Annotated in this window: 813 protein-coding genes, 5 tRNA genes, 1 other RNA gene, 8 pseudogenes and 1 riboswitch (1 of these 828 cut by a window edge); of the genes and pseudogenes, 517 read left to right on the top strand and 310 right to left on the bottom strand. The window is 72.4% G+C overall.

Annotated features, from left to right (window positions below):
* On the bottom strand, positions 1–708 hold the 5' portion of the coding sequence (locus tag ACOOHC_RS14640) for an ABC transporter ATP-binding protein (RefSeq protein WP_420451145.1). The gene continues 87 nt to the left of window position 1, outside the view; only the first 708 of its 795 coding nucleotides appear in the window; the start codon lies at positions 706–708; its stop codon lies off the left edge, out of view.
* A 182-nt stretch (positions 709–890) separates the two neighbouring features.
* Here ACOOHC_RS14640 and ACOOHC_RS14635 point away from each other — a divergent pair, with 182 nt between their 5' ends.
* Positions 891–4,385, top strand: coding sequence for an ATP-binding protein (locus ACOOHC_RS14635; protein ID WP_420451144.1), 3,495 nt, complete (start codon positions 891–893; stop codon positions 4,383–4,385).
* Between the two features lie 26 nt (positions 4,386–4,411).
* Complete coding sequence (locus ACOOHC_RS14630; protein ID WP_420451143.1) at positions 4,412–4,873, top strand: adenylyltransferase/cytidyltransferase family protein; 462 nt, start codon at positions 4,412–4,414, stop codon at positions 4,871–4,873.
* A gap of 36 nt (positions 4,874–4,909) precedes the next feature.
* On the opposite strand, the gene ACOOHC_RS14625 is transcribed toward ACOOHC_RS14630, so the two are convergent.
* Complete coding sequence (locus ACOOHC_RS14625) at positions 4,910–5,545, bottom strand: peroxiredoxin (protein ID WP_420451142.1); 636 nt, start codon at positions 5,543–5,545, stop codon at positions 4,910–4,912.
* Positions 5,546–5,731: 186 nt separating this feature from the next.
* On the opposite strand from ACOOHC_RS14625, the gene ACOOHC_RS14620 reads away from it, so the two are divergent.
* Positions 5,732–6,118 (top strand): pyridoxamine 5'-phosphate oxidase family protein, encoded by a 387-nt coding sequence (locus ACOOHC_RS14620; RefSeq protein WP_420451141.1) that lies wholly within the window; start codon positions 5,732–5,734, stop codon positions 6,116–6,118.
* A gap of 38 nt (positions 6,119–6,156) precedes the next feature.
* Positions 6,157–6,230: transfer RNA gene (locus tag ACOOHC_RS14615), tRNA-Arg, on the top strand.
* A 96-nt stretch (positions 6,231–6,326) separates the two neighbouring features.
* On the opposite strand, the gene ACOOHC_RS14610 is transcribed toward ACOOHC_RS14615, so the two are convergent.
* Positions 6,327–7,019, bottom strand: coding sequence for a M23 family metallopeptidase (locus ACOOHC_RS14610; protein WP_420451140.1), 693 nt, complete (start codon positions 7,017–7,019; stop codon positions 6,327–6,329).
* 227 nt (positions 7,020–7,246) lie between these two features.
* Between ACOOHC_RS14610 and ACOOHC_RS14605 the strand changes: the two genes are divergently transcribed.
* From ACOOHC_RS14605 to ACOOHC_RS14590, 4 genes are all read left to right on the top strand, one after another.
* A complete protein-coding gene (locus ACOOHC_RS14605; RefSeq protein ID WP_420451139.1) occupies positions 7,247–8,458 on the top strand; it encodes a cytochrome P450 in 1,212 nt (403 codons plus the stop codon).
* Between the two features lie 85 nt (positions 8,459–8,543).
* The gene (locus ACOOHC_RS14600; RefSeq protein WP_420451138.1) at positions 8,544–10,196 is read left to right on the top strand and encodes a PEP-utilizing enzyme; all 1,653 of its coding nucleotides are present in this window, start codon (positions 8,544–8,546) and stop codon (positions 10,194–10,196) included.
* Between the two features lie 197 nt (positions 10,197–10,393).
* Positions 10,394–12,193 (top strand): wax ester/triacylglycerol synthase family O-acyltransferase, encoded by a 1,800-nt coding sequence (locus tag ACOOHC_RS14595; RefSeq protein ID WP_420451137.1) that lies wholly within the window; start codon positions 10,394–10,396, stop codon positions 12,191–12,193.
* Between the two features lie 115 nt (positions 12,194–12,308).
* On the top strand, positions 12,309–13,565 hold the full coding sequence (locus ACOOHC_RS14590; protein ID WP_420451136.1) for an acyl-CoA dehydrogenase family protein: 1,257 nt from the start codon (positions 12,309–12,311) through the stop codon (positions 13,563–13,565).
* Positions 13,566–13,624: 59 nt separating this feature from the next.
* Here the strand turns inward: ACOOHC_RS14590 and ACOOHC_RS14585 are convergent, their stop codons facing one another.
* Both ACOOHC_RS14585 and ACOOHC_RS14580 read right to left on the bottom strand, forming a co-directional pair.
* Positions 13,625–14,248 carry a hypothetical protein gene (locus ACOOHC_RS14585; RefSeq protein WP_420451135.1) on the bottom strand — a complete coding sequence of 208 codons (624 nt, stop codon included), beginning with the start codon at positions 14,246–14,248 and terminating at the stop codon, positions 13,625–13,627.
* A gap of 89 nt (positions 14,249–14,337) precedes the next feature.
* The gene (locus ACOOHC_RS14580; RefSeq protein WP_420451134.1) at positions 14,338–15,222 is read right to left on the bottom strand and encodes an LLM class F420-dependent oxidoreductase; all 885 of its coding nucleotides are present in this window, start codon (positions 15,220–15,222) and stop codon (positions 14,338–14,340) included.
* Between the two features lie 54 nt (positions 15,223–15,276).
* Between ACOOHC_RS14580 and ilvA the strand changes: the two genes are divergently transcribed.
* Positions 15,277–16,839 (top strand): threonine ammonia-lyase, biosynthetic, encoded by a 1,563-nt coding sequence (gene ilvA, locus ACOOHC_RS14575; protein ID WP_420451133.1) that lies wholly within the window; start codon positions 15,277–15,279, stop codon positions 16,837–16,839.
* Positions 16,840–16,853: 14 nt separating this feature from the next.
* Here the strand turns inward: ilvA and ACOOHC_RS14570 are convergent, their stop codons facing one another.
* Both ACOOHC_RS14570 and ACOOHC_RS14565 read right to left on the bottom strand, forming a co-directional pair.
* Complete coding sequence (locus ACOOHC_RS14570; protein ID WP_420451132.1) at positions 16,854–18,020, bottom strand: acyl-CoA dehydrogenase family protein; 1,167 nt, start codon at positions 18,018–18,020, stop codon at positions 16,854–16,856.
* Between the two features lie 84 nt (positions 18,021–18,104).
* Positions 18,105–18,737, bottom strand: a complete 633-nt coding sequence (locus ACOOHC_RS14565; RefSeq protein WP_420451131.1) for a VOC family protein — start codon at positions 18,735–18,737, stop codon at positions 18,105–18,107.
* Between the two features lie 139 nt (positions 18,738–18,876).
* Here ACOOHC_RS14565 and ACOOHC_RS14560 point away from each other — a divergent pair, with 139 nt between their 5' ends.
* The gene (locus ACOOHC_RS14560) at positions 18,877–19,620 is read left to right on the top strand and encodes an SDR family NAD(P)-dependent oxidoreductase (RefSeq protein WP_420451130.1); all 744 of its coding nucleotides are present in this window, start codon (positions 18,877–18,879) and stop codon (positions 19,618–19,620) included.
* Between the two features lie 18 nt (positions 19,621–19,638).
* Here ACOOHC_RS14560 and ACOOHC_RS14555 read toward each other — a convergent pair whose 3' ends face one another.
* The 3 genes from ACOOHC_RS14555 to ACOOHC_RS14545 form a co-directional block, all read right to left on the bottom strand.
* Positions 19,639–20,859, bottom strand: a complete 1,221-nt coding sequence (locus tag ACOOHC_RS14555) for a thiolase family protein (RefSeq protein ID WP_420451129.1) — start codon at positions 20,857–20,859, stop codon at positions 19,639–19,641.
* A gap of 82 nt (positions 20,860–20,941) precedes the next feature.
* Entirely contained in the window at positions 20,942–21,352 is a 411-nt protein-coding gene (locus ACOOHC_RS14550) for a Zn-ribbon domain-containing OB-fold protein (RefSeq protein ID WP_420451128.1), read from the bottom strand.
* A 160-nt stretch (positions 21,353–21,512) separates the two neighbouring features.
* Positions 21,513–21,959, bottom strand: a complete 447-nt coding sequence (locus ACOOHC_RS14545) for an acyl-CoA thioesterase (RefSeq protein WP_420451127.1) — start codon at positions 21,957–21,959, stop codon at positions 21,513–21,515.
* A 71-nt stretch (positions 21,960–22,030) separates the two neighbouring features.
* Here ACOOHC_RS14545 and ybaK point away from each other — a divergent pair, with 71 nt between their 5' ends.
* A complete protein-coding gene (gene ybaK / locus ACOOHC_RS14540; RefSeq protein ID WP_420451126.1) occupies positions 22,031–22,522 on the top strand; it encodes a Cys-tRNA(Pro) deacylase in 492 nt (163 codons plus the stop codon).
* On the opposite strand, the gene ACOOHC_RS14535 is transcribed toward ybaK, so the two are convergent.
* Positions 22,512–23,489, bottom strand: a complete 978-nt coding sequence (locus ACOOHC_RS14535; RefSeq protein ID WP_420451125.1) for a M48 family metalloprotease — start codon at positions 23,487–23,489, stop codon at positions 22,512–22,514. The two genes, ybaK and ACOOHC_RS14535, sit on opposite strands and share 11 nt — an antisense overlap.
* A 122-nt stretch (positions 23,490–23,611) precedes the next feature.
* Here ACOOHC_RS14535 and ACOOHC_RS14530 point away from each other — a divergent pair, with 122 nt between their 5' ends.
* From ACOOHC_RS14530 to ACOOHC_RS14485, 10 genes are all read left to right on the top strand, one after another.
* Positions 23,612–25,432 (top strand): HD domain-containing phosphohydrolase, encoded by a 1,821-nt coding sequence (locus tag ACOOHC_RS14530; RefSeq protein ID WP_420451124.1) that lies wholly within the window; start codon positions 23,612–23,614, stop codon positions 25,430–25,432.
* Positions 25,433–25,484: 52 nt separating this feature from the next.
* A complete protein-coding gene (locus tag ACOOHC_RS14525; protein WP_420451123.1) occupies positions 25,485–25,805 on the top strand; it encodes a 4Fe-4S dicluster-binding protein in 321 nt (106 codons plus the stop codon).
* Positions 25,806–25,872: 67 nt separating this feature from the next.
* Entirely contained in the window at positions 25,873–26,385 is a 513-nt protein-coding gene (locus ACOOHC_RS14520; protein WP_420451122.1) for a glycine/sarcosine/betaine reductase selenoprotein B family protein, read from the top strand.
* Positions 26,386–26,403: 18 nt separating this feature from the next.
* Positions 26,404–26,745: a hypothetical protein gene (locus tag ACOOHC_RS14515; RefSeq protein ID WP_420451121.1), complete on the top strand. Its 342-nt coding sequence runs from the start codon at positions 26,404–26,406 to the stop codon at positions 26,743–26,745.
* Positions 26,746–26,819: 74 nt separating this feature from the next.
* Positions 26,820–27,590, top strand: coding sequence for an alpha/beta hydrolase (locus ACOOHC_RS14510; protein WP_420451120.1), 771 nt, complete (start codon positions 26,820–26,822; stop codon positions 27,588–27,590).
* 5 nt (positions 27,591–27,595) lie between these two features.
* The gene (gene lgt / locus ACOOHC_RS14505) at positions 27,596–28,555 is read left to right on the top strand and encodes a prolipoprotein diacylglyceryl transferase (protein WP_420453809.1); all 960 of its coding nucleotides are present in this window, start codon (positions 27,596–27,598) and stop codon (positions 28,553–28,555) included.
* Positions 28,556–28,642: 87 nt separating this feature from the next.
* Positions 28,643–29,407: an electron transfer flavoprotein subunit beta/FixA family protein gene (locus ACOOHC_RS14500; protein WP_420451119.1), complete on the top strand. Its 765-nt coding sequence runs from the start codon at positions 28,643–28,645 to the stop codon at positions 29,405–29,407.
* 16 nt (positions 29,408–29,423) lie between these two features.
* Positions 29,424–30,392, top strand: a complete 969-nt coding sequence (locus tag ACOOHC_RS14495) for an electron transfer flavoprotein subunit alpha/FixB family protein (protein WP_420451118.1) — start codon at positions 29,424–29,426, stop codon at positions 30,390–30,392.
* A 28-nt stretch (positions 30,393–30,420) separates the two neighbouring features.
* Complete coding sequence (locus ACOOHC_RS14490) at positions 30,421–31,845, top strand: hypothetical protein (RefSeq protein ID WP_420451117.1); 1,425 nt, start codon at positions 30,421–30,423, stop codon at positions 31,843–31,845.
* A gap of 10 nt (positions 31,846–31,855) precedes the next feature.
* Positions 31,856–32,590: a glycosyltransferase family 2 protein gene (locus ACOOHC_RS14485; RefSeq protein WP_420451116.1), complete on the top strand. Its 735-nt coding sequence runs from the start codon at positions 31,856–31,858 to the stop codon at positions 32,588–32,590.
* 9 nt (positions 32,591–32,599) lie between these two features.
* Here the strand turns inward: ACOOHC_RS14485 and ACOOHC_RS14480 are convergent, their stop codons facing one another.
* From ACOOHC_RS14480 to ACOOHC_RS14460, 5 genes are read right to left on the bottom strand one after another with little or no spacing between them, the layout of a single operon-like run.
* Positions 32,600–33,673, bottom strand: coding sequence for a hypothetical protein (locus ACOOHC_RS14480; RefSeq protein ID WP_420451115.1), 1,074 nt, complete (start codon positions 33,671–33,673; stop codon positions 32,600–32,602).
* On the bottom strand, positions 33,670–34,581 hold the full coding sequence (locus ACOOHC_RS14475; protein ID WP_420451114.1) for a 50S ribosomal protein L11 methyltransferase: 912 nt from the start codon (positions 34,579–34,581) through the stop codon (positions 33,670–33,672). The genes ACOOHC_RS14480 and ACOOHC_RS14475 overlap by 4 nt, the downstream gene beginning before the upstream one ends.
* Positions 34,582–34,600: 19 nt before the next feature.
* Positions 34,601–35,467 (bottom strand): SCO1664 family protein, encoded by an 867-nt coding sequence (locus tag ACOOHC_RS14470; protein WP_420451113.1) that lies wholly within the window; start codon positions 35,465–35,467, stop codon positions 34,601–34,603.
* 4 nt (positions 35,468–35,471) lie between these two features.
* Positions 35,472–35,978, bottom strand: a complete 507-nt coding sequence (locus ACOOHC_RS14465) for a DUF3090 family protein (protein WP_420451112.1) — start codon at positions 35,976–35,978, stop codon at positions 35,472–35,474.
* Positions 35,979–35,988: 10 nt separating this feature from the next.
* Positions 35,989–36,852, bottom strand: coding sequence for an MSMEG_4193 family putative phosphomutase (locus tag ACOOHC_RS14460; protein WP_420451111.1), 864 nt, complete (start codon positions 36,850–36,852; stop codon positions 35,989–35,991).
* Here ACOOHC_RS14460 and ACOOHC_RS14455 point away from each other — a divergent pair.
* On the top strand, positions 36,851–37,579 hold the full coding sequence (locus ACOOHC_RS14455; RefSeq protein WP_420453808.1) for a uracil-DNA glycosylase: 729 nt from the start codon (positions 36,851–36,853) through the stop codon (positions 37,577–37,579). The genes ACOOHC_RS14460 and ACOOHC_RS14455 overlap by 2 nt on opposite strands.
* A 31-nt stretch (positions 37,580–37,610) precedes the next feature.
* On the opposite strand, the gene ACOOHC_RS14450 is transcribed toward ACOOHC_RS14455, so the two are convergent.
* Positions 37,611–38,537 carry an alpha/beta hydrolase gene (locus ACOOHC_RS14450; protein ID WP_420451110.1) on the bottom strand — a complete coding sequence of 309 codons (927 nt, stop codon included), beginning with the start codon at positions 38,535–38,537 and terminating at the stop codon, positions 37,611–37,613.
* 31 nt (positions 38,538–38,568) lie between these two features.
* Here ACOOHC_RS14450 and ACOOHC_RS14445 point away from each other — a divergent pair, with 31 nt between their 5' ends.
* Positions 38,569–38,901: a hypothetical protein gene (locus ACOOHC_RS14445; RefSeq protein ID WP_420451109.1), complete on the top strand. Its 333-nt coding sequence runs from the start codon at positions 38,569–38,571 to the stop codon at positions 38,899–38,901.
* 35 nt (positions 38,902–38,936) lie between these two features.
* Here the strand turns inward: ACOOHC_RS14445 and ACOOHC_RS14440 are convergent, their stop codons facing one another.
* On the bottom strand, positions 38,937–40,265 hold the full coding sequence (locus ACOOHC_RS14440; RefSeq protein ID WP_420451108.1) for a Coenzyme F420 hydrogenase/dehydrogenase, beta subunit C-terminal domain: 1,329 nt from the start codon (positions 40,263–40,265) through the stop codon (positions 38,937–38,939).
* A 108-nt stretch (positions 40,266–40,373) separates the two neighbouring features.
* Between ACOOHC_RS14440 and ACOOHC_RS14435 the strand changes: the two genes are divergently transcribed.
* From ACOOHC_RS14435 to ACOOHC_RS14420, 4 genes are read left to right on the top strand one after another with little or no spacing between them, the layout of a single operon-like run.
* The gene (locus tag ACOOHC_RS14435) at positions 40,374–41,633 is read left to right on the top strand and encodes a TauD/TfdA family dioxygenase (RefSeq protein ID WP_420451107.1); all 1,260 of its coding nucleotides are present in this window, start codon (positions 40,374–40,376) and stop codon (positions 41,631–41,633) included.
* Complete coding sequence (locus ACOOHC_RS14430; RefSeq protein WP_420451106.1) at positions 41,630–42,520, top strand: 3-keto-5-aminohexanoate cleavage protein; 891 nt, start codon at positions 41,630–41,632, stop codon at positions 42,518–42,520. The genes ACOOHC_RS14435 and ACOOHC_RS14430 overlap by 4 nt, the downstream gene beginning before the upstream one ends.
* Positions 42,513–43,586, top strand: a complete 1,074-nt coding sequence (locus ACOOHC_RS14425) for a 3-hydroxyacyl-CoA dehydrogenase NAD-binding domain-containing protein (protein WP_420451105.1) — start codon at positions 42,513–42,515, stop codon at positions 43,584–43,586. Before ACOOHC_RS14430 ends, ACOOHC_RS14425 begins: the two co-directional genes overlap by 8 nt.
* Complete coding sequence (locus ACOOHC_RS14420; RefSeq protein ID WP_420451104.1) at positions 43,583–44,053, top strand: hypothetical protein; 471 nt, start codon at positions 43,583–43,585, stop codon at positions 44,051–44,053. Before ACOOHC_RS14425 ends, ACOOHC_RS14420 begins: the two co-directional genes overlap by 4 nt.
* Before the next feature lie 302 nt (positions 44,054–44,355).
* Here ACOOHC_RS14420 and ACOOHC_RS14415 read toward each other — a convergent pair whose 3' ends face one another.
* Positions 44,356–44,694 (bottom strand): P-II family nitrogen regulator, encoded by a 339-nt coding sequence (locus tag ACOOHC_RS14415; RefSeq protein WP_420451103.1) that lies wholly within the window; start codon positions 44,692–44,694, stop codon positions 44,356–44,358.
* 26 nt (positions 44,695–44,720) lie between these two features.
* The gene (locus ACOOHC_RS14410; RefSeq protein WP_420451102.1) at positions 44,721–46,109 is read right to left on the bottom strand and encodes an ammonium transporter; all 1,389 of its coding nucleotides are present in this window, start codon (positions 46,107–46,109) and stop codon (positions 44,721–44,723) included.
* Between the two features lie 526 nt (positions 46,110–46,635).
* Here ACOOHC_RS14410 and ACOOHC_RS14405 point away from each other — a divergent pair.
* Positions 46,636–47,883 carry an acyl-CoA dehydrogenase family protein gene (locus tag ACOOHC_RS14405; RefSeq protein WP_420451101.1) on the top strand — a complete coding sequence of 416 codons (1,248 nt, stop codon included), beginning with the start codon at positions 46,636–46,638 and terminating at the stop codon, positions 47,881–47,883.
* A 15-nt stretch (positions 47,884–47,898) separates the two neighbouring features.
* Here the strand turns inward: ACOOHC_RS14405 and ACOOHC_RS14400 are convergent, their stop codons facing one another.
* A complete protein-coding gene (locus ACOOHC_RS14400; protein WP_420451100.1) occupies positions 47,899–48,522 on the bottom strand; it encodes a hypothetical protein in 624 nt (207 codons plus the stop codon).
* Between the two features lie 250 nt (positions 48,523–48,772).
* Here ACOOHC_RS14400 and ACOOHC_RS14395 point away from each other — a divergent pair, with 250 nt between their 5' ends.
* The 3 genes from ACOOHC_RS14395 (at position 48,773) to ACOOHC_RS14385 (ending at position 52,538) form a co-directional block, all read left to right on the top strand.
* The gene (locus tag ACOOHC_RS14395; RefSeq protein ID WP_420451099.1) at positions 48,773–50,092 is read left to right on the top strand and encodes an MFS transporter; all 1,320 of its coding nucleotides are present in this window, start codon (positions 48,773–48,775) and stop codon (positions 50,090–50,092) included.
* 107 nt (positions 50,093–50,199) lie between these two features.
* The gene (locus ACOOHC_RS14390; RefSeq protein ID WP_420451098.1) at positions 50,200–51,879 is read left to right on the top strand and encodes a DNA-3-methyladenine glycosylase 2 family protein; all 1,680 of its coding nucleotides are present in this window, start codon (positions 50,200–50,202) and stop codon (positions 51,877–51,879) included.
* Positions 51,876–52,538 (top strand): methylated-DNA--[protein]-cysteine S-methyltransferase, encoded by a 663-nt coding sequence (locus ACOOHC_RS14385; protein ID WP_420451097.1) that lies wholly within the window; start codon positions 51,876–51,878, stop codon positions 52,536–52,538. The genes ACOOHC_RS14390 and ACOOHC_RS14385 overlap by 4 nt, the downstream gene beginning before the upstream one ends.
* A 22-nt stretch (positions 52,539–52,560) precedes the next feature.
* Here ACOOHC_RS14385 and ACOOHC_RS14380 read toward each other — a convergent pair whose 3' ends face one another.
* The gene (locus ACOOHC_RS14380) at positions 52,561–53,157 is read right to left on the bottom strand and encodes a hypothetical protein (RefSeq protein WP_420451096.1); all 597 of its coding nucleotides are present in this window, start codon (positions 53,155–53,157) and stop codon (positions 52,561–52,563) included.
* 114 nt (positions 53,158–53,271) lie between these two features.
* Here ACOOHC_RS14380 and ACOOHC_RS14375 point away from each other — a divergent pair, with 114 nt between their 5' ends.
* Complete coding sequence (locus tag ACOOHC_RS14375) at positions 53,272–54,438, top strand: ABC transporter ATP-binding protein (protein ID WP_420451095.1); 1,167 nt, start codon at positions 53,272–53,274, stop codon at positions 54,436–54,438.
* A gap of 60 nt (positions 54,439–54,498) precedes the next feature.
* Here ACOOHC_RS14375 and ACOOHC_RS14370 read toward each other — a convergent pair whose 3' ends face one another.
* The 5 genes from ACOOHC_RS14370 to ACOOHC_RS14350 all read right to left on the bottom strand — a co-directional run bounded on the left by ACOOHC_RS14370 (position 54,499) and on the right by ACOOHC_RS14350 (position 61,496).
* On the bottom strand, positions 54,499–55,401 hold the full coding sequence (locus tag ACOOHC_RS14370; RefSeq protein WP_420451094.1) for an aldo/keto reductase: 903 nt from the start codon (positions 55,399–55,401) through the stop codon (positions 54,499–54,501).
* Positions 55,402–55,482: 81 nt separating this feature from the next.
* Complete coding sequence (locus ACOOHC_RS14365; protein ID WP_420451093.1) at positions 55,483–56,481, bottom strand: carbohydrate ABC transporter permease; 999 nt, start codon at positions 56,479–56,481, stop codon at positions 55,483–55,485.
* Between the two features lies 1 nt (position 56,482).
* Complete coding sequence (locus ACOOHC_RS14360) at positions 56,483–58,747, bottom strand: carbohydrate ABC transporter permease (RefSeq protein ID WP_420451092.1); 2,265 nt, start codon at positions 58,745–58,747, stop codon at positions 56,483–56,485.
* Positions 58,748–58,904: 157 nt separating this feature from the next.
* Complete coding sequence (locus ACOOHC_RS14355) at positions 58,905–60,296, bottom strand: ABC transporter substrate-binding protein (RefSeq protein WP_420451091.1); 1,392 nt, start codon at positions 60,294–60,296, stop codon at positions 58,905–58,907.
* A gap of 135 nt (positions 60,297–60,431) precedes the next feature.
* Entirely contained in the window at positions 60,432–61,496 is a 1,065-nt protein-coding gene (locus tag ACOOHC_RS14350; RefSeq protein WP_420451090.1) for a LacI family DNA-binding transcriptional regulator, read from the bottom strand.
* A gap of 142 nt (positions 61,497–61,638) precedes the next feature.
* Here ACOOHC_RS14350 and deoC point away from each other — a divergent pair, with 142 nt between their 5' ends.
* Positions 61,639–62,373: a deoxyribose-phosphate aldolase gene (gene deoC, locus ACOOHC_RS14345; protein WP_420451089.1), complete on the top strand. Its 735-nt coding sequence runs from the start codon at positions 61,639–61,641 to the stop codon at positions 62,371–62,373.
* Between the two features lie 76 nt (positions 62,374–62,449).
* Here deoC and ACOOHC_RS14340 read toward each other — a convergent pair.
* Positions 62,450–62,525: transfer RNA gene (locus ACOOHC_RS14340), tRNA-Arg, on the bottom strand.
* A 139-nt stretch (positions 62,526–62,664) separates the two neighbouring features.
* On the opposite strand from ACOOHC_RS14340, the gene argS reads away from it, so the two are divergent.
* The 4 genes from argS (at position 62,665) to thrC (ending at position 68,536) form a co-directional block, all read left to right on the top strand.
* Positions 62,665–64,413, top strand: a complete 1,749-nt coding sequence (gene argS / locus ACOOHC_RS14335) for an arginine--tRNA ligase (RefSeq protein ID WP_420451088.1) — start codon at positions 62,665–62,667, stop codon at positions 64,411–64,413.
* Positions 64,410–65,741, top strand: a complete 1,332-nt coding sequence (lysA, locus tag ACOOHC_RS14330; RefSeq protein WP_420451087.1) for a diaminopimelate decarboxylase — start codon at positions 64,410–64,412, stop codon at positions 65,739–65,741. The genes argS and lysA overlap by 4 nt, the downstream gene beginning before the upstream one ends.
* 67 nt (positions 65,742–65,808) lie before the next feature.
* Positions 65,809–67,146, top strand: coding sequence for a homoserine dehydrogenase (locus ACOOHC_RS14325; protein ID WP_420451086.1), 1,338 nt, complete (start codon positions 65,809–65,811; stop codon positions 67,144–67,146).
* Positions 67,147–67,150: 4 nt separating this feature from the next.
* Positions 67,151–68,536, top strand: coding sequence for a threonine synthase (gene thrC / locus ACOOHC_RS14320; protein WP_420451085.1), 1,386 nt, complete (start codon positions 67,151–67,153; stop codon positions 68,534–68,536).
* A gap of 31 nt (positions 68,537–68,567) precedes the next feature.
* On the opposite strand, the gene ACOOHC_RS14315 is transcribed toward thrC, so the two are convergent.
* Positions 68,568–70,151, bottom strand: a complete 1,584-nt coding sequence (locus ACOOHC_RS14315; RefSeq protein ID WP_420451084.1) for a hypothetical protein — start codon at positions 70,149–70,151, stop codon at positions 68,568–68,570.
* Between the two features lie 433 nt (positions 70,152–70,584).
* Here ACOOHC_RS14315 and rho point away from each other — a divergent pair, with 433 nt between their 5' ends.
* The 9 genes from rho (at position 70,585) to prmC (ending at position 82,145) form a co-directional block, all read left to right on the top strand.
* Entirely contained in the window at positions 70,585–72,669 is a 2,085-nt protein-coding gene (gene rho, locus ACOOHC_RS14310; protein ID WP_420451083.1) for a transcription termination factor Rho, read from the top strand.
* A gap of 195 nt (positions 72,670–72,864) precedes the next feature.
* Complete coding sequence (gene rpmE, locus ACOOHC_RS14305) at positions 72,865–73,095, top strand: 50S ribosomal protein L31 (RefSeq protein ID WP_420451082.1); 231 nt, start codon at positions 72,865–72,867, stop codon at positions 73,093–73,095.
* Positions 73,096–73,228: 133 nt separating this feature from the next.
* Positions 73,229–73,993, top strand: a complete 765-nt coding sequence (locus ACOOHC_RS14300; protein WP_420451081.1) for a phosphate/phosphite/phosphonate ABC transporter substrate-binding protein — start codon at positions 73,229–73,231, stop codon at positions 73,991–73,993.
* A 313-nt stretch (positions 73,994–74,306) separates the two neighbouring features.
* Complete coding sequence (locus ACOOHC_RS14295) at positions 74,307–74,885, top strand: hypothetical protein (protein WP_420451080.1); 579 nt, start codon at positions 74,307–74,309, stop codon at positions 74,883–74,885.
* A gap of 193 nt (positions 74,886–75,078) precedes the next feature.
* Entirely contained in the window at positions 75,079–76,524 is a 1,446-nt protein-coding gene (locus tag ACOOHC_RS14290) for a DUF1800 family protein (protein WP_420451079.1), read from the top strand.
* 7 nt (positions 76,525–76,531) lie between these two features.
* Complete coding sequence (locus ACOOHC_RS14285) at positions 76,532–78,991, top strand: DUF1501 domain-containing protein (RefSeq protein WP_420451078.1); 2,460 nt, start codon at positions 76,532–76,534, stop codon at positions 78,989–78,991.
* Between the two features lie 32 nt (positions 78,992–79,023).
* Positions 79,024–80,115 carry a hypothetical protein gene (locus tag ACOOHC_RS14280; protein WP_420451077.1) on the top strand — a complete coding sequence of 364 codons (1,092 nt, stop codon included), beginning with the start codon at positions 79,024–79,026 and terminating at the stop codon, positions 80,113–80,115.
* 13 nt (positions 80,116–80,128) lie between these two features.
* Entirely contained in the window at positions 80,129–81,250 is a 1,122-nt protein-coding gene (gene prfA / locus ACOOHC_RS14275) for a peptide chain release factor 1 (protein ID WP_420451076.1), read from the top strand.
* A gap of 28 nt (positions 81,251–81,278) precedes the next feature.
* Entirely contained in the window at positions 81,279–82,145 is an 867-nt protein-coding gene (gene prmC, locus ACOOHC_RS14270; protein ID WP_420451075.1) for a peptide chain release factor N(5)-glutamine methyltransferase, read from the top strand.
* 15 nt (positions 82,146–82,160) lie between these two features.
* On the opposite strand, the gene gtfA is transcribed toward prmC, so the two are convergent.
* From gtfA to ACOOHC_RS14250, 4 genes are all read right to left on the bottom strand, one after another.
* Positions 82,161–83,588, bottom strand: a complete 1,428-nt coding sequence (gene gtfA / locus ACOOHC_RS14265; RefSeq protein ID WP_420451074.1) for a sucrose phosphorylase — start codon at positions 83,586–83,588, stop codon at positions 82,161–82,163.
* Positions 83,589–83,610: 22 nt separating this feature from the next.
* Positions 83,611–84,006, bottom strand: coding sequence for a TerB family tellurite resistance protein (locus ACOOHC_RS14260; protein WP_420451073.1), 396 nt, complete (start codon positions 84,004–84,006; stop codon positions 83,611–83,613).
* Positions 84,003–86,240 (bottom strand): prolyl oligopeptidase family serine peptidase, encoded by a 2,238-nt coding sequence (locus ACOOHC_RS14255; protein WP_420451072.1) that lies wholly within the window; start codon positions 86,238–86,240, stop codon positions 84,003–84,005. The genes ACOOHC_RS14260 and ACOOHC_RS14255 overlap by 4 nt, the downstream gene beginning before the upstream one ends.
* A gap of 101 nt (positions 86,241–86,341) precedes the next feature.
* On the bottom strand, positions 86,342–87,346 hold the full coding sequence (locus ACOOHC_RS14250) for a nucleoside hydrolase (RefSeq protein WP_420451071.1): 1,005 nt from the start codon (positions 87,344–87,346) through the stop codon (positions 86,342–86,344).
* 38 nt (positions 87,347–87,384) lie between these two features.
* Between ACOOHC_RS14250 and ACOOHC_RS14245 the strand changes: the two genes are divergently transcribed.
* Entirely contained in the window at positions 87,385–88,272 is an 888-nt protein-coding gene (locus ACOOHC_RS14245) for a hypothetical protein (RefSeq protein WP_420451070.1), read from the top strand.
* 76 nt (positions 88,273–88,348) lie between these two features.
* On the opposite strand, the gene ACOOHC_RS14240 is transcribed toward ACOOHC_RS14245, so the two are convergent.
* Positions 88,349–89,833 carry an acetyl-CoA acetyltransferase gene (locus ACOOHC_RS14240; protein WP_420451069.1) on the bottom strand — a complete coding sequence of 495 codons (1,485 nt, stop codon included), beginning with the start codon at positions 89,831–89,833 and terminating at the stop codon, positions 88,349–88,351.
* A gap of 126 nt (positions 89,834–89,959) precedes the next feature.
* On the opposite strand from ACOOHC_RS14240, the gene rpiB reads away from it, so the two are divergent.
* Positions 89,960–90,430: a ribose 5-phosphate isomerase B gene (rpiB, locus tag ACOOHC_RS14235; protein WP_420451068.1), complete on the top strand. Its 471-nt coding sequence runs from the start codon at positions 89,960–89,962 to the stop codon at positions 90,428–90,430.
* Positions 90,431–90,501: 71 nt separating this feature from the next.
* Complete coding sequence (gene glyA, locus ACOOHC_RS14230; RefSeq protein ID WP_420451067.1) at positions 90,502–91,743, top strand: serine hydroxymethyltransferase; 1,242 nt, start codon at positions 90,502–90,504, stop codon at positions 91,741–91,743.
* 48 nt (positions 91,744–91,791) lie between these two features.
* Here glyA and ACOOHC_RS14225 read toward each other — a convergent pair whose 3' ends face one another.
* The gene (locus ACOOHC_RS14225) at positions 91,792–92,727 is read right to left on the bottom strand and encodes an AIM24 family protein (protein WP_420451066.1); all 936 of its coding nucleotides are present in this window, start codon (positions 92,725–92,727) and stop codon (positions 91,792–91,794) included.
* A 101-nt stretch (positions 92,728–92,828) separates the two neighbouring features.
* Between ACOOHC_RS14225 and ACOOHC_RS14220 the strand changes: the two genes are divergently transcribed.
* The 12 genes and pseudogenes from ACOOHC_RS14220 to atpC all read left to right on the top strand — a co-directional run bounded on the left by ACOOHC_RS14220 (position 92,829) and on the right by atpC (position 103,191).
* Complete coding sequence (locus ACOOHC_RS14220; RefSeq protein WP_420451065.1) at positions 92,829–94,340, top strand: glycosyltransferase family 4 protein; 1,512 nt, start codon at positions 92,829–92,831, stop codon at positions 94,338–94,340.
* 130 nt (positions 94,341–94,470) lie between these two features.
* Positions 94,471–94,830, top strand: coding sequence for a hypothetical protein (locus ACOOHC_RS14215; protein ID WP_420451064.1), 360 nt, complete (start codon positions 94,471–94,473; stop codon positions 94,828–94,830).
* A gap of 2 nt (positions 94,831–94,832) precedes the next feature.
* Positions 94,833–95,282 carry an ATP synthase subunit I gene (locus tag ACOOHC_RS14210; protein WP_420451063.1) on the top strand — a complete coding sequence of 150 codons (450 nt, stop codon included), beginning with the start codon at positions 94,833–94,835 and terminating at the stop codon, positions 95,280–95,282.
* A gap of 36 nt (positions 95,283–95,318) precedes the next feature.
* On the top strand, positions 95,319–96,089 hold the full coding sequence (atpB, locus tag ACOOHC_RS14205; protein ID WP_420451062.1) for a F0F1 ATP synthase subunit A: 771 nt from the start codon (positions 95,319–95,321) through the stop codon (positions 96,087–96,089).
* Positions 96,090–96,145: 56 nt separating this feature from the next.
* The gene (gene atpE / locus ACOOHC_RS14200) at positions 96,146–96,430 is read left to right on the top strand and encodes an ATP synthase F0 subunit C (protein ID WP_420451061.1); all 285 of its coding nucleotides are present in this window, start codon (positions 96,146–96,148) and stop codon (positions 96,428–96,430) included.
* A gap of 89 nt (positions 96,431–96,519) precedes the next feature.
* Positions 96,520–97,161, top strand: coding sequence for a hypothetical protein (locus tag ACOOHC_RS14195; protein ID WP_420451060.1), 642 nt, complete (start codon positions 96,520–96,522; stop codon positions 97,159–97,161).
* A gap of 8 nt (positions 97,162–97,169) precedes the next feature.
* Positions 97,170–97,796, top strand: a complete 627-nt coding sequence (locus tag ACOOHC_RS14190; RefSeq protein WP_420451059.1) for a hypothetical protein — start codon at positions 97,170–97,172, stop codon at positions 97,794–97,796.
* Positions 97,793–98,320 carry an ATP synthase F1 subunit delta gene (atpH, locus tag ACOOHC_RS14185; RefSeq protein ID WP_420451058.1) on the top strand — a complete coding sequence of 176 codons (528 nt, stop codon included), beginning with the start codon at positions 97,793–97,795 and terminating at the stop codon, positions 98,318–98,320. Before ACOOHC_RS14190 ends, atpH begins: the two co-directional genes overlap by 4 nt.
* A gap of 18 nt (positions 98,321–98,338) precedes the next feature.
* Positions 98,339–99,931: a F0F1 ATP synthase subunit alpha gene (atpA, locus tag ACOOHC_RS14180; protein ID WP_420451057.1), complete on the top strand. Its 1,593-nt coding sequence runs from the start codon at positions 98,339–98,341 to the stop codon at positions 99,929–99,931.
* Between the two features lie 49 nt (positions 99,932–99,980).
* Positions 99,981–100,865 (top strand): annotated as a pseudogene (locus ACOOHC_RS14175) (F0F1 ATP synthase subunit gamma); the annotation flags it as partial.
* Between the two features lie 447 nt (positions 100,866–101,312).
* Entirely contained in the window at positions 101,313–102,755 is a 1,443-nt protein-coding gene (gene atpD / locus ACOOHC_RS14170) for a F0F1 ATP synthase subunit beta (protein ID WP_420451056.1), read from the top strand.
* Between the two features lie 4 nt (positions 102,756–102,759).
* Positions 102,760–103,191 (top strand): ATP synthase F1 subunit epsilon, encoded by a 432-nt coding sequence (gene atpC, locus ACOOHC_RS14165; RefSeq protein ID WP_420451055.1) that lies wholly within the window; start codon positions 102,760–102,762, stop codon positions 103,189–103,191.
* Between the two features lie 73 nt (positions 103,192–103,264).
* Here the strand turns inward: atpC and glpX are convergent, their stop codons facing one another.
* Positions 103,265–104,260 carry a class II fructose-bisphosphatase gene (glpX, locus tag ACOOHC_RS14160; RefSeq protein WP_420451054.1) on the bottom strand — a complete coding sequence of 332 codons (996 nt, stop codon included), beginning with the start codon at positions 104,258–104,260 and terminating at the stop codon, positions 103,265–103,267.
* A 115-nt stretch (positions 104,261–104,375) separates the two neighbouring features.
* Between glpX and ACOOHC_RS14155 the strand changes: the two genes are divergently transcribed.
* From ACOOHC_RS14155 to ACOOHC_RS14140, 4 genes are all read left to right on the top strand, one after another.
* Positions 104,376–106,277, top strand: a complete 1,902-nt coding sequence (locus ACOOHC_RS14155) for a prolyl oligopeptidase family serine peptidase (RefSeq protein ID WP_420451053.1) — start codon at positions 104,376–104,378, stop codon at positions 106,275–106,277.
* 103 nt (positions 106,278–106,380) lie between these two features.
* Positions 106,381–107,217, top strand: a complete 837-nt coding sequence (locus ACOOHC_RS14150; RefSeq protein WP_420451052.1) for a hypothetical protein — start codon at positions 106,381–106,383, stop codon at positions 107,215–107,217.
* 42 nt (positions 107,218–107,259) lie between these two features.
* The gene (locus tag ACOOHC_RS14145; protein WP_420451051.1) at positions 107,260–107,952 is read left to right on the top strand and encodes a J domain-containing protein; all 693 of its coding nucleotides are present in this window, start codon (positions 107,260–107,262) and stop codon (positions 107,950–107,952) included.
* Positions 107,952–108,524, top strand: coding sequence for an alpha/beta family hydrolase (locus tag ACOOHC_RS14140; protein ID WP_420451050.1), 573 nt, complete (start codon positions 107,952–107,954; stop codon positions 108,522–108,524). The genes ACOOHC_RS14145 and ACOOHC_RS14140 overlap by 1 nt, the downstream gene beginning before the upstream one ends.
* Before the next feature lie 33 nt (positions 108,525–108,557).
* Here ACOOHC_RS14140 and ACOOHC_RS14135 read toward each other — a convergent pair whose 3' ends face one another.
* Positions 108,558–110,240 carry an MFS transporter gene (locus tag ACOOHC_RS14135; protein ID WP_420451049.1) on the bottom strand — a complete coding sequence of 561 codons (1,683 nt, stop codon included), beginning with the start codon at positions 110,238–110,240 and terminating at the stop codon, positions 108,558–108,560.
* 22 nt (positions 110,241–110,262) lie between these two features.
* Between ACOOHC_RS14135 and murA the strand changes: the two genes are divergently transcribed.
* Positions 110,263–111,564, top strand: coding sequence for a UDP-N-acetylglucosamine 1-carboxyvinyltransferase (murA, locus tag ACOOHC_RS14130; RefSeq protein ID WP_420451048.1), 1,302 nt, complete (start codon positions 110,263–110,265; stop codon positions 111,562–111,564).
* A gap of 39 nt (positions 111,565–111,603) precedes the next feature.
* Here murA and ACOOHC_RS14125 read toward each other — a convergent pair whose 3' ends face one another.
* Complete coding sequence (locus ACOOHC_RS14125; protein ID WP_420451047.1) at positions 111,604–111,762, bottom strand: hypothetical protein; 159 nt, start codon at positions 111,760–111,762, stop codon at positions 111,604–111,606.
* Between the two features lie 43 nt (positions 111,763–111,805).
* Between ACOOHC_RS14125 and ACOOHC_RS14120 the strand changes: the two genes are divergently transcribed.
* From ACOOHC_RS14120 to ACOOHC_RS14110, 3 genes are all read left to right on the top strand, one after another.
* Entirely contained in the window at positions 111,806–112,063 is a 258-nt protein-coding gene (locus ACOOHC_RS14120) for a NifU family protein (RefSeq protein ID WP_420451046.1), read from the top strand.
* Between the two features lie 58 nt (positions 112,064–112,121).
* Positions 112,122–113,084: a methylmalonyl Co-A mutase-associated GTPase MeaB gene (gene meaB, locus ACOOHC_RS14115; RefSeq protein WP_420451045.1), complete on the top strand. Its 963-nt coding sequence runs from the start codon at positions 112,122–112,124 to the stop codon at positions 113,082–113,084.
* Positions 113,085–113,158: 74 nt separating this feature from the next.
* The gene (locus ACOOHC_RS14110) at positions 113,159–113,938 is read left to right on the top strand and encodes an enoyl-CoA hydratase/isomerase family protein (protein WP_420451044.1); all 780 of its coding nucleotides are present in this window, start codon (positions 113,159–113,161) and stop codon (positions 113,936–113,938) included.
* Between the two features lie 63 nt (positions 113,939–114,001).
* On the opposite strand, the gene ACOOHC_RS14105 is transcribed toward ACOOHC_RS14110, so the two are convergent.
* Together ACOOHC_RS14105 and ACOOHC_RS14100 are read right to left on the bottom strand one after the other, a co-directional pair.
* Positions 114,002–115,267, bottom strand: a complete 1,266-nt coding sequence (locus ACOOHC_RS14105) for an MFS transporter (protein ID WP_420451043.1) — start codon at positions 115,265–115,267, stop codon at positions 114,002–114,004.
* A 67-nt stretch (positions 115,268–115,334) separates the two neighbouring features.
* Positions 115,335–116,495 (bottom strand): glycosyltransferase family 4 protein, encoded by a 1,161-nt coding sequence (locus tag ACOOHC_RS14100; protein ID WP_420453807.1) that lies wholly within the window; start codon positions 116,493–116,495, stop codon positions 115,335–115,337.
* 83 nt (positions 116,496–116,578) lie between these two features.
* On the opposite strand from ACOOHC_RS14100, the gene glgB reads away from it, so the two are divergent.
* Complete coding sequence (gene glgB, locus ACOOHC_RS14095; protein ID WP_420451042.1) at positions 116,579–118,474, top strand: 1,4-alpha-glucan branching enzyme; 1,896 nt, start codon at positions 116,579–116,581, stop codon at positions 118,472–118,474.
* Positions 118,475–118,510: 36 nt separating this feature from the next.
* Here glgB and ACOOHC_RS14090 read toward each other — a convergent pair whose 3' ends face one another.
* The 4 genes from ACOOHC_RS14090 to ACOOHC_RS14075 all read right to left on the bottom strand — a co-directional run bounded on the left by ACOOHC_RS14090 (position 118,511) and on the right by ACOOHC_RS14075 (position 121,626).
* Positions 118,511–119,002: an SRPBCC family protein gene (locus ACOOHC_RS14090; protein ID WP_420451041.1), complete on the bottom strand. Its 492-nt coding sequence runs from the start codon at positions 119,000–119,002 to the stop codon at positions 118,511–118,513.
* Positions 119,003–119,042: 40 nt separating this feature from the next.
* Positions 119,043–120,026: a galactose-1-phosphate uridylyltransferase gene (gene galT, locus ACOOHC_RS14085; RefSeq protein WP_420451040.1), complete on the bottom strand. Its 984-nt coding sequence runs from the start codon at positions 120,024–120,026 to the stop codon at positions 119,043–119,045.
* Positions 120,027–120,093: 67 nt separating this feature from the next.
* Entirely contained in the window at positions 120,094–121,101 is a 1,008-nt protein-coding gene (locus tag ACOOHC_RS14080) for a phosphatase PAP2 family protein (protein WP_420451039.1), read from the bottom strand.
* A gap of 141 nt (positions 121,102–121,242) precedes the next feature.
* Positions 121,243–121,626, bottom strand: coding sequence for a thioesterase family protein (locus ACOOHC_RS14075; RefSeq protein ID WP_420451038.1), 384 nt, complete (start codon positions 121,624–121,626; stop codon positions 121,243–121,245).
* Positions 121,627–121,766: 140 nt separating this feature from the next.
* Between ACOOHC_RS14075 and ACOOHC_RS14070 the strand changes: the two genes are divergently transcribed.
* Both ACOOHC_RS14070 and ACOOHC_RS14065 read left to right on the top strand, forming a co-directional pair.
* Complete coding sequence (locus ACOOHC_RS14070; protein ID WP_420451037.1) at positions 121,767–123,158, top strand: TldD/PmbA family protein; 1,392 nt, start codon at positions 121,767–121,769, stop codon at positions 123,156–123,158.
* A gap of 37 nt (positions 123,159–123,195) precedes the next feature.
* On the top strand, positions 123,196–124,560 hold the full coding sequence (locus ACOOHC_RS14065) for a TldD/PmbA family protein (RefSeq protein WP_420451036.1): 1,365 nt from the start codon (positions 123,196–123,198) through the stop codon (positions 124,558–124,560).
* Between the two features lie 94 nt (positions 124,561–124,654).
* On the opposite strand, the gene ACOOHC_RS14060 is transcribed toward ACOOHC_RS14065, so the two are convergent.
* Both ACOOHC_RS14060 and serC read right to left on the bottom strand, forming a co-directional pair.
* On the bottom strand, positions 124,655–125,554 hold the full coding sequence (locus ACOOHC_RS14060) for a PAC2 family protein (RefSeq protein ID WP_420451035.1): 900 nt from the start codon (positions 125,552–125,554) through the stop codon (positions 124,655–124,657).
* Positions 125,555–125,662: 108 nt separating this feature from the next.
* The gene (gene serC / locus ACOOHC_RS14055) at positions 125,663–126,796 is read right to left on the bottom strand and encodes a phosphoserine transaminase (RefSeq protein WP_420451034.1); all 1,134 of its coding nucleotides are present in this window, start codon (positions 126,794–126,796) and stop codon (positions 125,663–125,665) included.
* 123 nt (positions 126,797–126,919) lie between these two features.
* Between serC and ACOOHC_RS14050 the strand changes: the two genes are divergently transcribed.
* A complete protein-coding gene (locus tag ACOOHC_RS14050) occupies positions 126,920–128,128 on the top strand; it encodes a pyridoxal phosphate-dependent aminotransferase (protein ID WP_420451033.1) in 1,209 nt (402 codons plus the stop codon).
* Here the strand turns inward: ACOOHC_RS14050 and ACOOHC_RS14045 are convergent.
* The 5 genes from ACOOHC_RS14045 to cobO form a co-directional block, all read right to left on the bottom strand.
* Positions 128,125–129,081, bottom strand: a complete 957-nt coding sequence (locus ACOOHC_RS14045; RefSeq protein WP_420451032.1) for a DUF368 domain-containing protein — start codon at positions 129,079–129,081, stop codon at positions 128,125–128,127. The two genes, ACOOHC_RS14050 and ACOOHC_RS14045, sit on opposite strands and share 4 nt — an antisense overlap.
* Before the next feature lie 108 nt (positions 129,082–129,189).
* Positions 129,190–129,963, bottom strand: coding sequence for an adenosylcobinamide-GDP ribazoletransferase (cobS, locus tag ACOOHC_RS14040; protein WP_420451031.1), 774 nt, complete (start codon positions 129,961–129,963; stop codon positions 129,190–129,192).
* 45 nt (positions 129,964–130,008) lie between these two features.
* Positions 130,009–131,010 (bottom strand): nicotinate-nucleotide--dimethylbenzimidazole phosphoribosyltransferase, encoded by a 1,002-nt coding sequence (gene cobT / locus ACOOHC_RS14035; RefSeq protein WP_420451030.1) that lies wholly within the window; start codon positions 131,008–131,010, stop codon positions 130,009–130,011.
* Positions 131,007–131,654, bottom strand: coding sequence for a bifunctional adenosylcobinamide kinase/adenosylcobinamide-phosphate guanylyltransferase (locus ACOOHC_RS14030; RefSeq protein WP_420451029.1), 648 nt, complete (start codon positions 131,652–131,654; stop codon positions 131,007–131,009). Before ACOOHC_RS14030 ends, cobT begins: the two co-directional genes overlap by 4 nt.
* A gap of 7 nt (positions 131,655–131,661) precedes the next feature.
* Complete coding sequence (gene cobO / locus ACOOHC_RS14025; protein ID WP_420451028.1) at positions 131,662–132,270, bottom strand: cob(I)yrinic acid a,c-diamide adenosyltransferase; 609 nt, start codon at positions 132,268–132,270, stop codon at positions 131,662–131,664.
* A gap of 252 nt (positions 132,271–132,522) precedes the next feature.
* On the opposite strand from cobO, the gene ACOOHC_RS14020 reads away from it, so the two are divergent.
* The 5 genes from ACOOHC_RS14020 to ACOOHC_RS14000 all read left to right on the top strand — a co-directional run bounded on the left by ACOOHC_RS14020 (position 132,523) and on the right by ACOOHC_RS14000 (position 137,730).
* Positions 132,523–133,623 carry an ABC transporter substrate-binding protein gene (locus ACOOHC_RS14020; protein ID WP_420451027.1) on the top strand — a complete coding sequence of 367 codons (1,101 nt, stop codon included), beginning with the start codon at positions 132,523–132,525 and terminating at the stop codon, positions 133,621–133,623.
* On the top strand, positions 133,623–134,663 hold the full coding sequence (locus ACOOHC_RS14015) for a FecCD family ABC transporter permease (protein ID WP_420451026.1): 1,041 nt from the start codon (positions 133,623–133,625) through the stop codon (positions 134,661–134,663). Before ACOOHC_RS14020 ends, ACOOHC_RS14015 begins: the two co-directional genes overlap by 1 nt.
* The gene (locus ACOOHC_RS14010) at positions 134,660–135,454 is read left to right on the top strand and encodes an ABC transporter ATP-binding protein (protein WP_420451025.1); all 795 of its coding nucleotides are present in this window, start codon (positions 134,660–134,662) and stop codon (positions 135,452–135,454) included. Before ACOOHC_RS14015 ends, ACOOHC_RS14010 begins: the two co-directional genes overlap by 4 nt.
* Positions 135,455–135,521: 67 nt before the next feature.
* Complete coding sequence (locus ACOOHC_RS14005; protein WP_420453806.1) at positions 135,522–136,958, top strand: cobyric acid synthase; 1,437 nt, start codon at positions 135,522–135,524, stop codon at positions 136,956–136,958.
* Between the two features lie 154 nt (positions 136,959–137,112).
* A complete protein-coding gene (locus ACOOHC_RS14000; protein WP_420451024.1) occupies positions 137,113–137,730 on the top strand; it encodes a hypothetical protein in 618 nt (205 codons plus the stop codon).
* Between the two features lie 34 nt (positions 137,731–137,764).
* On the opposite strand, the gene zwf is transcribed toward ACOOHC_RS14000, so the two are convergent.
* Positions 137,765–139,243, bottom strand: a complete 1,479-nt coding sequence (zwf, locus tag ACOOHC_RS13995) for a glucose-6-phosphate dehydrogenase (protein WP_420451023.1) — start codon at positions 139,241–139,243, stop codon at positions 137,765–137,767.
* On the bottom strand, positions 139,240–140,262 hold the full coding sequence (gnd, locus tag ACOOHC_RS13990; RefSeq protein WP_420451022.1) for a phosphogluconate dehydrogenase (NAD(+)-dependent, decarboxylating): 1,023 nt from the start codon (positions 140,260–140,262) through the stop codon (positions 139,240–139,242). The genes zwf and gnd overlap by 4 nt, the downstream gene beginning before the upstream one ends.
* Before the next feature lie 36 nt (positions 140,263–140,298).
* Here gnd and ACOOHC_RS13985 point away from each other — a divergent pair, with 36 nt between their 5' ends.
* Positions 140,299–140,994 carry a hypothetical protein gene (locus ACOOHC_RS13985; RefSeq protein WP_420451021.1) on the top strand — a complete coding sequence of 232 codons (696 nt, stop codon included), beginning with the start codon at positions 140,299–140,301 and terminating at the stop codon, positions 140,992–140,994.
* Between the two features lie 61 nt (positions 140,995–141,055).
* Here ACOOHC_RS13985 and ACOOHC_RS13980 read toward each other — a convergent pair whose 3' ends face one another.
* From ACOOHC_RS13980 to ACOOHC_RS13950, 7 genes are all read right to left on the bottom strand, one after another.
* Positions 141,056–142,720 carry a hypothetical protein gene (locus tag ACOOHC_RS13980; RefSeq protein ID WP_420451020.1) on the bottom strand — a complete coding sequence of 555 codons (1,665 nt, stop codon included), beginning with the start codon at positions 142,718–142,720 and terminating at the stop codon, positions 141,056–141,058.
* Entirely contained in the window at positions 142,711–143,013 is a 303-nt protein-coding gene (locus ACOOHC_RS13975) for a hypothetical protein (protein ID WP_420451019.1), read from the bottom strand. Before ACOOHC_RS13975 ends, ACOOHC_RS13980 begins: the two co-directional genes overlap by 10 nt.
* Positions 143,014–143,133: 120 nt before the next feature.
* A complete protein-coding gene (locus tag ACOOHC_RS13970) occupies positions 143,134–143,598 on the bottom strand; it encodes a GNAT family N-acetyltransferase (RefSeq protein WP_420451018.1) in 465 nt (154 codons plus the stop codon).
* On the bottom strand, positions 143,595–144,374 hold the full coding sequence (locus ACOOHC_RS13965; RefSeq protein WP_420451017.1) for an ABC transporter ATP-binding protein: 780 nt from the start codon (positions 144,372–144,374) through the stop codon (positions 143,595–143,597). Before ACOOHC_RS13965 ends, ACOOHC_RS13970 begins: the two co-directional genes overlap by 4 nt.
* A complete protein-coding gene (locus tag ACOOHC_RS13960) occupies positions 144,371–146,011 on the bottom strand; it encodes an ABC transporter permease (RefSeq protein WP_420451016.1) in 1,641 nt (546 codons plus the stop codon). Before ACOOHC_RS13960 ends, ACOOHC_RS13965 begins: the two co-directional genes overlap by 4 nt.
* 25 nt (positions 146,012–146,036) lie before the next feature.
* Positions 146,037–147,509, bottom strand: a complete 1,473-nt coding sequence (locus ACOOHC_RS13955) for a thiamine ABC transporter substrate-binding protein (RefSeq protein WP_420451015.1) — start codon at positions 147,507–147,509, stop codon at positions 146,037–146,039.
* The gene (locus tag ACOOHC_RS13950) at positions 147,506–148,201 is read right to left on the bottom strand and encodes a thiamine diphosphokinase (protein ID WP_420451014.1); all 696 of its coding nucleotides are present in this window, start codon (positions 148,199–148,201) and stop codon (positions 147,506–147,508) included. The genes ACOOHC_RS13955 and ACOOHC_RS13950 overlap by 4 nt, the downstream gene beginning before the upstream one ends.
* Positions 148,193–148,304: riboswitch (TPP riboswitch) on the bottom strand. Its footprint overlaps the gene before it by 9 nt.
* 80 nt (positions 148,305–148,384) lie before the next feature.
* On the opposite strand from ACOOHC_RS13950, the gene ACOOHC_RS13945 reads away from it, so the two are divergent.
* Positions 148,385–149,233: a phosphodiesterase gene (locus ACOOHC_RS13945; protein ID WP_420451013.1), complete on the top strand. Its 849-nt coding sequence runs from the start codon at positions 148,385–148,387 to the stop codon at positions 149,231–149,233.
* Positions 149,234–149,333: 100 nt separating this feature from the next.
* Here ACOOHC_RS13945 and ACOOHC_RS13940 read toward each other — a convergent pair whose 3' ends face one another.
* The gene (locus ACOOHC_RS13940) at positions 149,334–149,663 is read right to left on the bottom strand and encodes an amidase family protein (RefSeq protein ID WP_420453805.1); all 330 of its coding nucleotides are present in this window, start codon (positions 149,661–149,663) and stop codon (positions 149,334–149,336) included.
* A 265-nt stretch (positions 149,664–149,928) separates the two neighbouring features.
* Positions 149,929–150,801, bottom strand: a pseudogene (locus tag ACOOHC_RS13935) (amidase); the annotation flags it as partial.
* A 166-nt stretch (positions 150,802–150,967) separates the two neighbouring features.
* On the opposite strand from ACOOHC_RS13935, the gene ACOOHC_RS13930 reads away from it, so the two are divergent.
* Positions 150,968–151,762, top strand: coding sequence for a hypothetical protein (locus ACOOHC_RS13930; protein WP_420451012.1), 795 nt, complete (start codon positions 150,968–150,970; stop codon positions 151,760–151,762).
* 53 nt (positions 151,763–151,815) lie between these two features.
* Here the strand turns inward: ACOOHC_RS13930 and ACOOHC_RS13925 are convergent, their stop codons facing one another.
* A complete protein-coding gene (locus ACOOHC_RS13925) occupies positions 151,816–152,277 on the bottom strand; it encodes a DUF7715 family protein (protein ID WP_420451011.1) in 462 nt (153 codons plus the stop codon).
* Between the two features lie 162 nt (positions 152,278–152,439).
* On the opposite strand from ACOOHC_RS13925, the gene ACOOHC_RS13920 reads away from it, so the two are divergent.
* Entirely contained in the window at positions 152,440–153,762 is a 1,323-nt protein-coding gene (locus tag ACOOHC_RS13920; protein WP_420451010.1) for a PQQ-dependent sugar dehydrogenase, read from the top strand.
* Between the two features lie 82 nt (positions 153,763–153,844).
* Here the strand turns inward: ACOOHC_RS13920 and ACOOHC_RS13915 are convergent, their stop codons facing one another.
* Positions 153,845–154,681 (bottom strand): class I SAM-dependent methyltransferase, encoded by an 837-nt coding sequence (locus ACOOHC_RS13915; RefSeq protein WP_420451009.1) that lies wholly within the window; start codon positions 154,679–154,681, stop codon positions 153,845–153,847.
* 129 nt (positions 154,682–154,810) lie between these two features.
* Here ACOOHC_RS13915 and ACOOHC_RS13910 point away from each other — a divergent pair, with 129 nt between their 5' ends.
* The gene (locus ACOOHC_RS13910) at positions 154,811–155,332 is read left to right on the top strand and encodes a hypothetical protein (RefSeq protein WP_420451008.1); all 522 of its coding nucleotides are present in this window, start codon (positions 154,811–154,813) and stop codon (positions 155,330–155,332) included.
* A 9-nt stretch (positions 155,333–155,341) separates the two neighbouring features.
* Here ACOOHC_RS13910 and ACOOHC_RS13905 read toward each other — a convergent pair whose 3' ends face one another.
* The gene (locus ACOOHC_RS13905) at positions 155,342–156,373 is read right to left on the bottom strand and encodes a pirin family protein (RefSeq protein ID WP_420451007.1); all 1,032 of its coding nucleotides are present in this window, start codon (positions 156,371–156,373) and stop codon (positions 155,342–155,344) included.
* Positions 156,374–156,405: 32 nt separating this feature from the next.
* Positions 156,406–157,842 (bottom strand): DHA2 family efflux MFS transporter permease subunit, encoded by a 1,437-nt coding sequence (locus ACOOHC_RS13900; protein WP_420451006.1) that lies wholly within the window; start codon positions 157,840–157,842, stop codon positions 156,406–156,408.
* A 95-nt stretch (positions 157,843–157,937) separates the two neighbouring features.
* Here ACOOHC_RS13900 and hrpA point away from each other — a divergent pair, with 95 nt between their 5' ends.
* Entirely contained in the window at positions 157,938–161,903 is a 3,966-nt protein-coding gene (hrpA, locus tag ACOOHC_RS13895; RefSeq protein WP_420451005.1) for an ATP-dependent RNA helicase HrpA, read from the top strand.
* Between the two features lie 186 nt (positions 161,904–162,089).
* On the opposite strand, the gene ACOOHC_RS13890 is transcribed toward hrpA, so the two are convergent.
* On the bottom strand, positions 162,090–162,344 hold the full coding sequence (locus ACOOHC_RS13890) for a hypothetical protein (protein ID WP_420451004.1): 255 nt from the start codon (positions 162,342–162,344) through the stop codon (positions 162,090–162,092).
* Between ACOOHC_RS13890 and ACOOHC_RS13885 the strand changes: the two genes are divergently transcribed.
* The 3 genes from ACOOHC_RS13885 (at position 162,343) to ACOOHC_RS13875 (ending at position 165,467) form a co-directional block, all read left to right on the top strand.
* Complete coding sequence (locus ACOOHC_RS13885) at positions 162,343–163,383, top strand: LysR family transcriptional regulator (protein ID WP_420451003.1); 1,041 nt, start codon at positions 162,343–162,345, stop codon at positions 163,381–163,383. The genes ACOOHC_RS13890 and ACOOHC_RS13885 overlap by 2 nt on opposite strands.
* A gap of 10 nt (positions 163,384–163,393) precedes the next feature.
* Positions 163,394–164,749, top strand: coding sequence for a M20/M25/M40 family metallo-hydrolase (locus tag ACOOHC_RS13880; RefSeq protein ID WP_420451002.1), 1,356 nt, complete (start codon positions 163,394–163,396; stop codon positions 164,747–164,749).
* An 82-nt stretch (positions 164,750–164,831) separates the two neighbouring features.
* A complete protein-coding gene (locus ACOOHC_RS13875) occupies positions 164,832–165,467 on the top strand; it encodes a TIGR03085 family metal-binding protein (protein ID WP_420451001.1) in 636 nt (211 codons plus the stop codon).
* Here the strand turns inward: ACOOHC_RS13875 and ACOOHC_RS13870 are convergent, their stop codons facing one another.
* The 5 genes from ACOOHC_RS13870 to ACOOHC_RS13850 form a co-directional block, all read right to left on the bottom strand.
* Entirely contained in the window at positions 165,468–166,379 is a 912-nt protein-coding gene (locus ACOOHC_RS13870) for an MBL fold metallo-hydrolase (protein WP_420451000.1), read from the bottom strand. It lies immediately after the preceding gene.
* A gap of 63 nt (positions 166,380–166,442) precedes the next feature.
* Positions 166,443–166,856 (bottom strand): peptide-methionine (R)-S-oxide reductase MsrB, encoded by a 414-nt coding sequence (msrB, locus tag ACOOHC_RS13865; protein WP_420450999.1) that lies wholly within the window; start codon positions 166,854–166,856, stop codon positions 166,443–166,445.
* 146 nt (positions 166,857–167,002) lie between these two features.
* A complete protein-coding gene (locus ACOOHC_RS13860) occupies positions 167,003–167,422 on the bottom strand; it encodes a nuclear transport factor 2 family protein (protein ID WP_420450998.1) in 420 nt (139 codons plus the stop codon).
* Positions 167,423–167,531: 109 nt separating this feature from the next.
* Entirely contained in the window at positions 167,532–168,371 is an 840-nt protein-coding gene (surE, locus tag ACOOHC_RS13855; RefSeq protein WP_420450997.1) for a 5'/3'-nucleotidase SurE, read from the bottom strand.
* Between the two features lie 85 nt (positions 168,372–168,456).
* On the bottom strand, positions 168,457–169,221 hold the full coding sequence (locus tag ACOOHC_RS13850; protein ID WP_420450996.1) for a maleylpyruvate isomerase N-terminal domain-containing protein: 765 nt from the start codon (positions 169,219–169,221) through the stop codon (positions 168,457–168,459).
* Between the two features lie 23 nt (positions 169,222–169,244).
* Here ACOOHC_RS13850 and ACOOHC_RS13845 point away from each other — a divergent pair, with 23 nt between their 5' ends.
* Positions 169,245–169,889 carry a NifU family protein gene (locus tag ACOOHC_RS13845; RefSeq protein ID WP_420450995.1) on the top strand — a complete coding sequence of 215 codons (645 nt, stop codon included), beginning with the start codon at positions 169,245–169,247 and terminating at the stop codon, positions 169,887–169,889.
* On the opposite strand, the gene ACOOHC_RS13840 is transcribed toward ACOOHC_RS13845, so the two are convergent.
* Entirely contained in the window at positions 169,880–170,149 is a 270-nt protein-coding gene (locus tag ACOOHC_RS13840; protein ID WP_420450994.1) for a DUF2277 domain-containing protein, read from the bottom strand. The genes ACOOHC_RS13845 and ACOOHC_RS13840 overlap by 10 nt on opposite strands.
* Entirely contained in the window at positions 170,149–170,490 is a 342-nt protein-coding gene (locus ACOOHC_RS13835) for a GNAT family N-acetyltransferase (protein WP_420450993.1), read from the bottom strand. The genes ACOOHC_RS13840 and ACOOHC_RS13835 overlap by 1 nt, the downstream gene beginning before the upstream one ends.
* Positions 170,491–170,527: 37 nt before the next feature.
* On the opposite strand from ACOOHC_RS13835, the gene ACOOHC_RS13830 reads away from it, so the two are divergent.
* Entirely contained in the window at positions 170,528–171,481 is a 954-nt protein-coding gene (locus ACOOHC_RS13830) for a cation diffusion facilitator family transporter (protein WP_420450992.1), read from the top strand.
* Positions 171,482–171,538: 57 nt separating this feature from the next.
* On the opposite strand, the gene ACOOHC_RS13825 is transcribed toward ACOOHC_RS13830, so the two are convergent.
* Complete coding sequence (locus tag ACOOHC_RS13825) at positions 171,539–172,708, bottom strand: trans-sulfuration enzyme family protein (RefSeq protein WP_420450991.1); 1,170 nt, start codon at positions 172,706–172,708, stop codon at positions 171,539–171,541.
* A 69-nt stretch (positions 172,709–172,777) separates the two neighbouring features.
* Between ACOOHC_RS13825 and ACOOHC_RS13820 the strand changes: the two genes are divergently transcribed.
* Entirely contained in the window at positions 172,778–174,259 is a 1,482-nt protein-coding gene (locus tag ACOOHC_RS13820; RefSeq protein WP_420450990.1) for a protein adenylyltransferase SelO, read from the top strand.
* A gap of 86 nt (positions 174,260–174,345) precedes the next feature.
* Positions 174,346–175,527 (top strand): zinc-dependent alcohol dehydrogenase, encoded by a 1,182-nt coding sequence (locus ACOOHC_RS13815; RefSeq protein ID WP_420450989.1) that lies wholly within the window; start codon positions 174,346–174,348, stop codon positions 175,525–175,527.
* 54 nt (positions 175,528–175,581) lie between these two features.
* On the opposite strand, the gene ACOOHC_RS13810 is transcribed toward ACOOHC_RS13815, so the two are convergent.
* Complete coding sequence (locus ACOOHC_RS13810) at positions 175,582–176,430, bottom strand: inositol monophosphatase family protein (protein ID WP_420450988.1); 849 nt, start codon at positions 176,428–176,430, stop codon at positions 175,582–175,584.
* Position 176,431: 1 nt separating this feature from the next.
* Positions 176,432–177,268 carry an enoyl-CoA hydratase/isomerase family protein gene (locus ACOOHC_RS13805; protein ID WP_420450987.1) on the bottom strand — a complete coding sequence of 279 codons (837 nt, stop codon included), beginning with the start codon at positions 177,266–177,268 and terminating at the stop codon, positions 176,432–176,434.
* Positions 177,269–177,340: 72 nt separating this feature from the next.
* On the opposite strand from ACOOHC_RS13805, the gene ACOOHC_RS13800 reads away from it, so the two are divergent.
* Both ACOOHC_RS13800 and ACOOHC_RS13795 read left to right on the top strand, forming a co-directional pair.
* Positions 177,341–177,496: a hypothetical protein gene (locus tag ACOOHC_RS13800; RefSeq protein WP_420450986.1), complete on the top strand. Its 156-nt coding sequence runs from the start codon at positions 177,341–177,343 to the stop codon at positions 177,494–177,496.
* A 243-nt stretch (positions 177,497–177,739) separates the two neighbouring features.
* On the top strand, positions 177,740–178,471 hold the full coding sequence (locus ACOOHC_RS13795) for an SDR family oxidoreductase (RefSeq protein WP_420450985.1): 732 nt from the start codon (positions 177,740–177,742) through the stop codon (positions 178,469–178,471).
* A gap of 1,222 nt (positions 178,472–179,693) precedes the next feature.
* Here the strand turns inward: ACOOHC_RS13795 and ACOOHC_RS13790 are convergent.
* From ACOOHC_RS13790 to ACOOHC_RS13720, 15 genes and pseudogenes are all read right to left on the bottom strand, one after another.
* Positions 179,694–181,913, bottom strand: a complete 2,220-nt coding sequence (locus tag ACOOHC_RS13790) for a hypothetical protein (RefSeq protein ID WP_420450984.1) — start codon at positions 181,911–181,913, stop codon at positions 179,694–179,696.
* Positions 181,910–183,079, bottom strand: coding sequence for a phosphatase PAP2 family protein (locus ACOOHC_RS13785; protein ID WP_420450983.1), 1,170 nt, complete (start codon positions 183,077–183,079; stop codon positions 181,910–181,912). The genes ACOOHC_RS13790 and ACOOHC_RS13785 overlap by 4 nt, the downstream gene beginning before the upstream one ends.
* A 135-nt stretch (positions 183,080–183,214) precedes the next feature.
* Complete coding sequence (locus ACOOHC_RS13780) at positions 183,215–184,042, bottom strand: FAD binding domain-containing protein (protein WP_420450982.1); 828 nt, start codon at positions 184,040–184,042, stop codon at positions 183,215–183,217.
* A gap of 16 nt (positions 184,043–184,058) precedes the next feature.
* Positions 184,059–184,517: a (2Fe-2S)-binding protein gene (locus tag ACOOHC_RS13775; protein ID WP_420450981.1), complete on the bottom strand. Its 459-nt coding sequence runs from the start codon at positions 184,515–184,517 to the stop codon at positions 184,059–184,061.
* A gap of 214 nt (positions 184,518–184,731) precedes the next feature.
* On the bottom strand, positions 184,732–185,616 hold the full coding sequence (locus ACOOHC_RS13770; protein ID WP_420450980.1) for an ABC transporter substrate-binding protein: 885 nt from the start codon (positions 185,614–185,616) through the stop codon (positions 184,732–184,734).
* Positions 185,617–185,662: 46 nt separating this feature from the next.
* The gene (locus ACOOHC_RS13765; RefSeq protein WP_420450979.1) at positions 185,663–186,199 is read right to left on the bottom strand and encodes a hypothetical protein; all 537 of its coding nucleotides are present in this window, start codon (positions 186,197–186,199) and stop codon (positions 185,663–185,665) included.
* Positions 186,196–186,900 carry an HAD hydrolase-like protein gene (locus tag ACOOHC_RS13760; RefSeq protein WP_420450978.1) on the bottom strand — a complete coding sequence of 235 codons (705 nt, stop codon included), beginning with the start codon at positions 186,898–186,900 and terminating at the stop codon, positions 186,196–186,198. The genes ACOOHC_RS13765 and ACOOHC_RS13760 overlap by 4 nt, the downstream gene beginning before the upstream one ends.
* A gap of 27 nt (positions 186,901–186,927) precedes the next feature.
* Positions 186,928–187,929 carry a potassium channel family protein gene (locus ACOOHC_RS13755; RefSeq protein WP_420450977.1) on the bottom strand — a complete coding sequence of 334 codons (1,002 nt, stop codon included), beginning with the start codon at positions 187,927–187,929 and terminating at the stop codon, positions 186,928–186,930.
* Complete coding sequence (locus tag ACOOHC_RS13750) at positions 187,926–188,750, bottom strand: ABC transporter permease (protein WP_420450976.1); 825 nt, start codon at positions 188,748–188,750, stop codon at positions 187,926–187,928. The genes ACOOHC_RS13755 and ACOOHC_RS13750 overlap by 4 nt, the downstream gene beginning before the upstream one ends.
* A complete protein-coding gene (locus tag ACOOHC_RS13745) occupies positions 188,747–189,580 on the bottom strand; it encodes an ABC transporter permease (protein ID WP_420450975.1) in 834 nt (277 codons plus the stop codon). The genes ACOOHC_RS13750 and ACOOHC_RS13745 overlap by 4 nt, the downstream gene beginning before the upstream one ends.
* Positions 189,577–190,464 (bottom strand): annotated as a pseudogene (locus tag ACOOHC_RS13740) (ATP-binding cassette domain-containing protein); the annotation flags it as partial. The pseudogene ACOOHC_RS13740 and the gene ACOOHC_RS13745, both read right to left, overlap by 4 nt.
* Before the next feature lie 151 nt (positions 190,465–190,615).
* Positions 190,616–192,238: an AMP-binding protein gene (locus ACOOHC_RS13735; protein WP_420450974.1), complete on the bottom strand. Its 1,623-nt coding sequence runs from the start codon at positions 192,236–192,238 to the stop codon at positions 190,616–190,618.
* Positions 192,239–192,308: 70 nt separating this feature from the next.
* Complete coding sequence (locus tag ACOOHC_RS13730; protein WP_420450973.1) at positions 192,309–193,121, bottom strand: ABC transporter permease; 813 nt, start codon at positions 193,119–193,121, stop codon at positions 192,309–192,311.
* On the bottom strand, positions 193,118–193,936 hold the full coding sequence (locus ACOOHC_RS13725; protein WP_420450972.1) for an ABC transporter permease: 819 nt from the start codon (positions 193,934–193,936) through the stop codon (positions 193,118–193,120). The genes ACOOHC_RS13730 and ACOOHC_RS13725 overlap by 4 nt, the downstream gene beginning before the upstream one ends.
* Positions 193,933–194,865, bottom strand: a complete 933-nt coding sequence (locus tag ACOOHC_RS13720) for an ABC transporter ATP-binding protein (protein ID WP_420450971.1) — start codon at positions 194,863–194,865, stop codon at positions 193,933–193,935. The genes ACOOHC_RS13725 and ACOOHC_RS13720 overlap by 4 nt, the downstream gene beginning before the upstream one ends.
* A gap of 172 nt (positions 194,866–195,037) precedes the next feature.
* On the opposite strand from ACOOHC_RS13720, the gene ACOOHC_RS13715 reads away from it, so the two are divergent.
* Positions 195,038–195,706, top strand: a complete 669-nt coding sequence (locus ACOOHC_RS13715; protein ID WP_420450970.1) for a pyridoxamine 5'-phosphate oxidase family protein — start codon at positions 195,038–195,040, stop codon at positions 195,704–195,706.
* 10 nt (positions 195,707–195,716) lie between these two features.
* On the opposite strand, the gene ACOOHC_RS13710 is transcribed toward ACOOHC_RS13715, so the two are convergent.
* The 3 genes from ACOOHC_RS13710 to ACOOHC_RS13700 all read right to left on the bottom strand — a co-directional run bounded on the left by ACOOHC_RS13710 (position 195,717) and on the right by ACOOHC_RS13700 (position 200,315).
* Entirely contained in the window at positions 195,717–196,307 is a 591-nt protein-coding gene (locus tag ACOOHC_RS13710; protein WP_420450969.1) for an HD domain-containing protein, read from the bottom strand.
* A 61-nt stretch (positions 196,308–196,368) separates the two neighbouring features.
* Complete coding sequence (locus ACOOHC_RS13705) at positions 196,369–198,663, bottom strand: xanthine dehydrogenase family protein molybdopterin-binding subunit (protein ID WP_420450968.1); 2,295 nt, start codon at positions 198,661–198,663, stop codon at positions 196,369–196,371.
* 116 nt (positions 198,664–198,779) lie between these two features.
* On the bottom strand, positions 198,780–200,315 hold the full coding sequence (locus ACOOHC_RS13700; RefSeq protein ID WP_420450967.1) for a SulP family inorganic anion transporter: 1,536 nt from the start codon (positions 200,313–200,315) through the stop codon (positions 198,780–198,782).
* Between the two features lie 272 nt (positions 200,316–200,587).
* Between ACOOHC_RS13700 and ACOOHC_RS13695 the strand changes: the two genes are divergently transcribed.
* The 3 genes from ACOOHC_RS13695 to ACOOHC_RS13685 all read left to right on the top strand — a co-directional run bounded on the left by ACOOHC_RS13695 (position 200,588) and on the right by ACOOHC_RS13685 (position 202,296).
* Positions 200,588–200,998, top strand: coding sequence for a hypothetical protein (locus ACOOHC_RS13695; RefSeq protein WP_420450966.1), 411 nt, complete (start codon positions 200,588–200,590; stop codon positions 200,996–200,998).
* Between the two features lie 69 nt (positions 200,999–201,067).
* On the top strand, positions 201,068–201,637 hold the full coding sequence (locus ACOOHC_RS13690; RefSeq protein ID WP_420450965.1) for a hypothetical protein: 570 nt from the start codon (positions 201,068–201,070) through the stop codon (positions 201,635–201,637).
* Positions 201,634–202,296: a S24 family peptidase gene (locus ACOOHC_RS13685; protein WP_420450964.1), complete on the top strand. Its 663-nt coding sequence runs from the start codon at positions 201,634–201,636 to the stop codon at positions 202,294–202,296. The genes ACOOHC_RS13690 and ACOOHC_RS13685 overlap by 4 nt, the downstream gene beginning before the upstream one ends.
* Here ACOOHC_RS13685 and ACOOHC_RS13680 read toward each other — a convergent pair.
* From ACOOHC_RS13680 to ACOOHC_RS13670, 3 genes are all read right to left on the bottom strand, one after another.
* The gene (locus ACOOHC_RS13680) at positions 202,248–204,194 is read right to left on the bottom strand and encodes a 1-deoxy-D-xylulose-5-phosphate synthase (RefSeq protein ID WP_420450963.1); all 1,947 of its coding nucleotides are present in this window, start codon (positions 204,192–204,194) and stop codon (positions 202,248–202,250) included. The two genes, ACOOHC_RS13685 and ACOOHC_RS13680, sit on opposite strands and share 49 nt — an antisense overlap.
* Positions 204,195–204,282: 88 nt before the next feature.
* Positions 204,283–205,020 (bottom strand): class I SAM-dependent methyltransferase, encoded by a 738-nt coding sequence (locus ACOOHC_RS13675; RefSeq protein ID WP_420450962.1) that lies wholly within the window; start codon positions 205,018–205,020, stop codon positions 204,283–204,285.
* Positions 205,021–205,044: 24 nt separating this feature from the next.
* Positions 205,045–206,139, bottom strand: coding sequence for a histone deacetylase family protein (locus ACOOHC_RS13670; RefSeq protein ID WP_420450961.1), 1,095 nt, complete (start codon positions 206,137–206,139; stop codon positions 205,045–205,047).
* Between the two features lie 133 nt (positions 206,140–206,272).
* On the opposite strand from ACOOHC_RS13670, the gene ACOOHC_RS13665 reads away from it, so the two are divergent.
* Both ACOOHC_RS13665 and mnmA read left to right on the top strand, forming a co-directional pair.
* Complete coding sequence (locus tag ACOOHC_RS13665) at positions 206,273–207,460, top strand: cysteine desulfurase family protein (protein ID WP_420450960.1); 1,188 nt, start codon at positions 206,273–206,275, stop codon at positions 207,458–207,460.
* Positions 207,461–207,524: 64 nt separating this feature from the next.
* A complete protein-coding gene (gene mnmA, locus ACOOHC_RS13660; RefSeq protein ID WP_420453804.1) occupies positions 207,525–208,556 on the top strand; it encodes a tRNA 2-thiouridine(34) synthase MnmA in 1,032 nt (343 codons plus the stop codon).
* Between the two features lie 30 nt (positions 208,557–208,586).
* Here mnmA and ACOOHC_RS13655 read toward each other — a convergent pair whose 3' ends face one another.
* Complete coding sequence (locus ACOOHC_RS13655; protein ID WP_420450959.1) at positions 208,587–209,534, bottom strand: hypothetical protein; 948 nt, start codon at positions 209,532–209,534, stop codon at positions 208,587–208,589.
* Positions 209,535–209,771: 237 nt separating this feature from the next.
* Here ACOOHC_RS13655 and ACOOHC_RS13650 point away from each other — a divergent pair, with 237 nt between their 5' ends.
* Both ACOOHC_RS13650 and ligA read left to right on the top strand, forming a co-directional pair.
* Complete coding sequence (locus tag ACOOHC_RS13650) at positions 209,772–210,824, top strand: hypothetical protein (protein WP_420450958.1); 1,053 nt, start codon at positions 209,772–209,774, stop codon at positions 210,822–210,824.
* A gap of 108 nt (positions 210,825–210,932) precedes the next feature.
* Positions 210,933–213,047 (top strand): NAD-dependent DNA ligase LigA, encoded by a 2,115-nt coding sequence (gene ligA, locus ACOOHC_RS13645; RefSeq protein WP_420450957.1) that lies wholly within the window; start codon positions 210,933–210,935, stop codon positions 213,045–213,047.
* A gap of 22 nt (positions 213,048–213,069) precedes the next feature.
* On the opposite strand, the gene ACOOHC_RS13640 is transcribed toward ligA, so the two are convergent.
* The gene (locus ACOOHC_RS13640) at positions 213,070–213,699 is read right to left on the bottom strand and encodes a hypothetical protein (RefSeq protein ID WP_420450956.1); all 630 of its coding nucleotides are present in this window, start codon (positions 213,697–213,699) and stop codon (positions 213,070–213,072) included.
* A gap of 54 nt (positions 213,700–213,753) precedes the next feature.
* Here ACOOHC_RS13640 and ACOOHC_RS13635 point away from each other — a divergent pair, with 54 nt between their 5' ends.
* A complete protein-coding gene (locus tag ACOOHC_RS13635) occupies positions 213,754–216,555 on the top strand; it encodes a PASTA domain-containing protein (protein ID WP_420450955.1) in 2,802 nt (933 codons plus the stop codon).
* 55 nt (positions 216,556–216,610) lie between these two features.
* On the top strand, positions 216,611–217,489 hold the full coding sequence (locus ACOOHC_RS13630) for an SDR family oxidoreductase (RefSeq protein WP_420450954.1): 879 nt from the start codon (positions 216,611–216,613) through the stop codon (positions 217,487–217,489).
* A gap of 57 nt (positions 217,490–217,546) precedes the next feature.
* On the opposite strand, the gene ACOOHC_RS13625 is transcribed toward ACOOHC_RS13630, so the two are convergent.
* On the bottom strand, positions 217,547–217,978 hold the full coding sequence (locus tag ACOOHC_RS13625) for an SCP2 sterol-binding domain-containing protein (RefSeq protein WP_420450953.1): 432 nt from the start codon (positions 217,976–217,978) through the stop codon (positions 217,547–217,549).
* 84 nt (positions 217,979–218,062) lie between these two features.
* On the opposite strand from ACOOHC_RS13625, the gene ACOOHC_RS13620 reads away from it, so the two are divergent.
* A complete protein-coding gene (locus tag ACOOHC_RS13620; RefSeq protein ID WP_420450952.1) occupies positions 218,063–219,292 on the top strand; it encodes a hypothetical protein in 1,230 nt (409 codons plus the stop codon).
* Between the two features lie 131 nt (positions 219,293–219,423).
* Here ACOOHC_RS13620 and menC read toward each other — a convergent pair whose 3' ends face one another.
* On the bottom strand, positions 219,424–220,539 hold the full coding sequence (gene menC / locus ACOOHC_RS13615; RefSeq protein WP_420453803.1) for an o-succinylbenzoate synthase: 1,116 nt from the start codon (positions 220,537–220,539) through the stop codon (positions 219,424–219,426).
* Between the two features lie 65 nt (positions 220,540–220,604).
* Entirely contained in the window at positions 220,605–221,399 is a 795-nt protein-coding gene (locus ACOOHC_RS13610) for a GNAT family N-acetyltransferase (protein ID WP_420450951.1), read from the bottom strand.
* A gap of 212 nt (positions 221,400–221,611) precedes the next feature.
* Between ACOOHC_RS13610 and serA the strand changes: the two genes are divergently transcribed.
* Positions 221,612–223,177 carry a phosphoglycerate dehydrogenase gene (gene serA, locus ACOOHC_RS13605; RefSeq protein ID WP_420450950.1) on the top strand — a complete coding sequence of 522 codons (1,566 nt, stop codon included), beginning with the start codon at positions 221,612–221,614 and terminating at the stop codon, positions 223,175–223,177.
* A 204-nt stretch (positions 223,178–223,381) separates the two neighbouring features.
* The gene (locus ACOOHC_RS13600; protein ID WP_420450949.1) at positions 223,382–225,037 is read left to right on the top strand and encodes a M20/M25/M40 family metallo-hydrolase; all 1,656 of its coding nucleotides are present in this window, start codon (positions 223,382–223,384) and stop codon (positions 225,035–225,037) included.
* Between the two features lie 129 nt (positions 225,038–225,166).
* Here ACOOHC_RS13600 and pyrF read toward each other — a convergent pair whose 3' ends face one another.
* From pyrF to leuA, 3 genes are all read right to left on the bottom strand, one after another.
* Positions 225,167–226,042: an orotidine-5'-phosphate decarboxylase gene (gene pyrF, locus ACOOHC_RS13595; RefSeq protein ID WP_420450948.1), complete on the bottom strand. Its 876-nt coding sequence runs from the start codon at positions 226,040–226,042 to the stop codon at positions 225,167–225,169.
* A gap of 7 nt (positions 226,043–226,049) precedes the next feature.
* On the bottom strand, positions 226,050–226,238 hold the full coding sequence (locus ACOOHC_RS13590; protein ID WP_420450947.1) for a ferredoxin: 189 nt from the start codon (positions 226,236–226,238) through the stop codon (positions 226,050–226,052).
* Positions 226,239–226,327: 89 nt separating this feature from the next.
* Positions 226,328–228,070, bottom strand: a complete 1,743-nt coding sequence (gene leuA, locus ACOOHC_RS13585; protein WP_420450946.1) for a 2-isopropylmalate synthase — start codon at positions 228,068–228,070, stop codon at positions 226,328–226,330.
* A 357-nt stretch (positions 228,071–228,427) separates the two neighbouring features.
* On the opposite strand from leuA, the gene ACOOHC_RS13580 reads away from it, so the two are divergent.
* The 4 genes from ACOOHC_RS13580 to ACOOHC_RS13565 all read left to right on the top strand — a co-directional run bounded on the left by ACOOHC_RS13580 (position 228,428) and on the right by ACOOHC_RS13565 (position 233,242).
* Positions 228,428–229,672, top strand: a complete 1,245-nt coding sequence (locus ACOOHC_RS13580) for a DEAD/DEAH box helicase (RefSeq protein ID WP_420450945.1) — start codon at positions 228,428–228,430, stop codon at positions 229,670–229,672.
* A 90-nt stretch (positions 229,673–229,762) separates the two neighbouring features.
* Positions 229,763–230,737, top strand: a complete 975-nt coding sequence (locus tag ACOOHC_RS13575; RefSeq protein WP_420450944.1) for a diguanylate cyclase domain-containing protein — start codon at positions 229,763–229,765, stop codon at positions 230,735–230,737.
* Positions 230,734–232,155, top strand: a complete 1,422-nt coding sequence (locus ACOOHC_RS13570; protein ID WP_420450943.1) for a M20/M25/M40 family metallo-hydrolase — start codon at positions 230,734–230,736, stop codon at positions 232,153–232,155. Before ACOOHC_RS13575 ends, ACOOHC_RS13570 begins: the two co-directional genes overlap by 4 nt.
* A gap of 73 nt (positions 232,156–232,228) precedes the next feature.
* Positions 232,229–233,242, top strand: coding sequence for an NADP-dependent oxidoreductase (locus ACOOHC_RS13565; RefSeq protein ID WP_420450942.1), 1,014 nt, complete (start codon positions 232,229–232,231; stop codon positions 233,240–233,242).
* A 28-nt stretch (positions 233,243–233,270) separates the two neighbouring features.
* Here the strand turns inward: ACOOHC_RS13565 and ACOOHC_RS13560 are convergent, their stop codons facing one another.
* Positions 233,271–233,717 carry a nitroreductase family deazaflavin-dependent oxidoreductase gene (locus ACOOHC_RS13560; protein ID WP_420450941.1) on the bottom strand — a complete coding sequence of 149 codons (447 nt, stop codon included), beginning with the start codon at positions 233,715–233,717 and terminating at the stop codon, positions 233,271–233,273.
* Positions 233,718–233,828: 111 nt separating this feature from the next.
* Here ACOOHC_RS13560 and ACOOHC_RS13555 point away from each other — a divergent pair, with 111 nt between their 5' ends.
* Entirely contained in the window at positions 233,829–234,401 is a 573-nt protein-coding gene (locus tag ACOOHC_RS13555; protein WP_420450940.1) for an MOSC domain-containing protein, read from the top strand.
* 146 nt (positions 234,402–234,547) lie between these two features.
* Positions 234,548–235,573, top strand: coding sequence for an MDR family oxidoreductase (locus ACOOHC_RS13550; protein WP_420450939.1), 1,026 nt, complete (start codon positions 234,548–234,550; stop codon positions 235,571–235,573).
* A gap of 52 nt (positions 235,574–235,625) precedes the next feature.
* On the opposite strand, the gene ACOOHC_RS13545 is transcribed toward ACOOHC_RS13550, so the two are convergent.
* The 3 genes from ACOOHC_RS13545 to leuC are packed head-to-tail and all read right to left on the bottom strand — an operon-like array spanning position 235,626 to position 239,106.
* A complete protein-coding gene (locus ACOOHC_RS13545; RefSeq protein ID WP_420450938.1) occupies positions 235,626–237,026 on the bottom strand; it encodes a protein kinase domain-containing protein in 1,401 nt (466 codons plus the stop codon).
* Between the two features lie 59 nt (positions 237,027–237,085).
* Positions 237,086–237,673: a 3-isopropylmalate dehydratase small subunit gene (gene leuD, locus ACOOHC_RS13540; protein ID WP_420450937.1), complete on the bottom strand. Its 588-nt coding sequence runs from the start codon at positions 237,671–237,673 to the stop codon at positions 237,086–237,088.
* Positions 237,670–239,106, bottom strand: coding sequence for a 3-isopropylmalate dehydratase large subunit (leuC, locus tag ACOOHC_RS13535; RefSeq protein ID WP_420450936.1), 1,437 nt, complete (start codon positions 239,104–239,106; stop codon positions 237,670–237,672). The genes leuD and leuC overlap by 4 nt, the downstream gene beginning before the upstream one ends.
* Positions 239,107–239,312: 206 nt before the next feature.
* Here leuC and ACOOHC_RS13530 point away from each other — a divergent pair, with 206 nt between their 5' ends.
* Together ACOOHC_RS13530 and ACOOHC_RS13525 are read left to right on the top strand one after the other, a co-directional pair.
* Positions 239,313–239,990, top strand: a complete 678-nt coding sequence (locus ACOOHC_RS13530) for an IclR family transcriptional regulator (RefSeq protein WP_420450935.1) — start codon at positions 239,313–239,315, stop codon at positions 239,988–239,990.
* A gap of 55 nt (positions 239,991–240,045) precedes the next feature.
* Positions 240,046–241,089 (top strand): OmpA family protein, encoded by a 1,044-nt coding sequence (locus tag ACOOHC_RS13525; protein WP_420450934.1) that lies wholly within the window; start codon positions 240,046–240,048, stop codon positions 241,087–241,089.
* A 61-nt stretch (positions 241,090–241,150) separates the two neighbouring features.
* Here ACOOHC_RS13525 and ACOOHC_RS13520 read toward each other — a convergent pair whose 3' ends face one another.
* On the bottom strand, positions 241,151–241,408 hold the full coding sequence (locus tag ACOOHC_RS13520; protein WP_420450933.1) for a hypothetical protein: 258 nt from the start codon (positions 241,406–241,408) through the stop codon (positions 241,151–241,153).
* A 197-nt stretch (positions 241,409–241,605) separates the two neighbouring features.
* Here ACOOHC_RS13520 and ACOOHC_RS13515 point away from each other — a divergent pair, with 197 nt between their 5' ends.
* From ACOOHC_RS13515 to nadC, 4 genes are all read left to right on the top strand, one after another.
* Positions 241,606–242,388: a hypothetical protein gene (locus ACOOHC_RS13515; protein WP_420450932.1), complete on the top strand. Its 783-nt coding sequence runs from the start codon at positions 241,606–241,608 to the stop codon at positions 242,386–242,388.
* Between the two features lie 20 nt (positions 242,389–242,408).
* Positions 242,409–243,410 carry a quinolinate synthase NadA gene (nadA, locus tag ACOOHC_RS13510; protein ID WP_420450931.1) on the top strand — a complete coding sequence of 334 codons (1,002 nt, stop codon included), beginning with the start codon at positions 242,409–242,411 and terminating at the stop codon, positions 243,408–243,410.
* A gap of 112 nt (positions 243,411–243,522) precedes the next feature.
* Positions 243,523–245,196 carry an L-aspartate oxidase gene (locus ACOOHC_RS13505; protein WP_420450930.1) on the top strand — a complete coding sequence of 558 codons (1,674 nt, stop codon included), beginning with the start codon at positions 243,523–243,525 and terminating at the stop codon, positions 245,194–245,196.
* A gap of 100 nt (positions 245,197–245,296) precedes the next feature.
* Positions 245,297–246,211 carry a carboxylating nicotinate-nucleotide diphosphorylase gene (nadC, locus tag ACOOHC_RS13500; RefSeq protein WP_420450929.1) on the top strand — a complete coding sequence of 305 codons (915 nt, stop codon included), beginning with the start codon at positions 245,297–245,299 and terminating at the stop codon, positions 246,209–246,211.
* Between the two features lie 78 nt (positions 246,212–246,289).
* Here the strand turns inward: nadC and ACOOHC_RS13495 are convergent, their stop codons facing one another.
* The 4 genes from ACOOHC_RS13495 to greA form a co-directional block, all read right to left on the bottom strand.
* A complete protein-coding gene (locus ACOOHC_RS13495) occupies positions 246,290–247,384 on the bottom strand; it encodes an FKBP-type peptidyl-prolyl cis-trans isomerase (RefSeq protein ID WP_420450928.1) in 1,095 nt (364 codons plus the stop codon).
* A gap of 170 nt (positions 247,385–247,554) precedes the next feature.
* Positions 247,555–249,117, bottom strand: coding sequence for an ABC1 kinase family protein (locus tag ACOOHC_RS13490; RefSeq protein ID WP_420450927.1), 1,563 nt, complete (start codon positions 249,115–249,117; stop codon positions 247,555–247,557).
* Positions 249,114–249,953 (bottom strand): alpha/beta fold hydrolase, encoded by an 840-nt coding sequence (locus ACOOHC_RS13485; protein ID WP_420450926.1) that lies wholly within the window; start codon positions 249,951–249,953, stop codon positions 249,114–249,116. The genes ACOOHC_RS13490 and ACOOHC_RS13485 overlap by 4 nt, the downstream gene beginning before the upstream one ends.
* 242 nt (positions 249,954–250,195) lie before the next feature.
* Positions 250,196–250,645, bottom strand: coding sequence for a transcription elongation factor GreA (gene greA, locus ACOOHC_RS13480; protein ID WP_420450925.1), 450 nt, complete (start codon positions 250,643–250,645; stop codon positions 250,196–250,198).
* A gap of 73 nt (positions 250,646–250,718) precedes the next feature.
* Between greA and ACOOHC_RS13475 the strand changes: the two genes are divergently transcribed.
* The 7 genes from ACOOHC_RS13475 (at position 250,719) to ACOOHC_RS13445 (ending at position 260,747) form a co-directional block, all read left to right on the top strand.
* Positions 250,719–253,088, top strand: coding sequence for a hypothetical protein (locus ACOOHC_RS13475; RefSeq protein ID WP_420450924.1), 2,370 nt, complete (start codon positions 250,719–250,721; stop codon positions 253,086–253,088).
* Between the two features lie 87 nt (positions 253,089–253,175).
* Positions 253,176–254,168, top strand: a complete 993-nt coding sequence (locus ACOOHC_RS13470; RefSeq protein WP_420450923.1) for a 3-isopropylmalate dehydrogenase — start codon at positions 253,176–253,178, stop codon at positions 254,166–254,168.
* 82 nt (positions 254,169–254,250) lie between these two features.
* Positions 254,251–255,168 carry a branched-chain amino acid transaminase gene (locus ACOOHC_RS13465; protein ID WP_420450922.1) on the top strand — a complete coding sequence of 306 codons (918 nt, stop codon included), beginning with the start codon at positions 254,251–254,253 and terminating at the stop codon, positions 255,166–255,168.
* Between the two features lie 178 nt (positions 255,169–255,346).
* Positions 255,347–257,443, top strand: a complete 2,097-nt coding sequence (locus ACOOHC_RS13460) for a WD40 repeat domain-containing protein (RefSeq protein WP_420450921.1) — start codon at positions 255,347–255,349, stop codon at positions 257,441–257,443.
* A 143-nt stretch (positions 257,444–257,586) separates the two neighbouring features.
* A complete protein-coding gene (gene cimA / locus ACOOHC_RS13455; RefSeq protein ID WP_420450920.1) occupies positions 257,587–259,182 on the top strand; it encodes a citramalate synthase in 1,596 nt (531 codons plus the stop codon).
* 73 nt (positions 259,183–259,255) lie between these two features.
* Positions 259,256–259,780: a hypothetical protein gene (locus ACOOHC_RS13450; RefSeq protein ID WP_420450919.1), complete on the top strand. Its 525-nt coding sequence runs from the start codon at positions 259,256–259,258 to the stop codon at positions 259,778–259,780.
* Positions 259,781–259,793: 13 nt separating this feature from the next.
* Entirely contained in the window at positions 259,794–260,747 is a 954-nt protein-coding gene (locus ACOOHC_RS13445; protein ID WP_420450918.1) for a DNA-3-methyladenine glycosylase family protein, read from the top strand.
* A gap of 18 nt (positions 260,748–260,765) precedes the next feature.
* On the opposite strand, the gene hisC is transcribed toward ACOOHC_RS13445, so the two are convergent.
* Complete coding sequence (gene hisC, locus ACOOHC_RS13440; RefSeq protein WP_420450917.1) at positions 260,766–261,872, bottom strand: histidinol-phosphate transaminase; 1,107 nt, start codon at positions 261,870–261,872, stop codon at positions 260,766–260,768.
* A gap of 172 nt (positions 261,873–262,044) precedes the next feature.
* Here hisC and dinB (ACOOHC_RS13435) point away from each other — a divergent pair, with 172 nt between their 5' ends.
* Positions 262,045–263,280: a DNA polymerase IV gene (dinB, locus tag ACOOHC_RS13435; RefSeq protein WP_420450916.1), complete on the top strand. Its 1,236-nt coding sequence runs from the start codon at positions 262,045–262,047 to the stop codon at positions 263,278–263,280.
* A gap of 36 nt (positions 263,281–263,316) precedes the next feature.
* Here the strand turns inward: dinB (ACOOHC_RS13435) and ACOOHC_RS13430 are convergent, their stop codons facing one another.
* The gene (locus tag ACOOHC_RS13430) at positions 263,317–264,072 is read right to left on the bottom strand and encodes a VIT1/CCC1 transporter family protein (RefSeq protein WP_420450915.1); all 756 of its coding nucleotides are present in this window, start codon (positions 264,070–264,072) and stop codon (positions 263,317–263,319) included.
* Positions 264,073–264,292: 220 nt separating this feature from the next.
* On the opposite strand from ACOOHC_RS13430, the gene ACOOHC_RS13425 reads away from it, so the two are divergent.
* The 3 genes and pseudogenes from ACOOHC_RS13425 to ribA all read left to right on the top strand — a co-directional run.
* Entirely contained in the window at positions 264,293–264,763 is a 471-nt protein-coding gene (locus ACOOHC_RS13425) for a winged helix-turn-helix transcriptional regulator (RefSeq protein ID WP_420453802.1), read from the top strand.
* A gap of 232 nt (positions 264,764–264,995) precedes the next feature.
* A complete protein-coding gene (gene cofH / locus ACOOHC_RS13420; protein WP_420453801.1) occupies positions 264,996–267,311 on the top strand; it encodes a 5-amino-6-(D-ribitylamino)uracil--L-tyrosine 4-hydroxyphenyl transferase CofH in 2,316 nt (771 codons plus the stop codon).
* A 71-nt stretch (positions 267,312–267,382) separates the two neighbouring features.
* A pseudogene (ribA, locus tag ACOOHC_RS13415) lies at positions 267,383–267,976 on the top strand (GTP cyclohydrolase II); the annotation flags it as partial.
* A gap of 154 nt (positions 267,977–268,130) precedes the next feature.
* On the opposite strand, the gene ribD reads toward ribA, so the two are convergent.
* On the bottom strand, positions 268,131–269,135 hold the full coding sequence (gene ribD / locus ACOOHC_RS13410) for a bifunctional diaminohydroxyphosphoribosylaminopyrimidine deaminase/5-amino-6-(5-phosphoribosylamino)uracil reductase RibD (RefSeq protein ID WP_420450914.1): 1,005 nt from the start codon (positions 269,133–269,135) through the stop codon (positions 268,131–268,133).
* 102 nt (positions 269,136–269,237) lie between these two features.
* On the opposite strand from ribD, the gene ACOOHC_RS13405 reads away from it, so the two are divergent.
* Together ACOOHC_RS13405 and ACOOHC_RS13400 are read left to right on the top strand one after the other, a co-directional pair.
* Positions 269,238–270,374, top strand: a complete 1,137-nt coding sequence (locus ACOOHC_RS13405) for a zinc-binding dehydrogenase (RefSeq protein ID WP_420450913.1) — start codon at positions 269,238–269,240, stop codon at positions 270,372–270,374.
* Positions 270,375–270,493: 119 nt separating this feature from the next.
* Positions 270,494–271,144, top strand: a complete 651-nt coding sequence (locus ACOOHC_RS13400) for a nitroreductase (RefSeq protein WP_420450912.1) — start codon at positions 270,494–270,496, stop codon at positions 271,142–271,144.
* Between the two features lie 85 nt (positions 271,145–271,229).
* On the opposite strand, the gene ACOOHC_RS13395 is transcribed toward ACOOHC_RS13400, so the two are convergent.
* The 3 genes from ACOOHC_RS13395 to ACOOHC_RS13385 form a co-directional block, all read right to left on the bottom strand.
* Positions 271,230–272,543 (bottom strand): DUF1254 domain-containing protein, encoded by a 1,314-nt coding sequence (locus ACOOHC_RS13395; RefSeq protein WP_420450911.1) that lies wholly within the window; start codon positions 272,541–272,543, stop codon positions 271,230–271,232.
* Between the two features lie 138 nt (positions 272,544–272,681).
* Positions 272,682–274,034 carry a glycosyltransferase gene (locus ACOOHC_RS13390; protein WP_420450910.1) on the bottom strand — a complete coding sequence of 451 codons (1,353 nt, stop codon included), beginning with the start codon at positions 274,032–274,034 and terminating at the stop codon, positions 272,682–272,684.
* Complete coding sequence (locus ACOOHC_RS13385; RefSeq protein ID WP_420450909.1) at positions 274,031–276,448, bottom strand: glycoside hydrolase domain-containing protein; 2,418 nt, start codon at positions 276,446–276,448, stop codon at positions 274,031–274,033. Before ACOOHC_RS13385 ends, ACOOHC_RS13390 begins: the two co-directional genes overlap by 4 nt.
* A gap of 274 nt (positions 276,449–276,722) precedes the next feature.
* Here ACOOHC_RS13385 and ACOOHC_RS13380 point away from each other — a divergent pair, with 274 nt between their 5' ends.
* On the top strand, positions 276,723–278,090 hold the full coding sequence (locus tag ACOOHC_RS13380) for an amidohydrolase family protein (RefSeq protein ID WP_420450908.1): 1,368 nt from the start codon (positions 276,723–276,725) through the stop codon (positions 278,088–278,090).
* An 11-nt stretch (positions 278,091–278,101) separates the two neighbouring features.
* Here the strand turns inward: ACOOHC_RS13380 and ACOOHC_RS13375 are convergent, their stop codons facing one another.
* A complete protein-coding gene (locus ACOOHC_RS13375; RefSeq protein WP_420450907.1) occupies positions 278,102–279,190 on the bottom strand; it encodes a M14 family zinc carboxypeptidase in 1,089 nt (362 codons plus the stop codon).
* On the opposite strand from ACOOHC_RS13375, the gene ACOOHC_RS13370 reads away from it, so the two are divergent.
* Positions 279,189–280,445: an acyl-CoA dehydrogenase family protein gene (locus ACOOHC_RS13370; protein WP_420450906.1), complete on the top strand. Its 1,257-nt coding sequence runs from the start codon at positions 279,189–279,191 to the stop codon at positions 280,443–280,445. The two genes, ACOOHC_RS13375 and ACOOHC_RS13370, sit on opposite strands and share 2 nt — an antisense overlap.
* Positions 280,446–280,629: 184 nt before the next feature.
* Here ACOOHC_RS13370 and ACOOHC_RS13365 read toward each other — a convergent pair whose 3' ends face one another.
* The 3 genes from ACOOHC_RS13365 to ACOOHC_RS13355 all read right to left on the bottom strand — a co-directional run bounded on the left by ACOOHC_RS13365 (position 280,630) and on the right by ACOOHC_RS13355 (position 282,246).
* Positions 280,630–281,241 (bottom strand): MBL fold metallo-hydrolase, encoded by a 612-nt coding sequence (locus tag ACOOHC_RS13365; protein WP_420450905.1) that lies wholly within the window; start codon positions 281,239–281,241, stop codon positions 280,630–280,632.
* 110 nt (positions 281,242–281,351) lie between these two features.
* Positions 281,352–281,756 carry a PIN domain-containing protein gene (locus ACOOHC_RS13360; protein WP_420450904.1) on the bottom strand — a complete coding sequence of 135 codons (405 nt, stop codon included), beginning with the start codon at positions 281,754–281,756 and terminating at the stop codon, positions 281,352–281,354.
* A 199-nt stretch (positions 281,757–281,955) separates the two neighbouring features.
* Positions 281,956–282,246, bottom strand: coding sequence for a type II toxin-antitoxin system Phd/YefM family antitoxin (locus ACOOHC_RS13355; protein ID WP_420450903.1), 291 nt, complete (start codon positions 282,244–282,246; stop codon positions 281,956–281,958).
* An 83-nt stretch (positions 282,247–282,329) separates the two neighbouring features.
* Between ACOOHC_RS13355 and ACOOHC_RS13350 the strand changes: the two genes are divergently transcribed.
* Both ACOOHC_RS13350 and ACOOHC_RS13345 read left to right on the top strand, forming a co-directional pair.
* Entirely contained in the window at positions 282,330–283,445 is a 1,116-nt protein-coding gene (locus tag ACOOHC_RS13350) for an acyl-CoA dehydrogenase family protein (RefSeq protein ID WP_420450902.1), read from the top strand.
* Between the two features lie 123 nt (positions 283,446–283,568).
* Complete coding sequence (locus ACOOHC_RS13345) at positions 283,569–284,033, top strand: hypothetical protein (protein WP_420450901.1); 465 nt, start codon at positions 283,569–283,571, stop codon at positions 284,031–284,033.
* On the opposite strand, the gene ACOOHC_RS13340 is transcribed toward ACOOHC_RS13345, so the two are convergent.
* Complete coding sequence (locus tag ACOOHC_RS13340) at positions 284,023–284,868, bottom strand: class I SAM-dependent methyltransferase (RefSeq protein WP_420450900.1); 846 nt, start codon at positions 284,866–284,868, stop codon at positions 284,023–284,025. The genes ACOOHC_RS13345 and ACOOHC_RS13340 overlap by 11 nt on opposite strands.
* A 171-nt stretch (positions 284,869–285,039) precedes the next feature.
* On the opposite strand from ACOOHC_RS13340, the gene ACOOHC_RS13335 reads away from it, so the two are divergent.
* The 8 genes from ACOOHC_RS13335 to ACOOHC_RS13300 all read left to right on the top strand — a co-directional run bounded on the left by ACOOHC_RS13335 (position 285,040) and on the right by ACOOHC_RS13300 (position 294,433).
* A complete protein-coding gene (locus ACOOHC_RS13335; protein WP_420450899.1) occupies positions 285,040–285,966 on the top strand; it encodes a diacylglycerol/lipid kinase family protein in 927 nt (308 codons plus the stop codon).
* Between the two features lie 405 nt (positions 285,967–286,371).
* Entirely contained in the window at positions 286,372–287,859 is a 1,488-nt protein-coding gene (locus tag ACOOHC_RS13330; RefSeq protein ID WP_420450898.1) for a hypothetical protein, read from the top strand.
* Between the two features lie 3 nt (positions 287,860–287,862).
* Complete coding sequence (locus ACOOHC_RS13325; RefSeq protein ID WP_420450897.1) at positions 287,863–289,392, top strand: MBOAT family O-acyltransferase; 1,530 nt, start codon at positions 287,863–287,865, stop codon at positions 289,390–289,392.
* Positions 289,392–290,558, top strand: coding sequence for a hypothetical protein (locus ACOOHC_RS13320; protein WP_420450896.1), 1,167 nt, complete (start codon positions 289,392–289,394; stop codon positions 290,556–290,558). Before ACOOHC_RS13325 ends, ACOOHC_RS13320 begins: the two co-directional genes overlap by 1 nt.
* 64 nt (positions 290,559–290,622) lie before the next feature.
* Positions 290,623–290,847: a hypothetical protein gene (locus ACOOHC_RS13315; protein WP_420450895.1), complete on the top strand. Its 225-nt coding sequence runs from the start codon at positions 290,623–290,625 to the stop codon at positions 290,845–290,847.
* Between the two features lie 21 nt (positions 290,848–290,868).
* Complete coding sequence (locus ACOOHC_RS13310; RefSeq protein ID WP_420450894.1) at positions 290,869–291,645, top strand: alpha/beta hydrolase; 777 nt, start codon at positions 290,869–290,871, stop codon at positions 291,643–291,645.
* 532 nt (positions 291,646–292,177) lie between these two features.
* Positions 292,178–293,482 (top strand): stealth family protein, encoded by a 1,305-nt coding sequence (locus ACOOHC_RS13305; protein WP_420450893.1) that lies wholly within the window; start codon positions 292,178–292,180, stop codon positions 293,480–293,482.
* A 12-nt stretch (positions 293,483–293,494) separates the two neighbouring features.
* Positions 293,495–294,433, top strand: coding sequence for an FkbM family methyltransferase (locus ACOOHC_RS13300; protein WP_420450892.1), 939 nt, complete (start codon positions 293,495–293,497; stop codon positions 294,431–294,433).
* Positions 294,434–294,466: 33 nt separating this feature from the next.
* Here the strand turns inward: ACOOHC_RS13300 and galE are convergent, their stop codons facing one another.
* On the bottom strand, positions 294,467–295,471 hold the full coding sequence (gene galE, locus ACOOHC_RS13295; RefSeq protein WP_420450891.1) for a UDP-glucose 4-epimerase GalE: 1,005 nt from the start codon (positions 295,469–295,471) through the stop codon (positions 294,467–294,469).
* A gap of 118 nt (positions 295,472–295,589) precedes the next feature.
* Between galE and ACOOHC_RS13290 the strand changes: the two genes are divergently transcribed.
* Positions 295,590–296,708, top strand: a complete 1,119-nt coding sequence (locus ACOOHC_RS13290) for a hypothetical protein (RefSeq protein WP_420450890.1) — start codon at positions 295,590–295,592, stop codon at positions 296,706–296,708.
* Between the two features lie 62 nt (positions 296,709–296,770).
* The gene (locus tag ACOOHC_RS13285) at positions 296,771–297,769 is read left to right on the top strand and encodes a hypothetical protein (RefSeq protein WP_420450889.1); all 999 of its coding nucleotides are present in this window, start codon (positions 296,771–296,773) and stop codon (positions 297,767–297,769) included.
* A gap of 78 nt (positions 297,770–297,847) precedes the next feature.
* On the opposite strand, the gene ACOOHC_RS13280 is transcribed toward ACOOHC_RS13285, so the two are convergent.
* Positions 297,848–298,582 carry a methyltransferase domain-containing protein gene (locus ACOOHC_RS13280; RefSeq protein WP_420450888.1) on the bottom strand — a complete coding sequence of 245 codons (735 nt, stop codon included), beginning with the start codon at positions 298,580–298,582 and terminating at the stop codon, positions 297,848–297,850.
* A 146-nt stretch (positions 298,583–298,728) separates the two neighbouring features.
* Between ACOOHC_RS13280 and ACOOHC_RS13275 the strand changes: the two genes are divergently transcribed.
* Positions 298,729–301,353, top strand: a complete 2,625-nt coding sequence (locus tag ACOOHC_RS13275; RefSeq protein ID WP_420450887.1) for a glycosyltransferase family 4 protein — start codon at positions 298,729–298,731, stop codon at positions 301,351–301,353.
* Positions 301,354–301,375: 22 nt separating this feature from the next.
* On the opposite strand, the gene ACOOHC_RS13270 is transcribed toward ACOOHC_RS13275, so the two are convergent.
* A complete protein-coding gene (locus ACOOHC_RS13270; protein ID WP_420450886.1) occupies positions 301,376–302,218 on the bottom strand; it encodes a hypothetical protein in 843 nt (280 codons plus the stop codon).
* A gap of 156 nt (positions 302,219–302,374) precedes the next feature.
* On the opposite strand from ACOOHC_RS13270, the gene ACOOHC_RS13265 reads away from it, so the two are divergent.
* The 3 genes from ACOOHC_RS13265 to ACOOHC_RS13255 are packed head-to-tail and all read left to right on the top strand — an operon-like array spanning position 302,375 to position 305,684.
* Positions 302,375–303,625, top strand: a complete 1,251-nt coding sequence (locus tag ACOOHC_RS13265) for a DUF6716 putative glycosyltransferase (RefSeq protein WP_420450885.1) — start codon at positions 302,375–302,377, stop codon at positions 303,623–303,625.
* A complete protein-coding gene (locus ACOOHC_RS13260) occupies positions 303,622–304,821 on the top strand; it encodes a cytidylyltransferase domain-containing protein (protein ID WP_420450884.1) in 1,200 nt (399 codons plus the stop codon). The genes ACOOHC_RS13265 and ACOOHC_RS13260 overlap by 4 nt, the downstream gene beginning before the upstream one ends.
* Positions 304,818–305,684: an N-acetylneuraminate synthase family protein gene (locus ACOOHC_RS13255; protein ID WP_420450883.1), complete on the top strand. Its 867-nt coding sequence runs from the start codon at positions 304,818–304,820 to the stop codon at positions 305,682–305,684. The genes ACOOHC_RS13260 and ACOOHC_RS13255 overlap by 4 nt, the downstream gene beginning before the upstream one ends.
* Here the strand turns inward: ACOOHC_RS13255 and ACOOHC_RS13250 are convergent.
* Genes ACOOHC_RS13250 through ACOOHC_RS13240 form a run of 3 tightly spaced genes read right to left on the bottom strand, consistent with a single transcriptional unit; the run spans position 305,677 to position 309,162 of the window.
* Positions 305,677–307,566 carry a hypothetical protein gene (locus tag ACOOHC_RS13250; RefSeq protein WP_420450882.1) on the bottom strand — a complete coding sequence of 630 codons (1,890 nt, stop codon included), beginning with the start codon at positions 307,564–307,566 and terminating at the stop codon, positions 305,677–305,679. The genes ACOOHC_RS13255 and ACOOHC_RS13250 overlap by 8 nt on opposite strands.
* Positions 307,566–308,327 carry an ABC transporter ATP-binding protein gene (locus ACOOHC_RS13245; protein WP_420450881.1) on the bottom strand — a complete coding sequence of 254 codons (762 nt, stop codon included), beginning with the start codon at positions 308,325–308,327 and terminating at the stop codon, positions 307,566–307,568. Before ACOOHC_RS13245 ends, ACOOHC_RS13250 begins: the two co-directional genes overlap by 1 nt.
* Entirely contained in the window at positions 308,320–309,162 is an 843-nt protein-coding gene (locus ACOOHC_RS13240; protein WP_420450880.1) for an ABC transporter permease, read from the bottom strand. Before ACOOHC_RS13240 ends, ACOOHC_RS13245 begins: the two co-directional genes overlap by 8 nt.
* Positions 309,163–309,262: 100 nt before the next feature.
* Between ACOOHC_RS13240 and ACOOHC_RS13235 the strand changes: the two genes are divergently transcribed.
* The 4 genes from ACOOHC_RS13235 to ACOOHC_RS13220 all read left to right on the top strand — a co-directional run bounded on the left by ACOOHC_RS13235 (position 309,263) and on the right by ACOOHC_RS13220 (position 313,790).
* On the top strand, positions 309,263–310,123 hold the full coding sequence (locus ACOOHC_RS13235) for a glycosyltransferase family 2 protein (RefSeq protein ID WP_420450879.1): 861 nt from the start codon (positions 309,263–309,265) through the stop codon (positions 310,121–310,123).
* Positions 310,124–310,231: 108 nt separating this feature from the next.
* Positions 310,232–311,899 carry a stealth conserved region 3 domain-containing protein gene (locus tag ACOOHC_RS13230; protein ID WP_420450878.1) on the top strand — a complete coding sequence of 556 codons (1,668 nt, stop codon included), beginning with the start codon at positions 310,232–310,234 and terminating at the stop codon, positions 311,897–311,899.
* Positions 311,896–312,789 carry a glycosyltransferase gene (locus tag ACOOHC_RS13225; RefSeq protein ID WP_420450877.1) on the top strand — a complete coding sequence of 298 codons (894 nt, stop codon included), beginning with the start codon at positions 311,896–311,898 and terminating at the stop codon, positions 312,787–312,789. The genes ACOOHC_RS13230 and ACOOHC_RS13225 overlap by 4 nt, the downstream gene beginning before the upstream one ends.
* 11 nt (positions 312,790–312,800) lie before the next feature.
* The gene (locus ACOOHC_RS13220; protein WP_420450876.1) at positions 312,801–313,790 is read left to right on the top strand and encodes an FkbM family methyltransferase; all 990 of its coding nucleotides are present in this window, start codon (positions 312,801–312,803) and stop codon (positions 313,788–313,790) included.
* A 3-nt stretch (positions 313,791–313,793) separates the two neighbouring features.
* On the opposite strand, the gene ACOOHC_RS13215 is transcribed toward ACOOHC_RS13220, so the two are convergent.
* Both ACOOHC_RS13215 and ACOOHC_RS13210 read right to left on the bottom strand, forming a co-directional pair.
* Positions 313,794–314,864, bottom strand: a complete 1,071-nt coding sequence (locus tag ACOOHC_RS13215; RefSeq protein WP_420450875.1) for a glycosyltransferase family 2 protein — start codon at positions 314,862–314,864, stop codon at positions 313,794–313,796.
* Positions 314,857–316,191 (bottom strand): exopolysaccharide biosynthesis polyprenyl glycosylphosphotransferase, encoded by a 1,335-nt coding sequence (locus tag ACOOHC_RS13210; RefSeq protein ID WP_420450874.1) that lies wholly within the window; start codon positions 316,189–316,191, stop codon positions 314,857–314,859. Before ACOOHC_RS13210 ends, ACOOHC_RS13215 begins: the two co-directional genes overlap by 8 nt.
* 404 nt (positions 316,192–316,595) lie before the next feature.
* On the opposite strand from ACOOHC_RS13210, the gene ACOOHC_RS13205 reads away from it, so the two are divergent.
* Positions 316,596–319,466, top strand: coding sequence for a 5'-nucleotidase C-terminal domain-containing protein (locus ACOOHC_RS13205; RefSeq protein WP_420450873.1), 2,871 nt, complete (start codon positions 316,596–316,598; stop codon positions 319,464–319,466).
* 190 nt (positions 319,467–319,656) lie between these two features.
* Here the strand turns inward: ACOOHC_RS13205 and ACOOHC_RS13200 are convergent, their stop codons facing one another.
* Both ACOOHC_RS13200 and ACOOHC_RS13195 read right to left on the bottom strand, forming a co-directional pair.
* Positions 319,657–320,916, bottom strand: coding sequence for an ABC transporter ATP-binding protein (locus ACOOHC_RS13200; RefSeq protein WP_420450872.1), 1,260 nt, complete (start codon positions 320,914–320,916; stop codon positions 319,657–319,659).
* Complete coding sequence (locus ACOOHC_RS13195; protein WP_420450871.1) at positions 320,916–321,713, bottom strand: ABC transporter permease; 798 nt, start codon at positions 321,711–321,713, stop codon at positions 320,916–320,918. Before ACOOHC_RS13195 ends, ACOOHC_RS13200 begins: the two co-directional genes overlap by 1 nt.
* Positions 321,714–321,800: 87 nt before the next feature.
* Between ACOOHC_RS13195 and ACOOHC_RS13190 the strand changes: the two genes are divergently transcribed.
* The 7 genes from ACOOHC_RS13190 (at position 321,801) to ACOOHC_RS13160 (ending at position 329,688) form a co-directional block, all read left to right on the top strand.
* Entirely contained in the window at positions 321,801–323,228 is a 1,428-nt protein-coding gene (locus ACOOHC_RS13190) for a hypothetical protein (RefSeq protein ID WP_420450870.1), read from the top strand.
* 89 nt (positions 323,229–323,317) lie between these two features.
* Positions 323,318–323,581, top strand: a complete 264-nt coding sequence (locus tag ACOOHC_RS13185; protein WP_420450869.1) for a hypothetical protein — start codon at positions 323,318–323,320, stop codon at positions 323,579–323,581.
* Positions 323,578–325,533 (top strand): glycosyltransferase, encoded by a 1,956-nt coding sequence (locus tag ACOOHC_RS13180; protein ID WP_420450868.1) that lies wholly within the window; start codon positions 323,578–323,580, stop codon positions 325,531–325,533. The genes ACOOHC_RS13185 and ACOOHC_RS13180 overlap by 4 nt, the downstream gene beginning before the upstream one ends.
* Before the next feature lie 10 nt (positions 325,534–325,543).
* A complete protein-coding gene (locus tag ACOOHC_RS13175; protein ID WP_420450867.1) occupies positions 325,544–325,855 on the top strand; it encodes a hypothetical protein in 312 nt (103 codons plus the stop codon).
* The gene (locus ACOOHC_RS13170; RefSeq protein ID WP_420450866.1) at positions 325,852–327,663 is read left to right on the top strand and encodes a glycosyltransferase family 2 protein; all 1,812 of its coding nucleotides are present in this window, start codon (positions 325,852–325,854) and stop codon (positions 327,661–327,663) included. Before ACOOHC_RS13175 ends, ACOOHC_RS13170 begins: the two co-directional genes overlap by 4 nt.
* A gap of 19 nt (positions 327,664–327,682) precedes the next feature.
* Positions 327,683–328,009 (top strand): hypothetical protein, encoded by a 327-nt coding sequence (locus tag ACOOHC_RS13165; protein WP_420450865.1) that lies wholly within the window; start codon positions 327,683–327,685, stop codon positions 328,007–328,009.
* Positions 328,006–329,688 (top strand): glycosyltransferase family 2 protein, encoded by a 1,683-nt coding sequence (locus ACOOHC_RS13160; RefSeq protein WP_420450864.1) that lies wholly within the window; start codon positions 328,006–328,008, stop codon positions 329,686–329,688. The genes ACOOHC_RS13165 and ACOOHC_RS13160 overlap by 4 nt, the downstream gene beginning before the upstream one ends.
* Positions 329,689–329,701: 13 nt before the next feature.
* On the opposite strand, the gene ACOOHC_RS13155 is transcribed toward ACOOHC_RS13160, so the two are convergent.
* Positions 329,702–333,820 (bottom strand): glycosyltransferase, encoded by a 4,119-nt coding sequence (locus tag ACOOHC_RS13155; RefSeq protein WP_420450863.1) that lies wholly within the window; start codon positions 333,818–333,820, stop codon positions 329,702–329,704.
* 92 nt (positions 333,821–333,912) lie between these two features.
* Between ACOOHC_RS13155 and ACOOHC_RS13150 the strand changes: the two genes are divergently transcribed.
* The 4 genes from ACOOHC_RS13150 to ACOOHC_RS13135 are packed head-to-tail and all read left to right on the top strand — an operon-like array spanning position 333,913 to position 342,031.
* Positions 333,913–335,889: an AAA family ATPase gene (locus ACOOHC_RS13150; protein ID WP_420450862.1), complete on the top strand. Its 1,977-nt coding sequence runs from the start codon at positions 333,913–333,915 to the stop codon at positions 335,887–335,889.
* A gap of 4 nt (positions 335,890–335,893) precedes the next feature.
* Positions 335,894–338,212 carry a glycosyltransferase gene (locus ACOOHC_RS13145; RefSeq protein WP_420450861.1) on the top strand — a complete coding sequence of 773 codons (2,319 nt, stop codon included), beginning with the start codon at positions 335,894–335,896 and terminating at the stop codon, positions 338,210–338,212.
* 37 nt (positions 338,213–338,249) lie between these two features.
* A complete protein-coding gene (locus ACOOHC_RS13140) occupies positions 338,250–340,415 on the top strand; it encodes a hypothetical protein (protein WP_420450860.1) in 2,166 nt (721 codons plus the stop codon).
* The gene (locus ACOOHC_RS13135) at positions 340,412–342,031 is read left to right on the top strand and encodes a methyltransferase domain-containing protein (protein ID WP_420450859.1); all 1,620 of its coding nucleotides are present in this window, start codon (positions 340,412–340,414) and stop codon (positions 342,029–342,031) included. The genes ACOOHC_RS13140 and ACOOHC_RS13135 overlap by 4 nt, the downstream gene beginning before the upstream one ends.
* 49 nt (positions 342,032–342,080) lie before the next feature.
* Here ACOOHC_RS13135 and ACOOHC_RS13130 read toward each other — a convergent pair whose 3' ends face one another.
* From ACOOHC_RS13130 to ACOOHC_RS13105, 6 genes are all read right to left on the bottom strand, one after another.
* On the bottom strand, positions 342,081–343,409 hold the full coding sequence (locus ACOOHC_RS13130; protein WP_420450858.1) for a glycosyltransferase: 1,329 nt from the start codon (positions 343,407–343,409) through the stop codon (positions 342,081–342,083).
* Positions 343,406–344,707, bottom strand: a complete 1,302-nt coding sequence (locus tag ACOOHC_RS13125; protein WP_420450857.1) for a glycosyltransferase — start codon at positions 344,705–344,707, stop codon at positions 343,406–343,408. Before ACOOHC_RS13125 ends, ACOOHC_RS13130 begins: the two co-directional genes overlap by 4 nt.
* 7 nt (positions 344,708–344,714) lie before the next feature.
* Complete coding sequence (locus ACOOHC_RS13120; RefSeq protein ID WP_420450856.1) at positions 344,715–345,311, bottom strand: HhH-GPD-type base excision DNA repair protein; 597 nt, start codon at positions 345,309–345,311, stop codon at positions 344,715–344,717.
* A gap of 84 nt (positions 345,312–345,395) precedes the next feature.
* The gene (locus tag ACOOHC_RS13115) at positions 345,396–346,220 is read right to left on the bottom strand and encodes an HD-GYP domain-containing protein (protein ID WP_420450855.1); all 825 of its coding nucleotides are present in this window, start codon (positions 346,218–346,220) and stop codon (positions 345,396–345,398) included.
* A gap of 182 nt (positions 346,221–346,402) precedes the next feature.
* Entirely contained in the window at positions 346,403–349,189 is a 2,787-nt protein-coding gene (gene aceE / locus ACOOHC_RS13110; RefSeq protein ID WP_420450854.1) for a pyruvate dehydrogenase (acetyl-transferring), homodimeric type, read from the bottom strand.
* Between the two features lie 119 nt (positions 349,190–349,308).
* The gene (locus ACOOHC_RS13105) at positions 349,309–349,740 is read right to left on the bottom strand and encodes a ribonuclease H family protein (RefSeq protein ID WP_420450853.1); all 432 of its coding nucleotides are present in this window, start codon (positions 349,738–349,740) and stop codon (positions 349,309–349,311) included.
* 142 nt (positions 349,741–349,882) lie between these two features.
* Here ACOOHC_RS13105 and ACOOHC_RS13100 point away from each other — a divergent pair, with 142 nt between their 5' ends.
* The 3 genes from ACOOHC_RS13100 (at position 349,883) to ACOOHC_RS13090 (ending at position 355,061) form a co-directional block, all read left to right on the top strand.
* Complete coding sequence (locus ACOOHC_RS13100; RefSeq protein WP_420450852.1) at positions 349,883–353,254, top strand: SpoIID/LytB domain-containing protein; 3,372 nt, start codon at positions 349,883–349,885, stop codon at positions 353,252–353,254.
* A 41-nt stretch (positions 353,255–353,295) separates the two neighbouring features.
* A complete protein-coding gene (locus ACOOHC_RS13095) occupies positions 353,296–354,072 on the top strand; it encodes an SDR family NAD(P)-dependent oxidoreductase (protein ID WP_420450851.1) in 777 nt (258 codons plus the stop codon).
* Positions 354,073–354,149: 77 nt separating this feature from the next.
* Positions 354,150–355,061 (top strand): ketopantoate reductase family protein, encoded by a 912-nt coding sequence (locus ACOOHC_RS13090; protein WP_420450850.1) that lies wholly within the window; start codon positions 354,150–354,152, stop codon positions 355,059–355,061.
* Between the two features lie 67 nt (positions 355,062–355,128).
* On the opposite strand, the gene argJ is transcribed toward ACOOHC_RS13090, so the two are convergent.
* From argJ to ACOOHC_RS13075, 3 genes are read right to left on the bottom strand one after another with little or no spacing between them, the layout of a single operon-like run.
* Positions 355,129–356,286, bottom strand: coding sequence for a bifunctional glutamate N-acetyltransferase/amino-acid acetyltransferase ArgJ (gene argJ / locus ACOOHC_RS13085; protein ID WP_420450849.1), 1,158 nt, complete (start codon positions 356,284–356,286; stop codon positions 355,129–355,131).
* 35 nt (positions 356,287–356,321) lie between these two features.
* On the bottom strand, positions 356,322–357,593 hold the full coding sequence (locus ACOOHC_RS13080; RefSeq protein ID WP_420450848.1) for an NAD(P)/FAD-dependent oxidoreductase: 1,272 nt from the start codon (positions 357,591–357,593) through the stop codon (positions 356,322–356,324).
* Positions 357,590–358,480, bottom strand: a complete 891-nt coding sequence (locus tag ACOOHC_RS13075; RefSeq protein WP_420450847.1) for a TIGR01777 family oxidoreductase — start codon at positions 358,478–358,480, stop codon at positions 357,590–357,592. Before ACOOHC_RS13075 ends, ACOOHC_RS13080 begins: the two co-directional genes overlap by 4 nt.
* Positions 358,481–358,601: 121 nt before the next feature.
* On the opposite strand from ACOOHC_RS13075, the gene ACOOHC_RS13070 reads away from it, so the two are divergent.
* From ACOOHC_RS13070 to lipA, 4 genes are all read left to right on the top strand, one after another.
* The gene (locus ACOOHC_RS13070) at positions 358,602–359,024 is read left to right on the top strand and encodes a hypothetical protein (RefSeq protein WP_420450846.1); all 423 of its coding nucleotides are present in this window, start codon (positions 358,602–358,604) and stop codon (positions 359,022–359,024) included.
* A 123-nt stretch (positions 359,025–359,147) separates the two neighbouring features.
* Entirely contained in the window at positions 359,148–360,560 is a 1,413-nt protein-coding gene (gene lpdA / locus ACOOHC_RS13065) for a dihydrolipoyl dehydrogenase (RefSeq protein ID WP_420450845.1), read from the top strand.
* Positions 360,561–360,626: 66 nt separating this feature from the next.
* Positions 360,627–362,114: a dihydrolipoamide acetyltransferase family protein gene (locus tag ACOOHC_RS13060; RefSeq protein WP_420450844.1), complete on the top strand. Its 1,488-nt coding sequence runs from the start codon at positions 360,627–360,629 to the stop codon at positions 362,112–362,114.
* Entirely contained in the window at positions 362,114–363,838 is a 1,725-nt protein-coding gene (gene lipA, locus ACOOHC_RS13055; protein ID WP_420450843.1) for a lipoyl synthase, read from the top strand. Before ACOOHC_RS13060 ends, lipA begins: the two co-directional genes overlap by 1 nt.
* Positions 363,839–363,902: 64 nt before the next feature.
* On the opposite strand, the gene ACOOHC_RS13050 is transcribed toward lipA, so the two are convergent.
* Positions 363,903–364,724, bottom strand: a complete 822-nt coding sequence (locus tag ACOOHC_RS13050) for an endonuclease/exonuclease/phosphatase family protein (RefSeq protein ID WP_420450842.1) — start codon at positions 364,722–364,724, stop codon at positions 363,903–363,905.
* 75 nt (positions 364,725–364,799) lie between these two features.
* Between ACOOHC_RS13050 and ACOOHC_RS13045 the strand changes: the two genes are divergently transcribed.
* From ACOOHC_RS13045 to ACOOHC_RS13005, 9 genes are all read left to right on the top strand, one after another.
* Entirely contained in the window at positions 364,800–366,410 is a 1,611-nt protein-coding gene (locus ACOOHC_RS13045) for an SWIM zinc finger family protein (RefSeq protein ID WP_420450841.1), read from the top strand.
* On the top strand, positions 366,407–367,201 hold the full coding sequence (locus ACOOHC_RS13040; RefSeq protein ID WP_420450840.1) for a hypothetical protein: 795 nt from the start codon (positions 366,407–366,409) through the stop codon (positions 367,199–367,201). Before ACOOHC_RS13045 ends, ACOOHC_RS13040 begins: the two co-directional genes overlap by 4 nt.
* Positions 367,202–367,313: 112 nt before the next feature.
* On the top strand, positions 367,314–368,444 hold the full coding sequence (locus tag ACOOHC_RS13035) for an ATP-binding protein (protein ID WP_420450839.1): 1,131 nt from the start codon (positions 367,314–367,316) through the stop codon (positions 368,442–368,444).
* 100 nt (positions 368,445–368,544) lie between these two features.
* Positions 368,545–370,761 (top strand): DUF5682 family protein, encoded by a 2,217-nt coding sequence (locus ACOOHC_RS13030; RefSeq protein ID WP_420450838.1) that lies wholly within the window; start codon positions 368,545–368,547, stop codon positions 370,759–370,761.
* Complete coding sequence (locus tag ACOOHC_RS13025) at positions 370,758–372,185, top strand: VWA domain-containing protein (RefSeq protein ID WP_420450837.1); 1,428 nt, start codon at positions 370,758–370,760, stop codon at positions 372,183–372,185. Before ACOOHC_RS13030 ends, ACOOHC_RS13025 begins: the two co-directional genes overlap by 4 nt.
* Positions 372,186–372,267: 82 nt before the next feature.
* Entirely contained in the window at positions 372,268–372,723 is a 456-nt protein-coding gene (locus ACOOHC_RS13020) for a hypothetical protein (RefSeq protein WP_420450836.1), read from the top strand.
* An 87-nt stretch (positions 372,724–372,810) separates the two neighbouring features.
* Positions 372,811–373,635: a cobalamin-dependent protein gene (locus ACOOHC_RS13015; RefSeq protein WP_420450835.1), complete on the top strand. Its 825-nt coding sequence runs from the start codon at positions 372,811–372,813 to the stop codon at positions 373,633–373,635.
* An 87-nt stretch (positions 373,636–373,722) separates the two neighbouring features.
* Positions 373,723–374,760 (top strand): hypothetical protein, encoded by a 1,038-nt coding sequence (locus ACOOHC_RS13010; protein WP_420450834.1) that lies wholly within the window; start codon positions 373,723–373,725, stop codon positions 374,758–374,760.
* Positions 374,757–376,574 carry a DNA polymerase Y family protein gene (locus ACOOHC_RS13005; RefSeq protein ID WP_420450833.1) on the top strand — a complete coding sequence of 606 codons (1,818 nt, stop codon included), beginning with the start codon at positions 374,757–374,759 and terminating at the stop codon, positions 376,572–376,574. The genes ACOOHC_RS13010 and ACOOHC_RS13005 overlap by 4 nt, the downstream gene beginning before the upstream one ends.
* Positions 376,575–376,687: 113 nt before the next feature.
* Here the strand turns inward: ACOOHC_RS13005 and ACOOHC_RS13000 are convergent, their stop codons facing one another.
* On the bottom strand, positions 376,688–377,449 hold the full coding sequence (locus ACOOHC_RS13000) for a response regulator transcription factor (protein WP_420450832.1): 762 nt from the start codon (positions 377,447–377,449) through the stop codon (positions 376,688–376,690).
* Positions 377,450–377,623: 174 nt separating this feature from the next.
* On the opposite strand from ACOOHC_RS13000, the gene ACOOHC_RS12995 reads away from it, so the two are divergent.
* The 5 genes from ACOOHC_RS12995 to ACOOHC_RS12975 all read left to right on the top strand — a co-directional run bounded on the left by ACOOHC_RS12995 (position 377,624) and on the right by ACOOHC_RS12975 (position 382,363).
* Entirely contained in the window at positions 377,624–378,181 is a 558-nt protein-coding gene (locus tag ACOOHC_RS12995; RefSeq protein ID WP_420450831.1) for an NUDIX hydrolase, read from the top strand.
* Positions 378,182–378,274: 93 nt separating this feature from the next.
* Positions 378,275–378,646, top strand: a complete 372-nt coding sequence (mscL, locus tag ACOOHC_RS12990) for a large conductance mechanosensitive channel protein MscL (protein ID WP_420450830.1) — start codon at positions 378,275–378,277, stop codon at positions 378,644–378,646.
* 118 nt (positions 378,647–378,764) lie between these two features.
* Positions 378,765–379,811, top strand: coding sequence for an SGNH/GDSL hydrolase family protein (locus ACOOHC_RS12985; protein WP_420450829.1), 1,047 nt, complete (start codon positions 378,765–378,767; stop codon positions 379,809–379,811).
* Positions 379,812–379,857: 46 nt separating this feature from the next.
* A complete protein-coding gene (locus ACOOHC_RS12980) occupies positions 379,858–381,474 on the top strand; it encodes an ABC-F family ATP-binding cassette domain-containing protein (protein ID WP_420450828.1) in 1,617 nt (538 codons plus the stop codon).
* Between the two features lie 67 nt (positions 381,475–381,541).
* Positions 381,542–382,363 carry an enoyl-CoA hydratase/isomerase family protein gene (locus tag ACOOHC_RS12975; protein ID WP_420450827.1) on the top strand — a complete coding sequence of 274 codons (822 nt, stop codon included), beginning with the start codon at positions 381,542–381,544 and terminating at the stop codon, positions 382,361–382,363.
* Between the two features lie 54 nt (positions 382,364–382,417).
* Here the strand turns inward: ACOOHC_RS12975 and ACOOHC_RS12970 are convergent, their stop codons facing one another.
* Positions 382,418–384,106, bottom strand: coding sequence for a fumarate hydratase (locus ACOOHC_RS12970; protein ID WP_420453800.1), 1,689 nt, complete (start codon positions 384,104–384,106; stop codon positions 382,418–382,420).
* A 191-nt stretch (positions 384,107–384,297) separates the two neighbouring features.
* On the opposite strand from ACOOHC_RS12970, the gene trhA reads away from it, so the two are divergent.
* Genes trhA through ACOOHC_RS12955 form a run of 3 tightly spaced genes read left to right on the top strand, consistent with a single transcriptional unit; the run spans position 384,298 to position 387,143 of the window.
* A complete protein-coding gene (trhA, locus tag ACOOHC_RS12965) occupies positions 384,298–384,939 on the top strand; it encodes a PAQR family membrane homeostasis protein TrhA (RefSeq protein ID WP_420450826.1) in 642 nt (213 codons plus the stop codon).
* 49 nt (positions 384,940–384,988) lie between these two features.
* Positions 384,989–386,446 carry a TrkH family potassium uptake protein gene (locus ACOOHC_RS12960; RefSeq protein ID WP_420450825.1) on the top strand — a complete coding sequence of 486 codons (1,458 nt, stop codon included), beginning with the start codon at positions 384,989–384,991 and terminating at the stop codon, positions 386,444–386,446.
* Positions 386,439–387,143 (top strand): potassium channel family protein, encoded by a 705-nt coding sequence (locus ACOOHC_RS12955; protein WP_420450824.1) that lies wholly within the window; start codon positions 386,439–386,441, stop codon positions 387,141–387,143. The genes ACOOHC_RS12960 and ACOOHC_RS12955 overlap by 8 nt, the downstream gene beginning before the upstream one ends.
* Positions 387,144–387,278: 135 nt before the next feature.
* Here the strand turns inward: ACOOHC_RS12955 and ACOOHC_RS12950 are convergent, their stop codons facing one another.
* The 3 genes from ACOOHC_RS12950 to ACOOHC_RS12940 are packed head-to-tail and all read right to left on the bottom strand — an operon-like array spanning position 387,279 to position 391,113.
* Complete coding sequence (locus ACOOHC_RS12950) at positions 387,279–388,010, bottom strand: TSUP family transporter (RefSeq protein WP_420450823.1); 732 nt, start codon at positions 388,008–388,010, stop codon at positions 387,279–387,281.
* 9 nt (positions 388,011–388,019) lie between these two features.
* On the bottom strand, positions 388,020–390,578 hold the full coding sequence (gene hrpB, locus ACOOHC_RS12945) for an ATP-dependent helicase HrpB (RefSeq protein WP_420450822.1): 2,559 nt from the start codon (positions 390,576–390,578) through the stop codon (positions 388,020–388,022).
* A gap of 25 nt (positions 390,579–390,603) precedes the next feature.
* Positions 390,604–391,113 (bottom strand): hypothetical protein, encoded by a 510-nt coding sequence (locus ACOOHC_RS12940; protein WP_420450821.1) that lies wholly within the window; start codon positions 391,111–391,113, stop codon positions 390,604–390,606.
* Positions 391,114–391,249: 136 nt separating this feature from the next.
* Here ACOOHC_RS12940 and ACOOHC_RS12935 point away from each other — a divergent pair, with 136 nt between their 5' ends.
* Positions 391,250–392,062, top strand: a complete 813-nt coding sequence (locus ACOOHC_RS12935) for a hypothetical protein (protein ID WP_420450820.1) — start codon at positions 391,250–391,252, stop codon at positions 392,060–392,062.
* A gap of 84 nt (positions 392,063–392,146) precedes the next feature.
* Here the strand turns inward: ACOOHC_RS12935 and ACOOHC_RS12930 are convergent, their stop codons facing one another.
* Positions 392,147–392,452: a hypothetical protein gene (locus tag ACOOHC_RS12930; RefSeq protein WP_420450819.1), complete on the bottom strand. Its 306-nt coding sequence runs from the start codon at positions 392,450–392,452 to the stop codon at positions 392,147–392,149.
* Positions 392,453–392,740: 288 nt separating this feature from the next.
* On the opposite strand from ACOOHC_RS12930, the gene ACOOHC_RS12925 reads away from it, so the two are divergent.
* From ACOOHC_RS12925 to ACOOHC_RS12880, 10 genes are all read left to right on the top strand, one after another.
* A complete protein-coding gene (locus tag ACOOHC_RS12925) occupies positions 392,741–393,583 on the top strand; it encodes a nitrilase-related carbon-nitrogen hydrolase (RefSeq protein ID WP_420450818.1) in 843 nt (280 codons plus the stop codon).
* Between the two features lie 95 nt (positions 393,584–393,678).
* Entirely contained in the window at positions 393,679–395,094 is a 1,416-nt protein-coding gene (gene hydA / locus ACOOHC_RS12920; protein WP_420450817.1) for a dihydropyrimidinase, read from the top strand.
* Between the two features lie 198 nt (positions 395,095–395,292).
* The gene (locus ACOOHC_RS12915) at positions 395,293–396,777 is read left to right on the top strand and encodes a CoA-acylating methylmalonate-semialdehyde dehydrogenase (protein WP_420450816.1); all 1,485 of its coding nucleotides are present in this window, start codon (positions 395,293–395,295) and stop codon (positions 396,775–396,777) included.
* 2 nt (positions 396,778–396,779) lie between these two features.
* The gene (locus ACOOHC_RS12910; protein WP_420450815.1) at positions 396,780–397,796 is read left to right on the top strand and encodes a TIGR03842 family LLM class F420-dependent oxidoreductase; all 1,017 of its coding nucleotides are present in this window, start codon (positions 396,780–396,782) and stop codon (positions 397,794–397,796) included.
* Between the two features lie 76 nt (positions 397,797–397,872).
* Positions 397,873–398,835, top strand: a complete 963-nt coding sequence (locus ACOOHC_RS12905) for an ABC transporter permease (RefSeq protein WP_420450814.1) — start codon at positions 397,873–397,875, stop codon at positions 398,833–398,835.
* A gap of 95 nt (positions 398,836–398,930) precedes the next feature.
* On the top strand, positions 398,931–399,713 hold the full coding sequence (locus tag ACOOHC_RS12900) for an ABC transporter ATP-binding protein (protein ID WP_420453799.1): 783 nt from the start codon (positions 398,931–398,933) through the stop codon (positions 399,711–399,713).
* Positions 399,710–400,483 carry an ABC transporter permease gene (locus tag ACOOHC_RS12895; RefSeq protein WP_420450813.1) on the top strand — a complete coding sequence of 258 codons (774 nt, stop codon included), beginning with the start codon at positions 399,710–399,712 and terminating at the stop codon, positions 400,481–400,483. Before ACOOHC_RS12900 ends, ACOOHC_RS12895 begins: the two co-directional genes overlap by 4 nt.
* 73 nt (positions 400,484–400,556) lie before the next feature.
* Entirely contained in the window at positions 400,557–401,855 is a 1,299-nt protein-coding gene (locus ACOOHC_RS12890; protein ID WP_420450812.1) for an ABC transporter substrate-binding protein, read from the top strand.
* Positions 401,856–401,998: 143 nt separating this feature from the next.
* Positions 401,999–402,691, top strand: coding sequence for a dienelactone hydrolase family protein (locus tag ACOOHC_RS12885; protein WP_420450811.1), 693 nt, complete (start codon positions 401,999–402,001; stop codon positions 402,689–402,691).
* A 221-nt stretch (positions 402,692–402,912) separates the two neighbouring features.
* The gene (locus ACOOHC_RS12880; protein ID WP_420450810.1) at positions 402,913–403,155 is read left to right on the top strand and encodes a hypothetical protein; all 243 of its coding nucleotides are present in this window, start codon (positions 402,913–402,915) and stop codon (positions 403,153–403,155) included.
* A gap of 81 nt (positions 403,156–403,236) precedes the next feature.
* On the opposite strand, the gene ACOOHC_RS12875 is transcribed toward ACOOHC_RS12880, so the two are convergent.
* The gene (locus ACOOHC_RS12875; RefSeq protein ID WP_420450809.1) at positions 403,237–404,868 is read right to left on the bottom strand and encodes an acyl-CoA dehydrogenase family protein; all 1,632 of its coding nucleotides are present in this window, start codon (positions 404,866–404,868) and stop codon (positions 403,237–403,239) included.
* Between the two features lie 132 nt (positions 404,869–405,000).
* Between ACOOHC_RS12875 and ACOOHC_RS12870 the strand changes: the two genes are divergently transcribed.
* The 13 genes from ACOOHC_RS12870 (at position 405,001) to ACOOHC_RS12810 (ending at position 420,527) form a co-directional block, all read left to right on the top strand.
* The gene (locus ACOOHC_RS12870) at positions 405,001–405,591 is read left to right on the top strand and encodes a TIGR00730 family Rossman fold protein (RefSeq protein WP_420450808.1); all 591 of its coding nucleotides are present in this window, start codon (positions 405,001–405,003) and stop codon (positions 405,589–405,591) included.
* 83 nt (positions 405,592–405,674) lie between these two features.
* Positions 405,675–407,516, top strand: coding sequence for an alpha/beta hydrolase (locus tag ACOOHC_RS12865; protein ID WP_420450807.1), 1,842 nt, complete (start codon positions 405,675–405,677; stop codon positions 407,514–407,516).
* 218 nt (positions 407,517–407,734) lie between these two features.
* Complete coding sequence (locus tag ACOOHC_RS12860) at positions 407,735–408,211, top strand: hypothetical protein (RefSeq protein WP_420450806.1); 477 nt, start codon at positions 407,735–407,737, stop codon at positions 408,209–408,211.
* Between the two features lie 259 nt (positions 408,212–408,470).
* Entirely contained in the window at positions 408,471–411,032 is a 2,562-nt protein-coding gene (locus ACOOHC_RS12855) for a ribonucleoside-diphosphate reductase subunit alpha (RefSeq protein WP_420450805.1), read from the top strand.
* Between the two features lie 143 nt (positions 411,033–411,175).
* Entirely contained in the window at positions 411,176–412,135 is a 960-nt protein-coding gene (locus ACOOHC_RS12850; RefSeq protein WP_420453798.1) for a ribonucleotide-diphosphate reductase subunit beta, read from the top strand.
* 203 nt (positions 412,136–412,338) lie between these two features.
* A complete protein-coding gene (locus ACOOHC_RS12845; protein WP_420450804.1) occupies positions 412,339–413,340 on the top strand; it encodes an ArsA family ATPase in 1,002 nt (333 codons plus the stop codon).
* Positions 413,337–414,488 (top strand): ArsA family ATPase, encoded by a 1,152-nt coding sequence (locus tag ACOOHC_RS12840; RefSeq protein WP_420450803.1) that lies wholly within the window; start codon positions 413,337–413,339, stop codon positions 414,486–414,488. Before ACOOHC_RS12845 ends, ACOOHC_RS12840 begins: the two co-directional genes overlap by 4 nt.
* A gap of 77 nt (positions 414,489–414,565) precedes the next feature.
* Positions 414,566–415,561, top strand: coding sequence for a serine hydrolase domain-containing protein (locus ACOOHC_RS12835; RefSeq protein ID WP_420450802.1), 996 nt, complete (start codon positions 414,566–414,568; stop codon positions 415,559–415,561).
* Positions 415,562–415,583: 22 nt separating this feature from the next.
* Entirely contained in the window at positions 415,584–416,885 is a 1,302-nt protein-coding gene (locus ACOOHC_RS12830) for a lysylphosphatidylglycerol synthase transmembrane domain-containing protein (protein WP_420450801.1), read from the top strand.
* Positions 416,886–416,978: 93 nt separating this feature from the next.
* Positions 416,979–417,494: a MaoC family dehydratase gene (locus tag ACOOHC_RS12825; RefSeq protein WP_420450800.1), complete on the top strand. Its 516-nt coding sequence runs from the start codon at positions 416,979–416,981 to the stop codon at positions 417,492–417,494.
* 70 nt (positions 417,495–417,564) lie between these two features.
* On the top strand, positions 417,565–418,383 hold the full coding sequence (locus ACOOHC_RS12820) for an A/G-specific adenine glycosylase (RefSeq protein ID WP_420450799.1): 819 nt from the start codon (positions 417,565–417,567) through the stop codon (positions 418,381–418,383).
* A gap of 76 nt (positions 418,384–418,459) precedes the next feature.
* Positions 418,460–419,524 (top strand): HpcH/HpaI aldolase/citrate lyase family protein, encoded by a 1,065-nt coding sequence (locus ACOOHC_RS12815; RefSeq protein ID WP_420450798.1) that lies wholly within the window; start codon positions 418,460–418,462, stop codon positions 419,522–419,524.
* 91 nt (positions 419,525–419,615) lie between these two features.
* Positions 419,616–420,527, top strand: coding sequence for an HpcH/HpaI aldolase/citrate lyase family protein (locus tag ACOOHC_RS12810; protein ID WP_420450797.1), 912 nt, complete (start codon positions 419,616–419,618; stop codon positions 420,525–420,527).
* 17 nt (positions 420,528–420,544) lie between these two features.
* Here ACOOHC_RS12810 and ACOOHC_RS12805 read toward each other — a convergent pair whose 3' ends face one another.
* From ACOOHC_RS12805 to ACOOHC_RS12795, 3 genes are all read right to left on the bottom strand, one after another.
* Positions 420,545–422,152 carry a sugar transferase gene (locus ACOOHC_RS12805; RefSeq protein ID WP_420450796.1) on the bottom strand — a complete coding sequence of 536 codons (1,608 nt, stop codon included), beginning with the start codon at positions 422,150–422,152 and terminating at the stop codon, positions 420,545–420,547.
* Between the two features lie 310 nt (positions 422,153–422,462).
* Positions 422,463–422,978, bottom strand: coding sequence for a UGSC family (seleno)protein (locus tag ACOOHC_RS12800; RefSeq protein WP_420450795.1), 516 nt, complete (start codon positions 422,976–422,978; stop codon positions 422,463–422,465).
* Positions 422,979–422,987: 9 nt separating this feature from the next.
* Positions 422,988–424,487: a thioredoxin family protein gene (locus tag ACOOHC_RS12795; protein ID WP_420450794.1), complete on the bottom strand. Its 1,500-nt coding sequence runs from the start codon at positions 424,485–424,487 to the stop codon at positions 422,988–422,990.
* A gap of 214 nt (positions 424,488–424,701) precedes the next feature.
* On the opposite strand from ACOOHC_RS12795, the gene ACOOHC_RS12790 reads away from it, so the two are divergent.
* Together ACOOHC_RS12790 and ACOOHC_RS12785 are read left to right on the top strand one after the other, a co-directional pair.
* On the top strand, positions 424,702–425,592 hold the full coding sequence (locus ACOOHC_RS12790) for an MBL fold metallo-hydrolase (protein ID WP_420450793.1): 891 nt from the start codon (positions 424,702–424,704) through the stop codon (positions 425,590–425,592).
* 9 nt (positions 425,593–425,601) lie between these two features.
* Complete coding sequence (locus ACOOHC_RS12785) at positions 425,602–425,979, top strand: MauE/DoxX family redox-associated membrane protein (protein WP_420450792.1); 378 nt, start codon at positions 425,602–425,604, stop codon at positions 425,977–425,979.
* A gap of 40 nt (positions 425,980–426,019) precedes the next feature.
* On the opposite strand, the gene ACOOHC_RS12780 is transcribed toward ACOOHC_RS12785, so the two are convergent.
* Entirely contained in the window at positions 426,020–428,134 is a 2,115-nt protein-coding gene (locus tag ACOOHC_RS12780; protein ID WP_420450791.1) for a S9 family peptidase, read from the bottom strand.
* 44 nt (positions 428,135–428,178) lie between these two features.
* On the opposite strand from ACOOHC_RS12780, the gene ACOOHC_RS12775 reads away from it, so the two are divergent.
* Positions 428,179–428,469 carry a ferredoxin gene (locus ACOOHC_RS12775; RefSeq protein ID WP_420450790.1) on the top strand — a complete coding sequence of 97 codons (291 nt, stop codon included), beginning with the start codon at positions 428,179–428,181 and terminating at the stop codon, positions 428,467–428,469.
* 67 nt (positions 428,470–428,536) lie between these two features.
* The gene (locus tag ACOOHC_RS12770) at positions 428,537–429,451 is read left to right on the top strand and encodes an SGNH/GDSL hydrolase family protein (RefSeq protein WP_420450789.1); all 915 of its coding nucleotides are present in this window, start codon (positions 428,537–428,539) and stop codon (positions 429,449–429,451) included.
* Positions 429,452–429,470: 19 nt separating this feature from the next.
* Here the strand turns inward: ACOOHC_RS12770 and ACOOHC_RS12765 are convergent, their stop codons facing one another.
* Entirely contained in the window at positions 429,471–430,550 is a 1,080-nt protein-coding gene (locus ACOOHC_RS12765) for an acyltransferase family protein (protein WP_420450788.1), read from the bottom strand.
* 232 nt (positions 430,551–430,782) lie between these two features.
* Between ACOOHC_RS12765 and sufB the strand changes: the two genes are divergently transcribed.
* Entirely contained in the window at positions 430,783–432,186 is a 1,404-nt protein-coding gene (gene sufB / locus ACOOHC_RS12760; protein ID WP_420450787.1) for a Fe-S cluster assembly protein SufB, read from the top strand.
* A gap of 27 nt (positions 432,187–432,213) precedes the next feature.
* On the opposite strand, the gene ACOOHC_RS12755 is transcribed toward sufB, so the two are convergent.
* From ACOOHC_RS12755 to ACOOHC_RS12740, 4 genes are all read right to left on the bottom strand, one after another.
* Positions 432,214–433,326 (bottom strand): glycosyltransferase family 2 protein, encoded by a 1,113-nt coding sequence (locus ACOOHC_RS12755; protein WP_420450786.1) that lies wholly within the window; start codon positions 433,324–433,326, stop codon positions 432,214–432,216.
* A 7-nt stretch (positions 433,327–433,333) separates the two neighbouring features.
* Positions 433,334–434,302, bottom strand: a complete 969-nt coding sequence (locus tag ACOOHC_RS12750; RefSeq protein WP_420450785.1) for a glycosyltransferase family 2 protein — start codon at positions 434,300–434,302, stop codon at positions 433,334–433,336.
* A gap of 86 nt (positions 434,303–434,388) precedes the next feature.
* On the bottom strand, positions 434,389–435,756 hold the full coding sequence (locus ACOOHC_RS12745; protein WP_420450784.1) for a DUF1996 domain-containing protein: 1,368 nt from the start codon (positions 435,754–435,756) through the stop codon (positions 434,389–434,391).
* The gene (locus ACOOHC_RS12740; protein ID WP_420450783.1) at positions 435,707–436,822 is read right to left on the bottom strand and encodes a glycosyltransferase family 2 protein; all 1,116 of its coding nucleotides are present in this window, start codon (positions 436,820–436,822) and stop codon (positions 435,707–435,709) included. The genes ACOOHC_RS12745 and ACOOHC_RS12740 overlap by 50 nt, the downstream gene beginning before the upstream one ends.
* Before the next feature lie 172 nt (positions 436,823–436,994).
* Here ACOOHC_RS12740 and ACOOHC_RS12735 point away from each other — a divergent pair, with 172 nt between their 5' ends.
* A complete protein-coding gene (locus tag ACOOHC_RS12735; RefSeq protein ID WP_420450782.1) occupies positions 436,995–438,158 on the top strand; it encodes a glycosyltransferase family 4 protein in 1,164 nt (387 codons plus the stop codon).
* 28 nt (positions 438,159–438,186) lie between these two features.
* On the opposite strand, the gene ACOOHC_RS12730 is transcribed toward ACOOHC_RS12735, so the two are convergent.
* Positions 438,187–439,638 carry a lipopolysaccharide biosynthesis protein gene (locus tag ACOOHC_RS12730; protein ID WP_420450781.1) on the bottom strand — a complete coding sequence of 484 codons (1,452 nt, stop codon included), beginning with the start codon at positions 439,636–439,638 and terminating at the stop codon, positions 438,187–438,189.
* Between the two features lie 195 nt (positions 439,639–439,833).
* Between ACOOHC_RS12730 and ACOOHC_RS12725 the strand changes: the two genes are divergently transcribed.
* The 5 genes from ACOOHC_RS12725 to ACOOHC_RS12705 are packed head-to-tail and all read left to right on the top strand — an operon-like array spanning position 439,834 to position 445,211.
* Positions 439,834–440,940, top strand: coding sequence for a Gfo/Idh/MocA family protein (locus ACOOHC_RS12725; RefSeq protein WP_420450780.1), 1,107 nt, complete (start codon positions 439,834–439,836; stop codon positions 440,938–440,940).
* The gene (locus ACOOHC_RS12720; protein WP_420450779.1) at positions 440,937–441,932 is read left to right on the top strand and encodes an NAD-dependent epimerase/dehydratase family protein; all 996 of its coding nucleotides are present in this window, start codon (positions 440,937–440,939) and stop codon (positions 441,930–441,932) included. The genes ACOOHC_RS12725 and ACOOHC_RS12720 overlap by 4 nt, the downstream gene beginning before the upstream one ends.
* Positions 441,866–442,849: a glycosyltransferase family 2 protein gene (locus tag ACOOHC_RS12715; protein WP_420450778.1), complete on the top strand. Its 984-nt coding sequence runs from the start codon at positions 441,866–441,868 to the stop codon at positions 442,847–442,849. Before ACOOHC_RS12720 ends, ACOOHC_RS12715 begins: the two co-directional genes overlap by 67 nt.
* The gene (locus ACOOHC_RS12710) at positions 442,846–444,096 is read left to right on the top strand and encodes an O-antigen ligase family protein (protein ID WP_420450777.1); all 1,251 of its coding nucleotides are present in this window, start codon (positions 442,846–442,848) and stop codon (positions 444,094–444,096) included. Before ACOOHC_RS12715 ends, ACOOHC_RS12710 begins: the two co-directional genes overlap by 4 nt.
* Positions 444,093–445,211: a glycosyltransferase family 4 protein gene (locus ACOOHC_RS12705; protein ID WP_420450776.1), complete on the top strand. Its 1,119-nt coding sequence runs from the start codon at positions 444,093–444,095 to the stop codon at positions 445,209–445,211. The genes ACOOHC_RS12710 and ACOOHC_RS12705 overlap by 4 nt, the downstream gene beginning before the upstream one ends.
* A gap of 52 nt (positions 445,212–445,263) precedes the next feature.
* Here ACOOHC_RS12705 and ACOOHC_RS12700 read toward each other — a convergent pair whose 3' ends face one another.
* The 4 genes from ACOOHC_RS12700 to ACOOHC_RS12685 all read right to left on the bottom strand — a co-directional run bounded on the left by ACOOHC_RS12700 (position 445,264) and on the right by ACOOHC_RS12685 (position 454,440).
* The gene (locus tag ACOOHC_RS12700; RefSeq protein WP_420450775.1) at positions 445,264–446,832 is read right to left on the bottom strand and encodes a hypothetical protein; all 1,569 of its coding nucleotides are present in this window, start codon (positions 446,830–446,832) and stop codon (positions 445,264–445,266) included.
* A gap of 187 nt (positions 446,833–447,019) precedes the next feature.
* A complete protein-coding gene (locus ACOOHC_RS12695; RefSeq protein ID WP_420450774.1) occupies positions 447,020–448,126 on the bottom strand; it encodes an exostosin domain-containing protein in 1,107 nt (368 codons plus the stop codon).
* Positions 448,127–448,181: 55 nt separating this feature from the next.
* Positions 448,182–452,294, bottom strand: a complete 4,113-nt coding sequence (locus tag ACOOHC_RS12690) for a DUF1996 domain-containing protein (RefSeq protein ID WP_420450773.1) — start codon at positions 452,292–452,294, stop codon at positions 448,182–448,184.
* 679 nt (positions 452,295–452,973) lie between these two features.
* Positions 452,974–454,440: a glycosyltransferase family 4 protein gene (locus ACOOHC_RS12685; protein ID WP_420450772.1), complete on the bottom strand. Its 1,467-nt coding sequence runs from the start codon at positions 454,438–454,440 to the stop codon at positions 452,974–452,976.
* Here ACOOHC_RS12685 and ACOOHC_RS12680 point away from each other — a divergent pair.
* A complete protein-coding gene (locus ACOOHC_RS12680) occupies positions 454,415–459,163 on the top strand; it encodes a MupA/Atu3671 family FMN-dependent luciferase-like monooxygenase (protein ID WP_420450771.1) in 4,749 nt (1,582 codons plus the stop codon). The two genes, ACOOHC_RS12685 and ACOOHC_RS12680, sit on opposite strands and share 26 nt — an antisense overlap.
* 2 nt (positions 459,164–459,165) lie before the next feature.
* Positions 459,166–465,441 carry a type I polyketide synthase gene (locus tag ACOOHC_RS12675; RefSeq protein WP_420450770.1) on the top strand — a complete coding sequence of 2,092 codons (6,276 nt, stop codon included), beginning with the start codon at positions 459,166–459,168 and terminating at the stop codon, positions 465,439–465,441.
* Here ACOOHC_RS12675 and ACOOHC_RS12670 read toward each other — a convergent pair.
* Complete coding sequence (locus ACOOHC_RS12670) at positions 465,422–466,042, bottom strand: hypothetical protein (protein WP_420450769.1); 621 nt, start codon at positions 466,040–466,042, stop codon at positions 465,422–465,424. The genes ACOOHC_RS12675 and ACOOHC_RS12670 overlap by 20 nt on opposite strands.
* A 19-nt stretch (positions 466,043–466,061) precedes the next feature.
* Here ACOOHC_RS12670 and ACOOHC_RS12665 point away from each other — a divergent pair, with 19 nt between their 5' ends.
* The 9 genes from ACOOHC_RS12665 to ACOOHC_RS12625 all read left to right on the top strand — a co-directional run bounded on the left by ACOOHC_RS12665 (position 466,062) and on the right by ACOOHC_RS12625 (position 473,458).
* Positions 466,062–467,291 (top strand): DegT/DnrJ/EryC1/StrS family aminotransferase, encoded by a 1,230-nt coding sequence (locus tag ACOOHC_RS12665; RefSeq protein WP_420450768.1) that lies wholly within the window; start codon positions 466,062–466,064, stop codon positions 467,289–467,291.
* 41 nt (positions 467,292–467,332) lie between these two features.
* Complete coding sequence (locus ACOOHC_RS12660) at positions 467,333–468,790, top strand: GMC oxidoreductase (RefSeq protein WP_420450767.1); 1,458 nt, start codon at positions 467,333–467,335, stop codon at positions 468,788–468,790.
* 92 nt (positions 468,791–468,882) lie between these two features.
* Positions 468,883–469,014 carry a hypothetical protein gene (locus tag ACOOHC_RS12655; protein WP_420450766.1) on the top strand — a complete coding sequence of 44 codons (132 nt, stop codon included), beginning with the start codon at positions 468,883–468,885 and terminating at the stop codon, positions 469,012–469,014.
* 37 nt (positions 469,015–469,051) lie between these two features.
* Complete coding sequence (locus ACOOHC_RS12650) at positions 469,052–469,405, top strand: hypothetical protein (RefSeq protein WP_420450765.1); 354 nt, start codon at positions 469,052–469,054, stop codon at positions 469,403–469,405.
* 105 nt (positions 469,406–469,510) lie between these two features.
* Entirely contained in the window at positions 469,511–470,683 is a 1,173-nt protein-coding gene (gene sufD / locus ACOOHC_RS12645; protein WP_420450764.1) for a Fe-S cluster assembly protein SufD, read from the top strand.
* Positions 470,680–471,033, top strand: a complete 354-nt coding sequence (locus ACOOHC_RS12640; protein WP_420450763.1) for a non-heme iron oxygenase ferredoxin subunit — start codon at positions 470,680–470,682, stop codon at positions 471,031–471,033. The genes sufD and ACOOHC_RS12640 overlap by 4 nt, the downstream gene beginning before the upstream one ends.
* Positions 471,030–471,827 carry a Fe-S cluster assembly ATPase SufC gene (sufC, locus tag ACOOHC_RS12635; protein ID WP_420450762.1) on the top strand — a complete coding sequence of 266 codons (798 nt, stop codon included), beginning with the start codon at positions 471,030–471,032 and terminating at the stop codon, positions 471,825–471,827. The genes ACOOHC_RS12640 and sufC (ACOOHC_RS12635) overlap by 4 nt, the downstream gene beginning before the upstream one ends.
* A 51-nt stretch (positions 471,828–471,878) precedes the next feature.
* Positions 471,879–472,115, top strand: a complete 237-nt coding sequence (locus ACOOHC_RS12630; RefSeq protein ID WP_420450761.1) for a 4a-hydroxytetrahydrobiopterin dehydratase — start codon at positions 471,879–471,881, stop codon at positions 472,113–472,115.
* Positions 472,112–473,458 (top strand): MFS transporter, encoded by a 1,347-nt coding sequence (locus ACOOHC_RS12625; protein WP_420450760.1) that lies wholly within the window; start codon positions 472,112–472,114, stop codon positions 473,456–473,458. The genes ACOOHC_RS12630 and ACOOHC_RS12625 overlap by 4 nt, the downstream gene beginning before the upstream one ends.
* A gap of 36 nt (positions 473,459–473,494) precedes the next feature.
* On the opposite strand, the gene ACOOHC_RS12620 is transcribed toward ACOOHC_RS12625, so the two are convergent.
* The 4 genes from ACOOHC_RS12620 to sufC (ACOOHC_RS12605) all read right to left on the bottom strand — a co-directional run bounded on the left by ACOOHC_RS12620 (position 473,495) and on the right by sufC (ACOOHC_RS12605) (position 476,727).
* Entirely contained in the window at positions 473,495–474,154 is a 660-nt protein-coding gene (locus ACOOHC_RS12620) for a PaaI family thioesterase (protein WP_420450759.1), read from the bottom strand.
* Positions 474,155–474,243: 89 nt separating this feature from the next.
* On the bottom strand, positions 474,244–474,717 hold the full coding sequence (gene sufU, locus ACOOHC_RS12615) for a Fe-S cluster assembly sulfur transfer protein SufU (RefSeq protein ID WP_420450758.1): 474 nt from the start codon (positions 474,715–474,717) through the stop codon (positions 474,244–474,246).
* A complete protein-coding gene (locus tag ACOOHC_RS12610; RefSeq protein ID WP_420450757.1) occupies positions 474,717–475,949 on the bottom strand; it encodes a SufS family cysteine desulfurase in 1,233 nt (410 codons plus the stop codon). The genes sufU and ACOOHC_RS12610 overlap by 1 nt, the downstream gene beginning before the upstream one ends.
* Before the next feature lies 1 nt (position 475,950).
* Entirely contained in the window at positions 475,951–476,727 is a 777-nt protein-coding gene (sufC, locus tag ACOOHC_RS12605; RefSeq protein WP_420450756.1) for a Fe-S cluster assembly ATPase SufC, read from the bottom strand.
* 84 nt (positions 476,728–476,811) lie between these two features.
* Between sufC (ACOOHC_RS12605) and ACOOHC_RS12600 the strand changes: the two genes are divergently transcribed.
* Positions 476,812–477,768: a helix-turn-helix transcriptional regulator gene (locus ACOOHC_RS12600; protein ID WP_420450755.1), complete on the top strand. Its 957-nt coding sequence runs from the start codon at positions 476,812–476,814 to the stop codon at positions 477,766–477,768.
* A complete protein-coding gene (locus ACOOHC_RS12595; protein WP_420450754.1) occupies positions 477,765–478,757 on the top strand; it encodes a helix-turn-helix transcriptional regulator in 993 nt (330 codons plus the stop codon). Before ACOOHC_RS12600 ends, ACOOHC_RS12595 begins: the two co-directional genes overlap by 4 nt.
* 55 nt (positions 478,758–478,812) lie before the next feature.
* Here ACOOHC_RS12595 and ACOOHC_RS12590 read toward each other — a convergent pair whose 3' ends face one another.
* From ACOOHC_RS12590 to ACOOHC_RS12580, 3 genes are all read right to left on the bottom strand, one after another.
* Complete coding sequence (locus ACOOHC_RS12590; RefSeq protein WP_420450753.1) at positions 478,813–479,430, bottom strand: PolC-type DNA polymerase III; 618 nt, start codon at positions 479,428–479,430, stop codon at positions 478,813–478,815.
* Positions 479,431–479,533: 103 nt separating this feature from the next.
* Positions 479,534–479,869 (bottom strand): WhiB family transcriptional regulator, encoded by a 336-nt coding sequence (locus ACOOHC_RS12585; protein WP_420450752.1) that lies wholly within the window; start codon positions 479,867–479,869, stop codon positions 479,534–479,536.
* 186 nt (positions 479,870–480,055) lie between these two features.
* The gene (locus tag ACOOHC_RS12580; RefSeq protein ID WP_420450751.1) at positions 480,056–481,468 is read right to left on the bottom strand and encodes a PhoH family protein; all 1,413 of its coding nucleotides are present in this window, start codon (positions 481,466–481,468) and stop codon (positions 480,056–480,058) included.
* Between the two features lie 221 nt (positions 481,469–481,689).
* Between ACOOHC_RS12580 and ACOOHC_RS12575 the strand changes: the two genes are divergently transcribed.
* The 3 genes from ACOOHC_RS12575 (at position 481,690) to ACOOHC_RS12565 (ending at position 483,287) form a co-directional block, all read left to right on the top strand.
* On the top strand, positions 481,690–482,169 hold the full coding sequence (locus tag ACOOHC_RS12575) for an HIT family protein (RefSeq protein ID WP_420450750.1): 480 nt from the start codon (positions 481,690–481,692) through the stop codon (positions 482,167–482,169).
* Between the two features lie 238 nt (positions 482,170–482,407).
* A complete protein-coding gene (locus tag ACOOHC_RS12570; RefSeq protein ID WP_420450749.1) occupies positions 482,408–482,692 on the top strand; it encodes an HU family DNA-binding protein in 285 nt (94 codons plus the stop codon).
* A gap of 4 nt (positions 482,693–482,696) precedes the next feature.
* A complete protein-coding gene (locus ACOOHC_RS12565) occupies positions 482,697–483,287 on the top strand; it encodes a histone H1-like repetitive region-containing protein (RefSeq protein WP_420450748.1) in 591 nt (196 codons plus the stop codon).
* A gap of 154 nt (positions 483,288–483,441) precedes the next feature.
* Here ACOOHC_RS12565 and ACOOHC_RS12560 read toward each other — a convergent pair whose 3' ends face one another.
* Together ACOOHC_RS12560 and cofC are read right to left on the bottom strand one after the other, a co-directional pair.
* Positions 483,442–484,182 (bottom strand): PIG-L deacetylase family protein, encoded by a 741-nt coding sequence (locus ACOOHC_RS12560; RefSeq protein WP_420450747.1) that lies wholly within the window; start codon positions 484,180–484,182, stop codon positions 483,442–483,444.
* Positions 484,179–484,781 (bottom strand): 2-phospho-L-lactate guanylyltransferase, encoded by a 603-nt coding sequence (gene cofC / locus ACOOHC_RS12555; RefSeq protein WP_420450746.1) that lies wholly within the window; start codon positions 484,779–484,781, stop codon positions 484,179–484,181. Before cofC ends, ACOOHC_RS12560 begins: the two co-directional genes overlap by 4 nt.
* A gap of 88 nt (positions 484,782–484,869) precedes the next feature.
* Here cofC and ACOOHC_RS12550 point away from each other — a divergent pair, with 88 nt between their 5' ends.
* From ACOOHC_RS12550 to ACOOHC_RS12540, 3 genes are all read left to right on the top strand, one after another.
* The gene (locus tag ACOOHC_RS12550) at positions 484,870–485,886 is read left to right on the top strand and encodes an NAD(P)H-dependent glycerol-3-phosphate dehydrogenase (RefSeq protein ID WP_420450745.1); all 1,017 of its coding nucleotides are present in this window, start codon (positions 484,870–484,872) and stop codon (positions 485,884–485,886) included.
* Positions 485,887–486,048: 162 nt separating this feature from the next.
* The gene (locus ACOOHC_RS12545) at positions 486,049–487,455 is read left to right on the top strand and encodes a hypothetical protein (protein ID WP_420450744.1); all 1,407 of its coding nucleotides are present in this window, start codon (positions 486,049–486,051) and stop codon (positions 487,453–487,455) included.
* Between the two features lie 55 nt (positions 487,456–487,510).
* Entirely contained in the window at positions 487,511–488,179 is a 669-nt protein-coding gene (locus tag ACOOHC_RS12540; RefSeq protein WP_420450743.1) for a ribonuclease HII, read from the top strand.
* Positions 488,180–488,228: 49 nt separating this feature from the next.
* Here ACOOHC_RS12540 and ACOOHC_RS12535 read toward each other — a convergent pair whose 3' ends face one another.
* The 6 genes from ACOOHC_RS12535 to ACOOHC_RS12510 form a co-directional block, all read right to left on the bottom strand.
* A complete protein-coding gene (locus tag ACOOHC_RS12535; protein ID WP_420450742.1) occupies positions 488,229–488,810 on the bottom strand; it encodes a DUF4112 domain-containing protein in 582 nt (193 codons plus the stop codon).
* Positions 488,807–489,205 (bottom strand): hypothetical protein, encoded by a 399-nt coding sequence (locus ACOOHC_RS12530; protein WP_420450741.1) that lies wholly within the window; start codon positions 489,203–489,205, stop codon positions 488,807–488,809. The genes ACOOHC_RS12535 and ACOOHC_RS12530 overlap by 4 nt, the downstream gene beginning before the upstream one ends.
* 31 nt (positions 489,206–489,236) lie before the next feature.
* Positions 489,237–490,574 carry an alpha,alpha-trehalose-phosphate synthase (UDP-forming) gene (locus ACOOHC_RS12525; protein WP_420453797.1) on the bottom strand — a complete coding sequence of 446 codons (1,338 nt, stop codon included), beginning with the start codon at positions 490,572–490,574 and terminating at the stop codon, positions 489,237–489,239.
* Positions 490,575–490,811: 237 nt separating this feature from the next.
* Positions 490,812–491,981 (bottom strand): cystathionine gamma-synthase, encoded by a 1,170-nt coding sequence (locus ACOOHC_RS12520; RefSeq protein ID WP_420450740.1) that lies wholly within the window; start codon positions 491,979–491,981, stop codon positions 490,812–490,814.
* On the bottom strand, positions 491,981–493,426 hold the full coding sequence (locus tag ACOOHC_RS12515; RefSeq protein ID WP_420450739.1) for a cystathionine beta-synthase: 1,446 nt from the start codon (positions 493,424–493,426) through the stop codon (positions 491,981–491,983). Before ACOOHC_RS12515 ends, ACOOHC_RS12520 begins: the two co-directional genes overlap by 1 nt.
* A 55-nt stretch (positions 493,427–493,481) precedes the next feature.
* The gene (locus tag ACOOHC_RS12510; RefSeq protein ID WP_420450738.1) at positions 493,482–493,775 is read right to left on the bottom strand and encodes a glutaredoxin family protein; all 294 of its coding nucleotides are present in this window, start codon (positions 493,773–493,775) and stop codon (positions 493,482–493,484) included.
* Between the two features lie 116 nt (positions 493,776–493,891).
* Here ACOOHC_RS12510 and ACOOHC_RS12505 point away from each other — a divergent pair, with 116 nt between their 5' ends.
* The 4 genes from ACOOHC_RS12505 to ACOOHC_RS12490 all read left to right on the top strand — a co-directional run bounded on the left by ACOOHC_RS12505 (position 493,892) and on the right by ACOOHC_RS12490 (position 497,832).
* Positions 493,892–494,302, top strand: a complete 411-nt coding sequence (locus tag ACOOHC_RS12505) for a VOC family protein (RefSeq protein WP_420450737.1) — start codon at positions 493,892–493,894, stop codon at positions 494,300–494,302.
* A gap of 101 nt (positions 494,303–494,403) precedes the next feature.
* Entirely contained in the window at positions 494,404–495,276 is an 873-nt protein-coding gene (locus tag ACOOHC_RS12500) for a fructosamine kinase family protein (RefSeq protein WP_420450736.1), read from the top strand.
* A 59-nt stretch (positions 495,277–495,335) separates the two neighbouring features.
* Positions 495,336–496,448, top strand: coding sequence for a M24 family metallopeptidase (locus tag ACOOHC_RS12495; RefSeq protein ID WP_420450735.1), 1,113 nt, complete (start codon positions 495,336–495,338; stop codon positions 496,446–496,448).
* A gap of 16 nt (positions 496,449–496,464) precedes the next feature.
* Positions 496,465–497,832 carry a carotenoid oxygenase family protein gene (locus tag ACOOHC_RS12490; RefSeq protein ID WP_420450734.1) on the top strand — a complete coding sequence of 456 codons (1,368 nt, stop codon included), beginning with the start codon at positions 496,465–496,467 and terminating at the stop codon, positions 497,830–497,832.
* 24 nt (positions 497,833–497,856) lie between these two features.
* Here the strand turns inward: ACOOHC_RS12490 and ACOOHC_RS12485 are convergent, their stop codons facing one another.
* On the bottom strand, positions 497,857–498,513 hold the full coding sequence (locus ACOOHC_RS12485) for a hypothetical protein (RefSeq protein ID WP_420450733.1): 657 nt from the start codon (positions 498,511–498,513) through the stop codon (positions 497,857–497,859).
* Between the two features lie 67 nt (positions 498,514–498,580).
* On the opposite strand from ACOOHC_RS12485, the gene ACOOHC_RS12480 reads away from it, so the two are divergent.
* The 4 genes from ACOOHC_RS12480 (at position 498,581) to ACOOHC_RS12465 (ending at position 503,115) form a co-directional block, all read left to right on the top strand.
* Positions 498,581–499,468, top strand: a complete 888-nt coding sequence (locus ACOOHC_RS12480) for a hypothetical protein (RefSeq protein ID WP_420450732.1) — start codon at positions 498,581–498,583, stop codon at positions 499,466–499,468.
* A gap of 55 nt (positions 499,469–499,523) precedes the next feature.
* Entirely contained in the window at positions 499,524–500,549 is a 1,026-nt protein-coding gene (locus ACOOHC_RS12475) for a Ku protein (protein WP_420450731.1), read from the top strand.
* Positions 500,546–501,460: a non-homologous end-joining DNA ligase gene (gene ligD / locus ACOOHC_RS12470; RefSeq protein ID WP_420450730.1), complete on the top strand. Its 915-nt coding sequence runs from the start codon at positions 500,546–500,548 to the stop codon at positions 501,458–501,460. Before ACOOHC_RS12475 ends, ligD begins: the two co-directional genes overlap by 4 nt.
* 116 nt (positions 501,461–501,576) lie before the next feature.
* Positions 501,577–503,115 carry a serine hydrolase gene (locus tag ACOOHC_RS12465; protein ID WP_420450729.1) on the top strand — a complete coding sequence of 513 codons (1,539 nt, stop codon included), beginning with the start codon at positions 501,577–501,579 and terminating at the stop codon, positions 503,113–503,115.
* A 23-nt stretch (positions 503,116–503,138) separates the two neighbouring features.
* Here ACOOHC_RS12465 and ACOOHC_RS12460 read toward each other — a convergent pair whose 3' ends face one another.
* On the bottom strand, positions 503,139–504,335 hold the full coding sequence (locus tag ACOOHC_RS12460; protein WP_420450728.1) for a CaiB/BaiF CoA transferase family protein: 1,197 nt from the start codon (positions 504,333–504,335) through the stop codon (positions 503,139–503,141).
* A gap of 93 nt (positions 504,336–504,428) precedes the next feature.
* On the opposite strand from ACOOHC_RS12460, the gene ACOOHC_RS12455 reads away from it, so the two are divergent.
* A complete protein-coding gene (locus tag ACOOHC_RS12455) occupies positions 504,429–505,133 on the top strand; it encodes a sterol desaturase family protein (protein ID WP_420450727.1) in 705 nt (234 codons plus the stop codon).
* A 32-nt stretch (positions 505,134–505,165) separates the two neighbouring features.
* Here the strand turns inward: ACOOHC_RS12455 and ACOOHC_RS12450 are convergent, their stop codons facing one another.
* On the bottom strand, positions 505,166–506,314 hold the full coding sequence (locus ACOOHC_RS12450) for an ABC transporter ATP-binding protein (RefSeq protein WP_420450726.1): 1,149 nt from the start codon (positions 506,312–506,314) through the stop codon (positions 505,166–505,168).
* 24 nt (positions 506,315–506,338) lie between these two features.
* On the opposite strand from ACOOHC_RS12450, the gene ACOOHC_RS12445 reads away from it, so the two are divergent.
* Positions 506,339–509,104, top strand: coding sequence for an AMP-binding protein (locus ACOOHC_RS12445; RefSeq protein WP_420450725.1), 2,766 nt, complete (start codon positions 506,339–506,341; stop codon positions 509,102–509,104).
* Here the strand turns inward: ACOOHC_RS12445 and ACOOHC_RS12440 are convergent.
* Positions 508,993–510,618 carry an ABC transporter permease gene (locus ACOOHC_RS12440; RefSeq protein WP_420450724.1) on the bottom strand — a complete coding sequence of 542 codons (1,626 nt, stop codon included), beginning with the start codon at positions 510,616–510,618 and terminating at the stop codon, positions 508,993–508,995. The two genes, ACOOHC_RS12445 and ACOOHC_RS12440, sit on opposite strands and share 112 nt — an antisense overlap.
* 28 nt (positions 510,619–510,646) lie before the next feature.
* Entirely contained in the window at positions 510,647–511,663 is a 1,017-nt protein-coding gene (locus ACOOHC_RS12435; protein ID WP_420450723.1) for an extracellular solute-binding protein, read from the bottom strand.
* Positions 511,664–511,780: 117 nt separating this feature from the next.
* On the opposite strand from ACOOHC_RS12435, the gene ACOOHC_RS12430 reads away from it, so the two are divergent.
* Positions 511,781–513,037, top strand: a complete 1,257-nt coding sequence (locus tag ACOOHC_RS12430; protein WP_420450722.1) for a pyridoxal phosphate-dependent decarboxylase family protein — start codon at positions 511,781–511,783, stop codon at positions 513,035–513,037.
* Between the two features lie 46 nt (positions 513,038–513,083).
* On the opposite strand, the gene ACOOHC_RS12425 is transcribed toward ACOOHC_RS12430, so the two are convergent.
* The 3 genes from ACOOHC_RS12425 to ACOOHC_RS12415 all read right to left on the bottom strand — a co-directional run bounded on the left by ACOOHC_RS12425 (position 513,084) and on the right by ACOOHC_RS12415 (position 517,433).
* Complete coding sequence (locus ACOOHC_RS12425; RefSeq protein WP_420450721.1) at positions 513,084–514,334, bottom strand: Glu/Leu/Phe/Val family dehydrogenase; 1,251 nt, start codon at positions 514,332–514,334, stop codon at positions 513,084–513,086.
* The gene (locus ACOOHC_RS12420) at positions 514,334–515,878 is read right to left on the bottom strand and encodes an AMP-binding protein (RefSeq protein WP_420450720.1); all 1,545 of its coding nucleotides are present in this window, start codon (positions 515,876–515,878) and stop codon (positions 514,334–514,336) included. Before ACOOHC_RS12420 ends, ACOOHC_RS12425 begins: the two co-directional genes overlap by 1 nt.
* A gap of 139 nt (positions 515,879–516,017) precedes the next feature.
* Positions 516,018–517,433, bottom strand: coding sequence for an amidase (locus tag ACOOHC_RS12415; RefSeq protein ID WP_420450719.1), 1,416 nt, complete (start codon positions 517,431–517,433; stop codon positions 516,018–516,020).
* A gap of 49 nt (positions 517,434–517,482) precedes the next feature.
* Here ACOOHC_RS12415 and ACOOHC_RS12410 point away from each other — a divergent pair, with 49 nt between their 5' ends.
* Positions 517,483–518,316 (top strand): acyl-CoA thioesterase, encoded by an 834-nt coding sequence (locus ACOOHC_RS12410; RefSeq protein WP_420450718.1) that lies wholly within the window; start codon positions 517,483–517,485, stop codon positions 518,314–518,316.
* Positions 518,317–518,421: 105 nt separating this feature from the next.
* Positions 518,422–519,417: an LLM class F420-dependent oxidoreductase gene (locus ACOOHC_RS12405; protein ID WP_420450717.1), complete on the top strand. Its 996-nt coding sequence runs from the start codon at positions 518,422–518,424 to the stop codon at positions 519,415–519,417.
* A gap of 63 nt (positions 519,418–519,480) precedes the next feature.
* Here the strand turns inward: ACOOHC_RS12405 and ACOOHC_RS12400 are convergent, their stop codons facing one another.
* The 5 genes from ACOOHC_RS12400 to ACOOHC_RS12380 all read right to left on the bottom strand — a co-directional run bounded on the left by ACOOHC_RS12400 (position 519,481) and on the right by ACOOHC_RS12380 (position 524,343).
* On the bottom strand, positions 519,481–519,783 hold the full coding sequence (locus ACOOHC_RS12400; RefSeq protein ID WP_420450716.1) for a hypothetical protein: 303 nt from the start codon (positions 519,781–519,783) through the stop codon (positions 519,481–519,483).
* Positions 519,784–520,040: 257 nt separating this feature from the next.
* The gene (locus ACOOHC_RS12395; protein ID WP_420450715.1) at positions 520,041–520,799 is read right to left on the bottom strand and encodes a zinc-dependent peptidase; all 759 of its coding nucleotides are present in this window, start codon (positions 520,797–520,799) and stop codon (positions 520,041–520,043) included.
* 6 nt (positions 520,800–520,805) lie between these two features.
* Complete coding sequence (locus ACOOHC_RS12390) at positions 520,806–522,500, bottom strand: FAD-dependent oxidoreductase (RefSeq protein ID WP_420450714.1); 1,695 nt, start codon at positions 522,498–522,500, stop codon at positions 520,806–520,808.
* A 63-nt stretch (positions 522,501–522,563) separates the two neighbouring features.
* Positions 522,564–523,523, bottom strand: coding sequence for a rhomboid family intramembrane serine protease (locus tag ACOOHC_RS12385; protein ID WP_420450713.1), 960 nt, complete (start codon positions 523,521–523,523; stop codon positions 522,564–522,566).
* A gap of 91 nt (positions 523,524–523,614) precedes the next feature.
* Positions 523,615–524,343 carry a YbhB/YbcL family Raf kinase inhibitor-like protein gene (locus ACOOHC_RS12380; protein WP_420450712.1) on the bottom strand — a complete coding sequence of 243 codons (729 nt, stop codon included), beginning with the start codon at positions 524,341–524,343 and terminating at the stop codon, positions 523,615–523,617.
* 51 nt (positions 524,344–524,394) lie between these two features.
* Here ACOOHC_RS12380 and ACOOHC_RS12375 point away from each other — a divergent pair, with 51 nt between their 5' ends.
* Both ACOOHC_RS12375 and ACOOHC_RS12370 read left to right on the top strand, forming a co-directional pair.
* Positions 524,395–525,360 carry a PIG-L family deacetylase gene (locus tag ACOOHC_RS12375; RefSeq protein ID WP_420450711.1) on the top strand — a complete coding sequence of 322 codons (966 nt, stop codon included), beginning with the start codon at positions 524,395–524,397 and terminating at the stop codon, positions 525,358–525,360.
* Positions 525,357–525,599 carry a hypothetical protein gene (locus ACOOHC_RS12370; RefSeq protein WP_420450710.1) on the top strand — a complete coding sequence of 81 codons (243 nt, stop codon included), beginning with the start codon at positions 525,357–525,359 and terminating at the stop codon, positions 525,597–525,599. The genes ACOOHC_RS12375 and ACOOHC_RS12370 overlap by 4 nt, the downstream gene beginning before the upstream one ends.
* An 11-nt stretch (positions 525,600–525,610) precedes the next feature.
* On the opposite strand, the gene ACOOHC_RS12365 is transcribed toward ACOOHC_RS12370, so the two are convergent.
* The 4 genes from ACOOHC_RS12365 to ACOOHC_RS12350 all read right to left on the bottom strand — a co-directional run bounded on the left by ACOOHC_RS12365 (position 525,611) and on the right by ACOOHC_RS12350 (position 528,942).
* Complete coding sequence (locus tag ACOOHC_RS12365; protein ID WP_420450709.1) at positions 525,611–526,450, bottom strand: ChbG/HpnK family deacetylase; 840 nt, start codon at positions 526,448–526,450, stop codon at positions 525,611–525,613.
* Between the two features lie 117 nt (positions 526,451–526,567).
* On the bottom strand, positions 526,568–527,050 hold the full coding sequence (locus tag ACOOHC_RS12360) for a thermonuclease family protein (RefSeq protein WP_420450708.1): 483 nt from the start codon (positions 527,048–527,050) through the stop codon (positions 526,568–526,570).
* Between the two features lie 101 nt (positions 527,051–527,151).
* Positions 527,152–528,330 (bottom strand): steroid 3-ketoacyl-CoA thiolase, encoded by a 1,179-nt coding sequence (locus ACOOHC_RS12355; protein ID WP_420450707.1) that lies wholly within the window; start codon positions 528,328–528,330, stop codon positions 527,152–527,154.
* Positions 528,331–528,447: 117 nt separating this feature from the next.
* A complete protein-coding gene (locus ACOOHC_RS12350; RefSeq protein ID WP_420450706.1) occupies positions 528,448–528,942 on the bottom strand; it encodes an FABP family protein in 495 nt (164 codons plus the stop codon).
* 73 nt (positions 528,943–529,015) lie between these two features.
* Between ACOOHC_RS12350 and nudC the strand changes: the two genes are divergently transcribed.
* Positions 529,016–529,840, top strand: coding sequence for an NAD(+) diphosphatase (gene nudC, locus ACOOHC_RS12345; protein ID WP_420450705.1), 825 nt, complete (start codon positions 529,016–529,018; stop codon positions 529,838–529,840).
* A gap of 46 nt (positions 529,841–529,886) precedes the next feature.
* On the opposite strand, the gene ACOOHC_RS12340 is transcribed toward nudC, so the two are convergent.
* Positions 529,887–530,327 (bottom strand): hypothetical protein, encoded by a 441-nt coding sequence (locus tag ACOOHC_RS12340; RefSeq protein WP_420450704.1) that lies wholly within the window; start codon positions 530,325–530,327, stop codon positions 529,887–529,889.
* Positions 530,328–530,362: 35 nt separating this feature from the next.
* Positions 530,363–531,151 carry an SDR family oxidoreductase gene (locus ACOOHC_RS12335; protein ID WP_420450703.1) on the bottom strand — a complete coding sequence of 263 codons (789 nt, stop codon included), beginning with the start codon at positions 531,149–531,151 and terminating at the stop codon, positions 530,363–530,365.
* 174 nt (positions 531,152–531,325) lie between these two features.
* Here ACOOHC_RS12335 and ACOOHC_RS12330 point away from each other — a divergent pair, with 174 nt between their 5' ends.
* Entirely contained in the window at positions 531,326–531,556 is a 231-nt protein-coding gene (locus tag ACOOHC_RS12330) for a hypothetical protein (RefSeq protein WP_420450702.1), read from the top strand.
* Between the two features lie 18 nt (positions 531,557–531,574).
* Here the strand turns inward: ACOOHC_RS12330 and ACOOHC_RS12325 are convergent, their stop codons facing one another.
* From ACOOHC_RS12325 to ACOOHC_RS12265, 13 genes are all read right to left on the bottom strand, one after another.
* The gene (locus tag ACOOHC_RS12325; protein ID WP_420450701.1) at positions 531,575–532,324 is read right to left on the bottom strand and encodes a phosphatase PAP2 family protein; all 750 of its coding nucleotides are present in this window, start codon (positions 532,322–532,324) and stop codon (positions 531,575–531,577) included.
* Positions 532,321–533,262, bottom strand: a complete 942-nt coding sequence (locus ACOOHC_RS12320) for a RecB family exonuclease (protein ID WP_420450700.1) — start codon at positions 533,260–533,262, stop codon at positions 532,321–532,323. Before ACOOHC_RS12320 ends, ACOOHC_RS12325 begins: the two co-directional genes overlap by 4 nt.
* 94 nt (positions 533,263–533,356) lie before the next feature.
* Positions 533,357–534,190: an alpha/beta fold hydrolase gene (locus tag ACOOHC_RS12315; RefSeq protein ID WP_420450699.1), complete on the bottom strand. Its 834-nt coding sequence runs from the start codon at positions 534,188–534,190 to the stop codon at positions 533,357–533,359.
* Positions 534,191–534,293: 103 nt separating this feature from the next.
* Positions 534,294–535,460 (bottom strand): acyl-CoA dehydrogenase family protein, encoded by a 1,167-nt coding sequence (locus ACOOHC_RS12310; protein WP_420450698.1) that lies wholly within the window; start codon positions 535,458–535,460, stop codon positions 534,294–534,296.
* A gap of 29 nt (positions 535,461–535,489) precedes the next feature.
* Complete coding sequence (locus tag ACOOHC_RS12305) at positions 535,490–536,386, bottom strand: SDR family oxidoreductase (RefSeq protein WP_420450697.1); 897 nt, start codon at positions 536,384–536,386, stop codon at positions 535,490–535,492.
* A gap of 197 nt (positions 536,387–536,583) precedes the next feature.
* Entirely contained in the window at positions 536,584–538,986 is a 2,403-nt protein-coding gene (locus tag ACOOHC_RS12300; RefSeq protein WP_420450696.1) for a glycoside hydrolase family 65 protein, read from the bottom strand.
* A complete protein-coding gene (locus tag ACOOHC_RS12295) occupies positions 538,983–539,732 on the bottom strand; it encodes an HAD family hydrolase (protein WP_420450695.1) in 750 nt (249 codons plus the stop codon). The genes ACOOHC_RS12300 and ACOOHC_RS12295 overlap by 4 nt, the downstream gene beginning before the upstream one ends.
* Positions 539,716–541,725, bottom strand: a complete 2,010-nt coding sequence (locus ACOOHC_RS12290) for an ATP-binding protein (protein WP_420450694.1) — start codon at positions 541,723–541,725, stop codon at positions 539,716–539,718. Before ACOOHC_RS12290 ends, ACOOHC_RS12295 begins: the two co-directional genes overlap by 17 nt.
* A complete protein-coding gene (locus ACOOHC_RS12285; protein ID WP_420450693.1) occupies positions 541,722–543,134 on the bottom strand; it encodes a glycosyltransferase family 2 protein in 1,413 nt (470 codons plus the stop codon). Before ACOOHC_RS12285 ends, ACOOHC_RS12290 begins: the two co-directional genes overlap by 4 nt.
* 17 nt (positions 543,135–543,151) lie before the next feature.
* Positions 543,152–544,231, bottom strand: coding sequence for a HEAT repeat domain-containing protein (locus ACOOHC_RS12280; RefSeq protein ID WP_420450692.1), 1,080 nt, complete (start codon positions 544,229–544,231; stop codon positions 543,152–543,154).
* A complete protein-coding gene (locus ACOOHC_RS12275) occupies positions 544,228–544,602 on the bottom strand; it encodes a response regulator transcription factor (protein WP_420450691.1) in 375 nt (124 codons plus the stop codon). Before ACOOHC_RS12275 ends, ACOOHC_RS12280 begins: the two co-directional genes overlap by 4 nt.
* On the bottom strand, positions 544,599–547,250 hold the full coding sequence (locus ACOOHC_RS12270; protein WP_420450690.1) for a CHASE domain-containing protein: 2,652 nt from the start codon (positions 547,248–547,250) through the stop codon (positions 544,599–544,601). Before ACOOHC_RS12270 ends, ACOOHC_RS12275 begins: the two co-directional genes overlap by 4 nt.
* 139 nt (positions 547,251–547,389) lie before the next feature.
* Complete coding sequence (locus ACOOHC_RS12265) at positions 547,390–549,018, bottom strand: AMP-binding protein (protein ID WP_420450689.1); 1,629 nt, start codon at positions 549,016–549,018, stop codon at positions 547,390–547,392.
* Between the two features lie 195 nt (positions 549,019–549,213).
* Between ACOOHC_RS12265 and ACOOHC_RS12260 the strand changes: the two genes are divergently transcribed.
* From ACOOHC_RS12260 to ACOOHC_RS12245, 4 genes are all read left to right on the top strand, one after another.
* Positions 549,214–551,841: a DUF4331 domain-containing protein gene (locus ACOOHC_RS12260; protein WP_420450688.1), complete on the top strand. Its 2,628-nt coding sequence runs from the start codon at positions 549,214–549,216 to the stop codon at positions 551,839–551,841.
* Positions 551,842–552,009: 168 nt separating this feature from the next.
* A complete protein-coding gene (locus ACOOHC_RS12255; protein ID WP_420450687.1) occupies positions 552,010–553,353 on the top strand; it encodes a tetratricopeptide repeat protein in 1,344 nt (447 codons plus the stop codon).
* Positions 553,350–554,981, top strand: coding sequence for a nickel transporter (locus tag ACOOHC_RS12250; protein ID WP_420450686.1), 1,632 nt, complete (start codon positions 553,350–553,352; stop codon positions 554,979–554,981). The genes ACOOHC_RS12255 and ACOOHC_RS12250 overlap by 4 nt, the downstream gene beginning before the upstream one ends.
* A gap of 44 nt (positions 554,982–555,025) precedes the next feature.
* On the top strand, positions 555,026–555,250 hold the full coding sequence (locus tag ACOOHC_RS12245; RefSeq protein WP_420450685.1) for a hypothetical protein: 225 nt from the start codon (positions 555,026–555,028) through the stop codon (positions 555,248–555,250).
* Positions 555,251–555,310: 60 nt separating this feature from the next.
* On the opposite strand, the gene ACOOHC_RS12240 is transcribed toward ACOOHC_RS12245, so the two are convergent.
* On the bottom strand, positions 555,311–556,108 hold the full coding sequence (locus ACOOHC_RS12240) for an LLM class flavin-dependent oxidoreductase (RefSeq protein ID WP_420450684.1): 798 nt from the start codon (positions 556,106–556,108) through the stop codon (positions 555,311–555,313).
* A 188-nt stretch (positions 556,109–556,296) separates the two neighbouring features.
* Between ACOOHC_RS12240 and ACOOHC_RS12235 the strand changes: the two genes are divergently transcribed.
* The 5 genes from ACOOHC_RS12235 to typA all read left to right on the top strand — a co-directional run bounded on the left by ACOOHC_RS12235 (position 556,297) and on the right by typA (position 563,314).
* On the top strand, positions 556,297–557,430 hold the full coding sequence (locus ACOOHC_RS12235) for an acyl-CoA dehydrogenase family protein (protein WP_420450683.1): 1,134 nt from the start codon (positions 556,297–556,299) through the stop codon (positions 557,428–557,430).
* Positions 557,431–557,548: 118 nt separating this feature from the next.
* Positions 557,549–558,355, top strand: coding sequence for an enoyl-CoA hydratase/isomerase family protein (locus ACOOHC_RS12230; RefSeq protein WP_420450682.1), 807 nt, complete (start codon positions 557,549–557,551; stop codon positions 558,353–558,355).
* A 53-nt stretch (positions 558,356–558,408) separates the two neighbouring features.
* A complete protein-coding gene (locus ACOOHC_RS12225; RefSeq protein WP_420450681.1) occupies positions 558,409–559,638 on the top strand; it encodes a cytochrome P450 in 1,230 nt (409 codons plus the stop codon).
* Between the two features lie 78 nt (positions 559,639–559,716).
* Positions 559,717–561,318, top strand: coding sequence for a long-chain-fatty-acid--CoA ligase (locus ACOOHC_RS12220; protein WP_420450680.1), 1,602 nt, complete (start codon positions 559,717–559,719; stop codon positions 561,316–561,318).
* 109 nt (positions 561,319–561,427) lie between these two features.
* Positions 561,428–563,314 (top strand): translational GTPase TypA, encoded by a 1,887-nt coding sequence (gene typA / locus ACOOHC_RS12215; RefSeq protein WP_420450679.1) that lies wholly within the window; start codon positions 561,428–561,430, stop codon positions 563,312–563,314.
* A gap of 57 nt (positions 563,315–563,371) precedes the next feature.
* Here typA and ACOOHC_RS12210 read toward each other — a convergent pair whose 3' ends face one another.
* The gene (locus ACOOHC_RS12210) at positions 563,372–565,678 is read right to left on the bottom strand and encodes an alpha-L-fucosidase (protein WP_420450678.1); all 2,307 of its coding nucleotides are present in this window, start codon (positions 565,676–565,678) and stop codon (positions 563,372–563,374) included.
* 132 nt (positions 565,679–565,810) lie between these two features.
* On the opposite strand from ACOOHC_RS12210, the gene ACOOHC_RS12205 reads away from it, so the two are divergent.
* Positions 565,811–566,857 (top strand): LLM class F420-dependent oxidoreductase, encoded by a 1,047-nt coding sequence (locus ACOOHC_RS12205; RefSeq protein WP_420450677.1) that lies wholly within the window; start codon positions 565,811–565,813, stop codon positions 566,855–566,857.
* Between the two features lie 21 nt (positions 566,858–566,878).
* On the opposite strand, the gene ACOOHC_RS12200 is transcribed toward ACOOHC_RS12205, so the two are convergent.
* The 3 genes from ACOOHC_RS12200 to ACOOHC_RS12190 are packed head-to-tail and all read right to left on the bottom strand — an operon-like array spanning position 566,879 to position 569,968.
* Positions 566,879–567,886, bottom strand: a complete 1,008-nt coding sequence (locus ACOOHC_RS12200; protein ID WP_420450676.1) for a VWA domain-containing protein — start codon at positions 567,884–567,886, stop codon at positions 566,879–566,881.
* Positions 567,883–568,881 (bottom strand): DUF58 domain-containing protein, encoded by a 999-nt coding sequence (locus tag ACOOHC_RS12195; RefSeq protein ID WP_420450675.1) that lies wholly within the window; start codon positions 568,879–568,881, stop codon positions 567,883–567,885. The genes ACOOHC_RS12200 and ACOOHC_RS12195 overlap by 4 nt, the downstream gene beginning before the upstream one ends.
* Before the next feature lies 1 nt (position 568,882).
* Positions 568,883–569,968 carry an AAA family ATPase gene (locus ACOOHC_RS12190; protein WP_420450674.1) on the bottom strand — a complete coding sequence of 362 codons (1,086 nt, stop codon included), beginning with the start codon at positions 569,966–569,968 and terminating at the stop codon, positions 568,883–568,885.
* 61 nt (positions 569,969–570,029) lie between these two features.
* Here ACOOHC_RS12190 and ACOOHC_RS12185 point away from each other — a divergent pair, with 61 nt between their 5' ends.
* A complete protein-coding gene (locus tag ACOOHC_RS12185) occupies positions 570,030–570,368 on the top strand; it encodes a hypothetical protein (protein WP_420450673.1) in 339 nt (112 codons plus the stop codon).
* Between the two features lie 93 nt (positions 570,369–570,461).
* Here ACOOHC_RS12185 and ACOOHC_RS12180 read toward each other — a convergent pair whose 3' ends face one another.
* Entirely contained in the window at positions 570,462–571,691 is a 1,230-nt protein-coding gene (locus tag ACOOHC_RS12180; protein WP_420450672.1) for an NAD(P)/FAD-dependent oxidoreductase, read from the bottom strand.
* A 169-nt stretch (positions 571,692–571,860) separates the two neighbouring features.
* Between ACOOHC_RS12180 and ACOOHC_RS12175 the strand changes: the two genes are divergently transcribed.
* From ACOOHC_RS12175 to ACOOHC_RS12165, 3 genes are all read left to right on the top strand, one after another.
* Positions 571,861–572,388 carry a MarR family winged helix-turn-helix transcriptional regulator gene (locus ACOOHC_RS12175; protein ID WP_420450671.1) on the top strand — a complete coding sequence of 176 codons (528 nt, stop codon included), beginning with the start codon at positions 571,861–571,863 and terminating at the stop codon, positions 572,386–572,388.
* Positions 572,385–573,674: an MFS transporter gene (locus ACOOHC_RS12170; RefSeq protein ID WP_420450670.1), complete on the top strand. Its 1,290-nt coding sequence runs from the start codon at positions 572,385–572,387 to the stop codon at positions 573,672–573,674. Before ACOOHC_RS12175 ends, ACOOHC_RS12170 begins: the two co-directional genes overlap by 4 nt.
* Before the next feature lie 154 nt (positions 573,675–573,828).
* Complete coding sequence (locus tag ACOOHC_RS12165; protein ID WP_420450669.1) at positions 573,829–574,674, top strand: MaoC/PaaZ C-terminal domain-containing protein; 846 nt, start codon at positions 573,829–573,831, stop codon at positions 574,672–574,674.
* Positions 574,675–574,744: 70 nt separating this feature from the next.
* On the opposite strand, the gene ACOOHC_RS12160 is transcribed toward ACOOHC_RS12165, so the two are convergent.
* Together ACOOHC_RS12160 and ACOOHC_RS12155 are read right to left on the bottom strand one after the other, a co-directional pair.
* Entirely contained in the window at positions 574,745–576,325 is a 1,581-nt protein-coding gene (locus ACOOHC_RS12160) for an AMP-binding protein (RefSeq protein WP_420450668.1), read from the bottom strand.
* Between the two features lie 76 nt (positions 576,326–576,401).
* Positions 576,402–578,174, bottom strand: coding sequence for a proline--tRNA ligase (locus ACOOHC_RS12155; RefSeq protein ID WP_420453796.1), 1,773 nt, complete (start codon positions 578,172–578,174; stop codon positions 576,402–576,404).
* Between the two features lie 168 nt (positions 578,175–578,342).
* Here ACOOHC_RS12155 and ACOOHC_RS12150 point away from each other — a divergent pair, with 168 nt between their 5' ends.
* The 19 genes from ACOOHC_RS12150 to ACOOHC_RS12060 all read left to right on the top strand — a co-directional run bounded on the left by ACOOHC_RS12150 (position 578,343) and on the right by ACOOHC_RS12060 (position 600,108).
* Positions 578,343–579,179, top strand: coding sequence for a DUF1206 domain-containing protein (locus ACOOHC_RS12150; RefSeq protein WP_420450667.1), 837 nt, complete (start codon positions 578,343–578,345; stop codon positions 579,177–579,179).
* A 203-nt stretch (positions 579,180–579,382) separates the two neighbouring features.
* The gene (rimP, locus tag ACOOHC_RS12145; RefSeq protein WP_420450666.1) at positions 579,383–579,940 is read left to right on the top strand and encodes a ribosome maturation factor RimP; all 558 of its coding nucleotides are present in this window, start codon (positions 579,383–579,385) and stop codon (positions 579,938–579,940) included.
* A gap of 11 nt (positions 579,941–579,951) precedes the next feature.
* A complete protein-coding gene (gene nusA / locus ACOOHC_RS12140; RefSeq protein WP_420450665.1) occupies positions 579,952–581,229 on the top strand; it encodes a transcription termination factor NusA in 1,278 nt (425 codons plus the stop codon).
* Positions 581,162–581,548: a YlxR family protein gene (locus ACOOHC_RS12135; RefSeq protein ID WP_420450664.1), complete on the top strand. Its 387-nt coding sequence runs from the start codon at positions 581,162–581,164 to the stop codon at positions 581,546–581,548. The genes nusA and ACOOHC_RS12135 overlap by 68 nt, the downstream gene beginning before the upstream one ends.
* Before the next feature lie 33 nt (positions 581,549–581,581).
* The gene (gene infB, locus ACOOHC_RS12130) at positions 581,582–584,563 is read left to right on the top strand and encodes a translation initiation factor IF-2 (RefSeq protein WP_420450663.1); all 2,982 of its coding nucleotides are present in this window, start codon (positions 581,582–581,584) and stop codon (positions 584,561–584,563) included.
* Positions 584,564–584,733: 170 nt separating this feature from the next.
* Complete coding sequence (locus ACOOHC_RS12125; RefSeq protein WP_420450662.1) at positions 584,734–586,617, top strand: ABC transporter substrate-binding protein; 1,884 nt, start codon at positions 584,734–584,736, stop codon at positions 586,615–586,617.
* A 39-nt stretch (positions 586,618–586,656) separates the two neighbouring features.
* Positions 586,657–587,616 (top strand): ABC transporter permease, encoded by a 960-nt coding sequence (locus ACOOHC_RS12120; protein WP_420450661.1) that lies wholly within the window; start codon positions 586,657–586,659, stop codon positions 587,614–587,616.
* Positions 587,613–588,536 (top strand): ABC transporter permease, encoded by a 924-nt coding sequence (locus ACOOHC_RS12115; protein WP_420450660.1) that lies wholly within the window; start codon positions 587,613–587,615, stop codon positions 588,534–588,536. The genes ACOOHC_RS12120 and ACOOHC_RS12115 overlap by 4 nt, the downstream gene beginning before the upstream one ends.
* Complete coding sequence (locus ACOOHC_RS12110; protein WP_420450659.1) at positions 588,533–589,630, top strand: ABC transporter ATP-binding protein; 1,098 nt, start codon at positions 588,533–588,535, stop codon at positions 589,628–589,630. The genes ACOOHC_RS12115 and ACOOHC_RS12110 overlap by 4 nt, the downstream gene beginning before the upstream one ends.
* A complete protein-coding gene (locus ACOOHC_RS12105) occupies positions 589,630–590,691 on the top strand; it encodes an ABC transporter ATP-binding protein (RefSeq protein WP_420450658.1) in 1,062 nt (353 codons plus the stop codon). The genes ACOOHC_RS12110 and ACOOHC_RS12105 overlap by 1 nt, the downstream gene beginning before the upstream one ends.
* Positions 590,692–590,700: 9 nt before the next feature.
* On the top strand, positions 590,701–591,327 hold the full coding sequence (locus tag ACOOHC_RS12100) for a class I SAM-dependent methyltransferase (RefSeq protein WP_420450657.1): 627 nt from the start codon (positions 590,701–590,703) through the stop codon (positions 591,325–591,327).
* A gap of 12 nt (positions 591,328–591,339) precedes the next feature.
* Positions 591,340–591,942 (top strand): hypothetical protein, encoded by a 603-nt coding sequence (locus tag ACOOHC_RS12095; protein WP_420453795.1) that lies wholly within the window; start codon positions 591,340–591,342, stop codon positions 591,940–591,942.
* A 94-nt stretch (positions 591,943–592,036) separates the two neighbouring features.
* Positions 592,037–592,420 (top strand): 30S ribosome-binding factor RbfA, encoded by a 384-nt coding sequence (gene rbfA, locus ACOOHC_RS12090; RefSeq protein WP_420450656.1) that lies wholly within the window; start codon positions 592,037–592,039, stop codon positions 592,418–592,420.
* Positions 592,421–592,430: 10 nt separating this feature from the next.
* The gene (gene truB / locus ACOOHC_RS12085) at positions 592,431–593,327 is read left to right on the top strand and encodes a tRNA pseudouridine(55) synthase TruB (RefSeq protein ID WP_420450655.1); all 897 of its coding nucleotides are present in this window, start codon (positions 592,431–592,433) and stop codon (positions 593,325–593,327) included.
* Between the two features lie 21 nt (positions 593,328–593,348).
* Positions 593,349–594,305 (top strand): bifunctional riboflavin kinase/FAD synthetase, encoded by a 957-nt coding sequence (locus ACOOHC_RS12080; RefSeq protein WP_420450654.1) that lies wholly within the window; start codon positions 593,349–593,351, stop codon positions 594,303–594,305.
* A gap of 121 nt (positions 594,306–594,426) precedes the next feature.
* A complete protein-coding gene (rpsO, locus tag ACOOHC_RS12075; RefSeq protein WP_420450653.1) occupies positions 594,427–594,744 on the top strand; it encodes a 30S ribosomal protein S15 in 318 nt (105 codons plus the stop codon).
* Between the two features lie 341 nt (positions 594,745–595,085).
* Positions 595,086–597,626 (top strand): polyribonucleotide nucleotidyltransferase, encoded by a 2,541-nt coding sequence (locus tag ACOOHC_RS12070; protein ID WP_420450652.1) that lies wholly within the window; start codon positions 595,086–595,088, stop codon positions 597,624–597,626.
* Positions 597,627–597,784: 158 nt separating this feature from the next.
* Positions 597,785–598,597 (top strand): 4-hydroxy-tetrahydrodipicolinate reductase, encoded by an 813-nt coding sequence (gene dapB, locus ACOOHC_RS12065; RefSeq protein WP_420450651.1) that lies wholly within the window; start codon positions 597,785–597,787, stop codon positions 598,595–598,597.
* 137 nt (positions 598,598–598,734) lie between these two features.
* Positions 598,735–600,108, top strand: coding sequence for a glycosyl hydrolase family 18 protein (locus tag ACOOHC_RS12060; RefSeq protein ID WP_420450650.1), 1,374 nt, complete (start codon positions 598,735–598,737; stop codon positions 600,106–600,108).
* Positions 600,109–600,204: 96 nt separating this feature from the next.
* Here the strand turns inward: ACOOHC_RS12060 and tpx are convergent, their stop codons facing one another.
* Positions 600,205–600,699 carry a thiol peroxidase gene (gene tpx, locus ACOOHC_RS12055; protein ID WP_420450649.1) on the bottom strand — a complete coding sequence of 165 codons (495 nt, stop codon included), beginning with the start codon at positions 600,697–600,699 and terminating at the stop codon, positions 600,205–600,207.
* A gap of 41 nt (positions 600,700–600,740) precedes the next feature.
* A complete protein-coding gene (locus ACOOHC_RS12050) occupies positions 600,741–601,454 on the bottom strand; it encodes a hypothetical protein (RefSeq protein ID WP_420450648.1) in 714 nt (237 codons plus the stop codon).
* 41 nt (positions 601,455–601,495) lie between these two features.
* On the opposite strand from ACOOHC_RS12050, the gene ACOOHC_RS12045 reads away from it, so the two are divergent.
* From ACOOHC_RS12045 to ACOOHC_RS12010, 8 genes are all read left to right on the top strand, one after another.
* A complete protein-coding gene (locus tag ACOOHC_RS12045; protein ID WP_420450647.1) occupies positions 601,496–603,139 on the top strand; it encodes a long-chain fatty acid--CoA ligase in 1,644 nt (547 codons plus the stop codon).
* A 130-nt stretch (positions 603,140–603,269) separates the two neighbouring features.
* Positions 603,270–604,199: a cytochrome b/b6 domain-containing protein gene (locus ACOOHC_RS12040; protein WP_420450646.1), complete on the top strand. Its 930-nt coding sequence runs from the start codon at positions 603,270–603,272 to the stop codon at positions 604,197–604,199.
* Positions 604,196–605,050 (top strand): molybdopterin-dependent oxidoreductase, encoded by an 855-nt coding sequence (locus tag ACOOHC_RS12035; RefSeq protein WP_420450645.1) that lies wholly within the window; start codon positions 604,196–604,198, stop codon positions 605,048–605,050. Before ACOOHC_RS12040 ends, ACOOHC_RS12035 begins: the two co-directional genes overlap by 4 nt.
* A gap of 73 nt (positions 605,051–605,123) precedes the next feature.
* A complete protein-coding gene (locus ACOOHC_RS12030) occupies positions 605,124–606,554 on the top strand; it encodes an NAD-dependent malic enzyme (RefSeq protein ID WP_420450644.1) in 1,431 nt (476 codons plus the stop codon).
* Positions 606,555–606,776: 222 nt separating this feature from the next.
* On the top strand, positions 606,777–607,985 hold the full coding sequence (locus ACOOHC_RS12025; RefSeq protein ID WP_420453794.1) for a lysylphosphatidylglycerol synthase transmembrane domain-containing protein: 1,209 nt from the start codon (positions 606,777–606,779) through the stop codon (positions 607,983–607,985).
* Positions 607,966–608,502 carry a MarR family transcriptional regulator gene (locus tag ACOOHC_RS12020; RefSeq protein WP_420450643.1) on the top strand — a complete coding sequence of 179 codons (537 nt, stop codon included), beginning with the start codon at positions 607,966–607,968 and terminating at the stop codon, positions 608,500–608,502. Before ACOOHC_RS12025 ends, ACOOHC_RS12020 begins: the two co-directional genes overlap by 20 nt.
* Before the next feature lie 87 nt (positions 608,503–608,589).
* A complete protein-coding gene (dapA, locus tag ACOOHC_RS12015; RefSeq protein WP_420450642.1) occupies positions 608,590–609,480 on the top strand; it encodes a 4-hydroxy-tetrahydrodipicolinate synthase in 891 nt (296 codons plus the stop codon).
* Positions 609,473–611,290, top strand: coding sequence for a ribonuclease J (locus tag ACOOHC_RS12010; RefSeq protein ID WP_420450641.1), 1,818 nt, complete (start codon positions 609,473–609,475; stop codon positions 611,288–611,290). The genes dapA and ACOOHC_RS12010 overlap by 8 nt, the downstream gene beginning before the upstream one ends.
* Positions 611,291–611,453: 163 nt before the next feature.
* Here the strand turns inward: ACOOHC_RS12010 and ACOOHC_RS12005 are convergent, their stop codons facing one another.
* On the bottom strand, positions 611,454–611,933 hold the full coding sequence (locus ACOOHC_RS12005) for a hypothetical protein (RefSeq protein WP_420450640.1): 480 nt from the start codon (positions 611,931–611,933) through the stop codon (positions 611,454–611,456).
* 55 nt (positions 611,934–611,988) lie between these two features.
* Here ACOOHC_RS12005 and ACOOHC_RS12000 point away from each other — a divergent pair, with 55 nt between their 5' ends.
* From ACOOHC_RS12000 to ACOOHC_RS11950, 11 genes are all read left to right on the top strand, one after another.
* Positions 611,989–612,597 (top strand): hypothetical protein, encoded by a 609-nt coding sequence (locus tag ACOOHC_RS12000; protein WP_420450639.1) that lies wholly within the window; start codon positions 611,989–611,991, stop codon positions 612,595–612,597.
* 75 nt (positions 612,598–612,672) lie between these two features.
* Positions 612,673–615,261 (top strand): DNA translocase FtsK, encoded by a 2,589-nt coding sequence (locus tag ACOOHC_RS11995; protein WP_420450638.1) that lies wholly within the window; start codon positions 612,673–612,675, stop codon positions 615,259–615,261.
* Between the two features lie 13 nt (positions 615,262–615,274).
* A complete protein-coding gene (locus tag ACOOHC_RS11990) occupies positions 615,275–615,643 on the top strand; it encodes a DUF3253 domain-containing protein (RefSeq protein WP_420453793.1) in 369 nt (122 codons plus the stop codon).
* Between the two features lie 121 nt (positions 615,644–615,764).
* Positions 615,765–617,054 (top strand): FAD-binding domain-containing protein, encoded by a 1,290-nt coding sequence (locus ACOOHC_RS11985; protein WP_420450637.1) that lies wholly within the window; start codon positions 615,765–615,767, stop codon positions 617,052–617,054.
* A gap of 154 nt (positions 617,055–617,208) precedes the next feature.
* Positions 617,209–618,162, top strand: coding sequence for an SMP-30/gluconolactonase/LRE family protein (locus ACOOHC_RS11980; protein ID WP_420450636.1), 954 nt, complete (start codon positions 617,209–617,211; stop codon positions 618,160–618,162).
* A 97-nt stretch (positions 618,163–618,259) separates the two neighbouring features.
* Positions 618,260–619,618, top strand: a complete 1,359-nt coding sequence (gene rimO / locus ACOOHC_RS11975; protein WP_420450635.1) for a 30S ribosomal protein S12 methylthiotransferase RimO — start codon at positions 618,260–618,262, stop codon at positions 619,616–619,618.
* Positions 619,619–619,643: 25 nt separating this feature from the next.
* A complete protein-coding gene (gene pgsA / locus ACOOHC_RS11970) occupies positions 619,644–620,216 on the top strand; it encodes a CDP-diacylglycerol--glycerol-3-phosphate 3-phosphatidyltransferase (protein ID WP_420450634.1) in 573 nt (190 codons plus the stop codon).
* On the top strand, positions 620,213–621,469 hold the full coding sequence (locus ACOOHC_RS11965; protein WP_420450633.1) for a competence/damage-inducible protein A: 1,257 nt from the start codon (positions 620,213–620,215) through the stop codon (positions 621,467–621,469). Before pgsA ends, ACOOHC_RS11965 begins: the two co-directional genes overlap by 4 nt.
* 36 nt (positions 621,470–621,505) lie before the next feature.
* Complete coding sequence (locus ACOOHC_RS11960) at positions 621,506–623,827, top strand: hypothetical protein (protein ID WP_420450632.1); 2,322 nt, start codon at positions 621,506–621,508, stop codon at positions 623,825–623,827.
* An 18-nt stretch (positions 623,828–623,845) separates the two neighbouring features.
* Positions 623,846–623,922, top strand: a tRNA-Arg gene (locus ACOOHC_RS11955).
* A gap of 355 nt (positions 623,923–624,277) precedes the next feature.
* A complete protein-coding gene (locus ACOOHC_RS11950) occupies positions 624,278–624,832 on the top strand; it encodes a CarD family transcriptional regulator (protein ID WP_420450631.1) in 555 nt (184 codons plus the stop codon).
* 46 nt (positions 624,833–624,878) lie between these two features.
* Here ACOOHC_RS11950 and ACOOHC_RS11945 read toward each other — a convergent pair whose 3' ends face one another.
* Positions 624,879–625,616 (bottom strand): endonuclease/exonuclease/phosphatase family protein, encoded by a 738-nt coding sequence (locus ACOOHC_RS11945; RefSeq protein WP_420450630.1) that lies wholly within the window; start codon positions 625,614–625,616, stop codon positions 624,879–624,881.
* A 40-nt stretch (positions 625,617–625,656) separates the two neighbouring features.
* On the opposite strand from ACOOHC_RS11945, the gene ACOOHC_RS11940 reads away from it, so the two are divergent.
* Both ACOOHC_RS11940 and ACOOHC_RS11935 read left to right on the top strand, forming a co-directional pair.
* Positions 625,657–626,559 carry an NAD(P)-dependent oxidoreductase gene (locus tag ACOOHC_RS11940; RefSeq protein ID WP_420450629.1) on the top strand — a complete coding sequence of 301 codons (903 nt, stop codon included), beginning with the start codon at positions 625,657–625,659 and terminating at the stop codon, positions 626,557–626,559.
* 37 nt (positions 626,560–626,596) lie between these two features.
* Positions 626,597–626,965 (top strand): FKBP-type peptidyl-prolyl cis-trans isomerase, encoded by a 369-nt coding sequence (locus tag ACOOHC_RS11935; RefSeq protein ID WP_420450628.1) that lies wholly within the window; start codon positions 626,597–626,599, stop codon positions 626,963–626,965.
* 30 nt (positions 626,966–626,995) lie between these two features.
* Here ACOOHC_RS11935 and ACOOHC_RS11930 read toward each other — a convergent pair whose 3' ends face one another.
* The gene (locus ACOOHC_RS11930) at positions 626,996–627,814 is read right to left on the bottom strand and encodes an SDR family NAD(P)-dependent oxidoreductase (RefSeq protein WP_420450627.1); all 819 of its coding nucleotides are present in this window, start codon (positions 627,812–627,814) and stop codon (positions 626,996–626,998) included.
* A 128-nt stretch (positions 627,815–627,942) separates the two neighbouring features.
* Here ACOOHC_RS11930 and folK point away from each other — a divergent pair, with 128 nt between their 5' ends.
* From folK to ACOOHC_RS11915, 3 genes are read left to right on the top strand one after another with little or no spacing between them, the layout of a single operon-like run.
* Positions 627,943–628,791: a 2-amino-4-hydroxy-6-hydroxymethyldihydropteridine diphosphokinase gene (gene folK, locus ACOOHC_RS11925; protein WP_420450626.1), complete on the top strand. Its 849-nt coding sequence runs from the start codon at positions 627,943–627,945 to the stop codon at positions 628,789–628,791.
* A complete protein-coding gene (locus ACOOHC_RS11920; RefSeq protein WP_420450625.1) occupies positions 628,788–629,672 on the top strand; it encodes a glucosyl-3-phosphoglycerate synthase in 885 nt (294 codons plus the stop codon). Before folK ends, ACOOHC_RS11920 begins: the two co-directional genes overlap by 4 nt.
* Complete coding sequence (locus ACOOHC_RS11915) at positions 629,669–630,283, top strand: histidine phosphatase family protein (RefSeq protein WP_420450624.1); 615 nt, start codon at positions 629,669–629,671, stop codon at positions 630,281–630,283. Before ACOOHC_RS11920 ends, ACOOHC_RS11915 begins: the two co-directional genes overlap by 4 nt.
* Here ACOOHC_RS11915 and ACOOHC_RS11910 read toward each other — a convergent pair.
* On the bottom strand, positions 630,274–631,044 hold the full coding sequence (locus tag ACOOHC_RS11910; RefSeq protein WP_420450623.1) for a dihydropteroate synthase: 771 nt from the start codon (positions 631,042–631,044) through the stop codon (positions 630,274–630,276). The genes ACOOHC_RS11915 and ACOOHC_RS11910 overlap by 10 nt on opposite strands.
* Before the next feature lie 88 nt (positions 631,045–631,132).
* Here ACOOHC_RS11910 and ACOOHC_RS11905 point away from each other — a divergent pair, with 88 nt between their 5' ends.
* Positions 631,133–632,278 carry an acyl-CoA dehydrogenase family protein gene (locus ACOOHC_RS11905; RefSeq protein WP_420450622.1) on the top strand — a complete coding sequence of 382 codons (1,146 nt, stop codon included), beginning with the start codon at positions 631,133–631,135 and terminating at the stop codon, positions 632,276–632,278.
* A 75-nt stretch (positions 632,279–632,353) separates the two neighbouring features.
* On the opposite strand, the gene ACOOHC_RS11900 is transcribed toward ACOOHC_RS11905, so the two are convergent.
* Entirely contained in the window at positions 632,354–632,827 is a 474-nt protein-coding gene (locus ACOOHC_RS11900) for an SRPBCC family protein (RefSeq protein WP_420450621.1), read from the bottom strand.
* A gap of 59 nt (positions 632,828–632,886) precedes the next feature.
* Between ACOOHC_RS11900 and ACOOHC_RS11895 the strand changes: the two genes are divergently transcribed.
* Together ACOOHC_RS11895 and ACOOHC_RS11890 are read left to right on the top strand one after the other, a co-directional pair.
* Complete coding sequence (locus tag ACOOHC_RS11895; RefSeq protein ID WP_420450620.1) at positions 632,887–633,666, top strand: SDR family NAD(P)-dependent oxidoreductase; 780 nt, start codon at positions 632,887–632,889, stop codon at positions 633,664–633,666.
* A gap of 34 nt (positions 633,667–633,700) precedes the next feature.
* Positions 633,701–634,153 (top strand): nuclear transport factor 2 family protein, encoded by a 453-nt coding sequence (locus ACOOHC_RS11890; RefSeq protein WP_420450619.1) that lies wholly within the window; start codon positions 633,701–633,703, stop codon positions 634,151–634,153.
* A 62-nt stretch (positions 634,154–634,215) separates the two neighbouring features.
* Here the strand turns inward: ACOOHC_RS11890 and ACOOHC_RS11885 are convergent, their stop codons facing one another.
* Entirely contained in the window at positions 634,216–635,502 is a 1,287-nt protein-coding gene (locus ACOOHC_RS11885) for a L,D-transpeptidase family protein (protein WP_420450618.1), read from the bottom strand.
* A 203-nt stretch (positions 635,503–635,705) separates the two neighbouring features.
* Here ACOOHC_RS11885 and panB point away from each other — a divergent pair, with 203 nt between their 5' ends.
* Both panB and ACOOHC_RS11875 read left to right on the top strand, forming a co-directional pair.
* Complete coding sequence (panB, locus tag ACOOHC_RS11880) at positions 635,706–636,554, top strand: 3-methyl-2-oxobutanoate hydroxymethyltransferase (RefSeq protein ID WP_420450617.1); 849 nt, start codon at positions 635,706–635,708, stop codon at positions 636,552–636,554.
* A 74-nt stretch (positions 636,555–636,628) separates the two neighbouring features.
* Positions 636,629–637,891 (top strand): PP2C family protein-serine/threonine phosphatase, encoded by a 1,263-nt coding sequence (locus ACOOHC_RS11875; RefSeq protein ID WP_420450616.1) that lies wholly within the window; start codon positions 636,629–636,631, stop codon positions 637,889–637,891.
* On the opposite strand, the gene ppa is transcribed toward ACOOHC_RS11875, so the two are convergent.
* The 3 genes from ppa to ACOOHC_RS11860 all read right to left on the bottom strand — a co-directional run bounded on the left by ppa (position 637,880) and on the right by ACOOHC_RS11860 (position 640,807).
* On the bottom strand, positions 637,880–638,407 hold the full coding sequence (gene ppa, locus ACOOHC_RS11870) for an inorganic diphosphatase (RefSeq protein ID WP_420450615.1): 528 nt from the start codon (positions 638,405–638,407) through the stop codon (positions 637,880–637,882). The two genes, ACOOHC_RS11875 and ppa, sit on opposite strands and share 12 nt — an antisense overlap.
* A gap of 53 nt (positions 638,408–638,460) precedes the next feature.
* Positions 638,461–639,795 (bottom strand): acyl-CoA dehydrogenase family protein, encoded by a 1,335-nt coding sequence (locus ACOOHC_RS11865; RefSeq protein ID WP_420450614.1) that lies wholly within the window; start codon positions 639,793–639,795, stop codon positions 638,461–638,463.
* A gap of 64 nt (positions 639,796–639,859) precedes the next feature.
* Positions 639,860–640,807: an alpha/beta hydrolase gene (locus ACOOHC_RS11860; RefSeq protein WP_420450613.1), complete on the bottom strand. Its 948-nt coding sequence runs from the start codon at positions 640,805–640,807 to the stop codon at positions 639,860–639,862.
* 64 nt (positions 640,808–640,871) lie between these two features.
* Between ACOOHC_RS11860 and ACOOHC_RS11855 the strand changes: the two genes are divergently transcribed.
* The 3 genes from ACOOHC_RS11855 to ACOOHC_RS11845 all read left to right on the top strand — a co-directional run bounded on the left by ACOOHC_RS11855 (position 640,872) and on the right by ACOOHC_RS11845 (position 643,543).
* A complete protein-coding gene (locus ACOOHC_RS11855; protein WP_420450612.1) occupies positions 640,872–641,219 on the top strand; it encodes a hypothetical protein in 348 nt (115 codons plus the stop codon).
* A gap of 213 nt (positions 641,220–641,432) precedes the next feature.
* Positions 641,433–642,587 carry an alpha/beta hydrolase gene (locus tag ACOOHC_RS11850; RefSeq protein WP_420450611.1) on the top strand — a complete coding sequence of 385 codons (1,155 nt, stop codon included), beginning with the start codon at positions 641,433–641,435 and terminating at the stop codon, positions 642,585–642,587.
* Positions 642,588–642,865: 278 nt separating this feature from the next.
* Positions 642,866–643,543 (top strand): hypothetical protein, encoded by a 678-nt coding sequence (locus ACOOHC_RS11845; protein ID WP_420450610.1) that lies wholly within the window; start codon positions 642,866–642,868, stop codon positions 643,541–643,543.
* Between the two features lie 146 nt (positions 643,544–643,689).
* On the opposite strand, the pseudogene ACOOHC_RS11840 reads toward ACOOHC_RS11845, so the two are convergent.
* The 10 genes and pseudogenes from ACOOHC_RS11840 to ACOOHC_RS11795 form a co-directional block, all read right to left on the bottom strand.
* Positions 643,690–644,826, bottom strand: a pseudogene (locus ACOOHC_RS11840) (CynX/NimT family MFS transporter).
* Between the two features lie 109 nt (positions 644,827–644,935).
* Positions 644,936–645,721: a peroxide stress protein YaaA gene (gene yaaA / locus ACOOHC_RS11835; RefSeq protein WP_420450609.1), complete on the bottom strand. Its 786-nt coding sequence runs from the start codon at positions 645,719–645,721 to the stop codon at positions 644,936–644,938.
* A gap of 61 nt (positions 645,722–645,782) precedes the next feature.
* Positions 645,783–645,905: a hypothetical protein gene (locus ACOOHC_RS11830; RefSeq protein WP_420450608.1), complete on the bottom strand. Its 123-nt coding sequence runs from the start codon at positions 645,903–645,905 to the stop codon at positions 645,783–645,785.
* A 174-nt stretch (positions 645,906–646,079) separates the two neighbouring features.
* Entirely contained in the window at positions 646,080–646,262 is a 183-nt protein-coding gene (locus tag ACOOHC_RS11825; protein ID WP_420450607.1) for a hypothetical protein, read from the bottom strand.
* The gene (locus ACOOHC_RS11820) at positions 646,262–646,687 is read right to left on the bottom strand and encodes a MaoC family dehydratase (protein ID WP_420450606.1); all 426 of its coding nucleotides are present in this window, start codon (positions 646,685–646,687) and stop codon (positions 646,262–646,264) included. Before ACOOHC_RS11820 ends, ACOOHC_RS11825 begins: the two co-directional genes overlap by 1 nt.
* The gene (locus ACOOHC_RS11815; RefSeq protein WP_420450605.1) at positions 646,684–647,112 is read right to left on the bottom strand and encodes a hypothetical protein; all 429 of its coding nucleotides are present in this window, start codon (positions 647,110–647,112) and stop codon (positions 646,684–646,686) included. Before ACOOHC_RS11815 ends, ACOOHC_RS11820 begins: the two co-directional genes overlap by 4 nt.
* Positions 647,113–647,216: 104 nt before the next feature.
* Positions 647,217–648,194, bottom strand: coding sequence for a nucleoside hydrolase (locus ACOOHC_RS11810; protein WP_420450604.1), 978 nt, complete (start codon positions 648,192–648,194; stop codon positions 647,217–647,219).
* A gap of 138 nt (positions 648,195–648,332) precedes the next feature.
* Complete coding sequence (locus tag ACOOHC_RS11805) at positions 648,333–649,925, bottom strand: chemotaxis protein CheW (RefSeq protein ID WP_420450603.1); 1,593 nt, start codon at positions 649,923–649,925, stop codon at positions 648,333–648,335.
* Positions 649,909–652,011, bottom strand: coding sequence for a PAS domain S-box protein (locus ACOOHC_RS11800; protein ID WP_420450602.1), 2,103 nt, complete (start codon positions 652,009–652,011; stop codon positions 649,909–649,911). The genes ACOOHC_RS11805 and ACOOHC_RS11800 overlap by 17 nt, the downstream gene beginning before the upstream one ends.
* 172 nt (positions 652,012–652,183) lie before the next feature.
* A complete protein-coding gene (locus ACOOHC_RS11795; RefSeq protein ID WP_420450601.1) occupies positions 652,184–653,035 on the bottom strand; it encodes an alpha/beta hydrolase in 852 nt (283 codons plus the stop codon).
* A gap of 68 nt (positions 653,036–653,103) precedes the next feature.
* On the opposite strand from ACOOHC_RS11795, the gene ACOOHC_RS11790 reads away from it, so the two are divergent.
* The 9 genes from ACOOHC_RS11790 (at position 653,104) to ACOOHC_RS11750 (ending at position 660,495) form a co-directional block, all read left to right on the top strand.
* Positions 653,104–654,096: a Gfo/Idh/MocA family protein gene (locus ACOOHC_RS11790; RefSeq protein ID WP_420450600.1), complete on the top strand. Its 993-nt coding sequence runs from the start codon at positions 653,104–653,106 to the stop codon at positions 654,094–654,096.
* Positions 654,097–654,214: 118 nt separating this feature from the next.
* Positions 654,215–654,838, top strand: a complete 624-nt coding sequence (locus tag ACOOHC_RS11785) for a rhodanese-like domain-containing protein (protein ID WP_420450599.1) — start codon at positions 654,215–654,217, stop codon at positions 654,836–654,838.
* 189 nt (positions 654,839–655,027) lie between these two features.
* Positions 655,028–655,885 (top strand): FkbM family methyltransferase, encoded by an 858-nt coding sequence (locus ACOOHC_RS11780; RefSeq protein ID WP_420450598.1) that lies wholly within the window; start codon positions 655,028–655,030, stop codon positions 655,883–655,885.
* A gap of 9 nt (positions 655,886–655,894) precedes the next feature.
* Positions 655,895–657,619, top strand: coding sequence for a hypothetical protein (locus tag ACOOHC_RS11775; protein ID WP_420450597.1), 1,725 nt, complete (start codon positions 655,895–655,897; stop codon positions 657,617–657,619).
* A 122-nt stretch (positions 657,620–657,741) separates the two neighbouring features.
* Positions 657,742–658,170: a VOC family protein gene (locus ACOOHC_RS11770; protein ID WP_420450596.1), complete on the top strand. Its 429-nt coding sequence runs from the start codon at positions 657,742–657,744 to the stop codon at positions 658,168–658,170.
* A complete protein-coding gene (locus ACOOHC_RS11765) occupies positions 658,167–658,301 on the top strand; it encodes a hypothetical protein (RefSeq protein ID WP_420450595.1) in 135 nt (44 codons plus the stop codon). The genes ACOOHC_RS11770 and ACOOHC_RS11765 overlap by 4 nt, the downstream gene beginning before the upstream one ends.
* Positions 658,302–658,311: 10 nt before the next feature.
* Complete coding sequence (locus ACOOHC_RS11760) at positions 658,312–658,545, top strand: hypothetical protein (RefSeq protein ID WP_420450594.1); 234 nt, start codon at positions 658,312–658,314, stop codon at positions 658,543–658,545.
* Positions 658,542–659,510: a sigma-70 family RNA polymerase sigma factor gene (locus ACOOHC_RS11755; protein ID WP_420450593.1), complete on the top strand. Its 969-nt coding sequence runs from the start codon at positions 658,542–658,544 to the stop codon at positions 659,508–659,510. Before ACOOHC_RS11760 ends, ACOOHC_RS11755 begins: the two co-directional genes overlap by 4 nt.
* Positions 659,511–659,703: 193 nt before the next feature.
* Positions 659,704–660,495 carry a maleylpyruvate isomerase N-terminal domain-containing protein gene (locus tag ACOOHC_RS11750; protein ID WP_420450592.1) on the top strand — a complete coding sequence of 264 codons (792 nt, stop codon included), beginning with the start codon at positions 659,704–659,706 and terminating at the stop codon, positions 660,493–660,495.
* A gap of 116 nt (positions 660,496–660,611) precedes the next feature.
* On the opposite strand, the gene ACOOHC_RS11745 is transcribed toward ACOOHC_RS11750, so the two are convergent.
* From ACOOHC_RS11745 to ACOOHC_RS11735, 3 genes are all read right to left on the bottom strand, one after another.
* On the bottom strand, positions 660,612–661,538 hold the full coding sequence (locus ACOOHC_RS11745; RefSeq protein ID WP_420450591.1) for a peptidoglycan-binding protein: 927 nt from the start codon (positions 661,536–661,538) through the stop codon (positions 660,612–660,614).
* A gap of 534 nt (positions 661,539–662,072) precedes the next feature.
* Positions 662,073–662,147 (bottom strand) — tRNA-Gly (locus ACOOHC_RS11740).
* 45 nt (positions 662,148–662,192) lie between these two features.
* Positions 662,193–662,864, bottom strand: coding sequence for a TetR/AcrR family transcriptional regulator (locus tag ACOOHC_RS11735; RefSeq protein ID WP_420450590.1), 672 nt, complete (start codon positions 662,862–662,864; stop codon positions 662,193–662,195).
* 111 nt (positions 662,865–662,975) lie between these two features.
* Between ACOOHC_RS11735 and ACOOHC_RS11730 the strand changes: the two genes are divergently transcribed.
* The 6 genes from ACOOHC_RS11730 (at position 662,976) to ACOOHC_RS11705 (ending at position 668,332) form a co-directional block, all read left to right on the top strand.
* Complete coding sequence (locus ACOOHC_RS11730; protein WP_420450589.1) at positions 662,976–663,686, top strand: DUF2786 domain-containing protein; 711 nt, start codon at positions 662,976–662,978, stop codon at positions 663,684–663,686.
* A complete protein-coding gene (locus ACOOHC_RS11725) occupies positions 663,683–664,177 on the top strand; it encodes a hypothetical protein (protein WP_420450588.1) in 495 nt (164 codons plus the stop codon). The genes ACOOHC_RS11730 and ACOOHC_RS11725 overlap by 4 nt, the downstream gene beginning before the upstream one ends.
* 116 nt (positions 664,178–664,293) lie before the next feature.
* The gene (locus ACOOHC_RS11720; RefSeq protein ID WP_420450587.1) at positions 664,294–665,670 is read left to right on the top strand and encodes a hypothetical protein; all 1,377 of its coding nucleotides are present in this window, start codon (positions 664,294–664,296) and stop codon (positions 665,668–665,670) included.
* Positions 665,671–665,773: 103 nt separating this feature from the next.
* A tRNA-Pro gene (locus ACOOHC_RS11715) sits at positions 665,774–665,851 on the top strand.
* Between the two features lie 290 nt (positions 665,852–666,141).
* Positions 666,142–667,074: a tyrosine-type recombinase/integrase gene (locus tag ACOOHC_RS11710; RefSeq protein WP_420450586.1), complete on the top strand. Its 933-nt coding sequence runs from the start codon at positions 666,142–666,144 to the stop codon at positions 667,072–667,074.
* A 7-nt stretch (positions 667,075–667,081) separates the two neighbouring features.
* Positions 667,082–668,332 (top strand): YecA family protein, encoded by a 1,251-nt coding sequence (locus ACOOHC_RS11705; protein ID WP_420450585.1) that lies wholly within the window; start codon positions 667,082–667,084, stop codon positions 668,330–668,332.
* Between the two features lie 219 nt (positions 668,333–668,551).
* On the opposite strand, the pseudogene ACOOHC_RS11700 reads toward ACOOHC_RS11705, so the two are convergent.
* Both ACOOHC_RS11700 and ACOOHC_RS11695 read right to left on the bottom strand, forming a co-directional pair.
* Positions 668,552–669,400 (bottom strand): annotated as a pseudogene (locus tag ACOOHC_RS11700) (IS3 family transposase); the annotation flags it as partial.
* A 57-nt stretch (positions 669,401–669,457) separates the two neighbouring features.
* On the bottom strand, positions 669,458–669,661 hold the full coding sequence (locus tag ACOOHC_RS11695; RefSeq protein WP_420450584.1) for a transposase: 204 nt from the start codon (positions 669,659–669,661) through the stop codon (positions 669,458–669,460).
* 178 nt (positions 669,662–669,839) lie between these two features.
* Here ACOOHC_RS11695 and ACOOHC_RS11690 point away from each other — a divergent pair, with 178 nt between their 5' ends.
* From ACOOHC_RS11690 to ACOOHC_RS11670, 5 genes are all read left to right on the top strand, one after another.
* Complete coding sequence (locus ACOOHC_RS11690) at positions 669,840–670,571, top strand: DUF4062 domain-containing protein (protein WP_420450583.1); 732 nt, start codon at positions 669,840–669,842, stop codon at positions 670,569–670,571.
* A gap of 60 nt (positions 670,572–670,631) precedes the next feature.
* Entirely contained in the window at positions 670,632–671,930 is a 1,299-nt protein-coding gene (locus ACOOHC_RS11685; RefSeq protein ID WP_420450218.1) for an ISL3 family transposase, read from the top strand.
* Between the two features lie 8 nt (positions 671,931–671,938).
* Positions 671,939–672,433: a hypothetical protein gene (locus ACOOHC_RS11680; protein ID WP_420450582.1), complete on the top strand. Its 495-nt coding sequence runs from the start codon at positions 671,939–671,941 to the stop codon at positions 672,431–672,433.
* A 283-nt stretch (positions 672,434–672,716) separates the two neighbouring features.
* Positions 672,717–672,911 (top strand): hypothetical protein, encoded by a 195-nt coding sequence (locus ACOOHC_RS11675; RefSeq protein WP_420450581.1) that lies wholly within the window; start codon positions 672,717–672,719, stop codon positions 672,909–672,911.
* 184 nt (positions 672,912–673,095) lie between these two features.
* Positions 673,096–673,452: a DUF427 domain-containing protein gene (locus ACOOHC_RS11670; protein ID WP_420450580.1), complete on the top strand. Its 357-nt coding sequence runs from the start codon at positions 673,096–673,098 to the stop codon at positions 673,450–673,452.
* Positions 673,453–673,531: 79 nt separating this feature from the next.
* Here ACOOHC_RS11670 and ACOOHC_RS11665 read toward each other — a convergent pair whose 3' ends face one another.
* The gene (locus ACOOHC_RS11665; RefSeq protein WP_420450579.1) at positions 673,532–675,340 is read right to left on the bottom strand and encodes a flavin-containing monooxygenase; all 1,809 of its coding nucleotides are present in this window, start codon (positions 675,338–675,340) and stop codon (positions 673,532–673,534) included.
* Positions 675,341–675,490: 150 nt separating this feature from the next.
* Here ACOOHC_RS11665 and ACOOHC_RS11660 point away from each other — a divergent pair, with 150 nt between their 5' ends.
* Positions 675,491–676,339: an enoyl-CoA hydratase-related protein gene (locus ACOOHC_RS11660; RefSeq protein WP_420450578.1), complete on the top strand. Its 849-nt coding sequence runs from the start codon at positions 675,491–675,493 to the stop codon at positions 676,337–676,339.
* Between the two features lie 97 nt (positions 676,340–676,436).
* A complete protein-coding gene (locus ACOOHC_RS11655; protein ID WP_420450577.1) occupies positions 676,437–678,815 on the top strand; it encodes an HAD-IC family P-type ATPase in 2,379 nt (792 codons plus the stop codon).
* A 79-nt stretch (positions 678,816–678,894) separates the two neighbouring features.
* Here the strand turns inward: ACOOHC_RS11655 and ACOOHC_RS11650 are convergent, their stop codons facing one another.
* Positions 678,895–680,484: an FAD-dependent oxidoreductase gene (locus ACOOHC_RS11650; protein WP_420450576.1), complete on the bottom strand. Its 1,590-nt coding sequence runs from the start codon at positions 680,482–680,484 to the stop codon at positions 678,895–678,897.
* A gap of 72 nt (positions 680,485–680,556) precedes the next feature.
* Here ACOOHC_RS11650 and ACOOHC_RS11645 point away from each other — a divergent pair.
* Both ACOOHC_RS11645 and ACOOHC_RS11640 read left to right on the top strand, forming a co-directional pair.
* Positions 680,557–681,108 (top strand): annotated as a pseudogene (locus tag ACOOHC_RS11645) (helix-turn-helix domain-containing protein); the annotation flags it as partial.
* 125 nt (positions 681,109–681,233) lie between these two features.
* Complete coding sequence (locus ACOOHC_RS11640; RefSeq protein ID WP_420450575.1) at positions 681,234–682,460, top strand: CaiB/BaiF CoA transferase family protein; 1,227 nt, start codon at positions 681,234–681,236, stop codon at positions 682,458–682,460.
* A gap of 115 nt (positions 682,461–682,575) precedes the next feature.
* Here ACOOHC_RS11640 and ACOOHC_RS11635 read toward each other — a convergent pair whose 3' ends face one another.
* Positions 682,576–683,598: a diguanylate cyclase domain-containing protein gene (locus ACOOHC_RS11635; RefSeq protein WP_420450574.1), complete on the bottom strand. Its 1,023-nt coding sequence runs from the start codon at positions 683,596–683,598 to the stop codon at positions 682,576–682,578.
* Between the two features lie 203 nt (positions 683,599–683,801).
* On the opposite strand from ACOOHC_RS11635, the gene ACOOHC_RS11630 reads away from it, so the two are divergent.
* Complete coding sequence (locus tag ACOOHC_RS11630; RefSeq protein ID WP_420450573.1) at positions 683,802–684,335, top strand: DinB family protein; 534 nt, start codon at positions 683,802–683,804, stop codon at positions 684,333–684,335.
* 46 nt (positions 684,336–684,381) lie between these two features.
* Here the strand turns inward: ACOOHC_RS11630 and ACOOHC_RS11625 are convergent, their stop codons facing one another.
* The 7 genes from ACOOHC_RS11625 to ACOOHC_RS11595 all read right to left on the bottom strand — a co-directional run bounded on the left by ACOOHC_RS11625 (position 684,382) and on the right by ACOOHC_RS11595 (position 692,386).
* On the bottom strand, positions 684,382–685,764 hold the full coding sequence (locus ACOOHC_RS11625; protein ID WP_420450572.1) for a sulfatase: 1,383 nt from the start codon (positions 685,762–685,764) through the stop codon (positions 684,382–684,384).
* Positions 685,765–685,822: 58 nt separating this feature from the next.
* Positions 685,823–686,902 carry an alpha/beta fold hydrolase gene (locus ACOOHC_RS11620; protein WP_420450571.1) on the bottom strand — a complete coding sequence of 360 codons (1,080 nt, stop codon included), beginning with the start codon at positions 686,900–686,902 and terminating at the stop codon, positions 685,823–685,825.
* 151 nt (positions 686,903–687,053) lie between these two features.
* Positions 687,054–687,356, bottom strand: a complete 303-nt coding sequence (locus ACOOHC_RS11615) for a hypothetical protein (protein ID WP_420450570.1) — start codon at positions 687,354–687,356, stop codon at positions 687,054–687,056.
* 83 nt (positions 687,357–687,439) lie between these two features.
* Positions 687,440–687,829 carry a rhodanese-like domain-containing protein gene (locus ACOOHC_RS11610; protein WP_420450569.1) on the bottom strand — a complete coding sequence of 130 codons (390 nt, stop codon included), beginning with the start codon at positions 687,827–687,829 and terminating at the stop codon, positions 687,440–687,442.
* 144 nt (positions 687,830–687,973) lie between these two features.
* The gene (locus ACOOHC_RS11605) at positions 687,974–688,654 is read right to left on the bottom strand and encodes an SDR family oxidoreductase (protein WP_420450568.1); all 681 of its coding nucleotides are present in this window, start codon (positions 688,652–688,654) and stop codon (positions 687,974–687,976) included.
* A gap of 476 nt (positions 688,655–689,130) precedes the next feature.
* Positions 689,131–691,818 (bottom strand): putative bifunctional diguanylate cyclase/phosphodiesterase, encoded by a 2,688-nt coding sequence (locus ACOOHC_RS11600; RefSeq protein WP_420450567.1) that lies wholly within the window; start codon positions 691,816–691,818, stop codon positions 689,131–689,133.
* 295 nt (positions 691,819–692,113) lie between these two features.
* Complete coding sequence (locus ACOOHC_RS11595) at positions 692,114–692,386, bottom strand: hypothetical protein (RefSeq protein WP_420450566.1); 273 nt, start codon at positions 692,384–692,386, stop codon at positions 692,114–692,116.
* Positions 692,387–692,492: 106 nt separating this feature from the next.
* On the opposite strand from ACOOHC_RS11595, the gene tig reads away from it, so the two are divergent.
* From tig to rpmA, 14 genes are all read left to right on the top strand, one after another.
* A complete protein-coding gene (gene tig / locus ACOOHC_RS11590; RefSeq protein WP_420450565.1) occupies positions 692,493–693,998 on the top strand; it encodes a trigger factor in 1,506 nt (501 codons plus the stop codon).
* Positions 693,998–694,630, top strand: a complete 633-nt coding sequence (locus ACOOHC_RS11585) for an ATP-dependent Clp protease proteolytic subunit (RefSeq protein ID WP_420450564.1) — start codon at positions 693,998–694,000, stop codon at positions 694,628–694,630. Before tig ends, ACOOHC_RS11585 begins: the two co-directional genes overlap by 1 nt.
* A 105-nt stretch (positions 694,631–694,735) precedes the next feature.
* Complete coding sequence (gene clpX / locus ACOOHC_RS11580; RefSeq protein WP_420450563.1) at positions 694,736–696,016, top strand: ATP-dependent Clp protease ATP-binding subunit ClpX; 1,281 nt, start codon at positions 694,736–694,738, stop codon at positions 696,014–696,016.
* A gap of 56 nt (positions 696,017–696,072) precedes the next feature.
* Entirely contained in the window at positions 696,073–697,362 is a 1,290-nt protein-coding gene (locus ACOOHC_RS11575) for a bifunctional folylpolyglutamate synthase/dihydrofolate synthase (RefSeq protein ID WP_420450562.1), read from the top strand.
* Between the two features lie 154 nt (positions 697,363–697,516).
* The gene (gene ndk / locus ACOOHC_RS11570; protein WP_420450561.1) at positions 697,517–697,927 is read left to right on the top strand and encodes a nucleoside-diphosphate kinase; all 411 of its coding nucleotides are present in this window, start codon (positions 697,517–697,519) and stop codon (positions 697,925–697,927) included.
* Positions 697,928–698,050: 123 nt separating this feature from the next.
* Entirely contained in the window at positions 698,051–699,085 is a 1,035-nt protein-coding gene (locus tag ACOOHC_RS11565; RefSeq protein ID WP_420450560.1) for a rod shape-determining protein, read from the top strand.
* A gap of 31 nt (positions 699,086–699,116) precedes the next feature.
* The gene (locus tag ACOOHC_RS11560) at positions 699,117–700,325 is read left to right on the top strand and encodes a rod shape-determining protein MreC (protein WP_420450559.1); all 1,209 of its coding nucleotides are present in this window, start codon (positions 699,117–699,119) and stop codon (positions 700,323–700,325) included.
* A 19-nt stretch (positions 700,326–700,344) separates the two neighbouring features.
* Positions 700,345–700,884: a hypothetical protein gene (locus ACOOHC_RS11555; protein ID WP_420450558.1), complete on the top strand. Its 540-nt coding sequence runs from the start codon at positions 700,345–700,347 to the stop codon at positions 700,882–700,884.
* A gap of 60 nt (positions 700,885–700,944) precedes the next feature.
* Entirely contained in the window at positions 700,945–703,146 is a 2,202-nt protein-coding gene (locus tag ACOOHC_RS11550) for a peptidoglycan D,D-transpeptidase FtsI family protein (RefSeq protein ID WP_420450557.1), read from the top strand.
* Between the two features lie 6 nt (positions 703,147–703,152).
* Positions 703,153–704,313 (top strand): FtsW/RodA/SpoVE family cell cycle protein, encoded by a 1,161-nt coding sequence (locus tag ACOOHC_RS11545; RefSeq protein ID WP_420450556.1) that lies wholly within the window; start codon positions 703,153–703,155, stop codon positions 704,311–704,313.
* A gap of 253 nt (positions 704,314–704,566) precedes the next feature.
* Positions 704,567–706,480 carry an Rne/Rng family ribonuclease gene (locus tag ACOOHC_RS11540; protein WP_420450555.1) on the top strand — a complete coding sequence of 638 codons (1,914 nt, stop codon included), beginning with the start codon at positions 704,567–704,569 and terminating at the stop codon, positions 706,478–706,480.
* Positions 706,481–706,848: 368 nt separating this feature from the next.
* Positions 706,849–707,046 (top strand): hypothetical protein, encoded by a 198-nt coding sequence (locus tag ACOOHC_RS11535; protein WP_420450554.1) that lies wholly within the window; start codon positions 706,849–706,851, stop codon positions 707,044–707,046.
* 14 nt (positions 707,047–707,060) lie between these two features.
* The gene (gene rplU, locus ACOOHC_RS11530) at positions 707,061–707,372 is read left to right on the top strand and encodes a 50S ribosomal protein L21 (RefSeq protein WP_420450553.1); all 312 of its coding nucleotides are present in this window, start codon (positions 707,061–707,063) and stop codon (positions 707,370–707,372) included.
* Between the two features lie 15 nt (positions 707,373–707,387).
* Complete coding sequence (gene rpmA / locus ACOOHC_RS11525; protein ID WP_420450552.1) at positions 707,388–707,651, top strand: 50S ribosomal protein L27; 264 nt, start codon at positions 707,388–707,390, stop codon at positions 707,649–707,651.
* 177 nt (positions 707,652–707,828) lie between these two features.
* Here the strand turns inward: rpmA and ACOOHC_RS11520 are convergent, their stop codons facing one another.
* The 3 genes from ACOOHC_RS11520 to rpmB form a co-directional block, all read right to left on the bottom strand.
* The gene (locus ACOOHC_RS11520) at positions 707,829–709,619 is read right to left on the bottom strand and encodes a phosphoenolpyruvate carboxykinase (GTP) (RefSeq protein WP_420450551.1); all 1,791 of its coding nucleotides are present in this window, start codon (positions 709,617–709,619) and stop codon (positions 707,829–707,831) included.
* A 194-nt stretch (positions 709,620–709,813) separates the two neighbouring features.
* Entirely contained in the window at positions 709,814–710,038 is a 225-nt protein-coding gene (locus ACOOHC_RS11515; RefSeq protein WP_420450550.1) for a hypothetical protein, read from the bottom strand.
* An 11-nt stretch (positions 710,039–710,049) separates the two neighbouring features.
* On the bottom strand, positions 710,050–710,241 hold the full coding sequence (gene rpmB / locus ACOOHC_RS11510; RefSeq protein ID WP_420450549.1) for a 50S ribosomal protein L28: 192 nt from the start codon (positions 710,239–710,241) through the stop codon (positions 710,050–710,052).
* A 99-nt stretch (positions 710,242–710,340) separates the two neighbouring features.
* Between rpmB and ACOOHC_RS11505 the strand changes: the two genes are divergently transcribed.
* The 4 genes from ACOOHC_RS11505 (at position 710,341) to ACOOHC_RS11490 (ending at position 717,086) form a co-directional block, all read left to right on the top strand.
* The gene (locus ACOOHC_RS11505) at positions 710,341–712,053 is read left to right on the top strand and encodes a DAK2 domain-containing protein (RefSeq protein WP_420450548.1); all 1,713 of its coding nucleotides are present in this window, start codon (positions 710,341–710,343) and stop codon (positions 712,051–712,053) included.
* Positions 712,054–712,125: 72 nt separating this feature from the next.
* Positions 712,126–714,252: an ATP-dependent DNA helicase RecG gene (recG, locus tag ACOOHC_RS11500; RefSeq protein ID WP_420450547.1), complete on the top strand. Its 2,127-nt coding sequence runs from the start codon at positions 712,126–712,128 to the stop codon at positions 714,250–714,252.
* Positions 714,253–714,268: 16 nt separating this feature from the next.
* Positions 714,269–716,353, top strand: coding sequence for a prolyl oligopeptidase family serine peptidase (locus ACOOHC_RS11495; protein ID WP_420450546.1), 2,085 nt, complete (start codon positions 714,269–714,271; stop codon positions 716,351–716,353).
* 85 nt (positions 716,354–716,438) lie between these two features.
* On the top strand, positions 716,439–717,086 hold the full coding sequence (locus ACOOHC_RS11490; RefSeq protein ID WP_420450545.1) for an endonuclease III domain-containing protein: 648 nt from the start codon (positions 716,439–716,441) through the stop codon (positions 717,084–717,086).
* A 13-nt stretch (positions 717,087–717,099) separates the two neighbouring features.
* On the opposite strand, the gene ACOOHC_RS11485 is transcribed toward ACOOHC_RS11490, so the two are convergent.
* Positions 717,100–717,291 (bottom strand): hypothetical protein, encoded by a 192-nt coding sequence (locus ACOOHC_RS11485; protein ID WP_420450544.1) that lies wholly within the window; start codon positions 717,289–717,291, stop codon positions 717,100–717,102.
* 36 nt (positions 717,292–717,327) lie between these two features.
* Between ACOOHC_RS11485 and rsmD the strand changes: the two genes are divergently transcribed.
* From rsmD to ftsY, 11 genes are all read left to right on the top strand, one after another.
* The gene (rsmD, locus tag ACOOHC_RS11480) at positions 717,328–717,852 is read left to right on the top strand and encodes a 16S rRNA (guanine(966)-N(2))-methyltransferase RsmD (RefSeq protein ID WP_420450543.1); all 525 of its coding nucleotides are present in this window, start codon (positions 717,328–717,330) and stop codon (positions 717,850–717,852) included.
* The gene (coaD, locus tag ACOOHC_RS11475) at positions 717,849–718,352 is read left to right on the top strand and encodes a pantetheine-phosphate adenylyltransferase (RefSeq protein ID WP_420450542.1); all 504 of its coding nucleotides are present in this window, start codon (positions 717,849–717,851) and stop codon (positions 718,350–718,352) included. The genes rsmD and coaD overlap by 4 nt, the downstream gene beginning before the upstream one ends.
* Positions 718,349–718,948: a hypothetical protein gene (locus tag ACOOHC_RS11470; protein WP_420450541.1), complete on the top strand. Its 600-nt coding sequence runs from the start codon at positions 718,349–718,351 to the stop codon at positions 718,946–718,948. Before coaD ends, ACOOHC_RS11470 begins: the two co-directional genes overlap by 4 nt.
* Before the next feature lie 21 nt (positions 718,949–718,969).
* Positions 718,970–719,485 (top strand): YceD family protein, encoded by a 516-nt coding sequence (locus ACOOHC_RS11465; RefSeq protein ID WP_420450540.1) that lies wholly within the window; start codon positions 718,970–718,972, stop codon positions 719,483–719,485.
* A 137-nt stretch (positions 719,486–719,622) separates the two neighbouring features.
* The gene (rpmF, locus tag ACOOHC_RS11460) at positions 719,623–719,802 is read left to right on the top strand and encodes a 50S ribosomal protein L32 (protein ID WP_420450539.1); all 180 of its coding nucleotides are present in this window, start codon (positions 719,623–719,625) and stop codon (positions 719,800–719,802) included.
* 20 nt (positions 719,803–719,822) lie between these two features.
* Positions 719,823–720,812, top strand: a complete 990-nt coding sequence (gene plsX / locus ACOOHC_RS11455; protein ID WP_420450538.1) for a phosphate acyltransferase PlsX — start codon at positions 719,823–719,825, stop codon at positions 720,810–720,812.
* 9 nt (positions 720,813–720,821) lie between these two features.
* A complete protein-coding gene (locus tag ACOOHC_RS11450; protein WP_420450537.1) occupies positions 720,822–721,118 on the top strand; it encodes an acyl carrier protein in 297 nt (98 codons plus the stop codon).
* Between the two features lie 5 nt (positions 721,119–721,123).
* On the top strand, positions 721,124–721,798 hold the full coding sequence (gene rnc, locus ACOOHC_RS11445; protein WP_420450536.1) for a ribonuclease III: 675 nt from the start codon (positions 721,124–721,126) through the stop codon (positions 721,796–721,798).
* Complete coding sequence (mutM, locus tag ACOOHC_RS11440) at positions 721,798–722,634, top strand: bifunctional DNA-formamidopyrimidine glycosylase/DNA-(apurinic or apyrimidinic site) lyase (RefSeq protein WP_420450535.1); 837 nt, start codon at positions 721,798–721,800, stop codon at positions 722,632–722,634. Before rnc ends, mutM begins: the two co-directional genes overlap by 1 nt.
* An 81-nt stretch (positions 722,635–722,715) precedes the next feature.
* The gene (smc, locus tag ACOOHC_RS11435) at positions 722,716–726,192 is read left to right on the top strand and encodes a chromosome segregation protein SMC (protein WP_420450534.1); all 3,477 of its coding nucleotides are present in this window, start codon (positions 722,716–722,718) and stop codon (positions 726,190–726,192) included.
* A 265-nt stretch (positions 726,193–726,457) separates the two neighbouring features.
* Positions 726,458–727,660, top strand: a complete 1,203-nt coding sequence (gene ftsY, locus ACOOHC_RS11430; RefSeq protein ID WP_420450533.1) for a signal recognition particle-docking protein FtsY — start codon at positions 726,458–726,460, stop codon at positions 727,658–727,660.
* 84 nt (positions 727,661–727,744) lie between these two features.
* On the opposite strand, the gene ACOOHC_RS11425 is transcribed toward ftsY, so the two are convergent.
* Positions 727,745–728,224, bottom strand: coding sequence for a pyridoxamine 5'-phosphate oxidase family protein (locus tag ACOOHC_RS11425; RefSeq protein ID WP_420450532.1), 480 nt, complete (start codon positions 728,222–728,224; stop codon positions 727,745–727,747).
* Between the two features lie 93 nt (positions 728,225–728,317).
* On the opposite strand from ACOOHC_RS11425, the gene ffh reads away from it, so the two are divergent.
* The gene (gene ffh, locus ACOOHC_RS11420; protein ID WP_420450531.1) at positions 728,318–729,778 is read left to right on the top strand and encodes a signal recognition particle protein; all 1,461 of its coding nucleotides are present in this window, start codon (positions 728,318–728,320) and stop codon (positions 729,776–729,778) included.
* A 27-nt stretch (positions 729,779–729,805) separates the two neighbouring features.
* Here ffh and ACOOHC_RS11415 read toward each other — a convergent pair whose 3' ends face one another.
* Positions 729,806–731,575: an SLC13 family permease gene (locus ACOOHC_RS11415; protein WP_420450530.1), complete on the bottom strand. Its 1,770-nt coding sequence runs from the start codon at positions 731,573–731,575 to the stop codon at positions 729,806–729,808.
* A gap of 168 nt (positions 731,576–731,743) precedes the next feature.
* Between ACOOHC_RS11415 and rpsP the strand changes: the two genes are divergently transcribed.
* The 8 genes from rpsP to ACOOHC_RS11375 all read left to right on the top strand — a co-directional run bounded on the left by rpsP (position 731,744) and on the right by ACOOHC_RS11375 (position 736,448).
* A complete protein-coding gene (rpsP, locus tag ACOOHC_RS11410) occupies positions 731,744–732,016 on the top strand; it encodes a 30S ribosomal protein S16 (RefSeq protein ID WP_420450529.1) in 273 nt (90 codons plus the stop codon).
* On the top strand, positions 732,013–732,267 hold the full coding sequence (locus ACOOHC_RS11405) for a KH domain-containing protein (protein ID WP_420450528.1): 255 nt from the start codon (positions 732,013–732,015) through the stop codon (positions 732,265–732,267). The genes rpsP and ACOOHC_RS11405 overlap by 4 nt, the downstream gene beginning before the upstream one ends.
* Complete coding sequence (locus ACOOHC_RS11400) at positions 732,264–732,884, top strand: ribosome maturation factor RimM (RefSeq protein WP_420453792.1); 621 nt, start codon at positions 732,264–732,266, stop codon at positions 732,882–732,884. The genes ACOOHC_RS11405 and ACOOHC_RS11400 overlap by 4 nt, the downstream gene beginning before the upstream one ends.
* A complete protein-coding gene (gene trmD / locus ACOOHC_RS11395; protein WP_420450527.1) occupies positions 732,881–733,690 on the top strand; it encodes a tRNA (guanosine(37)-N1)-methyltransferase TrmD in 810 nt (269 codons plus the stop codon). The genes ACOOHC_RS11400 and trmD overlap by 4 nt, the downstream gene beginning before the upstream one ends.
* A 54-nt stretch (positions 733,691–733,744) precedes the next feature.
* The gene (gene rplS / locus ACOOHC_RS11390) at positions 733,745–734,092 is read left to right on the top strand and encodes a 50S ribosomal protein L19 (RefSeq protein WP_420450526.1); all 348 of its coding nucleotides are present in this window, start codon (positions 733,745–733,747) and stop codon (positions 734,090–734,092) included.
* Positions 734,093–734,180: 88 nt separating this feature from the next.
* Positions 734,181–734,549 carry a YraN family protein gene (locus tag ACOOHC_RS11385; RefSeq protein ID WP_420450525.1) on the top strand — a complete coding sequence of 123 codons (369 nt, stop codon included), beginning with the start codon at positions 734,181–734,183 and terminating at the stop codon, positions 734,547–734,549.
* A gap of 165 nt (positions 734,550–734,714) precedes the next feature.
* A complete protein-coding gene (locus tag ACOOHC_RS11380; protein ID WP_420450524.1) occupies positions 734,715–735,536 on the top strand; it encodes an enoyl-CoA hydratase/isomerase family protein in 822 nt (273 codons plus the stop codon).
* 51 nt (positions 735,537–735,587) lie between these two features.
* Positions 735,588–736,448, top strand: coding sequence for a hypothetical protein (locus ACOOHC_RS11375; RefSeq protein WP_420450523.1), 861 nt, complete (start codon positions 735,588–735,590; stop codon positions 736,446–736,448).
* A 68-nt stretch (positions 736,449–736,516) separates the two neighbouring features.
* Here ACOOHC_RS11375 and ACOOHC_RS11370 read toward each other — a convergent pair whose 3' ends face one another.
* The 3 genes from ACOOHC_RS11370 to ACOOHC_RS11360 all read right to left on the bottom strand — a co-directional run bounded on the left by ACOOHC_RS11370 (position 736,517) and on the right by ACOOHC_RS11360 (position 744,424).
* Positions 736,517–740,005 (bottom strand): UvrD-helicase domain-containing protein, encoded by a 3,489-nt coding sequence (locus ACOOHC_RS11370; protein ID WP_420450522.1) that lies wholly within the window; start codon positions 740,003–740,005, stop codon positions 736,517–736,519.
* Positions 739,998–743,123 carry a PD-(D/E)XK nuclease family protein gene (locus tag ACOOHC_RS11365; protein ID WP_420450521.1) on the bottom strand — a complete coding sequence of 1,042 codons (3,126 nt, stop codon included), beginning with the start codon at positions 743,121–743,123 and terminating at the stop codon, positions 739,998–740,000. The genes ACOOHC_RS11370 and ACOOHC_RS11365 overlap by 8 nt, the downstream gene beginning before the upstream one ends.
* Before the next feature lie 290 nt (positions 743,124–743,413).
* The gene (locus tag ACOOHC_RS11360) at positions 743,414–744,424 is read right to left on the bottom strand and encodes a mevalonate kinase (RefSeq protein ID WP_420450520.1); all 1,011 of its coding nucleotides are present in this window, start codon (positions 744,422–744,424) and stop codon (positions 743,414–743,416) included.
* Between the two features lie 95 nt (positions 744,425–744,519).
* On the opposite strand from ACOOHC_RS11360, the gene ACOOHC_RS11355 reads away from it, so the two are divergent.
* Positions 744,520–745,155 (top strand): GNAT family N-acetyltransferase, encoded by a 636-nt coding sequence (locus ACOOHC_RS11355; RefSeq protein ID WP_420450519.1) that lies wholly within the window; start codon positions 744,520–744,522, stop codon positions 745,153–745,155.
* A 16-nt stretch (positions 745,156–745,171) separates the two neighbouring features.
* Here the strand turns inward: ACOOHC_RS11355 and rpe are convergent, their stop codons facing one another.
* Complete coding sequence (gene rpe / locus ACOOHC_RS11350; protein WP_420450518.1) at positions 745,172–745,873, bottom strand: ribulose-phosphate 3-epimerase; 702 nt, start codon at positions 745,871–745,873, stop codon at positions 745,172–745,174.
* Positions 745,874–745,968: 95 nt separating this feature from the next.
* On the bottom strand, positions 745,969–746,169 hold the full coding sequence (locus tag ACOOHC_RS11345) for an SPOR domain-containing protein (protein ID WP_420450517.1): 201 nt from the start codon (positions 746,167–746,169) through the stop codon (positions 745,969–745,971).
* 34 nt (positions 746,170–746,203) lie between these two features.
* On the opposite strand from ACOOHC_RS11345, the gene ACOOHC_RS11340 reads away from it, so the two are divergent.
* From ACOOHC_RS11340 to ACOOHC_RS11330, 3 genes are all read left to right on the top strand, one after another.
* Positions 746,204–747,490, top strand: a complete 1,287-nt coding sequence (locus ACOOHC_RS11340; RefSeq protein ID WP_420450516.1) for a class I SAM-dependent RNA methyltransferase — start codon at positions 746,204–746,206, stop codon at positions 747,488–747,490.
* 224 nt (positions 747,491–747,714) lie between these two features.
* Positions 747,715–749,199 (top strand): hypothetical protein, encoded by a 1,485-nt coding sequence (locus tag ACOOHC_RS11335; protein WP_420450515.1) that lies wholly within the window; start codon positions 747,715–747,717, stop codon positions 749,197–749,199.
* 64 nt (positions 749,200–749,263) lie between these two features.
* A complete protein-coding gene (locus ACOOHC_RS11330) occupies positions 749,264–750,181 on the top strand; it encodes a pseudouridine-5'-phosphate glycosidase (RefSeq protein ID WP_420450514.1) in 918 nt (305 codons plus the stop codon).
* Positions 750,182–750,229: 48 nt separating this feature from the next.
* Here ACOOHC_RS11330 and ACOOHC_RS11325 read toward each other — a convergent pair whose 3' ends face one another.
* From ACOOHC_RS11325 to ACOOHC_RS11305, 5 genes are all read right to left on the bottom strand, one after another.
* Positions 750,230–750,841: an NAD(P)H-dependent oxidoreductase gene (locus ACOOHC_RS11325; RefSeq protein ID WP_420450513.1), complete on the bottom strand. Its 612-nt coding sequence runs from the start codon at positions 750,839–750,841 to the stop codon at positions 750,230–750,232.
* Positions 750,838–751,446 (bottom strand): NAD(P)H-dependent oxidoreductase, encoded by a 609-nt coding sequence (locus ACOOHC_RS11320; protein ID WP_420450512.1) that lies wholly within the window; start codon positions 751,444–751,446, stop codon positions 750,838–750,840. The genes ACOOHC_RS11325 and ACOOHC_RS11320 overlap by 4 nt, the downstream gene beginning before the upstream one ends.
* On the bottom strand, positions 751,446–751,850 hold the full coding sequence (locus ACOOHC_RS11315; protein WP_420453791.1) for a TSUP family transporter: 405 nt from the start codon (positions 751,848–751,850) through the stop codon (positions 751,446–751,448). The genes ACOOHC_RS11320 and ACOOHC_RS11315 overlap by 1 nt, the downstream gene beginning before the upstream one ends.
* A gap of 58 nt (positions 751,851–751,908) precedes the next feature.
* Positions 751,909–753,762 carry an AAA family ATPase gene (locus ACOOHC_RS11310; protein WP_420450511.1) on the bottom strand — a complete coding sequence of 618 codons (1,854 nt, stop codon included), beginning with the start codon at positions 753,760–753,762 and terminating at the stop codon, positions 751,909–751,911.
* Positions 753,763–753,936: 174 nt separating this feature from the next.
* On the bottom strand, positions 753,937–754,443 hold the full coding sequence (locus tag ACOOHC_RS11305) for a hypothetical protein (RefSeq protein WP_420453868.1): 507 nt from the start codon (positions 754,441–754,443) through the stop codon (positions 753,937–753,939).
* Between ACOOHC_RS11305 and ACOOHC_RS11300 the strand changes: the two are divergent.
* The 3 genes and pseudogenes from ACOOHC_RS11300 to ACOOHC_RS11290 form a co-directional block, all read left to right on the top strand.
* A pseudogene (locus ACOOHC_RS11300) lies at positions 754,327–754,761 on the top strand (mechanosensitive ion channel family protein); the annotation flags it as partial. The gene ACOOHC_RS11305 and the pseudogene ACOOHC_RS11300 sit on opposite strands and share 117 nt — an antisense overlap.
* Before the next feature lie 587 nt (positions 754,762–755,348).
* On the top strand, positions 755,349–759,122 hold the full coding sequence (locus ACOOHC_RS11295) for a multifunctional oxoglutarate decarboxylase/oxoglutarate dehydrogenase thiamine pyrophosphate-binding subunit/dihydrolipoyllysine-residue succinyltransferase subunit (RefSeq protein ID WP_420450510.1): 3,774 nt from the start codon (positions 755,349–755,351) through the stop codon (positions 759,120–759,122).
* A 62-nt stretch (positions 759,123–759,184) separates the two neighbouring features.
* Positions 759,185–760,864 (top strand): diguanylate cyclase domain-containing protein, encoded by a 1,680-nt coding sequence (locus ACOOHC_RS11290; protein WP_420450509.1) that lies wholly within the window; start codon positions 759,185–759,187, stop codon positions 760,862–760,864.
* Here ACOOHC_RS11290 and ACOOHC_RS11285 read toward each other — a convergent pair.
* Positions 760,857–761,495, bottom strand: a complete 639-nt coding sequence (locus ACOOHC_RS11285) for an HAD-IA family hydrolase (RefSeq protein ID WP_420450508.1) — start codon at positions 761,493–761,495, stop codon at positions 760,857–760,859. The two genes, ACOOHC_RS11290 and ACOOHC_RS11285, sit on opposite strands and share 8 nt — an antisense overlap.
* A gap of 203 nt (positions 761,496–761,698) precedes the next feature.
* Between ACOOHC_RS11285 and ACOOHC_RS11280 the strand changes: the two genes are divergently transcribed.
* Together ACOOHC_RS11280 and ACOOHC_RS11275 are read left to right on the top strand one after the other, a co-directional pair.
* Positions 761,699–763,447 carry a histone H1-like repetitive region-containing protein gene (locus ACOOHC_RS11280; protein ID WP_420450507.1) on the top strand — a complete coding sequence of 583 codons (1,749 nt, stop codon included), beginning with the start codon at positions 761,699–761,701 and terminating at the stop codon, positions 763,445–763,447.
* The gene (locus ACOOHC_RS11275) at positions 763,447–764,220 is read left to right on the top strand and encodes an exodeoxyribonuclease III (RefSeq protein WP_420450506.1); all 774 of its coding nucleotides are present in this window, start codon (positions 763,447–763,449) and stop codon (positions 764,218–764,220) included. The genes ACOOHC_RS11280 and ACOOHC_RS11275 overlap by 1 nt, the downstream gene beginning before the upstream one ends.
* Before the next feature lie 47 nt (positions 764,221–764,267).
* Here ACOOHC_RS11275 and ACOOHC_RS11270 read toward each other — a convergent pair whose 3' ends face one another.
* From ACOOHC_RS11270 to ACOOHC_RS11260, 3 genes are read right to left on the bottom strand one after another with little or no spacing between them, the layout of a single operon-like run.
* Complete coding sequence (locus ACOOHC_RS11270; RefSeq protein WP_420450505.1) at positions 764,268–765,359, bottom strand: TauD/TfdA family dioxygenase; 1,092 nt, start codon at positions 765,357–765,359, stop codon at positions 764,268–764,270.
* 45 nt (positions 765,360–765,404) lie between these two features.
* Entirely contained in the window at positions 765,405–768,335 is a 2,931-nt protein-coding gene (gene ppc, locus ACOOHC_RS11265) for a phosphoenolpyruvate carboxylase (protein WP_420450504.1), read from the bottom strand.
* Positions 768,326–768,592, bottom strand: coding sequence for a hypothetical protein (locus ACOOHC_RS11260; protein WP_420450503.1), 267 nt, complete (start codon positions 768,590–768,592; stop codon positions 768,326–768,328). Before ACOOHC_RS11260 ends, ppc begins: the two co-directional genes overlap by 10 nt.
* A gap of 54 nt (positions 768,593–768,646) precedes the next feature.
* Here ACOOHC_RS11260 and glgC point away from each other — a divergent pair, with 54 nt between their 5' ends.
* Positions 768,647–769,891, top strand: coding sequence for a glucose-1-phosphate adenylyltransferase (gene glgC / locus ACOOHC_RS11255; protein ID WP_420450502.1), 1,245 nt, complete (start codon positions 768,647–768,649; stop codon positions 769,889–769,891).
* On the opposite strand, the gene ACOOHC_RS11250 is transcribed toward glgC, so the two are convergent.
* Positions 769,878–770,720: a hypothetical protein gene (locus ACOOHC_RS11250; RefSeq protein ID WP_420450501.1), complete on the bottom strand. Its 843-nt coding sequence runs from the start codon at positions 770,718–770,720 to the stop codon at positions 769,878–769,880. The two genes, glgC and ACOOHC_RS11250, sit on opposite strands and share 14 nt — an antisense overlap.
* A gap of 10 nt (positions 770,721–770,730) precedes the next feature.
* Positions 770,731–771,693, bottom strand: a complete 963-nt coding sequence (locus tag ACOOHC_RS11245) for a TIGR03621 family F420-dependent LLM class oxidoreductase (RefSeq protein ID WP_420450500.1) — start codon at positions 771,691–771,693, stop codon at positions 770,731–770,733.
* A gap of 129 nt (positions 771,694–771,822) precedes the next feature.
* On the opposite strand from ACOOHC_RS11245, the gene ACOOHC_RS11240 reads away from it, so the two are divergent.
* Positions 771,823–774,135 carry a transglycosylase domain-containing protein gene (locus ACOOHC_RS11240; protein ID WP_420450499.1) on the top strand — a complete coding sequence of 771 codons (2,313 nt, stop codon included), beginning with the start codon at positions 771,823–771,825 and terminating at the stop codon, positions 774,133–774,135.
* A gap of 31 nt (positions 774,136–774,166) precedes the next feature.
* On the opposite strand, the gene ACOOHC_RS11235 is transcribed toward ACOOHC_RS11240, so the two are convergent.
* Positions 774,167–775,015: an arginase family protein gene (locus ACOOHC_RS11235; RefSeq protein WP_420450498.1), complete on the bottom strand. Its 849-nt coding sequence runs from the start codon at positions 775,013–775,015 to the stop codon at positions 774,167–774,169.
* Between the two features lie 71 nt (positions 775,016–775,086).
* Here ACOOHC_RS11235 and ACOOHC_RS11230 point away from each other — a divergent pair, with 71 nt between their 5' ends.
* From ACOOHC_RS11230 to ACOOHC_RS11220, 3 genes are read left to right on the top strand one after another with little or no spacing between them, the layout of a single operon-like run.
* Positions 775,087–775,845, top strand: a complete 759-nt coding sequence (locus ACOOHC_RS11230) for a zinc ribbon domain-containing protein (protein WP_420450497.1) — start codon at positions 775,087–775,089, stop codon at positions 775,843–775,845.
* Between the two features lie 12 nt (positions 775,846–775,857).
* Positions 775,858–776,346, top strand: a complete 489-nt coding sequence (locus tag ACOOHC_RS11225; protein ID WP_420450496.1) for a metal-dependent hydrolase — start codon at positions 775,858–775,860, stop codon at positions 776,344–776,346.
* A 54-nt stretch (positions 776,347–776,400) separates the two neighbouring features.
* Positions 776,401–776,970: a histidine phosphatase family protein gene (locus ACOOHC_RS11220; RefSeq protein WP_420450495.1), complete on the top strand. Its 570-nt coding sequence runs from the start codon at positions 776,401–776,403 to the stop codon at positions 776,968–776,970.
* Between the two features lie 52 nt (positions 776,971–777,022).
* On the opposite strand, the gene rnpB is transcribed toward ACOOHC_RS11220, so the two are convergent.
* The 5 genes from rnpB to ACOOHC_RS11195 all read right to left on the bottom strand — a co-directional run bounded on the left by rnpB (position 777,023) and on the right by ACOOHC_RS11195 (position 781,142).
* An RNA gene (gene rnpB / locus ACOOHC_RS11215) (RNase P RNA component class A) lies at positions 777,023–777,392 on the bottom strand.
* 45 nt (positions 777,393–777,437) lie between these two features.
* Entirely contained in the window at positions 777,438–778,439 is a 1,002-nt protein-coding gene (locus ACOOHC_RS11210) for a hypothetical protein (protein ID WP_420450494.1), read from the bottom strand.
* Positions 778,439–779,014 (bottom strand): ferritin-like domain-containing protein, encoded by a 576-nt coding sequence (locus ACOOHC_RS11205; RefSeq protein ID WP_420450493.1) that lies wholly within the window; start codon positions 779,012–779,014, stop codon positions 778,439–778,441. Before ACOOHC_RS11205 ends, ACOOHC_RS11210 begins: the two co-directional genes overlap by 1 nt.
* A 224-nt stretch (positions 779,015–779,238) precedes the next feature.
* A complete protein-coding gene (locus ACOOHC_RS11200; RefSeq protein WP_420450492.1) occupies positions 779,239–780,711 on the bottom strand; it encodes an FGGY family carbohydrate kinase in 1,473 nt (490 codons plus the stop codon).
* Positions 780,708–781,142 carry a hypothetical protein gene (locus ACOOHC_RS11195; protein ID WP_420450491.1) on the bottom strand — a complete coding sequence of 145 codons (435 nt, stop codon included), beginning with the start codon at positions 781,140–781,142 and terminating at the stop codon, positions 780,708–780,710. The genes ACOOHC_RS11200 and ACOOHC_RS11195 overlap by 4 nt, the downstream gene beginning before the upstream one ends.
* A 124-nt stretch (positions 781,143–781,266) precedes the next feature.
* Here ACOOHC_RS11195 and ACOOHC_RS11190 point away from each other — a divergent pair, with 124 nt between their 5' ends.
* The 4 genes from ACOOHC_RS11190 (at position 781,267) to ACOOHC_RS11175 (ending at position 785,139) form a co-directional block, all read left to right on the top strand.
* A complete protein-coding gene (locus tag ACOOHC_RS11190; protein ID WP_420450490.1) occupies positions 781,267–782,802 on the top strand; it encodes a heterodisulfide reductase-related iron-sulfur binding cluster in 1,536 nt (511 codons plus the stop codon).
* Positions 782,803–782,928: 126 nt separating this feature from the next.
* Positions 782,929–783,168, top strand: coding sequence for a WhiB family transcriptional regulator (locus tag ACOOHC_RS11185; protein ID WP_420450489.1), 240 nt, complete (start codon positions 782,929–782,931; stop codon positions 783,166–783,168).
* A 49-nt stretch (positions 783,169–783,217) separates the two neighbouring features.
* The gene (trpD, locus tag ACOOHC_RS11180) at positions 783,218–784,270 is read left to right on the top strand and encodes an anthranilate phosphoribosyltransferase (protein WP_420450488.1); all 1,053 of its coding nucleotides are present in this window, start codon (positions 783,218–783,220) and stop codon (positions 784,268–784,270) included.
* Positions 784,267–785,139 carry a homoserine kinase gene (locus ACOOHC_RS11175; RefSeq protein ID WP_420450487.1) on the top strand — a complete coding sequence of 291 codons (873 nt, stop codon included), beginning with the start codon at positions 784,267–784,269 and terminating at the stop codon, positions 785,137–785,139. Before trpD ends, ACOOHC_RS11175 begins: the two co-directional genes overlap by 4 nt.
* Before the next feature lie 42 nt (positions 785,140–785,181).
* Here the strand turns inward: ACOOHC_RS11175 and ACOOHC_RS11170 are convergent, their stop codons facing one another.
* Positions 785,182–786,855: a DEDD exonuclease domain-containing protein gene (locus tag ACOOHC_RS11170; protein WP_420450486.1), complete on the bottom strand. Its 1,674-nt coding sequence runs from the start codon at positions 786,853–786,855 to the stop codon at positions 785,182–785,184.
* A 163-nt stretch (positions 786,856–787,018) separates the two neighbouring features.
* Here ACOOHC_RS11170 and ACOOHC_RS11165 point away from each other — a divergent pair, with 163 nt between their 5' ends.
* The 11 genes from ACOOHC_RS11165 (at position 787,019) to ACOOHC_RS11115 (ending at position 796,373) form a co-directional block, all read left to right on the top strand.
* Positions 787,019–788,362, top strand: a complete 1,344-nt coding sequence (locus ACOOHC_RS11165) for an NYN domain-containing protein (protein ID WP_420450485.1) — start codon at positions 787,019–787,021, stop codon at positions 788,360–788,362.
* 80 nt (positions 788,363–788,442) lie between these two features.
* Positions 788,443–788,715 (top strand): hypothetical protein, encoded by a 273-nt coding sequence (locus tag ACOOHC_RS11160; protein ID WP_420450484.1) that lies wholly within the window; start codon positions 788,443–788,445, stop codon positions 788,713–788,715.
* A gap of 19 nt (positions 788,716–788,734) precedes the next feature.
* A complete protein-coding gene (locus ACOOHC_RS11155) occupies positions 788,735–789,850 on the top strand; it encodes a hypothetical protein (protein WP_420450483.1) in 1,116 nt (371 codons plus the stop codon).
* A gap of 3 nt (positions 789,851–789,853) precedes the next feature.
* A complete protein-coding gene (gene queG, locus ACOOHC_RS11150) occupies positions 789,854–790,969 on the top strand; it encodes a tRNA epoxyqueuosine(34) reductase QueG (RefSeq protein ID WP_420450482.1) in 1,116 nt (371 codons plus the stop codon).
* Positions 790,966–792,093, top strand: coding sequence for a glycosyltransferase family 4 protein (locus ACOOHC_RS11145; RefSeq protein WP_420450481.1), 1,128 nt, complete (start codon positions 790,966–790,968; stop codon positions 792,091–792,093). The genes queG and ACOOHC_RS11145 overlap by 4 nt, the downstream gene beginning before the upstream one ends.
* Positions 792,090–792,662, top strand: coding sequence for a hypothetical protein (locus ACOOHC_RS11140; RefSeq protein ID WP_420450480.1), 573 nt, complete (start codon positions 792,090–792,092; stop codon positions 792,660–792,662). The genes ACOOHC_RS11145 and ACOOHC_RS11140 overlap by 4 nt, the downstream gene beginning before the upstream one ends.
* Positions 792,655–793,089 carry an SRPBCC family protein gene (locus tag ACOOHC_RS11135; RefSeq protein WP_420450479.1) on the top strand — a complete coding sequence of 145 codons (435 nt, stop codon included), beginning with the start codon at positions 792,655–792,657 and terminating at the stop codon, positions 793,087–793,089. The genes ACOOHC_RS11140 and ACOOHC_RS11135 overlap by 8 nt, the downstream gene beginning before the upstream one ends.
* Before the next feature lie 55 nt (positions 793,090–793,144).
* A complete protein-coding gene (locus ACOOHC_RS11130) occupies positions 793,145–794,152 on the top strand; it encodes an ROK family protein (RefSeq protein WP_420450478.1) in 1,008 nt (335 codons plus the stop codon).
* 10 nt (positions 794,153–794,162) lie between these two features.
* Entirely contained in the window at positions 794,163–795,368 is a 1,206-nt protein-coding gene (locus ACOOHC_RS11125) for an aminotransferase class I/II-fold pyridoxal phosphate-dependent enzyme (RefSeq protein ID WP_420450477.1), read from the top strand.
* Positions 795,369–795,394: 26 nt separating this feature from the next.
* Positions 795,395–796,009 carry a hypothetical protein gene (locus ACOOHC_RS11120; RefSeq protein ID WP_420450476.1) on the top strand — a complete coding sequence of 205 codons (615 nt, stop codon included), beginning with the start codon at positions 795,395–795,397 and terminating at the stop codon, positions 796,007–796,009.
* A gap of 109 nt (positions 796,010–796,118) precedes the next feature.
* On the top strand, positions 796,119–796,373 hold the full coding sequence (locus ACOOHC_RS11115) for a hypothetical protein (protein ID WP_420450475.1): 255 nt from the start codon (positions 796,119–796,121) through the stop codon (positions 796,371–796,373).
* 19 nt (positions 796,374–796,392) lie between these two features.
* On the opposite strand, the gene glpK is transcribed toward ACOOHC_RS11115, so the two are convergent.
* Together glpK and ACOOHC_RS11105 are read right to left on the bottom strand one after the other, a co-directional pair.
* Positions 796,393–797,877: a glycerol kinase GlpK gene (glpK, locus tag ACOOHC_RS11110; RefSeq protein ID WP_420450474.1), complete on the bottom strand. Its 1,485-nt coding sequence runs from the start codon at positions 797,875–797,877 to the stop codon at positions 796,393–796,395.
* 50 nt (positions 797,878–797,927) lie between these two features.
* Positions 797,928–798,299: a hypothetical protein gene (locus tag ACOOHC_RS11105; protein ID WP_420450473.1), complete on the bottom strand. Its 372-nt coding sequence runs from the start codon at positions 798,297–798,299 to the stop codon at positions 797,928–797,930.
* Positions 798,300–798,331: 32 nt separating this feature from the next.
* On the opposite strand from ACOOHC_RS11105, the gene ACOOHC_RS11100 reads away from it, so the two are divergent.
* On the top strand, positions 798,332–799,366 hold the full coding sequence (locus ACOOHC_RS11100) for a 6-phosphofructokinase (protein WP_420450472.1): 1,035 nt from the start codon (positions 798,332–798,334) through the stop codon (positions 799,364–799,366).
* 15 nt (positions 799,367–799,381) lie between these two features.
* Here the strand turns inward: ACOOHC_RS11100 and ACOOHC_RS11095 are convergent, their stop codons facing one another.
* The 5 genes from ACOOHC_RS11095 to ACOOHC_RS11075 all read right to left on the bottom strand — a co-directional run bounded on the left by ACOOHC_RS11095 (position 799,382) and on the right by ACOOHC_RS11075 (position 803,502).
* Positions 799,382–799,996: a GerMN domain-containing protein gene (locus ACOOHC_RS11095; RefSeq protein WP_420450471.1), complete on the bottom strand. Its 615-nt coding sequence runs from the start codon at positions 799,994–799,996 to the stop codon at positions 799,382–799,384.
* Positions 799,993–801,438 carry a HAMP domain-containing sensor histidine kinase gene (locus ACOOHC_RS11090; RefSeq protein WP_420450470.1) on the bottom strand — a complete coding sequence of 482 codons (1,446 nt, stop codon included), beginning with the start codon at positions 801,436–801,438 and terminating at the stop codon, positions 799,993–799,995. The genes ACOOHC_RS11095 and ACOOHC_RS11090 overlap by 4 nt, the downstream gene beginning before the upstream one ends.
* 28 nt (positions 801,439–801,466) lie before the next feature.
* The gene (locus ACOOHC_RS11085; protein ID WP_420450469.1) at positions 801,467–802,147 is read right to left on the bottom strand and encodes a response regulator; all 681 of its coding nucleotides are present in this window, start codon (positions 802,145–802,147) and stop codon (positions 801,467–801,469) included.
* A 157-nt stretch (positions 802,148–802,304) separates the two neighbouring features.
* Positions 802,305–803,168 (bottom strand): inositol monophosphatase family protein, encoded by an 864-nt coding sequence (locus ACOOHC_RS11080; protein ID WP_420450468.1) that lies wholly within the window; start codon positions 803,166–803,168, stop codon positions 802,305–802,307.
* Between the two features lie 34 nt (positions 803,169–803,202).
* Positions 803,203–803,502, bottom strand: a complete 300-nt coding sequence (locus ACOOHC_RS11075) for a hypothetical protein (protein ID WP_420450467.1) — start codon at positions 803,500–803,502, stop codon at positions 803,203–803,205.
* Between the two features lie 40 nt (positions 803,503–803,542).
* On the opposite strand from ACOOHC_RS11075, the gene dinB (ACOOHC_RS11070) reads away from it, so the two are divergent.
* Together dinB (ACOOHC_RS11070) and ACOOHC_RS11065 are read left to right on the top strand one after the other, a co-directional pair.
* Positions 803,543–804,835, top strand: a complete 1,293-nt coding sequence (gene dinB, locus ACOOHC_RS11070; RefSeq protein WP_420450466.1) for a DNA polymerase IV — start codon at positions 803,543–803,545, stop codon at positions 804,833–804,835.
* 78 nt (positions 804,836–804,913) lie between these two features.
* Positions 804,914–805,243 (top strand): DUF3040 domain-containing protein, encoded by a 330-nt coding sequence (locus ACOOHC_RS11065; protein WP_420450465.1) that lies wholly within the window; start codon positions 804,914–804,916, stop codon positions 805,241–805,243.
* A gap of 48 nt (positions 805,244–805,291) precedes the next feature.
* Here ACOOHC_RS11065 and ACOOHC_RS11060 read toward each other — a convergent pair whose 3' ends face one another.
* The 3 genes from ACOOHC_RS11060 to ACOOHC_RS11050 form a co-directional block, all read right to left on the bottom strand.
* On the bottom strand, positions 805,292–807,568 hold the full coding sequence (locus tag ACOOHC_RS11060) for a transglutaminaseTgpA domain-containing protein (protein WP_420450464.1): 2,277 nt from the start codon (positions 807,566–807,568) through the stop codon (positions 805,292–805,294).
* A complete protein-coding gene (locus ACOOHC_RS11055) occupies positions 807,565–808,740 on the bottom strand; it encodes a DUF58 domain-containing protein (RefSeq protein WP_420450463.1) in 1,176 nt (391 codons plus the stop codon). Before ACOOHC_RS11055 ends, ACOOHC_RS11060 begins: the two co-directional genes overlap by 4 nt.
* A 63-nt stretch (positions 808,741–808,803) precedes the next feature.
* Positions 808,804–809,790: an AAA family ATPase gene (locus tag ACOOHC_RS11050; protein ID WP_420450462.1), complete on the bottom strand. Its 987-nt coding sequence runs from the start codon at positions 809,788–809,790 to the stop codon at positions 808,804–808,806.
* A 166-nt stretch (positions 809,791–809,956) separates the two neighbouring features.
* Here ACOOHC_RS11050 and ACOOHC_RS11045 point away from each other — a divergent pair, with 166 nt between their 5' ends.
* The 25 genes from ACOOHC_RS11045 (at position 809,957) to ACOOHC_RS10925 (ending at position 837,659) form a co-directional block, all read left to right on the top strand.
* Positions 809,957–810,859: an ROK family protein gene (locus tag ACOOHC_RS11045; protein WP_420450461.1), complete on the top strand. Its 903-nt coding sequence runs from the start codon at positions 809,957–809,959 to the stop codon at positions 810,857–810,859.
* On the top strand, positions 810,859–812,079 hold the full coding sequence (locus ACOOHC_RS11040) for an acyl-CoA dehydrogenase family protein (RefSeq protein ID WP_420450460.1): 1,221 nt from the start codon (positions 810,859–810,861) through the stop codon (positions 812,077–812,079). Before ACOOHC_RS11045 ends, ACOOHC_RS11040 begins: the two co-directional genes overlap by 1 nt.
* A 7-nt stretch (positions 812,080–812,086) precedes the next feature.
* On the top strand, positions 812,087–812,338 hold the full coding sequence (locus tag ACOOHC_RS11035; RefSeq protein ID WP_420450459.1) for a hypothetical protein: 252 nt from the start codon (positions 812,087–812,089) through the stop codon (positions 812,336–812,338).
* A 27-nt stretch (positions 812,339–812,365) separates the two neighbouring features.
* The gene (locus ACOOHC_RS11030) at positions 812,366–812,863 is read left to right on the top strand and encodes an HNH endonuclease (RefSeq protein WP_420450458.1); all 498 of its coding nucleotides are present in this window, start codon (positions 812,366–812,368) and stop codon (positions 812,861–812,863) included.
* 16 nt (positions 812,864–812,879) lie between these two features.
* Entirely contained in the window at positions 812,880–813,548 is a 669-nt protein-coding gene (locus ACOOHC_RS11025) for a lipoyl protein ligase domain-containing protein (protein WP_420450457.1), read from the top strand.
* A 268-nt stretch (positions 813,549–813,816) separates the two neighbouring features.
* Complete coding sequence (locus ACOOHC_RS11020; RefSeq protein ID WP_420450456.1) at positions 813,817–814,242, top strand: division/cell wall cluster transcriptional repressor MraZ; 426 nt, start codon at positions 813,817–813,819, stop codon at positions 814,240–814,242.
* The gene (gene rsmH, locus ACOOHC_RS11015; RefSeq protein WP_420450455.1) at positions 814,239–815,186 is read left to right on the top strand and encodes a 16S rRNA (cytosine(1402)-N(4))-methyltransferase RsmH; all 948 of its coding nucleotides are present in this window, start codon (positions 814,239–814,241) and stop codon (positions 815,184–815,186) included. The genes ACOOHC_RS11020 and rsmH overlap by 4 nt, the downstream gene beginning before the upstream one ends.
* Positions 815,186–815,731 carry a hypothetical protein gene (locus tag ACOOHC_RS11010; protein WP_420450454.1) on the top strand — a complete coding sequence of 182 codons (546 nt, stop codon included), beginning with the start codon at positions 815,186–815,188 and terminating at the stop codon, positions 815,729–815,731. The genes rsmH and ACOOHC_RS11010 overlap by 1 nt, the downstream gene beginning before the upstream one ends.
* A 230-nt stretch (positions 815,732–815,961) precedes the next feature.
* The gene (locus ACOOHC_RS11005) at positions 815,962–817,683 is read left to right on the top strand and encodes a peptidoglycan D,D-transpeptidase FtsI family protein (protein ID WP_420450453.1); all 1,722 of its coding nucleotides are present in this window, start codon (positions 815,962–815,964) and stop codon (positions 817,681–817,683) included.
* Between the two features lie 3 nt (positions 817,684–817,686).
* A complete protein-coding gene (locus ACOOHC_RS11000; RefSeq protein WP_420450452.1) occupies positions 817,687–819,219 on the top strand; it encodes a UDP-N-acetylmuramoyl-L-alanyl-D-glutamate--2,6-diaminopimelate ligase in 1,533 nt (510 codons plus the stop codon).
* Positions 819,216–820,274: a phospho-N-acetylmuramoyl-pentapeptide-transferase gene (mraY, locus tag ACOOHC_RS10995; RefSeq protein WP_420450451.1), complete on the top strand. Its 1,059-nt coding sequence runs from the start codon at positions 819,216–819,218 to the stop codon at positions 820,272–820,274. The genes ACOOHC_RS11000 and mraY overlap by 4 nt, the downstream gene beginning before the upstream one ends.
* Positions 820,271–821,617 carry a UDP-N-acetylmuramoyl-L-alanine--D-glutamate ligase gene (gene murD / locus ACOOHC_RS10990; RefSeq protein ID WP_420450450.1) on the top strand — a complete coding sequence of 449 codons (1,347 nt, stop codon included), beginning with the start codon at positions 820,271–820,273 and terminating at the stop codon, positions 821,615–821,617. Before mraY ends, murD begins: the two co-directional genes overlap by 4 nt.
* On the top strand, positions 821,618–823,066 hold the full coding sequence (gene ftsW, locus ACOOHC_RS10985; protein WP_420450449.1) for a putative lipid II flippase FtsW: 1,449 nt from the start codon (positions 821,618–821,620) through the stop codon (positions 823,064–823,066). It begins immediately after the preceding gene.
* Positions 823,063–824,208 (top strand): UDP-N-acetylglucosamine--N-acetylmuramyl-(pentapeptide) pyrophosphoryl-undecaprenol N-acetylglucosamine transferase, encoded by a 1,146-nt coding sequence (locus ACOOHC_RS10980; RefSeq protein WP_420450448.1) that lies wholly within the window; start codon positions 823,063–823,065, stop codon positions 824,206–824,208. Before ftsW ends, ACOOHC_RS10980 begins: the two co-directional genes overlap by 4 nt.
* Before the next feature lie 5 nt (positions 824,209–824,213).
* Positions 824,214–825,614: a UDP-N-acetylmuramate--L-alanine ligase gene (murC, locus tag ACOOHC_RS10975; protein ID WP_420450447.1), complete on the top strand. Its 1,401-nt coding sequence runs from the start codon at positions 824,214–824,216 to the stop codon at positions 825,612–825,614.
* On the top strand, positions 825,598–826,584 hold the full coding sequence (murB, locus tag ACOOHC_RS10970) for a UDP-N-acetylmuramate dehydrogenase (protein WP_420450446.1): 987 nt from the start codon (positions 825,598–825,600) through the stop codon (positions 826,582–826,584). The genes murC and murB overlap by 17 nt, the downstream gene beginning before the upstream one ends.
* A 38-nt stretch (positions 826,585–826,622) precedes the next feature.
* Positions 826,623–828,092 (top strand): cell division protein FtsQ/DivIB, encoded by a 1,470-nt coding sequence (locus tag ACOOHC_RS10965; protein ID WP_420450445.1) that lies wholly within the window; start codon positions 826,623–826,625, stop codon positions 828,090–828,092.
* Positions 828,093–828,293: 201 nt separating this feature from the next.
* On the top strand, positions 828,294–829,391 hold the full coding sequence (ftsZ, locus tag ACOOHC_RS10960; protein WP_420450444.1) for a cell division protein FtsZ: 1,098 nt from the start codon (positions 828,294–828,296) through the stop codon (positions 829,389–829,391).
* A 16-nt stretch (positions 829,392–829,407) separates the two neighbouring features.
* The gene (locus tag ACOOHC_RS10955) at positions 829,408–830,154 is read left to right on the top strand and encodes a YggS family pyridoxal phosphate enzyme (protein WP_420450443.1); all 747 of its coding nucleotides are present in this window, start codon (positions 829,408–829,410) and stop codon (positions 830,152–830,154) included.
* A gap of 23 nt (positions 830,155–830,177) precedes the next feature.
* The gene (locus tag ACOOHC_RS10950) at positions 830,178–830,789 is read left to right on the top strand and encodes a cell division protein SepF (protein WP_420450442.1); all 612 of its coding nucleotides are present in this window, start codon (positions 830,178–830,180) and stop codon (positions 830,787–830,789) included.
* 49 nt (positions 830,790–830,838) lie between these two features.
* A complete protein-coding gene (locus ACOOHC_RS10945) occupies positions 830,839–831,816 on the top strand; it encodes a DivIVA domain-containing protein (RefSeq protein WP_420450441.1) in 978 nt (325 codons plus the stop codon).
* Positions 831,817–831,870: 54 nt separating this feature from the next.
* Entirely contained in the window at positions 831,871–835,002 is a 3,132-nt protein-coding gene (gene ileS, locus ACOOHC_RS10940; protein WP_420450440.1) for an isoleucine--tRNA ligase, read from the top strand.
* Positions 835,003–835,043: 41 nt separating this feature from the next.
* A complete protein-coding gene (locus ACOOHC_RS10935; protein WP_420450439.1) occupies positions 835,044–836,174 on the top strand; it encodes a TraR/DksA family transcriptional regulator in 1,131 nt (376 codons plus the stop codon).
* On the top strand, positions 836,155–836,703 hold the full coding sequence (gene lspA, locus ACOOHC_RS10930) for a signal peptidase II (RefSeq protein ID WP_420450438.1): 549 nt from the start codon (positions 836,155–836,157) through the stop codon (positions 836,701–836,703). The genes ACOOHC_RS10935 and lspA overlap by 20 nt, the downstream gene beginning before the upstream one ends.
* Positions 836,700–837,659 carry an RluA family pseudouridine synthase gene (locus ACOOHC_RS10925; protein WP_420450437.1) on the top strand — a complete coding sequence of 320 codons (960 nt, stop codon included), beginning with the start codon at positions 836,700–836,702 and terminating at the stop codon, positions 837,657–837,659. The genes lspA and ACOOHC_RS10925 overlap by 4 nt, the downstream gene beginning before the upstream one ends.
* Before the next feature lie 36 nt (positions 837,660–837,695).
* Here the strand turns inward: ACOOHC_RS10925 and ACOOHC_RS10920 are convergent, their stop codons facing one another.
* Entirely contained in the window at positions 837,696–838,148 is a 453-nt protein-coding gene (locus tag ACOOHC_RS10920; protein WP_420450436.1) for an RrF2 family transcriptional regulator, read from the bottom strand.
* A gap of 31 nt (positions 838,149–838,179) precedes the next feature.
* Here ACOOHC_RS10920 and ACOOHC_RS10915 point away from each other — a divergent pair, with 31 nt between their 5' ends.
* The 5 genes from ACOOHC_RS10915 to ACOOHC_RS10895 all read left to right on the top strand — a co-directional run bounded on the left by ACOOHC_RS10915 (position 838,180) and on the right by ACOOHC_RS10895 (position 844,935).
* Positions 838,180–839,298: an alkaline phosphatase family protein gene (locus ACOOHC_RS10915; RefSeq protein ID WP_420450435.1), complete on the top strand. Its 1,119-nt coding sequence runs from the start codon at positions 838,180–838,182 to the stop codon at positions 839,296–839,298.
* A gap of 17 nt (positions 839,299–839,315) precedes the next feature.
* Positions 839,316–839,960 carry a proteasome activator gene (locus ACOOHC_RS10910; RefSeq protein ID WP_420450434.1) on the top strand — a complete coding sequence of 215 codons (645 nt, stop codon included), beginning with the start codon at positions 839,316–839,318 and terminating at the stop codon, positions 839,958–839,960.
* Positions 839,961–840,031: 71 nt separating this feature from the next.
* The gene (gene dnaE / locus ACOOHC_RS10905) at positions 840,032–843,616 is read left to right on the top strand and encodes a DNA polymerase III subunit alpha (RefSeq protein ID WP_420450433.1); all 3,585 of its coding nucleotides are present in this window, start codon (positions 840,032–840,034) and stop codon (positions 843,614–843,616) included.
* A gap of 10 nt (positions 843,617–843,626) precedes the next feature.
* Positions 843,627–844,283, top strand: coding sequence for a hypothetical protein (locus ACOOHC_RS10900; RefSeq protein WP_420450432.1), 657 nt, complete (start codon positions 843,627–843,629; stop codon positions 844,281–844,283).
* 46 nt (positions 844,284–844,329) lie between these two features.
* A complete protein-coding gene (locus ACOOHC_RS10895; RefSeq protein ID WP_420450431.1) occupies positions 844,330–844,935 on the top strand; it encodes a nitroreductase family protein in 606 nt (201 codons plus the stop codon).
* A 126-nt stretch (positions 844,936–845,061) separates the two neighbouring features.
* Here the strand turns inward: ACOOHC_RS10895 and ACOOHC_RS10890 are convergent, their stop codons facing one another.
* Complete coding sequence (locus ACOOHC_RS10890; protein ID WP_420450430.1) at positions 845,062–847,101, bottom strand: thioredoxin domain-containing protein; 2,040 nt, start codon at positions 847,099–847,101, stop codon at positions 845,062–845,064.
* An 83-nt stretch (positions 847,102–847,184) separates the two neighbouring features.
* Between ACOOHC_RS10890 and ACOOHC_RS10885 the strand changes: the two genes are divergently transcribed.
* Positions 847,185–848,018 carry a hypothetical protein gene (locus ACOOHC_RS10885; protein ID WP_420450429.1) on the top strand — a complete coding sequence of 278 codons (834 nt, stop codon included), beginning with the start codon at positions 847,185–847,187 and terminating at the stop codon, positions 848,016–848,018.
* Between the two features lie 20 nt (positions 848,019–848,038).
* Here the strand turns inward: ACOOHC_RS10885 and fabI are convergent, their stop codons facing one another.
* Complete coding sequence (gene fabI, locus ACOOHC_RS10880) at positions 848,039–848,830, bottom strand: enoyl-ACP reductase FabI (RefSeq protein WP_420450428.1); 792 nt, start codon at positions 848,828–848,830, stop codon at positions 848,039–848,041.
* A 99-nt stretch (positions 848,831–848,929) separates the two neighbouring features.
* Here fabI and npdG point away from each other — a divergent pair, with 99 nt between their 5' ends.
* The 16 genes from npdG (at position 848,930) to ACOOHC_RS10800 (ending at position 865,733) form a co-directional block, all read left to right on the top strand.
* On the top strand, positions 848,930–849,682 hold the full coding sequence (gene npdG / locus ACOOHC_RS10875; RefSeq protein WP_420450427.1) for an NADPH-dependent F420 reductase: 753 nt from the start codon (positions 848,930–848,932) through the stop codon (positions 849,680–849,682).
* Positions 849,683–849,696: 14 nt separating this feature from the next.
* A complete protein-coding gene (locus tag ACOOHC_RS10870; RefSeq protein WP_420450426.1) occupies positions 849,697–850,815 on the top strand; it encodes a cysteine--tRNA ligase in 1,119 nt (372 codons plus the stop codon).
* 265 nt (positions 850,816–851,080) lie between these two features.
* A complete protein-coding gene (locus tag ACOOHC_RS10865) occupies positions 851,081–851,932 on the top strand; it encodes a lysophospholipid acyltransferase family protein (protein ID WP_420450425.1) in 852 nt (283 codons plus the stop codon).
* Positions 851,933–852,023: 91 nt separating this feature from the next.
* Positions 852,024–854,027 (top strand): threonine--tRNA ligase, encoded by a 2,004-nt coding sequence (gene thrS / locus ACOOHC_RS10860; RefSeq protein WP_420450424.1) that lies wholly within the window; start codon positions 852,024–852,026, stop codon positions 854,025–854,027.
* Positions 854,028–854,029: 2 nt separating this feature from the next.
* The gene (locus ACOOHC_RS10855; protein ID WP_420450423.1) at positions 854,030–854,536 is read left to right on the top strand and encodes an HIT family protein; all 507 of its coding nucleotides are present in this window, start codon (positions 854,030–854,032) and stop codon (positions 854,534–854,536) included.
* A gap of 78 nt (positions 854,537–854,614) precedes the next feature.
* A complete protein-coding gene (locus tag ACOOHC_RS10850) occupies positions 854,615–855,121 on the top strand; it encodes a hypothetical protein (protein ID WP_420450422.1) in 507 nt (168 codons plus the stop codon).
* Positions 855,122–855,131: 10 nt separating this feature from the next.
* Positions 855,132–855,824: a CDP-alcohol phosphatidyltransferase family protein gene (locus ACOOHC_RS10845; protein WP_420450421.1), complete on the top strand. Its 693-nt coding sequence runs from the start codon at positions 855,132–855,134 to the stop codon at positions 855,822–855,824.
* Positions 855,824–856,750, top strand: coding sequence for a phosphatidylinositol mannoside acyltransferase (locus ACOOHC_RS10840; RefSeq protein ID WP_420450420.1), 927 nt, complete (start codon positions 855,824–855,826; stop codon positions 856,748–856,750). The genes ACOOHC_RS10845 and ACOOHC_RS10840 overlap by 1 nt, the downstream gene beginning before the upstream one ends.
* Positions 856,751–856,904: 154 nt before the next feature.
* Positions 856,905–859,490 (top strand): putative bifunctional diguanylate cyclase/phosphodiesterase, encoded by a 2,586-nt coding sequence (locus ACOOHC_RS10835; protein WP_420450419.1) that lies wholly within the window; start codon positions 856,905–856,907, stop codon positions 859,488–859,490.
* Positions 859,491–859,492: 2 nt separating this feature from the next.
* Positions 859,493–860,575 (top strand): glycosyltransferase family 4 protein, encoded by a 1,083-nt coding sequence (locus ACOOHC_RS10830; protein ID WP_420450418.1) that lies wholly within the window; start codon positions 859,493–859,495, stop codon positions 860,573–860,575.
* A gap of 18 nt (positions 860,576–860,593) precedes the next feature.
* A complete protein-coding gene (locus ACOOHC_RS10825; RefSeq protein ID WP_420450417.1) occupies positions 860,594–861,148 on the top strand; it encodes a LemA family protein in 555 nt (184 codons plus the stop codon).
* A gap of 7 nt (positions 861,149–861,155) precedes the next feature.
* Entirely contained in the window at positions 861,156–862,061 is a 906-nt protein-coding gene (locus ACOOHC_RS10820) for a M48 family metallopeptidase (protein ID WP_420450416.1), read from the top strand.
* On the top strand, positions 862,061–863,365 hold the full coding sequence (locus tag ACOOHC_RS10815) for a DUF3048 domain-containing protein (protein WP_420450415.1): 1,305 nt from the start codon (positions 862,061–862,063) through the stop codon (positions 863,363–863,365). The genes ACOOHC_RS10820 and ACOOHC_RS10815 overlap by 1 nt, the downstream gene beginning before the upstream one ends.
* Positions 863,366–863,385: 20 nt before the next feature.
* Positions 863,386–864,273: a pyridoxal 5'-phosphate synthase lyase subunit PdxS gene (gene pdxS / locus ACOOHC_RS10810; protein WP_420450414.1), complete on the top strand. Its 888-nt coding sequence runs from the start codon at positions 863,386–863,388 to the stop codon at positions 864,271–864,273.
* 126 nt (positions 864,274–864,399) lie between these two features.
* The gene (gene pdxT, locus ACOOHC_RS10805) at positions 864,400–864,975 is read left to right on the top strand and encodes a pyridoxal 5'-phosphate synthase glutaminase subunit PdxT (protein WP_420450413.1); all 576 of its coding nucleotides are present in this window, start codon (positions 864,400–864,402) and stop codon (positions 864,973–864,975) included.
* A 2-nt stretch (positions 864,976–864,977) separates the two neighbouring features.
* Entirely contained in the window at positions 864,978–865,733 is a 756-nt protein-coding gene (locus tag ACOOHC_RS10800; RefSeq protein ID WP_420450412.1) for a YebC/PmpR family DNA-binding transcriptional regulator, read from the top strand.
* 118 nt (positions 865,734–865,851) lie between these two features.
* Here ACOOHC_RS10800 and ACOOHC_RS10795 read toward each other — a convergent pair whose 3' ends face one another.
* Positions 865,852–866,238 carry a TraR/DksA family transcriptional regulator gene (locus ACOOHC_RS10795; protein ID WP_420450411.1) on the bottom strand — a complete coding sequence of 129 codons (387 nt, stop codon included), beginning with the start codon at positions 866,236–866,238 and terminating at the stop codon, positions 865,852–865,854.
* A 205-nt stretch (positions 866,239–866,443) separates the two neighbouring features.
* Here ACOOHC_RS10795 and ruvC point away from each other — a divergent pair, with 205 nt between their 5' ends.
* The 12 genes from ruvC (at position 866,444) to aspS (ending at position 880,286) form a co-directional block, all read left to right on the top strand.
* The gene (gene ruvC / locus ACOOHC_RS10790; protein WP_420450410.1) at positions 866,444–866,962 is read left to right on the top strand and encodes a crossover junction endodeoxyribonuclease RuvC; all 519 of its coding nucleotides are present in this window, start codon (positions 866,444–866,446) and stop codon (positions 866,960–866,962) included.
* Positions 866,959–867,546 carry a Holliday junction branch migration protein RuvA gene (ruvA, locus tag ACOOHC_RS10785; protein ID WP_420450409.1) on the top strand — a complete coding sequence of 196 codons (588 nt, stop codon included), beginning with the start codon at positions 866,959–866,961 and terminating at the stop codon, positions 867,544–867,546. Before ruvC ends, ruvA begins: the two co-directional genes overlap by 4 nt.
* On the top strand, positions 867,539–868,591 hold the full coding sequence (gene ruvB, locus ACOOHC_RS10780; protein ID WP_420450408.1) for a Holliday junction branch migration DNA helicase RuvB: 1,053 nt from the start codon (positions 867,539–867,541) through the stop codon (positions 868,589–868,591). The genes ruvA and ruvB overlap by 8 nt, the downstream gene beginning before the upstream one ends.
* Positions 868,591–869,622, top strand: a complete 1,032-nt coding sequence (gene queA / locus ACOOHC_RS10775; RefSeq protein ID WP_420450407.1) for a tRNA preQ1(34) S-adenosylmethionine ribosyltransferase-isomerase QueA — start codon at positions 868,591–868,593, stop codon at positions 869,620–869,622. The genes ruvB and queA overlap by 1 nt, the downstream gene beginning before the upstream one ends.
* Before the next feature lie 103 nt (positions 869,623–869,725).
* On the top strand, positions 869,726–870,823 hold the full coding sequence (gene tgt / locus ACOOHC_RS10770; RefSeq protein ID WP_420450406.1) for a tRNA guanosine(34) transglycosylase Tgt: 1,098 nt from the start codon (positions 869,726–869,728) through the stop codon (positions 870,821–870,823).
* A gap of 22 nt (positions 870,824–870,845) precedes the next feature.
* On the top strand, positions 870,846–871,265 hold the full coding sequence (yajC, locus tag ACOOHC_RS10765) for a preprotein translocase subunit YajC (RefSeq protein ID WP_420450405.1): 420 nt from the start codon (positions 870,846–870,848) through the stop codon (positions 871,263–871,265).
* Between the two features lie 4 nt (positions 871,266–871,269).
* Positions 871,270–872,988 (top strand): protein translocase subunit SecD, encoded by a 1,719-nt coding sequence (secD, locus tag ACOOHC_RS10760; protein WP_420450404.1) that lies wholly within the window; start codon positions 871,270–871,272, stop codon positions 872,986–872,988.
* Positions 872,985–874,172, top strand: a complete 1,188-nt coding sequence (gene secF, locus ACOOHC_RS10755; protein WP_420450403.1) for a protein translocase subunit SecF — start codon at positions 872,985–872,987, stop codon at positions 874,170–874,172. Before secD ends, secF begins: the two co-directional genes overlap by 4 nt.
* A gap of 25 nt (positions 874,173–874,197) precedes the next feature.
* The gene (locus ACOOHC_RS10750; protein WP_420450402.1) at positions 874,198–874,740 is read left to right on the top strand and encodes an adenine phosphoribosyltransferase; all 543 of its coding nucleotides are present in this window, start codon (positions 874,198–874,200) and stop codon (positions 874,738–874,740) included.
* Between the two features lie 6 nt (positions 874,741–874,746).
* Complete coding sequence (locus ACOOHC_RS10745; protein WP_420450401.1) at positions 874,747–877,014, top strand: RelA/SpoT family protein; 2,268 nt, start codon at positions 874,747–874,749, stop codon at positions 877,012–877,014.
* Positions 877,015–877,092: 78 nt separating this feature from the next.
* Positions 877,093–878,535, top strand: a complete 1,443-nt coding sequence (gene hisS / locus ACOOHC_RS10740) for a histidine--tRNA ligase (protein ID WP_420450400.1) — start codon at positions 877,093–877,095, stop codon at positions 878,533–878,535.
* Complete coding sequence (gene aspS, locus ACOOHC_RS10735) at positions 878,532–880,286, top strand: aspartate--tRNA ligase (protein WP_420450399.1); 1,755 nt, start codon at positions 878,532–878,534, stop codon at positions 880,284–880,286. The genes hisS and aspS overlap by 4 nt, the downstream gene beginning before the upstream one ends.
* 97 nt (positions 880,287–880,383) lie before the next feature.
* On the opposite strand, the gene ACOOHC_RS10730 is transcribed toward aspS, so the two are convergent.
* Positions 880,384–880,608: a hypothetical protein gene (locus tag ACOOHC_RS10730; protein ID WP_420450398.1), complete on the bottom strand. Its 225-nt coding sequence runs from the start codon at positions 880,606–880,608 to the stop codon at positions 880,384–880,386.
* Positions 880,609–880,839: 231 nt separating this feature from the next.
* Here ACOOHC_RS10730 and pyrR point away from each other — a divergent pair, with 231 nt between their 5' ends.
* From pyrR to ACOOHC_RS10665, 13 genes are read left to right on the top strand one after another with little or no spacing between them, the layout of a single operon-like run.
* On the top strand, positions 880,840–881,355 hold the full coding sequence (gene pyrR, locus ACOOHC_RS10725) for a bifunctional pyr operon transcriptional regulator/uracil phosphoribosyltransferase PyrR (protein WP_420450397.1): 516 nt from the start codon (positions 880,840–880,842) through the stop codon (positions 881,353–881,355).
* Complete coding sequence (locus tag ACOOHC_RS10720; RefSeq protein WP_420450396.1) at positions 881,352–882,299, top strand: aspartate carbamoyltransferase catalytic subunit; 948 nt, start codon at positions 881,352–881,354, stop codon at positions 882,297–882,299. Before pyrR ends, ACOOHC_RS10720 begins: the two co-directional genes overlap by 4 nt.
* On the top strand, positions 882,296–883,627 hold the full coding sequence (locus ACOOHC_RS10715; RefSeq protein WP_420450395.1) for a dihydroorotase: 1,332 nt from the start codon (positions 882,296–882,298) through the stop codon (positions 883,625–883,627). Before ACOOHC_RS10720 ends, ACOOHC_RS10715 begins: the two co-directional genes overlap by 4 nt.
* Entirely contained in the window at positions 883,624–883,803 is a 180-nt protein-coding gene (locus ACOOHC_RS10710; protein ID WP_420450394.1) for a hypothetical protein, read from the top strand. The genes ACOOHC_RS10715 and ACOOHC_RS10710 overlap by 4 nt, the downstream gene beginning before the upstream one ends.
* A complete protein-coding gene (gene carA, locus ACOOHC_RS10705) occupies positions 883,800–885,056 on the top strand; it encodes a glutamine-hydrolyzing carbamoyl-phosphate synthase small subunit (RefSeq protein WP_420450393.1) in 1,257 nt (418 codons plus the stop codon). Before ACOOHC_RS10710 ends, carA begins: the two co-directional genes overlap by 4 nt.
* A complete protein-coding gene (gene carB, locus ACOOHC_RS10700) occupies positions 885,056–888,394 on the top strand; it encodes a carbamoyl-phosphate synthase large subunit (RefSeq protein WP_420450392.1) in 3,339 nt (1,112 codons plus the stop codon). Before carA ends, carB begins: the two co-directional genes overlap by 1 nt.
* A 7-nt stretch (positions 888,395–888,401) precedes the next feature.
* Positions 888,402–889,286, top strand: coding sequence for a dihydroorotate dehydrogenase (locus ACOOHC_RS10695; protein ID WP_420450391.1), 885 nt, complete (start codon positions 888,402–888,404; stop codon positions 889,284–889,286).
* Between the two features lie 54 nt (positions 889,287–889,340).
* Complete coding sequence (gene mihF / locus ACOOHC_RS10690) at positions 889,341–889,649, top strand: integration host factor, actinobacterial type (RefSeq protein ID WP_420450390.1); 309 nt, start codon at positions 889,341–889,343, stop codon at positions 889,647–889,649.
* Between the two features lie 56 nt (positions 889,650–889,705).
* Positions 889,706–890,290: a guanylate kinase gene (locus tag ACOOHC_RS10685; protein ID WP_420450389.1), complete on the top strand. Its 585-nt coding sequence runs from the start codon at positions 889,706–889,708 to the stop codon at positions 890,288–890,290.
* A gap of 10 nt (positions 890,291–890,300) precedes the next feature.
* Positions 890,301–890,621 carry a DNA-directed RNA polymerase subunit omega gene (gene rpoZ, locus ACOOHC_RS10680; protein WP_420450388.1) on the top strand — a complete coding sequence of 107 codons (321 nt, stop codon included), beginning with the start codon at positions 890,301–890,303 and terminating at the stop codon, positions 890,619–890,621.
* 7 nt (positions 890,622–890,628) lie between these two features.
* Complete coding sequence (gene coaBC, locus ACOOHC_RS10675) at positions 890,629–891,846, top strand: bifunctional phosphopantothenoylcysteine decarboxylase/phosphopantothenate--cysteine ligase CoaBC (protein WP_420450387.1); 1,218 nt, start codon at positions 890,629–890,631, stop codon at positions 891,844–891,846.
* Between the two features lie 2 nt (positions 891,847–891,848).
* Positions 891,849–893,039: a methionine adenosyltransferase gene (metK, locus tag ACOOHC_RS10670; RefSeq protein ID WP_420450386.1), complete on the top strand. Its 1,191-nt coding sequence runs from the start codon at positions 891,849–891,851 to the stop codon at positions 893,037–893,039.
* Between the two features lie 28 nt (positions 893,040–893,067).
* Complete coding sequence (locus ACOOHC_RS10665; RefSeq protein WP_420450385.1) at positions 893,068–894,912, top strand: hypothetical protein; 1,845 nt, start codon at positions 893,068–893,070, stop codon at positions 894,910–894,912.
* Positions 894,913–894,986: 74 nt separating this feature from the next.
* Here the strand turns inward: ACOOHC_RS10665 and ACOOHC_RS10660 are convergent, their stop codons facing one another.
* A complete protein-coding gene (locus tag ACOOHC_RS10660; RefSeq protein ID WP_420450384.1) occupies positions 894,987–895,781 on the bottom strand; it encodes an alpha/beta fold hydrolase in 795 nt (264 codons plus the stop codon).
* Between the two features lie 21 nt (positions 895,782–895,802).
* Between ACOOHC_RS10660 and ACOOHC_RS10655 the strand changes: the two genes are divergently transcribed.
* On the top strand, positions 895,803–897,713 hold the full coding sequence (locus tag ACOOHC_RS10655) for a HelD family protein (RefSeq protein WP_420450383.1): 1,911 nt from the start codon (positions 895,803–895,805) through the stop codon (positions 897,711–897,713).
* Between the two features lie 48 nt (positions 897,714–897,761).
* Here the strand turns inward: ACOOHC_RS10655 and ACOOHC_RS10650 are convergent, their stop codons facing one another.
* Positions 897,762–898,388: a class I SAM-dependent methyltransferase gene (locus ACOOHC_RS10650; RefSeq protein WP_420450382.1), complete on the bottom strand. Its 627-nt coding sequence runs from the start codon at positions 898,386–898,388 to the stop codon at positions 897,762–897,764.
* Here ACOOHC_RS10650 and def point away from each other — a divergent pair.
* The 7 genes from def (at position 898,372) to ACOOHC_RS10615 (ending at position 903,214) form a co-directional block, all read left to right on the top strand.
* Positions 898,372–898,956, top strand: a complete 585-nt coding sequence (def, locus tag ACOOHC_RS10645; RefSeq protein ID WP_420450381.1) for a peptide deformylase — start codon at positions 898,372–898,374, stop codon at positions 898,954–898,956. The genes ACOOHC_RS10650 and def overlap by 17 nt on opposite strands.
* Positions 898,957–899,778, top strand: coding sequence for a methionyl-tRNA formyltransferase (locus tag ACOOHC_RS10640; RefSeq protein ID WP_420450380.1), 822 nt, complete (start codon positions 898,957–898,959; stop codon positions 899,776–899,778).
* A gap of 338 nt (positions 899,779–900,116) precedes the next feature.
* The gene (locus tag ACOOHC_RS10635; RefSeq protein ID WP_420450379.1) at positions 900,117–901,220 is read left to right on the top strand and encodes a transcription antitermination factor NusB; all 1,104 of its coding nucleotides are present in this window, start codon (positions 900,117–900,119) and stop codon (positions 901,218–901,220) included.
* Positions 901,217–901,723, top strand: a complete 507-nt coding sequence (locus tag ACOOHC_RS10630; RefSeq protein ID WP_420450378.1) for a MogA/MoaB family molybdenum cofactor biosynthesis protein — start codon at positions 901,217–901,219, stop codon at positions 901,721–901,723. Before ACOOHC_RS10635 ends, ACOOHC_RS10630 begins: the two co-directional genes overlap by 4 nt.
* An 89-nt stretch (positions 901,724–901,812) precedes the next feature.
* A complete protein-coding gene (gene hisG / locus ACOOHC_RS10625) occupies positions 901,813–902,685 on the top strand; it encodes an ATP phosphoribosyltransferase (RefSeq protein WP_420450377.1) in 873 nt (290 codons plus the stop codon).
* Positions 902,682–902,900, top strand: a complete 219-nt coding sequence (locus tag ACOOHC_RS10620; protein WP_420450376.1) for a cold shock domain-containing protein — start codon at positions 902,682–902,684, stop codon at positions 902,898–902,900. The genes hisG and ACOOHC_RS10620 overlap by 4 nt, the downstream gene beginning before the upstream one ends.
* Complete coding sequence (locus tag ACOOHC_RS10615) at positions 902,897–903,214, top strand: MGMT family protein (RefSeq protein ID WP_420450375.1); 318 nt, start codon at positions 902,897–902,899, stop codon at positions 903,212–903,214. Before ACOOHC_RS10620 ends, ACOOHC_RS10615 begins: the two co-directional genes overlap by 4 nt.
* A gap of 79 nt (positions 903,215–903,293) precedes the next feature.
* On the opposite strand, the gene ACOOHC_RS10610 is transcribed toward ACOOHC_RS10615, so the two are convergent.
* Positions 903,294–903,749 carry a hypothetical protein gene (locus ACOOHC_RS10610; protein ID WP_420450374.1) on the bottom strand — a complete coding sequence of 152 codons (456 nt, stop codon included), beginning with the start codon at positions 903,747–903,749 and terminating at the stop codon, positions 903,294–903,296.
* A gap of 231 nt (positions 903,750–903,980) precedes the next feature.
* On the opposite strand from ACOOHC_RS10610, the gene infC reads away from it, so the two are divergent.
* The 7 genes from infC (at position 903,981) to ACOOHC_RS10575 (ending at position 910,193) form a co-directional block, all read left to right on the top strand.
* Positions 903,981–904,604 carry a translation initiation factor IF-3 gene (infC, locus tag ACOOHC_RS10605; protein ID WP_420453790.1) on the top strand — a complete coding sequence of 208 codons (624 nt, stop codon included), beginning with the start codon at positions 903,981–903,983 and terminating at the stop codon, positions 904,602–904,604.
* A gap of 1 nt (position 904,605) precedes the next feature.
* On the top strand, positions 904,606–904,803 hold the full coding sequence (gene rpmI / locus ACOOHC_RS10600) for a 50S ribosomal protein L35 (RefSeq protein WP_420450373.1): 198 nt from the start codon (positions 904,606–904,608) through the stop codon (positions 904,801–904,803).
* Positions 904,804–904,821: 18 nt separating this feature from the next.
* Positions 904,822–905,175 carry a 50S ribosomal protein L20 gene (gene rplT / locus ACOOHC_RS10595; protein ID WP_420450372.1) on the top strand — a complete coding sequence of 118 codons (354 nt, stop codon included), beginning with the start codon at positions 904,822–904,824 and terminating at the stop codon, positions 905,173–905,175.
* Positions 905,176–905,325: 150 nt separating this feature from the next.
* On the top strand, positions 905,326–906,186 hold the full coding sequence (locus tag ACOOHC_RS10590) for a TrmH family RNA methyltransferase (RefSeq protein WP_420450371.1): 861 nt from the start codon (positions 905,326–905,328) through the stop codon (positions 906,184–906,186).
* Positions 906,187–906,414: 228 nt separating this feature from the next.
* Complete coding sequence (gene pheS / locus ACOOHC_RS10585) at positions 906,415–907,431, top strand: phenylalanine--tRNA ligase subunit alpha (RefSeq protein WP_420450370.1); 1,017 nt, start codon at positions 906,415–906,417, stop codon at positions 907,429–907,431.
* A complete protein-coding gene (pheT, locus tag ACOOHC_RS10580) occupies positions 907,428–909,791 on the top strand; it encodes a phenylalanine--tRNA ligase subunit beta (protein ID WP_420450369.1) in 2,364 nt (787 codons plus the stop codon). The genes pheS and pheT overlap by 4 nt, the downstream gene beginning before the upstream one ends.
* 9 nt (positions 909,792–909,800) lie before the next feature.
* Positions 909,801–910,193, top strand: a complete 393-nt coding sequence (locus tag ACOOHC_RS10575; protein ID WP_420450368.1) for an ACT domain-containing protein — start codon at positions 909,801–909,803, stop codon at positions 910,191–910,193.
* A gap of 443 nt (positions 910,194–910,636) precedes the next feature.
* Here ACOOHC_RS10575 and ACOOHC_RS10570 read toward each other — a convergent pair whose 3' ends face one another.
* Complete coding sequence (locus tag ACOOHC_RS10570) at positions 910,637–911,416, bottom strand: alpha/beta fold hydrolase (RefSeq protein WP_420450367.1); 780 nt, start codon at positions 911,414–911,416, stop codon at positions 910,637–910,639.
* A gap of 91 nt (positions 911,417–911,507) precedes the next feature.
* Between ACOOHC_RS10570 and ACOOHC_RS10565 the strand changes: the two genes are divergently transcribed.
* Entirely contained in the window at positions 911,508–912,053 is a 546-nt protein-coding gene (locus tag ACOOHC_RS10565) for a histidine phosphatase family protein (RefSeq protein ID WP_420450366.1), read from the top strand.
* Positions 912,054–912,080: 27 nt separating this feature from the next.
* Here ACOOHC_RS10565 and ACOOHC_RS10560 read toward each other — a convergent pair whose 3' ends face one another.
* The gene (locus ACOOHC_RS10560) at positions 912,081–912,650 is read right to left on the bottom strand and encodes a YqgE/AlgH family protein (RefSeq protein WP_420450365.1); all 570 of its coding nucleotides are present in this window, start codon (positions 912,648–912,650) and stop codon (positions 912,081–912,083) included.
* Positions 912,651–912,812: 162 nt separating this feature from the next.
* Here ACOOHC_RS10560 and ACOOHC_RS10555 point away from each other — a divergent pair, with 162 nt between their 5' ends.
* The 8 genes from ACOOHC_RS10555 to ACOOHC_RS10520 all read left to right on the top strand — a co-directional run bounded on the left by ACOOHC_RS10555 (position 912,813) and on the right by ACOOHC_RS10520 (position 920,385).
* Complete coding sequence (locus ACOOHC_RS10555; RefSeq protein WP_420450364.1) at positions 912,813–913,475, top strand: DUF4230 domain-containing protein; 663 nt, start codon at positions 912,813–912,815, stop codon at positions 913,473–913,475.
* An 84-nt stretch (positions 913,476–913,559) separates the two neighbouring features.
* A complete protein-coding gene (gene argC, locus ACOOHC_RS10550; protein WP_420450363.1) occupies positions 913,560–914,588 on the top strand; it encodes an N-acetyl-gamma-glutamyl-phosphate reductase in 1,029 nt (342 codons plus the stop codon).
* On the top strand, positions 914,585–915,550 hold the full coding sequence (gene argB / locus ACOOHC_RS10545) for an acetylglutamate kinase (RefSeq protein ID WP_420450362.1): 966 nt from the start codon (positions 914,585–914,587) through the stop codon (positions 915,548–915,550). The genes argC and argB overlap by 4 nt, the downstream gene beginning before the upstream one ends.
* Positions 915,551–915,664: 114 nt before the next feature.
* Positions 915,665–916,885 carry an aspartate aminotransferase family protein gene (locus ACOOHC_RS10540; protein ID WP_420450361.1) on the top strand — a complete coding sequence of 407 codons (1,221 nt, stop codon included), beginning with the start codon at positions 915,665–915,667 and terminating at the stop codon, positions 916,883–916,885.
* The gene (locus ACOOHC_RS10535) at positions 916,882–917,826 is read left to right on the top strand and encodes an ornithine carbamoyltransferase (RefSeq protein ID WP_420450360.1); all 945 of its coding nucleotides are present in this window, start codon (positions 916,882–916,884) and stop codon (positions 917,824–917,826) included. Before ACOOHC_RS10540 ends, ACOOHC_RS10535 begins: the two co-directional genes overlap by 4 nt.
* A complete protein-coding gene (gene argR / locus ACOOHC_RS10530; protein WP_420450359.1) occupies positions 917,823–918,287 on the top strand; it encodes an arginine repressor in 465 nt (154 codons plus the stop codon). Before ACOOHC_RS10535 ends, argR begins: the two co-directional genes overlap by 4 nt.
* Positions 918,288–918,320: 33 nt before the next feature.
* Positions 918,321–919,772 (top strand): argininosuccinate lyase, encoded by a 1,452-nt coding sequence (argH, locus tag ACOOHC_RS10525; protein ID WP_420450358.1) that lies wholly within the window; start codon positions 918,321–918,323, stop codon positions 919,770–919,772.
* A 16-nt stretch (positions 919,773–919,788) separates the two neighbouring features.
* Positions 919,789–920,385, top strand: coding sequence for a DNA-3-methyladenine glycosylase (locus ACOOHC_RS10520; RefSeq protein ID WP_420450357.1), 597 nt, complete (start codon positions 919,789–919,791; stop codon positions 920,383–920,385).
* On the opposite strand, the gene ACOOHC_RS10515 is transcribed toward ACOOHC_RS10520, so the two are convergent.
* Complete coding sequence (locus tag ACOOHC_RS10515) at positions 920,336–921,613, bottom strand: MFS transporter (RefSeq protein ID WP_420450356.1); 1,278 nt, start codon at positions 921,611–921,613, stop codon at positions 920,336–920,338. The genes ACOOHC_RS10520 and ACOOHC_RS10515 overlap by 50 nt on opposite strands.
* A 75-nt stretch (positions 921,614–921,688) precedes the next feature.
* Between ACOOHC_RS10515 and ACOOHC_RS10510 the strand changes: the two genes are divergently transcribed.
* Entirely contained in the window at positions 921,689–922,645 is a 957-nt protein-coding gene (locus tag ACOOHC_RS10510; protein ID WP_420450355.1) for an SDR family NAD(P)-dependent oxidoreductase, read from the top strand.
* The last annotated feature ends 101 nt before the right edge of the window (positions 922,646–922,746 follow it).

Genomic DNA, 922,746 nt, shown 5'->3' with positions numbered 1-922,746 from the left:
GACGACCCGGTCCGCGAACGACGCGGCGACCGGGTCGTGGGTGACCATCACGATCGTCTGGTCGAGGTCGCTCACCGCCGAGCTCATGAACTCGAGGATCTCGCCACCGGTCGTCGAGTCGAGGTTGCCGGTCGGCTCGTCGGCGAACACGATCTGGGGGCGCGACGCGAGCGCCCGGGCCACCGCCACGCGCTGCTGCTGGCCACCCGACAGCTCGCTCGGCCGGTGGTCGCGGCGATCGGCGAGCCCCACGGTCGAGATCACGGTGTCGATCCACTCACGATCGCCCTCGTCGCCGCCGAGGGTGAGCGGGAGCCGGATGTTCTCCTCGGCCGTGAGCGTGGGGATCAGGTTGAACGCTTGGAAGACGAAGCCGATCCGGGTCCGGCGCAGCTCGGTGAGCGCCGCGTCGTCGAGCGACGCGAGGTAGGTGTCGCCGACGTAGGCGGCACCGCTGGTCAGGGTGTCGAGCCCGGCGAGGCAGTGGAGCAGGGTCGACTTGCCCGAACCGGACGGCCCCATGATCGCGGTGAACCGCCCGCGATCGAACGCCACGGTCACCTCGTCGAGGGCCCGCACCTCGGCCCCGCCGCTGCCGTAGACCTTGCTCGCGTCGACGACGCCGGCGGCGGCGGCGGCGTGGACCGGGGCGTCGCCGTGGCCCGTCGGACCGGACGGCGTGACGGGGGCACCCGGATCGGAGGTCATGGTCCGCAGCATGGCTCACCCGTGGGTGGTCGGTCGAGGGTTTTCTCCCCGTCCGGCGGCGACGGGGCCCGAGGCGGCCGCGAGCGGTCGTCCGACACGCGATTCCCGCCCGGTCGGGAGCGAGCCGTACCCTGTCGTGGACGCAGGAACGCCCTCGCGTCGATCCGACCCTCCACGACCCGATGACCTGCGTCTCCTGCTCGCGACCGCTGCCCGCCGGTGCGCGCTTCTGCTCGTTCTGCGGTCACGAGGTCGGCGCGAACTCGCTGGAGGAGCGCCGGGTCGTCACCGTGCTGTTCGCGGACCTCGTCGGGTACACGACGCTGTCGGAGCACCTCGACCCGGAGCGCCTGAAGAGGCTCGTCGACGGTGCGTTCGAGCGGCTCATCGCCCAGATCGAGCGCTTCGGCGGGAGCGTCGACAAGGTGCTCGGCGACGGCATCCTCGCGCTGTTCGGGGCCCCCATCGCCCACGAGGACGATCCCGACCGGGCGGTGCGCGCCGCGATGGCGATGCACCGGGCGCTCGAGCGCTACGTGTCGTCGCACGACGACCTCGGCCGGCCGTTCCTCCTGCGCATCGGCGTGAACACCGGTGAGGTCGTCGTCGGGCGCACCTCGGGTCTCGACGACTACACCGCGATGGGTGACGTGGTCAACGTCGCCTCGCGGTTGCAGTCGATGGCTCCGCCGGGCGAGGTGTACGTCGGGTCGTCGACGGCCGCCGAGCTCTCCCCGTCGATCGAGCGCGTCCCGGTGGCGTCGACGACGGTGCGCGGCCGCGACCAGGCCGAGCAGATCTGGCACGTGACCGGCCTGGCCGACCACCCGACCCGCACGGTGACGCGCCACGACCTGCCCTTCGTGGGCCGGGTGCGCCAGAGCGAGCTGTTCGACTCGGTCACGAACCTCGTCGTGAACGGGGAGGGAGCGGTGGTCGCCGTGTCCGGCGAGGCGGGCAGCGGCAAGACCCGCCTGGTGGAGGAGGCGCTCTCGCGCTTCCCGAGTCCGCGGGTGGTGGTCTTCTCGGGGACCTGCGCCCCGTACGGCGAGACGAACGTGTGGGCGCCGATGGCGACCGCGCTCCAGAAGCTCATCCCCGCCGGCGCCGACGAGTCCCCCGAACGGTTGCGCGCGATCGTCGAGGAGAAGGGTCTCGAGCTGTACGGCTTCGACTCCTCCGATCCCCGCCTGCAGCGCTTCGTGGAGGGTGCCGCGCACCTGTTCGGCCTCCCGTCCGAGCTCGACGAGGTCGCACCGGGCCAGGCGCGCGAGATCTTGATGCAGGTGGTCGTCGAGGGCGTGCACCGGCGTTCGCAGGGCGCGCCGGTGGTGGTCTGGATGGACGACCTGCAGTGGGCGGACTCGATGCTGCTCGAGCTGCTGGCCCGCCTCGCCCGCTCGCTGGCCGATCGACCCGTGCTGCTCGTCACCGCCCAGCGCGACAACGCGGAGATCGACTGGCCGCCGGCGCAGGAGCGCCCGATCTCGTTGCGCATGCCGCTCGACCCGTTGACCCGCGAGCAGTCCGAGCGCCTCGTGCGGTCGGTGCTCGGCGAGGAGGTCTCGCCGGACCTCGTCGACCGGTTGTTCGAGCGCAGCGGCGGGAACCCGCTGTTCCTCACCCAGCTCGCCGAGGTGACCCGGGATCGGCCGGGGGAGACGAAGCTCCCCGGTTCGCTCCGAGCGCTGATCGCCGCGCGGCTCGACGCGCTGTCGACGTCGCAGCGCCAGGTGATCGACAACGCCGCCGTGCTCGGATCGACGGGTCCCCTCGCCGCGCTCGAGCAGTTCGCGCAGGAGATGAGCCAGCCCTTCGTCCCCGACGACCTCGACGACCTCGACCGCCTCGGCCTGCTGCACATCGACGACGGCTGGTGGGGCTTCCGCTCCGACGTGGTCCGCGAGGTCGCGTACCAGACGCTGACCAAGTCGGCGCGTGCCCAGCGCCACGCGGGCGTCGCGTCGGTGATGCGTGCGGGCCAGGTGGGGCCGATCGACCAGTGGGCGCACCACGCCGCCGCGGCCGCCGAGCTCGTCGCCGAGATCGGGCCCGTCGTCGGGGTCGACGACGGGATCGCCGAGATCGCGGTCGACCTCCTCACGCGGTCCGCGGAGCGCTCCCTCGACGTCGGCGCGTTCGCGCAGGCGATGCACCAGGCGAGCAGGGCGCTGGCGCTGCTGCCGACGGAGCGGGACTCGCCGACCGAGACCGATCCCGGGACCGATCTCGTGGTCGGCACCGGGACCGGCGAGATCGCCGAGGCGGTGCTCCACCTCCGGTTGCTGCGCGCCACCGCCGCTCTCGAGCGACGCCGGTCGGGTGCCGCCGAGGAGGACGCGCGCGCGGTCCTCGAGGCCGCCGTCGCGGCCGGCGACGTGTGCCGTGAGGCGATCGCGCGTCGCCTGGTCGGCGTGATCGCCCAGCAGCAGGGCGACATCGAGACCGCGCGCCACGAGCTGTCGAGGAGCGTGGAGCTGCTGCGGTCGGTGGACGACCGGCGCGAGCTGATCACCTCGCTCAGCGACCGTGGCTTCGTCGAGGTGTTCGGCGGATCGCTCCCCGAGGCCGAGCGCATCCTCGCCGAGGCCCAGCAGATGGCCGCCGAGGACGACGACCGACGTCAGCTGGCCTGGATCCGCCAGCACCAGGCGTGGGTCGCGTTCCTGTCCGGCGACACCGAGCTCGCCGAGGAGCGGCTCGTGCTGTCGTCGGGCCTGTTCGACGACCTCGGGGACCGCAGCGGCACCGGGTGGGCGATGGGGCTGCTCGCCTACGTCCACTTCTTCGAGCGGCGCTTCGCCGATGCCGAGGAGCTGGCGACGACCGTGCGGCGCGACGCGGTCGAGCTGGGTGAGCTGTGGGGACCGGCGATGATGGACGCGCTGCTCGCGTCGATCCGTCTGTGGACGGGGCGCTTCAGCGAGGCCGAGGAGCTCTCGCGGCGGGCGCTCGGTGGCTTCCGCGACCTGAACGACCGCTTCGGCATCGTCCAGGCGCTCGCTCCGCGCATGCGCGCCCTGGCGGCGCTCGGACGGGGTCAGGAGGCCGAGCGAACCCTCGAGGAGTCGATGTCGATGGCCGACACCTTCGGCGACCTCGCGATCCCCACGGTGGCGGCCGCGGGGACGGCTGGGCACCTCGGCCTCGGGGCTCGGGCGGTGTCGTTGGCCGAGGTCGCCGTGCACCGGGCACGCTCGATGCACTCCGACGGTTCCGAGGCGCGCATCCACCTCGCGCTCGGGCGCTGCCAGGTCGGCGACGCCGACGGCGCGCTCGCCGAGCTGATCGAGGTGCGCTCCGACACCCCGTACCTGCGCTGCGTGCGTGCCCTCGCGTCCGCGATGTCGGGCATGGTCGACGAGGCGGTGGTCGATGCCGACTCCGTGGTCGCGGACGAGACGTCGACGTACCTCGACGTCGTGATCGCGCAGGTCGCCGCCGGGGGCGCGCTGCTGGCGGTCGACGTCGAGCGCGGTGACGAACGCCTGGAGCGCGCTCGCGCCACGGCGCGCGGCGCCGGTGACGCCGTGGCGATCGCGCTGGCGACCACGGCGCACGTGCGGCTCGGATCGGGTGCCGACGTCGAGCCCGTCGATCACCTCGGGGAGGGATGGCACACCGTCATCTCGTGCCTCGCGGACGTCGTCGCCGCGCAGCGGGGAGCGGTGTCGTGAACGGCGGGTACCCGACGGGGCTGATCGTGGGTCGCTTCGACCCGCCCCACCTCGGCCACTCGCACATGATCGACGCGGCGCTCGAGCGCTGCGAGCGCCTGGTCGTGTTCGTCAACTCCTCGTTCGCCCACGACAGCGTGCCGGGTGAGCTGCGCGGGATGTGGCTCTCCCAGCTGCACCCGACGGCGACGGTCCGCGTGGTGCGGCACCACCTCGACACCGACTTCGACGACGAGGAGCTGTGGGCGCGGTGGATGGCGCTGTTCCGCGAGCACTGGCCCTACGTAGACGGACCCCACGCGGTGTTCTCGTCGGACACCTACGTGTCGGGGATCGCGCAGCGCTTCGACGCCGAGGCCGTGCGCGTCGACCCCGAGCGCGAGGCCGTCCCGATCAGCGCGACGCAGATCCGCGACCGACCGGCCGACCACCTGCACATGGTGGCGCCGCCGGTGCGGTCGTGGATCGAGTCGAACTGGCTGGTCTGACGGGCCGGCCCGGGTTCGGCCGGCCGTCGACGCCCGTCAGCGGTTCGGCTGCTTGGTGACGCGCAGGTAGGGCTTGACCGCGTCCCAGCCGGCGGGGAACAGCTTCTCGGCCTCCTCGTCGGACACGGCCGGCACGATGATCACGTCGTCGCCGTCGGTCCAGTCGGCCGGGGTGGCGACCTTGTGGTCGGCGGTGAGCTGCAGCGAGTCGATCACGCGCAGGATCTCGTCGAAGTTGCGCCCGGTCGAGGCGGGGTAGGTCAGCGTGAGCTTGACCTTCTTGTCGGGCCCGATCACGAACACCGACCGCACCGTCAAGGTGTCGTTCGCGTTCTCGTGGACCATGTCGTACTTGTCCGCGACCGAGCGGTCGGGGTCACCGATCATCGGGAAGTTGACCGCTTCGCCCTGGGTCTCCTCGATGTCCTTCTCCCATTCGACGTGGCGGTCGACCGGATCGACCGAGAGGCCGATGACCTTGACGTTGCGCTTCTCGAACTCGGACTTGAGCTTGGCCACCGCGCCGAGCTCGGTGGTGCACACCGGCGTGAAGTCGGAGGGGTGGCTGAACAGCACCCCCCACGATTCGCCCAACCACTCGTGGAAGCTGATGTCGCCCTGGGTGGTGGGTGCGGTGAAGTCGGGGGCGGTGTCTCCGAGGCGGACGGCCATGGTGATCTCCTCAGTGCTCGGGGGTGGTGCTGGCGGACGGTGGTCGACGGCGAGGGTAACGAGCCGCCGCCGAAACCCGACAGGTCAGGTCGGGTTTCTGCGGGGCGCCTCCGATCGGTGCGACCGTCCGACGCCGGGCGCGGTCGAGCGCGTGCGCGCCGTGCCCGACGGTGGTTGCATGGGGCCATGAGCATCCCCGTGGAACTCGACGTGCTGCGCTCGACGACGGAGGAGGAGTACGGCTGGGCCTACCTGCTCACCGTCGGTGACGACGCACGCCCCAAGATCGTCGCGTGCGGCGCCGAGTGGCACGACGACGTGCTGTGCTTCGCCGCGGGTGGCGGCAGCGCGCGCAACGCACGGGCGCGTTCGTCGGTGACCGTCACCTACCCCCCGCTCGACCCCGAGGGGTACACCCTGATCGTCGACGGCGATGCGTCGGTCGAGGACGAGGGGGATGCGCCGAGGGTCCACGTCCGGCCCACCGGGGCGGTCCTGCACCGCCCCGCCCCCGCCGGGTTCACGAACACCTCCACCGGGTGCAGCCACGACTGCGCGCCGGTCGACGCCTGAGCGGACGCGGCGCTCTGCGTTCCTAGACTGGGCGCCCTGCCTCCGTAGCTCAGTCGGATAGAGCGTTCGCCTCCTAAGCGAAGGGCCGCAGGTTCGATTCCTGCCGGAGGCGCGACCACCACCGATCGCACCACGTGATCGCCCCCCCGGCTCGCCGTCCGGCGGACCGCCCCGGTCATCGTCCGGCCGCGACGGGCCGTCGAGCGGGTCAGGCGTCGCCGCACGCGCCGGCGACGTGCGGGTACGGGTTCCGCGCCGACCCGTCGAGGTGGGTCTCGAAGTGCAGGTGCGGCCCGTGGGCGTTGCCCGTGCTGCCGACCCGACCGATCACCTCGCCCGCGCGCACCTCCCGGCTGTCGCCGACCCAGTCGTCGAGGTGGGCGTAGTAGAACCGGTCGCCGTCCGGCGCGGTGAGCCAGATCGCACGTCCCCCCAGGCGGCTGTCCTTGAACTGGGCGACCCCGTCACGCACCGCGACGACCGGCACCCCGCGATCGGCGATCATGTCGACGCCGATGTGGCCCCTCCCGCCCGATCGAGCCGCCCCCCAGCTGTCGACGAACGTCGAGGCGCCGTCGAGCGGGCACGCGGCGAGGGGGCCGTGGCCGATCGGTGCGACGGGGTCGAGGCCCTCCCCGGCGCCGATCGCGCCGGCGGCGGCGTGGAGACCGAACCCGCCGCCGATGGCCTCGGCCTCGGCCTCGGTCGCAGGCGCGGCCTCGGTCCCGGCCTCGGTCCCGGTCTCGGCCTCGGTCCCGGTCTCGGCCTCGGGCGCGGCCAGGGCCGGTTCGGTGGGGGCGGCGGCGCCGACCGTGGCGACCAGGGCGGCGAGCGCCGCCGTGAGCCGACGCGAGGGTGTCCGCGTCGTGACGGGCCGAGCGGTGCGGTTCCGGAGGATCACGGGCGATGAGGCTACGGAACGGTGTCGGAAGCGTTGCGGAGGTGTGTCGGACATCACGGACCGTGGTGCGCTCAGCCGATCGGGTGGTGCCCTCCCCCGCTCGGCCGGCACCTCGAACGACCGGCGGCGCCGTCCCGGCCGGGTGGTCTCCCGGCGGACGGCGGTCGCGTCGTGACCCCCGCACCGGGTGGGGTACCGTTCGATCAGATCCGAACGGGGGTTCACGGATGGGGTACGAGGAGTCGAGCACGAGCGCCGACCCGGTCGAGGACTGGGTCGTCGACTGGGATTGGTTGGATCCGTCGTGGGGGACCGACGCGATCGACATCTGGAACGCCGTGCGCGAGGTCACGCCGATGGCGATGACCGAGCGCTACGGACGTGCGTTCATGCCGGTCACGATGGAGGCGGTGTCCGCGATCGCGAAGGACACCGAGAACTTCTCCTCGCAGTGGGTGTCGGTCGCGCAACCCGACGCCGTCCGTCGGCCCGCCCCACCGATCACGTCCGACCCGCCTCACCACCAGGGCCACCGCCGGCTCCTGCTCCCCTCGTTCAGCCCGAGGCAGATCGAGCCGATGGAGGACGAGCTGCGCGAGTACTGCCGCGAGCTGATCGAGGCCATCGGCGGCGACGAGACCGCCGACGCCGCGGCTCAGTACTCCCAGCACATCCCGGTGCACGGGATCGCCCAGATGATCGGCGTCCCCGACTCCGACGCCGAGGTGTTCCGCGACTGGATCCACCGCAACTTCCAGCTCGCGCCGCGAGACAACCGGGTGCGCGAGGAGGTCACCGCCGACATGCGGGCGTACTTCGGCGATCTGCTCGACGCTCGGCGCGACGATCCGCGCGACGACCTCGCATCGCTGATCGAGCACGCCGAGATCGACGGGGAACCCGTCGACCGGGAGCTGAAGCTGGGCTACCTGCTGCTGCTGATCCTCGCGGGGATCGACACGACGTGGAGCGCGATCGGGTCCGGCCTGTGGCACCTCGGAACCCACCCCGACGACCTCGCCCGGTTGCGCGACGTCCCGTTCGACGACCCCCTCTGGCTCACGATGAGCGAGGAGGTGCTCCGCTACTACGCACCGGTCACGATGGGCCGCCGGGTGGTCGGCGACACCGTCGTGGCGGGGTGCCCGGTCCACGCCGGCGACCAGGTGCTGGTCACCTTCCCCGCCGCGAACCACGACCCCGACGCCTTCGAGCGGTCCGACGAGTTCGTCATCGATCGCGAGGTCAACCGGCACGTCGCGTTCGGCCTCGGGATCCATCGGTGCCTCGGCTCGAACCTCGCCCGCCTCGAGATGGAGGTCGCCTTCCAGGAGTGGTGCGCCGCCTTCCCCGAGTACCGCGTCGACGGATCGCGCGAGACGACGTGGACGAGCGGGCAGATCCGGGGGCCGCGGACCATCCCGGTCGTCCTGCGGTGACGGAGCACCACCTCCACCCGCGACCGGCCGTGCGGCCGACCGACGACCACCAGCGGAGCACGAGCACGAGAGGCGGACCGACGCCATGACCTTCGACGGGATCTGGGAGACGGACAACCCACCGAGCCGGAAGTGGCCGCTGTACACGCGGGGCAACGTCGGCGAGGTGTTCCCGGAGGTCGTGCTCCCGTTCACCTGGGACCTGATCGGCAAGGCCGCCGAGGACGGGTGGCGCCAGGCGTTCGAGAAGATGGGTCTCGTGGCCGACGGGGACTTCCCCGACGACGAGCCGATGATCATCCTCGGCGTGTTCGGCGGCTACTGCTACATCAACGCGAGCTACGTCCGGATCCTCGGCGTCCGCGCCCCGGGCGGGAAGGTGGAGAACATCGACTCGATGTTCTTCGGCGAGTCCGACGCCCCCGACCACGTCGCGCGCGACGGGGACAGGAGCGTCCGTGCATCGCTCCGGCTGGGCAGGACCCTGCTGCGCCTCCTGCGCACCTCGGAGCTCCCTGCTCTCGAGCACGACGAGGCCGAGGTCGACCGCTTCGTCGCGCGGTACCCCGGAGGCGATGCGTCGAACGCCGAGCTGATGGCGTACTGCCGCTCGTTCGCCCCGTTGTTCGAGCACCTCTTCTCCCGCCACATCGACAACACCTTCTCGAACGCGCTGGTGTCCGGAGCGATGATCGATCTGGTCGCCGGGTCCGGGCACCCCGACCTGGTCGTGTCGATCCTCGGCGGGATCGGTGACGTCGAGTCGGCGGCGCCGTCGGCCGCGATGTGGGAGCTGTCGCGCCTCGACGCCGACTCCGATGCGTACCGGACGGGGTTCGCCCGCTTCCTCCACGAGTTCGGGAGCCGGGGGCCCAACGAGTGGGACATCGGGTCCGACCCGTGGATGTTCCGCCCCGAGGTGGCCACCGCCGCGATCGAGGCGATGCGTCGTGCGGACACCGGGCGCGATCCGGTGCGTCTGCAGGCCGCCCTCGCGTCCGGCCGGGCGGAAGCGGTGGAGCGCGTCCGCTCGTCGCTCAACGTCGTCGACCGCTACCGGTTCGACAAGGCGCTGGCCGCGACGATCGTGTTCTCGCAGGGACGGGAGCGGTCGAAGACGACCGTCATCCGGGCGATCCAGGCCGTGCGCGAGGCGCAGCGGGTGATGCACGAGCGTGCGGCGGGCGACGGTGGGGCCGAGGAGCGCTGGAAGAGCTGCCTGCTCGACGTCGACGACTTCGAGGCCCACCTCGACGACCCCGCCGCCTACCGCGACCTGATCGACGAGCGCGCCGAGCTCCACGCCCGGCTCACGGATTCGGTGCCGCCGTTCGTCGTCGACGGGATCGTCCCCCCGCTCGAGCGCTGGGACTCGCGGGCGACGACCGCCGAGCGCCTCGCCGTCGGCACGACCGTCCAGGGGATCGCCGGGTGCCCCGGGGTGGCACGAGGCCGGGCGCGCGTCGTGATGGACGCGGGCGATCCGGGTGATCTCGGCGCCGGCGACGTGCTCGTCGCACCGATCACCGACCCGTCGTGGACGCCGCTGTTCCTCGCGGTCGAGGCGGTGGTCGTCGACGTCGGCGCGACGATGAGCCACGCGGTGATCGTGAGCCGCGAGCTCGGCATCCCGTGCGTGGTCAGCGCCGTCGGCGCGACGCGCTCCATCCCCGACGGCGCCGAGATCGAGGTCGACGGCGACACCGGTCGGGTGACGATCCTGTCGCACCCGTCCTGACCGCCGTCGGCCGGGACCGCTGGGCGACCGCGCCGTTCGGCCCTCGACCGCCCCGCACCGGGGGCGCCCCGCGGTCGTCCGCGCCGCCTGCGTGGCCGTCGCCGGACCCACCGGTTCGGTGCGGTGGGGCGGATGAGGCATGATGACGGTGGTCACATCGGCCAAAGCAGCGGGACGAACGGACCGGGGGAATCGGAATGAAGCAGTTGTCAGGGCTCGATGCGAGCTTCCTGTACATGGAGACGCCGAACACGTACGGGCACGTCAACGGCCTCGCGATCTACGAGCGACCGTCGGAGGACTTCGATCCCTTCGAGCACGTCCACGAGCGGTTCGGGGTCCTCGTCGGCCACCTCGAGCCGATGCGTCGACGCCTGGTCGAGGTGCCGTTCGGGCTCGACCACCCGTATTGGATCGACGACCCGGACTTCGACATCGACTACCACGTCCGCCACATCGGTCTCGCCCCTCCCGGTGCCGCGGACCAGCTCTGCGAGCAGGTGGCGCGCATCGTCGGGCGACACATGGACCGGCGCCGACCGCTGTGGGAGGTCTACGTCATCGAGGGCCTCGCGGACGGTCGCTGGGCGATGCTCACCAAGTACCACCACGCCACCATCGACGGGGCGTCGGGGGTGATGATGCTGCGCATCCTCACCGACCCCGAGCGCGACGCCGAGTGGACGCGCGAGCCGGTGCCGTGGAAGGGGGAGGCCATCCCGAGCGACATCGACCTCCTCTCCGCGACGGTGCGCCACCTCGTCGCCAACCCGGTCAAGGCCGCCCGCCTGCAGCTGAAGCTGATCCGCTCGCTCGCCGAGTCGGCCGGGATCGACAGCGTCAGCGGCGCCGCCACGCAGGCGCGCGACGCGATCAAGGCCCTCGTCACCCCCGCGAAGGATCGCGAGTCGAGCGAAGCGAGCGTCTCCATCCCGGTCACGCCGGCGCCGCCGACCCCGTGGAACGCATCGGTCACCCCGAACCGCCGGTTCGCCATGCGCTCGGTGTCGCTGGACAACATCAAGGCGTTGAAGGACGCGACCGAGGGGACGATCAACGACGTCGTCATGGCCATCTGCACCGGTGCGCTGCGCGAGTACCTGCTCCGCCACGGATGCCTGCCCGATGAGCCGTTGCGGGCGATGGTGCCGGTCTCGATCCGAACGGGCGACGAGGACGACGTGTGGACCAACCGGGTGTCGGGCATCGTCGCCGACCTCCCCGTCAACTGCGCGGATCCCGTCGAGCGCGTCGCTCTGTGCCGCGAGGCGATGAACCTGGCGAAGCGCCAGATGGACCTCGTCCCCGCGGAGACGATGATGGAGGCGTCGCAGATCACCTCGCCGGTGATCGCCGCCTCCGCGATCCGACTGGTCGGTCGGCTCAAGCTCGCCGACCGCGTGAACTCACCGATCAACGTCGTGGTGTCGAACGTCCCCGGCCCCCGCGAGGCGCTCTACTTCGCGGGAGCGAGGCTGGATGCCTACATCCCGGTCTCGACGATCTCCGACGGGGTCGGCCTGAACATCACGGTGCACAGCTACGAGGACCGCCTGGACTTCGGGCTGATCGCCGATCGCGAGCTCGTCCCCGACCTGTGGGAGCTCACCGACCTGCACGTCGACGAGGTCGCCCGCCTGTTCGAGGCGACCGGAGCGGAATGGGCCGTCGCGCCCAAGCCCCCGCCGATGCGCGTCGGCGTCGCCGGTGCCGATCCGCTGCCGCCGAGCAGCGACGTCGTCGCCGAACGGATCGCGACCAAGCGGGCGGTGGCCGGCCCCTCGGTCGGGGCGAAGGCGCCCGCCGGGAAGGCGGCGTCGAAGACGACCGCTTCGAGGAAGGCCGCGTCGAGGAAGGCCGCGTCGACGAAGGCCGCGTCGAAGAAGGCCGCATCGAGGAAGGCCGCGTCGAAGAAGGCCGCGTCGAGGAAGAAGGCCACGTCGAAGAAGGAGGCGTCCTCCAAGAAGGCCGCGACGTCGAGGGCGGCGACGACGTAGAGGGCCGACGGTCGCGGGTCGAGGCCCGCCGCCGTCGGCGTTCGTCGGCGGACCCGTTCGTCGGCGTTCCCGTTCGGTCGCAGCGCATCGGGCGGGGTTCTGTACGGTCGCCGCCATGGATTTCGAGATCTCCGCGTCCACCCAGAAGTTCCTCGACGAGCTCGACGAGTTCATCGAGTCGACGATCGTCCCGATGCAATCGGAGGACGACAACGACCGGTTCTTCGACCACCGGCGCGAGGACTCGCGCACCGACTGGGACCGAGACGGCCTCCCCAACGCGGAGTGGGAGGCGCTGCTCGGCAAGATGCGGCGCGCCGCGGACGACGCCGGGTTCTACCGCCACCAGCTCCCGGAGCGCTTCGGCGGCAAGGGCGGCACCAACCTCGAGATGGCGATCGTGCGCGAGCACCTCGCACGCAAGGGGCTCGGGCTGCACAACGACCTGCAGAACGAGAGCTCGATCGTCGGCAACCTCGTCACCGTGCTGATGATGGAGAAGTACGGCTCTGACGCGCAGCAGGAGGAGTGGATCCCGAAGATGCTCGCCGGCGAGGCCCGGATCGGGTTCGGGCTGACCGAGCCGCTCCACGGGTCCGACGCCACCTGGATGGAGACCACCGCGGTGCGTGACGGCGACGAGTGGATCATCAGCGGCGAGAAGTACTGGAACACCGGGCTGCACCACGCGACCCACGACTACATCTTCGCCCGCACCTCGGGTGAGCCCGGTGACGGGCGCGGGATCACCTGCTTCATCACGCCCACCGACTCGCCGGGGTTCTCGGTCGAGGAGTTCATGTGGACGTTCAACATGCCGACCGACCACGCGCACGTGAAGCTGGACGAGGTGCGCGTCGGCCACGACACGATCCTCGGCGAGGAGGGCATGGGGCTGCAGACCGCCCAGCTGTTCGTCCACGAGAACCGGATCCGCCAGGCGGCGTCGTCGCTCGGTGCGGGCCTGCACTGCATCGACCGCGCCGTCGAGTGGGCGAACGACCGGGTCACCTTCGGCAAGCGGCTCTCCACCAACCAGGCGATCCAGTTCCCGCTCGCCGAGCTGTACACCGAGGCCGAGATGCTGCGCGCCCTGATCCACAAGACGGCGTGGCAGCTCGACGAGGGCTACGACCACATGGAGATCACCGACAAGGTCGCGATGTGCAACTACCGCGGGAACCGGTTCTGCTGCGACGCCGCCGACCGGGCGATGCAGACCTGCGGTGGCGAGGGCTACAACCGTGCGATGCCCTTCGAGCACATCTACCGCCACCACCGCCGCTACCGGATCACCGAGGGGTCCGAGGAGATCCAGATCCGCAAGGTCGCGGGCAAGCTGTTCGGGTTCGCGGGCCGGGCGAAGGGCTGACGCCGGTCGTCGGTCGATGCCCGGAGGCGCCGCACCTCGCGCGACCTCCGGGCGTCGGATCAGGACCGGGCGTAGACGGTGACCTGGCGGGAGTGGAAGCGGAACAGCAGCAGCCCGATCAGCGCCACCGCCAGGCCGGCCACGAGGCGAGCGACGGATGCGATGCGGATCTGGCGGTGGACCTCGTCGCGGATGATCGTGATCGAATCGATCACCTCGGCCGGCACCGCGGACTCGGAGCCGATCTGCTCCTCGAGGTTCTCGCAGTACGCGTCCTCGGGCGAATCGGCGCAGAACAGCTCGTACTCCTCCTCGAGGTTCGTCCGGTTGAAGTCCTCGAACAGCCCGACGCCCTCCTCGGCGATCGCCGTCGCACCGACGAAGCCGCGGTCCCACCCGTCGCGCAAGCCCGCGTCGGGGGAGATCACCGAGACCAGCGACGAGATCGCGAGCAGGATGCCGCCGATCATCATCACCCCTCCGGTCGCGCAGGCGCCGAAGAGGTAGACCGAGCGCACCCACGTGGCCTCGTCGGCGGGCGGCCCGGTCCGGTCGGGCCCGTCGTCGTCGGCGGTGGTGCTCGCCGCGGAGGTGGACGGGGGCCTCGGTGCGTCGAAGCCGACCGGGGGACCGGCCGGTGTCGTCGACGCCGCGTCGTCGTCGTTCCAGGAGCTGTCGGTCATCGGCGCGACCGTAATCAAGCCGTCGGGTGCGCGCGTGCGAACCGCCGAGCTCGATCGTCACCCGGGCGTCGTCGCCCGGGCGACGGCGATCAGACGTCGGCGATCGGGGCGACGATCGTCTCGGCGAGCTGGTCGGCCTTCGCGTCGACGCCGTCGCCGCCCAGCAGCATGAACGCCGGAGCGATCGTGCGCGACACCCCGACCGAGGCGAGCTCCTCGGCCGCGCCCACCGGGTCGTCGCCGAACAGGCCCGGGTGCGCGGCGGTGATCTCGATGGCCGACGGATCGCGGTCGTGGTCGGCGGCCGTCTGGTGGACGACGTCGATCATCCGCCGGAGCTCGTCGATCGTGCCCTTGCCGGGGAAGAAGCCGTCGCCGAGGCGCCCGGCGCGGCGGGCCGCGGCGTCGGAGTGGCCGCCGACGACGATCGGGACGCGACCGCCGGGGGGCTTGGGGTTCGACGAGACGTCGTGGAACGAGGTGAACTCGCCGTCGTGGGAGGCGCCGTCGCCGGCCCACAGGGCGCGCATCGCGTGGACGTTGTCGTCGGTGCGCGCGCCGCGTCGCTCCCAGGGCACTCCGATCGCGGCGAACTCCTCCTCCAGCCAGCCGACCCCGATCCCGAGCTGGAGCCGACCTCCCGACAGGCTGGCGAGCGTCGCCACCTCCTTCGCGAACACCACCGGGTTGCGCTCGGGCAGGATCACGATGCCCGTGCCGAGCACCAGCCGGGTCGTGCGCGCCGCGACGAACGACAGCCAGATCAGCGGGTCGGGGATGGCGCTGGATTCGTCACCGGGCATCTTCCCCGACGGGGAGTACGGGTACCGGGAGTCGTACTCGCGCGGCCAGATGACGTGCTCGACGGTCCACAGCGACTCGATCCCGGCGCGCTCGGCGGCGGTCGCGAGCGCGACCACCCCCTCGGCCTCGGCGAAGGGTCCGGTGTTGGCGAAGGCGACTCCGAGCTTCATGCGGCGACCGTACCGAAGCGGCCCGCTCGGGCCGGTAGCGGCCAGACTGTGGCGATGACCGACGCGACCTCCGATGCGACTCGCGACCCGGCGTCGTCGGCGCGCACCGACGACGTCGACTACCTGCGTCGGATCCTCAACGCACGGGTGTACGACGTCGCGCTCGAGACCCCGCTCGAGCGCGCCGCCGACCTGTCACGGCGCCTCGGCAACACCGTGCTGCTCAAGCGCGAGGACCTGCAACCGGTGTTCTCGTTCAAGATCCGAGGCGCGTACAACAAGATGGCGAACCTCGACCCCGACGTGCTGGCGCGCGGGGTGATCGCCTCCTCGGCCGGCAACCACGCCCAGGGGGTCGCGGTCGCCGCGAACGAGCTCGGCTGCCGGGCCGTGATCGTGATGCCGACGACGGCGCCGGCGCTCAAGATCGACGCGGTCGCGGCGCGCGGTGCCGAGATCGTCCTCCACGGCGAGTCGTACACGGAGGCCTACGAGCACGCCCGCCGACTGATGGGTGAGCTGGGGCTCACCTTCGTCCACCCCTTCGACGACCCCGACGTCATCGCCGGCCAGGGAACGATCGCGATGGAGGTCCTGCGCCGACACGGGCGACCGATCCACGCGATCTTCGCGGCGATCGGCGGAGGCGGGCTGATCTCGGGGATCGCCGCCTACGTCAAGCAGGTCCGACCGGAGATCAAGGTGATCGGGGTGCAGCACGTCGACTCCGACGCGATGCGGCGGTCGATCGCGGCGGGGCGGCGCGTCGAGCTCGACCACGTCGGTCTGTTCTCCGACGGGACGGCGGTCAAGGCGGTCGGACTGGAGACCTTCCGCCTCGTCGAGCGCTACGTCGACGACATCCTCGTGGTCGACACCGACGAGACGTGCGCCGCGATCAAGGACGTGTTCACCGACACCCGCACCCTGCTGGAGCCGGCGGGCGCGCTCTCGGTGGCCGGAGCGAAGCGCTACGTCGACGCGACGGGCATCTCCGGCGAGACGCTCGTGGCCGTGGCGTGCGGGGCGAACATGAACTTCGACCGCCTGCGGTTCGTGTCCGAGCGCGCCGAGATCGGCGAGCGGCGCGAGGCGGTCTTCGCCGTGACGATCCCCGAGACCCCGGGCAGCTTCCGGCGGTTCTGCGAGCTGGTGGGGGAGCGCAACGTCACCGAGTTCAACTACCGGATCAGCGACGAGGCCGAGGCGCACGTGTTCGTCGGGGTCAGCGTGCGGACGCGTGCGGACGCCGACTCGCTGGCGGAGACCTTCCGAGCCGCCGGGTTCGCGACGCTCGACCTCACCGACGACGAGTTGGCCAAGGTCCACCTGCGGCACCTCGTCGGGGGGAAGTCGACGTACGCGTCCGACGAGGTCCTCCAGCGCTTCGAGTTCCCCGAGCGGCCCGGGGCGCTGATGACCTTCCTGCAGGCGATGCAGCCGAACTGGAACATCTCGCTGTTCCACTACCGCAACCACGGTTCCGACAGCGGTCGGGTCCTCGTCGGGATGCAGGTTCCGCCGTCGGACCAGGGCGACTTCGCCGACTTCCTCACCGAGCTCGGGTACCGCCACTGGGACGAGTCGGACAACCCCGCCTACAAGCTGTTCCTCTGACCTGCGCCGCTCCGTCAGGCGAGGAGGTGGCCGGCGATGATCATCTTGCGGACCTCGGTGGTGCCGGCGCCGATCTCGAGCAGCTTCGTGCCGCGGAACAGCCGGTTGATCTCGGTCTCCCAGATGTAACCGTTGCCGCCGTGGATCTGCACCGCGTTGTCGAGCACCTCGTTGCACGTGTTCGCGGCGTACATGACCGCGGCGGCCGACCGGGCGTGGATCTCGCCGCGACCCGCCTCGCCCGGCCCGATGCGGTCGCACTCCGCGAGCACCTGCCAGCAGTAGGTCCGCATCGTCTCGACCCAGACGTACATGTCGGCGAGGCGTGACTGGATCATCTGGAAGCTCGAGATCGGCTGGCCGAACTGCTCGCGCGCCCGGGAGAACTCGACCGAGAGCTCGAGGGCGCGCTCGGCCATCCCGACGTTGATCGTCGCGATGATCGCCCGCTCGAGATCGAGGCCGCTCATCACGATCTTGTGCCCCTCGTCGATCTCGCCCAGCACGTTCTCGGCGGGGACGACCATGTCGTCGAAGTGCAGCTCGGCGGTCTGGCTCCCGCGGAACCCCATCTTCACCAGCTTCTGGGCCACCTCGAAGCCCGGCGTGTCGCACTCGACGACGAACGCGGTGATGCCCTTCGAGCCGGCGTCGGGTGTCGTCTTCGCGTACAGCAGGCAGACGTCGGCGACGGGCCCGTTGGTGATGTAGAGCTTGGATCCGTTGATCACGAAGGTGTCGCCGTCGCGCACCGCCGTCGTGCGCATCGAGCCGAGGGCATCGGACCCGGCACCGGGCTCGGTGAGTCCGAGGCAGCCGGTCCACTCACCCGAGCAGAGCTTGGGCAGGAACCGCTCGCGGATGTCGGCGTCGCCGTTCGCGTGGATGTTGTTGGCGCACAGGTTGTCGTGGGCGACCCACGACAGGCCGAACGCGTGGTTGTAGCGCGAGAAGGCCTGGAGGACGAGCCCCGCCTCGAGCAGACCCATCCCGGCACCGCCGTACTCCTCCGGGATCGTCGCCCCGAGCAGCCCCGCGGACCCGAGGGTCGCCATCAGGTCGTCGGGCCACCACTCGTCGTCGTCCATCTTCTGGGCGAGGGGCAGCAACTCGTTGCGCCCGAAGCGATCGGCGACCTCGAGCAGCGCCTGCTGATCGTCGGTGAGAGCGAACTGGGTCATGGGCGGATCGTACGCGTCGACCCCGTCGGCGTCACCGTCGTCGCGTCGATGCGCCGGTCGCGACGGGCCACCGGTCGCGGCCGGTCACAGCTCGACCCGGCGACCGCCCGGACCCGCCACGCTCGCACGCAGCCCGACGCCGTCGGCGGGTGCGACGTCGACCAGACCCAGCGCACGCCGCACCTCCTCCGCGCCCGGTGCGTCGATCGGATCGGCGGCGCGCAAGGAGACGAGGTGGAGCCCCGACGGCGTCGTCCTCGACGGGTGAGGCGTGGGTCCCCAGTCGATCAGGAACGGGATGGTGGCGCTCGACGGCGCGGGGGACGTGAGGCGCCAGCGCAGCTCCTCGCCGTCGGGGGTGACCCGGCTCATCGGGACGGGATCGCCGGGGTCGTGGCCGGCGGAGCGGCACCGCTCGACGAGCGACTCGAGGGTCTCGCCCCCGTCGACGTCCGGTCGCACGGCGAAGCCGACGAGGCGGTCGCCGTCGACGTCGTCGATGCCGAACGGGCGGGGAGCGTCCGGTGGCGGCTGGGAACCATCCGGCGCGATCACCTCGAGGTAGGCGCCGCCGCCGAGCGCGGCCAGGGCGTTGCGAGTGCCGCGACCGGGGTGCGACCCTCCCGGCGCCGGGCGCACGCCGAGCGTCGAGGAGAACCACGCCGTCGCCCGCTCCAGGTCGGCGACGGCGTACACGAGGTGGTCGACGACGGCCATCGCCCCATCGTGGCACCCGGGCGGGGGCCGTCCCCGTCGGCGGGGTGCGTGCCCCCGGTGCCCCGGGCGCTCGCTCCGGGCCGCCGCCCACCCGCCCCGGCCACCTCCGTCGACGACCCCGTCGGCTACGTTCCGCCCGATGGACGACACGGAGTTCGAAGGACGGGTGGCGATCGTGACGGGGTCGTCCAGCGGGATCGGCGAGGCGACCGCCAGGAGGCTCTCGGCGCTCGGCGCGACGGTGGTGGTCAACTCGTCGTCGTCGGTCGATGCGGGGACCGCCGTGTCGGACTCGCTGCCGGGCGAGTCGATCTACGTGCGCGCCGACATCGCCGACCAGGAGCAGGCCCACGACCTCGTGGATCGCACGGTCGAGGAGTACGGCCGGCTCGACGTCGTCGTCAACAACGCCGGCTGGACCACCCAGGTCGACCACGCCGACCTCGACGCCCTCACCGACGAGATCTTCCGCAAGACGTTCGAGGTGAACGTGTTCGGCACGTGGTGGCTGACGCGGCGGGCGATCCCGCACCTGCGCGGCTCCGACGACCCGAGCATCGTCAACATCACCTCGATCGCGGGGGTGCGCCCGGTCGGGTCGTCGATGGCGTACTCGATGACCAAGGCGGCCCTGAACCAGATGACCCTGCTCCTCGCGAAGAGCTACGGCCCCATCCGGGTCAACGCCGTCGCGCCCGGTCTGGTCGCCACCCCGTGGACCGAGGACTGGCACGACCAGCACGCCGCGATCGCCGCACGCGCCCCGCTCGGCCGCTCGGCGACGCCGGAGGACTGCGCGGAGGCGGTGCTGGCCCTCCTGCGCAACCGCTACGCGACCGGCGAGATCTTCGTCGTCGACGGGGGCGTCACCCAGGTGCTCTGAGCCACCCGACGGGCCGCCTCAGGCGGCGGTGCCCAGCGCCGACTTCTCGAGCACGTGCACCCCGCACGCGGACCCGAGGCCGATGACGTGGGCGAGGCCCACCTTCGCGCCCTCGATCTGGCGATCACCCGCCTCCCCGCGCAGGTGGTGGCAGACCTCCCAGATGTTCGCGATCCCGGTGGCCGAGATCGGGTGCCCCTTGGACTGCAGCCCGCCCGAGACGTTGACCGGGGTCGCCCCGTCGCGCCACGGTGCCCCCGACTCGAAGAAGTCGACGGCGCCGCCCTCCTCGCAGAGCATCAGGTTGTCGTAGTGGACGAGCTCGGCGGTGGCGAAGCAGTCGTGCAGCTCGACGAGATCGAGGTCGGCGGGACCGACCCCCGAGGCCTCGTAGGCCTGCTGCGCGGCGTTGCGCGTGAGGGTGTTCACGTCGGGCAGGACCTGGCACGCCTCCTGGTACGGATCGCTGGTCAGCACCGACGCCGACACCTTCACCGCTCGTCGCTGCTGCTCGAGCGACAGGGTCCGCAGCTTCTCGCCGCTGACGACGACCGCGGCCGCCGCGCCGTCGCAGTTGGCCGAGCACATCGGCCGCGTGTTCGGGTAGGCGATCATCATGTCGCCCATGATCTGCTCGAGGCTCATCGCCTTCGAGTACGCCGCGAGAGGGTTGAGCGTCGAGTGCGAGTGGTTCTTCTCGCTGATCTTCGCGAACAGCTCGAAGTCGGCGCCGCCGTACTTGTGGCCGTACTCGGTGCCGATCTGGGCGAACAGCGCCGGCATCGTGGCGCTGCCGATCCGCCCGTCGACGGGGGCGACGGCGCCGAAGCGACCCGACCGCTCCCACTCGTGCTTGTCCGACGTCGACGCGTCGGAGCTCCCGAGCAGGCCGGCGCCGGCGAGCTTCTCCACCCCGACCGCGAGGCCCATGTCGCACTCGCCGGCCTTGACGGCCATGATCGCCGTGCGCAGGGCCGTCGCCCCGGTCGCGCAGGCGTTGGACACGTTGAACACCGGGATCCCGGTCTGGCCGATCTGCTTCTGGAGCTGCTGGCCGATCCCGCCCGATCCCATCAGGTTGCCGGCCGCGAGGATCCCCATGTCGTCCATCGTCACGCCGCCGTCGGCGAGCGCGGCCATCGCGGCCTCCGCTCCGAGGTCGACGACGTCCTTGTCGAAGTGCTTGCCGAACTTCGTCATGTTGATGCCGAGGATGAAGATGTCGTCGGATGCGCTCATGGTTCGTTGTCCTGTCGGGGTGGGTGGATCGGTGCGGGCGGGTCGTGGTGGGCGGTTCGCAGCGGGCGGGTCGGTCGACGGATCAGGCGGGGACGAAGCCGTACGCGACGGCCTCGACGCCGTTGTCGTCGGTGCCCAGCGAGTAGGTCCCGAGCCGCACGTGCATCCCGGTGCGGACGTTGGCCGGGTCGGGTTCGACCTCGATGATGTTGCCCTTCACGCTCGTGCCGTCGCAGTCGACGACCGCGGCGATGAACGGGACGGGCACGCCGGGAGCGGCGTAGGTCACGATGGTGAACGCCTGGACCTCGCCCTCGGTGGCGATCGCGACCTCCCGGAACTCGGTCGCGAAGCACTTCGCGCACGCGTTGCGACGATCGAAGAAGCGTGCGCCGCACGATGTGCACTCGTTGGCGACGAGGTGGGGGTCGCCGTCGTCGAGCACGAGGTAGTCGACGTGGGGGACGCGGGTGGCGGTGGAGCTGTCGCTCATCGTCGCGACGATATCCGCCCCGCCGCGCCGCACGCCGATCGGGAGCGCGCCGCCGAGGTCGACCACCGTCGCCGCGAGCGCGAACGTGGTCGCCACGACGGGCGGCCCGCCGCCGTCGCGCCGACCGTGCGCTCGACGTCCGTGCTGACGGGACCCCTGCTCACGACGACCGGCCGACGCGCTCGGTCGCCATCTCGCCGAGCCACGCGGGCAGGCGGGTCGCCCGGCCGTCCAGGGTGGTGCAGCCGTGGACGGTGACCCCGCTCGAGCGCACCTCCCCGTCGACCGTCACCAGGTACGACATCTGGAAGGTCGCGCGCGTGGCGGCCGACAGCGACAGGTGCACGTCGAGCACCTCGTCGAAGCGGCACGGGAGGCGGTACGACACGAACGACTCGAGCACGGGCGACTCGAGGCCGGCCTCGCGCCACGAGGTGAACGGGTGGCCGATGGCGGCGAGGTAGGCCACCCGGGCCTCCTCGAAGTAGGCGAGGTAGTTCGAGTGGTGGACGATGCCCATCGCGTCGGTCTCGACGAAGCGGACCCGGATGCGGTGGGTGAAGCCGTACTCGGCGACGTCGAGGGAGGGTTCCGCGGAGAGGCGCACCGCCCGAGTCTGGCCGACGCACGCCGTCGGCCGGGTCCCGCCGGACGGGCGCGGTCGGCGAGACTGCGCGGGTGACGCCCGCGACGCGCGTGCTCGACGAGCACGGGATCGAGTACGAGGTCCGGACCTACGCGGTGGGCGATTCCGGCGGCGAGGCGGCGCGCGACATCGGGCGCGGGGCCGCCGACGCGCTCGGGCTCGACCACGACCGCGTGCTCAAGACGCTGCTCGTCGACGTCGACGGCGGTGCCGCCGGGCGCGACCCGGTGGTCGCCGTGATCCCGGTGGGCGCGACCCTCTCGATGAAGGCGCTCGCCGAGGCCGTGGGGGCGAAGCGGGCGACGATGTGCGACCCGCGCCGAGCGGAGCGCACGACGGGCTACGTGGTCGGCGGGATCAGCCCGCTCGGCCAGAGGCGCCGGCTGAGCACCGTCGTCGACGCGTCCGCGTCCGCGCTCGACGTCGTCCACGTCAGCGGGGGCCGACGCGGCCTGGAGATCTCGCTCGCGCCGGGCGACCTGATCGGCCTCCTCGGCGCGATCGTGGCGACCGTCACCGCGTGAGCCGCTCGCCGCGGGCTCCGCGCGCCGCGCCGCGGTGGGTGCGCCCGACGTCGGGGCGCACGTCCGGGCGCGCCGGGTGTCGGAGCAGGGCCTCGATGCGCGCGACGCGGGTGCGGGCGGCGGGGTGGGAGGTCGCGATCCGCTCGCGCCAGCCCACCGGGCGGTGGTTCGACGTCGTCGACAGGACGCGCCGGAGGGCGCTCGCGAGCTGCCGCCCGAAGCCGAGCCGCACGGCGCGCTGGTCGGCGTCGAACTCCGACCGGTGCCCGACCACGTTGCCCAGCGCGACGCCGGCGTCGAGACCCGAGGTGAAGACCCACGACACCGCCCGCACCGCGACGGCCGCGACGTCGGTCGCCCGGCCGATGACCGGTGAGTCGCGCCCGTAGCTCTGCCGGGCGGCGACGGCGACCTGCTCGAGGAAGACGCCGATCCGGGCCAGCACCACGACCGGGAGCGAGAGCCAGTGGACGATCGTGATCGCGACGGTGTGCAACCCCAGGTGGTGGCTGAGCTCGTGGGCGAGGACCCCCTGCAGCTCCGGGGTGCTGAGCTCCTCGACCGCGAAGCTGGTGACGACGACCAGGTGCCCTCCGCAGGCGAACGCGTTGAGCTCGTCGGAGGGCAGGATCCGCACCACGTAGCGGTCGTCGTCGAGCCCGCCGGCGCGCACGATCTCGCTCCACAGCGGAGCGATCGTCGCCTCCTCGGCGGGGGTCGGGGCGCGGGCGCCGAGCACGGGGGTGAGCACCAGGCTCTGGAACGGGCGCAGGAACAGCAGCGGCCCGGTCGCGACGAAGGCGGCCAGCAGCACCCCCAGCTCGAGGCCGGTGACCAACCCGATCGGGAGCCAGATCACGACGAGGGCGAGCAGCGAGAACGGCAGCATCGCCACGACCGGGACGAGCGCGACGACGGCCGACATCTCCACCCGGCGCCGGTCACGGGGCGCGGTGCGCACGGCCATGGACGCAGGATACGAACCGCCGCCACGCTCCGCGGCGCCCGAACCGAGCCGGTCCCCGCCCGCGGGGGGAGCGCGGCGCTCGTCCGCCGACGCCTCGTTCAAGGTCGGATCGGGAGGGGCCGATGACCTGGGAGGACCAGCGAGGGTCCGCGATCGACGGTGCCCGTCCGCGGGGCGAGGCGGCGTCGGTCGACGGGTGGCGCACGGCGTCGGAGCGAGGGAACCGGGTGCACGAACCGAACGGGGACGACAGGGCGAAGGTGCGTCGACTGCTCGATCGGGTGGCCGCGAACCGGGTCGACGACCCGGCCGAGGCCCGGACCGTCGCGCACGAGGCGCGCGTCGAGGCGCGGGCGTGCGGATCCCGGCTCGACGAGGCCGAGGCGCTCTACCAGCTCGCGTCGATCGCGCACCAGTTCCACGACACCGAGACCGCGTTCGCTCTGGCCTCCGAGGCCGTGGAGCTCGCCGACGACGGCGAGGCGAACCTGACCCTCGCGTGGTCGCTGCACCTGATCGGCGTCGTCCACTACCAGGCGACCAACTTGGCGGCGTCGCTCGAGGCGTGCCTGCGCTCGCTCGACGTCTACCGCGCGACGCGCGACGAGGTCAACGAGGGCAAGATCCTGCACACGATCGCGGCCGTCCACCAGTCGATGGGCGACTACGCCCGTGCGATCGAGACCTACGAGGCGGCGCTCGCGATCAACGAGCCGCTCGGTCGCCGGGACCTCGACGCGATGGTGATGGGCAACCTCGCCCGGATCCGCGGCCGGCGCGGCGAGCCCGCACCCGCGATCGAGATCGGCCGCGCGGCGGTCGAGCTGGCGCGCCGCCACGCGCCGCAGCTCGTCGGCGGGCTGCTCGCCGACCTCGCCGAGGCGTACGTCGGACTGGGTGACCACGCGAGCGCCGCGCTGTGCTTCGCCGAGGCCCGAGCCGACTGGGAGCACCGCACGGCTGACGGCGATGCCCTCGCCCCCGTCGAGCAGCTCGGCGTGATGGTGTCGGAGGGCCGCGTCGCGCTGCGCAGCGGCCACCTCGACGAGGCGATCGCGTCGCTGTCCGCCGCGCTCGACCTCGCCGACCGCACCGACATGCGCGAGATCGAGCTCGAGGTCCACGACCACCTCGCCGGCGCCTACAAGCAGGCCGGCCGCCACGGGGAGGCGCTCGAGCACCGCGAGCGGCAGTTCGCGCTGCACCGCGAGATCTTCAACGACGCGACGGACCTGCGACTGCGGACGCTGCAGGTGACCCACGACAACCAGGTCGCCCGGCAGCGCAGCGAGCTGACCCGACTCAAGTCCGAGGCGCTCGCCAACGAGTTCGCCCTCGACCACGCCGACGTCGACGCGTACCACCTGGAGGCGTTCGAGCGGCTGGCGTCGCTCGCGGAGTTCCGCGGTGGCAACACGACGCGCCACACCTCGGCGGTCGGCGACCTGTCGGCCGAGATCGGCCACGCGCTCGGGGAGCGCCCGGAGTGGTGCGAGCGCCTGCGCCTCGCCGCCCGCCTCCACGACATCGGCAAGATCGCGATCGCGGACTCGGTGCTGCTCAAGCCCGGCCCCCTCGACATCGACGAGTTCGACGAGGTCAAGCAGCACACCGTGCTCGGCCGGCGCCTGCTGTCGGGGGTGTCGACCGACCTGTTCGAGCTGGCCGCGGAGTGCGCGTGGTCGCACCACGAGTGGTGGGACGGCTCCGGGTACCCGAGCTCGCTGAGCGGCACCGCGATCCCGCTGTCGGGACGGATCGTGGCGATCGCCGACGTCTACGACTCCCTCGCGACGCGCCGGATCTACAAGCGCGAGTGGAGCGTCAACGAGGCGGTGCGCTTCGTCGCGTCGGGCAGCGGCGAGCAGTTCCAGCCCGCGCTGATCGACGCGTTCGTGCGGGTCATGTGCGCGCGGCACCCCGAGCTCTCGCTGTCGCCCTGACGACCGAGCCCCGACCGCCCCGCCCTGCGGCGGCGCGATCTACGATCGGGTCATGGCAGCGGAGGCGGCGACGAGCCGCGACGCACGGATCGACCGGCGCGAGCGCAACGAGAAGTGGCCGAACCCGCCGCTGCTCATCGACGTGCTGGACTGCATCAACTGCGACGCGTGCCTGCGTGCGTGCCCACCGGCGTTCGGCGCGATCTTCAACCACGGCCCCGACGTGGTGATCATCCCCCAGCTCTGCAGCGGGTGCGACAAGTGCCTCCCGGCGTGCCCGGTCGACTGCATCCACCCGCACCCCGACTGGTCGCCGTCGGACGTCCCCGACGACTGGTGGGCGCTCCCGCGATCGACCGACGACCCCTCCTGACGGTCGACCCGACCCGACGGTCGCCCCGGCTCGGTCGGGTTGCGCCCGGCTGGGTACCTTGCGGGCGATGAGCACGCAGCCGGACCGGCAGGTGGAGCAGCGCAGCTTCGTCAGCTACATCGACAAGTCCCGCGAGTACTACCGGGCCCAGGGGTACGACCGTGCCTACCGCTGGGCCGCCTTCGACGACGTGGCGTTCAGCGCGCCGACGACCCCGCTGGAGCGCAGCCGCGTCGCGGTGGTGACGACCTCGTTCCTCCACCACCACGACTCGTCGCACGGCGCGCCGGCGACGGACAAGGTCGTCTACCACCACCCGGTCGACGACCTCCCCGATCAGATGTTCACCGACGACCTGTCGTGGGACAAGCAGGCGACGCACACCGACGACACCGAGTCGTTCCTCCCCCTGCGGGCGTTGCGCGCCCTCGCCGACGACGGCGCCATCGGGTCGCTGAACCACCGCTTCTTCGGGGTCCCGACCGAGTACAGCCAGCGCCGCACCGGCGTCGACGCGGAGGCGATCGCGCGGTGGTGCGCCGAGGACGAGGTCGACGTCGTCCTGCTCGTCCCGCTTTGACCCGTCTGCCACCAGACCGTGAGTCTGGTCGCACGCCACCTCGAGGCATCCGGCGTCGTCACCGTCGTGATCGGCAGCGCCCGTGACATCGTCGAGGAGGTCGGGGTGGCCCGCTTCGTCTTCGTCGACTTCCCCCTCGGCAACCCGACCGGCGCGCCGGGCGACACGGCGATGCAGCGCGAGATCGTCGAGCTCGCGCTGGGGGTGGCGACGTCGGCGATCGCGCCGCGCACCACCGTGCAGGCGCCGCACCGCTGGGGCGACGACGGGTGGCGCGACGCGTTCATGTCGATCGGCGACCGCGACGCGCTGCGCGCCGCCGGGGAGCGGCGCCGCGCGCACCAGGCCGCCGCTCGGTGACGTCGGCGCCGCCCCGGTGCCCGGCACCGGGTGCGCGCGTCGAGTCGGGTGCGGTGGAGGGGTAGACAGTGGGGGTGACCGACGTCGAGATCATCGAGGGGTGCGAGCCGTTCTCCCACCGGGGGGACCGGCCGATCGGGGTGCTCGTCGTGCACGGCTTCACCGGGAACCCGTCGTCGATGACCCACCAGGCGCGCGCGTTCGCGGCGGCCGGGTTCCACGTCGAGCAGCCCCGCCTCCCCGGTCACGGCACCAGCCTCGCCGACATGATGACGACGGACTGGTCCGACTGGTCCGGTGAGGCGGCGGCCGCGTACGACCGCCTCGCGTCGCGCGTCGAGCGCGTCGTCGCGTGCGGGCTGAGCATGGGCGGCACGCTCACCCTGTGGACCGGGCTCGAGCGCCGTGGCGACCCGACGTTGGCCGGGCTGATCTGCGTCAACCCCGCGACCCTGCCCCAGGCCGACGACGTCGTCGCGATGCTCGAGGAGATGCGCGACGAGGGGACCGACGTCATGCCGGGGATCGGCTCGGACATCGCCGATCCCGACCAGACCGAGATCGCCTACGACGGCACCCCGATCCGGCAGCTGCTGTCGCTGGTCGACGACGGGATCCGGCCGATCACCGACCGGTTCGACGAGATCGAGGTCCCGCTCCTGCTGTTCACGTCGCGCGACGACCACGTGGTCCCCCCGGAGAGCAGCGCCCACCTCGCCGCGACCCACGGGGGCGACGTCGAGGTGGTCGACCTCGAGCGCAGCTACCACGTGGCGACCCAGGACCTCGACCGCGACCTGATCGTCGAGCGTTCGATCGCGTTCGTCGAGCGCGCCACCGCGTGAGCGCGATGCCCGCCGTCGTCGCGAGCATCCCCAGCCCGTCGTTCGACTCGATCGACCTCGGTCCGTTGAGCCTCAACGTCTACGGGCTCGCGATCGCGCTCGGCGTCGTGGTCGCGGTGTGGGTCTTCGGTCGGCGTCTCGAGCAGCGTGGGGTCGGCACGGCCGACGACGCGAGCTCGATCGGGGTCTGGGCGGTGCTCGCCGGGGTGATCGGTGCCCGGCTGTACCACGTGGCCACGGACTGGGAGCGCTACGCGGACGACCTCGGCGGGATCGTGAGGATCTGGGAGGGGGGTCTCGGAATCCCCGGCGGGCTCGGGCTCGGCATCCCCGTCGGGCTGTACCTCGCGAGACGGCGCGGCATCCCCCTGTCGACGGCGGCGACCTGCGCGGCCCCGGCGATCCCGTTCGCCCAGGCGATCGGGCGGTGGGGCAACTGGTTCAACCAGGAGCTGTACGGCCGTGCGACGGACCTGCCGTGGGCGCTGCGCATCGACGCGGACCACCTGGTGCGGGACCCGGCGACCGGCGAGCTGTTCGAGGTCGGGACCACGTTCCACCCGACCTTCCTCTACGAGTCGCTGTGGAACCTCGGGCTCGCCCTGCTGCTGCTCGCGATCGATCGCAGGTGGCGTCCGGGCGGGGGATCGCTGATGGGGCTGTTCGTGGCCGGCTACGGCCTCGGTCGGTTCTGGGTGGAGGGCCTGCGCGTCGACCCGGCCGACGACGTCGGTCCGTTCCGGTGGAACCAGTGGGTGGCGCTCGGCGCGATCGTCGTCGGCATCGCCGTCTTCCTCGCGCTGCGCGGGCGCCCCGAGCCGTCGACGCGATCGATCGGCGACCGCGACGACCAGCCCGACGACGTCGACGGGGACGTGCCGATCGTCGATGGCGCACGGCCCGGAGAGGAGCGGTCCGACGAACCGTCCGCCGAGGACGTCTCCGCGCGGTCACGCCGCCACTGATCGCGAGATGCCGCCGGTCGCACCGTCGGCGTGGAGCCGAGCCGGATTGGGGTGCGCCGACGACGGGGCGGTACCGTGGACCTCCTTATGAACGTGATCGTGTGTGTGAAGCAGATCCCCGATCCGGCCCTGCCGGGCGAGCTGGATTCCGACAACACGCTGAAGCGCGACGGCAAGCTCATCCTCGATGAGTCCGACAGCTACGGCGTCGAGATGGCGCTCCAGCTGGTCAACGCCGCCGGTGGAGGCGAGGTGAGCCTGGTGTCGATGGCTCCGGACGAGGAGGTGTCGGGGCTGCGCACCGCACTCGCGATGGGAGCCGAGAAGGCCGTGCTCGTGTCGGATCCGTCCCTCGCCGGAGCGGACGCGCTCACGACCGCCAAGGTCCTCGCCGGCGCCGTCGGCAAGGCCGGCGAGTACGACCTGGTCATCGCGGGGACCGAGTCCTCCGACGGCTACACCGGCACGGTCCCCGAGCAGATCGCCGAGGTCCTCGGCCTCCCGTCGGTGACGTTCGCGAAGTCGATCTCGGTCGACGGCGAGACCGTCAAGGTGGAGCGCCAGACCGAGCTCGGGTTCGACGAGGTCACCTGCCCCCTGCCGGCCGTCGTGTCGGTCACCGCCGGCGTCGTCGAGCCCCGCTACCCGAGCTTCAAGGGGATCATGGCGGCCAAGTCGAAGCCGGTCGAGAACGTGACCGCCGCCGATCTCGGCGTGGAGTCCGTCAGCTGGGCCCAGTCGATCACCGACGTCGCCGACGCCCCCGAGCGCGAAGCGGGCGAGATCGTCGAGGACGACGGCGAGTCGTACAAGAAGATCGTCGAGTTCCTCGACAACCTGAAGGTCACCTGAGGCAAGGAGTCTGATCATGGCAATCAACGACATCTGGGTGTTCGCCGAGACGGTGGACGGGGCGCCCTCGAGCGCGACGCTCGAGCTGCTCACCAAGGCCAACTCCCTCGGGGGGACCGTGTCGGCGTTCGTCGTCGGCTCCGCCGGGGACGCGAAGGACGCGCTCGCCGACCACGGCGCGGCGAAGATCTACGAGACGGGTGACCTCGACGGCGCCCTCCCGGGCGTCGCCGTGTCCGCGGCGATGAAGGACGTCATCGACGGGGGATCCGCCCCCGACGTGGTCATGTTCCCGCAGAACTACGAGGGCCGCGACGTGATGGCGCGCCTGTCGGTGAAGCTCGACAAGACCGTGCTCACCAACTCGACCGACATCGCCGTCGACGGCGACTCGGTGAGCGTCACCACCCCGATCTTCGGCGGGACCAAGCTGGTCACCTCCACCTTCACCGGCGACGCCCCGTACCTGTGCGCGTTCCGCCCGAAGAGCTTCGAGCCGGCCGGTGGCGCCGGCGGCGCCGGCGAGGTCGTCTCGGCCCCCGTCCCCGATCTCGGAACGACCGGTGGCGCGAGCGTCACCGAGGTGCACGTCGAGGAGACCTCCGGCCCCAAGCTCGACGAGGCCGCCGTCGTGGTGTCCGGTGGGCGCGGGATGGGCGAGGCCGACAACTTCGAGATGATCGAGAAGCTCGCCAAGCGCCTCAAGGGAGCCCCCGGAGCATCGCGCGCGATCGTCGACGCCGGTTGGGTGCCGTACAGCTACCAGGTCGGCCAGACCGGCAAGGTGGTCAAGCCGACCGTCTACATCGCGGCGGGCATCTCGGGCGCGACCCAGCACATGGTCGGCATGAAGGGATCGAAGAACATCGTCGCGATCAACAAGGACAAAGAGGCGCCGATCTTCGGCGTCGCCGACCTCGGGATCGTCGGCGACGTCCACAAGGTCCTGCCGCAGGTGCTCGAGGCGCTGCAGAACCGCTCCTGACCACCGCCCACGACGTGCGGCCCGGCCGATGACCGGCCGCCACGACGGCTCGACCGAGACGGCCGGATCCGATCGACGGGTCCGGCCGTCGTCGCGCCCGGACCCGGACCGCCGACGCTTCCGCCGGTGGTTCGCGGCGGCCGTCGTGGCGTCGTGGCTGTTCCGGGTGGCCTACGTCCTGGTGCTGAAGTGGGGGGAGACCCCCGTCGGCGACCAGATCTACTACTCGGCGCAGGCGATCACGATCATGCGCGGTGGCGGGTACTCCTCTCCGTTCCCGCCCGGCGGGTTCGCCGCCGACCACGCCCCGCTGACGGCGGCCGTCCTCGCGCCGTTCTCGTGGTGGTCCGGGCCGCGCGGCGTCCTCGTCCAGCGCCTGGTGATGGCGACCGCCGGCGCGGCCGTGGTGGCCGGCACCGGTCTGCTCGCACGCCGGCTGCTCGATCGGCGCACCGCGCTCGTCGCCACCGTCCTCGCCGGATCGCACGGTGCCTTCTGGCTCAACGACGTGGTGATCATGTCGGAGACGTTCGCAGCCGGGGCCGTCGTCGCCCTGCTGCTCGCGGTCCACGCGCTGATCGAGCGTCCGAGCCTCGCGACCGCGGCGGCGATGGGGATCGCGACCGGGGTGGCCGGACTCGTGCGCGCCGAGCTCGTCGCGTACGGGGCGGTGCTCGCGATCGTCGCGACCGTCCTCGCGGCGCGCACCTCGCGGGAGCGGGTCGAACGTGAGCCGGCGCCTCGACGCGGCGGTTCGCCGAGCGGGGTCGGCGACCGCCTCGGCGGCAGCCGTGGAGCTCGCCCGTGGATCCGCCTCGTCGTGGCCGGAGCGTGCGCGGTGGCGGTGCTCGCCCCGTGGGTGGTGCGCAACCAGGTCCGCTTCGCCGAGACCACGCTCATCTCGACCCAGGACGGCCAGACCCTGGTGGGGGCCAACTGCGCGCGCACGTACTCGGGGCTCGGGAAGGGGTCCTGGGATCTGCGGTGCGCCGAGGAGGTCGAGGTGCCCGAGGGCCTCGACCAGTCGCGACGCTCGCGCATTCTGCGCGCAGAGGCCTTCGCCTTCGTCGGCGACCACCTCGACGAGGTGCCGGGGGTGGTGGCGGCACGCCTGGGGCTCGGGCTCGGGGTGTGGAGGGTGGAGCAGATGGTCGACCTGAACACCGGGGAGGGCCGCGGGAGGTGGGGCAGCAGGATCGCCGCTGCGCAGTGGTGGGCCGTCGCGGCCCTCGCCGCGGTCGGGTTGCGGCGGTGGTCGTCGAGCGCGCCGCGCTGGCCGATCCTCGTGGTCGCGGCGATGACGGTCCTCACGATCGCCGCCGTCTACGGCCTGCCGCGCTTCCGCATCCCGATGGAGATCGGAGCGGTCGTGGCGGCCTCGGTCGCGGTCACCACCGGGATCGACCGCCTGCGCGCCCGCCGGGAGCGCGGGCGCGCCGCGGGTCGTGGCTAACGTCGCCACGATGCCCGACGAGCCCCGTCCGTGCCTGTCGATCGTCGTCGCCTGCTACGACGAGCGCGACACCGTGCTGACCCTGCTGCGCCGGGTGCTCGCCTCGCCCTGGGTGGCCGAGGTGATCGTCGTCGACGACGGGTCGACCGACGGAACGGACCACGAGCTCGCCACCGTCGACGACCCTCGGGTGCGCATCGTGCGCCACGAGCGCAACCGGGGCAAGGGAGCGGCGCTGCGGACCGGGTTCGCGCTGGCGATGGCCGAGCACGTCGTCGTGCAGGACGCCGACCTCGAGTACGACCCCGGCGAGTACGGGGACCTGGTCGCTCCGCTCGTCGCTGGCGTCGCCGACGTCGTGTACGGGTCGCGCTTCGTGTCGCAGCGACCCCACCGGGTGCTCTACTTCTGGCACAGCCTCGGGAACAAGGCGCTCACCCTGTTCTCCAACATGTGCACCGACCTCAACCTGACCGACATGGAGACGGGCGCCAAGGCGTTCCGGCGCGAGGTGATCCAGTCGCTGGAGCTGGAGGAGGACCGCTTCGGGTTCGAACCGGAGGTCACCGCCAAGCTCGCCGCGCTCGGGTCGCGGATCTACGAGGTCGGGATCAGCTACGACGGCCGGACCTACGCCGACGGCAAGAAGATCGGGTGGCGCGACGGGGTGCGGGCCGGGTGGTGCATCCTCAAGTACTCGCCGCTCGGGCGGCGCCTGCGCCGGGCGGCGCCGCCACGTCGTTGAGCGCGGTGCTCACGAGCTCGCGTCCTGGGCGTGGAGCGCCCAGGCGACGTGCTCGTCGGGGTCCTCGACGGCGATCCGCAACGACCAGCCGACATCGGGTTCGAACGCGTCCCAGCGCGACCACCGGAGCTGGGCGACGAGCTCGCCGAGCTCGACCCCCCCGACCGGCCAGTCATCCAGGAGGTCGCCGAGCGCGGCGAGCAGCCACCACGTCCCGTACCGTCCCGCTGCGGCACCTCGCCGTCGCCCGTGCGCCCCACCGCTCGCCCCGGCCCACGCGATCCACGCGAGCGCCGTCGGGGCCGTGAGCGAGCAGATGCGGGCGCGGCGCACGCCGAGGGCGCCGATCGCCTCGGCCGCACCGCCGACGACGCACGACGACTCGACGCGGCCGTTCGACGAGGTCGTCCACGGCTCGACCAGGTGGCGCAGGGCGGCGTCGACGTCGTCGTCGAGCAGCTCGGCGTCGGGCGTGGCGGCGAGCTCCACCCAGTCGTCGGGGAGCTCGGGGGAGGGGAACTCCGCGCCCTCGTCGCGGTAGGTGGCGAGGGGGTACGCCGGTTCCCACGGCGCCGGGGTGGTCGTGATGTCCAGCACCGGTGCGAGAGCGCGGTCGTCGACGACCTCGCCGCGCAGGGCGCGCTCGTGGGCGACGAAGGAGGAGCGCGGCCCCGGGTCGAGGTGGTCCACCAGCTCGGCCCACGTGTGCTCCTGGGCGACGACCTCGGTCAGCGGACCGATCGTGAACCGTCCGGACGAGCCGTCGGTCTCGTCGAGCACGGCGGCGACGTGAGCGGGCGGGGCGTGGAGCGCGAGGCGGTACTCGGCGAGGGTCGCCGCCGGCCACAGCTGGCGTCCGGTGTCGACGGCCCGACGGGATCGGTCCCGGACCCGCATCAACCCGTCCCAGTCACGAACCGAGCTGCGGTCGTCGATCATCCGCACCAGGCCGTCGAGGTCGGCGCCGTGCACCAGCGCGTCGAGGTCGTCGTCGACCACCTGCGCCCACGGTTCGGGCCGGCCGCCCCCGTCGTCGCCACCTGCGTCGTCGTCGCGGTCGGGCCCCGGATCGCGCCCGGTCATCGGTGCCGCGCCCGTCGGCCGTCGTCACGTCCGCCACGCCGGAGCTCGATCGTGATCCAGTCGCCGTCGACGATCGAGTCGGCCGTGGCCAGGGGCGCCAGCGCGTCGAGGACGTGATCGTGGCGGGCGGCGAGGATGCCGCTGACGACGACCGATCCGCCGGGCCGCACGAGGCGGACCAGGTCGGGACCCATCGAGATCAGCGCCGGGGCCAGGATGTTCGCCAGCACCACGTCGAACTCGCCGTCGATGCGCTCGACGGGGGTCGTGTCGACCTCGATCGCACCCGCCACGTCGTTGCGCACGGCGTTGCGGCGCGTCGCGTCGACGGCGGCGTCGGCGATGTCGATCGCACGGACCGTCGCCACGCCGAGCTGCGCGGCCAGCACCGACAGCGCCCCCGTCCCGCAGCCGACGTCGAGCGCTCGTTCGCAGCGCGGCGCTCGGCGGGTCACGATCCGTGCGAGCATCGCCATCGAGCTGCGCGTCGTCGGGTGGTCGCCGAGACCGAACGCTCCGCCCGGATCGATCACCGTGACGAGCGCGTCGCCGGTCTCGGCCGGGTGGATCGACGCGGGGACCGTCACCATGCCGGGCGCGTACCAGGTCGGCGCGAGGTGGGCGGGGTCGACGCGCCCGACCGCCGCGTCGACGTCGCGCGTCGTCCACCGCCAGCGCTCGTCGAGCGTGGCCACGGCGCGCTCGATCGCTCCCCGGTCGTTCCCGACGCTCGTCGAGAGCTCGACGGCGCCGTCGGCGAGCTCGGTATCGGCGACCGCGCGCACCCCCCATCTCCACATCCGATCCGAGACCAGGTCGGCGTCGTCGGGGTGGGCGGTGACCACGATCATCGTCTCGACCGCGTCGCCGCCGGGCTGCACCGGGATCGGGGCGGACTCCGGCGTCACGGCGACGCCGACGTCGTCGTCAGACCAGGGGCCACGGGTACCGGCGCCCGGAGTCGTCGACGGGGAAGCGCCGCTCCTTCACCATCCAGGCGGCGCGCCCCTGGACGGCCTCGACCTCGACGTCGCTGAGCAGGGCCGCGACATCGAGCGGGACCGCCTCGACGAAGCGGTTCGCCCCGGCGAGCACGTGCTCGGGGATCGGCTCGTCGCCGAACTCCCAGATGACGGTCCGCAGCTTGAACTGCGGTGCGAAGCACAACCCGTGATCGATCCCCCACACCTGCGCGGGCTGGGCGCCCGACCCCGGGACGAGCAGGCAGTGCCCGCTCTTGCGGTCGGTGTTGTTCGCCAGGATGTCGAGCGCGGCGATGTCGCGCAGGCGGTCGTGGAGCTCGGGCATGGCCTCGTAGATGGTGAAGTAGTGCTGGGCGTGGTCGGCGACCGCGTACCACTGGACCGAGCCCTCCCCGAGCGGACCGTCGCGCAGCACGGTGGGCGGGACGACCCCGATGCCGAGCGCCTCGCTCAGCCGGTACGTGGCGACCTCGCGCCGGTGCAGGCCCGGCTCGAAGTCCCACAGCGGGCGCTCACCTCGGACCGGCTTGTAGATCGCGGGATGGGAGGCGCCGTCGTGGTGCACGTGGACCAGGAAGGTGGCGTTCGAGCTGTGCGGCATCCTCCCCTCGACCTCGATCTCGCCGCGCAGGAGGTGGGTGATCGGGTCGTCGACGTCATCGACGCGCAGCCGCACGCCATCCGATTCGTCGTCGTCGTCGTCGTCGTCGAACCCTCCCTCGTCGTCGAGGTCGTCGTCCCGGGAGTCGTCGTCCCACGAGCTCCCGTCGCCGGACCCACCCATCCCGGTCGCGGCGTCGTGATCGCTCACCGGGTCAGTTCATCCTCGGGCAGGCGTGGCCGTCGGGGTCGACCGGTGCGCCGCACCAGGTGCAGTCGGGCCGCCCCGACTCGATGACCTGGTCGGCGCGCGCGGCGAACGCTGCGGCCTGCCCGCGGGTGACGTAGATGCGGACGTGACCGCGCACCGCGTCGTCGTCGAGCTCCCCGTCCTCGTCGAGCTCCCCGACCTCTTCGAGCTGGAGCAGCACCTTGTCGGTCGAGCGGTCGTAGCCCAGCCCGATCGGGCCGAGGACGAACACCGGCTCGACGGGTTCGGTCAGCTCCATCGCTCCGTCGATCGGGCGGTCCTCGGCGGGGGGAAGGTCGGCGAGCACCTTGTTCAGGTACTGCGCGATGGCGGCGGCCTGCTGCTTCTCGCACTTGAGCGCGACCCGCGTGCCCTCGGCGCGGATCTGGAGGAAGAAGGTGCGTGCTCCGGGACGGCCGACCGTCCCGACCGTGAACTTGTCGACGTCGTCGAACTCGTGGAAGATCGTCATCGCGTCGGGGTCAGGCCGGCCGCAGTTCGGTGAGCGGGCGTCCGGTCGAGTTGACGGCGAGGACGATGGGGCCGCCGGCGTGCCAGGTGAGCGCGCTCACCGAGGCGGGGCTGATGACGATCCTCTGGAACAGGTCGATGTGGGTCCCGAGGGCGTGGGCCACGGCGGCCTTGATCGTGTCGGCGTGGGACACGCACACGATGGTTCGCCCGGGGTGGAGCTGGCGGAGCCGGTCGAGGGTGGTCACCATCCGCGTCTGCATCTCGGTGAAGCTCTCGCCGTTCGGGAACCGGAACGTGGACGGCGCGCTCTGGACCGTCTTCCACTCGGGCAGCCGGTTCAGCTTCTTCAGCTCCTCACCGGTCCAGTCCCCGAAGTCGCACTCGAGCAGTCCGCGGTCGATCTTCGTCTTCAGGCCGAGCGCGGCGGAGATCGGAGCGGCGGTCTCGCGGGCGCGCTCGAGGGGGGAGGAGTAGACGGCGTCGACGCCCGGCAGCTCGGCGATCCGCTGCGCCGCGATCTCGGCTTGCGCACGACCCTCGTCCGCGAGGTGCAACCCCTTGGCGCGCCCGGGGAGCACCTTGCCGGTCGTCGGCGTCTGGCCGTGGCGCACCAGCAGGATCGTGGTCGCCTGAGAGGCAGCTGCCTTCTTCGCGGTCGCCTTCTTCGCGGTCGCCTTCCTCGTCCCGGCGACCTTCTTCGCGGTCGCCTTCTTCGCGGTCGCCTTCCTCGTCCCGGCGACCTTCTTCGCGGCCGCCTTCCTCGTGGCGGGCTCCGGCGCGATCGTGGCCGTCGGCGACACCGTCGAGTCGGTCGTCGCCGTCGTGGTGGTGCTCAGGGCGGGGTCGTCGGGGGGTGTCGTGGCCGTGGTCATGTCCGAGATCGAATCTACTGTCGTCGTGGTGAGACCGCTCCGCGAGCTCGAACGTGACGTCGTGACGTGCCGGGCGTGCCCGCGCCTGGTCGAGTGGCGCGAGCGCGTCGCGGTCGAGAAGCGGGCGGCGTTCCGTGACGAGGTCTACTGGGGGCGGCCGATCCCGGGGTTCGGGGACCCCGCCGCACGCATCGTCGTGCTGGGGCTCGCTCCCGCGGCCCACGGCGCCAACCGCACGGGCCGGATGTTCACCGGCGACCGCAGCGGTGACTGGCTGTTCCGGGCGATGCACCGCGCCGGACTCGCCAACCAGGCGCGCTCGACGTCGTCCGACGACGGGCTCGAGCTGTCCGACGCCTGGGTCACCTCCGCGGTCAAGTGCGCCCCGCCTGCCAACAGGCCGACCCCCGACGAGCGGGACCGGTGCTCGTCGCTGCTGCGGCGCGAGCTCGATGCGCTCGAGGCGGCTCGTGTCGTGGTGTGCCTGGGGGCCTTCGGGTTCGACGCCGCGCTGCGCCACTTCGACGTGCGACCGCGCCCCCGGTTCGGCCACGGGGTCGAGGTCGCCCTCGACGACGGCCGCACCCTGCTCGGCTGCTACCACGTCAGCCAGCAGAACACCTTCACCGGCCGCCTCACCGAGGAGATGCTCGACGCCGTGTTCTCGCGCGCTCGCGAGATCGCCGACGACGGTCCCGACCGGCGCGATCAGCGGTCGGGGGGCTGACCGCCGGGGGCCGGACGCCGACGGCGCCGGGTCAGGTCGCGATCGGCGCGGCGAGGGCGTCGGCGAGCGCCTGGGCGGCGAGGGCGTGGGCGGCACGTGCGTCGGCGAGCATGTGGCCGAGGGAGAAGAACCCGTGGAAGTGGCCCGGGAAGTGGACGTGGCTCGTGGCCACGCCGAGCTCCGCGAGGCGCTGCGCGTACGCGGTCCCCTCGTCGCGCAACGGGTCGAAGCCGGCGGTGATCACCAGCGCGGGCGGTCCGGCGGCGAGGGCGTCGTCGTCCGCGAGCAGCACCGACACGCGCGGGTCGTCGGGCTCGGCTGCGCCGCCGGTGAGGTAGTGGTCGACGAACCACGCCATCGACGAGCGGGTGAGGAAGTACCCCTCGGCGTTCTCCTCGTACGACGCCGAGCCCATCCGGGCGTCGGTGACCGGGTAGATCAGCATCTGGTGCACGATCGGGATCGGCGCCGCGTGGCACACGGCCGCGGCGAGGTTGCCGCCGGCGGAGTCGCCGCCCACCGCGATCCGGTCGGGGTCGAACCCCAGCTCGGCTGCGGCGTCGCGCGCCCACGTCGTGGCGGTGATGCAGTCGTCGAGCCCGGCGGGGAACGGGTGCTCGGGGGCGAGCCGGTAGTCGACGCTGAGCACACCGTGACCGGAGCGACGGCACAGGGTGTGGCAGATGTTGTCGTGGCTCTCGAGATCGCCGATCACGAAGCCGCCGCCGTGGTACCACACGAGCAGTCCCGGGACGTCGACGCCGGGCTCGGGGCGGTAGAGGCGCGCCGGGACGCCGCCGGCGTCGAGGTCCACCGTCTCGTGGCACGGGTCGAGCACGGGAGGGGCGAGCTCGCGACGCGCCGCGCGCGCCTGGGCCGGCGGCAGGGAGTCGAGGGGCGGCGCGCCGATCTGCTCCATGAGGGCGAGCAGGGAGCGGGCTTCGGCGTGCAGCGGCATCGAGCCATCCTGTCAGTAGCCTCGTGGCCCTGTGGAAGCGAACATCGCCCGCCGTCCGGCACCCTCCGAGCCCGTCGTGAGCGGGCGTGGCCGGCGCGTCGTCGCAGCGGTCGCGGTGGCCGCCACGCTGGTGTCGTGCACCTCGGACCCGGGGCCCGGACGGGTGGCGCGCGACATCGTGGAGACGGAGGCGGAGGCGAACCCCGCCCTCGACGAGGATTGCCTGAAGCGGCAGCTCGAGCGGTTCAGCGACGACGAGCTGAGCGCGATCTCCGAGCGCGTCCGGTCGGGTTCGGCCGACGTCGAGGAGCAGGGTCGCGCCGAGCTCGACGAGTTCCGCACCGCCCTCGAGTCCTGCGTCTGAGATCCGCAGCCGGGGTCTGACCCCGGCTGCGATGCTCACGTCGAGGTGTCGGAAGGAGTGTCCTCGCTCGTGCCGGGGGTGTCCGGCTTCGGGTCGTCAGGCTTCGCGGCGTCGGGCTTCGCGGCCTCGGGCTTCTCGGCGGCGTCGGGCTTCTGGGCGGCGGCCTTCTTCTTGGGCGGGGGCACGCCGACCGCGGGGGCGGGGTCGGCGCCCTCGGGCCAGCGGCGGCGACTCACGATCGACAGCATCCGCAGCAGGCGCATCGCCGTCTCGTCCTCCTGGGCGGGCTTCGCCTCGATCACGCCGTCGGCGATCATCCGCTCGATGACCTCCTCGCCGAGCTCGGTGCGAGCGATCGTCAGCGTCCACGCGTTGTCCTCGCCGATGCCGCCGGTCGCGATGTCGGAGTGCTCGGCCGCGAAGTCGGGGCACGTCGTGCACCCCTGGCGGGTCCACTGGTGGCACTCCTTGAGGTTCACCTCGTGGTAGGAGCCGTCCTTCATCCAGATCTGGAAGACGCCCTTGATGTTCATCTTCACCATGTCCTGCTTCTTCAAGCCGTACTTGGCCTCGAAGAGCTCCTCGAAGATGGAGTCGTCGAACGTCTTCGAGCAGAGCAGGCCGATGTTGAACAGGAACGGCTTGGACACCTTGCCGGCCTTGCGGTCCCACATGATCGGCGGCGACGACGTCTGGCACCCCATCCCCACGAGGGCGAGCCGCTCGAAGCCGCGCTCGAGCGCCTCGGGGAGGGCGAGCGGGTTGGCGCAGTAGGTGTAGCGCGACCCGGCGGTCGCGAGGATCTCCTCCTTCGTCTCCACGACGACCGGCTTGGCCTTCCACGCGTCGTCGTCCTCGACGCCGGACACGAGCGCCGCGTCGATGTAGTCGTTCTCGCGCAGCCAGATCAGCAGCGCCGAGACGAGTCCGCCGTCCTGGCCCACCTCGTGGACGCCCTTCTCGGTCGCGCGCGTCAGGTACAGCTGGCGCCAGATGCCCGACATCTCGTCGGGCTCGCGGACCCGGCCGAACAGGTGCATGTCGGCCTTGGGCTCCCATGCCCGGAACCGCGGGCAGGCGCGGGTGCAGGTGGTGCAGCCGCCCTCCTCGCCGAAGCCGTGGATGCAGTTGTCGAGGCCGAGCGACTCCTCGAGGTGGAACGGGAGGTACTTGCCCTCCTCGTGCTCGTAGCCGATGACGTCGTGGGGGCAGGTGACGACGCAGCCCGCGCACCCGGTGCACAGGTCGTTGGTGATGACCTCGGCGTAGAGCTCCTTCCACTGGGCCGTCCACCGCCCGGAGTCCTCGGGCGGGGTGGGGTCGGAGTCACCGGACTCCGGGGCTTCGGCCTCGACGGTCGTCATGGGGCCGACTGTACGCGCCGGGTGCGGAGCCCGGTGAACCGGTGGGGTGGCCACGCCGGGCGACTCGCCAGGCGGACCGTCGAGCGTCGCGCGCTACGGTGCGCGACGGTGACTCCGATCCCGAGCTTCGCGCGGCACGAGCGACGTCCGATCGCCACGGTCGAGCGGGACGGCGACGTCGTCACCCTCGGGTGGGCGGACGGAGCGTCGTTCACGTGCCTGTCGGAGTGGCTGCACGAGCAGTCGATCGGCATCGACCCGTCGACCCGCGAGGGCACCGTCGAGCCGTCCGACCTCGCGCCCCCCGGTTCGCTCGTCGGCGCGTTCGTCGACGACGGAGCGCTGCGCGTCGAGTGGGCGACCGGCGAGCGGGCGACCGTCGACCCGGGGTGGCTCCGCTCCATCGCGGACGGCGACCACCTCCCGGGTTCCGGCGTCGGCCGTCCCCGGCCGTGGACCGCGTCCGACCTCCCCGAGCCGCCGTCCTTCGACGGGTCGCGGGTGCTCGACGACGAGTCGGTGCTCGAGGCGTGGCTCGGCGAGCTCTGCACGACCGGGCTCGCACGTCTGCGCTCGACGCCTACCACGGACGATCTCATGGCCGAGCTCGCCGCGCGCATCGGGCCGATCCGCGGATCCAACTTCGGCGGGGTGTTCACCGTCGAGTCGGTCGTCGAGCCCGACTCGACCGCGAACACCGGTCGCGCCCTCGGTCAGCACACCGACCTGCCGACCCGCGAGACGCCGCCGGGCTTCCAGTTCCTGCACTGCGTCGAGAACACGGTCGCCGGGGGCGCCTCGCGGATGGCCGACGGCCTCGCGGTGGTCGAGGAGCTGCGCTCGAACCACCCCGAGGCTCACGAGGCGCTGACCACCCTCGAGTGGGTGTTCGCGAACCGCGCCCCGGACGGGGACCACCGCTGGGTCGCGCCGCTGATCGACCACGGCGCGACGGGTTCGCCGCTCACGTTGCGCGCCTTCTACCCGGTGCGCCTGGCCCCCCACATGCCGATCGAGGACCAACCGCGCGCCTACGCGGCGATGCGCACCTTCTCCGCCGTGGCGCACGACGCGCGCTTCATGATCACGTCGGTGTTCGAGCCCGGCGATCTGGTCGGGTTCGACAACCGGCGGATCCTGCACGGGCGCGACGCGTTCGACCCCGGGGTGGGGCGCCGGCGGCTCCGCGGGTGCTACATCGACCGTGACGACGTGCTGTCGCGCCTGCGCGTGCTGCGCCGACCGGGCCGCGCCGCCACCCCGACCGCCGCTGCGGCCGCACCCGCCACCGCCACCCCCGACCCGGCGACCCCGGTCGCCGGGGCGCCGCCACCGCCCACCCGTTCGATCGGAGGAGTCGCCCCGTGAGCTCCGTCTTCATCACCTGCGCCGTGAGCGGCTCGGGCGACACCGTCGCCAAGTCCGATCGCGTCCCGTTCACCCCCGAGGCGATCGCGCACGACGCCCTCGACGCCGCGCGAGCCGGTGCGGCGATCGTCCACCTCCACGTGCGCGACCCCCGCACCGGCGCTCCGTCGCGCTCGCTCGAGCACTACACCGAGGTGGTCGAGCGGATCCGCTCCTCCGATGTCGACGTGGTGATCAACCTCACGTCCGGGATGGGCGGCGACCTCACCCTCGGCTCGGTCGAGTCACCGCTGCCCCCCGCCCGGGAGGGGACCGACATGGCGGGTGCCACCGAGCGACTCGAGCACGTCCGCGAGCTGCGCCCCGAGATCACCACCCTCGACTGCGGATCGATGAACTTCGGCGAGGGCGACTACGTGATGACCAACACCCCCGCCACGCTGCAGGAGATGGCGCGCCAGATCACCGCGCTCGGCGTCCGTCCCGAGATCGAGGCGTTCGACACCGGTCACCTGTGGCAGGCCAAGGCGCTGGTCGAAAGCGGGTTCATCGAGGACCCGGTGATGGTCCAGCTGTGCATGGGGATCCCGTGGGGGGCACCCGCCGACCTGAACACGTTCATGGCGATGGTGAACAACATCCCCGACTCGTGGACGTTCAGCGCGTTCTCGATCGGTCGCCTGCAGCTCCAGTACGTGGCGCTCGCGGCGATCGCCGGGGGGAACGTGCGCGTCGGCCTCGAGGACAACCTCTACCTCGGCCGAGGCGAGCTCGCGACGAACGCGGCCCTCGTCGAGCGCGCCGCGTCGATCCTCGCCGGGATGAACGTCGCGCTGAAGTCTCCGTCCGAGGTGCGCGACGAGCTCGGCCTCACCAGGCATGGCTGACGCCGCCCCGGACGGCGCTCGCTCCTCCGGCGCCGCGACCGGGGCCGTGCGGGCGTCCGCGGCGGTGTCCACGGCTGCGGTGATCGGCGGCGGGGTGATCGGTGCGGCGTGGGTCGCACGGATGCGCCTGCGTGGCGTCGACGTGCGCGTCTTCGACCCTTCGCCGACCGTGGCCCGCTCGCTCGAGGAGGTGATGGCGAGCGCGACCCGGGCGTGGGAGGCGCTGGGACTGCCGACCGACGCGGTCGGCGAGCTGCAGCTGCGCCGGTCGGTCGCGGACGCCGTCGACGGTGTCGATCTCGTGCAGGAGTCCGTCCCGGAGCGCCTCGACGTGAAGCACGCGACGCTGCGCGAGATCGAGTCCGCCGCTCCGCCGGGAGCGCTGATCGCGTCGTCGACCTCGGGCTTCCGGCCCACCGAGCTGGCGATCGCTCTCGAGCGGCCGGAGCGCTTCGTCGTCGGCCACCCGTTCAACCCGGTGTACCTCCTCCCGTCGGTCGAGGTCGTCGGAGGGGAGGCCACGGCGGCCGCGACGATCGAGCACGCCGAGCGCGCCTACCGCGAGCTCGGGATGAAGCCGGTGCACGTGCGCGTCGAGATCGATGCGTTCATCGCCGACCGGCTGCTCGAGGCCGTGTGGCGCGAGGCGCTGTGGCTGGTGCGCGACGGGGTGGCGACGACCGGGGAGATCGACGACGTGATCCGCCACGGCTTCGGTCTGCGGTGGGCGCAGATGGGGTTGTTCGAGACCTATCGCACGGCGGGGGGCGACGGTGGCATGGCCCACTTCCTCGCCCAGTTCGGCCCGGCGCTCGCGTGGCCGTGGTCGCGGCTGACGGACGTGCCCGAGTGGACCGACGAGCTCGTCGAGCTGATCGCCGCGCAGTCCGACGACCAGTCCGGCGACCGGTCGATCGCGGAGCTCGTCGCCGAGCGCGACCGCAACCTGGTCGCCATCCTGCTCGCGCTCGAGCAGGTCGACGCCGGCGCCGGTCGCGTGGTCGCCGAGATGCGCCGCACCGCGTCGTCCGGCCGGGCCGCGGACCCACGGCGAGCGCGGTCGTGAGCGGTCATCCCACCCGCGACCGGTGGTGGCCGGCGTCGCCCGTCGCCACCGCTCTCGTCGTCGCGACCCTCGTCGTCGCGACCCTCGTCGTCGCGACCCTCGTCGTCGCCGCCCCCGCTGGCTCGACGGCCGGGGCGGGAGCGGGCGCAGCGGGGCCGGCGGCCCCCGACACCCCCGTCGACGTCGCCGACACGGCGTCCCCGGCCGATGGCGGCACGACGTCGACGGGGTCGGAGGCGGCGGGCACCGGGGCGCGACGGGTCGGCGACGCGAGCGCCGTCGAGTCGACTCCCCCCGCGGACGGCGACGGGTCGATCGATCAGCGCGCCTCGTTCCCGGCCGGAGGTCGCCCCGGCGACAGCGGGGGATCGCTGCGTCGGTGGTCGGTGGCGTTCGCGCTCGGTGGCGCGGTCCTGGTCGTCGGCGGACTGCGTCGACGACCGCCGGGCGCACGGCGAGCGGACTGATCACGGCCGCCGGCGACGCCGTCGCCCGGGGGAGTCCTCGCAGAGCGTCGGCGCTCACCTCGCCGGTGCGGATGCGCACGGCGTGCTGGACCTCGGTGACCCGGATCTCGTCGTCGACACCGTGCCGGGGCGCGGTGCAGCCCCCGGCTCCGCCTGAGGACAGTCGGCGGGACCGGGGGCTGCGGAGAGGTGCGCGACGTGCGCACCTCGATCGTTCGTCGCCTCCCGACGGGGAGTCCTCGTGCCCCGGGCGACGACGAGCGAGGGGGGTGGCACCGCTGCGGTGCCTGGTCGGGCGGTCGCTAGATCGCGTCGGCCCCTTCCTCACCGGTGCGGATGCGCACGATGCGGTCGACGTCGGTGACCCAGATCTTGCCGTCGCCGATCTTGCCGGTGGAGGCGCCCTCCTTGATCGCGTCGACGGCGGCGTCGACCCCGCTCTCGTCGACGACGACCTCGATCCCGACCTTGGGGACGAAGTCGATCTTGTACTCGGCGCCACGGTAGGTCTCGGTGTGGCCTCCCTGGCGTCCGAAGCCACGGACCTCCGAGACGGTGATGCCGGTGATCCCGGCGGCCTTGAGGCGGTCCTTGACGTCGTCGAGCTTGAACGGCTTGATGACGGCGGTGATGAGTTTCATGTGGTTCTCCTCGTCTCTTCGTTCGTTCAGCTCTGCACCGACGCCGGGACCGACGTGACGGTGTCGGGGGCGTAGCCCTGGAGTCCGTGCTCGAGGACGTCGAGGCCCTCGATCTCCTCCTCGGCGCTGACCCGCAGCCCGATCGTCGCCTTGAGGGCGCCGAACAGGCTGGCCGTGGTGGCGGTCACCCAGACGCCGATGATGAGCAGCATCAGGAGCTGCATGATCAGCTGGTCGAAGCCGCCGCCGTAGAGTAGCCCGGCGTCCTCGCGACCGAGGAAGGCGTCGTCGTACTTCGCGAACAGCCCGATGGCGAACACGCCCCAGAAGCCGCAGACGCCGTGCACGCTGACGGCGCCGACCGGATCGTCGATCTTGATCTTGTCGAGGCCGATGACCGAGAACACCACGAGGGCGCCGGCGACGCCACCGGTGACGGCCGAGAAGACCGGCGTGAAGGCGCCGCAGCCCGCCGTGATCGCGACCAGCCCGGCGAGCACGCCGTTGCCGATCATCGCGAGGTCGGGCTTGCCCGAGACCAGCCAGACGGTGATGGTGCAGACCAGCCCGCCGGCGACGGCGGCGAGCATCGTGTTGACCGCGACCGTCGAGACGAACTCGTCGGCGAGCAGCTCCGAGCCCGGGTTGAAGCCGAACCAGCCCACCCAGAGGATGAACACGCCGAGGATCGCGAACGGGACGTTGTGGCCCGGGATCGCCCGGGCACGGCCGTTCGCGTCGTACTTGCCGATGCGCGGACCGAGGAAGCTGGCGCCGACGATCGCGGCGATGCCGCCGGTCATGTGGACGATGCCCGAACCGGCGAAGTCGCTGAAGACGGCGTCACCGACGTTGAGCTCGGCGATCAGGCCGCCGCCCCAGGTCCAGTGGACGACCACCGGGTAGATGAAGGCGCACATCACGGTCGAGAAGATGAGGTACGACGAGAACTTGGTCCGCTCGGCCATCGCCCCCGACGCGATCGTGACCGCCGTCGCGGCGAACACCGCCTGGAAGAAGAACGTCGTCGCGACGCTGAGGCCGCCCTCGGGGATCGCCGCGAGATCGGCGTTCGTCAGGAAGAACTGGTCGAGCCCGATGAACGAGCCGCCGCCGTCGCCGAACGCGAACGCGTAGCCGCAGGCGAAGAAGGCGAAGACGCCGACGATCGCATCGGCCATGTTCTTCGCGAAGATGTTCACGACGTTCTTCGCACGTGTCAGACCCGCCTCGACGAGCGCGAAGCCCGCCTGCATGAAGAACACCAGGACCCCGGCGAGGAACACCCAGATGTTGTTGAGGTAGTCCTGCGTGGTCGGGGTGTACTCCTGGGCGAGCCCGACGGAGGGTGTGATCGCGAGGATCGCGGCCACACCTCCCAGGCCCGAGATGATTCGTAGTGCTCGTGTTCGCACTGGCTGTCCTCCAATGGGTCGTGTACGGGAACGAACCGGGACCGCCACGAGTTCGCTCGTCGCCGCCCGGATCGCTGCGCAAGCTAGGTGCGCGCCGTTTCCCGGTGGTCGCCATCGTGTTTCGTGCCGATGAACGATCGTGGCGCTGACGTGACAGGTGCGGATCGCCCCCGGGACGGCTCCGGCGCCCCCGACACGGCGCGTGGTACCACCGGCACGGCTCGTGGGGACCGGCGCGTGAGACGCCATCCGAGCGGGGTGGTGCACGACGGCGGGGGAGACGCGGACGGTCGACCCGTCCTCGTGCATCGGGGGGATGCCACGGTCCGAGGGGGGAGGACCGGAGATCGTGAGCACGAGGACGGATCGACCGAACGAGCACGAAGGTACGCCGGTCGCCTTTCGCCTGCGTGTGCCCCGTGTGAACGAGCGATGAACTCGCTCGGGAACCGATCCACGTCGAGCCCCGGCGATCCGTCCCGGGGACGGCTGGTGCGCCTCGGGGAGCACCTGTCACACTGGGGGGATGGACCTGACGTACCCCGACGCCGCCGAAGACTTCCGCGCCGAGATCCGCACGTGGCTCGAGGAGAACCTCCCCGACGGGTGGTTCGACGACGACGTCCAGATGAGCGCCGAGGAGCGGTCGCGGTTCAACCGCGAGTGGCCCCAGAAGCTGTTCGAGGGCGGCTGGATCTGCGCGACGTGGCCCGAGGAGTACGGCGGCAAGGGGCTCACGACCATGCAGGGGGTGGTGCTGTCGGAGGAGTTCGCGCGAGCGGGTGCCCCGATGCGCGGCGACTTCTTCGGCGACACGCTCGTCGGGCCGACGCTGCTGCAGTGGGGGAGCGAGGAGCAGAAGAAGGAGTTCCTCCCCGGGATCCTCAAGGGCGAGACCAGCTGGTGCCAGGGGTTCTCGGAGCCCGACTCGGGCTCGGACCTCGCGTCGATCACGACCTCGGCCGAGCTCGACGGCGACGAGTGGGTGATCAACGGCCAGAAGGTTTGGACGACCCAGGGTCACCACGCCGACTACTGCTTCCTGCTCACCCGCACCGATCCCGACGTGAAGAAGCACGCCGGCATCTCCTACATGCTCGTCCCGATGAAGCAGGACGGCATCGAGGTGCGCGGGATCACCCAGCCCGACGGCACCGCCGAGTTCACCGAGGTGTTCTTCGACGACGCCCGCTGCCCGAAGGACGCCGTCGTCGGCGGGGTGAACAACGGCTGGAAGGTCGCCAACTCGACGCTGGGGTTCGAGCGGGGCCAGTCGGCCACCACCGGCTTCCGCCGCTTCCAGACGGAGTACGAGCTGATGGTCGAGGCCGCGCGGGCGAACGGCGCGATCGACGAACCCGCGATCCGCCAGCGGCTGATGGAGTTCCACACCAGGATCCAGATCCTGCGGATCAACGGGCTGCGCAACCTGACGGCGACGCTGAACGAGTCGAAGGACCGGGGGACCGCCGCCCTCGGCGCGACCAACAAGATGTTCTGGTCCGAGATGCACAAGGCGGCCATGGAGCTCGCGCTCGACATCCACGGCCCAGCGGGGATGCTCGTCGACACGGGGCCCGGGAGCTGGCCGGGATCGACCCGCGACGAGCGTCGCGACGGCTACCCCGTGAGCCAGATGATGTCGGCGTTCTTCTTCTCGCGGTCGGAGACGATCTGGGGCGGGACGAGCCAGATCCAGCGCAACATCGTCGGCGAGCGCGTCCTCGGGCTCCCGAAGGAGCCGAAGCCCGACGACCCCTCCACCAACGGCTGAGCGGGATCGACCCCGCTACGCCGCCCGGTGCGCCTCACGCAGGCGCCGCCAGTCCTCGCGCTCGGACATCACCCGTCGGACGCGCGCGAGCCCGGTCCGTCCCCGGGTGTCGAGCCGACGGACGGTGCGGTGCAGCTCGGCGATCGACGCGTGGTGGGCGAGCACCCAGTCGGTGAGCAGGGCGAAGCGCTCGTCGGGGAGGTGGCAGGCCGAGTCGAACCACGCCCGCGGCGGGCTGGCGACCCGGATCGAATCGGGCCGCTCGACGACGTCGACGTCGTCGAGCACGTTGGTGCGGCGCAGGGTCACGCCACGGCTGATCGGGGTCCGGTCGTGGCCGACGAGCACCTCGGGCACGTTCGGGCGGAAGACGTGCTCGAACCCCCACAGCCGGCCCGCCGCAGGTCCGGTGACGACCGCCTCGCGGTCGGCGAGGCAGGCCGCCACGCAGCGGGCCTCGAACGTGAGCGGGGAGCCGGCGAGCAGGTGGACCCCGTTGTGGCGTCGTCGCAGCGCTCGGCGGCGGGCGAGGTCGGCGACGTCGTGGTGGGTGAGACCGTCGGCGACGAGCTCGGCCGTGGTGACCACGCCGTGACGGCGGGCGGCGACCTCGAGCAGTTCGGCGGAGATGATCGGCATGTCCGTTCCTTCGTTCGCGGGGCACGAGGACCCGGGGAGGGCCGAGGGGGCGGGAGCCGAGGGGCCCACGGTAGCCGCTGCGCCGCGCGATGAGCGGGGCGGTTCGATCCGGGGGCGGAGGCGGGGCCGGGGGCCGTCCCGGCCGGGGGCCGGGGGGCCGGGGGACGTCCCGGCCGGGGGGCCGTGAGGGGGCACGTGACCGTGATCGACGGAGCGGGTGGTGTCGACCTCGATCCGGCAGGATGGCGGGGTGCCCACCACTCCCTCCGCGGCCCCGGACCTGACGTCGCAGCGGAGCCGGACGTACGTCGCTCCGACCGACCGGCTGATCACGGCGCCGTTCCTCGTCGTGACCGTCGCCGGGCTCGGGTTCTTCATGTACATCGGGATCCTGCTCCCGCTGATCCCGCTGTTCGTCGAGGGGCCGCTCGGAGGCGGCGAGTTCGGGGTCGGGCTCAACGTCGCGGTCTTCGCCGTGGCCGCCGTCGCGTCCCGCCCGATGATCGGTCGGCTCGCGAACCGCTTCGGACGGCGGTCGGTGATGGTCGCCGGGGCGCTCGTCGCGGCGTGCGGGGGGCTCGGGATGAGCCAGGCCGGCGATCTCGCGGTGCTCCTCGGCTTCCGCACGCTCACCGGCTTCGGCGAGGCGGCGATGTTCGTGGGCGCGGCGACCCTGGTCGCCGATCTCTCGCCGCGTCACCGCCGGGCGGAGGGGGCGAGCTACTTCTCGGTCGCGGTGTTCACCGGGCTCGGGCTCGGCCCCGTTCTCGGCGAGTGGCTGCTCGACGACGTGCGCTTCGAGCGGACGTTCGTCGCCGGCAGCCTGTTCGCCGTCGCCGCGGCGGCGGTCGCGTTCTTCGCCCCGTCCTTCGTGGTCTCCCCCGACTCCCAGACCGGCCACTCGATCGACGGCGACGGCGAGGAGCGCAGGGGGATCTCGCGGTACGTGCACCCCGCGGCCGTGCTCCCCGGAAGCGTGCTCGCGCTCGGCGTCGGCGGTCTCACCACCTTCTTCCTGTTCGTGCCGGAGTACTCGCGCGACCTCGGGCTCGGATCGTCGGGCGGGTTGTTCCTCGTCTACTCGTTCACGTCGCTGCTGATCCGCATCTTCGGAGCCACGCTCCCCGAGCGCCTCGGTCCGCGCCGGATGGTCACCATCGCGCTGCTCTGCTTCGCCGTCGGGCTCGGCGCGCTGGGAGCGATCGAGGCCACCTGGGTGCTGTGGGCGTCGGCGGCGCTGATCGGGCTCGGCGCCGCGTTCAACTACCCGTCGCTGAACGCGCTGACCGTCAACCGGGTCAGCGACGACGACCGCGCCGCGGCGATCAGCTCGTTCACGATGTTCTTCGAGATCGGGTCCGCGGTGAGCGGTCTCACGATCGGCGGGCTCGGCGAGATCGTCGGCAAGCAGCACGCCTTCTACGGGGGTGTGGTCATGGTGCTGGTCGGGTTGTACGTCCTGCGCGTCCACGTGGTGCCGAGCGACGCATCCGATGCGGGCCCGACCACCTCGTCGCGAGGCGGCGATCGCGGCGCGGCCCCGGCGGCGACGCCGCCCGTGGGTGACTGAACCCCGTCGCGCGGTCCGCGATCGCCCGCTCGTCGGCGACGCCGCCGTCGCGCCGTCGTGTCCGATTCCCGCTCGTCGAGCGGGCGGGGCGCGGTCAGGATGGAGAGGTGCCACCGCTCGACGACGACCGCTGCTACGCCGCCGCGTCGAGCCGCGACGCCCGCTTCGACGGCACCTTCGTCGTCGCCGTCCGCTCGACCGGCATCTACTGCCGTCCGAGCTGCCCGGCGATCACCCCGAAGCGCGAGAACGTCGAGTTCCACCTCACCACCGCGGCGGCGCAGGGACGCGGGTTCCGGGCGTGCAAGCGGTGCGCTCCCGATGCCGCACCGGGGTCGGCCGAGTGGAACGTGCGCACGGACGTCGCCGGACGGGCGATGCGCCTGATCGCCGACGGGGTCGTCGAGCGTGACGGCGTCGCCGGTCTCGCCGCCCGCCTCGGGTACAGCGAACGCCACCTCCACCGCGTGCTCACCGCCGAGGTCGGCGCCGGGACCCTCGCGCTGGCGCGCGCCCGACGTGCGCACGGCGCCCGGACGCTCGTCGAGACGACCGCGATGACCTTCACCGACGTGGCGTTCGCGGCGGGGTTCGGGAGCGTGCGCCAGTTCAACGACACGGTCCGCGAGGTGTACGCCGCCACCCCCTCCGAGCTGCGGCGGGCGGCGCGCTCACGACCGGCACGGGGGCCCTCCGGCGTCTCGCGGGGTGCGACGGCGACCGCCGGCGCCGAGCTGGGCGGGGCGACCTCGGTGACGCTGCGGTTGCCGACCCGCGCCCCGTTCGCGGCGCGCCACGTCCTCGACTTCGTCGCCCGGCGCGCCGTGCCCGGCGTGGAGAGCGCACCCGATCGATCCGCACGGGTCCGGGCCGCACCGCACGTCGGCGCAGCCGCCGGGGAAGGGCCCGGGGCCGGGCTCGAGCCCGACCACCGCCGGATCCTGTCCCTGCCCGGAGGTCCTGGATCGCTCGCGGTGGTGGCGGCGGCCGACGACCACCTGGCGGTGACGCTGCGGCTCACGGCGTGGTCGGATCTCGCGGCGGCCGTCCAGCGCGTGCGACGGATGTTCGACCTCGACGCGGACCCGGTCGCCATCGACGACCACCTCGGCGCGGATCCGGTGCTCGCGGCGCTCGTCGAGGGGACCCCGGGGCTGAGGTCGCCGGGCAGCGTCGATGCGTTCGAGACGATCGTGCGGGCGGTGATCGGCCAGCAGGTGTCGGTGGCCGGGGCGCGGACCGTCGCCGGCCGGCTGGTGGCCCACGCCGGCGTCGAGGTGCCGCCCGACCTCGCGATCGCCGGCGGTCCGACGAGGAGCTTCCCGACGGCGTCCGCGGTCGCCGACGCTCCCGACGACGCGTTCGCGATGCCGCACCGCCGCAGCGACACGATCCGGCGGGTCGCGGCGGCGTTCGCCGGGGGCGACCTCGTGGTCGACCCCGGCTCCGACCCCGGCGAGGTCCGAGCACGGCTGCTCGAGATCGCCGGGATCGGTCCGTGGACGGCGGACTACGTCGTCATGCGGGCCCTCGGGCACCCGGACGTGATGCTCGACACCGACCTGGTCGTCCGCCGTGCGCTGGTGGCGCACGGGCGACCGTCCACGCAGCGGTGGTCACCGTGGCGCTCGTACGCCGTCCACCACCTGTGGGCGGCGGCGGGCCCCCGACCGGAGCCGCCCGCCGCCCCCGTGCGGGGAGGTCGACCGGGCCGACGTCCGCCTGCCACCGCCGCCCCGATGCCCGACCGCCCGACGGATCCCGACGCACCAGGAGGACCGACGTGACCGAAACCCGGCACGACAACCGGCACGACACCCGGCCAGACAACCGGCACGACACCGACGACCCCTCCGGGGCCGCCCCGCCGGACCGGGGGTCGGCGACGGAGCAGCGGAGCAGCGGCGACGACGAGCGGTGCGCGACGACCACGGTGAGCACCCCGATCGGTGCGCTCACGGTGGTCGCCAGCTCGGCGGGGGTGCGGCGTGTGCGGTGGCCCGACGAGGCTCCGACCGATGCCGAGCGAGCGGTCGAGGTCGACGTGAGCGCCGGCGGGACGTCGGACGGGCCACCGGCGAGGGCCCGCGAGATCGCCACCGTGGCGGCGGCTCAGCTCGAGGAGTACTTCGCCGGGACCCGGCGCTCGTTCCACGTGGCGCTCGACGCGGCCGGCACCCCGTTCCAGCGCCGTGCCTGGGAGGCGCTGGCTCGGATCCCCTACGGCCGGACCGTGACGTACGGCGAGCAGGCGGCGGCGATGGGCGATCCCCGGACGGCTCGCGCGGTCGGCGCGGCGAACGGTCGCAACCCGATCCCGATCATCGTCGGGTGCCACCGCGTGATCGGTCGCGACGGATCGCTGACGGGCTTCGCGGGCGGGTTGGAGGCGAAGCGCCACCTGCTCGACCTGGAGCGTCGCGTCGACGGCCTCACCCTGGTGTGACGGCCCCGACGGACCACGCCCGTCAGCGGCCGCGGGCGGCGGCCGACTGGGCTCGTCGAGCGCGCTCGGCGTCCTTCTTGGCGGCCTTCGCGGCCTTGCGCTTCGCGCGCAGCTCGGCCTGCTCGTCCGAGGAGCGCTTGGAGGTGTCGAGCAGGGGAGCGATCTCCACCTCCGGCGCCGGGGGGAGCGCCAGCGTCTCGTCGTTCTTCAACAGGTCGCGGATGATCGCGGACGCCGGTGCCTCGCCGACGACCGTCCCCGCGAGCATGATCCGGGTGACGCCGAGGCGGTGCCGCTCGACGACCCCGGGCAGCACCTCGCGCAGCTGCTCGCTCGAGGGGCTCTCGGCGTGGTCGCCGAGCTGCTCGATCGTGTCCGCCAGGGCGGCGTCGGTGACGATCGCGGCGATCGCCTCCATCCCCCCGTCGATGCGGCCCGTGCGCACCCCGGCGCGCACCCCGTCGACGGACACCTCGTCGACGAAGCTCTCGAGAGCTTCGCGGTGCTCGTCGTCAAGGCGCTCGAGGGCGTCACCCAGGTCGTCGTCCGAGGCGGCCTTGAACGAGCGGTCGAGGAGGCCCAGCGCCTGCATCCGGTTCTTCATCTGGTTGACGGCCATGGCGAGCGACGCTACCGGCGCGCTCTGGGCACCGGGCGGCCGGCCGGTCGCGGTTCCGACGGACGTCACACCTCGGCTACAGTTCGTCGAGGAACCGCAACCGGAGGGGGATCCATGGCAACCGTCACGCTCGATCAGGTGAACAAGGTCTACGAGAACGGGTTCCACGCGATCCACGACCTCGATCTCGACATCCAGGACAAGGAGTTCCTGGTGCTCGTCGGGCCGTCCGGGTGCGGCAAGTCCACGGCGCTGCGGATGATCGCCGGCCTGGAGACCATCTCGTCGGGCGAGATGAGGATCGGCGACAAGGTCGTGAACGACGTGGAGCCGAAGGATCGCGACATCGCGATGGTGTTCCAGAACTACGCGCTGTACCCCCACATGAGCGTGTACGACAACATCGGCTTCGCGCTCAAGCTGGCGAAGGTCCCGAAGGAGGAGATCGACAAGCGGGTGCGCCAGGCCTCGAAGATCCTCGAGCTCGACGCGAACCTCGATCGCAAGCCCGGGCAGCTGTCGGGTGGTCAGCGCCAGCGCGTGGCGATGGGGCGTGCGATCGTCCGCCAGCCGGCGGCGTTCCTGATGGACGAGCCGCTGTCGAACCTCGACGCCAAGCTGCGCGTGCAGATGCGCGCCGAGATCGCCCAACTCCAGCGCGACCTGGCGGTCACGACGGTGTACGTCACGCACGACCAGATCGAGGCGATGACGATGGGCGACCGCGTCGCGGTGCTCAAGGCCGGGTACCTGCAGCAGGTCGACTCACCGCAGCGGCTCTACGACCACCCGGACAACGTGTTCGTCGCCGCCTTCATCGGGTCGCCGTCGATGAACCTCTACGAGGCCACCTTCGAGACGACCGACTCGGGAGGGGTCGTCCAGCTGGGCTCCCAGACCCTCGAGCTGGGCCCCGAGGCGTTCGAGGACCGATCCGCGCTGCGCGGCTACGCGGGCAGGAAGGTGATCGTCGGGATCCGCCCCGAGGACTTCGAGGACGCCTCGCTCGTGGATCGTGACACGACGGGCAAGATCCTGTCCTCCGACGTCACCCTGATCGAGGCGCTCGGGTCCGAGCTGATGGTGCACTTCAACGTGGACGCTCGCACGGTCGACTCCGGTGACCCCGATGCGGTGGAGGAGCAGGAGAACGCGGCGAACGCGGTCGGGCGCTTCAACCCGCGCTCGAGGGTGAAGATGCGCGACAACGCCGAGATCGCCGTCGCGACCGAGAACATGCACTTCTTCGACAGCGAGTCCCACCTGGCGATCTGGGACTGATCCCGGCTCGAGCGGTCCCGGGGTCGTGGCCCCGGTGACCCTCCATCCGGTGACCCTCCGTCAGGGCAGCGCGACGCCCTCGGACGCCTGCACGATCGCGTAGACGTCCGCTCGCCCCAGGTCGACGCCGAGCGCGGCCGTGGTCGAACGGATGCGGTCGGGGTTCTGGGACCCGATGATCGCGATCGGCGCGGTCGGGTGGGCGAGGACGAAGGCGACGGCGATCTGCGAACGGTCGACGCCTTCGCGCTCCGCGAGGCGGTCGAGCTCGGCGATCAGCTCGGGACGCACGCCGTCGCCGGTCGCGAGGCGGCCGCCCGCGAGCGGGCTCCACGCCATCGGCACCACCCGGTGCTCGGCGCACTGGTCGAAGGTCCCGTCGCGCATCGGCGTCAGCTCGATCGCCGAGAACTCGGGCTGGGTCGACACGATCGGGAACTCGAGGTGGGCCTGGAGCGCGGCGAACTGCGCGGGGGTGTGGTTCGACACTCCGACCTCGCGGATCTTGCCCTCCTCGCGCAGGGCGTGGAGCGTGATCGCGACGTCCGCGGGGTGCGCGAACAGATCGGGTCGGTGGATCTGGTACAGGTCGATCACGTCGGTGCGCAGCCGGCGCAGCGACGCCTCGCACGCCGCCCGCAGGTACTTCGGCGACGAGTCGTACGGGGTGGGGGGAGCGATCCCGCCCTTGGTCGCGAGCACGATGCGGTCGCGCAGGCCGGGCGCGGAGTCGAGCACCCGCCCGAGGATCTCCTCGACCTGGCCGAACCCGGTGCCGCCCCAGTCGAACCCGTACACGTCGGAGGTGTCGATCAGGTTCATGCCCGAGTCGAGGGCCGTCTCGAGCAGACGGCGCGCGACGTCGAGGTCGTCGTCGGTGAAGCGCCACTGCCCGTAGGCGATCGGGCCGACCGGCGGGAGGGACCCGAGGCTGCGCTGATGTGACTGGACGAGCGTGCTCACCGGCCCGAACCTACCGGCCCGGCTGCTCGCCGTGATCGTCGCACGGCCGGCGCCCGGCGCCCACGGGCGCCGGGTGGTGGATCAGCCCTTCACCGACCCGGCGAGCAGGCCGCGCACGAAGAAGCGCTGGAGGGCGAAGAACACCAGGATCGGGATGAACGACTGGACGAAGGCGGCCGCCGGGAGGATGTTCTCGTTGCGCCCGAAGTCGCCCGCCAGGTTGGCGATGAGGATCGTCGTCGGCTGGGCGTCGGCGTTCGCCCCGATCATCGTGTTGGCGATGAGGTAGTCGTTCCAGGTCCACAGGAACTGGAAGATCGCGAAGGCCGCGAGCACCGGGATCGACAGCGGCAGGACGAGGCGCCAGAAGATCGTGAAGTGGGCGGCGCCGTCGATCCGGGCGGCCTCGAACACGTCCTTCGGGAGGGCCGAGATGTAGTTGTGCAGGAGGAAGATGGCGAACGGCATGGCGAACCCTGTGTGGGTGAGCCAGACCGCCGTCGTCGTCCCGGCGAGGTCGAAGTCGGGGATCAGGGTGATCGTCTTGTCGAGGCCCGGGAGGGTGAGGCTGGCCCCGTTGTTGAACATCTGCAGCAGGGGGATGAGCGCCACCTGCAGGGGCACGGCGAGCAGGGCGACCGTGGCGATGAACAGGGGCTTGCGGCCGCGGAAGTCGATCCACGCGAAGCCGTAGGCGGCGAAGGCCGCGATGGCGATCGGGATCACGACGGCGGGGATCGAGATGGCCATCGAGTTGAGCAGGGACTTGCCGATGCTCTGGCGCGCCGTGAAGATGTCGGCGTAGTTGCTCCAGGTCCACTCGAACGGGTTGAGCCCGTTCCACCAGCCGGTCGACCGCTGGGCGTCGCGGGTGCGGAAGGAGCTGACGAGCAGGCCGAAGGTCGGGATCGTCCAGATCACGACGATCAGCCAGAGCGCGCTGGCGGGGATGGCGCGGAGCAGGCCGTAGGCCTTGTCGAGGCCGCCGGAGCCGTTCGAGCCGTCGTCGATCGCCCGCTGCGGCCGGGGGAGGTCGCCGGGCGCGCCCTCGTCGGTGGTGACTGTCGAGATGTTGCTCATGTCAGTCTTCCTTCTGCATCTGGCTGATGTTGTAGACCATCACCGGCAGGACCGAGATGAGGATCAGGATCGCGAGGGCGGCGCCCTTGCCCGTGTCACGGAACTGGAACGCCGTGTTGAACATGTCGTTCGCGAGCACCTGGGTGCCGAACTGCCCGTTCGTGATCACCTTGACGATGTCGTAGACCTTCATCACGAGCACGATGATCGTGGTGACGACGACGCCGATCGTGGTGGAGATCTGGGGGAGCGTGACCCGCCAGAAGACCTGGCTGCTGGTCGCGCCGTCCATCTTGGCCGCCTCGATGAGCTCGGTCGGCACGGCCTTGATGGCGGCCGACAGGATGACCATCGCGAACCCGGTCTGGATCCAGATGAGGATGACCATCAGCCAGAAGTTGTTGTACGGCGGCTCCTGGACGAAGAGGATCGTGTCGCCGACGACGGTGCCGTCCTCCTGGACGATGAACCCGCCGATGCCCTGGCCGATGATCCCGGCGTAGCGGACGAAGAGCCAGCCGACGAGGAAGGCGACGATCCCGAAGGTGATCGCGCGGCCCCAGTTGCGCTTGGTGAGCGCGACGCCCACGGTGGCGAGGAGGGCGAGCAGGACGAGGCCGAGCAGGATCGTGCCGATCAGGGTCGGCAGGCCCGAGCCCGTCGACAGCTTGCCGAGGGCGACCCAGATCGCGTTGAGCACGCCCGTCTGGTCCTGGGAGACGTCACGCGGGGCGTAGACGAAGCGCCAGATGATCGACGCGCCGACGAGCGAGATCGCCATCGGCATGAAGATCAGCGACTTCGCGTACTTCTCGCCGATCCGGCCGTCCGCGAGGACCGCCACGGCGAGGCCCATGGCGGTGGAGGAGAAGGTGACGACGACGACCCACCACAGGTTGTTGATGATCGTGCCGCGCAGCGCCGTGAACACCCCGAACGACAGCAGCAGGGCGCCGACGATCAGCGGCCCGCTGGTCGGGTTGCCGAGCTCGACCGCCCGACCCGTGCGCTGCTTCATGATCACGCCGACCACCACGGCGAGGCCGAGCAGGATCGCGCCGAAGACGAACGGGATCGAGGTGAACATGTTCGTCCAGTTCGAGATGTCGAAGCTGGCGGTGTCGTTGAAGATCGCGCCGTAGTTCTCCCCGTCGACGAAGGACTCGGAGTCGGCGTCGAGGAAGGACAGGTACAGGGTGCGCAGGGCGGGGACGACCAGCATCACGAAGGTGAAGAGGAGGGCCGGTCCGAGGAAGATCACCCCGCGCGACTTCAGATCGATCTGGGCCCGCTGCTTGTAGTCGGGGTTCGGGGTGAGGCCGAGTCGGGCACCGATGGCCACCGCCGGGACCGTCGTGGCGATCACCGAGGTGAGGATCGACCCGGCGCCGAGATCGGCTCCGCCCCACGCGCCGAGGATCCAGCCGAGGGCGCCGCCGAGGAGGGCGCCGCCGAGCGGCGAGTTCTTCATCAGCACCGACAGCCCGGCGCCGACGGCGATGCCGGCGGCGGTCCAGATCACGGTCGGCAGGAGGTCGAGGCCCGGGTGGTACCGCTCGCGGACGAGGAGCCCGATCGCGATGCCGATCGCGGCGCCCGCACCGACGCCGACGGCGAGGCGGGTGGAGGGGGCATCGGTGCGGGCCAGCAGCAGGCCCAGCGCCGTGAACGCCGCCGCTCCGACGATCGGGCCGATCACCCAGGTGAGGAAGCCCTCGCCCGATCCGAGCGTGACGCGGTTGCCGTGGAGCACGACGCCGAGGAGGAAGCCGACGGTGCCGAAGGCGATGCCGCTGAAGAGGGCCCAGCGGTGCCGGACCTGGTTGAACAGGATGTTCGCGCCGATCCACAGCGACGCGCTGCCGGCGACGGCGATGAGCACCGTCACCAGCGTCGAGCGGACCTTGGGCTGGGTGGCCGACCACCCGATCACCAGGATCTCGAGCAGGACGAACCCGACCACGGTCATGACGAAGCGGGATTCGCGGATCCCGTTCTGCCGCCGGTCGACGGCGACGACGGTGGCGGCGGCGAGCGCCACGACCACGAGGGCGGCGGTGATCGCCCGCCCGGCCGAGCCCCCGTCGTGGAACCGCGCGACGGCCACCGCGAGGAGGCCGGCGACCCCGGTGACGATCAGGAAGGGTCGCGCATCGAGGGGCGTCCCCACCCGGCCCGTGCCGCCCGTCGCCTCGTCGAGCGACTCGGTCAGGACGTGCTTCGACGCATCGGCCGATTCGGACTCGGTGTCTTCGGTCGTGGTCACGACGCTCCCCTCGATCGGGTCCCCCAGGACCCACGTTGTCTAGCTGTTGGCCATTTCGGGCGTCAACCCGGAACGAGCGAGGGCACCGCCACCTGGGTGACGGTGCCCTCGATTCGTCATCCGTCGACCCGCCGCAGCGGTCCGTCGGAGGTGAGGGTCAGCTGGGCCAGCTGGCCGCGATGTTGGCGGCGGCCTCCTCGGCGGTCTGCTGACCGTTCACGAGCGAGGTGCCCTCCGACCAGAAGGTGCCGGCGCCGACGTCGGCGGGCATCAGGTCCGAGGCGTCGAAGCGGGCGAGCTCCGAGTTGGCCAGGATGTCCAGGAAGCCCTGCTCGAGCGGCTGGTACACCTCCGGGTCCTGCCCCTTGGCGGCGGACAGGAAGCCCGACAGGGCCCCACCCAGGGCCTCGGTCTGCAGCCGCTGGCGGGTCTCGGCGTAGTCGGCGGTGGCCATGTAGTTCAGCACCGCCATCGTGGCCGGGTCGTCGTTGAACGCCGCGGCCAGCGTGCCGGCCGTGAGGACCGGCCTGTCGCCGTTGATGTCGGGGAAGTAGAAGGTGTCGATCGTGTCGGGATCCGACTCGTCCGCGAAGGTGGTGCCCTCGGGGAAGAAGCCGGCGAAGAACGACGCCTGGCGGTGCATCATGCACTGCCCGTCGACGAGGGGCTGGGCGTTGTCGCCGAAGTTGGTCGCCGCGATCGAGCCGCCGGCGGCGAACACGTTCTCGGGCGCCCAGAAGTCGACGACGGCCTGCATCGCCTCGACGATCGCGGGATCGTCGAAGGGGATCTCGTTGGACACCCACTGGTCGTAGACGTCGCCGCCGGACTGGCGCAGCACCATCTCCTCGGTCCAGTCGGTGAACGGCCACCCGGTGGCCTGACCCGACTCGATGCCCACGCACAGCGGGGTGTTGTCGTCGGCGACCATCGTCTCCATCAGCGAGTTGAACTCGTCGATGGTCTCGGGGATCTCGTAGCCGTTCTCCTCGAAGGCGGCGGGCTTGTACCAGACGAGCGACTTGAGGTCGGTCTTGACCGGCACGCCGTACTGCTCGCCGTCGACCTCGCCGTCGGCCTGGTAGCCCTCGTCCCAGAACTCGTCGACGGTCGCGTCGACCTCGTCGCTCAGGGGGACGATGGATCCGGCGCGCGCGAAGTCGGCGAGCTTGCCGGGCTGGGGGAAGATCGAGATCGACGGCGGGTTGCCGCCTTCGACCTGGGTGTTGATGTTGGCCTCCCAGTCGGCGTCGCCGGAGTAGGAGATGTCGATGTTGTTCTCCTCGCCGAACGCGGCGAGGGTGTCCTGGATCGCGATGACCGACGGGTCGTCGCGCTCGGGACCGGTGATGGTCACCTCGGCGCCGTCGAAGTCACCGGTCACGGCGGCCGAGCCGCCCTCGGCGGTGGTGCCCTCGGCGCCGGTCGCGGCCGTGCCCTCGGTCTCGGTCTCGGTCTCGCTGCCGGCCTCGTCGTCGCTCCCGCACGCTCCGGCGACGAGCGCCAGCGCGATCGGGACCGCAGCGAACCTGATGCTGCTCTTCCTCATGGGTCCTCCCCCTTGATGTCGTTGATGCCGAAGTGTTACCGGCATGTAAACGCTTACATACGCGAAGCGCTCCGTCAAGTCACGCGCACGACGCACGCCCGACCGTCGCGCACCCGGGGTGGGGGGAGCGCACGCTCAGCGGTCGGCGCTGCCGGGTCGGGGAGGACCGGTGGTGGACCGCAGGACGAGACCGACGTCGCCGACGAACCGTTCCTCGGGTGCTTCGTCGGGTGCCGGCGAGGCGGATCTCGCGCGATCCCCCCCGGACGTCGTCCGCGACATCGCGTCGATCAGCGCGCGAGCCGCCCGCGCTCCGTGCTCGGCGACGTCCTGGCCGACGGTGGTCAGGTCCACGACCTGGGAGAACTCGTGGTCGTCGACCCCGATCAGCGACACGTCCGAGCCGGGTTCGAGGCCGTGGTCTCGGCACGCCATCAGCGCTCCGAAGGCCATCTCGTCGGACATCGAGAAGATCGCGGTCGGTCGATCGCTCGAGGTGAGCAGCCGCTCCATCGCCTCGCGCCCGCCCTCCATCGTGAACACCCCGTCGGCGACGTCGGCGGCGTCGAGAGCGAGGCCGTGCTCGGCGAGCGCTGACTCGAAGCCCGCACGACGTGCACGGGGGACCTCGCCGCTCATCGGGTCGGGCGAGCTCCCGCCGATCATGCCGACGTGGCGGTGACCGAGGCCGACCAGGTGATCCGCGGCGAGGCGACCCACCAGTCGGTCGTCGATGCCGACCCAGGGGTGGCCGTCGATCCGCGTTCCCACCGTCGCGATCGCGATCCCGCGGGCGACCAGCGAGGCGACCTGCTCGGCGCCGATCGCGAGGTCGACCAGCACCACGCCGTCGGTCCGTCGCTCCAGTCGGCGGGCTCCGGCGAGGAGCCGGTCGCGATCCGCCGGGCTGGCCACCCCGATCACCTGGAACTCGAGCCCTTCGTCGGCCGCGACCGCCTCGGCCCCGGCCACGACGTTGGAGAAGTACCACCCGTCGAGGGCGGGGACGACCACCGACACCGTGCCGGTCGTCCCCGCCGCCAGGCGCGCCGCCGCCGGGTCGGGTCGGTACGTGAGTCGCTCCGCCGCGTCGTGGACGCGGCGGCGGGTGGAGTCGGCCACGTTCGGGAGGCCGCGCAACGCACGGCTGACCGTCGCCACGGACACGCCGGCGTGCACGGCCACGTCCTCGATCGTCACCGATCGCCCGTCGCGCCCGGGAGGGGCGGTGGGCTCCACGGTCGCCCGCGACGTCGGTGTGTCCGAGACGTTCCCCATGTCGCAGCACGAGTGTAAGCGCTTTCATCACCGTGGGCCCGGGTCGGGGCTACCGTCGGGTGACATGACCTCGCGCTCGGGCCTCGCCCATCGGGTCGTCGCGCTCATCGACCTCACCGATCTCGCCGACGATCGTCGGGTGGACGGGATCGACGGCCTCGTCGAGCGCGCCGCGCGCCACGGGTGCCCCGCCGTGTGCGTGTGGCCCGACCACGTGGCGCGCTGCGCCGAGCTCGTCGCACGGCACGGATCCGCCGCTCCGCTCGTCGCGACGGTGGTGAACTTCCCCTCGGGCGAGGCGCCGCTCGAGGCGGTGGTCGCCGAGACCGAGCGAGCGACGGCCGACGGCGCCGACGAGATCGACCTGGTGCTGCCCCGAGGCGCGCTCGGCGCCGGCGACGAGGGTCCGGCGCGCGCCGTCGTGTCGTCGGTGGCCGCGATCGTCCACCGCGCCGGGCGTCACCTGAAGGTGATCCTGGAGACGGGTGAGCTCGCCGACGCGGAGGCCGTGCGCAGGGCGGCGCGCGTCGCCGTCGAGGAAGGAGCCGACTTCGTCAAGACCTCGACGGGCAAGACCGCCACGGGCGCGACCGTGGGCGCCGTCGAGGCGATGATCGACGTGATCGAGGGCGCCGGGCGCACCGTCGGGCTCAAGCCGTCGGGAGGGATCCGCACCCTCGACGACGCCGCGGCGCTGCTCGACGTGGTCGACCGCCGACTCGGGCCGTCGTGGGCGAGCGCGGAGACGTTCCGGTTCGGGGCCAGCGGCCTGCTGGACGCCGCCCTCGCCGAGCTCTGACCCGACGAGCGTCGTGGCGCCGGGCGCCGTCTCGACGAGCGCCGTGTTCGCCGACGACGGGACGGAACCGGTCCCGTGGCGCCCTCGGCAGGATTCGAACCTGCGACACCTGGTTCCGGAAACCAGTGCTCTATCCCCTGAGCTACGAAGGCGTGACGGCGGCAATCTAGCGCCGACGAGCGGGGAAGAGGGCAGGCGGCGAGCGCCACCGGGGTCGGTGCGGCGCGTGATCCCCTCGCCGCGACGGCGGGCCGCGCGGTCGCAGCCGCGATCCGGCAGACTTGCCGGCGCATGTCGGACCCCGTCACCACCATCACGGCGCGGCTCGGGCCGGTCGTGTCCGGGATCGCCGCGGAGATCGCCGGGGAGGACCAGGGCGACGTCGACCCGGTCGTGCGCCCCTCCGACCGAGCCGATGCCCAGATCAACGGAGCGCTGGCCCTCGCGAAGCGCCTCGGCGCGGACCCGCGCGACCTGGCCCGCCGGATCGTCGAGTCGGGAGCGCTCGACGAGATCGCCACCGAGCTCGAGGTGGCCGGCCCGGGCTTCGTCAACGTCACCTTCGACCCGCGGTTCCTCGAGCGCGAGCTGGCGAGCGTCGCGGCGGATCCCGGCCTCGGCCTCGATCGCGTCGACGAGCCGCTGACCGTCGTCGTCGACTACTCGGCGCCGAACGTCGCCAAGGAGATGCACGTCGGCCACCTCCGCTCGACCGCGATCGGCGATTCGCTGGTGCGGATGCTCGAGGCCCGTGGCCACCGGGTGAAGCGGGAGAACCACATCGGCGACTGGGGCACCCCGTTCGGGATGCTCATCGAGCACCTCGTCGACCTCGGCGAGACCGAGGCGGCCGACTCGCTGTCGCTCGGTGACCTGAACGGCTTCTACAAGCAGGCGCGCGGCAAGTTCGACGCCTCCGAGGAGTTCCGCGAGCGGTCGCGCCAGCGCGTGGTCGCCCTGCAGGGCGGCGACGGCGAGACCCTGCGCCTCTGGCGCCTGCTCGTCGCGCTCTCCGCCGCCTACTTCCGCACCGTGTACGACCGGATGGGGGTGCTGCTCACCGACGACGACCTGGTCGGCGAGAGCCACTACCAGCCCCTGATGCCCGGCGTGGTCGAGCGCCTCGACGCGGCGGGGCTCCTCGTCGAGTCCGACGGCGCCGACGTCGTGTTCCCGCCGGGCTTCGAGAACCGCGACGGCGATCCGCTGCCGCTGATCGTGCAGAAGGGCACGGGCGGGTTCAACTACGCGACCAGCGACCTCGCCTGCCTGATCGAGCGCACCGAGGACATCGGAGCCGACCTCGTGCTCTACGTCGTCGACGCCGGTCAGTCCCAGCACTTCCAGATGGTGTTCGCCGTGGCCGAGATGGCCGGGTGGCTCGACGACTCGACCGAGGCCGTCCACGTGCCGTTCGGCATCGTGCTCGGGCCCGACCGCAAGCGGCTCAAGACGCGCTCGGGCGAGCCCGTGCGGCTGGTCGCGCTGCTCGACGAGGCCGTCGAGCGGGCCGAGTCGGCGGTGCTCGAGCGGAACCCCGACCTCGAGCCGGCGGCCCGCTCCGCCGTGGCGACCGCGATCGGCATCGGGGCCGTCAAGTACGCCGACCTGTCGACCGACCGCGTCAAGGACTACGTCTTCGACTTCGACCGGATGCTCGCCTTCGAGGGCGACACCGGGCCCTACCTCCAGTACGCGCACGCCCGGATCTGCTCGATCTTCCGGCGTGCCGGGGTGGACCGCGCGACGGTGCGCACCGCACCGATCACGCTCACCGAGCGGTCGGAGCTGGCCCTCGCGCGCCTCGTCCTCGCCCACCCCACGGCGGTCGAGGCGGCGCTGGACACGTTCTCCCCCCACAAGCTGTGCACCTGGCTGCACGAGCTCGCGACCGCGTTCAGCGCGTTCTACGAGCACTGCCCGATCCTCGGTTCCGACGAGGCGGTCCGGACGTCGCGCCTCGCCCTCGCCGACCTCACCGCCCGCGTCCTCGAGCGGTCGCTCGCGATGCTCGGGATCGCCGCGCCGGAGCGGATGTGAGCGACCCGGGCCCCGGGCCCGGGTCCGCGGGCGCCGGGGGCTCGTCCGCGATCGACCCCCGGCTGCTGCCCGACACCGCCGCCGTCGGCGACGACGGGGGCCTGGTGGTGGGCGGGTGCTCGGTCGCCGAGGTCGCCGCCGAGCACGGCACCCCGGTCTTCGTCTACGACGAGGCGCACCTGCGCGCACGCTGCCGCGAGGCGGTCGCGGCGTTCGGGCGCGACCGGGTGATCTACGCGACGAAGGCGTTCCTGTGCCGGGCGATGGCCGAGCTCGCGCACGACGAGGGCCTGCTGCTCGACGTGGCGTCGGGCGGCGAGCTCCACGTGGCGATGGCGGCCGGCGTCCCGGCCTCGGCCTGCACCCTGCACGGGAACAACAAGTCCGTCGCCGAGCTGCGCCAGGCGATCGGTGCCGGGGTGCGCCACGTCGTCGTCGACTCCTTCGACGAGATCGAGCGCATCGAGGCCGTCGTCGCCGAGGGGGCGGGGCCGGCGCCCGACGTCCTGGCGCGCATCACCCCCGGGGTCAGCGCCCACACCCACGAGTACATCTCGACGGGGCAGGACGACTCCAAGTTCGGGTTCAACCTCGGCAACGGCGACGCCGAGCGCGCCGTGGAGGCCGTGCGCCGCTCGTCGGCGATGCGCCTCGTGGGCGTCCACTGCCACATCGGGTCGAACGTGTTCGACGCGTCCTCGTTCGCGCGCGCAGCCGAGGTGATGGCGCGCTTCGCCGTGCCCCTCGACCTCCCCGAGCTCGTCCTCGGCGGCGGGCTCGGCGTCGCCTACGTGGAGGGGGAGGAGGCGCCGACCATCGCCACGTGGGGATCGGTGCTGCTCGACGCCTGCGACTCGCTCGGGGTGCGTTCGCGGGTGAGCGTCGAGCCGGGCCGCGCGATCGTGGCCGCCGCCGCGCTGACCGTCTACACCGTCGGCACCATCAAGGAGATCCCGGGCGTGCGGACCTACGTGTCCGTCGACGGCGGGATGAGCGACAACCCGCGCCCGGTCCTCTACGGGTCCGGCTACGAGGCGTTCCTCCCGCGCTCGGTGCGGGCCGAGCGGGGGCTGACCGCACGCCTCGTCGGCAAGCACTGCGAATCGGGCGACGTGCTCGCCTTCGGCGCCCGCCTGCCGAGCGAGGTGGCGGTCGGCGACCTGCTCGCGATGCCCGTCACCGGCGCCTACGGCCACTCGATGGGCTCGAACTACAACAAGATCGCCCGCCCTCCGGTGGTGTTCTGCGCGGACGGCGACGCACGCGTCGTGGTGCGGCGCGAGACCTTCGACGACCTGCTCGCGACCGACGTGTTCGATCCCCGCTGAGGGGACCTCCGTCGGCCCGTGCCCGTTCACGAGATGGGCGGCCCCCTCGTCCCCTAGCCTCTGGTCGGTGAGCGACGAGCGACCCGACCGCGACGACAGCGCGCGCCCCGACACCGTGCGCATCGGCGTGCTGGGCTGCGGGAACGTGGGCGGTGCCCTCGTCGACCTGGTCGCGACGCAGGCCGACGCGGTCGAGCGGCGATGCGGGATCCGCCTCGAGGTCGCCCGCGTCTCGGTGCGCAACCTGTCCGCCCAGCGCGACGTCGATCTGCCCGACGGCGTCCTCACGCGCGACTCGCACGGGGTGGTGTCCGATCCCGACGTCGACCTGGTCGTCGAGGCGATCGGCGGGATCGAGCCCGCCCGCGGCCTCATCCTCGAGGCCCTGGCCCACGGCAAGCCGGTGGTCACGGCGAACAAGGAGCTGCTAGCGAACTGCGGTGCCGAGCTCTACGCCGCGGCCGACGCCGCCGGGCGCGACCTGCTGTTCGAGGCGGCGGTCGCCGGCGGCATCCCGATCATGCGCGCCCTGCGCGAATCGCTCTACGGCGAGCCGATCACCCGCGTCATGGGGATCATCAACGGCACGACCAACTTCATCCTCACCAAGATGACCGACGCCGTGCTGGCGGGCGGGGAGGGCGACTACGCGGCGACGCTCGCCGAGGCCCAGGCGCTCGGGTACGCCGAGCGCGACCCGACCGCCGACGTCGAGGGGTACGACGCCGGAGCGAAGGCGGCGATCATCGCGACCGCCGCCTTCGGCGCGAAGGTGGTCCAGGGCGACGTGTACCACGAGGGCATCAGCCGGGTGACCGGGGCGGAGATCGCGATCGCCGACCGCCTCGGCTACTGCGTCAAGCTGCTCGGGATCATCGAGCGCGACCCGACCTCGGAGGAGGTGAGCGTGCGCGTGCACCCGGCGATGGTGCCCCTCCAGCACCCGCTCGCGAACGTGCGCGACAGCTTCAACGCGGTCTTCGTCGAGGGCGACTTCGCGGACTCGCTGATGTTCTTCGGTCGCGGCGCCGGCGGAGCGCCGACCGCGAGCGCCGTCTTCGGCGACGTCGTCGACGCCGCACGCAACCTGCGCAACGACACCCACGGATCGATCGGGGCGCTGCACGACGCGGTGATCCGCCCGATCGACGAGACCGAGGCCGAGTACCTGCTCGGGCTCGACGTCGCCGACCAGCCCGGGGTGCTGCACGCGGTGACGGGCGTGTTCGCCGGCCACGGGGTCAGCATCCGCGTCGCCGAGCAGGAGGGCAACGGCCCCGACGCCCGCCTGGTGTTCATCACCCACTCCGCGCTCGAGTCCGCCGTGCAGGCGACGGTGCGCGAGCTGCGCGGTCTCGAGGTCGTGCGCAACGTCGGCGGCCTGCTGCGCGTCGTGGGCGGCTGAGCCGGTGCGCTACGTCTCGACCCGTGGGCGAGCTCCCGAGCTCGGCTTCGCGGACGTCCTCCTCGGCGGGCTGGCTCCCGACGGCGGCCTCTACGTCCCGCAGACGTGGCCCCGCCTCGCCGGGCGTCGGAGCCGGGGCGGGGGGTACGTGGAGCGGGCGGTCGAGGTGATGCTGCCCTTCGTCGAGCCCGATCTCGACGAGGCCACGCTCACCGAGCTGTGCACGCGGGCGTGCGCGACCTTCCGCCACCCCGCCGTCACGCCCCTCGTCCAGACCGGCGCGAACCAGTGGGTGCAGGAGCTGTTCCACGGCCCGACGCTGGCGTTCAAGGACGTCGCCCTGCAGCTCGTCGGGCGGATGTTCGACCACGTGCTCGCACAGCGCCGACGCCACGTGACGATCGTCGGGGCGACGAGCGGCGACACCGGCTCGGCCGCGATCGACGGGGTCGCGGGGTGCGCGCACGTCGACATCGTGATCCTCTACCCGCTCGGGCGCACGAGCGAGGTGCAGCGTCGCCAGATGACCACCGTCGAGGCGCCCAACGCCCACGCGGTGGCGGTCGAAGGGACCTTCGACGACTGCCAGGACCTGGTGAAGGCGATGTTCAACGACGCCGAGTTCCGGGCGCGCCACGACCTGTCCGCGGTGAACTCGATCAACTGGGCGCGGGTGATGGCCCAGACCGTGTACTACGTCGTGGCCGCCGAGACGTTCGCCGATCCGGCCACGTTCGTCGTCCCGACCGGCAACTTCGGCAACGTCCTCGCGGGGTGGATCGCCCGGGAGATGGGGGCGCCGATCCGCGACTTCGTGCTCGCGTCGAACTCCAACGACATCCTCACGCGCTTCGTCAACGACGGCGACATGTCGGCGCGCCCGGTGGTGCCCTCGCTGAGCCCGTCGATGGACATCCAGGTGTCGTCGAACTTCGAGCGCCTGCTGTTCGAGATGAACGGGCGAGACGGCGCGATGACCGCCGAGCAGCTCGATCGGTTCCGGCGGATGGGCCGCCTCGACGTCGAGCCCGACCAGCGCGCCGAGTTCGTCACCGGCAGCTTCCGAGCCGCGGCGATCGACGACGACTCCACCCTCCACGAGATCGAGCGGATGCGGTCGGCGACGCAGATGCTGATCGATCCGCACACCGCCACGGGCACGGCGGCGGCCGCCCTGTTCGGCGGACCCGACGGCCCGGACACCCCGATGGTCACCCTCGCGACGGCGCACCCTGCGAAGTTCCCCGACGCGGTCGAGCGGGCGACGGGCGTCCGCCCGCCGCTGCCCGACCACCTCGCCGACCTCTTCGCCCGCCCGGAGCGGACCCAGACCGTCGCGAACGACCTCGCCGCGGTCGAGGCGCTCGTCGACCGCCTCGTCGCCCGCTGACGCGGTCCTCCGCGGACCGCGACGGCCGCCCTCAGCAGTCGACGAGGTCGCGGATGCGATCGCCGGATCCGAGCCCCACCACGACGACGTCGCGGGGGTCGGGGACCGGGCGCGGGCGCTGATCGAGCCCGATGAAGCGAGATCCGCGGGACTCGGCGAAGACGTCGATCCCCCGCGTCGTCAGCAGCGCTGTCGTGTAGCAGGTCGGTGCGACGAGGGCCGTGACGTCGAGGTGCTCGGCCCACCGCGACCCCGGCCGGACCCCGTCCTCGGTCGCGAGGGGGCTCGGCCCGTCCCACTGCGTGTAGCCGACGAGCTCGAGCCGGTCGGGGGAGTCACCCCCGAGCTGCGCGCAGAAGTCGTTCGACCAGCACACGCTCTGTCCCCAGGGGTGCTCGAAGACCCGCCCGTCGGCGTCCTCGCGGACCGGGAACCCTCGATCGTCGGTCGGCGTGAACTCGGTGAGCGGGCCCGTCGAGGTGGCGGTGCTGAGTCCCGACGTCAGGTACGCCAGTGCCGTGTCGCGATCGGCGCCGAACCGTGCGTACCCGACGGCGTCGGCGCGCAGCACCAGGTCTCGCCGGGCCGCCGTCGTGCGGGTGTCGAGGACGCGGACGGGGGAGTCGCCCACCACCGAGCGGTCCGCCGCGATCGCGCCGATCTGGTCGGCGACGAGGTCGACGCCGGCGGTGGGGCCGTTGACGAAGCACACCTCCCCGTCGGCGCCGATCGGGGCGAGCGCCACGTTGGGGTCGATGGATCCGACGGTGTAGTTGACGTTCGCGGCGACCTCGAGATCGACCGCGTCCGAGGAGACGAGCTGCCCGTAGCCCGTCCCCGAGGCGCGCACGGGGGTCAGGTTGACCACGGCGGCGTCACCGACGGCTCCGTCGACCGGGAAGCACCGCCGCTGCGACGGTGCGAGCCGCGCCCCGTCGACACGGGTGTCGGCCCGTCGCTCGGGCGCGCCGGTCGTGGTCGCGGCGCTGTGCGCGCCGGCGTCGATGGCGCCGATCTGGTCGGCGACGAGGTCGACGCCGGCGGTGGGGCCGTTGACGAAGCACACCTCCCCGTCGGCGCCGATCGGGGCGAGCGCGACGTTGGGGTCGATGGATCCGACGGTGTAGTTGACGTTCGCGGCGACCGGCGCCACGACCACGTCGGAGGACACGAGCTGGCCGTACCCGGTGCCCGAGGCGCGCACCGGCGTCAGGTTCACGACGGTCGCGTCGCCGGGATCGCCGGCGGCGGCCACGCACAGGCGGGAGGTCGGGCCGAGACGGCGCGGAGCGCCGTCACGGGTGTCGACGAGGCGACGTGGAGCCCCGGAGTCGCCGGCCCCGGTGAGCACCGAGGCGGCGAGGCGCCCGATCTGGTCGGCGACGAGGAACACGTCCGCGGTGGGCCCGTTGACGGAGCACACCTCGCCGTCGGCGCCGATCGGGGCGAGGGCGACGTTCGGGTCGATGGAGCCCCGGGTGTGGTTGACGTTCGCGGCGACGGGTGGGTCGGCGACGTCGGAGGAGACCAGCTGGCCGTACCCCGTCCCCGACGCGCCGACCGGGGTCAGGTTGACGATCGCCGTCTCGCCGGATCGCCCTCGACCTCGAAGCACACCCGTTCGTCGCCGACGAGGGAGTCGGCTCGCGCCGTGGAGGCTCCCGTCCACATCGTCGCTGCGAGCAGGGCCGCCAGAGCGACCCTCTGACCTGTCCGCGGTGTCCTCTTTACGAGGCGACCGTAGCGAACCGCTCCGGGGCGCGCCTCGACCCGGTCGTGCGTCGTCGCGCGGCGACGACGGAGACCGGTGATGATCGGCCGTCGGGCGCGCCGCCGCGCCCGCCTCCGTGACGTTGCAATGCGAGAGCGGTCCGGCGTATCCTCGCTGCGTCCGGTTCTCACCGGATCGCACCTCGGAACTGTCCGGAGCGTGCGAATTGTCTCAGGGGAACCCCAGGCGGTGTGCCACGAGCGTGGCACGAGAACGTCCCCGTCCTCTGGACCAGACTCGCCATCCCGTCTCCACCGGTGGCGAAAGAGAGGCAACGATGGCCGCAGAGGCACTCGAACAGTCCGTGCTGGAAGGCAAGGACAAGGATCAGCTCCTGCAGATCGCCAAGGCGCTCGGCGTCAAGGGCGTCTCGAAGTTGAAGAAGGCGGACCTCGTCGATCGGATCATCGACGTCGCCGGCGGCTCGTCCGCCTCGGCGCCGTCGACCAACGGGTCGAACGGGTCCGGTTCCGCGAGGCGCGACGACGACACGGCGCCCGCGCCGTCGTCGACGGGCGATCGCGCGGGCACGAACGGGTCGAGCGCGCCGGAGGGCGGCGCCACCGGCCCGGTCGGACCCGACGGCGAGCCCCTCGCCGACTGGGAGATCGAGCTGGCCGCGACGGGTGAGGCCTCCGATCCGGTCGAGCCGGAGAGCGCCGGTGGTTCCCGCGAGCGCGCCGACGGTTCCGGTGGGTCCCGATCCGACCAGGCCACGCCCGGGCGTGGCGGCTCCGACGACGCACGACGGAGCGGAGGTCCCCGCGGCACGGGCCGCGATCTGAGCGACGCCGGGCGCTCCTCGGCCGCGGGCCCCGAGCGCGATCGCGACTCGGGCCGCGACGACTCGAGCCGCGACGACTCGAGCCGTGGCGACACGGGTGGCCGGAACCGCGGTGACGGCAAGCAGAGCGGCAGAGGCAACGGCAACCAGCGCGACGGCAACCAGACCGCCAGCGGCAACCAGCGCGACGGCAACCAGGGCGGCAACGGCAACCAGAGCGGCGGCAACCAGCGCGACGGCAACCAGGGCGGCAGCCGCAACCAGAGCGGCGGCAACCAGGGCGGCGGCAACCAGGGCGGCGGCAACCAGGGCGGCGGCAACTCCGACGGCGGCGGGAGCAACAAGCGTCGTCGTCGTCGCCGCAAGGGCGGCAACCGGGGCCAGGAGGGTCCCCAGGGCGACGACGTCGAGCTGCTCGACGACGACGGCCAGCCCCAGTCCAACGAGCCGATCGAGGTCTCGGGTCACCTCGACATGCGCGACGAGGGCTACGGCTTCCTGCGCATCGAGGGGTACCTGCCGAGCAAGGACGACGCCTACATCCCGGTCAAGCTCGCCCGTCAGTACGGGCTGCGCAAGGGCGACCACCTGACGGGCAAGATGCGCCCGCCCCAGCGCAACGAGAAGAACCCGGCGCTGCTCGAGGTCCACACCGTCAACGGCGGCGATCCCGAGCAGGCCAAGAAGCGGCCCCGCTTCGAGAACCTGACCGCGCTGTTCCCCGACGAGCGCCTCACCCTCGAGGACCCGTCGGACCCGACGAACATGACGGCGCGGATCATCGATCTCATCAGCCCGATCGGCAAGGGCCAGAGAGGCATCCTGGTCTCGCCGCCCAAGGCCGGCAAGACGACGATCATGAAGACGATCGCCAAGATGATCGAGAAGAACAACCCCGAGGTCAGCCTCATCATGCTGCTCATCGACGAGCGGCCCGAGGAGGTCACCGACATCGAGCGCACGGTCGAGGGCGAGGTCATCTCCTCGACCTTCGATCGGCCGAGCGACGAGCACACCGCGGTCGCCGAGATGACGATCGCGAAGGCGAAGCGGCTCGTCGAGGACGGCAAGGACGTCGTGATCATGCTCGACGGCATCACCCGCCTGAGCCGCGCCTACAACCTCGCTGCCCCCGCCAGCGGGCGCATCCTGTCCGGCGGCATCGACGCCGGTGCGCTCTACCCGCCGAAGAAGTTCTTCGGCGCCGCACGCAACGTGGAGGAGGGCGGCTCGCTCACCATCCTGGCCACCGCGCTGGTGGACACGAACAGCCGGATGGACGAAGCGATCTTCGAGGAGTTCAAGGGCACGGGCAACATGGAGCTGCGCCTCGACCGCAAGGTCGCGGAGCGCCGCATCTACCCGGCGATCGACGTCGACGCGTCGAGCACCCGCCACGAGGAGCTGCTCTTCGATCGCAAGGAGCTGCAGATGGTGTGGAAGCTGCGTCGAGTGCTCAGCGGCCTCGCCGCCGACGGCAACGCCGCCCCGGGCCTCGAGCTGCTGATGGACCGCCTGAAGACGTTCAAGTCGAACTCGGAGTTCCTCAGCGAGATCGCCCGTCAACCGGGGATGTGAGCGATCCGTCGCACCACCCGGTCGACGTCGATCGACCGGCCCCGCACGACGCGGACACCCGATGGGCGCGGCGGACGGGAATGCGCGTCCGTCGTTCGGCGTTGCACACCGATAGCGTCACCGGGCGCTGATCGACCGACGACGAACGTCCCGCGCGGATGTTCAGCCGTCACCGCAGGATCGAAAGAGGAGACCATGAAGACCGACGCCCACCCCACGTACACCGACACGACCGTGAAGTGCTCGTGCGGCAACACCTTCACCACCAAGTCGACCGTCGAGGGCGACCTGACGGTCGAGCTCTGCAACGAGTGCCACCCGTTCTTCACGGGCAAGCAGAAGCTCGTCGACTCCGGTGGACGGGTGGAGCGGTTCAACAAGCGCTACGGCCGTCGCGAGGGCAAGCCGACCAACACCGAGGCCTGAGCCCCGTCGGCCGGTCGTCCCCGGCCGATCCGATCGAACGCAGCGGTGCCGCCCCGACCGGGCGGCACCGTCGCGTCACGGCCGTGATCGTCGAGCACGACGCCGTCCGCGATCTCGAGGAGAGGAGCCCATCGTGAGCACCCCGCACGTCGAGCTGGGGATGTACCCGTTCTCGTCGGTCGCGTGGGCGTGGGACGAGCTGTGGACGGCCGTCCACCGGCGCGCGCCGTGGACCCCCGACGCCCTCACGCGCTCCGGCGACGTCCACGCCCGGTGGTACGACGACGACTGCATCGTCACCCACGTGTGCGGATGGCCGTTCGCCGCGCTGCACCGCGACGACATGCACCTCGTCGGCGCGTTCTCGCTCGACCTGCCCGACGCCGATCGCGACGCCCACTACCGCAGCGTGCTGCTCAGCGCCCAGGACCGGCCGCTCGCGGACCTCGTCGGCCCGCACGTGCACGCCGTCGCCAACAGCGCGGATTCGCTGTCCGGCTGGCACAGCCTGCGGGCGGCGACGGTCGGGCCGGGCGACCGCTGGCCGGGCACCGTGACGTTCACGAGCGCCCACGTCGACAGCCTGCGGGCGCTGGCCGACGGCGAGGCCGACCTCGCCTGCATCGACGCGTGGAGCCTGGCGCTGATCGAGGCCGAGGAGCCCGGCCTCGTCGCGGACCTCCACCGGGTCGGCCGCGGGCCGCGGATCCCCACACCGGCGGTCACCGCCCGCCGCTCGGTCGACGACCGTCACGTCGACGAGCTCCGGACGGCGTTCGTCGACGCGCTGGCGTCCCCCGAGACGGCCGACGCCCGACGGGCGCTGCGCATCTCGCACTTCGCCGGCGCGGAGCTCGACGCCTACCTCGCGACGATCCCCCTCGGCCCGTCCACCTGACGGCGGTCGCTGCGTCGCGACCGGTCGACGCAGTCGCTCGTGGGGGCGCGCACGTCGGCGCGGCGGGACCACCCTCGGGCCGCGGCGCCGATGCCGCCGGCGGCTCCACGAAGCTCGTGACGACCGGGGGAGACGGTGATGGACGGTGATCGGCTTGCGCGTCGATCGGCGCCGGGCGTACGATCGTGCTTCGCCGATGGGGACCGGTCGGCGACGGAGCACCGTGCTCGCCCACCGGGGTTCGATCGCTCCGCGTAGCCGAACAGCGCGATCACCCGCCCCGGCCCCCGGCGGTGCGCCCACGACCTGTGTCGTGATCCACGCCATCGAAGGGCGGCCATGGCCCACCACCCACCACGCGATCCCCGACGGCGTCGGCGAGCCGCTCGGCGTCGTCGACGACGAGGTGACGGTGCCGAGTAACCCGTCACGGTCGGGTCCGGTCGAGCCGATCCCCGGTCCCGCCGCCCGAGCGCACGAGCGGTGGCACGTGGGCCTCGTGAGCGACGCCGACCTCGTGATCGCCGGGGTCACGGCCATGCTTGCTCGCGCTGCGCCGCGCATCGCCGTGGCCCGTCCCCCGTCGCCACTGGTGGAGCGAGCGGGGGTCCTCCTCGTCGATCGATCGGTGAGCTCGCCGTCGCTGGTGCGGACCGTCGACCGCATCGTCGCGTCGGGTCGCGCCGTGCCGACCGTCCTGCTCGCGACCGACGACGACCTCACGTGGGACCTCGACCGGCGGAGGGACGTCGCCGCCATCGTGTCCGGGTACGCGGACGCGGCCCAGCTCGCGTCGCTGCTCGAGCAGGTGCGCGTCGGCGAGCGGGTCGTGGAGACCGACTGGGCACGACCGGTCGACGGCGGCGGCTCGATCGGGGACCGGCGCGGTTGACCGCGTCGTCGGGCGCTCGTCTCGGCGACGGTGCCCGGCGGCCCGACAGCACCAGGGGCGCCGAGATCGCGACCGCGGCGACGAGATCGCGTCGAGGACGGTGCTCAACCCGGGCGGGGGCGGTGCCGATGAACGGGGGGCGCCCGTCGCGTCGGTGTCGCCACGTCCCGCCCACGTCGACCGGAGGACCAGAGTGCCGGAACTGAACGAAGCGAACGTCCGCCACCTGCTGCGGCGGACCGAGTTCGTCGACCGACCCGCACGGGTCGCGCACCTCCTGACCCTGGGTTCGATCGGGGCGGCGGTCGACGACGTGATGGACGTGTCGGCCGATCCGCCGAGCGCGTCGCTCACCGGTGACAGCACCTGGCGCCGGGGTCAGGCGATCGTCGCGCACTGGATGGACCAGATGGCCGGGGCGCGGCGTCCGTTCGCCGAGCGGATGGCGTTCTTCTGGCACGGCCACCTGTGCTCGGAGCTCGGGAAGGTCAACTCGGCCCCGGCGATGCAGGAGCAGATCGACCTCTTCCGACGACGCGGGCTCGGCCCGGCGGCGAACGGCGGCAACGTCGACGAGCTCGTGCGGACGATGTCGATCCAGATCGCGATGCTGCGCTACCTGGACAACGTCGACAACCGTGCGTCGTCGCCGAACCAGAACTTCGCTCGCGAGCTGATGGAGCTGTTCCTCCTCGGCGTGGGCAACTACACCGAGGCCGACGTCGAGGCCGCGACCTCGGCGTGGACCGGTCACGGCCAGCGCAGGTGGGACATCGACGAGTACGTCTACCGCGACGACCAGCACCACGGCGGGGCCCTCGCCTTCCTCGGCCGCACGATCAACGTCGGTGCGCGCTCGAACGCGGGCAACGAGGTGATCGAGGTGATCCTCGGAACCGGCCCGCTGGGCGCCGGCACGATCCCGGCCGGGAGCCCAGCCGGTGACCGCTCCGACGTCGTGGCGGCTGACTTCCTCTCGCGCAAGCTGTGGCAGGAGCTCGGCGAGGCCGCCAGCGGCCGGGTCCCCTCGGGCGTCGCGGCCGCGATGCGCTCGGCGCTGATCTCGAACGGGTTCGACATCCGCCCGTGGGTCCGGGCGATGCTGACCCACGACGACTTCTACGCGCCGGCGACCCGCACGGGACTCGTGCGCCAGCCGGTCGAGTACGCGGTCGCGTTGATGGTCGCGACCGGGTTGGGCTCATCGCAGACCGGACCCCTGTGGGTGCTGGAGCGCACCGGCCAGCAGCTCCTCTACCCACCGAACGTCAGCGGATGGAAGCCGAACGGCTACTGGGTGAACGCGAGCGCGATGGGTGCCCGCCAACGCCTCGCCCAGGGGTTCATATGGGACCTGCAGCGCCGGACGTGGAGCGGCGATGACCGCTACCTCGATCTTCCCGGAGGTCGCCTGAGCGACGAGTGGATGAAGGCCAGCGGGTCTGCCGAGGTGGTCGAGCGCGTCCTGCGCCTCACCCACCTCACCGACTCCTCGGGTTCGACCGGGCCGGCGTCGCCGATCTCGGATTCGACCCGGAGGGGGATCGTCGGGCACCTGTCGCACGCCCAGGTGCACGGAGAGCACCGCCTCGACGCCCTGCTGCTCGCTCTGACCGCCCCCGACATGCACATCGCCTGAGGACGCCATGCTTGATCCCGACATCTCCACCGCCGGTGCCCTGCGCCACCTCCACCGACCCGAGGCGGGCGACCCGACGACCCTCGACCGCCGACGGTTCCTCCAGATGGTCGGGATGGGGCTCGGCGCGGGCCTCGTCGCCGGGCCGGGCTCCTCACTGCTCGACGCGGCCCTCGGCCACGACCCCTCGACCTGGGCGCTCGGGCCGATCGGCGCCGACGAGGGGGTGCTGGTGGTCATCGGCATGTACGGGGGCAACGACGGGCTGAACACCGTCGTCCCCCACGGCGACGGCACCTACCACGACCAGCACGGTGCGCTCGCGCTCGGAGCCGGCGAGACCCTCCCCCTCGACGGGACGACCGGGCTGCACCCGGAGCTCACCGAGCTGAAGCGGTTCTGGGACGCCGGGAACCTGGCGATCGTGGAGGGCGTGGGCCACGGCCTCGACGACTTCAGCCACTTCAACTCGATGGCGAAGTGGATGACCGGCGTGACCGCGGGCTTCGGTGGATCGGGGTGGATCGGGCGCTGGCTCGACGGATACCTGGCCGGGTCGAAGGACCTGTTCGCCGCAGCCGAGGTCGGCCAGGCTCTGCCCCTGCACATGATCGGGCGGGCGGCGGTGGCGACGACGGTGCCGACCACCACGCCCGAGTTCGGCGTGCCCCGGGAGTGGCGTCGCGAGGCTGACCGGGCGCTGTTCGACACCGTGCGCACGATCGCGAGCGCCGGTGGATCGTCGTGGCTCGGCCGGGTCGGGCAGGCCCAGATCGACCAGCTCGACGTCGCCGCCGCGCTCGCGCCGGAGCTCCCCGGCGACGGTGACGCCCGGCCGGCGAGCGAGATCGCGCGCAAGCTCGACGTGGCTGCCCGCCTGATCAACGCGAACCTCGGGTTCCGGGTGGTGACCGCCGGGTTCGGAGACTTCGACAGCCACGCCGGCCAACCCGATCAGCACCCGGCCCGGATGCGGGAGCTGAACGACGCGATCCGCAGCTTCTTCTCGGCTCTGAGCCCGGGGTGGGAGGACCGCGTGACGGTCATGACCTTCTCCGAGTTCGGCCGGACATCGCACGCGAACGACGGGCGCGGGACCGACCACGGATCGTCGGCGCCGCAGTTCGTGCTCGGATCGGCGGTGCGCGGCGGCTTCCACGGCCAGCGGCCGTCGCTGGCCGGCCTGCGCCGATGGGAGCGGATGCCGACCCACGTCGGTCTCGCCGACTACTACGGCTCCGTCCTCGACGGGTGGATGGGAGGAGGGGCGTCCGACGTCGTCGGGTCGTTCACCGATCTGGGGCTGTTCGCGGCGGCTCCGAGCTCGGATCCGACGTTCCCCACCTCCGTGGTGGGCGACTTCGTCGGGATCGCGCCCGAGCGGATCTACGACAGCCGCACCGGCCTCGGCGGGCGCGCCACCCGGATCGGCCCCGGCGAGACGGTGCGCGTGCGCGTCGCCGGAGCCGGGTCGATCCCGGCCACCGGGGTCACCGCCGTGTCCGTCAACATCACCTCGATCCGGCCCGGTGGCGAGACGTGGATCGCCGCCTTCCCGTCGGGCACGGCTCGGCCGAACTCCTCGGCGCTCAACCCGCGGGCGGGGGCCGTCGTGCCGAACATGTCGGTGGTCGGCGTCGGCGCCGACGGCACGATCAGCCTCTACAACGACCGCTCCGACGTCCACGTCACGGTCGATGCGATGGGCTACTTCGCCACGACGACCGCGTCGCGGATGGTCCCCCTCTCGCCGGCGCGCATCCTCGACACGCGCATCGGCGTCGGCGCCCCGGCCCGGCGCGCCCGGGGCGGCGAGCCGCTCTCGCTCGAGGTGCTCGGGCGCGGCGGGGTGCCCGTCTCCGGCGTCGACACGGTGGTGCTCAACGTCACCTCGGTGCGCCCGACGACCGACGGCTGGTTGACGGTGTGGCCGACCGGGTCGGGGGCGCGCCCCCTGGTCGCGAACCTGTCGCTGCGAGCCGGGGAGAACGTGCCGAACCTGGTGATGTGCAAGGTCGGGTCCGGCGGTCGGATCGATCTCGAGGTCAGCTCCGGCCGGGTCGACCTCGTCGCGGACGTCGTCGGGTGCTTCGCCTCCGGCGGGTCGCGCCTGTCCCCGGTCGCCCCCGCCCGCCTCCTCGACACGCGGTCCGGGAACGGTGCCCCGGCGGCTCGCGTCGGCGCCGGCCGCGAGGTGGTGCTGCAGGTCGCCGGTCGCGGCGGGGTGCCGTCGTCCGCGTCGGCCGTGGCGCTGAACGTGTCGGCGGTGCGTCCCTCGCGAGGTACGTTCCTGACGATCTACCCCGACGGGGAGCCCCGGCCGACGGCGTCGAGCCTGAACCCCGACCCCGGCCAGGTGTCGGCGAACCTGGTGATCGCCAAGCTCGGCGACGGGGGGCGGGTCCGGGTCTACAACCACCTCGGCGACGTCCACCTCCTGGCCGACGTCACCGCCGCCTTCCTCTGACGGAGCGCCCGGTCGTCGCTAGCGTCGCCGGTGTGGACGAGCACGGCCCCGACCCCGACCGGCGAGCGGGCCTGCTCGCGATCAAGCTGCGCGCGCTGGTGGCCGGCCACCTCGGCGTCGCGGTCGAGCGCCCGGCCGAGCCGTTCGGCGCCGGAGCGGCGCTCGTCGTCGACGACGCCGCCTGGGTGCTGATCGACGGCCCCGCCGAGCGCCGTCTCGGAGCGGCCCTGGCGTGGGCGGTGCGACACGGGGCGTCGTCGCTGGACGTGATCGCGGATCGCGGCGGGGGGACGATCGCACGGCGTGCCCAGGCGTTCGACTTCCCGGTCTCGGTCTGGTTCGCCCAGGACCGCCTGCTGCTGCCGGTGGTGCCCGAGGTCGTCGAGCGCGTCGAACCGCAGCTCCGGCACCTGGAGTACGTCGAGGCGATCCAGGCGGCCGGCGCCACGGCCAACGTCGAGCACGGGGTGGTGACCGGCGAGGTGCGCGGCCTCGAGGTGTGCCGCGTCGTCGACGAGCCGACGACCGGCAACCTCGTCGACGCACCGGAGGGCTCGCCCGGGCCGGACCACGATCGCCCGGCGCCGTCGGACGGGGCGCACCTCGAGGTGGGGGTCGGCGCGAACGACCGGGAGGCGTTCCGACTGGTGCACGGCGACGAGCCGGCGCCGGCGGCGCTGGCCCGGGTCGTCGCCGCCGTGACCGAGCACCGCAGCAGCGCGACGGCGCGCCACCCGCTCAACCGGATGGCGCCGGAGCGGTTCCTGCGGTGGCGGGCCCAGCTCGATCCCTCGTCGCTCGGTCTGCGCTCCCTCGCGCCGGCCGAGCCTCCGGTCGTCCGACGCAGCATGAAGCAGGCCGAGCCGTGCGTCGCCCACGGGGTGGACCACGAGGGCGGCCGGGTGCTCGCGGTCTTCTCCGCCGGCGTCGACCTCGACCTCGCGCCCTTCGTCGCGGACGTGCTCGTGGCCGAGGGGATCGCGCACGGCGCGCCGCCCGACGCCGACGTGGTCGTCGTGCTCCCGGAGCGGGACCTGGTCCCGATCACCCGCGACCTCCTCGACCTGATCTCGCGGCCCGTGCGCACCGGGACCCTCGACGGGGCCGCACCGGCCGCGCAGTAGCCTCGACGGTCCGATGTTGGACCGGTTGGCGCAGATCGTCGAGGAGCACGAGACGCTCGAGCACCAGCTCGCCGACCCCACGGTGCTCGCCGACCCCGACCGGTTGCGCGTCGCCTCGAAGCGGTACAACGACCTCGGGCCGGTGGTCGCGACGTACCGGCGCCACGCCGCCCGGCGCGCCGACGCCGAGGCGGCGCGCCAGATGCTCGACGGCGCCACGGGAGACGACCGACGGATGCTCGTCGAAGAGATCGACGCGGCGACGGCCGAGCTCGAGGTGCTCGAGGACGAGCTGCGCGAGGCGATGCTGCCCGACGACCCCCACGACGGTCGTCCGGTGATCGTCGAGATCCGCGGTGCCGAGGGCGGGGAGGAGGCGAACCTCTTCGCGCGCGACCTGTACGAGATGTACCGGGCGTTCGCCACCTCGCGCGGCTGGGACGTGTCCACGCTGTCGTCGAGCGTGAGCGAGCGGGGTGGGTACGGCGACGTAACCTTCGAGGTCAGCGGGGACGGCGCGTGGCGGGGGATGAAGTACGAGGGCGGTCCGCACCGGGTGCAGCGAGTCCCCGCCACCGAGAGCCAGGGCCGTGTGCACACCTCGTCGGCGACGGTGACGGTGCTGCCCGAGGTCGACGACGTCGAGGTCCACCTCGACGAGCGCGACCTCCAGGTCGACGTCTACCGCTCGAGCGGCGCCGGAGGGCAGCACGTGAACACGACGGACTCGGCGGTCCGCATCACCCACCTGCCCACCGGCGTGGTGGTGACGATGCAGGACGAGCGGTCCCAGCTGCAGAACCGCACCCGGGCGCTGAAGGTGCTGCGCGCCCGGTTGTTCGAGCGAGCGACCTCGGAGCGCTCCGAGTCGCTCTCGCGCGAGCGGCGCTCCCAGGTCGGCGGCGGTGGGCGCAGCGAGAAGATCCGCACCTACAACTTCAAGGAGAACCGGTTGACGGACCACCGCATCGGCTTCACCGTCCACCGCCTCTCCGACGTGCTCGCCGGCGACCTCGGCGCCGTCGTCGACGCGCTGGCCGCCGACGAGCGGGCCCGCCTGCTCGCCGAGGGCGCGGGAGGCGACGTCGGGGGCGCCGGCCCGCACGGCGGCGTCACGGGTGGCGGGGCGCGGTGAGCTCGCGTCGATCGCAGGGGGCGGGTCGGTGAGCGACCCGTCGCCGGTCGTGACGTGGAGGAGCCTGCTGGCCGAGACGGCGTCGTCCGTCGGCGGCCGGGCCCACGCGCGCTGGATGTGCGAGACGGCTGCGTCGGTCTCGTCCGCCGAGCTCGACTCGATGCTCGACGACCACCCGACGCACCGGATGGTGCGGCACCTGGACTCGATGGTCGAGCGCGCCCGGCTCGGCGAACCGATCCAGTACGTGCTCGGGCGGTGGGGGTTCCGCCACCTCGACCTCGCCGTCGACCGTCGCGTCCTGATCCCGCGCCCGGAGACCGAGGCCGTGGTCGAGGTCGCCGTCGACCTCGCGTCCGCCACCGGTCCGACCCGGGTGGTGGCCGACCTCGGGACCGGGTCGGGGGCGATCGCGCTCGCCCTCGCCGACGAGCTCCCCGTGGTCGGCACCACGGTGTGGATGACCGACGTGTCGTCCGACGCGCTGGCGGTGGCGCAGGCGAACCTCGCCGGCCTCGGTCGGGCGGCGGTGAACGTGCGCATCGCGCAGGGCTCGTGGTGCGACGCGCTGCCCGCCGGGGTGGACTTCGACGTGATCGTCGCGAACCCGCCCTACGTCGCCGACGCCTCCGACGAGCTCGAGGCGATCGTGCGCGACTGGGAACCTCCGGGGGCGCTGTTCGCCGGCGCCGACGGCCTCGACGCGATCCGCGAGATCGTGCCCGCCGCGATCGCTCGGCTGCGACCGGGGGGATCCTGCGTGATCGAGCACGGCCACGACCAGGGCCCGCGCGTGCGTGCGCTGATGGCGTCGGCCGGCTACGTCGAGGTGCGCACCCGCAGCGACCTGTCGGGATCGGACCGGGTCACCTCCGCTCGGCGCCCCGGCGCCTGAGCGGTCCGGCGCCGGTCAGTGGACGACGACCTCGCCGGTGGCGAGGTGCACCGTGCGGTCGGCCGTCGCCGAGCCGTTCCTCCACCGCATCCGCAGCGCGCCCGCGGGGGCGTCGACGAGCTCGAACTCCCCGCCGAACGCCTCGTCGGAGGCACGCCACCGGAGCATGTCGAGCAGGTCGCGCACGACGGGGCGCCGCAGCGCGTCGTCGACCTCGCCCGGGGTGTAGCGGTGGCGGTTGATGTCGCGGCCGACACCGGTCCGCTCGAGCAGGTCGACGTCGTTCGACCCGGCGAGCAGCCCGACGTAGTACACCTGCGCGATGCCGGGCAGCATGAGCTGCACGAGGCGGGCCGCGAGGTAGGTCGCGTCGTCGCGACCCAGGGCGTCGTAGAAGGTCGAGTTGACCTGGTACAGGTCGAGGTTGGACGCCGACGACCCCGTGGCCCGCCGACTCGCGCCCCCGGTGCGTTCGTGGATTCCCTCGACGAGCGCGTCGATCCGCTCGGGGGCCAGCAGCGGGGGCCGCGCCGGGTCGTGCGGGTCGAGGCCCACGTCGACGATGCCGATGCCGTCGTGGGTGTCGAGGACGTTGATCGCGTTCGTCGGTCGCACCCGGATCCAGTCGACGAGGGGGGCGGTGTCACCGGTCGAGATCGCGTCGATCAGCAGCGGGGGGAGCGCGAAGTCGTAGACGCGGTCGACGCGCTCGGCGACGGCGATCTGGTCGAGGTGGTGACCGTGGATCTCGACGAGCACCGACATCGAGCGGTCGCGGGCGGCGGCGGCGAGGCGGTCGACGAAGTCGAAGGTCTCGGGGATCATGAAGCACGACGTGCCGGCGCGCTTGATCGCGTACCCGATCGCGTCGAGCCGCACCTGGGCGATCCCGGCGTCCGCGAAGCGGTCGAGGATCCGGGTCAGGTACCCCCACCCCTGCTCGGTCTCGACGTCGATGTCGATCTGCTCGTGGGTGAAGGTCGACCACACCAGCCGCGACGACCCGTCGTCGAAGGTGACCGGGTGGAACAGCGGCGTGGGGCGGGGACGGTGGATCGCTGCGGTCTCGGCGTCGGTCGGGAGGTGACCGAACACCCGCTCGGGGGTGAGGAACATCGCGCCGTGGTCGGAGTCGTCGCCGTGGGCGAGCCAGTCGAGAAAGGGCGCCGACCCGCTGGACACGTGGTTCACGATCAGGTCCGACATCACGTCGAGGTCGTCGGCGAGGTGCGCGACGTCGTCCCAGGCGCCGATGCGCGGGTCGACCGCGGTGTGGTCGACGGGGTCGAACCCGGCGTCGCTGCCGTCGATCGGGACGAAGAACGGGAGCAGGTGCACCCCGCCGAACGCCCCGGCGAGGGGACCGCTGAGCAGTCGGTGCACGCCGGCGACGTCGGCGGCCAACCGGTCGGCGTAGGTGATCAGCTGGGGAGCGTCTCGCACGGCGGTGGCGTCGGTCGGGGTGTCAGTCGAAGCGGACGGCGACCTCGGCGAGGATCGACCCCTCCGCCGGGCTCACGTCGTCGTCCGCGCCGGCGATGTCGCGCGCCGCCGAGAAGAGCGCCGAGCGCAGGACGCGGCTGTTGATCGACGCGTCGATCCCGTCGAGGAAGGCGTCGATCGTGTCGTCCTGGAGGGCGGTGCGGGCCGCGGCGATCGCCGGTCGGAGGTGCTCCTCGAAGGCCCGGTCGTCGTCGCGCCACTCGGCGGCGATCTCGCGCATCACCTCGACCTCGGCGTCGTCGATGCGATCGTCGGCGAGCATCACGAGCGACAGCAGCTCGAGGGCCGCCCGGTGCTCGGACCCCGCCGTCGCGTGGACCGCGACCCCTCGGTACAGCTCGTCGAGTCGTCGGTTCACGGTCGCCTCCTCCCCGCCACCGGGTGGCTCCCGGAGGTCGTCGCGGACGATGTTCCCAGATCGAGCCCGAGCGCACGCGCCAGGAAGTCGAGTTGGTGCCGCAGCAGGTTCTCCGCCACGACCTCCTGGGGGGTCATGTGGCTCACCCCGACGAGGGGCAGGACCTCGTGGGGACGGCCGGCGGCGAGCAGGGCCGACGAGAGCTGCAGGGTGTGCGCGGCGACGACGTTGTCGTCGGCCAGGCCGTGGATCAGCAGCAGGGGTCGGACGAGGTCCGCGGCGAGGGGGAGCAGCGAGCTCGCGTCGTAGGCGGCGGCTCCGCCCTCGGCGAAGGGATCGCCGAGGTAGCGCTCCGTGTAGTGGGTGTCGTACAGCCGCCACTCGGTCACCGGCGCCCCGGCGATCGCGGCGTGGAACACGTCGGGGCGTCGCAGGACGGCGAGCGCGGCGAGGTAGCCGCCGAAGCTCCACCCGCGGATCGCCACCCGGTCGAGGTCGAGCACCCCCGTGCGCTCGGCGACCGCCTCGAGCACGTCGATCTGGTCGTCGAGCGGCGGACCCGCGAGGTCGCCGCGGACGGCGCGCTCGAACTCCGCTCCGCGGCCGGGGGTGCCGCGGCCGTCGGCGACGACGACGGCGAAGCCCTGGTCGGCGAACCACTGCGACGAGAGGTGCGCGTCGTGGGAGGCGACGACGCGCTGGGCGTGCGGCCCGCCGTAGGGGTCGACGAGGACCGGGAGCAGCCCGTCGTCGCCGGGGTCGCGACCGGTCGGCAGGAGCACGGCGGTCGCCAGGTCGCGCGGCCCGGAGCGGGAGAACGAGATGTTCGGCGAGAACGACGGCGCCTCGGCGTGGGTGGCGATCCGCGCCACCTCGTCGGAGTCGACGAGCACCCGGAACGTGGCGCCCGGCTCGTCGAGCACGACGGAGCGGATCACCGTCGTCGATCCCCCGACCTCGGCGGTGTGGACGCCGGGCTCCTCGGTCCACCGCCGCGGCGCGTCGACGTCGGGGCCGGCTGCACCGCCGCGGACCGCGCCGTCCGCGCCGTCGCCGACGTCGACGGTCCAGACGTGCACCTCGGTGGGCCGGTCGAGGTCGTTCGCGCGGAAGGTGATCCGCGTCGATGCGCCCCGGTCGTCGGGCGCGGCCGCGATCACCGACCGCACCTGCAGATCCATCGACGTCACCGCGTCGTCGTCGACGTGGAGGCGGCGGACCCCGTCACGGTCCGAGGCGGTGAGGAGCCGCCCGCCCGCGAGCAGCCGCGGGACCCCCGGGACGTTCTCGATCCACGCGTCGTCGTAGTCGCTCGCGAGGGGGACCGCCTCGCACGCGCCCAGGTCGACCCGCATCGCCATCGACCCGCGCTGGTCGCGCGACTGCACGGAGATCAGCAGGCCCTCGTCGGACCAGTCCACCGAGGCGAGGTAGGGGAAGAACCCACGGTCCCAGTCGATCTCGCGGCGCGTCCCGTCGAGGTCGAACAGGTGCAGGGTGACGATCGCGTTGTCCGTGCCCGCCGCGGGGTAGCGCACGGTGCGCGCCGCCTCGGCGGGTCGCGCCGGATCGGAGATCGTCCACGACTCGACGGGCCCCTCGTCGACCCGGCAGGCGACGATCGAGCGACCGTCGGGGCTCCACCAGAACCCACGATCGCGACCCATCTCCTCGGCGGCGACGAAGTCCGCGCCACCCCACGAGACGGTGTCGCGCTCCTTCGGATCGTCGCCGGCGAGCACCCGGGTCGTGCCGTCGAGCTCGCCGAGCACGAGTCGGCGACCGCTGACGTACGCGAGGCGCGACGCGGTGGGGTCCGGGCGGGGGTCGAACACCGGGCCGTCGACGGGCAGGGCGCGCGCCCGGCCGCTGAGCAGCCCCGCGGTGAACAGCCGTCCGTCGAGGGCGAACGCCACCACCTCGCAGGAGCGGTCGGTCGCGTACGAGCCGATGCCCGAGGTGCCGTCGCGCGCTCGCTCGCGTCGGGCGCGCTCGGCGTCGTCGATGTCGCCGTCGGTGGGGTCCGCGCCCCCCAGCAGGGTCCGGGGGTCGGCGACGAGGCGCTCCCGGCCCGTGGCGACGTCGAGGACCCACAGCGAGTTGACGGGGTCGTCGCCGGCCGTCGACCGGAGGAACACGACCCGTCGGCCGTTGGGCGAGACCGTGACGTCTCGCGGCGCGCCGAGGGTGAAGCGCTGGGTTCGCGCGGACTGCCGGGGGAACGTGTCGCTCACCCGGATCACACTACGACTCGGCGTGCGACGGCACCGGGGGTCGGCGCGGGCACCGCTGCGCACGGCCGGGGCGCGATCGCGGAGGCGCCGCCGAAGCGAGCTCAGGGACAGGCGCTCGCCGCGGCGAGCACCAGCGCGAACGCCGCGTCGGCGTCGACGTCGGTGAGGATCGAGCAGTTCGGCTCGGCGCGCTCGCGCAGGTCGCGCTCGTCGATCACGGTCATCCCGGCGGTGTGCTCGCCGCGCGTCTCGATCACCACGTGGCGCCGGTGCGACGTGAACAGGTGCGGGTGGGTGATCGCGAGCACGGCGAGCGGGTCGTGCAGCGCCGCGCCGCGCAGCGCCCCGTCGTCGTGGCGGGCGAGGTACGTCTCGGTGAAGAACTCGAACAGGCCGACGAGCAGCCCGGTCAGCTGCCCCGGGACCTCCCGCATCGCGGCGATCCGCTCCGGGGTGACCTGGAACCGGTGGGTGACGTCGAGCCCGGCCATGATCAGCTCGCCCGCCGCCGCCCCGGGGGTCGACGGATCGAACGCGTCGAACACCACGGCGGCCGCCTCGGGATCCGCCCAGATGTTGAACTCCGCGGCCGGCGATCGGTTCCCGAAGCTCCCACCTCCCATCAGCGACACCCCGGCGATGCACCCGGGCAGGTCGGGCGCGAGGCGGAAGGCGAGGCCGATGTCGGTCAGCGGCCCGACGGGGACGAGCCACGTGCCCTCCTCGGCGCGGCACGTCTCGATGATGAACTCGACGCCGTCGGTCCCGTCGAGCGGCGTCGTCGGCTCGGGGAGGTCGGCTCCGTCGAGGCCGGACTCCCCGTGGACGAACGCCGCCGGGCTGGGTTCGACGAGCAGGGGCCGGACGCACCCGCGGTGGACGGGGGCGTCGAGGCCGATCAGGTCGCGCATCACGAGGGCGTTGCGCGTCGTGCGGTCGATGTCGGCGTTGCCGGCGACGGTGACGACGCCGCGGACGTCGGCGAGGTGCGCGGCCACGACGAGCGCGACCGCGTCGTCGTGCCCGGGGTCGCAGTCGATGATCATCCTCGGCCGTGGCTCGGCGGAGCCGGCCGGGTCGCCGACCGGCTCGGGGGTGGTCGTCATCCGCCGAGCTTGGCAGGCGGTGGTGCACACTGGCCGACATGGAGTCGCACCGCTCCCGACGACGACCGTGGCGCTCGGTGGGCGTCGCCGCCGCGCTCTCGTGCGCGGCGGCGGGCTGCTCGAGCGCCGAGGAGGCGGCGACGGTGCCGACGGCGACGGGCGAGGCGTCGACGAGCCGAGCCGACGGCGACGTGTTCACCCGGGCCGAGACCGACGTCGGCCCAGGGGCGGGCCCGACCTCGGCCGCGCCGCCCGGTCCGCCGACCACGTCGCCCGTCGACGGGTCCTCGGCTGCGACGGCGCGGAGCGACGCGGCGCCGATCACCCCGCCGGTCGTCGAGTCGCTCCCGGCGGTGGCCGAGACGGGGGTCCCGGGGATCGACAGCGACGATGCCTTCTGCCGGGCGTGGAGCGAGTACGCGGGGTCCTTCGCCGCTCTCGCCTTCGCGTGGGAGGTCCGTCCCCCGGCCGAGGCCGCGCGCCTCGAGGTCGCGGCGGCACCGGCGCTGCGCGCCGCGGTCGCGGACCTGGCCGAGGCCCTCCCCGACGAGCTCGAGGCGCAGCGTGAGGCGTTCACCGTCGACTTCCCCGCGCCGATGCTGCGACGGTCCTCGCGCGCGATCACCCTGCTCGGCGAGGCCGGCGCCGACGACGCCGCGATCGCGGCTCTGGGCGAGGCGTGGATCGACGAGCTGGCGGACGAGGGGTTCGACTCGCCGACCCTCGACGTCGACGCGCCGCCCGCACCCGAGGCGCTCGCCGCCGCCGCCGCCGACTTCGCCGCGGCCGTGCCCTCCATCCGCGAGGACCCGTCGCTCGACACGACCGCGATCGACATCTCCGAGGCGCTCGACCACCTGTCGGCGAACTGCCCGGACCAGGGCACGCTGGCCGGCGACGACGACGTCGGCGGCGACACCGGGTGAGCGAGCGGCGCCCCGCACGATCGGCCTCGCCGAGGACCCCCCGCCCGTCGAGCCGCTCCGGACGTGGAGGGCGGCGTCAGACGTGGAGGGTGGCGTCGTCGTCGAGGCGGACCCCGATGCCCACCCACTCGCCGTCGCACATCGCGGCGGCGGTGCCCGGGTCGGACGACCGCCCCCAGGCGCGGCGGCCGTCGTCGGTCCGGCAGGCCGTGAGGGCGGTCTCGGGATCACCGTCTCGGCTGAACATCACGGTGTACGCCTCCACGTGCACGTCGCCGGCCGCCTCGGCGCCGATCGCCAGCTCCCGCTTCGGGAGGGCGTCGATCTCGTCCTGCGGGGACTCGTGGCGGAAGCCCCCCGACGGCGGGTTCGTCGAGTAGAGCCCGAAGGAGTGCTTGGTCGCGTAGCCTCCGTTCGCCCACACCAGGCCGACCTCGCCGCGACGTTCGCGCAGCTCGGTGACGATCGTCGCGATCGCGTGCATCGGGTAGTCGTTCCACGGCCCGCCGCAGAACGGCAGACCGCCCGTGCGCGACCACTGCCGCTCGAACGGGTCGATGCCGAGCGACCGGGCACCGAGCTGGACGGCCGACGGGAAGCACGAGTACAGGTCGATCAGGGCGACGTCGTCGATGTCGAGCCCGGCGAGGGAGAGCGCTCGCGATCCTCCGAGCTCGATCGCCGGGGTGCGCGAGAACGTGTCGCGGTTCGACACGAAGTCGTGCTCGTGGCAGTCCGTCCCGGCGAGCGGGAACACCCACCGGTCCTCGTCGATCCCGAGCCGTCGCGCCGCCTCGACCGAGCACATGATCACCGAGGCCGCCATGTCGACGTCGCTGTTGGAGTTCATCAGCTTCGGGTAGGGCAGGCCGATCATCCGGTTGCCGGCGGTGACGGTGGTGATCTCCTGGGGGGACCTGGCGTCGCGGATCCACGCGTTCGGGTTCCCGGCCGCGACGTGGCTCAGGTCGGACCAGAGGCGTCCGAGGCGCTCCTCGTGCTCGACCACGTCGCGCCCGTCGGCGGCGCGCAGGGCGGTCTCGAACATCGGGTAGATCTGCACCGGCTGCCAGATCCCCAGCTCGCGCTCGTGCGGGTGGTTCATCACCAGCTCCTCGCCGATGATCACCGGGTCGTCGTCGTCGTCCGCCTTCGGCCAGTCGAGGGTCACGTCCTCCTTGCGGGCGCGCATGTAGGTCCGGAACGCCTCGCCGCCGGCGAGCACCGCGACATCGGTCGACCCGGCCGCGATGTCGAGCGCCGTGCGGTTGACGAGCATCTGGGGGCTGTTGCCCCCGGGGGCGGACTCGGCGAGCTCGGCCCCCTCGATGCCGAGTCGGCCGGCGAGGAAGCGCGCGGCGTTGCGGTAGCGCCACCCGATGATGTTGACCACCCGCACGGAGTCGGCGGCGGGAGGGCCGTCGAGACCGGCGTCGGACGCGGCCTCGCGCACGGCGCGCTCCATGAGCGCGGCGGGTTCGAGCGCGTCGTCGAGGGAGTCGGCACGGTGCAGGTACTGCCCCACACCGACGACGACGGGGGTACGGGGGTCGAGATCCACGCCACGCACAGTACGAAGCGCGGGCACGAGCCCCGTGATCGGCGGGGAGGGGTCGGCTGCGGCCCGGCGCCGTGAACGGCCGACGGTGCGTGCCCGTTCCGGCGTCGGTCGTACACTTCGTCGGCGATGGCACGAATCGCGATCGGATCCGACCACGCCGGCTTCGACCTGAAGACCCACCTCGTCGGGTTCCTCGCGGCGGAGGGCCACGACGTCGACGACCACGGGACGGACACCCCCGATCCGGTCGACTACCCCGAGATCTGCGCGGCCGTCGGCCGGACGGTGGTCGCCGGGCGTGCCGAGCTGGGGATCGTCCTCGGCGGGAGCGGCCAGGGCGAGCAACTCGCGGCGAACACGGTGCGCGGGGTCCGTGCGGCGCTGTGCAACGACCTGTACACCGCGCGCCTCGCACGCGAGCACAACGACGCGAACGTGCTGTCGATGGGCGGGCGCGTCGTCGGCGCCGGCCTCGCCGAGGAGATCGTCGCCCTGTTCACCACGACGACGTTCGAGGGCGGCCGGCACCAGCGACGCGTCGACCAGATCACCGCACTGGAGGGTCGCTGCGGCGACGCCGACGACAGCGGCCGCTGAACCAGCCGAACCCACCGACACCCCGCCCCGCCCGCAGCTGCCACCCGACACCCACACCTCCGAGGACCACGATGCCCTTCCCCACGACCACCGACCCCGACACCGAGATCAGCGAGCTCCTCGACGCCGAGGTCGAGCGCCAGACGACCGGCCTGCAGCTGATCGCCAGCGAGAACTTCACCTCGCCCGCGGTCATGGCCGCGACCGGGTCGGTGCTCACCAACAAGTACTCCGAGGGCTACCCCGGCAAGCGCTACTACGGGGGCAACGGCGTCGTCGACTCGATCGAGCAGCTCGCGATCGACCGGGTGAAGGCGCTGTTCGGCGCCGAGCACGCCAACGTGCAGCCCCACTCGGGGGCGAACGCGAACATGTGCGTGTACCAGGCGCTGCTCGAGCCCGGTGACACCGTGCTGGGGCTCAGCCTCGACCACGGCGGCCACCTCACCCACGGGGCCTCGGTCAACGCCAGCGGGATCCACTACGACTTCGTCCCGTACGGCACCGGCGACGAGGACCGCATCGACGTGGACCGCCTGCGCGAGCTGGCGATCGAGCACCGCCCGAAGATGATCGTCGCGGGAACCACCTCCTACCCGCGCCGCCTCGAGCCCGAGCCGTTCCGCGCGATCGCGGACGAGGTCGGTGCCCTGCTGCTGTTCGACATCGCGCACCTCGCGGGCCTCGTCGCCGGCGGGGCCCACCCCAACCCGGTCCCGCTCGCCGACGTCGTCACCTTCACCACCCACAAGACGCTGCGCGGTCCGCGCGGCGGGTGCATCCTGTCGAAGGAGGTCCACGCGAAGGCCATCGACCGGGCCGTGTTCCCGGGCTGGCAGGGCGGACCGCTCGAGCACGTCATCGCCGGCAAGGCGATCGCGTTCCGCGAGGCGGCCGACCCCTCGTTCCGGGACTACGCGCACCAGGTCGTGGCCAACGCCTCCGCGCTGGCCGAGGCGCTCGCCGACGAGGGCTTCCGGCTGGTGTCGGGCGGCACCGACAACCACCTGATGGTGGTCGACCTCACCCCCTTCGACGCGGAGCTCACCGGCAAGGTGGCGCAGAACGTGCTCGACGACGCGGGGATCACGCTGAACAAGAACACCATCCCCGACGACCCGCGCAGCCCGTTCGTGACGAGCGGGGTGCGCATCGGCACCCCGTCCGTGACGACCCAGGGGATGGGCGTCGCCGAGATGTCCGTCATCGCACGGCTGATCTCGACGGCGCTGCGCGAGCGCGAGAGCGGCGACGCGCTGGCGAAGGTGCGCACCGAGGTCGCCGACCTCTGCGCGCGCTTCCCCGCCTACTGAGACCACCGACGAGCACGCACCGGTGCGGTCGCCACCGAGGCGGGCCGCTCAGTGCGAGTGGGGCTCGACCCCGCCCTCGGAGGGCTGCACGATGACGATGCCGTGACCCTCGAACCCGAGCTGGAAGGCCTCGCCCGAACCGAGCCCGACCAGCGCCTTGGCCTTCACGGTGCGGTTGAGCGACGTGGTGAGACCGGCGCTCCACGCCACCACGGCCTGCGGGTCGCCGAAGGTCGGCTGGTCGGTTCGCAGCACGACCGGGTCGCCATCGGTCGTGATCGCGACCCACCCGCGTCCGCTGAGGCGGGTGTTGAACAGCCCTCCGGTGAGCATGCCCGCTCCCTGGACGCGCTCGATGCTCCAGTCGAGGCTGCCCTCGAAGGCCAGGACGTTGCGGCCGTTGACGCTGAGCGCGCTCCCCTCGAGGTGCAGGAGGTGCACCTGGTCGGCGCGGTGCGCGAAGAAGACCTCGCCCTCGCCCGAGCAGCGCATCAACGGGACGCCTTCCCCGGTGGCGGCCTTCTTGAGGAACCGGCCGACGCCGCCGGCCCCCTCGTGGTCGAAGTCGACCCGTCCCTGGAAGGCGACCATCGCACCCTGGCGTGCGAGCACCGGCTCGCCGAGGCGCACCTTGAGCATCCTCGAGTTCTGCCGCACGACGCGCACGGAGGACGAGTCCTCCGAGAACCGACCCGACAGCAGCTCGGAGCGGATCCCGGCGACGGCGTCGCCGTCGGCGGGCGCGGCCGCAGCGGTGCCGACGGGTCCGTCGGGCCCGGTGGACGGAGCCGACGGGACCGGGTCGCCGACCAGCTGCTGCGCGACGGGGGGCTCGGGCTGGTGCCGCGACCGGGCGCTCGGGGACGGGGGAGGCGGGGGCCCGGGTCGGGGTCGCGTGCGCTCGGACCACGCCGTCCCGTCCCACCACCGCTCGACGCCGGGATCGCCGGCCGGGTCGGGGTACCACTGCTCGGGAGGTGACATGGTCCCGGACCGTATTCGACGGCGGGGGCCCCGTCACGGCCGTCGGGGTGGGTCCGGGGACGTCACGGGGAGCCCGCACCCGTGGCATAGGGTGGTGCTCCGTGCCGGAGATCGGGTCGTACCTCTTGATCGGCGTCGTGGCCGCCGGGGTCACGTTCGCGACGACACCGCTCGTGGCGCGCCTCGCTCGACGCCGGGGGTGGGTCTACCTCCCGAACGCACGCACGGTCCACACCGAGCCCCTCCCCGACGTCGGCGGGCTCGCGATGTTCCTCGGCTTCGCCGCGGCCCTCGCCGTCGCGTGGGCATCGGGCGACTTCGCCTCGCTGTTCCGCTCCAACTCCGAGCCGATCGGGGTCGTGCTCGCAGCGGTGCTGATCTTCGGCACCGGGTTCCTCGACGACGTGCGCGAGATCAGCGCGCCGGCCAAGGTGTTCGGGACGATGCTCGCCGGGATCGCGCTGGTCTGGTTCGGCGTCGTCATGGACTCGTTCCGCCTGCCCTACCTCGGCGAGACGATCCTCGCCCCCGACCTCAAGCCGCTGGTGATGGTGCTGTGGCTGCTCGGGATGAGCCAGGCGGTCAACCTGATCGACGGGCTCGACGGGCTCGCCGCGGGTGTCGTCGGCATCGGCGCGTACGCGTTCTTCCTGTACAGCCAGGAGGTGACCGCCCGCGGGTTGATCGACCCCGGCAACATCGGCCCGCTGTTCGCGATCATCGCCGTCGGGGTGTGCCTCGGCTTCCTCCCGCACAACTTCAACCCGGCTCGGATCATGATGGGCGACGGGGGAGCGCTGCTGCTCGGGCTGCTGCTGGCGGTCGCGACCAGCGTCGTGGGCGGTCGCGCCAGCTCCGGGCAGGAGTTCGTCGGCACGACGTACTTCTTCCTCGCCCCGATCGCGATCCCGCTGCTGATCCTCGGGGTCCCGATGCTCGACACCGCGTTCGCGATCGTGCGTCGGGCCACGACGCGCTCCTCGCTCGCCACGGCCGACAAGGGCCACCTCCACCACCGGCTGATCAACCTGGGCCACGGCCACCGGCGCAGCGTGCTGATCCTGTGGACCTGGACGGCGCTGCTGTCGGCGTTCGTCCTCTACCCGATCCTCACCGACCAGAACCCGCGGTACCTCCCGTTCGGCATGGCCGCCCTCGCGATCACCCTCTACACAGTCCTCCACCCGAACGTCATCGAGCAGCGCCGCCGCAACAGCACCCCGTCGCGCGGCCTCGAGCGCCCGGTCCCGGCCTCGATGCCCGGTGCGGCGGCGCCCCGGCCGGCCGGTGCGCCGGCCCCGCGGCACGCGGGCGCGCCGGCGATCGATCACGACGGGGAGCTCTCGACCCCGCGGCCGGTCGACCCCGCGCAGGCGCGCCTGTTCGAGCTCGAGGAGATCGCTCCCGTCGACGCCCGCGGCGGTCGCGGGGGCGCGGAGGTCGACGTCGACGTGATCGACTTCGATGCCGCCCGTCGCCTCCGGCGCGACCGTCGCGCCGGGCGCCCGGAGCCCACCACGGCCGGCGAGGGCGACGACCCCTCGAGCTCCTCGCCGGCGGACCCCGACGACGCCGGGCGGGCCGACCGGCGCTCGGGTGCGGGGGAGTCGTGAGGTTCGAGTCGCTGGGTTGCCGCCGACGGGCCCCCGCACTAGGTTGTGCATCCGTTCACAAGCGTGTCGGCCCGACCCGTGCTCCAGCCGGGGCACCCTCCGACGGCCCCGTGGAGACGGACCCGGATCGATGAAGCTCCTCCCGAAATCGCCCCAGGACGTGCGCGTCAACACCGACGACTCCCTCGGCCACGGGATGGACGCGGTGATCGTGCTGTGCCTCTTCGTCGGCGGCGGCTGGTTGCTCGACCGGGCCTTCGGCACCCTCCCGCTGCTCATGATCGTGATGACCGTGCTCGGCTCGGTCGGGCTCTTCGCACGCTTCTACTACAGCTACGCCGGGCGCATGGACCGCCACGACGCCGACCGCCGTGCGCGTGCCGCGGACGTGGCGGCACGGCGCGCCGGCCCGCTCGCCGCCCCGTCGCCGACCCCCGCGCCGAGCGACACCGGTGACCATCGCGGTCGTCCGGGCGGAGGGGTGGCGTGACCGTGGCCCGCCCGACCGGCACCGACACCTTCTCGACGCGCTTCGAGGGTCCCGCGCCCGAGGTCGGGGTGTCCAACGACATGATCCGTCGCGGCCTGATCGTGGCCCCGGTCCTCATCGGAGCGTGCGCCGTGGTGTGGGGTGGCGACGGCGCCTGGTCGAGCGCGTACGGGATCGCGATCGTGCTCGCCAACTTCGCTCTCGCGGCCGGGCTGATCGCCGTCGCCGCACGGATCTCGATCGCGCTGATGATGGGGGCGACGCTGTTCGGCTACCTCGTGCGGCTCGGGCTCATCTTCCTCGCCGTGCTGCTCGTCCGCGATGCGTCGTGGATTTCACTTCCGGCGCTCGGATCGACCATCATCGTGACGCACCTCGGGCTCCTGTTCTGGGAGATGAAGTACGTCGCCGCGTCGCTCGCCCATCCCGGCCTCAAGCCCACCCGCTCGTAATCCGCCCACCGCCTCCCCCACGAAACGGAACTCCACGTGTTCGGACTCGAATTCCCACCGATCAACGAACTGCTGCGCTGGCAGGACATCTTCCCGACGTTCAACAAGATCGCGCTGATCGCCGTCCTGGCGGCCGCGATCGGCATCGGGCTCTTCCTCCTCGCGAGCCGCAAGGACCCGATGGTCGCGCCCACCGGTGCGCGCAACCTCGCGGAGCAGTCGATCGAGTTCATCGAGGAGGGGATCGTGATGCAGACCCTCGGCAAGGAGGGGCTCAAGTGGACCCCGTTCCTGCTGAGCCTCTTCATCTTCATCTTCCTCTGCAACATCCCCGAGGTCATCCCGGTGTTCCAGATGCCGGCCACGGCGCGGATCGCGATCCCGCTGACGCTGTCGCTGCTGGTGTGGGTCGTCTACATCGGCACGGGCCTGAAGCACCAGGGCGCGGGCTACTTCAAGCACCTGCTCTGGCCGCCCGGGGTCCCCGTGGCGCTCAAGCCGCTCGTCGGCGCCATCGAGTTCTTCTCGACGATCATCGTCACCCCGTTCAGCCTCACCGTGCGACTCATGGCCAACATGCTCGCCGGGCACATCCTGCTCGTCACCTTCGCCCTGCTCACCGAGTCGCTCGTGCTCGCCGAGACGTACCAGTTCGCGCTGGTGCCGATGGGCATCCTGCCCTTCCTCATGCTGATGTTCCTGACCGGCTTCGAGATCCTCGTCGCGTTCCTCCAGGCCTACATCTTCGCCATCCTCGCCGCCGTGTACATCAGCAACTCGACCGCCGGCCACGGCGACGAGCACTGACCACGTCGACCCCGATCTCCCCTCACACAGAAACCACCACAGGAGAAGCACCCCACATGGAAGCTTTCAGCTCACTGGTCGCCGCGGCCGAAGACACCGGAGCGTTCAACCCGGACGAGAAGAACATCCAGGCCGCCGCCTCCGCCGGGTACGCCTACGGGCTCGCCGCGATCGGCCCGGGCATCGGCATCGGCTACCTCGTCGGCAAGTCGGTCGAGGCGATGGCTCGCCAGCCCGAGGCCGCCGGCATGGTGCGCACCACGATGTTCCTCGGCATCGCCTTCACCGAGGCGCTGGCGCTCATCGGCTTCGTGGTCTTCATCCTCCTCAAGTTCGCCTGATCCGGCGTGCCGACCCGCTCGGGTCCGCTCGATGCGGTCGAGGCGATCCATGAGTCCCATCCGAACACCCATCCAAGAACGGAGTTGACGTGCTGACTGCCGTCGTCACAACTTCACACTCCTCCGGACTCGTCCAGGTCTCGCTGCTCGAGGCCGAGGGCGGCCAGTGCGAGCGCACCGACCTCGACGGGAACCCCGAGTTCGCGTTCACCAGCGAGGACTGCCCGGAGCTCAACCCGATCGCCCCCGAACCCAAGGAGATGATCTGGGGATTCGGAGCGTTCGTGGTGCTGGCCGTGTGCCTGCGCTACTGGCTGTTCCCGAAGGTGCGCGAGGGGATGACCGCCCGCTACGAGCACATCCGCAGCGACCGCGAGAGCGCCGACACGCTGACCGCGGCGGCTCGCGCCGACGTGGCCGAGTACGAGGCGCGGCTCACCTCCGTGCGCGCCGAGGCGCAGCAGAAGGTCGACGCCGCCCGCGAGACCCTCGAGTCCGAGCGCGGCGAGCGCCTCGCCGAGGTGAACGAGCGCACCGCCGCCAAGCGTGCCGCCGCCCAGGATGAGGTCGAGCAGGCCCGCCAGGCGGCGATGGGCGACGTCGAGTCCGCCGTGACCGAGGTGGTGCGTCGGGCGACCGAGCTCGCCACCGGCCGCCGACCCGACGACTCCGCCGTCCGCTCGGCCGTGCAGCGGTCCATGGGTGCGAGCACGACGGGAGCCGGGTCGTGATCGCCGCCGTGAGCACCGCCGTCGCCTCCGTCGCCACCTCGTTCGCCGACGGGGTGCTGCGCGCCGACGTGGTGCCCAACGACGGCAGGGGCACCACCTCGCTGAACCCGATCCTGCCGCCGATCGGCGAGCTGATCATCGGCACCCTCGCCTCGGCGATCGTGTTCGGGCTGATCTGGAAGTTCGCCGGCGACCCGATCAAGAAGGGGCTCACCGACCGCACGGCACGGATCCAGGGCGAGCTCGACTCCTCCGCCGAGGCGCGGACGAAGGCCGAGGCCGAGGCCGCCGAGATCCGCCAGCAGCTCGGCGACGTGGACGGGGAGCGCAGCCGCCTCTTCGCCGAGGCCGACGGGCGGGCCGAGCAGATGCTCGCCGACGGGCGTGCGCGCCTGGAGGCCGAGGTGGCCGACCTCGAGGCCAAGGCCGACGCCGACATCGAGGCCGCCGCCGGTCGCGGTACCGACGAGATGCGCTCGGACATCTCGCGCCACGCCTCCCGGGCGATCGAGCCGAGCGTGCAGGCGACCCTCGACGACGAGACCCAGCAGCGCCTGATCGAGAACTTCATCCAGCGCGTCGGCAGCGGCGGACCCGCCGTCGACCCGGCCGCCAGCGCAGGAGCGACCTCATGAGCGACGCCCAGATCCAGGGATACGCACGGGCGCTGTTCGAGATCGCCCGCGCCGACGGCACCCTCGACGAGGTGGAGGACGAGCTGTTCCGCTTCGCTCGCTCGTACGAGTCGAGCGAGGAGCTGCGCAGCACGCTCTCCGACGATCGCATCCCCGCCGAGAAGCGGCAGTCGATCGTCGAGGACCTGCTCGGCCAGCAGGCGACGTCGACCACCACCCAGCTCGTGTCGATGGTGGTCGGCTCGGGTCACGCCCGCGACCTCCCGGCGATCGTCGACCGCCTCGTCGACCGGGCGAGCGAGTCCAAGCAGCTCGCCGTCGCCCAGGTGCGCACCGCCGTCGAGCTGACGCCCGACCAGCGCGACCGCCTCAAGGCCGCGCTCGAGAACGCCACCGGGAAGTCGCTCAACCTGAAGACGACCGTCGACCCGTCCGTGGTCGGAGGAGTCGTCGCGATCATCGGCGACGATGTCATCGACGACTCGGTCCGCACACGCATCGACCAACTCAAGAGCCGGCTCTGAGGCCGGGAGGGAACGAACATGGCTGAACTGACCATCTCCGCCGCCGACATCGCATCGGCGCTCACGAAGAACCTCGACGGCTACGAGCCCTCGGTCGAAGCCCGCACCGTCGGCCGCATCGTCGAGGTCGGCGACGGCATCGCGCGCGTCTCGGGCCTCCCCGGCGCCGCGGTCAACGAGCTGCTGGCGTTCGAGGACGGCTCGGTCGGCCTCGCGCTGAACCTCGACGAGGACTCGATCGGCGCCGTGGTGCTCGGTGACGTCGACCGGATCGAGGAGGGCCAGGCCGTCCGCTCCACCGGCGACATCCTCTCGATGCCCGTCGGCGACGCCGTCCTCGGGCGGGTCGTCAACGCCCTCGGCCAGCCGGTCGACGGCCAGGGTGAGATCACCGGCGCCATCGACCGTCGCATGGAGATCCAGGCCCCCGGCATCCTCGGGCGCAAGCCGGTGCACGAGCCGCTGCAGACCGGGATCAAGTCGATCGACGCGATGACCCCGATCGGGCGCGGCCAGCGCGAGCTGATCATCGGCGACCGCAAGACCGGCAAGACCGCCATCGCCGTCGACACGATCCTCAACCAGAAGGGTCTCGGCGTGAAGTGCATCTACGTCGCGATCGGCCAGAAGGGGTCGACGGTCGCCCAGACCGTCGACACCCTGCGCCAGGCCGGGGCGATGGAGTACACCGTCGTGGTGACGGCACCCGCCGCCGACCCGGCGCCGTTCAAGTACCTCGCCCCCTACGCCGGGTGCGCGATCGGCCAGCACTGGATGGACAACGGCGAGCACGCCCTCGTCGTGTACGACGACCTCTCCAAGCAGGCCGAGGCCTACCGCCAGCTCTCCCTCCTCCTGCGCCGCCCGCCGGGCCGCGAGGCGTACCCCGGTGACGTCTTCTACCTGCACAGCCGCCTGCTCGAGCGCGCCGCGAAGCTCTCCGACGAGAACGGCGCCGGTTCGCTGACCGCGCTGCCGATCATCGAGACCAAGGCCGGTGACGTCTCGGCGTTCATCCCGACCAACGTGATCTCGATCACCGACGGTCAGGTGTTCCTGCAGGACTCGCTGTTCAAGTCCGGTGTCCGCCCCGCCGTCGACGTCGGCATCTCGGTCTCGCGCGTGGGTGGCGACGCCCAGATCAAGTCGATGAAGTCGGTGGCCGGCACGCTCAAGCTCGATCTCGCCCAGTTCCGCGAGCTGGAGTCGTTCGCGACCTTCGGCTCCGAGCTCGACGCGGTGTCCAAGCGCCAGCTCGATCGCGGCTACCGCCTGGTCGAGCTGCTGAAGCAGCCGCTCAACTCGCCGATGCCCGTCGAGGAGCAGGTCGTGTCGATCTTCGCCGGTACCAAGGGCTACCTCGACGACCTGCCCACCGGCGACGTCCAGCGCTTCGAGGCGGAGCTCCTCGAGCACATGCGCTCGAGCCAGTCCGGCCTGCTCGAGGAGATCAAGACCTCCAAGGTCCCCGACTCGCTGGCCGACGTGATCGAGTCGTTCAAGTCGAGCTTCCAGGTCACCGACGCCGACGGCAACCGCGTCGACCCCTCGACCGTCGAGGCCGAGGAGATGGGCGACGCCGAGTCGCAGAAGACGCTGGCGACCGAATGACCCGCCGTCGATCGCACCGCCGCGGTGCCCGGAACCGAGGAGCGTCGTAATGGCCGGAGGTCAGGAACGGATCCTGCGCGGACGCATCAAGGCGATGCAGTCGACGAAGAAGATCACCCGTGCGATGGAGCTCATCGCCGGGTCGCGCATCGTCAAGGCCCAGCAGCGCGTCCAGGCGGCCGTGCCGTACTCCGAGCAGATCACCGAGGTCGTCCGCGACCTCGGCGCGGCGAGCGGCGGCGACGTCGCGAACGTCCCCCTGCTCGCCGGGCGCGACGAGATCCGCACCACGTGCTACGTGGTGATGACCGCCGATCGCGGCCTGTGCGGCGGGTACAACGCAGGCGTGCAGCGGGCGGCCGAGGGCGAGATCAAGGCCGACGTCAAGGCCGGCAAGGACTACACCATCATCCCGGTCGGCAAGAAGGCCCTCGGCTACTTCCGCTTCCGCGACTACCAGCTCGGCGAGGCGTTCAACGGCTTCACCGAGCAGCCGAGCTACGACGACGCGCGCCGCATCGGCCGCCACGTCGTCGAGCTCTTCACCTCGGGTGCCGTCGACAAGGTCGAGCTGGTGTACACCCGGTTCATCAGCGCGGGGAGCCAGGAGGTCGTGCTGCGTCCGCTGGTGCCGCTCGACGCCGACTCCACCGGCGGCGGCGACGGCAAGGACGACGCCGGAGCGGACTTCGACTTCGAACCCGACCCGCTCACCATCCTCGACTCGCTGCTGCCGCGCTACGTCGAGGCGCGCATCTACGCCGCGCTGCTCAACGCCGCCGCCTCCGAGCACGCGTTCCGCCAGCGGGCGATGAAGTCGGCCACCGACAACGCGCAGGAGCTGATCCGCGAGCTGAGCATCGTGATGAACCGCGCCCGCCAGGCGTCGATCACCGCCGAGATCATGGAGATCGTCGGCGGTGCGGCGGCGCTCGAGGGCGACGACCACGACGCGGGCTACATCGAGTACGGCGACGACGGCGACGTGCTCGGGATGACCACGATCGAGCCGGTCACCGTCGGCCACACCGCGACGATCAGCGACGACGAGCCGAACGAGGGCGAGGCGGCCGCGACCCCACGGCGCAGCTCGGTCTCCACGCTCGAGCGCGAGGGCGACGACCTCACCCGGATCGCCGGCCTGGAGGCGGCCTACGAGGACCGCCTCCACGAGGTGGGCGTGACGTCCTTCCGCGAGATCGCGGCGTGGAGCGCCGACCAGGCGTCGCAGATCGACGCCCGGCTCGGGCTCGGCGGCCGCATCGCCCGTGACGACTGGCAGGGCCAGGCCCGGCGCCTGCACGACGAGACGCATCCCGACGACCAGATCTGACGCCACCGAGCGCCCTTCGAGCGAACGACCCACAGGAGACACCCAGTCATGACCGTGACCGAGAACGAGAACCAGACCACCCTCGAGGAGGGCCGGGTCGTCGGCATCGCCGGCCCGGTCATCGACGCCGAGTTCCCGCGCGGCTCGCTGCCCGAGATCAACCAGGCGCTCGAGTTCGACGTCGATCTCGACGGCGAGACGATCACCGTGCTCGCCGAGGTCGCCCAGCAGCTCGGCGGCGGGCGCGTCCGCGCGATCTGCATGAAGCCGACCGACGGCCTCGTGCGCGGCGCCCCGGTGCGAAACACGGGTCACGGCATCCAGGTGCCGGTCGGCGAGAAGGTGCTCGGCAACGTGTGGAACGTGTGGGGCGACGCCCTCGACCACCAGCCCGAGGGGTTGTCGGACATGGAGCGCTGGGACATCCACCGCGACGCCCCGACCTTCGACGCGCTCGAGCCCTCGGCGCGCATGTTCGAGACGGGGATCAAGGTCGTCGACCTGCTCACCCCCTACGTGGCGGGCGGCAAGATCGGCCTGTTCGGCGGTGCCGGCGTCGGCAAGACGGTGCTGATCACCGAGATGATCAACCGCGTCGCGTCCCAGCACGGCGGTGTGTCGGTGTTCGCCGGCGTGGGCGAGCGCACCCGTGAGGGCACCGACCTGCGCCTCGAGATGCAGGAGTCGGGCGTCTACGAGAAGGCCGCCCTCGTCTTCGGCCAGATGGACGAGCCGCCGGGGGTCCGCCTGCGCGTCGCGCTCTCGGCGCTGACGATGGCGGAGTACTTCCGCGACGTCGCGAACCAGGACGTGCTGCTGTTCGTCGACAACATCTTCCGCTTCGTGCAGGCCGGCTCCGAGGTGTCCACCCTCCTCGGCCGCATGCCCTCCGCGGTCGGCTACCAGCCGACGCTGGCCGACGAGATGGGGCAGCTCCAGGAGCGGATCACCTCGACGAAGGGGCGCTCGATCACCTCCCTGCAGGCGGTGTACGTGCCCGCCGACGACTACACGGACCCGGCGCCGTTCACGACCTTCACCCACCTCGACGCCACGACCGAGCTGTCGCGCCAGGTCGCGGCGCTGGGCATCTACCCGGCGGTCGACCCGCTGGCGTCGACGTCGACCATCCTGTCGCCCGACGTGGTCGGCGAGCACCACTACGGCGTGGCCCGACGCGTCCAGGAGACCCTGCAGCGGTACAAGGAGCTGCAGGACATCATCGCGATCCTCGGTCTCGACGAGCTGTCCGAGGAGGACCGCCTCACGGTGTCGCGAGCGCGCAAGGTCGAGCGCTTCCTGTCCCAGCCGTTCTTCGTCGCGAAGACCTTTACCGGCCTCGAGGGCGAGTACGTCCCCGTCGACGAGACCGTCGAGTCGTTCGAGGCGCTGATCGACGGCGAGCTCGACGACCTCCCCGAGCAGGCGTTCCTGAACGTCGGCAACATCGAGCAGGTGCGGGCCAAGGCCAAGAACCTGCAGGAGGAGTGAGGTCGTGGCCGAACCGATGAAGGTCGACGTGGTGTCGCCCGAGGAGGTGCTCTTCTCGGGCGAGGCCGACATGGTCATCACGCGCACCGCCGGCGGAGGGGAGATCGCGTTCCAGGCCGGGCACCAGCCCTTCGTCGGCGGCCTCGTCGAGAACCACACCCGGATCTTCCTCACCGACGGCAGCGTCCAGGACGTGGCCGTGCACAGCGGGTTCGTCGAGGTCGGTGGCGAGCCCACCCGCATCTCGCTGCTCTGCGACATGGCCGAGATGGCCGAGGACATCGACGTCGACCGCGCCCGCCAGGCGCTCGAGCGCCACGGGCGCACCGCGAACTCTGGCGGCGACGACTCCGACGTCGCGCAGGCCGTCGCCGGGACCCGGCGTGCGAAGGTCCGCCTGCGCGCCACCGGCAACGAGGGCAGCTTCACCGCCTGAGCCCGCCGCGGGCGGCTCCGCCGTCGGGACCGCCCCGCCTCGCGCGCACCCCCGGGCGCCGCCCGGGGTGGGGTCAGTAGTCGATCGCGGAGAACTCGCGCAGCTTGCGCACCCGGTGGCGGGCGTCCACGAACCGCACCGTGCCGCTGCGGGACCGCATGACCAGGCTCTGGGTGCGCGCCCCGCGCTGGTCGAAGCGCACCCCGCGCAGCAGCGCGCCGTCGGTCAGGCCGGTGGCGGCGAAGAAGCAGTTGTCGGTCGTGATCAGGTCGTCCTGGGTCATCACGGCGCCGAGGTCGTAGCCCGCGTCGATCATCTTGTCGCGCTCGTCGTCGTCCTGCGGGGCGAAGCGTGCCTGCATCTCGCCGCCCATTGCCTTCAGCGCCGCGGCCGAGATCACGCCCTCGGGGGTGCCCCCGATGCCGAACAGCACGTCGACGCCCGCATCGGGCCACGCCGTCGCGACGGATCCGTAGACGTCGCCGTCGGTGATGAGGCGGATGCGGCAGCCGGCCTGGCGGACCTCGCCGATCAGGTCGGCGTGGCGCGGTCGGTCGAGGATCACCGCGGTGAGGTCCTGCACCTCGGCCTGCTTCGACTTCGCGATCCAGCGCAGGTTCTGCGACGGGCTGGCGGTGATGTCGATCGAACCGACCGACTCGGGGCCGACCGCGATCTTCTCCATGTAGTACGACGGGCCCGGGTCGAGCATGGCGCCGCGGTCCGCGACCGCGATGACCGAGAGCGCGTTCGTCTTGCCGTGCGCCGTCAGCGTGGTGCCGTCGATCGGGTCGACGGCGACGTCGACCAGCGGCTCGGTCCCGTCGCCGACCTCCTCGCCGTTGAACAGCATCGGCGCGTCGTCCTTCTCGCCCTCGCCGATGATCACCGTGCCGGTCATCTGCACGGTCGACAGCGACATCCGCATCGCCTCGACGGCGGCTCCGTCGGCCTTCTCCTTCTCGCCGCGCCCGACCCACCGGGCTGCCGCCAGGCAGGCCGACTCGGTGGCGCGGACCAGCTCCATGGCCAGGTTGCGATCGGGGACCTCACGTGACGACTCGGACATCTCGACGACGGTACCCGCCGTGGGGGTCACGTCCCAGTCGATGGCCGCCGGTCGCCCGCTCGATCCCTCGTCGACGGTCGACGACCACGGTGGGTGGCCCCGTAGCCTCGCGCCGATGGAGCCGATCCCGCTGTCGTTGATGCAGGCCGGGCGCGAGGTGAGCGAACCCCGCCTCGCCCCCGACGGGGGGAGCGTCGCCTTCGTCCAGCGGTGGCGGGGATCGACGTCCATCGCGGTGGTCGACCTCGACGAGCGCGTCGAGCGGCAGCTGTCGTTCGGAGCCGAACCGGCCGCCGGTCGTGGGCTGAGCGGTGGGTGCTTCGCCTGGGTCCCGAGGGCGGGGTCGCCGGACGCCCTGGTGTTCTGCGCTCGAGACGGCGAGCTGTGGCTGCAGGAGGCGACGAGCGCACGACCGATCACCTCCCACGGCCGCACCGTGCGCGCACCGTGCGTCGCCGAGCGCGCCCGGACACCCCCGATCCCGACCGCGCGGGCCGCCACGGGGACGGCGACGGGGACGGCGACGGAGTCGGCGACGCCGACGGGGACGTCGTCGCGCCCGGGCGCGCCGGCAGCGACGTGGACGGGGACCGTGGTCGCCTACGCGCTCGACGAGTCCGAGATCCACCTCCTCGACCTGGGCACGGGCCGCGGCGTGCGCCTCGACGACGGGCGGCACGGGTTCTGCTTCGATCCCGCCCTCTCCGCGGACGGCCGACGGGTCTCGTGGCAGGGCTGGAGCGCGCCGTCGATGCCGTGGGACGACTCCGAGCGCGTGGACGTCGACCTCGACACGGGGGCGATCTCCACCTGGCGACCCGCCGACGGGGCGGTGCAGCAACCCCGGTTCACGTCGGCGGGGGACGCCGTGCACGTCCACGACGGCTCCGGGTGGCTGAACGTCCACGTCGGCCACCGGCGGGTCGTCGCCGAGGCCGTCGAGCACGCCGGGCCGACCTGGGGGATGGGGAACCGCAGCTTCGCCTCCGACGACTCCGGTCGGTGGATCGCCGTGGCCCGCAACGAGTCCGGGTTCGGGTCGCTCGACGTGGCCGATCTGGCGACCGGGGCGGTCCGCCACGTGGCACGAGGCGTCCACGGTCAGCTCTCCTGGGTCGGCGACCGCCTCGCCGCGCTGCGCACCGGGGCGCGCACGCCCACGCAGGTCGTCGTCTACGACACGGCGGGGTGGGCGCGCACGACCGTCGCGGCCTCCGCCGCCGCCCCGTGGGCGACATCGGAGCTCCCCGAGCCCGAGCTCGTCGACGCGCTCGCGCGCGACGGCCTCGCCCTGCACGCCCGGCGCTTCACGGCGGGGCGGGGGCGGATGCTGGTGATGGTCCACGGTGGTCCGACCGACCAGTGGCAGGTCGACTGGCGCCCGCGCATCGCGTACTGGTGGAGCCGGGGGTGGGACGTGCTGGTGGTCGATCCCCGCGGCACGACGGGGCACGGACGCACCCACCAGCAGGCCCTGCACGGCCGGTGGGGTCGAGCCGACGTGGACGACACCGCCGACCTCGTCGCGCTGGCGCACCGGGAGGGGTGGGCCACCCCGGCGTCCACAGTCGTGGTCGGGGGGTCGTCGGGCGGGCTCACCGCGGTCGGCCTGATGTGCGACCGGTCCGATCTCGTCGCGGGGGGCGTCGTCAGCTACCCGGTCAGCGACCTGCGGGCGCTCACGGAGAGCACCCACCGCTTCGAGGCCCACTACACCGACACCCTGGTCGGCCCCGACGACGGGTCCGAGGCGACCGCCGCCCGGTTCCGTGAGCTGTCGCCGCTGCACCGCGCCGAGTCGATCTCGGCCCCGCTGCTCGTGTTCCACGGCACCGACGACCCCGTCGTCCCCGTCGAGCAGAGCCGTGCGCTGGTCGAGCGGATCACCTCGGCCGGAGGGGAGGTCGAGCTCGTCGAGTACGAGGGGGAGGGCCACGGCTTCCGGCAGCCGGACGCCGTGGCCGACGAGCACCGCCGCACCGAGGCCTTCCTCGACCGCGTCGCACCCGCCGGCTGACTCCGCCCGACTCGACCCGCCCGACTCCACCCGCCGACTCCACCCGCCGACTCCACCCGCCGACTCCACCCGCCCGACGGTGCGCCCGAGCTAGCGTCCCCCCGTGGCTTTCGTGAACAAGCAGGGAGGTGACGAGGCGCGCGACGAGCGTGCGGCGTCGGGCCAACCCATCGACTTCGATCCCGGCGACGACTCGATCGTCAAGGTCCACTACGACCTGTCGTCGTGGCGCATCGACGATCGCGCCGAGCTGTCCGAGGCCCTCGCGGAGGCCGAGCTCCCGCACCACTGGGACGGCGACGAGCTCGTCGTCCCCGAGGCGGTCGAGGCCGAGGCCGACGCCATGTTCGACCACCTCGAGGCCGAGCTGGGGCCGTTCCCCGTCGTGCTCGACATCGACGCGGCCTCGGTCGAGTACGGCCTCGACGAGTGGTCGGCGGGCGACCGCCGGGTGCTCGACGCGGCGATGGTCGAGTCGGAGATCCCCCACCGGTGGGAGCAGACGACGCTGCTGGTCGCGACCGACGCCGAGGAGGCCGTGGACGGCCTGCTCGACGCGATCGAGTCCGGCGAGCTCTCGGGACCGACCGACGAGGCCCACGAGCCCCCCGACGGTGCTCTGAGCGACATCTTCCTCGCCGCCGACCGCCTCGCCAAGGACCCGTTCGACGCCCGCTCGCGCACCACCTTGATCGACCTCCACGAGGTGATCGATCCCCGCCACCCTCCCTACGCCCTGTCGCCGGCGGTGTGGACGAGGACCGTGGCCGGGGTGGCGGCGATCGTCGACCGGATCCACGCCGACGCCGACGGAGAGCGGGCGGATGCCGCGGCCGCCGCGATCACCCCGCCGGCCGATGCCGACGAGCGGCGCGAGGAGTCCTCCGACGTGATCGGCCTCGCCCAGGGCCTGCGCGCCACCGTGCGCGACTCCGTCTAGGTCGCGCCCGGCCCGGGCGGTCACCTCGCTAGCGTCGCCCCCGTGCTGCTGGCTCAACTGGAGATCTTCCACAGCCGCCCGGTGCAGCCGACCCGGCGGATCGCCCTCGGCCACGTGGTGCTCCCGGTCGACCCGTCTCCGGGGTTCGGCGGGTTGCTCCTCGGTGCCGTGGTCGCCCAGCACCTCGACGGCGTCGACGACGACCACGTCGGCGACGTCCACCGCCTGATCGGGGAGATCGAGTCGGGAGCGCGCATCGTGCAGCCCCGGTTGCGGCACCGCTTCCAGATCGACCGCCACGGGCTGTCGCACAGCACCCACCGCCTGGTCGGCGAGGGGGACGACATCTCCTTCGAGTTCGACACCGTCGGGACCCCGCTCGCCCAGGTCCTCGGCGCGGTCTACGCCGTGGAGCGACTGGCGCTCGACCACCGCAGGACGATCACCCCGGTGCTCCGGCGCGCGGCGCGCTGGCGGGGACCGATCGGGGCGTCGCTGATCGCGCACCTCGCCGGGTCGCAGTCGACGACCCTCGAGGCGCTCGCCGATCCGCGCGGGTGGGCGATGCAGCTGCTCGGCTTCGAGCTCGGCGGATCGAGCCCGTCGCGGCGCGAGGTCACCAAGGCGTTCCGGACGCGGATGCGCGACGTCCACCCCGACCACGGCGGCGCCGAGATCGACGCGGCGAAGGCGATGACCGACCTCGCCGAGGCGCGCCGGATCCTGACGCCCTGATGGCGCCCCCGTCGGTGCTGCTGTACCCGGGAGCCGGGACGGGGTGCGACCACCCCGGCCTCGTGGCGATCGAGGGCGCTCTCGGGTCGCGCGCCCGGGTGGAGCGGATCGACTTCCCGTACCGCCGGGAGGGACGACGGGCGCCGGACCGGGCGCCGAAGCTCATGGCGGCGATCCGCGACGACCTCGCGGGCATCCGCCGCCGCCGGGGCCCGGTGGTGATGGGCGGACGCTCGATGGGCGGCCGGATGGCCTCGATGGTCGCCGCGGACGCGGACGGCGGCGGGCCCGTCGCCCGGCTCGCCGGCCTGGTGCTGATCTGCTACCCGCTCCACCCGCCGAAGCGCCCCGACCGCCTGCGCGTCGAGCACCTCGTCGACGTCGGCGTCCCGTGCCTGTTCGTGTCGGGCACCCGTGATGCCTTCGCCACCCCCGAGGAGCTCACGACGTGGACGGCGACGATCCCCGCCCCGGTCCGCCACCACTGGATCGAGGGGCGTGGCCACGACCTGCGCGGGTCCGATGCCGAGGTCGCGGGCGTCGTCGCCGGCTTCGTCGACGAGCTGGTCTGAGCCCGCCGCGCGGGTTCGATCGGCGCCGCGGGGTCAGCCGTGCCGAGGCAGGGTGGGGTCGTCGAGGGGCGGAGCGGCGCCCGGGTCCGGGGCCACGTGCTCGAGGTCGACCGGCGCGTCCTGGGGGTTGAGCTGCTCGAGCTCGCGGTGCGCGGTCTCGGGGTAGAACGCGACCACCAGCACGGTGACGACGAGCTGGCCGATCGCGAGCACCGCCAACGTCGAGGAGTAGCTCCACCCGCCGTCGATCATCCGGCCGGTCAGGCTCAGCCCGCCGATCCCCCCGACGAGCGCGGAGGCGGTCACGAAGCCCGAGGCCCGCGTGCGGTTCCCGGTGGGGAACAGCTCGGTGCGGTACACGGTCATCGCGGGGTAGACGGCGGCACCGAGGATCCCGCCGGCGAGCGAGAACACCCACAGCCACGGCTCGCCGTAGGTGAACGCCGCGACCACGGCGATCACCGACAGGGGGAGGGCGACGCTGATCAGGGTGCGACGACCCCGCCGGTCGGCGAAGCGCCCCCCGAGGATCAGGCCGATCCCCGACGGGGTGCCGATGAGGATCGAGAAGATCCCGATCTTCGTCCCGTCGAAGCCGCGCACGTCCTGGAGGTAGGTGTTCTGGAAGAAGCTCGCCGGGGCGATGAACACGTTGCCGGCGAAGGCGACCGCCGCCAGCAGCGCGAAGCGGCGCCGGTCGAGCCGGGCACGCGACGGCGCGGCGAGCTGGCGTGCGGCCTCGGCGGCGAAGCGGCGCGTCTCGGGGAGGCGTCGCGTCAGGTCGAGCGCGACCACGCACCACACGACCGACACGAGGTAGACGAGTCGCCAGCCCCCCGGTCCGACGTCGGCGAGGGCGAGCGACATGACCGCGATCCCCGCCCCCAGCCCGGCGGCCATCGCGAGCACGCTGACCGCGTACGCCCGGCTGTTGCGCGGGACCTCCTCGGCTGCGACGACGCCGACCACGAAGGCGAGCGCGATGCCCATCGGGCGGGCGACCGTCTGGGTCGCCACGAGCGAGGCGAAGTTCGGGGCGGCCGCTCCGACGACCGACAGCAGGGGCGCGAGCCACGCGACCACGATCAGCACCCGACGGCGACCGATGCGGTCGGCGACGACCGCGGCGGGGAGCGCGAACACGATCCCGGCGCGCACGATGGATCCCGCGTCGCCCTTCACCGTCTCGCCGACCCCGAAGTCGTCGGCCGCGAAGCCGACGGTCTGGGTGAACAGCGTGTTGACGAACGCGGCCGACATCGATGCCGCCGCGAGCAGCCCGATCACCAGCAGCTGGATCGCGTCGAGGTGGTCGGGAGGGGCCCACCACCCGCTCGCCGACAGCCGGCGAGCGAGCACCTGGCGCACCGGGATCGCGAACAGCCAGCCGAACCAGGGGATGCGCAGCCGGAAGCGGGTCAGCTCCTCGATCCCGTCCCCGTCGTCGCGGACGTCCGCGACCGGGCGACCTCCCGTGCGCCCGTCGGGGGCCTCGCCCGGGATCGGACCGAGCCGCTCGGTCGGGTACGACAGCTCGCGGCGGTACTCGAGGAAGGGCCCGTGGCGCTGCTCGAACACCACGGTGGTGCGCTCCCCGTGCCGGCTGCGGTGGACCTCCACCTCGTCGAGCAGGTCGTCGCGCGGTGCGTCGAGCGCCGCGATGCGCTCGGGGTCGGCGGGCCAACGTCGCGCGAGGATGCGACCGCCCGGTTCCACGGCGGGAGCATACTGGGGGGTCGTGAGCACGTCCGTCGAACACAGCCCCGTCGTCCAGCGCGACGACGACGCCTCGATCGTGGTGCGCGGCGGGGGACCGCTGTCGGGGACGGTCGAGGTGCCGGGGGCGAAGAACTCGGTGCTCAAGCTGATGGCGGCCACGATCCTGTGCGACGGGGCATTCGAGCTGACCAACGTCCCCGACATCGCGGACGTCGCGATCATGGGCGACCTGCTCGCGGCCATCGGCGTCGACATGGTCCGTCCCGCTGCGGGCGAGGTCGTGCTCGACAACACCGGTCGGATCACCCCGGTCGCCCCCTTCGAGCTCGTCGAGCGGATCCGGGCGTCGATCAACGTCCTCGGACCGCTGCTCGCGCGCTGCGGCGAGGTGCGACTGTCGATGCCCGGCGGCGACGACTTCGGCGCGCGCCCGATCGACATGCACGTCGCGGGCCTCGAGGCGATGGGAGCGGAGTTCACCTTCGCCGACGGCGACCTCGAGGCGCGCGCCGACCGCCTCCACGGCGCCGACATCACCTTCGACTTCCCCAGCGTCGGGGCGACGGAGAACCTGATGACCGCCGCGGTGCTCGCCGACGGCGTGACGACCATCGACAACGCGGCGCGCGAGCCCGAGATCATCGATCTGTGCGAGTTCCTCGTCGCGATGGGAGCGCGCATCGACGGGATCGGCACCTCGACGCTGCGCATCGAGGGCGTCACCTCCGCCGAGCTGGCGCCGGTGCGGCACCGCACCGTCCCCGACCGGATCCAGGCCGCCACCTACCTGGCGGCGTGCTGCGTGGCCGGGGGCGAGATCGACGTCGTGGGGGCCCGCGGCGACCACATGGCGATGCTGCTGGACCGCTTCGGCGACATGGGCCTCGAGCTGACCACGTCCGATTCGGGGATCCACGTCGCGGCGCGGGGCCGGTCGCGCTCGATCGACGTCGCCACCCTCCCGTACCCGGGGATCGCCACGGACTACAAGCCGCTGATCATCACGATGCTCGCCGTCGCCGACGGCGTGGGGATCGTCACCGAGAACCTCTACCCGGGTCGGTTCCGCTACGTCGAGGAGCTCCAGCGGCTCGGCGCCGACGTGCGCACCAGCGGCCACCACGCCGTCGTGCGCGGGGTGGCGCGCCTGTCGGGAGCGCCGGTACGCGCCCACGACATCCGCGCCGGCGCCGCGATGGTCGTCGCCGGCCTGGCGGCCGAGGGCGAGACGCGCATCTCGGGGGTCCACCACATCGACCGGGGCTACGACGACCTCGTCGGGCGCCTGCGCTCGGTGGGCGCCGCGATCGACCGCACCTGAGCGCGACCGGTGCGGCGGCCCCCGCGGTGCGCCGTGGTGTCAGCGTCGGGCGGGATCGTCGTCGGGCGCGGCCTCGACGGCGGCGTCGACGCGGCGCTTGGCGAGGACGAGGAGGCCCGCGATGACGACCATCGGACCGCCGACGAGCAGGATCTCGTCCCAGCCTCCCTGGTGGGCGAGCAACTCGACCGCGGTCACGAGCATGGATCGTAGGCCCGCGCTTGATTGAATGGTCCCCGAGATGCGCGAACAGGTCGAGGCCACCATCGAGGTCATCCGCCCGGCGCTCCAGGCCGACGGCGGGGACATCGTCCTGCACGGCGTCGACCCCGAGACCGGCATCGTCGAGGTCGAGCTGACCGGGGCCTGCGTTGGTTGCCCGGCGTCGACCCAGACGCTCAAGGCGGGGATCGAGCGCATCATGCGCGACCGCGTCGACGGCGTCACCGAGGTGATCAACATCGCCGAGGCCGAGGCGGCCGCCGCGATCGGCATGTGACCCCGGCGGGCCGCCCGTGATTGGGTGCGGTCCGCCACGATGCGATTGACTCTGTGCGATGGCCCGCACCCGTCTCCCCCCGGCCGAGCTGTTCCAGTCGGCGCTCGACGGCGACCGCAGCTCCCTCGCCCGGCTCCTGTCGCTGATCGAGCGCGGCGGGGACGAGGCGCGCGAGGTCGGCCGTCTCGCCCACCCCCTGTCGGGGGAGGGCTACACGGTCGGGATGACCGGGGCACCCGGTGCCGGCAAGTCGACGCTGACCGCCTCCCTGATCGGCCACCTGCGCTCGCTCGAGCTCGAGATCGCGGTCCTCGCGATCGACCCGTCGTCGCCGTTCACCGGGGGAGCGATCCTCGGTGACCGGGTCCGGATGCAGGACCACGCCACCGACCCGGGGGTGTTCATCCGCTCGATGGCGACCCGCGGCCACCTGGGCGGCCTGGCCCTCGCCACCCCCGAGGCCGTGCGTGCGCTCGATGCGATCGGGCGGCGCTGGATCCTCGTCGAGACCGTCGGGGTCGGCCAGGTGGAGGTCGAGGTGGCCGGCAAGGCCGACACGACCATCGTCGTGGTCAACCCCGGGTGGGGTGACAGCGTGCAGGCGAACAAGGCCGGGCTGATGGAGATCGCCGACGTGTTCGTGATCAACAAGGCCGACCGGAAGGGCGCGGACGAGACCCGTCGCGACCTCCAGCAGATGCTCGACCTGTCCGACCTCGGCGAGGACGCGTGGCGGGCCCCGATCCTCGAGACGACGGCGACGTCGGGGACCGGCGTCACCGAGCTGTGGGACACGGTGCTCGAGCACCGCGAGTTCGCCGAGTCGAGCGGGCTGCTGCACGAGCGTCGGTCGTTCCGCCTCGGCGAGGAGCTGCGCGAGATCATCGCGCAGCGGCTCGGGCGCAAGGCGCGCGAGATCTGCACCGGCGAGCGCTGGGACCAGCTCGCCGACGAGGTCGCCGAGCGCGCGACCGATCCGTGGACGGCGGCCGACGAGATGCTCTCGGGCGTCGACGCCTGACGGTCGATCGTCCCCGCGGGTGGGCCGGCGCGCGCGATCGGAGCCGTCGCGGACGTGGGTGGCAGGCTGGGGCGATGGCCGACTACGACACCGTGACCCTCGAACGACGTGACGACGACGTGGCGGTGATCACCCTCGCGAACGGCAAGGTCAACCCGCTGTCGATGGAGCTGCTCGCCGAGCTGCGCGCCGTGGCCGACGAGCTCGCCGCCGACCTGCCCGGCGCGGTCGTGGTGACCGGCGGCGAGAAGATCTTCGCGGCGGGTGCCGACATCAGCCAGTTCGGCGGCCAGGACGAGGCCCGCGACATCGGGCCGCGCTTCCACGATACGATCGGCGCGATCGCCGAGCTGCCGCGCTTCGTCATCGCGGCGGTCGGCGGCTACGCGCTCGGCGGGGGCTGCGAGCTCGCCCTCGGCTGCGACTACCGGATCGCCTCGGAGCGGGCGGTCTTCGGCCAGCCCGAGATCCTGCTCGGCATCATCCCCGGCGGGGGCGGGACCCAGCGCCTCGCCCGGGTCGTGGGCCCGTCGCGGGCCAAGGAGATGTGCATCACCGGCCGCCAGGTCGACGCGACCGAGGCGCTGCGCATCGGACTCGCCGACGAGGTCGTGCCCGCCGACGAGCTGCACCCGCGGGCGTTCGAGCTCGCCGCCCAGGTCGCCCGCGGTGCGCTCACCGCCCAGGCGATCACCAAGCGCGCGATCGACGCCGGGTTGTCCACCACGCTGGCCGACGGGCTGGCGATCGAGCGTGACGCGTTCGTCGAGGTCTTCGGCACCGAGGACTCGCGCATCGGGGTGCGCAGCTTCCTCGAGCACGGCCCCGGCAAGGCCGAGTTCACCGGGAGCTGAGCGGGTCGACGAGCGCGACCGACGAGGGTGCGCCGCGCCCGGACCTCGCCGGTGGCGTCCGCCTCAGTCGCGCGCGATGGGCCGGCTGATCGACCAGGCCGAGCGGGCGAGCCACAGCCCGACGGCCGTCAGCACGAGCATCGAACCCGCGACCACGGCGTACGCGGTCGTGCGCCCGAACGCCTCGTAGACCGACCCCGTCACGACGGCCATCACCCCCGCCATCAGCGCCTGCGAGGCGCCGAGCATCCCCTGCGCCCCGGCCTGGCGGTCCGCGGGGATGACCATCCCGGCCGCCACCCCGGTCGCGGAGACGGTCGCGCCGTCGCTCAGCGCGTGGAGCATCGCGAGGGCGAAGATCAGCCCTCCCGTCGGCAGCAGTCCGTAGCCGAGCAGGAAGCCGGCCCCCGCGACGAGGCCGATCGCCGCGAGCTTGAACGGCCCGAACGTCTGCGCCGTTCGCCCGCCCCACGGGCCGAGGAACACGAGCGGCAGCGCGAACAGGGTGATGCCGAGGTTCGCGATCCACTCCGAGGTCCCCAGCTCGGCGTGGACGAGCGACCACAGCGCGTCGAACCCGCCGATCATCATGAACACGACCCCGGCCAGGATCGTGGCGCCGGCGAAGGGACGGATCCGGAGCAGGTCGATCGCGAGCCGCTTGCGCGGTCGGTGCTCGAGAGCGGTCTCGTCGACCGGGATCCGGGCGACGAAGGGGAGCAGGACCAGCGACGCGGCGGCGACCACCACGAACGGCGCCGGGATCCCGAGGGGCCCGACGAGGACGGCCGAGATCGCCGGGCCCATCGCGAACCCGAACACGTCGGCGGACAGCAGCCGCCCGAGGTTGCTCCCGAGGTTGTCGGGGTCGGCGAGGATCACGATCCTGCGGATCGCCGGCGCCGCGGCTCCGACGCCCAGGCCGTTGACGACCCGTCCGACGAGGATCGGCGTCAGCGCCGTCCCCAGCGCCATCATCAGCAGCCCGGCGACGCTCACGAGCACTCCGACCACCACGACGTGGCGGGCGTGGCCGCGGTCGGCGTAGGGCGCGACGAGGACCTGCGACAGGAAACCCGAGAGGAACCCGATGCCGATGACCAGCCCGATGGCCGATGTCGAGATGCCGTAGTCCTGCTGGTAGTCGTCGACGATCGTGAACAGGACGCCGTACCCGGCGGCGAGGGTGGCGGCGAGGCCGCCGAAGGCGAACAGGATCCGCAGCGCGGAGGGGGGCGGCGGGCTCGACCTGGTGGGGTCCGCGTCGAGGGGGTCCGCCACCTCCTCGGCGGCACGTCGCTGCGCCTCGTCCTCGGGGCGCAGCGTCACGACGCGGATCGTAACGCGATCCCGCGTCCGCGCCGCAGGGCGATCGGGCGCGGCGCCGGTGCGCGCGTCACCCGTGGCGCAGGGCGATCGCGCTGTCGTACACGTGGACGATCGAGGCGGCGATCGCGTTCCACGCGTACCGCTGCTCGATCAGCACCTTGGCGCTCTCGGTGAGCTGGCGGGCGAGCTCGGGTTCGCGCAGCACCCGCTCGATGCAGTGGGCGAGCGCCTCGGGGTTGCCCGGCTCGAAGGTGAGCCCGGCGTCGGTGTCGGCGAGCAGCTCGGCCAGTCCGCCGGTGCGGGCCACGATCAGCGGCGCCCCCGCCGCGAGGGCCTCGAGCGCGACGATGCCGAACGGCTCGTACAGCGACGGGATGACGACGCAGCCCGCTCGGTGGACCAGGTCGCGCAGCTCGTCGTCGCGCAGGAACCCGGGGAGCGCGATCAGATCGCTGATCCCCTCGACGTCGATGCGGGTCTGCAGCTCGGGCAGGTAGCTGCCGCGCCCCGCGATCGTGCAGGTGACCTCGGGCATCCGGCCCCGCAGGATGGACATCGCGCGGGTCAGCACCTGGAACCCCTTCTCGTACTGGACGCGCCCCCACGACACCACCAGCGGTCCGCGCTCGGCGTGGCGATCGTGGCCGTCCCACAGGTCGGGTTCGATCCCGTTCGGGATCCTCACCACCTGCTCGGGACCGAGCTCGAACCCCGACACGAGCTGCTCGACCATGAACCGGGTCGACGCGATCACCCGGTCCGCCCGGAACGCCAGCCACCACTCGATCGCGTTGACGTCGGTCGGTTCCCCGAGCGGGAGGTTGCCGCCGTGGCGCACCCGCTCGGTCCCGTGCATGGTGAGCACGAAGGGCACGTCGTGGTGGCGCGACAGGGTGTCGGCGGCCCACCCGATCTTCCAGTCGTGGCCGTGGACGATGTCGGGGATCCAGCCGCGCAGCGGGGAGTCGGCGTCGGTGACCAGCTGCACGATCGCGTGGTTGGCCGACGCGGTCAGCCCGAGGTAGCGCTCCTCGGGGACGTGGGGCAGGTCGACGTCGGCACGGAAGACGCGCACCGGGCCCGACCTCTCGACGGCGGCGTCGACGCCGCGCGCGGCGATCGTCAGCACGACGACGTCGTGGCCGGCGGCGGCCAGCGCCCGGCTCGACCCCACGACGTGGGCGGCCGTCCCGCCGGTCTCGGACGGCGGGAAGTCCCACGTGAGCATCAGCACCCGCACGGCGTCGCACCCTAGTCAGCCGCGTGTCGACGGTCTCGCGGTCGGCGGGGGCTCGGGTACGGTGTCCGGCGATGTCCCCGCCCGCTGCGCGCATCGGCGCGCTCGATCTGCACCTGTTCGGGGAGGGGACGCACCGACGCCTGTGGGAGCTGCTCGGTCCGCGACCGATCGAGCACGGCCCCGACGGGGGGTGGGCGACCCGGTTCGGCGTGTGGGCACCGAACGCCCGGTCGATCGCGGTGGTGGGCGACTGGGGCGACTGGGTGCCCGAGGCCCTCGAGCCGGTCCTCTCGGACGGGCCCACCGGCATCTGGGCGACCGTCTCGGACGCCCCGCGGCCGGGCGACCGCTACCTCTACGAGATCACGACCGCGCAGGGCCGCACGATCCGCCGGTCGGACCCGATGGCGCGGCGCACGCAGAGCCCGGCGAGCGACGTCAGTGTGATCCCCGACGTCGGGGACTTCGAGTGGAGCGACGACGACTGGCTGCAGGGGCGCGGCCGCGTCGTGAGCGGTGAGGCGCCGCTGCGGATCTACGAGGTCCACCTCGGATCCTGGCGCCGGTCGGTCGACGACTGGTCGAGCCTCGCGATCGAGCTCGGCGGCCACGTCGCGCGCCTCGGGTTCACCCACGTCGAGCTGCTCGGTGCCGACGAGCACCCGACCGCGGGGTCGTGGGTCGCCGAGGTCGCGGGCCACTACGCACCGACCGCGCGCTTCGGGCCACCCGAGGAGATGCGCCGCTTCGTCGACACCCTCCACGGCCTCGGTGTCGGGGTGATCCTCGACTGGCTGCCGTCCCGCTTCCCCGTCGCGGAGCGGAGCCTCGGGCGCTTCGACGGCTCGCCGCTCTACGAGCGGGGCGACTCCGACGCCGCGCTCGGCGAGCACCGCTTCGACCTCGGGTGCGCGCAGGTGCGCAACTTCCTGCTCGCGAACGCCCTCTACTGGCTCGACGAGTTCCACGTGGACGGACTGCGGTTCGACTCGGTGTCGGCCGTGCTGCGCGGCCCGGGAGCGCCCGCCGACCGGGGCGACGAGGGGGGCGAGTCCGCCGAGGATCCCCACGGTGCCGCCTTCGTGCGCGAGGTGTGCTCGGTGGTCGGCGAGGAGTTCGGCGACGTGCTGATGATCGCCGAGGAGTCGACGGCGTGGCCGGGGGTGACGCGCCCGACGTCCGCGGGCGGGCTCGGCTTCAGCCACACGTGGAACCTCGGCTGGGCCCACGACACCCTCGAGTACCTGGCACTCGCCCCCGAGGAGCGCCCCGCCCACCACGACCGGATCACCTTCCCCCTGCTCGACGCCCCCGACGAGCGCTTCGTCCTCCCGATCACCCACCACGACGTCGGCGGCGCGCGCGGCGCGATCCTCGAGCGCCTCGGCGGCGACGACGCACAGCGCTTCGCCGCGCTGCGGGCGCTGTTCGCCCTGCAGTGGTCGATGCCGGGAGCGCCGATGGTGTTCATGGGATCGGAGCTCGCGCCGTGGCAGGGGTGGAACCCGACGGCGGAGCTGCCGTGGCACCTGCTCGACCACCCGTCGCACCGGGGTGTCCACGACCTGGTCGTCGAGCTCAACCGCCGGTGCGCGACCTGGTCCGCGCTGTGGCGCTCGGACACCGAGCCGGCCGGTCTCGACTGGCTCGACGCCCACGACGCGCCGCACTCGACGTTCGCCTTCCTGCGCCGCGACCTCGTCGATGGCGACGCTCCCGTGGTCGTGGCGATCGCGAACCTGTCGGGGGAGCCGCGCTCGGGCTACCGGGTCGGGGTGTCGGCCGTCGGCAGCTGGGAGGTGGTGGTCGACTCCGACGACTCCCGTTGGTGGGGGAGCGGCCACCGTGGAGCCGCGACATCGGTCACCGCGACGGACGATCCGTGGCAGGGGCAGCCGGCGTCCGTCCTGCTCGACGTCGGGCCGATGTCGGTGGTGTGGCTCGCCGGCCCGGCTGCGGCGAGCTGACCGGCCCCGCGCACCGCTGCGCGGACCGGGCGACGCTCAGCTCGTCGGTCGGTCGTCCTCGACGAGGCGGCGGAGGCGCCGCAGGTTGCGCGACCAGACCCGGTCGAGGACGAGCTTGCCGCCCACGACCTCGCCCAGACGACCGCCGAGGAACCACGGGAAGTCGAGGTCCTCGGTCCACGTGAACCGGGTCCGCTCGCCCCCGGCGAGCGCCTCCACGTGCAGGGTGCCCCGCCCGGTCACCACGCCGGTGTGCATGACCCCCATCGCGCCGTCGCGCGCCAGGCGGCCGTCGGCGGCGTCGACGGCGGGCTCCCACTCGGTGATCTCCATCTCGTCGGTGAGCCGGATCGGTCCGATGCGCGTGTCGCACTCGAAGCGGGTGCCCACGCCCCGCCGCTGGTCGGTGTCGAAGCGGATCGCGACGGCGTCGGACATCCACTCGACGTGGTCCTCGATCGGTTCGATCGTCGCCCACACCTGCGCGGGTGTCGCGTCGATGTCGATCGAGACCGTGACGTCGCTCATGGCGCCGAGGGTGCCCCGCCGGCGCTCTCGACGAACCCGCTCAGGCGGCGGCGGTGACCGAGCGCAGCACGTCGGCCGCGTCCTCGGGGGCCACGATGTTGATCAGCACGCCGGTGCCCCGCTCGAAGCCGGCCTGGGTGGTGAGCTGGGGCCAGATGTGCACGTGCCAGTGGTAGTCGCCGGTGTGCTGGTGCGGAGCGGTGTGCACCCCCAGGTTGAACGCGACCCCGCCGAGCGCGGCACGCAGGTGGCGGATCGCGTCGCGCAGCGCGATCCCGACCGCCGCCAGCGAGGCGTCGCTCGCGTCGGGCATGTGCGACCGCTTCTCCTGCGGGACGATCATCATCTCGTAGGGGACCCCGCTCGCGAACGGGCAGAAGACGACGACGTCGTCGTTGCTGATCACGATGCGCCGGTTGCTCGCGAGCTCGGCCTCGAGGGTCGTCGTGAGCAGCGAACCGCCGGCGAAGCGGGCGAAGGCGCGCTCCTCGTCGAGGATCTCGCTCGGCACGAACGGCAGCCCGAGGATCTGCCCGTGGGGGTGCGCGATGGAGGCGCCGGCGTCGCGACCGTGGTTGACGACGACCTGGGTGTAGCGCACGAAGGGCACCTGGGAGTGCTCGGTCAGGCGTCGCCGCAGCACGTTCATCAGCTCGACGGCGTGGTCGTCGTCGAGGTCCTGCAGGCCGCCGTCGTGGTTCGGGTCGAACACGAACACCTCGTGGATCCCGCTCGCCTCGGCCTTGACGTGGACCGGTCCGAGGTGCTGAACCGCGAACGCGTCGTCGCCGTCGAAGGCGGGGAAGCGGTTGGGGATGACCCGCATCGACCAGTTGCCGTCCTCGGCGTTGGTCTCGATCGAGGGGGGCGTCTCCTCCTCGTTGCCCGGGCAGAACGGGCACGGCCGGTCGAGGGCGAGCTCGTCGGTGCGGTCGCGCACGGCGAAGTCGCTGGGCCGAGCCGCTCGGTCGGGAACGATCGTCACCCATCGCCCGTTGAGGGGGTTCAGCCGCATCTGACTCATCGTGGGTCCATGATACGGCGCGCCGAGCGCGCCACGCGCGCACCGACTCGGTGACCGCGCCGAGCCGTCACGGGTCGTGCGGTCCCCGCCCGGGTCGTCGGGGCCGGCGCCCGGGTTGCCGGACGGGGTCCTGATCGCGCTTCACGTCGTCGTAGATCGCGGTGGCGATCGAGCCCACGTGGAGCGCCGCGTCGGGGTCGACCCCGAGGCGGCGATCGAGGCGCCGTTGGTTCCACCGGTGGGACCCCCACCCCGAGAGCGCTCCGATCGCGAACACGACCAGCCCGCCGACACCGTCGAGCCAGTAGTGGTTCGCGGTCACCAGGATGCAGAACAGGGTGGCGAGGGGGTAGAGCAGGACCGCGACCTTGACCCAGGTGCGACGCAGGAGCGGCCACACGGCGAAGGCGCACCACGTCGACCACCCGATGTGCAGGCTGGGCATCGCGGCGTACTGGTTGGAGATCGACGCGACCTCCTCGCTGTCGAAGCGCCACGGGCCGCCGTAGACGCTGAGGGTGTCGACGAAACCGAACCCGTTGCTGCCGTCGAAGGTCTTCACGCGCCCGTCGCGCAGCCCGCTCGGGATGCACGCGCCCCCGAACTCGAGGGTCTGCGCGCTCGGGCACGGCTGGTCGAGCAGGCGTGGCGGCATGAGGGGGAAGAACGCGAACCCGATGATCGCCAGCGCGGTCATCGCCGCGAGGGTGTTGCGCCACTGGGGGAACACGTCCGCCCGCCGGAAGAACAGCAGCACGAAGACCGCGAGCGTGACGAAGAAGTGCGCCGTGCCGTAGTAGACGTTCCAGAACTGGATGAACCAGCGCTGGGCGAGGAACAGCTCCTGGATCGACTCCTCGTGGAACGAGCCGATCAACCGCTCGAGTCGGATCACCCGCTCGGCGTTGTGGAACGCCGCCTCCGGGACCCCGTCGCTCGCCACCGTGTTCGATCCGAACCGGTTGCGGATCCACGAGTAGACGACGTAGAACGCGGCGACGATCAACGCCTCCTTCCACCAGTGCAGACGGTGGACGCGGGCCGGGGCATCCACCGGCGGACTCCCTGGAGCCATCGCGGACCACCCTACGCGAGCGCCTCGCGACCTCGACGCGGCGCCCGTCACGTCACGTTCGCACCGCCGACACGTCGCGGTCCCCGGGCGGGCCGCCGTGAGCACGGCGCTCCGGCGGGGGACGTCGACCGAGCCGAGGGCTCAGGCGCTGCAGCACTTGTCGAGGAAGACCTCGCGCTCGACGATCTTGCGCGTGATCTTGCCGGCCGCCACGAGGCCACCGCTGTCGGAGACCGACACGGTGAACACGAGCCGGCGCCCGTCGATCTGGTCGAGCACGGCCTCCGCGGTGACGGCGGCCCCGACCGGTGTCGGCTGGAGGTGGTCGACGCGGATCCGCATCCCGATCGCGGTGGAGCCGTCGGCCAGGCCGTCGGCCAGGGCGACCATCGTCGCCTGCTCGCACAGGGCGATCAGTCGAGGGGTGCCGAGCACGGCGACGTCGCCCGACCCCAGCGCCACCGCCGTGTCGCCCTCGCCGACCGTGAGCGTCGCGATCCCGCGCATCCCTGTCTCCACCGTCACGTCGCACGACGCTAACGCGACGTGGCGCCGGATCGGCACACCGGCGTCACCCACGCCCGCGCCTCCTCGGCGCCGAGGCGGCGACGCCGGTCCGTCGGTCTCGCGGGCGGGCGTGCGGGGGATGCTCGTAGGATGGCGGCGTGATCGATCAGGACGTCCTGGAACGGGTGCTCGCCGGCGCCACGAAGACCGGTGCCGACTTCGCCGAGGTGTACGCGGAGGACAAGCGCTCGACCTCGGCCGGGCTCGACGACGGTCGTGTCGAGCAGGTGACGAGCGGGCGCGACCGGGGGGCGGGGATTCGCGTCGTCGCGGGCGAGACGACCGGCTTCGCGTACACCTCCGACCTCACCGAGGCCGGTCTCGCCGTCGCGGCGGCGAAGGCGGCGGCCGCCGCCAGCCGTGGAGGCGGCGGGGTGCGCACCGTCGAGCTCGAGCGCTCCGAGCGGCACCGGCCGAACGCGATCGTCCACGACCCCGACTCGATCGACAAGATCCGCAAGGTCGAGCTGCTCGACCGGATGGACGACGCCGCGCGCACCTACGGGCCCGAGATCGTCCAGGTCTCCGCCGGCTACGGCGACAGCCGCAAGCGGGTCCTGGTGGCGAACACCGAGGGCGTGCTCGCCGACGACGAGATCGTGCGCACCCTCCTGCGCGTCAGCGCGGTGGCGAACGGCGACACCGGGATGCAGACCGGCTACCAGTCGATGGGCCACACGGTGGGCTTCGAGATCTTCGACACGGTCGACGCCGAGGAGATGGCGCGCGAGGCGGCTCGCCAGGCGATCACCAAGCTCGCGGCGCGCCCCGCCCCGTCGGGCGAGATGCCGGTCGTGATCAAGCACGGGACCGGTGGCGTGCTGTTCCACGAGGCCTGCGGGCACGGCCTCGAGGCGGACCACATCCACAAGGGCGCCTCGGTCTACGCGGGCAAGGTCGGCCAGCAGGTCGCGAACCCGATGGTGACCCTCGTGGACGACGGCACCATGCCCGGCGAGTGGGGGACCCTCGGGATCGACGACGAGGGCCGGCGCACCCAGCGCAACGTGCTGATCGAGGACGGGATCCTCACCGACTACATGTGGGACTACCTGCGGGCCCGCAAGGACGGCCGTCCGCAGTCCGGCAACGGACGGCGCCAGAGCTACCAGCACCTGCCGATGGTGCGGATGACGAACACCTTCGTGATGGACGGCCCCGACGACGCCGACGACATCGTGTCGAGCACGAAGAAGGGCGTCTACGTCGCCAAGCTCGGAGGCGGCTCGGTCAACACCGCGTCGGGCGACTTCGTGTTCGGCATGACCGAGGCCTACCTGATCGAGGACGGGCGGATCACCGAGCCGCTGCGCGACGGGAACCTCATCGGCAACGGCCCGAAGGTCCTCCAGGACATCGACATGCTCGCCGACGACTTCTCGATGGGCAGCCCGGGCACCTGCGGCAAGGACGGCCAGGGCGTGCCGGTCGGCGACGGCCAGCCGACGCTGCGGGTGAAGGCGCTCACCGTCGGCGGGACGGCGTCGTGACCCCGGCGACGACGCTCGGCCGCCGGAGGTGCCACCGATGAGGGACACCACCGAGGAGCTGCAGGCCCTCGCCGATCGCGTCGTCGAGCGTGCCGATCCGGGTGAGCAGATCGAGGCCTTCGTGTCGCGCGGCGGCGAGACCGAGGTGCGCGTCTACGAGGGCGACGTCGAGCACTTCGTCTCGGCCCAGGCCGAGGGCATCGGCATCCGCGTCATCCGCGAGGGACGCACCGGGTTCGCCTACGGCGGGACCCTCGACGAACCGGCGATCGGCGAGGTCCTCGCCGAGGCGCGCGACAACGTCGCGTTCGGGACGGTCGACGACCACTCCGGGCTGGCCGAGCCCGACGGGGTGGCCTCCACCGAGCAGGTGCTGTGGAACGACGCCCTCGCGCAGTGCGCGACCGACGACAAGATCGACCTCGCGAAGCAGCTCGAGAAGCTCACCGCCGGGCGGGATCCGCGGGTGCGCGTCGACGACGCGAACTACGCCGATTCGTGGGGCGAGTCGGCCGTCGCCTCGACGCGCGGGATCCGCCGCTCCGGTCGCGAGAACGGGTGCTACGTGTCCGTGTCCACCCTCGCGGACGAGGGCGAGGGCGACGCCGCCGAGACCCAGACCGGGTTCGGGTTCTCCGTGGGGCGTGAGCCGTCGGAGTTCGACCTCGACCGGGCATCTCGCGAGGCGGTGGAGCGGGCGACCCGGCTGCTCGGTGCGACCAAGCCCCGTTCGAGGACGACGACGGTCGTGCTCGACCCCTTCGTCACCGCGCAGTTCCTCGGCGTGATCTCCTCGACCCTGAACGGCGACGCGGTGGTCAAGGGCCGCTCGCTGTTCGCCGAGCGCCTCGGCGACGAGGTCGCGTCCCCGCTCGTCACCCTCGTCGACGACCCCACGAACCCCGAGGCCTACACGGCCACCGACGTCGACGGCGAGGGGCTCGCGGCGCGCCGCAACGTGCTCATCGAGGACGGCGTCCTTCGCCGCTTCGTGCACAACTCGTACTCGGCCCGGCGCGCCGGGACGACGTCCACCGGCAACGCGATCCGTGGCGGGTTCGCCGGCACCCCCGGCGTCGGTTGCCTCGCGCTGTCGCTCGCTCCGGGGTCGCGCGACCAGGGCGCGATCGTCGCCGACCTCGACGACGGCCTGCTCGTGCAGCAGGTGCAGGGACTGCACTCGGGGGTGAACCCGATCAGCGGCGACTTCTCCACCGGCGCCGCCGGGCTGCTGGTCTCGAACGGCGAGATCGGGGCGCCGGTGCGCGAGTTCACCATCGCCTCGACGCTGCAGCGGATGCTGCTCGACATCGTCGAGGTCGGGTCCGACCTCGACTGGTTGCCGATGCGCTCCGCCGGGATGACCCTGGTCATCTCCGGGGTGAAGATGTCCGGCAACTGACCCGGCGGCCGGTCGCCGACCGGTCCGCCCCACCGACGCGGGTCGCGTCGACAGGCGGGGTCGGACCCCGGCCGCGACGTTCGAGGTGCCCGGGTCAGGCGTCGGGTTCGGCGGCTCCGTCGGGGCCGTCGGGGCCGTCGGGGCGCTGGTCGGAGAGGAACTCCTCGAAGCGGGCGCCGAGGTCGTCGGCGGTGGGGATCGATGCCTCGGCCCGCCGGTCGAACTCCGCCTCGAGCATCCGCACGTACATCTGCAGCTGCGCGTCGCTCGCGATCACCTCGTCGTGGACGTCGCGCCACGACTCGATCTGGTCGCTCAGGTCGACCTCGGCGGGGACGTCGAGCACGTGGCACAGGTGCAGCGTCAGCGCGGAGGTGGCCATCGGGTGCTCGGCGTTCATCAGGTAGTGCGGGATCCCGACGCGCAGCGACACCGACGGGATCGAGCGCACCTCGAGCGCCGCGTTGAGCACCCCGGCGATCCCGGTGACCCCCTCGTAGGACGGCGCCGACAGACCGAGGCGCCGGGCGAGGTCGACGTTCGCGGTGCTGCCCGTGACCGGGGGGCGTCGCGTGTGGGGGATGGCCTCGGCCGCCGAGCCGACCGTCACCACCGCCTCGCAGCCCAGCGCTTCGGCGACGGTGACGATCGCGTCGACGTAGGTGGACCAGTGCAGGTGCGGCTCGACGCCGAGCAGCGAGACGACGTCGCGGTGGCCTGCGTAGCGCTGGAGGAGGAACTGGTTCGTCGGCCAGGTGATGTGGCGCACGTCGTCGTCGATCGACACCAGCGGGCGCTGCTGCGTGAAGTCGTAGAACGGGTCGGGGTCGATCTCGCCGACGACGAGGGCGAGGTCGTCGTCGGTGAAGCACTCGACCGCTCGGGTGGCGGCGTGGGCGACGTCGAACCAGCCCTCGAGCCCGACGATCATCACCGGCCGCTCGAGCACGTCGATCTCGCCCGTCGAGAACTCGAGCACCTCGGTCACGTCCACGCTCGGAGTCTGCCACGACTCCGCCGCGGTCGGATCCGGATCGTCCCCGCCCGGCGCGCCCGGGACGCGGGGACGCCGCCGAGGCGGCGCGCCGTCAGTCGGCGTCGATCAGCCGAGCGCGACCACGTGATCGACGCACGCGGTGAGCGCCTCGACGTCGGACGGCTCGACGGCGGGGAACATCGCGACGCGCAGCTGGTTGCGACCGAGCTTGCGGTAGGCGTCGGTGTCGAGGACGCCGTTGGCGCGCAGGGCCGCGCACACGTCGTTCGCGTCGATCGAGTCGTCGAGGTCGATCGTGCCGACGACGGCCGAGCGCTGCGCCGGGTCGGAGACGAACGGCGACGCCCAGTCCCGCTCCTCGGCCCAGCCGTAGAGGGCCTCGGCCGAGCGGTCGCAGCGCTGCGCGGTCCACTCGAGCCCGCCGCCGTCGAGCATCCAGCGGAGCTGGGCGTCCATCATGACCAGAGTCGCGATCGCCGGGGTGTTGTACGTCTGGTCCTGGCGCGAGTTGTCGAGCGCGATCCGCGCGTCGAGCGAGGCGGGCCGCCACCGGTCGCTCGCCCCGATCCGCTCGATCCGCTCGATGGCCGCGGGGGAGCACGCCGCGAACCACAGCCCCCCGTCGGATGCGAAGCACTTCTGCGGAGCGAAGTAGTAGACGTCGACCTCCGCGGGGTCCCACCGCAGCCCTCCGGCCGCCGAGGTGGCGTCGACCACGACGAGGGTGTCGTCCGCGCTCGTGCCCGCCGGTCGGCGCAGCTCCATCGCGACTCCCGTCGAGGTCTCGTTGTGGGTGAGCGCGCACACGTCGGCCCCGTCCACCTCGACGACCTCGGGGTGGGTCCCGGGTTCGCTCTCGACCACCGTCGGCTCGCCGAGGTGCGGAGCCGCGGCGGCGGCCTGGGCGAACTTCGACGAGAACTCACCGAACACGGCGTGGGCGCTGCGCTGCTCGATCACCCCGAAGGTCGCGACGTCCCAGAACACCGTCGACCCGCCGTTGCCGAGGACGACCTCCCACCCCTCGGGGAGCGAGAACAGCTCGGTGAGCTGGGAGCGCACGGCACCGACCAGGCGCTTCACGGGCGGCTTGCGGTGCGAGGTGCCGAGCAGCGTGTCGCGCGCCGCGACCAGGGCGTCGACCTGCGCGTGGCGGACCTTCGACGGACCGCAGCAGAAGCGGCCGTCCACGGGCAGCAGATCGGGCGGGATGACGATCGAGGACGGGTCGCTGTGCACCCCTCCAGCATGGCGACGGATCGTGCCGACCGCACGGGTCGCGCGCGTGGCCCCGGGGTCGCCGGCGAACGCCGGCGCGAACCCACCGTGGCCGGCGCGGGGCGCGCAGTAGCCTCGCCCCACGTGAACCGAACATCGCAGCGCCTGTCCGCCATCCGACCCTCGGCGACGCTCGCGGTCGACGCGAAGGCCAAGGCCCTGAAGGCCTCGGGCGAGAGCGTCATCGGCTTCGGCGCCGGCGAGCCCGACTTCGCGACCCCCGCGCACATCGTCGAGGCGGCGCAGGCGGCGTGCGCCGATCCGAGGAACCACCGCTACTCCCCGGCGGGCGGTCTTCCCGAGATGAAGGCGGCGATCGTCGCGAAGACGGAGCGCGACTCGGGCTTCGAGTGCGACCCGTCGCAGGTCCTCGTCACCAACGGGGGCAAGCACGCGGTGTACACGGCGTTCGCGGCCCTGTGCGACCCGGGTGACGAGGTCATCCTCCCCGCCCCGTACTGGACCACGTACCCCGAGGCGATCACCCTCGCGGGCGGCGTGCCGACCGTGATCGACACCGACGTGGAGTCCGGGTTCAAGGTGACGATCGACCAGCTCGACGCCGCGCTGACCGAGCGCACCAAGGTGCTCCTGTTCGTCAGCCCCGACAACCCCTCCGGTTCGGTCTACGCACCCGCCGAGGTGCGCGCGATCGGCGAGTGGGCCGTCGAGAACGGGGTCTGGGTGATCACCGACGAGATCTACGAGCACCTCGTGTTCGGCGCGAACGAGTTCTCGTCCATGCCGGTGGAGGTGCCCGACCTGGCCGAGCACTGCCTGATCGTCAACGGCGTCGCGAAGACGTACGCGATGACCGGGTGGCGCGTGGGGTGGATGATCGGCCCGGCCGACGTCGTCACGGCGGCCGCCAGCTTCCAGTCGCACGCCACGTCGAACGTGGCGAACGTGTGCCAACGGGCTGCCATCGCGGCCCTCGAGGGAGGGTTGGACGACGTCGCGACGATGCGCGACGCCTTCCGCCGACGGGCGACGACCATCCACGCGCTGCTCAACGACATCGACGGGGTGGTCTGCGCCGAGCCGCAGGGCGCGTTCTACGCGTTCCCCGACCTGCGCGGCCTGCTCGGTCGTGAGTACGGGGGAGCTCGCGCCGAGACCACGCTCGAGCTCGCCGACATCGTGCTCGACCAGGCCAAGGTCGCGTTCGTCCCCGGCGAGGCGTTCGGCCTCCCCGGCTACGGGCGGTTCAGCTTCGCGCTCGGCGACGACGACATCGCCGAGGGCGTGTCGCGCCTCTCCGACCTCGTCGGGGGCGACGACGGGCGGTCCTAGGCGACGTCCTCGCCGACCCGCGAGCTGAGCCGCTCGACGATGACGACGAGGGCCGCGCCGGCGACGCCGAGCACGATCGGGAGCAGGACGCGCTGGTCGTCCGCCGGCAGCGCCAGGGTCGTGGTGTGGGTCCCGTTCGGCCAGGGCCACAGCACGCGGACGGAGCCGATCATCAACCCGATCATCGCGGCGACCACCCGGTCGCGGTGGTTCTCGAGCAGGTGGTCGAGCAGGGTCGAGAAGATCGCCAGGCCGACGACGCACCCGACGACCAGCGACCCGATCGACGCGACGTCGCGGTCGTTGATCGCGCCGAGGACCTCGGTGTACATCCCGATCATCACCAGGATGAACGAACCCGAGATCCCGGGGAGGATCATCGCGCAGATCGCGAGCGAGCCCGCCAGCGCGAACACCCAGAACGGCTGGGTGACGACCTCCGCGGTCCCCTCGGCGACCTCGGTGTCCGAGCGCAGGCCGAGGAGCGCGAACAGGGCGACCCCGATGCCGACGATCAGCGCGACGCCGACGCCGTCGACCCGCTCGAGCAGGTGCCAGGCGATCCAGATCGTCCCGACGACCAGGCCGAAGAACAGCCCGGCCATCGCGACCGGCTCGTCCTCGAGCAGCCTCTCGAGCACCGACGACAGCGTCGCCACCGCGATCAGGATCCCGGCGAGCAGGGTGAGCAACCAGGTCCACTCGATGTCGGCCATCGTCCGGCGGAACCCGCCGCCGTCGCCGGAGAGCGCCCGGCGCAGCGCGCCCGCACCGGTGCGGATGTTGCGGATCAACCGGTCGTAGATGCCCAGCACCAGCGCGACCGTCCCCCCCGACACCCCGGGGACGATGTCGGCCGCCCCCATCGCGAAGCCACGCCCGAGCTGCGCGACGTGGCTCAGGGGGGTCGTCTCGGGGGTGCTCGTCGGGGCGGGCGAGGTGGGCGCGGACACGTGCGGGAGGCTACCCACGCGGGGCCGAGCCGTCGCGTCGCCCGGTGCGTGCCGGCCGGTCCGGTGGCCGGGCCACCGGACCGGTGTCGGGACCCGGAGGGCGCGCGCTCACGCCCACCACACCCCCGACCGCGACGCCAGCCCCGAGACGACGACGAGCACGAGGCACTCGCCGACCTGCTCGACGGCGCCGAGCACGTCGCCGTTGATCCCCTCGAGCGCGCGCCGTGCGACGACGACCACGACCGCCGCGCCGAGTGCGACCGCGACGGTGGCCGGGACGAGCCACCAGCCGATCGCGACGGCGCCGATCGCCACGGTCGCGACCCCGGCGGCCGCGGCTCGGCGACCCGACAGGGAGTGGATGTGATCGGCGCCGAGACCGTCCGGGCGGGCCGAGCGCCGGTGTGCCGCGGACGCCATGACGGCGACCGCCGCCCCCCGCCCGACGGCGTGCGCGGCGACCGGCGCGGCGAGCGCGGCGGCCGGGCCGAGCGTCGCCACGCTCGCGACCCGCACCAGGATCGACCCCGCCAGCGCGGCCACGCCGTAGGTGCCGAGCCGGGAGTCGAGCAGGATCTCTCGACGGCGGGCGGTGGTCCACCCGCCCATCGCGTCGCAGGTGTCGGCGAGGCCGTCCTCGTGGAAGGCGCCGGTCAGCGCGACCCCGGTCAGCACGGCGAGGGACGCGGCGACCGTCGGCGCCACGACGTGCATCGCCCCGGCCGCGACGAGGCCGACGACCGTCCCGATCAGCGCTCCCACGACGGGGAACCAGGCGATCGTCGCAGCGGGGTCGGCGGCCGCGCTCGAGCGCAGCGGCACCCGGGTCAGGAACTGGATCGCCCCGATCAACCCGTTCGGCCGCGCTCGGGCGGTCATCGGCCGTTCGTCCCGTCGCCCCCGCGCCGGTCCGGCATCAGCCGCTCATCGGTCCGCGTGCTCGGCGGCCCACTCCCCGAAGGTGGGGACCTCGGTGACGCCGGCGCACGCCATGCGCACCAGGGGGACGGCCGCCATCGCCCCGGTGCCCTCGCCGAGCCGCATGTCGAGCGCCAGCAGCGGTTCGGTCCCCAGGCGGTCGAGCAGCAACCGGTGCCCCGGCTCGGCCGAGCAGTGGCCGACGATGCAGTGGTCGAGCGCGCTCGGTTCCGCTTCGCGCAGGGGCAGCACCGACGCGGTGCAGATGTAGCCGTCGAGGACGATCGGGATCGACCGGTGGCGGGCGGCGACGGTGGCGGCCGCGATCGCGACGAGCTCGGAACCGCCCACCTCGCGGAGGATCTCGAGCGGGTCGACCACACCGGCGATTCGGCGCACGGCCTCCTGCACGGCGGCCCGCTTGCGGGCGAGGCCGGCGTCGTCGACCCCCGAACCCCTCCCGACCCAGACCGTCGCCTCGCCGCCCGCGAAGGCCGCCGCCACGGCGGCGGCGGCCGTGGTGTTGCCGATGCCGAGCTCGCCGAGCACGAGCAGGTCGCAGTCCAGCGCGTCGACGGCGGCGAACGCCGCGGCCGTGATGTCCTCCACGCGGGCCTCGGACAGCGCGGGTTCACGTCGCATGTCGCCCGTCGGGCGCCCCACCCCCACGTCGACGGCGGTCACGGACGCCCCGACGCTGCGGGCGAACGCGTTGATCGTCGCCTGCCCGCCGCGCGTCGCGGTGAGCATCGAGGAGGTGATCTCGCTCGGGTAGTTGCTGACGCCGGCCGCGGCGACCCCGTGGTCGGCCGCGAAGACGAGCGCGGCGGGCCGTTCGACGCGTGGTGTCGTCGTGCGCTGCCACCCCGCCAGCCACGTCGCGACGGCGTCCAGCCAGGCGAGGGCACCCACCGGTCGCAGCACCTCGGTGGCTCGCTCCGCGACGGCGGCACGAGCCCCCTCGTCCGGGGACGGCAGGTCGGCGAGCCGATCGCGCAGCAGGCTCATCGTCGCGCCGGACGAGCGTCGGCTCGATCTCGCCCGGCGTCACCCGACGGGGCGGCGGAGCGGGAGGGGGCGGGGACGGCCGGAGGGGAGGGGGCGAGGTGGTCGAGGCCGAGCAGTCGGGCCGGATCGTGGAGCTCGAGCGCCCTGCCGGCGACGAGCAGGAGGGTGGTGTCGGCGACCGCGGCCCAGGTGGCGTTGACCCGTCCGAGCAGATCTCGGTAGCGGCGCCCGAGATCGGTGTCGGGGTGCACCCCGAGGCCGACCTCGTTGGTCACCACGATCGTGGGTGCCGCACGGTCGCCGGCCGCGCTGGCCGCCCGGCGGGCGAGGATCTCGATGTCGTCGTCGCCGTCGCCGCGCCACATCAGGTTGGAGACCCACAGCGTCAGGCAGTCGACGATCGCCACGTCGTCACCGGAGCGACCCAGGGCGCCGACGAGATCGACGGGTTCCTCGATCGTGGCCCACCCCGCCGGGCGCTCGGCACGGTGCCGCTCGATCCGCGCGGCCATGTCGTCGTCGACCGCGGGCGCGGTGGCGACCACGGTCACGGCGGACCCGGTCGCCTGGTGGCGGCGACCGATCTCGACCGCGAGCGAGCTCTTCCCGCTGCGCGCCCCGCCGACGAGGACCACGACCGACACGACGGGCTCAGTAGTCCAGGCCGCGCATCGCGCGGATGCCCTGCTGGTAGGCGTGCTTGATCTCGGTCATCTCGGTGACGGTGTCGGCCAGCTCGATCAGCTCGGCCGGGGCGTCGCGCCCGGTGACGATCACGTTGACGTGGCGCGGCCGATCGCGGATCGGCGCGACGATCTCCTCGACGGGCAGCCACCCGAACGTCGCCAGGTAGGTGAGCTCGTCGAAGACGACGAGCTGGTGGTCGCCGGCGGCGAGGATCTCCGTCGCCGTCGCCCACCCCTCGGCCGCGTGGGCGCGGTCGTGGTCGAGGTTCTCCGAGTCCCACGTGAAGCCGTCGCCGAACGCGTGCCAGTCGACGCCCAAGCGGGTCGCGATCTTCTCCTCGCCGGTGTTCCACTTCCCCGACTTGACGAACTGCACGACGGCGACGTCCCAGTCGCGCGCCACGGCGCGGATCATCATCCCGAACGCGGACGACGACTTGCCCTTGCCGCCACCGGTGTTGACCACGACGAGCGAGTCGGCCCGGCGGAGCCCGTCCGGGCGGGGGTCGTCTCGTGGGGCGCGATCGCCGTCGGGCTCGTCGCCGGCGTCGTGGTCGGGTGCGGGATCGCTCATGGGAGTGGGGAGGCTAGGCCCGCCGGGGCTAACGTGGCGACGTCGACGCAGGAGCGAAGTCCGGTGAGATCCCGGCGCTGTCCCGCAACGGTGGTGACGGGTCCCCCCGGGGCCCGTCGAGTCCGGTCGCCTCCGGCGTCGACGCGACGAAGATCCCTCGAGGCAAGGGACGGTTCGCCCCCGGAGGGTGCGCGGTGACGCGACGACGCCGGTCGGATCCAGCTTGTCCTCCGAACGACTGGAGGAACCCCCATGCGCACATCGAACGATCGATCCCGGCGCCCGCTGATCGCCGTGCTGGCCGGCGTCGCCCTCGTGGTGGCGGCCTGCGGCAGCGACGACACGTCGTCGCCGTCGGCGACCACCGGAGACGACGCCGTCACGACCGAGCTCGGTTCCGCACCGGGCGCCACCGCGACCGCCGACACGGCGCCGGCCGACACGGCGGTCGAGGCGAGCGCTCCGGCCGACACGTCCGCTCCGGGCACGGCGTCGACCGACACGACGGCGCCCGACGCGAGCGACGGCACCGCGACCGGTGTCACGACCGGCTCCGACGGATCGGCGGACGCGGTTCCGGAGCGCGTCGTCTCGCTGAGCCCGACCCACACCGAGATCATGTTCGCGATCGGCGCCGACGACCTGCTCGTCGCCGTGGACCAGAACTCGAACCACCCCGAGGAGGTGTCGGAGCTCCCGAACGAGCTGTCGGGGTTCGAGCCGAACGTCGAGGCGATCGCCGCGTACGAGCCCGACCTCGTGCTCATCGGCGGTGACTTCACCGGTCTGGGCGACCAGCTCGCCGACATCGGGATCGACTCCTGGGACGGACCGGCCGCGACCTCGTTCGACGACACCTACGCCCAGATCACCGAGCTCGGCGACCGGACCGGGAACGACGAGGAGGCGAGCGAGCTGGTCGACTCGATGCGCGCGCGCATCGACGAGCTCGCGTCGTCGGCACCCGACCTCGGTGACGGGGCGACCTACTACCACGAGCTCGGCCCGGAGCTGTACACCGCCACGTCCAGCACCTTCATCGGCGAGGTCTACGGCCTGTTCGGCCTGTCCAACGTCGCCGACGAGCTCGAGGCCGACGCCGGGCAGTACCCGCAGCTGAACGCCGAGTTCCTGGTGGAGGCCGACCCCGACCTCGTCTACCTCGCCGACACGCGGTGCTGCGACGTGACCGCAGCGAGCTTCGGCGAGCGCGAGGGGTACGGCAGCATCGCCGCCGTCTCGAGCGACGCGGTCGTCGAGCTCGACGACGACATCGCCTCGCGCTGGGGTCCGCGGATCGTCGACTTCGTCGAGGCGGTCGCCACCTCGCTCGAGCGCCTCCCCGCCGGTTGATGACGTCGGGCGACGGTGCGTGGCGGTGGTACGCCGCCGCCGTCGCGCTCGTCGTCATCGCCACGACCGCGAGCATCTCGCTCGGCGCGGCCGGACCGCCGTGGTGGCGGGTCCCGCTCGCCCTCGTCGACCACCTCCCGCTCGTGTCGGTCGACTCGGGTGTCTCCGAGGTCGAGTGGAACATCGTCTGGCGGATCCGCGCGCCGCGCGTCGTGCTCGGGTTGCTGGTGGGAGGGATGCTGTCGATCGGCGGAGCCAGCTACCAGGGGGTGTTCCGCAACCCCCTCGTGGACCCGTACCTCCTCGGCGCGGCCGCCGGCGCCGGCCTCGGGGCGATCGTCGTGCTCACCGTCGCCCGTGGCGCGACGTCGGCGTGGTCGGTCGACCCGGTCCCCGTCGTCGCCTTCGTCGGGGCGACCGCGACGGTGGCGGTGACCTACGTCGTCGGCTCCGCCCGGCGCGACGCGGCGCGCACCGGCACCACCCTCGTGCTCGCCGGGGTCGCGGTCACCGCGTTCGTCACCGCCGTGCAGACCTACATCCTGCAGCGCAACGCCGAGGTGGTGCGCGAGGTGTTCGCGTGGATCCTCGGACGCCTGTCGTCGGCGACGTGGGACGACGTGCGGCTGTGCCTGCCCTACATCGCGGTCAGCGTCGCCGTGCTCGTCGCCATGCGACGCCACCTCGACCTGCTGCGGGTCGGCGACGACGAGGCGCGGGCGCTCGGGATGTCCGTCGCCCGGACGCGCCTGATCGTGGTCGCCGCGGCGACCCTCGGCACGGCGGCCGCGGTGGGCGTCAGCGGGCTGATCGGCTTCGTCGGGCTGGTGATCCCCCACGTCGTGCGCCTGGCCGCCGGGGCCAGCTACCGCCACCTCGTCCCGCTGTCGTTCCTCGTCGGGGCGGCGTTCCTCGTCCTGGCCGACATCCCCGGGCGCACGCTCCAGGGCGGCGCCGAGACGCCGATCGGCGTCGTCACGGCGTTCCTGGGCGCTCCCTTCTTCGTCTACCTGCTCCGCCGGCACCGGTTCTCGACGTGAGCGAGGTCCGCCTCGAATCGGTCTCGGTCTCCTACGGGGATCGTCGCGCGGTGTCGGCGTTGACCGAGGTCGTCGCCCCCGGGGAGTGGCTCGGCCTCGTCGGCCCGAACGGCGCCGGGAAGTCGTCGCTGATCCGGGCCGTCGCGGCCCTGGTCCCCTCGACCGGGGGGATCCGGGTCGGAGGTCGTGCGCTGGGTGAGATGAGCGAGCGCGAGCGGGCGCGCCGGATCGCCTACGTCCCCCAGCAGCCCATCGTCCCCGACGACATGCGCGTCCGCGACTACGTGCTGCTCGGGCGGTGGCCCTTCGTCGGGCGCCTCGGGGCGCACTCGCGCTCCGATCGCGACGCCGTCGAGGCGATCCTCGTGCAGCTGCGCCTCGACGACCTGAGCGACCGCCCCCTCGCCGAGGTGAGCGGCGGCGAGCGCCAGCGGGCCGTGATCGCGCGGGCGCTGGCCCAGGAGCCGACCGTGCTCCTGCTCGACGAGCCGACCTCCGCGCTCGACATCGGGCACCAGCAGCAGGCCCTCGAGCTGGTGACCGAGCTGAGGTGCCGTCGGCAGCTGACCGTCATCGCCGCGATGCACGACCTCACCCTCGCGAGCACCTACGCGGACCGGTTGCTGATGCTCGACGGCGGCGAGGCCGTGGCCCGCGGGGCCGCCGCCGACGTGCTCACCGCCGAGCGCCTCGGCGCCGTCTTCCACGCGTGCGTCACCGTCGAGGTCGACCCCGGCGACGGCACCGTGATCGTCGTCCCCCGGCGCGGGTTCCCGGTGGTGCCGACGTGACGGGCCGAGCGGGTCGCGCCGGGGGGCGCCTCGGCGGACGGGGCGGAGGCCGCCGTTGCGCTCGCTGATGGTGCTCGGCTGCTCGTCGGACGCGGGCAAGTCGCTGGTCGCGACGGCGCTGTGCCGCTGGTTCGCGCGCCGGGGGGTGCGCGTCGCTCCGTTCAAGGCGCAGAACATGTCGAACAACGCACGGGTGGTCGGACCGACGGGGAGCGGACCGGGGGGCGAGATCGGGGTGGCGCAGTGGCTCCAGGCGCGTGCGGCCGGGGTGGAGCCCGACGTGCGGATGAACCCGGTGCTGGTCAAGCCCGAGGCCGACGACCGCAGCCAGGTGGTGGTGCTCGGAGCCGTGGATCGCGAGCTCGGCGCGCGTGCGTGGGACGACCGCCACGACGCGCTGTGGCGGCCGATGGCGGAGTCCTACGACTCCCTGTCCGCGGAGTTCGACCTCGTCGTGATCGAGGGCGCCGGCAGCCCCGCGGAGATCAACCTGCGCGACCAGGTCAACAACCGCGTGATCGAGCACGCCGACGCCTCCGCGCTGCTCGTCGCGGACATCGACCGGGGTGGGGCGTTCGCCCACCTCTACGGAACGTGGGCGCTGGTCCCCGACACGACCCGGCAGCGGTTGGGCGCCTTCGTGCTGAACCGGTTCCGCGGCGACGCGTCGCTGCTCGCGCCCGGTCCGGCGGAGCTCGTCCGGCTCACGGCGATGGCCGACGCCGGGGTGCTCCCGATGCTGCGTCACGACCTCCCCCGCGAGGAGGGGGCGGCGGAGGGCGGGGGCGGCCACGTGCCGCCGGGATCACCGCGGGTCGTGCTCCCGCGGTTCCCGTTCGGGTCGAACCTCGACGAGATGCACCTCGTCACGTCCGTCGCCGAGGTCACGTGGGCGTCGGGGCCGGCCCCGTTCGCCGACCTGGACCCGACGAGGGATCTGATCGTGCTGCCGGGGTCGAAGAACGTGATCTCCGATCTCGACTGGATGCGGCAGCGGGGGATCGCGGGTGCGGTCACCGCCGCGACCGAGCGCGGGGTCCGGGTGGTGGGGATCTGCGGTGGGGCGATGATGCTCGGGCGCGAGGTGCGCGACCCCGACGGGATCGAGGGCGCCGCTGCGCACCGCGAGGGCCTCGGGTCGCTCGACGTGGCGACGACGATGCGCGAGCCCAAGCGGGTGGTGCGCGCCGTCGTCGAGCTGGGCGAGCTCGAGGAGCCGTGGTCGTCGCTGTCCGGCCTGTCGTTCGACGGCTACGAGATCCGCCACGGTGATCACCGCACCGGCCACCGGGCCGACCGGCACGGCGGCCCCGTGGTGGTCTCGGGCCACGTGCTGGCCACGATGGCGCACGGCGCGCTCGAGGACCCCCGGGTGGTGGGCGCGCTGCTCGGGGTCACCCCGACGCCGGTCCTCGACCGCACCTTCGAGCTGCTCGCCGATGCCGTCGACGAGCACCTCGACGGCGACCTCCTGCGACGCCTCGTCGACGCTCCCACCGGGTGAGCGCCGACTCGGATCGCCGGGTCCACGCTGTCCCCGGAGCACGCCGGGTGGCGCGCCTTCCAGTGGCTCCGCCGGTCGCTCGACGTCGGAGGTCGGACCGCCGCGATCGTGCGGCCGAGGACCGACCGCCCCGCTCTGCCACCATGGACGGCCGATGACCCGCAGGAGCCCCACCGCCATCGTCGTCGCGCTCTGCGCCGTCGCCGCGATCGCGGGGTGCGCGTCCGACGAGGAGAGCTCGACCGTCGACCGGTGGTTCGGCGTCACCCGCGACATCGTCGCCCGGGTCGATCCGCCGAGCGCCGAGATGACGATCGACCCGACCAGCGCGTGCCGCCTCGTGGACGGGATCGTCGTCGACGAGCGCCCGCTCACCCCCGTCGGAGCCGGCGTGGCCGGCTTCGCCGACGTGGGCGAGCGGTACCAGTGCGCGTTCAGCGGCATCGATCCGGAGGCGGACGAGGACGATCCCGACCGGTGGTCGATCAACGTGCGCCTGGAGGTGGCGGTGGTCGACCGCCAACCCGACTTCGCCGAGCTCGCGGACCGGATCCCGGTGCGCGAGCGGAACCTGGTGGTGTCGAGCGAGGTGGGACCGATCCAGGTCGCCTCCTTCACCCCCGACGGGACCGAGCGCTCGGTGACGACGGCGGTGCTCGTCGTCCCGGCGCGCCGCGGCGTGGTGAACCTGATCGTCGAGGAGCTCGACGGCCCGTCGCCGGAGTGGACCGACGAGGAGATCGCCGAGGTGCTCGCCGCCCTCGCCACGTGACGCGAGCGGGCGCTCCGGCGGCCGGCCCTCGCCGTCAGGGCGTGGGGTTCGGCGACGGCGGGTACCAGACGTCGTCGTCGTGGACGAGGATCGTCGCCGCCTCCGACGGCCCCCAGGAGTCCCGGAAGTACGGGAAGATCGGTCCGGGGTCGTCGAGCGCGGGCTGGATCACCCGCCAGGTGCCCTCGACGACGTCCTGGCGGGCGAAGCGGCGCAGCGACCCGATCAGCGCGTCGCCGAGCAGGCGCTCGTAGGCGTCCTGGCGCTCACCGAGCGCCGCGGCGAAGTCCACGTCGACGTCGACCTCCTGGCTGTCCATGTCGGGACCCGGCGTCTTGGCCTGCAGGGCGAAGGTGACCCCGTCGTTGGAGCCCAGCCGGAGGCGGATGAGGTTGCGCTCGGGCGGAGGGCTCCCCGCCTCGTCGAACAGCATCCTCGGCGGGCTCTTGAGCTCGATCACCGCCTCGGTGGCGGTCTCGGCGAGGCCCTTGCCGACGCGCACGTACCACGGGACCCCGGCCCAGCGCCACGAATCGATCTCGAGGCGGGCGGCCACGTACGTCTCGACCTCGGAGCCCTTCGCCACCCCGTCCTCGTCGCGGTAGCCGACGTACTGCCCGCGCACGAGCGCCGAGGAGTCGACCGGACGCATGGCGTTGATGACCTTGGCCTTCTCGTCCTGCAGGAAGCCCGGATCGGATCCCGCCGGGGGCTCCATCGCGAGGAGGGCGACGACCTGCAGCAGGTGGTTCTGCAGCACGTCGCGGATCGCGCCGACGCCTTCGTAGAACGAGCCGCGCCCCTCGACGCCGATCGTCTCCGACATCGTGACCTGGACGCTGCGGACGTAGTGGCGGTTCCAGACCGGCTCGAGCAGGGTGTTCGCGAACCGGAACACCAGCAGGTCCTCGACGGCCTCCTTGCCGAGGTAGTGGTCGATGCGGAAGATGTGATCCTCGGGGAACACCGAGTGCAGCGTCTTGTTCAGCTCGATCGCCGAGGCGAGGTCGCGCCCGAAGGGCTTCTCGACGACGATGCGACCGCGGCGGTTCAGCTCGACCGACGCGAGCTCCTCGGCGACGGTGGGGAACATCGACGGCGGGATCGCCATGTAGAAGACCGCGTGGCGCGACTCGTGGCGATCGAGGCACGAGCGCAGCTCGTCCCACGTCGCCTCGTCCGCGTAGTCACCCTGGATCAGGTCGAGGCGCCCGCACAGCGAGGAGAGGATCGCCTCGTCGGGGTCGGCGACGTGCTCCAGGACCGAGGCGCGCGCGTGCTCGCGGAACTCGTCGTCGCTCCACTCGCTGCGGGCGACCCCGATGACGGGGACGTGCAGCGTCCCGTCGCGCTCGAGGCGGTACAGCGACGGGAACAGCTTGCGCTTGGCGAGGTCGCCCGTGGCGCCGAACAGCACCAGGGCATCGGCATCGGGCTGGTCGGTCTGGATCTGGGTGGTGTCGACGTAGGCCCCGCCGCGCAGCTCGCCGACGCGGGGCGCGGGATCGCTCACCGGGTCGACCCCGTCCGCTCCTGGTGACCGCCGAAGCCGGCGCGCATCGCGGACAGCGCCTTGTTCGCCACGTCGTCGCGCCCGCGCGAGGCGAAGCGCTGGAACAGCGCCGCGGAGAGGACCGGGACGGGGACCCCCTCGTCGATGGCCGCCGCGATCGTCCACCGACCCTCCCCCGAGTCGCTGACGTGCCCGCTGTACGCGCTGAGCTCGGGATCGTCGAGGTACGCCTCGGCCGTCAGGTCGAGCAGCCACGACGTGATCACCGAGCCGCGCCGCCACACCTCGGTCACCTTCGCCAGGTCGAGGTCGAACTGGTAGTACGCGGACGAGTCGAGGGGGGCGGTCTCTGCGTCCTGGTCGTGCTCGTGCAGACCGATGTCGGCCTGGGCGAGGATGTTGAGCCCCTCGCCGAGCGCGGACATCAGGCCGTACTCGATGCCGTTGTGCACCATCTTCACGAAGTGCCCGGCACCGCTGGGACCGCAGTGCAGCCACCCGGTCTCCTCCGGCGCGGGTTCGCCCGTGCGCCCGGGGGTGCGGGCGGCGGCCTCGACGCCGGGGGCGAGGGTGGTGAACACGGACTCGAGGCGGCCGACCGCGGTGTCGTCGCCGCCGATCATCAAGCAGTAGCCGCGCTCCAACCCGGCGATCCCGCCGCTGGTGCCGACGTCCACGTAGTGGATCCCCTTCGGGCCGAACTCCGCGGCGCGGTCGACGTCGAGGTGGTACCACGAGTTGCCGCCGTCGATGACCGTGTCGTCGGCGTCGAGCAGCGGGACGAGGTCGGCGAGCGTGTCGCTCACGTACGCTGCGGGGATCATCACCCAGATGGAACGCGGGGCCTCGAGCGCCTCCACCAGCTCGGCCAACGACCCCACGCCCGTGAACCCCTCGTCGACCATCGCCTCGACGGCCCCGGCGTCGACGTCGTACACCACGCAGTCGTGGCCCCCGCCCTTCAACCGACGCACCATGTTGGCGCCCATCCGTCCGAGCCCGATCATCCCGAGTTGCATGGGGGCAGGGTGCCACGCCCACCCCCGGCGGAAACCGTGACCGCCCCCCCGAGCGCCGACGAGCTGGCGGACGTGCGCCGTGCGTGCGACCTCGCCGCCGCGGCGCAGCGACGCCTCCTGGACCGCCTCGACGAGCTGGTCGCCGCCGGCCGCTTCGATGCCGGATCGCCGTCGCGGCGCACGGGGTCGGCGCGCGGTGGCCTCGTGGCCCACCTCGCCCGCCAGGCCGACGCCCACCGAGGCGCGCTCGACGCCGCCGCCGATCGCCGCGGGATCGTCGAGGCGGGTCGTCGCGGAGGCCGGCCCGACCTCGGTCGTGACGGGGGGCTCGACGGGTTCGACGCGCAGGCGGGGGCGCCGACGCCGGGTCACGCGGTCGGTGACCTGCGCCGCGCGTGCGCGGCGTTGGAGTCGGCGTGGGAGCGCACCGACTGGGTCGGGCGGACGACCTCGGGGTCGACGGCGCTCGTCGCGCTCGGCCACCTGCGGCTGCGCGAGGTGTCGCTCGTCTCGGTCGACCTCGACGTGGGGATCGAGCTCGGCGATCTCGACCCCACCTACGTCCGCCTCGAGCTGCGCCGCCTGCAGATGGTGCGCGGCGCCCGTCGACCGATCGGCCTCGGCGCCGACCCGCTTCCCGCAGCGGTGGCGGCTCGACCGCCGGCCGAGCGACTCGGGTGGCTCACCGGCCGTCTCTCGATCGAGGGGGTCGACGACGTGGACCCCCTCTGATCGCCCCGTGTGTCGGTCCGCGCCGTCCGACCCGCACGTGGCGGCCCGGGGGTCGTGACGGTCAGTCGCTGCGCAGCTCGTGGTCCTCGGGGTGCCGGACCGGATCGACCACGGCGAGGACCCCGTCGTCGTCGATGCGCGTGGTGGAGCGCACGAGGTCGTCCGCCAGGTCGAGCACCTCGTGGACGCTCGCGCCGTCGTCCATGGCACCGCGGACACGTGCGAGGGCGTCGTCGGCGCGGTCGACGTCGGCGTCGTCCTCGTCGGCCCGTCGGGCGGCGATGACCCCGGCGGACAACCCGATGGCCAGCCCGGCGACGGCCGCAGCGCGCGCCGTCGCGCCCCCGAGATCGATCGGCCGGGACCGGTCGACCAACCAGCGCGCGGCGTCCTCGGCGATCCCGGTCGCGATCCCGACCACCGTGGCGCCGGGGCCGGACGCGAGGGTCGTCGCGATCGACGCCGCGGTCGAGGCGATGGCGATCACCTGCTGGACGCGCTCGGCGCCGACCTCGTGGTGCATCACGACCTCGCGCTGCTCGTTGACCGTCGCCACCATCAGCAGCTCCGCCCAGGCGGCCACGTCGCCGGGGAGGATGGTGCCCGGGTCGTCGCTGCGCGTCGCCACCTCGGCGAGGGCGGGGACCGTGGCGAGCAGGTTCTCCGCCGAGCGCGGTTCGCGCATGAGCGCGCCGATCAGGTCGACGACCTCTTCGTCGGTGCCCATTCGGCGACGGGTGCTCAGCAGGTCGTCGTCACGGAAGTGGACGTCGCCCAGGGAGCGGATCGAGGTCATGAAGTACGGGACCTGCGATGCGACGATCGCCGCCAGGGCGGGGCTGCGGTCGACCGGGAACCCGGCGTCGAACCGCTCCTCGTTCGCGAGCACCACGAGGTTCCGGATGACCCGGTGGCCGTCGTCGAGTCGACCCTCGGCGGCCGCCGACATCGCGGAACCGAGGAGCGCCTCGACCGCCGCGGCGTCGAGGATCCTCCAGTCGACGACCGCGCGCACCGCACGCAGGTCCGCGTCGCCGTCGGCGCCGGGGTGCGACACCAGGTCGAGCGCGGCCGAGGGGTGCTGCGCGAGGTCGGTGAGCAGGGCCACGGCCGCTGCCGCCTGCGCCTGGGACAGGGCGTCGTCGAGGCCCGAGCGCGTCTCCAGGACCGTGCGCGCCATCCGGGCGACGAGGTCCGGGTCGAAGGGATGGGTGCGCACCGCGAAGCCGATCAGGTAGGTGTCGCCGGCCCGCGCGGCGAGCGTCGACGCGAACGCCTCGTCGACCGCTGCGCGGCGCGCCAGCTCCTCGGAGACCTCGGCGAGCTCGTCCCAGAACGGGTGGTGCGGATCGGGCGGTCCGGACGCAGCGAGCGGGACCTCGAGCTCCATCGCCTCGAGGCGGGCGAGGAGCTCCCCGTCGGACTCGGCTCCGAGCGGGCCGAGCACGCTGCGCGACCAGGTGTCGTACCACGGTGAGGCGCACGCCGGGTCGTGCACCGCCGACGACCGGGTGAGGCCCGCGACCAGCGGATCGTGGCGAGCGATCTCGCCGACGGCGGCGAGCACGTCGTCGGCGATCGCTCGCCGCAGCCGCCCGACGGCGATCATCGCCGCGTCGGCAGCCGGGTCCGCGCTGGCGATCGCGCGCAGCTCGCCGAGCGCGGCGGCCGCCTCGTGGGCGACCCGCGCGATCCGCTCGGGGGAGTAGCCGACGATCACCGACACCCTCCTGACCCGCCGGTGGTGGCTGCGAGGTCGGCCGCGGCGGCGGCCGCGTCGAGGCGGTCGGCGTGGGCGTCGATCCAGCGGGCTCGGGCGCGGAGGTCGTCGACGGCGGCGAGGGCGTCGCTGCGTGCTGCGGCGAGCCGTCCGGTGCAGTCCTGCGCACGCGGTCCGAACCAGGTGTCGGCGCCGAGGTGGCGCTCGAGGTGGACCGCCGGGGTCGTCGAGATCGTCGTCGCGAGTCGGCGCAGGTGCGTCGCGCGCCGGCGCTGGGCGGTGGCCTCGTGGTGCGACATCGGGTCTCCTCTCGGGGCGCGATCTCCGTCGGTGGTCGAGGCGCCGGCGGCGCCCACCACCCAGTGGGTCGTCCGTCGCCCCGAGCGGAAGCGGTGCCGCCCGGAGGGGGGTGCGACCGCTCAGCCGCGCGCCGACGGCTCGTCGTCGCGGACGTCGCGCGTGACGAGGCGGTGGGGGAGGTGGACCTCGGCGGTCTCGAACTCCGGACCCGATGCGCAGAAGCCGGACCGGAGGTAGAAGTCGAGCGCCGTCGAGCGCGCGTTCGCCCACACCATCGCGCTCCCGCGACGGCGTGCGTGGTCGATGCCGGCACGCAGCAGGGCGCGGCCGTGGCCCCGGCCGACCTCGGCGGGGTCGGTGGCCATCCCGCGCAGCTGGGTGGCGGTGACGCCGTCGGGGCCCGGCGCGCTCAGCCAGGTCGAGATCGCGACCACCCGGCCGTCGAGGGCCACGCCGAGGTGCACCGTGGAGGGGTCGTCGTCGCCGGACCACACGACGACCGCTGCGTCGTCGCCGTCGCGCAGCACCCGGCGGCGCAGGTCGTGGGTCTCGGCCGGTGCCAGCCGTCGCACCCCGTCGCTCACCGCCGCGCCCCGCCCGGGTCGCTGGCGCCCCCGATGTCGCCCCCGCTGCCGCCACCGCTGCCGCCACCGCTCCCACCGTCGACGTCCCCACCCGGCCCGCCGGCGTCGGGAGCGCCGCCACGGGGGGATCCGGATCGGTCGAGGTCGTCGAGCATCACGACCCGGTCGGCGATCGCCTCGGCCTCCGCGACGTCGTGGGTCACCAGGACGGCGGTGGAGCCCGAGTCGTGCAGCAGCTCCGTCAGCTCGATCATCAGCTCGTCGTGCAGCTCGCGGTCCAACCCGGTCAACGGCTCGTCGAGCAGCACGACCCCGGGGTCGGTGACCAGGGTGCGCGCCAGCGCGACGCGCTTGGCCTCACCCCCCGACAGCTCGGTGACGCGGCGAGGGCCGAACCCCGCCATCCCGACGCGCTCGAGCCACCCCTCGGCGCGCCGCCGGCGCTCGTCGGCGCCGACCCCGGCCATCTTGAGCCCGAACGCGACGTTGTCCAGTGCGCTGCGGTGGGGGAAGAGCTGGTCGTCCTGGAACACCATGCCCACGTCGCGCCGGTGCGTCGGCGTCCGGGAGACGTCGCGCCCGCCGATCGACACCCTCCCCGCATCGGGGGCGACGATGCCGGCGACCACCCGCAGCAGGGTGCTCTTGCCGCTCCCCGAGCGTCCGAGCAGACCGACCACCTCCCCGGCCGCGATCGACAACGTCGCCCCCCGCAGCACCTCCACGCCCTCGAACGAGACGTCGACCGCGTCCACGTCGAGCGCCGCCCCGCTCACGCGTCGTCGTCCCGGTGCGCCGACCGACCGCTCGCCCCGACGAGGTCGCCGCTGCGATCGACGACCATCACCAGCAGGATCGTCACCGCGGCGAGGATCGTCGCGAGCGCGTACCCCTTCGCCTGGAGCAGCGAGCCCGTCCGTCCGAGGAGGGTCTCGATCGCGATCGGCAGCGTCTCGCCCCCGCTGCGCGACAGGAAGCTGGTCGCGCCGAACTCGCCGAGCGAGATCGCCGCCGCCAGCGCCGCGCCCACCGCGAGCGGACGCCACAGGTGGGGGACGACGACCTCCCACCACGCACGGGTGGGCGAGGCACCGAGGGTCGCGGCGGCCGCCGAGAGGGTCGGATCGACCGAGCGCAGCACGGCGAGCGTGGTGCGCACGACGAAGGGGATCGCGACGAGCGCGTGGCCGACGGGGACGATCCACCACGACGCCCGCCAGTCGTAGGGTGCGGTGTCGAAGGTGATCAGCATCCCGAACCCGATGGTGACCGCCGAGGTGCCGATCGGGAGCAGCAGACCGGCGTCGAGCACCCGCCCGGAACGTCCGGCAGCGACGATCCCCAGGCTGGCGACGGCCCCGACCACCGTGGCGAACGCGGTGGCCCACGCCGCGGTCCGCAGCGACTCGACGACGGTGCCGAGCGGATCGATCCCGAGCGAGAGGCCCGGTCGGATCTCGGCCGATCCGAGCGAGGTCCACGCGGCGCTCGTCCACCCGGTCGGGGTCGAGAACGAGTTGACGACGAGCGCCGACAGCGGAGCGATCGCGACCAGCGCGGTCGCGCTCGCGATCGCTCCGACGACGAGTCGCTGGCGAGCGCCGCGCGGCGCGCCCGCCCGGCCGAGCGGACGCAGGCCGAGCGCGCGCGAGTGCCGGCGCGCCGAGACCGCCGACCAGGCGGCCAGCGCTCCGAGCACGACGAGCTGGAGCAGCGCGAGCACGGCCGCCTGGTCGATCTGGCCGAGCTGGGTGGCCCGCCGCCAGACCTCGACCTCGATCGTGCGGGTCCCCGGTGCGCCGAGCACCCGGATGACCCCGAAGGAGGTGAAGGTGAACAGGAAGACGATCGCCGCCGCCGCGGTCACGGCCGGTCGCAGCAGGGGGAGCGTGATCTCGCGGAACACCACCGTCGGCGACGCCCCGAGGGTGGCGGCCGCGGCTTCCATGTCCGAGGGCAGGTGCTCCCAGACGGCGCCCACGGTGCGCACGACGACCGCGATGTTGAACGCGACGTGGGCGGCGACCACCGCGAGGGCCGTGCGGTCGACGACGTCGGGGAGCAGCGCCAGGAAGGCCGCTCCCATCACGACGGTCGGCAGCACGAACAGCGCGGTCAGCAGACCGAGGAGCAGCCGCCGTCCCGGGAACGCGAAGCGAGCGACGACCCAGGCCGGGGCGAGGCCGACCACGATCGTGATCGCGGTCGACACGATCGCCTGCCAGAGGGTGAACCAGACGATCGACCACGTGCGGCCGCGGGAGAACGTCGTGCGGATCGAGTCGACGTCGACCGCTTCGACGACGAGGGTCGCGAACGGCCACAGGTAGAACACGACCAGGCCGGCGACGGGCAGCGCGACGAGCGCGACGACGAGCGTCGTCGGCACCCGGTTGGCGGCGACGCCGGTCATCGCCCGGCGCTCCCCCCGGCGGGGGTCAGCCGACGACCAGGTCGGTCCACTCGTCGATCCACGTCTCGCGGTTGGCGTCGACCTCCGCGGGGTCCAGGCCCCGGCTCGAGTCGGGGATCACCGCAAACTCGACGAAGACCGGGTCGAGCTCGACGCCCTCGTTCACCGGGAACACGAACACGTCGAGCGGGAGGGTGGCCTGGAACGAGGTCGAGATCAGGTGGTCGACGAGCCGGCGCGCCTCGTCGGGCCGGTCGGTCCCGGCGAGGACCCCGGCGAACTCGACCTGGCGGTAGCAGGTCGACTCGACGACCCCGGTGGGTGCCGCGTCGAGCTCCTCCTCGGCGAAGACGACCTCGAAGGGCGGGCTCGAGCCGTAGCTGACCACCAGCGGGCGATCGCCGCCGGCGTAGCTGAAGCGGTCGTAGTAGGCCTGGGTCCACCCGTCGACCACCTCGACGCCGTTGTCGCGCAGGCGTGACCAGTAGTCCTGCCAGCCGTCGACGCCGTACTCGTCGACGGTGGCGAGCAGGAAGGCGAGACCCGGCGACGACGAGGCGGGGTCCTGCACCACGAGCAGGTCGGCGTAGGCGGGGTCGGCCAGGTCGTCGAGCGAGCTCGGCGGTTCGATCCCCGCCTCGTCGAGCGCCGCGATGTCGTAGTTCACGCACACGTCGCCGAAGTCGACCGGGGTGGCCTCGCCCTCCGGGACCAGGTCGACGAAGCGCGACGGGACGGCATCGAGGCCATCCGCGACGTAGGGCTCGAAGACGCCCGAGTCGATGGCGCGGGAGATGAGGGAGTTGTCGATCCCCCACATCACGTCGCCCTCGGGGTTGCCGGCGGTGAGCTCGGCCTTCGAGAGCATCGTCCCCGCATCGCCGGCGACGAGGATCTCGACGTCGATCCCGGTGGCCTCGGTGAACTCGGCCAGGCTGGCGTTGAGGTCCGTGCCCTCCGTCGGGAACGACTCGTAGGTGACGAGGGTGACGGTTCCGCCGTCGCCCGACGTCGCGGTCCCGCCGGAGGGCGCGGTCGCCTCGACCGAGTCGGCCACGGCCGTGTCGTCGCCCCCGCCGGCATCCGTCGCGCTCGTCACGTCGGGGGAGGAGCTGTCGGGCGAGGCCGCGGCGGTGTCGGTCGTGGCGCCCCCGGTGCCGGCGGCGCCCTCCTCGACGGTCACGGTCGGGGCGTCGGCGGTGTCGGTGTCGGCGTCGGAGCAGGCCGCCGCGACGAGCGCGGCGACGGTCGCGAGCACGGCGAGGCGCGATCGGTGGTGCGTCGCTCGCCGCCGGTGGGGGGGCGGTGAGGCGTGCGTCGTGCGTCGCGGGTCGGTCGTGGTGGTGGGGTCCATGGTTCGGTGCGCTCCGGAGGTCGGGGTGTCGGCGGGTGGGCCGGGGGTGGGCCCGGCGGGGTTCGTGGTGCGGGTGCGGTCGTCGGTGGCGGACGGCCCGCGTGGTTCGGCGGCGGCCGTCACGGCGGCGTGGCGGGTGGTCATCGGGACCGCCTCCGGCGTCCGCCCGAGCGCTGGTCTCGAGGTGCGTCGGAGGGCACGTCGAACACGTGGACCACCCCCGACGACAGCGACACCGCGACGTCGCCGTCCGGGTCGGTGACCTCGTTGCTCACCGCGATGCCGGCCCCCGGTTGCAGTCGGTGGGCCTCGAGCGGCCACCGCACCCCGGTGATCGACACCTTGTCGCACGGGCGACCGAGCGTGATCAGCGACAGGGTCGAGCCGGGGGCGAGCCGCAGGGTCCGGCGGCCGGGCCCGTGCAGGACGTCGACGTGCTGGCCGCTCCACCACGCGTCGATCTCGGGGATCCCGGTGAGGTGCCGGGCGGCGAGCGCGCCGAGGGCGGCGAGGGTGTGATCGAGTCGGTCGCCGCCACCCACCATCGTGAGTCGCTCGGGGCGCATGTCGACCGCGACCGCCAGCGCGAGCTCGGTGTCGGTCCGGTCCTTGTCGGTGGGGTGCCGGGCGACGGTGGCGTTCTCCTTCGCCCACGCGACCCCCTCGTCGCTGACCGAGTCGCAGTCGCCGATGAGCGCCGACGGCCGGAGGCCGGCCGCGAGGGCGAGGTCCATCCCGCCGTCGGCTGCGAGCACCACCGCGTCGGGGTCGAGCGCCGCGATCACCTCGTCGTCGAGCGGCTCGCTGCCGGTGACGATGACGATCTGTGCGTTCACGGTGACGATTCCTCCGCCGGCATGATCCGGGTCAGGTTCTCGGGTCGGAGGCGGCGTGCCCCCCTCTCAGCCTGCCGATCCGCAGACTCCCCGTCGGGTTCGTGCCCGAGGGTACCCCGTCGTCGGCCGTGTCGGCGGGTCGTCCGCACCGGAGGTGCGCGCCCGTGCGCGAGACTCCGAGCCGTGCTCGACCGCGACGCCCCCGTGACCCTGATCGCGCAGCTCAGCGATCTCCACGTCGTCACGTCGGACACCGACGCCGAGCTGCACGTCGACAACGTCGCCCGAGTGCGGGCGGTGGTGAGCTCGGTGGTCCGCGAGGACGCGCCCGTCGACGCGGTGGTGATCACGGGCGACCTGGTGAACGACGAGCACCCCCGTGAGTACGAGGTGCTCGCCGAGCTGCTGGCGCCGATCGACGCCCCGGTGCTCGTCGTGCCCGGGAACCACGATTCGCGCGACCTCGTCCGAGAGGCGTTCCCCACCCTGGCGTGGGTCGACGCGGACCACGCGAGCTGGGTCGCCGAGGTCGCCGGGGTGCGCGTCGTGGGCCTCGACTCGACTCGGCCCGGTCATCCCGGCGCCGAGCTCGACGACGAGCGCGCTCGGTGGCTCGAGACCGTCCTCGCCGTCGGGTTCGACGGGCCGACGGTGATCGCGATGCACCACCCGCCGTTCGCCACCGGGATCGGGTGGATGGACGACTCGGGCTTCGTCGGTCGCGAGCTCTTCGTCGAGGTGCTCGCGACGTCGTCGGTCGATCGGATCCTGTGCGGGCACGTGCACCGACCGATCTCGTCGTCGGTGGCGGGGGTCGTCGCCCAGGTCGGTCTCTCGCCGGTCCAGCACGTCGCCCTCGATCTGCGTCCGGGGGCCCCGGTGTCGTTGGTGCGCGACCCGGTCGGGTACCAGGTGCTGCGGTTCGCGACCGGGGAGCGGGGCGGCGAGATCGTCGTCCACACCCGCTACGTCGACACCGTCGAGCGGCCGTTCCGGCCGCGCTGGGCCGACTCCGTCGCGCCCCCGTCCTGAGCGGGTCGTCCGCGCCGGTCCGGCGTCGACCGACCCCGCGGCTCGTCGTGTCCGCTCGTGAGCGGCGGGCCGAGCCCGGCGCGGTGAGGGCGTGGTCGGCTCAGCCGATCGTGTCGGGTCCCGGGAGGTGCAGCGCGCCGGCCGCCTCGATCTGCCCGGCGACCTGCAGCAGGACGTCCTCGCGGCCGTACGCGGCGCCGAGCTGCACGCCGATCGGCAGACCGTCGTCGACGTGCATCGGCAGGCTGATCGCCGGCTGGCCGCTGGTGTTGAACGGTGGCGTGAACGAGACGAACTCGGCCGCTCGCTTCATCGGCGCCATCGGATCCCCGTCGACGGCGTCGAGCTCCCCGATCCCGACCGGCGGCTCCGACAGGGTGGGAGACAGCAGCAGGTCCCACCCCCTGCGCCCACCACCCCTGCATCGCACGGCGGAACTCGTTCATCGACGCGACCGCCGCCGCGTACTCCGTGGCCGGGATCGAGTCGGCGAAGCGCGCCATCGCCCAGTTCACCGGCTCGACCTCGTCCTCGGTGAGATCGCGCCCGACGGCGGCCCCGAGGCGGGTGATCCCGAGCGCCATGTTCGTCGCCCAGATCGCCATGAACCGCCCGGAGAAGCTGGGGTCGGCGAGCACCCCGGGGGAACCGATCTCGACGTCGTGGCCGAGCCCCTCGAGCACCGAGGCCGCGCGGCGCGCCGCCTCGGCGCACGCATCGTGCACGGGGTGCCCGAGCGGGTGGTGATCGAGCAGGCCGATCCTCAGCCGACCGGGTTCGGCCCCGACCTCGGAGTAGGGCCGGTCGGGCCCCGGGGCCACCACGTTGTCCCCCGGCGCCGGTCCCCGCACGGCGTCGAGCAGGGTCGCGGTGTCGCGCACCGATCGGGTCACGGCGAACGCCACGCTGACGCCCGACTCGTCGCGCTCGGGACCCATCGAGGTGCGGCCCTGGGACGGCTTCAGCCCGATCAGCCCGCAGCAGGAGGCGGGGATGCGGATCGAGCCGCCCCCGTCGGAGGCGTTGGCCACCGGGACCATGCCCGCGGCGACGGCGGCGGCCGCGCCCCCCGACGAGCCTCCGGGGGTCCGCTCCGTCGACCACGGGTTGCGCGTCGGGCCGAACGAGGTCGGCTCGGTGACCGGGAGGGATCCGAGCTCGGGTGAGTTGGTCCGGCCCAGCGTCACCAGCCCGGCCGTGCGGAAGCGGGCGACGAGGGTGGTGTCGTGGCCCGAGACCGGCATCTCCCGCTGCAGCGCGAGGTTGCCGTCGGTCATCGGCCGGCCGGCCTCGTGCGCGAGCAGGTCCTTGAGCAGGAACGGGACACCACGGAACGGCGCCGACCCCGCGTCGGACCCGCCGCCGGAGTCGATCGCCGCCGCGGCGTCGCGGGCGGCGTCGAACCACCGCACGACCACGGCGTTGAGCGCACCGTCGAGCTCCTCGATGCGGGAGATGGCCGCCTCGGTGAGCTCGACGGCCGAGACCTCACCGGAGCGGACCAGCTCGGCCTGGGCGGTGGCGTCGAGCCAGCGCGTCTCGGCGGCGATCGTGGAGGAGTCGTCCATCCGTCGTTGCTACCACCCGGTGAGCGACCCGGTCGGACCCGACCGGTCGTGCGTGCGTTCCACATGACATCTCGGTGAGGCGCGACTACCGTCCGCACGGACACCAGTCCGGCGCACGAGCAGCCGGGCTCCGGTGCGGCCGTCGTGGGGGTGGTCGGTGTACGAGATGAACTCCAGACGCTTCGAACGTCTGCCCGTGCGCGTCGAGGACGTCGCCCGACGAGTCGGGTACGGGCTCATGGGGATGGGGGTCGGGCTGAGGTGGGAACCGCGCCCGGTGATCGTCCTCAGCCACATGAGAGCCGGATCCTCCCTCCTGAGCCGGGTGCTCGCCGACCACGCGGAGATCGCGGGGCACGGTGAGCTGCACCTCGCCTATCGACGGCCGTTCGATTTCGTCGCTGCACGCGGGAAGGTGGCCTGGGTCGAGTCGAGCTCATCGCCGTCGGCGGAGTTCTGGCTGGACAAGATCCTGCATCCGTGGCTGTTGGAGAAGGACGACTGGACGCTGCTCCTCGAACAGGACCCGAAGATCATCTTCCTCCTCCGACGTGCCGAGCCGACCGTTCGAAGCCTGATCGGCTCGTTCGGGATGTCCGAATCGGACTCGATCGACTACTACGTCTCGCGCGCCGAGCAGCTCGCCTGGTTCGGATCGAGGTTGGGTGAGCGGCTCGACAGCGTCTACGTGCAGTACTCGGATCTGACGGAACGCACCGATGCGACCTTGGAGCTGCTCGGACGGTACCTCGAGCTGAGCACACCGCTGTCGGCCCGATACGGGGACGTGTCCGATCGCGGGGTCGATCCCTCCGAGAACCTGTCGGCGGGGGTGATCCTGCGCGACGACGAGAAACCGGTGCGCCACGGGGAGGGAGCGGTCGTGCGCGGCTCCGCCAGATTGGACGGCGCGTACCGTGACGCACGGTCGCTGCTCTCCGACGTCTGCCAGACCGTGTGAGGTCCGGCGCCGCTCGGCGCTCGGCTCGGCGACGTGCACGGCCCTGGTCGTCGTCACGCCGCCGAGCGCTGTCCCCGCTCGACGAGGTTCGGCCCGTCGCGGACGACGACGGTGCCGACCTCGTGGTCCGCGCAGGCGCGCTCGATGATCTCGACCTGCTCGAGGGCGATCGCGTCGAGGGCGTCCTGGATGTCATCGTCGTCGTGGTCGTCGGCGGCGCCACCCGTGTCGCGGACGAGATCGGCGCAGCCGGTGCGCACGAGGCGGTCGCGCACCGCGTCGAGCAGGTCGTCTCGCGAGATGTGGGGGAGATCGACGATGACGGCCGTGGCCGTGGGGTCGCCGCTCGCGATGCCGCAGAAGGTGCTCCGGCACGTGCAACCGGCGTCGGCGCACTCGGCGGGGTCGGTCACCACCAGCTCGCCCTCGATGGCGCGACGGGCCACGCTGGGGTGCCTGCGCCGCTCCTCCTGGTGTCGGTCGTGTGCGTCGGTGGTGGCCACGAGGACTCTCATCGGCGTGCTCCTGGTTCGTTCGTCGTCGGTCGTGCGGTACCCGCCCCACTGTGACGACGGGGTGCCACGGAGATGGTGGATCGGCCCGCGGCGCGCTCCACGCCGTGCGCCTCGATGAGCGCCGGAGCGTCGCGGTCGCGTGCCTCCCCTAACGTCGGGCGCGTGGGCAGGTGGGCATCGGTGGCGGTGGTGGCGACGGCGATCCTGATCGCGGGGTGCGCCGACCCGACCGGCGGCGACGACGTCGTGGCGGGCACGGACGGCCCGGCTCCATCGATGCGCGACGTCCGCTCCGTCGGCACCGCCGACCTCGACACCGCCGACCTCGACACCGCCGACCTCGACACCGCCGTGCGTCCCGTCACCGTCGAATCGGTCGACCTCGAGCTGGTCGCGACCTTCGAGAGCGCCGTCGACGTCGTGCACCATCCCCTCGACGGCTCGATGCACGTGGTCGAGCACGCCGGCCGCGTGGTGCGCCTCGACGGCGACGGCGACGCTGTGGTCGTGCTCGACATCACCGACCGCCTCGTCGGCCACGACGACGAGCAGGGACTGACCGGCCTGGAGTTCGCAGCCGACGGACGCCACGCCTGGATCCACCACACCCCCGCCGACGGCGCGACCGTGGTGTCGGAGGTGGCGGTCGACGCCGACGGGCGCTTCGACGTCGGCAGCGAGCGGGTGCTCATCGACATCGGCGGTCCTCCCGGCAACAACCACAACGGGGGCGATCTCCTGCTGCGCGACGACGGCACCCTGCTGATCGCCATCGGCGACGGCGAGGCCGCGATCCGCGTCGAGGGCGAGGCGCCGATCCCGACCGACGATCCCCACCGGCACGCGAGCGACCCGACCGAGCTGCGCGGGTCGATCCTGCGCGTCCGCCCGACGCCGGACGACGCCGAGCCGTACGCGATCCCGGACGACAACCCCTTCGCCGACGGTGCGCTCACCCTCGACGACGGGACGGAGGTCGCCGGTGCTCCCGAGGTCCTCGCGTGGGGGCTCCGCAACCCGTGGAAGATCGCCGTCGACCAGCCGTCGGGCACGCTGTGGATCGCCGACGTCGGCAGCGCGTCGGCCGAGGAGCTGAACGCGGTCGCACCGCGCGACGGTCGCCCGGCCGGTTGGGCCGCCGACTTCGGGTGGAGCGCGTTCGAGGGGACCGACCGGCGCGACGCCGACGTCACGCCGGCGGGGTCCGACCCGGTGGATCCGGTCCACGTCTACGACCACGCCGACGGTCGCTGCGCCGTGTCGGGTGGCGAGGTGTACCGCGGCGACGACGTCGAGGGGTTGCGGGGCGGGTACGTGTTCGCCGACTTCTGCGCCGGTTCGGTCTGGGTGCTCGACCCGACGACCGGGGAGGAGCGCCGGATCGCGGAGGGCATCCCGGGGATCTCGGCCGTGCGCGCCGGGCCCGACGGCGAGTTGCACGTGGCGAGCTGGTTCGGCGAGGTCCACCGCATCGTCCCCGCCTGAGCGCTCCGGCCGGGACGTCGCGCCGGGGGCGCCGCGTGTCCGACGCCCGACCCGCGGGCGTCGACGCGCTGCGGTCGTGACGTCAGATCGGTCGCGTCGCGAGCATCGAGTACTGCATCGGCACGAGATCGACCTGGTCGTCGGGGAGGTGGAACGTCTCGTCGCGCTCGATCTGGTGGTCGAGCAGGCGCCAGTCCAGGAAGCGGTGCTCGTCCAGGACGTCGACGCGCAGCCCGACGCTGACGAGCGCCCCGAACACCTCGCCGATCCCGTGGTTCCACTCGTGGGTCACCGATTCGGAGATCGTCTCACCGCCCGTGTCCACGTACGTCTCCGCCGAGTCGAAAGTGAGCGGGTGGGTCGTCTCGAAGTAGGGGTGGCGGATGCGCAGCTCGGTGTCGTCGCGCGCGTCGTCGAGGGCGAACGCCATCGGGTGCGTCTCGCGCACGTAGAGCCGCCCGCCGGGGCGGACGAGGTCGCCCACGACGCGGCCCCACCGCGCGATGTCCGGCAACCAGTTCAGGGCGCCGACCGAGGTGTAGACGAGATCGAAGGTCGCGCCCTCGAGCGCCTCGACGGCGTCGTCCACGGTGGAGAGCACGAAGTCCGCGGCGGTGCCGGTCGACGCGAACAGCTCGCGTGCGGCGGCGAGCGACACCGGCGACTGGTCGAGACCGGTCACCCGGGCACCGAGGCGGGCCAGCGACAGGGTGTCGGTGCCGATGTGGCACTGCAGGTGCAGCACCCGGACGCCGTGCAGGTCGCCGAGGTACCCACGGTCGAAGTCGATCACCGCGCTCAGCAGGGTTCGGTCGTCGCGGTAGCGGTCGAGCCGGTACCCCGTCGTCGGGCGCGCGTGCAGCGCGGCGCGCTCGTCCCAGTTGCGGCGGTTCTGCTCGACGAGATCATCGGTCGACATCGACCCAGGCTCGCGCACCGGGCCGCCGGTCGCGCACCCGGTTTCACCAGCGTCGCGCTCCCCGGCGAGCCGGTCGGCGAACACGCGTGCGATCCCGTCGGGGGAGCGCTCGTGGGTACCGTGGTGCGCATGGGACTGCTCAACGCGCGCAACCTGAAGATGGCCAAGGACCTGCTGGAGAAGAACCGCCACCGCGTCGGTGACGTGGTCGGCAAGGCCGGCGAGAAGCTCGACGAGCTCTCCGACGGCAAGACCGCGAAGGTGACGTCGAAGGCGGCCGACGCGGCGCAGAGGTACTCGGCGGGAGCGACCGGCGCGCCGGCGGCGCCGGCCGGGCCGGGGACGTCCGCGCGGTCGGCGACGACCGCGCAGGAGCCGGGGCGCGACCGCGAGGCGGCGAGAGCCAGCGACGCGGGCGCCGACCCCGGTGCTCGTCGCGACGACTCCTCGACGTCTGCGGGCCCCTCGGGCGACGCCGCGGCGCCGTCGGACGATCGCGGCGGCTCGTCCGAGTCGAGCGGCTCGGCCGTGCGCAGCGTGGCCGACGCCGTCACCGGGTGGATCGACCGTGCCGCCGACCGGGCGGAGGCGAGCAACGCCGCCCGCTCCGGCGACGGGCGCTCCTCGTCGGGCGGCGGCCGACGGAGCTGAGCGGGCCCGTCAGGCGGTGACGGCCTCCTCGACGCGACCGTCGGCGTGACGGGCGAAGCGGGTGCCGTCCGTCCCGTGGGTGGGATCGGGCCGGTCCCACGGCCAGCCCCCGAACTGGGTCGCGCGGTAGTCCGCGAACGCCTGGCGGATCTCGTCGTCGGTGTTCATCACGAACGGCCCCTGCTGGGCGACCGGCTCGCCGATCGGACGGCCCTGCATCACCAGCAGCTCCGCCGCGCCGGCGCTCGCCACCTCGATCGCGCGCGTGGCGTCGACGACCGCTCCGGTGGCCGACCCGACGGCCTCGCCGTCGACGGTGATCCCGTCGCCGTCGAACACGTACAGCACGCGGGCCACCCCCTCGGCCGCGCTCGGCATCGTCCACGACGACCCGGCGTCGAACGACGCGTGCCACAGCGCCACGTCGGCGCGGGGGTCCGATGCGTAGGACGCCGGGGGCGGGTTCGGCGGGGTGTCGTCACCGAGAGCGCCGGCGATCACGGTGACCGTGACGGCCGGTCCGTCGGGACCGGCGCCGGGGGTGGGGACGACGTGGCGCGGGATGTCGTGGTCCCACAGCATCGTGAAGTGGGGATCGACCATCTTGTCGGCCGCGGGCAGGTTCATCCAGATCTGGAACAGCTCGAGGGTGTTCGGGCCGTCGGTGTCGAGCAGGGGGAACATCTCGGCGTGCTGGATCCCGGCCCCGGCGGTCATCCACTGCACGTCACCGCGCCCGTAGCGCGCGGTGGCGCCGAGCGAGTCGGCGTGGTCGATCAGGCCGCGCCGCACGAAGGTGATCGTCTCGAAGCCGCGGTGCGGGTGCTGCGGGAACCCCGGCACGTGGGAGCCGTGGTACATCCGCCAGCCCTCGGACGGCGCGAAGTCGTTCCCGATCGGGCGCCCGGCGAGCGAAGCGTCCGGGCCGAGGCGCCCGTCCGCGGCCGGGTAGTGGTCGAGGTGGTGGACGCAGAACAGGAACGGGTCGATCGTCGGCCACCGGAAGTCGAGCGGGACGGTCTGCAGGACGGCGGGTTCCATGCGTCCAGGATACGGGCTCGCCGTCGGACCCGTCAGGAGGCGGGCGTCGGGGCGGACGTCGGGGCGCCGATGGGAGCGAGGCCCCGCGTCGCGGCCACGTCGTCGTCGTCGACGAACCAGCTCGCGATCGCGGCGGGGAGCATGATCAGCCCCATCGCCAGGAAGCCCCACTGGTACGCCGGCAGCCGATCGATCGCCGGGGCGGAGTCCCCGCCGACGGACGACACCTGCGCCGCGATCACCGAGGCGGCGAGAGCGACGCCGGTGGCGAACGCGATCTGGCGCTGGGTGTTGAACACCGATGTCGCACGGGCCGTCTCGGCGTTGGAGATCGTCGCGTACACCGCGGTCTGGATCGACACGAACACCATCCCGACGGAGGCCCCGCGCAGGAACGATCCGAGAGCGATCTGCCACAACGGGGTGTCGAGGTCGGCGAGCGCGAACCCGCCCGTGAAGACGGCGGTCGCGATCGCTCCGACCACCATCAGCCGGCGGGGGCCGATCGCTCGGTAGACGCGCTTGCCCAGCACGTTGGACACGAGGAAGATCGCCGCGGCCTGCGGCGCCTGCACCAGGCCCGACTGCGTGGCGCTCAGCCCGCGCAGGGTCTGCATGTACAGGGGCAGCACGAAGATCCAGCCGAAGAACCCGGCGTACACCATCGACGCCGAGATGTTCACGATCCGGAACAGGCGGTTGGTGAACAGCCTCAGCTGCAGCATCGGGCGCTCGAGGCGGAGCTCGACGACGACGAGCGTCACCAGCGACGCCGCGCCGGCGACGAGGGCGAGCGACGTCACCGCCGAGGTCCACCCCCGCTCCGGTCCGGTCGACAGGGCGTAGATCAGCAGCGTCACCCCGGTGACCGAGAGCACCAGGCCCCGCACGTCGAGGCGGCCGGGGGCGTCGTCGCGCTCCTCGCGCAGCCACAGCGCTGCGAGGACGAGCCCGATCGCCCCGACCGGCAGGTTGACCAGGAAGATCCACCGCCACGAGGTGTTGTCGACCAGGACCCCGCCGAGGATCGGACCGATCGCGGGAGCGACGACCGCGACGCTGAGCACCCCGACCGTCGCGGTCGAGCGCTCCTCGAGCGGGAACGCGCGGAACAGCATCGCGCTGCCGATCGGGGTGATCAGCCCTGCGCCGAGCCCCTGCAGGATCCGGAACCCGACGAGCGCCGACAGGCTCGGAGCCGCTCCGCACGCCCCGGACGCGACGACGAACACCACGAGGGCGGTGAGGAACATCGTCTTGGTGCCGAAGCGATCGCCGAGCCACCCCGCCGCCGGGATGGACGCCGCCAGCGCCAGCAGGTAGGCCACCGCCACCCACTCGATGTCGGTCGACGACACGTCGAACTCGCGCGCCAACGTCGGGAGGGCGACGTTGACGATCGTCCCGTCGATGATCGTCATGAACAACCCGACGATGTAGACGACCATCACGCGGTAGCGGTAGCGCATCGGCGCCGACGCTACGGCACCCACCCCGCCGGCCCGCCGTCCGCGACCCGTGCCCGGCACGAACGACGCCGCGCGACGCCATGCTGGAGGCTGCGATGGCGAGATCGACACGACGCCGGAGCCGACGACGGCACGACGGCCCGGGGCGCGGCGCGCCCGCGGACCCGGCCGTCGTGGCAGCGCGCCGCGAGGCCCGCCGCAGCTCGGTCGAGGCGCTGCGGACGGGTGATCGACTGGTTCCCCCGGCCGACCTGCCGATCGCGGAGCGCCGCGACGAGCTGATCGCGGCGATCCGCGACCACCCGGTGGTGATCGTGGCGGGGGAGACCGGTTCGGGCAAGAGCACCCAGCTCCCGAAGATGTGCGTCGAGGCGGGTCGCGGCGTGGAGGGGATGATCGGGCACACCCAGCCACGGCGCGTCGCGGCACGCACGATCGCCGAGCGGATCGCGGACGAGATCGGCAGCCGGGTCGGGGCCGAGGTCGGGTCGTCGGTCCGCTTCGACGACAACGTCGGTGACGCGACCCTCGTGCGGGTGATGACCGACGGCATCCTGCTCGCGGAGATCCAGCGCGACCCGATGCTGGGTCGCTACGACACGCTGATCATCGACGAGGCGCACGAGCGCAGCCTGAACATCGACTTCGTGCTCGGCTACCTCCGCCGGCTGCTCGAGCGCCGTGACGACCTGAAGGTGGTGGTCACCTCGGCGACCATCGACACCGAGCGGTTCGCCGACCACTTCTCGACCACCGACGACGACGGTCGCGTCGTGCCCGCACCGGTGGTCACGGTGTCCGGGCGGACCTTCCCGGTGGAGGTGCGCTACCGACCGTTCGGGGAGGGCGCCCTCGGGGCCGAGCACGGCGCAGGCGGCGGTGGCGGCGGAGGCGGCGGCGGGGGTGGGCGGACCGACGGACGCGACCAGCTCGACGCGATCGTCGACGCGCTCGACGAGCTGGCCGAGGACGGCGACGGCGACGTGCTCGTGTTCCTCTCCGGCGAGCGCGAGATCCACGACGCCGCCGACGCGATCCGCGACCGCGGACGACCGGGGACCGAGGTGCTCCCGCTGTACGCCCGCCTCGGGTCCGCCGAGCAGAAGCGCGTCTGGCAGCCCCACCGCGGCCGGCGCGTCGTGCTCGCGACCAACGTCGCGGAGACGTCGATCACCGTGCCGGGGGTGCGCTACGTCGTCGACACCGGGACCGCCCGCATCTCGCGGTACTCGCGCCGGTTGAAGGTCCAGCGACTCCCCGTGGAGCCGATCTCGCAGGCCTCGGCGAACCAGCGGGCCGGCCGGTGCGGGCGCGTCGCTCCGGGGATCTGCATCCGCTTGTACCCCGAGGACGACTTCGCCGAGCGCCCGGAGTTCACCGAGCCCGAGATCCTGCGGACCAACCTCGCCTCGGTGATCCTGCAGATGGCGAGCATCGGCCTCGGCGACCTCGCGCGCTTCCCCTTCGTCGAGGCGCCGGACCACCGCTCGATCCGCGACGGCGAGCTGCTGCTCGAGGAGCTGGGCGCGATCGGGCCCGGCACCGGCGGTCGCGACGGCGGGGTGCGGCTGACGAACGTCGGACGCCGCCTCGCCCGGCTCCCCGTCGACCCCCGCCTGGGCCGGATGCTGCTCGAGGCCGACCGGCTCGACTGCGTGCGCGAGGTGCTGGTGATCGTCTCCGCGCTGTCGATCCGCGACGTGCGCGAGCGTCCGACCGAGGGGCGCGAGAGGGCGAACGAGCTGCACCGCCGCTTCGACGTCCCCGGCTCCGACCTGCTCGGGATCGTCGCCCTGTGGGACCACCTGCGCGAGCGGCAGCGGGAGCTGTCGGGGAACCGGTTCCGACGGATGTGCCGCGACGAGTTCCTCCACCACCTGCGATACCGCGAGTGGGTCGACCTGCACCGCCAGCTGAAGCGGGTCGCGGCCGATCTCGGGATCACCGCCGGGACCGACGACGCCCACCCCGATCACGTCCACCGGGCGCTGCTGAGCGGGCTGCTGTCCCACATCGGGATGCGCCGGCGGGAGTCGCGGAACTTCTCCGGTGCGCGTCAGGCCGAGTTCGTGATCGCTCCCGGGTCGGTGCTCACCCGCACGCCGCCGGCGTGGGTGATGGCCGCCGAGCTCGTCGAGACCGACCGGATCTACGCGCGTCGCGTCGCGTCCATCGACCCCCGGTGGGCCGAGGAGGCGGGGGAGCACCTCGTCAAGCGGTCGCACGGCGACGTCCGCTGGGACCCGGAGCAGGGGCGCGCCGTGTGCACCGAGCAGGTCACGCTGTTCGGTCTGCCCCTCGTCGCCGACCGCGTGGTCGGCTTCGACCGCATCGACCGCGACGAGGCGCGGGCGTGGTTCATCACCAAGGCGTTCGTGGAGGGACCCGAGTCGGGGACCCGTGCGCGCGCCACGGCCGGCGACCACGGCGAGGCGGCGTGGCGCTCGCGGCACCCGTTCCTCGCGCGCAACGACGCCGTGCTCGACCGGTTGGCGACCATGAGCGCCCGCACCCGCGGCGTGGAGATCGTCGACGACGACGCCCTGTTCGCCTTCTACGACGAGCGCCTCGGTGAGGAGGTGACCAGCACCGCCCGCTTCGACCGCTGGTGGAAGCGGGAGTCGCAGCGCCGCCCCGACCTGCTCGAGCTCACCGACGACGCGGTGCGCGACCTCGTCGGCGACCACCACGTCGGTCTCGACCGGTTCCCCGACCTCTGGCGCCAGGGCGACGTCGAGCTCCCGCTCACGTACCGGTACGCACCGGGCGAGCCCCTCGACGGGGTGACGATCCACCTCCCGCTGACCGGTCTCAACCAGGTGAGCGACGACGGCTTCGACTGGCAGGTGCCCGGCCATCGCGACGAGCTCGTCGAACAGCTCGTGCGGTCGCTCCCGAAGGCGATCCGTCGCGAGCTGATCCCGTTCGGCGAGACCGTCGACGCCGTCCTCGACCGGCTCGGAGAGCCGTCGGGTCGCCTCGTGGACCGCCTCGCCGAGGTGGTCGCCGATGTGAGCGGCGTGACGGTCCGCCCGTCCGCCTTCGACCCCGCGGCGATCGACGACCACCTGCGCCTGAACATCGTCGTGTCCGACTCCGAGGGGGAGGTCCACGACGTCGGGTTCGACCTCGGCGAGATCCGGGCCCGGCTCGCCGGCTCCGCTCGCTCCTCGATCGCCGCGGCCGCCGCGATCGAGGAGCGGCGCGGGTTGACCACCTGGGACGTGGGAGACCTGCCCCGGGTGGTGGAGTCGAGCGACGCCGGGATCGGGGTGCGTGCCCACCCCACCCTGCTCGACGTGGGCGACAGCGTGTCGCTGCGCGTCGTCACCACCCCCGAGCTCCAGCACCGGGCGATGCGCGGCGGGGTCCGTCGGCTGCTCCTGCTCGACGGCGCCGCCCCCACCCGCCCCGCGATCGAGCGGCTGATCACCGGAGCCGGGCGCCTCGCTCTCGCCGGGGCCGACCTCGAGTCGGCCGCGATCGTGGACGACTGCATCCACGCGGCGATCGACGCGGTGATGGACGAGCACGGTCGGCTCCCCTGGACACGAGCCGACTACGACGACCTGCGCGCCGAGGTCAGGGCGAAGGCGGCGAACCGCGCCGGGGTCGCGCTCGCCGGGGCCGTCGCCGTCGTCGTCGCCGCGAACCAGGTGCGCCAGACGCTCGCTCGGCTGCGCGCACCGAGCCTGCACGAGTCGGTGGAGGACGCCAACGCGCACCTCGGCCGACTCGTTCGTCCGGGGTTCGTCTCGGCCCACGGCGTCGGCCGCCTGGGCGACATCGAGCGCTACGTGCGGGCCATCCGCCACCGCCTCGACCACCTCGCCGGCCACGCCGAGCGAGACCGGGCCCGCGTCGCGCAGGTGGCCGGGCTCGAGGCGCGCCACGCCCGTCTGGTCGACCACCTCCCGCCGGGGGGCATCACCACCGAGGTCGCCGAGCTGCGGTGGGCGCTCGAGGAGCTGCGGGTCCAGGTGTTCGCCCAACCCGTCGGGGTCGTCGGATCGGTCAGCCCGACCCGCATCGACCGTCGCCTGTCGTCGCTCGGCGCCTGAGCGGGCGCCGGTGCCCGAGGCGGTGCCGCGGAAGCGGGATGGACGAGACCGACCGGTCGCGCCGGTCGACGGATCGTGCCGGACGCCCGAGCGAGGGGGTGATCCAGGAGGTGATGGGAGGGCGGTCCACGTCGCAGCGTTCCACGACCGGCTCCCGCTCGATCGGGCCGCCGAGCGGCTCGCCGCTCAGGCCGCGACGACGAACGTGGACCGCGCGGCGTCGTCGCGTCGCGACGATCGGGCCAGGCGCAGCACCACGTGGCCGAGCGCCCGCTCGCGCACCGCACGCGGCTCGTGCTCGTCGGCGACGATGTCGGTCAGCACGTCGCTCACCCCGGCGGTGCGGGCGGCGTCGAGGAGCTCGGCGACGTCGTGGCGACGGGCGTCGAAGCCGTCGCGCACGACGGACTCGGCGATGGTGGTGGCGAGGAGGGTGTCCATGACCTCACGGTACGGACGCCGCTTCATCGAAGCTAGCGATGATCAGGCATCATCGTCATCAGATATCGTGATGTCCATGGGATCGCTCGGAGACGTGGACGCACGCCACCTGTCCGCGCTGGTCGCCGTCGTCGAGGAGGGGACCTTCGCACGCGCCGCCGCGACGCTCGGCTTCACGCAGTCGGCGGTCAGCCAGCAGATCGCCCAGCTCGAGCGGGCCGCCGGCGTCTCGGTGTTCGATCGCCAGCCGGGGCCCCGTCCGGTGCGCCTGACACCGGCCGGGCGGAGCGTGCTCGCCTTCGCCCGCCGCTCCCTCGCAGCCGTCGCGGAGATGGACGGCGAGCTCGACCGGCTGCGGCGCGGGGTGACCGGCCGCCTGGTGATCGGCACCTTCCAGTCGTTCTCCTCGGAGATCCTCCCGGCGATCGTCGGGACGATGCGCCGTGACGCTCCAGAGGTGGACCTCGTGCTCGTCGAGACCGACGACGTCACGGTGCTGCGGCGTGACGTGCTCGCCGGCGACACGGACCTCGCGTTCACCATCGAGACCGACGGCGACCCGATGCTGCGCACCGAGCTGCTCGGCCTCGACCCCTTCGTCGTGATCGCGCCCGTCGCCGAGGCGACGGGATCGACGGCGACCCCCGCCGACCTCGACGGACGGGTCTTCGTCGGTCAGGCCCTCCACGACACCTGCCAGCTGATGATCGACGACCGGCTCGCCGGCATCGGGGTGCGACCGGAGTACGGGTTCCGGTTCCACGACAACGGAGCGGTGCAGAGCATGGTCCGCTCGGGGATGGGGTGGTCGGTGATGCCGTCGCTCGCCGTCAACCACGACGACCCGGGGATCGTCGTGCTGGAGCTCGATCCGCCGATCGCGCCGCGGTCGGTGCACATCATCCGGGCGAGGGATCGGACGTTGCCGGGCGCGGCCGAGCGCTTCGTCGAGATCGCGCGCGAGGTCTCCTCGCGTTCGCTGGCCGATCCCGACGTGGCCGACGACGCGAGCGTCGGAGCCCCCGGCGGGGTGGCGTAGCGTCGGGCGCGTGCCCGACGAACGCGACCTCGACCGCAGCACCGCACGCACCGTCGAGCTGCTCCAGACCCTGATCCGCAACGAGTGCGTGAACGACGGCACCGTCGAGTCGGGGTTCGAGTCGCGCAACGCCGACGTCCTCGAGCAGGTGATCGCGGGTCCCGGGGTGGCGATCGAGCGCTTCGAGCCCGTCGCGGGCCGGGCGTCCATCGTCGGGCGGATCGAGGGGAGCGACCCGGGCGCCCCGTCGCTGTGCCTGATGGGCCACACCGACGTCGTCCCGGTCCACGCCGAGGGGTGGCGCCACGACCCCTTCGGAGGTGAGCTCATCGACGGTGAGGTGTGGGGTCGCGGAGCGGTCGACATGCTCAACCTGACCGCGTCGATGGCGGTGGCGTTCCGTGACCTCGCCGACTCCGGTCTCCGGCCCACCGGCGACCTGATCTACCTCGCCGTCGCCGACGAGGAGTCGGGGAGCGCGCACGGGGCGCGATGGATGGCCGACAACGCCGCCGACGCGATCCGCGCCGACTACGTGCTGACCGAGAACGGCGGGCTGCACTCCGGCACGCCCGACGCACCCGTCGTCGGGATCAACGTCGCCGAGAAGGGGGTCGCCTGGCGCCGACTCGTCATCCGCGGGACGCCGGGCCACGGCTCGATGCCGTTCCGCAAGGACAACGCGCTGGTGACCGCGGCCGGGGTCGTGCAGCGCCTGGCCGAGTACCGCCCCGCACCCCGACTGACCGAGCTCTGGCGGGCGCGCGTCGAGGCGCTCGGCCTCGACGCCGAGACGACGCGCCGCCTGCTCGACGTCGACGAGATCGACGCGCTGCTCGACGAGCTCCCCTCGGTCGACGCCGCGGCCCACCTGCACGCCTGCACCCACACCACCTTCTCGCCCGACCTCATCGCGGGCGACACGATGAAGACCAACGTCATCCCCGACCGCGTGGTCGTCGAGGTCGACGTGCGCACACTGCCCGGTGAGGGCCCCGACGAGGTCGCCGAGCACCTGCGCGCCGCCCTCGGCGACCTCCACGACGCCGTCGAGGTGACGTCGATGATGGACGACGTCGCGTCGACGAGCCGGACCGACACCGCTCTGTGGGATGCGCTCGGGCGCGCGGTCGCCGTCCCCTTCCCCGGGGCGCGGCTGTCGCCGCAGCTCGTGGTCGGGTTCACCGACGCCCGGATCCACCGGGAGATGGGCGCGGTCGCGTACGGGGCCGGGTTGTTCAGCCCCGAGCTCGACGCCGCCGAGTTCGGCGCCCGCTTCCACGGCCACGACGAGCGCATCGACGTCGACTCGCTCGCGCTCACCACCCGCCTGTGGGGGCGGGTGGCGACCGACCTGCTCGGCTGACGCCCGCGATCGCAGGCGATCCTCGGCCCGGCCGAGCGGGGACGGTGCCCGTCGGGGCCGAACCGACGGGTACCGTCGCCCCATGACGACACCAGCGACCATCGAGCGCCGACGCTTCGCAGACGAGCTCCTCGCCGCCGGGCCCGACGCGCCCACGCTGTGCGAGGGGTGGACGACCCGCGACCTCGCCGCCCACGTGGTGCTGCGCGAGACGCGCCCCGACGCCGCGGTCGGGGTCGTGGCGCCCTTCTTGTCCGGCTACACCGACAAGGTGCAGCAGCGCATCGCGCGCGACGACTACGACGAGCTGGTCGAGTCGGTGCGCACCGGGCCCCCGGCCTGGTCTCCGACGCGCATCGAGCGGATCGACCGGGCGGTGAACACCGCGGAGTTCTTCGTCCACCTCGAGGACGTCCGCCGTGGCGGGGACGACTGGTCGCCGCGTGCCCTGGACACCAGCCTCCAGGCCGACATCCACGCCTCTCTGTCGCGCGTCGCCAAGCTGCTCACGCGCCGTTCGCCGGTCGGGGTGGTGCTCGAGCCCGACGACGGCCACGCGCCGATCGTGGCGAAGCGCGGTGAGCCGACCGTCCACGTCCGCGGCGGCGTGGGTGAGCTGATGCTGTTCGTCTACGGGCGCGCCGACCAGGCGGCCGTCGAGCTCGACGGCACCGACGACGCGGTCGCGCGCCTGCGCTCCGCGTCGTTCGGGTTCTGATCAGCCGGCGCGGTAGCGGCCGGGGTCGACCTCGGCCGCCTCGCCGCGCCGGATCATCCGTGCGACGTGCATCTCGGCGCTGCGGCGCTCGACGGAGTCGACGAACGCCATCTCGACGTGGGGCCGGTAGATGAAGCGGTGCTCGACCATCTCGTCGATCGTGCGGGGCTCGGCGAGGAAGTCGAGCATCTCGCCGTGCCGGCGCCCGATGACGGAGTGGAACGCGTCGAGGAGCTCGACGAACCGCTCGCGGCCGTCGATCACGCCCTTGTGGTGGAACGTCACGTAGTGCTCGGCGTCCTCGTCGCGGACGCGCACCAGGCTGTCCTCGAAGTCGTCGAGGTCGCTCCACACGTCGCCGTAGTACGGCCCGAAGCCGGTGAGGTCGATGTCGGAGAGGAAGAACACCTCGCCGATCCGGAACCCCGAGTGGCCACGGGTGTGGCCCGGGAGGTGGACCGCCTCGATGCGCGCTCCGCCGAGGTCGAAGACGTGGCCGTCGGAGAAGCCCGTGGCATCGGGGCGAGGTGCGTAGTGGAACTCCTCGACCACGGTCTGCTCGAAGTCGCTCCGGGCCTCGCCGGTGAGGCCGTAGACCTCCATCAGCCCGTCGAGCGAGGTGACGCCGGGGAGGTCCTCGTGGTGGACGTGGACGCGGGCGTCGCCGAACAGGGAGTTCCCGGCGACGTGGTCCTCGTGGCTGTGGCTGTTGATCACCGCGTCGACCGGTGCCGGCACCCCGCCGCGCGCGACGACGTCGATCGAGGGGTCGATGACCACGGTCTCGGCCGATCCGCGCACGAGGAGCGTGTTGCCCGACGGGTAGCCGCCCCGCTCGGCTCCGCCGAGCACGCTCACCGACGCGCTCAGCCGGCGCTCGTCGTCACCCCAGTCGACCGTCTGCGCACCCACACGCCAGACCCTACGCGCAGCGCGGGCGCGGGCGCGGTCCGGCCGTGATGGCCGCCGTGGCGGTCAGGTGCCGGAGGGGGTCTCGCCGGGCTTGAGGTCGAGCGACGCCGAGTTCATGCAGAAGCGGTCGCCGGTCGGGCGCGGACCGTCGGGGAACACGTGGCCGAGGTGGGCTCCGCAGTTCGCGCACGTCGCCTCGGTGCGCACCATGCCGAGGGAGCGGTCCTCGTGCAGCGACACCTTCGCCGGGTCGAGCGCTTCGGTGAAGGACGGCCATCCCGAGCCGGAGTCGTACTTCGCCTCCGAGGAGAACAGCTCCTCGTCGCACACGATGCAGTGGTAGACGCCGGGCTCCTTGGTGTCGTGGTAGACGCCGGAGAACGCCCGTTCCGTCCCGGCGTTCTGCGTGACCTGGTACTGGAGGTCGGTGAGGCGCTGCTTGAGCTCGTCGTCGGTGGGGATCCGGGTGTCAGCCATGACCACAGGCTGCCCGCTCGACGGCCCGACCACACCCGGTCGGCGGGGCGGCCCGGCCGACGCGGACGAGCCGATCCGGGTTCGCGGGAGCCGGATCGACGCGACACCGTGGAGGCCGGGCGCGAGCGCAGCGCTCGCTCGGGCGGTCAGTCGAGGGGGCGCCCATCGAGCTCGACCTCGGCGCCGATCTGGCGGAGGAAGGTCAACGAGTCCCAGGTGTCGACCCGTCGGGTCACGAGCCCCTCGTGGACGGTGAGCCACATCACCCCTGGGATCTCGATCGGGGTGAGGTCGTAGATCGCGATGAACCGGTACAGCACCACGAGGTCGGTGCCCGACTCGCGGTGGTGCTCGACGAGGTCCTCGATCTGGTAGCGCCGGTCGGCGAAGGCGCTGAGGAAGTGGGGCAGCCGTCGTCGGTACTCCTCGCGACCGATGCAGTCCGACCCGAGCTCGCTGCGGTGCTCGTTGCGGAAGGCGTCGGCGACGTGGGACGCGATCGCGTCCGGGTCGTTCGCGGTGAACGACTCGAGGAAACCCGTCGCCACCTCGATCGCGGTCCGCATCCGCGACGACGCTAAGCGCTCACCGTCGCCCGTCGCGCATCATCGACCGACGTCACGCACCGGGGTGCGCTGCGCGCGGCGTGGCGGTGCGTCGTCGGGCGTCGAGCGCTCACGTCCCGTCGAGGAGGCGGTCGAGGGCGTCGTGGGTGCGCTCGACGTCGTCGCGCTCCTCGTGCTCGAGTCGCGAGAGGTAGGTCAGCGCGACCCAACCGTCCTCGACGAGCCCCGCGTCCGTGGCCGGGTCGACGTCGATCTTGTCGCCCCACGACATCTCCACCCCGTACACCCCGTGACGCCCCTCGATCGCGACCAGCTCGGCCGAGGCCATCGCCCGTGGCGGGCTCTGGCCGACCGGAGCGTGGCGCCACCCCTCGAGCTCCCCGATCGGTCGATCGGGGACGTTGAGGTTCACCACGATCACCTCGTCGGGCATGTCGTCGACGAGCGACTGGACGACCGCCCGGGCGACCTCGGCGGCGGTCTCCCACCGCAGACCGGCGACGAGGTCGTCCCACGCCTGCCCCTCGACGCTGAAGCCGTGGACCGCCTGGCTCACGGCGACCCCGGAGACGTGGCCGTTGCGGCCGGTGAGCGCCGCGCCGATCGTGCCGGAGTGGTACACCGACCGACCCACGTTCGCCCCCGGGTTGATCCCGGACACGACGAGGTCGAACGGGTCGCCGAACGCGCCCAGGCGGGCGAACATCACGCACAACCCCGGCGGGCCGTCGACGGTCCAGGTCTCGGCGTCGCAGTCGGGGATGCTCGAGCGGGTCACCACCGGCTCGATCAGGTGCAGCGCGCCCAACGAAGCGCCCGCCCCGGAGAACTCCCGGTCGGGTGCGACGACGACGATCTCGTGGTCGCCCTCGAGGGTGCACATCGAGCGGACCAGGACGTGCAGCCCGATCGAGTCGATGCCGTCGTCGTTGGTCACCAGGATGCGCATGCCACGCATCCTGGCAGGGTCGCCGAGCGCGGCGACGTCCACGTGACCGATCCGACACGCCGTCGCGGGCGGCCGGCGGTGGCGCTCACCAACCGGGGAGGTCGAGCCACGCCGACGCCGCGGTCGGGTCGCCCGCCACGTCGAGCACGCCACGATCGCGCCGGCCCATCAGCACCAGCAGCAGGTCGGAGGCGCAGCCCCGCAGGGCGCAGTCGCCGCGCCGGTGGGCCTCCTCGACCCGGAGGACGCCGTCCTCGGAGCTCACGAACCACTCGCCGGCGCCGTCGGGGAGGGCGTCGTCGGTGCAGTGGACGTGCATCGACGCCGACGGCGCCTCCGTGCCGGAGCGATCGAGCACCCGGGGAAGACCGAGCTCGAAGTACTCCGCGATCCCGACGACCGCGACGGACGGCTCCAGATCGGACGCCCCGGCGGTGGCGACCTCGGTGTCCCAGCGGTGCATCGCCGTCTCGACCATCTGGCGGCGCGGCCAGAAGGCGATGGTCTGCGCGTACGGGAACGGGTGCCACGACGGGTCCTGCGGGGAGGCCGCGCGCAGCGCGTCGCACAGCAGGCCGGACCCGAGCCGCAGCCACGCGCCGAGCTCCTCGGCGGGCGCATCGCGCTCCGGTCGGTGGATCGCGCCCGACTCGGGCGGGCCGGCGGTGCGCACCGCCTCGGTCGCCCAGCGGTGGATCGTCCCGACGTGGACGGCGAGCTCGCGCACGTCCCATCCCGGGCAGGCGGCGACCGGTGCGCGCAGGTCCCCGGTCGTCACGGACGCGGCGATCCGGGAGGTGTCGTCCTCGATCCGCCCCAACGTGGCGTCGACGTCCAGCAGGTCGTTCATCGTGGCGACGGTAACCTGGCCCCATGAGCCCTCTCGAAGCCATGGCGGCCGACTCCGGGTCCTCCGCGTCCAGCGAGCCGATCATCACGATCACCCCCGAGGCGATCGAGCAGATGATCGAGATGCGCGACGACGAGGTCGACGGAGATCAGCTCGGGTTGCGACTCGCGATCGCGTCCCAGGCGGGCGAGGACTTCCGCTACGACCTGTCCTTCGAGGAGTTCCTCAAGGCGGCGTTCACCGACGAGGTCCGCACGCACGACGGGATGAAGGTGATCATCCCGGGCGACGACGTCGAGCTGCTCACCGGGGCGACCCTCGACCACACCTCGACGCAGGGGCTCGTCATCCGCAACCCGAACAAGCCGGCCGCCCCGAACGTCGAGGGACTCGTCGCCGACGACGAGCTCTCGGCCGAGATCGAGGCGCTGGTCTCCGGTGAGGTCAACCCCGCGCTCGCCGCGCACGGCGGGTTCGTCACCTACGTCGGCCACGACGGCGAGGGGACGGCCTACATGACGATGGGCGGCGGCTGCCACGGCTGCTCGATGAGCAAGATGACGATGCTCGACGGGGTGCAGACGATGCTCTCCGACGCCCTCGAGGGCATCGAGCGGGTGAAGGACCTCACCGACCACTCCACCGGCTCGAACCCGTTCTACTCCTGAGCCGACGCGGCGTCGCGGCGGGCGATGCGCCGCGGCGGGGGCTCCGTCGGCGGCGGGATCCGTCGGGGCGGGAGCTCGGAGAGGACCCGTGCGGAGATCGCCGCGATCTCGGCCACGGCTCGTTCGACGGCCTCGGAGGTCGCCGCCGACGTGGTTCGGACGCCGGTGATCTTGCGCACGTACTGGAGCGCTCCCGCCTCGATCTCCTCGGTGGACGCGGGTGGCTCCAGGCCGCGCAGCGTGGTGATGTTCCGGCACATCAGCCGGCGAGCAGATCCTGGGTCTCGGGATGATCGCGCACGTAGGAGGCGGCGAACGGGCACCGCGGCACGATCGTGCGACCTCGGTCGCGCAGGTCGTCGAGCAGGCCGGCCATCAGCGTCGCGGCGTAGCCCCGGCCCCGGTGGGCGGGGTCCGTCTCGACGTGGGGGACCGTGACGACGGAGCCGTCGATCGAGTAGTCGGCGAGCCCGACGCGCTCGCCGTCGAGGCGCAGCTCGTAGCGCGAGGCGTCCGGGACGTCGACGACGGTCAGCGCGCCGCCGCCCCCGTCGTGGTCCGTCGCGGGCTCGGGTCGGTCGGTTCGATCGGGTGCTGCCATGGTGCCGAAGCTACCGGGCCCGCTACCGTCGTTCTCAATGGATGAGAACGCAGTCGCTCGATCCGAGTCGACGCACGAGCACGGTCCCGGGCACCCGCACGGGCACTCGCACGCCCACGGCGGTGCCCGGCTGGGACTGGCGGCGGCCGCGAACTCGCTGTTCGCCGTCGTGCAGATCGTCGTCGGGCTCGCGATCGGCTCGGTCGTGGTGCTCGCCGACGCCGCCCACCAGGCCGTCGACGCGCTCGGCCTGATCACCGCGTTCGTCGCCGTGCGCGTCGCGCGCCGCCCGGCGACCTCGGACTGGTCGTACGGGCTCGGCAAGGCCGACGCCCTCGGCGGTCTGGTGTCCGCGCTGCTGCTCGTCGGTTCGGTCGTGTGGATCCTCGTGGAATCGGTCCGCCGCCTCGTCGCGCCCGAGGCGGTCGACGGTGCGGGCGTCGTCGTGATCGGCGTGATCGCGATCGCGGTCAACGCGGCGGGGGTGCTGCTCGTCGGGCACGGTCACGGCGAGGAGGCGATCTCGCTGCGCGCCGCGCGCCTGCACCTGCTCACCGACCTGGCCGGATCGGTCGTGGTGGTCGTCGCCGGGATCGCGCTCGTCTCGACGGACGCCTCGTGGATCGATCCGGTGGCGTCGATCGTGGTCTCGGTCGCGGTGCTCTGGTCGACGTGGCGACTCGTGAGCTCGGCGGTGGGGGTGCTGCTCGATCGTTCGCCGGGCGGGGTGGAGGCGAGCGACCTCGCCGTCGCCCTCGGCGAGCACGCCGACGTCGACGTCGCCCACCACGTCCACGTCCGATCCCTCGGGGCGGGTCGCCACAGCGCGTCGGCCCACGTCGTGGTCCACGGCGCGACGACGGTCCACCGCTCGCAGCAGATCGTCGACGAGCTCGGGGCGCTCGTCGGAGAGCGCTTCGGGATCGAGCACGTCACGCTGCAGGTCGAGTGCGAGCACCACTGCGACGACGACGCCCTCGACCACCGCTGAGGCACCCGGCGTCGTCCGGTGCCGCGCACCGGAGGGGACGGCGCCGGTCCGGACGGTTCAGCGGGGTGGGAGGGCGCGCTCGAGGTCGGCGAGGAGGTCGGTCGTCTCCTCGAGGCCGACCGACATCCGCACCAGCCCGGGGGTGATCCCCATCGCCGCCCGGTCGCTCTCGTCGAGCGAGGCGTGGGTCGACGATGCCGGGTGGCACAGCAGCGTCTCGGGCCCGCCGAGGGACGTCGCGACACGGCACAGCTCGACCCGGTCGAGGAGATCGACCACCGCGTCACGGTCGCCGAGGTCGAGCGCGAGCACCGTCCCGTACTGCAGGAGCTGCCGACTCGCCAGCTCGTGCTGCGGGTGGTCGCTCAGACCCGGGTAGTGCACCGTGCCGACCGACGGGTGATCGCCCAGCGCGACGGCGATCGATCGCGCCGAGTCGTTCTGCTGGCGGGTGCGCACCCCGAGGGTCCGCACGCCGCGCAGGGCGTTGAGCGCGTCGAACGGCGACGGGGTCGCGCCGTGCAGCACCCCGTAGGCCCACAGGTCGGCGAGCAGGTCGGCGTCGCCCGAGACGACCCCGAGCGTCGCGTCGTTGTGCCCGGCGATCCCCTTCGTCGCCGAGTGCAGCGAGAGGTCGACGCCGTGGTCGAGGGGGCGCTGCCCGAGCGGGGTGGCGAAGGTCGCGTCGACCACCGTGAACGGACCGCGGATCGAACCCAGCTCGTCGAGGTCGGCCAGCTCGAGCAGGGGGTTGGACGGGCTCTCGGCGATCACGAGCATCGTGCGACCGGGCCGGACGGCCTCGGCGAACGCGCCGGGGGTGGCGACGTCGACGAGCGTCGTCTCGATCCCGAGCCGGGCGCACGGACCGTGGAGGAAGGCGAGGGTGCCGGCGTAGAGCTGGCGCTGGGCGACGACGTGGCTCCCCGCCGAGCAGAGCGCCAGCACCGTCGTGGCGATCGCACCCATCCCGGAGGCGAACGCCAGCGACTCCTCAGCGCCCTCGAGCGCGGCGATCGCCTCCTCGAACGACCGCACCGTCGGGTTGCAGTACCGGCTGTAGAAGTCCCCGTGGCGGACCGAGGTCGCGCGCCGGTGAGCGTCGTCGAGCGACTCCGACTCCCAGGTGCTCGACGCCCACAGCGCCGGGGCCAGCGCGCGGCCCGACGCCGCCCGGCCCGCCGTGATCGCGCTCGTGGCCGGTGACGGAGCCGGGTCGCTGGACATGGCGAGCAAGATACCCCGGGCGATCCGTCCCCGCCGGGGGTCCGCTCCCGTGCGGGTACCGTCGTGAGCATGGTCGACGTCGCCACCGCGCTGCCCCGCTTCGACAACTCGTTCACCCGCGAGCTGGAGGGCCTCTTCAAGCGCTGGCGCGCCGTGGGGGCCTCCGAGCCGCGGCTGCTCGAGCTCAACGAGGGCCTGGCGCGCGACCTCGGCGCCGATCCGGCGGCGTTGCGCTCGCCGGAGGGTGTCGACGTCCTCGTCGGGAACGCGACGCCCGACGGAGCCGATCCGGTCGCCCAGGCCTACGCGGGCCACCAGTTCGGCGGTTTCTCACCCCGCCTCGGCGACGGGCGCGCCCTGCTCGTCGGCGAGATCGTCGCCGCCGAGGGCCGGCGCGTCGATCTCCACCTGAAGGGGACGGGTCGCACCCCGTTCGCCCGCGGCGGCGACGGCCTCGCCCCGGTCGGGCCGATGCTGCGCGAGTACGTGATGTGCGAGGCGATGCACGCCCTCGGCATCCCCACCACCCGCGCCCTGGCCGTGGTGGCGACGGGTGATCGCGTGGTGCGCGAGACCGAGCTGGAGGGGGCGGTCCTGGCCCGGGTGGCGTCGAGCCACCTGCGCGTCGGCACGTTCCAGTACGCGGCGACCCTCGGCGAGCCGACGCTGCTGGCGGCCCTCGTCGACCACGCCATCGCACGGCACCACCCCGCCGCGGCGGACGAGCGCAACCCGCCGCTCGCGCTGTTCGACGCCGTGGCCGAGGCGCAGGCGTCGCTCGTCGCACGGTGGATGGCGGTCGGCTTCGTCCACGGCGTGATGAACACCGACAACACCACCATCTCCGGCGAGACGATCGACTACGGCCCGTGCGCGTTCATGGACGCCCACGACCCGGCGACGGTCTTCAGCTCGATCGACCACGGCGGTCGCTACGCCTACGGCAACCAGCCGGCGATCGTGCGCTGGAACCTGGCTCGCCTCGCCGAGGCGATGCTCGGCGTGATCGACGACGACCAGGAGCGCGCGGTCGCGACGCTGACCGAGCGCCTCGACCGCTTCGGTGATCGGTACCGCGAGCACTGGGTCGGGCGGATGTCGGCCAAGCTCGGGCTCGCGGGGATCCCCGACGACGCGGCTCTGCTCGACGACCTGGTCGCGCTGCTCGCCGACCAGCGGGTGGACCACACCTCGTTCTTCCGCTCGCTGTCGACCCACGTGCGCGGCGACGCCGACCCCACGCTCGCGCTGCTCGACGACCCCCTCCCGTTCGAGCGCTGGGTTCGGCGGTGGGACGAGGCGCGCGAGCAGGACGCACGCGACGACGTCGCCGTGGCGGCGGCGATGGACCAGGTCAACCCCGTCTACGTGCCCCGCAACCACCTCGTGGAGGAGGCGCTCACCGCCGGGGTCGCGGGCGATCTCGCGCCGTTCCGTCAGCTGAACGAGGTGCTCGCTCGCCCGTTCTCCGAGCGACCCGGCCTCGAGCGGTTCGCCCGACCGGCCCCCGACGGCTTCACCGCCGGCTACCGCACGTTCTGCGGCACCTGACGGCGAGCGCGGGGACGCCCGTCGCGGGCGATCCGAATCACGACGGGCGTCCCCGGGTACAGCGCAGGCATGGAGACGAACGAACGATGAGAGCGGTCACCTGGCACGGGAAGCGGGACGTGCGCGTCGACACGGTCGAGGACCCCCGGATCGAGGAGCCGACGGATGCGATCATCCGCGTCACGTCGAGCGGCCTGTGCGGGTCGGACCTGCACCTGATCGAGGTGCTGATGGCGTTCATGAACGAAGGTGACGTGCTCGGGCACGAGCCGATGGGGATCGTCGAGGAGGTCGGGCCGGGCGTCACCGGGCTCGCCGTGGGCGATCGCGTGGTGGTCCCGTTCCAGATCGCGTGCGGGTCGTGCTTCATGTGCGACCTCGATCTGCAGACCCAGTGCGAGACGACGCAGAACACCGAGCACGGCACGGGTGCCGACCTGTTCGGCTACTCCGAGCTGTACGGCAGCGTCGCCGGCGGCCAGGCCGAGTACGTGCGGGTCCCCCAGGCCCACTACGGGCCGATCAAGGTTCCCCAAGGACCCCCCGACGACCGGTTCCTGTTCCTGTCCGACGTGCTGCCCACCGCCTGGCAGTCGGTGGTGTACGCCGACGTGCCGCCGGGAGGGACCCTCGCGGTGCTCGGCCTCGGTCCGATCGGCGAGATGGCCACGCGGGTGGCGCAGCACCAGGGCGTCGAGCGGGTGATCGGCGTCGATCTCGTCGACGACCGACTGCGGCGCGCTGCGTCGCACGGCGTCGAGACGCTCGACGTCCGCGACCACGCCGACGTCGGCGCCGCCCTGCGCGAGATGACCGCGGGGCGCGGCGCCGACGCGGTGATCGACGCCGTCGGCATGGAGGCCCACGGGTCGCCGGTGGCCACCATCGCCCACAAGGCGATGTCGTACCTCCCCGATTCCCTCGGCCAGAAGCTGATGACCACGATGGGGGTGGACCGCCTCGCCGCCCTCCACGCCGCGATCGACGGGGTCCGACGCGGCGGGACGGTGTCGGTGATCGGCGTCTACGGCGGAGCAGCCGATCCGATGCCGATGATGACGATGTTCGACAAGCAGATCCAGTTGCGGATGGGTCAGGCGAACGTGAAGCGCTGGGCCGACGACATCCTCCCCCTGCTGAGCGACGACGACCCCCTCGGCGTCGACGACTTCGCGACCCACCACGTCCCCCTGTCGCAGGCGCCCGACGCGTACCGCAGCTTCCAGGCCAAGGACGACGGGATGTTCAAGACCGTCTTCGTCCCCTGATCGTGGCCCGTCGGTCGTCGGCCGCCCGGCCCGGACCGCCGGAGATCGCAGGTGTCACGACAGCAGGTCGATCACCTCGTCGTGGAGCAGGCCGTTCGAGCTGACGGCGGTGTCGTGGAGGTGGGTCGCCTCGCCGCGTCGGTCGCTGAACCGGCCCCCGGCCGCCTCGACGACCGGCTGCACGGCGGCGAGGTCGTACGGCGCGACGCCGACCGCGTCGACCGCGACGTCGAGCGCCCCCTCCGCCACCAGGGCGTGCTGCCAGAAGTCGCCGAACCCGCGCGACCGGCGAGCCCGCTGCTGGAGCTCGACGAGGCGCTCCGTGCGCCCGAGCGCGTCCCAGCCGGGGGAGTGGGTGACGCTCACCTGCGCCTCGGCCACGTCGGCCACCTCGGAGACGGCGATCGACCGGGTCGTGCCACGCCGTCGGACGTGGGCACCGAGGCCGACCCCTCCCCACCACCGGGTGCCGAGCGCGGGGGCCGAGATCACCCCGAGCACGGCCACGTCGTCACGGGTGAGCCCGATCAGTGTCGCCCACACGGGGATGCCGCGCACGTACCCCGACGTCCCGTCGATCGGGTCGACGAGCCAGCGCCAACGCGAGCCCGCCTCGCCCGCGTCGCCGTGCTCCTCTCCGAAGACCGCGTGGCGCGGCCGCCGTGCGACGAGGGCCTCCACGATCGCGCGCTCGCTCGCCCGATCGACCTCGGTGACCTCGGTCGCGTTCGCCTTCCAGTCGAGCGAGAAGTCCCGGTCGTCGAAGCGCGCCAGGGTGATCGCGTCCGCGATGTCGGCGACCCTCAGCGCCACCTCCAGGTCGTCGCCGAGGTCACCGGGATCGTCGAGACCACCGGGATCGGAGCCCCCGGCGCCCCCGGGTGGTCGGTGCGCGCCCGACACGTCAGGACGGCGCGTCGGGGGAGAAGTCCGGTGCCCGCTTCTCCCGCAGCGCCGCCAGCCCCTCGGCGGCGTCGGGGCCGAGGAAGTTGAGCATCTCGTAGGCGAGCGACGCCTCGAAGTTCGGCAGCGCCTGGCGGAGCCAGTGGTTCAGGGCGCGCTTGGTGAGCCGGGTGGCGTCGACGGGGCCGGCCGCGAGCTTGCGCGCGACCTCCATCGCCGTGGGCAGCACCTCGTCGCTCGGCACCGCCTTCGAGACGAGCCCGATCCGCTCGGCCTCGGCGCCGTCGAGGGAGTCCGCGGTGAGCAGGTAGTACTTCGCCTTGGCCATGCCGCACAGCAGCGGCCAGATCGCGACGGCGTGATCGCCGCCGGCGACCCCGAGGCGGATGTGGCCGTCGGTGATCCGGACGTCCTCGCCGATCACGCTCACGTCGGCCATCAGCGCGACGGCGAGCCCGGCGCCGACCGCCACCCCGTTGATCGCGGACACGATCGGGGTGTCGCAGTCGATCATCGTCCGCACGATGTCGCCCGCCTCCTTCATCACCCGCATCGTCTGCGCGTGGTCCCCGACCTGCTCGGCGATCCAGGCGAGGTCGCCGCCGGCGGAGAACGCACGACCGGCGCCGGTGACGACGACCGCGCGCACGGAGTCGTCGTCCTCGATCGTCCGGAACACACGGGACAGCTGGAGGTGCATCGCCGCATCGGTCGCGTTCATCCGCTCCGGGTCGTCGAGGGTGATCAGCAGCACCCCGCCGTCGACTCCGTCCGGTCGCGCGAACGAGAGCCGGTCGTAGGCGGCGTAGAGGTCGTTCACGTCGGTTCCCGGGGCCACGTCGGCCGACCCTACTGACGCATCGGAGATCCGCTGCGATCCGCCACGTCGCCACGCCGTGAGCGCCGCGCCGTGGTTTGGACGCGCGCAGCGTGGGAACGGTCGCAGGGTCGCCCCCACTCGGGGGGCGCCACCACAGAAAGGCTGCTCATGGGCTACGGCATCGGAGGGATCCTCATCCTCATCCTCGTCATCCTGGCGATCATCTACTTCGCCAAGCGGGTCTGACATCGCGCACGTGCGCCGGCTCCGGCCGCCGTCCGTGCGCCATGCGTGATCACGGAGACCTCTCCGAACCTCGACCCCGACGGGATCCCACGGGAGCCCGAGTCGAGATCACGGCGGAACCGACGAGACCGACGCCCCGAACGGGAGCGTCGGGTGCTGCACCCCATCGGGCGACCGATGGGGTGCTGTCGCGCTCGGGTCCCGCCACGTCGCCGCAGGCGTCGCGGACCTACGCTGACCACCATGGATCTGGGCATCGTCGGACGTCGAGCCGCTGTCGCCGCCGGGTCGTCCGGTCTCGGCCTGGGCGCTGCGTCCACCCTCGCCGCCGAGGGCGCACGAGTCGCGATCTGCGGTCGCGACGCCGAACGGCTCGAGCGGGCCGTGGCCTCGTGCGAGCACGAGCTGGTGCCGCTCGTGTGCGACGTGTCCACACCCGACGGGGCGACATCGTTCGTGGCGGCCGCGACCGAGGCGCTCGGCGGTCCGATCGACGTCCTCGTCCCGAACGCCGGGGGGCCGCCGCCCGGCGGGTTCTCCTCGACGCCGGTCGACGCCTACGGCCCGGCGATCGACCTGAACCTGATGTCGGTCGTCGCGATGTGCCGGGAGGCCGTGCCCTCGATGCGCGAGCGCGGGTGGGGTCGCGTCGTCGCGATCACCTCGCTCTCGGTCCGCCAGCCGATCCCGAACCTCATCCTGTCGAACACGGCGCGCGCCGGGGTCACCGCGTTCCTCAAGACCCTCGCGCTCGAGACCGCCGAGGACGGCGTCACGGTCAACACGGTCCAGCCGGGTCTGCACGACACCCCGCGCCTCGACGACCTCTACTCGCACGAGGAGAGGTCGTCGCTGCGGATGGGCGACGCCGGCGACTTCGGCTCCGTGGTCGCGTTCCTGTGCTCCGAGCAGGCGCGGTTCGTGACCGGGGTCCAGCTCCACGTCGACGGGGGCGCGTACTCCGGGCTCCTCTGAGCCGACACCGCCGCGGGGCGGCGCGGGATCGGGCGCTCGTGGCTCGCGCCGAGGGCGCGCCAGGGGCGAGACCCCGCAGGTGGGGACGGGGCGTAGGCTTCGCCGCATGTCCGACCGGTCGGCGCGCTCGGACGTCGTCGCCTCCCGCCTCCTGCTCCCGGCGGTGCTGCTCACGAGCGCCGCCCTCGCGGTGGCGGTGCACCGCACCGGTCACTCGACCGGAGACGACTTCGCGCTCTACCTGCGCCAGGCGCGCAGCGTGCTCGACGGCGACATCGACACCGTGATCGCGGACAACCGCTTCGCCGTCGTCAACTCCGGCCCGCTGTTCAGCCCGATCGGCTACCCGTGGGGCTGGCCGTTGCTGCTCGCGCCGTTCGTGCGCCTGTGGGGCCTCGACTACGACCGGCTGAAGCTGCTCGAGGTCGCCCTGTACTGCACGTGGCTGGCCCTCCTGCACGGAGTGGTCCGGCGGCGCATCGGACGGGCGGCCGCCCTCGGTGCGGTCGCGGTGCTGGCCACGGCGCCGAGCTACCTGATCCACACCAACCACCTGCTCAGCGAGATCCCCCACCTCGCCGCCCTGGGGACCTTCCTCTGGTGGCTCGACCGCATCCGGGCGGGCCGGGGGATCCTCGACGCCCCCACCGCCGAGCTGATCGCGCTCGGGCTGCTGGCGACCGCGGTGTTCAACGTCCGCCGCGAGGGGATGGCGCTCGTCGGGGTGATCGCGGCGGCGCAGCTCGTCGAGCTCGCGACGACCGGCGTCGACCGGCCCGGGTGGCGCCGGAGGCTGGGCGACGGCCTCGCCAGGGAGCGACGTCGGTGGCGCCGGTGGATCGTCCCGCACCTGTCGTTCGTCGTCGGGGTGGTCGTGTTCCAGCTCCTCGTGCCGACCGCGCTGCTCCCCGACAACGACAACAGCGTCACCAACCTCGACGACCGGATGTCGGAGTTCCCGATGATCCTGAGCGATCAGCTCGGCCTCGGCCAGCGCGCCCCGGTCGGCCTGGGGCTGCTCGCCCTCGCGGTGGTCGGTGCGGTGGCGGGGATCCGCCGGCGCCCGCGGGCGGACGTGCCGCTCCTGGCGCTCGCGGTCTTCAGCTCGATGGTCGTCTCGACCCACTTCCGGCGCGTCGACCGGTACTGGTTCCAGGTGACACCGATCGTGCTGTACTTCGCGGCGGCCGGCGTCGTCGCGATCGTCGCCGCCGTGGCCGCGTCACGCCCGCCCGCGGTGCGCGTCGCGCTGGGGGTCGCCCCGCTCGCCCTGCTGGCGGCGGCCCACGTCCCCACGCTGGTCGACGAGGTCGACGACGTCCGCAGCTCCGAGGCGGCCGGGCGCGTCCTGGTCGGGCCGGCCGACCCCCGGGTCGCGCCGATCTACGAGGCGGTCAGCTCGCTCACCGCACCCGACGCGATCGTCGCGCACCACAAGGCGCGCACGATGCTGCTGCTGACCGACCGCCGGTCGCTCCAGACGAGCCTGATCGACGAGATCGCCGTGCGCGCCGACTACTTCGCCCAGCGCCGTCGGCCGTGGGGGTCGCAGCCGGAGGTCTCCGAGGCGATGGAGGCCGGCTTCGTCGAGGTGTGGTCGGATCCGACCTGGATCCTGTGGAGGATCGAGGACGACTGACCGAGCGGCGCCTCGACGCCGCCAGAGGACCGGTCGTCGCACCTCGCCCCGCCACACGATCGTCGCTCCCGACCGGGCGAGGGCGGCATCGTCGGCGGGAGCGAACACCAGGCTCGACGACGCGATCGTCGCGGGATCCGTCACCAGGGTGAACTCCGAGCGGGGGAGGTACATCTGGTACAGCATGAGGGCGTCGGTCGAGTCGCTCCCCGCGGGGAGGAGGTAGTCGACGTCGGCTCCGTCGCTCAGCACGCCGTCGCCGAGCGCCGCGACCGAGCTCAGGTCACCGCGGTCGGGCCACTCCCGGTCGAGGATCGCCCCGGTGCGCATCCCGCCGACGAGGAGGGCCGCCGCCGCGACGGCACCGAGCAGCACCCGACCGACCACCGCGCGATCGCCTCGGCGCGTCGCGCTCCACGCCGTGGCGAGCACGACGGCGCCCACCAGGCCGGCGGTGATCGTGACCCGAGCGACGTCGATGCGCGGTTCCGGGCCGAGCATCGGCTGGAGCCCGAGGATCATCGGCTCGAGACCGTCGTCCACGCCGAGCGGTCCCGATCGGGTGGCGGCGAGGACGACGGCGAGCCCCGCGGTCGTCGCCGCGACGGTCGCGGCGCGCGCCGCCGCGGCGGCGGCCGGCCGAGCGGCGACGAGGGACGCCAGGCCGACCACCAGGACGGGTCCGATCACGGCGTCGACGTAGCGCCCGTACACCACCTGGTCCGGACGCGTCCTGCCGGCCATGAACACCATCGACACCACGACCGGCGCCGCGGTGGCGAGCAGCACGAGGCGCGCGTCGCGCGCACGTCGAGGGCCGTGCGGTCGCCTCGTGGCGCATCGGTCGCCGTCCGAGCGGGACGCCCCCGACGGCACCGAGCGCAGCAGGGTCCACGCACCGAGGCCGACGATCCCGGCCGACGAGACGAGGAGGTACCAGGTCTGGCCCGCGGCCGACACGAGGACCGCCCCGACGTCGGTCGATCTCCCGAGGACCGCTCCGGCCGTGTTCGTGCTGGTCGGGTCGTCCCACACCCGCTCGACGACGGCGCCCGTCGCGGCCTGCACCACCACGATCCCGACGAGGGTCGCGACCGCGCCGGCGGCGAGCCCCGCTCGGGCCTCGTGACGTCGCAGCGCCAGCACCACGAGGGTGGCGACGACGACGCCCGCCACCGGGAGCATCCGGCTGTGGGCGGCGAACGACGCCACGGCCGCGGCACCGCACGCCGCCGCCCGCCACCCGGTCGCGACGTCGCCGACTCGCAGCAGCGTGAGGACCGTGAGGAGGAACGCGACGACCACGAGCGACTCCGACCACACGAACTCGGTGACGAAGAGCGATCCGGCGGTCAGGGACGCGACGGTGGCGGCGACGGCCGAACCGATGTCGTCGAGGGGGGTCAGGCGACGAGCGATCACGGCGAGCAGGACCGTCGCCACGGCGCCGAGCACGGCGTTGAGGGCGAGGGCGACGTGGAGGACCGTGACCGGGTCATCGGTCACCCGATGGATCGGTGAGAGGAGCAGGGCGTAGGCCGGTCGCCACGTGCTGTGGTCGTGCATCGTCCAGCGCACCCCGCCGCCGAGGGCGCGCGCCATCGCGAGCTGGGCGGGCTCGTCGGGCCACAGCGCGTACTCGTCGCGCCCCCGCGACACGGCGAGCCGCACGGCCGCCACCGCGATCCCCGCCACGAGCAGCGGGGTCGGCCGCGCCCGCGCCACGCTGCCCGCGCCGTCGTCGGCGGCCGCGGTCGCGTCGGAGCCGGTCGGGTGCGGACGCTCGACGGCGGGGACGGTCACGGTCGGGCGTTCGCGCGATCCGTCGAGGTCGAGGACGCCGCCTCGTGGACGTCGAGGTCCCGCTCGGTGGAGCCGCGGTCCGCTCCGACGCCGCTCGACGCCCCGACCGCGACGTGCTCGGGCACGTCGCGGTGGCCGGCGTCGCCCGCGCTCTCGGTGCCGCGCCGCTCGATCCACCGCCACAGCGCGAAGCTGGCGCCCACGGCGCCCCACCCGGCGAGCGCGTCGATCAGGTAGTGCTCCGCGAAGTACATCAGCGCCACCGCCATCGTCGCCGGGTAGGCGAGCAGCGACCAGCGGAGCCAGCGACGACCGATGAACGGCCAGAAGAAGACGACGACGAACAGGGCGTACGCCGAGTGCAGCGAGGGCACGGCGGCGACCTCGTTCGCCCAGTCGCGCCCGGTGTCCCACGCCTCGACGAAGCCGTCGAGCCCGATGTGGCGCCACCCGCTGCCGGTCGGGCGACGCAGCGTCGGCAGCGCGTCGAAGCGGTACCCCGAGCTGTTGTCGCCTCCCGCTGCCATCCACGGCGGCGCGGTGGGGAGGAGGACGAACGTGAGGCAGGCGATGAAGATCACCGTCGCGAACCGACGCATGTACCGCACCCACTCGTCGCGGTTCCGCCACCACAGCAGGCCGAGGACCAGGGGCGGGACGACGAAGTGGGAGTAGTACACGCACGAGCCGACCACGTCGTACCACCGCACCGTGCCGGCGGGAGCCAGGAAGCGGCGTTGCAGCTCGACCACCCCGTCGTGGCCGAGCAGCAGGAAGCGGTCGATGTCGCGCACCGACTCGACCTGCACCGGAATCCCCAGACCGTCCGCGACGCCGCGGCTCTCGTCGTAGGCGATCCACATCGCGACGAACAGCGCGAGGTCGCCGGCGCTGCGCGCCCACTCGCGTGGCGGCCGCCCCACGCTCGCGACACCCAGGAAGAGCGCGAACGACAGGAGGACCGAGATCCGGTCGATGATGATCCCGAACTCGAGGAACCACCACACGTACCCCACGCCGTAGAGCGCGACCAGGGTGCGTCGCACGTTCGCCCACGACACGTCGAGCGCGCGCAGCGCGACGGCGATCGCGCCGACCACCGCGGAGGACACGAGGGCGAACCACAGCACCCGCCAGAGCCCACCCGTCGCCAGCCCCAGCACCATCGCGGCGACGATACTTCCCGTTCGTCGGGCGCCCGCCTCACGCTCGCCGGCGCTCGCCGGCGGTCCGGGGGACGCGGCACGGGCCGGCCCACCGTGGGGTGGACCGGCCCGTGCGGCGATGATCGGGAGGGGGGCTCAGTTCGAGCCGGCCTCCCCGAGCGCTCGGCGGGTGAGCACCCGTGCCAGGTGCTGTCGGTACTCGACGCTGGCGTTCAGATCGGCGGTCGGGTCACCCTCGCCACCCGCCTCGGCGGCCGCGTCCTCGATCGACGCCCCACCGGAGAGGGCGGAGGTGACCGCGGTCGCCAGGACCGGCACCGAGCCCATGTTCACGAGCCCGATGCCGGAATCGCCGTCGCGGCGCCATGCGGCGACGCCGACGATCGCCCAGTCCTGGGCCCGTCGGTTGAACTTCTGGAAGCTCCAGCCCGCGCCCTGCATCTTCGGGACGCGGATCTCGGTCATCAGCTCGTCCGCGGCCAGGTCGGTGGTGAGGAAGCCCTTGAAGAAGTCTGTCGCCGCGATCTCGCGGGTGCCGTTCGGCCCCTGCACCACGTAGGTGGCGCCGAGCGCGAGGGTGGTCGCCGGCAGGTCCGACGCCGAGTCGCTGTGGCAGATCGAGCCGCCGATCGTCCCCCGGTGGCGGACCTGGGGGTCGCCCACGTGGCCCGCCGCGTGCGCGAGGAGGGGGACGTGCTGCTTCAGCACGTCGGAGGTCTCCACGTCCATGTGGCGGGTCAGCGCGCCGATGGCGACGTGGTCCGACTCCTCGCGGATGTACGACAGGTCGCGCAGGCGGCCGATGTCGATCAGCACCGTCGGCTGCGCGAGGCGCAGCTTCATCAACGGCACGAGGCTGTGGCCGCCGGCCAGGAACTTGGACTCGTCGCCGTGCTCCCCGATGAGGCTGATCGCCTCCTCGGCGGACTCGGCGCGCTGGTACTCGAATGCTGCGGGGATCACTGGTGGTTCTCCTGGTTCAGGCGCTCGCGGCGGCGAGCACGGACTTCACGATGTTGTGGTAGCCGGTGCAGCGGCACAGGTTGCCCTCGAGACCGAGGCGGACCTCGTCCTCCGTCGGGCTCGGGTTCTCGTCCAGGAGGCTGGTGGCCGCCATCACCATCCCCGGGGTGCAGAAGCCGCACTGGAGGCCGTGGTTCTCCATGAACGCCTGCTGCATCGGGTGCAGCGTCCCGTCGGCCTCGGCCATCCCCTCGATCGTGCGGACCTCGGAGCCATCGGCCTGGGCGGCGAGGATCGTGCAGCTCTTGGCCGCCTCGCCGTCGAGGTGGATCGAGCACGCCCCGCACGACGAGGTGTCGCAGCCGACGTTGGTGCCGGTGAGCCCGGCGTGCTCACGGATGTAGTGCACGAGCAGGGTGCGCGGCTCGACGTCATGGGTGTGAGATTCGCCGTTGATCGTGATGGTGACGTCCACGTGGAGACCCCCCGGGTCGGTTTCGAGATCGAGGCGCGCCCTGTGACGCGCGTCGCCATTCTGGCCCATGATCGGGCGCGGCGCGGCATCGGCGCCTGAGCGACGGGCGACAGGCGGTCGTCGCGCGCCGCCGGCGGTCAGGTGGGTCGCGAGCGGGTCGCGCGGCGGTCGCAGCCCCGCGCCGGAGCGGAGCGGCGATCTGAGCGTCGGATGCTCAGCGGATCCGCCGCACGGCGGGGTGGGGGCCGTCGTGGAGCGTCGGGTGGAGCACGGTGGCGAGCGCCTCGACTCCCTCGACCAGCCGCGGTCCGGGACGCACGACGAGACCGTCGGCGTCGATGGCCCAGACCTCGGCGCGCCCGGGGAGGAGGTCGAGCACGTCCGCGGCCTGGGCGGCGGAGCCGTCGAGGTCGAACCCGCAGGGGGCCACGACGACGACGTCGGGATCGGACTCGACGATCAGGTCCCAGCGGGTGGGGATCGAGCGCTCGCCGCGTCGGGCGAGCACCGCTTCGCCGCCGGCGGCCTCGACGAGGTCGGGCACCCAGTGACCCGACGGGAACGGCGGATCGATCCACTCGAGGACGAACGTGCGCGGGCGATGTGCGCCGAGCGTGCGACGCGCCACCTCGGCGAGCCGACGTCGCAGCTCGGCGATCGCGCCCTCGGCGCGCTCGGTCACCCCGACGGCGTCGGCGACGGCGGCGATCGAGTCGAGCACGTCGTCGAGGGTGCGCGGATCGAGGGTCACGACCTCGGCCGAGCTGCCCAGTCGGGCGAGGGCGTCGGCGGTGTCACCCGCCGCCAGCGCGCAGACCCGGCAGAGGTCCTGGGTGAGCACCACGTCGGGGCGGGCGCGACGGAACGCCTCGTCGTCGAGGCGGTAGAGGTCGTCGCCCGCAGCGACGCGCTCGCGCACCAGGGCGTCGATCTCGGACGGCGAGAGGCCCTCCGTCGCCAGGCCCCCGACCAGGACGGGGTGGTCGGCGCGCGGGTCGGGCGGGAAGTCGCACTCGAAGCTCACCCCGACGAGGTCGTCCTCGACTCCGAGGAGGTGGACGATCTCGGTGGCCGACGGGAGCAGCGAGGCGATCCTCATGCGCTCAGTCTCGCACCGCGATCGCGGTCGCGGTCGCGAACCGGCTTCAGGTGAGCAGCGCGACGGTGTCGGCGATCGTCGCCCACACCAGGAACGCGATGATCGCGGCCCCGAAGACGGTGTAGTGCCACCGCTTCGAGTGATCCGCGCGCCAGAACCGGCGGATCGAGTAGCAGATCGAAACGATCGCGAGGACGCCGATCGCGATGCTCACGGCCGGGCCGACCCCGCTCGCGACCCCGACGGCGGGGAGCACGAACGGGAACACGATGTACATCAGCAGGCACCGCACGGTGGTGAACGCGAGCGACCTCTGGAACGCGGAGCGGGCCTCGGCAGCGGTCGACGACGGTGCGTCCTCGAGGCGCAGGAGGCGGCGCATGACGCGGTCGGCACCAGACGACGAGCGGCCGTCGACGGCGACCCCGGCGATCGGGTCGACGAGCTCCTCGGCCTCGGACACGTCGACGAGGCGGCGATCGTCGTCGACCTGGTGGCGGGGTGAGCGGTGGTCGGCGCGACCCGCTCGCGCCGGTGGCCGGTCCGGACGTGGACGGGTGTTGTGGTCGGCCGCCGCGCTCATGACTCGTGGGAACGGTACGTCGCCGCCACGGCGGCCGCAACGTCGCGCGGGTGGTCGACGATCGCCGCGGCGCCGGCGCCGCTCAGCTCCTCGTGCGACCCGAAGCCCCACGACACCCCGACGCACTCGAGGGCGTTCAGGTGCGCTCCCTCGACGTCGTGGTCGCGGTCGCCGACCATGATCACGTGGTTCAGCGCGATGCGGTCGTGGGGGCTGACGCCGAGGCGGGAGAGCGCGTGGGTGATCACCTCGCCCTTCGTGCGGCGCCCCGAGCCGATCACGTCGCTCGAGCCGACCTGCCGGGCGAAGTAGTCGGTCAGGCCGAAGTGCTCGGTGATCCGGATCGCGATCTCCTGGGGCTTGGCCGTGGCGAGCGAGATGGTGTGGCCGGCGTCGCGCAGGTCGTCCATCATCTCCACCACCCCGTCGTACAGCTCGTTCTCGAAGAGCCCGATCGAGTCGTAGCGGACCCGGTACGCCTTGATCACCCGCTCGATGTCGTCGACGGCGATCCCGTGCTTCGGGAAGCTCACCTCGAAGGGCGGCCCGATCATCGCGCGCACCGTCTCGTCGTCGGGCGGGTCGTACCCGCACTCGGTGAAGGCGTGCGCGAGCGACCGGCCGATCCCCGGCTCGGAGTCCGAGATCGTGCCGTCGAGGTCGAGCAGGACGTGGGTGGTGGGGACGTTCGTCGGTCGCATGGTGAGGGGGAGGACGGTCGTTCGGGGTCAACCCTCCGGCGGGCTCGCGACGCGGGCGAGCCGGTCGAAGTCGTCGTCCGTCCCGACCGCGATGATGACATGGTGAGCCTCGATGCGGGTGTCACCCGTCGGGTTCGTGGTGAAGCCGCCGTCGGGGCCGCGCAGCGCGAGCACGAGCGCACCGCTCGACTCGCGCAGGTTCGCGGCCCGCAGGGTGACCCCCGCGATCGGCGAGTCGGGATCGATCCGGAACTCGCGCATGCGGAACTCGAGCGAGCGGTCGTGCATCACGACGTCGACGAACTCCGCGACGTTCGGGCTGGCGACGAACGAGGCCATCCGCGCCGCGCCCAGCTCCTGGGGGTTGACCACCCGGTCCGCTCCGGCGTGCTCGAGCTTGCTGATGCTCTCGTCCGCCCGGGCACGGGCGACGATGAACAGGTCGGGGACGAGGTCGCGGCCCGAGAGCGTCACGAAGAGGTTGGCGGCGTCGGTGTCGAGCGCGGCGATCAGCGCGCTCGCACGTTCGATCCCGGCCGCCCTGAGGATCTCGTCGCGGGTGGCGTCGCCGACGACGGTGGGGAACGGGACCTCGGCGACCCGCTCCTCGCTGCGGTCGATGATCACCACCTCGTGGCCCTCTCGCTCGAGGTCGTGGGCGACGGCCGTCCCGACCCGACCCCAGCCGCACACGATCGTGTGACCTCGCATGCTCTTGATCTGACGGTCCATGCGTCGCCTCCCGACGAACTCCTTCAACTCCCCCTCGACCACCATCTGGACGACGAGGGTGAACGTGTACAGCACGGTCGACACGCCCGTGATGATGATCACGATCGTGAACACCTTCTCCCCGGTGCCGAAGTCGGCCAGCTCGCGGAACCCGACCGTGGTGATCGTCGTGACGGTCTGGTAGGTGGCGTCGAGCAGGCTGAGCCCGAAGGCCACGTAGCCGATGATCCCGACGATCGAGACGACCGCGACCAGCCCGAGCGCCAGCCGCAACCGGACCGCCGCGGGTGCCCTCACGTGTCCGAGAGTCGCTCGAGGCCCCAGCGGGCGAACCCCAGCGCCGCGCCGCCGAAGACGGCGAGCGCCACGAGCCCGCCCCACGTGTTCGTCCAGGTCATCGGCGCGTCGACGAAGCCGAGGCGCGACAGGCGGATCACGTTGGTGAACGGGTTGACCCGTGCCACCCCCTCCAGCCAGCCCTCCATCACGAACAGCGGGGTCTGCGCCTCGGTGAGGAAGATCGCGAGGAAGAAGGTGAGCTGCATCACCGCCGCGGCGCGCATGTCGCGGAACAGGTACGCCAGCCCGAGTCCCCACCCGGTCCCGATGGTCGCGATGCCGAGCCCGACGACGAACAGGGGGACGAGCCCGAGCGGACCGTGGGTGAGCCGTGCGCCGAACAGGGTGCCGACGCAGGACACGATGACGACCACGATCGCCGCCCGTGCGAGCGCAGCGAGCAGCGGACCGATCACCAGCGAGGTGCGCGGCGCCGGGGTGAGGCGGAGGCGGTCGTAGAAGCCGCCCTCGAGGTCGCGGATCGTGGCGAACCCGATGCCGATGCCGGCGAACCCGCACCCCATCACCACCCCGAGCGGAAGGAACCAGTTGATCGAGCGGTCGGTGGGGAACCCGGGGATGCGCACGATCGCGAAGAACGTCCCCGAGAACGCGATCGCCTGGAAGATCGGCATCACGATCGAGGGGACGAACGCCGAGGGCAGACGGGTGATGTTGACCAGGCTGCGGCGCATCAACCCGACGGACGCCGGCAGGGTGCGCGTCGTCGCGCCCTCGGCGTCGCTCGGTCGGGCGCGCCGGTCCTCGACGGCGGTCACCGCGCCCCCAGCCGCCGCCGGAGGGTGCCGAGCGCGAGCGCCACGGTGGCGAGCGCGAGCACGGCGGGGATCCCGACCGCACGGATCGCGGCCGACGCGGTGAACCCGTCGATGATCAGGGCCCGCATCCCCTCGACGAGGTGGGAGATCGGGTTCCAGTCGGCCAGGGAGCGGTAGATCCCCGTCATGGTCTGGCGGGGGAAGAACGCCGAGGAGAAGAAGAGAGCGATGAACAGCAGCGGGAACGCCCCCTGCACGGCCTCGGAGGACCCGGTCGTGATCGCCATCGCCGACATCAGCGCACCGACCGCGAGCGCGAGGACGGTGCCGGCGATCGCGAGGGTGATCACGCCGACGACCCCGGCCTGCACCGAGAGCCCGAACGGGAGCAGCACGGCGACGAAGAAGACGGTCTGGAAGGCGCCGTAGAGCATCCCGCCCGCCATCCGCCCGACGATGATGCTCCACCGCGTCGTCGGCGATGCGAGGAGCCGGTCGAAGAACCCGTTCTCGATGTCGGTCGCGAGCGCGGTCGCGCCGACCGTCGAACCGAACAGGATCCCCTGCACGACCGCTTCGGCGAGCGCGAAGTCGAGGAAGGAGTCGACCTCGGGGAACCCCGGGACGGAGGTGGCCCGCGAGAACGACGACGTCCCGAGCGCCGCGAAGAAGAGGGGGAAGATCAGCGAGGGCACGACGAGCGACGGTTGCCGCCAGAGCGCGAGGACCGAGCGGCGTGACATCTCCCACGTCTGCGCTGCCGACGACGGCGACAGCTCGACGCGCCGTGGCGACTCGACGCCCGCGACCGGCGTGGTGACCCCGCTCACGAGTCGGCTCCCTCGAGGCGGTACCCGGTGGCCTCCGCGAACACGTCGTCGAGGCTCGGCTCGCGCAGCTCGAGCTCGCGCACCGTCACCCCGTCGTCGTCGAGGCGACGCACCACGGCCGACACGGCGCTCGGCCCGTCCGTGAGGCCCACGCCGAGGGTGCCCTCCGGGCTCGGTCGGAGCTCGCCGAAGGTCTCGAGGATCTGCGACGCGCGCTCCGTCGACGACGCGTCGACCCCGACGAACAGGGTGGGGCTGCCGACCTCGGCCTTGAGCTCGGCGGGACGTCCGCGCCGGACGATGACGCCCTGGTCGATGATCGCGATCCGCTCCGCGAGCTGATCCGCCTCCTCGAGGTACTGGGTGGTGAGCAGCACCGTGGTCCCGTCGTCGTTCAGCCGCCGGATCTCCTCCCACAGCGAGATCCGACTCATCGGGTCGAGCCCGGTCGTCGGCTCGTCGAGGAACAGCACGGAGGGCTCGTGGATGAGCGACAGCGCGAGGTCGAGCCGTCGGCGCATCCCGCCCGAGTAGGTCCCGACGCGCCGGTCCGCGGCCGCCGTGAGCCCGACGCGCTCGAGCAGGTCCGCGGCCCGGGTCGGGTGGGCGTCCTTCGGCAGGCCGTACAGGACCGCCTGCAGGTGCAGCAGCTCGCGCCCGGTCATCAGCGGGTCGATGGCGGCGTCCTGCAGTGCGACGCCGATGGCGCGCCGCACCGCGTCGGCTTCGGAGACGATGTCGTGGCCGGCCACGCGACCCACGCCCCCGGTCGGGCGCAGCAGGGTGGTGAGCATGCGCACGGTGGTCGACTTGCCCGCTCCGTTGGGACCGAGGAAGCCGAAGATCTCGCCCGGCCGGATCTCCAGGTCCACGCCGTCGACCGCCTTGACGAGGCCGTCACCGGAGCCGAAGTGGCGCTTCAACCCCTCGGCGACGATCGGCAGCGGTGTGTCGGGCATCGGCTCATCGTGCCAAACCGGACCGCTCGTGGCGCGAACGACCGTCACGCCGCCCGTCACACGTCGGCCGGCGACCTCACCCGAGCGCGCCTCGGATCGCCTCGTGCTCGCCGGCCTCCCACTGCTCGCGCAGCTTGAACTTCTGGATCTTGCCGGAACCGGTCAGCGGGAACTCGTCGACCGCGAACCACCGCGCCGGCGTCTTGTGCGGCGCCAGGTGGTCGCGCAGGTGGCTGGTCAGCTCGGCGGTGGACAGCTCGGACCCCCCGGCCGGGCGGACGAACGCACCGACGACCTCACCCCAGCGGTCGTCGGGCAGACCGACGACGGCGACCTCCGCCACGTCGTCGCGCGCGAACAGCAGCTCCTCGAGCTCGCGCGGGTAGATGTTCTCGCCTCCCCGGATGATCATGTCCTTGAGGCGGCCCTCGACGGTGCAGTAGCCCCTGTCGTCCATCGCGCACAGGTCACCGGTGTGCAGCCAGCCCTCGGCGTCGATGGCTTCGGCGGTCGCATCGTCCATCTCGTGGTAGCCGAGCATCACGTGGTAGCCGCGGGTGCAGTACTCGCCGACCTCGCCGATCGGGACGACCTCCCCCGTCGAGGGGTCGACGATCTGGATCTCGGTGCGCGGCATGGCGAGGCCGATCGTCGACGCCTTGTCGTCGATCGCGTCGCCCGGGCGGGTCATCGACGCGACCGGCGAGCACTCGGTCTGGCCGAAGACGATCACGAACGACACCTCGAGAGCGTCCTCGATGCGGCGGACCAGGTCGGCGGGGACGGTCGACCCGCCCGACACGACCCCGGTGAGCGACGACAGGTCGCGGGTCGAGAAGTCGGGGTGCTCCATCATCGCGACGAGCATCGTGGGCACCGCCCCCATCCGCTCGACGCGCTCGGTCTCGATGATCTCGAGGGCGAGCGCGGGATCGAAGGCGAGCAGCGGGATGTGGGTGCCGGCCGTCGCCGCGCAGCCGAGGGTCCCGAGGACGCAGCCCCCGGTGTGGAACAGCGGCATCGGGTTGAGCCACACCTGGCCCTCGGTCGCCCCGCCGACGTGGGCGGTGTGGGTCCCGTTGTTGCAGATGCCGCGGTGGTGCAGCAGCGCCCCCTTCGGGAACCCGGTCGTGCCCGACGTGTACTGGATCTGGGCCGGGTCGTCGGGGTCGACGATCGGCAGCTCGACGCCGTCGTCGGCCGAGGCCGTGAAGTCGTCCCAGTCGTCGAAGCACACGACGTCGCGCAGCCCGGGGAGATCGGGTCGGACCTCCTCGAGGATCGAGCGCATCGGGTTCCCCCGGTGCTCGTGCGCCACGAAGCACCCGACCGAGCGCGACTGATCGAGGATGTAGCGCACCTCGCCCGCCTGGTACGCCGGGTTCACGGTGACCAGCACGATGCCGGCGAGCCCGGCGCCGAACTCGAGGATCACCCACTCGGCGATGTTCGGGGCCCACACCGCGACGTGGTCGCCGGGGTCGAACCGACCGAGCAGGGCGCGCGCGCAGCGCTCGGCCTCGACGAGCAGCTCCGCGTACGTCCATCGCCGCCGCTCGTCGGGGTCGGCCACCCCCGCCACCAGCGCGACGCGGTCGGGGTGGGCGGCCGCCGCTCGGCGCAGGATCTCGCCGACGGTGACGTCGTCGACGTCCATCTCGTCGGTCGCGGACCAGGAGGACTCGGTGGGTGCTGCCATCGACGTGAGCTTGGCACCGGCGCGGATCGCGCGGCGACGCCGAGGCCGCCGCCCTCGGGTCGGGGTGCGATCAGCGCAGGAGGAGCGACTCGAGTCGGCGACCGGCGACGACGGTGCCGACGATGCCCATGGCGACGAGCACGGCGACGTGGCCGGCGATGCTGACGTCCGCGATCCCGAGGGTGGCCGAACGCACCAGCTCGACGCCGTGGTAGAGCGGCGAGAGCAGCACCAGGGGACGCACCGGCGCCGGGTACACCGACAGCGGGTACATCGTCGTCGACAGCAGGAACAGCGGGAGCACCGCGGTCGTCACCAGGTCGATGTCCTGCCACGATCGGATGAAGGTCGTCGTCATCATCCCGACGGCCGAGAAGGCGAACCCGATCAGCACGCACGCCGGCAGCGCGAGGATCCCCCACGGGGACGCCACGTAGCCGAAGAGCGCGACGATCGCGAGGAACACCGCCGAGTACGCGGTGCCGCGCAGCTGGGCGTACGCGATCTCCCCGGCGGCGACGTCGCCGGGTTGCAGCGGGGTCGCGAGCATCGCGTCGAAGGTGTGCTGGAAGCGCAGCTTGGCGAAGATGTTCATCGTCGACTCGAACACCGCGCCGTTCATCGCCGACGCGGCGAGGAGGCCGGGTGCGACGTACTCGACGTAGGGCACGGCCCGCCCGGCGACGTCGACGGTGCCGATCAGCTCGCCCAGGCCGACCCCGAGCGAGAACAGGTAGAACAGCGGCTCGAAGAACCCCGACACGATCGTGATCGCCCACCGCTTCGCGGCGAGGACGTCGCGGTGCAGCACCGCCTGCAGCCGCCGGCTCGGGATCGCGGCCGGCGGGATCACCCGCGCGAGGAGGGTCCCCGTCGCGCTCACCGCGCCAGCCGCCGGGTGAAGTTGCGCACGCCGACGACGACCCCGACCGCCGTGAGGGCGACCAGGAACGCGACGTGGGCGATCGCCGGCCACGACGAGGTGGAGGAGCCGATCGCGATCCGTCGCGCCAGCTCCACCCCGTGCCACAGCGGGGTGAGCTGGGCGATCGGCTGCATCCAGCCCGGCAGCTGCGAGATCGGGAAGAAGACCCCCGAGAAGAGGAACATCGGCACGACCAGGAAGCGCTGGGCCGCGTTCATCGAGTGCTCGTTCTCGGCGACGACCATCCACGCCTGCAGCGGCGCGGCGAGCGCGATCGCGCACAGCACCCCCGGTGCGATCGCTGCGAGGGCCGGGAGCGGATCGAGCACCCCGAGCCCCACCGTGACGAGCGCGTAGATCGCCGCGGCGATCGCGCCGCGGACCGCGCACCAGGCGAGGTGGCCGACGGCGAGGTCGCCGGGCATCACCGGGGTGCTGACCGCGACGTGCCAGGTGCGCTGCCACCTGATCCGCCCCATCGTGCCGAAGATGCCCTCCTGGGCGCCGACCTGCAGGGCCGTCGCGGCGATCAGCCCGGGCGCCAGGAACCCGACGTAGGACACGTCCGCTCCGAGCGTCGACTCGCCGGCCTCGACGAGCGATCCGAGCCCGTAGCCGATCGCGCCGAGGTAGAGCAGGGGAGCGAGGAAGGCCGACATCAGCGAGGCGCGCCAGGTCCGCCGGTAGTTCGCCCACTCGGTCTCGACGTCGCGCGCGGCGGCGACCGGGGAGATCGACCACCCCCGGCGCACCGGCGACGGGGCGTCGCTCACTCGAGGAGCTGCCGTCCGGTGAGCGCGAGGAACACGTCCTCGAGGGTGGCCCGGCGGGTGAGCGCCCCGATGTGGCCGAGGTCGCTCGCGTCCACGGCAGCGACGACGCCGTCGGCGTCGTCGGTCGAGACCAGCGCCCGGTCGGTGACCACCTCGATGCCCCGCGCCCGGTCGCCGACGGCGACCGCGATCGCGTCGTGAGCGGGGGCGACCCTGTCGAAGCGCAGCTCGACGACGTCGCGGGCGACGTGGGTTCGGATCAGCTCCCGGGGCGATCCCTCGGCGATGATCCTGCCCTCGTGGAGCACGACCAGCCGATCGCACAGCTGCTCGGCCTCGTCCATGTAGTGGGTGGTGAGCAGCAGCGTCACCCCTCGGGCGCGCAGCTGCGTCAGGCGCTCCCACAGCACGTGGCGCGCCTGGGGGTCGAGACCCGTGGTCGGCTCGTCGAGGATCACCATCTCGGGGTCGTTGATCAGGCCGCGGGCGATCGTCAGGCGTCGCTGCATCCCGCCCGACAGCGTGTCGACGGCTCGGTCCGCCCGGTCGGCCAGCTGGACGAAGTCGAGCAGCTCGGCGCTGCGCTCGCGGATCACGTCGCGCCCGAGGCCGAAGTACCGGCCGTAGACGTGGAGGTTCTGCGCGACCGTGAGCTCGGTGTCGAGGCTGTCCTCCTGGGGGACGACACCGAGGCGGGCCTTGATCTCGCGGGCGTCGGTGGCGGGCTCCCGTCCCAGGACGTGGAGCTCGCCGCCCGTGCGCGGCGTGGTCGTGCCGATCATCCGCATGGTCGTCGACTTGCCGGCGCCGTTCGGTCCGAGGAAGCCGAACAGCTCGCCGCGCCGCACGTCGAAGTCGATGCCGCGCACCGCCTCGAGGTCGGCGTAGGTCTTGGTGAGCCCGCGTGCGCGGACGAGGACGTCGTCCATGTCGGCGCGACGCTACTGGCGCCCCGCCGGTCGGGCGCGCCGGGTTCGCCGGCGCGACGGGCTCCCGGGTGCTCTCCGTCGCGACCCGCGAGCGGCGGCGTGCACGTCCGCTCCGCGCGGTCGCTGCGAGCACGACGCCGCGGCGTCCGGGGTCGGGCGCGAGGCTCGGGGGATGGACGACTGGACCTCCAGCTTCTACGGACCCGAGCAGCGCGAGCTGCAGGAGCGCTTCGGCACGCGACCCCTCGCCGACGTCCACGAAGCCGCGATCGTGGCCGATCACGTCGACGACGATCGCCGGGAGTTCATCGAGTCGCGTGACTTCTTCTTCCTGTCGACGGTCGACGCCGACGGGTGGCCGACGGTGTCGTACAAGGGCGGTCCGCCGGGGCTGGTCCACGTCGAGGACGAGCGGACGGTGGTGTTCCCGAGCTACGACGGGAACGGGATGTTCCTCTCGATGGGCAACGTCGAGGCGACCTCGCGGATCGCGATGCTGTTCATCGACCTCGAGACGCCGAACCGCCTCCGCCTGCGAGCCACGGCCTCCGTGCACCACGACGATCCCGCGCTCGCGCGCTACCCGGGAGCGCAGCTCCTCGTGCGCGCCCACGTCGAGCACACCTTCGTCAACTGCGCCCGCTACGTGCACCCGCACCGGCGCGTCGAGGCGTCGCGCCACGTCCCCGACGCCGACGGGTCGCAGCCCGTCCCGGCGTGGAAGCGGATCGACCTGCTGCAGCCGGCGCTCGGCGACCACGAGCGGGAGCGCACGGAGTCGGCCGGCGGGACGATCGACGTGGAGGAGTACGCGCGCCGCCTCGCCGACGGCACGTCCTGACCCGCCGGGGTCAGGCGCCGCGGAGGATCTCGCGCACCAGCGGCTCGTAGTGCTCGAGCGGGAGGCTCTCGTAGTCGGCGTCGAACGCCGTCTGGTCGTACACCTCGCAGAACCGCTCGGTGAGCTCGAAGTGCTCGCTGCCGCGGAACTCCTCGCGTGCGTCGCGGTCCATCCCGAGGTGGTGCCAGAAGTAGTACCCCTGGAAGATGCCGTGGTTCTTCACCATGAAGTGGTTCGCCTCGGAGACGAACGGCTTGACGATCCCGGCCGCGATGTCGGGGTGGTTGTACGGGCTGAGCGTGTCGCCGATGTCGTGGATCAGGGCGCAGAAGACGTACTCGTCGTCCTCGCCGCCGCGCTCGGCGCGCGTCGCGGTCTGCAGGGAGTGCTCGAGTCGGTTCACCGGGAAGCCCCCGTGGTCGGACTCGAGGTCGCGCAGCAGCGACATCACGCGGTCGGCGACCAGCGACTGGGTCACCTCGAGCTGGGGCGCGATGATCGCCCAGTCCTGCGCGGTCGATTCCTCGAAGCTGGTGAAGCCGGCCCTCTCGGCCACGGCGTGCGCGGCGTTGGCCTCGGTGCGGTCTGCGGTGTCGGTCATGTGGTCTCTCCTGGTTCGACGGCGTCGCACGGCGGGTCGAACCGTCGTGCGACACCTCGGGTCACTGCTGGGCTGCTCGGATGGCCTGCCAGACGCGCTCGCTCGTGGCGGGCATGTCGATGTGCTTCACGCCCAGGTGGGCGACGGCGTCGCAGACGGCCGACTGGACCGCCGGGGTCGACCCGATCGTCCCCGACTCGCCGATCCCCTTCGCGCCGAGCGGGTTGACGAAGGTCGGCGTCTCCATGTGGATCACCTCGAAGCTGGGAAGGTCGGTGGCCGAGATCATCCCGTAGTCGGCGAGGTTCGACGTGACCGGGTTGCCGTCCTCGTCGTAGCGCACCTCCTCGAGCAGCGCCTGCGCGGTGCCCTGGGCGATGCCGCCGTGGATCTGGCCGTCGAGCAGCAGCGGGTTGAGGACGCGACCGGCGTCGTCGCAGGCGACCTGGCGCAGGTGCTTGACCTGCCCCGTGCTCGTGTCGACCTCGACGACCGCGATGTGCGCGCCGAAGGGGAAGGTCGCCATGTCGGCGACGAAGGTCGTGCTCACCGTCAGCTCGTCGCCGTCCTGCTTCGCCGCGACGGCGACGTCGGCCCACGTCTTGGTGACCGCCGGGGTCCCGGCGACGTGGAAGACCCCCTTCTCGGTGTCGACGACGACGTCGGCCTCGTCGGCCTCGAGCAGCTTGGCCGCCGCCTTCTTCGCCTTGTCGACGAGCTCGACGGTCGCCTCGTTGACGGCGACGCCGCCCTGCTGCAGCGAGCGCGAACCCATCGTGCCGCCACCGACGGGGGTGCGCTCGGTGTCACCGAAGACGAGGGTGATCTCGTCGATCGGGATCCCGGTCTCGGCGCTGGCGATCATCGACCACGCGGTGTCGTGGCCCTGGCCCTGGGGCGTCGTGCCGGTGTAGACGGTCGCGGTGCCGTCGTCGTGGATCTCGACCTTGGCGTCCTCCTGCTTGGGGTCGACGCCGCCGGTGATCTCGACGTAGACGCACACCCCGATGCCGAGCTGCTTGGCGTCACCCGACTCGCGGCGGCTCGCCTGCTCGGCGCGCAGGTCCTCGTACCCGGCGGCCTCGAGCACCTTGTCGAGCGCGGTCTCGTAGTCGCCGACGTCGTAGGTCTGGGCGACGGCGGTGGTGTGCGGCTCGTCGAACTTCGCGATCAGGTTCTTGCGACGGACCTCGGCGGGGTCCATCCCGATCTCCGCGGCGAAGAGGTCCATCGCGCGCTCGATCGCGGCGGTCGCCTCGGGGCGCCCGGCGCCGCGGTAGGCGGTGGTCGGGGTCGTGTTGGTGACGACCGAGGTCGTGCGGACCTCGATGTTGGGGATGTCGTAGACGCCCGACGACATCGGGCGGGTCATGAACGGGGCGAGGATCGTCCCCATCCCGACGAACGCCCCCGCGTCCTGCAGGGCGTGCATCTGGTAGTGCGTGACCGTGCCGTCCTTCGAGCCGCCCATCGTGACGAACTGGAGCTGGCCGCGGCCGTGGCCGAGCATCATCATCGACTCGCTGCGCGTCTCGCGCCAGCGGACCGGCCGACCCACGCCCTTGGCGAGCACCCCGAGGAGCATCTCCTCGGGGTAGGCGTCGATCTTGGCGCCGAAGCCGCCGCCGACGTCGGGGGTGATCAGGTGGACCTTCGTGCCCTCGCCGCCGTTGACCTTGACGAAGTGGTCCTTGTCGGCCTGCGCTCCCTGGGTGGACAGCCACTGCACGAGGGTGTCGCCGTCCCAGGTCGCGGCCGAGGCGCGCACCTCGAGCGGGCAGGGCGCGACGCGCTGGTTGACGAAGCGACCGGTGACGGTCACCTCGCAGTCGGCGAAGAACTCCTCGGTGGGCGAGTTCTCGGGGATGCCGAGCGCGGTGGTGTCGAACACCCCGTTGGAGCCGGCCTCCTCGTAGATGAGCGTCTCCGACGACAGCGCCTCCTCGAGGTCGATCACGGCGGGGAGGAAGTCGTAGTCGACGAACACCACCTCGGCCGCGTCCGCCGCCTGCTGGTGCGTCTCGGCGACGACCACCGCGACGGGCTCGCCGACGTGGCGGACCTTGTCGCTCGCGAGCAGGGTGCGTGCGCTGGCGGGGTTGAACGGCGAGGGGATCGGCTCGAGGCCGAGGGTCTCGGCGGTGTGCACGGCGAGCACGCCGGGCATGTCCGTCGCCGCGTCGACGTCGATCGACAGGATCGTGCCGTGGGCCACGGTGGAGCGCACGTACACCGCCTGGGCCGCGCCGTCGAGGCGCGGATCGGTCACGTCGTCGGAGTAGACGCCCCCGGTCGTCAGGAACTTCGGATCTTCCTTGCGCTGGACTCGAGTGCCCAGGATGCTGCCACCAGCCACGTGTACCCCTTGTGCGTCGCGAAGCGAGCCGAACGACCCGCGTGCTCAACCTAGTCGCGGCGTCGCGACGGGGCTCAGCGGAGCCCGTGCGGGGCAGCCGGGTCGGCAGGGGTCGGTCAGTGGGTGCTGACCTTGCCCGACGTGCGGCCGTGGAGGTCGGCGGCGTGGCGGTTGAGCCCGACCAGCTCGGCCTCGATGCCGCGCTCGGCGAACTTCGCGACCACGGCGTCGAGCGCGACGATCGCGCTCGTGTCCCACACCCGGGCGTCGGTGAGGTCGATCTCGACGCGGGGGACCTCCACGGCGTCGTAGTCGAAGGAGTGGACGAGATCGTTCGTCGAGGCGAAGAACAGCTGGCCGGTCACGGCGTAGAGGCGGGCGTGGTCGTCCGGGTCGACGACGCTGGTCACGTTGACCAGGTGCGAGACGTGTCGGACGAAGAACACCGCCGACAGCAGGACCCCGGCGGCGACGCCGTAGGCGAGGTTGTGTGTGAGCACCACGATCGCGACGGTGACGACCATCACCGCGCTCTCGGTGCGGGGCATCGAGCGCAGCGTGTCGGGCGACACGCTGCGCCAGTCGAACGTGCCGACGGCGACCATGATCATCACCGCGACCAGCGCGGCCATCGGGATCCGGGCGACGAGGTCGCCGAGGGCGAGGATCAGGATCAGCAGGAACACCCCCGACGCGAGCGTCGACAACCGGGTCCGACCGCCGGAGCGGTGGTTGATCATCGACTGGCCGATCATCGCGCACCCGGCCATCCCTCCGAGGAAGCCGGTCGCGACGTTCGCGATGCCCTGGCCGCGCGACTCGAGGTCCTTGTCGGAGTCGGAGTCGGTGAGGTCGTCGAGGAGCTGGGCGGTGAGCAGCGACTCCAGCAGTCCGACGAAGGCGAGCGTGAGCGAGAACGGGAGGATGATGCCGAGGGTCTCGAAGGTGAACGGCACGTCGGGCAGCGAGAGGAAGGGGAGCGCGTCGGGGAGGGCGCCCATGTCGCCGACCGTCGGCAGGTCCCACCCCATCGTGATGGCGAGGGTGGCGAGCACGGCGATCGCGACGAGCGGGGACGGGACCGCCTTCGTCACGCGGGGCAGGCCGTAGATGATCGCGAGACCGGCCGCGATGAAGGCGATGTTCGACCCGAGCTGGCTGCTGCGCACGGCGGCGGTCTCGTCCGACAGCAGGATGTGGGGGACCTGGGCGAGGAAGATCAGGATCGCGAGCGCGTTGACGAAGCCGAGCATCACGGTGCGCGGGATGAACCGCATCACCGCACCGACGCCGAGCGCCCCGAGGGCGATCTGGATGGCGCCGGCCAGCACCGTGGCCGCGAACAGGTAGGCGACGCCGTACTCGGCGACGAGGGGGACCACGACGAGGGCCATCGCCCCGGTGGCGGCGGAGATCATCCCCATCCGGCCGCCGGTCATCGAGATGATGATCGCGATCGAGAACGAGGCGTACAGACCGACCTTCGGGTCGACGCCCGCGATGATCGAGAACGAGATCGCCTCGGGGATCAGGGCGAGGGCGACCACCAGACCGGAGAGCAGGTCGGCGCGGGGGTTCGCCGTCCACGCGGACGCGCTCGTCACGCTCGAGTCGTCGGGTCGCAGCGCACGCGACGTCTTGATCGTGCTCATGTGTGGTGAACCTCACGGGTCTCGAGACCGTCCGGACCACCTCGACGGCCGGCCCTGGCCGCCTCCGACGACGACCCGCCGACGACGTGCGCCAGCGCGAGAGACCGTACGGCGCGACCTCGCCGGAACCGTGAGGTGTCGCACCTGTCACGCACGGACCGGGGATCGGCCGCTCCTCCTCCTCCTCAAGTCGGGGGAGACCCGAGCCGAAGGGAACATCACTCCTTCGGGTGACCGGACGACCGGCCCCCACCGACCCCAGAGAGGTCCCGATGCACGCTCCTTCACTCCGCAACCGGCTCGTCGCCGTCGTCGCCGGGCTGCTGGTGGCCGGCGCCGTCGGCGCTTCGGCCTCCTCGCTCGGCGGCGTGTCGGCGGAGAGCCTCGGGTCCGATGTCGGCATCGTCCTGTCGTGCGACGACGACGGGGTCACCACGAGCTACGGCACGGCGCTGCTGTCGGCCCTGCCCGTCGTGAGCACGGTCGCGTTCGGCGACGTCGACGCGGCCTGCGTGGGCCTCGACTACCAGATGGCGTTGCTCGGAGCCGGCGGCACGGTGCTCGTGCAGCACAGCGGCGTGGTGGGCTCCGGCGGTGGCATCTCGATCAACCTCGGGGCGCTGTCCCTGACGCGGCCGAGCGCAGCTCTGGTCACCGGGGTCTCGCTCACCATCACGGGCTGAGCCGCCGATCGGGCGCCCGACGCCATGCCAGCGCGACGACGATCTCGAGCCCGCGGCGCGGCGCGAGCCGTGCGCATCGGCGTCGCCGCGTCGGCCCTCTGCCTGGTCGCGCTCGCCGCGACCGGACACGCGACGACGCTCGGGGGCATCCGCTCCGACTCGCTCGGGGCCTGGACGGGACCGGTGAGCATCACGCTGCTCCCCACGGTGCCGACGCTCCCCCCGCTCCTCCCGCTCGGCGCGGCGGTCGACGGGGCGGCTGCGTCGGGCGGCGGGGTCTCCGCGCCGGTCACCTCCGCCACCTCCACCACCGTCACCGTCACCTCCGCCACCGTCACCGTCACCGTCACCTCCGTCACCTCCGCCACCACGTCGGGCGTGACCGAGGCCGCGACGACGAGCACCGCCACCACGACGACGGCGCCCGTCTCGTCGTCGACGATGGCGCCCGTCTCGTCGTCGGTCGCGACCACGCCCGTCACGCCCGTCACGGCGTCGGAGGAACGGACGACGAGCACCACCTCCACGACGACGGAGCAGCGAGCGACGAGCACCACCTCCACGGTCCCGCCGACCGGGAGCGCGCAGACGCCGCCTCGGCCGTCGCGGGCCGACGAACCGCCCGGAGCCGATGCGTGAAGGGCGGTCGCCGCCTCGCCCGGCGCGCCGGCCGTGGTGCGGGCGGCGTCGCCGCGGTGGTCGCGCGTGTCCGCCAGCGGTGCGGGTCGGCGCCGGCGGGGCGCTCGGGCGAGGTGGACCGCCGCGCCCGGCGCAGGGCGGTCCGCTCGTGGTGCTGGACCGCTCTCGGGCTGGTCGTGATCGCCGTGCTCGGCCCCGGGGCGCTGACCGGGTCGAGCCGGCTGCTGGTCGTGGGCGGAGACTCCATGCTGCCGACGTACCGATCCGGAGACGTGGTGGTGCTCGGCCCGGTCGGGGCGCCGAGCGTGGGTGACGTGGTCGTGCTCGAGGTCCCCGACGGGCCGGCCGCCGGGCGGCTGATCATCCACCGCGTGGTCGACGTGCGCGCCGACGGCGCGATCGTGACGCGCGGCGATTCGAGGCGCACCGCCGACCCCTGGCGCGTGGGCGTCGAGGACCTCCGCGGACGTCCGCGCCTGCACGTGCCCCGATCGGGTGCTCTGCTGGACGCGCTCCGCCGGCCGTGGGTGCTGGGGGCGCTGGCGGGCGGCCTGGTGTCGGCGCTGATGTGGCCGAACGGGTCGCGGCGTTCGGGCGACCACCCGCCGGGTCAGAGCGAGCGGAGGGTGTCGGCGAGCGATCTCGCGTCGAGGCCGTAGCGGGTGTGGATGTTGGCCGGCTTGGGATCGTGGGGCAGGAACGTCGTCGGCAGCCCCATCGTCGTCACCGCGACAGCGTCGTCGACCTCGCCGACGGCCGTCGCGATCATCGACCCGATGCCGCCGTCACGCACCCCGTCCTCGATCGTGACCACCCGGCGGTGGGTGGCGGCGTCGGCGATCATGTCGGCGTCGAGCGGGGCGCAGCAGCGGACGTCCCAGATGCTCACGTCGGGACCGCCGGCCTCGGCGAGCGACGCAGCCGCGTCCTGGGCGGGCTCGAGCATCTTGCCGATCGCGAGGACGCAGATCGACGATCCCGGATCGCGGGCGGCGCGCACCGACCGTGCGCTGGTCCCCGAACCGACCTCGTGCTCGCCGACCTGTCGGGCGGCGCCGCGCGGGTAGCGGATCGCGACCGGCCCCTCGTCGGCGAGCGTCGTCGCGTCGTGGAGCATCTGCGACAGCTCCTGGGCGCTCGACGGAGCCAGGACGCGCATCCCGGGCACCTTGGACAGCAGCGCCATGTCGTAGACGCCGTGGTGGCTCGCCCCGTCGGGTCCGGTCACGCCGGCGCGGTCGAGGCAGAACACGACTCCGAGGCGGTGCATCGCGACGTCGTACACGACCTGGTCCCAGGCGCGGTTGAGGAAGGTCGAGTAGACGGCCACGACGGGTCGCAGGCCGCCCATCGCCATCCCCGCCGCGCTGGTGACGGCGTGCTGCTCGGCGATCCCGACGTCGAAGAACCGGTCGGGGAAGCGGGCCTGGAAGGGCAGCAGGCCGGTCGGGCCGGGCATCGCGGCGGTGATCGCGACGACGCGCGGGTCGGCCTCGGCCTCCTTGACGATGGCGTCGGCGAAGGCCTGCGTGTAGCCGGTCGCGACCGCCTTCGGCGGGCCGACCGCGGGGTCGAAGACCGGCGCGTCGTGGAGGTTCTTCTCGTCGTCGTCCTCGGCGGGGGAGTAGCCGCGACCCTTCTGGGTGAGCGCGTGCACGACGATCGGGCCCTCCTCGGAGAGCTCGATCGCGTTCTGCAGCGCGTCCTCGAGCTCGGCGACGTTGTGGCCGTCGAACGGGCCGATGTAGCGCGTCCCGAGCGCCTCGAAGAACGACGGGGGTTGGAGGAACTCGCGCACCCCGGCCTTGAACGCGTCGACGGCCGAGCCGGCCGGCTGGCCCACGACCGGCAGGCCCTGCAGGAACTCCTCGATCCGTCGCTGCCGGCGGACGTAGACCGGGTTCTGGCGGATGTCGGTGAGCGCGTGCGACAGCCGGCCGGTGACGCGGTCGGTGAGCGAGGCGGCGGTCGTCTGCTCGTCGATGCCCTGGCTGTTGGCCGACAGGTTGGAGATCGTCGGGGCGTACGAGCGGCCGTTGTCGTTGAGCACGATGATCACGCCGCGGCGGTGGTGCCCGAGGTTGTTGAGCGCCTCGTAGGCCATCCCGCCGGTCATCGCGCCGTCGCCGATCACCGCCACGATGTGGCGCCGCTCGTTCGTCCCGAGATCGCGCGCGACGGCGAGGCCGTCGGCGTAGGACAGGATCGTCGAGGCGTGGCTGTTCTCGACGAGGTCGTGCTCGGACTCCTCCCGGTTCGGGTACCCCGACAGACCGCCGGCCTGACGGAGCGTCTCGAACCCGGTCTGGCGCCCGGTGACGATCTTGTGCACGTACGCCTGGTGGCCGGTGTCCCACAGGATCGCGTCGCGCGGGGAATCGAACACCCGGTGCAGCGCCAAGGTCAGCTCGACGGCGCCGAGGTTGGAGCCGAGGTGGCCACCGACCTCGGACACGGCCGACACGATGAAGTCGCGGATCTCCCCGGCGAGATCCGCGAGCTCGTTCCGGTCCAGCCCCCGCAGGTCGGCCGGTCGGCGGATCCCCTCGACGTACATCGTCGTCAAGCTACCGGCTGGCGGGCGGTCGGGCCCCGGACAGCTCGCGCTCCGTCCCCGGAGGTCCTCCGATCCCGGCACCGGGTCGTCAGCGGAGCCGGTAGGTGCTGACGTGCTGGTCGCTGGCGTCGTCGTAGGCCGCACCGGCCATGTCGGCGACGCGCTCGTCGAGGTCGAACCCGGCGTCGTCGGCCATCTCGTCGAGCTCGCCGGGTGTCGTCCAGCGGATCGCCCACGGCCGCAGGCGCACCCCGCCCGACTCGGTCAGCTCGACGAACTGGCCGTCGCTGCGACGTTCGTCGGGGTGGTGGCGCGACACCGACAGCACCACGCGGTCGGCGGTCATCGAGCGCACCCCGACGCTGGCACCGGCCGGGGCCCGCTCGTCGGGGACGACGGCCTCGACGACGAAGCGGCCGCTCGGGACGAGGCGTGCGGCGACCTCGCGGAAGCACCGCCGCTGCTCGTCGGGGTCGAGCAGGTTGAGGATGGTGTTGTACGCCACCAGGCAGGCGTCGAAGGGCCCGGCGGGGAGGTCGTCGACCATGTCGCCGTGGACGATGCCGACGCTGCGGTCGGGGTCGCGCTCCGCGAGGCGATCGAGCATCGCCCGGCTGGAGTCGACGCCGACCACCTCGAGTCCCGCCCGGGCGAGGGGCAGCGCCAGGCGCCCGGTCCCGACGCCGAGCTCGAGCAGGCGCGCCCCGTCGCCGGCGGTGGCGACGACCCGGCGCACGGTCGCATCGACGTCGGTGACCTCGGCGTACCAATCGTCGTAGACGTCGGCGAACGCCTCGCCGTAGGTCGTCGAATCGAACCCCTGCACGGCGGCGAAGGCTAGATCGCGAGGTCACGGAGCCGGCGCTCGTGACGCTCCGCCCGATGACGGACCACCCGATGCGCGACCCCCCGATCGCAGACCGTCCGGCGACAGACCGCCGAGGAAGGCCACGACGTTCAGCCCGACGGCGTCGACGGCGTAGCCGCCCTCCTGGACCACGACGGTCGGGACGTCGACCCCCGCGACGGACGCACCGCATCGCTCGAGGTCCGCGGTCTCGAGCTCGAACGTGCCGAGCGGGTCGCCCACGTAGGTGTCGACACCGAGCGAGACGACGAGCGCCTCGATCCGGGCGGCGCCGAGCTCCGCGAGCGCGCGCTCGAGCGCCTCGCCCCAGCGCGCCGCCCCCGTGCCGCGCGGCAGCGGGATGTTCAGGTTGCACCCCTCCCCGGCCCGGACCCCACGTTCGTCGGCGTGACCCGAGAACCACGGGAACTCCTCGCGCGGATCGGCGTGGATCGACACCGTGACCACCTCGTCGCGATCGAGGAAGATCGACTGGGTGCCGTTGCCGTGGTGGTAGTCGACGTCGAGCACGCCGACGCGCCGTCGACCGCCGTCGAGGAGGCGCTGCGCCGCGATCGCCGCGTTGTTGAGGTAGCAGTACCCGCCGAACTGGTCGGCCGAGGCGTGGTGGCCGGGCGGTCGGCACAGGCCGTACGCGGTCCGCTCGCCCCCGAGGACGCGAGCGGCCGCGGTGGTGGCGATGGCGGCGGACGCGACCACCGCCGCCCAGGTGCCGGCGACGATCGAGGTGTCCGCCGAGAAGCTGTGGTACCCGAGCTGGCCGAGGAGGTCGTCGGGGCGCGGCGCGGACGATCCCCGGGGCGGCCACGCGAACGGCATCGCCGCGGGGGCGCTCTCGCCGCGCTCGACCCAGCGGTCCCACGCGGTGGCGAGCAGCTCGAGGTGGTCGGGGGTGTGGACCCGTGCGAGCAGCTCGTGGTCGACGGCGTCCGGCCCGACCGTCGGCCACCCCCGGTCGTCGAGGGCGCGGCGGATCAGTTCGGCGCGCTCGGGGCTCTCGAACGAGCGGACGAGCGCGCCGTCGTGGACCTCGAGGCCGTCGTGGCCACGGTGGTCGTCGGAGGCGACGATCAGCACCGGGAGCGGACCCCTCGTGGTGGCACCGGCACCGGCACCGGCCGTCTCCCCCGCCGTCGTCGCATCGTGGGCATCTTCGCACCGCGGACCGATCCACGTGCGGAGGGGGTCGTGGTTGCCTACCCTCGGGCGGGTGAGCCCCGCGATCACCTACCTCGACCACGCCGCATCGACCCCGATGCGCCCGGCGGCGATCGAGGCGATGATGCCGTTCCTCGCCACGAACTACGCCAACCCGTCGGGGTCGCACCGCTTCGCACGTGCGGCGCGCCTCGCCGTCGACGAGTCGCGCGATCTCGTGGCCGCCACCATCGGGTGCCGACCCGACGAGGTGGTCTTCACGGGGTGCGGCACCGAGAGCGACAACACGTCGATCCTCGGCGCCGTGGCCCGCGCCGGAGGTCGGGCGGTCTGCTCGGCGGCCGAGCACCACGCGGTGCTGCACCCGGTCGAGGCGACGGGCGGGGTGGTGGTCGGTGCGGACCGCTTCGGTCGCATCGATCTCGACGAGCTCACCGCCGTGCTCGAGACGGCCGCCGACGACGGCGGCGACGGCCGGGGGGTGTGCGTCGTCAGCGTGATGGCGGTGAACAACGAGGTCGGCACGATCAGCGACGTGGCGGCGGTGGCCGAGATCGTCCGTCGCCTCGCGCCGGGCGCGCTCGTGCACACCGATGCCGTCCAGGCGCCGACCTGGGTCGATCTGCGCACCCTCGTCGACCACGTCGATCTCATGTCGCTCAGCGCGCACAAGTTCGGCGGGCCGAAGGGGACCGGGATCCTCGTCGAGCGCGGCGGGCCGCGCGTCGCCCCGCTGATCGTGGGCGGCGGCCAGGAGCGAGGACGTCGCAGCGGCACCCACGACGTCGCCGGGATCGTCGCCACGGCGACCGCGCTCGCGATCACCGATGCCGAGCGCGACGCCGAGGACGCCCGCCTGCGGACCCTGCGCGACGGCCTCGTCGACTCGATCACCGGCTCCCTCGACGACGTCGTGGAGACCATCGGGCGCGACGACGACGGCGTCGCCAAGGTGGCCGGGTCGGCGCACCTGTGCATCGGCGGCGTCGAGTCCGAGGCGCTGCTCTACCTCCTCGACGAAGCCGGGGTGTGCGCCTCGGCGGCGAGCGCGTGCGCGAGCGGGGCGATGGAGCCGTCGCACGTCCTGGCCGCGATGGGCGTCGACCGGCAGGTCGCGCTCGGGGCGCTGCGGCTGAGCCTCGGCCACGCCACGACCGCGACCGATGTCGAGCGTGGCGCCGAGGTGATCGTCGACGCCGTGTCCCGCCTCCGCTCGCGCTCGATGGCGCTGCGGTCCTGAGCGCTGCCGTTCCGCAGGCGACGGGACCGCCGGAGGTGCCTCCTAGCCTGACGTCGTGAAGGTGATGTGCGCGATGAGCGGGGGAGTGGACTCCTCGGTGGCGGCTCACCTCCTCGTCGAGGCCGGCCACGACGTCGTCGGGGTGACGCTGAAGCTGTGGGGAGGCGAGTCCGACACGGGGTGCTGCTCGGTGTCCGACGTCGACGACGCCCGGCGAGTCGCCCAGCAGATCGGGATCGACCACCTGGTGTTCAACTTCTCGGACGACTTCGGGGCCCACGTCGTCGAGCCCTACGTGCGCGACCACGCCCGTGGATCGACGCCGAACCCGTGCATCGAGTGCAACCGTTCCGTCAAGTTCTCCCGCCTGGCGGAGCGGGCCGACCTGCTGGGGTTCGACGCGGTCGCGACCGGCCACCACGCGTCGATCGGTCGGTCGGCCGACGGGACCCTGACGCTCGAGCGCGGCCACGACGCCACGAAGGACCAGAGCTACGTCGTGCACATGCTCGACCAGCGCGACCTCGCGCGCACGATGTTCCCCGTCGGGTCGATGGACAAGTCCGAGGTCCGCGCCCGGGCGGTCGCGATCGGTCTGCGCACGGCGGGCAAGCCCGACAGCCAGGACGTCTGCTTCATCACCTCGACCCACGGTCGGCGGTCCTTCCTCGGCGAGCGGATCCCGCTCCGATCCGGCACCGTGGTCGACACCTCGGGTTCGACGGTGGGCGCGGTCGAGTCGGTCGAGATGGTGACCGTCGGCCAACGGCGCGGCCTCGGTCTGGGGGGCGGACCGAAGCGCTACGTCGTCGACGTCGACGTCGACGAGCGCGTGGTGACGGTCGGTGCCGCCGACGACCTCGTGCGCACCGGGCTCGTGGTCGCCGACGTCGGGTGGGTCGACGAGCCGGTCGTCGGCGCGGTGCGCGTGCAGTGCAGCGCCCACGGTCGAGCCGCACCGGGGTGGGCGACCCACGTCGACGGGCGGGTCCACGTCGAGTGGGCGCGACCGCGGCCCCGCGTCGCGCCGGGTCAGAGCGTCGTCCTCTACGACGAGTCCGATCGACGGGTCCTCGGCGGCGGGACCTGCACCTGAGCCCCGATGCCGGCGGAGCTCGCCGGCTCCTCAGCGGATCGGGAGTCGCCGCTCGGCGGCGAGGCGCAGCGCGGCTCCGGGGCGGCTCGGAGCGACCAGGAAGCCGACCATGTGGATCGCGACGCCGTCGGGGTCGCGGGGTGTGAAGGCGAAGACCGTCGACACCTGCTCGCTGGTGCTCACCTCGATGGCGAAGCCGCTCGCCGGCCCCGTCAGGTCCGCGGCCTCGGTCCCGGTGCGCGCGAGACCGATGCCGGCGATCTTCTCGGCGCGCACCATCAGGGTGTCGGCGAGCACGACCGGGTCGTGGACGACGAGACCGGCGGGGACGAGGACCAGCCACCTCCTGGACAGGCGGTGCCAGCGGGGGCCGAGGAGGATCGTCGCCGCGGCGGCGACGAGGCCGAGCGGGATGCCGACCGCCCAGCGCGACGAGGCGAGGGCGAGCGGGGCGGCCACCACGCAGGCGGCCCAGGCGAACCAGGTCACGACCGCGGCGGTCCCCGCCGCGACGGGGGCGCGCAACGGGAGGCGGTGCTCGTCGCCGTAGGCCGACGCCTGCACCATCCAACGTCCGAGCTCCGCGGTGTAGATCGTCGCGACGGCGACGAACGCGGGCACGCACAGCAGGGCGATTTCGAGCGCCGGCGCGCCGGCCAGCGCGCTCACGACCCCGGCGACGATCGCGAGGGGCGACGCCACCCGGGCGACGGTGAGCGAGACCACCGACGGGATCGCCAGCGCGAGGGCGACGATCGCGAACCCCACCCAGCCCCCGATGGCCGCGACCCACCCGACCGCCGGGGTGCGACCGTCGGTCGCGGACTCGAGGGCCGTGCCGCCGAGGACCGCGACCAGCACCCACGCCACCCGGGCGCCCCAGCTGAGCGCTCGGGTGGTGGTGGAGGTCGTGCCGGCGCCCTGCGACGGCGGCAGCTGGGTCGGTTCGTCCGCGTCGTCGTCGGCGGGGTCGGACATGGGTCCCACCCTGGCCGATCCGCCGCCGACCCGACCAACGGTGCGCGTGCCATCGGTCACCGACCTCGGGGCGAACGGCGCCGGTCGCCGACCACCGGCCGCCGAGGGTGACCCGTCGACGGCGACGGTCCGCGACGTGGATGGATCCGTCGAAGGATTCGTCAGGGACCGGGGGGTCCCGCGATCATCGGAACGTGGGCACCAGGGCACGACCGGCGCGATCGGCCGGAGGATGAGGTGAGCGCCGACTCGCCGGGGGGTCGGGGCGACCGCCTCCCGGACGCGGTCGTCCCCTTCTCCGGAGGCCAGTCGATCGGCATCGGCAGCCTCCCGCACCGAGACCGGGGAGCCGCAGCGGCGTTCGCGCTCTCCGAGTTCGACATCGCCACCGTCCCGTCGCTCCCCATGCGCTCCTCCGCCGAGGGCATGGTCGCGCAGGCCGTCGCCGGACTCCCCGGTGTGTCGTTCGGGCAGTACGGCAGCTGCGCGATCGACCCGATCGCGCTGGTGCGCGACCACCGCATCACGACCGATCTGTCCGGTGAGGCCTTCGAGGGTCTGCGTGCGTTCGTCGACCTCGCCGTGCGGGTGCACCACGACGGGGCGCCGGTGAAGTGGCAGTTCGTGGGCCCGGTGACCCTCGGGGTCGCCCTCGCCCGCGCGGGGGTGCGCCACGACCGGGCGTTCGAGATCGCCGCCGAGGCGGTGCGCCACCACGTGTCGGAGATCTCCTCGGCACTGCGGCGGGCGCTGCCGTCGAGCCCTCAGCTGATGCTCCTCGACGAACCGTGGCTCGTCGACCTGATGCGCCCCGACTTCCCGATCCCGCCCGACGTGGCGGTGGATCTGATCTCGACCGGGATGGCCGCGGTCGGGAGCGAGGCCGCGTTCGGCCTGCACTGCTGCGGCCGCTGCGACATCGCGACGATGCTCGAGACCGGCCCGCAGGTCATCTCGATCCCGGTCGCCGACGAGCTCGTCGAGTACGCCGGCTACCTCGGCCGGTTCGTCGACGGCGGAGGCGTCATCGCCTGGGGGGTCGTGCCGACCACGGGCCCCGTCACGATGCGCCCCGACCGGTACTGGCGTCGGCTGAGCGATCTCTGGTCGTCGCTGTCCGAGCGCGGCGTCGACGCGGGGATGCTGCGTCGCCAGAGCCTGATCACCCCCGAGTGCGGGTTCTCCCGCCACCAGGTGTCCACGGCGCGCCGCATCGCACGGATGAGCTCGGAGATCGGGCACCGGGTCAACGGCCAGGCGATGGCGAGCCGGCTCGGCCTCGGCGCCTGAGCGCCCCTGGCCGGCACCCGGCGCCCGCTCGCACCCGATCCCGCAGCCCTCCGGGCCCGACCTGCGTCGGAGTTCGGCGACGCGGGCGGCCGGGTACCGTTCGAGCCGATGACCGAGGTGCCCGGCGAGCGCGCAGACGAGCTGAGGTCGCTCATCGCGCACCACGACGAGCGCTACCACACCCTCGACGATCCCGAGATCGCCGACTCGGAGTACGACGAGCTCGTGCGCGAGCTGCGCTCGCTCGAGGCCGAGCACCCCGACCTGATCACCCCCGACTCGCCGACGAACACCGTCGGCGGCGCGATCAGCGCCACCTTCTCGGCCGTCGAGCACCACGTCCCGATGATGAGCCTCGACAACGCGATGGACGCGGCCGAGCTCACGGCGTGGGCCGAGCGCGTCGAGCGCGGCCTCGACGGTTCCGCCCCGACCTTCGTGTGCGAGCTGAAGTTCGATGGCCTCGCGATGAGCCTGCGCTACGAGGACGGCGCACTCGTGCGCGCCGCGACCCGCGGCGACGGGCGCACGGGGGAGGACGTCACCGCGAACGTCGCGACGATCGACGACGTGCCCCGCCGGCTCGAGGTCGACTCCCCGCCGACGGTCCTCGAGGTGCGCGGGGAGGTGTACATGTCGGTCTCGGCGTTCGAGCGGCTCAACGAGCGGGCGGCGGCCGCCGGCGACAAGGCGTTCGTCAACCCCCGCAACTCCGCCGCCGGGAGCCTGCGGCAGAAGGACCCGGCGAAGACCGCCGAGCGGGAGCTGTCGTTCTTCGGCTACGCGCTGGGAGCGCTCGAAGGCGACCACGCCGACGCGGCGACGACGCACCGTGGCGAGCTCGACCTGATCCGGTCGCTCGGCCTGCCCGTCGACGACCACGTCACCTCGTTCACGTCGATCGACGACGTCGCCGCGCACTGCCTGCACTGGCAGGAGCACCGCCACGACCTCGACTACGAGATCGACGGGGTGGTGGTCAAGGTCGACGACCTCGCCCAGCGCGACCGGCTCGGGTTCACGTCGCGCGCGCCACGGTGGGCCATCGCGTACAAGTTCCCCCCCGAGGAGCGCACCACCGCGCTGCTCGACATCCAGGTCTCGGTCGGTCGGACGGGGCGTGCGACGCCGTTCGCCGTGCTCGACCCCGTCTTCGTCGGCGGGTCCACCGTCGGCATCGCGACCCTCCACAACCAGGACCAGGTGGCGGCCAAGGACGTCCGCCCCGGTGACACCGTCGTCGTGCGCAAGGCGGGCGACGTCATCCCCGAGGTGGTGGGCCCGATCCTGTCGGCGAGACCCCCCGGCAGCGAGCCGTGGGTGTTCCCGTCCGACTGCCCGGTGTGCGAGAACCCCCTCGTGCGCCCCGAGGGCGAGGCCGACACGCGCTGCGTGGCCCCCGACTGCCCCGCCCAGCGCGACCAGAAGATCGCCTACTTCGCCACGCGCGGCGCGATGGACATCGAGGGCCTCGGCGAGCAGATGGTCGAGAAGCTGACGACCGCCGGGCTCGTGCGCGACCCGGCCGACCTCTACGCCCTCTCGGTCGACCAGCTCGTGGAGCTCGAGCGGGTCGGTCTCACGAGCGCCCGGAACCTGGTGGGAGAGATCGAGCGCTCGAAGGGGCGGCCGCTGCCCAAGCTGCTCACCGCGCTCGGCATCCGTCACCTCGGCCCGGCGGCGTCGGCCGCGCTCGTCGCGGAGTTCCACACCCTCGACGCGATCACCTCGAGGTCGGTGGAGGAGCTGGCGGCGGTCGACGGCGTGGGCGAGGTCATCGCGCGCACGATCGACGGGTGGTTCTCCCAGGAGACCAACCGCGCCTACATCGAGAGGTTGCGTGCGGCGGGGGTGAGCTTCGGCGACCCGGACGCCGCCCGGCGCGCGGCCGAGGCGCGCGCCGCGACGCCGCAGACCCTCGAGGGCCGCTCGGTGGTCGTCACCGGGACGCTGGCCGGCTTCAAGCGCGACGACACCGTCGAGGCGATCACGTCGCGCGGGGGGACGAGCCCGGGCAGCGTGAGCAGGAAGACCTTCGCGCTCGTCGCCGGGGAGTCGGCAGGTGCGAGCAAGCTGACCAAGGCCGAGTCGCTCGGCGTGCCGGTGATCGACGAGGCCGAGTTCGTGGCGCTGCTCGACTCCGGAGACCTGCCCGAGCGCTTCGCCGACCCCGAACCCGAACCCGAGCCCGAGCCCGAGCCGGCGTCCGACCCCGACGGGTGAGTGCGATGCCGGGCGTTCGTCGTCAGACGACGTCGAACGACCAGCGGTAGCTGCGCGCCCCGTCGTCGCGACCGTCGGCGACCCTCCAGAAGATCACCTGCACGGAGTTGCGACCCTGCGGGAAGCTCTGGATCACGGCGTCGTCGCTGGGGCGGAACTCGATGCGGCTGTTGCCCGGATCGAACACGGCGGTCGGAGGGACGGCGATCTGCTCGCCGGGGGCGACGTCTCCGTCGAACTCCCCGATGCGCGTCGTCTCGAGCTCGACGCCGTTGACGACGAGGGCCGCTTCGTAGCCGAACTCCAGGTCGACGATCACCTGCTCCTGCTGCTGCACCTGCTGGGCGCGCTCCACCGGCGCGATGTCCTCGATCGCGTCGGGACGGTCGATGCCGTCCATCCCCGTGATCGCGCTCGTCACCGCCCACGCGATCGCCACCAGCCCGCAGGCGATGACGAGCGAGGGGACGAGCAGACCCCAGTCCAGCCGGCGGCGATCGCGGGACGGGTCGAGGTCGTCGATCTCGTCGTCCGTCGTCGCCGACGGACCGGTTCCCCCCGCCGCGACGGGAGCGGTGTCGGCGGTCGCCGAATCGTCGCCGAGCGCGTCGGCGGCCGACGTCCCGGGTCGGTCGGGATCGGGATCGGTCACCGCTCCAGTGTGCCCGCCCCGAGGCCGAACGTGCGGGCGGTAGCGTCTCGTGCGGTGAGGAACGACCACGCCACGGCCGGTCTGTGGGGCTCGGAGGAGCTCGACGACACGGTCATCGCCGGCCGCTACCGCGTGGTGCGCGTCGCGTCGTCGGGGGCCAGCTCCGTCCTCCTCGACGCCATCGACCTCGAGGGCTCCGACCCGGTCAGCGTCAAGATGGTGCGGCCCGAGCTCGCGCGCGGCGAGGAGTTCCGACGCAAGTTCCGGCGCCTCGCCGAGGTGTCCCACGCGCTCACCCACCCGAACATCCTCTCGGTCACCGACTGGGGGGAGATCGACGTCGGCGACTCCTCGACGGTGTTCTGGACGGTGGACGCCCTCGGGGGCGGGAGCCTGCGCGACCTGCTCGACCGGGGCCGCCTGCTCGAGCCCGGCCAGGCCCTCGTGGTCGGGCTGGAGGCGTGCCGCGCCCTGGACGCAGCCCACCAGAAGGGCCTGTTCCACACCGAGATCACACCGTCGAAGATGGTCTTCGGCGTCGACCGGCGATTGCGCCTCGTCGATTTCGGCATGGCGCGGCTGATCGCCGAGCCGAACTGGATCGACATGGCCACGGTGCCGACCCACGTCGCGCGCTACGCGTCTCCCGAGCAGGCCCTCGGCCTGCCGATCGACGCGAAGACCGACGTCTACGCGCTCGCCCTCGTGCTGATCGAGGCCGTCACGGGGTCGGTGCCCTTCGCCGCCGACTCGACGGTCGCCACGCTGGCGGCCCGCGTCGATCGCCTGATGCCGGTGTCGGCCGACCTCGGCGGGCTGGCGTCCGTGCTCGAGCGCGCCGGCCGGCCCGAAGGCCCCGACCGGTTCACGGCCGCCGAGCTGGGTCGTGCCCTCGTGAAGGTCGCTCCCCGGCTCCCCAAGCCCGAGCCGATCCCCGTCATCGCCAGCGGGTCGTTCGACTCGATCGCGATGCGCCGCCCCGACGACCCCACGGGTGGTGTCGAGCGCCCGGCGCCGCCCGCCGCCGGGCCGGCCTCGGCCGGGGCGCGCGACCCCGGCGCGGGGCTCGACCCGGCTCCGGCGGCGGACCTGGCGGCACCGCGCCCGGGTGCGGCACCGGCGGCGGGCCCGACCCCCGCCGAGACGATCGACGACGGGTCGACCGACCTCCCGACGGTGCCCGGCGACGCCCTCCTCAACGCGATCCCGGTGGCGGCCGGATCCGTCGAGTCGACCGGCCACGCCGCGACGGGCGACGACGACGCACCGATCGAGACGGGCGACGACGACGCACCGATCGAGACGGGCGACGACGACGCACCGATCGAGACGGGCGACGAGAACCCCGTGGAGCCGCCCGCCGGATCGCCGTCGGAGGCGGGCGCGGACTCGCCGGACGAGGAGGTCTCCGCCGTCTCGCCGGACCCGGACGTCGATCCCGACCGGGTCGAGTCGACCACGGGGGGCGACGACGCCTCCGGGGTCCCGATCGCGACGGCGGCCGTGCTGGCCACGCTCGGCGACGAGGGCGGGGCCGAGCGGTCCGCGCAGCCCGCGACCGTCGATGTCTCCGCCGACGACCCCGGAGCGGGCGCGCCGGAGGACGAGGCCGACACGCCCGACGCGGCGCGCACCGGCACGGCGGGGTCCGGTGGCGACGGGACCGCCGACCTGGCCGCCGACGACCCCGAACCGGACGGCGACTCCGAGTCGGACGCCGATCCCGTCGACGAGGCGGACGCCGATCCCGTCGACGAGGCGGACGCCGATCCCGTCGACGAGTCGGACGCCGATCCCGTCGACGAGGCCGACGCCGACGCCGCCGACGTCGCGGGGTCGACCCTCGTCCTGCCGGTCTCGGCCGCGCCGGACGCCTCGACCTCGCCACCGCCCGGCCCGGGCGCGATCGACGACGCCGAGCGCTCGCCGCGACGCCGCGGCCCGGTCGTCGCGCTCGTCGTGCTCCTGGTCGTCGGCCTCGCCGCTCTCGGCTACGCGGGCTCCCTGCTGCTCGCGACGAAGTCGTTCACGGTCCCGTCCCTCGCCGGGGTCCCCCGCGACGAGGCGCTGAACCAGATCGCCGGCAACGACTGGCGGGTGGTGACCGAGCCCGAGCGCAGCGATTCGTTCCCCGAGACGGGGACCGTCATCCGGACGGACCCGGGGGCGGGGACCGAGCTCGACGAGGGATCCGACTTCCTGCTCGTGCTCAGCGCCGGTCCTGAGTTCCGCACCCTGCCCGAGCTCACCGAGCTCGGTGTCGACGCGGCGGCGGCCCGCCTGTCGGAGCTCGGCCTGACCGCGCGCGAAGCCGACGAGCGCACCTTCTCCGAGACCGTCGACGCGGGGACGGTGGTGTCGTGGCAGGTCGAGGGCGACGTCGGTGGCGATCTCGTGGCCGGCGCCCGCATCCTCCCCGGCGAGACCGTCGTGCTCACCGTGTCGGCCGGCCCCGAGCCGCGCGTCGTACCCGACCTGGCGGGCCGCACCGCGGAGGCGGCGGAGGCCGAGCTCGCCGATCTCGGTCTCGAGCTCGGTCGTGACGACGACGTGTTCAGCGACGAGGGCGCCCCCGGTTCGATCGTCGAGCAGCGCCCCGCCTCGGGCGAGGAGGTCGCCCGGGACTCCGTCGTCACGGTCACGGTGTCGCGCGGACCCGACGTGGCGGCGTTCCCCGAGCTGGCGGGGCTCTCCTACACGGACGCCGTCGACCTGCTGGTCGAGCGGGGACTGGCGGTCGGATCCCTGCTCGGGACCACCGGCGGGACCTTCGTCGAGGCGAGCGTCGACGGCGAGGAGGTCCCGCCCGGGCGCGAGCTCCGGCGCGGCACGGTGGTCGACCTCGTCTTCCTCTGAGCGCTCGCCGAGGTGATTTGCGCCGACGCACGCGGTGATCGCTACGGTGCGGCCCATGACGTCTCTGGACGGACGAGTCGCGATCATCACCGGTGCCGGGCGTGGCATCGGGCGCGAGCACGCCCTGCTCTTCGCCTCCCTCGGTGCGCGGGTCGTGGTCAACGATCGGGGCGGGACCAACGACGGGTCGGGGTCCGACGACGGCCCGGCCGAAGAGGTCGTCGCCGAGATCCGTGACGCCGGGGGGGAGGCCGTCGCGAGCAACGACGACGTCGCCGACTGGTCGGGCGCCCACGACCTCGTGCGCACGGCGGTCGACGCGTACGGAGATCTCGACATCCTCGTGAACAACGCCGGGATCCTGCGCGACCGCACGATCGTGAACATGACCGAGGACGAGTGGGACGACGTCGTGACCGTCCACATGAAGGGGCACTTCGCGCCGACCCACCACGCGGCGGTCTACTGGCGCCAGGAGCACAAGGCCGAGCGAGCCAAGCGACGGAACCTGGTGCACACCTCGAGCACGTCGGGTCTGTTCGCCAACCCGGGGCAGGGGAACTACGGAGCGGCGAAGTCCGGGATCGCGACGTTCAGCCAGATCGCCGCGAAGGAGCTGTCGCGCTACGACGTCGTCAGCAACTGCATCGCCCCCGGTGCGCGCACCCGCCTGACGCTGGCGACACCCGGCCTCGAGGACATCATCGCCCCGAAGGACAGCGGGTTCGACGAGTGGGACCCGGCCAACATCTCGCCGGTCGTCGCCTACCTGTCGAGCGAGAGGTGCGCGTTCAACGGTGCGACGTTCTTCGTGCAGGGCGGGGTCGTCAAGCGGGTCGATCCGTGGGCGATGGGCGACAGCGTCGAGCAGGACGAGAAGTGGACGATCGACACCCTCGCCGACGCTCTCGAGACCTACGCCGACGACACCTGACGCCGCACCGGACGGGCGGCGTCGCCCGATCCGGGCACGCTTCGTCACCGGCGCCCGTCAGGCCGTGATGTCCTTGATCTCCTGGGCGATCTTCTCGGACGCCTCGTTCGACGGCAGCGACGTCTGCATCGCCATCAGCTTCATCATGTCGCCCTGGACCTTCACCCGGCCGCCCATGAACAGCTGCATCGCCATCGCCGGGTCCTGGTCGACGAAGATCACCCGTGCGGCCTCGTAGTCGGTCGTCACCGTGACGTCGGGGTCCTCGAGCTCGCCCAGCTCCATCTCGACGCTGCCCGAGGTGGTGTCGAGGTAGCTGTGCACCGTGCCCTCGTCGAACGGGACGTCGGTGACGACCTGGTTGATCTTCAGGTCCGCGACGACCTCGGGGACCTCGTCGGCGTACTTCTCCCGGATGTCGCGCGCCGCGGCGATCCACTCTTCGGACAGGAACGGGTACGGCATAGTGGCGACGACCATACCCGCCATGCGTGCCGCCCCGCCCGAACCGCAGCCGGAGGGTACGATCCGGCCGTGCAGAGGCGGGGACGGAGGGATCGCCGACGGCGTCGGGTGACGCCGTCGGACGGGGCGCGGCGAGCGGTCGCCGCGCTGGTGGTCATCGGGCTCGCGGCGTGCACCTCGTCGGATCGTGGGTCGTCGACGTCGGATCCGCCACCGACGGCGACCGCGGGGGCGGCGAGCGCGGCGGACGCGCTCGAGCGAGAGACGCCTGCGACCTCGAGGCCCGCCGCCGACCGGATCTCCGATCCGACCGACCGCCCCCCGGCCGGGCCGCCGCGCGAGCCGGACGGCGGCACGCCGCACGCTCCGGCGACGGTTCCGTCGGCCGACGCGGTCGCCGCGCCGGCCGACGGCGCGGGGGCACCGACCCCGGACGGGGTCCCCGACCCGTGGCGCGTCCAGGTCTCGCGCGACGACGTGTCGAGCGACGTCCTCGTCCACCAGTACACCGCCGGCGGCCACTGCGATCCGAGCGTCGTGAACGACCACGGGGTCGTGGTGTCGATGCGGTTCGTCGTCCACGGCGAGCTCCAGGAGCCGTGCCACCCGCCTCACGACCCCTCGCCGGACCCCCAGGTGCCGCAGGACGCGTGGCCGGCGACCGGCGGCGCGCACGATCCGCGCCTGGTCGAGGTGTGGTCGACCTTCGTCGAGCTCGTCCCCGCCCACCACCGGGCCGACGTCGACCTGCTGGTGGGCTTCGAGCGCTGCCGGTCGTGCGACGCGCTCGCGTTCGTCCGGGCGCTCGACGACCGCGGCGAGTTCACCGCGCTCGCCGTCGATCTCGACGCGGCGGGTCGGGACCCCGGCGAACTGCGCTTCACCCTCGTCCACGAGCTCGCCCACGTGATCACCCGGCGCGTCCCCGACCAGTTCGATCCCGGTGCCGCACCGGGCGGGTGCGCGTCCCCCGGTGCCCGGTCGGCGTGCTTCGCGCCGGGCTCGATGATGGCGGACTGGATCGGGGACTTCTGGAACGGCGAGGACCTCGGTGCGGGCGCGACGGCAGCACCTGCTGTCGACCGCTCGATCGTCGATCGGTGCGACGCGGACGCGGGCTTCGTCGGTGCCTACGCCGCGACCGGCCCGGAGGAGGACTTCGCCGAGTCGTTCGCGACCTACGTCTTCGACGTGGAGGTCGGTGCCGCGCTCGACGCCAAGCTCGCCTTCTTCGACCGCCGACCCGAGCTGCGCCACGTCCGCGATCGCGTGCGCATGCTCGCGGGCGGCGGGATCGACGTCGGACGCGAGGCGTGCGCGGGAGTGCTGTCGCGCTGAGCGCGACGGCACGCCCGCGCGAGCATCCGACCGCGTCGGACGCGCTCTCGCCGTGCGTCGACGTCGCGGCCCGTCGCGACGCCGACCGGCCCGGCCGGAGAACGCCCCGGAGGGGGTGGTGGGCGGGGTCGTCAGGGCGTGGTCGGCAGGGTCGTCGACGCGGTCGTCACGTCGTCCATCGCGCCGGGGTCGACCCCGAAGCCCATCCCCGGCGTGGTCGGGACCGTGACGTGGCCGCCGTCCAGGGTGATCGGGTCGACCACCACGTCGCGGGCGTAGAACCGGTTCGACGCGCTGATGTCGCCGGGCAGCTCGAAGCCCGGCAGCGCGGCGAGGGATGCGTTCGCGCCCCTCCCGATCCCGGTCTCGATCATGCCCCCGCACCACACGGGGATCCCCCGCGCCCGGCACAGATCGTGGATCCGCACCGCCTCGAGGTACCCGCCGACCCGGCCGGGCTTGATGTTCGCGATCTCGCACGCGCCGAGTTCGATCGCGTCCTGCGTGGTGGCGGCCGACACGAGCGACTCGTCGAGGCAGATCGGCGTCACCACCTCCTCGGCCAACCGGGCGTGGCCGACGATGTCCTCCTCCGGGAGGGGCTGCTCGACGAGGAGCAGATCGTACTCGTCGAGGCGCGCCAGGTGGGAGCCGTCGGTTCGGCGGTAGGCGGTGTTCGCGTCGACCTGCAGCGGGGTGTCGGGGCCGATCATCGCGCGCACGGCCGCGACGTGGTCGACGTCGGCCCCCGGCTCGATCTTCAGCTTGATCCGCACGTACCCGTCCTCGAGGTACCCCGACACGGTGCGCAGCAGGTCGTCGACGGAGTCGTGGATGCCGACGCTCACCCCGCTCGGGATGCGCACCGGACCGTGGTCGACGTCGACGCCGATGTGGGCCGCGAACGACCGCCCCGCCGCGCGCAGCTGGGCGTCGAGGACGGCCATCTCGAGCGCGGCCTTGGCCATCGGGTGCCCGTGGACGGGGGCGAGGCGGCCGGCGACACGGGCGGCGTCGAAGCCGCCGTCGCGCTCGGGATCGTCGACGAGCCGCCCGACGAGGTGGTGCTCGAGCACGTGCTGGGCGCCGTCGACGTACTCGGCGGAGTAGGTCGGCTGCGCCAGGGCGACGCACTCCCCCCAGCCGTCGGCGTCGGGTGAGCCCGACGCGACGATCGCGCGCACGAGCAGGATGTCGCGCGACGTCTCGGTCCCGAAGCTCGTGCGGAACGGGGTGACCAGCGGCATCGCGATCCGGCGCAGCTCGAAGGCGGTGATCTCGACGGGATCCAGCCCGCCGCGTGCCGAGCCGCTCACCGCGACGCCTCGAGGACGTACTCGCCCCGCTGGGTGAACCCGACGACGCGGTCGCCGCGCTCGAGCGCCCCGACGAGGGCCGTGCGCGTCTCGCGCCGCCACCGTGCGACGGCCACGGGATCGGTCCGGCGCAGGGCGACGACGTCGTCGGGGGTCGCGATCAGGGTGCGCTCGCGGCCGTCGCCCGCCGCATCGGAGCCGTCGTGGGTGGCGGACTCGTCCGCCTCGGGGTCGTCGACCTCCCACGCGACCAGGAGCCGGTCGGAGTCGTCGCCGGCGTTGATCGAATCGCTCATCGTCCCGTAGAACGAGGGGAGGTACTCGTGGACCTCGGCGCCGAGCACCGCGATGTTGAACCAGGCGTTGCGTCGCACCAGGGGGTCGAAGGTCCACACGATCCAGTCGAGCTCCTGCTCGTGCGCCCACGCGCGCTGGTGGAGCTTCATCGCCCGACCGAGCCCCGATCGCCGCGCCCCCGGGAGCAACCCGGTGATGTGGCTGTGCAGGGCCGGTCGACCCTGGTGACGGGCGAGGATCGCGACCGACGCACCGAGCATCCGCTCCTCGCCCGCCCGCGTCTCGTAGGCCGCGCTGACGTACCCGCCCGAGTGGGTCACCGCCATGAGGATCTCGATCGTGACGAGCTGGGTGAGCGACCCCCACACCTGTTGGAAGACCTCGTCGAGCTCGGCCATCTCGTCGGCGGTGTGGAGGGTCCGGACCTCGATCCCGTCCGGCGGCGACGGGGACGCGCCGACCTCGTCGGCGCCGTTTCCGTCAATGTTGCTCATCGGTGCGCTCCGGGGTGGTAGGTGCCACGGGCCACACGGTAGGCCGTGCGTGCCGCGAGGGCGTGGCGAACCTCGGGACCGAGGCGGGTGCCGGCGGTCGAGGCGTCCACGTCCGCGTGCGGCGGTGTCGGTGGCCTGCGTGCGCGCGACGGTCGTCACGACCCGTCGAACCCGGTGGGACGGTGACCGCGGCGCTGATAGGCATGGGACCCATGGCACGCATCCTGGTGACCGAAGAGATCGCGGAGGGCGGGCTCGACCGCCTCCGCCAGGCCGGCCACGACGTCGACGTGCAGCTCGGGCTCGGGCCCGATCAGCTCGTCGAGGCGATCTCCGGGGCGTCCGCGCTGATCATCCGCTCGGCGACGTCGGTCACCGACGAGGTGCTCGCCGCGTCGCCCGAGCTGATGGTCGTCGGACGGGCCGGGATCGGCCTCGACAACGTCGACGTCTCCGCCGCCACCTCGCGCGGGGTGATGGTCGTCAACGCCCCCCAGTCGAACATCGTCTCGGCGGCGGAGCACACGATGGCGCTGCTGCTAGCCACGGCGCGCAACGTGCCCCAGGCCCACGCCGCGCTCGTCGACGGTCGCTGGGAGCGCGGCAAGTGGGAGGGCGTCGAGCTCGTCGACAAGACGCTCGGTGTGGTCGGCCTCGGCCGCATCGGCAAGCTCGTGGCCGATCGGGCCCGCGCCTTCGGGATGCGCATCGTGGCCTACGACCCCTTCGTGTCGGAGGACCGGGCGCGGCAGATGGGCGTCGAGCTGGTCGAGCTCGACCAGCTGGTGAGCGAGTCGGACTTCCTCACCGTCCACCTGCCGAAGACCCCCGAGACCGTGGGCCTGGTCGATCGCGACCTGCTGCTCAAGGCGAAGCCCTCGCTGCGCGTGATCAACGTCGCCCGGGGCGGCATCGTCGACGAGGCCGACCTGGCCGAGTGCCTGCGCGACGGGGTGATCGCCGGAGCCGGCCTCGACGTGTTCTCGACCGAGCCGACGACCGAGTCGCCGCTGTTCGACATCGACTCCGTCGTGGTGACCCCCCACCTCGGCGCGAGCACCCGCGAGGCGCAGGACAAGGCCGGCGACACGATCGCGTCGATGGTCGAGCTCGCGCTCGCAGGTGACTTCGTGCCGTTCGCGGTGAACGTGAGCGCGGCCGAGGCGAACGAGACGATCCGCCCGTTCCTGCCCCTCGCCGAGCGGCTCGGCAGCCTGTTCCAGTCGCTCGTCGGAGCGAACCCCGACGTGCTGGAGATCTGCATCGAGGGCGAGATCGCCGGCTACGACACCCGCATCCTCGACCTCGCGGTGCTCAAGGGCTACTTCGGGTCGATCAGCGAGGACCCGGTCACGTACGTCAACGCCCCCCAGATCGCGAAGGATCGCGGTCTCGACGTGCGTGACGTGAACTGCGCGACCTCCGCCGACTACGTCAACCTGATCACGATCACGGGTGGCGGTCACCGGATCAGCGGGACCCTGTCGGGACCGCGCACCGAGCAGCGGGTGGTCAACATCGACGGCGTCCCGTTCGACGTCCCTCCGGTCGACAACATGATCGTCGTGACCAACGACGACCGACCCGGCGTCATCGGCACGGTCGGGACGCTGCTCGGTTCGGCCGAGGTGAACATCGCCGACATGGACGTGAGCCGCGTCGCCGACGACGACAGCGCCGTGATGCTGATCGCCCCGACCAAGCCGGTCCCCGCGACCGTGCTCGACGAGCTCCGTCGAGCTCCGGGGATCGTGAGCGTCTCCGTCCTGTCGACCTGACCCGGAGCCCCCGGGCTCCACGGCAGCGGCCCGTACCACCGACCCTCGGTGGCGCTCGAACGCCCCACGAAGTGATCCGATCCCCCATCCGGGTGAATCGACCGCTGTTCTTCACGTTCGCGTCGAGGAGGGTTACCGTCCGGTTCGGCGGGCGGGAAGCGGTGCGCTCCACATCGGGTGGGCGCACGATCTCAGAGGAGTCACATGGCACACGTACATCACAAGCGCCGCGTCGGCGCGGCGATCGCGATCCTGCTCGCGGCGTCGACGGTCCCGGCCGTCGCATCCGCCAAGCCGCCGCAGGGCGGATCGGCCAAGCCCGCCCAGAGCGGTCCGGCGCAGAGCGGTTGCGACAACCGCAACCTGAACCAGACCGACAAGCTGCTGCAGTGCGTGAACGCCGACGACGCGTTCGTCCACCTCAACGCGTTCCAGGACATCGCGGACGCCAACGGCGGGACGCGCGCCTCGGGGACGCCGGGCTACGACCAGTCGGCCGACTACGTCGCCGGGCTGCTCGAGGACGCCGGCTACGAGGTCACCCGCCAGGTGTTCGACTTCACGACCTTCGCCGAGAACTCGAGCTCGCTGAGCGCCGACGGCGTCGACGTCGAGACCCAGACGTTCTCATACTCGGGCTCCGGCTCGGTGGAGTCGGGCGTCGTCATCCCCGTCGACCTCGCCCTCGGGCTGGGCAACACCTCGACGTCGGGCTGCGAGGCCAGCGACTTCGACGGCCTCGACTTCTCGGGCGACTCCGACATCGCGCTCGTCCAGCGCGGCGCGTGCGCCTTCGGCGTGAAGGCGACGAACGCCGCGGCCGCCGGCGCCGAGGCCGTCATCATCTTCAACCAGGGCAACGCCGCCGATCGCACGGGGATCATCGGCGGGACGCTCGGCGAGGAGGTCGTCGGGGTGGTCGACATCCCGGTCCTCGACGTCGCCTACGACGACGGAGTGGCGCTGCTCGACGCCGTCGACGTGAGCCTGTCGGCGGACACCACGATCGAGACGACGACCACCGAGAACGTGATCGCCGACCTCGACGGCGTCAACACCGACAACGTCGTGATGGCCGGTGCGCACCTCGACTCGGTGCTCGAGGGCCCGGGCATCAACGACAACGGCAGCGGCTCGGCCGCCATCCTCACGGTCGCCCTGGCGATCGCGGGCAACGAGAAGTACACCCCGCAGAACAGCCTGCGCTTCGCCTTCTGGGGCGCCGAGGAGTCGGGCCTGATCGGCTCGACGGAGTACATCTTCAACCCCGAGTTCGGCATCTCCGACGAGGACTACGAGGCGCTCGCTCTGTACCTGAACTTCGACATGGTCGGCTCGCCGAACTTCGTCTACGGCGTCTACGACGCCGACGAGTCGTCGTTCGCCGCCCCGGTGCCGGTGCCTGCGGGCTCCGCCGAGCTCGAGGACCTGTTCGAGGCGTACTACTCGATCAACGACATCCCCTACGACGACTCGGAGTTCTCGGGTCGGTCGGACTACCAGGCGTTCATCAACGTCGGGATCCCCGCCAGCGGCCTGTTCACGGGCGCCGAGGAGATCAAGACCGAGCGCCAGGAGAGCATCTGGGGCGGCATCGCCGGTGAGCAGTTCGACCAGTGCTACCACGACGCCTGCGACACGATCGACAACGTGAGCTTCGAGGCCATGGAGGTCAACGTCGACGCGATCGCTTACGCGATCTACAACCTCGCCGCCTCGACCGAAGCGGTCAACGGCGTCGCCGGGGTGGACGTCAAGGGCACCACGCCCGACGAGGTCGTCTTCGACGGCCCCCAGTTCACCTTCATCGACGGTGTGAACGACGGAGGCCTGCACTCCGACCACCCGGTCGCCAGCTGAACCACCTCCCGTCGGCCGCCCACCTCGAGCGATGCGCTCGCGGTGGGCGGCCGATCCGCGCCCGGGCACCGTCGGTCGACGCCGCCCGGTGCGCGTGAGGCCCCGCCCGACCGTCGCCGGGCCGGACGGTCAGCCGGCGAGGGCCGCCGCGGTCCGTGCGGCCTCGGCGGCCGCCGCCTCGGCGAAGTCCTCGCCCCCGCTCGCGTAGAGGATCGCGCGCGACGAGTTGACGACCAGGCCACGCCCGTCGGCGGAGGCGCCGCGCTCGACCACCGTGGCCGCGTCGCCGCCCTGGGCCCCCACTCCGGGGACCAGCAGGGGCAGATCGCCGATCAGCGAGCGCACCTCGGCGAGCTCGTCGGGGCGCGTCGCTCCGACGACGAGGCCGCACTCACCGAGCTGCGACCACTCCGTCGCGACCCGTCGCGCCACCCGCAGGTGGAGCGGGATCCCCGGCTGCGAGCCCTGGGCGCCGGGCTCGGAGGTGATGAGCGCCTGGAGGTCGTCGCCGCCGGGGTTGCTCGTGCGGCACAGGACGAACGCGCCGCCGGCGCCGTGGGTCAGGAAGGGCTCGACCGAGTCGGTCCCCATGTACGGGTTGACCGTGACCGCGTGGGCGCCGTAGCGATCGAACGCCTCGCGGGCGTAGTGCAGCGCGGTCGTGCCGATGTCGCCCCGCTTCGAGTCGAGGACCAGCGTGACGTCGGGGTGCTCCTCGCGCACGTGAGCGCAGATCCGCTCCAGCGCCGCCTCCGCGCCGCAGCTCGCGAAGTAGGCGATCTGCGGCTTGAACGCGCAGGCGTGGGGAGCCGTCGCGTCGACGATCTCCCGGCAGAAGCGCTCGATGGCATCGGGCTCGGAGCGCAGGTGCGCAGGGATCCGCTCGAGGTCCGGGTCGAGCCCCACGCACAGCATCGACCCCGACGCGGTCCACGATCGGGCGAGCTGCGCGTGGAAGCCCGTCGGGGCGGGAACCTCCCCCCGCGGCGCCGACGCCGCCGTCACGCCACCGTCACGTCACCGTGATCGCGGCGGTCGGGCACATGTCGGCCGCCTCGTTGACCCGATCGGACAGCTCCTCGGGCGGCTCCTCCTGCAGCACGTACAGGTAACCGTCCGAGCGCACCTCGAACACCTCGGGGCACACCTGCATGCACGCTCCCGTGGATGCGCAGAGATCGAAATCGACGCTGACCTTCATGGGTTCCCTCCTGGGGCGAGTTCGACGGACGGCCGTCGACGGATCGGGGCCGACGGTAGCCGTCGAGGCGCGCGCGGGTCGACGTCGGCTCAGCGGGCCTGGCGCTCGAAGGCCGCGAGCACGGCGCGCAGCGACGCCGTGGTGATGTTCGCGCTCTGCCCCACGCCCCAGCGGACGTCGCCGGACCCGGTGACGGTCTCGAGGTAGGCGACCGCCATCGTGTCGGCCCCCTTGCCGATCGCGTGCTCGGCGTAGTCGAGCACGTCGAACTCGCCTCCCACGCGGTCGCCGAACGACGACACGAGAGCCGAGACGAAGGCCTCGACCGGGCCGTCGCCCTCGCCGCGGATCGAGGCCGGGGCTCCGTCGATCTCGACCTGGGCCTGGATGACGGTCTCACCGGTGTTCTCCTGCGAGGTGGTCGTGAGCTCGTGGGAGCGCAGGATGTACGTCGGCTCCTCGGGCAGGTACTCGCCGCGGAACCGGTCCCACATCACGGCCGGGCTGATCTCGGTTCCCGAGTCCTCGGTGATGTGCTGGATCGTCTTGGAGAACTCGATCTGCAGCCGGCGCGGCAGATCGAAGCCGTGCTCGGTCTTCATCACGTAGGCGACCCCGCCCTTGCCGGACTGGCTGTTGACGCGGATGACCGCCTCGTAGGTGCGCCCGACGTGGTTCGGGTCGATCGGCAGGTACGGGACCGCGAAGCGGTCGTACTCCCCGGTGTCGGGATCGCGCCGGCGGTCGAGGGCGTCGATGCCCTTCTTGATCGCGTCCTGGTGGCTGCCGGAGAACGCGGTGTAGACGAGGTCGCCCACGTAGGGGTGCCGAGGCGCGACCGGCAGCCGGTTGCAGTACTCCGCGACGCGGCGCAGCTTGTCGATGTCGGAGACGTCGAGGCACGGGTCGACGCCGTTCATGAACAGGTTCATCGCCAGGTTCACGACGTCGACGTTGCCGGTGCGCTCGCCGTTGCCGAACAGGGTCCCCTCGACGCGGTCGGCGCCGGCCATCACGCCGAACTCGGCGGCCGCGACCGCGCATCCGCGGTCGTTGTGCGGGTGCAGCGACACGATCACCGACCCGCGGTCGCGGATGCTGCGGCAGAACCACTCGATGACGTCGCCGTACACGTTGGGCGAGTAGCACTCCACCGTGGCGGGCAGGTTGAGGATGATCGGGTCGCCCTCGGTGGGCTCGATGACGTCCATCACCGCTTCGCAGACCTCGATCGCGTACTCGGGCTCCGTCAGCGTGAAGCTCTCCGGGCTGTACTCGTAGCGGATCTCGGTGGTCGACCCGTCGGCTCGCCCGGGCAACCCGGCCTCGGCCTCACGGCACAACCGGGCGCCGTCGACCGCGACCTGGCGGATCCCGTCGCGGTCGAGGCCGAACACCACCTCACGCTGGAGCGGGTTGGTGGAGTTGTAGAAGTGGACGATCGCCCGCGGGGCTCCGGCGAGGCCTTCGTAGGTCCGCTCGATCAGCTCGGCTCGGCACTGGACGAGCACCTGGATCCACACGTCGTCGGGGATCAGGTCCTCCTCGATGAGCTGCCGCAGGAAGTCGTAGTCGGGCTGGCTGGCCGAGGGGAACCCGATCTCGATCTCCTTGAACCCCATCGCGACGAGCTCGGTGAACATGCGCAGCTTGCGCGTCGGGTCCATCGGGTCGATCAGCGCCTGGTTGCCGTCGCGCAGGTCGACCGAGCACCAGCGGGGCGCCGCGGTGGTCGTGACGTTCGGCCACGTGCGGTCCTCGAGCACGATCGGGACGAACGGCGCGTACTTGTCGAACGGCATGGTCGTGGGGGTGGCGGGTGTGGGTGGCATGGGATCGCTCCGTGTGTGGTGCGGCTGGGTGTGCTGTGGCGGTGCTTCGGGGGCGGGTGTGCGTGCGGGCGTCGGCGAGGCGGTCTCGACGGGACGGGCCGAAAAAGAGAAGGACCCCCGGCCGAGTCGGCGGGGGTCGTCCGGGCGAGCGCGAGGGTGCGGGGCGCTCGCCCTACGGAAGGAGAAGCAGCGAGTTCGGCGTGCTCATCGCCGTCGATCGTAGCACCGCCCAGGGGGCTCACGTCGCCGAACGGTCCTCCACGGTACGCTGCGAGGAACATGACGAACACCAATTCCCGGCGGGGAGCGCCCCGCCGTCGGCGCACGCGACCTTCGGAGCCCCACGATCGCGACCACGTGAACACGTCGAACCTCACCTCGATCAACGCCCTTCCGCCGGTCGAGGCCCCGACCGGGTTCGCCGAGCTCGGCGTCCCCCCACGGATCGACGAGGGCCTCGCCGCGTGCGGGTTCGCCCGGCCGTTCAACATCCAGACCGAGGCGATCCCGGTCGCGATGAGCGGCAAGGACGTCTGCGGGCGTGCGAAGACCGGCTCCGGCAAGACCCTGGCGTTCGGGGTCCCGATGCTCGCTCGGATCACCGACGCCGCCGCCCCCATGCGCCCGCTCGGCCTCGTGCTCGTCCCGACGCGCGAGCTCGCCGTCCAGGTGGCCGAGGTGCTGCACCCGGTCGCCGAGCAGGCCGACATGCGGATCCTGCCCGTCTACGGCGGAGCGTCCCGCCACCACCAGGTCGAGGAGATGGCGAAGGGCGTCGAGATCGTCGTCGCCACCCCGCTGCGCCTGATCGACCTGATCAAGTCGAACGAGATCGACCTCGGCGACATCCAGATCGTCACCCTCGACGAGGCCGATCGGATGGCCGACGACGGGTTCACCCCCCAGGTCGAGTGGATCCTGCGCCACTGCGGCAACCGGAACCAGACGATGCTGTTCTCCGCCACGCTCGACGGCGACGTCGGCCACCTCATCCGGGCGTACCAGACGGACCCGGAGACGGTCGCGATCGACGAGGCCACCGACACCGTCGGCACGATGCACCACCTCTTCCTCGGGATCCACCACATGGACCGCGACAAGGTGATCGGGTCGATCGCGAAGGGGATCCCGAAGATCATCGTCTTCTGCCAGACCAAGCGGCAGTGCGACCGCGCGACGGAGAAGCTGCAGGACCTCGGCGTCGACGCCGAGGCGATCCACGGCGACCTCCAGCAGCGGTCGCGCGAGCGGGTCATGCGCAAGTTCGCGGAGGACAAGCTGCAGGTGCTCGTCGCCACCGACGTCGCGGCGCGCGGGATCGACATCGACGACATCGGCGCGGTCATCCACTACGAGCCGGCCAAGGACGTCAAGGACTACCTGCACCGGTCGGGCCGCACGGCGCGCGCCGGGCGCGACGGGTGGGCGGTGACGTTCGCCGAGTACAACCAGACGACCCAGGTGCGCATCCTCCAGCGGATGATGAAGATGGACCCGAGCAAGCCGGTGGAGGTGTTCTCCAACGACCACCGCCTGCTCACGCTGTCCGACTTCGGCGACGACGTCAAGACGTCGGCGACGAACCCGAGCAACATGTCCTGACCCGGTCGATGTCGGCCCACGCGGACACGTCGGTCGACGCCGGCGGTCGCGATCCCCACGACACCCAGGGAGAGTCAACCAGGGAGCCGCATGCAGCCCGACGACATCGATGACGACCTGACGAGGTTGAAGGACCTGTACGCGCTCGATCTCATCGACGCACCCGTCGACGAGCGGTTCGCGCCGTACACCCGGCTGGCGGCGCGGTGCATGGGGGCGCCGATCGCCCACGTCACCCTGCTCGGCGACGACCGACAGGTGCTCTGCGCACCGGTGGGCATCGAGCTGTCGCAGGGACCCCGCGAGGAGTCGTTCTGCACGCACATCGTCGACGACGACCTCGGCGTGCTCGTGGTCGAGGACACCCGGGAGGATCCGCGCTTCCGCGATCTCCCCATGGTCCGGGACGAGCCGAACGTCCGGTCCTACATCGGCGCGCCGATCACCACCGGCGGCGGGCACGTCGTGGGGACGATGTGCGTCCTGGACCTCGTCCCGCGCCGCTTCGACCCGTCCGATCACGAGATGTTGCTCGACCTCGTCGTCCTGGTGGCGCGCGAGATCGATCACGCCTCGTTGGCGCTGACCGACGACCTCACCGGCCTCGCGAACCGCCGCAGCTTCATGGCGGTGGCCGAGAGCTTCCTGGCCCTCGCCCGTCGACACGACGGGTCGATCTCGGTCGTGTTCGTCGACGTGGACCGACTGAAGCAGGTCAACGACGAGGACGGTCACGCCGCGGGTGACGACGTCCTGCGTCGCGCGGCCTCGGCGCTGAGCTCGTCGGTGCGCGATTCCGACCTCGTCGCCCGCCTCGGCGGCGACGAGTTCGGCGTCGTGATGTACGGGCCGTCGCCCGGTGAGTTGGGCGCGGTCGTCGAACGTCTGACGGCCGCGGTGGCCGGTGCCGGCGGCTCGGCCCCTCCCGGCCGCTCCCCGTCGATGAGCTGCGGGACGGCGACCAGCCGGGCCGGCGACTCCGTCCTCGACGTCCTCGCGCGCGCCGACGCCGCGATGTACGACGCCAAGCGGCGCGCCTCGGCGGCTCGGGTGGACGCGCGGTGACGATCTCGACGGACGGCGCGATCGCCGACCACTGCGCGCCGGCGTGGGACGAGATCCTGCCGGTGCTGTCGGACTACGTGGCGATCCCGGCGCTGTCGCCCGACTTCGACGACGACTGGGACGTCGCGGGCCACCTGCGCCGTGCCGTGGATCTCGTGGTCGACTGGTGCCGGGCGCGCCCGATCCCGGGTCTGGTCGTCGAGGTCCACGAGCTCGCCGGACGGACCCCGGTCGTGCTGATGGAGATCCCGGCGAGCGCGGGGCGGACCGGTGACGACACGGTGCTGCTCTACGGCCACCTCGACAAGCAGCCGGAGATGGAGGGGTGGAGGCCCGGCCTCGGGCCGTGGACCCCCGTCCTCGACGGCGACCGCCTCTACGGCCGGGGCGGCGCCGACGACGGGTACTCGGCGTTCGCGAGCCTGACCGCGGTCGAGGCGGTGCGCGCCGCCGGCGCCCACCACGCCCGTTGCGTCGTGCTGATCGAGGCGAGCGAGGAGTCCGGATCCCCCGACCTCGACGCCCACGTGGCGGCGCTCGCCGACCGGATCGGCACCCCGAGCCTCGTGGTGTGCCTCGACTCGGGGGCGATGGACTACGACCGGATGTGGGTGACCACGTCGCTGCGCGGGATGGTGTCGGGGGTGCTGACCGTCGACATCGTCCGCGAGGGGATGCACTCGGGATCCGCGTCGGGCCTGGTGCCGTCGACGTTCCGCATCGCACGTGACCTGCTGTCGAGGATCGAGGACTCGGCGACGGGTGAGATCCTGCTCCCGGAGCTGCACGTGGAGATCCCGCCCGGCCGGCTCGACGAGGCGCGCGCGACGGCGGCCGAGGTCGGCGCGATCGCGACCGGGCTGGCCTTCGTCGACGGGGCTCGCCCGGCGACGGAGGATCCGATCGAGCAGCTCCTCGCGACGACGTGGCGACCCACGTTGAGCGTCGTCGGAGCCGACGGGTTGCCGCCCACCGGCCGGGCCGGCAACGTGCTGCGGCCGCGCACGGCGCTGAAGCTCTCCTTCCGGCTCCCGCCGACGCTCGATCCCCTCGTCGCGCGCTCGGCGATCACGGCTGCCCTGGTCTCCGACAGCCCCCACGGAGCTCGCGTCACCTTCGATCGCGTCGAGTCGGCGGCGGGGTGGGACGCCCCGCCCACCGCCGAGTGGCTGGCGGCCGCGACGGCCGAGGCCTCGCAGGCGGCGTTCGGTCGACCGGCGCAGGCCTTCGGCGAGGGCGGGACGATCCCGTTCATGGGGATGCTCGGCGAGCGGTTCCCCGAGGCGCAGTTCCTCGTCACCGGCGTGCTCGGTCCCGAGTCGAACGCTCACGGACCCAACGAGTTCCTCCACGTGCCCACCGCGCGTCGCCTGACGGAGGCGGTCGCCCACGTCCTGGTGGCGCACGCCGCCCGCTGAACTCGGGACCCGGTCCGCGCGGCGGGTGCGGCCGGTTCGGGCGTGGAGGAGGCCGGGTCGGTATGGTCCGGCGATGCCCGAACACCGCACCAGCCGGCAGGTCAACCTCGTCTCGCGACCCGACGGAGAACCCGTCGAGTCCGACTTCGAGGTCGTCGAGGTGGAGGTGGGCGAGCTCGACGACGGGCACGTGATGGTGCGGAACCGGTTCATGTCGGTCGACCCGTACATGCGCGGTCGGATGAACGACGCGAAGTCGTACGTCCCGCCGTTCGCGATCGGCGAGGCGCTCGCCGGGGCCGCGATCGGCGAGGTCGTGGAATCGCGCTCGGACGACCTCGCCGTGGGCGACCACGTCGTGCACCCCCTCGGCTGGCGCGAGGTCGCGCTCGTCCCGGACTCGCAGGCGCAGCGGGCGCCCGAGATCGCGGACGTGCCGCTGTCGGCCCACCTCGGCGTGCTGGGGATGCCCGGGCTCACGGCGTACGCCGGTCTGCTCGAGGTGGCGAGCTTCGCCGAGGGCGATGCGGTGTTCGTGTCGGGCGCCGCGGGAGCGGTCGGGTCGCAGGTCGGCCAGATCGCCCGCCTCAAGGGGGCGTCGCGCGTCGTGGGGTCGGCGGGGTCGGCCGCGAAGATCCGCCACCTGATCGACGATCTCGGCTTCGACGCCGCGTTCGACTACCACGACGGTTCGCTGACCCGACAGCTGCGCGACGCGGCTCCGGACGGGATCGACGTCTACTTCGACAACGTCGGCGGCGACCACCTGCAGGCCGCGCTGCACGCACTGACCGCGGGCGGCCGCGTCGCGCTGTGCGGCGCGATCTCGGTGTACAACGACACCGAGCCGGCGCCGGGGCCGGGGAACCTGACGCTCGCGATCGGCAAGCAGCTCACGCTGAGGGGGTTCATCGTCAGCAGCTACGACCACCTCCGCGAGCCGTTCCTCGACGAGGTCGGCGGGTGGATCGCGGACGGGTCGCTGCGCTACGAGGAGACCGTCGTCGAAGGGATCGAGCGCGCTCCCGAGGCGTTCATCGGGATGCTCGCCGGCGCGAACACCGGCAAGATGGTCGTCTCGCTCTGACCCGCCGCGTCCGCCGTCTCGGTCGGGCTCAGTCGTCGAGCGGTCGTGCGACGAAGACCGGGATCTCGCGGTCGGTCTTCTTCTTGTAGTCGGCGTAGGTCGGGAACACCTCGACGGCGCGGTCCCACCACGTCGTGCGCTCGTCCCCGTGGACGATCTCGGTCGCGAAGTCGTGCGGTTCGGGCCCGTCCTGGATCTCGACGAGCGGCTCGTTCACGAGGTTGTGGTACCAGTCGGGGTTGTCCGGGGCTCCGCCCTTCGAGGCGACGAGGGCGTACTCGCCGTCGTGCTCGACGCGCATCAGGGCGAACTTGCGCAGGTTCCCGGTGCTCGCGCCGCGCGACGTCACCACGATGATCGGGATGCCGGTGTCGCGCAGCGTGGCCGCCTCGCGCCCGTTCGTGCGCTCGTAGGTCTCGACCTGTTCGCGCACCCAGTCGAGTGCGCTCGGCTCGTACGTCCCGGAGAGTGGCATGGCGCGATGCTACCGAAGCGGCCGTCTCCGCTCGGCCACGGCGTGGCGGGCCCGCCACCCGGGCGTCGCGCACGCGTCCCCGGCACGTGCCTGCGTGCGAGGATGGGGGTCGTGACCGCTGCGACCACCCACCTGTCGATCGACGAGCTCACGGCCCGCCAGGGCGTCGTCGACGAGTCCCCGGCCGAGGTCGGGACCGTCGAGATGATCGTGCGACGGCCCGATCTCGCCGAGCGCGAGGAGCTGGACGAGGGCGAGCTCGTGGTCGGTGCCGGCCTCGTCGGCGACGACTACCTGACGCGCGGGAGCCGGGAGACGCCCGACGGCGCACCCCATCCCGAGGCGCAGCTCAACCTGATGAGCAGCCGGTCGATCGATCTCGTCGCCGGGGGTGATCGCGACCGCTGGAAGCTCGCGGGCGACCAGTTCTTCGTCGACTTCGACCTGTCGACCGACAACGCGCCGACGGGAACCCGGATCGCGATCGGCGCGGCGGTGATCGAGGTGGCGGCCAAGCCGCACCGCGGGTGCGCGAAGTTCACCAGGCGGTTCGGCGTCGACGCGTCGCGGTGGGTCAACTCCGACCCCCGCCGGCGCTTCCGCGGCGTCAACGCGATCGTCGTCGTCGGCGGCGTCGTCCGCCCCGGCGACGCGGTCCGGCGGCTGGGCCCCGGAGCGATCTGAGCCGGGCGGCGACCCGCCACCGGCGGCGCGAGCGCCTGCTGGTACGTTGCGCCCCGCGCCGCACCCGTCGGCGGCGGCCACCGCGTCGTCCCGCTGCCCGAGACGTCGTCACCTGACGCCCCATCAGCCCCACAGGAGATCCACCCGTGACCGACACCGATCCGACCACCTTCCGCGCGCTCGTCGTCCGCGAGGCCACCCCGGGTGAGCCGAAGACCGCGTCCGCGTCGATCGAAGACCTGAGCGACAGCGACCTGCCGAGCTACGACGAGCCCAGCGTCGTGGTCGACGTCGAGCGGTCGTCGCTCAACTACAAGGACGGCATGGCGCTGACCGGGAGCGGCCGGATCATCCGGTCGTTCCCCATGGTGCCGGGCATCGACCTGTCGGGGACCGTCGTGTCGTCGGAGTCCGACCGCTTCTCCGAGGGCGATGGCGTCATCGGCACCGGGTGGGCGATGGGGGAGCGCTACTGGGGTGGCTACTCCCAGCGCCAGCGGGTGCGGGCCGACTGGCTGGTTCGCCGCCCGGACGGCCTCACGAGCGAGCAGGCGATGGCGATCGGCACGGCCGGGTTCACCGCGATGCTCTGCGTGCTCGCGCTCGAGGAGGGCGGGGTGGAACCCGGCGACGGGCCGATCGTCGTGACCGGAGCCGCCGGCGGGGTGGGCAGCGTCGCGGTCGCGGTCCTGTCCCAGCTCGGCCACGAGGTCACCGCCGTCACCGGGCGACCCGACGAGCACGACTACCTGCGTTCGCTGGGCGCGACCCGGATCGCGACGCGCGAGGAGATGTCGGAGCCGCCCAAGCCGCTCGAGTCGGAGACGTGGGCCGGTGCCGTCGACGCGGTCGGCTCGACGATGCTGGCGCGCATCGTCGCCCAGATGGCGCACGGCGGGGTCGTCGCCGCGTGCGGGCTCGCCGGCGGGACGGACCTGCCGACCACGGTGATGCCGTTCATCCTCCGCGGGGTCCGCCTGCAGGGGATCGATTCGGTGATGGCGCCGACCGAGGTCCGCGAGCGGGCGTGGGCCCGCCTCGTCTCCGACCTGCCGACGGGACCGCTCGAGGAGATGACCACGGTCGTGCCGATGTCGCAGGTGCTCGACCAGGGCCCCGAGATCATGGCCGGACGCACCCGAGGGCGCGTCGTGGTCGATCCCGGCGCCTGAGCGGGATGGCGAGGTGGGAGCACCGGGGGTTCGGCCGACCGCGGAGCGCGACCTAGGGAGCGGCCGGCTCGGTGGCCGGCGGCTCGGGCGCCGCCGGCGGTTCGGTGATCACGGGCGCCTCGGTGACGACGGGCGCCGGGGTGGGGACGGGCGCCTGCGTGGCGATCGGCGCCGGTGCGGTTTCCGGCTCGGGAGCGGGTTCCGGTTCCGGTGCGGGCGCCGGCGCCGGCGCGGCGGCGACCGAGTCGACGACCGACGGGGTGCTCGTCGCGACCGGCGACGGGTCGGTCTCGGGAACCGACGACGAGGCGGGCTCGTCGGGGCTCGGGTCCTCGTCGCTGATCCCGGCGAACACGACGAGGGCGATCATCGTGGCGATCAGCAGGCCCGCGACCACGAAGATCCACCACCCTCCGCGCCCGGGCGAGAGGTCGCGCGCCTCCGCCGGCCGACGTCGGTCGCCCGACGACGCGTGCACCCGCCCGGTCGACGAGCGCGACCCCGGATCGTCGCCCGCCACGCTCGGCATCACCGTGGTCGCCCCCGCCGCGGTGATCGGCGGGACGGCCGGGGTCTCCGACGTCGTCGCGTCGGGGATCGACCGAGGTGGGGTCGCGGCCATCGGAGCCGTCACCTCGTCGGCGACCCCGCCCGCGAGGGTGGACCCGAGAGCGTCGCGCAGCATCTCGGCGCTGTCGAAGCGGTCCTCGAGCGCCAGCGCGGTCGCCGTCGCGAGCACGGCTCCGAGGTGCGGGTCGACGCCGCGGGCGTCGTGGGCCGCGTCGAGCAGGTGGCCGTCGGGGCGGTCGGTCGAGGGAGGCGGCCGGGTCCCGGTCACCGCCTCGTAGAGCACCACGCCGAGCGAGTACACGTCGGTCGGCGGCCCGAGCGGGTGCCCGGCGGCCTGCTCGGGCGACACGTACGCACGTGTCCCCATCACCATCCCGGCCGAGGTCAGCGCGTCCTCGATCTCGTCGAAGCGCTGTGCGATCCCGAAGTCGGCGAGCTTGGCGTGGCCGGCGCCGTCGAGCAGCACGTTCGACGGCTTGACGTCGCGGTGGACGATGCCGTGGCGGTGGGCCGCCTCGAGCGCGCCGGCCAGATCGACCCCGATCGCCGTGACGCGGGCCGAGCTCATCGGGCCGTCGGCGGCGAGGCGCTCCGCCAGCGAGCCGCCCTCGACGAGCTCCATCACGAGGTAGAGGACCCCGTCGGCCGACCCGGCGTCGAGCACCGTCACCGCGTTCGGGTGGCTGAACCCGGCCGCCGTGCGCGACTCGATCTCGAAGCGCTGTCGGGCGGCGGGATCGGCCGAGCGGGCGGCCTCCTCGTCGAGCAGCTTGATCGCCACGTCCCGCCCGAGGCGCTCGTCGTGGGCCCGGTGGACGCGAGCCGACCCACCGGTCCCGATCCGTGGTCCCAGCCGGTACCGGCCGCCGATGAGGTCGGTCATCGGCTCGGACGGTACCGCTGCGCGACGGCGTCCGGACCGCGAGCCGTGACGTCGAGGGCTCAGCCGGGCAGGTACGACGGCCGCGCCGCCTCGTAGGCGTCGATCGCGCCCGACTTGCCGAGGGTGATCCCGATGTCGTCGAGACCGTTCAGGAACCGGTGCTGCACGTCGGACGCCATCGGGAAGGGCTCGGAGATCCCGGCGGCCGGCACCTCGACGACGAGGCGTCGGACGTCGACGACGATGGCGGTGAGCGGGTCGGCCTCGATCGCGTCCCAGATCGCCTCGACGACGCCCTCGCCCAGCACGACCGGCACCAGGCCGTTCTTGGTGCAGTTGTTGCGGAAGATGTCGCTGAAGCTCGGCGCGATCACCGCGTCGAAGCCGTACTGCTGGATCGCCCAGACGGCGTGCTCGCGCGACGACCCGACGCCGAAGGCCGGCCCGGCGACGAGGATGCTCGCCCCCGAGTAGCGCTGGTCGTTCAGCACGAAGTCCTGCTCGTCGCGCCACGCCGAGAACAACCCCTTCTCGAACCCCGTCCGCTCCACCTGCTTCAGCCACACCGCCGGGATGATCTGGTCGGTGTCGACGTCGCTGCGCTTGAGCGGGACGCCGGTCCCGTCGACGATCTCCACCGCCTTCATCGCGCACCTCCCGTCGCGTCGCTGCCCGTCGATCGCTCGTCGAGGTCGGACGGGGTGCAGAACGTGCCCCGGACCGCCGTCGCCGCGGCGACGGCGGGCGAGACGAGGTGGGTTCGTCCGCCGGGGCCCTGGCGACCCTCGAAGTTGCGGTTGGAGGTGCTCGCCGCGCGCTCGCGCGGGGCGAGGCGGTCGGGGTTCATCGCGAGGCACATCGAGCACCCGGGTTCGCGCCAGTCGGCCCCGGCCGCCGTGAACACCTCGTCGAGGCCTTCGGCGATCGCCTGCTCGCGCACCCGGTGGCTCCCGGGCACGACCATCACCCGCGGCACCGTGACCGTGCGGCCGCGCATCACCTCGGCCGCAGCGCGCAGGTCCTCGATCCGGCTGTTGGTGCACGATCCGATGAACACGGTGTCGACGGCGACGTCGCGCATCGAGGTGCCGGGTTCGAGGCCCATGTACTCCAGCGCCCGCCCGATCGTCTCGCGCGCCGTCGGGGTGGCGGCGCTCGCCGGATCGGGGATCGGGGCGTCGATCGGCGCGACCTGGCCGGGGTTCGTCCCCCACGACACGTGGGGGACGATCGACGCCGCGTCGACGACGACCTCTCGGTCCCACGTCGCGTCGTCGTCGGAGACGAGCTCGCGCCAGTCGGCCACGGCGGCCTCCCACCCGGCTCCGGACGGGGCGTGGTCTCGCCCGCGCAGGTAGTCGAACGTGGTCTCGTCGGGGGCGATCAGCCCGGCCTTCGCCCCGGCCTCGATCGACATGTTGCACACCGTCATCCGGCCCTCCATCGACAGCGCGCGGATCGCGGAGCCCCGGTACTCGATGACGTGTCCGAGCCCGCCGCCGGTGCCGATCTGCCCGAGGATCGCGAGGATCACGTCCTTGGCCGTCACGTCGGGCGCGAGCTCGCCGTCGACGGTCACCGACATCCACCGGGGCCGCTCCTGGGGGAGGGTCTGGGTGGCGAGGACGTGCTCCACCTCGCTGGTCCCGATGCCGAACGCGAGCGCGCCGAACGCGCCGTGGGTCGCGGTGTGCGAGTCGCCGCAGACGATCGTCATCCCCGGCAGGGTTCGCCCCTGCTCGGGTCCGATGACGTGGACGATCCCCTGATCGGGGTCGCCCATCGGGAAGTTGGTGATGCCGAACTCGGCGGTGTTCGCACGGAGGGTGTCGACCTGGCGAGCCGAGATCGGGTCCGCGATCGGCTGGTCGATGTCGGCGGTCGGGACGTTGTGGTCCTCGGTGGCGATCGTCAGCTCCGGGCGCCGGACCGAGCGGCCCGAGATGCGCAGGCCGTCGAAGGCCTGGGGGCTGGTGACCTCGTGGACGAGGTGCAGGTCGATGTACAGCAGGTCGGGCTCACCGTCGCCCGACTGGACGAGGTGGCGCTCCCACACCTTCTCGGGCAGTGTCTTCCCCATGTTCCGCTCCTCCTCGGACCGGGGCGCCCCCGGTCGTGCTCGCTCCTCGGCGGCGGTCTCGTGCGACCGCTCGACGTCGACCCCGGCTCGCGTCGTGGTCGTTCGGGTTCCCGTGTCCGCGGCGCCCATCTCGGGGTGCCGTGCTCCTGGACGCGTCCGAGATGTGCTCTCATGCGTCCCACATCGTGAGATACGCTTCTCTCGATATGGACATCGTAACCGGAGTGGGCGTCCTCGACAAGGCGGTGCGGGTGCTGCGCGCCGTCGGTGACGAACCGCAGCACCTGAGCCGCCTGCAGACCACGACCGGCCTGCCCCGCGCCACCGCCCACCGACTCGCCACCGCCCTCGAGCGGCACCGTCTGCTGCGCCGGGGCGACGACGGCGCGTACGAGCTCGGCCCGGGGCTGGTGGAGCTCGGGCGGCTCGCACGCGATCGCTCCCCGCTCGTCGAGCGCGCCCGTCCGATCCTCGCCGAGCTGCGCGACGCCACCGGCGAGAGCGTCCAGCTCTTCGTCCGCGACGGCGACGGCCGGCGCTGCGTCGTCTCGATGGAGACCCCGCACGGCTTGCGCTGGATCGTGCCCGAGGGGGCGCTGCTCCCGCTCGACGCGGGCTCGGCCGGTCACGTGCTGAGCGCGTCGGTCGCGGCGGGCGATCCGACCCCCGGGTGGGTGCACAGCGTCGGCGAGCGCGAGCCCGGCGTCGCCTCGGTGAGCGCCCCGGTCGTCGTCGGCTCGGGCGAGGTGGTCGCGGCGGTGTCGGTGAGCGGCCCGATCGAGCGGCTCACGCGTCGACCCGGGGCCGTGCACGGCGCCGCCGTGGTCGTCGCCGCCGAGCGCGTCGCGGCCGCCGTCGACGGCGGCGGTCCGTCGACCGGATGATTTGGTACCGTCGCGGGTACCGAGTGGATTCGACCAGGACGGAAGCGGGCCGGACGTGTACACCTACGACGACGACTACCAGGAGGAGCGAGGGGCCGGCAAGATCGCGCTCGCGATCGGTGTGGTGGCGCTGATCGCGCTCCTCGTGTGGTTCCTCATCCCCCGCGTGTTCGGCGGCGACGACGTCGCCATCGCGCCGACCGCGGACACGTCGCCCACGGCCGACACCGCCGTCGGAGACTCCACGCCGACGAGCGATGTCGGCACGGCCTCCTCGTCGCCGGACGACGATGACCGGGCCGCGTCGGTCTCGACCGACGTCGACACGACCGGCACCGCCTCGACCGACACCGATACCGACACCGACACCGACACCGACACGACCGAGGTGAGCGACTCGTCGCCGCCCATCGCCGAGCGCGCCACGGAGACGTCGGACGTCCCGTCGGAACCCGACGAACCGGTGGCGACGAGCGATGCGCCGCCGGCCACGACGCCGCCGACCACGGCCGCACCCGAGCCCGCGCCCGGAGGTGACGGACCCTCCTACCCCGTCCTGGAGGACGGGTCGCCGGCGCCGATCGTCGCGATCTTCGACGGGCCGACGATCACCGTGACCGGTCAGGCCCCGAGCCAGGAGGCGGTCGACCGCCTGGTCGCGCTCGCCAGCGCGAACAGCGCCGTCCCCGACCCCACCGTGGTCAGCCAGCTGACGATCAACCCCGACGTCCCCCTCTCGATCGGTGTGCGGGTGATCGAGGTGCAGTCGGTCCGGTTCCCGGAGAGCAGCTCGGAGGTGACGCTGGCGCACGCCGCCCAGCTCAACCGCGCCGTCGCGATCATGGACGCTCTGCCGAACACCACCGTGCTCGTGGTGGGTCACTCCGACCAGCGTGGCGACCCGGCGCGCAACTACGTGCTGTCGGCGGCGAGGGCGCAGAGCGTCGTCGACTTCATGGCATCGCAGGGCATCGAGCCGTCACGGATGGCGTCGCGCGCCGTCGGCGCGACGGACCTGCTGACGATCGAGGACGACGACGTCGCCCTGGCGCTGAACCGGCGGACCGAGTTCGTGTTCTACGGCCTGCTCGCGAGCTGATCGGGGCCCGAGATCATCGGGTTCCCGCCCGACGAGGGACGCCCGGATGCGGGCGGCGGCGTCAGCCGCCGGCGTTGTCGATCGCGACCTGGGGGTTCCGGTTGGGGTCGCCCGGGCTGTCGAGCGACGCCTGGAACGCTCCGAGGGCGTTGGTGCGACCGTCCTCGTCGAGCTCGGCGGACATGATCCGCTGGACCGAGGGCTCGAGGTCGCCACGTGTCGTCACGATCTCGTGCGCCAGCTGCTCGCTGGCCGACAGATCGTCGATCGGGTCGGTGCCGTTGTGCCACCGCGAGGCGGCGACCTTCTTCTTGGCCATCTGGTTCTCGCTTCCGGTCGTGGACGAGCCCACCCTACGGTCTCGCCGCTCGGACCGGTGGGGCCGACCCGGGGCGACGACGGCGCGAGGGCCGTGGGGCGCGTCGGCGTCGGGCGACCCGGGCCCCGCCGACGACGTCGGGCTCGGCCCGCTCGAGGTGCGACGTGGGAGGCGTCGGGGTCGGCTAGACATCGCGGATGGAACGCCGCACCACCTCCCGCCTCCCCCTCGCGCTGGCCGTCGTCGTGCTCGCGCTCGGCGCGTGCAGCGACGACTCCGAGGGGTCCGAGTCCGAGGTGACCGTGCCGGCGGTCGCGCCCGGCGAGTCGGTCGTTCCCACGTCCGTCCCGACCTCGACATCCGTCGAGGAGGTGTTCACGACCACGGTGCCGATCTCCGCGGACGGCGACGCCGCCGACCCGAGCCCGCCGCCGACCCAGCCGGCGCCGGCCGCGGGATCGGCGGTGACGTCGGAGACCGCCACCTCCACCGCTCCCTCCACCTCCACCGCTGCGGACACCGCGGGGTCGATCACGACGACGCCGGGTTCGGACGAACCGGCGACGACCGCGCCGACCGGCACCTCCGGATCGGCGGAGGCGCCGGCGGACGACGGGTTCGCGATCGACGCCTTCCCGTACGACCTCGTCGACCGCCTGGGCTTCGACGCCATCGGTTGCTGGGTGACGCGCTCCGACGACGCCCGGCGACCCGTCTTCTTCAGCGGGTTCGACGGCGCCCTGATCGTGGTGGACGGGGCTCCGGTCACCCTCGGCCCCTCGGGTGGCGCCGACGGCGCGGCCCCCCGGATCACCGCCGGCACGTCGTTCGTCGGCGACGGGTACACCGTGACGTTCTCCGAGGTCGGCGAGCAGCGCTCGACGAGCATCGAATCCTCCGAGCAGGACGTGTCGGTGTCGGTGGCGGATCCCGGCGGGAGCGTGACGCGACTCGACGGCCTCCTCGGGTGCGGGGTCTGACACCACCTACGCTCCACCGGATGGCTGACGCGATCGCCCCGACCGGTGTCGAGATCCTCCCGAGCGACTGGCGCGAGCAGGTGCTCGCGCTCGCCGAGGAGAAGGACGCGGTGATCCTCGCTCACAACTACCAGCTCCCCGAGATCCAGGACGTCGCGCACCACACCGGTGACTCGCTGGGGTTGTCGCGCCTCGCCGCCGAGGTCGACGCCTCGACGATCGTGTTCTGCGGCGTCCACTTCATGGCCGAGTCCGCCAAGATCCTCAGCTACGACAAGACGGTGCTGATCCCCGACGAGAAGGCCGGGTGCTCGCTCGCGGAGACGATCACCGCCGACCAGCTCAGGGCGTGGAAGGCCGAGCACCCCGACGCGGTCGTCGTGTCGTACGTGAACACCACGGCCGCGGTGAAGGCCGAGACCGACATCTGCTGCACGTCGTCGAACGCGGTCGACGTCGTGCGGTCGATCCCCGACGACACCGAGGTGCTGTTCGGGCCCGACCAGTTCCTGGGGGCTCACGTGCAGCGGATCACCGGTCGCGAGAACATGCGCATCTGGATGGGGGAGTGCCACGTGCACGCGGGGATCAACGGCGCCGACTTGCGCGATCGCGTCGAAGCCGAGCCCGACGCCGAGCTGTTCGTGCACCCGGAGTGCGGGTGCGCGACGAGCGCGCTGTACCTGGTCGGTGCCGGCGTCGTCCCCGAGGAGAGGACGAAGATCCTCTCGACCGGGGGGATGATCACCGCGGCGCGCGAGACGTCGGCCAGCACCGTGCTCGTCGCCACCGAGACCGGGATGCTGCACCAGCTCGAGCGGGCGGCGCCCGACGTCCGCTTCGAGCCGGTGAACCGGGCGGCGGTGTGCAAGTACATGAAGATGATCACGCCGGCCAAGCTGCTCCGCTCGCTGCGCGAGGACCGCGACGAGGTGACCCTCGACCGCGACGTCGCGGACGCGGCCCGTCGGTCGCTGGAGCGGATGGTGGCGACCGGCACCCCGTCGCCCACCGCCGAGTGACCCGCCCCGTCCGCGGTCCGGTCGTGCTCCGCTGCGGGGTGCGCCCGGGTCCGCGACCGGACGTCGGCGAGCGAGAGGTGGGCGGATGGGTCCGACCTGGCACGATCGGTCGATGGCACTCCCGCGCCGCCTGAAGGCCCCGCCGACCACCTGGCAGCGCGACGTCGACGTCGTGGTGATCGGATCCGGTGCCGCCGGCTTGTCCGCGGCGCTCGCCGTGCGGCCCGTCCGCAGCGTCCTCGTCGTCACCAAGGACGTGCTCGAGGCCGGCTCGACGCAGTGGGCCCAGGGCGGGCTCGCCGGGGTGCTCGACCCGGCCGACTCGACCGAGAACCACGTCCGCGACACCCTCGTCGCGGGCGCCGGTCTGTGCGACGAAGACGTCGTGCGCACGCTCGTCGAGGAGGCGCCGGCGTCGATCCGCTACCTGATGCGCCTGGGCGCCGCCTTCGATCCGAGCCACGACCCCGTGCCGCGGCCCGGACTCGACATCGACATCGCGCTCACGCGCGAGGGAGGCCACAGCCACGACCGGATCGTCCACTCGGGCGGCGACCGCTCGGGCGCCGAGGTGCAGCGCACGCTCGAAGAGTCGGCGCTCGGCGCCGGCGTCGACGTGATGAACCACACGTTCGCGCTCGACCTCGTGATGGGTGCGCGGGACCCGGAGCGCGTCGCCGGGGTGCGCGTCGCACGCACCGACGTCGACGGCGTCGTGACGTCGGTCGGCACGATCACGGCGAGCGCCGTCGTGATCGCCAGCGGAGGGTACGGCCAGGTCTTCGCGTCGACGTCGAACCCCCCGGCCGTGACCGGTGACGGGATCGCGATGGCGCTGCGCGCCGGCCTCGCGGTGCGCGACCTCGAGTTCGTCCAGTTCCACCCGACGGTGCTCTGGCGCGGCCCGGGTGCGCGAGGCCAGCAGGCGCTCGTGTCCGAGGCCGTCCGCGGTGAGGGGGCGATCCTGTACGACGCCGCGGGCGTGCGGGTGATGGCCGGCGTCCACCCCCAGGAGGACCTCGCGCCGCGCGACGTCGTCTCCGCCGCCATCAGCGCACGCATGGCCGAGGCGCCCGGTGGGGTCGACGACCACGTGTTCCTCGATGCCACCCACCTCGGCGCCCGGTTCCACGAGCGCTTCCCCTCGATCACCGCCGCCTGCCGTGAGATCGGCATCGAGCCGGCGACCGAGCGCATCCCGGTCGCTCCGGCCGCCCACTACAGCTGCGGAGGGCTCACCGCCCGGCTCGACGGGACGACCGCGATGCGCGGGCTGTTCGCGGTCGGCGAGGTCACCTCCACCGGCGTCCACGGCGCCAACCGGCTCGCCTCGAACAGCCTCACCGAGTCGATCGTCTCCGGCACCCGCCTCGGGCGCGACCTGGCCTGGGAGCTGCCCGACCGGGTCGCTCCGGCTGCCGACGTCGACGAACCGACGGCGGGGGCTCTGCTCGACCCCGTCCGGTCGCGCGAGCTGCGCACGGCGATGTCGCGCCACGTCGGCGTCGTGCGTGACGAGTCGGGGCTCGCGATGGCGCTCGGGGCCACCGGGTCGCTGGCGCGCTCGGCGTCGGGCGACGTCGCGCCGAGCCGGGAGTCGTGGGAGGCCACCAACCTGCTGACCATCGCGAGGGCGGTGGTGACCGCAGCGCTCGCGCGCACGGAGAGCCGCGGCTGCCACCGCCGCAGCGACCACCCGGCGACCGACCCGGCGTGGGTCCGCCACCTGAGCATCGGCCTCGACGCCGTGGGCGACCTCGACGTGGCGACGACCCCCGGACCTTGATCGCCCACGACCACGTCGCTCCCACACGTCGCAGGGAGCGCCCGACCGAGGGCTGGTCGCGCCTCGGAGCCGCGCCGCGCGCCCGCCGTAGGATCGGCGCGTGTTCGTGTACCACCCCCTCGCCGAACCCACCCGGGAGCGGCTGCTCGCCGCCGGCCTCGACCCCGACTCCGTCGCCGCTCTCGTGCGACGCGCGATCGCGGAGGATCTGATCGGCGGGATCGACGTCACGTCGGCCGCGACGATCCCCGTCGATCAGCGCAGCGTCGCCACCTTCGGGGCGCGCGGCGAGGGCGTCGTGGCCGGTCTCGGCGTCGTCGCCGCGGTGATCGACACCGTCTGCGGCGGTGAGGCCAGCGATGTCGAGCTGCTCGTCGACGACGGGGCCCGCGTGGTGGCCGGAACCGAGGTGGCCCGGGTCACCGCACGGACGCGGTCGCTGCTGACCGCGGAGCGCACCGCGCTGAACCTGCTCTGCCACCTCTCCGGGGTCGCGACCCTCACCCGTCGATGGGCCGACGCCCTCGAGGGGACGTCGGCGACGGTGCGCGACACGCGCAAGACCACCCCGGGGCTGCGCGCCCTCGAGAAGCACGCGGTGCGCTGCGGCGGCGGCGCGAACCACCGCATGGGGCTCTCCGACATGGCGCTGGTGAAGGACAACCACGTCGCCGCCGCCGGCGGGGTGGCGGAGGCGTGCGCCCTGGTGCGCGGGCTCGCGACCTCGATCCCGGTGGAGATCGAGGTCGACACCCTCGACGGTCTGCGGGTCGCGATCGCCGCGGGTGCCGACGAGGTGCTGATCGACAACTTCACCCCCGAGCAGATGCGCCAGGCGGTCGCCGTGCGCGACGAGATCGGCCCCGACGTGCGGTTGGAGGCGAGCGGCGGTCTCACGCTGGAGGCGGCGCGCGCCGTCGCCGAGACCGGGGTCGACCTGATCGCGGTGGGGGAGCTGACCCACTCCGCAGCGATCCTCGACCTCGGCCTGGACCTGCGCGAGATCGTCGACTGATCGCCCCACGCCCCCGGTAGGTCCCGCTCGCGTCGCGCTACGGGTCTGACCCGTAACGCGACGCGAGCCCGGCCCGGATCAGTAGACGCCGACGAGCTCGATGACGAAGATCATGTCGGTGTCGGCGGGGAGGCCGCCCTGGGGGTTGCCCTGGGGTCCGAAGCCCTCCTCGGGCGGGATCGTGATCGCCCGGCGACCGCCCACCTTCATCCCGCTCATCCCCTCGAGCAGACCGGGGATCAGCGTCCCGTCCTCCTCGAAGGGGATCTGGATCGGGTCACCGTCCCAGCCGGTCTCGATCGCGACGCCGTTGTCGCCGCGGAAGTTGACGTAGCGGATGATCGCCGTGTCGCCGAGCTCCAGGTCCTCGCCCTCGCCGACGGCGAGGTCCTCGACCGTGGTCGTGTCGACGCCCTCGCCGGTCGACAGCTCGACCCCCGGCTCGGTCGGGACGTCACCCGGCTGCACCGCCTTCACCACGGCGCGCACGTCGATCACGAAGGTCAGGTCCTCGTCCTCGCAGATCACCGGCGGCCGGGCCGTCTCGCCGTAGGCGAGCGGCGCCGGGATGTCGAGCTGGATGCGCTCGCCCGGCTGGCTCCCGACGAGACCCTGCTCCCAGCCCTGGATCACGCTGCCGCGACCGAGGGTCACCGGGAACGGTTCGTCGCGGTCGTAGCTGTTGTCGAACTCGAGGCCGTCGTCGCTGCGCACGCCGACGTAGTCGACCACGACGGTGTCGCCGTCGACCGCTTCGTCGCCCTCGCCCTCCTCGAGCACCGTGCGCACGAGCTCCGTCGGGGGCTCCTCCGGCGTCTCGACCTGCGGCTTGTCCGGACCGGTCGGCGGGGGTCCGGCGTCGCCCGCGTCGGGCTCGGGGAGCGTCTCGCCGTCGGGGACGCACTCCGCCGCGGGCTCGGCGGCGACGGTCCCGGCGGTCGTGTCGTCGGCCGCGGCGGTCCCGTCGGACGGCGTCGACGCAGCGGACGCGGCCTCGTCGTCGCTCGTCGACCCGGTGGTCCCCTCGGTCGGTGCTGCGGCGTCGGTCGAATCGATCGGCTCGGTCGGCGGGGTGCCACCGTCGCTCGTCGCCGGCTGAGCGTCGGAGTCCGACGAACCGCAGGCGGAGATCACGAGGGCGACGAGGAGGGGGAGCACGACGGTCCGACGCATCGTGACGAAGCTACCGGCGCACGTGGCGACGGTGGCGTCGACCCCGGCGCCCTCCCCTCGACGTCCGCCCCGGCGCGCTCCCCGCGCACGCTCGCTCGGCGTCGCGACGCGACCGGACGACGGTGCGCGACGGGCCGCCGGCACGTGGCGGCCCGGCGGCGGGCGACGGCTCAGGACGCCGATGCCACGGACGCCGTGGACGACGGGTCCGACAGGTCGTCGTGGTCGACCGTCTCGAGCCACCGCGCCTCGGCGAGGCCGAGCTCGGTGCTCGGCTCCGCGTCGACGAACGGCCACAGCTCCGCCGCGATGCGGCGGTAGTTCCCCGTCGCCCCGAGCTCGCCCAGGAGCGCGTAGAGCCCGAGGTTGATGCGCTGGATGAATACGAACGCGCGCGGCACGGTGGCGTACTGGCTGATCGGGCTCGAGCGGTCGAAGGTGTGGCGGACCACCGAGCTCGCGTACTGCGGGGTCCACGTCATGTCCGCGTCGGCGCGGACGGTCTCGTAGAACAGCGAGAAGTAGTCGCCGACATCGTCGGTGTCGACGGGGGCTCCGGGGCGCAGCATCCCGGCCCGCTCGACGATGCGGCGGAACTCGGTCGCGTCGTCGTCGACGACCGCCGCACGGACCATCGATGCGAACATCTCCAGCTCGTCACGGGTGAAGTGCTTGACGAGGCCGAAGTCGAGGAAGGTGACCGTGCCGTCGTCGTGGAACAGGTAGTTGCCGGGGTGGGGGTCGCCGTTGAACGCGCCGAAGCGGTACAGCGAGCGGAAGACGAAGCGGAAGATGATCTCGCCCACCCGGTCGCGGACCTCCTGGCCCTGCTCGAGCATCTCCGACCACCGCCGACCGTCGACGAGCTCGGTGGTCAGCACCCGCGAGGTCGAGTACGCGTGGACGACCTCGGGGATCCGCACGAACGGGTGGTCGCGGTAGTAGTCGGCGAAGAGCTGCTGGTTGCGCGCCTCGAGCTCGTAGTCGACCTCGTCGGTGAGGCGGAGCTTGATCTCGTCGACCATCTCGGAGGGGTCGAGACCGCCGAACCCCTGCTGCAGCAGCGCACCGAGCGCGTGGGCGTTGCGCAGGTCCGAGGAGATCGCCTCGGCCACCCCCGGGTACTGGACCTTGACCGCGACGGCCTGCTCCGCGGTCGGCCCGGCTCCCGGCCGCCGGATGATCGCCCGGTGGACCTGGCCGATCGAGGCCGCGGCGATCGGCTGGTCGTCGAACTCGACGAACAGCTCCCCGATCGGTGCGCCGAGCTCCTCCTCGATCGTGCGTCGTGCGAGCTCGGTCGACATCGGCGGGGCGTCCGCCTGCAGCGTCGACAGCGCGGCGCGCAGCGGCTCGGGCAGGCCGTCGTCGAGGTAGCTCGCCATCTGGCCGAGCTTCATCAGCGCTCCCTTCATCTGGCCGAGCTCGCCGACGATCTGCTCCGCCGTGCGGAACTCGCGACGACGGTCGAGCTCGTCGCGGCGCTCGGTCGAGGCGAACGTCTTGCGGGCGGCCGTGGTGGCGTACGTCGACCCGACGCGCGCTCCCATCCGGGCGAGGCGCACGTTGCGCCCGAGCCACGATCGCCCGACCCGGCCCGTCGCGTCGCGCCGGGCGAGGACGACGAGCGCGGCCACGATCGCACCGACGGCGCCGAGCGCCACGAGCCCCCGGTTCCGTCGACGGCGGCAGCGGATCGCGCCCCGGTCGGATCCGACGTCGCGGGCGCTCATCGCGAGCGCTCCTCGACGGACCCGATCGAGCGCAGGAGGGCGTCGACGAACTCGGGACCGTGCTCGACGGCGGCATCGTGGTCGGCGTCGAGGCGTGCCACCTCGGGAGCGTCGAGGAGGTCGAACAGCATGGTCTGGCGTCGGCGGCTCACGACGCGATCGCGCATCGTCACGATGAGCGAGACCGGCACGTCGACGTCGCCGATCCATCCGGTCGAGTCGAACGAGCCGATCGCCGTCCCGGCTTCGAGGAGCATCCGCCAGTCGTGGCTCGACGCCTCCTGCATCGCCCACGGCTCCCAGTCCCGCGACCGCCGTTGCAGGTAGAGCTGGTCGGTGAGCCAGGTGCGCGCCTGCTCGGGGGCGATCCGGGCGAGCGCGGCCAGCCCGCTCGCGCCGAGGAACGAGAGCCGCTCGGCGGGGCGGGTCGAGAACACCGGGGCGGTCGCGCACAGCACCAGGCCGCGCACGAGGTCGCGGTGGCGCCGCCAGAGGAGCTGGGCGATCGGACCTCCCATCGAGTAGCCGGCCGCGACGACGCGCTCGACTCCGAGCTCGGCGATGACCTCCGCCGCGTCGTCGGCGCAGTCCTCGAGCTGGAAGCGCTTCGCGGTGCGCAGTCCCGATCCGTGGCCTCGATGGTCGAACGCGACGACGCGATAGCGCTCCGCCAGCGGTCCGTAGCAGCGGAACCAGTTGAGGTCGGCCGTCGCCGTCCACCCGTGGAGGAGGAGGACCGTCAGCTCGGCGTCGCGCGGGCCCGCATCGCGGACGACGACCGTTCCGAGGTCGCCGATGCGCACGAAGCGACCCGGGGGGAGCGCGGGGGTGCGCACCGTCGCCCGCGCCGTCGCGTCGGTCGCGGTACCGGGTTCGTCGATCGGAGGGGCGGCGGGATCTGTGGCCGTCCGTCCGGTCGGTTCACGACGGCCGCCCGCGACGCCGATCGCGGAGCGGATCGCGCGGGGCGCCACGACGGTGCGACGAGATCGGCCCGAGGTCGACCACGAGGTGGGGCGGTGGCGACGAGACGGGTCCACCCCGCGCACCCGCGTCCGCGTGCGCCGGCGACGTGCGTTCAGAGCGTCTCGACCTTGAGCACGGTCACGGTCAGCGAGCCGTTCGGCGCCTCGTAGGTGACGGTGTCCCCGCCGCTCGCACCCTCGAGCGCCGCCCCCAGCGGGGAGGTGGAGCTGATGACGTCCGCGCCCTCGACCTCCTCCTCCATGTTGCCGATCAGGTAGCGCTCGGCCATGTCCTCCGAGTCACCCTCGTACACGATCGTGTAGACGGGGGCGGCCTCCACGATCTCGGCGTTCTCCAGCAGGTGCTCGAGCTGGCGGATGCGGCCCTCCATGTGCCCCTGCTCGTCCTTCGCGGCGTGGTAGCCGGCGTTCTCCTTCAGGTCCCCCTCCTCGCGTGCGAGCTCGATCTTGTTCGCGACCTCGATCCGGCCGCGGGTGGTGAGATCGTCGAACTCGGCCTGCAACTTGTCGTAGGCGACCTGGGAGAGCTGGGGGTTGGCCATGGGTCGCAGGATAGCGATCGGCCCTCGACGGACCGCCGATCACGCCGGGCTCAAGGACCGTACAGTGCTGCCGATGGACGAGGGGATGGACGACGAGAGCGGATCCGCCGCGCCCCCGTCCCCGGCGCCGGGCGCGCTCGGCCCACCGCCGTCGGGCCCGCCGACGGGTGCGCCGGCTCCGGAACCGGCGTCGGCGTGGGCCGAACCGAGCGCCGATCCGATCGGCGACCTGTGGCCGAGCGACGGCGCGATCGCGGACGACCCCGTGCCGGGCGAGGCGACGGCGGCCGCCTCGGTCCCGGACGACCCGGTCCCGGACGACCCGGGTCCGGCCGTCCCCGTCCCGGACGGAACGGCCGTCGTGGACGCGCACGGCACGGCGGAGGCGGTGGGCGCGACGGCGTCCGGCGGGCACGACGCGGCCGGGCGGGTCGCCGTCGATCCCGCCTCGGTCCGCGACGGGTTCGAGCACGCGCCGGGCGCCGGCCGGCCGACCGACCGGCGGGCGATCGCGCTCGTCGCGGCGGTGGTCGTCCTCGTCGCCGTCGGGGTGGCGACGATCGTCCGCGCGGCCGACCCCTCCATCGCCGGGCAGCTCGACGCCGAGCCCGTGGCGACCGACCAGGTGGCGGCCGCGGGATCCGAGGCGGTCGCCGACGACGCGGTCGACGACGAGGTGGCCCCCGACGGGGCGTCGGCGCCGGGGTCCACCCGCTCGAGCGGCGACGGGCCGCCCGACGGATCCACCGCTCGCCGGGGCGACGCCCCGACCCGGACATCGACGTCGCGACCGGGCGCCACCACGGCGGCGGCGACGACCACGCCCACCACGGACGCCGCACCGGACGCGACCGCTCCCGAGCTCCCCGATACCCCGGCGATCGTGGCGCGCCCGATCCCGGTCGACCCGCCGCCGCCTCCTCCGGCGGCGCCGCCCCCGCCGTGGGCGGGCAGCGTCACCACGACCGGTGCGGGACTCGTCTCGACCGACGTCGGGTGCGCCGCCGACCTGTCCGCCGGCAGCCTCGACGCGTTCTTCGCCGACCGGGTCGGACCGGTGGTCGGTTGGGACTACCAGCACGTGTACCCGCTGGGCGGGGGCCGCCACCTGTGGTTGTTCCAGGATGCGTTCGTCGACCACTCGGGGACGGCGTCGCGGCTCGACGCCGCGAGCTTCGCCCACAACGTGGCGCTCGTCCAGGACGGGGCGTGCTTCCGACTGCTCCACGGCGGCACCACCACCCGTCCCACCCCGTTCGAGCCCGGCACCGGCACGAGGACGCGCGGCACCTGGTTCTGGCCGATGGGCGGCGAGGTGCACGGCGGCCGCCTCCACGTGTTCTGGGTCGAGATGCGCAAGGACGCCGTCGACCCACGCCCCCCCGACGGCCTCGGCTGGCACCCGGTGGCGACCCACGTCGGCACCTACGACCCGACCACCCTCGCCCGGCTGGACTTCCGACGTGCGACCCAGCCGTGGGTCACCCCGATCTGGGGGTACGCGGTCGAGAGCGACGAGACCCACACCTACCTGTTCGGCAACACCTTCGAGCAGAACCTGACCCGCGAGGGCGGGTGGTGGAGCGGCCCCCACAGCGCGACAGCGATCTACCTCGCCCGCGTCCCGAAGGGGGCGATCTTCGACCAGCCGGAGTACTGGACGTCGACCGGGTGGAACCTGGACGAACGCCGAGCGGAGCCGATCCTGCGGCGCCACTGGGCCGAGTTCCCGATGCAGCCGCGCCGCATCGACGGCCGGTGGGTCGCGACCACCGCCGTCGACGGGTACTGGGGCGATTCCTTCGAGCTCGACGTCGCGAACGACCCGTGGGGCCCGTGGACGACGGTCGAGTCGTGGCCCCTCGCGCCGCGCGGCGCGGACCCGAAGATGAACACGTACCACGCCCACCCGATGCCGTGGCGCGACGGAGCCGGTCGGCTCGTCGTGTCGATCTCGAACAACGCACGGGACATGCTCACGGACGCGTACCCGACGCCGTCGCGGTACCGCCCGATGGTGATCCCGGTCGCGTGGCACGACCCGCCGCCGCGGCCGACCACCACGACCACCACGACCACCACGACCACCGATGCGAGCACGACGGTGGCCCCGACCACCCGGCCCACGACCACGACCGCCACGACGACGACCAGACCGACCACGACGAGCACCGCCACGACGACGACCCGGCCCACGTCCACGACGACCCGGCCCACGTCCACCACCACGTCGTCGACGACCGCGCCGCCGACGACCCGACCGACCACGACCCGACCGACCACGACCCCACCGACCACGACCCCACCGACCTCGACCGTCCCCGCGGCGACCACCATCGCGCCCACGGACCCCACCGCCCCGGGCGCGCGCGGCGACGAGGGGTCGGGTGGCGTGGCGGACGGCGCGACGGAGCCCGCCGCAGGGGATCGGATCGCGTCCTGAGCGTCGCGGCGCCTCGCCCCGCGGCCGATGGCGGGCCGTGCACGGGTGGCTCCCACCGCGGCGCGACTCCCTAGGATCCCTCGCCGTATGGCACATGACATCGCAGTGATCGGCGGCGACGGGATCGGCCCGGACGTCACGGCGGAAGCGGTCAAGGTCGTCCGCGCTGCCGGGGTCGACATCGACACCACGGAGTACGACCTCGGCGGCCAGCGGTACCTGCGCGACGGCGAGATCCTCTCCGACGCCACCCTCGACGAGCTTCGCCGCCACGACGCGATCCTGCTCGGAGCGGTCGGCCACCTCGACGTCGCGCCGGGTGTGATCGAGCGGGGGCTGCTGCTCAAGATGCGCTTCGAGCTCGACCTCTACGTCAACCAGCGACCGTTCGCCGGGACCGCGCCCGGCGGGACCGAACCCCACGACTTCGTGGTGATCCGCGAGAACACCGAGGGCCCCTACGTCGGCGAGGGCGGGTCGCTGCGGACCGGCACCCCCCACGAGGTCGCGACCCAGGGGTCGTTCAACACCCGCTTCGGCGTCGAGCGCTGCGTGCGCCACGCCTTCGAGCTCGCCGAGAGCCGCGAGCGGCGCCACGTGACCCTCGTGCACAAGACCAACGTCCTGCAGTTCGCCGGCGGCCTGTGGCAGCGCACCTTCGACGAGGTCGCCACCGAGCACCCCGACGTCGAGACCGCGTACAACCACGTCGACGCGGCGTGCATCTACTTCGTGCGCGACCCGCATCGCTACGACGTCGTCGTCACCGACAACCTCTTCGGCGACATCCTCACCGACCTGGGCGGCGCCGTGTCCGGGGGGATCGGGCTCGCGTCGTCAGCCAACCTCGACCCGACGCGCACGTCGCCGTCGATGTTCGAACCCGTCCACGGATCGGCCCCCGACATCGCCGGCCGGAACCGGGCCGATCCGACGGCGGCGGTGCTCTCGGCCGCGCTGATGCTCGACTTCCTCGGCGAGGCCGACGCCGCACGGCGGATCCGCGGCGCGTGCGCGGATCCCCCCTCGGGCAGCACCACCGAGGTGGGCGACGCCCTCGCCGAGCGCGTGCGAGACTGACGCCCCCGTCGACCCGTCCGTCCGGGTCCCACGTCGTCGGAGCCCGACGGCCCGCGAACCCGCCGACCCACGGAGGAGCACCATGCCCATCACCCCCACCGACAAGATCTGGATGAACGGCGAGATGGTCGACTGGGACCGGGCGCAGGTCCACGTGCTCACCCACGGCCTGCACTACGGCAGCGGGGTGTTCGAGGGGATCCGCGCCTACGCGACCGACGACGGCCCGGCGATCTTCCGCCTGTCCGATCACATCGCACGCATGTTCGACTCCGCACGGATCCTCGGGATGGAGCTCCCGTACTCCCACGCCGAGCTCGTCGACGCCTGCAAGCAGGTCGTCGCCGTCAACGGCCTGCCCTCGTGCTACCTCCGCCCGATCGCGTACCTCGGCTACGGCGAGATGGGTTTGAACACCCTGCCCTGCTCGGTCGACGTCGCGATCGCGTGCTGGCCGTGGGGTGCCTACCTCGGCGACGACGCGGTGACGAAGGGGGTGCGGATGAAGGTCTCGTCCTGGACGCGCCACGACCACAACACGATGCCGCCCGCGGCCAAGACGACCGGGAACTACGTCAACTCGTCGCTCGCCAAGGTCGAGGCGCTCAACGCGGGCTACGACGAGGCGATCATGCTCGCGCCGAACGGACTGGTCGCGGAGTGCTCGGGGGAGAACATCTTCGTGGCTCGGCGGGGCCGGCTGCTGACGCCGCCGCTGTCCGCCGGCGCCCTCGAGGGGATCACCCAGAGCACCGTCATGCGCATCGCCGACGACCTCGGGTTCACCACGGTCGTCGACAACGTCGCACGCAGCGACCTGTACGTGGCGGAGGAGATCTTCGTGTGCGGGACGGCGGCCGAGGTCAGCTCGGTGAACTCCGTCGACGACCGCCCGATCCCGTGCCCCGGCCCGATGACGACCGCGATCGCGGAGCGCTACCAGGAGGTCGTCTCGGGTCGGGTCGACGGCTACGAGGACTGGTGCGAGCGGCCCGTGTGAGCGATCCGGGCTCAAGTCGCGCTCCCGGGCGGCCGACACCACCTCGGTGAACCACCGCGAGGTCCGCCTCCTGCGTGACGCGCTCCCACGTGGTCGGTCGTGTCCCGCCCCGCCGCACGGGGCCGCTGCGCACCTCCTCGGTCGGGGAGCGGTCGTGCGACGCTCGACGAGCACGCTCGTGGCCCTCGGACTCGTGCTCGCATCCTGCGGCGGCGGCGTCGCCTCGGACCGCACGACCCCGCCGTCCGAGCGCTCGCCGTCCGACTCGACCGGGGTGATCGGCGCGACCGACCTGAGCGACGTGGGCGGGACCGCCGGTGAGACCGGATCGGACGCGGCGATCGACGGGCAGCCGGGCGCCGAGGTGGCGTCCCTGCGCGGCGAGGTGGTGCGGCGCGTTGGTGCGGGTCGCGCGACGATGGCGGTCACGCGCTCCGCGACGACGCTGGTCGCCACGACGACGGGCGTCCACGTCGGCGCCGTCGCGACCGGCGAGTTCGCCGAGCTGCCCACGGAGCTCGCGGGTCGCGTGGATCGGATCGCCGTGAGCACCGACGGGACCCTGCTCGCGCTCCACGGCGACGACGGTCGCCTCGAGATCTGGTCGAGCGAGCGGGCCGATGCCCCTGTCTCGACGTTCGACGGGGTCGGCGTGTTCGCGCTCGACGGGGACCGCCTCGTCGTCGCGTCCGAGACCTCGCTGGAGGTGGTGGCGCTCGGCGGCGACCCGCTCCTGCCCGACGCCGGCGCCCGGCTCGAGGCGCCGATCGGCGCGCTCGCGGTCGCGGCCGAGGGCCGAGTCGTGGCGAGCTTCGGCAGCGACGAGAGCTCGGGCATCGTGATCTGGGACGGCGTGGGCGAGGCGAGGACGGTCGCGGACCCCTCGCTCCTCGGCGGGATCGAGCGCATCGACGCGCACCCCGCCTCGGGGCGGGCAGCCGTCGGCGTGCGCGATCCGGCCGATCCGTTCACGTCGACGATCACGGTGCTCGACGTCGCCGTCGGCTCGGTCGCGTGGGCCGTCGAGCTCGCCGGACCGGCGAGCGCTCCGCTGTGGGCAGCCACCGGCGACGGGGGCCTCGTCGTGGCCGAGGAGACGACCGTCGCGATCCACGACGCCTCCGGTGCGCTGACGTCCCGGGTCGAGCTCGCGACCACCGCCACGCGCATCGAGGTCGTCGGCGACGAGGCGGTCGTCGTGCTCACCGACGGCAGCGTCGTGCTCCTCGGCGCCGACGGGGCCGTCGAGGACGCTCCGGACGGGTTCGAGGCGGCGGCCGCGACCGACATCGGCCCCTCGATCACCTCCGTGTCGACGCAGGGGGCGGTGGACGTCCTGCACGGCGGCGAGACGGCGCGCACCGACCGCTTCGCCGCGGGCAGCGTCAACGACGTGGCCCTCGACGATCGGGGTCGCCTCGCCGTCGCGACGACGACGGGGACGGTGAGCCTCGTCGCCTCGACCACCGAGGCGGCGACCGAGCCGGCACTGCTCGTCCACCCCGAGGGCAACGTCGACACCGTGGCCTTCTCCCCGGACGGGACGCGCCTCGCCACCGGGGTCGGGCAGCGCCGTGCGGCGACCTCGTTCGACGACACGGTGAGCACGTGGGATCTCGACTCCGCCAGTCGCACCCTCGAGGTCGGCGGTGAGGCCGAGCCGGTCGCGGGGTGCTCGTTCTTCCGCAACGCCGTGAGGTGGGCGCACGACGGCAGCTTCGTCGTCGCGACCTCCCACGACTCCACCGTCTCGGTCATCGACCCCGCCGACGGGACGGTCCGCCACACCTTCGAGCCCCACGACGACGCCGTGCTCGACACCGCGATCTCGCCGGACGACCGCCTGCTGGTGACCTCGGGCGACGACTCGATCGCTCGGGTGTGGGACCTGACGACCGACGAGCTCGTCGTCGAGCACGCCCTGCCGATGGGAGCCTGGCAGGCGCTCGCGTTCCTCCCGGGCGGTTCCTCGATCGTCGTGCGCGACCTGACCGGGACGATGTCGGTCGTCGACGTGGTGTCCGGGGCGGTGCTGTCGACGTTCGAGGGCTCGACGTCGCGCCGGTCGGCCATCGCCGTGTCGCCGGACGGGCGCCTGGTCGCCTCGGGCGGCGAGGAGGACGAGGTCGTCGTGTGGTCCGTCGCCTCCGGCAGCGTCGTCTCCCGACTCGACGGCCACGACGCTCCGGTGACGTCCGTCGCGTTCGGCGCCGACGGCCGTCTGGCGTCGGGGTCCGCCGACGGGACCGCGATCGTCTGGGCGCTGACGGGCTGACGTCCGCCTCCGGTCGATCGTCGGGCGCTCGCCGTCGTCTCGACCTGTTCGGCGAGTTGACTTCGCCCGGCGCACGGGATTCACTGGTGCGCCCCGGAGGCGCCCCCGCCCGTCGGGCCCCTCCGATGCGACAGGAGATCCGCATGCGACTCGTCGAAGTGTTCGACACGACCCTCCGTGACGGCCTCCAGGTGGAGGGTGTCACCGCCACGGTCGACGACAAGCTGCGCATCGCCGAGCAGCTCGACCACCTCGGCGTGCACTACATCGAAGGCGGCTGGCCCGGCGCGAACCCCAAGGACGTCGAGTTCTTCCGACGAGCCGCCGACGAGCTCGACCTGTCGACCTCCACCCTCGTCGCGTTCGGCTCGACCCGGCGACCGCGCGGCCGCAGCGACGACGACGCCACCCTGCGCAACCTGATCGGTGCCGGCACCTCGGCGGTGTGCATCGTCGTGAAGAGCAGCGAGTACCAGGTCGTCGAGACGCTCGAGACCACCCTCGACGAGGGCGAGGCGATGATCTCGGACTCGGTTCGGTTCCTGACCGCCGAGGGACGACGGGTGCTCGTCGACCTCGAGCACTTCTTCGACGGCTACCGGCAGAACCCCGAGTTCTCGCTGCGTGCGATCGAGGCCGCCGTGCTGAACGGCGCGACCCACCTGGTGCTGTGCGACACGAACGGCGGCACCCTCCCCCACGAGATCGGGCACGTCGTCGCGACGGTCAAGTCCCACGTCGGCGACCACGCGACCATCGGCATCCACTGCCACGACGACACCGGGTGCGCCGTCGCGAACTCGATCGCCGCCGTCGAGGCGGGCGCCGGCCACGTGCAGGGGACGCTGAACGGCCTCGGCGAGCGGACCGGCAACACCAACCTGTCGACGGTCATCCCCAACCTCGAGCTCAAGTTGGGCTACCGGTGCCTGCCCGAGGGGCGCCTCGAACGGCTGACCGCGGTCAGCCACCACGTCGCGGAGACCCTGAACCGCGCGGTCGATCCGCAGGCACCGTTCGTGGGTTCCTCGGCGTTCGCCCACAAGGCGGGGTTGCACGTGTCGGCGATCGTGCGTGCGAAGGACGCCTACGAGCACGTCGCACCCGAGCTGGTCGGCAACGGGACCCGGTTCGTGGTGTCCGAGATGGCGGGCCGCGCGACGATCCAGATGAAGGCCGACGAGATCGGGCTCGACCTCGACGGCGCCCAGGTCGGCACGATCGTCGACGACCTGAAGCGGCTCGAGCACGAGGGGTTCCACTTCGAGGCCGCGGACGCGTCGCTCGAGCTGCTGATGCGGCGCGCGGCCGGCGAGGTGCCGGAGTTCTTCCGCGTCGAGTCGATGCGGGTGATCACCGACGAGCTGCCCAGCGGTGACTTCTCGACCGAGGCGACGGTCAAGGTGTGGGTCGGCAGCGACGGACCCGACGGCGACGACGCGACGCGTCGGGTGTCGGTCGCCGAGGGCAACGGACCGGTCAACGCGATCGACGCCGCGCTGCGCGCCTCGATCGGATCGACCCTCCCTCAGCTCGAGGGGATCCACCTGACCGACTACAAGGTCCGCATCCTCGACGGCGAGCGGGCGACGGAGGCGACGACCCGGGTGCTGCTGTCCGCGAGCGACGGTCGGCGCGACTGGACGACGATCGGGGTCAGCACGAACATCATCGAGGCCTCCTGGCGAGCCCTGGAGGACAGCCTCGTCTACGGCCTCCTCCACCACGATCGCGCCTGACCCCGCCCTCCACCGCCCGGCGCGTCGGTGCGCGATGCGTGCGCGGGGCGGCGGGATGCGATTGACTGGGGGAGTGGCCGCCCCGAAGTTCACCCCCGTCGCTCCCACCGATGCGCCGCGGGCCTACGGGTCGCCCGAGCACGTCCCCGAGTCGTGGATGCCCGACCGTCCCGGTGACATCGTCGGGTTCCAGCCCCACGGCGACCGCCTCGGTGCGCAGGGACCCGACCAGGGGTACGCGATCAAGCTGGCACGTGCTCTGCGGACGGAGCTGCGGTTGCAGCCGGGGGAGGATCTGGACGACGTCGAGCGCGGCTGCCTCGGCGTGGCGCTGCGGCGGGCGTCGATGTTCTCGCGTGCCCCGGTCGTCCACGACCTGACGATCGCGTTCCGGGTGTGGGGGTTCCTCGACGAGAACCCGCCGGCGGAGCTCGTCGCGATGCGGATGCCGCTGTTCGAGGGCCTGCGCCACGTGACCCACCACTACACCGAGGCCCGCGTCGTCGCCGACCAGGTCCCGGTCGAGACGCTGCGCTCGACCCCCGGTGAGGTCGAGGCGCGGTACCCCGACGAGTGGCGCGCCCTGCTGGGTGCGTGACCTCCACTCGCCGGTGACGTCGGCGGACGTCGGCCCGCGCCGCTCGGCTCCGGCGACGCGCGTCCTCCAGGTCGGCGAGATCGACCTCCCGACGACCCTGCAGATGATCGGGATCTACTCCTCGGACCCGACCTTCCGCACCGGCCCGGGCTCGTTCGCGAAGGCGGTGCTCACACCCGACGGGCCGGGGACGATCCACCTCGCGTGGGACCGCACGGGCCGCGTGGAGGTGAGCGCGTGGGGGAGCGGAGCCGCCTGGTTGCTGGAGCGCTCGCCGGCGTGGGTCGGGTTGACCGACGACGTGTCCGGGTTCGACCCGTCGCCGAACCGACGCGTCCGCGACCTGTGGCGCCGCCACGCGGGGATCCGGCTGCCCGCCAGCGGGGTGATCTGGCAGGAGCTCGTGCTGGTGCTGCTCGGCCAACGGGTCACGACCCGGGAGGCGGCGCGCAGCTGGAACCGCCTCTGCCGGACCTGGGGCGAACCCGCCCCCGGCCCCGTCGACCTGTTGCTGCCACCACCGCCGGAGGTCGTCGCGGCGCTGTCCTACGTCGACCTGCACACGCTCAACGTCGATCGTCGCCGGGCGGACGCGATCCTGCTCGCGGCGAGGCGGGCATCGAGGCTCGAGGAGGCCGCCGCGATGTCGACCCCCGACGCGATCACCCGCCTGTCGGCTCTCCCGGGGCTCGGGGTGTGGACGGCGACGGCCACCGTGCTCGCCTCGCACGGTGACCCGGACACGGTGCTGCTGCGCGACTACGGGATGCCCACCCTCGTGAACTACGCGTTCACCGGCGACGCGACCCACCTCGACCCCGACCGCGGTGGAGACGAGATCATGCTCGGCCACCTCGAGCCGTGGCGGGGGCACCGCCAGAGGATCATCCGGCTCCTCTACGCGGCCCGGATCACCGCGCCGCGGCGGGGCGCTCGACGAGCGAACCCCGACATCCGCACGATGTGAGCCCCCGGCTCCGGGCGGTCACCCCCGGTCACCCCTGTCATCTCCGCCGTCGGCGACCGCGTCGGCGAGGGCGGACAGGAACCGATCGTCGCCGGCGCGATCCGCGATCGTCACGCGGATGCCGGCGTCGGCGAACGCACGGGTGACGACGCCGCGACGTTCGAGCGCACCGGCCAGCTCGCCGGCGCGCTCGCGGACCGGCATCCACACGAAGTTCGCCTGCGCGTCCGGCACGTCCCAACCGGCCGCGCGCAGCTCGCCGGTCACCCGATCCCGCTCCGCCACCACCTGCGCGACCCGCTCGCGCATCTCGTCGGCGGCCGCCAGGCTCGCTCGGGCGGCGCGCTGCGCCAGGTCGTTGACGGCGAAGGGCACCGAGGTGCGGTCGATCATCGCGACGACGTCGGGGTGGCCGACGGCGTAGCCGACGCGCAGCGCGGCGAGGCCGTGCGCCTTGCTGAAGGTCCGGGTCACGACGAGGTTGTCGTGCTCGGCGACGAGCGCGGACGAGTCGGTGACGCGCGGGTCGGTGACGAACTCGGAGTAGGCCTCGTCGAGCACGACCAGGCACGAGTCCGGGACGGCGTCGAGGAACGCGCGGATCTCGTCGGTGCCCACGACGGTTCCCGTCGGGTTGTTCGGGTTGGTGACGAACGCGACCCGCGTCCGCGGCCCGACCGACTCGGCGAGGGCCGGGAGGTCGAAGGTCTCGTCGCGCAGCGGGACGCGCACCTGCTCGGCCTCGACGAGCATCGCGAAGATCGGGTAGGCCTCGAACGACGGCCAGCACATCGCGACCTCGTCGCCGGGCTCGCAGAAGGCGAGCAGGATCTGCTGGAGGATCCCGGCGGATCCGGCTCCGACCGTGACCCGCTCCACGTCCACGCCGACGTGCGTGGCGAGGTCGTGGCGCAGGGCGACGGCTCCGTGGTCGGGGTAGAGGTTGACGCTCTCGATCCCGGCCGAGATCGCGCCAGCCACGGAGGCGAGCGGCCCGAACGGCGCTTCGTTGGACGCGAGCTTGAGCGCGCCGCTCACCCCGAGCTCGGCCTCGACGACGGCGGCCGACCGGCCGGGTCGGTACGCGGGGAGGGCGGCGATGGCGGGTCGTGGTCGTCCGGTCACGCGCCGAGTCTGGCATCGCCGGGCCGGGACGGCGACGACCGCCGCACCTCGTCGGCCGGCCCCCTCCACGTCGCGACGCCCGCACGGCCACCGAGCTGCCACGACCGAGCCCGCGACCGCCGATGTCCCCGTGCGCGTTGCCCGCGGGGAGGCGGTCTGCGAACATGCGTTCGTGAGCGCGTCGACGTCGCGGACGAGGACCGTCGAACCCCGGGGCGACGCGACGATCCTGCACGCCGACCTCGACTCGTTCTACGCCTCCGTCGAGCAGCGCGACGACCCCGCGCTGCGCCGCCGCCCGGTGGCCGTCGGCGGAGGGGTCGTCCTGGCCGCGAGCTGGGAGGCCAAGCTCAGCGGTGTCCGCACGGCGATGTCGGAGTCGGCGGCGCGACGCTGCTGCGGCGACCTGATCGTGGTGCCGGCGCGCTTCGCGGCCTACGCCGAGGCCAGCCGTGCGGTCTTCGCCGCGTTCGACGACACCACCCCGCTGGTCGAGGGGATCTCGATCGACGAGGCCTTCCTCGACGTCTCCGGGATGGGACGGATCGCGGGGTCCCCGGTCGAGATCGCCGCCGATCTGCGCCGCCGCGTGCGCGACGAGGTCGGGTTGCCGATCACGGTCGGCGTCGCGCGGACCAAGTTCCTGGCCAAGGTCGCGAGCGGTGTCGGCAAGCCCGACGGGCTCCTGGCGGTGGACCCCGACGGCGAGCTCGACTTCCTCCATCCGTTGCCGGTGGGTCGGCTCTGGGGGGTCGGGGCGGTCACCGAGGCGAAGCTCGCCGCGAGGGGGATCCGCACCGTCGGCGAGGTGGCCCGCCTCGGTCCCGACGTGCTGTGCTCGATCGTGGGGGTCGGCTCGGGGCGCTCGTTGCACGCGCTCGCACGCAACGTCGATGCCCGGCGGGTGGAGGGCGGCGTCCGTCGCCGCTCGATCGGGTCGCAGCAAGCCCTCGGCCGGGCGCGCCGGTCGCACGCCGAGCTGCACGAGGTCCTGCTGCGACTCGTCGACCGGGTCACGCGCCGGATGCGTCGCTCCGAGCGGGCGGGGCGCACGGTCACCCTGCGGTTCCGCTACGACGACCACACGCGTGCCACGCGCTCGTCGTCGCTCGCACGTCCGACGTCGGCGACGGCGCCGATCCTGGCGACGTCACGGGCGCTCCTCGACGCCGCCGAGGAGATGATCGACGAGCGGGGGGTCACCCTCCTCGGGCTCTCCGTCGGCAACCTCGTCGACGTGGGCGCGGACGCCGGGATCCAGCTCGCCCTGCCCTTCGCCCGCTCCGACGCCGAAGCCCTCGACGGGGCGCTCGACGCCGTGCGTGACCGCTTCGGTTCGGCGAGCATCACCCGGGCGGCGACGATCGGTCACGATCCCGACGACGGGGTGCCGCTCCTCGCGGACTGACGGAGGCGCCCGGTCGCCGGCCGGTCGCCGGACCTCCTAGACGACCCCGCCGAGCCACGAGCCGATCAGCCACGTGACCGCGCAGGCCGCGACGGCCCACGTCGTCTGGCGCAGCGCGGTCCGCACCGCCGAGCGCTCGGTGAAGCTCGCCAGGACGACGCCGACGACGGCGGCCGCCACGAAGCCCAGCACGGCCGACGCGATCGTGGCGCCACCGCCCTCGGCGACGAACCAGGGGAGCAGCGGGATGAGGGCACCGACGGCGAAGGCCACGAAGGAGCTGGCGGCCGCCGCGACGGGGTTGCCGGTCTCGGCGGGGTCCACGCCCAGCTCCTCGCGAGCGTGGACCTCGAGCGCGACCTCGGGGTCGAGCATGACCGCCTCGGCCATCTCCGTGGCCTGGTCGTCGTCGAGGCCGCGCTGGCGGTAGATGGCGGCGAGCTCACGGACCTCGGCGCCCGGTTGGCGCTCGAGCGAGCGCCGCTCGATCTCGAGCTCGCGCTCGACCAGCTCGCTCTGGGCGCGCATCGACACGTACTCGCCGGCGGCCATCGACGCCGCCCCGGCGAGCAGACCCGCCACCCCCGCGACGAGCACGTCGGCGCGATCCGAGGCGGCGGCCGCCACCCCGAGGATCAGCGCCACGTTCGACACCAGCCCGTCGCTGACCCCGAACACGGTGGCGCGCGCCGTGCCGCCGGTGACGTCACGGTGGCGGTGCACCATGTGCCGGTGGTCGTGGTCGTGGTCGCCGTCGTGGTCGTGGTCGTGGTCGAGCACCCCGTCGGACATGGCGGCCACCGTACCCGCCGGTCGTCGGGGGCACGCCACGGATCCCGACCGAGCAGGAGTCCGCGCCACCAGTGGGTTCGGATTCCGCACCGACTTGGTTCTGAATCCGAACCGACCTAGTGTCGGCGCCGTGGAGACGGTCGGCGCACGGGGTGCGGCAGCGGGTGCCGGCGGTCCGCGCGGCGACGTCGGCGCGACGTCGGGTCCGTCGTCGTGCTCGATCCAGGCCAGCCTCGACATCCTCGGCGACCGCTGGACGATCCTGATCCTGCGCGACGCGTTCCGCGGGGTCCGGCGCTTCGAGGACTTCCGCCGCGACCTCGACATCGCCCGGCCGGTGCTGACCGAGCGGCTGAAGCGGCTCGTCGAGCGCGGCGTGCTCGCCCGGCACCTGTACTGCGAGCGACCCCCGCGCCACGAGTACCGCCTCACCGCGATGGGGATGGCGCTGTCGCCGTCGCTCGTCGCGCTGATGCGTTGGGGCGACGAGTGGCTCGCCGACGGAGCGGTCCCCACCGTCCTCGTCCACGAGGCCTGCGGTCACCCCCTCGACCAGCGCTTCGTGTGCTGGGAGTGCGACGAGACCCTCACCGCGCACGACATCGCGAGCCGCCCGGGGCCCGGCGCCACCGGCCAGCGCGCTCCCGCCGCCGCCGACGCTGCCGCTCCGCCCGGCGACGAGGCCCGATGAGCCCGCCGGCCACGACCGCCACGACGTCCGCGTCGTCGGCGCCGACGCCACCGACCCCGCCCACGAGCCCGACCCCGACCCCGACCCCGACATCCACGGCCCGGCCGGCCGTCGCGTCGGCCACCACCCGTCCCGACCACCGACCGGAGCGCACATGACGTCCACCGACCCCGCGAGCCACGCCACCGCGCGCGAGCCCCACCCCCTGCTCGACGAGTCCCTCGACGATCTGATGGCGCTCGCCGCCGCCCGTCGCGACGACACCCACGGCACGCGGATCACGTACAGCCCGAAGGTGTTCATCCCGTTGACCTTCCTGTGCAACGACTCGTGCGGCTACTGCACGTTCGCCCAGCCGCCCGCGCGCGTCGAGCAGCCGTACCTCGATCCCGACCAGGTCCTGGCGATCGCCCGCCAGGGCGCGCGCCGGGGGTGCCACGAGGCGCTGTTCACGCTCGGCGAGCGTCCCGAGGACCGCTACGCGGTCGCCCGGGCGTGGCTGCGCGAGCGCGGCTACGACTCGACCGTGCACTACGTCGCGGCGATGGCCGAGCTCGTCGTGCGCGAGACCGGGCTGCTGCCCCACGCCAACGCCGGGGCCCTGACCGGCGACGAGCTCGCCCTGCTGCGCCCGACCAGCCCGAGCCAGGGGATGATGATCGAATCGGTCGCGCCCGACCTCGAGGCGCACCGCAACGCCCCCGACAAGACGCCGGAGCGACGCCTCGCGACCCTCGACGCCGCCGGCGAGCTGAGCATCCCGTTCACCACCGGGATCCTGGTCGGGATCGGTGACACCCGCGCCGACCAGCTCGCCGGGCTCGAGGCGATCGCCGCCTCCCACGCCCGCCACGGGCACGTCCAGGAGGTGATCGTCCAGAACTTCCTGCCCAAGCTGCGCACCGCGATGAAGGGGGTGCGTGCGTGCCCGAGCGACGACTACCTGTGGACCGTCGCCGCCGCCCGCTCGATCCTGCCGCCGGAGATCCACCTGCAGGCGCCGCCGAACCTGTCCGACGACTTCGGCGCCCTGCTCGACGCCGGCATCGACGACTGGGGCGGGGTCTCGCCGGTCACCGCCGACCACGTCAACCCCGAGCGTCCGTGGCCGGACCTCGATCGACTGCGCGAGGTGACCGAAGCGAAGGGGCACGTGCTCGCCCCGCGCCTCACCGCCTACCCCGAGTTCGTCCGCGACCGGGCCCGCTGGATCGATCCGGCGCTCCACTTCGCCGTGATGGACCGGGCCGACGCCGAGTGGCTCGGGCGCGACGACCCCGGTCAGTTCTGGCCGGAGCAGACCACCGCGGCCGACACCGTCGCCGACGGCGCCGAGTTCGTCCTCGTCGGACACCGCTCGACGGCGTGGTACTCGGGTGCCGACAGCGCACCCCCCGCCCTCGTCCCCGGGCGCACGACCCCGCTGCGCGGTCCGGTCGCCGACGTGCTCGGCGGTGTCGAGGCCGGCGAGCAGCCGGGGGTCGACGAGCTGGTCACCCTGCTCGGCGCACGCGGGCCCGAGGTGCCCGCCGTCGCCGAGCTCGCCGACCGCCGCCGGCGCGAGATCGTCGGCGACACGTTGACGTGGGTCGCCAACCGCAACATCAACTACACGAACGTGTGCACGTTCAAGTGCCGGTTCTGCGGGTTCTCCAAGGGACCGCTCTCGCTCAACCTGCGCGGCACGCCCTACCTGCTCACCCTCGACGACATCGCGGAGCGGGCGCGCGAGGGAGCGGACCTCGGCGCGACCGAGGTGACCCTGCAGGGCGGCATCCACCCCGACTTCGACGGCGACTACTACATCGACGTCACCCGTGCGGTCAAGGACGCGGTTCCCGACGTCCACGTCCACGGCTTCACCGCGCTCGAGGTCACCGAGGGTGCCAAGCGCCTCGGCGAGGACCTGTCGACCTACCTCCAGCGGTTGAAGGACGTCGGGCTGGCCTCCCTGCCGGGGACGGCGGCGGAGATCCTCGACGACGAGATCCGGGCGATCCTGTGCCCCGACAAGGTCGACACCGAGGAGTGGCTCGAGGCCCACCGGGCCGCCCACTCGATCGGGCTGCACTCGAACGTGACGATGATGTTCGGCGCGGTCGAGGAGCCGGTCCACCAGGCGCGCCACCTGGTGCGGACCCGCGAGCTGCAGGAGGAGAACGTCGCCGCCGGCCGCATCGGGTTCACCGAGTTCGTCGGGCTCCCGTTCGTCCACATGGCGTCGCCGATCTACCTGCAGCGCAAGGCGCGGCGAGGCCCGACGTTCCGCGAGAACCTGCTGATCCACGCGGTTGCCCGCCTCGCCTACGGCGAGCTGATCCCGAACGTGCAGGCGAGCTGGGTCAAGATCGGGCTCGCGGGGACCGCGCAGATGATGGACGCCGGGTGCAACGACCTCGGGGGGACGCTGATGGACGAGAACATCTCGCGCGCCGCCGGAGCGAGCCACGGCCAGGCGATGACCGGCGAGCGCTTCGCCCGCTTCGCCGAGTCCATCGGGCGCCCGCTGGCCCAGCGCACGACGAACTACGACCGGGTCGGGGTGTGACGGCCCTCGAGTCGTCCCCGGGCCGGCGCCCGGGCGACGTCGCGATCGGGGGAGCGGACCGGATCGACGTCGAGCGCGTCGGCGACGCCCGGCTCCCGACCGACCTGGGAGAGTTCCGCATCGTCAGCTACCGGGCCTCCGACGGCCACGAGCACGTCGCGCTCGTCGCGGGCGACGTCGCGTCCGAGAGCGCGCACCCCGTGCTCGTCCGTCTCCACAGCGAGTGCTTGACCGGCGACGTGCTCGGTTCGTCGAAGTGCGACTGCGGCCAGCAGCTCGACGCGGCGCGGCGCGCCGTGCTCGCCGAGGCGTCCGACGGACGCGGCGGGGTGGTCGTGTACCTGCGCGGCCACGAGGGGCGCGGGATCGGTCTGGCCAACAAGATCCGTGCCTACGAGCTCCAGGACGGCGGCCTCGACACGGTCACCGCGAACACGGCGCAGGGGCTCCCGGTGGACGCCCGGGAGTACGGCGTCGCCGCCTCGATCCTGAGCGACCTCGGGGTGCGGTCCGTCCGCCTGATGTCGAACAACCCGGCGAAGCGCACCAGCCTGGTCGCCCACGGCATCGAGGTCGACGACATGGTGCCGATCGACGTGGCGCACACCCCCGAGTCGCGCGCGTACCTCGACTCGAAGCGCCGCCTGATGCACCACCTCGCCTGATCGGCTCGCCGCGCGCTTCGCCGCGGCGGGACGAGCGGGGACGTACCCGCGCATCGTGACCGAGGGGGAGCTCGTCGTCGGCGACGAGGTCTCCTGAGCCCACGGGGTGGGCCGCACTCGATCGGGTCGCAGCCGGTCGTGGGCTCCGCGCCGCTCAGTCGAGGACGAGGTCGATGCGCACGTCGGGTCCGATGCGCCGGATGTCGGCGAAGCGGCCCCGCGGCAGCTCCTCCATGCTGGTCGCTCCGAGCCCCACGAACATGGGGCGGGCGTCGTCGCCGCCGAACAGCGCCGGGGCGAGGTAGACGACGAAGCGGTCGACGAGGCCCTCGGCCTGGAACTGCGCGGCGGTGCTCGCGCCACCCTCGACCATCAGCTGCAGCACGCCGTCGGCTCCCAGGGAGTCGAGCAGCTCGGGGAGCTCGCCCCGCCACTCCAGGCAGGGACGGACCTTGGCGTCGCGCGGAGCCGACCCCAGCACGATCCGTCGGGGGTCGGGACCTTCGACGAGGCGCACCGTCAGCTCGGGATCGTCGGCGCGGACGGTGCCCGAGCCGACCAGGATCGCCTGGCTCTGGGCCCGCAGCACGTGGGTGTCGGCGCGAGCCTCCTCGCTCGTGATCCACCGGCTCCGCTTGTCGGGGTCGGCGGTGCGCCCGTCGAGGGTGGCCGCCGTCTTGACGATCACGTAGGGGCGACCGGTGCGGCGATGGTGGAGGTACGCCGCGAGCTGCTCGGTGCACCGGTCGGCCGCCGTCCCCACCGTCACCTCGACGCCGGCCGCGCGCAGCGCGTCGATGCCCGATCCGTCGACGTGCGCGTCGGGATCCTGCACCCCGACCACGACCCGCGCCACCCCGGCCTCGACGATCGCGGTGGTGCACGGCCCGGTCCGACCGTCGTGCGAGCAGGGCTCGAGCGTGGTCGCGAGAGTCGCCCCGCGTGCATCGAGACCTCCCGCGCCCGCCCGGCGCAGCACGACGACCTCGGCGTGGGCTCCTCCGGGCGGCTCGGTCGCGCCGACCACGCGTCGACCGTCGGCCGTGAGCAGGGCCGCGCCCACCCACGGGTTCGGCGCGCTCGACGTGCGGACGGCCTCGCCCGCTTCGAGCGCGAGGGTCATCAACTCGTCGTCAACGGCGGTCGCATCGTCGTCCACACCGCCATCATTGCCCAGGAGCACGTCGGGTTCCCAGGCTCCACGGACGGCGAGGCGCCCCCGCCTTCGGTGGCGCCGCGACCGACCGGCGAAGATGGCGCGATGAGCGACCGAGCGAACGTGCCGACGACCACCCGAGAGCTGCGATCGACGATCGCCGACGACGGCGAGGTGACGCTGGCGATCGCCGAGAGCGAGCTGTCCCCCCCGGGTGACGATCAGGTCGTCGTGCGCGTCGACGCCGCCCCGATCAACCCCTCCGACCTCGGGATGATGTTCGCCGGGGCGGACCTGTCGCAGGCGCGGCCCGCCGACGGGGACCACGCCGGGGTCCGGGTCCCGGTCCCGGGGGGCGCGGCGGCGCACGAGGGCCGGCTCGGCCGGGCGATGCCGGTGGGCAACGAGGGCGGTGGCGTCGTGGTCGCCGCCGGATCGTCCGACGCCGCCCAGGCGCTGCTCGGGTCGACCGTCGGGTTCCTGTCGGGGAACGCGTACGCGGAGCACCGCGTCGTCGCCGCGTCGCAGTGCCTGGAGATGTCGGAGGGGACCGATCCGGTCGACGCCGCGGCCGCCTTCGTCAACCCGCTGACCGCGCTCGGGATGGTCGAGACCATGCGGATGGAGGGCCACTCGGCGCTCGTGCACACGGTCGGGGCGTCGAACCTCGGCCAGATGCTGAACCGGATCTGCCTCGACGACGGCGTCGGTCTGGTCAACATCGTGCGGCGCGACGACCACGTCGAGCTGCTGCGCTCCCAGGGCGCCGAGCACGTCGTCGACTCGAGCGCCGACTCCTTCGTCGACGACCTCACCGACGCCCTGCGCGCGACCGGGGCCACGATCGCGTTCGACGCGATCGGCGGCGGCGACCTGGCGGCGACGCTGCTGTCGCGCATGGAGGTGGTGGCGAGCGAGGGTGACGAGTTCAGCCGGTACGGATCCGACACCTTCAAGCAGGTCTACGTCTACGGCGGTCTCGATCGCGCGCCGACCGTGCTGCGGCGCGACTTCGGGATGACCTGGTCGCTCGGCGGCTGGCTGCTCACGCCGTTCCTCGGCAAGATCGGCCCCGAGGAGGCCGAGCGACTCCGTCGCCGAGTCGCGGACGAGATCACCACGACCTTCGCGAGCAGCTACGGCACGAAGCTGTCGCTCGACGACGTCGTCGATCCGGACCACGTGCGGCGGTACGGGAGGATGGCCACCGGCGACAAGGCGCTGGTGACCCCTCAGGCCTGACCGGCGGCGGCCCGACCGGAGCGGCGGGCAAGCGACGCCGCGCCGGTGGGCCGCACGCACCGCGCGCCGGCCCCGGCGCGGATTGGAGGGCGCGGCCCACGTCTCGCGAGAATGACCGGATGGACGTGACCGAGGCCGTCAACCGCCGCAAGTCGATCCGGGCGTTCCGCCCGGACCCGGTCGACGACGACACGCTGCGCGACCTCGTCGTCGCCGCGGCGCGCGCCCCGTCGGGCGGCAACGTGCAGCCGTGGCGGATCTACGTCGTCAACGGCGAGTCGATGGCGCGCTTCCGCGAGTTCATCGCCGAGCGGCAGCCGGGCGAACCCGCGTACGAGATCTACCCGAAGGGGCTGACCGAGCCGTACCGCACGTCGAGGTACCGGATCGGCGAGCAGATGTACGAGTCGATCGGGATCGAGCGCGACGACAAGGCCGGCCGCCGACGGCAGTTCGCGAAGAACCTCGACTTCTTCGGGGCGCCCGCCGCGATCTTCTGCTTCGTCGACCGCCGGATGGGCCCGCCCCAGTGGTCGGATCTCGGGATGTACCTGCAGACCTTCATGCTGCTGGCGCAGGAGGCCGGCCTCGACACCTGCCCCCAGGAGGCGTGGGCGGTGCACGAGGCGGCGGTGAGCGAGTTCGTCGGGGCGCCCGAGGAGCTGGGCATCTTCTGCGGCGTCGCGATCGGCCACGCCGATCGCGACGACCCGATCACGAGCGTCGAGTCGGAGCGCGAGCCCTTCGACGTGTTCGCCACCGTCGTGTGAGCGACGAGACTGACCGAGCGCCGGATGTTCGAGTCGATCGGTCCCGTGCTCGACCCGGCCCCGGAACCCGCCGAGGCGCGATCGGTCACGTCGTGGGGTCGAGACGGCGCACGGCGGGCGGCTTCCAGCGTCCTTCGCGCAGCTCGGGCGACGGGTCGAACGCGCGGATCGAGATGTAGAACCCGTCCGACGGCGTGGGCAGCCAGTTGGCGACCTCGCCGTCGGCTGGTCGTTCGTGCTGGAGGCGAACGGTGAGCGAGCCGTCGGGGTCGGAGCGCAGCCCGGGGGTTCGGTCGCCGATCGAGTAGCGATCGATCTCGTTGTCGACGAGTAGGAACCGTTCGTCGTCGTACATGGTGAGCGACCAGCACGCCTCGGCGGGAGGTGGCGTCTCGAAGCGCACCTCGTAGCGGTGGCTCCCGTGGTACCGCTCGCCGTCGGCGTCGACGAAGCTCGAGAAGGCCGCCTGCATCATCTCGTCGCCGTGCAGCAAGCCGAGGTACTCGAACGTGGCGCGGTAGAGGTAGCGGGTGCCGAACGTCCCGGTGAGCAGCACCGGCGACCACCCGTCGACGGTGCGGCGCGAGGCGCTGCTGCGAGCGTGGAGCAGCGCCCGGCCGACCCCGTGGGCGTGTCGCAGCGCGTCGGCGGAGGCCGTGGACAGCGTCGTGGCGTCGAACGGGGCCGAGCGACCGATGCCGATGTGCCCGAACGTCGACACCAGGCCGGCGTCGGCGGGCCGGGGTGGGTTGCGGCGCAGCAGGTCGTCGAGCACGGCGAAGAAGCGGATCGGGTCCGAGTCCAGCGCCGGGTCCGGGTGGTCGACGGTCGTATCGGGTGGGGCCGTGCCCGTCCAGGTCGACAGCGGCGTGAGGTCGTAGCCGTCCTGGAGCCGGTTGACCTGAGCGATGTCGTCGTCGGTGCCGTCGGTCAACGTGCGCGCGAGGATCCACGCCATGGGCGTCGACACGTCGACGCGGCCGAGTCCGTCGGGGAGATCACCGCTCCACGACGGCCCGACGAGCGCGATGTCGGCGCCGCGGTCGCCGATCGCCCGCCGGTCGAGGGTGGCGACGATGTCGTGGTAGAAGTCGCCCACCGGGAACCAGTAGTGCCGGTCGGGGATCGGCGGGATCGACAGCACGACCGGCTCGGCGGTGAGGTCCAACCAGGCCGTCGAGTACAACGTGTCGTTGTTGGGCGACGGGATGAACGTGTCCGCGGGTGTGGCGACGTCGCGCACGTGATGGAACCGGTTGATCCCGTCGTCGTGGCCCCGATCGGGGTCGACGGCTTCGTTCCAGAGCACCCGGTAGAGCTCGACGGTCGCGAATCCGTAGACGAACGCCTGGAGCCCGAGCGAGTGGGCGAGCGCGGCGTCGTGGTCGTCGATGTCCATCTCGGGTCTCCTGGAGGATCGCGCGGGTGGTCGGGAGCGACCGTAGATCGTCCGCGGCCGGGGTTCCCGAGCGAACGGGCCGCCCGACCGGGATGCGACCGACGTCGCACGAGCGGCCGGCGCGTCCACGTCGGCGCGTCAGGCCGCGAGCGTCACCTCCGCGACCCGGGCGGAGAGGCGGTCGAACACCGCGGCGCGATCGAACTGGAGGGCGTGGTGGCGAGCCGCCGCGGCGCCGCGGGTCCGTTCGGCCGGTGAGAGCCCGAGGACGATCTCGTTGAGGTGGTTGGCGATGGCGTGCGGGTGCGACGTCGGCACGATGCGGGCGTGGGGTCCCACCGCCTCGGGGATCCCCCCGGTCGCGCACGTGACGATCGGGCCGCCGCCGGCGAGCATCTTCTCGACGAGCGAGATCCCGAACGTCTCGACGAACTCGGGTCGCGGCTTGCTCGGCAGGACGTAGGCCGACGATCCCGCCAGCAGGTGGGGCTTCTCGGCGTCGTCGACGTCGTCGAGGAACACGATGCGATCGGCGCACGGCGTGGAACCGGCCAGCGCGCGCAGCGAGGGCGCCTCGGGTCCGGAGCCGCACACGACGAGCGTGGTGCGCTTGCGGATCGCGCTCATCGCGAACGCGTTGACCAGGTCGTCGACGCCCTTGGCCTTGCTCAGGCGGGCGAGGGACAGCACGTAGCCGTCGCGCTCCAGGCCGCGCTCCGCGAGCCGGGCGTCGGTGTCGGAGCGATCGAGGGAGGTGAACGACGACGAGTCCACCGCCGGGTACGAGACGCGGATCCGCTCCACGCACGCCGGCGCGAACGTCGTCCCCCAGCGCTCGTCCACCTCGATCGCGGCGTCGATGATCAAGCGCTTCGTGAACTCCGAGACGGCCACGCACACGTCGTTGCCGAGGTAGGTGGAGAACACGTCGGCGGCCGCACCGAAGCGGCCCTCGTCGATCGCCGTCCGCACGACGTTGGTGATGTCCGATCCGACCGCCTCGGCGATCGTGGTCAGCGGGGCGGACATGCCGGTCGAGCGGGCGATCGCCGCCGCCCGGGAGACCACCGTGTCGTGCGGGGTCAGGTAGAGCGACATCGCCGTCGTGGGCACCCCCTCGGTGAACAGCTCGACCAGGCGCCCGACCAACCCCGCGACGTGGCGGCCGTCGAGGACCCTGTAGTCGCCGACCGGCTCGGGCCGCTCGACGGTGATCCCGGTCGTGTAGGGGAGCACGGTGTCGAGGGGCTTGAGCGGCAGGCCGGCCGCCTGCAGGGCCGGGATGGGCCACGTCACGATCCGCACGTCGTCGAAGCCACGGGTGAGGGCCGCCTCCGCGAGGTTGCGCGCCTCTCCCGAGTGGCCGCAGATGACCGGGTCCGCACGGACCACGATGACCAGGCGGCGCGTGGGCTTCGTCGGTGGCGGGCCCGACTCCGGGCGGGGCAGGCCCGGTGCGGTCGCGTCGACGTGGTCGGACAGCATGGTCATGGCGGTGGCTCCTGGTCGGCGCGGTCGGTCGGCGGTGGGCGGTCGGGTTCGGTGGTGGCGAAGCCGCCGGCGGGGTCGTCGTCGACGTCGACGTCGTCGACGGTCGTCCGCTCGACGACGGCTTGGCCGGTGCCGGCGACACGATGCGCGTCGGTCCGAGTCGTCGAGACCGGCGCACCCGACGAGGGCGGGCGCGTCGTCGTCGCCCACGCCGAGCGCTCGGCGCCGAGGCGCACGACGAGCTCCCCGCCACGGTGGAACTCCGCGGCGCTGATCCAGGACCGGTCCAGATCGACTCCGTCGAGCGATGCGGACTGCACGTACTGCGCCGGGCCGTCGGCCCGCGGCTCGACGAAGCCCTCCGTCTCGATCGTCAGGACGGCGGAGCCCAGGCGTGACGTCACGCGGGGGAACGAGGGCGGGCCGAGCAGGAAGACCTGCTGGCCCGCGACGGGGAAGATCCCCAGCGACGCCCACACGTACCACGAGCTGAGACCGCCCGAGTCGTCGTTGCCGGGGAGCCCGCCGCGGCCGGTGGAGAACCGGTTGGTCACCGCTGCGTGCACGACGTCCGCCGTGAGATCCGGCCGGCCGATGTAGTGGTAGCACCAGGGCGCGTCCATGTCGGGCTCGTTGTTCAGGCCCTCGAAGCGACCCAGCGCGTACCCGGCGGCGATCTCGGCGGCCGACGGGTCGACCCCGAGCTGCTCGACCGGGTCCGCGCCGACCCCGAAGAAGCGGTCCAGCAGCGAACGGAACCGTTCGTCCCCTCCGGCGAGCTCGATGCGGGTCGCCATGTCGTGCAGGAGGCGGAACGAGTAGTTCCACGGTCCGCCCTCGTAGAAGGTCGAGTCGACGATCAGTCCGGTGCCCGGGTCGAAGGCGCCGATCCAGCGGGTCGCGAGGATCTCGAACCGCTCCGCGAGGTCGTCGTCACCGACGGCGCGAGCGACGAGCGCCGTGCAGCGGTACCCCGACGCGAGGTCGAGGGTGTGGGTGATCGGGTGGACGATCCCGTGCTCGAGGTACTCCTCGCCGAACTGCCGCCGCAGGTCGGCGTCCATGTGGCACAGGGCCCACTCCCAGTCGATCCCCGGCAGGCCGCGCTCGCACAGGTCGGCGAAGAACGTGTGGGCCAGCGCGCTGCCCTGGCGCACGAAGCGATCGGCGCCGCGTGCCATGCGGTACCCGATCGGCAGGTTGCCCTCCTCCTCGGCGACGTGGAGCAGGGCGTTGGCGAGCTCGACCGCCCGGGCGGGCGCGAGCGCGGCCAGCAGCGGGAGCTGCGTGCGGTAGATGTCCCACATCGTGCAGATGTCGAATGCGAACGGCCCCGCCGTCGGCCAGAACGGGCTCTCCCCGGTGGCCAGGCACGGCTTGATCATCGAGTGGTACAGCGCGGTCGCGAACACCTGGCGGCGGTCGGGTGCGGCCGTCTCGACCGTGATCGCGTCGAGGTGGTCCGCCCACCGCCGGGTCGTGGCGGATCGGCGGCGGTCGAACGACGGCGCCTCGACCCCGGCGAGCTCGCCGACGTCCCCGGTCGGGGTGGCGGGAGCGACGTGGCGACCGAGGTCGCGGTCCAGGTTCGCTCGCGCTCGCTCGGTCGAACGGAGCGAGAACCCGATCCGCAGCTCGATCGTCGTGCCCTCCTCGGTCGGCCCCGCCCACAGCAGACCGAACGGTCGCAACGTGGTCGGTCGGATCGAGTCGAACCGCAGCCGGGTCCCGCCGGGCATCAGGCGCCGGTCGTACCACAGCATCTGACGCCAGTCGACGGGGTCGCACTCGACGTGGAACGAGATCGGGACGCCCTCCATCACGACCTCGCCGGCGGCGGACCCCACCGAATCGCTCTCGATCGCGGCGCGCAGCGGCACCGTCGCGCCCCGGTCGATCGTCAACCCGCCGTGGGAGCAGTCGATCACGACCCGGGCGTCACGACTGGCGGGGAAGGTGTAGCGGTGCACCGCGCTGCGCTCGCCGACGGTGAGCTCGGCGACGATGCCGTTCGCGAGGGTGGTCGACGACCAACCCGGCTCGGCCCGCTCGCGGGTGACCGGCTCGAGGCGGCCCAGGTCGTCGAGCGGCGACAGCATCGGGGTCACGCGGAGGTAGTTGTAGTACTTGCGGATCGCGCCGGTCCCCGACTGCTGGAAGTGGGTGAAGCCCGAGACGGCGCGACCGTCGGCGAGCAGGCGCGGCTCGCCCTCCGTCGAGCGCTCGTGGAGCCCGTACCCGGTCGGGTAGCCGCCCGAGTAGGGGCAGACCGACACCATGCCGAACGGGTGGGTGGCGCCCGGGTGGGTGTTGCCGACGGGAGGCTTCGGCGACCACCACGTCGCCGCCAGACCGCGTGGGTCGGGGAGGTCGGCGACCCCGGTGCCGATGAACGGGTCGACGGCGTCGATCACGTGGCCGGCGGACCCGCTGCACGGTCGTGTCGCACCTCGGCGCCCGGCGTCGCGCCGCAGGGCGCCCGGAGAGCCGGGAGGGGGGCGCCGGTCGCTCGGGGACGGACACCCACACGTGATCCGCAGCTCCCACCACTGCCCCGAGCGACCGGCATGGGACGAAGGTACGCGAGTCGTGTGTTGGCAGTGTTTCGACGTGGTGAACGTGTCGTCGAAGGAGTAGCGGGCGCCCGCGGCGCCGGTTCGGTCGTCGTGCCGCCGCTACCGTCGGCGGATGCCCACGACCGTGCGCGGCACGATCATGCAGGTCCCCTCGGCGGGGCGCCTCGAGGTGCGCCGCGACGTCGTGGTCACCGTCGACGACGACGGCACGATCGCGTCGATCGTCGACGCGCGGGACGCGCCCGGCGCCGCCGGGGAGGCATCGTCGGTCGACGTGGCGCTCGGGGCGTCGACGGTCGTGCTCCCCGGCCTCGTCGACACCCACGTCCACGCCCCGCAGTGGCCTCAGCTCGGGACCGGCCTCGACCTCGACCTAGAGACGTGGTTGCTCCGACGCACGTTCCCGCTCGAGGCCCGCCTCACCGATCCGGCGTTCGCGGCGGTCGTGTGGCCGGCGATGGTCGACACCCTCCTCGCCCACGGGACGACCACCGCCGCGTACTACGCGACGATCGACGTCGAGACGACCACGATGCTCGCGAGCACATGCGCCCGGGCCGGCCAGCGCGCCCTCGTGGGGCGAGTCGCGATGGATCACCCGACGGGCACCCCCGAGTGGTACCGCGACCACGGCGCCACCGCGTCGGTCGACGCCTCGGCTCGCTCGGTCGAGGAGATCCGGGCGCTGGGGTCCGATCTCGTGCGCCCGATCATCACCCCTCGCTTCGCCCCGGCGTGCACCGACGCCGCGATGGCCGGCCTGGGCGAGCTCGCCGAGGCCACCGGCGCGACGGTGCAGACCCACTGCTCGGAGAGCGACTGGGAGCACGGCCACGCGCTCGACCGCTTCGGGGTGAGCGACGCGATCGCGCTCGAGCGGTTCGGGCTCGTGCGCGACCGCTCGGTGCTCGCCCACGGCGACCACCTCGGCCGTGACGACCTCGGTCTCCTGCGGGCGCGCGGCGCGGGCGTGGCGCACTGCCCGCTGTCGAACGCGCACTTCGCGAACGCGGTGTTCCCGGCGCGCCGAGCGCTCGACGCCGGCGTCGGCGTCGGGCTCGGGACGGACGTCGCCGGTGGACCGGACCCGTCCCTGCTCCGGCAGTGCGCCCACGCCGTGACCGTGTCGCAGATGCTCACCGACGGGGTCGACGCCGGACTCGACCCGCACCGGCGTGGGGTCCCGGGGTCGCGCCTGTCGATCCTCGAGGCGTTCCACCTCGCGACCGTCGGCGGCGCCGAGCTGCTCGGCCTCGACGTCGGCCTGCTCGAGGTGGGACGGCCCTTCGACGCGATCGCGGTCGACACCGAGCGCGACGGCTCCGCGCTGCGCCGGTGGCCCGAGATCGACGACGACGAGCGCACCTTCGAGAAGATCGTGCGCCTCGCGACCCCGGCCGACATCACCCACGTGTGGACCTCGGGGGTGCGCCGGCACCCCGGCGGCGCCCACCCGGGTCGACCGCGCCCGGCCCGGTGACGCGCCGCGGTTCAGAGCTCGCCGGCGACGGTCAGCACGGCCGTCGCGTGGTCCTCGACCTGAGCGGGGGTGAGGTCTCCGCCGGGGAGCTCGACGATGAACGCGATCCCGTCGGGGGCGACCGCCTCCGCCCGAGCCCAGGTCGCGGCGATCCCCGTGTACACGCCGCCACCCCCGCAGCACTCGGCCAGGGGGAGCCCGGTGAGCTCGGCGTAGCGGGCGCGCACGTCGCCGTCGCGGCCCGTGCCCGGGATGACCAGGTTCGCGTCCTGGTGGTACCAGAGCGCGAGGTCGGGGCGGAGCCGGGAGACGAACTCGACTATCGCCCGCGTCTCGGGTTCGCTGGCCGGCCCGGTGCCGGCGTACTGGCTGTCGCCCGGTGCTCCGATCGGACCCCACCGGTAGGGGAAGTTCCGGTTCAGGTCGACGTCGTCCGCGTTGTGCCGGTCCTGGGCGGCCTCCCCGTCGGGGTTCATCGACTCGACCAGCCACAGCTCCACCCCGGACGGCACGTCGGGGGTCGCGATCTCGCGCAGCCGGTCGACGACGGCGACGCCTGCGTCCTCGTTCGCGTGGATCACCCCGATCACCAGGATCCGTCGACCGCCGGGCGCGCCGACGCGCTCGGCGACGATCGGGCGACCCTCGATCGACGTGCCCAGGACGAGGCGATCGGCCGTCAGGTCCAGCTCGGCCGCGACCGTGGCGGGCGCGAGCGTGGTCGAGGTCGTCGACGAGGTGGTCGTCGACGAGCTGCCGGCCGGTGCGGCCGGCGCGTCGGTCGTCGACGGGATCGTGGCCGCCGGGCCCGTCGTCGTCGGGGAGGCATCGAGCGACGCCGACGGCGGGTCTCCGGATCCCGCTGCGGCGCAGCCGGCCACGGCGATCGACGCGACGATGCCCAGGACGAGCGTGGACGACCGCAGCACGACGGCAGTCTCGTCGACCAGGGGCGGTTCCGTCGCGCCGTGCGCCGGACGGACGTCGAGATCGGGGCGCGTCGACACCCCGTGGGCGCGGACGCGCGGCGCCGCGCCACCGCCCGCGACCCCGGTCGGGGGCTCGTGGGTCGAGCGGCCGATCTGGCAGAGTCGGGACATGGCGATCGACTTCACCCTGTCCCCCGAGCTCGAGGAGCTGCGGTTGCGCATCCGCGCCTTCGTCGACGACGTGGTCAAGCCGGGCGAGCGCGAGATCAACGGCGACGACGGCGGCGACGGCCTCGACGGCGGGGACCGCATCCGCAAGCTGATCGAGATGCGCGAGGCGGCGCACGCGGCGGGCATCTGGCTGCCGCACATGCCCCCCGAGTGGGGCGGGATGGGTCTTGGCCACGTGGAGCTGGCGATGGTGCAGGCCGAGGCGGCGAAGTCGTACTACGGGCCGTGGGTGTTCAACTGCCAGGCGCCCGACGAGGGCAACATGCACACCCTGCTCCACTGGGGGACCGACGAGCAGAAGGAGAAGTACCTCACGCCGCTGTGCGAGGGCAAGGTGCGCGGGTCGTGCTTCGCGATGACCGAGCCCGAGGTCGCGGGCTCGGACCCGACGCTGATCAGGACCCACGCCTACCAGGACGGTGACGAGTGGGTGATCAACGGGCACAAGTGGTTCATCTCCAACGCTCGGCGCTCCGAGTTCGCGATCCTGATCTGCAAGACCGAGGAGGACCCCGAGATCCCGCAGGCGGCGAACACGGCGTTCATCGTCGACCTCCCGGCCGAGGGGTGGAACGACGTGCGCGAGGTCGAGACGATGCACGGCGGCACCGGCCACTCCGAGATCGTGATCGAGGACCTGCGCGTCCACGGCGACCAGATGCTCGGCGGCCGCGGCCAGGGGCACCTGCTCGGCCAGTACCGGCTCGGGCCGGCCCGGCTCGCGCACTGCATGCGCTGGATCGCGCAGGCCGAGACGGCGCTCGACATGATGGTCGACCGGTCGCTCAACCGCTTCTCCCACGGATCGCTCCTCGCCGAGAAGCAGGGGATCCAGTGGATGATCGCCGACTCCGCGATGGAGCTCTACCAGGCGAAGCTGATGGTGCTCCACGCCGCGTCGAAGGTGGACGCGGCGGCGAGCGACGACTCGGTCGACTTCAAGGCCGAGGTCTCGATGTCGAAGCACTTCGTCGCGAACATGCTCGGCCGGGTGATCGACCGCGCGATCCAGGTCCACGGAGCGCTCGGCTACTCGACCGACACGCCGCTCGCGCACATGTACCAGCACGCCCGCTGGGCCCGGTTCGCCGACGGCGCCGACGAGGTGCACCAGATGCGCATCGCGCAGCGCACCATCGGCGCCTACAGCGACGACGGCTCGACCCGCCGCGCCACCGGCGACCTCCCCATCTGACCCCGCCGTCGTCCGTCCGCGACGGACTCCAGCTGCGGTCGCGGATCGGCGTGGGTGGCAGCTCCGCGGTCCGCGCCGGGGGTGCCGCCCGTCGGGAGCTCGTCGTACCTCACGTCACGTCGTCACGACGTGCGCCCCTCACGTCGGGTCGCCGGAGGCGGGCGGTTCACCACCCGCGCTCGATCTACTCGTCGAGGTGCGGCCGCTCGGTGCCGATCGTCGTGTCGTCTCCGTGACCGGGCAGCACGATCGTGGAGTCGGGGAAGGTGAGCAGCCGGTCGGTGATCGAGTCGATGATCGTGTCGAAGTCACCGAGATCGGTCGCCGTGTTGCCGGGTCCGCCCGGGAAGAGGGTGTCGCCGGTGAACAGCAGCGGCGTGCCGACGAGCTCGAACGAGATCGAGCCCGGGGTGTGGCCCGGGTTGTGGATCGCGCTCATCCGCAGCTTCCCGAACTCCACGACCTCGGTGTCGTCGAGGAACACGTCGTAGCCGACGTCGTCGAGCATCGGCGCGTCGAGCCTCGTGACGGCGACCTCGTAGCCCGCCTCGCGCATCGCGGGCACGGCCTGGATGTGGTCCCAGTGGCCGTGGGTCTCGAGCACCCTGGTCACGCCGAGCGACCGGCACAGCTCCAGGAGCTGCTCGTGCTCGTTCGCGGCGTCGATCAGCACGGCGTCGCCGGTGCGTGCGCAGCGCACGACGAAGACGTTGTTCTCGTACGGCCCGACCACCACCTTGTGGACCTCGACGTCGGAGTCGGACCAGTGCAGCGTGCTCGACGGAGCTGTCGTCATCGCCGGAGTCTGCCACCCGTCGTCGGTGGGTGAGCCACGGGCCGCTCGTCGCGCCGGGTTCGGGTGACCGCCGCGACGCAGCGAGATGCGGCGAGACGCGCCGCGCGCCCTCAGGTGCTGATCACCTCGTAGCCGAGGCCCATCGCCACCCCGATGTGGGCCGGGTCGAAGGTGACGAAGCGGATCGGGTGCGGGAGCCGAGCTGCCGCCGCGAAGTGGATCGCGTCGGTCAGCCGCACCGGCTGGGAGCGGGCCAGGGCGGCGGCGCCGTCGAGGCAGCGCTGGTCGACGGGGACGAGGTGGAGGTGGTCCCAGACCCGTCGGACCGCGTCCTCCAGGTCGAGGCGGAGGTGCTCGTCGTCGGTGAGCCCGTCGATGGCGGGCAGGGCTTCGGTGAGCACGAGCGCCGAGGCCGCCCACACCGGGTCCTCGGCGAGCGCGGCGAGCACGGCCCTGCGCTGCGGTCCGTCCACCGCGACCGCGAGCACGGCGGAGGTGTCGAGCACGACCGTCACGACGTCCCCCTCCGACCGCCGCCCCGCGCCACGGCCGCCGCCACGCCCGCCACCACGTCGGCGGTCGCCACGCCCGCCACCTCGGCCGCCGCCACGTCGGCGGCCACCGGTCTGGTCGCGATGCGGTGCCCGGGGCGCGCTCGTTCGCGACCGGAGGTGGGAGGGCGGTGGCGGGTGGGTCGACGAGGCGCCACGACGGTCAGCCCCGGAGGTCGCGCAGGACCTGGTCGATGCGGACGCCGGCCCAGACGGCCACGGGCTCGGGCGCTCGCCACGTGCCGCCGCGCCGGGGTGGGAGGACGGCACCGGAACCGAGGAGGCGCTCGAGGTCGGGAGCGTCCGCGTCGAGGGGGGCGAGCTGCGCGACGGGCCGGCCCGACGACGTCACGACCGTGCGCTCCCCCGCCGCGGCTCGCCGCACGGCGTCGGCCAACCCGGCGCGCAGCTCGCGCACGCCGACGGTGCGGGCGTCGTCGCCATCGGTGCTCACGGGCGAGCTGCGCCCGGGGTCGTGTCCACGTGTGTACACAACCAGATTCGTCGTCGGGGGGCAAGGTGGTGCACAGTGCGTCCATGAACTTTGCATTCACCGAAGAGCAGGACGCCCTGCGCGAGACGGTCCGCTCGTTCCTCGAGAACAAGTCGGCCGAGGCCGACGTGCGCGAGCAGATGGAGACCGAGAAGGGCTACGACGACGCCGTCTGGAAGCAGATGGGCGAGCAGATGGGCCTCCAGGGCCTGGCGATCCCCGAGGAGTACGGCGGCTCGGGCTACAGCTTCGTCGAGCTGGGCATCGTGCTCGAGGAGATGGGCCGCGCGCTGCTGTGCGCCCCGTTCTTCTCGACCTCCGTGATGGCGGCCAACGTCCTGCTGCACAGCGGTGACGACGACGCCAAGCAGGAGCACCTCCCCGGCATCGCCGCCGGCGAGACGATCGCCACGGTCGCCTACGTCGAGCCGTCGGGCAAGTGGGACGAGTCCGGCATCGAGATGGAGGCGACGGGATCCGGCGCCGACACGAAGCTGTCCGGCACCAAGTCGTTCGTGCTCGACGGCCACATCGCCGACCTGATCATCGTCGCCGCGAAGTCGGGCTCGGGCACGAGCCTGTACGCGGTGAAGGGCGACGCCGACGGCCTCACCCGCACCGCGCTGTCGACGATGGACCAGACCCGCAAGCAGGCCAAGCTCGAGTTCGACGGGGTGGCCGCCACCCCGATCGGCTCCGAGGGCTCCGGGTGGGACACCCTGTCGAAGGTCATGGACCTGATCGTGGTCGGCCTCGCCGCCGAGCAGGTCGGCGGCGCGCAGAAGGTGCTCGAGATGGCCGTCGAGTACGCCAAGGTGCGCGTCCAGTTCGGCCGCCCGATCGGTTCGTTCCAGGCGATCAAGCACAAGTGCGCCGACATGCTGCTCGAGGTCGAGTCGGCGAAGTCGGCCGCCTACTACGGCATGTGGTGCGCGTCGGAGATGAACGACGAGCTCGCCTCGACCGCGTCGCTGGCCAAGGCGTACTGCTCGGAGGCGTACTTCCACGCCGCCGCCGAGAACATCCAGATCCACGGTGGCATCGGCTTCACCTGGGAGCACCCCGCGCACCTCTACTTCAAGCGGGCGAAGAGCTCCGAGCTGCTGTTCGGCGATCCGACCTACCACCGCGAGCAGCTGGCGCAGCGGATCGGGATCTGATCCCCGCGCGTCGCCGACGCTCGATCGAGGGCGGGTCGCCGGGGGGCGGCCCGCCCTCGGCGCGTCCCGACCTCGGGCGGATCGGGCGGAGTCGGGCGCGCGTCGGTGGGTAGCGTGACGGTGATGGATCCGACGGTGGTCGTCTTCGCGGTGGTCGCGGCGCTCGCCGTGTTCGTCATCGCCGCGCTGGTCGTCGGTCGCGAGGCGCACCGGCTCGACTCGGTCGCTCCGCGAGCGGTCTACTCGCTCGACGAGGCGACCGACTTCGTGTGCGACCGGATCCCCGTCGACAGCCAGGCACGCCTCACCCCGGGCGAGGTCGAGCAGCTGCTCGTGTTCCACATGCAGTGGCTGCACACCCACGGCCTCCAACCCGACCGGGTGATCGACCAGCGCCAGAGCATCGACGACCGCGTCGTGATCACCGAGGACGGCCTCACCGCGTACCTGCTCGGTGAGGCGGACCGCAACGACGTCGACCTGCTCGACGACGTCGACGCGGTGCACGTCGTCGAGGCGCACCTCGCGTACTTCGAGGCGATCGGGGCGGTCGGGCCCCGGGCGCCGCTCGACGACGTCATCGAGTGACGTCGCGCCGTCGGCCGGGTGCCCGTCGCTCGACGGCTCGGACCACGAGCCCGGGGTGACGCAGCGCGCGGCGCAGGCGCCGCGTCGGACGGTTCATCCGCGCGATCCGGGCGAGGTGGTCGGCGGGGATCGCGTCGTCGATCGGGAGGTCGTTGACGGTGTCGAAGACCGGGCGGCCGGCCATCGACGTCGTGTACGGCCGGTGGTCGCCGCGCTCGAGCACGACCACGCTGTCGTAGACGTGGATCCCGACGAGGGTCTCGGTGAAGCGGGTCGGCCGGAAGCTCTCCTCGCGCGAGTTGTGGGCGTTGACGTCGTCGAGCAGGGGTTTGACCCGCTCGATGAACGTGCCCGGCCGGAGGTGCCCACCGCCGTAGCTCGGCCAGTAGTCGGTGTGCAGGTCCTCGACGATCAGCACGCCGTCGGCGGCGAGGTCGTCCCACAGCGTCTCGAGCAGGAGCACCTGGTGCTCGGCGCGGTGGCTGCCGTCGTCGAGCACGATGTCGAAGGGTCCGTGCTCCTCGGCGACCCGGCGCAGGAAGGCGACATCGCCCTGGTCGCCGATCTCGATGTGGCGTCGCCGGCCCCGGAACGCCGTCGAGCGCTCCTCGACATCGACGCCGATCGTCACCGTGCCCCGGCCGAACCAGCGGTGCCACAGCTCGAGCGACCCGCCCTGGGCCACCCCGATCTCGAGCACCCGCGGGCGACGCCCGACGAAGCGACCGAGGTGGCGCTCGTAGATCGGGAAGTAGTGGTCGACCTTGTGGACGAGGCGGCCCTCGTGGGCGTCGAACAGCTCCCGCAGCGAGGGTCGGGTCCGGCGAACGCGCACCGGGGCGAAGCTAGCGGCGGCCCGACGTCGGCGAGCGACCTCCCCGAGCGCCCTCTCGGAGCGACCCCCCCGAGCGACTCGGGGCGGGACGACGGTCGGGCCCGGCGTCTGGCACAGTGTGTCGACGGCGGCGCGGCGCACGGCCCGTCCCCCCAGCCCGAGGAGATCCACGTGAGCGACCCCGCCACCCCGCCCGACGCGCACCACCGGCGCCTGGTCGCGATCGCCCAGCCCGACACCGAGGAGGCGGCGGAGTTCGTCGCCGCGTTCGACGACGTCGACGACGTCGAGGTGGAGCTGATCGAGACCACCGGGGAGGAGGAGGTGCGCGAGGTGATCGCCCGGGTCGTCTCCGAGGGCGTCGACACGATCGCCTCGGTGGGAGGTGACGGCGCGCTCAACCTGGTGATCGGTGGCCTGTGGGATGCCGGCGGAGGCGGGGGAGCGGCGCTGCGCGACGTCACGGTCGTCCCGGTGCGCTCGGGTACCGTCAACCTGGTCTCCAAGACCATGGGCCTGGATTCGCTCGACACCACGGTCGACGCGATCGTCGCCGGACGTTCGCGCGCGATGGACGTCGGCCGGAGCGAGGCCGGCGTGTTCGTCCTGAACTCGTCGTCGGGCTACGACGCCGCGGTGATCGGTGACGCGGCCGACCACAGCGACGCAACCCTGGGCCAGGTCCGCTTCGCGGTCGAGGGCATCAAGCGGTTGCGCGACGAGGACCCGGTGCACGTCACCGTGCGCTGCGACGGGGTGCAGCTCCACGACGGCCCGGCCATGAGCGTGGTCACGATGAACATCGGCGAGCGGGCGTCGGACGACTTCCACGTCGCTCCGGATGCCGAGATCGACGACGGCCTGCTCGACGTGGCCGTCATCCGCGCCGAGTCGCTCAGCCGGTTCCTGGGGGTGATCGTCAAGCTCGCGCTGCGTCGCGACGTCGAGCGCCGGCACCTGGTGCGCGCCCAGGCCGAGCACGTCGAGATCGAGTGGTCCCGCTCCGTGGCCAGCCAGCGCGACGGCGACGCCGACGACGAGGTGACGTCGCTCGACGTGCGCGTCCACCCCGGTGCGCTGCGGATCCACTGCGCCTGAGCGATCACGATCGCGCGAGTGGGATTTCTTCCGAAACCGAGGTGACGGCGGGCGTGAGCTGTGCTGGAATGTGCGGACCAGAGAGAGGAGGTGGTCCACACGATGTCAGAGAATTCGAATGGGACCCTGGAGGTGGTTGGCCGCTAGGTCAACCGGCTGGACCGGCCTGGCGAATCCACGCCAACCACCGCTGATCCCCGTCGCCGCAGCTGGTCCCAGCGGCGTCCACCCCGACTCCGGTCGACGGTGGAGATGACGGAATCAGTCCCGACAGTCCGATCGATGCCAGGCCCGCCGGGCCTGGCATCGTCGCGTCCGGCCCCGTGCCGGGCTTCACGTCGGCCGGACTCGCGGACGGGTAGCGTCGCCGAGGTGGGCGTCGACCGTGCGCGACGGAGCGCTGGCGTGCTGGTCTGCACGGCCGTCTGCGTGGCCACGGCGCTCGCCGGGTGCGGTCGGGTCGAGCTCGAGGCGGACGTCGCCCCCCTCGCACCGGGCGACGCCCCCGACCTCGGGAGCGACGCCCGCTCCGAGTGCGTCCCGCTGGTCGTCGAGGACGAGTACGGCAACGACGTCGAGCTCGACAGCTGCGACGTCGGCGGAGCGAGCGCCGCCGCCCCGGGCGGAGGAGCCCCCGGTCGCGCGATCCCGGTCGACGAGCTCGATCGAGCCGTCGCCGGCGTCCCGTCGTCCGAGGCGCGAGACGCCCTCGACGCCGCGCTGGTGGCGTCGTCGAACCTCGCTCGCCGGTGCGACGATCCCGACGCGTGGGCGGTCGCGGCCGTCGACGTCGCGGACGCGATCGTGCGCGTCGCGGATCTGGTGACCGCCGACGTCGAGCTCGAGGACTGGCGCGGGGGAGACGACGCGGACCGGATCGGCGACGCTCTTCGCGACCGGCTGCTGCTCGCCGACGGGTGCGCGTCCACCCCCGGGGACGCCGACGAGATCGACGCGGTGGTCGCCGCGGCCGGCCGCGTCGCCGGCGCCAACGACGACGTCGCGATCGCCCTGCGAGCGACCGCGCCCGTGGTGTTCGGCAGCGACCTGTGGTACAACGCGAACGCCCTCGTCCACCTGATCGACCTCGCCCGCGTCGAGCGTCGGGTCGACGTGCTGATGATGGGTCCGTCGACCGCCCTGCGGGGGTTCGATCCGCTGGCCGTCACGGGGTCGACCGGTCGGGAGACGTACAACGCCGGGCTCGGCGCGCTCCCGCTCGACCTGCAGGGGTGGTGGTACGAGATGCTCACCGGAACGGGGTGGGACGCCGTCGATCCCTCGACGGTGGTGCTCGGGTTCAACACCTGGATCGCGTTCCGCGCCTGCGAGGACGAGCAGATCGCAGCGGTCGCCTCCGCGGCCGAGCTCCGTGCACGGGCGTACGAGTCGGTGGGCCTGGGCGACGTCGCACCGGCGCTGCGGATCATCGGAGGGCGCGAGCCCACCTACACCGGGGCGGTGCTCGACGCGAACCGCGAGGTGTTCGGTGAGGGAGCGGCCGGGCGTGCGGTGATCGCCGAGGAGTTCGACCCCGAGACCTTCGACCTGCAGCTCGAGATCAACACCGCCCGGCAGTCGTTCGGGGCCGAGGCGTGCGTCGGCCGGTCCGCAGCCGAGCGCGCGCTGATCGACGCGATCGTCGCCGACGGGCGCGAGGTGCTGCTCGTCGTCCTGCCGACGAGCGACGCGATGGCGGACCTCCATCCGGACGGACGTCGGGGGCACGACGCGATCGTGGCGCGCTACCGGGAGATCGCCGCGGAGGTCGGCGGCGATCTGCTCGACCTGTCCGATGCGACCCCCGAGGACCTCTTCGTCGACCTCACCCACCTCGACTCGGCCGGCCGAGCGCTGATCAGCGAGCGGGTGGCCGGGGCGCTCGGCAGCTGAGCGATGGTCTTCAACTCGATCACCTTCGCGGCGTTCCTGCCCCTCGTGCTGATCGCGCACTGGGCCGTGCCGCCGCAGAAGCGGAACCTGGTCCTGCTCGTCGCGTCCTACGTGTTCTACGGCTGGTGGGACTGGCGCTTCCTCGCCCTGATCGCGCTGTCGACGGTCGTGGACTTCGCGGTCGGCCTCGCCATCGGCGCGAGCCGCGACGAGCGGTCCCGTTCGCGCCTGCTGGCGGTCAGCCTCGTGGTCAACCTCGGGGTGCTCGCCGTGTTCAAGTACGCGGGGTTCTTCGTCGACAGCGCGAACGAGCTGCTCGGCGGGCTCGGGCTCTCGGCCGCCGGCCCGACGTTGGAGGTCCTCCTCCCCGTGGGGATCAGCTTCTACACCTTCCAGACCATCTCGTACTCCTTCGACGTCCACCGACGACGGATCGAACCGACGGCCGATCTCGTCGTCTTCGCGACCTACGTCGCCTACTTCCCACAGCTCGTCGCGGGGCCGATCGAGAGGGCGCAGCGGTTGCTGCCGCGCATCGCGACGCCCGCGGCGCGCACGTTCCCCCGGGGCCGCGACCTGGACCGGGCGATGTCGCTGTTCCTGTCGGGGCTGTTCAAGAAGGTCGTGCTCGCGGACGGGATCGCGCCGGTCGTCGACGAGGTGTTCGCCGACCCGGGCGGTGCGTCGGGGATCGCGGTCGCCGCAGGGGTCGTCGCGTTCGCGATCCAGCTCTACGGCGACTTCAGCGGCTACACGGACATGGCCCGGGGGGTGTCGGAGCTGTTCGGCATCGACCTGATGGTCAACTTCCGCCAGCCGTACCTGTCACGCAACATCACCGAGTTCTGGCGCCGGTGGCACGTCAGCCTCTCCGACTGGCTGCGCGAGTACCTGTACATCCCGCTCGGCGGCAACCGGGGGAGCGGGGTCGCGACGATCCGCAACCTGATGATCACGATGCTGCTCGGCGGGCTGTGGCACGGCGCCTCGTGGAACTTCGTCGTCTGGGGAGCGATCCACGGGGTCGCCCTGGTCGTGCACCGCCTGGTCGCCGGAGGGCGGGTCCCGGTGCGGAGGCTGTCGATCACCCAGGTCCCCGCCATCCTCGCCACGTTCGCGATCTGGTGCGCGTCGATGGTGTTCTTCCGCGCGGCCACGCTGGCCGACGCCGGCGCGGTCCTGTCCGCCCTCGCGACGCCCCTGGCGGGCCGCCGGGCCTGGGGGAGCGTCGGCCTGGTCGCCGTGTTCGCCGTCGTCACCGTCGCCCTCGACCTCGCGCAGCGGCGCGCCGACGAGTCGAACGTGGCGGAGCGCGACCGCGACGGCGCCGACGGCGAGCGCACCCCCGCCCGGGCCCCCGCCGGGTCGCTCTCGCCCCGTCGCGTCGCGGGGTCGTGCGGCGCCGACCTCGTGTCGGCCCGGCGCCTCCCCGCGAGCTCGGCCGGGCGTGGAGTCCTCGCCGGGGTGGCGGTCGTCGCGATCGTCGTCTACTCCGGCGGCATCCCCAGCCCGTTCATCTACTTCCAGTTCTGATGAGCACCGAGCCGCCGACCCGCGCCCACGCTGCCCACCCGGTGTCGCGCCGTGCCCCGACCCCGCCCGACCCGGTGGACGACGGCCGCCTGGAGGTGCTGCCGACCGGTCGACCCGCCCTCGGGTGGGTCGCGGCCGTGGTCGCGGTCGTCCTGCTCGCCGAGGTGCTCGCCCGCGTCGCGGTCGCCGAAGCGCCACCGGAGATCCGGTGGTACGACGCCGGAGCGCAGCGTGCGGTCGCCGCCATGGACCGGCGCGGCGCGGCGGGAGACGACGTGGACGTGGTCTTCGCCGGGACCTCGGCGGCCGCGCAGGCGTTCGTCCCGGCGGCGTTCACCGCTGCGGACCCCGCCGGTCGCAGCGCCCTCAACGTCGGCCTGGCCGGCGCGGTCCCGACGGTGACCGGGCCCTGGCTCGTCGACGAGGTGCAGGAGCGACTGGGGCCCGACCTCGTCGTGTGGGGCCTGACGCCGCTCGATCTCGCGCCGGCGTACGGGGCGGACCAGCTCGACGCGTACCGGAGCGCGGTGGAGACGCGGTCCGGCTGGCTGGCGTCGCTCGACCGAGCGGTCGGCCGCACCTCGGAGCTGGTCCGCTCGCGCCGCATCCTGCGGGATCCGGCGTCCGTCGTCGGGGGTGCCGCCGACGAGCGAGCGGCCGAGCTCGCGGCGCTCGACGCGACGACGGGTCCCGACGGCGAGCGGATCGACTTCACGGTCGACACCTCGCCGGTGCGTGCCGCCGTGCAGCGAGCCCGCCTCGCGGACTTCGCGATCGACCCCGCCGACACCGCGGCGATCGTCGACGCGATCGAGGCGTCGCACGCCGCGGGGGTCGAGGTCGTGCTCGTCGAGCTCCCGTCGCCCGACCGGCTCCGAGCGCAGCTTCCGGGGGGCGATCGCGACGCGGCGCTGGCGACGGCCGCGATCAGCGAGCTCGGGGAGCGGGCCGCCGTGGACGTGATCTCCATGCCGCGCGCGCTCGGCGGCTCCGATTTCGTCGACTTCACCCACGTCGACGCACCGGCGGCGGCTCGCGTGAGCACGTGGATCGCCGAGCTGCTCGCCCGGCGGGCCGAGGTTCCCGTCGGGAGGTGCACCGACCCCCGCCTCGTCGACCGGTGGGGGTTCGCGGTCGGGGTCGAGGTGTGCCGCAACTCCCCGTGAACCCGCCGCCCGCGGGTGGTCGAGATGCCTCCGCCGGCGGCGGGGTGGAGTAGCTTCCACCGTCGTGGCGCACCACCCGAAGTACGAGGGCTACAACCTGATCGGCGACAAGCGGACCCAGCTCGTCTACGACCTCGAGACCCTCGATGACCACGCCGTCATCGACGAGATCGCCGCGGCCGGAGTCGGGCTCGTGTTCGCCCCCGACACCCTCGCCGAGGCGAAGAACCGCGGCTACAGCCTCGCGAAGCCGGGCGAGAAGCGGCGGCACCGCGCCCCGCGGGCCTGAACGGAGCCGAACGTGCCGGGGATGGATTCGACGTTCGTCTCCCACGGCCTCGAGCTGGTGTGCCACGTCGGTCGACCGCCGGGAGACGCGCAACCCGGGCCCGGGATCATCCTGTGCCACGGCTTCCCGATCGGCCCTCTCGACGCGGAGCGCTCGGCGGGGACGTTCCCCCAGCTGATGGACCGTGCGGCGAACACTTTGAACTGCGTGACGATGACGTTCAACTTCCGCGGGTGCGGAAGGAGCCAGGGTGACTTCTCGCTGCAGGGGTGGGTCGACGACCTGCGCAACGCCATCTCCCACCTGATGACGGTGAGCGAGTCGACGGGGGTGATCCTGCTCGGGACGAACACCGGGGGTTCCATCGCGGTGTGCGTGGGTGCCGACGATCCACGGGTGACGGCGGTCGGCCTGCTCAGCCCACGCGCCGACTTCGACGACTGGGCGGACCACCCACGTCGGCTCCTCGACCACGCGCGCGAGATCGGGGCGATCCACGATCGTCGGTTCCCGGCGTCGATCGACGAGTGGACGCGCGAGTTCCGCCGCTTCCGGCCGGTCGCCTCGGCGCGCCGCTTCGCCCCCCGCCCGATGCTCGTGATGCACGGCGACGAGGACGACAGCGTGCCGGTGTCCGACGCGCGCCAGCTGGTCAACGCCCACGGCGACGCCGAGCTCAGCCTGCTGAGCGGTGCCGGCCACCGCCTCCGCCACGACCCGCGTGCGATCGCGATCCTCCTCGGCTGGCTCGACCGGATGCGGTCGATCCAGCACCACCCCAGCTCCGTCGCCGGCTGAGTCGTCGCGTCGTCGGGTGGCCCGGGCCCGGCCGGCACGTTCATCCAGCCGCCTCCGGGAGTTCATGTAGGGTTCACCCGGTGCGTTCGGTGGTGATCGCCATCCTGCGGCGGGCCGATCTGCTCGACGGGTACTTCTCGGTTCGCCGGAGCCTGCGGGGGTGGGCCTCGGCGAGCCGCTCCACCCTGGTCCGCTCCCGACTGCGACGCCGGATCGGCGACCTCCCGCCCGGGCACGTGTGGGCGCGGTCCGAGTCGTCGTGGTGGGTCGCCCGGGCGGAGAGCGCGCTGCGCACCGACGACGTCCGCATCGCCAACCTCGAGCTGGTCGACCGGATCTGCACGTCGGCCGGCGTGGCGCACTTCCTCGTCCCGACGGGCAGCACGTTCCGCACGGCGATCGGCGTCCCCGCCGACCAGCGCCCCCGGGTGCTCGCCGCTCTCGAGGGCCTCGTGCCCGAGCCGTCGTCGCCCATGACCAGCGCTCCTTCGCCGAGCCGTGGGGCGAGGCGTCGGCCGCCACCCGCCGGCGCGTGGAGGAGGGCTCGGCGATCGACGTCTTCACGTGCCACGCGTCGCCGGCCGGTGACGCGCCGATCGGGCGCGACCACCGCTGCACCCTGCAGTTCTGGGACGAGCACCGTGATCGTGACGCCGCCGACACCCAGGACGACGGGACGGCGGCCGAGCGGCCGACGGTCATCGGTTCGGACGTCCCGGTCCAGCTGCGCTCACCGGTGGCCAACCGGATCGCGTCCTCCATGGGGCGCGATCGCCTGACGAGCTCCGAGGTGGTCGTCGGCGGGATCGAGCTGGCGACCGCCCCCGAGTTCCGCTGGTTCCAGCGAGGCACCGAGCCGCCGTTCCCGATCGACGTCGTCTACACGTGGGTCGACGGCGACGATCCCGAGTGGCGTCGGCGTCGCGACCGTGCGCTGGGCGTCGCGGCGTCGACGAGCCGTGACGGCTCGTCGTCCGAGCGCTACCGCTCCTTCGACGAGCTGCGCTACTCGATGCGATCCCTGTGGCAGAACGTCGCGTGGGTCGGGACGATCCACCTCGTCACCGACCGGCAGGTCCCGGCGTGGCTCGACGTGGACCACGAGCGGATGCGCGTGGTCGACCACACCGAGATCTTCGGTGACCCGGCGGCGCTGCCGACGTTCAACTCCCACGCCATCGAGTCCCAGCTGCACCACATCGACGGCCTCGCCGAGCACTACCTGTACCTCAACGACGACGTCTTCTTCGGCCGACCGGCCGAATGGTCGACCTACGTCGACCGATCGGGGCGGACCCGCTTCTTCCCGTCCAAGGCGCGCTTCGAGCCACGCGACCCGTCGCCGTTCGAGACCTCGGTCGACAACGCCGGCAAGAACCTGCAGCAGCACCTGTTCGCCGTGACCGGGTGGGCGCCCACCACGAAGATCAAGCACACCCCCCACCCCCAGCAGCGCTCGCTGCTGTACGAGATGGAGGAGGTGTTCGCCGACGCGTTCAAGGAGACCAGCCTCTCGCGCTTCCGCTCCACGAGCGACATCTCGTTCGCGGCGGCGATGCACCACCGCTACGGCGAGGCGATCGGGCGGACCCAGGAGGGGACGATCAACTACCAGTACCTCAACCTGTCGGGCCCGAACCTGTCCGATCGCCTCGACGCTCTGCTGGGCTCTCCGTTCGACACCCTGTGCCTGAACGACGGGGACATCCCGCCCGGCGAGCACGAGGCGGTGCGCGCCCGGGTGGAGGTGTTCCTGCGTCGCCGGTTCCCGTACGCGGCCCCGTGGGAGCTCGACGCCGACGCCCCGGCATCGTCGCCCCGCACGCCCCCGGTCTGACAGGATCGGCGGGTGCCGCTGTTCATCCCCCTGCCGCCGTCGCGCCGTCGCGGTGGGCCGTCGCACGTCGACGTCGTCGACGGCAGCTCGACCGCCGTCCAGCGCATGCTGCGCCGCGAGGGGCTCGCCGGGTACGAGCCCTCGACGATCGCCACCTTCCTCGCCCTGTGCGAGATGCAGGAGGACGGGTTCGCCTTCTTCGACGTCGGAGCCAACGTCGGGCTGTACTCGGTCCTGTGCTCGTCGCTGTTCTCTCCCGGCGCGGTGGTGGCCTTCGAGCCCACGCCCGAGACCGCGCGGATCGCACGCGTGATCGAGCGGGTCAACGGGCTCGGGTACGCCGTGGTCGAGTCGGCGCTGGGTCGCGAGCCCGGGACGGCGAAGCTCCACCTCTCGGCGAAGTCCGATGCGAGCAACTCGATGGTCGAGGGGTTCAAGGCGAGCACCGGGACGGTGGATGTCGACGTCACCACGATGGACGACCACGTGGCGCGCTCCTCGATCGCGCCGTCGGTCGTGAAGATCGACGTCGAGACCTTCGAGCCCGACGTGGTCGCGGGGGCGGTGGGGACGCTGCGCCGTCACCGGCCGAGCGTGATCGTGGAGGTGCTGCACCGCCGTGGCCACGACCACGGGATCGAGCTGACCGCCGCCCTCGACGGGCTCGGCTACCGGTACCACCGCATCTCGCCGTACTCCGAGTGGGATCCCGAGCCGGTGATCTCGGGCGATCCCGAGGGCGTGCACTGCGACTGGCTGCTCACCGCCGATCCGCTACCCGACGACTTCATCGAGCGGGTCGAGCGCTGGGAGCGCGCCCTCGCGGCGTGCGACAGCTCGCGCAACCGCAGCACCCCGGTGCCGAGCGACCTCGATCGGATCGCCGCGGCGGGTCGCACGGTGGCGGGAATCGCCCGTCGTCGCGCCCGTCGGCTGCTGGATCGAGGGTGACGATCCTCTCGGAGGTGGGGATGCGGCGAGGCGTCAGCGGCCCTGGTCGAGCTGGCTGCGATGCCAGGCGTACGCCGTCTCGATGATCTCGTCGAGGTCGTAGCGGGCTCGCCACCCGAGCGTCTCCTCCGCGAAGGTGGGATCTGCGAAGGTCGCGATCGGGTCGCCGTCTCGCCGGGGCTCCATCGAGTAGGGGACAGGGTCGCCCGACACCCGCTCGGACGCTTGGATCACGTCGAGGACCGACGAGCCGGTACCGGTCCCGACGTTGACCGCGGTCGACGCGCCACCGCGTCCGAGGTACGCGAGCGCCTTGACGTGGGCGTCCGCCAGGTCGTCGACGTGGATGTAGTCGCGGATGCAGGTGCCGTCGGGGGTGTCGTAGTCGTCACCGAACACGGCCAGCTCGCGGTCCCCGAGCAGCAGCGCCTTCATCACGACCGGGACCAGGTTGATGGAGTGCGTCCAGTCCTCCCCGATGCGACCGTCGAAGCTGGCGCCGGCGGCGTTGAAGTAGCGCAGGCTCACCGAGTTGAGCCCGTTCGTCTGGCCGTACCAGGAGAGGATCCTCTCCACCATCGCCTTGGACTCGGCGTAGACGCTCTCGGGCTGGATCGGAGCCGTCTCGGTGACCGGGACCTCGGGTGGGGTGCCGTAGACCGAGCACGATGACGAGAACACGACGTCGCGCACGCCGGCGGCCATGCACGCCTCGTACAGCTCGACCGAGCCGGCCACGTTGTTGCGCCAGTACTTCTCCGGCGAGCCCATCGACTCGCCGACCGACTTGTAGGCCGCGAAGTGGACGAGCTGGGTGACGCCGTGATCGCCGCACGTGGCGCTGACCAGATCGCGGTCGGAGATCTCGCCCACGACGAGGGGGGCGTCGATCACCGCTTCGCGCCGACCGAGCTCGAGCGAGTCGAGCACGACGACGTCGCGCCCGGCCTCGCGCAGCGCGCGGACGGTGTGCGAGCCGATGTAGCCGGCACCGCCGGTCACCAGGACCGTTCCGTCGAGGGAGGAGGGTTCGCTCATCGGCGCGACCGTAGCGGTGCTCGCGCGGTCGCGCCCGGAGTTGGACGACCACGGTGGCGCCGACGGTGGTCGCGGCGATGTCGACGGGCACGGCCGGAGCTTGGCTACGGTCGCCGGGGTGTCGGACGACGTCCAGGACCCCGTGTCGGATCGGGTCGCCACCGAGCCCCCGTGGTCGGTCGACCCGACCCGCTGGGGTCGTCGCCTGCTCGGGGCGCCGGTCCGCCGTGGGACGGCGCTGCTCGTCGTCGTGGTCGTCGTGCGCTCGGGCATCGGCGTCTACGACCTGACGATGGTGGAGATCACGCAGCGGTTCCCGATGCCGCACCCGTCGTACAAGGGGGTGTCCGTCATCGGTCCGGCGCTCGCCTCGTGGCTCGGCGTCGACGCGAACAGCACCTGGGTGCTGCTCCACGCCCCGATCGTCGTCGCGGTGCTGTCTCTGTGCGTCGTGCTCGTCGGCCGGGGCGCGCCCGACCGTCGCACGGCGATCACGGTGCGCGCCGTCGTCCTCGCCTCGGGCCTCCCGGTGGTCCTCCTCGGCCGGATCGGCCACTACGACGTGTGGTTCGCGCTGGGGAGCGTCCTCGTCGTGCTCGCTCCGACGCTGCCGGCGGCGTTCGTGGGAGGTGCGGTCCTCGGAGCGACGAACATCTCGCAGGCGGGCGTCGCGCTGGTCGCCTGCGCGCTGTGCGCGGGGGCGACGGGTGCGCGCTTCGGGGTGCGGCTGGCCACGGCCGCCGTCGGTGCGCTCGCCGCTCGCGCGCTCGTCGGCGTCTGGTACCGCTCCAACGGCGTCGAGGTCGACTCGCGCGTCGCGCACCTGACGGGGCAGCTCACCCGGTCGATGGAGGGCTTCGCCCGTTCGGCACCGCTCGCCGTCTGGTCGTGGTTCGGCGCCGCGTGGGTGGTCGTGATTGCCCTGGTCCTGATGCCCCGCTCCGCGACGCATCGTGCGGCGGTTGGGGTCGGGCTCATCGGGCTCCCCGCACTGGCGTCCGTCACGACGCTCGACGGCACGCGCGTCTTCGTCATGGTCTCGCTCCCGGCGCTCCTGGTCCTCCTCGCCCGGGTCAGCACCGACGGCGTGGCCACTCCGGAGCACGCGACGATCGAGCGTGCGACCTGGACCGCGGTCGGCGTGATGCTGGTGACGCCCGGGCTGATGACGTGGGTCGACGGTGAGATCCTCTCCCCCTGGGGGTCGCTCCTCGGTCACCTCACCCGCGTGCTCTGAGTCGCGGCCGGCCCCGCTCCCGCACGTCGCCGACGGCGTCGGACCCCGAGTAGCTTCCGCGCATGGAACGACGTGGCTCGCGACTCGCGGAACTCGCCAAGCGGGTGCGCGGGGACGCGTCGATCCGTGCCAGCACGCGCCGGCTGATCGATCGGATGGATCGCATGGAGCGATCGATGCGATCGTCGATCGAAGCGGCCGGCTCGCGGCCGTCCCCGGTCGAGCGGTCGGCTCTCGTCGAGCCGACGACGCCCCACCTGCGCGTCCTCGTCGACGAGTACGAGACGTGGGTGCGGTCGTGGCTCGACGAACGGCGGCCGTGGTACACGACGGGAGCCACCCGGTGGCTCGAGCGCAACGTCGGCTCGCACGACGTCGTGTTCGAGTACGGCGCCGGTCGCTCGACGCCGTGGTGGTGCGAGCTGTCCACCCACGTCACCACGCTCGAGGCGTCACCGCGGTGGATCGCGTACCTCAACTTCTACCTGTCCGAGCGTCCCGAGCTGCTGGCGCGCTCGACGATGATCCACGTCCCGTCCGATTGGAACCCGTCGGCGCCCGATGGGTTCAAGCAGTACTGGAAGGAGCACGCCCCCTCGCTCCGCCTCGGCATGATCGACGAGCTCGAGCGGCGGTACCTCTCGATCGAGCCCGCGCGCGACACGACCGTCCTGGCGTTCGACGGTTCGATCCGTGCGCTCACCATGGCCCGCTGGGCTCTCGACGGGTCGTTCGGGCGACCGGACGTCGTCGTGGTCGACAACACGGAGAACGGTGCCACATCCGCGCTCGCCGGGCTCGTCGTCCCCGACCACGAGCGGCTCGACTTCGTCGCGGGTGACGACGACATCGTCCCCGCCCACCAGGGCGGGAAGCACGTGACGACGGTCTTCGTGTCCCCGGATCGGGCGCGGACGGCGGATCGCTCCGGGGCGCTCGACGACGACGCGCCGCTGGCGGCGCACCAGTCCCGGCCGGATCCGTCGCCGGACGAGATGTCCGAGATCCTGGCCGGGTACCGCCGACGGCTGGGAGAGCTCGGCATCGTGGTGGGAACGTGACCGCGACGGGGTCGGCCGCACCGGCGGCGCTCGATGCGCGACGTCGTGCGTACCCTCCGCTCCCGAGAGGAGGCCGGGTCACCGGCGCCGGAGGTGGAAGGTCGCGTAGTTGATCTGGACGTTGATGCTCCGGACGAACAGCACGTCGAACCCGGTCTCGTTCGCGAGCGCCCAGAACTCGTCGATCTTGTACGAGTTGGCCGTGATGTGGCGTTCCCGGTACTCGTCGAGGGACCCGATCGGGCGGAACCTCGGATCGTCGTTGTCGTAGCGGATCTGGACGACGCCCAGCGCGTGCGGCGCGGTCACCTCGTGGATGACCTCGAGGACGGAGCGGCCGTAGCTCTTCGACGGGAAGTGCTGGAAGACAGCGGTGCTGACGAAGAGCTCGATCGGCGAGTCGACGTGGGCGAGGATCTCGGAGGGGTCGTCACGGACGAGGACCGGGCGGAAGACGTCGTCGTAGCCCTCCTCGCGGATCATCCGCTCGGCTTCGTCGAGGTTGCTCCGCGAGATGTCGACGCCGTAGTACCGCTCGGCGATCGGTGCGAGGGCCAGGAGGTTCGTTCCGCCCCCCGGACCCCACTCCAGGAAGGTGCGGCGGCGACCCGCCATCGAGATGGGCGATCCCAGGTAGCGGTGCGTGAGATCGAAGCTCGCCACCGTCGACCGGCCGATCGCGCGCCACCGATCGTCGTCCTCCCAGCGTCCGATGCCTCTCCAGTGCGACTGCTCCCGGCGATACGTCTCGTCGGCCGCCCCCTCCCAGACCTGTCGTGCGACGTGGGTCTCGCAGGAGACGTCAGAGGTCATCTCCCACCCTCCCACCTCGCTCCGAGACGGGTCAACCCCGCGACCGCCGCCCGGCGCCGCCGGCGGGGTGCACCGGAGCCCGCCCCGGGATCGGTACGGTCGGCGGCGTCGAGCCGGAGCCCGTACCGGGAGCAGCGGAGGAACCCATGAAGATCATCGCCCTGTGCGAGAACAGGAACGGCGTCAGGATCGCATCGGAGCTCGTCTCGGAGCGGCCGGACCTGGACTGGACACTTGCGACGACCTTCGACGGGACGGCCGTCGAGGCGTGGGTGGTGAGCGAGTCGCGGACTCGGCTGCCGGATCACGAGGTGGTCGACGTGCTCGGCGACACCGGAGCGATCGGGCACCTCGAAACCGGGTTGGCCGACGTCCTCGCGCAGCGGCGCCCCGACGTCGTGGTCTACTTCAACGACCAGTCCCGGCGTGGTCGCGTGGTGAGCCGCGCGGCGGCGGGCGTCGTCCCACGGGTGCTGATCCAGGACGGCCACCTGGACTTCTGGTTCAAGCGACACGGTGTGGGGCACGGGGACCAGAACGCCCGCTACGGAGCGAGCGACCCGGAGGCGATCTGCGTGTGGGGACCGTCGATGGTTCGCTTCCTCGGTCAGCAGTCGGTGGAGCGCCGCGGGCAGATCCACGTCACCGGGGCGGTCGGCGTCTCCGACGATCCGACGTTCGTGTCCGGGGTGCTCGATCCCCGCGCACGGGTCGCGGACCCGAGTCGACGGCCCCGGCTGCTGCTGCTCGATCAGCCGTTGGCGGACCAGCGCAAGATGGAGCGGGCCGAGTACGAGCGCCAGGTGCTGGAGTCGTGCGAACGGATCCGTGGCGTCGCCGATCTCGCCGTCAAGCCCCACCCGTCGTCGTCGGATCGGCACCTCCGGTGGCTGTCGAGCGTGGACGGCATCGAGCTGCTCGAGCACTCGAGCCTGCTCGGTCCCGATGTCATGGCCGAGCACGATCTCGCGCTCACCTTCTTCTCGTCGACCTACCTCGACGCCATCAGGGCGGGCGTGCCGATCGTGTTCCACGCGCTCGACGGTCTCGACATCGTGATGCCCGACGTGCTGCACCCGCTCGTTCGCAACACCCGCTCGATCGACGAGTTGATCGACGTCTGCACCCACTTCGCCGCCGAGCGCGACCTCGCCGCGAACGCGACGGGTGAGCCGCTCGACCACTTCGTCGTCGTCGGTGGCGATGCCGAGGCGGCGATCGTCGCGGTGATCGAGTCGACGGCGCGAGCGGGGGTCGCCGACGTGCCCCGGCGATCGAGCACCCCGCCGACGTCGACCGACCCCGGGCCCCCCGTCGTCGCGCCGCGCAGCGTCGCCATCCTGGGTGACGACTTCTCGCACCGGACCGGCGTCGCCGTCCCCGTCCGGGCCTTCGCCCGGTGGCTGAGCGGGCGGACGCTCGCCGACGTCTTCTTCGTCGACCTCCGGGCGATCTCGAGCTACGAGGACCTGGTGTACGTCCTCGGTGACGTCGAGACCGTGATCGTCAACAGCTTCGCGCCGCTCTGGCGGCTCCCGAACCGGGTCGACTGGATCCGTCGGCTCGTCCGGTACCGACCGGTGGCGCTCTACGCGCACGAGACCGAGTACGTGTTCCAGGTGGAGGCCGCGGCCCGTGGCCGTCGGCACCGTGAGGTCGTCGATCTGCTCCCGCACGTCCGGTCGCTGTGCGTGTCGAACGCCCAGGCGGTGATGCTGCGCGGTCTGGGCGCTCGCGACTGCGCCGTGGTCTGGAACACGACCCCGGGCTCGGCCGTCGAGCGGCGACGGCGCGACGACTCCGCCGTCCGGATCGTGATGGCGGGGACGGCCCAGTCGCGCAAGGGCGTCGATCTGTTCTCCCGCGTCGCCGAGCGCGCGGCGGAGATGGGGTACGGCTGGGAGTTCCGGTGGGTCGGTCGCGAGGTGGTCACGGGCTCGGAGACGCTGCGATCCGACCGGGTCGAGTGGCTGGGGGCTCTGCCGCACCACCGGGTGCTCGAGGAGCTGGCGGACGCCGACGTCTTCTTCCTGTCGTCGTTCGACGATCCCCAACCGCTCAGCGTCGTCGAAGCGATCCGCCAGCGCCTCCGCATCGTCACCCACGTGGGTGTCGGCTCGCACGAGGTCCTCGACGGGATCTCCGGCTACGAGAGCTTCGAGCGCTTCGATCCCGACGCGGCGCTGTCAGCGATCGAGTCCGTCCTCGGCTCGGAGGTCGACGACGCGCGCTTCGCCGAGGTGGAGGAGCGGTTCTCGATCGAGGAGTTCGGTTCGCGGATGCTCGAGGCGCTCGAGTTCCGCTACTCGCGAGCCGACTGGTCCCGGATCGAGGATCGCCTCGCGGCGCTCCCGCCCGGACCGGACGGCGTCAGCTCCGGATCGTTCTTCGAGGCGGTCGATCGCGGCGATCTCGAGAGCGCCAAGGTGATCGGCTCGCTCATCCTCCGTCGTCGCCAGGCGACGGACGTGTCGCTCGGGCTCGCCGCGATCCACCGCCGGGAGGGACGCAACGACCTGGCGCTGGAGATGCTCGCCGTGACGGTCCTGCGAGATCGGGACCGTGGACGCACCTGGTTGCGCGTGGCCGAGGAGGCGGCGTTGCTCGGCGACAACTCGGTCGCCGTGGTGGCCGCCGGCGCAGCCCGCGCGATCGCGCGCCGTGGCGGCCGGACGCAGGTGGCGGCTCAGGCCGGACGGCTGCAGCGCCGGTCGATCGGTGCCGGATCGAGGGCGACGGTGCGACGGCTCCGCGACGGCCGGGGCCGCTGAACCGCCCGGCCGCCTCGCTCGGTCAGCGCTTCCGCAGCCAGTAGTTCAGAGCCCCGCCACCGAGCCCGGGGTGGTAGCCGGCGGTGACCCGGAAGTCCTCGACCGCGAGGCCGTGGCGGTCGAAGACCTCGCGCGACACCTCGTCGGAGATCACGAGCGGGTGGAGCTCGTCGACCTCGGCGTGCTCGTCGTAGCTCAGGAAGACGGTTCCGGTGGGCTTCACGTACTCGGCGATGTTGCCGATCGCCTGGTCGAACTCGTAGCCGTGATCGAGCGCGTTGATCGAGATGATCAGGTCCCCCGTGCCGACCAGGCTCGGGACGAGGGTCTCGGCCGGGACCGAGTGCAGCTCGTCGGCGAGCTCGAGGTCGTTCCACTCCACCTCCGCCGAGTACTGATCGGCCAGCGGTTCGATGACGGCGATCTTCGACCCCTCGAAGAACAGGGAGCGCAGCCGGCTCCCCGCACCGACGTCGATCACGACCTTGTCCTCCCATCCGGTGGGCTCGAAGCCGAAGTTCCGCCACATCCGTTCGTTGCTGGACTCCCACTCGGTGCCGGAGCGGATGTTCGGCCGCTTGTGGAAGGAGAGCTCCCCCTCCTGCGCGACGTCCTTCCACGAGCCCTGCTCGGCGGTCAGCACCGGCGCGGCCCGTCGTGCGCCGCCGGCGGTGCTGGCGACGGCCTCGGTCAGCTCCGCCACCGTCGTCTGCAGGACGCGCACCTGCGCGCCGAGGTCGGACAGGGACGAACGCACCTGAGCGAGCTCGGAGCGGTGGCTCCGCCCCTCCTCGCGCACGAGCGCGTCCCCACGGGCGCGGCGGACCGCGCCGCTGATCCGATCCTTGAGCGTGTCGATCGCCATGTCGGCGAGGGTAGTGGACGGACCCGCCGCTCCCGGACGACGACGCGGGCCCCGACCGCTCGCACCGCCGGGCGCCCATCGCACGGGAGCGGCACCGCCGGTGCCTAGCCTGCGCGTCGTGCACCTCGACCGGCCGACGACGGGGGACCCGCGGCGATGACCAGCGTCGCCGCGCTCGGAGACAGCGACACCCGCCTCAAGTGGGCGGTGCGGGTCGCGGTGGCGATCTGCGCGGACGTCCCGGGTGCGGCGCCCCCGGTCCCGATCTCGGTCGGGCCCTCGGCGCCGACGCCGAAGCAGCTGTCCTCGATCGGGCTCGAGGTCGACGTCGAGCACCTCGACGACGACGAGTGGGGGGATCGCCTCGCGGAGTTCGACGTCGTCGTGGTGTGCTCGTTGATGTTCCGCCTGAACGGGGTGCTCGAACGGGTCCGTGAGGTCGAGCGTGCCGGGCGGCGGCGGCCGCTCGTGGTCACCGGGTACGCGGGTGTGGTGTACGAGGGCCACGAGATGGGAGCGCTCTGGCGGTCGGGAGCCGACGTGGTGGTGTGCAACTCGCGCCGGGACCACCGGCGCTTCGGCGAGGTGTACGACGAGTTCGGACTCGACCCCGCGGTGCTCGTGCGCGGCGGCCTGGGCGTGCTGCCGCGCGACCGGCCGCCCGCGGAGGTGCTCGCGACCGCCGCGGCGCCGTCCCCCGAGCGCGACGGCCCGATCGTGTTCGCCGTCCAGCCCGACGTGCCGCGCAGCCGCGAGGAGCGGCTCGCGCTGCTCCGTCGCTGGGTCGAGTACGCCGATCGGTGGCCGGATCGACAGGTGGTGGTCAAGCTGCGGTCGCGCCCGGGCGAGCAGACCACCCATCCCGAACCCCACCACTACGAGACGCTCGCCGGGACGCACCTCGCCGAGGTCCCGGCGAACCTCGAGTTCCGCTACGGGGTGATGGAGGGGGTGCTCGACGGCGCTCGGGCGCTGGCGACCGTCAGTTCCACGGCCGCGATGGAAGCGCTGGCGATGGGGGTCCCGACCGTGATCCTCGCCGACTTCGGCGTGCAGGATCGCTACGGCACGCGGTTCTTCCTCCGCTCGGGCCTCATGCGCACCGTGGAGCAGGTCATCGACGACGACATCGGATCGCCCCGACCGGAGTGGCTCGCCGACAACGGCTTCCACCCCGACGACACCCTCGACCACGTCGCCCGGCGGGTCGCGGAGCTGCTCGACGCGGATCCGCCGCCTCCTCCGCGGTTCTTCGAGGAGAGGCGGACGCCGTTCATGATCGACCAGGCGCGCGAGCGCCTCGGTGCGGCCGGCGCGCCGCCGACCGCTCGTCACCGCGTCCGATCGCTCCTCAACGGTCCGCTCCGGCAGCTGTACCTGCGCGTCGACGGGTGGCTGCGCCGATGACCGTGGCCGCCGTGATCCCGGCGCGCGGCGGGTCGAAGGGGGTCCCCGGCAAGAACCTGCGCGCCGTGGGCGGGCGCTCCCTGCTCGCGCGCTGCATCGTCGCCGCCCGCCGCAGCGGCGCCGTCGACGTGGTGCTCGTGTCGACCGACTCCGACGACATCGCCGACGAAGCGCGTCGCCACGGCGCCGAGGTGGTGGAGCGCCCCGCGGCGATCGCGGGCGACACCGCCTCGTCGGAGGCCGCCCTGCTGCACGCCCTCGAGGAGCGCGCGGACCTGTTCGGCTCGCCCGTGGACGTGCTCGTGTTCCTCCAGTGCACGAGCCCGTTCGTCGACCCCGCGCGGTTGGCCGACGCGGTGGGCGCGGTGCGCGACGGGACGTGCGACGTGTCGTTCGCGGTGGTCGAGTCGCACGGCTTCCTGTGGACCGAGACCGACGAGGGGATGCGCGGCATCAACCACCACCACTCCGAGCGGCTCCGCCGCCAGGATCGCCCACGTGAGCGCCTCGAGACCGGGGCGTTCTACGTGATGCGCGCCGCCGGCTTCGCCGAGCACCGGCACCGCTTCTTCGGACGCATCGAGGCGGCCGTGGTCGATCCGCTCCACGCGATCGAGATCGACACCCCCGCCGATCTCGCGCTGGCGCGCCGCGCCGCGCCGATCGTCGATCCGCTCGGGGTGGCGGCGATCGACCCCGCGAGCGTCGACGCGCTGGTGATGGACTTCGACGGGGTGCACACGGACAACACCGCGATCGTCACCCAGGACGGGGTCGAGTCCGCCCGCGTGAGCCGGCTCGACGGGATGGGGGTGTCGATCGCCCGGCGTGCGGGCCTCGCGATGCTGATCCTGTCGACCGAGACCAACCCCATCGTGCAGCGCCGAGCCGAGAAGCTGCAGGTGGACTGCATCTCGGACTGCGACGACAAGCTCACGGCGCTGCGCGGGTGGACGGGAGAGCGTGGGCTGGACCCCGCCCGGGTCGCGTACATCGGCAACGACGTCAACGATCGGGAGTGCCTGGATTGGGTCGGATGTCCGATTATCGTGTCGGACGCACATCATTCGCTGTTCGACACCCGCGCCATCGTCACCACCGCCCGTGGCGGCGAGGGAGCGGTCCGCGAGGTCACCGACCAGCTCGTGACCCCGCACCACCACGCCGACCCCGCGGCAGGAGGAGAACGACCATGAACGCTCTCGACATCGGCGGTCGCGCCGTCGGCGACGGCCACCCGGTCTACGTGATCGCCGAGATCGGCATCAACCACAACGGTGACGTGGAGGTCGCGAAGCAGCTCGTCGACGTCGCGGCCGACGCCGGCTGCGACGCGGTCAAGTTCCAGAAGCGGACCCCCGAGATCTGCGTCCCGATGGACCAGCGCTCGAAGATCCGCCAGACGCCGTGGGGCGAGATGACCTACATGCAGTACAAGGAGCGGACCGAGTTCTGGGAGGACGAGTACCAGCAGATCGCCGACCACGCGGACGGCCGGGGGCTGCAGTGGTTCGCCTCCCCGTGGGATCCGCCGTCGGTCGACTTCCTCGAGAAGTTCGACGTGCCCACCCACAAGGTGGCCTCCGCGAGCGTCACGGACGAACCCCTGCTCGAGGCCGTCGCCGCGACCGGCAAGCCGGTGATCCTCTCGACCGGCATGTCGACGATCGAGGAGATCGACCGCGCCGTCGAGATCCTCGACGGATCGCCGCTGGTCATCCTGCACAGCACCTCGACCTACCCGTGCCCGCCGGAGGAGTCGAACCTGCGCACGATCGCGACGCTGCGCGAGCGCTACGACGCCCCCGTCGGGTACTCCGGCCACGAGAAGGGCCTCCAGGTCACGCTCGGGGCCGTGGCGCTCGGCGCCGTCGCCGTCGAGCGCCACATCACCCTCGATCGCACGATGTGGGGATCGGACCACGCGGCCAGCGTCGAACCCGGTGGGCTCAACCACCTCGTGCGCGACATCCGCATCCTCGAGACCGCGATGGGTGACGGCGTCAAGCGCGTCTTCCCCGGCGAGGAGGAGCCCCGCCGCCGCCTCCGGGTCAGCTGACGCGGTCGGCGGCGGGATCGACCCGCCCGCGCAGCGCCGCTCCGGCGGAGTCGAGGTAGGCGGCCTCCCCGCCGTCGAGCACCTCGGCGAGCCGGGGGGACGCGGCGATCACCGAGTCCTCGTGCAACCGGCGCATCCACCGGAAGTCCGCACGCAGGTCGTGGCCGTACCCGTCGAGGTTCTCGAGCAGGCCGTCGTCGCCGTCCCCCTGACGGGGCCAGGGTCGCCGGTAGCCGACGTCGTAGCGTCGCCCCGTGGAGAACAGGTCGGCGTGGTAGACGGCCACCTCGCTCGGAGCGTGGTGCAGCACGTCGTAGATCATGCGCGGGATCGCGTAGTTGGTCGCCTCGAGCAGGACGGCGTTCTCGTCGGGGCACCGGCGCACCTGCGGGTGACCGTCGAGCGCGGCCGGGATGATCGCCGCGCCCGACGGGCGCACCGCGAGCAGCGTCCGAGGTGACTCCTCGAGGAGGCGCTCGATGCGCTGCGCGAACCTGACCAGGCTGCTGTCGGCGACGTACGCGATCCGATCGGCGCCGACGGACGACCGGTCGTCCGCCAGGACGAGACCCGTCGACAGCGTCGTGAGCACCACGTCGGCACGCTCGATCTCGGCGTCGTGATCGCCCGTCGCGGCAGGTCCGACCACCGCGACCCGACGACCGCGCACCAGCTCGTCGAAGCGGTTCGCGCCCGACGCGGCACGGCCCCGAGCGTTCGGTCCCGCGAACGCGCGCGCCGGATCGACGAGCACCTCGAGGTCGTGGCGCATCTTGGCCACGATCGCTCGGTGGCGGCGGTCGGTGGGACCCTCGCTCGATCGGTGCAGCTCCGCTCGGGCCCGGTCGATGCGACCGAGCGAGACCAGCGCGCGGACGCGGGCGATCGTCGCGGCCGGCGTCGGCGCGGTGTCGAGTCGCAGGAGGAGGCAACGGGCGTAGGCGTCCTTCGCCGCGAACGCGGCGTGCAGGTGACCGTCGGCGACCGCGCGCCAGTGGGCGACCAGCCACGCGTCGCGCAGCTCGGGCTCGTCGTGGACCTCGGCTGCGGCGGCGAGCGAACCGTCGTCGGGGCCGCCGGTGACCATCTCGGCCAACCCGATCGATGCGGCCCGTCCGGTCGCGTCGGCGGCGGCCATCGCCGCGGACCAGTCCTGGGCGCGGATCGCGACCCGCACGAGGTGGTACCGGGCGAGGTCGAAGTCGTCGTCGAGCTCGAGGGCCCGGCGGAGCGAGGCGCCGTGGAGCGCGACGTCGTCGGCGTGGAACGCGCCGCGCCGAGTCGCGACGTGGGCGGCGGTGCGCCCGAGGTGGAACCAGGCCGGGGCGTGGCCGGGGTCGACCCGCGCAGCTCGCTCGAACGCGCTGCGCTCGAGCGGAGCGTCTCCGACGGCGTGGGCGGCGAACCCGAGCTCCATCCACGCCGCGGTCCGCGCGGGGGCCACGACGGTCGCCCGGCGGGCGACGTCGACGCACCCGCGATGACCCCCGGGCCGCTCGACCAGCCCGAGGACGTCGTGGTGCGTGGGACGAGGCGGTCCGGCGTGGCGCAGCGCCGAGCTCAGTCGCTCCCACCCGGTCGGATCGGTCGCGTCCGCCTGCACCGCCCACTGCGCGCAGCGGATGGCGAGGTCGCTCCGGCGCAGCGACGAGGCGACCCCGCTGACGCCGACGAGCGGGCGGACGAGGAGCGAGGCGACGCGGCCGGACCCCCGTGGCCGGCGATCGAGCAGGCGACGCACCTGCGCCGGGTCCCAGTCGGCGGCGTCGGTCTCGAGGACCTCCCGGAGGCGGAGCCCGACGCGGCGCGCGGGCCCGTCGATCAGCGACGACCCCCGCTCGGGACGGGCACGTGCGAGCGCCGATCGCGCGCCCGCGCCCACTACGACGCCTCGTACAGGTCGAGGACCTCGTCGGTCGGTCCGTCGGCCCGCAGCACGCCCTTCTCGAGCCAGATCGTCCGGCTGCACGACCGTCGGATCTCGGCGGTGTTGTGGGTGACCATGAGCACGGTGCCGGCCTCGGCACGGATCTCCTCGACGCGCGCCAGGCTCTTCTCGCGGAACTCCTTGTCGCCGACGGCGAGCGCCTCGTCGATGAGCAGGATGTCGGGGACCTTGAGCGTCGCGATCGAGAACGCGAGCCGCGCCTGCATCCCGGACGAGTAGGTCCGCATCGGGCGAGCCATCGCGTCGCCGAGTCCGGAGAACTCCACGATGCCGTCCATCCGCGCCTCGATCTCGGCGCGCGTCAGCCCGCTGGCGAGCCCGCCGAGCATCACGTTGCGGTACCCGGACAGCTCCTTCTTCAGCGCTCCGCCGACGCCGAGCAGCTGGGCGGCGCCGCGCACCTTCACCGAGCCGGAGTGGACCGCCTGGACCCCGGCGATGGCGCGCAGCAGGGTCGACTTGCCGGACCCGTTCGACCCGACCATCCCGACGACCTCGCCGATGTGCACCTCGAAGGACACCTCCTTCACGGCGTGCACGACGGTCGACTCGCGGTTCTTGAAGCCACGGCTGACCAGGTCGCGCATGCCGAAGTGCCGATCGGAGAACACCTTGTAGCGCACGTCGACGTCGCGCACCGCCACGCTCACCGGCGCCCCGCCGAGCATCGAGGGGGCGAGCTGGGCCTCAGTCACGTGCGTAGTCCTCCTCGCCGGCGCGGAACCACGTGAACCCGACGGTCACGATGACGAGCGACCAGACCACCGCGGAGACGATCAGCGCCGGGTGGAGCGCTCCGCCGAGCGTCGTCCATCGGGCGATCGTGAGCAGGCAGTACATGGGGTTGAGGGTGAACAGGAACTCGACGTCGGGTCGCTCGGCGTAGGCGTCGACGCTGAAGATGACGCCCGATCCGTAGAGCAGGAGGCGGAAGAAGAACGGGAGCACCTGCGTCGTGTCTCGGAAGTGGGTGGTCATGCGCGCGGCGATCATCGCCGCCCCCAGGTTGAACACGAGCTGCAGCGCGACGACGGCGGGGAAGAGCAGCCAGGTGAGCCGTGGCGCCTGACCCCCGATGAGCAGGATCACGAACATCAGCGCGAAGGTCGACAGCGACGAGAGCAGCTCGGTCACGGTCGACGTGATCGGCAGGATCGCACGGGGGAACTTGATGCCCTTCACGATCCCGGCGTTTCCGACGACCGACTTCGCCCCGTCGACGGTCGACTTCTGGGTGAACTGGAAGACGAAGAGCCCGACGGTGAGGAACAGCAGGAAGTCGTCGACGCCGCGGTCGGTCTTCAGCAGGAGCCCGAAGATGAGGTAGTAGACGAAGATCGACAGCGCCGGGTTGAGCAGGTGCCACAGGTTCCCGAGCACGTTGGTGATCTGCCGGTTGCGCAGCTCCTGCAGCGCCACGTACCAGACGTACCCGCGCCGTGCCCACACGTCGCGCACGTAGGGGAGGAGCCGGTCGGACTCGTGGGCGTCGCGCAGCTCCGGCAGACCGGTGGGCGTCGTCGCGGACATCGGTCGCGAGGCTACCGATCGGATGCGACGCCTCCGGTGAGGGGCGAGAGGTCGGCCGGTGCGGGTTCGCCCGCCGAGGGTGCGGGTTAGCGTCGTCGGGGTGTCGGCGCCGACCCTGACCTGGGTGATCCTCACGATGGGGAACCGGCCCGACGAGCTGCGTCGGGCGATCGCGTCGGCGCTCCACGACGATCCCGGCGTGGCGGTCGTGGTCGTCGCGAACGGGGCGGGCCCCATCCGGGTCGACGACGAGCGGGTCGACGTCGTCGAGCTGGCCGAGAACGTGGGAGCCCCCGGCGGGCGCGACGTCGCCGTGCGTCGGGTCCGCTCCGACCTCGTCGGGTTCCTCGACGACGACGCCGAGCTCGCACCGGGCGCCACGGCGCGGATCCGTGGGGCGTTCGCCCGCGAGGGGCGGCTCGGCGCGGTGACCCTCCACCTGGTCGACGAGGACGGGCGCACGCAGCGCCGCCACCTCCCCCGGATCGGCGCGTCGAGCGCGGACGTCGGCGGCGAGGTCGCGCTGCTGCTGGAGGGGGCCTGCGCGATGCGGCGGAGCGCGTACCTCGACGCGGGCGGGTACTTCACCGACCTGATCTACGCCCACGAGGCCGTCGAGCTGTGCTGGCGCCTCGTCGACCGCGGGTGGGCCATCCGCTACCTCGCCGACGTCGAGGTCCTCCACCCCCGCACGCCGATCGGTCGCCACCCCGACGGCTGGCGCCGGACCGGGCGCAACCGGGTGTGGATCGCACGTCGGACCCTGCCGTGGCCCGTCGCCGCGGTCCACGTCGTCGCGTGGCTCGTCGAGGGCGCCCGACGGGCCCCGGCCGGCGAGCCACGTCGCAGCTACCTGGCCGGGTGGGTCGAGGGGTGGCAGACCGGCTCGTTCGACCGTGCGCCGATCGGGTGGCGCACGGTGTGGCGCCTCACCCGCCTCGGTCGGCCCCCGGTCGTCTGAGGTCGCGAGGCGACGACGCAGCCCGGCGGCCCGGTCCGGCGGGGCGTCCGCCGTGGGAGGAGGCCGTTCGTGCCCGACGACGCGGCGCCCAGCGCGTACCCTGCCCGCGTGGCGTCACGACTCCATCGCCTGAGGGGGCTGGTCGAGCGGTACCGGATGGACCGGCGGCTCCCCCCGGTCGTCGCCGACCTGATGTCCGACGTCGCCCGGCTCCGGCGCGACGAGGCGCTCGAGGCGAGGACCGCCGCCTCCCGCTCGGTGCTGCGTCCCTCGACATCCGACGGGCCCGCCCTCGCGACGGGCCGCGACGGGCGGCGCCTGCTCGAGACCGCCGGGGTGCTCGACGTCGCGTGCAGCGAGCTGGTCCACCGCTGCGCGACTCGCGTCGTCGAGGCGCTCGACGTCGCCGGGTGCGAGCCGTTCCTCGTGGAGCGGCGCGACGACGGGGGGCTGGTGGTGGGGGTCCGCCACGACCTGCGAGAGGACGCGCTCGACGCGGTCGCCGCGGTGGGGACGGGCCCCGGGTGGTTCCTGGAGTGGGCCGGCGGGCGCCGCAGCGGGCTCGTCGCGCTCGCCGACGCGCCGGCGTCGCGCCCGGTGCGGCGCGCCCGGTCGTGGAGGATCTTCGAGGCGCGCACGTGGGGGGAGCGGGCGATCGGCGCGCGCCAGGCGGTCGAGGTCGGCTTCTGGCACCCCGGTACCTCCGGGCAGCTCGAGCTGGTCGGCACCCGCGGCCAGGCGCGCTTCGACGAGCGCGCCGAGCCGACGACCGAGGTGCTCGACGGGCATCGCTACCCGGGGCGCTCGGCGTTCCCGGTCGCCGCGGGTCTGGAGCGGATGTCGGACCCGGTCGACCTGGTGTTCACGTGGGTCGACGGCGGCGACCCGACCTGGCAGGAGAGCTTCCGCGAGGCGGCCCTGTCCGAGGGTCGTGCGCTCGACGAGCGCGCCCTCGACGCGGCGCGCTACGAGGTGCGCGACGAGCTGCGCTACGCGCTGCGCTCGGTGTGGGCGAACTGCGGGTGGGCGCGCCGGATCCACCTCGTCACGGCCGGCCAGGTGCCCGACTGGTTCGTCGGCGACGAGCGGGTCCGCATCGTCGACCACTCCGAGATCTTCCCGCCCGAGGCGCTGCCGACGTTCAACTCGCACTCCATCGAAGCATCGCTGCACCGCATCGACGACCTCGCCGAGCACTTCGTGTACCTCAACGACGACATGTTCGTCGCCCGTGCGGTCACCCCGGAGCTGTTCTTCACCCCCAACGGCCTCGCCCGGGTGTTCCAGAGCGACGCTCGCGTCCCCGCCGTCGAGGACCCCGACACCCTCGCCGTCGACACCGCCGCCCTGCGCGGACGGGAGCTCCTGCGCCGCCGCTTCGGCCGGATCGTCGCGCACAAGCCGCTGCACTCGCCCTACCCGCTGCGCCGGTCCGCGATCGGCGACGCCGAGCGCGAGTTCCCCGACGAGTTCGCGGCGACCGTGCGCAGCCGATTCCGCTCGCCGAGCGACCTCAGCGTCGCGGCGTCGTTCGCGCAGCACCACTGCCTGGCGACCGGGCGCGCCGTGCTGGGCGAGCTCTCCAGCGAGTACGTCCACGTCGAGTCGGGGCGCCTCGCGTGGCACCTCGACCGGATCCTGCTCGACGACGAGCTCGACACCTTCTGCCTCAACGCCACCCGCGCCGGGCTGGCGGGCCAGGAGGAGCGCGACGCGATGATCGCCCGCTTCCTCGAGGAGCGCTTCCCGGTCCCGTCACCGTGGGAGCGGACGTGAGCGCGCTCGCGTCCACGGTCGTGCGTCGCGCCTGGAAGGAGTACGCCGACGTCCGGCGGCGGTTCTCGAGGGCCGGTTCGGCCCGCCCGGTGCTCGACCTGGTCGACGCCGCGCGGCGCGACACCGCCGCATGGAACTCGGCGACGGCGGCGGCCCACGACCGCTACCGCGCGACGTGCCCGGTCGCGACCGGCGACGTGGCCGTCGTCTGCGCGACGAACCGGCCCGGGCGGCTCCGCGACGTCGTGGCGAACGTCGCGCGCCAGGAGCTCGTCCCGCGCGAGGTCGTCGTCGTGACGAACGGCGATCGCTCGGGCGCCGCGCTCGACCGCGCCGCGCTCGACGCCCGCCTCGACGAGCTGCGCGCGGTGGTCGAGCGCGTCGAGCTGCGCACGATGGGGGCCGACGCCTCGCTCGGAGCGTGCCTCAACGCCGGGCTCGACGCGACCACGAGCCGCTTCGTCGCCAAGTTCGACGACGACGACCGCTACGGCCCCCGCTACCTGTCGGACGCGCTGCGCGCCCACGGCCACGCCGGCGCCGGCATCGTGGGCAAGCACACCTGGTACGCCCACCTCGTCGAGCGCGACGTGACGATCCTGCGCTTCCCGGGCAACGAGTTCACCTACACCTCCACCCTCGCCGGGGCCACGCTGGTCATCGACCGCGAACGGGTCGGCGACCTCGCTTTCCGCGAGCTGTCGATCGGGGAGGATCGGGCGTTCATCGCCGACTGCAACCGACGCGGCGTCGCCACCTACGCCGCCGACCGCTTCAACTTCGTCGTCGGGCGCACCGCCGAGCACTCCTGGGCGATGTCCGACGACGCCTTCACCCGGCTCTCGATCACGATCGGCGCGGGCGTCCCCCTCGACGAGATCGACCGCTGACCGGGGCCGTGGTGAGCTACCGCGTCGCCCTCCCCGCCGGTGGCACGCGCAGCGAGCTCGACGTGGTCGATCCGTTCTCCACGATGATCCAGCGCCAGCTCCGACGCGGCGGCCTGGCCTCCTACGAACCCGCGACGGCCGCTGCCCTGCTGGCGCTGTTCGAGATGGCCGACGACGGGTTCGCGTTCCTCGACATCGGCGCGAACGTCGGGCTGTACGCCGCGCTGTGCGCAGCGATGTCGTCACCCGGCGCCGTCCACGCGTTCGAGCCTGCCCCGAGCACGGCGGCGGTCGCCCGCTCGCTGATCGCGGCGAACGGGCTCGACGTCACCGTCCACGAGGTCGCCCTCTCCGATGCGACCGGCTCCGCGGTGCTCCACCTGTCGGCGACGTCCGATGCCTCGAACTCGCTCGTGGCGGGGTTCAAGCGCGAGGTCGGCGCGGTCGAGGTGAGCACCGCCCGGCTCGACGACGTCGTCGGCGATCTCGGCGTGTCGCCCGCCGTGATCAAGATCGATGTCGAGTCGCACGAGCCCGAGGTGCTGTCCGGGGCCCGGGGGGTGCTGCGCGATCACCGGCCGGTGGTCGTGATCGAGGTGCTGCGACGTCGCGGTCGCGACCACGGCCTCGACGTCACCCGGGCCTTCGAGGGGCTCGGCTACCGGTTCGTCGAGCTCTCCGCGACCCCCACGTGGGAGGTGCGCGACCGCCTGGTGGGCTCCGGCACCGAGGCGCGCGACTGGTTGGCCCTCCCGTCCGGACTCGACCCGTCGTTCCCCGAGCGGTGGGCCCGGTGGCGAGACCGGTTGGCGGAGTGCGGGCCCGAGCGCAACTCGAGGGTGCCGATCGTCGCGTCGCTGCGGCGATCGTGGTCGGATCGCGGGGTGGCGGGGGTCGCCCGGTCGATCGAGCGGCACCTGCGCGTCACCGTGCTGCCGGCGGCGACGTCGCACGCGGCGAGCGCGACCGGCGCGCTCGCACGGCGGCTCCGCAGGCGCTGATCCTCAGCGCCCCGGCGGTCGCAGGCGCGGACCGGGGTCGCGGTGGCCGACCCACCCCGACAGCAGGCCCGCCGTCCACGAGGCGTGGATGACCGCGAGCACGCCCGCCGTAGCGAGCGGCGACTCGCTGCGCCGGACCGAGACCGCGACGGCCGCGACGTAGGCGGCCGGGACGACCAGCGCCGGTCGCCACCGCGCCCCGAGCGCGAGACCGCCGATCACCCCGACGACCCCGAGCGGCGGGACGACCTGACGCGCCCGCAGCGAGCTCGGGTGGCGCCGAGCGACCACCGACTTCCACCACCCGTACTCGCGGTACTGGCGCGCGAGGCTCCCCCAGGTCGATCGGGGGGTGTAGCCGACGGACAGCTCGGGGTCGAACCACACCGTGCCGCCCGCCGCGCGCAGCCGGATGTTCAGCTCGTAGTCCTGGTTGCGCACGAGCGACTCGTCGAACAGCCCGACGGCCTCGATCGCCGCGCGGTCGAACACCCCGAGGTAGACGGTGTCGACGGGGCCGGGCGCGGTGCCGGTCCGGTGCGCCGCCCCTCCCGTCCCGAGCACCGAGGTCGTCGCCGCCGCGACGGCACGCTCGAACCCCGTCGTCGGTTCGGGGCGCTGCACCCCGCCCACGTTCACCGCGCCGGTGCGACGCATCGTCTCGACCGCTCGCTGCACGTAGTCGTGCGGGAGGCGGCTGTGGGCGTCGACGCGCACGACCACCGGTGCCGACCCGGCGCGGATCGCGGCGTTCAGCGCGCTCGGTGTGCGGCCCGTGGGGTTCGCGATCGCACGGACGTCGGGGGAGCCGGTGACCAGCGCGGCGACGACCTCCTCGGTGCCGTCTCGGCTGGGTCCGACCCCGAGCAGGATCCGCAGCCCGCCTGCGTGGTCCTGCGCGCGGATGGACCCGATCGTCGCGTCGAGCGAGGCAGCGGCGTCGCGCACGGGGACGACCACGTCGACGTCGGGCGACCCCGGCAGGTCGCGCCAGGAGGGAGCGTGCGACGGGGCCGCCGGCGGCGGGGCCGCCGACGGGCGGCGAGCGCCGCCCGGGACGAGGCCGTCAGACACGGCGCGAGAGCACGACCCAGATCGTCCGCAGGAGGATCTGGACGTCGAACACGATCGACCAGTTGACGAGGTACTGGATGTCGTACCCGAGCTTGAACTCCGCATCGGTGTCGTAGCGGCCCTGCACCTGCGCGAGCCCGGTCAGCCCCGGGGGCAGCTCGTTGCGCCGCACGTAGCCCGGCACGCGCTTCTTGATGTCCTCGACCAGCTCGGGGCGCTCGGGTCGCGGTCCGACGAGCGACATCTCGCCGCGGATCACGTTCCACAGCTGGGGGAGCTCGTCGACGCGCATCGAGCGCATCCACCGCAGCGCGGGGACGATCCGGCGATCGTCGAGGGTCGCGAGCTGGGGTCGCCCGTCCTCCTCGGCGTCGACGACCATCGTGCGGAACTTGAAGCAGTCGAACACCCGACCGTCGCGGCCGACGCGGAGCTGGCGGAACAGCACCGGCCCACGTGCGGCGATCCGCACGTAGATCGCGACGCCGAGCACCAGCGGCAGCCACAGCGGAGCGAACAGCGCGGTGACGACGAGGTCGAAGATCCGCTTCAGCTTCACCTTGTGGGTCGGAACGGTGTGCGAGCGCAACGGCACGAACGGCATCCCGCTGATCTCGCGCACCGACTTCAGGCCGAGGAGGGTCTCGCGCGCGCTGACCCGCTGCAGGAACCCGACCCCGGCGGCCTCGAGCGAGTTGAGGGGCTCGGGGTACACCGACCCGAACGCCGTCACGTCGAGCAGCAGCACGTCGGTCGCTCCGTGGGCGACGACCGTGTCGGCCAGGCGGTGGGGTGCGGCCACCCGTGCCGCCACGACCGCGTCGCGATCGCTGACCGCGAGGTGCCGCTCGGCGAGCTCGGTGGCCGTCTCGTCGCCGGCGAGCACCACGCGTGGCGGACCCTGGCGGCGGGTCGCGAGACGGCGCGACACCCCCCGGTTGAACACGAGGACGAACGAGGCGAGAGCGAGGAACGCGGCGAGGTTCAGGCGCGGCATCAGGTAGCGGCCGAGCACGACGAACGCGAGACCCTGCACGGACACCCCGATCGCCGTCGCGAGGATCGCCCGCGGCAGCCACGGCCGCCGGCCCAGGCGCGGCTCGCGCTCGTAGAGACCGGTGAAGTAGTTGACCGTGACGTGGATCGCGCTCGCGATCGAGAAGCCGATGACGTAGTGGGAGAGCGGGTAGTTGTCGGCATCCCAGTCGAGCGAGAACCCGAACCGCACGAAGCTGATCGCGATCATCAGCGCGTACAGGGCGGAGAAGTCGAGCACGCCCAGGAAGCGGAACCCGTGGGACCAGAACCACGTCAGCGGGGTCGACAAGCTCGACGCCACCCTCTCGACCGGGCGCGGGAAATCGCGCGGCGGGCGACGAGACGTCGTGCGGGACACAGCGGCCATGGCGTGCCCAGGGTACCCGAGCGGGGGTGGGGGCCTCCCGAGGTGCGCTCGCCGGATCGCCCTCCGGTCGTGGGGTCCGCGGGCCCCGGGCACGGCGATCGTCGAGGTCGCCGCCGTCGTCGTCGTGTCTGGGGTCCGCTTGTCGAACGGGGCGACGCGAACGTGGTAGACCGACACCACACCGGTCCGGGCGGGCCGGCCGTTCCCAACTCCTCGGAGGAAACATGCCATCAACCGTTCAGCGACGCGTCCCACGGGCGCGCCGGAAGACGATCGCGGCGCTCGCGGGTGCCGGCGGGATCGCAGCGGGAGCTGCGATGGTCGCGGTGACGCCCGCATCCGCCGCTCCGGGCGACGTCGAGCTCCAGCTCCTCGCCTTCAACGACTACCACGGCCACGTCGAGGCCGGGACCCCGGGCGACGTCGGTGACGACGACGCCGGCGGCTCGGAGTACCTCTCGGCCAAGCTCACCGAGCTGCGCGACGGCGCGACCAACTCGTTGACGGTCGCCGCCGGCGACCTGATCGGCGGCTCGCCGTTCTTCTCCGGGCTGTTCCACGACGAGCCGGCGATCGAGACCCTCAACGAGATGGGCCTCGACATCGCCGGTGTCGGCAACCACGAGTTCGACGAGGGCGTCGACGAGCTGCTGCGCATCCAGGACGGCGGATGCCACCCCGTCGACGGCTGCTACTTCCCCGACTACGACCCCGACACCGACGGTGACCAGGAGTTCGGCGGCGCCGACTTCCCGTACCTCGCCGCGAACGTCGTCGAGTCCGGCACGTCGGACACCGTCCTGCCGGCCTACGAGATCCGCGAGGTCGAGGGCGAGCAGGTCGCGTTCATCGGCATGACGCTCGAGGGAACCCCCGAGCTCGTCGCCGCGGCGGGCATCGAGGGATACGACTTCCTCGACGAGGTCGACACCGCGAACGCGCTGGTCCCCCAGATCCAGGCCGACAACCCCGGGGTCGAGGCGTTCGTCCTGCTGCTCCACGAGGGCGGCTTCACCGACCCGTTCGTGATCGACGGCTGCCCCGACGCATCGGGCCCGGTCATCACGATCGCCCAGAACCTGACCTCCGAGATCGACGCGATCGTCTCGGGTCACACCCACCAGCCGTACACCTGCTCGATCCCCGACCCGGACGGGGATCCCCGCCTGGTCACGAGCGCTTTCTCCTACGGCCGGGTCGTGACCGAGATCAACCTCGAGATCGGCGACGACGGCGAGGTCGACCGCTCGACCGCGACCGCCGTCAACCACCCGGTCGTCCAGGCCGCCGATCTCGCGCAGATCGACTCGGTCGAGCCAGCGCGCCTGCTCGACACCCGTGAGGGCAACGACACCGTCGACGGCGAGTCCGCCGGCGGCGGTCAGCTCGCCGCCGGTGACGAGATCGAGCTGCAGATCGCCGGACGCGACGGGATCCCCGACGACGCCGCCGCCGTGGCGCTGAACATCGGCGCCGTGCAGCCCGACGATCGAGGCTTCCTCACCGTGTACCCCTGCACCGACGATCGTCCCCAGACGTCCAACCTGAACTACGTCGCCGGCGAGAACCGGGCCAACCTGACCACGGTCGACCTCGACGACGACGGCGCGGTGTGCATCTACACCAGCGCCGACACCGACGTCATCGCCGACTACGGCGCCGTCGTCCCCGCCGAGGGGTCGCCGCTCGCGGTCGATCCCGTGCGCGTCCTGGAGACCCGCATCGGAGACGAGAACGTGACGGTCGACGGGGAGTCGCAGGGCGGCGGAACCGTCGAGGCCGACTCGGTCACCGCGGTCCGCGTCGCCGGTCGCGCCGGCATCCCGAGCGTCGCTCGGGCCGTGACCGTCAACGTCGGCGCGGTGTCGCCGGCGGCGAAGGGCTTCCTCACGATCTTCCCGTGCGGGTCGGAGCGCCCGCTCGCCTCGAACGTCAACTTCGAGGCCGGCGGGGTCGTGTCGAACAGCGCCACCGTGCAGGTGGGCGAGGACGGCGAGGTGTGCATCTACACCGACGCCGCCACGGACCTCATCGCGGACGTGACGGCCTACGTGCCCTTCGACGGCACCCCGACGCCGTTCGTCCCCGAGCGCCTCGTCGACACCCGTGAGGGCAACGACACCATCGACGGCGAGAACGCCGGCGAGGGTCGCCTCGGTGCCGGCGAGACGCTGACGATCGACGTCGCCGGTCGCGGATCGGTGCCCGACGACGTCGACACGTTGTTCCTGAGCGCCGCGTCGATCCAGGCCGAGGGTCGGGGCTTCCTGACCTTCTACCCGTGCGCCGCCGGTCGGCCGCTGGCCTCGAACATCAACTACGAGGGTGACGACACCGTGTCGAACGGCGTCATCGTCGACGTCGACGACGCCGGCCAGGTCTGCGTGTACACGCAGGTCGCGACCGACCTGATCGTCGACGCGACGGCGGCGACGTCGGTGGCCGATGCTCCGACCCCGCCGACGCTGGCCGAGGAGGCCGTCCGGCCCGATGCCGCCATCACGGCGATCATCGAGAAGTGGCGGCCGCTGGTCGAGGAGCGCTCGAGCGACGAGGTCGGCACGATCACCGCCGACATCGCCCGAGGCGGCGAAGCCGGCTCGGATCGCGGCGTGGAGTCGTCGGCGGCCAACCTGGTCGCCGACGCCCAGCTGTTCGCGACGCAGGTGCTCGACGCCGACCTCGCGCTGATGAACCCCGGTGGCGTGCGCTCGGACCTCGAGTTCGAGGGATCCGACGCCGGCGAGGGTGACGGCGTGGTGACCTACGGCGAGGCGTTCACGTTCCAGCCGTTCAACAACACGCTGGTCGTGCTCGAGATGACGGGGGCGCAGATCGTGTCCGTCCTCGAGGAGCAGTGCCAGCCCGCCGGCGGGCGCCCGTTCCTGGCGCTCGGTGTCTCGGAGGGCTTCACCTTCGACCAGGCGACCACGTTCGACCCGGACACCGGCGAGTGCACCGGGATCACGATCACGAACGTGCAGCTCGACGGGACGCCGCTCGTGCCGGGCGACACCTACCGGGTGACGGCGAACAACTTCCTGGCCGACGGTGGCGACAACTTCGACACCTTCGAGGAGATCGGCGAGGACGGCCGCACGCTCGGCCCGCAGGACATCGAGGCGCTGATCAGCTACTTCGAGGCCGAGTCGCCGGTGGCACCGCCCCCGACCGACCGGATCAACGAGCTCAGCTGAGCACGCTGCGACGCAGCTGACGGCCGCTCGGCCGTCCGACGGGGCCCCGGTCACCCGACCGGGGCCCCGTCGCGTCCCCGGGCAGCGGCGGCGGTCCCGATCGTGGGTGAGGTGGCGCCGGCCCGGGCGACGGCGGCGGTGCGGGTGCGGCGGCGGGGGTGCGGTGCGATCCCAGGAGCGGCCGGCGGCGTCAGAGGTCGCGCAGATCGACGACGCTGTCGCCGGCGACGTCCCAGCGCGGGCGCAGCGTGACCACACCGCTCGTCTCGTCGGTGGTGCCGGCGAGGACGTCGAATCGGGCCGCCTCCTGGAGGTGGTCGTAGGTGTGCATCCGGCCCCACCCGGTCACCTCCGTGTGGACCACGTGCGGCCCCGCGAGCAGCGGCAGGTCGTCGACCACCACGTCGACCGTCCCCCTGCCCGTCACCATCGCCGGCATCGCGCCGTTGTCGCGGCTCGACGGGGCGGTGACCATCGGCCCGCCGAGGGTCTGCAGCCGCAGCGCGAACACGGGCCCCTCGATCGGCTTCGAGGTGTCGAAGTGGAGCCGGAAGGTCACGGTCGAGCCGTTCCGCACCCGGTCGACCGGCTCGCCGTCGACCAGGATCTCGACCCGGTCGACCCAGATCTCACCCGAACCGCGCCGGGCCGGCTCGCCCTCGGCCCTGCGGCCGGTGCCGAGCATCGTCTCGGTGTACTCGTCGATCACGTCGCCGGGCTTGCCCTCGGCGCGCACGCGCCCGTGGTCGATCCAGATCGCCCGGTCGCAGAAGTGCCGGACGTTGCCCGTGTCGTGGGTGACGAGCACGAGGGTCCGGTTCTGGTTGCGGAGGTCGACGAACTTCTCCATGCACCGCTGCTGGAACGTCACGTCGCCCACGGCGAGGATCTCGTCGATCAGCAGCAGCTCGGGGTCCACGTTGATCGCGACCGCGAACGCGAGCCGCACGTACATCCCCGACGAGTACGTCTTCACCGGGGAGTCGATGAACTGCTCGAGTCCGGAGAACTCGACGATCTCGTCGAAGCGGGCCTCGATCTCACGGCGCGCCATCCCGAGGATCGCCGCGTTGAGGAAGACGTTGTCGCGCCCCGACAGCTCGGGGTGGAAGCCGGCGCCGAGCTCGAGCAGCGCGGCCATGCGCTTGTTGACCGTGATCGATCCGGCGTTCGGCCTGAGGATCTGCGCCATGCACTTGAGCAGGGTCGACTTCCCCGAGCCGTTGTGGCCGATGATGCCGAGCGCCTCGCCGACGCGCACCCGCAGCGACACGTCGCGCAGGGCGTAGAACTCCTCGTAGCGGTTGCGTCCGCCGGTCGCGACGAACTGCTTGAGCGAGTTGGCCCGCTCCTGGTGGACGCGGAACGTCTTCGAGACGTCGTCGACCGAGAGGGCGATCTCGTCGCCGGCCGGGTCCCCCGAGGCGGTGAGGCGGGCGAGCAGCGACATCAGAGCTCCTCCGCGAAGCGCGGCGACAGGCGGCCGAAGACCCAGGCACCGAGGCCGAACACGGCGACCGAGTACACGGCGACCTGCGCCCACCGCTCGATGCTCGGCCAGTGCCCGTCGTAGAGGATCTCCTGCGAGGCGCGCACGAAGCTGCCGGTCGGCCCCCAGTTGGAGATCGCACGCAGCCAGGCGAACTGGATCTCCTGGACGCTGTAGATGATCGGGCTGGCGTAGAAGAGCAGCTGGGCCACGATCCCCCACAGGTAGTTGATGTCGTGGAAGAACACGTTCGCCGCCGACAGCATGAGCGACACGCCGACGGTGAACAAGATGACGAAGACCAGCAGGACCAGCATCGGTGCGAGCCAGGGCAGCACCATGTGCCCGGCGATCAGGAACACGACCGTCAGCACGGCCAGCTCGATCAGCAGCGTGATCAGCTGGGCGAGCACGATCGACAGCACGAGGTGCTCGTGGGGGAACGCGACCTTCTTGATCAGGCTGGCGCCGCCCTGGACCGACCCGATCGACGCGGTGACCGAGATCGAGAAGAACTGGAACGGGAGCAGCCCCGCCAGGAAGTAGAGCGGGAAGTTGTCGAGCCCGCTCGGGTCGCCGACCGGAGGGGGGCGGTTGAACACGTACAGGAAGATGACCGAGAAGATCACCATCTGGCTGACGGGGTTCAGCAGGCTCCAGACCCACCCGAGGACCGACTTGCGGTACCGGGTCCGCAGCTCCTTCATCGACAGGAGGTAGAGGAGGTTGCGGTGCGCGACCGCCGTCCTGAGCGACATGCGACCCACGACGCTAGTGGGGGCGCCCAGGTCCTCCACGTGACCCGGTGGGGCGCCGTGCACCGGTGCCGGCGCTACGTTGCGTCGGTGGTCGGTGACGAGGCGGACGGCGCGCACGGCGCCGGCGGGGACGCCACCGGGCGACGGGCCGCACCGGACCCGGACGCCGTGTCGGACCCGGACGCGCCGCCGGGGACCGCGCCCGACGGGGCGGCCGCGTGGGAGCGCATCGACTGGATCGCCTGCGCGGTGATCGTGGCCGCGGCGTTCGTCCTCGTCGGGCTGCACGCCCGGGCGTACCCGACGCTCTCGCCGATCGACGAGCTCCAGCACATCGACTACGTGTTCGAGGCGGGCCGGTTCGAGGTCCCCCGGATCAACGACCGCGTCGGTGACGAGGCGATGCGCGAGGCGGCGTGCCGCAGCGTCGACTCGCCGAACTACGTGGGGCCCCCGTGCGGGCTCGACGCGTACCTCCCCGACGAGTTCCAGGAGCGCGGGGTCAACACCGCCGCCACCCAGTTCCCGCCGTACTACACGGCGACCGGCCTGATCTCGCGGGCGGTCGCCGCGACCGGGGTCGTCGACAGCCAGGTCACCGCGGCGCGCATGGTCGGTGCGCTGTGGGCGGGGGCGGCGTGGTCCGTGATCTGGTACGTGCTCGCCGTGCTGGGCATCCCCCGTCCCAACCGGGCGATCGTCGTCGCGCTGCTGATGGCGACGCCGCTCACCCTGTTCCACGCCGCGACCGTGAACGCCGACGCGATCCTCCTGCTCACCGGCGCCGTCGTGACGCTCGCGACCGTGCAGTTCGAGCGCCGGCGACTGAACGGGTGGCTCGTGCTGCTCGTGTACGGCGCGACGTTCTTCGTCGAGGCGACGAACGTCCTCGTGGTCGCGGCGTGCGGCACCTACCTGCTGGCGCGGGTGACGTTCGGGTCCGGCGCCTGGACCCTCCGGCGCGCTCTGCCCGTCCTCGTCCTGCCGGCGATCCTGGTGCTGAGGTTGCGGATCGCGCGCCCCCTCCACCGCGCCCTGTTCCCTCCGTCGCCGCGCGAGGTCACCGCACCGATGTTCACCGAGCGCCGCGTCGACGGCGTCGACTGGGATCGGGTGCTGCAGCAGATCGACGCCACGTTCACACCGGTCGCGCGCGCCTACAACCCGCCGTTCCTGCGATCGCAGATCACCTACGCCCTGATCGGGCTGACCAACTGGCTGCTGATCGCGACGATGTTCGTCACCGCCGTCGGCCTCGTCGCCCACCGTCGGACCGTCTGGGCGGCGCGGGTGACGATGGTGGCGCTGCTGGCCGCCGGGCCGTTCTACACCTTCTCGTTCGCCTACTTCAGCGGTTCCGACTTCCCCGCGCCCGGGCGCTTCGGCCTGCCGCTGATCGCGCTGATCGCGGTCGCTGCCTCGGCCGCGCTCGACACCCGCCCGGCGCGCCTCGTCGCCGGCACCCTCGCCGCGATCTCGATGGCGTACACCGTCTGGCTCCTGCTCACCCCGTGATCGGTGCCCGACCGGTGCGGCGCATCGGGGTGCCCGACGACGGGTGCGCACCGGTCGGCGACGTCGGACCGGTGGTTAGGGTTCGGGCGATGGAGCACGAGCGGTCGGGCACGATCGAGGAGCGGCTCGACGACCTCGAGGAGGAGTCGAGGGCGCGGCACGCCGAGCTGCGCGCCGTCCTCGACTCGATCCCCCCGGCGGTGTCGCGTCGAGCGCTCGTCGCGTCGGCCGTGCGCGACCTGCGCGAGACGCCGCGTCGGTGGCGCCTCCCGGTCGTCGCCGTCCGTCGCCTGGCCGAGGGGCTCGGGCGCCGAGCGCGACGAGCGACGTCGTCGGCCACCGACCGTCGATGAGCGAGCCCGGTGTCGGCGTCGCCCGGCTCCGCCCGGTCGAGGTGTTCGTCTCCCCCAACGGCAACGCGTTCATGCGCGACATCGCCGACTGGCTGGTCGAGGCGGCGGCGCTGACCGGCCGGCAGGCCCGGATCGTCGACGATCGCCTCCCCGGGGCGGGCGGCACCACCGACCTGGTCGTCGCGCCCCACGAGTTCTACGCGCTGCGCGACGACGTCGAACCCGCCCGGCGCGCCGCGGCGCGTCGCAGCATCCCCATCTGCACCGAGCAGCCCGGCACCACGTGGTTCGAGGCCACGGTCCACCTGTGCGCCGGAAGCCCGCTGGTCGTGGACATCAACGAGGTCGGTGCCGCGGCGCTCGAGCGGGAGGGGTTCGACGCGCACCGCCTGCGGTTGGGGGGCGTCCCGTCGATCGACCGGCGCCACGACGGCTCCGGCGAACGACCCGTCGACGTGGTCTTCCTCGGTGCCGCGACCGATGCCCGCGCCGCCGCGCTGTCGCGCCTGGCTCCGGTGCTGTGGCAGCGGCGCAGCGAGATCCGGCTGTTCAGCTTCGGTCGCCCGATCACCGGCGACGAGCCCGGTGTCGTGTTCGGCGCCGACAAGTACGACCTCCTCGCCCGCTCGAAGCTGCTCGTCAACCTCCATCGCGGCGACGACGGGGCCGCCGGCTACTTCGAGTGGGCGAGGATGGTCGAGTCGATGGCGAACGGGTGCGTCGTCGTCACCGAGCCCTCGATCGGCCACGAGCCGCTGGTCGCCGGCGAGCACTTCGTCGAGACCACCGTCGATCGCCTCGCCGACGACGTGGTCGCCCTGCTCGACGACCCAGACGGGCGCGCACGGATCGCGGCGCGCGCCCATCGAGCGGTGATGGTGGAGCACCCGCTCGTGGACGAGGTGGCGACGCTGCTCGCACGGATCGAGGCGATCGGGCCCACCGAGGACGTGCCCGTCGGCGTCGTCGGTCGGCTGGGCCGGTTCCGCGGCGCTCGGCGTGCATCGCGTCGCGGGCCCCCGGAACCGCTGCTCGGCGCGTTCGAGCCGCATCGGGGCCTTCGGCGCGCGGTGTACGACCAGCTCCTCGCCGAGATCGACCACGCCCGCCGGCTCGGGGAGCTGCGCTCGCAGATCGAGCACGGCACCCCCGACCACGTCGCGGAGGCGACGACACCGGCCTGGAGCTCGGCGAGCGCCGAGGTCACGGCGGTCGTGACGCTGCACGACTACGCCGACGTGGTCGTCGAGGCGCTCGACTCGCTCGCCGGCTCGCACGACGTCGAGCTCGAGGTGGTGGTGGTCGACGACGGCTCCCGCGACGGCGGACCCGAGGTCGTGCTGGACTGGATGGCCGCGCACCCCGACGTCGCGGTGCTGCTGCTGAGCCGTGCCGTCAACCGGGGGTTGACGCGGGCGCGCAACCTCGCGATCAGCCGGGCGCGCGCCGAGCTCGTGATGGTGGTCGACGCCGACAACCAGGTGTACCCGAGCTGCCTGCGCCGGCTCGCGGACGCGCTCGACCACGACCGCGACGCGGCGTTCGCCTACTCGACGCTCGAGGCGTTCGGCGCCCACCCCGGGTTGCGCAGCGCGCAGGGGTGGCACGTGCCCTGGCTGTGCGAGCGGAACCACATCGACGCGCAGGCGATGATCCGACGCGACGTGATCGATCGCCTCGGTGGGTACCGGGTCGACGACGCCACGTACGGCTGGGAGGACTGGGACCTGTGGCTGCGGATCGCCGCGGAGGGCGGCCACGGGGTGCACGTCCCCGAGATGCTCGGCCGCTACCGCACGCAGCCGGGCTCGATGCACTCCCTGACGAACCTGGCCGCAGCCGACCTCCGCGCCGACCTGATCGCACGCCACCCGGATCTCCCCTGGCCCGAGCGCACCGCGACGGGACCGCCCGGCGCCGCGTCGCACCACCGCTCGACGAGCGGCGCGTAGCGTGCGGGAGATGACGGCGGTGCCTCCCGAGGTGAGCGATCTGAGCCGCGCCGAGCTCGTCGCGGAGGTCCGGCGACTGCGCGGGCTCGTGGGCCCGTCGGAGCGGTCCTACGCGGCACGCGTCGACGAGGTGCGCCATGCGTCGGACGCGGTGCGCGCCGCCGAGGCGGCGAACGGCGAGCTGCGCGGCGAGATGGCGCGGATGGAGAGCGACCTCGGACGGCTGCGTGCGAGCCAGGGTCGGATCCACCGGCTGATCGTGCACCGCCTCCGAACCCTCGTCCGCGTGGGGCGATCGGCGGTCGGCCGCCTGCGGTCGTGACCGTCGCGACCGATCGAGCGCGTCGGCGCCCGGTGGTGCTCAGCGTCATCACGCCGGTCGGCGATGCGCCCCCCGCCCAGCTCGCCGACTGCCTCCGCTCGATCGCGTCGCAGCGGCTCCGCCGGCGGCACGGGGCCGTCGAGCACCTCGTGGTCGTCGACTCCTCGCTCGACGACGCCCGGCACGAGATCGTCGCGTCCGCGGCCCGGGCGGGCTCGATCACGTCGGTGCGGACCGCGCACCGCGCGACCTCGGCGGCGGGCCTCGACGCCGCCGTCGAGCGCGCATCGGGGAGCCACGTGGCGATCGTGCGCGACGGCGACGTCGTGGCACCCGGCGCGCTCGCGATCCTCCTCGACGGCATCGACGACCCCGGGCGGGTCGGCGGGCGCGAGTGCGGCCCGAGCGCGGACGACCCGGTCGACGTCGTGTACGCCGACCACGCCTGGCTCGACGGTGGGGCCGGTCGCCGCCACGACGCCGCCCCCCGGGTCGATCCGTCCCTCGATCGGGTGCGGCCCGAGCTGGTCGCACGCAAGCCGGCGTGGTCTCCCGAGCGCCTCCGGACGCACGACTACGTCGTGGCGCCGGTGCTCCTGCGCCGTTCGCTGCTCGCCGAGATCGGCGGCCTGCGTGGCGACCTCGACGGAGCGCTCGGCCACGACCTGCTGCTGCGGGCGGGGGAGGTGGCGCGCCGCATCGTCCACGTCCCCCACGTCGCGCTGCACCGCCGCTCGCCGGTGCCCGCGCCCCTCGCGTCGACGCGCGAGACGGCAGCGGCGGTCGGGGAGCACCTCGAGCGCATCGGCCTCGCGAGGTGCCGGCCCGAGCCGCCGGTGAGCGTCGTCATCCCGACCAACGGGTCGACGGGGGAGGTGTGGGGCGTCGAGCGGTGCTTCGTCGTCGAGTGCGTGCGCAGCATGCTCGAGCGCTCCACCCACCGCGAGCTCGAGTTCGTCGTGGTCGTCGACGCCTCGACGCCCGCCCCCGTCATCCGGGTGCTGCGCGACCTGGCGACCGAGCGGCTCACCCTCGTGCCCTTCGACCGGCCGTTCAACTTCTCGGAGAAGATCGACGCCGGGGTGGCGGCGGCGAGCGCGGACCTGCTCCTGCTGCTCAACGACGACACCGAGCTCGTCGACCCCGACGGCGTCGGTCGACTCGTGGCCACCGTGCTCGGCCCGGCGGAGGGCGCGCAGGGACGCTGGGGCGACGTCGGCATCGCCGGCGCCCGCCTGCTCCACGACGACGGCACGCTCCAGCACGGGGGCGTGGTGCTCGACGGCCACGCCGACCACGTGTGCCGGGGGTGGCCCGGTGACACCCCCGGCCCGGCCCCGACGTACCCGCTGGCCGGAGCGCACGAAGCGAGCGCGGTGACCGCGGCCGCCGCGCTGGTGCGCCGCGACGTGTACGTCGAGGTCGGCGGGATGGAGACGGCGCTGCCGCTGAACTTCAACGACGTCGACCTCTGCGCGAAGGTGCGTGAGCGGGGTCACCGCATCGTGTACCGGAGCGACGCCACCTGGTACCACTTCGAGAGCCGGACCCGGGTGCCCGTGGTGCTCGACCGGGAGACGGCGTTCGTCTACGAGCGCTGGGGGCCGACGCTGCGTCGAGATCCCTACTACCACCCCGCGCTGATCCCGGCGCGCTTCGACTGGAGCGAGGCGGACCACGACGTGGCGCCCGCGCCGTTCGAGCCCGCGGTGCTGGCCGACGCCGTCGCGCGCAACCTCGCCGCCCTGCGCGCACGCGCCCGGCGCGGGCTCCGGTGTGCGCCGTCGGGGGTCCGAGCCGACCGGTGAGCGTCGATATGCTCCCGCCGTGGACGACCGCCAGGCCGAGCTCGAGCGGCTGAGGGCGCTGGTGGGCCCGTCGGAGCCCTCCTACGAGGCGCTGCGGCGAGACCGCGACGAGTCGATGCGCGTCGCGCGCCAGGCGCTCGCCGAGGTCGGGGCCCTGCGGGGCGACATCGTCGACCTGCGGGTGCAGGTGTCGCGCGCCCGCCAGGACCAGGAGTACCGACAGGTCGCCGCGGCGATGAACCCCGTCCAGCGCGCCGCGTACCGCGCTCGCCGTCGCTGGGCGACGTCGGTGAGGCCGCGGCTCGCGATCCTGGTGCGCCGCGCGAGACGGGTGCTGGCGCGTTGAGCCCACGCTTCAGCGTGATCACCGCGGTGTTCGACCCCGAGCCCGACCACCTCCGTGAGTGCGTCGCCTCGGTCGACGCCCAGCTCCGTCGGGCCGACGTGGCCGCCGGCGGGGTCGAGCACGTGCTCGTCGACGACGGGTCGCGCCGTGCCGACGTGCGCGCCGTCCTCGACGACCTCGAGCGGTCGAGCCGCCGGCGCGGCGGGGCCGTCCGCCGCGTGATCCGGCGGCAGCGCAACGGCGGGATCGTCGCGGCGTCGAACGACGCGCTCGCCGCGGCGAGCGGTGAGTTCGTCGTCCTGCTCGACCACGACGACGTCCTCCACGCCGACGCGCTCGCGAGCGTCGCCGCCGCGCTCGACGCCGACCCGGGATGCGACGTCGCGTACAGCGACCACGACCTCCTGCGCCCGGACGGACGTCGGGCGTTCCCGCTGTACAAGCCCGACTTCTCGCTCGAGCGACTCCGGTGCCACAACTACATCACCCACCTCGTCGTCGCCCGGCGCTCGCTCGTCGAGGACGTCGGCGGGTTCACCCCCGGGATGGACGGCGCCCAGGACCACGACCTGATGCTCCGCCTGGCCGAGGTCGCCGCCCCCTTCCACCACGTGCCCGAGGTGCTGCTGCACTGGCGCCAGGCGCCGACGAGCTCGGCGCTCGACAGCGCGAACAAGCCCGCGGCGATCGACGCCGAGGTGCGCGCGGTCGGCGCCCACCTCGCACGCTGCGGGATCGAGGCCGATGTCCGGGCCACCGAGCTCCCCGGGATCGTGCGCTCGGAGCACGCCGTCGTGGGGCGCCCGACCGTGTCGGTCGTCATCCCGACGCGCGGGTCCCGGGGGCGGGTGTGGGGAGCCGAGCGGATCTTCGTCCACGAGGCGGTGGCGTCGATCGTCGCCGACCCCGACGATCGCGTCGAGGTCGAGTTCGTCGTCGTCCTCGACTCGGGCACCGAGCCGGTCGTCGAGCGCGGGCTGCGCACGATCGCCGGCGACGCGCTGCACGTCGTCGACCACGACCGGCCGTTCAACTTCGCCGAGAAGATCAACCGCGGCGTCGAGGCCGCGAGCGGCGAGTTCGTGCTGCTGCTCAACGACGACACCGAGCTGATCGACGCCGGCAGCGTCTCGGAGATGGTCGGTCTCGCCCAGCAGCGCGATGTCGGCGTGGTCGGTGCCCGGCTCCTGTTCGAGGACGGGACGCTGCAGCACGGCGGGCACACGTACCACGGCACCCTCACCCACGTGATGCTCGGCTGGGACGGGGCGCACCCCGGTCCCTACGGGCTGCTGCGGGTGGTGCGCGAGTGCGCCGGGGCGACCGCCGCGGCGTGCCTGATGCGCACCGAGGTGTTCCACGAGGTCGGTGCGATGAGCACCGAGTTCGCGCGCAACTACAACGACGTCGACCTGTCGATGGCGGTCCGCGCCGCCGGGTACCGCATCCTGTGGACGCCGTGGGCGAGCTGGTACCACTTCGAGAGCCGCAGCTTCACCCACCCGATCGACCCGGCCGAGACCGCGCTGATCGAGCAGCGGTGGGGGCCCGAGCTGTACGTGGACCCGTACGCGAACCCGAACCTGACCCCGGGGCGCAACGACTGGCTCGAGCTGCCCCTGCGCTCGGGGGCCCCGGCCTACGAGAACCTCCCCGACGGCCGCCGGTCCTGGGGCTGAGCGCCGGGCCGGATCAGCGTGCGGTGCGTCGCCGCACGGCGCGGCGCGCCCGCCGGGCGTGGGCGGCCAGGCGCTCCTCGATCGGCGCGACGAGCAGCGGGTCGTCGGGGCCGAGACGCCAGCAGCGGAACGCCACGGTGACCTCCACCGAGCGCACGTGCGCCCCGAGGTCGGCGTCGACCGGCAGGACGAGGTGCCCGCCGTCGCGGCGCACGAACCGTCGATCGCCGACGCGCCGGGCACCCACCCACACGATGCCGTCGTCTGCGAGGTCGTCGATGCTCACCGGCGGCGGGTCGAACTCGAGGTCGGTTCCGAGGCTCAGGGCGAGCTCGGCGACCTCGACGATGGCGGGGTGGTCCCCGACGTCGACCCGCACGGCGCGCAGGGAGTCGACCTCGGCGTCGAGGTGGATCACCGACCACCCGCCGGGGAGGGGGAACACCACCCGAGCGCACTGGGCGGCGGGCGGGTCGGAGCCGATCGAGAAGGCGGACACGCTCGCCACCCCGTTCTCGCCGATCGGGCACAGGTCCTCGAGGGCGACGCCGGCGACGTGGGCGCCGAGCTGCGCCGCCATCGTCGGGTTGTGCTGCGCGGCCAGCCCGGCGATCCACTTGCGGCCGGTCGGGTCGAGCGACGTCGCGTCGCGCGCGGTCGAGTAGCGGACACGGGTGGCGAGATCGCCGCCGGCGATCGTGCGGTGGTCCGTGCCGGCCACGTCGTCGTGCGGCCAGGATCCGAGCACCGATGCCATCGTGGGGTCGGGCGTCGACACCACCTCGGCCAGCGCCTCCGCGAACGCAGCGCGCAGCCCCGCATCGGACCAGCGGGGGTCGTCGAGGCCGCCCGGGGACCCGTCGACCAGGCGCCCCACGACCGACCGCATCGCTCCCTGCGCGGTGGTCAGCGAGCGCGGGACCGGGTCGTGGTCGACGGGCCGCGTGACCGGGTCGCCCTCGGCGGAGACGTCGATCAGGGTGCCCGTGGCCGGGGTCATGATCCGCTCGACGGTGTCGGCGTGGTGGGCGACGGCGCGGCTGCGTGCGGCGGCGACGGGGTCGTCGAGCTCGCTCGGCAGGTACGACATCATCCGCGCCCCGCGCCGGACGCGCTCCTCACCGGCGCTCGACAGCGCGAAGTAGAGCCCGATCGGCTCGTCGTCGATGCCGTCCGCGCGCAGGATGCGCCCGAGGCCCTCCTGGATCGTGCCGCCCCACCCCACGTCGGCGACGACGAGGGGGCCGTCGTCGAGCACGAGGCGGTCACGCAGGTAGCGCAGCACCCGGCGGCGCAGGTCGGCGGACCCGGCCCGGATCTGCGCCCGGGTGCCGGGATCGGATGCGAGGCGTGCGCAGGCGTCGGGCAGGGCGGCCGGCTCGATCCGCTGCGCGCCGAGGACGCGACGGACGTCGTCGGGATCGCACCCGAACGCGCCCACCACGTGGTCGACGGTCAGGTCGGCGCGCCGGGCCAGGGCGGTGAGGATCTCGTCCGCGGTGCCGTCGACGACCGCGGCGCGCATCGTCACCCACCGCGACACGTGCAGCGGCGTCGCCGACGGGCCCGCCGGCGCCGTCGCTCCCATCAGCTCGGCGATCGTCGCGCCCTCCCGGAGCAGGCAGTGGACGGTCCCGGCGCCGAGGTCGGCGGCGGTGTCGGCGACCCACCGGGCGAACCCGGCCAGCGCGGGGCCGATCGCCGCGCCGTACTGGGCCGCGGCGTCGCCGTCGTCGACCACGTCGGAGACGAGCGTCGCCCGGACGGCGGCGGAGATCCCGAGATCGGCGCCCGTGCTCCGCGACCAGGCGCGCAGCGCCGCGTGCGGCATCGCCACGTGGCGCCGGTCCGATGCGACGTCGACGTGCAGCACGTGGGTGCCGAGGTCGGTGGCGGTGGCCACGTCGGCCACCTCGTTGTCACCGAGGTGCAACGTCGCGGTCGGTTCGACCCCACGTGCGGCGATCGTCCGCGCGAGCAGGCCGTGCGCCTTGCCGAGGCGGTGGTCGGCCGAGGTGACCACGTCGTCGACGAGTGCGGTGTCGACGCCGGCGGCCGCGAGGAGGCCGCGCAGCTGGTCGGCCCCGAGGTAGATGTCGCTGACCAGCACGACGGGGACGCCGTGCCGGCGCGCCAGGCGGATCAGCTCGAGCGTCTCGGGGATCGGACGGAGGTGCTCGGCTTCGACGGCCAGCTCGGCCTCGACGTGGCGCTCCACGCCCGCGTCGAGGCCCCACGGCATCCGCTCCCAGATCTCCTCGAGGGTGCACTCCGGGGCGACCACGTCGGGGTGGGACTCGATCTCGACCCGGGGATCGCCGATCCGCTCGTCGACGACGTCTCCGGCGGGCACCGAGCGGTCGACGGCGTGGAGCGACTCGGCGAGCAGCCGTCGCCGGGCGCCGCGCGACCGGTGGTCGCGCGCTCGGCGCTCGGCCTCGCGGCGCGCCGCGGCGAACATCGGGGGCGTCACCCGCTCCGGCAGCGCTCCGTCGTCGAGGAGGCGGCGCCCGAGCACGACGAACAGGTCGCTGGGCGTGGCGACCGGCCGGGTCACGACGGTGTCGAACACGTCCGACGTCACCAGCTCGATCTCGCCTCCGACGACGAGGCGGCGCGCGGTCGTCGACGGGTGGGTCACGTGGTGCACGAAGGCGGACGTGCCGGTCGTCGCGAACCGCTCCCGCCGCAGCTCGGGGCGACGTCGCGCCGCTGCGGCCAGCTCGGCGTCGAGGCGGTCCCGCGCATCGGGTCCGTCGGAGCGGACGCCGAGCAGCGACTCCACGCCAGCGGGCAGCTCGACCTCGAGCACGGCGGCCGGGTTCCAGATCGTGGCCCGACCCGACGCGGCGAGGGTGGCGCACAGCTCGGCGACCGCGACGTCGAGACCGGCGTCGGTCGCGAGGCCGCCGGCCTCGAGGTAGGTCGCGCGCTCGACGACGAGGCCCTCGGGAGCGACCGCGCTCGCCTCGCGCGCGACGAAGAACGCACCCCACGGTCCCGCCTCGTCGGGGTCCACCCCGACGAACGGATCGGCCAGGGTGTCGCCGACCGTGCGACCGACGCTGAGCACGGTCGTGCGATCCCCACCCGCCCCGTCGGAGGCGGCACGGACGACCATCGGGCCGACCACGCCGACGTCGGCGCGCACGGCGTCCGCGACGAGGGGAGCGGCCCAGCGGGTGCCGTCGCCGGCGGACCGGGGGACGAGGCACACCACGTCGGCGGTGGCGGCGCGGATCGCCGCGTCGACCTCGGCGGCCGATGCGCCCCCTCCGACCGGGATCGGCGCGACCGTCGCATCGCACGGCGCCGAGACGAGCCGGACCGAGGTGGTGGGCGCCCCCCGGTGGAGCACGGTCGTCGCCGTCGCCGAGATCCCGCGTCGGTCGAGGGCGGCCTGCGCGCAGCGCTCGACCGCGGCGGCCATCTCGGGCTTCTCCGACGCGTCGAGGGCGCTCGACCCGGCGATCGCCCGCCACGAGTAGAGGATCCGGGGGATGTGTCCGACCCCGCGGCCCGCTCGGTGCGCGCCCTCGATGACCCGCAGGTAGAAGTCGTAGTCCTGGGCGGGTTCGAACTCGGCGCGGACCCGCAGGTCCCCGATGGCCCCGCGTCGGGCGGCGACGAGGTGGGCGAGGTAGTGGTGGCCGAGGTGGCGGCGCGGGCTGTGGTCGGGTTTGTGGTACTCGGCGATCACCCGACCCTCCGCGTCGATCGTGCGCTCGTCGGAGTAGACGACGTCGTGGTCCGGGTGGCGCCCCAGGTGGTCGAGCACGGCGTAGACCGCGTCGGGGTCGATCACGTCGTCGTGGTCGCAGATCGCCACCACGTCGCCGGTCGCCGCGTCGATCCCGTCGTTGGTGGCGGCAGCGATGCCGCCGTTGACCGCTCGGGTGATCAGGCGGCGACGGGGGTCGACCGCGACCCAGGCCGCCAGCAGCTCGACGACGTCGGGGCGCGCCGAGGCGTCGTCGACGACCACGCACTCCCACCAGGGGCTCGTCTGCGCCGCGATCGCGTCCAACTGGGCGCGCAGCGCGCCCGGCGGTGGATCGTGGACCGCGAGGACGAGCGACACGACGGTGCCGGCTCCGCGCGACGGGTCCGTCCTCGTGGAGATCACCGCCATCGGCGTGGATCGTACGCTCCCGTGCACGCACCGGCGCGGCGTCGCCCGCCACCTCGGCTCAAGGACGTCGGCCGGGGTGCCGACACCCTGGTGTGCCCTCGGCGTTCGGACCCCCCACGATCACGCTCCGGCCGCCCCTCGACGCCCTCGACCAGCTCGTCGAACCGCTCGACCCCGGGGAGCTCCAGGTCCTGCGGTCGCTCGCCACCCTGGGTCCGGGGTGGACGGTGTACACCAAGCCGCGCGTCGGGCTCGACCGCCTCGACTTCCTGGTGTTCCACGACGTCCACGGCGTCTGCGCCATCGAGGTCGTCGGCTGGACTCCGGACCGGGCCCGCCCCGGCGAGCACGGCGACGTCGAGCTCCTCGGCTCGGACGGCCTGTGGGCGCCCACCGCCGCGGATCCGCGGCTGGTCGCGAGCCGCACGCGGGCGTCGCTGTTCGACCAGTTCTACGCGCTCCCCGAGCACGGGGGGACGCCGACCTCGGCGATCCGCGCGGTGCTCGTGCTCCCGGCCCTCACCACGGCCCAGGCGCACGCCCTGCTCCCGGTCCGGCCGCCGGACGAGCCGGAGAGCCTGGTCGGGGTCTTCGGTGGTGACACGATCGCGGAGGCGGCGCGCGACGTCGTGGTCGGGCTGGGGTGCGCCGTCCCGCCCGCCCCGTCGCTGTCCAAGCTGCGGCGCCACATCAACGCCTCCGAGCGCATCCGCAGCACGCGGGCCCCGGCGTGGTCGAGCGACGGTGTGCGCGACCTCGCGCTCAACCCCGGCGGCGAGCTGACGCGCATGGTGCGCGGTGCCGCCGGATCGGGCAAGTCGTTCGGTCTGACCGGGCGCGCCGCGCACCTGGCGGCGGACGGCAAGCGGGTGCTGATCCTGTCGCTCAACGTCACCCTCGCGAACCGGCTCCGGTCGATGGCGAACGAACGGTGCCACGAGATCGGCGCCAACCCCACGCTCATCGCCTGCTCCAACTTCCACTCGTTCTGCACCCGCGTCGTCCAGGACGCCGAGCTCGCCGGGTACCAGCTCAGCGCCCCGCGCGGCGCGCCGTGGACGGTCGGCATCGTCGCCAAGGCGACCCAGGCGTTCGAGGAGGGCTTCCGGGCCCCGTACGACGCCGTGCTCGTCGACGAAGGTCAGGACTTCACCATCGAGTGGTGGAACCTGCTGCGCCGACACGTGCTCGCCCCCGGCGGGGAGATGCTCGCGGTCGGAGACCCGACCCAGGACATCTACGACCGCGACGAGCTGAGCGCCGCGACGATCGGCGACGCGGCGCGGGCGTGGGCCCAGCTCGACGAGTCGCACCGCCTCCCCGCCGACCTGCTCGACCTGACCAACGAGTTCGCCGCCGAGCACCTCGACGGCGAGCAGGTGAGCGGACGGACGCCGGCCGGCCCCGACCAGGCGGCCCGCACGGTGCGGCGCTGGATCGACGTCGACCGCGTCCCCCTCCTGGGCCGCGCCGTGGGGCGTGAGGTGGTGCGCCTGCTGCGCGACGACCCGCAGCTGCGCCCCGGCGACGTGGCGTTCGTGTGCGACTACCACCACGACGGGGTGGCCGCGGTGCGCGTCATCGAGGAGGCCGGGATCCCGGTCCACCACATCTTCAGCCGTGACCCCGACGCCCCCCGCCGAGTGCGCAAGCACCGCTTCTGGCCGGACGCCGACGCGGTCAAGGGGTGCACCGCGCACAGCCTCAAGGGATGGGAGGTGCCGGCGGTGGTGACCGGCATCGGGGTGGACGATCGCGCGGCTCGGCTGGCCTACATCGCCATGACCCGCGTCTCGATCCGTCCCGACGGCACCCCGTCGTACATCTCGATCGTCAACGCCGACCGCCGCCTCGACGCCTTCGGCCGTCGGTTCGACGCGCGCCCGGCGACGCCGCCCCGGCCGGGACCGTCGGGACCTCCGCCGCTCACGACGCCGCCCGGCCCGGACGCGGCCGGGCTGGCGGTCGAGCCGGGGGCGCTGCCCCCTCCGCCGCCGCCCGTCCCGGTGACCTCCGGCGCGCCGTGCGCGTCGAGCGCCCCGTCGCAGCAGGTGCCCTCCGTACACTGAGGCGGTGCCGGCGACCAGCCCGTCCCCCCGTCGAGGGACCGTCGCGATCGTCGTCCTCACCTACGATCCCGCGCCGTCGATGCTCGAGGCGGCCGTGGCCGCCGCGATCCGCTGCTCGCCGCCCGACACGACGTTGCTCGTCGTGGACAACGGACGCCGCGCCCGGCCGCTGCTCGCCGCGGCTGCGATCCCCGGCCACCCGCACGGGTCGCTCCTCGACGCCGTCGAGCTGATCGAGACCGGGGCCAACGGCGGGTTCGGGGCGGGGATGAACCGCGGGATCGACGCCGCGGCGGCGGCGGGCGCGGAAGCGATCGCGCTGCTCAACGACGACGTCGTGGTCACCGACGGCTGGCTCCCCCCGCTGCTCGCCGAGCTCGAGCGCGACCGCGGCGTCGGCGCGGCGCAGCCCGTGCTCGTCCACGCCGGCAGCGACCGGGTGAACAGCGCTGGGGTGCGCATCGACGCGACCGGCCAGGGCCACGACGTGTCACGCGACCGCCCGGTCGACGACCTCGGGACCGATCCGACCGAGATCGACGCGTTCACCGGGGGAGCCGTGCTCCTGCGGCGCTCCTTCCTCGACGACGTCGGTCGCTTCGACGAGCGCTTCTTCCTCTACTACGAGGACGTCGAGCTCGCCCGGCGCGGTCGGTCCCGCGGGTGGCGGTACCTCGTGGTGCCCGCGTCGCGCGTCGAGCACCGTGGGGGAGCGACGACCCGGTCGCTCGGTGCCGAGGTCCGACGGCTGCAGGAGCGCAACCGCCTCTGGTCGAGCGCGATCGGGGGGTCCCCCGGCGAGGTCGCGAGGGCGGTCGCGCTCTCCGTGCGACGCCTGCGCCACCCGCCGCGCAGGGTCCACGCCCGTGCCCTCGTCGCCGGGGTCGCGGGGATGCCGACGCGGCTCGTCGAGCGGCTGCTGCGCCGACCACCCCGCCTGGCACGATCCGTGGCGCGCCGGGCGCGAGCCGTCGGCGACCGTCGCCGTGCGCGGCGCGTCGTCGGCACGCCGGGGGTGAACGTCGTCGGCTACCACCACATCTCCAGCGGGCTCGGCCAGAACGCACGCGAGCTGTCGGCGGCGCTGCGAGCGGCGGGGATCGACGTGGTGGACATCGACAACGACCTGTCGACCAGCCCCCGCCGCCGCCCGGCCGACCCCGTCCCCGACGCCGTCCACGACACGACGATCGCGATCGTCACCGCCTTCGAGTTCGCGCACTTCGTCGAGCGGTTCCCCCGGCTCACCGGCCCCGGCCGGCGGATGATCGGGTACTGGGTGTGGGAGCTCGAGCACGTGCCGGCGGCGCACCTCGAGGCGCTCGCCCTGGTCACCGAGCTGTGGAGCCCGACGACCTTCGTGCGCGACGCGTACCGGGAGGCCACGGCGGGTCGCGTGCCCGTGCACCTCGCCCCGCTGCCGATGGAGGCGCCCGACGTCGACGACGACGAGGTGCGGGCGTGGCGCGCCGGGTGGGGGAGCGACGTCGTGTTCCTCGTCAGCTTCGACCACCTGAGCATCGTCGAGCGCAAGAACCCCCTCGGCGCGATCGGCGCCTTCCGCCGCGCGTTCGGCGCGACCGAGGGCGAGCGCGGCGACGGGACGGGCCCCGCCGTGCGGCTCGTGGTCAAGTCGATCAACGGCGAGCAGCGCCCCGAGGGCGCGCGAGCGGTCGTCGAGGCGTGCGGTGACGACGACCGCATCGAGATCTTGGACGAGCACCTCGACGACCGGCGCCACCACGCCCTGCTGGCGGCCGCCGATTGCCTCGTCTCGCTGCACCGAAGCGAGGGGTACGGACTGCACCCGGCGCTCGCGATGCGGCTCGGCACCGCGGTGGTCTCGACCCGCTACTCCGGGGTGCTCGACTTCCTCGACGACTCGTGCGCCGCGCTCGTCGACGCCGACCGGGTCGCCGTCACGGGTGGCCAGGGGATCTACCCCGAGGAGGCGACCTGGGCGGATCCCGATCTGGACCAGGCCGCGCTCCACCTGCGACGGCTCGCCACCGACGCCGACCACCGGGCCGGGCTCGTCGAGCGGGCGCGGCGGCGCGTCGCGTCGCAGCCCTCCCCGGCGAGCTTCGGCGAGGGGTACGCCGCCCTCCTGCGCACCGATCCGTCGACACCCGCGACGGGCGAACCCTTCTTCGACGGGCTCGACGCGGCGCGTGGCACCCGCCGGCCGTGGTGGCTCGTGCGAGCCCTGCGCCGGCACCGGGCGAGCCCGTGGCCGGACTCGGCCCGCGACCGCCGCCGGGCGACGCGGCTCGACGAGGCCGGGGCGCTCCCCTCGGGCCCAGGGGGCGTCGCGGCGCGCTGATCCGGCCGCCGGCCGCGACCACCTAGCCTGAGCGCCGATGCGAGCAGGAACGATCGTGGCGTCGAACTACTCGGCGATGGCGGAGGTGCTGGCACGGTCGTTCCTCGACCACCACCCGGGTTCCACGTTCACCGTGCTCGTCGTCGACGACGGCGAGTGCGAGCTCGTCGACGGGGTCGACGTCGCCCGCCTCGCCGACCTCGACATCGATCCCGCGGCCGTCGACGTGATGCGCTCGATCTACGACGTGATGGAGTTCTCGACCTCGGTCAAGGCGTCGTTCCTGCGGCTCCTCCTCGATCGCGGGGCCACGACGGGGAGCGACGACGTCGTCGCCTGCTACCTCGACCCCGACATCGTCGTCCACGCGCCGTTCGACGATCGCGTCGCCGAGGCGCGGGACCACGGCCTGGTCCTCACGCCCCACGTGCTGACGCCGATCCCCCGCGACGGCAAGCACGTGAAGGAGGGGACGATCATGCAGTCGGGGATGTTCAACTGCGGGTTCCTCGCCGTGGGCGCGGGCGGCCGCGGGTTCCTCGACTGGTGGGACGTGCGCCTCCGCTTCGACGCCGTGGTCGACTTCGAGCGCTCGCACTTCACGGACCAGCGCTGGGTCGACTGGGTGCCGTCGCTGTTCGACCACCACGTCTGCCGCGACCCGGGGATGAACGTGGCGTGGTGGAACGTCCACGAGCGCCACGTCGAGCTCGACGACCGGGGCGCGCCACGGGTCGGCGGCGAACCGGTCCGCTTCGTCCACTTCAGCGGGTACGACCCGAACCGGCCCGAGGTGCTGTCGAGGTTCCAGGACGACGCGCCCCGCGTCCCCCACGACGTCGGCACCGCGATGCGCTCCCTCGCCGACGACTACGCCGAGCGTCTGGCCGCCGCCGGCCACCTCGAGCGCCGTCACCTCCCCTACCGCTGGGCGACGTCGATCGACGGCGTCGAGCTGACGGCGCAGGTCCGACGGCGCGTCCGCAGCGCGATCCTCGACGAGGTCGGCGAGGACGGGGTGACCTCGGCGGAGCGCGCCACCCCCGACGCGTTCGGCGGCGGCTCGGTGCCGCTCGGACGGTGGCTCACGACCCACGGCGGCGGCGACGGTGATGGCGTCGATGGCGTCGATGGTGGCGATGGCGGCGATGGTGGCGGCGGTGCGGTCACCGGCGGCGGCGACGGCGCCGAGGCCGGCGCGAGCGGCATCGGGCGTGCTCCGGGCCTGGCCGATCGGGGTCGCGACACCGTGCGCCGCGTGGCCCGGGCGGGGCGGCGCGCCGCGGAGCGGGGCGCCGTGGCCCTGTCGTCGCCTCCGCCGCGCTCCGAACCCGGCGAGTCCGGGGTGCGGCCGTTCGCGTTCCTCCACGTGCCCAAGTCGGCGGGGAGCTCGATCACCGCGGCCCTGCGCGAGGCCCTGCCCGGCCACCGCTGGAGCGACGCCGTGTTCGACCCGGTGTGGATGGGCCCGTACCGCCACGCCCCGCGACCCGTCGCGCAGGCGCACCAGGTGCTCGAGCGGGTCGAGGACCTCCACGACGCCGACGCCGTCGCCGGCCACCTCGCGCTCGACACCCTGCTGACCCGGTTCGCGCCGGGCGACATCGCGACGGTGGTGCGCGAACCACGCTGCCGACTGCTCTCGCACTACGAGTTCTGGCGCGGCCTGCCCGCCGACGCGCGCGCCGCCGAGCAGCCGTGGGAGAGCAGCCACGGCGCGATGACCCAGGACTTCGCCGAGTGGCTCGCCGACGAGGCGATCGCCTACCAGACGGACAACACCCTGATCCGCCAGCTCGTCGACGACCCGGCGATCCCGGAGCTCGCGTTCATCCCCAACGCCGAGCTCAACCGCCTGGCGCGCCTCGCCACGGCGCAGCTGCGCCGGCTCGGGTGGGTGGGGGTGGTCGAGCTCGGCGACGCGACGTGGGCATCGCTCGGCGAGTTCGTCGGAGCGCCGCTGTCGCCACGGCGGATCAACGTGACCGAGCGCGACCCGCGGCGTCCGGTCGACCTCGACGCGGTGTTCGGGCGGGCCGCGCCCCTGCTCGCGTCGCGGACCGCCGGCGACGCGATCGTGTGGGAGGCGGCGGCACGACGCGCCGGGGCCGACAACCCCGCCGTCCTGGCCGACGCCTCGTGGATGCGCCGGCTCGGGGCGACCGTGCGGACCGAGGCGGCGGCCGCGAGCGCCGCGCCGTGAGCGCGGAGCGGAGCGAGCCGGAGGGTGGTGCGGGGAGCGGTCGCACGGCGCCCGAGGTGGCCGCCGACGACCCCTACGACGTGGAGTTCGACTGGGCCGGTGCCCACGGCCGTCTGGCGTCGGAGCTGATCGGCCGCCCCGAGCGCGGCGTGGTCGTCGATCTCGGGTGCGGGTACGCGCCCCACGCCGAGGTGCTGCGCGACGCCGGGTTCTCCTACGTCGGCTTCGACGTCGAGGAGCGCTCGCTCGAGACGGTGCGCGGGCGCGGGTTCGAGGTCCACCGGATCGATCTGCGCGACGTCGACACGACCCTCGCCGCCCTCGACGGCGTCGACGCCGCGGGGCGCGAGCCCCTCGTCGCGATCCTCGCGATCGACGTGATCGAGCACCTCGTCGAGCCTCACCTCTTCCTCGAGCGGTTGTCCGGGTGGATGGCCGACCGCGGTGCCGTGCTGGGGGTCAGCGTGCCCAACGTGGCGCACCGCGACGTCGCCCACAAGCTCCTCGCCGGGAGGTGGGACGTGACCCGGTCCGGTCTGCTCGACCACACCCACCTGCGCTTCTTCACCGACCGGTCGCTGACGACCGCGATGGCCGCCGCCGGCTTCGACGAGTCGGCCCGGGCCGACCGCCCCGCACCCGAGTCCGATCAGAGCTGGCCCCGACGCCACCCCTTCGTCGCCGCCGACACCGCCCTCGGCGCCTTCCTGCGGTCCGTGCGCGATCGAGTCGATGCCGACGGCGACACCTACCAGTTCATCCGCCTCTACCGCCCCGCCACCAGGACCTGCGCCCCGACCCTGGTGACCGCGTCGGGCACCGAGCCGGCGGTGTTCCTCTCCGTCGTCGCCGACCCGGCGGGGGGCGCGGACTCGACCGATCGGGTGCGCGACGCCCTGCGGGCCCAGGACGTCGACGACGCCGAGCTCGTCGAGGTCGACCCGCGCGCTCCCGCCGGGTCGGCGATCGCCGACGCGGTCGCACGAGCGCGCGGCTCGCACCTCGCGATCGTCGGGGCCGGCGACGAGCCCGGCCCGGGGTGGGTCGGGGCGCTGCGCGACACCGCCGGAGGCGGTGGTCGCGTCCTGAGGTGCCGCGCCGCCGAGCTCGTCGGGGCGGCGGCTCCGGTCACGGTCGACGGCTGGTCCGAGCTGGGCGACCTGGGCGGTCCGGCGGCGACGGTGGCGTTCCCCCTCGACGCGGTCCGCGCCCTCGGCGCCGCGCTCGACGAGGCGCTCGACGACGAGCTCGCGCCCGTGGTCGGCCTCCTGCTGGCCACCGCCGGGCTCTGCGGGGTCCGTGAGACCGACGAGCCCGCCCTGGCCCGCGGCGTGGCCACCTCGATCGACCGCGTCGCGCTCGACCGCCGCCTCGCGCAGCTCGACCGGCACCCGTTCCTGCTCCCCGCCGGCCACCTCGGTCGTGCGCGCGCGCTCGGCGGTGCCGGTGAGGTGGCGGTGGCGACCGGCGCGGGTGCCGCGGAGCGCCTGGACGAGCTCGAACGGGCGAACCACGAGCTCGCGCTCGACAACGCGTGGCTGAACCGGGAGCTCGCCGCCGTCCCGGTGCGGCTGGCCCGCCGCCTCCTGCGCCGCCCGCCGTCGCGGCCCCGCTGAGACCCGTCGTCCCGGCGGGAGCAGCGGGAGGAGGACGAGGAGGGACGGCTCAGCGCGGCGGGAGGTCGTCGAGCAGGGCGGCGATGCGCTCGGCCGTGGCGGCGTCCGACGGTTGGTCGGCCATCCGTCGTCGACCGGCTGCGCCGAGCTCGGCACGCGCCGCGGCGTCGTCGACGAGCTCGCGCATCGCCCGTGCTGCGTCGTCGACGTCGGGATCGGCCCACGTCGCCTCGGCGCGGTAGTGCATCGCGAGATCGCCGACCGGGCGCAGGACGTGGTCGACCAGTCGGGCGCACGACGGGTCCATGAAGTCCAGGTTCCCCGAGTACCCCGTGGCGATCACCGGCACGCCGAGCCACATCGCCTCGGCGAGGTGCAGCCCGAGCCCCTCGCCGCGGTGCAGCGAGACGAGCACGTCGAGGTGGGAGATGAACGCCGACTGGTCGGCTCGCGACAGGTGGTGGTCCCACACGACGACGTCACGACGGTCGCCGACGTGGTCGAGCAGCCGCCGGTGCGCCTCGGGCAGGTGGTCGGCGTTGAGCGTCTTGACGACGAGCAGCGCTCGGGACGGATCGTCCGAGAACGCCCTCGTGAACGCCTCGATCGCACCGAGCGGGTTCTTCCGCTCCAGCGAGCTGAAGTGGTCGAAGGTGATCCCGAGCACGACGCGGTCCCCGGCGCCCGCCAGCGGCGCGAACGACACCGCAGGGCGCACCGAGGGGACCGGACGGGCCACCGGGATCGGCACGTGGCGGACGCGCAGGCCGTCCACCGCGGAGAACGCCCGCTCCACGAACCGCGTCGGCACCCAGACCTCGTCGAGCAGGCGGGCGCCGGCGATCTGATCGTCGGGGAGCTCGTCCAGCTCCCAGAAGCAGTACCCGACGGTGCGCGTCCGGCCGCGCACCTCGGGGTACCAGTCGTCCAGCACCGCCACCTGGTCGGGGGCCATGAGCGCGATCGTCCGGGCATGGTCGAGGCGCTGGGGCGCCACCACCGCCGTCGACGTCAGCGGGGCGTGGGTGCCGTCGAACGCGATCGGCGCCGTCGGCACCCCGGCCGCATCGAGCAGAGCGACGAGGCGGCGGGCGACGTCGCCGAGGCCCGACTGGTGCTGGAGGTACCCGATGACGTTGACCCCGTCGCCGAGCTCCGCCGGGCTCCACCACGGGTCTCGCCGCGGCCGGGCCGCGGCGCTCGACTCGAGCCCGTCGGCCGCGTCGAGCGCGTCGACGCGGCCGGTCAGGTCGGCGATGTCGTCGGCGAGCGCGTCGAGCGTCGCGGTCGTGCGCCGCTCGCCGCGCCCGACCCACCGCGCCGCCGTCGCAGCGGCGCGCAGCACGCCGCGGCCGCGCGCGGTCGCCACGTCGGTCACGGGCGCTCGATGTCGTGCTCGAGCAGCCCGGCGATCCCGCGAGCCACGCTGCGGTCGTCGGGTTGGTCCTGCATCCGCCGGCGTGCGGCGCGCCCGAGGTCACCGCGGAGGACGTCGTCGCCGGCGAGCGACGACATCGCGCCCGCCGCCGCGTCGAGGTCGGGATCGGCCCACCGCGCCCCGTCGGGGTAGATCGTGCCGCCGCCGCGGACCTCGACGAGGGTGTGGTCGACCAGGCGGGCGCAGGAGTCGTCCATGAAGTCGACGTTGCCCGACCACCCGGTCGCGACCACGGGGACCCCCGACCACATCGCCTCCGCGAGGTGCAGCCCGAGGCCCTCGCCACGGTGGAGGGAGACGAGGACGTCGAGCTGGGCGATGAAGGCGAGCTGGTCGGCGCGATCGAGGTGCTCGTCCCACACGACGACGTCCGATCGGTGCGCGGCGGCCGCGCGCAGCTGGGCATCCGCGATCGGGTGGTGCCCCGCGTTCAGCGTCTTCACCACGAGGAGGGTGTCGGAGCCGGGGGGGAACGCGCGGCGGTAGGCCTCGATCGCGCCGAGCGGGTTCTTGCGCTCCATGACGCTGAAGTGGTCGAAGGTGACCCCGAACACGATGCGCTCGCCGGCATCGGCGAGCGCGGCGAACGACGACCGCGCCCGCCCCGACGGCCGGGGTCGGGCGAAGGGGAGGGGGACGTGACGCACCGCGACGTCGCCGGCGCGCGCGAACACGTCGGCGACGAACGACGTCGGCGCCCACACCTCGTCGACGAGCTCGAGCCCCGCGCTCCCGGCCGGCGACAGCTCCGACACCTCCCAGAACGGGTGCGCGACGACGCGGCGCGAGGCGTCGAACAGCTCCGGGTGGTCGCGACGCAGCGCCGGGAGCTGATCGGCCGCCGCGACGACGATCGTCGTGTCGTGGTCGACGCGCTGGGTCGTCGGGTACGCGACCGGCAGCAGGGGACTCGAGGTGGCGCCGTACGCGATCGGCGAGGTCGCCACGTCGCCGGCCGCGAGCACGTCGCACATCCGACGGCCGGCGTCGCCGAGCCCGATCTGGTGCTGGAGGTAGCCCACGACGTTGACCCCCGACGTCGACGGCTCGGCCGCGACGAGCCAGGGATCGGGGCCGGGGACGAACGGCTCGGGCGCCGCCGGCGGCCGCCGGGCGGCGATGTCGTCGACGCGCCGCTGCAGCGCCCGGAGGTCGTCCGACAGCGCGTCGAGGCTCGTGGTGACGTGGCGCTCGCCGCGCACGATCCAGCGCAGCATCGATCTCGGGCCCGGGGTCATCGGGGGGTCAGCGCGCCCCGTCGAGGGGGCGTCCCTGCTTGTCCCGCTTCGCCGCCCTCTGCTCGCGCTTCCACTCCTTCACGCGTGCGAGCGAGGCGGCGTCGTGGCAGTCGGCGGCCGAGCGCGGCTGCTCGTCGCCGAAGGGATCGGCGGCGGAGCGCCACCCGTCGAGCTCGACGCCCTGCGTCTTCGCGAGCAGGGCGAGGAAGATCTTCGCCTTCTCCTCGCCGAACCCGGGGAGGTCGCGCAGCCGGTCGCCCACCTCGGCCGCGTCCGCGCCGTCGGCCCAGATGCGTTCCGCCCTCCCGCCGTGGACGTCGACGAGGGTGCCGCACAGCGCGTGGATGCGCTCGCCCATCGACGTCGGGAAGCGGTGGATCGCGGGCTTCGTGGCGCACGCGGAGACGACGACGTCGACGTCCATCGCGGCGATCCGAGCGGGATCGAGGTGACCGAGCCGGCTGCGCAGCGTCGACGGGCCCCGGAACGCCCACCCCAACGGGACCTGCTGGTCGAGCAGCATCCCGACGAGCAGGGCGTCGGCGTCGGTGTTCAGCAACCGGTCGGCGTCGTCGTCACCGGTGATGTGCAGGGTGCCGGCCATCGGCGCCCGAATCTAGCGCCGGCGCCTCCGTGCGACGGAGCGACGACACCGGCTCCCGGGGGCCCGGCGTTCGGGAGCTCCGGATCACGAGGTGGCCGATCCGTCCGGGGTCGCACGTTCCCGGATCGCGGCCCGCCGGGTCGTCGCCCACCGATCGGTGCCGATCTCCCCGGCGACGAACGCGCTCACGACGGCGGGATCGAACTGGGTCCCGGCGCACCGCACCAGTTCCGCTCGAGCCGCTCGGCGCGACCGGCGTCGGGTGTAGGAGCGGGTGGAGGTGATCACGTCGAACGCGTCGGCCACGCTGACGATGCGGGCGAAGAGCGAGATGTCCTCTTCGGCGATGCCACGTGGGTAGCCGGCTCCGTCCCAGCGTTCGTGGTGCTCCCAGACCGCACGAGCCGCGTCGCCCAGCCAGGGGGTGAGCGGGGCGACCAGCGCCCGCCCGTGCTCCGGGTGCTGCTGGACGATCGCGAACTCGGCATCGGTCAGGGGGCCCCGCTTCGCGAGGATCGCGGCGGGGACCAGCAGCTTGCCGACGTCGTGCAGCAGCCCCGCCCACTCGAGCCGGTCGAGGTCGTCGTCGTCGAGGCCCATCCGCTCCCCGATCACGCGGCTGTACCCACGGACCCGCTCGGAGTGACCGCGGGTGCGGCGGTCGTGGCGGTCGAGCGCGCCGACGAGCTCGAGGATCCGCTCCGCCGCCTCTCCGGTGCCGCTCCCGAGACGACCTCGACGGGCGTCGCCCACCATCGCCTCGAGGACCGGCCCGGACGGGGTCTGCAGCGCCAGGCGCACCCGCGAGGGGGCCGGCTCGGGGAGCGCCAGCGACGTGCGCAGCGACGACGCGAGCGGGGACAGGCGACGCACCGCCCGCTCGGAGCGGATCCGCACGACGTTCGCCACCGTGACGCCGGGTGCCCCCCGTCGTCGTCGTCCTCGAACATCGCTGTCTCTCACCCGCATGGGGGAGATGTGTCGGTCGCACGGCGGGAGGACGTGAGCGTTCTTGACCCGCACTTGATGTCGTCGCCACCGCCGGTGGCGACGACACCTCCGGTCTCCGACGGCTCCGAGCTCGGACCGGATCAGTCGATGTAGGAGTCCCAGGGGTCGGCGATGTCGGGGTCGATGTCGTAGCGGTCGATGGCGTCCTGCACCGTCGCCGCGTCCACCGTGCCGTCCGCGAGCAGGCCCGACAGCACGGCGACCACGACGTGGCCGGTGTCGATCTCGAAGAAGCGGCGCAGCGCCTCGCGGGTGTCGGACCGGCCCATCCCGTCGGTGCCCAGCGTGGTGAACGTGCGGTGGGCCCCGTCCCCGTGGGCCGAAGCCGTGACGAACTGGCGGACCTGGTCGGGGACCATCGCCATGAAGTCCGACACCGCCGTGATCGGACCCCGCGACTCGGCGAGGCGCCGGGCCACCAGGGGGACCCGCGCGTCCGCGCTCGGGTGCAGGCGGTTGTGGCGCTCGGCGCCCAGACCCTCCTCGCGCAGCGCCTTGTACGAGGTGACCGACCACAGCTCGGCCGAGACGCCGTAGTGCTCGGCGAGCTCCGACTGGGCCTCGCGGGCGGCGGTGTGGGAGATCCCCGAGAACAGGATCGTCGCCCGCTTGGCGGAGTCGTCGGGACCCTCCAGGATCGGGCCGTCGGCGTACTTGTAGATCCCCTCCACGATCTGCTCGGCGAGCGTGCCGTCGCCCGACAGGGCCTCGTCGGGCATCGCCGGCATCTCGTAGTTCTCGTTGTACAGGGTGATGTAGTAGAAGACGTCGGTCTCGCGCGGCGAGCCGTCGCCGTACATCCGGGCGATCCCGGCCTGGACGATCGCCGCGAGCTCGTAGGCGAAGGCCGGGTCGTAGGCCTGCACGGCGGGCACCGTCGAGGCGAGCACGAGGCTGTGGCCGTCCTGGTGCTGGAGGCCCTCGCCGAGCAGCGTCGTGCGCCCGGCGGTCGCCGCCATCAGGAAGCCGCGGGCCCGGATGTCGGCAGCCTGCCAGATCAGGTCGCCGGTCCGCTGGAACCCGAACATCGAGTAGAAGGTGTAGAACGGCAGCATCGGGACGCCGCGGGTGGCGTACGACGACCCGGCGGCGATGAAGCTCGACATCGAACCCGCCTCGGTGATCCCCTCCTCGAGGATCTGGCCGCTCTCGGACTCCGAGTACGACAGGAGCAGGTCGTGGTCGACCGGCTCGTACTTCTGGCCCTGGGCGGCGTAGATCTCGATCTCCTTGAACAGGCCGTCCATGCCGAAGGTGCGTGCCTCGTCGGGGATGATCGGCACGATCCGCTTGCCGATCTTCTCGTCGCGCGTGAGGTTGCGCAGCAGGCGGGTGAACCCCATCGTCGTCGACACCTCCTGGCCGCCCGATCCCTGGCGGAGCTCCTGGAAGGTGGCGTCGTCGGGGAGCTCGAGGGGGCGGCGCGCCGTGGTCGAGCGCGTGGGGACGAAGCCGTCGAGCGCCTTGCGCCGCTCCATCATGTACTGCCACTCGACGGAGTCCTCGGAGGGCTTGAAGTAGGGCGGGTCCTCCGCCTCGATCGCGTCCTCGGGGATCTCGTCGTGCATGTAGAGCCGATCGCGCAGGGCGACGATCTGGTCCTTGGTCATCTTCTTGATCTGGTGCGTCGAGTTGCGTCCCTCGAAGCCCTCGCCGAGGGTCCACCCCTTGACCGTCTTGCACAGGATCACCGTCGGGCGCCCGGAGCCGAGGTTCTCCGTCGCGGCCTTGTAGGCGGCGTACAGCTTGCGGTAGTCGTGGCCGCCGCGGGGGAGGTTGCGCAGGTCGTCGTCGGAGAGGTGCGAGACCATCTGGCGGAGGCGGTCGTCGGGACCGAAGAAGTTGTCGCGGATGTACTCGCCGTCCTCGACGGCGTAGCGCTGGAACTCGCCGTCGACGGTGTTGTTCATCTTGTTCAGCAGCGCGCCGTCCTTGTCCTGCGCGAGCAGCGGGTCCCACTTCGAGCCCCAGATGACCTTGATGACGTTCCACCCGGCGCCGCGGAACACGGCCTCGAGCTCCTGGATGACCTTGCCGTTGCCGCGCACGGGACCGTCGAGGCGCTGGAGGTTGCAGTTGACGACGAACACGAGGTTGTCGAGGTGCTCGCGGGCGGCGAGGGAGATCGCGCCGAGCGTCTCGGGCTCGTCGCACTCGCCGTCGCCGATGAACGCCCACACCCGGCTCTCGCTGGTGTCGTCGATGCGGCGGTTGTGGAGGTAGCGGTTGAAGCGGGCGTGGTACAGCGAGGTGATCGGGCCGAGGCCCATCGACACCGTCGGGAACTCCCAGAAGTCGGGCATCAGGCGGGGGTGCGGGTACGACGACAGGCCGCGCCCGCCCCGGCCGATCTCGCGCCGGAAGTGGTCGAGGTCGTCGGCGGTGAGGCGACCCTCCATGAACGCCCGGGCGTAGATGCCCGGGGCCGCGTGGCCCTGGAAGTAGACGTGGTCGCCGGGGGTGCCGTCGTCCTTGCCGCGGAAGAAGTGGTTGAAGCCGATCTCGTACAGCGCGGCCGACGAGGCGAACGTCGACAGGTGGCCGCCGATGCCGTCCGCGGCCTTGTTCGCCTTGACCACCATCATCGCCGCGTTCCAGCGGACGAAGGCGCGGATGCGCCGCTCGATGTGCTCGTCGCCGGGGAACCACGGCTCCTGCTCGACGGGGATCGTGTTCACGTACGGCGTCGACACGGTCGCCGGGAACGACACCTGGGAGTCGTTCGCGCGCTGCATCAGGCGCGACAGCAGGTAGCGGGCGCGCGTCTTGCCGTGGGTGTCGACCACCGCGTCGAGGCTGTCGAGCCACTCCCGGGTCTCGGTCGGGTCGATGTCGGGCAACTGGTGCACGTGGCCGTCGAAGATCATCGGGCCATTCTCGCACGCTCGCCGAGCGATACCGGCCGGTAACTTGCCGGTGCGCCCCCGTCGCGCCGCCGTCGCGCCCCCCGTGGATCGGGGCCGCTCCACGCTGCCGTCGCGCAGCGTCAGCGGGGTGTCGCCTCCACCGCGAGGCGGTCGACGAGGTCGTTCATGCGGTCTCCGCTGTGGCCCTTCACCCAGCGGAAGCTGACGTCGCCGTCGCGCACCAGGTCGATCAGCGGTCGCCACAGATCCGCGTTCGCGACCGGCTGCTTCTTGGAGTTCCTCCACCCGTTGCGCTCCCAGCGCACCCACCACTCGTCGCGGAAGCAGTTCACGACGTACGTCGAGTCGGACACGACCTCGATCGGCGTGCCGTGCGCTCCCAGGGAGCGGAGCGCGTCGACGACGGCGAACATCTCCATGCGCTGGTTGGTCGTGCGCTCCTCGCCGCCCGAGCCACGGGGCTCGCCGTCGGGGGCGACCGCCCACCCCCACCCGCCCGGGCCGGGGTTGCCGCTGCACGCGCCGTCGGTGAACACCTCGAGTCGATCCATGGCAGGCGACGGTAGCGACCGGGGCGGCGTCGGCCCGCTCGTGGGGTCGCGGCGCCCGTCCGCTCAACGTCGTCGGCCACGAGACCGAAGACATGGGGTGCCGACACCGAGCGCGCCGCGCCCCACATTACGATCCCGTGACGTGACCGTGACGACTCGCTCCGCGACGGCGCGCGCCCTGGCCGCGGCTCGCTCGGCGATCGTGGTCGCGGTCGTCGCCGTCGCGTCCGTCGTCGCCGGCGGCGCCACGGGCCGCTCCACCACCGAGGCGGCGTCGGATCGGGTCGTCGCGATCGTCGTCGAGGGCACGGGCTACGGCCACGGGCGGGGGATGAGCCAGTGGGGCGCCTACGGCTACGCCGTCGACCACGGGTGGGGGTGGCAGCGGATCCTCGACCACTACTACGGGGGGACCACGACCTCGTCGACCTCGTCCGGGCAGCGGATCGCGGTGCGCCTGACGCGCTACGACGGCCTCGGCAGCGTCGGGGTCGTGTCCCACGGCAGCGGGGTCCGCTGGGGGTCCAGGACCGCACCGGCGATGCGCGCGACCGAGGTGGAGCGCGGCGTGTTCGACGTCTACCGAGCGGACCGCGTCGCGTGCCCCGAGTCGACCTCGGTGGTCGTCCCCGACGGACCGATCGTCGAGGCGGCCGGGTACGTGGCGGCCGTCGAGGACGTGCAGCGCTTCCTCAAGACCTTCCACGGGCCGGCCCGCTCGATCGTCGTCGACGGGTACTTCGGCCGGCAGACCCGGGGCCACCTCGAGTCGTGGCAGGAGGATCGCCGGCTCCCCGTCGACGGGACCCGCTGGGACGCCGACGACGCCGCCGAGGCCCGCGCCGTCGTGGCGCGCTCGGAGTCCGCGACCACGTGGACGAAGATCGGCACCCACACCCAGCGCGTCGGCGTCCCGCTCCGCTTCACCTCCGCCGACGGCGACGCCGCCGGCACGGACGCCGGCGACGTGCTGGGCGTGTGCGCCGCGGACGGCACGATCGGCCACGTCCGGGGTGCGGTCGAGGTCGTCGACACCGGGTCCGGCAACCGGGTGGTCAACGACGTGCTCGTCGAGGCCTACCTGCGCGGCGTGGTCCCCAGGGAGATCAGCGCGTCGTGGGCGGCCGCGGGCGGCGGTGCCGGCGCGGACGCCGTGCGCGCCCAGGCCGTGGCCGCGCGCAGCTACGGCCTCGCGCAGTCGCGGTCGTACACCTACGACGGTTCCGCCGTCCGCTACGCGACGACCTGCGACACGATGTCGTGCCAGGTCTACGGCGGCGCCGCGACGCGCGGCACCGTCGGCTCGCCGATCGTGCGCGTCGAGCGCGACGCCACCGACGCCGCGATCGCGGCGACGGCGAACGTCGTGCGGACCTGGCCGGCGGGCAGCTCGCGCGCCGGGTCGATCGTGTCGACGGAGTTCTCCGCGTCGAACGGCCCGCGGACCGCGGGCGGTGCGTTCCCGCCCGTCGACGACGTGGGTGACGACACCGCCCCCAACCCGAACCACCGCTGGACGCGGATCATCGACGCCGACGACTTCGCCCGCGACCACGGTCTCGGGACGATCACCTCGGCCACCACGGCACCGACGACGGACCGGTCGTACGAGGGCTTCGACGGCACGTGGTACGACGACGTGGTCGTCACCGGCACGGCGGGGACCTTCCGCCAGCAGGCGTGGGACTTCCGGCGTGCCCGGGACCTGCGCTCGCCCGGCTTCACCGTCCGCGCCGTGCGCGCCTCGGAGTCCGCGCGCACCCTCGGGTTCATCGGCGACTCGGTCGGCAGCGGCGTCACCGCCCGGGGCGCCGAGCTCGACGTGCTCACCGACCGGGCCTACGCGCAGCGCACCTTCGACGCGGTCGCCAGCCGCTGCAGCGCCCGGTCGTCGTGCCCGGGGACCTCCGGTGTCGAGGCGGCCCGGTCGCTCCCGCGGGGCCTCGACCTGGTCGTGGTCGAGCTCGGGTACAACGACGACCCGGCGAGCTTCGCCGACGACGTCGACGCCGTCATGGCCGCGCTCGTCGAGCGCGACGCGCGACGCGTCGCGTGGGTCAACCTGGCCGACATCCGACGCGACGGTCCGCGGTCGTTCTACGCCCCCGCCAACGCCGCCCTCGCAGCCGCCGCCGAGCGGTGGCCGACGCTGACCGTGCTCGACTGGGACGAGGCGAGCGACACCTCTGAGCGCGTCCGGTGGTTCGCGCGCGACGGCGTGCACCTCACGACCACCGGCGAGGCCGAGTTCGCGCTCTGGCTGCGCGACGAGCTCGACGCCCTCGCGCCGTCGCTGTACCTCGCGCCCCCGCAGCGCGTGGAGCTGCCCGTCGTCGGAGAGGACCTCGTCGCCCCCGACGGGTCGCGGCTGGTGGTGCCCGCGGGCGTCACCGGCGTCGCGCTCAACGTCACGATGGTGCGCCCGGCCGGCCGCGGCTACGGCACGGTGTGGCCGTGCGGCGCGCAGCGACCGGTGGTGTCGAGCACGAACTTCGACGCGGGCGAGATCGTCGCGAACAACGTCATCGCCCCGGTCAGCGACGTGGGGTCGGTGTGCCTGTTCTCCTCGGTCGGGACCCACCTGGTCGTCGACGTCATGGGCTGGTTCGAGGGCGACGCGGACACCGGGGCTCCCGACCCGTTCACCGGGGTCACCCCCCAGCGGCGCGTCGACACCCGCTCCGGGCTCGGCGGCCGGACCGGTCCGGTCACGCCCTCCTCCCCGTTGCGCGTCCCCGTCGCCGGGCTCGCCGCCGAGACGCCCGCGGGCGCGTCGGTGACCGTGCCCGACGACGTCGCCGCGGTCGCCGTGAACGTCGCGGTGGCCCGCGCCGACGGGCGCGGCTTCGCGACCGTGTGGCCGTGCGGCACGACGATGCCCGTCGCGTCGAACGTCAACTTCGAGGCCGGTGCGGCGGTCAGCAACGCCGTCGTGGCGCCGGTGGGCGACGACGGGTCGATCTGCGTCCACGTGAGCCGGCCGGCGGACGTGATCGTCGACCTCGCCGGGTTCCTCGACGGCAGCGGCGCCGAAGCGTCCGGGCCGGCGTTCTCCGGGGCGACGCCGACCCGCGTCGTCGACACCCGGCTCGGCGTCGGCTCGTCGGTCGGGGAGCGTGGCCCCTCGACGCCGCTGCGCATCCCCGTCCGCGGCCTGGAGCTCGCGGACGCCGACGGATCGACCACCTCCCCGGTGCCGTCGGACGCCTCGGCCGTCGCGCTCAACCTGACCGTGGTCGGGGCCCGTGCCCGGGGGTACGCGACCGTGTGGCCCTGCGGGACCGAGCGGCCCCTCGCGTCGAACCTGAACTACGTCGCCGGGCGCCACCGGGCCAACTCGGTCGTCGCCCCGATCGGCGCCGAGGGCTCGGTGTGCGTGTTCGTCGACCAGCGCGCCCACGTCGTCGTCGACGTGGCCGGTTGGTTCCGGGGGGGTGACGCCGCGGCGTTCCGGGGCGCGGTCCCCCGGCGCCTCGTCGACACCCGCGCTGGTCTGGGTCCCGAGCCGAGCTGACGATTGCACGCCGACGCCGGTCGGGACCTAGCGTCTCGCCGATGGACATCAACGGAGCAAGCGCAATCGTGACGGGTGGAGCCTCGGGGATCGGGGCGGCCTCGGTCCGGATGCTGGCGGAGCGGGGGGCGAAGGTCGTCATCGCCGACCTCCAGGAGGACAAGGGCAACGAGCTCGCCGACGAGGTCGGCGGGGCGTTCGCCAAGGTCGACGTGACGAGCACCGACGACATCGTCGGCGCCGTCGAGATGGCGAAGTCGATGGGGCCCGTGCGCGTGCTCGTCAACTCCGCCGGCATCGGGTGGGCGCAGCGCACGATCGGCCGCGACGGCTCGGTCGAGTCCGCCGCCGACCTCGACGCGTTCAAGAAGGTCATCCAGATCAACCTGATCGGGTCGTTCGACTGCATCCGCATCGCGGCCAGCGCGATGAGCACGACCGAGCCGCTCGAGCACGGCGAGCGCGGCGCGATCGTGAACATCGCCTCGGTGGCGGCGTTCGACGGCCAGATCGGCCAGGCCAGCTACTCGGCGTCGAAGGGAGGCGTCGTCGGGATGACGCTGCCGATCGCCCGCGACCTCTCCGCATCGGGGATCCGGGTGAACACCGTCGCGCCGGGACTGATCGACACGCCGATCTACGGCGAGGGCGAGGGCAGCGAGGCGTTCAAGGACAACTTGCAGAAGGGCGTGCTGTTCCCCAAGCGCCTCGGCGACCCCGAGCAGCTCGCTTCCATGGTGCTCGAGTGCGTCACCAACAGCTACGTGAACGCCGAGACCATCCGCGTCGACGGCGGCATCCGGATGCCCCCGAAGTGATCCGCGGCGCGCCGGGCACGACGCACGTCACGACGTGAGCGTGGTCGCCGCCGGAGACGACGCACGGTGAGCGGCCCGTGAGCACCGTCGCGGTGTTCGGGGCGGGAGCGGTGGGGTGCTGGTTCGGCGGGCTGCTCGCCCACGCCGGCCACGACGTCACGCTGATCGGGCGCGACGAGCACGTCCGGGCGGTGCGCGCGGACGGCCTGCGGATGACGTCGGCCGGCTCCGACGAGCACGTGCGCTGCTCCGCCGACGTCGACCCCGCGGCCGTCGCCGGAGCCGACGTGGTGCTGTGCTGCGTCAAGGCGACCTCGATCGACGAGGCGGGAGCCGCGATGGCCCCCCACCTCGCGCCGGCGACGACGATGCTCGCGCTGCAGAACGGCGTCGGAGCCGCCGAGCGCCTCGCGCAGCTCGTGGGGGTCGCCGTCGTCCCCGTCGTCGCCTACGTGGCGGTCGAGATGACCGGTCCCGGCCACGTCTCGCACCACGGCCGGGGCGAGCTGGTCATCGGGCCGGGCGAGCACGCCGACCGCGTCGTCGAGCTGTTCGCCGGATCGCGAGCCGAGGTGCGCGTCACCGCCGGCGCCGAGGGCGAGCGCTGGGCGAAGCTGGTCGTCAACTGCGCGCTCAACGCCGTGTCGGCGCTGACCGGGCGACCCTACGGCGAGCTGTGGGCGCGCCCCGGTGTCGCCGACGCCGTGCGGGGGGTCGTCGACGAGTGCCTCGCGGTGGCGGCGGCGGCCGGGGTCGACGTCGGCGGCGATCCGTGGGCGACCGTGCTCTCCGTCGTCGACACGATGCCGACCCAGCGCTCGTCGACGGCGCAGGACCTCGCGGCGGGTCGCGCTACCGAGATCGACCACCTCAACGGGTTCGTGGTCCGCACCGGTTCGGCGCACGGCGTCGCCACGCCGCGCAACGAGCTGCTGCGGGCGCTGGTGCGCGCCGCCGAGCACGAAACGACCGGCGAGCACGGGCGCTGACCTCACCGGCTCGGCGGATCGGCTCGCGCGGCCGGGCCCGGCGCACCGTCGGCGCCGCACGGGCGGCTCAGGTCGTGTAGTCGGCGTTGAACCGGACGTACTCGTCCGACAGGTCGCACCCCCACACGGTCGCCTCGGACCCACCGGTGCCGAGCGAGACGTGGATCAGCACGTCGCCGCCGCGCATGTACGACGACAGCGACGCGAGCGCGTCGTCGTCGAGCAGCCGGGGGTAGACCTCGTCGGCGCCGAAGCGGATGACCACCCGCGCCTGGTCGATGTCGGTGTCGTCGCTGCACTTGCCGATCGCCATCGCCACCCGGCCCCAGTTCGGGTCGCCGCCGTGCACCGCGGTCTTGACCAGGGGGGAGTTGACGATCGCCTTCGCGACCCGCTTCGCCTGCGCGGGGTCCGCCGCCGCGTCGACGTGGACCTCGATCACCGAGTTCGCCCCCTCGCCGTCGCGTGCGATCTGCACGGTCAGGTCGCGGCAGACGGTGTCGAGCGCCGACTCGAGCTCCGCCACCTCCACCGGGCCGCGCGCGCCCGAGGCCATGATCACCGAGGAGTCGCTCGTCGAGGTGTCGGTGTCGATGCTCAGGCAGTTGAACGTCCGGTCGACCACCCGCCGGAACACGGCGTCGAGCTCGCTGGGCGCGACTCGGGCGTCGGTGAAGATCAGCGAGATGTGCGTCGCCATGTCCGGCTCGATCATCCCGACCCCCTTGGCCATCCCCACCACGCGCGCCCCGCCGGATCCGACCCGCGCCGCGGACACCTTCACCGCCGTGTCGGTCGTCATCATCCCCGTCGCGGGCGCGGTCGCGTCACGCCCGTCGGGTTCGCGGGGCAGCGTCGCGACCCCCGACCGGATGCGCTCCATCGGGTACGGGCGACCGATCACCCCGGTGGAGGTGATCACCACGTCGCGCGGGCGTGCGCCGAGCCGTTCGGCGACGAGCTCGGCCAGCTCGGCCGCGTCGCGCTCGCCGCGCTCTCCCGTCGCCACGTTGGCGTTCTTCGACACGACCACGACGGCGCGGGCGGTCCCGTCGGCGACGTGCCGGCGGCTGAGCGTGACGCTGGGGCCGGCGAACACGCTGCGGGTGAACACCGCGGCGCACGGGACCGGCTCGGCCGCCGCCACCACCACGAAGTCGGGCGTGTCGTCCTTGACGCCGACGTTCGCGACGTGGTGGCGGAAGCCGTCGGGGAGGTCGACCATGGCGTCCGACGATAGGTGGTGAGCCCGATCCGGACTCAGGCGTCGACGGCGGGCCCGACCGCGGACGGTGACGCGTCGAGCCCGAGCGACACGGCGACCTCGGCCGCGCACCGGCGACCGGAGAACAGCGCCCCCTGGATCGAGGCGGTGTCGCGGTGGTCGCCGCAGACGAACCGGCCGTCGGCCAGCGCGACCGACCGCTTCGGCGAGAAGGGCGGCGACTGGCCGGGTTGGCCGTGGGGGATGCGGTAGGTCGCGAGGTGCTCCCACCGGTCGACGGCGCCACCCCACCACCCGCGCAGCTGCGTGCGGGCGATCCGCTCGAGGTCACCGTCGGCCGCACCGGGCAGGGCGGCGGTGACCAGGTGGCGCCCCGGTGGCGCGTAGCTCGGCGCGACGTTGCTCATCACCGCGACGTTGAGCACGGGTCCCCGTCCCGTGCCGTCGAGGATCACGCAGCGGGTGTCGCTCGGGGCCTCGTCGGCGGCGAAGTGCACGCAGCCGGCCGCCTTGGACGCCACCGGTGGGAGCCCGAGCAGATCGACGGCGGCGGGGCCCTCGGTCGCGACGACCACCGCGCACGCCGCGATCTCGTGGCCGTCGTCGGTGCGCACCGACGACGGCGACGTCGACGCGACCCGGCGACCCAGCTCGACGGTGCCGGCGGGGAGCCGCGCCGCGAGCTGGTCCGAGATCGCGCCCATCCCCGCCGCGGGGACGGCCGAATCGCCATCGGAGAGCATGCGGAAGATCACGTCGAACGCACGTCGGCTGTCCGACAGCCCCGGATCGAGCTGGATCCCGCCGACGAGGGCGCGGAAGAAGCGGTCGACGATCGTGTCGGAGAAGCCCGCCTCGGTGAGGGCCTCGGCGGTGGTCACGTCGTCGCCGCGCAGCAGCTGCGCCGGGTGCACGCGACGTAGCCGAGCGCGCAGCAGGGCGATCCGGGCCTTGTCGAAGGGACCTCCGATCGGCGCGGCGACGGTGGACGCGACCGTGAGGGGCCGGCGGAACGGGTCGGACACCGTCGATCCGCGGCTGTCGCGCCACACGAGCGCTCCGGGGTCGAACGCCCGCAGGTCGAGCGCGTCGAGGTCGAACTGACGGTGCATCTCCGGGTACGCGGTCAGCGTGACCTGGAAGCCGCGATCCAGGGTGAAGCCGTCGATCCGGTCGCTGCGTACTCGCCCGCCGACGCCGTCCGCGGCCTCGAGCACGCGCACCGCCACGCCGGCGTCGCGGAGCGCGACGGCGCACGACAGCCCGGCCAGGCCCGCCCCGACGACGACGACGGGGTCGTCGCTCACGCGAGCAGGTCGCGCAGCGCGCCGCCGAGCGTCGGGTGGGTGAAGTCGTAGCCGTCCTCCTCGAGCACCGTCGGCCGCACGCGCTGGCCGGTGAACAGCAGGTTCTCGGCGAGCTCCGAGCCGAGCACCAGCTTCGGCCCGAACTCGGGGATCGGCAGGAAGGTCGGACGGTTCAGCACGTCGCCGAGGGTGTCGGCGAACTCCGACTGGGTGACCGGTCCGGGGGCGGTCAGGTTGACCGGTCCCTCGACGTCGCTGGTGAGGAGGTGGACGATCGCACCGACCTCGTCGTCGATGTGGATCCAGCTCTGCCACTGCTCGCCGCTGCCGAGCTTCCCACCGAGGCCGAAGCGGAACAGCGGGAGCTGCTTCTTCAGCGCACCGCCCTCGGCGGAGAGCACGATGCCGGTGCGCAGCAGGGCCACGCGGGTCCCGCCGGACGATGCGGGCGCCGCCGCCGCCTCCCACGCCTCGCAGGTCTCGGCGAGGAACCCGTCGCCGGCGGGCGCGCCCTCGTGGAAGGTCGCCTGGAGGCTCGAGCCGTAGTACCCGACCGCCGAGCCCGACAGCAGGGTCGCCGGCGGATCGGTCGCGTCGTTCACGGCCTCGGCGACCAGCGCGGTGCCGACGGTCCGGCTGCTGAGGATCTCGCGCTTGTAGTCGTCGGACCAGCGCTGATCACCGATGCCCGCGCCGGCGAGGTGGACGACGGCGTCGATGCCGTCGAACGCTCCGGGCTCGATGCGGCGCTCGTCGACCGACCACCCGATCTCCCCGTCGCCGGGGGCGCTGCGCACCACCGGGACGACGTCGTGCCCCTCCCGGGTCAGTCGCTTCGACAGGGCCGTTCCGACGAGGCCGCTGGATCCGGTGATCGCGATGCGCATGACCGAGAGTACGACCGCTCGGCGGAGGCCAAACCCGGTGCGACGACCCCGACGCCCGGCGCACGCCGAGGCTCCGGGTCCGGCGATGCGGCCGGTGAGTCGACCGTAGGCTCGCCACCCGATGAAGACGCGCACCCTGTTGCTGATGTCGGTGGCGGTCGGCCTGGTCATCCTGATCGCCGGCGGCGTCCTCCTCGTGCGCCTCGCCGGCGGGGACGACGCCGAGGTCGCCAACCGCCTCGGCGACACCGCGGACGTCGGCGACGCCACCGTGACCGTGCGCTCCGTCGACGAGACCCCCGAGCGCGTCGAGGTCGAGGTCGAGGTCGGCGGCGTCCAGGACGGTCTCGACGGGATCGCGCTGCTCACGGGCGACGAGTCGCTCGCGCCGGTCACCGATCCCGCTCCGGGCCGCTGCACGGAGCTGACCGTCGAGCCCCGGCGGTGCCGGCTCGCCTTCGACACCGCCGCGGCGGCGGGATCGACCCGGGTGCTGCTGATCGTGCGCGGCGAGGATCGCGCGTCGTGGTCACTCGAGAGCTGAGGCGCCCATGACGACCCCCGGGGACCCGCCGCGACGTCGGCGGCCGGGATCCGCTCGCGGGGTCGTGCGGCGGCCGGACGCCGGGCGGGCGATGAGCCCGTCCGCAGCGCTACCGTGACGACCGTGAGCGAACGTTCCGACCACTTCGACCTCGTGATCATCGGCGGAGGCCCGGGCGGCTACTGCGCCGCGCTGTACGGCGCGTCGGCCGGCCTGCAGGTGGCGCTGGTGGAGAAGGACGCGCTCGGCGGAACCTGCCTCAACCGGGGCTGCATCCCGGCGAAGGCGTTCCTCGAGACCGCCGCGGTGAAGCGTCACGTCGATCACTCCGGCGACTTCGGGATCGAGACCGAGGGCGACCCGACCGTCGACTTCGCACGGACCCAGGAGCGCAAGCAGGGGATCGTGAAGGGCCTGGTCAACGGCATCGGCGCGATGTGCAAGGGCCGGAAGGTCGAGGTGTTCAACGGCACCGGGTCCCTGGCGTCGGGGCGCACGGTCGAGGTGGCGATGAACGACGGCGGCTCGGAGTCGATCACCGGCGACTTCGTCCTCCTCGCGTCCGGGTCCGTGCCGCGCCTGATCCCGAACTTCGAGCGGGGCGGGCCGATCATGACCAGCGACGAGGTGCTCGAGCTGTCCGAGCTCCCGCGGCGAGTCGTCGTCATCGGCGGCGGCGCGATCGGGTGCGAGTTCGCCTCGACCTTCGCGGACCTCGGCTCGGAGGTGACCATCCTGGAGGGCCTGCCGAAGATCCTCCCCGGGCTCGACGCCGACGTGGCGAACGTCGTGGTGAAGTCGTTCAAGAAGAAGAGGATCGACATCCGCACGGGCGTGATGGTGAACGGCCACACCCCGAACGACTCCGGTGGGACGACCGTCCACTTCGGCGACGACGAGTCGCTCGAGGTCGACGCCGTGGTCGTGTCGGTCGGGCGCCGTCCCTTCGCCGACGAGCTCGGCCTCGACGGCACGGGCGTCGAGGTCGACGACCGCGGCTTCGTGGTCGTCGACGAGTGGTGCCGCACGGGCGAGGAGGGCGTGTACGCCGTCGGCGACCTCGTCGACACCCCCCAGCTCGCCCACGTCGGCTACGCCGAGGCGATCCTGGTGATCAAGCACCTCCTCGGGGAGGATCCGATGCCGGTGATGTACGACCGGGTCCCGTGGGCGATCTACTGCCACCCCGAGGTGGCGTGGGCCGGTCCCGACGAGGAGCAGGCGAAGGCGGCCGGCCACGACGTCGTGGTCGGCAAGCACCCGTTCAAGTACAACTCGCGGGCGATGATCGTCGGCGAGACCGAGGGCCTGGTGAAGATCATCGCGAAGAAGCGCGCCGACGGCTCGGCGGGGCAGATCCTCGGCGTGCACATGGTCGGCCCCTGGGTCACCGAGCAGCTCTCGGGCGGGTACCTCGCCGTCAACTGGGAGGCCTCGGTCGACGAGGTCGCCGAGTTCATCCAGCCGCACCCCAGCCTGACCGAGCTGTTCGGCGAGACGGTGCTCACGCTGACCGGCCGCAACTTCAACGGCTGACGGCGCGCCCGCTCCGCCACCCGATCCACTCGACCGATCCCGACACACCCACAAGGACCCCGGCACATGGCAGACGTCACACTCCCGCAACTCGGCGAAACCGTCACCGAGGGCACGATCACGCAGTGGTTCAAGGAGGTGGGTGACGAGGTCGCCGAGGACGAGCCCCTGTTCGAGGTGTCGACCGACAAGGTCGACACCGAGGTCCCGTCACCGGTGTCGGGGACGCTCACGGAGATCCGTGCCGAGGAGGGCGAGACGGTCGAGGTCGGTGCCGTCATCGCGATCGTCGGCGACGGCGGCGCCGACGACTCGGCCGAGCCCGAGGAGGCGTCGGACGACGCCGAGGCCGCCGAGCCCGAGCCCGAGCCCGAGCCCGAATCGGAGCCCGAGCCCGAGACGGAGCCCGAATCGGAGCCCGAGCCGGAGCCCGTGCCCGAGCCCGAGCCGGAGCCCGAGCCCGCCGCCGAGGACGGTGGAGGCGCAGAGGCCACCTCCGACGAGCCCAGCACCTCCGGTGACAGCCGGCTGCTGTCACCGGTCGTGCGACGCCTCGTCAACGAGCACGGGCTCGATCCCGACGACATCGAGGGATCCGGGCCCGGAGGGCGCATCACGCGCGACGACGTGCTCGACCACATCGACGCGACGGGCGCCAGCCGCCAGGACCCCGGCGGCGAGCCCGACAGCGACTCGGGTTCGACGTCGGCGCCGAAGAAGGCCGCTGCGAAGAAGTCCGCTGCGAAGAAGACCGCCACGAAGGCGGCGGCGAAGGGGTCGGCGTCGGGCGGATCGCCGACGCCGGAGGTGCCGACGTCGGCACCCGAGGTGACCGCCGGCGAGCGCGACTCCGCGGTGCGCCTGTCCAAGATCCGCCAGCTCACCGGCGACCACATGGTGATGAGCAAGGCCGTCAGCCCCCACGCGCTCAGCGTCGTGGAGGTCGACTTCGCCAACGTCGACGTGACCCGTGGCGAGCGCAAGGAGGGGTGGAGGGAGCAGCACGGCTTCGGACTCACCTACCTGCCGTTCATCTGCCGGGCGGTCATCGACGGGCTCGACGAGTTCCCCCACCTCAACGCGAGCGTCTCCGACGACGAGCTGGTGGTGCACGACTACGTCGATCTCGGCATCGCCGTCGATCTCGACTACGAGGGGCTCCTCGCGCCGGTCATCCGCGACGCCGAGACCAAGCGACTCGGCGCGATCGCGTCGGAGATCTCCGATCTCGCCGACCGGGCGCGCCAGCGCAAGCTCACCCCGGACGAGATCTCGGGGGGCACGTTCACCGTGTCGAACAACGGCTCGGCGGGCTCGGTGCTCACCATGCCGATCATCAACCAGCCCCAGGTCGGGATCATCTCCACCGACGCGATCGTGCGCAAGCCGGTCGTCGTCACCGGATCCGACGGCACCGAGGCGATCGCGATCCATCCCGTCGGCAACCTCGCGATGAGCTGGGACCACCGTGCCTTCGACGGCGCCTACGCCGCCGGCTTCCTCAAGAAGGTCAAGGAGATCCTCGAGACCAAGGACTGGAGCACCGAGCTCTGATGCCCGCCGCCCAGCGCCCCGTCCCGGGTCGGACCCGATCCGGGGCGCCGGCCGAGGGGGTCGACGCGCCGTTGCGGGTGCGGTGGCTGGGGCGCGTGCCCTACCGCGAGGCGCTCGTGGTGCAGGAGGCGCTGTTCGAGCACGGCCGCGGCCAGCACCTGCTCCTCGTCGAGCACCCGCACGTGTTCACCCACGGGCGCACCGCCGACCTCGCGACCAACCTGCGCTGCGAGCCGGCCGCCGTCGGAGCGGAGCTGATCGCCGTCAAGCGCGGCGGCGACATCACCTACCACGGCCCGGGCCAGCTCGTCGGGTACCCGATCGTGGCGGTCGGCAACTCCCTCGGGGCGAGCGACCACGTCCACGGCGTCGAGGACCTGCTGATCGACGCGCTCGGTGAGCTCGGGGTGCCCGGCGCCGGACGCATCGAGGGCTTCGCCGGGGTGTGGCTCGACCCGGGGACGTCCGACGAGCGCAAGATCGCCGCGATCGGCGTCCGCCTGCGCCGCGGCCGGACGATGCACGGCTTCGCGCTGAACGTGTCCACCGACCTCACCTACATGCGCGACCACATCGTCGCGTGCGGCATCGCCGACAAGGCGGTGACCTCGCTCGCCGAGGAGGGCGTCGAGGTGACGATGCGCGAGGTCTCCGACGTGATCGCCCGCCTCGCCGCCGAGCGCTGGGCGGGGGGCGCGCTCGAGCGCCAGGACGTCGCGTGGGCTCACCCGAGCGACGGCCGCGACCTGTCGGCGTTCTCCCGCGGCGAGGGACCCGGCGAGCAGGTCAAGCTCGTCTCTCCCCGTGCGACGGCGCGCATGGAGGCCGCCGGGGTGACCGAGGGGCTGTCGATCGAGACGCGCAAGCCCGACTGGCTGCGACCCAGGGTCGAGCTCGGTCCCGAGGTGATGGAGCTGAGGAAGACGATCCGCTCGCTCGATCTGGTGACGGTCTGCGAGGACGCCGGGTGCCCGAACCTGTCGGACTGCTGGTCGGACGGGACCGCGACGTTCATGGTCCTCGGGGAGCGCTGCACCCGGGCGTGCGGGTTCTGCCTCGTCGACACCCGACGACCCCTCGGACCCGCCGCCGACGAACCCGGGCGCGTGGCAGAGGCGATCGAGCGGATGGAGCTCGACCACGCCGTGCTCACGATGGTCGCGCGCGACGACCTCGCCGACGGGGGGATGGCCCACGTCGCGGCGTGCATCGAGGCCATCCGCCTCCGGCGGCCGAGCGCCCGCGTCGAGACCCTGATCTCGGACGCGAAGGGTGACGACGCGTCGCTCGAGCTGCTGTTCGCGTCGCGGCCCGACGTGATGAACCACAACGTCGAGACCGTCGCTCGCCTGCAGCGCGCCGTGCGCCCCTCCGCGGGGTACGCCCGGTCGCTGTCGGTGCTCGCCCGAGCCGGGGCCGCCGGGTTGACGACCAAGACCGGGTTCATGGCGGGGCTCGGCGAGACCCACGACGAGATCGTCGGCCTGCTCGGCGACCTCGCGGACCTCGGCGTCGACATCGTCACCATCGGCCAGTACCTGCGCCCCACCTCGCACCACCTCCCCATCGCCCGCTACGCGGAACCCGCCGAGTTCGACGCGTGGAAGCGGATCGGCGAGTCGCTCGGCATCGGCCACGTCGAGGCGAGCCCGCTGACCCGCTCGAGCTACCACGCCAAGCAGGCGTCCGACGCGGTCACCCCGGTGGCCCTGTCGGCGCGCTGACCACCGTCGAGCGGTCCACGCCGCCCCGTCCCCCGACCCTGCGTGCCCGACCCTCGGCACCCGCTCAGGCGGGTGGCTCGGCGGTCCCGTCCGCCGGGGTGACCAGCTCGACGACGACGGCGAGGTGGTCGCTGGGCCAGACCCCGTCGCCGACGGGCCGGCCGACGAGGCGCGCCGAGATCGGGTTGCCGACCGGCTTCGGTCGCGGCCAGGAGACCAGGACGTAGTCGATGCGCCGGTCGGGCCAGGCCGAGTCGCACGAGTACGGGTTCTCACGCAGCCAGGTGCGTCCGTCTCCGTCACCGACCTGCTCCCACGCGTCCGACATCACGATCCCGTCGACGCCGGCGGTGCGGCCCGTCGCCAGGCGGATCTCGTCGGTGTCCGGCACGGCGTTGAGATCACCGCCGACGACCACGGGGAGGTCGCGCTCGGGGTCGCCGCGCAGGTCCCGGGCGAGCTCCATCACGCGGCGCACCTGGGCGCAGCGGTCCGCGGAGCGGTCGAAGCGGTGCTCCAGGTGGGTCGATGCGATCGGCCATCGACCGTGCGGGGTGTCGACCCCCGCCACGACGGCGCGCCGGTGGCCGGGGGTCCCGTCGGCACGGGGCAGGCGCTCGTCCGCGAGTCGCACCACCGGCCAGCGCGCCAGCACGGCGTTGCCGAACGAGACCCCACGGTGCAGGACCGGCTCGGTGCGCACGACGTGGAACCCCAGCTCCGTGGCGAGCTCCTCGCCCTGGTCGTGGGTCGCGTCGGAGAACACCTCCTGCAGGCACACGACGTCGGGGTCGGCGTCACGGATCGTGTCGAGGATCGCACCCGCACGAGCCCGCCAGGGCCCGAAGTGCCACCACAAGTTCCACGTCATCACCCGCAGCGGCATCGGGCCATCCTGCCAGCAGGTCCGCGAGCGCGGCCGCACCCGGCCCGGGGTCGGCCCGTCGGTACCCTGTCCGCGGTGACGTGGACCGTCGAGCAGGTGGAGGCCATCGCCCCGTCGGCGGCGGCGGTCACCGCCGCCCGACCGCTCGCCGTCACGGGCCGGTGGAGGTCGACGGGCGCCGACGACCGGGTGGTGTGGGGGTCGTGCCAGGGCAGCGGCGCCGAGCCCTACGACACCGTCGTCGACCACGAGGCCGTCCGCTCCCGCTGCACCTGCCCCAGCCGCAGGACCCCGTGCAAGCACGCTCTCGCCCTGCTGCTGATGTGGACGCGCGACGAGGTCCCGCCCGCCACGCCGCCGCCGCCGATCGAGACGTGGATGACCCGCCACCGGCGCGCCACCGGCACCGGGGCGACCGGACGCGGGTCGGGGGGCGAAGCGGATCGCGACGCGGTGAGCGGCTCGGGCGCGGACGGCCCGGGAGACGACCCCGCCGACGAGCCCGTCCCCGACGGCGACGCCGAGGGGCCCACCGGGGCCGGGGCCGCGAACGGCACCGGGAGCGGGCCCGGCGTCGACGGCTCCGGTGGGAACACGGCGAGCGATCGCGCGCCCTCGACCACCTCCGGCGGGATCGCCGAGGGCGACTCCGACGATCCCCCCGCCCCACCCGACGACGTGGAGCGCGACTCGGCGCGCGACGAACGGGTCGAGCGGATGCACGCCGGTCTGACCGAGCTCGACCGTTGGCTGGGCGACCGGATGCGGACCGGTCTCGCCGACCCGGCGCTCGCGCGCTACGCGACGTGGGACGACCTCGCCGCTCGCCTGGTCGACGCACGGGCGGGCAGCCTCGCCAACCGCATCCGCCGCCTCGCGGGCCTCGTCGGAGCGTCGCCCGACTGGCACGACGACGTGCTCGCCGAGCTCGGCCTGCTCCACCTCCTCGCGCAGGCCGGCCGGCGGCTCGGTTCGCTCCCGGGGCCGCTGGCCGACGCCGTGGCCACGACGGTCGGGTGGCAGGTCCGCACGGCCGACGTGCTGGGCAACGTCCCGGACACCGATCGGTGGGTGGTCGCCGGGCGCAGCGACCAGCGCGAGGACCGCATCGAGGTGCGTCGGTCCTGGCTCCGCGGCGTCACCAGCGGTCGGTGGGCCCTCGTCCTCTCCTTCGCCGCCTACCGCCAGAGCCTCGACACCTCGCTGACCGTCGGCACCGAGATCCACGCCGACCTGCACCGCTACCCGGGCCCCGCGCTGCGCGCCCTGGTCGGCGAGCGCCACCGTCCGCCCGAGGCGACGATGTTCCCGGGGGAGCGGATCGTCGAGCCCCCCGGTCGCCCTCCGTCGGGCAGCGTGGCCGCGGCGTGCGAGGGGATCGGGCGGATGCTCGTGGCCGAGCCGTGGCTCGACCGGCTCCCGTCGACGGTGACGGCGTCGGTCGCCCAGGACCACGGTCGCTGGTTCCTCACCGACGGCACGGGCAGCCTGCCCCTGCTCGCCGACGCCGGTCCGAGCGGGTCGGGGGACCCGCTGGCGATGCTGCTCGCGCTGTCGGGCGGGGGATCGGTCGACGTCACCGTGGAGTGGACGCCCCACGGGGTGACCCCCCTCACGGTCCACCTCGACGATCGCAGCATCGACATCGGTCCGCGCGCCGACGCGTCGTTCGTGGGGGCGGCGTGAGGGTCGACGAGCACTGGCGGTCGCTCGTCACCGCCGCGCTGCTCGGCACGGACCGGCGCGACCCTCCCGATGCCGACGGTCCGCTGGGCGACCTGGTCGCCGACGCCGTCCGTGAGGATCCCTCGGCGCGGATGCTCGCGCAGATCGCCGCGTGCACGGCGGTGCGGCGAGCTGCGGTCCGGCCCGGCCCGGTCCTGGAACGGCTGGTCGAGGCGCCCCCCGACGATCGGCCGCCGTGCCCCCCCGATGCGGTCGATCGGTGGCACCACCTGACGACCTCGTGGCCGGTGCTGGAGGACGAGTGGCTGCTGGCGCTGATCGCGAACGGGTGGCGGGCGGCCCCCGAGCTGGTCGCCCCGATGCTGCGACGCCACCGGCGCGAACCACGTCGTCGGGCGCTCGTCGAGGTGGCGGCGGGGCCGACCGCGGGGTGGCTGGTGGGCCACCTCCCCGAGCTGGCGGCGACGCGCCCGGGGGGCGCCGTCGACGCCGAGACCCTCGCCGAGCTCCCACGCCTGCCGATCCCACCGGACCTGGCCGAGCACGTCGATCGCGACGGTGGACGGATCGCCGACGCGATCGCGGAGGGTCTGGCCGATCGTCGCCTCGCCGAGGCCCATCGGGCGGTGCTCGTCAACCTCCTCGCCCGGTGCGCGCCCGACGGGCTCGTCGTGATCGCACGTCGGCTCGACTCGATCGACCCGACGGTCCCGGGGCGCGGCCTCGCCTCGATCCTCGCCGACCTCGCGATCACCCGCCACCGCATGCTCGACGAGCTCTCCCGCACCTGAGCCGCTCCCCGCGCGTCCGTGCGACCTCGGACCCGACGCGGGCGCCCCGTCCGCTCGGCGTCCGACCCGGAGCGGACGTGGGCGGCGGTGAGGGTGGGTAGCGTCCGAGGTGATGGGGGAGGCCAGGCTCACGACTCCGCAGGTCGGCGACGGGGATCGCGCGGGAGTCGTCCTGCGGCCTCACGCCGAGGTCGAGTACGCCGACGAGCTGGCGGCGCTCGATCGCGCCGACGATCGCCCGAGGCCCCCCGGCTGGGAGCTGTCGCCGTGGGCCGTGGTGCGGTACCTGATGGGGGGCGAGCTCGACGACGGCACCGTGATCTCGCCGAAGTACGTGGGTCAGCGCCGCCTGATCGAGATCGCCACGGCGACCCTCGCCACCGATCGGGCGGTCCTGCTGCTCGGCGTCCCCGGCACCGCGAAGACCTGGGTCGCCGAGCACCTCGCCGCCGCGATCAGCGGCGACTCGACGTTGCTCGTGCAGGGCACGGCGGGGACCACCGAGGAGACCTTGCGGTACGGCTGGAACTACGCGCGCCTGATCGCCGAGGGTCCGTCGCCGGACGCGCTCGTCCCCAGCCCCGTCCTGCGGGCGATGCGTCGGGGGGCGATCGTGCGCGTCGAGGAGCTGACCCGGATGCCGCCCGAGGTCCAGGACGCGCTGGTCACCGTGCTGTCGGAGAAGGTGCTGCCGGTCCCGGAGCTCGACACCGAGGTCTCCGCCGTGCAGGGGTTCAACCTGATCGCCACCGCCAACGAGCGCGACCGTGGCGTCAACGACATGTCGAGCGCGCTGCGGCGGCGGTTCAACACGGTGGTCCTCCCCCTCCCGGCCACGATCGACGACGAGATCGCGATCGTGACCCGGCGCGTGGACGAGCTGGGCGCCGCGCTCGCCCTGCCCGAGGTGCCGACCGCCGCCGAGGAGATCCGCCGGGTGGTGACGATCTTCCGCGAGCTGCGCGACGGGCTCACCATCGACGAGCGCACGACGCTGAAGGTGCCGAGCGGGACCCTCTCCACCGCCGAGGCCATCTCCGTGGTCACCAACGGCACCGCCCTCGCCGCCCACTTCGGTGACGGCCGCCTCGGCCCGTCCGACCTCGCCGCCGGGATCGTCGGTGCGGTGGTCTCCGACCCGATCCACGACGGCGTGGCGTGGCGCGAGTACCTCGAGGCCGTGGTCGCCGAGCGCGACGGCTGGCGGGACTTCTACGAGGCGTGCCGTCGCCTCGACCCGTGATCGGCGTCCGCCCGGCCACCCCTCGGTCCGCGGCACCGCCGGTCGCGCCGACGGGCGAGCGGTCCGGTTCCGGCTCCCGGGCGGGCGCGGGGCGACGACGATGACGGTCCACGTGCTCGGGATCCGCCACCACGGGCCCGGGTCGGCCCGCTCGGTCCTCGCTGCGCTCGACCAGCTCCGACCCGACGTCGTCCTCGTCGAGTTCCCCGCCGACGCGGAGGCGGCGCTCGCGTGGATCGGGCGTCCCGGGCTCGCCGCGCCGGTCGCGCTGCTCGGCTACGTCGCGGCCGATCCGGGACGGGCGGTGTTCTCGCCGTTCGCCTCGTTCAGCCCGGAGTGGCGAGCCGTCGCCTGGGCGAACGAGCGTGACGTCGCGGTGCGTGCGATCGATCTCCCGATGGCGATCACCGTCGCCGGCGACGGTGCCGAGGCGGCGGTGCGCGGCACCGCTCCCCCCGACCCGCTGCGCGACCTCGCTGCGGCGGCGGGCGACCCGGATCCAGAGCGGTGGTGGGAGGACGTGATCGAGCACCGGGGCGACGGCGCACCCGCCTTCGACGCCGTCGCCGAGGCGATGGCGGCGGCGCGCGGGGGGTCGGTGACCTCGGTGGGCGAGGAGCGGCGCGAGGCTCACATGCGCCGTGCGCTGCGTCGCGCGGTCAAGGACGGGTTCTCGACGATCGTCGTCGTGTGCGGGGCGTGGCACGTCCCCGCCCTCGACCTCGAGGGCCGCACCGCGTCGAGCGACGCGGCGACCCTGCGCGGGCTGGACAAGGTGAAGGTGGACTCGGCGTGGGTCCCGTGGACGCACCGCCGACTGACCACGGCGTCGGGCTACCGCGCCGGCATCGACAGCCCCGGCTGGTACCGCCACGTGTTCGACCACCCCGGTGCCGACGGCGTCGCCCGGTTCCTGGTGGACGCGGCTCGGTTGCTGCGCGAGCGGGGGCAGTCGGCGTCGCCGGACCACCTGATCGCCGCGACGCGCCTCGCGGAGGCGCTCTCGACGATGCGTGGGCGCCCGCGCCCGGGCCTCGCCGAGGTGCTCGACGCCGCCGACTCGGTGATGGGGGGCATCGACGTCGTGCGCGCCGAGCTCGTCGTCGGCGATGCGCTCGGCTCCGTCCCCGACGACGCCCCCCAGGTCCCGCTGGCCAGGGACGTCGCTCGAGCCCAGCGCTCCGCCCGCCTCCGCCCGGTCGCCGCGGCGAAGGTGGTCGAGCTCGACCTGCGGACCCCCACCGGGCTGCGCCGCAGCCACCTGCTCCACCGCCTGTTCGCCCTCGGGGTGCCGTGGGGCGTCCCCGAGGAGGGTCGGCGGTCGTCGGGGACGTTCCGCGAGACGTGGCGCGTCGCGTGGGAGCCGGAGCTGTCGGTCCGCCTCGTCGAGCGCTCGGGGTACGGCAGCACCCTGGTGACCGCCGCCACCGCCCGTCTCGTCGAGCGGGGGCGTCGGGCGACGGGGCTCGTCGAGATCGTCGGCGTCGTCGAGCTCGCGCTGTTCTCCGATCTGCGCGACGCCGTCGAGCCGAACGTGAGGCGCCTCGCCGACCGAGCGGCGTCCGACCCCGACGTCGGCCACCTCATGGACGTGGTCGTCCCCCTCGCGGCGGCGCTGCGCTACGGCGACGTGCGTCGGACCGACGCGACGGCGCTGCGCGAGGTGTTCGACGGCCTCGTCGTGCGCGTGCTCGCGGGGGTGGTGCCGGCGTGCACGTCGCTCGACGACGACGCTGCCGCTCGGATGGTCGAGCGCCTGACCGGGGTGCAGACGGCCCTGGCGATGCTCGACCACCCCGAGCGCCACCGGGGGTTCGGCGACGTGCTCGAGATCCTCGCCGAGGTGCGCTCGCTCCGGCACGGACTCGTGGCGGGCCGTGCCACGAGGCTCCTGCACGATTCCGGTCGCTGGGGCGCCGACCGCGTCGAGCGGCGGCTGTCGCAGGCGCTCGGGCCGGGGATCGAGGCACCGGTCGGAGCCGCCTTCGTCGAGGGGTTCCTCGCGGGGTCCGGCACGGTGCTCGTCCACGACCTCGAGCTGCTCGGCGTCGTCGACCGGTGGCTCTCGTCGCTGACGATCGACGCGTTCGACGCGGTCGTGGTCCTCCTGCGGCGGACCTTCGGCGCGTTCGAGCCGGCCGAGCGGCGCCAGATCATGGGTCTGTCGACCGGCGGGCCGCTGCGGCGCGCCACCGGGTTCGGCGCCGATGTCGACGACGCACGCGCGAGCGCGGTCCTCGACACCGTGCGCCAGCTGCTCGGGATCCCGCTCGTCGACGCCGTCGAGCCCGCGAGCCCCGTGGAGGTCGGGCGGTGACGGTCGACGGGCGCGGTGGCGCGACGGACGAGCGCGTCGGTGACGGCGACGGGATCCGGACGGTGTCCGAGGCCGAACGGCGTCGCCGCTGGCGGTTGGTGCTCGGCGGAGCGGCCGAGGTGGACGACCCGACGACCGACGGTCCCGGCGGCCGCCCGCCCGGTCAGGACGGCCGCGCCGCGGACGGCGAGGGCGAGGCGGGGACGGGGCCGGGGGCCGCCCGATCCGGGCCCGACGGATCCCGTCCCGACGGATCGGGATCCGAGGCGGCGGGCTCCGGCGGGGGTGGCGAACGTGGACGTGGCGGCGCGGGTGACGACGGTTCGCGACCGGGACGGGGAGGCGGCACGGGTCGGCGCGGTCCGGGACTGGACGCCGACGACGCACGCATCGACGCGGCGCTCGGCGCGCTCTACGACCGGGACCCGTCCGGTGACGGACGACGGCGCGCGGGGAGCTCGCGGGCGGGCGGCCTCGGGCGCTCGCGCCCGGGGGTCGTGCGCTGGCTCGGCGACATCCGGCGCTACTTCCCGTCGTCCATCGTGCGCGTCCTGCAGCGCGACGCCGTCGAGCGCCTCGACCTGCGCCAGCTGATGCTCGAGCCCGAGCTGCTGCAGGCGCTCGAGCCCGACATCTCGCTGGTGACCGTGCTGGTCGAGCTCAACCGCGTCCTCCCCGACGAGACCCGCGCCAGCGCCCGCGCGGTCATCGCGACGGTGGTCGCCGACGTCGAGGCTCGCCTCGAGGACCAGACGCGCCAGGCGGTGCGCGGCGCGCTCGCCCGGGGGTCGCGCACGCGGCGACCGCGGCCGGGCGACATCGACTGGCCGCGCACGATCGAGGCCAACCTGCGCCACTGGATCCCCGAGCACCGCACCCTCGTCCCCGAGCGGCTGGTCGGCCACGGCCGACGCCGTCGCAGCCTCGCGAAGGACGTGATCATCGCGGTCGACCAGTCGGGGTCGATGGCCGACTCGGTCGTCTACGCCTCGCTGTTCGCCGGGGTCCTCGCCCGGCTCCCGACGCTGTCCACCCACCTCTACGCGTTCGACACCTCGATCACCGACCTCACCGGGTTCCTCCACGATCCCGTCGAGGTGCTGTTCGGGGTGCAGCTCGGCGGAGGCACCGACATCGCCTCCGCGCTGACGTTCTGCGCCCGACGGATCGAGCGCCCGCGCGACACCGTGCTGTTCGTCGTGTCGGACCTGTTCGAGGGAGGTGACGGGGCGCTGATGCGGCGCCGGATCGGCGAGCTCGTCGACGCCGGCGTGACCGTCGTGGTGCTGCTCGCGCTCAGCGACGAGGGCGCACCCGCCCACGACCACGACCACGCCGCCGCCCTCGCCGACCTCGGGGCGGTCGTCACCTCGACGACCCCGGACGCCTTCCCCGACGTGCTCGCCCAGGCCCTCGCCCGCTGACCTCACCCGATCGGGGGAGCCGCCACCGGACCGGCGCACCCGTGCGGCGTGGGATCGGGGTCGACACTAGGCTCGTGGCTCCATGGGTCAACTCGTCGGGGTCACCGAGAAGCAGAGCGCGACACCGGGGGTGGTGCGCTACGAGCTGAACCGCACCCTGTCGGGGCAGGGACACGAGCGCTTCGCCTCGCGCGTCGACGCCCACGGCGCCTCGCCCTCGGCGGCGCTCGCTCGACTGCTGTTCGACACCGGTCAGGTCGGCGGGGTCCACGTCTACGCGAACATCGTCACGATCGACCTCGCGAAGGGCCACGGCGCGGACGGGCTGGCCGACGTGATGCGCGACATGTACCAGTACTGGAAGGCGGGGGTCGAGCCCCCGTCGTTCGAGGACCTCCAGCCCGACGAACCCGAGGCGACCGGGGGCGGTGGCGACGTGGCCGACGGGGATGCGGCGCTGCAGGCGGCGGCCGAGAAGGTCCCGATGCACATCCTCACCCGAGCCCGCGACGCACGCGCGCGCCTGACCGGGGGCTGAGCCCCGTCCGCCCGATGTCACGGGCGACCGGCGCACGAGCTGCGGTCCGGTCTCCCCGTGCAGGCGACGACGTCGAGGCCCGCCGTCATGAGCGACACCTACACGCTCCGCGAGGCGGCCGACGTCCTCGGGGTCCACTACATGACGGTCTACCGCTACGTGCGGCTCGGTCTGCTCGACGCGTCCAAGGCCGGGACCACCTGGCAGGTGACGGACGTGGCGCTGGAGCGGTTCCGTGCCGGTACGGGGTCGGGACCCGTGCGCCGGGGCGACCACGCGCCCTGGGCGGAGCGACTCGAGGGTCGGTTGGTCGAGGGCGACGGGACCGGGGCGTGGCGCGTGGTCGAGGCGGCGATGGCGTCGGGGACCGACGTGCGCGCGGTCTACCTCGAGATGTTGGCGCCGTCGATGGTCAGCATCGGGGAGCGTTGGGCGGCCGGTGAGTTCGACATCTCGATCGAGCACCAGGCGACGGTGATCGTGACCCGGATCATCGGACGCCTCGGGCCGCGGTTCTCGCGGCGCGGCCGGTCGTGCGGGGGGTTGGTGGTCGGATCCCCGGTGGGGGAGTACCACGGCCTGCCGACCGCCATCCTGGCCGACCTGATGCGCGAGCAGGGCTGGGAGGTCAACGACCTCGGCCCGAACACCCCGGCGTCGTCCTTCCTCCACGCGGCGCGGCGGATGTCGGATCTGCGTGCGGTGGGCATCTCGGTCACCAACCCGGAGCTGGTGGGCCCGGTCGGCGAGTGCAGCGAGCTGCTCAAGCGCGACGACCCGGAGGTGGTCGTGGTGGTCGGCGGGCAGGCGTTCCGCGACGTGGAGCACGCCCGCTCGCTGGGCGCCGACGAGCTGGCGGTGAGCGCCGATCAGCTGCACGAGCTGCTGATGGGGAGGGCGGACCGGACCTGACCGCCGATCGGCTGCGCCGAGCGATCCGGTCGCGATCGGGGCACGGACCGCTTGCCCGTCGAACACCTGTTCGATAACGTCGAGCGGATGGGAACCGCCGTCGACCGATCCACCGACGACCGACCGGGCGATCATGGTACGCCCGCCCCGCACCCCGCGGGTCGCCACGACGAGTCGGTGCGCGAGCTCCTGCGTCGACTCGGTGATCGGGTCAGACCGGTCGCGATGGCGGGGGAGCGGACCCTGCCGGTCGCCGAGGTGCTGTCGTCGGTGCTCCCCGGCGACGGGCTCGTCCGCGGCCAGGTGGTGGGGTGCGCGGGAGATGCGGCGTGCACGATCGCCTCCGTGCTCGTGCGCGACGCGGTGGTGGCCGGAGCGTGGCTCGCGGTCGTCGACGTCGACGGCTTCGGGATCGACGCGGCCGCCGAGGTCGGGATCCCCCTCGAGCGGGTCGTGCGGGTCGACACCCGCTGGCGTGAGCGGCCCGGCGGGCGTGACGACGCCGGAGCGGGCGGACCGCCCCGAGACGGCGATCTCGACTGGATCGACGTGGTGGGCGCGGCCGTCGACGGCTTCGATCTCGTCGTCACCAGGGTCCCGAGCCACCTGGGCGCCGATCGCCGCCCCGCCTCCGTGCGCAAGCTGAGCGCCCGGATCCAGCAGCGCGGGGCGGTGGTCGTGGTCCTCGGAGCGAGCGGGGCGCTGCCCTGCGACATCGAGCTGGGCACGGCCGGCACCTCCTGGGCGGGGGTGGGCGACGGTTCCGGCCACCTGCGTCGCCGCTCGCTCGAGGTCGAGGCCGCGGGGCGGCGGCTCCCCGGTCGGCGCACCTGCTCGATCGAGCTGGTCGGGTCCGAGCAGCGCATCGAGCTGTCGACCCCTCACCCGGGGTCCGCGGCGCCACCCGTCGTGCGCTCCGTCGACGACGTCGCTCACGGCGGCGACCTCGACGACGATCGCGATCCCCAGGCCGAGCTGCTCGCCGAGATGGCCGACAACCTCCCCCCGCACGACGGTGACGTCGTGGCGTCGACGACCGGCGGCCCGTCGGCCGCCACGGACGGAGCCCCGGAGCTCGGCGATCCCGACGACGAGCTCGCACCCGTCGTGCGGTTGGCCGGGTGATCGGACCACCCGTGGACGCGGCGGGAGACCGACCCACCGGCACCGTGGTCGGGCGCGAGCGCGATCCGTCGCGCCCCGAGAGGTTCGTCACCGTCTGGTGCCCGGACTGGCCCGTGCTCGCCGCCGGGCGGTCCCCCGACGTGGCCGCGGCGGTCCTGCGATCGCACCGCGTGGTCGCCCGCACCCGGGCCGCGGCCGACGAGGGGGTGGTGATCGGCCAGCGCCGACGCCAGGCCCAGCAGCGGTGCCCCCACGTCGAGGTGCTCGACGACGACCCGGCACGTGACGCACGCGAGTTCGAGGCGATCGTGCGCGCCGTCGCCTCCATCGCCCCGCGCGTCGACCTCGTGGAGCCCGGGTGGCTCAGCGTCGCCGCCCGCGGTCCGTCACGCTACTTCGGCGGGGACGCCGCCCTCGCGGAGCACCTGGTCGAGCTCACCTCGGCCGTCGTGCGCGCCTCGGGTGCGTCCACCTCCCCGGGCGGCACCGACGTCGGCGACGAACGGACGGAGGCCGACGATGCGACGGAGGCCGACGATCCGGCGGCAGGCGCGTGCGTCGGGGTCGGGGTGGCCGACGGCCGGTTCTGCGCGAGCGTCGCGGCGCGCCTGGCGGTCCGGCGGGGATCCCCCGTCGTCGTCGAGGCGGGGAGGTCACCCGAGTTCTGCGCGCCCCTGCCGATCGGGTGGCTGCAGACCCTCGGCGAGGCCGACGCCGACCTCGTCGACCTGCTGACCCGGCTCGGCGTCCGCCGGCTCGGCGACCTGGCCGCCCTCGAGCCCGCGGACGTGCTGGGGCGCTTCGGTCCCGACGGGGTGCACGCCCACCGTCTGGCGTCGGGGATCGATCCGCGACCTGCGAGCACGACCGACCCCGCCCCCGAGCGGCGCCTCGCGCGCGTCCTCGACGACCCCGCCACCCGCACCGATGCGGTCGCCTTCGTCGCGAAGCAGCTCGCCGACGAGCTCGCCGGCACCCTCGGCGCCGACGGGAGGGTCTGCACGCGCCTGGTCGTGACGCTCGAGACCGAGCACGGCGAGCGATCGGAGCGCTCGTGGTACCGGTCGAGCGGGATGTCGGCGGTGGCGATGGTCGAGCGCGTGCGCTGGCAGCTCGACGCGTGGGTGGACGCACCGCGCGGCAGCTCGCAGGAGATCACGGGCGGGGTCGCGATGGTGCGCCTCGCACCGGAGGAGACGCGCCCCGACGACGGCGTCCAGCTCGGGCTGTGGGGTGGCCGGTCCGACGCCGACCGACGTGCGGCGCGCGCGATCGCCCGCCTGACGACGCTGACGGCCGAGTCGGCGGTGACGGTGCCGGTGTGGCACGGGGGCCGCCTTCCCGCCGACCGGTACCGGTGGGTCCCGGCGACGACGGTCGACCTCGACCAGCGGGGTCGGGCGGTGTCGCGCTCGGCGACGGGGGCGGGGATCGACGGCTCGACCGGGCCGTGGCCCGGGAGCCTCCCGGCGCCGTCTCCGGCGACCGTGTTCCACGAACCGCGCCCGGTCGAGGTGCTCGACGCGTCCGGGGCGACGGTGCGCGTCAGCGGTCGGGGGACGATCTCGGCGGCACCGGCGTCGATCCGCGTGCTGCGTGGCGGTGAGGACGAGGGGTGGAGGCGCGGCCCGTCACGGGCCGTTCGCTCGTGGGCGGGTCCCTGGCCGGTCGACCAGGAGTGGTGGGAGCCCTCGCGGCATCGACGCCTCGCTCGCTTCCAGATGGTGGTCGACGACCCCGACTCCGGCGGTGAGCGAGCCTACCTCGTCGTCGTCGAGCGGCAGCGGTGGCACCTGGCCGCGCACTACTCCTAGGTGCGTGACGGTGCGTGACGGTGCGTGACGGTGCGATCACGGCGCGATCACGGCGCGGTGACGGCGCGGTGACGGCGCGGTGACCGGGTCGTCAGGGTCCGCCGCGACGACCGTCAGGCGAAGGCGAAGGGGGTGGGGGCGACCTCGAGCACGTCGGTGACGTCGTTGGCCAGGCGGAACCCGACGCCGCGCACGGTGTGGATCACCTTCGTCCCGGGAGCGGCCTTGTCGAGCTTGCGGCGCAGGTTCGACAGGTGGACGTCGACGACGTGGCTGTCGCCCACCCACTTCGGACCCCAGACCGAGTCGAGCAGCTCGTCGCGGGTGCAGACCTCGGTCGGGCGGCGGCAGAGCTGCTCGAGCAGCGAGAACTCGATGCGGGTCGTCTGCACCTCCTCGTCCTCCACCGCGACCTCGCGCCGACCCAGGTCGATCGTCAGCGGCCCCAGCACGAGCACCGACGCCACGTGGCCATCGGGCCGAGCGTGGAGCTGGCGGGGGCGGCGCAGGAGGGCGTGGCACCGAGCGGCGAGCTCGTCGGGGTGGACCGGGGAGGAGATCGCGTCGTCGGCTCCCGCGTGGAGGACCGCGGTGCGCAGGCGGTCGTCACCGGCGTCGGTGATGCACAGCAGGTACTGCTCGGAGCACTCGCGCATCCGCTCGTGGAGGGGGCGCCCGCACGGTGACATCAGCACCGAGTCGACGATCACGACGTCGGGCGAGAACGATTCGACCAGCATCACGGCGGCGTCTCCGTCGGTGGGGGCGCTGACGCAGAAGCCCGATGCCCGCAGACCCGCCACGCTGACGCGACGCAGGTCGGCGTCCGACACGGCGATGAGGATGCGATGGGTGATGGTGCTGTCGTGATCCATGAGTGCTTTCACCGGCTCCGCCGAGTCCGGGTTCGGTCTGTCCACTGGGTGCACCGCATGTATCGGTCGCCGTCGTCCGATCCTGAAGTCGAACTCGGATCCGGCGCCTCGCCGCGGCGCGACGCGCCGGGTCGGTGCGGCCGCCGGCGACGCGCCGTGCTAGGAACCGGTGCCGTGGACGAGGCGGTCACGATCGAGCGGGTGCGTCGCGACGTGGCGCTGCGGTCGCCGCTCGACGAGCGGGAGGCGGAGTCGGTGCGGCGGTTCCTCGAGGCCCTCGAGCACCTCGACGAACCCATGTCGCAGCTCGCCGATCCGACCCACGTGACCGCCTCGGGGATCGTCGTGGGCCCGCGGGGCGTGCTCCTGCTGCGTCACCGCCGCCTCGGCATCTGGCTCCAGCCGGGCGGTCACGTCGATGCCGGCGAGACGCCGTGGAGCGCCGCGCTGCGGGAGTGCCGCGAGGAGACCGGCCTCGAGCTCGCGTACGCCGACGCCCTCGACGCCGACGGCGTCCCGCCGCTGCGCCACGTCGACGTGCACGCAGGAGGACGTGGCCACGTCCACCTCGACCTGCGGTACCTCGTCGTCGCCGGTCACGACGACCCCGACCCCCCCGACGGCGAGAGTCAGGAGGTCGGGTGGTTCGACTGGGCGACGGCGGTCGCGATGGCCGATCCGGGGCTGGTGGCTGCGCTCGAGCACCTGCGCCCGACCGACGCGGCCCCGTGACGCCGGAGGCGGCGACGACGGGTGCGCGTCGGCTCGGTCGCGGTGTGCTTGACTTCGCGGGACGGCCGACGCCGAGCACAGGAGGAGCGCACCGTGATCAAGGAGTTCAAGGACTTCATCACCCGAGGCAACATCTTGGAGGTCGCGATCGGCCTCGTGATGGCGCTCTACTTCCAGAAGATCGTCGACGCCGTGCTCGAGGGGGTGATCTACCCGATCATCGCGGCCGTCTTCCGCAAGCCCGACTTCCGCGCGATCGGGTTCGACCTCGGCGAGGCGCGGGTGAGCATCGGGCTCGTGATCGACGCGATCGTCAGCTTCCTGATCGTGGCGTTCGTGCTGTTCCTCATCCTGCGCGCGTACAACGCGGCGCGAGGCCCGCAGGACACGGCCGAGGACGAGCCGATCGGCGCCGAGGTGGCCCTGCTCACCGAGATCCGCGACGAGCTGCGCGCGTCGCGCTGACGACGGTGGCGTCCGCCGTGCCGCCCCGATGGTGCCCGCCTCGGCGACCGGGGTGCCGCCTGGTGGGCCCCCCCGCCGCGTCGACGACGGTCGAGCGCTCCCGGCGATGCGGTCGGAGGTGAGGACGAGCCGCGGTGTGGCGTGCCGCGTCGCGTCGGCGCTGGCGATCGGCGTCCTGGGAGCGGGCTGCGGCGGCGCGGAGCCCGAGGGTTCCGACGGCGTCGCGCCGTCGCCCGGGACCGGTCCCGCCCCGACCGTCGCCGGGGTGGGGCGCCTCCCGGCACCGCTGCCGACCCCGCCGAGGGACGGGTCGATCGCGGTCGAGGACGGAGCCGGCGACGACGACGTCACCCGCGTCAGGGGGGCGACGTCGGAGACGGTCGAGCTGACCGTGCCGATCGACGCCGACGGTGATCCGATCGAGACCATCGCCGAGCGAACCGACGGGGACCGTCTGATCGTCGTCGGCGACTCGATCCTCGCCTCCTCGGCGAGCCGCTACGGCGGGGAGCTGTGCGCCGCGCTGAACCCGCTCGGGTGGGACGTCGAGGTCGACGCCGAGCCCGGTCGGTTCGTCGAGTTCGGCAGCCGCGTGCTCGAGGACCGACTCCCCGACGACGGCGGCGACCGGGCGGGTGACGTGCAGGGCGACGACGCGTCGATCGACGACTTCGACGCAGCCGTGATCCACCTCGGCAGCAACTACGGAGGTGACGCCGAGCGGTACTTCACCGAACTGAACGAGATCCTCTTCCGCCTCGTGCCACGACCGACCCTGCTGCTCACCGTCAGCGAGTACGAGCCCGAGTGGGCCGAGGTCAACGACGCGATCCGCGAGCTGGCGCAGCTCTACGACCAGGTGACGGTGCTCGAGTGGGGTGAGCTCGCCGAGGCGGAGGGGATCCTCGGGCCGGACGGCCTCCACCCGACCGACTTCGGCCAGACCGTGCTCGTCGAGCAGCTCGCGCTCGCGCTGGGCGAGGTGGGTGACGTCGCCGGATCGGTCGAGGGGTCCGTCGATCCCGCGACCGCCACCGACCCCCCGGTCAGCGGATCGGCGACCGACGACGTCCCCGCCGGGTCGGACGACGGGTCGACCGAGCCGGGGGTCTGCCTGCCGACGGAGTACACCGACGACTCCGCCGATCCGGGTCGCCCCTCGTAGTCGAACGCGCCCGCCCGATCGGGCGCCCGCTTCGTAGCCTGGACGGATGCTGCAGGCTCAGGCGATCTCCGTGGAGGTGGGCGGACGACTCCTCGTCGAGCGCGCCAGCTTCACCGTGATGCCGCGCGACAAGGTCGGCATCGTCGGTCGCAACGGCGCCGGCAAGACCAGCCTGTTCAAGGTGCTCGGCGGTGCAGCCGAACCGGCGGCGGGGAACGTCCTGCGCGACGGGGGGTTCGGCTACCTCCCGCAGGACCCGAAGATCGACGCCGACCTCGACGGTCGCACCAGCGTCAACCACATCCTGTCGGGCAAGGGGATCGACGAGGAGATCGTCCGCCTCGAGAAGCTGCGGCTCTCGATGGAGGAGGATCCGAGCGAGCGCAACGTCACCCGATACGTCGACGCCGAGGAGATGTTCCGCACCACCGGGGGCTACGCCGCCGACAGCGAGGCCCGGGCGATGGCCGTCGGGCTCGGTCTGCCCGACGACCGCCTGGAGCTGCCGTTGAGCGTGCTGTCGGGGGGCGAGCGTCGACGCGTCGAGCTCGCCCGGATCCTCTTCGCCGGGACCGACGTGCTCTGCCTCGACGAGCCGACGAACCACCTCGACGTCGACGCGAAGACGTGGCTCCTGCAGTACATGCGCGACTACAAGGGAGCGCTGCTGGTCATCAGCCACGACCTCGACCTGCTCGACGAGGCGATCACCCGCGTGCTCCACCTCGACCGCACCGGTGAGGACCAGGTCGGCGACGTGATCGAGTACCGGGGAACCTACTCCCAGTACCAGCGCGCCCGGGCGGAGGACGAGGCCCGCCTGACGCGCAAGGCGGCGCTGCAGTCCAAGGAGATCGCCCGCATGCAGGGCGTCGTCGACCGCTTCGGCGCCAAGGCGACCAAGGCCGCCATGGCGCACTCGATGGAGAAGAAGATCGCCCGGCTCGAGGCCGACAAGGTGCGCGCCCCGAAGAGCGCGAAGGCGATCAACGTCCGGTTCCCCGCGCCGCCGCCGTGCGGCGAGACCGTGATCGTCGCCGAGCAGCTGCACAAGGGCTACGCGGGCGTCGACGTGTTCGCCGACATCGACTTCGACCTCGGGCGCGGGGAGCGGCTGCTCGTGCTCGGCCTCAACGGCGCCGGCAAGACGAGCCTGCTGCGGATCCTCGCCGGCGAGACCGAGGCCGACCTCGGCAGCTTCGAGTTCGGGTACCGGGTGCACTCCGGCTACTACGCGCAGGAGCACGACAACCTGCGCCCCCACGAGAACCTCCTGACCAACCTGCGCGACTCGATCCCGACCGGTGTGGAGATGACCGACACCCACCTGCGCGGCCTGCTCGGCATGTTCGGGCTGTCGGGGGACAAGGTCTTCCAGGAGGCCGGCACCCTCTCGGGCGGGGAGAAGACGAAGCTCGCGCTGGCGATGCTGATGACCGGCCGCAACAACCTGCTGCTGCTCGACGAGCCGACGAACAACCTCGATCCGCCGTCGCGCGAGGCGGTCTCGAACGCGCTCGTCGACTGGCCGGGCGCGGTGATCTTCGTCAGCCACGACGAGCAGTTCGTCCGCGAGCTGGCGCCGACCAAGGTCCTGCTGATGCCCGACGGCGACGTCGATTACTTCAGCGAGGACTGGCTCGACCTCGTCGCGATGTCCTGAGCGGCGGGGGCCGGGGCCGGGACCCCACGACGACGGCGGCGCGAGCGACGGGGGGTACGTTCGGCGGATGGCGAACGAGCCGGTCACGCACACCGTCGACGAGCACGGCGTCGCCGTGGTCACCTTCGACCACCCGCCGATCAACCTGATCACGGTCGAGGTGTTCGGTGCGCTCGCGGCGCTGATCGACCGCCTCGCCGCCGACGACGCGGTGCGCGCCGTCGTGCTGCGCTCGGCGAACCCGGAGTGGTTCCTCGCCCACTTCGACGTCGAGGCGATCCAGGGGTTCCCGACCGATCGCGCCGACACGGGTGAGCCCAACCGCTACCACCGGATGTGCGAGGCGCTGCGCACGATGCCGAAGCCGACCATCGCGCAGATCGAGGGTCGGGTCGGCGGCGGCGGCAGCGAGGTGGCGGCCAGCTGCGACATGCGCTTCGCCACCCCCGACGCCGTGTTCAACCAGCCCGAGGTGGCGCTCGGGATCATCCCCGGGGGCAGCGGCACGATCCGCCTGCCGCGACTGATCGGGCGCGGCCGGGCGTTGGAGGTCGTCCTCGGCTGCGACGACGTCGACGCGTCGACCGCCGAGTCGTGGGGATGGGTCAACCGCGTCCTGCCCCCGGACGCGATCGGCGCGTTCGTCGACCGCCTCGCCGGGCGGATCGCCTCGTTCCCGGCCCACGCCGTCGCCGCCGCCAAGGCGAGCATCGTCAGCTCCGACCTCGCGATCGACGAGCAGCTCGACGCCGAGAGCCGGGCGTTCCAGACGACGCTCGGCGACGACGCCACGCGCGCCGCGATGCAGCGGTTCCTCGACCTCGGCGGTCAGACCCCCGACGGGGAGCGCCGCCTCGGCGAGCTCGCGGGCGAGCTCGGCACGCGCTGAGCCGTTCGGTGCCGACGTCCGGTGACGGGCACCGGCTGACCACCGGGTGCGGCGTCAGGCGTCGGCGTCGCCGTCGTCGGTGCCGAAGTGGCCGGTCTCGTGGTCGGCGTCGGAGGCGGGCGCCGTGACGTTCACGGGCATCGCGGCATCGGCACGGACCTGGGCGTAGAAGTCGTTGCCCTTGTCGTCGACGACGACGAAGGCGGGGAAGTCCTCCACCTCGATCTTCCAGATCGCCTCCATCCCGAGCTCGGGGTACTCGAGCACGTCGACCTGCTTGATGTTGTCGAGCGCGAGCCGAGCGGCGGGGCCGCCGATCGATCCGAGGTAGAAACCGCCGTGCTGCGCGCACGAGTCGGTGACCTGCTGGGAGCGGTTGCCCTTCGCGAGCATGACCATCGAGCCGCCGGCGGCCTGGAACTCGGGGACGTAGGAGTCCATCCGACCGGCCGTCGTCGGCCCGAACGAGCCGGACGCGTAGCCCTCCGGGGTCTTGGCCGGACCCGCGTAGTAGACGGCGTGGTCCTTCCAGTAGCCCGGCATCTCCTCGCCGGCGTCGAGGCGCTCCTTGATCTTGGCGTGGGCGATGTCGCGGGCGACGATCATCGGGCCGCTGAGCATGACCTGGGTGGTGACGTCGAGCTCGGACAGGGTGGCACGGATCCGCTCCATCGGCTGGTTGAGGTCGATGCGGACCGGCTCGGCGTCGAGCAGGTCGGCGGCCTCCACCGCGGGGAGGAAGCGGGCGGGGTCGGTCTCCAGCTTCTCCAGGAACAGCCCGTCGGAGGTGATCTTGCCCATCGCCTGGCGGTCGGCGGAGCACGACACCGCCATCCCGACCGGGCAGGACGCCCCGTGGCGGGGGAGGCGGATGATCCGCACGTCGTGGCAGAAGTACTTGCCGCCGAACTGGGCGCCGATCCCGGTGGTCTGCGCGAGCTGCAGCACCTTCGCCTCGAGCTCGCGGTCACGGAAGGCGTGGCCCGACTCCGACCCCGACGTCGGCAGCGAGTCCAGGTAGCGGGCGGTGGCGAGCTTGGCGGTCTCGACGGCGAGTTCGGCCGAGGTGCCGCCGATCACGATGCCGAGGTGGTACGGCGGGCACGCGGAGGTGCCGATCCCCTGGATCTTGTCGAAGATCCACGGCAGCAGGGTCTCCTCGTTGAGCAGGGCCTTCGTCTCCTGCCACAGGTAGCTCTTGTTCGCCGAACCGCCGCCCTTGGCCATGAATAGGAACTTGTACGCATCGCCGTCGATCGCGCTGATCTTGATCTCGGCCGGAAGGTTCGTGCCGGTGTTCTTCTCGGTGTACATGTCGAGCGGCGCCATCTGGGAGTAGCGCAGGTTCGACGTGTGGTACGTGTCGGCGATGCCCCGGGCGATCTGGGCTTCGTCGCCCCCGCCCGTGAACACGAACTCGCCCTTCTTCGCCTTGACGATCGCGGTCCCGGTGTCCTGGCACATCGGCAGCACGCCACCGGCCGCGATCGACGCGTTCTTCAGCAGGTCGAGCGCGACGAAGCGGTCGTTGTCGGACGCCTCGGGGTCGTCGAGGATGTCGCGCAGCTGCTGGAGGTGCCCGGCGCGCAGGTAGTGGGCGATGTCGCGCATCGCGACCGAGGTGAGCTCGCGGATCGCGTCCGGCTCGACGCGCAGGAACGTCCCGACGGGGGTCTCGAACGTCGACACCCCCTCGGTCGACACGAGGCGGTACTCGGTGTCGTCGGCGCCGAGGGGGAACATCTCGGTCACCTCCGGATCGAACGTCGGATCGGGCGTCGGATCGGGCGTCGCGGAGTCGCTGTCGGACATGGGCCGAGTGTACGAGCGCCACCCCGGGCCCCCGGGATCGCCAGGCCGGGGTCGGCGCCGTCCCGCGGGATCGCTCGTCGCCGCGAGCACGTCGGGCGGAGTCGACGGTACGGTCGACCACCGTGGTCAGCAGCGCCGAATCCGACGTGCGCCCCGCGTGGCGGGGGTCGATGCACGCGATGGCGTTCGTGCTCGCGATCCCCGCCGGGATCGCGCTCGTGATCGCGTCCGACCACGCCGCGGCGCGCACCTCGGCCGCGGTCTACGCCGTGTCGCTGGCGACGATGTTCGGTCTGTCGGCCGCGTACCACCGCCTCGCCCGCTCCGCCCGGTCGCGCCGGTTGATGCAGCGCCTCGACCACTCCGGGATCTTCCTGCTGATCGCCGGAACCTACGTGCCCGTCACGATGGTCGTGTTCCCGGCCCGGTGGGGCGTCCCCGTGATGGCGGTGATCGCGGCGACGGCGGTGCTCGGGATCGCGCTCAAGCTGTCCGCGCGGGCGAAGCTGTGGTCGTACGTCCTCTACCCGATGATGGGGTGGGCGGCGGTGGTGACCCTGCCGGTGATGATCGACCACCTCAGCACCCTGCAGCTCGCGCTCGTCGTGGGCGGGGGGCTGGTCTACTCGCTCGGCATCCCGGTCCTCGTCCGCCGGCGTCCCGACCCCTGGCCGACGACGTTCGGCTACCACGAGATCTGGCACAGCTTCGTCGTCGTGGCCGCCGGCCTCCACTTCGCCGCGGTCGCGTCGATCGTCACCTGACTCGCTCGCGGTGGCGGGGTGCGTCCTGCCCGGCTCGTACACTCGCCCGGTGATCGCGACGGCGCTGGCGAAGGTCGTCTCGACCCCGGCTCGCCTGGTCGTGATCGCCTTCGCGTCGTTGATCACCCTCGGGACGATCCTGCTGGTGCTGCCGGTCGCCGTGGACGCAGCGGGTGCCGTCGGCGTCCAGGACGCGCTGTTCATCTCGACCTCGGCATCGACCGTCACCGGGCTCGCCACCGTCGACATCGCCGGCTTCTCGCTGTTCGGCGAGCTGGTCATCCTCGGCCTGATCCAGGTCGGGGGGTTCGGGGTCATGACGATCGGCTCCGTGCTCGCGCTCGTCGTGCTCGAGCGCGTCGGGTTGCGTCAGCGGATGGTCGCGCAGGCCGAGATCGGCCTGGTCGACATCGGCGAGCTGTCGCGGCTGCTGTGGGCGATCGCACGCATCACCGTCGTGGTCGAGGCGTCGCTCGCGCTGGTCCTGTTCGCACGGTTCTGGCAGGGCGGCTACGAGGACGGTCCCGTCTCATCGGCCTACTCGGCGGTGTTCCACTCGGTGGCCTCGTTCAACAACGCGGGCATCTCGCTCTACTCCGACAACCTCGCGCGCTTCGTGGGGGACCCGTTCGTGACCCTCCCCGTCACGGCGAGCTTCACCGTCGGGGGCCTCGGGTTCCCCCTGCTCGTCGAGCTGTGGCGGCGGCGGCCCGGCCGGGTCGGAGCCGCGCAGCGGCGGGCTCGCCCCCGCGACGGCGGCTCGAACGGGGCCCGCGGCCACGGCGGTCGGCGTCGCTCCATCGCGGGGGTCGCGGAACCGACGCGTGCCCAGCCGTGGTCCCTGCACGCTCGGATGACGCTCACGGCGACCGGGGTCCTGCTCGTGATCGGCCCGGCCATGGTGTGCGCGCTCGAGTGGTCGAACCCCGACACGTTGGGGGACCTCGACGTCGGCGGGAAGCTGCTGGCCGGCTGGTTCCAGGGGGTGACCCCACGCACCGCCGGGTTCAACACGGTGCCGATCGGTGCGATGAACGAGACCACGTTGTTCGGCACGACCGTGCTGATGTTCATCGGGGCCGGCCCGGCGTCGACGAGCGGGGGGATCAAGGTGACGACGGCGGCGGTGCTGTGCGCCGTGATCTACGCCGAGGTGCGCGGCGACCGCGACGTCAACATCTTCCGCCGGCGCATCCCCCCGTCGATGGTCCGTGCCTCCCTGACGATCCTGCTGCTCTCGGTCGGACTGGTGGTCGGGACGTCGCTGGTGCTGATGGCCGCCGAGGGGATCGAGCTCACCGCGGCGCTGTTCGAGTCGGCCTCGGCGTTCGGCACGGTCGGGCTGTCGACGGGGGTCACCGGGTCGCTCGGGACCGCGGGCCACCTGGTGCTCGTCGTGGTCATGTTCTTCGGCCGGGTCGGACCGGTCACGTTCGCCACCGCGATCGCGCTGCGCTCCGACCTGCGGCTCTATCGTCATCCCGAGGAGCGACCGATCATTGGCTGAGAACGACTCTTTCCACCACGTGCTGCGCGGTCTCGGCCCGCAGGTCGAGCACCGCGGTGAGGTCATCGTGATCGGGCTCGGCCGCTTCGGGTCGTCGCTCGGACGCACCCTGGTCGACATGGGCCACGAGGTGCTCGGGCTCGACCTCGACGAGCAGCGGGTCGCGGAGCACTCCGATTCGCTCACCCACGTGGCCGAGGTCGACACCACGAACGTCAAGGCGCTGCGCCAGCTCGGCGTCGGCGACGCCACGACCGTCGTCGTGTGCATCGGGGCCGACGTCGAGTCGAGCGTCCTGACGACGGCGGCCGTGGCCGATCTCGAGGTGCCGAACATCTGGGCGAAGGCGATGACCGAGCCCCACGGGCGGATCCTCGCCCGGGTCGGAGCGCACAACGTGGTGTTCCCCGAGGCGGAGATGGGGTCGCGGGTCGCCCACCTCGTGACCGGCGGCCTGCTCGAGTACGTCGCGCTCGACGACGACTTCGCGCTGGTCGAGATGGTCGCGCCGGACGCGATCGTCGGGGTCCCCCTCGGGGAGTCGAACCTGCGTGCCGACCACCGAGTGACGATCGTGTGCGTGAAGCCGAGCGAGAGCGGCTTCACCTACGCCGATCGCGACACCGTGCTCGACCCGAGCGACATCGTCGTCGTGGCCGGCCACCGCTCCGACCTCGAGCGCTTCGCCGATCGCTGACCGCCCCCCGAGCGAGCTCGGCGATGGCGGGCGCCGGCGCGTCGGCGGTCCGCGGGGTCGCACGCCGTGCCGCAGCCCGGCCGTGTCGCGGGAGCGGCCCGGTCGCCGGACCGACGGGGTCGCGGGTCCGTCGCCTCAGGCCAGGGTGCGAACGAGCAGCGCCAGGGCGCTGAAGGCGGACAGCGCGAGCACGGCCGGCCGCACCCCCGAGCCGACCAGGCGCGCCTTGTGGCGGCGCGCCGTGGCCAGCCCGGCGACGACGGTCGGCAGGAGCAGCGCCGCCAGCTCGATCTGGCGCAGCGCGAGCTCGCCGGCGACGGCGAGCGCGATCGCCGAGAGGACCGAGCCGACGCAGAAGAACGTCGAGATCGTCGCGCGCATCGTCACCGGGTCGCTGTGCTGGTACGTGAGGGCGATGGGAGGACCGCCGACGCCGACAGCGGTCCCCGTGAACCCGGAGGCGAACCCGGCGGCGACCAGCGCGCCCGTCGACGGGGCGAAGCGCCGGGCGGTCAGCGACGCGACGACGCCGATCAGCACCGTCGCCGAGACCATCAGCGACAGCGCGGTGTCGGAGATGACGGCGATCACGAGCGCACCGGCGACGAGCCCGGGGACGCGCCCGACGAGAGCGGCGACGACCCCCGGGCGGTCGACGTGCGCCCGATCGGCCCACGCCACGGTGAACGACAGGGGCAGCACCGCGAGCACCACGGCGCCGGGGATGAAGTCGGGATCGACGAGGAGCAGCACCGGCGACGACAGGATCCCGACGCCGACCCCGGTCGTGGCCTGCATCACGGCGCCGACGTACACGACGGCGACGCACGCGAGCGCGCCGAGGAGGGGGAGGCCGACGACGGTCACCGATCCGGCTCAGCGGTCCTTGAGCCGCTTCGGCGGGGCCGACGCGGGGTCGTCCGGCCACCGGTGCTTCGGGTAGCGACCGGCCATCTCCTTGCGCACCTCGCTCCACGAACCGGCCCAGAAGCCGGGGAGGTCGGCGGTGACCTGGATCGGGCGATCGGCGGGGGACAGCAGCTCGAGGCGGATCGGCTCGGTACCGGCGAGGGGGTGCTCGGTGACGCCGAACAGGTCCTGGACGCGCACCGAGGCGGTGGGCTGCTCACCGCCGTAGTCGACGTCGACGGTCCGCCCGGACGGCAGCTCGAGGGTGGCGGGCGCAGTGGTGTCGAGCTCGGCTCCGACCTCCCACGGCAGCCGGGATCGCAGGACGGTGGCGACGTCGAGGCCGTCGAGGTCCCGCCGACCGGTCGCCCCGGGGAGGTAGGGGGCGAGCCAGTCGTCGAGGGATCCGAGCAGGGCGTCGATCGACCAGTCCGGCCACGGCTCCCCGACGGTGCGGTGCAGGTGCTCGACGCGACGGCGCAGCGAGGTCGCCCCCGCCGACCACCCGAGCGCGGCGAGCCGGGTGGAGCGCACCCTCGCGAGCAGGGCGGCGGTCGTGTCGGGTCCCGGTTCGGCGGGACGGTCGCGCACCCCGAGGCGGATCGCGCCGAGGCGTCGCTCGACCGATTCGACCAGGTCGTCGCGATCGTCGTCCCAGGCGAGGGTCCGGTGCTCCTTCACGTCGTCGCCGCCCTGCGCGATCACCTCGTCGACGTCGACGGCGGCGGCGATGCGGATGCGCGCCCGGTCGCGGCGGCCGTCCAGGTCGGCGGCGACCACGAAGGGCTCGTGGGCGAGCGGATCGGAGTCCGCGATCCACGCCCCGCTCCCGGAGCGGAGGGTGAACTGGCCCACCCGGCGACGCCCCGCCAGGCGATCGCCGAACGCGTGCAGCAGCACGGCGCCGGTGCGATCGTGGTCGATCGACCCCCGGTCGAAGGCGATCCCGGCGCGACGGGCGAGCTCGGCGGAGCGATCCCGGGTCCGGTGGACGGCACCCCGGTCGGCGCGGTCGTGGCCCGCCGCCCCCGACACCACCGCGACCCGCAGCGCGAGGTCGGCCGGCAGGTCGTCGGCGCGGCCGCGCAGGATGTCGCGCTCCTCCACGAGGGTCGCGACGACGCAGGCGAGCGAGGAGCGCTCCACCGCGATCATCCGAGCGAGCCGGGGGTGGACGGGGAACGCGAGCAGGTCGCGCCCGAGCGCGGTGATCGCCCCCGTCACCGGGTCGAGCGCACGGAGCCCGGCCAGCAGCTCGCGCGCCTGGGCGAGGGCCCCGGCCGGGGGCGGGTCGATGAACGCCAGGCCCCCGGTCGGCTCCTCTGGATCGGGCCGGACCCCCCACGCGGCGAGCTCCAGCGCGAACCCGGCCAGGTCCGCCTGGAGGATCTCCGGCGTCCGGTGCCGTGGGCGCGTCCCGTGCTCGAGCCTGCTCCACAGGCGGTACGCCGTGCCCGGCTCGGTCCGCCCGGCACGCCCGGCCCGCTGGTCGGCGGAAGCCCGGCTCGTCGAGACGGTGGCCAGGCGCGTCATCGCGCTGGCGGGATCGAAGCGCGGCTCGCGGGCGAGACCGGAGTCGACGACGATGCGCACCCCGTCGACGGTGAGCGAGGTCTCGGCGATGTCCGTGCTCAGCACGACGCGTCGACGACCGGGCGGCGACGGCTCGAGCGCGGCGTCCTGCTCCGCCTGCGACAGCGCGCCGGCGAGGGGGCGGACGTCGACGCCGGGCCCGAGCGCGCCTCGCAGCAGCTCCTCGGTGCGACGGATCTCGCCGATGCCCGGGAGGAACACGAGGACGTCGCCCTCGTGATCGCCCAGGGCCCGCACCACCGAGGCGACGACATCGGGCTCGATCCGACCGGCCGCCGGACCCCGTCCGCCGCCTCGGCGGCCGCCCCTGCCTCCGCGCCCGCGCCCCGCGGACGGGGCCCGTGGCGCCCAGCGGACGTCGATGTCGAAGGTGCGCCCCGCGCTGGCCACGATCGGGGCGTCGAGGACGCGTGCGAGGCCCTCGGTGTCGGGAGTCGCGGACATCGCCAGGAGACGGAGATCGGGCCGGATCGACCCCGCCACGTCGAGGGCGAGCGCCAGGCCGACGTCGGTCTGCAGGTTGCGCTCGTGCACCTCGTCGAAGACGACGGCCGCCACCCCCGCCAGCTCGGGTGAGCTCTGGAGGCGACGGGTGAGGATCCCCTCGGTGACCACCTCGACGCGCGTGTCGCGGCCCACCCGGCGCTCGTCGCGCGTCTGGTAGCCGACGAGGTCGCCGACCTCGGTGCCGGTGAGCGTGGCCATCCGTCGGGCAGCCGCCCGGGTGGCCAGTCGCCGGGGCTCGAGGACCACGATCCGCCCGTCGCCCCTCCACGGCGCGTCCAGCATCGCGAGCGGGACGACGGTCGTCTTGCCGGCGCCCGGCGGGGCGACGAGGATCGCCCGGCCGCGCCGCTCGAGGGCGTCGAGCACCTCGGGGATCGCCTCCGTCACGGGGAGGTCCCCGAACGGCGGGCGCGACCGGTCGCTCACGGTCGACGGCGGGGTCGGGTCACGCTCAGGGGCGCGCCGGCGAGCCGCGGAACGGAACCGGATCACCGGCCACGGGCAGCTCGATCGACGTCCACTTGGTGATCTTCGCGATGGCGTCGGCGACGTGCTCCCACCGCTCGGGGTCCCACCCCTCGGCCGAGGCGGCGACGACACCGTCGACGCGGGTCAGCACGAACGCGGGGAGCTCGTCGAGCTCCATCGCCGCCACCGCCGTCCGCTCGGGATCGCAGAACACGAGGAAGCGCTCGGTCAGGGGCCCGAGGAACGCACGGGCGTCGGCGGCGCCGGCGGTCACGATGATGTTGATCCGCACGTCGCAGCCGCGGAACTCCTCGAGCACGCGCGTGGCGGTCCGCAGGATCCACGAGCTCTCGTTGGTGTACGGGTCCAGCACGACCGACGCGAGGTGGAACGTGGTCAACCACTCCATCACGGGGCGGCCCGTCCCCGACCCGCCTCGGTCGAGGGGGGTGAGCACGAGGTCCGTCGGGAGCTTCAGGTCGGTGTCGGACACGCCCGGGATGATACGGGATCGAGTCGGGTGCGCCCAGCTCCGTCGGTGGGCACCACCTCGGCCGTGCCGCGAGGACGGCGCGCACGACCGGCCTCCTGCGGTCCGGGCGCCGGACGCAGGCTCTAGCATCGACCCGGTGCACCCGATCGAGCATCTGCGCTACGTCGCCCGGTCCCACGGCGTCGATCCGGTGGCCCTCGTCGTCGAGACGGCGCACGTCCTCGGCTCCCTGCGCTTCGACGCGTCCGGTCTGGTGGTGGCGTGCCGGCGCATCGTCGAACGGCACCCGTTCACCGGCCCGATGTGGTGGCTGTGCTCGACGGTCGCGGCCTCCGGTGAGCCGTTCGACGCGGTGTGGGAGCTGGCCGAGTCGATCGGCGAGGACCGCACCGCGTCCGAGCTGGCCGCCGCCCTCCCCGACGGTGCGGTCGTCGTCACGATCGGGGATCCGGCGACCGTCGGCGCCGGCGTGGCGCGACGCGGCGACGTGCGCGTGCTGGCTCTCGACATCGAGCACTCGGCGACCTCGTTCGTGCGCCGCCTCGAGCGCGCCGACGTCGACTACGAGCCGGTCGAGGCGGGGTTCGCCGGAGCGGCGACCCGCTCCGCCGACGTCGTGCTGATCGAGGCGCTGGCGATGGATCCGCAGCGGATCGTGGCCCCCTCGGGCTCGTCCACGATCGCCGCGTGCGCACGTGCGTCGGGCACACCGGTCTGGCTCGTGGCCGGCGTCGGGCGGCGGTTGCCGACGGAGTTCGTCGACGTGATGGTCGCGAAGCGCGACCAGCTGCTGTCCGTGCGCGACGAGTGGGACCTCGACGTCGAGGTGCTCCCGGCCGATCTCGTCACCGACGTGGTGGGGCCGACGGGGACGAGATCGATGGGGCCCCACGCGGCGCGCGCCGAGTGCCCGATGTCGGCCGAGCTGCTGTCCAGCCCGGCCATGTGAACGCAGCTCGGCGCGCCTGGAGCCGAACCCGTCGACCGCGCGCGGCGGCCGCTCCCGGCGTCACCCGAGCCCTCCCGGTTCGCCTCAGAGCATGCGCCTGCGCGGCGGGTGGCCGAGGATCTCCTCGATCACGTCCTCGGCCTCGGCGCGACGATCCTCCGTCACGAAGATGCGTGCCATCGGTTCTCGGCTGTACATGGTCAGGTTGATGTTGTAGTCATCGACGACCACGGCGGGGATGCCGTCGGCGACCAGCTCGTCGGTGATCATCCGCCCCTGCCAGCTCGGGAGCCACGCGGCCTCGACCGTCCGGTCGGGATCGGGGGGCGGCGGCTCGTCGCGGCCGAGCAGCCAGTCCCACGCCTCGCGCCACGTCGTCGGCCTCGCCACGAGGCGATCGTACGGCGCGGCGCTGCGGTGGCATCCCGTCGCGCCGCACCGTCGCCGGGCGGCGTCGGAGGGATCGACGCACGACGTCGCCGCGTGACGTCGCGACCGCCACCCGGCCGGGCGGTGTTGCGGCAGCGGGTCCGGGACGGGTCGGCGAGGTGAACGCCCCGGTCGGCTGTTCTGGGTCCGTTCGCGCTGGTGTATGGTCGCCGCACCGTCGGTGACCGGCTGCTCCTGGGAGTCGTTCACCTGGCACATCGAGACCCGGGGGACGAGGACGCGACCACCATGGCGAGGACCGTGACCGCAGCGCTGCTGCAGACCGACTGGACCGGCGACAAGGAGTCGATGATCAAGAAGCACGAGGAGGCGGCGCGCGAAGCCGCCGACCAGGGCACGCAGATCATCTGCTTCCAGGAGCTGTTCTACGGTCCCTACTTCTGCCAGGTGCAGGACGCCGAGTACTACGACTACACCGAGTACATCCCCGACGGCCCGACCACCGCCCGCTTCCAGGAGCTCGCTCGCGAGCTGGGCATGGTGATGGTGCTGCCGATGTACGAGATCGAGCAGCCCGGGGTGTACTACAACACCGCGGCGGTCGTGGACGCCGACGGGACCTACCTCGGCAAGTTCCGCAAGCAGCACATCCCGCAGGTCAAGGGGTTCTGGGAGAAGTTCTACTTCCGCCCCGGCAACGGCGGGTACCCGATCTTCGACACCGCCGTCGGCAGGGTGGGGGTGTACATCTGCTATGACCGCCACTTCCCCGAGGGGTGGCGCGCGCTCGGCCTGAACGGCGCCGAGATCGTGTTCAACCCCTCGGCCACCCACCGCGGCCTCAGCGAGTACCTGTGGTCGATCGAGCAGCCGGCCGCGGCCGTCGCGAACATGTACTACGTCGGGGCGATCAACCGGGTCGGCATCGAGCCGCTCGGCGAGAACGACTTCTACGGCCAGAGCTACTTCGTCGACCCCCGCGGGGCCTACGTCGGCGAGAAGGGCCACGACCACGATCCCGAGCTGATCGTGCGCGAGCTCGACATGGACCGCATCAAGGAGGTGCGTGACGGCTGGGCGTTCTACCGCGACCGCCGCCCCGACGCCTACGACGAGCTGGTGGAGAGCTGACGACGCAGATGTCGTCAGACCCCACCTGTGATCGCGCTCGGGGTCCGACCCCATCCGCGACGCGGGAAGATCCGACGAGGAGGAGGACACACACCATGGCAACCACACTGATCTCGGGTGGGACCGTCGTCTCCGCTCTCGGGCGGCGCGAGGCCGACGTCTTGATCGACGGCGAGTCGATCGCGGCCATCCTGGCCCCCGGCCACGCGTCGACGTACGGCATCACCCCCGACACGACGATCGACGCGACCGGCAAGTACGTCGTCCCCGGCGGGGTCGACGCCCACGTGCACATGTCGTTGCCGTTCGGCGGCACGGTGTCGGCCGACGACTTCGACACCGGTTCGCGGGCGGCGGCCTGGGGCGGGGTCACCACCATCGTCGACTTCGCCTCCCAGACCGTCGGCCTCGACGTGATCGAGACGCTGGCCGCCCGCCACGAGGAGGCCGACGGCGAGTGCCACGTCGACTACGCGTTCCACCAGATCATCGGGGAGGTGAACGAGGACTCGCTGAAGGCGATGACCTACCTCGTCGACAACGAGGGCGTCACCAGCTTCAAGATGTTCATGGCCTACCCCGGGGTCTTCTACTCCGACGACGGGCAGATCCTGCGGGCGATGCAGAACGCGTCGGAGTCGGGGGCGCTGATGATGATGCACGCCGAGAACGGGATCGCCATCGACGTCCTCGTCGGCCAGGCCCTCGCCCGCGGCGAGACCGACCCGAAGCACCACGCGTTCACGCGCCCCGAGGAGACCGAGTCCGAGGCGACGCACCGGGCGATCAAGCTCGCGCGCGTCGCGGGGAACGTGCCGCTCTACATCGTGCACATGTCGGCCTCCGAGGCGCTCGAGGAGGTGGCGCGCGCCCAGCACATGGGCCTCAACGTGTTCGCGGAGACGTGCCCGCAGTACCTCTACCTGTCGATCGAGGACCACCTCGCGCAGCCGGGTTTCGAGGGCTCGAAGTGGGTGTGCTCGACCCCGATCCGCTCGAAGCACGAGCACCACCACCGCGACCTGTGGAAGGGGCTGCGGATGAACGAGCTCGCCGTCGTGTCGACCGACCACTGCCCGTTCTGCTTCAAGGACCAGAAGGAGCTCGGCCGCGGGGACTTCTCCAAGATCCCGAACGGGATGGGAGGCGTCGAGCACCGCATGGAGCTGATCTACCAGGGCGTCGTGATGGGCGAGATGACCCTCGAGCGCTGGGTCGAGACGTGCTGCACCACCCCGGCGCGCATGTTCGGGCTGGAGAGGAAGGGCGTCCTCGAGCCCGGCGCCGACGCCGACGTGCTGGTGTGGGACCCGAACGGGCGCACGAGGATCGGCGTCGACGACAAGCACCACATGGACGTCGACCACTCCTCCTACGAGGGCTTCGAGGTCGACGGCAAGGTCGACACGGTGCTCTCGCGCGGCCAGGTCGTCGTGCGCGACGACACCTACGTCGGCCGGAAGGGCCACGGCCGCTTCGTCAAGCGGAGCCTGTCGAACTACCTGCACTGACCCCATGCCGACCGCCACCCGCCCGCCCTCCGCGCCGGGGGCGCGGCACCGGCTCCGCCGGGCGCGCGCCTCGTCCGCGTCCCGCCCGTCCCCGGTGCCGGCGCCGTGCCGGGCCACCCGGGTGACCCCCGACCGCCGACCGGCCCGCGCCGCCGACGAGCACCGCACCGCCGACGACCATCCACGAGGAGACCACACGTGAAGCGCATCGACCACTGGATCGACGGCCGGACCGTCGCATCGACCTCCGGCCGGACGTCGCCGGTCTTCGACCCCTCGACCGGCGAGCAGACCGCCGAGGTGGGCCTCGCGACGACCGACGAGGTCGAAGCGGCCGTGGCCTCGGCCGTCGCCGCGTTCCCCGAGTGGCGGGCGACGTCGCTGTCTCGGCGCTCCGAGGTGATGTTCCGCCTGCGTGAGCTCGTCGACGCGAACCGCAAGGAGATCGCGTCGCTACTGACCGCCGAGCACGGCAAGGTGCTCTCGGACTCCCTCGGCGAGGTGGCGCGCGGGCTCGAGAACATCGAGTTCGCCTGCGGCATCCCCCAGCTGATCAAGGGCGAGTACTCCGAGCAGGCCTCCGCCGGCGTCGACGTCCACTCGATCCGCCAGCCGATCGGGGTCGTGGCCGGGATCACCCCGTTCAACTTCCCGGCGATGGTCCCGATGTGGATGTTCGCCAACGCGCTGGCCTGCGGGAACACCTTCGTGCTCAAGCCCAGCGAGAAGGACCCGTCGGTCAACCTGTTCGTCGCCGAGCTGCTCGCCACGGCGGGGCTGCCCGACGGCTGCTTCAACGTGGTGCAGGGCGACCGCGACGCGGTCGAGGCCATCCTCGCCCACGACGACGTCGCGGCGGTGAGCTTCGTCGGCTCGACGCCGATCGCCCGCCACGTCTACGAGACGGGCACGGCGAACGGCAAGCGGGTGCAGGCGCTCGGCGGGGCGAAGAACCACATGCTCGTGCTCGCCGACGCCGACCTCGACGCGGCGGCCGACGCGGCCGTCAGCGCGGGCTACGGCTCGGCGGGGGAGCGGTGCATGGCGATCAGCGTCGTGCTCGCCGCCGAGGAGATCGCCGACGACCTCGTCGCCAAGGTCGCCGAGCGGGCGAGCGCGGTGACGGTCGGCGCCGGCACCGATCCCGACAGCGAGATGGGCCCGCTGGTCACCGGCGAGCACCGCGACCGGGTGCGCGGCTACGTCGACGGCGCGGCCGAGGGCGGGGCGACGGTCGTCGTCGACGGGCGCGAGGGGGTGCCCGACGGCGGCTTCTTCCTCAACCCGACCCTGCTCGACGGCGTCGAGCCCGGGATGGCCTGCTACGACGACGAGATCTTCGGGCCCGTGCTGTCGGTGATGCGCGTCGGCGGCTACCAGGAGGGCGTCGAGGTGATCAACGCCAACCCCTACGCGAACGGCACGGCGATCTTCACCCGTGACGGCGGCGCGGCCCGGCGCTTCCAGTTCGACGTCGAGGTCGGCATGGTCGGCGTCAACGTGCCCGTCCCGGTCCCGGTCAGCTACTACAGCTTCGGGGGGTGGAAGGCGTCGCTGTTCGGCGACACCCACATGTACGGACCCGACGGCATCGCGTTCTGCACCCGGGGCAAGGTGGTCACCAGCCGGTGGCCCGATCCCGCCACGAGCACCGTCGACCTCGGCTTCCCGGAGACGCGCTGACCATGGACATCGGACTCGTCCTGCAGGCCACGCCGCCGGCGTCGCGCGTGATCGACCTCGCGACCCGTGCCGAGACGTACGGGTTCAGCCACGTCTGGACCTTCGACTCCCACATCCTGTGGGAGGAGCCCTACGTCATCCACTCCCAGATCCTCGCTGCGACTCGCAAGGTCGTGGTGGGCCCGATGGTCACCAACCCCGCGACGCGCGACTGGACGGTGACGGCCTCGACGTACGCGACTCTCAACGAGATGTTCGGCAACCGCACCGTGTGCGGGATGGGCCGCGGCGACTCGGCGGTGCGGGTCACGAACGGCGAGCCGGTCACCCTCGCCACGATGCGCGAGGCCACCCACGTGATCCGCGAGCTCGCCTGCGGCCGCGAGGTCGAGTACCGGGGCTCGACGATCCGACTCCCGTGGGCGACGGGCAGCGAGCTCGAGGTGTGGGGCGCCGGCTACGGGCCCAAGGCCCTGCGCACGATCGGCGAGACCTGCGACGGGTTCATCCTCCAGCTCGCCGACACCGCGATCGCCGAGTGGACGATCGACGCGGTGCGCAGCGCCGCCTCCGACGCCGGGCGTGACCCCGACGAGATCACGATCTGCGTCGCCGCGCCGGCCTACGTCGGCGACGACCTGGCGCACCTGCGTGACCAGACCCGCTGGTTCGGCGGGATGGTCGGCAACCACGTCGCCGACATCGTCGACCGCTACGGCGACGAGGCGGCCGTGCCGCGGGCGCTCACCGACTACATCGCGAACCGCGTCGGCTACGACTACAACCAGCACGGCAGCGCCTCGAGCGAGCACGTCGACTTCGTCCCCGACGAGGTGATCGACCGGTTCTGCATCCTCGGCCCCGTCGAGACCCACCTCGAGCGGCTGGCGGAGCTGAGCGCGCTCGGCGTCGACCAGTTCGCCGTCTACCTCCAGCACGACGGCAAGGACGAGACCCTCTCGGCCTACGGCGAGAAGATCATCCCGGCCCTCACCGAGCGCGAGGCCGCCCGGCGGTGAGCGGCGCCTGCGCGAGCGCGCCCCGGTCGTTCGTCCCCACGATCGTCGCACGCCCCGGTCGAGCGGTGGAGGGCCGGTGAGCGTCCCCGTCGACGTCGCCGAGGTCGCCCCGTCCGGCGATCGTCGCTCCGACGACGTCGGCGCGACCCCGGGATCGGGCTCGCGCGCCCCGGCGTCGCGCCGCGGGGTCCCCGGAGGGCTGCGTCGGGCGCTGCTGCTCGTGGCGGCTCTCGTCCTCGGTGCGGTGGCGTGGGAGGTGTACAAGGCGCTCGGGCCCGCCGGCGGCGGAGACGTGCTCGGGTGGCGCATCGTCCCGAAGACCAACGATCGCGTCATGCCCCACGTGTGGGACATGTTCGCCCGCCTCGGCGATCCGGAGGTGCGCGGCCAGGACACCCCCGTGTGGCGGGCGATGCTCTCCTACGCCTGGTACACGTTCCGGATGTCTCTCGCCGGCCTCGCGCTCGGGGCGTCGCTCGGCATCGGGCTGGCGGTGCTCATGGCGCGGTTCCGGGTGGTCGAGCGCGGGCTCCTGCCGTTCGTGGTGATCTCCCAGACGATCCCGCTGATCGCCCTCGCGCCGCAGGTCGCGGCGCTCGGCGGCAACTGGGATCTGCCGAAGTGGACGTGGGCGGCGGCGCTGGCGGCGTTCCTGTCGTTCTTCCCGGTCACGATCGCGACCCTGCGCGGCCTGGGCGCCGCGCCGACGGCGGCGGTCGAGCTGATGGACAGCTTCGCCGCCTCCTGGTGGACGACGTTGCGCAAGCTGCGGTTCCCGGCGGCGATCCCGCACATCGCGCCCGGGTTGAAGCTCGCGGCGACCGCCTCGGTGATCGGGGTGGTCGTCTCGGAGGTGTCGCTCGGTCTGCGCGGCGTCGGGTTCGCCGCGCTCAACTACGGCCAGAAGACCACCAGCCAGCCCGCCGCGGTCTACGCGGCCGTGTTCGCGGCGGCGATCCTGGGCCTCGTGATGTTCGGGCTCGTGAGCGGGATCGAGGCGTACGCGATGCGCGACCGACCGCGCGAGGACGACCGGTGACCGATCCGGCGATCGACGTCCGCGCCGCCGAGCGGGGTGGGGGATCCGGCACCGGGGGCGAGGAGGTCGCGGCGGTCGACGTGCGCGACGTGTCGATGTCGTTCGGCGTCGGCTCCCCCGACCGGGTCGACGCGCTGACCGACGTGGATCTCACGATCCGTCGCGGGGAGTTCGTGTCGCTCATCGGGCCGTCGGGGTGCGGCAAGTCGACCCTGCTCCGCCTGATCGCGAACCTGCTCGATCCCACGACGGGGACGGTCCTCGTGAACGGCAAGAGCGCGCACCGCGCGCGGCTCGACCAGGACTACGGCATGGCGTTCCAGCAGTCGGGGCTCTTCGACTGGCGCACGGTCGCGAAGAACATCGAGCTCCCGCTCGAGCTGAAGGGCTGGGATCGCGCGCAGCGCGCCCGGCGGAGCCGCGAGATGCTCGACCTCGTCAAGCTGCCCGACCGTGGCGGGCACATGCCGTGGCAGCTCTCCGGCGGGCAGCAGCAGCGCATCGCGATCGCACGTGCGCTCGCGGCCCATCCACCGCTGCTGCTGATGGACGAGCCGTTCGGGGCCCTCGACGAGATGACGCGCGAGCACATGCAGAGCGAGCTCCTGCAGATCTGCGGCGCCACGGGGACGACGGTCGTGTTCGTCACCCACTCGATCCCCGAGGCCGTGTACCTGTCCACCCGCGTCATCGTGATGTCCGCGGGACCCGGGCGCATCACCGACCGCATCGACGTCCACCTCGGCGACGACCGCGACGAGGACACCCGCGAGGACGGCGCGTACTACGCGAAGGTGACCGAGGTGCGCGAGGCGCTGCGCGCCGTGGAGGACGCCGCCGGGCGCCGCGGCGCCGGGCGTGGGATGGACGACCGATGACGTCGAACCCGCTCCGGGCGGTCTGGCCCCCGGTGGCGTTCGCCATCGCCGGTCTCGCGCTGTGGGAGATCGTGGTGCGCGCGCTCGATCTGCAGCCCTTCGTCCTCCCGGCCCCGACCGAGATCTGGTCGGCGTTCACGGACCGCTTCGGCGACGTGGTCGACAAGTCGCTGCTCACCGGTTCGAACGCGCTGGTGGGGCTCGTCGTCGGGGTGGTGCTCGGAATCGCGATGAGCTTCGTGACGGTCCGGTTCCGCCTGCTCGAGGAGATGGTCACCCCGTTCGCCGTCGCGCTCAACGCGGTCCCGATCGTCGTCGTCGTGCCCGTGCTCAACAACATGCTGTTCGGCACGTCGAGCCAGGTGCCACGCCGGCTCATGGTCGCCCTCGTCGTCTTCTTCGTCGTGCTCGTCAACGTCGCGAAGGGCCTGCGGCAGGTGTCCGCGACCCAGCTCGAGCTCATGCGCTCCTACGCCGCCACCCCGCGCGCGATCCTGTGGAAGGTGCGCGTGCCGAACGCGCTCGGCCACCTGTTCACGGCGCTCAAGATCGCCGCGCCGCTGGCGGTGATCACCGCGTTCGTCGCCGAGTACTTCGGTGGCCCCCAGGACGGTCTCGCCAACGCGGTGACCAACAGCCTCAACGGCAGCAAGGACGTCACCTGGGCCTACGTGATCGGAGCGTCGACCCTCGGGCTGACGTTCTACCTGGTCTTCATCGTGATGGAGAGGGTGGTCGGCGGGCACGGTGCCCGACGCGCCACGGGATGAGGACACACATCGAGCACACCGCCGGCACCGCGCCGGCCGACGACGGGGCACGCCCCGGGGGAGAAGCACGCACATGAGGAACCATCGAAGGACCGCGCTGGCCGGTGTCGCCGCGCTCGCGCTCGTCGCCGCCGCCTGCGGGAGCGACGACGCAGGTGACGCCGCCGAGCAGGTGGGCGAGGACGTGAGCGAGGAGGTGGACGACGCCACCGAGACCGCCAGCTCCGAGGTGGCGGACGCCGCCGACGCGGTCGACGGAACGGACGCACCCGCGGGTACGTCCGCCGCGACCGATCCGTCCGGCACCGCGGCGGGCGGGGAGGCGAGCGGGTGCGAATCGGTCGACGAGGTGAGCCTGCAGCTCCAGTGGTTCACCCAGGCCCAGTTCGGCGGCTACTTCGCAGCGATCGACCAGGGGTTCTACGAGGACCGATGCCTGGACGTCGAGATCAAGGAGGGAGCGGTCGAGATCGTGCCCCAGGCCGAGCTCGCCAACGGCAACGCCGACTTCGCCATCGCGTGGGTGCCCAAGGCGCTGCAGACGCGCGAGGCCGGAGCCGACATCGTGAACATCGCCCAGGTCTTCGAGCGCTCCGGCACGCTCCAGGTGAGCTTCGCCGACGCCGGCATCACCGAGCCGGCCGACTTCGAGGGCAAGACCATCGGCAACTGGGGCTTCGGCAACGAGTACGAGGTGTTCGCGGCGATCGGCGAAGCCGGGCTCGATCCCGCCTCCGACGTGACCCTCGTCGGTCAGCAGTTCGACATGGTCGCCCTGCTCGAGGGGGAGATCGACGCCGCCGAGGCGATGACGTACAACGAGTACGCGCAGGTGCTCGAGGCCGTCGACCCCGAGACCGGTGAGCTGTACCAGCCGGAGGACTTCGACGTGATCAGCTACGAGGAGGTCGGCGTCGGGATGCTCCAGGACGCGATCTGGGCCGATGCCGAGCGCCTCGAGAGCGACGAGGCGTACCGGGATCAGGCCGTGCGCTTCGTGGCCGCGTCGCTCGAGGGCTGGGCGTTCTGCCGGGAGAACGTCGAGCGGTGCGCCACGATCGTCACCGAGGCGGGCTCGACCCTCGGCGCCAGCCACCAGCGGTGGATGATGAACGAGGTCAACAAGCTGATCTGGCCGGCGTCGGGCGAGCACATCGGCCTGATCGACCAGGCGGCCTGGGATCGCACGGTCGAGATCAGCCAGAGCACCCCCAACCTCGACGGGGCGACGGTGCTGAGCGGGCCCCCGAGCGAGGGCGCGTTCACCAACGACATCGTCACCGAGGCCGTCGCCCTCGTCGGCGACGGGGTCGACCTGGAGGGTGACGGCTACGAGCCGACCGAGGTCACCTTGAACGAGGGCGGCGAGTGAACCCGGCGGGTCGTGGCGATCCGCACGACGCGGACGCCACGACCCGCGCCACCCGCCCCACCACCCGCCCGGCGCCACCCGCCCCGCCCCACCTCGGGAGCGGGGTGGTCGGATCCGGTGACCCACCGTCTACGTTGGCGCCCATGGGAGAGATGATCGAGTTCGAGAGCAACGGGATCGACGCACGCGGGTACCTCGCGATCCCCGAGAGCGGGTCGGGGCCCGGCGTCATCGTCGTCCAGGAGTGGTGGGGCCTCGACAGCGGGATCCGGAAGGTCGCCGACCGCCTCGCCGAGAACGGCTTCGTGGCGCTGGCGCCCGACCTCTACCACGGCGAGCTGGCGCAGCACGACGAGATGGACAAGGCCGGCGAGCTGATGCAGGCGCTCCCGCCCGAGCGCGCGGCGCGCGACATGAGCGGCGCGGTCGACCGCCTCGTCGAGCACGAGTCCACCACGGGGGAGTCGATCGGCGTCGTCGGGTTCTGCATGGGCGGGATGCTCACCTGGATCCTCGCCGCCACGCGCCCCGACCGGATCACGGCCGCCGTCCCGTTCTACGGCTACCCGACCGGCGACGACCAGCCCGACTACTCCGCGATCGAGGCGACGATCCAGGGGCACTTCGCGGAGAACGACGACTTCTTCCCGCCCGAGGGGGCGCGCGAGCTCGAGTCGACGTTGAGGGGTCTCGGCACGGACGTCTCGATCACCGTCCACGAGGGGACCAGCCACGCGTTCATGGCGCCCCACGACGCCCTCGACTCCTACGACGAGGAGCTCGCCGAGCGGCTGTGGCCGCAGTTCACCGGGTTCCTCCACGAGCGACTGGGCTGAGAGGTGGACTCGCTCCGGCGTGGCGCCGCCGGACGCCGGGACCGCCTGAGCGCCGGGGGCGGCGTCGAGCGTGAGCGGTCGGATCGAGGCGGTGCCGCGCCGCGTGCGCCGGGTCGGACCGGGCGACCACGTCGAGGTGCGGGCGATCGTCGACGGTGACGTGACCGGGGTCGCGGGGCTCCGGCGTTTGGCGAGGTCGCCTCGGGGTGACGCTGCGGAGCATGAACCGACCCCCGAACCCATCCCGTGCGATCCGTCGCCTCGTCGCCGTGGTGGCCGTCCCGGGCCTGCTCGTGGCCGGGTGCAGCTCCGAACCCACGCAGGACGACGAACAGCTGCCGGCGGACGCCGGCACCGTCGTCCCGCCGGACAGCGCCGGGGTGGGCGGCGGTGCACCGATCGACAACCTGGATCCGGTCGAGGGCGCCGACGACGTCGACGGCGACGGCGAGCCGGACGAGTGAGCGCGGTCCCGACCGGCTGATCGGCCCGGTGCGCGACCGACGCGGCTGCGCTCGGCGCGGCCCGGGTGAGCCGGTCGGCCGCTACGAGCTCTGCCGGCTCGCGGCGATGAGCTGGCGGGCGATGACCTTGAGGCAGAGGGTCTCGTCGGCGCCCTCGAAGATCGACAGCACCCGGGCGTCGACGAAGAGCCTGCTGACCGGGTACTCCTCGGCGTAGCCCATGCCGCCGTGGATCTGCATCGCTTCGCGGGTGACCCACTCGGCCGCCTTGCACACGTAGGCCTTGACCATCGACGCCTCCATCGCGCCCTGGCCCTTGGCCATGAGCGTCGCAACCGCGTACGAGAACTGCCGACCGGCCTGCGTGAGCACGGCGATGCGGCCGAGCTTGGCGCGGATCAGCTGGTAGTCGAGGATCGATTCGCCGAACACGGTGCGGTTCTCCGCGTACTCGAGGGCCTCGTCGTACGCGGCCTGCATCACGCCGACGGCGCGAGCCGCGGTCTGCAGGCGGCCGTTCTCGAACCCGGCCATCTGGTAGTAGAAGCCCTTGCCGAGCCCCTCGGGACCGCCGATCTGGTTCTCCGCCGGCACCCACCAGTCCTCGAGCGAGATCTCGTAGCTGTGCATCCCGCGGTAGCCGATCGTGTCGATCGGGCGGCCCTCCATCCGCCCGCCGGTCGCCGTGCCGTCGATCTCCTGGCGCAGGTCGAACCCGTGCGAGTCGCCGCGGGGCTTGGGGACGATGAACAGGCTGAGCCCGCGATGGGTCTTGGAGCGGTCGGGGTCGCTGCGGGCGAGCAGCGTCAGAGCATCGGCGCGGGCGCCGAACGTGCACCACGTCTTCACCCCGTTGATCACCCAGCCGTCCTCGCCGTTCGGCCCCTCGGCCGGCGTGGCGTTGACCTTGATCCCCGCGACGTCGGAGCCGTAGTCGGGCTCGGTCACGGCGACCGCGGGCATGACCTCGGCCGAGGCGAGCCGCGGCAGCCAGGTCTGCTTCTGCTCCTCCGTGCCGCCCTTCACCAGCGCCCGGGTGAGGATCTCGGGCCGGGTGATCAGCGAGCCGCCGATCCCGAGGCTCGCCGTCGAGAGGGCCTCGGTGGCGGCGACCATCGCGATGTACTCCTCGTCGCCGCCCTCGCTGTAGCCGCCGTAGGCCGAGGGGACGCTGAGGCCGAACGCGCCGAGGTCGGCCATCCCCGTGATGATCTCCTCGGGGACGTCGTCGTTGGTGCGGTGCACGTGCTCCGCGTGGGGGGCGATCACGTTCTGCGCGAACGACCCGAAGGTGTCGGCGACCATCTCCATGTCGTCGGACAGGTGCCGCGGCCCGGGCTGGTCGGCGAGCGACGCGAGGAACGCCGGAGCCCGGTAGGCGGTCACGAACGCGTGGACGTTCGCCAGCACGTCGCGCTCGACGCCCCAGTCGTCCTCGCGACCGTAGATCCGCGACGCGAGGTCGTGGACCATGTCGGCGGCGTAGGCGCACGTGATCTTCGCCTCCACCTCGCCCTTGCCCCCGTAGTCGATCAGCGACCTGGCCGTCGCCACACCGGCTGCGGCGTGGGCGATCTCGTAGGCCAGCACCTGGTGCACGTCCGGGCCGCCGTCGAGGCCGGCGAGGCGACGCACGGCGCTGCCGACGACCCGGTCGGCGAGATCGATGGCGTCAGCGGCGGCGGGGAGGTCGGGAGGGGCGAGCTCGGTCATGGCTCGCGAGAGTACCGACCGCTCCTGACGGCGACCATTCGAGCCGGACGCCACGGGGCCGGTCGGAGGTCACCGCGTCGCCGCGCCGGGACCCGGTCGGCTCCGAGCCCGCCGACGTGGGATCATGCCCCGGTGTCGAGGATCGTGGTGTTCTGCGGATCGAGCGCCGGATCCGACCCGGCGTGGCGCGCGGCGGCCGACGAGCTCGGCACCGAGATCGGGCGGCGGGGCCACGAGCTGGTCTACGGCGGGGGACACGTCGGGCTGATGGGCGCCGTGGCGGACGCGGCCGTCGCCGCCGGCGCCCGGGTGACCGGTGTGATCACCGAGCAGCTCGTCGGCCTCGAGCTGGCGCACGGCGGGCTGAGCGAGCTGGTCGTCGAGCCGTCGATGCACGCCCGCAAGGCACGCATGGCCGAGTCGGCCGATGCGGTGATCGTGCTGCCCGGCGGGTTCGGGACCTACGAGGAGGCGTTCGAGATCCTCACCTGGAACCAGCTCGGGATCGTCTCCGTGCCCGTGGTGTTCCTCGACGTCGGCGGCTTCTACGCCCCCCTGCTCGAGTTCGTTGCGAGCGCCGCGGATGCCGGCTTCGTGCGGCCCGAGCACGCGGACCTCGCGCGCCGCGCCGCCACGGTGGGAGAGGCGCTCGACGAGGCGGACCGTCCCGGGGACGCCCACGTGGCCAAGTGGGTGACGCCCCCGACCCGGCCGGCCGGTTGAGGTCGCCCTCGCGACCCCGGCGGGTCGCTGCCGGCACCTCCGGCCGCGTCCCCGAGCCGACGCTGCGTCGTTATCGTCGGGGCATGAGCCCCCGCCGGCTGATCGCCCTGCTCGTGCCGCCGCTCCTGGTGAGCTGCACGGGCTCGGGGGACCCCGAGGCGGTCCGGTCCGACGTGGTCCGCGACACCGCCGAGGCGGGCACGGTCGCCGGCGGGGCGACGGGCGGCAGCGCTCCGCCGGACACGTCCGCGACCGGGGCGTCCGATCCGCCGTCCGCCGAGGGTTCGACGCCGGCCGGCAGCGGCGGTGCCGGCGAGGGCTCGCTCGACTGGGCACCGTGCGAGGAGCAGGGCCCGCTCGTCGAGCTGGAGTGCGCGACCCTGCGCGTGCCGTTCGACCACGACGACCCCGACGGCGAGCAGATCGACATCGCCGTCGCGCGCGTCGACTCCGCCGACGACGACTCGCGGATCGGGTCGCTCGTGTTCAATCCCGGCGGACCCGGAGGCTCCGGGATCGAGTTCCTGCAGCAGGTCACCGCGGTCGTGTCGGCCGACGTCGCGGCGGCGTTCGACCTCGTCTCGTTCGACCCGCGCGGGGTCGGGTCGAGCACCTCGCTCGACTGCGACGTCGATCTCGACGACGAGATCACGCTGCTGCCCGACGGCGACGACGACGCGTGGGACCGGTTGCTGACGGAGAGCGAGCAGCAGCTGGCGTCGTGCACCGCCGAGACCCTCGAGCTGGCCGAGGTGGTCGGCACCAACGCCGCGGCGCGCGACCTCGAGCTGCTGCGCGCGGCCCTCGGTGACGACGGGTTGAGCTACGTCGGCTACTCCTACGGCACCCGCCTGGGGGCGGCGTACGCGGAGCTGTTCCCGGGAGCGGTGCGTGCGATGGTCCTCGACGGCGCGGTCAAGCCGACCGACGACTTCTCCGAGCTGAGCGCGGGCCAGGCGGAGGGGTTCGACCGAGCGCTGGAGAACTTCGCCGCGGCCTGCGACGGCGACGCCGACTGCGTGCTGAGCGAGCTCGGACCAACGCTCGAGGTCCTCGACTCGGTGCGATCCGAGATCGCGGCCGAGGGGAGCTTCGCGACCGACGACCCCGACCGCGTGCTGACGCCGGGGGAGCTCGACCTCGGGGTGCTGTCCGCGCTCTACAGCAAGCAGGCGTGGCCGTTCCTCGCCCAGGCGCTCCTCCTCGCCGAGACGGGTGCGGACGGGTCGCTGTTCCAGGTGCTGGTCGACAACTACGTGGGTCGCCGCCTCGACGGGACCTACGACAACTCCCAGGTCGCGAACGGGTTCATCAACTGCGCGGACGACGCCGAGCGTCCGGCACCCGACGAGGTGCGCGCCGAGTCCGATGCGGCGGCCGACACCTCGGAGTGGTTCGGGGATCTGCTGCGGGCGTCGACCGGCTGCCTCGGGCTGCCGGCGCCCGACGACCCGATCGTCGTCGGTCCGGCCACCGGGGCGCCGCCCATCCTGGTCGTCGGGAGCACCGGCGACCCGGCGACGCCCTACGAGTGGTCCGAGGAGCTGGCCCAGGTGCTCGACTCGGGGGTGCTGTACACCGTGGAGGCGGAGGGTCACACGGCCTACGGATCGATCGAGTGCGTCGGCGAGGTCGTCGACGCCTACCTCCTCGACCTCGAGGTCCCCGCCGAGGGCGCGTCGTGCTCGGACAACGTGACCGCGGACTTCTTCGTCCCGAGCGGCGAGTCCGAGATCGACCTGGTGGTCGAGCTGTTCGCGTGCCTGCGCGAGAACGGGTTGGACATCCCCGAGGTGTCGCTGGCCGACGTGCTCGCCGACCCGGCGGGGGAGGAGCTCGGCGAGTACCTCGACCCCACCGATCCGGCGTTCGCCGAGGCGGTCGCGGGCTGCACCGAGCTGCTCGGCCGGCTCCAGGAGCCCTGAGCCGGCGGTCGGCGTCTCCCCCCGACCTGGCACGACGCCGCGAGGTCGAGCCGCAGCGAACGCTCCCCGCGACCGCCGCAGCGCTCAACGGAGCGAGACGTCACCGTCGTCCACAGGACGGACCACGTTTCCACAAGGTGTTCCACACCCTCGCCCGCGTGAATCCACACGGTTGAGCCACTGGCACCCCACAGGGACGAGCGACGACCATGGACGTCATGCCCGCCGAGACCGTCCGCACCACGCGCCCGTCCGACGACACCGCCGAGCGAGGATCGCCGGTCGACCCCGGGTCCGTCGGTCCCGGCGAGGACGGCGGTCGGCGGCGGCCGCCGCGCCGGCGGCCGTCGAACATCGGGCCGTCGAGGCCGCGGCGCCGCCAGCACGGATCCGACCCGTCGATCGACCGCTGCGAGCTGGAGCGGTCCGGGTGGCGCACGACGCTCGAGTTCCGGGAGAACGCGGTGCGCGCTCGCAGTGGGCGACTGGAGCACGTGATCGAGATCTGGCGCGCCGAGGCGGAGCGCGTCGAGGCCGACGGGTCCACCTCGTTCGCCGCGGCGGAGGCGATGTCGGCGGCGGCGGCCTGGAGTCGCCTCCGCACCGAGGCCGACCTCTCGGGCCTCGGGCGCCGTCGAGGCGGCCGGCGCACCCGCACGACCGATCCGCTCGACCGCCCGGGAGCGCCGAGTTGAGCGACGCGGGAGCCCGACGCGGGGGCGGCTCGCGCGATTTCCTCCCGCATCGCTTGCGCGCGGCGAACGACGCTGCTGTAATTACGTGTCCGTTCGACGACGAGATGTTGTGGTCGACGGGGGTGGAAGACGCCGCCGACCACCAGATGTGGTGCCCGAGGCGTGGTGGCCGACTCGCCGCACGACGACACGACGACACCCCCGCACCGACGACACCCCGACACCAGACACGGACACCGACGACAGCGATGGAGCGACCATGACGATCACCGAGACAGGATCCCGAGCGGGCGGCGGACGACCCGATGCGGGGTCGCCCACCCCGCGAGCGCTGTCCGACGCCTCGGCGCCCGGATCGGGCTCCGTCGCCGACGCCGGGCCGACCGGGATGCGGGTGACCAAGCGCAACGGCGCCGTCGAACCCGTCGACCTGAACAAGATCGTGAACGCGATCGCCCGGGCCTCGGAGGGGCTGCTCGGGGTCGACCCGATGCGCGTCGCGACGCGCACGATCTCCGCCCTCGCCGACGGAGCCACCACCCGCGAGCTCGACGAGCTCTCGATCCGCACCGCCGCCGGGTTGATCGTCGAGGAGCCGAACTACTCGCGCCTCGCGTCGCGACTGCTCGCGACGATCGTCGACAAGGAGGTCCGGAACCAGAACATCCCGTGGTTCTCCGAGTCGGTCAAGGTCGGCTACGAGCAGGGGATCGTGTCGCGCGAGGTCCACGACTTCGTCGAGGCCAACGCCCCCGAGCTGAACGCCGCGATCGACTCCGACCGCGACCGCCGCTTCGAGTTCTTCGGCCTGCGCACCGTCTACGACCGCTACCTCCTGCGGCACCCGGTGCGGCGCGACGTCATCGAGACCCCGCAGTACTTCTTCCTGCGCGTCGCCTGCGGCCTCGTCGCCGGCACCCCCGAGGGCGACCACCGCGGGGAGGTGGCCGACGCCGTCGACTTCTACGACCTGATGTCGTCGCTCGCCTACCTCCCGTCGAGCCCGACGCTGTTCAACTCCGGCACCACCCACAGCCAGATGTCGAGCTGCTACCTGCTCGACTCGCCGACCGACAGCCTCGAGGGCATCTACAAGCGCTACACCGACATCGCGAAGCTGTCGAAGTTCGCCGGAGGCATCGGCGTCGCGTGGCACCGGATCCGCTCCAAGGGCAGCCTGATCACCGGCACCAACGGCCTCTCGAACGGCATCGTGCCGTGGCTGCGCACCCTGGACTCCTCGGTGGCCGCGGTCAACCAGGGCGGGCGCCGCAAGGGAGCGGCCTGCGTCTACCTCGAGTCCTGGCACGCCGACATCGAGGACTTCCTCGAGCTGCGTGACAACACCGGCGACCACGCCCGGCGCACCCACAACCTGAACATCGCCAACTGGGTGCCCGACCTGTTCATGGAGCGCGTCGAGAAGGACTGGCAGTGGAGCCTGTTCGACCCGAAGGTGGTCCCCCAGCTCACCGACCTGTACGGCGACGACTTCGACCGCGAGTACCAGCGCGCCGAGGAGGAGGGGCTCTACGAGCGACAGGTGCCGGCCCGCCAGCTCTACAGCCGGATGATGCGCACCCTCGCCCAGACGGGCAACGGGTGGATGACGTTCAAGGACGCCTCGAACGAGAAGTGCAACCAGACCGGGGCCGCCGAGGCCGACGGCAGCCCCCGCGTGGTGCACCTGTCGAACCTGTGCACCGAGATCCTCGAGGTCACCGACCAGGACAACACCGCGGTGTGCAACCTCGGCTCGCTCAACCTCGGCGCCTACGCCGGCGGGCCCGGCGACCAGGGGTTCGACTTCGAGCGGCTCGGGAGGGTCGTGCGCCAGGTGGTGCCGTTCCTCGACCGCGTGATCGACATCAACTACTACCCGACCCCGGAGGCCCAGCGCTCGAACGAGAAGTGGCGCCCCGTCGGCCTCGGCCTGATGGGGCTCCAGGACGTGTTCTTCACGCAGGGCCTCGCGTTCGACTCGCCCGACGCGAAGGAGCTGAGCCGCACGATCAGCGCCCACATCTACTTCCACGCCCTGTGGGCGTCGACGGAGCTCGCCGAGCGGGACGGACCCCACGGCGCGTTCGACGGAACGAGAGCGGCGGGCGGTGACCTGCAGTTCGACCTGTGGACCACCCCGGACGGGTCGTCGGTGACCCCGCCGGCCGAGCTCGACTGGGAAGCCCTGCGCGGGCGGATCCGCGAGCACGGCCTGCGCAACAGCCTGCTCGTCGCCATCGCCCCGACCGCCACGATCGCCTCGATCGCCGGGTGCTACGAGTGCATCGAGCCGCAGGTGTCGAACCTGTTCAAGCGCGAGACGCTGTCGGGCGAGTTCATGCAGATCAACCGCCACCTGGTGCGCGAGCTCCAGGCGCGGGGCCTGTGGGACGAGGCGATGATCTCGGAGATCAAGCAGGCCGAGGGCTCCGTGCAGGGCGTCGAGCGCATCCCCGCCGAGCTGCGCGAGGTGTACCGCACCGCCTGGGAGATCCCGCAGCGCCAGCTGATCGACATGGCCGCCGAGCGTGGGGCGTTCATCGATCAGAGCCAGTCGCTCAACCTGTTCATCGAGACGCCGACGATCGGCAAGTTGTCGTCGATGTACCTCCACGCGTGGAAGTCGGGTCTGAAGACCACCTACTACCTGCGGAGCCGGGCGGCGACGAAGATCAACAAGTCGACGACGTCGAACGGCGCGCCGACCCCGCCCATCCCCAGCGGTGGCGAACCCGCCCCCGAGACGAAGACGTTCACCGACGACGAGGCGGTCGCCTGCTCGTTGGAGAACCCCGAGAGCTGCGAGGCCTGCGACTGATGGCACTGATCGACCCGATCCCCACCGAGCGCCCCGGCACGGGGTCCGACTTCGAGCCCGAGTCGCTCGCGACCGTCGCCCCCGTCGGCGAGGACCGACCGCGCAACATCCTCGATCCCGGCTTCGACCTGACGTTGCGGCCGATGCGCTACCCGCGCTTCTTCGAGATGTACAAGGACGCGATCAAGAACACCTGGACCGTCGACGAGATCGACTTCTCCGACGACCTGGTCGACCTCGATCGCAAGCTGATGCCCGCCGAGCGGCACCTGGTCTCGCGCCTGGTGGCGTTCTTCGCCACCGGGGACTCGATCGTCGCGAACAACCTGGTGCTCAACCTGTACCAGCACATCAACGCCCCCGAGGCGCGGATGTACCTCTCGCGCCAGCTCTACGAGGAGGCGCTGCACGTGCAGTTCTACCTCACCCTGCTCGACAACTACATCCCCGACATGGCCGAGCGCGAGGCCGCGTTCGCCGCGGTCGAGAACATCCCGTCGATCAAGGCGAAGGCGGAGTTCTGCTTCCGGTGGATGGACGAGGTGCACCACCTCGAGGCGATCACCACCCGCGACGAGCGCCGCCGGTTCCTGATGAACCTGATCTGCTTCGCGACCTGCATCGAGGGGCTGTTCTTCTTCGCCGCGTTCGCGTACGTGTACTTCCTGCGTTCGAAGGGGCTGCTCAACGGCCTCGCCGACGGGACCAACTGGGTGTTCCGCGACGAGTCGTGCCACATGAACTTCGCGCTCGAGGTCGTGAACACGGTGCGCGCCGAGGAGCCCGAGCTGTTCGATGATCGCCTGGAGGGCGACATCCGCGAGATGCTGCGCGACGCGGTCGACTGCGAGCACCAGTTCGCCGCCGACGTGCTGGGTGAGGGCGTCCCCGGGATGAGCCTGCGCGACACCCGCGAGTACCTCCAGTACGTGGCGGACACCCGCCTGCACCTGCTCGGCTACGACAGCGAGTTCGGCTCGCGCAACCCGTTCGGTTTCATGGAGCTCCAGGACGTGCAGGGCCTGTCGAACTTCTTCGAGCGGACCGTGTCGAGCTACCAGACCGGGGTGTCGGGCGACGTGTCGTTCGACGAGGACTTCTGAGCCGGCGGCTCACGGGCGGTCCCGTCCGACGGCGGGGGCGCAGCGCCCCGGCCCCGGGCCCGAGAGCGGCCACCGACACCGGTCCACCGCGCCCACGCCGTCGTCGTCTCCTGGCGCTCGCGCGGCGCCCGACCCCGTGGCCGAGGTGACGTCCGCGTGACGGCGCGGGCCGAGGGGCGCGGGCAGTCGGTACCGTGTCGGCCGTGACGGACGAGAACGACGGTGCGTGGCTGACGGGCGCGCGCGTGCTCGTGGTGGCCGGCAAGGGCGGGGTGGGCTCGTCGACCGTCGCCGCGGCCGCCGCCGTGGCCGCCGCACGCGACGGCGCGGACGTCCTGTTCGTCGCCGTCGACGGGCGCCCGGGCATGGGTGAGCTGCTCGGCGGCCGCCGCATCACCGACCGCGAGCAGACCGCGGCGCGCACCAGCTCCGGCGGGCGCATCCGGGCCCGCACCATCGTCGCCGACCAGGCCTTCGGCGACTACCTCGAGATGCGCGGGGTCGGCGGTCTGCTGCGCCGGGCTGCGTCCTCGGCCTCGCTGCCGATGATCGCCGCCGCCACCCCCGGCCTCGAGCACCTGCTCGTGCTCGGCAAGATCAAGGAGCTCGAGCGCGAGCGCGACGCGGACCTGATCGTGGTCGACGCGCCGCCGGCCGGCCACGCGGCGCCGTTCCTGCGCTCGGCGTCGGGGCTCTCCGACGTCGTGCGCTCCGGTCCGATCCGCGAGCAGGCGCAGGAGGTCACCGAGATGCTCGCGGACGCGGATCGCTGCCGCGCCCTGCTCGTCGCGCTCCCCGAGGAGACGCCGATCACCGAGGTCATCGAGCTCGCGGACGACCTGGGCGGAGATCTCGGGATCTCGCTCGCGCCGCTCGTGGTCAACGCGTGCTGGCCGGAGCGGCCGGGGGTGGAGAAGACGCCGGCGATGGCGGCGAGGTCGCACAAGCTCAAGCTCACCGACAGCGCGAAGGACGCGCTCGAGTCCGCCGCGTCGTTCGGGCGCAGCCGCACGGTCCGCCAGCGCGAGCAGATCGAGCGCCTCGGCGCCGCCCGTCGCGAACCGATCATCACGCTCCCGCGCCTGATCACCCCGCGCATCGGACCCGATCACCTGGACCGGCTGGCCGAGGTGCTCACCGGGCGCGCCGATCCCGGTCCGGTGGACGCGGCCGCGACGACGGGCGCCGGATCGGCGGCCCGGTGAGCGACGTCGAGCAGCGCCACGGCGGCGAGCGCGACGGATCGCTGGTCGACGTCGTGCGGCGCTGCGACCTGATCCTCACCTGCGGCCCCGGCGGTGTGGGCAAGACGACCACCGCCGCGGCCCTCGGGGTGGCCGCTGCGCGCGCGGGGCGGCGCACCGTCGTCGTCACCGTGGACCCCGCACGACGTCTCGCCGACGCGCTCGGTCTCGCGCAGGGCGCCGCCGCCGACCAGCCCCACCAGGTGCCCGAGGTGACGCGACGCTCCACCGACGGCGAGCTGTGGGCGCTGATGCTCGACGCCGAGAAGACGTTCGATCGCCTCGTGCGCAGCCAGTCGGCGAACCGCGCCCAGGCCGAGGCGGTGCTGAACAACCCCGTCTACCAGGCGATCTCCGGGTCCTTGTCGGGGGCCCAGGAGTACATGGCGATCGAGCGCCTCCACGAGCTCCACGTGAGCGGTGAGTGGGATCTGGTGATCGTCGACACCCCGCCCTCGCGCCACGCGATCGACCTGCTCGAGGCGCCCGACCGCCTGGTCGGCTTCCTCGGGCACCCGATCTACCGTGCGCTCACGGTCGGCCAGCGGACCTTCGCGAAGGTGACCGATGCGGCGTCGTCGATGTTCCTGTGGGCGGTGAAGCGCCTCGCCGGACCGCAGATCGTCGAGGACACGGTCGAGTTCTTCCGTTCGCTCGCGAACATCGAGGGTGGGCTCCGTCGCCGAGCGAAGGAGGTGTCGAAGCTGCTGCGCGCCGACAGCACCGCCTTCGTGGTGGTGTCGAGCCCGCGCGCCGAGGCGGTCGGCGAGGCCGGGCACCTCCTCGACGCGGTCGGCGAGAAGGGCTTCCCGCTCGGCGGGCTGGTGGTCAACCTCATCCACCCGCTGCCGGTCGCGCTGTCCGACGACGACGAGGGTCTGCTCGCCGACCTCGACGACGGTCCCCTGCTCGACCACCTCGCGTGGCACCGCGAGCTGTCGACGCTGGCCCTCGCGGAACGGCGTGAGATCGAGGCGCTCGAGGCGCTGGCGGCCGACGCCCCGGTCGTGGAGCTCCCGCTGCTCGACGTCGACGTCCACGACGTCGAGGGCCTCGTCGGGCTCGCGAGTCGCCTCGTCGAGCGCGCCGACCCGCCCGGGTCGAGCTGACCGGACCGCGGCGAACGCGGCGTGCGCACGGCGAGGGTGCGAGCGCGCCGTGGCGGCTCGGCCTAGCCTCGCGTGCCATGGCCACGTCGATCGCGACCGCTGCGCTCGACGAGATGTTCTCGCGGCCCGACGAGCACGGGGTGTCGCTCGCCTTCGTGGCCCGGCGCGGCGGCGAGGTCGTCGAGCAGCGCTACGCGACGGCTCCCGCCGGCGCGCCCGGCGGCCGGTCCGACGTGACCGCCGAGACGACGCTCGTCTCGTGGAGCATGGCCAAGTCGATCACCCACGCCCTCGTCGGGATCCTCGTGGGCGACGGTCTGATCGAGGTGGCGGCCCCGGCCCCGGTCCCGGAGTGGGCGGGGACGCCGAAGGAGGCCATCACGCTCCAGCACCTGCTCGAGATGCGCTCGGGGTTGCGCTTCGTGGAGGACTACGTCGACGGCGATGCGTCGCACTGCATCGAGATGCTCTTCGGCGGCACCGACCCGAGCTTCGGTCACTACGCCGCGATGCTCGATCTCGAGCACCCGCCGGGCGAGCGGTTCAGCTACTCCTCGGGCACGACCAACATCGTCTGCCGGATCGTCGGCGACGTGCTCAGCGGCGGATCGACCGACCCCGACGAGCGGCGCGCCGCCGTCGACGACGTCCTGCGCCGACGGCTGTTCGGCCCGGTCGGGATGTCGAGCGCCACCGCGAAGTACGACGACGCCGGCGACTTCGTCGGGTCGTCGTTCGTCTACGCGACCGCCGACGACTTCGCGCGCTTCGGCGAGCTCTACCTCCACGACGGCGTGACCCTCGCCGGGCGCGGCGAGCGGATCCTGCCGGAGGGATGGGCCGAGCACGGACGGACCCCCACCGCGCACGACGACGACTCCGGCTTCGACCACGGCCGTCACTTCTGGAGCTGGCCCGGGTTCCCCGGCTCGTTCGCGTGCCACGGCTACCAGGGCCAGTACACCCTGGTGCTCCCCGATCGCGACCTGGTGGTGGTGCACCTCGGGGTGACCGACATCGCCCACCAGCCGGGACTGCGGACGTTCCTGACGCGGATCGCCGAGGTGCTGTGAGCGCGGGGGACGAGGGTCGGCCGTGAGCGACATCGACGCCGGCGACGACGACGAGACCTACGAGATGGAGCGCGAGGTGCTGCGCACCGGCGAGCTCCCCGCCCTCGCCCGTCCGCTGAGCTCGGCCAGCGGGCTCAAGCCGCGCATCCGACCGGTCCGCTTCGGCATCCGCATCGCCGTGGTGGCCCTGGTGGTGTACTTCGCGATCGGTCTGCTCCCCGAGTTCACCGATGCGGCGGACCGGTTGCGTCGCATCAACCCCTTCCTCATCGCGCTCGGCTTCGGGTTGCAGCTGCTCGCGCTCTTCTTCTACTCGCTGCTCACCCGGGCGGCGCTCGGCGAGGCGGCCCGTCCGCTGTCGACGATGCGCATGTTCCGGATCCAGCTCAGCACGAAGGCGCTGACCAACGTCGTGCCGGGTGGGAACGCGGCGGGATCCGCGCTCGGCTACCGCCTGCTGACGCTGTCGGGGATCAAGGGCCCCGACGCGGGGTTCGCCCTGGCGACCGCGGGGATCGGGTCGGCCGTCGTGCTCAACCTGATCTTCTGGATCGGGCTCGTGGTCTCGATCCCGCGGCGCGGGGTCAACCCGTACTACGGCGGGGCCGCGCTGGTGGGCATCATCGTCATCGGGATCGCGGCCTTCCTGGTGATCGGGATCATGGAGGGCCAGAAGCGCTCCGAGCGCATCGCCCGCTGGATCGCGATCAAGCTGCGCAACGATCCCGACAAGCTCGCGGCCGCGATCAAGCAGATCGGGGTGCGGCTCGAGGACCTGGTGAGCGACCGCCAGCTGCTCAAGCGGGTGGTGATGTTCGCGCTGGTCAACTGGTTGGTCGACGCGGCGTCGCTGTGGGTCTTCCTGCGGGCGTTCGGGGGGAGCCTCGACATCGACGCGCTGATCGTGTCGTTCGGTCTCGCCAACCTGCTCGCCGCGATCCCGATCACCCCGGGTGGCCTCGGCTACGTCGACCTCGCGTACTTCTCGACCCTGGTCGGCTTCGGCCTGTCGGAGTCGAACGCCCGTCTCGGCACCGCCTCCTACCGTCTGGCGCAGTTCTTCTTCCCGATCCTGATCGGGGCCGCCGCCTACGCGAGCCTCCGGCTCGGCCCGTGGAAGATCGAGAAGCGCGACCGCCTCGCGCGCCTGCGCGAGCTGGCACGCACCGAAGCCGCGCGCGGCGAGTCGAAGATCGACTTCGCGCTGCGCTTCGGTCGGCGCGAGCCGACCGTGCCCACACCGGTCGACATCGACGCCGAGCTCGCGGACGCGGTGGCCGACGGCACCCCGATCGACGAGGAGCCCTCGACCCGCAGGAGCTGAGGGCGCCGGGCGGACCCGCGCCCGTGCGGCACCGCCGCCGTCGCGGCGCGACGGTGTTGGCCGCCGTTCGCGCCGATCGGTACCGTCGTCGCGATGACCACACACGAGCGCCCGTTCGGCCGCCACCTCGAGGACTTCACCCCCGGCGACGTGCTGCGGCACTGGCCCGGCAAGACGATCACCGAGTACGACGATCACCTGTTCTGCATGATCACCATGAACCACCACCCGTTGCACACCAACGACTGGTTCGCCGGCGAGTCGGTGCAGGGCCGCAACGTGGTCGTCGGCAACCTCGTGTACTCGCTGGTGCTGGGGATGAGCGTGCCCGACGTCTCCGGCGCCGCGATCGCGAACCTCGAGGTCGAGACCCTGCAGCACAAGTCCCCGACGTTCCACGGCGACACGATCCACGCCGAGACCAGAGTGCTCGAGGTGAAGGAATCGCGCTCCAAGCCCGATCGCGGGATCGTCACCGTCGAGACGAAGGGCTTCAACCAGGACGGCGAGGAGGTCTGCTACTTCAAGCGCAAGGTGCTGATCTGGAAGCGCGACTCGGCCCCCGGGCGGACCCGGCCCTACGACGGGACGGACGTCTGGGCGGACTGACGCGGACCGCGCGGGCGGTGCGCGACGGCGCCGGAGCCCCGAGATCGCTCCGGGTCGGAGCGAGGAGGCGATGATCGATCCCGACGCCGTGCTGGCGTGGGGCGCTCCTCGGATGCGCGACCTGCCGTGGCGCGGTGATCGCGACCCGTGGCGCATCCTGGTCTCCGAGGTGATGCTCCAGCAGACGCGCGCCGAGCGCGTGGTCGAGCGGTGGCACGGTTTCGTGCGCGCCTTCCCGAGCCCGGCCGACTGCGCGGCCGTCCCGCTCGGCGACGTCCTGCGGCTCTGGCAGGGGCTCGGCTACCCGCGTCGCGCCCGCGACCTGCACACCACCGCCGGCATCGTCGGCGCCGAGCACGGCGGGAGCCTCCCCGACGACCTGGGCGCGCTCCTGGCGCTCCCGGGGATCGGGCCGTACACGGCCCGGGCGGTGCTCGCCTTCGCCTTCGAGCGTGACGTGGGCGTCGTCGACACCAACATCGCCCGCATCCTGGCGCGCACGTCGGGGGAGCGGTTGACGCCGAAGCACGCCCAGGCGCAGGCGGACGCGCTCGTGCCTCCGGGGCGGGGGTGGATCTGGAACCAGGTCGTGATGGACCTCGGCGCCCTGCTGTGCCGGCCGCGACCGAGGTGCGGTGACTGCCCGCTCGCCACCCGGTGCGCGTGGAACGTCGCCGGTCACCCCGATCCGGATCCCGCATCCGGCTCCGCGGGGGTGAGCACGACCCAGGCGCGCTTCGCGGGGAGCGACCGCCAGCGACGCGGAGAGGTGATGCGGGCGCTCGCCGACCGCCCACGCGACGCCGACGAGTTCGACGGGCGCATCGTGGACGGACTCGTGCGCGACGGGCTCGTGACGGCCGACGGGCGGATGATCCGGCTCCCGTGACGACGGCGGCGACGTCGGCCGTCGGTCGGGGCACGGATTGCGAGCGCGTCCCGTCGCTGGCCTAGCGTCGGCGTCGATGCGCCCAGCACGCGACTTCTTCCGCCCGCTCGCCGTCGGAGCCCCAGATCCGGTGCGCGAGATCCCCTTCCCGCCGAGTCGGATGATCCACTTCTTCCCGCCCTCGAACGAGAAGATGCGCTCGAAGGTGCCCGACATCGCACCGACCGTCGACATCCTGCTCGCCAACCTCGAGGACGGCGTCCCGGCCGACGACAAGGAGGCGGCACGCTCGGGGATGGTCGAGGTGGCGAGCTCGGTCGACTTCGGCGCCACCCAGTTCTGGACGCGGGTGAACAGCCTCGACTCCCCGTGGGGCCTCGACGACCTCCACGCCGCCGTGCTCGAGTGCGGGGACGCCCTCGACGTGGTGATGATCCCCAAGGTCGAGGGACCCGAAGACATCCACTACGTCGACCGCCTGCTCGCCCAGCTCGAGGCGAAGGCCGGCTTGGCCGACCCGCTCCTCGTCCACGCGATCCTCGAGACCGCCCGGGGGATGGCCAACGTCGAGGAGATCTGCGCCGCCTCGCCCCGCATGCAGGGGCTGTCGCTCGGCCCCGCCGACCTGGCCGCGAACCGCCGGATGAAGACGACGCGCGTCGGAGGCGGTCACCCGGGGTACCTGGTGCGCGAGGATCCGCCGTCCGGCGACGACGGTGCCTCCGACATCGCGGCCGACCGCGCGGTCCACCAGCAGGACCTCTGGCACTACACGATCGCCCGCATGGTCGACGCCTGCGTGATGAACGGGATCCTCCCGTTCTACGGCCCGTTCGGCGACATCCGCGACACCGTCGCCTGCGAGGACCAGTTCCGCAACGCCTACCTGCTCGGCTGCGTCGGGGCGTGGAGCCTGCACCCGGTGCAGATCGACGTCGCGAAGAAGGTGTTCAGCCCCGACCCCGCCGAGGTCGCCCACGCGCAGCGGGTGATCGACGAGATGGGCGACGGGACGGGGGCGCTGATGATCGACGGCAAGATGGAGGACGACGCCTCGGTCAAGCAGTGCCACGTGGTCGTCGCCCTCGCCCGCCAGCTGGCCGAGCGCGATCCCGACCTGGCCGAGGCCTACGGCTTCTGACCACCCGTCGCGATGGAGGTGGGGGTCAGACCCCGTCTGCGAGACCCCATCTGCGATCGTGACGACCCGAGTGACGAGAGGGACCGACCGAATGACCGACACGAACCCCACCACCGACGACCTGCGACCGCGCCGCTCCGTGCTGTACATGCCGGCCGCCAACGAGCGCGCTCTCGACAAGGCGAAGACGATCCCCGCCGACGCGGTGATCTTCGACCTGGAGGACGCCGTCGCACCCGATGCCAAGGTGGACGCCCGCTCGCGGGCCGTCGCCGCCGTGCGCTCCGGCGAGTACGGCGCTCGCGAGCTCACGATCCGCTGCAACGGGCTCGACACGGGCTGGGGGAGCGACGACATCGCGGCGGCCGGAGCCGCGTCCCCCTCCGCGGTGGTGATCCCGAAGGTCGACTCGGTGACCCAGCTCGCCGAGGTCTCCTCGATCCTCGACGCTGCCGGAGCCCCGGCGGAGGTGGGGATCTGGGCGATGATCGAGACCCCGCGCGCCGTGCTCGACGTGCGCTCGATCGCTTCGCACCCGCGGGTCTCGGTGCTGGTGATGGGGACCAACGACCTGGCCAAGGAGCTGCGTGCGCCGCTGGTCGCGGACCGTCACCCGTTGGTGCCGCACCTCGCGACGGCGCTGCTCGCCGCGCGCGAGGCGGGGATCGCGATCCTCGACGGGGTCTACAACGACGTGCGCGACGCCGAGGGCTTCGCCGCCGAGTGCCGGCAGGGGATGGAGATGGGCTTCGACGGCAAGACGCTGATCCACCCCTCCCAGGTGGGCCCGGCCAACGAGACGTGGGCCCCGTCGCCCGACGACGTCGAGCACGCCCGCCGCGTCATCGCGGCGTTCGACGAGGCCGTGGCCGACGGGCGGGGCGTCGTCACCGTCGACGGCCGGATGATCGAGAACCTCCACGTCGACAACGCACGTCGGACCCTGGCGGTGTCCTCCGCGATCGAGGCGCTCGCCGCCGACGCCGAGTCGTCACCGAACTGAACCGCCCCGCGGCGGTGTCACGAGGCGCCGCTGCCGCTCAGGACGACGCCGACGGTACGGACGCAGATCTTGATGTCGTGGAACAGCGACCAGTTGTCGACGTAGTAGAGGTCCATCCGCTTGTACTGCTCGAACGTGCTGTCCGAGCGCCCGGAGACCTGCCACATCCCCGTCAGTCCCGGAAGGACGCGCAGGCGGTCGCGGACCTCCTCGTCCCACTGCTCGACCTCGTCGGGCAGGGCCGGGCGAGGTCCGACCATGCTCATCGAACCCACGATGACGTTGAGGAGCTGGGGAAGCTCGTCGATCGAGAGCTTGCGGAGCAGGCGACCGACGGAGGTGACCCGGGGGTCGCGCTCCATCTTGAACAGCGGTCCGTCCGCCTCGTTCTCGGCGGCGAGCTCCGCCTTGCGTTCCTCGGCATCGACGACCATCGTGCGGAACTTGACGATCTGGAACAGCTCTCCGTCCTTGCCGACGCGCACCTGGCGGAAGAAGACCGCGCCCGGGGAGGTCAGCTTGATCGCCGCAGCGGCCACGAGCTGGACCGGCAGCGTGACGACCAGGATCCCGGCGGCGAGGGACACGTCGAACACGCGCTTCGCGATCGCCCGCCACCCGTGGCGGATGGTCGGCTCGACGTAGATCATCGTCCGCCCATCGAGGGACTGGGGACGAAGCCGGGTGACGTCGATGTCGCGCAGGCTCGACGACAGCGCGACGTGGTAGCCGTCGTCGGTGAGGCGGCGGGTCAGCAGGTTCACGTCGTCGGAAGGGACCGATGCGAGCGACACCACCACGCCGACCGCCTCGTGGTCCTCCAGCAGCGTCCGCAGCTCGCTGATCGGCCCCAGGACCGAGACCCCCGAGCGGGGGCCGATGTCGTCGTCGCCGGCGAACCCGACCACCTTGTACCCGAGCGCTGGGTTGCGGTCGTAGGCGTGCATGAGACCGATGGCGTGGGCGTCGGTCCCCACGATCACGATCCGACGCATCAGCTGGCCGCCCTGGCGCATGCGACGGAACATCGATCGGGCGATCCGCCGTTCGACGAGCACGGAGAGCGTCACGCAGACGGCCATCGACGCCACGAAGAGTCGGGAGAGCTCGTTGTACTGGACCGCGAGAGCGAGGAGCAGGAGGAAACCCATCCCCATGCCGACGGCCTTCGCCACGTTGCGCGCCTCCTCCAGCGGGCGCTCGTTCGCGCGGCCCTGGTAGAGGTGGTTGAAGCCTGCTCCGAGGGCGAACGCCGGCAGGGTGAGCACGACGATGCCGATGTGGCGCTCGACGATGTCGCGCGGGACCGGCCGGAACGTGAGCTGGATCGCGACGGCGACCAGGACGCCGACGGTGAAGGCGGCCGCGTCGGCGAGGATGAGGTTTCGACGCAGGACGTTCGCACGACTGCGGGCGGTCGAAGGCCGTGCCCGGCTCGCGACGGGTCGTCCTCGGCCGGCCGGAGCCTTCACCGCACCCTGCGATCCCTGCTCGGAGGTGGCGGCACCGCCGCTCTCGGGGGTGGCGTCACCGTCTCGCTCCAGTTCGCCGTCGTCGTCCCGTACCTGGCCGCTTCGAGTCGGGACGGTCGATGACCGTCCGGTCCGCCGGTTGTCCGTGTCCATCGTTCCTCCGTCGTTGCCGACGGATCGGCCTCGCGCTCGCCGATCCGCATCGCCCGTCGTGAAGTTCGCACCTCGCACGACGTCTGGATCGCGGTTGTATCAGACTTCGGCACGGACCGGACCGAAGTTCGATGCGATTCACCTCATCGTCATCCAACGTGAACGCGACAACCACGCAGCGTAGCCATTAAGCGACACAGCGTTCAGGTCACCGCAGACAGCGGCGAACTGGAAGACGAAGCCCTCTGCGCCGAGCGCCGCAGACGTGCGACGATGCGAGGGGCAGGAGCGGATCACGCCGAGCGGACGATCAGTTCGTCAGCTTCTGCACCAGCTCGTCGAAGACCACGTCCGCGTAGGTCCGCATCTCGTCGTCGGTGCGGTCCTGGATCGGGTGCGGGGTGAACACGCGCGCCACCGAGGGGAACCCCAGCGAGATCGACTGCTTGTCGGCGGCGTCGACGAACTGGTCGGAGGCGACGAACACCGACGGGATGCCGCGGATCTCGAGGTCGTTGATGTCGTGCACACTGCACGACGTGCAACTGCCTCAATCGGCCAGGGCTTCGATGACCACCTGGCACTCGGTCGCGATCCGGTGGCGCAGGTCGACCGGGGCCGGCTTGGTGAACGTCGGCTTGGCGTAGCGCTTGACCGTCGCCCCCTCGTCGCCGAGGCGCTGCGCGATCCGGTCGAGGAACACGTCGCCACGCGGCTTGGAGATGTCGAGCAGGCCGACGGTCAGCCCCACGAGCGAATCAGGTCGGGCGAGCCGCTCCCGTTCGACGACGCGTCGTTCGCTGGTCGGGTCGAGGAGCGTGGTCATGAGCTCAACCTAGTACCGGACCGCGCGGGTGGTCGGCTCGGACCCCGTCGCGCCGTTCGCCCACCCGGCGATGATCTGGGAGAACAAGCCGGCCCCGCCACCGGCGTGGGCCAGCAACAGCCCGCCCGGGCGGAACTTGGGGAGCGATTCGGCGTCGGCGAACCTCTCGGGCACGCCCTCGGCGATCCCGTGCGCGCCGCGCACCAGATCCGACCCGGGGCGGGCGAGGTGGCTCGAGATCTCCTCGACGATGCGCTCACGACCCCACCCGGCCTCGGCGTAGACCCGAGCGTGCTCGGGGCCCACCACGAGGATCGCGTCGAAGGCCATGATCAGCTTCGGGTGCTGCACCGACAGCAACCGCGTGGCCATCGAGCGCGCGAGCGAGTCGGGTTCGCGTGAGAGCTGGTCGACGAAGCCCTGCGGGGACTCGCCGGCGAACACCGTCAGCGCGTCGGTGCCGGGTTCGATGCCGTGCTCGCCGGCGAGGGTGCCGTAGGGCGAGGTGTCGTCGGCCTCGGCGAAGCAGAACGAGATCTTCCCCGGGCTGCCGTGGGTGGAGCGGTCGATCTCGCCGGGGCGGCCGCCGCCGAAGTTGCGCACGCAGAGCTGGAGCGCCCGCCCGATCGTCAGGTTGGCGCGGTTGCCCTGGCCGAGCGCGTTGCCCCCCGAGTTCATCCCGATCGCGCGGGTCCCCGGTCCGCTGCACACCACGACGGGTCCGACCGGCATCGTCGTGCACAGCACGCCGTGCATGTTGAACTCGTCGTTGCAGGCCGCCTCCACGGCGGTGAGCACCCACGGCAGGTACTCCGGCCGGCACCCCGCCATCACCGCGGACACCGCGACCTTCTCGACCGTCACCTCGTCCAGGTCGGGCGGCACCGAGGCGACCACCTCACCGGGATCGCGCGACGTCCCCTCCAGCATCGCGAGCACCCGCTCCTCGGTGGGCGGCACGACGGGGAGGCCGTCGGTCCACCCGCGGGTGAACGTCATCTCCATCACGTCCTCCGCCGCGGCGACCTCGACCCGTCGCGACCTCAGCGTGGACGCACCGAACCGTGCGCGCAGCTCGTCGACGAGGTCGGGGTCGACGGAGAGGGAGCCGCAACCCGGCCGCACGGCCGGGAGGTCCGCACCGAGGTCGTCGACACCCGACACCGACTCCCACGACTCGCGCGACCAGCCGACGGTCCGTCCCACCTCGGAACCGTCGGCGACGCGGATCAGGGTGGGGACGGTCTCGATCCCGTGGTGCCAGCTCACCGCCAGGTCGGTGTCGGCGACGGCTCGCGGCTCGCCGGGGAACCCGGGGTCGTCCTGGGTGTACACGGTGAGCGTCGCCCGGGCGTCGAGCTGGGCGAGGACGGGGACGATCATCCGGCACGTCTCGCAGTCGCGCTTGACGACCACGGCGAGGCCGTCGGCGAGCTCGGGCCGCGAAGCGGTGTCGGCGGTGTCGGCGGCGTCGGAGGTCCCCGTGCCGCGGGTGGTGGTGTCGGTCATGTCGGCTCCGTCGGGTCGAGGTCCGCGGCGACCGTAGCGGTCCCTCCGACGGCGCCTGCCAGCGGGTGCGCGCCTCCCGGCTCGCCGCCCGCGTCGCGGCGCGCCACGCCGACGAGGCGAGGCGGCGGTGGGACGGGGTCGGCGGGGGGACGACGCAGTTCACACCGCACCGCTTTGAGTCGGTGCCGTCCGCGCGGCCTACGATCTGGTGATCGTGGGTTCAACAGGGTGCCCCGCTGCGAGCGACAGCATGGCGTTGTCGTTTCATGGCGTCCGTGGTTCGACGCCGTGCCACGGGCGCGAGGTCGTGCGCTACGGCGGCAACACGTCGTGCCTGTCGCTCGACATCCCCGGATCCGATCCGATCCTGTTCGACCTCGGGACCGGGCTCCGGTACTTCGGGATGCAGCAGTCGTGCGCGACGCCCTTCCGAGGCACGTGCCTGCTGAGCCACCTCCACTGGGACCACATCCAGGGGCTCCCGTTCTTCACCCCGCTGCTGTGCGACGGAGCGCAGGTCACCGTCCACGCTCCCTCCCAGGACGACGGCCGCAGCGTCGCCGACGTCTTCGCCGACACGATCACCCCGCCGCTGTTCCCCGTCGACCTGGCTCAGCTGCCGGGCCGCGTGGACTTCCACGAGGTCGCCGACGACGACTTCGAGATCGACGGCGGAGCGGCCGGGCCGATCCGGGTGATGTCTCGGCTGATCCCGCACATCGGGCCGACGGTGGGCTACCGGGTGGAGTGGAACGGTCGCAGCGTGGCCTACCTCTCCGACCACCAGATGCCCTGCGACACCTCGTCGCCGATCTCGTCGGGCGCCCTCGAGCTGTGCCGTGGCGCCGACCTGGTCGTGCACGACGCGCAGTTCACGCGGACCGAGTTCGCCCGCAAGGCCGACTGGGGCCACTGCACGGTGGAGTTCGCGGTGCGCGTGGCCGCCGAGGCCGGTGCGCGCCGCCTGGCGCTGTTCCACCACGACCCCAGCCACGACGACGACGCGCTCGACCGCATCTGCCACGACGCGGCGCGGGTCGGCGAGCGTCGCGGCGTGGAGGTGTTCGGCGCCGCCGAGGGACGCACGGTCTCCGTCGGGGCCTGACGCCTCGCCGTGGACCTCGCGGCCGCCGTCGCCTCCTGGATCGTCGGAGCGGCGCTCGTCGTCGCCGGCGCGTCGAAGCTGACCGCCGGAGCGCGCTGGGCGGATCAGGCGCGCGGCCTCGGCGCCCCGGGCTGGGCTGCGCCGTTCGTCCCCTGGGTCGAGCTGGTGCTCGGCGCGATGCTCGTGTCGGGCCTCGCCCGGAGCGCCGCGGCGGTGGCGGCCCTGCTGCTGCTCGCGGCGTTCACCCTCCTGCTCGCCCGACTGCTGCGTCGCGGCGAGCACCCGCCGTGCGCCTGCTTCGGTGCGTGGTCCGTCGCCCCGGTCGGTTCGCGCCACCTCGTGCGCAACGCGGCGCTGATGGCGTTGAGCGCGCTCGCGGCCCTCTGATCGCGCACGCGCTCGCGCGGCGATCGTGGTCGGGACGCGCTCAGGTGGTCGCGAGGAGGAACGCCAGGGTCCGTGCCTCGTCGCGCCAGGCGTCGTAGCGACCGGACGGCCCGCCGTGCCCGGCACCCATCTCGGTCCGCATCAGCAGGGGGCGGTCGCCGGTCGACACCTCGCGCAGGCGAGCGACCCACTTCGCGGGCTCGTGGACGCTGACGCGCGGGTCGTGCAGACCCGAGGTGACGTACAGCGCCGGGTAGTCGGCGCCCACCGTGTTGTCGTAGGGGGAGTAGGCGAGCATCGCGCTCGCGTGGGGCTCGCTGCGGGGGTCGCCCCACTCCTCCCACTCGGTGATCGTGAGCGGCAGGGTCGGATCGCTCATCGTGTTGACGATGTCGACGAAGGGGACCTCGGCGACCGCGGACGCGAACAGGTCGGGGCGCTGGGTCGTGCACGCGCCGACCAGCAGTCCGCCGGCGGACCCGCCGCGCAGCGCGAGGCGGCCCGGGGCCACGACGTTCGTCGCGAGCAGGTGCTCCGCCGAGGCGATCACGTCGTCGAACGTGTTCTGCTTGCGCTCCAGCTTGCCGTCGAGGTACCACCGCCGTCCGAGCTCGCCGCCGCCGCGCGGGTGGGCGAGCGCCCACACCACCCCCCGGTCGAGGAGGCTGAGCCGAGCCACGGAGAACCACGGCGGCACCGACGCCTCGTACGCGCCGTACGCGTAGAGGCATCCCGGCGCGCTGGCGTCGAGGGGGGTGTCGACGTGGCGGACCAGGTCGATCGGCACGGCCGTGCCGTCGGCGGAGCGCGCCCAGGTGCGACTCGCCACGTAGGCGTCGAGGTCGACGCCCGGGGTGGGGACGCGCCGCAGGAGTCGTCGGGTGCCGTCGGCGACGTCCTCGTCGTAGAGGGTCGCCGGGGTCGTCATCGACTGCGTCGAGAAGCGCACGGTCGAGGCCTCCCAGTCGGGGTTCGCCCCGAGGTGGACGTCGTGCGGTTCGACGCCGAGGTCGATGACCCGCTCCGACGCGTCGCGCGAGACGATCCGCAGGCGAGGTCGGGCGTCGTCCCACTCGGACACCACGAGGTGGTCGGCGAACGGATCGACGCCGACGATGCGGCACCCGGCTCGGTGGGCGACCAGCTCGTCCCACTCCGAGGGGTCCGACCAGTCGGCGTGCGGGTGGCCGTCGGGGCGAGAGGTCACCACCCGGAAGTCCTCCGCTCCGCCCGGCTCGGTCGACCGGTTGGTGACGGCGACCAGGCGATCGCCCCAGTCGTCCACCTGGTACTCGACGTCGTCGGCGCGCGGCCACACGACGCGCGGGTCGCCGAGCGGGTCGTCCGACGCCAGCAGCCGCACCTCCGAGCTCGTCTTGGACGCGCTGTGGATCACGATCCACGCGTCCGAGCGCGTCTCGCCGATCTCCACGAAGAAGCGCTCGTCGTGCTCGGTGAGGACGAGCTCGTCGAGGTCGGCGGAGGTCCCGACGCGGTGTCGCCACACCTGGTGGGGCCGCTCCTGGTCGTCGGGCCGCACGTAGAACAGGTGCGACCCCTGCGCCGACCACGCCGTGCCGGCGTGGGCCACCCCCTCGATCCGCTCGTCGAGGTCACGTCCGCCGTCGGACCCGTCGTCGAAGCGGCGGATGCGCAGCTCGTGGCGCTCGTCGCCCGTGGTGTCGATCGACCACGCGTACATCCGATGGTCGTGGGACGCGTCGAGGGCGCCCAGCTCGAAGTGCTCGTCGGCGCCGGCACGTCTCGCCTCGGCGTTCTCGTCGAGCACGACCTGCGCCTTCGCCTCGTGCGCGCTCGGGCCCCGGTGGTGGACGGGGTGGTCGAGGCCCTCGACGGTCGAGGTGACGTACCACCACGGACCGTCGCGCACCGGGATCGAGTCGTCGGTCTCCTGGACGCGGGAGCGGATCTCGTCGAACACCGCTTCGACGGTGCCGGCGTGGGCCGCGAACCACCCCTCCGCCCACGCGTTCTCCGCCTCGAGCAGCTCGATCAGCTGGGCGTCGCCGACGTCGCGCATCCACGCGAAGTGGTCCTCCACGTCACCGGTCGGCCGACGCCACACGTGGGGGCGGCGGGGAGCGACCGGCGGCGCGGCGCGCTCGGGCCCGGGTCGGGTTCGATCGTCGTGCACGGTCGAGCCAATGTACGTCACCGGCGGTACCGTCACACCACGTCATGCGCGTGTGGATCGACCAGGACCTGTGCACCGGGGACGGGATCTGCATCGACCACTGCGACGACGTCTTCGTGCAGCTCGAGGACGGCATCGCCTACGTCGCGGAGGGCGGTCGGCCGCTGAACGACCCGGGAGGGTCCGGGAGCCTCGCGCAGGTCCCGCACCGCCACGTCGACAGCGTGATCCACGCAGCCGAGATGTGCCCCGGCGAGTGCATCTTCATCGAGGTCGACATCGCCCCCGCCGCGATCGATCCCGACGCGTCGTCGGGCGACCGCTCCGCCGCCTGACGGCCGGGCCGCCGAGCCCGAACGGTCTTCCCTCGTCGTGGGGGACGCACCGAGATCGTCGGTCGGAGTGCCCGAAGCGCCGCCTCGTCGGCCGACGGGTCTCGTAGATTCGGTGCTCATGGCAGCCCCACCATCATCGTCGCCGGGTTTCTCTCGACGAGACGTGCTGGCCGCGGCGGCCGGAGCGTTCGTCGCATCGGCCTGCGCTGGACCGCGGCTCGGCGCGCAGCTCGCGCCCGTCGACGCCGATCCGCAGGTGGCGCCGACCGATCGCGCGGATCCCGCCCCACCGAGCACCACAACCCTGGCTTCGCCGTCGGAGGTGTCCACCGGCGAGTTCGACGCACCGCTCACCTCGTCGTCGGAGACCGACAGTTGGCTCTTCTTGGGAGACTCGATCACCGTGCTCAGCCTCGCGCCCGGCGGGGAGGACCTCCGGCACCGGGTCCGGGCGATCGATCCGAGCCGATCGCTGCGGATCGTGAACCGTGCGATCGGTGGCACGAACACCGGCGACGCGCTCGCCTCGATCGACCGGCTGACCGCCGGCGCGAACTGCTCGTTCGTGGTGCTCGGCTACGGCACCAACGACTACCCCCCCGCCTTCGGGATGCGCTCGCTCGTCGAAGCGGTGATCGAACGCGGCCTCACGCCCGTTGTGCCGCTCATCCCGTGGTCACCCGTCGACGGCGGTCACGCCCGGGACATCAACGACCAGATCCGCGAGGTCCATCGACGGCACCGCGGCGTGCTGCGCGGCCCCGACCTCGATGCCGGGTTCCGCGACCGGTACGACCTCTTCCCGCCCGCCGACGTGCACCCCACCGAGGAGGGTCGAGGGCTCTGGCGTCGTCTCTGGGCCGAGACCATCGTGGGCATCGACCCGGACGGACCGGTGCCGTATGGTGTGACGGGACCGATCCAGGACGTGGCCCCCGTCGTTCGGTTGCACTCGCCTCGCCGTCTGTCGCTGCGCTCCTGAGGCCGTCGCCCGTCGTGGCTCAGGCGATCCCGGCGGGAGCGCGTCGAGCGGATCGCGTGAAGCGGCTCCTCAACCGCAGGCCCGGCCGCTCGACGAGCTTCTGCAGGACGACGGAGACGAGCAGGGCCAGCACGAAGGAGGCGATCGCCGTGGGGATGGTCCCCATGTGCTTGGTCAGCTCGAGGATGATCACGAAGTGCACTAGGTAGAACGCGTACGAGAGCCGTCCGAACCAAGCCACCGTCGGGTGGTTGAGGATCCTCCCGACACCTCCCGCGGGACGCGTCACGGCGTGGTAGAGGAACGGGACGACCGCGAGCGACTGGATCGAGTAACGCACCGTCTCGCGGAACGCCTCGGTGCGGATCGCGAACGAGGCGAGCAGCCCGATCGTCGCGATCCCGAGCGCCAGCTTGACCCAGCGGGACGGCACCTCGGGGTCGAGGACCGGGTTCGCGGACAAGGCCAGTGCGCACCCGATGATGATCGAATCAATTCGGGTGTCCGTCGAGTAGTAGATCCTCGACACGCTCGCATCGAGGCCGACGACGAGGACGATCCGCCAGGCGAGCACGGTCCCGCACGCCGCGAGGAGGATGGCCGCCTGTCGTCGGTAGCTGAGCGCGACGCGGGCGAACGTCACGAACAGAATTGGGAAGATCAGGTAGAAGTGCTCCTCGACCGCCAGCGACCAGTAGACGCCCGTCCCGCCCATGAAGGGCTCCGCCGGCCGGACGATTGCCCAGTAGTTGGCGATGTGCCCGAACTGGGCCAGCGTCGCTCCGACCGGGACGTCGCCTCGTCCGAGGCCGACGTACGCGGTGGCGACCGTCACGCACAGCAGGACGACGTAGAACAGCGGCAGGATGCGGAACACCCGACGGAGGTAGAACCCGCCGATCGACACGCGGCCGGTCCCCTCGATCTCGCGCCGCATCAGGGTCGTGATCAGGTAGCCCGAGAGCACGAAGAACACCGTGACCCCGAACCCCCCCGGGATCAGCTCACCGGCGCCGGCATGTCCGACGAACACGATCAGGATGCTGATGGCACGCAGGCCATCGAGGGAGGGGATGTGCTTGGGCACGTCGTTGGTCATCTGATCACCCGTCATACCTCGTCCGCTCGACCGACCCGGCCGACCACTCTAGACCGGGCGTCGCGTACGCTCGCGCGGGTCCCTCGGCGCGTCGGCGTCCCCGATGCCGTCGCAGCGGCTTCGTGCGCTGCGGACCCGCAGACCGAGGTGCGGACTCCCCACCCGATTAGTAAGGTGAAGCTCGTGCAAATCCCCCCGACGCACACCGTCCGCAGGACACAGGAGTGACCCCATGACCACGTTCGATCTCGATCTCAGCAAGTACGACCTCGGTTGGAGCGATGAGGGCGTCGAGTACGCCTTCACCCCCGAGAAGGGGATCAATCCCGGCGTGGTCGAGCAGATCTCGTGGTGGAAGGGCGAGCCCGAATGGATGGCCAAGCTGCGGCTGCGCTCGCTGCGCCTGTTCGACAAGAAGCCGATGGCCGAGTGGTTCGCCGTGAACATGCCCGACATCGACTTCCAGGACATCTACTACTACCTGCGCCCCAAGGGCGAGCAGGTCTCCGAGTGGGACGAGCTCCCCGAGGAGATGATGCGCACCTACGAGAAGCTCGGCATCCCCGAAGCCGAGCGCCAGTACCTGGCCGGCGTCACCGCGCAGTACGAGTCCGAGGTCGTGTACCACAAGAACCGCGAGGACCTGGAGGCCCAGGGGATCCTGTTCTGCGACATGGACACGGCGCTGCGCGAGTACCCGCACCTGGTCAAGGAGTACTTCGGCACGGTCATCCCGCCCGGGGACAACAAGTTCGCCGCGCTGAACACCAGCGTGTGGTCCGGCGGCTCGTTCATCTACGTCCCCCCGGGCGTCGAGGTCGAGATGCCGCTGCAGGCCTACTTCCGGATCAACTCCGAGTCCGCCGGCCAGTTCGAGCGGACCCTGATCATCGCCGACGAGGGCTCCAAGGTCCACTACATCGAGGGCTGCTCGGCTCCGGTGTACACGAAGGACTCGCTGCACTCGGCCGTCGTCGAGATCGTCGTGAAGGAGGACGCCCGCGTCACCTACACCACGATCCAGAACTGGTCGCCGAACGTCTACAACCTGGTCACCAAGCGCGCCCGCGTCGAGGCGCGCGGCCACATGGAGTGGATCGACGGCAACATCGGCTCGAAGCTGACGATGAAGTACCCGGCGGTCTACCTGGTGGGCGAGGGGGCGACCGGCGAGGTCCTGTCGGTCGCCTACGCCGGTGAGTCCCAGCACCAGGACGCCGGTGCCAAGATGGTCCACGCCGCGCCGAACACGACGTCGAAGATCGTCTCGAAGTCGATCAGCAAGGACGGGGGCACGACCACCTACCGCGGCCTCGTCCGCGTCGACGAGGGAGCGACCGGGGCCAAGAGCCACGTCGAGTGCGACGCGCTGATCCTCGACGAGGATTCGGTCTCGAAGACGTTGCCGTACATGGAGATCGGTGAGCGCGACGCGCAGATCGGCCACGAGGCGACCGTGTCGAAGATCGCGGACGACCAGCTCTTCTACCTCCAGTCGCGCGGTCTCACCGAGGAGCAGGCGATGGGGATGATCGTCAACGGGTTCATCGAGCCGATCACCAAGACGCTGCCGATGGAGTACGCCGTCGAGTGGTCGCGACTGATCGAGCTGCAGATGGAGGGCTCGGTCGGCTGATCGGCGCTCCGAGCCGCTGCAGGCTCGCTAGTGGCTGCCGGCGTCTTCGCCGCTTTCGGCGGCGGTCGCCGATCGTCGTCGACGTGCCGGTCGGAGATCGGACGTCGTGAGCCGCCAGTAGAGTGCTGCCGCGACACGTCGCGCCGGCGACGCCGATGTGGACCCCAGCTTGATCTCGAGCAGCGCTCGAGCCATCCACTTCGGTGACAGGGTGTAGAGGATGCGCGAAACGACCGTGGGACGGGTTGAGAATCTTGCGTCGACGGCGGCCGCGTCGTTCCACGCTGCCCGCCGTGACGGGGCGCTCAACCGGGCGCGTCCGAGAGCCAGGTCGACGTACATCCCGTCCATCTGACCGAGGGCGCGCTCATCGACTTGCACGCGGTGCTCGTTGGCCCGCTGGACGACGAGCCGACGTTCGTCCTCAGCCAGCGCGAGACGTCGGTCCAGCAACCGGACCATGGAATCGCTCGACCGTCCCACCCCGCGTCTGCTCTCCGAGGCGTCGTGCACGCGGTAGGTCCCCAGTGCTCGATCGGTCGCTGCGACGGCGCCGAGGAACGGAACGGAGCGGACGAGCAGCGAATCGGCCGCGTTGCGGAACTCGACCGGGATGGGACCCAGCTGCTCGAAGGCGGATCGTCGGATGGACAGGCCGCTCGAGAGCGCGAACGTCGTGACGGTGCCCGCCCCGAGTCGCTCGGCGAGGTGACCGCTCGGGAGGCGCGTTTCCGGGCAGATGCCACGATCGCCCCCGCTCCCGTCGTCGATGCGCAGCGGGTGCCACGCCATGACGACCTCGGGATCGTCGAACGCCGCAGCGACCCATTCGAGACGATCCGCCGACATCGTGTCGTCGGAGTCGAGCAGGACCACCACGTCGCTGCGCGACCGATGGGCACCGTGGAACACGGCGTCGGATTGCCCGGAGTTCGAGCGGCGAACGAGCTCGACCTCGTCGAACGCGACGACGACCTCGGCCGAGTCGTCGGTCGACCCGTCGTCGATCACCATGATCTCGTCGGCGGGACGGGTCGACCTGAGGACGCTCTCGATGGCATCGCCGATGAAGCATGCGTAGTTGAAGTTCGGGATGACCACGCAGAGCGAGATGGGTTCGGTGTCGGTTCGATCTGCCATGCGGTCGTCAGTGGTGCTTGATCCGCACCCCGGCCGCTCCGAGGACGAGCCCGAGGCCCTCGGCGCAGCGTGCCAGCGCGAAGCGCAGCTGCGGGGGACGGCCGCGGAGGAGGCGGGTGAGTGACCGCACGAGTCCGCGAGCGATGTCCATGCCGCCGCGGGCGAACGAACGTGGGCGCGTCGTATCGCCGAGCGTCTCCTCGGTGACGTGGCGGGTGTTGCCGGTCCAGAGAGCGGCGCGCAACTGGTGGTGGAACGTCGCCCGTGAGGCCGGCTCGTGGCCGACGACGACTGCGTCTGCGACGAAGCGCACGTCCAGGCCGTGGCGCACCGCGCTGCGGTAGAAGACCATGTCCTCGCCGCCGACGACGCCGAGGCGCTCGTCGAAGCGCACATCGTCGTGTTCACGGAGCCACCCGGCGTCGAGGAACGAGTTGTTCGTCGCGCCCGTCGGAACCATCTGATCGTCCTCGAAGTGCCAGGTCCCGTGGGTGAGGAACGGTTCGTCGGTGAGCCATGACGGAGCACCGTCGGGGGCCGCGAGGTGGCAGGTCGAGGTGAAGGCCGACGCCCCGGTGCGCGACACGGCGTCCAGGTAGGCGGAGAGCCACCGCTCGGTCGGCACGCAGTCGTCGTCGGTCATGGCGATCCAGTCGGCACCGAGCGCGAGCGCCTCCTCGATCGCTGCGTTGCGCACGAGCGAGATGTTGCCCTCGCCCAACTGGCGGTAACGAATCCCACCGTCGAAGGAGGTCGCGAAGGAGTCGACGACCTCTCGGGCCCTCCCGTCGGGGTTGTCGTCGACGACGACAACCCCGACCACGCAGCGCTCGCTCGCCTGATGGGCGCAGACGAGGAGGGCGTTGAGGAGGCGACGGAGGGGCTCGTTGCGGCGGTGGGTGCCGACGCAGCAGACGACGAGCGGACGGGCGGGCCCGTTCGGTGGTGAGCTCTCACCGGCACCGGACGACTGCACGGATCCCGACCCTACCGCTCGCCTTCCGGCGGCGGTGAAGGCGGCCAGACGGGGCGCTGGGTCAGGGCGCTCTTCGGACGATCCGCTCACGGGCGAGACGGGGCCGTCATGGTCGATGGACCGACGCGCTCACCGATGTCGGACAACCGGGTTCCGTCGCCCAGCTCGCCCCCCTCGCAGTTCAGCAGGTCGTTGATGCAGAGCTCGGTCCAGCGCCGCTGGATCTCGGGATCCCACGCGCCGAACCAGTCGGAGTGGAAGCTCGCGCCGTTCTCGAACTCGGGTCCGCCCGGTGAGCGGTCGGACGCGAGGTGCCAACCGGAGGAATCACCGTCGTGGCTGAACCAGATGCCGACGGTGAGCTGAGGCAACGCCGTCGGGTGAGTCGAGGGGCACGAGAGCTGGCCCGAGGCCTCGTCGCGGACGGGCTCGGCGACGTGGCTTCGATGGTCGGGGGAGTCGAGCTCGATTCCGTTCCAGCAGGTCGGGAACGGGAGCACGACACCGACGTGCTCGTCGGGACCGCAGTCCGGGATGGTGTCGGACTTCTCTTGGTCGAGCTCGCAGTACCAGTCGTGGGGGCTCTCGGCCAGAGGCGCGTCGAGTCGCTGCCCGGCGATCATGCGCAACCCGGCCGGGAGCGCGACGACATCGGTCAGCTCTCCGTCGACCCCGTGACCTGGTCCCTTGTAGTACACGGAGATGAAGTCCGGGACCCGGACGTCGCCGTCCTGGTCGATGACGGCGGGTGCCCAGTAGGCGGACCGGTTGAGCGACCCGCCCTGGCAGGTGCTCTCGCCTGAGGTGCGGAGCCGGTCGTAGTCGCTCGAGGCGTCGGCGGCCGTGTTGCCGAAGAACATGTGCAGGTGCGATCGACCCGCCTCGCCCGGGTGGACGATCGGGTCATCGTAGGCGAGGTGCGAGAACTGGCAGATCAACCGGAAGTTGCCGCTGGGCTCGGTTGCCGACGACGCCGGTAGCGACTCGGTCTCGACGAGGAACTCCTCGACGTCGAAGTCGCTCTCGATGAAGGCGACCGACTCGGGATCGGTGACGGGGCGCACGTTCGATGTCGCTGGTCGATCGGTCGCCGATCCGTGGTCCGTGCGCTCCGTCGCCGCCGGTGCACTCGCTTCACCGACCGGGAGCAAGCCGTTCGCACTCGCGTGACCATCTGCGTCGATCGAGTTCGGCACGGGTGCCTCAGCGCTCCGCTCGAGCGGGTCCGTGCCGAGCAGTGCGACCAGTGCGATCGAGACGGCGGCGAACGCCGTCACCAGGACGAAGCCTCGGAGGAGACGCGAGCGCCCGGGCTCGTCGGGGGTGTGGCCCTCGTGCGCCTCGCCGCCGTCGAGGGCGGCCCACGCTCGGGTGCCGTCGGTCTGGTCGATTTGCGACGAACGGTCAGGACGCCGGCGCACGATCATCTTCTGGCCGAACCGTGCGACGTGCACGCTCGACCGCCGCCGAGGTGTTCCAGTACAGGGCGGACCAGATCCGCAGACCGCCTCGCAGATCCGAAGCGCCGCCGCGCACGATGTGGTGCCGGGCGACGAGCTGACGCGGAGCACCGACGTAGATCGCACGCCTGGCGAGCAGGCGGGCGCGATGCCATGCGCCGCATCCGCGTGCATCGATCTCGGCGGACCGGCGCCACGCCTCGCTTCGCGTCTCGGCCCGCAGGCGCTCGACGGCGACAGCCATGTCGACGTACGGCGTGTCGCGGCTCCGGAGCATCGAGGTGGACAGGCGGTGCCCGGAAGCGACGGCTCGACACGAGAGCAACTCGTGCTCGCGGCGAGCGGCCACGAGGCGCTGCTCCAACTTGAGGGCCACGTCGGCGATGTCAGGCGATTCGTGTCGGCGGCTCGCCGAACCCGAGTGCGATCGGTAGCGACCCAGCGGCTCGGTGGTCGATGCGACCTCGCCGTGGAACGGCACCGCACGGACGAGGAAGCCCTCGGCGGCGTCCCGGAAGTTCCCTTCGGGGATGGGGCCGACATCGAGCGCAGTCTCTCGGCGGACGGCGATGCCGCTCGTCACAGCGAACGACGAGAAGCGGCCATCGAGGATGCGCGGCACCAGGTCACCGCCCGGCAGCGGGGTGGCCGGGCAGGTCCCGTGCTCCGCTCCGCGATCGTCGAAGATCGTGAGGGGATGCCACGCCATGACCACGCCGGGACCACGAAAGCTGGCACGGATCCAACCAAGGCGCCCGGGGCCCATCAGGTCATCGGCGTCGAGGAACGCGACCACGTCGGACGTCGCCTGAGCGACGCCTCGGTTGAGTGCGCTCGCCATCCCGCCGTTCGACTTGCGGACGAGCGTCACGGCGTCGCCGAACCTCTCGACGACGGCGGCGGAGCCGTCGGTCGAGCCGTCGTCGACGACGATCACCTCGTCGGCGGGCGAGCAGCTCGCCATGACGCTGGCGATCGCGTCACCGATGTAGCGCTCGTAGTTGTAGCAGGGGATCACGACCGACACGGTCGGTGCGTCGTGATACGTGCGCCTGTTCATCGTTGGGTCCGCCCATCCGCCCGATATCGGTTCTGACGGGTTGCGACGTTACCAGCGTTCGAGCTGGCGGAGGTCGCGGGTCGCCGCCTGCCGACGTCGAACGTCGCGCTGCGCGGTCGTGGTTGTCGTCGTGCGCTGCCCGTGAGGTCTCGTTTTCGGGCACACTGGCGGCGTGTCGTCTCTGGCCATCTACTTCTACGCCGGCGATTTCGTCGATGCGTGGGGCAACTACGTGCGGGGACTCCCGCAGGCCTACGCGAGCCACGACCAGCTGATGGCGATGGTCGAGCGCCTCGCCGATGGGGGGACCGATGTCAGCGTCGTGAGCTTCATCACCGAGGCGCCCCGTCGTGAGGTCGTGCGACCGGGTGTCGAGATCGTGCACCTGGGCGCCGACGACTACTCGACGCGACGACTGCTGCGCCGATCGGTGCGCGAAGCGTCGAGTGACCTGGTCGTGGCCCACTTCCCGAACGAGGAGCTGCTGCGCGCAGCCGTCCGATCGAACGCCCGGGTGCTCGCCGTCCTGGCGACGAGCTACAACGAACGGTCGCTGCGAGCACGCATCCGGCGGCTCCCGCTCCTGCGCCTGCTGAACGACGAGCGCGTGGAGTTCGTCGCCAACCACTGCGAGCCGTCGACGCAGCAGCTGAGGGAGCTGGGCGTGCACGCGGACAAGTTGATCCCGTGGAACGTCGGGATCTCCACCGACCCGTCGCAGTTCCCGCCACGGGAGCTGGCTGACGCGTCCGAGCGCGGCCTGTTCTACGCAGGCGCGGTCACCCGTGACAAGGGCGTGCCCGACCTCATCGAGGCGGTCGGCGTGCTGCGTGACCGCGGGCACCGGGTCCGGCTCCGAGTCGCCGGAGGCGGTGAGACCGACCTGATGCAACGGATCATCACCGACCGGGGGTTGGAATCCGAGGTCGACCTGATCGGCCCGATCTCGAACGAGCGGGTCGTGTCCGAGATGCGTTCGGCCGACCTCGTGGTCGTCCCCAGTCGCCACGTCTTCCCCGAAGGTCTCCCGTTCACGTTGTTCGAAGCGCTCGCCGCCCGCACGCCGGTCGTCTGCAGTGACCACCCGGTGTTCGAGTACTTCGTCGACGGCTGCTCCGCGAGCACGTTCCGCGAGCGCGACGTTGACGGCTTGGCAGACGCGATCGAACGGCCGCTCACCGACGGCGAGCTGTACCACCGCCTCTCGGTGGCGGCGACCGCCACTTGGGAGCGCCTCGGCCGCACGGTCGATCTCCCGACCTTGATCGAGCGCTGGGTCGCGGACGACCCGGGATCGCCGTGGCTCCGCAAGCGGACCCTCGCCGCGCTCGGGTGAGCGAGTCCGCGACGGCCGAGCCGCCACGTTACGTGACGGTCTCGGCGGAGCCGCTTGCCGGCTGACCGGCGGCATCGTCCTCGCGATCCGCTCGGGCCTGGAAGCGCATCAGGAGGATCCACCCGCCGATCAAAGTCGCCGCCTCGGAGAGGTAGGTCCCGACGACGGCGCCGCGCCACTCGATCCACGGGATCAGCACGAGGTAGCTGGCGAGTGCGAACACCGCCCCTGAGATGCCGAGCCACATCCGCGCGGCGTTGCGACCGAGACCGATCAGCCCGATGGCCGGGATGTCGGCCAGCGCTCGCAGCAACGGAAACCCGCTCAACCACACGACCATCTCGAGTGCGAGGTCGAACTCCTCACCGATGATCAGCCGCACCACCGGGCGCGCGAGGACCACCACGGCGCCCGCGACCAGGCAGTAGGCGGCGACCGGGATCGACATCCGGCGGGCCCGGTCGACGTGGACGCCGCGCCGACTCGTCTCGGGCAGCACCCACCGGGTCGCGACGACGTTCAGGGCGCTCAGCGGCAGCAGGACCAGATCGACCAGCCGGTACGCGGCCGCGTACTCGCCGAGCTCGGCGCGCGGGCGCAGCGACGCGAGGACGAGTCGCTCGCCCTGGTCCTGGGTGGTGTTGGCCGAGATCGAGGCGACGTACACCCCGGTGAGGCGAGCGAGCTCGCGTCCCGTGGTGTCCTCCCGGGGGTCCGGGTCGGAGGCGCCGTCGTGCGCCTCGACCGCGCCGTCGGGCGTCGTCGGGCGTGCGGGGTCGCTCGACGCTCGGGCGGAGCCGGCTTCGCGCGCGGCAGCCAGCTCGCGACGCACGGCGAGAGTCGAGGCGACGAGCATGACGACGGTCGCGAGCGAGTTGACGATGACCAGGTTGACGATGGTCACGGACCCGGTCACGGCGAGCGCCACGGTGCCCGCCGCACGCAGCACGGGGAGCACGAGACGGATCGCGGTGGCCCTGGACACCCCACGCACGGCGAAGATGACCGCCAGGTTCACCTCGGCGAGCCCGGCCAGGATGAGGTCGCTGCCGAACACGATCACCGCGGCGAGCGCGATCTGCGGGCCGAAGAGCACGATGCTCGCGAGAGACCCGATGACGGCGAAGGGTGCGGCGAGGACCATCACCTGGATGCGCCCGCGATGGTGGACCGACAGCGTCGTACGGCGGCGCTGGAGGACGAGCTGCACGATGGCCGCGCTCCCCGATGCGTAGACGAACGAGATCGCGAAGCCCGCGATGACGTACAGCGTGGTGTACTCGCCGTAGCCGCTCGGCTCGAGCGCCTGGGTCGTGATCGGGAAGATCACCGCCATCGAGACGATGGAGACGAGCTGGAACCCGACCGCAGCGCTGAGTTCGCGCAGCTTGGCCGCGAACTTCTCCAGCGGCGCCAGCGGCCTCGGCCATCGACTCGGCGAGCGGGGCGGGGCGGGCCGGGGAACCTGGTCGTCGTCCACGTCGCTCCTGTCATGGTGGCGCGGTGCCCCGACGCCGAAGCGATCCCTCCGTCGAGACCGCGGGCACGGACGATAGCCGCGCCGGTAGCATCGACGCGGTCGTCCGGCGTCTGCGCCCGTGGGTGTGGAGAGGTTCGTCGGCGCCGAGACGACGACACACCGGAGTCGAGAGCTGGAGGCGGAGTGGCACAACCGATGAGCACCGCATCCGACGTCGGGGCGGCGACCGCTCCGAGTCCGACCGAGGCGCAGTTGCGCGTCGCGATCGTCGGGTGCGGCGGCATCGCCCACGACCACCTGTCGGCCATCGCCGACCTCGACGACGTCTCCGTGGTAGCGGTCTGCGACTCCTCGGCGGCGTTGGCCGAGTTCGCGTGCGACCGGTACGCGACAGGTCCGGCGTTCACCGATGCGCAGGCGATGCTGGACGCTGTCCCCGCCGACGTCGTCCACGTGCTGACCCCTCCCCACACGCACGAGGCGATCTGCCGCATGGCGATCGAGGCCGGCTGCGACGTGGTGTGCGAGAAGCCCGTCGCCCCCGACGCCGGATCGGCCGCGGAGGTCCTCGCGCACGCCGAGGCGAGCGGGGTGCGCCTGATCGAATCGCAGAACCTCCGGTACAACGACGTGGTCCTGCAGATCGACGAGATGATCGCCGAGCGGCGACTGGGGAAGGTTCGCGAGGTGGAGGTCTCGCTGTGCCTCGACCTGACCGGTGGACACTTCGGTGACGAGAACCTGCCCGGACCCGGGGTCCGATTGCGTGGAGGAGCGGTTCACGACTTCCTCCCTCACCTGGTGTACCTGTTCCTCCACTACGGTTCTGGCGACCGCGGCGAGATCGAGGACGTCCACGGAGTCGTCGAGAATCGCAGCGGGAACCTGCGTGTCGGCTACGACTCGCTCGACGTGCTGGTGACCAGCGGATCGGCGCGGGGTCGCCTGCACATCGCCTCCGACGTCGCCCCCGACGTGTTCCGCCTGCGGGTGCGAGGTGACGAGGGCTCCGTCGAAGCGGACTTCTACTCCCCGTACGTCCGCTTCGAGGGAGGTGCCAACGTCGGGAAGCGAGCACCATTGGAGCAGATGATCTCCGGCCTCGGTCTCACCGCTTCGGGGGTACGGAACCTCCGGGACAAGGTGCTCCGTCACGGCACGATGCACGGGCTCGGTCGGCTGCTCGATGAGTTCTACGACGCGGTGCGCGTCGGCGGAGCCGTCCCCGTCCGCCCCGAGATGATCCTCGCTACCGCCCGCGGCGTCGACCGGGTGCTCGATGTCGCCGGGGCGGGGCCGTGAGGGTGCTGGTGACGGGGGCGTCGGGGTTCCTCGGACGAGCCATCGTCCGCAGCGCCGCTGCCGCCGGCCACGACGTGCTCGCGCTCGTGCGTCCGGCGAGCTCTGCCGACGGCGCCGGGTGGCCCGCGTCGGTCCGCATCGTGCGCGGCGACCTGAGGGCGCCCGACTTCGGCGACGAGCTGGGTGAGCTCGACGGCGTGATCCACGCCGCGGCTGGGACCAGCGGAGACCTGGCGTCCCAGCTCGCGAGCAGCCTGGTCGCGACCGAGCGGCTCCTCGCCCTCGTCGACCTGGAGCGTCTGGAGCGCTTCGTGCACGTCAGCTCGTTCTCGGTCTACGACTTCTCGGCCACCCCCGGCGGCGACGTCATCGGACCCGGTTCGACGGCGATCGAGCCCGAGCCGGCACGACGTGACGCGTACACGACCACGAAGATCCGCCAGGAGGACCTGGTCCGCAGGACCTGCTCGCGGAGCGCGACCCCGTTGGTCGTGCTCCGTCCCGGCGTGATCTTCGGCGAGGGGAACGACTGGAACTGGGCCGCGGTCGGGCGCGTGGGCCGCTTCGAACTGGTCGCATCGCCGCGCAGCGCCTTCCGGCTCACGTACGTCGAGAACTGCGCCGACGCCGCGGTCGCCGCCCTGGACGCCCCCGAGGCGCCCGGCGCCACGATCGACGTGGTCGACGACGATCTGCCGACCCACGCCGGGTTCCGCCGGCTGGCCGCGGACGCCGGGCTCGAGCTGCCGCCGACCGTCCCGGTCCCGTGGTTCGTGCTGAGCGCCGTGGGACGTGTCGTGGACCAGGTGGACCGCCGCCTCCTCGGTGCGCGGGCGAAGCTGCCCGAGATCCTCGAGCTCCGCCGGCAGCAGGCTCGTTGGAAGCCGTTCCGGTACTCCAACTCCGATGCGAAGCGCCTCCTGGGATGGACGCCGCGGGTGACGATGGCCGAAGCCGTCGCGCGGGTCGCCCGGCACCGGGACGCGTCGTGACCGTCGCGGTCCCGGGCGGTGTCGTCCGCCCCCGGGCCGGCTCGATCGTCGTTCCGGCCTGGAACGAGGAGACCGTGATCGAGCGGACGCTCGGATCGCTGCTCGATGGGCTGGACCGAGCCGGACCCGGTGAACACGTTCGTCCCCCGGTCGTGGTGGTGGCGGCGAACGGTTGCACCGATCGCACCGTCGAGATCGCACGTGCGCTCGCAGCGCGAGTCCCTGATGGCGTCGAGTACCGCGTGCTCGACCTGCCCGCGATCGGCAAGGCCGGCGCGATCCGGGCGGCGGAGTCCGTCCTGGACGAGCTCCCCCGGATCTACCTCGACGCCGACACGACGATGAGCGGACCCGCTGCGATCGCGGTGCTCTCGGAGCTGCGCAGCGGACGGGCTCACGGCGCTCGCCCTCCGATCCGCTACGCGATCGACGACGCATCCCGGCTCGTACGCGCTTTCTATCGGATCCGTGCCGAGCTGCCGGGGGTCGCCGGCGACCTCTGCGGCGCCGGGGTGTACGGGTTGAGCGACGTGGCACGGGGGCGGTTCGGCGAGTTCCCCGAGGTCAGCGGCGACGATCTGTTCGCCGCTCGGGTCGTTGCCGACGACGAGGTGTCCATCGTGGACGCCGACCCCGTCGAGGTTCACGTTCCTCGCAACGCACGGGCCCTGGTGAAGACACTCGCGCGCATCTACCGCGGCAACCGCCAGGTGAGCGAGGTCGACGACCAGGTGGCGGGGTCGACGGCTCGCCGGACGGTCCGCGATCTGCGAGGCGCCGCATCGACCCCGCGTCGTGCAGCGGACGCGACCGTCTACGCTGTGGTCGTCGTGTTGGGGCGCTTGGCCTCGATGCGCCCCGCCACCGGGTGGGAGCGCGACGACACCGCGAGGAGCGGGGAGCAGGAGACCCCATGAGCACCACGATCGAACCGGGCCACCGCGACACGGTCGGGCGCGGCACGACGATGCGCCCCGACCTGCTGACGGCGTTCGGACGGCCCGTGTGGATCCTCGCCGGCCAGGTAGGGATCGCCCTCGTGATCGTCGTCGGGTTCGGCGCGTACCAACCGGTGAAGCCGAACCTGCAGATCCTCCTGCTGTTCGCGTGTCTGTCGACGTCGATCGCGCTCGCGCCGAGCGGTCTCGTCGAGCGGCTGATGATCAGCCTTCCGGTGGTCGCGATCTTCTCGTGGTGGGCGGCGTCGGGTGTCTGGACCTACAACGTGTCGGGGTGGCGACGCAACAGTGAGCTGTTCCTGCCCACGTTCGCCGGGCTGGTCGTGCTCGTCGGGTTGCTGCCCGTCCGCAAGGTGTTCGACGGGATGCTTTTCGCGGTCCACGTCGCGATCGGGTGGTGCGTCTTCTTCACCCTGACCAACCCGGGCGTCGCCATGCGGCACGAGGACGGGACCCCCGGCTGGACCGGGAGCTTCATCCACAAGAACGGGCTGGCGCCCTTCATGGTGTTCGCGATCATCGTCGCGTCGTCGTTCGACGACCACGTGCGACGGCGTCGATTCACCTACGTGGTCGCCGGTTCGTTCATCGTCGTCTCGCAGTCGACCACCGTGATCGCGGTGGTGTCGGTCATGCTGCCCCTCGGGATCCTGATGCGACGTGCGGCCAAGCTGCCGGCTGCGGGGCGCACGACGCTCCTCATGGTCTGCCTGGTGATCGTCTCCCTGATCGGGTCGACCCTCACCCTGGTGGTCGAGCCTCTGCTCGCGACTCGCGGCAAGGACCTGACGCTGACCAGCCGGACGGAGATCTGGGCCGGGGTCTGGACGGTGATCAAGGAACGGCCGTGGACCGGGTACGGGTCGGGAGGGGTGTGGCTCGATCCGGCCGCCGAGCCGACGTCGACCATCCTGCGACCGCTCGGCTTCTCGGTGTTCCACTCCCACAACGGGTTCCTCGAGGTGTGGCTGCAGTTCGGGATCATCGGCCTCGTGCTGCTGCTCGGCACGATGCTCCTCGTCGTGAAGCACGGCGTCGCTTTGCTGGCGGACAACGTCAAGGCCGGGATGTTCCTCATCCTGTACGTGAGCCTGGTGGTGATCACGTCGTTCTCGGAGGTGACGACGCTGGGTGTCTGGTTGGCGCTGCTCGGAGCGATGCACACGTTGGCGTTGCGCATCCGTCGGTCCCCGACCCCGACGTGAGGGTGCTCGTCGCTCTCTCGGGGATCCACCGGGTGGCGCGCGGCGCCGAGGTCGCGCTGGAGTCGATCGCCGACGGTCTCGGTCGGCTCGGTCACGACGTCGAGGTCGTCGGGACGGGGCCGCACCAGGACGGTCGCAGCTACCGGTACCGGCGGATCCCGGTCGTCGAGCGGGAGCGGTTCGCCCGCTGGCCGACCGTCCCGCCGCTGCGTGACCCCGCCGTCTACGAGGGGATCACGACGGTGCCGGGGCTGCTCTTCGCGTCGCGGCCGGCGGATCACGACATCACGATCACCTGCGGGTTCCCCGTCGAGAACGTGGTGCTCCGGCGGCCGAGTCTGAGAGGCTGTCGTCCGCGCCACGTCTTCGTCACGGAGAACGGTGATTGGCCGGCGCAGCAGCTCGGACGCGAGGCGGCGGCGCTGTTCTCCTGCGACGGTCTGGTCTGCACTAACCCGGTGTACCTCGCTCGGAACCGCGATCGCTGGCGGACGGCCCTCATCCCGAACGGGGTGGATGTCGAGCGCTTCGCGCCCGGGCCCGATGAGCGCCGGCGTCTGGGCCTGCCGGTCGACGTGCCCGTGGTGTTGATGGTGAGCGCTCTCATCGACAGCAAGCGCATCGAGCGAGGGATCGAGGCGGTGGCCGCGCTGAGCGCCGCCGGGGGTACCGACGGGGTCGCGTCGGCATCGGTGCTCGTCGTCGCCGGCACCGGACCGGAGCACGATCGGTTGGTCGAGCTCGGGCAGAGCGCGCTCGGCGATCGATTCAGCGTGCGCGCCTTCGACTTCGACGACATGCCGGCGCTCTACCGCAGCGCGGATGTGCTGTACCACCCGACGTTGCTCGAGTCGTTCGGCAACGTGTACATCGAGGCCATGGCGTGCGGGATCCCCGTCGTGGCCCATCGCTCGGAGGTCACCGAGTGGATCGTCGGCGAACACGGGTGGCTGGTCGACACCGACGACGCCCCGACGAACGTCGCAGCGCTTCGGGCGGCCCTCGACGATCGCACGGATCGTGCTGCGATCTCGGACGAGGTGCGCGATCGGTTCTCGTGGGCGTCGGTGGCGCTGCGCTACGAGCGGTTTTGCGCTGACGTGCTGTCGTCGTAGCGCCGGGACGGTCTCGGCCCCGTCGTGGCCCGAAAAGACGCAGCTCGCAGGGTCAGACCGCTTCGCGCAGGGCCGCCTCGGACGGCTCCTCGGTGTCTCCTGAACGACGGGAACGGAGCTTCGGTGTCACGACCGGGAGGACGGTGCCGCTGCTCAGACGGAGCTGACGTGCGACGGTCCGCAACGGCTCGGAGCGCTGGCGGTGCACCGGGACCGCGAGCACGACGGCGTCCGCCGTCCGGCTCAGTTGGACGGTGGACGCGGCTCCCATCAGGGGGCCGCCGTCGAACACCACGACGTCCGCCCCGTCGCGTGCGGCGTCCGCGACATCGAGGACGTTCGCGACTTGGACACCTCGCTCGGCGGCGTTCACGGAGCCGATCACGCGCAGATTGTCGATCGGGGTCTGATCGAACCACCGGCTCGCGCGCGTGCGGCCGGAATCGTGCTCGTCGCCGGGGCCGTCGAGCGCCACCAGCGAGCCGAGGGAGGCGGTCAACGGTCGCGAGAGAGCGGGGTTGCCGGTGTTCCCGTCGATCAGCGTCACGACGCGACCGCTGTTCGCGAAGTTGGCGGCCATCATGGCGGCGATCGTCGAGGTGCCGGCGGTGCGCTCGGTCCCGGTCACGAGGACGACGAACGATGACCCGGCCGGGGCGTGCGCCTCGGCGCGGATACAGAGCTGATCGATCACGGGCGAGCTGATCTCGTGGTTGCGCTGGATGACCTCGCTCAACGGTGCGTTCAGGTCGTTGTGGCGTGCGATCTCCCCGACGAAGGCGGTGCCGAGGATCTCCTCGGCCTCCTCGGCGCCGAGCACCCGGGTGGAGAGCCGGGCTGCGATCGTGGCCGCGGTCAGTCCGACCAGCAGCCCGAAGATCGGACCGACGACCAGGAGCAGCGAGCGAGGGGCGGCGTCGGGACGCTCGGGGACCGTGGGACGCTGGATGACCTGGCTGGTGATCCGGGAGTCCTGGCCGAGCGCGAGGTCGCTGCGGTTCTGGAGGAGGCTGCCGTACTGCTCGATCAGCGACGAACGGGCGGTCGCGAGCTGGGGATCGACCTGGTCGATGGTCGGGATCTCGCGGTCGCCCGTCTGGACGAACTCGTCCAGTGCCCGCCCGACGGCGTCATCCACCTCCGACAGCTGCTCCTCGACGTTCGAGATCGCGCTGTCGATCGCGTCGATCTCGGGTCGACGGGCGTCGTCGAGCTGCTGGCGCACCGTGTCGAAGTACAGGTCCAGGTACAGCGATGCGATCGCCTCGGCCCGCTCGGGCGAACCGGTCGTCGCCTTGACCTCGACGACGTCGGTCCCGATGAGCTGGGTGAACGTCACCGCCTCGCGGATCGCGCCGGGGCTCAGCTGGACCGACGGGTCGGTCGCGACGCTCGTCGCGAGAGCGCCGGAGCGCAGGATGACGATCTGGCTGGCGATGTAGCGGTCGGAGGACGTCTCGAAGGAGCCCGACGGTGGCGACACGTTCAGCAACCCGACGGCGGTGTAGGTGTTGGCGGTCACCGGGCTGGCCAGGATGCCACCCTCGAGTCCGAGCAGGAAGAAGGCAGCGACGAGCCACCAGAAGCGGCGTGCTGCGTGTGCGATGAATCCGATTTCCATGACGTGGTGTGTGCCTCAAGCTGGTGTGCGGCGGGGCGGACGAGACCGTCCGACCTGTCGGATCGAGCGAATTGACACTCGGACCGAGATGATGGTAGCTGCCGGCGCGGTGTGCTTGCCCGCGGTTCCGACTTTCCTGATCCGGGGCCGAGGCGGGTCGTCGACGACGACTGGCGGTCCGACGACGTCACGACCGCTCCTCGAGCCACCGCTCGATGCGGTGCGGCAGCGCCGAGAACCACCCGGCCGGGCTGAGGTGCTGGACCCAGATCCGACGGGCCCGCAGCTGGAGCTCCTCGAAACGTCGGCGATCGAGCGATGCGTGGAACTCGGTGAGGATGTCACCGATGTGATCCAGGTCGTCGTGATCGACCCACACCCCGACGTCGGGCCAGTCGATCACGTCGCGAGCCGGGAGGGCCAGGTCGGTGTCGACGATGATGGGGATGCGGCCGAGCGCCAACGTCTCATACAACCGGTACGAGTAGTTCCCCGATCCCCTGATGCACAGCGAGTAGTCGCTCTGGCGCAGGTTGTCGACGTACTGGCGGCGCACGTCGACGAGGTCGGCCGGATCCCGGCTGACGAAGAAGGTCGGCCCGTCGCGCACGATGAAGTTCGTCTCGCAGCGATCGTCGGCCGCGAGGGACGCGAGGACCGTGGCGCGGAGGTTCTCCCCGGTGAACTGCGACGGCTCGAGCCGACGTTCACGCGCGGCGACGGTCGCGAGGTGGGCCAGCTCCCGGGCACGTGCCGGGGGTCCCTGTCGCCTGCCCGCGAGCCCGCAGAAGCCGACGCGTGGGGCGTCGCCGAGCTCGCGCAGCTCGACCTCGCCCCCGGTGTAGTGCTCGACGAGGTCTTCGACGAAGGCGGGGGCCGCGAGGTCGTCGGGCCCCATCCTCGATCGGTAGCCCCCTTCCCGGCACACCAGGGTGTCGCGCAGGTCGGCGCGGTCGCAGGACCGATCGCCGGTGAAGAACGCCAGGCTCGGACGGCCCTGGTCGGCAGCGTCGCCGACGAGTCGCCGACACTCCTCCCCGAGCCGTCGGTCCGGTCGAGATGCCCACGACGGTCCCCGGACCCAGTACCAGTCGATCGGGACGACGGAGACCGACGCTCGCTCGTCGTCGACGAGCGAGAACGTCTCGTGGGCGACTCGTTGCCACCCCTCGAAGCGACGCATCCAGGACACGTCGGGCGACCCCTGCGTCGCCGTTCCGTCGATCAGTGGCTCGAGGAACGGGACGAGCGGGCGGTCCTCGGGGTCTCGGAGGGGGAGCGCGGTGATCAACATGGACAGAGCCTTACCAGCCGGCAACCCGGGTGGCACGAGCCACCCGGCTGCGCCGTCAACCCGTGGCTCCGAGGAGCGAGCAGGAGAACCTCGGCACGGTCGAGGCCATCTCCTCCGACGGAGCTGCGGCGAACCCCGTCGAGACGGCGTCGTCCCCTCTGAGCGGTTGGGCGGTCATCGGGCGGGTGGGGGGTGTGAGGGTGCGGGGTCCGGTGTAGTCGGGTGCGTCGTTGAGTTGGGTGCGGTTGCCGAGGTCGCCTCCGCTGCAGTTGAGGAGGTCGTTGATGCAGCGGTCGATCCAGGTGGTCTGGATGGTGGGGTCCCAGGCTCCGAACCAGTCGGAGTGGAAGCTGGAGCCGTTGGCGTGGGGGGCCATGCCGGGCATGCGGTCCGATGCGAGGTGCCAGTTCTCGGAGTTTCCGTCGTGTCGGAACCAGACGCCGAGGGTGAACTCGGGGAGGGGGACGGGGTGGGTGGTGGGGCAGGCGGCCCGGCCGTTGGCGTTGTAGCTGGTGTAGGCCATGTGGCTGCGGTGGTCGGGGGAGTCGAGGTCCTTGCCGTTCCAGCAGGTGGGGAAGGCGAGCACGACGCCGACGAGTTCGTTGCTGGCGCAGTTGGGGATGGTGCGGGCCTTCTTCTGGTTGATCTCGCAGTACCACTCGTGGCGTGAGGGTGCGCTGGGGTTGGCGGGGTCGGCGCCGGCGATCATCTTCAGGCCGGCGGGGAGCTCGGCGACGTCGACGAGGTTGCCGTCGGTGTCGTGGCCGGGGCCCTTGTAGTAGACGGTGATGTGCTCGGGGGTGACGACCCGGTCGGAGGCGTCGAACAACGCGGGCATCCAGTAGGCGGAGCGGTTGATCGGTCCGCCCTGGCAGGTGCTGTCGCCGCTGGTGCGCAGGGATTCGTAGGTGGAGTTGGCGTCGGCGGCGCGGTTCCCGAAGAACATGTGGAGGTGGGAGGCGCCGGGCTTGCCGGGTGCGACGATCGGGTCGTCGTAGGCGAGGTGGGAGTACTCGCAGCTCAGTCGGAAGTTCCCGGTGGGCTCGTGCGCCGACGACGCCGTCGGACCCGTCGGGACCAGGTGATCCTCGACGGAGAAGTTGCTCGCGATGGGGCTGACGCTGCCCGCTCCATCGTTCGTCGACGTCTTCGGGACGGTGGTGGTGGTGGTCTTGGGGACGGTGGTGGTCGTCGGGACGGTGGTGGTGGTGGTGGTCTTGGGGACGGTGGTGGTGGTGGTCAGGCAGTCGTTGATGAAGTGGGCGAAGCGCTCACGTCCGGTTTCGGTGTAGTGGACGCCGTCGCTGTTGAACCACGATGTGTTGGCGCCGAGGAGCGGGGCCCAGTCGCACACCGGTGTCACGGTGCGGACGAAGGCGTTGTTGCGGTCGAGGTCGCTCTGCCACCAGTGGTTGACGCGAGCGGTGACGAAGCGGACGTTCTTGACGCCGGAGAGCTTGGAGAGGATCTGTCGGACCTCGTCCTGGAACAGCGACTGGTTGCCGCCGTTGGTGCCGAGCTCGATGACGACGGTGTCGTAGCCGGCGACGTCGGTGGTCTGGGCGATGCCGCCGTACATGGTCCGTCCGCCGAGGCAGCGGAAGGTCACGTCGGCGATGAGAGCGGTGAGCCGGTCCTGGGAGCCGATGCACAGCGAGTCGCCGACGATCAGGGTCCGGCCGGGGCCGGTCGCGGAGGTCGGGACGGTGGTGGTCGTCGGGACGGTGGTGGTGGTGGTGGTGGTCTTGGGGACGGTGGTGGTGGTGGTGGTCTTGGGGACGGAGGTGGTGGTGGTGGTGGTCAGGCAGTCGTTGATGAAGTGGGCGAAGCGCTCACGTCCGGTTTCGGTGTAGTGGACGCCGTCGCTGTTGAACCACGATGTGTTGGCGCCGAGGAGCGGGGCCCAGTCGCACACCGGTGTCACGGTGCGGACGAAGGCGTTGTTGCGGTCGAGGTCGCTCTGCCACCAGTGGTTGACGCGAGCGGTGACGAAGCGGACGTTCTTGACGCCGGAGAGCTTGGAGAGGATCTGTCGGACCTCGTCCTGGAACAGCGACTGGTTGCCGCCGTTGGTGCCGAGCTCGATGACGACGGTGTCGTAGCCGGCGACGTCGGTGGTCTGGGCGATGCCGCCGTACATGGTCCGTCCGCCGAGGCAGCGGAAGGTCACGTCGGCGATGAGAGCGGTGAGCCGGTCCTGGGAGCCGATGCACAGCGAGTCGCCGACGATCAGGGTCCGGCCGGGGCCGGTCGCGGAGGTCGGGACGGTGGTGGTCGTCGGGACGGTGGTGGTGGTGGTGGTGGTCTTGGGGACGGTGGTGGTGGTGGTGGTCTTGGGGACGGAGGTGGTGGTGGTGGTGGTCAGGCAGTCGTTGATGAAGTGGGCGAAGCGCTCACGTCCGGTTTCGGTGTAGTGGACGCCGTCGCTGTTGAACCACGATGTGTTGGCGCCGAGGAGCGGGGCCCAGTCGCACACCGGTGTCACGGTGCGGACGAAGGCGTTGTTGCGGTCGAGGTCGCTCTGCCACCAGTGGTTGACGCGAGCGGTGACGAAGCGGACGTTCTTGACGCCGGAGAGCTTGGAGAGGATCTGTCGGACCTCGTCCTGGAACAGCGACTGGTTGCCGCCGTTGGTGCCGAGCTCGATGACGACGGTGTCGTAGCCGGCGACGTCGGTGGTCTGGGCGATGCCGCCGTACATGGTCCGTCCGCCGAGGCAGCGGAAGGTCACGTCGGCGATGAGAGCGGTGAGCCGGTCCTGGGAGCCGATGCACAGCGAGTCGCCGACGATCAGGGTCCGGCCGGGGCCGGTCGCGGAGGTCGGGACGGTGGTGGTCGTCGGGACGGTGGTGGTGGTGGTGGTGGTGGGGATCGTCGTGGTGGGTGCCGTCGTGGTGGTCGGTGTGGCCTTCGGGTTCTTCCTGACGTTCCGCCCCACCGTCGTGGTCGTCGTGATCGCCGGGACGGTCGTCGAGGTGATCGGGTTGTCGAATCCGCTGTTGCCATCATTCGGGCGGGTGGGGGGTGTGAGGGTGCGGGGTCCGGTGTAGTCGGGTGCGTCGTTGAGTTGGGTGCGGTTGCCGAGGTCGCCTCCGCTGCAGTTGAGGAGGTCGTTGATGCAGCGGTCGATCCAGGTGGTCTGGATGGTGGGGTCCCAGGCTCCGAACCAGTCGGAGTGGAAGCTGGAGCCGTTGGCGTGGGGGGCCATGCCGGGCATGCGGTCCGATGCGAGGTGCCAGTTCTCGGAGTTTCCGTCGTGTCGGAACCAGACGCCGAGGGTGAACTCGGGGAGGGGGACGGGGTGGGTGGTGGGGCAGGCGGCCCGGCCGTTGGCGTTGTAGCTGGTGTAGGCCATGTGGCTGCGGTGGTCGGGGGAGTCGAGGTCCTTGCCGTTCCAGCAGGTGGGGAAGGCGAGCACGACGCCGACGAGTTCGTTGCTGGCGCAGTTGGGGATGGTGCGGGCCTTCTTCTGGTTGATCTCGCAGTACCACTCGTGGCGTGAGGGTGCGCTGGGGTTGGCGGGGTCGGCGCCGGCGATCATCTTCAGGCCGGCGGGGAGCTCGGCGACGTCGACGAGGTTGCCGTCGGTGTCGTGGCCGGGGCCCTTGTAGTAGACGGTGATGTGCTCGGGGGTGACAACCCGGTCGGAGGCGTCGAACAACGCGGGCATCCAGTAGGCGGAGCGGTTGATCGGTCCGCCCTGGCAGGTGCTGTCGCCGCTGGTGCGCAGGGATTCGTAGGTGGAGTTGGCGTCGGCGGCGCGGTTCCCGAAGAACATGTGGAGGTGGGAGGCGCCGGGCTTGCCGGGTGCGACGATCGGGTCGTCGTAGGCGAGGTGGGAGTACTCGCAGCTCAGTCGGAAGTTCCCGGTGGGCTCGTGCGCCGACGACGCCGTCGGACCCGTCGGGACCAGGTGATCCTCGACGGAGAAGTTGCTCGCAATGGGCGACAGCCCGCCGCTCGTGCTGTTGGAGCTCCGCGAACCGGCGACCCGATCGGCCACGCGCAATGACGGCGTGTCGGCCGGCGTCGAGAGGTCGGTCCCGTTGCCGTCACGGGCGGCATCGACGACGTTGGTCACGTCGATCGAGACGAACAAGCCGACGGAGATGGCGAGGGTAAGCACGAACGCAGAGATCCGTGCAGACAGCGAGCGAGGACGAGGCATGGCGGTGAGATCCTTCGAGTGGGCGATTCCTGACGGAGCCCATCGGCATCGACGGCGGCGGGCCTGAAGAATCGATGACGAATCGTCACGGTACCGTAACGAAACCGTGCACTCGATCTGCGAGCCCGAGCGAACGTTCACATGCTCGGGACGTTCTGAGAGCGCCGGTGCTCGGAACGGATCGAGGTCCCGCGTCGCCATTGCGATCGCACTCGCACGTGCGCTGAGCTGGGTCGACTCCCTCTACCAAGACCGACTGCGACGCTGCGTCGGGCTGTTGATCGGTTGAGGTGAGACATCCGTCTCACGTCATGTCGGCCGACACTTCTCGTTCGCAACTGACAGATCGATGACGGACCGATGACGATGCCCACGACCCGGGGGGTTGACGAAATCGTGAACTTGGACTACCAGCACCCTTTGCTGCGTTCCGACCGCTCTCGGCGGTGCTCGGTTCGGTGCCGATCGGCACCGCCGACTCGTTGCGACGTTGGCGACGAACTCCGCCGAGGGGTCCCGCAGCTCGTGCTTGCAAAGCGCGCTGTCCGGGTGGTTCGGCCGCGAACGACGCCGGCTTGAGCACGGGATCTCGCGGGCAGCGCGGGGGCATCCGCTTCGATCTTGAGTCGCGGGGACGTCGAGATCCCTGGGTCGCCCCCGTCGGCCGGACCGCGGCGGGTCAGCGGGCGGCGGTGGCGACGGAGAGCAGTGCGCGTAAGCGGCCGACGTTGGAGGGTCGGTCGTGGTTGCGCTCGACCAGCTCACGACCGGCGTCGACCAGTCGCTCGCGCTGCCCGTCGCCCGTGAGCGTCCGGGCCAGCGCTGCGGCCAGGGCCGGAGCGTTCCCCGGTGGCACCGTATGCGCTGTCACCCCTTCGATCGCGAGCTCGGGGATGCCGCTGATGCCGGTGCACACGACGGGCACACCGAGCGCCATCGCCTCCATGATCGAGATCGGCAGCCCCTCCGAGAACGACGGCAAGCAGAACACGTCGCTCGAGGCGAGATGCTTGGCGACCTGGTCGCTCGGCAGTTGGCCGAGGAACGTGACGCTTTCGGTGAGATCGAGCCTGCCAGCGAGCCGGTGCAGCTCGTCGGCGAAGGGACCGTCGCCGATCAGTTCGACCTGGACGGAGAGATCGTGCTGCGAGCGCAGGAGCGCGCAAGCCTCGAGCAGGACGCCGTGGCCCTTCTCGGCCGACAGCCGCGCCACCGTCGTCACCACCGGGCGGGCACGGTCGGGCGCGACGTCGCGCCGCGGCCACCGCTCGAGGTCCAGTCCGCAGCGGACGACGTGGAACCGCTCCCACGTCGCAGGGTCGGAGACGCGGCACAGCTGCGATCGGGTGAAGTCGCTGATGCACACGATGAACGACGCCGACCTCGCCTTGAGGTCGAGGCGAGCGTCTTTGTCGTCGACGAAGTCCTGGAAGCCGTGGATCGTGAAGCTCCACGTCCACGCGTCGGTCTCGTCCCACCTGCCGACGAGGGCGGCGAACCATGCGATCGTGGCGGGAGACTGGCCGAAGTGAGCGTGCAGGTGACGGACGCCCGTCGCTCGGCAGCGCGCCACCACGGAAGGCGCGTACGCGAGGTGGGCGAGCCGTCGGGCGATGATCGTGACGTCGCCGCGGGCCGAGGTGACGGCAGTGCAGGCGAGCCTCGCTAGCCGTCCTGGGTGCCGTGCCGCCACCTTCGCCAGCTCGACGGCGACGCGACGCGGATTCGACTTCAAGTAGAGGGTCAGATCGTGACGCCGCCGGCCGTCGTCGTCTGCGATGTCGTGCGCCGTGGGTTCGTTCATGGCGATCGGGACGACCCTCACTCCCTGGCGCTCGATCTCGTCCACCTCACCGGTGATGAACGTCATGGCCAACCGCGGGTAGTCCGTCATCACGTATGCGACGCGTAGATCCTCGGCGCCGGTAGCGGAGCCGTAGGCGGGACCAGGGGCGGGGGTGGGGTCCGGCATGGTGGCGAGCGTACTGCTGTGAGTGATCGAACTCGTCCGAACGGTGATGAAGCGGAGTGGTGCGGTGCGGTAACGTAAGACGTCACGTATCACGCGATCGATGGGGTGCTCATGGTCGCGTCCTGACGTGACGAAGAGGATCCTGACCATGGCGAACCGCACCACCTCCAGCACGGACGACGGCCGTCGGTGGCGCTGCCTGGTGGTCGGCGACGAGGTACTCACCGCCGACTGCGCTCGGATCGCTGACGGCAGCGGGCTCGACGTCGTGCTGGTCGCGACCACCAACGACGCGGTCGCTAGTCTGGTAGCGAGCGATCCCGGGTGCGAGGTGGTGCGGTCTGACCGCCCGATCGAACCGGAGCTCGATGCGCGAGGGATCGGCATCGATGTTATCGTCAGCGCGGCCAATCTGCGGATCCTCCCGTCGTCACTGCTCGAGCGCTCCCGCTGCAGCATCAACTTCCACGATGGTCCGCTGCCCGAGATGGCCGGGGTCAATGTGCCGGCGTGGGCGGTGCTCGCCGGACACCGCGAGCACGGGGTGACCTGGCACCTGATGACCGCCGACGTCGACGGCGGGGCGATCGTCGCGCAACGGCGCTTCCAGGTCGACGAGCGTGCGACGACCCACGCTCTGAACACCCGTTGCTATGAGGCGGCCATCGAGTCCTTCACGGAGCTCGCGCCGTCGCTCGCCGCCGGCGACGTCGAGACCCGACCGCAGGACACGGTGCCCGGTACCACCCACCTCCGCCACGAACGGCCGGCGATGGTGATCGACCCGGCTGCCGCGACCGCGCACGAGATCGACCGAGCGGTGCGCGCCCATGACCTCGGTGAGCGGACGGTGAACAGCTTCGGCAGCGTCCGGCTCGTCATCGGTGATCGTGCCTACCTGATCGATGCGGCGCACCCGCTCGACCTCCCACCGGACGGCCCGCTCGAGCCCGGGCGCGTGGTCGAGGTGACCGATGCCGAGCTGGTGGTGCAGACGGCGCTCGGCGCGATCGCATTCGAGCGCGCACGCACCGCGGCCGGGTGCCCCGTGGCGCTGGGTGACGTCGCGGAGCAGCACGGCCTGCGCGCGGGTTCCCGGCTGAAAGTTCCGAACGGGTTGGTCGCGGCGCTCACCCGCCACGATCCGCGGCTCTCGCGCTCGGAGGGGCTCTGGTGGCGTGACCTGGCCCACCCCAGCGCCCTTCCACCGATCTCCGTCGGCGGCGCTGGGCCGCGCGGCGACCAGTCGACCGGCGACCGATCGCGATCGGACGCCTGGTGCTCGGCGGAGGTGGGCACGCTCGCCGCCCCCGACGGCGCCTTGGCGGCGACCGTCGCGCTCGCCGCCGTGTGGCTCGCCTCCGTGACCGGCGTCGACGAGGCGGTGGTCGCCGTCGCCGACGCCGCCGCAGCGGCCGTCACGGCCGAGCTGGCACCGCTGGCGCGGCCGGGAACCGTGCGGACCCAGGGCCTCCGCACGAGCTCCGTCCCGACGCTGCTGTCCACGACGGCCGACCGGGTCGCGGATGTCGTGGGGCGCGGGCCCATCCTCGGAGATGCCGCGACCCGCCATCCCGATGCTCGCGGCATCGACACCACCGTCGGGGTGATCGTGATCGAGTCGAGCGATGGTCCGCCCGGCTGGGCATCGACCGTCCTCGGCGCCTGCCTCGTCGTCGACCCGGTGTCGGCGCAGGTGACCTTGCACGCCGGTCCGGGTTCCGGGGTCACCGCGAGCGGCGTCAGCACCTGGGCCGCCCAACTCGGGCGCGCCCTGGATCATGTGGTGGCGCACCGTGACGACGAGGGGTGCGCAGCGATCGACGTCGACCTGCGCGACGAGGACGACATCGCGATGATCGCCGAGCTCAACGACACCGGTGTCGAGCTCGACGGCATCGACGACGTCGTCGCCGCGATCGACCGGTACGCCGTCGCATCTCCGGACGCCGCAGCCGTCTCCTGCGGCGACGCGACCCTCAGTCGGCGCGAACTGGCCGAGCGCGTCGAGGTCGTGGCTCGACTGCTCGCTGAGCGCGGCATCGGGCCCGGCGACCGGGTAGGGGTTGCGCTGGACCGCAGCATCGACGTCCTCGTGGTGGTGCTGGCGACGCTGCGCCGGCGCGGCGCCTACGTCCCCCTGGATCCGCGATACCCGAGGTCCCGGCTGCGCCACATCGCCGACGACGCCGGGCTGGACCTGCTCGTCGCCGACGCAGGAGTCGCCGAGGACCTCGCCGGCGACGTCGAGGTCCTCCATGTCGCGTCCCGGCTCACCGACGGCGCTGATCCGGTGGGTCCGGGGCGCCCCGCTGTCTCCATCCGACCCAACGATCTCGCTTACGTGATCTACACCTCGGGCTCGACCGGCACGCCCAAGGGCGTGATGATCGAGCACGCCCAGCTCACCAACTTCCTCGTTGCGATGGACGAGGTGATCGACATCGACGACCCCGGGGTCTGGCTGTCGGTCACCAGCCTGTCGTTCGACATCAGTGTGCTCGAGCTGCTGTGGACGGTGTCGCGGGGGTTCCACGTCGTGATCGCCCCACCGCAGGGGGCCCTCACTGGCGCCGAGGCGGTTCCGGCGCTCCGCCCGACCGCGCGCCCGCTCGGCATGAGCGTCTTCTACTTCGCGGCCGGCGACGACAGCGACAGCGACCGATACCGCTTCGTCATCGAGAGCGCCCGTGCGGCCGACCGCCACGGTTTCGAGGCGGTCTGGCTGCCCGAGCGTCACTTCCACGCCTTCGGTGGCGCCTACCCGAACCCCAGCGTCCTCGCCGCCGCGATCGCAGCCGTCACCGAGCGGGTCGCGGTGCGTGCGGGCAGCGTGGTGCTCCCGCTCCACTCCCCGGTGCGGGTCGCCGAGGAGTGGGCGGTCGTCGATCAGCTGTCCGGCGGCCGGGTCGGGATCTCGTTCGCCGCGGGGTGGCAGCCGAACGACTTCGTCCTCAACCCCGAGGGGCACCGCGATGCGAAGGCGCGCCTGGGCGAGATGATCGACACGGTCGAACGACTGTGGCGTGGCGAGACGGTGCCCCTCCCGGGCCCGACCGGGATGGTCGATGTGCGCACCCTGCCGCGCCCGGTGCAGGCCGAGCTGCCGATCTGGCTGACCTCGGCGGGATCGCGCTCCACGTTCGAGGCCGCCGGGGCCGCCGGTCGCGGCCTGCTGACCCACCTGCTCGGCCAGACGGTCGACGAGCTCGCGGACAAGATCGATGCCTACCGGGCGGCGCGCGCCGCATCCGGTCACGCCGGAGACGGCCACGTCACCCTGATGCTGCACAGCTACCTCGACCACGACGGAGACCGCGCGATCGAGGTGGCCCGCGACCCGCTCAAGCGGTACCTCGGGTCGGCCGTGGGCCTGATCGCCGGGCTGGCGTCGTCGTTCCCCACGTTCGCGAACGCCGGTTCGGACGCGGACACCGTCCTCGACTCGTTGAGCGACGACGAGCTCGATCAGCTCCTCGACATGGCAGCCGAGAGGTACTTGCGCACCAGCGGCCTGTTCGGCACCGTCGACGATGCGGTCGAGATGGTCGAGCGGGTGCGATCGGTCGGCGTCGACGAGGTGGCGTGCCTGGTCGACTTCGGGGTCGCGGACGCCGACGCCCTCGCCTCGCTCGAGCTCCTCGCCACGGTGCGGCGCACCGTCACCGAGCTCGTCCCCACCGGCGCTGCCACCGCATCTGGCGCGGGCGGGACCGCTGCCGAGACGGTCGCCGATCTGGTGGAGCGCCACGGCGTCACCCACCTGCAGTGCACCCCCACGTTCGCGGCGATGCTGGCTGCCGACGGGGCGGATCGCCGTGCCCTCGGTCGGCTCCGGCACCTGCTCGTCGGCGGGGAGGCGCTCCCGCCCCGCCTCGCAGGCGATCTGCGTGCGGCGGTCGGAGGTCGGTTCACGAACATGTACGGCCCGACCGAGACCACCATCTGGTCGTTGGTGCACGAGATCGGCGACGTCGGCGCCGAGGTGCCGATCGGCCGCCCGATCGCGAACACGGCCGTGCACGTCCTCGACGTGGCGCGCCGAGAGGTCCCGGTCGGCGTGGCCGGCGAGCTGCACCTCGGAGGCGCCGGCCTGGCGCGCGGGTACCACGGCCGACCCGAGCTCACCGCGGACCGGTTCCTGCAGCACCCGCGGCTCGGCCGGATCTACGCCACCGGGGACCTCGTCCGGGTCGTCGCCGGCGATGCGGGCGCCCACGTCGAGTTCCTGGGGCGCATGGACCACCAGGTCAAGATCCGTGGCCACCGCATCGAGCTCGGCGAGATCGAGTCGGTCGCCGAGGACGTCGACGGCGTGGAGCGGTGCGTGGTGGTCGCGAGCGGCTCCACGGATCACGAGGCCGACCGTCGCCTGATCGCGTTCGTCACGGGAACCCCCGCTGTCGATGTGCGTGCGGAGCTGGCGCGGGTGCTGCCGTCGATCATGGTCCCCGACGTCGTCCAGGTCGACGAGCTCCCCCAGACGCCCAACGGAAAGATCGATCGCGCCGCGCTCGTCGCGAGGACCGACGAGCGCATCGAGGAGAGCGCGTCGGCGATGGCGGTGAGCGAGCCGCTGCGCAGCGACCACGAGCGGCTCGTCGCCGAGCTGTGGACCGAGCTGCTCGGTCGCCCGGTCGGGCGTAACCAGAACTTCTTCGATCTCGGCGGGCACTCCCTGCTCGCCGTCACGCTCTTCCGCCGGATCGAGGCGGACCGTCCCGGGGCGGTCTCGCTGACCGACATCTTCCGGCACCCGACCGTGGAGTCGTTCGCTGCCTTCCTCGCGACGGCAGAGTCCCGCTCGGGCCCGGTCGGCGACGACGTCCACGACGCTGGGCGCGACCGTGCCAGCGAACGAGGGGCTCGACGTCGTCGAGCGCGAGCGAGGAGGTAGCGATGCACGACCCGACGAAGCCCGATCCGACGGCGGCCTCGAGCGACGACCCCGTCGACGGGGCCTCCAGCGACGACTCCGTCGTCGACGAGAACGCGGTCGCCATCGTGGGCATGTCGTGCCGGTACGCCGGAGCGAACGACCCCGACGAGCTGTGGGCTCAGGTGGTGGCGGGCAATGACTGCCTCGTCGATGTCGACGACGCTCTCGCCCCGGCCAGCGCGGGGCATGCGGGCTCCGAGTGGATCGGGCGCACCGGGGTCATCGACGACGTCGAGATGTTCGATCCGGGGTTCTTCGGCATGTCGCCGCGGGACGCGGCGATCACCGACCCCCAGCAACGCCTCTTCCTGGAGTGCGCGTGGGAGGCGCTCGAGTCAGCGGGGCTGCTCCCCGAGCGCACCACCGGCCCGGTCGGCGTGTTCGGCGGTGTGGGCACGAACACCTACCTGCTGCACCACCTGTTCACCAACCCCGATCTCGTTGACCGGCTCGGGTGGTTCCAGCTCCGTCACACCGGCAACGACAAGGACTTCCTCACGACCTCGGTCGCCTACCGGCTCGACCTGCACGGTCCGGCCTTCAGCGTCCAGACGGCGTGCTCGACGTCGCTGGTCGCGGTCCACCTCGCCGTCCAGAGCCTCCTCTCGTTCGAGTGCGACACCGCTCTCGCCGGCGGCTCGACCGTCGAGTTCCCCCATGGGGCGGGATACGTCTTCCGTGAGGGCGAGGTGCTGTCGTCGGACGGCGTGTGCCGCGCCTTCGACGCCGAGTCGACGGGAACGGTCCTCACCTCCGGTGTCGGCATGGTCGCCCTGCGCCGCCTGGCGGACGCGGTCGAGGCCGACGACCCGATCCTGGCCGTGATCCGCGGCAGCGCCGTGAACAACGACGGCGCCGGGAAGGTGAGCTTCCTCGCGCCGAGCGTCGACGGCCACGCCGACGTGGTGAAGGAGGCACTGGCGGTGTCGGGGATCGACGCCCGCACGATCGAGCTGCTGGAGGCGCACGGGACCGGAACGCGGGTCGGCGATCCGATCGAGGTCGCCGCACTGACCGAGGCGTTCCGCACCGACACCGACGATCGGGGGTTCTGCCGCATCGGCTCGGTGAAGCCGAACATCGGCCACACCGACACCGCCGCCGGGGTCGCCAGCCTGATCACGGCGGTCCAGGCGCTGCGCCACCGGATCCTGCCCCCCCTGGCCAACCACACCGCGCCGAATCCGCTGATGGGCCTCGAGCGAACCCCGTTCATCGCCTCGGATCGCGCGACGCCGTGGCACTCCATCGGACCACGCCGCGCCGGGGTCAGCTCGCTCGGTGTCGGCGGCACGAACGCCCACGTCATCGTCGAGGAGGCACCGGAGCCGCGCGCCGCCCACGATCGGGAACCGCGCGCCGAGCTGCTCGTCGTTTCGGCCCGCAGCGACGCATCGGTCGCGACGTACGGCGGGTGCCTCGCCGCCCACCTCGACCACCACCTCGAACCCCCCGCCGCGAGCCCGGCGGATGGCGGCGCCGACGTCGAGCGCGGTGCGGTCACGGGCGCGCCCTCGCTCGCCGATGTGGCCTTCACCCTCGCGACCGGGCGTGCGGCCATGGCGCACCGCGCCAGCGTCGTCGCCTCGCCGTCGCGCCCGGCGACCGCCTCCCTGCGCCGGATCCGAGCGACCACCGTCGAGGAAGCGCCGAGGATCGCGCTGATGTTCCCCGGCGGCGGCGCTGGTCACGTCGCGATGGCGACGACCGTCGACGAGCGCTTCGAGGTGTTCCGTCGCGAGTTCGCCGAGGGAACCGAGAGGTGGAGGGAGGCGACCGGTGAGGTGGCGCTCGATCTGATCAGCGATGCCGAGTCGCTGGAGCGCCCGACGGTCAACCTGCCGCTGGTGTTCCTCACGTCGGTGGCCATGGGGCGCCAGCTCGAGGCGCTCGGCATCCGCGCCGACGCGATGATCGGCCACAGCCTGGGGGAGTACTCGGCGGCCCACCTCGCCGGCGTCTTCGACCTCCAGACCGGCCTCGACCTGGTGATCCGTCGCAGCGAGCTGGTCGAGAAGGCCGGGGCGTCCGACGTCGCCGAGATGGTGGTCATCCCGTTCGCCGAAGAGCACGTTCGTCGACATCTGGTCGACGGAGCCGAGATCGCAGCCGTCAACGCGGTCGACGAGTGCGTCATCGCCGGCCCCTCGTCCGCCACATCAGCGACCGTGGACCGCCTGGGCGCCGAGGCGGACGTCGTCCGTCTGCCGCTGCGCGCCCCAGGCCACCACTCCCTGCTCGATCCGTACCTCGACGAGTTCGAGGCGCTCCTGCGCACCGTCGATCTGCGCGCCCCCGATCCGTCGGTCCGGCTCGTGTCCAACGTGACGGGCGAGTGGCTGACCCCGGAGCAGGCCACGTCCCCTCGCTACTGGGTCGACCACCTGCGCTCGACCGTCCGCTTCGCGCAGGGCCTCGAGCTCCTTCGCGGCATCGACCCCACCTTGGTGATCGAATGCGGTCCCGGGCAGTCGCTCGCTCCCTACGTGCAGCGTGCCGGCGAGATGGACGTCGTCGGCACGATGCGGCACCCCCGGCGCGATGCCGATGACACCGAGAGCCTGCTCGCCGCGATCGGACGAGCGTGGACGGCCGGGGTCGACGTCGACCTCGGCGCCGTGACGGATGGTCGGCGCATCCCCCTCCCCACCTACGCCTTCGACCGGCAGCGGTGCCTGATCGAGCCGGGGCCGGTCCCGTCCGTGCTGGCCGGCCCCGAGGCGTCGGGCTCCGCCCGGACCTCGAACGCCGATGCGGCCCCGGTCGCGTCAGCGCTGGTCGAGCGGATCGATGACCTGGACGACGGGTGCTGGATCGACGAGTGGGTCAACGCTCCCGACCCGCTCGCCGCAAGCACCGTCGGCGGCTCGTGGGTCGTCGTGGCGGACGACGACGACGCCCTCGCGTCGGCGCTGATCGAGGAGTTGGGCTCGCGCGGCGCGTCCGTCGTCCGTCGTCGGCAGCTGCGTGATCTCGACGGCGACGTCACCTCGATCGTGGTCGTCTCCGGGGTCGATCCCGACGACGGCGATCGCGCCCGCACCCGATGGACCCGCGACGCCCTCGTCGGGGCGCGCTGCGTGGGGGCGGCCTCGGGTGGCCTCCTGGCCGGCGTGACGCGCTCGGCGCTGGGCGAGGGGATCGCGCCCGCCGTGCGGCCCCTCGAGGCCCTCGCCCGTGGGGTGCTCGGCGTGGCGCCGGCGGAGTACCCCGGCCTCCGCGTCCGCCACGTCGACGTCGGCCGCGACGCCGACGACCATCCCACCTCGGTCGCTCCCGCCGTCGTCGACGACCTGCTCGGTGAGCTGGACCTCGTGCGCCATCGCGACGGTCGTCGCAGCGTACGCCAGCACCGGCGGGCGGTCCCGCCGGTCGCGTCCGACGTGATCGGCATGCGCGACGACGGCGTCTACGTCGTCACCGGCGGTCTCGGCGGGGTCGGCTTCGAGCTCGCCCGCTCGCTCCTGCTGGAACCTCGCCGCCGGGTCGTGGTCACGACGACGTCCGACGTCCCGCGCGGCGACGCCGCCGAGCGGTGGCTCGAACGCCACGGCATCGACGACGACACGACTCGGAGGATCCGACGGCTCGACGCGCTCGAGGAGCTGCCGGGCGAGGTGTCCGCGCTCCGAGCTGACGTCGCCGATGCGTCGTCGGTGGCGACCCTGCTGGCGAGCGCGACCGACCGCCACGGCCGTGTCGACGGGGTGGTGCACGCCGCAGGGGTGTTGCGTGATCAGCTCATCGAGCTCGCCGACGACGCTGCGATCGACATCACGATCGACGTGAAGGCGGGCGGCGCGCACCACCTGGTCGGGCTCGCAGCCGCGTCAGATGTCGAGCTGGTGGTGCTGGTGTCGTCCACGAGCACTGTGCTGAACCCCCCAGGGCAGTTCGCCTACGTGGCGGCGAACGCGGTCCTCGACGCCTACGGCGGCACGACCGAGGGTCTGCGCGTCGCGACGATCCGCTTCGGGGTCTGGGCCGATGTCGGACTCGCCTCGCTGATGGCGGCGCGCGACGCACTCGGTCTCGGGGATCCCTCCGAACCCGTCGAGCACCCTGTCTGGACCGAGCGGATCGAGTCGACCACGGGAGCGGTCGTGCTCGCGGGTCGACTCGACAACGAGCACCACTGGATGACCGATGACCACCGCAACGGTGTCGGCACCGCCCTGCTCCCCGCCACCGGTCACGTCGAGCTGCTGCTCGACGCCGTTCGACGTGTCGACCCCTCCTGCACGACCTTGAACGGGATCCTCATCCCGAGCCCGCTCGTGGTCGCCGACGGTTCGGCGGTCGACGTGCGCGCCGTGGTCGAACGCCGGGACGGGGCGAGGAGCGTCCGGCTCGAGTCGTTCGATCATCGTGCTGGCGAGTGGTACACGCGCAGCGAGGCACGTTGGGACTCGGCACCGGACGTCGGCTCTGACGCGATCAGCGTCGCCTCGGTGCCGGATGCAGCGGGTGAGGTCGTGGACCCCTTCGCGCGCCAGCGACCTCACCTGCGCCTCGGCGACCGGTGGCCGTCGGAGTCGCTCGCGCGGTCTTCGGGAAGCGCGGTGATCGGGACGCTCGCTGTCGCAGCGGAACACCGCTCCGACGTCGACGCCTGGCGGGTGCACCCCGCCCTGGTCGACGGAGCGATCGCGCTGGCGACGCTGTTGGCGCCGATGTCGGACCCCGAGCGCCTGCTCGCTCCGGTGTCGATCGACAAGGTCGTCTCACGACGCACGGTGCCAGCCGAGGTGGAGGTCTCGGCCGGCCACGTCCGCAGCGAGGAAGACGACCGGGGCCGCCGAACTCATCGCTTCGACGTGGCGATGCGGGATCGGGACGACGACGTCGTCCTCGAGCTCCACGGGCTCATCCTGGCCGAGGTCGACGGGTCCGCGCTCGGACCCCTGGACCACGCGGACGACGTCCCCGCCGAGGTCGTGCTCGCCACCGACCAGCCCGTCTCGCTGGTCTCGATGGCCGACCGGTTCGGCATCCGCGCCGGCGAGGGCCTCGGGTTCGTCGAGCGGCTGCTCGCCTCCGCCGCGCCGTCGATGACCGGATCGACGATCGATCTCGCTGAGCTCGCGCCGAGAACCGGGCCCGCGGAGGCCACCCCCTCCGCGAGCGGTGGTTCCTCCGCTCCCTCCGACGGCGAGACGGTGGAGACCGCCCTGGTCGCGATCTGGTCGGAGCTGCTCGGCATCGACGACATCGCCGATGACGACGACTTCTTCGACCTCGGTGGTCACTCGCTGCTCGCCATCCGGATGCTCGCCCAGGTCCAGCACCGGTTCCAGGTGCGGGTCCCGCTCGCCACGATCTTCGAGGTGCCCACGGTCGCGACCCTCGCCGGCCACCTGCGGGCGGAGATGCCCGATGCTGCGGACCCGTCGTTCGCCACGCCGGCCGGCGTCGTTCCCGCGGACGGCGCCGGAGCGAGCGACGGAAACCCCTCGCTCATCGTGAGCGTCGGAGGGGACGGTCCGCGGCGACCGCTGTACGTCGTGCACGGTGCCGGCGGCAACGTCATCTTCCTGTGGACGCTCGGACGTGCGCTCTCCGGTGAGCGGCGCGTCTACGGCATCCGGGCCCGAGGGGTCGACGGGCGCGAGGAGCCTGATGACGACATCGACGTGATGGCGCGTCGCTACGTCGAGCAGCTCCGGGCGCACTCCGCCCCCCCGTACCTGATCGGCGGGTTCTCCGGAGGGGGGCTGGTGGCGCTCGAGATGGCCCGCCTGCTGATCGCGGAGGGGTGCGAGGTGCAGCGGGTCGTGCTGTTTGACAGCGTGCCCCCGGGACGGACCGAGCTGACGTCGGTCACCCGACGGCGGAACATCTTGCGGAACCTCGTCCGCCAAGGCTACGACGCCGTCGCGCCCTACCTGAGCTCCGTCCGGCGAGCGTGGACCGACCGGCTGCTGCGTCGTCAGCCCGATGAGGAGACCCGACGGACCCTCGACGAGCTGGGCTACGGCACGAAGGACTTCGGCGTCGTCGACCTGTTCGACCACTTCTCGGAGGTGGCGGTGCGTCACCCGCTGCGACAGTATGACGTCGACGCGCTCCTGATCAGCGCGGACCTCGTCTGGCCGACGCAACCGATCGACTACTACTGGCGGCCGAACGTGACGGGCCGACTCGAGGTCCACCACGTCTCGGGTGATCACCGCACGATGTTCTCGCCCGAGAACGCCCCGGAGATCGCGCGCATCGTCAGTCGGTGGACGGACTGACGGACTCCGCGTCGGCGGTCTCGTTGCCCCGCACACCTGCTGCGTCCGACCGGCGTCCGGCCCCATCGATCCTGCGCACAGCAAGCGCCGCCATCACCAGCGTGAGCGAGATCTCGATCAGGCTCCCCAGCCGAGCCCCGGTGACGGATGCCCGGTAGTAGATCGCGTCGATCTCGTGGAGCGAGACCGAGCGTGTGGCCGTGGTCAGGAGGATGGCGCCGAGGGTGAGCGCGGGGATGAGGTAGCGACGTCGGCGCGACGGGAGCAACAGACCTCCCCGGCGGCCGGCGGCCACGACGGCGACGAGGCCCACGACGATCACGAGTGCCTGGAGCGGGCGGCGCGCTGAGTACCACCCGTCGGACGAGGCGGACCGCCGTACCTGGTCGCGCAGGACCGAGGGGAGATCGAGGGCGAGAGCAAGAGCGAGGGCCGCGAGGAGCGCCCCGGCCCATAGCCAGAACGCGGGGAGCGCTTCGTCGGTCGCAATGCCGTCGCGCCGCAGTCGCGCCAGCTCTCGTCGCCACGCCTCCCCGCAGAGCGCCGCGACCATCAGCAGGAGGCACGTGCGCAGCGTCGAGCTGTCGAGCACGTCGGCCATGTGATCACCGTATCGACGCGTGGCCCGTGCGGCCCCGGTCGGCCGCCCTGCCACCGCAGGGAGTTCCGAGGCGATACGCTCGCCACGTGCGAGAACCGGCGGAGCACGCAGCGTGAGGTTGCTGAACGTCCGCGTCGCAGCGGCGATCGTCCGTGTGACCGCACGTGGGCAGTTCTCGCGCTACGGCGGGCCAGCGGTGTCCACGACGGATCGCTTCGAGTCCGAGCTGGCCACGATGGCAGGGGTCGATCACGCGCTGGCCGTGAACAGCGGGACGAGCGCCCTGATCTGCGCCCTCGTCGGCGCCGGGATCGGTCCCGGCGACGAGGTCCTCGTTCCTGCGTACACCTGGATCTCGTCCGCTGCGGCGCCCATCGCCGTCGGGGCGGTTCCCGTCCTCGTCGACATCGACGAATCCCTCACGATCGACCCGGTCGCCCTCGACGCAGCGTGCGGCGAGCGGACCAAGGCGGTCATCGCGGTCCACATGAACAACCTGGTCTGCGACATGGACGCGATCACGGCAGTCGCCGCGGAGCGTGATCTTCGGGTAGTCGAGGACGCCTGTCAAGCCGTCGGGGTCACGTACCGCGGTCGGCGTGTGGGTACCATCGGCGACGTCGGCGCGTTCAGCTTCAACCAGCACAAGAACGTGACGAGCGGTGAGGGCGGGGCCGTGCTCACGGACGATCCCGTGATCGCAGCCCGAGCCGCGATGTACCACGATGTGGGCAGCTACATCCGCCCGCGCGAGGTCGTCGGCGAGGTGCCGGTGTTCATCGGACAGAACGCCCGCATGCCCGAGCTGTCCTCGGCGATGCTCCGTCCGCAGATCGCGCGGATCGACGAGCAGCTCAGGCGACGGGCGCACCGTCGCCGGATCCTCGTGGAGGCCATGGAGTCGTCCACGAGCTTCGAGGGAACCCTCGTCGAGCATCGCAGTCCCGACGACGCCGTCGCCCTCGCCGTCCGCTTCGACGACCCGGCGACGGCCGAGCGCTTCGCCCGCAAGCGCGGCGTCACCCGACTGATCGACTCCGGCCGACACGTCTTCACCAACTGGCAGCCGATCCAGGAGCGGCGGACGCATCATCCGAACGTCGATCCGTGGGCTGGCCACGACGTCGACTACTCCGCCGATCGCTACCGTGCGACGCTCGAAACCCTCGAACGGTCGTGCACGATCGGTGTGCCCCCACAGGTCCCAGCGACGGCGTTCCGGGCCTTGGCGCTGGACCTCTTCCGGTGAGCCCGGCCGGAACCGGCTCCCGTCGTGACGTCGACGAGCCCGTGATCGTGGTGGGTAGCGGGCCCACCGGGGCGATGGTCGCGACCGAGTTGTCGCAGCAGGGCGTGCCCGTGCTGATGCTCGAATCCGGTCGCCGGCGCGCGCGCGGGATCGTCGTGCGGGCGGCCGGCAACACGGTGTTCCGCTGGTCGTCGCGCAAAGGGTTGGACACCGGGCGGGAGGTGCGCTCCGCCGAGCCGATCGAGTGGTTCTCGTCACGCACCCTCGGTGGCGGGAGCAACTACTGGACGGGTTCGATCCCACGCTTCTCGCCCGACGACTTCACCGATGGTTCTCGTCTCGACGAGAGGTACCGGTGGCCGGTGACCTACGACGACGTCGAACCGTTCTACAGCGAGGTCGAGGAGTTGATCGGCGTGACGGCCGGCCGTCGGCCGCTCGACTCAATCCCCGAGCCTCGGACCCGGTACGTCCAGTCGATGCCGCAGGACTGGCGGGCGGTCAGCGAGCGGGTGTCGCTGCTGGGGTCCGGACGGTCGCTCGGGCTCATGCCGATGGCCAAGGGGTCGCCGTGGATGGTCGCGCTCCGCGCGACGGAGTTCAACAGTTACGATGTCATCGTGCGGCCTCTCGCGGAGGAGTCGCGGTTCACGCTGCTATCGGGTCGCCACGTGGTGCGGGTCGAACGGTCGAGGGGGTCGGACCGCATCGACACGGTCATCGCCCGCGATCGCGTCACCGGTGGACTCGAGAACCATCGAGCGCGAGCGATCGTACTGGCCGCCGGCTCGCTCGACACGACGGAGATCCTCCTCCGCTCGCGCAGCGCGGATCACCCCGCCGGTCTGGGCAACGGGACGAACCTGCTCGGCCGCTACCTCCACGACCACCCGCGGCAGTGGTGGCGGGTGCGCCTCGACGATCCGATGACGACGCTGTCGCACCCCCTGTACCTGACGCGCGACCGCCTCGAGGATCACGAGCCGCTGCGCACGGCCGGCTTCACGCTCGGTCTGGGCGCCCGCCGTGATCGTGTGCGGTCCTGGTGGAGGGGCTCGTCGTCGGCGGTCGGGATCCTCACGTTCGCCACGATGGTCCCGACGGAGGACTCGAACGTGCGCCTCGAAGGCGACCGCACCGATCCGGACCGGTCGGACCTCGCCATCGATCTCTCCTTCGACCGTCCCACCTCCCGGCTCATGATCGAGTCGCGCGAACGGTGCCTGGCGACCCTGAACGAGGCCGGGGTGCGCGCCCGGGAGGACATGGCGCTCGGTGTCGGCGCTCCGGGGTCCTCGGTGCACCTGGGTGGGACCGCACGGATGCACAGCTCGCGCGAGTTCGGGGTCATCGACGGGTTCAACCGCCTCCACGACGCCCCCGAGGTGCGCGTCGTCGATGCCGCCTCGTTCACGACGGGGCCCGAGAAGAACCCCACCCTGACCGCGATGGCTCTGGCCCTGAGGTCCGCTCGCCACCTCGGGCCGATGTCCTGCTGAGCCGGGACTGGGCCGGTGGAGGGTCGGGCATCGCCGCACGTACGCTAGATCCGGATGCGTGACCTCGGCGTCCATGGGGAAACGTGGACGACATGAGCATCCTCCGTCGCCTCTTCTCCGCCTTCTCCGGTCGCAGCTCGAGCTCAACCGGGGGGACGCGCTCCCGCTCGCGGGGGAGCTCGGGCGGCGGGCTGCTCTCCGCCGTCAAGCGCCTCCTGCGCTGACCGCCCCGCCCGCTCGGCGGGTCCTAGCATGGGGCGCATGCCGATGCGGACCGAGTGCAAGAACTTCGAGTCGCGTTCGTACCCGAACGGCGACACGGTCCGGAAGTGCAACCTCGACCTGGCTCCCGAGGCGCCGTGGCGCTGCCCCGAGCCGTGCTCGGGGTACGAGCGTCGCCTCGCCGACGCCGCGTGGACCCACGGCTCGCTGGCGCCCGCCGCGACCCCTCCGGAGCCGTCGAGCCTGGACGACGGCTCCGCGGCCGCCGTGCTCGATGCGGCCGAGGACATCGTCAACGCCGTCGGAGGTGACGTGATGGCCGAGGTGACGGCCGAGCGCGAGCACGGTCGGCGTCGCTCGCTGCTGCGTCGGATCTTCCGTCGCGGGTCCTGACGTCGACGACGTCGACCGGTCCGCGTCGACGCCGCCGTGCCACCGTCGCTGCCGGACCGACCCGGCCGTCGGGATCGCCGTCGGTCGGCAGTACCATCGAGGCAGATGTCTGCGTTCTCCCCTGACGCAGCGCGCGAGTTCCGGGGCGGGTGGGAGGAGTTCCGAACCTCCGCCGCCGAGCGCTTCGCCGCTGCCCATCTCCCCACTCCCGACGAGGAGATCTGGAGGTACAGCCGCATCGATCGCTTCGATCTCGACGAGTGGTCGCCGGCGCGGTGCTCCACGACGATGAGCGGACCCGCCGACCTCGATCGCCTCATCGTCGACGACGTCGAGCCCGACGTGGTCGACGGCGATCCGCCCGACGTGTTCGCGGAGCTGAACCGGGCCTTCATGACCCCGACCGTGGTGCGCGTCCCGGCCGGCACCGTGGTCGAGACCCCGATCGTCGTGACCCACGAGATCGCGGGCTCGGGCACCGCCGTGTTCCCGCGCCTGGTGATCGACGCCGCCGAGGACAGCGAGGTCACCGTCGTCGAGCGCTTCGTGGCCGCCGACGGCGCCGAGGCCGACCGCGCCCTCGTCGTCCCCGTGCTCCAGGTGCGCGCCGCTCGCGCCGCGCGGGTGCGGTACCTGGCGATCAACGAGGTCGGCGACGCGACCTGGCAGATCGGCAACCAGCAGTCGATCGGTGAGCGCGACTCCTCGACGATGCTCGCGACGGTCACCCTCGGCGGTGACTACGTCCGGGCGCGCACCGAGGCGCGACTGACCGGCCGAGGCGGCAGCACCCGCCAGGTGGCGCTCTACTTCGCCGGCGGTGACCAGATGCACGACTTCCGCACCATCCAGGACCACGACGCCCCCGACACCCACAGCGATCTGCTGTTCAAGGGCGCGGTGCAGGACTCGGCGGCGAGCGTCTACACCGGGCTGATCAAGATCCGCAAGCACGCCGGCGGGACGAGCGCCCAACAGACCAACCGGAACCTCACCCTGTCGGAGGGGGCGTGGGCCGAGAGCGTCCCGAACCTCGACATCGAGACCAACGACGTCACCTGCAGCCACGCCTCGACCGTCGGACCGATCGACGAGGAGCAGCGGTTCTACCTGGAGAGCCGCGGCGTGCGTCCCGAGGTCGCCGAGCGGCTGGTGGTCCTCGGGTTCTTCGACGAGGTCATCGCGCAGCTCCCGGTCGGCGAGGTGACCGACGCGCTCCGGCGGCGGGTCGCCGACAAGCTCGACCTCGGCAGCCGCGCCACGGGGGTGGCGGCGTGACCGACGTCGGCAGCCTCGACGACTTCGCCGATGGGACCGCCACGCGCGTGGAGGTGGACGGCGCACCGGTCGCCGTCGTGCGCTGCGGCGACGACCTCCACGCGATCGGCGACGTGTGCAGCCACGCGAACGTGTCGCTCTCGGGCGGCGAGGTGTGGTGCGACGAGCTGGAGCTCGAGTGCCCGAAGCACGCGAGCGCGTTCAGCCTGACGACCGGACGCCCCTCGACGCTCCCCGCGACGCAACCGGTCGCGGTCCACGACGTGGAGGTCCGTGACGGTCGCGTGCAGGTGACGTTGCGCCCGGGTGCCCCCGGAGCGCAGGATCCGACGACGGGAGGACGACGATGAGCGAGCTGGTGATCGAGGGGCTGCGCGCCGCGGCCGGCGGCAAGGAGATCCTGAAGGGGATCGACCTGCGGGTGGCCTCGGGCGAGGTGCACGCGGTGATGGGCCCGAACGGGGCCGGCAAGAGCACCCTGTCCGCGATCGTGATGGGCCGCCCCGGCTTCGAGGTGCTCAGCGGCTCCGTGACCCTCGACGGCGCCGACGTGCTCGCGATGGCGACCTGGGAGCGCGCCGCCGCCGGGCTGCACCTCGTGATGCAGTACCCGACGGAGGTCCCCGGAGTGATGCTGCGTGACGTGATGGCCGAGGCGTTCGCCGGCCGCGACCGCTCCGCCGACGGCCTCGAGGAGCTGCTCGTCGACGAGGCCCGCCGCATCGGGTTCGAGGACCGCTTCCTCGAGCGGGCGCTGAACGTCGACCTCTCGGGGGGCGAGAAGAAGCGCAACGAGACCCTCCAGCTCGCCGTCCTCGCGCCCCGCATCGCGATCCTGGACGAGCTCGACTCGGGGCTCGACATCGACGCGCTGCGGCACTGCGCCCGCCGCGTCGAGGAGATGACCGAGCACGCCGACGGCGGCGGGGAGCCGCTCGGGGTGCTCGCGATCACGCACTACAGCCGGTTGCTCGACGAGCTCGAGCCCGACCGGGTGCACATCCTGGCCGACGGCCGCATCGTCAGCTCCGGGGGGCCCGAGCTCGCCGCCCAGCTCGAGGTCGACGGCTACGGCGCGTTCGCCACCGACACCCACGCCTCGGAGACCGACGCCTCGGCGAGCGCGCTGAGCGGACTGCTCTAGGGCCTCCGCCGGGTGCGGGGTGCGGATCGGCCAGGCCCTAGCGTCGGGCCGATGGACTGGGACGAGGCCGACGGCCGCTTGCGGCGCGAGTTCGAGTTCGCCGACTTCTCCGAGGCGTTCGGCTTCATGTCGAGGGTGGCGCTCCTCGCCGAACGCCACGACCACCACCCGGAGTGGTCCAACGTGTACAACCGGGTGGTGATCGAGCTGACGTCCCATGACGCCGGCAACACGGTCACGGACCGTGACCGTGACCTCGCGGCAGCCATCGACCGTCTCGTGCGATGACGTCGACCGCGGACGGGGTCGGCTTCCCGCCGCCGAGCCCCGGCGACGCCGTCGGGGGGATCGCCCACCCGTCGGATCCGGGCGGCACCGCCGGCCCGCCGGGGACCGACGAGGGGCCCGAACGGTCGTTCGCCGGGTGGAGGGTGGTGGCCGGGTGCTTCCTGGTGCTGGCGATCAACGCCGGTCTCGCCTTCTACGGGTTGGCCGTCTACCTCAACGCATTCAGCAAGGAGCAGGGGTGGGCGCTCGGGAGCATCTCGTTCGCCGTGACGATCTTCTTCGTGGTGGGCGGCTTGTCCGGCCTCGTCGCCGCGAGGCTGATCCAACGCTTCGACGTCCGCGCGGTGATCATCGCCGGCGGGTTGATCGCCGGCGGGTCGCTCGCCGTCGTCGGACAGGTCACCGCCCAGTGGCAGCTCTACCTGGTCTACTGCGTCTTCGCGGTCGGCTACGCGTTCGCCGGGTTGGTCCCGGCGACGACCGTGGTGACCCGGTGGTTCCACGTCAAGCGGTCGATCGCGCTCTCGGTCGCCTCGACCGGGTTGTCGGTGGGCGGCATCGTGATCACCCCGGTCGCGAAGCGCCTGATCGACGATCACCAGCTCGCCGCCACGACACCGTGGTTGGGCTTGTTCTTCGCGGTGTCGCTGATCCCGGTGTCGCTGCTGCTCGTGCGCCCGGACCCGGTCGCCGACGGCTTCGCTCCGGACGGCGCTCGGCTGGCCCGGGGGACGCGCCCTCCGGCCGCGACCGGGACCCCCTACGCGGACGCCCTCGCCGATCGGTTCTACCGCGCCATCACCTACGGCTACGTGCTGACCCTGGGAGCCCAGGTGGGCGGCATCCAGCAGCTCGTCAAGCTCGTCGAGGACCGCACCGACGAGCGGACCGCTCAGTTCTCGATCACGTTCCTCGCCGCGACCTCGGTCGTCGCACGCCTCGTCGGCGGACGACTCGTGACGACGGTGCCGATGACGACCTTCACCGTGGTCGCCGCCGGCCTGCAGGCGGTGGCCCTCGCGGGGATCGCGCTCTCGTCGTCGGTCGTGTGGATCTTCGGGTTCATCGTCGTGTTCGGGATGACGGTCGGCAACCTGCTGATGATGCAACCGCTGCTGATCGCGGAGCGCTTCGGCGTGCTCGACTACCCGCGCATCTTCGGTCGGTCGCAGGCGATCGCCATCGCCGGCGTCGCCGGCGGCCCGCTGCTCATCGGATGGCTGCACGACGTGTTCGGGACCTACGAGGTGCCGTACCTCGCCGCTGCGGTGCTCTGCCTGATCGGGACGGGCATCCTCGCCCTGGCGGGTCCGGCGACGGTCGAGGGAGCCGACACCGCCTGAGAGACCCGCTCCACGTCCGCAGCCGGCCCGGCCGGCTCAGGCGCGCGCGGTGATCGCGAACAGCTCGGGGTCGATCGTGACGAAGATCGCCGTCGCCCGGGTGAACACCGTGGCAGCGCCGTCGTCGCCGGGGCCGGAGAGCTCGCCCGAGAGCATCAGCTTGCGACCCTCCCGTCGGTCGAGGCGGACCCGGCACTCGAGCCGACGGTGCAGCGGCACACCGTGCTCGTAGCGGACGTTCAAGGTGCCGGTGAAGCCGGGCCGGCGCTCGAGGGCGAGCACGAACCCGAACACGTCGTCGAACAGCGCCGACACGAGGCCGCCGTGGCAGCGGCCCGGAGCCCCCTCGTGGGCGGCACCGAAGGTGATCGAGCCCACCGCCTCGTCGCCGTCGCGCGCGACGTGGACGTCGACGCCCAGGGGAGCGGCGCGCCCCGAGATCGGGCGGTCGTCGTAGGTGAGCATCTCCTCGCCGTCGGCGGGCGGGTCGTCGTCGTGGGACCCCGACGGACGCATCTCGATGCGGGTGCGGGGCGGGCCCTGCTCGAGATCGGCGGCGAAGCGATCGAGGGCGGCCGCGGTCGTCGCGAGGTCGTCGACGTCCGCGTGGTGGCCGATCACGGCGTGCCCCAGCCGCCGGTAGGCGGCGCCCAGGTCGCGTCGGGCCGCGGCGACGGCTTCGTCGACCTCGCCCATCGTGGGGCTCCGCTCGTCCGCGCTCGCCGCGACGGCCGTCGTCGTGCTCGACGGCGACCCGTCGGTACCGGGAGCGTCGGCGCCCACCGTCAGGCGTTCGCCTCGTCGAGGGCGTTGGCGAGGGTGTTCCAGCTCAGCACGGCGCACTTGATCCGCACCGGGAACTTCACCACACCCTGCAGGGCCTCGAGCTCGCCGAGGTCGACGTCCGAGTCGCCCTCGCGCACCTCGATCCCGTCGACCCCCATCATGGTCTTGAAGCGCCGCATCGTGGAGCGCACCTCCCCGATGCGACGGCCCATGACCGCCTTGGTCATCATCGACGCCGACGACTGCGAGATCGAGCACCCCTGGCCGCCGATCTTGATGTCGGACACGATGGCGTCGTCGAGGTCGCCGCTGTCGGCGGGCTCGAGCGCGAGGTACACGGTGATCTCGTCACCGCAGAGCGGGTTGTGCCCGTCGGTGCGGATCGCCGGGGGCGCCTCGAGCTCGCCGCGGTTGCGCGGCGTGCGGTAGTGGTCGAGGATGATCTCGCGGTAGAGGTCTTCGAGGCCCGGCATCAGAACCCGAAGATATCGCTCGCGCCGTCGAGGCCGTCGGCCAGGGCGTCGATGTCACCCTCGTCGTTGTAGAGGTACACGCTCGCCCGCGTGGTCGAGTGGACGCCGAGCGTCTTCATCAGGGGCTTCGCGCAGTGGTGCCCGGCACGCACGCACACGTTCGACTGGTCGAGGACCTGGCTGACGTCGTGGGGGTGCAGGTCGCGGAACGCGAAGCTGAACACCCCGCCGCGCACCTCGACGTTCGTCGGCCCGTAGATCGTGATGTCGTCGCCGAAGCGAGCGTTCAGCGTGTCGAGGGCGTAGCGGGTGAGGTCCATCTCGTGGCGACGCACGTTCGCCATCCCCAGCTCCTCGAGGAACTCGACCGCCGCGGTCAGCCCGACGGCCTCGACGATCGGCGGGGTGCCGGCCTCGAACTTCGCCGGGACCGGTGCGGTGGTGAAGCCGTCGAAGCTGACGGTGTCGATCATGTTGCCGCCGCCGAGGAACGGGGGCATGGCGTCGAGCAGCTCCATCCTCCCCCACAGCATCCCGATCCCCGACGGGCCGCACATCTTGTGGCTCGAGAAGGCGACGAGGTCCGCGCCCCACGCCTGCACGTCGGTGACGTTGTGCGGGACGTACTGGCACGCGTCGACGACCGCGAGCGCTCCGGCGTCGTGGGCCGCGGCGCACAGCCGCTCGGTCGGGGGGAGCGTCCCGAGCACGTTGCTCATCGCGGTGAACGCGAGCACCTTGGCACCGTCGAGGTGGCGGTCGAGGTCGGTGAGGTCGAGCTGTCCGTCGGAGGTGAGCGGGATCCAGCGGATCTCGACGCCCCGCTCGGCGGCGAGCATCTGCCACGGGACGATGTTGGCGTGGTGCTCCATCTCGGTGAGCACCACGACGTCGCCCTCGCCCAGGTTGGTGCGCCCCCACGAGGCGGCGATCAGGTTCACCGCCTCGGTCGCGTTCTTGGTGAACACGATCTCGTCGGGCGACGGGGCGTTGATCAGCCGGGCGACGGCCACCCGCGCGCCTTCGTAGGCCTCCGTCGCCTCGCCCGCCAGGCGGTACGAGCTGCGATTGATCGGCGCGTACGTCGACTCCATGAACGCGCTCATCGCCTCGATCACCCGGCGGGGCTTCTGCGAGGTGTTGCCGGAGTCGAGGTAGACGAGGCGCGCATCGTCGATCGAGCGATCGGTGAGGATCGGGAACTGCGCCCGGACGTCGTCGACCGAGAACACCTCAGCTCCCCGTGCCGGCGGGCTCGGCGCGGAACGAGTCGTATCCGTCGCGCTCGAGCCGCTCCGCCAGCTCCATCCCCCCGCTGTCGACGATGCGCCCGTCGACGAGGATGTGGATGCGGTCGGGGGCGACCTCGTCGAGCAGCCGCTGGTAGTGGGTGATCAGCACGACCCCCATGGTCTCGCGCTCGGAGCGGACCTCGCGGATCCCGCGGGCCACGATGCGCAGGGCGTCGATGTCGAGGCCGGAGTCGGTCTCGTCGAGGATCGCCAGCTCGGGCTCGAGGATCGCCATCTGCATGATCTCGTTGCGCTTCTTCTCGCCGCCCGAGAACCCCTCGTTGAGGTAGCGGTCGACGAAGCTCGAGTCCATCCCGAGCCGCTCCATCCAGTCCATCGTCGCGAGGCGCAGCTCGAGCACGGAGAGGTCGACGCCCTTGCGCGCCGAGAGCGCCTGGCGGAGGAACTGGATGACCGACACCCCCGCGATCTCCTGGGGGTACTGGAAGGCGAGGAACATCCCCGCCTTCGCCCGCTCGTCGACCGGCCACTCGGTGACGTCGTCACCGCGGAAGGTGATCGAGCCGGACGTGACCGCGTACTCCGACGAGCCCATCAGGGTGGCCCCGAGAGTGGACTTCCCCGACCCGTTCGGGCCCATGATCGCGTGGATCTCGCCCTCGCCGACGGTGAGGTCGAGGCCCCGGAGGATCTCGCCCGCGTCGGAGGCGGCGGGTCGCACGTGGAGGTCGTCGACTCGGAACAGCGGCGTGGTCACACCTCGATCCTACGAGCGGATGACGACTCTGCCGAGGGCCGCGCCCGGACGGGTGAGCTCGGCGTCCCGCCGTATCCTGAGCCCGTGGCCGACCGGGTGGAGCGACTGACCAACCTGCTCGCCCTGCTGCTCGAGACGCGCGTCGGGCTGTCGCTGACCGACATCGCGAACTCGCTGGCGGGCCAGTACCCCGACGCCGAGAAGTCGCGCCGGACGGCGTTCGAGCGCGACAAGGCGGCGCTGCGCCAGATCGGCGTGCCGATCGAGACCGAGGTCCACTCCGGCGACGCCCTCGCCGGGCAGACCCGCTACCGCATCGACCGCGACCGCTACGAGCTCGGGGACCTGGGGCTGGAGCCCGACGAGATGCGCGCCCTGCAGGTCGCGGTCGCCACCGTGCGCACCGACTCGGGGTCCGGGCGCGACGCGATCCTGAAGCTGGGCGGGGCGCTGTCGTCGGACGAGCGCCCGGCGGTGTCGGCGGTCCTGCCGGACCGCCCGGAGCTGCCGGTGGTGCGCTCGGCCGTCGCGAGCCGTTCGCCGATCACCTTCGACTACCGCGGGGTCGAGCGCACCGTCGATCCGTGGGGGGTGCTGCTGCGCGGCGGCTTCTGGTACCTCGTCGGTCACGACCACCTCCGGGGCGAGAAGCGCACCTTCCGCATCGATCGAGTCGACGCCGACATCGACGTCGGCGAGCCCGGCTCCTTCGAGCGGCCCGCCGACTTCGATCCGCGCACGGCCTTCCCGGCCGACCCCAAGCAGATCGGCCACTCCTCCGACGACGCGGTCGAGGCCACGGTGCGCATCGACGCCGTGCGCGCCGGCGCGAGCGAGCGCGAGCTGGGCTCCGAGCGCGTCGTCGCCCGCCACGACGACGGCTCGGTCGACCTGCTGGTGCCCGCCACCAACCTCGAGGCCTTCCGGTCGTGGGTGCTCGGCCTCGTCGACCACGCGGTGGTGCTCGGCCCGCCCGCCGTGCGCGACCACGTGATCGGCTGGCTCCGAGCGGTCACGGAGCCGACGGGGGCACGTCGATGAGCCGACCGGGTCCGCGCAACGCCGAGGATCGGCTCCGTCAGCTGCTGGTCATGCTTCCGTGGCTGATGGAGGCGGGCGAGGTGCCGCTGACGCAGGTGGCCTCCCGCTACGGGTTGACCGAGACGCAGGTGGCGAAGGATCTCGAGCTCGTCGCGATGTGCGGCCTGCCCCCCTACGTCGACGAGATGATCGACGTGTTCGTCGACGACGGCACGGTCTACGTCGGGGTGCCGCGCCTGTTCACCCGCCCCCTGCGGCTCACCGCACCGGAGGGCTTCGCGCTCCTGGCGGCGGGGCGGGCCGCGATGGAGCTGCCCGGGGCCGACCCCGAGGGTCCGCTGGCACGCGGCCTCGCCAAGCTGGCCGACGGGCTCGGTCGTGCGGGGGTGGCCGCGCACGCCGACGACACGGCGGGGGTGGCCGTCGACCTCGAGCGGCCGGCGGCGACCGCCGCGGTGCTCGACGCCGTCGGCACGGGCTCGGAGCTCGAGATCGAGTACTACTCGCCGGTGCGCGGCGACGTCGGCGCACGCACGATCGTGCCCCGCCACGTGTTCGTCGACGGCGGGAACTGGTACGTCCTCGCCGACGACGACCGCTCCGGCGAGCGACGCACGTTCCGCATCGACCGGATCGAGTCGATGGAACCCACCGGGCGCCTCCACGATCTCGACCCCGAGGCTCGGGCTCCCGACGCCTTCTTCGCCGACGTCGACGTGCCGCGAGCACGGTTGCGGCTGCGCCCGGCGGCGAGCTGGGTGGTCGAGCGATACCCGGTCGACTCGGTCGAGCCCGTGCCGGGCGGCGATCCGTCGAACGGTGACGACGGCCCGGTCGAGGTCGTCCTCCCGGTCGCCAGCGACTGGTGGCTGAGCCGGTTGCTGGTCCGCCTCGGCCCGGACGCGACCGTCGTCGACCCGCCGGACGCGTCGCACGGCGCCCGCGAGCTCGCGTCGCGGATCCTGGCGGGGTACGACTCGGCCGGGTGAGGATCCGTTCGCCGAGATCGATCGGGTCGCTCGCGATCGGCGCATCGCGACTCGATCACGGGTGTCGGCGGATCGACCACCTCGACGAGCGCTGCGCACGGCTCGGGGCTCGGTCGAGGAAGGGCTCGAGGTCGTGGAGCGTCTCGACGCGCAGGTCGCGCAGCAGGTGCGGGAGGATGGCGCCGGTGGCGCGTGCGTCGTGGAGGGCGTCGTGGGGGCGATCGAGCGCGACCCCGTAGCGGGCGCAGACGTCGCCGAGGCGGTGGGAGCACCGACGGTCGGGGTCGAGGCGACGCGACATCCGCAGCGTGCACAACCGGCGCTCGAGCCGGGCGAGCTCGCTCGTCGGCCGGCGCCGTGCCGCCCGCTCCAGGAACGCTCCGTCGAAGCGGGCGTTGTGCGCCACGAACATCGAGTCCCCGAGCCGGTCGCCGAGCTCGGCGACGACGCTGGCGAGCCGGGGGGCGTCGCGCAGCATCGGCCGGGTGATCCCGTGCACGTCGCTGGGGCCGACTCGACCGAGCGGCCAGCGCAGCTTGACGAAGGTCTCCCACTCGTCGTGGACCGTGCCGTGCGCGTCGACGGTGACCATCGCGACCTGGAGGATCCGGTGCCGCTCGGCGCGCAACCCGGAGGTCTCGAGGTCGACGACGGCGAAGCGGGGGAGCCCCATCCCGCTCACGATACGCGTGGGGTGCGTCGGTCGCCGCCGTCTCCCGGTCGGATCGCGGCGACGGCCCGGCGAGGTGCGGATCGCCGCCTCGGACGGGGTCGGCTCAGCTCGCGGGCTTGTGGTGGCGGGCCCGGATCCCGATCGGAGCCGACACCGTGAAGCCGGCGAGGTGCCGGTCCTCCTCCGACTCGCCGGCCCAGTAGCCGTACTCGCGGTGATCGCGGGCGAAGGCGCGGCACGGGCGGGCCACCGGGCACTCGTCGCACAACCGCTGGGCCTTGGTCTCGCGCCGCGCCCGCGCCTGGGGGCGTTCGGCCTTGGGAGCGAAGAAGAGCCGCGTCTCACCCTTGCACGCGGCGTCCTCGCGCCAGCTGAGGTCGTCGGCATCCGCCGGGTCGGCCTCGGATCGTCGCTCGGACTCGATCAACGTGGTCAGCACTCCTCGCTCGCTGTGGTCGACGGCGAGGGGGCGACCTCACCGACAACAATTTAGCACTAAATCACGCCGGTGCGACCCGCGCTCGCCGACGGTTCGCGCCGTCCGGGTGGATCGCTCGGACGAGTTCGCCTCCAGGCGCCGGGCCCGGGAGGGGGCGGGGAGCGGGCGGGCCGAGCCGGGCGCGGCCTACAGGAGCTCGGCGGCCAGGCTGGCGACGTCGCTGCGCTCGCAGGCGGTCAGCGTGATGTGGCCGAAGCAGCGCTGGTCGGCGAAGGCCGAGGTGAGCACGCTGAGGGCGTTGTTCGACTCGCCGAGGTAGGGGGCGTCGATCTGGCTGGTGTCGCCGGTGAAGATCACCTTCGTCCCGTCGCCGACTCGGGTGAGGATCGTCCGCAGGGTGGTGGGCTCGAGGTTCTGCGCCTCGTCGATCAGCACCATCTGGCGATGCAGCGAGCGACCGCGCAGGAAGGTGACCGACTCGAGCGAGAGCTGCCCCCGGTCGGTGAGCTCGTCGATCAGGCGTCGGGCGTCGGAGGTGCTGCCCTGGTCCGCCAGCGCGACGATCGCGTCGTGGATCGCCGACATCCACGGGTCGAGCTTCTCGTCGAGCCCGCCGGGCAGGAAGCCGACCTCGGCGCGCCCGACCGGGACGAGCGGGCGGTAGATCGCCATGCGCTCGTAGCGCTGCTGCTCGACGACCATCTCGAGTCCGGCGGCGATCGCGAGGAGCGTCTTGCCGGTCCCCGCGCGACCGTCGAGGGCGACCACCGAGATGTCGGGGTCGAGCAGCAGCTCCAGGGCGAAGCGCTGCTCCTTGTTGCGCGGTCGCAGACCCCACGGTTCGCACGGGCCGTTGGGGAGCAGCACGAACTCGTCGCCCACGCTGCGCACGAGCGCCGACTGCGACCCGCAGCGCAGGACGGCGAACTCGTTCTCGCGCAGTCGATCGGCGGGGGAGACCACGGCGTCGAGGGCGATCGCGCCCGCGGCGTAGAGGCAGTCGATCGTCTCGTAGGTGGCGTCGATCGTCGACCACCCGACCGCGGCCACCGAGCGCTCCGAGCGGACCGGCGAATGGGCCGCCGCGCTGACGCCGAGGTGAGCCGCCTTGATCCGCAGGGCGGCGTCGTTGCTGACCATCGTGGTCGGCCCGTTGTCGGCCTGGCCGATCGCCGCTCCGATGATGCGGTTGTCGGGCACGGCCGGATCGAGCCCGTGCTCGACCAGGAGGTGCTTGCGGATGTTGTTGATCTCGATCTGGAGGGTCGCGGTCCCGGTCCCCGTCGGCACGGGCTGGGCGAGCGATCCGCCGTGCTCGACGCGCAGCTCCTCGAGGGTGCGCAGCGCGGAGCGCGCCGCCCGTCCGACGTCGTCGGTGCGGCTCTTCAGCCCGTCGAGCTCCTCGACCACCGTCAGCGGGACGACGACGTCCGCGTCGGCGAACTCGAGCACGCAGCTCGGATCGGCGATCAGCACCGAGGTGTCGAGCACGAGTCGGCTCCGCGTCGCCGTCCCGTTCGGATCGACCCCCCGTGGGTCGGGGGCCCCGGACCCTCCGTCGTCGGCGTCGGGTCGGGATTCGATGAGGTCGGTCACCATCACTCCTGGAGAGTCGGTCGTGGACGTTCGATGTGATCGTACGACGGCTCCCGGGTCCGGCGGGCGCGGTGCGCCCGCCATCGTGAGGAGTCCGCCGATCCCTGTTGTACCCGACCTCTCGACGCACGGCGCGGATGGCGGGGGTCGGCGCGAGGCGCGCCGCTGCGTCGGTCCGCCCCCACGACCCCGTCGGCCGTGGCGGACCGTGGGAGGATCGACCGATGGCCGCCGCCGACCACCCCGCTCGCCACGGTGGGGGCGACCCGACCGATCCGGCCGAGGCGTGCGTGTTCTGCCGCATCGCGTCGACGGACGAACCCGCCGAGATCGTGTTCGCCGACGACGTCGCCGTGGCCTTCCTCGACGTCCGCCCGCTCTTCGTCGGTCACACGCTCGTCATCCCGCGCCGCCACCTCGTGACCCTCGCGGACCTCGACGACGTCGGGCCGTTCTTCGAGCGCGTGCGCGCGATCAGCGCCGCGATGCCGGCGGCGCTGGGCAGCCAGGGGACCTTCGTCGCGAACAACAACGTGGTCAGCCAGAGCGTCGCCCACCTCCACGTGCACGTCGTGCCGCGCACCCGAGGTGACGGGCTGCGCGGGTTCTTCTGGCCGAGGACCAGCTACGCCGACGGCGAGATGGCCGCCACCGGGGTCGTCCTGCGCGACGCGCTCGGCGACGTCGCAGGCGCGGCCGACTGACGACCGACCGGCTCGGCGATCCCACGCGGGACCGCGCTCGTGCGTTCGCGCCGGGCCACGCGGGTCAGTCCCCGCACGGCCCCGAGACGGTGCTCGTTGCAACCGCAACGAGATCGGTGCTTGCGCCCGACCGGTCGGGCAAGTGACATGGATGTCGTTCCACCCCCTAGGGTGGTCGGTACGGCCCCGGCGTCCTCGCCGGGGTGAACAGCACAGACCACGGAAGAGAGCTCCACACATGGCAACCAAGGCAGAAATGATCGACTCGGTGGCGAACGCCGCGGGACTGTCGAAGTCGGACACGGAGAAGGCGCTCGGTGCGTTCTTCGATCACGTGGTCACCGAGACCAAGGGCGGTGAGGCCGTGACGTGGCCGGGCTTCGGCAAGTTCAGCACGACCGAGCGCAAGGCGCGCAAGGGTCGCAACCCCCAGACGGGCGAAGAGGTCGACATCAAGGCCTCGACGGCGATGAAGTTCTCGTCGAGCTCCGCTCTCAAGGAAGCCCTCAACGGCAAGAAGTGACCTGATGGCAGCAGCGAGGTCCTCCACGTCCACCGAGAAGACGGCGGCGAAGAAGTCGGCGGCGAAGAAGAAGTCGGCGGAGAAGAAGTCGGCCGGCACGAAGGCCGCGAGCGGGAAGGTCACGGCGAACCGGGCCGCGAGCGAGAAGTCCGCGGGCGAGAAGACGTCGGCGAAGAACGCTGCTGCGAAGAAGGCGACCGCGAAGAAGGCCGGCGCGAGGAAGGCGGTGAGCAAGAAGGCGACCGCGAAGAAGGCGACCGCGAAGAAGGCCGGCGCGAAGAAGGCGACCGCGAAGAAGGCGACCGCCAAGAAGGCCGGCGCGAAGAAGGCGACCGCGAAGAAGGCGACCGCGAAGAAGGCCGGCGCGAAGAAGGCGACCGCCAAGAAGGCGACCGCCAAGAAGGCGACCGCCAAGAAGGCCGGCGCGAAGAAGGCGACCGCGAAGAAGGCGACCGCGAAGAAGGCGACCGCGAAGAAGGCGACCGCCAAGAAGGCGGCGGGACGCGAGGCGATCACGGCGGACGCCGGCCCGCAGGCGGCGAAGGATCTCGCCGGTCCCGATTCCGTCGCAAAGGAGCGTTCGGCGCGCACCTGACGCCCCGGCGTCGGCGGTCGCCGCCCGCACCGGATCGGTGCGTCGTGATCCGTCGATCGACGCCGGGGCGCTGGTCGCCTCGGCGTCGACGCGCAGCTCGCAGCTCGCAGCTCGCCGACCCTCCCGGCGGGCCGTCCGGGACGCCGACGGCCGGTCAGAGCCGGTCGATCAGGGCGAACACCTCGGCTGCCGCCATGTCGTGCGGAGCGCCGAGCGCGGTGAGGCGCTCCCGGATCCGCGACCGGAACGCGTCCAGCTCCGAGGCGTCGGCGGCCCCCATCGTCGACTCGAACTGGCTCTCGTGCGCCTCGAGGGCGTGCAGCTTCACGTCGAGCGACGTCGACACGTCCTCGACGTGATCGGGTCGGTCGGCCTCCCACAGCAGGAGGGCGTCGGGGCGGTGGTGGGCGACGCCCTGATCGGGGAAGAAGTGGGGATCGCGAGCCGCCACGATCCCCTCGCACGCGAGGAGACCGGCGTGGCGGTGGTCCGGGTGCAGTCGGTACCGCTTCCACGGGTCGTGGCCCAGCACGACCGACGGCCGCAGCTCGCGGATCGCGCGTGCGACCTCGGCTCGCTCGGCGAGGCCGCTCTCGAGCTCGCCGTCGACGTGGTCGAGGAAGCGCACCTCGCCGGCGGTGGAAGGGGCGAGGCGACGAGCTGCCTCGCGCTGCTCGTCGCGGCGACGTTCGGCGAGCGCGGCGACGTCGGCGCCCACGTCCCAGGTGCCCTTGGACCCGTCGGTGCACACCAGGTGGTGGACCACGCACCCCTGCGCCGCCCACTTGGCGAGCAGACCTCCGCACCCGAACTCGACGTCGTCGGGGTGAGCGCCGATCGCCAGCGCGGATTCGGGGGCGTCGAGGTCGGACGTCCACTCGACGCCGTCGCTCATCGACGGGGGTTGTCCGGGATCGTTGGGAGCCATGCGGGCAGGACCTCTCTGAGCAGCGGGTGGTTCAGGTCGTCGGGGGTGTCGACGTCCAGCGACAGGTGGGGGTCGAGGCGCACCTCGATCGGCAGCGTCGAGACCGAGCGCCGGTGCCGGACGTACGACCCGGGACCGTAGCTCGCCGCCACCGGGGTCGCCGTGGGGAACGACATCACGTTCGTGCCGTCACGGCGGCGGTCGGGGACGAAGGTCGCGGTCCCCTCCCGGGCGACGTCGAGCAACCGCTCGGGGAGGGGCAGGTCCGCGTGGGCGACCACGACGTGATCGAACCCGGCACGTCCGATCGCGGCCACGCCGTCGTCGACCGCCCCGTTGAGACCGCGCCCCACGGTCCACACGACCTCGGCGCCGAGGTCGTCGGCCCAGCGCCGGACCTCGGGGTCGTCGCACGCGACGTGCACCGTCACGGATCGGGCCGCGGCGACGACCCGCTCGGCCATCCAACGGGCCAGGCGAGCGCGGTCCCCCGCGCTGAGCACCGGTGCGAGCCGCCCCTTGGCGTCGCCGAACGCCTTGATCGGTACGAGCGCAGCGACGTCCACGCGGCGAGTGTAGGAACCGACGGCGTGCGCGGAGCTACGGTCGGCCGGCAGGGGGTCGCCCAGCGACCACGACGAACCGGGGGGACGGATGTCGGATGGCGAGCGGGGTGGGTCGTTCCACGTCGGGGTGATCGGAACGGGGTCGTGGGGGACGACGATGGCCGCGCTGACCTGCGCCAACGCGCCGACGACGCTGTGGGCGCGACGCCCCGAGCTCGCGCAGCGGATCAACGAGGAGCGATCCAACGACGAGTACCTCGACTCCTTCGAGCTGCCCGAGGCGCTCGTCGCCTCGAGCTCGCTCGACGAGGTCGTCACCACGGCGGACGTGATCGTGATGGCGGTCCCATCGCACGGCTACCGGGAGGTGGCGCGCCGGGTGGCCGAGCACCTGCGGCCGTGGGTCCCGGTCGTCACCCTGGCGAAGGGCCTCGAGCGCGAGACGCAGCAGCGCATGAGCGAGATCACCGCCGAGGAGATGCCCGGCCACCCGGTGGCCGTGCTCACCGGGCCCAACCTGGCGCGCGAGATCATGGGCGGCCAACCCGCCGCGAGCGTGGTCGCGATCGACGACGAGCGGATCGCCCGTGAGCTGCAGCGGCTCTTCACGCGACCGGCTCTGCGCGTCTACACGAACCCCGACGTCGTGGGGTGCGAGGTCGCCGGGGTCGTCAAGAACGTGATCGCGATCGCCTCGGGGATGGCCCGGGGCATGGGGTTCGGCGACAACACCCGCGCCACCCTGATCACCCGTGGGCTCGCCGAGATGACCCGTCTCGGCGAGGCGCTCGGAGGGGACCCCGCCACCTTCGCCGGCCTGGCGGGGATGGGCGACCTGATCGCCACCTGCTCCTCCACGCAGAGCCGCAACAACACCGTCGGACGTCGCCTCGGCGAGGGGGACTCGATCGACGAGATCGTCGAGTCGACGAACATGGTCGCCGAGGGGGTCGGGTCGTCGCCGAGCGTGCTCGACCTCGCACGCCGCAACGGCGTCGAGATGCCGATCACCGAGCAGGTCGTGGCGGTCTGCCACGAGGGCCGCACCGCGCCCGACGCCCTGGGAGCTCTGATGGAGCGCGACGCGACGAGCGAGGTGGAGTAGGGCGGGGCGAGCGAACCGCCGACGTGGCCACGGCGGAGGAGGTCGCGGCGGCGCGGGAGCGATCGACGACGGCTGCACGAGCGCGGCGGCGCACCGGGCGACGTGGTGCGGTCGAGCGGGACCACGTGTCCGTCCGGGCGCTGCGCTGGTTGAATCGTCCCGGTGAGCTCCGACCGGTCGACGTCCGCCACCGCCGGGGCCGACCACGATCCCTCCGGGGACGTCACGATCGGCGTGACGGGCCGCCGCGAGCGCTGGTCGGTCTCACCGTGGGGATCCGTCACCTCGTGGTCCGCGCCCGATGCGCCGGCGCTCGACTGGTTCGTCGCCGCCGACGACCGGTGGCACGTCCCGTCGCGCGAGCCGACCGTGCGCCGGCGCCGGGTCGAGGGGACACCGGTGCTCGAGACGCGGCTGCGGATCCCCGACGGAGACGCGGTCCAGCGGATCTGGGCGGTGCCCGACGCCGGCGGCGGGGTCGTCGTCGAGTTCGAGAACGAGTCGCCGATGCCGGTCGCGGTCGCGGTGTCGGGCCCCGAACTGCTCACGGACCGGCCGCCGTCGGATGTCGAGGTCCGCGGCATCGAGCTCGACCCGGGCGCGGTCGTGCTGCCGGTGGGGCACCGTGCCACGGTGCGAACGGGGATCGGGTTCGCCGGCGCCCGCCCCACGCTCGCGAACCTCCCGCCCGCCGATGCGGTGGTGCGTGGCTGGGCCGGCCGGGCCCGAGGCGCGAGCCACCTGGTGCTCCCCGACGAGGCGCTCGTCGAGGCGGTCGTCTCCGCACGGTGCGATCTGCTCCTCGACGGGCCGGTCGAGCCCGCCCACGACCCGATCGGGTTCCTGCTCGACGTCGGCGAGCTCGTCCGCTGCGGCGACCCCGCGGACGACTGGCTCGTCGAGGTGGTCTCCCCGACCGAGCGGGTCGCCCGGTCCGTGACGAGGCGCCGCGGAGCGCCGATTCCGTCCGAGCGCGGCGGTCCCGTCGTGCGCGACGCGATCGCCGCGGCGCGCCTGGTGGCCGCCCGCGCCGGTGACGAGCGCGCGGTGGGCGACATCGACGCCCTGTGGGCGCGCATCGGAGCCGCGGCGCCCGCCACGCCGGCTGCGAGCGCGGGCGCGCTCGCCTCGGGCGACCCCACCTCGCTCGCCTCGCTCCGGCGGTCCGCCTCGGTGGGGCGCTTCGTCCGGGCGGTGGAGCGGCGGCTGGCGTCCGACGGGCGTCTGCTGGTCGGCGGGATGCCGTCGGCGTGGCTCGGCCGGGACCTCGAGGTCCACCACGTCCCGACCGGGTTCGGTTCGTCCGTGTCGTACGCGCTGCGTTGGCACGGTGAGCGACCGGCGGTCCTGTGGGAGCAGCACGGGGAGCGGACGGTGACGCTCAGCGCCCCCGACGTCGATCCCGGTTGGACGAGCGAGGAGTCGTCGGGTGAGGCGCTGTGGGCGGTCCCGCCGACAGCGGCACGGGCGCGGCGTTCGATCCCGCTCGGGGGCGGGGTGGCGCCCGACCGGTCCGACGAGACCGGTCGGCCAGGTGGGTCGAGCGACTCCGGCGGGAGCTTCACGTGACGGGGGCGCGAGCGTGGTGACGCGTCGACGGCCGGGCCGCAGGGTGGCGTCGTCGGTGCGGCGGGCTCCCACCCGCGAGATCGAGAAGGCGATGTGGGCCCTCGGCCACGACCAGGTGGTGGGGATCGACGAGGTCGGCCGGGGGTCGTGGGCCGGGCCGCTGATGGTCGGCGCCGCCGTCCTGCCGCGCGAGACCCGGGTCAACGGCATCCGCGACTCCAAGCTGCTCACCGAGGCGCGCCGTGAGTTCCTGTTCGACCGCATCGCGTCGTGGTGCACCACGTGGGCGGTCGGCGCCGTGAGCCAGGTCGAGTGCGACCGGATGGGGATGTCGGCCGCGCAGAAGCTGGCGACCCGCCGGGCGATCGATCAGCTCGACGTCGTCCCCGACGTCGCGGTGACGGACGGGACGTGGGACTTCGTGTCCCCCGCGGTCGAGAACGTGGAGCTCGCGGTCAAGGCCGACCTGCGCTGCGTGAGCGTCGCCGCGGCGAGCATCCTCGCCAAGGTCGTCCGCGACCGAGAGATGCGCCGCTGGGCCGAGCACTACCCGCACTGGTCGTTCGACACGAACAAGGGCTACCCGTGCCCCGTCCACAAGGCCGCGCTCCAGGGGTACGGACCCTCGGCGATCCATCGCCGGACCTGGGTGTTCATGGACAACTACGTCCCGTGGACCGCGATCCGTCGCACGCCGCCGGTCGGCCAGACCGCCCTGTTCTGACCTCGCCGGCGAGTCGGGGTGGGGCGCCGGGATCGGACCGGGTCGGACCTCAGAGGACGGCGTCGACGGCCCGCACGAGGAGCCAGACGCCGAGCAGCACGGCGGCGACGGTGATCGCGAGGAGCGAGACCACCACGATCGCCGAGATGCCCAGGGCGGCGATCGACGACCGCCGGGTGCGTGCCGGCTCGGCGAGCTCGGCGCGCAGGAGCGCCACGTTGCGCGAGTTCGACTTCCAGACGAAGTCGAACGCGTCGCCGAGGAACGGGACGACACCGACGAGCGACTCGATCAGCACGTTGCCGACCATCCGGCCCACGGTCGGCAACGAGACCCCCTGGTGCACCGCGGTGACGATGACGACGGTGGAGGCGACGAGCCCGGCGCCGTCGCCCAGCCCCGGCACCATCCCGATCGCGCCGTCGAGCCCGACTCGTCGATCGGTGCCGGGGACGCGGATCGAGTCGTCGAGCAACCACGCCAGGCGTTCGACGAACGGGGGCACGGGCCGGCCGGCATCGGATCTCGCCGTCTCGCCCCGTCGCCGGCCGGTGGTCCGCTCGCCCGGGACGGCGCCGAGCTCGAGCTCGGGCGCCTCGTCGGCGGAGGACGTCGAGGCGTCGCCGGTCACGTGCGTGCCTCGCGCCACGCCCCCGTCGACCACAGCGCCCAGGCGACGAGCACCGGCTGGAAGAGGAGGCGACCGAAGCGCTTCGCGTCGGAGTCGAGGCCGAACGCGTCGGTGCCCTCCAGCCACTGCGCGACGTTGCCCGGGAACACCCCGACGAAGAACGCCGCCGCGATCCAGCCGATCTTCGCCCGACGCTCACCGGCGAGGACGAGCGCGAGACCCAGCAGGATCTCGACGACGCCGGACACGACGACGACGCGATCCTCCTCGACCGGAACCCAGCTCGGGACCTGGGCCCGGAACTCCCTGCGCAGGAACGTCAGGTGACCGGTCCCGGCCCCGACGAGGCTGGCGCCGAGCGCCCAGCGGGCGACCGCCCGGATCGTCGAGGTCATCGGCCGACGCACCTCGGCGCATCGTGCTCACTCACGCGACGTCCGCGGTGGAGTCGAGCTCGGACAGGAAGCGCGCCGCCCAGCCGCGCACGTCGCTCTTGCGGATCTGGTCGCGCAGGCCGGCCATCCGGCTCCGCCGCTCGTGGCGGTGCATCTCGACGGCTTCGACGATGGCGTCCTGGAGGGCGTGGTCGTCGTGGGGGTTGACGAGCACCGCATCGGTGAGCTCGTCCGCGGCGCCGGCGAACTCCGACAGCACGAGCACCCCGTCGCCGTCGATGTGGGCCGCGCTGTACTCCTTGGCGACCAGGTTCATGCCGTCGCGGAACGGGGTGACGATCATCACGTCACCGGCGCGGTAGAGGGCGACGAGCTCGTCGTAGGGGAGCGTCTGGTACAGGTAGTGGACGACGGGCAGCCCGATGCGGCTGAAGCGTCCGTTGATCTCGCCGACCATCCGCTCGATCTGCGCCCGCTCGTCCTGGTAGTGCTCGACCGCCTCGCGCGTCGGGGTCGCGATCTGCACGAGCACGTGGCGGGTGGGGTCGAGGCGCCCGTCCTCGAGGAGCTGCGCGAACGCCCGCAGCCGCAGTCCGATCCCCTTGGTGTAGTCCAGCCGGTCGACGCCCAGCATGATCACCTCGGGGTCGCCCAGGCGCGCCCGGATCTGGCTGGTCCGCTGGCGAGTCGCGCGACCGGCGGCGATCTCCTCGACCTCGGCCACGTCGATCGAGATCGGGAAGACGCCGACGCGGCTGCGGCGCCCGTCGTGGAGGATCGCGTCGCCGTCGACCTCGGCGCCGAGGAGCTGCTGGGCGGCGGCGGTGAAGTTGGCGGCCCCCATCGGGCGTTGGAACCCGACGAGGTCGCAGCCGAGGAGCCGCCGCACGATCTCGTCACGCCAGGGCAGGCGGGTGAACAGCTCGACCGGGGGGAACGGGATGTGCAGGAAGAAGCCGATCACGAGATCGGGGCGCAGCTCGCGCAACCGCCCGGGAGCGAGCTGGAGCTGGTAGTCGTGGATCCACACGACCGAGCCCTCGGGCGCCACCTGCGCGATGGCGTCGGCGAAGCGGTCGTTCACCCGGCAGTAGGCGTCCCACTGGTCGCTGTCGAAGGTCGACTCGCGCAGCGCGTCGTGGTACAGCGGCCACAGCGCGTCGTTGGAGAACCCCTCGTAGTAGAGCTCCATCTCCTCGGCGCTGATCGGGACCGGGTGGAGGTCGACCCCCTCGACCTCGAACGGGTCGACGTCGTCGCCGCTGTCGCCGGTCCAGCCCACCCAGGTCCCCCCCGACTCGCGCAGCATCGGGTACAGCGCTCGCACGAGCCCGCCGGGCGATGGCGCCCACCCGTCGTCGGTGCGCATCACCGGGAGGCGGTTGGCCGCGACGACGATGGGACGGTCGATGGGGGCCGCCTCGTCGACGGCGGGTGGCGCGGTCGCCTCGGTGGCGAGGCGAGCGCGACGCTCGACCGTGGTCTCACCGCCGGCATCGGTGGGTCGTGCTCCGCTCATGGTCGACAGGATGACACGCGATCGCGGCTTCGGCACCGATCAGCGCGCCGTCGGCGCGACGGTCCGCGCGAGCGCGGCGTGATCGGTTCAGGCTCGCTCGAGCGCCGCGCCGAGGTCGTCGACGAGGTCGGAGGAGTCCTCGATGCCGACCGAGAGGCGGATCAGGTCGTCGGGCACCTCGAGCGGCGAGCCGGCGGCGGAGGCGTGGGTCATCGCGGCCGGGTGCTCGATCAGGCTCTCGACCGCGCCGAGCGACTCGGCGAGGGTGAAGACCGAGGTCGTATCGGCGACGCGCATCGCCGCCTCGCGGCCGGCGGCGAGGGTGAACGACACCATCCCCCCGAAGTCGCTCATCTGCTTGGCGGCCGCGGCGTGGCCGGGGTGGTCGGGGAGCTGGGGGTACAGCACGCGGTCGACGGCGGGGTGCGCGACCAGCAGGTCGACGATCGCGCGGGCGTTCCGGCAGTGGCGATCCATCCGCACCGCCAGGGTCTTCACGCCGCGCAGCACCAGGTAGCAGTCGAAGGGTGCGGGGACCGCTCCGGCGGCGTTCTGGGTGAACGAGATCCGTTCCGAGAGCGAGGCGTCGTCGACCGCGACGAAGCCCCCGACCACGTCGCTGTGGCCGCCGAGGTACTTCGTCGAGGAGTGGACCACGATGTCGGCGCCGAGGGTGATCGGTCGCTGCAGGTACGGGGTGGCGAAGGTGTTGTCGACGACGAGCAGGGCCCCGCGCTCGCGCGCCACGTCGGCGATCGCCTCGATGTCGACGCAGGTCAGCAGGGGGTTGGTCGGGGTCTCGAGCCACACCATCGCGGTGTCGTCGGGCCAGCCGTCGCGCAGCGCGTCGACGTCGGTGAGGTCGACAGCGCTCCACTCGATGCCGAGCGGGGCCCACACCCCGGAGATGAGGCGGAAGGTGCCGCCGTAGGCGTCGTTGCCGAGCAGCACCCGCTGCCCCGGGCGCAGCAGGCGCAAGATGTTGTCCTCGGCGGCGAGGCCGCTCGCGAACGACATCCCGAACCGCGCCTGCTCGAGCGAGGCGATCTGGGTCTCCATCGCCGTCCGGGTCGGGTTGCCCGAGCGGGAGTACTCGTACCCCCGGTGGTTGCCGACGCCGTCCTGCGCGAACGTGGTCGACAGCGAGATCGGGGTGACCACGGCCCCGGTGGCGGGGTCGGGGTCCTGACCGGCGTGGATCGCACGGGTGGAGAACCCGGCGAGCTCGGACCCGGACTCGGACTCGAGGTCGCCCATCAGGCGCCGGTCGTCGGCAGGTCGGTGCCGGGCAGCTCGGTGCCCTCGGCGACCGAGGTGAAGTACGACAGCAGGTCGGTGCGGGTCAGCACGCTGAGCGGGCGACCTCCGGAGAGCACGAGCAGCGCGGGCGTCGTCTCCAGCATCTGGACGGCGAGCTCGACCTCCTGGCCGACCCCGATCGTGGGCAGCTTCGCCCCCATCACCTTCTCGACCTCGGTGCTCATCGCCCCGGGATCGCGGTGGATCGTCTCCATCAGCTCGAGCTCGTCCACCGATCCCGACACCTCGGCGTTGGCGAACGGCGGGGTGTTCTTGCACACCGGGAGCTGGCTCACCCCGTTGGCGCGCATGATCTCGATCGCCTCGCTCACCGGCTGCGTCGGGTTGACGTAGAGCAGGTTCTCGATCGAGGCGTTGCGTGCGTCGAGCACCGCACCCACGCACTGATCGCACCGGCGGAGGAACCCGAAGTTGGCCATCCACTCCTCGTTGAACACCGACGACAGGTAGCCGCGCCCCGAGTCGGGGTTGAACACCACGACCATGTCGTCGGGGTCCGCCTCGCGGGCGACGCGGATCGCGGCGGCGACGGCCGTGCCGCCCGACCCCCCGATCAGGATCCCCTCGGTCTGGCTCACGTGGCGCGCGGTGAGGAAGCTCTCCTCGTCGCTGATCGCGATGACCTCGTCCCACAGGTCGCCGTCGTAGGCGGCGGGGAAGAAGTCCTCGCCGACCCCCTCGACGAGGTACGGACGTCCCGAGCCCCCGGAGAACACCGATCCCTCGGGGTCTGCGGCGATGATCCGGATGTCGGGGTTCTGCGACTTGAGGTAGCGGCCGGTCCCGGTGATCGAGCCGCAGGTGCCCGCCCCCGCGACGAAGTGGGTGATCCGCCCGGCCGTCTGGCGCCAGATCTCCGGGCCGGTCGTCTTCACGTGGGCGACGGCGTTGTGGGGGTTCTGGTACTGGTTCGGGCGGAAGGCGTCTCGCTCGGCGGTCAGGCGCTCGGCGACCTTGTAGTAGCTCTGCGGGTCCTCGGGGGCGACCGCGACCGGGCAGACGACGACCTCGGCGCCGTAGGCGCGCAGCAGGTCGACCTTCTCCTTGCCCGCCTTGTCGGTCATCACGAACACGCACGAGTAGCCGCGCTGCGCGGCGACGATCGCGAGCCCCACCCCGGTGTTGCCGCTCGTCGGTTCCACGATCGTGCCACCGGGACGAAGCTCCCCGCTCGCCTCGGCGGCGAGGATCATCTCGAGCGCGGGGCGGTCCTTGGACGAGCCGCCCGGGTTCGTCACCTCGTGCTTCATCACGAGGCTGCACTCGATGCCCTGCTCCTCGCTGATGCGGCGCATGCGCACCATCGGGGTCTCGCCGATCAGGTCGAGGATCGAGTCGGCGATCTCCGTCCCCTCGAGGGCGGGGTGACGTTCGTCGGTCATCCCCCGACGTTAGGTCACGGGGCCCCGGGTGCGCACCTGGGGCCGCCGGCCCGACTCAGCTCGCCGCGTGGGCGTCGTCGGGGAGCAGGTGGGGCGCGTGCTCGGCGAGGTGGGCGACGAGGTCGCGGGCGCTCGGGTTGACCATCGCGGTGTCGCCGACCACGACCGTCGGCACCGTCTCGTTGCCGTTCGCGTGGAGGCGCACCACCTCGGCCTGGCTCGGGTCGTCCCAGATGTCGTGCTCGACGCGCTCGACGCCGAGGCGGTCGAGCTGGTTGCGCAGCGAGGAGCAGAACCCGCACCCCGGCCGCCAGTAGAGATCGATGCGGTCGGGCACGGAGGAGGCCATGGCACGAGGCTAGGAATCGCGCGTCCCGGTGCGGCGGGGACGTGACCGATTTCCGACCCGCGCAGCCCGCGCGCCGGTGGTCACCGGGCCCGAGCGCCGCCTGCCATCATGGAGGCGTGGCGCACCTGGGGCTCGTGACGATCGTCGTCGACGACTACGACCGAGCGAAGCGACACTACGTGCAGGACCTCGGCTTCAGCCTGGTCGACGACATCGACCAGGGCGAGGATCGACGATGGGTGGTCGTGTGCCCCGCCGGGGTCGAGCGCGACCTGTCGGCGACCCACCTCCTGCTCGCGCGCGCCGACTCCGCCGACCAGCGGGCGAGGATCGGCGACCAGACCGGCGGCCGGGTCGGGTTCTTCCTGCACACCGACGACTTCGACATGGAGCACACGGTCCTCAGCCAGCGCGGCGTCGAGTTCGAGGAGGAGCCGCGCGACGAGCCCTACGGGAGGGTCGCGGTGTTCCGCGACCTCTACGGGAACCGGTGGGACCTGATCGAGACCATCGCCTCGCAGATCTGACCGCGCGCCGCGGGCGTGCGGTGCGCCGCCGCACGGATCGATCGACGAGATCGACCGGTCTCGGGTGGTTGGGCGCCGGGCGCGACGGGGAGGCTCGGCCGATGACGCCCTCGCGCGACGATCCGCTCGCCGCCCGCCTGTCCGCTGTCCTCGACGCCGACGTCGTGCGCCTCGCCCGCGTCGGGGGCGGTGACGTGGCCGACGCGCGGCGCGTCGAGCTCGCCGACGGGCGCACCCTGTTCGCGAAGACCCACCGCGATCCTCCGCCGCGCTTCTTCCACACCGAGGCCGACGGCCTGCGCTGGATGGCCGAGGCCGGGGCGCTCGCGGTCGCGGACGTCGTCGCGGTCGAGGAGTCGCTGCTGGTGCTCGGGTGGATCGACGAGGGACGCCCGACGGCGGGCACCGAGCCCGACCTCGGCCGTGGTCTCGCCCGACTCCACCGCGCCGGCGCCCCGAGCTTCGGTCGCGAGGACCGGCGCACGACGGGGAGCCGTGCCCTGCCGAACGATCCGTGCGCGACGTGGGCGGAGGGGTACGCCACGAACCGGTTGCTCCCGCTCGCCCGCCTCGCCGCGGACGGCGCGGCGCTCCCCTCGTCGGCGGTGGCGCGCCTCGAGTCGGTAGCCGGTCGTCTCGACGGCGTCGGCGCCGCGGACGAGCGGCCCGCCCGCCTGCACGGCGACCTGTGGGCGGGCAACCGCCTCGTCGACACCGACGGTCGGAGCTGGCTGATCGACCCGGCCGCGCACGGCGGCCACCGCGAGTTCGACCTCGCGATGATGCAGCTCTTCGGCGGGTTCTCGCCCGAGTGCTTCGATGCCTACGACGAGGAGTTCCCCCTCGCCGAGGGCTGGCGCGATCGTGTTCCGCTCCACCAGCTCGCCCCGCTGGCGGTGCACGCGATCAAGTTCGGGGGGAGCTACGCGGCGGCGACCGAGCGGGCGCTCGACGCGGCCGAGCGCGTCCTGTGAGCCACGCCGCGTCGCTCGTCGGCGACGCGGCGCCCCGACGTCGCTGGCAGACTCGGGGGATGGGTCCTCCGACGCTCGACGCCTCCGTCTACCTCGACCGCCTCGCCCGGGTCCGATCCGCGATGGACGACCGCGGGGTCGACGTCGTGATGCTGTCGGTCGGCCACGACCTGCCGTACCTGACCGGGTACACCGCGATGCCCCTCGAGCGGCTGACGATGCTCGTCGTCCCCCGAGGAGCGGAGGCGACCCTGGTCATCCCCGGCCTCGAGGCCGCGCGCGTCGTCGAGCAGCCCGGTGTGTTCGAGCTGGTCCCGTGGGCGGAGACGCAGGACCCGACCGAGCTGGTCGCGGACCTCGTCGGCGGTGCGCGGACCATCGCCGTCGGTGACCAGATGTGGGCGCGGTTCTTGGTCGAGCTGCTCCACCACCTCCCCGACGTGGCGTGGACCCGGGCGGTCGACGTCGTCGGCGCGCTGCGGATGAGCAAGGACGCCGTCGAGATCGACGCCCTCGCCGCCGCCGGGGCGGCGGTGGACCGCATCGCCGGGGAGCTGCAGCGCGGCGAGATCCCCCTCGTCGGGCGGACCGAGGCCGAGGTCTCGGCCCACCTCGGTCGACGGATCGTCGAGGAGGGCCACCAGAAGGTGAACTTCGCGATCGTCGCGGCCGGGGAGAACGCGGCCAGCCCCCACCACCACGCCGGCGATCGCGTCATCCGGCCCGACGAGATCGTGCTGTGCGACTTCGGCGGGACGATGGACGGCTACTGCTCGGACACGACGCGCTGCGTGTTCACCGGTGAGATCGCCCCCGACGTGGCGGAGGCGTACGCCGTCCTCCACGCGGCTCAGGCCGCCGGCGTCGCCGCTGCGACGGTCGGCACGGCGTGCGAGGACGTCGACCGGGCGGCGCGCGCGGTCATCGACGGTGCCGGGTACGGGGAGTGGTTCATCCACCGCACCGGGCACGGCATCGGCCTCGAGGAGCACGAGGACCCCTACATCGTCGAGGGCAACGACCTCCCGCTCGAAGCCGGTCACGCGTTCAGCATCGAACCGGGGATCTACCTGCCGGGTCGCTGGGGGATGCGCCTCGAGGACATCGCGGTGGCCACCGACGACGGGCCCCGCTCGCTGAACAACTCGGACCACGATCTCGTCTCGGTCTGAGCGCGAGACTGGGTCGATGACGGCGCTCGACGACTCCGACACCCGGCTCCCGTTCTACGTCCGGGGGAACTACGCACCGGTCGCCGACGAGGTCGAGGCGTTCGAGCTCGAGGTCGTGGGCGCGCTGCCTCCCGAGCTCGACGGCCGCTTCGTCCGCAACGGCGCGAACCCGGCCCACGGCGTGCCCAGCCACTGGTTCGACGGCGACGGGATGCTCCACGGCATCCGGCTGCGCGACGGCCGCGCCGAGTGGTACCGGAACCGGTGGGTGCGCACGAAGCTGCTCGCCGGCGAGGAGCGCTTCGATCCCGAGACGTTCGAGTTCGACCTGGCGGCGGGGCGGGCCAACACCCACGTCGTGCGCCACGCCGGTCGGATCCTGGCGCTCGAGGAGGCGAGCCTGCCGAACGAGGTCTCGCCCGACCTCGACACGCTCGGGCCGTTCGACTTCGGCGGGTCGCTCACCACCCCCTGCACGGCGCACCCCCACGTGTGCCCCGAGACGGGCGAGATGCACTTCTTCGGCTACGAGCTGGTGTCCGAGCCGTTCGTGACCTACCACGTGGCCGACGCCGCCGGCCGCATCGTCCACTCCCAGCCGATCGAGGTGCCCGCGCCCGTCATGATGCACGACTTCGCGCTGAGCCGGAACCACGCCGTCTTCCTCGACCTCCCGCTCGTGTTCGACCTCGAGGCGGCGACGTCGGGCGCCGGGATGCCCTTCGCGTGGCGCCCCGACGCCGGGGCACGGGTCGGCCTGGTCGACCGACGGCGGATCGGATCCGGCGAGGCGGTCGAGCCCCGGTGGTTCGAGATCGACGAGTGCTTCGTGTTCCACGTGATGAACGCGTGGGACGAGGAGGGCGGGGACGTGGTGGTCCTCGACGCCGGACGGCACCCGTCGATGTGGAGCTCGGACTCGAGCGCGTTCGAGCCGTGCCACCTGTGGCGGTGGCGCTTCGACCTGCGAACGGGTCGGGTCTCCGGGGAGCAGCTCGACGAGCGCGAGCACGGCTTCCCGCGCATCGACGACCGTCGCACGGGACTCGTCAACCGCGTCGGCTGGGCGGTCACGAACCGCGAGGGCGAGCCCGCCGAGACCGACTCCTCGACCGGCGTGGTGAAGTACGACCTCGAGCGGGGGACGACCGAGTTCCACGACTTCGGGCCCGGGGTGTCGACGTCGGAGGCCGTGTTCGTGCCCGCGTCCGACGACGCCGGCGAGGACGAGGGGTGGGTGATGTCGTACCTGCACGACCGAGCGAGCGGGTCGAGCTCGTTCGCGGTGCTCGACGCCACGGACCTCGCGGCCGACCCGGTCGCCGTCGTCGACCTCCCCCAGCGGGTCCCCCACGGGTTCCACGGGTCGTGGTTCGCCGATTGACCGGCGCGCCGCCCCCGCCCGGGCTCAGCCCTCGGTCGAGAACGCCGAGCGGTCGGGCTCACCGGCGAAGCTCGTCAGCTCGATCCCGACGTCGATCCCCACGAACCGGGCGAGCGGTCCCGATTCGAGGGCGCAGTAGGTCTTGGTGCCGCCGCTGACGTCGACGTCGACGCACACCGCCGGCCGTCCCGCGATGTCGGTCGACGAGCCCACCGGGTCGGCGATGCGCCGGGCGGCGTCCGCGCGCAACCGGGCGGCGAACGCCGGCCCGTAGAACCGGTGCGGGAGCTGCGTGTCGCTGATGCGGGCGTCGTTGAGCCCCTGCTCGCACGTCGAACCGACGAGGTCGCACGTGCGCTGCGTGGACCCGTCGTCGAGGAAGCGGACGGCGCGCGCGTCGTTGGTGACGGTCACCGATCGCCCGAGCTCGTCGTCGACCACGACGAGGGCGGTGGACGAGACGCTGCCGAACAGCGTCTCGATGGAGTAGGAGGCGGTGAACTCGCCGGAGTCGACCGAGTCGAGGCGGGCGAGGACGTCGTCGATCGCCGCGTTGCCGGTGTCGGCCACCGAGACCGTGTCGGGCGGATCGAGCAGGGTCGGACGCTCGCCGAGGGCGCACCCGGTGACGGTCGCCGCCAGCGCGACGCAGGCGAGGATCGCGCGTGGTGTCGCCGGCATGGGTCGCTCAGGCTACGACGCGGGTCCGGCGATCGAGCGCGATCGGCGCTCGTTACGATCCGATCCCGTGATCCGTCTCGACGCCGCCACGGTGCTGCTGCAGTGGGCGACCGGGGGGATGCTGTTCTGCTGGTTCACGACGCGGCGACGGATCGTCGGGACGGGCTACGGGTGGCTGCTGCGCGGGACCTACCTGTGCTTCGCGCTGGGCGCGCTCGCCGCGGGGATCGCGCTCGGCTTCGACCCGGTCCGCGACACGGCGGCGGCGGGCGTCGCGCTGGGGTGCCTCGTGGCGCTGGTCGTGTCGATCGCACGCCGCCGCGCCGGGGTGTCGGGCCAGCGCGCCGAGTTCGACCGACGCAGCGCCCGGGTCGCCGCGATGACCGGGATCGAGCGTGGTGGCGACGACGGCTCGGTGGCGCCGGCGGACGGGAGCGGCCCCGGTGGCGCGGGGCGCGAGTTCGACCCGATCCTCGACCTCGTCCCGGCGATCGTCGGCGCGGTCGGCCTCGTCGCCGCGTCGCTCGACGCCGGCGGCAGCCCCGCGGTCGCCCTGCTGCGGACGCTGATCGGCGCGGCGTTCATCGGGTCGATCAGCGACGCGATGCTGCTCGGCCACTGGTACCTGGTGCAGCCGGGCCTTCCCCGCCGCCTGCTCAACGAGATCGTCGCCGCGCTCGGGTGGCTGTGGCCGCTCGAGGTCGGCGCCCTGCTGCTGCCCACCGGGATGGTCAGCGTGTGGACGGGGGCGGTCGACGACGGCTGGGGAGGCCTGCTCGGGTGGATGTGGGCGATGTGCGCGATCACGACGATCGTGCTGGTGTTCGTGACCCGCGCTGCGCTCAGGGAGCGCTACTACTCGGCCGTGATGGCGGCGACCGGCCTGCTGTACCTCGCGATCCTGACCGCGTTCGGCACCGACATCGTCGCACGTGCGGTGCTCGACCAGGGCTGAGGGTCACCCCGGTTCGTTGCGGCGCGCTCCCGACCCCCTGTGACACACTGATCCGATGGCACGGCCGGTGTGGAGTGGGACGATCTCGTTCGGGCTCGTCGCGATCCCGGTCAAGCTGTTCCACGCGGTGCGTCGACGATCGGTGTCGTTCAACCAGCTCGACGAGCGCAACCTCGCGCGCATCCGCTACCGGAAGGTGAACGCCGAGACCGGCGAGGAGGTCTCCGACGACCACATCGTCAAGGGCTACGAGGTGTCCAAGGGGCACTACGTGGTGGTCGACCCCGACGAGCTCGAGCCGTTCATGCCCGTGGTCAGCAAGACGATCGACCTCGAGGAGTTCGTCGACCTCGAGGAGATCGATCCGGTCTACTTCGACACCGCCTACCACCTGGCTCCGGACGCGAACCCGAAGCCCTACGCGCTGCTCGCCCGGGCGATGGAGGCGAGCGGCAAGGTCGGCATCGGGCGCTTCGTGATGCGCAACAAGCAGTACACCGCCGCCATCCGCGCGGAGGACGGCCGCCTCGTGATGTCGTCGCTCGCCTACGCCGACGAAGTCGTCGAACCCGAGGACATCGAGGAGCTGGCGGCGCTCGACGAGGTCGAGGTGAGCGACAAGGAGGTCGCGATGGCCGAGTCGCTCGTCGTCTCGCTGAGCGCCGACTTCGAGCCAGAGAAGTACCGCGACGAGTACCGCGAGCAGGTGATGGAGCTGATCCGGATGAAGGCCGACGGCGAGGAGATCGCCCAGGCTCCGTCCGCCGAGCAGGACGCGCCGAACGTGATCGACATCATGGCGGCGCTCGAGGCGAGCGTGGCCGCGGCCAAGGCCTCGCGTGAGAACCACCCGGCGAAGAAGGCCGCCGCCCGCGCTGCGGCGTCGAGCGACGACGGGAGCGACGACGGGAGCGACGACGACGCGCCGGCGCCGCCACCGAAGAAGGCGGCCGCGAGGAAGCGGGCCGCGAAGAAGGCCGCGACGAAGAAGACGGCCGCCTCCCGCCGGAAGTCGGCGGGGCGCACCAAGGCGGCGAAGAAGGCCGCGGCGAAGAAGACGGCGACCAAGAAGTCGGCGTGAGCGCCGCCGCCACCGTCGTCGAGATCGACGGGCACGAGCTGCGGCTCACGAACCTCCCGAAGGTGCTCTACCCGTCGGGGTTCACCAAGGCCGAGGTGATCGACTACCACGTGCGGATCGCGCCCGTGGCGCTCGCCCACCTGGCCGGGCGGTGCATCACCTTCCGCCGATTCCCCGACGGCACCTCGGCGGCCGGGTTCTTCGAGAAGCGGTGCAGCCCCCACCGCCCCGACTGGGTGCCCGTCTCCGTCGGGCCCGGGGACCGCCGGGGCGGCATCGACTACTGCCGTGTGGAGGACACCGCGACGATGGCGTGGGCCGCGAACCTCGCCGCGATCGAGCTCCACGCCCCGATGGCGCTGGCGACCGACCTCGACGAGCCCCGGGCGGTCGTGTTCGACCTGGACCCCGGGCCGCGCACGTCGATCGTCGAGTGCTGCGCGGTGGCGGTCGCGGCCCGCGGCGTGATCGACGCCGTCGGCCTCGAGGGGTGGTGCAAGACGTCGGGGTCGAAGGGGCTGCAGATGTACGTCCCGCTGAACACCGCCGGGGTGACGCACCGTGCCGCAGCCGACTTCGCGCTCGCGGTCGGCCAGGTGCTGGAGCGGGCCTCGCCCGCCGACGTGACGACGGTGATGGCCAAGGACGCCCGGGGCGGGAAGGTCTTCGTCGACTGGAGCCAGAACTCCCACCACAAGACGACGATCGCGCCGTACTCCCTGCGCGCCCGCGACACGCCGACGGTGTCGACACCGGTCACCTGGGACGAGGTCGAGCGGTGCGCGGCGGGTGAGGACCCGCTGGTGTTCACGGCGGCCGACGTGCTGCGCCGGGTGGACGAGGTGGGTGACCTGTTCGAGGCGGTCGCCACCAGGCGCCAGTCGCTGCCGAGGTCCGGCGCGGCGCGCTGAGGTCCGCCGTGCGCCGACTCGTCGGGCGCGTGGCGCGCCCGCTCGGTGCGACGACGCCGTCGTGAGCGGCGGCGAGGTGCCGCGCCCGGGCCGTGCGGCGACGCCATCATGGTCGGGTGGGACGGAGGTGGGTGGCGGTGGTGGCGGTCGCGGCGGGTCTGTCCGCCGTCGCCGCGCTGGGCTCCGCCGCCCCCGTCGATCCCTCCCCGCAGGCCGCGACGCCCACCGAGCGGTCGGCGGCGACGACCCTCCCGACCGACGACCCGGCGGTGCCATCGTCGCTCGCGCCGTCCCCCGTCCCCGCGACCCCGGCGTCCGGCGCGAGCCCGGCGACGGCCACCCGCGCTCGCACGGCCTCGACGGTGCGACCGGAGCCCGTCACGTCGACGACCTCCGCTCCGCCGTCGACGCGCACCGCCACGCCCTCCGTCCCCGCGACGACGGATCCGCCTCCTCCGTCGACACCGGACGCTCGTGGTGCCTCGCCCGTCCGCGCCGACGGGTCGAGCGACGACCCCTCGTTCGAGCTCGGACCCGTTGTCGTGCTCGACGTCGGCGACGCCCGCTTCCCGGCGGACGACGCCGGGGTCGGGGCGGCGCCGTCGGTGGAGCCCGATGCTGCCGATGACGCTCTCGACGACTCGCCCGGCGCGGCGGCCGCCGACGGCTGGTCCGCCCTCGACCGCTCGTTGCGGGCCGAGCTGATCCGCCCCGGCAACACCGCCGCCTCCGTCGCCGTGTCGATCGACGGCGAGATCGTCCACCGCGCTGCGTTCGGCGACCGCGATCCGGCGACGGCCGACCCCGCCGACGCGGGGGACCGGTTCCGGATCGCGAGCATCTCCAAGCCGATCGCGGCCATCGTCGCCCTCCGACTCGTCGAGGACGGGGTGGTCGGGCTCGACGAGCCGATCGGCGACCTGATCGCGGCGCACGTGGGTGCGCCGCGCGTCCCGGCGGCGTCCTCCGCGGTCACCCTGCGCGGGCTCCTCGGCCACCGCTCCGGGTTCGGCCGCGACGACGGGCTCTTCTTCCGGCGTGGAGCGCGCGACTGCGCGGATGCCGCGCGCCGGGGTCTCGTCCGCGGTCCACGGACGGGGGGCTACGCGTACAGCAACATGAACTACTGCCTCGTCGGGATGGCGATCGAAGCGCTCACCGCCACGTCCTACGAGCGCGCCGCCTACCGGCACCTGCTGACCCCGCTCGGGATCTCGGGGATGCGCCTGGCGCCGACGTTCGACCCCGGACCCGACGAGGTCCAGCACGCGATCACCCCCGGGCGCAACTACATGGAGACCCTGGGGGCCGCCGGGGCGTGGGTCGCGACGCCGAGCGACCTGGTCACGATCCTCGACTCCCTCGACCACGGTTCGCCGGGCTTCCACCCGCTGAGCCCCGAGACCGTCGCGGCGCTGACGACGGCACCGGGTCGTGCGCCCGGGGCTCGCGGGTACGGCCTCGGCGTGATCTCGTACGGGGGAGGGCGGCTCGGCCACACCGGCACGATCGAGTCGACCCACGCGATGGTGCTCGACCGCGGCGACGGCGTCACCTGGGCGATCACGGTGGCCGGTCGGCACCCGGGGGAGTCGACGGACCTGGAGCGCGTGATGAACGAGGCGTTCGCCGCCGGCGGCTTCGTCGCCGGTTGAGCCCTCGCGGCGCGGTCGACGGGTCAGGCCACGGCGCCGTCGGCGCGCAGGCGGGCGGGGTCGAGCCCGAGCGACCGCACGATCTCGTCGGTGTGCTCGCCGTAGCCGGGGGCGAGGGCCGCCATCGCCTGCGGTGTCGAGGAGAAGCGAGCCGCCGGGCGGGGCTCGCGGATCGTGCCGGCGAGGGGGTGCTCGCGCGTGGCGAACACCTCGTTGTGGCGGACCTGGGGGTCGTCGGGGAGATCCTCCAGGGTGTTGACGATCGAGGCGGGGACGTCGAACTCCGCGGCGCGAGCGGCGAACTCGTCCAGCCCGCACCGCATCGCGGCCTCGGCGATCATCGGGCCCATCGCAGCTGAGTTCGCGATGCGCGTCGGGGTGTCGACGAAGCGCGGGTCCTCGGCGATGTCCGGGCGTCCGAGGGCCGAGCACAATCCCCGGAACTCCGAGTCGGTGACGGCGGACGCGCTGGCGAACCCGTCGGCCAGGCGCATCAGGGTGTAGTTCGACGCGATCGTCGGGGACCGCGTGACGTCGTGGTCGAGCAGGGCCGCGTCCATCGCCGAGTCGGGCCACATGAACGCGATCGCCGTGTCCAGCATGGCGATCTCGACGTGCTGGCCGCGGGCGCGCCCGCTGGCACGGGCGAAGAGCGCCGCGGTGATCGCCTGGGCGGCGGTGTACGCGGTGGCCTTGTCGCACAGCAGGGTCCGGAACAGAGCGGGTTCGCCCGAGGCGGGGTCGCCCTGCACGCTCGCCAGCCCCGACGCCGCCTGGATGACGTTGTCGTACACCCGACGCGAGCTGTTGGGTCCCGTCGCCCCGTACCCGGAGATGGAGGTGTAGACGAGGTCGGGGTTGATCTCGTGCACCTGTTCCCAACCGAGACCGAGCCGCTCCATCGCTCCGGGTCGGAAGTTCTGCACCATGACGTCGGCGTCGGCGACGAGCCGCTCGACCACGTCACGGCCCGCCGCGGACTTGAGGTCGACGACGATCGAGCGCTTGCCCCGGTTGTTGTTCGCGAAGATGCCGGTCATCGACCCCTTCTGGGTCCCGAGCAGGCGCATGATGTCGCCGAACCCCGGCGACTCGACCTTGATCACGTCCGCGCCCTGGTCGGCGAGCTGCATCGCCGCCAGCGGTCCGGAGATCATCACGGAGAAGTCGATCACCCGCACTCCGTCCAGGGGGCCGGCCGCGTCGGTCGCATCGCTCACGTCGCGAGGTTCCCATCGCCGGCGTCCGGCCGACGAGACGGAGCCGGCGGGCGCGACTGGCCCGGTTCGCCGGCGTTGCCTACAGTCGTCGAGGTGGAGGTGAGCTGCGACCTCGTCGACGACACGGCCACCGGTGCGCCCGGGGCGACGCGACGAGGTGAGCGGGCCGACGACGTGCGCACCCGCTCCGAGGCGCTGCGCACGCTGGCGCGCCGGGGCTCGGCCCGGGTGATCGCGTCGTGCGGCCTCGCGCTGCTCGCGGTGCGGGCGGCGCTCGGTGGCGCCGGGGTCCTCGACGCGGTGATCGTCGTCGCCGCGCTCGCCGTCGCCGGGGTGGGGGAGTGGGTCGTCCACCGCCACCTGTTCCACGCCCCCGAGCAGGCGTGGGTCGCGCGACGGCTCGGCGTCGGCCGTGAGCACCGCCGCCACCACGCCGACCCGGGTGCCCTCGACACCCTGCTCCTGCGGACCCCGGCAGCGGCGGTGTTCGTCGCGGTCCTCGGGGTGGTCGCCGCGGGGGTGGCGGTGCCGCTCGCCCGGGTCGTGGGCGCGCCCGGCGCACGCCCCGCGACGACGGCGTGGCTCGTGGCGGTGCTGGCGCTCGGCCACTACGAGTGGGTCCACCTCCTGGCGCACACCCGGTACCGCTTCCGGTCGCGCCGGTACCGGCGCCTCGCCCGGAACCACCGCGTGCACCACCACCGCGACGATCGGTCGTGGTTCGGCGTCACCAGCGACGTCGGCGACCGGCTCCTGGGGACCCGGCGCGCGGCGGCCGAGGCGAGCCGGCCCGGCTGACGACCGTCACGCCGTGGGCTCGGGAGGGGGCCTCAGGACGGGAACACGGTGGTCGCCGCGGTCCCGTCGAAGGCGACGGCGACGCGGTCGCCACGCGACCGCAGCCGGTCGGGGTGGGCCCGTGCCGCGAGGGTGGAGCCGTCGTCGAGGCGCACCTCGTAGCGGACGTCGTGACCGTAGTACTCGACCGCGGTGATCTCGGCCGTGTCGCCGTCGAGGACGGCGACCTGCTCGGGGCGCACGAGCACCGACATCGACTCGCCCTCGACCGTCGCGCCGGCGCGCAGCGACGAGATCGTGATCCGGCCGAGGGGGGTGTCGACGCGTCCGGCGTCGACGCCCGCGACTCCGGGGACGAGGTTCGCCTCCCCGACGAAGCGCGCGACCCACGGGTTGACCGGCGCTCGGTAGAGCTCGTCGGGGGCCGCGACCTGCTCGACGCGGCCGTCGCGCATCACCGCGACCCGGTCACCGAGGACGAAGGCCTCGTCCTGGTCGTGGGTCACGAAGATCGACGTGACCCCGACGTCGCGCAGGATCGTCGCGACCTCGGCCCGCACCTGGGTGCGCAGACCGGCGTCGAGGGCGGAGAACGGTTCGTCGAGGAGCAGGACCGCCGGGTTCGGAGCGAGCGACCGGGCCAGCGCGACCCGCTGCTGCTGCCCCCCCGAGAGGGTCTCGGGGAGCCGGTCGCCCAGTCCGCCGAGGTCGACCAGGGCGAGCAGCTCGTCGACGCGGCGTCGGGGGTCGTCGCCGACGGGTGACGATCGCAGCCCGAACGCCACGTTGTCGCGCACGCTGAGGTGCGGGAACAGGGCGCCGTCCTGGAACACCATCCCGACGAGGCGGTGCTCGGGTCGGACCCAGGTCCCGGGACCCGACACCTCGCGGCCCGCGACGCGGACCGATCCCGACACCGGTCGTTCGAGACCGGCGATCGCTCGCAGCAGCGACGTCTTGCCGCACCCCGACGGGCCGAGGAGGGCGGTCGTCGTCCCCGCACGGGCGGTGAGCGAGACCGAGTCCACGGCGACGGCGCCGGGGCCGTAGGACACGCTCACGTCGTCGATCTCGACCGAGGCGGGGACGCGCGAGCCGGCGGCCGGCGACGTCGTGGTCGACGAGCTCGCGCGATCTCCACGGGCACCTCGTCGACGAACGTTGTTAGGGTTGCCGAACATCGAGGGTCATCGTATCTTGATGAGATGGGTGGCCACCAGTCGACCGTGATCCCGTCGTCGGCGGGCGACCGCTCGCCGGGGGTGCTGTCCGTGGGCGCGCTCCGGGCTCGCGGCGACGACGTGGCGCTGGTCGAGGAGGGGCGGACCGTCTCCTACGCAGCTCTTGCCGATCGGGTCGAGCGCCGTGGCGCCGAGATCGGGACACGTCGGCGGGTGGTCGTCGCGCTCGCCTCGACCTCCGTGGAGCTCGTCGTCACCTACCTCGCCGCGCTCGAGGGCCGCCACCCGGTGATCGTCCTCGACGGCGCGTCCGATCAGCAGCCGACGATCGACGCGTACCGTCCCGACGTCGTCGCCCGCTGCGACCCCGCCGGGACGATCCTCGAGCACCGCCGTCCCGTCGACGAGGCCCCGGTCGACCCCGAACCGCACCCCGACCTCGCGGTGCTGCTGACCACGTCGGGGTCCACCGGCGGCCGCAAGCTCGTGCGGCTCCCCACCGGGGCCGTCACCTCGAACGCCCTCGCCATCGCGGCTGCGCTCGGCCTCGCCCCCGACGACCGGGCGATCACCTCGCTGCCGCTGCACTACTGCTACGGCCTGTCGGTCATCACCTCCCACCTGGCGATCGGGGCCTCGGTGGTCGTCGAGACCGCCTCGGTCGTCGACCCGTGCTTCTGGGCGAGCGTCGAGCGGTGGGGGGTCACCACGGTCTCGGCCGTTCCGCACACCTTCACCCTCGTCGACCGCGTCGGGATCGACGTGCTCGAGGCGCCCTCGCTGCGGCGCGTCACGCAGGCCGGAGGGAGGCTGGCGCCACGCGACGTCGAGCGCTTCGCGCGCCACGGGCGCGACCACGGGTGGGATCTGCACGTGATGTACGGCCAGACCGAGGCGACCGCTCGCATCGCCTGCCTGGCTCCGGACCGGGTGCTGGACCACCCCGATTCCGTCGGTCGCGCGATCCCGGGTGGTTCGCTTCGCCTGGTCCCCGTCGACGACGGGTCCGGTCCGACGGCGCGGGGACGCGGGGGTCGCACGGGCCCCGTCGAGGTCGGCGAGATCGCCTACCGCGGCCCCAACGTGATGATGGGGTACGCCACGAGCCGTGACGACCTCGCTCGAGGCGCCGACCTCGACGAGCTGCGCACGGGGGATCTCGGCCGCTTCACCGACGACGGCGAGCTCGTCGTCGTCGGGCGACGGACCCGATTCCTCAAGCTGCACGGGATGCGCGTCGAGCTCGATCAGCTCGAGGCCGAGCTGGCCGCCCGGGGGTGGCGGGCGTGGTGCACCGGCGACGACGACGGCCTGGTCGTCGCCATCGCCGGTGAGCGCGACGCCTCCCATCCGCGACTGCGCGACGACGTGCTCGATGTCGTCGCCGTGCCGGCGGGGCTGGTCGCGGCGGTCGAGGTGGGCGACGTCCCGGTGACCTCGTCGGGCAAGGTCGACCTCGCCCGGCTCACCTCGCTCGGTCGCGCCGTCTCGGCGGCGGAGCGCGCAGCGAGCGGCGGACGGAGCCGCTGGCGACGTCGAGGCGGATCCTCCGACGACGCCACCGTCGCCGACGCGTTCGGCGACGTGCTCGGCGTGGCTCGGGTGGCGCCCGACGACACGTTCGTGTCCCTCGGGGGTGACTCGCTGTCCTACGTGGAGCTGTCGATCCGTCTCGAGCGGCTGCTCGCCGACCTGCCCCGCGACTGGCACCTGACCACGGTGAGCGCGCTGGACGAGTTCGTCGTCGACGACCGCTCGGATCGCCGATGGACCGTGCGCGTCGAGACGTCGGTCGTGGTGCGCGCCATCGCCATCGCGATCATCGTGTGCACCCACATGCGCGTCTGGCGGGTGGCGGGCGGGGCGCACACCCTGCTCGCGGTCATCGGCTTCAACTTCGCCCGCTTCCAGCTCTCCGCCGCCGACCTGCCGGGCCACCTGCGCCGCGGGCTCGCCACCGTCGGGCGCGTGGCGGTCCCGACGAGCGTCTGGATCGGCCTGAACATGGCCGTCGCCGGGGGCTACGGCCTCTCGGCGCTGCTCCTGGTCAACAACTACACCGGGTCCGGTCATCGAACGGACGGCCGCTGGGAGTACTGGTACTTCGAGGCGTTCGCCCAGATCGTCGTCGCGCTCACCCTCGTGTTCTCCGTCTCCCGGGTGCGTGGCGCCGAGCGGCGCGCCCCGTTCGGGTTCGCGCTCGGGGTGCTGGCGCTGACCCTGCTGTTCCGGTTCGACGTGGTGTCGCTCGGAGGCGAGTACAACGAGGTGTTCCGACCCCACACCGTCGCGTCCTTCGTCGCGCTCGGCTGGGCGGCCCAGCGTGCCACGACGGTGTGGCGCCGTGCGGTCGTGACCGCCGCCGCAGCGCTCGTGTCGATCGGGTTCTTCGCCTCCGTCGGCATCGACACCGACCAGCTCGACCGCGAGCTGCGCATCCTCGCCATGATCGCCGCGCTGATCTGGATCCCGACGGTCCGCCTCCCCCGCCCGGTCGCCGACGTCGTGGGGGTGCTCGCGGCGGCGTCGATGCACGTCTTCCTCGTCCACTGGCAGGTCTGGCCGCTGCTCACCCCGTGGATGGACGATCGTGCGGCGTGGGTCGCGACGATGGCCGTCGGCGTGGGCGTGTGGTGGCTCGTCGGACGGACCACCGACGTCGTCACGCTCGGGTGGCGTCAGTTCCGGTCGCGCTCGGACGCGCGCACGGTCGGGCGCAGCACGAGCGTCCAGGTGAGCACGGCCGACACCGAGATCAGCACGAGCGACGCCGCCCCCGTCTCGGCGTAGAACCCCTCGTCGAACCCGCTCCAGATCTCGGTGGCGAGGGTCGTGAACCCGACCGGCGCGAGGAGCAGCGTCGCAGGCAGCTCCTTGACGGTCGCGAGGAACACGAGCCCACCGCCGGCGAGGAGTCCGGGACGCATCAGGGGGATCTCCACGGTGCGGAGTCGGCGCAGGGCGCTCGGCTCGAGCAGGCGGGCCTGCTCCCGGATGCGCGGCGGGACCGCCCGCACCGCCTGCTCGCTGCTGGCGAGGGCCTGCGACCCGAAGTGGATGACGTAGCCGGCGACGAGCAGCGCGGTCGACTGGTAGAGCCAGCCGAGGCCGGGTGCGTTCAGCGCGATCACGGCGAGCGCCAGCGCGATGACCAGACCGGGGACGGCGAACCCGCCGAGCACCGCCGAGGCGGCGACCGATGACGCCGCGGACGGGCGGCGGGTCGTCTCGACGGCGATCGGCGAGACGACGACGACGGTGATCACGGCGGCGAGCACGGCGACCCCGCTCGTGCTGACCGCCGGCCCCGCCAGGTCGACGAGGTCGACCGCCCCACGTCCGAGGCCGCGCAGGGTCCAGGTGAGCAGGCTCGCGACGGGGACGACGAGTCCGACCGCCGCGACGGTGGCGCACGCGACGGTGGCGGGGACCGACCACCACCCGAGGCGGACCGGCCGACGGTGGACGGTCGACGCGCGGTCGTCCGCGACCGCCCGCCCGCGCAGCCGACGCTCGGCGGCGACGACGATCACGGCGAGCACGAGCAGCGCCGCGGCCGCGGCGAACGAGGTCGAGCGGTCGGCCTGGCGGGTGGTGAACACCACCCGCGTCAACGTGTCGTAGCCGAGCAGCTGGACGGCGCCGAACTCGCTGAGCGTGTACAGGAAGACCAGCAGCGTCCCGGCGAGCACGGACGAGCGGATCGAGGGGAGGGTGACCCGAGCGAACGTCTCGAACGGTCCCGAGCCGAGCGTGCGGGCGCCCTCCTCGAGGTTCGCCCGCACCGAGGCGAGCGCCGCCGCGACGGGCATCAGCACGTAGGGGTAGGTGAACGCCGTCAGCACCAGCCACGACGCCCCCAGGCCGCGGAAGCGGCGGGGCGGCGTGAGCCCGACGAGGTCGAGGCCGTCGTGGACGATCCCGCCCGGGGCGAGACCGGCGATGAACGCTCCGGCCCCGACGAAGGACGGAAGGACGAGGGGGAGCACGAGGACCGCACGCCACGTCCGGCGGAAGGGGAGATCGGTCCGCTCGACGATCCAGGCGAGCGAGGTGCCGACCACCGCGGCGCTCGACGACACGAGAGCGGCGAGCTGCAGGGTCCGCCACGCCGGGGATCCGATCTCGGCCATCGTCTCCGACCACGACGCGCCGAGCCCGACGGTGCGCACGATCACGAACACCGCCGGGATCGCGAACACGGCGGCGACGACGAGCCCGGCGATCAGCGTCGGCGTCGGTCCGGTGCGCGACTGCTCGTCGCGCCGTGCGCGCCGGGGCCGAGGGTCGGCGACGACGCTCATCGGAGCCAGTGTGCCAGCTCGCGGTGGATCAGGTCTCGAGCCCCGCGGCCGCGATCAGCTCACGGGTGCGCTCGAGGCCGCCCTCGAGCTCGTCGAGGTCGAGCGAGCCGACGTCGGAGAACTCGATCTCCTCCACCCCGCCGGCGGTGGGCACGCCCGGGACGAGGGGGTACTCGAACGTCTCGTTCGCGAAGTACGTCTGACCCTCCTCGTCGAGCAGGAACTCGATGAGCTGGTCGGCGAGCTCGGGGTCGTCGGTCCCCTCGACGATCGCCGCGGCGGTGACGATCAGCGTCGAGCCCGGGTCGCCGTCGGCGAAGCGGTGGTTGGCGCTCGGCTGGTCGGGGTCCTCGGCCAGCGCGCGGAAGTTGTAGTAGTGGTTGACGAGGCCGACCTCCACCTCGCCCCGGCCGACCGCGGCGACGATCGCGTTGTTGTTCGGGTAGGCGACGGGGTCGAGCTCGGCGAGGTCGGCGAGGAAGTCCTCGGTGACCTCCTCGCCCTCGGTGAAGCGCATCGCGGTGATGAAGTCCTGGAACGATCCGTTGCCTCCGGCGACGCCGATCTGACCCGACCACCGATCGTCGCTCACGACGTCGAACACCGAGTCGGGGAGGTCCGCCGGGTCGACGGCGTCGGTGTTGTACACGAGCACCCGCTGGCGACCCGAGATGCCGACCCAGCGCCCGTCGGCGTCGCGGGTGGCGGGGTCGACGAGATCGAGGGTGTCGTCGGGGAGTTGCGTGAGGTCGCCGTCGAGGAACCCCATGGCGCCGGGGCTCTGCGAGAGGTAGACGTCGGCCTCGGCCCGCCCCGCGCGAGCCTCCTCGTCGATCAGCAGCGCGAGATCGGCGGTGTCGCCGTACTTGACCTCGACATCGATGCCGCTCTCCTCCTCGAAGCGGTCGATGATCGGCTGGATGAGGCCGTCGCTGCGACCGGAGTAGAGGGTGATCGTCTCGGTGTCGTCACCGCACGCGGTGGCACCCAGCGCGAGGGCGGCGATGGCGATGCAGGCGGCGGAGCGGTTGGTGGAACGCTTCATGTCGCCGAGTGTAGAGCTGCCTCAGCCGAAGTGTTCGGCATGCCTAACAGCGCTCTCGCGACGCGTCCACGGGGTCCGGCGTCGCCACGGCGGGCGCCGCCACGCGAGGATCGGGCGATGGAACCTCTCGCTCAGCAGGGACGCACGGTGGACGACGTCATCGAGGATCTGACCGCGAAGCGGCACGCGGACGTGAGCTGGGCCGACGGTCGGACCTTCGGGATGGTCTACGACGGCGGGCCGGGTGTCCACGAGGTCGCGGAGCGAGCGGCGCGCCTCTACCTCCACGAGAACGCCCTCAACACCCAGGCCTTCCCCTCGCTGGGCGAGATCCAGCGCGAGGTGGTCGGGTGGACGGCTGCGATGCTCCACGGCGACGACGACGTCGCCGGGTTCCTCACCAGCGGTGGCACGGAGTCCATCCTGTGCGCCGTCCTCGCGGCGCGCGAGCGCGCCGCGGCCGAGCGCGGGGTGACCGAGCCCGAGATCGTGCTCGCGGAGTCGGCGCACGCCGCGTTCCACAAGGCGGCTCACGACTTCGGGCTCACGGTCCGATCGACGAGGGTGCGCGACGACTTCACCGCCGACGTCGACGCGATGTCGGCGGCGGTGGGCCCGAACACGGTGCTCGTCGTCGGCTCGGCCCCCCAGTACCCGCAGGGCGTCCAGGACGACATCGAGGCGATCGCCGAGCTCGCCCGCTCGGTCGACGCGAACTGCCACGTCGACGCGTGCATGGGCGGGTTCGTCCTCCCCTTCGCCGAGCGCCTCGGTCGCGACGTCGTGCCCTGGGACTTCCGGGTGGAGGGGGTCACGACGATCTCGGCCGACGTCCACAAGCTCGGCTACGCCCCCAAGGGGGTCTCGGTCATCCTCCACCGCACGAAGGAGTCGCGCCGCTACCAGACCTTCGTGTTCGACGGCTGGCTCGGCGGCCTCTACGCCTCGCCCAACCTCCAGGGGACCCGCTCGGGGGTGCCGATGGCGTGCGCCTGGGCGGTGATGCAGCACCTGGGGGTCGACGGGTACGTCGAACTGACGCGCCAGACCCTGATCGACGCCGATCGGATGCGAGCGGGGATCATGGCGACGCCGGGGCTGCGGGTCCTCGGTGACAGCCGGTTCCACCTGGTCGCGATCGCAGCGGATCCGGCGGCCGAGACGCCCGTCGACGTGTTCGCGCTCGGCGACGCGCTCGCTGCGAAGGGGTGGTTCCACGACCGTCAGGGCCCGCCGGACAACCTCCACGCGACCGTGAGCAACACGAACGCCGGCGTGATCGACGACTACCTCGCCGACCTCGCCGGGTGCGTCGCCGAGGTCGGCGCGTCGGCCACCGACGACCGCTCGACCAGCTACGCCACCCTCGAGTGACGCCGCATCCGCGAGTCGGTGCGACGTCGGGAGGATCCGGGAGGGGTCAGAGCTGACCGCGCAGGATCGAGGCGTCGCGGACGCGCTCGATGCCGATGACGAAGGCGGCGAGGCGCAGCGAGATCGCGTCGCGCTCGGCGCGCTCGGTGATCACCTCGTGGGCCCCGGCGAGGGTCGAGTCGAGCTGCTCCATCACGTTCGCGCGCGACCAGCGGAACCGCTGGATGTTCTGCACCCACTCGAAGTAGCTGACGGTGACCCCGCCGGCGTTCGCGAGGATGTCGGGGACGACGACGACCCCTCCCCGGGCGAGGCGGTCGTCCGCTCCCGGGGTGACGGGCCCGTTGGCGCCCTCGATGATCAGCTTCGCCTTCACCGTGTCGACGTTGCCGTCGTGGATCACCCCGGCGATCGCCGCCGGGATGAGGACGTCGACCTCGAGGCCGATCAGCTCGTCGTTGGTCAGCTCGCTCGAACCGGCGGCGCCCACGACCGAGCCGGTCTCGGCGAGGTGGTCGACGACCGCCTCGACGTCGAGCCCGTCGCGGTCGAGGATCGCCCCGTACTGGTCGGACACCGCGATCACCCGGTACCCGCGCGCGACCGCCTCGCGCGCCGCCCAGCTCCCGACGTTGCCGAACCCCTGGATCGCGACGGTGGTCCCGGCGGCGTCGCGACCCGCGTCGCGCATCGCCAGGTCGAGGCAGATCACGCACCCGGTCCCGGTCGCCTCGGTGCGGCCGGCCGATCCCCCGAGGGGGATCGGCTTGCCGGTCACCACGCCGGGCGAGTGCCCGAAGCGCTGCGAGTACTCGTCGACGATCCAGGCCATGACCTGGGCGTCGGTGCCCATGTCGGGGGCCGGGATGTCCTCCGACGGCCCGATGATGTCGGAGATCGCACGGGTGTAGCCGCGCGTCAGCCGCTCCAGCTCGGGCTTCGACAGCGTCGACACGTCGATCTCCACCCCGCCCTTGGCCCCACCGAAGGGGACGTCGACCACGGCCGTCTTCCACGTCATCAGCGACGCCAGGGCGCGGACCTCGTCCAGCTCGGCGCTCGGGTGGTACCGGATCCCGCCCTTGAACGGACCTCGGGCCGAGTCGTGCTGCACGCGGTAGCCGATGTGCACCGACAGCGATCCGTCGTCGCGCCGCAACGGGAGCTCGACGCGCAGCTCGCGCGCCGGGGTGGCGAGGAGCCGGCGAGACGAGTCCGGGAGCTCGAGGTGATCGGCCGCCCGATGGAAGAAGTGCGTGACCGCCTCGAACGGCGACATGACCTCGACGTCGCCCATCAGTTGACCTGCTTCGACGAGTCCGACCAGAAGGGCTCGCGCAGCTTGAACTTCTGGAGCTTGCCGGTCGCGGTGCGCGCCAGGTCGTCGCGGAACTCGACCCGCTTGGGGCACTTGTAGCCGGCGAGCCGCTCCTTCGAGTGGGCGATGACGGCCGCCTCGTCGAGCTCGCTGCCCGGGGTCGTGACGACCAGCGCCGTCACCAGCTCACCCCACCTCTCGTCGGGGACGCCGATCACGGCGACCTCGGTGACGTCGGGGTGCTGGAAGATCGCGTCCTCGACCTCGATCGACGACACGTTCTCGCCGCCGGAGATGATGACGTCCTTCTTGCGGTCGGAGATGACGACGTAGCCGTCCTCGTCGATCGTCCCGCCGTCACCGGTGTGGAAGAACCCGTCGCGGATCGCCGCGTCGGTCTGGTCGGGTTGCTCCCAGTAGCCGGCCATGATCGTGTTGCCACGGGCGAGGATCTCGCCCTCGTCGTCGACGCGCATCGTCGTGCCGATCGCCGGCGCACCGGCGCGCGACAGCTTCCGCGCCCGCTCGGTCGGGTCGAGCTCGTCGTACTCGGCGCGCGACCGGTTGATCGTGATCAGCGGAGCGGTCTCGGTCAGCCCGTAGATCTGGACGAACTCCCACCCGAGCTCGGTCTCGGTGCGCTCGATCGTCTTCGTGGGAGGTGGTGCACCGGCGACCACGATGCGCACCCGACCTCGCCCGGGGATCTCCTCGCCGCGCTCGGCGAGCTCGGCCGCCGCGTCGAGGGTCGCGTTCAGCACGGCGGGAGCCCCGCAGATCAGGGTGACGCCGTGCCGGTCCACGCGACGGAGGATCTCGTGACCGTCGATCTTGCGGATGATGACGTGCTTCGCGCCCATCCCCGTCACCGCGTAGAGCATCCCCCATCCGTTGCAGTGGAACTGGGGGAGGGTGTGCAGGTAGACGTCGTGGTCGCCGACGCCCATGTGCCACCCGAAGGTGGTGGCGTTGATCCACACGTTGCGGTGGGTGAGCTGCACCCCCTTGGGCCGGGCCGTCGTGCCGGAGGTGTAGTTGATCGTCGCGGTCGCGTCCTCGTCGCGCTCCCACGGCTCCGGCTCGACATCGAAGCGCATCAGCTCGTCGTCGCTCTCGGCGCCGATGATCATCGTGCGCTCGCACTCGATGCCCGACATCGCGTCGGCCAGCTCGGGGTCGACGAGGAGCAGGCGCGCCCCGGAGTGCTCGACGATGTACTGCACCTCGGCTGCCACGAGCCGGTAGTTCACCGGGACGAGCACCCGTCCCGATCCCGACACCCCGAACAGCGCGGTGAGCAGCCGGGCGGAGTTGTGGCTGACCATCGCCACGCGCTCGCCGACCCCGATGCCCAGGGCGTCCAGGCCGGCGGCGAGAGCCCGTGCCCGGCGCGCCATCTCGCGGTAGTCGATCGATCCCCAGCTCTCGGCGGGCTGGTCGGGCTCGTCGGCGATCGCCTCGCGATCGGGGTAGACGAGCTCGGCACGCTCGAGGAAGTCGTTGACGGTGAGTGCGACCTTCATCGTCGCTCACCCTAGGCAAACGCCGCGTGTCGCGAGTCACCTGGATCCGTGGGACCGCGGTCGGCCACGCCCGCCGGTGGGGAGCGAGGGGTGACGGGCGCCGGACGGACGCGGGGTCGGTGGAGGCGCTCGGGCCGGATCAGGTCGTGGCGCGGTGCTGAGCGACCGTCAGCGGCCACGGGCGCTCGCGCTCCATCGTCAGCGCGAGGTCGAGCAGCAGCGGTTCGGAGAAGTGCCGCCCGACGATCTGCAGCCCGATCGGCAGACCGTCGAGGAACCCGGCCGGGACCGAGATCCCCGGGTTGCCGTGCAGGTTGCAGGGGAAGGTGAGCTGGCCGTTGTTGCCGCGCCCGGCGTCGATGCCCCCGAACGTCTTCGGGAGCGGCCCCTCCGCGTCGAACGCGACGTCGGGGTTCGCCGCGGTGATCACGAAGTCGACCCCGTCGGAGCGATCGAAGACCCGAGCCATCGCCTCGTTGAGCTCCATCCGGCGTCGCTCCAGGCGGGCGCGGCCCTCCTCGGTGTACGCGCCCTGGGTGCGCTCGAGGCCGAAGCGCATCTCGGGCGTGAGCTGCTCCGCGCAGGCGGGCCACCGGTCGCCGAGCAGGGCGCGGATCTCGATCATCCCCGACACCGACCACGCTCCGCCCATCCGTGGCACCGAGGTGTCGACGTCGTCGGTCCGGGTGAGGCCGAGATCGCCGATCAGCGCGCCGGCCGCCTCCTCGAGCAGCTCCCACATCACCGGTGACACCGTCGCCCCGCCCCAGTCCGCGACGACGGCGACCCGTGCGCCGCGCAGGTCGTCGAGGTGCGAGCCGAGGCCGTCCTCCCACCCCTCGACGCGCGGCAGGCTGAGCGGGTCGGTGGGGTCGTGGCCGTTCGCGACGTCGAACCACCGCGCGGTGTCGCGGACCGATCGGCTGAGGCAGCCGGTGGCGACGGTGAGGTTGCCGTACTCGGCGCGCGGCCCGAGCGGGATGCGCCCGAAGGTGCCCTTCAGGCCGACGAGACCGCAGAACCCGGCCGGGATGCGGATCGAGCCGCCGCCGTCACCGCCCGTGGCGATCGGCACGAGGCCTCCGGCGACCGCGGCGGCCGATCCGCCCGACGACCCTCCCGGGGTCCGGTCGAGCTGCCACGGGTTGCGGGTGACGCCGTGCAGCTCGGTGCGGGTGAGGTTCACGCCTCCGAACTCGCTCGAGGTCGTCTGCGCCGCGAGGACCGCGCCCCCGTCGTCACGGATCCGCGCGACGTTGGTCGTCGTGACCTCGCCGAGCTCGTCCGCGAACGGCACCGATGCGTGGTCGTTCGGCCACCCGGCCACCTCGTTCAGCGACTTGACCCCGATCCCGATGCCGCCGAAGGGGCGTGACACGTCGGCCCGCCCGGCGGCCTCGCGGGCGACGTCGCGGTCGGTGAAGCACACGGCGTTGAGCTCGCTCGCGTCGATCGCCGTGAAGGTGGCGTCGATCTCCTCGACCGGCGATCGCTCGCCGGATCGGAACGCCTCGACCAGCCCGATCGCATCTCCCTGCCAGGTGTCGTCGCTCATCTCCGGACGCTACCGAACAGCGCACCCACCACCTACGATCGACGACCGCATGGATTCGCGCAGGTTCCTCGGGCTCGAGGAGACGCACAACCGCTTCCGGTGGAAGCTGCCGGTGACGTCCAAGATCGCCGTCTCCGCCGGGTTCCTGTTCGGCGGGTGCGGGCTGGCGGCCGCGATCTCCGCGCTCGAGGGCACCTCCGGGCGCGAGTGCGTGTGGGCGACCGCGCAGTACCTGTCGTACGCGAGCCCGGGCGAGGTCGTCGACATCGACGTGACGATCGCCGTCGAGGGCCACGCGATCACCCAGGCGCGCGCCGTGTGCCACGTCGCCGACCGCGAGATCCTCACCGTCAACGCCGCGCTGGGCGATCGCGAGTTCGAGCGCGGGCAGTGGGAGAGGATGCCTCCGGATCTGCCGTCCCCCGCCTCGCTGCCCCCACGCCCGGTGAGCGAGGACAACGTGGGGACGATCACCGAGAAGCTCGACCAACGCCTCGTCAAGGGCGTCGAGTGGGAGTCGCTGCCCGAGGGCCCCGGGGACGGGCCGAGGGGGGACCGAGCCACCCGGGGCGACGGCCAGACGCTGATGTGGGCGCGGATCCCCGACGTGATCGCCGACGTCGACGCGACGGCGCTCGCGATCCTCGGCGACTTCGTCCCGATGGGCGTCGGCCAGGCGCTCGGGCGGCGCGGGGGAGGCAACAGCCTCGACAACACCTTGCGCGTGTGCCGCGTCGTGCCGACGGACTGGGTGCTGATGGACATCCGGGTCCACGCCGTCGAGCGCGGGTTCGCCCACGGCCTCGTCCACATGTTCGGCGAGGACGGCACCCTGCTGGCGACGGCGAGCCAGTCGGTGATCGCCCGCCTGCCGAGGAGCTGAGCCGAGGCGGTGGCCGCGAGCCGCCGCGGCGCGGGTCGGGCGACGTGGAGCGCGGGCGAGTCGCGTGAATCGAGCCGGTCGGAGCTGCGTGCGTAGGGTCGAGCCATGGCACTCCCGAACCGCCCCGGCATGACCGTCCCCCTGCCCGGCCACCTCCACACCCACCGCGACCAGCTCGCGGAGCTCGCCGACCTCGGCTACACCGACATCTGGTCGGCGGAGTCCGACGGCGCGGACGCGTTCACCCCGCTGGCGCTCGCGGCGGCGTGGGAGCCGCGCCTGCGCCTCGGCACCGCGATCGTCCCGGCCTACACCCGCTCGCCGGCTCTGTTCGCGCAGAGCGTGGCGTCGCTCGCCGACGCCGCTCCGGGTCGGTTCGCGATCGGGATCGGCTCGTCGAGCAACGTGATCGTCGAGAGGTGGAACGGCATCGCCTTCGAGCAGCCGTACCAGAAGGTGCGCGACGTCGTGCGCTTCCTGCGCGACGCCCTCGACGGCGAGAAGATCGCGAAGTCGTACGACACCTTCGAGGTCGACGGGTTCCGCCTCGGGATCCGCCCCGAGGAACGACCGAAGATCCTCGTCGCCGCGCTGCAGGAGGGGATGCTGCGCCTCGCCGGGCGCGAGAGCGACGGCGCGATCATCAACTGGCTGTCGGCCGAGGACGTCGCGACCGTGTCGGGGATCGTGGCCGACGCCGGTCGCGAGGCCGGCAGCGACGAGGACAAGGAGATCGTGTGCCGGATCTTCGTCTGCCCGAGCGAGAACGCCGACGTCGTGCGCGCCGGGGCGCGCCGGGCGATCGCGGCCTACCTGAACGTCGGGGTGTACGCGGCGTTCCACGAGTGGATGGGTCGCGGGGAGGCGCTGTCGGGGATGTGGGCGAAGTGGAAGGAAGGCGACCGGAAGGGGGCCCTCGAGGAGATCCCGGATCAGGTGGTGGACGACCTCATCATCCACGGTTCGCCGGCCGAGTGCAGGGCGAAGATCCAGGCGTACTTCGACAACGGGGTCACGACGAGCAGCCTCGCGATCATGCCGTTCGACCCCGACCTCGACCACTGGCAGGCGATCCGCGACCTCGCCCCCACGGCCGGCTGAGCCCAGCGGCCGGCGGTCGCGCGCACGGACGCAGCGTCTCCGGGCACCCGGGCCGACCGTGCGTCACGCCGCGCGGGGGTGGCGGGGATCCCGCCTCGCCTCGTCCGCCTCGCCGGATCCACCGGCGGCGGCGACGGACGGGAGGTGGGCGATCTCGCCGGCGTCGGTCCTCGACGCCTCGAGGAGCCGGCGGATCTCCGCGACGTGGGCCAGCCCGCGCCGACGGGTGTCGGTGCTGAGCCGGAAGCGGGCCGGTGCGCTCGACGGGCGCAGCTCGCGGTCGGCGTCGTCCGGGATCGACAGCAGGAGGAGCTGCTCGGCGCGCTCCGCGCCGGTGCGCTCGGTGGGGACGGCGGTGGAGTTCATGGAGCCATCGTGCGCACGGGGGTGTGTCAGGGTTCCCGGCGAGCCGCCTCGCCCACGCGCTCCGCGTCGCGGACGGGTCCGTCGGCGAGCGCCCTGAGGCCTCGTCCTCGGGGCTGGAGGTCACCGCGGCCGTCCGAGGCGGGCGCGCCCGACTGCAGGGACCCGACCGTCGCGCAGTGGCGCCGCGTCGAGGTCGCCCTCGTCGGGGGCCGCGTCCCGACGGAGTCGAGAACCCGTCGGCCGGGACCCACGTCGCGTCAGGCCGGGGCGCCCATCCGCTCGGCCGGGTCCTGGCCGTAGAACGCGCGCAGCTCGGCGTACAGGTCCGGCTCGTGCTCGCGCACCTCCCGGGGACGGGTGAAGAACGCCTCCGTGGCGACCGCGAAGAACTCGGCGGGGTTCGTCCCGGCGTAGCTGCGCAGGATCGAGGTGCCGTCGCGCACCCGCTCGAAGGCGGGGGTGCACACCGCCGCCCACCGCTCGGCCGCGTCCTCGCTGCCCAGCGGGGGGGTCCCGTCGGTCATCCCGTCGAGCATGTCGAGGCGGTGGGCGAACTCGTGGTACACGACGTTCTGGCCCCGCTCGGGGCGTCGCGCCTCACGCCGCACCGCGCTCCACGACAGCACCACCGGGCCGCGCGGGTGCGCCTGCCCGGCCAGGTGCCGCGGCGCGTCCGACATCGTGCCGGCACCGGTCGCGTGGGTCCCGCGCAGCCGGACCGTCGAGGAGTGCACGATGACCGACGTGACGTCGAAGTACTCGTCGATCGACAGCCCGAGCAGCAGCATCGCGGCCTGGGCGGCGATCAGGACGCGCACCTCGTCGGTGAGATCCATCCCGCGCGCGGCCTCCCACTCGGTCTCGTGGACGAAGCGGGCGACCAGCATCCGCATCCGAGCGAGCTCGTCGTCGTCGAGCGCACCCCAGTGCTCGAAGCCGTCGAGCAGCACGCGCTCCCACGCCGGGTCGAACTCGACCGGTCGACCGGACAGCCACCGCCTGATCGTCGCGAGCACGCCGGGTCAGACGAGCACGTCGCCGGCGGACTTCGTCGCCTCGGTCGGGCGGGGGCCGGTGCGGACGGCGGTCGGCACGAGGTCGGGGCCACCGAAGTACTCCGCCAGTCGACGGTCGGCCTCGTCGGCACCGAACAGGATCTCCGCGACCTCGCGCAGCCCCGGCGAGTCGGCGATGTCGTCGTCGGTCACGACCAGCTCGATCTTCGAGCGCCGGCGCATGAAGTCCTCGAGCTTGGTCACCATCTCCGAGCGCGCCGCCTCGTGCAGCTCGACGCGCAGGTAGTCGGCGGAGCCCATGATGTCCTCTCCCATCGACGGCTCCTCACGGATCGCGTCGAGCATCGCGAACGCCCGGCGCCCGTAGCGTCGCCACAGCCGGTCCGAGAGCGGCTCGATCTCCGGCCGGTCGCGGATCCGGTCGAGCTTCATCAGGCGGGCCTGGCGGAAGAACTCCTTGCGGGTCGCCCCGGCCGGCTCGCCGTACCAGTTGCGCAGGTCGCGCTCGAGGGGGATGCCGAGCGACTCGACCTCGGCGGCGACCTCCTCACCGACGTTCAGGCAGTCGGTGAGCTTGCCGCCGAAGATCGTGACGACCCGTCGACGGTGGTCGGTCTCCACGGCGTGCTTGCGCGACAGCTTCGTCCAGTCGACGTCGGCGCGGTCGTTGCCGTCGGTGGGGACGACGAGGGGCCGGACCCCGCAGCGGCGGGCGATCACGTCGTCGGGCGTCAACGGGGTGTCGAGGTCCATGCGGGCGTTGATCTGCCCGAGGAGGAACTCGATGTCGTCGTCGGTCACCTCGGTGCGGGGGTCCTCGACGCGGGTGTCGGTCGTGCCGATCACCGAGCGGCTGCCCATCGGGATGACGTAGAACAGCCGCTCGGTGTCGTCGTAGAACGCCAGCACCCGGTCGTGGTCGCGCGTCGTGAGGCGTGGGACGACGAGGTGGATCCCCTTGGAGTAGACGATCCGGTGCTCGGTGGTCAGCTCCCAGCGGTCGTTGAGCACGTCGACGAAGGGTCCGGCGGCGTTGACGATCGAGCGCGCCGAGGTCTGGAGCTCCTCACCGGTGTCGACGTCGCGCAGCGACGCGATCCACCGGTCGCCGTCGCGCCGGGCGGAGACGAGCTCGACGTAGTTGGCGGCGGCGGTGCCGGCCTCGATGGCCGAGCGCACGAAGCTGAACACGAAGCGGGCGTCGTTGTCGATCAGCAGGCCGTCGCGGTACTCGATGCCCCCCGCCACCCCGCTGGTGTCGATCGCCGGTTCCTCGCGCTCGATGCGGTCCCTGCTCAGCAGGCGTGGCCAGCGCGTCCCGAACTGACCGATGATCCAGTAGCCGACGGCGCCGAGGAACGCGAACCACGGCGGGTACGGGCCCTTGGAGTCCAGCGCCGCGTAGAAGCCGATCTCGCGGATGTTCGCGCGGTAGGCGCGCATCAGCCGGTTGCGCGACTGGCACAGCTTGAAGACCAGCCAGAGCTCGTAGTTCTCGAGGTACTTGAAGCCTCCCCAGACGAGGTTGGACGACGCCTGGCTCGTGAAGTGGGCGAAGTCGCCGCGATCGATCAGCGCGACGCTGGCCCCGCGCCCCGCGAGCGACGCCGCCGCGACCGCGCCGTTGATCCCGCCCCCGACGACGAGGGTGTCGAACGACCCGTCGCGGATCCGGTCGATGTGGGTGGTGCGCAGCGCCATCCACGGATTCTAGGGGCGGGGGCGCGACCCCGGTCCGGGGAGGGCGGGGGTGTCCGTCGGCGCTCAGCCGGCGGCGAGGAAGGCGACGACGACCGCCGCCAGGCCGACGACGGCGGGGAGCGCCCACGTCGACCAGCGGGGGTAGCCCTTGTACCCCGGGGCCATCATCACGAAGCCGCAGATCGAGCCCGCGACGAGCCCGCCGACGTGACCTCCGATGGAGATGCCGCCGATGAAGAAGGTGATGCCGAGGTTGATCAGCAGCAGGGTCCCGATCTGGGTGCTGAACGGGTTGACCCCGTGCTGCCAGACCCCGACCGCGAACGCGCCGAGCAGACCGAAGATCGCCCCCGATGCTCCGGCGCTGAACCCGCCGCTGTCGATCACCACGACCCCGGCCGACCCGCCGAGCAGCGACGCGGCGTAGAGCGCGGCGAAGCGGCCACGTCCGAGCTGGGGCTCCATCTGGTTCCCCAGGACCCAGAGGAAGTACATGTTGAACGCGAGGTGGATGATCCCGTAGTGGACGAACCCGGAGGTGACCAGTCGGTACCAGTCCCCTCCGTCCGAGACGCGCACCGGTCCACGGGCCGTCTCCAGGATGCCCGTCCGCCAGGAGTCGAACAGGGCGAGGTCGGCGTGCGCGCGCGTCCCGCCTCCGGCGAGCGCCTCGCCACCGCTGGCGAGGACCATCCAGGCGAAGATCGCGACGTTCAGCGCGATCAGCGAGGTGGCGACGATCGCCGGCTTGCTCGCCTGCCAGTACCGCGCGCGGGTCACCACGTCGGGGCGCGTGGCCTCGGCGCACTCGACGCAGTGGCTGCCGACCGATGCCTGCTCGAGGCACTCGGCGCACGCCGGGCGCCCGCACCGCGTGCACCGACGCCCCGCGGCGCGGTTGGCGTGGCGGAAGCAGGCCTCCGCGCCGTCGTCGAGGCGCTGGCGCAGCCGACGGTCGGGAGGGGGCAGCGAGGTGCGACGGCCGGACTCGGGCGTCTCGGGCGGTGGCGGCGGCAGCGGCACGCCGGTCAGGGTACCGAGCGATGTCTGACCGAATGGGAAACCCGGGTCGCCGTCACCGACCTCACGGCGACCCCACGGCGTCCGCGGCCCGCTACCGCGACGCCAGGACCGTGGTGCTCGCCGACGCGATGGCCACGCTCTCGACGAAGTCGAGCAGCTCCGCCGCCGGCGTCGCGTCGACGAGCTCGACCTGCTGGCCGAGCGCGTGGACGGTGACCCGGTAGACGTGGGTCTCGCCCGGTGGCGGGCAGGGGCCCGCGTAGCCGACGTCGCCGAAGAAGTTCAGGGCCTGGATCGCGCCCGGCGGCACCTCGGCTTCGCCGATGCCGGTCGCGTCCGGTCCCAGCCCGGCCACGACCCAGTGGATGAACGGGCGCCCGTTGCTCAGCTCCGTCTCGTCGACCATCGACACGGCCACGTCCGCCGTGCCGGCCGGGAGCCCGACCCAGTCGATCGGAGGTGAGACCCCCGAGCCGTCGCAGGTGTGGATCGGGTCGATCTGCGCCCCCGCGAGCCACGGCGCGAAGATCTCGAGCTCGCCCGCGTCGGCGATGTCGGAGGCGACGAGCGAGCCGCCGGCGACCGGATCGAGCTCCTCCGCGCCGGCGAGGGGGTCCCGGGTGACGTCGACGCCGCCGTCGTCGCCGAGGGGTTCGGTCGAGATCGGGGAGGTGTCCGGGGGCGGGAGGGTGGTCGGGCTCGTCGGGTCGGCCAGGCGCGTCCCGTCGCCGGTGTCGCACGCGCCGAGCCCTGCGAGGGCGAGGCCCCCGACGACGCAGGCGGCGCGCACCGAGCGCGTCGTTCGCAGCGGGCCGATCACGGGTGGCGAGCGTAGGGCATGGCCACGGTCCTCGTGGGTAGCCTCGCGAACGTGTCCCCGACATCGAATCGCGACGCCCCCGACGCCCCCGTCTCGACCGCCGGGGAACCGCTGTCGCTGCTGACGGTCCACGCCCACCCCGACGACGAGGCGTCGAAGGGCGCGCCCACCGTCGCCCGGTACGGCGCCGAGGGGGTGCGCACGGTGCTCGTGTGCTGCACCGGAGGGGAGGAGGGCGACCTGCAGAACCCGAGCCTGCGCGAGGAGGGTCAGCCGTTCCACGACATGACCCCCGAGCAGGAGCGCGAGCTGGTCGCGTCGATGCGCGAGGCGGAGCTCACGGCGTCGGCCGAGGTCATCGGCTTCGACGAGGTCGTGATGCTCGGGTACCGCGACTCGGGGATGGCCGACACGGAGCCGAACCAGCACCCCGACTGCTTCCACCAGGCCGACCTCGACGAGGCCGTCGGCCGGCTGGTCGAGATCGTGCGGCGCACCCGTCCCCAGGTGATCATCACCTACGGCGACGACCAGAAGGGCTACCCCCACCCCGACCACCTGCGCGTCCACGACATCTCCGTGCTCGCGTTCGAGCGCGCCGGCGACGCCGGGTGGTACCCCGAGCTCGGCGAGCCGTTCCAGCCGTCGAAGCTCTACTACGCCGTGTGGGCCAAGGCTCGGATCCTCGCGGTGCACGAGGCGATGCTCGCCCACACCGGCGAATCGCCGTTCTCGGACGAGTGGCTGGAGCGCGAGGGCCAGGACCACCGGATCACCACCAGGATCGACGTGTCCGACTACCAGTGGGCGCGCACCGCAGCGCTGCGCGCCCACGCCACCCAGGTCGATCCCGGCGCCGGTTGGTGGTTCGGCCTCGACGACGACCAGTTGGCCGAGACGTACCCCTGGGAGGACTGGATCCTCGCTCGCTCCGAATCCGGGTCGATCCCCGACGACGACGGCGAGCGCGACCTGTTCGCCGGGGTTCGCGCCGGCCCCGCGGGGGCGTCGACGTGAGCGGTGCCGCCCAGTACCGCGTCGTCGTCGCGAAGAAGGACGAGCGCGTCGAGGGGCCCGACGACGCTCCGGTCGTGGTGACCGTCCCGGTCGACGTGGCGTCACGAGCCGACTTCGACGCGGCGGTGTCGTTCATGCGCGGCGACCTCAAGGCCTCCGGCCCCAGCGGGGAGATCCTCCGGCTGCTCGAGTCGGGGGAGGCCGATCGGGCGGTGCGCGGGATCGTCGCCGTCCTCTGAGCGAGGACGGCTCAGCCGGCGCGCATCACGTCGCGCAGCTCGCGGAACCCGATCAGCTCGGCCCCCGCACGCCGCAGGGCGTCGCGCAGCTCGCCGCCGGTGACGAGCTCGAGGTCCGCGATCCACCCGCCGGCCGCCTCGCCCGCGAACCCGCGCACCTCGGGGGTGTCGAGCGCCGGCTGCACGTGGATCTCGGTGACGCCCGGCTCCAGCTCCGCGACGGCGTCGAGGACGCGATCGTGGCTCCCGGGGCGCCAGTCGTGGTCGAAGTGGTCCGGGAACACCACCCCCTCGTCGGCCGCGAGGCGACGGAACGCGAACCCGGCCTGCTCGTGGGAGATCGTCGACGGCAGCCGGATCGGCAGCGCGAACTCGACCGCCAGCTCCAGGTAGACGTCGAAGAACTCGGGGCGCAGCGCGATCGCCGACAGGTGCGGCGCGAGGTGGGTCACGTCGACGCCCCACACCTCGGCCCGCTCGACCTGGGCGCGCAGCTCGCGCAGCACCTCGTCGGGGTCGGCGTGCTCCCACAGGTCGGCGAGGGTGCGCGGGAAGCCGCCCTCACCCGACTGCAGCGACGGAGCGTGGGTGAGCGGGCCCCAGCGGTACCACCCGTGCTCGGAGTTCAACGTGAGGTGGACCCCGATGTCGTCGGCGGGCTCGAGGTGGTCGGCGGCGTGGCGCGCCCAGGGTGCGGGGACCATCAGCGACGCGCAGGTCGCGATCCCGTCGTGCAGGGCGGCGAGGACCCCGAGGTTCGCGGCGTGGCACGAGCCCAGGTCGTCGCACGACACGATGACGAGCTTCGCGTCCGCAGGACGGCCGAGCCGCTCGGCGAGGGTGTCGCTCACCTGGGCAACGCTACCCGTCGCACGGCGCCGGTGGTGCGGGCCGGCGGACCTGCCGCTGCGGGCACGCCACCGGATCGCGGTCGGCGGGTGGAGCGTCGAGCCGGCGGGACGGGACGGTCACGAGCAGTTCGCCCACAACCCGAGGTCGTCGGCCTCGGCGGTGCGGGCGGACTCGACGAAGCGGCGGGCGTGGGCGCTGTTGGGTTCGATCGTGAGCGGTCGGGCGAAGCCCCGTCGCACCATCTCGTCGTTGACGAACAAGCCGTCCTCGGCGCGGAAGACGTAGCCGAGGAGGCGGCCGTACACGTCGCGGGGGACGACGTCGCGCTCGATGCGGACCGCGGTCCCCGCGGCGATCAGCGTCGCGACGTGAGCGCTCGCCTCGGGCCCGAAGCACTCGACCGGCGAGTTCGGGCGCTTCGTCTCGGGGGTGTCGATCCCGATCAGGCGGACCCGCTCGGAGCGTCCGTCGATCGCGACGTCGATCGTGTCGCCGTCGACCACGCCCTCGACCGTCGCGTTCGGCTCCAGGGCGCCGGCCGCCGCCGGCACGTCGGTCTCGGACCCGTCGCACGCGGCGACGATCGTCGTCAGCGCCACGGCGAGCGCGACCAGGGGTCGGGCGCGCCCGCGCCGAAGCCGCGCCCGCGGACCGCGAGCCGTGCCGGAGCGACGCCGGTCGGGATCGGCGCAGGTGCCGGTCAGATGCGTTCGATGATCGTCCCCGTGCCGAGACCGCCGCCGCAGCACATGGAGATCAGCGCCTTGTCGCCGTCGATGCGCTCGAGCTCGTAGAGCGCCTTGGTCAGCAGGAAGGCACCGGTGCCTCCGAGGGGGTGGCCGAGCGCGATCGCACCGCCGTTGGGGTTCGTCTTGTCGAGGTCGGCCCCGGTCTCCTTGGCCCAGGCGAGGACGACGGAGGCGAACGCCTCGTTGATCTCGAACAGGTCGAAGTCATCGATCGACAGACCGGTGCGCGAGAGCAGCCGCTCGGTCGCGTCGATCGGCCCGGTCAGCATCAGCTCGGGGTCGGTGCCCACCAGGCAGGTGTCGACGACGCGCGCCCGTGGCGTCAGCCCGAGCTGCTCGGCCTTCTCGCGCGTGGTCATCATCAACGCCGCGGCGCCGTCGGAGATCTGCGAGGAGTTGCCGGCGGTGTGCACGCCGTCCTCGCGGGCCACCGGCTTGAGCCCGGCCAGCTTCTCCATGCTCGTCTCGCGCAGCCCCTCGTCGCGCGACACCACGTGGGTGCTCCCGGTCGGCTCGCCGTCCTCGTCGACGTCGGGAGCCTCGACGGACACGTACTGGCCGGCGAAGCGATCCTCCTCCCAGGCCCGGATGGCACGCTGCTGGGAGGCGAGGCCGAAGGCGTCGGTGTCCTCGCGCGTGATGCCCCACTTGTCGGCGATCCGCTCCGCGCCCTCGAACTGCGACGTCATCTCGTAGCGGTCGAAGTAGGGGGGCGGGATCGGGACGCCGAGGCCGAGCTTCTTGTTGCCGCTCGAGCCGATCGGGACTCGGCTCATCGCCTCGACGCCGCACGCGATCGCGGCGTCGACGACGCCGGCGCCGACCAGCGAGGACGCGAGCCCGGTGGCCTGCTGGCTGGAGCCGCACTGGGTGTCGACGGTGGTGGCGGCCGTCGACATCGGCAGTCCCGCTCCGAGCCACGCGGTGCGCGTGAGGTTGAACGCCTGCTCGCCGGCCTGGCTGACGACGCCCCCGACGACCTGCTCGATCTCCGAGGGGTCGACACCGGTGCGGTCGATCAGCGACTTCAGCACGATCCCGAGGGTCTCGCCCGGGTGGAGGGTGGACAGGCCGCCGTTGCGCTTCCCGATCGGGGTTCGCACGGCATCGACGATCACGACATCTGACATGGGCACGACGCTACGTTCTCGGCCCGTCGATCGTGAAGTCCACGGACCTGGCGGCATCGGTGGCGCGCCGGGGAACGACCGCCGGGGGCCGCGAGCGGGAGGGGTGCGGCGTCGGGCTCAGGCTCGGCGGAGGGTCGCGGCGAGGTGGTGGAGGAGGGGTTGGCCGACCGCGGACATGCGCACGGTGCAGCGCACGACGTCGCCCGTGACCTCCCACGTGCGCTCGACGCGCTCGACGTGCTTCGCCGTGGTCGTCAGCCCGACGTGGCGTGATCTCACGTCGACGATCACGGTGTCGGTCGGGCCGGCGCTGTTGGGGGCGGCGAAGCCCTCGAGGACCTCGGTGACCCCGGTGGGGTGGGCGATCACCAGCTCCGCGGTCCCGGGAGCGGGGACGCGCAGGTACCCGGCCTCGGCGTGGAGCGGTCGGCCGTCGTCCGCGGCGGTCGTGCGCTGGCGGTAGGCGAGGACGGGCGTGCCGACGTGCTCGAACGTGATCGTCTCGACGTAGCGGAACGTCTCGATCGTCGGGTACTCGCCCTCCCCCTCGCCGGACCAGGTCCCCACCAGCGCTTCGAGCGGAGTCAGGTCGGGGTGCAGCGGAGGGACCATCGACGCAGCGTAGGTCGTCGGCGGCGTGCGACCCGATGGACCGGGGCGCCCCGGGCCGTGGTACGAATCAGCCGTGGTCGCGGAGTTGGGACTGGTGTCGCTGAACACCGCCGAGGTGTACGAGGCGCTCAACGTCGAGCCGACCGGGTTCGGCGGCGGACGGCGCTACGTCCACGTGATCGGGTCGACCGTCTTCGTCGACGACCGGAGCGAGGACGAGTCGTGGCCGTCGCACTTCGTGGGGATCGTCGACGGCGCCGGGTGGTGGGCGGTGGACGTGCCGACCGACGCTCCCGATCCGTCCTACGGCGCGGCGCTCGACCTGCGCGCCTACTTCGGGGCGGCGACGCCGGGGGAGTGGCTCGCGGCGGGCCGCGCGGTCCAGGTCGTCGAGTGGATCCGCACCCACCGGTTCTGCGGGCGGTGCGCGGCACCGACCGAGGCGTCGCCGGGCGAGCGCGGTCTGGTGTGCCCCGAGTGCGAGCTGATCGTCTACCCGCGGGTGGCCCCGGCGATGATCACGCTGGTCACGCGCGGCGAACCCGGTCCCGACCAGGAGGCGCTGCTCGCCCGGGGGGTGCGGTTCCCGATGCCGATGTACTCGTGCCTGGCCGGGTTCGTCGAGCCCGGCGAGGACCTCGAGGGGGCCGTGGTGCGCGAGGTTAGCGAGGAGGTCGGGATCACGGTGGGGTCGGTCCGCTACGTCGGCAGCCAGCCGTGGCCGTTCCCGCACAGCCTGATGGTCGGTTTCCGCGCCGAGTGGGTCTCGGGCGACGTCGTGCTCCAGGAGGACGAGATCGCCGATGCGGCGTGGTACCGCAAGGACGACCTGCCGATGGTCCCACCCGAGATCTCGATCGCGGGCAAGATCATCTCGGCGTGGGTCGACGAGGGCTGAACCGCCCCGGACGCGACCCCGTCTCGGCCCGCCCGCCCCGCTTCGGTCAGGCTCGCTCGGCGGGGGTGGCGGGCGCATCGCCGTCGGACTCGCACGACGGCTCGGGGAGCGGGGCGGACCGGGGCGGCGCCCTCGTCGCGTCGTCGTCGAACAGGGTCGGTCGGCGTCGACGGATCCGCACCGTCGGTCCGGGCTCGGCGCTCGGCCGGGGGGTGGGCTCGAACAGCTCGAGCTGCTCCCACGTGATCGCGACCTCGCTGACGAGCCGCCACCCGAGGCGTCCGCGAGCGCCCGGCCGACGGATCTCGACGGCCTCGGGACGCAGCGAGCGGGCGGAGCCGTCGGCGTCTCGGATCGCGATGCTGCCGTCGGTCTCGATGCCCACCACCCGACCGACGACCGGTCGCCCACGCCCGTTGCGGCGGAAGCGAGACGGCTCGCCGGCCCGCAGCCCGAAGCGGGCGAGGGCCGAGGTGGAACGATGCACCGTCGTCGTCGCCCGTCGTCGCGGCCGCGCTCGGGTCAGGCTCCCGTGACCCGACGCTGGAGCTTGCGCATCCCGGCCAACCACCGCTCGGGGTCGTCCGCCTTGCGGCGGACGTAGTCGGCGACCTCGGGGTGGGGGAGCACCAGGAACGATTCGCGCTCGATCGCGTCCGCCACCTGCTCGGCGACGTCGTCGGGTTCGAGGACGACCCCCGCCGCTCGCACGACGTCGCTCCCCGACACCTCGTCGTCGCCGGCGTGGAGCATGGCGGTGTTCACCCCCTGCGGGCACAGGCAGGTCACCCGGATCCCGGCGTCGCCGTAGGTGATCGCCATCCACTCGGCGAACGCGACCGCCGCCCGCTTCGTCAGCGTGTAGGGCCCCGAACCGATCTGGGCGAGCAGACCCGCGGCGGAGGCCGTCGAGCAGAAGTACCCCTCGCCACGCGCGACCCACTCGTCCACGAGGTGCTTCGCCGCCCAGCGGTGAGCGTGCACGTTCACCGCGAACGCCTGCTCCCACACGTCCTCGCCGGTGTCGGCGAGCGTCGTGCCGGTCCCGACGCCGGCGTTGGCGAAGAACAGGTCGATCGAGCCGAGGATCTCGGTCGCACGCTCGACGAGGAGCCGGTTGCCCTCCTCGGTCGAGACGTCCGCGTCGATGCCGGTCGCCCGCTGCGGGTCGATGGCACGGGCGGCCTCGGGCGCCCCGGCGATGTCGGCCAGCACCACGTTCGCGCCACGGGCGTGGAACGAGGCGGCCAGCGCGGCCCCGATCCCCCGTCCGGCTCCGGTGATCACGACGTTGCGATCGGTCAGGTCCATGCGCGCATCGTAGGCAGCTCCGCGGCGTCCGGACCGCACCTCGCCGACACCCGGGTCCGCTCCGTCCCGGGGTGGTCGCGCCCCGTCGCGACGCCGGTCACGGTCGTGTGAACGCTCCGACAAGATCGGTGGGGTGCGCGCGGCCCCCGGTGATCACCGGTACCGTGAGATCCAATGACAGAGCAGCAGAACGCCAGTGATGCAATCAGCAACGAGGCCGTGATCGACGAAGCGCTCGGAGTCATCGACGGAGCCCTCGCGAAGATGATGAACCGCGAGTTGGTGTCGAGCGGGGAGGTCGCCGACCTCCTCTTGGACGTGCGGACGCTCCTCACGGACGTGCACCGCGAGTCCGGCGCCGACGACGTCGTCGCCGTCGCCCCGGTCACCTCCGACCTCGGCTGACCCCCGGCTCACCCCGGCTCAGAGGAGCCGAGCCAACCCCAGACGTCGCATCACCGCTCGGGTCGATGCGACGAGGATCCCGCCGGTCACCACGCCGGCGACGACGTCGGACGCGTGGTGGATCCGCACGTACGCCCGACTGACCGCCACGACGGCGGCCGTGGCGGCGATCGCTCTCGCGGCCGGTCGCCCGGCCCGTGCGCCGAGCAGAGCCGCCGCGAACGTCGCGGCGCTCGCGTGGCCCGACGGGAACGACGACGTCCGTGGATGGCGCACGCGCAGGCCGTCGTCGCCCGCCGCCGTCGGTCGCGTCCGCCGGACGATCCGCTTGACGCCCTGGTTGACGACGAGGCTCTCGAGGCCGATCAGCACCGCGAAGGTGATCACCCGCTCACGGGCCCGTCGAGGTCGGCGCACGAGGGCGATGCCGATGTTCGTCGCGTGCCAGATCGCGCTGAAGTCCCCCACGGTGCTCGCCGCCTGGAACGTCCGATCCGCGACCGGGTTGCCGCGGATCCTCTCGAAGGCGGCGTCGACGACCTCGTCGAAGCGCTCGACCACCGGGCCCAGCTGACCCTGCCCGGGGACGTCCTCGGTCAGCTCGTCGTACGCCGTGGGGTCTCCGGGCTGGTCCTCGTCGACGGGTGGGTCGATGAGGTCGCCGGCCTGGGCCAGCTCGTCGCCGATCCCGTCGTCGAGGTCGAAGCCGGTGCCGGCGCCGCTCTCGGGAGAGGGGTCTGCGTCGGTGCCGGGGGAGGTGGCGCTCACGAGCGCACCGCGGCATCCGCGCCGGCTCCGACCAGCTCGGCGTAGGCGGCGGCCGCCTCGGCGGCGGCGAGGTCGGGATCCCCGTCGAAGGCGGGGCACCACGCCCGGAAGCTGCACCAGTCGCAGAGCCGGCTGGTGTTGGGGCGGAAGTCGCCGGTGGTGCAGGCTCGCTCCACCGCCTTCCACACCGCTGCGGTGCGGGTGGTGATGAAGCGCACCGACTGCGCCGAGGGGACCGTCTCGATCGTCTCGCCGCTCGCCAGGTACATCAGGCGGATCCGCGCCGGCCGGCGACCGAGGACCGCCTCGCACAGGAACGAGTAGAAGTGCACCCCGGCGAGGCTCTTCTGCTCGTAGCGGCCCGACGGGGCCCGTCCGGTCTTGTAGTCGGTGACCACGAGCTCGCCGTCGTCGTCGAGCTCGAGGCGGTCGATGATGCCGCGGAGCTGCAGGGACCCGACGTCGGCGGCCATCCGCACCTCGAGACCGATGTCGCGCACCGTGGTGGGGTCCTCCATGTCGAAGTACCGCTCGATCAGCGCGCGGCACCCCGCGTCGAACTCCGCCCGTCCGACGTCGTCGAGGAGCAGCCCCACGTAGTCGGGGTGGTGCTCGTGCTCCTGCATCGCGAGCGTCAGGCAGCGGTCGAGGGCGGAGGGGGTGCGCTCGTGGCGCGGGAGAACGAACAGCAGCTCGAGGGCGCGGTGCACGACGGTGCCCCTGGTCGTCGCGACCCCCGGCGGCTCGGGGAGGCGCTGCACGGACGAGAAGCGGAACTGCATCGGGCACGAGGTGAACGACGAGACCCGTGACGGCGACAGCGACGACGGGATCGGCCACGCGGGCGAGGCCGCCCCGACCGACGGTGCCGACGCTGCGTCGGCCGCCGCCTCGGTGGAGGCGACGGGGGCGGCGGGCGCGTCGACGAGATCGGTCATGCTCCCCACACTACGGACGCGGTGCCACGGGGTTCGCGAATGGTCCTCGAGGGGTCGTGCCGGCTGGCCGTGAGCTGGCGACGTGAGGCCGAGGTCACCCGAGCTCGGTGTCGATGGCGTCGCCGATCAGCTCGGCGACGCCGGCGGGATCCTCGAAGGGGGTGAAGTGGTTCCAGTCCTCGCGCTCGACGAAGCGGGCGTCGGCGAGTCGCTCGGCGACGAGCGGCGCCACCTCGGCGGGCCCCGCGCCGTCTGCGCTCCCCACGACGACGACCCTCGTGCCGATCTCGCCGAGGACGTCCCAGGTGCGGTGCGTCGCCCCGGTCTCGAAGGTGCGCGCCTCGTGCTCGGGATCGCACGCCAGGCGGACCCCCTCCGGGGCGGGACGGAAGCCGTGGCCGACGTAGAGCCGCACCACGTCGGGGTCGAACGCCTGCATCGGGGGCTTGGACGAGTAGTTCTCGATCGCGGCCTCGAACGACTCGAACGACGGACGCCGCCGACGCGCCGACCGCACCAGCGGGGACGGCTCCTCGGCACGGGCCTGCGACGGATCGAACACGATCGGCTCGAACGCGACGATCAGGTCGAACAGGCCGGGGCGGCGGTGCGCGGCCATCAGCAGCGCGGCACCCCCCATCGAGTGGCCGAACGCCACGAGACCGCCGTCGGGGGCGATCGCTTCGGCCGCCGCGATCGCGTCGTCGCCGTAGCGGTCCCAGTCGACCGCCCAGTCCTCGGGGCGCGGCGTCGATCCGTGGCCGCGGTAGTCGAGCGCGTACGCCGTCGTGCGCTCGGCGAGACGGTCGGCGATCGGCAGGTAGCACCACCCGTGGAAGCCGGTGGCGTGGGACAGGAGCACGGGTCGGCCGTCCCCGCCGAAGTGGTGGACGACGACGCTGATCCGGTCGGAGGACGGCACGCGCACGGTGCCCATCATCGCCGAGCGCGCCCGGCGCGACCAACCCGGTCGCACGGCTCGGCGCCGATGGTCGACGACGCCGGCGAGCGGGCGGTGCCCGTCGCCTCGCTCAGCGCTCGGGTCGGGGCTCGCGTGGGAGTCCCAGCAGGCGCTCGCCGATGATGTTGCGCTGAACCTGGCTGGTGCCCCCGGCGATCCGTCCGCCGGGGGCGGCGAGCATCCCGTACGACGTGGGTCCGTCGACCGTCGACCCCGCGCCCGCCAGCTCGCCGCGCAGCATCGCCGTCGCGAACGACATCTCGGTGATCCCGAGCTTGAGCAGGGAGGCGGCGGTCGACGCCACCGACCCCTGCCGTCGGGCGAGCGCCTTGAACGCCGTGCCCGTCGCGACCAGCTCGGCGAGGTGCTGGCGATCGAGGGCGTCGAGCTCGCGCTCGCTCGACAGCGCGATCATCTGGTCGAGTCGACGCTGGAGGGAGATGACGGCGGTGCCGATGTGCCCGCGCTCGTTGGTCAGCACCGACATCGCGACCCCCCAGCCGCCGTGGAGCGGCCCGAGCAGGTGGTCGGCGGGGAGCTCGACCTCGGTGAAGAAGACCTCGTCGAACTCGGCTTCCCCCGTCATCTGCTGCAGGGGACGGATCTCGATCCCGTCGAGATCCATCGGGCACAGGAAGAACGAGATCCCGTCGTGCTTGCCGACCCCCGCGTCGGGGTCGATCGGGCGCGTCCGGGCCATGAGGATGCCCCAGTCGCTGTACCGGCCCCCCGAGCACCACACCTTCTGGCCGTCGACGACGAAGCGGTCGCCGTCGGCCACGGCGCGCGTCGTGAGCGAGCCGAGGTCGCTCCCCGCGCCCGGCTCGGAGAACAGCTGGCACCAGACGTGGTCGGCGTCGAGGGTGGCGCGCAGGTGGAGGTCGCGCTGCGCGTCGGTGCCGTACATCTGCAGCGCCTGGCCGGTCAGCACGAGGCCGACCATGTTGAGCATCGGCGGCACGCCCGCACGGGCGCACTCGAGCAGCCACCGGGCGTTGTGCTCGGCGCTGAGACCCCGCCCGCCGTGCTCGGTCGGCCAGTGGATGCCGGCGTAGCCCGCGTCGCGCACCCGTCGGTGCCACTCGATGCCGGCCTCGATCAGGTGCGGCGGGCAGATCGCGCCGTAGTCGGGAGGCGCTCCCTCGGCGTTGCGCGCCAGCCACTCGGCGGCCTCCACGCCGAACTCGTCCACCGTCGGCGCGTCGCGTGCGTCGTCCATCTCGTCGATCTCCACCATCTCGGTCGGTCCGGGTCGCTCGACCGGACTCAGGAGAGGGCGTCGAGGAACATCTTGGTCTCCTCGCCGAGCTGGGTGGGGACCTCGTAGCCGTCGCGGTCGGTCACCGTCGCCCAGTTGTCGCGCAGCGTCTCGGGGGTCAGGTCGGTGTCGGTGTAGCCCGGGCACTCGGCGATGAACACCTCGGCGACTCGACCGCCGCCGACGGAGAAGACCCGACCGGTCGCCTCGCACGACTCGTGGCACAGGTACGTCACCAGGGGCGACACCAGCTCGGGCTGCAGCTTGTCGCCGAAGCCCGCCCCCATCAGGTCCTCGGTCATCCGGGTCAGCGCCAGCGGGGCGATCGCGTTCGCTCGGATGTCGTACTTCGCGCCCTCGACGGCGAGGACGTTGGTGAACCCGACGAGGCCCATCTTCGCCGCGCCGTAGTTGGCCTGGCCGAAGTTGCCGAAGATCCCCGCCGCGGACGAGGTCGACACGATGCGGCCGTAGCCCTTCTCGCGCATGACCTTCCACGCCGGGCCGGTGACGTGGAACGCGCCACGCAGGTGGACGTCGAGCACCGGGTCGACGAGGTCGCTCGTCATGTTGTGGAACGACTTGTCGCGCAGGATCCCGGCGTTGTTCACCACGATGTCGACGGTCCCGAACGCATCGAGCGCCGACTGCACGATCGACTCGCCGCCCTCGACGGTGGCGACCGAATCGGTGTTCGCCACCGCCTCGCCGCCGGCCGAGGTGATCTCGTCGACGACGAGCTGGGCCGCTCCCTTGTCGGACCCGGACCCGTCCACCGCTCCGCCGAGGTCGTTCACCACCACGAGCGCCCCGCGCCCCGCCATCATCAGCGCGTGCTGCTTGCCGAGACCGCCACCCGCTCCGGTGATGATCGCTACCTTGCCGTCGAAACCGAGATCTGCCATGGCGCCCGACGCTACCGCCCGGGTGGATCTCGCCGGAAACCTCCGGCGCTCGTCACGATCTCCGACGTCGGCGAGCCGTTCGAACCGGCGTCGTGGAGCGCGTCGAGGCGATGCGCGAGGTGTCCCGGCTCCTCACGAGCTCCCGGCGCTCCCGGCGGCGTCCGCGCTCGGGCGTCTCGCAGCGCGCGTCCTGCCGCTCAGGCGGTCGGGATGAACAGGTCCGAGCCCTCGACGACCACCGTGACGCCGTCGCCGTCGCGCACCGGGACGCCGAGCCCGGCGACGTGGGTGAGCGAGCAGCCCTCGCGCCTCAGCTCGACCTGGACCGTCGAGCCGTGGCGGTGGATCCGGAACCTCACCGCGTCCCAGCTCTCGGGCAGGTGGGGGCAGAACTCGAGGTGCTCGCCGGTCTCGACCATGCCCGCGAACCCGTGCACGATCTCCGCCCACACCCCGCCGCAGTTCGCGATGTGCACCCCGTCGGCGGTGTTGTGGTGGACGTCGCACACGTCGAGGTAGAGCGAGCGGTGGAAGTAGTCGATCGCCAGGTCGTGGCGACCGACCTGCGAGGCCATCACCCCCTGGACGCACGCGGACAGCGACGAGTCGCCGGTCGTGATCGGATCGTAGAAGTCGAAGTTCCGCCGCTTCTGCTCGCTCGAGAAGTGCCGTGAGCGCAGGTACATCGCGAGCACGACGTCGGCCTGCTTGAGCACCTGGTGGCGGTAGATGACGAGGGGGTGGAAGTTGAGCAGCAGGGGGTACTTCCCGGTCGGCGTGCCCTCCCAGTCCCACGGCTCGAGGTCGAGGAACGCCGCGTCCTGGGGGTGGATCTCGTGCTCGTCGTCGAACGGGATGTACATCGCGTCGGCCGCGGCGTCCCACGCGTCGAGCTCGTTCAGCTCGAGGTCGGTGCGTCGCCGGATGGTCTCGAACGCGTCGGGGTTCCACTCGGCGAGGAACCGGACGGTGCGGGCCGCGTAGCGCAGGTTGAAGCGGGCCATCACGTTCGTGTAGCAGTTGTCGTTGACGACGGTCGTGTACTCGTCGGGGCCGGTGACGCGGTGGATGTGGAACGTGCCGCCGTAGCGGTCCATGTAGAACCCGAGGTCCTCCCACATGCGTGCGGTCTCCACCAGGATCTCCGCCCCCTCACGAGCGAGGAAGTCGACGTCGCCCGTCGCGTCGAGGTAGCGGCCGAGGGCGAACACCACGGCCGCGTTGATGTGGTACTGGGCGGTCCCGGCCGCGTAGTAGGCCGAGGCCTCCTCGCCGTTGATCGTCCGCCACGGGTACAGGCCGCCACGCTGGTTGAGCACCGCGGCTCGCCGCCGGGCCGCGTCGAGCATCAGCCACCGGAACCGCAGCACCTTGCGCGCCGCGACGGGGTCGGTGTACGCGAGGAAGGGCAGGACGTAGACCTCGGTGTCCCAGAAGTAGTGGCCGTCGTAGCCGCCGGCGGTCACCCCCTTGGCCGCGATCCCCTGCTCCTGGGTGCGGATCGACGCCTGGGCGAGTTGGAACAGGTTCCAGCGCATCGCCTGCTGCGCCGCCTCGTCGCCGACGATCTCGACGTCGGCCGCCGACCAGAACTCGTCGAGCGCGTCGTGCTGCTCGCCGTGCAGCGCGCCCACCCCGGCCGTCGAGGCGCGCGACAGGGTGCGCCGGCAGCGGTCGGCGAGCTCCTCGCAGGGGACCCCGGTCGACGTGTGGTAGCTGACGTACTTCGTGATCCGGATCGGGACGTCGGGTTGGGCGTGCACCTCGACCACCGACTTGGCCAGATCGTGGCCGACCGTGGTGGTGACCGCGTGCTCGGAGTCGGTCTCGATCTCGTGGCGGAACCCGCAGGCGATCGTCATCCGCGAGTTCGTGCAGCGGTACCCGAGGACCACGTCTCCGCTGCCGTGCTCGTCGGTGCCGTCGATCTGGACGGTCGGCTGGAGGACGCGGTGGTCGAACGAGCGGGCCTGGCGGGGGTCGTGCTCGACCGCCGCCTCGCCGAGCGCGGCGGACTTGACGTGGTACTCGTCCTCGCCGTCCTGGCGGTTCAGGAGCTGCGAGGAGATCACCACGGGGCCGGGCTCGTCGAGCATCGTGACCTCGAAGGTCATCACCGCGAGGTGGCGCTCGACCACCGACACCATCCGGGTCGAGCGGACGTGGACTCGCTTGCCGCCGGGGGTGCGCCACACGAGGTCGCGGGTGAGCGTGCCGGAGCGGAAGTCGACGCTGCGCTCGTAGCTGATCAGGTCGGCGTTCGCGAGCAGGAGGGGCTCGTCGTCGACGTAGAGCTTGATCAGCTTGGCGTCGGGGACGTTGACGATCGTCTGGCCCACCTTGGCGAAGCCGAACGCGTTCTCCGCGTGCTGGATCTCCCACGTCTCGTGGAAGCCGTTCACGAAGGTGCCGTGGCTGTGGGCGTCGCGACCCTCCTCGGGGTTGGCGCGCATGCCGAGGTAGCCGTTGCCCACACCGAACAGGGTCTCGGTGTGGCCGAGGTCGTCGGCGCCGTAGCGGGTCTCGACGAGTCGCCAGGGCTCCACCGGGAACCGGTGGGGGTCGAGGCCGGTCGGCGGGGGGAGCTGGTTGAACGTCACGTCGCGCGCGTCCGGCGATCGGCGGGGAGCAGCTCGTCGAGGTCGTCGACGACGAACGTCGCGCCGTGGTCGAGCAGGGCGCGGCGCCCCGCTCCGCGATCGACGCCGATGGTGACGGCGAACCCGCCCCTCGCTCCCGCCGCGACTCCCGAGACCGCGTCCTCGACGACGACGGTGGCGGCGGGGTCGACCCCGAGCCGCTCCGCTCCGAGGAGGTACCCGTCGGGAGCGGGCTTGCCGGCGAGGCCGACGTCGGCGGCGACGACGCCGTCGACCACGACCTCGAAGCGCTCGGTGAGGCCGGCGGCCGCGAGGACCGGCACGGCGTTCTTCGACGACGAGACGATGGCGGCGGGGACGCCGAGCTCGGCGAGCAGGTCGAGGGTCGCCTGCGACCCGGGGTACGGCGCGATGCCGTCACGGTCGAGGACCTCGTTGAACAGGGCGTTCTTGCGGTTCCCGAGAGCGCACACGGATCCGTCGCCGGGAGCGTCGTCGGGTGAGCCCTCGGGGAGGGTCACCCCGCGGCTCGCCAGGAAGTCGCGCACCCCGTCGTAGCGTGGCTTGCCGTCGATGTGCTCGAGGTAGTCACGCTCGGTGTAGTCGAAGCCGGAGAACAGCTCGCCCCACGCGTGCTCGTGGATCCGGGCGGTGGGGGTGATCACCCCGTCGAGATCGAACAGGACGCCGGCGTGGCGGGCCCACTCGAAGGGCGGGTGTCCCCGATCGTCACCGTCGTCGGTCATGGGCGCCGATGCTAGGCGTCGAGCCGGGCACGCCGAAGCCACCGGCCGTGACCGGGGTGCGGCCGAGCAGGGGCAGCTCGATGGTGACGGTGGTCCCGACCCCGACGTCGGAGGAGAGCTCGATCGTGCCGCCGTGCGCCTTGGTCAGCTTCGCCGCGATCGTCAGGCCGAGCCCGCTGCCCTGGATCTGGTCGCGCGTCGCGCTCTCGGTGCGGAAGAAGCGCGTGAAGACGTGCTCCTGCTCGCCGGAGGGGATGCCGACGCCGGTGTCGACCACCGAGATGCGCACCCGGTCGCCGGACCCGTGGCGGGTGTCGCCGGTCGTGCCGGACGTGCTGTCGACCGCCGTCTCGATCGTGACCGAGCCCGACCCGGGGGTGAACTTGATCGCGTTGCCGACCAGGTTGATCAGGACGCGCTCGAGCTCCGACGCGTCGCCGGCGACGCGCAGGTCCTCGGCGACGTCGGACGCGACGAGGTCGACGCCGGCCTCGATGGCGATGGGGGCGATCGCCTCGACCACGCGCTCGACGAGGGTGCGGACCGCGACGGGCACGGAGCGGTCGCGCCGCGCGCCCTGCTCCGCCGTGCTGATCTCGAGCAGGTCGTCGATCAGCCGGCGGAGCCGGTGGGCGTTGCGCACCGAGGCGCCGTCCATCGAGACCTGCATCTCGTCGAGGTCGCCGGCCGTCCCGTCCTCGAGCATCTCGAGGTAGCCGACCAGGCTCGTCAGCGGGGTGCGCAGCTCGTGGGAGACGGTCGACACGAAGTTGTTCCGTGCGTCGTCGAGCGCGAGCAGCTTCGCCACGAGCTCCTGCTCGCGCTCGAGCTCCGCGCGCTGCTCCTCGGCCGACCGCTGGTGGGCGAGGCGCTCGTCGGTGACGTCGGCGAACGTGAGCACGACGCGCCTCGACCGCCCGTCCGCGCCGGTGACCGTGGCCGCGTTGGTGCGGAACCAGCGCCGGTCGCCGTCGCTGCGCAGCTGGTAGATCTCCCCGACGACGGGACCGGCGCCACCCAGCACGCGCCGGGTCGGGCGCTCCTCGGGGCGCAGGGGGCGGCCCGCCTCGTCGCGCAACCCGGGGACCACGTCGGCGAGGTGGACGCCGGTCTCGATGCGGCCGTCGACGGCGAACGGCGCCAGCATGCGCCGGGCGGCGTCGTTCGTGCGCACCACGAACCCGTCGTGGTCCTGCACCACGACCGCGTCGTGGAGCGAGTCGACGGTGGTGCGGTAGAGGTCCTCCGAGCTCGCCACCTCGGCCGAGAGCCGAGCGCGCAGCGCCAGCTGGCGGGCGAGCCGGCGGCGGACCGACACCAGCGCGGCCAGCGCCACGACCGCGAGCGCGAGCGTGGTGGCGAGCCCGATGACCGCCCGGCCCCGCGTCGCCGCCCGTTCGTCGCCCTCGGTCGCGGCCAGGCTCTCGACGACCCGGTTCAGGTCGAAGACGATCCGCTGACCCACCGCTTCGTCGTCGATCAGCCTCCGCAGCTCGACGTCGGGCGGGCCGGGATCCGACGCGATCCCCGTCGCGGCCCGCTCCAGACGATCGAGTCGGGCGGTGAGGTCGAGACCGTCGGCCGAGTAGAGCGCGCGCGTGGCGGGTGGGATCTCGCCGTCGAGGTCCAGCTCGGCGTCGCCGACGAGCAGGCCGGTGCGGATCGCGTGGAGCATCTCGGCGGCCCAGCGCAGCTCGGCCCGGGTCGCGTCGTCGGCGGGTTCGCGGGCGAGGCGCGCCGCGTCGTATGCGATGCGCTCGCTCAGGCGGCGCTGACGTCCGGCGGCGTCGACCTCGACCCCCTGGACGACGGCACGGTTGGTGTCGATCAGGAACACCGCGATGGTGGTCACGGCGGTCAGCAGCGAGAGGGCGACCACGATCGCGAGCAGGCGCACCGGCGACCGGGGGTCGAGCTCGTCGGCACCTCGGCCCGCCCGGGACGTGACGTCGCCCCCGTCGCGACCGTCGACCTGCTCGCAGCGAACGCTCACGCCGTGACCTCCTCGGCGGTGAACCCGGTGCGGGTCATCACCCCCCACGCCGGCTCGCTCCCGCGCATCGCCTTGAGCAGGCCCTTCAGGCGCCACCACGCGTGGAGCTGGCGGTACCCGATGTTCTCCAGCACGGATGCCACCACCGTCGCGCCGAGGTCGCGCCAACGGTCGTAGCGGTGGAACGAGACCTCCTCGACGAGGACCGCCGCGAGCGACACCGCGATGCCGTACAGGAACGCGACGACGGCGAACAGCGCGGCGTACTCGAGGTTCACCGCACCGAACCACAGGCCCGCGATCACCGCGACGACCCCGACCAGCTCGACGGCGGCGCCGAGCAGCTCGAAGGCGAGGTAGTACGGCAGGGTGACCATGCCGATGCGCCCGTAGCGCGGGTTGAGCATCATCGAGCGCCGCTTCCACAGCACCTGCGCCAACCCGTACGACCAGCGGACGCGCTGGCGCGCCAGGATCTGGCGGTTCGAGGGGACCTCCGTCCAGCACACCGGGACGGCGATGAACACCGCCCGGTAGGCGCGACCGGCGTCGCGCTCGAGCTTGTGCAGGGTGAGCAGGACGTCGGCGTCCTCGGCCATCGAGCGGGGGTCGAACCCGCCGGCCTCGACGAGGCGGTCGCGTCGGTAGAGGCCGAACGCCCCCGAGATGATCATCAGCGCACCGAGCTTGGACCACGCCGTGCGGCCGAGCAGGAACGAGCGCAGGTACTCGAGGATCTGGATCCTCACCAGCCAGTTGCGCGGGTGGCGCACCGTCGAGAGCTGCCCGCGGTAGACGGCCGAGCCGTTGACCGCACGGATCGTGCCTCCGCTCGCGATCACCCGCTCGGGGTCGTCCACGAACGGCTTGGCCACCTGCAGGAGGGCGTCGCGCTCCAGGATCGAGTCGGCGTCGACGCAGCACACGAGGGGGTGGTGGGCGGCGTTGATCGCGACGTTGATCGCGTCCGCGCGGCTCCCCGCTCCCTCCTTGCGCACCACCACCAGCGCCAGGCCGTCGCGCGGCACGTGGACCGAGCGGACCTGACCGATGGTGGGGACGACGGCGTCGAAGTCCGGGGCGACCTCGATCAGATCGAACTCGGCGCGCAGCGCCTCGAAGGTGCCGTCCGTCGATCCGTCGTCGACGACCACGACCTCGAAGTGCGGGTAGCGGAGCGCGAACATGCTGCGCACGCTGTCGACGATGAGCACCTCCTCGTCGTGCGCCGGCACGAGCACCGAGATCGCCGGGGTGAGCGGGTTCGCGAACACGTCGTCGTACCCGGCGGTGGCGGGTCGCCGATGCGCGCGGGCCGTGTCGTGCGCCGCGACGCCGATCAGCAACAGGTAGCTGCTGTTCAGCACGACGAAGTACGCGAGGACGAACCAGTCGAAGCTCTCGAGCACCGCGACGACGATCGATCTCACGACACGGCCCGGGCGACGGGGGCGGGCCACGGTGGCGCGTCGCGTTCGTGCGACGACTCGTCGCCCGGGTCGGACGAGCCGATCTCGCGCACGCGCTGCGCCTTCGACGTGATCGACCGACGCGGGCTCATCGGGGCGAGCGCCTCCGCCGCGGCGTTGGAGATGCGACGGTGGCGCGTCAGCGACGCCTCGAGCACGTCGATCGCGTCGCGGTGGCCGATCTGGCCGAGGGCCGTGACCAGCGCCACGATCTCCTCGATCCGCTCGTCACCGACGTCGGCGTCGAGCAGGCTGCCGAGGCGGGCGCGCACCGGCGGGACCGACGACGGCATCGACAGGCGCCCGAGCGACCGTGCCGCGGCGGCGCGGACGGAGCCGTCGGGGTCGTCGAGCATCTCGATCAGCCGGGCGTTGGCCGACAGGAGCCCGAGCGGTCCGGCGAGCTCCGCCGCGGTGGAGCGCACCAGCGTCCGCTCGTCGTGGGTCGCGAGCGCGATCGCGTCGCCGCCGGCGTCGCCGATCCGCAGCACCGCCATCGAGGCGGTGTTGGCCGGGACGCGGCGGTCGCCGAGCGCGGCGAACAGGTCGGGGACCGAGGCCGGGTCACCGATCCGCCCGAGGGCGCGAGCGGCGGTGAGGCGCACGTCGTGGTCGCGGTCGTGGAGGAGCTCGACCAGGCGCGGCCGGGCGGGCCGGTGGCCCGCGTCGCCGAGCAACTGGGCGCAGCGCTGACGCCGGGCGCCCGAGCGCGAGTCGAGACCACGCGCGGCGGTGCCGATGATCCCGGTGTCGAGCAGCATCGTGGCCAGCGCCTCGCGGTCCTCGCCGCGCAGCTTGGGCAGCAGCGAGATGGCGATCGACTCCGCGACCGCTCGACGGCGCCGCACCAGCTCGGGGGCCCGACCTCCGTCGTCGATCGCGGCGAGCACCGCGGGGCGGACCTGCGCCGCGAGCTGCGATGCGCGCCGCTCGCGCCAGGTGCGCACGATCTTGCTCGCGGCCGTGGCGACCGTCATCAGCACCACCGAGGATCCGATCACGAGCAGCGCGACGCGGAACGCCGCGAGGACGTTCATCGCCGACTTCGTCCGAGCAGGGCGTCGATCCGACTCCCCAGCTCGCGTGGGCTGAACGGCTTGACGATGTAGTCGTCGGCGCCCGCGGCGAACCCGCGCTGCACGTCGGCCTCCTGGGCCTTGGCGGTGAGCAGGATGACGGGGACCCGCGCGAGGTCGGGGTCGTCGCGCAGCGCGATGCACACGTCGAGCCCGGTGAGGCGCGGCATCATCCAGTCCAGCACGACCACGTCGGGCTTCTCCGCGCGGGCGGCGGCCAGGCCGCCCTCGCCGTCGTGCTCGGTCACGACGTCGTGTCCCATGCTCTCCAGCTTGAAGCCGATCAGGTCGCAGATGTCGGTGTCGTCGTCGACGACCAGGATGGTGCTCATACCAGTTCCTCGGTTGTGTGGTGCTCGTGGGTCTCGGTCGCCGCGATGTCATCGGCAGCTTCCACCGGGAACCTGACCCAGACGGTGGTGCCGACGTCCTCGGTCGAGTCGACCTGGATCGTCCCGCCGTGGCGGTCGACGATGTCGGCGACGATCGTGAGCCCGAGGCCCGTGCCCGGGATCGCGTTGCGCTCGGCCGACCGGGACCGGAAGAAGCGGGTGAACAGGTGCTGCTGCTCGTCGGCGGGGATCCCGATGCCGTGGTCGGTCACGACGAGGTCGACCCAGTCGTCGCTCCCGCGCACCTCGATCTCGACCGTGGAGCCGTCGGGGCTGAACTTGACCGCGTTCGTCAGCAGGTTGAGCACGACCCGCTCGATCTGGGGACCGTCCGCGTGGATGCGCGCGACGTCGTCGATGCGGGCGTCGACGGCGATCCCGCGCTCGCTCGTCGAGGGCGCGATCGCCGTGCAGGCGGCGTCGACGAGGCGACCCACGTCGCACGGGTCGCGGCGACGGTTGAGCGAGCCCGATTCGATCTTCGACAACGACAGCAGGTCCTCGACGAGCGAGAGCAGGCGCTGCGCGTTCTTCTCGATCGTGGCGACCATCCCCGCTCCGTGCGTCGGGAGGGAGTCGAGCATGGTGTCGGTGATCAGCTCGGTGTAGCCGAGGATGCTGGTGAGCGGGGTGCGCAGCTCGTGCGACATCGTCGACACGAAGTCGTTCTTCACGCGATCGACCTCGCGCAGCTTGGCGACCATGTCGCGCTCCTGGTCGAGGAGGAGCTGCTGGCGCTCCTGCGCGGCGACGCGCTCGGTGACGTCGGTGGCGATGCCGATGAACCCGCGCAACCTGCCGGCGGAGTCGTACCGCGGCGTCACCACGAGCTCGACGGGCAGGGTGGATCCGTCCGCCCGGACGTACGTCCAGCCCCGCGTCTCGGCCTCACCGCCGCGCGCCTTGGTGACGAACACCTCGAAGCCCGGCTCGATGCCCAGTTCACGCGCTCGCGCCTCGACCTCGGTGCGGAGGTGGAACCTGTCCGGTCCGTGGCCCATGACGTCGTCGGCGCGGTACCCGAGCATCCGCTCGGCGCCCGCGTTGAACAGCTCGATGCGCGCGTCGAGGCCGACGCCGATGATCGAGATCTCGGTCGCGGCGTCGAGGACGCCGAGCAGCATGTCGCTCGTCTCGACGAGGCGCTGCTGGGCCTCGACGCGGTCGGTGACGTCGCGGAGGAAGACCGTCAGGTAGTCGTTGCCGCGCGCCTCCCACCGCGACATCGACAGCTCGGCGGGGAAGCGCTCCCCGCCCGATCGTCGACAGGTCGTGACCGTCGACCGGCCCTGCGACTCGCCGGACTCGGAGCGCACCGATTCGCAGAGCCCCACGAAGGCGGGGCGCTGGGCCGGCGCGACGAGCTCCTCGGCCGCTCGGCCGATCACGTCGACCGCCTCGACCCCGAAGATCTCGGTCGCGCCGCGGTTCCAGGCCACGATGCGACCGACCTCGTCGATCGACACGATCGCGTCGGTGGCGGAGTCCGACAGCGACCGCAGCTCCTCGGTCATCTCGCTGGCGTAGATCATCGCCCGCGAGCGGGCGGACCGCATCGTGGCCATCAGGCCGGCGACGAGCACCGCGAGCAGCAGACCGGTCACGAGGGTGACGACCGGGACGTGGCGCTGGACGCTCGAGAGCGCCCGGTCGTCGTCGTCGACCGCGATCGACCACGGGCGGCTCGCCACGCCGATCTGCTTGACGCGCTCGTCGCCGGGACCGGGCGATCCCATCGCGGCCAGGTCCGACTCGTCGCCGTAGAAGAACTCCCCCGAGGCGACGTCGACGATCGTGAGCCGTCCCGGCGGGTCCTCCTTCAGCGCGCCGTCGACGAGGTCGCCCATCCGGACCGCGGCGTACACGACCCCCTCGAACGCCGCTCGCCGCTCGCGCAACGTCGCGGTCGACTCGCCCTCGCGGAACAGGGGGAGCATCAGCAGGAAGGCGCGCTGCTCCCCGGTCTCCTGGACGAGGGTGATCGGGGCGGTCACCGACATCTGGCCGGTGTCGCGCGCGAGCATCGCGGCGTCGCGGCGGTTGGGTTCGCTGAGGAAGTCGAGCCCGAAGGCACGCTCGTTGCCCACCTGGGGCTCGATGTAGTCGATCGCCAGGCGCTGGTCGGCGCCGGTGTCGGGGTGGACGACGAAGTCGGGGTAGTCGAGGTCGTCCTCCGCCTCCGCCGCGGCGTTCGTCCCGTCCGCGTAGGCGTCGAGCTCGTCGTCGGCGACGAGGTGGGCGACGCCGATGACCTGGATCCCGGGGAAGCGCCGGGGGACGTCGAGGCGCTCGACGACCTCGTGGAACGACCGGCGGTCGAGGTCGGGATCGAGGGTGAACACGTTGCGCACCCCCTCGACGATCTCGTGGTTCAGCTCGATGCGATCCTGGATCGTCGCGGCGACGTTCTCGGTGCGCGACTCGTTCGCGAGGTGCGCCTGCTGGTCGTTCGCCCGGGTCGTGAAGATCGTCGCCGCGATGACGAACGCGAGCAGGACGGCGAGGACGGTCACCGACAGCGCCGGACTGTCACGGTGCGTGCCGGCCATGGACATGCGCAGCGGGGTGAGGTCGTCGTGGCGCTTCATCGGGGGAGGTGGAGCCGGACGGGTGCCGACACGACCTTGCATCGGACGCGATCGCGCCCCGCTTGAAGTTCCGCTGAGGATTCCTCGCCGGGATCGCAGGTCGGCACCCGGGCCGATCGGGGCGGGGGCGCCCGCGCGCTCAGCCGGGCTCGGCGCCGGCGATCGCCGTCAGCGAGGCGTAGTCCAGCTTCCCGTTCGCCGCCCGCCCGACGGAGGCGATCTCCACGATCCGCTTCGGCGCCTTGTACGCGGCCAGGTGCGACTTCACGTGCTCACGGAGGCCCTCGACGTCGAGCCGCTCGCCGGGCCCGAGCTCGACGAGCGCGTTGATCGCCTGCCCCCACCGCTCGTCGGGGAGCCCGACGACCGCGGCGTCGGCGACCGACGGGTGCAGCTTCAGGCACTCCTCGACCTCCTCGGGGTAGACCTTCTCGCCGCCGGTGTTGATGCACTGGCTGCCGCGGCCCTTGAGGTTCACCGTCCCGTCGGCGTCGACCGTGGCGTAGTCGCCGGGGATCGAGTAGCGGTGGCCGTCGATCGTCACGAAGGTCTCGGCCGACTTCGCCTCGTCCTTGTAGTAGCCGATCGGGGTGCGACCGCGGAGCGCGACCCTCCCGAGCTCGTCGCTGCCCGCGACCACGTCGCGCCCGTCGTCGGTGATCACCCGGGTGTCGGGTCCGAGCACGAAGCGCGCCGTCCCGCCGCCGGAGCTCGACGTGGTGGTGTTCGTCGCCATGCCGATCGCCTCGGACGACCCCAGCGCGTCGACCATGATCAGCCGCTCGTTGTGGCGCAGGAGGCCGTCCTTGGTCTCCTTCGACCACATCACGCCCGACGACACGATCACGCGCAGCGACGAGATGTCCCACCGGTCGGGTTCGGCGTCGAGCGCGCGCAGGATCGGCTTGGCGAACGCGTCGCCCACGATCGAGGTCGAGTTGATCCGCTCCCGCTGGACGGTGTCGAGGAACTCCTCGGCGGAGAACGACCGGCCGACCATGGAGGTGATCGACCCGCCGATGATCGTGTTGCTGATCGCGTTGAACAGCCCGGTGCCGTGCATCAGCGGGGCGCTGGGCATGTTGCGCGGCCCCGGCCCGTCGATCCGACTCGTCGCGGCGTCGAGGTCCTGCTCCGGGGGGAGTCGCTGGCGGTTGTTCGCGTCGAGGACGCCGAACAGGTCGTCCTGGCGCCACATGACCCCCTTGGGCATCCCGGTCGTGCCCCCGGTGTAGAGCAGGACGAGGTGATCGCCCGAGCGTCCCCACGGGCCACGGACCGCCTCCGCGTCGCCGGTCTCGGCCGCCGCCTCGTACGGCGTCGCCCACTCGGGGCACGATCCCGCACCCTCCTCGGAGCCGTCGGCGACCCACAGCCACGTCGTGATGCGCGGCACCCGGGCGCGGACCTCGTCGCAGCGCTCGGTGAACGCGTCGTGGAAGACGACGGTGGTGACGTCGGCGTTGTCCCAGAGGTACACCAGCTCGTCCGCGGCGTAGCGGTAGTTGGTGTTGACGACGGCCATCCCGGCCTTGAACGCGGCGAACACCGACTCGAGGTACTCCGGGCAGTTGTGGAGGTACTGCGCGACCTTGTCCTGCTCGGCCGCTCCGTCGGCCCCGAGCAGGATCCGGGCGACGCCGTTCGCGCGCCGGTCGAGCTCGGACCACGAGATCGTCCGGTCGGCTTGCCGCTGGGCGGGCGCGTCGGGGATCTCGGCGGCGATCCGCTCCCAGACCTCGGCCAGGTTCCATCCGTCGTCGCTCATCGTCCTGCAACGTAGCCAAGCGGGCCGAAGCGGGGTCGATCGGCGCGGTCCGCACGAGGAACGGTCGAAGAATCTCAAAGAACTTGATCCAAACCCGGACACGTGACGAACGACCGTGGAATGCTTCACGGTGGGTGGTCCTGCGACCGCCCGCCAGCACCACCCAGCACCACACACAAGGGGAACCTGCACCACATGACACCACCACCCTCTCGGACGACGTGGAAGCGAGGTGCGGCTCTCGGAGCGGGATTCGCGCTGGCCGCCACCCTCGTCGCGACCCAGGCCGGCCCCGCCGGCCTCAGCGCCTCCAGCCACCGCGAGGCGCCGCTGATCGCCGGTGACCCCCGCGCGGACAACACCGACGTCTACGCGTTCACCAGCCCCGACGATCCCGACACGGTGACCCTGATCGCCAACTGGATCCCGTTCGAGGAGCCCAACGGCGGCCCGAACTTCTACCCGTGGGCCGAGGACACCCGGTACAACATCAACGTCGACAACGACGGCGACGCGGTGGCCGATCTCGCCTACACCTGGGTCTTCACGACGATCACCAAGGACCCCGGGACGTTCATCTACAACACCGGTCCGTTCGACTCGGTGTTCGACGACACGTTGAACGTGTACCAGACCTACGACCTGACGGTGCGCGACCTCGCCGGCACGCCGACCGACGAGTCCGACGACACCGAGGTCACGATCCTCGACGACGCCGTCGCCGCGCCGTCGATCGCCGGAGCGGCGTCGACCCCCGACTACCAGCCCCTCGTCGACGAGGCCGTGGCCTCGGGCACGGTGGGCGACCTGCGGTCGTTCGCCGGCCAGTCCGACGACTCGTTCTTCCTCGACCTGCGGGTGTTCGACCTCCTCTACGGCGGCGACCTCTCCGAGCTGGGGGAGGACACCCTCGCCGGGTACAACGTCAACACCATCGCCCTCCAGGTCCCGAAGGCCGCCGTCGCCCTCGGCGGCGACGCCGAGGCGAACCCGGTCATCGGCGTGTGGAGCACCACCGACCGCCCGACCACCCGCAACGCGGACGGCACGAGCGCCTCGGGCGAGTACACCCAGGTGTCACGCCTCGGCAACCCGCTCGTCAACGAGGTCGTGCTGCCGCTCGCGCTGAAGGACACCTTCAACGCGATCGACCCGACGGTCGAGGCCACCGTGGACGCCGCCGTCGAGGCCGTCCAGTTCCCGATCCTGCCGCCGCTGGTGAACGCCGTCTACGGCGTGCCGGTGCCCGGTGACGACGGGACGCCCCAGGACACCTCCGACGACACCCCCCGCTCGGACCTGGTCGAGATCTTCCTCCAGGGCGTGAGCGAGGCCAACTTCGGCCTCGGGACCGCCGGCGAGGACGCCGAGACCAACCCGGCGCTGAACGTCGACCTGAACAGCCTGGCGCTCAACGCCGGGGTGGACACGATCTACCCGTCCGAGATGCTGCGCCTGAACATGGCGGTCCCGGTCGCCGAGGACCCGAACCGCCTCGGCGTGCTCGCCGGTGACGTCCAGGGCTTCCCGAACGGGCGGCGCCTCACCGACGACGTCACCGACATCGCGATCCAGGTCGCGGAGGGCGTGGTCTTCCAGGACGGCTCCGACGTCAGCGGCCTCGCCGCGCTCGACTCCGTCGACCGCAACGACCGCGACTTCAAGGACGAGTTCCCCTACGTGGCGAACCCGCACCTCGACAGCGTCAACCAGGGCATCGAGCGCACGCCGCGTGCGCCCGAGGTCATCTCGGTCGACCCCGAGCGCCTCCTCGACACCCGCACCGGCACCAAGCCGGCCGCCGGTGAGGAGATCGAGCTCGCGGTCGCCGGCGTCGGCGACGCGATGGTGCCGAGCGACGCGAAGGCGGTGTTCCTCAACATCACGGCCACCCAGGCCGACGCCAACGGCTTCATCACCGTCTACGCCTGCGACGAGGACCGCCCGACGGCGTCGAGCCTCAACCCGGAGCCCGGTCGCATCGTGAGCGGCCTGATCCCGGCTCAGCTCGACGACGACGGGAACGTGTGCATCTACACCGAGTCGTCGGCGAACATCATCGTCGACGTCTTCGGCTACCTGCCGAGCACGTCCTCGTACGACTCGATCAACCCGCAGCGGCTGCTCGACACCCGTTCCGGCGCCAAGCCGGGTGCGGGTGACGTCACGGTGATCGACGTCACCGGCGTCGGTGACGCCGCGCTGGCCGACGACACCTCCGCGGTGTTCGTGAACATCACCGCCGTGCGCAGCGAGACGAAGGGCTGGATCACGGCCTACCCGTGCGACGAGGATCGGCCGACCGCGTCGAACCTGAACACCAACGTCGGGATCCGGGCGGCCAACCTCGCCTCGGTGAAGGTGTCGGCCGAGGGGACCATCTGCGTCTACACCGACGCCGCGATGGACCTGGTCGTCGACCTCGTCGGAGCCTTCCCGGCGACGTCGAGCTACGTCCCGACCAACCCGCAGCGCCTGCTCGACACCCGCAACGGTGTCGGCTACTCGGGCGCCAAGCCGATCGCCGACCAGGTGATCGAGCTGCGGGTGCGCGGCGGCAGCACGGGGGTCCCCGACGACAGCGGCACCGTGGTGCTGAACGTCACCGGGGTGAACCCCGACGACATCGGCTACCTGACGGTGTTCCCCTGCGGGGAGGCGCCGCCCACGGCGTCGAACCTCAACCTGCAGACGGAGAACACGGCCTCGGCCGTCGTGGCCAAGGTCGGCGACAACGACCGGGTGTGCATCTACACCAAGTCCGCCGCCGACGTCATCGTCGACCTCGTCGGCTACTTCCCGGGGACGGTCCTCGCGAGCTGACCCACGGGTGAACCGGATCGAGACGCCGGCGGGACGGGAGACCGTCCCACCGGCGTCTCGCCGTTTTCGGACCGCGCCCGGTGCGCCGGGCGCGGTCCGACCCCGGCGCGTGAGCGCCCCGATCCGTCAGACTGTGATCCCTCCTCCCCCCATGTGCGAACCACTCCCATGACCCGTTCCCGTCGGCTGGTCCTCGGGCTCGCGCTCGCGCTCGTGCTCGGCCTCGTCGCCGCGTTCGGCGTCCCCCGCCTGAGCGACGACCCCGTGGTCGAGACCGCGGCCGACGCGCAGGTGATCACCCCCGGCGCCGTCTCCGCCGTCGGCGGGCCGCCCGCCGACACCCTGGAGGGCCTCGTCGAGCAGCTCCGCACCCGGCTCGAGGTCGTCCCCGGGGACCACGTCGCGTGGGCCACCCTCGGGCTCGCCTACGTCCAGCAGGCTCGCGTGGTCGCCGACCCGAGCCTGTACCCGAACGCCGAGGGAGCGCTCCAGCGCTCGCTCGAGGAGAGCCCCGACGACAACTTCCTCGCCCACGCGGGGCTGTCCGCGCTCGCCGCGGGGCGCCACGAGTTCGTCGAGGCGCGCCGCCAGGCCCGCCTCGGCCTCGAGATCAACGACTTCAGCGCGATCCTGTGGGGTGCGCTGAGCGACGCCCAGCTCCAGCTCGGCGAGTACGACGCGGCGACCCGCTCGGTCGACCGGATGCTCGAGCTCGCCCCGGCGCAGACCTCGTCGTTGAGCCGAGCCTCCTACCTCGCCGAGCTGCGCGGAGACCGCGTGCTCGCACGGTCGCTCATGGAGCAGGCGTTCGACGCCGCCGGGACGCCGACCGATCGGGCCTTCGCGCTCACCGTCCTCGGCGACCTGCGCTTCGGGTCCGGCGACCCGGGGGGTGCGCTCGAGCTGTACAACCAGGCTCGCGACCTCGCTCCGAGCGACGCGACGGCGCTCGCCGGCAAGGCGCGCGCCGAGGCGGCGCTCGGCCAGATCGAGACCGCCCTCGATCACTACCGCGAGCTCGTCGAGCAGACCCCCGACCCCTCCCACGTGGTGGCGTACGCCGAGCTGCTCGAGTCGCTCGGTCGAATCGAGGAGGCCGAGGAGCAGTACGCGGTCGTCGATGCGATCCAGACCCTGTTCGAGGCCAACGGGGTCGAGCCCGATGCGGCCCCGGTCCTCTTCCTCGCCGACCACGGCGAGCCCGAGCGAGCGCTCGCCGCGGCCGAGGAGGCGGTCGCCGACCGGCCCTTCCTCGCGATGCACGACGCCCACGCATGGGCCCTCCACGCCGTCGGGCGTCACGACGAGGCGCTCGCGGCGTCGCAGCGCGCGCTCGAGCTCGGGACGCCGGACGCCTCGTTCCTCTACCACTCGGGTCGGATCAGGATCGCGCTCGGCGACCTCGACGGCGGGCGTGCCGATCTCGAGCGGGCGCTCGAGATCAACCCGTTCTTCGATCCCCTGGACGCTCCGGCCGCGCAGGCCGCGCTCGCAGGGCTGGGCGCGCCGTGACCCTCGCCGTGACCCCCGCCGCGCCCCGTCACCCGCGCCGCTTCGTGATCGCCCTCGTCGTTGCGGTCGTGGGGATCGTCGGACCGCTCGGCGCAGGTGGGCCCGCCCTCGCCCACCCGCTCGGGAACTTCAGCGTCAGCCACCTCAACCGCCTCGGCGTCGAACCCGCTCGGGTGGTCGACGACGTGGTGATCGACGCCGCCGAGATCCCCACGGCGCAGGCTCGCGCCGAGGTGGACGTGGACCGCGACGGGGAGGTGTCGACGTCGGAGGCCGCCGACCACGCGCTCCGGGAGTGCGCGCTGTTCGCCTCGTCGGCGAACCTCACCGTTGACGGCACCCCCGTCGAGCTCGAGGTGGACGAGGCCCGCTTCGGCTACGAGCAGGGCCAGGCCGGGCTCGAGACGAGCCGCATCGAGTGCCGCCTCGTCGCCGACACGACGTCGGTGGTCGACGACCTCTCGGTCGGGTCGCACCGCATCGGCTTCGTCGACGGATACCGCCCCGGTCGGGTCGGGTGGCACGAGGTCGTCGCCGTCGGCACGGGGGTCGGCCTGATCGACCCGCCGGTCCCCGGCGAGAGCGTGACCGACGGGCTCACCACCTACCCCGAGGACCTGCTCGCGTCGCCGATCGACGTGCGCGACGTGACGCTGACCGTCGGCCCGCCCTCGGCCGCGTCGGCGTCCGGGGCGGACGACGCCGTGGTGAGCGACGGTCCCGGCACGGCGGCCGACGCGCGCGACAGCCTGGTCGCCTCGCGCCCCGGCGCGCTCGGCGGGTTCGTCGACGGGATCCAGGAGACCTTCGAGGAGATGATCGGGCGCGACGACCTCACCGTCGGGGTCGGGCTGCTGGCGATCGGCCTCGCGCTCCTGCTGGGGGCGTCGCACGCGCTCCTGCCCGGGCACGGCAAGACGGTGATGGCCGCCTACATCGCCGGGCGGCAGGGCTCGGCGCGCGATGCCGTCCTGGTCGGCGCGACGGTCACCGCGACCCACACCGGGGGGGTGCTCCTGCTGGGGCTCGCGCTGACGGTCTCGACCGCGCTGGCCGGCGAGACGGTCCTCGGGTGGCTGGGGATCGCGAGCGGGCTGCTGATCGCTGTCCTCGGCCTCGTCCTGCTCGTGAACGCGGTCCGCCGACGTGACACGACCCTGTTCGGGTACGGCCACACGCACGGTCCGGGCGGCCACACCCACGGCCCGGGCGGGCACACCCACGGCCCGGGCGGGCACACCCACGGCCCGGGCGGGCACACGCACGACGACCACGCCGACGACGGCACGACCGGTCCCCGGTCCGCGACCGACGACACCGCGGCGGAGGCGGGACGGGCGGAGGTGACGGCCTCGACCACGTCCGCCGCCGGCACCCTCGTGGTCGGGTCGAGGCCGGCGTCGGCGTCCCCGGCTCGGCACGACCGTCCGCACCGCAGCGACGGCCACGGCGAGGGGCACGGGCAGGGGCACGGGCACGAGCACGGGCACGGGCACGGACAAGATCACGGGCACGATCACGATCACGAGCACGGCCCCGACCACCGGCACGAGCACGACCACGACCACGACCACCACGCAGCGGGTGCGACGACGGTCTCGCGGGGCGGGCTGATCGGGATGGGCTGATCGTCCTGCTGTCGGCCATCGCCCTCGGTCGGACCTGGTTCGGCGTGGTGCTCGTGATCGGCTACGGCGTCGGGATGGCCGTCGTGCTGACGCTGGCGGGGATCGCGCTCGTCGCGGTCCGTGACCGCTACCAGGCGCGCGCCGCCGCGGCCGAGGGCCGCGTCGCCCGTTCGCTGCGACGCTGGGGACGCCTCGCTCCGTTCCTCACGGCGGCGCTCGTCGTCGCCGTCGGCACCGGCCTCGCGGTCCGCAGCTTCGTCACCCTCTGATCCGACCCGACGAGCACGCCGCGGTGCACGGGGACCGGGCGCGGCCCTCGTCGCGACGCGTCAGGTGGGAGGCCCGCGCCGCAGCCGGTCCTCGGCCGCGGCGACGGGGGAGTGCTCGCCCATCGCTCCCCACATCGTCTCCATCCACCAGGTCGCCCCCGCCGCCGCGTAGGCCGCCGGTGAGTGCTCGGTGTCGGAGCCCTCGACGACGATGTCGGCACCGGGCCGGTCGCCGGCCTCGATCCGCTCGCGCAGCGCGGCGACCTCGTCCAGGGAGGGCTGGCGCGCGCCGCCGTCCTCGAGCACCTGCGGGATCACGCCGTCCCACCGCAGGGCGCGCTCCATCGAGCGGGGCCGCCCGAGCGCTCCCACGCACCAGATCGGGACGCGTGGGGACTGCTCGACGTGGCCGATCGTGGGGAAGTCCGTCGGCGTCACCCGGTAGTGGACCCCGTCGTGGTCGACGGGCTGGCCCGCCCACAGACCGCAGACGATCTCCAGGCACTCGTCCATGAGCTCGGCGCGCACCCTGCGGTCGCACTCCTCGCCGAAGGCCTCGAACCCCGAGTCGGTGGCCCCGAGGCCGACCGAGAGCACCGCACGACCGCTCGACACCCGGTCGACGGTGGCGACCTGGCCGGCGAGCTCCCAGGGTCGCCGCCGCGAGGGAGGCGTCAGCATCGTCCCCAGCCGGATGCGCGACGTCCGCACGGCGGCGAGCGCGAGGGAGATCCAGGCGTCGACACCCCACACGGGCTCCCACACGAAGAGCCCGTCCCACCCCGAGTCCTCCGCGACCTCGGCGAGGTCCGCGACGTCGAGGGCGTCTCCCCACGGCACCACGAAGCCGGATCTCATGTCCCGACGGTACCCGAGCTCCCGGTCGCCCGCCGGGGTCGGGGACCGCTCCGGGAGAGGCCTGGCCCGGCCTCGACCGTGGCCGTCCCGACGGCGACGTGGCGCGCCGGATCGGGGCCGCGGCGCGGGTCCCACGGAGGGGGAGGGAACCCGAGCGAGCACCGCGGCGGCGGGGGTACGGTCGCCGGATGCTCTCCACGGTGCTGCGGTCCGCCCACGAGGTCGCGGAGATCGTCGAGGCGCACGCCGACGACGCCGAGCGCGACCGGCGGCTGCCTCCACCGACGGTCGCCGCCCTCGTCGACGCCGGCCTCATGCGGATGTGCGTCCCCGCCGCCTACGGCGGTCCCGAGGTCGACCCCGCGACGATGGCGCGGGCCATCGCGGCGGTGGCCCACGCCGACGGCGCGGCCGGGTGGTGCTCGATGATCGCGTCGACGACCTCGTCGCTGTCCGCGTTCCTGCCCGCCGAGACCGCACGGGCGATCTACGGCGACCCCGAGGTCGTCACCGGTGGCGTGTTCGCCCCCGACGGCGAGGGCACGACGACCACGACGGGCGACCACGCCGGCGTCGAGGTGACCGGGCGGTGGGCGTGGGGCAGCGGGACCCAGCACTGCCGGTGGATCCTCGGCGGCGCCCGCTGCGACGACGACACCTTCCGCCTGTGCTGGTTCGCTCACGACGACGTGACCTTCATCGACACCTGGCACACGGGCGGGATGCGAGGATCCGGGTCGCTCGACTACTCGGTGGACGGTGCCTTCGTCCCCGACGAGCGCACCATCCGCCCGGGCGTCACCCGGCCCGTCGTCGACAGCGCGCTCGCGCGGTTCCCCAACTTCACGCTGCTCGCAGCGAGCGTGGCCGCGGTGGGGCTCGGCATCGGTCGCCGGGCGCTCGACGAGGTGGGCGACCTCGCACGCGCCAAGCGCCCCCAGTTCTCCGCGCGGACGCTCGCCCACAGCGGCTACACCCAGGTCGAGTTCGCCCGCGCCGAGGCCTCCCTGCGCGCCGCGACGGCGTTCCTGGACGACGAGCTATCGGGTGCGTGGGACGCCGTGGTCGCCGGGGACCCGGTGAGCCTCGACCAGCGGATCGGCATCCGCCTCGCCGCCACCCACGCGGCGACCGCCGCGGCGGCCGCGGCCGACACCGCGTACACCCTCGCCGGGGGAGCCGCCGTGTACGACACGAGCCCGCTCGGCCGCTGCGCGCGCGACGCCCACGTCGTCACCCAGCACATCCAGACCGCACCGAAGCTGAACGAGAAGATCGGGAGACTGCTGCTCGGCCTCGACGACGACGTGTCGATGTTCTGAGCCGACGGCTCGGGAGCCGAGCCGGACCCGTCGCGCACCCGTGGGCCGGCTCCCGGCCGAACCCGGAGACGCACGGCCGGGTGGGAAGGCGGTCGACGTCGACCAATAGGTTGCCCCCATGGTCCGCACCGTCGACGACGTCCAGCTCGAGACCGTCCGCGTCGAGCGCGACGGTCACGTCCTCACCGTCACGATCGATCACCCCTCCTCCGACCTCAACGCCGTCGACGCGACCCTCCACGGCGACCTCGCCGAGCTGTTCGGCGCGCTCAAGCGCGAGACGAGCGCACGGGCGGTGGTGCTCACCGGGGCGGGTCGGGCGTTCTCGGCCGGCGGCGACATGAGCTGGTTCCCCCGCCTGCGCGACGCAGACGCGCTCCACCGCCTGCGGGCCGAGGCCAAGCAGATCGTGTGGGACGAGCTCGACGTCGAGATCCCGATCGTGTGCGCGCTCAACGGCCCGGCGGAGGGCCTCGGCGCGTCGGTGGCGCTGCTGTGCGACGTCGTCGTGATGTCGAGCGCGGCCACCATCCGCGATCCCCACGTCCAGGTCGGCCTGGTCGCCGGAGACGGCGGCGCCGCGATCTGGCCGCTGCTCGTCGGTCCCCTCTCGGCGAAGCGGCACCTGATGCTTGGGCGACCGCTCGACGCCGACGAGGCCGTGCGCCTGGGCGTCGCGAGCGAGGTCTGCGCCCCCGAGGACGTGGCCGCCGTCGCGCGCCGGTGGGCCGACGACCTGGCCGCCCAGCCCCCGCTCGCGCTGCAGGGGACGAAGATCGCCGTGAACCAGCAGATCAAGCAGGCGCTGCTCACGAGCTTCGATCTGTCCACCGCGCTCGAGATGCCGTGCTTCGCCTCCGACGACCACGCCGAGGCGGTGTCGGCCTTCGTCGAGCGGCGGACCCCGACCTTCCACGGCCGCTGAGCACGACCGCACCCGACCTGGAGCGCCGGCGCGGCATCTGCCACCATGGCCCGATGACGACGATCCAGGATCACGAGCGCCCCGGTGTCGAGTCGGCCGACGGCGGGCGCCTCGTGGTCGACCTCCTCGATCCCGAGCTGTACCGCGGTGACCCCCACGAGGTGTGGGCGTGGATGCGCGCGAACGAGCCCGTCTACCGCGACGAGCGCAACGGGCTGTGGGGCGTCACCCGCCACGCCGACCTGCTCGACGTGGAGCGGCGCTCGACGGTGTTCGTCTCCGGCCAGGGCTACCGCGCGCTGTGGTCGCCCGGCGAGATCAACATGATCGCCCAGGACGACCCCCGCCACCGCCAGCAGCGGATGCTCGTCCAGGGCGACCTGAACAAGCGCTCCGTCGAGTCGCGCCGCGCCGAGGTCGACGAGCTGGTGCGCGACGTGCTCGACGGCGCGCTCGCCGACGGGGCGACCGAGGTCGAGGTCGTCGAAGCGATCGCCGGGCAGGTCCCGGCGCGGCTCACCGCCCGGCTGCTCGGCTACCCCGAGTCGCGCTGGCGCGACCTGAAGTCGTGGTCGGAGCGGCTGATGCGCACCGACATGCGCGAGCGCGACGGCGCGGTGTTCCGCGACTTCATCGACGCGAACACCGAGTTCGTCGGGGCGCTCGGCGAGGTCGCCGCCGACAAGGTCGCGAACCCGGGCGACGACCTCATCTCGCGGTGGTTGCACGGACGCATCGACGGCGAGCCGCTGCCCCCGGAGGCGATCGCCCACGAGGTCGGCCTGTTCATCTCCGGCGGCGCCGAGACGACGCGCACCGCGATCTCCCACGGTCTGCGCGCCTTCGTCGACCACCCCGACCAGTGGGATGCGCTGGCGGAGGACCCGTCGCGGGTCCCCGGGGCGGTGGAGGAGGTCCTGCGCTGGGTGACGCCGCTGAACAACATGTTCCGCCGCGCCGCCGCCGACGATCGCATCGGCGACCAGCCCGTGGAGCGCGGCGAGCGGATCATCCTGCTGTACCCGTCGGCGAACCGCGACGAGGCGGTGTTCGACGATCCGTCCCGCTTCGACATCTCCCGCTCCCCGAACCCCCACGTCGCGTTCGGGTTCGGGACCCACCTGTGCATCGGGACCCACGTCGCGCGCGCCACGCTCGCCTCGGTGCTCGGCCAGCTCGCCGGGCGCGTCACCGACCTGCGTGCGGTCACCGAGCCCGTCGTCGAGAGCAACATCTTCGCCCGCGCCGTCGTCGAGTTCCGCCTCGGCTTCACCCCCCGCTGACCACCCGTGCGCCGCGACCCGTGACGCGGCGCGGCGCGGTTTCGACGGTGGGGGGCGGTGGTGACTAACGTCACCCCCATGACCGACACGGCGAACACGACCAGCGAGATCACGAGCGTCGCGGCGATCGTGCGGGTGCACGCGGAGCAGCGTCGCGACCACGTCGCCCTCGTCCAGGGGGACCGCCGCCTCACGTGGTCGGAGCTGCGCGACCGCGCCGCCCAGGCCGCGCAGGCGCTCAGCGCCGCGGGCGTCGGTGACGGCGACCGCGTCGCGTTCCTCGACAAGAACGGCGTCGAGCACTTCGAGATCTTCTTCGGCGCGGCGATGCTCAACGCGGTGTGCGTCGACGTCAACTGGCGCCTCGCCGCGCCCGAGGTCCAGTACATCGTCGACGACGCGGACGCGAAGGTCCTCGTCGTCGGTCCCGACTTCGTCCCGATCCTCGACGAGATCACCGATCAGCTCCCGACCGTCGCGAAGCAGGTCGTGATCGGCGGGTCGGACGGCCGCTACGACGACTACGCCGAGTGGATCGACGCCCACCCGGCGGACGACCCCGGCACCGAGTCCGCCTCCGACGACACCGCGTTCCAGCTGTACTCCTCGGGCACCACCGGGCGCCCGAAGGGCGTGATGCTGTCGAACGCCAACTTCTTCAGCCTGCTGCCGATGGCCAAGGAGATGTGGGAGCTCGGGCCCGATTCGATCAACATGACCGCGATGCCGCTGTTCCACATCGGTGGAGGGGGCTGGGCGGTCGCGGGGATGTACGAGGGCTGCACCTCGGTGATCGTGCGCGAGATGGACCCCGCGGCGCTGGTGAACCTGATCGGCGACGAGCAGATCACCCACGCCTTCCTCGTCCCCGCGGTCCTGCAGTTCATGCTGATGGTCCCCGGCGTCGAGGACGCCGACTACTCGAGCCTGCGGGTCTTCGTCTACGGTGCCTCGCCGATCAGCGAGGAGGTGCTCGCGAAGTGCGTGCAGATGTTCGACCCGGTCAAGTTCTGGCAGGCCTACGGCCTGACCGAGACGACGGGCGCGGTGGTCAACCTGCCGCCGGAGGACCACGACCCGAACGGGCCGAACAAGCACCGCCTCCGCTCCTGCGGGGTCGCCGGTCCGGGGGTCGAGCTGAAGATCGTCGACGAGGACGGCGAGTCGGAGCTGCCGACCGGCGAGGTCGGCGAGATCTGGATCCGGTCGCCGCAGGTGATGAAGGGCTACTGGAACATGCCCGAGGCGACCGAGGAGTCGGTCACCTCCGACGGCTGGTTCAAATCGGGCGACGCCGGCTACCTCGACGAGGACGGCTACCTGTTCATCCACGACCGGGTGAAGGACATGATCGTCTCGGGGGGCGAGAACGTGTACCCGGCCGAGGTCGAGAACGTCCTGATGAAGCACGACGCGATCGCGGACGTCGCGGTCATCGGCGTCCCCCACGAGAGGTGGGGGGAGACCGCGAAGGCCGTGGTCGTGGCCGCCGAGGGCGCGACCGCCGACGACGGCACGGCGTCGGACATCATCGCCTACGCGAAGACCCAGCTCGCCGGGTTCAAGTGCCCGACCAGCGTCGACTGGGTCGAGGCGCTGCCGCGCAACCCCACCGGCAAGGTGCTCAAGAAGGACCTGCGCGAGCCGTACTGGGAGGGCCGGGAGCGACGCGTCGGCTGACCGTTCCCCGGGGCGCCCGCGGCGGCCGCGCGCCGCTCGCGCCGTGGGGTCGGCGACCCCGTGACCGTGGGCTCCCTCGTTCGTCGCGGGGCGCCGATAGCGTCGATGTGTGACTTCTCCGGGAACCCCTTCGACGCGCGACGACCTGCGCAACCTGGCGATCGTCGCCCACGTCGACCACGGCAAGACCACCCTCGTCGACGCGCTGCTGCACCAGTCGGGCGCCTTCCGCGCCAACGAGGATGTCGCCGAGCGGGTGATGGACTCCGGTGACCTGGAGCGCGAGAAGGGGATCACGATCCTCGCCAAGAACACCTCGCTCACCTGGAACGACCGACGCAGCGGCGACGACGTGACCCTGAACATCGTCGACACCCCGGGCCACGCCGACTTCGGCGGCGAGGTGGAGCGCGCGCTCACCATGGTCGACGGGATCGTCCTGCTCGTCGACGCCGCCGAGGGCCCGCTGCCCCAGACCCGCTTCGTGCTGCGCAAGGCGCTCGCCCGCCACCTCCCGGTGATCCTCGCGATCAACAAGATCGACCGCGACGACGCCCGCGTCGAGGAGGTCGTCGACGAGGTGTACGAGCTGTTCTTCGACCTCGGCGCCGAGGACCACCACATCGAGTTCCCGATCGTCTACTGCTCGGGTCGCGACGGGTGGTCGACCCAGGACCTCGACGTCGCCAAGGCGATCGTCAAGGGCGAAGCGGAGCGGACCGACCTCGAGACCTTCGTCGAGGTGCTGCTCGACTCGATCCCCGCCCCGACCTACCACGAGGGCGCCCCGCTGCAGGCGTGGGTGACCAACCTCGACGCCTCGCCGTACCTCGGCCGCCTGGCGCTGCTGCGGGTGATGGAGGGCACGCTGCGCAAGGGCGAGTCCGTCGCGTGGTGCAAGCGAGACGGCACGGTCGCGCGGGCGAAGATCGCCGAGCTGTTCCTCACGCAGCACCTCACCCGGGTCCCCGTCGACAGCGCGAAGCAGGGCGACCTGGTCGCCGTGGCCGGGATCGACGACATCTTCATCGGCGAGACCCTCGCCGATCCGGAGAACCCGATCCCGCTCCCCGTGATCGAGGTCGACGAACCGGCGCTGTCGATGACGATCGGGATCAACACCTCGCCGCTCGCCGGGCGCGAGGGCAAGAAGCTCACCGCCCGCCTGCTGAAGAACCGCCTCGACGCCGAGCTCGTCGGCAACGTGAGCATGCGCGTCCTGCCGACCGAGCGACCCGATGCCTGGGAGGTGCAGGCCCGCGGCGAGCTGCAGCTCGCGATCCTCGTCGAGCAGATGCGGCGCGAGGGCTTCGAGCTGACGGTCGGCAAGCCGGTCGTGCTGACGAAGGAGATCGACGGCAGGTTGCACGAGCCGGTCGAGCGCGTCACGATCGACATCCCCGACGAGCACATGGGCGCCGTCACCCAGCTGCTCGCGACGCGCAAGGGCCAGATGCAGAACATGGGCGGCACCGGCTGGGTGCGCCTCGACTACCTCGTGCCGGCGCGCGGGCTGATCGGCTTCCGCACCGAGTTCATGACCGAGACGCGCGGCACCGGGGTCATCTCGCACACCTTCGAGGGCTACGAGCCGTGGGCCGGCGAGATCCGCTCGCGCGCCCAGGGCGTCCTCGTCGCCGACCGCCAGGGGCCGGTCACCAACTACGCGATGGTCAACCTCCAGGACCGGAGCCAGCTGATGGTTAGCGCCGGTGACGACGTCTACTGCGGGATGATCGTGGGGGAGAACTCGCGCGCCGGCGACATGGACGTGAACATCTGCAAGGAGAAGAAGCAGACCAACGTGCGCGCCTCGTCGTCCGACGAGACGGTCAAGGTGACGCCGCCGCGCCTGCTCTCGCTCGAGGGCGCGCTCGAGTTCATCTCGGTCGACGAGTGCGTCGAGGTCACCCCGGAGAGCATCCGGATCCGCAAGGTCGAGCTCGACGCGACGATCCGCAACCGCGACGCGAAGCGTCGCTCCCACGCGAGCTGACGTCGCGCGGCGCCCGCCGACCGGCGCGGCGGAGGTGATCGGCCGTCCCGGGCCGGCTCAGTCGGTCACGAGGGCGCCGTCGTCGCCGTGGAGGTCGCTCGCCACGTTGTCCTGGTGGTGCAGCCCGGTCGCTCCCCAGGAGAGCAGGCCGACGCGGCACCGCTGCCAGTGGTTCCCGTAGACCTCGCAGTCGACGGCGCCGTCGGCGACGATGCACCCGCTGTCGCCGCCGGTCACGGCGTTGCCGTCGACGACGGTGTGGCGGCCGCCGTCGACGTGGACGGCGCGCATGGTGGAGGTGATCCGGTTCCCGTGGACGTGGGCGTCCTCGGCGTGATCGACGTGGATCCCCCAGCGCCGCCCCGACGTGACGCTGTTGCCGCGGACGGTGGACCCGGTCGTCGCGGCGACGCGGATCGCGCACAGGTGCCCCTCGAGCTCGTTGGAGTCGATCAGGTGGCCCCCGCCGCCGCGCACGTCGACGCCGATGTCGGCCCGCGTCCCGCTCAACGAGCAGTGCGAGACGTGGAGGCGATCGGACCCGATCGCGACGACGGCGCAGGCGGAGACCGCACGCACGACGACGTCGTCGGCCGACACCTCGATCGTGCCCGCCACCGTGCAGCCGAGGACGGTCGACCCGGGTCCCGCCGCCTCCACCAGCACCCGTGCGATCCGGCGGGCGTGGACGGGGGCGCCGCCGACGGTGAGGTGCTCGAGGCGCGCGCCGTCGCCCAGGCGCACGATCGGACCGGGCGGCACGATCGATCGTGGTCGGGCGCCGTCGACGTCGGACCCGCCCCGGTCCGTGTCGATCCCGGTGTCGGCGTCGGCGTGCAGGGTCGTGCGAGACGGCCCGAGGCCCCGCAGGGTGACCCCGGCGGGCACCGCGGCCGGGCCGACGTAGGTGCCGTCGCCGAGCTGCACGATGTCGCCGGCGACCGCACCCGCGAGCAGCGGCGCGAGCGGTCGCGGTCCGACGTCGGCCGCGTCGAACAACCCCACCGCGCGCTCGGCCGCGACCACCTCGACGCGCAGCACCTCGATGCCGATCGGATCCGCGTCGCCGCGCGCGTTCGACGACACCACGTGGAGACCGTCACCGTCCTGGTCCCAGCGCACGGGGTCGCCATCGGACGCACCCCCGCCGTCGGTCGGCGCATCGTGCGTCGGCGACCGTCGGACGTCGACCACCCGCCAGCGCACGGGGTCCAGCGCGGGGAAGCGGCCCCGCCCCGCGACGTCGACGACGAGCACCGACTCGCCGTCGGCCAGGTAGCGGACCTCGGCGTCGCCCCACGTCGACCACGGTCGTGCGGCGGCGAGGGTCGCGGCGTGGCGTCGGATCCAGGTGCCCGCCGCGCGCAGCGGGGCCGAGTGGCTGTCGGGGATCGAGCCGTCCGCGTCGGCGCCGACGGCGAGCAGCAGGTGCCCCCCCTTGGCGACCACCTCGGTCAGCAGGTCGACGACGCCGCGCCCCGTCAGCTGGTGCTCGGCGAGCTCCGCGCGGTTGAGCCCGAGGCTCGGGCCGATCCCGCGCACCAGCTCCCACGGCCCCGCGGTCACCTCGGCGGGCGGCTCGTGCTCGTAGCTGGCCACGATGTCGGGGGAGTCGTCGCGCAGGTCCGCCCGGGAGGCCCACCACCGGTCGTCGATCACCACGGCGGGGTCGAGGTCGCGCACGGCGCGCATCAGCTCGGCGGTCCGCCAGTGGCCGGCATCGCCGACCAGGTCGCGATCGCCGCGCAGGTAGGCCGAGCCGAGCCTCCCGACCAGGTCGACGACCTGGGCGCGCACGACCTCGGCCGCGTCACCGATCGGATCGCCCACGCGGGCCCCGGGGTCGGGTTCGGCGTCGGGGGGCACGGTGGCGAGGCTGTACTGGGTGCCGAACACGATGTCGCTGCGCTCGCAGGCGGCGGCGAACTCGGCGAGCACGTCGCGACGGGGGCCCCGCTCGGTGAGTCGACGCGGCGCCTGCGTGGCGTCCCACCAGGCCCACCCGTCGTGGTCGCGGGCGATCTGGATCGCGTACCCCGCACCCGCGTCGTGGGCGAGTCGGGCCCAGCTCTCGGCGTCGAAGTGCTCGAAGGTCAGCAACGGGACGAAGTCCTCGTACTCGTCGATGTGGCCCCAGCGATCGCGGTGGTGCGCGAGCACCTCGACCATCGGCGCCTCGACGGGTCGCGGCGCGCGACGACCCCGGCCCTCGTCGGCGGCGCCGTCCGCCACCGGGTCCCCGCCGAGGTGGAGCAGGTAGCGACCGGCGTCCGCGCCGATCGGCGCGAAGGCGGGGACCGAGGCGACGTTGGCGTGCACGAGGATCCCGAACGGTCGCTCATCCCACCAGGCCGGCATCGTCATCGGGTCGTGAGTCTCGCAGATCCCGCCCCCGCTTCCGCCGCCCCCGGCACGCGGTCCGAGTCGACCGCCGGATCCGGGTGGTGACGGGCCCGACTCGCGGGGCGCCGGGGGCGGCACCTAGGGTCGCTCGGCATGAAGCTGTCGATGATGATCAACTACTCCGGTGACTTCCACGCCGACGTCCAGCGGGTCGTCGAGCTGGAGGCCGCCGGACTCGACGTGGTGTGGGTGCCCGAGGCGTACAGCTTCGACTCCGTGTCGCAGATGGGGTTCCTCGCGGCGAAGACCGAGACGATCGAGATCGGCTCGGCCATCCTGAACGTCTTCTCGCGCACGGCGACCTGCATGGCCCAGACCGCCGCCGGGTTGGACCACGTGTCGAACGGCCGGTTCATCCTCGGCCTCGGCGCGTCGGGCCCGCAGGTGATCGAGGGGTTCCACGGCGTCGCCTACGACAAGCCGATGCCGCGGATCCGCGACTACATCAACGTCTGCCGGATGACGCTCGAGCGCGAGAAGGTCGTCTACGACGGCCCCACCGTGCAGGTCCCGCTCCCCGAGGGTGAGGGGACCGGGATGGGCAAGCCGCTGAAGCTGATCAACCACCCGGTCCGCTCCCGGATCCCGATCTTCTGGGCGAGCCTGATGGGGCTGTCGGTGAAGAACACCGCCGAGCACGCCGACGGCTGGATCCCGATCTTCTTCGATCCGGAGAAGTTCCACGACGTGTGGGGCGACGAGATCAAGGAGGGGACGTCGAAGCGCGACCCCGAGCTCGGTCCGCTGCAGATCTCCGCCGGTGGGATGGTCGCGATCGGTGACGATCTCGTCGGCGACGCGGCCGACGCGATCCTCGACCGCTCGCGGCCGAACGTCGCGCTCTACGTCGGCGGGATGGGGTCGCGCGACAAGAACTTCTACAACGCGATCCTGCAGAAGTACGGCTACGAGGAGGAGGCGATCGCGATCCAGGATCACTACCTCGACGGCCAGAAGGACACGGCCGCCTCGCTGGTCCCGGCCCAGATGCTGCGCGACACCAACCTGGTCGGGCCGCGGAGCTACGTGAAGGAGCGCCTCGCCGCCTACTCCGAGGCCGGCGTCACCCACCTCAGCGTCACCCCGGCCGGCGCCGACCCCGTCGCCACGATCGAGGAGCTCCGGACCCTGCTGCCGTGAGGCGCCGGGGCGGTCCGGTCCTCAGACCATCCCGCGCAGCCACCACAGGCTGAGCGCCCACGCGGCCGCCATCAGGGCGAACGCCGCCGCCGCCCACCTCCACGTGAGCTCGGCGACGACCTCGACCTCCTCGCCGAGGGTGTCACCGAGGGCGTCGCGGATGGAGTCGTAGGCGTCGACCAGCTCGTCACCGGTGCGCGCCTCGAACGCCTCGCCCCCGGTCGCCTCGGCGACGGCGCGCAGCGGACCGGGCTCGACGGGGACGGGGACGACGTCGCCCGTCACCGGGTCGACGATCGCCCCCGTGAGCGTCCCGAACGTGATCGTCGAGACCGGGACACCGGCATCGGCCGCGATGGCCGCACCGTCGGCGGTGTCGAGGCCGACCGTGGTCGAGCCGTCCGAGAGCAGGACGATCGCCCCCGGGGCGACGCCGTCGTCGCTCCCCGGATCGCCTCCGGCGCCGGTGGCCGACGAGTCCGCGAGGTCGACCAGCACGCGGGTCCCGACGGCGAGCGCGTCGCCGATCGCGGTGGACAGGTCGAGATCGAGGTCGTCGATGCGGCGGTCGAGCAGGGATCGGTCGAGGGTCGGCTCGACCTCGACGCGCACCACCCCGGCGAACGACACCAGACCGACCTCGACGTCGTCGTCGACGGCATCGACAAAGTCGCGCGCCGCCTGCTTGGCGGCGCTCAGCCGGTCGGGGTCCACGTCGGTCGCCTGCATCGACAGCGACACGTCGAACAGCACCAGGATCCGCCCCTCGCTGCGCGACCGCTCCGTGGTCCGCTCCACCGGGCGCGCGAGCGCGACGACGGCGGCGGCGAGGCCGAGCAGGTTCACCGCGGCGATCAGGTGGCGGCGCCACCGGGGACGGGCCGGAGCCACGCGCTCGAGGAGGTCGACGCGGGTGAAGCGCACCTGGGCTCGGCTCCGCCACCGCAGGGACGCGACGTAGGCGACGGCGAGCGCGATGACCACGAGCCCCCACCAGAGGCGTCCGGGGGCGAGGAAGTCGCCCGTCATCGCGCCGAGCTCGGGGTCCGCACGGCCTGGACCCGGCGGCGGCGCACGTGCCGCACGATCGACGCCAACCAGTCGTCCGACGTCGAGAGCTCGATCACCTCGGCGCGCGAGCGACGCAGGTCCTCCCGGCGGCGATCGAGGTCCTCGGCGGCCGCCTGCGCGAAGCGACGTCGCACGGCCGCGGTGATCCGCACCTCGCGACCCGCTCCGGTCGCCGGGTCGACCAGCTCGACCAGCCCGATCGGGGGGACGTCGTGCTCGCGCGGGTCGCTGACGACGAGGGCCAGGAGGTCGTGGCGCACGCCGACCCGGGCGAGCGGGTCCCGCCACCGGTCGCTCGCGAAGTCGGAGACCACCGCGACGAACCCCCGACGCCGCGCCAGCGCTCCGACGCGGTGGAGCGCGCCGGCGAGGTTCGCCGGGCCCGATCCCTCCGAGGGAGGAGGCGTGGCGACGGCGGAGAGGATCGCACGGACCTGGTCCCGTCCCGACCGGGGCGGCACGACGTGGAGCAGGGGGCCCGCCACTAGCACCGCTCCGAGTCGGTTGCGACCGCGAGCGGTCAGGAACCCGACGGTGGCGGCGGCGGCCATCGCGGTGCGTGCCTTGTCGTCGTCCTCGGTGCCGAAGTCCATGGCCGCCGAGACGTCGACGACCAGCCACGCGGTGAGGTCGCGATCGGCGATCTGGTCGCGCACGTGGGTCTCGTGGGTGCGTGCGGTGACGTTCCAGTCGATCCGGCGCACGTCGTCGCCCGCCTGGTAGGGCCGCGACTCGCCCGGCTCGGAGCCGTGGCCGGGGGTGAGGCCCTGGTGGTCACCGTGCAGCGCGCCGTCGAGGCGTCGGTTGATCGTCAGCTCCAGCCGCCGCACGCGCTCGGCGAGCCCGTCGGGGGTGGGCCCACGCACCCAGCGCCCGGGAGGTCGGCCGCCGTCGACGGCACGACGGTCGCGCTCGTCGGTGCTCGACGTCGGCCAGCGCCCGCGAGCGGCCACGTCAGCTCCGGGAGAACGCGTCGTTGGGCTTCGGCGAGACCCAGTGCGCCGGCACGGCGCCGAGGATGCGCATCACGACGTCGTCGGTGGTGGTGTCCTGCGCGAGGGCGTCGTAGGTCAGCAGCAGTCGGTGGCGCAGCACCTCGGGACCCACGTCGAACACGTCCTGGGGGGTGGCGTAGGTGCGTCCGCGCAGCATCGCGAGCGCACGGGCGCCGCGGACCAGGTTGATCGTCGCCCGCGGGCTGGCCCCGAGGGCGATCACCTCGTCGAGGTCGTCGAGGCCGAAGCGCGTCGGTGACCGGGTGCACTGCACCAGGTCGACCGCGTACTGGGCGACCGAGCGATCGACGAAGACGGAGTCGGCGCGCCGCTGCAGGCCGATCAGCTCGGGGAGGGTGACGACCTGCTCGCACACCGGGGCGGACGAACCCACCCCCATGCGGTCGAGGATCGTCAGCTCCTCGTCCGCGGTCGGGTGATCGAGGACGATCTTCATCATGAACCGGTCGCGCTGGGCGTCGGGCAGGTCGTAGACCCCCTCCGACTCGATCGGGTTCTGCGTCGCGACGACGAAGAACGGATCGGGGACGGGATGGGTCACCCCGCCGATCGTGACCTGCTGCTCGGCCATCACCTCGAGCAGAGCGGACTGGACCTTCGCGGGCGCCCGGTTGATCTCGTCGGTCAGCAGGAAGTTGACGAACACCGGCCCCAGCTCGACGTCGAACGTCTCGGTGCTGCCGCGGTAGATGCGCGTCCCGACGATGTCGGAGGGCAGCAGGTCGGGGGTGAACTGGATGCGGGCGAACGAGCCGCCGACGACACCGGCGAGGGTCTCCGCGGCGAGCGTCTTCGCGAGGCCGGGGACCGACTCGAGCAGGCAGTGCCCGCGGCACAGCACCCCCACCAGCAGGCGCTCGAGCAGGCGCGTCTGGCCGACGATCACCTTGCGCAGCTCGAAGAAGATGCGCTCGAAGGTCTCGGCGGTGCGTGCGTCGTCCATCGCCTCGGAAGGACGCAGGGCGAGCGAGCCCGCGGCGGCCGAGCGGTCCGGGGCTCGGGGACCGGCGGGAGGCTCGCTCATCGGGGTCGAAGCTAGTGGGCGTCGCGGCGTGGGCGCGGTCGTCGGGCGTATCGTGGTGCCGGTGGAGGCGGCATCCCCCGACGAGGACCTCACGGCCCTCTCCGACGAGATCGATCTCGACGCCGACGCGATCGTGCGCGAGGAGGCGGTCGCTCGCCGCCGGACGCAGGCGATCGAGGCCGGGCGCCGATCGGGCGGCCTCGCCGGGGCGGCGATGGCGGGTGCGATGATCGCGATCGGCGAGATCTACGTGGGTCCGCCGCGCGACGACGGGGTGGCCGTCGCCGAGAGCCCGGACGACCCGGGCGACATCGACCTCGACGGGATCACCGTCCACGTCGCCGGACTCGACGTGTGGGCGCCCCCGCCCGGCGATCCACGCGCCGCGCCGCCGGGCTGAGACCCGAGCGCGGTCGACGGCCGGGGGGTTCCGAGCGAGTCGCCGACGCGCCTCGCTGGGGTCGCGTGTCGGGGGCGTGCCTCGGCGGCGCGCTCAGGGTGCGTCGACGTACGCGCCGGGGCGTCGCAGCACCCGCCGGTGCCATCGGCCCGGGGTGAGCGCGACGGCCCGCGGCTCGTCCTCGAACATCCACCGGGCGAAGTTGCGCCTCCCCCAGCCCCCGCTGGCCGCCACGACCCGGATCGCTCCCCGCGCCCCCCAGGGCCGGGCCAGGACCGCACCGAGCGAGCGGGACAGGCGGTGGTCGGCGACGAGGTGGTGCGCGACCGCCCGTTCGTAGTCGGCGGCGACGGCGTCGGGGCGGTCGGGTGAACCGGCGGCGATCGCGCGGGCCGCGAGGCGCCCGGTGAGCAGGGCCTGGCCGATGCCCTCCCCGGTCATCACGTCGGTCGCCGCCGCGGCGTCGCCGACGAACAGGGTGCGACCCGCGCTGAGCGCGATCGAGTCGATGCGTGCCGGGATCGGCCACGCGCTGCGGCGTCCCTCCACCTCGGCATCGTGCCCCAGCGCCTCCACGACGTGGGGGCGGGCCAGGAGGTCGGGCCACAGCGCCCTGACGTCGCGGCCCGAGCGCGAGCCGTCGCGCAGGACCCCGAAGCCGACGTTGGCACGACCGCCCGGGAGGGGGAACGACCACGCGTAGCCGGGGAGGAGGTCGGGCTCGAACCAGACGTGGAGCCGCTCGGCGGCGCTCCCGGTCACCCCGCGCACGTACTGGCGCACGCCGTGCCACTCGCCGAGGTAGCCCGGCTCGGAGCGACCGGTCGCCTTGCGCACGGGGCTCCACATGCCGTCGGCCGCGATCACGTGGTGGGCGCTGATCCGCAGGTCACCGGCGTGGACGACGATCCGATCGGGCTCGGAGGTGTCGATCGACTCGAGAGGGCACCCGTCGCGCACCTCCGCCCCGGCGTCGCGCGCCAGCCCGACCAGGGCGTGGTCGAGCTGGAGTCGGGGCGCGACGGCGGCGTAGCGCCCGGCGTCGGGGAGCGGCACGACGACCTCTCGGCCGCTGGGGGAGCGCAGGACCGCGCCGTCGACGTCGTACCAGTCCTCGACGTCGCCGGGATCGAGGCCGAGGTCCTCGAGCTCGCGCAGCGCGAGCGTGGTCAGCCCGTCGCCGCAGCACTTGTCGCGGGGGAAGGTCGCCTTGTCGACCACCACCACCGACATCGCGTGCCGGCGGAGCTCGACGGCCGCGGCGGCACCGGCCGGCCCCGCACCCACGACCACGACGTCGGCCGCCACCCGCTCCTGCGTCACCCCACCACGCTACGGCCGCGCCCGCTGCGAGCGGGCCGGCGCGTCGTGGTCGCCGCCCCCCGACCCCGGTGAGCACGACGGGACGCCGCGGGCCCACGTCGTCGACGTGTGCCCGATGTCGACACCGGTCGATCGTGAGCGACGGCAACGATTAGCTACGCTACGCATCGTGCGAACCGCCGAGCCCACCTCGATCGACGCGACGAACCGGTTGCGCCTGTCCGTGCTGCGCCTGGCCCGCAACATCCGCACCAACACCATCGGTGACGTCACCCCGTCCCAGGTCGCGGTGCTCTCGACGCTCGTGCGTCACGGAGACTGCTCGGTCGGGGAGATCGCCGAGCACGAGCACGTCCGGCCCCCGTCGGTGAGCCGCATCGTCGCCCACCTCGAGGAGCGCGGACTGGTCGACCGCCACCCCGACCCCGCCGACCGCCGGCGCGTCGTGATCGGGCTCAGCTCCCTCGGAAGGTCCTACGTCGAGGAGGTCCGCGCGGCGGCCAACACCTGGCTCGGCGACCGCCTCGACCGGCTGGGACCCGGCGATCTCGAGGCCGTGATCGCCGCGCTCCCCGCCCTCGAGCGCCTGCTCGCGCCGGACCACGCGGCGCACGACGTCGTGCCCCACGCCGGTGCAGCTCACGACGGTGGCGAACCGCTCGTCGAGAGCGCCGCCGCCGGTGGGTCGCGCACGTGAACGAGCGCATCGGAGCCGCCGGTCGCCGGACCTTCGCGGCGATGCGCTTCCGCAACTACCGGCTCTACTTCGTCAGCCAGATCGTCTCGTTCTCGGGCACGTGGATGGCGATGCTCGCCCAGTCGTGGCTGGTCCTCGAGCTCACCGGGAGCGGGACCGCCCTGGGTGGCGTCGTGGCGATGCAGTTCCTCCCGACCCTGCTGCTCGCCCCGACCGGGGGGATGATCGCCGACCGCTTCGACAAGCGCCGCCTGATCACGATCACCCAGTCGAGCGCGGCGGTGCTCGCCCTCGTCCTCGGTGCGCTCACCGCGACGGGAGCGATCGAGCTCTGGATGCTCTACGTGCTGGCAGCGCTGTTCGGCACCGTCACCGCGCTCGACAACCCGGCGCGGCAGACCTTCGTGATGGAGATGGTCGGTCCCGACGACGTGTCCAACGCGGTCACGTTGAACAGCGTCGTCGTGAACGGCGCCCGGGTGATCGGACCGGCGATCGGCGGGGTGCTGATCGCCACCGTCGGGATCGGCACGTGCTTCCTGATCAACGCTGCGAGCTTCGTGGCGGTCATCGTCGCGCTGCGCCTGATGGACGCCGCCGAGCTCCAGCCGACCGAGCGCACGGCCCGCGGGCGGGGTCAGCTGCGCGAGGGGTTCCGCTACGCCTGGTCGGTCACGAACCTGCGCACCACCCTGATCATGCTCGCCGTCATCGGGACCATCACCTACGAGTTCACGGTGACCCTCCCGCTGCTGGCGGAGTTCACCTTCGGGGCCGGCTCGTCGGGTCTCGCGGCGATGACCGCGCTGATGGGGGCGGGCGCCGTCGTCGGCGGGCTCGCGACCGCATCGGCCGGCAACCCGACGCCCGCTCGGTTCGTGGTCGTGGCCGCCGCGTTCGGGGTCGTGACCCTGGCGCTCGCCGCCATGCCGACGCTGTGGTCGGCGCTGGTGCTGATGCCCCTGCTCGGCGCCTGCAGCGTGGCGGTCATCGCCCTGTCGAACGCGACGCTCCAGCTCAACTCGGCACCGATGTTCCGGGGTCGGGTGATGGCGCTGTTCTCCGTCTGCCTGCTCGGTTCGACGCCGATCGGGGGGCCGATCGTGGGGTTCGTCGGCGAGCACGCCAGCCCGCGCATCGCCCTCGCCGTGGGCGGCCTCGCGTCGATCGGCGCCGCGCTCTACGGCCGCTCGGCGTTCCACGCCAGCGGGGAGATGCCCCGTCGGGGCGACGCGCCCCCCGTCCGGGCCCCCGCGCCCGCCACGTCGACCGGCGTCGTCGGCTGAGCGCGCGTCGCCCGCGGGTCGGGCGCGACGCCTCCCCCCAACGGCGGCGTGACCGATGGAGACGTGAGCGACGGCGCCTCGGCCGACGGCGATGCGATCGAGACGACGGAGCGCCCCTTCGCCGGGCCGCGGGGTCGGTGCCTACGATCGCCCCATGCCGCTGAACCCAGACGCCGTCGGTGCCACCTCCGAGCCCTTCGAGGTGAGCTGGACCAGCGACGACGCGCTCCTGTACGCGGTCGGCGTGGGCGCCGGTCACGAGGAGCTCGCGTTCACCACCGAGAACAGCGAGGGCGTCGAGCAGCGGGTTCTGCCGACGTTCCCCGTGGTCATCGGCTACGGCCGCGGCGCGCCGATGCGCGCCGTGGGCGAGATCGACCGCACCCAGCTCGTCCACGGGCGCCAGGGCATCACCCTCCACGCGCCGATCCCCCCGGAGGGGACGGTGACCATCACCGGCGAGATCACCGGGGTGTGGGACAAGGGGCAGGCGGCGGTGATCGACACCGTCACGACCGCACGGCAGGGCGACGACGAGCTGTACACCCTGACGTCGTCCGCGTTCGTGCGCGGCGCCGGGGGCTTCGGGGGCGAGCGCGGTCCGTCGGGGGGAGCGAACACGGCACCCGAGCGTGACCCGGACCACGTCGTGCGGTACTCGACATCGCGCGACCAGGCGTTCACGTACCGGCTGTCGGGCGACCGCAACCCGCTGCACACCGACCCGTCGTTCGCCGCCCAGGGCGGGTTCGACACCCCGATCCTGCACGGCTTGTGCACCTACGGGTTCACCGGTCGGGCGCTGCTGCACGCCGTGTGCGGGGGTGACCCCGCGCGCTTCGCGCACGTCGAGGGCCGCTTCGCGGCACCGGTCTTCCCGGGCGAGGAGCTCGCGGTGCGGATGTGGGAGACCGACGACGGCGTCGTGTTCACCACGAGCGCCGTCGGCGACGGCGACGAGCGCGTCGTCATCGACCAGGGCCTGCTGCGCACCACCTGACGCGCACCGGCCGACGTGCACCGGCGGGCGGGCGCTGCGACCGCTGGCCGCGGAACGTTCGACGACGGGGTCAGTCGGAGACGATCCTGCTGGCGCCCTCGCCCCAGTACTCGTCGCGGAGCTGCTTCTTGTAGAGCTTGCCGGTCGGGAGGCGGGGGAGCTCGGCGGAGAAGTCGATCGAGCGCGGCACCTTCTGGCGCGACAGGTGCTCACCGCAGAACTCGGTGAGCTCGCGCGCCAGCTCGTCGCCCGGCTCCACTCCCTCGAGGGGCTGGACGACCGCCTTCATCTCCTCGCCCAGGTCCTCGTTCGGGACGCCGAAGACGGCGGCGTCGGCGACCTTGGGATGGGTGATCAGCAGGTTCTCGGTCTCCTGCGGGTAGAGGTTCACGCCCCCGCTGATGATCATGAACGTGGCGCGATCGGTCAGGTGGAGGAACCCGTCGTCGTCGACGTAGCCGACGTCGTTGACCGTGGTCATCGTCCCGTCGGCCGACGTCGCCTCGGCGGTCTTCTCCGGATCGTCGTGGTACTCGAACTCGCTCGCCGTCTCGAACCAGATCGTCCCCGGCTCACCGTTCGCCAGCTCGTTCATCTCGTCGTCGAGGATGTGCAGGTCGCCGAGCACGATCCTGCCGACGGTGCCCTTGTGGGCGAGCCACTCCGCGGAGTCGCACGCCGCGAAGCCGAGGCCCTCGGTGGCGCCGTAGTACTCGTGGATGATCGGCCCCCACCAGTCGATCATCCGCTCCTTCACCGGGACGGGGCACGGTGCGGCCGCGTGGATCGCGATCTCGAGCGACGACAGGTCGTGGGCCTCGCGCTCGGCGTCGGGCAGCTTGAGCATCCGACTGAACATCGTCGGCACGAGCTGGGAGTGGGTGACCTCGTAGCGCTCGACGAGCCGCAGGTACTCGCCCGGGTCGAAGCGCTCCATGATGATCGCGGTCCCCCCGTGGCGCAGCGTGAGGCCGACGGCCGCCTGGGGAGCGGAGTGGTAGAGCGGCGCCGGCGACAGGTACACCATGTCCTCGCGGTAGTGCCACATGCTCGACAGGAACCGGTACAGGGGGAGCGGCTCGCTCGGTGGCACGTCGGGCAGCGGGCGCACGATGCCCTTGGGTCGGCCCGTCGTCCCCGACGAGTAGAGCATCGCGATCCCGAGCCGCTCGTCGTCGATGGGCTCGGTCGGCCGGTCCCGGACCGCCTCGGCGAAGTCGCGCACCTCGACGCCGTCGCGCCCGCTCGTGGCGATCCCGGCCTCGGCGCCGCCGACGACGAGCACCAGGTCGATCCGGGGGCAGTCGGCGAGCCCGGCCTGGGCCACCTCCCACCGCGCCGCCGACGTGATCAGCACCTGCGAGCGGCTGTTGTCGGCGATGTAGGCCATCTCCTCGGGTCGGAGGTACGAGTTGATGCAGGTGAAGTAGAGGCCGCTGCGCTCGCCTGCGCCGCACGACTCCAGGTAGCGGTCGTTGTTCTCCATGAAGATGGAGATGTGGTCCTCCCGGGCGAGGCCGTGGTCGCGCAGGAGGTGGGCGAGCTGGTTCGCCCGGCCCTCGTACTCGCGCAGGCTCACCGCCTCGCCGGTCGAGGCCATGATGAACGCCGGCCGGTCGGGATGCTGCTGTGCGTGCTTCGTCGCGTACATGGGGCTCCTCCGTCGGCCGCGACCGTAGTGACCGGGGCCGCAGCTCGGCGACGCCGGACCCGGCGGCGGGCCGAGCTCAGCGCACGGTGCGGTTGCGATCGACGAGGTGCGCGACGACGTCGCCGACCGCGACGTCGACGCGCTCCCCGCTGCGGCGGTCCTTCACCTCGAACGTCGGCTCGTCCGCCTCGACGCCGCGCCCGGCGACGACGATGGTGGGGACCCCGATCAGCTCGGCGTCCTTGAACCGCACCCCCGGGGAGACCTTCACCCGGTCGTCGAGCAGGACGCGCAGCCCCTCGGCCTCGAGCTCGGCGGCGAGATCCTCCGCCGCGGCGCGCTGGGGTCCGCCCTCCTTGCCCGCCATCACCAGGTGGACGTCGGCAGGTGCGATCTCGCGCGGCCAGCACAGCCCGATGTCGTCGTGGTTCGCCTCGGCGATCGCAGCGAGGCAGCGCGACACGCCGACGCCGTAGGACCCCATCGTGGGGGTGACCGACCTGCCGTCCTCGCCCTGCACCCGCAGCTCGAGCGCCTCGGCGTACTTGCGCCCGAGCTGGAAGATGTGCGCGATCTCGACGCCGCGCGCCATCTCGACCTCGCCGCCGCAGGCGGGGCAGACGTCCCCGTCGACGATCTCGGCCGCTTCGATGGTGCCGTCCGCCGTGAAGTCGCGCCCGGCGGTGAGGTCGATGACGTGGTGACCGATCGCGTCCGCGCCGGTGATCCACGCGGTGCCGCTGACGACCCGGGGGTCGACGAGGTAGCGGATGCCCGACACGTTCGCGTCTCCCAGCACGCCGGGACCGATGTAGCCCTTGGCGAGCGAGGGGTGGCGTGCGAAGTCCTCGGCCTCGAACGGCGTCGCCTCCGCCGGGGCGACGACGGCGTCGAGGCGCTTCATGTCGACGTCTCGGTCGCCGGGGATGCCGATCGCCAGCGGCTCGGCGGAGCCGTCGGGGTGGCGCAGCACCACGAGCAGGTTCTTGAGGGTGTCGGCCGCCGTCCAGTCGCGGTCGGGGTGGCGCATCGACTCGTCCTGGTTGACGAACTCGACGAGGGTCCCGATGGTCGGGGTCCCCGGGGTGTCGTGCACCTCGGCCGCCGGGAGGCCCTCGAGCGGGATCTCGTCGGGCACCGGGGTGGTCACCGCCTCGACGTTGGCCGCGTAGTCGCACGCCGTGCAGCGCACGTAGGTGTCCTCACCGACCTCCATCGGGGCCAGGAACTCCTCCGAGCGCGACCCGCCCATCGCGCCCGACATCGCGGACACGATCACGTAGGGGAGCCCGAGTCGATCGAACAGCGTGACGTAGGCGTCGCGGTGCGCGGCGTAGGAGTCGTCGAGGCCCTCGTCGTCGAGGTCGAAGCTGTAGGAGTCCTTCATCGTGAACTCCCGGGTGCGCAGCAGTCCGGCGCGCGGCCGTGCCTCGTCGCGGTACTTCGTCTGGATCTGGTAGATCCGCACCGGCAGGTCCTTGTACGAGGTGACGACGTCCTTGACCATCAGGGTGAACATCTCCTCGTGGGTCGGCGCCAGCAGGAAGTCGGCGCCCTTGCGGTCGACGAGGCGGAACAGGTTGTCGCCGTACTCGCTCCAGCGGCCGGAGCGCTCGTAGGGCTCGCGGGGGAGCAGCGCCGGGAAGTGGACCTCCTGGAAGCCGGCGGAGTCCATCTCCTCGCGCACGATCCGCTCGACGTTGCGGAAGGCGATCCACCCGAGCGGGAGCCACGAGAAGCCCCCCGGGGCGACCCGCCGGACGTAGCCCGCACGGGTGAGCAACCGGTGGCTCGCCACCTCGGCGTCGGCCGGGTCGTCGCGCAGGGTCGTGAGGAAGAGGTTCGACATCCGGAGCACGCGCCGAACCTACCGGCGACGCCGAGGCGGCCGGGCCACGGCCGCCGGCGACCCCGACGGCGGGTGCCGACGGGCGCGGTGATGGTTCGGTGCGCCCGCGGCGGGGTACGGGTCGTCATCGGCGCGCCACCGCGTCGACACGGACACCAGGGGGCATCCATGACAGACACCGCGCAGTCCGCCGAATCCACGGCGGTCGACGTCCGACGCAAGGTCGGCCCGGTCGGCCTGGTCGGCAAGGGCATCCTGTACTTCTCGCTCGGCCTGCTGATCATCAACGTCGCGCAGGGAGACTCCTCGAGCGAGTCGGCGTCGAAGGCGGGAGCCATCGAGAACGTCGCCAGCGCGCCGTTCGGCAAGTTCCTGCTGATCATCCTGGCCGTCGGCCTCGTCGCGCTCGTCGCGTGGAAGGCGCTGCAGGCGATCGTGGGCGACCCGATCGACGGCGACGACGCCTCCGACCGGGCGAAGAGCGCGGTCAAGGCCGTCCTGTACCTCTCCTCCGCGGTCACCGCGGTGTCCGTGCTGATCGCCAACTGGTCGAGCGGATCGTCGGGTGGCTCGGGCGGCGGTGGCGGTGGCGACAGCCAGCAGCAGGCGGCCTCGGTGATCATGGAGTGGCCCGGTGGTCGCTGGATCGTGATGGTGCTGGGCCTCGCGGCGATCGGGTACGGCGCGTACCAGATCTACGAGTACACGGTCAACGCCGAGTTCATGGAGCGCCTCGCGACGACGGACGACACGACCCGCACCACGATCCGCACCGCGGGTCGCGTCGGCTACGCCGGGCGGGCCCTGCTGGTCATCGGGCTCGGCGTGTTCTTCCTCGTGGCCGGCATCCAGCACGATCCCGACGAGGTCAAGGGCCTGTCGGGCCTGCTGAGCGACCTCTCCGGCAACACCCTGGGCCAGATCGTGCTGTGGATCATCGCGATCGGCACCGTCGCCTACGGGGCGTTCGCCCTCGCCGAGGCCAAGTTCCGCCGGGCGTACTGACCCCCTCCACATCCGTCGACGCCCCCGGCTCCGGCGTCGTCGGCGAGCCCGTCGGCGCGCCGCCCCGCGGCGCCTCCCGATCGGAGCGGCCGTCGGTGCTGCTACCATCAACGGCCGCAATTCGGATTCACGACCGAGGCGTGGGGCGCGAGCCTCACGCCTCGTTCTCTGAGACGGCACGGACGACGAGAGGAGGCGACGAGATGGCGAACGAGATGGATCGGGTCCGTGCGCTCGTCGAGCCGATCACCTCCGACCTCGGCCTCGACCTCTACGACGTCGAGCGACGCAGCGCTGTGGTGCGCGTCACCGTCGACACCCCGCCCGGATCCGACGGTGGCATCGATCTCGACGCGCTCGCCCTCGCCACCCGCCTGATCGGGCGCGAGCTCGACCACGAGGACCCGATCGCCGGGAAGTACACGCTCGAGGTGACGAGCCCCGGTCTGGAGCGCCCGCTGCGCACCCCCGCCCACTTCCGTCGCGAGGTCGGCAAGGACGTCACGGTGCGCCTGCGCGGCGACGCGGTCGCCGAGAACGAGGACCGGCGCATCGACGGCCGCCTCGTCGCCGCCGACGAGACCAGCGCGACGATCGCCACCTCGGCCGACGAGGAGCGATCGATCGACATCGCGTCGATCGACAAGGCGCGCACCGTGTTCGAGTGGGGGCCGGCGCCCAAGCCCGGCAAGGGCCCCGGCAACTCGCGGGGCAAGAAGAAGTCGAAGTCGACCGCCAAGAAGGAGAAGCAAGAGTCGTGACGAATCTCGACATGAGCGAAGCCATCTCGATGCTGGCCCAGGAGAAGGGCCTGACCGAGGACACCCTGCTCCAGGTCCTCGTCAACGCCCTCGCCTCCGCCTACAAGCGGCGTCCCGACGCCGCCGACGAGGTCGTCGTCCAGGTCGATCCCGACACGATGGACTTCTCGTTCATCGCCTACGACGTCGACGAGGACGGGAACTGGATCAACGAGCGCGACGACACCCCGCGCAAGGAGGAGCTCGGCCGCATCGCCGCGCAGACCTTCCGCCAGGTGATGAGCCAGGGGATCCGCGAGATCGAGTCCGACCGCAAGTTCGAGGAGTACGCGAACCGCGAGGGGGACATCGTCACCGGGATCATCCAGCGCACCGACGCGCGGTACACCCTCCTCGACCTGGGCCGCGCCGAGGCGCTGCTGCCCCAGGCCGAGCAGGTGCCCTTCGAGCGCCCCGGCCAGGGCGAGCGCCAGAAGGCGTACATCGTCGAGGTCCGCCGCACCCCGAAGGGCCCCCAGATCGTCGTCTCGCGCACCCACCCCGGGCTGATCAAGCGGCTCTTCGAGCTCGAGGTCCCCGAGATCGCGGACGGCGTCGTCGAGATCCGCGCCTGCGCACGCGAACCCGGGCACCGCACGAAGATCGCGGTCTGGTCGAACGACCACAACGTCGATCCGGTCGGCGCGTGCGTCGGCGCGCGAGGCGGCCGCGTCCGGATGGTCGTCAACGAGATGCGCGGCGAGAAGATCGACATCGTCCCGTTCTCCGAGGACCTGCCCGACTTCGTCGCGAAGGCGCTCTCCCCGGCCAAGGTCACCCAGGTCAACATCTCCGACGACGGCACCCAGGCCGACGTGATCGTCCCCGACCACCAGCTCAGCCTGGCGATCGGTCGCGAGGGGCAGAACGCACGCCTCGCCGCGCGCCTCACCGGGGTCCGCGTGGACATCCGCTCCGAGACCCAGCTCGCCGAGGGGATCCCCGCCGGTGGGCGAGACGAGGAGAACGTCGAGTACGCCGACGGCCAGTGGGTCGCCAACACGGTGACCGGCGAGATGGAGTGGCACGCCAGCGACGGCACCGTGATCTCGGAGTCGGCGTGGCAGGACCAGCAGGCCGCCGAGGCAGCGGCACGACGCCAGGCGAACCGCGACGCCCAGGCGGCGGCCGAGGCCGCCGAGGCGGCGATCGACGGCGCGCCGGCTCCCGACGGGGGCGCCGTTGGCTCCGACACGTCGCCGTCGCCCGACCGGGCGGCGACCGAGGACCCGGCGGGTTCCGGCGATTGACCGGCACGGCCCCGTCCGCAGCTGCGTCGGCTGTCGGCGTCGCCGTCCGTGGTCGGAGCTGCTCCGGGTCACGTGCGACGAGGTCGACGGTCGTCGAGTCGTCGCGGTCGGGGGTCCGAGTCGGGGTCGCGGTGCGTGGTTGTGCGCCGGCTCCGCTCGTGACGGGGCGCGCCGCGCCGCGCCCGGTTGCCTCGACGCCGCCCTCGCCCGCGGTCGCTTCGAGCGGGCCTGGCGGACGGCTCTGGACGACGACGACCGAGGGGCGATCCGAGCGGCGCTCGGAGGAGACGAACACACCGACCGATCGCGTCGGCGGTGAGGGAATGACGACAGGGAAAGGTTGAATCGAAGCGTGCCTGCGAAGAAGATCCGTATCCACGAGCTCGCCAAGGAGCTCGGGATGACCAACCAAGAGCTGCTCGATCTGGCGAAGGCCGCCAGCTTGGCGGCGAAGGCTCCGTCGTCGTCGCTGCAGGAGGCGTACGCCGACATGCTCCGTCGACGCGCCGAGCGCGAGGGCCTCACCCGCGACGAGCAGCCCGAGGAGGCCAAGCCGGCCAAGAAGAAGAAGTCCGCCGCGAAGAGGAAGGCGGCGGCGAAGAAGGTCGTGGCGTCCGCCGACGCCCCCGAGTCGCCGGCGCAGGACGCCCCCGCCCCGGCCGCGGCGAGCGATGCCGCACCGACCTCCGACGCAGCGGGCGCGGGCCCGTCCACGGCCGCGACGCAGGGCGACGCGTCCTCGGGCGCGGCGACCTCGGGCTCGTCGTCCAGCCGGATCGTCTCGTCGGCTGGTGAGCCCGACCCCGCACCGGCCGCACCGGCCGCTCCCGCCGCCGCCGAGAGCGCCCCCTCCACCCCTCGGCCGCGCCCTCCGGCGCCGCCGTCGCCCACCTCGGCCCCGGCGCCCGCCGCGGCGAGGGAGCCGGCTCCGCCGCCGCCTCCCGGCAAGGCGCCGCTCGGCGCGACCCCGACCGCTCGTCCGTCGACCCCCCAGCCGACCGCCGCGGACGCCGTGGTCGCGGCCGCCGAGGGGCGGCCGATCCCCAAGATCGCCGGCACCTCACGGCCCGCCGAGCCCGCTCCGGCTCCGCCGCCCCCGCCGCCGGAGCCGCGCCGGGTCATCTCCAGCGCCCGCCCCAGCGCGGACGGCACCCCGCCGCCCGAGGCGGCCGCCGCGATCGACACCGCCGACGCCCCCGCGACCGCCCCGACCGCGCGCGGACCGGTCGGCCCGTCGGGTGCACCCGTTCCGCCGCCCCCCGGTGGCGTGAAGCCGCTGTCGCCGTCGGGCAAGCCGATCCCGCCGCCCCCCGGCTCCTCCCGCCCGTCGCCCTCGAGCGATCGCCCGCGCCCCGGAGGCGGCGGGTACCGCGGCGGCCCCGGCGGCGGACCGCGCCCCGGTGGCGGCCCCGGCGGGCCCGGACGCCCCGGAGGCAGCCGCCCCAGCGGGCAGCGCAGGCCCCCGCGCCGGACGGGACGGCGGCGGCGTCGTCGCGACCAGGACGACCTGCAGCCGCAGGCGACCCAGTACACGTCGTCCGACGTCCCCGTCCCCGAGGGCGAGATCGTCATCGAGCGCGGCGTGTCGGCCCAGGAGTTCGGGCCGAAGCTCAACCGCACCGCGGCCGACGTCGTGCGGTTCCTGCTGACCAACGGCGAGATGGTCACCGCGACGATGACCCTCGCGGACGAGCAGATGGAGCTGTTCGCGCTCGAGGTCGGAGGCGACATCCTGCTCGTCGAGCCCGGCCAGCAGGAGGAGGTCGAGCTGCAGAAGCTGTTCGACGACTCCGACGACGACGAGGACCTCGAGCCGCGCCCGCCGGTGATCACCGTGATGGGCCACGTCGACCACGGCAAGACGACCCTGCTCGACCACATCCGCGGCGCGAACGTCGTCGACGGCGAGGCGGGCGGCATCACCCAGCACATCGGTGCCTACACGGTCACCAACGAGCTCGGCTCGGTGACCTTCCTCGACACCCCTGGCCACGCCGCGTTCACCCAGATGCGTGCCCGCGGAGCGGAGGCGACCGACATCGTGGTCCTGATGGTCGCGGCCGACGACGGCCTGATGCCCCAGACGATCGAGGCGATCGACCACGCGCGAGCGGCCGACGTGCCGATCGTGGTCGCGGTCAACAAGATCGACAAGGACAACGCGGACCCCCAGCGGGTGCTCACCCAGCTCGCCGAGCACGAGCTCGTCCCCGAGTCGTGGGGCGGCGACACGATCGTCGTCGAGATGTCGGCCCTCCAGGGTCTCGGCGTCGACGACCTGATCGAGCAGCTGCAGGTCGTCGCCGAGCTCGAGGAGCTCGAGGCCAACCCGACCGGTCGGGCCAAGGGCATCGTCATCGAGGCCCAGCTCGACAAGGGGCGGGGCCCGGTCGCGACCGTCCTCGTCGACAAGGGCGAGCTCAAGGTCGGCGATCCGATCGTCGCCGGCGGGACGTGGGGACGCGTCCGGGCGATGATCAACGACAAGGGCGATCAGGTCAAGTCGGCCGGTCCGTCGACGCCGGTGCAGGTGCTCGGGCTGTCCGGCGTCCCCGAGGCGGGCGACGAGTTCCGCGCCGCTCCCGACGAGAAGGTCGCCCGCACCGTCGGCGAGGCGCGCGCCGAGCGGCTCAAGGCGCGGCACCTGCGCGAGGATTCGCGGGTCAAGACGGGCACCAAGCTCGAGGACATCTTCGCCCAGATCCAGTCGGGTGAGACGGCGTCGCTGAACCTGCTCGTCAAGGCCGACGTCCAGGGCTCGCTCGAGGCGGTGACGTCGTCGCTGCGCCAGCTCAACGGCGACGAGGTGGAGCTGTCGTTCGTGCACCGCGCGGTCGGCGGGATCACCGAGAACGACATCACCCTCGCCGAGGCGACGAACGCGACGATCATCGGGTTCAACGTGCGCCCCGACGGCAAGGCCCGCAAGGCCGCCGAGCAGGCCGAGGTCGAGATCCGCACCTACGAGATCATCTACAAGCTGCTCGAGGACATCGAGCTGTCGATGGTCGGCATGCTCGATCCCGAGTTCGAGGAGCGGGTCACCGGCGAGGCCGAGGTCCGCGAGATCTTCCGGGTGCCGCGCCAGGGCGCGATCGCCGGCTGCATGGTGCAGTCGGGGGTCATCACCCGCGGTTCCAAGGTGCGCTTCCTCCGTGAGGGCACGATCATCTGGAAGGGCGCGATCGCGTCGCTCAAGCGCTTCAAGGACGACGTCCGCGAGGTCCGTGAGGGCTTCGAGTGCGGCATCGGGCTCGACGACTTCCAGGACCTGAAGCCCGGTGACGTCATCGAGACCTACGACGACGTCGCCGTCGAGCGCACCTCGCTCTGACCCGACCGTGCGCCCGGTGCCCGAGCGGCACCGGGGCAGCGCCGTCCGTCGACATCGGGGGTGACGAAACCCCGCGCGTGACCCCCCGCACGCCGGATCGCGCAGCTATGGTGCGCACCTGCGCGGGGCAGACCCGCGACGATCCGAGACGACCAGATGGGGGCGAACCGATGAAGTCGACACGAGGGGTGCAGCGCAGCGGGACGATGCGTCGGTCCGGGCGGCGTCGTGCCGTGGCCGGTCTCGTCGGCCTCACCCTGGTGGCGGCGGCGTGCGGCGGCAACGACGACGGCGGGGCGGCGACCCCGGGCGGGGCGGCGACGGCTCCGCCGGAGGAGTCCACCGAGACGACGCCGGCTCCCGACGACGGCGCCCCCGGCGAGAGCGACGGCGGTGCCGTCGAGACCGACATCAGCGCCGCGCCCTCCGACACGACGGCCCCCGACGGCACGGCCGGCGACGGCGCGGGCGGCGAGCCCGAGAGCGAGGGCTCTCCCGTGTCGAACGAAGGCGAGCCGCAGCAGGGGGGCACCCTGCGCTACGGGCTCGAGGCCGACGTGGACGGCATCAACCCCACCTCGTCCGCCCTCTCCGCGCCCGGTCTGATGATGGCCAACGCCGTCTTCGACACCCTGACGGCGCCGACCACCGACGGGTCGTTCGTCCCGTACCTCGCCGAGACGGTCGAGCCGAACGAGGACTTCACCCAGTGGACCGTCACGCTGCGCGAGGGCGTCACCTTCCACGACGGGACCCCGCTCGACGCGGACGCCGTCATCGTGAACTTCGAGGCCCAGCGGGCCGACCCGCTCGTCGGCCTCGCCGTGCGGCCGTTCTACCCCGAGGAGGGCGCGGTCGCGGCGGTCGACGACCTCACCGTCCAGTTCAACCTGCTCGAGGGCAACAGGTACTTCCCCGGCTCGCTGGCGAGCCAGCTCGGCTACGTCGCGTCGCCCACGTGGATCGCGGCGGCCGTCGAGGACCCGACGCTGAACCAGGCCCCCGTCGGGACCGGCCCGTTCGTCTTCGAGAACCGCTCGGAGGACTCGGTCACCAGCTTCACGCGCAACGATGAGTGGTGGAACGGCGAGGTCCTCCTCGACCGCCTCGAGTTCCTCCCGGTCACCGACCCGGCGAACCGCAACGACCTCCTGCTCAACGGCGAGCTCGACGCGCTGCAGAGCTCGGACCCGGAGTCGGTCGACGTCTTGCTGGACGAAGGCTCCGTGCAGAGCGTCTTCGACGAGAGCGGCGAGGAGACGTTCGTGATGATCAACTCCGAGGCGCCGCCGTTCGACGACATCCGGGCCCGCCAGGCGCTCACGCTGGCCACCCCGCTGCAGAACTTCCGCACCCTGATCGGGCTCGGGACGGCCAGCCCGGCGGACCAGATGTTCACCGAGGACAGCCGGTACCACGACCCCGAGATCGTCCAGGAGGGCGACGACGTGGCGGCGGCGCAGGCGCTCGTGGACGAGTACTGCGCAGAGCTCGGCGGGGGGTCCAACCCGGTGCTGGGGACGCCGAACTGCACCGACGGCAAGATCAACATGGAGTTCCAGTTCTCCGGCCCGTCGACGATCAACACCCGCGCCGCGGACCTGTTCCGCGAGGGCTGGAGCTCGCTGTTCAACATCACCAACGACGAGCTGCAGCAGGACGCCCACATCCAGGAGGCCGCCCTCGGCCAGTACAACACGACGTACTGGCGTCAGTTCGGCGCCGAGGATCCCTCGCTCGACAACGTGTGGCTGCTGTGCCGCACCGTCGGCGGGATCTCGCTGAACTGGCCACGGCTGTGCGACGAGGAGCGCGACGCGCTCCTCCTCGAGGGCCAGCTCGCCGAGCCGGGCCCCGATCGCGACGCGATCTACCAGCAGGTGTCCCAGACGATGCACGACGCCTACACCTACATCTTCCTCGTGCACACCCCGTGGGACAACGCCTTCGCCGAGAACGTCCGCGGCGTGTGCGACCGCCGATCCCCCGAGGGTGAGCAGCTCATCTGCTCGACGAACGGTCGGACGTGGTTCGACACGACCTGGCTCGCCTGACCCGGCGACCGCGACGGTGAGCAGGCGAACGGGAGGACGATGAGGTTCTGGGCCCAGCGCATCGGCGGAGCGCTGCTCGTGCTCGTCGCCGTCAGCGCGATCACCTTCGGGGCGATGAACGTCCTCGGGGATCCGTTGTTCAACATCCTCGGCCCGACGGCCGGGGACGTGGGCAACCCCGAGAGCGTGGCCAAGATCGAGGCGGCGAAGGAGCAGTTCAACCTCGACGACCCGCTGCCGGTGCGCTACGCGCTGTGGGTCTCGGACTTCGTCCGTGGCGACTTCGGGCCTCAGTTCTCCGCGACCGGCCAGCCGCCGGTGAGCGACCTCGTCCTCGAGCGGGTGCCGCGCAGCGTGATGCTGCTGGTGATGGCGCAGCTGCTGGCGACGGCGATCGCGATCCCGTGGGCGTTGTGGTCGGCGTCGCGGGCCGACTCGTTCGCCGACCGGACCTCGACGATCGCGTCGTTCTTCATCATCGCCATCCCGACGTTCGCGCTCGGGGTGCTGCTCAAGTACCTGTTCTCCATCCGGTTCGCGATCTTCCCGCTGACCTTCCGTGCGACCGACCCGTTCTGGTCGCGGGTGTGGCAGATGTTCCTCCCGGCGCTGACGCTCGCGCTGCCGGTCGGGACCGTCTACCAACGCCTGCTGCGCACCGATCTGATCACCACGCTGCAGGAGGACTTCATCCTCACCGCCCGCTCGAAGGGGGTGTCGCGGCGTGACGTGCTGTTCAAGCACGCGCTGCGACCTTCGCTGTTCTCGTTCATCACCATCTTCGGGATCAACACCGGAACCCTCATCGGCGGGTCGCTCGTCGTGGAGATCATCTTCCGGATCCCCGGGCTCGGCACCGCGATCGTCGAATCGATCCTGCGCGAGGACTTCCCGGTCGTGCTCACGATCGTGATGCTGGTGACGGCGGTGTTCGTCGTCCTCAACGTGGCGATCGACATCCTCTACTCGTTCATCGACCCCCGGGTCCGTTCGTCGTGACGCAGATCGACGGCTCGGTCGAGGCCGAGGAGGCGGCCGGTGCGGCCGCGATGGGAGGCGCGGAGGCGGCGCCCGACCCGGCCGGTTCCAGCCGCCGCCTGGGGATCGGGTTCTGGGTCAGCGTCGTCTGGCTCGCGGTGATCGTGATCCTCGCGCTCGCCGCGCCGTCGCTGTCGATCAAGTCGCCGAACGTCAGCTTCATCGTGCCGGGGGAGCGTCCGCCGTACTCGCCGTCGTCGCGCCACCTGTTCGGCACCGACCAGAACGCCCGCGACCAGTTCAGCCGCGTGCTGTACGGGGCGCGCGTGTCGCTGACCGTCGGCTTCTCCGCGATCGCGTTCGGGATGGTCGTCGGCGGCGCGCTCGGGATGATCGCCGGCTACTTCCGGGGAACGGTCGATCGCATCATCTCCTTCGTGTTCCTGACCCTGCTCTCGTTCCCGGCGCTCGTGCTCGCGATCTTGATCACCGCCCTGCTCGATCGGACCCTGTTCACGATCTCGGCGGTGATCGGCATCCTCAGCATCGCTCCCGTGGGGCGGGTCGCGCGAGCGACGACGATCTCGTTCGCCGACCGCGAGTTCGTGCTCGCGGCGAAGTCGCTGGGGGCGAGCCACACCCGGATCCTCGTCCGTGAGCTGCTGCCGAACGTGCTCATCCCGATGGGCGCGTTCGCGCTGCTCGGCGTCGCCGTCGCGATCGTAGCCGAGGGCAGCCTCGCCTTCCTCGGTCTGTCGGTCCCCAGCCCGCAGGTGAGCTGGGGGACGATCATCGTCAACGCGTCGGGGACGCGCGACCTGCAGGAGTCGTTCTTCATGGCGGGTCTGCCGATCGCGGTGCTGTTCGCCACCGTCCTCGCGCTCAACTTCGCCGGGGACCGGCTGCGGAGCTACTTCGACGTGAAGGAGATCTCGCTGTGAGCAGCCCTCACCCCGACACCGGCGAGCTCGGGCGGTCCCGGCGTCCGGACGAGGGTCCCCTGCTCGAGCTGGACGACCTGCGCACCCACTTCCGCACCGAGCGCGGCCTGGTGCGTGCGGTCGACGGCGTGACGCTGTCGCTGCGGCGCGGCGAGTCGCTCGGCGTCGTCGGCGAGTCGGGGTCGGGCAAGACGGTTCTCAGCCGTTCGATCATGGGTCTGCTGCCCGACAGCGCCGAGACCCACGGGTCGGTTCGCTTCGCCGGGCGCGAGATCCTCGATCTGTCGATGAAGGAGCGCCGCCACCTGTGGGGCGCCGAGATGTCGATGGTGTTCCAGAACCCGTTGAACTCGCTGAACCCGCTCATGAAGATCGGCAAGCAGATCTCCGAGCCGTTGCGCCTGCACCTGGAGATGGACCGCTCGACGGCGCGCGAGACCGCCGCCGAGCTGCTGCGCAGCGTCCGGATCCCGGAGCCGACCAAGCGCCTCGACCAGTTCCCCCACGAGCTGTCCGGCGGGATGCGCCAGCGGGTGATGATCGCGATGGCGCTCGCGTGCGGACCGACGCTGCTGTTCGCCGACGAGCCGACCACGGCGCTCGACGTCACGGTGCAGGCCCAGATCCTCGAGGTGATCGAGGAGCAGCGTCGGGACCGCGACATGTCCGTCGTGCTGGTCACCCACGACCTCGGCGTGGTCGCCGGGTTCACCGACCAGATCGCGGTGATGTACGCCGGCAAGCTCGTCGAGCGGGCGCCGACGCGGACCCTCTTCGCCGAGATGAGGATGCCGTACACGTACTCGCTGCTGAAGAGCATCCCGAAGCTCGCGGACCCGAGCCACACCCGGCTGTCGACCATCCTCGGGCGCCCGCCGGATCTCGTGAACCCGCCGCGCGGGTGCAACTTCGCGCCGCGCTGCCCCTACGCGCGGGAGCGTTGCCACGAGGAGGAACCGCCGCTCGAGTCGGCGGGCGACCCCGACCACGTGTTCGCGTGCTGGTACCCGGTCGGCAGCCCGGAGTTCCGCGAGCGCGATGCCGAGCTCGACGAGCGCGGACACCGCCCCGAGTCGTTCGAGGCGGTGTCGTAGTGGCGGGGACCGGTCACGCCCACCTGCGCGACGACGGCGACGTCGTCCTGCGCGTCACCGACCTCGTCCAGGAGTTCGACGTCGACGGCGGGACCGTGAAGGCGGTCTCGGGGATCAGCTTCGACGTGCTGCGCGGCGAGACGCTCGGCATCGTCGGCGAGTCCGGCTGCGGCAAGAGCACCACCGGTCGCGCGGTCATGCAGCTCCCGAAGCCGACCTCGGGCTCGGTGCGCTTCGAGGGCCGTGAGCTGACCGAGCTCTCGGGCTCCGACGTGCGCGAGGCGCGCACGAGGGTGCAGATGATCTTCCAGGATCCGGTGTCCTCGCTCAACCCCCGCCGGACCGTGCGCGACAGCGTCCTCGAGCCGCTCGCGATCTGGAAGCGCGGCTCGTCCGACGAGCGCGGCCGGATCGTCGACGACATCCTGGAGTCGGTCGGCATCGACCCCGAGCGCGCCGCCGAGAGCCGACCGCACCAGTTCTCCGGCGGTCAGTGCCAGCGGATCTCGGTCGCCCGGGCGCTGGTGCTCGATCCGACCCTGATCATCTGCGACGAGCCGGTCTCCGCGCTCGACGTCTCGGTCCAGGCCCAGGTGCTGAACCTGCTCGAGGACCTCAAGGAGCGCTACGGCCTCACGCTCGTGTTCATCGCGCACGACCTCGCCGTCGTGAAGAACATCAGCGACCGGGTGGCGGTGATGTACCTCGGCAAGCTCTGCGAGGTGGCCACGAGCGACGACCTCTACGCGGCGCCGATGCACCCGTACACCAACCTCCTCGTCCAGTCGATCCCCGAGCCGGATCCGACGGCGGACCACTCGATCGGCGAGATCATCGGCGAGCCGCCGTCGCCGATCGACCCGCCGGCCGGCTGCCGGTTCCACCCCCGCTGCCCGAACGCCACCGCGGAGTGCGAGCGCACCGAGCCCGAGCTGCGCGAGCTCGCGCCCGACCACTTCGTCGCGTGCCACCACCCGGTCCAGGTGGTCCCGCCGTCCGGGGTGCCCGCCGACACCGAGGTGGCGGTGGTCGCCTCGCCCCAGAGCGCGCCGGAGACCTGAGCGGGGGCGATGAGCGACACCGACCCCGCGGCCACCTCGTTCGGCGCCGAGGCGTCGGCCTACGAGCGGGGTCGACCCTCGTACCCCGCCGATGCGGTGACGTGGCTGCTCGCGGACGCACCCCGGCGCGTCGTCGACGTCGGGGCGGGCACCGGCAAGCTCACCCGCGCGCTGCTCGGCGACGGTCGCGAGGTGGTGGCGGTCGACCCCGACGCCGAGATGCTCGCCGCGCTGTCGAGCTCGTCCCCCGAGGTCGTCGCCCTCGTCGGCACCGCCGAGTCGATCCCCCTCGAGGACGCGAGCGCCGATCTCGTCGTGCTCGGCCAGGCGTGGCACTGGGTCGACCCCGACGCGGCGGCCGGCGAGATCGCCCGCGTCCTCGCCCCCGCGGGATCGCTCGCGCTGATCTGGAACGTCCGCGACGAGTCGTCACCCTGGGTCGCCCGGCTCACCGAGGGGCGCGCATCGACGCCGCGCTGGCGGTGCTGCTCGACGACCTCGCCGAGCTCGACGGGGGCGGAACGATCGAGCTGCCCTACGCGACGCACTGCTTCCGGACGCGCCCCGAGTAGGTTCGCGACCATGCCCGACGCGTCGACCGGCCCAGATCTCGACTTCTTCTGGGATCCCGTTTGACCGTGGGCCTGGATCACCTCCCGTTGGGTGGTGGACGTGCAGGGGCAGCGGTCGTACTCGGTCGACTGGCGGTTCATCTCGCTGTGGATCCTGAACGAGGACACCGATGCGGAGTGGTACACCCCCGAGTACCGGCGCGGGCACCTGCTCGGCCACGAGGGGCTGCGGATCGCCGATGCGATCCGACTCGAGAACGAGGGCGACGGCGGTGACCGCGACGCCGTGGGCCGGTGGTACACCGCCCTCGGCGAGGCGCTCCACCGCGATCGGCGGCGAGACGAGGCGCGCGACGACCACCGGGCCTTCCTCGCCGCCGTCCTCGACGAGGCCGGGTTCGACGCCGCGCTGATCGACCACGCCGACGACGAGTCCCACGACGCCTGGCTGCGCGCCGAGACCGAGTTGGCGTTGAGCCGCACGGGCCCCGACGTCGGGACGCCGATCCTGTCGTTCCGCCCCGGCACCGAGCACGAGGCGAGCTTCTTCGGGCCCGTGATCTCCAAGGCTCCGACCGGGACGGAGGCCAGCGAGCTGTGGGACGCGGTCGAGAGGCTCGCGCGCAGCGGCGTCGCCGAGCTGAAGCGCTCCAACCGCGAGAAGCCCGACTTCGGCTGAGCCGACGCCGGGCCGCCCGCCGCCGAGACCGCGTCGGAGCGATGGTGCGGGTGGCGGCACGGCTCGCGTCGCGTGCCCCGATAGGTTCGCCGGCATGGCACGACGTCAGTCCGGTCGCGGCAGCGGCGGTCCGAAGTACCCACGATCCGCACGGGTCGGCGAGACGCTGCGCGAGATCATCGCCGAGGATCTCGTCCGGATCGACGACGAGCGCCTGGCCTTCGTCACGGTGACCGGCATCGACGTCGATCCCGAGCTCAACCGGGCCATCGTGTTCTTCGATTCGCTCGCCGGCCCCGACGGCGACGACGACATCATCGAGGCGCTCGGCGAGCACCGGATCCGCCTCCAGTCGTCGATCGGCCGCCAGATCCGAGCGAAGAAGACCCCGATCCTGGAGTTCCGGCCCGACGCCGCGATCCGCTCGGCGGAGCGGATCGACGACATCCTGCGCGCCGACCGCGAGCGCGATCGCTGACGAGGACACGGTGGGACGACGCAAGCGGCCCGCGACGACCCACGGGATCGCGATCGTCGACAAGCCCGCCGGGGTGACCAGCCACGACGTCGTCGCGATGCTGCGCCGTCGGTTCGACGAGCGCCAGGTCGGCCACGGCGGCACCCTGGACCCGAGCGCGACCGGGGTCCTGGTGGTCGCGGTCGGCAACGCCACCAAGCTCCTGCGCTTCGTCGAGAAGACGACCAAGGCCTACGTGGGCGAGATCGTGCTGGGCGTCGAGACCGACTCGCTCGACGCCGACGGTGAGGTCACCGCCACCCACCACATGGCCCCGGTGTCCGCCCGGGACGCGCAGGACGTCGTCGACGCCAACCTCGTCGGCGACATCGAGCAGATCCCGCCGATGGTGTCGGCGATCAAGATCGACGGGCGGCGCCTCCACGAGCTCGCACGCGAGGGGATCGAGGTGGATCGGCCGCCCCGGCCGGTCACCGTGCGATCGTTCACCGTGCTGGACACCGACGAGGACGGCGTCCTGCTGGCGGCCGTCGAGTGCTCGGCGGGGACCTACGTGCGAACCCTCGCCGCCGACCTCGGGCACCTCCTGGGGGGCGGCGCCCACCTGCGGAACCTGCGGCGCACCGCGGTCGGGCGCTTCACCATCGGCGAGGCCGCTCCGCCCGACGAGTGCGTGCTCCTCGGCGTGGCCGAGGCCGTGCGCGGCCTGGACCGCGTCGACCTCGATCAGCCCGCCGCCCGGCTCGTCGCCGACGGACGGCCCCTCCCGTGCTGGGACGGCGACGGGCCGTGGGCGCTGTTCCGCCCCGACGGCGCCCTCGCCGCCGTGTACGAGCGCGATCCGCGACCCGATCGCGACGCCGCACGGGCACTCGTGGTGGTCCCGGGCACCGGTCCGGCGCGCTGAGCGGTTGCTAGGGTTCGCGGGGTGCGGATCATCACCGATCAGTCGACTCCCGCGTTCCCCGGGGAGCGGGCCGTCGTCACCATCGGCGCGTACGACGGCGTCCACCTCGGCCACCGTGCGGTGATCGACCAGGTCCGGCGCCTCGCCGACGAGCGCTCGGCGCGCTCGGTCCTGATCACCTTCGACCGGCACCCGGCGACCGTCGTGCGCCCGGAGTCCGCCCCCCAGCTGCTCACCGACCCGGAGCAGAAGATGGAGCTGCTCGAGGCCACCGGCCTCGATGCCGTCGTCCTCGTCACCTTCGACGACGATCAGGCGCTCGAGGGTCCGGAGTCCTTCGTGCAGCGCGTCCTCATCGACTGCCTCGCCACCACCGCCGTGGTCATCGGCGAGGACTTCCACTTCGGCCGCAGCCGCGACGGCAACGTCGACCTGTTGCGCAAGGTGGGCCTCGACGACGACTTCGACGTGGTCCCGCTCCGGCTGCTCGAGCGCCGCGACGGCGTCGACGAGCCCGTCAGCTCGACGGCGATCCGACGTGCCCTCGCCGGCGGGGACGTGTCGCGCGCCAACGCGATGCTCGGACACCGCTACGAGGTGCGCGGCCAGGTCGTGCAGGGCGACCAGCGCGGCCGGCTGCTGGGCTTCCCGACCGCGAACGTCGAGGTGTCGAACCGCATCTGCCTCCCCGCCGACGGCGTCTACGCCGGGGAGTACGAGCGCCCCGACGGGTCCGTGCACGACTGCGCGATCAACCTCGGGCGTCGCCCCACCTTCTACGAGCACGCCGAGACGTCGCTGCTCGAGGCGCACCTGCTCGACTTCGAGGGCGATCTGTACGGGGAGGTCGCGAAGGTCCGCTTCACCCACTTCCTGCGCTCGGAGCGCAAGTTCGACGGCATCGACGCGCTGATCGAGCAGCTCCGCGCCGACGTCGAGAGCGCACGCACCCTGCTGATCGACGCCCGGGGCGACTGAGGCCGGCCGGTCCGCTCACGTCCGGAGCGCGCCCTCGGTGGCCGGTCGACGCGTCGCGCGTGGGGCGGTGCGGGCCCAGCGATAGCATCTCGGCGTCCACCCGGGCTCCGGCGCAGGTGCGATGCAGGCCCGGAACCGCTCCGGCTGCGACCTCCAGTCCCACCGACGGAAGGCAGATGCCGTGCCCGACAAGGCAGCAACCATCGACCAGCACAAGACCCACGACTCCGACACCGGGTCGCCCGAGGTCCAGATCGCGCTCCTCACCGGGCGGATCACGCACCTCACCGAGCACCTGAAGACGCACAAGAAGGACCACCACAGCCGTCGTGGCCTGCTGATGCTCGTGGGTCGCCGCCGCCGGATGCTCGACTACGTCCGCTCGATCGACGTCGAGCGCTACCGGAAGATCGTGAAGGACCAGGGTCTGCGCCGCTGACCCCGCGATCCCCGGGCAGGGGAGGAGACGAGATCGCTGATCGGCCGCTGCCTCCGGGCGGCGGCCGGTTCGCGCCCGGGGTGGTGCGGCGGTGGTGGGGCGGTGGTGGCGCGGCGGGGTGCGGCGGGGCATCGGGTGTGGAAGGGGTGGCGACGGGTACACTGCCCGTGACCGGAACGTCCGGTCGACGGAGTTGATCCGCACCGGCTCGTCCGGGTGCCGGCTCCGAGATGCTGTCGTGGAGTCTCTTGCGCTGTCGATCTCGGGCCCCGCCCGAGCACCGGCGCACGACTCCGACAGAAGCCACGCGGCAGGGTGCCGCGTGTTCGAAAGGAACCAACATGGCAGACGCCATCTCCGTGTCCGGCCCCGTCTCGGGGACCGACAAGACACTCACCTTCGAGACGGGCAAGCTCGCCCCCCAGTCGATGGGCGCCGTCGTGGCCTCCATCGGCGGGACGAAGGTCCTCACCACCGCCAACGCGGCGAAGTCCGTCCGCGAGGGCATGGACTTCTTCCCGTTGACGGTCGACGTCGAGGAGCGGGCCTACGCGGCCGGCAAGATCCCCGGCTCGTTCTTCCGGCGTGAAGGACGCCCCACCGAGGACGCGATCCTCACCTGCCGCCTGACCGACCGGCCGCTGCGCCCGTCGTTCCCCGACGGCTTCCGCAACGAGACCCAGGTCGTCACGACCGTGCTCGGCGCCGACCAGGAGAACCCCCACGACATCTTGTCAATCAACGCGGCCTCGGCTGCGCTGTCGATCTCGGGGATCCCGTTCGACGGACCGCTCGGCGCGGTGCGCATGGCGTACTCCCAGGACGGCGAGTGGATCCCGCACCCCACCTACGAAGAGGCCGAGAACGGCACGTTCGAGCTGGTCGTGGCCGGGCGCGAGCTCGACGACGGCGACGTCGCCGTGATGATGGTCGAGGCCGGCGGCTCCGAGAACGCGTTCTACTACTACGAGGACGGCGCGAAGAAGGTCACCGAGGAGGTGCTCGGTGACGGCCTCCAGGCCTGCAAGGTGTGGATCAAGGAGTCGATCGCGCTCCAGCGCCAGCTGCTGGCGTCGGTGATCGCCACCCACGGCTCGATCGAGCCGATGTCGTGGACGCCGGTCCTCGACTACACCCCGGAGATCTTCGACGCCGTCGAGGAGCACTCGAGCGAGGCGATGGTGCCCGCCGTGACGATCTCGGCCAAGGCCGAGCGCAACGCCGCTGTCGACCAGGTCTCCGCCGACGCCCAGGCCGCCCTGTGCGGTGACGACGGGCCCTTCCCCGGCCAGAACAAGATGGTCAAGGAGGCCGTGCGCAGCCTGATGAAGAAGGTCATGCGCCGGCGCGTGCTCGACGAGGGGATCCGCATCGACGGTCGCGCCCCCGCCGACCTGCGCGAGATCTCGGCCGAGGTCGGCGTGCTGCCGACCGCCCACGGCTCGGGGCTGTTCCAGCGCGGCGAGACCCAGGTGATGAACGTCCTGACCCTCGCCATGCCGCGGATGAACCAGATGATCGACTCGCTGTCGCCGAACAGCGAGAAGCGCTACCTGCACCACTACAACATGCCGCCGTGGGCCAACGGCGAGACCGGCCGCGTCGGCTCGCCGAAGCGCCGTGAGATCGGCCACGGCGCCCTCGCCGCCCGTGCGGTGCTCCCCGTCATCCCGAACCAGGAGGACTTCGCGTACACGCTGCGCCTCGTCTCCGAGGTGATGTCGTCCAACGGCTCGACCTCGATGGGTTCGGTGTGCTCGTCGAGCCTGTCGCTGATGGACGCCGGCGTGCCGGTGCGCAGCCACGTGTCGGGCATCGCGATGGGCCTCATCCACGAGGACGGCAAGTACGTCACCCTCACCGACATCCTCGGTGCCGAGGACGCGATGGGCGACATGGACTTCAAGGTGGCGGGCACCGAGGACGCGATCACCGCGCTCCAGCTCGACACCAAGATCGACGGGATCCCCGCCGACGTGCTGTCCGACGCCCTCGCCCAGGCCCGCGAGGCCCGCCTCGCGATCCTCGAGGTGATGAACGAGGCGATCCCCGCGACGCGCGACGAGATCGCCGAGACGGCACCGAAGATCTCGACGATCTACATCCCGCTCGACAAGGTCGGGGAGGTCATCGGCCCGAAGGGCAAGGTGATCAACACGATCCAGCAGGAGACCGGCGCGGACATCGGCGTCGACGACGACGGCGCACGCGGCATCGTCACGATCGGCGCGGTCGAGGCGTGGCGCATGGAGGAGGCCAAGACGGCCATCCTGAACATCGTCGACCCGCCCAAGGCCGAGCTCGACAAGGTCTACAACGGCCGGGTCGTCAACATCACCAAGTTCGGCGCGTTCGTCAACATCCTCCCCGGCCGCGACGGTCTCGTGCACATCTCGAAGATGGGCGGCGGCAAGCGCATCAGCTCGGTCGACGACGTGCTCGAGCTGGGCCAGGAGCTCGAGGTCCGCGTCGACGAGATCGACGACAAGGGCAAGGTCAGCCTGACCCCCACCTCGCCGCTCGGCGGCGGTGACGGCGGATCGGGTGGCGGCGGTGACTCCGACGGCGGCTCCGAGGACCGTGGCGGCCGTGGCCGCGGTCGCGACGACTCCGGGCGCGACTCGCGTCGCGACTCGCGTCGCGACAGCGGCCGTGACCGCTCGTCGTCGGCCGACACCGCCGTCGGCGGGACCGACACCGACGTGCTCGAGGTCAGCTTCGAGGAGTCGTTCGACGCGGAGCTCGAGAACGAGCTCGGCGACCTCGGCCCGAAGACCGAGCGCGCCAAGTCCGACGGTGGCAACCGTCGCGGCGGGAGCGGCGGGAGCGGCGGCGGGAGCGGCAGCGGAGGGGGTGGCGGCGGTCGACGTCGCCACCGCTGAGTCGACGCCGCGATCGTCGTGACGGGCTCACCCGTCGCGCTGCAGCACGCACCGGACGATCCGGCCCGCAGTCGCGGGCCGGATCGTCCGCGTCCGGGCGCTCCCGCGCTCCGTCGGGTCTCCACGGCGGTCGCGGGTCGACCTGCGAAGATGTCCCGATGGCGCAGGTGAGGGTCGGGGTCAACGGAGCGGCGGGTCGGATGGGTCGGGCGGTGTGCGCGGCGGTCGACGCGGACGCGGGGCTCGAGCTCGTCGTGGCCGTCGACCGGATCGGCTCCCCCGCGGCCGACGGCGGTGCGCCGGGTGTCGGCGACGTCGAGCTGTCGGGTGACCTGCACGCCTTCGCCGACGCCGCCTGCGACGTCGTCGTCGACTTCACGGTGGCCGAGGCGGCACGGACGACGCTGCCGTGGTTGGGGATGCACGGGATCCACGCCGTCGTCGGCACGACCGGGTTCTCCGACGACGACCTCGCGCTGTTCGCCTCGTCGTTCTCCTCCGCCGACGAGCAGACGGGCCCCAACTGCGTGATCGCCGCCAACTTCGCCATCTCGGCGGTGCTGATGATGCGCTTCGCCGAGATGGCCGCCCCCCACTTCGACACCGCAGAGGTGATCGAGCTGCACCACACCGACAAGGTCGACGCCCCGTCGGGGACCGCCGTGACGACGATCGAGCGGATGGCCGCCGCCCGTGACAGCGACTTCGCGGCGGATCCGACCGAGGTCGAGGTGTACCCGGGAGCGCGCGGGGGAGCCGGGCCGCGCGGCATCCGCGCCCACTCCGTGCGGATGCGCGGGATGGTGGCCCACCAGGAGGTCGTGCTGGGTGCCCAGGGCCAGACGATCACCATCCGCCAGGACAGCTACGACCGGTCGAGCTTCATGCCCGGGGTGGTGCTCGCCTGCCGACGCATCGCCGACCACCCGGGATTGACGATCGGGCTCGACGCCTTCCTCGACGTCGGCTGAGCTCGACGTCCGCGCCGGCGTGGCCGCCGGCGCGAGCGGTGGGCCCGCACCCGGCCCGTCACGAGCCGCCGTCGTCGGGTACCGGACCGGCCTGCGCTGCGGTGGGATCGACGGTGCGGGCTGCGAGGATCGAGACGATGACCGACGATCGCCTGCCCCCGTCGGCGGCGGGCCGCGGCGCGCTCGACCCGTTCGACGGCGATCGGCGCGAGGTCCACCCAGGGGTCGCGCCTCCGGCTCCCGACGACGGCCCCGGAACCGACCTGCCGGGCGAGCCGACCGGTGACGCCGTCGAGGCGACGGCCGACCCGACGCCGATCGGCGAGCCCCTGCTGCTCCCGCCCGCGACCGGTGACCGCACCTCGTCTCGGTCGCGACGCCGTTCCGCGACCCTCGCGTCCCTCGTCGCGCTGGCGGTCGCGGCCGCGGCCGTGGTCGGCCTCGTCGCGACTCGCGACGGGCCCCCGCCGGCGGACGCCGTCCCGCTCGACGCGTGGGTGCCCTACTGGACGCTGGACGACGCGCTCGAGGAGGCTCCCCGCAGGTTGGGCTCCGTCCGCGAGGTGTCGCCGTTCTGGTTCGACGCCACCGGGGTCGAGGACATCACCGTGAGCCCGAACGTCGACCCCGACGCAGCCGAGCGGTTCGTCGCGGCGGCGCGCGACGCCGGGACGAGCGTCGTGCCGTCGGTGGTCGACGCGACGGGCCCGGGAGCGATGGCCGCGATCCTGGCCGACCCCGCCGAGCGGACCCGACACGTCGATGCGCTCGTGTCGTTCGTCGACGAGGGCGGCTACGACGGGGTCGACCTCGACTACGAGCAGTTCGCGTTCGCCGACGACCGGTCGACGTGGGCGGCGACGCGCCCCGCCTGGGTCGCGTTCGTCGAGGAGCTGTCGGACGAGCTGCGCTCGGGCGGTCGCAGCCTGACGGTGAGCATCCCTCCCGTCTACGAAGACGAGCGGTCGCCGACGAGCGGGTACTGGGTGTACGACCACGGCGCGATCTCCGACCACGTCGACCGCCTGCGGATCATGGCCTACGACTACTCCGTCGCCGAGCCGGGGCCGATCGCGCCGCTCGAGTTCGTCGAGCGGTCGGTCGACGGCGCGCTCACCGCCGGGGTCGATCCCGACAAGGTCGTCCTCGGGCTCGCGATCTACGGCCGGAACTGGCCGCTCGGCGTCGCCGGGATCTGCCCCGACGGCACCGTGCTGGAGGACACGACGTCGGTCAACGCCCGCACGGTCGACGAGCTCGTGGAGCGTCGTGGCGCCACGCCGGTGTTCGACGAGGTGACCGGGGAGTGGAGCTTCGACTACGAGCTCATCTTCGCCGACGACGAGGCGAGCTGCGTCCAGAGCCGCCGGGTGCACTACGTGGACGGACGCGGCGCGCGCCTGCGGATGGACATCGCCCGCGACCGCCGCATCGGCGCCGCCAGCCTGTGGGCGCTGGGGTTCGACGACGACGACGTGTGGGACGAGCTGCTCCCCGTCGTCGAGCGCTGAGCGCGCCCGTCGGCGGCGGACGGCGCGTCGTCGTCGGGCAACGACCGGCCTGCCCGGCGGCGGGTCGGGTGGAGGGCCGGTGCGGCCCTCCGTGGGTCAGAGCGACCCGAGGGCGGCGTCGTAGTCGGGCTCCTGCGCGATCTCGGAGACCATCTCGGTGTGCTTGACGTTCCCGTCGGCCCCGACGACCACCACGGCGCGAGCGCACACCCCGGCGAGGGGGCCGTCGGTCAGCCGCACGCCGTAGTCGTCGGCGAACGACGATCGGAAGGTCGACGCGGTCGAGACGTTCTCGAGGCCCTCGGCGCCGCAGAAGCGGCTCTGCGCGAACGGCAGGTCGGCCGACACGCACAGCACGGCGGTGTCGTCGAGGCTCGCCGCGCGCTCGTTGAACGTGCGGACGCTGGTCGCGCACGTCGGGGTGTCGACCGAGGGGAAGATGTTGATGATCAGGTTCTTGCCGCCGAAGGCGGACTCGGAGACCTCGCCGAGGTCGTTCCCGGTGAGGGTGAACGACGGAGCCGAGCTTCCGACCTCGGGGAGGTCGCCGGACGTGTGGACGGGGTTGCCCCCGAGGGTGACTTCAGCCATCCCCGCACCCTACGTGGCGCCGGCCCGCCGGCAACGAGCGCTCAGCGACGCAGGTTGCGGGCGTTCGCGACCACCACGAGCACGAGCGACGCCGCGATGAACCACCACTGGTACCGGGTGATCACCTCGAGCAGGTCGAGCAGCTGGTCCTCGAAGGCCTGGGCCAACCACCACATCACGGCCAGTCGACCTGCGATGCCGACCGCCAGCAGGCCGAGCACCTTCGGCAGCGGGGTGCGCCGCACACCGCTCAGCACGGCCACGATGTTCGAACCCGCGAACAGCGGGATCAGCGCCCACTCGGCCTTCTCGAACCCCCGGTCGAAGGTCCGCTCGGCGTCGTCGTTGAAGCCGAGGTACCGCTTGAACAGCGCGATCGCGTCCTCGGCGTAGGCGCGCCCGATCAGGTGGCACACGACGAACGCGGCGCCGATCCGAGCCGTCGCGATCGCCACGTAGGCCGGGATCGACACCCCCGAGGTGAGGGCGAGCGCCAGGTAGCGGTTGCGCGACGACAGCGCGAGGACGCGCTCGGGGTGGTCGCCGATCCACCTCGCCCACACGACGTTCGCCACGTTGGTGCACACCACGAGCGCGACGAACGCGACGAGGGTCAGCGGTGCCCACCACGGCCGCTCCACGGGTGGGACCGGGGCGCCCGTCGCCGGGTCGAACGGCTCGCCGACCGGGTCGGGGAGCGGAGCCGGGGCCGAGGGCGCGGCGGCCGCGTCACGGGTGCCGTCGGCGTCGCTCACGAACGGATCACGGTAGCCGTCGTGCGGTACGTTCTGCGCTCATGCAGGGATTGATGCAGGACGTGCCGCTGACGATCAACCACCTCTTCGAGCGTGCCGAGAAGTACTTCGGTCACAAGGAGATCGTGACCGCCACCGGCGACGGCACCGAGCGCCAGGACTACGCCGCCTGGGCCCGGCGGACCCGGCAGCTCGGCGGCGTCCTCGACACCCTGGGCATCTCCGACGACGGGCGCGTCGCCACCTTCGCGTGGAACACCGCACGCCACCTCGAGCTGTACTTCGCCGCCCCCTGCACCGGTCGCGTCCTGCACACGCTGAACATCCGGCTGTTCCCCGAGCAGCTCACCTACATCGTCAACCACGCCGACGACGAGGTGATCTTCGCCGACAGGTCCCTGCTCGGTCTGCTCGCCCCGCTGATGGGCACCTTCGAGAACCTGCGGCACCTGGTGATCATGGACGACGGCGCAGGCGAGATCCCCGACGGCCTCGACGCCGCCGGCGGGGGGGAGGTGCGGATCCACGACTACGAGGAGCTGCTCTCGGCCGCCGAGCCGGTGGAGTGGCCCGAGATCACCGACGAGCACCGCGCGGCGAGCATGTGCTACACGAGCGGGACCACCGGCAACCCGAAGGGCGTCGTCTACACCCACCGCTCGACCTTCCTGCACACGATGGGCGCGATGACCGTCGACAGCCTCGGTGCGCGCGAGTCCGACGTCATCCTCCCGGTCGTGCCGATGTTCCACGCCAACGCGTGGGGTCTCGCCCACGCCGCGGTGGCGACCGGCGCCTCCCTCGTGATGCCCGGGCCCGACCTGTCGGGTCCCGCCCTCGCCGCGCTGATCGTGGACCACCGGGTGACGGTGGCGGCCGGGGTGCCGACCATCTGGATGGCGGTGCTCCCCGAGCTGGAGGGCGCGGACACCTCGTCGCTGCGCTCGATCCCGTGCGGGGGCTCGGCGGTGCCACGCTCGCTGTCGGAGGGCTACCGCGAGCAGCTCGGCCTGCCGATCCTCCAGGCGTGGGGGATGACCGAGACCAGCCCGATCGCCGCGGTCTGCCACCTCGACAGCGACCAGCGGGACCTGTCGGTCGAGGAGCAGGCCGAGCTGCGCACGCAGGTCGGGCGGATCACGTTCGGCTCCGAGGCGCGGGTGGTCGATCCCGACACCCGCGAACCGATCCCGTGGGACGGCGAGTCGAGCGGCGAGCTCCAGTGCCGCGGCAACTGGATCGCGGCGGACTACTACGACGACCCGCGCAGCTCGGAGAGCTTCACCGACGACGGCTGGCTGAAGACCGGCGACGTGGCCACGGTGACCGACCGCGGTCGGATCACCCTCGTCGATCGGACGAAGGACCTGATCAAGTCGGGCGGGGAGTGGATCAGCTCCGTCGAGCTGGAGAACGAGATCATGGCGCACCCCGACGTGGCCGAGGCAGCGGTGATCGGCGTGCGGCACCCCAAGTGGGGGGAGGCCCCGCTCGCCTGCGTCGTGCGCGCGAGCGGAGCCGATCCGAGCGAGGACGACATCCTCGGCTTCCTGGAGGGCAAGGTCGCCAAGTGGCAGCTCCCCAAGGGCGTGGTGTGGATCGACGAGGTCCCCAAGACGAGCGTCGGCAAGTTCTCCAAGAAGGACCTGCGCGAGGTCTACGACGACGCACTGATGGCCGACTGAGCGGCGGCGACGTCCCCGGCGAGCGTCGCGGGCCCGCTCCGGGGAACGCCGGCGAACCGAAGTCGAAACGGGCGCCGAACGATCGTCGGGATCCGCCCGCCGCCCGGTGAGGACGTGGGAGGCTCGTGGGGTGAGCGAGACGACGGACCACCCGGCGACGGGTGACACCGACACCGGCGGCCCGAACGGCGAGAGCGACGCGCCGGGCGGGGCCGACGCGTCGGGCGAGCGCGTCGCGAAGGAGAAGCACGGCCTGGCTCTGCGCTGGATGCACTGGGTCAACTTCCCGGTGCTGATGGTGATGATCTGGAGCGGGATGCGCATCTACTGGGCCGACGTGCGCGACCCGTACGCCCTCGGCGTCGGCGGGCTCCAGCTGCTCGAGTTCTGGCCGGAGTCGGTCGAGGGGTTCTTCGAGCTCGACCGCCGCCTCGCCAAGGGGCTCGCGTTCCACCTCGTCTTCGGGTGGCTGTTCGTGATCAACGGGGTCCTGTGGACCCTGTCGCTGGCCTGGCGGGGCGGGTGGCGCCGCATCGTCCCCGATCGACGCTCGCTCGCGGACGCCGGCCGCAGCCTCGCCCACGACCTGCACCTGCGCCGCGAGGCTCCCGTCCAGGGCAAGTACAACCCGATGCAGCAGCTCACCTACAGCGCCGTGTGGGTGATCTCCGCCCTGCTGGTCGCCAGCGGGTTCGCGATCTACAAGCCGGTGCAGCTCTCGTTCCTGGTCACCGTCCTCGGCGGCTACGACACGGCGCGCTTCGTCCACTTCTCGGCCACCATCCTGCTGCTCGCGTTCTTCTTCGTGCACGTGCTGCAGGTCGTGCGAGCGGGGTGGGGCAACTTCGCCTCGATGGTGACCGGGTACCGGCTGGCGGACCGCCACGACCCCGAGGTCGCCCCTCCGTCGGCCTTCGGCCCGTCCGACCCCGACGCCGACGCACGTGACGCCGACGCACGTGACGCCGACGTGCTCGACGCCGATCGTCGAGAGCGCGACGCCGCCGACGCGCCCGACCGCCACCTCGACGCCCACGACGACCGGGAGGTCACGACGTGAACCACGACGACCGCACCGACGACGAAGCCGCCGGGTCGAGCCGGTGGGCCGGCGGCGCCCGCGATCGCGACGCCGCGGCGCGCGAGCGGGCGCTGCGCGAGGCGACCGACGACGGCGAGATCATCTCCGCCGACGACCACCGGCGCCGATCGCGCCGATCGTTCCTCGCGTTCGCCGGTCTCGGCGCCCTCGGCGCCGCCGGGTTCCACCAGCTCCAGAACCGGCCCTCCGACCGTCGCATCCCCGACCTGCTGCGTCGTGGCCTGAACGTCAACGAGTCGGTGTGGACGAGCCTCGAGCGCTCGTCGGCCTCCGCGCGCACCTTCTCGCTCGACGACCGCGAGGAGCTGCGCGTCAACGGTCGCATCGGCCTCGACGACGAGGCCCCGACCCCGGAGTACGAGATCGAGGTGCTCGGCGTGGGCGGCCGACCGATCCGCTCGGTCGCGATCGACGAGGTCCGCGCCCTCGAGCCTCGCCAGCTGGTCTGGGAGCACAAGTGCATCGAGGGGTGGAGCAGCATCGTCAGCTGGACCGGGACGCGGTTCTCCGACTTCGTCGCGAGCTTCGCCCCGGGCGAGGACGACTGGGAGCACGTGTCGCTGCGCACCGTCGACGGCGCCTACTACGTCGGTGTCGACCGCTTCACGATGATGCACGACCAGACCCTCCTCGCGTGGCGGCTCAACGACGACGAGCTCACCACGCTGCACGGTGCCCCGCTGCGACTGGCGACGCCGCTCAAGTACGGGATCAAGCAGCTCAAGCAGGTCGCCACGATCGAGTTCACCCGCTCGGTGCCCGACGACTACTGGACCGAGCGCGGCTACGACCACCACGCCGGGTTCTGACCCCGGCGCCCGGCCCGTCGCGCGCCGGGAGCGGGACGTGTCGGCGCGCGCCGTCACCACTACGGTTCGGCGGATGTCGAAGCCCACGGCCACCCAGTACTCGATCACCCTCGACGTGACGCTCTCCAACGTCCCCGGGGTGCTCGGTCGGTTGTGCTCGGCGATCGGGGCCGCCGGCGGGAACATCTTCGCGATCGAGGGCTTCGTCGCGAAGGGAGCGCTGCTGCAGCGCCAGATCGTGGTGAGCTGCACCAGCGTCGACCACCAGGCCCAGGTCGTCGCCGCGGTCGGGACCGTCGACGGCGTGACCCTCGAGACCTGGTACGACCGCACCTTCAGGATGCACGAGGGGGGCAAGATCGAGGTGCTCCCGCTCGCTCCGGTCGGCGACCAGGACGACCTGTCGATGGCCTACACCCCCGGGGTGGCCCGGGTGTGCAACGCGATCGCCGACGACGAGGCGCTGGCCGACGTGTACACCATCCGGCGCAACACCGTCGCGATCGTGTCCGACGGATCGGCCGTGCTCGGCCTCGGCGACATCGGACCGAAGGCCGCGATGCCGGTGATGGAGGGCAAGGCGCTGCTGTTCAAGTCCTTCGCCGGGGTCGACGCGTTCCCCATCTGCATCGACACCGACAGCCCGGAGGAGGTCATCGAGACGGTCGTCCGCCTCGCACCGACCTTCGGCGGCATCAACCTCGAGGACATCGCGGCGCCCGGAGCGTTCCAGGTGGAGGAGGCCCTCAAGGAGCGCCTCGACATCCCCGTCTTCCACGACGATCAGCACGGCACCGCCGTCGTCACCCTCGCCGCGGTCGAGAACGCGCTGCGGATCACCGGCAAGAAGATGTCCGAGCTGTCGATCGTCGTCTCCGGGGTCGGTGCGGCCGGCGTCGCGATCGGCAAGATCCTGCTCGGGGCGGGGGTCGGCGAGATCGTGGGGGTCGACAGCCGCGGCGCGGTCTACGACGGTCGCGACGGCCTCAACCGGTGGAAGCAGTGGTTCGCCGAGAACACCAACCCCGACGGGAAGCGGGGAGCGTTGAGCGACGTGATGGGGGGGACCGACGTGTTCATCGGCGTGAGCGCCCCCGACATCTTGAGCGTCGCGGACGTGAGGGCGATGAACCACGACGCGGTCGTGTTCGCGATGGCCAACCCCGATCCGGAGATCCTCCCCGAGCTCGTGTCCGGTCACGTCCGGGTGATGGGCACCGGGCGCAGCGACTACCCCAACCAGATCAACAACGTGCTGGCCTTCCCGGGGATCTTCCGTGGCGCCCTGGACGCGTGCGCGTCGGACATCACCGAGGGCATGAAGCTCGCCGCCGCGGCCGCGATCGCCGCCTCGGTCGGCGACGACGAGCTCCGCGAGGACAACATCATGCCGTCGGTCTTCGATCCCGGCGTCTCGACGCGCGTCGCCGCGGCGGTCGCCGCCGCCGCCCGGATCGACGGCGTGTGCCGTCTCGACGGATCGGCGCGACCCGGGGCGGTCTGAGGCGTCGCGGTCCGAGGCGTCGCGGTCCAAGGCGTCGCGGTCCGATCGGACCCGAGCCGAGCGATCCGGAACCGCCCCCGGCCGCTCCGGCGCGCCGACGTTCCGGCGAGGTCGCATCGACGCGCTCCAGTTCCGGCCGCGCACGGTCGATGACGAAGGTGTGAACACCCCGACGACGACGGCGCGCGCCACGATCGAGCCCCGTAGGTTGCCGCTGTGAGCATGCTGGCGGGCCCGACGGCTCTCGTCGTCGACGCGGCCGACGCGGTGACCGACGGTGACGGAGACGACGGCGCGCGAGATCGCACCGCCCTGTGGCGGGGGGTCGCCGCCACGGCCCTCGTCGCGGCCCTGGTCACCGGGATCGTCCTGCAGCGAGCGACGATCACCGGTGCGCTCGGGCAGATCTCCCGGCTCTCCGCCGTCGCGCTGATCGGGCTGCTCGCCCTCACCGTCTACGAGCGCTGGGCCCGTGCGGACATCGTCCGCAGCCTGCTCGGCGACGACGTGTCGCTGCGCAGCGCGGTCACGATCCACGACGTCGGCACCGCGGTGAGCAAGGGCGTGCCGTTCGGCGGAGCGCTGGGGACCGCCGTGCGCTGGTCGATCGCCCGCGAGGGCGGCATCCGCTCCACGCGGTTCGCCTCGATGCTGATCGCGTACGGCATCGCCACGACGTTCGTGACCTGGCTGCTCCCCGTCGCCGCGCTCTCGATCGATCTCACCCAGCGCCGGGTCGATCGGACCGACATCGCGATCCTCGCCGTGATCGCCTCGGTCCTCGTCGGCTCCGCCCTGTTCTGGTGGGGCGTGCTGCGCTCGGACCGACTCGAGCGCTGGTCGGAGCGGCGGGTGCGAGCGCTCTGGACGCGGCTCGCGTCGCGCGTTCCGTCGATGGCGAACCACGACCCGGCGGCCGGTGTCGCCGAGGTCCGTCGGCAGACCTGCGCGATCGCCCGCCGCCCGTGGTCGCTGCTCGCGCGCACGATGGTCGCCCAGGCGTGCGGCTCGATGATCCTGCTCCTCGCCCTGCGCTCGCTCGGGGTCGGCGACGAGCTGGGGACGACCGAGTTCTTCCGCGTGTTCTTCATCACCCACCTGCTCGGGACCTTCGCCCCCACCCCCGGTGGCGTCGGCGTGGTCGAGGCCGGGGCGACGGGCGCCCTCGTCGCGGCCGGGGTGGACACCACGAGCGCCCTCGCCGGCGTCCTCGTCTACCGCTTCGTCACCTACGTCGTCCCGATCGCCTTCGGCGCGCTGCTGTACGTGCTGTGGCGCGGTCGGCGGGTTCGCAGCGGGGACGCTCCGCACGCGAAGCTCGTCGCCCATGGGACATCCGTCGACCCCTCAGTTCCAGACGTTCCACGCCCTGCGGGTGAAGGGCTTCGCCGCCGCCGACACCCTGTGCGAGATGACGGGGCTGCCGCGTGACGACGTCGAGCTGCACCTGCGGAAGCTGTCCGACTCGGGGTACGTGACGTTCCGTGAGAACCGTGGTCTGTGGCAGCTCACGCCCGACGGGCGCGTCGCCCACGGCGAGCACCTCGAGGCCGACCTCGACGGCGTGGACGCGAGGGACGAGCTGTCGGGTCGGTACCCGGAGTTCGTCGAGGTGAACTCGAGGTTCAAGGAGCTGTGCGGCGACTGGCAGCTGCGCGACGGTCACCCCAACGACCACAGCGACGAGGCCTACGACGCCGAGGTCGTCCACCGCCTCGCCACGCTGCACGAGCGGGCACGTCCGATCGTCGCCTCGATGGGCGACTCCTTCGATCGCCTCGAGCCCTACGCCGGTCGCCTCGATTCCGTGCTCGACGAGGTGCGCGCCGGCGACACCAAGAAGTTCACCGGGGTGATGTGCAACAGCTACCACGACGTGTGGATGGAGCTGCACGAGGACCTGATCCTCACCCAGGGCATCGACCGCGACGAGGAAGGGTCGTACTGACGCCCACGGTGGCGACGGCGCGCAAGCGCGGGACGATCCCGTAGGTTGGGCGACCGTGGACGTGACCCGGAACCTCGAGGATCGCTGATGGCGCGCTTCGGTCGCGTGCTCACCGCGATGGTGACCCCCTTCGACGAGCGTGGCGAGCTCGACCTCGACGCGGCCGCCACGCTGGCGCGCTGGCTGGTCGAGGAGGGCAACGAGGGGCTGGTCGTCGCCGGGACGACGGGCGAGTCCCCGACCCTGTCGATCGACGAGAAGCTGTCGCTGTTCGAGGCGGTCGTCGGCGCCGTCGACGTGCCGGTGATCGCCGGGACGACCGGATCGAACACCCGCCATGACATCGGCTTGACGGCGGAGGCCGCGAAGCTCGGCGTGGCCGGGATCCTCGCCGTGTGCCCGTACTACAGCCGCCCGTCCCAGGCCGGCATCGACGCCCACATGCGAGCGATCGCCGGCACCACCGACCTGCCCGTGGTGCTGTACGACGTGCCGGGGCGCACCGGCCGCAAGATCGACAGCGAGCTGATCGTCTCGCTCGCCCGCGACGTGCGCAACATCGTCGCCCTGAAGGACGCCGCGAAGGACCCGGGGACCACCGCCGCGGTGATCCACGAGGCACCGTCCGACTTCGAGGTGTACGCCGGCGACGACCCGATGACCCTCCCGCTGCTCGCGGTGGGCGCCGTCGGCGCGATCGGGGTCGCCACCCACTGGTGCGCCCCCGATCACGTCGCGATGTTCGACGCGTGGGACTCCGGTGACGCCACCGAGGCCCGGCGCGTCAACCACCGCCAGCTCGAGAGCTACGCCTTCGAGACCGGGGACGTGACCCCGAACCCCATCCCGACGAAGACGATGCTGCGCACGCTCGGCCACGAGGTCGGCGACGCACGCCTCCCCCTGGGACCCCCACCCGAGGGTCTCGACGAACAGGCCCGCGAGGTCTACGACCGATTGGTGGCCGCCCGTGGCTGACAGAACGAAGAAGTCGAACGCGACGAAGAGGTCCGCGGGGTCGAGGGGATCGGGTGAGCGGGCCCGCTCGGCGCGCTCGCAGCCGATGACCGCCCCCCTCGACCCCGAGGTCCCGGTGCGGATCGTGTTCCTCGGTGGGCTCGGTGAGATCGGTCGCAACTGCATGGTCGTCGAGCAGGGCGCGGCCGACGACCCGGATCGCACGATGATGCTCATCGACTGCGGTCTGATGTTCCCCGACGCGAACATGCACGGGGTCGACCTCATCCTCCCCGACTTCAGCTACCTGAAGGAGAACGCCCACCGGTTGCAGGCGATCGTGCTGACGCACGGCCACGAGGACCACATCGGCGCCATCCAGTACCTGATGCGCGACGGCGACGGGATCGGCGACCTGCGCGACGAACCGCTGCCCGTGTACGGCTCGAAGCTCGCCCTCGGCCTCGCCCGCAACCGCATCGAGGAAGCCGGCCTGATGCCGAAGATCGACATGCGCCCGGTGTCCGACGGCGACCAGATCGACATCGGATCGCTGCTCGTCGAGTTCATCCCGGTCACCCACTCGGTGCCCCACGCCCACGCGATCGCGGTGCACACCGCGCAGGGGGTGGTCCTGCACTCGGGCGACTTCAAGATCGACCTCACCCCGGTCGACGACCGGCGCGCGGACCTCGCCCGGATCGGCCAGCTCGCCAAGTCCGAGGGCATCCGACTGCTGATGAGCGACTCGACGAACGCCGAGGAGCCCGGCTACGCCCCGAGCGAGACGAACGTCGGGGGGGTGCTGCGCGGCCTGTTCGCCCAGCAGCGCGGTCGGCGGATCATCACCGCGAGCTTCGCGAGCCACATCCACCGCATCCAGCAGATCGCGGATGCCGCCGTCGAGGAGGGCCGCAAGGTCGCGACCCTCGGGCTGAGCATGAAGAAGAACATCCGCCTCGGCCTCGACCTCGGCGTGTTCACGATCCCCGAGTCGTCGCTGATCGACATCGAGGAGGTCGACCGCTACGACCCCGGTGAGATCTGCATCATCTCGACCGGGTCGCAGGGCGAGCCGATGTCGGCGCTCGGCCTGATGGCGCGCGGCGAGAACCGCTGGCTGAAGCTGACCGACCACGACACCGTCGTGCTGTCGAGCCACGCGATCCCGGGCAACGAGGGCAACGTCAACAAGGTGATCGACGGCCTGCTGCGCCTCGGGGCCGAGGTCGTGCACTCCGGCGTCCTCGACGTCCACGCGACCGGCCACGCCCAGGCCGACGACATCAAGACCTACCTGTCGATCGTCGGCCCCGAGTGGTTCGTGCCGGTCCACGGCGAGTACCGCCACATGGTGGCCAACGCGAAGCTCGGCGAGCTGATGGGGGTGCCGGCGAACCGCATCATCCAGTGCGAGGACGGCGACGTCATCGAGCTCACCGCGGACGGCCTGCGCCCGACCGGGCGGGTGCCGTCCGGGTACCTCTACGTCGACGGGATCGTCGGTGACGTCGGCAACGGGGTGCTGCGCGACCGGCGCAAGCTCGCCGAGGAGGGTGTGGTCGTCGTCGTGTCGACGGTCGACACCCAGACCGGCAAGGTCCTCGTCCAGCCGGAGATCATCACCCGCGGCTGGGTCTACGCCCCGGAGGCCGAGGACCTCCTCGACGAGGCGTGCGACACCCTGGCCGCCTCGCTCGAGCGTGCGCTCGCCGACGGCATCCGCGACGTCGAGCAGCTCGAGCGCGAGGCGCGCCGGGCCACGGGCAAGTTCGTCAGCGAGCGCACCAAGCGCCGTCCGATGATCGTGCCCGTCGTGATGGAGGCCTGAGCGGAGCGCGTCGAGGCGTCGCACCCGGGCGCGGGAGCCTCGGCCCGGCCTCCTCTTCGGGTCCCCGGCCGGCGCCGGTGTCGCCCCGGATCGATGCGCAGCCGGTTCGATGCGCAGCCGGTTCGATGCGTGGCCGGCACGACGCTGCGGCCCGCACGACTCGCTAGCCGTGCGATCGTGCGCGCGACCGTTCGGTCTCGCGCGCCGGATCGTCGCGACCCGGGTCCCGCCCGCCGAGCCGGCCGGCCGCTCTCAGCGCGAGCGCGATCCACGCCCCGAGCGCGACGACCGCCAGCGCGCTGTTGAGCGCGAAGGCGAGGCGCGCGCCGGTGTGCACCTCGTCGCACGGGGCGCGGCCGTACACGAATCCCTCGGCGAGGGCGGGGAGCGGCTCGGAGTCGTCGCGGGCGGCGGAGTCGAACAGGCCGAGGCACTCGACGACCTGGTCGCGGGGGTTGTCGGCCACGACCCGGGCCCGTTCGATCGGCCCGACGTCCGCGAGCGGTCCGGCCGGGTCGATCACCACGGGGACGGTGTCGTCGATCGGGCGCAGCGCCCAGGCGAACAGCAGGATCGCGCACCACCCGACGATGACGGCCAGCGCGACGGCCAGCCGTCGAGGTGCTCTCCGTCGGTCGCCCACCGGGCGAACGGTACCGCGGTGGTCGGTCGTCGCCCGGCCAATACCCTCGGCACCGGTGGTCGAGCGCTCCTCCAACCGGCGGTGGACGTCGGTGTCGACGGTCGCGGCGGTGGCCCTGGCCGTCGCCTCGTGCAGCTCGGGCTCCGGGAGCGACCCCACGTCGGGGGACGCCGTGCCGTCCGTGCTCGGGTCCGGCTCGACCGCCGAGCCCGGCGGCGGAGCCGACGGCGACCCGGCGGAGCCCGCCGCCGGCTGGCTGTCGACCGTCCGTGCGGCGCTCGAGGCGGTCGAGGCCGAACGAGGCGGCGCGCAGCGCTACTTCGAGGTGACCGCGGATCCTCGGGTGACCAACGTGTTCGTCGCCGTCGACGACGAGACCGCCGTGATCGCGTACGCCTTCCTCGACGGCGAGCTGCAACCCCCGGCGCCGCGCCGCGAGGGTGCGTCGGGTCGGACCTTCGGCCTCGACGACGTGGCGTTCGAGGCGGGGTCCGTGCTCGACGGCGTCGCCTCCGAGCTCCCGACGGCGACGGTCGAGTCGCTGAGCGTCTACGGCGCCGGGTCGGGAGCGACCTACGTGGTGCTCGCCCGCTCGAGCGCCGGCGGCCTGCTCGACGTCGAGGTCGGTCCCGGCGGGGAGATCCGCGCCGTCGACCCCCGCTGAGGTGCCCCGACGCGTCATCGGCCCGCGCGGGTCTCCACGACCCCGCGGCACCCGGTTGGTACGGTGGCGATCGTCATGGCTACCTGGGGCCCGTCGGGCAAGAACTCGGACGGCGCGTCGTCGGGCAAGCGCTCGACGCGCCTCGATCCGTCGTCGAAGACGTCGCGCACGTCGCGCTCGGCACGCGCGGTCCGTGACGCCACCCCACCCTCCACCGACCGCACCGAGCGGCTCCCGGCCGACGGCCGCGGAGATCCCCCGGAGCGCTCCCACGAGCTGCTCGGCCTGGGCCTGCTCGGCCTGGCCGTGCTGCTCGGGCTCGCGATCTACCTCCAGACGGCCGGGCCGGTCGGCAGCGGCGTCGACACCCTGATCGGGTGGTTCTTCGGCATCGGCCGGTACGCCATCCCGCTCGCGGTCGGTGCCGTGGGTGTCTCGTTCGTGCGAAGCGGCCGGTCGTACAGCCCCACCCGGCTCGCCCTCGCGTGGGTGGCCGTGATCGCGAGCGTGCTCGGCCTGGTGCACCTCGTGCGCCGAGACGAGGCTGCGGAGGGGTTCGACCGCTACGGCGACGCCGGTGGCTGGGTCGGAGCGGGCCTCGCCGAGCCCCTCGCCGCCGGGATCGCGACGACGGGCACGGTCGTGGTGCTCGTGGCCGTGCTCGTGGGCGGGCTGCTGCTCATCACCCAGACCTCCCTGCGCACGATGGCCGAGCAGACCGGCGGGTTCCTGAACGGCCTGCTGCGGCCGCTCGGTCGCGCCGCCCGCTCGGGGATCGGCAACATCACCACCCTCAGCAGCGACCGCGACGCGACGGGGGTGATGGACGCCACGGCGCTCTACGACCAGGCGCAGCTGGACGGCGCGCCGACGGTCGACCACGGGCCGACCAGGGTCCACGGCGAGGCGCTGGCTCCCTCCGACGGTGCGGGCGGCCCCCCCGAGCTGTACGACTTCGAGTCCGACGGCGGTGTGGTCGCTCCCGAGGGAGCCGACGGGGCGCCGCCGCCTCGGAAGCGTCCGGCCGCGACCCGCTCGAAGCGGCGCACGAGCGTCGACGACGACCCGAAGGAGGCCGGCGACTGGGTCCTGCCTCCGATGACGATGCTGCTCACGCCGGGCGAGAAGAAGGTCGATCGCGCCGCCATCGCCCGGCGCGGCGAGACGCTGCAGGGATCGCTGGCGTCGCACAACGTCGAGACCGAGCTGATCGGCATGACCGTCGGTCCGACGGTGACCCGCTACGAGCTCGAGCTCGGCCACGGGGTCAAGGTGTCGAAGGTGACCAACCTGCAGAAGGACATCGCCTACGCGATGGCCGCCACCGACGTGCGCATCCTCGCCCCGATCCCGGGCCGCTCCGCCATCGGCGTCGAGGTCCCGAACCACGAGCGCCAGCTCGTCGCGCTCGGCGACCTGCTGACCTCCGACGAGGCGCGCTCGGCGGTCGAGCCGCTCGAGGTGGCCGTCGGCAAGGACATCGCCGGGCGCACGGTGATGCTCGACCTCGCCGCGACCCCCCACCTGCTGATCGCCGGAGCGACCGGAGCCGGCAAGTCGAGCGGGCTGAACTGCATCATCACGTCGCTGCTGATGCGGACCACCCCCGACGACGTGCGCCTCATCCTGATCGACCCCAAGCAGGTCGAGATGGGCCAGTACCAGCGCCTGCCGCACCTGTTGACCCAGCCGGTGACCGACCCCAAGAAGGCCGCGAACGCGCTCGGCTGGGCGGTCAAGGAGATGGAGCGCCGCTACGACGTGCTCTCCGAGGTCGGCTACCGCGACATCTCCGGCTACAACCGGGCGTTCGCCGCCGGCAGGATCGACCAGCCTCCCGGGACCGATCCCGACGCGCCGCCGGTGTACGAGCACATGCCGTACATCGTGGTGGTGGTCGACGAGCTGAACGACCTGATGATGGTGGCCGCGCGCGACGTCGAGGAGTCGATCACCCGCATCGCGCAGAAGGCCCGCGCGGTCGGCATCCACCTGATCGTCGCGACCCAGCGGCCGTCGGTCAACGTCATCACCGGCGTGATCAAGGCGAACATCCCCGCGCGCATGGCGTTCGCCGTCTCGAGCCTCACCGACTCGCGCGTCATCCTCGACCAGCCGGGCGCGGACAAGCTCGTCGGCAAGGGCGACATGCTCCTGCTCCCGGGCAACTCCTCGGTCGCCAACCGCATCCAGGGAGCGTTCATCACCGAGGAGGAGGTGCGCGAGGTGGTCGCGCACTGGAAGGAGCAGTCACCCGAGCCCGTCACGTCCGCCGAGATCGAGGCGGGCGGCGAGGGCTCGGCCGATGCACCGAGCGCGATGAGCTCACCGGCGCTCACGCCGCCGGCGCCGTCCGCGGCACCGCCGGGCGCGATGGATGCCTCGGCGCTCGACGTCACGTCCGACGCCAACGCCTTCTCGGCCGCCGAGGAGGACGAGGACACCGCGATGATGCGCCAGGCGATGGAGCTCGTCGTGCGCAGCCAGCTCGGCTCGACCTCGATGCTGCAGCGCAAGCTCAAGGTCGGCTTCGCGCGCGCCGGGAGGATCATGGACCTCCTCGAGCAGCGTGGCGTGGTCGGCCCGAGCGAGGGCTCCAAGGCCCGGTCGGTGCTGATGACGGTCGAGGAGTTCGAGCTGCTCCAGCAGCGGGGCCAGGTGTGACCCGGCGGTGGAGCTGCCGACCAAGCCGTGCGCGGCGTGCGGGCGCACGATCGAGTGGCGTCGCCGGTGGGCCCGCGACTGGGACCAGGTCCGGTACTGCTCCGCTGCCTGTCGGCGCCGCGGGGTGAACGCCACCGACCGCTCGCTGGAGGCGGCGATCCTCGAGCTGCTCGACGGGCGCGCCGGCGGGGCGACGATCTGCCCGTCCGAGGCCGCACGTGCGGTCGGCGGCGCCGACGAGGACGACTGGCGACCGCTGATGGAGCCGGCCCGCTCCGCCGCTCGGCGACTCGTGGCGGCGGGCGAGATCGAGATCACCCAGGGTGGACGGGTCGTCGACCCGTCCACCGCCAAGGGCCCGATCCGACTCCGCCGGACCTGAGCGCGGCGTCATCGCAGATGGGGTCCGCGCCACCGATGGGGTCGGACCGCATCGGGATGCGTGCCGGCGAGGTCGGGGCAGGGGTGGGCGTGCGGTGGTCGGTCGGGTCCACGATGTCGCGGTGAGCGACGGCGCACCCGATCTCGACCCCGTTCCCCCGGATCCGGCCGGGGACGCGACCCCCACGAGGCAGGTCGCCGTCCCGGAGACGGGCCGCGCCGCGGCCGAGGCGTTCGTCGCCGAGCACCTCGGCGATCTGTGCTGCGACGAGGTGGGCGGCTCGAGTCGCTTCCACGGCGGCCAGCGAGCCGCCGATGCGTCGCTCGCGGCGTACGACGTCGCCGGGTACGCGGCGAAGCGCAACCAGGTGCTGCCCGAGTCGAAGCGTGGCGCGTCGGCGCTGTCGCCCCACATCCGCCACGGACTGCTGCCGCTGCGCCGGGTGTGGGATCACGTGGCCGGCGGGCCGGCGCGCGACGTGCGCAAGTTCCGTGACGAGCTGCTGTGGCAGGAGTTCTCCCGCCACTGGTACGCCCGGCTCGGGGGGCGCTCCGGGCGCGGGATCCGGCGCGAGCTCGCCGACTCCGACGACGCGACCCGCGACCTCGGCGGCTGGGATCGGTCGATGGCGTGCATGGACGCGACCGTCGGCGAGCTGGAGCGCGACGGGTGGCTCGTCAACCAGACCCGGATGTGGCTGTCGAGCCAGTGGGCGATCCGTGACCGGCGCCGGTGGCAGGACGGCGAGGACGCGTTCTTCACCCACCTGCTCGACGGGTCGCGCGCCGCGAACCGCCTCGGTTGGCAGTGGACGACGGGGGTCGGATCGTCGAAGCACTACGGGTTCAGCCGTTGGCAGGTCGCGAAGCGCGCCCCCGAGCTCTGCGCCTCGTGCGAGCTGCGCGACGACTGCCCGATCGAGGGCTGGCCGCCGGACCCGTCGTTCACGCCCCTCGACCGCCCGGCGGCCGCTCGACGTGGCACCTCGCCGTTCGCCGGACCGACCGAGGTGGTGGGCGAGCGCGACCCCGACGCCGTGTGGCTCACCGCCGAGTCGCTGGGCGACGAGGATCCGGCGCTGGCGGCGCACCCGGATCTCGCCGTGGTGTTCACCTTCGATCGACCGCTGCTGGCGCGCCTCGGGCTCTCGTCCAAGCGCCTCGTGTTCCTCACCGAGACGCTCGCGGAGCTCGCCGAGCACCGTGACCTCGACCTGCACGTCGGCGATCCGGTCGTCGCGCTCGGCGACCGGCCCGTCGCCGTCACCCACGCACCGGTCCCGGGGTTCGCCGCTCGGGCGTCGCGGGCCGACGTCGTGGAGACCCACCCGTGGCCGTGGCTCACGGCGCCGACCTCGGGGTCGGTGTCGAGCTTCTCGGCGTGGCGGAAGGGCGTGAGCGCGCCGAGTTGAGCGACGGGCGCTCGGTGTCGACCGTCGCGAGCCGGGCGGCCCACGACCGCGAGCCGCACGGCCCGACCGCGAGCCGCCCTCGTCGCCCGCGTGCCGACAGCGTCTCGGCGCGCCCGGGTGATGGGTCGACGGACCGAGGTGGCACGATGGCTCGATGCCCGACACCGTCGCCATCACCGAGCTGCACCCCGAGCTGACCGAGATCGCCGACGGGCTCGAGTTCCCCGAGGGCCCGATCGCGATGGCGGACGGCTCGGTGATCCTCGTCGAGATGTTCGGGCCGCGGATCACCCGCGTCCACCCCGACGGCACGACCGACACGGTCGCCGAGATCGAGGGCGGGCCGAACGGGGCCGCGATCGGACCCGATGGGGCGATCTACCTGTGCAACAACGGAGGGTGCTTCCGCCCCGCCCACCACGAGGGCCTCACCTTCCCCGGGGCGTTCGACCCGGACCACTACATCGGTGGCCGGATCCAGCGCGTGGATCCCGCCGACGGCACCGTGACCGACCTCTACACCGAGTGCGACGGCCGACCGCTGCGCGCCCCGAACGACATCGTGATGGACGGCCACGGGGGGTTCTGGTTCACCGACCACGGGATCCGCGACTGGGGGTCGCGCACGGCCGACCTGTCGTCGATCCACCACGCCCGCATCGACGGTTCGGCGATCACCGAGCACGTGTTCCCCACCGATGCGCCCAACGGGATCGGGCTCTCACCCGACGGGACGACGCTCTACTGGGCCGAGACCCACACCGGGCGCGTGATGCGCCGCACGATCACGGAGCCGGGCGTGCTCGCGCCGACCGTCCCGTTCGACACGTCGGTGCTGCTGTGCGGGCTGCCCGGGCGCGTGCTGCTCGACTCGCTCGCGGTCGACGGCGACGGGTGGGTCTGCGTGGCCGCCCTGATCGACGGCGGGGTGCTGGCCATCTCGCCGGACGGCTCCCAGGTCGAGCACCACGCCACCGGGGACGTGATCACGACGAACGTCTGCTTCGGCGGAGACGACATGTCGACCGCGTACGTCACGTTGTCGTCGACCGGCCGTCTCGTGTCGTTCCCCTGGCCCCGACCGGGTCTGCGCCTCGCCCACCAGTGACGCGGGGGTCGCCCCGCCGGTCGATCGTGCCCGCCGGCGACGCAGACGGGGTCCGGGTTCGATGCAGGGGGGCGGCCACGAGCGGTAGCGTGCTCGTGTGCAGCGCTTCTACGTCGAGACGCTCGGCTGCCCGAAGAACGACGTCGATTCCGACAAGCTCGTCGGCGCGCTCGTCGCCGACGGGATGGAGGCCACCGACGACGCATCGGCGGCCGACCTCGTCGTGGTCAACACGTGCGCCTTCATCGACTCGGCACGGCGTGAGTCCGTCGACGCGATCCTCGCGCTCGACGACCGCCGCCGATCCGGCAGCCGGTTGGTCGTCACCGGGTGCATGGCCGAGCGCTACGGCGACGAGCTCGCCGAGGCGCTCCCCGAGGTCGACCAGGTCGCCGGGTTCGGCCAGGCGTTCGTCGTCGCCCCCGCCCGGCGCGACGGCACCGAGCGCCCCGCGGCTCCGAGCACGCCCGGTCGCACCCTGATCCCGGTCACCTCGGTCCCGCTGCCCGAGTTCGACCTGCTCAACCTGCCCCGACCACGCTCGGCGGTGCCGTGGGCCTACGTGAAGATCGCCGAGGGGTGCGACCGCTCGTGCGGGTTCTGCGCGATCCCGAGCTTCCGTGGTCCCCAGCGCAGCCGGGACGTCGCGGCGATCCTCACCGAGGTGGAGGAGACGGGCGCACGCGAGATCGTCCTCGTCGCCCAGGACCTCGCCTCCTACGGCAAGGACCGCCCCGACGAGCTCGGAGCCGGTTCGATCGTGCCCCTGGTCGACGCCGTCGCCGACGCCGTCGACCGCGTCCGGCTGCTGTACCTCTACCCCAGCGACCTGTCCGACGCGCTGATCGACTCGATCTGCGCGACGGGGGTGCCGTACTTCGACCTCTCCCTGCAGCACGTGTCGAAGCCGCTGCTGCGCCGGATGCGGCGCTGGGGCGACGGCGAGCGCTTCGCCCGGCGCATCGACGACATCCGCCGGCGCGAGCCCGCGGCCGCGTTCCGCAGCAACTTCATCGTCGGGTACCCGGGAGAGACGGAGGAGGACCACGACCAGCTCCTCGCGTTCGTCGAGCGTGCCCAGCTCGACTGGTGCGGGTTCTTCGCGTACTCCGACGAGGACGGCACCCACGCGGCCGGCCTCGACTCCCACGTCGCCGACGGCCTGGTGCGCGAGCGGCTCGCGGAGCTGCGCGAGCTGCAGGACGAGATCACCGCCGAGCGCCGCGACGCGCTGATCGGCGAGACGGTCGAGGTGCTCGTCGACACCGTCGGCGTCGGGCGCAGCCACCGCGAGGCCCCCGAGATCGACGGGATCGTCCACCTTCCCCACGACCTCGAGGCCGGCGAGATCGCGTCGGTCGAGGTGGTCGACGCCCTCGGCCCCGATCTGGTGGCCGCCGGGGTCGGCCCCGAGTCGCTCGACGACGACGTCGCCACCGGGGCGGCGGTCGGCTGATGGGCGGGCGCTGATGGTCGAGTCGGTGAACAGCTGGGCGAACGCGATCACCGCGCTGCGCCTCCTCGTGTCGCCCGTCGTCTTCCTCGCGATCCCCGAGGACGGCACCGGTTCGTGGTGGTCGTTCGCTCTGTGGTTCCTGCTCTGCTCGAGCGACATGGTCGACGGCTGGATCGCCCGTCGGCGCGGCCCGACCGCCGTCGGCGCGTTCCTCGACCCGTTGGCGGACAAGGTGCTCGTGCTCGGCGCGATGTTCACCCTCGTCGCCCACGACGTGTTCTGGTTCGTCCCCGTCGTGCTCATCGCGGGCCGCGAGATGTTGATCAGCGCGTACCGGATCGTCAAGAGCGGGCGTGGCGTGAGCGTCCCGGCCAGCAAGCTCGGCAAGTACAAGACGGTGGTGCAGCAGTTCGCCGTTGCCTTCGCCCTCCTCCCGCTCACCGCGACCGCCGCGACGTGGACGTGGGGTGTCCTGCTGTGGGTCGCCGTCGTCCTGACCGTCGTCAGCGGGACCCAGTACCTGCTCCGCTCCGCCCGCCCCGTCCCCGTCGACATCGTCGACGCCGGACGGATGGGGTCGACCACGACCTCGACGTGAACGTCGCCGTCCTCGCCGTGGGGACCGAGCTCCTGCTCGGTCAGATCATCGACTCGAACTCGGCGTGGATGGGCGAGGAGCTCGCCGGCGCCGGCATCGACTCCCTGGTCCAGGTCAAGGTCGGCGACAACGTGGGTCGCATCGAGGTCCAGCTCCGGCGGCTCCTCGACGACGCCGACGCCGTGATCGTCTGCGGCGGGCTGGGGCCGACCCACGACGACCTGACGCGCGACGCGATCGCGGCCGTCGCGGGCACCGAGCTCGAGCTCGACGAGTCGATCGTCGAGGTGATCCGCGCGATGTTCGAGTCGCGCGGTCGAACCATGCCCGAGAGCAACGTGCGCCAGGCGATGGTCCCGCGTGGAGCGACCGTCATCGCGCAGACCCGGGGGACCGCGCCCGGGTTGATCTGCCCGATCGAGGTGGGCGGGATCGACAAGGTCGTCTACGCCGTGCCCGGCGTCCCCCACGAGATGCGCGACATGGTCACCCGGGTGATCGTCCCCGACCTCGTGGCGCGCAGCGGCTCGCACGACGTCATCCAGAGCCGGGTGCTGCGGACGTGGGGCGAGTCCGAGAGCGGGCTGAACGAGCGCCTCGACCCGATCATCGCCGAGCTCGAATCGCCCGAAACCCCCACCCTCGCGTTCCTCGCGTCGGGCTGGGAGGGACTCAAGGTCCGCCTGACGGCCAAGGCGGCGAGCGCCGAGGTGTGCTCGGCCCGGCTGGACCACTGGGAGCAGCGGATCCGCGACGAACTCGGCGACCTCGTGTTCGGCGTCGGCGAGGCGACGATGGAGTCGGTCGTGCTCGAGGAGCTGCGGGGACGTGGATCGACCCTGGCGGTCGCCGAATCGGTCACCGGGGGCCTCGTCGGCGCACGGCTCACCGCGATCCCCGGTGCCAGCGACGTCGTGCTCGGTTCGATCGTCAGCTACTCGTCCGACGTCAAGAGGCGTCTCCTGGGCGTCGGGCCGGGCGAGGTGGTGTCCGAGAGCGCGGCGCGGGAGATGGCCCACGGCGCGCGCGACCTGCTCGGCGCCGACGTCGGGCTCTCGCTCACCGGCGTGGCCGGGCCCGACGAGCAGGACGACCAGCCCGTCGGCACTCTGCTCGTCGGCATCGTCGGGCCCGGCTTCGACGAGGTCCGGCGGGTGTCGCTGCCGGGCACGCGCGAGCAGATGCGCCAGTTCTCGGTGATCACCGCGCTCGGGCTCCTGCGCACCGCCCTGGGCTCCGCCCCGCGGGGGTGAGCCCGACGCCGCCGGAGCCGTCGCTAGCTTCGTGACGTGGCAGGGCGAGCGAACGCGGCGGTTCCCGACGTCTCGCGCGGTCGGCAGCGCAACGCGCTGATCGGCCTCGCCGTCGCCTCGGCCCTCGTGCTGGCGATCGGCGTCGTCGCCTCCCTCCTCGCCGGCGCGGGCGGGCGCTCGCGCAGCGCCGTCGAGCCCGCGGTGGCCTCGACGGCGCCGGCGGCGGCGACGAGCACGTCGACGACGAGCTCGACGACCACGACCACGTCGACGACCACGACGACGCCGCCCCGCGAGGCGGTGGCCGATGCCGGACCCGACCTCGCCGTCGGCGCGGGTCGACTCGTCACCCTGCGGGCGAGCGCCGTGACCGACGGGGTCGCCGACTCCGACGTGGTGTGGCGCCAGGTCGCGGGGCCGGACGTGACGTCGGGCCTCGGTGCGCTGACGGGGCGTGCCGTGACGTTCGGGGCGCCCGGCGACGTGGTCACCCTCGTGTTCGAGATGACCGTGGCGCCGGTCGCGCCGAACCCGGGCGGCGGGACGGACGGCTCCGGGACGGACGGTGCACCGCAGGGGACGGCGGGTGCCGGGGTGGTGGCGAGCGACGAGGTGGTCGTGCGGGTCTTCGAGGACCCCGAGCGCTCCGTGTTCGTCGACGGCGAGATCGGAGACGACGCCGATCCGGGGACGATGGACGCGCCGCTGCGCACGATCGCCGCCGCAGCGTCGATCGGCGGCGGCGTCGATGTCTACGTCCGCAGCGTCGGGGTGTACCGCGAGCCGGACACCATCTCGCTCGGTTCGGGGACAAGCCTCTACGGCGGGTTCGACGGCGAGTGGCGGCGCGACCGGTCGAGGCGAGCGGTGATCGAGTCGGCGGCGCGCGGGATCGTGCTGTCGGGCAACGGCGATCGCCGCATCGCGTCGATCGAGCTGACGGCCGCCGACGCCACCGATGGCACCCGCTCGGTGGCGGTGCGGATCGCGAGCGCACGCACCGTGCGGATCGAGGACAGCCGGCTGGCGTCGGGGGCCGCCGGGTCGGGGGCGCAGAGCGTCGGGGTCCTGGTGACCGACACCGACTCGGTCGTCGTCGAGCGCACCACGGTCAACGCCGGCGACGGCGGCGACGCGGTCACGACGCCGAGCACGGGCGCGGACGACGACGGTGCACCGGGGCCGGGGGCGTCCGGGGCTGATGCCGTCGGGGACCGGGGTGCCGATGGGGGGAGCGGGGACGCCGATCGCCGCGGCGGCGCCGGAGGAGCGGGGGGCACCTCGGAGGGGTCCGTGGTGGGGCGAGGAACGGCGGGCGAGGGGCCCGGAGGCGGAGCGCCGGGCACGAGCGGCGATCCCGACGCCGGCCCGGGCGCAGGCGGCGACGGCGGGGCGGGAGGAACGGGCGGCGACGGCGGCCCCGGTTTCGAGTCGCTCCCCGATGACGAGGTGCGGGCCTCGAGCGGCCCGGTCACGCCGCTCGGCCCGTCGGGCTCGCCGGGATCGGCCGGCGAGGCGGGCTCCGGCGGCGGCGGCGGGGGCGGCGGCGCCGGTGTCCCTCCGACGACCGCTGCAGCTCCCGGCCCGGGCTCCACGACCGCCCCCGCCACCTCGTCGACGGCGAGACCGCGACCGACCACCCGGCCGCGCCCGTCGACCACGACGACCACGACGACGACCACGACGGTCCGGCCACGCCCGGGCGGCGGCGGCGGCGGCGGCGGGGGTGCCGGCGGGGCCGGGGGAGCGGCCGCGCCGGGAGGGGACGGAGGCGCCGGTTCGCTGGGGATCTGGGCCGTGGACGTCGACCGGGTCGTGGTCACCTCGTCGCTGATCGCGGGTGGGCGCGGCGGCGACGGCGCGCCGGGAGCGGAGGCGGGCGAGGGCGCGGACGGCGGGCGCGGGGGGAGCGCCGCAGGGCCCGTCGGCTCCCGATCGGGATCGGGTGGCGGTGGCGGCGGGGGCGGGGCCGGCGGTTCGGGCGGCGGCGGAGGTGGAGGAGCGGGAGGGCCCTCGTTCGGGTTGCTCACCTCGCGCGTCGCCGAGGTGGAGATCGCGTCCAGCACCGTGCGCGGGGGAGCGGGCGGGCTCGGTGCCGACGGTGGCACGGGGGGTCGCTCGGGGTCCGACGGCGGGGCCGGATCGGATCGCACGGGAGGCGCGCCGGGTTCGTCGACCGCGGCGCAGCCCGCCGACGACGGCGCCGGCGCGGCGGGCGGAGCGTCGTTCGGCTGGTTCGACCAGGACGGGGCGGTGCAGACCCTCGTCGACGCCGACTTGGTCGCCGGAACGGGCGGACGCGGCGGTTCCGGCTCGCCGGCCGGGCCGACCGGCGCCCGATCCGACGTGCGGGTGTGACGGTAGATTCGCGACGTTGCCCTCGTAGCTCAGCTGGATAGAGCACGTCACTTCTAATGACACGGTCGCAGGTTCGAACCCTGCCGAGGGTGCCAGGCCAGCTGGATCTCGACGTCCGCTCCTCATGACACGGTCGCAGGTTCGAACCCTGCCGAGGGTGCCAGGCCAGCTGGATCTCGACGTCCGCTCCTCATGGCACGGTCGCAGGTTCGAACCCTGCCGAGGGTGCCAGGCCAGCTGGATCTCGACGTCCGCTCCTCATGGCACGGTCGCAGGTTCGAACCCTGCCGAGGGTGCCAGGCCAGCTGGATCTCGACGTCCGCTTCTCATGGCACGGTCGCAGGTTCGAACCCTGCCGAGGGTGCCGGACCGAGTTGCGGCGGCGGGCGGGCGCGACGGCGGGCGCCGATAGTGTGGCCCTCCCCGACTGCCCCAGAGGCGAGGTACTGCGTGAGATTCAAGAAGGGCGAGACCGTCATCTACCCCCAGCACGGCGCGTGCGTCGTGCAGGGCACGAAGAAGATGGAGTTCTTCGGCGAGAAGCAGGAGTACCTGATTCTCAAGACCGTCATCAACGAGATGACGCTCAAGGTCCCGATCGAGAAGACCGACGACGTCGGCGTCCGCCCGCCGGTCTCCGCGGACGAGCTCGAAGACCTCGTGTCGGTGCTCGCGAAGCCCGATCCACGGGTGCCGTCCAACTGGAGCCGGCGGTTCAAGAACCACCAGGAGAAGCTGAAGAGCGGCGACGTGTACCAGGTCGCGGAGGTCGTCCGGAACCTCGCCGCGCGCAACCGCGAAGCCTCGCTGTCCGCGGCCGAGCGCACGATGTACGAGCGGGCGCGGGTGAACCTGATCTCGGAGATCAGCCCGGCGCTCAAGGTGTCGGCGGAGGACGCGGAGCTGTACCTCGACGACGCGCTCGCCAAGGGCGTCCTGAAGGACGGCGACGACGACGACGCCGACGCCAAGCCGGCGTCGAAGTCGAAGAAGAAGAAGAAGTAGTCGGTCCCGTTCCGCTCGTCGGCGACGGCGAGGCGGCCCGGACCGCTCAGCCGCCGAGCTCGATGCCGGAGCCGACCCACCCCAGCGTGAACCGCACGGTCACCGGAAGGTGGTCCGACACCCGGGCGGCCGCGTCCCCGCCGGCGGGGACCGTCACCGCGACCGACGTCGCCTCCACGGGCACCAGCACGTGGTCGAGCACCTGCGTCGGGTCGTCGCTCGGGTTCGTCGGAGCCGGAACGAGGTGCTCGACCCCGGGCAGGCGCCCCACGATCTCGGGATCGTGAGCGTCGTTGAGGTCACCGGCGACGATGGCCGGGGGCGACGGGGGGTGCGATGCGACGATGCGCGCGACGCGATCCGCCTCGCGTCGTCGTGCGTCGCCGTCGTGCGGCGACAGGTGCAGTCCGTAGACCCGGTAGCCGGAGGCGTCGCCCCGCTCGACCGTCGCCCAGACCGCGATCCGTCGCCGGTACGTGCGCCACGACGTGGCGTCGCTCACGACCGCGCTGCCGACGTCGAGCAGGCGGTGGGGGGTGAGGATCGAGGCGCCTTCCGTCCGCGAGGCCAGGAAGGGGTGGAACGGGTTGTGCTTGGGCGCCCACGTCGACGACATCGAGAGCGCGCGCGCCAGCTCCTCGTCCTGCGAGCGGCGGACCTCCTGCAGCACGACGACGTCGGGGCTCTCGCGGGTCACGGTCCGGGCGACCTCGGCGATGTCGGTGCGCTCGGATCCCTGGAGGTTCCACGTCGTGACGGTCCACTCCACCCCCCGGGTCTGCACCGTTCCAGTCTCGCAGCGATCCGCGTGTCAGACTCCCGCCATGAGCCACCCCGCCATGAGCCGTGACGACCTCGCGCAGATCGCGTTCCTCGGGATGGGGGTGATGGGGGCGCCGATGGCGCGCCACGTCGCTCGGGCCGGCAACGACGTGCGCGTGTACAACCGCACGGCCGCCAAGTCGCTGGCGTGGGTCGCGCTGAACGGCCACGAGGCGTCCCCGACCCCGGCCGAGGCCGCGGAGGACGCCGACGTGGTGATGATGTGCGTCGGCGACGACGACGACGTCCGCGAGGTCGTGCTCGGCGACCACGGTTGCCTCGCCACGATGCGCGAGGGCTCGGTCCTGGTCGATCACACGACCGCCTCGGCCGGTCTGGCGCGCGAGCTGGCCGGCGAGTGCGCCGAGCGCGGCGTCGGCTTCGTCGACGCACCGGTGTCGGGCGGCCAGTCGGGAGCGGAGGAGGGCCGCCTGACCGCGATGTGCGGCAGCGACGACGAGGACGTCTTCGAGCGCGTCGCACCGCTCATCTCGACCTTCGCGCCGACGTGCGTGCGCATGGGCGATGCCGGAGCCGGTCAGCTCACGAAGATGGTCAACCAGATCTGCGTGGCAGGCCTCGTGCAGGCCCTCGCGGAAGGGGTGAACTTCGCCCAGCGGGCGGGCCTCGACGTCGATCAGGTGGTCGAGGTGATCGGGCAGGGGGCAGCTCAGAGCTGGCAGATGGACAACCGGGCGCGCACGATGGCCGAGGGGAGCTTCGACTTCGGCTTCGCGGTCGACTGGATGCGCAAGGACCTGGCCATCGTGCTCGAGGAGGCGGGGCGCAACGGGTCGCGGCTGCCGGTGACCGCGCTCGTCGATCAGTTCTACGCCCAGGTCCAGCAGCGCGGCGGCGAACGCTGGGACACCAGCGCGCTGGTCGACGTCCTGACGAACCCGTGAGCCGACGAAGCGGTGGTGCGCCGCTAGCGTCGCCCCGATGACGAAGCCCGAGGTGACCATCCCCGACGAGAACCCGCCGACCGACCTGGTGATCGAGGACCTCACCGTCGGCGAGGGAGGCGAGGCCGCCGCCGGCAGCGGCGTCACCGTCCACTACGTCGGCGTCTCGTGGTCGACCGGTGAGCAGTTCGACGCCTCGTGGGACCGGATGGACCCGTTCCGGTTCGGCCTCGGCGCCGGCCAGGTCATCGCCGGGTGGGACCAGGGCGTCCAGGGGATGCGCGTCGGCGGGCGTCGCCGCCTGACGATCCCGCCCGAGATGGGCTACGGAGCGGCGGGCGCGGGCGGGGTCATCGGGCCGAACGAGACGCTGGTCTTCGTGGTCGACCTGCTCGACGTCGACTGATCTCCGTGCGCCGTCGGGCGCACCGCCGGCTCAGAACACCGTGTAGCCGCCGTCGACGCAGATCTCCTGGCCGGTGTGGAAGGTCTGCGACGGGTCGGCCAGGAAGGCTCCGACGGCACGGAACTCCGCCGGGTCGGCCCACCGGCGCACCGGGGTCCGCTTGACGGTGGCGTCGCGGAACCGGTCGTTCGCGTACCCGCCCGCCGCCAGATCGGTGATCGTCCACCCGGGCAGGATCGAGTTGACCCGGATGCGGTGACGGGCCAGGGCGACCGCCAGCGCCCGCACGAGGCCGTTCAGCCCGGTCTTCGCGGCGCCGTAGGCCTCGTTGCCGGCGGCGCCGTGCACCGCCGAGGTCGACGACACGGCGACGAGGCTGCCACCGTCGCCCTGCTCGACGAGCACCTTGGCCGCCTCGCGCAGCGTCAGGAACACGCCGTCGAGGTTGACCGCCATCACCGCGCGCCACTCCTCGAGCGTCAGGTCGACGAACGGGGTGCCCGTCCCGCCCCGACCCGCGTTGGCGAACAGCCCGTCGATGCGCCCGTGCTCGGCCACGGTGCTCGCCATGGCCTCGACGACCTGGTCCTCGTCGGCGACGTCGCACACCCTGGCGCTGATCGTCGCCTCCGAGCCCTGGTCGGTCGCGATCCGACGGAGGGCGTCCACCGCCGCCGCGCTCTTCTCGGCGTCGCGCGCCCACAGGCTGAGCGAACCGCCCGCCTCGGCGATCCCCTCCGCCATCCCCCGCCCGATGCCTCCGTTGCCGCCGGTGACCACGAACGTGCGTCCCCGCAGGTCGACGACCCCGCTGGTGATCTCCGATGGTCGTCCCTCTGCTGAGCTCATCCGCCGAGTCTGGCGCAGCGGTCCGGTCCGCCCCGACTCCGCCGCACCGTCGCCGCGTCGGTGAGCTGGTCGGCGGCGGCGACGGGTCCACCGGGGGATCGCGGCCCCGATCGTCCACACTGGTCGTCATGATCGATCAGATCGAGATCACCGGCTTGCGCGCCGTCACCATCGTGGGGGCGCTGCCCCACGAGCGCGAGGTCCCCCAGCCCCTGCGGATCGATCTCGTCGTCGACGTCGACCTGCGCGACGCCGGGCGCTCCGACGAGCTCGGCGACACCGTCCACTACGGTCTCGTCGCCGATCGGGTCGTCGCGATCGTCGAGGAGTCGAAGGACGTCCTGCTCGAGCGCCTCGTCGCGCGGATCGCCGACGAGGTCCTCCGCTTCGATCGCGTCGACGCCGTCGAGGTCACCCTCACGAAGCTGAGGCCGCCGCTCGCGGTGGACGCCCAGACCACGGCGGTGCGGATCCGTCGCGCCCGGGCCGAGCTCGAGATCCCGACGACCACGACGCACCGCGCCCACCTCGCGCTCGGCTCCAACCTCGGAGATCGCTCAGCCCACCTGCGGCGCGCGATCGAGCTGCTGGGCAGGGTGCCGCGGCGCTCGCAGGTGTACGAGACCGACCCGGTCGGCGGTCCCGACGGGCAGGGGCCCTACCTGAACATGGTCGTCGAGGTCGAGACGTCGCTGGACCCGTTCGCGCTGCTGCGCCGCTGCCAGCGCATCGAGGCGGCTGCGATGCGCCAGCGCACGGTTCGGTGGGGAGCGCGGACGCTCGACGTCGACATCGTGCTGTTCGACGACGTCGTGATCGACAGCGAGGAGCTGACGATCCCCCACCCGCGCTTCGCCGAGCGGCGCTTCGTCCTGGCTCCGCTGGCCGAGATCGCGCCCGACCGCTGCCCGCCGGGGTGGGAGGACGACCTCCCCGCGTCGGGCGTCCGCTCGATCGGGCCCCTCCCCGGCGCGTGAGCGGGATCCGGACCTTCGCCGCCGGTGCCGCACCAGGCCGATCGCGGGCGCGGCGCTCGGTGTCGGTGTGCATCCCGTGCCGCGACGAGGCGGCGACCATCGGCGAGATCGTCTCGGCGGTGCGCACCGAGCTGATGGGCTCGCGCGCTGCCGACGACGGGCTGGTCGCCGAGCTGATCGTGCTCGACGACCGCAGCACCGACGCGACCGCCCGCGTGGCGGCCGACGCCGGCGCCCGCGTGGTGCCCATCGAGGAGGTGCACTCGGTCCACGGCGTCGGTCGCGGGAAGGGCAACGCGCTGTGGGCGACGCTGGTCGCCAGCGTCGGCGACGTGGTGGTCTGGTGCGACGGCGACCTCACCGGGTTCCAGGCGAGCTGGGTCGTCGACCTGGCGACCCCGCTCCTCGAGCACGACGACGTCGCGCTGGTCAAGGCGATGTACCGCCGACCGGCCGACGAGGGCGGTGGGGGGCGCACCACCGAGCTGGTCGCCCGCCCGCTCCTGTCGCGCTTCTTCCCCGAGCTGGCCGCGGTCGCGCAACCCCTCGCGGGCGAGTACGCGGTGCGCCGCGACGTGGTCGAGCGCCTCGAGCTCGAGCAGGGGTGGGGCGTCGAGATCGCGCTGCTGATCGACATCGCCCGGGAGCGGGGCGTGGGCGCGATCGGGCAGATCGACCTCGGGGTCCGGCACCACCGCCACCGCGATCTGCGGACGCTGTCCGTGCAGGCGGCGGAGGTGGCGGCGGCGGTGCTCGAGCGCGCCGGCGTCGCCGGGGGCGGTGCCGGCGATGGCGCCCTGCTGCGAGCCGACGGGTCGCGGGTGCCGCTCAACCGGGCCACCCGCCCCCCGATCGCGGCGCGGGGACGGGTGGCCTCGTGACGCTCCTGCTCGTGGTCCGCCACGGCGAGTCGACCTGGAACGCCGCGCGCCGGTGGCAGGGTCGCGCCGACCCCCCGCTGAGCGACCGGGGCGTGGACCAGGCACGCCGCGCCGTCGGCCCGGCCCGACGGGCCGGGCCGTTCGATGTCGTCGCGACGTCGTCGCTCGAGCGCGCCCGGCGCACGGGGGAGATCCTCGCCGCGGGACTCGGCGTCGAGCTCCTCGCGCCCGTGGATGAGCTGAGCGAGCGCGACGCGGGGGAGTGGCAGGGCCTGACCCGGGACGAGATCGAGCAGCGCGACCCCGGCCACCTCGGGGCGGGGAAGCGACCCCCGGGCTACGAGGACGACGGATCGGTCGTGGCACGTGCGACGGCGGCGCTGGTGGCGCTCGCCGACCGCGGGGCGAGCACGCTCGTCGTCGCCCACGGGGGGGTCGTCCACGCGCTCGAGAGCGCCCACGAGGCCGGAGTCGGGTGGCGTCGGCTCGACAACCTCGCCGGACGCCGCTTCGAGGTCGGCGCGGACGTCGCGGTGCCGGTGGGCGAGCGCATCTCCCTGATCGGCGACGGGGGGCCGCCGGCCCCGCCGACCGAGGCCGGCTACGTCTGATCGCCCGCGGGCGGTCGGACCCCGCGCTCGGCCTGGACGCGCCGGATCTTCGCCGGGTGGTGCGCCCGACCGAACTCCGGGCGCTGGTCGACGACGATCTCGAGCAGCTCGTCGTGCTGCGCGGTCTCCTTCCACGGGAGGGCGATGTAGATCGGGAGCCCGAACTCGCGCAGCTCGTCCAGGTTCGAGTACACCCGCTTCTGGTACTCGAAGCGGCGCTCCCACGGCCAACCGGGCGGGGCGAACCCGGTGCCGGGATCGAGCACGCAGCGAGCGCGCGCGCCGTACCGGTCGGCCTGCGCCAGGCGCGCCTCGAAGTACTCGCTCATCGCCCGGAGCGGGTCGCGGGTCACCAGCGCCATCTCGCGCGGGTTCGGGCCCGAGAGGAACGGGACCACGATCGGAACGTCGAACTCGGCGGCGACCTCCCACATCTCGTCGTGCTGCATCCCGTCGGCGGCGTTGATCACCGTGGCGCCCGCGTCGAGCGCCCGGCGCACGACCTGCGGTCGCCAGGAGTCGATCGAGAGCTCGACGCCGAGCGTGGCGAGCGCGGGGACGAGGTCGGCGAGGCGCTCCCACTCGACCGCTGGATCGACCACCTCGGCGACGTCGGTGGACCCCTGTCCGCCGAGGTCGATCGCGTCCGCTCCGTCCGCGAGCAGCGAGCGCGCCCGGGCCACGGCGGCGTCGACGGTCGTCGCGATCGAGGCGGTCGACAGCGAGTCGGGGCTGGCGTTGACGACGCCGTACAGGAACACGGCCCGCGACGCTACCCACCGACCGACCGACCGGCTGGTCACGGCGAGCGCGTTGGCACCGGTGTCCCGGGCGCGCCAAGCTGGGCGGATGACGATCTACGACTCGGACCACGAGCTGTTCCGCGACAGCTTCCGCTCGTTCGTCGAGGCGGAGATGTCGCCCCACGTCGAGCGCTGGGAGCGGGACGGGATCATGGACCGCTCGGTGTACGTCGCGGCCGGCGAGCACGGGTTCCTCGGGATGGCGATCCCCGAGGAGTTCGGAGGCGGCGGGAGTCGCGACTTCCGGTTCAACGCCGTGCTCAACGAGGAGATCGCCCGCGCCGGGATCGGCGGCGGCGGGATGGGGATGATGCTGCACAACGACATCACGACCCCGTACTTCATCGAGTACTGCACCGACGAGCAGCGGGAGCGCTGGCTGCCGGGGATCGCATCGGGTGAGCTGATCACCGCGATCGCGATGACCGAGCCGGGCACCGGATCCGACCTCCAGGCCATCGCGACCACGGCGAGGGCCGACGGCGACGAGTGGGTCGTCAACGGGGCGAAGACGTTCATCACCAACGGGATCAACTCCGACCTCGTCATCGTCGCGTGCCGGACCGGCGACGCCGACGACGGCGCCGGGGCGATGTCGCTGCTCGTCGTCGAGCGTGGGATGGACGGCTTCGAGCGGGGTCGCAACCTCGACAAGATCGGCCAGCACTCCGCCGACACCGCCGAGCTGTTCTTCGACGACGTGCGCGTCCCCGCGAGCAACGTCCTGGGCGAGGTCGGGAGGGGCTTCGAGTACCTCACCTCCAACCTCGCCCAGGAGCGACTGTCGCTCGGGCTGTTCGGGGTCGCCGTCGCGCGCGCCGCGATCGACTGGACCGTCGAGTACGTCAAGGAGCGCACGGCGTTCGGCAAGCCGCTCGCGTCGTTCCAGAACACCAAGTTCGAGCTGGCCGACGTGGCCACCGAGGTCGACGTCACCCAGCCGTTCATCGACCGGTGCGTGATGCGCCTGAACGCGGGCGAGCTCTCGGCGGCCGACGCGGCGAAGGCCAAGCTGTGGGGGAGCGAGCTGCAGCTGCGCGTGACGGACCGGTGCCTCCAGCTCTTCGGGGGGTACGGCTACACCACGGAGTACCCGATCGGTCCGGCCTACGCGGATGCCCGCGTGTGCAAGATCTACGGCGGGACGTCGGAGATCATGAAGACGATCATCTCCAAGGAGGTCCTCGGCTGAGAGCCGTGACGGGCCGAGGAGCCGTCGTCGGGTGATCGCAGTCGGGCTCGGGTGGTCGCAGGCGGGCTCGGGTGGTCAGGTGAGCTCCACCCGCGCCCGGAGGTTCTCGAGCGCGATCGGCAGCGACCGGGCGGCTCGTCGCCAGGCGCGGTCCGTCAGCCACCCGAACCCGGCGCGCCCCTCCACCCCCTGGCGGTAGGTGACGCGGCACCCGTCTCCGACGGGCTCCAGGCGCACCGACTCGCCGAGCGCGGCGAGGATCGGGACGGGGGAGCGCACGACGGAGAACGCGAAGTGCTCGTCGACGTCGACGGCGGTGAACTCCTCGTCGAGGGTGATCCCCGACACCGTCACCCGTCGCCCGCCGCCGACGGAGGTGTCGCGGTGGGGCTCGACGGCTCCGAGGTCGGTGAACCACTCGGGCCACGACCGGTGGTCGACGACGTGCGCCCAGACGTCGGACGGCGGTGCGTCGATCACGACCGAGTGCTCGACGAGGGTCGGTGCCGAGTCGATCCAGTCCGGCCGTACGAGTCGGTGGTGGGGCATCGACCCACGCTAGGTCGTCCGCCTCGCCCGACGGCGAGGCAGCTCCCTACGTTCCGGGTGTGCCCGACGAGCTGCCGCTGCCCAACACCTCCCACGACCTCGACGGCGAGGTGGCGCTCGTCACCGGCGCCACGTCCGGTCTCGGCCACCGCTTCGCGCGGGTGCTGGCGGCGAGCGGGGCGAAGGTGATCGCCACGGGGCGGCGCCGCGAGCGACTCGACGATCTCGTCGCGACGATCGAGGCCGACGGCGGGGCCGCGGTCGGCGTCGAGATGGACATGACGGACACCGCGAGCATCCTCGGCGGGCTCGACCAGGCCGAGGCGGCGTTCGGGACGGTGACCATCCTGGTGAACAACGCGGGCATCCCCGACGCGCAACGGGCGCACAAGATGTCGGTCGAGCTCATCGACCGGGTGTTCGACACGAACCTGCGCGGTCCGTTCGTGCTGTCGTGCGAGGTGGCGCGGCGGCTGATCGAGGCGAAGCGACCGGGCCGGCAGGTGAACATCGCGAGCATCTCGGCGACCCAGTACGACGGCCACGGGGCGGCGCTCTACTCGGTGACCAAGGCGGGGATCGCCCGGATGAGCGAGGTGCTCGCCGTCGAGTGGTCGCGGTTCCACATCAACGTCAACGGCATCGCACCGGGCGCGTTCCACTCCGAGATGATGGACGGGATGATGGAGCGGATGGGTGACTTCACCGACTCCATGCCGCGCAAGCGGCTCGGTGACCCAGCTCAGCTCGACTCCACGCTGCTCTACCTGTGCTCTCCGGCGTCGGACGCCGTCACGGGCACCGTGATCAAGGTGGACGACGGCCAGAGCGCTCGCTGAACCGCTGGTCGCCGCCGTGCGCGAGGATCGTGAGATGAGCGACGACGGACCGATCCACGGCTGCCTGCAGCGGTGGCACCAGCACCTGCGCGGCGAGCTCGACGGCGGCCTGGACGCGATCCTGCACCCCGACGTCACCTTCCTCTCGCCGATCGTGTTCACCCCCCAGGAGGGGCGTGAGATCACCAAGCTGTACCTCACCGCCGCCGGGGGGACGCTGGGCGGCGACGACGGCGACGGGTCCTCGGGCGACGGATCCGATGCGGGCTCCGGAGCGTTCCGGTACATCAAGGAGATCGCGCAGGGCCACCATGCGATGCTCGAGTTCGAGACAAGCATCGACGGCAAGTACGTCAACGGCGTCGACATCCTGACCTGCGACGACGACGGGGCGATCACCGAGATGAAGGTGATGATCCGACCGCTGCAGGCGATCGACCTCGTGCACGGCCAGATGAAGGCGATGCTCGAGCGCCTCTCGGGCTGAGCGAGGCCGATCCGAGACCTGGGCGCCTCGGTCTCCGACGACGCGTCGGTCCCGACCCCGGACTACGCCTCGGCCTCGTCGAGGGTCTCGAACGGGTAGGCGCCCTGGACGTTGACCACGGCACCGATCCTGCCCGAGTCGTTGGTCGGTCCCGCTGCGTCGGCGAGGCCGAGCCAGGCGACCAGGGCGTCCTGGTTCTCCGGTCGCATCCGCACGCACCCCTTGCTCTGCGGGGTGGTCGGCACGTTGTTCGCTCCGTGGATCGCCTGTCCGCGGTCGAAGTAGAGCGGCTTGTACATGTTGCCGTTCAGCGGGTTGTCCGCCGGCACCGGGTAGTCGGAGCTGTCGTGCCACCCGTCGTTGTCGAGCGCGGGGTCGTAGCGGAACGCCCGTGACCTGTCCTGGTCGCGCGTGCGGAACTCCTGCTCGCCGGTGGACACCGGGAACACGAAGTCGAGCTGCGTCGGCCCGCTGCCGGCGAACATGATCTGGCAGGTCCGGTCGATCAGCATCCACCGGGGCTCGGTGATCGCCGAGACGAAGGGCACCTGGATCGCGTCCGCCTCCATCATCGCCGCCTCCTCGTCGCTCCCCGGCTCCATGTCGGTGAGCGTGACCGGGAGGCGCAGACCGACGCGGGCCGCGCACAGGCGCTGGCGCGTGACCGGGCCGGAGATCCCGTCGACGAGGAGCTCGCGCATGCCGTACCCGTCGAACAGCTCGTTCAGCTTCTCCTGCTGCGCGCGGATCGCGATCTTGGTCTCCTCGGCCACGATCGCCGGGTTGCGCTCGGTGCGCTCGACGCCGGTGACGTCGTCGAGGCCGTTGTCGACGCAGATGTCGAGCATCTGTCCGGGGTAGATGACGTCGCTGTCGAGCCCGTTCTCGCCGATCAGGGTCGACACCGACAACGTGTCGTCCTCGAAGCCGTCGACGATCACGCCGAGCGAGTCGCCGGCCTCGACCTCGATGACGCAGTCGGGGGCGAACACCTCCGGTTCGGGGGCCGTCGTGGTCGTGGTGGTCGCCTCCGTCGTCGACGTCGCGGCCGCTTCGGTCGTGGTCGTCTCGGCGGTCGTCTCCGGATCCGTGTCGGTCCGCGTCGTCGGATCGGGAGCGGCCGTCCCGGCGTCGGGCGTCTCGTCGCCCGTGCTCGCGGTGTCCGCGGTGGTGTCGTCCGCCTCCGCGGCCACGGGATCCGCCGTCGCGGTGACGGGATCGGTGGCGACGGGCGAGCCGTCCACCCCGGGGATCGGGACCGCCCCGCCGGAGCTCTGCGTCGTCTGGCTGCAGGCGGCGAGGGCGGTCAGCGATGCGAGCAGCGCGCAGAGGGTCCGCCGAGAGGTCACCCTTCGACCGTAGCGACCGCGGCGGCGAAGCGAGCGTCGGGTCCGGGGGTGTTTTCCCCTTCCGTCACCGCCCGACATCGGCACCGCACGGCACCTGCATCGCCCGCACGGGGCAGCCGTGGTCGTGGTGCTCGGTCGCGGTGAGCGGTCGGGTGGGCGCCGGCCACGTGAGCGAACGGGTCGGCGTGGCTACGGTGGCGCGCATGAGCGACGAGGCACGACCGTACGGCGGCGGAACCAGCGACCCCGCTCTGAAGCGGGTGCGGATCCGCCACTTCCAGCGGGCCAAGGAGCGGGGGATCAAGATCACCGGCCTCACCAGCTACGACTTCCTGTCCGCGTCGATCTTCGACGAGGCCGGCATCGACTTCCTCCTCGTCGGCGACTCGGCGGGCAACACGGTGTTCGGCTACGACACGACGTTGCCGGTCACCGTGGACGAGCTGATCCCGCTCGTGGCGGCGGTGGTGCGCGGGGCCAGCCGGGCGCTGGTCGTCGCCGACATGCCCTTCGGCTCCTACGAGAACGGACCCGACGAGGCGCTGCGCACGGCGCTGCGGTTCATGAAGGAGACCGGCGCGCACGCGGTCAAGTGCGAGGGCGGGGTGCGCAGCGCGAAGCAGATCCGACGCGTCGTGCGCGCCGGGATCCCGGTGATGGCCCACATCGGTTTCACCCCCCAGTCCGAGCACGGCCTCGGTGGCCACATCATCCAGGGCCGTGGCGAGGGGGCGGAGCAGCTCGTGGCGGATGCCCGGGCGGTGGAGGAGGCCGGCGCGTTCGCCGTCGTGCTCGAGATGGTCCCCTCCGCGATCGCCGGCGAGATCACCGAGATGCTGACGATCCCGACGATCTCCGTCGGCGCCGGCCCCGCCTGCGACGGCCAGCTCCTCGTCTGGTCCGACTGGGCCGGCTTCACCCGCGGGAGGATCCCGCGCTTCGTCCAGCAGTACGCGCAGATCGGCGACACCCTGCTCGAGGCGGCGAAGGCGTTCCGCGACGACGTCGACCACGGCGTCTACCCCGCCCCCGAGCACGAGTACGGCGAGTAGCCGAGGCGGCCGCTCCGCCGCGACGGGGTTCTCCCGGGCGAGCCGGGCGGGTCGGCGCCGGTACGCTCGCCGGGATGGTCGTGGGAGTGTCCGGGGAGGCCGAACGGGCCGATCGGGGCGATGGTGGTGCGCCGCGACCGCGCGCGTCGACGGTCGGCGTGTCCTCGGCGGAGCGCCTCGAGGCGCTCGAGCGCACCGGGCTCATCCGCAGCGGCGTCACCCACCAGTTCGATCGCCTCACCGAGCTCGCGTCGTCGCTGATCGGCGCTCCCGTCGCGCTGATCTCGATGGTCGACGACGAACGGCAGTGGTTCGTGTCCGAGAGCGGCCTCTCGGAGCCCGTCGCGTCGGAGCGCTCGACCCCGTTGTCGCAGTCGCTGTGCCGGATCGTCGTGGATTCCGGCGACGCGCTGGTGATCGACGACCTGGCCGCGGACGGCTCGCTGGCCGGCCACCCCGCCCGTCGCGACCTCTCGGTCGAGGCCTACTGCGGGGTCCCGATCCGCGACGCGGAGGGTCACGTGCTCGGCAGCTTCTGCGCGATCGATGACCGCCGTCGGACGTGGGATCGCCGAGCCGTCAAGATCCTCGAGGCGCTGGCGCGGGTGGTGGGCGACGCGGTGTCGACCAGCGTCGACTACAGCGCGCTGCTCGGCGACCTGCAGTCGCGCCTCCTGCCGACGCAGCTCGACCAGCCGCCGGTCGGGCACCTCGAGGCGCGCTACCGGGCCGTCCACGAGGCCGAGGCGGTCGGCGGGGACTTCTACGACACCTACCGTCGAGCGGACGGCTCGGTCGACCTGATCCTCGGTGACGCCGTCGGGCACGGGGTCGGTTCGACCCACGCCGCCGCCCAGCTGCGCGCCGCGGCTCGTGCGGTGTTCACCGGCCGCTCGCAGTCGCCGTCGCAGATCATCAACCGGATGTCGGAGTCGTGCGCCGACCTGCCGGGGTGCCTGTGCGCCGCGCTGCTCGTCGCCCACTTCCCGGCCGACGGATCGGCGGTGACGTGGGCACGGGCGGGCGCGCTGCCCCCGATCGTGACCGGCCGCCACGCCCGCGTCCTCGACGAGGGCGGGTCGCCGCCGCTCGGCGTGGGGCGGTGCGAGAAGGACGCCGTCCACGAGATCGAGCTGTTCGAGGGCGACGGGCTGCTGTTCTTCACCGACGGTCTCGCCGAGCGGAGGGGGGAGGAGGTCGACGTGGGCCTCGCGCGCATCGCCGACGCGAGTCGCGACGCCTCCGACCTCGACGAGCTCATCGACCGGGCGTGCCCCGCCCACGAGCAGCACGACGACATCGCCGTCGTGTCCTGGTCGCGCGACTCAGTCGTCTGAGCGCTCGATCGCCGCATCGATCATCTGCCGCGCCTCGGCGGCGTCACCCCAGTGGCTGATCTTCACCCACTTGTCGGGTTCGAGGTCCTTGTAGTGCTCGAAGAAGTGCTGGACCTGCTCGAGGGTGATCGTCGGGAGGTCGGTGTAGTCCTCGACCTTGTCGTAGCGACGGCTCACGTGCCGGTTCGGCACGGCGAGCACCTTCTCGTCCTGGCCCTTGTCGTCCTCCATCACCAGCACCCCGATCGGGCGGCAGTTGATCACCGCTCCCGGGATCAGCTCGCGCGTGTTGCACACCAGGACGTCGATCGCGTCCCCGTCCTCCGACAGGGTGTGGGGGACGAACCCGTAGTTGCCGGGGTAGCGCATCGGGGTGTAGAGGAAGCGGTCGACGAACAGCGTCCCCGACGCCTTGTCCAGCTCGTACTTGATCGGCTCGCCGCCGACGGGGACCTCGATGACGACGTTCACGTCGTGGGGCGGGTCCTCGCCGATCGGGATCATGTCGATGCGCATCGCGTCACCGTAGACCCACGAGGCGGCCCGAGCGTCGGCGGCGGCGTGGCCGCTCAGGCGTTGACGGCGAGCTCGTCGAGGTAGTCGGCGTAGCGGGCGAGGGCGTCCTCGCGCCGCGTCGGGACGTGCTGCGTGGACGGATCGGCCGGCCGGTAGCGCTTGAGCACCTGACGTGCCACCGTCACCTTGTGCACCTCGTCGGGGCCGTCGTAGATGCGCGCCGCGCGCGCCGAGCGGTACATCGCCTCCAGCGGGAGGTCGGTGGTCACCCCCAGCGAGCCGTGGATCTGGATGGCCCGGTCGATGACGTCGTGGAGGACCTTGGCGCCCCAGAACTTGATCACGGCGATCTCGAGGCGGGCGTCGCTGTAGGTGCCTCCCGCCTCGTGCAGGCGGTCCATCTTCCACGCCGCCTGGAGGGTGAGCAGGCGAGCCGCCTCGCGGTCGGCGTACGACTGCGCGATCCAGTCCTGGATCATCTGCTTGTCGGCGAGGATCGATCCCTTCGTGTAGCGGGTGAGCGCTCGCTCGCAGAGCAGGTCGAAGGCGCGCTGGGACTGACCCAGCCAGCGCATCGCGTGGTGGATCCGGCCGGGGCCGAGGCGCTTCTGCGCGAGGGCGAACCCCTGGCCGATCCCCTCCTCGCCGCCGACGAGGTGGTCGAACGGGACCCGCACGTCCTCGTACAGGATCTCGGCGTGGCCGCCGGGCTCGCCGGTGACGTGGTCGGGGTGGTCCATCGTGGGGACGTCACGCAGGATGTTCACCCCGGGGGCGTCGGTGGGGATCACGATCATCGAGAACGCGCTGTACGGGGAGGCGTCCTCGTCGAGGTTCGTCTTGACCATCGCGATGAGGATGTCAGCGACCGAGGCGTTGGACGAGAACCACTTGTGGCCGTTGATCACCCACTCGTCGCCGTCGCGCACCGCCTGGGTGGTGAGCAGGGTCGGATCCGCGCCGGCGCCCGGTTCGGTCATCGAGAAGCACGACGAGATCTCCTGCGCGAGCAGCGGATCCATCCAGCGTCGCTTCTGCTCCTCGGTGCCGCCGAGCGACAGCAGCTCCGCGTTGCCCGAGTCGGGTGCGTTGTTGCCGAAGATGCGCGGCGCCAGGGGGGACTGACCGAGGATCTCGTGCATCAAGCCCAGCTTCACCTGGCCGAAGCCGCCTCCACCGAGCTCCGGGGGGAGGTGGGAGGCCCACAGACCCTGGTCCCTCACCTGCTGCTTGAGCGGCTCGGTCACCCGGGCGTAGACCTCGCGGCCCTCGGGGCGGCGGAACTCGGGGGCGAGCGTCTCGAGCGGGAAGATCTCCTCGCGCACGAACTCGCGCATCCACGCGAGCTTCGCCTCGAACTCCGGTTCGGTCTCGAAATCCCATGCCATCGCCGCAGTCTCACCGAAGCGCCCCGCACCGGGAGAGCCGGAGCGCCTCGCGGGCTCGGCGTCGTCAGCCGACGGCGGATCCGCCGAGCTCGGAGCGCCGCAGCGCCCGTCGCAGGGCGTCGCCCGCCTCGTCGTGGGCGAGCTCGGCGCGCGACATCGTCGTCCAGCGGCTGGCGAAGCCGTGGACGACGCCGTCGTAGCGGGTCGCCGTGACCTCGACCCCCGCCTCCCTCAGCCGTCGGGCGTACTCCTCGCCCTCGTCGCGCAGGGGGTCGTACTCGGCGGTCTGCACCAGCGCCGGAGCGAGCCCCGCCAGATCGGGCGCACGCATCGGTACCGCGCGGGGATCGTGACGGTGCTCGTCGGGGACGTAGCGCGACCAGAACCAGGACATGTCGGCAGCGGTGAGGAACGAGCCCTCGCCGTGGTCGACCATCGACGGCCGGGTGGCGTCGTCGTCGAGGCAGGGGTACACGAGGCACTGCAGCGCCAGGTCGAGGCCGGCGTCGCGAGCTCGCAGCGCCACCCCGGCGGCGAGGTTGCCGCCGGCGCTGTCGCCGGCGACGGCGAGGCGCGGCCCGTCGCCGCCGAGCTCGTGCGCGTGATCGGCGAGCCACTCGGTCACCGCCCAGCAGTCGTCGTGGGCGGCGGGGAAGGGGTGCTCCGGGGCGAGTCGGTACTCGACGGAGACGACGAGGGCTCCGCTGCGCAGCGCGAACCGGCGGGCCAGGCTGTCGTGGCCGTCGATCCCCGACAGCACCCACCCGCCGCCGTGGAAGAACGCCACGACCCCGAGATCGTCGCCGTCGCTCGGCGCGTAGGCCCGGATCGCCACGTCGCCCGCCGGCCCGGCGACCGTCGCGTCGACCACGCGGGCGACCGGCTCGGGGGGCGGCTTGGGAGCGCGGTCGTAGCCCCGGCGGGCCTGCTGCGGCGTTCCGGCGCGGAGCGGGGCGACATCGAGCGCCCTCATCTCGGCGAGCACCTCGGCGACATCGGCATCGAGCGGCATCGGCCGATGATGGCATCTGACGGGTGCGTGCATGGATCCGCGACGTCCGGGTACAGCTCCTCTCGTGAAACTTCTACTTGGACTCATCGTCGGTGCCGCTGCGGGCGGATACGTCGTCAACAACATGTCGGCGGAGCAGCGCCGCAAGCTCGAGGCGCAGATCGACAAGGCCGGCGCCAAGGTCAAGAACTCGAACGTGACCCAGACGGTGAAGGACAACGCCCAGCAGGTGGCGTCCGATGCGTCCGATGCCGCCCAGGACAAGATCAACGAGGCCGGCGACGGCGCGAGCGACAAAATGAAGAAGTCGGCCGCCTCGTCCACGACGTCGTCCACCTCGTCCACCTCGCCGACGACGCCCCCTCCGACGGCGTCGACGACCACCCCGCCGTCGACGACCCCGCGCACCTGACCGACGCGACCACTCGGAGCCGGGCGTCGTCCGGTCCGATGACGTCGGGCTCGATGACGTCCGACTCGAGGTCGAGCGAGCGGCTCCCGCACGGAGCCGCTCGTCGGCGCGCCACCGCTGCTGGCCGACCCTGACCCCCACCCCCACATACCCGGGCGCTGCACGCCCGACGCCCGGACGCGACGGAGCGGACGGCGCGAGGAAGAACCCACCATGAACATCATCGGCGAGATGGCCGAGCAGACCACGGACTGGCTGCGCGGCCATCGGGAGCGAGATCTGCCACCCGTCAGCTGGACCCCGGGCCTGGCGGCGAAGTGGCTGATCGACGAAGCCACCCTGCAGAACGAGGCGGCGATCACCCGGATGCGGCTGCCCACCAGCGTGTTCCGGCGCCGGTTGCGCGACGAGCTCGGCGAGGGTGTCGACCTCTTCGACGACAAGGGGTGGACGGCCGACCCCATGTCGTACCACCGCGACCCCCCGGAGCTGCGACGCCCGCGCCTCGCCCGGCGCTCCGCGCTCGGCCTCGACTACGAGCACCTGGTGGTCCGCAGCGGGTACGAGCCGCACCCCGAGGAGCCCGGGCGAGACCGCTGGCTGGGCTACGAGGACAACCGCGAGGCGCACGCCTGGGTCCTGCGCCACCCGGGCGGGCCGCGGCCGTGGCTGATCTGCGTCAACGGGTACCGCACCGGCACCCCGGCGGTCGACTTCACCACGTTCGGGGCTCGCCGCCTCCACCACGAGTACGGCCTCAACCTCGCGTTCCCCGTCAGCCCGCTCCACGGGCCCCGCGCCGAGGACCGCTCGGGCGACCGGGTGCTGTCGGGCGGCGCGATGAACACGGTGCACACCGCCGCCCAGGGCATCTGGGACATCCGTCGGCTCAAGTCGTGGATCGACTCGACGCAGGAGCCGACCGCGGTCGGCATGTCGGGGATCTCGCTCGGGGGCTACTTCACGTCACTGCTCACCTGCTTCGAGGACGACCTGGCGTGCGTCATCGCCGGGGTCCCCGAGCCCGACCTGGTGCGCGGCCAGCGTCGCAACGTCGACCGGTTCCTCCCCCCCTTCTACGAGCAGTGGGGCCTCAGCTGGCGCTCGCTGACCCGCTTGAACCGGGTCGTGTCCCCGCTGCACATGGATCCCGTCGTGCCGTGGGAGAAGAGGTACATCTTCGGCGGCCTCGTCGATCGCTGGGTGCGACCGGGCAACGTCAAGGCGCTCTGGCAGCACTGGGACGAGCCGTCGATCTGCTGGTACGACGGGAGCCACCTGTCGTTCCCGTGGGAGCCCGACGTGCGCAGCTTCGTGCGCGGCGCCCTCGCCGAGCACCTCGACGTGCGCGCCGCCGTCGTGGTGTGACCGTACGAAGAGGACATAGAACCGCTCGGATGTGCGCGACGATGGACACTCGGAGTGAGAACTGGGTCGATCTCGGTCAAGAAGCTCACGTTCCGTAAGAAAGCTCTGGCCTTCTCGTCGTGATCGTCGTACTGTCGAGCACGCAGCGAGCCGGGCGGTCGCTGCGCACGGGGATGCCGGAGGCCATCGGATCGGTGGAGATGGCATCGGATCCGGTCACGTGACCGGACCTCGGTCGGTCGACCACCGTCTCGTCGTCGCCCGCAGGAGGAGATCCCATGCTCAAGCGATTCATCAGCGCCACGTGCGCGATGGCGGCCGTGGTCGCCGTCACCCAGCTGACCCCCGTAGGGACGGCGTCGGCCTACTACCCCGACATCGACGGCGCCCCGACCTGTCTCGAAGACGGCTCGTGGCAGGTCACGTGGACCGTCGGCGCCGACACCGTCAACTACCCGGAAGCACCGTGGAGGGTCATCACGCCGGAGGGCTACGCCCCCGCAGGGATCCTCGATCCCGAGCAGACGGCGTCGCGCACCGCCACCTACGACGCGTCGCAGCTGACCGCGACGGAGGACCTCGTCATCTACTGGTACGAGGTGATCGACGGCGTTCAGGAGTCTCGTCTGGTCGAGACCGGGGGCACGGTGTCCCAGCCGGCCGACTGCGACGTGCCGCCCCCTTCCGACGGCGGTGAGTGGTGCTCGCCCGGATACTGGCGCCAGCCCCACCACCTCGACTCGTGGGCCGCCACCGGGTACGCCACCGACACGAAGTACGGCGACGTGATCGATTCGCCGTCGGTGAAGGGCGACCCGACGCTGCTCGAGGTGCTGCAGAACCCGCAGATCTACAAGGGGCGTGCGTTCAACGCGGTCGGTGATCTGCTGAGCGCTGCTCACCCCGACATCGACTTCGACGGCGAGCGCGTCGACGACAGCTGCACGCTGAACTGACGGGGCGTCGGCTCGATCCGACACGTGCTCGCCGGTGCCCGGCCCCTCGGGGCCGGGCACCGGCGCGTCCGAGGCCACCCCCGGCCTCGGACCGACGGCGCCGAGAGATGGCCACGCGACCATCCCGGCAGGCCGAAGCGCTGCGCTCAGCGTGACGCCGGGAGTCGGCTGACCGCCGCCGCTCCGACCATCGAGACCGCCGCCGACAGGACGAACACCCAGGTGAACGACCCGAGGCGGTCGGCCATCCAGCCCCCGATCTGCGGCGACACCATCTGGGCGACGCCGAACGCCAGGGTCGCGGCGCTGAACGCCGGTCCGTAGGTGTCGACGGTCGTGTGGTCGACGATGTGGGCGATGATCAGCGAGGGCATCCCCGAGAACATCAGCCCGGTCCCGACCGCGGCGATCGCGACCCAGGGCTGGGTGCCGGTGAGCAGCAGCAGCGAGCAGCCGGCGAAGAGCACGAACGCCGCGGTGACGGTGACGCGGCGTCCGATCCGGTCGGAGAGCGCGCCGAGGAGGAGGCCGCCGACGATGGTCGCGACACCGACGAGGGAGAACATCGTCGACGCCTCGCCGGAGGAGAACCCGCTGTCGTCCTCGAGGCGGGCGACGAGGAACCCGATCACCAGGATCTACGCGAACCCGAACGACGCGTAGGCGACGAGCGCCGGCACCCAGGCCTCGATCGTGCGGACCGCCGCCAGGCCTCCGAGGCCGGCGGTCGACGGGTGGTCGCCTCGCGACCGCAGCAGGACGAACGTGGCGACCGCCACGACGAGGGCGATCGCGAACTCGATGCGGTACAGCGTCTGCCAGACCTCGCCGTCGCCGCCCGACCGCCCCTCGAGCACCCGCGACATCTGGCCGGCGAACACCACGCCGATCCCGATGCCGGTGCCGACCAGGCCGACCGCGGTCCCGGCTCGCTCCGGGGGGAGGGCACGCGCCGAGAGCGCCGGCGCCGGGATCCAGATGATCGCGCCACCGACTCCCATCAGCACGAGCGCCGCGGCCAGCACGGGGCCCGACGGCGCGATCGACGCGAGCCCGAGCGCGAGCGTCGAGGTGCACACCCCGATGCGCACGAGGCCGACGAGCGAGAGGCGCGACGACGCCCACGACACCATCAGCGTGCCGAGCAGGTAGGCGGTGACGTTGAGCGTCGCGAACAGACCGGCGAGCGCGTTCGATCCGCCGAGCAGGTCGTCGCGCGCATCGGGGAGCACGACCCCCCAGGTGAAGCGACCGAAGGCCTGGGCGACGCAGGTCGCGGCCATCACCAGGGTCACCACGACGACCGCACGATCGCGCCCCGTCGGGGCCAGGGGTGCGTCGCTCACCGGGGGAGCGACCCGATCGAGGCGCCCAGCCGGCGGCCGTCGGACATCAGCCGCCGTCGCGTCGGGCGAAGACGGGCTGGTCCGGTGTGGACCGGCTCTCGTCGAAGCGGTAGCCGAGACCGTCGAAGGTCGGCAGCGCCGAGATGGTGGTGATCCGCTCGCGCACCATCCACCCGGCCATCGCGCCGCGCGCCTGCTTCGCGAAGAAGCTGACGACCTTCGGCTCGCCGTCGCCCTTGGCGTCGAGGAAGCGAGGCGCGATCACTCGCCCGTCGAAGCGGTCGGTCCGCACGACCGAGAAGTACTCGTTGGACGCGAGGTTGACGAGGACCTTGGCACCGGGGGAACCGGCGAGGTCGTCGTTCAGCCGGTCGGTGACCGCGTCGCCCCAGAACGAGTAGAGGTCGTCGCCGCCGTCGTGGCGCAGCGTCGAGCCCATCTCCAGTCGGTACGGCTGGATCAGGTCGAGGGGCCGCAGCACCCCGTGGAGCCCGGAGAGGATCCGGAGCACCTTCTGGGAGTGGGTGAAGTCGCGCTCGTCGAAGGCGGAGCGCGCATCGAGACCGGTGTAGGTGTCACCGTCGAAGGCCAGGACCGCCGGCCGGGAGTTGTCGGGGGTGAACGGCGTCGTCCAGTCCTGGAAGCGCTCGTGGTTCAACTCGGCGAGCGACGCCGAGATCGACATCATCTCCGCGAGGTCGTCGGGTGACTTGCGGGCCATGATCTCGACCAGCTCGGCGGAGCGTTCGAGCATCAGCGGCTGGCTCCGCTTGTCGGTCGGCAGCTCCGATTCGAAGTCCAGCGCCTTGGCGGGAGACACGACGATCAACATGAGACCGGTTCTATCGTGTCGTCGCCGTTCGGCACGTCGCGGTCGGCGCCCCCCGGTGGGTTCAGTGGACGATCGGGCACTCGTCGGCGATGTCGAGCACGGTGTAGACCCGGCCGATGCCGATGCAGAACCCGACCGTCGCGCTCAGCTCGACGATCTCGGCGCTCGAGAAGTGGTCGCGCATCCGGGCCAGGAAGGCCGGCTCGATGTCGGTGTGGGCGAGGGCGAAGCGCTCGGCGAACTCGACCGCCAGGCGCTCGCGCTCGCTGAAGGTGTCGATGTCGGCGTAGTCGGCGACGGCCGCGTACTCGTCCTCGGTGACCGTGGGCTGCGTCTCCGACGCAGCGCGGGTGTCCAGTCAGATGGGGCAGGCGTTGATCTCGGCGATGCGCATCCGCGCGAGCTCACGCTCGCGGGTGGACAGGTCGCCGGCGTACATCGCGGTGCTGAAGCGGCTCGCCGCGGCGCCGATGTCGGGGACGAGCTGCCACATCCGCGTGCGCTCGGGCTCGGCGCCCTCGGGGAGTTGGATCTCTGCCATCAACCGACCTCCGGTGTCGCTCCGTCGCCGCAACGTACCACCGCGGTCCCGGTGACGACGGGCTCGCCGTCGCGCTCGAGGCGAACCTCGCACGTGGCCCGGCGCTCCCCGTCGACGTCGTCGATCGCGGTGACGGTCCCCGTCGCCGTGACCGCGTCGTGGTCGAGCACCGGGGGCCCGAACGACACCCGCAGACGACGCACGCAGCCGGGGCCCTGCCACGCCATCAGCATGTTGACGATGTACGACAGGTTGAGCGGGCCCTGGTTGATCACCCGGTGACCGAGCCCGATCGCCTCCACGGCGTCGCGGTCCCAGTGCACCGGGTACGGGTCGCGCAGGATCGCCGCCATCGTCTTCATCCGCTCCGGGCTGACGTCGGGCATCGCCCACGGCGGGATCACGCTGCCGACCTCGACCGTCACCGCCGCAGCCGCCAGTGGTCGGTGATGCGCGCCGCGGGCGCGCCGTCGGGGTCGGTGATCTCGATCGAGAAGACGAAGCGGTCGTACGTGCGTCCTCGATCGTCGACGAGGCGCTCCACCTCGATCACCCCGCCGTCGAAGCGGTACTCGACGCCTTCGCGCAGAACGCCGTGGTACTCCCAGTCGTAGCCGTCGAGCCCGACCGAGCCGGCGCCGTCGACGCCGCCGAGCGCGAACAGCTCGGCGATCGAGGTGCCGGCGCCCTGGATCGGGACGTGGAACAGCGCGACCGGGTGCACCTGGCCGTCGGGGAGCTGGGCGTGCCCGGTGCAGTCGGTGAGCAGGAAGCTCTCCCAGTGCTCGATCACCCGCGTGCTGCTGGGGAAGCGGTGCCCGACGAGCGCGAGCGCCTCGTCCTCGGTCACCTCCCGATGCCCCGGGCCGAGCGTCCCATCGGAGGGACCGTACCGAACGGCGCCCGTCCGCTCGTTCCCGGAGTCGCACCGCGCGCGCCGCTGCGGCGCTCCGCTCAACGGGCGTCGTCACCGCTCGTCGGTGCGGGTGCGGCGCCCGGATCGTCCCCGGCGCGTGCGGGATCGTCACCCGGTGCGGCGTCCAGGCTCGCCGCGACGCGCTCGACGATCAGCGAGCGCGCCCGCTCGTCGACGGAGCGCACGACGCGCACGGGGCGAGATCCCCGCCGGACGATCCGCCCCTCCGAGGGCGCGGTGTCGACCGTGAACGGCGCGGTCTCGAACTCGAACAGCTCGGGATGGGAGAGCATCAGGGCGGCGAGCGGGTCGTGGACGAGGGTGTCCGTCGAATCGTTGTAGCCGTGCCACCAGTCGAGGTCGCGCTCGACCCGTCGACGGGCGGCGGAGCCACCATCACCGATCCAGCGCGCGGTGTCGGATTCCGACACCGGGAGCCGGCGGGTCTGGTCCACGCCGATGACCAGCGCGTCGAACCCGGCCTCGAACACGATCCGCGCCGCGTCGGCGTCGCAGCGCAGGTTGTGCTCGGCGTCGTGCGGGTCGGGGGAGTCGTCGGAGAAGTCGCCTCCCATCAGGGCGAGCCGGTCGACGCGCTCGGGCAGCTTCGGGTCGGCCGTCACGGCCAGCGCGAGGTTCGTCAGCGGACCGATCGCGACGATCTGCAGCTCGCCGGCGAAGGTGCGCGACAGCTCCAGGATCGTCTCGACCGCGTCGCCGAACCGCTCGTCGTGATCGGTCGAGGTGCGGTGCAGCTGCCCGCGCTCGTTGCCGGCGTACCAGATCGCACGGCCCGAGATCGGCGAGGTCGGACCCGTCGCGACGGTCGGTGAGATCCCGAGCTCGTCGCAGACCTCCCGGGCGATGCGCGCCCGCAGCTCGGTGTCTCCGTAGGTCGTGGTGATCGCTCGGAGATCGAACTCGGGACTCGACGCCACGTGGAGCAGCGCGAGCAGGTCGTCGGGGTCCGTGGCGAGGTCGGTGTCGACGAGCAGCGGGTGGGGGGTGGCGGTCACGGCGGTCATCCGTCGAGCCCGGTCGACGCGCCGGTCTCGAGGCGCGAGCGTACGGTCTCCGCGGCCGATGGCGATCTCGGTCGGTCCGATCGCGACCTGCTCGGCGTGGATGTGCGTCCCTCGGCCGCCGGGGCGGGGTCAGGCGGCGGTGTGGCGCTCGAGTCGGGCGTCGGTCGCCGGGGCCGGCACGGCGTCGCCCTCCGGCGCTCCCGCGACCTCGCGGGGGGCGTCGTGCGAGCGTCCGAGCTGCGCCGCGAGGAGCGCGAGGTGCGCCTCGAGCCGCATGCGCGTCGAGTCGCCGAGCGTGACGACCGTGGCGTCGTCGGAGGTCGAGGGCACGCTCGCTCGGCCCGGGTAGCGGCGATCGAGCGGAGCGATGTCGACCAGGTGGTCGACCGCGAACGCGACGGTGTCGTCGCCGGTGCGCACGAGGAGCAGGCAGGACGCGGCGGTGCGGCGGATCGGACGGCGCCCCACCAGGGTGGACAGGCACGCGACCGGAACCATCCCGTCGCGGTGGGAGAGCACGCCGAGGACCGCGGGGTGCCCGTCGGTGGGCAGCAGGTCGCAGGTGTGAGGCAGGATCTCCTCGACCTCGTCCAACCGCGCCGCCACCTCGACCGCCCGTCCGCCGCCGTCGTGGTCGGTGTCGATCTCGAACACGACGAAGCTCGTCCCCGCGTCCGCCGGGACCGACCCCTCGTCGTCGGCGGCGTCGGGGGAGGCGTCCCCGGCGGTCGTCAACGTCGCGAGCGCCTCGATCGGGGGTTCGACCCGGAGCCGAGCGGTGTCGACGACGAAGCAGATGCCGAGACCGTCGATCTCGATCATGCCGTCGAAGAGGTCGGGTCGTCGCACCACGGAGGGATCGATGCGCTGGATCTCACCGGGCGCCACGGCGACGATGTCGAGCGGCTCGGTCATCGCGAGGACGACGAAGCCGTCGTCCACCGCGAGGACCATCCCGGCCCCCTCCGCGACCCCCTCCGGTGCGAAGCGCCCGATGCCGGTGACCGCGAGCGGGTCGACGACGGCGACCTGTCGACCGGCGAAGGGGACCACACCGAAGCACGACCCGCCGGCCAGCGCGGAGGCGGAGGGAGCCGTCCCCGGCAGGACGGTGTGGACGTCGTCGACATCGACCGCGAGGATCCGATCCGCGCACCGGAAGAGGGTCAGGTGGCGCCGATCGCGAGCGGTGGCGGCGACGGAGGCGGACTCGGTGGGGCGGGAGTCGACCGTGGGCACCTCCGGGAGAGCCATCAGGCGGTCGACGTCGACGACGCTGACGACGTGTCCCTCGTCGGGGTGCAGGAAGGTGTGCGAGAGGAGCGCGGTCGACCCGTCGTTGAGGTGGACGGGCCGGAGGTCGTCGACCGGGATGCGGCGGATGCCGTTGACCTCCTCCGCCAGCAGACCGAACACCCGCCCCCGGTGGGCGACGATCACCACGTCGTCGTCGGACTCCGGACGGCCGCTCGTGCGACCGAGTCGCGGACGGATGTCCGCCACCGGGACCACGACCCCGCGCAGGTCCATCGCGCCGACGGGCTCACCGGCACCGAGGAGCAGCTGGCTCGACGTGGGCGGTCGGGGCACGACCTCGAGCACGAGCTCGAGCGCGATCGCGACGTCGACGCTGCCGATGCGCAGGAACCCGAAGGGCACGGAGTCGCCCGGGCGGCCCGCGAGGTCGATCGAGCGCTCGGCGGTGTCAGCGAGCGCCGGCATCGCTCGCTGCGATCCGTCCGATGAGCTCGCGGACGGTGTCCGACGCTCCCACCTGGATCTGGGTGGCGGCGGCGATCTCCTGGATCGCGTCGTCGGTCAGAGCGACGCTCTCGGTGATCTGCTCGAAGGACCGCGCCGCCTGCTTCGACACGGCGGACCCCTGGTCGATGCGTCGCACGGTGTCGTCGATCAGCTCGCCGATCTGCTGCGCGGCCTGGGCCGACCGCTCGGCCAGCTTGCGGACCTCGCCGGCGACGATCGAGAAGCCGACGCCCTGCTCGCCGGCGCGCGCCGCCTCGATCGAGGCGTTGAAGGCGAGCAGGTTGGTCTGGTTGGCGATCTCGGCCATCGTCTCGACGATGTCACCCATGGTCGCCGACGACCGCTGCATCGCTTCGATCGACTCGATCGCCTGCCGCAGCGCCGTCGCCCCGCAGTCCGCTCCGGACCGTGCGGTGGACGCCTGTCCCTCGGCGTCGCGCGAGTTGGTCGCGATCTGGTCGATGGAACCCGACAGGTTGCTCACGGCCTCGAACATCTCGGCCGTGTGCTGCTCGATCTGGCGCTCCCGGACGACCTGGTCGGTGACGTCGAAGGCGAACTTGACGATCTTCACGACCTTCCCCGACAGGTCGAGGATCGGGTTGTAGGTCGCCTGGATGTAGACGTCTCGCTCGAACTTGCCGATGCGGTGGAAGCGCCCGCTGGTGAACTCGCCCTTGCCGAGGCCGATCCAGAAGTCCCGGTACTCGGCGGACTGGATGTGCTCCTTCGTGCAGAACAGGCTGTGGTGCTGCCCCACGATCTCACGCAGCGAGTAGCCCATCGCCCGGAGGAAGTTCTCGTTGGCGTCGAGCACGTGACCTTCGAGGTCGAACTCGATGACGGCCTGGGCGCGGTCGATGGCGGTGACCTTGCCGGCCGACTCGGCGGCGGTGAGCGTCTGGTCGGTGATGTCGCTGGCGAACTTGACGACCTTCACGGGCCGGCCGTCGGCGTCGAAGATCGGGTTGTACGTGGCGTGCAGCCAGATCTCGTCGCCGGCCTTGTTCCGACGCTGGAACTCGCCGGAGGAGAACTCCCCCGTGCGCAGCCGCGCCCAGAAGTCGCGGTACTCCTCGGAGCTCGCGTAGTCGTCGTCGCAGAAGATGCGGTGGTGCTTGCCCTGGATCTCGGCGGCTGCGTAGCCCATGGCCTCGCAGAAGTTGCGGTTGGCGTCGAGGATCGTGCCGTCGAGGTCGAACTCGATGACGGCCTGGGCGCGGTCGATGGCGGTGACCTTGCCGAGGTACTCGGCGGTGCGCTGCTTCTGGTCGGTGATGTCGCTGGCGAACTTGACGACCTTCACGGGCCGGCCGTCGGCGTCGAAGATCGGGTTGTACGTGGCGTGCAGCCAGATCTCCTCGCCGCTGCGCTTGATCCGCTTGAACTCGCCGGAGGAGAACTCGCCCGATCCCAGCCGCTCCCAGAACTCAACGTACTCCTCGGAGCTCGCGTGGTCGTCGTCGCAGAAGATGCGGTGGTGCTTGCCCTGGATCTCGGCGGCTGCGTAGCCCATGGCCTCGCAGAAGTTGCGGTTGGCGTCGAGGATCGTGCCGTCGAGGTCGAACTCGATGACGGCCTGGGCGCGGTCGATGGCGGTGACCTTGCCGAGGTACTCGGCGGTGCGCTGCTTCTGGTCGGTGATGTCGCTGGCGAACTTGACGACCTTCACGGGCTGGCCGTCGGCGTCGAAGATCGGGTTGTACGTCGCCTGCAGCCAGATCTCCTCGCCGCTGCGCTTGATCCGCTTGAACTCGCCGGAGGAGAACTCGCCCGATCCCAGCCGCTTCCAGAACTCGACGTACTCCTCGGAGCGCACGAGCGATTCCTCGCAGAAGATGCGGTGGTGCTGACCGAGGATCTCGGCCAGCTCGTAGCCCATCGCGTCGAGGAAGTTCCGGTTCGCCGCGATGACGGTGCCGTCGAGGTGGAACTCGATCACCGCCTGCGATCGGTCGATCGCGGCCGCGATCGCCTGCGCGTCGATCTCGAGCTCGGAGGCGGTGTCGGTGGTGTCGGACGCCGAGGTGCGTGTCGCGCTCATGCTGTCGGATGATCCCCCCTGGATCTCGGGGACCGCGGCTCGATCCCTCGTTCGGGGGAGATCGTCCGGCGACGGATCGGTGACGCCACGAGGTGGCGGCCTCGACCGGCGACGCTGGTGCGTCGGCATGAGTCGACCCCGCCGGCTCGCAGGCGCGACGTGGCGCCCCTCGTCAGGTGAGCGTGCGGTCGAGGAACGCGACGATCTGGGCGGTGACCTCGTCGCGGTTCGTCTCGTTGAGCATCTCGTGACGACCGCCGTCGTGGAGGCGGACCTCGACGTCGGTGACCCCGGCCGCGCGGTAGCGCTCGGCCAGCGTCTCGATCGCCGCACCTCCCTGGGCGAGGGGGTCGTCGGTGCCCGACAGCAGCAGGATCGGGAGGTCGGCGCGCACGGACGCGACGCGCTCGGGGTCGGCGGCGGCGGCGAGCGAGGCGATCCCGCCGATCGGCGGCGCCTCCCACCCGCACGCCGGGTCGGCGACGTAGGCGTCGACCTCGGCGTCGTCGCGGCTGAGCCACTCGAAGCCGGTGCGGTGCTCGAAGCCGGCGTTGAAGGTGCTCAGATCGGCCGGTTCGTCGGAGTCCAGCACGTCGACGAGCCACCCGACCTCGGTGCTGCCCGAGAGCACGACGGCGTCGACGGTGTCGGAGCGGTCGAGCAGGTACTGCTGGGACGCGAACGAACCCATGCTGTGGCCGAGCAGGCCGAGCCGCAGATCGGGGTGCTCGTCGCGGATCCGGTCCACGAGGCGCCCGACGTCGTCGACCCAACCGTCCCACCCGTCGTCTCCCCACGCCCCGTACCCGTCGACGGCGCTCCTGCCGGCGCCGCGCGAGTCGGGGGCGTAGACGACGAAGCCGGCGGCCGTGAGCTGCTCGGCGACGCGCCGGTACCGCCCTGCGTGCTCGGCGAGCCCGTGCTGGATCTGGACGGCGGCCGTCGGTTCCGACCCCGGGCTCCAGCGGTACGTCTGCAGCTCCTGGCCGTCGTTCGTCTCGATGGTGATCGTGGACTCGTCCATGCGCTCACTGTCGCAGACGCCCGGTCGCGCTCTCGCAGCGGCACCGCCAGGCTGGCTAGCGTCCGTGGGTGCTCAGGATCGGGTTGCTGGCAGCGTCGCGGATCGCCGAGTCGGCGGTCGTCGAGCCGGCGGCCCACGTCGAGGGCGTGGAGGTCGTCGCCGTCGCGGCACGCGACCTCGACCGCGCCCGACAGGCCGCGCGGCGGTGGGGGATCGACCGGGCGATCGGCTCCTACGACGAGCTGATCGAGTCGCCCGATGTCGACGCGATCTACGTCGCCACGCCCGCCTCGCTGCATCGGGAGTGGGCGATCCGCTCGATCGAGGCCGGCAAGCACGTGCTGTGCGAGAAGCCGCTCGCCGCCAACGCTGACGACGCACGACGCATCGCCGACGCGGCCGCCGGTGCCGACGTGGTCGTGATGGAGGCGTACCACTGGCGCCACCACCCGATGGCCGCTCAGATCGGCGACGTGATCGGCTCGGGGGTCCTCGGGCGCCTCGATCGCGTCGAGGCCGCGTTCGACATCCCCGTCGGCCGGATCGGCCGCGACGACATCCGCTGGGACCTCTCGCTCGGGGGCGGGTCGACGATGGACCTGGGGTGCTACTCGATCCAGTGGGCACGCTTCGCGGCCGGTGCCGATCCGCAGGTCGTGTCGGCGACCGCCACCTGCCCGGTCGAGGGGGTCGACGGTGCGCTCACCGCCGAGCTGCGCTGGCCTTCGGGGGTCACCGGCACCGTCCGCTCGTCGATGATCGCGGAGGCCGCCGACGTGGTGGCGTTCCTGCGCGTCGTGGGCGAGCGCGGCACGATGCTCGCCTCGAACCCCCTCGCACCGCAGCACGGCGCCTCGATCTCCGTCGACGTGGAGGGAGAGACGACCACCCACGAGGTCTCCGACTCGGTGACCTACGTGCACCAGCTCGTGGCGTTCCGGGACGCGGTGACCGCGGGGGCGGGCTTCGCGACGACGGCCGCCGACGGGGTGCGCACGATGGAGATCGTCGACGCCTGCTACCGGGCGGCCGGGCTCGACCCGCGCCCCGCCGTCGACTGAGCCGTCCGTGCGCCGGGGTGCCGAGCGATCGACGCCCGTCGCGTCGGTGCCGCCGCCCTGCGTCGCGTGCCGGTGGGCACGGGTGGAAACCCGCCGACCGAACGTACGGTCACCGGCCATGACCGTCACAGCGACCGCTCCGACGACCGATCCGACCGCGGGTGCGCCGGCGGCCCTCGGCGGCACCGAGGTGATCGACCCCGCCGGCCTGCGCGACCTGCTCGAGGCGGACCCGGCCGCGCTCGTCCTCGACGTGCGCACCGGTGGCGAGTTCGCCGGGGTCCACATCCCCGGGTCGCGCAACGTCCCGCTCGGATCGCTCGACGAGCGCGCCCGCGCCGTCGCCCTCGTCGACCGTCCGATGGTCGTCGTGTGCCGCTCGGGTGAGCGTGCCGAGCGGGCGCGCGCGACGCTCACCGCCGCGGGCGCCACCCGGCTGCGCGTCCTCGTCGGCGGGGTCGACGGGTGGATCTCCTCGGGCGGCGAGGTCACCCGTGGCCGGTCGACGACGTGGGCGATGGACCGCCAGATCCGGCTCGTCGCCGGTTCGATCTCGCTGGTCGGGATCGTCGGGTCGATCTTCGTGCCGCGCGCCAAGTGGCTGTCCGGCGCCGTGGCCACCGGGCTCACGTTCTCGGCGCTGAGCGACACCTGCGCGCTGGGCGCCGTGCTCGCTCGGCTCCCGTACAACGCCGGGGGCGACGTCGACGAGGTGATCGCCGAGATGCGCGCCGGTCGCTGACCGGATCGGACGGGCGTCGCCGTGCGGCCCGGGAAGGCCCGGGCGTGCGCGATCGGCGCGGGTCCGTCGACGTCCGCGACGCGGCGACGGTTCACGGTCCCGGCCGCCGGTCGCCGAAGCGCCGGTAGCGTCGAGGTTCGCCACCGGGCGCGATCGCCACGATCGCCCACCCGGACCCGGAACCCGCTCATGGACCTCGACACGACGACCGACGACACCGCACCGAGCGACGACGGGCCCGGATCCCGGCTCGAGTCGTGGACGGCGGACGCACGCGTCACCGCCGACCACCTCCGCACCGTCGCTCGGCGCCGCTACTTCGAGCTGCGCGAGAAGGTCGTCGGCCCGACCCCGCACCCGCACACGGCGCAGGGGCCGCTGCCGGCGTACGGCGAGACGATCGAGGTCGACGGGATCACGATGCGCATCGACGAGCGGATGTCGGAGTTCAACATCCGCAAGCTGATGGCCGGTCGGCACACGATCCACGAGCGCGCCCTCGTCGTCGATCGCCTGCGCCCCGACGACGTCGTGATGGAGCTGGGGAGCGGGATCGGGATGGTCTCGACCGCGTGCGCGATGGCGATCGGGTCGGCGGCCGTCCACGCCTACGAGGCGAACCCCGAGCTCGAGTCGCTGATCCGCGACAACTACGAGCTCAACGGGGTCTCACCGACGTTGAACATGGTCATGCTCGGCGAGCGCCGTGGCACGCGCACGTTCCACCTCGCCGAGCGCTTCTCGCACTCGTCCGCGCAGCTCGCCGGCGACACGACGCGGCCCGTCGAGGTGCCGGTCGAGCCGGCCGACGAGCACCTCGCCGCGACCGGCGCCACGGTGCTCGTCGTCGACATCCAGGGCGGTGAGGTCGAGTTCTTCGACTTCGCCGACCTGAGCCGGGTGCGGCTGGTGCTCGTCGAGCTCCACCCGTTCATCATCGGCCTCACGGGGGTGCGCTCCGTTCGCCGGAGGCTGCGCGAGCTCGGGTTCGACGTCGTCGCCCGCGAGGCGTCGTGCTACCTGCTCGAGCGAACCGCCGCCACCTAGACCTGCCGGATGGCACGCCTCGTCATCACGAACCGCGGCGACGTCTTCGATCGGGTCGTCGACCGCTGGCGTGCCAGCGGCCTCGAGTGGACGCGGATCCCCGGAACGCTGTTCGTCGCCGCCGCCCGCAAGCGTCGCATCGTCCACCGCAACACCTCCGTCGCCGACGAGCGGTCGTGGGTCGTCGGGACCGGCACCTACGCGACGTGGGACGGACGGTGGGAGGACGCCGCGCTCGACGTGGTCGCCTCGCGGTTCGACCGCGATGACCCGTCTCGGGTGCGCGACGAGGTGTTGGGCCACTACGCCCTCGCGGTGCGGCGCGACGACCGGGTGGCGGTGATGTGCGACGAGGTCTGCAGCGCCGAGCTGTTCCTCACCGAGCGCGACGGCGACTTCGTCGTCGCGACGGCGCTCGGTGACGTGTCCGTCGTCGACTGGATCGACGAGCCGATCGATGTCGACGGCGCGCTGCTCGCCGCGTTCCACGGTCACCGGGGGATCGCCGGTCGCAGCGCGGTCCACGGCGTCGCCGCGATCCGGGGACATCAGTTCGTCGACCTGCGCGAGACGCCGGCGGGGTGGACGTCGCGCCTCGTCGACGGCCCACCGGTGGCGCTGCGCCCGGCACCGTCGAGCGAGGCGGCGGCGGTCGAGGAGTACACCGCAGCGACCGAGCGCCTCGTCGCGGCCCTCGCGACCGGGCCGGACTACGGGGTCAACGTCACCGGAGGGCTCGATTCGCGGCTGGTGGCCGCCGCCGCGCACCGCTTCGGCAGCCCCTCGCGCTTGCTGTACGGCGCGGGGAACAGCGCGATGACCAACACCCGGCGCCAGGACCTCACCGCGGCGCGATCGCTGTCGGCGCACCTCGACGTGCCGCTCACGATCCTGGACTGGCGCCAGGATCGGCCGTGGACGGCGGTCGAGCGCGCCGCGCTGCGCGACCGGTTCGGGTTCTCGCTGCCCTACGGAGCGACGGCCGGGGTGATGGCGGAGATGGCCGCGGCGGGGCCCGCCGCCACGATCCCTCCGCTGCAGCTCGGCGGGTACAGCCCGGGGTTCACCAACAAGAAGGTCTGGGAGTGGACCGAGGCGGTGGATGCCGTCGAGTTCGCGCGCCGCTGGGCCGCGCCGTACCTCGGTGTGCTCCGATCGGCGACCGACCGACACCGGTACCTCGAGCGGATGGCGGGAGACCTGGAGTCGCTCGCCGACCAGCTCGGCGTGGCGCGCCACGACGGGCGCTTCGGCGTGGCGGATGCGATGGTCGTGTTCGGGTTCGCCTACGTGAGCAAGGACGCGTTCAACACCGTCGCGTTCAACGAGTGGGCGTTCGCGCTCGCTCCGCACATGACGAGCGACCTGCTGCTGCGGGTGCTGTCGGTGCCGCCCGAGTGGAGGCGCGGGGACCGGTTCCAGCTCGCTCTGATCCGGGCCCTCGACCCCGAGGTGCTGTCGATCCCGGTCTTCTCCGGGACGAGGCCGTTCCGAGCCGCCGACGATGGCGGGCTGGTGGCCGTCGACCCGCGCCGCGACTGGACGGTGCACGAGCGCGCGACGGAGAAGGTCCGCGACCTCGCTCGTTCGGGAGCGCTGCGGACGCGCCGTTTCCGCCGGACCCTGCTCGACGACCTGCGCCCGCTCGTGGGTGACGCGATCGACCCGGAGCGGCTCGTCGACCAGGACCTGCGCGCCGTCTTCCGGTTCGTCGTCGCCCGCGAGGTGATCTGATCCGTCGGTCCCGCGCCGACCCGATCGGGCTCTCCACCGGTGGATCCCCGGCGGCCGATGAGATCCGGTGGGCCGCTCCGTCTGCACGGGTGACCATCCCGAACCACGAGAGGAACCGAACGATGTCCGTCCACCCGTACCTGGTGCTCACCGGCACCACCCGCGAGGCCATGACCCGCTACCACGAGATCCTCGGAGGCGAGCTGAACATCCTCGGCTTCGACGACCTCCCCGCCGACGAGGAGGCCCCGCCCTTCGACGTGCCCGACGGCGCCGTCATGCACGCGGCGCTGATGTTCGGCGACGGCGATCTGATCATGGCGTCCGACGACCCGACCGGCGACGGCGGTCGCATGTCCGGCTTCGCCGTGAACCTGACGCTCACCGACCAGGACGAGGCCCGGCGGGTCTTCGCCGAGCTCGCCGATGGCGGCGAGGTCCAGATGCCGCTCGAGCCGACCTTCTGGGCGCCGCTGTTCGGGTCGTGCTGGGACCGCTTCGGCGTCTCGTGGATGGTCAACGTCGAGCCCGCCGCCGAGGAGGCGTCGTGACGGACGCGTCGCCCCCGACCGTCCCCGACCTCCGCTCCGACGCCGGGGCCGCTGCGGCGTCCTGCACGTCGGTCCAGGTGGTGCGCATCGACGTCGCCGCGTCGCGACCCGCCGCCGACGACTCCGACTGACACGGCGCCGATGGACCTCGACGCGGTGGACGAGCTGTGCCGGGCGGCGTTGGCCGCCCGGCGACTCGGGTGCCGAGTCGCCCTCGTCGACCCCGACCCGGCACTGCTGGACCTGCTCCGACTGACCGGCGCCGCCGACGTGTTCGACATCGGCCCGGATCGCGACCCACCCGACCCGGCACCGACCCTCGACCCGCCCCACCCGGCACCGACCCTCGACGCTGCGAACAGGAACCTACGATGACGACCGTGCCCGCAACCACCTCGGTCGCCGACGAGCTCGAGACCCACCGCCGCGGTCTCACCGGGTACTGCTACCGGATGCTGGGCTCCGGCTCGGAGGCCGAGGACGCGGTGCAGGAGACCTTCATCCGCGCCTGGCAGGCGGCCGACCGCTTCGAGGGACGGGCCAGCATCAAGAACTGGCTGTACCGGATCGCCCACAACGTGTGCATCGACATGCACCGCAGCCCCCAGCGCCGGGCGATGTCGGTCGACCTCGGACCGGCACGCACGCCCGACCCCGCCAACCTCGCCGACGTCCTCCCCGAGGACCGGTGGGTGTCACCGGTCGCCGACGACCGCGTCCTTGCCCCGGCCGCCGATCCGGCTGCGGTCGCCGAAGCGCGCGAGTCGGTTCGGCTCGCGTTCGTGACGTCGTTGCAGCGCCTCCCCGCCCGCCAGCGCGCCGCGCTCGTCCTGTGCGACGTGCTCGCGTGGCCGGCGGCCGAGACCGCTGAGCTGCTCGACACCACCGTCGCGTCGGTCAACAGCGCGCTGCAGCGGGCGCGGGCGACGTTGGCCGAGGCGCCGTCGCCGGCCGCGGGGCCGCGCCGGGAGCCGGACCCGGCGCTCCTCGCTCGCTACGTGGACGCCTTCGAGCGCTACGACATGGACGCGCTCACCGCCGTGCTCCACGACGACGTCATCCAGACGATGCCGCCCTACGCGATGTGGCTGAGCGGCGTGGACGACCTGCGCACGTTCTACCTCGGCCCCGGCGCCGGGTGCGCCGGGTCGCGCCTCGTGGCGGGTCGTGCCAACGGCTGCCCGGCGTTCGCCCAGTACAAGCCGGACCCCGCCGGCGGGTTCTCACCGTGGGCGTTGCAGGTCGTGGAGTTCCGCGACGACCGGGTCGCAGCGCTGCACTTCTTCCTCGACACCGCGGAGTGCTTCCCCCGCTTCGGCTTCCCGCTCCGGCTCGACTGAGGCGGATCCGGCGTCGGCGCGGACGATCGGGCCGGGCCGGGCCGTCGACGAACGAGCACGCGAGCCGCGAGGTCCGTCCTGCGCGAGGACCGTCCGACCCGGGATCGCAGCGGTCGTCGCGCGTACCGTCGGGGCCGGTGGGTCGCCGGCGCGATCCGTCGGCCGCCACGTGCCGATCGAGGAAGAGGTGCCCATGTCACGCCCAGCACTCGAGTCGTTGACCCGCAGCGTCGACGAGGTCAAGCAGGTCATCACCTCGCTCACGCCCGAGGAGTGGGCGATGCGGAGCGGGTGCGACGGATGGACCGTGAAGGACCTCGTCGCGCACATGAGCTCGAACTACAAGGAGGTCGTCGAGCCGTCGGACCCACCGGCCGAGCCCGTCGACCTCCCGGCCGAGCGGATGATGGACCTGCTCGTCGCGCCTCGCACCGACTGGACGAACGAGCAGGTCCGCGACGAGTACCTCGAGTACTGCGACGGTGCGCTCGCCGCGATGGGCGCGCTGCAGGAGGAGCCGGCGGCGTCGACCGTCATCGCGCTCGCCGACCTCGGTTCGTACCCGATGAACCAGCTGGCGGACGCGTACGCGTTCGATCACTACTGCCACCTCCGGATCGACCTGCTCGCGCCGGACGGTCCGATCCGCCGCGAGCTCCCGCCGACGGACGACGACCAGCTCGGACCCGCGGTCGGGTGGATGCTCACGGGGCTGCCGCAGATGCAGCCCGGGCTCGTGGATCAGCTCAGCGGCCGTCTGCGACTCGAGCTCACCGGCCCGGGAGGCGGCGCCTGGGATCTGGTGCGCGGCGGTGACGACATCGTGGTCGAGGCGCCGGACGGCGACGCTGACGCGACCGTGACGTCGAGCGCGCACGACTTCGTCCTGTGGGGCACCGTCCGCACCCCCTGGCGCGAGTCGTGCACCGTGACCGGCGACGAGGCGATGGCGGCGACCTTCCTCGACGCGCTCAACATCGTGTGACGGCACGGGCCAGACGGGTCTTCTGGACGGCGAGACGGCCTCGCTCGCTACCCTCCGACGACGGCGGAGCCGAACCGGCGAGGCGTGGCCTCGACCGCCGATCCCTCGACGTCGTGTCAGCCGGACGGCGACGGGTGCCGGGCCCGCGTGTCGTCGCAGGCGTCGATCGCCCGCACGTACGGGTAGGGGTTGATCGCCGCGCCGCCACCGGGGTGGATCTCGAAGTGCAGGTGCGGGGTGGCGCTGCTGCCGGTGTCGCCGACGTAGCCGATCACGTCGCCGGTCTCGACCTCCGAGCCCAGCGTGACGCCCGGCGCGAACGCCGACAGGTGCAGGTACACGAAGTAGGTGCCGTCATCGGCCGTCAGGATGAGGCCGTTGCCGGACAGCTGGTGGACGCCGTCGAGGTACTGGGTGGTGATCGTGCCGTCGGAGACGGCGTAGAGCAGGTTGCCGGTCGCCGCGATGAAGTCGATCCCCTCGTGGACGCGCCCGTCCGATCGGGGCGCGTGCCAGGTGTCGCCGTACGCGCAGGTCCCCTGCACGGGGAACCGCTCGAGGTGGGTCCACGTCGGAGCGTTCGTCGACCGTGACGACGCCCGCTGATCGCGGTCCGGCGATCCCGTCGCGGCGGCGGGGTCGAGCAGCCGGGCGGCGCGCTCGGACATCTCCCCGGTCTCCGACATCCCGTTCACGCGCTGGAACGCCTTCAGCGCCCGTCGCGTCGCCGGCCCGAACACCCCGTCGGCGCCTCCGTGGATGACGAGGCCGGTGGCGAGAAGGGCGTGCTGCACGTCGACCACCAGTCGACCCCGTGACCCCGGTGCCAGCTCGGCGTACGGGGATCGCGACGTCGAGCTCGTGTCGTTCGACGAGAGCCCGAGGCGACGGACCGTCGTCGCATCGAGCGAGCCGGTCCGTGGCAGGGCGTTCCACGTCTGGAAGCTCTCGATCGCGCTCGTCGTCGCCGGACCGAACACCCCGTCGGCGCCGCCGGGCAGGTAGGCGCCGCCCTCGATCAAGGCCTGTTGCAGCTGCACCACCCGCGGACCGATCGAGCCCTCCGCGAGGTCGTCGGCTGCGAACTGCGATGTGCGTGGCGTGGCGGGGGCCGCGACGGTCGGCGCCGCCTGCGTCGTCGCGACGATCGCAACGGCAGCGAGGACGACGGCCGCCCGCCGTCGGACGGATGCACGAAGGGGAGACCGGCCGATCGTCCGGCTCACGGGTGTGGTCGTCGGTGTCGTTCTCATGGGTCGTCTCCGCCATCGTGACCATCGGCTCGAGCTGCTCGGGCCGCTCGACCTAAAGTAGAGCTTGAGACCGGGTGGGTCAAGGACCGACGGGCTGCTCGATCGAGGCCGAGCGCCGCTGCACGGTCACGGGCTGTGGACGGTACCGTCGCGACGAGCCACGACCAGCACGGTCGCCGGTGTCGACGATGGCCGTGCCGTCGCCTGCTTCGTGCGACATCCGTGCGACGAGGTACTGGAGACGCCGGTCACGAGCGGTCGAGCGATGGCACGGTCGAGCGGGCGAGAGAAGCGGTCTGACCAGTGGTTCGCTCGTTCGGAGCGTGGAGCGGACGACGGGAATCGAACCCGCATCATCAGCTTGGAAGGCTGAGGTTCTAGCCGTTGAACTACGTCCGCCAGTTGGGGCGAGGCTAGCGGGGCCCGGGCTCGGACCGACCCGGATCAGCTGAGCAGCGACCGCAGCGTGGTCGTCCAGATCGCCGTGACCTCGTCGTCGGAGTGACCGAGGTGGCGACGGGTCATGTCGTAGCCGTCGAAACCCATCAGCACCACGATCGAGCACGCCGTGGCCTCGGCGACGTCGTCGGTCATCTGGTCGAACTCGGGAGCGAAGTGGCTGCGCACCTGATCACGACGGAAGTCGCACACCAGCGACAGCGCCCGGTCGATCTCGGGGATCGTGAGCGAGCGGGCCCGGGCGACGCGCCCCAGCGATCGGGTCCGCTGCACCGTCGCGAGCTGGTTGACGACGAAGCGGTCGATGCGCTCGTCGAGCGTCCCCTCCCCGGGGTCCTCCATCGCCAGCGACGGGGCGAAGTTGCGGAACGCCGTCTGGATCGCCGTCACGGCGAGATCGTCGAGGTCGTCGAAGTAGCGGAAGATCGACCGGTGCGACACCTCGGCGCGATCGGCGATCGCCGCCACCGTCGGGTTGAGATCGCCCTCGATGATCAGGTCGATCAACGCCGCGATGACCGCGTCGCGGTTGCGTCGGCGGCGCATCGTGCGCCCGTCGGACGTCTCCTCGACGCTCGGCGCGCCGGTCTCGTCGCCGGTCATCGCCGTCGCGACGTCTCCGCTCGTCACATCGTCCCCCGACACCGAATCCGCCATGGTGGTCCTTCCTCGCTGGCTCGTACGCTACCGACCCCCCACCACCACGCTCGCCAGCTCCACCCATTGACTCCACCACTGCCAGATGCCGACAGCTCGCTGGTCGAGCGGGTGCGCAAGCTCCTCGACAAGTCGGCGCGGACCGACAACCAGCACGAGGCCGACGTGTTCGCACGCAAGGCCGCCGAGCTCGTCGCCCGCCACCGCATCGACCCCGATCGCCTCACCGCTCGCCGATTCGGTGAGCTCGAGCTCATCGAGATCGAGGTCGGTCGTGGCGCCTACGTCCGCGGCCGCCTCGCCCTGCTGCACGACGTCGCCGACGCCCACGACGTGCGCACCGTGTTCCGCTCGACCCCGGTCGGCGCGGTCGCGATGCTCGCCGGCCACCGCGACGATCTCGACGTGGTCGAGGTCATGTACGCATCCCTCCACGCGCAGGTGGCCGGCCAGATGGCCGAGATCAAGCGCTCGACCGGTGCCGCGACCCAGCGCGACCGGCGGGCCTTCCTGTTCGGCTTCGCCGACCGGATCGGCGAGCTGCTGCGCGATGCGCGGACCACGATCGAGGACTCCGCGGCGGCGCCGCACGCGCGCCGGGGCCGCCACGGCGACGACGAGTCGCCGACGACCGTCGCGCTGCGCGAGCGGCGTGCGCGCGTCGACGAGTTCGCCGAGCGCGAGTGGGGGCGCGTGCGCGCCGCGTCTCGCCCGACCGCCGTCACCGCCGACGGCTACCGGCGCGGCAAGAGCGCAGCCGATCGGGCCGACGTCGGCCGACGCCGGCTGCGTGGGCACCGCGAGCTGGGGGCGGGGGAGTGACGGCGGTCGACGCCGACCGGGCGCAGGTCTACGCCGCCGAGCTCGCGGCCTTCGACGGGACCGACCTCGAGGAGGTCGTCGGCGTCGAATCCGTGGCGGCGGCGATCGGTGAGGTCGTCGCCTCGTCGTGGTGGCCGCGCCCGGCGGTCTCGGTCGCCGCCGCGCGCCGGGACGCTCGATCCTCGGTGACCCGGTGCACCGGGATCGTCGGAGACGCCAGCGAGATCCGCATCGCCGGTCCGCAAGCGACGCTGGCGACCGCCGCCCACGAGCTCGCCCACGCGCTCGCCGGGGTCGCGCACGGCCACGATGCCGTGTTCCGGCGCGCCCACCTCGACGTGATCGCGGCGATCACCGACCGGGATCGCGTCGACGGGCGAGGCGATCTCCACGTCGTCCAGCTCATGCACGCCTACGCGGCCGCCGAGCTCCCCGTCGCGACCCGTCGCTGGACCGAACCACCCACCACCGGCGGTCCGATCGCGCTCTGAGCGCGCGGACCGCTCGGAACCTCCGCGACGAGCGGGGCCCGATTGGCGTGTGTCGTACGACACGTCTAGCTTCGACCACCGGACCGGCGACGAGGCCGGCTGACGAGAGGACACACATGCTCCGACGCACCCCGTACATCTGCGCTCTCGGCGCCGCATCGCTCGCGCTCGGGATCGCCCCGCTCACGGCGTCGGCGAAGAAGGGCCCGACCTACGAGATCGACGCCGAGCAGGTGGCCGACGAGGTCGCCGAGGTCGAGGCCGCCACCGACGGCGACACGTTCTCCGGTGAGATCGCCGGTGCCGCCTACATCGCCCACGTCCCCGACGACTGGAACGGCGATCTGCTGATCTGGGCGCACGGGTACCGCGGCGAGGGCCCCGAGCTCACGGTCGACGCGCCGCCGCAGTACGAGTTCCTGTCCGAGGAGGGTTACGCGTGGGCGGCCTCGAGCTACCGGCGCAACAGCTACGACCCGGGGATCGGCGTGCTCGACACGAAGAACCTCACCAGGTTCATGGAGCGCACCCTGCGCAGCGAGGGCGAGCTCGACGAGACCTACCTCGCGGGGGTGTCGATGGGTGGCCACGTCACGGCGGCCGCGATCGAGAAGTACCCGAACCTGTGGGACGGCGCCCTGCCGGCCTGCGGCGTGCTCGGCGACGTCGAGCTGTTCGACTACTTCCTCGACTACAACGTCGGCTCCGCGGCGATCGCAGGCCTCGCCCCCGACTACGAGTACCCCGACGAGGACTGGCTGGCGACCACCGTGCCCGAGATCAAGGCCGAGCTGTCGACCGTCCCGGGTGGGGCGTGGGCGGGTGGGTTCCCGCAGATCCTCGGCGCTCCGTCCCCGCTGACGGCCGACGGTCAGGAGTTCAAGGACTTCGTCGAGGAGGGGTCCGGAGGCGACCGCGTGACCTACGACGTCGCCTGGAACTTCTGGCACGGCCTCGCCAGCCCGACCGGTGACTTCTTCTTCGCCCTCGGCGAGGGTGACGGCACGATCGCCAACCGTCCCGGGATCGCGTCGCAGAACACCGACACCAGCTACGCCGCCGAGTACGGCTTCGCGATCGACGACGTCGTCAAGCGGATCGACGGCTCGAACCGCATCCGCAAGTCCAACGGTCTGAAGCCGGCGCCGATCATCGACGGCACCCCGTCGGTCCCGGTGCTCGTGATCCACACGACGGGCGACCTGTTCGTGCCGATCGAGATGGCGCAGATCTACACCCGGGAGGTGCGCGACAACGGTCTCGAGGACCTGCTCGTCACCCGGGCGATCCGCGACATCGGGCACTGCTCGTTCACCGGTGAGGAGTGGATCGAGTCGTACACCGACCTGTTCACCTGGGTCGAGACCGGTGAGCGCCCCGACGGGGAGGACCTGATCGGTGACATCTCGTCGCCGACGCTCGGGTGCGACTTCACCACCGGCACGGGCGGGAGCGGCTTGCGCCGGTTCCTGGAGCCCTGCCCCACGCCCTGATCGACACCGACTCGAGCGCCCGCGACATCGCACGACGTGCGATGTCGCGAGCGTTCGCCCGCTCCCCATCCCATGACGTCGTCGCCGGTAGGTTGAGCGCGCACGGGGTGTAGCGCAGCTTGGTTAGCGCGCCTGCTTTGGGAGCAGGAGGCCGGGAGTTCGAATCTCCCCACCCCGACCACGTTGAGTTGGTGTTTTCCAGCTCGGCGACCGGGTTGACACGCTGTTGCATCACCGATGTATCAGTCCGGGGGCGGCTGAGCATCGAGGAGAGCGCCGATGGCGTGGAAGGCAACCGGTCGACCGACGGTCCGCAAGCAGCGCGGGAAGTACGTCGTGCGCGTCGGCGGGATCGACACCGTCACGGGCAAGCACAAACCAAAACGGCTCGGCACGTTCCAGTCCCAGCGGTCGGCGAACGCGGCCGCTCGGCAGATGCGCGCCGAGGACGTGGCCGTCGCGACGGGGACGGTGAGCTGGCTCGTGCGGCGCTACGTCGCCGGCCGGACCGGCATCACCCCGAAGGCGCAAGAGCAGTACGCCTGGGCGATCCCGCACATCGAGGCTGGACTCGGTGCGATCGAGCTGTCGATGCTCGACCGTGATGACGTAGCCGGTTGGATCGAGGCGCTGGCGAACGGCGGCAAGCTGTCTAGACGATCGGTCCAGATCTGCCGGACGGTTCTGCGCGCTGCGTTGACCGAGGCCGTCGACGAGGGATTGATCCCTCGAAGCCCAGCGGCTCGGGTCGGCTTGCCCCGGACGGTGGCGAAGCCGGTTCGTGAGAAGGAGACCGAGACGTGGACCGTCGACGAGGTCGAAGCGTTCCTCGAAGCGACGTCGTGGCATCGCTGGGCGATCGCCTTCAGGCTGAACGTTCTCTACGGACTGCGACGAAGTGAGCTGCTGGCGTTGAAGTGGGACGGCTTCGACGACGAGGCCGGCACGCTCCGCATCCACGAGAGCCTCGTCGCCGTCCGCTTCGGTGCGTCGTGGAGCAACGCAGAGAACGAGCGGTCACGCCGGACGATCCCGCTCGTCGACGAGACGCTGCGAGTAATGACCCGCCGTCGAGCCGAGCAGGCGGCTGAGCGGTTGGCTGCCGGGGCCGAGTGGGTGGACAACGATCTGATCATCGCCACCCGCCAGGGCGGTCTCGTGTTGCCGAGGTCGTATGACCGGGCGCTCGAACGATTCGTCCAGCGAGCCGGGCTACCGAGGCTGACCTCACACGGTCTGCGCCACACGGCGGCGACGCACATGGTCCAGCAGTCGAAGGACCTGGGCGAGCTTCGAGCCATCGCCGACATCCTCGGTCACAGCCCCGAGATGCTCATGAACACCTACGCGCATGCCCTCCCGACCAGTCAGCTGGCGGTGGTTGAGCGGATTGGTCGACGGTGACCTAGACGTGTCGGATTGGGGCATCCAGTCTGAGAGAGCGGTGCGTCGAGTGGCGGCCAGCCTTGGCGTTCCTGACTTCGTGTTCGAGCCCGTACTCGTGGGGAAGGGCGGCGCGACCCGCGAAGTCAGCGACGGTTTGTTGATCGCCGGCGACCGAGGGTTGATCTTGCAGTCGAAGGCCCGTCAGCCGTCGGCCGAGGACTCTCCGGAGCGCGCGGCTCGTTGGGCTGCAAAGGAGATAGCAGCTGCGGAGCGACAGGTTTTTGGCACGCGCCGGACCCTGGCTTCAAATGGCGATGTTGTGGTGAGGTCGATGCGCGGCCACGAGAAGTCCCTGGCTGGAAGAGGGAGCGAGTGGCCTGGGGTGATCATCGTCGACATGCCCGTGATGCCGGAGATGTTCTGGCCAGAGTCCGAGGACAGCAACACTCTGGTGATCTCTCGCCGAGACTGGGAGGCATTGCACTCCATGCTGCTATCGACGTCGGCAGTCATCAGCTACGTCGAGCGGGTGCTTGGTTCCAATACCCACGTCACCCTGGACAACGAGTCCGAGCGCTACTTCCGGTTCGCAGACGCCGATTCGGGAGCGCCTGGGTCGAAGACCAGCCTTCCGATGTTGCCCGGTGAGCCGCTCCGTGATCGCGACCTGATTCACGCGCTCGTTGTTGACGAGCGGATCGAAGTAATCGGCGGTCAAGCGCCAGGCGAGGGCCCTTGGAGCGACCCGGACGATCAGCGCCTAGCCATCGAGGTGCTGGATGCGCTCCCGCCGCTGCACCGCGTAGAGTTTGGTGCGAAGTTGATCGATGTCGCGTCGAAGTCACTAGAGTCCGGGTTGAGGAAGAGCGGCATGATGAGGGTCGAGCCGGGTGTTGGCTCGATCGTGTTCCTCACCGATCAGGCAACGAACTATGACGATGCGGAGTCGGACGTGGCGGCGTGGCTGGCAGCGCTCACCGCGGTTCGTCACGACGAACTGGCGCTTCATTTTGCAGTCCCGGGGCCGACACTGGGAATCGCGAGAGTCCAGGCCGAGGATGGAAGTGTTCTCCAGAGCAGCGTGCTCGTCACGGGCCATCGCAGCACAGTTCCCTCGGAGATTCGCTGGGCGATTCTCTGCGAGCATGGGATGTTCGATCGGGAACGTGGACGGATGGTGTCGCCGACGTCGGTCGGCCGCAACGAACCATGCCCCTGTGGATCGGGTGAGAAGTTCAAGCGCTGCCACCTTGATGTCGCCAACCGGGCGCGCTGACGCCGCCGAGAGGCTCAGCTGCGCCCACCCGCGTCTCCGTCGAATACCGACTGTTGTGGTCTCAACCGCCTGAAGGTAGACCGAGCAGCTGCGGGAGTGGGAGTTCGGGGTTCGTGGAGTTGACCCGTTCTGATGGACACGGGGTCCCGGCTGATCAGCCGGTCTGGGCGTGAGCGTAGACCTCGGCGGGGGCGCGGTGGCCGAGGGCTTGTTGTGTCGGGTGCGGTTGTAGAACGTCTCGATGTAGTCGAACAGGATCGTGCGTACCTCGGATCGGGTGCGCTCACCGAAAGGTCCCCAGATGTGGCGGATCTCGGTCTTCATCGTCGCCCAGTAGCCCTCGATGGCGGAGTTGTCGTAGCAGTCACCGACCGATCCGTAGCTGCCGATAAGGCCCCAGTCGTGGCGTCGGTTGGTGAACTTGAGCGACGTGTAGTGGAATCCGCCGTGGGTCCCGTGGTCGGCGTGGTGAACGAGATCGCGGCCGGTGTTGTGGCGTCCGAGCGCCATCACCAACGCAGCGATGACGAGGTCGGTGGTCTGGCGTTCGTCCATCGACCAGCCGACGAGGGTGTGGTCGTGGAGGTCACGGATCCCGGCGAGATAGAGCTTTCCGTCCCAGCACGTGAACTCCGAGACGTCCGCAACCCATCGAGTGTCGGGCCGCTCCGCGGTGAAGTCGCGTTGCAACAGATCGGGGGCCGGCACGATCTTGGGGTGCCGGCCGCGCCGAAACTTTTGGCGTGCGTGCGCTCCGACCAGGTGGTTGTCGGCCATCAGCCGAGCCACGCGGTTGTGGCCGACACGATGGCCTCGTCGCCGCAACTGGCCCGTGACCCGGGGCGCCCCATACGTGCGTCGCGATTGTTCGTGGTTCTCGCGAATCTCGATCAGTAACTCGGCGTTGGCTCGCTGGCGGGCGCACGGTGTTCGGGTGCGCCACGCGTAGTAGCTCGACCTCGCGACACCAGCGATGCGGCACAGGTCGACGGTGCGGTGGCCGGCTTGGTGATCGTCGACGAACCGGAAGCCGGTCACCTGTTCGTCTCCTCGCGAAAGGCGCTGCAGCCTTGCGCAGGATCTCCATGTCAGTCGCGAGCTGCACGTTCTCCTTGCGGAGCCGCTTCAGCTCGGCGCGTTCGGACTCAGACAATGCGTCGGGGTCGGCATCACGCTCGGACTGTCTCGATCGGCTCTCACCCAATTCCACAAGGTGCCCTCCGCGATCGACAGAGATCTCGCGACCTCCGCGATTGGTCGGCCTGATGACTTCACGAGCGCCAACGCTTCGCATCGGAACTCTGCTGGATACTTCGCTGGACGACCCATCCGGGCCTCCTTCCTCTGAGGGGTCATCCCCAGAATCAAGTGTCCACTTCGAATCGGCGGGTGTCGTTTGCTACGCACAGGGGTGGATGTAGTGGGTTGATGTCGCTGACGTCGTCCGGCAGCAGACAACCAGTGTTCTGATGCACAAGAAGAACTCTTCAGGGCTATCGTTGAACCGATGGCGGCGCCCCGAGTCTTCGTTTCTTCGACCGCGTATGACCTCGGACATGCTCGCGGACAGTTGAGGTCGGCCATACTCTCACTATCGTACGAACCAGTCCTAAGCGAGTACGCCGACATTCTTTACGATCCTCGGGACAACGCACAATCAAGCTGCCTGAAAGAGCTTGCCTCATGTGACGCGATGGTTCTGATCGTTGGTTCGCGATTTGGCAGCGTGGCCAATCCGTCAGCCCTTGCGCAAATCGACGACGATCTACTTGAAAGATTCGAAGGAGGCGGAGCAATCGATGCGATCGGTGGATCTCAAGTCTCCATCACTCAGATTGAGCTGCTAAAGGCCGTGCAAGACGGGTTGCCGGTCTTCTCGTTCGTTGAGGAGCGTGTGCTCCACGATCATGCAACCTACATTGCCAACCGTGATAAATCGTTTGCAGATGACATTGATTTCGCATCGATATCGCAACCTGAGTTCGCCCGGTATATCTTTACGTTTCTGGACTTCCTGAATGCTCGCGTCGTTAATAACGCAATCTTCCCCTTCTCTCGGATCGAGGAGATTGAAGCGACACTCAAGCGGCAATGGGCTTCATTGTTTAAACGATTGCTCGCCGAGTCTCGGCAGTCTTCCCAGCGGACGCACCGGGTTGACACTCTGTCGGAGCAGCTCGAGGATTTGAGGCTCTTCGCGCTTGAGCGTGGTGGTGGTTTCTTGAGCATCCACTGTTGAGGTCCCGTGGCCTCGCAAGTCTTGCGGTCTTCCACAACTGCGAGACGAGGAGACCACGGGATGATTGAAGGTAGCAACGCGGACGCGCTGCTCGGGCTGATTGGTGTGCGGATCTGCGCTGTCGAGGTCGGCGTCGAGGTGACGATCACGATCGAGACAACCAACGACCGGGTCGGGTGCCGCTCGTGCGGAGTGATCGCGAAAGCGCACGGCCGTCGGCGTGTCAGGGTGCGCGATCTGGCGACGTGGGGACGAGCGACGGTGCTCGTTTGGGTGAAGCGGATCTGGCGCTGCCGCGAGCCGCTGTGTGCGACGGTGACGTGGACCGAGACCCTCGACGCGATCGCGTCTCGGGCGTCGCTGACCGAGCGGGCCGGGTTCGAGATCTGTCGCCGGGTCGGCGAGGACGGCGACTCGGTCGCGGCGGTCGGCCGCGACTTCGGTGTCGGCTGGGCGTGCGCGATGAACGCCGTCAACGTGCACGGCCGACGCCTCGTCAACGACCCCGATCGAATCGGCCATGTCACCAAGCTCGGCCTGGACGAGACAGCGTTCCAGCGGCCATCGAAGCATCGCGGTCACACGAGCTACATCACTGGTTTCGTCGACCTCGCCCGACCGCGACTCCTCGACGTCGTGTTGGACCGGACCGGTGCTGCTGTTGATTCCTGGCTCGCACAACAACCCGCTGGTTGGCTGGCCGGGATCGACCAGGTCGCTCTCGATCCGCACCGCGGTTACGCCAACGGGCTCACCGCGACCTTGCCCGACGTGGTCGTCGTTGTCGACCGGTTCCATGCTGTCGGGCTCGCCAACCGCGCTGTTGACGACGTGCGCAGACGGGTGCAACAAGACACCCTCGGGCACCGAGGCCGCACCGGTGATCCGCTCTACGGCATTCGCCGACTGTTGCTACGCGGCTACGAACGCCTCACCGAACGCCAGCTCGAACGCGTCGAGGCGGGACTGGTCGGTGACCGCTACGGCGAGGTCGGAGCAGCCTGGCTGGGCAAGGAACTCGTTCGGGAGATCTACACCGCCGGCACCCTCGCTGAGGCCCGCCAACGACTCCACGTCTTCTACACGTTCGTGGCTGACGCCGAGGTCGGCGAACTCGTCCGCCTCGCCAAGACAATCAGTTCGTGGGAGACCGAGATCCTCGCGTTCCACACCACCGGCGGACTCTCCAACGGGCCGACCGAGGGCATCAACTTGCTGATCAAGAAGATCAAACGAGTCGGCCACGGCTTCGCCAGCTTCGACAACTACCGACTCCGCCTCTTGCTCCACGCAGGCGTCGACTGGCACACTCACCCCACCGCACGACTGCGAAGCCACCCACCACGCTCAGCCGCGTAGAGCCGGATTTGAAGGTTGCCATCCTCTCGTCAATGGGCGATACAACATCGCGGGATGTTGCTCGGTCCGTTATACAGTTTCGATTGCTACTTGAGGTCCTAAGGAGTCTGAACGCTAGCGACCTCAGAGGAGCCGTTGAGCAGGCCATCGCATGGGACGAACTCCTAGAGCGAGCGGGTGTCGAGGAGGTCCACGAGACTCCCGCCGACGAGGGGTCGCAACAGATGACCCGCGTACTTCTCCGAACCGCCGACGAGCTGCGGCTTGGGCAGATGAGCATCACGCGATTTCGCCGACTCGCTGACGAATGGTCAGCGTTCGTTGCGTTGCCGGTTGGCCAGCGGATGGCTGTGTTCGACGGCGTGCTAAGTAGCGATGTGAGTGTGGGTCAGCGTTTCGCTCGGACGTCCCGTTACGCGTATGACGACTTCTCCGAGACCGTGTACCTCATTCCTCAGAAGAAGGCGCCAGACCCGGCATATAGTGACGAGGAACCCTTTTGACCATCGCTTGGTTCTGCCGCACCGTCGGCGCCCGTCGGTAACGCTGATGTATTAATCCGGCGTGCACTGGCACGTGACGCCTTGTCCGGCGATTCTCAACCAGTTCGCGCATCACCCCAGCTAGCTCGCCAGAAATCGACGAGATTCGGCACTAAACGGCGTTACCTGAAGCACCTCCATTTCCAGATTTGGGAGCAGGAGGCCGGGAGTTCGAATCTCCCCACCCCGACCACGGTGCACGCGATCGATCCGTCGGTCCGAGGCCGGGTGGTGTCCCGGTGAGGTGGCCGTGGTCGAGGCGCTCGGCTCCGAGTCCTCCATCCACGTCCGCACGCTCTACCAGGGCGCCGGCGAGCTGCTCGTCGTGCGCCAGGACGGGGCGACGGTGGTGCGGGGAGCGGTCGTCGGCGCCGCCGTCGTGGCCGTCCGGTGGTGGTGGTCGGCGCCATCGGGCTCCACGGCGACGGCCCGGGCGTGATCGTGTCGGTCGCACAACCACGTTCGCGACCGCGTCGATCCGAGCGGCTGGGATGATCCGCGACGTCACGGTGACAGTCGTCGACACCGGCGCGAACGCGCGCGGCCCGTCGTGGACCGCCACGCCGAGAGGAGTTCAGACGCCGAGATGGAATGCAGACGACGCGCTCGGCGTTGCACCGGACATGACCCAGGGACACACGATCAGCACGCACGCCGAGAACGTCACCGTCGAGGTCCGCCTCGACGGTGACGTGGTCGCCGAGTCCGAGCGGCCGATCCTGCTCGAGGAGACCGGTCTCCCGACCGCCTACTACCTCCCGAAGTCCGATCTCGTCGCGGAGGCCCGCCCGATCGAGCTGAGCACGCACTGCCCGTTCAAGGGCGATGCCTCGTACTGGACCATCGACGCGGGCGGCCGGACCCACGACGCGATCGCGTGGAGCTACGAGCAGCCGAAGGAAGGTGCCGAGGAGATCGAGGGCCACGTCGCCTTCTTCGCCGACCGTGCCGAGATCACGGTCGACGGCACCCCGATCTGAGCGGGCGACGTCCCGGTTCGCGACGAGATGACATCGGCGGAGGCCGGCTCGAGCCCGAGGGGCGCAGCGACGGCGGACGTCAGCGATCGGCGAACTCGAGACCGGGGAAGCCCCCGTCGTCACGCCAGTCGGCGAGGATGCCGAAGTACTCGATCGAGCCGCCGCCGTACGAGGTGTTCTGCGCCGCGCGCTTCTCGGGCTGGCCCTCGTTGTTGTAGTAGCCGGGGGTGCACGACTCGAGGAACGGCAACGAGATGCGCGCCTTGTCGATCACGGTGTCGACCCACTCCTGCTCGGCCTCGGCGGTGACCTCGACGGTGGCCGTCTCGTCGGGGAGATCGAGGAGGTGGTCGACGACGTGGGCGATGTGGGCGGCCTGCTCGGCGAGCAGGTGGGGGAAGCTCACGGTGAAGCCGGCCTGGCCCGGGCTCATCACCGCCAGGTTCGGGAACTCGTGCACGAACATGCCGTGCAGGCTCGTCATCCCGTCGGCCCACCTCTCCGACAGCGTGGTGCCGGAGCGGCCCGTCACGTCGTAGCCGGCGCGCCGCGAGTAGTCGGTCCCGACCTCGAAGCCGGTGGCGAAGACGACGCAGTCGAGCTCGTGCTCGACCCCGTTCGCGACGATGCCGCGCTCGGTCACCCGCTCGACGCCCTGCCCATCGGTGTCGACGAGCGTCACGTTCGGCCGGTTGTAGGCGTCGAGGTACTCGTCGTGGAAGCAGGGCCGCTTGCAGAACTGGCGGTACCACGGCTTGAGCGACTCCGCCGTGTCCGGATCGTCGACGATCTCCTGGGCCCGTCGCCGGACCTCCTCCATCTTCTCGAAGTCGGCGAGCTCCATCGAGCGGCCGATCCCGTCCGCCGACACGTCCGCGTCGTCGCCCTGCTTCTGCAGCCGGACGAGCAGCTTGCCGATGATGTCGGTCCAGCCGTCGTCGACCAGGTCGACCGGCTGGGGCTGCCCCGTCACGAGCGCGTTGAAGTTCTCCATCCGCTCGGTCTGCCAGCCGGGCTCGAGCGACGCCGCCCACTCCGGGTCGGTCGGGCGGTTGTTCCGCACGTCGATCGACGACGGGGTGCGCTGGAACACGACCAGGCTCTCGGCGCCCTCGGCGAGGTGGGGGACGCACTGCACCGCCGTCGCTCCGGTGCCGATGATGCCGACCCGCTTGCCGGCCAGGCCGGTCAGGCCGCCCTGCGGGCCGCCGCCGGTGTAGTCGTAGTCCCAGCGACTGGTGTGGAAGGTGTGGCCCGTGAACTCGTTGATCCCCGGGATCCCCGGCAGCTTCGGTCGGTGGAGCGGCCCGTTCGCCATCACGACGAAGCGCGCACGCATCGCGTCGCCCCGCGACGTCGACACGATCCACCGCGACGAGTCGGCGTCCCACGCGATGCCCGTGACCTCGGTCTGGAAGCAGGCGTTCTCGTACAGGTCGAAGTGCTCGCCGATCGCCCGGCTGTGGGCGAGGATCTCCGCCGCGCGGACGTACTTCTCGCTCGGCACGTAGTCGAGCTCCTCGAGCAGCGGGAGGTAGACGTACGACTCGACGTCGCACATCGCGCCCGGGTAGCGGTTCCAGTACCACGTGCCGCCGAAGTCGCCGCCCTTCTCGATGATCCGGACGTCGCCGACGCCGTGCCGGCGCAGGTGGGCGCCGGCGAGGAGCCCGCCGAAACCGCCGCCCACCACGATCACGTCGGTCTCGTCGGTCAGCGGCTCGCGCTCGATGACCTCGTCGAGGTACGGGTCGTCGACGAAGGAGGAGTAGTCGCCGACCACCTCGATGTACTGCTCGTTCCCGTCGCGCCGGACCCGCTTGTCGCGCTCGGCGCGGTAGCGCTCGCGCAGCTCGTCGGGGTCGAATCCGAGTTCCTGGACCGTCATGGCGGCGACGGTAGCCACACCCGGCGCCCCGCCTCGGGTCGACCCGAACGGCACGTGTCACCTCCGTCGTGCCGCCCCGACCCGGCGGGGCCGGCAGGCCCGCACGCCGACGCTTCGATCGGGCCCCCGGTCGACTGCCACGATGAGCCGATGACCGACACCGCGCACGAGCGCATCGACACCGGCACCGACGACCTGCTCGCCCACGTCGACGGGCGGGTCGGTGTCATCACCTTCAACCGGCCCGAGCGTCGCAACGCACTGTCGAACGCGATGTACGCAGGGATCGGCGCCGCCCTGACGGCGTTCGAGTCGGACGACGAGGTGCGCGTCGTCATGATCACCGGCGCCGAAGGGGCGTTCTGCGCCGGTGGTGACGTCAAGGGGATGAACGAGTCGCACACGTCGGGGCGTCCCCGCGCGGGCCGATCCGACGATCGATCCACCGCCGTCGAGCAGCTGCGCGGCCTCCACGACCAGACGTCGCTCGCGATCCACCGGTTCGCGAAGCCGGTCGTGGCCGCGCTCCCGGGAGCGGCCGCCGGTGCCGGGCTGTCGATCGCGCTCGCCGCCGACCTGCGGATCGCCGCGGAGCGCGCGGTGATCGTGACCGCCTTCGCGAACGTCGGCGCGTCCGGCGACTTCGGCGGATCGTGGTTCCTCACCCACCTCGTCGGGTCCGCCAAGGCCAAGGAGCTCTACTTCACCTCGCCGCGCCTCACGGCGGCCGAGGCCGCCCAGCTCGGGATCGTCAACCAGGTGCTGCCCGACGACGCCTTCGGCGAGGCGGCGCTGGACTGGTGCCGCGGTCTCGCCGAGCGCGCCCCGATCGCGATCGCGAAGATGAAGGAGAACCTGAACCGGGCGATCACGAGCGATCTGGCCGAGGCGCTCGACGCCGAGGCCGAGAACATGGTCCTCACCATGTCGACGGCCGACCACCGCGAGGCGGCCGCGACGTTCGTCGAGAAGCGATCACCCACCTTCACCGGCGAGTGACCCCCACCGCCGGCAGACGGGTGCGCGCAGGGGTTCGAGCCCGCACGGTCGCGCCCGTCACGCCACGGACGCGTCGACCCCCCTGTTCACTGGCCGGGTGACCGCGCTCGACGCCCCTCGCACCGGAGCCGAGGGACTCGACGACGACGAGGTCGCCGAGCGGGTGGCCGCCGGGCGGGTCAACGTCACCCCCGAGCCGCCCGGGAGGTCGTTCGCGGCCATCGTGAGCGCCAACGTGCTCACCCCGGTCAACGCGATCATGCTCGTGCTCTTCGTGCTCGTGCTCGTCGCGGGGGAGTGGCGCGACGGGTTGTTCGTGGGCGTCGTCGTGTCGAACTCGGTGGTCGGGGTGGTGCAGGAGGTGCGGGCCCGTCGCGAGCTCGCCCGGCTCGAGGTCGTCACCGCCGCCCGGGCCACGGTCGTGCGGGCCGGCGAGAAGGTCGAGATCGACACCGCCGACATCGTCCACGGCGACTTCGTCGAGCTCTCGACGGGCGAGCAGGCGTCGGTCGACGGCGAGGTCGTCACGGCCACCGGACTGCGGATGGACGAGTCGATGCTGACCGGGGAGTCGGACCCCGTCGGCAAGGAGCCCGGTGACACCGTGATGTCGGGCAGCTTCGTCGTCGCCGGCAGCGCACGTGCGGTGACCACGGCCGTCGGCGCGGACAGCTACGCGGCGGGCCTGGCGGGCGAGGCGAAGCGGTTCGACGAGGCCGAATCCGAGCTGCGTGGCGCCGTCGACCGGATCCTGCGGTGGTTGACCGTGATCATCCCCGTCGCCGGCTCGCTGCTGCTCGTGTCGCTGCTGCGAGCCGAGGACACCTGGCAGGCGGCGCTGCAGGGCACGGTGGCGGCCGCCGTCGCGATGGTCCCCGACGGGCTGGTGCTCCTGACGAGCCTCGCGTTCGTCGCCGGGATGCTCGAGCTCACCCGGCGGAACGCCCTGGCGAAGCAGCTCACGACCGTCGAGGTGCTCGCCCGCGTCGACGTGCTGTGCCTCGACAAGACCGGCACCATCACGACCGGTGAGATCCGCTACGTCGACGTCCACCCCCTCGGCGAGACCACGGCCGACGAGGCCCGGGCCGCGCTCGCCGCGATCGGGGCGGCTGACGACACCCCGAACCCGACGATGGCGGCGATCGTCGACGCGCTCGCCGACGACGAGGACCCGGGGTGGTCGGTGGAGGAGATCGAACCGTTCTCGAGCGCCCGCAAGTGGTCGGCGGTGTCGTTCGCCGGCCGCGGCTGGTACTACGTCGGCGCTCCGGACTTCCTCCTCGCCGACGACGACCCCGCCCGCGAGGTCGTGGGGGACCTCGGCGACGCCGGTCGTCGACTGCTCGCTCTCGTGACCAGCGACGAGGGTCCCGACGGCGACGAGGCGCCCGCCGGCAGCGCACCCGCCGCGATCGTCGAGCTCGAGGACGAGATCCGACCCGATGCCCCCGAGATCCTGGAGTACTTCGCCGGGCAGGGGGTGACCGTCAAGGTCATCTCCGGCGACAACCACGAGTCGGTGGCGGCGATCGCCCGGCGCGCCGGGCTCGTCGCGAGCGGCGACCGGCCGATCGAGGGGGTCGACGCCCGCACCCTGCCCGAGGACGCCGACGAGCTCGCCGACGCCCTCGAGGCCGGCTCGGTCTTCGGGCGCGTCGCTCCGCGCCAGAAGCAGGAGATGGTCCGGGCGCTGCGGTCGCGGGGGCGCGTGGTCGCGATGACCGGCGACGGGGTGAACGACGTGCTGGCGCTGAAGGAGGCCGACCTCGGGATCTCGATGGGATCGGGGAGCGAGGCGACGCGGGCCGTCGCGGACCTGGTGCTGACCGACGACTCGTTCGCCAGCCTGCCGACCGTCGTCACCGAGGGTCGCAAGGTGATCAACAACGTCGAGCGCGTCGCGAACCTCTTCGTGACGAAGGCGACGTACGCGGTCCTGCTCACCCTCGCCATCGGCGCGATCGGGACCCCGTTCCCGTTCCTGCCCCGCCAGCTCACGTTGATCGGGACGTTCAGCATCGGGATCCCCGGCTTCTTCCTGGCGCTCGCGCCCGAGGAGGACCGGGTGCGCACCGGCTTCCTGCGTCGCGTGCTGCGCTTCTCGCTCCCGGCCGGGACGGCGGCCGGCGCCGCGACGTTCGCCACCTACGAGCTCGTCCGCGACCGGTCCGGCGTGGATCTGGACGAGGCGCGCACCCTCGCCACCCTCACCCTCCTCGCGGTCGGCCTCGTCGTCCTCGCCGTCGTCAGCCGCCCGCTGAGCGCGTGGAAGGTGGCGCTCGTCGCCGCGATGGGGCTCGGCTACGCCGCGATGCTGGCGATCCCCCTCGCACGCCGCTTCTTCGAGCTCGACCTGACGAGCGACGCCACCGCCTGGCTGATCGTCGCGATCGCCGCGTCGCTGGCGGGCGCCGCCGTGGTGCTCGTCGGTCGCGTCACCGACCGGGTCGAGCGGGGAGACGAACGACGGTGACCGCGACGGGGTCGCCCGAACGGTGGTTCCTCCACGCCGCTCGCCCGGGTGCCCGCTCGCCGGTCCGGCGCCGACGACGTCAGCCGGACGAGCGGTGCGCTCGGAGCACGACGTCGTCGACGTGGTGCCCGGCGGACGCCGCACCGGCGGGGCGTGGTCGCGCCTCGGCGACGTCGATCGTCCAACCGGGGGTCGCCCGGAGCGCCGCGACGACGTCGTCCACGCGCACGTGCGCGTCGGGATCGAACGCTCGGCTCGACACGGCGGTGTCGATCGGAGCACGCATCGGCGCGAGGTCGTGGGAGACGACGAGCAGGGTGCCGCCCGGAGCGACGGCGCCGATGAGGTTGGCGACACCGCGCCCGTCCGGTGTGCGTGGGATCGACGCGTAGCAGGCCGAGACCAGATCGAACCCCGACCGTTCGAACGGCGCCCGGTCGTTCGCGTCCGCGTGGAGGAGCTCCACGTCCCGCTCCCGTCGGCGCGCTTCGGCCGCGATGCGGTCCAGCGCGCCCCTCGAGATGTCGTTCGCGGTCACGGACCACCCACGTTCCGCGAGCCAGATCGCGTCGCCGCCCTCGCCGGCGCCGACGTCGAGGGCTCGGCCGGGCGCCATGTGCTCGACCTCGCGGACCAGGCTGCCGTTCGGGTTCCCGCTCCACACCTGCTCGCCGGCGTAGCGCAGGTCCCAGTCGGCGGCGTGCGCAGTCGGGCGCGACGCGTCGGCGAGGTCCTCGGCGGCGAGTCCGGCGGCGACCGTCGCGCCGGTCCAGCTGCCGTCGGCCGCTGCGTGGAGGACCTGCTGGCTCGGTCCGGTCACGTTGCCGGCGACGTGGACGCCGGCCACCGACGTCGCTCCGCCGACGTCCGCCTCGACGTGCTCGCCGTGTCCGTTCGGGTGGGCGACCGCCCGCAGACCGAGCGTGGCGAACGGTTCGAGCCGTGGCGTGAAGCGTGGTCCGACCACGACCGCCTCGGCATCGATCCGCTCGCCGTCGAGCAGCTCGACCGCTGCGATCTGCCCGTCCTCGCCCGTCACGACGCGACGGGCCTGCGAGCGGACGATCCGCACCCCGCCGGCTTCGAGGGCGTCGAGCTCGGCGCCCTCCACGTCCACCTCGCCGTGGACCACGACGGTCAGCTCGGACGTCGACTGGCGGAACAGCGCCGCCTGGTGCAACCCGAGCGGGTGGGTGAGGAGCTGGACGATCCGGCGGTCACGCACCTCGAAGCCGTGGCAGAACGGGCAGTGGATCACGCCGCGACCCCAGTGCTCCCCGAGCCCGTCGACGTCGGGGAGCTCGTCGACCAACCCGGTCGCGACGACGACGCGCCGGGCGACGATCGAGTGACCGCCGACGAGGTCGGCACGGAAGCGGCCGTCGTCGACGGCGGCGACGTCGAGGACGCGCCCGTCGAGGACCTCGCCGCCGTAGCCGCGCACCTCGGAGCGCCCGATCGCCGTCAGCTCCGACGGTGCGGAACCATCCCGGGTCAGGAACCCGTGCAGGTGAGCGGCCGGGGCGTTGCGGGGTTCGCCGGCGTCGACGACGATCACCGACCGTCGCTGGCGCAGGAGTTGCAGCGCGGCCGCCAGCCCGGCGGCCGAGCCGCCGACGACCACGACGTCGCAACGGCGCTCGATGGTGCGGTGGGGGTGCTCGGTCATGGACCGAACGGTAGGGTCGCCTCCGATGAGCGCAACAGACCTTGCAGCATTCGCAAGACCGGAGCGGGCTCGATGAGCGCGAGCGTGGGCGTCGAGCAGGTCGTGAGGACGCGCCTGCGCAGCATCCGAACGACCCTCGGGCTCTCGCTCGACGAGCTCGCCGAGCGAACGGCGATCAGCGCGTCGACCATCAGCCGGATGGAGACCGGGAAGCGCTCGATCAGCCTCGACGTGCTCGTCCCGCTGGCCGACGCCCTCGAGATCGGTCTCGACGCGCTCCTCGACGTGCGCAGCGACGACGACGTGGTGATCCGACCGACACCGAGCCGCTCCGGTGCGAGCACGACGTGGAACCTGAATCGGCCGACGGGTCGGACGATCGCGATCAAGATGCGCCTCGAGCCGACCACGGATCCCCCGGTGCAGCAGGTCCACCCCGGTCACGACTGGTTCTTCGTCGTCGAGGGGCGCGCGCTCCTCCTGCTCGCGGACCGCGAGATCGTCGTCGAGACCGGCGAGGCCGCCGAGTTCGCGACGATGCTGCCCCACGCGATCAGGGCGATCGACGCCCCGGCGGAGCTGATCATGATCTTCGATCGCGACGGCCAGCGCGCTCACGTCCACCACGAGGTCACCGACCCCGCGAGCGCCGAGATCGTCGCACGCGACCGAGTCGCCGACCGACCTCGGCGCCCGTCGGTCCGACGCGACGCCACGGTCCCGACGACCTCGGGTGGTTGACTGGCTCGGTGCCCGCCTCCGCTGATCCCGACGGCTCCGCCAGGAGCGTCGGACCGCTCGACGGGGTGCGCGTCGTCGACCTCACGTCGGTGGTGATGGGGCCGCTGGCCACCCGGATGCTCGCCGACCTCGGAGCCGACGTGATCCGCGTCGAAGCTCCCGGCGGCGACATCATCCGGCACTACGAACCGATGCGGAGCCCGGCGATGAGCGCGTTCAGCGTGAACCTGAACCGCAACAAGCGCAGCGTCGTGCTCGACCTCAAGTCAGATGAGGGGCGGGCCGCGATCGGCGACCTGATCGCGTCCGCCGACGTGTTCGTCACCACGATGCGACGATCCGCGCTCGAACGGCTCGGCCTCGACGCGACGAGCGTGCGAGCCGTCCGAGCCGACATCGTCCACTGCGTCGCCAACGGCTTCGGCAGCGACGGCCCGTCGGCGGATCGCGCCGCCTACGACGACGTCATCCAGGCGGCGTCGGGTGTCGCGGATCTGTTCACCTACGCAGGTGGCGACCCGCAGCTCGTCCCGTCGATCATCTGCGACAAGGTCGTCGGGCTGCACATCGTGCCGGCGATCACCGCCGCCCTCTACCGGCGTGCGATGACCGGCGAGGGCGATGCCATCGAGGTGCCGATGGCCGAGGTGATGGCGGCGTTCAACCTCGTCGAGCACCTCGGCGGCAAGACCTTCGAACCGCCCGAGGGCCCGTTCAGCTACGCCCGGATCACCACACCGCACCGACGGCCCCGCCGGAGCGCGGACGGGTGGGTCGTGGTGATGCCCTACACCGACGTCAACTGGGCCGACTTCTTCGGGTGGGTCGGCCGAGCGGACCTCGTCGACGACGAGCGCTTCGCCTCCCAACGTGCGCGGATCGCGCACTCCGACGAGCTGTACTCGATGCTCGACGAGTTCGTCGCCGACGTCACCACCGCGGAGCTGATCGACTTCTGCGTCGAGCACTCGATCCCCGCGTCGGCGGTCCTGCGCCTGGAGCACGTCGACGACGACCCGCACTTCGCCGCCGTCGACCTGCTCGCCCACGAGACCCATCCCACCGAGGGCCCCTACCGCGTCACCCGCGACCCGATCCGCTTCGCCAGTCGCGACGGCTCCGAGGAGACGGTGCGGATCCACGCCCCCCGTCTCGGCCAGCACACCGCCGAGGTGATGTCCGATCTCGGGTGGAGCGAGGACCGGATCGCCGGCCTGGGCGGCGCGCCGGGGTGAGGTGGACCGAGTCGAGCCGCCCGTGGATCGCGCACGTCACGATCCGCCACCTCGTCCACGTCGTCGAGCATCCCGACCGCCTCGTGGCGCGACGCCACGCACGGGCGACGACCGGTCAGGAGCGAGCGGCGACGACGTCGTCGACCGGCCGGGCGGCGCGGCGCTCGATCGGCGCGTCGGCCGACGGCCGGGTCCGCGCCTTGCGGGCGTACATCTCCGAGTCGGCGTGGTCGATGAGCGAGAGCAGGTCGTCGCCGTCGGTGCCGGCCACCGCCGAGCCGACGCTGGCACCGATGCGGGCGTCGACCCCCCTGACGACGATCGCCTCCGCGCACGCCGACACGATCAGCGCGGGCAGGGTCGCGACGGCGTCCGCATCGCTCACGACGACCGCGAACTCGTCGCCGCCCAGCCGCGCCACCACGGCGTCGTCGCCGGCGACGTCGGCCATGCGCGACGCGACGGTGCGCAGGACGATGTCGCCGGCATCGTGGCCGAGGGTGTCGTTGACCGTCTTGAACCGGTCGAGGTCGACGAACAGCACGGCAGCCGGCATCGACGAGGCCGCGGCGTGCTCGAGCAGCCCCCGCCGGTTGAGCAGCCCCGTGAGCTCGTCGTGCGTCGCCATCTCGTGCAGCGAGCGTCGTGCGGCCCGGGACTGGAACAGGGCTTCCTGCACGCGCACCGCCTGGACGAGGAAGACCGACATGGGTCCACCGGCCAGGAAGACGACCAGCGCCCAGGACCCGGCGCTGCTCCAGCTCGGACCCGACGCCGACATGATCAGGACGAACAGGCCACCGATCGCGGCGACCACGGCGCCGACGGCCACGCGGCGGTCGAAGGCGAGCAGCGCAGCTTCTCCGATCGGCACGAGGACGAGGGTCCACGCCCCGGTCGAGCACGTCGGATCGATCACCGCGATGGTGACCAGCATGTTGGTCAGGTCGCACGCCACGTGACCGCCGATCACCGACGAGGGCGAGCGCGACCCCACCACGTCGGTGAGCGCCGTCACGGTCGCGACGGTCGTCGACACCGCGATCAGGGCGAGCGCGACGGCGCGCCCGAGCAGCGCGTCACCGGAGGGCACCGTGGTGATCGCGACCGCGGCGCCTCCCGCCCCGACCAGGCGCACCAGCGCGACGTGGTGGAAGCTACGGCGGAACGTCCGCCACGGTGAGCGCCGACCCTCCGACGCGGGACGCGCCGCACGCGCGCTCCGGCCCGATCGGTCGGGCCGCTCGGATCGTCGAGCGAGCAGGTGCACGTCGGTCCTTCGGCACGGAGACCCCGGAACTGAACCGGATCCGTGCTCCGTCGGATCGCTACGGTCCTCGCATGGACCGGATCGAGATCGAGATCGAGCTGAACCGCGACCGCACGTGGCTCCTCGAGCGGCTGGGGTCGATGTCCACCGAGGAGCTCACCGCTGCGCGCACGGTGAGCGAGCACGACCCCGACAGCCGCTGGTCGTACGCCGACCACTTCATCCACACCACCCTCATCGAGCAGAACTGGAACGCGATGTTCCGTCGCCACCTCGCCGGCGACCGTGGCCTCCCCGCGCGCCTGCGTGACGACGGCACCGCGCAGTCGATGGACGAGATCATGGCCTCCATCCACGCCTGGACGGAGGAGTGGAAGACCGAGCACAGCGGCACCGAGTTCGCCGAGCTCGTGCGCATCGGTCTGGCGGTGCGCGCCGACACCCTGGCGCTGCTCGCCGAGCTGTCCGACGACGACCTCGCCTCGGAGATCCCGGGAGCCCCGTGGGCGGACGGGACGGTCGGCGGGATCATGGCCGCCAACGCCGGGCACGGTCGGATGCACCACGCGTGGGCGAAGGAGGGCGACCCCGCCGCGACCGGCTGATGGTCGATCGACGACGGCGAGGTGCCGACGTGGCGGACGCGACGTGTCAGCCGCGGTCGGGGAGGTCGTACTCCGCGGCGTAGTAGGGGTGGTCGGGGTCGTAGGTCGTCAGCGTGCGGGGTTCGGCGACCCGTCCGAGGCGGCGCACCTCGGCCCCCTCGACCCCGAGTCGCGCATCGCCCAGCCGGCGCCGCCACCCCTCGGCCACGTCCCGGAGGCGCTGGACGACCTCGGGATGCGCAGCGGCGACGTCGTGCGACTCGCCGAGGTCGTCGACGAGGTCGTAGAGCTCCTCGTGCTGCTCGCCGTGGCGGGCGAGGTGCAGCTTCCATCGTCCCGAGCGGACCGCGCACAGGTCGTCCATCCACCAGTACGCGAACGACTCGTGCGGGCTGGCCCCGTCGTCGAGCAGCATCGCGGACAGGTCGCGGCCGTCGATCTCGCGATCGGGCGGCACCTCGGCTCCGGCCAGCGCCGCGAAGGTCGCGAACAGGTCCATCGACGTCGCCAGCTCGTCGACGACCCGTCCGGCCTCGATGCGCCCGGGCCACCGGGCGATGCACGGCACCCGCATGCCGCCCTCCCACGTGGATCCCTTCGAGCCGCGCAGCGGGCGGTTGGAGCCGCCGTCGGCGCGATCGAGCGCGCCGTTGTCACTCGTGAACACCACGAGGGTGTCGTCGGCGAGCCCGAGGCGCTCCAGCTCGGCGAAGATCACCTCGGCGGCCCAGTCGATCGACTCCACCGCCGCGCCGTAGCGGCCGTTGCGCGCCTGCCGGGCGAACCGCTCCTGGACGTAGATCGGCAGGTGCACGTAGAGGTGGGCGAGGTAGACGAAGAACGGTCGGTCGCGGTGCTCGCGCACGAAGCGCAGCACCTCGGTCACGTAGCGACCGGTCAGCGACGTCTGGTCGGGCTGCTGCTCGATCACCTCGTCGTCGTCGAGGAGGGGGAGCGGCGGGTAGCCGCGCTGCTCGCCGGTGTCGGTGGTCGGCGTCCCGCTCTGGCGGCCCATGTCGTTGCTGTACGGCAGGCCGAAGTAGCGGTCGAAGCCGTGGTTCGTCGGGAGGAACTCCGACTGGTCGCCGCAGTGCCACTTGCCGACCATCAGCGTCGCGTAGCCGGCGTCGGACAGCAGCCGCCCGATGCTCACCTCACCGGGGTCGAGCCCCACGGCCTGGCCCGGGAACAGCACCGGGAGGCCGTCGAACGACCCGAACCCGATGCGGGGCGGGTAGCACCCCGTCAGCAGCGCGCCGCGCGACGGCGAGCACACCGGCGACGCCATCATGAAGTCGGTGAGGCGGGCGCCCTGCGCCGCGAGGCGGTCGAGGGCGGGGGTGGCGTTCAGCTCCGAGCCGTAGCAACCGAGGTCGCCGTAGCCGAGGTCGTCGCAGTTGATCAGGACGATGTTCGGTCGACGCTCCACGCCGCCCGACCCTAGGGACGCCGCCGACGTCGTCGCTCAGCGGACGAGCCGGTGGCCCTCAGCTGCGCGCGTCGATCCAGTCGGCCATCGCCGGCACCCCGTGGCGGTGGGCGCGCCGACCGATGAACAACCCGACGTGGCCGGCGTCGAGCTCGAGGTCGGTGACGTCGTCGGAGCCGATCAGCTCGCTCAGCGGGCGGGTGGCGCCGGCGGGGACGATGTGGTCCTTCGCTCCCCAGACGTTGAGGAACGGGACCGAGATGTCCGACAGCGAGCGGTGCCGACCGCCGAGGTCGACCGTGTCGTCGACGAACGCGTTGCGCTCACCGAGCAGGTCGGCCGACTGCCGGAACGCGGCCCCGGCGAAGGGGATCTCGTCGCGGCTCCAGGTGTCCATCGCGGTGTGCGCCGCCACGTACTCGTCGTCCCACAGCTTCGCGGCGAGGTTCACGTAGCTCGCGAGCTCGGCCGTCGGGGCGAGCGATCTGATCGCCTCGCCGATCACCGAACCGGGCACGTTCCCGGTCTCGTCGATGACCAGGTCGGGGTCGAAGCCGTTCTCCCCGAAGCGCATCTGCGGGGCCATGTGGGTCGTGTCCACCGGGGTCGCGAGCGCGATCAGGCTGCCGATCGGGTCATCGGTGTGGCCGGCCGCGTAGAGCAGCGCGAGCACCCCGCCGAAGCAGTAGCCGAGGACGTTCGCGGTCTCGGCGCCGCTCGTGCGGATCGCGGCGCGGACGATCTCGGGGAGGTGGTCGTCGCAGTACGTCTCGAGGCTGTTCTCGGCGTCCGCGGCGTCGGGCACCCCCCAATCGATCAGGTAGACGTCGAGGCCGCGATCGAGGAGCACCTCGACCATCGAGTTCCCCGGGACGAGGTCGAAGATGTAGCTGCGGTTGACGAGGCTGTGGACGATGACGAGGGGTGGCCCGCCGCGGCGCCGCTCGCTGCGGTACCGCCACAGCTCGACGCCGTCGCGCTGCCACACCGTGTCCTTCGGGGTGCTGCCGATCGGGGGTCGGTCGAGTCGGGCGTACATCCGCACCCCGTTGCGCAGCGACCGCACGCCGCGGTCCGCACGGGTCCGGACGTCGTCGACGAGGCGGTCGAGGACCCGGGTGAGCTCGGCGTCGGTCATGGTCCGATCCTGCTCGCTCGCACGACGTCGTGACGAGCCGGTGAGCGCCCCGGGGGGCGCCGTGGCCTCACACGTCGCACGACACGAGCACGACGAGGCGATCGCCCTCGTCGATGGGGCGGGCGTCGCCCGCGTCGTGGCCGCGGGTCGCTCAGGAGTCGTCGGCGGAGCCCTCGGCCCGGAGCTCGTCGATCCGTCGGTCGAGGACCCGGATCTGCCGCTCGAGCGACGCGACCTGGTTCGAGACCTTCCGCACGTCGGTGCCCGAGGGGAGGTTGACCGTGTGCAGGTTGCGCCGGATGAGGTCGCCGAGATCGTCCATCGTGCGCTTGCGGACCGCGGCGGCCACGCGCATCGCCTCGATCACGTCCTCGTTCGCGAACACCTTCGTCAGGACCGGAGCGGCCCGGGTCTCCACGGCGTCGAACGCCCTCTTCCACAGCGGATCGTGCACGACCCGAACCTACGCCGTCGCCTCGGCGCCGTGCGGTGCCCGGCACCGGCCGGCGTGCCGGATCGAGCGCCGCGAGGTGCTCCTCACCGGCGGGTCGACTCCTCGACGGGGCCGCCCGCCTCCTTCCACCCCGCGAAGCCGTCCTCGATGTGGGTGACGCCGCCCAGGCCCATCTCGTGCGCCGTGCGCGCGGCGAGCGCCGACCGCCACCCCGAAGCGCAGTAGAAGACGAAGCGGTCGCCACTCGCGAACCGCTCCTTCGCGTACGGGCTCTCCGGGTCGATCCAGAACTCGAGCATCCCCCGGGTGCAGTGGAACGCGCCGGGGATCCTCCCCTCGCGCTCGAGCTCGCGCGGATCGCGCAGGTCGACGAAGGTCACCCCCTCGCTGCCGTGCAGCCCGACGAGCTCGCTCGCCGGGGCGTGGTCGACGACCTCGTTGGCGGCGGCGACCATGTCGCTGACCTTCTCCATCTCGCTGACCTCCCTGCCGTGGACCGACGGCCCGTGGCCGTGGACCGGATGGGGAGATCCTGCCCCGCCGGGGTCACCCCCGACGAGCCGGGTGCGTCGGTGCGCGTCGTCAGCGGACGGTCGTGCGGAGCGTCCGCCGGCGGGCTACTCGAGGGTGAGGATCGCGTCGACGATCGGCAGCGCGCCGCCGACGAGCTCGAAGGTCGCTCCGCGACCGCGACCCGTCTCGACGAGCTGGGCGACGACCTCGGCGACGTCGGCGCGCGGGATCTCGCCTCGCCCGACCGACGTCCCGAGCTCGACCGACCCGGCGGGTTCGTCGTCGGTCAGCCGTCCCGGCCGCACGATCGTCTCCGCGATCTCCGCCTCCCGGACGGCGTCGTCGGCGGCCGCCTTCGCCCGCAGGTACACGTCGAAGACGTCGTCGTCGTCGCCGCGCACGCCGAGCGGCGGGTCGTCGGCACCCATCGCGCTGATCATCACGAAGCGGTCGGCGCCGACGCGCACCGCGGAGCGCAGCGAGGCGATCGCACCGTCGCGATCCATCGTCTGCTTGCGCTCGGCCCCGCTCCCCGGTCCGGAACCGGCCGCGAAGACGACGATGTCGCTCCCGTCGAGGGCTCGGTCGATCTCGTCGGGCCCGTCGTCCGCGTCCTGACCGGCGGCCTCGACGTCGCACAGGACCGGCTCGGCGCCATCGGATCGCAGGTCGTCGAACTGGTCCTCCGAGCGGACGAGGCCGCGCACCGAGTGGCCGCGTGCCGCGAGCTTCGCGGTGAGCAGACGGGCGATCTGGCCGTGAGCGCCGACGATCGAGACGATCACGACGCGACCGGCGTGCTCGGTCGCGGGTGGCCGCACCCCGCGGTGCGGTGCTCGGCGGTGTCGTGGAACGTCACGTGATCCTCCTGGGGTCGTCGTCGGTGCCGGACGTACCCGGCGGACGGTCGACGAAACGACGCGCCGACGCGACCTCTCGGTGCCGGGCGGCGCCGTCGGCCGGCGCCCACCCGGTCCGCCCCGAGCCGAGCGGGGCGGCGAGCGGCCGCGGGCACCCGGATGGCTCCCGATCGACGAGGAGACGGTCGAGCCGATCGTCGCGATCGAGGACCCGATGGTCCGCGACCCGTGGATCACCCAGGTCGCACGCCGATCTGGCCGCCCGCCTGCTCGCGGTCACCGGCCGTGGCCACCTCGAGCGGATGGTGCGCCGCGCGCTCGGCGAGGCGGCGGCGGGTCGCTGACGTGGCGCGGCGCGTCGAGGTCGACGGTCGCGAGCGACTCGGCGGTGGGGCGCTCCGTCACGGTCCCCGCTGCTGCGGGTCCGCTCGCCGCGGAGCCCGCCGGGGGCGGCCGAGGAGGTACCCCTGCGCGTAGTCGACCCCGAGCCGGCGGACCGTCTCCAGCTGCCGCTCGGTCTCGACCCCCTCGGCGATCGTGCGGATGTCGAGGGTGGTGGCCACCCCGACGATCAGGCGCACCAGGCTCTCGTCGACCGACGGCGCGACGACCGACGCGTCGATCTTGATGCCGTCGACCGGGAACCGGTGCAGCTGGCGCAGCGAGGAGTAGCCGGTCCCGAAGTCGTCGAGGAAGATCCGCACGCCGGCGGCGCGGAACCGCTCGAGACCGTCGCGCACCACCCGACCCTGCCCGAACGAGGCCTCGGTCAGCTCGACCACCACCTCGGAGGGGTCGATGCCGCTGGCCCGGAGCCGCTCCAGCAGGCGGCCGGCGGTGTCGTCACGTCCCACCTGGGAGACCGACAGGTTGATCGACACGAACTCCCCGTCGAGCATCCACGACCGGTCGTCGACGCACACGAGGCGGACCATCTCGTCACCGAGCTCGGGGGACAGCCCGGCCACCTCGGCCACGGCGAGGAACCGCTCGGTGTCGATCTGGCCGTACTCGGCGTGCTCCCAGCGCGCGAGGCTCTCGAACCCGCCGACCAGGCCGTCGCGCAGCGGCACGATCGGCTGGTAGTGGACGTCCAGCGCTCCTGCGTCGATGGCGCGACCCAGGTCGGAGCGCAGGGAGATGTCGACGTGGGTGACGTCGTGCTCGGGCCGGTGGAGGGTGACCCGGCCGCGACCGGCGAGCTTCGACCGGTACATCGCCGCGTCCGCCCGGTGCAGGAGCTGGGCGGCGGTCGTGCACCCCTCGCCCGTCACCGCGACCCCGAGGCTGATCCCGAAGGCGATCTCGATGCCGTCGGCGCGCACCGAGCCCGTGACGGTGGCGAGCACCCGCTCGGCGAGGTCGAGGGCGTGGGTGTCGTCGCTGACGCCGGGAGCGACGAGCACGAACTCGTCGCCGCCGAAGCGCCCGACCACGTCGGAGTCGCGCAGGCACGAGCGCAGCCGCTCCGCGACCTCGCGCAGCACCGCGTCGCCCACCCCGTGCCCTGCGCTGTCGTTGATCGTCTTGAAGTCGTCGACGTCGAGGAACATCAGCGCCGTGCGGGAGCCGTGCCGCTCGGCCTCGACCAGGACGTCGTCCAGGCGCCGCTGGAGGGCGGCGCGGTCGGGCAGCGTCGTCAAGGGGTCGTGGGTCGCGCGGAAGACCAGGTCGAGCTCGGCGAGGCGCTGCTCGTGGACGTCGCGGGCGATCAGCACGACGCCGCGCACGTCGGGGTCGGCGAGGTGGTTGGTGATCGTCGCCGCGTGCCACCGCCCGGCGTCGTCGCCGCCGCGCACCACGCGGAACGCCACCTCGGCGGTGCTCGACGGACGAGCCCGCACGTCCGCGATCACCTCGGTCACCTCGTCGCGGTCGTCGGGGTGCGCCATCGAGGTCAGGTCGGCGACGTGGTCGACCCGGGAGCCGTCGTCCGCGCCCGCACGCGCCGACGAGCTCGTGTACCGGCTCCGACCGAGGGAGTCGAACACGACGACGAGGTCCTCGGACCGCGAATCGAGCGCCTCGAGGAGCCGGTTCGACGCGCGCAGCGCGCGCTCCGCCTCGGCGAGCTCGGTGGTGTCCTCGATCGTGATCACCACCGTCGAGGAGACCGCCGGCGAGATCGACACCCGCAGCCAGCGATGGTCGGCGACGGGCGATGCGATCGTGCAGTGGGCGCGTCGACCCCGAGTCGCGGTCTCGAAGACCGAGAGGTACCGCTCGGTGTCGGCCGAGTCGAGTCGGGAGAGGAGCCACGGGCCTCCCGCGACGTCGGGGACGACCCGCTGGCCGACCCCCGTGCCCACGAGCTCTGCGGCGACGGCGTTGCGGTGCAGGACGATCCCGGTGTCGCTCGCGACGACGACCCCGATCGGCATGTGGTCCGAGACGGTGAGGCGGCCGGACGCGCCGCTGCGCGCCGTCGGGGGGTCGGTGGGGTCGCCGAGACGGCTGCGGACGACCACCGCGCGCAGATCGGGATCGTGGACGGCGGACTCGATCTCGTCGACGACGACGCGGGTGCGATCCGCCTCGAGGCGGTGGGTGACGCTGCGACGGGCCGTCGGGTCGGCGCCGACCTCGCGGATCGCGGTGCGCAGCGCCCTCATGTCGTCGGGGTCCATCAGCGCCACCCACGACATCGGATCGTCCCCGGGCAGCACCTCGGCGAGCGCGTCGGAGGTCATCGACCACTCGAGCTCGCCGCTCGGGGAGAGGAGCGCGTGGCCGAGCCCGCTGCGGCGCAGCAGCGACTCGAGCCGGAACACGTCCCCCAGCGAGCGGATCTCGATCCAGCAGGTCGAGTCGGCGCGGTCGAGCGAGCGCAGGCGCACCGGTCGATCGTCCATCTCGCCGCTCAGCCGCACCCGCACCTGCGCGATGCCGTCGCACAGGTCCCCGTAGCTCGCGCCGTCGAGTCGCGTGCCGATGTCGGCGAGCGGACCGAGGAGCGGCGTCGGGTCGCAGCCGATCTCGACGGCGACGGAGGCGCTGACCTCGACGATCTCGGCGTCGACGACCACCACGTGGGGGACCGACTCCCGGAACGGGTCGGTCGCGTCGAGCGATTCGGCCGGCTCGCTCACGGCTGCGGCAGGGGGGTGGGGGCGGAGCTCGTCATCGGCGCATCGATCGGCCGCACGCGGCCGGCGACCGCCCCGGCGGGGGACGGAGGCGACGGCGACCGCACGAGACACTAATCAATCCGCAGAGTGGTGACGAGCCCTCGGAGCGTGATGTGTCATCCAGCTCGACAGCACGAAGCCCGCACCACGTCGCTCCGTGACGTGGGCGACGTGACGTGGGGACGGCGACGTCGGCGACGCGAGGTGATGCGAGCCCTGCCGTCTCGCGCCCACGTCGGGCCTCCCGGGTCGCCGGTCAGCGGTTGGCTTTGGCCTCCGCCTTCGCGATCCGCTTCGCGGTCCGACCGATCGGCTCGATGTTGCGGTGGTCGCAGTCGCCGACCTCGGCGCCGTTGTCGAACAGCACCCGGTACCTCTGCCAGTTGAAGCCGTTGGCCAGGATGACCTTGCCCTCGGTGCCCACCGGCACCCCGTGGATCTCGGCCGTGCTGCGCACCCGGTCGTTCATCTTCAGCGAGATCTGACCCTCGTGCGGCGACGCCAGCTTGTGCGGCTTCCAGAACTCCATCCGCCGAGTCTGCCCGATCCGCACGGCGCGCGGGCACATCCGTGCGCCGGATCGGTCGACGCGGCGGCCGAGGGCCGTCGCGTCGGAACAGGTAGCGTGCTCGGCCGTGAAGAGTTCGGTCGAAGTCCTCGAGGACAACAAGGTGAAGGTCTACGTCGAGGTCGAGGAGGCCGAGTTCGACAAGGACATCGACCGGGCCTTCAAGGCCATCGCGAAGGAGGTCAACCTCCCGGGCTTCCGTGCCGGCAAGGTGCCGCGTCGGGTCCTCGAGGCGCGCGTCGGCATCGGCCCCGCGCGCGAGCAGGCGCTGCGCGACGCGGTGCCCGAGTACCTCGCCCGTGCCGTGAAGGAGCACGACGTCGACCTGATCGCACGGCCCGAGGTGGAGATCACCGACGGCGAGGAGTCGGGTCCCGTCGAGTTCGACGCCACCTGCCAGGTCCGCCCCGTGATCACGGTGGAGGGATACGACGAGCTGCGCGTCGAGCTCCCGGCGGTGGCCGTCGACGACGACGACGTCGAGCAGGCGCGCCAGGCGGCGCTGGTGCGCGACGCGACCCTCGAGCCCGTCGAGCGCCCGGCGGCCTCTGGTGACTTCGTGGTGATCGACCTGTCCGCCACGCGCGACGGCGAGGACGTCGTCGGGCTGAACGCCGAGGACTGGTCGTACGAGATCGGCCAGGGGTGGATCACCGACGACTTCGACGAGCGCCTCGTCGGTGCCTCCGCCGGCGACGTCCTCGAGTTCGAGGCGACCCCGAAGGAGACCGACGCCCCCGCCGACTTCACCGTCGAGGTCCAGATGGTGCAGGAGCGCCACCTGCCCGAGCTGACCGACGAGTGGGTGGACGCGAACATCGGCGACCACGACACCGTCGACGGGTGGAGCGAGTTCCTGGGCGAGTCGCTGCGCGAGCGGCGCCTCGGCGAGGCCCGGCAGCAGGCGGGGATGCGGATCAACGAGGCGCTCGCCGCGCTGGTCGACATCGAGGTCCCCGAGGCGCTCGTCGTGTCCGACCTCAACCAGCGCGTCCAGGGGACCATCGAGCAGTTCCAGGCGCAGGGGATCGACTTCGAGCAGTGGATGCAGGCCACCGGTCAGGATCCGGAGTCGTTCGTCGAGTCGATGCGCGGCCAGTCCGAGATCGCGGTCAAGGTCGATCTCGCGCTGCGGGCGATCGCCGTCGCCGAGAGCATCGAGGTCGGCGACGACGAGCTCGAGGCGGAGTACGCACGCATGGCGATGCAGCATGGGCACAAGGCGCGCGACGTGCGTCGTGCCTACGAGGAGAACGACGCGGTGCCCGAGCTCGTGTCGCAGATCCGCAAGGCGAGGGCCTTCGACCACCTGGTGCACCACGCCTCCTACGTCGATCCCGACGGCGCCGAGATCGACCGCGACCTGTTGATCGGCGACGACCACGACCACGACCACGACCCCGACTCCGACGGATCCGAGCCGGCCGGCACGCCGAGCGATGCCACGGACCAGCCGACCGACACCGCCGATGCGACCGACGCCGATGCGACCGACGCCGACGCGACCGACGCCGACGCGACCGGCACCACCGACACCGACACGACCGACACCGAGAGCAAGGACGACGCCTGATGGAACTCGACGCGCAGAACTACATGGTCCCCAACGTCGTCGAACAGACGAGCCGCGGCGAGCGGGCCTACGACCTCTACAGCCGGCTGCTCAAGGAGAACATCATCTTCCTGCAGACCCCGGTCGACGACACCGTGGCGAGCCTGATCTCGGCGCAGATGATCTTCCTCGAGTCGGAGAACCCCGACAAGGACATCAACATCTACATCAACAGCCCCGGGGGGGACATCACGGCGCTGTTCGCGATCTACGACACGATGCAGTTCATCAAGAACGACATCGCGACGATCTGCCTCGGGCAGGCCGCGTCGGCCGCCGCCGTGCTGCTCGCCGCGGGCACCAAGGGCAAGCGCCTCGCCCTTCCCCACGCCCGTGTCCTCCTCCACCAGCCGTCCGGCCAGGTCGGCTACGGGCAGGTCACCGATCTCGAGCTCGCCGCGAAGGAGATCATGCGCATGCGCGAGATCCTCGACGGCATCCTCGCCGAGCACACCGGCCAGCCGATCGAGCGGATCAACAAGGACACCGATCGCGACTTCGTGATGGAGGCGCAGGAGGCGCTGGAATATGGCATCATCGATCAGGTGATCTCGACCCGAGAGGCAGTGGACCGCGCCGGTCCCATCCGCTGATCGGTCCCCGGTCCCCGACGAGGGGGAGGCCGTGGACCATGATGTGGGACCTCGTGGCGCGGCGCGCCGACGACGTACGACAGACGGAAGTGAGGGGAATCGACAGTGGCGAAATTCGGCGACACCGGCGAACTCCTGAAGTGCTCGTTCTGCGGGAAGTCCCAGAAGCAGGTCAAGAAGCTGATCGCCGGGCCCGGCGTGTACATCTGCGACGAGTGCATCGATCTGTGCAACGAGATCATCGAGGAGGAGCTCACCGAGACCGCCGACGTCTCGTTCGAGACCCTCCCGAACCCGCGTGAGGTGCGCGCGTTCCTCGACGAGTACGTCGTCGGGCAGGAGGACGCGAAGAAGATCCTGTCGGTCGCGGTCTACAACCACTACCGCCGCATCCAGCACCAGGCCGACAACGAGAGCACGGTCGGCCGCCGCGACGACGTCGAGCTGACCAAGTCGAACATCCTGCTGCTCGGCCCGACGGGCTGCGGCAAGACGCACCTCGCCCAGACGCTCGCACGCCAGCTCAACGTCCCCTTCGCCGTCGCCGACGCGACCGCGCTGACCGAGGCCGGCTACGTCGGCGAGGACGTCGAGAACATCCTCCTCAAGCTGATCCAGGCCGCCGACTTCGACGTGAAGCGCGCCGAGACCGGCATCGTCTACATCGACGAGATCGACAAGGTCGCCCGCAAGAGCGAGAACCCCTCGATCACCCGAGACGTGTCGGGTGAGGGCGTGCAGCAGGCGCTGCTCAAGATCCTCGAGGGGACCCAGGCGTCGGTGCCGCCCCAGGGCGGGCGCAAGCACCCCCACCAGGAGTTCATCCAGATCGACACCACGAACGTGCTGTTCATCCTCGGCGGGGCGTTCCCCGGCCTCGAGGAGATCATCGAGAACCGCATCGGCCACAAGGGCGTCGGCTTCAACGGCACGGTGCGCAGCCAGATCGACCGCGATCCGGGCGAGCTGTTCTCCAAGGTGCTCCCCGAGGACCTCGTGAAGTTCGGCATGATCCCCGAGTTCATCGGCCGCCTGCCGATGGTCGGCGCCGTGCGCTCGCTCGACCACGCCGCGCTGAAGGCGATCCTCACCGAGCCGAAGAACAGCCTCGTCAAGCAGTACGAGAAGATCTTCGGCTTCGAGGACGTCGAGCTCGAGTTCACCGACGACGGCCTGCACGCGGTGGCCGACCAGGCCCTCCTGCGATCCACCGGAGCGCGCGGCCTGCGTGCGATCCTCGAAGAGGTGCTGCTGCACACGATGTACGACCTCCCGGGTCGCACCGACATCGGCAAGGTCGTGATCGACGCCGAGACGGTCATCGACAAGGTGAACCCCACGCTCGTGCCGCGCAAGGCGACGCGCCAGCGCAAGGCCGCTTCCTGAGCGTCGGCGCGACCGCACCGTCCCGCACCACCCGCACCACCCCGAGGATCGACCCGATGGACTTCGCCGACGCGCTCGCGTACCTCGACGAGCACATGTCGTACCAGAAGACGGGCCGGATCGACTCGCCGTCCGTCGAGCCGATCACGGCGATCTGCGCTGCGCTCGGCGACCCCCAGCGCACCGCCCCCGTCGTCCACGTCACGGGGACCAACGGCAAGGGGTCGACGGTCCAGATGATCTCGCGGCTGCTGATGGCCCAGGGGCTCACGGTCGGCACCTACACCAGCCCCCACCTGGAGCGGGTGACGGAGCGGTTCCGGCGTGACGGGGAGGCGATCTCGGAGGAGGAGCTCGCCGAGCAGATCAGCGCGGTGGCCGAGGTCGCGCCGCTGGTGGGCCAGGACCCCGGGTACTTCGAGATCCTGACCGCGGCCGCCTTCCGGTGGTTCGCCGACGTCGCCGTCGACGTCATGGTCGTCGAGGTCGGTCTGCTCGGTCGCTGGGACGCGACCAACGTGGTCGACGCGCAGGTGGCGGTGGTGACCAACATCGGCATGGACCACAACGAGTTCGCCGGGCCCACCCTCGCCGACGTGGCCCGCGAGAAGGCCGGCATCGTCAAGCCGGGCTCCGCGGTGATCGTCGGAGAGACCGATCCCGAGCTGGTCCGGATCTTCCGCGACGCCGGGGGAGCGGCCACGTTGGTGCGCGGGGACGACTTCGCCGTGACGAGCAACGCTCTCGCCGTGAACGGTCGGCTGCTCGACCTGCGGACGCCGACCACGATCTACACCGACGTCTTCCTCCCGCTCAACGGCGCGCACCAGGGCGACAACGCCGCGCTCGCGCTGGCGGCGGTCGAGACGTTCTTCGCCTCGCCGCTCTCCGAGGAGGTCGTGGGCGAGGGGTTCGGCGAGGTCGTGGTCCCGGGCCGGTTCGAGATCATGGGTCGCCAACCCCTCGTCATCGTCGACGGCGCGCACAACCCGGCCGGGGCCGACGTGTGCTCGCAGGTGTTCTTCGACGACTTCCACCCCGACGGTCGGCGGATCCTCGTGGTCGCCACGCTGCGCGACCCGCTGCAGATGCTCTCGGCTCTGCGCGCGGACGAGTTCGACCTCGTGCTGGTCGCGACCGCGCCCACGCCGCGCGGGGTCCCCGCCGCCGAGATGGCGAAGGCGGCCGCCGAGCTGGACTGCGACCACGTGGTCGCGTTCGACACGGTCGAGGCCGCGTGCCGCCGGGCGCTCGAGTACGCCGACGGCGACGACGCCGTCCTCGTCACCGGCAGCCTGTACACCGCCGGCGCCGCCCGCCCCGTGCTCGCCGAGCGCTCCGACTGACACCGACGTCGTCGGGTCCGGTCGGGGGAGGGGGAGGATCCCGCCCGACGTGGTCGCCCGCGAGGGCGGGCGCGCCTCGTCGCCGACGGCGGTCCCCGGACGGACGGCACCGGGCACGAAGGTTCGAACGAGCGGCACCGGTAGCTTCGAGCCCATGCCCGATCGCACGTTGGTCCTGCTCAAGCCCGATGCCGTGGAGCGCAAGCTCGTCGGCGAGATCGTCGGTCGGTTCGAGGCCAAGAACCTCGACGTCGTCGCGATGGACCTGCGGACGCTCGACACCGACACCCTCGCCGAGCACTACGCCGAGCACGTCGGCAAGGGCTTCTACGACGAGCTGGTCGAGTTCATGAGCCGCGGGCCGGTGGTGGCCTTGGTCGTCGAGGGACCGGAGGACACCTGGCAGGTCGTGCGCACGATGATGGGCGCCACGAACCCCCGCGACGCGGCGCCCGGGACGATCCGTGGAGACCTCGGCATCCTGTTCACCGAGAACCTCGTCCACGGCAGCGACTCGTCGGAGTCCGCGCAGCGCGAGATCGGCATCTTCTTCCCGGATCTGTAGCATCGGGCAGCCGGCCGGCGCACCACCGAGCCGCGCCGTCCATCCAGATCCCCGCCGGATCGAGGCACCCCGGGTGTGTCCGACCCGCACGAACGAAGCAGTTCTCGAAGGGAGGGCCGGAGCGTGGCCCGAAACAACCCACTGAGCCTGGGGCGAGACCTCGCCATCGACCTCGGGACCGCGAACACCCTCATCTACGTCCGGGGCCAGGGAGTGGTGCTCGACGAGCCGTCGGTCGTCGCGATCAACGTGAACGACGGTCGACCGGTCGCCGTCGGCCTCGAGGCGAAGCGGATGATGGGCCGCACCCCCAACCACATCAAGGCGATCCGCCCCCTCAAGGACGGCGTCATCGCCGACTTCGAGGTGTGCGAGAAGATGCTGCGCTACTTCATCCAGAAGGTGCACGCCTCGAAGTGGTCGAAGCCGCGCATGGTCATCTGCGTCCCGTCGGGGATCACCGGCGTCGAGCAGCGTGCCGTCCAGGACGCCGCCGAGTACGCCGGCGCACGCAAGCCGGTGCACATCATCGAGGAGCCGATGGCCGCCGCGATCGGTGCCGACCTCCCCGTCCACGAGCCGTCGGGCAACATGATCGTCGACATCGGCGGAGGCACCACCGAGGTCGCGGTGATCTCGCTCGGGGGGATCGTCACCGCCCAGTCCGTGCGCGTCGCCGGCGACGAGCTCGACGACGCCGTGCTGCAGTACGTCAAGAAGGAGTTCTCCCTCGCGATCGGCGACCGCACCGCCGAGGAGATCAAGATCCAGATGGGCTCCGCGTGGCCGATGGAGGAGGAGCTCACCGCCGACATCCGCGGCCGCGACCTGATCTCCGGACTGCCGCGCACGATCCAGCTCACCACCGAGCACGTGCGCGAAGCCCTCGCGGAGCCGATCTCTGCCATCGTGGACGCCGTGAAGACGACGCTCGACAAGACCCCGCCGGAGCTCGCCGCCGACATCATGGAGGACGGCATCACGATCACCGGCGGCGGCGCCCTCATCGGTGGCCTCGACGAGCGGCTGAAGCACGAGACGGGGATGCCGATCCGGGTCGACAACGAACCGCTCTACAGCGTCGTGATCGGCTCGGGCCGTGCGCTCGAGAACATCGACGCGATGCGCGGGCTGATGTCGATGGGCGGCGAAGACTGAGCGGTCCGCGCTCCGGGATCCGCTCGACACCATGGCCATCTACACCGTCGGCCGTCGTCGCGTCGTCATCGCGCTGCTGCTCAGCGCCGCGCTGCTGCTGACGCTCGACGTGCGCGGCAACCCCGTGCTCGACACGATCCGCGACGGGTTCTCGCGTGCCATGGCACCGGTCGAGACCGCCACCGGGGTGGTCACCAACCCGGTCCAGCGGGCGTGGAACTCCTACACGAACTACGACGACCTCGAGCGCGAGAACCGGATCCTGCGCGAGAAGATCGACCGCCAGCTCGGCGCGGAGGCGGCGGCCGAGGCGGCGATCATCGACTACCTGGCGCTGCTCGACCTCGACGAGCTCCCCTCGCTCGCGGGCATCGAGAGCGTCAAGACCCAGGTGATCGGTGGGGCGACGAACAACCTCGACCAGATCGTCGAGATCAACAAGGGGAGCGACCAGGGCATCCGGGTTGGGATGCCGGTCGTCAACGGGGCCGGCCTGATCGGCAAGATCACCCAGGTCAACGCGACGACGGCGAAGGTGATGCTGGTCACCGACCCCCGCTACTCGGTGGCGGTCGAGATCCTGGCGGGGACCGGCGACGACGACCCCGCGACCACCCCCGGCGACGGGACGGTCCCGTCCGGGTTGACCCCGGAGGAGGTCGACGCTGTGATCGAGCGGTCGACGTCGACCACCAGCACCTCCCCGACGACGCTCCCCGGAGCCGAGGCGCCACCGACGGGCACCACCCCGCTCGACGTGTTCGGCGACCAGCCCCGCCTGCCGCAGTCCGGCGACCCCGACGACCCGGCGAACACCACGACGACGGTCGCCGGCGACGAGCCGGTCGGCTCCGACGCCACCGGTGCCGGGGCCGACGGAGCCGACACCACTACGTCGACGACCACGACGACGACGATCGCGGTGGTCCCCGAGCCCGTCGCGCTGGAGAAGGAGTTCGGCGTGCTCGAGGGCCGCGGCGCGGGTCGCCCGTCGCAGATCCGCTTCATGCAGGACTCGCCGTCGCTCGCCGTGCTCGAGGAGGGTGACCTCGTCGAGACCGCCGGTGGGTCGGAGAGCCTGGCACCTCCGAACATCCCGGTCGGTCGGGTGATCAACCGGGCCGACCGACCCGGGGTGGCGGGACCGCTCCTCGAGGTCCAGCTGAACGCGAACCTCGACACGCTGAACATCGTCCGGGTCGTCCTGTACCGGCCGCTGTCGGAAGTCGCCGAGCGTTGAGCGCCCGGCGCGCGACGCGATGATCGCCGCGTTCCTGCAGAGCTCGCTCGTCCGGTTGATCCCCGTCGGGATGGTCGTGCTCGCCCTCCAGCGGACCGTGTTCGCCGAGATCCGACTCGGCGGGGTGATCGTCCAGGTGGTGCTGGCCCTCGTCGCCGCCGCCGGCGCGAGCGGGGGTTCCGAGCGTGGCGCGGTCGCCGGGTTCGTCCTCGGGTCGATGTTCGACCTGGTCGAGGGGACCCCGCTCGGTTCGACGGCCATCGCGTTCACCGTCGCCGGTGTCGTGTCGGGGCTGCTCGCCCTGATCGCCGCGGACCCGCAGTGGTGGCTGAGGGCGCTGTTCGTCGCGCTCGGCTCGGCCGCGGGCGAGGCGATGCTGCCCACCGTCCGGCTGTTCATCGGCGAGGACGACCCGTGGCCGAGCGACATGGTCCGCATCGTCGTCGTCGTCGCGGCGGCGGCGGCCGTGATGAGCCCGGTCCTGCTGCCCGTGAGCCGGTGGTGCCTCAAGATCCGGGGACCGGCCTGGACGGCGCCCGCGGCCGAGGAGCCGGGCTGAGCGCCGACTTCTGCGCGCCGCGCACCAGATGACCCGGCGTTCGCAGGCACACTGGTCCTCATGGCTCTCGACAAACGTGCCACGCGCCTGGGCGTCCTCGCCCTCGTCGCGACCATGTTGTTCGGCCTCGTGGGGACCCGGCTGTGGTTCATCCAGACGATCGAGCAGGAGGCCCTCCAGGAGGAGGTCGAGCAGATCAAGCGCCAGACGGTGCCGCTGCTCCCCGAGCGTGGCCGGATCTTCGACGCCGACGGCCGCATCCTCGCCGACAACGAGCGGGTGCTCACGGTCGCCATCGACTGGGAGCTGATCCGCCCCTCCGACGATCGGGCGGAGATCTTCCGGCGGGTGTCCGGGTGGGTCGGGGTGCCCGTCGAGGAGATGGAGGAGCGCTACCGGAGCGGCGAGTTCGAGCGCCTCCTGCCGATGCCGGTCGCCGAGGACGTCGACGAGCCGACGGCGGCCGCGATCCTCGAGCGGGTCGAGGACCTCCCGGGGGTGCAGATCATCGAGCAGGCCCGCCGGGTCTACCCGTACGCGCCGCTCGCGAGCCACGTCGTGGGCTACATGGGTCGGATCACCGCCGAGACCAAGGACGAGTACCTCGACCGCGGCTACGAGCTGATCGAGCGGGTCGGCAAGTTCGGCGTCGAGCTGTCGATGGAGGACCAGCTGCACGGTCGCCCCGGTCGCGTCGTGTTCGAGGTCGACAAGTCGGGCCGCATCGTGCGCGAGGTCGAGCGGATCCCGGCGGTGAACGGCAACGACATCCAGCTCACCATCGACCTCGACCAGCAGCAGTTCGCCGAGCAGGCGCTCGAGACCCAGCTCGAGCTGCGGCGCACCGAGCTCGCGCCGAACCCGGTCGATTCCGAGTCGAACCAGCGTGTCGACCCGACCCAGGGCCCCGAGGTGCCGTTCAAGGCGCCGGCCGGGGCGGTCGTGATCGAGAACCACGACAACGGCCACATCGTCGCTCTCGCGAGCTACCCGACCTTCGACAACCGGTGGTTCGAGTCCGATCTCGGCGACGGTCGGTTCGAGCAGCTCTTCCCGTCCGTGAACCCCGACGGCACCCCGATCGACCCCGACCGCTCGATCCTGGTCAACCGCGCGATCCAGGGTCGGTACAACCTCGGCTCGACCTTCAAGCCGTTCACCGCGTACGCCGCGCTGAGCACCGGGCTGCTCGACACCGGGTCGACCTACGACGACACCGGCACCTACCGGATGGAGTCGATCACCGACGACCTGTGCCAGCAGGTGCGCTGCGTGTTCAAGAACGCGACGTGCCCGCGCCTCGGGGAGCCCTGCGTGTACGGCCCCGTCGACGTGACCCTCGCGCTCGCCGTCTCGAGCGACGCCTTCTTCTACCGCATCGGCGAGCTGCTGATGACCCGCAACGACAACCGTCCGGTCCTGCAGGACCAGGTCCGCCTGTTCGGCTTCGGCGCCGACACGGGCATCGATCTCCCCTTCGAGTTCGACGGGACCGTGCCCGATCGTGAGCTCAAGGCGCGCTACGCGCAGCTCGGGGTGATCACCGAGGACGAGGGGCGTGACTACTACACCGGCGACAACGTCCAGCTCGCGATCGGCCAGGGTCTGCTGTCGGCGTCCCCGCTCCACCTCGCGACCGGGTACGCCGCGATCGCGAACCGGGGCACCGTGTACCGCCCGGAGATCATCCGGGCCGTCTACGAGCCGGGGGTCCCCGACGCCGTGGAGCCGGGGTACGCCGACATCGCCCGGGCACGCTTCGCCGAGGAGCCCAACGTGGCCGGCGAGGTCGTGCGCCAGGTGCCGATGTCGAGCGAGATCCACACCGAGATCGACGACGGCCTCCGGCGCGTCGTCACCGGCCCGGGCACGTTCAGCGACCAGTACCACTCGACGACCGGGGAGAAGCTGTTCCGTCGGTACCCCCCTGAGGCGATCCCGGTCGCCGGCAAGACGGGCACCGCCCAGGGTTTCGAGAACTACCCGTGGAACGACTCGTCCGCGTTCGCCGCGTACAGCAAGGACCCCGAGCGACCGTTCACCGTCGCCGCGTACCTGGAGAAGAGCGGCTACGGGGCCTCCGCGGCGGGGCCGGTCGTGAAGTGCGTGTTCCTCCAGCTGTCGGGCATCACCCCGGCCGACCCGGTCGAGCTGTCGGATCCGCTCGACACGACGAACCTCGTGCCCGCACCGGAGAACCGCCTCGACGACACGTCGTGCTACGAGGGCGAGTTCGCCCCGTCCCTCGACCCGCTGGACTGAGGCGGCGTGACGAGCTTCCTCTCGCGCAAGCCGGACTCGGGTCTGGGCAACATCAAGGCGAGTCCGGCCGACCCGACCCGCAACATCGACTGGGTGCTGATGTCGGCCCAGCTGATGCTCACCGTCATCGGGTTCTTCGTCGTGTTCTCGACCTCGCGCACGCCGGCGATCGACCGGTTCTCCGACGAGTTCTTCTACGTCAACCGCCAGGTGATCTTCGCGATCGTCGCGGCGGTCGTGATGATCGTCGTGATGAGCGCGGACTACGAGTTCTGGAAGGACCGCGCCCGCTCGCTCTACACCCTGACGATCGCCTCCCTGGTCGTGCTGCTGCTGTTCGCGCGCCTCGGCGGGGGCAACGACCTGTTCTTCGACCTCGGCCCGATCAACGTGCAACCGGCCGAGCTGGCCAAGTTCACGACCCTGCTGATGCTCGCGGCGTTCCTCGCCGAGGAGCGCAGCGACGAGGTGTCGTACGCGCGCTTCCTCGGCGGGTTGATGATCGTCGGCGTGCCGGGGGTGCTGATCATCGTGCAGCCCGACCTCGGATCCGGTTCGGTCATCGTGTCGATCGCGATGGGGGTGCTGCTCGTCGCCGGCGCGAAGGCGCGCTACATCCTGGCGATCTCGTTCCTGTCGGTCGCCACGATCGCCGCCGCGTTCTTCGGGCGCCTCGTGAACACGTACCAGATCACCCGGATCAGGGTGCTGATCGACCCGGGAGCGGCGAGCCCGGACGACACCTACCAGGCGGACAACGCGATGCGCGCGCTCGGCACGGGCGGGATCTGGGGCAAGGGGTGGTTGCAGGGACCGCTGACGAACGACGGGAACATCCCGGTGATGTTCGCGGACTTCCCGTTCGCCGGGGTGGGGGAGCAGTTCGGTCTCGTCGGGTGCGCTCTGGTGCTGGCTCTCGTGGGGGTGTGCCTGGTGCGGATCTGGCGCATCGCGCACCTGTCGCGCGACCTGCTCGGCACCTACGTGTGCGCGGGGGTGTTCGTGATGCTGCTGTGGCAGACGTTCCAGAACGTGGGGATGACGCTGAAGATCATGCCGGTCACCGGGCTCCCGCTGCCGTTCATCAGCTACGGGGGGTCGGGCTTGATCGTCTACTTCGCGATGTTCGGTCTGGTGCAGTCGGTGCACATGCGTCGGATGCGGTGAGCCGCCCCCGCCCGGGGCCGGTCCGTCACGCCCCGTCGGACGGCCCGTACACTCGGTGCTCACGTGAGCGCGACACCCCGACTCCCTGATCTCTCGACGCCGAGTCGGTCACCGCTGTCCACACGTTCGATCCGCCCCATCACCCGATGCGGCGGTCCTCACACGTCAGTCGTCACCCGGTCGTCCGCCGACCCGGCGACGCCGCCGGAGCGCCGCGCCTGCCCGCGCCTCCGCGAGAAGGGACCCATCCGACATGAACGACGACCAACCCGCCTCCGAGGTGGCGACGCGATCCGACTCCGATCCGGGGGGCTCGTCCTCGTCGGGCGGGTCGCGCTCGGCACCCCCGCGGCGAGAGGGCGGGAGCGGCACGGCTGAGGCTCGCCGATCGCGCAGCGGCTCGGAGGGGCCCGTCGGCGGCGACGACCGCAACGACGTCGAGCTCCCCGAGAAGATCTCCGAGGGCCGCCCGTCGGCTGCCGCCGCCGAGAAGGCGCTCGTGCGCAAGCCGCGCATCGGCGACACGATGCCGATGCCGTCGTCGCCGCCTCCCGGGCCGGCGAGACCGCGAGGCGACGAGGCCGACGACCGTGACGACGGCGGCGGCGGAGGCGGGAAGCGTCGCCGACGTGGGGGCAAGGGCAAGCGAGGCGGCGGCCGCGGGGTCGACGACGGCGGCGAGGCGGCCGGCGACGCGGCGCGGACCGCGTCGAAGGGATCGAAGGGGTCCGCCGGCTCGGCGACGGAACCGACCGGCGCGCGCTCGAAGGGGCGCGGCTCGGGTCGCCGCGGCGAGGGCGACGGCCGCCGACGGGGGCGCGGCAAGGGACGTGAGCGCGACATCCGCGACGACGACCTGATCGAGCAGCGCAAGGGCCGCGAGCGCAACGGCAAGCCGATCGGGCGCTACTTCATGTGCGTCCAGGTCCGACCGGGGATGGCTCAGGTGGCGGTGCTGGAGGGACGCAACCTGATCGAGCACTACGTCAGCCGACCGGCCGACGACGTCGCGCAGATCCACGGGAACATCTACCTCGGCAAGGTGCAGAACGTGCTGCCCGGCATGGAGGCGGCCTTCGTCGACATCACCACCCCGAAGAACGCCGTGCTCTACCGCAGCGACGTCCAGTACGACCCGGGCGACATCGAGGTGAAGGGCAAGAACCCGCGCATCGAGGACATCTTGAAGAACAAGCAGATGATCCTCTGCCAGGTCACCAAGAACCCGATCGCGCACAAGGGCGCTCGCCTCACCCAGGAGATCTCGCTGCCCGGCCGCTTCGTCGTGCTCATCCCGAACTCCAAGACGTACGGCATCTCCAAGCGCCTGCCCGACGACGTCCGCAAGCGCCTGCGCGGCATCCTCGACCGGGTCAAGCCCGCCGAGCACGGCCTGATCGTGCGCACCGCCGCCGAGCACGCGACCGAGGACGAGCTCGTCGCCGACATGAGGGTCCTCCTCGCGCAGTGGGCCGACGTGGAGCGCAAGGCCGCGAAGGCGCAGCGCCCGACCCTGCTGTCGCGCGAGCCCGAGCTGGCCGTGCGCGTGATCCGCGAGGAGTTCAGCGCGGACTACCGCGGGGTGATGATCGACGACGCCGAGCTCCACGCCGAGGTCCGTGACTACGTGCAGGCGTTCAACCCCGAGCTCGCCGACCGCATCGAGCGCTACGACACCGACGCCGAGGGCCTCTCGGTGTTCGAGCGCTTCCACGTCCACGAGCAGGTGCACAAGGCCCTCGACCGCAAGGTCTGGCTTCCGTCGGGAGGGTCGCTGATCATCGAGCACACCGAGGCGCTGACCGTCATCGACGTCAACACGGGCAAGAACGTCGGCAAGTCGAACCTCGAGGAGACGGTGTTCCACAACAACATGGAAGCCGCGGAGGAGGTCGCGAAGCAGCTCCGGCTGCGCGACATCGGCGGGATCATCGTCATCGACTTCATCGACATGGAGATCAAGGACAACCGCGCCAAGGTCGTCGCCGTGCTGCGCGACGCGCTCGCCCGGGACAAGACCCGGTCCCAGGTGTTCGACATCGGCGAGCTCGGTCTCGTCGAGATGACGCGCAAGCGCATCGGCGAGGGCCTGCTGACCGAGTACAGCGAGATCTGCCCCGACTGCGACGGGCGCGGGGTGATCGTCGACTACGGGATGCTCGAGTGACCCGCGCCGACGCGCCGAGCTGAGCCGTCGCGGACCCGGTCGAGACCCGCTCCGCGCTTCGCCGATCCGAGCCGGGTCAGCCAGGGGGTTCGCCGGCGCGACCTCCAGCCACGACGGCGACACCCTGTTCGCCGACGTGCGGTCGTCGTCGGGCTGCTCGGTCGCCATCCGCGGCCCGTGGCAGCGCGGCCCGCTGCGAGCTCCGGGGCGCCGACCCCGTCCGCGACAGGGCGCGGCGGTGCGGCGGTCCTAGGATCCGTGGCATGCGCCTGGAGCTGACACCCGACGCCGCCGCCCTGCTCGAGCGGCGGGGTGGCACGATGTCGATCGACTTCATCCGTCCCACCGGTTGAGGCAAGGTCGCCGAGGTGTCGGTCGACACCAACGTCAGCGGGAAGAACCTCGCCCCGTACCGCACGCTCCGCCACGAGCGCTTCCGGATCCTGGTCGCGCCCCAGCTCGTGGGGATGGCCGAGGCGATGCGGATCGTCGCGTCCGGGCGGCTGTCCAAGAAGCTGAAGGTCGAGTTCTCACCGGTCGGTGGGGCCGACGAGTGCTGCCGCTAGCATCGCGAGTCGCTATGTACGCAATCATCGCTTCGGGCGGCAAGCAGGAAAAGGTCGCCGAGGGAGAACAGGTCCGTGTCGAGCTGCTCGACGGCGACGAGGGCAGCGACGTGTCGCTGCGCCCCGTGATGGTCGTCGACGGCGACACGGTGCTGTCCACTCCCGACGAGCTGTCCGGAGCCTCGGTGACGGGCCGCATCGTCGGTCGCACCACGGGCCCGAAGATCAACGGGTTCACCTACAAGAACTCACGCAACGAGAGCCGTCGGTACGGCCATCGCCAGAAGTACCACATGGTCGAGATCACCTCGATCGCGACGAGCTGAGCCAGGAGGCACGACATGTCCAAGACCAAGGGCGGCGGTTCCACCCGCAACGGCCGCGACTCCAACGCCCAGCGCCTCGGCGTGAAGGCCTTCGACGGTGAGCAGATCCACGCCGGATCGATCATCGTCCGCCAGCGCGGCACCCGGTTCCACCCGGGCCACAACGTCAAGATCGGCAAGGACGACACCCTGTTCGCCACGGCGAACGGCGCGGTCAAGTTCGGCTCCCGCAAGGGCCGCAAGGTCGTCGACATCCTGACGGCCGACGTCGACGCCTGACGCACCCGCCGCCCCCGTCCGGGCCGGCTCCCACGATCTGCGAACGCCCCGACCGAACGGTCGGGGCGTTCGTCGTCGTGAGGGCGGGCGAGCGGGTCGCACCCGCCTCGGCTCGCACCTCGCCGGGGCGCATCGCCGCCGGGGCTCGTCCCCGGGGCGATGCGTCCCGACGGCGCGTCAGAGAGCGGCTTTGAGCTCGTCGAGGTTGCGGTTGAGCTGGTCGGGGAGGCGATCCCCGAACCGGGCGAAGTGGTCGCGGATCTGGGGGACCGCCTGCTTCCATCCCTCGGTATCGACCGACAGGATGGCGTCGAGGTCGTCGGCGTCGATGTCGAGGCCGTCGAGGTCGAGGGCGCCGTCCTTCGGCAGCTTGCCGATCGGGGTGTCGACGGCCTCGGCGGTGCCGTCGCAGCGCTCGAACACCCACTTGAGCACCCGGCTGTTCTCGCCGAACCCCGGCCACAGGAAGCGGCCTTCGTCGTCACGCCGGAACCAGTTGACGAAGAAGATCTTCGGGAGCTTGGCCTCCTCGGTGCGATCCGTCATCGAGAGCCAGTGGGCGAAGTAGTCGCCGTAGTTGTAGCCGCAGAACGGCAGCATCGCCATCGGGTCGAAGCGCAGCTCGCCCTGGACCCCCTCGGCCGCCGCGGTCTTCTCCGACGCCATGATCGAGCCGAGGAACACGCCGTGCTCCCAGTCGTCGGCCTCGGTGACCAGCGGCACGGTCGTGCGACGACGACCACCGAAGAGGATCGCCGAGATCGGCACGCCCCGTGGGTCCTCCCACTCGTCGGCCGCCGAGGGGCACTGGTCGGCCGGGGCGGTGAAGCGGGCGTTGGGGTGCGCTGCGGGGGTGTCGTGCTCGGGGTTCCAGGGGTTCCCCTTCCAGTCGGTCGCGCGTGCCGGCGGGTCCTCGGTCATCTCCTCCCACCACACGTCGCCGTCGTCGGTGAGCGCGGTGTTGGTGAAGATGCAGTTGCCCCAGAGCGTTTCCATCGCGTTGTGGTTCGTCTCGTGGCTCGTGCCGGGAGCGACACCGAAGAAGCCGGCCTCGGGGTTGATCGCCCGCAGCTGGCCGTCCTCGCCGAACTTCATCCAGCAGATGTCGTCGCCGATGGTCTCGGCGGTCCAGCCGGGGATGGTCGGCACGAGCATCGCGAGGTTCGTCTTGCCGCACGCCGAGGGGAACGCGCCGGCGATGTACTTCGATTCGCCGTCGGGGTTCGTCAGCTTCAAGATGAGCATGTGCTCGGCCAGCCACCCGTCGTCGCGGGCCATCACCGAGGCGATGCGCAGCGCGAAGCACTTCTTGCCGAGCAGGGCGTTGCCGCCGTAGCCGGACCCGTAGGACATGATCTCGCGCGTCTCGGGGAAGTGGACGATGTACTTGTTGTCGGCGTCGCAGGGCCACGGCACGTCGGTGTCTCCCTCGTCGAGCGGGGCGCCGACGGAGTGCAGGCAGGGCACCCACTCGCCGTCGTCGCCGAGCACGTCGAGGGCGCCCTGGCCCATCCGGGTCATGATCCGCATGTTCGTCGCGACGTAGGCCGAGTCCGTCAGCTGCACGCCGATGTGCGCGATGTCGGAGCCGAGCGGTCCCATCGAGAACGGGACGACGTACATCGTGCGGCCCTTCATCGAACCGCTGTACAAGCGGCGCATCTCGGCGCGCATCTCCGAGGGGTCGCGCCAGTTGTTGTTCGGTCCGGCGTCGGACTCCTCCGTCGAGCAGATGAAGGTGCGGTCCTCGACCCGGGCCACGTCACCGGGATCGGAGTGCGCCCAGTAGCTGTTCGGGCGCTTCGCCTCGTCCAACTTGGTGAACGTGCCGGCGTCGACCAGCTCCTGCGCCAGGCGCTCGTACTCCTCGGCGCTCCCGTCGCACCAGTAGATGTCGGCCGGCTGCATGACGCTGGCCCACTCCTTGACCCAGTCCTTCAGCCGCTGGTTGCTCGTCGTACCGCTCATCGTCGCTCCTCGTTCACCTCGCAGCGCACCCTGCGCGCTCGTGAACGCCACAGCGTAGGCAACGCGACACGAACCCGACCCGCTGGGCCGGGCTGTAATCGCTTCCATCCGCCGTTCCGATGGGCCCATCGGAGATTCCGATCGCCGTCGGCGTGCGGATCGCTTCGAGCGATCGCAGCTCGGAGGCGGACGGGTCAGTGGATGCCGGGGGTCCCCATGTCGACCTCGGAACCGAGGCGCAGGTGGGTCGCGCGCCCGACGTCGTCGAGGTCGAAGATCACCCGCTGGCCCTGGCGGACCATCCGGAAGATCGACCCGTCGAGCGCGCCGGGAGCCAGCTCGTAGTCGGCGAGGTCGGTGTCGGTCATGATCAGACCGTCACCGGTGGCGGGATCGTAGGCCTTGATGACGCCCTGCATGATCGGGCGGCTCAGCCGGCCTTGGCGATCTTGCCCGACTTGATGCACCCGGTGCAGACGTTGACGCGCTTGGTGGCGCCGTTGACCGATGCCCGCACGCGCTGGATGTTGGGGTTCCAGCGCCGCTTCGTCCGGCGGTGCGAGTGGGAGACCGACATGCCCCACGACGGGCCCTTGCCACACACTTCACACTTGGATGCCATCATCTTCTCCTGGTGCATTCGGTTCGAACAGCCATCTGAGGCTAGCGGTGCATCGCCACCGTGCAACCGGATGGAGCCGTCGCCCTACACTTCCGTGCCGTGCCCACCCTCGAGCGGTTCGACGCCGCAGCGCTGCGCGACCTCGTCACGACCTTCCGCGACGCAGTCGTCGCGCACGCCGCGGCACTGAACCGGCTGAACGTGTACCCGGTCCCCGACGGCGACACGGGCACGAACATGTCGCGGACCCTGCAGGCCGTCGTCGACGAGATGGACCCCATCGCCCCCGACGACCTGGAGGCCACTTGCGACGCCATCAGCCACGGGTCGCTGATGGGCGCGCGCGGCAACAGCGGCGTCATCCTCAGCCAGATCATGCGCGGCATCGCGGCGACCATGAGGAGCGACGACGAGGCGCGCGGAGATCGTGGTGGACGCTTCGCCGACGCGCTGCAGGCGGCGTCGACGGGGGCCGACCAGGCCGTGATGAAGCCGATCGAGGGGACCATCCTAACCGTCGTGCGGAAGAGCGCCGAGGCGGCTCGCGACGCCTCCGACGGCGGCGGCACCCTGCTCGAGGTCGTGCAGGCGGCCCACGCCGCGGGTCGTGAGGCCCTCGCGAACACCCCCGAGCAGCTCGCGGTGCTGAAGGAGGCCGGGGTGGTCGACGCCGGGGGAGCGGGCTACCTGCTCCTGCTCGACGCCGCGCTCCACGTCGTGGACGGCGTCCCGCTGCCCGAGCCCGACGACTCCGCCGGGCCGACGCCCGACGCCGCCACGCGGTCGGCGACGCGCCCGATGTCGGACGTCGGCGGCGAGCTCGACGTGAGCGAGCTGCGGTACGAGGTGATGTACTTCCTCGACCTCGACGACGACCGGCTCGAGGACTTCCGCCGGGGCTGGGCCTCGATCGGGGACTCGATCGTCGTCGTCGGCGGCGACGGCCTCTACAACTGCCACGTCCACACCAACGACGTCGGCGCCGCGGTCGAGGTCGCCCTCGACCTCGACGGACGACCCCGCCAGATCCGCGTCACCGACCTGTTCGAGGAGGTCGACGAGGAGCACGCACGGCGTGAGGCGCAGATGGGCTCCTCGACCCGGGAGGTGGCCGGCCGCCGCCGACCCGGTGCCGGCGCCGGCCTGCCGCCGGTCACGACCGCCGTCGTCGCGGTGTGCTCCGGCGACGGCCTCGTCGAGCTGTTCGGCCAGCTCGGCGTGCAGGGCGTCGTCACCGGGGGTCAGACGATGAACCCGTCGACCGCCGAGCTGCTCGACACCGTCGAGCACGTGAACGCCCGCCAGGTGGTCGTGCTCCCGAACAACAAGAACATCGTCCCGGTGGCCGAGCAGGTCGATGCGCTGACCGACAAGTCCGTCGTCGTCGTCCCGACGACGTCGATGCCCGAGGGGCTCGCGGCGCTGATCGTGTACGACCCCGAGGCGACCGGTGAGGAGAACCGTGCGACGATGGCGGCTGCGTCGTCATCGGTGACGACCGGCGAGGTCACCCGTGCCGTGCGCGACACCACGGCCGAGGTCGGCCCGGTCAGCGAGGGCGACTGGATCGGCCTGGTGCGCGGCGACGGCATCGTCGCGTGCGACGCCTCGCTGCCGAGCGCCGTCACCTCCCTGCTCGACGTGGTCGTCGACGACCACGCGGAGCTGGTCACGATCATCACCGGCGCGGAGGCCGAGGCGGCGACCACCGAGGGGATCGCGGCCTGGCTCGCCGACCACCACGCCGCCGTCGAGGTCGAGGTCCACCACGGAGGCCAACCCCTCTACCCGTACCTCGTCGGCGTCGAGTAGCCCGGCGCCGCTCCCGGGCGAGGCGGAGCGCAGCCGTCCCTCCCGGCGCCCGTCGTGCCTAACGTGGCGAGGATGAGCGGGTCGATCACCTCGCGCGAGCTGGCGGCGATCCCGATCGAGCGGCTGCACGGCGTCGGACCGAAGAAGCGCGAGGCGCTCGAGCAGCTCGGGATCGAGAACGTGCTCGACCTCGTGACGACCTACCCCCGCCGGTGGGTCGATCGCAGCCGCGAGGCGCGCATCGCGGATCTCGTGCCCGGTGAGGAGGCGCTGGTCATCGCGACGGTCCGCTCGGCTCGCGCACGCACGACGCGCAACCGGCGCTCGATGCTGAACGTCACGGTCGGCGACGACTCGGGTCGCCTCGACCTCGTGTTCTTCAACCAGGCGTGGCGATCCCGCCAGCTCACCGAGGGCCTCCAGGTCGCCCTCTTCGGCACGGCCGGCACCTACCGGGGCGGGCTGCAGATGGCGAACCCGATCGTCGACCTGATCGGGGACCGGACCGGGCGGATCGTCCCCATCTACCCCCAGAGCGAGAAGGCCCGGGTGAGCACGTGGGAGATCGCCGCCTGGGTCGAGGAGTCGTTGCGGCGGTGCGCGGAGCGCGGGATCGCCGACCCCGTCCCCGCAGCGGTGCGCGAGCGGCACCGCCTCGTCGACCGCGAGCGGGCGCTGCACGACATCCACCTGCCCGAATCGATCCGCGACAAGGAGATCGCCCGGCACCGGCTGGCGTTCGACGAGCTGCTGCGCGTGCAGCTCGTGCTCGTGGCGCGCAAGCGACGGATGGAGCGCGACGCTCGCGGGATCGCGCACGCCGATGGCGGCGAGCTCGCGCAGCGGTTCCGCGCGTCGCTGCCGTACCCGCTCACCGGAGCCCAGGAGCGGGTGATCGCGGAGATCGGCGAGGATCTCGCCGCGCCGCATCCGATGCACCGCCTGCTGCAGGGCGACGTCGGCGCCGGCAAGACCGTCGTCGCGGTGGCCGCGATGCTGCGGGCGGTGGAGGGCGGGCACCAGGCCGCTCTCATGGCGCCCACCGAGGTGCTCGCGGAGCAGCACGCGGTGGGGATCTCGCGCCTGCTCGACGGCGTCGTGGTGCCCGACCCGGCGAACCTGTTCGGCGACCGCCCGCTGCGCGTCGAGCTGCTGACGAACCGGGTGTCCGGGGCGGAGCGCACGAGCGTGCTGGCCGGGCTGGCCGACGGCACGGTCGACCTCGCGATCGGCACCCACGCCCTGATCCAGGAGAAGGTGGACTTCGCCTCGTTGGGCGTCGTCGTCGTCGACGAGCAGCACCGCTTCGGCGTCGAGCAGCGCGCCGCGCTGCGCGACCGGACCGCTTCCGGTCCGACCCCCGACACGCTGGTGATGACGGCGACGCCGATCCCGCGCACCGCGGCGATGACGGTCTACGGCGACCTCGACGTCAGCGTGCTCGACGAGCTGCCCCCCGGCCGGACCCCGATCGCGACGCGCTGGGCGAACGGGCCGCTGCTCGAAGCCGAGGCCTGGGCCGACGTCCGCGACCAGGTCGCGGCCGGTCGGCAGGCCTACGTCGTGTGCCCGCTGATCGACGAGAGCGACAAGCTCGAGGCCGCGTCCGCCCTCGAGACCCACGAGCGGCTGGCGCACGACGAGCTGTCCGGGATGCGGCTCGGGCTCCTCCACGGCCGACTGCCGTCGGCGGAGAAGGAGGCCACGATGGACTCGTTCCGCTCGGGCGAGCTCGACGTGCTCGTCGCGACCACGGTCATCGAGGTCGGCGTCGACGTCGCGAACGCGACCGTGATGGTGATCCTCGACGCCGACCGGTTCGGCATCGCCCAGCTCCACCAGCTGCGCGGACGAGTCGGGCGCGGTGAGCACGCCTCGATGTGCTGGCTGGTGACCCGCGACATCGAGGACGGGAGCCCGCGGGTCGAGGCGCTGGTGGCGTCGACGGACGGCTTCGAGCTCGCCGAGGTCGACCTCGACCTGCGTGGCGGGGGGACGCTGATGTCGACGTCGCAGAAGGGTCGCAGCGACCTCAAGCTGGCGTCGCTGCGGCGGGACCGCTCGCTGGTGGAGGACGCCCGGCGCGCCGCGTTCGAGCTCGTCGACGCCGACGACGAGCTCGCCGGGCACCCGCTCCTGGCCGACGAGCTCGATCTGGTGTTCAGCGACCGCGACGAGGAGTTCCTCGCCCGGGGCTGACGGTACGGTCGCGGCGATGAGCGATGTCCCCTCCGCCCCGAGCGACCTGCCCGACGACGAGCTGCGCTGGCTCGAGGACGTCGAGGGCGACGACGCCCTCGCCTGGGTCCGGGAGCGCAACGAGCGCGCCGAGGCGGAGCTGTTCGGGACCGACGACTTCGAGCGGATCCGCGCCGACACCCTCGACGTGCTCGAGGCCGACGACCGCATCGCCCACCCGTCGCGCCACGGCGACGTGGTGCACAACTTCTGGACCGACTCCGAGCACCGCCGGGGCCTGGTTCGGCGGACGAGCTGGGACGACTACCGCGCCGGCGAGCCCGACTGGGAGACGGTGCTCGACATCGACGCCCTGTGCGCCGAGGAAGGCGAGTCGTGGGTGTTCCACGGCTCGAGCACCCGCCGACCCGACCGGCGGCGCGCCCTCGTCGACCTGTCGCCCGGCGGCTCCGACGCGTCGGTGACCCGGGAGTTCGATCTGGTCGAGAAGCGGTTCGTCCCCGAGTCGGAGGGCGGGTTCACGCGGCCCCTCGCGAAGGGCGGCCTGACGTGGATCGACGACGACACCGTGTACGTGACCAACGACTTCGGTCCGGGGAGCCTGACCCGGTCCGGGTACCCGCGCGCCGTGCGACGGTGGCGGCGGGGGACCCCGATCGAGGAGTCCGAGATCGTGTACGAGGGCGAGGAGTCCGACGTCGCCGTCGGCGTCTCGGTGTCGGACGTCCCCGGCCACCGGCACCACGTGGTCGAGCGGGCTCCGGACTTCTTCACCTCGCGCACGGCGATCCTGCGCGGCACCGAGTGGGTGGAGGTCGACGTCCCCGACGACACCGAGGTGAGCGTCCACGAGCGGTGGATCTTCGTCTCGCCGCGCTCGGATCTGGAGCTCGCCGGTTCGACCTTCCCCGGCGGATCGCTGATCGTCGCCGACCTCGACGCGTTCCTCTCCGGGACGCCCGCGCCCACCGCGCTGTTCGCACCGACCGACACCCGGTCGCTGTCGGGGTTCGCCTGCACCCGCCACCACGTCGTGCTCGACGTCCTCGACGACGTCCGCGACGTCCTGTCGGTGGCCACCCCACCCGACGGTGACGGCGGGCCGTGGACGATCCAGCCGATCGCCGGCGCACCCGACGTGTGGACGGCGTCCGCGAGCGCGGTCGACCCGGCCGAGCGCGACGACGTGTGGATCGTCGGCACCGACTTCACCACGCCCGAGACCCTGTCCGTCCTCGACGTCGCCGAGCCCGACGCGCGGCCGGCCGTGCTGCGCCGGTCCCCGCACCGCTTCGACGCCGACGACGTGGAGATCGAGCAGCACTTCGCGTCCAGCGCGGACGGGACGCGCGTCCCCTTCTTCGTGGTCGGGACGCGCGCCGCCCTCGCCGAGTCCGACGGCGACCGACCCACGCTGCTGACCGGCTACGGGGGGTTCGAGGTGCCGCGCCTCGCCGCGTACTCCGCGGTGATCGGGCGGTCGTGGATCGTCGACGGCGGGGTCTACGCGGTCGCGAACATCCGTGGCGGAGGCGAGTACGGCCCGGCGTGGCACCGCGCCGGGCTGCGTGAGAGACGCCCGCGCGTCTACGAGGACTTCGAGGCCGTCGCCCGCGCGCTCGTCGATCGCGGGACCACCTCAGCGCCGAGGCTGGGGATCTCCGGGGGCAGCAACGGGGGGTTGCTCGTCGGCAACATGTACGTGCGGACCCCGGAGCTGTTCGGGGCGGTCGTGTGCCAGGTCCCGCTGCTCGACATGGCGCGGTACCACCTGCTGCTGGCGGGAGCGTCGTGGATGGCCGAGTACGGCGACCCCGACGAGCCCGACGACTGGTCGTACCTGCGGGGCTACTCGCCGTACCACCTGGTCGACCCCGACGTCGAGCACCCGCCGATCCTGCTGACGACCTCCACCCGAGACGACCGGGTGCACCCCGGTCACGCCCGCAAGATGGCTGCGCTGCTCGAGTCGATGGGCAAGGACGTCACCTACTGGGAGAACATCGAGGGCGGCCACGGCGGTGCGGCCGACGCCCGTCAGCAGGCGACGATGCAGGCCCTCGTCCTCGGCTTCCTGCGCGATCGCCTCATGGACCGGTGACGGTGGCGATCGGACGGCTCGTCGACCGGCGGCGTCGCGCCGCGGACCGGGGAGCTCGCACCGCGGACCGGGTAGCTTGCGCGGGGTGCGACGCCAGGACAAGGCCGACCGGATCGGGGAGATCCTCGACGAGCTCCACCCCGACCCCCCGGTCCCGCTCGACCACACGAGCCCGTACACCCTCCTGGTCGCCGTCGCCCTCTCGGCGCAGACCACCGACAAGAAGGTGAACGAGGTGACGCCCGAGCTGTTCGCCGTGGCGGACACCCCGGAGAAGATGGCGGCGCTGGACCCCGACGAGATCCTCCGCCACATCCGCCAGATCGGCCTCGCGCCGACGAAGGCGAAGAACCTGTGGACGATGGCGAACCAGATCGTCGACCGTGGGGGAGAGGTGATCGGTGACTGGGAGTTCCTCGAGTCGCTCGCCGGGGTCGGCCACAAGACCGCGTCGGTCGTGATGGGCGGGTGCTTCGACGAGCCCGCGTTCGCCGTCGACACCCACATCCACCGCCTCGCGGCCCGGTGGGGGTTGTCGAACGGGTCGAGCGTCGAGCGGACCGAGCGCGACCTGAAGGCGGTGTTCCCGAAGGAGACCTGGAGCCGACGTCACCTGCAGATCATCTACTTCGGGCGCGAGCACTGCCCCGCTCGCCGTCACGACCTGTCGACGTGCCCGATCTGCAGCTGGGCCGCCACGAAGAAGCGGATCCTCGCCGAGTCCGGCCGCTGAGCCGGGTCGTCGCTCACCAGTCGGGGCGCCCGTCGGACTCGATGTCGGACTCCTCCAGCACGAGGTCCCAGCGGTCGAGGCAGTCCTCGCAGCGGTACGCGACCACGTCACCCTCCTCCCACGCCCCGTCCTCGGCGGGCGCCGTCAGCAGGAAGCACCGTCCGCCGCAGTCGATGCACGTGATCTGCGGGGGAGGGGCGAACATCGGGCCATCATGGCCCGGTCCGCGTACAGTGCGACGATGCGCGTGATCGCAGGAGAGCTCGGAGGTCGCAAGCTCGTCTCCCCGGACGGGACCTCGACCCGACCGACCACCGACCGGGTCCGCGAGGCCGTGTTCAACGCCCTCGGGTCGTCGGGGATCCTCGTCGACGCCGTGGTGGCCGACCTCTACGCGGGGACGGGGGCCGTGGGGATCGAGGCGATCTCGCGCGGCGCGGCCCACTGCACCTTCGTCGAGCGCGACCGCGCCGCGCTGCGCGCCCTCGACGGCAACCTCGCCAACCTCGACCTCGGCGGTCGCAGCCGGGTGGTGCGATCGGACGCGATGGCGGTGGCGGGTGCGATCGACGTCGACATCGTGTTCGCCGACCCTCCCTACGACTTCGACGCGTGGGACCGGTTGATGGCCTCGATCCGTGCTCCCTTCGTCGTGGCCGAGGCCGGCCGGTCGGTCGACGAGCGACCCGGGTGGACGCTGACGCGCTCCAAGCGCTACGGCCGCACCTGGGTCAGCTTCCTCGAGCGCGAGGGGGTGGCGGCGTGAGCCGCGTGCTCTACCCGGGCAGCTTCGACCCGCTCCACCTCGGCCACCTCGACGTGATCGAGCACGCCCGGGAGCTGTTCGGCGAGGTGGTGGTGGCCGTGCTGCACAACCACGCGAAGGACTCGGGGATGTTCCACGTCGACGAGCGCGTCGAGATGGCGCGCACGGCGGTCTCCCACCTGAGCGGGGTGAGCGTGAGCGAGCACGCCGGGCTCGCCGTGCAGGCCGCCGAGGCGACCGGGTCCGACTTCGTGGTGAAGGGCCTGCGGACCCCGGGCGACTTCGAGATCGAGCAGCAGATGGCGCACATGAACCACTCGGCGGCGGGGGTGCGGACCGTGTTCCTGCCGTGCCGGCCCGACCTCGCGTTCGTCAGCAGCCGCTTCGTGCGCGAGATCGCCAAGTACGGTGGGGACGTCGCGCACCTCGTGCCACGTGTCGTCGCCGACGCACTGGCCGAGCGATTCGACGGCAGCGAGCAGAACCGAGCACCCCGATGACCTACGACCAGACCGACGGAGACGGCTACGACGACGTCGTCGACGACGACGACTACTCCGAGGTCGACGATCACGGCAACTACGTCGGCGACGCCGAGACCCTCCTGAGGCGAGCGATCGACATCGTCGCGACCGCGCCCACGATGCCGCTGTCGTCGTCGCCGCGCATCGACCGCGACGAGATCATCGAGCTGCTCGAGGAGTCGCTCAACCGGCTGCCCGATGAGCTTCGCCAGGCCCGCTGGATGCTCAAGGAGCGCCAGGAGTTCGTGTCCAAGACGCGCCGGGAGGCCGACGAGCTGCTCGAGGCCGCTCGCGTGCGAGCCGAGCGCATGGTGCAGCGCACCGAGGTCGTGCGCGCCGCGGAGCAGCGCGCCCGCCAGGTGATGGAGACCGCCGAGGCCGACTCGCGCCGGCTCAAGCACGAGACCGAGGACTTCCTCGACCAGCGGCTGGGGTCGTTCGAGATCCTCCTCGACAAGTTGGGCAAGACGGTCCACGCCGGCCGCCACCGCCTGTCGATCGGCAGCGCCGAGGCGGTCGGCCAGGAACCCGTCGAGAACGAGTCCAACCCGTTCTTCGACCAGGAGGCCTGACCCGGCCGTAGGCTCGGAGCCATGGCCGAGTCGAGCGCGCCACGTGCGCTGCGCGTGAACGCCCTGGAGCTGCTGCGCCAGCCGGGGACGATCCGCGAGATCGAGGTGAGCGCGCCGGGAGACGAGCTCGACGTCGATCACGAGGCGCTCGACGGCGACGTGGTCGTCGGGGTGCGGCTCGAGTCGCTGACCGACGGCATCACGGTCCGCGGGGCGGTGGTCGTGCCCTGGTCGCGCCCGTGCCGGCGCTGCCTGACCGACCTCGCCGGCGAGTCGGTGGCCGAGGTCGACGAGCTGTACCAGGTGGAGCTGATCGACGAGGAGGCGTTCGAGATCGTCGACAACCAGCTCGATCTCGCGCCGATGGCGCGCCAGTCGGCCCTGCTGGAGCTCGACGACGAGCGCGTCTGCCGGGTGGACTGCGCCGGGTTGTGCCCCGAGTGCGGCGCGGACCTGAACGTCACCGCCTGCGGGTGCGACACCGAGGTGCGCGACGACCGGTGGGCGGCTCTCGACGGCCTCGTGCTCGACGACTGAGCCGACCGGCCGGTCGCGGGCCCGGCGTCCCCGGGGGAGCGGGTTGGAGGACGCGACCGCGCCGATAACGTGATGCGGCCCCGACGACCGACGACTGAGCCCCCACACCGGTCGAGACGGAGAGAACGAGAGCGATCATGGCTGTCCCGAAGAAGAAGATGTCGAAGATGAAGACGCGCAGCCGCCGGGCGAGCGCGTGGCAGCTCAAGGCTCCGGCGCGCAGCGTCTGCCCGCGGTGCAGCGCGGCCAAGATCCCGCACACGGTCTGCCCGTCGTGCGGTTGGTACCGCGACCGTCACGTCATCGACGTCGACTGAGATCTGACCGAACGCCCACGATGCTCCCGGTCGCCGTCGATGCGATGGGCGGCGACGACGCACCCGCCCCGAACGTGGCGGGTGCCCACGCCGCGGTCGGGGACGGCATCCCCGTCGTCCTGGTCGGCCCTCCCGACCTCGAGGGTCGGCACGCGCCCGACGGCTCGGTCATCGACCTGATCGAGGCGTCCGAGGTCATCGGGATGTACGACGACCCGGCCGCGGGGGTCCGTCGCAAGAAGGACTCGACCCTGGTGCGCGCCGCCGAGGCCGTGCGCGACGGGCGCGCCGGGGCGATGATCTCGGCGGGCAACACCGGTGCGACGATGGCGTCGGCCCTGCTGCGGATGGGCCGCATCCCCGGGGTCAAGCGCCCGGCGATCGCGACTCCGATCCCGGTGCCCGGGTCGACCCCGACCGTGCTCCTCGACGCCGGGGCCAACGCCGAGGTGCAACCCGACTGGCTCGTCCAGTTCGCGATCATGGGCTCGATCTACGCCCGCCACCGCTTCGACATCGACCGGCCCCGGGTCGGGCTGCTGTCGATCGGGGAGGAGCCCTCGAAGGGCGACAACCTGCGCAAGGAGACCCACGACCTCCTCGTGCGGACGGACGGCATCGACTTCGTCGGCAACGTCGAGGGACGCGACGTGATGAGCGATTCTCTCGACGTGTGCGTGACGGACGGCTTCACGGGCAACGTCGTGCTGAAGACCCTCGAGGGCGGGATGAAGACGGTCATCGCCGCGCTGCTCGAGGCGTTCTCGCAACCCGAGTACGCCGCGCCGGCCGAGGCGCTGATGCCGGCGCTGCTGCCGCTGCACCGCTCGCTCGATCCCGACACCTACGGGGGCGCCACCCTGCTCGGCGTCGACGGCGTGTGCATCATCGCCCACGGGTCGTCGGGCGCGGACGCGATCCGCAACGGGATCGGGGTGGCGCGCGACATGGTCGAGCACGACGTCACCGCCGAGATCGCCGCCGCGATCCGCCCCGGCGGCGGCCGGTAAGCTGGGGCGATGCCAGGGGACACAGACGCGCCGGACGGTCCGATCAGTCGGGAGGAGATCCTCGCGATCGTGAAGGACCGCCTGGCGGACATCCTCGAGATCGAGCCGTCGACGATCTCGGAGGGGGACTCCTTCGTCGACGACCTCGACGCCGACTCCCTCGCGCTGATCGAGCTCGTCGAGTCGCTCGAGGAGCAGATCGGCGAGCGGACGTCCGGATTCCGCATCGACGACGAGGACCTCGAGGACCTGAAGACGGTGCGCGACGCCGTCGACTACGTGCACGAGCGCACGCGCACCTCCTGATCGAGGTGAGCCTCGCAGCGCTCGCCGAACGCCTCGGGCACACCTTCGAGCGTCCCGAGCTGCTCGACCGGGCCCTCGCCCACCGCTCCTGGTGCGCGGAGAACGGGGCGGTCGAGAGCAACGAGCGCCTGGAGTTCCTCGGCGACGCCGTGCTCGGGTGGGCGGTGGCCGACATCGTGTACGGCGACCACCCGGAGGTCGACGAGGGGCGGCTCTCGCTGCTGCGGATCGGGGTCGTGAACGCCGGTGCCCTCGCGACGGTCGCGACGACGCTCGGTCTGGGTGACCACGTGAAGCTCGGCAAGGGCGAGGCGGCCGGTGGGGGAGCGGCGAAGCCGTCGATCCTGTCGGACACGTTCGAGGCGGTGCTCGGGGCGGTCTACCTCGACGGCGGTGCCGAGGCGGCCCACGCCCTCGTCCACCGCCACGTCGCGCCGCTGATCGAGCAGGTGGAGGCGGGCCGGGTGCGTCGTGACCCGAAGACGGAGCTGCAGGAGCTGTGCGCGCGGCGGGGGACGGGCGCGCCGTCGTACGCGGTCACCTCGACCGGGCCCGATCACGCCAAGCGGTTCGCCGCCGAGGTGTCCGTCGACGGCGAGGTGGTCGGTCGGGGCGAGGCGACGTCGAAGAAGGGTGCCGAGCAGGTGGCGGCGACGGCGGCGACGGACGCCCTCGGCTGATGCCGGAGCTGCCCGAGGTCGAGACCGTCCGGCGCGGCCTCGCACGCCACGTGGTCGGTCGGCGCATCGACGACGTCGAGGTCGGTCGCGATCGGGTCGTTCGACGCACCTCGCGCGACGCTCTCGTCCACGGCCTGCGCGGAGCGACCGTCACGGACGCCGACCGACGGGGCAAGTACCTGCTCCTCGGCCTCGACACGGGCGACGCCGTGATGATCCACCTGCGGATGAGCGGCCAGGTGCTGCTCGCGAGCAGCGGCTCCGAGCGCCCGCTCCACACCCACGTCGTGATGCACCTCGACGACGGTCGCGAGCTGCGCTTCGTCGACCCGCGGACCTTCGGCGAGGTCGTCGTCTACGACCCGGCGCGCATCGACGTCGAGCTGCCGGGGGTCGCCCGACTCGGGGTCGACCCCGTCGCCGAGCCCTTCGAGCGTGCCCACCTGCGCCGGATCGTGCGCGGCACGCGGCGTGCGCTCAAGCCCTTGCTGCTCGACCAGCACGTCATCGCGGGGATCGGCAACATCTACGGCGACGAGATCCTCCACCGGGCGCGGCTGCGTCCCCACCGCGCCGCCTCGTCGATCGACGCGGCAGCGACGTGGCGACTCCACGCAGCCGTCGTCGACGTCCTCTCCGACGCGATCGACGCGGGCGGGTCGACGCTCGGCGACGCGCAGTACGTCGACGTCGCCGGCGCCGGCGGCTCGTACCAGCACGAGCACCGCGTCTACGGGCGCACCGGCGAGCGCTGCTCGACGTGCGGGCGCGGGTGGATCCGGCGCATCGTGAGCGCGGGCCGCAGCACCCACTTCTGCCCGTGGTGCCAGCGGTGACCGCGACGGGGGATCCGTCGTGACCGATGTCGGTGCGGGGTCGCCCGACGGCTCGCGCCCGACGGTTACCCTGGATGCGCCGTGTTCCTGAAGAGCCTCGCCCTGAAGGGCTTCAAGTCGTTCGCCGACTCCACGACGATGGAGCTCGAACCCGGGGTCACCGTCGTGGTCGGCCCGAACGGGTCGGGCAAGTCCAACGTCGTCGACGCGATGGCGTGGGTGCTCGGCGCCCAGGCGCCCAAGGCCGTGCGCAGCCAGAAGATGGACGACGTGATCTTCGCCGGCACCGCCTCGCGCCCCGCGCTCGGGCGAGCCGAGGTGAGCATCACGATCGACAACTCCGACGGCACCCTCGGGGTGGAGCTCAGCGAGATCACGATCACCCGGATCCTGTTCCGCACCGGCGAGTCGGAGTACATGATCAACGGCGTCGGGTGCCGCCTGCTCGACGTCCAGGAGCTGCTCTCCGACGCCGGCGTCGGTCGCCAGCAGCACGTCATCGTCAGCCAGGGCCAGATCGACGCGGTGCTCAACGCTCGCCCCGAGGATCGACGGGCGATCATCGAGGAGGCCGCGGGCGTCCTCAAGTTCCGCAGGCGCAAGGAGAAGGCGCAGCGTCGCCTCGACGCGACCGAGGCCAACCTGCTGCGCGTCCAGGACCTGCTGCGCGAGGTGCGGCGCCAGCTCCGCCCGCTCGAGCGCCAGGCCAAGGCCGCCGAGCGCCACGGGACGCTCGTCGTCGAGCTGCGCGAGCTGAGGACCTTCGTCGCCGGGCGTCAGATCGCGAGCCTGCGGTCGAGCCTGGAGGCGATCGCGGCGACCAAGTCGGAGTCGTCGGGTGCCGAGCGCGAGCTGAAGGGCGAGCTGGCCGCCCTCGACGCCGCGGTCGTGGCGCTCGAGTCGCAGCTGTCCGCCCGTGGCGCGAGCGACATCGGCGACCGACTGGTGCGCGTCGAGCAGCTCCGCGAGCGCGCCCGGGGCCTCTCGGCCGTGCTGGCCGAGCGCAGGAGATCGCTCGAGCGCGACAAGGGGCAGCTGCTCGACGCCGACGTGGTCGCCAACCTCGAGGCCGAGGCGGCTCGGCTCGCCGCCGAGCTGAGCGACGTCGTGGCCGAGCTCGCGACCTTCGCGCCGGCCGCCGCCGAGCTCGCCGCCGAGGAGGAGGCGTTCCGCACCGAGCGCGACGAGGCGCTCGAGCGCGACGGTGATCGATCCTCCACCCTCGCCGCCAGCGCGGCGGCCGAGGTGCGCGGCGAGGCGCGCTCGGTCGCCGCGGCGCTCGAGCGCACGGAGGGCGAGCTGCGCCGAGCCCACGAGCGCAGGTCGCAGCTCGAGCAGCGGCTCGCGGTCGTCGAGGACGAGGCCGAGCGGTTCCGACGCGAGTGCGCCGAGGCCGGGCGCGTCGAGGGGCCGTTGTTCGACGAGGTCGCCGCCGTCGAGGAGGCCGTCGCGAGCGCTCGTGACTCGGTCGAGGCCGCCCAGGCGCGGCGGACGCGAGCGGCCGACGCGGCGTCGTCGGCCACGGCGCGCGTCGACGCCCTGCAGATGGCGCTCGACGCGGCCCGAGCACGAGCGGGGGCCGAGCGGCTCCGGGGCGTCGACGGCGTCCTCGGGACCCTGCTCGACCTGATCGAGATCGACGGCGGGTGGGAGCGGGCCGTCGAGGCCGCGCTCGGCGAATCGCTGACCGCGGTCGTCGTCGCCGACCCCGACGCCGCCCGCTCGGCGCTCGACGCCCTGCGCGACTCCGACACCAGCGGGGCGGTGATCGCGCTCGGCGCGGACGTCGACCAGCGCGGCACCCCGCCCACCGGCGAGCCCGTGCGTCCCCACGCCGGGTCCGCCCGTGACGACGTGAACGTGCTCCTCGACGGGTTGCTCGGCAGCGCGGTGCGCGTCGACGACGTGTCGGCCGCCCTCGACGTCGCGATCGAACGACCCTCGGCGGTGGTCGTCACCGGCGACGGCGACCGCTTCGGTCCGACCGGGTGGCGCGTCGGGGCGGCGGGATCGGGGGCCACCGCCGCCGCGCTCGACGAGGCGACCGCCGCGGCGCAGCTCGCGGCCGACGAGCTGGAGGACGCCGATCGCGCCCTGGCGGGTGCGACGGCCGAGCTGGCGCGCTCCACCGACGTCGAGGGGGAGCTCGCCCGTCGCCTCGACGCGAACGACGCCACCCTCAGCGCGGCCTCCGAGGGGCTCGCTCGGGCGCAGGGGGAGCGGCGTGAGATCCTCAACGACATCGAGTCGTCGAGCCGGGCCGTCGAGGAGGCCACCGAGAGCGGCCAGGACCAGCGGCGGCGGATGGAGGAGCTCGAGGCGCTGCTGCCCGGGCTCGAATCGGAGGAGCTCGCCGAGGCCGACGCAGCGCGGGCGCGCAGCGAGCGGCGAGCGCAGCTCGACGAGCGCGGCGCCGAGCTGGCGTCGCGCCGCAAGGACCTCGAGGTCCGCGACGCCGGTCTGCTGGAGCACCGCCAGATCCTCGACCGCCGGATCGCCGAGACGGAGCGTCGGCTCGAGGCCGACGCGGAGGCCCGTGCGGCCGCGTCCGACCGGCGCGAGGTGATCGAGCGCTCGATCGTCGAGATCGACCGCCTCGCGTCGCTCGTCGAGCGCCGGCGGTCCGTCGTCGAAGCGCACCACGCGGAGCTCGCCGACGAGCGGCGTCGCCAGAGCGACGAGGTGCGTGCGCTGACGGGCGAGCTCGACGGGTTGCGGTCTCGGCGCGCCGAGCGCGAGCGGTCGCTCGACGTGACCCGTGAGCGGGCGCGCCGGGCCGAGATCGAGGAGGCCGAGGCGAAGCTGCGCCTCGAGCAGGCGATCGAGACGCTGCGCGGCGATCTCGACGTCGAGCCCTCCGTCGCCGAGGCCGCCACGATGCCCGAGATCCCCGAGGGTGCCACCCCCGCCGGACGGGTCCGCGAGCTCGAGCGCGAGCTGCGCCTGCTCGGGCCGATCAACCCGCTGGCGCTCGAGGAGTTCACCGAGCTGCAGACGCGGCACGCCTTCCTCGAGGAGCAGCTCGACGACGTGCGCTCGACGCGGCGTGACCTCGCCCGGGTGATCGCGGCCGTCGACGCCGAGATCCAGAACGTGTTCGCCTCGGCCTTCTCCGACGTGGCAGCCAACTTCACCGAGCTCTTCGGCCTGCTGTTCCCCGGCGGCAAGGGCAAGCTCGAGCTCACCCACCCCGACGACCTGTTGAGCACGGGCATCGAGGTCGAGGCGAAGCCGAGCGGGAAGAACGTGAAGAAGCTGTCGCTGCTGTCGGGAGGCGAGCGCAGCCTGACCGCCCTCGCCTACCTGTTCGCCGTCTTCCGGTCGCGCCCGTCGCCGTTCTACGTGATGGACGAGGTCGAGGCCGCACTCGACGACGTCAACCTGCACCGGTTCCTGGGGCTGATCCAGGAGTTCCGGCGCGACGCCCAGCTGATCGTGGTCTCGCACCAGAAGCGGACGATGGAGGCCGGCGACTGCCTGCTCGGTGTGAGCATGCAGCCGGGCGGCAGCAGCAAGGTCGTCACCGAGCGCACCGACTCCGTCGCCGCCCGCACCTGACCCGTCGCGCCGCGTGCGTCGACGCTCCCCGACCCGCGGTCGCCTCCACGTGCTCTCGGCGTCAGACGGAATCGGTACTCGAGCACCTCTGGCGTCTGACCGAGTACCTCTGGCGTCTGACGGGATCGGTACTCGAGCACCTCTGGGCGTCTGACCGAGTACCTCTGGCGTCTGACGGGATCGGTACTCGAGTACCTCTGGCGTCTGACGGGATGCGTACTCGGCCGGGTCGAGCGGGACGGGTGACCGGGTAGCGTCGGCGGCGATGGGTGCTGTGGAGATCGGACTGCTCGTAGCGATCGGACTGGTGCTGGTCTTCGGGATCGGTGTCGTCGTCGCCAACCGCCGGAGCTCGGGCGGCCTGCCCGATGCCTCGTCGCGCACGATCGAGCGGCCTCCGTCGGCGGCGGGTGACGCATCGTCGGGGACGATCCTCGAGGAGCGCACCGCCGACGGCACCGCGCCACCCGACACGACCGCGCCCGCCGAGGCGGGCGCCACCGGCACCGACGTCGTCGAACCCGAGGTCGAGGTCGTCGAGATCGACGAGCCGCCCCCCGGCACGCTGCGCGACCGCCTCGCGAAGGCGCGCTCGACCTTCGCCGGAGCCATCTCGGGCGTCCTCGGGCGCGGGTCGATCACCGAGGAGAGCTTCGAGGACCTCGAGGAGGCCCTGCTGCGCGCGGACGTCGGGGTGTCGATCACCGACGAGCTGCTCGAGGGCTTGCGCGCCAGGGTCGCGTCGAAGGAGATCACCGAGCCCTCCGAGCTCCTCGACGCGCTCCAGGCGGAGATGGTCGGTCGGCTCCGCTCGAGCGACCGATCGCTGGCGCTGGCGCCGCGGGCGGCGGGCGAGCCGGGCGTGTGGATGTTCGTCGGCGTGAACGGGGTCGGCAAGACGACCACGATCGGCAAGCTCGCGAACCAGCAGGCGCTCGATGGGCGAACGGTCCTGCTCGCAGCCGGTGACACGTTCCGCGCGGCGGCTGCCGAGCAGCTCCAGACCTGGGCCGAGCGCGCCGGCGCCGAGTTCGTGCGGGGCGCCGAAGGGGGAGACCCCAGCTCGGTCGTGTTCGACGGCGTCGAGCGCGCCGCCTCGCGCGACATCGACCTGGTGATGGCCGACACCGCCGGCCGCCTGCACACCAAGTCGAACCTGATGGACGAGCTGCGCAAGGTCCGCCGCGTCGCGGAGAAGGGCGCCGGCGAGGTCACCGAGACCCTGCTCGTCATCGACGCGACGACGGGGCAGAACGGCCTGATCCAGGCGCGCGAGTTCAACGAGGCCACCGACGTGACCGGGGTCGTGCTGACCAAGCTCGACGGCTCGGCGAAGGGGGGGATCGTGTTCGCGATCGAGACCGATCTCGGCATCCCGGTCAAGCTCGTCGGGATCGGTGAGACGATCGGCGACCTGATCCCGTTCGATCCGGACGAGTTCGTGGGCGCGCTGTTCGAGCGCGGCTGACCGAGCCCGCCCCCGACCATCCGGCGCGAGGGTTCGGGACGCCCCCGGCGCGGCCCGATGACGGGACCGCCCGGGGGCGACGGCCTAGACCGACAGCTCGCCGTGGTCGCCGGCGTCCTCGCCGTCGCCGACCTTCGCCCGCACGAGCGAGATCAGCGACCCGATGCGCCCGGAAGGGGAGTCCCAGTAGCTGCCCTCATCGACACCGATCCGCAGCACCAGGATCTCGGGCGATTCGCGCCCCTCGTCGAAGTACGCGCCGGCGAACGGGCTCCACAGCCGGTCGATCGTGGCGGGATCGGAGGTGGTGGTGAGCCGACCCGTCATCGTCGCGTAGTCGTTGTCGCGGGTGTCGCTGAGGGTGGCGAGCACCCAGTCGCCGTCACTCAGGTGCATCGCCCAGTCGGCGGTCGAGTCGATCAGCATCGAGATGGTGTCGCCGTCGACCTCGGCGACGGTCAGGGGGCGTGACCCCACGGTCCCGTCCGGCTCGCGAGTGGCGACCATCAGGGTCGTGCCGCCCTCCAGGAGGTCGGACAGCGGACGGGGTGAGGAATCGCTCATGGCCCACCGTGTCCGTTCGCCCTCGCGCTCAAACGAGCCGCACCGGCCCGCTCACGGGTTCGCGCCGCGGCGGACCGGTAACCTCGGATCCGTATGTTCGACAACCTGTCCGGCCGGCTCGAAGGCATCGTCAAGAAGATGCGGGGCAAGGGCCGCCTCACCGAAGCCGACGTCGACGAGGTGATGAAGGAGATCCGCACGGCGCTCCTGGAGGCCGACGTCAACGTCACCGTCGTCCGATCGGTGTGCAACCGGATCCGCGAGCACGCGATCGGCGCCAGCCGGTCGCAGTCGCTCGACCCCGGCCAGCAGGTGGTGAAGGCGGTCAACGACGAGCTCACCCGGGCGCTGGGCGGCGAGACGCTCTCGATCCAGTACTCGTCCAAGCCGCCGACCGTCGTGCTGATGGCCGGGCTGCAGGGCTCGGGCAAGACGACCAACTCGGCCAAGCTGGCCTCCTGGTTCAAGGCCCAGGGTCGCCAGCCGCTGCTGGTCGGTGCCGATCTCCAGCGCCCGGCCGCGGTCGAGCAGCTGAGAACCCTCGGTGCGCAGATCGACGTCCCCGTCTTCTCCGATCCCGAGGACCCGGTGCTCACGGCGCACCGTGGCCTCGAGGAGGCCAAGCGGCTCGGTCGAGACGTCCTGATCGTCGACACCGCCGGCCGCCTGTCGATCGACACCGAGATGATGGAGCAGGTCCGGCTCATCTCGGGGGCCGTCGACCCCGACTACACCTTCCTCGTCATCGACGCGATGACCGGCCAGGACGCGGTGCAGACCGCCGAGGCGTTCCACGAGACGCTCCAGATCGACGGCGTGATCATGTCGAAGATGGACGGCGACGCCCGCGGCGGCGCCGCGCTGTCGGTGAAGGAGGTCATCGGCCGCCCGATCGCGTTCGCCTCGACCGGGGAGAAGATCAACGAGTTCGAGCAGTTCCACCCGGACCGCATGGCGGGGCGGATCCTCGGCATGGGCGACGTGCTCACCCTGATCGAGCAGGCCGAGCGAGCGTTCGAGGCCGATCAGGCCGAGCAGGCCGCCGCGAAGCTGATGGAGGGCCAGTTCACCCTCGACGACTTCCTCGAGCAGATGCAGCAGATCAAGAAGATGGGCTCGCTCGGTTCGCTCATGTCGATGATGCCCGGCATCCCCAAGGAGCTGAAGGACGCGAACATCGACGACGACGACCTGAAGCCGATCGAGGCGATCATCCGCTCGATGACGATGGAGGAGCGCACCTTCCCGAAGGTGATCAACGGCAGCCGCCGCCAGCGCATCGCGACCGGCTCGGGGACCTCGGTCGGCGACGTGAACCGCCTCGTCAAGCAGTTCGACGAGATGCAGAAGATGATGCGCAAGATGGGGGTGCTCGGCGGGGGCGGCGGCGCTCCCGGAGCGCGCAAGGGCAAGAAGGGCAAGAAGGGGAGGAAGGGCAAGGGGGCCCGCCGACCCGCCGGCCTCCCGCCCGGGTTCGACCCGGCAGCGGCGGGCATCGACCTGCCCGGGATGCCTCCGATGCCCGGGCTCGGCGGCCGCTCCGGTCCGAGCTGACCGCCGGGCTCCGGCCGGGTGCGCGAGCTAGCCGAACGCCACCGGGAGCACGGCGGCCGAGCTCAGCACCGCGACGGCCGTGAGCGGTGCACCGACCCGGGCGAAGTCGCCGAACCGGTAGCCGCCGAGCCCGAACACCATGAGGTTCGTCTGGTAGCCCACCGGTGACAGGAACGAGCACGACGCGCCGATCAGCACGGCGATCGCCAGCATCCGCGGCTCGGCTCCGGCATCGGTCGCGACCGACAGGGCGACCGGGATCATCACCGCTGCCGCCGCGGTGTTCGTGAGCAGCTCGGTCAGCGCGATCGTGGCCAGCATCACCACGGCCACCAGGCCGACGTCGCCGAGGCCCACCCCGGCGGCGCTGCCGACGAGGCCGGCGATCTCGGCGGCGAGCCCGCTCTCGGCGACCCCCGCTCCGAGGCTGATCGCGGCGGCCATCGTCAGCAGCACGTTCAGGTCGATCGCTCGCCAGCCCTCGCGGGCGGAGATGGCGCCGCCGCCGACCACGACCGCGGCGCCGACCATCGCCGACTCGAACAGCGTCAGCAGACCGGCCGCGGCGACCGCCACGACACCGATCGTGGTCGCCACCACGAGCCACGACCGGTCCCGCCGCAGCGGCGGGGGCTCGTCGACCGCCGCGACCAGCGAGAAGTCGGCGTGACCACGCCACCGTCCACCGAAGGAGTCGTCGGCCAGCACGAGCAGGACGTCGCCCGCCCGCAGCGTGATGCGGCCGAGCTGGCCGCCGAGCGCGCCGTCCGCCCGGTGGATCGCCATCACCGCCCCGCTGTACCGGCTGCGGAACTCCGCCGAGCGCAACGTCTCGCCGACGAGGCCCGACAGGGGCGCCACGACGGCCTCGAACACCCGGGTGCCGGCTCCCTGGGCTCGCAGCACGTGCGCGTGCTCGGTCGCGGTCAGCCCGTCGAGGTCGTGGAGGTCGATGACCCGGGCGAGGTCGCCGACGAAGCAGCAGACGTCTCCGGCCTCGAGGACCGTCGAGGGTGAGGCGGCGAGCGCGGTCGCCCGGTCGTGGTCCACGCCGTCGCGCTCGACGAGAGCGAGGAACACCCCGTCCAGGTGGCGCAGCCCCGATTCGGCGATCGACCGGCCCACGAGGGGGCCGTCGGCCTCGACGCTCGCCGCCATCTGGAACTCCCGGGCGCGCCGACCCAGATCGGCCGACGCCGGGACCCGATCGGGGAGCAGCCGACGGCCGATGGTCGAGAGCACCACGACCCCGACGATCGCCACCGGGAGCCCGACGACCGTGATCTCGAACACGCCGAGCGCGGGTTCGCCCGAGCGCTCCAGGAGGTCGGACACGACGAGGTTGGTCGACGTGCCGATCAGGGTGACGACCCCGCCCAGGATGCTCGCGAACGACAGCGGGAGCAGGTAGCGCGAGGCGCTGTCGCCGTGGCGCTGGCACCACCGCACGACGCGGGGGGCGAACATCGCGACGAGCGGGGTGTTCGGCACCACCGACGAGAGCGCGGCCGTCCCCGCGCACAGGGCGAGCAGCGAGCCGCGCCCCAGGGTGCGGTCGACCAGGTCGGAGAAGGTGCCGGTCGCGGTCGCTGCTCCGGCGAGCACGTAGAGCGCGGCGATCGTCGCCGGCGCCGGGCTCGACAGCCCCGACAGCGCGAGCGAGGGCTCGATCACGTCCGCCAGGACCAGCGCGCCGAGGGCGGCGCCGAACACGATCACCGGCGCGAAGCGATCGGCGACGAGGGCGACGACGGCCGCTCCCAGCACGACGAGCGTGAGCCAGGCGTCGAGGCTCACCGACGCCCCCGTCGCCGGCGGGTGGGGGTGCTCGACCCGCTCCGACCGGGGTCGACGCAGGTCGGCGGCCTCGGCGCGCGCCCGGCGGTGGACATCGAGCCGAGGTTAACGACGGGGGTCCCGCTAGCCTTCCGTCGTTCTCGAATCAGACCAGGAGTGACGATCAAGATGGCAGTCAAACTGCGCCTCACCCGTGTGGGCAAGACGAAGCAGCCCCAGTACCGCATCGTGGCCGCTGACGCGCGCTCGCCCCGCGACGGCCGCTTCATCGAGATCCTGGGTCAGTACAACCCGCGCGAGGAGCCCTCGCTGATCAACGTCGACAACGACAAGATCGTCAAGTGGCTGAGCCAGGGCGCCCAGCCCACCGAGCGCGTCGCCAAGATCATCACGATCTCCGGAGCGATGGAGCAGTTCGAGGCCTCCAAGGGCGCGAAGTGAGCGACGACGTCGCTCCCACCGCCGTCTCCGTCCTCGAGCACATCGTCCGCTCGATCGTCGACGATCCCGACGCCGTCACCGTCGAGGTCGACGAGTCGGGTCAGCGCACCGCGCTGAACGTGCGCGTCGGCGACGGCGACCTCGGTCGCGTCATCGGTCGCCGCGGGCGCACCGCCGCCAGCATCCGCACGGTCACCCGTGCGGCCGCCAGCAAGGACGACATCGAGATCGACATCGAGTTCCTCGACTGAGCGCATCCGATCGCGCCCCCCGGTCCCGTCGTCGGACCGAGCCCCCGTCGGGGTGGCTGGCGGTCGGGCACCTGCGCCGCCCGCACGGCCTCAAGGGCGATCTCTTCGTCCAGCTCACGACCGACCGGACCGATCGCGTCGACGCCGGCTCGCAGCTGTTCGGCGGCGGCGAGGTGCTCACGGTCCGCTCCAGCCGGACGGCGGGCAGAGGTCGCATCATCGCCCGGTTCGACGGGATCGACGATCGCACCGAAGCCGAGCGCTGGACGAACGTCGCGCTGTTCGCCGCGCCGATCGACGACCCCTCGGCGCTGTGGGTCCACGAGATGATCGGTCTCGCGGTCGTCGACCGGGACGGCACCGAGCGGGGGATCTGCGTCGCGGTGCTCGACAACCCGGCGTCGGAGCTGATCGAGCTCGACACCGGTGACCTCGTCCCCGCCACCTTCGTCACGGCGATCTCCGACGGCGTCATCGGCATCGACGCTCCCCCGGGGCTGTTCGAGCTGCGCACCAGCGACGCGTCGGCGCCCGGCGATCACGACACCGGTGCGGTCGACCCCGGAGGCGCCGCCGCCGAGGGCTCCGAGCAGGCCGGGCCCGAGCTCGGGCGATGACGAACGGCGCGTCGACGTCGGGGCATCCGGGATCGGCGGCGTCGACGGACCCGACCGATGCGCCGGGACCTCTGCGCATCGACGTGTTCAGCATCTTCCCGTCGGTGGTGGCCGACTTCTGCTCGGCGAGCACGTTGGGTCGGGCGCGCGCATCGGGGGTGCTCGACCTGCGCTGCCACGACGTGCGCGACGCAGCCACCGATCCCCATCGCAGCGTCGACGACTCCCCGTTCGGGGGCGGAGCCGGCATGGTGATGAAGCCGGAACCGATCTTCGCCGCCGTCGAGGCGGTCGACCCTCCGCGGCCGCTGATCCTGCTCAGCCCGGGTGGACGGCGGCTCGACCAGCGAGAGGTCGAGCGCCTGTCCGGGCTCGACGGGTTCAGCCTCCTGTGCGGGCGCTACGAGGGCGTGGACCAGCGCGTCGTCGCCTACCTCGTCGACGAGGAGATCAGCGTGGGCGATGTCGTCCTCAGCGGGGGCGAGGTGGGTGCGTGCCTGGTCGTCGAGGCGGTCACCCGGCTGCGCGACGGGGCGATGGGGAACCCGATCAGCCCGCTCACGGAGAGCTTCGGGTCGTCGGGGTTGCTCGAGGAGCCGCAGTACACCCGCCCCGCCGACTTCCGTGGGCACCCGGTGCCGGACGTCCTGCTGAGCGGTGACCACGCCCGCATCGAGCGGTACCGCCGAGCCCAGCGACTGCACCGCACCCTGCGGGCGCGGCCCGATCTGATCGAGGAGCGCGGCGGGCTCGACGACGCCGACGCGACGTTGTTGGAAGAGTTCGCCGCCGACCCGTATCATTGACCGGCCGCGACCGCCGGGTCGCGCCCCTCGACTCGAACCCAGCAGGTACTCGCCATGCACGCCACCGACTTCATCGACAACGACTCGCTCCGCGACGACATCCCCGACTTCCAGGCCGGTGACGAGCTCAAGGTGCACGTCCGCGTCGTCGAGGGCGGCAAGGAGCGCGTCCAGATCTTCCAGGGTGACGTGATCGCCCGCCAGGGTGGCGGGCTGCAGGAGACGTACACCGTGCGCAAGCTGAGCTACGGCGTCGGAGTCGAGAGGACGTTCCCGCTCCACGCCCCGACGGTGCAGAAGATCGAGCTCGTCAAGCGGGGCGACGTCCGGCGTGCGAAGCTGTACTACCTGCGCGACCGGCGGGGCAAGGCCGCCAAGATCCGCGAGAAGCGCGACTTCTGACGCTCGTCGGGCTGCGCTCCCGACCACGCCGGCGCCTCGGCGCCCCACTCGGCCCGAGGGCCCTCGTCCACGAACGACGGAGGTGACCATGGCCGCGCACGACGACCGAGACGTCGACCGATCCAACCTGGCACGGGGGCGCTGGGGGGAGGACCTCGCCGAGGCGCACTACCGGCGCAACGGCTACCGGATCCTCGACCGCAACTGGCGCACGTCGACCGGCGAGCTGGATCTGGTGGTGGAGGGCGGGGGCGTCGTCGCATTCTGCGAGGTGAAGGCCCGGCGCACGGATCGCTACGGCCCGGCGGCCGCCGCCGTCGGCCCGGACAAGCAGCGGCGGATCCGGACCCTGGCGCTGGAGTGGCTCGACGGCCGGCGACCGCGCCCGCAGCGCATCCGGTTCGACGTCGTCACGGTGACCGGGACCCGACTCGACGTCATCGAGGCGGCGTTCTGAGCGCCCGCCGGATCGCATCCCGGCCATCGGGTCACCCGAGGAACGCCCACGCCACGAGCCCGAGCGCGACGGCGACGGCGAGCGCGACGAGGACGTAGTCGCCCGGTCGGGCGTGGAACTTCCGATGCGGGTCGTAGCCCATCGTCGTCAGTATCGTCGCGGACCATGACGACCGACACCCGAGAGACCCTGATCGTCGAGCGAGACGAGGGGATCGTGACCGTCACGATGAACCGGCCGCACCGCAAGAACGCCGCGAACTCGATCATGTGGGGCGAGCTGCTCGACGTCTTCCGCGAGGTCGGCGACAGCACCAGCGACCGCGTGATGGTGCTCACCGGGGCGGGCGGCGACTTCTGCTCCGGAGCCGATGTCGGGGGGATGGACGAGTCGGCGAGGTCGGCGGGCGGCGAGGCCGAGGCGGCGCCGCCGAAGCACCAGCTCGCGTCGATGCGCGACATCACCGACATCTGCCTGACGCTCAACCGCCTCCCGCAGCCGACGATCGCGAAGGTCAGCGGGATCGCCGTCGGCGCCGGGATGAACATGGCGCTGTCGTGCGACCTGCTGGTCGCCGACGAGACCGCCCGCTTCTCGGAGATCTTCGCCCGACGGGGCCTGAGCGTCGACTTCGGCGGATCGTTCCTCCTGCCACGCCGCGTCGGGCTGCACAAGGCGAAGGAGCTCGCTCTGCTGGCCGACATCATCGACGCGAAGGAGGCCGAGGCGATCGGGCTCGTCAACCGGGTCGTACCGAGCGGTGATCTCGACGCCTCGGTGGCGGAGTGGGCGACGCGCCTCGCGTCGGGGCCGCCGATCGCCCTCGCGATGACCAAGCGCCTGCTGAACAACTCGATGAACGTGACCCTCGAGGAGGCGCTCGACGACGAGGGGCTGTCCCAGACCGTCAACTTCTCCACCCGTGACACGGCCGAGGCGATGAGGGCGTTCGTCGAGAAGCGCCCACCGGAGTTCACCGGGCGCTGACCGTCGCGGGGGTGCACCCGACGCCGTGACCGGGTTCGGTAGCCTCGCGAGGTGCTCTCGCGCGTGCTCAGGACGGTGATCGTGTCGGTGGGCGTCGTGCTCTCGTGCGGACCCGTCGCCCGGGCCGCGCCCGATCCGTCGCCGCCGCCGGAGCCCGGGATCGCGAGCGATCCGTCGTCGTTGACGCCGATCCCGGCGGGCTGCCCGCTCAAGCGGGCCGCCGACGTGGCGTTCGTCGGCACGGTCGTCGCGAAGGACGGGTTCATCGACAAGGGCACCGTCCGCTTCGCCCTCGACCAGGTGCGCGCCGGTGATGCCGAGCCGTTCGCGGTGGGGGAGCTGATCGACGTCCGCTTCGGTCCCGATTCGCAGTACCTCGAGGTCGAGTCGAGCTACCTCGTGTCCGCAGCGGTCGACCCCGAGATCGGGGCGCTCGCGTCGAAGGTCACACCCGACGCACCGCTGTTCGGCGGTGACGCGGTCGTCGGCCTGGAGGACACCGAGGTGGAGTGCCCCACCGTCGACGACCCGATCCAGACGATCGACCTGGACGGGACCCCGATCGACTCGGGTGTGCTCGCGCCGTTCTTCGCCGATCGGCGGTTGCTGCTGAGCACCCTGCTCGTGCCCGCGGCGATCGCCGGGGCGGCGCTCGTGGGCGTCGTGGTGCTGAGACGGGCGGCGGGGTTCAGCGTCCAGGGCATCTTCGCTCTCGGCCGGGCGGCGGTCTCGCCGAGCCCGGACCACCGAGCGTCGCGGGTGCGCCGCCACGCGTCCGCGCTCGATCCCGCCTACGCGGGCGAGGACGACCTCGATGCCGACCCGCCCGGTGAGGCCGACGGCGCCTGGTCGCACGACGAGTCGGGAGACTCGCGCCGGCGCGACGATCGCGACGACCTCGTCGACGTCTGACACCGCCGATCGCGGCGCGACCGTCGGGTGACCGCTCCGCGTCGATGCGCACCCGGTGGGGCGGTCGGTCACCCGGCGGCGTCGCGACCGACGAGGCGTCGGACGTCGTCGAGGGCGTCGCTCCACCCGTCGATGTCGATCTGCTCGGGGTCCGAGCCGGCGACGCACCGCACCAGCACCCCGCCGACGACGGGTTCGTCCAGCGTCGACGCCAGGGCGGCGCCGTAGGCGGCGAGCTGGGTGCGGTAGCGCCCGACGCGCTCCGCGGTCTGCACGGGTCCCGACCACCGGTCGGTCTTGTAGTCGACGATGACGAGACCCTCCGGGGTGCGCACCAGCAGGTCGATGTACCCCTCGAGGATGCGCTCGCCGACCGGGGCGGCGATGAACAGCTCACGCCAGTGCTCGGCACCGTCGACGACGGCGCGAACGATCGGCGCGCGGATCGCGGAGCGCGCCAGGGCGGCCACGTCGGCGTCGAAGCCGAGGATGGACTCCGCAGCGCACTGCGAGCGGGCGAGGTCGTCGATGTCGACGCCCGTCGCGAGGTCGCAGAACTGGAGGGTGCCGTGGACGGCACGTCCGATCGCCGTGCCGTAGCGGCCTCGTTGCCACGGAGGCAGGTCGATGTTCACCGGCGACTTGTCGAGACCCGGGTCGTCGGTGCGCTCGCGCTCGCGCAGCGCACGGACCTCGTCCGCGAGGCGGGTCGCGGCGATCGCGCTGCGGCGTGACGCCGTCTCGAACGTGGTCGCCAGCTCGGATCGCCAGAGATCGACGTCACCGAGATCGGGCAGCGACGCTCCGCCGGGCGGGGGCGTGACGACCTCGGGCTCGACGGCGAGCGGGACGGCCCCCGAGCTCGGCTCCGCCGCGCCGCAGCGGTGGAGCAGCTCGGCGGAGGTGTACGTGCCCTCCCCCTTGGCGGCGAGCTTGGCGTCGGGCGTCTGGCGGTGCAGCGACACGATCAGGTGATCGACGGCGCGCGTGCACGCGACGTAGAGCAGCCGGCGTCGTTCGGCGTCGCTCATCAGCTCGTCGATCGGTCGCACGTCGGCGAACGTGCCGTCGTCGCCGCGACCGGACAGCATCCAGGCGTCCGGCGTCCAGACCACCTCGGTGCCGCGCCGTCGACGTGGCTGGGTGGTCATGCCGCTGACGACGGTGATCGGGAACTCCAGCCCCTTCGAGGCGTGCACCGTCATCAGCCGGACGGCGTCGTGGTCGCGCTCGGGGAGCACGGTGTCGGAGATCCGGCCGTCGGCCGCCTGGAGGCGAGCCCAGCTCAGGTAGCGCCGCAGGCCGCGTCCACCGGCGTCGGCCCAGGCGCGCGCCTGGTCGATGACGAAGCGCAGCCGGCGCCACACGTCGCGCGCGTCGGGCCCGCTGAGGGCGACGTCGAACATCCGCCGCTCGTCGACGACGGCGGCCATCAGGTCGGCGACCCCGGTCCCCGCCGAGCGCTCACCGATCGAGCGCAGGTGCGCGACGGCCTCGGCGACCCGGTGACCGCCGAACCCCTCGGGAGGCGCGGTCCACGGCCCCCACGACCCGCCCGCCCGCTTCCACTCCCACAGCTCGACGTCGCTGCACCCGTACATCGGGCTGCGCAACGCCGCGATCGTGGCCAGCTCGTCGGTGGGGTCGTCGGCAGCGCGCAGCGCCATCAGCAGGTCGCGGACCTCGGCGGCCGCGTAGACGACGGCGGCGTTCTCGGCGCGGTAGGGGAGCTCGACGCGACGCAGCTCGGCCTCGAGCGCGTGCAGCGACAGGCGTGCCGGCAGCAGCACGCAGATGTCCCCGGGGCGGCACGGTCGGACACCACCCGTCTCGTGGTCCTCGACCGGCCACCCGTCGCGCAGGGCCGCCGTGATCGCTCCGACGACGTCGCGCGCCTCGCGACGGCGCAGCTCGTCGGCGGCCCCGTGCTCACCCTGCCACGACCCGTCGGCGAGGTCCTCGTGGAGCTGCGCGCCGAGCACGCTCACGGTCCCGTGCTCGAGCAGGGCGACGTCGCGACGTGCGACGAGCTCCTGGAACGCCGGCTGGGAATCGGGGTCCTCGACGATCATGCGATCGAACACGTCGTTGGTGAAGCCGATCACGGCGCGGGTGGAGCGGAAGTTGGCGGTCAGCCGCCCCGTGTCGGCGCCGACCTGGTCGGCCGCACGCAGGTACTGGGAGATGTCGGCGCGCCGGAAGCGGTAGATCGACTGCTTGGGGTCCCCGACGATGAACAGCCGGCCGGGGATCGGTCGCAGCTCGCGCCACTCCCCCTCCTGGGCCGGGTCGTCGGGTGCCGCGGTGAGGCGGACGGCGATCTCCAGCTGGATCGGGTCGGTGTCCTGGAACTCGTCGAGCAGGACGCGTGGGTAGCGCTCGTGGAGGATCCGTCGCACCCCGGGGTTCGTCGCGAGCAGGTGGCGTGCGTGGACGAGCAGGTCGTGGAAGTCGAGGAGGCCGGCGCGGATCCTGCCGCGCACCCCGTCGAGGACCAGGCGACCGCAGATCGCACCGACGACGCGCTTGCGATGGGCCCTGACCACCTCGAGCAGCGCCTCGCACCGGTCGGCCAGATCGGCCTCGGCGGCGCGCAGCGACTCGAGCGCGTCGATGCCCGCGTCGCGCTTCCACTTCGCCTTCGCGCCCTTCGTGGAACCCCTGCGGGCCGCTCGCCCGAGGTGGTCGAGCAGGCGCAGTCGGGCCGTGAGCAGCTCGGCGTCGGCGAGGCGCTGGCCGAGCTCGCCGATCTCGGCGACGCGGTCGCCCTGGGTGTCGTCGGACGGCGTGGCCGTGTCGCCCAGCTCGCGAGCGAGCTCGACGACACCGGTGCAGTCGAGCTCGAGCGCCGCGACGTCGGAGAGGTCGACCAGGTCCTCGACGAGGTCCCAGTTGTCGCGGAAGTCGTCGGCCACCGAGCGCAGGCCGCGCTCGAGGCCGAACCCGTCGAACTCGCACAGCTCGACGAGCGCCGTGCCGCCGGCCGTGATCCCGCCCCCGGGGGAGGGGTCCGCGAGGAGGTCGTCGAGGAGCTCGGACCAGTCCTCGTCGAAGCGCAGGTCGCTCTCCAGCTCGTCGAGCACCGAGAACCCGGGCGGCAGGCGCGACTCGATCGGGAAGTCGTCGAGGATCCGACGGGCGAAGGCGTGGAGGGTGCCGATCGGGGCGTGGTCGAGATCGTCGACGGCGCGCCGGGCTCGGGGGGTGTCGAGCTCCGTCAGCTCGGTGCGCGCCCTCCCGCGCAGCTCGGCCGCGGCCTTCTCGGTGAAGGTGATCGCTGCGATCCGCGTGATGTCGATGCCGGACTCGACGAGGTTGACGACCCGCTCGACGAGCGCGGTCGTCTTCCCGGCGCCCGCCCCCGCCTCGACGAACAGGGTCGTCGCGAGGTCGTCGGCGATCCGGCGACGGACCCCGCGGTCGGGCACCTCGTCGGTGTCGCGGAGGCCACCGGGGTCGTGCCGGTCGTCGGGTTCGTGCGGGCCACCCGGGTCGCCCGCGTCGCGCCGGTCGCCGGGGTCGTCGTCGAGGTCGAACAGGGAGCCCTGCTCAGCCATCGTCGGCCTCCTCGCCCTCCGCCGGCTCCGCGAACCACCGGGCGATGCGCTCGTCGCCGCGCTTGCGCACCCATCGCGCCCAGGTGTCGGTGGTTCCCAGGTCGTCGGGGTCGCAGTAGGGGCACACCGTGTAGAAGCTGAACCCCGGACGCGGCGGCGTGGCCGGGAACCAGCCCTGCTCGATGCCGGCGACGACCTCGCCGAGGTCGTGCGCGACGTGGTCCCACACCTCGTCGTCGAACTCGAACCCGTGGCGCCGGTACCCGCCGCGCTCGAACATCGAGTACTCGGCGCGCACCGCGGTCGCGTCGTGCGCGCCCGTCCAGCGCAGCGCGGCGGCCGCGTAGGTGGGGAGCTGGAAGACCGTCCCCGCGAGGGTGGGGTCGTCGCTCGTCAGGGCCTTGTAGGCGTCGTCCTTGCCGGTCTTGTGGTCGGTGACGACCAGGGTGCCGTCACGCCGGCGGTCGAGGCGGTCGATGGTCCCCTGGACGAGGAGTCGCCGCCCGTCGGGCAGGGCGAGGTCGATCGCGGTCTCGTCGCCGGTCGTGCGGTCGCGGGGGAACCCCCGCTCGGAGGCGAGGACGGTGACGCCCGTTGCGCGGCAGAGCTCGCCGTCGCGGTCGAGCCAGGTGAGCAGCTCGGAACGGATCTCGGCCCGGTCGCGAGCCCAGGTGGCGGGTCGCCCGGTCGTGCCGCGCCGCTCCGCGGAGGCGCACGCGGTCGCGAAGTGCGTGAGCAGCGCCTCGCGATGCTCGTCGACCCACCCGTCGTCGGTCGGTTGCGCGAGGGTTCCGGCGATGACGTCGCGGTGGAAGGCGTCGAGGGCGTCGTGGATCAGGTTCCCGCGCTCGTGGGGCTCGATCCCGAGTCGGCGCTCACGGTCGTCGAGCGGGGTGACGCCGAGGAGGTGGCGGACGAAGTAGGCGTGTGGGCACGCGGCCCACGCCTGCACCCGAGTCGGCGACACGGCCGTGGCGCCGTCGTCACCGGGCTCGGCCAGGAGCGGGACCTCGGCGCTCGACAGGTCGCCGTCGAACTCCGACAGCGTCGGGAGCTCACGGGCCTCGCTGACCTCGCGACCACGCTGCACGACGGAGTCGTCGCACACGAGCGACCGCAGCCTCTCGCCGAGCCGTCGCTCGCGCTCGCACGGGGCGAACGCCAGCGCGGCGAGCCCGGCCGTCGCCGAATCGATCTCCTCCACCACGACGTCGCTCGGGGCGCGGCCGCCCGCCGTCACGTCGCCCACGGTCGTGTCGGCCGCCGCCGGATCGCTCGGCGCTCCGTCGACCGACGGCGTGCGCGCCACCGGGCGACCGTCGTCGTGGACGGCCACGTCGCTCAGCCACCGCGAGGGCTGGTTCGCGGTCGTGGCGCGCAGATCGCCTCGGGGGAAGGTCACGATCGTGTCGGCCGCCATCGTCGTGGCGACGAAGGCGTGGTGGAGGCGGCGGGCTCGCCGATCGGCGTCGACGAGGCCGGCGCGCTCGCGATCGGCGTTGCTGAGCAGGGCGTCGGTGGACGGGGCCGGCGGGAGCATCCCCTCGGCGACGCCGAGGACGGCCACGATGTCGAGGTCGAGACCGATGGCCGACACCAGCGACCCGACCGTGACACCGGTGCCGACCCGGCCACGGCGGACCGCCGACTCCCGGAGCTCTCCCTCGAAGACCGTCCGGAACGTCGCGCGATCGACCGGCGCCGCCACCTCGTCGAGCGACCGGAGCCGCTCGAGCGTCGAGCTCATCGCCTCCCACGCCCGGTACTCGTCGTCGTCGAAGCGGGCGATGGCGTTCGGCCCGAGCCAGCGCAGGACCTGCTCGCAGGACCAGTCGACCCACTCCGTCCATCGACGGCGGGCGAGCGGGTGGCCCAGGGTCGCACGCAGGTCGGCGACGAAGTCGAGCAGGGGAGGGACCGAGGTCGACCACCGCTCGCGGCGGGCCAGAGCGGAGAGCCGGGGGACCCAGTCCTCGTCGCGGCTGATCCCCGCCGCCCGGCTGGCGCGCTCCCACTCGGCGGTCGCGACGATTCGGCCCTCGGCGTCGCGCAGGGGGACGTCGGCGAACAGCTCGAACAGCGTCTGGCGCCGCAGCCCACGCCGGTCGAGGTCGAGCAGGTCCAGCACCAGGCGGGGGGCGATGCGCTCGGTGAGCTCGGTGCCCCCGCGTCCGTTCCACGGGATCCCGTCGGCGGTGAGGTGGTGCTCGACGAGGCGGGCGTACGGCCGTCGGGCGGGCCACAGGATCGCCATCCGCTCGAACGCGACGCCGGGTGCGCCGTCGACCCCGCGAGCGGCGTCGACGAGCGACCGGATGGCGATGCGGACCTCGTCGTCGGCGTCGGTGGTCGACACCACGCGCCGCGAGCGCGACCGCGTCGCTCCCGATCCGGACACGGCGGGGAGGTCCACGCCGAGCTGGGCCGCGAGCGCCGCCTGCTCGACGTCGACGGCCGGGTCGCCGGTGAGCGCGACGACGACGCCCACGTCGTGGGCGCCGTCGGACCCGAGCGCTCTGACCAGCTCGAGCGCCCGGGGGTCGAGCCGGTCGGGGACGTGGAGCACCACCGCCGCGAGCCCGGCGGGGCGAGACCGGTGCAGGGCGCGGGTCGCCACGTCGAGCAGATCGGACTCGTCGTACCACCGCTCCCGGAGTCGCTCCGTCACCGACGCGCTGACGCGCGCCACCTCGCGCCCGCGTGCGCTGGCCCGCAACCGATCGAGCGCGTCGTCGCCGGCGAGGCGCAGCTCCTGGTGGGCCTCGCGCAGCGCCACGATCGTGGCCGGGTGGGACGCCACGGAGGCGAACGACCCCGGCTCGTCGTCGAGCACCTGGCGCACCACCAGCTCGAGCAGCGGCGTCGACACGGGCCGGCGGCCCGCGTGGGCCAGCGCCGGCCCGGCGATCAGCTCGGCCAGGCGGTTCAGCGTCACCATGTCGACGCCGAGGACCCCGCCGTCGTTGCCGAGCGCGCGCCGCGCCATGACCCCGGTGGCGTTCGTCGGGACGACGACGGTGACCTGGGCCATGGCGTCGTCGCCCTTGGCTGCGGCGACGGCGCGTGCGAGGGCGCCGACCGCATCGGCCGGGCTGCACGCGGTCACGTCGAACGCCATGTGATCGATCGTAGGGAAGCGGTGCCACGGAGTCGCGCCCTGCGTCCCGCGACGGCCGGCTGCGCTCGGTGCGCGCCGTGACGGGACCGTTCGCGGTGCGGGAGTCGACGGTCCGGTCGCTGCGCCGATCGACGGGCCCGTCACCGTCCGGCGCCGACATCGCCCGACGCCTCGACGCCTGGGACGCCTCGACGCCTGGGACGCCTCGACGCCTGGGACGCCTCGACGCCTGGGACGCCTCGACGCGGTCGGGGCTCCGGCCGGCCCGTGCCGCCGGGAGGAGGATGTCCTCAGGCGCGCAGGATCGAGCAGCCGTGCGCGGTCTCGAGCTCGGCGACGAGGGCGGCGGCCGCCGCCTCCTCCGGCGGCGGGAGGACGGTGATCGCTCCGCCGGAGCCCGACCAGTTGGCGTGACCACCGGCCGCGCGCACCGCCGCGGCCGCCGCCGACAGGGCGGCGTCGAGGTGGACGAGACCGGCGCGCAGCTCGAGGGTGCGGTCCATCGCCCGTCCCAGCTCGTCGAGGTCGCCGGCACGCACGGCGGCGGCGGCTCCGCGTCCCTCGTCCGCGATGCGGGCCATCGTCGCTCGGGTGCCGCGCGCGTCGGCCTCCCAGCGTTCGCGCAGGCCGGAGTGGACGACCCCGCTGGGCTCGGCCGCCGCCTGCCGGACGGCCACGAGGAGGGGGCGCTCGAGGAGGGTGCGGTCGAGATCGGCGAGGACGGTGGTCGCGGCCGTGGTGCCGTCACCGTCGGCGAAGTCCATCGCGACCGGCGCGCCGTGGCTCTGCACCAGGCGGTCCTGCAGGCCGGCGGCGATGCCGAGCTCGTCGCGCTCGACGCCGAGCGCGAGCGCGGCGAGGCGGGCGGGATCGTCCAGGCCGTGGGTCGCCGGGATCGAGCCCCATCCGCGGTCGGTCGCCTCGAGCAGGGCACGCACGGTGGCGACGACGATCGCGCTCGACCCCGCGAGTCCGACCGAGCGCGGGATCGTCGTCTCCACGTCGATGCGCAGCGGTCGCAGCGCCACCCCGCATCGGCGCACGAGCTCGCGCACGGTCGCGAGCACGAGGCGGCGGGCATCGTCGTAGCCGACGGAGTCGAGGTGGTCGACGAGCGCGGCGAGGTCGGCGAAGGTGTCGTCGGCGGTGGGGGAGTGCACGACCTCGAAGCGCTCCGCCGGCTCGACGCGCACCGTCGCGGCAACGCTGCGGACCGGGACGGACACGACGAACCCGCCGTAGCCGTCGGAGGGGTTCCCGGCCAGCGCGGCGCGCGCCCAGCACCGCCCGTGCGTCACCACGGGGGTCGACCAGCCGGCCCGATCCGCGCGTCGAGCCCGCGCCGGCGCCGCCCGGCGGCGGCGCGGTACCGTCGGCGGGGCGTACGGTGGGATCGGTGAAGGTGCGACGTGCGACCCGATCCGACCTGCGACAGCTCTGCGTGACCGCGATGCGAGCCTTCGCCGAGGACCCGGTCATGCGCTGGCTGCACCCCGACGACGACGACTACCTGCGTCCCGGCGGCGAGGTGCTGCGGGGAGCGATGACCGGCTGGCTGGACCACCGCGAGGTGTGGTGCACCGACGACGTGGCGGCGCTCGCCGTCTGGGTCCCGCCGGGGCGGCCGGAGCCGGTGAGCGAGCCCGACCCACCCGTCGCTCCCCCGACGGCGGACCTGCGGGATCGCTTCGAGATCATCGGGCCGCTGATGGAGGCGCACACCCCGCCCGAGCCGCACTGGTACCTCCAGCTCCTCGCGACCCACCCCGACTGGCAGCGGCGTGGACTGGGGGCGACGCTGATGTCGTCGATGTTCGAGCGAGCCGACGCCCAGGGCCTCGCGTGCCACCTCGAGACCGAGACGGAGGTGAACGTCGCGTACTACCGCCGCCACGGGTTCGAGGTCCACGGCCGCTTCGACATCCCGACGGGACGGCACCGGCACCGCTTCTCGTCGTTCGGCGGCGACCCGGCCGACGAGGTCGGTCCGCACATGTGGACCATGCTGCGCCCGCCGCGCGACGAGCCGTGACGCCTTCGGAGCCGGATCAGGCACGGGCGGTGGTGCCACCGCGCGCGGCCTCCGCTCGCGATCGCAGGTCGCTCACCGCGTGCTCCAGGCCCTCCGGGTCGCGGAACAGCGAGCTGCCGGCGACGAGCACGTTCGCCCCGGCGGCGGCGGCGCCCGCCACCGTGTCGGGTCCGATCCCGCCGTCGACCTCGACGTGGACGTCGTCGGAGCGGCCCGCGTCGACGAGCATCCGTCGCACCTCGGCGACCTTGGACTCCATCGTGGGGAGGTAGTCCTGCCCGCCGAAGCCCGGGTTGACCGTCATCACCAGGACGAGGTCGACGAGGTCGAGGACGTGGGTGACGGCCGACGCCGGTGTCGCCGGGTTGAGCGCCACCGCGGGCGAGGCGCCGAGATCGGCGATCGCTCCCAGCGTGCGGTGGAGGTGGGTGACCGCTTCGGCGTGCACGATCAGGCGCGAGCACCCCGCCTCGACGTAGTCCTTCGCCATCGCGTCGGGGGTCAGGACCATCAGGTGGGCCTCGAACGGCAGCGTGCAGCGGTCCCGCGTCGACGCGATGACGTCGGGTCCGAACGTGAGGTTGGGGACGAACTGGCCGTCCATCACGTCCCACTGGATCAGGTCGACCCCGGCCGCCTCCAGGGCGGCCACCTCCTCGCCGAGCCGGGAGAAGTCGGCCGGGAGCACCGACGGGGCGATCATCACGGGTCGGCTCATCGCGCCGACGCTAGCCAGCGCCGCACCGGTCGCGATCGCACGCGGCCCGGACGTGCGGCGGACGGCCCCGACGGGCGGCGCCGGGTCGACGAGGCTCACTCGTCGTCGTCGGTCCCCTCCCACTCCTCGTCGGCGTCGTCCCAGGCGTCGTTGCGCGACTCGACGGTCGAGCGCCAGTTCTCGGCTTCCGCTCGGGTGTCGTAGGGACCCATCGTGCGGTCGCCCGGTCCGCGCTCGGAGGCGGTGACCGCGCTCTCCTTCGTCAGGTCCCAGTACCACTTCTCCGACGAGGTCATCGTCGGAGTCTGGCACGGTCCCTACGCTGTGGCGATGCCGACCCCCGCCGCGCAGGATCCGATCACCCTGCGACCGGAGCGGCTCGTCGCCGGCGGGGACGCCCTCGCCCGCCTCGACGACGGGCGCGTCGCGTTCGTGACCGGTGCCCTGCCCGACGAGGAGGTCGAGGTGGTGGTCGACGTCGACCGGTCCGACTTCGTGCGGGCCGCGCTCACCGAGGTCGTCGATCCCTCGCCGGATCGCGTCGTGCCGACGTGCCCCTTCCGGCGCGACGGCTGCGGCGGGTGCGGGTGGATGCACCTCGCCCCCCACGCCCAGCTCGACGCCAAGATCGAGATCGTCACCGAGTCCCTGCGGCGCATCGGCCGCTTCGACGCCTCCGAGGTCGCGCGCCTCGTCCGTTCGGGCGGTGCCGTCGATCCCTACGGGTACCGCACCTCGATCCGCCTCGTCGGGACCCCCGGCCGCGGCGTCGGCTACCGCGAGGAGCGCAGCGACCGGGTGGTCCCGATCGACCACTGCCAGATCGCTCACGAGAACCTGTCGCGGATCATCCGCGAGGTCGAGGTCGCGCCCGGGGTCGAGCTGTCGCTGCGCACCTCGGTCGCCACCGACGCGGTGACCGCGCGCTGGACGCGCCCGGAGGATCGCCGACGGCGCGGTGAGAGGCGACGGACCAACGTGGCGGCGGGGGAGTCGGTGAAGGGGCTGCCGGGTGACGTGCACATCGGAGACCGGGCGTTCCTCGTCGAGCGCGTCTCAGGCGTCGACCTGCGCGTGTCGGCGCCGTCGTTCTTCCAGTCGGGGGTCGACGCCGCCGAGATGCTCGTGGACGCGGTCGAGCGGGCGGCGCCTGAGCTGGTCGGCGCGGGCCACGCCGTCGACGCCTACGCAGGCGTCGGGCTGTTCGCGGCGACCGCGATGCGCCACGCCCGGCACGTGACCGTCGTCGAGTCCTCGCGCTCGTCGTGCTTCGACGCGAAGGAGAACCTGCGTCACCGCTCGGGGTCGGGAGACCGCTCCGTCGCCATCGCCCGGACCGACGTGGCGCGCTGGGAACCGGACTCGGCGAACGGGGCGGTCGACGTCGTCGTCGCCGACCCCGGGCGTCCCGGGCTGGCCAAGCCGGGGACCGGGGCGATCGAGCGGACGGCGGCGCCGGTGGTCGTGCTCGTGAGCTGCGACCCCGTCTCGCTCGCCCGCGACGCCCGACTGCTCACCGAGATCGGGTACGGCGTCGACGACGTCGAGGTGCTCGACATCTTCCCGCAGACGCCCCACGTCGAGTGCGTCACCCGTTTCACGAGGCGCGGCGACTGACGTCACGGCGACCCCGCGCTCAAGTCGCGCGGCGGGGGTTCCGATCCCATCCGGGAACGGAAGGAATCCGCCTCCATGACGTCCACACGCCACGATCGACGGCGCGCCCGCGCCTGCCCCGCCCCCCGCCACGGCGACCGCCTCGCCGCCGTCCGCGCCGGCTCCCGACGTCGCACGAGCGACGGCGGCCCGACCGCCGGACCCCTCGAGGGGGGCGCACGGCGATGAACACGACGATCACCCCTGCGCTGCGCACCCCGCCGGCCGAGGTCCCCCTCTCGCCGCCGACCCTCCCGGAGCCGACGACCGGGCGCATCGGGGCGACGTCGGCGCAGCGCGCCGCCGTGGCGCACCCCGCGTCCCCGCCGCAGCCGCACGTCCCCGGTGCGCACCCCCTCCCGCCCCGGGTCGGGCCGGTCCGGAGGACGCTGCGCTCCCCGCGGTGCATGCAGTACCACCGCCTGGTCCTCGGCGTCGCGGTCGTCAACCTCGTGGTGCTCGCGCTCGGCGCGATCTCCGGTCGGTTCTGGACGGCGGGCGGGAGCGACCTGCGCACGATCTCGGCGATCGCGCAGGCCAACCTGGTCGTCGCCATCGTCCCCCGGCAACCGTGGGTGGTCAACCTCGTGAGCTGGCTCGCGACGCGACCGGCCACGCGACCTCCGCTGCGCGTCCGCTGGGCGCTCGGCAAGTACTACCACCTCGGCGGGCTCCACGTCGGCGGCGCCGTCGCCGGCACCACGTGGTACGCCCTGTTCGTCGCGTCGCTGATCGCCGATCGGTCACGCGGCGTCGGTGACGTGTCGCTCGTCAACGTCGTGCTGTCCGGGCTCGTCGTCGCCGTGTTCGCGCTGATGGCGCTGATGGCGCTCCCCGGCCGGCGATCGCGCGACCACGACCGGTTCGAGAGCACCCACCGCTTCGGCGGGTGGCTGGCCCTCGCCCTGGTGTGGGCGAACGCCGTGACCTTCGCCACCTCTCGACGGGGCGACGCGACCGTGGTCGAGGCCCTGGCGTCGTCGCCCACGATCGTCCTGCTGTCGTTCACCACGTGGTGCGCGCTGTGGCCGTGGCTGTTGCTGCGCCGGGTCCCGGTGAGCGTGGAGCGACCGTCGTCGCACGTGGCGATCGTGCGCCTCGACCACGGCTCGCCGCCCCCGGTGGGGACGACCCGACCGATCAGCCGGAGCCCGCTCCGCGGGTGGCACCACTTCGCGAACGTGCCCGCGGAGGACGGCCGCGAGGGCTACCGGATGGTCGTGTCGCGCGCGGGTGACTGGACGGGCGACTTCGTCGACGATCCCCCGTCGCACGTGTGGGTGCGCGGGCTGCCCGCCGCCGGGGTAGCGAACGTCAAGCGCCTGTTCGACCGGGTCGTGTTCGTCGTGACCGGCAGCGGGATCGGGCCCGCTCTCGGCCACCTGCTGGCCGACGAGACCCCCGCCCAGCTCGTGTGGGTCACGCGCAGCCCCCGGGAGACCTACGGCGACGCGCTCGTCGACGAGATCGAGCGGGCGCAGCCCGACGCGATCGTGTGGAACTCCGACGAGCGCGGCAAGCCCGACGTGCTCCGGCTGGCCCACGACGCCTACGTCTCGTCGGGGGCCGAGGCCGTGATCTGCATCTCGAACAAGGCCGTGACGTGGCGTGTCGTCGAGGGCCTCGAGCAGCGCGGGATCCCCGCGTTCGGCCCGATCTGGGACTCGTGATCGCGAGCCGCGCCCGGCCGTGGTCGACCGCGTCCCGCCGGCGCGACGCCGTACCCTCGCCGAGGTGATCTCGCCCAGGTGCTCCGAGGAGGTGGCCGATGCGCTCGACGCGGGGCGGGCGGTCGTCGCGATGGAATCGACGATCTACTCCGAGCTCGGGCTGCCGTCGCCGGCGAACGCCGAGGCCCTGCGTCGCTGCGTCGCCGCGATCCGCGACGGGGGCGCCGTGCCGGCGGTGACGGCGGTGATCGACGGGATCGTGCGGGTCGGGCTCGACGACGACGAGCACCACCGCATCCTCGGCCCGGCCCGCAAGGCCGCCGAGCGCGACGTGGCGGTCGCCGTGGCGCAGGGGTGGGACGTCGGCGCGACCACGGTCTCGGCATCGGTGGCGATCGCGGCGTCGGCCGGGATCTCCGTCTTCGCGACCGGCGGGCTCGGCGGCGTGCACCGGGGAGCGGAGACGACCGGCGACGTGTCGGCCGACCTCGATGCTCTGGCCGCGCACCACGTCGTGTCGGTGTCCGCCGGGGCGAAGGCGTTCCTCGATCTCGCGCGCACCCTCGAGCACCTCGAGACGGCGGGCGTCCCCGTGCTCGGGTGGCGACACGACGACTTCCCGGCGTTCTACGTGCGCTCCTCGGGCTTGCCGGTCGCGCACCGCGTCGAGACGGCCGCCGAGGTCGCGCGCGTCTTCGACAACCTGACGCGCCCGTCGACGGGGATCCTGCTCACCGTGCCGATCCCCGTCGACGACGAGCTCGACCCCGACGAGCTGGCGTCGGTGCTCGACGCCGCGCTCGCCGAGTGCGACGCCTCGGGGATCACCGGCGCGGCGATCACCCCCTTCGTCCTCGGGCGCATCGCGGCGGCGACCGACGGCGGCAGCATCCCGGCGAACCTCGCCCTCGCCGAGAACAACGCACGCGTCGCCGCCGAGGTGGCGGTGGCCATCGCGTCCGGCGATCGACCGCGCGGGTGACCACCGCGCCCGGCGACGACCGCCGGCGGCGATCGTCGCGCCGGGTGATCAGCGCGCCGGCGCACCCCGGCGGGCGATGGCGGTGACCCGACGTTCGACCCGATCGAGGAACCGCTGCCGGGCCGCCTCGTCGCAGGTGTCGACGCCGTAGAGCGCGATCCAGGTCGTGCGGGCGCGCGGGTGGCACATCGCCCGCAGGCTGCGGGTCACGGTGCGCTTGCCGCCCTCGCCCTGCAGCGCGTTCACGAGCTTGGACGAGCCGTGCGTGGTCACCACGACGAGGCGCCGCAGGTCGTGCAGCAGCGGGTGCAGGCGCGTCGCTCCGTCGGGCAGCTCCCACGCGACCCCGGCGGCCCACACCCGGTCGAACCACCCCTTGAGCATCGCCGGCTGACCCGACCACCAGGTGGGGTGCACGAGGATCAGCGTGTCGCACCAGCGCAGGTCGTCCGCGTGCCCGGCCACGTCGTCGGAGACCCCGGGGGAGCGGTGGCGGCGGTGCTCGTGCTCGTCGAGCTCGGGGACGAAGCCCTCGGCGTACAGGTCGCGCACGCGGGTCCGGGCGCCGGCGGCATCCAGGGCGGCCAGGACGCGCTCGGCCGAGGCGGCGGTCAGGCTGTCCGCGAGGGGGTGGCAGCGCACGACGAGCGCGCGGGTCACGGCGCGCCCCGGTCCCCGAGGTCGGCGAGCGTCCGCTCCACGCGGGCGGCGAACTCGAGGCGGGTCCGCCGGTCGGTGCCGTCCACGCCGTACAGCCCCAGCCAGCGCGTCGACGTCCTCGGCCCGCACGACATCCGCAGCGCCCGGGTGAGGGTGCGCCGACCGTTGTCGTTGACGGCCGCGACGTACCACCGCGGCGACCCGTAGGTGGAGATGCCGACGATCGTCCTCACGTCGGTGAGACCGGGGCGCACGGCGCCGGTGCGCTCGTCGAAGCGGAACCCGACGCCGGGGACCATCACCCGCTCGAGCCACCCCTTCAGCACGGCCGGCAGGCCGCTCCACCACGTGGGGTACACGAAGACGAGGGCGTCGACGGCGGTGACCACCTCGACGTGGCGCTCGACCACGGGGTCGATCACCGGACGCTCACCGTGGTACGCCGCCCGCTCGGTCGCCGTCATCGCGGCGCGGAACCCCTCGGCGCACAGGTCGAGCACCTCGACGTCGCACCCGCCGGCCGCGAGCCCCGTTCGGGCCCGCCGCGCGAGGGCGTGGGTCAGCGAGTCCGGGTTCGGGTGGGCGACGACGAGCGCGGCGCGCATCACGCGCTCCGGGGGAGCGGTCGGCCGTGGTCGGAGCGGTCCGGCGCACCGGCGTCGGCGTGGCGCTCGGCGACGAGCGAGCGGACCTCGAGCGAGGCGACGACGACGACGACGACGACGACGACGAGCAGCACGGTGGACGCCACGTCGGACGCGGTCGCCTCGATCGAGTCCGAGACGAGGCCCCCGACGACGCTCCCGACGACGGCGCTGGAGACCCCCGCGAGACCCCCCGCGGCGGCCGCCGGCAGGTCGACGCCGCGGCGCGCACGGTTCCGGAGGGCGCCCACCAGGGCGGTCGGGACGGCGATCGCGATCGACGTCCCCTTCGCCAGAACCGGGAGCGTCGACAGCAGCACGATCATCGCCGGGACCATGATGACACCCCCGCCGATGCCGATCAGACCCGATGGCGTGCCCGGTGACGGACCGGCCGTCGATCCGACGGCGGACAGGTGGGGTTCAGGCCCCGGCGTCGTCGGACACGCGGCGTCCGGGGAGCTGGGGGAGCGCGTCGGTGGCGCTCGCCGCGACCGCGGCGGGCCGCGCCTTGATGCGCACCGGGCCGCGCCGCTCCGAGATGTCCGTGTAGCGAGCGACGATCGCACGGATCCGCTCGCCCTCGACCTCGTCGCGCTCGATCAGCTCGTCGGCGATCTCGTGGAGGGCGTCGCGGTAGCGATCGACCATCAGGTCGGCGCGCTCGGCCGCCTCGGTCATGTAGGACTCGGCGGCGTCCCGGCAGCGCTCGTCGGAGAGGACCTTGGCGACCAGGTTCGCCGCCGTCGGCATCGCGGCGGCCTCGAGGCTGAGCAGCCCCGCTCCGTCGCCGAGCTGGCCGACGAGCTGGCTCGCGATCGTCGTCGCCGCCGCCAGGTCGGAGCTGATCCCGCTGCTCGCCTCGCCGTACTCCTGCACCTCGGCGGCGCGACCCGCCATCGCCACGCACATCAGGTCGCGCGCCTCGGTCGGCGTCTTCAGGTACCGCTCGGAGGCGTCGCCGTGGGCGACGAGGCCGAGCGCCGAGGAGCGCCGCAGGATCGACGCGACCTTCACGTCGCGGCGCGTCAGCACGGCGGTGAGCGCGTGCCCGGCCTCGTGGATCGCGATGCGGCGCCGCTCGTCGGGGTGGTACCCCATGTCCTGGGCGACCCCGACCTCGGTGACCAGCTGGGCGGAGAGCACGTCGCCCATCGACATCGCGGTGCGTCCGTCGCGCAGCGCGATGATCAGCGCCTCGTCGAGCAGCTTCTCGATGCGCACCGGGGTGTACCCGGCGCTGAGGTCGGCCACCAGCGTCTCGGTGACCTCGCTCGCGTGCGATTTGCGGTCGAGGTAGTAGCGGGCGATCGCGACCCGGTCCGTCCGTGCCGGAAGGTTGAACCCGATCGTGCGGTCGAACCGGCCCGGGCGCAGCAGGGCGGGGTCGAGGTCGGCCGCCCGGTTCGTCGCGGCGACGATCAGGATGTTCGCGTTCGGCGACTGCGGCCGCTTCAGCCGACGGTGCGGTGGGAGGTGCTTGTTGACCCAGTCGACGAACCTCGCCTTGAAGCGGTCGCGCGGGGAGGGCATGTCGAAGCTCTGCATCTGCACGAGCAGCTCGTTGACGACCCCGACGATGCCCTCGCGCATCGAGCCGGTGTTCATCCCGCTGCGGGCACCGCCGATCGCGTCGAACTCCTCGATGTAGCCGATCGCGCCGCCCTCCTCGCGCGCCGCCTTGCGCAGCGCCTTGAAGAAGGTGCGGATCTTCTTGTTGGTCTGGCCGTAGTACATCGACTGGAACTCCGACGCCGACACGAAGTGGAACGGCACCCCGGCCTCGGCCGCCATGGCCTTGGCGAGGTAGGTCTTGCCGGTCCCGGGCGGGCCCTCGAACAGGACGCCACGTCGGGGCTTGCCGCCCATCACCTGCTCGAAGGTCTCGGACGCGAGGAACAGGTTCATGCTGTCGATCGCCTCGCGCTTGGTCTGGTCGGCGCCGACGACGTCGTCGAGGCGCACGTCGGAGTCCTCGGCGCGCAGGACGGTGTGCGGGGACCGCCCGGTGGTCAGGAACGGGATGAGGATGACCGCGCCGAGGATGCAGATCAGGCCGAGGGCGATGACGATCTCCGGGTTGCCGGTGAGCCAGCCCGGCACCCCCGGGCGGATCGGGTCGTCGGTGACGAGTCGGTACAGCAGGAACGCGAGCACCGGCGCGAGCAGGTACAGCTCGCGTCGCAGCCGTCGCTGGCGCACCTGCTCCCGGTTGGCGTTGGCGTCGATGTCGTCCCCCGTCAACATCGCACCGGTGCTGAGTCTCGTGATGTCCATCGCGAACCGCCTGTCTCGTGATCGGGGCCGCTCCGCCGGCGGCCGGTCACCGACCGTAGTGAGCGACCTCACCCCGTCGCCCCGGAATCGAGTCAAGTGTCGGTCAAGATCCGACGGCGCCGCACGTCGGGACCGCAGGATCCGGACCCGACGCGCGGATCCGGCGCGACCGCTTCAGATCGGCGCGCCGGTCGCCGATGACCTCCCCGTGGGACGGGAACGAACGGGATCGAGCTCGCGCGCCTCGGCACGGACGGACCCGGGCCGATGAGGGACGTCGTCGCCGCCTCCGCGTCGCCCGACGCCGAGCAGGCCGCCGCGGCGACCGCCGGCTTCGAGGCCGGCGATCTGCTGCCGGCCGGCGTCGTCGTCGCGGTCGCGATCGCCGTCGCGGTCCTCGCGAAGATCGCGGTTCGCTGGGCGATGCGTCGCTTCGTCGACAGCGACGAGGTGATGACCCGGCTGGCGTCGAGGGGGGCGATGGTCGTGGTGGTCGCCACGGGCCTCGTCGTGGCGCTGTCGGTGACCGGGATCCGCGTCGGTCTGCTCGTCGGCGGGCTGGGGGTGGGCGGCATCGCGCTCGCGTTCGCCTTCCGCAGCAGCCTGCAGGACTTCGTGTCGGGAATCTTCCTGCAGATCCACCGGCCCTTCGACTACCACGACATCATCCGCCTCGGTCACTACGCGGGCAGCGTCGACGACATCGACCTGCGCGCGGTGACGATGACGCTGTTCAGCGGGGAGAAGATCGTCATCCCCTCCTCGACGGTGCTCCAGAACCCCATCGAGAACTGGACGGGCCGCCCCCACCGTCGCCTGGACGTCGCGATCACGGTCCCCTACGACGCGGACGTCGAGGAGGCGTGCGCGCTCATCGTCGACGCCCTCCGCGACGTCCCCGACGCCGTGGGCGACCCCGAGCCGATCGCCACCTTCGAGGGCTTCGACGACAACGGCATCCTCCTCAAGGGTCGGATCTGGTTCCCGTCGGACGGTCCGTACTTCGACGTGCAGCGGGCCGCGGCCGACCGGATGAAGCGAGCTCTCGAGTCGAACGCCATGTCGATCCCGTTCCCCGTCCGGACCCTGGTGGCCGGTGACCCGCCCCGGTCCCCGACGACGACTCGGACCGCGACGGCGACGCCCACGCCGAGGCGGGCCGGGAAGGCGCCGATGACGCGGCCGACGGCGGGAACGAGACCGACGGGACCGAGCAGGACGAGACCGAGGACGCCGGGACCGGGACGGACGAGACCGGCACCGGCGAGGACAGCGACGGCGAGACCGGCACCGGCGAGGACAGCGACGGCGAGGAGCGCCGTGGGGAGGCCGTCGCCCTCGCGGCAGCGTGGCGGGGCGGCGGCGACGAGGACGAACCGTCTCCGTGTCGGTGCCGCGATCGCAGCGAGACCACGACGGCCGGCGCCTCGCGGTAGCCGCTCGGGGCGCGCCGACCCGGCCCCGGTCGCGGTTCGGAGACGGCCCGGGGATGCTCTCGCGGCGTTCCGGGCGAGTCCGACGCGCACGGGCGCGAGTTCCGGTCCCACCATCGCTCCCGGCGCGCGACGGGTGGGTACCCTGACGTCGTGGCTACGCCTGATGACCAGTCCTCCGCGACCGCCGTCGCCGACTTCGGTGCCAACTCCTGGCTCGTCGAGGAGATGTACGAGCGGTTCGTCCACGATCCCGACTCCGTCGGGGAGCAGTGGCAGGAGTTCTTCGCCGACTACCGGTCCCAGGCGCCGTCGGTCGCCCGGGCCGCGGCCTCGTCGTCGAAGGTGCGCGCCGTCGCCGACGCCCACCGCGCCCGCGACGACGACCCCGCGTCCGACGATCCCGACGGTGGCGAGGGGTCGAACGGCGCCGGAGCGGCACGCGCCGAGCCCGCGGGCGCCGAGACGGGTGACGACGCCGCGGACGGGGCGACGGGTGGCGCGGGTCAGGCGACGGAGAAGCAGGGCGGTGGGAAGGAGCCGGGCGGTGAGGCGGAGGAGGACGGCTCGCCGATCCGCGGCGCCGGTGCCGCGATCGTGCGCAACATGGAGGCGAGCCTCGAGGTCCCGACCGCCACCAGCTTCCGCGACGTCCCCGCGAAGCTGCTCGAGGTCAACCGGAAGGTCATCAACGGCTTCCGCGCCCGCTCCGGCCAGGGGAAGGTCAGCTTCACCCACCTCATCGGGTGGGCGGTCGTGCGTGCGATCGCCGACGCCGTCCCGGTGATGAAGAACGGGTTCCTCGAGGGAGCCGACGGCAAGCCACGCCGCGTGGAGCACGACCACGTCGACATGGCCCTCGCCGTCGACGTCGAGAAGGCCGACGGCAGCCGCACCCTGCTGACCCCGATCATCCGCGACGCCGACACCCACGACTTCGCCGGGTTCCTCGCCGCCTACGACGAGCTGATCCGCAAGGTCGGCGCGAACAAGCTCACCGTCGACGACTTCGTGGGCGCGAACGTCTCGCTCACCAACCCCGGCACCATCGGCACCGTCCAGTCCGTGCCGCGGCTGATGCCCGGCCAGGGCCTGATCGTGGGGGTCGGCTCGATCGACTTCCCCGCCGAGTTCGCGGGCGCCGACCCGGCCAGCCTCGCCGGGATGGGTCTCTCCAAGGTCGTCACGATCACCTCGACCTACGACCACCGCATCATCCAGGGTGCCGAGTCGGGGATGTTCCTGCAGAGGGTGAAGGAGCTGCTGCTCGGCGAGCACGGCTTCTACGACGACATCTTCCACAGCCTCGACCTGCCCTACGAGGCCGTGCAGTGGCGCCCGGACACGAACCCGGTCGACAAGGAGGAGGCCATGCTGCGCAAGCAGATGGCCGTCGCCAAGCTGATCCGCGTCCACCGCGTCCGGGGCCACCGGATCGCGGACCTCGACCCGCTGCGCTGGATCGAGCCGAGCACCCCCGTCGAGCTCGACCCCGCGACCTACGGCCTCACGATCTGGGATCTCGACCGCCGGTTCCTCACCGACGGCGTCGGCGGCCAGGACAAGATGAAGCTCGGGGACCTGCTCGGCGTCCTGCGCGACGCCTACTGCCGCACGATCGGCGTCGAGTACATGCACATCCAGGACACCGACGAGCAGAAGTGGATCCAGGATCGCGTGGAGGTCGACACCGACGAGTTCGGCATCGACGACAAGCGACGGATCCTCGAGCGGCTGAACGCGGCGGAGTCGTTCGAGAAGTTCCTCGCGACCAAGTACGTCGGCACCAAGCGCTTCGGGATCGAGGGCGCGGAGTCCGCGATCCCGATCCTCGACGTCGTCCTCGCCAACGCCGCCGACGCCGGCCTCGACTCCTCGATCCTCGGCATGGCGCACCGCGGCCGGCTCAACGTGCTCTCGAACATCATGGGCAAGAGCTACGAGGCGATCTTCTCCGAGTTCGAGGGGCACCTCGACCCGACGTCGGTGCAGGGCTCGGGCGACGTCAAGTACCACCTCGGGGCGAGCGGCAAGTACGTCAGCCCGTCGGGGGCCGACATCGCGATCGAGCTGGCGGCGAACCCCAGCCACCTGGAGACCGTCGACCCGATCGTGATGGGGATGGTGCGGGCCAAGCAGGATCAGATCGAGCCGCCCGGCTCGTTCCCGGTGCTGCCGATCCTGATCCACGGCGACGCGGCGTTCGCGGGCCAGGGCGTCGTCGCCGAGTGCTTCGCGATGAGCGACACCGGCGGCTACCGCATCGGCGGCACCGTCCACCTGGTCATCAACAACCAGATCGGCTTCACCACCGCCCCGGGCAACGCCCGGTCGTCGCCGTACTGCTCGGAGATCGCGAAGACCGCCCAGGCTCCGATCTTCCACGTCAACGGCGACGATCCCGAAGCGTGCGTGCGCGTGGCCCAGCTCGCGTGGGACTACCGCCAGACGTTCCACAAGGACGTCGTGATCGACATGGTGTGCTACCGCCGCCACGGGCACAACGAGGGTGACGACCCGAGCTACACCCAGCCGCTGATGTACCAGGCGATCGGTGAGCGCCGCAGCGTCCGCAAGCTCTACGTGGAGTCGTTGGTCAGGCGCGGCGACATCACGATCGAGGAGGCCGAGCAGGCGCTGACCGACTTCCACGACAAGCTCCAGGTCGCGCTCGACGAGACGCGCAGCCACGATCCCGGCGAGGTCACGGCCGCCCGGCCGCCCAAGCCGCTCGGGGTGCTGCCCCCGATCGAGACCGGGGTCGACGCCGAGCGGCTGGACTCGATCTTCGAGCAGCTCACCGACGTGCCGGACGACTTCACCATCCACCCCAAGCTCGCCAGGCAGTTCGAGACGCGGGAGAAGATGTACGCCGGCGGAGAGGTCGACTGGGCGCTCGGCGAGGCGCTCGCGATCGGATCGCTCGTGCTCGAGGGGCGCTCCGTGCGCCTGGCCGGCGAGGACAGCCGGCGCGGCACCTTCAGCCATCGCCACGCCGCGCTCATCGACTACGAGACCGGGGAGCCCTTCGTCCCCCTCGACGAGCTCGACGACGTGCCCGACGGCGCGCGCTACTGGGTCTTCGACTCGTTGCTGTCGGAGTACGCGGCGCTCGGCTTCGAGTACGGCTACAGCAACTCGAACCCCGACGCCCTGGTCGTGTGGGAGGCGCAGTTCGGAGACTTCGTCAACGGCGCCCAGATCATCATCGACCAGTACATCGTCGCCGCCGAGGACAAGTGGGGCCAGCAGAACGGCGTGGTCCTCCTGCTCCCGCACGGGTACGAGGGGCAGGGACCGGAGCACTCCTCGGCACGCATCGAGCGGTTCCTCACCCTCGCCGCGGAGGACAACATGCAGGTCGTCAACACCACGACCGCCGCGAACTTCTTCCACCTCCTGCGTCGTCAGGTCCACCAGGAGCGCCAGACCCCGCTGATCGTGTTCACCCCGAAGCAGGGGCTGCGCATGAAGCAGACCCGTTCGCCGATCGAGGAGCTCACGACGGGGTCGTTCCGCGAGGTGATCGACGACCCGGCCGACCTCGACGCGGATTCGGTGACGCGCATCGTGTTCTGCTCCGGCAAGGTCGCGTGGGACGCGATGGCGGCGCGCGACGATCGCGAGGCACCGGTGGCGGTCGTGCGCGTCGAGCAGCTCTACCCGCTGCCGACCGATCAGATGCTGGCGATCCTCGAGCGGTACCCGAACGCCTCCGAGCTGCGCTGGTTGCAGGAGGAGCCGGCCAACATGGGGGCGTGGCACTTCATCGAGCACAACGTGTGGCGGATCAAGGAGCGCGGCTACGACCTGCGCCACGTCGCGCGGGTCGAGTCGGGGAGCCCGGCGACGGGATCCAAGACGATCCACGACCAGGAGCTCGCCCAGCTCATGGAGGAGGTCTTCGCGCCGGTCACCGACGAGTAGCCGTTCGCGACGAGAAGCGACGAATCGCTTGAGGCGGTCCGTCGACCGGCCGATGACGTCGTGTGCCCGTCACGCCGTCGACCACCGACGCGCACCGCGAATCCGAGATCCGCCGCCGCTACCGGGCGTTCGAGCTGTCGTTGCGCGAGGCCACCATGCTCGTCGACCACGACGGTGACGTCGTGTCCGTTCGCGACGCCGACCGCCTGATCGGCGTCGACCCCACGTGCCTGCGCGGGGGTCCGCCCGTCCCGTCGGGGTGGACGGTGACGGACGACTCGGGAGCGCAGGTCGAGATCGACGACCACCCCGCCACCCTGACCCGTCGCACGGGCCAGGGGGCCGCCCGGATCCTCACCTACCACCCGCCGTGCGGTTCGAGGGGCGCGCGGCGGCTGACCTTCACCGCCTGCCCGGTCGTGGGCGACCCCGACGTCGCCGTCGACCTCTGGATCAGCGATCCCGAGCGCCGCGAGCGGGTCCGCCACGACCTCGTCACCCAGTCGTCGCGCTTCGAGACGTTGACCGACGTGCTGCCCGTCGGCGTCTGGGAGGCGTCACCGGCCGGGCAGTTCACCTACGTCAACCCCACCTTCACCGAGCTCACGGGCCTGGGCGTCGAGGAGGTGCCCGACCTCCCCGCCTTCGGGATCGTGCACCCCGACGACGAGATCGTCGTGATGGGAGCGCTGAGCGAGCTCGGGCGGGGGCGGCCCTTCCGCGCCCAGTACCGCATCGTCCACGTCGACGGCTCCTGGCGGTGGGTCATCTCCCGGGTGAACCTCGTCACCGACGACGACGGCGAGGTGATCGGCTACGTGGGTGCTCTCGAGGACGTCCACGAGCTCCACGAGTCGCGACGACGCACCGATCGCCTGGCGTCGATCGTGGAGGCCGCCGGTGACGCGATCGTGACGTTCGACGTGGACACCGACACGTACCTGAACGAGGCGGCTCGTCTCCTCCTCGCGCGGTTCGATCGCTCCGCTCCGTCCACCGCCGAGCCGTTCGGCGCGCAACTCGCGGCGCGCTACGTCGAGGAGCTCGAACCGATCCTCCTCGCGGAGGGTGCCTGGAGCGGCGAAGCGCGCTTCGTCGACGTCCACGGCGACGCGATCGACCTGTGGATGAGCGTGACCGCCGAGATCGTCGACGGCCGGGTCGTGCGCTACGTGATGATGGCGCGGGACATCCACGAGCAGAAGGCGCGCGAGGCGGCCCTGCGACGCGCCGCCACGCACGACCCCCTGACCGGCCTCGCGAACCGCGCCGGGTTCGTCGAGGCGCTGCTCGACGCGAACGGTCGAACCGGGGCGCTGATGTACGTCGACATCGACCACTTCAAGGCGGTGAACGACGCCCACGGCCACGGCGCGGGGGACGACGTCCTGGTCGAGGTCGCACGGCGCGTCGGGTCCTGCGTCCCGGAGGGCTCGGTGGTCGCGCGCGTCGGGGGTGACGAGATCGTGGTCTGGGTCCCCGACGGGACCGCGGCCGCCGACCAGATCGCCGGCCGGGTGGTCAGCGCGATCTCGAGCGCCCCGGTGGCCATCGAGCGGGCGGTCTCCGGTCACGAGAGGTGTCGGGTCAGCGTGACCATCGGGGTCGCGACCGGCCGCGCCGACGAGGCCGAGGAGCTGATCCGCCGAGCGGATGCGGCGCTGTACGTGGCCAAGGCGGGCGGGCGCGACGGGTTCCACGTCGACGGCCCCGACGGCGCGGGCGCACCCGGCGTCAGCTGAGGTCGAGCTCGAGGACCTCTCCGAGGCGTTCGATCGCGAGCGCGGGGTCCTCCACCTTGATCGTGGTCATCCCCATCGCACGAGCGGGCTTGAGGTTGATCCCGAGGTCGTCGAGGAAGACGCACTCGGCGGGACCCACGCCGACCTTCTCGCACGCGATCTCGTAGAACCGGGGCTCGGGCTTGCGCACGCCGACCTTGCTCGACTCGACGACGTGGTCGAACCGCGCCATCACCTCGCCGACCTCGGGGCGCGCTGGGACCGAGTCGTCGGAGACCACGTTGTTGGTGAGGCAGGCGGTCGCGTACCCGGCCTCGACGACGCGGTCGAGGGCGACGACCATCTCGGGGGGGACCGACCCCGCGAGCAGCGCGAGCACGTCGCGGCCGGGGACCCGGTGCCCGCGGGCGTCGGACTCCCGGGCGAACTCCTCGTCGAACTCCGCCGCGCCGATGTCGTCACGTTCGAGTCGGGCCCAGGCGTTGTCGTCGGGGTCGGTGGCGTTGACCGACCGGATGAAGTCGGTCGGCAGGGCGTTCGCCTCCTCGTAGCGGTTGAACGCCTCGAACGGGCTGGTGAGGATCACCCCACCGAAATCCCACAGCACGGCACGGACACGACGTTCGCTCATCGTGGCGAGCCTACGGAGCAGGTCGCCGGTGCGACCGCGCGGACGGCGCGGCGGGCCGCAGCCGGGGGGATCGGTGTGTGGCCGCTCCGGAACGTTTACCATCAGGGAGGCGCTCGGCCCGTGCACACGGCAGGTCCGAGCCCGGCTGCCGGCGCACGACTGGTCGGAGCCGACGACGAGACAGGAAGAAGTGACGACGCGAGATGAGCAGCAACAAGGGACCCGACCACGTCGTGGTCGACGGTTCCAACATCGCCACGGAGGGCCGCTCGATGCCGAGCCTCGCCCAGCTGAGCGAAGCGGTCGAGGGGTTCATGGAGGAGCACCCGGACACGGCGATCACCGTCGTGGTCGATGCGACCTTCGGGCACCGGATCGACAAGAAGGAGGTCAAGGAGTTCGAGGCGGGGATCGCGAACAACGAGCTGGTCGCGCCTCCGGCGGGCGCCGTCGGTCGCGGTGACGCGTTCGTGCTGGGGATCGCCGACAAGGCGGGTGCGTCGGTGCTGTCCAACGACTCGTTCCAGGAGTTCCACGGCGAGTACGAGTGGCTCTTCGACGAGGGTCGCCTGATCGGCGGCAAGCCGGTCCCGCACGTGGGCTGGGTGTGGGTCGACCGCGTGCCGGTGCGTGGCCCGGTCAGCCGCAAGGCGACGCGCGGCTCGTCGAGCTCGTCGCGGCGCTCCTCCGGGGGGCGGTCGCGACGGTCGTCGGCCAAGGTCGACAAGGGGGGGCGCACGGCGAGCAAGGAGGCATCCGAGCCGATGCCGACGCCGAAGTCGCCGCCGCCCGGCCGTGCCGCGGCGTCGATCGAGGCCCCCGCCGACGATCGCGGGGTGAACGCAGCCGTCGCTCCGGCGTCGGAGTCCTCGGGAGGATCGCGCCGCTCCGCACGTCGCTCGAAGGCGGCGCCCACGGGAGACGAGGCCGTGAACGAGCTGATGCCGTTCCTCGAGTTCGTCGAGGACCATCCGGTCGGCAGCACGATCGAGGGCGTCGTCGACGCCTACTCGTCGCACGGCGCGTACATCGCGATCGGCGACACGGGGGTCCGGGGGTACGTCCCGCTCCGCTTGATGGCCGACCCGGCGCCGCGCAGCGCGAAGCAGATCATGAAGGTCGAAGAGACCGTGACCGTGGTGGTGGTAAGCTTCGCGGCGGCTCGACGCAGCATCGACTGCGCGCTCCCGGCGATGGCCGACGAGGCGATCGCGGAGGCCGAGGCCGCCGAGACCGAGGACGGATCCGACGTCGCGGACGCCCTGGATCGGACCGACGACGAATCGCCGGCGACGAAGAAGGCGGCGTCGAGGAAGACCGCCACGAAGAAGACCGCCACGAGGAAGACCGCCACGAAGAAGGCGGCATCCGAGAAGGCGGTGTCGAAGAAGGCTGCGTCGAAGAAGGCTGCGTCGAGGAAGGCTGCGTCGAGGAAGGCGGGTGCCACGAGCGACGCCGAGGTCGAGGTGGGCGAGACCACCATCCCGACCGATGACGTGAGCGAGGGGACCACCACCCCGACGGCACCGTCCACGGGTCGGAGCACCGAGGAGGAGGTCATGAGCGGGAGGGCCGCGAGGAAGACCGCCACGAAGAAGACCGCCACGAAGAAGACCGCCACGAAGAAGGCGGCCCCGAAGGAGGCGGCGTCGAAGAAGACCGCCACGAAGAAGGCCGCCACGAAGAAGGCGGCCCCGAAGGAGGCGGCGTCGAAGAAGGCCGCCACGAAGAAGGCCGCCACGAAGAAGACCGCCACGAAGAAGGCGGCATCCAAGACGGCGGTGTCGAAGAAGGCGGCCACGAAGAAGGCCGCCACGAAGAAGGCCGCCACGAAGAAGGCCGCCACGAAGAAGGCCGCCACGAAGAAGGCGGTGTCGAAGAAGGCCGCCACGAGCGAGGCGGCGACGGCGGACGTCACGCAGGACACGTCGCCCGACGCCGCCGACGGCTGATGCGCATCGTCACCTGGAACGTCAACTCGCTGCGTGCTCGCCAGGAGCGCGTGGAGGAGTGGTTGGACGACGTGGAACCCGACGTGGTGCTGCTGCAGGAGACCAAGCTCGCCGACGACGCGTTCGGGGCGTTGGCCTTCGAGTCACGCGGGTACGCCAGCGCCCACCACGGCCAGGGCCAGTGGAACGGGGTCGCGATCCTGTCGCGGGTCGGGCTCGACGACGTGGTCGCCGGGTTCGCCGGTGACGGCGACCCCGACCCCGACGCCCGCCTGGCGACCGCCACCTGCGGCGGGGTCCGGGTGAGCAGCGTCTACGTCCCCAACGGCCGCTCGCTCGACGACGACCACTACACCTACAAGCTGTGGTGGCTCGGTCGCCTGCTCGAGCACCTCGACGTCGACACGTCGAGCGATGGCCAGGTCGTGGTCGGAGGTGACTTCAACATCGCACCCGACGACCGTGACGTGTGGGACCCCGACGTCCTCGTGGGCGCGACCCACGGCAGCCCCGCCGAGCGCGACCGGCTCGCCGAGCTCGAGAGCTGGGGCCTCATCGACGTGTTCCGGGAGTTCCACGACGCCGACCGCGTGTTCTCGTGGTGGGACTACCGACGCGGGGACTTCCACCAGGGACGGGGGATGCGCATCGATCTGCTGATGTGCTCGGCGTCGGTGGTCGAGCGTGCGAGGTGGAGCGCGATCGACCGCAACGCCCGCAAGGGCAAGCAACCGAGCGACCACGCCCCCGTCCTCGTCGACCTCGCCGACTGAGCCGGCACGGCCCGCCGGGCGACACCCCGACCCGTCGGCGCGTCACGTCACCACTTGTCGGTGCGCACCCCCACGCGGTCGTACTGATCGCCGAGGACGACCCCGAGGGTCCGTGACTCGCCGGGCTCGAGGTGGATGCTCGGGCGGCCGTGAGCCCACCGATGGTTGCAGATCACGCCGACGTCGCCTCGCCGCCAGTTGATCGGCATCCCGAACCGGTCGTACAGGTCGAGCCACTGCTGGATCTCGTCCGCCGAGATCTCGCTGTCGTCGCCGAACGTCATGTGCAGGGGGCGCTCGGCGTGCGGGAGGTGCTGCACGAGCGGCCAGGTGTCGAACCAGATGGCGTGATCGGCGAGGCTGCTGTAGAGGACGTTGCGATCCAGGTGATCGAAGTACTCGAACGCAGGGCAGTAGTAGCGCGTGCGCATCAGGCGGTCGTCGCCCCAGTCGACGGCGAGGCGCTGCGAGCGCGCCGCCGCCGCCGCCGCCTCGGGATCATCGGTCCCGAACGACTTCTGCCAGTGGTTGTACACCCCGTACTCGGTGACGCCGGCGAAGCGGTCCCGGTCGGTGAGGTTGCGGTGGTAGCACACCCCGAGGTCGCGCAGCTTGCGACCGAGCTCGGTGGTCAGCAGCTCCTCGGTCGCCCCCACGGAGTCGGACACGAACGTCGCACCCCGGCTGACGCCGTCGTCACCCGGTCCCGCGGGGGCCAGCACGTCCTTCGCGAGGAAGCTGATCACCCTGGTGCTGCGGCCGACGTAGGCCATCTCGTGGTGGTAGTGCAACCACGCCGACAGGGGAGCGCCGATCTCGTAGACGTTCGGCGCGATGTCGCTGCGTGGGTTGGCGCCGCCCTCGTAGCTCATCTCGGCGTCGATCACCAGCTTCGCGACCGCGCGCATGTCGACCAGCTCGCTCAACCCGGTGTCGGTCAGGTGGACGAGGCCGACCCGGTCGAACGTCTCGCGCACGCGTGCGGCGAGATCGCCGCCACCGGAGAGGTCGTCGGGCCCGAGTCGTCCGCCGCAGTCGATGGTGAACTCGCCGGCGTCGATCGGCGCCGTACCCGTCCACCAGCGTGGCTCGACGACGTCGTCGAGCGGTGGGAGTTCGGACTGCTCCACCATGGCCATCCCGATCCCTCCTTCGAAACCCGACCAGATCGATCGGGAACCGTATCAGCCGGAGTTGCGGATGCCCGTCGCGATCGCGTTGATCGTGAGCTGGATCCCACGCTGGACCAGGTCCCGTTCTCCGGCCGCGGTCACGTCATGGTCGTCGGCGCCGCCCGTGTCGCCGCTCGTGCCGTCTCGGGCGCCGGCGCGCTCGGACGCCTCGCGGTGGCGTCGCAGCAGGTCGATCTGGACGACGTGGAGCGGATCGAGGTACGGGTAGCGGTTCCGCAGGCTGCGTGCGAGCAGGGGGTTGTCGCTGAGCGGATCGTCCGACCCGGTGATGCGCGCGTGCCAGCGCCGGGTGAGGGTGTGCTCGTGCTCGATGCGACCGAAGATGTCGTCGCGCGCGGCGTCGTCGGTGACGAGCGCATGCGCGTAGCGCCGACCGATCTCGATGTCGGCCTTCGCGAGGACCATCCCCATGTTCTCCGTGATCGTGCGGAAGAACGGCCACGTCCGGTACATCTCCGACAGGACGTCGGCTCCGCCGGGGTTCGCGGACGCGAACCCCTCGAACGCCGACCCCGCCCCGTACCAGGCCGGGATCATCAACCGGCACTGGGTCCAGCCGAACACCCACGGGATCGCGCGGAGGTCCTCGATCGCGCGCGACGCCGTGCGCGACGCCGGCCGGCTCCCGACGTTCAGCGAGGCGATCTCGTCCGTCGGCGTGATCTGGCGGAAGAAGTCCACGAAGCGCTCGTCGCCGTACACGAGCGAGCGGTAGGCGTCGTGCGCGGAAGCGGCCAGCTCGGACATCGCGGAGCGGTGCCGCTCGGACGTCGCGTCGCCGTGGGAGCGGCGCGAGGCGGCGACGGTCGCCGCGACCAGCGTCTCGAGGTTGCGGCGGGCGAGGGCGGGCTGGGCGTACTTCGCGGCGACCATCTCGCCCTGCTCGGTCACCCGGATCGAGCGATCGACCGACCCCGGGGGCTGGGCCAGGATCGCCTGGTAGGCGGGTCCGCCGCCACGCCCGACGGTGCCTCCCCGTCCGTGGAACAACCGCAGCCGGACGCCCTCCGCCTCGGCGACGTCGACCAGGGCGGCCTGGGCGGCGAAGAGGTTCCACTGCGAGGCCAGGTAGCCCCCGTCCTTGTTCGAGTCCGAGTAGCCGATCATCACCTCCTGCAGGCCGCCGCGCGACGCGACGACGTGGGCGTAGGTCGGATGGCGGAGCAGGTCGCGCAGGGTGTCGGCCGAACCGCTGAGATCGTCGATCGTCTCGAAGAGGGGAACGACGTCGAGCGCGCAGCTCGTCGAGCTGCCGTCGCCCGCCACCCGGAGCACGCCCACCTCCTTGAGCAGGACGCACACCTCGAGCACGTCGCTGACGGCGGTCGCCATCGAGATGACGTAGTGGGGGATCGCACGCGAGCCGAGTCGGTCGACCGCGCCGGCGGCCTCGTCGAGCACGGCGAGCTCACCGAGGGTGCGCTCGGAGTAGGAGGCGGCCGGGGTGCGCAGCAGGCGCGGTCCGCGCAGCTCCGCGGAGAGGATCTCGCGGCGGGCGTCCTCGTCGAGCCCGGCGTAGTCGTCGCACACGCCTGCGCCGCGCAGCAGGTCGGCCACGACGTCGGCGTGGACGGCCGAGTTCTGCCGCATGTCGAGACCGCAGAGGTGGGCTCCGAAGACCCGCAGCTCGCGCCGCACCGGCTCGATCGAGACCTCGACGAGGTCGTCGGCGCCGTGCGATCGCAACGAGTCCGCGACGATCCCGAGGTCGGCGCCGAGCGCGTCGAGGTCCGGGTAGCGGTCGCGCACGACCCGTGGCGGCTCGGCCGCGAGCTCGTCGGCGACGTCACCCAGCACGTCGACGGCGAAGGCGTGCAGGCGCGCGTACATCCCGCGCAACGCCCGCCGGTACGGCTCGTCCGCGCGGAACGGCGAATCGTGCCCGGAGCTCTCCGCCAGCGCGGTGAGCTCGGTCGTCGGGGTGACGAGGCGCTGCGACATCGACAGCTCCACCGACAGCCGGCGGAGCTCGGCGAGGTGGTGGCCCAGCGCCGTGAGCGCCTGGCGATCGACCGCGGCGCGCAGCACCTCCGCGGTGACGAAGGGGTTGCCGTCGCGGTCGCCGCCGATCCAGGATCCCATCGTCACGATCCCGGTCGAGTCGATGTCGGGGTGGTCGAGCAGCTCGGCGGCCAGGCGCTCCACGTCCGCTCCGAGCGCGGGGATGGTCTCGAACAGGCTGGCCTCGTAGTACCGCAGCGCATCGCTGATCTCGTCGCCGACGCGCAGCTTCGACAGGCGCAGGATCGCGGTCTGCCACAAGGTGAGCACGCGCACCGCGAGTCGACGGTGCACGTCGTCGCGGCGACGGTCGCCCTCGGCGAGGTCGTCGAGCGCGTCGAGGAGATCGGAGATGTCGGAGAGCACGTCGAGGACCGTCTTGCGGCGGACCTCGGTCGGGTGGGCGGTGATCACCGGGCTGACCTCGATCTCGCCGAGCAGCGCCGCGATCGCTCCGGGGTCGGCGCCGCCGTCGAGGAGGTCGCGCACGGTCGCGGCCAGGCTCCCGGGTCGGGGGGCCGAACCGGCCGCGAGGTGGTGACGGCGTCGTCGTTCGACGTGGACGTCCTCGGCGGTGTTGGCGAGCAACGACAACCAGTCGAAGGCGCGCACGACGTGCAGCACCTGCTCGATCGGGCGGTCACGGAGCATCGACTCGAGCTCGTCCACCGAGCTCGACCCCGTGCGCCGTCCGCGCACGGCCGCCCGACGCACCGATTCGACCAGCTCGAAGACCTCGTCGCCCGCCTGCTCGCGCACGACGTCGCCGAGGAGCCGACCGAGGAGGCGGATGTCGTCCCCGACGGCTTCGCCGCCCGACCCTGCCGTGGGCTCGTCCCGGGCGGGCGGGGTCGGGTCGCCCGGGCGCGGCACGGGGGGAGTCGAGACGTCGTCGTCGGGCACCCGAACAGTCAACACCATCGGCGGTCGACGCCCGGGCGATCGCACGTGCGCACCCGGGGTGCGGGGCGGGTCGCGGCGGGGGAGCGAGCGCCTCGGCGGGCGAGGGTGGGCTCGTGGTTCGCGCCACCCCACCCGTTCTCGAGATCGCGGCGTCGGCCGGTCACGACCTCGACGTCGCCGGGGAGGCGCCGGTCGCCGCCGCCGCCGCACCCCGCCGCCACCAGCAGCGGGATCAGCAGGCGGGCGCGCACGGCGGATCGGCGGTGGAGGCGCATCGAGGCCGACGCACCGGTCCGGCCGGGCGGCGCGCAGGCGGGTACCTTCCTCCCGTGGCCTCCGATCCGAACGTGCTCGTGATCGTCCTCGCGGGAGGGGAGGGCAAGCGCCTCCAGCCGCTGACGGCCGACCGGGCGAAGCCCGCCGTCCCCTTCGCCGGCACGTACCGGATGATCGACTTCGCGCTCTCCAACTTCGCGAACGCCGGCTACCGCAAGATCGTGGTGCTGACCCAGTACAAGAGCCACAGCCTCGACCGCCACATCACCCAGACCTGGCGGTTCTCGGCGATGCTCGACGACTACGTCACCCCCGTCCCGGCCCAGATGCGGCGCGGGCCGTACTGGTTCCAGGGTTCCGCCGACGCGATCTACCAGAACCTCAACCTCATCCACGACGAGCGTCCCGACATCGTGTGCGTGTTCGGCGCCGACCACATCTACCGCATGGACCCCCGCCAGATGGTCGCCGAGCACCTGGACCACTCGGCCGGGGTCACCGTGGCGGCCATCCCGGTCCCGATCCACGAGGCGCGCGAGTTCGGCGTCATCGAGGCCGCCGACGACGGTCGGATCATCGACTTCCACGAGAAGGTCGCGCACCCCCCGACGATGCCCGGCGACGACACGCGGTGCCTTGCGAGCATGGGCAACTACGTGTTCGACACCGACACCCTGATCGACATCGTGACCCCGCCCTCCGACGGCGACGGGCGCCACCCGTACACCGATCTCGGCGGCGACGTGATCCCGGCGCTCACGGCGTCGGGCGACGCCCGCGTCTACGACTTCTCGAAGAACGTCGTCCCCGGTCAGGACGAGCGCGAGCGCGGCTACTGGCGCGACGTCGGCACGCTCGACGCGTTCTTCCACGCCAACATGGACCTCGTCGCGCCCCACCCGGTGTTCAACCTCTACAACGATCGCTGGCCCGTCTACACCAGCCGGCGGGCGCTGCCCCCGGCGAAGGTCTCGCGCGGCAGCGGCGGCGAGCCGCCCTACGTCGACGACAGCCTGCTGTGCCAGGGCTCGATCCTCAGCGGGGGCCACGTCGAGCGCTCGATCATCGGACCCGGTTGCTACGTCGACCACGACGCCCACGTCACCGACTCGATCATCTTCCCGGGGACGGTGATCGGGCCCGGGGCCCGCGTGCACCGCTGCATCGTCGACAAGAACGTGGTCGTCCCCGAGTGGACCCGCCTCGGCCTCGAGCCCGAGCAGGACATGGCCCACTTCACGGTGAGCGACGAGGGTGTCGTCGTGCTGCCGAAGGACTACGACTTCAGCTCCCGCTGACGTCTCCGTCACGTTCCCGGTCCGGCCAGCTGCGGCGTTCGCGCTCCACCGCGACGAGGTGGTCGAGCCCGAGCACCGGCGCCCGCCCCGCCGCGACGTCGTCGGCGAAGCCGCGCAGCACCTCGACCGCGCCGAACGCCACGGCGGGGTGGTCGGTCCCCCCGATCTCGATCGGGTCGCCGTCGAGCTCGAGCACCGGGGTGGGGAACACCTCGGCGCGGGCGACGGCGGTGTCGGTCGCGAACTGCAGCTCGACGGTCGCGAGGCCGCGGTCGCGTCGGCGGACGACGTCGGGTCCGCCCACGTGCTGGCGCCCCGCCATCCGGCGGGCGACCACGGCGATCCCGGCGACCGAGCTCGACAGCGAGCCGTCGTCGGGGGCGGGGGGTGACCACGCGAGCGACAGGTGGCGCACGACGTCGCCGCGCCCCACGCACCGACCGAGGTGACCGAGCCACCGCCGCACGACGGGAGCGTGGAGCAGCGCGTCCCCGACGACGAGCGGGGACGCCGGGGTCCAGTCGATCCGGTCGGCGTCGACGCGGCCGGGGACGACGACCACCGCCGAACCGGCGAGCCCGAGACGGCGCGCGTCGTCCAGCCGGCGGTCCTCGGGGGTGCCGACGACGACGATCTCGGCGCGCGGGTCGTCGACGGCCTCCTCGATCGAGCGGATCGTCGCTCCGGTCGCGCCGGCGACCTCCTCGGCCGTCGGGCCCGCCGTGGAGGTCACCTCCCAGTCGAGCAGGCCGGCGGCGACGACCAGCGGGGCGGTGGCGTGATGGCCGACGACCGCGACGCGGGTGCGCGACGGCGCACGACGGCGCACGGCTGCGGTCTCAGGTCCCCGTGAGCCGGTCGACGACCGGGGCGAACGCGTCGATCTGGTCCCCGCCGACGATGACGTAGCTGAACCCGAACCGCTCGCGCCGTGCGACCAGATCGTCGACGATCGAGTCCACGTCGCCGATCAGCGCGAACGGCGACTCCTCGATCATCGACGGTTCCACGCCGATCATCTCGGCGATCCCGGCGACCTGGCCGTCGCGATCGTCGGTCACGCTGACGAAGAACGCGCGGATGTTCATCTCGATCGCGTCGAGCCGGCCGGCCTCGCGCGCCGCGTCCGCGACGACGGCGACCTTGTCGACCACGGCGGGCCCGGTCATCGTGGCGATCGCCTCGGGTCCGATCACCCCGGCGTCGAGGGTTCCGTTGACCCCGACGATGTCGGCTTCGCGAGCGGCGATCCCGAGCACCCGGGGCCCGCCGCCGCCGATCAGCACGGGCGGGTGGGGGCTCTGGACCGGCGCGGGCTGGCCGTCGTGGTCGCGGATCGCGTAGTGCTCACCCTCGAACGAGAACGGGCCGGGACCCATCAGGCCCTTGATGACCGCGAGGCCCTCGACGAACCGGTCCACGCGCACCCCGGCTCGGTCGTAGGTCATCCCGGCGGCGTCGTAGTCCGACCGCATCCAGCCGGCGCCGAGGCCGATCTCGACGCGCCCGTCGCTGAGCACGTCCATCGTCGCGAGCTCCTTCGCGAGCACGAGGGGGTGCTTGTAGTCGTTGTCGAACACCAGCGCCCCCGCCCGCAGCGTCGTCGTCGCGTCGAGGAGGGCCTGGAGCGCGGGCATCGGCGCGAACTGCGCGTCGAAGTGGTCGGGGATCGTCGCGGTCGAGTACCCGAGGCCCTCGATCCGCCGAGCGGTCTCGACCCACGCCTCGCCCGAGGGGGCGATCGAGGTCTGGACGCCGAAGCGGAACGGCCGGATCGGGAACGGGCTGGTGTCGTCGCTCATCGACGTCGACCGTACCCGGGCGCGCCACCCCGCTCCGCCGCGGTGCCGCCGAGCGACGTCGTGGCGGGTCGTCGCGAGCGGCCGACATGACACCTGCGGCGCCGACCCGAGCGGTACCGTGGTGAGGCAATGCAGCGGCTGTCGTGGATCCCCCGCCTCGCGCTGGTCGTCGCCGGCGGCGCCCTGCTGATCGTGGCCATCGTCGTCGCGGTCGCGCCGCGCCTGTGGCAGGTGGCGAACGCCCACGCCGAGGATCCGGTCGTGCTGCCCGAGTTCACCCCGCTCGCGCAGCGCACGTACGTCTACGACCGCTTCGGCACCGAGATCGCCCTGTACGAGCTGGAGAACTCCCAGCCGATCGCGTACGACGACATCCCCGTCGAGGTGATCCAGGCGTTCCTCGTGGTGGAGGACAAGGAGTTCTTCACCCACGACGGGGTCAACGTGCGCAGCCTGTTCCGCGCCACGCTGTCGAACTTCGCCTCCGACGCCCCGCAGCAGGGTGCCTCGACGATCACCATGCAGGTGGTCAAGAACGACTTCCTCGCCGGCCTCGAGCGCGACGGGCGCTACAAGCTGCTGCAGATCCAGTACGCCAAGCGGCTGGAGAAGGAGAGGTCGAAGCCCGAGATCATGGAGCGCTACCTGAACACGGTGTTCTTCGGCAACAACGCGTACGGGATCCAGGCGGCGGCGGAGACGTACTACGGCAAGACGGTCGACCAGCTCACCTTCATCGAGGCGGTGTTCCTCGCCGGGCTGGTGCGCTCCCCGTCGGGGTTCGACCCGATCAACTCCCCCGAGCGCAGCCGTGCCCGGTGGCGGCAGGTGCTCGATCGCCTCGTGAGCGAGCAGATCCTCACCGAGGAGCGTGCCGACGAGATCTTCGAGACCGAGCCGATCCCCGAGCGGGTGCGCACGATCGAGTCCCGGACCAACGAGCGGACCTACTTCACCGAGGCGCTGCGGGACCACCTGCTGAACCGCTCGACCATCCTCGGGGCGACGTACGAGGAGCGGTACAACCAGCTCTTCCGCGGCGGTCTGCGGATCCACACCACCCTGGATCCGAACATGCAGATCGCGGGAGAGCGCGCCCAGGAGCTGCTCCCGCAGAACACACGCGGGTTCGAGGCGGCGATGGTGTCGCTCGACGCCGAGACCGCCGCGGTGCGGGTGATGGTCGGCGGGCGGGGTTTCTCCTCCGACGACCAGGTGAACATGGCCCTCGCCCCGCGCCAGACCGGGTCGAGCATCAAGTACTTCATCCTCGCCGCGGCCATCCAGGCCGGTGCCCAGGCGGGCGACGAGATCGACGGACGCATCGGTTGCTCGTTCGACAACCCCGGCGACCTCGAGGAGCCCGTCTACACGATCGACGGCGGGGTGACCGGCTTCATCGGCGACCTGCGCGACATCACGGCCCGCTCGGTCAACTGCGGCTTCGCCCGGCTGTCGCAAGCGGTCGGGCTGAACCGGGTCGTCGACACGACGTACCGCATGGCGTCGTCGGACTACCTCAACCGGTCCATCCCCTCCACCGAGCGCGAACCGATCCAGCCGTTCATCAGCTTCGCGACGGGGGCCAACGAGATGAGCCCGCTCGACATGGCCGCCGGCATCCAGTCCCTCGCGAACGAGGGGGTGCACCACCAGCCGTACTACGTCGAGCACATCGACGACGCCGACGGCGAGCGCATCCACACCCACTTCGACCCCGGCACCGAGGTGCTCGATCGCGACGTCGCGCTCGAGACGGTCGACATCTTGAAGGGCACGCTCGACTACGGCACCGCCCGCTTCGACGACCTCGAGGACGACCGCCCCGCGTTCGGCAAGACGGGCACGCAGCAGGACAACACCAACGCGTGGTTCGTCGGCGGCACCCGCCAGCTCGCGACCGCGGTCTGGGTGGGCAACCCCGACGCCTACACCCCGATGGTCGGCATCCCCGAGTTCGACGTGCCGCGGGTCCAGGGCGGCACCTACCCCTCGGAGATCTGGAAGAGCTTCACCGACGCGGCGAGCGCCGGCATGCCGGTCGTCGACTGGGACGCCCCGGCGCCGCCCGAGCGACCCAACGCCCGCATCGTGCTCCCGGGCAACGAGTGCACCGTCGTGGTGGTCGGCCGGACCGGGGGCGACGTCATCGCGAACCAGACCCCGACGGTGTCGACGCCGTCGCCGGGAGCGTCGGGAGCGTCGGGAGACGACGGGACCTCGGCCGGGATCGAGACCGGGAACCAGACCGAGGAGACGACCGCGACGACTGCGGCGCCCACGGAGTCGAGCGCTCCGGCGACGAACGCCCCGGTTCGCACCACGCCGATCGTCGTCATCACCGCGAAGGAGGACGTCGGGACGACGATCCCACCCGACAACCTCGACCCGAACGCCCCGCTGCCGACGGTCCCGCTGTCGACGCGCGTCTCGCCCTGCTGACGTCGGCTCGACCCGAGCCCGCCCGCCACGGTCAGCGGCGCACCGACATCGCGGCGGCGACCTCCTTCACCAGCTTCGCGGCGACCATCGCCGTCATCCCGACGAGGTCGCGCGACGGGTTCAGCTCGACGACGTCGGCGCCGAGGAGCGGACCGGGGTGCGCGTCGATCACGTCGAGGACCTCGCGCACGGTGAGGCCGCCGGGCTCGTGGTGCGAGACGCCCGGAGCGACGGACGGATCCAACCCGTCGAGGTCGATCGAGAGGTAGATCGGACCCGTGAGCGCGCTCGCGTCGAAGCGATCCAGCTCGCGCGGCGAGACCATCTGCACGTCCCACCGCGCGCCCTGGTCGCGCTGGTGCGGTGTGGCCGTGCGGATCCCGAGCTGGACGAGCCGGGACGCGCACCCCTCCTCGAGCGCCCGTGCGAACGGCGATGCGTGGCTCAGGCGGTTGCCGTCGAGATCGTCGTAGATGTCGGGGTGGGCGTCGACGTGGACGACCGTGAGGGGCCCCGGAGCGCCGTCGCGACCTGGTGACGGCTCCCGACGATCTCGGAACGCCCGGAGGATCGGGTAGGTGATCGAGTGGTCGCCGCCGAGCGTGATGACCTGGCGGCCGGCGTCGAGCTGCCGGCCGACGGCGTCGGTGATCGCGTCGGCGTCGGACTCCGAGGCGCGCTCGTTGTCGATCGCGACGTCGCCACGGTCGTCGAGCATCGACAGGACCTCGACCGACGACTCGGCCGATCCGTTGGACGACGACGAGGCCAGAGCGGCGCGGATCGCATCGGGACCCGCCGCGCAGCCACGCAGGTGCGACGAGTTGGCGTCGAGGGCGACGCCGAGCAACGAGATCGGTCCGGACGGGGTGTCGTGCACGAGCTGCAGTCTGGCGCTTCCTCCCGTGGACGACGATCACCGGCCGGGGGCGTCGTGCCATGATGCAGGAGATGACCGATGTCGACAGCGCCAGCGGACCCGGCACGGACCCGGGGGGTGGTTCGACGGCGGACCGGCTCCTGCGGCTCCAGCACCTCGACACCGAGGCGGATCAGCTCGTCAACCGACGCGAGCGCCTGCCCGAGCGAGACGCCCTGTCCGAGGCCACCGACCACCTGCGGCGATGGGAGGCGGAGCGGACGGCGATGCGTGACCGCATCGACGAGCTCGAGGCGGGGATCGAGCGCAGCGAATCCGAATCCGGTGAGCTGGGCGAGCAGCGAGGTCGGCTGCAGGCCCAGCTCAAGACGGTGATCGCGCCGCGTGAGGCCGAGGCGCTGATGCACGAGATCGAGGTGCTGGATCGACGCACCGACGAGCTCGACACCGCCGAGCTCGAGGCGCTCGAGGAGCAGTCGGCGGTGGACGACCGCCTCACGTCGCACCTCGCGGCCGAACCGGGGTTGCGCGAGGCCACCTCCACCGCGGACACGGCGCTCGAGCGCGCCAGCTCCGAGATCGACGCGGAGCTGTCGACGGTCGTCGAGCGTCGCGACCGCGCACGGACCGAGCTGTCCGATCAGGTGCTCTCCCGCTACGACCGGCTGCGGTCGAGCGCGGGGGTCGCGGTCGCGGAGCTCGTGGGCCACCGCTGCGCCGGCTGCCACCTCGACCTGTCGGCCGCCGAGGTCGACGACGTGAAGGACGACGCCGCCGCCGCCGACGGGGTCGCCGACTGCCCCCAGTGCGGTCGGATGCTCGTCGTCTGACGATCCCGCCCCGTGCTCCTCTGGTTCGTCGCCACCTCGATCCTGGCGATCGGGTTCGTGTTCCGTGACCCGGCGTTCGACCACCGGTTGCTCGTCGTGGGATCGGTGCTCCCCGGTGTCGAGGTCGTGGTCGGGGGCGCCCGCGCGCTGCACTCCGTCACCGTGAGCATCGCGCTGCTCGCGATCGTCATGATCGCGACGCGCCGCGGCAGCGCCCGTCGGCGCACCCTGCTCGGGCTGCCGATCGGCGTGTTCCTCCACCTGGTCTTCGACGCCGCGTGGAACGACACCGACACCTTCTGGTGGCCGGTCACCGGGTGGTCGTTCGACGACGTGGGCGCCCCGATCGTCGACCGCGGGGTGCTGAGCGTCGTGCTGGAGGCGGTGGGCGTCGTGGTGTGCGCGTGGCTGTGGCGGATCAACCACCTCGGTGAGCGCGAGAACCGGCGGCGGTTCCTCGCCGACGGTCGCCTCGTCTCGGTGCCCCCGTCGGGCACCTGACGCCCCGCCGGCGCCCGCCCCACCCCGCCGATGGGGTGTGGCACACTCTCGTCGGTGCTCATCCTGCTGCGACACGGCCGAACGGCGGCCAACGAGGCCGGTCTCCTGCAGGGGAGGCTGGACCAGGACCTCGACGAGCGCGGGCGGCGGCAAGCCGTCGCCGCCGCCGAGCTGATCGAGGCCGAGGCCGACGTCTCGGCGGTGATCGCGAGCCCGCTCGTGCGCGCCCAGCAGACGGCGGAGGCGTTCGGCCGTCCGGTCGAGACCGACGAGCGCTGGATCGAGCTGTCCTACGGCGTCTACGAGGGCGTCGCCCACGCCGATGTCCCCTCCGAGGTCTGGCGTGCGTGGCGCGACGACTTCTCCTACGTCCCCGAGGGCGGTGAGTCGCTCGCGTCGCTCGACGTGCGCGTCCGTGCCGCGTGCGACGACCTCGTCGAGCGGGCGGCCTCGAGCGACGTCGTCGTCGTGAGCCACGTCTCGCCGATGAAGTCGGCCGTCGCGTGGTCGCTCGGGGTCGACATCGGCATCTCGTGGAACTGCCACCTCGACCACGCCAGCATCTGCCGGATCGACATCCGCGACGGCCGGCCCGTCCTGCGCACCTTCAACCAGACGGTCTGAGCGCCCGTCGGCGGGCTCGTGCAGCCGGCGGGCCACGGGCTGCGCGGACGCGACGGTGAGGTGGCCTGTAAGCGGGATTCTGTGGGCGCCGAGGCGCCCGATGGCCATCCATCTGTGCGGTCTACCCGGGAGGAACGGACGGGCCGCCCACCTCCCTGCTCGACCTTGCTCCGGGTGGGGTTTACCGAGCCGGCGCCGTCGCCGACGCCGCTGGTGCGCTCTTACCGCACCGTTTCAGCCTTGCCTGTGAGCACCTCGCCTCGCCGTGAGGCTCGGCGGTGCGCTCCATCGGCGGTCTCTCTCTGTTGCACTTGTCCGTCAGGTCGCCCCGACCTGGCTCTCGCCAGCACCCTGCCCGGTGGAGTCCCGACTTTCCTCGACGCGCCGGTCTCCCGGTGCGCCGCGGCCATCCGTCCACCTCACCGTCGCACGCCGAGCCTACGTCGGCGCGCCGGCGGACCGCACCCTCAGGCGTCGCAGGTCAGCTCGTTGTAGACGAAGCTGTTGTCGGCGGGCGTCTGCAGCGAGAAGGTCTGACGCACCGCGTTCACGTCACCGGGGCCGGCGATGAACTCGATCTGGGCGACCTGGCCGAACACCGACGGGATCGCGAACTGGCGCACGGCCCCGAGGTCGTCCCGGGTCGACTCCTCGCCGAGCACCTCCTGGGCGACCCAGTTGTCGCCGGGTCCGGTGCGCAGCGCCATCCACGACGCGTGGCGACCGGCGAGCGCCGCTGCGCGCGCGTGCTCGACGCGAGCCGGGATGTACGGGTTCGTGAGCACGAGCTCCTGGTGCGACGACGCGGCCAGGTTCTCGAGCGCCGTCAGCAGGTTCAGCACGTCGGTCGAGACATCGCCCTCGAAGCGCTCGAACTCGACCTCGTCGCCGACGGCGGGCGTCGCGCTCGACGACGTGCGCGAGAGATCGCCGCGCGACGTCGTCACCGTGTCACCCAGCGGCAGCTCCTCGCCGAGCACCTGGACCATGCTCGTGTCCTCGAGGACGACCCCGATGATCGGGGAGAGGATGGTCTCGATCACGGGGCCCAGGAGGCGGTCGATCAGCCACGGGTTGGAGCAGGTCCACGGCTCGCCACCGGCCTCCTCGGTGAGCGACACCATCGTCTCGGCGACCTGGCGGTGGTCCTCCATCACCCGCTGCGCGAGCTCGGCGACCTCGGAGGGGATCGCGTCCTGGATCGCCATCGCCGTCTCGTAGGCGCTGACCATGGTGAACTCGAGGGAGGACGCCGTGCGCAGGACCACCGCCTCGTCGATCTCGTAGTTCGGGGGCGCCGTGATGTCGGGGGCGTTGCCGACGCGACCGGGTGCGTCGTCGCCGCCACGGTCCTCCCCGCACGCCGCGGCGAGCGCCGAGAGCGACACCGCCAGCCCGCCGAGGCGCAGCGCGTCCCGGCGGGTGGTCGTGGCGGTCGTCGTGGTGGTTCGATCGGTCGATGCGGCCATCAGGCACCTCCGGAGGTGGACGTCGACACGGGGGACGCGTCGTTCGCGAAGACGGCGGCGAGGTCGCTGTCGCCGAGGAAGTCGGACCACACCGTCGCGTAGCGCGCCTCCATCACGATGATCGACGCGGTGGCGCTGATCGCGTCCGTGCTGCGGTAGTCGGGCAGGAGCGAGGTGTGCGTCGCGGCGGCCTGGTTCTCGAGGTCGCGCGCCGCGGTGAGGAAGCCGCTCTCCGAGGAGGTGAACGTCTCGACGTTCGCGTCGAACAGGGCGGGCTCGGCGCCGATGATCGACGATCCGGTGATCCCGGCGATCGCCTGCGCGTAGGCCTCGTGGTTCTCCGCGACCACGTCGACCACCATCTTGAGCTCGGACGACGGACCGGCCTGGGAGGTGGCCCGGTAGAGCTCGGAGAGCGACAGCTCCAGGGCGAGCGCCTGCTCGAGCAGCGCCGTGTCGCCCGACGTCGGGGCGGTCGGCTGATCGGTCCCGCTCGGCGCCGACGCGACGGCTCGACCGGAGACCAGCGACGCCGCGACGGCGCCCACGCCGACGACACCGAGGTCCCTCAGCATCCGGCGACGACCCGTCGCCCCGAGGCTCGGTCCACGACTCGCACGGACGGGCAGCGCGCGCTCGCGCTCGGGGTTCTCGGGGTCCACGTGGGATGGGTCCTTTCGGGTCGTGCGATGGCGGTCCTCCGACGGAGGAGGCGACGCGGGCGATTCTAGGGTGGCGACGTGGGCGATCACGGGATTCGTCCGGTCGTGAAACCCGTCGCATCGGCCCGCCTCCGCGGTCACAGCTCGAGCTCCGAGAGCTCGGGGTGCCATCGGACGGAGCGATCGAGGGCGTCGGCCCACCGTGCGCGCGACGCCTCTCGATCGTGTTCCGGGTCGGGTTCGACGACCTCGACGGGCTCCCACAGCTCGGCGGCGGCCGACACGTCCGACCAGTTGCCGATGCCGAGCCCGGCGAGGAAGGCCGCGCCCCGCGTGGTGCCCTCGACGGTCGGCGACACCTCGACGCGCAGACCGGTCGCGTCGGCGAGCGCCCGCACCACGGTGGGGTTGCGCGACATCCCGCCGTCGAGTCGCAGCGCGCTCAGCTCGACGCCCGTGTCGGCGGCGGCCGCCTCGACGAGATCCGCCGCACGGTGGGCGACCCCTTCGAGCACGGCGCGCACGACGTGCGACCGCTCGGTCCCGCGGGTCAGCCCCACCAGCGCGCTCCGGGCGCCGTAGTCCCACCGGGGGGTCCCGATGCCGATCGGCGCGGGGACGAAGACCACCCCCTCGCTCGAATCGCAGCGCTGGGCGACCTCGTGGCTGTCGTCGACGGTCTCGATCAGACCGAGGTCGTCGCGCAGCCACTCGACGTTCGTCCCCGCCGACAGCATGATCGCCTCGGCGCCCCAGGTGAGCTCCCCTCCGATCGACCAGGTGGGCAGGGCGTACGTGCCCGCCGGGCTGCGCCGGACCACGGTCGGGGGGTCGGCGCCCGTGACCAGGTCGAGCATCCCCCCGGTCCCGAGGGTGATCTTCGCGACTCCCGGCCGGACGCACCCCTGACCGACGAGGGACGCCTGCTGGTCCCCGACCAGCGCGGCCAGCGGAGGGGCGCCGTCGAGCGCGGTGGCCGGTGCGATCACCCCGGCCGAGTCGACGACGCGCGGGAGGATCGCCCGGTCGATCCCGAACAGGTCGAGTCGCTCGTCGGACCAGTCCGACCCGTCGGCGGTGCGCATGCCGGTGGTCGTCGTCGAGGTGTTGGTGGCGTCGCTGACGTGCACCGCCCCGTCGGTGAGCGTCCACGCGATCCACGAGTCGATCGTCCCGAAGCACAGGTCGCGACCGGCGAGGCCGTCGGTCTCCGACAGCAACCACGACAGCTTGGTGATCGACTGGTTCGGCGCGATCGACAGGTCGTGCTCGGCGTTGGCGACGATGCACTCGGTGACGGTGCGCAGGTCCTGCCAGCCGAGCCCGGGCGCGACCGGCTCACCGGTGGAGCGGTCCCACAGCACCGTGCTCGCCCGCTGGTTGGTGATCCCGACGGCGTCGACGGCGACACCGGTCCGCTCGACGACCGTGCGGCAGGCGTCGAGCGTGACCTCGGCGAGGGCGGCGGCGTCGAACTCGACGAGTCCGTCGAACGGCGACGACGGCGGGTGGGAGCGCTGCTCGATGTCGACGATCCCGAGGTCGCCGTCGACGACGGCGGCGCGCAGCGCGGTGGTCCCGACGTCGACGACGAGCAGGTGGACGCTCATCGCTGCGCGGACGGCACGAGGCCGCGCGACCGCAGCCGCTGGCCGAGGAAGCCGCCGACGAGACCCGCGAACGAGACGATCGACAGCGTGAACAGCACGGCGAACCAGTTCACCACGCCACCGGTGATCAGGCGGACCACGACGAACACCGCCTGCGCCGCCACGTAGGTGCCGATGGCGGTGACGAGCCCGTGGCTCAGCGGGGTGCCCCGGCGCTGAGCCCACGCGGCGCTCCCGGAACCGATCACGAACCCCAGCACGGCGAGGAAGAACGAGACGGTGCGCGCGCCGTCGACGGCGGCGCCGAGGAGGGTCGCGGGGATCGCGATCGCGAGGCACGTCACCGCCCCCGCCCGGATGGCGTCGGCGTCCCACCCCGACGACGCCCGGTCCGCGGTGGTGGCCGCCTCGCGGGGTCGATCGTCGGACATCGGCCCCGATCGTTGCACGGATGGCGTCGGGTCGCCGATTCCTCGGTTCGAGCGCGCGCCGCACGGTCACGCGCCCCCGCCCGTCCGGGACCCGGGCGGGCGGGCCGCCCTAGGCTGCGATCCCGTGAGGGAGCCCGCATCGCGCCGAGGTGCAGGCGAGCCCGGGCCGCACGGGCCGGTGCGGCCGGACGACCCCCGCTACCTCGACCAGGCCGACGTGCGCCGGGAGATGACGAGGGTCTTCGACGTCTGCGACGGATGTCGGCTCTGCGTCGATCTGTGCTCGTCGTTCCCGACGCTGTTCGAGATGCTCGAGCAGCGCCCCGAGGGTGGTGCGGGGTGGCTGACCCCCGCCCAGCAGGACGCCGTCGTGGACCGGTGCCACCACTGCGCCCTGTGCACGCGCGGGTGCCCGTACGCACCCGGCCGTGACGACTCCGACGTCGACGTCGCCCGGCTGATGCTGCGGGCGCAGGCGATGCGGTCGCGCCACGGCCACCTCGATCCCGCCGCACGGAGGTGGAGGCGCGTCGTCGGGCGCTTCGCGGCGGTCGCACGGGTGGCGCGCGCCGTGCCCGCGGTCACGGGCGCGGTGGCGGCGTCGGCGCCGGGCTCGCGCCTGCGCCGGGTGGTGGGCCGGGTGACCGGGCTGTCGGCCACCCGGACCCTCCCGGCGCTCGCGCCGCAGCGCTTCTCGACGTGGTTCGCCCAGCGTGCCCCCGCCCGCCCGACGCCGGGCGGCGCGGCGCCCACCACGGCGAGTCGCCCGCCCGCGGATCGCTCTCGCGCGGAGCGCTCCGCCGTGAGCATCGTCGCGACCTGCGTCGTCGAGCACAGCGCGACCGCGATCGGGATCGACCTCGTGCGGGTGTGCGAGCACCTCGGCCTCGACTGCTCGATCGCCGAGGTGGGGTGCTGCGGCGCGCCCTCGCTGCACGCCGGCGATCTCGATCGCTTCACCCGGATCGCACGCCGCAACGTGGCGACGCTGACCGCCGAGATCGCAGCCGGGCGCGAGGTGGTGGTGGCGCAGCCGACGTGCGCCCACGTGATCCGCCACGACTACCCCGACCACCTGGACGGTCCCGACGTCGCGCTGGTCGCCGAGCGCACCCGGGACGCGTCGTCCTACGTCGAGGCGGCCGTCGGAGCCCCGGACGTCGCCGCCGAGATCGCCGCCGGCGTGACCGCCGTCGGTGCCGCCGCCACCGGTCGGATCGCCCTCCACGCATCGAGCCATCGGCGCCCGGACGTCGACATCGCCCCTCCCGGGGGGGATCTGCTCCGGCTCGCCGGGTCGGGGTCGCGACCACCGACGGAGGTGCGGGTCGTCGCCGGGTGCGTCGGAGCCGACGGGGTGTGGGGCCTGCGGGCGTCGAACGACGACACCGCCGGGTGCGCAGCCGACCGCGTGGCGGAGTCCCTCGTGGCGGCCGGCGCCGACCTCGTGGCCGGCGACGACCACCTCTCGAACCGCATGACGGCCGAGCGCACGGGGGTCCCGACGGGCCACCCCGTCTCGGTGCTGGCGCGCGCCCTCGGGTTCGCGCCCGAGGGAGCTCCGCCCGCCCCCGGGCGGTCGAATCCGCAGCGTGATGAGCGGGACGCGGACGGTGCCGGTCCGGAATTGCCCCTGGCGCCACAGGAGCCACGGCCCTAGATTCCGTCGTCGTGGGGCCGGCGCACCCCACGAGGAGAACGTGATCGCCGATCCCCGCACCAGTCGATCACGCCGACCCGACCGACCCACCACGATGACGGAGACCGCCACGTGTCGATGCGACAGATGACCACGACCGAACCGACCTGGTGGGATCTCGGCGCGTGCCGCGGCCTCGCCGCCGAGATCTTCTACCCCGACGACGAGGACGGGGCGCTCGACGCCAAGGCCGTGTGCGACGGGTGCGCGGTGCGCTCCGCCTGCCTCGAGCACGCGCTGGCGTCGCGGGAGAAGGTCGGTGTGTGGGGCGGGGCGAGCGAGCGCGACCGCCGTCGGATCGTGCGTCAGCGGCGTCGTCGCGCCTGAGCTCGCACCCCCTCGCGAGCCGGAGCCGACGTCGGCGTATCCTCCCCGCATGCCCGGACTGGACGACCACGGAGGATGGCCCGGCGTCGTCGGCCACCTCGTCGCCGGGCGCGACCTGTCGACGGAGGCGGCGGCGGCAGCGCTGACCGAGATCCTGCGCGGCGACGCGACCCCCGCCCAGATCGCCGGGTTCGTCGTCGCGCTGCGAGCCAAGGGCGAGACGGTGGACGAGCTGGCCGGGCTGCTCGACGCGGCGATGGCCGAGGCGTCGCTCGTCCCGCTGAGCGACGACGAGCGGGCGTCGTGCGTGGACATCGTCGGGACCGGGGGCGACGGCTCCGACTCGATCAACGTGTCGACGATCGCGGCCATCGTCACCGCCGCCGCGGGCGTCGGGGTGTGCAAGCACGGGAACCGCTCGGCGTCGTCGAAGACCGGCGCCGCCGACGTGCTCGAGGCGCTCGGCGTCGCGGTCGAGCAGACGCCCGAGGGTGTCGTGGCGTGCGTGCGCGAGGCGGGGATCGGGTTCTGCTTCGCACCCGCCTTCCACCCCGCCTTCCGCTACGCGGGAGCCCCCCGGCGGGAGGTGGGGATCCCGACGGCGTTCAACATGATCGGTCCGATGGCCAACCCGGGCCGCGTGCGCAACCAACTGATCGGGGTGGCGGATCCGGCGTTCGCCGAGCCGATGCTCGGCACGCTCGAGCGCCAGGGCGTGACCAGCGCGTGGGTCGTGCACGGCGACGGGTTCGACGAGCTGACGACGACGGGGACGTCGAGCGTGTGGTCGCTGCACGACGGCCGGCGGGACCGCTTCGACGTCGACCCCTCCTCGCTCGGTCTCGCACCGGCCGGCGCCGCCGACCTCGCAGGGGGCGAACCGGCCGACAACGCCGAGGCCGTGCGCCAGGTGCTCGACGGTCGCCGTGGAGCCCACCGCGACGTCGTCGTGCTCAACGCGGCGGGAGCGCTCGTCGTGGCGGGCCACGCCGAGGATCTCGCCGACGGGATCGAGCGCGCCGGAGCGGCCATCGACGACGGTCGAGCGCGCAGCACCCTCGAGCGCTTCGTGACGGTGTCGCGCGCGAACGCCCCCTCGTGAGGGGCGATCCCGCGACGTCGACGGTGGTCCGCGCTCCGGCGTCGTCGGCCAACCTGGGGGCCGGGTTCGACGTGTTCGGGCTCGCCCTCGGGCTCCACGCCGACGTCGGCACCGGACGTGCGCCCGACGGAGCGCGCGACCTCGACGCGGCCCACCCCGCCCGCGTGGCGTTCGAGCGCGCCGGCGGATCCGGTCCGATCTGGCTGCGCAGCCCGATCCCCGTGGCGCGCGGCCTCGGTTTCAGCGGTGCCGTGCGCGTCGCCGCGGCCGGCCTCGGCCACGTCGTGGCCGGCGGAACCATCGACCGGGGCGCCGAGCGGATCCTGGCGGTGTCCTCCGAGCTCGAGGGCCACGGGGACAACGCCGCGGCCTCCCTGCACGGGGGCTTCACCGCGTACGTCGCCGGTCGGGCGCTGCGCGTCCCGGTCGGGCCGGTGCTCGCCTCCGCCACGGTCGTCGCGTGGATCCCCGACGTGACGACGTCGACCGACCGGTCGCGCCGGGCGCTGACCGACACGGTCGAGCGACGATCGGCCGTGGCCAACGTCGGTCGTGCGGTGCAGATGTCGCTGGCGTTCGAGCGCGACGACCCGAGCCTGCTCGACGGGGCGACGTCCGACGAGCTGCACCAGTCGGCGAGGATGGGGGCCATCCCCGGCGCCGCGGACGCGATGGCGGCGGGAGTCGCCGCGGGGGCGTGGTGCGGGTGGCTCAGCGGCAGCGGTCCGACCGTCGCGCTCCTCGCCGCGCGCGAGCTCGCCGACGAGGTGACCGCGGCCCTGCCGCGGGGCGGCCACGTGAAGGTGCTCGACATCGACTCCGCCGGCGCCCACGTCGTCGGGGCGCGACCCCTCCGACCGGCGCGGTGACGGTGGCGACGGCCCGACCTCGGCGGTGACGGCGTCGTCGGGTCAGGCGGCGCCGACGAGCGCGTCGACGGCGGTGCTCGCCGCGACCGGGAAGGCCCACGTCCCGTCGCAGGTGACGGTGAGCCGCGCCGCTCGGCGATCGAAGAACGAGGCGAGGCAGAGCGCCTCGTCGGCGTGGTCGCGCGGCGTGGGCCGGCCCGGGACGGTCACGCCGAGCGCGTCGACGGGGAGGGCGGAGGTGAGGGTCTGCGCGGTGCGGGTGTCGACGAGGCGGCCCTCGTCGACGACCCACGTCGTCGAGCCGTCGCGGATCTCGGCCCGCCCGGCGCGCCCGAGGGCGTCGAGCAGGGCGGTCCGCCGCACCGCACCGAGCAGAGCCGACAGGGTGTCTCGAGTCGTGGCCGCCTCCTCGAACCGCTGCTGGCGGGCGAGGCGCCCCATCCGGGCGTGCAGCCGATCCGCGACCACGCGCACGTCTCCCTCCATCGCCCGTCGGGCGTGGTCGACCGCCGTGGCGTAGTCGGCGGGATCCGCGGTGCCGGCGCACGGGCAGAGCGCGACGCCGAGCTGGGCGGCGCTGCACTCGGTCGCATCGAGGCGCGGGGTGTGCGAGCGGCCGAGGCGGGTGGTGCAGCGCCGCAGCGGGAGGGCGCTCTGCAGGGCGTCGACCACCCTCCGGGCGGCCGCCTGCGACGGCAGCGGCCCGAGGTGGACCCCCGCCGTCGGCGCCTTGGTGACGATCGACAGGCGCGGCCACGGCGCCTCGGTGTCGAGCTTCACGTAGCGGTACGACGACGCTCGGGTGCCGCGGCGGTTGTAGCGGGGGAGGAGGCGGCCGATGAAGCGGATCTCGACCACCTCGGCGGTGAGCGGGTCGGGGAGCTCGACGTGGGTGATCGCCGTCGTCTCGCGCAGCATCGGTCCGATCTTGCGGCGGTCGTCGCTGCCGAAGTAGCTGCGGACCCGCTGGCGCAGGTCGGTGGCCTTGCCCACGTACAGCACCGAGTCGGCGTGCCCTCGGAACATGTACACCCCCGGGGTGCGCGGCAGCGACGCGGTCAGCCTCAGCTTCGGGGTCATGGGGTGTCCGCCGATCCGACCGAGCGCCACGAGGTCGTCGAGCCCGAGGACGCCGAGCCCGGCGGCCCGCTCGATGAGCAGGTGGAGCAGGTCGGTCGTCGCGAGGGCGTCGTCGAGCGCCCGGTGGCTGGGCCGGTGGTCGAGGCGGAGGTGGGCCGCGAGGGTCGACAGCTTGCAGTTCGGGACCTCGTCGCGCACGAGCCGCCGCGCGAGGTGGACGGTGTCGACGACCGTGCCCCTCCACCGGGGCCGCTGAGCCCGCTCCAGCGCGGCGCGCACGAAGCCCACGTCGAAGCGGGCGTTGTGGGCGACGAGGACGGAGTCGCCGAGGAACTCGAGCAGCGAGGGCAGCACCGACTCGATGCGCGGGGCGGGCGCGACGACCGCTTCGGTCAGGCCGGTGAGCATCGACACCGTCGGGGGGATCGCCCGACCGGGGTTCACGAGCGTCTGGAACGTGCCGAGGCACTCACCGCCACGGACCTTGACGATCCCGATCTCGGTGATCGCGTCCCGTTCGTGGTGCCCGCCGGTGGTCTCGAGGTCGAGGACGCAGAACGTCACCTCCGACAACGGCACTCCCAGGTCGTCGAACGAACGTTGGGCTCCGGCTGGTGGATCGAATGGTCGTGGCATCGCGCGAGTGAACACGAACACGTGTGCGTGAGTCAACCGGGAGCCGCCGAGGAGACCGAGGGTGGCACGTGGATGGCCGCCGTGGTCGGTCGGCGCCGGTCGGTCCGTGGCGTCGGGGGGAGATCGACCCTCGCCGCCTCGCGCCCGCCGGTAGCTTCGACGGGTGGCCGAGATCGAGCACCGACACCTGCGGTCGGCGCTCGAGTTCGCTGTCCTCGTGGCGGCGGAGGGCCGCAGGCGACGGCCGCCGCTCGAGTTCCCGACCGCGCTCGGCCCGCACCTCGGCGGGCAGCGCCTGCCGTCGCGCGCCCTCGGTGGTGCGAGGCGCGCGATCGAGTCCGAGCCCGAGTTCCGCAGCGCGCTGTCCGCGGTGGCGACCCCCGAGTCGGTGGACGAGGTGGGCCGGCTGTGGCTGGACGGCTCCGAGGGGTGGGCCGAGCGCGCCGCCGACGTCCTGGAGCGGATCGAGGAGGTCGCCGAGGAGCGCGACCTGCGGCGCGACCTGCGCCGCTCGGAGCGGCGGCGCGGCGCGGCCGAACGGGTCGCGGCGCGGGTGCTGGCCGACGTGATCGCGCGCGACCAGCGCCTGGCGGCGGCGCGCACGGAGCTCGACGAGGTCCGCGCCGAGCTGGCGAAGTCGCTCGAGGAGTCGGCCGAGCTGCGCGCCGAGGTGATCGACGTCCGCAACGAGGTCCGCCACGCCCGCGATCGGGAGGCTGCGGCGATCGCCCGTGCCGAGGGGGCCCGCGGCGAGCTGGACGACGCGCGCGCCGAGCTCGCCGCGGCGCACGGCGACCTCGACCCCGGCACCGGCGACGGGGAGGCTCCGGGGGGACGGATCGATCGCGACGCGCTGTCGGGCGCGATCGAGGTGGCCGACGAGCTGGCGCGACGGCTGCGCTCGGTGGTCGACGGGATCGGCGGGGGAGGTGCCGTCGCCCGCTCCGCCGAAGCCGACGCCGAGCCGGGCGCCGAGTCGGGCGCCCGCGCTGACGACCCCGTCGTCCGCGTCCCGCGCGACCTGGCCGCCTCGCGGACGTCGCCGTCGCCGACGAGCGCCGCGCCGCGGCGCCGCCCCGTCGCGCTCCCGGGTGGGACGATCTCGACCTCGGCGGCCGCAGCCGACCACCTGGTCCGCTCCGGGGCCCGCATCGTGATCGACGGCTACAACGTCGCCATGCTCGCCTGGCCGGATCGGTCGCTGCCGGATCAGCGCGACGCCCTCGTCGCACGCACCGAGTCGCTGGCTCGCCGCCACGGTGCCGACGTGACGGTGGTGTTCGACGGATCGTCGATCGTCGGCGCCCACGCCGGGGCGCGCCGCCTGATCCGGGTCGTCTACTCGCCCGACGGTGTGACCGCCGACGACGTGGTGCGCGCCGAGGTCGACGCGACCCCCCTCGGCGAGGGGGTGGTCGTGGTCACGAACGACCGCGAGATCCAACGCGACGTGCGCCGCTCCGGTGCGAACGTCGTCCCGAGCAACGCCTTCCTCGCGGTGCTCTGAGCGGGCGCGCCGGAGGTCGCCGCGAGCCCGCTCGACTCCCTCGCGCGACTCCGAGGTACCCCCGTGCGCACGATGGGGACATGGCCAGCACGCCCGATGTGACCCTCGACTGCCAGACCTGCGTCGCCGTGAACACCACGGCGTGCAGCGAGTGCGTGGTCGCCCACCTCCTCGCGAACGACGACGGTCCGATCGCGTTCGTCCCGGCACCCGTGGCCCGGGTGGACCGGGCGGCGCGCGAGCTCGGTCGGGCGGTCGCTCTGCTCGAGCGGGCGGGCCTGCTCGGCGACGACCGCGACGACGTGTCGTACGACGACTTCGAGCAGGGACGGGTCCCCCAGCTCGCGCCGTGAGCGCTCCTACGATGGACCCATGTCCCGTCGTCGTTCCCATGCGGTGGCGGGTGCCGGCGACGGGGGGCCACCGAGCGCGATCGGAGCAGCGGATCCGGCTGGTCGTGACGAGGTCGGTCCCTCCGGCTCAGAGGCCATCGACCCGCTCCTCGACACCCCGCCGCGGCACACCGAGCCGGAGGCCGCGCACCACGACCGGCCGGGCTCGTCGACCCCCCTGTGGTTCGTCCCGTCGCTCTTCGTGGTGCTGGTGGCGTTCACCGCCGGACTGGTCGCCATCGGCCAGCGCGGGAGCGAGGCGACGGCGTCGACGGCACCCGGTGCCTCCGACGCGGACGCACCCCGGGTCGAGTCCACGGCGGCGCTCGCCGGTTCGCCCGCGAACTCCGGCGCGACGGGTTCGGCCCTCGCGCCGGACGGTGACCGATCCGATCCGGTCGAGCTCCCCCCTCCGGGTTCGGTCCGCGTCGGCGGGCGCACCACCGCGCTCACCGCGCAGTGCGAGGTGCACCTCCCGCTCGCACCGTCGGACTCCGAGCTCCAGGTGTCGACCTACGCGTTCGTCGACTCCACCGGCGCCGTCGCCGCCGTCGACCGTTCCTTCGATGCCGACGGTGAGCGGGTGAGCCTGACCGGCGTCGAGCCGGTCACCGCGACGGTCGACGAGATCGGCGACGACGGCGCGTTCGTCGCCGTGCTGTCGACCGGATCGGACCGAGCCCTCGACGTCGTCGTCAGCCCGCGCGACGACGACCGGTGCGACGACCGGGTGGTGACCAACCTGCCCGGCCAGTTCTCCGAGCCGCGGACCCTGATCGTCCTCGCGACCTGCTCCGACGGCGCCCTCGGTCCGGGGGACCGATCGCGCCTGGCTGGCCTCACGTCGGAGCGTGGCCGCTTCTCGATCTCCACCGCCGGCGACGGCTCCGCACGCGTCCGGGTGAGCGCTCCGGCGCTCGCCGGGTCCGTGGTGCTGGAGGATCCCGACGCCGAGTACGTGGTCGACGATCGGACCCTGTCGGCGTCCGGGGTGGTGCGGGGTGGTACCGACCTCGACCTCGCCTTCGACGTCACGCTCGACGTGTCGCTGCCCGGTGACGGAGCCACGTCGTGCACCGAGCGGGACAGGATCTGACCCGTGGGGCGTGCGGGGTCCACGGGGGCCGGGGGATCGGTCGCGCTCCCGACGACGGCCGAGATCGCCACGATCTGCGCACGGCACCGGATCACCGAGGTGGGCGTGGCCTCGGCCGACGTCCTCGAGCGCGCTCGCACGGCGCTCCACGAGCGCAAGGCGGCGGGTCTGCACGGCGAGATGCAGTTCACGTACCGCAACCCCGATCGCTCGACCGATCCCCGCCGCGCCGTGCCCGGTGCCGAGTCCGTGATCGTCGCCGCCCGCCCCTACCTCACCGACGACGAGCCGGCCCCACCGCCGGGGTCGCACGGCGCCCACGCGCGCGTCGCCCGCTACTCGTGGGTCGACCACTACGAGCCGCTGCGCGTCGGGCTGCGCGAGGTCGCGGCACGCCTCGTCGCGGCGGGCCATCGCGCGCTGGTGTTCGCCGACGACAACTCGATCGTCGATCGGGCGGTCGCACGACGGGCCGGCATCGGCTGGTTCGGCAAGAACGCGAACCTCCTGATCCCGGGAGCGGGGAGCTGGTTCGTGCTCGGGTGCGTCGTCACGACCGCGCCGTACGAACCGGCGGGTGAGCCGGTCGCCGACGGGTGCGGATCGTGCGTCCGGTGCCTCGAGGGCTGCCCCACCCAGGCGATCGTGGCCCCCGGTGTGGTCGACGCCCGTCGGTGCCTGAGCTGGATCCTCCAGCGCAGCGGCCCGATCCCGATCGAGTACCGCGAGGCGGTCCACGATCGGATCTACGGGTGCGACGACTGCCAGGAGGTGTGCCCGATCTCGGTCCGCCTCGGCCCGCGCACCACGATCGACCTCGACGTCGCGGACCCCGAGGTGCAGAGCCACGTCGACCTGCTCGAGCTGCTGGACTCCGATGACGAGGCGATCGAGCGCCGTCACGGGCGGTGGTACATCGCCGAGCGCGACATGACGTGGCTGCGGCGCAACGCCCTGATCGTCATCGGCAACGTGGCCGATCCGCGGGACCGCCGCGTCCTCGCCACGGTCGATCGCTACCGTGCGGGTCCGGACCCCCTCCTCGCCGAGCACGCCGACTGGGCGCTGCGACGCCTCGACGACCGCCGCACGGAGCGGGAGCCGTCCCAGAACACATGAAGCACCTGCTCGTCACCAACGACTACCCGCCCAAGATCGGCGGGATCCAGTCCCTGCTGCGGGAGTGGTGGAGGCGCCTGCCCCCCGACAGCTTCGCCGTGCTCACGAGCCCCCACGACGGCGACGCCGAGTTCGACGCCGGCGAGCCGTACCGCATCGAGCGCACGCCCGAGCCGTGGCTGCTGCCGCACCCGCTGATGGTGCGCCGCATCGACTCCCTCGCGCGGGAGATCGGCGCCGAGCTCGTCGTGCTCGATCCCGCGATCCCCCTCGGCCTGGTCGGGCCGTTCCTGGCTCTGCCCTACGACCTGGTCCTCCACGGGGCCGAGGTGACGGTGCCGGGCCGCCTCCCCCTGACCCGCCAGGCCCTCGGGTGCACCCTGCGCCGGGCGCGCCACGTCGTCGCCGCCGGCAGCTACCCGGCGGCCGAGGCCGATCGGGCGGCGGGAGTCGAGCTGCCGACGACCGTCGTGCCGTGCGGGGTGGATCCCGAGCGGTTCCGAGTCCTCGACGACGCCGAGCGCATCGCCGCACGTCGCCGATTCGACCTCCCGGTCGACTCCCAGATCGTGCTCGGGGTCTCCCGCCTGGTCCCGCGCAAGGGGTTCGACACCGCGATCCGCGCGGCGGCGCGCCTCGCCCGGCGACGCGGCGAGCGCGACCTGCTGCTGGTGATCGCCGGGGCCGGGCGCGACGAGCGGCGCCTGCAGCGCCTCGCCGACGAGCTCCGTGCCCCGGTGCGCTTCACCGGCCGCGTCGACCACGACGACCTCCCGCTGCTGTACGGGTGCGCGGACGTGTTCACCATGCTGTGCCGAGACCGCTGGGGAGGGCTCGAGCAGGAGGGGTTCGGGATCGTGTTCCTCGAGGCCGCCGCGTGCGGGGTCGCCCAGGTGGCCGGCGACTCCGGTGGTGCCGCCGAGGCCGTCTCCGACGGCGAGACCGGTGTCGTCGTGCGCGACCCCGACGACGTCGCGGCGGTCGCCGACGCGATCGAGCGGCTGCTGGTCGACGACGGTCTGCGCGATCGGATGGGAGCGGCGTCGCGGCGGCGAGCGGAGGAGGAGTTCTCCTACGACGTGCTGGCGCGCCGACTCGGCGATTCGCTGGGCGTGGCGTGGTGAGCGCGGGTGCCGCGCCCCTCGGCGGCGACGACGGCGCGGCGGATCGCGACCCCGAGCCGGGCCGACCGCCGGGCCCCTCCGATCCGACGGAGACGGGGGCGTCGGGGGCGGCCGTCGTGCGCGCCGACCTGATCGGGACGGGGGTCTTCGTGGTCACGTCGGTCCTCGCCGCGACCGTGTTCACGAGCTCCGCCCGCAGCGTCGCGGCCGCCGTGGCGATCGTTCTCTTCCTCGTCGGGATCGCCGCGTTCCTGTGGGCGTTCGCGAACGCGGTCCGCCGCAGCCGTGCCGAGCACGTGGCGGTCACGCAGCTCTACCTGCTCACCGGCGGGGTGGCTCCGAGACGGGTCCGCACGGTGATGCTCGCGACGCTCGCGACGCAGTGCGTCGTCGGGCTGGCCACTGCGCTCGCGCGCCCGAACGCCCCGGACGGCAGCCCCGGCAACTCGCTGGCGCTGGGGGTGCTGGTCCCCGTGTTCGGGTTCGGTCTGAACGGCCTGTGGGCCGCGTTCCACGGTGAGTATCGTGGACGATCGCCGTCCACCGACAAGAATGAGGGCCATGGCTGAGACCGCGACCGAGATCATCACCATCGACGCCAGCCCGCAGGAGGTGTGGGACGTCGCGATCGATCTCCCCCGGTACCCGGAGTGGGCGCGCGACATCAAGGCCGTGACGATCCACGAGACCGACGACGCGGGACGCCCGAGCGAGGTCGAGTTCCGTGCGTCCGCGCTCGGGCGCAGCACCCACTACACCCTGCGCTACCGCTACGAGGACGATCCACGCCTGCTCGGCTGGTCGATGATCCGCGGCGACATCCAACGGTCGATCGACGGCGCGTTCACCTTCGTGCCGACCTCGGACGGCAAGACCGAGGTCCGCTACGACCTCGCGATCGACCTCGTCGTCCCGCTCCCGGGCTTCGTCAAGCGGCGCGCCGAGGTGCGAATCCTCAACACGGTGCGCGAGCTCAAGGTCCGCGCCGAGGCGTGACCCGCAGCGACACGACGCCGACCGACGCGGTCCGGTCGGCGGGTTCGCCGTCGCGGTGACCGCCGCCGTCGCCCCCCGGCGCGTCGGGATCGACGTCGGGGGGACCAAGGCGCTCGGCATCGTCCTCGACGCGACCGGCGCGGTCGTCGACGAGCAGCGTCGAGCGACGCCGCGTGGCGACGACAGCCTGGACCCCCTCGTCGACGTCCTCGTCGAGCTCGCGTCGTCGCTCGCCCCGTCGATCGGCGCGGACGACTCGGTCGGCATCGGCGTCCCCGGCCTGGTCACGCGCTCGGGGGTCCTGCGCGCGGCGCCGAACCTCGACGGCGTCGCCGACCTCGACGTGCGGGGCCGGGTCGCCGCCGCGTTCGACGACGCGCGCCGCCCCGACGTCGCCGTCGACAACGACGCGACCTGCGCGACGGTCGCCGAGTGGCGCCTGGGCGCCGCGGTCGGCAGCGACCACGTGATGCTGATCACCCTCGGCACCGGGATCGGGGGCGGAGTCGTCGCGAACGGCCGGGTGGTGCGCGGGGTGAACGGGTTCGCCGGCGAGTTCGGTCACATGGTCGTCGACCCGAACGGGCCTCGCTGCCCGTGCGGTCGGCGCGGGTGCTGGGAGCGCTACGCATCGGGCTCCGGCCTGGCGATGCTGGCACGCGAGGCCGCGACCGGGCGGCGGCTCCAGGGTGTCGTCGAGGCCGCCGGCGGCGCGCAGGCCGTCACCGGCGAGCACGTGCGCGACGCGGCGCGCACGGGTGACGCCGAGGCGATCGCGGTGATCGACGACTTCGCCCGGTGGGTGGCGCTCGGGCTGACGAACCTGACGAACGCGTTCGACCCCGAGGTGCTCGTGCTCGGCGGGGGGCTCGCGACCGGGGCCGATCTCTACCTGGAGCCGATCTCGCGGTGGTACGCCCGACTCCTCTACCAGCCGCACCTGCGACCCCTGCCGCGGATCGAGTTCGCCACCTGGGGTGATCGCGCCGGCGCCGTCGGCGCAGCGCTCCTCCCCGGGCTGCGCTCGAATCCATCGCCGACGGGCGCGACGGAGGGCAGCTAACGTCACGCGGATGGAGTTCCGTCGCATCGAAAACCTCCCGCCGTACGTCTTCTCGATCATCAACTCGCTCAAGATCGAGGCACGGCGGGCCGGTGCGGACGTGATCGACCTCGGCTTCGGCAACCCCGACATGCCCTCCCCCGACATCGCTGTGGCCAAGCTCACCGAGGCGGCGCAGAACCCGCGCAACCACCGCTACTCGCTCAGCCGGGGCCTCCCGAAGCTGCGTGAGGCGATCGCCGGCTACTACGAGCGCAAGTGGGGTGTCGTGCTCGACCCCGAGCTCGAGGTGACCAACACGATCGGCGCGAAGGAGGGCTTCAGCCACCTGATGTGGGTGCTGCTCGAGCGCGGTGACGCGGCGATCGTGCCCAGCCCCAGCTACCCGATCCACATCTACGGTCCGCTGTTCGCCGGGGCCGACCTGCGCCAGGTGCCGATGAGGTTCCTCGCGGATCCGTCCGACCGCGAGACGTTCACCGACGACTTCATGGCGAGCCTGCACACCGCGTACGACGTCGGTTGGCCCAAGCCCCGCGTCCTGGTCATGTCGTTCCCCCACAACCCGACGGGAGCGACGGTCGACCTCGACTTCATGCAGCGGGTGGTCGACTTCTGCCGCGAGCGGGAGATGGTCGTGGTGCACGACTTCGCGTACGCCGACATCGGCTTCGACGGCCACCAGCCGCCGAGCATCCTGCAGGCCGAGGGCGCGCGCGAGTGCGCGGTCGAGCTGTACTCGATGACCAAGTCGTTCCAGATGGCGGGGTGGCGCAGCGCGTTCCTGCTGGGCAACGCCGAGGTGGTGCAGGCGCTGGTCAAGCTGAAGAGCTACCTCGACTACGGCATGTTCCAACCGGTGCAGATCGCCGCGACCGTGACGCTGAACGAGGCGGTGGACTTCCCCGACCAGGTGCGCGACATCTACGAGTCGCGCTGCGACACCCTCGTCGACGGGCTCGCGCGCATCGGGTGGGACATGCCCAAGCCGGGTGGGTCGATGTTCTGCTGGGGTCCGGTCCCCGAGCCCTACGCCGAGATGGACTCGGTCGAGTTCTGCTCGCACGTCGTGCGCGAGGCCGACGTGGCGCTGTCGCCCGGGGTCGGGTTCGGCCCCGGCGGGGAGGGTTTCGTGCGGTTCGGGTTGATCGAGAACGAGATGCGGATCAACCAGGCGGTTCGGAACCTCAAGCGCGGCTTGCCGAAGCTCGGCTGAGCGGGGAGCATGTGGAGGTCCCGTCGATGACCACCGTCGTCGTGCGCGTGTGGATGCCCGACCGCCCCGGCGCGCTCGGCCAGGTCGCCAGCCGGATCGGCGCCGTGCGTGGCGACGTGCTCGGCATCGAGATCCTCGAGCAGGGAGCGGATCGCGTCGTCGACGAGCTCACGGTCTCGCTGCCCTCGGAGGACATCGTGCCGCTGCTGACCGCCGAGATCGACGCCGTCGACGGGGTCGCGGTGGAGGACGTGCGCAAGGTCGAGCCCGACCGCATCGACCTGAACCTGTCGGCGCTGGCCGCGGGGGCGGCGATGGCCGAGGCCGCCTGCTCCGAGCGCGTGGGGTTGCTGTGCTCCGCCGTCCAGCGCCTGGTCGAAGCGGAGTGGGCGGTCGTGATGCGGGGGACCGACGTCGTGGCTCACGTCGGCTCGGCTCCCGACGTCGGCTGGCTCCAGGCCTTCCTCGCGGGCAGCGAGCACCTCAGCTCGATCGACGAGGCCCTGCCCAGCGACCTCGTGTGGGCGCACCTGCTCTCCTCGGGGCTCACCGTCGCCGCCGGCCGCTCGGGTCTGCCGATCCACGAGCGCGAGCGCGTGCGCGTCAGCCTGCTGGCGCGCCTCGCCGACGCGCTCGTGTGAGCGGCGCCGCGCCCGCCCGGCGTCGGAGACGGTGCCTCCGCCTCGCCGCGGCGGCTCAAGTCGGATCGCTGCCGAGCCGATGAACCTCCGACGAACAGGAGGACGCCGGATGCAGGACCATCGGATCGAACGAGTCGACGACGACGAAGCCCACGAGCGAGCCGTGGAGCACCTGGTCGCGCTGATGGGAGCCGAGTGCGCCGAGGAGATCCGCTGGGATCCGCGCTACCACCTCCAGGGGCACGTCGAGCGCGGGGGCCAGCACCTGGTCGTGATCGCCGCCCGAGACGCCGAGCACGAACCGCGGGTGATGAGCGAGAGCGACTGGCGCGAGCTGCGCTACGGCTGCCTGAGCGTCGCCTGAGCACCGCCGCGCCGGGGCGTCACGACGCCCAGCCGCGGGAGCGCTCGACGGCGAGCACCCACCGCCGGTGCAGATCGTCCGCGACCTCGCGGTCCGGATCGGGCTCGAACGAGCGCTCGAGCACCCACGCGGACGCGATGTCGTCCACCGACTCCCACACCCCCTCGGCCAGGCCGGCGAGGAAGGCCGCACCCGCCGCCGTCGTCTCCCGCTCGACCGGCCGCTGCACGGTGACGCCGAGCTGATCGGCCTGGAACCGGCACAGCAGGTCCATCACCGCCGCCCCGCCGTCGACGCGCAGGTCGGTGATCGGGGTCCCGCTCGCCGCGACCATCGCGTCGATCACGTCGCGCACCTGGTACGCCATCGATTCGACGACGGCCCGCGCCAGCTGGGCGCGGCCGGTGCCACGGGTGATGCCGACGATCGTGCCCCGGGCGTAGGGGTCCCAGTGGGGTGACCCCAGCCCGGTGAACGCGGGGACGACGTACACCCCGCCGGTGTCGTCCACCGACTCGGCCAGCGGCCCGGTCTCGGCGGCGTCGTCGATGACCCCGAGCCCGTCGCGCAGCCACTGGATCGCGGCGCCGGTGACGAACACGGAGCCCTCCAGCGCGTAGTTCGTCGTCCCGTCGGCGAGCGTCCACGCGACCGTGGTGAGCATCCCCTCGGTCGGCTCCGGGCACGTCTCGCCCACGTTGAGCAGCACGAACGACCCGGTTCCGTAGGTGTTCTTCGCCATCCCCTCCTCGATGCAGGCCTGCCCGAACAGCGCGGCCTGCTGATCGCCCGCGACCCCGCTGACGGGGATCCCCGCCGGCGCCCCGCACCGGTCGGAGGTGACGCCGATGCGTCCGGACGACGCCACGATCTCGGGGAGCGCGTCGATCGGGACCCCGAGGATCTCACACAGCTCCGGGTCCCAGGTGCGCTCCCGGATGTCGCACAGCATCGTGCGGCTCGCGTTGGTGACGTCGGTCGCGAGCACCTCGCCGCCCGTGAGGTTCCAGATCAGCCACGCGTCGATCGTGCCGAGGGCGAGGTCGTCGTCGACCACGATGTCGCGGTTCTCGAGCATCCAGGCGAACTTCGTCCCGGAGAAGTACGGATCGAGCACGAGCCCGGTCCGCTCGCGCACGAGCGGGAGGTGCCCCGCCGCCTCGAGCTCGTCGCAGCGGCCGGCGGTGCGACGGTCCTGCCAGACGATCGCACGACCGTGGGGCTCCCCGGTGGAGCGATCCCAGGCCACCACCGTCTCACGTTGGTTGGTGATCCCGATCGCGGCGATCCGGTCCCGACCGACCTCGTCGACGACCTGGGTCAGGGTGGAGGTGACGGCCTCCCAGATCTCGCTCGCGTCGTGCTCGACCCACCCCGGCTGGGGGTAGTGCTGCTCGAACTCCCGGTAGGCCGACACGGTGGGGGTGCCGTCGGTGAACACCGCCCGGCTGCGCACCCCGGTCGTCCCGGCGTCGATGGCCACCACGCACTCGGCTTCGCTCACCGGCCCGAGGCTAGTTCCGCCCCCCGCCCCGCTGGTCAACGTGGCGGCGGTTAGCGACGACGGGACCGGGACCGGGGGCGGTCACCGCCACCCGAGGTCCGCTTCGTCGGCGCCGGGGGCCGTCGCGGGCGTGACGTGCCCTCGGCGTCGGTCCCGTCGACCGCGTCCGGATCGCGTCCGCCCGATGACTCGGCGCGGCGCGAACGCATCTCCGACAGCGTGCGTCGCTGGTAGCCGAACTTGGCCATCACGTAGCCGAGCAGGAGGTACAGCGGCCCCGACGCCAGCAGCCCAGCGAGGGCTCCGACGAACCCCGAGTCACGGAAGGCGACGAAGAGGATCACGGCCATCACCGCCACGTAGATCAGCCACTCGCGAACGAGCCGCTGCCACGGAACGGGCCTCGAGGAGTCCCAACCCATCCGCTCATTCAATCGCCAGTAGGGTCGGGCGCGTGCGAGTCGGGATCCTGACCGGGGGCGGCGACTGCCCGGGGCTGAACGCGGTGATCCGGGCCGCGGTCCGCACGGGGGAGCGGGTCCACGGCGACGAGCTGATCGGGTTCCTCGACGCGTGGGACGGGGTGCGCGACCGCCGGACCACCCCGCTGACGATCGAGTCGATGCGCGGCCTGCTCCCCCGTGGCGGCACGGTGCTCGGGACCCGGCGGGGGAGCCCGTTCGACACCCCCGACGGGGTCGATCACGTGAAGCAGTCGATGAGCGACCTCGGGCTCGACGCGCTGATGGTGATCGGGGGCAACGGCAGCCTCTCGATCGCCTGCCGGCTGCACACCGAGCACGGCCTGCCGATCATCGGGGTGCCCAAGACGATCGACAACGACATCGAGGGGACCGACCTCACGTTCGGGTTCACCACCGCCGTGCAGATCGCCACCGACGCGATCGACCGCCTGCACACCACCGCCGAGAGCCACGACCGGGTGATGGTCGTCGAGGTGATGGGTCGGAACACCGGCTGGATCGCGACCCACGCCGGGATCGCCGGGGGCGCCACGGCGGTGCTCATCCCCGAGATCCCGTTCGACGTCGGCGAGCTGTGCGAGCGCCTCATCCGTCGCCACCACCGGGGTCGCTTCGCCTCGATCGTGGTGGTGGCCGAGGGGGCCGAACCGCTCGCGGGGACGATCGAGATGGAGGAGAAGGTCTACGACCGCTTCGGCCACGTGGTGCTCGGCGGCGTGGCGACGCGCATCGCTCGGGCGATCGGCGATCGGACCGGCTTCGAGACCCGCGTCGTGCAGCTCGGTCACGTCCAGCGGGGCGGGACGCCGACGGCGTTCGACCGCGTCCTGTCGACCCGGTTCGGGGTGCGCGCGATCGATGCGGCCCACGAGCGGGCGTGGGGGAAGATGGTCGTGCTGCGCGGCGACCGCATCGAGCTCGAGGACCTCACCGTGGCCGTCGGACGGACCCGCACCGTCGACCGCGACCTCTTCGACGGCGTCGCGCGGCACTTCTTCGCCTGACGGCGCCCGGGGCCCTCAGGTCGTCGGCAGCGAGGGGAAGGCCGGCTGCGACGTCTCGACGAAGCCCGGGTAGTCGTAGACGGTGAGCGGCACGTCGGTGACCTCGCCGCTGCCCGTGGGCCACGATCGGTTCTCTCCGTCGACGCGCAGACGGACCTGGCGGACCTCGTCGATCTCGCTCGCCGTCGCGACGATCTGCGCGAGCGCGAGGCGCAGCCCGACGTCGGAGAGCTCGTTGAGCGCGTCGTTCATGTCGATCGTGACGCGGTTGCCGACCGTGCGCGCGTCCTGGATGGCGAGCGCGTCGGGGATGGCGGTGGTCAGGCCGGCCTCGTCCTCGTTCGGACCGGCGAGCAGGGATCGCAGCAGCTCGAGCGGGTCGGAGGAGGCGTCCTGGCGCCGCACCGACCGGAGCTGGGGTTGCTCGTCGGAACTGGTGGGGGCGAGCAGGTAGATGCTGCGATCTCCGGTCGCCTCGTCGCCGGTGGCGCTCGCTCCGAACACGACGGTCTCGTCGTCGGGGATCGGTCGGGGCCGGGCGTCCTCGCGGATCGAGCAGGCGCCGACCAGGCCGAGCAGCGCGAGGCCACCGACGATCGAGCGGACGAGCCGCGACGGGGGAGCGATCACTCGTCGAGCTCCGTCGCCATGAGCTCGATGACGAAGCGTGCCCCGGGTTCGCCGTCGAGGCGGTCCTCGACCCACACCCTCCCGCCGTGCATGCGGACGTGCTCGTCGACGAGCGACAGGCCGAGGCCCGCTCCCTCGCTGCCCGTCCGGCGCCCCGCGCCGCCGCCGCGCGCGAAGCGCTCGAAGATCAGCGACCGCTCCTCGGGAGCGACCCCCATCCCGCGGTCCTCCACCGCGATCGTCAGGTGCGAGACCGGCTCGCCGGGGGGGTCGTCGATCTCCATCGTCACCTCGGGCTCACCGCCACCGTAGGCGCGCGCGTTGTCGATCAGGTTCGCGACGACCCGGGCGAGCCGCCGCTTGTCGCCCCGGATGATCGACGACTCAGCGCGCTCGCTGACGTGGACGGGGGTCTGGGGGAGCGAGCTGACCGCGACCGCCTGGCGCACGAACTCCGCCGCCAGCATCTCGTCCATGTTCAACCGGATGGCGCCGGCGTCGAAGCGCGAGATCTCGAGCAGGTCCTCGACGAGGCCCTGGAAGCGCACCACGTCGCTCGAGAGCAGGTCGAGGGCGGAGCGGGCCCGATCGGGCAGGTCGTCGCGCCGGGCCTCCATCACCTCGACCGACGCGGCGAGCGTCATGAGCGGCGAGCGCAGCTCGTGGCTCACGTCGGAGGCGAAGCGCGCATCGCGCTCGATGCGCCGCTCGAGCGCGGCGGCCATGTCGTTGAACGACTCGGTGAGCACGCGCAGGTCGGGATCGTCGGTGCTCTCCAGTCGGGTGTCGAGTCGCCCGCCCGCGATCGCCGAGGCGGCGCGGGCGGCCGTACCGAGCGGTCGCACGGCCCGTCGGGCCGCGAACACCCCGACGAGCACCCCGAGCCCGGTCGTGATCAGCCCGGCGAGCACGAGCGCGACGCGCAGGTCGGACAGGTTCGAGTCGACGTCGTCGATCGGGAAGAACTCGAAGTACGCCCCGATGTCGGGGATCGCCCAGCCGACCACGATGTTCAGTTCGTCACCGACCTCGGATATCTGGCGTCCGGACAGCCGCTCCTCGACGACCTGCTCGAACAGGTCGGCGGGGATGTTCTCGCGGGTGTACGGCGGGGTGCCGCCGTACTCGGCCTCCTGGTACCAGATCGTGTAGTCGCGCACCCCCGTGTTCGCGAGCGCCTGGGACGCGGCGAACGCGTCGGGCGGGGCCGTGGGGCGCAGGGCGCTCTCCACCGCGAGGGCGTTGCGGCGCGACGTCGCGATCGCCGCCTCGTCGCGCTCCTGCACGAGGTTCGAGCGGGTGAGGCCGAAGGTCGTGATGGCGAGGAACGACGAGAGCGCGATCGACCCGAGGGTGATGATCAGCAGGATGCGCCGGCGCAGCCCCGCCGTGGCGGGGCGCAAGCCATCGGCGAGACGGCGGAACGGTCCCGGCACGGTCACCGTCGAACGAGGTCCACGTCTCGACCGGTCAGGTCTGGAGACGGTACCCGAGGCCACGTACGGTGACCACGTGGCGGGGGTTCGCCGGGTCGTTCTCGACCTTGGTGCGCAGTCGGCGGATGTGCACGTCGACGAGGCGCCCGTCGCCGAAGTAGTCGTAGCCCCACACCTTGTCGAGCAGCGCCTCGCGACTGAGCACCTTGCCCGGGCTCTCCGCGAGCTCGCACAGCAGGCGGAACTCGGTCTTGGTCAGGTGGACCTCGTCACCCTCGCGCAGCACCTTGCCCTCGTCGGGGATCAGCTCGAGGTCACCGAACACGAGTCGCGCGTGGCCCGGCGCCCCCGGGCGGATGCGACGCAGCAGGGCGCGGATCCGCGCCGACAGCTCCTTGGGCGCGAACGGCTTGGTCAGGTAGTCGTCGGCGCCGGCCTCGAGCCCCGCGACGATGTCGTGGGTGTCGTTGCGTGCGGTGACCATCACGACGGGGACGTCGCTGGTGCGGCGCAGGGTGCGGCACAGCTCGAACCCGTCGATGCCGGGGAGCATGATGTCGATCAGGACGACGTCGGGGGAGGAGCGCTGGAAGAGCTCGATCGCCTCCTCGCCGCTCTCGGCCTCGTCGACGACCCATCCCTCGTCCTCGAGCGCCAGCTTGACCGCCGAGCGGATGCGCTCGTCGTCTTCGACTGCGAGGATGCGGGTACCCACGACCCCATGATGCCGGATCGGTGACCGCTGAGACGATCACTGGTCACGATTTCGTCACGTCGGCGTCACGAGCTCGGCATCGAACTCCCCAGCGTGATGGGCCTGCGGCAGGCGCGGGGGTCCGCTCCGGCCCCGCCGGGCGCGCGGCGTGGGAGGGTCAACGGGCGGGGATCGCCGACCCGCCGAGCATCTCGAGCACGGCCGGGTGCAGCGTCGGGCCCGCCGCCACCAGGCCGTGCGGACGGCGGACGTCGAGGGAGGTCCCCGCGAAGGTCGTGACGACCCCGCCGGCCTCGGTCACGGCGAGGACCCCGGCCGCCGCGTCCCAGGAGTTGAGCCCCTCCTCGAAGTAGGTGTCGACGCGACCGGCGGCGACGTGCGCGAGATCGAGCGCTGCGGACCCCTCGCGACGCACGTCGCGCACCTGCCCCATCACCCCTCCCAGGCGCTCGCCCTGGCGGCGGCGACGGTCGAGCTCGTAGGCGAACCCGGTCGCGGCGAGCGAGGTCGCCAGCTCGCTCGCGGCCGACACCCGCACCGCGACCCCGTCCACCGTGGTCCCGAGCCCGATCCCGGCGCTGGTCACCTCGTCCACGGCGGGCGCGTAGATCGCGCCGGCCACCACGACGCCGTCGCGCAGCACGGCGATCGAGGTGCACCACCCGGGCAGGTCGTAGACGAAGTTGACCGTCCCGTCGATCGGGTCGACGTGCCACTCGTCGCCGGAGGTGCCGCGGTGGTCCGCGCCCTCCTCGCCGACGATCGAGTCGTGCGGGCGCAGCTCGCGGATCCGGCGCACCACGAGCTCCTCGGTCTCGCGATCGAACTCGGTGACCGGATCGACGTCGCTCGACTTGGTGTCGTGGCTGGCGCGAGTGCCCGGACCGAGGCGACGGCGCGCGGCCGCGGCGTGGGACCCGGCCGCGTGCGCCACCTGCTCGCAGATGCCTCGGAGCTGGGCCACCTCGGCGGCGTCGATCCGCGGCGCGCCCGGTGCCCCCGTCCCGTCCGACGCCGTCACCGGGTCCGGACCTCGGCCGATCGGGGCGCGCCGGTCAGGCGTCGTCACGTGGACCGTGCCCGGCTCGCTCGCGGTCGGTGGTCTCGCGCCACTCGCCGAGGGCGCGCATGACGAGGACCGCCACCACCGCCATCCCGCCGGCGGCGACGAGGGCGCCGACGAGCAGACCGATCCCGATCGGGACGCCGCACTCGCCGTCGCACTGGATCCGGATCAGCGAGGAGCCGATCAGCGCGCCGGCGAGACCGCCCAGCGCGATCGCGACGAAGGCGCCGACGCGCACGCCGACCGGGGGGAGCGCCGAGAGGGGGCGAGCGTCCTGGGGGTCGGCCACCACGCCAGGCTACGGCCGCCGCCGTAGGGTCGGTACCGCCGTGAGCGCGACCCCGACCCGCCCCCGCACCATCCTGCACGCCGACATGGACGCGTTCTTCGTGTCGGTCGAGCTGCGTCGGAGACCCGAGCTGGTCGGGCTCCCGGTGGTGGTGGGCGGCACCGGGAACCGCGGCGTGGTCGCCGCGGCGTCGTACGAGGCGCGGCGCTTCGGCGTCCACTCGGCGCTGCCCTCCGCGATCGCCCGGCGCCGGTGCCCCCACGCGGTCTTCCTGCCCGGTGACCACGCGCACTACGGCGAGGTGAGCCGGCAGGTGCGCGCGATCCTCGATCGCTACACCCCGCTCGTCGAGCCGCTCTCGCTCGACGAGGCGTTCCTCGACGTCAGCGGGGCGCTCGGGCTGTTCGGCGACGGCCCCGTGATCGGCCACCGCATCCGCGACGAGATCGCCGCCGAGCTCGGCCTCGGGTGCAGCGTCGGCGTGGCGTCGAACAAGTTCGTCGCGAAGCTCGCCTCGGTCGAGGCCAAGCCCGTCGCCCACCGAGACCGCGTCGAGCCGGGGGAGGGGGTGACGGCCGTCGAGCGCGGCCGTGAGCAGGAGTTCCTCGATCCGCTCCCGGTCCGACGACTGTGGGGGGTCGGACCGGCCACGCTGGAGAAGCTGTCGAGGATCGGGGTGAGCTCGGTGCGCGACCTGCGACTCCTCGACCGCGTCGTGCTCGAGCACGCGCTCGGCGCGAACCTCGCGCGCCACCTGGCGGAGCTGTCGGTCGGCTCCGACGACCGCCCGGTCGAGGTGGACCGCGAGGCGAAGTCCATCGGTCACGAGGAGACCTACCCCGTCGACAAGCACACCCCCGCCGAGGTGCACCGCGAGCTCGTGCGCCTGGCGGACGCCGTCGCCCGACGGATGCGCGACCAGGGGGTGGCTGCACGCACCTGGCAGCTCAAGGTCCGCTTCGCCGGCTTCACCACGATCACCCGCTCGATCACCACCGCCGACCACGTCGATCGTGCGGCGGAGATCGTCGACCTCGTCGCTCCGGCCCTCGAGGCGATCGACCCGACGCCGGGCGTGCGACTCCTCGGGTTGAGCGGGTCGGGCCTCGGACCGCCGTCGACCCAGCTCAGCTTCGACGACCTCGACCCGTCCGTCGCCGACGCGACCGGCGCTACCGACGCCCTCGATGCGATCCGACGGCGCTTCGGGGAGGGCGCGATCGGTCCGGCGAGCACGGTGGTCGCCGGGCGCTCGCAGGTGGTGCGGCGGGGCGCGCAGCAGTGGGGACCCGACCTCGACGACCCCCCTCCGTGGGACCGCGACCGGGGGTGATCCGGCGGCGCACCGACGAGAACCACGAACCTCGTCCGTCGCGTTGAGGATTCCGGCGCGACGTGCGATGATGATGCGGTGCCGCTCTCCGAGGACGAACAGCGCATCCTGCGCCAGATCGAGGAAGAACTCGAACAGGACCCGACGTTCGCCCAGCGCGGCTACCGGGTCTCTCGGCGACGATCCGCGCTGCTCGTCGCCGGCCTCGTCGTCGGCCTCGCGACCACCGTGGTGTGCCTCGCGATCAACTTCGTCGCGGCCTTCGTGGCCTTCGTGTTCGTGCTGTTCATGGCGATCAAGCTCGAATCCGAGCTCCGCCTGCTCGGTCGCGAGCAGCTCGGTCAGCTCCCGATCTCCGCGTGGCTCAACGCTCGTCGTCCCGACGAGCAGAGCGACGTCTCCGACTGATCCGGCCCCACCCGTCGACTCACCCGTGAGCGCCCCGTGCGCCGAGGGTCACGACCACACGGTGAAGTAGCGACGGATCCGAGCGAGCGGGGGCAGGGAGTTGTCCACCGCCCGCTCGACCTGCCGACACCAGCTGGCGCAGTTCTGGAGCGTGGTCGTGCCGAACTTCGAGCGTCGCGTGAGGCGCTCCTGGCCGTCGGGTGCGTAGCTCGCCTCGGTGACGACCTCGGCCAGCGACGTCATCGGGCGTGCGGCGATCGGGAACACCCGGGAGGTCGCCGACGCGGTCTCCACCGGGGTGAGCGCTCGCGTGGGGCCGAGGCCCTTCTCGCCGATCGCGCCCGTCGCCCGATCCCACAGCGCGGCGAGCTGCTCGGCCGGCGCGGAGATCGCACGACGCCGGGCCCGGCGCACGAGGGCGGGGCTCGCGACGGCCAGTGCGAGCGCCGCGAGAGCGAGCAGGGCGCGCCACGGGATCGAGACGCCGCCGTCGACGGGCTCGGTCGAGGTCCCCGGCGGGAGCACCGGTTCGAGGGGACCGGGCACGGCCTGGTCGAGGAGGGTCGTGGGCGGGACCGCTGCGGGGTCGGTCGCCGGGGCGATCGTGGTGGTCGGCGCCGAGCCGCCCTCGCCGCCGCCCTCCAACGGGCCGTCGTCCTGCTGCGGGGTGACCCCCGTGTAGTCCTGGGCGTTGGGAGCGCCGCGGCCGGGGGTCGGCTCGAAGGCGACCCAGCCGACGTCGTCGAACCAGACCTCGGGCCAGGCGTGGGCGTTGCGGCCGAGGACGGAGTACGTGCCGGCCCCGTCGTTCGTGCCCTGGGTGAACCCCACGGCGACCCGAGACGCGATCCCCACGCTGCGCAGCATCGCGGCGTAGGTCCCCGCGAACTGCTCGCAGTAGCCCACCCGATCGCGCAGGAACGACTCGATCGCGTTCGTGCCGTGGCCCTCCTGCACCTCGAGGTCGTAGGTGAACTCCTCGCGCATCCAGTCCTGCAGCGCCCGCGCCGCCTGGTACGGGGTGGCGCCCTCCCCGACGACCCCGATCGTCGTCGCGCGCACCGATGACGGGAAGTCGTCGGGGAGCTCGAGGTGGATCGGGTCGGGCGGGCTGCTCGACGTCGCCGTCGCGAGCTGGAGCGCGGTGAGCCGAGGCGAGGCCGAGGTGATCGCGAACTCGTCGCCCGTCTCGAGGTCGTCCTCGGAGGTGAGCAGCAGGGTCGCGCTGTCGGGGACGTAGCGGAACGTGTCGTCCAGCTCACCGGTCCCGCTCGCCGCGATCGGGTCGGGCGCGGCCGGCACCAGCTTCCCGCCCAGCGCGTCGATGACGATCTGCTGGGAGATGGTCTCCGACCCGGGCGTCGCCTCCGCGATCGAGTCGCCGGCGCGGGTCAGCGGTCGCGACGGGATCCCCCAGATCTGCCCGTCGAACTCCGCGAGCGCGGAGGACCGCCAGTACGAGTCGGCGTCCGCCGTGATCGTGAACAGGCGCGTCCGGGAGCGGTTGGTGAGGCGCGAGCGGATGTCCACCAGCGGGCTGACCACCTCGGTGACGGTGCCGCCGTCGCCCTTCGTCTCGTACAGCGGCTCGGCGCTCGCGCCCGGGAGCCTGGGCCCGACGACGCCCGCGACGAGCGCGACGCACAGCGCCGAGCCCAGCGCGAGCGGGAGCGCCCGGACGGGGAAGGAGCTCCGGCGTCCGATCGGCGCCGCGGAACGGGGGGCGTGGTGGTGGCGCAGGACGACCGTCGCGACCACCCCGGCGGCGACGAGCGCCATCGTGGAGGCGATCCGCGAGCGTTCGGTCCCGAGGGCCGCGACGAACACGAAGAGGACCCCGCCCGGGACCAGCGCCTCCGCTCGGGCGTACGCGCGGAAGGCGAAGGTGTCCGCGAGCAGCACCGCGGCGGCGACTCCGATCGCGGCCAGCAGGTCCCACCCGCCGAGGAACGGCACGGGCGCGACCGCGTCGCGGAACTGCTCGCCGACCAGGTCGAGGTCGAGGCGGACCGCATCCCAGGTCGCCGAGGTCGGCAGGGCCAGGGAGAACGTCGGGCGGTGCGCGAGGGCGGCGACCGTCCACGCGAGCGCGAGCGCCGTCAGCGCGAACGCGACCGGGACGGGGAGACGAGCGCGGCGCAGGCCGAACGACACGCCGTGGCCGACGATCGCGACCGCGACCAGCTCGTCGAGGAAGTCCCAGCCGCTGAACACGCGTGCGAACCCGGTCGCGACCACGACGCTGTAGACGAGCAGGGCAACGCTCGCGGACGCGTCGGTGACCAGGTCCGCTCGCCGTGACGCCGTGGCGTCTCGGGCGCTCACCCGACCCCCATCTCGGTTCCGGCCGCGGCGAGGTGGGCCCGTGCGGGCGCCCCCCGGCCGACGAGCGACGCCCACGTCGCGAGGAACTCGTCCTCGGTGCGCGCCGCGGCTCCGATCGGACGGGCGGCGGACTCGTCGGTCGTGACGGTGATGGTGGCCAGCGTGGGGTCGACGACGGCTCGAGCAGCGCGGATCGCGGACCCCCGCCGGGTCCCGGACACCACGACCAGCAGCCCCACCCCCTCACCCGGATCCCGGTCGAGCGTGGGCAGGGGGTCCTCCGACGGCGACAGCGCGGCGAGGGCGCGCAGGGTCTCGACCGCGACGTCGGGGCCGCGCAGGTCGAGACCGCCGGTCACGAAGCGGGTCACGAGCGCGGCGTCCGTCGCGCTGCGCACCAGGCTCGCGGCGGCGACGATCGCCCGCTCGAAGGCGGCGGCGTCCGCGTAGGAGGCCGCGTCGGCGTCGAGCACGACCAGCATCCGGCGCAGCCCCTCGACCGAGTGCTGCTTCACCAGCAGCTTGTCCGAGCGCGCCGAGGCCCGCCAGTGGATGGAGCGCGGCTCGTCGCCGTCCGCGTACTCCCGCAGGCTGTGGAACTCGCCGGTGCCGAGGCGGCGCGCCTGCGCGAGCAGGTGGCGGCCCAGCGGACCGCTGCCGAGCTGGGGGACCTCGAGGTGGTGGGTGCGCGGCGCGACCGTCACCCGGTCGGTCCCGGCCACGAGTCGACCGCGACGCAGCAGGCCGAGCGGGTCACGCACCTCGGCCCGCACGGGCCCGAGCTCGACGACCCCCCGGGTCGTGGTCGGCAGCTGGTACCCGGCGACGGCCGATGCCCCGCCGGACATCGGCTCGACCGCCAGCTCGGCGGTGTGGTCCCCGACGAAGGGGCGACGGACCCGTTCGTGGAGCGTGAAGCGCGTCGATCGGACGCGGCCGACGTGGCGCACCTCGAGGTCGACCCGACCGGTCTCGCCGGCGACGAGGACGGTGGGGTGGATCCACCGGGTGGCGGTGACCCGTGGGAGGCGGGCGGCGACGAACAGCGCTCCGACGGCGACGGCGGCGAGGAAGCCGGCGCCGATCACGTAGAGCTCGATCACGCCGAACGTCCGCCCGACGAGGATGGCCGCGACGCCGGCGACGATCGCGAGGACCCCGAAGCGGGTCATCGCCCCGACCCCCCTCGATCGCTCCGCGCTCCGTCGGCGCGACCGCGGCGTTCGGAGCTCATCTCACGACCGGGCGACGGGGACCGGGACCGCGTCGAACACCTCGCGGATCGCGTCGTCGTGGTCGAGGCGGCCGCCGTGGTCCGCCCGCAGCACGATGCGATGCGCGAGCGCGGACGCCCCCACGTCCTTCACGTCGTCGGGGGTCGCGTAGTTCCGTCCCCGGGCGGCGGCCTGGGCCCGGGTCGCCGCGGCGAGCTGGAGCGTCGCCCGGGGCGACAGGCCGAGCTCGATGGCCGGGTGCCGCCGACTCGCCTCGGCGAGGTCGACGAGGTAGCCCTTGAGCGCGGACGCCATGTACACGGAGCGCACGGCGGCCGACATCGTCAGCACCTCCTCGGCGGACACGACGGGTCCGAGGGTGGCGAGCGCGTCGGAGGAGCCCTGGTCGTCGAGCATCTGCAGCTCGGCGGAGCGATCGGGGTACCCGATCGCGATCCGCAGCAGGAAGCGGTCCAGCTGGCTCTCCGGGAGGCGGTACGTCCCCTCCTGCTCGACCGGGTTCTGCGTCGCGATGACCATGAACGGGGGAGGGAGCGGCCGGCTGACGCCGTCGGCGCTGACCTGGCGCTCCTCCATCGCCTCGAGCAGAGCGGACTGGGTCTTGGGCGACGCCCGGTTGATCTCGTCGGCGAGGACGATGTTGGCGAAGATCGGCCCCGGCTCGAACCGGAACGTCTCGGTCGAGCGCGAGTACACGCTGACCCCGACGAGATCGGTCGGGAGCAGGTCGGGGGTGAACTGCACCCGTCGCCACGAGCAGTCGACCGATGCCGACAGCGCCTTCGCGAGGCTCGTCTTGCCGACTCCCGGGACGTCCTCGACGAGCAGGTGGCCCTCCGCGAGCAGGCAGATCACGGCGAGCTCGATCGCTTCCCGCTTGCCGCGGATCACCTCGGCGATGTTCGAGGTGATCGCGTCGAACAGGCGCGAGAACGTGCGGTGCGCCGCATCCGATGCCGTCGCGTCGGCGCTCATCTCGGTCGTCACGACGAGCAGGGTAGACCCATCCGGGCGCCGTTCCGGATCGGTGGGGGGGAACGGCGTCGACGTCGCGCCGCGGTCGGCCCCCGTCGCTACGATCCGAGCACCGTGAGCCCCGCAGCGTGCCATCCGTGAGCGACGACCGTGAGCCGACCAGCGTGAGCCCCGCGCCGTGAGCGACCACGCGCCGGACCGCCGGCGTGACGAGCCCCCGGTCCTGGCCGTCGCCGTGGAGCCCGCCCGCCTGTCCGCCGCCCTCGTCGACGACCGCGGCGAGGTCGTCGTCCGCGATCGGGTCTCGATGCCGGCGCGCGACGTGTGGCGGACGCTCGAGCGCCTCGTGCGCCGGGTCCTCGCGGCGGCGCCCACCTCGTCGGCCCCGTTCACCCGGGTGGGCGCGAGCTGCGTCGGTCCGGTCGACGAGCAGGCGGGGACCGTGTGGCCGCCCTACGTGGCGTCGTGGAGCTCCTTCGCGCTGCGCGACCACCTCGAGTCGCTCACCGACCGCCCGACGATCGTCGCCTCGGCCGGAGCCGCGGCGGCCGAGGCGGAGCGGTTGCACGGCGAGGCGGGGGCGGTGTCGAGCTACCTCGCCGTGGTGGCGGACGCGGTGGTCGGCTCGGCGTGCGTGATCGACGACGTGCGCCTGTCGGGCGCCCACGGGAACGCCGGGGCGATCGCCCACGTGACGGTCGACCCGCTCGGGCTGCCCTGCTGGTGCGGCGGATCGGGGTGCCTCGAGCCCTACCTGTCGTCGATCGCGCTCGAGGCCGAGCTGAACCGACCCCTGCGGCGGGCGAACGCCTCGACGATCGAGCGCGGCGGGATCATGCTCGGGCGCGCGATCGCGACGATGTGCGCGACCGTCGACGTCGACACCGTGTTCGTCACCGGGGGAGTGGTCGACGTGTTCGGCGACGCGCTGCTCCACACCGCCCGCCGCGAGCTCGCCGCGCGCTCGCGGCTGCCCAACCTGTCCGGCGTCACGATCGTCGAGCCGGTCGAGCACATCGGGCCGTCGGTGCGGGCCGCAGCGCTGGCACGCGGTCGAGGGCCGATGGCTACGATGGAGTGATGGATCCCACCTACTCACCCGAAGCCCAGGCGTACCGGGAGAAGGTCCAGGCGTTCCTCGCCGAGAAGCTGCCGACCGGCTGGCAGGGGACCGGTGCGCTCCCCCTCGACGAGCTGGAGACCTTCGTGGCGGAGTGGCGCGAGGTGCTCTTCGAGTCGAACTACCTGGCCCCGGGGTGGCCGACGGAGTACGGCGGTGGCGGGCTGACCCAGCTCGAGCAGGTGATCCTCGCCGAGGAGTTCACCCGCGCCGGGGTGCCGTCGGGCGGGCCCAACGACGCGTTCAGCATCCAGATGCTGGGCAACACCCTGCTGATGTGGGGGACCGACGAGCAGAAGGAGCACTACCTCCCCCGGCTGCTGCGCGGCGACGACACCTGGTGCCAAGGCTACTCGGAGCCCGACGCCGGCTCCGATCTCGGCAACGTCGGTCTGCGAGCCGAGCTCGACGGCGACGAGTGGATCCTCGACGGCCAGAAGATCTGGACCTCGGCGGGGCACCTCGCCGACCACATCTTCACCCTCGCGCGCACCGATCCCGGCGCCCCGAAGCACAAGGGGATCTCGTTCCTCCTGGTGCCGATGGACCAGCCGGGGATCGAGGTGCGCCCGATCGAGATGATCAGCGGCGACAGCGAGTTCAACGAGGTCTTCTACACCGATGCGCGGGTCCCCCGGGAGAACGTCGTCGGCGGCGTCAACAACGGTTGGGCGGTCGCGATGTCGCTGCTCGGCTTCGAGCGCGGCGAAGCGGCCGCGACCGCCCCGATCCGGTTCCAGGCCGAGTACGAGCGGCTGCAGGCGATGGCGATCGAGCGTGGTCTCGCCGACGACCCGGTGATCCGCCAGAAGCTCGCGTGGTGCCACTCGAAGGTGCGGATCATGCGCTTCAACGGGCTGCGCGTGCTGACCCAGTTCCTCCAGGGTCACCACCCCGGGCCCGACGCCGCGATCGGCAAGCTCTTCTGGAGCGAGTACCACAAGGTGGTCACCGAGCTCGCCGTCGACATCCTGGGGGCGGACGCGATGGTGGTCGAGGGCCGCAGGCCGTCGTCGTCGTTCTCGACCGACGACCCCGGCGCCGCGAACACCTCCGGCTCGTGGGTGACCACCTTCCTCAACGCCCGCGCCGGGACGATCTACGCCGGGTCCAGCCAGATCCAGCGCAACATCGTCGGCGAGATGATCCTCGGGCTCCCCAAGGAGCCGAAGCCGCAGTGACCTCCCCGTGATCCGCTCGGCGTACGCGATCGCCCGCCGACCCGAGCTGTGGGCGACGGCGTGGCGCCAGGCGCGGCTCACGGCGCCGCCGGGGTGGTGGCGCCGGAAGCCGTTCCTCCCGGTCCCCTCGGGCGACTACCTCCGGTTCCGGCTGCTCACCCAGTACGGCGACGCCTCGCACGGGTGGCGGAGCGACGACGTGGTCGAGCACCTCCGTTGGTGCCGTGACTGGCGCCGTGGCGCGTCGGGGCCGCGATGAGCCCCCGTCGGATCGGCTAGGTCCGGCGTGCAGGCAGCGCTGGTCCTGAACGCGTCGTACGAGCCGCTGAGCGTGGTGTCCGCCCGGCGGGCGACCTGCCTCGTGCTCGCGGACAAGGCCGAGATCCTCGCGGACGACGGCGCCCCGATCCGCTCGGAGACCCTGACCCTGCCACGGCCCTCGGTGATCCGGTTGCGGTACATGGTGAAGGTGCCCTACGCACGCCGCACGGCGATGTCGCGCCGAGCCGTCTTCGCCCGCGACGAGCACCGGTGCCAGTACTGCGGCGGGCGCGCCGACTCGATCGACCACGTCGTGCCGCGATCGCGTGGCGGGCCGCACACGTGGGAGAACGTCGCCGCCGCCTGCCGGGCCTGCAACCTCTCCAAGCGCGACCGGACCCCCGAGGAGGCCGGCATGCACCTCGAGCGGCCGTGCCGGGCACCGCGCTCGACGGCGTGGGTGGTCGTCTCGGTCGCCTCGATGCCCGATGCGTGGCGGCCGTACCTGGCGATCGCGTCGTGACGCCGGTGCGCCCAGGGTGACCGGCGTCGAGGTCGTCCGTCGGCGTTCGACCGCCGGGGAGTTCCACGCGCTGGCCGTCCCCGACCCGGCGACGTCGCAGGTGTGGGTGCACGAGGTCACCGCGCCCGCCCTCGTGCTGGGCTCGACCCAGTCGGACGACGACGTCGACCTGGCGGCCTGTCGACGGCGCGGGGTGGAGGTGGTGCGGCGGCGCAGCGGCGGGGGCGCCGTGTGGCTGGTGCCGGGCGAGGTCGTGTGGGTCGACGTGATCGTCCCGGCCGGGGGACCGGGCTGGTCCGACGACGTCCACGTCCCGATGGTGTGGCTCGGCCGCCACCTGCGTCGGGCGTTCGCCGAGCTCGGGGTGAGCGACGTGGTCGTCCACGACGCGCCGATGGTCCGCACCGCCGCGTCGGCGGTCGTCTGCTTCGACGGCCTCGCTCCGGGTGAGCTCACGCGCGGTGGAGCGAAGCTCGTCGGGACGAGTCAGCGTCGGGTCCGCCACGCGGCGCGGCTCCAGTGCTGCTGGTACGTCACCCACGACCACGGCGATCTCGTCGAGTTGCTGGCGACCCCCGTCGACGTCGGGGCCCTGCGGGCGGTGGCCACGGTCGACGCCGAGGTGGCGCACGCCCTCCCGGACGCCCTCGTGCGCTCCCTCCGGGCGCCCGACGGCCTCGACTGACCCGTCCCGCCGGTCGGTCACCTGCGACGGGAGCGCCACGCCCGCCCGGCTGCGAGGTCGCTGACTGGTTCTCTCTGCGCGGTCAAACCGTCGCCTTTCGTGAAGTTCCTTGCCGAGATGTGGGGGCAGATGTTGACGACGGGGGAGGATGGGGGCATGATGGGGCCGCCTGGGGGAGTGTCCCGTCGATCCCGGGCCGTCGAGCGGTGAGCGCGCGACGCATGGCAGGTCCACGGGGGCGTCGAGGCAGGAAGACGGGTTCGGGTACGTGTTTGTCGGTGTGTACGAGCGTCAGCTCGACGAGCGGGGACGGGTCGCGCTGCCCACGGCGTTCCGCTCGAGCATCGGCGAGCAGTGCTACCTCACCTACGGCGACGACGGCTGCGTGCGGATCATGTCCGACGAGACCTTCCGCAGCGAGGCCCAGGAGATGATCGACGCGGTCAAGGCCGGGACCGTCTCGCGCAGCCGTCAGCGCGCGTTCGCTTCCTCGGTGGTGGCGGCCGGGCTCGACAAGCAGGGCCGGCTCGTGGTCGACCAGCGGCTCCGGGACCACGCCGGGATCGCGCCCCAGGAACCCGTCGTCGTGCTCGGATCGCTCGACCGGATCGAGATCTGGGAGCCCGGCCGCTACGAGTCCGAGGAGTCGGCGGGCAAGGACGAGATCGCCGGCGAGATCGGAGCGCCTCGATGAGCGGCTTCGAGCACGACCCGGTGATGGTCGCCGAGATCGCGGAGATCTTCGACGCGGTGCCTCCGGGGACGATCGTCGACGCCACCCTCGGCGCCGGAGGGCACAGCGCGGCGCTGCTGGAGCGGCGTGCCGACATCGACGTCATCGGCATCGACCGCGACGCCGACGCGATCGCGGCGGCGCGAGAGCGACTCGAGCGCTTCGCGGACCGGGTCCGGACGAGCCGCTGCCGCTTCGACGAGATCGACGTGGCCGTCGCCCGCCACGGGGTGGGGTCGATCAGCGGGGCGCTGTTCGATCTCGGCGTGTCGTCGCCGCAGCTCGATCGCGCCGAGCGGGGCTTCTCGTACCGCTCGGCGGGTCCGATCGACATGCGGATGGACGATCGCCAACGGTGGTCGGCCGCCGACGTCGTCAACGGCTACGAGCGCGACGAGCTGGCGCGCGTCATCCGCCGACACGGCGACGAGCGCTTCGCACGCCGCATCGCCGACGCGATCGTCGGCGCACGCCCGGTCGAGTCCACGACCCAGCTCGCCGAGGTCGTCACCTCGGCGATCCCCGCGCCGGCGCGCCGCACCGGCGGCCACCCCGCCAAGCGCACGTTCCAGGCGATCCGCATCGAGGTCAACTCCGAGCTCGAGGTCCTGCCCGACGCCCTCGACCGTGCGATGGCGGCGACCGTCACCGGAGGCCGGGTCGCGGTGCTCTCGTACCACTCGGGGGAGGATCGCATCGTCAAGGAGCGCTTCGCCGTCGCGGCCGGGGCCTGCGACTGCCCGCACGACCTGCCCTGCGTGTGCGGCGCCGTGCAGACCGTGCGCATCGTGCGTGGCGTCGCCAAGCGGGCGAGCGCGACCGAGCAGGCGGCGAACCGGCGCTCGGCGAGCGCCCGGCTGCGCGTCGTCGAGAAGATCGATCCCACCCCGAAGGCGGAGCGCTGATGGCGATCGTCGCGCCCCGGCCCGCCGCGGATCGCCGGCCCGACTCCGACCTCGACCTCGACCTCGACGCTCGGGTCGCGGGCGGTCGCGACCTCGAGGGTCGATCGGGGGCGTCGCCGAGCTCCCGGCCCGACCTGCGCATCGTCGGCCGGCGTCGCCGGTGGCCCGCCGTCGTCGGCGGGTTCGCGCTCACCCTGGTGATGGTGGCGATGCTGGGCGCCGCGGTCTTCCACACGCAGCTCGCGGAGCGCCAGCTGACGATCGACCAGCTCGAGCGCGACGTGCGTGACGAGCGTCGCCGCTTCGACGAGCTGCGCCGCGATCGAGCGGTCCTGCGCTCCCCGCAGCGGATCGGGGTGGCGGCGCTCGAGCTCGGCATGGTGCACGGCGAGACGAGCCGGTTCGTCGAGGTCGACGCCGCTCGCCTCGCGACGCAGATCGCGGCCGCCGGCGTGGCCGACGACGACACCCGGCGGATCATCCTGGACGCCGACCCGCTGGATCAGTTCCGCGACGTCAAGGCCGTCTCGGTGGAGGCGCCGTGACCGCGTCCCGGCCCCCGCTCGTGAAGGACCGCCGGCCGGTCGAGGACCGTCGCCGCTCCCACCGCTCGCACCCCGCGGCGCGCCGCGCGGCCCGAGGTTCGCCCGGGTCGCCGCGCGGCTCGGCTCCGCCTCGCCGCTCCCCGGCGGGTCCCGCGCGCCGTCCCGCGCCGCCCCGACCGCGGATCACGGCGCCCTCACCCGACGAGCGCGCCCGTCACGCTCGCTCGGGGGTGCCCCGCATCCGGCTGCTCACCGCCCTCGTCGTGCTCTCCGTCATGCTCGCGGCGATCGTCGCGCGCGTCGCGATGCTGAAGACGTCGGACGCCGAGTCGTTCCGCACGGCCGGCACCGAGCAGTGGACGCGCACGATCCAGATCGTCCCCCAGCGCGGCACGATCTTCGACCGCCACGGCAACGAGCTCGTGATCTCGGTCCCGGCGGCGGCGATCTCGATCAACCCGAAGCTCGTCGACCCGGGGTCGGACACGATTCGCCTGCTCGCCGACCTCCTCGCCCTCGATGCCGAGACCGTCGACGGCCTCGAGCGCGAGGTCGCGCTGCGCGAACGGGGGTTCGTCTACGTCGCCCGACAGGTCGACGCGTCAATCGGCGACCAGATCGACGCGCTCAACCGCGCCGGGGTCAACGTGGACCCCGAGGCGCGGCGCGAGCTGCCGGGCGGCCAGACGGGCGCATCCGTCCTCGGACGGACCGACATCGACGGGAACGGGATCGCCGGGCTGGAGCTGCAGTACGACGCGGCGCTGCGCGGGCGCGGCGGGTCGATGACGCGCGAGATCGCGCCGGAGGGCCGCACGATCCCCGGATCCGAGACGGTGTCGGAGCAGCCCGTCGCTGGCGACGACCTCGTGCTGACGATCGACCGCTCGATCCAGTACTCGACCGAGCAGGTGCTGCTCGATCGCGTCGCCGAGATCGGCGCACGCGGCGGGCTGATCGTGGTGATGGACACCGACACGGGCGAGATCTACGCCAACGCCTCCGTGCGCCGCGACCCCGACTCGGGCGAGCCGGTCGTCACCAACGGGAACTTCGTCGCGGTCGACAGCTACGAGCCCGGTTCGGTCGCCAAGGTGATCACGGTCGCGGGGGCGCTCGACGCCGGTTCGGTCAGCCCCGACACCACCTTCACCGTCCCCTGGAAGAAGGTGTACGCCGACGACGAGCTCACCGACTCCCACGAGCACCCGACCGAGGTGATGACGGTCTCGGACATCCTCGTCGAGTCGTCGAACATCGGCACGATCGGGATCCAGGAGCGGATGGGGCGCTTCGTCCACTACGATTACATGACCGAGTTCGGGCTCGGGTCGACGACCGCTCTCGCGTTCCCCGACGAGTCGGCCGGCATCTTCAAGCCGGTCGACCAGCTGTTCGGCAGCGAGCGCGTCACCGTCGCCTACGGGCAGGGGATGTCGAGCACGCCCATCCAGATGGTGACCGCGATCAACACGATCGCGAACGGCGGCGTCCACGTCGAACCCAAGCTCGTCCGGGCGACCGTCGGACCCGACGGCACGACCGACGAGCTCCCGGCGTCGCCCACCCGTCGGGTGGTGTCGCAGGAGGCGGCCGCGGCGACCAGCGAGATGATGCGGCGGGTCGTGTGCGACGAGGACGGCACAGCGACGCGCGCCGCGGTGCCGGGGCTCTCGATCGCCGGCAAGACCGGCACCGCGTTCAAGGCTGCCGGCAACGGCACCTACTTCGACGACGAGGGTGGGCGCATCTACTACGCGAGCTTCGTCGGGTTCTTCCCCTCCGACGACCCGCAGGTCACCGTCCTGGTCGCCCTCGACGAGCCGCCGTCGGAGAGCGGTGACCGATTCGGCGGCACGGCCGCGGCTCCGGTGTTCGCGCAGCTCGCCCCGAGCCTGATCCACGAGCTCGGGATCCAGCCCGCCGACGGCAGCGTCGGGTGCGAGGGCTGAGCGGTGGCATCCGACACGACCGACGCCGCCGACGCTCCCGGCCCCGCTGACGCCGCCGGCACGACCGCCGCGACGTCCGGGGTCGCGCCGGTGACCGTCGGCGCCCTCGCGTCCCGACTCGAGGACAGCGCCATCGCGGCGCGGATCGTCGGGGACGGGGCCGCCACCGTCGTGGGCGCCACCCACGACTCGCGTGCGGTGGGCCCGGGCCAGCTGTTCGCGTGCCTGCGTGGGGAGTCGTTCGACGGTCACCGCTTCGCCGGGGCCGCCGTCGAGCAGGGGGCCGGAGCCCTCCTCGTGGACCACGACCTGGGCGACGAGGCCGCGGGACGTGCCCAGATCGTCGTCGACGACACCCGGCGCGCGGTCGGCCACGTCGCTTCGCTGGCGTGGGGAGATCCCAGCAGGGAGCTCGCCACCGTGGGGATCACCGGAACCAACGGCAAGACGACCACGGCGCAGATCGTCGCCGCGATGCTCGACGCCGCCGGCCGCTCCGCCGGGGTGATCGGGACCCTCCACGGGCCGCGCACCACCCCCGAGGCTCCCGAGCTCGCCTCCACCCTGCGCGGCTTCGTGGCGCGTGGTGAGCGTGCCGCGGTGATGGAGGTGTCGAGCCACGCCCTCGCGCTGCACCGCGTCGACGGCACCCGCTTCGACGTGGTCGCGTTCACCAACCTCGGGCACGACCACCTCGACCTCCACGGTTCACCCGAGGCGTACTTCCGAGCCAAGTCGGCGCTGTTCGACGCCGCCTTCGCGCCGGTCGCGGTGATCGACGTCGACGACCCCCACGGGAGCGTCCTCGCCGACGCCGTCGGCGACCGCACCGGCCCGGGAGCGATGCGCGTCGTCGAGGTCTCGGTGGGCGACCTCGACGAGCTGTCGGTCGGCGTGGCGTCGCACTCGTACCGCTGGCGCGGCCGGCGCGTCGAGGTTCCGCTCGGAGGGGACTTCAACGTGGCAAACTCGCTCCTGGCGGTGTCGATCGTCGCCGAGCTCGACGTCGATCTCGACGCGGCGCTGGGTGGGCTGTCGCGCCTCGAACCGGTCCGGGGCCGCTTCGAGGTCGTGGCGTCGCCGATCGCGGACGAGCGCGGGGTCACGGTCGTCGTCGACTACGCGCACACCCCCGACGGCCTCGAGCGGGTGCTCGAGGCCGCTCGTGCGGTGGCACGGGGACGCGTCGTGGCGGTGTTCGGCTGCGCCGGGGGGCGCGACCGCGAGAAGCGACCGGTGATGGGTCGGATCGCCGCCCGGCTCGCCGACGTCGCGATCGCCACCTCCGACAACCCCCGCGGCGAGGACCCGGTCGCGATCCTCGACGAGGTCGTCGCCGGGGTCGAGCCCCGCGACCGGTCCACGGTGACCGCGCAGCCCGATCGGCGACTCGCGATCCGCGAGGCGCTCGCGGTCGCGCACGACGGCGACGTCGTGGTCATCGCCGGCAAGGGGCACGAGCGCACCCAGGACCTCGGCCACGACGTCATCGACTTCGACGACCGCGAGGTCGCCCTCGAGGAGCTCCACCCGTGATCGCGATCCTGCTCGCCGCCGCCGTCTCGACCCTGGTGTCGCTGTTCGGCACCCGCTACCTGATCGTGTTCTTCCGCACCCGCGGCCGCGGCCAGCCGATCCTCGGCAAGGAGGACCTCGGCCCCGAGCACCACATGGGCAAGCAGGGGACCCCGACGATGGGCGGCCTGGCGATCGTCGGCGCGGCGTTCGTCGGGTGGTTCGTCGCGCACGTGCGGCCCGACTTCCCGTTCGCGACGCAGTCCCTGATCCTGTGGGTCGGGGTCCTCTTCATGGCCTCGATGGGGTTCCTCGACGACTACATCAAGGTCCGCAAGGCGCACAACCGCGGGATCTTCTGGAAGCAGAAGAACTACATCACCATGCTCGCCAGCTTCGCGATGGCGTGGTGGCTCGTCGCGGGGACGGGCATCTCCGAGACGATCTCGGTGACCCGCGCCGAGGAGCTCGGCTTCGAGGTCCCCACGGTCGTGTGGATCCTGTGGGCGGGGGCGATCATCTGGGCGACGACCAACGCGGTGAACGTCACCGACGGCCTCGACGGCCTCGCGTCGGGTTCGGCGATCATGGGCTTCGGCGCGTTCGTCATCATCTCCTACCTCACCTTCCGCAACGAGGACCTCTACCCCTCGGTGGTCAACCCCCTCGACCTCGGGGTGTTCGCGGCCGCCTTCGCGGGGGGCTGCCTCGGGTTCCTGTGGTGGAACGCGGCGCCGGCGCGGATCTTCATGGGCGACGTCGGAGCGCTCGCGATCGGCGCCGCGCTCGCGTTCCTCGCGCTGACGACCAACACCCAGCTGCTGCTCGTCCTGCTGTGCGCGATCAACGTGATGGAGGCCGGATCGGTGGCGCTCCAGATGGGGGTGTTCAAGGCATCGGGCCGCACCCGTCGGCTCTTCCGGATGTCGCCCATCCACCACCACTTCGAGCTGATCGGCTGGCCCGAGACCACCGTCATCATCCGCTTCTGGTTGATCTCGGCGATCGCCGTCGGTCTCGCCCTGGGGATCTTCATCGCCGACTTCTCGAGCCTGTCCGCCGGCGGGGGGCTGTGAGGGCGCTCGTCCACGGCCTCGCGGTCGCCGGCGCGTCCACCGTGCGCGCCCTGCGGCGGCACGGGTGGGAGGTGGTCGTCTCCGACGACTCCGTGACGGCTGCCCGCGCCGAGCTGGCGCGCCAGCTCGACGTCGAGCTGCTCGAGCGACCCGACCTCGCAGCGCTCGGGCGGGTCGTGGCGAGCTGCGACGCGGTGTGCCCGGCTCCCGGGGTCCCCGAGACGCACCCGCTGATCGGCGTCGCCGGCGACGCCGGGGTCGAGATCGTGTCGGAGATCGAGCTGGCCTACCGCTGGGAGCAGGACCGACCGGGCGGGCCGCGCCCGATGCTCGCCGTCACCGGCACCGACGGCAAGACGACCACGACCCTGATGGCGGTCGAGATGCTGCGCGCGGCGGGCGTGGCGACCGTCGACGCGGGCAACACCGACACCCCCCTCGTCGACGCGATCGCGGCCGACGACCTCGACGCGTTCGTCGTCGAGTGCACCAGCTTCCGCCTCGCGTGGACGCCGACCTTCCGCCCCGACGCCGGAGCGTGGCTGAACCTCGCGCCCGACCACCTCAACTGGCACACCTCGATGGCCTCGTACGCCGGCGCGAAGGAGCGCATCTGGGTCAACCAGCGCGGCGACGACGTCGCGATCGGCTCGATCGCGGACGCCGCCGTCGTCGAGGCGCTCGGGCGCGCTCGGGCTCGTCGACGCACGTTCGGCGAGGGCGGGGACTACCGCACCGAGAGCGACGGCTCCGACACCGCGGTCCTGGTGGGGCCCGGGGGCGCGATCTCGACGGTCGCAGCGATGCGGCGCAGCCTGCCCCACGACGTGACCAACGCGCTCGCCGCCTGCGCGCTCGTGCTCGAGACCGGGCTCGCCGACGCGCGCTCCGTCGAGCGGGCCCTGGGGTCCTTCACCGGCCCCTCCCACCGCCTCGAGTGGGTCGGGAGATGGGACGGCGTCGACTGGTACGACGATTCCAAGGCCACGACGCCGCACGCGGCCGCCGTGGCGATCCACGCATTCGACCCCGTCGTGCTGATCGCCGGCGGCCAGGACAAGCACGTCGACCTCGCCGAGATGGCCGTCGAGCGCGAGCGGGTGCGCGCCGTTGTCGCGATCGGCGAGACGCGCGACGCGATCGCCGCCGCCTTCGACGGCGTCGCCATCGTCGAGACGACCGAGCACCTCGACGTCGCCGTCGAGCGGGTCGGAGAGATCGTCCGTCCGGGCGACACCGTCCTGCTGTCGCCCGGGTGCGCCAGCCTCGACCAGTACGGATCCTTCGCCGAGCGCGGCGAGCGGTTCCGCGACCTGGTCACCGAACTGAACGGAGCGCCCTAGATGCCGACCAGCACCACCGTCGCGCACGGCGCGTCCCGCGACGTCGCCGCGAGCACGACCACCGCCGGGACGACCGGCACCGCCTCGCGACGCGCCACGACGGCCACCGCCTCCACGTCGGCACGGTCCGTGCAGGACCGCCGTCGCGACGCGCTCGAGCGCCTCGGCGTCGAGCCCCACGAGCGCGCACCACGACGCGCCGGCGTGAGCCGGCGCACCCCCGCGACGGAGCGCGAGCGCCCGGAGCGCCGCCGGCTCCGACGTGAGATCACGCTGTCGGGCCTCACCGGGATCGCGACGCGCCGCGAGCGCGACGAGCCGACCCCGCGACGGGCCCCGAGCGCCGGGCCGCCTCCGGGGGTGTGGTACGGCATCGTCGGGGTCGTCGTCGTGTTCGTCATGCTCGGGCTCGTGATGGTGCTGTCGGCGTCGGCGATCACCGAGGCGAACCGCGACCGGTGGGCGTACAACGTCTTCGTTCGCCAGTCGTTGTGGGCCGGCCTCGGCCTCGTCGGGCTCGTCGTCGCGGCGAAGGTCGACTACACGTTCTGGAGGAGGTTGGCCCTCCCCGTCGCCGTCGTCGGGGTGGCCGCGATGATCGTCCCGTTCGTGCCGGGGATCGGGGGCAGCGTCAACGGCGCCCGCGCCTGGATCCGCGTCGGTGGTCTCAGCATCCAGCCATCGGAGTTCCTCAAGCTCGCCGTGGTCCTGGTGACCGCCGACCTGCTCACGCGCCGGCGCGCTCTGCTGAACCACCGCCGGGCCACCCTCGTCCCCCTCGCGCTCATCGGGACCGTGGGCGCGGGCCTGTGCATGGCCCAGGGCGATCTCGGCTCCGCGATCGTGCTCGGTTCGATCGTGTTCGCCACCGCGTGGGTCGCGGGCGTCCCCGCTCGCCCCCTCGCGTCGATGGTCGCCGGCGCCGCGACGATGGGCGCGTTCTTCGTCGTCTCGAGCCAGGCCCGTCTGGACCGGTTCACCGCGTTCCTCGACGTCGACGGCAACAAGGACCGCCTCGCCTGGCAGATCTACCAGGGGTACGTCGGGATCGCCTCCGGCGGTGTCGGGGGATCCGGGATCGGGGGGTCGAAGACGAAGCTCGGGTACCTGCCCTACGCCCACAGCGACTTCATCTTCGCGATCGTCGCCGACGAGCTGGGGCTGATCGGCGCGGGCGCCGTCATCGTCGGGTTCGTGATGCTCGTGTGGTTCGGGGTGCAGGTCGCGCTCGCCGCTCCGGACCGCTTCGGGATGCTGCTCGCCGGCGGCATCTCGTCGTGGCTCGGCGTCCAGGCGGTGGTGAACCTCGGGGGGGTGACCGGGTTGATGCCCGTCACCGGGCTCACCCTGCCGTTCTTCTCCGCCGGGGGCAGCTCGCTGTTCGTCTCGATGGTCGCGGTGGGCCTGGTGCTGAGCGTCGCGCGCCGCATCCAGCTCCGACCATCGTGACCGAGTCCACGGGCCCCGAGCCCGATGACCCCGGGTGCTTCGCCGTCGTCACGGGCGGTGGGACGGCGGGCCACGTGCTGCCGGCCCTCGCCGTCGCCGAGGCGCTCGTCGCCGCCGGTCGCGCGCCGGGTGAGATCCACTACGTCGGCTCGCGGCGTGGCATCGAGACGCGGTTGGTGCCCGAGACCGGGCACGGGCGCACCTTCCTCGACGTCGTCGGCGTCCAGCGCTCGCTGAGCCGTCGCAACCTCGCGTTCCTGCCGAAGATGCTCCGGGCGCGCCGCGCCGCGCTCGGGCTGCTGCGCGAGCTGCGCCCGCGGGTCGTCGTGAGCGTGGGCGGCTACGCGAGCCTGCCGGCGGTGCTCGCCGCGCGGTCGCTGGGCATCCCCGTCGTGGTCGTCAGCTACGACCGGCGCCCGGGACGCGCGAGCCAGCTCGCGGCGCGCTTCGCCGCCGCCAGCGCGGTGGCCTTCGAGGGGTCCTCGCTGCCGAGGGCGGTGGTCACCGGCGCCCCGATCCGACGATCGGTGCTCCAGGTGGATCGCGACCGCGATCGCACGGCGGCGCGCCGCCGCCTCGGTCTGCCCGTCGACCGCTTCGTCGTCGCGGTCATGGGAGGGTCGCTCGGGTCCGGGGTGCTCAACGCCCAGATCGACGCCCACCTGCGCGAGCACCGCGCCGACGCCGGTCTGGCCGTCCGCCAGGTCGCCGGCGAGCGCTTCGTCGACGACGTCGCCCGCATCGAGCCGCCCGACGGCTCCGACGGCGTCCTCCACCAGGTGATCGGCTACGAGTCCGACATGGCGGCGGTGTACGCGGCGGCCGACCTGCTCGTCGGTCGGGGAGGCGCGAGCACCGTCCACGAGGTCGCCGTCACCGGGGTGCCGTCGGTGCTCGTGCCGTGGTCGGGCGCCGCCGACGACCACCAGCGCGGCAACGTCGAGTGGCTCCGCGAGGTCGGCGGCGCGGTGATGCTCGGCGAGGGCGAGCTGGGTCGCCTGGGCGCCGAGATCGAGCGCCTGCGGGCCGATCCCGACGCCCGCCGAGCGCTCGAGCGCGCGGCGCGCGCGCGCGGTGAGGTCCACCGATCGGGAGCGATGGCCGGATTGATCGAACGGGTCGCCGTAGTGTCGGGAGGGTGACCGCGATGGAGACACGGCCGGTGCCGAGCGCCCCGCTCGACCTCTCGATCCCGCACCGGCTGCACGTCGTCGGCGTCGGCGGGCCGGGGATGAGCGCGATCGCGATCGCGCTCGCCGAGATGGGCCACGACGTGTCGGGGAGCGATCTGCGCGACCACCCCGTCCTCGAGCGGGTTCGCGCGGCGCGGGTCGAGGTCACCATCGGCCACGACCGCGCGCTCGTCCACGGGGTCGACGCCGTCACCGCCTCGAGCGCGATCCCCCAGCGGAACATCGAGCTCGACGAGGCGCGCTCGACGGGGGTCGCGGTGCTGAGCCGGGCGGGGATGCTCGCGTCGATCTGCGCCCAGGCGAAGTCGGTCGCGGTCGCCGGGACCCACGGCAAGACGACCACCACGTCGATGCTCATGCTGATGCTCGCGGCCGGCGGGTTGCGTCCGAGCTTCGTGGTCGGCGGCGACGTCACCGATGTCGGGACCGGAGCGCAGTGGACGCGCGGCGAGTGGCTCGTCGTCGAGGCCGACGAGAGCGACGGGACGCACCTCGAGCTCCCCCTCCGCGCGACGATCCTGACCAACGTCGAGGTCGACCACCTCGACCACTTCGGGTCGTTCGAGGGGATCGTCGACGGCTTCGACGCCTACCTCGCCCAGGTTCCGGGTCCCAAGGTGGTGTGCTCCGACGACCGGGTCGCCGCCGAGCTCGGACGTCGCCACGGAGCGACGACCTACGGCCACGACGAGGGAGCCGACGTGCGCGCCGTCGACGTGCGCGCCGTCGAGGGCGCCTTCGTCTTCGGCATCGAGCGTGCGGGGGAGCGGCTGGGGACGATCGAGCTGCCGATGCGCGGGATCCACAACGTGGTCAACGCCACGGGGGCGGTCGCGATGGCGCTCGAGCTCGGCGTCCGCTTCGACGACATCGCCTCGGCGCTCGCCCGCTTCGGCGGGGTGGCGCGCCGCTTCGAGGTGCGCGGGGTCGACGGCGGAGCGACCTTCGTCGACGACTACGCCCACCTGCCCTCGGAGATCCGCGCCGTGCTCGCCGGGACGCGCCACAGCGGCGACCGATGGGAGCGCGTCGTCGCCGTCTTCCAACCCAACCGCTACAACCGGATGGCGGAGATCTGGCGCGACTACGGCGATGCCTTCGCCGATGCCGACGTCGTCGTGCTCACCGACATCTACTCCTCCGGCACCACCCCGATCCCCGGGGTGACCGGCAAGCTGGTCGTCAACGCGGTGACCGAGGCCGACCCGCGCAAGCGGGTGGTGTGGCTCCCCCAGCGCTCCGACCTGATCGACTTCGTCGCTCGCGAGGCACGCTCGGGCGACCTCGTCGTGTCGATGGGGTGCGGCGACATCGCCACCCTGCCGTCGGAGGTGCTCGATGCCCGCCGCCGCTGACCCCGGTCTCGACGGCGACGTGTCCGTCGAGTCGGACGCCGTCGCGCACGCGCTCGGAGAGCTCGGCGACGTCGCGCTCGCCGGTGCGCCTCTCGGCGCCCTGACGACGTACCGCGTCGGCGGGGTGGCCGAGGTCCTCGTCCGACCGCGCGACGCCGACGAGCTGGCACGGGTGGCGGCCGTCGCGTCGGCGACCCGGCTTCCGGTGCTCGTCCTCGGCCGCGGCTCGAACCTGCTGGTCGCCGATGCCGGCTACCGCGGCATCGTCGTGTCGCTGTCGGAGATGTCGGCGGGGATCGACGTCGACCGCGGCGAGCGCACGGTGCGCGCCGGCGGGGCCGTCCTGCTCCCCGTGCTGGCCCGACGCCTGGCGGCGATCGGGCTCGTCGGCTTCGAGTGGGCGGTCGGGGTCCCCGGCTCGATCGGCGGGGCGGTCCGGATGAACGCGGGCGGCCACGGCTCGGACATGGCCGCGTCGCTCGTCGACGCCACCGTCTGCGACCTCGACACGGGAGCCGTCGCCTCCGTCCCCGCCGCCGATCTCGGCCTCCGGTTCCGGGCGAGCGCGCTGGGCGACTCGTCGGCCGTGGTCGATGCCCGCCTCCAGCTCACGCCGGGCGACCCCGTCCGGGCGAAGGCCGAGCTGTCCGAGATCGTCGCCTGGCGTCGCGCGAACCAGCCGGGCGGGCAGAACGCCGGCTCGGTCTTCGTCAACCCGGTCCCCGGGGAGGTCAGCGCCGGGGCCCTGGTCGACGGCCTCGGGCTGCGCGGTCTGCGGATCGGGTCCGCCAGCGTCTCGGAGAAGCACGCGAACTTCATCCAGGCCGACGAGGGGGGATCCGCCGACGACGTGCGCGCGCTGATGGACGAGGTGCGCGACCGCGTGGAGCGCGGCACCGGCTACGCCCTGCGCAGCGAGATCCGCCTGGTCGGCTTCGACGACGACCACGACGGGGCGCGGCGGCGATGAGCCGCTGGCGACGTCGGCGCGAGGCGCCCGATGACGGCGTGATCGCGCCACCCGAGGAGCAGCGGTTCTCCGACGTGAAGCTCGTGAAGCGGCCCGACAACACCCGCGACGTCCTCGCCGAGCTCTCGGCGGCGTTCGGTGACGACGACGAACCCGTGGCGCGTGCGGCGGCGAGCGCCGCCACCGCCGACACCGCGGCCACCGAGCGAGACGAGGCGGACGGCCCGGCGGACCGCGACGATCCGCCGGAGACGGCGAGCACGGATCACCCGGCGCCCGCCGCCGGCGCGGCGCCCGGGGGAGCCGACGGCGCAGCCCGGGGGGTCGTCGACGACGCCACCCGGGGGGTCCCCCTCGACGCGACGGGGCCGGGTCCCGCCGCCGCCAAGGGAGCGGCCGGGGACGCGGACGCGACCGGCGCCGCCGACGTGACCGGGACCGGGGACGCGACCGGCGCCGCCGACGTGACCGGTGCGGCGGACGCGGTCGCCGTCGGGGACGCGACCGGTGCGGCGGGCGCAGTCGCCGTCGGCCGGGAGCCGGACGGGTCCTCGGCGCCCACGGCCCCGCCGGAGCGCAGCGGCGCCGTCACCACGATCGCGATCGGCGGCGACGACGGGCTCCCCGATGCGCGGTACCTCGACGAGGAGCTCGATCCCGACGACGGCTCCGACACCGTGTTCATCGACGACGACGGCATCGGTGACGCCGTGCTCCCGAAGGACGCCACGGGGCCCGGGATCGAGCCCCGGCTCCGCCAGCGACGGATCGGGGTCCGTCGCGCCGAGGGGAGGCGGCGCCTGCTCTGGACGACGGCCGTCGTGGTGGTGGTCGCCGCCGTCGTCGCCACGCTCGCCGTCCTCGGCTCGTCGTGGTTCGCCGTCGACGACATCGAGCTCTCGGGGTTCGAGTCCGCCGACCGCGATGCGGTCGAGTCCGTGGTCGCGGACCTGCTGGGAACCCCCGTGCTGCTCGTCGACACCGACGACGCGGAGCGGCGACTGGAGGCGATCGCCTGGGTCGAGAGCGCGCGCGTGCGCACCGACTTCCCCCGCTCGGCGTCGGTCGAGCTGCGCGAGCGGACCCCCGTCGCCACGGTGCGCGGGGTCGACGGGCGGTTCCGCATCCTCGACGTCGAAGGACGCGTCCTCGACGTGATCGACGGTCAACCGGTGGCCTTCGTGCTGATCGCTGCCCCCCCGGTCGACGATCTCGAACCCGGCGACTTCGTCGGCGTCGGGCACGCCGCCGCCGCTGCGCTCTCGACCAAGCTGACCCCGGCGATCCGCTCGCGGCTGGTCTCGATGTCCACCACCCCGGACGGCTCCGACCTCCGCCTCGTGCTGTCGAACGACCCCGGGCCCCGGATCGAGGCCCGCCTCGGCGCCGCGGTCGGGGACAACGACCAGCTCGAGCGGCTCGTGCGGCTCCAGCTCCTGCTCGACGACGTGATCGGGACCGACACCACCGTCATCGACGTCGCCACCGGCGAGGCGACCGTGCGGTGACGGGCCGTGCCCGCGGACCCGGGGTGAGGCGGCTTCCCCCGTCGCTCGCCGACTCGCGTCCGCGGGATGGTCTCCGGCCCCGCTAGCGTCCCTCCGCGGCGTCGACAGACCTGTCAGACTGCCCAACGAGTTCAGCCACATGCACGTACACCCGAACGAACACGATGTCGCGCCCGCCGCGACCACCTGGAGGATCCACTGATGGTCGGCACGCCGCAGAACTATCTCGCCGTGATCAAGGTGATCGGGGTCGGTGGGGGTGGCGTGAACGCCGTCAACCGGATGATCGACGCCGGTCTGAAGGGGGTCGAGTTCATCGCCGTCAACACCGACGCGCAGGCCCTGCTCATGAGCGACGCCGACGTCAAGCTCGACATCGGGCGCGATCTCACCCGTGGGCTCGGGGCCGGCAGCGACCCCGAGGTCGGGCGCGAGGCGGCCGAGTCGCACCGCGACGAGATCGAGGAGATGGTGCGCGGCGCGGACATGGTGTTCATCACCGCCGGCGAGGGCGGCGGGACCGGCACGGGTGCCGCCCCCGTGATCGCCGAGGTGTCTCGCGAGGCCGGGGCGCTGACCATCGGCGTCGTCACCCGCCCGTTCTCGTTCGAGGGTCGGCGGCGGTCGGTGCAGGCCGACAACGGTGTGCAGAAGCTGAAGGAGAAGGTCGACACCCTCATCGTCATCCCCAACGACCGGTTGCTGTCGGTCGCCAACGACAAGACGAGCGTGCTCAACGCGTTCAAGATGGCCGACGAGGTGCTCCTGCAGGGAGTGTCGGGCATCACCGGGTTGATCACCACGCCGGGCCTGATCAACACCGACTTCGCTGACGTGAAGGCCGTCCTCAAGGACGCCGGCACCGCGCTCATGGGGATCGGCCAGGCGAGCGGAGAGGAGCGCGCCGTGTCCGCCGCCAAGGGCGCGATCTCGAGCCCGCTGCTGGAATCCGCGATCGACGGCGCCCGCGGCGTGCTGCTGAACATCACCGGACCGTCCGACATGGGCCTGTTCGAGATGAACGAGGCGGCCGAGATCATCCACGGCGTCGCCCACCAGGACGCGCTCATCATCTTCGGCACCGTGGTCGACGACGAGATGGGCGACGAGGTGCGGGTGACCGTGATCTCGGCGGGCTTCGACCGGGCGGACGGCACCTCCACCGGCGGCGTCCGCACGATCGGGGAGGCCGACCAGCCGCGCACCTCGCCGACTCGGATCACCGAGCTGTTCGGCGAGGACGAGCCCGATCCGCTCGCCGACGACGACGACTTCGACGTCCCCTCGTTCCTCAAGTGATCTGAGCGTCGCCGCCGTGGTCGACTCCCGCCACGCATCGGCGACGGACGTGTCGGCGAACGACGTGTCGGCGAACCTGGCGGCGGTGCGCGCCCGGATCGAGGCGGCCCGCGTCGACGACCGCCCGATCGAGGTCACCGCGGTGACCAAGGCCAAGCCCGAGTCCGTCATCGGTCTCGCCGTCGACGCCGGGTGCACCGCCATCGGTGAGAACTACGCCCAGGAGCTCGTCTCCAAGCGGGGCGCGATCGAGGCGATCGACCCGGCTCGACGCCCGCGGGTCGACTTCATCGGGCAGCTGCAGTCGAACAAGGTGCGCCAGCTCGTCGGCCTGGTCGACCGCTGGTGCACCGTGGACCGGATGTCGCTCGTGCGCGAGCTCGCCAAGCGCGCCGAGGGGGCCCACGTCCTCGTCCAGGTCGACACGAGCGGCTCGACCGGCAAGGGCGGGTGCTCGCCCGACGCGGTCGCCGACCTCGTCGGTGCCTGCCGGGACTCGGGGCTCGTCGTCGACGGGTTGCTGAGCGTCGGACCCACCGAGGGCGGGCCGGCCGCCGCGGAGCCGGGCTTCCGGTTGGTGCGCGCCCTGGTCGACGACCTCGCCCTCGTCGTGTGCTCCATCGGGATGACCGACGATCTCGAGGTCGCCGTCGCGGCCGGGTCGACGAACGTGAGGATCGGTTCCGCGCTGTTCGGTCCCCGGCCCGGCACGCAGGAGCCGGCGGACCCCGAGGTCCGCCCGGTGGGCGACCGGCGCGGCTAACCTCCGGCGCTCGGGAGGAAGACATGTCACTCTGGAAGAAGACCATGGACTACCTGGGTCTTGGTCCCGACGACGCCTACGACGACTACGACGACTACGACGAGCCGGAGGCCCCGGCCCGTCAGTCGCGCACGTCGCGCGAGGCGGAGCCGCAGAACGGCCGCGGCCGTGGCGGTTGGGAACCCGAGCCCGACCCCACGGTCCGCCCCGTCGCGCCACGACCGAGCTTCCCCTCCCGCGACTTCGACGCGTCGTCGGCCTCGCGGCGACCGGCCCAGAGCCAGCAGCCGCCGGCCGGCCGAACCGACGACTCCGGGGTCCAGATCCGGCCGAGCACCTCGGAGCCGACGTCGCAACCCCAACTGCGCAGCATCCAAGGAGGCGCCATGGAACCGCACACGGTCCGACCACGACGCTTCGACCAGGCCCAGGAGGTCGCGGACGCGTTCAAGGGCGGGACGCCGGTGATCATGAACCTCGAGGGGACCGAGCGCGACGTCGCCCGCCGACTCATCGACTTCGGCAGCGGCATCTGCTACGCCCTCGACGGGACGATGGAGAAGGTCGCGACGGGCGTGTACCTGCTCAAGCCGCCGGCGTCGCGCCCCGTGCGCTACGACGACTACGACGACTGAGGCCCGGTCCCGGGGACCTCCCGGAGCACCGCGCAGAACGGAGAACGAGATGGACATCAGCCCGCAGCGGGTCCGCACCGCCGAGTTCGACACCGTCAAGCGCGGTCTCGACCCCGACCAGGTGCGCGGCTTCCTGACCGAGGTCGCCGCGGAGCTCGAACGAGCTCAGAACCAGTCGACGGCGATGGAGGCGCGTGCGCGTGCCGCGGTCGCCCGGCTCCAGGAGCTCTCCGAGGGGACGGTCGCCGCGGCGCCGGCCCCCGCCGCGGAGCCATCGGCTCCCGCCGAGGCGGCCCCCGTCGAGGCGCCGCCCGCGTCGGAGCCGGCGGCCGCGCAGGTGACCGCATCGGTCGACGAGGCCGAGACGATCAGCCGGACCCTCCTGCTCGCCCAGCGAACCGCCGACGTCACCGTGGCCGAGGCGATCGCCGAGGCCGAGCGAATCGCCCGCGACGCCGAGCAGGAGGCGAACCGCAGCCTCGACTCGACGCGCGAGCTGTCGACGCGCATGCTCGACGACGCGCGCGAGGAAGCCCGTCAGGCGGGTGACGAGGAGCGCAAGCGCGTCGAGACCGAGGTCGACTCGCTGTCGGCCCGACGCGAGTTCCTCGAGGCCGACGTCGATTCGCTGGAGGCGCACCTGTCGAACGAGCGGATCCGCCTGCGCGAGGCCGCCACGACGCTGCTCGACATCACCGAGCGGGTCCCCGGCGGGCTCGGCGAGGTCCGCCGGCCCGTGCTGTCGGCCTCGGAGACGTCGGCACGCGACGTCGACCCCGGCGATCGGGCGGATCCGTCGTCGACCCCGGATCGCGACGACTCCGACGACGGCGTGGCCGACGTGACCGTGATGGGCCACGACGAGCCCGACGTCGACGTGCACGTGCGCGCCGAGGAGGCCAGCGGGTCCCGCGACGGTGAGCACGGCGGGTGGGGCGGCGGCGGTGCCGGCGACTCCGAGCCCGTCGCGGACGGGCCGACGATCCGCGGCGACGAGCCCGATCCGCTGCTGCGCGGCAACGACTGAGCGGCGCCCGAACCCGCCCCGGTGTCACGGTGCGGGATCGGTAGCCTCGCTCGGGTGCCGTACCCGAACGTCGATCCGCAACCCGACTTCCCGACCCTCGAGCGCGGCATCCTCGAGCGCTGGGAGGCCGATCGGACCTTCGAGGCCTCCGTCGAGGCGCGCGACGCCGGGTCGGACGGCTCCAACGAGTTCGTGTTCTACGACGGGCCGCCGTTCGCGAACGGGCTGCCCCACTACGGGCACCTGCTGACCGGGTTCGTCAAGGACGCCATCCCCCGCTACCGCACGATGCGCGGCGAGCGCGTCGAGCGCCGCTTCGGCTGGGACTGCCACGGCCTCCCCGCGGAGGTGAAGGCCGAGCAGGAGCTCGGGATCTCCGGCCACCCCGAGATCACCGAGTACGGCATCGACGCGTTCAACGACGCCTGCCGCCGCAGCGTCCTGCAGTACACCGACCAGTGGCGGTCCTACGTCGGGCGCCAGGCGCGCTGGGTCGACTTCGAGAACGACTACAAGACCTTCGACCTCTCGTACATGGAGAGCGTGATGTGGGCGTTCGCGACGCTCCACGAGAAGGGCCTGATCTACGAGGGCTTCCGGGTGCTCGCGTACTGCTGGCGCTGCGAGACGCCGCTGTCGAACACCGAGACCCGCATGGACGACGTCTACCGCGACCGCCAGGACCCCGCGCTGACCGTGGCGTTCACGCTGGAGACCGGGGAGCGGATCCTCGCCTGGACGACGACGCCGTGGACGCTGCCGGCGAACCTCGCGCTCGCCGTCGGTCCCGACATCGAGTACTCGATCGTCGAGCTCGAGGGGTCGCGCTACGTGATCGCCGAAGCCCTGCGCAACCACTACGACGCGGAGCTGGGCTCGGGGCGCGTGGTCGAGACCGTGATGGGTCGCGACCTGGTGGGCCGTCGCTACACCCCGCTCTTCCGCGATCTCGCGGACTCCGAGGCCCACGACACCTCGGCGGCGTTCCAGGTGATCGGTGCCGACTTCGTGTCGGTGGACGACGGGACCGGCATCGTCCACCTCGCCCCCGGCTTCGGCGAGGACGACCAGGTCGCGTGCAACGAGGTCGGCATCCCGACGCTGTGCCCGATGGACGAGCACGGGTGCTACACCGCCGAGATCCGCGACTTCGCCGGGCGCCACGTGTTCGAGGCCAACCCCGACGTGATCCGGGCTCTGAAGGATCGCGGCGACCTCGCGCGGGGCGGGCCCGTGGTGCGCCACGCGACCTACGACCACTCGTACCCCCACTGCTGGCGGTGCGCGCAGCCCCTCGTGTATCGGGCGATCTCGTCGTGGTTCGTGGAGGTCACCGCGTTCCGCGATCGGATGGTCGAGCTGAACCAGCAGATCAACTGGCAACCCGCCCACATCAAGGACGGCAGCTTCGGGAAGTGGTTGGAGAACGCCCGAGACTGGGCGATCAGCCGCAACCGGTTCTGGGGGTCGCCGATCCCGGTGTGGCGCTCCGACGACCCCGACTTCCCGCGCATCGACGTCTACGGCTCGATCGCGCAGCTCGAGGCCGACTTCGGCGTCGAGGTGACCGACCTGCACCGCCCCTTCGTCGACGACCTCGTGCGCCCGAACCCGGACGACCCGTCGGGGACGGCGATGATGCGCCGGGTCCCCGAGGTGCTCGACTGCTGGTTCGAGTCGGGGTCGATGCCGTTCGCCCAGGTCCACTACCCCTTCGAGAGCACGGACTGGTTCGAGCACCACTACCCCGGCGACTTCATCGTCGAGTACATCGGCCAGACGCGGGGGTGGTTCTACACGCTCCACGTGCTGGCGACGGCGCTCTTCGACCGGCCGGCGTTCTCCAACTGCGTCAGCCACGGGATCGTGCTGGGCGACGACGGCGCGAAGATGTCGAAGTCGCTCGACAACTACCCCGACCCGCAACTGATGTTCGACAGCCACGGTGCGGACGCGATGCGCTGGCACCTGCTCAGCTCGCCGATCCTGCGCGGCGGCGACGCGATGGTCACCGAGTCCGGGATGCGCGAGACCGTGCGCCAGATCCTGCTCCCGCTGTGGAACTCGTGGTACTTCCTCACGCTGTACGCGAACGCCGCCGGACGGACCGGGCGCGTCCGGACCGATTCCGACGACGTCCTCGACCGCTACGTGCTGGCCAAGGCGCACGCCCTGGTCGGCGACGTCACCGAGGCGATGGACGCCTACGACCTGTACGCCGCGTGCCAGCACGTGCGCACGTTCCTGGACGTGCTCACCAACTGGTACGTGCGCCGCAGCCGCGCGCGGTTCTGGGAGGGCGACGCGGACGCGATCGACACCCTCCACACCGTGCTCTCCGTCCTGACGCGACTGGCGGCCCCGCTGCTGCCGTTCGTGACCGAGGCGATCCACTCCGGGCTGGGGTCCGCCTCCGACGGCGAGTCCGACACCTCGAGCGTCCACCTCACCGACTGGCCCGCCGGTGATGAGCTCCCGGCCGACGACGCGCTGGTGGCGTCGATGGACCTCGCCCGGGACGTCTGCTCGTCGACGCTCTCGGTGCGCAAGGCCCACGGTCGGCGCGTCCGGCTCCCGCTGCGATCGCTGGTCGTGGCCACCCCGGACGCCGATGCGCTCCACGACTTCCGCGACCTGATCGCCGACGAGGTGAACGTGCGCGAGGTCGAGCTGACGACCGACGTCGGCTCGGTGGCGGTCGAGGAGCTCAAGCTGGTGCCGGCTGCGCTGGGACCCCGCCTGGGCAAGGACGTCCAGAACGTGATCCGCGCCCACAAGCAGGGTGACTGGCAGGTCGTCGGGTCGACGGTGACCGTCGGCGGCGTCCCCCTCGAGGAAGGGGAGTTCCGCCTCGAGCAGGTGGCGGCCGACGACCAGGCGAGCACCGGCCTCGGCCAGCACCCCGGAGTCATCGCCCTCGACACGGAGGTGACCGAGGAGCTCGAGGTGGAGGGGCGTGCGCGCGACCTGGTGCGGGCGGTGCAGCAGGCCCGGCGCGAGGCCGGTCTCGACGTCTCGGACCGGATCGAGCTCACCGTGATCGGCCCCGCCCCCGTGCTCGACGCGCTCGACGCGCACCGCGATCTGGTGACGGGCGAGACGCTCTCCACGCGGGTGCGGACCGAGCCCGTCGACGGTGCGTCGACCGGCACCACGGTCCACGTCGCGCGGACGGACGCCCGGTAGAGTCCGGCGCTTCACACCGCCCGATCTTGACGGAGAGCACGATGGCCGCAGCCCGGAAGACCCCGACGAAGAAGACGGCTGCGACGAGGACGACCGGGGCGGCCGGCAGGAAGACGGCGGCGAAGAAGGCCGCGAAGACGGCGGCGACGAGGAAGGACGCGGCCGAGACGACCGCTGCGAAGAAGGCGGCGGCGAAGGGGACCGCCACCGCGAAGGCGGCGAAGAAGGCCGCCACCGAGAAGAAGGCGCCGAAGAAGACCGCTGCGAAGGAGGCGGCGGCGAAGAAGACCGCTGCGAAGGAGGCGGCGGCGAAGAAGACCGCTGCGAAGGAGGCGGCGGCGAAGAAGACCGCTGCGAAGGAGGTGCCGAAGAAGGTGCCGAGGAAGACCGCCGCCAAGAAGGCGGCGCCGAAGAAGGCCGCAGCGAAGAAGGCCGCCGCGAAGAAGGCGGCGGCGAAGAAGACCGCCACGAAGACGACCCCGACGAAGACGTCCGCCGCGCCCGCTGCGGCGACCGAGACCACGCCCGCCACGACGGCGGCCGGGAAGAAGGCGACCGTGAAGAAGACCGCAGCCGAGACGACCGCAGAGAAGAAGGCGGCCACCAAGAGGACCACGGCGCAGACGAGCGCCGCGAAGAAGTCCGCGACGACGAAGACCGCGGCGAAGAAGGCGGTCGCGACCGAGGATCGTCCCGAGAACCCGTCGCGGACCTCGCTGCTGTCCAACGAGGTCCCCGTCCACCACGACATCCCCGACCCGCGGGGCACCACCAAGGACGGGATCACGTACACGAAGGACTTCGACGTGAAGTTCCTCAAGACGCAGCGCGACGAGCTGATCGCACGCCGCGAATCGGAGATCAAGCGGGCGACCCGCCTCGAGGACGAGGCCGAGAGCCTGATCGAGGACGGCGAGATGGGAGACGTCCAGTTCGACGACGAGGGCGGCGAGGGCGACACGATGGTGGTCCAGCGCGATCTCGATCGCCTCCTGTCGAGCCAGGCCCGCCAGGCGGTGCTCGACATCGACCTGGCGCTCGCCCGCATCGAGGCGGGGACCTACGGCTACTCGGAGGTGTCCGGCCTCCCGATCCCGCGCGAGCGTCTCGAGGCGCTCCCCGAGACCACGGTGCTCGCAGCCGAGAAGGTCAGTGGCGCCGGGCTCCGATAGGGCGATCCGCTCCTGGAGGGCCCCGGTCGCCCTGGCGGTCGTGGTCGTGGCGCTCGACCAGGCGACGAAGCACTGGGCCGTGAACCGGCTCTCGGGCGATCGGGTCATCGAGGTCGTCTGGACCCTGCAGTTCAACCTCGCGTTCAACAGCGGGATGGCCTTCAGTCAGGCTCAGGGCCTCGGTCCGCTCATCGCGGTCGTCGCGACCGGCGTGATCGTGTGGCTCCTCGCCTCGTTGCGCACCGAGGCCGGCGCGCTGAGCACGTTCGGCATGGGGTGCGTGATCGGGGGCGCGGCCGGCAACCTGATCGACCGGGCGTTGCGGCAGGAGGCGTGGCTGCAGGGGGCCGTCGTCGACTTCATCGACTTCCAGTGGTTCCCGATCTTCAACATCGCCGACATCGCGATCAACGTCGGCGCCGGAGCGCTGATCCTCAACGCGCTGCTCGCGACGCGCCGCACCTCCGACGGCGGGCCCGCCGGAGGAGACGCACGTCGTGACGACCGGGCGCTCGGTGAGCGCCCGTGAGCGACGAGGGCGAGCGCGCCGAGCCCGACGACGCCGCGAACCCGATCCGCGAGGTGGTCCCGGCGGCGCTCGACGGGCAGCGCCTGGACCGGATCGTGTCCCTCGTCGCCGACGTCAGCCGCTCGGAGGCCGCGGCGACCATCGACGCCGGCGGCGTGCGCGTCGACGGCGCCGAGGCCCCGTCGGGCAAGGTGCGCCTCGCCGAGGGTCAGGAGGTGGCGGTCGACGTGACCGCGATCCCCGTCGTCGAGATGCCCGGACCCGACCCCCACGTGACCTTCGGGGTCGTCCACGTCGACGATTCGGTGGTCGTCGTCGACAAGCCCCCCGGCCTCGTGGTCCACCCCGGTTCCGGCAACCGGTCGGGGACGCTGGCGAACGGGCTGCTGGCGCGGTTCCCCGACGTGGTCGACGTGGGGGACCGGATGCGACCCGGGATCGTCCACCGCCTCGACGCGGGCAGCTCGGGGCTGCTCGTCGTCGCCCGCACCCAGCACGCGGCGGACGCCCTGTCGGCCCAGTTCGTCGACCACAGCGCCGGGCGGACCTACGACGCCGTGGTCTGGGGGGTCCCCGAGGCGACCCACGGGATCATCGACGCCCCGCTCGGCCGGAGCCGCAGCGACCCGCTGCGCATGGCGGTCGTGGCCGACGGGCGCCCGTCGCGGACGGACTACCGGGTGATCTCCGCCTACTCCGAGCCGACGACGATGTCGCGCGTCGAGTGCCGGCTCGAGACCGGGCGAACCCACCAGATCCGGGTGCACCTGTCCTCGATCGGGCACCCGCTGATCGGCGACCCGGTGTACGGCCAGCGCCGACCCCACCTCGGCCTCGAGCGGCCGTTCCTGCACGCGACCGAGCTCGAGTTCACCCACCCGACGTCGGGGGAGCGGGTTGCGTTCCGCAGCCCCCTCGCTCCGGATCTGCGCGCCTGGCTCGACGCGGCGTCCTGAGCGGCACGCTCGTCGGCGGTCGGCGTCGGCGCGACGTCAGTGGGCGTGATCGGGCAGCGACGGCCAGGGAGCCTCGCCGTGGGCGATGTCCGCGATGTCGGCGAGGGTGTAGCCGTCGAGGTGCTCGCGCATGTGCGTCCCCGCCTGGTCCCAGATCGCGAGCAGCACGCACTGGCCCTCGTGGTCGCAGGCGCCGTCCTGGTGCGGTTGGCCGAAGTCGCCCAGCGTGATCGGACCGTCGACGGCCGAGACGATCTCCGACAGCCGGATGCCGTCGGGGGAGCGGTGCAGGGTGTACCCGCCGCCGACACCTCGCTTGGAGCGGACCAGACCGGCGCCCTTCAGCGCGAGCAGGATCTGCTCGAGGTACGGCTGGGGCAGACCGGTCCGCTCCGCGATGTCGCGCACCGACGTCGGCCCCTCGTCGTCACGCATCGCGAGCGACAGCAACGCTCGACAGGCGTAGTCGCCGCGGGTGGAGATGCGCATCGTCGGGAAGGGTATCCGTACACTCAAGTCGGTGAGTCGACCAGGGGGCAATCCGATCGTTCCGGACTACGCGGGGCCCAACGTCCGGGGCATCATCCCGGCCCTGCTCGGACCGGGTCCGTGGTCGGCGACGCCCGACTGGATCCCCGACGCCGTGCGCTCAGCGCGCGCCGTCGTCCTGCTGGTCCTCGACGGGCTCGGGTGGGACCAGCTGCAGAGCCACGCCCCGCTCGCCCCGACCCTGTCGTCGATGGACGGGCGCTCGATCCACACGGTCGCGCCGACCACCACGGCGACGGCGCTGAGCTCGATCACCACCGGGCTGACACCGGGCGAGCACGGCCTCGTCGGCTACCGGATGGTGCTCGGTGGCGACGTGATCAACGTCCTGCGGTGGGCGGTCGACGATCAGCAGGTGCGCCGGTCGCACCCCCCGAGCGACGTGCAGGCGTACGAGCCGTTCCTCGGCCGGGAGGTCCCGGTCATCGCCCAGGGCGAGCTGCAGAACTCCCCGTTCAGCGAGGCGCACCTGCGCGGGTGCGCACCCGTCGGCTGGCGCGCTCCGTCGAGCATCGCCGTGGAGGCCGCCGCCCAGGTCGAGTCCGGGGAGCGATTCGTCTACTGCTACTACAACGGCGTCGACAAGATCGCCCACGAGCGGGGCTTCGGCCCCTACTACGACGCCGAGCTGCGCTACTCCGACGCGCTGGTGGCCGACCTCCTCGCGACCCTGCCGGCGGGGACGGCGCTGCTGGTCACCGCGGATCACGGCCAGGTCCACGTGGCCGACCGCATCATCCGACCCTCCGACGAGCTGCTGGGCCCGGTCACGCTGCAGTCCGGCGAGGGCCGCTTCCGCTGGCTGCACTGCCGCCCGGAGGACGTCGACTCGCTCGTCGAGATCGCCGAGGGCGAGGTGGGTGACACGGCCTGGGTGGTCACGCGCGCCCAGATGCTCGACGAGGGGTGGTTCGGGCCCCACGTCGCCCCGCCCATCCAGCGCCGCCTCGGCGACGTGGCGTTGTGCGCCCACGAGCCGGTCAGCTTCCACGAGGAGTCCGACACCGGCCCCTACGAGCTGGTCTGCCGGCACGGATCGCTGACCTCGGCCGAGGTCAACGTCCCGCTCCTTGGCGCGCTCGTCGATTGACGCGCTAGAACGGGCCCATGTCCGACCCCGTGTCCACCGGTCCCGTCGATCCGCCCGATCAGCCCGACGTCGTCGAACCCGTCGACGCGGGGCAGGACGACGTCGACGAGCGGCTGTCGGGCCCCGCGACGCAGGGAGCGCCGACGGGGTCGGACTCGACCGGGGCGGGCTCGACGGACGGGGGCGACGGCGAGGAGGGATCCGGCGAGCAGGGATCCGGCGAGGTCGAGGTGGGCGGCGAGGCGGTGACCGAGCCCGCGAAGGTGATGCGGGTCGGCTCGATGATCAAGCAGCTCCTCGAGGAGGTGCGCTCGACCGATCTCGACACAGCGTCGCGCGAGCGGCTCGCGGAGACCTACGAGCGCTCCGTCGTCGAGCTGTGCAACGCGCTGTCGCCGGATCTCCAGGAGGAGCTGCGGACGCTCTCGCTGCCGTTCGATCACGACGAGGTCCCGAGCGACGCCGAGCTGCGGGTGGCGAAGGCTCAGCTCGTCGGCTGGCTCGAGGGGTTGTTCCACGGGATCCAGGCGACGCTGATGGCCCAGCAGTTCGCCGCCCAGCAGCAGGTGCAGCAGATGCGCCAGATCCCCGGCCAGACCGGCGGCCCGGGGCCCCGCCCCCAGGGCGCTCCGCAGCCGCCCCAGACCGGCACCTACCTGTGACCCGCCGGAGGCCTCCCCGTCCCATCGGGGTGGCACCCCGGCTCACACGCGAGTAATTTGGGTCGCCTCCCATGGCCGACTCCTTCACCCACCTCCACGTCCACACCGAGTTCTCCATGCTCGACGGAGCGTCGCGACTCGACGAGATGGTGGCCAAGGCGGTGGGGGACGGCCAGCCCGCGATCGGCATGACCGACCACGGCAACATGTACGGCACGTTGGACTTCTACAAGGAGTGCAACAGCCAGGGCATCAAGCCGATCATCGGTACCGAGGCCTACATGGCCCACGACCACCGGTCCGAGCGGCCCTCTCGGCGCGGCCGGGTCGACGACTCGGGTGGCGAGACCCAGGGCGGCAACAAGCTCTACTACCACCTGATCCTGCTGGCCGAGAACGACGTCGGGTACCGCAACCTCATCCAGCTCTCGTCGCTCGCGTTCATGGAGGGCTACTACTACAAGCCGCGGATGGACTGGGAGCTGCTCGAGAAGTACTCCGAGGGGATCATCGCGACGAGCGGCTGCCTCGGTGGTCACGTCCTGCAGTCGCTGCTGAACGGCGACGACGCCGGTGCGCTGGAGAAGGCGGCACGCCTGCAGGACATCTTCGGCCGCGACGGCTTCTTCATCGAGATCCAGGACCACGGGATCCCGGCGCAGGCCGAGACCAACCCGAAGCTGCTCGAGATCGCACGCAAGATCCAGGCGCCGCTGCTCGCCACGAACGACAGCCACTACACCCACCAGCACGACCACGACGCGCACGACGCGCTGCTGTGCGTGCAGACCGGGTCGCTGATGTCCGACCCGAAGCGGTTCAAGTTCGAGGGCAGCGACCACTACCTGAAGACCGCAGCCGAGATGCGGTACCTGTTCCGCGAGATCCCCTCGGCGTGCGACAACTCGCTGTGGATCGCGGAGCGGGCGAACGTCGAGATCGAGTTCGGCAAGCCGCTGCTGCCGAACTTCCCCCTCCCCGACGGCTTCGACGACGACGAGGCCTACCTGCGCCACCTCACCCAGCAGGGCGCCGAGAAGCGATGGGGCCACGACGTCCCGAAGGCCGCGGTCGAGCGGTTGGCCTACGAGCTGTCGGTGATCTGCGACATGGGGTTCGCCTCCTACTTCCTGATCACCTGGGACCTCATCAAGCACGCCCGCGACAACGGGATCCGCGTCGGGCCGGGGCGTGGGTCCGCAGCCGGCTGCGCGGTGGCCTACTGCCTGTGGATCACCGACCTCGACCCGATCGAGTACGACCTGCTGTTCGAGCGGTTCCTCAACCCGAGCCGCATCTCGATGCCCGACATCGACATGGACTTCGAGACGCGCTACCGCGACGAGATGATCCGCTACGCGGCCGAGCGCTACGGGCGCGAGCACGTCGCCCAGATCGTGACGTTCGGGTCGATCAAGGCGCGCAACGCGGCGCGCGACGCCGCGCGCGTGCTCGGCTACCCCTACGGGGTGGGCGACAAGATCGCCAAGGCGATGCCGCCGCTGGTGATGGGCCGCGACACCCCGTTGAAGTACTGCTTCGAGCAGCACCCGAAGTACGCGGACGGCTACAAGGCGGCCGCCGACCTGCGTGCGATGTACGACACCGATCCCGACATCAAGAAGGTGATCGACGTCGCCAAGGGGCTCGAGGGGCTCAAGCGCTCCGACGGGATCCACGCGGCCGCCGTGGTGATCACCAAGGACCCGGTCACCGAGTACGTGCCGATCCAACGCAAACCCGAGTCCGGCAAGGACCCCGAGGACGCCCCGGTCGTCACGCAGTACGAGATGCACGGGGTCGAGTCGCTCGGCCTGCTGAAGATGGACTTCCTCGGTCTGCGCAACCTCGACGTCATCTCCGACGCCGAGGTCATGATCAAGGAGCGCCACGACCCCGACTTCGACATCGAGACGACCCCGCTCGACGACCCGAGGACCTACGAGCTGCTGGCGCGCGGCGACACGATCGGGATCTTCCAGCTCGAGTCGCCGCCGATGCGCCAGTTGCTCAAGGCGATGGAGCCGACCACGTTCCCGCACATCGCGGCCGTGCTCGCCCTCTACCGGCCGGGCCCGATGTCGGTGAACATGCACTACGACTTCGCCGATCGGATGAACGGGCGTCAGGACGTCAGCTACTTCCACGAGGACGCGAAGGACGTCCTCGGAGACACCTACGGGCTGATGATCTACCAGGAGAGCGTGATGCGCGTGGCGCAGAAGTTCGCCGGGTACTCCCTCGCCGAGGCCGACAACCTGCGCAAGGCGATGGGCAAGAAGTCGCGCGAGGTCATGGCGCAGGCGCGCCAGGCGTTCGAGGACGGGGTCGTCGAGCAGGGCTACGGCGACGAGATGGGCCCGATGCTGTTCGACATCATCGAGAAGTTCGCCGACTACGCGTTCAACAAGAGCCACACGTTCGGCTACGGGCTGATCACGTACCAGACCGCGTACATGAAGGCGCACTACCCGGTCGAGTACATCGCATCGCTGCTGACGAGCGTGAAGAACAACCTCGACAAGGCCGCCACCTACCTGTCGGACTGCCGCTCGATGGGCATCAAGGTGCTGCCGCCCGACGTGAACCGGTCGCTGACGAACTTCGGCGCGCTGTCCCCCGACGAGCTCCCCGACGGGGTGACCGTCCCGGTCGGCAGCCCCGGCGCGATCACGTTCGGGCTCTCGGCGGTTCGCAACGTCGGCGAGGGCCTCGTCGCGCAGCTCCTCGCCGAGCGCGACGAGAACGGCGAGTTCAGCAGCTTCCACGACTTCGTCGAGCGGGTCCCCGAGGCCGTGCTGAACAAGCGGACCATCGAGTCGTTGATCAAGGGCGGGGGGTTCGACTCGCTGGGGCACGACCGCCGCGCCCTGCTCACCGTCTTCGAGCACATCATCGACACCACCGTCCAGCGCCGCCGCGAAGCCGAGAAGGGGGTGATGTCGCTGTTCGGCGACTGGGGTGACGACGACGCCGGCTCCGACGACGCCGGGTCCTTCGACGAGCGCACCCCGATCCCCATTGACATGGAGTTCGACAAGTCCGACAAGCTCCGCTACGAGAAGGAGATGCTCGGGCTGTACGTGTCCGACCACCCCCTGTTCGGCGTCGAGTCGGCGCTGCGGCGCAAGGTGGAGCACCACCTGATCGACCTGCCGAACATGGACGACGGCACCGCGGTGGTCGTCGGCGGGGTCATCACGAACCTCGCCCGCAAGTTCACCAAGAAGGGCGACCAGATGGCGGTGTTCGTGCTCGAGGACCTCGACGCGTCGATCGAGGTCACGATCTTCCCGCGCACCCTGGTCGAGCAGGGCCACAAGCTCGAAGACGACCTCATCGTGTCCGTGAAGGGGCGCCTCGACCGGCGCGACGAGTCGCGCTTCGGCGTGATCGGCCAGACGATCACCGTGCTGCAGGGCCTCTCCGACGGTCCGGCTCCGCCGCTGCGCCTGCGGTTGCCGGCGCCGAGCCTCGACGAGCTGAAGGTGCAGCGCCTGAAGCGGATCGTGAAGGAGTACCCGGGTGACTCGGTGGTGCTCGTCGACGTCGGTCAGCGCAAGGTGCTCAAGCTCTCCGACGAGTTCCGCGTCGATCTGGACCGGGTGGTCGGCGAGCTGCGCATGGCATTCGGCCACGAGGCGGTCCTGCTGTAGAATGGGGTCGATGGCTCTCGATGTTGTGACCAATGACGCCTCCGCCTTGGAAGACACCGACCTCGACGAGCTGGCCTCGATGGAGGAAGCCTTCACCGCCGGCCAGCTCTCGAAGGCCCAGGAGGACTGGGTCCTCGTCACGACGGCTCGCTTCGGAGGTGCGCTCCACGGGTTCACCTTCTCGACCCTGGAGCGGATCGGAGGGACGCCCTGCGTGCTGATCGGCCTGATGAGCGTCAAGCGCTCGGCCAAGCGTGACCAGGTGCTGAGGGGTCTGATGAGCGAGGCGTACCACCGAGCCCTGATGGCCTTCCCCGACGAGGACGTCGTGGTGGGGTGCCGCTTCGTCAACGCCGACGCCCGAGCGGCGTTCAAGGACCTCGACGGCGTGACGCCGTCGCCCGGCGTCGACGCGGTCGGCGAGGAGCGCGCCTGGGGCCGCCGCCTCGCGAAGCGGTTCTCGGTCGACAAGAAGTACGACGCGAAGAAGTTCATCGCGAGCGCCGGAGCCCAGGACGGCTACCTCGACTTCGAGTCGGCCGATGCGTCCAAGCTCGACGCCGACCTCGTCGAGATGATGAGCGAGGTGCCCGCCGACAAGGGCGGAGCGATGGTGGTGTACGGCTGGACGATGGCCGAGGACCTCGTCAAGCTCGGCAAGCGCTGAGCCCCGCCGGCCGGCGCCGTCTCCGTCGAGCTCACCGTCCGCGACGATGACGGAGTTCACCGAGGTCGTCCGCAACCGTCGGATGACCCGGGCGTTCGCGCCCGAGCCGCTCGATCACGGCCAGCTCGATCGCCTGGTCGACCTCGCGGGGCGTGCTCCGAGCGCCGGCAAGTCGCAGGGGTGGCACCTGGTGGCGCTCGAGGGCGACGAGACGGCGCGGTACTGGGACGTCGCGCTGCCGCGCGAGCGGCGAGCGACCTTCCGGTGGTCGCACCTGCTCGACGCTCCGGTCGTGCTCCTCGCGTTCGCCGACCCCCACGCCTACGTCGAGCGCTACGCGCAGGACGACAAGTCGAGCACCGGCCTCGGCGCAGGGGTCGAGGCGTGGCCGGCCCCGTACTGGACGATCGACGCGTCGATGGCGGTGATGACGCTGCTGCTCGCCGCGGAGGACGAGGGCCTCGGTGCGCTCCTGTTCGCCGTGTTCCGCTCCGAGGAGGAGATCCGCGCCTCGCTCGGGGTGCCCGAGCGGATGGTGACGATCGGCGCCGTCGCCCTCGGCCGCCCGCACCCCGAGCCCGCCGGCCGGGGCCGGTCCGCCAGCCGCCCCCGTCGCACCCCCGCCGAGATCGTCCACCGCGGCGGCTGGTGACGCGCCCGCCGCTCGACCGGCCGACCCGTCATCGGACCGGGGCATCGATCGGACGGGGTGGTCGACCGTCCGACCCGTCGTCCGACCGGGTGGTCGATCGGCGGGGTGGTCGGCCGGAGGGGGTCGTCAGTCGGACGGGGTCGCCGGGCGCATCCCGGTCAGGGCTTCGATGAAGTCCTCCTTGGTGGTCACCGGGGCGGCGCAGACGTGGTCACGGCACACGTACGCGTGGCCGGGGGTGCGGCCCTCCCAGAGCGGGGAGTCGTAGGGCTCCCCCCAGGCGAGCACGACGTCGGGTCGCCAGATCGAGTGCGCGACCCGCACGAACTCGGACATGTCGTGGTCGTCGTCGCCGACGATCACCACCTCGGTGGCCCCACGCCGCGCGATGTCGGTGGCGAGCAGCGCGTTGGAGTGCAACCCGACCCTCCCCTCGAGCCGCGCCGCGAGCAGCTGCAGGATGCGGTCGGCCTGGTTCCGGTAGCGCATCTCGCCGGTCAGCGAGGCGAGCCGGTACAGGGCGAGCGCTCCGAGCGAGTTGGCCGACGGGGTCGCCGTGTCGGAGAGGTCCTTCTGGCGCACGATGAGGTGCTCCCCGTCCTCGGCGGTCGTGAACAGACCACCTTCGACCGGATCGAAGAACCAGTCGAGCATCGTGTCGGCCGTGGCGCGCGCCTCGTGGATCCAGCGCGCCTCGCCCGTCGCCTCCGCCAACCGGGTGAACGCGTCGACGAGGGCGGCGTGGTCGGCGGCGAGAGCGTCGTGGCGCGCCGGCGGGACGCCGTCGGCCTGCCACGAGCGGTACCACCGGCCGTTGGCGCCGCGCATGTTGTCGATCAGGAACTCGGCGTTCGCGATCGCCGCGTCGAGCCACGGGCGATGCGCGAACACGGCGCCGGCCTGGCTCAGGCTCGACAGGAACAGGGCGTTCCACTCGAGCAGCACCTTGTCATCGGTGGCGGGCTTCGGACGCTGCTCGCGGGCGTCGAACAGGAGGCGGCGGGTGGCCTCGAGCTCGCGGGTCCTCACGAGCTCGCCGCGGTGGTGCGCACGGTTGGGGATGTTCCGCCCGGCGCCGTCGCCGTCGAGGTCGCCCTCGTCGTTGATCGACCACCACTCCAGCGTCTCCGCGACGATCTCGGGCTTGACGCGCGCCAGCGCGGCGCGCACCTCCTCGGTCGTCCAGGTGTGGAACAGGCCCTCGACCGGGACCCCGTCGGGGCCGGGGGAGTCGGCGTCCTGCGCCGAGAGGAACCCGCCGTCGTCGTGTCGCAGCTCGCGCAGCACGTACTCGATCGTCTCCTGGACGACCTGGCGCCACTCGGGTCGGCGCATCACGACGAGCCCGTGCAGGTAGGTCTGGGCGAGCAGCGCCTGGTCGGGCAGCATCTTCTCGAAGTGGGGGACCATCCACTCGCGGTCGGTCGAGTAGCGGGCGAACCCGCCGCCGATGTGGTCGTAGAGCCCGCCGGACGCCATCGCGTCGAGGGTCGTCTCCACGATTCGCTTCGCGGCGTCCGCGCCGCTCGTCATGTACGCCCGCAGGATCAGCTCGATGTTGAACGTCGAGGGGAACTTCGGAGGGCTGCCGAACCCGCCCCACTCCGGGTCGAACGCCCGGGCGAGGGTCTGCACCGAGGTGTTCAGCTGCTCGACGGTCGGGATCTCGTCCGACGGGGTCAGCCCGGCGGTGGTGTCGATCGCCTCGACGAGCGCGGCCGTGTTGGTCGCCACGTCGTCGGGCTTGTTGCGGTAGACGTCGTCGACCGACTCCATCAGCGCGAGGAACGTGTCGCGGGGGAAGTAGGTCCCCCCGTAGAAGGGCTTCGCGTCGGGGGTCGTGAACACCGTCATCGGCCACCCGCCGCGGCCGGTCATCGCCTGCACCGCGTCCATGTACAGCTGATCGACGTCGGGCCGCTCCTCGCGATCGACCTTGACGTTGACGAACAGCTCGTTCATCCGTGCCGCGACCTCGTCGTCCTCGAAGCACTCGTGCGCCATCACGTGGCACCAGTGGCAGGCCGAGTACCCGACCGACAGCAGCACCGGGACGTCGCGCTCGCGCGCCGCCGCGAAGGCCTCGGGCCCCCACGGGTACCAGTCGACCGGGTTGTCGCGGTGCTGTCGGAGGTACGGGGAGGTCTCGTCGGCCAGGCGGTTCACCGCGTCGAGGGTACCCACCGACGGCAGGGGGTGAGCCTCGCCCCACCCCGCCCGGACGAGCCCTGCCGCCCTAGCATCGGGCGATGGACACCGACCCGTCGTCGGACGCCTACGGGTTCCTGCGCGAGGTCGTCGGGCTGATCGCGGTGACCCTGCCGCTCGTCGTCCTCGGCGGCGACGTGATCATCGATCGCATCGACGACGAGCCCGGCGCCAGCCCGATCCCGCTCGGCTCGATCAGCATCTACTACTACGAGCGCACCGGGGGGTGGTTCGTCGGGTCGCTGTTCGCCCTCGCGGTGTTCTTCCTCTCCTACGAGTACGTGAACCGCCCCGGCCGCCACGTCGACAACCTGGTCAGCACGATCGCGAGCGGGTTCGCCGTCGCGGTCGCCCTGCTGCCGACGGCGAGCAGCGGCAGCGAGGCGACGGGAGGGGCCGCGGTCGTGGCCACGGTGCACCTCGTGTGCGCCGGCGTGCTGTTCGCGCTGCTCGCCTGGTTCTCGCTCTACCAGTTCACCAAGACCGGAGGGGAGGTGGTCGCCTCGACCCCGTGGCGCGACCGCCTGCTGCGGCTCGTGCGCACCGCCCCCGAGCACCTCTCGACGATGACGCCGAACAAGGTGCGCCGCAACCTCGTCTACCGGGTGTGCGGCTGGCTGATCCTGCTCTCGATCGCCGCGATCGGGGTGTCGAACCTGTTCGACCTCGACCAGGTGTTCTTCTGGGAGTCGGTCGCCGTCGTCGCGTTCGGGGCGTCGTGGCTGGTCAAGGGCGGCTTCGCCGGGATCCTCGCCGATGCCGATGCCGATGCCGATGCCGATGCCGATGCCGATGCCGATGCCGATGCCGGTGCCGATGCCGATGCCGACGGGGCGGGCGGCGACGACGGTGAACCGGCTCGGAACCCGGCCTGAGGCATCGGGCCCGCCGGGCGTCAGGCGCCGACGGCGTGGTAGCCGCCGTCGACGTGGACGATCTCGCCCGTCGTCGCCGGGAACCAGTCGCTGAGCATCGCGACCACCGTGCGCGCCACCGGTTCGGAGTCGGTGACGTCCCAGCCCAGCGGGGCCCGCTCGTCCCACACGTCCTCGAAGCGCGCGAACCCCGGGATCGACTTGGCGGCCATGGTCTTGATCGGCCCGGCGGCGACGAGGTTGCACCGGATGCCCTGCGGACCGAGCTCCTTCGCGAGGTACCGCGACACCGACTGCAGGGCCGACTTGGCGACCCCCATCCAGTTGTACGCGGGCCACGCCTGGCGGTTGTCGAAGTCGAGGCCGACGATCGAGCCGCCCGATCCGTGGGGCGCGGTCATCAGGGGGACGAACGCGTCCGCGAGGGCCTTGAGCGAGTACGCCGAGATGTGCATCGCCGTCGCGACGTCGTCCCACTCGGCGGCCATGAAGTCGTCGCCGAGGCACGACTCGGGGGCGAAGCCGATCGCGTGCAGCACGCCGTCGACGCGACCCCATCGCTCGAGCAGCGCCTCGCGCACCGCCACCCCGTGCTCGGGCTCGGTGACGTCGAGCTCGAGCACCTCGATCTCGTCACCGGCCGGGTGCGCCAGCTTGCGTGCGGTGCGCCGGGTCAGCTTCAGGCCGCGGCCGGCACCGGTGAGCACGATCTCCGCGCCCTCGGCCAGCGCGATCCGTGCCACGCCGAAGGCCAGCGAGTCGTCGGTGAGCACCCCGGTGACCACGATCCTCTTGCCGTCCAGCAGTCCCATGTCCTCGGACCGTAGTGCCTCCCGGCCCAGGTGCGTCGAGGGTGCGGCGTGGGCTCGGTGCCTTGGGCCGTGCACCGTGCGATGTGCAACGCTGTGGCCGTGAGCAGCACCCCGCGCATCGGCATCCTCGGTGGCACCGGGCCCGCGGGCAGCGGTCTCGCCGCTCGCCTCGCGAGCATCGGGTACCCCGCGATCATCGGGTCGCGCTCGAAGTACCGGGCGATGGAGGCGCGCGACACCCTGATCGAACGCTGGCCGCACCTCGACGACCTGCTGCACTTCGGTGACAACGAGGCCGCGGCCGACGCCGAGATCGTGGTCATCGCGACCCCGTGGGACTCCGCGGCGCGCACGGCCCAGGAGAACGAGCCGGCGCTCGACGGCAAGATCGTCATCTCGATGGCGAACGCGCTCGTGCGGGTCAACAAGGAGTTCCAGCCGCTCGTCCCCCCGCGTGGCAGCGTCGCCGCGCACGTCCAGGCCGCCGTGCCGCGCTGCCGCCTCGTCGCCGCGTTCCACCACCTGCCCGCCACCGAGCTCGGCAACATCGAGGAGCCGATCGACTCCGACGTGCTCATCTGCGGTGACGACCCGTCGGCCGTCGCCGAGGTGAGCGACATCGTGTGGAACATGCCCGGGTGCCGCCCGCTCGACGCCGGGGAGCTGTCCAACGCGACGGCGATCGAGGCGTTCACCGCCGTCCTGCTGCAGCTCAACGTGCGCTACAAGACCCGGGTGGCGCCGAAGCTGACCGGGATCACCCTCGAGCGATCGGTCGCATCGGTCGGGGACGTCCCGGGCGGGGACGCCGCGGAGGCGTCGGACGACGAGCTCGTCGCCGATCAGGGGTGAGCGTGCCGGCTCCGATGCAGCTGTACGACACCGCCCGGCGCGCGGTGGTCCCGTTCGAGCCGGGTGACGACGTGCTGATGTACACCTGCGGCATCACCCCCTACGACTCGACCCACCTCGGCCACGCGGCCACCTTCATCGCGTACGACGTGCTGCAGCGCCGGCTGATCGACCGGGGCCACACGGTGACCTGCGTGCGCAACGTCACCGACGTCGACGACCCCCTGTTCGCCAAGGCGCGCGAGCTCGGCATCCACTACCTCGACCTGGCGGCGGGGGAGGAGGCGCGCTTCGAGCGGGACATGGAGGCGCTGAACGCGCTCCCGGTCGCCTCGACCCCCCGGGCGTCGTCCGCGATCCCCGACATCCGCGGCTTCATCGGGATGGTCATCGACCGTGGCCACGCCTACGAGGCTGGCGGCTCGGTCTACTTCGACGTGTCCACCTTCCCGTCCTTCGGCACGCTCAGCCACCACACCGAGGAGGAGATGCTGGCCTTGGCGGCCGAGCGCGGCGGCCAGGTCGACGACCCGAACAAGCGCAACCCGCTCGACTTCGTGCTGTGGCACCCCTCGGCGAGCGACGAACCGTCGTGGGACACCCTGTGGGGAGCGGGGCGGCCGGGGTGGCACATCGAGTGCTCCGCTCTCGCCCTGCGCGAGCTCGGCACCACGATCGATCTGCACGGAGGTGGCGCGGACCTGATCTTCCCCCACCACGAGTGCGAGCGGGCCCAGTCCGAGGCCGCGACGGGGGAGAGCTTCGTGACCCACTGGATGCACACCGCGCTGATCTCGATGGACGGCGAGAAGATGTCCAAGAGCCGCGGCAACCTGGTGTTCGTCGACCGCCTGCGCGAGGAGTGGGACCCCCGGGCGATCCGGTTGGGGATCGTGGAGCACCACTACCGCACCGAGTGGGAGTGGGACGACGAGCTCATGCCGCGCAACCGCGATCGGCTCGATGCGTGGCGGGCGAACGCCGGCTCGAACCCGGGGCTGCTGGCGGACGTGCGCGCTCGCCTCGACGACGATCTCGACACCCCCGGTGCCGTCGAGCTCGTCGACGCGGCGGCCGCTTCCGGTCACGGCACCCGCGAGGCGAGCGAGCTCCTCGGCGTCGACCTCGACTGAGGCGGTCGGTGCCGCCGGGTGCGCCGCCTCGGCGGAGGCCGGCGGAGGGTGGTGGAGGTCGGCGGAGGGTGGCGGAGAGCGTCGTCGGTGTCGTCGGCGCGGTGGGGCGAGGTGACGTCCCCGCACCGGTTCGCGGCCGGTCCGAGCGGGCGTGGAGGACGCTCGGGTGGATCGAGGACCACGCGCCCGACCGAGCGCGACTCGTTCACGCGACGTTCACGTGCCGATGAAGATCCGTCCACGTCGCGGGTCTACTGTGCGCGAGATGACGACCACCCCCGGTGCCGGAGCAGCTCAGCGTCGGTTCCGTGCGATCGCACGGCCCGCCGTGCGTCGGCTGTGGGACGTCGAGGCCGTGGGCTTCGACCGGTTGCCGGTCGACGGCCCGGCGATCCTGTGCCCGAACCACATCAGCTTCCTCGACTCGGTGCTCCTGCTCGCCGAGCTGCCCCGCCCGGTGTCCTTCGTCGGCAAGGCGGAGTACATGGACTCCGCCCTCACCCGCCGGCTGTTCCCGGCGCTCGGGATGATCCCGATCGAGCGGGGGAACGGCGCGAAGTCGCTCGTCGCGCTCGACGCGGCCCGCACCGTGCTCGAGCGGGGAGAGCTGTTCACCATCTTCCCGGAGGGGACCCGCAGCCGAGACGGCCTGCTCCACAAGGGTCGCACCGGAGCCGCCCGCCTGGCCCTGCAGACGGGCATCCCGGTGTACCCGGTGGGGATCACCGGGACCGATGCGATCCAGCCGCCCGGCGCTCGGTTGCCACGACCGGGTCCGGCGTGCCGGATCGAGGTCGGCGACCCGATCGATCCCGCGCGCTACTCCGACCGGCCGTCGACCCACGTGGCCTGCCGCTCGATGATCGACGAGGTGATGTTCGAGATCGGCCGACTCAGCGGCCGCGACTACGTCCACCGCTACGCCGGCTCCGACGATCGCGCCGCCCCCGGCTCCGCCCCGGCCCCGAGCCCGACGCGTGCGGCGGCGGCCGATGCCGCCCCCGCCGACGCGGGAGACCGGGCGCGCTGCACGACGCGCCCGGGCGGACGCGACGTCGTGGTCCCGACGCCGCCGCCGGGCCGCGACGACCGTCGCCTCGTCGGCGCCGGGCGCTGAGACCGCGGATCGACGACGCGGCGCCGCACGGCGTGACCGTGGCGAAACCCCCGATCGCGGCGCTGGCCGTGCCCGTATCGTGGGGCGGATCATGTCGAACATCACCGTGTCACTGCCCGACGGATCCCAGCGCGAGCTGCCGGGATCGTCGACGCCGCTCGACCTGGCCGCCTCGATCGGATCGGGCCTGAAGAAGGCCGCCGTGGCCGCGAGGGTCAACGGGACGGACACCGATCTGACGCGCGAGCTCGACGACGGCGACGAGGTGGCGATCATCACCAACGACACCGAGGCCGGGCGCCACGTGCTGCGCCACTCGACCGCCCACGTGCTGGCGCAGGCGGTCACCCAGCTGTACCCGGGGGCGAAGTTCTCCGTCGGACCGGCGATCGAGAACGGCTTCTACTACGACTTCGACCTCCCCGACGGCCAGACCTTCGCCGACGACGACCTCGCGCGGATCGAGGCGAGGATGAAGGAGATCGTCAGGGCCAACCAGCCCTTCGAGCGCTCCGAGCACTCGATGGCCGAGGCCAAGGAGCTCTTCGCCGATCAGCCGTACAAGATCGAGATCATCGAGCGGGTGGAGAGCGCGGGCGCCGACGCGCTCGACGAGGGCGAGATCGCCGGAGACGGGATCATCAGCGCGTACCGCAACTCGGAGACGTTCGTCGACATGTGCGTCGGCCCCCACGTCCCCTCGACCGGTCGGCTGGCGTTCTTCAAGCTGCAGAAGGTGGCCGGAGCCCACTGGCGTGGCAACGAGTCGGGGAAGATGCTCCAGCGGCTGTACGGCACCGCGTGGGAGTCGAAGCAGGCGCTCAACGACCACCTGCACCAGCTCGAGGAAGCCGCGAAGCGCGACCACCGCAAGCTGGCGACCGAGCTCGACCTGCTCAGCTTCCCGTCCGAGCTCGGCGGCGGGCTGGCGGTGTGGCACCCGAAGGGAGCCATCGTGCGCAAGCTGATGGAGGACTACAGCCGACTGCGCCACGAGCAGGGCGGCTACGAGTTCGTCTACACCCCGCACCTCGCGAACGGCACCCTGTTCGAGACCTCGGGCCACCTCCAGTGGTACGCCGACGGGATGTACCCGCCGATGGAGATGGACAACGGCACGTACTACATGAAGCCGATGAACTGCCCGATGCACTGCCTGATCTTCGGCAGCCGCCAGCGCAGCTACCGCGAGCTGCCGCTGCGCCTCTTCGAGCTCGGCAACGTGTACCGCTACGAGCGCGCCGGGACCCTCCACGGCCTGCTGCGCATCCGCGGCTTCACCCAGGACGACAGCCACATCTACTGCACCGCCGAGCAGCTCGCGGGCGAGATCGCGTCCCTGCTCGACTTCGTGCTGTCGGTGCTGCGCGCCTTCGGGTTCGAGGACTTCACGTTCAACCTCTCGACCAAGGACCCGGACAAGTACGTCGGCTCCGACGACATCTGGGACGAGGCGACGGCCGCGCTGCGCTCGGCGCTCGACCACCACGGACTGGAGTACGCGGTGAAGGAGGGTGACGCCGCGTTCTACGGACCCAAGATCGACATCGACGTGCGCGACGCGATCGGGCGGTCGTGGCAGCTGTCGACGATCCAGGCCGACTTCCAGCTCCCCGAGCGCTTCGGCCTCGAGTACGTCGGCACCGACAACGAGCGGCACCGCCCGATCATGCTGCACCGGGCGCTGTTCGGATCGATCGAGCGCTTCTTCGGGGTGCTGGTCGAGCACTACGCCGGGGCGTTCCCGACGTGGCTGGCCCCACTGCAGGTGCGCGTCCTGCCGGTCGCGGAGGCGCACCAACCCCACGCCGCGAAGGTCGCCGAGCGACTCGCGGCGATCGGCGCCCGCGTCGACGTGGTCGTCGCGGACACCGGTCTCGGCAAGCGGATCCGCACGGCGAAGATGGACAAGATCCCCTACGTCCTCGTCGTCGGCGACGACGACGTCGCCGCCGACACCGTCGGCGTGAACGCGCGCACCGACCTGGTCGCCGAGGGCTCGGCCGACGTCGAGCGCGACGTCGCCTTCGACGCCTTCGTCGAGCGGTTCCGCGCCGAGGTCGACGGGGCGACGGCGGCGGCGCTGTCGGCCTGAGCGTGCTGGAGCGGATCTGGTCCGGTTGGCGGGCGAGCTACGTCTCGGCCGCACCCGCGCGCACCGATCCCGACGCGGTCGACGGCAGCGTGTTCACCCGGCTGCTGCGCTCGGGCGCTCCCGACGACGAGACCCACATCGTGCACCGGGGAGCGGCGGTCTTCGCGGTGCTCAACATCCACCCGTACACGAGCGGCCACCTCCTCGTGGTGCCGTACCGCGAGGTCGCCGACCTCGCCGATCTCACCGACGACGAGACGACCGAGCTGTGGTCGACCGTGACCGACGCGGTGGCCGTGGTGCGCCGCGCCTACGCGCCCGACGGGTTGAACGTCGGGGTGAACCTCGGTCGCCCCGCCGGGGGGTCGGTGCCCACGCACCTGCACGTCCACGTCGTCCCCCGCTGGACCGGCGACTCGAACTTCATGTCCACCGTGGCCAACGCCCAGACCCTGCCCGAGTCCCTGGCGCGCAGCGCGGAGCGGCTCCGCTCCGCCTGGGCCCCCTGAGGGGAGGCGCCGAGCGCCGTGGCGAGCCGGGTCGAGGGCTCCGACGCCCGGCAGGGGTCGCCGGTAGCGTCGTGGTGGATGAGCGACGACAGGCGCGACGTCCGGCGCGACGAGATCCGTGACGAGTTGCCCGACGACCTCGACCCGGCCGGGTTCGTCGGTGCCTACATGTTCCCCGACAACAGCCGGCGCCGTTGGCCCGGGGCCATCTACCTCGTGCTCGCGGTCGTGTGCGGCGCGGTGCGCGTGCTGGCGTCCGACTCGGCGATCGTCAACGACGGGTGGACCGTGGCCGCCGTCCTGCTGGCGGTCGCCGGCGTCGTCTCGATCAGCTCCGGGTGGCCGATGACCGTCGACGAGAAGGACGCGCTCGTCCGGGCGCAGCGCGCGGCGGGGTTCGCGGTCGGTCACGCCTCCGCGCAGCAGGTGTGGCGCGGCGTGCGGAGCCGCCCCACGTGGCGGGTCCTGTGCTACTCCGCCGAGGAACCGCCGACGCACCGGGCGCTCGTGCTGGTCGACGCGCTCGACGGCTCGATCGTCGAGCAGCTGGGGGAAACCAACCCCGAAGCCGAGCCCGCGGTCTAGTCTCGTTCCGATGTTCGACGGCACCTTCCGCAGACCGGTCGATGCGGCGGTCAAGCCGATCGGCCAGGCGCTGCGCTCGACGGGTCTCACCCCGGACCACCTCACCGTCGTCGGTCTGCTCGTCGGGATCGGCGCCGGCATCGCGATCGGCGCCGGGCACCTGTGGATCGGACTCGTGCTGGTCGTGTTCGCCGCCCTCCCCGACCTCCTCGACGGAGCCCTCGCGAAGGCCTCGGGCTCGTCGAGCCAGCGGGGCGCGTTCTTCGACTCGACCGTCGACCGGGTCACGGACTTCTTCCTGCTCGGCGGCATCGCCTGGTACTTCGCCACCGACGACCGCTACTCCGGTCAGCTCGCGATGCTGCCGTTCGCCATCGCCGGCGTGTCGGCGCTGATCAGCTACGAGCGGGCGAAGGCCGAGTCGCTCGGGATCGACGCGAAGGGCGGCCTGATGGAGCGTGCGGAGCGGATCATCGCGCTCTGCGTCGGCCTCGCGATCAACGTCTTGCTGATCCCGATCCTGTGGCTGATGCTCGTGCTGACCACGATCACCGCCGTGCAGCGGTTCGTCAAGGTGTGGCGGCAGGCCGCCGTCGCCCCGGTGACCCAGGAGCGCATCGAGATGCGCCGGTCCCGCCGGGCGAGCCGACGGGTGGCGCGCATCGAGCGCCGACGCACCCACGTGCCCCGCCGCAACCCCTGATGCCCGGCCTGCCCGGCCCCGTGACGACGGGGGGCTACCGGCTCGCGGCCCTCGCAGCGCGCGCCACCCCCGGGCCCGTGGCGACGGCGCTGTCGGTGCCGTTCGGCGCCGGCGCCGTCCAGTGGAACCCCGAGCGGCGGGCGATGGTGCAGCGCCACCTGCGACGCGTGGACCCGACGCTCGACGGTCCGCGCCTGCGACGCGCGGTCCAGCGCTCGTTCGACTCCTCGGCGCGCTACTGGATCGAGAGCCTCCGGCTCCCGTCGATGTCCTCGCGAGCCGTCGCCCGCGGCTTCCGCGAGCACGGCTACCCGCAGATCGTCGACGCGCTGGGCGCGGGGAACGGTGCGATCCTGGCGCTGCCCCACCTCGGCGGGTGGGAGTGGGCCGGGAGGTGGATCGCCGACCAGGGCCACGAGATCACCGTCGTCGTCGAGCGACTCGAACCACCCGAGCTCTTCGACTGGTTCGTCGAGCTGCGCTCCGCGCTCGGGATGCACGTGGTGGCGCTGGGGCCCGAGGCGGGCGGCGCGGTGCTCTCGGCGCTGCGCGACAACCACATCGTGTGCCTGCTGTCGGACCGCGACATCCAGCGCAGCGGACCGCCGGTGGACTTCTTCGGCGAGACCACGACGCTCCCCGGCGGAGCGGCCACCCTCTCGCTGCGCACCGGAGCGCCGATCTTCCCCACGGCGGTCTACTTCACCGATCGGATCTCGGGTCACCTGGGGTTGGTGCGCCCCGCGCTCGACTCGAGCCGCGGCGAGGGGCGCCTGCGCGACGACGTCGGTCGCATCACCCAGGATCTGGCCCGGGAGCTCGAGGGCCTGATCCGGCGCGCACCGACGCAGTGGCACCTGTTCCAGCCGAACTGGCCGACGGATCCCGGGTACTCAACTCGGGGACCTCGCATGCCGACGAAGTGACATCGCCCGTGTCCTCGCGCCCCCGCCAGCCGGACGTCTCGTCCTCGGACTGGCACTGATCGCCGCAGCTGCGGCGATCCACCTCGGCCTCGCCTCGACGGCGAGCACGATCGCCCGGGCCGAGATCACCGTCGCCCACCTCGCCGGCGCGGTCGTGGTCGCGATCGGGGTGGTGCGCCACCGACCCGGGCGCGTCGTCGCGTGGTCGTCGGTCGCGCTCGCCCTCGTCGTCGCCGGGGTGGCTGGGGTGACCGGCCCGCTCGAGGTGGCCGACCGAGCGCTCGACGTGGCACGCCTCGCGTTCTGGCTGCTCCTGGGGTGCGCGGTGCTCCTGCTGTCACGCGAGATCTCCCCCGAACGTGTCGAGGCCGGGTGGATGGAGGTGTCGACGGTGGCGGTGGCGGTCGCGATCGCCGTCTGGCTCCTCGTGCTCGAGCCGATCGCCGGGGCCGATCCGGGCGTGGTGGGCTCGCTCGCCGCCGGGGTGGTACCGGTGCTCGGCGGCGCCGTCACGGCCGCGGCGACCCGCTTCGCGCTCCGGTCCGGTTTCCGACGCACCTCCTCCAACACCCTCGCTCTCGGGCTGCTGCTGCACCTCGCCGGCGATCTCGTCGCCGGCCACCAGGTCGTGCGCACGGCGGCGGAGCCGTCGACGACGGCCGGGGCCTTCGCGATCGCCGGATCGCTGGTCATCGCGGCGACGGCGACGGACGCCTCGATGGCCCACGTCGCAGCGGCGACGTCGACGCCGCGGGAAGCCGACGTCGCGCGCTGCGCCGGGTTCGCGATCGCCGTCCTCGTCCCGCTCGTGGCGCTGCTCGCGCTCGCGCTCGCCGACATCGGCTCGACGGCGACCACCGTGGCCGTCGCGCTCGCCGCCGTCGCGTCGTTCGTCGCGCTGCTCGTGCGGATGTGGCAGCTGCGCGAGTCCGTCGTGGAGCTCACCGCGCACCGGGGACACGGGCGCCTCGTCGCGATGGTCGAGCACTCGAGCGACGTGGTGGCGCTCGTCGACGAGCACGGAGACATCCGCTACGCGAGCGCCGGTCTCGCCGACACCCTCGGCCACCGCGGCGCCGACTGGATCGGCCGGCCGCTGCTCGACCTGATCGCCGAGGAGGATCGCGCCGTCGCGCTGGCCGGCTTCGAGGACCTGCTGACGATGGGCCCGAAGCGGTCCGTGCGCTTCGAGTCGAGCGTGGTGCGCGTCGACGGGCAGCGACGGAGGATGGAGGCGTCGTTCGCGAACATGATCGGCGGGGACACGGTCGACGGGATCGTCGCCACGTTCCGCGACGTGACCGAGCAGCGCGACCGGGAGCGCACGCTGAGCAACCGTGCGTTCCACGACGAGCTCACCGGCCTCGCCAACCGGGCGAGCTTCCTCGAGCGGATGGACGCCGCGCTGCGGGCGGTCCGCCCCGACGCCGATCCGGTCATCGTGCTGTTCGTCGATCTCGACGACTTCAAGGGCGTCAACGACACCCTCGGCCACGCCGCCGGGGACCAGTTGCTGCGCGCCATCGCGGGCCACGTGCGCTCGGTCGCCGGCAGCGGCGACACCCCGGCGCGCCTCGGCGGCGACGAGTTCGCTCTCCTGCTCGAGGAGCAGGGAGGGCTCGATCGCGCCGTCGACCTCGCCGAGCGGTTGCTCGACGCGATGCGCGAACCGATCGAGCTCGCCGGCGTGGACACCTCCGTGCTGGCGAGCGTCGGGGTCGCGGTCGCCGCCCCGGGCGCCACCACCACGCAGCTGCTGCGCGACGCCGACGCCGCGATGTACGAGGCGAAGCGCGCCGGCAAGGGTCGCGTCGAGGTGTTCGACCCGGCGATGCGACTCGGGCCGTCGACCCAGCTCGAGTACCGCACCGAGCTCGCCTCGGCGGTGGAGCGCGATCAGCTCCGCCTCGTGTTCCAGCCGATCATCGATCTCGGGTCCGGGGCGGTGGTGGGTGCCGAGGCGCTCGTGCGCTGGTGGCACCCCGAGCGTGGCGAGATCCCTCCCGGCGAGTTCATCCCGCTCGCCGAGCGTTCGGGACTGATCAAGGAGATCGGGCGCTGGGTGATGCACGCCGCGTTCGCCGAGGCCGCCCGGTGGCAGGCGTGCGGCGAGCTCACGGTGAACGTCAACGTCTCGGTCGTGCAGCTGCGCGTCGCCGGCTTCGTCGAGCAGGTGCGCGCCGACCTGGAGGCGACGGGGGTCCCGCCCGCGCGCGTGCTGCTGGAGATCAACGAGACGGTCCTGGTCGATCAGATCGAGTCGGGATCCGACGTCCTCGCGGGCCTGCGCGCCCTCGGCGTCGGGATCGCGATCGACAACTTCGGCACGAGCTGGTGCTCGCTGTCGTGCCTCCACCGCTTCCCGGTCGACGTGGTCAAGATCGACCGCGACGTGGTCGCCGAGACCGGCGGGTTGGCCGACCTGATCCTGCGCACCACCTCGACCCTCGGGATCCGCAGCGTCGCCGAAGGGCTGGAGCGCCCCGAGCAGGTCGCCTTCCTGCGGGCGCTCGGGTGCGATCTCGGCCAGGGCCGGCTCCTCTCGGCGCCGCTCGAGCTGGACGTCGTGCACGAGCGCTTCGGCGTCGAGGTGGCGACCGTCCCCGTCCCGGCGCGCGTCGTCGAGCCGCCAGCGCGGCCGACCCCGGCGTCCGGCCCCGCAGCGGCGTCGCCTCCCACCCCGGCCACCGCGCCCGCCGACGGGAGGGAGAGCGACGCCGACCTGGTCGGTACGGTGTGACGGTGCGCGTCGGTCTGATCTGCCCGTACAGCCTGACCGTCCCCGGAGGGGTGCAGAACCAGGTCATGGCGATGGCGCGCGAGCTGCGGCGGCGCGGCCACGAGGCACGCGTGCTCGGGCCCTGCGACGGCCCGCCTCCGGCGGCGTTCGTGACCCCGCTCGGCAACTCGCTGCCCACCGCGGCGAACGGATCGATCGCGCCCCTCGCGCCCGATCCTCCCGCGATGTTCCGGACCCTGCAAGCGCTGTCGGCCGAGCGCTTCGAGGTCCTCCACCTCCACGAGCCGATGGTCCCCGGTCCGACGCTGACCGCCGTGGTGACCGCCCGGTACCCGACCGTGGGCACCTTCCACGCCGCCGGGCGATCCGCGAGCTACCGGCTGATCAAGCCGCTGCTGACCTCGTGGGTCGAGCGCATCGACCACCGCGTCGTGGTGTCGAAGGACGCGCTCGAGCTGGTGCGCTCCCACCTCGGCGGGGAGTACGAGGTCCTGTTCAACGGGGTGGAGCTGTCCCAGATCCGCTCGGTCGAACCGCTCGGGCGACCTGCGGGGGCCCCGCCCGCGATCTTCTTCTGCGGGCGCCACGAGGAGCGCAAGGGCCTCGAGGTCCTCATCGACGCGGTCGACCGCCTCGACGTCGAGGTCGAGCTGTGGATCGCGAGCGACGGTCCCGACACCGTCCGCCTCCAGCGGCGCACCGCCGGCGACGAGCGCACCTCGTGGCTCGGCAGGATCAGCGACGAGGAGAAGTTCGCGCGCCTGCGGGCGGCGTCGGTGTTCTGCGCGCCCTCCCTCGGCGGGGAGTCGTTCGGGGTGGTGCTGATCGAGGCGATGGCGGCCGGGACGACGGTGGTCGCGAGCGCGCTGCAGGGGTACCGCAACGTCGCCACCGACGGCGTCGACGCCCTGCTCAGCGAGCCGGGAGACCCCGATGCGCTCGCCTCCGCCCTGCGCCGGGCCCTGACCCACCCCGAGCGCGCCGCGCAGCTGCGCGCCGCCGGCGCACGCCGAGCCGAGGCGTTCTCGATGGCGTCCCTCGTCGACCGCTACGAGCAGATCTATCGCTCCCTGCTCGAGCGCTGACCCGTACACTCCAGCGCCATGGTCTGGCTCGTCGTCCTGCTCGTGATCGCGGTCGTCGTCGTCGTGGCGGGTGTCGTGATGTACAACGGGCTCATCCGCTCGAAGAACCAGGTCGAGAACGCCTGGTCGCAGATCGACGTCCAGCTCAAGCGCCGTCTCGACCTCGTCCCCAACCTGGTCGAGACCGTCAAGGGGTACGCCACCCACGAGCGCGAGACGCTCGAGGCGGTGATCGAGGCCCGCAACGCCGCCGTGGCGGCACCGGACACCCCGGCGGGGCAGTCCGCGCCCAACGACGTGCTGTCGGGAGCGCTGAGTCGGCTGTTCGCGCTCAGCGAGTCGTACCCGGAGCTGAGGGCCAACCAGAACTTCCTCGCCCTGCAGGAGGAGCTCACCGCCACCGAGGGCCGGGTGGCCTACGCGCGGCAGTTCTACAACGACTCCGTCCTGTCCTACAACAACAAGATCGAGTCGGTGCCGACCAACGTGATGGCCAACTCGCTGGGCTACCGCGAGCGGGAGTACTTCGAGGCCGAAGAGTCCGCACGCACGGTCCCGAACGTCGAGTTCTGAGGCTGCCGTGTTCGAACTGATCCGCGCGAACAAGCGTCGCAGCATCGCGCTCGTCGCCGGCTTCGTCGTCGTCGTGGCCCTCGTCGGAGCCGTCATCGGCTACCTGGTGGGGAACGGCCCCGTGTTCACCGTCGTCGCCCTCGTCATCAGCGCGGCGATCGCCTTCGGCTCGTACTGGAAGGCCGACGAGATCGCGCTGCGCGTGAGCCGCGCCGAGCCGGCCGACCCCGCCACCTACGCCCGCCTGCACAACCTCGTCGAGGGGTTGTGCATCGCCGGGGGGCTGCCGAAGCCGGGGGTGTACGTGATCGACGATCCGGCGCCGAACGCGTTCGCCACGGGCCGCGACCCCGACCACGCGGCGATCGCGGTCACCACCGGGCTCCTCGCCAAGCTGAACCGGGTCGAGCTCGAGGGCGTCGTCGCCCACGAGCTGAGCCACATCAAGAACTACGACATCCTCGTCTCGACGCTCGCGGTCACCATGGTCGGTGCCATCGCGCTCGTCACCGACCTCGCGATCCGGATGATGTGGTGGAACGGCGGTCGGGTCGACCGTCGGGGCGATCGCACCGGTTCGGGCAACCCGCTCGCCTTCGTCGGGTTCGCGCTGCTGATCCTGGCTCCGTTGGTGGCGCGGGCGATGCAGTCGGCGATCTCTCGCCGACGCGAGACCCTCGCCGACGTCAGCGCCTGCCAGCTCACCCGCTACCCCCCGGGGTTGATCTCGGCGCTCGAGAAGCTGAAGGAGGACACGACCGTGACGCACTCGGCGTCGACGGCCACGGCACACTTGTGGATCGAGCAGCCGATGAGCGGCGTCGGCGACGCCGGCAAGCTCGAGGGCATCCACAAGATGTTCGACACCCACCCCCCGCTCGAGGAGCGGATCGCACTGCTGAGAGAGCTCTGATGCAACGACGCACCTTCCTGGCCGGGGCTTCGGCCGCCGCGATCCTCGCCGCGTGCAGCGACGGGGAGGAGTCCGTCGACACGACGCTCGCCCCCGAGACGACCGCCGCGTCGACGACCACGACGACGGAGGCGACGACCACGACCGCCGCGGCGGCACCCGAGACGACCACCACGGTCCCCGAGGTCCTCCGCCAGCCGCTCACCGGGGCGGTGGTCGAGTCCGTGGATGAGCTGGTGGCGCGCCCGGCGCTCGTCGTCAAGATCGACAACCACCCCGACTCCCGTTCGAACCACTCGGGGCTCGCGGTCGCCGATGTCGTCTTCGAGGAGATCGTCGAGGGCGTGACGCGCTTCGCCGCGGTGTTCCACACCGGCGACTCCGACCCGGTGGGTCCGATCCGGTCGGGCCGCGAGCAGGACGTCGACATGCTCGCGTCGCTGAACCTGCCGCTGTTCGCCTGGAGCGGCGGCAACCCGGGGGTGACCCGGCTGATCGCCGAGTCGCCGTTCGTCGACCTCAACCAGACGAACAGCGCGATCGGCGACGCGTACTACCGCGGGCCCGGCAGTGCCCCCCACGACCTGTACAGCAGCACCGAGGCGCTGTACGCGCTGACGCCGAGCGACCACCCCGGAGCACCGATGCAGCTGCTCCCCTACGTCGAGCCCGGATCCGCGTTCGTCGGCCGGGAGCAGGTGGTGGACGTCGACCTGCTGATGCGCTTCACCCAGGTCCGCTGGGAGTGGGATCCCGAGAACGGGTGGGCCCGGTTCCAGGACGGGGACCGCCACGTCGACTCGGTCCACGGGGAGATCTTCGCGACGAACGTGGTGGTCATGGTCGCCGAGTACGGCCGCAGCTCGATCGACGCGAACTCCCCGTTCGCGCAGACGCTCGGCTCGGGCGCCGCCTACGTGTTCAGCGACGGTCAGGTCACGACCGGCCGGTGGCGGCGCGAGGCTCCGACCGACCCGATCGATCTCGTCGACGACGCCGGCGAGCCCATCGGGCTCACCCCCGGCTCGACGTGGGTCGAGGTGGCGGACAACACCGGCGACCCGGCCTTCGTCGTCGCACCGGGTGCGACCGCCGAGGCCGCCCCCGACGAGACCACGCCCGACAGCGCGGCGGCGACCACGTCCGACACCGCGACGGACAGCTCGGACGGGACGGCGGCCGGCACGGAGGCCTCGACTCCGGCTGGTCCGTCGACGCCGACGATCGACCTGCGCGACCCCGAGTCGGCGCCGACCGACATCGTGATCCGCTTTCCCGAGATCTCCGAAGCCGACAGCACCTGAGTCTCAGTACGCTGACCGACATGAGCGACTCCGGCGACACCGGGACCTTCCAGGTCAAGCGCGGCCTGGCCGAGATGATGAAGGGCGGCGTCATCATGGACGTCGTCACCCCCGAGCAGGCCAAGATCGCGGAGGACGCCGGGGCCGTCGCGGTGATGGCGCTCGAACGGGTGCCGGCCGACATCCGCGTCGACGGCGGTGTCGCCCGGATGAGCGATCCGGAGATGATCGACGGGATCCAGCAGGTGTGCTCCATCCCGGTCATGGCCAAGGCGCGCATCGGCCACTTCGTCGAAGCGCAGATCCTGCAGGCGCTCGACGTCGACTTCGTCGACGAGTCCGAGGTGCTGACCCCTGCCGACGAGACCCACCACATCGACAAGTTCGCGTTCGACGTGCCGTTCGTGTGCGGAGCCACGAACCTCGGCGAGGCGCTGCGGCGCATCTCGGAGGGCGCGGCGATGATCCGCTCGAAGGGCGAGGCCGGCACGGGCAACGTCGTGGAGGCGGTCCGCCACCTGCGCTCGATCGTCGGCGACGTCAAGCGCATCACCCAGGCCGATTCCGCCGAGTTGTTCGAGTGGGCGAAGCGGCTCCAGGCACCGCTGCCGCTGGTGCAGGAGATCGCCGAGACCGGCGCCCTGCCGGTTCCGCTGTTCTGCGCCGGCGGCCTCGCCACCCCGGCGGACGCAGCGCTCGCGATGCAGCTCGGCGCGGAGGCGGTGTTCGTCGGTTCGGGGATCTTCAAGTCCGACGACCCGAGCCCGCGAGCGAAGGCGATCGTCGAGGCCACGACCCACTTCGACGACCCCGACATCCTGGCCAAGGTCAGCCGTGGCCTCGGTGCTCCGATGACGGGGATCGAGATGGACTCGGTCGCGCAGCGCTACTCCGACCGGGGATGGTGACGACCGGCGCGACGCGCCGTTCGTGCGACGGCGCGTCGACTCGCCGGACCGCTCGGTGAGCTTCCGCGACCGCACCGGGCTCGGCGCGGGTCGTGCTCCGGCGACGACGGCTGGGGTCGGCGTCGCGTGAGGGTCGGCGTGCTCGCCCTGCAGGGCGCGTTCGCCGTCCACCGACGACGCCTCGCCGAGCTCGACGTGGAGGCGCCGGCCGTGCGCACGGTGGCGCAGCTCGCGGAGGTCGACGCGCTCGTCGTCCCCGGCGGGGAGTCGACCACGATGTCGCGCCTGCTGGCCACGAACGGCCTGTTCGATCCGGTCGCCGAGCGGATCGAAGCCGGGATGCCGGTGCTCGGGACGTGCGCCGGGATGATCCTGTGCGCCACCGAGGTGCTCGACGCGCGTCCGGACCAGGTCCCGTTCGGGGTGATCGACCTCACCGTGCGCCGCAACGGCTACGGCCGCCAGCTCGCCAGCTTCGAGGCCGACCTCGACGTCGCCGGGCTCGACGAGCCGTTCCGGGCGGTGTTCATCCGCGCCCCGAAGGTGGAGCGCGTCGGAGCCGACGTCGAGGTGCTCGCCGAGCACGACGGCGTCCCCGTCCTGCTCCGCCGGCGAGGTTGTACGGTTGCAGCGTTCCACCCGGAGCTCACCCCCGACGGGCGGGTGCACCGGTTGTTCGTCGAGTCGATCGAGCAGAGGTAGAGATGTCAGGCCATTCCAAGTGGGCAACCATCAAGCACAAGAAGGGTGCCGCCGACAAGGCGCGCGGCAAGCTCTTCGCGAAGCTCGCCCGCCAGATCGAGGTCTCGGCCCGCGGCGGCGGAGGTGACGTCGACGCCAACCCGACCCTGCGCACCGCGGTGCAGAAGGCCAAGGGCGCGCAGATGACCAACGACGCGATCGAGCGGGCGATCAAGCGCGGCACCGGCGAGTCGGGTGACGACATCGTCTACGAGACGATCATGTACGAGGGCTACGCACCGGGCGGGGTGGCGCTGCTGATCGACGTGCTCACCGACAACCGCAACCGGATCAGCGCCGACGTGCGCCAGGTGTTCAGCAAGCTCGGCGGGTCGATGGCCGAGCCCGGGGCGGTGGGCTGGCAGTTCTCGCGCAAGGGCGTGATCATCACCGCGGACGGGATCGCGGAGGACGACGTCATGCTCGCGGCGCTCGACGCCGGCGCCGACGACATCATCGCCGAGGGTGATGCGTGGCGGATCACGACGGAGCCGTCGGACGTGTTCGACGTGCAGGACCAGCTCGGCGGCGCGGGCATCGAGACGCTGTCGGCCGACTCGCCGATGGTCGCCGAGAACCTCGTCGCCGTCACCGACCTCAAGGACGCGAAGGCGATCCTGCGCATCCTGGAGGCCCTCGAGGACAACGACGACGTGCAGGACGTGTACTCGAACTTCGACATCAGCGACGAGCTGATGGAGGAGGCCGCGGCGGGCTGACCGGCGTGCCGTCGGTGACGGCGAGACGGCGGGCTCGGGCGGCGCTGCTCACGCCGGTGGGCGGTTCGCGACCGCGCCCGAGGTGGCGGTCCCGGGGGTGCGTCGGAGGTCGACGGGTTCAGTCGGCGCAGCTCACGCAGGTGGGCGTCGACGGGAGCGCGTCGAGGCGGGCGGGCGCGATCGCCGTCCCGCACGCGACGCAGGTGCCGTAGCGGTCGTCGTCGAGGCGCGCGAGCGCGGCGTCGACCTCGGCCAGGGTCGACCGGGCGTGCGCGAGCAGCGAGGCCGACTGCTGTCGCTCCCAGGCGATCGTGTGGCCCTCGGGGTCGTGCTCGTCGTCGGTCGCGACATCCGTCGACGCCACGACGATCTCGTCGAACGCAGCGCGCGACGCCGCGATCCGGCGGGTGGTCGCATCACGCAGACCACCCAGTCGTGCCCGAGCGACGTCGTGAGCAGGGTCCGATCCCCGCCCCGATCCCCGCCCCGGTCCCGTCGTCGCCATCCGACTCAGCATGGCCGATGGATCGTGCGCCCCGTCGACGCGACGGCACCGTCCGTCGAGGCGGACGTGACCAGGTCGGCGTCGCGGGTCGGGTGCCGGATCGCGCCGCCCACGCCCGCGAGGTCCGCCGGTCGGTGCCCGATCGGACGGGGCGCACGAGACCGGTCCCCGGCTGGGCGCGACGATCTCGCTATCCTGCGAACCTGTGTTCGCACGGCTGCGCGTCCTCGGGATCGACCCCGGCCTCACCCGCTGCGGGTACGCGGTGGTCGACGGGCGTGGCCCCACGTCCGTGCGGGCGGTGTCGATGGGGGTCGTGCGCACGCCGGCGTCCGATCCGCTCCCGACCCGCCTCGGCGCCCTGCGGGCCGAGTTCACCGCGATGATCGCCGAGTTCGAGCCCGACGTGGTGGCCGTCGAGCAGGTGTTCTTCCAGGTCAACGTGCGCACCGCCATGAGCGTCGGCCAGGCGAGCGGGCTGGCGCTGGCCGAGGCGGCGCTCGCCGGGTGCGAGGTCATCCAGTACACGCCGAACCAGATCAAGGACGCGGTCGCCGGGTGGGGTGGCGCCGACAAGGCGCAGGTGCAGAAGATGGTGCAGGTGCGCCTCGAGCTGTCGAGCCTGCCGAAGCCGGCGGACGCCGCCGATGCCGCGGCGGTCGCCCTGTGCCACCACGCGACCTCGCCGCTCGGTCGCCAGATCCGTCAGGCGGCCACGCGGTGATCGGGTCGCTGCGCGGGGAGGTGCTCGAGCGCAGCCTCGACGGGACCGTGCTGGTCGAGGTCGGCGGCGTCGGCTACGACGTCCACGTCACCGAGCGCACCCTCGCCGAGCTCGAGCCCGGCACCGAGGTGTTCCTCTACGTCCACCACCACGTCACCGAGACGGCGGAGTCGCTGTTCGGCTTCCGGGCGCGCGACGAGCGGGTCACGTTCAACAGCCTGATCAAGACGAACGGGGTCGGCCCGACGCTCGCGATGGCCGTGCTCGCCACCCACCCCCCGGCAGCCCTCGTCGACGTCGTCGCGAACGACGACGCCGCTGCGCTGACGCTCGTGCCGGGGGTCGGCAAGAAGACCGCCGAGCGCCTGCTCGTCGAGCTGCGCGACCGCCTCTCGCTGCCCGTGCTCGAGTCGTCGGGGGCGGCCTCGTCGGGTTCCGCTGTGGCCGAGGTGCGCGAGGCCCTCGCCGGCCTCGGCTACGGCGGCGACGAGATCCGCGACGTGCTGCGCGACCTGCCGAGCGACGCGCCGAGCTCGACGCTGCTGCGCGACGCGCTGAAGTCGCTGGGGGCGCGCCGTGCGTGAGGAGTTCCTCGATCCGAACGTGCGCGACGTCGACGACGAGGTGGTCGAGGGGCTCGACGCCGAGGACGGCATCCGCCCGCGCGCCCTCGAGGAGTTCGTCGGCCAGCGCGAGCTGAAGGAGCACCTGTCGATCGTCATGGAGGCCGCACGGCGTCGCGAGCAGGCCGTCGACCACCTGCTCTTCGCCGGGCCGCCCGGGCTCGGCAAGACGACGCTCGCCGGCATCGTCGCCACCGAGATGGGCGTCCAGCTCCACGTCACGTCCGGCCCGGCGCTCGAGCGCGCCGGCGACCTCGCCGCGATCCTCACCAAGCTCGAGGACCGCGACGTGCTGTTCATCGACGAGATCCACCGCCTGTCACGCAACGTCGAGGAGATCCTCTACCCGGCGATGGAGGACTTCCAGCTCGACATCGTCGTCGGCAAGGGACCCGCCGCGTCGAGCATCCGCCTCACGATGCCGCCGTTCACCCTCGTCGGCGCGACGACCCGCACGGGGATGATCACCGGCCCGCTGCGCGACCGCTTCGGGCTGGTCGCGCGCCTCGACTACTACGACGCCGACGAGCTGCGGCGCATCGTCGAGCGAGCGGCGGGCATCTTCGAGATCGAGATCGACACCGACGGCGCCGCGCAGATCGCCCGCCGCTCGCGGGGGACCCCACGAATCGCGAACCGGCTGCTGCGCCGGGTCCGCGACTTCGCCGAGGTGCGCGCCGACGGGGCGATCACCTCCGAGGTGGCGTCGGAGGGACTCGCGCTGTTCGGCGTCGACGACCGCGGCCTCGACAAGGTCGATCGCGCCATCCTGTCGAACGTGTGCGGCCAGTTCGCCGGCGGACCGGTGGGGCTCTCGACGCTCGCGATCAGCATCGGGGAGCAGCCCGAGACGGTCGAGGACGTCTACGAGCCCTTCCTCATCACCCAGGGGATGCTCGCACGCACGCCACGCGGGCGGATCGCCCTGGCAGCGGCCTACGAGCACCTCGGGATGCGCGTGCCGCCACGCGACGGCTCCGCCGAGCACCGGCTGTTCGACGACTGATGCGGGTCGCGGACTTCGACTACGACCTTCCCGACGACCGCATCGCCCAGACGCCGGTCGAACCCCGCGACGCAGCGCGACTGCTGGTGGACCGCGGCGCCGCCGCCCCCGAGCACCGCCTCGTTCGAGACCTGCCCGACCTGCTGCGCGCCGGTGACCTGCTCGTCGTCAACGAGACGCGCGTGATCCCGGCGCGGCTGCGGCTGCGCCGATCGACGGGCGGTTCGGTGGAGGTCCTCCTGCTCGAAGCGCTCGACGCGGAGCGCCGGACGTGGGAGGCGATGGTGCGCCCGGGCGGCAAGCTCCGGCCGGGGGAGGAGCTCGTGGCGGGCGTCGGCCCGGACGGCGCTGCGCTGGTGCGGATGGGGGAGCGGACCGCGGCCGGCGACACGTTCGCTGTCGAGCTGCTCGGCGCCGACGACCCGCTCGCGACCCTCGGCGTCCACGGCGAGATGCCGCTGCCGCCCTACATCGGGGTGCCGTTGGCGGATCCCGATCGCTACCAGACCGTGTTCGCCGACGAGCCGGGGTCGGCCGCCGCGCCCACCGCCGGGCTCCACTTCACCCCCGGGCTGCTCGCCGCCGTCGCCGAGCGAGGCGTCCGGCGCGCCGGCGTCGAGCTCGTGGTGGGCCTCGACACGTTCCAGCCGATCAGCACCGACGATCCGCTCGATCACCCGATGCACACCGAGCGCTACCGGGTCCCGGCCGCGACGATGGAGGCCGTGGCGTCCACGCGCGAGCGCGGCGGACGTGTCGTCGCGGTCGGGACGACCGCGGTGCGCGCCCTCGAGTCGGCCGCGGCGCGCGACGAGCTGTCCGGGCGCACCGATCTGTTCATCCACCGCGGCTTCGACTGGCGCGCGGTCGACGTGCTGCTGACCAACTTCCACCTGCCGCGCACCACCCTGCTGATGATGATCGACGCGTTCGTCGGGCCGCGCTGGCGCGACCTCTACGCCACCGCGCTGGCCGGCGACTACCGGTTCCTCAGCTTCGGCGACGCGATGCTCCTCGACCGCCACCGCTGACCCGCCCCCGGTGGTGTCGCACGACGCCTCGCGCGACGGGTCGGACCCGTCACCCGACGAGCGAGACGTCGGACCGGCACGTGCGGCGTACCCTCGGGCGGCGATGAGGCCGGTCGAGGTGGAGGTGGAGGCGACCGACGGCGCGGCACGGGCGACGACGGCCACCACCGAGCGCGGGACCTACACGACTCCTCTGTTCATGCCGGTCGGCACGAAGGGGGCGATCAAGTACCTGAGCGCCGCCGACTACGAGCGCCTCGGCGCCCAGATCGTGCTCGGCAACACCTACCACCTGATGCTGCGGCCGGGGCCCGATCTGATCGAGGGGTTCGGCGGGCTCGGGGCGTTCGCCGGATGGGGCGGCCTCACGCTGACCGACTCGGGCGGGTTCCAGGTGTTCTCCCTCGACCCCGACGTCGACGACGACGGGGTGACCTTCCGCAGCACCTACGACGGGTCGACCCACCGGTTCACCCCCGAGCGCGCCGTGGCCGTCCAGGAGCAGCTCGGTGCCGACGTGCAGATGGTCCTCGACCAGTGCCCGCCCCTGCCGAGCCCCGACGCGGTCGTGCGCGCGGCGCTGGAGCGGACCGCGGCGTGGGCGCTGCGAGCGAAGGCGGTCCACACCCGAGCCGACCAGTCGCTGTTCGGGATCGTCCAGGGCGGGGTGTCGACCGAGATGCGCGCCGAGAGCGCCCGGCGGACCGTCGAGATCGGGTTCGACGGCTACGGGATCGGCGGGCTGTCCGTCGGCGAGCGGCGCGACGAGATGCTGCCGGCGCTCGCCGCCGCCCTCGAGCACCTCCCCGCCGACCGCCCTCGCTACCTGATGGGGGTGGGCGACCCGGCGTCGCTGGTCGAGGCGATCGCGCTCGGCGTCGACCAGTTCGACTGCGTGATGCAGACCCGCCTCGGTCGCCACGGCTCGGCGCTCACCTCGACCGGGCGCTTCCAGGCCAAGGCCGCGCGCAACGCCGAGCTCGACGAACCCCTCGACGCGGACTGCCCATGCGAGGTGTGCGCCCGCCACAGCCGTGGGTACGTCCGCCACCTGCTGCAGGTCGGCGAGCCCACGGCCTCGCGCCTGCTGTCGATCCACAACATCGCGTGGACGATCGATCTCATGGACCGCGCGCGCGCCGCCATCGTCGAGGGCACCTTCGACCGCCTCCGCGCGGCTGTCCTCTCGGTCTGGGCGTGAACCGGTAGCATCGTTCCCCGCCATGACTTCCCTCCTCTCCTTCGCGCTCCTCGCGCAGAGCGAAGCCGAGGCCACCGGTGGTGGTCTCTTCTCGTTCGCGCTGCTGCCCCTGATGTTGGTGGCGATGTACTTCCTGATCATCCGGCCGAACCGGAAGCGGGCCAAGGACCAGGCCGCGCTCCAGTCCGCGCTCGGCGTGGGCGACGAGGTCATGACCACCGCGGGCATCGTCGGCACGATCACCGGCGAGGACGGCCCCGGGCGGTTCTGGCTCGAGATCGACGACGACGTCCAGGTGCGCATCGCCCGCGGCGCCATCTCCGGACGGGTCGACGTCGACGCCGACGACGCCGCGACCGTCCCGGCGGAGGGCCCCGCCGCCGACGCCGGGACGGCCGGCAGCGGCAGCACGTCCGCCGGCGACGTCGACGAGCGCGACTGACGCCGTGGAGCGTCGCCTCTGGTTCTCCCTGCTCGCGACCGTCGTGGTCGTCATCGGGTGGTTCGCCGGGAACCTCGTCACCGACAACACCCCGAAGCTCGGCCTCGACCTGCAGGGCGGTGCGTCGGTGATCCTCGAGCCCACCGAGTCGGGCGCGACCGGTGACGACCTCGGCGTGGTGCGCGACCTGATCCGCGACGAGCTCGAGCGCACCGGGATCGCCGAGCCCGACGTGCGGGTCCAGGGGGCGACGATCGTCGTCGACCTGCCGGGCGTGAACGACCAGCAGCAGGCCCTCGACGCGGTCGACGTGTCGGGGATCGTCGACCTGCGTCCGGTGGTCGACTTCGCGCGCTGCCAGCCCGCCGGGGACGGTTCGCAGCCGATCGACCTGTCGCCGCCCGGTGAGGGAACGACCCCGGGTCCCGGGCTGTTCGTCGACCCCGAGATCGAGACCGCCGACGACGGCGCGTCCGTCGAGGGGTCCGCGGACGACGCGGGATCGGACCCCGAGGCGGGCGCCGACCCGATCCCCGATTCCCCCGTCGACGCCGAGCCGGTGCCGCTGCGCAGCCCCGACAGCCTCCCCGACTACGGCGTGCCCGCCGGCACCGCCACCGGTGACGGCACGACCGACGAGACGGAGCCGGCCTCGAGCGACGCCTCCGCCGGCACGGTGGCTCCGGACCCGACGGCCGATTCGATCCCGGTCGCCGACGAGGGGGTGCCCGATCCGGTCGGTTCGACGTCGGGGAGCGACCTCCTGCCGACGCGCGAGGGCCAGGCGCTGTGCGTCGGTCCGTCGCAGGGCACCGGCGAGGTGTTCGAGCGGGGGAGCGCGATCGCGGACAACTCCTCGGGCGTCGGGATCCAGGTCGTCGTCGACCTGCGCGGCGGCGAGGGCGAGGCGGTCTGGAACGGTCTGGCCGCCCAGTGCTTCAACGGCGCGCCGACCTGCCCGCGCACCGGCCAGGCCTCCAACGGCCAGCTCGCCATCGTGCTCGACGACGTGATCCAGTCGGCCCCCTCGGTGAACGCGCCGAGCTTCGACCAGGGCAACGTCTCGATCACGGGCCAGTTCACCCTCGAGGAGGCCAACGGCCTCGCGAACATCCTCAACCGCGGCGCCTTCCCGGTCGAGATGGAGGCCCAGGAGGCACGCACGGTGTCACCCTCCGCCGGCGGGGACTCGCTCGACGCGGCGATCATCGCCGGGCTGATCGGCATCGCCCTCGTCCTCACCTACCTCGTCACCTACTACCGCTGGATCGCCCTCGTGATCCTCGGCGGGATGACGATCTGGGCGCTGACGGTGTTCAGCGCCGCCTCGTTCGTCTCCAGCGAGACGAACTACTCGCTCAGCCTCGCCGGCGTCACCGGGATCATCGTCGCGGTCGGCGTCACGGTCGACAGCTACGTGGTGTTCTTCGAGCGGATGAAGGACGAGATCCGCAACGGCCGCACGCTGCGCAACGCCGCCCCGCGCAGCTTCACCATGACGTGGCGCACCATCTGGTCCGCGGACCTCATCTCGGTCATGGGCGCCGCCATCCTCTTCTGGCTCAGCGTCGGTTCCGTCCGCGGGTTCGCCCTCTTCCTCGGGATCACGACGCTGTGCGACCTGTTCGTGTGCTACTTCTTCACCCGGCCCGCCGTCCTGCTGCTCGCGCGCAGCGACTTCATGAAGGGACGTCGGGCGTTCGGCCTGAGGGTGGCGTCGTGAACCGCCCCGACGACATCGCCTCGAGCGGCCCCGGGCGGCTCTACCGCGGCCAGACGGCCATCGACTTCTACGGCGCACGCCGGTTCGGGCTGATCGCGGCCGTCGTCATCGTGGTCGTGACGACGCTGTCGCTGCTGACCCAGGGCCTCAACCTCGGCCTCGACTTCGAGGGCGGGCAGGCGTGGGACGTGCCGGCGACGAACGGGTTCGACCCGGAGGCGGCCGAGGACGTGCTCCAGGACAACGGGGTCTCGATCGCCGGGTCGAAGATCCAGGAGCGGGCCTCGGAGACGACATCGCTCGTCACCGTCCAGATCACGGAGGTGAGCCAGCAGGCCGCGGACCGCCTCACCGAGGCGTTCGCCGAGGCGTCCGGGTCGACCACCGACGAGGTGAGCTTCTCGTTCACCAGCTCGTCGTGGGGGCGTGACATCACCGAGAAGGCCGTCCGGGCGCTCGTGATCTTCCTCGCGGTCGTCGCCGTGTTCATCTCGATCCGCTTCGAGTGGCGGATGGCGGTCGCCGCGCTCGCGGCGATGGCCCACGACGTGCTGTTCACCGTCGGCGTGTACACGGTGTTCCGCTTCGAGGTGACCCCCGCGACGGTCATCGCCTTCCTCACCATCCTCGGCTACTCGCTCTACGACACGATCGTCGTGTTCGACCGCGTCCAGGAGAACGAGGGCCGCTACGCCGGGGTGAAGATGCCGTACCCCGACATCGTCAACATCTCGATGAACCAGGTGATGATGCGCTCGATCAACACGAGCGTCTCGTCGGTCATCCCGGTCGTCTCGCTGCTGCTGGTCGGCGCGGGGATCCTCGGCGCCCAGACGCTGCGCGAGTTCGCTCTCGCGCTGTTCGTCGGGATGGTGTCGGGCGTGTACTCGTCGATCTTCGTCGCCGCTCCGCTCCTCGCGACGCTGCGGGCGAGCACGGGCCGACCGTCGCGGCGCGAGCGCCTCACCGGCGAGGAGCTGCGTGGCGCGGTCGTCGGAGCCGGCGTGACGGGTCGGGTGCAGACCGAGCGGCCGCCCGCCGACGAGGACCGTCGCGGCGACGCGGAGGGCGGCGGGGCCGAGGGCGGCGAGCTCGTGGAACCGGGCGGTGCGCCGACGATCCACCAGCCGGTCGAGCGGATCCTCAGCCACCCGCCGCGACCGCGCAAGAAGAAGCGGCGCTGAGCGCCCCGGTGGGTATCCTCGGCTGATGGGAGCGGACGCGGCGACCGGTCACGAGGCGCTGAGGTCCTACGTCCGCGACATCGCCGACTACCCGTCCGAGGGGGTGATGTTCCGCGACATCACGCCGCTGCTCGGCAGCTCCGGAGCGTTCACCCGCGCGGTCGACGGGATCGTGGCGGAGTTCGACGACGTCATCGTCGACCGCGTCGTGGGCGTCGAGTCCCGGGGGTTCATCTTCGGCGCCTCGGTGGCGTACCGCATCGGCGCCGGCTTCGTCCCCGTCCGCAAGCCCGGGAAGCTCCCGTGGGCGGTCGTGCGCGAGGAGTACGAGCTCGAGTACGGGACCGACAAGCTCGAGATCCACCGCGACGCGATCCACCAGGGCGAGCGGATCCTGATCGTCGACGACGTCCTCGCGACCGGGGGGACCGCCGCGGCCACCGCGACTCTGGTCGAGACGCTCGGCGGGGTGATCGCCGGCCTCGGTTTCCTGCTCGAGATCGACGGCCTGGGCGGGCGCTCCCGCCTGGGCGAACGACGAGTCCGCTCGCTGCTGCACTACGACTGATCGATCGTGGCCACCGTCGACCGAGTCCTGCCCTGGCGTCGGAACCAGCCGAGCTCCGCCGTCTCGGTGTCCTCGTCGGGGGAGCTCGCGCCGCTCCTCGCCGCCTACCGGCGCCGCCACCCGAAGTCGTCGATCACGAACATCAACCGGGCGTACCGGGTCGCGTCCGACGCTCACCGCTCCCAGATGCGCACGAGCGGCGAGAGCTACATCAACCACCCCCTCGCGGTCGCCCAGATCGTCGCCGACATCGGGCTCGACGAGATCTCGGTCGCGGCCGCCCTGCTGCACGACGCGGTCGAGGACACCGAGATCACCGTCGCCGACGTCGAGCGCGAGTTCGGCCCGCACGTCGCGGCGATCGTCGACGGGGTCACCAAGCTCGAGCGCATCCGCTTCGACAGCCGCGAGGAGCAGCAGGCGGCGACGATGCGCAAGATGCTCGTCGCGATGGCCAAGGACCTGCGGGTCCTCGTCATCAAGCTCGCCGACCGGTTGCACAACATGCGCACGATCGCCGCGATGCCGATCGAGAAGCAGCAGCGCATCGCCCAGGAGACGCTCGACATCTACGCCCCTCTCGCGCACCGCCTCGGGATGCAGGAGCTCAAGCAGCAGCTCGAGGACCTGAGCTTCGCCGCGCTGCACCCCAAGCGCTTCGCCGAGCTCGACCACCTGGTGCGCGTCCGCACCCCCGAGCGCGACGTGTACATCGCCAAGACGGTCGCCGAGGTGCGCGCCCGCCTCCACGACCTGAGCATGGACGCCGAGGTCACGGGCCGGGGCAAGCACCTGTGGAGCATCTACGAGAAGATGGTCGTCAAGGGCCTCGAGTTCGACGACATCTTCGACCTCGTGGCGGTGCGCGTCGTGGTGCCGACGATGAAGGACTGCTACGCCGCTCTCGGCTGCATCCACGGGCGGTGGCGGCCCGTCGTGGGGCGGTTCAAGGACTACATCGCGATGCCCAAGTTCAACCTGTACCAGAGCTTGCACACCACCGTCGTGGGGCCGTCGGGCAAGCCCATCGAGGTGCAGATCCGCACGATCGAGATGCACCAGCGCGCCGAGTGGGGGGTGGCGGCGCACTGGGCCTACAAGGACCGCTCGGGTGCCGTCGCGGGTCCGAACCTCGTCGACGCCGACTGGCTCAGCCGGATCATCGACTGGCAGGAGGAGGTGACCGACCCGGCCCAGTTCATGCAGAGCCTGAAGACCGACCTCGAGCAGGACGAGGTCTACGTGTTCACCCCCAAGGGTCGCGTCATCAGCCTCCCGGTCGGCGCGACGACGATCGACTTCGCCTACGCCGTGCACACCGAGGTCGGCCACGCGACGATCGGAGCGAAGGTCAACGGGCGCCTGGTGAGCCTCGACCACGTGATCCAGAGCGGGGACACCTGCGAGATCTTCACCTCCAAGGTCGAGACGGCGGGCCCGTCGCAGGACTGGCTGAACTTCGTCGCGTCCCCCCGGGCGCGCAACAAGATCCGCCAGTGGTTCAGCCGGGAGCGCCGCGTCGACATGATCGAGGCCGGGCGCGACGACCTCACCGACGAGCTGCGCCGGGAGGGGCTCGCCGTCCAGCGCGTGTGGCGCTCCGACCAGCTCGAGCACGTGATCGCCGAGATGAGCTACGTCGACCTCGACTCGCTGCTCGCCGCGATCGGCGAGCACCACGTCTCGGCGCGCGGGGTGGCGCAGCGGATCGGTCGGGGCTACCGCACCGGCGAGGAGGAGACGCAGCTCCCTGCCACGGTGGACACCCCGCGCCGCGAGCGTCGACCCGGGCACCGCCAGGAGGTCGGCATCCACGTCGAGGGGCTCGACGACATGCTCGTGCGCGTCGCGCTGTGCTGCACGCCGGTGCCGGGCGACGACATCATCGGCTTCGTCACCCGGGGGCGCGGGGTCAGCGTGCACCGCGCCGACTGCTCGAACGCGGTGTCGCTCAACGAGCAGCAGGCGACCCGGATGATCGAGGTCGACTGGGACGGCGAGGGGCTGTTCAACAACACCTTCACCGCCGGGATCGAGGTCGTCGCGCTCGACCGCTCGAAGCTGCTCGCCGACGTCGCCGTGGCGCTCGTCGACCACAAGGTGAACATCGTCTCGTGCGAGACCGTCACCGGCGCCGATCGCGAGGCCAAGATGCGCTTCGAGTTCGAGCTCGCCGACGGTGCGCACCTCGACTCGGTGATCAAGACGATCAAGAACATCGACTCCGTCTACGACGCGTACCGCACCGTCCCCGGGTCCGCGCCCGTCGGCTGAGCGGCGCGACGGCACGACGAGCGAGCCGACGCGACGTCGGCGGGGTCGGACCGGAGGTCGTCGCTAGCCTGGTCGGCCGTGCCAGCGTTCCAGACCAGTCCCGGCATGCGGGACCTGCTCCCCGAGCAGAGCGCGCGCTGGCGTCGCCTGCAGGGGGTGTTCGCCGACGTCGTCGGTGCCGCCGGCTACGGCCAGATCATGACGCCGCTGCTCGAGGACATCGGGGTGTTCGCACGCATCGGCGACGCGACCGACGTCGTCACCAAGGAGATGTACGACTTCCGCGACCGCGGCGACCGCCACGTCGCGCTGCGCCCGGAGATGACCGCGAGCGTCTGCCGGGCGTACGCCCAGCACCGCCCGACCCCGCCGTGGAAGGTGTGGTACTCGGGGTCGAACTTCCGCTACGAGAAGCCCCAGCGCGGGCGGTTCCGCCAGTTCGACCAGGTGGGGGTCGAGGTGCTCGGGGTCGACGACGCCCACCTCGACGTCGAGGTCATCGCTCTCGCGCACGAGTTCTACCGGCGCCTCGGGTTGCGTCGGGTGACGCTGGTGGTCAACAGCCTCGGCGAGCCCGAGGACCGCGCCCGCTACGTGGAGGCGCTGCGGACCCACTTCGCCGGCGCGCAGCTCGGTGAGCAGAGCCGCCAGACGCTCGAGCGGAACCCGTTGCGCGTCCTCGACTCCAAGCGCGACGTCGACGTCGAGGCGATCTCGACCGCCCCGACGATCGGTGAGTTCCTCTCCGACGCGGCGGCCGAGCACTTCGAGACCGTCCGATCCGGCCTCGACCGGCTGGGGATCGAGGCGACCGTCGAGGCCAAGCTCGTGCGCGGGCTCGACTACTACCGCCGGACCATCTTCGAGTTCCAGGGCGGCACCCTCGACTCCGCGCAGAACGCGCTCGGCGGGGGCGGCCGCTACGACGGGCTCGTGGAGGCGCTCGGGGGGCCACCGACGCCGGGCATCGGCTTCGCCCTCGGCGTCGACCGGACGTTGCTCGCGTGCGACGACGAAGGCGTCTTCGGGCCCGACGAGCGCCCGCTCGACGCGTTCGTCGTCGACGTGGTCGGGGGCGGCGAGGCGGTCGAGGTCACCGCCGCGCTGCGCGCGGCCGGGCTGTCGGCCGATCGCGCCTACGACGGGCGCAGCATGAAGGCCCAGATGAAGCTCGCGAACCGCTCGGGGGCGTCGCACGCCGTGATCGTCGGTCCCGACGAGCTGGCCTCCGGCACCGTGGTGGTCAAGCCGATGTCGCGCGACTCCGGTGAGCAGCGCGTCGTGGCGCGCTCCGAGCTCGTCGGGCACCTGGCCGCGTCGCTCCGGGTCGATCTCGCCGGCGCCGCGTCACCCTCCATCGGCGCCCCCGCGGTCGCCGGGCCCGACGACGGCGCCCGCACCCGCGGCACCGCCACCTCCGGCACCGCCACCCCGGGCACCAGCACCCCCGACGCCCGGGCCGGCGACACCGCCGGACCCGGCCCGAGCGCACCCGACGACACCAAGGACGACGAACGATGAGCTCCACCTCGATGCGCACCCACCTCTGCGGCGACCTGCGCCGCGACGACGTCGGCGAGACGGTCAGCGTGTGCGGGTGGGTCGCCCGCCGGCGCGAGCACGGCGAGCACCTCGCCTTCGTCGACCTGCGCGACCACTCCGGGATCGTGCAGTGCGTCGTGAACGACGACGTCGACGTGCGCAGCGAGTACGTGCTGCGCATCACCGGCACCGTGCGCGACCGCCCCGAGGGGACCGTCAACGACGACCTGGGGACCGGCTCGATCGAGATCGGCGACTGCGAGGTCGAGATCCTGCGCGTCGCGACGCCACCGCCGTTCCCGATCGACGCGCGCGCCGACGACGTCGACGAGAACACGCGCCTGCGCTACCGCTACCTGGACCTGCGCCGTGAGCGGATGCAGCGGAACCTGCGCATCCGCTCCGCCGTGAACGCAGCCGTCCGCGGCTCGATGCACGACCAGGGCTTCGTGGAGGTCGAGACCCCGATGCTCGTGCCCTCGACCCCGGAAGGGGCTCGCGAGTTCCTCGTCCCGTCGCGCAAGGAACCGGGCTCGTTCTACGCGCTGCCCCAGTCGCCCCAGCTGTTCAAGCAGCTGCTGATGGTCGGCGGCGTCGACCGCTACTACCAGATCGCCCGGTGCCTGCGCGACGAGGACCTGCGGGCGGACCGCCAGTACGAGTTCATGCAGCTCGACATGGAGATGAGCTTCGTCGACCAGGACGACGTCCTCGACGCCGTGTCGGCGTCGGTGCTCGACGCCGCCGAGGCCGTCACCGGCGAGCGCCCGGACCCGATCGAGAGGATCACCTGGCACGAGGCGATGAACCGCTTCGGCATCGACAAGCCCGACCTGCGCTTCGCCATGGAGCTGGTCGAGCTGACGCCGGTGTTCTCCGGCACCGAGTTCAAGGCCTTCTCCGGCGCCCTCGAACCCGGGGGAGCGATCAAGGGCATCAAGGTCGACGGAGGCGCCGACGACTACGGCCGCAACCGACTCGACAAGCTCACCGACCGAGCCAGGTCAGCGGGGGCGAAGGGCCTCGTCTGGCTGAAGGCGACCGACGACGGGTTCGATTCGCCGGTCGCGAAGTTCCTCTCCGAGAGCGAGGTCGCGGGGGTGAAGGAGGCGATGGACGTCTCGACCGGCGACCTCGTGCTGATCGTCGCGGACGAGTGGTCGACCACGTGCGAGGTCCTCGGGACGCTGCGCAACGAGATCGGGCGCCCTCCGGTCCACGAGGGTCCGTACCGCTACGTGTGGGTGGTCGAGTTCCCGCTCTTCGTCGGTCGTGACGCCGAGACGGGGGCCCCCAAGTCGGGCCACCACCCGTTCACGATGCCCCACCCCGACGACGTCGACAAGTTCGACACCGATCCCATGTCGGTGCGCTCGATCGCGTACGACCTCGTCCTGAACGGCTGGGAGCTCGGATCCGGATCCATCAGGATCCACGAACCCGAGCTGCAGCGGCGGGTGTTCCACGCGCTCGGCATCGACGACGAGGAGGCGGAGCGCAAGTTCGGCTTCTTCCTCAACCCGTTCGACTACGGCGCCCCGCCCCACGGGGGGTTCGCCTTCGGTCTCGACCGCCTCGTGGCGATCCTGGCCGGCGAGGACAACATCCGCGAGGTGATCGCCTACCCGAAGACGCAGTCGGGCCAGGACCCGATGACGAACAGCCCGAACCCGGGGGATCCGGCGGCGCTGCGCGACCTCGGGCTCCGGGTGCTGCCGACCGCCGACTGACGCGAGGTTCGCCACGGCGCGCCGGGCGCGCACGAGGCCCCGGTCGGATCTCGACCGGGGCCTCGTGCGAGCGGTCGCCGAACCCGACGGCGCTCGGTCAGCCGTCTTCCTCGGTCTCGCTCTCGATGTCCTGCTGGACGTCCTCGGCGCCGTCCTCGACGTCTTCGGCGCCGTCCTCGACGGCGTCGTCCACGCCGTCGACGGGGTTGTCGATGTCGTCGTCGTTCCCGTCGTCGTCCGAGCACGCGGCGGCGCCCAGGGACAGGGTCGCGACCGCGGCGGCGGCGGCGATCCGGGTGGGCAGGGTTCGTGTCCTGATCATTGCCCGATGGTCACCGTTGTTCACACGATCGAAACACTCGGCGCCCGTCCTCGTGCCGGGTCGTGGACCGGGCGGGATCGCCGCCGGGCCACCGCTGCGGACGGTGCCGGAGCCTGCGACGTGGGTCACCGGTCGAGGTCCTCGGGGCCGGAGGGGCACGGCTCGTGCCGTGCTACGTTCGCCGACGACCGTGAAGCGGGTCCCGAGAGGCCCGGACGGAAGGACGCGAACATGACGAGCAAGCGGGTCCTCGCACCCGACGACGTGCGCCGGGCGACCACGCGCATGGCCCACGAGATCATCGAGCGGAACCAGGGCGTCGACGGGGTGGTCCTCGTCGGCATCCAGACCGGGGGCGTGTGGCTCGCCGAGGCGCTGGGACTCGCGATCGACCGCATCGGTCACCGGATCGCCATCGGGTCGATCGACGCGTCCCTGCACCGCGACGACATCGGTCTGCGGCCCGTGAGCCCCGGCGCGGTCAGCGACATCACCGTCGACGTCGACGGCGCGACCATCGTGCTCGTCGACGACGTGCTGTACACCGGACGGACCGTGCGCGCCGCCCTCGACGCCCTGTCCGACTACGGGCGCCCACGCACGGTGCAGCTCGCCGTCCTGGTGGACCGCGGCCACCGCGAGCTGCCGATCCGGCCGGACTACGTGGGCAAGAACCTCCCCACCAGCGTGCGGGAGTCGGTGGCCGTGTCCCCCGACGGCGTGGAGATCGCGGCGGTGGGCGCGTGAGCAGGTCGCTGCTGTCGATCACCGAGCTCGGGCCGGAGGGGGTCCGACGCATCTGCGACCTCGCCGACACGATGGCCGAGGTGAACCGCCGACCGAACCCGAAGGTCCCGGCGCTGCGCGGCAAGACGGTGTGCAGCGTGTTCTTCGAGGACTCGACGCGCACCCGGTTGAGCTTCGAGACCGCGGCCAAGCGCCTGTCGGCCGACACGATGACGTTCTCGGTGTCGCAGTCGAGCCTGAACAAGGGGGAGAGCCTGCGCGACACCATCGAGACGATCGCGGCGATGGGGGTCGACGCCTTCGTCGTCCGCCACGGCTCGACGGGGGCGCCCTGGCTCGTCGAGAGCTGGACCGAGGCCGCGGTGATCAACGCCGGCGACGGGTGGCACGCCCACCCGACCCAGGGGCTGCTCGACGTGTACACCGTGCGCACCGCTCTGGGGCGGACCGGTGGCCTCGACGGGTTGCGGGTCGCGATCGTCGGCGACGTGAAGCACAGTCGCGTGGCCCGCTCGACGACGGCGGCGTTCTCCGCGCTCGGCGCCGACGTGGTGTGGGTGGCTCCGCGCACCCTGCTGCCACCGGTCGTCGGGGAGCGCTCCACGGAGGACCTCGACGAGGTGATCGACTCGGTGGACGTGCTCTACCTGCTGCGCATGCAGAACGAGCGCATGTCCGAGGCCCTCGTGCCCCACCTGCGCGAGTACACGGCGCGCTTCGGCCTGACCCGCGAGCGTGCCGCCCGGCTCGGTCCGGGGACGATCGTGATGCACCCCGGACCGATCAACCGGGGCGTCGAGATCGCCGTCGATCCGGCGGAGCTGGCAGGTGCGCTGATCACCCGCCAGGTCACGAACGGGATCGCGGTCCGCATGGCGGTGCTGTTCGACCTGCTGTCGGCCGACGTCACCTCCCACGCCCTCGCGGGGGGTGTCCCGGCGTGAGCACCCTGATCACCGGCGGGACGGTCGTCGACGAGACCGGGGCGCGCCGCGCCGACGTGCGCATCGAGGGCGGCCGGATCACGGCCGTCCTCGACCCCGGCGACGTCGGCGCCGGCGCCGTCGCGCCCGGCGAGTCGGCCGACCGCGCCGAGGTGCACGACTCGACGGAGGTGCTCGACGCGACGGGGCTGGTGGTGTGCCCCGGCTTCGTCGACCTGCACACCCACCTGCGCGAACCGGGCCGCGAGGAGGCCGAGACGATCGAGAGCGGGTCGCGCGCCGCCGCGCTCGGCGGCTACACCGCGGTCGTCGCGATGCCGAACACCGACCCCACCCAGGACTGCGTCAGCGTGGTCGAGTTCGTGCGCGAGCAGGGACGGCGCGCCGGGCTGTGCGACGTCCACCCGTCCGGGTCGATCACCGTCGGCAGGCGCGGCGATCAGCTCACCCCGTTCGCCGAGCTGGCCGCGGTCGGGGTGCGGCTGTTCACCGACGACGGCGACGGCGTGCAGGATCCGCTGCTGATGCGGCGCGCCTTCGAGTACTCGGCGGGGCTGGGGGTGACGATGGCCCAGCACTGCGAGGTGAAGCGGCTGACAGCCGGCGCGGTGATGCACGAGGGGGAGTGCTGCAGCCGGCTCGGCCTGCCCGGGTGGCCGGCGCTCGCGGAGGAGCTGATGGTGCACCGCGACATCGAGCTGGTCCGGCTGACCGGAGCCCCGGTGCACCTCCTCCACCTGTCGTGCGCGCGCAGCGTCGAGCTCGTCCGGAGGGCGAAGGCGGACGGGCTGGCGGTCACCGCCGAGGCGACGCCGCACCACATCAGCCTCACCGACGAGACCCTGCGCTCCTACAGCGCGATCTACAAGGTCAACCCGCCGCTGCGCACGATCCACGACGTCGAGGCCGTGCGCGCGGGGATCGCGGACGGCACGATCGACGCCATCGCCACCGATCACGCCCCCCACGTCGCCGAGGCGAAGGAGCAGCCCCTCGACGCCGCGCCCCCCGGGATGCTGGGTCTCGAGACGGCGCTCGGCGTCGCCCTCGGGCACCTCGACCTCCCGCTCGCCGAGGTGATCGCGACGCTGTCGTGGAAGCCCGCGCGCATCGCCGGTCTCGGCGAGGTGCACGGTCGCCCGGTCGCCGTGGGCGAGCCGGCCAACCTCACCGTGCTCGACCCCGACGAGCGCTGGGAGGTCGTCCCCGCGCAGCTCGCCAGCCGGTCGCGCAACACCCCCTTCGTGGGCGTCGCGCTGCGGGGACGGGTGCGGCACACGATCCTCCACGGCGAGCTCACCGTCCGCGATTCGGTCGCGACGCGATGAGGGCCCGCACCCGAGCCCGCACGACCACCGGGCACGCCCGGCGCGGCGGCGGCCGCCACGACCGGCCCCGCTGCGGCGACGCCGACGAGCGCGAGGTGCTGGGCGACGACCGCGCCGACGAGACGACGACCAGGACGACCAGAACGATGAACCCCAGCACGGAGGCAGGTAGATGAGCGACCCGACGACCCGACCCCCCGGGCCCGCCACGGTGGAGGGGCACCTGGTCCTCGCCGACGGGAGCGTGTTCGAGGGCGACCTGATCGGCGCCCACGTGCCCGTCGCCGCCGGCGAGGTGGTGTTCAACACCTGTCAGAGCGGATACCAGGAGGTCATCACCGACCCCAGCTACGCCGGCCAGATCATCACGTTCACCACCCCCCACGTCGGCAACTACGGGATCAACTCGACCGACTTCGAGTCGGTCGGCACGTTCTGCCGGGGGATCGTCGTGCGCGACCTCGCCCGCCGGCACAGCAACCACCGGGCGCAGGGCGACCTCGGCTCGATGCTCCACGAGCGAGGCGTCCCGGGGATCGCGGGCATCGACACCCGTCGCCTCACCCGGACCCTGCGCGACCACGGGTCGATCCCGGGGGCGTTCGGCTCGGCCGCGACCGACGAGCTGCGTGCGGTGGCCGAGGCGGAGCCGGGGACCGAGGGGATCGACCTCGTGCGGACCGTGACCACCCCGGTGGGGTACTCCGTCGCGGCGCTCGACCCCGACTCGCGGCGTCGGATCGTGGCCATCGACTACGGGATGAAGCGCAACATCGCACGTCACCTGTCGGGTCTCGGCCACGTCGACGTCGTCCCCGCCTCGACGACCGCCGCCGACGTCCTCGCCCGCGACCCCGACGGGGTCTTCCTCTCCAACGGTCCGGGCGACCCCGGCATGTACCCCGACGCCGTCGACGCCATCCGCGACCTGATCGGCGAGGTCCCGGTGTTCGGGATCTGCCTCGGGCACCAGCTGCTCGGGCGTGCGATCGGCGCCGACACGGTGAAGCTCGCGTTCGGTCACCACGGCGGGAACCACCCCGTGAAGAACCTGGCGACGGACCGCATCGAGATCACCAGCCAGAACCACAACTTCGCCGTCGACGCCGACAGCCTCCCGTCGGGAGCCCGCATGACCCACGTGAACCTGAACGACGGCGTGTGCGAGGGGCTCGAGCTGATCGACGAGCTGGCCTTCGGGGTCCAGCACCACCCCGAGGCGAACCCGGGCCCCCACGACGCCGGCTACCTGTTCGCGCGCTTCGAGACCTCGATGGAGCTGGGGGAGGCCCGACGCCCCGCGGGACGCGGGACCATCACCCTCGACACCGAGATCCCCGCGACCGATGGCGGCCCCGGTGGTGCCGGTCGCGCGAGCGACCAGGCGGACGATCACGCGGACGATGCCCGCACCGGAGGCCGGAGCTGATGCCCCGGCGCGACGACATCGAGACCATCCTGATCATCGGGTCCGGCCCGATCGTGATCGGCCAGGCGTGCGAGTTCGACTACTCCGGCACCCAGGCCTGCCGGGTGCTGCGCGAGGAGGGGTACCGCGTCGTGCTGGCCAACTCGAACCCGGCCACGATCATGACCGACCCGGACTTCGCGGACGCGACCTACGTCGAACCGCTCACGTGGGACGTGCTCGCGGCGATCATCGACGAGGAGCGCCCCGACGCGGTGCTGCCCACCCTCGGCGGCCAGACGGGGCTGAACCTCGCGATGGAGCTGTTCGAGCGCGGGCTCATCGGCGTCGACGGCACCCCGGAGATGATCGGCGCGAACGCCGAGGCGATCGCCACCGCCGAGGACCGCGCGCGGTTCAAGGACGCGATGGCCGAGATCGGCCTCGACTCGTGCCGATCGGGCACCGCCCACTCGATGGACGAGGCCCGGGTCGTCGTGGAGGAGATCGGTCTGCCGGTGATCATCCGCCCCGCGTACATCCTCGGCGGCCGCGGCACCGGGATCGCCGCCACCCCCGAGGACTTCGAGCGAGTCGCACGCAACGGCATCGACGCCAGCCCGATCGGTGAGATCCTGATCGAGGAGTCGATCGTCGGGTGGAAGGAGTTCGAGCTCGAGGTGATGCGCGACCACGCGGACAACTGCGTGATCATCTGCGGGATCGAGAACATCGACCCGATGGGCGTCCACACGGGCGACTCGATCACGGTCGCCCCGATCCAGACGCTGACCGACGTCGAGTACCAGCAGATGCGCGACTCGGCGATCGCCTGCATCCGGCGCGTCGGCGTGGAGACCGGCGGGTCGAACGTCCAGTTCGCCGTCGACCCCGCGACGGGCCGCCAGGTCGTGATCGAGATGAACCCGCGCGTGTCGCGCTCGTCCGCGCTCGCCTCGAAGGCGACCGGGTTCCCGATCGCGAAGATCGCCGCGAAGCTCGCCGTCGGCTACACCCTCGACGAGATCCCCAACGACATCACCGCCACCGCCACGTCGTCGACCCCGGCGAGCTTCGAGCCGGTGATCGACTACGTGGTGACCAAGATCCCGAGGTGGGCGTTCGAGAAGCTCCCCGGGACGTCGGGGGTGCTCGGCACGCAGATGCAGTCGGTCGGCGAGGTGATGGCGATCGGGCGGACCTTCCCCGAGAGCCTGCAGAAGGCGCTGCGCTCGCTCGAGCAGGGTCGCCTCGGGTTGAACTGCGACCCGGGCGAGGCCGAGTACGCGACGCTCGACGACGACGCCCTGCTCGCCGCCGCGTCCGTGGCGACGCCCGACCGCATCCTCCAGGTCGGCGACCTGCTCCGCCGGGGGGTGCCCGTCGACGAGATCCACGACGCCACGCGCATCGACGTGTGGTTCCTCGACCAGATGCAGATCGTGGTCGAGGAGCGGATCGCGCTCGCCGCGACGACCGTCGAGGCGATGACCCGACGCGGGTGGCGGCGGGCGAAGCGCCTCGGGTTCGCCGACGCGCAGCTCGCGCACCTGTGGGACGTCGCCGTGGACCGGGTGCGCACGGCGCGCGAGGGCGCCGGCGTGCTGCCGACCTACAAGACGGTCGACACCTGCTCGGCCGAGTTCGCCGCCGAGACGCCGTACCACTACTCGACGTGGGAGGACGAGAGCGAGGTCCGCCCGTCGGACGGGCGCAAGGTCGTCATCCTCGGATCGGGACCGAACCGGATCGGCCAGGGGATCGAGTTCGACTACTGCTGCGTCCACGCCTCGTTCGCCCTGCGTGCCGCCGGGTTCGAGACCGTGATGGTCAACTGCAACCCCGAGACCGTCTCCACCGACTACGACACCTCCGACCGGCTGTACTTCGAGCCGCTGACCGCCGAGGACGTGATGAACGTGATCGACGCGGAGCGGCCCGAGCGGGTCATCGTCTCGCTCGGCGGCCAGACGCCGCTGAAGCTCGCGAGCGAGATCCCCCTCGAGCTGGTCGCCGGGACCTCGCCCGACTCGATCGACGCCGCGGAGGACCGCGAGCGGTGGGGAGCGATCTGCGACGAGCTGTCGATCCCGCAACCCCCCGGCGGCACCGCGGTCGACCTCGCCCAGGCGCGCGCGATCGCCGACGAGGTCGGCTACCCGGTCCTCGTCCGACCGAGCTACGTGCTCGGCGGACGGGCGATGCAGATCGTCCACGACGGCGACCAGCTCGCGAGCGCGATGGAGGAGCTCGCCGGGTTCGGGTCGCTCGGTCGCGAGGGCGGGCTGTCGGCCGAGCGCCCGGTGCTGATCGACCGGTTCCTCGCCGACGCGACCGAGGTCGACGTCGACGCGGTGCGCGACCACACCGGCGAGGTGCTGATCGGCGGGGTGATGGAGCACGTCGAGGAGGCCGGCGTCCACTCGGGCGACTCGGCGTGCGCGATCCCGCCCCAGACGCTGCCGGCGTGGATCGTCGAGGTGCTCGAGTCCTACACCGCCGCGATCGCCCAGCGCCTCGACGTGCGCGGCCTGATCAACGTCCAGTTCGCGGTCGCCGGCACCACGGTCCACGTGATCGAGGCGAACCTGCGAGCCAGCCGCACGGTCCCGTTCGTCGCCAAGGCCACCGGGGTGCCGCTCGCGAAGGTCGCGACTCGGGTGATGCTCGGCTCCACCCTCGCCGAGCTGCGCGACGAGGGGCTGCTGCGCGCCTCGGTCGGAGGCGGCCACGTGGCGGTGAAGGAGGCGGTGCTGCCGTTCATGCGCTTCCCCGAGGTCGACCCGGCGCTGGGCCCCGAGATGCGCTCCACCGGGGAGGTGATGGGGATCGACACCACCTTCGGGCGGGCGTTCCACAAGGCGGCCATCGCGTCGGGGACCGAGTTCCCGACCGGTGACGACGCCGGCCTCGTGTTCCTGTCCCTCGCGGATCGCGACAAGCCCGCCGGGCTCGTCGTCGCGCGCCAGGCCCGTGCGCTCGGGTTGGGGATCGCGGCGACGGCCGGCACCGCCGAGTTCCTCGAGAAGTTCGGCCTCCCCGTCGCCCAGGTCGTCGCGAAGGTGCACAACGACGGCGCGCGCAGCGACACCGGCGACGGTCGCCCGACCGCTCCCGAGCTGATCGCCGACGGCCGGATCACCTTCGTCGTCAACACCCCCAGCGGGCGCGCCGCGCGCAGCGACGGAGCGATGATCCGCACGGCGTGCAGCCTCCACCAGGTGAGCTGCGTCACGACGGTCGCCGCGGCCCTCGCCACCGCCCAGGGGCTGCGCGAGCGCTCGGAGGGCGCGCCGATCGTGCGTTCGCTGCAGGAGTACCACCGCCCGGCACCGGCCGACGCCGCCGGTGGCACCTGAGCCGTCGATGATCGCGCGCATCGGGTCGGTCACCCTGTCGTCGCCGGTGATGACCGCGTCCGGCACGGCGGGCTTCGGCACCGAGCTCGCCCCGTACCTCGACCTCTCCGAGCTGGGAGCGGTGGTGGTCAAGTCGCTCGCCGCCTACGAGTGGGCGGGCAACCCCGCGCCGCGGGTGACCTCGACCCCCCAGGGGATGATCAACGCGGTCGGCCTGCAGGGCCCGGGCATCGCGCACTGGCTCGACGTCGTCCTGCCGCCGCTGCTGCGGGCCGGAGCGACCGTGGTCGCCTCGATCTGGGGTCGATCCGTGGACGACTACGCCGAGGCGGCCCGGATGCTCGCCGACGCCCCCGAGGAGGTGGTCGCGGTCGAGGTCAACCTGTCGTGCCCGAACCTGGAGGGGAGGGGTTCGATCTTCGCCCACGACCCGGAGCTGAGCGCCCAGGTGATCGCCGCGACCGCGGCGTGCGAGCGGCCGCGATGGGCCAAGCTGAGCGCCAACACCGATCGCATCGTCGAGGTCGCGACGGCTGCGAGCGAGGCGGGGGCCGAGGCGGTCACCTGCATCAACACCCTCCTCGGCCTGGTGTACGACCCCCGGACGCTGCGGCCCGCGCTCGGAGCGGGCGGGGGCGGGGTGTCGGGTCGGGCGATCCACCCGGTCGCCGTGCGTGCGGTCCACGACCTGCACGCCGCGCTCCCGCATCTGGCGATCGTCGGGGTGGGTGGGGTGGCGTCGGGCTGGGACGCCGCCGAGATGCTGCTCGCCGGAGCCAGCGCGGTGCAGGTCGGCACCGCCACCTTCGCCGATCCGCGTGCGCCGCTCACCGTCCAGCACGAGCTCGCGGCGTGGATGGGTCGCCACACCGAGCGGTCGGCGGAGCACTGACGGAAGCGGCGCTACATCGTGCGGTCGCCGTTTCGAGTGCACTACCGTGAGCGGATGGCCACACCACCTCAGTTGACACCGGAGCAACGGGCGGCCGCCCTCGCGAAGGCGGCCGAGGCCCGCACGGCCCGAGCCGAGATCAAGGCGCGCCTGAAGATGGGCTCGATGTCGTTGGGGGAGGCGCTGGACTCCGACGACGAGAACGTCGCGAAGCTCAAGGTGGTCTCGATGCTCGAGTCGCTGCCGGGCGTCGGCAAGGTGAAGGCGCGCAAGCTGATGGAGGAGATCGGCATCGCCGACAACCGTCGCGTCCAGGGCCTCGGCGCCCAGCAGCGCAAGAGCCTGCTCGACGAGCTCGGCTGAGCCCGAGCTCCGCGCGGCACCGGGTCCCGCACGGCTCCGACCGCTAGGTTCGCGGCGTGATCATCGTCGTTTCGGGTCCGGGAGGGGTGGGCAAGGGCACGATCGTCGACTCCCTGGTCGAGCGCGATCGCGGGCTGTGGCTCAGCCGGTCGTGGACCACCCGTGCCCGACGGCCCTCCGAGGACGACCACGCCTACGTGTTCACCACCCCCGAGGAGTTCGAGGGGCGCATCGCGGACGGCGGCTTCCTCGAGTGGACCGAGTTCCTCGGCAACTACTACGGCACCCCGACCCCCGAACCCGACGACGCCCGCGACATCGTGCTCGAGATCGAGGTCGACGGCGCCCGGCAGGTGAAGCGCCACCACCCCGGCGCCCTGCTGATCTTCGTGCTCCCGCCCTCGCGCGAGGAGCAGGAGCGCCGACTGCGCGGCCGCGGCGATCTCGACCACAAGGTGGCCGCTCGGTTGCGCAAGGCCGAGGAGGAGGAGCCGATCGGTCGACGCCTCGCGGACCACGTGGTGGTGAACGACGACCTGGGTGCGACGGTGGAGGAGATGATGCGGATCATCTCCGACGAGCGCCCCCGCCGGCAGCGCGACGGTTCGGCGCAGCGCTCCGCCGAGCCGTTCTCCCGCTAGCATCGAGCGAATGGCGCTGGACCACGACACGATGATCGACCCGCCGATCGAGAACCTCCTCGACAAGGTCGATTCCAAGTTCACCCTCGTGACCCTGGCCGCCCGACGTGCGCGGAACATCAACTCGTACTTCAACCAGCTGGGCGACGGCCTCGGCGGGATGATCCCGCCCCAGGTCTCGTCCACGGCGCGCAAGCCGCTGTCGATCGGCTTCCAGGAGATCTCCCAGGAGAAGATCGTCTGGACCGAGGCGCCCGCGGAGCCCGAGCCCGTCGAGGTGGAGGCCGAGGCCTCCGAGGACGCGGCCGAGGCGACCGACAGCGACTCCTGAGCCGGACGTGAGCGGCCCGCTCGAGGGCAGGCGAGTCGTCCTCGGTGTGACCGGGGGGATCGCCGCGTACAAGGCGATCGACGTCTGCCGTCGACTCGTCGACGCCGGCGCCCACGTGGTGCCGATCATGACCGAGGCGGCCCAGCACTTCGTCGGGACGACGACTCTCGGGGCGCTCGCCTCCGAACCGGTCCAGACCGAGCTGTGGCGCAACCCGACGACGCCGATCCCGCACACCGTGGTCGGGCAGGGCGCCGACCTGATCCTGGTCGCCCCCGCCACGGCGAAGCTGCTGTCCGCGTACCGCACCGGGTTCAGCCACGACCTCTTGACGAACACCCTGCTGGCGACTCGTGCCCCGGTCGTCGTCTGCCCGGCGATGCACACCGAGATGTGGGAGCACCCGAGCGTGGTCGACAACGTGGCCGTGCTGCGCGAGCGCGGCGTGCACGTCGTCGACCCCGAATCGGGCCGCCTCGCCGGCGGCGACGTCGGGGCGGGACGGCTGGCCGACCCGTCCGTGATCGTCGCCGAGGTCGAGCGGGTCCTCGGCCCGGGTGACCTCGACGGCACGACCGTGGTCGTGACCGCGGGCGGGACCCGCGAACCGATCGATGCGGTGCGGGTGATCGCCAACCGCTCGTCGGGCAAGCAGGGCTACGCCGTGGCCGCCGAGGCCGCGGCGCGCGGAGCGCACGTCGTGCTGGTGTCGACGGTGGAGCTCGCCGCGCCGGTCGGCGTGGAGGTCGTCGCGGTCGAGACCGCCGAGGAGATGCGCGACGCGGTGACGCAGCGCCGCGCGACGAGCGACGTCGTCGTCATGGCGGCCGCCGTCGCCGACTTCCGCCCGGTGGCCGCCGCCGGCGGGAAGATCAAGAAGGACGACGGCGTCCCCGAGATCGTGCTCGAGGCGACCCCCGACATCCTGAGGGGCCTGGGCGAGGACAAGCCCGACGGCCAGGTGCTCGTCGGGTTCGCCGCCGAGACCGACGACCTTCGCGCCAACGCGCTGGCGAAGCTGACCCGCAAGAACCTCGACCTGATCGTGGCCAACGACGTCGGCGCGCCCCACGTCGGGTTCTCGCACGACACCAACGCGGTTACGCTGCTGCGGCCCGACGCGGACCCCGTCGAGATCGACCTCGCCTCGAAGCGCGAGATCGCTCGGGCCGTCATCAACACGATCGTCGAGATCCGCGCAGCGAGCCGGACAGGAGAGCTCTGACCATGGCCAACCACACCTTCACCTCCGAGAGCGTCACCGAGGGCCACCCCGACAAGATGGCCGACCAGATCTCCGACTCGATCCTCGACGCGATCCTCACCGAGGATCCCGACGCCCGCGTCGCGTGCGAGACGCTGGTGACGACCGGGTTGTGCGTGGTGGCCGGCGAGATCAGCACCACGGCCTACGTCGAGATCCCGCGCATCGCTCGCGAGACGATCAACGGCATCGGCTACGACAACGCGCTGTACGGCTTCGACGGGACCACCTGCGGGGTGATGGTCACCCTCGACGAGCAGAGCCCCGACATCGCGCAGGGCGTGGACACCAGCGAGGAGGTGCGCGGCGGGGCCTCGGGCGAGGACCAGCTCGACCTCCAGGGCGCCGGCGACCAGGGGATGATGTTCGGCTACGCCTGCGACGAGACCGACGTCCTGATGCCGTTGCCGATCAACACCGCCCACCGCATCGCCGAGCGCCTGGCCGAGGTCCGCAAGTCGGGTCAGATCCCGTACCTGCGACCCGACGGCAAGACCCAGGTCACCTTCGAGTACGACGAGGCGGGCACCCCGGTGGCGCTGCGGGCCGTGCTCATCTCGACCCAGCACCAGGACGGGATCGACCGCGACACCGTGATCCGCCCCGATCTCATCGAACAGGTCATCCGGCCGACGATCCCCGAGCGCTTCGCCGACGACGCGTACGACGTGTACATCAACCCGACCGGCAACTTCGTGCGCGGCGGTCCCTACGCGGACGCCGGCCTGACCGGTCGCAAGATCATCGTCGACACCTACGGCGGGATGGGTCGCCACGGCGGCGGTGCCTTCTCGGGCAAGGATCCGTCGAAGGTCGATCGCTCCGCCGCCTACGCCGGCCGATGGGTCGCGAAGCACGTCGTCGCCTCGGGTGCGGCGAGCCGCTGCGAGGTCCAGCTCGCGTACGCGATCGGCATGGCGCACCCGGTCAGCGTCCTCGTGCAGACCTTCGGCACCGAGCAGCAGAGCGTCGCCTCGATCGAGACCGCCGTGCGCGAGACCTTCGACCTGCGCCCGGGGGCGATCGTGCGCGACCTCGACCTGAAGCGGCCGATCTACAAGCGCTCCGCCGCCTACGGCCACTTCGGTCGCGACGAGTTCCCGTGGGAGCAGCTCGGCCGGCTCGACGACCTGAAGTCTGCGCTCGGCGCCTGACGGCCGGCGCCAGCGGTCCGGTCGCGCGGTGAGCGACCCCGAGCAGCTCGACCTCGACGAGCTCGCGGGCCGCCCGGGTGGCACGGGTGGCGACGACGTCGATCGTCGCGAGCCCGCCGAGCCCACGCCCCGTGAGAGCGACGCGCCTCGCCGTCGGTTCGCCCGGGTGCTGCCCGACGTCACGGGCCTCGACAAGGCGTTCGACTACTCGATCCCCGCCGAGCTCGCCGGGTCGATCGAGATCGGCACGATGGTGCGCGTGGAGCTCCACGGCCGGCGCGTCGGGGGGTGGGTGATCGACCTCCTCGACTCGGGGAGCGTCGCGGTCGCCGACACCAAGCCGATCGCGAAGGTCACCGGTCACGGCCCGTCGGCCGAGCTCGTCGAGCTCGCCTCGTGGGCGCGCGTGCGCTGGGCCGCCCGGCGCCTGCGCCCCTTCCTCGTCGCGGCCTCGCCCAAGCGCGCCGTCCCGGTGCTCCCCCCCGAGCACCGTCGCGCCGTGGCGCCGGCGCCGGCGTCGCCGGCGACGACCGAGCTGCTCGGGCGGGGCGGCGGGGTGCTGCGCCTCCCGCCGCGCAGCGACGTGCTCCCCAGCGTGCTCTCCGCGATCGCGCTCGGTCCGACCCTCGTCGTCACCCCCTCCGTCGACGACGCGGCCCTGCTCGCAGCGCGCCTGCGACGCGCCGGGGCCACCGTCGCGCTCGGACCCGACGACTGGGCGGCGGCGGCAGGGGGTGTCGACGTCGTCGTGGGCGCTCGCTCGGCCGCCTGGATGCCGTGCGCCTCGATGGCGGCGGCGATCGTGGTCGACGAGCACGACGAGGCCCTGCAGGAGGAGCGGGCCCCGACCTGGCACGCGCGCGACGTGATCGCCGAGCGGTGCCGCCGTGCCGGGGTGCCCGCCGTGTTCGTCTCCCCGATCCCGACCCTCGTGGCCGTCGTCGAGCTGGCCGGCGCGAGCGGACCGGTGCACCCGGCCGCCGAGCGCGAGCGAGCCCACTGGCCACGGGTGCAGGTGGTCGACCGCAGCGACACCGAGCCGTGGAAGCGGTCGTTGATGACCTCCGAGCTCATCGAGCGGGTGCGCGACCCGCTCCAGCGGGTGCTGTGCGTCAGCAACACGACGGGGAGGGCCCGCCTGCTCGCGTGCCGGACGTGCCGTGCTCTCGTGCGCTGCGAGACGTGCGGTGCCGCCGTCGGCCTCGACGACGGCGGTCGCATCGCCTGCCGTCGCTGCCTGGCGCGCCGACCACCCGTGTGCCAGGAGTGCGGAGGGGGCCGCTTCGCCAACCTGCGCCCGGGGGTCACGCGCATCGCCGAGGAGCTCCGGGCCGCCGCGAACCGGGAGGTCGTCGTCGTCACCGGGAGCGACGAGGAGCCGCCGGCGCGCGCCGATCTCTACGTGGGGACCGAGGCGGCGCTGCACCGCGTGGGTCCGGTCGACGTGGTCGCCTTCCTCGAGTTCGACGCCGAGGTCCTCGCTCCCCGGTTCCGAGCCGGCGAGCAGGCGCTCGCGCTGGTCGTGCGCGCGGCGCGCCTGGCGCCGACGGTGCTCCTCCAGACGTTCGAGCCCGATCACGAGGTCGTGCGCGCCGCCGCTCGGGCGGACCCGTCCATCCTCGTCGAGGCCGAGCGCGAGCGGCGCTCGCTGCTGTCGCTTCCGCCGTTCGGCGCGCTCGCGCTCGTGTCGGGCGCGTACTCCGACGAGGTCGTCGCCCAGCTCGACCGCGACCGGATCCAGGTGGCCGACGACGGCGAGGGGCGCTTCCTGCTGCGCGCCGCCGACTGGTCGAGCCTCGGCGAGGCGATCACGGCCACGACCCGGCCACCGGGTTCGCGGGTGCGGGTGGTGGTGGATCCCCCACGGGTCTGAGCGTCACGTGTCTGAACCTCACGGGTCCGAGCGTCACGGGTCCGGACGACGGGACCGGTGCCGGACGCGAGCGGTCAGGAGACGAGGGCGCGGACGAACGCGCTCGTGCGATCGGTCCAGGTGGCGAGATCGGCGGCGGTCGACGCGACGTGCACCTCGGCGCGGGGGATCAGCCGCGCCAGCTCCTCGATCGTGCCGACCGGGTGCGCGCCGTCACCCGTCCACCCCATCACCAGCACGGGGCACCGGATGGTCGCCACCGCCTCGCGATCGGGGAGCTGCGCACCGGATGCGCCGCGCATCGCGCGCGCGAGGCGCACGGGGTCCCAGGCGCGCAGGTTCTCGGCCCCCCGGGCGCGGTGGTCGGGGTCGTCACGCAGCGGATCGGGCGGGTCCACCGTCGCGTTCGCGGCGATCACCGGCTCGACGCCGCGGGTCTCGATCGTCGACGCGCCCGCCGCGTGGATCTCCGCCTGCGCGGCACGTGCCTCCCACCCGGTCGGCGGGATCGCGAGCACGAGGGCCCGGATCCGCTCGGGGGCGAGGACCGCGGCGTGGAGCGCGGTCGCCGCGCCCATCGACGCCCCGCCGGCGACGTAGCGCCCGATCCCGAGGTGGTCGGCGAGGGCGAGCTGGTCGCGGGCGAGCTCGCCCCAGCCGTACCCGGGCAGCGCCTCGGTCGACTCGGACTCCCCGTGCCCACGGGCGTCGTAGCGGACCACCCGAGCCGGCACGCGCTCCCAGCGCACGAGGGGTCGGCGGTCCTCGGCGCGACGGCTCTGTGTGAGCCCGTGCCCCCACACGACGTCGACCGGCGCGTCGGGGTCGCCCGCCTGGTCGGCGGACAGCTCGGCTCCACGGATCTCCATCCCGATAGCGTCGCACGTCCCGTGAGCACGGACCTGTTCCCCGATCTCGATGCCGAGCGAGCTCAGCTCGCCCACGCGCGCGCCTGTCGAGACCGGATGATCGACCGGCTCGAGGCCGTCGATCCCGACGGGGCGGCCGACGAGATCACCGCGGACTACATCGAGGTGACGGTCGCCGAGGCGCTCGACGACCTGCGCGGTCCGGGGGCGGGCGACTTCTTCGGCCGCATCGACGACGGCGACGGCCGCTGGTACGTCGGGCGTCGCCACATCGAGGACGAGTCGCACGACCCCGTCGTGGTCGACTGGCGCGCACCGATCGCCGCCCCCTTCTACCGAGCGACCGCCGTCGACCCCCTCGGCGTCGACTTCCGCCGCCGGTTCACGCTCGACGACGGGCGGATGACCGCCTACCTCGACGAGCGCCTCGACGATCCGGACGCCGCGGGCGCGGCGGGGATCCCCGATCCCGTGCTCGCGGAGATCGGCGCGGAGCGCAGCGGCGAGATGCGGGAGATCGTCGCCACGATCCAGGCCGAGCAGGACGTCGTGATCCGATCGTCGATCGACCAGGTGCTGATCGTCCAGGGCGGGCCCGGCACCGGCAAGACCGCGGTCGCCCTCCACCGCGTGGCGTTCCTGCTGTTCGAGCACCGGTCACGGCTGGCCCGTGACGGAGTGCTCGTCGTGGGTCCGAACCGGGCGTTCCTCGACTACATCGGCAACGTGCTCCCGTCACTCGGCGAGCGCAGCGTGCGCCAGGCGACGGTCGACGAGCTGTGCATCCCGCGCGTCGAGGTCACCGCCGCCGACGACGACGCCACGGCGAGGTGGAAGGGCTCGGCGGCGCGCCTCGTCGACCTCGAGCAGGTCGCGCTGTCGCGGATCACGGCGCCCGACGACGACGTGGTGGTGCCGATCGGGGCGCGCAACCACGTCTTCGGGCGCGACGAGGTCGCGGGGTGGATCGCGACCGCCGTCGGGGGGACGGCGCCGATCAACCAGCGCCGTGAGCGGCTCACCGCGATCGCCCGCCGAGAGCTGCTGCGCCGGACGGGCGACGAGGGGGCGTGGGCGTCGGCCAAGCCGCTCAAGTCGGCGATCACGCGGGCGTGGCCGACGCAACGCCCGATCACGCTCGTCGACTCGATGCTGCCCGGCCCGCGCGGGAAGCGTCGGGAGTGGACGCGCGCCGACCAGCTCCTCGTCGACGAGGCCGGCTCGATGCTGGACGGTTCGCCGTTCACCTACGGTCACGTCGTCGTCGACGAGGCCCAGGACCACTCCGACGTCGCCCTGCGCGTGATCGGTCGACGAGCGCCGGGCGGGTCGATGACCCTCGTCGGCGACGTCGCCCAGTCGACCGCCCCGGCCGGCCAGGAGCGATGGTCGGGGGTGTTCGCGCACCTCGGCCCCGACGGAGCGACCGGGACGATCGCGGACCTGACCATCGGCTACCGCGTCCCCGAGGCGGTCCTGACGGTCGCCAACCGGCTCCTGCCGGCGACCGGCGTCGACGCGACCGAGAGCCGCAGCGCCCGCGTCGGCGGCGCGCCCCCGACGTGGGACGTGGGCCCGACCGCGGACCTCGCCGAGCGCGCCGCCCGAGCCGTGGCCGAGTCGAAGCGGTTCCACCGCCTGACCGGCGTCGTGGCCCCTTCGAGGCTGATCGAGCAGGTCGCCGTCGCGCTCGGGGCGATCGACCTGGTGGCCGTCGATCACGTTCACGACCTCGCGGCCGACGAGATCCCGGTGTTCGGCGCCCACGAGGTCAAGGGCCTCGAGTTCGACGGCGTCGTCGTGGTGAACCCCCATGAGATCCTCGGCGACACCGAGCTCGGAGCGCGCCTGCTCTACGTCGCGATGACCCGTGCCGTGCAGCGCCTCGCGCTGGTCGCGGACGCTCCGGCGCCGCCCGTCCTGACGGGCTGACGGCGCCGCCGTGGCACGCCGAAGCGGGCCGCTGCGGCGTTCTCCAGGTCACCGGGCGGGGGCGACGCCGAGGAGGCGGAACCCCGACTTCGACGCGATCCGCTCGGTGGCGTGGCCCCTCGAGGCGAGCCAGCGCTGGAGGGAGTCGGCGCCGAGGTGCTTCTGGACCACGAGGCACGCCGTGCCGTCGGACTCGAGGCGGCCGAGCCAGTCGAGCAGCAGCGCGTGCAGCGCCACCTTGCCGATCCGGATCGGCGGGTTCGACCAGAGCGCCGAGAACGCCACCTCGGACGGGACCTCGTCGGGGGCCGCGACGCGCACGTTCGCGAGGCCGTTGCGCTCGGCGTTGCGCCGGCACAGGTCGCGGGCGCGGCCGTTGACGTCGACCGCCCACACGGTCGCTCCCGGCGATCGCTGCGCCATCGCGAGGGCGACCGCTCCCGATCCCGCCCCGAGGTCCAGCAGGTGGCCCGTCGTCGCGAGCGGCACGCCGGATCGCAGCAGCAGCGACGTGCCGGCGTCGAGGCGACCCCGGCTGAAGACCCCGGCATCGGTCTCCATCGTGAACGCGGCATCGGGGAGGATCACGTCGACGACCACCGGGTCGGAGGGGACCGCAGGGTCGTCGTCGAAGTAGTGGGCCTCGTCACCCCGGGACATGTGGCGCTCCGACATGTCCCGTAGCCTGGCATCGATGTCGTACAGGATCAGGACATACGGCGACCCGGTGCTGAAGAGCAGAGCCGCCACGGTGCGTGACGTCGACGGCAAGGTCGTGCGCCTCGTCGACGACATGTTCGACACCCTCGTGGACTCCGGCAACGGCATCGCGCTGGCGGCTCCCCAGATCGGCGTGCAGAAGCGCGTCGTGGTGTGGGACATCGACGACGACCCGCTCGCGATCATCAACCCCGAGGTCGTCGAGAGCGACGGCGAGTGGGTGTTCGACGAGGGGTGCCTGTCGATCCCCGGCCTGTACGTCGAGATGCTGCGGCCCAAGCGGGTGCTGGTCCGCGGTGTCGGCCTGGACGGCGAGATCATCGAGATCGAGGCCGACGAGCTCGAGGCGCGGATGTTCCAGCACGAGATCGACCACCTCGACGGGGTCCTCATGTTCGACCGCCTCGAGGGCGACCAGCGCCGCGACGCGCTCGCCGAGTACCGACGCATCGAGGAGCAGGAGGGCACGGGGGCGCGCTCGCGCCCCGGTGAGCCGATCCGGCGCCGTCTGCGACTGAGCTGAATGCGCCTGGTCTATCTCGGGACCCCCGAGATGGCGGTCCCGCCCCTGCGTGCGCTCGTCGAGGCCGGGCACGAGGTCGTCCTCGTCGTCACCCGGGCCGACAAGAAGCGTGGACGGGGCTCCGCGCTGTCGGCGAGCCCGGTCAAGCGGGCCGCCGCCGAGCTCGGCCTCGAGGTGTCGCACGACCCCGACGACCTGCTCGGCGTCGAGGCCGATCTGGGTGTGGTCGTGGCCTACGGCCGCATCGTGCGCCCGCACCTGCTCGACGCGCTGGCGATGGTCAACCTGCACTTCTCGCTCCTTCCCCGCTGGCGGGGAGCGGCGCCGGTGGAGCGGGCGATCCTCGCCGGCGACGCGGAGACGGGCGTCGACGTGATGCGCCTCGAGGAGGGGCTCGACACCGGAGCGATCCACGCCCGTCGGCGCATCCCGATCGGCGCCGAGGCGACGGCGGACGAGCTGCGCGCCGAGCTGGTCGCCGTCGGCTCCGAGCTGCTGGTCGAGGTGCTCTCCGAGCCGGTCGGGGAGTGGATCGACGCGGGGGAGCCCCAGGAGGGCGAGACGGTGTACGCCGCCAAGCTCGACAAGTCGGACTTCGAGATCGACTGGAGCGAGGGCGCGATCGACGTGCACCGCCGGGTGCGCGTCGGCGGGGCCTGGACGACGTTCCGGGGCAAGCGGCTCAAGGTCGTCGCCGCCGAGCTCGTCGACGGGCGGCTGCGCCCGACCGTGGTCCAGCCCGAGGGCAAGGGCCCGATGGAGTTCGACGCGTGGCGCAACGGCGCACGCCCCGCTCCCGACGAGCTCTTCGGCGACCTGTGAGCCGAGGACGGCGTCGCGCCCGAGACCGGAGCGATCGCGATCGCGGTGGCGGCCCGGCTGGCGAGGGCTCCCCCGACGGTCGCGATGGCCGCGACCCAGGTGGCGCGGCGTCGGGCGATGGCGGACGGGGCGGCGACGACCCAGGCGGAGCGGCGTCGGGTGACGGTGGCCGGGGTCACCGCTCCCCGGGTCGCTCGGGTTCGAGCGGCCGCGGCGCTGCCGGCTCCCGTGGTGGTGGCTCCCGTGGTGCCGGCTCGCGTGGTGGTGGCTCCCGTGCTGGTCGATCCGGGCCGCCCGCCGCAGGAGCCGCGGACCGTGGTGGGATCCCGGCCCGGCGGGTGGCCCTCGACGTGCTCGGGCGGATCGAGGACGAGGGGGCGTACGCGAACCTCGTGCTCGGACCGACGCTCGCCTCCTGCGACCTCTCGGGCGCCGATCGCCGCTTCGTGACCGACCTCGTCTACGGCTCGACCCGGATGCGGCGTGCGTGCGACTCGATCGTCGACCGCTTCGTCAGTCGGCCCCCCGACGACGCGACGCGGTCGATCCTGCGCCTGGGCGCCTACCAGCTCGTCTACGCCGGCGTCCCGGCCCACGCCGCCGTGTCCGAGACCGTCTCGCTCGCGCCCCGACGGACCCGGGGGTTCGTGAACGCGGTGCTGCGTGCCGTCGCGGCGCAGGCGACCGACCCGGGCGCGGTCGTCGCTTGGCCGTCGGACGGCGCTCGCCTCAGCTACCCGGACTGGATCGTCGACGCGCTGCGCGCCGACCTCGGCGCGCACGCCGACGTCGCGCTGGAGACGATGAACCGGGCGCCGACGGTGACCGAGCGCCCCGACGGCTACGTCCAGGACCCGGCGTCGCTCTGGGTCGCCGAGGCGGTCGAGGCGACGGCGGGGGAGCGCGTCCTCGATGTCTGCGCGGCGCCCGGAGGCAAGGCGACCGCCGTGGCGACGCACGGCGCGACGGTCGTCGCCGCCGACCGCTCGGCCGGACGAGCACGGCTGATCGCCGAGAACGCCGGACGACTCGATCTCGACGTCGCCATCGTCGTCGCCGACGGGGCGGCGCCGCCGTTCGGGCCGGCGACGTTCGACGCGGTGCTGCTCGACGCCCCTTGCTCCGGGCTCGGAGCGCTGCGCCGCCGGCCCGACGCGCGCTGGAGGATCCGCCGCTCGGACGTCGACGATCTGGTCGCGCTGCAGGCGCGCCTGCTCGCGTCGGCCGCGACGCTGGTGCGCCCGGGGGGCCGGCTGGTGCTCAGCGTGTGCACCCTGCTCGACGCCGAATCGGTCGATCACGCGACTCCCGACGGGTTCGTGGTCGATGCCGCCGTCCCGCCGACGGGACGCTGGGCGCGCCACCGACAGGGGTGGCGGGTCCTGCCCCAGGACGCCGACACCGACGGCATGACGATGGTTCGGTACCGTCGGGCGCGATGAGCACGCACGAGGTCGAGACACCGCCGGACCAGGTCGCCCAGGAGGCGAAGGTGCTGACGTGCTCCGACGGGGTCGTCCACGGGACGCGCGAGGATCGCTCCGGCGAGGCGCTCGCCGAGCTCCTCACCGAGCACGGGTTCACGGTCGTCGAGCGACGGGTGACCGAGGACGGCGCGGATCCGGTGGCGGCCGCCCTCGCCGAGATGACCGACGGGTTCGCCGGCCTCGTGGTGACGACCGGGGGGACGGGGTTCGCGCCGCGCGACCAGACGCCGGAGGGGACGCGCCGGGTGATCGAGCGCGACGCTCCCGGGATCGCCGAGGCGATGCGGCTGCGCAACCCGCTGGGCCGGCTGTCGCGCGGCGTCGCCGGGGTCCGCGGTCGCTCGATCGTGGTCAACACCCCGGGGAGCACCTCGGGCTGCGTCGAGCAGCTCGGCGCCGTGATCGACGTCCTCCCGCACGCGCTGCGCCTGCTCCACGACACCGACGCCGCGCACTGACCGACGTCGGGTCGGGATCCGTCGACGCCGAGGCGGGCGTGCCCGAACGCGTCGGGGCCGCGACGCAGCGCGCCGGTAGCCTCGCCGACGTGCTGCGCCTGGTCTTGCCGAAGGGATCGTTGGAACGAGCCACGCTCGAGCTGTTCGAGGCCGCGGATCTCCCCGTCCTTCGGAGCTCGTCGGTCGACTACCAGGCGACGATCGACGATCCCCGGATCGAATCGGTGCGCATCCTGCGTCCCCAGGAGATCCCGACCTACGTGTCGGAGGGCCTCTTCGACATCGGGATCACGGGCCGTGACTGGGTGGAGGAGACCGGCAGCGTGGTGGAGAGCCTGGGCGAGCTCGCCTACTCGAAGAACACGACGCGGCCGATCCGGATGGTGGTGGCCGTCGCCGGCGACTCGCCCGCCGAATCGGTCGAGGACCTCCCCGACGGCGTGCGCGTCCAGACCGAGTACCTCGAGTCCACGCGCCGCTTCTTCGCCGACCGCGGCGTCGCCGCCGACATCCGGCTGTCCTACGGCGCGACCGAGGCCAAGATCCCCGACATCGCCGACTGCGTCGTCGAGATCACCGAGACCGGGCGTGCGCTGCGCGCTGCCGGGCTGAAGGTGATCGACACCATCCTCACCAGCTACACCGAGGTCGTCGCGAACCCGACGGCGTTCGCCGACCCCGACAAGCGCAAGGCGATGGACCAGGTGATGACCCTGCTCAACGGCGTGCTCGACGCCCGCGGCAGGGTCCTGCTGAAGCTCAACGTCGCCGAGGAGCGCAAGGCCGCCGTGCTCGAGGTCCTCCCGTCGATGAAGTCGCCGACGATCTCCGAGCTCGCCGGCGGCGGGTACGCCGTCGAGTCGGTCGTCGAGAAGCGGACGATCAACCTGGTCATCCCCGCCCTGCGCGAGGCCGGCGCGACCGATCTGCTCGAGATGCCGATCTCGAAGATCGTGCCGTGACCGAGCTCGGGCGCGCACGACGACGCCGGGGCACGGTCGCCGAGTTCGACGCCGGCTCGGGCCTCGGCGTCGTCGAGGCCGCCGACGGATCCCGGTACGCGTTCCACTGCGTCGAGATCGCGGATGGGTCGCGCGAGGTCGAGGTGGGCGCGGCGGTCTCGTTCGACCTGCTGGCGAAGTTCGGTCGCTACGAGGCGGCGCACCTCACCACGTGAGCGCAGGTGACGATCGCGCGGTCCGCGAGCGTCGGATCGTCGACGTGCTGATGGCGCTCGCGGAGGGGGAGGTGACCACCTACGGCGACGTCGCCGAGGTCGCCGGGTACCCGCGCCAGTCGCGCCTCGTCGGGCGGATCCTGTCGGTCACGAACCACGAGGTGCCGTGGTGGAGGGTGGTGAACGCCCAGGGACGCATCCGCACGGCGAACCCGGCCCGCCAGGCCGAGCTGCTCGCTGCGGAGGGGGTGCTGGTCACCGGCGGGCGGGTGCTCGACGCTCCGATCGGCCGCTTCGCCCGGATCGACTCCTGACCCGTCGCCCGTCCGAGGCGAACGCGACGGTGGCCGGTCGGGGAGCGGCCGTGGTCCCGCCGGGGCAGGCGGATCGTCGTCAGCCGCCGGTCGGCGGGACGTCGCCGCCCGGTGCGCCCGCCGTCTGCCCCTTGATCTGGACGAACGCGAGGCGGATGTTGTTCAGCGCGTCCTGCATCGTCGGGGTCTCCGGGCCGAGCCGGTCTCCGAGCCCGTCGACCAGGCAGGCGAGCGCGTCGATCGCGAGGGCGGCCTGGGGCAGATCGGGAGGATCCGCCGAGAGGTGGATCGCTCCGAGCTCGTAGAGGCCCATCACGTGGTTGGTCACGACGACCTCGGCGGGGACGGAGGCGAGCCGCGCCCGCGACTCCTCCATCGCCCGCTGGGCCTCGACGACCTCCTGCTGCTCCTCCGGGGACAGCTGCTCGAACTGGGCCTGCAGGTCGTCCAGGCCCGGGATCTCGAACGGGCTCGTGTCGTCGCCCCCCGGACCGCTGGTGGCCGGGTCTCCCGGTCGGGTGCTGTCGTCGCTCACGGGGGCGAGGCTAGCGACGCCGTGCCCCCGGCCCGGCCACGTGGTTTCGCCGACCGGGTGCGATAGCGTGGTCGGGCACAACTGAGGCGAAGTGGGAGAGATCCCCACCTGCACACGATCGGGTGTCGCGGGTACTGAGGCTGGGGCCAGGATCTGGTCGCTCCGCGGACTTCGCGTCGAGCACCAACGTCCACCACATGGGGAGGCCCACTTGCACAGGAGCGAAGTCTCATAGCACCGCGACGACCAGAACCGCGTGGCGATCAGCACCGCATCAACGACCGCATCCGCAGCCGTGAGGTCCGACTCATCGGGCCCGACGGCGACCAACTCGGGATCAAACCGGTCCCCGAGGCGCTGCGGATGGCCCGAGGGCTCGACCTCGATCTCGTCGAAGTCGCGGCACAGGCGAACCCGCCGGTGTGCCGCATCATGGACTACGGCAAGTTCAAGTACGAGGAGGACCAGAAGGCCAAGGAGGCCCGCAAGCGGTCGACCAACGTCTCGGTCAAGGAGGTCAAGTACCGCCCGAAGATCGGCAAGGGCGACTTCGACACCAAGACGCGCAACGTCATCCGCTTCATCGACGACGGTCACAAGGTGAAGGTCACCCTGCAGTTCCGTGGGCGGGAGATGGCCCACCCCGAGCTGGGCGCCAAGATCCTCGACGACGTGATCGAGGCGGTCGGTCCGGCCGCCAAGCTCGACAGCCGCTCCCGCCTCGAGGGTCGCTCGATGTCGATGGTGCTCTCACCGGACAAGCAGGCCCAGGAGGCCATCAGGAAGGCCGCCGAGAAGGCGCGAGACGAAGCCGACGGCGCCGACGACGGGGCCGCAGGAGCAGGAGGAGAATGACATGCCGAAGATGAAGACGTCCAAGACCGCGGCCAAGCGGTTCAAGAAGACCGGGGCCGGCAAGCTGCGCCGCGAGCAGGCGAACAACCAGCACCTGTTCGAGAAGAAGTCGTCGCGACGCCTGCGCCGCCTCGAGCGCGACGCCGACGTGCACCCCGGCGACGCGAAGAAGATCAAGCGCCTCCTCGCCGAGCGCTGAGCCCACAGGAGGAAGACGATGGCACGAGTCAAGCGCGGCGTCACCAAGACGAACCGCCACAAGAAGGTCCTGAAGCAGGCCAAGGGGTACTACGGCAACAAGAGCCGCTCGTACCGCGCGGCCAACGAGCAGGTCATGCGGTCGGGGCAGTACGCCTTCCGCGACCGTCGCGCCCGCAAGGGGGAGATGCGGCGGCTGTGGATCCAGCGGATCAACGCGGCCTGCCGGGAGAACGACATGAGCTACAGCCGCTTCATCGCCGGGATGAACGCAGCGGGCATCGAGGTGGACCGCAAGATCCTCGCCGACCTCGCGGTCACCGACACCAAGGCGTTCGCGACCCTCGTCGAGAAGGCGAAGGCGTCGCTGTAGCGACCGTCGCCGGCGCACGACGCCGCCGAGAGGACTCCACGACGGGCCGCACCCACGGGTGCGGCCCGTCGTCGTTCCCCGGGGGGCCTCCCCTGCGGGTCGTCACGTCCACGCCCGGTCGCCCCGGTCCCGATCGGTACGGTGCTTCCCATGGCGGCGCTGGCGATGTCGAACCCGACGGTGCGCGAGCTGCGCTCTCTGCTGTCGAAGCGCGCGGTCCGCCACGAGCAGCGGCGCTTCGTCGTCGAGGGCCCGGTGGCGACGGCGGAGGCCGTGGCGTCCGGCGCTCGATGCGTCATGCAGTTCGTCCCGGAGGCCAGCGGTTCCCAGGTCGACGGTGCCGGGGCGGTCCACGAGCTGGCGGCCGGGGTGTTCGAGCGGGTCGCCCCGACCACGTCGCCGCGCTCGCCGCTGACCGTGGTCGAGATGCCGGCGGTCGCCGACGACCTGCTGGCCGGTGCGGCGTTCGTCGTCGTCCTCGACCGGATCGCGGACCCGGGGAACCTGGGCACCGTGCTGCGCTCCGCCGAGGCGGCCGGTGCGGATGCCATCGTCCTCACGCCGGGATCGGTCGACGCGTTCAACCCGAAGGTCGTCCGCTCGTCGGCCGGTGCGATCCTGCACGTCCCGGTCGTCTCGGCCACCGTCGAGGAGGTGGCCGCAGCCGGGCTCGTCACGTTCGGGACGAGCAGCCACGAGTCGCCGGGTCGGGTCGTGACGACCCACGTGGACGCGGATCTGACCGGTCGGATCGCGATCGTCCTCGGCAACGAGGCGGCCGGGTTGGACGGCGCCGTCGGTGGTGGGGGCGGAGCCGGTGACGGGGGCGGTGGGGATGGAGCGATCGGAGGGGCAGGGCTCGATCCGGGTGGCGGCGACGACACCGTGGCCGCGTCGATCGAGCGATGGCTGACGATCCCGCACCGCGGGCGCAGCGAGTCGCTGAACGTCGCGATGGCCGCCACGGTGCTGGTGTTCGAGGCGGCCCGACAGCGCGACGACGGGCGCTGACGCGTCGCCGCGCCGTCGCCGGGTCCGCCGCACGGCCCGCGACCGCGGTGCGACGGGAAGGTCGTGGGGCGCCGGGGTGTCGCGCGGTACGCTCCTCGCCGTGAGCACGCGGTCGCAGCGATTTCCGTCCCCCGGCTGATCCGGGGAACGATCGCTCCTGCGTCACGTCCTGCATCAGACCGGGGTCGAACCGACACCATCGCACCGCCCGCCCGGAAAGGACCCCCGTTGATCTCCGACATCACCGCCGCACGCGACGCGGCGCTCGCCGACATCGCCGCTGCCTGCGCCCTCGACGACGTCGCGGCCGCATCGGCCCGCCACGCCGGCAGGAAGGGCCGGCTCGCCGGGCTCAAGAAGGGCCTCGGCTCGCTCGACTCGATCGAGGACCGCAGGTCGGCCGGCGCCGCGATCAACGAGGCGATCGCCGCCGTCGAGGTCGCCCTGGCCGACCGGCGGACCGAGCTCGCACGTGAGGCCACCGCCCGGCTCGTCGAGTCCGAGCGACTCGACCTCACCGAGCACGTCGTCGCACCCGCACGTGGGCGCGCCCACCTGGTCACCCAGGCGTGGGAGCGGCTGGAGGACGTCTTCGTCGGCATGGGGTTCCGCGTCGCCGAGGGCCCCGAGGTCGAGACCGACTGGCACAACTTCGAAGCGCTCAACATGGGGGAGGGGCACCCGGCGCGCGGGGAGTTCGACACCTTGTTCGTCGACCACGTCGCGCCCGGTGGCAGCGTCGGCTCGACCCTGCTGCGCACCCACACGTCCCCGGTGCAGATCCGCACGATGCTCGAGCAGGACCCGCCCATCCGCATCGTCGCACCCGGTCGCGTCTTCCGTCGAGACACCCCCGACGCCACCCACATGCCCGTGTTCCACCAGATCGAGGGCCTCGTCGTGGATCGGGGGATCTCGATGGCCGACCTCGCCGGGACGATCGACGCGTTCACCAAGTCGTTCTTCGGCCGGGGGTGGGAATCGCGGCTGCGGCCCAGCTACTTCCCGTTCACCGAGCCGTCGGCCGAGTTCGACATTCAGCGGCCCGACGGGTCGTGGATCGAGCTCGGTGGGTGCGGGATGGTCCACCCGAACGTGCTGCGCGCCGGCGGCGTCGATCCCGAGGAGTGGAGCGGGTTCGCGTTCGGCTTCGGCATCGACCGGATGGCGATCATGCGCCACGGGGTCGCCGACATCCGCGAGATGTTCGCCGACGACCTCCGCTTCACGGAGCAGTTCTCGTGAAGCTCCTGCTGTCGTGGCTGAACGAGTACGGCGACTTCGGTGACCCCACCGACCCGGACGCCGTGGCGCGCGTCGCCGCCGAGCTGACCGCCCTCGGCCTCGAGGTCGAGTCGATCGAGCCGGTCGGCGACACCGTCGAGGGCGTGGTCACCGCGAGGATCCTCCGGCTCGAGTCGCACCCGGACGCGGCCAAGGTGCAGCGCGTCCACGTCGATGCGGGTGACGGGGCGGAGCTCCACGTGTGGTGCGGGGCGGACAACATCTCCGAGGGCGACCTGGTCCCCCTGGCCACGTTGGGCACGACGATGCCCAGCGGGATGACGATCGAACGTCGGGGGATCCTCGGGATCGACTCGGAGGGGATGCTGTGCTCGGCGTCCGAGCTCGGCCTCGGCGACGACCACTCGGGCATCCGCATCCTCCCCGTCGACGCCCCGCTCGGGGTGCCCTACGGGACGGCGCTGGGCATCACCCCCGACGTGCTGATCGACTGCGACGTGACGCGCAACCGACCCGACTGCTGGGGCTACGTCGGCGTCGCCCGGGACCTCGCCGCACGGATGGGGGTCGAGTTCCGACCGCCCACGCCGTCGTTCCCGGCGACGGGTGAGCCTCGCTCGGCTCCCGTCGACCTCGTCGACGGTGACCGCTGCGCCCGATTCACCTCGACGGTGCTGTCGGGGGTGCGCGTGGGGCCGGGAGCGGAGTGGATGCAGCGTCGGCTGGCGGCGGCGGGGATGCGCCCGATCAGCAACGTCGTGGACGTCAGCAACCACGTCATGCTCGAGCTGAACCAGCCGAACCACGCCTACGACCTCGACGCGCTCGGGGGCGGGGGGTTCCGCGTCCGCGTCGCGCGCCCCGGTGAGCGCCTGACGACCCTCGACGGCGAGGACCGCGCGTTCGACACCGACGACCTGCTGATCTGCGACGCCGCCGATGCCCCGGTCGGCGTCGGCGGGGTGATGGGCGGGCTGGACTCGGAGATCTCCGACGAGACGACCACGGTGGCGCTCGAGGTGGCCTGGTTCGAGCCGGTCGGGATCGGACGCACGGTGGTGCGCACCGGTCTGCGCTCCGAGGCCTCGCAGCGCTTCGAGCGCGGCGTCGACCCGTACGGCGTTCCCGACGCGGTCGCCCGGTTCGCCGAGCTGCTCGCCGAGACCTGCCCCGACCTGGTCGTCCACGAGGGCGCGGTCGACGAACGCAGCGATCACCTCCCCGCTCAGGAGCGCACCGTCGAGGTGCGCCTCGCGAACGTCAACCGGATCCTCGGCACCGAGATGGTCGCGGACGACCTGCCCCGCCTGCTCGAGCCGATCGGGTTCACGGTGTCGGGCACCGGTGACGTCCGAGACGTCGCGCTGCCGAGCTGGCGGCCCGATTCGACGGCCGAGATCGACGTGATCGAGGAGATCGCCCGCCACCACGGCTACGACCGCATCGGGCGCTCCGTACCGACCTCGCCCGGCACCGGTGGGCTCACCGTCCGCCAGCAGCGTCGACGCCTCCTGCGCCAGGTGCTGCTCGGGCTCGGGATCTCCGAGGCGATGCCGAACCCGTTCCTCGCCCCCGACACCCTCGAGCGCGCCGGGTTGGCGGGCGAGGCCATCGCGATCACGAACCCGCTGGTGGCCGACGAGAGCGTGCTGCGCACCTCGTTGCGCCCCGGGCTGCTGCGTGCGATCTCGTTCAACGAGTCGCACCGTCGCACCGGTGCGCGCCTGTTCGAGATCGGCCACGTCTACCCGCCCGGTGACGGCGTGCTCCCGGCCGAGCACGAGGCGTTGACCGTCGTGCTGGCGGGGGAGGAGGCACCCGCGGCGATGGGGGTGTGGCGAGAGCTCACCTCGGCGCTCGGCGGTGGTGCGCGCATCGCCCAGGACCGGGTGCCGCCCGGTCTCCACCCGACCCGCTCCGCGACCCTCCAGGCGGGCAGGGATGGGCTGGGAGCGGTCGGCGAGGTGGCGCCGGAGGTGCTCGAGGCGTTCGACGTCGCCGCACGGGTCGCCATCCTCGAGGTCGACCTCGACCAGTTCCTCGCCCGCGAGCCCAAGCCCGCGCAGTGGAGGCCGACCAGCCGGTACCCGTCGAGCGATCTCGACCTGTCGTTCCGACTGGACGACGCGGTGACCGCGGAGAAGCTGGAGAAGGCGATCCGCCAGGGCGCCGGGCGCCACCTCGTCGACCTGCGCCTGTTCGACGTGTACCGGTCGGACCGGACGTCCGGGACGCGCTCGCTCGGGTACCGGCTGCGCCTGCAGGCCGACGATCGCAACCTCACCGAGGCCGACGTCGCCGACGTGCGGCGGTCGGTCGAGGCCGCAGCGACCCGGCTGGGCGCCGAGCTGCGGGGCTGAGCACGGGTCGTGGTCGCACCCGGTGAGACGGACCTCGACGTGATGCTCGCGTCGCTCGACGTGGAGCGGCGAGCCGACGCGTACACCTACGTCGAGGTCGAGTCGCCGTCGCCCGACCAGCTCGCTCGGGCTGCTGCCGTCGTCGACGAGGGGTCGTCGACCACGCTCGTGGTGAGGGTCGACGAGGCTCGCGAGGCGGGGTTCGAGATCGTGGTCGAGCTGGCGTGGTTGACGTTGACCGTGAACTCCAGCCTGGAGGCGGTCGGGCTGACCGCCGCGGTCAGCGATCGACTCACCCGGGCCGGGATCTCGTGCAACGTTCTCGCCGGGTACCGCCACGATCACCTCCTCGTGCCGGTCGCTCGTGCCGGCGACGCGATCGCCGCTCTCCGCGAGCGCTGACGATCGGCTCGCGCGCGCTCGATCCGACGGGTGGAGCCTCGGTGAGCCGCTCCGCGATCGACGTCGCGGCGTTGCGAGGATCCCGTCCACGTGGCTGCGACGTCGGTGTGGGCACGAACACGGCGGTGCCGTCCGAGGTGCGCTCGTTCCGGGCGCGGGTGCCGACTCGGAGACGTGGAGACCGCGGGCCAGGGCGCCCTCCTCGGGTGATGGCGTCGATGTGGGCGGGGGGTGGTGTGGGCGGTGTCGAGGGCGGCGGCCACGGCGGAGCGGGTCGAGGCGCGAACGGCCGGTCGCCGCGACGATCGCGAGTGCTCAGGTCTGCCGGTCGCCGAGCGGATCCCAAGCCGACCGGCTGACGCCGATGTGCGCGCCCTCGAGCCGGCCTCCGCGTCCGTACGTTCCAGCCTCCTCGAGCGTGGGCGACACCGGGCGCACGGCGCTCAGCGCCCGGTCACGGACGAGATGAGCTCGGCTGTCGCCACCGGCTCGTCCCAGAGGGGGAAGTGGCCGCTGCGACCGAAGAGGTGGAAGTCGGCGTCGGGGAACGCCGACCGCGCCCGTTCGGCCTGTCGGCGGGGAGGGGTGACCCGGTCCCGCCCTCCCCAGGCGATCATCATCCGGTTCGCGGCCGTGCCGGCGGGCATCCCGCCCTGACGTGGCCCGTGGACGAGGTCGTGCAGCACCTCGGCGAACACCGAGGTGCCGGCGAACTTGCGCAACTCGGCCAGGGCGAACTCGTGGCTCAGGCGCCACGGCCGTGCCGACAGCTGCACCAGCAGGGCTGACCTGGTCACGGGGTTGGATGTGAGGGTGGGAAGGAAGCGGTCCAGAGCGCCGACGGCGCGGACGCTCGTACCCAGCGTCCATCCCACGTAGCGGGCGCCGGCGTTCGACCAGAACCCGCCGGGGTCGAGCGCGACGACCGCCCCGCCGTGGCCCCGCCTGGCCAGCTCGAGCACGAGGCGGGCGCCGACGGAGCTGCCGACCAGATCCGCGTCGGTCAGCCCGGAGTCGGTGAGGAACTCGCCGAGTGCGTCCGCGAAGGTGGCGATGGTGTTGACCTCGAGGGGCGGTGTGTCGCCGTGGCCCGGGAGGTCCACGGCGACGACCTCGCGCTCCGCGACCAGGAGATCCGCGACCGGGCGCCACGACCCCGAGTCCGATCCGAGGCCGTGCACCAGCACCAGCGGCCGTCCCTGGCCTTCACGAACGACGTGCACGATCCACAGTCTTCTCACGTCGAGGCCGGCCCCAAACGTCGGCGCCCGGCACCGGGTGGTCGGTGGGCGCGGGTGGGCGTAGGGTTCGCCGATGGCTCGGTTGACGCTCGTCCGCCACGGGGAGGCCGAAGCCGGGTGGGACGACGCGGACGACCCCGGCCTGTCCGAGCTCGGGCACCGTCAGGCCGAAGCCGTCGCCGAACTGCTCGCTGCGCACGGCCCGCTGCCGATCCTGGTGTCGCCGAAGCGCCGCTGCCGCGAGACCGCGGCGCCGCTCGCCGAGGTGTGGTCGACCCAGGTGACGGTCGACGCCGCCGTCGGCGAGGTGCGCCACCCCGACGTCGCCGACCGGGGAGCGTGGTTGCGCGACCTGATGGCGGCCACGTGGAGCGACGCCGATGCGGACGCCCGCGCGTGGGCCGACGCGGTGGTCGAGCGGCTGGTGGCGATCGACGTCGACACGGTGGTGATGAGCCACTTCGTCGCGATCAACGTCGCGATCGGTCGCGCGACCGGGGTCGACGACGTGCTGTGCGTGCGCGTCGGCAACTGCTCGCGCACGGTCCTCGACACCGGCGGGGGGCGGCTCACGCTGGTCGTGCCCCCGAGCGCGGACGACGACACGACCGTCCTCTAGGGCGCGGCCGGTCCGTCCCGGTCGCCGTCAGTTCCAGCTGAGGTCGTCGGGGGCGAGCGCGAGCCAGGCGAGGCGGCCGGGCTGGCGGCGCAGCACCGTGTGCCACAGCTCGTCGGGTCGGTCGGAGAACACGTCGCCGATCTCGGCGTCGAGCACCAGCCACGCCCCCTGGGCGATCTCCAGCTCGAGCTGACCGGCGCCCCACCCCGCGTACCCGCGGAACACCCGCACGGCGTCGACGTGGGCGGCGACGAGCGCGGGGTCGGCCGACAGGTCGGTCGAGGCGATGACCCCGCTGATCCGGGTGAGGTGCTCGACCTCGTCGTCGCCGGGGGCCTTCGTCGTCGCGAGCCCGATCATCGCGTTGGTCTCGACCGGGCCGCCCTCGAAGATCGCCGACGGCGCGCTCTGCAGCTCGATCCAACGATCCAGCGGGCTCTCGAGGGCGCTCTCCGTCGGCCGGTTGATGACCAACCCGATCGCGCCGTCCTCGTGGTGCTCGAGGACGTAGATCACCGAGCGATCGAAGTTCGGATCGTCGAGCGGCGGGGTGGCGAGCAGCAGCCGACCCTTCGTCTGTGGCGAGGTCCCGAACACCCCGACAGTCTGGCCCGTCCTCCCGTCCGGTCCTCCGCGCGCACCTCGCTCGATGTCCGCAGCGACCCGCGCCCGCCTGTCGTGTCGGTCGGACGACCGTTAGCGTGAGCAGATCGTGGTGAGATCGTGGTGAGATCGTGGTGGTGAGATGGTGGTGAGATCGTGGTGAGCCGAGCGCTGCGCGACGGTGGGAGGGCGATCGTGGTCATCGTCGTCGCCTCGATCCTGGCCGTGGCGATCCTGCTGCTCCTCGTCTCGCGGGCGTTCGACTTCGCCTTCCCGTTCACCACCGACGAGGTCGACCGGTCGTCGCCGCCCCTGCTCACCGAGCTCTCCGATCTCGCCGAGCTGCGTGCCGCCGAGGCCCGGTTCCAGGTCGTCATCGACTCCGAGGACGACGTCCGCTTCGTCCCCGACTTCATCGCCGGCGAACGGGTGCAGTACCTGGCCGTGGGCAGCATCGACGCGACGGTCGACTTCTCCGATCTCACCGAGGACTCGATCGAGTACGACGAGGAGTCGGGCACGGCCGTCGTCCGCCTCCCGGCGCCGACGATCGGTCAGCCGGTGATCGACTTCGAGAACTCCGGGGTGATGAACCGCGACCGCGGCATCCTCGACCGCCTCGGCGGTGCCTTCGTCGACAGCCCGACCGGTGAGGAGGACCTGATCGTGGCGGCGAGCGAGCGGATGGTCGAGTCGGTGCCCGAGAGCGACCTGCTCGAGCGGGCGGAGCGCAACACCGAGGAGACCCTGACGACCCTGCTGTCGGGCGTCGGGGTCGAGTCCGTCGACGTGATCTTCGAGGAGCCCTCGAACCTCTGATCACGTGATCGGGGCTCGTCGGGCGCGAGGGCGTCGCCGAACGTTGTTGCATGATCATCCACGTTGTCGTATGGTCATGCAGCTATGAGCGAGCAGGCCCTCCGGGCGGGGATCGTCGGAGCCTCCGGCTACACGGGGGTCGAGCTGCTCCGCCTCCTCCACTCCCATCCCGGGATCGACCTCGCGGTCGCCACCGGGGACTCGCTCGCCGGGACGCGCGCCGCGGACGTCCACCCGTCGCTGTCGACCGCCTACCCCGACCTCGTCTTCTCGGCGGTCGATCTCGACGAGCTGCTCGAGCTCGACGTGGTGTTCCTCGGCCTGCCGCACGCCGCGTCGATGGAGATCGCCCCCCGCCTCGTCGGACGGGTGTCCGCCGTCGTCGATCTGTCGGCCGCGTTCCGCCTCAAGGACGCGACCGCCTACCCGACCCACTACGGCTTCGAGCACACCGAACCCGAGCTCCTCGCGTCGGCCGTCTTCGGGCTCCCCGAGCTGCACCGCGCCGAGCTGGAGGGGGCACGCCTGATCGCCACCCCGGGGTGCCACGTCACCGCGGCGACCCTCGCGCTGCGGCCTCTCGTGGCCGCCGGGTTGGTCGAGCCCGACGGGATCGTCGTCAACAACGTCACCGGGATCACCGGTGCCGGCCGCACCCCGTCCGACACCAACGTGTTCTCCAACATCGATTCGAACGTCGTGGCGTACGGCCTGCTCGGGCACCGGCACACCCCGGAGATGGAGCAGGAGATCGGCGCCAGGGTGAGCTTCACCCCGCACCTCGTGCCGATGAGCCGGGGGATCCTGTCCACCTGCGCCGCCCGCCCGACCGCGGGGTGCAGCGCTGACGCCCTCGAACGTGCGCTGCTCGACGCCTACGCCGACGAGCCGTTCACCACGGTCGTCGAGGCGCCGCCGGCGACCAAGTCGGTCCTCGGCTCGAACGCCGCCCACGTCGGCGTCCGCTTCGACGAGCGCACCTCGACGGTCATCGCGATGTGCGCGATCGACAACCTGACGAAGGGCGCGTCCGGCGGCGCGCTGCAGGCCGCGAACGTGGCGCTCGGCCTCGACGAGACCGCCGGTCTGGCCTCGATCGGCCTGGCCCCGTGAGCGCCCTCGACGCCGCCGGCCAGCGCGCCGAGACCCTGGTCGAGGCGCTGCCCTACATCCGTCGCTTCTCCGGCAAGACGGTCGTCGTGAAGTACGGGGGCAACGCCCTCGCCGGCACCTCCGACCACGACGCCCTCGCCCTGTTCGCCGAGGACATCGTGATGATGCGCCTGGTGGGGATGCGGCCGGTCGTCGTCCACGGCGGCGGGCCCCAGATCTCGGCGCTGATGAGCCGGCTCGGCAAGTCCACCGAGTTCGTCGACGGCCTGCGCGTCACCGACGCCGAGACGGTCGGGATCGCGCGCATGGTGCTCAAGGGCCAGGTCAACCCCCAGCTCGTCGCCGCGATCAACGTCCACGGCAACTACGCGGTCGGCGTGTCGGGGGTCGACGGGGGCCTGATCCGCGCCGAGATGCGCGACCCCCGCCTCGGCTTCGTCGGCGACGTGACGGCGATCAACCCCGGCGTCGTCGAGGGGCTGCTCGACGACGAGTTCGTCCCCGTGATCGCGACGATCGGGTCGGACGCGACGGGCCAGGCGTTCAACATCAACGCCGACACGGTCGCCGGTCGGATCGCCGAGGCGCTCGGGGCGGAGAAGCTCGTGTACCTCACCGACATCGAGGGCCTGCGGTCCCGGGTCGAGGATCCCGGCAGCCTGATCCGCCAGACCACCGCCGCCCACCTCGACGAGCTCGTCGCCGACGGCACGATCGGAGGGGGGATGATTCCGAAGGTGGCGAGCTGCCAGCACGCGGTGCGCAACGGCGTCCGCCGCGCGCACATCCTCGACGGTCGCATCGCGCACGTCCTGCTCCTCGAGCTGTTCACCGACGACGGGATCGGCACGATGGTCGTCGCCGACGACGATGCCGACGACGTCGACGACACCGCTCACGAGACGACCGCCCGAGCCCGTGCGCCGAGCGACGTCGCGTCGCCCGACCCGACGCCGTCCTGATCCGCTCGGGACGACGACGCGCCCGCCGGTCACCCGTCCGCCGGAGCACGATCCGCCACGTCGCCCGCCCGCCCACCCGCCGCCCATCCGACCCACGCCAGCGAGGCCGCCCCGATGTCCACCTCACCGTCCCACTCGTTCCACCACGCGCCGATGGACCACTGCCCGTTCATGCCGGTGTTCGGGCCGCCGCCGATCATGTTCGACCGCGGCGTCGGCACCGAGCTGTGGGATTCCGACGGCAAGCGCTACCTCGACTTCCTCACCGGGCTCGCCGTCGTGTCGGTCGGACACTCGAACCCCACCGTCGCCGAGGCGATCGCGGATCAGGCCGAGCAGCTGATGCACGTCTCGAACTTCTTCGCCAACCCGGTCGCGACCGAGGCCGCGGTGAAGATCAACGGGCTGCTGCGCGACGCCACCGGCCACGCCGGGCAGGTGTTCTTCACCAACTCGGGAGCCGAGTCCAACGAGTGCGCGCTCAAGCTCGCCCGCAAGCACGGCGGGCGGGGTCGCCACACCGTCGTCAGCGCCCTCGCCAGCTTCCACGGCCGCACGCTCGCGACCCTCGCCGCCACCGGCCAGCCGACGAAGCACGAGCCGTTCCAGCCGATGCCCGAGGGCTTCCGCCACGTCCCCTACGGTGACATCGACGAGATGCGGTCCGCCGTCGACGGCTCCGTCGCCGCCGTGATCATCGAGGCGATCCAGGGGGAGGGAGGGGTCCACCCGGCCGGCGTCGAGCACCTGCGCGCCGTGCGCGAGCTGTGCGACGACGTGGGTGCGCTGCTCATCCTCGACGAGGTGCAGACCGGGTTCGGCCGCACCGGTCGCTGGTTCGGCTTCGAGCACGCGGACATCGCCCCCGACGTCGTCACGATGGCCAAGGCGATGGGCAACGGGATGCCGGTCGGTGCGTGCTGGGCGCGTGCCGACGTCGCCGCCGCCTTCGAACCCGGTGATCACGGCAGCACCTACTCGGGGACCGCGATCGCGTGCGCGGCGGTCAACGCCACGATCGACGAGATGCAGCGCATCGACGCACCGCGTCGCGCGACCGAGCAGGGGGCCCGGCTCGTGCGCGCCCTCGAGGGCGTGGCCGGCGTGACCGGGGTGCGCGGGAGCGGGCTGATGCTCGGTGTCGAGCTCGCCGACGGCCTCGACGCGAAGCGTGCCTACCTCGACCTGCTCGACGCCGGCCTCGTGGTGAACGCGATCGACCCGACCACCATCCGGCTCCTGCCGCCGTTGACCGTGTCCGACGACGAGATCGACGAGGCGGTCGAGATGATCGCCGACGCGCTCGCCGACCAGCGCGAGGACCTGGCCTCGTGACGCGGCACCTGCTCGACGTCACCGACGTCACCGCCGCCGAGGTGCGCGAGATCCTCGACCTCGCGGAGACCCCGATCGACGCGCTCGGCCGGCCGCTCGCCGACCAGGGCGCGGCGCTCGTGTTCGAGAAGCCGTCCAACCGCACGCGCCACTCGATGGAGATGGCGGTCGTCCAGCTCGGCGGGCACCCCGTGCACACCCGTGGCGAGGAGGTCGGCTTCGACGTGCGCGAACCGGTCGAGGACGTGGTGCGCATCCTCGCCGGCTACCACGCCGTGATCGCGGCGCGGGTGTTCGACCACACGGTGCTCACCCGTGCCGCCGCGGCGCTCGACGACGGCGGCCACGGCGCGACCGCGCACGTGGTGAACATGCTCTCCGACGTGTCGCACCCGCTGCAGGCGTTCGCCGATGCGCTCACCATGCGCCAGCGGCTCGGGGAGCTGCGGGGCAGGACCGTCGCGTACGTCGGCGACTACGCCAACGTCGCGCGCTCGCTCGCGGAGATCTCGCTCCTGCTCGGGATGCGGGTGCGCCTCGCGGCGCCACCCGGCTACGACGCCGACGACGCCGAGCTCGATCGGCTCGCGATGATCGGCGGCGGAGACGTGGTGCAGTTCACCCGCCCCCACGACGCGATCGTCGGCGCCGACGCCGTGCACACCGACACCTGGGTGTCGATGGGCCAGGAGGCCGACGCCGAGGTGCGTCGGCGCGCCTTCGACGGGTGGACGGTCGACGCCGAGATGATGGGCGCGGCGTCGGCGGACGCGGTGTTCATGCACTGCCTGCCGGCCTACCGCGGCTTCGAGGTGTCGGCCGACGTGATCGACGGGGAGCGCTCGGCGGTGTTCCAGCAGGGCCACAACCGGATGCACGCGGCACGGGCCGTGCTCGCCTTCCTCCTGCGCGACGGCTCCGGTGCCGAGGTCGCGGCGTGAGCGCGAAGGTGCAGCGCCAGAGCGCGATCGCGCGGATCGTCGGCGACCACGAGGTCACCAGCCAGCCCCAGCTCATCGAGCTGCTCGCGGCGGAGGGCCTCGAGGCCACCCAGGCGACGGTGTCGCGCGACCTCGACGACATCGGCGCGGTCAAGGTGCGCGTCGCGAGCGGCAACACCGTCTACGCGATCCCCGAGTTCGCCCCCGACCGCCTCGCCCCCCTCGATCAGCTCCGCCGGGTGATGGGGGAGTGGGTGGCGGAGGTCGCGTGCTCGGGCAACCTGGTGGTGCTGCGCACCCCGCCCGGGTGCGCCCACGTCGTCGCCTCCGCGCTGGATCGCGGCCGGGTGGAGGGCATGATCGGGACCGTCGCCGGTGACGACACGCTGGTGTGCATCTCGGCGGACCTCGACGGATCCGCGCTGGCCTCCGACCTGCGCGACCTCGCGGGGATCGACTGACGCCCCGCCACCGGCGCGGGAGGAGAGGAACCGATGGATCTCGACGACGAGCACGAGTTCGCACGCGACGCGCACCTGCCGCCCCAGGCCACGACGCTGTGGCACGGGAGGTTCACCGGCGGGCCGTCGGAGTCGCTGCTCGCCTACACGGTGAGCCTGCCCTACGACCAGCGGATGTGGAGCGACGACATCGCCGGGTCGTGCGCCCACGTGCGGATGCTGGCTCGCGTCGGTCTGCTCGACGGCGCGGAGCGCGACGCGATCCTCGCGGCGCTCGATGCGGTCGGCGCCGAGATGGCATCGGGGTCGTTCGCGTTCGTCGAGAGCGACGAGGACATCCACACCGCGATCGAGCGGCGGGTGACCGAGATCGCCGGCGCCGCCGGCGGCAAGCTGCACACCGCGCGCAGCCGCAACGACCAGGTCGCGACCGCGCTGCGCCTGTGGTGCAAGCGCGAGCTGGGCGACGTCGCCGTCCGCCTGGTCGAGATGCAGGAGGCGCTGCTCGACCAGGCGATCGGCGCGGGCGACGCCTACCTGCCCGGCTACACCCACCTCCAGCGGGCGCAGCCGGTGCTGCTCTCGCACCACCTGATGGCCCACGGCTGGGCGCTCGGGCGTGACGTGTCCCGACTCGTCGACGCGCTGCGACGCCTCGACGTGTCGCCGCTCGGAGCGGGCGCCCTCGCCGGGTCGTCGCTGCCGATCGACCCGGTCGGGACCGCACGCGACCTCGGCTTCGCGAAGGCGTTCGACAACAGCCTCGACGCGGTCAGCGATCGGGACTTCGTCGCCGAGGCGGTGTTCGACCTGGCGATGATCGGCATCCACCTGTCGCGCATCGGCGAGGAGTGGGTGCTGTGGACGTCGGGGGAGTTCGGCTTCGCCCGCCTCGACGACGGCTACGCGACCGGGTCGTCGATGCTCCCGCAGAAGAAGAACCCCGACATCGCCGAGCTGGCGCGGGGCAAGAGCGGACGCCTGATCGGCAACCTGACGGGGCTGCTCTCCACCCTCAAGGGCCTGCCGATGGCGTACAACCGCGACCTGCAGGAGGACAAGGAGCCGCTGTTCGACTCGGTCGAGCAGGTGACCCTCGCCGTGGCGGCGCTGACCGGGATGATCGCGACGGCGACCTTCGACACCGGACGCATGGCGGCGGCGGCGGACGAGGAGTCGATGGCCGCGACCGACCTCGCCGAGTTCCTCGTTCGTGGGGGGACGCCGTTCCGCGAGGCCCACGCGATCGTCGGTGCCCACGTGCAGGCGAACCTGGCGGGGAAGGGGTCGCTCGCCGACCTGGTCCGCGCCGACGAGCGCCTCGGTGCCGAGGCCGCGGAGCTGGTCCGCCCGGGGGTGGGGGTGCGGATGCGCTCGTCGCGTGGCGGTGCGGGCCCCGCCGCGCGCGACGCCCAGATCGAGTCGTACCGGGCGATGCTCGCCGACGAGATCGGCACCCTGCGGACCCTGGTCGATCCGGGCTGACGGACGGCTCCGCACGGTGAGCGATCGCGACGACGGCGGCGTGCGCCGGCTCGGGCGCGCCTGGTTCGGCCGCGACGCCCCCGTCGTCGCCGCCGAGCTGCTGGGCAAGCTGATCGTCCACGAGCTGCCTGCCGGGGATGGCGGGCGTGCGGCGGGGCGCATCGTCGAGGTGGAGGCGTACACCGAGGACGACCCGGCGAGCCACACCCACCGGGGTCGCACGCCGCGCACCGAGGTGATGTTCGGGCCCCCGGCCCACCTCTACGTCTACCTGAGCTACGGCATCCACGCCTGCGCGAACGTGGTCACGGGGCCCGACGGCGACGGCCAGGCCGTGCTGCTGCGCGCGGTCGTGCCCGTCGAGGGAGTCGAGGCGATGCGCGCCCGGCGCGGCGGCCGTGGCGACCGCGCCCTCGCGGACGGGCCGGGGAAGCTGACCCAGGCGCTCGGGATCGAGCTGCGCCACGACGGCCACGACCTCGCCGGTGAGGGGTCGACGCTGTCGATCCTCGACGACGGCGTCGACCCACCGACGACCCCGGTGGTCGGCCCGCGCGTCGGCATCACGCGGGCGACGTCGACGCCGTGGCGGTTCCGGGTTCCGTCCGGGTGATCCGTCGGGCGACGACCAGCGGGCCGATGCCGACGGCGAGCGTCGACGCGACGACCACGATCACCACGGCGGGTCCGACGCGATCGACCAGGAGGCCCGTCGCGGCCGGGACCCCGATCGCTCCGACGTTCGCCGCGAGCAGCTGCCACCCGGCGACGCGCGATGCCAGACGGGTCCCGACGCGACCGGCCGTGCGTGCCGCCAGGGTCGGCACCACGGGAGCGACGCAGGTGCCCGCCGCCGTGGTCGCGACGACGACGAGACCGACCGGCGCGACCGACGCGGCGACGACGGCGGCGAGCGCGGCGACGACCAGCACCACCAGCCCGAGCCGATCGACGAGCGCCCGGAACGGACCCCAGGCGAGGCCGAGGCGGCCGGCCGTCGTGCCTGCCCAGTACCCCGACACCCCGATCGCGGCCGCGCCGTCGGAGATCGAGCGTGCCTCGGTGAGGTAGGTGAACCCCCAGTTGCCGAACGTCACCTCGGCGGCGACGAAGAGGGCGAACACGGTGAGCGACACGACGACGCCCGGTGCGGGCCGACCCCTCGCGGCGGCCGACCCGGCAGCTCGACCGCGGGTGGTGCGCCCGGGATCGGTCACCGATCCGCCCGCGTCGTGTCCGTGGTCGGCGTCGTCGCGCTTCTCCCGGTCGCCGTCGTCGGGCGGGAGCGGCCACGACCTGCGCACCGCGACGGCCGGGACGACGGCCGCGCCGGCGAGCATCGCGGCGAGGACGAACGACCACCGCCAATCGGGGACCACCGCCACGGCCAGCGGCCCGATCGTGGCGCCGACCCCGTACGCGCCGTGGATCAACCCGGAGTCGCCGACGTCGCCGAGCGTCGCCACGACACCCGCGCCGAGCGAGTCGAGCAGACCCGAGACCACCCCCACCCCGACGATCCCGACCAGGAAGGCGGCCCAGCGCGTCGCTCCCGCCACGACGAGGTCGGCGGCGATCAGGCACCCGAGCGAGGCGACGAACGCGGTCCCCACCCCGACGCGACGCCCCACGACCCGGCCCGATCCCGAGGTCGACATGCGGGCCAACCCGTAGACGAGCGAGACGAGGCCGAGGGTGCCGAGCGACTGCCCGAAGCGGTCGCGCACGTCGGGCCACACCACGCCGACCATCGCGATCGGCGCCGCGAACGAGCCGAAGGTGAGCGCCGCCGATCCGACCACCGCCCGGGGACGCCCGCCGGGGACGGGAGCGACCGACACGGCGAGGGACCGTACCGCCGCCGCGCGCCGCCCCGGACCCCGCCGCGTCGGTCCCGGTCGTCTACCGTTCGGGACGTGCAGGACTTCGCCGGTCGGATCGCCGTCGTCACGGGGGGTGGCACGGGGATGGGCCGCGAGCTCGTCGTGCAACTCGCCGAGGCGGGAGCGCACGTGTCGACGTGCGACCTGTCCGAGGAGGCGATGGCCGAGACCGCATCGCTCGCACGTGCGGCGGCTCCGGCCTCGGACGTGCGGATCTCCACCCACCGGTGCGACGTCTCGGACGAGGCGGCGATGGCGGTGTTCCGCGACGAGGTGCTCGACGCCCACGGCGGCGACCACGTGAACCTGCTGTTCAACAACGCCGGCCTGAGCGGCGGTGGATCGCTGTTCACCGACAGCCGCGACTCGTGGGACCGGTGCTTCGACGTGTGCTTCGGCGGGGTCCGGTGGGGGACGCTCGCCTTCCTCGACGCCCTCGTCGCGGCGGACGAGGCGCACATCGTCAACACCTCGAGCGTCAACGGCTTCTGGGCCTCGATCGGATCGGACCGCCCGCACACCGCGTACTCAGCCGCGAAGTTCGCGGTCAAGGGGTTCACCGAGGCGCTGATCACCGACCTCGCGGTCAACGCGCCGCACGTTCGGGCGTCGGTCGTGATGCCCGGCCACATCGGGACCTCGATCGTCGGCAACTCGGTCCGCTTCGGCCACCGGGACCTGACCCCCGAGGAGCGCGAGGCGGCGATCGCCGCCGACCGGATGTTCCACGACCTGGCTCCGATGAGCGCGGCCGCGGCCGCGACCGTGATCCTCGACGGGGTGCGCGCCGATCGGTGGCGCATCCTCGTCGGCGACGACGCCCACGCTCTCGACGCAGCCGTTCGGGCGAACCCCGAGACGGCCTACGACCCCGGCTTCGGCGACGTGCTGTTCGCCGAGATCCGCGCCGCCACCGAGGCGCTCGGCGAGGCCGCCGACGACGCCCTCGCCGACGGTTCGGCCGACGACGCCGCGCGAGACGGATCGTGAGCGCGCCGTGACGCCGGAACCGCTCAGGTTCGCCGTCGCACGTGCCGATGGACGGGAGTGACCGATCTGCGCCGTCCGGCATCCGTCCGTCCCTCCGACCC

The organism is Ilumatobacter sp., assembly GCF_965215205.1.
Classification (GTDB): domain Bacteria; phylum Actinomycetota; class Acidimicrobiia; order Acidimicrobiales; family Ilumatobacteraceae; genus Ilumatobacter_A.
This window is presented reverse-complemented; position numbering and strand designations above follow the sequence as displayed.

Excerpts from the sequence above, each read along its gene's own strand:
- ACOOHC_RS12575 (WP_420450750.1), top strand. The coding sequence starts at position 481,690 with ATGGCCGCCGCCGACCACCCCGCTCGCCACGGTGGGGGCGACCCGACC.
- ACOOHC_RS12650 (WP_420450765.1), top strand. The coding sequence starts at position 469,052 with ATGCCGATGCGGACCGAGTGCAAGAACTTCGAGTCGCGTTCGTACCCG.
- ACOOHC_RS14140 (WP_420451050.1), top strand. The coding sequence starts at position 107,952 with ATGGCGCCCCCGTCGGTGCTGCTGTACCCGGGAGCCGGGACGGGGTGC.
- pdxS (WP_420450414.1), top strand. The coding sequence starts at position 863,386 with ATGAGCGACTCCGGCGACACCGGGACCTTCCAGGTCAAGCGCGGCCTG.
- ACOOHC_RS11830 (WP_420450608.1), bottom strand. The coding sequence starts at position 645,905 with ATGCGCGACCACTTCTCGAGCGCCGAGATCGTCGAGCTGAGCGCGACG.
- ACOOHC_RS11345 (WP_420450517.1), bottom strand. The coding sequence starts at position 746,169 with ATGACCTCGTCGGAGAAGTGGTACTGGGACCTGACGAAGGAGAGCGCG.
- ACOOHC_RS14485 (WP_420451116.1), top strand. The coding sequence starts at position 31,856 with ATGCCCGACGAGCCCCGTCCGTGCCTGTCGATCGTCGTCGCCTGCTAC.
- hydA (WP_420450817.1), top strand. The coding sequence starts at position 393,679 with ATGGCAACCACACTGATCTCGGGTGGGACCGTCGTCTCCGCTCTCGGG.
- ACOOHC_RS12850 (WP_420453798.1), top strand. The coding sequence starts at position 411,176 with ATGCGCTACCCGCGCTTCTTCGAGATGTACAAGGACGCGATCAAGAAC.
- ACOOHC_RS13905 (WP_420451007.1), bottom strand. The coding sequence starts at position 156,373 with ATGGAACCCGCCGTCCTGCAGACCGTCCCGCTCGACTTCCGGTGGCCG.
- murB (WP_420450446.1), top strand. The coding sequence starts at position 825,598 with ATGCCCGCCGCCGCTGACCCCGGTCTCGACGGCGACGTGTCCGTCGAG.
- ACOOHC_RS12025 (WP_420453794.1), top strand. The coding sequence starts at position 606,777 with ATGCTGGCGGGCCCGACGGCTCTCGTCGTCGACGCGGCCGACGCGGTG.
- ACOOHC_RS11370 (WP_420450522.1), bottom strand. The coding sequence starts at position 740,005 with ATGGCTGAGCAGGGCTCCCTGTTCGACCTCGACGACGACCCCGGCGAC.
- ACOOHC_RS13050 (WP_420450842.1), bottom strand. The coding sequence starts at position 364,724 with ATGCCGCTGCGGGTGATGACGTGGAACTTGTGGTGGCACTTCGGGCCC.
- leuD (WP_420450937.1), bottom strand. The coding sequence starts at position 237,673 with ATGAAGGCGGTGGAGATCGTCGACGGGACCGGCGTCCCGCTCAAGCGC.
- ACOOHC_RS13925 (WP_420451011.1), bottom strand. The coding sequence starts at position 152,277 with ATGAGAGTCCTCGTGGCCACCACCGACGCACACGACCGACACCAGGAG.
- ACOOHC_RS10885 (WP_420450429.1), top strand. The coding sequence starts at position 847,185 with ATGGACACCGACCCGTCGTCGGACGCCTACGGGTTCCTGCGCGAGGTC.
- ACOOHC_RS13505 (WP_420450930.1), top strand. The coding sequence starts at position 243,523 with ATGGCACTCCCGCGCCGCCTGAAGGCCCCGCCGACCACCTGGCAGCGC.
- ACOOHC_RS14565 (WP_420451131.1), bottom strand. The coding sequence starts at position 18,737 with ATGGCCGTCGTCGACCACCTCGTGTACGCCGTCGCCGACCTGGAGCGG.
- ACOOHC_RS12475 (WP_420450731.1), top strand. The coding sequence starts at position 499,524 with ATGGCACGGCCGGTGTGGAGTGGGACGATCTCGTTCGGGCTCGTCGCG.
- ACOOHC_RS14550 (WP_420451128.1), bottom strand. The coding sequence starts at position 21,352 with ATGAGCGACAGCTCCACCGCCACCCGCGTCCCCCACGTCGACTACCTC.
- rpsO (WP_420450653.1), top strand. The coding sequence starts at position 594,427 with ATGCAGGCCCGGAACCGCTCCGGCTGCGACCTCCAGTCCCACCGACGG.
- rpmI (WP_420450373.1), top strand. The coding sequence starts at position 904,606 with ATGCCGAAGATGAAGACGTCCAAGACCGCGGCCAAGCGGTTCAAGAAG.
- ACOOHC_RS12430 (WP_420450722.1), top strand. The coding sequence starts at position 511,781 with ATGGAACCTCTCGCTCAGCAGGGACGCACGGTGGACGACGTCATCGAG.
- ACOOHC_RS12890 (WP_420450812.1), top strand. The coding sequence starts at position 400,557 with ATGAGGAACCATCGAAGGACCGCGCTGGCCGGTGTCGCCGCGCTCGCG.
- ACOOHC_RS12625 (WP_420450760.1), top strand. The coding sequence starts at position 472,112 with ATGACGTCGACCGCGGACGGGGTCGGCTTCCCGCCGCCGAGCCCCGGC.
- ACOOHC_RS11760 (WP_420450594.1), top strand. The coding sequence starts at position 658,312 with ATGGACCTCGACGCGGTGGACGAGCTGTGCCGGGCGGCGTTGGCCGCC.
- ACOOHC_RS14090 (WP_420451041.1), bottom strand. The coding sequence starts at position 119,002 with ATGAGCGACGTCACGGTCTCGATCGACATCGACGCGACACCCGCGCAG.
- ACOOHC_RS13955 (WP_420451015.1), bottom strand. The coding sequence starts at position 147,509 with ATGACCACCCGCCACGCCGCCGTGACGGCCGCCGCCGAACCACGCGGG.
- ACOOHC_RS12200 (WP_420450676.1), bottom strand. The coding sequence starts at position 567,886 with ATGACGGGCGACTTCCTCGCCCCCGGACGCCTCTGGTGGGGGCTCGTG.
- ACOOHC_RS13350 (WP_420450902.1), top strand. The coding sequence starts at position 282,330 with ATGAACTTTGCATTCACCGAAGAGCAGGACGCCCTGCGCGAGACGGTC.
- ACOOHC_RS13680 (WP_420450963.1), bottom strand. The coding sequence starts at position 204,194 with ATGTACGTCGAGGGGATCCGCCGACCGGCCGACCTGCGGGGGCTGGAC.
- ACOOHC_RS13060 (WP_420450844.1), top strand. The coding sequence starts at position 360,627 with ATGGCAGACGTCACACTCCCGCAACTCGGCGAAACCGTCACCGAGGGC.
- ACOOHC_RS13020 (WP_420450836.1), top strand. The coding sequence starts at position 372,268 with ATGGGTCAACTCGTCGGGGTCACCGAGAAGCAGAGCGCGACACCGGGG.
- ACOOHC_RS14400 (WP_420451100.1), bottom strand. The coding sequence starts at position 48,522 with ATGCCGATCATCTCCGCCGAACTGCTCGAGGTCGCCGCCCGCCGTCAC.
- ACOOHC_RS11770 (WP_420450596.1), top strand. The coding sequence starts at position 657,742 with ATGTCCGTCCACCCGTACCTGGTGCTCACCGGCACCACCCGCGAGGCC.
- ACOOHC_RS11160 (WP_420450484.1), top strand. The coding sequence starts at position 788,443 with ATGGCCAGCACGCCCGATGTGACCCTCGACTGCCAGACCTGCGTCGCC.
- glgB (WP_420451042.1), top strand. The coding sequence starts at position 116,579 with ATGTCCCCGCCCGCTGCGCGCATCGGCGCGCTCGATCTGCACCTGTTC.
- ACOOHC_RS12425 (WP_420450721.1), bottom strand. The coding sequence starts at position 514,334 with ATGGGCGACGTCGAGGTCATGTCGCCGTTCGAGGCGGTCACGCACTTC.
- ACOOHC_RS12910 (WP_420450815.1), top strand. The coding sequence starts at position 396,780 with ATGGACATCGGACTCGTCCTGCAGGCCACGCCGCCGGCGTCGCGCGTG.
- ftsW (WP_420450449.1), top strand. The coding sequence starts at position 821,618 with ATGCCGACCAGCACCACCGTCGCGCACGGCGCGTCCCGCGACGTCGCC.
- metK (WP_420450386.1), top strand. The coding sequence starts at position 891,849 with ATGGCCAACCACACCTTCACCTCCGAGAGCGTCACCGAGGGCCACCCC.
- ACOOHC_RS13475 (WP_420450924.1), top strand. The coding sequence starts at position 250,719 with ATGGACGAGGGGATGGACGACGAGAGCGGATCCGCCGCGCCCCCGTCC.
- ACOOHC_RS13590 (WP_420450947.1), bottom strand. The coding sequence starts at position 226,238 with ATGAAGGTCAGCGTCGATTTCGATCTCTGCGCATCCACGGGAGCGTGC.
- ACOOHC_RS13785 (WP_420450983.1), bottom strand. The coding sequence starts at position 183,079 with ATGGTGCTGGGGCTGGCGACGGGTGGGCTCTGGCGGGTGCTGTGGTTC.
- ACOOHC_RS13885 (WP_420451003.1), top strand. The coding sequence starts at position 162,343 with ATGACCTCACGGTACGGACGCCGCTTCATCGAAGCTAGCGATGATCAG.
- ACOOHC_RS11125 (WP_420450477.1), top strand. The coding sequence starts at position 794,163 with ATGGAGTTCCGTCGCATCGAAAACCTCCCGCCGTACGTCTTCTCGATC.
- ACOOHC_RS12265 (WP_420450689.1), bottom strand. The coding sequence starts at position 549,018 with ATGAGCGACGACGGATGGAACCTGGCCGAGGTCTGGGAGCGGATCGCC.
- ACOOHC_RS14495 (WP_420451118.1), top strand. The coding sequence starts at position 29,424 with ATGGCAATCAACGACATCTGGGTGTTCGCCGAGACGGTGGACGGGGCG.
- ACOOHC_RS13630 (WP_420450954.1), top strand. The coding sequence starts at position 216,611 with ATGACGTCTCTGGACGGACGAGTCGCGATCATCACCGGTGCCGGGCGT.
- ACOOHC_RS11940 (WP_420450629.1), top strand. The coding sequence starts at position 625,657 with ATGAGCCACCCCGCCATGAGCCGTGACGACCTCGCGCAGATCGCGTTC.
- ACOOHC_RS12350 (WP_420450706.1), bottom strand. The coding sequence starts at position 528,942 with ATGGTCCCTCCGCTGCACCCCGACCTGACTCCGCTCGAAGCGCTGGTG.
- ACOOHC_RS14250 (WP_420451071.1), bottom strand. The coding sequence starts at position 87,346 with ATGACGACCACCCCCGAGCCGGTCGGCGACCCGGCCGGCTCCGCCGAG.
- atpH (WP_420451058.1), top strand. The coding sequence starts at position 97,793 with ATGAGCGACGCCCAGATCCAGGGATACGCACGGGCGCTGTTCGAGATC.
- ACOOHC_RS14595 (WP_420451137.1), top strand. The coding sequence starts at position 10,394 with ATGAAGCAGTTGTCAGGGCTCGATGCGAGCTTCCTGTACATGGAGACG.
- ACOOHC_RS13105 (WP_420450853.1), bottom strand. The coding sequence starts at position 349,740 with ATGGATCGACTCGAGGTGTTCACCGACGGCGCGTGCAGCGGCAACCCC.
- ACOOHC_RS13655 (WP_420450959.1), bottom strand. The coding sequence starts at position 209,534 with ATGTCCGACCCCGCCGACGACGACGCGGACGAACCGACCCAGCTGCCG.
- ACOOHC_RS12060 (WP_420450650.1), top strand. The coding sequence starts at position 598,735 with ATGACCGACGATCGCCTGCCCCCGTCGGCGGCGGGCCGCGGCGCGCTC.
- ACOOHC_RS11115 (WP_420450475.1), top strand. The coding sequence starts at position 796,119 with ATGCAGGACCATCGGATCGAACGAGTCGACGACGACGAAGCCCACGAG.
- ACOOHC_RS12980 (WP_420450828.1), top strand. The coding sequence starts at position 379,858 with ATGCTGCAGGCTCAGGCGATCTCCGTGGAGGTGGGCGGACGACTCCTC.
- ACOOHC_RS13495 (WP_420450928.1), bottom strand. The coding sequence starts at position 247,384 with ATGCGTCGGACCGTCGTGCTCCCCCTCCTCGTCGCCCTCGTGATCTCC.
- ACOOHC_RS11785 (WP_420450599.1), top strand. The coding sequence starts at position 654,215 with ATGACCGTCACAGCGACCGCTCCGACGACCGATCCGACCGCGGGTGCG.
- ACOOHC_RS11875 (WP_420450616.1), top strand. The coding sequence starts at position 636,629 with ATGGTCGTGGGAGTGTCCGGGGAGGCCGAACGGGCCGATCGGGGCGAT.
- ACOOHC_RS12045 (WP_420450647.1), top strand. The coding sequence starts at position 601,496 with ATGCAGGGATTGATGCAGGACGTGCCGCTGACGATCAACCACCTCTTC.
- ACOOHC_RS13545 (WP_420450938.1), bottom strand. The coding sequence starts at position 237,026 with ATGACCGACCTCATCGGCGGCCGGTACCGGCTGGGACCACGGATCGGG.
- ACOOHC_RS13625 (WP_420450953.1), bottom strand. The coding sequence starts at position 217,978 with ATGGCGGGTATGGTCGTCGCCACTATGCCGTACCCGTTCCTGTCCGAA.
- ACOOHC_RS11685 (WP_420450218.1), top strand. The coding sequence starts at position 670,632 with ATGATTGAAGGTAGCAACGCGGACGCGCTGCTCGGGCTGATTGGTGTG.
- ACOOHC_RS12825 (WP_420450800.1), top strand. The coding sequence starts at position 416,979 with ATGACCACACACGAGCGCCCGTTCGGCCGCCACCTCGAGGACTTCACC.
- ACOOHC_RS12755 (WP_420450786.1), bottom strand. The coding sequence starts at position 433,326 with ATGGCAGATCGAACCGACACCGAACCCATCTCGCTCTGCGTGGTCATC.
- ffh (WP_420450531.1), top strand. The coding sequence starts at position 728,318 with ATGTTCGACAACCTGTCCGGCCGGCTCGAAGGCATCGTCAAGAAGATG.
- ACOOHC_RS12165 (WP_420450669.1), top strand. The coding sequence starts at position 573,829 with ATGCCGCTGAACCCAGACGCCGTCGGTGCCACCTCCGAGCCCTTCGAG.
- ACOOHC_RS11245 (WP_420450500.1), bottom strand. The coding sequence starts at position 771,693 with ATGAGCGACGACACCAGCCCGTTCCCGATCCGGCCGTTCCGCTTCGGC.
- ACOOHC_RS11055 (WP_420450463.1), bottom strand. The coding sequence starts at position 808,740 with ATGACCCGCTTCGGGGTCCTCGCGATCGTCGCCGGCGTCGCGGCCATC.
- ACOOHC_RS11995 (WP_420450638.1), top strand. The coding sequence starts at position 612,673 with ATGGCTACCTGGGGCCCGTCGGGCAAGAACTCGGACGGCGCGTCGTCG.
- ACOOHC_RS11865 (WP_420450614.1), bottom strand. The coding sequence starts at position 639,795 with ATGGCATGGGATTTCGAGACCGAACCGGAGTTCGAGGCGAAGCTCGCG.
- ACOOHC_RS13310 (WP_420450894.1), top strand. The coding sequence starts at position 290,869 with ATGGATTCGACGTTCGTCTCCCACGGCCTCGAGCTGGTGTGCCACGTC.
- ACOOHC_RS12520 (WP_420450740.1), bottom strand. The coding sequence starts at position 491,981 with ATGGGCGACCTCGAGTCCGAGTCCGGGTCCGAGCTCGCCGGGTTCTCC.
- ACOOHC_RS12210 (WP_420450678.1), bottom strand. The coding sequence starts at position 565,678 with ATGACGATGCCGGCCTGGTGGGATGAGCGACCGTTCGGGATCCTCGTG.
- ACOOHC_RS11650 (WP_420450576.1), bottom strand. The coding sequence starts at position 680,484 with ATGACCGAGCACCCCCACCGCACCATCGAGCGCCGTTGCGACGTCGTG.
- dapA (WP_420450642.1), top strand. The coding sequence starts at position 608,590 with ATGGCGCGCTTCGGTCGCGTGCTCACCGCGATGGTGACCCCCTTCGAC.
- atpA (WP_420451057.1), top strand. The coding sequence starts at position 98,339 with ATGGCTGAACTGACCATCTCCGCCGCCGACATCGCATCGGCGCTCACG.
- recG (WP_420450547.1), top strand. The coding sequence starts at position 712,126 with ATGAGCGGGTCGATCACCTCGCGCGAGCTGGCGGCGATCCCGATCGAG.
- ACOOHC_RS13695 (WP_420450966.1), top strand. The coding sequence starts at position 200,588 with ATGCACGCTCCTTCACTCCGCAACCGGCTCGTCGCCGTCGTCGCCGGG.
- ACOOHC_RS11485 (WP_420450544.1), bottom strand. The coding sequence starts at position 717,291 with ATGTTCGCCCCTCCCCCGCAGATCACGTGCATCGACTGCGGCGGACGG.
- ACOOHC_RS11380 (WP_420450524.1), top strand. The coding sequence starts at position 734,715 with ATGACGACCGACACCCGAGAGACCCTGATCGTCGAGCGAGACGAGGGG.
- ACOOHC_RS11270 (WP_420450505.1), bottom strand. The coding sequence starts at position 765,359 with ATGGCCATGGTGGAGCAGTCCGAACTCCCACCGCTCGACGACGTCGTC.
- ACOOHC_RS13325 (WP_420450897.1), top strand. The coding sequence starts at position 287,863 with ATGGTCTTCAACTCGATCACCTTCGCGGCGTTCCTGCCCCTCGTGCTG.
- rho (WP_420451083.1), top strand. The coding sequence starts at position 70,585 with ATGGCCGCAGAGGCACTCGAACAGTCCGTGCTGGAAGGCAAGGACAAG.
- ACOOHC_RS11800 (WP_420450602.1), bottom strand. The coding sequence starts at position 652,011 with ATGAGCGCGACACGCACCTCGGCGTCCGACACCACCGACACCGCCTCC.
- rplS (WP_420450526.1), top strand. The coding sequence starts at position 733,745 with ATGCACGCCACCGACTTCATCGACAACGACTCGCTCCGCGACGACATC.
- ACOOHC_RS13960 (WP_420451016.1), bottom strand. The coding sequence starts at position 146,011 with ATGACCGGCGTCGCCGCCAACCGGGTGCCGACGACGCTCGTCGTCGCG.
- ACOOHC_RS12230 (WP_420450682.1), top strand. The coding sequence starts at position 557,549 with ATGGTCCGCACCGTCGACGACGTCCAGCTCGAGACCGTCCGCGTCGAG.
- ACOOHC_RS11465 (WP_420450540.1), top strand. The coding sequence starts at position 718,970 with ATGGCCGAGTCGAGCGCGCCACGTGCGCTGCGCGTGAACGCCCTGGAG.
- ACOOHC_RS13280 (WP_420450888.1), bottom strand. The coding sequence starts at position 298,582 with ATGACCTCTGACGTCTCCTGCGAGACCCACGTCGCACGACAGGTCTGG.
- argJ (WP_420450849.1), bottom strand. The coding sequence starts at position 356,286 with ATGGTCGACCTCCCCGACGGCTTCCGCCACCACGTCGCGAACGTCGGC.
- ACOOHC_RS12305 (WP_420450697.1), bottom strand. The coding sequence starts at position 536,386 with ATGGCAGATCTCGGTTTCGACGGCAAGGTAGCGATCATCACCGGAGCG.
- ACOOHC_RS10640 (WP_420450380.1), top strand. The coding sequence starts at position 898,957 with ATGCGCCTGGTCTATCTCGGGACCCCCGAGATGGCGGTCCCGCCCCTG.
- ACOOHC_RS14560 (WP_420451130.1), top strand. The coding sequence starts at position 18,877 with ATGGACGACACGGAGTTCGAAGGACGGGTGGCGATCGTGACGGGGTCG.
- ACOOHC_RS10590 (WP_420450371.1), top strand. The coding sequence starts at position 905,326 with ATGGCGGCGCTGGCGATGTCGAACCCGACGGTGCGCGAGCTGCGCTCT.
- mutM (WP_420450535.1), top strand. The coding sequence starts at position 721,798 with ATGCCGGAGCTGCCCGAGGTCGAGACCGTCCGGCGCGGCCTCGCACGC.
- ACOOHC_RS11660 (WP_420450578.1), top strand. The coding sequence starts at position 675,491 with ATGACCGACACCGCGCACGAGCGCATCGACACCGGCACCGACGACCTG.
- ACOOHC_RS14245 (WP_420451070.1), top strand. The coding sequence starts at position 87,385 with ATGGAGTCGCACCGCTCCCGACGACGACCGTGGCGCTCGGTGGGCGTC.
- ACOOHC_RS14440 (WP_420451108.1), bottom strand. The coding sequence starts at position 40,265 with ATGACGACCGTCGAGGCCGAAGCCCCGGAGTCCGGTGACTCCGACCCC.
- ACOOHC_RS12630 (WP_420450761.1), top strand. The coding sequence starts at position 471,879 with ATGGACTGGGACGAGGCCGACGGCCGCTTGCGGCGCGAGTTCGAGTTC.
- ACOOHC_RS10920 (WP_420450436.1), bottom strand. The coding sequence starts at position 838,148 with ATGCGCATCTCCACCCGCGGCGACTACGCCTGTCGAGCGTTGCTGTCG.
- ACOOHC_RS11905 (WP_420450622.1), top strand. The coding sequence starts at position 631,133 with ATGACGATCTACGACTCGGACCACGAGCTGTTCCGCGACAGCTTCCGC.
- ACOOHC_RS12875 (WP_420450809.1), bottom strand. The coding sequence starts at position 404,868 with ATGACCGAGCTCGCCCCTCCCGACCTCCCCGCCGCCGCTGACGCCATC.
- ACOOHC_RS12795 (WP_420450794.1), bottom strand. The coding sequence starts at position 424,487 with ATGACCGACACCACCACCCGCGGCACGGGGACCTCCGACGCCGCCGAC.
- galE (WP_420450891.1), bottom strand. The coding sequence starts at position 295,471 with ATGAGCGAACCCTCCTCCCTCGACGGAACGGTCCTGGTGACCGGCGGT.
- aceE (WP_420450854.1), bottom strand. The coding sequence starts at position 349,189 with ATGATCTTCGACGGCCACGTGCACCAGTTGCCCGACATCGACCCGACC.
- ACOOHC_RS11805 (WP_420450603.1), bottom strand. The coding sequence starts at position 649,925 with ATGCCGGCGCTCGCTGACACCGCCGAGCGCTCGATCGACCTCGCGGGC.
- ACOOHC_RS12925 (WP_420450818.1), top strand. The coding sequence starts at position 392,741 with ATGGCGAGGACCGTGACCGCAGCGCTGCTGCAGACCGACTGGACCGGC.
- ACOOHC_RS14365 (WP_420451093.1), bottom strand. The coding sequence starts at position 56,481 with ATGAGCAACATCTCGACAGTCACCACCGACGAGGGCGCGCCCGGCGAC.
- ACOOHC_RS12125 (WP_420450662.1), top strand. The coding sequence starts at position 584,734 with ATGAAGTCGACACGAGGGGTGCAGCGCAGCGGGACGATGCGTCGGTCC.
- ACOOHC_RS12495 (WP_420450735.1), top strand. The coding sequence starts at position 495,336 with ATGGGTCCTCCGACGCTCGACGCCTCCGTCTACCTCGACCGCCTCGCC.
- ACOOHC_RS11195 (WP_420450491.1), bottom strand. The coding sequence starts at position 781,142 with ATGTCCGACGATCGACCCCGCGAGGCGGCCACCACCGCGGACCGGGCG.
- ACOOHC_RS12765 (WP_420450788.1), bottom strand. The coding sequence starts at position 430,550 with ATGACCAACGACGTGCCCAAGCACATCCCCTCCCTCGATGGCCTGCGT.
- atpD (WP_420451056.1), top strand. The coding sequence starts at position 101,313 with ATGACCGTGACCGAGAACGAGAACCAGACCACCCTCGAGGAGGGCCGG.
- ACOOHC_RS11200 (WP_420450492.1), bottom strand. The coding sequence starts at position 780,711 with ATGAGCGTCCACCTGCTCGTCGTCGACGTCGGGACCACCGCGCTGCGC.
- ACOOHC_RS11425 (WP_420450532.1), bottom strand. The coding sequence starts at position 728,224 with ATGAGCGATTCCTCACCCCGTCCGCTGTCCGACCTCCTGGAGGGCGGC.
- ACOOHC_RS13530 (WP_420450935.1), top strand. The coding sequence starts at position 239,313 with ATGGACATCGTAACCGGAGTGGGCGTCCTCGACAAGGCGGTGCGGGTG.
- ACOOHC_RS11185 (WP_420450489.1), top strand. The coding sequence starts at position 782,929 with ATGACCACGACCGAACCGACCTGGTGGGATCTCGGCGCGTGCCGCGGC.
- ACOOHC_RS10660 (WP_420450384.1), bottom strand. The coding sequence starts at position 895,781 with ATGGAGATCCGTGGAGCCGAGCTGTCCGCCGACCAGGCGGGCGACCCC.
- ACOOHC_RS14520 (WP_420451122.1), top strand. The coding sequence starts at position 25,873 with ATGAGCACGCAGCCGGACCGGCAGGTGGAGCAGCGCAGCTTCGTCAGC.
- ACOOHC_RS11795 (WP_420450601.1), bottom strand. The coding sequence starts at position 653,035 with ATGGACGAGTCCACGATCACCATCGAGACGAACGACGGCCAGGAGCTG.
- ACOOHC_RS14020 (WP_420451027.1), top strand. The coding sequence starts at position 132,523 with ATGCGCACATCGAACGATCGATCCCGGCGCCCGCTGATCGCCGTGCTG.
- panB (WP_420450617.1), top strand. The coding sequence starts at position 635,706 with ATGAGCGACGAGGCACGACCGTACGGCGGCGGAACCAGCGACCCCGCT.
- ACOOHC_RS11620 (WP_420450571.1), bottom strand. The coding sequence starts at position 686,902 with ATGACCGACGCCGAGCTCACCCGGGTCCTCGACCGCCTCGTCGACGAC.
- ACOOHC_RS11825 (WP_420450607.1), bottom strand. The coding sequence starts at position 646,262 with ATGGCAGAGATCCAACTCCCCGAGGGCGCCGAGCCCGAGCGCACGCGG.
- ACOOHC_RS10845 (WP_420450421.1), top strand. The coding sequence starts at position 855,132 with ATGTTCGACGGCACCTTCCGCAGACCGGTCGATGCGGCGGTCAAGCCG.
- ACOOHC_RS13240 (WP_420450880.1), bottom strand. The coding sequence starts at position 309,162 with ATGTCCGCGACGACGCCCACCGGTCTGCCGGAGCTGCGCGACGCCCAC.
- yaaA (WP_420450609.1), bottom strand. The coding sequence starts at position 645,721 with ATGTTGATCGTCGTGTCTCCCGCCAAGGCGCTGGACTTCGAATCGGAG.
- ACOOHC_RS13825 (WP_420450991.1), bottom strand. The coding sequence starts at position 172,708 with ATGTCCAGCGACCCGGCTCCGTCACCGGCCACGAGCGCGATCACGGCG.
- ACOOHC_RS14415 (WP_420451103.1), bottom strand. The coding sequence starts at position 44,694 with ATGAAACTCATCACCGCCGTCATCAAGCCGTTCAAGCTCGACGACGTC.
- ACOOHC_RS14000 (WP_420451024.1), top strand. The coding sequence starts at position 137,113 with ATGACCCGCAGGAGCCCCACCGCCATCGTCGTCGCGCTCTGCGCCGTC.
- rsmH (WP_420450455.1), top strand. The coding sequence starts at position 814,239 with ATGAGCGGCTTCGAGCACGACCCGGTGATGGTCGCCGAGATCGCGGAG.
- ACOOHC_RS11755 (WP_420450593.1), top strand. The coding sequence starts at position 658,542 with ATGACGACCGTGCCCGCAACCACCTCGGTCGCCGACGAGCTCGAGACC.
- ACOOHC_RS13010 (WP_420450834.1), top strand. The coding sequence starts at position 373,723 with ATGGGAACCGCCGTCGACCGATCCACCGACGACCGACCGGGCGATCAT.
- ACOOHC_RS13565 (WP_420450942.1), top strand. The coding sequence starts at position 232,229 with ATGCCCGAACACCGCACCAGCCGGCAGGTCAACCTCGTCTCGCGACCC.
- ACOOHC_RS12525 (WP_420453797.1), bottom strand. The coding sequence starts at position 490,574 with ATGCGCACCGACGACGGGTGGGCGCCATCGCCCGGCGGGCTCGTGCGA.
- ACOOHC_RS11980 (WP_420450636.1), top strand. The coding sequence starts at position 617,209 with ATGCCCGACACCGTCGCCATCACCGAGCTGCACCCCGAGCTGACCGAG.
- ACOOHC_RS10540 (WP_420450361.1), top strand. The coding sequence starts at position 915,665 with ATGTCCACCTCACCGTCCCACTCGTTCCACCACGCGCCGATGGACCAC.
- ACOOHC_RS11105 (WP_420450473.1), bottom strand. The coding sequence starts at position 798,299 with ATGGGTTGGGACTCCTCGAGGCCCGTTCCGTGGCAGCGGCTCGTTCGC.
- ACOOHC_RS10565 (WP_420450366.1), top strand. The coding sequence starts at position 911,508 with ATGGCTCGGTTGACGCTCGTCCGCCACGGGGAGGCCGAAGCCGGGTGG.
- ACOOHC_RS12220 (WP_420450680.1), top strand. The coding sequence starts at position 559,717 with ATGACCGACACGGCGAACACGACCAGCGAGATCACGAGCGTCGCGGCG.
- ACOOHC_RS11930 (WP_420450627.1), bottom strand. The coding sequence starts at position 627,814 with ATGAGCTCAGCAGAGGGACGACCATCGGAGATCACCAGCGGGGTCGTC.
- ACOOHC_RS12590 (WP_420450753.1), bottom strand. The coding sequence starts at position 479,430 with ATGGGGCTCCCCCGCTTCGCCGTCGTCGACCTCGAGACCTCCGGGTTG.
- ACOOHC_RS13390 (WP_420450910.1), bottom strand. The coding sequence starts at position 274,034 with ATGACCATGCTGTCCGACCACGTCGACGCGACCGCACCGGGCCTGCCC.
- ACOOHC_RS12205 (WP_420450677.1), top strand. The coding sequence starts at position 565,811 with ATGAAGCTGTCGATGATGATCAACTACTCCGGTGACTTCCACGCCGAC.
- ACOOHC_RS13095 (WP_420450851.1), top strand. The coding sequence starts at position 353,296 with ATGGACATCAACGGAGCAAGCGCAATCGTGACGGGTGGAGCCTCGGGG.
- ACOOHC_RS11285 (WP_420450508.1), bottom strand. The coding sequence starts at position 761,495 with ATGAGCGAACGTCGTGTCCGTGCCGTGCTGTGGGATTTCGGTGGGGTG.
- ACOOHC_RS11900 (WP_420450621.1), bottom strand. The coding sequence starts at position 632,827 with ATGCCCCACCACCGACTCGTACGGCCGGACTGGATCGACTCGGCACCG.
- rpmA (WP_420450552.1), top strand. The coding sequence starts at position 707,388 with ATGTCCAAGACCAAGGGCGGCGGTTCCACCCGCAACGGCCGCGACTCC.
- ACOOHC_RS14225 (WP_420451066.1), bottom strand. The coding sequence starts at position 92,727 with ATGTCACCTCCCGAGCAGTGGTACCCCGACCCGGCCGGCGATCCCGGC.
- ACOOHC_RS11260 (WP_420450503.1), bottom strand. The coding sequence starts at position 768,592 with ATGCGCCTCCACCGCCGATCCGCCGTGCGCGCCCGCCTGCTGATCCCG.
- ACOOHC_RS13900 (WP_420451006.1), bottom strand. The coding sequence starts at position 157,842 with ATGCGCTACCGCTACCGCGTGATGGTCGTCTACATCGTCGGGTTGTTC.
- ACOOHC_RS14215 (WP_420451064.1), top strand. The coding sequence starts at position 94,471 with ATGAAGCTCCTCCCGAAATCGCCCCAGGACGTGCGCGTCAACACCGAC.
- fabI (WP_420450428.1), bottom strand. The coding sequence starts at position 848,830 with ATGGGACTGCTGGACGGCAAGAGGATCGTGGTCACCGGGGTGCTCACC.
- ACOOHC_RS12120 (WP_420450661.1), top strand. The coding sequence starts at position 586,657 with ATGAGGTTCTGGGCCCAGCGCATCGGCGGAGCGCTGCTCGTGCTCGTC.
- ACOOHC_RS14525 (WP_420451123.1), top strand. The coding sequence starts at position 25,485 with ATGGCAGCGGAGGCGGCGACGAGCCGCGACGCACGGATCGACCGGCGC.
- ACOOHC_RS13320 (WP_420450896.1), top strand. The coding sequence starts at position 289,392 with ATGAGCACCGAGCCGCCGACCCGCGCCCACGCTGCCCACCCGGTGTCG.
- thrS (WP_420450424.1), top strand. The coding sequence starts at position 852,024 with ATGTCGAACATCACCGTGTCACTGCCCGACGGATCCCAGCGCGAGCTG.
- ACOOHC_RS12160 (WP_420450668.1), bottom strand. The coding sequence starts at position 576,325 with ATGTACGCGACGAAGCACGCACAGCAGCATCCCGACCGGCCGGCGTTC.
- ACOOHC_RS12410 (WP_420450718.1), top strand. The coding sequence starts at position 517,483 with ATGGATTCGCGCAGGTTCCTCGGGCTCGAGGAGACGCACAACCGCTTC.
- ACOOHC_RS13125 (WP_420450857.1), bottom strand. The coding sequence starts at position 344,707 with ATGACCCCGGGCCCGAGATCGATGCTGCGCTGGATCGTGCGCGGCGAG.
- ACOOHC_RS14555 (WP_420451129.1), bottom strand. The coding sequence starts at position 20,859 with ATGAGCGCATCCGACGACATCTTCATCCTCGGCATCAACATGACGAAG.
- argH (WP_420450358.1), top strand. The coding sequence starts at position 918,321 with ATGGATCTCGACGACGAGCACGAGTTCGCACGCGACGCGCACCTGCCG.
- rpsP (WP_420450529.1), top strand. The coding sequence starts at position 731,744 with ATGGCAGTCAAACTGCGCCTCACCCGTGTGGGCAAGACGAAGCAGCCC.
- ACOOHC_RS12295 (WP_420450695.1), bottom strand. The coding sequence starts at position 539,732 with ATGACCGACGACGGTGACGATCGGGGACACCCGCCCTTCGAGTGGGCC.
- ACOOHC_RS12490 (WP_420450734.1), top strand. The coding sequence starts at position 496,465 with ATGACGGCGCTCGACGACTCCGACACCCGGCTCCCGTTCTACGTCCGG.
- ACOOHC_RS12880 (WP_420450810.1), top strand. The coding sequence starts at position 402,913 with ATGAACCGACCCCCGAACCCATCCCGTGCGATCCGTCGCCTCGTCGCC.
- ACOOHC_RS12435 (WP_420450723.1), bottom strand. The coding sequence starts at position 511,663 with ATGAAGCGTTCCACCAACCGCTCCGCCGCCTGCATCGCCATCGCCGCC.
- ACOOHC_RS14490 (WP_420451117.1), top strand. The coding sequence starts at position 30,421 with ATGACCGGCCGCCACGACGGCTCGACCGAGACGGCCGGATCCGATCGA.
- ACOOHC_RS13710 (WP_420450969.1), bottom strand. The coding sequence starts at position 196,307 with ATGACCGACACCGCAGACCGCACCGAGGCCAACGCCGCGCACGCCGTG.
- ACOOHC_RS13180 (WP_420450868.1), top strand. The coding sequence starts at position 323,578 with ATGAGCGAGCCCGGTGTCGGCGTCGCCCGGCTCCGCCCGGTCGAGGTG.
- ACOOHC_RS10900 (WP_420450432.1), top strand. The coding sequence starts at position 843,627 with ATGGCTCTCGATGTTGTGACCAATGACGCCTCCGCCTTGGAAGACACC.
- tpx (WP_420450649.1), bottom strand. The coding sequence starts at position 600,699 with ATGGCTGAAGTCACCCTCGGGGGCAACCCCGTCCACACGTCCGGCGAC.
- ACOOHC_RS11750 (WP_420450592.1), top strand. The coding sequence starts at position 659,704 with ATGTCACGCCCAGCACTCGAGTCGTTGACCCGCAGCGTCGACGAGGTC.
- leuA (WP_420450946.1), bottom strand. The coding sequence starts at position 228,070 with ATGCCACCCACACCCGCCACCCCCACGACCATGCCGTTCGACAAGTAC.
- ACOOHC_RS14590 (WP_420451136.1), top strand. The coding sequence starts at position 12,309 with ATGGATTTCGAGATCTCCGCGTCCACCCAGAAGTTCCTCGACGAGCTC.
- glpX (WP_420451054.1), bottom strand. The coding sequence starts at position 104,260 with ATGTCCGAGTCGTCACGTGAGGTCCCCGATCGCAACCTGGCCATGGAG.
- ACOOHC_RS12715 (WP_420450778.1), top strand. The coding sequence starts at position 441,866 with ATGGACGCCGCGGGTGACGATGGCCGAAGCCGTCGCGCGGGTCGCCCG.
- ACOOHC_RS11495 (WP_420450546.1), top strand. The coding sequence starts at position 714,269 with ATGAGCGATGTCCCCTCCGCCCCGAGCGACCTGCCCGACGACGAGCTG.
- ACOOHC_RS13030 (WP_420450838.1), top strand. The coding sequence starts at position 368,545 with ATGACGGTCCACGTGCTCGGGATCCGCCACCACGGGCCCGGGTCGGCC.
- ACOOHC_RS10945 (WP_420450441.1), top strand. The coding sequence starts at position 830,839 with ATGGACATCAGCCCGCAGCGGGTCCGCACCGCCGAGTTCGACACCGTC.
- ACOOHC_RS13255 (WP_420450883.1), top strand. The coding sequence starts at position 304,818 with ATGAACGCTCTCGACATCGGCGGTCGCGCCGTCGGCGACGGCCACCCG.
- atpE (WP_420451061.1), top strand. The coding sequence starts at position 96,146 with ATGGAAGCTTTCAGCTCACTGGTCGCCGCGGCCGAAGACACCGGAGCG.
- lgt (WP_420453809.1), top strand. The coding sequence starts at position 27,596 with ATGCCCGCCGTCGTCGCGAGCATCCCCAGCCCGTCGTTCGACTCGATC.
- ftsZ (WP_420450444.1), top strand. The coding sequence starts at position 828,294 with ATGGTCGGCACGCCGCAGAACTATCTCGCCGTGATCAAGGTGATCGGG.
- ACOOHC_RS13845 (WP_420450995.1), top strand. The coding sequence starts at position 169,245 with ATGAGCCCTCTCGAAGCCATGGCGGCCGACTCCGGGTCCTCCGCGTCC.
- ACOOHC_RS12240 (WP_420450684.1), bottom strand. The coding sequence starts at position 556,108 with ATGAGATCCGGCTTCGTGGTGCCGTGGGGAGACGCCCTCGACGTCGCG.
- ACOOHC_RS13345 (WP_420450901.1), top strand. The coding sequence starts at position 283,569 with ATGGATCCGACGGTGGTCGTCTTCGCGGTGGTCGCGGCGCTCGCCGTG.
- ACOOHC_RS14460 (WP_420451111.1), bottom strand. The coding sequence starts at position 36,852 with ATGACCACGGCCACGACACCCCCCGACGACCCCGCCCTGAGCACCACC.
- ACOOHC_RS11585 (WP_420450564.1), top strand. The coding sequence starts at position 693,998 with ATGGAACTCGACGCGCAGAACTACATGGTCCCCAACGTCGTCGAACAG.
- rplU (WP_420450553.1), top strand. The coding sequence starts at position 707,061 with ATGTACGCAATCATCGCTTCGGGCGGCAAGCAGGAAAAGGTCGCCGAG.
- ACOOHC_RS14080 (WP_420451039.1), bottom strand. The coding sequence starts at position 121,101 with ATGGCTCCAGGGAGTCCGCCGGTGGATGCCCCGGCCCGCGTCCACCGT.
- menC (WP_420453803.1), bottom strand. The coding sequence starts at position 220,539 with ATGCCGCTGGTCACCCCGTTCCGCACGAGCTTCGGGACCGAGACGTCG.
- leuC (WP_420450936.1), bottom strand. The coding sequence starts at position 239,106 with ATGGGGAAGACACTGCCCGAGAAGGTGTGGGAGCGCCACCTCGTCCAG.
- ACOOHC_RS13610 (WP_420450951.1), bottom strand. The coding sequence starts at position 221,399 with ATGAGCAACATTGACGGAAACGGCGCCGACGAGGTCGGCGCGTCCCCG.
- ACOOHC_RS12820 (WP_420450799.1), top strand. The coding sequence starts at position 417,565 with ATGATCGATCCCGACGCCGTGCTGGCGTGGGGCGCTCCTCGGATGCGC.
- ACOOHC_RS11690 (WP_420450583.1), top strand. The coding sequence starts at position 669,840 with ATGGCGGCGCCCCGAGTCTTCGTTTCTTCGACCGCGTATGACCTCGGA.
- ACOOHC_RS12740 (WP_420450783.1), bottom strand. The coding sequence starts at position 436,822 with ATGAACAGGCGCACGTATCACGACGCACCGACCGTGTCGGTCGTGATC.
- ACOOHC_RS14355 (WP_420451091.1), bottom strand. The coding sequence starts at position 60,296 with ATGAGGAAGAGCAGCATCAGGTTCGCTGCGGTCCCGATCGCGCTGGCG.
- ACOOHC_RS12270 (WP_420450690.1), bottom strand. The coding sequence starts at position 547,250 with ATGAAGCGCCACGACGACCTCACCCCGCTGCGCATGTCCATGGCCGGC.
- ACOOHC_RS14110 (WP_420451044.1), top strand. The coding sequence starts at position 113,159 with ATGGCCGACTACGACACCGTGACCCTCGAACGACGTGACGACGACGTG.
- ndk (WP_420450561.1), top strand. The coding sequence starts at position 697,517 with ATGCCCGATCGCACGTTGGTCCTGCTCAAGCCCGATGCCGTGGAGCGC.
- ACOOHC_RS14535 (WP_420451125.1), bottom strand. The coding sequence starts at position 23,489 with ATGGCCGTGCGCACCGCGCCCCGTGACCGGCGCCGGGTGGAGATGTCG.
- ACOOHC_RS13975 (WP_420451019.1), bottom strand. The coding sequence starts at position 143,013 with ATGTCGCACCACGAGGCCACCGCCCAGCGCCGGCGCGCGACGCACCTG.
- nusA (WP_420450665.1), top strand. The coding sequence starts at position 579,952 with ATGAGCGAAGCCATCTCGATGCTGGCCCAGGAGAAGGGCCTGACCGAG.
- ACOOHC_RS11845 (WP_420450610.1), top strand. The coding sequence starts at position 642,866 with ATGCTCAAGCGATTCATCAGCGCCACGTGCGCGATGGCGGCCGTGGTC.
- ACOOHC_RS13380 (WP_420450908.1), top strand. The coding sequence starts at position 276,723 with ATGCCCACGACCGTGCGCGGCACGATCATGCAGGTCCCCTCGGCGGGG.
- ACOOHC_RS14600 (WP_420451138.1), top strand. The coding sequence starts at position 8,544 with ATGACCTTCGACGGGATCTGGGAGACGGACAACCCACCGAGCCGGAAG.
- ACOOHC_RS13370 (WP_420450906.1), top strand. The coding sequence starts at position 279,189 with ATGGCGATCGACTTCACCCTGTCCCCCGAGCTCGAGGAGCTGCGGTTG.
- ACOOHC_RS13890 (WP_420451004.1), bottom strand. The coding sequence starts at position 162,344 with ATGGACACCCTCCTCGCCACCACCATCGCCGAGTCCGTCGTGCGCGAC.
- ACOOHC_RS14620 (WP_420451141.1), top strand. The coding sequence starts at position 5,732 with ATGAGCATCCCCGTGGAACTCGACGTGCTGCGCTCGACGACGGAGGAG.
- ACOOHC_RS11595 (WP_420450566.1), bottom strand. The coding sequence starts at position 692,386 with ATGGAGTTCTGGAAGCCGCACAAGCTGGCGTCGCCGCACGAGGGTCAG.
- cobT (WP_420451030.1), bottom strand. The coding sequence starts at position 131,010 with ATGAGCCTGCTGCGCGATCGGCTCGCCGACCTGCCGTCCCCGGACGAG.
- ACOOHC_RS11155 (WP_420450483.1), top strand. The coding sequence starts at position 788,735 with ATGTCCCGTCGTCGTTCCCATGCGGTGGCGGGTGCCGGCGACGGGGGG.
- ACOOHC_RS12550 (WP_420450745.1), top strand. The coding sequence starts at position 484,870 with ATGTCGGATGGCGAGCGGGGTGGGTCGTTCCACGTCGGGGTGATCGGA.
- ACOOHC_RS12500 (WP_420450736.1), top strand. The coding sequence starts at position 494,404 with ATGACGCCCTCGCGCGACGATCCGCTCGCCGCCCGCCTGTCCGCTGTC.
- rimP (WP_420450666.1), top strand. The coding sequence starts at position 579,383 with ATGGCGAACGAGATGGATCGGGTCCGTGCGCTCGTCGAGCCGATCACC.
- ACOOHC_RS14120 (WP_420451046.1), top strand. The coding sequence starts at position 111,806 with ATGCGCGAACAGGTCGAGGCCACCATCGAGGTCATCCGCCCGGCGCTC.
- ACOOHC_RS13465 (WP_420450922.1), top strand. The coding sequence starts at position 254,251 with ATGCCCATCACCCCCACCGACAAGATCTGGATGAACGGCGAGATGGTC.
- ACOOHC_RS11135 (WP_420450479.1), top strand. The coding sequence starts at position 792,655 with ATGGCTGAGACCGCGACCGAGATCATCACCATCGACGCCAGCCCGCAG.
- ACOOHC_RS12865 (WP_420450807.1), top strand. The coding sequence starts at position 405,675 with ATGAGCCCCCGCCGGCTGATCGCCCTGCTCGTGCCGCCGCTCCTGGTG.
- ACOOHC_RS12900 (WP_420453799.1), top strand. The coding sequence starts at position 398,931 with ATGTCGTTCGGCGTCGGCTCCCCCGACCGGGTCGACGCGCTGACCGAC.
- glyA (WP_420451067.1), top strand. The coding sequence starts at position 90,502 with ATGCCCTTCCCCACGACCACCGACCCCGACACCGAGATCAGCGAGCTC.
- ACOOHC_RS14155 (WP_420451053.1), top strand. The coding sequence starts at position 104,376 with ATGGAGCCGATCCCGCTGTCGTTGATGCAGGCCGGGCGCGAGGTGAGC.
- rbfA (WP_420450656.1), top strand. The coding sequence starts at position 592,037 with ATGGCACGACGTCAGTCCGGTCGCGGCAGCGGCGGTCCGAAGTACCCA.
- ACOOHC_RS13815 (WP_420450989.1), top strand. The coding sequence starts at position 174,346 with ATGAGAGCGGTCACCTGGCACGGGAAGCGGGACGTGCGCGTCGACACG.
- nadA (WP_420450931.1), top strand. The coding sequence starts at position 242,409 with ATGGCTGACGCGATCGCCCCGACCGGTGTCGAGATCCTCCCGAGCGAC.
- ACOOHC_RS12225 (WP_420450681.1), top strand. The coding sequence starts at position 558,409 with ATGACGACGATCCAGGATCACGAGCGCCCCGGTGTCGAGTCGGCCGAC.
- plsX (WP_420450538.1), top strand. The coding sequence starts at position 719,823 with ATGCTCCCGGTCGCCGTCGATGCGATGGGCGGCGACGACGCACCCGCC.
- rpmB (WP_420450549.1), bottom strand. The coding sequence starts at position 710,241 with ATGGCATCCAAGTGTGAAGTGTGTGGCAAGGGCCCGTCGTGGGGCATG.
- ACOOHC_RS13140 (WP_420450860.1), top strand. The coding sequence starts at position 338,250 with ATGCGAGCAGGAACGATCGTGGCGTCGAACTACTCGGCGATGGCGGAG.
- ACOOHC_RS12695 (WP_420450774.1), bottom strand. The coding sequence starts at position 448,126 with ATGTTGATCACCGCGCTCCCCCTCCGAGACCCCGAGGACCGCCCGCTC.
- ACOOHC_RS12260 (WP_420450688.1), top strand. The coding sequence starts at position 549,214 with ATGACACCACCACCCTCTCGGACGACGTGGAAGCGAGGTGCGGCTCTC.
- msrB (WP_420450999.1), bottom strand. The coding sequence starts at position 166,856 with ATGGCTGACACCCGGATCCCCACCGACGACGAGCTCAAGCAGCGCCTC.
- ACOOHC_RS12560 (WP_420450747.1), bottom strand. The coding sequence starts at position 484,182 with ATGAGCGACGGCGTCGAGTGGACGTCCGACCTCGACGCCCCCGAATCC.
- ACOOHC_RS12775 (WP_420450790.1), top strand. The coding sequence starts at position 428,179 with ATGCGCGTGTGGATCGACCAGGACCTGTGCACCGGGGACGGGATCTGC.
- ACOOHC_RS11120 (WP_420450476.1), top strand. The coding sequence starts at position 795,395 with ATGACCACCGTCGTCGTGCGCGTGTGGATGCCCGACCGCCCCGGCGCG.
- ACOOHC_RS12390 (WP_420450714.1), bottom strand. The coding sequence starts at position 522,500 with ATGGCGCTGCGCACCACCCACATCGACCGGATCCGCGACGGGTCGTTC.
- ACOOHC_RS12810 (WP_420450797.1), top strand. The coding sequence starts at position 419,616 with ATGACCGACACGAACCCCACCACCGACGACCTGCGACCGCGCCGCTCC.
- ACOOHC_RS12030 (WP_420450644.1), top strand. The coding sequence starts at position 605,124 with ATGTCGAAGCCCACGGCCACCCAGTACTCGATCACCCTCGACGTGACG.
- ACOOHC_RS11670 (WP_420450580.1), top strand. The coding sequence starts at position 673,096 with ATGACCCAGGGACACACGATCAGCACGCACGCCGAGAACGTCACCGTC.
- ACOOHC_RS12580 (WP_420450751.1), bottom strand. The coding sequence starts at position 481,468 with ATGGTGACCGACCTCATCGAATCCCGACCCGACGCCGACGACGGAGGG.
- ACOOHC_RS12020 (WP_420450643.1), top strand. The coding sequence starts at position 607,966 with ATGACGGGGCTGCCGCGTGACGACGTCGAGCTGCACCTGCGGAAGCTG.
- ACOOHC_RS11860 (WP_420450613.1), bottom strand. The coding sequence starts at position 640,807 with ATGCCGCTCGATGCCGATGTCGCCGAGGTGCTCGCCGAGATGAGGGCG.
- ACOOHC_RS13405 (WP_420450913.1), top strand. The coding sequence starts at position 269,238 with ATGAGCGACCGAGCGAACGTGCCGACGACCACCCGAGAGCTGCGATCG.
- ACOOHC_RS13560 (WP_420450941.1), bottom strand. The coding sequence starts at position 233,717 with ATGCCACTCTCCGGGACGTACGAGCCGAGCGCACTCGACTGGGTGCGC.
- sufD (WP_420450764.1), top strand. The coding sequence starts at position 469,511 with ATGTCTGCGTTCTCCCCTGACGCAGCGCGCGAGTTCCGGGGCGGGTGG.
- ACOOHC_RS13470 (WP_420450923.1), top strand. The coding sequence starts at position 253,176 with ATGGCACATGACATCGCAGTGATCGGCGGCGACGGGATCGGCCCGGAC.
- ACOOHC_RS14100 (WP_420453807.1), bottom strand. The coding sequence starts at position 116,495 with ATGCTCACGTGGGACTTCCCGCCGTCCGAGACCGGCGGGACGGCCGCC.
- ACOOHC_RS13155 (WP_420450863.1), bottom strand. The coding sequence starts at position 333,820 with ATGGCGGTGATCTCCACGAGGACGGACCCGTCGCGCGGAGCCGGCACC.
- ACOOHC_RS11210 (WP_420450494.1), bottom strand. The coding sequence starts at position 778,439 with ATGGCCGCATCGACCGATCGAACCACCACGACGACCGCCACGACCACC.
- ACOOHC_RS11610 (WP_420450569.1), bottom strand. The coding sequence starts at position 687,829 with ATGGAGAAGGTCAGCGACATGGTCGCCGCCGCCAACGAGGTCGTCGAC.
- ACOOHC_RS14450 (WP_420451110.1), bottom strand. The coding sequence starts at position 38,537 with ATGCCGCTGCACGCCGAAGCCCGCTCCCTGCTCGCCCTCATGGAGCAG.
- lipA (WP_420450843.1), top strand. The coding sequence starts at position 362,114 with ATGCCCGCCGCCCAGCGCCCCGTCCCGGGTCGGACCCGATCCGGGGCG.
- ACOOHC_RS11145 (WP_420450481.1), top strand. The coding sequence starts at position 790,966 with ATGAAGCACCTGCTCGTCACCAACGACTACCCGCCCAAGATCGGCGGG.
- ACOOHC_RS12860 (WP_420450806.1), top strand. The coding sequence starts at position 407,735 with ATGCCCGCCGAGACCGTCCGCACCACGCGCCCGTCCGACGACACCGCC.
- deoC (WP_420451089.1), top strand. The coding sequence starts at position 61,639 with ATGACCTCGCGCTCGGGCCTCGCCCATCGGGTCGTCGCGCTCATCGAC.
- ACOOHC_RS12530 (WP_420450741.1), bottom strand. The coding sequence starts at position 489,205 with ATGACCTCGACGATCCGGGCGGTCGCCCGCTGGGCGCTCGGCGCCAGC.
- mnmA (WP_420453804.1), top strand. The coding sequence starts at position 207,525 with ATGTGCGCGATGAGCGGGGGAGTGGACTCCTCGGTGGCGGCTCACCTC.
- ACOOHC_RS11735 (WP_420450590.1), bottom strand. The coding sequence starts at position 662,864 with ATGGCGGATTCGGTGTCGGGGGACGATGTGACGAGCGGAGACGTCGCG.
- ACOOHC_RS12725 (WP_420450780.1), top strand. The coding sequence starts at position 439,834 with ATGAGCACCGCATCCGACGTCGGGGCGGCGACCGCTCCGAGTCCGACC.
- ACOOHC_RS14285 (WP_420451078.1), top strand. The coding sequence starts at position 76,532 with ATGCTTGATCCCGACATCTCCACCGCCGGTGCCCTGCGCCACCTCCAC.
- ACOOHC_RS13860 (WP_420450998.1), bottom strand. The coding sequence starts at position 167,422 with ATGCGGACCGCGATCGAGGTGGCGACGGGTTTCCTCGAGTCGTTCACC.
- ACOOHC_RS10815 (WP_420450415.1), top strand. The coding sequence starts at position 862,061 with ATGCAACGACGCACCTTCCTGGCCGGGGCTTCGGCCGCCGCGATCCTC.
- ACOOHC_RS12885 (WP_420450811.1), top strand. The coding sequence starts at position 401,999 with ATGGGAGAGATGATCGAGTTCGAGAGCAACGGGATCGACGCACGCGGG.
- argS (WP_420451088.1), top strand. The coding sequence starts at position 62,665 with ATGTCGGACCCCGTCACCACCATCACGGCGCGGCTCGGGCCGGTCGTG.
- carB (WP_420450392.1), top strand. The coding sequence starts at position 885,056 with ATGCCCCGGCGCGACGACATCGAGACCATCCTGATCATCGGGTCCGGC.
- ACOOHC_RS14480 (WP_420451115.1), bottom strand. The coding sequence starts at position 33,673 with ATGACCGGGCGCGATCCGGGGCCCGACCGCGACGACGACGCAGGTGGC.
- ACOOHC_RS11520 (WP_420450551.1), bottom strand. The coding sequence starts at position 709,619 with ATGAGCGGTACGACGAGCAACCAGCGGCTGAAGGACTGGGTCAAGGAG.
- ACOOHC_RS11850 (WP_420450611.1), top strand. The coding sequence starts at position 641,433 with ATGAACATCATCGGCGAGATGGCCGAGCAGACCACGGACTGGCTGCGC.
- ACOOHC_RS11470 (WP_420450541.1), top strand. The coding sequence starts at position 718,349 with ATGACCTACGACCAGACCGACGGAGACGGCTACGACGACGTCGTCGAC.
- ACOOHC_RS13515 (WP_420450932.1), top strand. The coding sequence starts at position 241,606 with ATGGAACGCCGCACCACCTCCCGCCTCCCCCTCGCGCTGGCCGTCGTC.
- ACOOHC_RS10910 (WP_420450434.1), top strand. The coding sequence starts at position 839,316 with ATGTCCGACCCCGTGTCCACCGGTCCCGTCGATCCGCCCGATCAGCCC.
- ACOOHC_RS11230 (WP_420450497.1), top strand. The coding sequence starts at position 775,087 with ATGACCGATGTCGACAGCGCCAGCGGACCCGGCACGGACCCGGGGGGT.
- sufC (WP_420450762.1), top strand. The coding sequence starts at position 471,030 with ATGAGCGAGCTGGTGATCGAGGGGCTGCGCGCCGCGGCCGGCGGCAAG.
- ACOOHC_RS12320 (WP_420450700.1), bottom strand. The coding sequence starts at position 533,262 with ATGACCGATCTCGTCGACGCGCCCGCCGCCCCCGTCGCCTCCACCGAG.
- ACOOHC_RS11320 (WP_420450512.1), bottom strand. The coding sequence starts at position 751,446 with ATGCGCGCCGCGCTCGTCGTCGCCCACCCGAACCCGGACTCGCTGACC.
- ACOOHC_RS10840 (WP_420450420.1), top strand. The coding sequence starts at position 855,824 with ATGCCCGGCCTGCCCGGCCCCGTGACGACGGGGGGCTACCGGCTCGCG.
- ACOOHC_RS12280 (WP_420450692.1), bottom strand. The coding sequence starts at position 544,231 with ATGAACGTCCTCGCGGCGTTCCGCGTCGCGCTGCTCGTGATCGGATCC.
- prfA (WP_420451076.1), top strand. The coding sequence starts at position 80,129 with ATGTTGGACCGGTTGGCGCAGATCGTCGAGGAGCACGAGACGCTCGAG.
- rpmF (WP_420450539.1), top strand. The coding sequence starts at position 719,623 with ATGGCTGTCCCGAAGAAGAAGATGTCGAAGATGAAGACGCGCAGCCGC.
- ACOOHC_RS13700 (WP_420450967.1), bottom strand. The coding sequence starts at position 200,315 with ATGAGCACGATCAAGACGTCGCGTGCGCTGCGACCCGACGACTCGAGC.
- dapB (WP_420450651.1), top strand. The coding sequence starts at position 597,785 with ATGGCGCAGGTGAGGGTCGGGGTCAACGGAGCGGCGGGTCGGATGGGT.
- ACOOHC_RS13765 (WP_420450979.1), bottom strand. The coding sequence starts at position 186,199 with ATGAGCGCGGCGGCCGACCACAACACCCGTCCACGTCCGGACCGGCCA.
- ACOOHC_RS14015 (WP_420451026.1), top strand. The coding sequence starts at position 133,623 with ATGACGTCGGGCGACGGTGCGTGGCGGTGGTACGCCGCCGCCGTCGCG.
- ACOOHC_RS11170 (WP_420450486.1), bottom strand. The coding sequence starts at position 786,855 with ATGCCACGACCATTCGATCCACCAGCCGGAGCCCAACGTTCGTTCGAC.
- ACOOHC_RS10800 (WP_420450412.1), top strand. The coding sequence starts at position 864,978 with ATGTCAGGCCATTCCAAGTGGGCAACCATCAAGCACAAGAAGGGTGCC.
- ACOOHC_RS13035 (WP_420450839.1), top strand. The coding sequence starts at position 367,314 with ATGGGGGAGGCCAGGCTCACGACTCCGCAGGTCGGCGACGGGGATCGC.
- ACOOHC_RS14065 (WP_420451036.1), top strand. The coding sequence starts at position 123,196 with ATGAGGGACACCACCGAGGAGCTGCAGGCCCTCGCCGATCGCGTCGTC.
- ACOOHC_RS11280 (WP_420450507.1), top strand. The coding sequence starts at position 761,699 with ATGAGCAGCAACAAGGGACCCGACCACGTCGTGGTCGACGGTTCCAAC.
- ACOOHC_RS10895 (WP_420450431.1), top strand. The coding sequence starts at position 844,330 with ATGACGGAGTTCACCGAGGTCGTCCGCAACCGTCGGATGACCCGGGCG.
- cofH (WP_420453801.1), top strand. The coding sequence starts at position 264,996 with ATGGCGCTCGCCGCCGCCCGTCGCGACGACACCCACGGCACGCGGATC.
- ACOOHC_RS12675 (WP_420450770.1), top strand. The coding sequence starts at position 459,166 with ATGCACGACCCGACGAAGCCCGATCCGACGGCGGCCTCGAGCGACGAC.
- ACOOHC_RS13270 (WP_420450886.1), bottom strand. The coding sequence starts at position 302,218 with ATGGCGATCGACACGCTCAAGGATCGGATCAGCGGCGCGGTCCGCCGC.
- ACOOHC_RS11385 (WP_420450525.1), top strand. The coding sequence starts at position 734,181 with ATGGCCGCGCACGACGACCGAGACGTCGACCGATCCAACCTGGCACGG.
- ACOOHC_RS13260 (WP_420450884.1), top strand. The coding sequence starts at position 303,622 with ATGACCGTGGCCGCCGTGATCCCGGCGCGCGGCGGGTCGAAGGGGGTC.
- ACOOHC_RS14465 (WP_420451112.1), bottom strand. The coding sequence starts at position 35,978 with ATGACGATCTTCCACGAGTTCGACGACGTCGACAAGTTCACGGTCGGG.
- ACOOHC_RS13075 (WP_420450847.1), bottom strand. The coding sequence starts at position 358,480 with ATGCGCATCGCGATCACCGGATCCAGCGGCCTCGTCGGAACGGCCCTG.
- ACOOHC_RS12405 (WP_420450717.1), top strand. The coding sequence starts at position 518,422 with ATGGCACTCCCGAACCGCCCCGGCATGACCGTCCCCCTGCCCGGCCAC.
- ACOOHC_RS12515 (WP_420450739.1), bottom strand. The coding sequence starts at position 493,426 with ATGACCGACGAACGTCACCCCGCCCTCGAGGGGACGGAGATCGCCGAC.
- cimA (WP_420450920.1), top strand. The coding sequence starts at position 257,587 with ATGCGACTCGTCGAAGTGTTCGACACGACCCTCCGTGACGGCCTCCAG.
- ACOOHC_RS10870 (WP_420450426.1), top strand. The coding sequence starts at position 849,697 with ATGCAGCTGTACGACACCGCCCGGCGCGCGGTGGTCCCGTTCGAGCCG.
- ACOOHC_RS10865 (WP_420450425.1), top strand. The coding sequence starts at position 851,081 with ATGACGACCACCCCCGGTGCCGGAGCAGCTCAGCGTCGGTTCCGTGCG.
- ligA (WP_420450957.1), top strand. The coding sequence starts at position 210,933 with ATGACCGAGGTGCCCGGCGAGCGCGCAGACGAGCTGAGGTCGCTCATC.
- ACOOHC_RS12445 (WP_420450725.1), top strand. The coding sequence starts at position 506,339 with ATGGGTGGCCACCAGTCGACCGTGATCCCGTCGTCGGCGGGCGACCGC.
- gnd (WP_420451022.1), bottom strand. The coding sequence starts at position 140,262 with ATGCAACTCGGGATGATCGGGCTCGGACGGATGGGCGCCAACATGGTG.
- ACOOHC_RS12970 (WP_420453800.1), bottom strand. The coding sequence starts at position 384,106 with ATGTTCCCCCTCGGCGCCGACGACACCGAGTACCGCCTCGTGTCGACC.
- ACOOHC_RS14570 (WP_420451132.1), bottom strand. The coding sequence starts at position 18,020 with ATGACCCAGTTCGCTCTCACCGACGATCAGCAGGCGCTGCTCGAGGTC.
- ACOOHC_RS14380 (WP_420451096.1), bottom strand. The coding sequence starts at position 53,157 with ATGGCCGTCAACCAGATGAAGAACCGGATGCAGGCGCTGGGCCTCCTC.
- queA (WP_420450407.1), top strand. The coding sequence starts at position 868,591 with ATGCGGGTCGCGGACTTCGACTACGACCTTCCCGACGACCGCATCGCC.
- ACOOHC_RS12440 (WP_420450724.1), bottom strand. The coding sequence starts at position 510,618 with ATGAGCGTCGTCGCCGACCCTCGGCCCCGGCGCGCACGGCGCGACGAG.
- ACOOHC_RS13195 (WP_420450871.1), bottom strand. The coding sequence starts at position 321,713 with ATGTCGCTCAGGACGGCGGTCGCGCACCGCAACCTCCTCTACCTCCTG.
- ACOOHC_RS14605 (WP_420451139.1), top strand. The coding sequence starts at position 7,247 with ATGGGGTACGAGGAGTCGAGCACGAGCGCCGACCCGGTCGAGGACTGG.
- trpD (WP_420450488.1), top strand. The coding sequence starts at position 783,218 with ATGCCCGGACTGGACGACCACGGAGGATGGCCCGGCGTCGTCGGCCAC.
- surE (WP_420450997.1), bottom strand. The coding sequence starts at position 168,371 with ATGCGCATCCTGGTGACCAACGACGACGGCATCGACTCGATCGGGCTG.
- ACOOHC_RS11550 (WP_420450557.1), top strand. The coding sequence starts at position 700,945 with ATGGCTCTCGACAAACGTGCCACGCGCCTGGGCGTCCTCGCCCTCGTC.
- ACOOHC_RS13430 (WP_420450915.1), bottom strand. The coding sequence starts at position 264,072 with ATGTCCGACGGGGTGCTCGACCACGACCACGACCACGACGGCGACCAC.
- ilvA (WP_420451133.1), top strand. The coding sequence starts at position 15,277 with ATGACCGACGCGACCTCCGATGCGACTCGCGACCCGGCGTCGTCGGCG.
- ACOOHC_RS13520 (WP_420450933.1), bottom strand. The coding sequence starts at position 241,408 with ATGGCCAAGAAGAAGGTCGCCGCCTCGCGGTGGCACAACGGCACCGAC.
- sufB (WP_420450787.1), top strand. The coding sequence starts at position 430,783 with ATGACCACGTTCGATCTCGATCTCAGCAAGTACGACCTCGGTTGGAGC.
- ACOOHC_RS13795 (WP_420450985.1), top strand. The coding sequence starts at position 177,740 with ATGGATCTGGGCATCGTCGGACGTCGAGCCGCTGTCGCCGCCGGGTCG.
- ACOOHC_RS13175 (WP_420450867.1), top strand. The coding sequence starts at position 325,544 with ATGACGGCGGTGCCTCCCGAGGTGAGCGATCTGAGCCGCGCCGAGCTC.
- folK (WP_420450626.1), top strand. The coding sequence starts at position 627,943 with ATGATCGATCAGATCGAGATCACCGGCTTGCGCGCCGTCACCATCGTG.
- ACOOHC_RS13285 (WP_420450889.1), top strand. The coding sequence starts at position 296,771 with ATGGAACGACGTGGCTCGCGACTCGCGGAACTCGCCAAGCGGGTGCGC.
- ACOOHC_RS11695 (WP_420450584.1), bottom strand. The coding sequence starts at position 669,661 with ATGGGTCGTCCAGCGAAGTATCCAGCAGAGTTCCGATGCGAAGCGTTG.
- ACOOHC_RS13875 (WP_420451001.1), top strand. The coding sequence starts at position 164,832 with ATGACGACACCAGCGACCATCGAGCGCCGACGCTTCGCAGACGAGCTC.
- def (WP_420450381.1), top strand. The coding sequence starts at position 898,372 with ATGTGGCGCTCCGACATGTCCCGTAGCCTGGCATCGATGTCGTACAGG.
- ACOOHC_RS14455 (WP_420453808.1), top strand. The coding sequence starts at position 36,851 with ATGTCCGAGATCGAATCTACTGTCGTCGTGGTGAGACCGCTCCGCGAG.
- ACOOHC_RS10710 (WP_420450394.1), top strand. The coding sequence starts at position 883,624 with ATGAGGGCCCGCACCCGAGCCCGCACGACCACCGGGCACGCCCGGCGC.
- ACOOHC_RS11515 (WP_420450550.1), bottom strand. The coding sequence starts at position 710,038 with ATGCAGGGCGTCATCAAGGCCTACGATCCCGCCACCGGTGACGGTCTG.
- ACOOHC_RS12400 (WP_420450716.1), bottom strand. The coding sequence starts at position 519,783 with ATGAACTCCACCGCCGTCCCCACCGAGCGCACCGGCGCGGAGCGCGCC.
- ACOOHC_RS11665 (WP_420450579.1), bottom strand. The coding sequence starts at position 675,340 with ATGACGGTCCAGGAACTCGGATTCGACCCCGACGAGCTGCGCGAGCGC.
- ACOOHC_RS13185 (WP_420450869.1), top strand. The coding sequence starts at position 323,318 with ATGGAGCACGAGCGGTCGGGCACGATCGAGGAGCGGCTCGACGACCTC.
- ppc (WP_420450504.1), bottom strand. The coding sequence starts at position 768,335 with ATGGTGTTGACTGTTCGGGTGCCCGACGACGACGTCTCGACTCCCCCC.
- ACOOHC_RS12150 (WP_420450667.1), top strand. The coding sequence starts at position 578,343 with ATGACAGACACCGCGCAGTCCGCCGAATCCACGGCGGTCGACGTCCGA.
- ACOOHC_RS10750 (WP_420450402.1), top strand. The coding sequence starts at position 874,198 with ATGGGAGCGGACGCGGCGACCGGTCACGAGGCGCTGAGGTCCTACGTC.
- rplT (WP_420450372.1), top strand. The coding sequence starts at position 904,822 with ATGGCACGAGTCAAGCGCGGCGTCACCAAGACGAACCGCCACAAGAAG.
- ACOOHC_RS12595 (WP_420450754.1), top strand. The coding sequence starts at position 477,765 with ATGAGCCGACCGGGTCCGCGCAACGCCGAGGATCGGCTCCGTCAGCTG.
- ACOOHC_RS13070 (WP_420450846.1), top strand. The coding sequence starts at position 358,602 with ATGAAGACGCGCACCCTGTTGCTGATGTCGGTGGCGGTCGGCCTGGTC.
- ACOOHC_RS13930 (WP_420451012.1), top strand. The coding sequence starts at position 150,968 with ATGAACTCCAGACGCTTCGAACGTCTGCCCGTGCGCGTCGAGGACGTC.
- yajC (WP_420450405.1), top strand. The coding sequence starts at position 870,846 with ATGACTTCCCTCCTCTCCTTCGCGCTCCTCGCGCAGAGCGAAGCCGAG.
- ACOOHC_RS11275 (WP_420450506.1), top strand. The coding sequence starts at position 763,447 with ATGCGCATCGTCACCTGGAACGTCAACTCGCTGCGTGCTCGCCAGGAG.
- trmD (WP_420450527.1), top strand. The coding sequence starts at position 732,881 with ATGACGAACGGCGCGTCGACGTCGGGGCATCCGGGATCGGCGGCGTCG.
- ACOOHC_RS13910 (WP_420451008.1), top strand. The coding sequence starts at position 154,811 with ATGGGACTGCTCAACGCGCGCAACCTGAAGATGGCCAAGGACCTGCTG.
- ACOOHC_RS14530 (WP_420451124.1), top strand. The coding sequence starts at position 23,612 with ATGACCTGGGAGGACCAGCGAGGGTCCGCGATCGACGGTGCCCGTCCG.
- ACOOHC_RS12255 (WP_420450687.1), top strand. The coding sequence starts at position 552,010 with ATGACCCGTTCCCGTCGGCTGGTCCTCGGGCTCGCGCTCGCGCTCGTG.
- ACOOHC_RS12690 (WP_420450773.1), bottom strand. The coding sequence starts at position 452,294 with ATGCCTCGTCCTCGCTCGCTGTCTGCACGGATCTCTGCGTTCGTGCTT.
- ACOOHC_RS14375 (WP_420451095.1), top strand. The coding sequence starts at position 53,272 with ATGGCAACCGTCACGCTCGATCAGGTGAACAAGGTCTACGAGAACGGG.
- ACOOHC_RS11555 (WP_420450558.1), top strand. The coding sequence starts at position 700,345 with ATGATCGCCGCGTTCCTGCAGAGCTCGCTCGTCCGGTTGATCCCCGTC.
- ACOOHC_RS13490 (WP_420450927.1), bottom strand. The coding sequence starts at position 249,117 with ATGAGCGCCCGCGACGTCGGATCCGACCGGGGCGCGATCCGCTGCCGC.
- ppa (WP_420450615.1), bottom strand. The coding sequence starts at position 638,407 with ATGCGCATCGACATGATCCCGATCGGCGAGGACCCGCCCCACGACGTG.
- ftsY (WP_420450533.1), top strand. The coding sequence starts at position 726,458 with ATGGGTGCTGTGGAGATCGGACTGCTCGTAGCGATCGGACTGGTGCTG.
- ACOOHC_RS14005 (WP_420453806.1), top strand. The coding sequence starts at position 135,522 with ATGGTGCTCGGCTGCTCGTCGGACGCGGGCAAGTCGCTGGTCGCGACG.
- ACOOHC_RS12310 (WP_420450698.1), bottom strand. The coding sequence starts at position 535,460 with ATGGTGGAGATCGACGAGATGGACGACGCACGCGACGCGCCGACGGTG.
- ACOOHC_RS13770 (WP_420450980.1), bottom strand. The coding sequence starts at position 185,616 with ATGAGGATCGCCTCGCTGCTCCCGTCGGCCACCGAGATCGTCCACCTC.
- ACOOHC_RS12235 (WP_420450683.1), top strand. The coding sequence starts at position 556,297 with ATGCTCTCCACGGTGCTGCGGTCCGCCCACGAGGTCGCGGAGATCGTC.
- ACOOHC_RS10630 (WP_420450378.1), top strand. The coding sequence starts at position 901,217 with ATGAGCACGCACGAGGTCGAGACACCGCCGGACCAGGTCGCCCAGGAG.
- ACOOHC_RS11540 (WP_420450555.1), top strand. The coding sequence starts at position 704,567 with ATGAACGACGACCAACCCGCCTCCGAGGTGGCGACGCGATCCGACTCC.
- ACOOHC_RS11040 (WP_420450460.1), top strand. The coding sequence starts at position 810,859 with ATGGATCCCACCTACTCACCCGAAGCCCAGGCGTACCGGGAGAAGGTC.
- ACOOHC_RS13835 (WP_420450993.1), bottom strand. The coding sequence starts at position 170,490 with ATGGCAGCACCCGATCGAACCGACCGACCCGAGCCCGCGACGGACCAC.
- ACOOHC_RS11630 (WP_420450573.1), top strand. The coding sequence starts at position 683,802 with ATGGACCGGATCGAGATCGAGATCGAGCTGAACCGCGACCGCACGTGG.
- ACOOHC_RS13600 (WP_420450949.1), top strand. The coding sequence starts at position 223,382 with ATGGCACACGTACATCACAAGCGCCGCGTCGGCGCGGCGATCGCGATC.
- sufU (WP_420450758.1), bottom strand. The coding sequence starts at position 474,717 with ATGCCGGGCCTCGAAGACCTCTACCGCGAGATCATCCTCGACCACTAC.
- ACOOHC_RS11365 (WP_420450521.1), bottom strand. The coding sequence starts at position 743,123 with ATGGCGTTCGACGTGACCGCGTGCAGCCCGGCCGATGCGGTCGGCGCC.
- ACOOHC_RS11890 (WP_420450619.1), top strand. The coding sequence starts at position 633,701 with ATGAGCGACGACGGACCGATCCACGGCTGCCTGCAGCGGTGGCACCAG.
- ACOOHC_RS12655 (WP_420450766.1), top strand. The coding sequence starts at position 468,883 with ATGAGCATCCTCCGTCGCCTCTTCTCCGCCTTCTCCGGTCGCAGCTCG.
- ACOOHC_RS12485 (WP_420450733.1), bottom strand. The coding sequence starts at position 498,513 with ATGCCGGCGACACCACGCGCGATCCTCGCCTGCGTCGCGCTGGCGGCG.
- ACOOHC_RS12275 (WP_420450691.1), bottom strand. The coding sequence starts at position 544,602 with ATGAGCACCATCCTGGTCGTCGACGACGACACCGACATCTGCGACCTG.
- ACOOHC_RS13575 (WP_420450944.1), top strand. The coding sequence starts at position 229,763 with ATGCAGCCCGACGACATCGATGACGACCTGACGAGGTTGAAGGACCTG.
- ACOOHC_RS10730 (WP_420450398.1), bottom strand. The coding sequence starts at position 880,608 with ATGATCAGGACACGAACCCTGCCCACCCGGATCGCCGCCGCCGCCGCG.
- ACOOHC_RS13375 (WP_420450907.1), bottom strand. The coding sequence starts at position 279,190 with ATGTCCCGACTCTGCCAGATCGGCCGCTCGACCCACGAGCCCCCGACC.
- ACOOHC_RS10695 (WP_420450391.1), top strand. The coding sequence starts at position 888,402 with ATGATCGCGCGCATCGGGTCGGTCACCCTGTCGTCGCCGGTGATGACC.
- murC (WP_420450447.1), top strand. The coding sequence starts at position 824,214 with ATGGAGACACGGCCGGTGCCGAGCGCCCCGCTCGACCTCTCGATCCCG.
- ACOOHC_RS10935 (WP_420450439.1), top strand. The coding sequence starts at position 835,044 with ATGGCCGCAGCCCGGAAGACCCCGACGAAGAAGACGGCTGCGACGAGG.
- galT (WP_420451040.1), bottom strand. The coding sequence starts at position 120,026 with ATGAGTCAGATGCGGCTGAACCCCCTCAACGGGCGATGGGTGACGATC.
- ACOOHC_RS13715 (WP_420450970.1), top strand. The coding sequence starts at position 195,038 with ATGGACGACTGGACCTCCAGCTTCTACGGACCCGAGCAGCGCGAGCTG.
- ACOOHC_RS13840 (WP_420450994.1), bottom strand. The coding sequence starts at position 170,149 with ATGTGCCGGAACATCACCACGCTGCGCGGCCTGGAGCCACCCGCGTCC.
- dnaE (WP_420450433.1), top strand. The coding sequence starts at position 840,032 with ATGGCCGACTCCTTCACCCACCTCCACGTCCACACCGAGTTCTCCATG.
- ACOOHC_RS12510 (WP_420450738.1), bottom strand. The coding sequence starts at position 493,775 with ATGGCCTCCTCCGTGCCCGACCGCATCGATCTCTACTGGCGGCCGGGG.
- ACOOHC_RS13120 (WP_420450856.1), bottom strand. The coding sequence starts at position 345,311 with ATGGCCGGCACCCTGCACATCACCGGTGACGACGACGCCGACCGGTTG.
- ACOOHC_RS14425 (WP_420451105.1), top strand. The coding sequence starts at position 42,513 with ATGGCTGACGCCGCCCCGGACGGCGCTCGCTCCTCCGGCGCCGCGACC.
- ACOOHC_RS13200 (WP_420450872.1), bottom strand. The coding sequence starts at position 320,916 with ATGTCGCTGCTCGCCCGCCTCACCGCCTCGGGGGACCCGGCCGGCGAC.
- ACOOHC_RS11720 (WP_420450587.1), top strand. The coding sequence starts at position 664,294 with ATGCTCCGACGCACCCCGTACATCTGCGCTCTCGGCGCCGCATCGCTC.
- ACOOHC_RS12680 (WP_420450771.1), top strand. The coding sequence starts at position 454,415 with ATGGCGAACCGCACCACCTCCAGCACGGACGACGGCCGTCGGTGGCGC.
- ACOOHC_RS12975 (WP_420450827.1), top strand. The coding sequence starts at position 381,542 with ATGGCGAACGAGCCGGTCACGCACACCGTCGACGAGCACGGCGTCGCC.
- ACOOHC_RS10825 (WP_420450417.1), top strand. The coding sequence starts at position 860,594 with ATGGTCTGGCTCGTCGTCCTGCTCGTGATCGCGGTCGTCGTCGTCGTG.
- ACOOHC_RS13830 (WP_420450992.1), top strand. The coding sequence starts at position 170,528 with ATGGATGAGAACGCAGTCGCTCGATCCGAGTCGACGCACGAGCACGGT.
- ACOOHC_RS13850 (WP_420450996.1), bottom strand. The coding sequence starts at position 169,221 with ATGAACGACCTGCTGGACGTCGACGCCACGTTGGGGCGGATCGAGGAC.
- mihF (WP_420450390.1), top strand. The coding sequence starts at position 889,341 with ATGGCCACACCACCTCAGTTGACACCGGAGCAACGGGCGGCCGCCCTC.
- ACOOHC_RS12835 (WP_420450802.1), top strand. The coding sequence starts at position 414,566 with ATGGCCACGTCGATCGCGACCGCTGCGCTCGACGAGATGTTCTCGCGG.
- ACOOHC_RS12670 (WP_420450769.1), bottom strand. The coding sequence starts at position 466,042 with ATGGCCGACGTGCTCGACAGCTCGACGCTGCGCACGTGCCTCCTGCTG.
- ACOOHC_RS12710 (WP_420450777.1), top strand. The coding sequence starts at position 442,846 with ATGAGCACCACGATCGAACCGGGCCACCGCGACACGGTCGGGCGCGGC.
- ACOOHC_RS11575 (WP_420450562.1), top strand. The coding sequence starts at position 696,073 with ATGGACTTCGCCGACGCGCTCGCGTACCTCGACGAGCACATGTCGTAC.
- ACOOHC_RS14580 (WP_420451134.1), bottom strand. The coding sequence starts at position 15,222 with ATGAAGCTCGGAGTCGCCTTCGCCAACACCGGACCCTTCGCCGAGGCC.
- ACOOHC_RS11010 (WP_420450454.1), top strand. The coding sequence starts at position 815,186 with ATGGCGATCGTCGCGCCCCGGCCCGCCGCGGATCGCCGGCCCGACTCC.
- ACOOHC_RS11560 (WP_420450559.1), top strand. The coding sequence starts at position 699,117 with ATGGCCATCTACACCGTCGGCCGTCGTCGCGTCGTCATCGCGCTGCTG.
- ACOOHC_RS10650 (WP_420450382.1), bottom strand. The coding sequence starts at position 898,388 with ATGTCGGAGCGCCACATGTCCCGGGGTGACGAGGCCCACTACTTCGAC.
- serA (WP_420450950.1), top strand. The coding sequence starts at position 221,612 with ATGGCACGCATCCTGGTGACCGAAGAGATCGCGGAGGGCGGGCTCGAC.
- ACOOHC_RS14635 (WP_420451144.1), top strand. The coding sequence starts at position 891 with ATGACCTGCGTCTCCTGCTCGCGACCGCTGCCCGCCGGTGCGCGCTTC.
- rpoZ (WP_420450388.1), top strand. The coding sequence starts at position 890,301 with ATGGCGCTGGACCACGACACGATGATCGACCCGCCGATCGAGAACCTC.
- rpmE (WP_420451082.1), top strand. The coding sequence starts at position 72,865 with ATGAAGACCGACGCCCACCCCACGTACACCGACACGACCGTGAAGTGC.
- ACOOHC_RS11935 (WP_420450628.1), top strand. The coding sequence starts at position 626,597 with ATGACGAAGCCCGAGGTGACCATCCCCGACGAGAACCCGCCGACCGAC.
- ACOOHC_RS11340 (WP_420450516.1), top strand. The coding sequence starts at position 746,204 with ATGCCGACCCCCGCCGCGCAGGATCCGATCACCCTGCGACCGGAGCGG.
- ACOOHC_RS11335 (WP_420450515.1), top strand. The coding sequence starts at position 747,715 with ATGAACACGACGATCACCCCTGCGCTGCGCACCCCGCCGGCCGAGGTC.
- meaB (WP_420451045.1), top strand. The coding sequence starts at position 112,122 with ATGGCCCGCACCCGTCTCCCCCCGGCCGAGCTGTTCCAGTCGGCGCTC.
- ACOOHC_RS13720 (WP_420450971.1), bottom strand. The coding sequence starts at position 194,865 with ATGGACGACGTCCTCGTCCGCGCACGCGGGCTCACCAAGACCTACGCC.
- ACOOHC_RS12570 (WP_420450749.1), top strand. The coding sequence starts at position 482,408 with ATGGCAACCAAGGCAGAAATGATCGACTCGGTGGCGAACGCCGCGGGA.
- ACOOHC_RS12335 (WP_420450703.1), bottom strand. The coding sequence starts at position 531,151 with ATGGACCTGACCGATCGCAACGTCGTGATCACCGGAGCCGGACGGGGG.
- ACOOHC_RS11450 (WP_420450537.1), top strand. The coding sequence starts at position 720,822 with ATGCCAGGGGACACAGACGCGCCGGACGGTCCGATCAGTCGGGAGGAG.
- ACOOHC_RS13915 (WP_420451009.1), bottom strand. The coding sequence starts at position 154,681 with ATGTCGACCGATGATCTCGTCGAGCAGAACCGCCGCAACTGGGACGAG.
- ACOOHC_RS11775 (WP_420450597.1), top strand. The coding sequence starts at position 655,895 with ATGGCACGCCTCGTCATCACGAACCGCGGCGACGTCTTCGATCGGGTC.
- rsmD (WP_420450543.1), top strand. The coding sequence starts at position 717,328 with ATGCGCGTGATCGCAGGAGAGCTCGGAGGTCGCAAGCTCGTCTCCCCG.
- ACOOHC_RS12415 (WP_420450719.1), bottom strand. The coding sequence starts at position 517,433 with ATGAGCGACGACACCTGGCAGGGAGATGCGATCGGGCTGGTCGAGGCG.
- rpe (WP_420450518.1), bottom strand. The coding sequence starts at position 745,873 with ATGAGCCGACCCGTGATGATCGCCCCGTCGGTGCTCCCGGCCGACTTC.
- ACOOHC_RS13265 (WP_420450885.1), top strand. The coding sequence starts at position 302,375 with ATGACCAGCGTCGCCGCGCTCGGAGACAGCGACACCCGCCTCAAGTGG.
- ACOOHC_RS10950 (WP_420450442.1), top strand. The coding sequence starts at position 830,178 with ATGTCACTCTGGAAGAAGACCATGGACTACCTGGGTCTTGGTCCCGAC.
- tgt (WP_420450406.1), top strand. The coding sequence starts at position 869,726 with ATGAGGCCGGTCGAGGTGGAGGTGGAGGCGACCGACGGCGCGGCACGG.
- ACOOHC_RS14585 (WP_420451135.1), bottom strand. The coding sequence starts at position 14,248 with ATGACCGACAGCTCCTGGAACGACGACGACGCGGCGTCGACGACACCG.
- ACOOHC_RS13000 (WP_420450832.1), bottom strand. The coding sequence starts at position 377,449 with ATGGATCACGACAGCACCATCACCCATCGCATCCTCATCGCCGTGTCG.
- ACOOHC_RS12855 (WP_420450805.1), top strand. The coding sequence starts at position 408,471 with ATGACGATCACCGAGACAGGATCCCGAGCGGGCGGCGGACGACCCGAT.
- ACOOHC_RS13365 (WP_420450905.1), bottom strand. The coding sequence starts at position 281,241 with ATGACGACAGCTCCGTCGAGCACGCTGCACTGGTCCGACTCCGACGTC.
- ACOOHC_RS13760 (WP_420450978.1), bottom strand. The coding sequence starts at position 186,900 with ATGCGACCGACGAACGTCCCCACCACCCACGTCCTGCTCGACCTCGAC.
- ACOOHC_RS12450 (WP_420450726.1), bottom strand. The coding sequence starts at position 506,314 with ATGTTCGGCAACCCTAACAACGTTCGTCGACGAGGTGCCCGTGGAGAT.
- ACOOHC_RS13400 (WP_420450912.1), top strand. The coding sequence starts at position 270,494 with ATGGACGTGACCGAGGCCGTCAACCGCCGCAAGTCGATCCGGGCGTTC.
- aspS (WP_420450399.1), top strand. The coding sequence starts at position 878,532 with ATGAGCTCCACCTCGATGCGCACCCACCTCTGCGGCGACCTGCGCCGC.
- ACOOHC_RS13395 (WP_420450911.1), bottom strand. The coding sequence starts at position 272,543 with ATGGACATCGACGACCACGACGCCGCGCTCGCCCACTCGCTCGGGCTC.
- ACOOHC_RS13275 (WP_420450887.1), top strand. The coding sequence starts at position 298,729 with ATGAAGATCATCGCCCTGTGCGAGAACAGGAACGGCGTCAGGATCGCA.
- ACOOHC_RS10795 (WP_420450411.1), bottom strand. The coding sequence starts at position 866,238 with ATGGCGACGACGGGACCGGGGCGGGGATCGGGGCGGGGATCGGACCCT.
- ACOOHC_RS12895 (WP_420450813.1), top strand. The coding sequence starts at position 399,710 with ATGACGTCGAACCCGCTCCGGGCGGTCTGGCCCCCGGTGGCGTTCGCC.
- ACOOHC_RS11780 (WP_420450598.1), top strand. The coding sequence starts at position 655,028 with ATGGACCTCGACACGACGACCGACGACACCGCACCGAGCGACGACGGG.
- cobS (WP_420451031.1), bottom strand. The coding sequence starts at position 129,963 with ATGACCGCCCGAGCGCGGCCGAACGGGTTGATCGGGGCGATCCAGTTC.
- ACOOHC_RS12155 (WP_420453796.1), bottom strand. The coding sequence starts at position 578,174 with ATGTCGAACCTCTTCCTCACGACCCTGCGCGACGACCCGGCCGACGCC.
- ACOOHC_RS12815 (WP_420450798.1), top strand. The coding sequence starts at position 418,460 with ATGCGCCCAGCACGCGACTTCTTCCGCCCGCTCGCCGTCGGAGCCCCA.
- ACOOHC_RS11310 (WP_420450511.1), bottom strand. The coding sequence starts at position 753,762 with ATGGACATCACGAGACTCAGCACCGGTGCGATGTTGACGGGGGACGAC.
- ACOOHC_RS12420 (WP_420450720.1), bottom strand. The coding sequence starts at position 515,878 with ATGAAGGTCGCACTCACCGTCAACGACTTCCTCGAGCGTGCCGAGCTC.
- ACOOHC_RS12330 (WP_420450702.1), top strand. The coding sequence starts at position 531,326 with ATGACAGAGCAGCAGAACGCCAGTGATGCAATCAGCAACGAGGCCGTG.
- ACOOHC_RS13015 (WP_420450835.1), top strand. The coding sequence starts at position 372,811 with ATGAGCGACACCTACACGCTCCGCGAGGCGGCCGACGTCCTCGGGGTC.
- ACOOHC_RS12620 (WP_420450759.1), bottom strand. The coding sequence starts at position 474,154 with ATGGGCGAGGTCGACGAAGCCGTCGCCGCGGCCCGACGCGACCTGGGC.
- ACOOHC_RS13735 (WP_420450974.1), bottom strand. The coding sequence starts at position 192,238 with ATGGCAGCACCCACCGAGTCCTCCTGGTCCGCGACCGACGAGATGGAC.
- ACOOHC_RS12700 (WP_420450775.1), bottom strand. The coding sequence starts at position 446,832 with ATGGAAATCGGATTCATCGCACACGCAGCACGCCGCTTCTGGTGGCTC.
- pyrR (WP_420450397.1), top strand. The coding sequence starts at position 880,840 with ATGACGAGCAAGCGGGTCCTCGCACCCGACGACGTGCGCCGGGCGACC.
- ACOOHC_RS12565 (WP_420450748.1), top strand. The coding sequence starts at position 482,697 with ATGGCAGCAGCGAGGTCCTCCACGTCCACCGAGAAGACGGCGGCGAAG.
- greA (WP_420450925.1), bottom strand. The coding sequence starts at position 250,645 with ATGGCCAACCCCCAGCTCTCCCAGGTCGCCTACGACAAGTTGCAGGCC.
- ACOOHC_RS12355 (WP_420450707.1), bottom strand. The coding sequence starts at position 528,330 with ATGTCAGATGTCGTGATCGTCGATGCCGTGCGAACCCCGATCGGGAAG.
- ACOOHC_RS12100 (WP_420450657.1), top strand. The coding sequence starts at position 590,701 with ATGAGCGACACCGACCCCGCGGCCACCTCGTTCGGCGCCGAGGCGTCG.
- hrpA (WP_420451005.1), top strand. The coding sequence starts at position 157,938 with ATGGCGAGATCGACACGACGCCGGAGCCGACGACGGCACGACGGCCCG.
- ACOOHC_RS12190 (WP_420450674.1), bottom strand. The coding sequence starts at position 569,968 with ATGAGCGAGCCTCCCGCCGGTCCCCGAGCCCCGGACCGCTCGGCCGCC.
- ACOOHC_RS12070 (WP_420450652.1), top strand. The coding sequence starts at position 595,086 with ATGGCAGACGCCATCTCCGTGTCCGGCCCCGTCTCGGGGACCGACAAG.
- ACOOHC_RS14500 (WP_420451119.1), top strand. The coding sequence starts at position 28,643 with ATGAACGTGATCGTGTGTGTGAAGCAGATCCCCGATCCGGCCCTGCCG.
- carA (WP_420450393.1), top strand. The coding sequence starts at position 883,800 with ATGAGCGACCCGACGACCCGACCCCCCGGGCCCGCCACGGTGGAGGGG.
- cobO (WP_420451028.1), bottom strand. The coding sequence starts at position 132,270 with ATGAGCGATCCCGCACCCGACCACGACGCCGGCGACGAGCCCGACGGC.
- ACOOHC_RS10850 (WP_420450422.1), top strand. The coding sequence starts at position 854,615 with ATGAGCGACGACAGGCGCGACGTCCGGCGCGACGAGATCCGTGACGAG.
- argC (WP_420450363.1), top strand. The coding sequence starts at position 913,560 with ATGAGCGAGCAGGCCCTCCGGGCGGGGATCGTCGGAGCCTCCGGCTAC.
- ACOOHC_RS12805 (WP_420450796.1), bottom strand. The coding sequence starts at position 422,152 with ATGGACACGGACAACCGGCGGACCGGACGGTCATCGACCGTCCCGACT.
- ACOOHC_RS13820 (WP_420450990.1), top strand. The coding sequence starts at position 172,778 with ATGGTCGACGTCGCCACCGCGCTGCCCCGCTTCGACAACTCGTTCACC.
- ACOOHC_RS14405 (WP_420451101.1), top strand. The coding sequence starts at position 46,636 with ATGGACCTGACGTACCCCGACGCCGCCGAAGACTTCCGCGCCGAGATC.
- ACOOHC_RS11205 (WP_420450493.1), bottom strand. The coding sequence starts at position 779,014 with ATGCTGAGGGACCTCGGTGTCGTCGGCGTGGGCGCCGTCGCGGCGTCG.
- rpiB (WP_420451068.1), top strand. The coding sequence starts at position 89,960 with ATGGCACGAATCGCGATCGGATCCGACCACGCCGGCTTCGACCTGAAG.
- ACOOHC_RS11240 (WP_420450499.1), top strand. The coding sequence starts at position 771,823 with ATGCAGCGGCTGTCGTGGATCCCCCGCCTCGCGCTGGTCGTCGCCGGC.
- ACOOHC_RS14625 (WP_420451142.1), bottom strand. The coding sequence starts at position 5,545 with ATGGCCGTCCGCCTCGGAGACACCGCCCCCGACTTCACCGCACCCACC.